Annotated in this window: 606 protein-coding genes, 5 tRNA genes, 1 other RNA gene, 5 pseudogenes and 1 riboswitch (1 of these 618 running past the window's edge); of the genes and pseudogenes, 336 read left to right on the plus strand and 281 right to left on the minus strand. The window is 51.7% G+C overall.

The genetic code is table 11. The features are described from left to right. Positions 1-730, plus strand: partial view of an S-methyl-5-thioribose-1-phosphate isomerase gene (gene mtnA / locus SIB41_RS09420; RefSeq protein ID WP_413358404.1) — the 3' portion only. Its footprint begins 383 nt before the window's first position; 730 of the gene's 1,113 nt are visible here — the last part of the coding sequence; the start codon falls outside the window, past its left edge; the stop codon is at positions 728-730. Positions 731-1,457: 727 nt separating this feature from the next. Beyond that, positions 1,458-3,605 carry a bifunctional aldolase/short-chain dehydrogenase gene (locus tag SIB41_RS09425; protein ID WP_413358407.1) on the plus strand — a complete coding sequence of 716 codons (2,148 nt, stop codon included), beginning with the start codon at positions 1,458-1,460 and terminating at the stop codon, positions 3,603-3,605. A gap of 32 nt (positions 3,606-3,637) precedes the next feature. Here SIB41_RS09425 and SIB41_RS09430 read toward each other — a convergent pair whose 3' ends face one another. The 5 genes from SIB41_RS09430 to SIB41_RS09450 all read right to left on the minus strand — a co-directional run bounded on the left by SIB41_RS09430 (position 3,638) and on the right by SIB41_RS09450 (position 8,101). Further along, positions 3,638-4,660, minus strand: a complete 1,023-nt coding sequence (locus SIB41_RS09430; protein WP_413358410.1) for an NAD-dependent epimerase — start codon at positions 4,658-4,660, stop codon at positions 3,638-3,640. After that, positions 4,657-6,105, minus strand: a complete 1,449-nt coding sequence (locus tag SIB41_RS09435) for a nucleotide sugar dehydrogenase (RefSeq protein ID WP_413358412.1) — start codon at positions 6,103-6,105, stop codon at positions 4,657-4,659. Before SIB41_RS09435 ends, SIB41_RS09430 begins: the two co-directional genes overlap by 4 nt. A gap of 103 nt (positions 6,106-6,208) precedes the next feature. Then, positions 6,209-7,519 (minus strand): histidine--tRNA ligase, encoded by a 1,311-nt coding sequence (gene hisS / locus SIB41_RS09440; RefSeq protein ID WP_413358415.1) that lies wholly within the window; start codon positions 7,517-7,519, stop codon positions 6,209-6,211. 40 nt (positions 7,520-7,559) lie between these two features. Continuing rightward, complete coding sequence (locus tag SIB41_RS09445) at positions 7,560-7,877, minus strand: hypothetical protein (RefSeq protein ID WP_413358417.1); 318 nt, start codon at positions 7,875-7,877, stop codon at positions 7,560-7,562. After that, the gene (locus SIB41_RS09450) at positions 7,853-8,101 is read right to left on the minus strand and encodes a hypothetical protein (protein WP_413358419.1); all 249 of its coding nucleotides are present in this window, start codon (positions 8,099-8,101) and stop codon (positions 7,853-7,855) included. Before SIB41_RS09450 ends, SIB41_RS09445 begins: the two co-directional genes overlap by 25 nt. Positions 8,102-8,394: 293 nt before the next feature. Here SIB41_RS09450 and galE point away from each other — a divergent pair, with 293 nt between their 5' ends. From galE to selD, 3 genes are all read left to right on the plus strand, one after another. Further along, positions 8,395-9,441, plus strand: coding sequence for a UDP-glucose 4-epimerase GalE (gene galE / locus SIB41_RS09455; protein WP_063420497.1), 1,047 nt, complete (start codon positions 8,395-8,397; stop codon positions 9,439-9,441). A 62-nt stretch (positions 9,442-9,503) separates the two neighbouring features. Continuing rightward, positions 9,504-10,835: a sugar transferase gene (locus SIB41_RS09460; RefSeq protein ID WP_413358421.1), complete on the plus strand. Its 1,332-nt coding sequence runs from the start codon at positions 9,504-9,506 to the stop codon at positions 10,833-10,835. Positions 10,836-10,909: 74 nt separating this feature from the next. After that, complete coding sequence (selD, locus tag SIB41_RS09465) at positions 10,910-13,102, plus strand: selenide, water dikinase SelD (protein WP_413358424.1); 2,193 nt, start codon at positions 10,910-10,912, stop codon at positions 13,100-13,102. A gap of 215 nt (positions 13,103-13,317) precedes the next feature. Here the strand turns inward: selD and SIB41_RS09470 are convergent, their stop codons facing one another. Beyond that, positions 13,318-14,577: a CCA tRNA nucleotidyltransferase gene (locus SIB41_RS09470; RefSeq protein ID WP_413358426.1), complete on the minus strand. Its 1,260-nt coding sequence runs from the start codon at positions 14,575-14,577 to the stop codon at positions 13,318-13,320. Between SIB41_RS09470 and SIB41_RS09475 the strand changes: the two genes are divergently transcribed. The 3 genes from SIB41_RS09475 to SIB41_RS09485 all read left to right on the plus strand — a co-directional run bounded on the left by SIB41_RS09475 (position 14,576) and on the right by SIB41_RS09485 (position 17,055). Beyond that, positions 14,576-15,619, plus strand: a complete 1,044-nt coding sequence (locus SIB41_RS09475) for a KpsF/GutQ family sugar-phosphate isomerase (RefSeq protein ID WP_169189991.1) — start codon at positions 14,576-14,578, stop codon at positions 15,617-15,619. The two genes, SIB41_RS09470 and SIB41_RS09475, sit on opposite strands and share 2 nt — an antisense overlap. Next, entirely contained in the window at positions 15,616-16,212 is a 597-nt protein-coding gene (locus tag SIB41_RS09480) for a KdsC family phosphatase (RefSeq protein WP_413358428.1), read from the plus strand. The genes SIB41_RS09475 and SIB41_RS09480 overlap by 4 nt, the downstream gene beginning before the upstream one ends. Before the next feature lie 336 nt (positions 16,213-16,548). Further along, positions 16,549-17,055, plus strand: a complete 507-nt coding sequence (locus tag SIB41_RS09485) for a hypothetical protein (protein ID WP_413358431.1) — start codon at positions 16,549-16,551, stop codon at positions 17,053-17,055. A 32-nt stretch (positions 17,056-17,087) separates the two neighbouring features. On the opposite strand, the gene kdsB is transcribed toward SIB41_RS09485, so the two are convergent. Together kdsB and SIB41_RS09495 are read right to left on the minus strand one after the other, a co-directional pair. Continuing rightward, positions 17,088-17,891, minus strand: coding sequence for a 3-deoxy-manno-octulosonate cytidylyltransferase (gene kdsB / locus SIB41_RS09490; protein WP_413358433.1), 804 nt, complete (start codon positions 17,889-17,891; stop codon positions 17,088-17,090). Between the two features lie 5 nt (positions 17,892-17,896). After that, positions 17,897-18,610 (minus strand): glycosyltransferase, encoded by a 714-nt coding sequence (locus SIB41_RS09495; RefSeq protein WP_413358436.1) that lies wholly within the window; start codon positions 18,608-18,610, stop codon positions 17,897-17,899. 527 nt (positions 18,611-19,137) lie between these two features. Here SIB41_RS09495 and kdsA point away from each other — a divergent pair. Further along, positions 19,138-19,989, plus strand: coding sequence for a 3-deoxy-8-phosphooctulonate synthase (gene kdsA / locus SIB41_RS09500; RefSeq protein WP_413358439.1), 852 nt, complete (start codon positions 19,138-19,140; stop codon positions 19,987-19,989). Positions 19,990-20,383: 394 nt separating this feature from the next. Next, positions 20,384-21,052 carry a hypothetical protein gene (locus SIB41_RS09505; RefSeq protein WP_413358441.1) on the plus strand — a complete coding sequence of 223 codons (669 nt, stop codon included), beginning with the start codon at positions 20,384-20,386 and terminating at the stop codon, positions 21,050-21,052. A 4-nt stretch (positions 21,053-21,056) separates the two neighbouring features. Here SIB41_RS09505 and SIB41_RS09510 read toward each other — a convergent pair whose 3' ends face one another. Together SIB41_RS09510 and SIB41_RS09515 are read right to left on the minus strand one after the other, a co-directional pair. After that, positions 21,057-22,151, minus strand: coding sequence for a glycosyltransferase (locus SIB41_RS09510; RefSeq protein WP_413358444.1), 1,095 nt, complete (start codon positions 22,149-22,151; stop codon positions 21,057-21,059). Continuing rightward, the gene (locus SIB41_RS09515) at positions 22,148-23,350 is read right to left on the minus strand and encodes a hypothetical protein (protein WP_413358446.1); all 1,203 of its coding nucleotides are present in this window, start codon (positions 23,348-23,350) and stop codon (positions 22,148-22,150) included. The genes SIB41_RS09510 and SIB41_RS09515 overlap by 4 nt, the downstream gene beginning before the upstream one ends. A 941-nt stretch (positions 23,351-24,291) precedes the next feature. Between SIB41_RS09515 and SIB41_RS09520 the strand changes: the two genes are divergently transcribed. Beyond that, complete coding sequence (locus SIB41_RS09520) at positions 24,292-25,356, plus strand: hypothetical protein (RefSeq protein WP_413358448.1); 1,065 nt, start codon at positions 24,292-24,294, stop codon at positions 25,354-25,356. Positions 25,357-25,600: 244 nt separating this feature from the next. Here the strand turns inward: SIB41_RS09520 and SIB41_RS09525 are convergent, their stop codons facing one another. Continuing rightward, entirely contained in the window at positions 25,601-25,828 is a 228-nt protein-coding gene (locus SIB41_RS09525; protein WP_413358450.1) for a hypothetical protein, read from the minus strand. Positions 25,829-25,891: 63 nt separating this feature from the next. Continuing rightward, a complete protein-coding gene (locus tag SIB41_RS09530; RefSeq protein ID WP_413358452.1) occupies positions 25,892-28,276 on the minus strand; it encodes a UvrD-helicase domain-containing protein in 2,385 nt (794 codons plus the stop codon). A 115-nt stretch (positions 28,277-28,391) separates the two neighbouring features. Here SIB41_RS09530 and SIB41_RS09535 point away from each other — a divergent pair, with 115 nt between their 5' ends. Beyond that, positions 28,392-29,300: a hypothetical protein gene (locus SIB41_RS09535; protein ID WP_413358455.1), complete on the plus strand. Its 909-nt coding sequence runs from the start codon at positions 28,392-28,394 to the stop codon at positions 29,298-29,300. A gap of 22 nt (positions 29,301-29,322) precedes the next feature. Here SIB41_RS09535 and SIB41_RS09540 read toward each other — a convergent pair whose 3' ends face one another. The 8 genes and pseudogenes from SIB41_RS09540 to SIB41_RS09575 form a co-directional block, all read right to left on the minus strand. Further along, complete coding sequence (locus tag SIB41_RS09540; protein WP_413358458.1) at positions 29,323-31,545, minus strand: glycosyltransferase; 2,223 nt, start codon at positions 31,543-31,545, stop codon at positions 29,323-29,325. 3 nt (positions 31,546-31,548) lie between these two features. Beyond that, the gene (locus tag SIB41_RS09545; RefSeq protein ID WP_413358460.1) at positions 31,549-32,409 is read right to left on the minus strand and encodes a hypothetical protein; all 861 of its coding nucleotides are present in this window, start codon (positions 32,407-32,409) and stop codon (positions 31,549-31,551) included. A gap of 215 nt (positions 32,410-32,624) precedes the next feature. Next, the gene (locus SIB41_RS09550) at positions 32,625-33,803 is read right to left on the minus strand and encodes a hypothetical protein (RefSeq protein ID WP_413358463.1); all 1,179 of its coding nucleotides are present in this window, start codon (positions 33,801-33,803) and stop codon (positions 32,625-32,627) included. A gap of 354 nt (positions 33,804-34,157) precedes the next feature. Beyond that, positions 34,158-35,135 carry a glycosyltransferase family 2 protein gene (locus SIB41_RS09555; RefSeq protein ID WP_074160307.1) on the minus strand — a complete coding sequence of 326 codons (978 nt, stop codon included), beginning with the start codon at positions 35,133-35,135 and terminating at the stop codon, positions 34,158-34,160. After that, positions 35,132-36,298: a glycosyltransferase gene (locus SIB41_RS09560; RefSeq protein ID WP_413358465.1), complete on the minus strand. Its 1,167-nt coding sequence runs from the start codon at positions 36,296-36,298 to the stop codon at positions 35,132-35,134. The genes SIB41_RS09555 and SIB41_RS09560 overlap by 4 nt, the downstream gene beginning before the upstream one ends. Further along, on the minus strand, positions 36,291-38,144 hold the full coding sequence (locus SIB41_RS09565) for an ABC transporter ATP-binding protein (protein ID WP_413358467.1): 1,854 nt from the start codon (positions 38,142-38,144) through the stop codon (positions 36,291-36,293). Before SIB41_RS09565 ends, SIB41_RS09560 begins: the two co-directional genes overlap by 8 nt. Before the next feature lie 145 nt (positions 38,145-38,289). After that, positions 38,290-39,366, minus strand: coding sequence for a glycosyltransferase (locus SIB41_RS09570; RefSeq protein ID WP_413361501.1), 1,077 nt, complete (start codon positions 39,364-39,366; stop codon positions 38,290-38,292). Positions 39,367-39,472: 106 nt separating this feature from the next. Then, positions 39,473-39,604 (minus strand): annotated as a pseudogene (locus tag SIB41_RS09575) (biliverdin-producing heme oxygenase); the annotation flags it as partial. Positions 39,605-40,085: 481 nt separating this feature from the next. Between SIB41_RS09575 and SIB41_RS09580 the strand changes: the two are divergent. Beyond that, the gene (locus tag SIB41_RS09580) at positions 40,086-41,393 is read left to right on the plus strand and encodes a ChbG/HpnK family deacetylase (RefSeq protein WP_413358469.1); all 1,308 of its coding nucleotides are present in this window, start codon (positions 40,086-40,088) and stop codon (positions 41,391-41,393) included. On the opposite strand, the gene SIB41_RS09585 is transcribed toward SIB41_RS09580, so the two are convergent. Then, positions 41,378-42,352, minus strand: coding sequence for a glycosyltransferase family 2 protein (locus tag SIB41_RS09585; RefSeq protein WP_063420521.1), 975 nt, complete (start codon positions 42,350-42,352; stop codon positions 41,378-41,380). The genes SIB41_RS09580 and SIB41_RS09585 overlap by 16 nt on opposite strands. Before the next feature lie 141 nt (positions 42,353-42,493). Between SIB41_RS09585 and SIB41_RS09590 the strand changes: the two genes are divergently transcribed. The 3 genes from SIB41_RS09590 (at position 42,494) to SIB41_RS09600 (ending at position 47,648) form a co-directional block, all read left to right on the plus strand. Next, the gene (locus tag SIB41_RS09590) at positions 42,494-43,918 is read left to right on the plus strand and encodes an NADP-dependent isocitrate dehydrogenase (RefSeq protein ID WP_063400973.1); all 1,425 of its coding nucleotides are present in this window, start codon (positions 42,494-42,496) and stop codon (positions 43,916-43,918) included. 137 nt (positions 43,919-44,055) lie between these two features. Further along, positions 44,056-45,903 (plus strand): hypothetical protein, encoded by a 1,848-nt coding sequence (locus tag SIB41_RS09595; RefSeq protein ID WP_413358470.1) that lies wholly within the window; start codon positions 44,056-44,058, stop codon positions 45,901-45,903. 299 nt (positions 45,904-46,202) lie between these two features. Beyond that, positions 46,203-47,648, plus strand: a complete 1,446-nt coding sequence (locus SIB41_RS09600) for a (Fe-S)-binding protein (RefSeq protein WP_413358473.1) — start codon at positions 46,203-46,205, stop codon at positions 47,646-47,648. On the opposite strand, the gene SIB41_RS09605 is transcribed toward SIB41_RS09600, so the two are convergent. Further along, a complete protein-coding gene (locus tag SIB41_RS09605; protein ID WP_413358476.1) occupies positions 47,532-48,920 on the minus strand; it encodes a four-carbon acid sugar kinase family protein in 1,389 nt (462 codons plus the stop codon). The two genes, SIB41_RS09600 and SIB41_RS09605, sit on opposite strands and share 117 nt — an antisense overlap. Positions 48,921-48,934: 14 nt before the next feature. Between SIB41_RS09605 and SIB41_RS09610 the strand changes: the two genes are divergently transcribed. Further along, positions 48,935-50,161: an FAD-binding oxidoreductase gene (locus tag SIB41_RS09610; RefSeq protein WP_413358479.1), complete on the plus strand. Its 1,227-nt coding sequence runs from the start codon at positions 48,935-48,937 to the stop codon at positions 50,159-50,161. Positions 50,162-50,632: 471 nt separating this feature from the next. Here SIB41_RS09610 and SIB41_RS09615 read toward each other — a convergent pair whose 3' ends face one another. The 4 genes from SIB41_RS09615 to SIB41_RS09630 all read right to left on the minus strand — a co-directional run bounded on the left by SIB41_RS09615 (position 50,633) and on the right by SIB41_RS09630 (position 54,152). Next, the gene (locus SIB41_RS09615) at positions 50,633-51,499 is read right to left on the minus strand and encodes a galactose mutarotase (RefSeq protein WP_413358481.1); all 867 of its coding nucleotides are present in this window, start codon (positions 51,497-51,499) and stop codon (positions 50,633-50,635) included. A 7-nt stretch (positions 51,500-51,506) separates the two neighbouring features. Next, positions 51,507-52,466: an alpha/beta fold hydrolase gene (locus SIB41_RS09620; protein ID WP_413358483.1), complete on the minus strand. Its 960-nt coding sequence runs from the start codon at positions 52,464-52,466 to the stop codon at positions 51,507-51,509. 74 nt (positions 52,467-52,540) lie between these two features. Further along, the gene (locus SIB41_RS09625) at positions 52,541-53,914 is read right to left on the minus strand and encodes a cation:proton antiporter (RefSeq protein ID WP_413358486.1); all 1,374 of its coding nucleotides are present in this window, start codon (positions 53,912-53,914) and stop codon (positions 52,541-52,543) included. Then, on the minus strand, positions 53,859-54,152 hold the full coding sequence (locus SIB41_RS09630; protein WP_413358489.1) for a hypothetical protein: 294 nt from the start codon (positions 54,150-54,152) through the stop codon (positions 53,859-53,861). Before SIB41_RS09630 ends, SIB41_RS09625 begins: the two co-directional genes overlap by 56 nt. Positions 54,153-54,272: 120 nt before the next feature. On the opposite strand from SIB41_RS09630, the gene SIB41_RS09635 reads away from it, so the two are divergent. Then, the gene (locus SIB41_RS09635; RefSeq protein WP_413358491.1) at positions 54,273-56,798 is read left to right on the plus strand and encodes a glycogen/starch/alpha-glucan phosphorylase; all 2,526 of its coding nucleotides are present in this window, start codon (positions 54,273-54,275) and stop codon (positions 56,796-56,798) included. A gap of 28 nt (positions 56,799-56,826) precedes the next feature. Here the strand turns inward: SIB41_RS09635 and SIB41_RS09640 are convergent, their stop codons facing one another. The 3 genes from SIB41_RS09640 to SIB41_RS09650 all read right to left on the minus strand — a co-directional run bounded on the left by SIB41_RS09640 (position 56,827) and on the right by SIB41_RS09650 (position 57,820). Next, a complete protein-coding gene (locus SIB41_RS09640) occupies positions 56,827-57,285 on the minus strand; it encodes a hypothetical protein (RefSeq protein ID WP_413358493.1) in 459 nt (152 codons plus the stop codon). A gap of 37 nt (positions 57,286-57,322) precedes the next feature. After that, positions 57,323-57,652: a hypothetical protein gene (locus SIB41_RS09645; protein WP_011827172.1), complete on the minus strand. Its 330-nt coding sequence runs from the start codon at positions 57,650-57,652 to the stop codon at positions 57,323-57,325. Between the two features lie 94 nt (positions 57,653-57,746). Continuing rightward, positions 57,747-57,820, minus strand: a tRNA-Arg gene (locus SIB41_RS09650). A gap of 38 nt (positions 57,821-57,858) precedes the next feature. Between SIB41_RS09650 and rnpB the strand changes: the two genes are divergently transcribed. Together rnpB and rnc are read left to right on the plus strand one after the other, a co-directional pair. Beyond that, an RNA gene (gene rnpB, locus SIB41_RS09655) (RNase P RNA component class A) lies at positions 57,859-58,260 on the plus strand. 59 nt (positions 58,261-58,319) lie between these two features. Then, on the plus strand, positions 58,320-59,165 hold the full coding sequence (gene rnc, locus SIB41_RS09660) for a ribonuclease III (protein WP_413358495.1): 846 nt from the start codon (positions 58,320-58,322) through the stop codon (positions 59,163-59,165). A 43-nt stretch (positions 59,166-59,208) separates the two neighbouring features. Here the strand turns inward: rnc and SIB41_RS09665 are convergent, their stop codons facing one another. Then, a complete protein-coding gene (locus SIB41_RS09665) occupies positions 59,209-59,394 on the minus strand; it encodes an NAD(P)H dehydrogenase subunit NdhS (protein WP_063416920.1) in 186 nt (61 codons plus the stop codon). Between the two features lie 41 nt (positions 59,395-59,435). Here SIB41_RS09665 and rimM point away from each other — a divergent pair, with 41 nt between their 5' ends. Next, complete coding sequence (gene rimM, locus SIB41_RS09670; protein WP_413358497.1) at positions 59,436-59,981, plus strand: ribosome maturation factor RimM; 546 nt, start codon at positions 59,436-59,438, stop codon at positions 59,979-59,981. 56 nt (positions 59,982-60,037) lie between these two features. Continuing rightward, positions 60,038-61,492, plus strand: coding sequence for a mannose-1-phosphate guanylyltransferase/mannose-6-phosphate isomerase (locus SIB41_RS09675; RefSeq protein ID WP_413358499.1), 1,455 nt, complete (start codon positions 60,038-60,040; stop codon positions 61,490-61,492). A gap of 14 nt (positions 61,493-61,506) precedes the next feature. On the opposite strand, the gene glmS is transcribed toward SIB41_RS09675, so the two are convergent. Beyond that, positions 61,507-63,411: a glutamine--fructose-6-phosphate transaminase (isomerizing) gene (glmS, locus tag SIB41_RS09680; protein ID WP_413358501.1), complete on the minus strand. Its 1,905-nt coding sequence runs from the start codon at positions 63,409-63,411 to the stop codon at positions 61,507-61,509. An 85-nt stretch (positions 63,412-63,496) separates the two neighbouring features. Further along, positions 63,497-63,742: a photosystem I iron-sulfur center protein PsaC gene (gene psaC, locus SIB41_RS09685; RefSeq protein WP_011827179.1), complete on the minus strand. Its 246-nt coding sequence runs from the start codon at positions 63,740-63,742 to the stop codon at positions 63,497-63,499. Positions 63,743-63,880: 138 nt separating this feature from the next. Here psaC and acpP point away from each other — a divergent pair, with 138 nt between their 5' ends. The 5 genes from acpP (at position 63,881) to SIB41_RS09710 (ending at position 69,826) form a co-directional block, all read left to right on the plus strand. Then, on the plus strand, positions 63,881-64,123 hold the full coding sequence (gene acpP / locus SIB41_RS09690) for an acyl carrier protein (protein ID WP_011131320.1): 243 nt from the start codon (positions 63,881-63,883) through the stop codon (positions 64,121-64,123). An 8-nt stretch (positions 64,124-64,131) separates the two neighbouring features. After that, positions 64,132-65,379, plus strand: coding sequence for a beta-ketoacyl-ACP synthase II (gene fabF / locus SIB41_RS09695; RefSeq protein ID WP_063420530.1), 1,248 nt, complete (start codon positions 64,132-64,134; stop codon positions 65,377-65,379). Between the two features lie 52 nt (positions 65,380-65,431). Further along, complete coding sequence (tkt, locus tag SIB41_RS09700; protein WP_063420531.1) at positions 65,432-67,441, plus strand: transketolase; 2,010 nt, start codon at positions 65,432-65,434, stop codon at positions 67,439-67,441. 134 nt (positions 67,442-67,575) lie between these two features. Then, the gene (locus tag SIB41_RS09705; RefSeq protein ID WP_413358504.1) at positions 67,576-68,508 is read left to right on the plus strand and encodes a UDP-glucuronic acid decarboxylase family protein; all 933 of its coding nucleotides are present in this window, start codon (positions 67,576-67,578) and stop codon (positions 68,506-68,508) included. A gap of 214 nt (positions 68,509-68,722) precedes the next feature. Beyond that, on the plus strand, positions 68,723-69,826 hold the full coding sequence (locus SIB41_RS09710; RefSeq protein ID WP_413358506.1) for a glycosyltransferase family 2 protein: 1,104 nt from the start codon (positions 68,723-68,725) through the stop codon (positions 69,824-69,826). A 396-nt stretch (positions 69,827-70,222) separates the two neighbouring features. Here the strand turns inward: SIB41_RS09710 and SIB41_RS09715 are convergent, their stop codons facing one another. After that, a complete protein-coding gene (locus tag SIB41_RS09715) occupies positions 70,223-70,495 on the minus strand; it encodes a chlororespiratory reduction protein 7 (protein WP_413358508.1) in 273 nt (90 codons plus the stop codon). Positions 70,496-70,531: 36 nt separating this feature from the next. Beyond that, positions 70,532-71,257: a glutathione S-transferase family protein gene (locus SIB41_RS09720; protein ID WP_413361503.1), complete on the minus strand. Its 726-nt coding sequence runs from the start codon at positions 71,255-71,257 to the stop codon at positions 70,532-70,534. A 639-nt stretch (positions 71,258-71,896) separates the two neighbouring features. On the opposite strand from SIB41_RS09720, the gene SIB41_RS09725 reads away from it, so the two are divergent. From SIB41_RS09725 to SIB41_RS09745, 5 genes are read left to right on the plus strand one after another with little or no spacing between them, the layout of a single operon-like run. Further along, positions 71,897-72,103 carry a DUF751 family protein gene (locus tag SIB41_RS09725; protein WP_011827188.1) on the plus strand — a complete coding sequence of 69 codons (207 nt, stop codon included), beginning with the start codon at positions 71,897-71,899 and terminating at the stop codon, positions 72,101-72,103. 2 nt (positions 72,104-72,105) lie between these two features. Next, on the plus strand, positions 72,106-72,534 hold the full coding sequence (gene rbfA, locus SIB41_RS09730; RefSeq protein ID WP_413358510.1) for a 30S ribosome-binding factor RbfA: 429 nt from the start codon (positions 72,106-72,108) through the stop codon (positions 72,532-72,534). Further along, positions 72,531-74,180 carry a glycoside hydrolase family 3 N-terminal domain-containing protein gene (locus tag SIB41_RS09735; protein ID WP_413358512.1) on the plus strand — a complete coding sequence of 550 codons (1,650 nt, stop codon included), beginning with the start codon at positions 72,531-72,533 and terminating at the stop codon, positions 74,178-74,180. The genes rbfA and SIB41_RS09735 overlap by 4 nt, the downstream gene beginning before the upstream one ends. Before the next feature lie 37 nt (positions 74,181-74,217). Then, positions 74,218-75,426 (plus strand): glycosyltransferase, encoded by a 1,209-nt coding sequence (locus tag SIB41_RS09740; protein ID WP_413358514.1) that lies wholly within the window; start codon positions 74,218-74,220, stop codon positions 75,424-75,426. Beyond that, on the plus strand, positions 75,423-76,256 hold the full coding sequence (locus SIB41_RS09745; protein ID WP_413358517.1) for a uroporphyrinogen-III synthase: 834 nt from the start codon (positions 75,423-75,425) through the stop codon (positions 76,254-76,256). Before SIB41_RS09740 ends, SIB41_RS09745 begins: the two co-directional genes overlap by 4 nt. Here SIB41_RS09745 and SIB41_RS09750 read toward each other — a convergent pair. The 3 genes from SIB41_RS09750 to zds are packed head-to-tail and all read right to left on the minus strand — an operon-like array spanning position 76,207 to position 78,627. Next, entirely contained in the window at positions 76,207-76,677 is a 471-nt protein-coding gene (locus SIB41_RS09750; RefSeq protein ID WP_413358519.1) for a hypothetical protein, read from the minus strand. The two genes, SIB41_RS09745 and SIB41_RS09750, sit on opposite strands and share 50 nt — an antisense overlap. A 25-nt stretch (positions 76,678-76,702) precedes the next feature. Further along, entirely contained in the window at positions 76,703-77,152 is a 450-nt protein-coding gene (locus SIB41_RS09755) for an SRPBCC family protein (protein ID WP_413358521.1), read from the minus strand. Positions 77,153-77,154: 2 nt separating this feature from the next. Next, positions 77,155-78,627 (minus strand): 9,9'-di-cis-zeta-carotene desaturase, encoded by a 1,473-nt coding sequence (gene zds / locus SIB41_RS09760; protein ID WP_413358522.1) that lies wholly within the window; start codon positions 78,625-78,627, stop codon positions 77,155-77,157. 117 nt (positions 78,628-78,744) lie between these two features. Here zds and SIB41_RS09765 point away from each other — a divergent pair, with 117 nt between their 5' ends. Genes SIB41_RS09765 through SIB41_RS09780 form a run of 4 tightly spaced genes read left to right on the plus strand, consistent with a single transcriptional unit; the run spans position 78,745 to position 81,095 of the window. Next, positions 78,745-79,137 (plus strand): HesB/IscA family protein, encoded by a 393-nt coding sequence (locus SIB41_RS09765; protein WP_011131334.1) that lies wholly within the window; start codon positions 78,745-78,747, stop codon positions 79,135-79,137. Positions 79,138-79,196: 59 nt separating this feature from the next. Then, a complete protein-coding gene (locus tag SIB41_RS09770) occupies positions 79,197-79,616 on the plus strand; it encodes a hypothetical protein (protein ID WP_011131335.1) in 420 nt (139 codons plus the stop codon). A 1-nt stretch (position 79,617) separates the two neighbouring features. Next, entirely contained in the window at positions 79,618-80,829 is a 1,212-nt protein-coding gene (locus SIB41_RS09775) for a lipid-A-disaccharide synthase-related protein (RefSeq protein WP_413358525.1), read from the plus strand. After that, a complete protein-coding gene (locus tag SIB41_RS09780; RefSeq protein ID WP_413358527.1) occupies positions 80,826-81,095 on the plus strand; it encodes a hypothetical protein in 270 nt (89 codons plus the stop codon). The genes SIB41_RS09775 and SIB41_RS09780 overlap by 4 nt, the downstream gene beginning before the upstream one ends. Here SIB41_RS09780 and SIB41_RS09785 read toward each other — a convergent pair. Together SIB41_RS09785 and SIB41_RS09790 are read right to left on the minus strand one after the other, a co-directional pair. Beyond that, on the minus strand, positions 81,037-81,978 hold the full coding sequence (locus SIB41_RS09785; RefSeq protein ID WP_413358529.1) for a TIGR01777 family oxidoreductase: 942 nt from the start codon (positions 81,976-81,978) through the stop codon (positions 81,037-81,039). The genes SIB41_RS09780 and SIB41_RS09785 overlap by 59 nt on opposite strands. Positions 81,979-82,006: 28 nt before the next feature. Beyond that, positions 82,007-83,325: pseudogene (locus SIB41_RS09790) on the minus strand (cation:proton antiporter). Between SIB41_RS09790 and SIB41_RS09795 the strand changes: the two are divergent. Then, positions 83,324-83,569, plus strand: a complete 246-nt coding sequence (locus SIB41_RS09795) for an NAD(P)H-quinone oxidoreductase subunit O (RefSeq protein ID WP_011131340.1) — start codon at positions 83,324-83,326, stop codon at positions 83,567-83,569. The pseudogene SIB41_RS09790 and the gene SIB41_RS09795 overlap by 2 nt on opposite strands. Here the strand turns inward: SIB41_RS09795 and SIB41_RS09800 are convergent. From SIB41_RS09800 to SIB41_RS09815, 4 genes are all read right to left on the minus strand, one after another. Then, on the minus strand, positions 83,548-85,641 hold the full coding sequence (locus SIB41_RS09800) for a phospholipid carrier-dependent glycosyltransferase (protein WP_413358531.1): 2,094 nt from the start codon (positions 85,639-85,641) through the stop codon (positions 83,548-83,550). The two genes, SIB41_RS09795 and SIB41_RS09800, sit on opposite strands and share 22 nt — an antisense overlap. Next, complete coding sequence (locus SIB41_RS09805) at positions 85,638-86,336, minus strand: J domain-containing protein (protein ID WP_413358534.1); 699 nt, start codon at positions 86,334-86,336, stop codon at positions 85,638-85,640. Before SIB41_RS09805 ends, SIB41_RS09800 begins: the two co-directional genes overlap by 4 nt. Positions 86,337-86,359: 23 nt before the next feature. After that, positions 86,360-87,328 (minus strand): cysteine synthase A, encoded by a 969-nt coding sequence (gene cysK / locus SIB41_RS09810; RefSeq protein ID WP_413358536.1) that lies wholly within the window; start codon positions 87,326-87,328, stop codon positions 86,360-86,362. A gap of 143 nt (positions 87,329-87,471) precedes the next feature. Beyond that, the gene (locus SIB41_RS09815; RefSeq protein ID WP_413358538.1) at positions 87,472-89,118 is read right to left on the minus strand and encodes an iron uptake porin; all 1,647 of its coding nucleotides are present in this window, start codon (positions 89,116-89,118) and stop codon (positions 87,472-87,474) included. 307 nt (positions 89,119-89,425) lie between these two features. On the opposite strand from SIB41_RS09815, the gene SIB41_RS09820 reads away from it, so the two are divergent. The 3 genes from SIB41_RS09820 to SIB41_RS09830 all read left to right on the plus strand — a co-directional run bounded on the left by SIB41_RS09820 (position 89,426) and on the right by SIB41_RS09830 (position 94,544). Beyond that, positions 89,426-91,066: a 4-amino-4-deoxy-L-arabinose transferase gene (locus SIB41_RS09820; protein ID WP_413358539.1), complete on the plus strand. Its 1,641-nt coding sequence runs from the start codon at positions 89,426-89,428 to the stop codon at positions 91,064-91,066. A gap of 437 nt (positions 91,067-91,503) precedes the next feature. After that, positions 91,504-93,051: an ArnT family glycosyltransferase gene (locus tag SIB41_RS09825; protein WP_413358541.1), complete on the plus strand. Its 1,548-nt coding sequence runs from the start codon at positions 91,504-91,506 to the stop codon at positions 93,049-93,051. 80 nt (positions 93,052-93,131) lie between these two features. After that, positions 93,132-94,544 carry a DUF2079 domain-containing protein gene (locus SIB41_RS09830; protein WP_413358544.1) on the plus strand — a complete coding sequence of 471 codons (1,413 nt, stop codon included), beginning with the start codon at positions 93,132-93,134 and terminating at the stop codon, positions 94,542-94,544. Positions 94,545-94,661: 117 nt separating this feature from the next. Here SIB41_RS09830 and SIB41_RS09835 read toward each other — a convergent pair whose 3' ends face one another. From SIB41_RS09835 to SIB41_RS09845, 3 genes are all read right to left on the minus strand, one after another. After that, complete coding sequence (locus tag SIB41_RS09835) at positions 94,662-94,838, minus strand: hypothetical protein (RefSeq protein ID WP_155724705.1); 177 nt, start codon at positions 94,836-94,838, stop codon at positions 94,662-94,664. Positions 94,839-94,856: 18 nt separating this feature from the next. Next, entirely contained in the window at positions 94,857-96,485 is a 1,629-nt protein-coding gene (locus SIB41_RS09840; protein ID WP_413358546.1) for a DUF2079 domain-containing protein, read from the minus strand. 240 nt (positions 96,486-96,725) lie between these two features. Next, positions 96,726-97,712, minus strand: a complete 987-nt coding sequence (locus SIB41_RS09845) for a pectate lyase (protein WP_413358548.1) — start codon at positions 97,710-97,712, stop codon at positions 96,726-96,728. A gap of 627 nt (positions 97,713-98,339) precedes the next feature. Between SIB41_RS09845 and SIB41_RS09850 the strand changes: the two genes are divergently transcribed. The 4 genes from SIB41_RS09850 (at position 98,340) to SIB41_RS09865 (ending at position 100,504) form a co-directional block, all read left to right on the plus strand. Beyond that, the gene (locus SIB41_RS09850; RefSeq protein WP_041384706.1) at positions 98,340-98,603 is read left to right on the plus strand and encodes a hypothetical protein; all 264 of its coding nucleotides are present in this window, start codon (positions 98,340-98,342) and stop codon (positions 98,601-98,603) included. Between the two features lie 41 nt (positions 98,604-98,644). Next, the gene (locus SIB41_RS09855) at positions 98,645-99,322 is read left to right on the plus strand and encodes an ABC transporter ATP-binding protein (protein WP_063404795.1); all 678 of its coding nucleotides are present in this window, start codon (positions 98,645-98,647) and stop codon (positions 99,320-99,322) included. Between the two features lie 23 nt (positions 99,323-99,345). Further along, positions 99,346-99,417 (plus strand) — tRNA-Asn (locus tag SIB41_RS09860). A gap of 280 nt (positions 99,418-99,697) precedes the next feature. Continuing rightward, the gene (locus SIB41_RS09865) at positions 99,698-100,504 is read left to right on the plus strand and encodes a response regulator transcription factor (protein WP_063396743.1); all 807 of its coding nucleotides are present in this window, start codon (positions 99,698-99,700) and stop codon (positions 100,502-100,504) included. Here the strand turns inward: SIB41_RS09865 and SIB41_RS09870 are convergent. The 3 genes from SIB41_RS09870 to SIB41_RS09880 are packed head-to-tail and all read right to left on the minus strand — an operon-like array spanning position 100,501 to position 104,449. Then, positions 100,501-101,481 (minus strand): DNA polymerase III subunit delta', encoded by a 981-nt coding sequence (locus SIB41_RS09870; RefSeq protein ID WP_413358550.1) that lies wholly within the window; start codon positions 101,479-101,481, stop codon positions 100,501-100,503. The two genes, SIB41_RS09865 and SIB41_RS09870, sit on opposite strands and share 4 nt — an antisense overlap. Continuing rightward, on the minus strand, positions 101,478-102,128 hold the full coding sequence (tmk, locus tag SIB41_RS09875) for a dTMP kinase (RefSeq protein WP_011131355.1): 651 nt from the start codon (positions 102,126-102,128) through the stop codon (positions 101,478-101,480). The genes SIB41_RS09870 and tmk overlap by 4 nt, the downstream gene beginning before the upstream one ends. Then, positions 102,125-104,449 (minus strand): heavy metal translocating P-type ATPase, encoded by a 2,325-nt coding sequence (locus tag SIB41_RS09880; RefSeq protein WP_413358552.1) that lies wholly within the window; start codon positions 104,447-104,449, stop codon positions 102,125-102,127. Before SIB41_RS09880 ends, tmk begins: the two co-directional genes overlap by 4 nt. A 144-nt stretch (positions 104,450-104,593) precedes the next feature. Between SIB41_RS09880 and SIB41_RS09885 the strand changes: the two genes are divergently transcribed. Next, a complete protein-coding gene (locus SIB41_RS09885; protein ID WP_011131357.1) occupies positions 104,594-105,115 on the plus strand; it encodes a photosystem I assembly protein Ycf3 in 522 nt (173 codons plus the stop codon). 14 nt (positions 105,116-105,129) lie between these two features. Here the strand turns inward: SIB41_RS09885 and radA are convergent, their stop codons facing one another. Beyond that, positions 105,130-106,524, minus strand: a complete 1,395-nt coding sequence (gene radA, locus SIB41_RS09890; RefSeq protein WP_413358554.1) for a DNA repair protein RadA — start codon at positions 106,522-106,524, stop codon at positions 105,130-105,132. A gap of 105 nt (positions 106,525-106,629) precedes the next feature. On the opposite strand from radA, the gene rpaB (SIB41_RS09895) reads away from it, so the two are divergent. Genes rpaB (SIB41_RS09895) through SIB41_RS09915 form a run of 5 tightly spaced genes read left to right on the plus strand, consistent with a single transcriptional unit; the run spans position 106,630 to position 111,390 of the window. Then, on the plus strand, positions 106,630-107,376 hold the full coding sequence (gene rpaB / locus SIB41_RS09895) for a response regulator transcription factor RpaB (protein ID WP_063396737.1): 747 nt from the start codon (positions 106,630-106,632) through the stop codon (positions 107,374-107,376). After that, the gene (gene plsX / locus SIB41_RS09900; RefSeq protein WP_413358556.1) at positions 107,357-108,682 is read left to right on the plus strand and encodes a phosphate acyltransferase PlsX; all 1,326 of its coding nucleotides are present in this window, start codon (positions 107,357-107,359) and stop codon (positions 108,680-108,682) included. The genes rpaB (SIB41_RS09895) and plsX overlap by 20 nt, the downstream gene beginning before the upstream one ends. Positions 108,683-108,737: 55 nt before the next feature. Then, the gene (locus SIB41_RS09905; RefSeq protein ID WP_413358558.1) at positions 108,738-109,757 is read left to right on the plus strand and encodes a beta-ketoacyl-ACP synthase III; all 1,020 of its coding nucleotides are present in this window, start codon (positions 108,738-108,740) and stop codon (positions 109,755-109,757) included. A 28-nt stretch (positions 109,758-109,785) separates the two neighbouring features. Continuing rightward, positions 109,786-110,682, plus strand: coding sequence for an ACP S-malonyltransferase (fabD, locus tag SIB41_RS09910; protein WP_413358560.1), 897 nt, complete (start codon positions 109,786-109,788; stop codon positions 110,680-110,682). Between the two features lie 36 nt (positions 110,683-110,718). Beyond that, a complete protein-coding gene (locus tag SIB41_RS09915) occupies positions 110,719-111,390 on the plus strand; it encodes a lysophospholipid acyltransferase family protein (RefSeq protein ID WP_413358562.1) in 672 nt (223 codons plus the stop codon). On the opposite strand, the gene SIB41_RS09920 is transcribed toward SIB41_RS09915, so the two are convergent. The 3 genes from SIB41_RS09920 to SIB41_RS09930 are packed head-to-tail and all read right to left on the minus strand — an operon-like array spanning position 111,326 to position 112,889. Beyond that, on the minus strand, positions 111,326-111,967 hold the full coding sequence (locus tag SIB41_RS09920) for a YdcF family protein (protein WP_413358565.1): 642 nt from the start codon (positions 111,965-111,967) through the stop codon (positions 111,326-111,328). The two genes, SIB41_RS09915 and SIB41_RS09920, sit on opposite strands and share 65 nt — an antisense overlap. After that, entirely contained in the window at positions 111,964-112,641 is a 678-nt protein-coding gene (gene tsaB, locus SIB41_RS09925; RefSeq protein ID WP_413358568.1) for a tRNA (adenosine(37)-N6)-threonylcarbamoyltransferase complex dimerization subunit type 1 TsaB, read from the minus strand. Before tsaB ends, SIB41_RS09920 begins: the two co-directional genes overlap by 4 nt. After that, a complete protein-coding gene (locus SIB41_RS09930) occupies positions 112,638-112,889 on the minus strand; it encodes a Ycf34 family protein (protein ID WP_413358570.1) in 252 nt (83 codons plus the stop codon). Before SIB41_RS09930 ends, tsaB begins: the two co-directional genes overlap by 4 nt. Between SIB41_RS09930 and SIB41_RS09935 the strand changes: the two genes are divergently transcribed. Both SIB41_RS09935 and SIB41_RS09940 read left to right on the plus strand, forming a co-directional pair. Further along, complete coding sequence (locus tag SIB41_RS09935; RefSeq protein WP_413358572.1) at positions 112,888-114,126, plus strand: CCA tRNA nucleotidyltransferase; 1,239 nt, start codon at positions 112,888-112,890, stop codon at positions 114,124-114,126. The two genes, SIB41_RS09930 and SIB41_RS09935, sit on opposite strands and share 2 nt — an antisense overlap. A gap of 70 nt (positions 114,127-114,196) precedes the next feature. Then, positions 114,197-114,640: an RNA recognition motif domain-containing protein gene (locus SIB41_RS09940; RefSeq protein ID WP_011131367.1), complete on the plus strand. Its 444-nt coding sequence runs from the start codon at positions 114,197-114,199 to the stop codon at positions 114,638-114,640. A gap of 41 nt (positions 114,641-114,681) precedes the next feature. Here SIB41_RS09940 and SIB41_RS09945 read toward each other — a convergent pair whose 3' ends face one another. Further along, positions 114,682-115,623, minus strand: a complete 942-nt coding sequence (locus SIB41_RS09945; RefSeq protein ID WP_011131368.1) for a phytoene synthase — start codon at positions 115,621-115,623, stop codon at positions 114,682-114,684. A gap of 3 nt (positions 115,624-115,626) precedes the next feature. Further along, positions 115,627-117,045, minus strand: coding sequence for a 15-cis-phytoene desaturase (gene pds, locus SIB41_RS09950; protein WP_063404771.1), 1,419 nt, complete (start codon positions 117,043-117,045; stop codon positions 115,627-115,629). Positions 117,046-117,153: 108 nt separating this feature from the next. Between pds and SIB41_RS09955 the strand changes: the two genes are divergently transcribed. After that, complete coding sequence (locus SIB41_RS09955) at positions 117,154-117,501, plus strand: NAD(P)H-quinone oxidoreductase subunit M (RefSeq protein WP_011131370.1); 348 nt, start codon at positions 117,154-117,156, stop codon at positions 117,499-117,501. Beyond that, complete coding sequence (locus SIB41_RS09960) at positions 117,498-118,151, plus strand: DUF3172 domain-containing protein (protein ID WP_413358574.1); 654 nt, start codon at positions 117,498-117,500, stop codon at positions 118,149-118,151. The genes SIB41_RS09955 and SIB41_RS09960 overlap by 4 nt, the downstream gene beginning before the upstream one ends. An 8-nt stretch (positions 118,152-118,159) precedes the next feature. Here SIB41_RS09960 and SIB41_RS09965 read toward each other — a convergent pair whose 3' ends face one another. Next, entirely contained in the window at positions 118,160-119,131 is a 972-nt protein-coding gene (locus SIB41_RS09965) for a LysR family transcriptional regulator (RefSeq protein ID WP_011827241.1), read from the minus strand. Between the two features lie 133 nt (positions 119,132-119,264). Here SIB41_RS09965 and SIB41_RS09970 point away from each other — a divergent pair, with 133 nt between their 5' ends. The 5 genes from SIB41_RS09970 to SIB41_RS09990 all read left to right on the plus strand — a co-directional run bounded on the left by SIB41_RS09970 (position 119,265) and on the right by SIB41_RS09990 (position 126,361). Continuing rightward, a complete protein-coding gene (locus tag SIB41_RS09970) occupies positions 119,265-119,966 on the plus strand; it encodes an NnrU family protein (RefSeq protein WP_413361505.1) in 702 nt (233 codons plus the stop codon). A gap of 34 nt (positions 119,967-120,000) precedes the next feature. Continuing rightward, a complete protein-coding gene (locus SIB41_RS09975; RefSeq protein ID WP_413358576.1) occupies positions 120,001-122,013 on the plus strand; it encodes an NAD(P)H-quinone oxidoreductase subunit 5 in 2,013 nt (670 codons plus the stop codon). Positions 122,014-122,101: 88 nt separating this feature from the next. Beyond that, on the plus strand, positions 122,102-123,772 hold the full coding sequence (locus tag SIB41_RS09980) for an NAD(P)H-quinone oxidoreductase subunit 4 (protein WP_413358578.1): 1,671 nt from the start codon (positions 122,102-122,104) through the stop codon (positions 123,770-123,772). Between the two features lie 462 nt (positions 123,773-124,234). Then, positions 124,235-125,137 carry a segregation/condensation protein A gene (locus SIB41_RS09985; RefSeq protein WP_413361507.1) on the plus strand — a complete coding sequence of 301 codons (903 nt, stop codon included), beginning with the start codon at positions 124,235-124,237 and terminating at the stop codon, positions 125,135-125,137. 45 nt (positions 125,138-125,182) lie between these two features. Further along, positions 125,183-126,361 carry a sugar phosphate nucleotidyltransferase gene (locus SIB41_RS09990; RefSeq protein WP_413358580.1) on the plus strand — a complete coding sequence of 393 codons (1,179 nt, stop codon included), beginning with the start codon at positions 125,183-125,185 and terminating at the stop codon, positions 126,359-126,361. Here the strand turns inward: SIB41_RS09990 and SIB41_RS09995 are convergent. Next, complete coding sequence (locus SIB41_RS09995) at positions 126,342-127,235, minus strand: methylenetetrahydrofolate reductase (protein ID WP_063420568.1); 894 nt, start codon at positions 127,233-127,235, stop codon at positions 126,342-126,344. The two genes, SIB41_RS09990 and SIB41_RS09995, sit on opposite strands and share 20 nt — an antisense overlap. Positions 127,236-127,325: 90 nt before the next feature. Between SIB41_RS09995 and SIB41_RS10000 the strand changes: the two genes are divergently transcribed. Beyond that, a complete protein-coding gene (locus tag SIB41_RS10000) occupies positions 127,326-127,604 on the plus strand; it encodes a helix-turn-helix domain-containing protein (protein ID WP_011827256.1) in 279 nt (92 codons plus the stop codon). A 233-nt stretch (positions 127,605-127,837) separates the two neighbouring features. On the opposite strand, the gene SIB41_RS10005 is transcribed toward SIB41_RS10000, so the two are convergent. From SIB41_RS10005 to SIB41_RS10045, 9 genes are all read right to left on the minus strand, one after another. Then, a complete protein-coding gene (locus tag SIB41_RS10005; RefSeq protein ID WP_413358583.1) occupies positions 127,838-128,338 on the minus strand; it encodes a CYTH domain-containing protein in 501 nt (166 codons plus the stop codon). A 5-nt stretch (positions 128,339-128,343) separates the two neighbouring features. Continuing rightward, on the minus strand, positions 128,344-129,291 hold the full coding sequence (locus SIB41_RS10010; protein WP_063416614.1) for an NAD(+) kinase: 948 nt from the start codon (positions 129,289-129,291) through the stop codon (positions 128,344-128,346). Between the two features lie 12 nt (positions 129,292-129,303). Beyond that, a complete protein-coding gene (nuoK, locus tag SIB41_RS10015) occupies positions 129,304-129,633 on the minus strand; it encodes an NADH-quinone oxidoreductase subunit NuoK (protein WP_413358585.1) in 330 nt (109 codons plus the stop codon). Positions 129,634-129,672: 39 nt separating this feature from the next. Beyond that, a complete protein-coding gene (locus SIB41_RS10020) occupies positions 129,673-130,275 on the minus strand; it encodes an NADH-quinone oxidoreductase subunit J (RefSeq protein WP_011131383.1) in 603 nt (200 codons plus the stop codon). Beyond that, the gene (ndhI, locus tag SIB41_RS10025) at positions 130,272-130,928 is read right to left on the minus strand and encodes an NAD(P)H-quinone oxidoreductase subunit I (RefSeq protein WP_413358587.1); all 657 of its coding nucleotides are present in this window, start codon (positions 130,926-130,928) and stop codon (positions 130,272-130,274) included. Before ndhI ends, SIB41_RS10020 begins: the two co-directional genes overlap by 4 nt. 127 nt (positions 130,929-131,055) lie before the next feature. Beyond that, on the minus strand, positions 131,056-132,174 hold the full coding sequence (gene nuoH / locus SIB41_RS10030) for an NADH-quinone oxidoreductase subunit NuoH (protein WP_196757156.1): 1,119 nt from the start codon (positions 132,172-132,174) through the stop codon (positions 131,056-131,058). A gap of 60 nt (positions 132,175-132,234) precedes the next feature. After that, complete coding sequence (locus SIB41_RS10035; protein ID WP_063420572.1) at positions 132,235-133,425, minus strand: citrate synthase; 1,191 nt, start codon at positions 133,423-133,425, stop codon at positions 132,235-132,237. Positions 133,426-133,450: 25 nt separating this feature from the next. After that, positions 133,451-133,951: a phosphohistidine phosphatase SixA gene (sixA, locus tag SIB41_RS10040; protein ID WP_413358589.1), complete on the minus strand. Its 501-nt coding sequence runs from the start codon at positions 133,949-133,951 to the stop codon at positions 133,451-133,453. Next, a complete protein-coding gene (locus tag SIB41_RS10045) occupies positions 133,929-135,542 on the minus strand; it encodes a DUF3352 domain-containing protein (protein WP_413358592.1) in 1,614 nt (537 codons plus the stop codon). Before SIB41_RS10045 ends, sixA begins: the two co-directional genes overlap by 23 nt. A gap of 281 nt (positions 135,543-135,823) precedes the next feature. Here SIB41_RS10045 and hrcA point away from each other — a divergent pair, with 281 nt between their 5' ends. Next, positions 135,824-136,882, plus strand: a complete 1,059-nt coding sequence (gene hrcA, locus SIB41_RS10050) for a heat-inducible transcriptional repressor HrcA (RefSeq protein ID WP_413358595.1) — start codon at positions 135,824-135,826, stop codon at positions 136,880-136,882. A gap of 235 nt (positions 136,883-137,117) precedes the next feature. Here hrcA and trpB read toward each other — a convergent pair whose 3' ends face one another. Beyond that, positions 137,118-138,368 carry a tryptophan synthase subunit beta gene (gene trpB / locus SIB41_RS10055; protein WP_413361509.1) on the minus strand — a complete coding sequence of 417 codons (1,251 nt, stop codon included), beginning with the start codon at positions 138,366-138,368 and terminating at the stop codon, positions 137,118-137,120. Positions 138,369-138,455: 87 nt separating this feature from the next. Next, on the minus strand, positions 138,456-138,659 hold the full coding sequence (locus tag SIB41_RS10060; protein WP_413358598.1) for a hypothetical protein: 204 nt from the start codon (positions 138,657-138,659) through the stop codon (positions 138,456-138,458). 68 nt (positions 138,660-138,727) lie between these two features. On the opposite strand from SIB41_RS10060, the gene SIB41_RS10065 reads away from it, so the two are divergent. Together SIB41_RS10065 and cysC are read left to right on the plus strand one after the other, a co-directional pair. Further along, positions 138,728-139,069, plus strand: coding sequence for a translation initiation factor (locus SIB41_RS10065; protein ID WP_413361511.1), 342 nt, complete (start codon positions 138,728-138,730; stop codon positions 139,067-139,069). Between the two features lie 27 nt (positions 139,070-139,096). Further along, the gene (gene cysC / locus SIB41_RS10070) at positions 139,097-139,780 is read left to right on the plus strand and encodes an adenylyl-sulfate kinase (protein ID WP_413358600.1); all 684 of its coding nucleotides are present in this window, start codon (positions 139,097-139,099) and stop codon (positions 139,778-139,780) included. On the opposite strand, the gene SIB41_RS10075 is transcribed toward cysC, so the two are convergent. Together SIB41_RS10075 and SIB41_RS10080 are read right to left on the minus strand one after the other, a co-directional pair. Then, positions 139,725-140,795 carry an AI-2E family transporter gene (locus tag SIB41_RS10075; protein WP_413358603.1) on the minus strand — a complete coding sequence of 357 codons (1,071 nt, stop codon included), beginning with the start codon at positions 140,793-140,795 and terminating at the stop codon, positions 139,725-139,727. The genes cysC and SIB41_RS10075 overlap by 56 nt on opposite strands. Continuing rightward, a complete protein-coding gene (locus tag SIB41_RS10080) occupies positions 140,795-141,016 on the minus strand; it encodes a hypothetical protein (protein ID WP_413358605.1) in 222 nt (73 codons plus the stop codon). The genes SIB41_RS10075 and SIB41_RS10080 overlap by 1 nt, the downstream gene beginning before the upstream one ends. A gap of 268 nt (positions 141,017-141,284) precedes the next feature. On the opposite strand from SIB41_RS10080, the gene SIB41_RS10085 reads away from it, so the two are divergent. The 7 genes from SIB41_RS10085 to SIB41_RS10115 all read left to right on the plus strand — a co-directional run bounded on the left by SIB41_RS10085 (position 141,285) and on the right by SIB41_RS10115 (position 148,791). Further along, on the plus strand, positions 141,285-142,205 hold the full coding sequence (locus tag SIB41_RS10085) for a decaprenyl-phosphate phosphoribosyltransferase (protein ID WP_011131396.1): 921 nt from the start codon (positions 141,285-141,287) through the stop codon (positions 142,203-142,205). Positions 142,206-142,207: 2 nt separating this feature from the next. Then, positions 142,208-143,749 carry a flippase-like domain-containing protein gene (locus SIB41_RS10090; RefSeq protein WP_413358608.1) on the plus strand — a complete coding sequence of 514 codons (1,542 nt, stop codon included), beginning with the start codon at positions 142,208-142,210 and terminating at the stop codon, positions 143,747-143,749. Beyond that, positions 143,749-144,717 carry a lysylphosphatidylglycerol synthase transmembrane domain-containing protein gene (locus SIB41_RS10095; protein WP_413358611.1) on the plus strand — a complete coding sequence of 323 codons (969 nt, stop codon included), beginning with the start codon at positions 143,749-143,751 and terminating at the stop codon, positions 144,715-144,717. The genes SIB41_RS10090 and SIB41_RS10095 overlap by 1 nt, the downstream gene beginning before the upstream one ends. Before the next feature lie 5 nt (positions 144,718-144,722). Further along, positions 144,723-145,469, plus strand: coding sequence for an SDR family NAD(P)-dependent oxidoreductase (locus SIB41_RS10100; RefSeq protein WP_011131399.1), 747 nt, complete (start codon positions 144,723-144,725; stop codon positions 145,467-145,469). Then, positions 145,466-146,836, plus strand: coding sequence for an FAD-binding protein (locus tag SIB41_RS10105; RefSeq protein ID WP_413361513.1), 1,371 nt, complete (start codon positions 145,466-145,468; stop codon positions 146,834-146,836). Before SIB41_RS10100 ends, SIB41_RS10105 begins: the two co-directional genes overlap by 4 nt. A gap of 246 nt (positions 146,837-147,082) precedes the next feature. Continuing rightward, complete coding sequence (locus SIB41_RS10110) at positions 147,083-147,361, plus strand: hypothetical protein (protein ID WP_413358614.1); 279 nt, start codon at positions 147,083-147,085, stop codon at positions 147,359-147,361. Positions 147,362-147,387: 26 nt separating this feature from the next. Beyond that, complete coding sequence (locus SIB41_RS10115; protein WP_413358616.1) at positions 147,388-148,791, plus strand: hypothetical protein; 1,404 nt, start codon at positions 147,388-147,390, stop codon at positions 148,789-148,791. A 299-nt stretch (positions 148,792-149,090) separates the two neighbouring features. Here the strand turns inward: SIB41_RS10115 and SIB41_RS10120 are convergent, their stop codons facing one another. Both SIB41_RS10120 and purE read right to left on the minus strand, forming a co-directional pair. Beyond that, positions 149,091-149,702: an oxidoreductase gene (locus SIB41_RS10120; RefSeq protein ID WP_413358618.1), complete on the minus strand. Its 612-nt coding sequence runs from the start codon at positions 149,700-149,702 to the stop codon at positions 149,091-149,093. A gap of 75 nt (positions 149,703-149,777) precedes the next feature. Beyond that, positions 149,778-150,359: a 5-(carboxyamino)imidazole ribonucleotide mutase gene (gene purE, locus SIB41_RS10125; RefSeq protein ID WP_413358621.1), complete on the minus strand. Its 582-nt coding sequence runs from the start codon at positions 150,357-150,359 to the stop codon at positions 149,778-149,780. Here purE and SIB41_RS10130 point away from each other — a divergent pair. Next, on the plus strand, positions 150,344-151,549 hold the full coding sequence (locus SIB41_RS10130; RefSeq protein ID WP_413358623.1) for an N-acetylglucosamine-6-phosphate deacetylase: 1,206 nt from the start codon (positions 150,344-150,346) through the stop codon (positions 151,547-151,549). The two genes, purE and SIB41_RS10130, sit on opposite strands and share 16 nt — an antisense overlap. A gap of 26 nt (positions 151,550-151,575) precedes the next feature. Beyond that, complete coding sequence (gene bchM, locus SIB41_RS10135) at positions 151,576-152,289, plus strand: magnesium protoporphyrin IX methyltransferase (protein ID WP_063420584.1); 714 nt, start codon at positions 151,576-151,578, stop codon at positions 152,287-152,289. A 55-nt stretch (positions 152,290-152,344) separates the two neighbouring features. Here the strand turns inward: bchM and SIB41_RS10140 are convergent, their stop codons facing one another. From SIB41_RS10140 to SIB41_RS10155, 4 genes are all read right to left on the minus strand, one after another. Continuing rightward, complete coding sequence (locus SIB41_RS10140) at positions 152,345-152,923, minus strand: dockerin (RefSeq protein ID WP_413358625.1); 579 nt, start codon at positions 152,921-152,923, stop codon at positions 152,345-152,347. A gap of 59 nt (positions 152,924-152,982) precedes the next feature. After that, entirely contained in the window at positions 152,983-153,981 is a 999-nt protein-coding gene (locus SIB41_RS10145; protein WP_413358627.1) for a pseudouridine synthase, read from the minus strand. Between the two features lie 21 nt (positions 153,982-154,002). After that, entirely contained in the window at positions 154,003-154,728 is a 726-nt protein-coding gene (locus SIB41_RS10150) for a response regulator transcription factor (RefSeq protein ID WP_413358629.1), read from the minus strand. 70 nt (positions 154,729-154,798) lie between these two features. Then, a complete protein-coding gene (locus SIB41_RS10155) occupies positions 154,799-155,347 on the minus strand; it encodes a hypothetical protein (protein ID WP_063420587.1) in 549 nt (182 codons plus the stop codon). Here SIB41_RS10155 and SIB41_RS10160 point away from each other — a divergent pair. Together SIB41_RS10160 and SIB41_RS10165 are read left to right on the plus strand one after the other, a co-directional pair. Continuing rightward, on the plus strand, positions 155,316-156,524 hold the full coding sequence (locus tag SIB41_RS10160; RefSeq protein WP_413358632.1) for a cysteine desulfurase family protein: 1,209 nt from the start codon (positions 155,316-155,318) through the stop codon (positions 156,522-156,524). The two genes, SIB41_RS10155 and SIB41_RS10160, sit on opposite strands and share 32 nt — an antisense overlap. Before the next feature lie 92 nt (positions 156,525-156,616). Then, positions 156,617-157,387, plus strand: coding sequence for a hypothetical protein (locus tag SIB41_RS10165; protein ID WP_413358635.1), 771 nt, complete (start codon positions 156,617-156,619; stop codon positions 157,385-157,387). Here SIB41_RS10165 and SIB41_RS10170 read toward each other — a convergent pair. Then, the gene (locus tag SIB41_RS10170; protein WP_413358638.1) at positions 157,374-157,910 is read right to left on the minus strand and encodes a DUF456 domain-containing protein; all 537 of its coding nucleotides are present in this window, start codon (positions 157,908-157,910) and stop codon (positions 157,374-157,376) included. The genes SIB41_RS10165 and SIB41_RS10170 overlap by 14 nt on opposite strands. Beyond that, the gene (gene rsmH / locus SIB41_RS10175; RefSeq protein WP_063420590.1) at positions 157,900-158,832 is read right to left on the minus strand and encodes a 16S rRNA (cytosine(1402)-N(4))-methyltransferase RsmH; all 933 of its coding nucleotides are present in this window, start codon (positions 158,830-158,832) and stop codon (positions 157,900-157,902) included. Before rsmH ends, SIB41_RS10170 begins: the two co-directional genes overlap by 11 nt. Positions 158,833-158,878: 46 nt before the next feature. On the opposite strand from rsmH, the gene SIB41_RS10180 reads away from it, so the two are divergent. The 3 genes and pseudogenes from SIB41_RS10180 (at position 158,879) to SIB41_RS10190 (ending at position 160,547) form a co-directional block, all read left to right on the plus strand. Beyond that, positions 158,879-160,063, plus strand: a complete 1,185-nt coding sequence (locus tag SIB41_RS10180; protein ID WP_413358641.1) for an NAD(P)H-quinone oxidoreductase subunit H — start codon at positions 158,879-158,881, stop codon at positions 160,061-160,063. Between the two features lie 143 nt (positions 160,064-160,206). Then, positions 160,207-160,266: pseudogene (locus SIB41_RS10185) on the plus strand (DUF2752 domain-containing protein); the annotation flags it as partial. 14 nt (positions 160,267-160,280) lie between these two features. Further along, a complete protein-coding gene (locus SIB41_RS10190; RefSeq protein WP_413358643.1) occupies positions 160,281-160,547 on the plus strand; it encodes a hypothetical protein in 267 nt (88 codons plus the stop codon). Positions 160,548-160,819: 272 nt separating this feature from the next. Here the strand turns inward: SIB41_RS10190 and SIB41_RS10195 are convergent, their stop codons facing one another. Next, positions 160,820-161,137: a hypothetical protein gene (locus tag SIB41_RS10195; RefSeq protein ID WP_413358645.1), complete on the minus strand. Its 318-nt coding sequence runs from the start codon at positions 161,135-161,137 to the stop codon at positions 160,820-160,822. On the opposite strand from SIB41_RS10195, the gene SIB41_RS10200 reads away from it, so the two are divergent. Further along, positions 161,136-161,591 carry an acyl-CoA thioesterase gene (locus SIB41_RS10200; protein ID WP_413358647.1) on the plus strand — a complete coding sequence of 152 codons (456 nt, stop codon included), beginning with the start codon at positions 161,136-161,138 and terminating at the stop codon, positions 161,589-161,591. The two genes, SIB41_RS10195 and SIB41_RS10200, sit on opposite strands and share 2 nt — an antisense overlap. A gap of 156 nt (positions 161,592-161,747) precedes the next feature. On the opposite strand, the gene SIB41_RS10205 is transcribed toward SIB41_RS10200, so the two are convergent. From SIB41_RS10205 to menA, 4 genes are read right to left on the minus strand one after another with little or no spacing between them, the layout of a single operon-like run. Then, positions 161,748-162,026 (minus strand): TM2 domain-containing protein, encoded by a 279-nt coding sequence (locus SIB41_RS10205; RefSeq protein WP_041384731.1) that lies wholly within the window; start codon positions 162,024-162,026, stop codon positions 161,748-161,750. Between the two features lie 2 nt (positions 162,027-162,028). Beyond that, entirely contained in the window at positions 162,029-163,264 is a 1,236-nt protein-coding gene (locus SIB41_RS10210) for an AMP-binding protein (RefSeq protein WP_413358650.1), read from the minus strand. Further along, positions 163,261-164,229, minus strand: coding sequence for an o-succinylbenzoate synthase (locus SIB41_RS10215; RefSeq protein WP_413358652.1), 969 nt, complete (start codon positions 164,227-164,229; stop codon positions 163,261-163,263). The genes SIB41_RS10210 and SIB41_RS10215 overlap by 4 nt, the downstream gene beginning before the upstream one ends. A 4-nt stretch (positions 164,230-164,233) precedes the next feature. Continuing rightward, positions 164,234-165,208: a 2-carboxy-1,4-naphthoquinone phytyltransferase gene (gene menA / locus SIB41_RS10220; RefSeq protein ID WP_011131424.1), complete on the minus strand. Its 975-nt coding sequence runs from the start codon at positions 165,206-165,208 to the stop codon at positions 164,234-164,236. A 71-nt stretch (positions 165,209-165,279) separates the two neighbouring features. On the opposite strand from menA, the gene SIB41_RS10225 reads away from it, so the two are divergent. Next, complete coding sequence (locus tag SIB41_RS10225; RefSeq protein WP_413358655.1) at positions 165,280-166,701, plus strand: isochorismate synthase; 1,422 nt, start codon at positions 165,280-165,282, stop codon at positions 166,699-166,701. Here SIB41_RS10225 and gshB read toward each other — a convergent pair. Together gshB and grxC are read right to left on the minus strand one after the other, a co-directional pair. Continuing rightward, entirely contained in the window at positions 166,665-167,591 is a 927-nt protein-coding gene (gshB, locus tag SIB41_RS10230) for a glutathione synthase (RefSeq protein ID WP_413358658.1), read from the minus strand. The genes SIB41_RS10225 and gshB overlap by 37 nt on opposite strands. Positions 167,592-167,595: 4 nt before the next feature. Beyond that, positions 167,596-167,859, minus strand: coding sequence for a glutaredoxin 3 (gene grxC, locus SIB41_RS10235; protein ID WP_063416550.1), 264 nt, complete (start codon positions 167,857-167,859; stop codon positions 167,596-167,598). Positions 167,860-167,939: 80 nt separating this feature from the next. Between grxC and prfB the strand changes: the two genes are divergently transcribed. The 6 genes from prfB (at position 167,940) to SIB41_RS10265 (ending at position 171,713) form a co-directional block, all read left to right on the plus strand. Next, positions 167,940-169,068, plus strand: a protein-coding gene (gene prfB, locus SIB41_RS10240) for a peptide chain release factor 2 (protein ID WP_413358661.1) whose coding sequence is annotated in 2 segments (ribosomal slippage) — positions 167,940-168,014 and positions 168,016-169,068 — 1,128 coding nt in all. Because the reading frame shifts where the segments join, the coding sequence is not laid out codon by codon here. A 12-nt stretch (positions 169,069-169,080) separates the two neighbouring features. Next, positions 169,081-169,272, plus strand: a complete 192-nt coding sequence (locus tag SIB41_RS10245) for a DUF3285 domain-containing protein (RefSeq protein WP_413358663.1) — start codon at positions 169,081-169,083, stop codon at positions 169,270-169,272. Between the two features lie 7 nt (positions 169,273-169,279). Beyond that, the gene (gene ybeY, locus SIB41_RS10250; protein WP_011827313.1) at positions 169,280-169,843 is read left to right on the plus strand and encodes an rRNA maturation RNase YbeY; all 564 of its coding nucleotides are present in this window, start codon (positions 169,280-169,282) and stop codon (positions 169,841-169,843) included. Between the two features lie 24 nt (positions 169,844-169,867). Next, positions 169,868-170,326 (plus strand): diacylglycerol kinase family protein, encoded by a 459-nt coding sequence (locus SIB41_RS10255; protein WP_413358665.1) that lies wholly within the window; start codon positions 169,868-169,870, stop codon positions 170,324-170,326. A 14-nt stretch (positions 170,327-170,340) separates the two neighbouring features. Continuing rightward, the gene (locus SIB41_RS10260; RefSeq protein ID WP_063407459.1) at positions 170,341-170,949 is read left to right on the plus strand and encodes an anthranilate synthase component II; all 609 of its coding nucleotides are present in this window, start codon (positions 170,341-170,343) and stop codon (positions 170,947-170,949) included. Positions 170,950-170,975: 26 nt separating this feature from the next. Further along, the gene (locus tag SIB41_RS10265; protein ID WP_413358667.1) at positions 170,976-171,713 is read left to right on the plus strand and encodes an MBL fold metallo-hydrolase; all 738 of its coding nucleotides are present in this window, start codon (positions 170,976-170,978) and stop codon (positions 171,711-171,713) included. A 49-nt stretch (positions 171,714-171,762) separates the two neighbouring features. On the opposite strand, the gene SIB41_RS10270 is transcribed toward SIB41_RS10265, so the two are convergent. The 4 genes from SIB41_RS10270 to mnmE form a co-directional block, all read right to left on the minus strand. Then, a complete protein-coding gene (locus SIB41_RS10270) occupies positions 171,763-172,902 on the minus strand; it encodes a pyridoxal phosphate-dependent aminotransferase (RefSeq protein WP_413358669.1) in 1,140 nt (379 codons plus the stop codon). Beyond that, on the minus strand, positions 172,902-174,713 hold the full coding sequence (gene argS / locus SIB41_RS10275; protein WP_413361515.1) for an arginine--tRNA ligase: 1,812 nt from the start codon (positions 174,711-174,713) through the stop codon (positions 172,902-172,904). The genes SIB41_RS10270 and argS overlap by 1 nt, the downstream gene beginning before the upstream one ends. Before the next feature lie 375 nt (positions 174,714-175,088). After that, positions 175,089-175,982, minus strand: a complete 894-nt coding sequence (nadC, locus tag SIB41_RS10280; RefSeq protein ID WP_413358671.1) for a carboxylating nicotinate-nucleotide diphosphorylase — start codon at positions 175,980-175,982, stop codon at positions 175,089-175,091. Between the two features lie 97 nt (positions 175,983-176,079). After that, positions 176,080-177,477 (minus strand): tRNA uridine-5-carboxymethylaminomethyl(34) synthesis GTPase MnmE, encoded by a 1,398-nt coding sequence (gene mnmE, locus SIB41_RS10285; RefSeq protein WP_413358674.1) that lies wholly within the window; start codon positions 177,475-177,477, stop codon positions 176,080-176,082. Positions 177,478-177,542: 65 nt separating this feature from the next. On the opposite strand from mnmE, the gene SIB41_RS10290 reads away from it, so the two are divergent. Both SIB41_RS10290 and SIB41_RS10295 read left to right on the plus strand, forming a co-directional pair. Further along, positions 177,543-178,040 (plus strand): DUF2062 domain-containing protein, encoded by a 498-nt coding sequence (locus SIB41_RS10290; RefSeq protein ID WP_413358676.1) that lies wholly within the window; start codon positions 177,543-177,545, stop codon positions 178,038-178,040. A 417-nt stretch (positions 178,041-178,457) separates the two neighbouring features. After that, positions 178,458-178,598 carry a hypothetical protein gene (locus SIB41_RS10295; protein ID WP_413358679.1) on the plus strand — a complete coding sequence of 47 codons (141 nt, stop codon included), beginning with the start codon at positions 178,458-178,460 and terminating at the stop codon, positions 178,596-178,598. Between the two features lie 401 nt (positions 178,599-178,999). On the opposite strand, the gene SIB41_RS10300 is transcribed toward SIB41_RS10295, so the two are convergent. Beyond that, the gene (locus SIB41_RS10300) at positions 179,000-179,404 is read right to left on the minus strand and encodes a Paralytic/GBP/PSP peptide (RefSeq protein ID WP_413358681.1); all 405 of its coding nucleotides are present in this window, start codon (positions 179,402-179,404) and stop codon (positions 179,000-179,002) included. A gap of 931 nt (positions 179,405-180,335) precedes the next feature. On the opposite strand from SIB41_RS10300, the gene SIB41_RS10305 reads away from it, so the two are divergent. The 3 genes from SIB41_RS10305 to SIB41_RS10315 all read left to right on the plus strand — a co-directional run bounded on the left by SIB41_RS10305 (position 180,336) and on the right by SIB41_RS10315 (position 183,177). Beyond that, on the plus strand, positions 180,336-180,479 hold the full coding sequence (locus tag SIB41_RS10305; RefSeq protein WP_413358684.1) for a hypothetical protein: 144 nt from the start codon (positions 180,336-180,338) through the stop codon (positions 180,477-180,479). A 145-nt stretch (positions 180,480-180,624) separates the two neighbouring features. Further along, positions 180,625-180,780, plus strand: a complete 156-nt coding sequence (locus SIB41_RS10310; RefSeq protein ID WP_413358687.1) for a hypothetical protein — start codon at positions 180,625-180,627, stop codon at positions 180,778-180,780. A gap of 1,275 nt (positions 180,781-182,055) precedes the next feature. Further along, entirely contained in the window at positions 182,056-183,177 is a 1,122-nt protein-coding gene (locus SIB41_RS10315; RefSeq protein ID WP_413358690.1) for a mechanosensitive ion channel family protein, read from the plus strand. A 1,252-nt stretch (positions 183,178-184,429) separates the two neighbouring features. Here the strand turns inward: SIB41_RS10315 and SIB41_RS10320 are convergent. Then, complete coding sequence (locus SIB41_RS10320; protein WP_071818094.1) at positions 184,430-184,591, minus strand: rubredoxin; 162 nt, start codon at positions 184,589-184,591, stop codon at positions 184,430-184,432. Positions 184,592-186,666: 2,075 nt separating this feature from the next. Here SIB41_RS10320 and SIB41_RS10325 point away from each other — a divergent pair. The 4 genes from SIB41_RS10325 (at position 186,667) to SIB41_RS10340 (ending at position 190,876) form a co-directional block, all read left to right on the plus strand. Next, the gene (locus SIB41_RS10325; RefSeq protein ID WP_413358692.1) at positions 186,667-187,014 is read left to right on the plus strand and encodes a hypothetical protein; all 348 of its coding nucleotides are present in this window, start codon (positions 186,667-186,669) and stop codon (positions 187,012-187,014) included. 1,076 nt (positions 187,015-188,090) lie between these two features. After that, a complete protein-coding gene (locus SIB41_RS10330) occupies positions 188,091-188,753 on the plus strand; it encodes a hypothetical protein (RefSeq protein ID WP_413358694.1) in 663 nt (220 codons plus the stop codon). Between the two features lie 129 nt (positions 188,754-188,882). Then, positions 188,883-189,197 carry a hypothetical protein gene (locus tag SIB41_RS10335; RefSeq protein WP_413358696.1) on the plus strand — a complete coding sequence of 105 codons (315 nt, stop codon included), beginning with the start codon at positions 188,883-188,885 and terminating at the stop codon, positions 189,195-189,197. After that, entirely contained in the window at positions 189,197-190,876 is a 1,680-nt protein-coding gene (locus SIB41_RS10340; RefSeq protein WP_413358698.1) for an ABC1 kinase family protein, read from the plus strand. Before SIB41_RS10335 ends, SIB41_RS10340 begins: the two co-directional genes overlap by 1 nt. 45 nt (positions 190,877-190,921) lie before the next feature. On the opposite strand, the gene eno is transcribed toward SIB41_RS10340, so the two are convergent. After that, positions 190,922-192,217, minus strand: a complete 1,296-nt coding sequence (eno, locus tag SIB41_RS10345) for a phosphopyruvate hydratase (protein WP_011131447.1) — start codon at positions 192,215-192,217, stop codon at positions 190,922-190,924. Between the two features lie 145 nt (positions 192,218-192,362). On the opposite strand from eno, the gene gloA reads away from it, so the two are divergent. The 8 genes from gloA to rplL all read left to right on the plus strand — a co-directional run bounded on the left by gloA (position 192,363) and on the right by rplL (position 199,139). After that, entirely contained in the window at positions 192,363-192,764 is a 402-nt protein-coding gene (gloA, locus tag SIB41_RS10350; RefSeq protein WP_063407479.1) for a lactoylglutathione lyase, read from the plus strand. A 5-nt stretch (positions 192,765-192,769) separates the two neighbouring features. After that, positions 192,770-195,550, plus strand: coding sequence for an ATP-dependent Clp protease ATP-binding subunit (locus tag SIB41_RS10355; RefSeq protein WP_413358702.1), 2,781 nt, complete (start codon positions 192,770-192,772; stop codon positions 195,548-195,550). Positions 195,551-195,623: 73 nt separating this feature from the next. Beyond that, a complete protein-coding gene (secE, locus tag SIB41_RS10360) occupies positions 195,624-195,863 on the plus strand; it encodes a preprotein translocase subunit SecE (RefSeq protein ID WP_413358704.1) in 240 nt (79 codons plus the stop codon). 69 nt (positions 195,864-195,932) lie between these two features. Beyond that, on the plus strand, positions 195,933-196,604 hold the full coding sequence (gene nusG, locus SIB41_RS10365) for a transcription termination/antitermination protein NusG (protein ID WP_011131451.1): 672 nt from the start codon (positions 195,933-195,935) through the stop codon (positions 196,602-196,604). A 109-nt stretch (positions 196,605-196,713) separates the two neighbouring features. Next, positions 196,714-197,139: a 50S ribosomal protein L11 gene (rplK, locus tag SIB41_RS10370; RefSeq protein WP_011131452.1), complete on the plus strand. Its 426-nt coding sequence runs from the start codon at positions 196,714-196,716 to the stop codon at positions 197,137-197,139. Positions 197,140-197,225: 86 nt separating this feature from the next. Beyond that, complete coding sequence (gene rplA / locus SIB41_RS10375; protein ID WP_413358706.1) at positions 197,226-197,933, plus strand: 50S ribosomal protein L1; 708 nt, start codon at positions 197,226-197,228, stop codon at positions 197,931-197,933. A gap of 236 nt (positions 197,934-198,169) precedes the next feature. Beyond that, a complete protein-coding gene (gene rplJ / locus SIB41_RS10380; protein ID WP_011131454.1) occupies positions 198,170-198,697 on the plus strand; it encodes a 50S ribosomal protein L10 in 528 nt (175 codons plus the stop codon). A gap of 49 nt (positions 198,698-198,746) precedes the next feature. Beyond that, the gene (gene rplL, locus SIB41_RS10385; RefSeq protein WP_413358708.1) at positions 198,747-199,139 is read left to right on the plus strand and encodes a 50S ribosomal protein L7/L12; all 393 of its coding nucleotides are present in this window, start codon (positions 198,747-198,749) and stop codon (positions 199,137-199,139) included. A gap of 280 nt (positions 199,140-199,419) precedes the next feature. Here rplL and SIB41_RS10390 read toward each other — a convergent pair whose 3' ends face one another. Further along, positions 199,420-200,157 carry a DUF3747 domain-containing protein gene (locus SIB41_RS10390; RefSeq protein WP_413358709.1) on the minus strand — a complete coding sequence of 246 codons (738 nt, stop codon included), beginning with the start codon at positions 200,155-200,157 and terminating at the stop codon, positions 199,420-199,422. A 61-nt stretch (positions 200,158-200,218) separates the two neighbouring features. Between SIB41_RS10390 and rnhA the strand changes: the two genes are divergently transcribed. The 8 genes from rnhA (at position 200,219) to SIB41_RS10430 (ending at position 207,265) form a co-directional block, all read left to right on the plus strand. Continuing rightward, positions 200,219-200,992 (plus strand): ribonuclease HI, encoded by a 774-nt coding sequence (rnhA, locus tag SIB41_RS10395; RefSeq protein WP_413358711.1) that lies wholly within the window; start codon positions 200,219-200,221, stop codon positions 200,990-200,992. Positions 200,993-201,003: 11 nt separating this feature from the next. Next, entirely contained in the window at positions 201,004-202,182 is a 1,179-nt protein-coding gene (locus tag SIB41_RS10400) for a quinone-dependent dihydroorotate dehydrogenase (protein WP_413361517.1), read from the plus strand. A gap of 38 nt (positions 202,183-202,220) precedes the next feature. Further along, positions 202,221-202,598, plus strand: coding sequence for a hypothetical protein (locus SIB41_RS10405; RefSeq protein WP_413358713.1), 378 nt, complete (start codon positions 202,221-202,223; stop codon positions 202,596-202,598). Positions 202,599-202,601: 3 nt separating this feature from the next. Then, positions 202,602-202,856, plus strand: a complete 255-nt coding sequence (locus tag SIB41_RS10410; RefSeq protein ID WP_413358715.1) for a hypothetical protein — start codon at positions 202,602-202,604, stop codon at positions 202,854-202,856. A gap of 6 nt (positions 202,857-202,862) precedes the next feature. After that, positions 202,863-203,219, plus strand: a complete 357-nt coding sequence (locus tag SIB41_RS10415; protein WP_413358717.1) for a hypothetical protein — start codon at positions 202,863-202,865, stop codon at positions 203,217-203,219. Continuing rightward, positions 203,219-203,917, plus strand: coding sequence for a PilN domain-containing protein (locus SIB41_RS10420; RefSeq protein ID WP_413358719.1), 699 nt, complete (start codon positions 203,219-203,221; stop codon positions 203,915-203,917). Before SIB41_RS10415 ends, SIB41_RS10420 begins: the two co-directional genes overlap by 1 nt. Continuing rightward, a complete protein-coding gene (locus SIB41_RS10425) occupies positions 203,914-204,669 on the plus strand; it encodes a hypothetical protein (RefSeq protein ID WP_413358721.1) in 756 nt (251 codons plus the stop codon). Before SIB41_RS10420 ends, SIB41_RS10425 begins: the two co-directional genes overlap by 4 nt. A 76-nt stretch (positions 204,670-204,745) precedes the next feature. Next, positions 204,746-207,265, plus strand: coding sequence for a type II secretion system protein GspD (locus SIB41_RS10430; protein WP_413358723.1), 2,520 nt, complete (start codon positions 204,746-204,748; stop codon positions 207,263-207,265). Positions 207,266-207,301: 36 nt separating this feature from the next. Here SIB41_RS10430 and SIB41_RS10435 read toward each other — a convergent pair whose 3' ends face one another. From SIB41_RS10435 to SIB41_RS10445, 3 genes are all read right to left on the minus strand, one after another. After that, entirely contained in the window at positions 207,302-208,243 is a 942-nt protein-coding gene (locus SIB41_RS10435; RefSeq protein ID WP_413358726.1) for a pentapeptide repeat-containing protein, read from the minus strand. A gap of 72 nt (positions 208,244-208,315) precedes the next feature. Continuing rightward, positions 208,316-208,693 carry a hypothetical protein gene (locus SIB41_RS10440; RefSeq protein ID WP_413358729.1) on the minus strand — a complete coding sequence of 126 codons (378 nt, stop codon included), beginning with the start codon at positions 208,691-208,693 and terminating at the stop codon, positions 208,316-208,318. A 96-nt stretch (positions 208,694-208,789) separates the two neighbouring features. After that, complete coding sequence (locus SIB41_RS10445; RefSeq protein WP_413358731.1) at positions 208,790-209,512, minus strand: DsbA family protein; 723 nt, start codon at positions 209,510-209,512, stop codon at positions 208,790-208,792. 177 nt (positions 209,513-209,689) lie between these two features. Between SIB41_RS10445 and SIB41_RS10450 the strand changes: the two genes are divergently transcribed. From SIB41_RS10450 to pilM, 6 genes are all read left to right on the plus strand, one after another. Next, positions 209,690-210,412 (plus strand): PilN domain-containing protein, encoded by a 723-nt coding sequence (locus tag SIB41_RS10450; protein WP_413358733.1) that lies wholly within the window; start codon positions 209,690-209,692, stop codon positions 210,410-210,412. Next, complete coding sequence (locus SIB41_RS10455) at positions 210,409-211,113, plus strand: hypothetical protein (RefSeq protein ID WP_413358734.1); 705 nt, start codon at positions 210,409-210,411, stop codon at positions 211,111-211,113. Before SIB41_RS10450 ends, SIB41_RS10455 begins: the two co-directional genes overlap by 4 nt. A gap of 88 nt (positions 211,114-211,201) precedes the next feature. Further along, positions 211,202-211,618, plus strand: a complete 417-nt coding sequence (locus tag SIB41_RS10460) for a hypothetical protein (protein WP_413358736.1) — start codon at positions 211,202-211,204, stop codon at positions 211,616-211,618. Positions 211,619-211,627: 9 nt separating this feature from the next. Then, complete coding sequence (locus SIB41_RS10465) at positions 211,628-211,837, plus strand: hypothetical protein (RefSeq protein ID WP_413358738.1); 210 nt, start codon at positions 211,628-211,630, stop codon at positions 211,835-211,837. 62 nt (positions 211,838-211,899) lie between these two features. Next, positions 211,900-212,409 carry a hypothetical protein gene (locus SIB41_RS10470; protein WP_413358741.1) on the plus strand — a complete coding sequence of 170 codons (510 nt, stop codon included), beginning with the start codon at positions 211,900-211,902 and terminating at the stop codon, positions 212,407-212,409. Positions 212,410-212,420: 11 nt separating this feature from the next. Further along, positions 212,421-214,682, plus strand: a complete 2,262-nt coding sequence (gene pilM / locus SIB41_RS10475) for a pilus assembly protein PilM (RefSeq protein WP_413358743.1) — start codon at positions 212,421-212,423, stop codon at positions 214,680-214,682. A 133-nt stretch (positions 214,683-214,815) separates the two neighbouring features. On the opposite strand, the gene SIB41_RS10480 is transcribed toward pilM, so the two are convergent. The 5 genes from SIB41_RS10480 to SIB41_RS10500 all read right to left on the minus strand — a co-directional run bounded on the left by SIB41_RS10480 (position 214,816) and on the right by SIB41_RS10500 (position 220,691). Further along, on the minus strand, positions 214,816-215,976 hold the full coding sequence (locus SIB41_RS10480) for a type II secretion system F family protein (protein ID WP_413358746.1): 1,161 nt from the start codon (positions 215,974-215,976) through the stop codon (positions 214,816-214,818). 2 nt (positions 215,977-215,978) lie between these two features. Beyond that, on the minus strand, positions 215,979-217,031 hold the full coding sequence (locus tag SIB41_RS10485; protein ID WP_413358749.1) for a type IV pilus twitching motility protein PilT: 1,053 nt from the start codon (positions 217,029-217,031) through the stop codon (positions 215,979-215,981). Between the two features lie 29 nt (positions 217,032-217,060). Beyond that, a complete protein-coding gene (locus SIB41_RS10490; protein WP_413358752.1) occupies positions 217,061-218,704 on the minus strand; it encodes a GspE/PulE family protein in 1,644 nt (547 codons plus the stop codon). 25 nt (positions 218,705-218,729) lie between these two features. After that, positions 218,730-220,067, minus strand: a complete 1,338-nt coding sequence (locus tag SIB41_RS10495; RefSeq protein ID WP_413358755.1) for a type IV pilin protein — start codon at positions 220,065-220,067, stop codon at positions 218,730-218,732. Positions 220,068-220,202: 135 nt separating this feature from the next. Further along, the gene (locus SIB41_RS10500) at positions 220,203-220,691 is read right to left on the minus strand and encodes a prepilin-type N-terminal cleavage/methylation domain-containing protein (RefSeq protein WP_413358757.1); all 489 of its coding nucleotides are present in this window, start codon (positions 220,689-220,691) and stop codon (positions 220,203-220,205) included. 141 nt (positions 220,692-220,832) lie between these two features. Here SIB41_RS10500 and SIB41_RS10505 point away from each other — a divergent pair, with 141 nt between their 5' ends. Beyond that, positions 220,833-222,041, plus strand: a complete 1,209-nt coding sequence (locus SIB41_RS10505) for a pyridoxal phosphate-dependent aminotransferase (RefSeq protein ID WP_413358760.1) — start codon at positions 220,833-220,835, stop codon at positions 222,039-222,041. On the opposite strand, the gene murG is transcribed toward SIB41_RS10505, so the two are convergent. Next, positions 222,038-223,114: an undecaprenyldiphospho-muramoylpentapeptide beta-N-acetylglucosaminyltransferase gene (gene murG, locus SIB41_RS10510; RefSeq protein ID WP_413358763.1), complete on the minus strand. Its 1,077-nt coding sequence runs from the start codon at positions 223,112-223,114 to the stop codon at positions 222,038-222,040. The two genes, SIB41_RS10505 and murG, sit on opposite strands and share 4 nt — an antisense overlap. Before the next feature lie 119 nt (positions 223,115-223,233). On the opposite strand from murG, the gene SIB41_RS10515 reads away from it, so the two are divergent. Further along, entirely contained in the window at positions 223,234-223,923 is a 690-nt protein-coding gene (locus SIB41_RS10515) for a hypothetical protein (RefSeq protein ID WP_413361519.1), read from the plus strand. 72 nt (positions 223,924-223,995) lie between these two features. On the opposite strand, the gene SIB41_RS10520 is transcribed toward SIB41_RS10515, so the two are convergent. The 4 genes from SIB41_RS10520 to SIB41_RS10535 form a co-directional block, all read right to left on the minus strand. Continuing rightward, positions 223,996-224,640, minus strand: coding sequence for a DUF938 domain-containing protein (locus SIB41_RS10520; RefSeq protein ID WP_413358765.1), 645 nt, complete (start codon positions 224,638-224,640; stop codon positions 223,996-223,998). Beyond that, on the minus strand, positions 224,637-225,638 hold the full coding sequence (locus SIB41_RS10525; RefSeq protein WP_413358768.1) for a DUF952 domain-containing protein: 1,002 nt from the start codon (positions 225,636-225,638) through the stop codon (positions 224,637-224,639). The genes SIB41_RS10520 and SIB41_RS10525 overlap by 4 nt, the downstream gene beginning before the upstream one ends. 329 nt (positions 225,639-225,967) lie before the next feature. Beyond that, positions 225,968-226,858, minus strand: coding sequence for an NAD(P)-dependent oxidoreductase (locus tag SIB41_RS10530; RefSeq protein ID WP_413358771.1), 891 nt, complete (start codon positions 226,856-226,858; stop codon positions 225,968-225,970). A 344-nt stretch (positions 226,859-227,202) separates the two neighbouring features. Then, positions 227,203-228,408, minus strand: coding sequence for a phosphoglycerate kinase (locus SIB41_RS10535; protein ID WP_413358773.1), 1,206 nt, complete (start codon positions 228,406-228,408; stop codon positions 227,203-227,205). A gap of 134 nt (positions 228,409-228,542) precedes the next feature. Between SIB41_RS10535 and SIB41_RS10540 the strand changes: the two genes are divergently transcribed. The 3 genes from SIB41_RS10540 to SIB41_RS10550 are packed head-to-tail and all read left to right on the plus strand — an operon-like array spanning position 228,543 to position 230,763. Beyond that, positions 228,543-228,926, plus strand: coding sequence for a universal stress protein (locus tag SIB41_RS10540; RefSeq protein WP_413358776.1), 384 nt, complete (start codon positions 228,543-228,545; stop codon positions 228,924-228,926). Beyond that, positions 228,923-229,792: a ribosome biogenesis GTPase YlqF gene (gene ylqF, locus SIB41_RS10545; protein WP_413358779.1), complete on the plus strand. Its 870-nt coding sequence runs from the start codon at positions 228,923-228,925 to the stop codon at positions 229,790-229,792. The genes SIB41_RS10540 and ylqF overlap by 4 nt, the downstream gene beginning before the upstream one ends. Then, the gene (locus tag SIB41_RS10550; protein ID WP_413358783.1) at positions 229,789-230,763 is read left to right on the plus strand and encodes an RluA family pseudouridine synthase; all 975 of its coding nucleotides are present in this window, start codon (positions 229,789-229,791) and stop codon (positions 230,761-230,763) included. Before ylqF ends, SIB41_RS10550 begins: the two co-directional genes overlap by 4 nt. A gap of 399 nt (positions 230,764-231,162) precedes the next feature. On the opposite strand, the gene SIB41_RS10555 is transcribed toward SIB41_RS10550, so the two are convergent. Next, positions 231,163-232,779 carry an ABC transporter ATP-binding protein gene (locus tag SIB41_RS10555; RefSeq protein ID WP_413361521.1) on the minus strand — a complete coding sequence of 539 codons (1,617 nt, stop codon included), beginning with the start codon at positions 232,777-232,779 and terminating at the stop codon, positions 231,163-231,165. A gap of 55 nt (positions 232,780-232,834) precedes the next feature. Here SIB41_RS10555 and SIB41_RS10560 point away from each other — a divergent pair, with 55 nt between their 5' ends. The 3 genes from SIB41_RS10560 to SIB41_RS10570 all read left to right on the plus strand — a co-directional run bounded on the left by SIB41_RS10560 (position 232,835) and on the right by SIB41_RS10570 (position 237,650). After that, positions 232,835-235,165 carry a RelA/SpoT family protein gene (locus SIB41_RS10560; RefSeq protein ID WP_413358785.1) on the plus strand — a complete coding sequence of 777 codons (2,331 nt, stop codon included), beginning with the start codon at positions 232,835-232,837 and terminating at the stop codon, positions 235,163-235,165. Between the two features lie 648 nt (positions 235,166-235,813). Beyond that, positions 235,814-236,110, plus strand: a complete 297-nt coding sequence (locus SIB41_RS10565; RefSeq protein WP_413358788.1) for a hypothetical protein — start codon at positions 235,814-235,816, stop codon at positions 236,108-236,110. A 58-nt stretch (positions 236,111-236,168) separates the two neighbouring features. Next, the gene (locus SIB41_RS10570; protein WP_413358790.1) at positions 236,169-237,650 is read left to right on the plus strand and encodes a protein adenylyltransferase SelO; all 1,482 of its coding nucleotides are present in this window, start codon (positions 236,169-236,171) and stop codon (positions 237,648-237,650) included. Positions 237,651-238,989: 1,339 nt separating this feature from the next. Here SIB41_RS10570 and SIB41_RS10575 read toward each other — a convergent pair. Together SIB41_RS10575 and SIB41_RS10580 are read right to left on the minus strand one after the other, a co-directional pair. Next, positions 238,990-239,169: a hypothetical protein gene (locus SIB41_RS10575; RefSeq protein WP_413358792.1), complete on the minus strand. Its 180-nt coding sequence runs from the start codon at positions 239,167-239,169 to the stop codon at positions 238,990-238,992. A gap of 47 nt (positions 239,170-239,216) precedes the next feature. Beyond that, entirely contained in the window at positions 239,217-239,495 is a 279-nt protein-coding gene (locus SIB41_RS10580) for a galactose oxidase (protein WP_413358794.1), read from the minus strand. Positions 239,496-239,789: 294 nt separating this feature from the next. Between SIB41_RS10580 and SIB41_RS10585 the strand changes: the two genes are divergently transcribed. Beyond that, positions 239,790-240,107: a hypothetical protein gene (locus tag SIB41_RS10585; protein WP_413358796.1), complete on the plus strand. Its 318-nt coding sequence runs from the start codon at positions 239,790-239,792 to the stop codon at positions 240,105-240,107. 190 nt (positions 240,108-240,297) lie between these two features. Beyond that, positions 240,298-240,525, plus strand: coding sequence for a recombinase family protein (locus SIB41_RS10590; RefSeq protein WP_413358798.1), 228 nt, complete (start codon positions 240,298-240,300; stop codon positions 240,523-240,525). A gap of 748 nt (positions 240,526-241,273) precedes the next feature. Here SIB41_RS10590 and SIB41_RS10595 read toward each other — a convergent pair. The 5 genes from SIB41_RS10595 to SIB41_RS10615 all read right to left on the minus strand — a co-directional run bounded on the left by SIB41_RS10595 (position 241,274) and on the right by SIB41_RS10615 (position 242,960). Continuing rightward, positions 241,274-241,528 (minus strand): CCRG-2 family RiPP, encoded by a 255-nt coding sequence (locus SIB41_RS10595; RefSeq protein WP_413358800.1) that lies wholly within the window; start codon positions 241,526-241,528, stop codon positions 241,274-241,276. A gap of 342 nt (positions 241,529-241,870) precedes the next feature. After that, positions 241,871-242,062 (minus strand): bacteriocin, encoded by a 192-nt coding sequence (locus SIB41_RS10600; RefSeq protein WP_413358802.1) that lies wholly within the window; start codon positions 242,060-242,062, stop codon positions 241,871-241,873. Next, entirely contained in the window at positions 242,062-242,286 is a 225-nt protein-coding gene (locus SIB41_RS10605) for a bacteriocin (RefSeq protein ID WP_413358805.1), read from the minus strand. The genes SIB41_RS10600 and SIB41_RS10605 overlap by 1 nt, the downstream gene beginning before the upstream one ends. A gap of 79 nt (positions 242,287-242,365) precedes the next feature. Next, positions 242,366-242,560, minus strand: coding sequence for a CCRG-2 family RiPP (locus tag SIB41_RS10610; protein WP_413358807.1), 195 nt, complete (start codon positions 242,558-242,560; stop codon positions 242,366-242,368). Positions 242,561-242,678: 118 nt separating this feature from the next. Beyond that, entirely contained in the window at positions 242,679-242,960 is a 282-nt protein-coding gene (locus SIB41_RS10615; RefSeq protein ID WP_413358808.1) for a CCRG-2 family RiPP, read from the minus strand. A gap of 496 nt (positions 242,961-243,456) precedes the next feature. Between SIB41_RS10615 and SIB41_RS10620 the strand changes: the two genes are divergently transcribed. From SIB41_RS10620 to SIB41_RS10635, 4 genes are all read left to right on the plus strand, one after another. After that, positions 243,457-244,890, plus strand: a complete 1,434-nt coding sequence (locus tag SIB41_RS10620) for a site-specific integrase (RefSeq protein ID WP_413358810.1) — start codon at positions 243,457-243,459, stop codon at positions 244,888-244,890. Between the two features lie 165 nt (positions 244,891-245,055). Continuing rightward, positions 245,056-245,970: a hypothetical protein gene (locus SIB41_RS10625; protein ID WP_413358812.1), complete on the plus strand. Its 915-nt coding sequence runs from the start codon at positions 245,056-245,058 to the stop codon at positions 245,968-245,970. Between the two features lie 76 nt (positions 245,971-246,046). Beyond that, entirely contained in the window at positions 246,047-246,223 is a 177-nt protein-coding gene (locus tag SIB41_RS10630; RefSeq protein ID WP_157859772.1) for a hypothetical protein, read from the plus strand. A 138-nt stretch (positions 246,224-246,361) separates the two neighbouring features. Then, on the plus strand, positions 246,362-246,691 hold the full coding sequence (locus tag SIB41_RS10635) for a hypothetical protein (protein ID WP_413358814.1): 330 nt from the start codon (positions 246,362-246,364) through the stop codon (positions 246,689-246,691). Between the two features lie 38 nt (positions 246,692-246,729). On the opposite strand, the gene SIB41_RS10640 is transcribed toward SIB41_RS10635, so the two are convergent. Further along, a complete protein-coding gene (locus tag SIB41_RS10640) occupies positions 246,730-246,990 on the minus strand; it encodes a Nif11-like leader peptide family natural product precursor (protein WP_413358816.1) in 261 nt (86 codons plus the stop codon). 195 nt (positions 246,991-247,185) lie between these two features. Between SIB41_RS10640 and SIB41_RS10645 the strand changes: the two genes are divergently transcribed. Next, a complete protein-coding gene (locus SIB41_RS10645; protein WP_413358818.1) occupies positions 247,186-247,386 on the plus strand; it encodes a hypothetical protein in 201 nt (66 codons plus the stop codon). A gap of 26 nt (positions 247,387-247,412) precedes the next feature. After that, on the plus strand, positions 247,413-250,619 hold the full coding sequence (locus tag SIB41_RS10650) for a type 2 lanthipeptide synthetase LanM family protein (protein ID WP_413358821.1): 3,207 nt from the start codon (positions 247,413-247,415) through the stop codon (positions 250,617-250,619). On the opposite strand, the gene SIB41_RS10655 is transcribed toward SIB41_RS10650, so the two are convergent. From SIB41_RS10655 to argJ, 9 genes are all read right to left on the minus strand, one after another. Continuing rightward, the gene (locus SIB41_RS10655; protein ID WP_413358823.1) at positions 250,609-252,756 is read right to left on the minus strand and encodes an ATP-binding cassette domain-containing protein; all 2,148 of its coding nucleotides are present in this window, start codon (positions 252,754-252,756) and stop codon (positions 250,609-250,611) included. The genes SIB41_RS10650 and SIB41_RS10655 overlap by 11 nt on opposite strands. Further along, positions 252,753-254,969 (minus strand): ATP-binding cassette domain-containing protein, encoded by a 2,217-nt coding sequence (locus SIB41_RS10660; protein WP_413358825.1) that lies wholly within the window; start codon positions 254,967-254,969, stop codon positions 252,753-252,755. Before SIB41_RS10660 ends, SIB41_RS10655 begins: the two co-directional genes overlap by 4 nt. Beyond that, positions 254,966-256,366 (minus strand): hypothetical protein, encoded by a 1,401-nt coding sequence (locus tag SIB41_RS10665; RefSeq protein WP_413358828.1) that lies wholly within the window; start codon positions 256,364-256,366, stop codon positions 254,966-254,968. Before SIB41_RS10665 ends, SIB41_RS10660 begins: the two co-directional genes overlap by 4 nt. Beyond that, positions 256,363-257,889 carry a TolC family protein gene (locus tag SIB41_RS10670; protein ID WP_413358830.1) on the minus strand — a complete coding sequence of 509 codons (1,527 nt, stop codon included), beginning with the start codon at positions 257,887-257,889 and terminating at the stop codon, positions 256,363-256,365. The genes SIB41_RS10665 and SIB41_RS10670 overlap by 4 nt, the downstream gene beginning before the upstream one ends. Before the next feature lie 538 nt (positions 257,890-258,427). Beyond that, positions 258,428-258,694, minus strand: a complete 267-nt coding sequence (locus SIB41_RS10675) for a Nif11-like leader peptide family natural product precursor (RefSeq protein ID WP_413358833.1) — start codon at positions 258,692-258,694, stop codon at positions 258,428-258,430. Positions 258,695-258,840: 146 nt separating this feature from the next. Beyond that, positions 258,841-259,077 carry a Nif11-like leader peptide family natural product precursor gene (locus SIB41_RS10680; RefSeq protein ID WP_413358835.1) on the minus strand — a complete coding sequence of 79 codons (237 nt, stop codon included), beginning with the start codon at positions 259,075-259,077 and terminating at the stop codon, positions 258,841-258,843. Between the two features lie 204 nt (positions 259,078-259,281). Beyond that, on the minus strand, positions 259,282-259,557 hold the full coding sequence (locus SIB41_RS10685) for a Nif11-like leader peptide family natural product precursor (RefSeq protein ID WP_413358838.1): 276 nt from the start codon (positions 259,555-259,557) through the stop codon (positions 259,282-259,284). A gap of 151 nt (positions 259,558-259,708) precedes the next feature. Continuing rightward, positions 259,709-259,954 (minus strand): Nif11-like leader peptide family natural product precursor, encoded by a 246-nt coding sequence (locus tag SIB41_RS10690; protein WP_413358840.1) that lies wholly within the window; start codon positions 259,952-259,954, stop codon positions 259,709-259,711. Positions 259,955-260,245: 291 nt separating this feature from the next. Continuing rightward, complete coding sequence (argJ, locus tag SIB41_RS10695; RefSeq protein ID WP_413358842.1) at positions 260,246-261,529, minus strand: bifunctional glutamate N-acetyltransferase/amino-acid acetyltransferase ArgJ; 1,284 nt, start codon at positions 261,527-261,529, stop codon at positions 260,246-260,248. On the opposite strand from argJ, the gene coaE reads away from it, so the two are divergent. Further along, complete coding sequence (gene coaE, locus SIB41_RS10700; protein ID WP_413358844.1) at positions 261,528-262,181, plus strand: dephospho-CoA kinase; 654 nt, start codon at positions 261,528-261,530, stop codon at positions 262,179-262,181. The genes argJ and coaE overlap by 2 nt on opposite strands. 159 nt (positions 262,182-262,340) lie before the next feature. Here the strand turns inward: coaE and gatB (SIB41_RS10705) are convergent, their stop codons facing one another. Beyond that, positions 262,341-263,741, minus strand: coding sequence for an Asp-tRNA(Asn)/Glu-tRNA(Gln) amidotransferase subunit GatB (gatB, locus tag SIB41_RS10705; RefSeq protein WP_413358847.1), 1,401 nt, complete (start codon positions 263,739-263,741; stop codon positions 262,341-262,343). Positions 263,742-263,986: 245 nt separating this feature from the next. Here gatB (SIB41_RS10705) and SIB41_RS10710 point away from each other — a divergent pair, with 245 nt between their 5' ends. The 5 genes from SIB41_RS10710 to SIB41_RS10730 all read left to right on the plus strand — a co-directional run bounded on the left by SIB41_RS10710 (position 263,987) and on the right by SIB41_RS10730 (position 269,387). Further along, positions 263,987-265,528 (plus strand): hypothetical protein, encoded by a 1,542-nt coding sequence (locus tag SIB41_RS10710; protein ID WP_413358849.1) that lies wholly within the window; start codon positions 263,987-263,989, stop codon positions 265,526-265,528. A 389-nt stretch (positions 265,529-265,917) separates the two neighbouring features. After that, positions 265,918-266,388, plus strand: a complete 471-nt coding sequence (locus tag SIB41_RS10715; RefSeq protein WP_413358852.1) for a hypothetical protein — start codon at positions 265,918-265,920, stop codon at positions 266,386-266,388. 193 nt (positions 266,389-266,581) lie between these two features. Then, positions 266,582-267,904 carry a hypothetical protein gene (locus SIB41_RS10720; protein ID WP_413358855.1) on the plus strand — a complete coding sequence of 441 codons (1,323 nt, stop codon included), beginning with the start codon at positions 266,582-266,584 and terminating at the stop codon, positions 267,902-267,904. 206 nt (positions 267,905-268,110) lie between these two features. Continuing rightward, positions 268,111-268,590, plus strand: coding sequence for a hypothetical protein (locus SIB41_RS10725; RefSeq protein ID WP_413358857.1), 480 nt, complete (start codon positions 268,111-268,113; stop codon positions 268,588-268,590). 239 nt (positions 268,591-268,829) lie between these two features. Further along, positions 268,830-269,387, plus strand: coding sequence for a hypothetical protein (locus SIB41_RS10730; protein ID WP_413358859.1), 558 nt, complete (start codon positions 268,830-268,832; stop codon positions 269,385-269,387). Between the two features lie 9 nt (positions 269,388-269,396). Here SIB41_RS10730 and gatB (SIB41_RS10735) read toward each other — a convergent pair whose 3' ends face one another. Further along, a complete protein-coding gene (gene gatB, locus SIB41_RS10735) occupies positions 269,397-270,884 on the minus strand; it encodes an Asp-tRNA(Asn)/Glu-tRNA(Gln) amidotransferase subunit GatB (RefSeq protein WP_413358861.1) in 1,488 nt (495 codons plus the stop codon). Positions 270,885-271,004: 120 nt separating this feature from the next. On the opposite strand from gatB (SIB41_RS10735), the gene SIB41_RS10740 reads away from it, so the two are divergent. Further along, positions 271,005-272,108, plus strand: coding sequence for an FAD-dependent oxidoreductase (locus tag SIB41_RS10740; protein WP_413358863.1), 1,104 nt, complete (start codon positions 271,005-271,007; stop codon positions 272,106-272,108). A gap of 32 nt (positions 272,109-272,140) precedes the next feature. Here SIB41_RS10740 and SIB41_RS10745 read toward each other — a convergent pair whose 3' ends face one another. Further along, positions 272,141-273,592, minus strand: coding sequence for a cyclic nucleotide-binding domain-containing protein (locus SIB41_RS10745; protein WP_413358865.1), 1,452 nt, complete (start codon positions 273,590-273,592; stop codon positions 272,141-272,143). Positions 273,593-273,824: 232 nt separating this feature from the next. Beyond that, a complete protein-coding gene (locus tag SIB41_RS10750) occupies positions 273,825-274,175 on the minus strand; it encodes a hypothetical protein (RefSeq protein ID WP_413358868.1) in 351 nt (116 codons plus the stop codon). A gap of 203 nt (positions 274,176-274,378) precedes the next feature. Between SIB41_RS10750 and SIB41_RS10755 the strand changes: the two genes are divergently transcribed. The 4 genes from SIB41_RS10755 to SIB41_RS10770 are packed head-to-tail and all read left to right on the plus strand — an operon-like array spanning position 274,379 to position 281,479. After that, positions 274,379-275,377 carry a cyclic nucleotide-binding domain-containing protein gene (locus tag SIB41_RS10755; RefSeq protein ID WP_413358870.1) on the plus strand — a complete coding sequence of 333 codons (999 nt, stop codon included), beginning with the start codon at positions 274,379-274,381 and terminating at the stop codon, positions 275,375-275,377. A gap of 4 nt (positions 275,378-275,381) precedes the next feature. Continuing rightward, entirely contained in the window at positions 275,382-278,132 is a 2,751-nt protein-coding gene (locus SIB41_RS10760; RefSeq protein ID WP_413358873.1) for an ATP-binding cassette domain-containing protein, read from the plus strand. Beyond that, positions 278,129-279,253, plus strand: a complete 1,125-nt coding sequence (locus SIB41_RS10765; protein ID WP_413358875.1) for an NHLP bacteriocin system secretion protein — start codon at positions 278,129-278,131, stop codon at positions 279,251-279,253. The genes SIB41_RS10760 and SIB41_RS10765 overlap by 4 nt, the downstream gene beginning before the upstream one ends. A 12-nt stretch (positions 279,254-279,265) precedes the next feature. Continuing rightward, positions 279,266-281,479, plus strand: coding sequence for an NHLP family bacteriocin export ABC transporter peptidase/permease/ATPase subunit (locus tag SIB41_RS10770; RefSeq protein WP_413358878.1), 2,214 nt, complete (start codon positions 279,266-279,268; stop codon positions 281,477-281,479). 19 nt (positions 281,480-281,498) lie between these two features. Here SIB41_RS10770 and SIB41_RS10775 read toward each other — a convergent pair whose 3' ends face one another. The 4 genes from SIB41_RS10775 to SIB41_RS10790 form a co-directional block, all read right to left on the minus strand. Continuing rightward, positions 281,499-283,427: a CHASE2 domain-containing protein gene (locus SIB41_RS10775; RefSeq protein ID WP_413358880.1), complete on the minus strand. Its 1,929-nt coding sequence runs from the start codon at positions 283,425-283,427 to the stop codon at positions 281,499-281,501. Positions 283,428-283,502: 75 nt separating this feature from the next. Next, on the minus strand, positions 283,503-284,285 hold the full coding sequence (locus SIB41_RS10780; protein ID WP_413358883.1) for a FecR domain-containing protein: 783 nt from the start codon (positions 284,283-284,285) through the stop codon (positions 283,503-283,505). Positions 284,286-284,348: 63 nt separating this feature from the next. After that, positions 284,349-284,807 carry a nucleoside-diphosphate kinase gene (gene ndk, locus SIB41_RS10785; RefSeq protein WP_063420673.1) on the minus strand — a complete coding sequence of 153 codons (459 nt, stop codon included), beginning with the start codon at positions 284,805-284,807 and terminating at the stop codon, positions 284,349-284,351. Between the two features lie 317 nt (positions 284,808-285,124). Then, positions 285,125-285,865, minus strand: coding sequence for a hypothetical protein (locus SIB41_RS10790; RefSeq protein ID WP_413358885.1), 741 nt, complete (start codon positions 285,863-285,865; stop codon positions 285,125-285,127). A gap of 143 nt (positions 285,866-286,008) precedes the next feature. On the opposite strand from SIB41_RS10790, the gene SIB41_RS10795 reads away from it, so the two are divergent. Both SIB41_RS10795 and SIB41_RS10800 read left to right on the plus strand, forming a co-directional pair. Further along, positions 286,009-287,496, plus strand: coding sequence for a cyclic nucleotide-binding domain-containing protein (locus SIB41_RS10795; protein WP_413358887.1), 1,488 nt, complete (start codon positions 286,009-286,011; stop codon positions 287,494-287,496). Between the two features lie 491 nt (positions 287,497-287,987). Then, the gene (locus tag SIB41_RS10800; protein ID WP_413358890.1) at positions 287,988-289,955 is read left to right on the plus strand and encodes a CHASE2 domain-containing protein; all 1,968 of its coding nucleotides are present in this window, start codon (positions 287,988-287,990) and stop codon (positions 289,953-289,955) included. Here SIB41_RS10800 and SIB41_RS10805 read toward each other — a convergent pair. The 3 genes from SIB41_RS10805 to SIB41_RS10815 all read right to left on the minus strand — a co-directional run bounded on the left by SIB41_RS10805 (position 289,906) and on the right by SIB41_RS10815 (position 295,468). Further along, entirely contained in the window at positions 289,906-290,577 is a 672-nt protein-coding gene (locus tag SIB41_RS10805; RefSeq protein ID WP_413358892.1) for a hypothetical protein, read from the minus strand. The two genes, SIB41_RS10800 and SIB41_RS10805, sit on opposite strands and share 50 nt — an antisense overlap. A gap of 137 nt (positions 290,578-290,714) precedes the next feature. After that, positions 290,715-291,983 (minus strand): CHAT domain-containing protein, encoded by a 1,269-nt coding sequence (locus SIB41_RS10810; RefSeq protein WP_413358894.1) that lies wholly within the window; start codon positions 291,981-291,983, stop codon positions 290,715-290,717. 50 nt (positions 291,984-292,033) lie between these two features. Then, positions 292,034-295,468 (minus strand): autotransporter-associated beta strand repeat-containing protein, encoded by a 3,435-nt coding sequence (locus SIB41_RS10815; RefSeq protein ID WP_413358896.1) that lies wholly within the window; start codon positions 295,466-295,468, stop codon positions 292,034-292,036. A 376-nt stretch (positions 295,469-295,844) separates the two neighbouring features. Here SIB41_RS10815 and SIB41_RS10820 point away from each other — a divergent pair, with 376 nt between their 5' ends. Next, positions 295,845-297,464, plus strand: coding sequence for a ShlB/FhaC/HecB family hemolysin secretion/activation protein (locus tag SIB41_RS10820; RefSeq protein ID WP_413358898.1), 1,620 nt, complete (start codon positions 295,845-295,847; stop codon positions 297,462-297,464). A gap of 242 nt (positions 297,465-297,706) precedes the next feature. Continuing rightward, positions 297,707-299,653 carry a biosynthetic arginine decarboxylase gene (gene speA, locus SIB41_RS10825; RefSeq protein WP_413358901.1) on the plus strand — a complete coding sequence of 649 codons (1,947 nt, stop codon included), beginning with the start codon at positions 297,707-297,709 and terminating at the stop codon, positions 299,651-299,653. Positions 299,654-299,830: 177 nt separating this feature from the next. On the opposite strand, the gene SIB41_RS10830 is transcribed toward speA, so the two are convergent. Then, a complete protein-coding gene (locus SIB41_RS10830; protein ID WP_063420681.1) occupies positions 299,831-300,526 on the minus strand; it encodes a Crp/Fnr family transcriptional regulator in 696 nt (231 codons plus the stop codon). Positions 300,527-300,803: 277 nt separating this feature from the next. Between SIB41_RS10830 and SIB41_RS10835 the strand changes: the two genes are divergently transcribed. Both SIB41_RS10835 and SIB41_RS10840 read left to right on the plus strand, forming a co-directional pair. After that, complete coding sequence (locus SIB41_RS10835; RefSeq protein ID WP_413358903.1) at positions 300,804-301,004, plus strand: hypothetical protein; 201 nt, start codon at positions 300,804-300,806, stop codon at positions 301,002-301,004. A 207-nt stretch (positions 301,005-301,211) separates the two neighbouring features. Beyond that, the gene (locus SIB41_RS10840) at positions 301,212-301,778 is read left to right on the plus strand and encodes a cyclic nucleotide-binding domain-containing protein (protein WP_413358905.1); all 567 of its coding nucleotides are present in this window, start codon (positions 301,212-301,214) and stop codon (positions 301,776-301,778) included. A 366-nt stretch (positions 301,779-302,144) separates the two neighbouring features. Here the strand turns inward: SIB41_RS10840 and alaS are convergent, their stop codons facing one another. Beyond that, on the minus strand, positions 302,145-304,823 hold the full coding sequence (gene alaS, locus SIB41_RS10845; protein WP_413358908.1) for an alanine--tRNA ligase: 2,679 nt from the start codon (positions 304,821-304,823) through the stop codon (positions 302,145-302,147). After that, positions 304,792-304,965, minus strand: coding sequence for a hypothetical protein (locus SIB41_RS10850; RefSeq protein ID WP_413358911.1), 174 nt, complete (start codon positions 304,963-304,965; stop codon positions 304,792-304,794). The genes alaS and SIB41_RS10850 overlap by 32 nt, the downstream gene beginning before the upstream one ends. Before the next feature lie 247 nt (positions 304,966-305,212). On the opposite strand from SIB41_RS10850, the gene SIB41_RS10855 reads away from it, so the two are divergent. The 11 genes from SIB41_RS10855 to SIB41_RS10905 all read left to right on the plus strand — a co-directional run bounded on the left by SIB41_RS10855 (position 305,213) and on the right by SIB41_RS10905 (position 319,283). Further along, on the plus strand, positions 305,213-308,416 hold the full coding sequence (locus SIB41_RS10855; RefSeq protein WP_413358914.1) for a DEAD/DEAH box helicase: 3,204 nt from the start codon (positions 305,213-305,215) through the stop codon (positions 308,414-308,416). 15 nt (positions 308,417-308,431) lie between these two features. After that, the gene (locus SIB41_RS10860; RefSeq protein ID WP_413358916.1) at positions 308,432-309,328 is read left to right on the plus strand and encodes an SWIM zinc finger family protein; all 897 of its coding nucleotides are present in this window, start codon (positions 308,432-308,434) and stop codon (positions 309,326-309,328) included. Further along, positions 309,321-309,797: an MEKHLA domain-containing protein gene (locus SIB41_RS10865; RefSeq protein WP_413358918.1), complete on the plus strand. Its 477-nt coding sequence runs from the start codon at positions 309,321-309,323 to the stop codon at positions 309,795-309,797. The genes SIB41_RS10860 and SIB41_RS10865 overlap by 8 nt, the downstream gene beginning before the upstream one ends. Before the next feature lie 796 nt (positions 309,798-310,593). Beyond that, the gene (locus tag SIB41_RS10870) at positions 310,594-311,718 is read left to right on the plus strand and encodes a TRAP transporter substrate-binding protein (protein WP_011131525.1); all 1,125 of its coding nucleotides are present in this window, start codon (positions 310,594-310,596) and stop codon (positions 311,716-311,718) included. Next, the gene (locus SIB41_RS10875) at positions 311,718-312,287 is read left to right on the plus strand and encodes a TRAP transporter small permease subunit (protein WP_413358921.1); all 570 of its coding nucleotides are present in this window, start codon (positions 311,718-311,720) and stop codon (positions 312,285-312,287) included. The genes SIB41_RS10870 and SIB41_RS10875 overlap by 1 nt, the downstream gene beginning before the upstream one ends. After that, complete coding sequence (locus SIB41_RS10880; protein WP_413361523.1) at positions 312,280-313,650, plus strand: TRAP transporter large permease; 1,371 nt, start codon at positions 312,280-312,282, stop codon at positions 313,648-313,650. Before SIB41_RS10875 ends, SIB41_RS10880 begins: the two co-directional genes overlap by 8 nt. A 59-nt stretch (positions 313,651-313,709) precedes the next feature. Next, the gene (locus SIB41_RS10885; protein ID WP_413358924.1) at positions 313,710-315,485 is read left to right on the plus strand and encodes a flavin reductase; all 1,776 of its coding nucleotides are present in this window, start codon (positions 313,710-313,712) and stop codon (positions 315,483-315,485) included. Then, positions 315,485-317,332: a flavin reductase gene (locus SIB41_RS10890; RefSeq protein WP_413358926.1), complete on the plus strand. Its 1,848-nt coding sequence runs from the start codon at positions 315,485-315,487 to the stop codon at positions 317,330-317,332. The genes SIB41_RS10885 and SIB41_RS10890 overlap by 1 nt, the downstream gene beginning before the upstream one ends. Positions 317,333-317,436: 104 nt before the next feature. Beyond that, positions 317,437-318,144, plus strand: a complete 708-nt coding sequence (locus SIB41_RS10895) for a rubrerythrin family protein (RefSeq protein ID WP_413358929.1) — start codon at positions 317,437-317,439, stop codon at positions 318,142-318,144. 75 nt (positions 318,145-318,219) lie between these two features. Next, positions 318,220-318,747, plus strand: a complete 528-nt coding sequence (locus SIB41_RS10900) for an NADPH-dependent FMN reductase (RefSeq protein ID WP_413358931.1) — start codon at positions 318,220-318,222, stop codon at positions 318,745-318,747. A 329-nt stretch (positions 318,748-319,076) separates the two neighbouring features. Further along, positions 319,077-319,283, plus strand: a complete 207-nt coding sequence (locus tag SIB41_RS10905; RefSeq protein ID WP_041385292.1) for a hypothetical protein — start codon at positions 319,077-319,079, stop codon at positions 319,281-319,283. Positions 319,284-319,287: 4 nt separating this feature from the next. Here SIB41_RS10905 and SIB41_RS10910 read toward each other — a convergent pair whose 3' ends face one another. The 4 genes from SIB41_RS10910 to SIB41_RS10925 all read right to left on the minus strand — a co-directional run bounded on the left by SIB41_RS10910 (position 319,288) and on the right by SIB41_RS10925 (position 324,405). Further along, entirely contained in the window at positions 319,288-319,548 is a 261-nt protein-coding gene (locus SIB41_RS10910) for a hypothetical protein (protein WP_413358934.1), read from the minus strand. Between the two features lie 116 nt (positions 319,549-319,664). Beyond that, entirely contained in the window at positions 319,665-322,613 is a 2,949-nt protein-coding gene (gene gcvP / locus SIB41_RS10915; RefSeq protein WP_413358936.1) for an aminomethyl-transferring glycine dehydrogenase, read from the minus strand. A 71-nt stretch (positions 322,614-322,684) separates the two neighbouring features. After that, positions 322,685-323,083: a glycine cleavage system protein GcvH gene (gene gcvH, locus SIB41_RS10920; protein ID WP_413358938.1), complete on the minus strand. Its 399-nt coding sequence runs from the start codon at positions 323,081-323,083 to the stop codon at positions 322,685-322,687. Between the two features lie 20 nt (positions 323,084-323,103). Beyond that, positions 323,104-324,405 (minus strand): aminotransferase class I/II-fold pyridoxal phosphate-dependent enzyme, encoded by a 1,302-nt coding sequence (locus SIB41_RS10925; RefSeq protein WP_413358940.1) that lies wholly within the window; start codon positions 324,403-324,405, stop codon positions 323,104-323,106. A 292-nt stretch (positions 324,406-324,697) separates the two neighbouring features. Between SIB41_RS10925 and SIB41_RS10930 the strand changes: the two genes are divergently transcribed. After that, complete coding sequence (locus tag SIB41_RS10930) at positions 324,698-325,618, plus strand: acyl-CoA desaturase (protein WP_011131536.1); 921 nt, start codon at positions 324,698-324,700, stop codon at positions 325,616-325,618. Here the strand turns inward: SIB41_RS10930 and SIB41_RS10935 are convergent. Continuing rightward, on the minus strand, positions 325,597-326,349 hold the full coding sequence (locus tag SIB41_RS10935) for a hypothetical protein (RefSeq protein ID WP_413358942.1): 753 nt from the start codon (positions 326,347-326,349) through the stop codon (positions 325,597-325,599). The two genes, SIB41_RS10930 and SIB41_RS10935, sit on opposite strands and share 22 nt — an antisense overlap. 51 nt (positions 326,350-326,400) lie before the next feature. Between SIB41_RS10935 and SIB41_RS10940 the strand changes: the two genes are divergently transcribed. From SIB41_RS10940 to SIB41_RS10970, 7 genes are all read left to right on the plus strand, one after another. Beyond that, positions 326,401-327,333: an acyl-CoA desaturase gene (locus SIB41_RS10940; protein ID WP_063398644.1), complete on the plus strand. Its 933-nt coding sequence runs from the start codon at positions 326,401-326,403 to the stop codon at positions 327,331-327,333. A gap of 43 nt (positions 327,334-327,376) precedes the next feature. After that, positions 327,377-327,835, plus strand: coding sequence for a 50S ribosomal protein L9 (gene rplI, locus SIB41_RS10945; protein ID WP_011131539.1), 459 nt, complete (start codon positions 327,377-327,379; stop codon positions 327,833-327,835). Positions 327,836-327,897: 62 nt separating this feature from the next. Further along, a complete protein-coding gene (gene dnaB / locus SIB41_RS10950; protein WP_011131540.1) occupies positions 327,898-329,316 on the plus strand; it encodes a replicative DNA helicase in 1,419 nt (472 codons plus the stop codon). A gap of 51 nt (positions 329,317-329,367) precedes the next feature. Next, positions 329,368-331,329, plus strand: a complete 1,962-nt coding sequence (gene mnmG / locus SIB41_RS10955; RefSeq protein WP_413358944.1) for a tRNA uridine-5-carboxymethylaminomethyl(34) synthesis enzyme MnmG — start codon at positions 329,368-329,370, stop codon at positions 331,327-331,329. A 25-nt stretch (positions 331,330-331,354) separates the two neighbouring features. Next, a complete protein-coding gene (locus tag SIB41_RS10960) occupies positions 331,355-332,044 on the plus strand; it encodes a pilus assembly protein PilZ (protein WP_413358946.1) in 690 nt (229 codons plus the stop codon). A 17-nt stretch (positions 332,045-332,061) separates the two neighbouring features. Next, positions 332,062-332,640, plus strand: a complete 579-nt coding sequence (locus tag SIB41_RS10965) for a chorismate lyase (protein WP_169190004.1) — start codon at positions 332,062-332,064, stop codon at positions 332,638-332,640. An 87-nt stretch (positions 332,641-332,727) separates the two neighbouring features. After that, positions 332,728-333,177, plus strand: coding sequence for a hypothetical protein (locus SIB41_RS10970; protein WP_011131544.1), 450 nt, complete (start codon positions 332,728-332,730; stop codon positions 333,175-333,177). A 15-nt stretch (positions 333,178-333,192) separates the two neighbouring features. Here the strand turns inward: SIB41_RS10970 and SIB41_RS10975 are convergent, their stop codons facing one another. Both SIB41_RS10975 and SIB41_RS10980 read right to left on the minus strand, forming a co-directional pair. Further along, positions 333,193-333,714 (minus strand): RNA helicase, encoded by a 522-nt coding sequence (locus tag SIB41_RS10975; protein WP_413358948.1) that lies wholly within the window; start codon positions 333,712-333,714, stop codon positions 333,193-333,195. Between the two features lie 105 nt (positions 333,715-333,819). Beyond that, positions 333,820-334,368: a SprT family zinc-dependent metalloprotease gene (locus tag SIB41_RS10980; RefSeq protein ID WP_413358950.1), complete on the minus strand. Its 549-nt coding sequence runs from the start codon at positions 334,366-334,368 to the stop codon at positions 333,820-333,822. Between the two features lie 121 nt (positions 334,369-334,489). On the opposite strand from SIB41_RS10980, the gene SIB41_RS10985 reads away from it, so the two are divergent. Genes SIB41_RS10985 through SIB41_RS10995 form a run of 3 tightly spaced genes read left to right on the plus strand, consistent with a single transcriptional unit; the run spans position 334,490 to position 337,243 of the window. Then, the gene (locus SIB41_RS10985) at positions 334,490-334,909 is read left to right on the plus strand and encodes a hypothetical protein (protein WP_063396619.1); all 420 of its coding nucleotides are present in this window, start codon (positions 334,490-334,492) and stop codon (positions 334,907-334,909) included. 24 nt (positions 334,910-334,933) lie between these two features. After that, a complete protein-coding gene (gene ligA / locus SIB41_RS10990; RefSeq protein ID WP_413358952.1) occupies positions 334,934-337,024 on the plus strand; it encodes an NAD-dependent DNA ligase LigA in 2,091 nt (696 codons plus the stop codon). Between the two features lie 39 nt (positions 337,025-337,063). Beyond that, positions 337,064-337,243, plus strand: coding sequence for a hypothetical protein (locus SIB41_RS10995; protein WP_063420700.1), 180 nt, complete (start codon positions 337,064-337,066; stop codon positions 337,241-337,243). Here SIB41_RS10995 and SIB41_RS11000 read toward each other — a convergent pair. Then, positions 337,219-337,836: a TVP38/TMEM64 family protein gene (locus tag SIB41_RS11000; RefSeq protein WP_169190001.1), complete on the minus strand. Its 618-nt coding sequence runs from the start codon at positions 337,834-337,836 to the stop codon at positions 337,219-337,221. The two genes, SIB41_RS10995 and SIB41_RS11000, sit on opposite strands and share 25 nt — an antisense overlap. A gap of 97 nt (positions 337,837-337,933) precedes the next feature. On the opposite strand from SIB41_RS11000, the gene SIB41_RS11005 reads away from it, so the two are divergent. Further along, positions 337,934-338,113 (plus strand): hypothetical protein, encoded by a 180-nt coding sequence (locus SIB41_RS11005; RefSeq protein WP_413358954.1) that lies wholly within the window; start codon positions 337,934-337,936, stop codon positions 338,111-338,113. A 60-nt stretch (positions 338,114-338,173) separates the two neighbouring features. Here the strand turns inward: SIB41_RS11005 and SIB41_RS11010 are convergent, their stop codons facing one another. Further along, complete coding sequence (locus SIB41_RS11010) at positions 338,174-339,997, minus strand: CHASE2 domain-containing protein (RefSeq protein ID WP_413358956.1); 1,824 nt, start codon at positions 339,995-339,997, stop codon at positions 338,174-338,176. Continuing rightward, positions 339,994-340,677, minus strand: a complete 684-nt coding sequence (locus SIB41_RS11015) for a FecR domain-containing protein (RefSeq protein WP_413358958.1) — start codon at positions 340,675-340,677, stop codon at positions 339,994-339,996. Before SIB41_RS11015 ends, SIB41_RS11010 begins: the two co-directional genes overlap by 4 nt. A 324-nt stretch (positions 340,678-341,001) precedes the next feature. On the opposite strand from SIB41_RS11015, the pseudogene SIB41_RS11020 reads away from it, so the two are divergent. Further along, a pseudogene (locus tag SIB41_RS11020) lies at positions 341,002-341,103 on the plus strand (BBE domain-containing protein); the annotation flags it as partial. A gap of 37 nt (positions 341,104-341,140) precedes the next feature. Here the strand turns inward: SIB41_RS11020 and SIB41_RS11025 are convergent. From SIB41_RS11025 to SIB41_RS11045, 5 genes are read right to left on the minus strand one after another with little or no spacing between them, the layout of a single operon-like run. Next, positions 341,141-341,929, minus strand: coding sequence for an ABC transporter permease (locus SIB41_RS11025; RefSeq protein ID WP_413358961.1), 789 nt, complete (start codon positions 341,927-341,929; stop codon positions 341,141-341,143). Between the two features lies 1 nt (position 341,930). Further along, a complete protein-coding gene (locus SIB41_RS11030; protein ID WP_063420706.1) occupies positions 341,931-342,728 on the minus strand; it encodes an ABC transporter permease in 798 nt (265 codons plus the stop codon). Next, positions 342,725-343,702: an ATP-binding cassette domain-containing protein gene (locus tag SIB41_RS11035; RefSeq protein WP_063420868.1), complete on the minus strand. Its 978-nt coding sequence runs from the start codon at positions 343,700-343,702 to the stop codon at positions 342,725-342,727. The genes SIB41_RS11030 and SIB41_RS11035 overlap by 4 nt, the downstream gene beginning before the upstream one ends. A 4-nt stretch (positions 343,703-343,706) precedes the next feature. Then, entirely contained in the window at positions 343,707-346,514 is a 2,808-nt protein-coding gene (locus tag SIB41_RS11040; protein ID WP_413358964.1) for a valine--tRNA ligase, read from the minus strand. Positions 346,515-346,574: 60 nt separating this feature from the next. After that, positions 346,575-347,024, minus strand: a complete 450-nt coding sequence (locus SIB41_RS11045; protein ID WP_413358967.1) for a protein phosphatase — start codon at positions 347,022-347,024, stop codon at positions 346,575-346,577. A 58-nt stretch (positions 347,025-347,082) separates the two neighbouring features. On the opposite strand from SIB41_RS11045, the gene SIB41_RS11050 reads away from it, so the two are divergent. The 3 genes from SIB41_RS11050 to SIB41_RS11060 all read left to right on the plus strand — a co-directional run bounded on the left by SIB41_RS11050 (position 347,083) and on the right by SIB41_RS11060 (position 349,049). Continuing rightward, positions 347,083-347,340: a hypothetical protein gene (locus SIB41_RS11050; RefSeq protein WP_063398958.1), complete on the plus strand. Its 258-nt coding sequence runs from the start codon at positions 347,083-347,085 to the stop codon at positions 347,338-347,340. Positions 347,341-348,218: 878 nt separating this feature from the next. Next, positions 348,219-348,548, plus strand: coding sequence for a hypothetical protein (locus SIB41_RS11055; RefSeq protein WP_063407577.1), 330 nt, complete (start codon positions 348,219-348,221; stop codon positions 348,546-348,548). A gap of 135 nt (positions 348,549-348,683) precedes the next feature. Further along, positions 348,684-349,049 (plus strand): 2Fe-2S iron-sulfur cluster-binding protein, encoded by a 366-nt coding sequence (locus SIB41_RS11060; RefSeq protein ID WP_011131559.1) that lies wholly within the window; start codon positions 348,684-348,686, stop codon positions 349,047-349,049. Positions 349,050-349,144: 95 nt separating this feature from the next. On the opposite strand, the gene acsF is transcribed toward SIB41_RS11060, so the two are convergent. Next, positions 349,145-350,194: a magnesium-protoporphyrin IX monomethyl ester (oxidative) cyclase gene (gene acsF, locus SIB41_RS11065; protein WP_413358970.1), complete on the minus strand. Its 1,050-nt coding sequence runs from the start codon at positions 350,192-350,194 to the stop codon at positions 349,145-349,147. 326 nt (positions 350,195-350,520) lie between these two features. Here acsF and SIB41_RS11070 point away from each other — a divergent pair, with 326 nt between their 5' ends. The 4 genes from SIB41_RS11070 to SIB41_RS11085 all read left to right on the plus strand — a co-directional run bounded on the left by SIB41_RS11070 (position 350,521) and on the right by SIB41_RS11085 (position 352,672). Beyond that, positions 350,521-350,826: an ArsR/SmtB family transcription factor gene (locus SIB41_RS11070; RefSeq protein WP_011131561.1), complete on the plus strand. Its 306-nt coding sequence runs from the start codon at positions 350,521-350,523 to the stop codon at positions 350,824-350,826. Continuing rightward, the gene (locus SIB41_RS11075) at positions 350,826-351,494 is read left to right on the plus strand and encodes a pentapeptide repeat-containing protein (RefSeq protein ID WP_413358972.1); all 669 of its coding nucleotides are present in this window, start codon (positions 350,826-350,828) and stop codon (positions 351,492-351,494) included. Before SIB41_RS11070 ends, SIB41_RS11075 begins: the two co-directional genes overlap by 1 nt. 188 nt (positions 351,495-351,682) lie before the next feature. Then, positions 351,683-352,351: a pyridoxamine 5'-phosphate oxidase gene (pdxH, locus tag SIB41_RS11080; RefSeq protein WP_413361525.1), complete on the plus strand. Its 669-nt coding sequence runs from the start codon at positions 351,683-351,685 to the stop codon at positions 352,349-352,351. Between the two features lie 81 nt (positions 352,352-352,432). Further along, the gene (locus SIB41_RS11085; protein ID WP_063420711.1) at positions 352,433-352,672 is read left to right on the plus strand and encodes a hypothetical protein; all 240 of its coding nucleotides are present in this window, start codon (positions 352,433-352,435) and stop codon (positions 352,670-352,672) included. A 147-nt stretch (positions 352,673-352,819) separates the two neighbouring features. Here SIB41_RS11085 and SIB41_RS11090 read toward each other — a convergent pair whose 3' ends face one another. Both SIB41_RS11090 and SIB41_RS11095 read right to left on the minus strand, forming a co-directional pair. Beyond that, complete coding sequence (locus SIB41_RS11090; protein WP_063420712.1) at positions 352,820-353,596, minus strand: metal ABC transporter permease; 777 nt, start codon at positions 353,594-353,596, stop codon at positions 352,820-352,822. Beyond that, positions 353,589-354,266, minus strand: coding sequence for a metal ABC transporter ATP-binding protein (locus SIB41_RS11095; RefSeq protein ID WP_413361527.1), 678 nt, complete (start codon positions 354,264-354,266; stop codon positions 353,589-353,591). The genes SIB41_RS11090 and SIB41_RS11095 overlap by 8 nt, the downstream gene beginning before the upstream one ends. 122 nt (positions 354,267-354,388) lie before the next feature. On the opposite strand from SIB41_RS11095, the gene SIB41_RS11100 reads away from it, so the two are divergent. After that, positions 354,389-355,318, plus strand: a complete 930-nt coding sequence (locus tag SIB41_RS11100; RefSeq protein ID WP_413358975.1) for a metal ABC transporter substrate-binding protein — start codon at positions 354,389-354,391, stop codon at positions 355,316-355,318. A gap of 53 nt (positions 355,319-355,371) precedes the next feature. Further along, positions 355,372-356,475, plus strand: coding sequence for a hypothetical protein (locus tag SIB41_RS11105; RefSeq protein WP_413358977.1), 1,104 nt, complete (start codon positions 355,372-355,374; stop codon positions 356,473-356,475). A gap of 15 nt (positions 356,476-356,490) precedes the next feature. On the opposite strand, the gene SIB41_RS11110 is transcribed toward SIB41_RS11105, so the two are convergent. Genes SIB41_RS11110 through SIB41_RS11120 form a run of 3 tightly spaced genes read right to left on the minus strand, consistent with a single transcriptional unit; the run spans position 356,491 to position 359,433 of the window. Next, the gene (locus SIB41_RS11110) at positions 356,491-357,813 is read right to left on the minus strand and encodes a hypothetical protein (RefSeq protein ID WP_413358979.1); all 1,323 of its coding nucleotides are present in this window, start codon (positions 357,811-357,813) and stop codon (positions 356,491-356,493) included. Beyond that, positions 357,810-358,463 carry a TIGR03943 family putative permease subunit gene (locus SIB41_RS11115; RefSeq protein ID WP_413358981.1) on the minus strand — a complete coding sequence of 218 codons (654 nt, stop codon included), beginning with the start codon at positions 358,461-358,463 and terminating at the stop codon, positions 357,810-357,812. The genes SIB41_RS11110 and SIB41_RS11115 overlap by 4 nt, the downstream gene beginning before the upstream one ends. A gap of 13 nt (positions 358,464-358,476) precedes the next feature. Then, positions 358,477-359,433, minus strand: a complete 957-nt coding sequence (locus tag SIB41_RS11120; protein ID WP_413358984.1) for a permease — start codon at positions 359,431-359,433, stop codon at positions 358,477-358,479. An 831-nt stretch (positions 359,434-360,264) separates the two neighbouring features. On the opposite strand from SIB41_RS11120, the gene SIB41_RS11125 reads away from it, so the two are divergent. After that, positions 360,265-360,669, plus strand: coding sequence for a Fur family transcriptional regulator (locus SIB41_RS11125; RefSeq protein WP_413358987.1), 405 nt, complete (start codon positions 360,265-360,267; stop codon positions 360,667-360,669). Positions 360,670-360,847: 178 nt separating this feature from the next. Here SIB41_RS11125 and SIB41_RS11130 read toward each other — a convergent pair whose 3' ends face one another. Together SIB41_RS11130 and SIB41_RS11135 are read right to left on the minus strand one after the other, a co-directional pair. After that, positions 360,848-361,198 (minus strand): hypothetical protein, encoded by a 351-nt coding sequence (locus SIB41_RS11130; protein WP_063416364.1) that lies wholly within the window; start codon positions 361,196-361,198, stop codon positions 360,848-360,850. Positions 361,199-361,904: 706 nt separating this feature from the next. Then, positions 361,905-361,976 (minus strand) — tRNA-Val (locus tag SIB41_RS11135). Between the two features lie 56 nt (positions 361,977-362,032). Here SIB41_RS11135 and SIB41_RS11140 point away from each other — a divergent pair. The 5 genes from SIB41_RS11140 to speB all read left to right on the plus strand — a co-directional run bounded on the left by SIB41_RS11140 (position 362,033) and on the right by speB (position 366,459). Continuing rightward, the gene (locus tag SIB41_RS11140) at positions 362,033-362,524 is read left to right on the plus strand and encodes a metal-binding protein (RefSeq protein WP_063420720.1); all 492 of its coding nucleotides are present in this window, start codon (positions 362,033-362,035) and stop codon (positions 362,522-362,524) included. Further along, the gene (mazG, locus tag SIB41_RS11145; protein ID WP_413358990.1) at positions 362,478-363,392 is read left to right on the plus strand and encodes a nucleoside triphosphate pyrophosphohydrolase; all 915 of its coding nucleotides are present in this window, start codon (positions 362,478-362,480) and stop codon (positions 363,390-363,392) included. Before SIB41_RS11140 ends, mazG begins: the two co-directional genes overlap by 47 nt. A 569-nt stretch (positions 363,393-363,961) precedes the next feature. Then, positions 363,962-364,393, plus strand: a complete 432-nt coding sequence (arfB, locus tag SIB41_RS11150) for an alternative ribosome rescue aminoacyl-tRNA hydrolase ArfB (protein ID WP_413358993.1) — start codon at positions 363,962-363,964, stop codon at positions 364,391-364,393. 291 nt (positions 364,394-364,684) lie between these two features. After that, positions 364,685-365,545: a polyamine aminopropyltransferase gene (gene speE, locus SIB41_RS11155; RefSeq protein WP_413358995.1), complete on the plus strand. Its 861-nt coding sequence runs from the start codon at positions 364,685-364,687 to the stop codon at positions 365,543-365,545. Beyond that, positions 365,545-366,459 (plus strand): agmatinase, encoded by a 915-nt coding sequence (gene speB, locus SIB41_RS11160; RefSeq protein ID WP_413358997.1) that lies wholly within the window; start codon positions 365,545-365,547, stop codon positions 366,457-366,459. Before speE ends, speB begins: the two co-directional genes overlap by 1 nt. A 104-nt stretch (positions 366,460-366,563) precedes the next feature. Here speB and SIB41_RS11165 read toward each other — a convergent pair whose 3' ends face one another. Continuing rightward, positions 366,564-366,809, minus strand: a complete 246-nt coding sequence (locus tag SIB41_RS11165) for a metal-binding protein (protein WP_413359000.1) — start codon at positions 366,807-366,809, stop codon at positions 366,564-366,566. 140 nt (positions 366,810-366,949) lie between these two features. Between SIB41_RS11165 and gcvT the strand changes: the two genes are divergently transcribed. The 6 genes from gcvT (at position 366,950) to SIB41_RS11195 (ending at position 374,079) form a co-directional block, all read left to right on the plus strand. Then, positions 366,950-368,074 carry a glycine cleavage system aminomethyltransferase GcvT gene (gene gcvT, locus SIB41_RS11170; protein WP_413359003.1) on the plus strand — a complete coding sequence of 375 codons (1,125 nt, stop codon included), beginning with the start codon at positions 366,950-366,952 and terminating at the stop codon, positions 368,072-368,074. A gap of 82 nt (positions 368,075-368,156) precedes the next feature. After that, positions 368,157-369,977 carry an aspartate--tRNA ligase gene (gene aspS, locus SIB41_RS11175; RefSeq protein ID WP_413359005.1) on the plus strand — a complete coding sequence of 607 codons (1,821 nt, stop codon included), beginning with the start codon at positions 368,157-368,159 and terminating at the stop codon, positions 369,975-369,977. A gap of 68 nt (positions 369,978-370,045) precedes the next feature. Further along, positions 370,046-371,176, plus strand: coding sequence for an RNA polymerase sigma factor, RpoD/SigA family (locus SIB41_RS11180; RefSeq protein ID WP_413359008.1), 1,131 nt, complete (start codon positions 370,046-370,048; stop codon positions 371,174-371,176). A 29-nt stretch (positions 371,177-371,205) separates the two neighbouring features. Beyond that, positions 371,206-371,688 (plus strand): Dps family protein, encoded by a 483-nt coding sequence (locus tag SIB41_RS11185; RefSeq protein WP_413361529.1) that lies wholly within the window; start codon positions 371,206-371,208, stop codon positions 371,686-371,688. A 37-nt stretch (positions 371,689-371,725) separates the two neighbouring features. After that, the gene (locus SIB41_RS11190) at positions 371,726-373,402 is read left to right on the plus strand and encodes a CTP synthase (protein ID WP_413359011.1); all 1,677 of its coding nucleotides are present in this window, start codon (positions 371,726-371,728) and stop codon (positions 373,400-373,402) included. After that, positions 373,399-374,079, plus strand: coding sequence for a 7-carboxy-7-deazaguanine synthase QueE (locus tag SIB41_RS11195; protein ID WP_413359013.1), 681 nt, complete (start codon positions 373,399-373,401; stop codon positions 374,077-374,079). The genes SIB41_RS11190 and SIB41_RS11195 overlap by 4 nt, the downstream gene beginning before the upstream one ends. A 3-nt stretch (positions 374,080-374,082) precedes the next feature. On the opposite strand, the gene SIB41_RS11200 is transcribed toward SIB41_RS11195, so the two are convergent. Then, on the minus strand, positions 374,083-374,616 hold the full coding sequence (locus SIB41_RS11200; protein ID WP_413359015.1) for an ecotin family protein: 534 nt from the start codon (positions 374,614-374,616) through the stop codon (positions 374,083-374,085). Positions 374,617-374,643: 27 nt separating this feature from the next. Here SIB41_RS11200 and queC point away from each other — a divergent pair, with 27 nt between their 5' ends. The 3 genes from queC to SIB41_RS11215 are packed head-to-tail and all read left to right on the plus strand — an operon-like array spanning position 374,644 to position 377,518. Further along, positions 374,644-375,324, plus strand: coding sequence for a 7-cyano-7-deazaguanine synthase QueC (gene queC, locus SIB41_RS11205; protein WP_413361531.1), 681 nt, complete (start codon positions 374,644-374,646; stop codon positions 375,322-375,324). Beyond that, on the plus strand, positions 375,321-376,661 hold the full coding sequence (locus tag SIB41_RS11210) for an anthranilate synthase component I family protein (protein WP_413359017.1): 1,341 nt from the start codon (positions 375,321-375,323) through the stop codon (positions 376,659-376,661). Before queC ends, SIB41_RS11210 begins: the two co-directional genes overlap by 4 nt. Then, positions 376,658-377,518: an aminotransferase class IV gene (locus SIB41_RS11215; RefSeq protein ID WP_413359019.1), complete on the plus strand. Its 861-nt coding sequence runs from the start codon at positions 376,658-376,660 to the stop codon at positions 377,516-377,518. Before SIB41_RS11210 ends, SIB41_RS11215 begins: the two co-directional genes overlap by 4 nt. 30 nt (positions 377,519-377,548) lie before the next feature. Here the strand turns inward: SIB41_RS11215 and urtE are convergent, their stop codons facing one another. From urtE to ureE, 8 genes are all read right to left on the minus strand, one after another. Next, positions 377,549-378,256 carry an urea ABC transporter ATP-binding subunit UrtE gene (urtE, locus tag SIB41_RS11220; protein WP_011131589.1) on the minus strand — a complete coding sequence of 236 codons (708 nt, stop codon included), beginning with the start codon at positions 378,254-378,256 and terminating at the stop codon, positions 377,549-377,551. Positions 378,257-378,299: 43 nt separating this feature from the next. Next, entirely contained in the window at positions 378,300-379,052 is a 753-nt protein-coding gene (gene urtD, locus SIB41_RS11225; protein ID WP_063407600.1) for an urea ABC transporter ATP-binding protein UrtD, read from the minus strand. Further along, positions 379,049-380,176, minus strand: a complete 1,128-nt coding sequence (gene urtC, locus SIB41_RS11230; RefSeq protein ID WP_413359022.1) for an urea ABC transporter permease subunit UrtC — start codon at positions 380,174-380,176, stop codon at positions 379,049-379,051. The genes urtD and urtC overlap by 4 nt, the downstream gene beginning before the upstream one ends. A gap of 4 nt (positions 380,177-380,180) precedes the next feature. After that, positions 380,181-381,335, minus strand: coding sequence for an ABC transporter permease subunit (locus SIB41_RS11235; protein ID WP_011131592.1), 1,155 nt, complete (start codon positions 381,333-381,335; stop codon positions 380,181-380,183). Positions 381,336-381,433: 98 nt separating this feature from the next. Next, positions 381,434-382,729: an urea ABC transporter substrate-binding protein gene (gene urtA, locus SIB41_RS11240; RefSeq protein ID WP_011131593.1), complete on the minus strand. Its 1,296-nt coding sequence runs from the start codon at positions 382,727-382,729 to the stop codon at positions 381,434-381,436. A 117-nt stretch (positions 382,730-382,846) separates the two neighbouring features. After that, on the minus strand, positions 382,847-383,455 hold the full coding sequence (ureG, locus tag SIB41_RS11245; protein ID WP_413359024.1) for an urease accessory protein UreG: 609 nt from the start codon (positions 383,453-383,455) through the stop codon (positions 382,847-382,849). Then, on the minus strand, positions 383,455-384,138 hold the full coding sequence (locus SIB41_RS11250) for an urease accessory protein UreF (RefSeq protein WP_413359026.1): 684 nt from the start codon (positions 384,136-384,138) through the stop codon (positions 383,455-383,457). Before SIB41_RS11250 ends, ureG begins: the two co-directional genes overlap by 1 nt. Further along, positions 384,138-384,650: an urease accessory protein UreE gene (gene ureE / locus SIB41_RS11255; RefSeq protein ID WP_413359028.1), complete on the minus strand. Its 513-nt coding sequence runs from the start codon at positions 384,648-384,650 to the stop codon at positions 384,138-384,140. Before ureE ends, SIB41_RS11250 begins: the two co-directional genes overlap by 1 nt. Before the next feature lie 83 nt (positions 384,651-384,733). On the opposite strand from ureE, the gene SIB41_RS11260 reads away from it, so the two are divergent. Genes SIB41_RS11260 through ureC form a run of 4 tightly spaced genes read left to right on the plus strand, consistent with a single transcriptional unit; the run spans position 384,734 to position 388,102 of the window. Next, a complete protein-coding gene (locus tag SIB41_RS11260) occupies positions 384,734-385,693 on the plus strand; it encodes an urease accessory protein UreD (protein ID WP_413361533.1) in 960 nt (319 codons plus the stop codon). 18 nt (positions 385,694-385,711) lie between these two features. Beyond that, positions 385,712-386,014 carry an urease subunit gamma gene (locus tag SIB41_RS11265; protein WP_011131598.1) on the plus strand — a complete coding sequence of 101 codons (303 nt, stop codon included), beginning with the start codon at positions 385,712-385,714 and terminating at the stop codon, positions 386,012-386,014. A gap of 9 nt (positions 386,015-386,023) precedes the next feature. Then, positions 386,024-386,341, plus strand: coding sequence for an urease subunit beta (locus SIB41_RS11270; RefSeq protein WP_413359030.1), 318 nt, complete (start codon positions 386,024-386,026; stop codon positions 386,339-386,341). Between the two features lie 36 nt (positions 386,342-386,377). Then, entirely contained in the window at positions 386,378-388,102 is a 1,725-nt protein-coding gene (ureC, locus tag SIB41_RS11275) for an urease subunit alpha (RefSeq protein ID WP_063420741.1), read from the plus strand. 42 nt (positions 388,103-388,144) lie between these two features. Here the strand turns inward: ureC and cobA are convergent, their stop codons facing one another. Both cobA and SIB41_RS11285 read right to left on the minus strand, forming a co-directional pair. After that, entirely contained in the window at positions 388,145-388,930 is a 786-nt protein-coding gene (gene cobA, locus SIB41_RS11280) for a uroporphyrinogen-III C-methyltransferase (protein WP_063396581.1), read from the minus strand. After that, a complete protein-coding gene (locus SIB41_RS11285; protein ID WP_413359032.1) occupies positions 388,927-389,601 on the minus strand; it encodes a CbiX/SirB N-terminal domain-containing protein in 675 nt (224 codons plus the stop codon). The genes cobA and SIB41_RS11285 overlap by 4 nt, the downstream gene beginning before the upstream one ends. Positions 389,602-389,627: 26 nt before the next feature. Here SIB41_RS11285 and SIB41_RS11290 point away from each other — a divergent pair, with 26 nt between their 5' ends. From SIB41_RS11290 to SIB41_RS11315, 6 genes are all read left to right on the plus strand, one after another. Next, entirely contained in the window at positions 389,628-389,822 is a 195-nt protein-coding gene (locus SIB41_RS11290; protein WP_074159232.1) for a hypothetical protein, read from the plus strand. A gap of 588 nt (positions 389,823-390,410) precedes the next feature. Next, a complete protein-coding gene (locus tag SIB41_RS11295) occupies positions 390,411-392,039 on the plus strand; it encodes a ferredoxin--nitrite reductase (RefSeq protein ID WP_413359034.1) in 1,629 nt (542 codons plus the stop codon). Positions 392,040-392,091: 52 nt separating this feature from the next. Beyond that, positions 392,092-392,235, plus strand: coding sequence for a hypothetical protein (locus SIB41_RS11300; protein WP_063396578.1), 144 nt, complete (start codon positions 392,092-392,094; stop codon positions 392,233-392,235). 57 nt (positions 392,236-392,292) lie between these two features. Then, positions 392,293-393,183 (plus strand): formate/nitrite transporter family protein, encoded by an 891-nt coding sequence (locus SIB41_RS11305; protein ID WP_041374994.1) that lies wholly within the window; start codon positions 392,293-392,295, stop codon positions 393,181-393,183. A gap of 12 nt (positions 393,184-393,195) precedes the next feature. Beyond that, positions 393,196-393,918, plus strand: a complete 723-nt coding sequence (locus tag SIB41_RS11310; protein ID WP_413359036.1) for a HEAT repeat domain-containing protein — start codon at positions 393,196-393,198, stop codon at positions 393,916-393,918. Between the two features lie 447 nt (positions 393,919-394,365). Continuing rightward, a complete protein-coding gene (locus SIB41_RS11315; protein ID WP_413359038.1) occupies positions 394,366-395,472 on the plus strand; it encodes an anthranilate phosphoribosyltransferase family protein in 1,107 nt (368 codons plus the stop codon). On the opposite strand, the gene SIB41_RS11320 is transcribed toward SIB41_RS11315, so the two are convergent. Further along, positions 395,465-395,950 carry an N-acetyltransferase family protein gene (locus SIB41_RS11320; RefSeq protein ID WP_413359040.1) on the minus strand — a complete coding sequence of 162 codons (486 nt, stop codon included), beginning with the start codon at positions 395,948-395,950 and terminating at the stop codon, positions 395,465-395,467. The genes SIB41_RS11315 and SIB41_RS11320 overlap by 8 nt on opposite strands. A gap of 21 nt (positions 395,951-395,971) precedes the next feature. Between SIB41_RS11320 and SIB41_RS11325 the strand changes: the two genes are divergently transcribed. The 4 genes from SIB41_RS11325 to SIB41_RS11340 all read left to right on the plus strand — a co-directional run bounded on the left by SIB41_RS11325 (position 395,972) and on the right by SIB41_RS11340 (position 401,371). Then, positions 395,972-397,279 (plus strand): MFS transporter, encoded by a 1,308-nt coding sequence (locus SIB41_RS11325; RefSeq protein WP_063420747.1) that lies wholly within the window; start codon positions 395,972-395,974, stop codon positions 397,277-397,279. Between the two features lie 42 nt (positions 397,280-397,321). After that, positions 397,322-399,460 (plus strand): polyphosphate kinase 1, encoded by a 2,139-nt coding sequence (gene ppk1, locus SIB41_RS11330; protein ID WP_413359042.1) that lies wholly within the window; start codon positions 397,322-397,324, stop codon positions 399,458-399,460. Positions 399,461-399,674: 214 nt separating this feature from the next. Next, positions 399,675-400,709, plus strand: a complete 1,035-nt coding sequence (locus SIB41_RS11335; protein WP_413359044.1) for an RpoD/SigA family RNA polymerase sigma factor — start codon at positions 399,675-399,677, stop codon at positions 400,707-400,709. A 56-nt stretch (positions 400,710-400,765) separates the two neighbouring features. After that, on the plus strand, positions 400,766-401,371 hold the full coding sequence (locus SIB41_RS11340; RefSeq protein ID WP_413359046.1) for a diacylglycerol/polyprenol kinase family protein: 606 nt from the start codon (positions 400,766-400,768) through the stop codon (positions 401,369-401,371). A 7-nt stretch (positions 401,372-401,378) separates the two neighbouring features. Here the strand turns inward: SIB41_RS11340 and SIB41_RS11345 are convergent, their stop codons facing one another. Further along, positions 401,379-402,446: a 3-deoxy-7-phosphoheptulonate synthase gene (locus SIB41_RS11345; protein WP_413361535.1), complete on the minus strand. Its 1,068-nt coding sequence runs from the start codon at positions 402,444-402,446 to the stop codon at positions 401,379-401,381. A gap of 146 nt (positions 402,447-402,592) precedes the next feature. Between SIB41_RS11345 and acnB the strand changes: the two genes are divergently transcribed. The 3 genes from acnB to SIB41_RS11360 all read left to right on the plus strand — a co-directional run bounded on the left by acnB (position 402,593) and on the right by SIB41_RS11360 (position 408,613). Then, positions 402,593-405,217 (plus strand): bifunctional aconitate hydratase 2/2-methylisocitrate dehydratase, encoded by a 2,625-nt coding sequence (gene acnB / locus SIB41_RS11350; RefSeq protein ID WP_413359048.1) that lies wholly within the window; start codon positions 402,593-402,595, stop codon positions 405,215-405,217. Then, the gene (locus SIB41_RS11355) at positions 405,201-406,559 is read left to right on the plus strand and encodes a ClC family H(+)/Cl(-) exchange transporter (RefSeq protein ID WP_413359050.1); all 1,359 of its coding nucleotides are present in this window, start codon (positions 405,201-405,203) and stop codon (positions 406,557-406,559) included. Before acnB ends, SIB41_RS11355 begins: the two co-directional genes overlap by 17 nt. Positions 406,560-407,017: 458 nt before the next feature. Next, a complete protein-coding gene (locus SIB41_RS11360) occupies positions 407,018-408,613 on the plus strand; it encodes a B12-binding domain-containing radical SAM protein (RefSeq protein ID WP_413359052.1) in 1,596 nt (531 codons plus the stop codon). Here SIB41_RS11360 and SIB41_RS11365 read toward each other — a convergent pair. Continuing rightward, on the minus strand, positions 408,555-409,868 hold the full coding sequence (locus tag SIB41_RS11365; protein ID WP_413361537.1) for an O-antigen ligase family protein: 1,314 nt from the start codon (positions 409,866-409,868) through the stop codon (positions 408,555-408,557). The two genes, SIB41_RS11360 and SIB41_RS11365, sit on opposite strands and share 59 nt — an antisense overlap. A 14-nt stretch (positions 409,869-409,882) precedes the next feature. Next, complete coding sequence (gene purU / locus SIB41_RS11370) at positions 409,883-410,773, minus strand: formyltetrahydrofolate deformylase (RefSeq protein WP_413359054.1); 891 nt, start codon at positions 410,771-410,773, stop codon at positions 409,883-409,885. Between the two features lie 66 nt (positions 410,774-410,839). Between purU and SIB41_RS11375 the strand changes: the two genes are divergently transcribed. After that, positions 410,840-411,958 (plus strand): NAD(P)/FAD-dependent oxidoreductase, encoded by a 1,119-nt coding sequence (locus tag SIB41_RS11375; protein ID WP_413359056.1) that lies wholly within the window; start codon positions 410,840-410,842, stop codon positions 411,956-411,958. Positions 411,959-413,732: 1,774 nt separating this feature from the next. On the opposite strand, the gene dnaK is transcribed toward SIB41_RS11375, so the two are convergent. After that, positions 413,733-415,637, minus strand: a complete 1,905-nt coding sequence (gene dnaK / locus SIB41_RS11380; protein WP_413359061.1) for a molecular chaperone DnaK — start codon at positions 415,635-415,637, stop codon at positions 413,733-413,735. Positions 415,638-415,767: 130 nt separating this feature from the next. Between dnaK and SIB41_RS11385 the strand changes: the two genes are divergently transcribed. From SIB41_RS11385 to SIB41_RS11400, 4 genes are all read left to right on the plus strand, one after another. After that, entirely contained in the window at positions 415,768-416,679 is a 912-nt protein-coding gene (locus tag SIB41_RS11385) for a shikimate dehydrogenase (protein ID WP_413361539.1), read from the plus strand. 24 nt (positions 416,680-416,703) lie between these two features. Beyond that, positions 416,704-417,168: a Tic20 family protein gene (locus SIB41_RS11390; RefSeq protein WP_011131622.1), complete on the plus strand. Its 465-nt coding sequence runs from the start codon at positions 416,704-416,706 to the stop codon at positions 417,166-417,168. Between the two features lie 77 nt (positions 417,169-417,245). Then, on the plus strand, positions 417,246-417,620 hold the full coding sequence (gene rpsF, locus SIB41_RS11395) for a 30S ribosomal protein S6 (protein ID WP_011131623.1): 375 nt from the start codon (positions 417,246-417,248) through the stop codon (positions 417,618-417,620). A gap of 44 nt (positions 417,621-417,664) precedes the next feature. Then, on the plus strand, positions 417,665-418,111 hold the full coding sequence (locus tag SIB41_RS11400; protein WP_413359064.1) for a hypothetical protein: 447 nt from the start codon (positions 417,665-417,667) through the stop codon (positions 418,109-418,111). Positions 418,112-418,132: 21 nt separating this feature from the next. Here the strand turns inward: SIB41_RS11400 and SIB41_RS11405 are convergent, their stop codons facing one another. Both SIB41_RS11405 and SIB41_RS11410 read right to left on the minus strand, forming a co-directional pair. Further along, positions 418,133-419,338: an argininosuccinate synthase gene (locus SIB41_RS11405; protein ID WP_413359066.1), complete on the minus strand. Its 1,206-nt coding sequence runs from the start codon at positions 419,336-419,338 to the stop codon at positions 418,133-418,135. Then, positions 419,338-419,568: a hypothetical protein gene (locus SIB41_RS11410; RefSeq protein ID WP_413359068.1), complete on the minus strand. Its 231-nt coding sequence runs from the start codon at positions 419,566-419,568 to the stop codon at positions 419,338-419,340. The genes SIB41_RS11405 and SIB41_RS11410 overlap by 1 nt, the downstream gene beginning before the upstream one ends. Positions 419,569-419,649: 81 nt before the next feature. Between SIB41_RS11410 and SIB41_RS11415 the strand changes: the two genes are divergently transcribed. From SIB41_RS11415 to SIB41_RS11435, 5 genes are all read left to right on the plus strand, one after another. Beyond that, positions 419,650-419,925, plus strand: coding sequence for a DUF3134 domain-containing protein (locus SIB41_RS11415; RefSeq protein ID WP_041374996.1), 276 nt, complete (start codon positions 419,650-419,652; stop codon positions 419,923-419,925). 61 nt (positions 419,926-419,986) lie between these two features. Next, positions 419,987-421,108 carry a phospho-N-acetylmuramoyl-pentapeptide-transferase gene (mraY, locus tag SIB41_RS11420; RefSeq protein ID WP_413359070.1) on the plus strand — a complete coding sequence of 374 codons (1,122 nt, stop codon included), beginning with the start codon at positions 419,987-419,989 and terminating at the stop codon, positions 421,106-421,108. 429 nt (positions 421,109-421,537) lie between these two features. Beyond that, the gene (locus SIB41_RS11425) at positions 421,538-421,870 is read left to right on the plus strand and encodes a hypothetical protein (RefSeq protein ID WP_413359073.1); all 333 of its coding nucleotides are present in this window, start codon (positions 421,538-421,540) and stop codon (positions 421,868-421,870) included. 443 nt (positions 421,871-422,313) lie between these two features. After that, positions 422,314-422,796 carry a zf-TFIIB domain-containing protein gene (locus SIB41_RS11430; RefSeq protein ID WP_413359076.1) on the plus strand — a complete coding sequence of 161 codons (483 nt, stop codon included), beginning with the start codon at positions 422,314-422,316 and terminating at the stop codon, positions 422,794-422,796. A 195-nt stretch (positions 422,797-422,991) separates the two neighbouring features. Continuing rightward, the gene (locus SIB41_RS11435; RefSeq protein ID WP_413359078.1) at positions 422,992-423,741 is read left to right on the plus strand and encodes a hypothetical protein; all 750 of its coding nucleotides are present in this window, start codon (positions 422,992-422,994) and stop codon (positions 423,739-423,741) included. A gap of 260 nt (positions 423,742-424,001) precedes the next feature. Here SIB41_RS11435 and SIB41_RS11440 read toward each other — a convergent pair whose 3' ends face one another. From SIB41_RS11440 to SIB41_RS11450, 3 genes are read right to left on the minus strand one after another with little or no spacing between them, the layout of a single operon-like run. After that, positions 424,002-426,005: a transglutaminaseTgpA domain-containing protein gene (locus tag SIB41_RS11440; RefSeq protein WP_413359081.1), complete on the minus strand. Its 2,004-nt coding sequence runs from the start codon at positions 426,003-426,005 to the stop codon at positions 424,002-424,004. Beyond that, a complete protein-coding gene (locus tag SIB41_RS11445) occupies positions 426,002-426,934 on the minus strand; it encodes a DUF58 domain-containing protein (RefSeq protein ID WP_413359084.1) in 933 nt (310 codons plus the stop codon). The genes SIB41_RS11440 and SIB41_RS11445 overlap by 4 nt, the downstream gene beginning before the upstream one ends. Further along, entirely contained in the window at positions 426,931-427,845 is a 915-nt protein-coding gene (locus SIB41_RS11450; RefSeq protein WP_413359086.1) for an AAA family ATPase, read from the minus strand. The genes SIB41_RS11445 and SIB41_RS11450 overlap by 4 nt, the downstream gene beginning before the upstream one ends. Before the next feature lie 1,422 nt (positions 427,846-429,267). Between SIB41_RS11450 and SIB41_RS11455 the strand changes: the two genes are divergently transcribed. Together SIB41_RS11455 and purT are read left to right on the plus strand one after the other, a co-directional pair. Then, entirely contained in the window at positions 429,268-429,516 is a 249-nt protein-coding gene (locus SIB41_RS11455) for a hypothetical protein (protein WP_413359087.1), read from the plus strand. Between the two features lie 80 nt (positions 429,517-429,596). Further along, entirely contained in the window at positions 429,597-430,775 is a 1,179-nt protein-coding gene (gene purT / locus SIB41_RS11460; RefSeq protein WP_413361541.1) for a formate-dependent phosphoribosylglycinamide formyltransferase, read from the plus strand. Here purT and SIB41_RS11465 read toward each other — a convergent pair. From SIB41_RS11465 to recN, 4 genes are all read right to left on the minus strand, one after another. After that, positions 430,772-432,904 (minus strand): HAD family hydrolase, encoded by a 2,133-nt coding sequence (locus SIB41_RS11465; protein WP_413359089.1) that lies wholly within the window; start codon positions 432,902-432,904, stop codon positions 430,772-430,774. The two genes, purT and SIB41_RS11465, sit on opposite strands and share 4 nt — an antisense overlap. A gap of 258 nt (positions 432,905-433,162) precedes the next feature. Further along, on the minus strand, positions 433,163-434,680 hold the full coding sequence (locus tag SIB41_RS11470; RefSeq protein ID WP_413359091.1) for an alpha/beta hydrolase family protein: 1,518 nt from the start codon (positions 434,678-434,680) through the stop codon (positions 433,163-433,165). Beyond that, a complete protein-coding gene (gene uvrA, locus SIB41_RS11475; protein ID WP_413359093.1) occupies positions 434,680-437,640 on the minus strand; it encodes an excinuclease ABC subunit UvrA in 2,961 nt (986 codons plus the stop codon). The genes SIB41_RS11470 and uvrA overlap by 1 nt, the downstream gene beginning before the upstream one ends. 45 nt (positions 437,641-437,685) lie before the next feature. Then, on the minus strand, positions 437,686-439,368 hold the full coding sequence (gene recN / locus SIB41_RS11480; protein ID WP_413359095.1) for a DNA repair protein RecN: 1,683 nt from the start codon (positions 439,366-439,368) through the stop codon (positions 437,686-437,688). Positions 439,369-439,426: 58 nt separating this feature from the next. Here recN and SIB41_RS11485 point away from each other — a divergent pair, with 58 nt between their 5' ends. The 7 genes from SIB41_RS11485 (at position 439,427) to purF (ending at position 449,392) form a co-directional block, all read left to right on the plus strand. Further along, the gene (locus tag SIB41_RS11485; RefSeq protein WP_413359097.1) at positions 439,427-441,316 is read left to right on the plus strand and encodes an ABC1 kinase family protein; all 1,890 of its coding nucleotides are present in this window, start codon (positions 439,427-439,429) and stop codon (positions 441,314-441,316) included. A gap of 24 nt (positions 441,317-441,340) precedes the next feature. Further along, positions 441,341-441,928: an alpha/beta hydrolase gene (locus tag SIB41_RS11490; protein ID WP_063398571.1), complete on the plus strand. Its 588-nt coding sequence runs from the start codon at positions 441,341-441,343 to the stop codon at positions 441,926-441,928. 90 nt (positions 441,929-442,018) lie between these two features. After that, a complete protein-coding gene (gene thrC, locus SIB41_RS11495) occupies positions 442,019-443,077 on the plus strand; it encodes a threonine synthase (protein WP_063398570.1) in 1,059 nt (352 codons plus the stop codon). A gap of 409 nt (positions 443,078-443,486) precedes the next feature. Further along, positions 443,487-444,653, plus strand: coding sequence for a DNA polymerase III subunit beta (gene dnaN / locus SIB41_RS11500; RefSeq protein WP_413359099.1), 1,167 nt, complete (start codon positions 443,487-443,489; stop codon positions 444,651-444,653). Positions 444,654-444,656: 3 nt separating this feature from the next. Beyond that, on the plus strand, positions 444,657-445,433 hold the full coding sequence (locus SIB41_RS11505; RefSeq protein WP_063404363.1) for a hypothetical protein: 777 nt from the start codon (positions 444,657-444,659) through the stop codon (positions 445,431-445,433). Positions 445,434-445,490: 57 nt separating this feature from the next. Beyond that, positions 445,491-447,875 carry a phosphoribosylformylglycinamidine synthase subunit PurL gene (gene purL, locus SIB41_RS11510; protein ID WP_413361543.1) on the plus strand — a complete coding sequence of 795 codons (2,385 nt, stop codon included), beginning with the start codon at positions 445,491-445,493 and terminating at the stop codon, positions 447,873-447,875. A 59-nt stretch (positions 447,876-447,934) separates the two neighbouring features. Beyond that, positions 447,935-449,392 carry an amidophosphoribosyltransferase gene (purF, locus tag SIB41_RS11515; protein ID WP_413359101.1) on the plus strand — a complete coding sequence of 486 codons (1,458 nt, stop codon included), beginning with the start codon at positions 447,935-447,937 and terminating at the stop codon, positions 449,390-449,392. Between the two features lie 35 nt (positions 449,393-449,427). Here purF and SIB41_RS11520 read toward each other — a convergent pair whose 3' ends face one another. From SIB41_RS11520 to queG, 3 genes are all read right to left on the minus strand, one after another. Next, positions 449,428-451,917: a DNA gyrase/topoisomerase IV subunit A gene (locus SIB41_RS11520; RefSeq protein ID WP_413359103.1), complete on the minus strand. Its 2,490-nt coding sequence runs from the start codon at positions 451,915-451,917 to the stop codon at positions 449,428-449,430. A 77-nt stretch (positions 451,918-451,994) separates the two neighbouring features. Next, positions 451,995-452,888, minus strand: a complete 894-nt coding sequence (locus tag SIB41_RS11525; protein ID WP_413359105.1) for a tetratricopeptide repeat protein — start codon at positions 452,886-452,888, stop codon at positions 451,995-451,997. A gap of 9 nt (positions 452,889-452,897) precedes the next feature. Next, positions 452,898-453,872 (minus strand): tRNA epoxyqueuosine(34) reductase QueG, encoded by a 975-nt coding sequence (gene queG, locus SIB41_RS11530; RefSeq protein WP_413359107.1) that lies wholly within the window; start codon positions 453,870-453,872, stop codon positions 452,898-452,900. An 86-nt stretch (positions 453,873-453,958) separates the two neighbouring features. Here queG and SIB41_RS11535 point away from each other — a divergent pair, with 86 nt between their 5' ends. The 7 genes from SIB41_RS11535 to SIB41_RS11565 all read left to right on the plus strand — a co-directional run bounded on the left by SIB41_RS11535 (position 453,959) and on the right by SIB41_RS11565 (position 461,082). Further along, positions 453,959-454,573 (plus strand): HpsJ family protein, encoded by a 615-nt coding sequence (locus SIB41_RS11535; RefSeq protein ID WP_413361545.1) that lies wholly within the window; start codon positions 453,959-453,961, stop codon positions 454,571-454,573. A 69-nt stretch (positions 454,574-454,642) separates the two neighbouring features. Next, positions 454,643-455,395 carry a DUF502 domain-containing protein gene (locus SIB41_RS11540; RefSeq protein ID WP_041374634.1) on the plus strand — a complete coding sequence of 251 codons (753 nt, stop codon included), beginning with the start codon at positions 454,643-454,645 and terminating at the stop codon, positions 455,393-455,395. A gap of 29 nt (positions 455,396-455,424) precedes the next feature. Beyond that, positions 455,425-456,060: a transcription antitermination factor NusB gene (nusB, locus tag SIB41_RS11545; protein ID WP_413359109.1), complete on the plus strand. Its 636-nt coding sequence runs from the start codon at positions 455,425-455,427 to the stop codon at positions 456,058-456,060. Beyond that, positions 456,060-457,514 carry a signal recognition particle-docking protein FtsY gene (ftsY, locus tag SIB41_RS11550; protein WP_413359112.1) on the plus strand — a complete coding sequence of 485 codons (1,455 nt, stop codon included), beginning with the start codon at positions 456,060-456,062 and terminating at the stop codon, positions 457,512-457,514. The genes nusB and ftsY overlap by 1 nt, the downstream gene beginning before the upstream one ends. Positions 457,515-457,576: 62 nt before the next feature. After that, entirely contained in the window at positions 457,577-458,980 is a 1,404-nt protein-coding gene (locus SIB41_RS11555; RefSeq protein ID WP_063416273.1) for a PP2C family protein-serine/threonine phosphatase, read from the plus strand. 29 nt (positions 458,981-459,009) lie between these two features. After that, entirely contained in the window at positions 459,010-460,422 is a 1,413-nt protein-coding gene (argH, locus tag SIB41_RS11560; protein ID WP_413359115.1) for an argininosuccinate lyase, read from the plus strand. A 123-nt stretch (positions 460,423-460,545) separates the two neighbouring features. Beyond that, positions 460,546-461,082, plus strand: a complete 537-nt coding sequence (locus SIB41_RS11565) for an RNA recognition motif domain-containing protein (protein WP_413359117.1) — start codon at positions 460,546-460,548, stop codon at positions 461,080-461,082. A gap of 9 nt (positions 461,083-461,091) precedes the next feature. On the opposite strand, the gene dusA is transcribed toward SIB41_RS11565, so the two are convergent. After that, entirely contained in the window at positions 461,092-462,096 is a 1,005-nt protein-coding gene (dusA, locus tag SIB41_RS11570; RefSeq protein WP_413359119.1) for a tRNA dihydrouridine(20/20a) synthase DusA, read from the minus strand. Positions 462,097-462,165: 69 nt separating this feature from the next. Here dusA and msrB point away from each other — a divergent pair, with 69 nt between their 5' ends. Together msrB and SIB41_RS11580 are read left to right on the plus strand one after the other, a co-directional pair. Continuing rightward, complete coding sequence (gene msrB / locus SIB41_RS11575; protein ID WP_063398947.1) at positions 462,166-462,672, plus strand: peptide-methionine (R)-S-oxide reductase MsrB; 507 nt, start codon at positions 462,166-462,168, stop codon at positions 462,670-462,672. Next, positions 462,599-463,921 carry an NAD(P)/FAD-dependent oxidoreductase gene (locus SIB41_RS11580; RefSeq protein ID WP_413361547.1) on the plus strand — a complete coding sequence of 441 codons (1,323 nt, stop codon included), beginning with the start codon at positions 462,599-462,601 and terminating at the stop codon, positions 463,919-463,921. Before msrB ends, SIB41_RS11580 begins: the two co-directional genes overlap by 74 nt. Here SIB41_RS11580 and SIB41_RS11585 read toward each other — a convergent pair. Beyond that, positions 463,896-464,965 (minus strand): annotated as a pseudogene (locus tag SIB41_RS11585) (type II secretion system F family protein). The gene SIB41_RS11580 and the pseudogene SIB41_RS11585 overlap by 26 nt on opposite strands. Positions 464,966-465,168: 203 nt before the next feature. Beyond that, positions 465,169-465,822 carry a hypothetical protein gene (locus SIB41_RS11590; RefSeq protein WP_413359122.1) on the minus strand — a complete coding sequence of 218 codons (654 nt, stop codon included), beginning with the start codon at positions 465,820-465,822 and terminating at the stop codon, positions 465,169-465,171. Positions 465,823-466,049: 227 nt separating this feature from the next. Here SIB41_RS11590 and SIB41_RS11595 point away from each other — a divergent pair, with 227 nt between their 5' ends. After that, the gene (locus SIB41_RS11595; RefSeq protein WP_413359124.1) at positions 466,050-466,208 is read left to right on the plus strand and encodes a hypothetical protein; all 159 of its coding nucleotides are present in this window, start codon (positions 466,050-466,052) and stop codon (positions 466,206-466,208) included. Positions 466,209-466,244: 36 nt separating this feature from the next. Here the strand turns inward: SIB41_RS11595 and SIB41_RS11600 are convergent, their stop codons facing one another. Both SIB41_RS11600 and SIB41_RS11605 read right to left on the minus strand, forming a co-directional pair. After that, positions 466,245-466,553, minus strand: coding sequence for a hypothetical protein (locus SIB41_RS11600; RefSeq protein ID WP_413359126.1), 309 nt, complete (start codon positions 466,551-466,553; stop codon positions 466,245-466,247). Between the two features lie 187 nt (positions 466,554-466,740). Next, positions 466,741-466,896: a hypothetical protein gene (locus SIB41_RS11605; protein ID WP_413359128.1), complete on the minus strand. Its 156-nt coding sequence runs from the start codon at positions 466,894-466,896 to the stop codon at positions 466,741-466,743. Positions 466,897-466,987: 91 nt separating this feature from the next. Here SIB41_RS11605 and grpE point away from each other — a divergent pair, with 91 nt between their 5' ends. From grpE to rsgA, 4 genes are read left to right on the plus strand one after another with little or no spacing between them, the layout of a single operon-like run. Then, positions 466,988-467,701: a nucleotide exchange factor GrpE gene (gene grpE, locus SIB41_RS11610; RefSeq protein ID WP_063420783.1), complete on the plus strand. Its 714-nt coding sequence runs from the start codon at positions 466,988-466,990 to the stop codon at positions 467,699-467,701. A gap of 44 nt (positions 467,702-467,745) precedes the next feature. Next, positions 467,746-468,882 (plus strand): molecular chaperone DnaJ, encoded by a 1,137-nt coding sequence (dnaJ, locus tag SIB41_RS11615; RefSeq protein ID WP_413359130.1) that lies wholly within the window; start codon positions 467,746-467,748, stop codon positions 468,880-468,882. Then, positions 468,879-469,124 carry a sulfurtransferase TusA family protein gene (locus SIB41_RS11620; RefSeq protein WP_011824712.1) on the plus strand — a complete coding sequence of 82 codons (246 nt, stop codon included), beginning with the start codon at positions 468,879-468,881 and terminating at the stop codon, positions 469,122-469,124. Before dnaJ ends, SIB41_RS11620 begins: the two co-directional genes overlap by 4 nt. Next, positions 469,111-470,076: a ribosome small subunit-dependent GTPase A gene (rsgA, locus tag SIB41_RS11625; RefSeq protein WP_413359133.1), complete on the plus strand. Its 966-nt coding sequence runs from the start codon at positions 469,111-469,113 to the stop codon at positions 470,074-470,076. Before SIB41_RS11620 ends, rsgA begins: the two co-directional genes overlap by 14 nt. On the opposite strand, the gene SIB41_RS11630 is transcribed toward rsgA, so the two are convergent. The 3 genes from SIB41_RS11630 to murC are packed head-to-tail and all read right to left on the minus strand — an operon-like array spanning position 470,033 to position 472,764. Next, complete coding sequence (locus SIB41_RS11630) at positions 470,033-470,374, minus strand: YbaB/EbfC family nucleoid-associated protein (protein ID WP_011824714.1); 342 nt, start codon at positions 470,372-470,374, stop codon at positions 470,033-470,035. The genes rsgA and SIB41_RS11630 overlap by 44 nt on opposite strands. Before the next feature lie 24 nt (positions 470,375-470,398). Next, positions 470,399-471,322 carry a UDP-N-acetylmuramate dehydrogenase gene (murB, locus tag SIB41_RS11635; RefSeq protein ID WP_413359136.1) on the minus strand — a complete coding sequence of 308 codons (924 nt, stop codon included), beginning with the start codon at positions 471,320-471,322 and terminating at the stop codon, positions 470,399-470,401. Then, a complete protein-coding gene (gene murC, locus SIB41_RS11640) occupies positions 471,298-472,764 on the minus strand; it encodes a UDP-N-acetylmuramate--L-alanine ligase (protein WP_413359139.1) in 1,467 nt (488 codons plus the stop codon). The genes murB and murC overlap by 25 nt, the downstream gene beginning before the upstream one ends. A 171-nt stretch (positions 472,765-472,935) precedes the next feature. On the opposite strand from murC, the gene gap reads away from it, so the two are divergent. Next, entirely contained in the window at positions 472,936-473,958 is a 1,023-nt protein-coding gene (gene gap / locus SIB41_RS11645) for a type I glyceraldehyde-3-phosphate dehydrogenase (protein ID WP_063420881.1), read from the plus strand. A gap of 87 nt (positions 473,959-474,045) precedes the next feature. Here gap and thiL read toward each other — a convergent pair whose 3' ends face one another. Both thiL and SIB41_RS11655 read right to left on the minus strand, forming a co-directional pair. Continuing rightward, positions 474,046-475,029, minus strand: coding sequence for a thiamine-phosphate kinase (thiL, locus tag SIB41_RS11650; protein WP_413359142.1), 984 nt, complete (start codon positions 475,027-475,029; stop codon positions 474,046-474,048). 10 nt (positions 475,030-475,039) lie between these two features. Beyond that, on the minus strand, positions 475,040-476,122 hold the full coding sequence (locus SIB41_RS11655; protein WP_413359145.1) for a peptidylprolyl isomerase: 1,083 nt from the start codon (positions 476,120-476,122) through the stop codon (positions 475,040-475,042). Positions 476,123-476,187: 65 nt separating this feature from the next. Here SIB41_RS11655 and efp point away from each other — a divergent pair, with 65 nt between their 5' ends. Both efp and accB read left to right on the plus strand, forming a co-directional pair. Continuing rightward, positions 476,188-476,748: an elongation factor P gene (efp, locus tag SIB41_RS11660; RefSeq protein ID WP_011129410.1), complete on the plus strand. Its 561-nt coding sequence runs from the start codon at positions 476,188-476,190 to the stop codon at positions 476,746-476,748. Beyond that, the gene (accB, locus tag SIB41_RS11665; RefSeq protein WP_011129411.1) at positions 476,748-477,242 is read left to right on the plus strand and encodes an acetyl-CoA carboxylase biotin carboxyl carrier protein; all 495 of its coding nucleotides are present in this window, start codon (positions 476,748-476,750) and stop codon (positions 477,240-477,242) included. Before efp ends, accB begins: the two co-directional genes overlap by 1 nt. Here accB and pdxA read toward each other — a convergent pair whose 3' ends face one another. Continuing rightward, positions 477,243-478,274, minus strand: coding sequence for a 4-hydroxythreonine-4-phosphate dehydrogenase PdxA (pdxA, locus tag SIB41_RS11670; protein WP_413359147.1), 1,032 nt, complete (start codon positions 478,272-478,274; stop codon positions 477,243-477,245). Here pdxA and SIB41_RS11675 point away from each other — a divergent pair. After that, a complete protein-coding gene (locus SIB41_RS11675; protein ID WP_041384227.1) occupies positions 478,273-478,485 on the plus strand; it encodes a hypothetical protein in 213 nt (70 codons plus the stop codon). The genes pdxA and SIB41_RS11675 overlap by 2 nt on opposite strands. On the opposite strand, the gene SIB41_RS11680 is transcribed toward SIB41_RS11675, so the two are convergent. Next, positions 478,457-479,377 (minus strand): SDR family oxidoreductase, encoded by a 921-nt coding sequence (locus tag SIB41_RS11680; RefSeq protein ID WP_413359149.1) that lies wholly within the window; start codon positions 479,375-479,377, stop codon positions 478,457-478,459. The two genes, SIB41_RS11675 and SIB41_RS11680, sit on opposite strands and share 29 nt — an antisense overlap. Before the next feature lie 32 nt (positions 479,378-479,409). Between SIB41_RS11680 and SIB41_RS11685 the strand changes: the two genes are divergently transcribed. Next, the gene (locus SIB41_RS11685; RefSeq protein WP_063416241.1) at positions 479,410-479,631 is read left to right on the plus strand and encodes a hypothetical protein; all 222 of its coding nucleotides are present in this window, start codon (positions 479,410-479,412) and stop codon (positions 479,629-479,631) included. A gap of 7 nt (positions 479,632-479,638) precedes the next feature. On the opposite strand, the gene SIB41_RS11690 is transcribed toward SIB41_RS11685, so the two are convergent. Then, positions 479,639-480,040, minus strand: coding sequence for an HNH endonuclease (locus SIB41_RS11690; RefSeq protein ID WP_063420792.1), 402 nt, complete (start codon positions 480,038-480,040; stop codon positions 479,639-479,641). A 154-nt stretch (positions 480,041-480,194) separates the two neighbouring features. Between SIB41_RS11690 and SIB41_RS11695 the strand changes: the two genes are divergently transcribed. Continuing rightward, positions 480,195-481,823: an SNF2-related protein gene (locus SIB41_RS11695; RefSeq protein ID WP_413359153.1), complete on the plus strand. Its 1,629-nt coding sequence runs from the start codon at positions 480,195-480,197 to the stop codon at positions 481,821-481,823. Here SIB41_RS11695 and SIB41_RS11700 read toward each other — a convergent pair. The 3 genes from SIB41_RS11700 to SIB41_RS11710 form a co-directional block, all read right to left on the minus strand. Beyond that, entirely contained in the window at positions 481,760-482,173 is a 414-nt protein-coding gene (locus tag SIB41_RS11700) for a hypothetical protein (RefSeq protein WP_413359155.1), read from the minus strand. The two genes, SIB41_RS11695 and SIB41_RS11700, sit on opposite strands and share 64 nt — an antisense overlap. Continuing rightward, on the minus strand, positions 482,151-482,591 hold the full coding sequence (locus SIB41_RS11705) for a DUF6554 family protein (RefSeq protein ID WP_063420794.1): 441 nt from the start codon (positions 482,589-482,591) through the stop codon (positions 482,151-482,153). The genes SIB41_RS11700 and SIB41_RS11705 overlap by 23 nt, the downstream gene beginning before the upstream one ends. 62 nt (positions 482,592-482,653) lie before the next feature. Continuing rightward, positions 482,654-483,169 carry an AbrB family transcriptional regulator gene (locus SIB41_RS11710; RefSeq protein ID WP_011824729.1) on the minus strand — a complete coding sequence of 172 codons (516 nt, stop codon included), beginning with the start codon at positions 483,167-483,169 and terminating at the stop codon, positions 482,654-482,656. Between the two features lie 120 nt (positions 483,170-483,289). Between SIB41_RS11710 and SIB41_RS11715 the strand changes: the two genes are divergently transcribed. The 3 genes from SIB41_RS11715 (at position 483,290) to SIB41_RS11725 (ending at position 484,213) form a co-directional block, all read left to right on the plus strand. Next, a complete protein-coding gene (locus SIB41_RS11715; RefSeq protein ID WP_413359157.1) occupies positions 483,290-483,586 on the plus strand; it encodes a LysR family transcriptional regulator in 297 nt (98 codons plus the stop codon). A gap of 37 nt (positions 483,587-483,623) precedes the next feature. Continuing rightward, entirely contained in the window at positions 483,624-483,854 is a 231-nt protein-coding gene (locus SIB41_RS11720; RefSeq protein ID WP_413359159.1) for a hypothetical protein, read from the plus strand. A gap of 167 nt (positions 483,855-484,021) precedes the next feature. Then, on the plus strand, positions 484,022-484,213 hold the full coding sequence (locus SIB41_RS11725) for a hypothetical protein (RefSeq protein WP_063420884.1): 192 nt from the start codon (positions 484,022-484,024) through the stop codon (positions 484,211-484,213). A 106-nt stretch (positions 484,214-484,319) separates the two neighbouring features. Here the strand turns inward: SIB41_RS11725 and SIB41_RS11730 are convergent. Continuing rightward, positions 484,320-484,391 (minus strand) — tRNA-Gly (locus SIB41_RS11730). A 48-nt stretch (positions 484,392-484,439) separates the two neighbouring features. Beyond that, positions 484,440-485,588 carry a pyridoxal-phosphate-dependent aminotransferase family protein gene (locus SIB41_RS11735; protein WP_413359161.1) on the minus strand — a complete coding sequence of 383 codons (1,149 nt, stop codon included), beginning with the start codon at positions 485,586-485,588 and terminating at the stop codon, positions 484,440-484,442. Between the two features lie 83 nt (positions 485,589-485,671). Between SIB41_RS11735 and cbiD the strand changes: the two genes are divergently transcribed. From cbiD to mrdA, 5 genes are all read left to right on the plus strand, one after another. Next, positions 485,672-486,826, plus strand: a complete 1,155-nt coding sequence (cbiD, locus tag SIB41_RS11740; protein ID WP_413359163.1) for a cobalt-precorrin-5B (C(1))-methyltransferase CbiD — start codon at positions 485,672-485,674, stop codon at positions 486,824-486,826. Between the two features lie 40 nt (positions 486,827-486,866). Then, positions 486,867-488,453: a glutamine-hydrolyzing GMP synthase gene (guaA, locus tag SIB41_RS11745; protein ID WP_413359166.1), complete on the plus strand. Its 1,587-nt coding sequence runs from the start codon at positions 486,867-486,869 to the stop codon at positions 488,451-488,453. A 468-nt stretch (positions 488,454-488,921) separates the two neighbouring features. After that, positions 488,922-489,533, plus strand: a complete 612-nt coding sequence (locus tag SIB41_RS11750) for a hypothetical protein (protein WP_063420800.1) — start codon at positions 488,922-488,924, stop codon at positions 489,531-489,533. A gap of 15 nt (positions 489,534-489,548) precedes the next feature. Next, positions 489,549-489,950 (plus strand): hypothetical protein, encoded by a 402-nt coding sequence (locus SIB41_RS11755; protein ID WP_063420801.1) that lies wholly within the window; start codon positions 489,549-489,551, stop codon positions 489,948-489,950. 5 nt (positions 489,951-489,955) lie between these two features. Next, the gene (gene mrdA / locus SIB41_RS11760; protein WP_413359169.1) at positions 489,956-491,758 is read left to right on the plus strand and encodes a penicillin-binding protein 2; all 1,803 of its coding nucleotides are present in this window, start codon (positions 489,956-489,958) and stop codon (positions 491,756-491,758) included. Positions 491,759-491,793: 35 nt separating this feature from the next. Here the strand turns inward: mrdA and SIB41_RS11765 are convergent, their stop codons facing one another. The 4 genes from SIB41_RS11765 to SIB41_RS11780 all read right to left on the minus strand — a co-directional run bounded on the left by SIB41_RS11765 (position 491,794) and on the right by SIB41_RS11780 (position 495,290). Next, positions 491,794-492,939: a glycosyltransferase family 4 protein gene (locus SIB41_RS11765; RefSeq protein ID WP_041384827.1), complete on the minus strand. Its 1,146-nt coding sequence runs from the start codon at positions 492,937-492,939 to the stop codon at positions 491,794-491,796. Between the two features lie 29 nt (positions 492,940-492,968). Next, positions 492,969-494,165: an NAD-dependent epimerase/dehydratase family protein gene (locus SIB41_RS11770; RefSeq protein WP_413359172.1), complete on the minus strand. Its 1,197-nt coding sequence runs from the start codon at positions 494,163-494,165 to the stop codon at positions 492,969-492,971. Positions 494,166-494,224: 59 nt separating this feature from the next. Then, entirely contained in the window at positions 494,225-494,392 is a 168-nt protein-coding gene (psb34, locus tag SIB41_RS11775) for a photosystem II assembly protein Psb34 (RefSeq protein WP_011129430.1), read from the minus strand. A gap of 67 nt (positions 494,393-494,459) precedes the next feature. After that, positions 494,460-495,290 (minus strand): thiazole synthase, encoded by an 831-nt coding sequence (locus SIB41_RS11780; RefSeq protein ID WP_413361549.1) that lies wholly within the window; start codon positions 495,288-495,290, stop codon positions 494,460-494,462. 88 nt (positions 495,291-495,378) lie between these two features. Here SIB41_RS11780 and SIB41_RS11785 point away from each other — a divergent pair, with 88 nt between their 5' ends. Next, the gene (locus SIB41_RS11785; RefSeq protein WP_413359174.1) at positions 495,379-495,918 is read left to right on the plus strand and encodes a hypothetical protein; all 540 of its coding nucleotides are present in this window, start codon (positions 495,379-495,381) and stop codon (positions 495,916-495,918) included. Here SIB41_RS11785 and SIB41_RS11790 read toward each other — a convergent pair. After that, positions 495,886-496,449: a tetratricopeptide repeat protein gene (locus tag SIB41_RS11790; protein ID WP_063404293.1), complete on the minus strand. Its 564-nt coding sequence runs from the start codon at positions 496,447-496,449 to the stop codon at positions 495,886-495,888. The two genes, SIB41_RS11785 and SIB41_RS11790, sit on opposite strands and share 33 nt — an antisense overlap. Before the next feature lie 512 nt (positions 496,450-496,961). Here SIB41_RS11790 and SIB41_RS11795 point away from each other — a divergent pair. Continuing rightward, entirely contained in the window at positions 496,962-497,231 is a 270-nt protein-coding gene (locus SIB41_RS11795; RefSeq protein WP_413359176.1) for a hypothetical protein, read from the plus strand. A gap of 230 nt (positions 497,232-497,461) precedes the next feature. Here SIB41_RS11795 and rplT read toward each other — a convergent pair whose 3' ends face one another. After that, complete coding sequence (gene rplT, locus SIB41_RS11800; RefSeq protein ID WP_011129434.1) at positions 497,462-497,809, minus strand: 50S ribosomal protein L20; 348 nt, start codon at positions 497,807-497,809, stop codon at positions 497,462-497,464. A 71-nt stretch (positions 497,810-497,880) separates the two neighbouring features. Continuing rightward, positions 497,881-498,078 carry a 50S ribosomal protein L35 gene (gene rpmI / locus SIB41_RS11805; RefSeq protein ID WP_011129435.1) on the minus strand — a complete coding sequence of 66 codons (198 nt, stop codon included), beginning with the start codon at positions 498,076-498,078 and terminating at the stop codon, positions 497,881-497,883. Positions 498,079-498,213: 135 nt separating this feature from the next. Here rpmI and SIB41_RS11810 point away from each other — a divergent pair, with 135 nt between their 5' ends. Then, positions 498,214-499,752 (plus strand): SpoIID/LytB domain-containing protein, encoded by a 1,539-nt coding sequence (locus SIB41_RS11810; RefSeq protein ID WP_413359177.1) that lies wholly within the window; start codon positions 498,214-498,216, stop codon positions 499,750-499,752. A 24-nt stretch (positions 499,753-499,776) separates the two neighbouring features. Next, on the plus strand, positions 499,777-501,108 hold the full coding sequence (locus SIB41_RS11815) for a glycosyltransferase (RefSeq protein ID WP_413359179.1): 1,332 nt from the start codon (positions 499,777-499,779) through the stop codon (positions 501,106-501,108). A gap of 4 nt (positions 501,109-501,112) precedes the next feature. On the opposite strand, the gene SIB41_RS11820 is transcribed toward SIB41_RS11815, so the two are convergent. From SIB41_RS11820 to tig, 5 genes are all read right to left on the minus strand, one after another. Next, entirely contained in the window at positions 501,113-502,933 is a 1,821-nt protein-coding gene (locus SIB41_RS11820; protein ID WP_413359181.1) for a DNA polymerase III subunit gamma/tau, read from the minus strand. Positions 502,934-502,956: 23 nt separating this feature from the next. Further along, complete coding sequence (locus tag SIB41_RS11825) at positions 502,957-503,637, minus strand: lecithin retinol acyltransferase family protein (protein ID WP_413359183.1); 681 nt, start codon at positions 503,635-503,637, stop codon at positions 502,957-502,959. A gap of 4 nt (positions 503,638-503,641) precedes the next feature. Then, positions 503,642-505,000 (minus strand): ATP-dependent protease ATP-binding subunit ClpX, encoded by a 1,359-nt coding sequence (clpX, locus tag SIB41_RS11830; protein WP_063420809.1) that lies wholly within the window; start codon positions 504,998-505,000, stop codon positions 503,642-503,644. Positions 505,001-505,088: 88 nt separating this feature from the next. Continuing rightward, positions 505,089-505,763 carry an ATP-dependent Clp endopeptidase proteolytic subunit ClpP gene (clpP, locus tag SIB41_RS11835; protein WP_063396507.1) on the minus strand — a complete coding sequence of 225 codons (675 nt, stop codon included), beginning with the start codon at positions 505,761-505,763 and terminating at the stop codon, positions 505,089-505,091. Positions 505,764-505,809: 46 nt separating this feature from the next. Beyond that, positions 505,810-507,249, minus strand: coding sequence for a trigger factor (tig, locus tag SIB41_RS11840; protein WP_413359186.1), 1,440 nt, complete (start codon positions 507,247-507,249; stop codon positions 505,810-505,812). Between the two features lie 171 nt (positions 507,250-507,420). On the opposite strand from tig, the gene SIB41_RS11845 reads away from it, so the two are divergent. The 3 genes from SIB41_RS11845 to SIB41_RS11855 all read left to right on the plus strand — a co-directional run bounded on the left by SIB41_RS11845 (position 507,421) and on the right by SIB41_RS11855 (position 511,461). Next, positions 507,421-508,452, plus strand: a complete 1,032-nt coding sequence (locus tag SIB41_RS11845) for an aspartate-semialdehyde dehydrogenase (RefSeq protein WP_413359188.1) — start codon at positions 507,421-507,423, stop codon at positions 508,450-508,452. Beyond that, positions 508,449-509,357: a 4-hydroxy-tetrahydrodipicolinate synthase gene (gene dapA / locus SIB41_RS11850; RefSeq protein ID WP_413359190.1), complete on the plus strand. Its 909-nt coding sequence runs from the start codon at positions 508,449-508,451 to the stop codon at positions 509,355-509,357. The genes SIB41_RS11845 and dapA overlap by 4 nt, the downstream gene beginning before the upstream one ends. A 100-nt stretch (positions 509,358-509,457) precedes the next feature. Next, a complete protein-coding gene (locus SIB41_RS11855) occupies positions 509,458-511,461 on the plus strand; it encodes a ribonuclease J (RefSeq protein ID WP_063420813.1) in 2,004 nt (667 codons plus the stop codon). A 29-nt stretch (positions 511,462-511,490) separates the two neighbouring features. On the opposite strand, the gene SIB41_RS11860 is transcribed toward SIB41_RS11855, so the two are convergent. Continuing rightward, positions 511,491-512,519 carry a hypothetical protein gene (locus SIB41_RS11860; RefSeq protein WP_413359191.1) on the minus strand — a complete coding sequence of 343 codons (1,029 nt, stop codon included), beginning with the start codon at positions 512,517-512,519 and terminating at the stop codon, positions 511,491-511,493. Continuing rightward, entirely contained in the window at positions 512,516-513,547 is a 1,032-nt protein-coding gene (gene tilS / locus SIB41_RS11865; RefSeq protein ID WP_413359194.1) for a tRNA lysidine(34) synthetase TilS, read from the minus strand. Before tilS ends, SIB41_RS11860 begins: the two co-directional genes overlap by 4 nt. Before the next feature lie 83 nt (positions 513,548-513,630). Here tilS and SIB41_RS11870 point away from each other — a divergent pair, with 83 nt between their 5' ends. The 4 genes from SIB41_RS11870 to SIB41_RS11885 all read left to right on the plus strand — a co-directional run bounded on the left by SIB41_RS11870 (position 513,631) and on the right by SIB41_RS11885 (position 517,732). Beyond that, positions 513,631-514,407, plus strand: a complete 777-nt coding sequence (locus tag SIB41_RS11870) for a DUF561 domain-containing protein (protein WP_413359196.1) — start codon at positions 513,631-513,633, stop codon at positions 514,405-514,407. 44 nt (positions 514,408-514,451) lie between these two features. After that, entirely contained in the window at positions 514,452-514,871 is a 420-nt protein-coding gene (locus tag SIB41_RS11875) for a phage holin family protein (protein WP_413359199.1), read from the plus strand. Positions 514,872-514,975: 104 nt separating this feature from the next. Continuing rightward, positions 514,976-517,015, plus strand: coding sequence for an excinuclease ABC subunit UvrB (gene uvrB, locus SIB41_RS11880; protein ID WP_413359201.1), 2,040 nt, complete (start codon positions 514,976-514,978; stop codon positions 517,013-517,015). Between the two features lie 339 nt (positions 517,016-517,354). Then, positions 517,355-517,732 (plus strand): hypothetical protein, encoded by a 378-nt coding sequence (locus SIB41_RS11885; protein ID WP_413359202.1) that lies wholly within the window; start codon positions 517,355-517,357, stop codon positions 517,730-517,732. A gap of 119 nt (positions 517,733-517,851) precedes the next feature. Here the strand turns inward: SIB41_RS11885 and SIB41_RS11890 are convergent, their stop codons facing one another. Together SIB41_RS11890 and holA are read right to left on the minus strand one after the other, a co-directional pair. After that, positions 517,852-519,639 (minus strand): aspartate kinase, encoded by a 1,788-nt coding sequence (locus SIB41_RS11890; RefSeq protein WP_413361551.1) that lies wholly within the window; start codon positions 519,637-519,639, stop codon positions 517,852-517,854. 48 nt (positions 519,640-519,687) lie between these two features. Continuing rightward, entirely contained in the window at positions 519,688-520,698 is a 1,011-nt protein-coding gene (gene holA, locus SIB41_RS11895; RefSeq protein WP_413359205.1) for a DNA polymerase III subunit delta, read from the minus strand. A gap of 65 nt (positions 520,699-520,763) precedes the next feature. On the opposite strand from holA, the gene SIB41_RS11900 reads away from it, so the two are divergent. Next, entirely contained in the window at positions 520,764-521,399 is a 636-nt protein-coding gene (locus tag SIB41_RS11900; protein ID WP_063420821.1) for a precorrin-8X methylmutase, read from the plus strand. Between the two features lie 77 nt (positions 521,400-521,476). Here SIB41_RS11900 and SIB41_RS11905 read toward each other — a convergent pair whose 3' ends face one another. The 3 genes from SIB41_RS11905 to mutS form a co-directional block, all read right to left on the minus strand. Then, positions 521,477-523,894: a S8 family serine peptidase gene (locus tag SIB41_RS11905; RefSeq protein WP_413359208.1), complete on the minus strand. Its 2,418-nt coding sequence runs from the start codon at positions 523,892-523,894 to the stop codon at positions 521,477-521,479. A gap of 313 nt (positions 523,895-524,207) precedes the next feature. Beyond that, entirely contained in the window at positions 524,208-524,687 is a 480-nt protein-coding gene (locus tag SIB41_RS11910; RefSeq protein ID WP_413359210.1) for an HlyD family efflux transporter periplasmic adaptor subunit, read from the minus strand. A gap of 133 nt (positions 524,688-524,820) precedes the next feature. Further along, positions 524,821-527,604, minus strand: a complete 2,784-nt coding sequence (gene mutS / locus SIB41_RS11915) for a DNA mismatch repair protein MutS (protein WP_413359212.1) — start codon at positions 527,602-527,604, stop codon at positions 524,821-524,823. 156 nt (positions 527,605-527,760) lie between these two features. On the opposite strand from mutS, the gene psbZ reads away from it, so the two are divergent. The 3 genes from psbZ to SIB41_RS11930 all read left to right on the plus strand — a co-directional run bounded on the left by psbZ (position 527,761) and on the right by SIB41_RS11930 (position 528,661). Next, positions 527,761-527,961, plus strand: coding sequence for a photosystem II reaction center protein PsbZ (psbZ, locus tag SIB41_RS11920; RefSeq protein WP_011129459.1), 201 nt, complete (start codon positions 527,761-527,763; stop codon positions 527,959-527,961). Positions 527,962-528,016: 55 nt separating this feature from the next. After that, positions 528,017-528,511 carry a 6,7-dimethyl-8-ribityllumazine synthase gene (ribH, locus tag SIB41_RS11925; RefSeq protein WP_063419391.1) on the plus strand — a complete coding sequence of 165 codons (495 nt, stop codon included), beginning with the start codon at positions 528,017-528,019 and terminating at the stop codon, positions 528,509-528,511. A 78-nt stretch (positions 528,512-528,589) separates the two neighbouring features. Then, positions 528,590-528,661 (plus strand) — tRNA-Gly (locus SIB41_RS11930). 15 nt (positions 528,662-528,676) lie between these two features. On the opposite strand, the gene SIB41_RS11935 is transcribed toward SIB41_RS11930, so the two are convergent. Continuing rightward, entirely contained in the window at positions 528,677-529,141 is a 465-nt protein-coding gene (locus SIB41_RS11935; protein ID WP_413359214.1) for a GNAT family N-acetyltransferase, read from the minus strand. A gap of 254 nt (positions 529,142-529,395) precedes the next feature. On the opposite strand from SIB41_RS11935, the gene secA reads away from it, so the two are divergent. Next, positions 529,396-532,242 (plus strand): preprotein translocase subunit SecA, encoded by a 2,847-nt coding sequence (secA, locus tag SIB41_RS11940; RefSeq protein WP_413359217.1) that lies wholly within the window; start codon positions 529,396-529,398, stop codon positions 532,240-532,242. Positions 532,243-532,296: 54 nt separating this feature from the next. Here the strand turns inward: secA and SIB41_RS11945 are convergent, their stop codons facing one another. Then, positions 532,297-532,728 (minus strand): rhamnan synthesis F family protein, encoded by a 432-nt coding sequence (locus tag SIB41_RS11945; RefSeq protein ID WP_413359220.1) that lies wholly within the window; start codon positions 532,726-532,728, stop codon positions 532,297-532,299. Positions 532,729-533,430: 702 nt separating this feature from the next. On the opposite strand from SIB41_RS11945, the gene rfbA reads away from it, so the two are divergent. From rfbA to SIB41_RS11970, 5 genes are all read left to right on the plus strand, one after another. Beyond that, entirely contained in the window at positions 533,431-534,303 is an 873-nt protein-coding gene (gene rfbA, locus SIB41_RS11950; RefSeq protein WP_063419392.1) for a glucose-1-phosphate thymidylyltransferase RfbA, read from the plus strand. Continuing rightward, entirely contained in the window at positions 534,293-534,889 is a 597-nt protein-coding gene (gene rfbC / locus SIB41_RS11955) for a dTDP-4-dehydrorhamnose 3,5-epimerase (protein ID WP_063419338.1), read from the plus strand. Before rfbA ends, rfbC begins: the two co-directional genes overlap by 11 nt. Then, positions 534,877-535,746 carry a dTDP-4-dehydrorhamnose reductase gene (gene rfbD / locus SIB41_RS11960; protein ID WP_413359222.1) on the plus strand — a complete coding sequence of 290 codons (870 nt, stop codon included), beginning with the start codon at positions 534,877-534,879 and terminating at the stop codon, positions 535,744-535,746. The genes rfbC and rfbD overlap by 13 nt, the downstream gene beginning before the upstream one ends. Before the next feature lie 276 nt (positions 535,747-536,022). After that, positions 536,023-537,099 carry a dTDP-glucose 4,6-dehydratase gene (gene rfbB, locus SIB41_RS11965; RefSeq protein WP_413359225.1) on the plus strand — a complete coding sequence of 359 codons (1,077 nt, stop codon included), beginning with the start codon at positions 536,023-536,025 and terminating at the stop codon, positions 537,097-537,099. Further along, positions 537,096-538,049, plus strand: coding sequence for a GDP-mannose 4,6-dehydratase (locus tag SIB41_RS11970; RefSeq protein ID WP_413359227.1), 954 nt, complete (start codon positions 537,096-537,098; stop codon positions 538,047-538,049). Before rfbB ends, SIB41_RS11970 begins: the two co-directional genes overlap by 4 nt. Here SIB41_RS11970 and SIB41_RS11975 read toward each other — a convergent pair. Further along, entirely contained in the window at positions 538,046-539,080 is a 1,035-nt protein-coding gene (locus tag SIB41_RS11975) for a glycosyltransferase (RefSeq protein ID WP_413359229.1), read from the minus strand. The genes SIB41_RS11970 and SIB41_RS11975 overlap by 4 nt on opposite strands. Before the next feature lie 113 nt (positions 539,081-539,193). Here SIB41_RS11975 and SIB41_RS11980 point away from each other — a divergent pair, with 113 nt between their 5' ends. Next, the gene (locus tag SIB41_RS11980; protein ID WP_413359230.1) at positions 539,194-540,030 is read left to right on the plus strand and encodes a glycosyltransferase; all 837 of its coding nucleotides are present in this window, start codon (positions 539,194-539,196) and stop codon (positions 540,028-540,030) included. Positions 540,031-540,054: 24 nt separating this feature from the next. Here the strand turns inward: SIB41_RS11980 and SIB41_RS11985 are convergent, their stop codons facing one another. Genes SIB41_RS11985 through gmd form a run of 4 tightly spaced genes read right to left on the minus strand, consistent with a single transcriptional unit; the run spans position 540,055 to position 544,821 of the window. After that, on the minus strand, positions 540,055-541,242 hold the full coding sequence (locus SIB41_RS11985; protein WP_413359232.1) for a glycosyltransferase: 1,188 nt from the start codon (positions 541,240-541,242) through the stop codon (positions 540,055-540,057). Further along, the gene (locus SIB41_RS11990; protein WP_413359234.1) at positions 541,239-542,678 is read right to left on the minus strand and encodes a hypothetical protein; all 1,440 of its coding nucleotides are present in this window, start codon (positions 542,676-542,678) and stop codon (positions 541,239-541,241) included. The genes SIB41_RS11985 and SIB41_RS11990 overlap by 4 nt, the downstream gene beginning before the upstream one ends. Continuing rightward, on the minus strand, positions 542,675-543,685 hold the full coding sequence (locus SIB41_RS11995; RefSeq protein ID WP_413359236.1) for a GDP-L-fucose synthase family protein: 1,011 nt from the start codon (positions 543,683-543,685) through the stop codon (positions 542,675-542,677). Before SIB41_RS11995 ends, SIB41_RS11990 begins: the two co-directional genes overlap by 4 nt. Beyond that, on the minus strand, positions 543,682-544,821 hold the full coding sequence (gene gmd / locus SIB41_RS12000; RefSeq protein WP_413359238.1) for a GDP-mannose 4,6-dehydratase: 1,140 nt from the start codon (positions 544,819-544,821) through the stop codon (positions 543,682-543,684). The genes SIB41_RS11995 and gmd overlap by 4 nt, the downstream gene beginning before the upstream one ends. Positions 544,822-544,909: 88 nt before the next feature. On the opposite strand from gmd, the gene SIB41_RS12005 reads away from it, so the two are divergent. Next, positions 544,910-546,076, plus strand: coding sequence for a glycosyltransferase family 4 protein (locus SIB41_RS12005; RefSeq protein ID WP_063419347.1), 1,167 nt, complete (start codon positions 544,910-544,912; stop codon positions 546,074-546,076). Here SIB41_RS12005 and SIB41_RS12010 read toward each other — a convergent pair. The 6 genes from SIB41_RS12010 to SIB41_RS12035 form a co-directional block, all read right to left on the minus strand. After that, positions 546,031-546,909 carry a glycosyltransferase family 2 protein gene (locus SIB41_RS12010; protein ID WP_063419348.1) on the minus strand — a complete coding sequence of 293 codons (879 nt, stop codon included), beginning with the start codon at positions 546,907-546,909 and terminating at the stop codon, positions 546,031-546,033. The two genes, SIB41_RS12005 and SIB41_RS12010, sit on opposite strands and share 46 nt — an antisense overlap. Next, on the minus strand, positions 546,906-547,994 hold the full coding sequence (locus SIB41_RS12015; RefSeq protein WP_413359241.1) for a glycosyltransferase family 4 protein: 1,089 nt from the start codon (positions 547,992-547,994) through the stop codon (positions 546,906-546,908). The genes SIB41_RS12010 and SIB41_RS12015 overlap by 4 nt, the downstream gene beginning before the upstream one ends. A 4-nt stretch (positions 547,995-547,998) precedes the next feature. After that, positions 547,999-548,958: a glycosyltransferase gene (locus SIB41_RS12020; protein ID WP_413359243.1), complete on the minus strand. Its 960-nt coding sequence runs from the start codon at positions 548,956-548,958 to the stop codon at positions 547,999-548,001. A gap of 38 nt (positions 548,959-548,996) precedes the next feature. Beyond that, positions 548,997-551,870, minus strand: a complete 2,874-nt coding sequence (locus SIB41_RS12025; RefSeq protein WP_413359245.1) for a glycosyltransferase — start codon at positions 551,868-551,870, stop codon at positions 548,997-548,999. A gap of 310 nt (positions 551,871-552,180) precedes the next feature. Then, the gene (locus tag SIB41_RS12030) at positions 552,181-552,372 is read right to left on the minus strand and encodes a hypothetical protein (RefSeq protein WP_413359247.1); all 192 of its coding nucleotides are present in this window, start codon (positions 552,370-552,372) and stop codon (positions 552,181-552,183) included. 412 nt (positions 552,373-552,784) lie between these two features. Continuing rightward, positions 552,785-553,327, minus strand: a complete 543-nt coding sequence (locus SIB41_RS12035) for a hypothetical protein (RefSeq protein ID WP_413359250.1) — start codon at positions 553,325-553,327, stop codon at positions 552,785-552,787. An 89-nt stretch (positions 553,328-553,416) separates the two neighbouring features. Here SIB41_RS12035 and SIB41_RS12040 point away from each other — a divergent pair, with 89 nt between their 5' ends. After that, on the plus strand, positions 553,417-554,178 hold the full coding sequence (locus SIB41_RS12040; RefSeq protein WP_413359252.1) for a sulfotransferase domain-containing protein: 762 nt from the start codon (positions 553,417-553,419) through the stop codon (positions 554,176-554,178). Between the two features lie 50 nt (positions 554,179-554,228). Here the strand turns inward: SIB41_RS12040 and SIB41_RS12045 are convergent, their stop codons facing one another. Next, positions 554,229-554,903, minus strand: a complete 675-nt coding sequence (locus SIB41_RS12045; protein WP_413359253.1) for a hypothetical protein — start codon at positions 554,901-554,903, stop codon at positions 554,229-554,231. A gap of 90 nt (positions 554,904-554,993) precedes the next feature. Here SIB41_RS12045 and SIB41_RS12050 point away from each other — a divergent pair, with 90 nt between their 5' ends. Together SIB41_RS12050 and SIB41_RS12055 are read left to right on the plus strand one after the other, a co-directional pair. Next, entirely contained in the window at positions 554,994-555,419 is a 426-nt protein-coding gene (locus SIB41_RS12050) for a hypothetical protein (RefSeq protein ID WP_413359256.1), read from the plus strand. Beyond that, a complete protein-coding gene (locus SIB41_RS12055) occupies positions 555,409-556,149 on the plus strand; it encodes a glycosyltransferase family 32 protein (RefSeq protein WP_413359259.1) in 741 nt (246 codons plus the stop codon). The genes SIB41_RS12050 and SIB41_RS12055 overlap by 11 nt, the downstream gene beginning before the upstream one ends. On the opposite strand, the gene SIB41_RS12060 is transcribed toward SIB41_RS12055, so the two are convergent. Together SIB41_RS12060 and SIB41_RS12065 are read right to left on the minus strand one after the other, a co-directional pair. Then, positions 556,134-556,544 carry a hypothetical protein gene (locus tag SIB41_RS12060; RefSeq protein WP_413359262.1) on the minus strand — a complete coding sequence of 137 codons (411 nt, stop codon included), beginning with the start codon at positions 556,542-556,544 and terminating at the stop codon, positions 556,134-556,136. The genes SIB41_RS12055 and SIB41_RS12060 overlap by 16 nt on opposite strands. Beyond that, entirely contained in the window at positions 556,544-557,785 is a 1,242-nt protein-coding gene (locus tag SIB41_RS12065) for a glycosyltransferase family 4 protein (protein WP_413359265.1), read from the minus strand. The genes SIB41_RS12060 and SIB41_RS12065 overlap by 1 nt, the downstream gene beginning before the upstream one ends. A 53-nt stretch (positions 557,786-557,838) precedes the next feature. Between SIB41_RS12065 and SIB41_RS12070 the strand changes: the two genes are divergently transcribed. From SIB41_RS12070 to SIB41_RS12090, 5 genes are read left to right on the plus strand one after another with little or no spacing between them, the layout of a single operon-like run. Next, positions 557,839-558,747: a hypothetical protein gene (locus SIB41_RS12070; protein ID WP_413359267.1), complete on the plus strand. Its 909-nt coding sequence runs from the start codon at positions 557,839-557,841 to the stop codon at positions 558,745-558,747. Continuing rightward, entirely contained in the window at positions 558,744-559,520 is a 777-nt protein-coding gene (gene rfbF, locus SIB41_RS12075; RefSeq protein ID WP_413359269.1) for a glucose-1-phosphate cytidylyltransferase, read from the plus strand. Before SIB41_RS12070 ends, rfbF begins: the two co-directional genes overlap by 4 nt. Further along, positions 559,511-560,626 (plus strand): CDP-glucose 4,6-dehydratase, encoded by a 1,116-nt coding sequence (gene rfbG / locus SIB41_RS12080; RefSeq protein WP_413361553.1) that lies wholly within the window; start codon positions 559,511-559,513, stop codon positions 560,624-560,626. Before rfbF ends, rfbG begins: the two co-directional genes overlap by 10 nt. Continuing rightward, positions 560,616-561,167 (plus strand): dTDP-4-dehydrorhamnose 3,5-epimerase family protein, encoded by a 552-nt coding sequence (locus tag SIB41_RS12085; RefSeq protein ID WP_413359271.1) that lies wholly within the window; start codon positions 560,616-560,618, stop codon positions 561,165-561,167. Before rfbG ends, SIB41_RS12085 begins: the two co-directional genes overlap by 11 nt. Positions 561,168-561,176: 9 nt before the next feature. Continuing rightward, entirely contained in the window at positions 561,177-562,382 is a 1,206-nt protein-coding gene (locus SIB41_RS12090; RefSeq protein WP_413359273.1) for a methyltransferase domain-containing protein, read from the plus strand. Between the two features lie 8 nt (positions 562,383-562,390). Here SIB41_RS12090 and SIB41_RS12095 read toward each other — a convergent pair whose 3' ends face one another. Beyond that, complete coding sequence (locus SIB41_RS12095) at positions 562,391-562,732, minus strand: hypothetical protein (RefSeq protein WP_413359275.1); 342 nt, start codon at positions 562,730-562,732, stop codon at positions 562,391-562,393. Positions 562,733-562,813: 81 nt separating this feature from the next. Between SIB41_RS12095 and SIB41_RS12100 the strand changes: the two genes are divergently transcribed. Genes SIB41_RS12100 through SIB41_RS12110 form a run of 3 tightly spaced genes read left to right on the plus strand, consistent with a single transcriptional unit; the run spans position 562,814 to position 564,918 of the window. Continuing rightward, positions 562,814-563,332, plus strand: coding sequence for an acyltransferase (locus SIB41_RS12100; RefSeq protein ID WP_413359277.1), 519 nt, complete (start codon positions 562,814-562,816; stop codon positions 563,330-563,332). Then, on the plus strand, positions 563,333-564,139 hold the full coding sequence (locus tag SIB41_RS12105) for an NAD-dependent epimerase/dehydratase family protein (protein ID WP_413359279.1): 807 nt from the start codon (positions 563,333-563,335) through the stop codon (positions 564,137-564,139). An 8-nt stretch (positions 564,140-564,147) separates the two neighbouring features. Beyond that, complete coding sequence (locus SIB41_RS12110) at positions 564,148-564,918, plus strand: cephalosporin hydroxylase family protein (RefSeq protein WP_413359282.1); 771 nt, start codon at positions 564,148-564,150, stop codon at positions 564,916-564,918. A 9-nt stretch (positions 564,919-564,927) separates the two neighbouring features. Here SIB41_RS12110 and SIB41_RS12115 read toward each other — a convergent pair whose 3' ends face one another. From SIB41_RS12115 to SIB41_RS12145, 7 genes are all read right to left on the minus strand, one after another. Further along, positions 564,928-566,853 carry a tetratricopeptide repeat protein gene (locus SIB41_RS12115; protein WP_413359284.1) on the minus strand — a complete coding sequence of 642 codons (1,926 nt, stop codon included), beginning with the start codon at positions 566,851-566,853 and terminating at the stop codon, positions 564,928-564,930. Between the two features lie 283 nt (positions 566,854-567,136). Beyond that, positions 567,137-568,801 carry a beta strand repeat-containing protein gene (locus tag SIB41_RS12120; RefSeq protein ID WP_413359286.1) on the minus strand — a complete coding sequence of 555 codons (1,665 nt, stop codon included), beginning with the start codon at positions 568,799-568,801 and terminating at the stop codon, positions 567,137-567,139. 83 nt (positions 568,802-568,884) lie between these two features. After that, positions 568,885-570,240, minus strand: coding sequence for a beta strand repeat-containing protein (locus tag SIB41_RS12125; RefSeq protein ID WP_413359288.1), 1,356 nt, complete (start codon positions 570,238-570,240; stop codon positions 568,885-568,887). A gap of 281 nt (positions 570,241-570,521) precedes the next feature. Further along, positions 570,522-571,673 carry an HlyD family secretion protein gene (locus SIB41_RS12130; protein WP_413359290.1) on the minus strand — a complete coding sequence of 384 codons (1,152 nt, stop codon included), beginning with the start codon at positions 571,671-571,673 and terminating at the stop codon, positions 570,522-570,524. Then, positions 571,673-574,639, minus strand: coding sequence for an ABC transporter transmembrane domain-containing protein (locus tag SIB41_RS12135; protein WP_413359292.1), 2,967 nt, complete (start codon positions 574,637-574,639; stop codon positions 571,673-571,675). The genes SIB41_RS12130 and SIB41_RS12135 overlap by 1 nt, the downstream gene beginning before the upstream one ends. Further along, positions 574,636-575,358, minus strand: a complete 723-nt coding sequence (locus SIB41_RS12140; RefSeq protein ID WP_413359294.1) for a peptidylprolyl isomerase — start codon at positions 575,356-575,358, stop codon at positions 574,636-574,638. Before SIB41_RS12140 ends, SIB41_RS12135 begins: the two co-directional genes overlap by 4 nt. A gap of 10 nt (positions 575,359-575,368) precedes the next feature. After that, the gene (locus SIB41_RS12145) at positions 575,369-575,929 is read right to left on the minus strand and encodes a hypothetical protein (protein WP_413359296.1); all 561 of its coding nucleotides are present in this window, start codon (positions 575,927-575,929) and stop codon (positions 575,369-575,371) included. On the opposite strand from SIB41_RS12145, the gene SIB41_RS12150 reads away from it, so the two are divergent. Further along, positions 575,897-577,123 (plus strand): glycosyltransferase family 4 protein, encoded by a 1,227-nt coding sequence (locus tag SIB41_RS12150; protein WP_413359298.1) that lies wholly within the window; start codon positions 575,897-575,899, stop codon positions 577,121-577,123. The two genes, SIB41_RS12145 and SIB41_RS12150, sit on opposite strands and share 33 nt — an antisense overlap. Before the next feature lie 30 nt (positions 577,124-577,153). Here SIB41_RS12150 and SIB41_RS12155 read toward each other — a convergent pair whose 3' ends face one another. The 8 genes from SIB41_RS12155 to SIB41_RS12190 form a co-directional block, all read right to left on the minus strand. Continuing rightward, positions 577,154-577,582, minus strand: coding sequence for a hypothetical protein (locus SIB41_RS12155; RefSeq protein WP_413359300.1), 429 nt, complete (start codon positions 577,580-577,582; stop codon positions 577,154-577,156). Further along, on the minus strand, positions 577,579-578,901 hold the full coding sequence (locus SIB41_RS12160; RefSeq protein ID WP_413359302.1) for an ABC transporter ATP-binding protein: 1,323 nt from the start codon (positions 578,899-578,901) through the stop codon (positions 577,579-577,581). Before SIB41_RS12160 ends, SIB41_RS12155 begins: the two co-directional genes overlap by 4 nt. Further along, positions 578,879-579,724: an ABC transporter permease gene (locus SIB41_RS12165; protein ID WP_413359304.1), complete on the minus strand. Its 846-nt coding sequence runs from the start codon at positions 579,722-579,724 to the stop codon at positions 578,879-578,881. The genes SIB41_RS12160 and SIB41_RS12165 overlap by 23 nt, the downstream gene beginning before the upstream one ends. A gap of 8 nt (positions 579,725-579,732) precedes the next feature. Continuing rightward, a complete protein-coding gene (cysE, locus tag SIB41_RS12170) occupies positions 579,733-580,476 on the minus strand; it encodes a serine O-acetyltransferase (RefSeq protein ID WP_413359306.1) in 744 nt (247 codons plus the stop codon). A 19-nt stretch (positions 580,477-580,495) separates the two neighbouring features. Beyond that, complete coding sequence (locus SIB41_RS12175; protein WP_413359309.1) at positions 580,496-581,485, minus strand: GntR family transcriptional regulator; 990 nt, start codon at positions 581,483-581,485, stop codon at positions 580,496-580,498. A gap of 431 nt (positions 581,486-581,916) precedes the next feature. Next, entirely contained in the window at positions 581,917-582,576 is a 660-nt protein-coding gene (gene infC / locus SIB41_RS12180; protein ID WP_413359311.1) for a translation initiation factor IF-3, read from the minus strand. Between the two features lie 62 nt (positions 582,577-582,638). Beyond that, the gene (gene miaA / locus SIB41_RS12185; RefSeq protein WP_413359314.1) at positions 582,639-583,571 is read right to left on the minus strand and encodes a tRNA (adenosine(37)-N6)-dimethylallyltransferase MiaA; all 933 of its coding nucleotides are present in this window, start codon (positions 583,569-583,571) and stop codon (positions 582,639-582,641) included. 210 nt (positions 583,572-583,781) lie between these two features. Further along, positions 583,782-584,558 (minus strand): class I SAM-dependent methyltransferase, encoded by a 777-nt coding sequence (locus SIB41_RS12190; protein WP_413359316.1) that lies wholly within the window; start codon positions 584,556-584,558, stop codon positions 583,782-583,784. Between the two features lie 468 nt (positions 584,559-585,026). On the opposite strand from SIB41_RS12190, the gene gyrB reads away from it, so the two are divergent. The 4 genes from gyrB to SIB41_RS12210 are packed head-to-tail and all read left to right on the plus strand — an operon-like array spanning position 585,027 to position 588,075. Continuing rightward, the gene (gyrB, locus tag SIB41_RS12195) at positions 585,027-586,994 is read left to right on the plus strand and encodes a DNA topoisomerase (ATP-hydrolyzing) subunit B (protein WP_413359319.1); all 1,968 of its coding nucleotides are present in this window, start codon (positions 585,027-585,029) and stop codon (positions 586,992-586,994) included. Then, on the plus strand, positions 586,994-587,320 hold the full coding sequence (locus tag SIB41_RS12200) for a hypothetical protein (RefSeq protein ID WP_011824844.1): 327 nt from the start codon (positions 586,994-586,996) through the stop codon (positions 587,318-587,320). Before gyrB ends, SIB41_RS12200 begins: the two co-directional genes overlap by 1 nt. Before the next feature lies 1 nt (position 587,321). After that, entirely contained in the window at positions 587,322-587,708 is a 387-nt protein-coding gene (locus tag SIB41_RS12205) for a fluoride efflux transporter FluC (RefSeq protein WP_413361555.1), read from the plus strand. Further along, positions 587,701-588,075 (plus strand): fluoride efflux transporter FluC, encoded by a 375-nt coding sequence (locus tag SIB41_RS12210; RefSeq protein WP_413359321.1) that lies wholly within the window; start codon positions 587,701-587,703, stop codon positions 588,073-588,075. The genes SIB41_RS12205 and SIB41_RS12210 overlap by 8 nt, the downstream gene beginning before the upstream one ends. On the opposite strand, the gene SIB41_RS12215 is transcribed toward SIB41_RS12210, so the two are convergent. Beyond that, positions 588,050-588,529 (minus strand): glutathione peroxidase, encoded by a 480-nt coding sequence (locus SIB41_RS12215; protein ID WP_413359323.1) that lies wholly within the window; start codon positions 588,527-588,529, stop codon positions 588,050-588,052. The genes SIB41_RS12210 and SIB41_RS12215 overlap by 26 nt on opposite strands. A 75-nt stretch (positions 588,530-588,604) precedes the next feature. On the opposite strand from SIB41_RS12215, the gene mgtE reads away from it, so the two are divergent. Further along, positions 588,605-590,026 (plus strand): magnesium transporter, encoded by a 1,422-nt coding sequence (gene mgtE, locus SIB41_RS12220; protein ID WP_413359326.1) that lies wholly within the window; start codon positions 588,605-588,607, stop codon positions 590,024-590,026. A gap of 94 nt (positions 590,027-590,120) precedes the next feature. Further along, on the plus strand, positions 590,121-591,128 hold the full coding sequence (locus SIB41_RS12225; RefSeq protein ID WP_413359329.1) for an RpoD/SigA family RNA polymerase sigma factor: 1,008 nt from the start codon (positions 590,121-590,123) through the stop codon (positions 591,126-591,128). Here SIB41_RS12225 and SIB41_RS12230 read toward each other — a convergent pair. Genes SIB41_RS12230 through SIB41_RS12240 form a run of 3 tightly spaced genes read right to left on the minus strand, consistent with a single transcriptional unit; the run spans position 591,113 to position 596,434 of the window. Beyond that, a complete protein-coding gene (locus SIB41_RS12230; protein WP_413359331.1) occupies positions 591,113-592,024 on the minus strand; it encodes an alpha/beta fold hydrolase in 912 nt (303 codons plus the stop codon). The two genes, SIB41_RS12225 and SIB41_RS12230, sit on opposite strands and share 16 nt — an antisense overlap. Continuing rightward, the gene (locus SIB41_RS12235; protein ID WP_413359334.1) at positions 592,021-595,281 is read right to left on the minus strand and encodes an efflux RND transporter permease subunit; all 3,261 of its coding nucleotides are present in this window, start codon (positions 595,279-595,281) and stop codon (positions 592,021-592,023) included. Before SIB41_RS12235 ends, SIB41_RS12230 begins: the two co-directional genes overlap by 4 nt. A gap of 7 nt (positions 595,282-595,288) precedes the next feature. Next, entirely contained in the window at positions 595,289-596,434 is a 1,146-nt protein-coding gene (locus SIB41_RS12240) for an efflux RND transporter periplasmic adaptor subunit (protein WP_413359336.1), read from the minus strand. Positions 596,435-596,579: 145 nt separating this feature from the next. Between SIB41_RS12240 and SIB41_RS12245 the strand changes: the two genes are divergently transcribed. Genes SIB41_RS12245 through SIB41_RS12255 form a run of 3 tightly spaced genes read left to right on the plus strand, consistent with a single transcriptional unit; the run spans position 596,580 to position 599,862 of the window. Continuing rightward, positions 596,580-597,209, plus strand: a complete 630-nt coding sequence (locus tag SIB41_RS12245) for a succinate dehydrogenase (protein WP_413359339.1) — start codon at positions 596,580-596,582, stop codon at positions 597,207-597,209. Between the two features lie 2 nt (positions 597,210-597,211). Next, entirely contained in the window at positions 597,212-599,128 is a 1,917-nt protein-coding gene (locus SIB41_RS12250) for a fumarate reductase/succinate dehydrogenase flavoprotein subunit (protein WP_413359341.1), read from the plus strand. Further along, positions 599,125-599,862, plus strand: coding sequence for a succinate dehydrogenase/fumarate reductase iron-sulfur subunit (locus SIB41_RS12255; protein ID WP_413359343.1), 738 nt, complete (start codon positions 599,125-599,127; stop codon positions 599,860-599,862). Before SIB41_RS12250 ends, SIB41_RS12255 begins: the two co-directional genes overlap by 4 nt. A gap of 30 nt (positions 599,863-599,892) precedes the next feature. Here the strand turns inward: SIB41_RS12255 and SIB41_RS12260 are convergent, their stop codons facing one another. Then, positions 599,893-600,846: an isopenicillin N synthase family dioxygenase gene (locus tag SIB41_RS12260; protein ID WP_063419001.1), complete on the minus strand. Its 954-nt coding sequence runs from the start codon at positions 600,844-600,846 to the stop codon at positions 599,893-599,895. A 36-nt stretch (positions 600,847-600,882) separates the two neighbouring features. Then, on the minus strand, positions 600,883-601,116 hold the full coding sequence (locus SIB41_RS12265; protein WP_328585569.1) for a transposase: 234 nt from the start codon (positions 601,114-601,116) through the stop codon (positions 600,883-600,885). A 227-nt stretch (positions 601,117-601,343) separates the two neighbouring features. Between SIB41_RS12265 and SIB41_RS12270 the strand changes: the two genes are divergently transcribed. From SIB41_RS12270 to SIB41_RS12285, 4 genes are read left to right on the plus strand one after another with little or no spacing between them, the layout of a single operon-like run. Continuing rightward, positions 601,344-601,931, plus strand: coding sequence for a recombinase family protein (locus tag SIB41_RS12270; RefSeq protein ID WP_413359346.1), 588 nt, complete (start codon positions 601,344-601,346; stop codon positions 601,929-601,931). Positions 601,932-601,942: 11 nt separating this feature from the next. Beyond that, positions 601,943-602,083 carry a hypothetical protein gene (locus tag SIB41_RS12275; protein WP_413359349.1) on the plus strand — a complete coding sequence of 47 codons (141 nt, stop codon included), beginning with the start codon at positions 601,943-601,945 and terminating at the stop codon, positions 602,081-602,083. Then, complete coding sequence (gene mutT / locus SIB41_RS12280) at positions 602,083-603,249, plus strand: 8-oxo-dGTP diphosphatase MutT (RefSeq protein ID WP_413359352.1); 1,167 nt, start codon at positions 602,083-602,085, stop codon at positions 603,247-603,249. Before SIB41_RS12275 ends, mutT begins: the two co-directional genes overlap by 1 nt. A gap of 24 nt (positions 603,250-603,273) precedes the next feature. Continuing rightward, the gene (locus tag SIB41_RS12285; protein ID WP_413359356.1) at positions 603,274-604,314 is read left to right on the plus strand and encodes a carbohydrate kinase family protein; all 1,041 of its coding nucleotides are present in this window, start codon (positions 603,274-603,276) and stop codon (positions 604,312-604,314) included. On the opposite strand, the gene tsaE is transcribed toward SIB41_RS12285, so the two are convergent. Beyond that, positions 604,263-604,808: a tRNA (adenosine(37)-N6)-threonylcarbamoyltransferase complex ATPase subunit type 1 TsaE gene (tsaE, locus tag SIB41_RS12290; RefSeq protein WP_413359359.1), complete on the minus strand. Its 546-nt coding sequence runs from the start codon at positions 604,806-604,808 to the stop codon at positions 604,263-604,265. The genes SIB41_RS12285 and tsaE overlap by 52 nt on opposite strands. On the opposite strand from tsaE, the gene ahcY reads away from it, so the two are divergent. Together ahcY and SIB41_RS12300 are read left to right on the plus strand one after the other, a co-directional pair. After that, positions 604,807-606,237, plus strand: a complete 1,431-nt coding sequence (gene ahcY, locus SIB41_RS12295; protein WP_413359362.1) for an adenosylhomocysteinase — start codon at positions 604,807-604,809, stop codon at positions 606,235-606,237. The genes tsaE and ahcY overlap by 2 nt on opposite strands. Before the next feature lie 500 nt (positions 606,238-606,737). Beyond that, positions 606,738-607,397: a DedA family protein gene (locus SIB41_RS12300; RefSeq protein WP_413359366.1), complete on the plus strand. Its 660-nt coding sequence runs from the start codon at positions 606,738-606,740 to the stop codon at positions 607,395-607,397. A 10-nt stretch (positions 607,398-607,407) separates the two neighbouring features. Here SIB41_RS12300 and SIB41_RS12305 read toward each other — a convergent pair whose 3' ends face one another. Further along, positions 607,408-607,794, minus strand: a complete 387-nt coding sequence (locus SIB41_RS12305) for a single-stranded DNA-binding protein (protein WP_413359368.1) — start codon at positions 607,792-607,794, stop codon at positions 607,408-607,410. A 143-nt stretch (positions 607,795-607,937) separates the two neighbouring features. On the opposite strand from SIB41_RS12305, the gene SIB41_RS12310 reads away from it, so the two are divergent. The 7 genes from SIB41_RS12310 to SIB41_RS12340 all read left to right on the plus strand — a co-directional run bounded on the left by SIB41_RS12310 (position 607,938) and on the right by SIB41_RS12340 (position 614,492). Then, entirely contained in the window at positions 607,938-608,990 is a 1,053-nt protein-coding gene (locus tag SIB41_RS12310; protein ID WP_011129521.1) for a rod shape-determining protein, read from the plus strand. Positions 608,991-608,994: 4 nt separating this feature from the next. Next, positions 608,995-609,738 carry a rod shape-determining protein MreC gene (gene mreC, locus SIB41_RS12315; protein ID WP_413359370.1) on the plus strand — a complete coding sequence of 248 codons (744 nt, stop codon included), beginning with the start codon at positions 608,995-608,997 and terminating at the stop codon, positions 609,736-609,738. Further along, on the plus strand, positions 609,738-610,247 hold the full coding sequence (locus SIB41_RS12320; protein ID WP_063419023.1) for a hypothetical protein: 510 nt from the start codon (positions 609,738-609,740) through the stop codon (positions 610,245-610,247). The genes mreC and SIB41_RS12320 overlap by 1 nt, the downstream gene beginning before the upstream one ends. Positions 610,248-610,260: 13 nt before the next feature. Continuing rightward, entirely contained in the window at positions 610,261-611,565 is a 1,305-nt protein-coding gene (locus tag SIB41_RS12325) for an ABC transporter substrate-binding protein (RefSeq protein WP_413359373.1), read from the plus strand. Between the two features lie 146 nt (positions 611,566-611,711). After that, the gene (gene rpaB, locus SIB41_RS12330; RefSeq protein ID WP_413359375.1) at positions 611,712-612,596 is read left to right on the plus strand and encodes a response regulator transcription factor RpaB; all 885 of its coding nucleotides are present in this window, start codon (positions 611,712-611,714) and stop codon (positions 612,594-612,596) included. Positions 612,597-612,642: 46 nt separating this feature from the next. Continuing rightward, a complete protein-coding gene (gene lysS / locus SIB41_RS12335; RefSeq protein ID WP_413359378.1) occupies positions 612,643-614,169 on the plus strand; it encodes a lysine--tRNA ligase in 1,527 nt (508 codons plus the stop codon). 59 nt (positions 614,170-614,228) lie between these two features. Further along, positions 614,229-614,492, plus strand: a complete 264-nt coding sequence (locus tag SIB41_RS12340) for a hypothetical protein (RefSeq protein WP_006042532.1) — start codon at positions 614,229-614,231, stop codon at positions 614,490-614,492. Between the two features lies 1 nt (position 614,493). Here SIB41_RS12340 and SIB41_RS12345 read toward each other — a convergent pair whose 3' ends face one another. From SIB41_RS12345 to egtB, 4 genes are read right to left on the minus strand one after another with little or no spacing between them, the layout of a single operon-like run. Beyond that, positions 614,494-614,976: a hercynine metabolism protein gene (locus SIB41_RS12345; RefSeq protein ID WP_413359381.1), complete on the minus strand. Its 483-nt coding sequence runs from the start codon at positions 614,974-614,976 to the stop codon at positions 614,494-614,496. Beyond that, positions 614,973-615,203, minus strand: coding sequence for a hercynine metabolism small protein (locus SIB41_RS12350; protein ID WP_413359384.1), 231 nt, complete (start codon positions 615,201-615,203; stop codon positions 614,973-614,975). The genes SIB41_RS12345 and SIB41_RS12350 overlap by 4 nt, the downstream gene beginning before the upstream one ends. A gap of 25 nt (positions 615,204-615,228) precedes the next feature. Further along, on the minus strand, positions 615,229-616,182 hold the full coding sequence (gene egtD / locus SIB41_RS12355) for an L-histidine N(alpha)-methyltransferase (protein WP_413359387.1): 954 nt from the start codon (positions 616,180-616,182) through the stop codon (positions 615,229-615,231). Then, complete coding sequence (egtB, locus tag SIB41_RS12360; RefSeq protein ID WP_413359389.1) at positions 616,179-617,360, minus strand: ergothioneine biosynthesis protein EgtB; 1,182 nt, start codon at positions 617,358-617,360, stop codon at positions 616,179-616,181. Before egtB ends, egtD begins: the two co-directional genes overlap by 4 nt. 1,552 nt (positions 617,361-618,912) lie before the next feature. On the opposite strand from egtB, the gene SIB41_RS12365 reads away from it, so the two are divergent. Further along, positions 618,913-620,940, plus strand: a complete 2,028-nt coding sequence (locus SIB41_RS12365; protein ID WP_413359391.1) for a serine/threonine protein kinase — start codon at positions 618,913-618,915, stop codon at positions 620,938-620,940. Here the strand turns inward: SIB41_RS12365 and smpB are convergent. After that, entirely contained in the window at positions 620,934-621,431 is a 498-nt protein-coding gene (gene smpB, locus SIB41_RS12370; RefSeq protein ID WP_011824876.1) for an SsrA-binding protein SmpB, read from the minus strand. The genes SIB41_RS12365 and smpB overlap by 7 nt on opposite strands. A 51-nt stretch (positions 621,432-621,482) precedes the next feature. On the opposite strand from smpB, the gene ruvB reads away from it, so the two are divergent. The 6 genes from ruvB to SIB41_RS12400 all read left to right on the plus strand — a co-directional run bounded on the left by ruvB (position 621,483) and on the right by SIB41_RS12400 (position 628,833). Continuing rightward, positions 621,483-622,541 carry a Holliday junction branch migration DNA helicase RuvB gene (gene ruvB, locus SIB41_RS12375; protein WP_413359393.1) on the plus strand — a complete coding sequence of 353 codons (1,059 nt, stop codon included), beginning with the start codon at positions 621,483-621,485 and terminating at the stop codon, positions 622,539-622,541. After that, positions 622,538-623,350: a tetratricopeptide repeat protein gene (locus tag SIB41_RS12380; RefSeq protein ID WP_413359395.1), complete on the plus strand. Its 813-nt coding sequence runs from the start codon at positions 622,538-622,540 to the stop codon at positions 623,348-623,350. Before ruvB ends, SIB41_RS12380 begins: the two co-directional genes overlap by 4 nt. Beyond that, positions 623,347-624,543 (plus strand): amidohydrolase, encoded by a 1,197-nt coding sequence (locus tag SIB41_RS12385; protein WP_413359397.1) that lies wholly within the window; start codon positions 623,347-623,349, stop codon positions 624,541-624,543. The genes SIB41_RS12380 and SIB41_RS12385 overlap by 4 nt, the downstream gene beginning before the upstream one ends. Continuing rightward, entirely contained in the window at positions 624,540-624,764 is a 225-nt protein-coding gene (locus tag SIB41_RS12390; RefSeq protein WP_413359399.1) for a DUF3188 domain-containing protein, read from the plus strand. Before SIB41_RS12385 ends, SIB41_RS12390 begins: the two co-directional genes overlap by 4 nt. A gap of 128 nt (positions 624,765-624,892) precedes the next feature. Beyond that, a riboswitch (TPP riboswitch) is annotated at positions 624,893-624,996 on the plus strand. A gap of 43 nt (positions 624,997-625,039) precedes the next feature. Next, positions 625,040-626,419 (plus strand): phosphomethylpyrimidine synthase ThiC, encoded by a 1,380-nt coding sequence (gene thiC / locus SIB41_RS12395; protein ID WP_413359401.1) that lies wholly within the window; start codon positions 625,040-625,042, stop codon positions 626,417-626,419. Positions 626,420-628,650: 2,231 nt separating this feature from the next. After that, on the plus strand, positions 628,651-628,833 hold the full coding sequence (locus tag SIB41_RS12400) for a Nif11-like leader peptide family RiPP precursor (protein ID WP_413359402.1): 183 nt from the start codon (positions 628,651-628,653) through the stop codon (positions 628,831-628,833). An 842-nt stretch (positions 628,834-629,675) separates the two neighbouring features. Here the strand turns inward: SIB41_RS12400 and SIB41_RS12405 are convergent. The 3 genes from SIB41_RS12405 to SIB41_RS12415 form a co-directional block, all read right to left on the minus strand. After that, entirely contained in the window at positions 629,676-630,002 is a 327-nt protein-coding gene (locus SIB41_RS12405) for a DUF1499 domain-containing protein (RefSeq protein WP_413359404.1), read from the minus strand. A gap of 1,644 nt (positions 630,003-631,646) precedes the next feature. Further along, positions 631,647-632,264 carry an IclR family transcriptional regulator gene (locus SIB41_RS12410; RefSeq protein ID WP_413359407.1) on the minus strand — a complete coding sequence of 206 codons (618 nt, stop codon included), beginning with the start codon at positions 632,262-632,264 and terminating at the stop codon, positions 631,647-631,649. Positions 632,265-633,827: 1,563 nt separating this feature from the next. Continuing rightward, positions 633,828-634,406, minus strand: coding sequence for a shikimate kinase (locus SIB41_RS12415; RefSeq protein WP_413359409.1), 579 nt, complete (start codon positions 634,404-634,406; stop codon positions 633,828-633,830). Between the two features lie 52 nt (positions 634,407-634,458). Here SIB41_RS12415 and SIB41_RS12420 point away from each other — a divergent pair, with 52 nt between their 5' ends. The 5 genes from SIB41_RS12420 (at position 634,459) to SIB41_RS12440 (ending at position 638,941) form a co-directional block, all read left to right on the plus strand. Continuing rightward, entirely contained in the window at positions 634,459-635,379 is a 921-nt protein-coding gene (locus tag SIB41_RS12420) for a 6-carboxytetrahydropterin synthase (protein WP_063399132.1), read from the plus strand. An 8-nt stretch (positions 635,380-635,387) separates the two neighbouring features. Then, complete coding sequence (locus SIB41_RS12425) at positions 635,388-636,119, plus strand: RibD family protein (protein WP_413359412.1); 732 nt, start codon at positions 635,388-635,390, stop codon at positions 636,117-636,119. 482 nt (positions 636,120-636,601) lie between these two features. Beyond that, entirely contained in the window at positions 636,602-637,738 is a 1,137-nt protein-coding gene (locus SIB41_RS12430) for a GNAT family N-acetyltransferase (RefSeq protein WP_413359414.1), read from the plus strand. A 144-nt stretch (positions 637,739-637,882) separates the two neighbouring features. Next, positions 637,883-638,197, plus strand: coding sequence for a penicillin amidase (locus SIB41_RS12435; protein ID WP_413359416.1), 315 nt, complete (start codon positions 637,883-637,885; stop codon positions 638,195-638,197). A gap of 372 nt (positions 638,198-638,569) precedes the next feature. Continuing rightward, positions 638,570-638,941, plus strand: coding sequence for a DUF4346 domain-containing protein (locus SIB41_RS12440; protein WP_063419065.1), 372 nt, complete (start codon positions 638,570-638,572; stop codon positions 638,939-638,941). Positions 638,942-638,956: 15 nt separating this feature from the next. Here SIB41_RS12440 and SIB41_RS12445 read toward each other — a convergent pair whose 3' ends face one another. Further along, on the minus strand, positions 638,957-640,531 hold the full coding sequence (locus tag SIB41_RS12445) for a B12-binding domain-containing radical SAM protein (protein ID WP_063419067.1): 1,575 nt from the start codon (positions 640,529-640,531) through the stop codon (positions 638,957-638,959). Between the two features lie 151 nt (positions 640,532-640,682). Between SIB41_RS12445 and SIB41_RS12450 the strand changes: the two genes are divergently transcribed. Beyond that, on the plus strand, positions 640,683-640,775 hold the full coding sequence (locus SIB41_RS12450) for a cytochrome b6 (RefSeq protein WP_041384239.1): 93 nt from the start codon (positions 640,683-640,685) through the stop codon (positions 640,773-640,775). On the opposite strand, the gene SIB41_RS12455 is transcribed toward SIB41_RS12450, so the two are convergent. Both SIB41_RS12455 and rimO read right to left on the minus strand, forming a co-directional pair. Continuing rightward, complete coding sequence (locus SIB41_RS12455) at positions 640,762-641,997, minus strand: MFS transporter (RefSeq protein ID WP_413359418.1); 1,236 nt, start codon at positions 641,995-641,997, stop codon at positions 640,762-640,764. The two genes, SIB41_RS12450 and SIB41_RS12455, sit on opposite strands and share 14 nt — an antisense overlap. Further along, positions 641,994-643,412 (minus strand): 30S ribosomal protein S12 methylthiotransferase RimO, encoded by a 1,419-nt coding sequence (rimO, locus tag SIB41_RS12460; RefSeq protein WP_063403079.1) that lies wholly within the window; start codon positions 643,410-643,412, stop codon positions 641,994-641,996. Before rimO ends, SIB41_RS12455 begins: the two co-directional genes overlap by 4 nt. Positions 643,413-643,520: 108 nt before the next feature. On the opposite strand from rimO, the gene SIB41_RS12465 reads away from it, so the two are divergent. Continuing rightward, the gene (locus SIB41_RS12465; RefSeq protein ID WP_413359421.1) at positions 643,521-644,462 is read left to right on the plus strand and encodes a vitamin K epoxide reductase family protein; all 942 of its coding nucleotides are present in this window, start codon (positions 643,521-643,523) and stop codon (positions 644,460-644,462) included. A 10-nt stretch (positions 644,463-644,472) separates the two neighbouring features. Here the strand turns inward: SIB41_RS12465 and nadB are convergent, their stop codons facing one another. The 3 genes from nadB to SIB41_RS12480 all read right to left on the minus strand — a co-directional run bounded on the left by nadB (position 644,473) and on the right by SIB41_RS12480 (position 647,479). Then, positions 644,473-646,143: an L-aspartate oxidase gene (gene nadB / locus SIB41_RS12470; protein ID WP_413361557.1), complete on the minus strand. Its 1,671-nt coding sequence runs from the start codon at positions 646,141-646,143 to the stop codon at positions 644,473-644,475. A gap of 70 nt (positions 646,144-646,213) precedes the next feature. Next, positions 646,214-646,576 carry a photosystem II complex extrinsic protein PsbU gene (psbU, locus tag SIB41_RS12475; RefSeq protein WP_063419075.1) on the minus strand — a complete coding sequence of 121 codons (363 nt, stop codon included), beginning with the start codon at positions 646,574-646,576 and terminating at the stop codon, positions 646,214-646,216. 111 nt (positions 646,577-646,687) lie between these two features. Then, entirely contained in the window at positions 646,688-647,479 is a 792-nt protein-coding gene (locus SIB41_RS12480; protein WP_413359423.1) for a DUF3120 domain-containing protein, read from the minus strand. A 96-nt stretch (positions 647,480-647,575) separates the two neighbouring features. Between SIB41_RS12480 and SIB41_RS12485 the strand changes: the two genes are divergently transcribed. The 4 genes from SIB41_RS12485 to SIB41_RS12500 are packed head-to-tail and all read left to right on the plus strand — an operon-like array spanning position 647,576 to position 652,446. Next, the gene (locus tag SIB41_RS12485; RefSeq protein WP_155728023.1) at positions 647,576-648,457 is read left to right on the plus strand and encodes an undecaprenyl-diphosphate phosphatase; all 882 of its coding nucleotides are present in this window, start codon (positions 647,576-647,578) and stop codon (positions 648,455-648,457) included. Between the two features lie 21 nt (positions 648,458-648,478). Beyond that, the gene (locus SIB41_RS12490) at positions 648,479-649,876 is read left to right on the plus strand and encodes a TIGR03279 family radical SAM protein (RefSeq protein WP_413359426.1); all 1,398 of its coding nucleotides are present in this window, start codon (positions 648,479-648,481) and stop codon (positions 649,874-649,876) included. 24 nt (positions 649,877-649,900) lie between these two features. Beyond that, entirely contained in the window at positions 649,901-651,634 is a 1,734-nt protein-coding gene (locus tag SIB41_RS12495; protein ID WP_413359429.1) for a TolC family protein, read from the plus strand. After that, a complete protein-coding gene (locus SIB41_RS12500) occupies positions 651,634-652,446 on the plus strand; it encodes an inositol monophosphatase family protein (protein WP_413359431.1) in 813 nt (270 codons plus the stop codon). Before SIB41_RS12495 ends, SIB41_RS12500 begins: the two co-directional genes overlap by 1 nt. Positions 652,447-652,467: the final 21 nt, after the last annotated feature.

Below are 652,467 nucleotides of genomic sequence, written 5' to 3' on the forward strand. Positions count from 1 at the left end.
GGAGGACGTGGCCATGTGTGAGGCCATCGGCAACCATGGCTTAGCAATCATCCAAAAGCTTGCTGCAGGCAGACCAAGCGTGCGACAACAAGAGCCCATACAAGTGCTCACCCACTGCAATGCTGGCTGGCTAGCCACCGTTGATTGGGGGACCGCGCTGGCACCGATTTACAAGGCCCACCGGGCCGGCCTAAACATTCATGTATGGGTTGACGAGACACGCCCCCGCAACCAGGGCGCGAGCCTCACTGCCTACGAACTAGGTCGTGAAGGCGTACCCCATACCGTGATCGTGGATAACGCAGGTGGGCACCTTATGCAGCAAGGATATGTTGACGCAGTCGTCGTAGGTAGCGACCGAACCACACGCAGCGGTGACGTGTGCAACAAAATCGGCACCTATCTCAAGGCCTTAGCGGCCCTAGACAACAGCGTGCCCTTTTATGTAGCCCTACCCGGCTCAACAATCGACTGGTCAATCTCGGATGGGGTCGCAGAAATCCCTATCGAAACCCGCTCGGCGATGGAAGTGACCCACATCCAAGGACGAAACAACAACGCTTCTAGCAACCACCAACTCACCACCGTGCAACTCACTCCCAATCAAAGCGAAGGATTCAACCCTGCTTTTGATGTAACCCCTGCGCGCCTCGTAACAGCCCTAATCACCGAGCGCGGAGTCGCGGCAGCAAGCGAGACGGGTCTCATGGAGCTTTACTGCGATGATTAGAAATCAAAACCAATAAATGAAAAATATCACTACGGAAAGATTGATCAATGACCAATCAAACTCAAGGTCGTCTTTAATTATAGAAAAATCTTCACAGCAGCACTCAATCCTCACTATCCATAGATGCTAAACATGAGATGAATTGAAATCACTAAGGTCGACTCAACTTACACACTCAAATACAAAGAAGATCCTTACATTGCTACTCCCTAAGACTTGACTGGAACCTATGAAAAGAAGCAAATCACCATCGAAGTTAAATACTTTGCAAAAAGATATGTCATTGCACATAGCAACCTTTTATTCCTCAGTTTTACATCTTTCCAATGCCAGAGCTAAAATAGTTCATTAGATCTAGAGCTCGGCAATGATCAACAAAAGGCTGCTCGACTTGACAGGAATAGCAAACATTATACTCTGCTATATATGGCCACACAATCATTCAAAATCCTAAGCATCCGAGGCTTTAGAACTTTTATATCAACATCTTTTTCATCTACAAAGCCCAGACGGAACAGCATATGCACAATCACCAATCAGTAAAAATTCAGCCATCTGGCTGAGAATCTCTTCAGTCAACACTTCATCCCAAGGAATTATAATTCTTGGCATGGCAACCTCTCAACGAACTGCCTAATAAAGCTTTGACCCATAAACATCAGCAAAGGAGAAAGCGGAGGAACTTCAGCGCGACTGAAGTAACGTTCCCGTCGATACGCACCAATCAATGACGTGCCAAAACCGCTGGTCGGATGCCGAGGCACAAGCTGCCATCAAGTCTTACGCCGCGCAGGACGTCTCTGAAGACCTGGCTCTCCGCACTTACACAGCCCGTCTGCTCGGCTCAGATCCCCAGCTAGTGCTGCATGGCGGAGGCAACACCTCGGTTAAAACCAGCTGCATAGGATTGTTTGGCGATCACATACCAGTGTTGTGCGTGAAGGGCTCGGGCTGGGACCTATCAACCATCGAGCCGGCCGGCCATCCTGCTGTGCGATTGGAGAACCTGCAAGCCTTAAGAGATCTATCTGCACTTAGCGACGAAGACATGGTTGCAGCTCAACGCAGCAACCTGATCGATCCATCGTCACCCAACCCTTCGGTTGAAGCACTCCTACACGCGTTCTTACCAAGCAAATTCGTCGATCACACCCACGCAGTAGCTGTTTTAGCCCTAGCAGATCAACCAGATGCCGAACAGATCTGCCGTGAACTCTACGGTCGACGTGTCGCGATTGTTCCCTATGTCATGCCTGGCTTTCAACTAGCCATGGCCGCCATCAAAGCCTACGAACAAGCAGAAGTAGAAGCAGCTCAAGCGGGAGTTGAACTTGAAGGGATGGTGCTTCTCAAGCACGGCTTATTTTCGTTTGGAGCCACAGCACAACAAAGCTACGAGCGAATGATCAACTTGGTGCGTGAGGCGGAAGAGCGTCTTGGGGACACTCCAACGCTTTGCCTACCACCACCAACCAATCCAGCTCCTAAAACAAACATCGCTGCAATTCTGCTCCCGCTTTTACGTGGTGCCCTGGCTCAATCCGCAGCTGTGCATAACGCCCCCCAACGTTGGCTTATGGAGTTGCGCTCAACCCCACTGGCACTCCAACTAGTCAACGACATTCACCTCCAAGACTGGTCTCGCCGTGGAGTCGCTACCCCCGACCACGTGATCCGAACCAAACCCTGGCCTCTCATTCTCAACAAGCCTCCACAACTCCAAGGAGATGAAGCGATTGAATCCTGCCACGTGCTGGAGGAATGGCTCCACTCAGCAAAACTGGCATTAGAGAAATACATCAACTCATATCAGGATTACTTCGAGCGTCAGAATGCTCGCGTTGGGAGCCATAAACAACACCTCGATCCACTACCAAGGCTGATCGCAATCCCTGAACTTGGCCTCGTTGGCCTAGGACGTTCAACAGCCGAAGCCAATGTCACCGCAGATATTGGTGAAGCCTGGGCCGCCACACTGATGGCAGCTGAATCAGTGGGACGTTTTCAACCAGTCAACGAGGCAGATACCTTCGAGATGGAGTACTGGAGTCTCGAACAAGCAAAGCTCGGCAAGGGCAAAGAAGCACCACTGGCACGCCATGTTGTCGTGGTCACTGGTGGTGGTGGTGGAATTGGTGCAGCGATCGCCCTTGCCTTCGCCAAGCAAGGTGCACAAGTTGTCGTACTTGACAAGAATGGTGAAGCAGCAACAACGACTGCCAAAGAATGTGGCTCAAGCGCTCTCGGACTGAAGTGCGACCTCACCAATGCTGCTGAGGTTCATGATGCATTCACGACAATTGCAGCTTGCTTCGGGGGCTTAGACATCGTGGTATCCAATGCTGGGGCGGCTTGGAGCGGAAACATTGCCACTCTTCCAGAATCCAAGTTGCGAGCAAGCTTCGAGCTCAACCTATTTGCTCACCAGCACGTTGCACAAGCTGCAGTTCGCCTGTTTCGAGCCCAGGGCAATAGAACGACAGAAACCAGCAAATCCTTAGGCGGACAGCTGCTCTTCAATGTCAGCAAGCAAGCGCTAAACCCAGGCCCTGGTTTTGGAGCTTACGGAATTGCAAAAGCGGCATTGCTGGCACTTATGAAGCAATACGCCCTGGAAGAAGGGCCCTCAAGCATTCGCTGTAACGCCATCAATGCAGATCGGATTCGGTCCGGCCTGCTCGATCAGGCAATGATTCGAGAACGAGCGGAAGCGCGCGGCATCAGCGAAGCCAACTACATGGGTGGGAACTTGCTCGGTGCAGAAGTCCGAGCAAGTGATGTGGCAAATGCTTTCGTGGCATTAGCCTTAATGCCGCGAACCACTGGTGCATTACTAACAGTAGACGGCGGAAATGTTGCGGCGATGGTGCGTTAACGCCTACATGCACATGCATATCAAGCTCTCGGTCAAACCTCATAAAAGCTTCGATACCACTGAGAGAAGCACTCCACCCCCTCTGCGATTGGGGTCGACGGCCGAAAATTCACCCAGGCCTCAAGAGCAGATGTATCAGCAGCAGTGGCCATCACATCACCAGGTTGCATCGGCTGGAAGTCCTTCACCGCTTCCCTCCCGAGAGACTTCTCCAAAAGCTCAATAAAATGCATCAACTCAATGGGCTCGCTATTACCAATATTGAAAAGACGGTGGGGTACAGCAGCGGTGGCTGGATCAGGGTTCCGCGGATCGAAGCCTAAATTTGCGGTAGCAGGCTTGTCGCAACAACGAAGTAGCCCTTCAACGATATCGTCGATATAGGTGAAATCACGCTGCATCTTGCCGTAATTGAACACCTTGATGGGCTCGCCAGAAAGAATCGCCCTGGCGAAGAGCATCGGAGCCATGTCCGGGCGGCCCCAAGGTCCGTACACAGTAAAAAAGCGCAATCCTGTAGCAGGCAACCCATACAAATGGCTATAGGTATGAGCCATCAATTCATTGGCCTTCTTGGTGGCGGCATAGAGACTCACCGGGTGATTCACAGGCTGTTGCTCGTGAAAAGGCAAGTTGCGATTGCCACCATATACCGAGCTACTTGAGGCATACACCAAGTGCTGCACTCCTTGATGACGACATCCCTCAAGGATGTGACCGAAGCCCACCAAATTGGCCTGAATGTAGGCCGCAGGGTTCTCCAATGAGTAGCGAACACCTGCCTGAGCCGCCAAATTAACGACCACCTGAGGCTTCTCAGCCTTAAACAGTTCCTCTAGGCCTGCACCATCTTCCAAGGCTATTGGATAAAAAGTCCAAGACGCTGTAAGGGAAGCCGCTTCAATCTGAGCAAGTCGTGCCCGCTTCAAAGACGGATCGTAGTAGTCATTCAGGTTGTCAATGCCAATGACACGGTCACCCTGGGCTAACAGCCTCTGCACGAGGGCAGCACCAATGAATCCTGCAGCACCGCTAACAACAACGCATCGACTCATACAGCACCATCTCCAACTCGCCAAAGCATCAAGCCTGACGATTTCACAGCTTCTGGATCGACAACAGCACGAGCATCAAACACCCAGGCAGGTTGACGCATCAAAGGGGCCAAGGCGACCCAATCAAGCTGTCTAAACTCATGCCACTCCGTCAGGATCAGCGCAGCATCAGCACCAGCGACTGTATCGGCAACGCTAGTGCCGGACCACCAGGTTCCTTCGCCGCTAAGGGCGGCACGGGTAGGGCCTGCCTGGACATCTGGCGGGGAACTAGCCGACAGCTGCAAATCAAACGCAATCTGTTGCGGATCCACCTTCGGGTCATAAATAGCCAGCTGAGCACCCTCCTCAAGCAGATCATGTGCGATACGAATCGCCGGCGCTTCTCGAGTGTCGTTGGTGTCTGCCTTAAAAGCAAAGCCGAGCAGTGCCAGCCGCTTACCTGTAACCGTTCCAAAAAGCTTTTGAACCACCAAACGAGAAATGCGGTGCTGCTGCCAAGTATTGAGAGCTACTACGTTTTCCCAATAGTCCGCTACATCCGGCAAACCAAAATGACGACAGAGATAAACCAGATTGAGGATGTCTTTCTGAAAACAACTCCCACCAAATCCAGGCCCAGCTTGAAGGAACTTGGAGCCAATACGAGAATCGCTTCCAATAGCGCGCGCCACCTCACGAACATCCGCACCAGTGCGTTCGCAAAGAGCCGCCACTGAGTTAATGGAACTGATGCGCTGAGCAAGAAACGCATTGGCGGTGAGCTTGGAGAGCTCACTGCTCCAAAGATTGGTAAGCAGAATTTTCTCAACTGGCACCCAATGGCCATAAATCTCTGCCAAAGACTGAATGGCAACGGGGTTTTCACCACCGATCAACACACGGTCCGGCGACTCCAAATCACGAATCGCCGTGCCCTCGGCAAGGAACTCTGGGTTGGACAACACAGAAAAACTAATCGGTAGTTCTCCATCAACCGCCTGCCGCTGAGCTGCCTCAAGAATCGAACGCACAACTTCAGCGGTTCGCACTGGCAGCGTGCTCTTCTCAACCACAATCGTGTGACCCTGCGCAGATTGAGCAACCTGACGAGCACAAGCTTCCACCCAACGCAGATCACTGGCCTGACCGGCCCCCAGCCCTTTTGTTTTGGTTGGTGTATTCACCGAAATGAACACCATGTCAGCAGCAGCAATCGCAGCGTCCACCTGCGTAGAGAAAGTGAGATTGCGCCCGCGAGCCCGGTCGACCACCGCATCCAACCCAGGCTCATACACAGGCAGTTTGTTGAGATCAAGGTTATTCCAAGCAGCAATGCGGGCCTCATTGAGGTCCACCACGTTCACCTGAATCTGTGGACAGCGATCGGCAATCACCGCCATAGTCGGACCGCCTACGTAACCCGCACCAATGCAACAGATGTTGCGGATCGGGAAGGTACTCATAGCGTTGTAAACAGCGAGTTCAACAAAAGATGAGGGGAGAGGCCTGCTCAGTCATGGCAAAAGATTAAGTGGAACCTCAGCCTGCGAAGAAAGTTATACGAAGTCATTCTTGAAGCAAACGAACAAGACCAGTGACATCGTCGAGTCGATGGAGTTGATCGATGGGAGTCGGATTGGCTTGAGTTGTTGCCTCCTGCAAATACTTAAGGCGTCCCTCGCCCCGCTCGACCTCATCATCACCAATCACCAAGGCCCAGGTAGCCCTACTGCGACCGGCACGCTTGAACTGCTTATTAAAGGCAGCTCCAGAACTATCCAGCTCCACCATGAGCCCCGCAGCCCGTAGCTGATGGGCAATGACCAGGGCGACTCGTTCCGCCTGCTCTCCCCGATTCACCACATAAAGATCCGGACTCGTGGAAGCCGTTAAGCGAGCAGCTGATCCACTTGGATTAATACTCGCCGCAGCCTCAAGCAAAAGCATCAACCGCTCCATACCAAGAGCCCAACCAAAAGCGGGCGTTGGCGCCCCCCCTAGCTGCTCAACCAACCCGTCATATCGGCCTCCTCCACAGACTGTGGCCTGGGCCCCAAGCTGATCGCTAGTGATCTCAAAAGCGGTATGGCCGTAGTAGTCAAGGCCGCGCACAAGACGAGGATTGAGTTGACAAGGTATCTGGAGAGCCTCCAAGTCGACCTGAACCTCCTCAAAGCGGGCCTTACTCTCCACGCTGAGCGCCTCAAAAAGCGTGGGAGCATCCTGCAACAATTCACTGATTGCAGGATTTTTACTATCAAGAATACGCAGTGGATTGGTATACAAACGCTTGCGTGAATCGTCATCAAGCTGGTCACTGCGGGCTTCTAGCCACGCCACAAGCTCCTCTCGATACTTCTGTCGATCCTGAAGGGTGCCGAGGCTATTGATCTCCAGAACAAGACCTTGCACCCCCAAGTCGACCAGAAGTGCCCAGGCCAATGCAATGACCTCAGCATCACTACGAGGACTACCAACCCCGAGATACTCCACACCAATCTGATAAAACTGTCGTTGCCGACCAGCCTGAGGTCGCTCATAGCGAAACATTGGACCGCCATACCAAAGACGCCGTGGCCCCTGACTTAACAAGCCGTGCTGTAGAGCAGCACGCACAACAGAAGCGGTTCCCTCCGGCCGAAGGGTGCAGGATCGATCACCCCGATCAACAAAGGTATACATCTCCTTTCCAACAACATCTGTAGCTTCACCAATGCCACGTGCGAAGAGTTCAGTCACTTCCAGAAGAGGCGTGCGAATTTCCTGCAACCCTGCTCTGCGGAAGTGATCTCGCGCAACGCTTTCTACCGCCTGCCAGCACCTCGTCTGTTCCGGCAATAGATCCACCATTCCTCGCAGGCTCTGCAGCTGAGTCACTCTTCACCGACAACCAGTAGGCAGTCTGCCGGGCCAGTGATCACCAAGCTCGATAAACGAGGCAACCAAACACGTCGCGCAATGCCCCTGAACTGTTAGCGAGGCTGCAGGCCGCTGGCAACCACAACAACGGATCAAGCCACAAGCGATCTGCCCAAGCCCAGCAAGCCTTGAAATCAACAAGAAATGGCACCACCTTGAGCCCCCCTACGCTCAAAAAGCCCTGAGCAGGACGCCTATGGAAAGTACCGCTCGCAAGAAGAATCCTGATAGATAATGATGCGTTAACTGATCTCAACAACTGACTGATGGTGGTGGCCTCTGCTGCTGTATTCACCACTGGCGGAGTCCTGACCATTGCGGTACCAATGTGGGCCTAAAAAAACACCAGCGAAATACCACGCCAACAAGCAATTGAATGAGGTTCAATCCCAGAGGCAAACGATTGATGCGCAAATAGCTGATCACGAGTCGAAAAGCTCTCGGAAGTAGGCGATGGTGGGTCGAAGCCATCAATCTGGTGTATTTGATGCTGCCAACGAAATGCTGCAATGGAGCATCGCTAGGCAAGAGTGTGTTCATTCATCGATAGAGAAGGATTGATTCGCTCGCACTCCAGCTCAGCCAAGTTTCAGGTCATGACTTCAACGAGGTCCCGAAGCATTCGAAGTCTTTGATGGAGTTCAGGGTTGAGCTACTGCCTTGAGGACTACGGTTCTGAACATTGAAGGACAGCTCACTATCACAACGAAAGGGGGCCGACGATGCCCCGCAGACTCTGCAATGGCTCCTCTGGTCAGCTGATCATTTCAAGAGTCTTATGAAATGGAACAGGTACAGCTCCTAGCCTGACTGCCTAAGTCATTTAATTTGCGATGGCCGAGTTGTTGATCACGGGTGGTGCCGGGTTCATTGGCAGTCACGCCTGCCTGGTGCTTCTGGAAGCCGGCCACAGACTAGTGATACTCGACAACTTTTCCAATAGCTCAGCTATTGCCTCAAAAAGGGTAGCCGAACTTGCTGGAGTGGCCGCTCAAGAGCGAATGCTCGTATTGGAGGGAGATATCCGCAATAGCAACGATCTAGATCGCGCTTTCAACTCAATGGAAAACGGCATCGCGGCTGTGGTGCACTTCGCCGGGCTTAAGGCAGTTCATGAATCAATTCAGTGGCCACTGAAATACTGGGATGTGAATGTGGCTGGCAGCCGCTGCCTGCTGGAAGCCATGCAACGGCATAACTGCCGCACGATTGTTTTCAGCAGCAGTGCAACGCTCTATGGCTATCCCGAGCAAATCCCAATCCCTGAGACAACTAGGGTGCAACCGATCAATCCATATGGTCAAAGCAAGGCAGCGGTGGAGCAGTTGCTAGATGACCTGGCCTGCAGCGAACCTGGTTGGCGCATTGCCCGATTGCGCTATTTCAATCCAGTTGGAGCCCACCCCAGCGGCTGCATCGGCGAAGATCCCAAGGGAACACCCAACAACCTTTTCCCTTTTGTGAGCCAAGTAGCAGTGGGCCGGCGAGCGGAACTCCAAGTATTTGGAGCCGATTGGCCTACACCCGATGGGAGTGCTGTGCGCGACTACATCCATGTGATGGACTTAGCTGAGGGACACCGAGCTGCACTGGAGGTACTGCAACGAGAGGAACCGCAACTCCTCACTCTTAATCTCGGCAGTGGCAAAGGCCACTCGGTGTTGGAAGTTGTGCAGGCCTTTGAAAAGGCAAGCGGCCAACCCGTTCCATACAGCATTAACCAGCGCCGCGCTGGAGATGCCGCATGTAGCGTCGCAGATCCAAGACTGGCCGCCGAGCGGTTGGGATGGTATACACAGCGCAGCCTTTCAGACATGTGCCGCGACAGTTGGAATTGGCAGAAGGCCAATCCACAGGGCTACAGCCAGGAACAACAATGAAACCATTGTTGTTCCCCAAGACCAACACATAGCCAGGCCAGACCTAGGGTCAGCAAGTCGCTGTGATGCCCTTGTCCTGGCGCGATCCTCGCCGCAACTTGCTGACTTGTGTAGGCCTAGATCTGCTTGGCCTAGTGGGAGTCCTGGCTGGATTATCAAGCATCTGGTCACAACCGCTAACGGAACAACTTGGCTGGATGGTGACAACGATCACGGCCTATTTACTACTGGGCTGGCTGTTGGGCACATACACCCTGCTGAGCTGGCGCCGACTGCCCCGCTGGACACTGATCCAACGACTGGGGCTTTGCCTGCTGACCACATTGATGCTGGTGGCGATCCTGCGCTGGGTGATCAATCCACCACTAGACATCTGGCTGGTGCACCGCAGCACCCAGATGTCATGGCTGCTACCAACAACACTATGGTCACTCCTAGTGCGAGTCAGTCTGCGCAAGGGGAGACTTCAGGCTGAAGAGCCCAAGCTGATCCTTCTAGCCTCCGAAACAGAAGCAGATCAGACCCTTCAGGCCTGGCGACAAACACCCACAAGACTCATGCCGAAATGGCTACCTGCTGCAGAGGTAGCAAAACAACAAGGGCCATTAGTGATAGCTGTATCACCCAACTTCAGGCACCAACCTGTTTGCAGCGAATTACTCGAAAAATTGGAGCAACGCGACCCCCGCGAATGCAACCTGACAACACCTCTTGCCCTTGCAGAGCGACAACTCGAACGACTGCCTCCAAAGCTGCTGCCTGAAGCCTGGCTGAGCTATTCCGAAATTCCCTGGAACATGTTGTTCAGCCCTCAACGCCAACTCAAGCGAGTAGCAGATGTTGTATTAGCAATGCTGCTGTTGGCGGTGACAACACCGCTATTCCTGCTGCCAGCGGCCCTGCTGATCTGGTTAGAAGATCGCGGTCCGATCTTTTACATCCAGGAACGCAGCGGCTGGTTAGGCCAGCCATTCATGGTTCTGAAACTCCGCACGATGAAAGTGCTACCACCTCATGCCCCCATCAGCTGGACAATGCCGGGCGACCCACGCATCACCCGAATAGGCAACTGGCTGCGACGCTCGCGCCTCGATGAACTCCCTCAGCTCATCAACGTGCTGCGTGGTGACATGAGCCTGATTGGACCGCGACCTGAACGTCCTGAAATAGAGCATGAACTGGAAGAAAGCATTCCCCACTACCGCAAGCGCCACTGGATGCGCCCGGGATTAAGCGGCTGGGCCCAGGTATGCGCCCCCTATGCCGCAAGTGTTGAGGATTCAGAGCTCAAACTCTCTTACGACCTCTATTACCTCAAATACTTCAATAGCTGGCTAGATCTCATGATCCTGCTACGCACAATTAAAACGGTGCTCAAGGTGGGTGGTCGTTGAACATCTCGCCACAGGCAACACGGTCAACTGCCAACGCAATACCAAGCCTCAACTCCATGCTGCGCTGATAAACCATGACGGCTGATCACCTCGTTCTGGCCGGGGGGGGACATAGCCATGCCCTGATGCTGCGTCGCTGGGCCATGCGTCCCCAACTCCGACCTGCAGGACTGATCACCCTGATCAACCGCCACAGCAGCACCCTCTACTCCGGCATGGTGCCTGGTCTCATTGCCGGTCATTACAGACACAGTGAAATCGCGATCGACCTCCGTCGCCTCACAGACCGAGCTGGCGTGGCACTCATCATTGCCGAAATCACAGCAGTGGAGGCCCACAACAATCGCCTGCTCCTCGCCAAGCGTCCTCCCATACATTTCCAACGAATTAGTTTCGATGTGGGCGCCGAAACCTTCAACAAGGGTCCTTACCTTGGACGAAGCCAGGCTGCACTGGCAATGCCAATCAAGCCTTTGGAGCCTGCCCTGGCATGGCTTGAACAGCAAGACAGTCAGGTGCTGCTCAATGATTCCACGCCACTGACGGTGATCGGGGCTGGCCTGGCGGGAGTAGAAGTGGCGCTCGCCCTTCGTCAACGCTGGCCCAAGCGCCCTTTAAATCTGCAGGCGCATCATGGGCAACCCAGACCAGCTCTAAAACAAGCCCTCTCCAGGGCCGCAATCGTAGTAGTGCCAAGCGGAACTCCCTCGAGTGGCCCCGCCCTGCTCTGCACTGGCAGCCAAGCCCCCGCTTGGCTTGCTAACAGTGGCTTTCCCGTGGATCCCTTTGGGCGTGTTCGCACCACTAAGACACTTCAAGTCATCAACCATCCCCACTGCTTCGCCGTCGGCGACTGTGCGGTGATTGATAAGGCCCAGCGGCCAGCCGCAGGGGTATGGGCCGTGCAAGCCGCAAAGCCTCTTGCCCAAAACCTAGAGCGGCTCAGCCGTAGACAACCCACCCGTCCATGGCAGCCACAACAGCATGCCTTGCAAATACTGGGAGGTCAGCTGACCTCCGGGAGGTTCACCGCCTGGGCTTTTTGGGGCAACCTGATCATCGGGCCCCATCCCTGGCTTTGGTACTGGAAAGAAGCTATCGATCGGCACTTCATGGGGAGCTTTAACGAACTCCCAAGCATGAGCGGCGTTCTCAAGCGACAGGAGAGCATGGCTTGCCGAGGTTGCGCAGCCAAATTGGCTGAGAAGCCTTTAAACGATGCCCTAAAGCAGGCAGGCCTAGGGGCTCTTGGGCAACAACCTGAGGACGCTGCCTTGATTGCCAGCACATCATCAGGCGACAGCTTGCTGCAAAGTGTCGATGGTTTCCCTGCACTGATCAGCGACCCCTGGCTTAATGGTCGCTTAACCACACTGCATGCCTGCTCAGATCTTTGGGCCAGTGGTGCGCATGTGATCTCTGCACAGGCTGTCATCACCCTGCCCAAGGTGTCTTCTGAACTTCAACAAGAGTTGTTGGTCCAAACGCTCAAAGGAATCCAAGCAACCCTCGAACCGCAAGGCGCCAAATTAATTGGAGGGCATACCCTCGAAGCCCGCAGCATTCCCCCCCAACCAATCAATCTTGGGATCCAGCTCACCCTTAGCGTTAACGGCAAGGTGGCTTCTGGGCGTGCGCCTTGGAGCAAAGGCAAGCTGCAATCGGGAGATGTCCTGCTCCTCAGCCGCCCCATAGGCAGCGGCGTGATCTTTGCTGCAGCCATGGCAGGAGAAGCTCACCCAGAGGATCTCGACGCTGCACTTGCGCAGATGACAATCAGCCAGCACAACCTCCTGACAGCGCTGCGCAGCCTTGAAGAGAGACATACAGGAATGCAAACCATTCATGCATGTACCGACATCACCGGCTTCGGACTACTGGGCCATCTCGGTGAAATGCTCAGTGCAAGCAATCACCAACGCCATAGAGCAGGGCTACAACCTCTACGTCTCATCCTCGAAGCCGCCGCCATTCCCTCCCTGCAGGGTGCTCTACCGCTACTCAAAGCTGGCTATTCGAGCACCCTGGCCCCAGCCAATCGCCGCAACTGGCACTTGCTCAATCCAAGCATCAACGGCGAACCCGCACCGATCGAAATTGCACTGAACGATGTAACGCCAGGCAGTGAACACCACCAGGCACTGCTCGAACTCATGGTGGATCCACAAACCTGCGGCCCATTACTCCTGGCCTGTTCAACCAAGATCGCCTCAGAGCTGCTCAGGGACGGGCCTTGGCAACGCATCGGCCAGGTTCAGCCGATGTAGAGGTTGCTGCTCATTCAGTTGAAGTTAGCTACTGAAATTCACCAACATTGGACGTCGTCAACGTGCAACGCAAGATGCGTCTTTACTCAATCTATGGGCCATCCTCCCGACATTCATACCCCCCTCTTTCAGCTCTCTTAATCAGAGGCTTGAGCCGCCGACGCATTGATTGGTCAGGACCACTACTCCCAGCCCAAAGCGCCGCCAGAACAACATCACCTCAACGCCACCTGCTGATCGATCAGCTCCAGCCTGAGCCGCTGTAATTCGGCCCCCAAAGCCGGACCGGGTCGCCAGCCCTGATCAATCAAAGCCTGTGCCGATACAGGAGACTTCACCTGCCGCCAACGCCCCCACCAACGCAGCAAGGGTCGCCACATCGGTACACCCAAGCAAACGCAAAGAGCAACCGCCTCTGGCTGCCAACCATTGCCCTCCAGGGTTTCGCACCAGCGAGCGGGCGACCACGTCGACAAACTCTCAGCGACCTCTAGCGAAGCCAACAAAATCTGCAATTCGGCCGCTTCCGCCAACAACCTTTGCTGCAATTGTGGCAGCTGCAAGCGTTCTGCCATAGCCAGAGGATCCGCAGCTCCGGCAACCAATGCTGTCAGCAACGGCAGCTCCAAGCGCCAGGCCCAGCGCATTCGACGATGCCAGTTTTGATCAGCCTGAAGGTCCTCATCAAGTAACACCAGAGCTCCCCAGTCCTGCAAATGAGCCACTGCCTTCTGCCAAGGCTCCCTTTCCAATAACAACTCCAGCTCCATCCGCAACCGCGTTGAAAGGGCTGGCGGTGCCAGCTTCGGCGCTTCGCCTGGACGCCAAGCCCAAGGCCAGGATTGAAGAGTGGAGCGCACCTGAGCGAGAGCCTCAGGCGCCAATACAAAACCAAGCCGGGCCGCATAACGGGCCCCTCGCACAACTCGCGTCGGATCGTCCGCGACACTGTTTAAGTGTAAAAAAACCAGCTGACGCTTGGCTAAAGCCGCCCAACCATCATGGGGATCTAACAAGGTCATCCCTGGCAACTCCAAAGCCATGGCATTCACCGTGAAGTCCCTTCGGGCTAAATCTTCTTCGAGATGACCCTCCGTGACCTGCGGGTTTTGTCCAGGAGAAGCATAGGTTTCTTGCCGAGCAGTCGCTAAATCAAGCAATAACCCATCAACCACAAGTTCCACCGTTCCGTAAGCCCCATGCACACGCAGCTGCGGCAACTGCTCTGGCCCTACATGCCGGCGAAGTGCCTTGGCTAAAACCACCGCTGAACCCTCCACCACCAGATCGAGATCAGGCAAACCTCGCCAGGGATCAAAATGAACCCGATGCAACAGGCCATCTCGAACCGCACCGCCCACCAAGGCAAGGCGTTTAATCCCAACCTCCGACGCAACTTGCTGCAGTACCGCCAACAAACCCATTGGCAAACCTGGTCCATCGAATCCAGGCTCTGGCTTCAACAGACTCTCCATGGCGGTGGTATGCAGGAGAATTACCGCATCATCACGAACTTACAGTTTGTCTGCCCTCACCCGCTGCCTGCAGGAAGAGGCCGCGGCCATTGCCGCCGCTGCCGAACGACTAGGGACAGCAGAAGTTGAACAGGCCTTGGCCCTACTCGAGGACTGCGCTAATCAAGGCGCAAAACTTGTCATTACTGGTGTTGGGAAGAGCGGCATCGTGGCCCGCAAAATCGCCGCCACCTTTTCGTCTATCGGCCTAATGGCGATTTACCTCAACCCACTCGATGCAATGCATGGCGATCTGGGAGTGGTAGCCCAAGAGGACGTCTGCCTCATGCTCTCCAACAGCGGTGAAACTGCCGAGCTTTTAGAAATAATGCCTCATCTAAAACGACGTGGCACGTCAAGAATCGCCCTGGTGGGTCGTCGCAATAGCTCACTTGCCGACGGTAGCGATGTGGTGCTTGAAGCCAGCGTCGATCGTGAAGTGTGTCCATTGAATCTAGCGCCAACTGCCAGCACAGCTGTGGCCATGGCAGTTGGCGATGCACTTGCCGCAGTGTGGATGGAACGTCGGGGCATCTCACCAACCGACTTCGCTATCAATCATCCAGCCGGTGCGCTGGGTAAAAAACTGACAAGCACTGCAGAAGATTTAATGGTGCCCACTAAAAAACTTCATCCGTTAACTCCTAATACCCCCTTTCAAGAGGTCATTAGCGGACTGACCCGCGATGGGATTGGCAGTGGTTGGGTTGAGGATCCCAACCATCCTGGCCGCCTACTAGGAATCATCACTGATGGTGACTTGCGTCGTGCCCTTCGCAATCATCCAGCCGAAAAATGGGCCTCACTGAGTGCCATTGACTTGATGACAAAAGATCCCATCACTGTGGAAGCTGATTTACTCGTTGTGGAAGCGATTAAACAGATGGAACGTAATCGTCGCAAACCGGTCTCGGTCTTACCTGTGGTTTCAGCAGCAAGCACTGGCCGGCAGCTGCTCGGGCTGCTACGGCTTCATGATCTGATTCAAGCAGGGCTGACATGAGCGGCACCACCCTGATCTCCCAAACCCACCCCCGTTACTGGAACCGAGAGCTGCAATGGCGACTGCAGTGGAAGGCATTAGCTTCCATCGATCTACTGGTGATGGATGTTGATGGAGTCCTTACCGATGGTGGGCTATGGCTTGATGCTCACGGTGAACTGCAAAAGCGATTTGATGTGCGCGATGGACTGGGACTACGACTGCTCCAACAAGAAGGGCTGACCCTTGCTTTCCTCAGCGGTGGCAAAGGAGGTGCAACCGAATTTCGCGCTAAACAACTGGACATTCAGCATTGCTTAGTGGGAATCAAAGACAAAACAACAGCGCTATCCGAACTGCAACAACAGTTAAACCTCGCCCCTTCGCAGACCGCCTTTATCGGCGACGACCTCAATGACCTGATCGTGCGTCCTCTGGTCAAGCTCTTGCTAGCCCCTGCGGATGCCTGTCGTCCCCTTAGATCCCAAGCCGATGCCGTGCTCCAACGCCGTGGGGGGCATGGTGCAGTGCGAGAACTCGCAGAACGCCTACTAAAAGCCCGTGGTCAATGGCATCAACTGCGCAAAAAAGGCTGGAAGGACCGCAATGACTAAAACAAACTCGACGACACAACAAGGGGTCTTCCTTCTCGTGGTTGGCGCGCAAAAAGCCGTCACGTCTTGGCTCCATTACAGCTACATAACAGAGCCGATGCACATTTTGGCTTCTGCAAGGAATATCACATCCACGATGCATTAACTGTTCCAAAGCTAGTCCGCTATAGGCAACAACAAGGTTCATGGCTCAAGCCACACACTTGACGTCGCCAAGGCTTCTTCAAGGATACTGAGCGCTATTACGACTACTTCTGAAGTCTACTAAGCCAACCTCATATCAACCTAACCGGAGACATTACCCCCTCCTATTCATGCCTAAGCGCCAATACCCTGATGACAATCAAACGTGAATTTACGCCTCGCGGGATTCCTGTTCGACCGGTTTTTCTGATGCGTGACCCCATTGAACGAGTGATTTCCAGCCAACGCATGAAAATGCGTAAACGCGGCCAACTATCCCCAGACGAGGAAGTAGAAAGCCTTCGTTCTCTTGCTAAAAAACTGCCAAAACAAGTCTCGATTCGCAGTAATTATGCGCAGACTTTGGGTGCCCTAGACGAAGACCTTGGTCACGAAAACTGCTTCATCAGCTTCTACGAAACATTGTTTAAGCAGAAAACTTACGCGAACCTATGCAAATTCCTAGACATGAACTACCAAGAGCCACGCTGGGGACACAAGATTAATGTAAGTGCTACAGATACTCTAATACCAGAAGATATTTTAGAGCAGCTAGGGCTTTGGCAATCGCCTATCTACCACGCAGTTAAAAGTCAGTTAACAAATGTCAATATTGACTCAATATGGTCAACATCTGCAAATTGGTGCGGAGACCAATAAATGCCATTCACCTTGGCTTCACAGTCATGATTTCAGCATAACTTCCTAGCCTCCTCCAACTGCTCCTTCGTATCCACAGAAAGAGATGATCCTTCGACAGTAAATGTGGCAATGGTATGGCCAGCCTCAATTAATCGCAGCTGTTCAAGACGCTCCACATCCTCAAGTGGGGATGGTGGTAGATCCGCCCAACCAGCCAACACATCTCCTCGAAAGCCATATATCCCCAGATGCCCCCAGTAGGTGGCATGGCGATGCCAATCCAAAGGGTCCACATCACGCACATGCGGAATCGCTGAGCGGGAGAAGTAAAGAGCACGTCCATCCTGAGCAAGCAACGTCTTAACGACATTGGGGTTATGGATGGTCTCGGGCTTGAGTCGGTAAACCGGAGTTATCACAGCTGGAACAATCTCTCTCTGCTCGAACTCCATCGCCATTGTCGTCACCACCGCAGGGTCCAAGAACGGCTGATCCCCTTGCACATTGATCACTGCAGTCATAGCCAACCGCTGTTGTTGCTGCTGCTCCCAACGATCAGCTTGCTCATCCCAAGCCATGGCAACCAAATGATCGGCAACCGAAGCAATTCTTTCGCTACCTGAACTGCATGAAGCCGAAGTCATCAACACCGGGAAACCCCAGTCTTCTGCCATCTCTTTCAATCGATCACTATCCGTGCAAAGGACAACCGCCGTGGGCCCATGAGCCTGACTGCAGCGCTCAAGAACACGCTGCAGCATTGGCATCCCGCCGATATCTGCCAGAACCTTATTAGGTAATCGCGATGATTCAAGCCTTGCAGGCACGGCCACGACACTGCGTTGAACTCCCATCGGCATTAATCCCAAAGCTTCATCGCATCATCACGAGCACTAAACCATTCAGCCGCTAAGGCACCACCCATTGTTCGCTGATCGCGGAACCATGGTCCACCCAGAGTCCAATGCAGTAACTGGGGTCGTGTCTGCTCATCTGACAGCGCAAGGTCCTCCTGTACAGCAACCAAGTGGTTCCAACGCCCACCATCAAGAGCCCCAATCTCATGATCACCTGCAAGCCAGTGAAAACGATGCAAATCCAAACCCGTAGCCCTATTCACGTAATCAACTGTGAGCGCTTTGCAACGACAGCAGTTCAGCATCATTAGCGAGCTCCAGTTTTTTTTCGGGTAGGAGCTCTGCACCTCACCCAAGAATTTTTTTGTTTCTCCTGGCTCATGCTGATGCTTAACGCACATCACAGCCATCTGTTCATCTCGCTGTGCCCATAGCTCCGCGATATCACCACGACAAAGCATGTCGCAATCCATAAAAATCGCCCAGCCTTGATAATCCATCAGCTTCGGCACAAGAAATCTCGTGAAGGAGAATGCCGTGCTTTGCTTCGGATCGCGCTCCCGCCGAAACAAGCCTTGGCCTTCTAGCTGAGGAGTGACCAAAGGGGTGATCGCCAGCGGCATCGAGCTGTGCTGGTAAAGACTGTCAATCAGAACATTGGTTGCAGCTCTTTCACGCGGGTCGTAACCGATATAAATCGGTATCGGCGTGGTCATGACTGACATGTTTCGCTCATGAAAATGAGCGTAAACCTTTCTCGTCTCACTAACTCAATGGAGCAGACACCCAAGCCGAATCAGGCGCAACAAAATTCAACGTCGTAGCTCTATGACTTGAGGATGATGACAAAAGCAATGAAGCCCAACCAACGAACAGCAGCAGGAATCACATCCAAAGCAATGTCTCCGATTCAAGAATAGCAAGGCTGCGATTCTCCAAAGCTGGAGAAGAAGATCTGTTCTAGATTAAAACATTTTTTGCCTCACCATCATGGCCTGTAATTCAATGCTGAGCCAGCCGATATTGGCTTAGAATATACTATGGCAAGACTCATAATTACCAGCCAACAATCATTCACTAGTATCAAGACAAACCTAGAAAGGCTACAAAAAGATATCAGACAAGCAAAGGCAGTTCAGGAATTCCGTATCACCGTGATCAAGGTCATCCAAAAATCACAAAAATACCGTCGATTGCCCAAGCCGGCTACACTCAATACAGAAAATCAAAACGAACAATCAAGATGACAAGTACTAGCGTCTCAATAGATGGTATTAGCGTTGGCAACGATCAACCCTTCGTATTGATCGGCGGGGTGAATGTGCTTGAAAGTCTTGATTTTGCCATCAACGTGGCCGGTCACTATGTTGAAGTTTGTCAACGCCTAAGCATTCCATTTGTCTTCAAAGCCTCTTACGATAAAGCCAATCGTTCTTCCATTCATTCGTATCGAGGTCCAGGGATAAAAAAAGGTCTCAACATACTAAAAGCCGTGAAAGAAACATATAAAGTCCCGGTTTTAACTGATGTGCACACACCAGAAGAGGCCTCTGAAGCTGCCGCCATTTGCGACGTAATTCAACTTCCTGCCTTCCTAGCACGCCAAACAGATCTTGTGCGGGCGATGGCAGAAACAAATGCGGTGATCAATATCAAGAAGCCACAATTTCTGAGCCCAGAGCAAATGAAAAATATTACTGAAAAATTTAGCGAATGTGGCAACACTAAATTGCTTCTTTGTGAACGTGGCTCCAACTTTGGCTACGACAATCTAGTTGTCGACATGCTGGGCTTTGGAGTCATGAAGCAGACCTGCAATGATTTGCCCCTGATTTTCGATGTCACCCATGCATTGCAATGCCGCGATGCTGGTGGAGCCGCCTCGGGCGGCCGGCGTTCACAAGTTCTTGAACTCGCCCGTGCTGGCATGGCCGTTGGGCTTGCGGGGTTATTTCTTGAATCTCATCCCGATCCCAACAAAGCTTTATGTGATGGTCCAAGTGCGCTTCCTCTAACACTTCTCGAGGCTTTCTTGGGACAAGTTAAATTAGTTGATGACCTAGTCAAAGCCATGGATAAATTAACCATTGAATAAATACAAAGAATCAAGAACCCTTGCTCTCGAAATGGGAGCAATCTTAATTATCGGGTAAAATATTTAGAGAATTGCTTTTTAACATTAAGGTCTGGGTCCATGCACAAAATACTTCTTGCCACAAAGTCTTGATTAAATTTATCATCTACACAAGTAGATGTCTCTGGCAATGCATAGCGAGACTATGATTCAATACTTTCTCCCAAGTCACCCGAAGTCCGATCCACGTGTCCGCACACTGTGCAGAAGATCACACCCATTCACAAGCTTTCGCTACCTCACATCAGATCTATATTCGAATCACAAAAAGATAACTTTCGGCTATCTAGGTACATTCGCCAGAACGATCCTATTAGGCCCATCAAGTGCTCAAAAAGCTGCTCTTGAAAAGCTGGTGATCCTTGATCACGCCTATGCTCCAAAAAGTCATAAGTTTGGCCTATTTCGTGCAAGCCGCTTTAGCAAAGAACTCCAAACACTCACATTGCCAGGTCAAGATCTACTCGAAAATAAGCACAAGAATGATCTCTACTCATACCTAAAAGAACAACAAGGAGAAGATCAAATCATGCTGACCGGGGAAGCAATTCAACACTTCAGCATCAAAAACTCATCCAACATTCTTCTAATCAACCCGGCACCAGTATTACTAGCGTTGCGCTCAATCAATCGCGAAAATTTCAACCAGGAGCTAATTGAGAGGATCAAAGACAGGCATGATTCAAAAAACATATACAACTCGTACAAGCCTCTAGAGATTAATTTGACTCAAACAGGCGAAAGAGACAAGCAAAAAAGACCGTGCAAAAAAAAGACCTTTCAATACAACTGTATCGATAAGGTTTACTGTCCAACTTCAATGCTTGCGCTACGTTTCATCCTGAAAGGAATTCCAGTTGAACTTTCAAGTCTTCATCCACTACAAAAAATCCTTGGCGAAAACATCCATGCTCATTCAAGTCAAGAGGCCCTAGACATCGTTTACAACTCACTTCTCAAAACAACTTTGTCTATCCGAAGACTACGAAAATTCGAGAGATTTATAGCGAGTAAGTCAACCTAAAAAATTAAATCATCTCAGCATGATGACCAGAGAAGCAAATCGAAACGAGTTGACGAGCAAGAGCAGAAAACTGAGCGGGTCTCAAAATCTCAAAGCGTTTGCGAAAAACATCCTCATTAAGAAGCTCATTGTTAGACAACAGCATTGTAATTTGCATGCACCAAGCCTCACAGTCCGCTCGTAAGGGCATCAGCCAACTTCCAAGCTCACCTGACTGAATATCTGCTGGGAAGCCTGTTGGAGATGACAGCATCAAGCAGCCACTAGCCATTCCTTCTAGGAAAGAAACAGGACCACCCTCCTGAGCCGCCACCGAACAAACCAAGCGAGAATTCTGATAAACTTTAGGAGTCTCAGAATGTGGTAGATCAATCAAGCGAACGCGTTGATCAAGAGAATATTCACAACACTCCCAATCATGGCCTAGTATGGCTACATTTAGGCCCATCATAATCAAACGATTGACTATCTGTACCTGCAAGCCATAACGTTTACGCTTGTGGTAATAACCATCAGAGCCTTCACGATAACGACCAACAAATAAAACATCGATATTACGCTCGCCACACTGTTGAGAAACCCCATCTTGGTCATTTCCGGCAAATAAACAGGGGTCGTATCCAGCAGGAAAAACATGAATCCGTTCTTTGTTAACCTTGCGCATAGATACCAATTCTTTTTCAAAGTGATTTAAAACAAGCACTGCATGAAGCCGATCAATCCGATCAAGTGGTAAACCCAAGCGCACATGAGTATGATAAAAGACAATACGCTTTTCAGGTACTCCAAACTCAATAAGTTCATCTAAAAACTTCAAACCCATAGCCACTACATAGATATCGTGACGACCGATAAATTGGCGCAACTCAGCTTCATCCCCAGCAATCTCACAGCCAACCGATTTAATGCAACTAAACTGCGCCTGAAGATCTCTCCAAAGAAAATAGAGAATCCATCCCCGATTTTGCATCGGCAGGTAAGCAACCAGACAAGGTTGCTTACCTGCCGATGCATCAAATAGCCGCTTATACTGCTGGCCTTTGATTACGCGTAAAATGCGCTTGAATACATACAGAAGTGCTTGCTTCAGAGCTTTCATAAAGGATACGCAGATCGCAACGCGGGATACGCTCGCAGAAAGTATTGAACTTGCCAAAGGAATAACCAGTAGGCAATCCAACTTCCCCCTATAACGCTACAAAACAAACCCAAACGATTGCGAAGAGCAATTGCGAGACAGGCGACGAGATAAACCAAGCCCAGACCTAAAGCTGCTGTCCAAGTAATGGCATGAATATCTGGATGCTCTGCTACCGACTGGTTAATCAAAACACACCAGAGTAACGGGGGAGCTGTTACGATTGCAAGTGAACCTGAATATAGAGAATTCACATGGTTACAGTAAGTAATCAATGCAATCAAGCCAGTACCTGCCAAAAGGTACAGAAGAAGGTGCTCAAAGCTAGCGACTTTTGATATCTTGTCAATCATCAATTCAGATTGCCTCCATGCAAAACCAAAAGACTGAGCTATTGATTCATAATCCAAATCTGATTGAGCTTTGCCTTTTGTTTTATGAATAAAGCCAAAACGGTCGAGCATGGAGCTACCACCTAAAATGAAGCGTCCTGTCAAATCAACTACAGCAAGACGGATATAATGCATCGCACTAGAAGCGAAAAGTGCCAATGCCATTGACCAAGAATAGATAGCGCGAACAAAAGAGTCTTTCAAGTCCAATGCATAGCGACCAATCAGCACTGTGATTGCACACATCACTCCCATCCTTGGGCAGCCAATTGCAGCAATCACCAACAGCACCGCTGAAAGTTGATGAAGCCAAGCACTCCTCAAACGGATCGCCAACGCCAAGCATGATGCACTAACAGCCACTAGGACAGAAGAAAGAGCCCGGTCATCGCTATTCCACAACGCTCCCCAAATACCCTCGCTTGGAAAGACAACAGCAAAAGCAGCAAATAAGACCAAACCAAAAATATAACGAGGGGTCGAAATTGAACGAGAACGTTCTTCAATAATTAGCCATGACAGCGTGGCAACAGAAAGAGAAATTAAAGCTGCAGATGCATAAGCAGAAGCCCGAACTACTTGCCAAAATCCAACCACTCCAGCCAACTGGTAGGCGAAATAATGGGGCACAATATATAAGGTGGACTGTGAGGAATAAAGATCCTTAGGCATTGATGAAGGCAGAGTCACCAATAATTTTCGAAAAGTCATCAGACCACCAAGCTCCCAAAAACCAAATTCATGCCATGAACGCACAGAATCAAGCAAGCGAACATTGCATGTTGAGGCCAAATGGTTCAGAGAATTTCCCGCATTTCCCAAAGCCACATTAAATAACAACAAGCAAATCGTTACGCCAAGTAACCAGGGTATGTACATCAACCAACATGGACCGGTTGAGCTGCTTGGCGATGTTGATGTCATGAGAATTCCTCTCTGACTAGTGGTTGCTCTGCAATGAACTGTTCAGACATATTAAAGTACAAAGGCATTGCTCCTATAGCGTTAACAACTGTATGCTCAGGTAGAGAAGAATCCATGCGAATCAAAACCGTAATCACTATAGATCTCATCGATCTATTTCATCTAAAGGGAATCATAAGACTGTACTAATCATGAGACTGTTGATGTCATCTCTATTGCTACACCCCTCACACTGGCTGCTAGCCCATCAATGAGCTGAAATCATGATCTCGGCTGTATGTCACCGAAGAAGGATCATCCGCTGCAATCATCCTCTGCTTGCTGTTGCAACAAGGGTGAAAGTCAACAACAACGTCATCAGCATGGGAAAGTTCTGCTCCTCACTCTCCTCTCCTACCATCTACCAGGAAGTAAAGAGATCTAAGAAACAGAGATCAAATCTACGACTTTGCAGCTATCGCTAACCGAGAGGGTTAACAGCTTCCAACTAAGCATCCTACTAGTTGATTTCTACAGAGTTCAGCAGCTGCAGGCACTTCGGAATCATGAGATTTTTGATGGCTACCACTCGATGAAACCATCGGCAAGCCGAGGCAATTCGTATCCACTTTTTCTCGCGTCGCCATAGCTTTCAGCACAAACGAGCTTTTTATGGCAATGCATCTCTACCCTGATCAAAACTTCAGTGAACCAAGCATGGTTCAAATAAATCGCTTTGAAGCCATGTATAAGCAGATCCCTGCCATCAACACCGTGGTAGCTGTTCTGCTTTTTCAAAACATTCTATGAAAGACACCCTGCGCTGGCAGACCATCGCTTGGGGACGCATCCTGTTCAGGACACGCTTGGCTCGTTCGGAATGGGAGGCCTTGAAGGCTTGGCAGGGATTGGTCCATCAGGCCTACCAAGGCAATCCGATACAACCCAATCTCTGCCATGACCTTTGGCACCAAGACCAATTCCAAAAGCCTGACGCGCAAAAAGCTTTTTTCACCCCCAATCGACGCGAAAGAGAACCTTCATCGCACCACTACGGCCACGATATTCAGTTGAAACGCTATTGCGGTTTGCCACTAGTTGGAGCCCCGCTTGAAGTGCTCTTGGAACACGGCCTCAAAGTTGCAAAAAGCTCACGTTTTGAAGCGCCAAAAGCCTGGGCAAAGCAAGGCTACCTTTGCATGGGTCCATTACGTGCTCGATGGTTACAGGAAGAACAGGCTGTCCCTGCTCACCCGATTGGACCATGGATTCGCTTCGCAAAACCTTTGCTCACTGCTAAGCAGCTGCAGCTATATCGCGAACACTGGGGCAAAACCCTACTGGTGGTGCTAGCCCACAGCTGGGATCAAGTGGAACGATCCATGGATCTAAAGGCCTGTATCGATGCAGTCAGCTCCATTGCTGATCAATATGGTTACTTAAAAGTGGTTTGGCTACGGCACTGGAAAGATCCTCTGAGCCTACCTATTCCAGATGGTTGGATCACCGCCTGCAATGGCCACCGCTCAAACCCCTGGTTTCTAGACTCACTGCGCACACTTCTGGAACTTAGTGATGGATTAGCAAGCAATGCTTTCGGCACACATTTGGGTTACGCCACAGCTTTAAAAAAAAATCTGCACTGGATCAATGTCACAGCTAAGCAGGATCTAAGTCTGTTGGCAGCTACCAAAGCACAAGAGGAGCAGATCGAATGGCAGGAAAGACAACGCTTGAGCGAAGAATTAATCTCTGCACTGAAATTACCGTTTGATCAGCAAGCCTTAGCAATACATCAACTACTAGATCCTTACTGGGGATTGAGTATTCAGCCTTCCCCTGCTGAGATCGCTAAAATACTAGGCCGTTAATTCAGTACTTCCACTCATAAGAATACTATTGCTTGCAATAAGACAGAGGTTGAAGTCAGTCAGCAGACATCAAGCCAAAAAACAACGCGAAGGCAGCGTTGGTCAACCAGGCAAACAGCCAGAGCAGTATTTACTGAACAGAAGTACAAAATCCCCCACAAATCTGAGCCATAGATATCGGATCATGGTACTTGACCACAGCTCAGCAGCTCCGTGACTGGTACTTACTGAAAAGAGTGGTCCTTCAAAGCCAACCAAGGGAAAAACTGTTCCAACCGCGACCAGCTTGCCAAAGGGCACACAGCAGTTCAAAGCAACCTCCATCCAAAAGAAATGCAAGGCCTTTTCCATCCTCTCTCGAAGCAGGGTTACGCAAAAGGCGAACTGCCTCTACAAGACCAATCCTCTGAGGATTGGTCTGTTGACAAGATCGAGCACCTTGACTCGGGCTATGACCCAAAGTGCGAATCAACAGCAGCGCTGCCTTTTCAAGGCAATCATTTTCAGGGATAAGTAGCCCAATTCTCTTATCACCTCACTCCAATGGTTCTATCGGCGCAAGACGGGGGTCAAGAATCTTTGGCCCCATCCCTACAAACTTCACCGCAATTGAAACCTTTTGACCACTGCCGAAGGTATGTGTAATTTCACCAACACCGAAGCTGGAGTGCGTAACCCGATCACCAACGGCCCAGCGGCGACTAGAAGCGGAATTAGTCTGTCGACGTCGAACAGCATTTGCCGGCGGTGCACTAGGCCGCTGACGATCCACACGCGTCAGTCTTTCCAGATGACGTTCACGACGCATGGCGGCCCCTCCGCTCTGAGGGACGTCACCATGCACTAGTGCTTCAGGCAGTTCCGAAAGAAAAACTGATGGCACGGCAGCCTCACGCATGCCTCCCCAGAGCCGTCGCTCACAGGCGTGAAAAATGAACAGCCGCTCTTTAGCCCGAGTAATCCCTACATAACAAAGACGACGCTCCTCCTCCAGCGAAGCCGGATCATCTAGCGAGCGATAGCTCGGGAACAGTCCCTGCTCCAGGCCCACTAGAGAAACGACGGGAAACTCAAGCCCCTTACTGCTATGCAGGGTCATCAAGGTGACCCGGTCGGTCGCAGTGTCTTTGCTGTCGGCATCGCTTGACAGAGCAGCACTAGCCAGAAAGCCCTCTAAATCACCTTCCTCGTTCTCCTCCTGATACTGAAGACCTGCATTGACTAATTCCTGCAAATTGCGACGCCGCTCCTCCGCCTCATCAGTTCCATCTGCAATCAGCTCACTCACGTAGCCACTCTTCTCCATCACCTGCTGAATCAATTCCGCAGGTGAAGACTCCTGAATCTGCCGCTGCAAATCATTAACTAGCTCACAAAACTGCAAAAGACCCTTGGCTGAACGACCACCCAAAGAACGCACGGCTTCCGGATCACTGACCACATCCCAAAGCGGGATCCCAAGCTGATTAGCCGCATCGGTTAAGCGCTGAATAGTGGTTTTACCAATTCCCCGCTTAGGCACATTGATAACACGCAAAAGACTTACACCGTCTGCTGGGTTAACAAGAAGCCTCAGATACGCCAACACATCTTTGATCTCACGTCTGTCATAAAAGCGAAGGCCACCCACCACCAAATATGGAATTCCCCAACGAACCAATGATTCTTCAATGGCGCGTGATTGGGCATTGGTGCGGTAAAGCACCGCCATATCCCCCCAACTGAGTTCTGGGTTTGCAGACTCCAACATCCTCAGCCGATGCACCACTGCTTCGGCTTCGGCAATCTCATCATCACAACGAGTGAGTGTGATCAGCTCTCCTTCGCTACGCGTCGGTCGCAATACCTTTTCGATCCGTTCGGTGTTGTTCGCAATCAGCGCATTGGCAGCCTCAAGGATCGTTGCAGTGGAGCGATAATTCTCCTCCAACTTGACCATCGTCCGTGTGGAGTCCTCCGGAGCCTGATCACCAAAATCGTCCTGAAATCCCATCAAGATGGTGAAATCCGCAGCCCGGAAGCTGTAGATACTCTGATCGGCATCTCCGACCACAAATATTGAACGCCCCTGCCAATCGTCGTAACTCTGAGGATCTCGACCATCAAGCACCAGAAGCTTGATCAGCTCGTACTGGGTACGGTTGGTGTCCTGATACTCATCCACCAACACGTGACGGAAGCGGCGATGCCAATAGCCGCGAACCTGCTCGTTCTGTTGTAGCAACTGCACTGGTAACAACAGAAGATCGTCGAAATCGAGTGCATTGTTCGCCGCAAGAGCCTTTCGGTAACGGCGATAGGTCTCAGCGGTAAGCTTGCCCCGCTGGCCTTCTGCATTGGCCTCCAGCTCATCAGGCAGCCATCCCTGGTTCTTGGCGTTGCTGATCGCCCAACGCACCTTCTTCGGCTCAAAACGCTTTGGGTCTAGCTGAAGATCCTGAGTGACGATCTCCTTCACCAGGCTCTGGGCATCAGCCTCGTCATAAATTGAGAATTGCTTGGTCCAGGTGAGGCCCTCCGGATCTTTGAACTTATCGATATCAAAACGCAGCATGCGCGAAAACAGCGCATGGAAGGTGCCGATCCACAGCTCCTTAGTCACCTCCCGGTAGATGCGCGAACGCAGTTGACGCTGCTCCACCGGCGGCAGCGTGCTCCAGGGCTGGCCGTACTGGCTCTGAGCCAGGCGCTGGGCCAGCAACAACTCCAGCCGCTCCTTCATCTCTCGGGCGGCCTTGTTGGTGAAGGTCACCGCCAGAATCTGAACCGGATCGGCGCCATGCTCACCGATTAGGTGGGCGATGCGATGGGTGAGGGCCCGGGTCTTGCCGCTGCCGGCACCCGCTACGACCAACAGCGGCCCTTCGTGGTGATCCACCGCCCTGCGCTGGGCGTCGTTGAGGCCGGCCAGAAAGCTCATGAGCAGAGGCTACAGAGCCTCAACAGCGCCAAGTCGGCGCTTCTGCCGCTTGGGGTCCTTGTAAAAAATGGATTGAAATCAAGCCTCTTAGAATCCAGGCCAGAAAAGACAAACAATGAGCGATACCTGCAGTTCCCATTTTTCATTCTCGGAACAACTCAAGCAAGCTGAATTTCATCCCGAGACATTTCCACACTGGATCTGCCGTAACTTCCTTCCCGAAGCGCTACTCAAACCGCTCGCCAGCCGCTTCCCCACAAGCCAGGCAATCCATCATTTTACCAAACCCAACACTCCTTACACACAGAACACGGCCTATCCCTGGGAATTCACATCACTTCCAGCCGACCTGACGGAACTCAACACGGTCGCATCCGCCTGGACAGCACAGAAGCAAGACCTAATCCAGTTCATTCATCCCCATCTCCCCCCCCATCTGCAGCCTCACCTTCAGGAGCTGATCGACCACACCGAATCTCGAGGAGATGGGCGGGCAACCTCTCCCTGCACCATGAAGGGCACAACGCAGTTAGGCCCCCATTGCGACAACCCCAAGGAACTTTTGGCAGGGCTCATTTACCTGAGAGACGATCGCGATCAAGGAGAAGGCGGAGCCCTCGATATCTATGCGCTCCGAAACCCCAACCGAACCCGCTACATGTCGGCAAAGAGACGAATCCCCTCCCGCTATTTAACCAAGATTCGCTCGATTCCCTACGCCTCCAACACAGCTGTTTTCTTCGTGCCCACCCACTTAGCGATTCACGGGGTCTCATCCCGCGACATCACTACTCATGACAGGCGCCTGATCAACCTCTCCATCGAAATCACCAAACAGTCCAATCTCAAACTCTGGGATCCCCAGCAACATCTTCATCGCAGACATGAACTGAACCTTCGCCTTGCTCACCGTGCAGCGAAGCTGGCCCGTCAGGCGGGACTGAGCACTATCAGCAAAGTGCTGAGCGAAATCGGCAGCAGTGGCGAGATCTACAACTTCATCAACAGCAAGAGGCTCAGATGAGATCCAGTCACAAGACTGCTGATCAGGAATGACGGCTACGGTGACACTGGGCTGCAGCGTGGCCCAGCACAGATGCCACGGTGGAGATGTGATTCCCCACCGTGAACCGCTCGCGGGCATGCCGCTGCGCGGCACGCCCCATCTGCGCCGCCAGAGCTGGATGCTCCAGCAGCCTCAGCAACCCATACGCCAACGCCTCCAGATCCCCTTCTTCTGCAAGGAAAGCGGTGCGCTCCTCAAGCACCACCTCCGGGATCCCCGCATGACGGGTCGACACCACAGGCAACCCGGCCATCTGCGCCTCGAGCACGGCCACGGGGCATCCCTCGGAATCACCATCCGCCGCGACCCGGGAGGGCAGCAGCAGGCAGCGCACCTGCCGCATCGATGCGGCTACCTGGGCAGGTGACTGAAATCCCAGCAATTCCACCTGACCCTCGAGGCCCAGTTCTCGGATGCGCACCTCCAAAGCCGGTCGCAGGGGACCCTCACCAATGAAGTCCAAATGCAGTGGCAACTCAGAACGCTGCTGAACCATTGCAAAAGCCTCAAGCGCATCTAAGGGAGCCTTCTTCTCAACTAATCGACCGACAAACAACACTCGGGGTGGTGCATTTGCAGGCGAAGCTCCGTAAAACAAAGTGGGGTTTGCCCCAGAAGGGCTGATTGTGATCCGTTCAGCATCTGCCCCAAGCTCCTCCAAAACGACTTTCATGGGCCGACTCTTAACGATGAATGCTGATGCGATACGCATCAGACGCCTATAGCGCTCCTGCAACAATCTCAAACGCCTGTCTGCGGATGCATCAGAACCCCGGAAATGCACAACAAGAGGCACGCCACTCCAGCGAACAGCATCCATGACCCGCACTGCATGGAAACCAAATTCAACAAGAATCACGTCTGGCCTATGACAACGGATCAGCCAATAAGCGATGAATGATGATGGCAAAGTTGCCAATCGCTGAAGACCAAGACGTGTGCAGACCTTGCTAAGCAAAATTGCAACGCCATAGGCCATTTGCCCAGGACTATTTGAAGTTCCAGCGTATTCATCTCCAAAAAAAGCAATTTGCCGCAAAGGCATTGCAGCAAGATTGCTCCGGATAAATGTCTCCGAAGGAGAACATCTGGTGGGTGCGAATAGCATCACAAGAGGGTCCAAAGCCTGCTGAACAACATCCTCAAACTGCTTGCGAACTACAGATGGTGAATACAACTCACGGATCCTTCGAGCTTCTCGCCCAAAACGTTCAAGCTTTAAAGGGTTCTCAATCAAGGTTGCAATAGAGTTTCCCAACTTCTGCGCATCAACGTTTTCAGGTAGTAATTCACCATTAACGCCATGTTGTATCAACTCTCGAGGCCCTGTTGGACAATCAATGGCAAGACATGCTGTCCCAGATGCCATTGCTTCCATAAGCACATTGGGGCAGCCTTCAAACCTTGAACTAAGGACAAAAAGATCAGCTCTTTCATACCAATCGCCGACATTCCCGACACGTCTAATTAACAGACGCCGGCTTTGACCGTTGACATGAGCGGAAAGAGTCTGACGCAAGTAAGGATGACTCTGATGAACACCCGCGATAACAAGCCAGCAATTCGGATGATCATTGGCAAGCAAACTAAAGGCCTGCAATAATCGATCAAATCCCTTTTGATGAGGCTTAGTCCCTACAGCCAAAACAACCTGTGCTTTAGCCGGTAGACAAGATTCAGGAGAAATGCAAGGGTCCTGGATCGGCAAAGGCCATTCCACTGGATTAGACACAATCCGCCAATGGCTAGTCAAGCCTGAATCTTCAAGCCACTGACCGATTCTTAAAGTTTGGACCTGATGCAGAGCTGCTCTTGGATAAAGAATTCTGCGTAAAATCCACCACGACAATGGCAATGTTTTTGCCGGTGGATAATTAACCTCTGCAACAATGACACGCCAGGGTTTACCTACATTGGCCAATAGCAAGTTAATCGATGGCCTGGTGGAAACACCAATTGCTAGATCAGGTGGATACTTGGCTAAATAACTTCGCAGCCATCTCCAAGTCGACTCTTTTGATCCAATAGGGCGGGTAACTACTTGAAGGCCAGGCGGCGCCTGGAAAAATACTTCATCAGGCGGGAATCCTAATAAAAGAGTTACCTCATGCCCCATATCCTGCAACCAAGCAATCCACTTCAAAGCAATACGCTCTGCACCCCCCAAGCCCAAATCATGGATATGCAATACAATCTTTGCCATATTTTAGCTATCCGATAAAAAGTTAGGCTCAAGGGAGTCAAGCCAATCAAGCGCCCCCTCAGCAATGCCAGGCGAAGCTATGTTAATCATTATGGAAAGCCTTTTTTCACGCAAAACTTGTGAATCTGACGTCATAGCCAACTCGACCAAGTCAAGGACTTCAATCAAGAGGCCAAGATGATTCTCCTTGGCCTCTTCAACTGGTCTTCGATATCGACCACACTCAAGCTCTATCCGCAATCTTTTCAAGGAATTGCACAACTGATGACATCCTAACCGATTAAAGCTTAGACACAAAAGTCCTCTCAAAAGATTAGTAGTACTGCGATATAGCACATCAGCAGAAATCTCTCGAAAAGGCATCGCATTGAGAATCCGTAAATTTGCGTTGCCAATTGACTCAATTGTTTTAGCAGCAGCCCTTCCTTCAGAAAGAGATAACTGCAGCAAGCAGGCGCGAGCCGAAACAATTTGTTTATATGGACATTCACGGTTACGCCAATGAGGACTAAAAACAATCTGTTCTGAACTAGTCAGGCCTGCCTGCCTGAAAAGCCATGGGTGTAAGCCATCCAAACTAACTGAATTCTTTTGTTGAATAGAAATATAAATAGCTGCAATTCCAGCATAAAAACACTGATGAGAAAGGAGAGACTCAGACTTGTGAATCCCGACAAGTAAAGTCAAAGCCTTATCAGGTCCTGCCGGCCTGCAATCTGGTCTAAAAACAAACCTCTCCGCCTGAAAATGCCACTGATATTTATACTGCTGATATTCAAGAAGCCTTAATGCACTATGTATATCATCGGCATCGATAGCAGTTTCGACAGAACATTCAGAAGCCTTGATTTTTTTATAACTCAACAGCCACAGGAGGCGTCGACACAAACGACCCATATGACGCCTTAAAGCTCCAAACAAATCAGCCACAACTCCATAATAACCTTACAATGCTTATTGGAGCAACTAAAGGAATTAAAGCCCTCTAAAAGACATAAGCATAATTTTGCGGCCACCAGCATATAAACCAAACCTTTAAACGACTCCCCCTCGAAATTGTCTAAAAAAGTACAAATAAATCAATAGTACACAATCTGCCAAGGCCACCTGTCTGGGATGCAAAGGAAGTCATCATCAAAGCCACAATTAAGACCAACCGGGTCAACCAATTGCTTACCCCAGATCATCAAACTAAAGAGAAGTAAAGGCAGCAACATCTGATTACTGCTATAAAGTTGAAACCAACGCAGTACAGATAGCAGCAAAAATAACCCTATCGGATCTGCAAATCTGAAGACGATCTGTGGGTAGATTTCAAACCTCACTCCACATTGCACAATGATGAACATCAACATGTAAAGAAGCAAAGTCCTACTCGCCTGACAATGCTTCAAAACAGACCATGATATTTTTCTCCTTTGGCAGGAAAGAACAACCGCTACCAACAAAAGAACTTCTGAAACCAAAACAGGTCGCTGAATTGAATAAGAGCTGAAAAAATTCATCTGACTTGTGTAATCCAGCAATTTGAGCCAGATCGGTTGTGCAAAAATAGTCAATACAACGACGAGCAATCCAAAGACGCCAATCTTCACGAGACGCGGCAACCTGGCCAAAGAACCTATGCCTTGCCAACTTGCAGGCATTGAGGCCAAAACAAGCATAGGGAAAGCCGTGAGATGACTAAATAAAGCCAAAACAGCAGAAGATAAAACAGGAAGTATTCGTATTTCAACAAAGCCCGAGGCACGTAGAAACAGTGGCACAGCCAGTAAAACTGCCCAAGCCTGTCGGGTGTGAGCGTTCTGCAAAAACCCTCTTAGGAATGGGCTTGTCAACAACAACAAAGCCCACCAGCCACCCCAGCCTGGCAATCGCCAACAACGGGAGAGAAAGATGGCCAAAACAGCGAAAAACGTCGCAACAAGCCCATGAATGGCTGCCATCCTGTAAGGAAGAACCTTGATGAAGGGAGCCAATATCCACCAAAAGGGCTCTCTAGGTAGATATACAACAAACTGGTCGATGTAATGATTCAACTTGGTGACATCGCTTGTACCCCATGAGGACAACGCGAAAAAAGCCGTAGTCACTAGACAAAAAAAGCCTACCGCAAGCCACCACCAAGACATCTTCTGGCGGACAGCCAACCAATTGATGCAAGTCGCAAAGAGCACTTGGCTGAAAAATAACAACGTCATCAACCATGGTGATGACATCACCTGATCAATCCGATAGGGGGACTCGCTCGGGAACATCAGCAAGAGACTCAAGAAAGTACTCCAATACATAGAATAATCAGATCTTTGAGTGACATAGCCAACGTCGAACATAAGCAACTGAAGTACATCCGCAAGACACTGAAGGTACTTATTAAGTGTTTGACGAAGCTAGGCGGTAAACAACAAGGATGGCAAGTTGATTTTCAAAACATTCCAACTCAGAAAAAAAATTAAGAACAAGAAGCTTTCTCCAAGCGAAAATGAAAAGGATTTTAATCAAATTTCTGATGCTTTTATAGTGCCCATCAGCTACCAAGTCGTGTTAACGGCATAAGGCCTTGACTATTGCTCCAATAGAACATCTAAAAGAACTTCAAAAAAACGTGCCCATCAAGGGTAAGGGCGGCGTAGACATCCCTTAAACAAGATAAGCAGATTGACAGGGATGCGCAAAAGCCGACGCAAAGTATGCCAATAACACAAATGCCAAGAGCGAACAACAAATTTACCCTCATGATCGGGAGGGAGGAGCTTGACAGGCAAAAGCTTTACGTGCAGATCTGGCAGCTCAAGGAAGCGTGACCAGAACACCTGCCGACGCAAATGCTGGAGTTCTGCAGCAGCTAAGCCATCAACTTTTGGAATCGTGCTGGGGTCACACCGCCATAGACCAGCAGCAACATATTCGTAACGACTGCCTGATCGCTGAGCTGTCCAAGGCATGTGAGCTGCAGCTACTCGGTTGCTCATTGCAGTAGCCCTATGCAGAGCAAAGCTACGCGAATTTTCCAAAGCAGTGGATTTGAGCTGAGGGGCTCGCAAACGGCTCACTCGTTCATGAATGGAGTGAGGAATCACCCCGATAGCTGCTTCTGGCATTAGCTGAACGGAATAGTTGAGGCTCTGCAACCTGGCCTTGAGGTCTTTGTCATCAAATCCATAGCCAACGAGAACTTCGTTGAAGCCTCCAACAGCTTCAAAAGATTCACGTGCCATTAAGAACTGTCCAAGGCGGCCATCCAGGCCAGAACCAAACCAACACCTTTCATAACCATCCGCAAAATATGCAAGAGGGTCAAGATCTTCTGGCCAGCAATCTGCATCTAGCTTGAGCAAAAGACTACCCCTTGCGAGTTGTGCTGCGAAGTTATAAGCACGGCATAGATTCCATCGCTCTTCCCGCTCGACGCGTTCCAAACGAATCCTGGAATCATCTGGCAACTGACTCCTTTGCACAGGATCTCGACTACTCCAATCCAGGACCAAATGTTCTTGATGATGGGGCCAAGCAGCTAATTGCTGAGCAGAGGTCAACAAATGATGTTGACGATTCATGCATACCGTAATAACACTCAAATCTCTAATCATGGCAAGGCCTCTAAAGCCGACAACATTCGTTTAGTACGCGCCTGGTAGGTGTACTGCGATGCCATCGCCAAGCGCACACTCTGATCAGGTCCATGACCAGCTAAGCAACCCGTCAAAGCTTTGGAGAAGGCCTCAGGTGTGTCATCGCACAACCAAGCAACAGAAGAAAACTCTCTTAAAGCATCAATCTCTGTAGCCACTACAGGCAAACCAGCGGATATGTACTCAAAGAATTTCATCGGGAACATGGCCTCCGTGTAAGGCGTCAACCGCAATGGCAACCACCCACATGCAAATCCTGCGCAATAGCGCGGCAAATCCTCATAAGATCTCTTACCGAGCAAATGGATATTTGGCTCCTTCTCAAGCAAGCTGATATCTGTAAAGGGCTCTCCCTCACAAGTAGGCCCAATAAACACGAACTGCCAAAGCGGCTTAGAACGAGCAACTGCTACAACTAATTCAAAATCCAGCTTGTAACTGCTCACAGCCCCGATAAAACCAATTCTGGGCAACGTTATAACTGCAAGGTCGCTAGGCAAGCCTGCCGATCCAACCTTCATCGCCTGCGCAAAATGATCCTGATTGGCAACATTGGGATCATATCTAATCCGTGCAGAATGCGGCTCAAGCTGACGTTTCAGTTGTGGAGAAGTCACAAACACTTGATCAACCAAGCGACATAGTCTTTGCTCTTCAGCTTCAATCACTTCCCGAGGCATACAAGGCTGTTCCTGCAATGCATCAACAGCGTGATAGATGCATAAAGAAAAGCCCTTCAAACTCAGAAACCTTGCCGTGAGAGGGTTATATGTCCATAACCAAGGTCGACGAAATTCAATAAACCAGAGAGCTAAACGCAACCCCATCGCAAGGCTGAGACGATTCAACTTCAAAGCAATTCCCTGATTACCACCTGGAAGAACTAAAGGAGACCAAACCCAGAGCCCTTTGCGGACTTGCCTGGGCAAGCTAAGACCACGTCTCAAACGACTAATAACACGTCGAAGATCACGCCCAGTGGGCTGAAACATCCGCAACCCAAGCGAATCTACATAAAGGATTCTGTGACCTTCATCTAAAAGAGAACAGGCCACATGTTGCTTATTAGTCCACAACGGATGATCCCAATCCGCTGTAGATACCAACACAACATCAGCCATCCTGAAGATTGACCAACTCCTCAAAAGATCGCGAACGATCCTTCAACTCATCGTAGGTGCCAGAAGCCACCACCCGACCTTGACTAAATTCATAAATTCGGTCACAAAAGCGAATTGTAGACAATCTATGAGCAATAACAATTGTCGTACAACGCCTTCCAATCAGCTCAAGTGATTCCATGACATCACTCTCCGTCTTGTTATCTAAAGCACTTGTAGCCTCATCTAGCACCAGTACTTTGGCACGCTTATAGAATGCTCTTGCTAAAGCCAATCTCTGGCGCTGACCACCGGAAAGGCGCATTCCATCTTCACCGATCCTTGTGAAAGCTCCAAAAGGCAAATCAGAGACAAATTCAGCCAACTGCGCCATCTCGAGACAGTCCCAGAAAACATCTTCATCAATGCATGCATCATCAATACCAAAGGCAACATTTGCACGCACACTTGCATCAAGAAGCCTGATATGTTGGGGAACAAAAGCACAACATTGCTGCCAGGCTTGAACCTCTTCCTGCCTAATATCTACACCATCAAGTAGTAAACTCCCTTTTTGAGCACGTAACAGGCCCAAAATAATATGAGCCGCCGTGGTCTTACCTCCTCCAGTGGTGCCAACCAGTGCCACTCTGGCCCCGACAGGAATAGTCAACTCAACATCCTCTAAGACCCAGTTAGAATGCTTTAAATACCTATAAGAAACTCCATTCAATTTAATCGTATAACGTGGCATAATTCCAGCAGGACTAACGGGGCCGGAAGATGAATCAAGCAAGCGATTAGGCTTAAGCTGAAGAAGATCAATGGCATTTTCTAGATCTGGCAGTGATCCTCTCAAGATGGTTACTGCTTTAAAAACAGCCTGTATTGGAGACGCTAGTCGCAATGATGCAAAGACCACGCCTACGAGAGCAGGCAATGCATCGCGTACAGAGTCTTGGCTCTCACCGCCAATCAAAAGCGGAAGAAGACCTAGTGCAAACAAAACAGTTACCCCTACAGGCTCAATTGCAAAGCGAGGTAAATTAGGCAGGATTTTTGATATACGATCATAGCGCTTGCCTTGAGATCCAATTTCCTCAAAACGACGAAGAAAGAAAACCTCAGAACCATGCAAATGAATATCACGAATAGACCTAGAGGATTCTAATAGTATTTGATTAACTCGTCGGCTATATACATACTTCTGCCTCGAGAGAAAGCGCATCCTTGGCGTAATCAACAAAGAAGCAATCGAATAGGCAAAAAGCAATAAGCCAAAAACAACAAGTGCAATCCACCCAAAAGCAACAATAACCCCGAAAGCTAAAATTGCAGCAGACAAGCTATTGCCAAAAATTGTTAATATTGGCATTACAATGTTATCCGAGACTTTACTCAATACACGGTTCAGACGCGTGAGTAACTTGGTAGAACTACTATCCTTAAAATAGTCAAACGGCTGCAACAAAAGATTTCCATAGATCTTGTTACCCAAGGCCGACCATATCTCCGCACTAACTCTGGCACCTATCAACTGGGTAAGGAATTTCAATCCAGTAGAGGCCCAGATCAAAACAATCAAGATCCCCACAATCCATAGCCCCCTATCCAGAGCATCACCTCCGAAAACCCTCACATTGGGGAGATTATCTGCGAGACTAGAGCCACTTAACGAACCCACTAACTTAGCAATCAAACCCACAAACAAAAGATCCCCCAATCCCACACCAATGGACATCAATAACAACAAAAAGAATCCTCTTAATTGCCTCTTAGGTAGATAACTAAGAATCCCCCTGACGTGTTTCAGGGTTGCACTGCGACCAAAGCTTCTCTTATGTTTAGCCACGTGAGATTCAGGCAAGTATCAACCTCACCTGATGAGATGCACACAACATAAGGCTGTACTTCCAAGCCCTATTGACCTTCAGTGCCAGCCAGCCAACCGATTGACCATCCCCAAGTCCCTTATTCGATGCAGCAGCTCATCAGAAAGGCAGAAGCAACAATTAGCTGCGAGAGATCAGCTTTCTCAAGAGCCTCAATAATCGACCAACCTTTCGATTGCATCGCAACACAAAAGGTGAAGACCTCCTGAGGGGCAGTTCATCTGACGGCATGGTCTCAATAGCAGCCAGCGCCGATCTCCAACGCGACATCAAAGCCGTTTCCGTATGTTCACTTAACAGCTGATTGAGCCGCTCCTGAGTTGGACGCCAAGCCGCCGGCTCTCGCACAGATTCGCAAATCCGCCGCACATCCCAGGCGAGACTGCCGCAACCAATCTGATGGCCCACCACACTCGGCTCAAGTGTATCGGCGAGCGCATGGTTGAAACTGCTGAACACAACGCAGCCGCAAGCCATCGCCTCCAGAGGGGGCAAACCAAAGCCCTCACTCAGGCCATTACTCCGCCAATACTCAGCCGAATCGTAGATATAAACCTTGGAATCGTTGAACAGAGCGACCAGATCCTCCACCCAGCCACTCTGAACCACAACCTTCAACCCCAGCTTTCTCAAGGCAGGAACCAATTGCCCCAGCACATAACGGCTACTCTTTCGCTCCTGCACCAAGACATCGATGGGGCGATCTCCAGCTTCAGCCACAGCTTCTCCAAGCCGAGCACCTCTCTCCAACCAATAGGGCTCTAAAGCATTAGGCACCAAAAACAGAGGGTTGCGAGGAGCCCGGTCACCCCAGTAGCCAAGGGTATTCCTGCTCACAGCGAAGACAGGAACCCCTGATGGAAGATCAAATCCATAACCGCTGCTATGGGCGTGATAAACCACATGCCGCCCCCTTAGACGCCGCAACAACTTCGGCACTTCAAACCCCCAGCTCACCACCCAAAGTATTTCCCCTTGAGCTGGTTCTTGCTGCAAAAGATCATCCAAAAACAGATAATCGTCCTGACGGTTCCGATAGGTCACCAAATCAGTAGGAATAAGCCTGTTCACCAACCTTGCGGTATGGAGCGCCACTGAAAGACCACCGCAGCGATAGCGATCAGTAGTCCCCGGAACCAGAAAAAAGACGCGACGCACAGGGGCGAGTGGACTAACCGATGCAGAACTATGCCGCAGTTTGCTCAAATCTGACGATTGCAAAGCTCCTCAGACCACCGCATCGTCGGTGCTGCCACCTCGTTGGCGGCACCGAGGAATCCACAAACAAGACCTTTCCAATTGCAGCCACCAGGTTGCGATAACTGGAGAGATAAACCACGTCTTTAAGGAAAGAGCTCACGAAATCAGTGTTCTCGGCCATCGTATGGGCTGCCTTAGTGCCTTCTCTGAGTGCGCTCGCAAGGGCTACCGCAATTGGGGAAACAAAGCTTTCAAAGGTGAAAGGACATGAAAAATAGCCGGTGCTTCATGAAGTCATCGATTGCAGAGAGTTAAGAAGAACCTCGCCGCCTTGTTGATTTGCATCAACAAGGCGGTACTAAAGCAACGAGCTCCAAAGGTGTATTAGTAGAGAAAGATCAAGGGGCTCACCCTCAAACCAACTGCAAATCTCTGGATCATCCCATCAGCAAATGAAGATGGATTGAGCGGCTGATATATGCGGACTCAAAACATGACCATTCAATCTGGCCCTGAGCAAACTCCAAGTGATTCATCTTGTAGGGACTGCATCCAGTCTCCTAAAGCGTACCAATCTTGCAGGATCAATCAGTGCCATGCCATTACGGTTGCGGCACTTTGATGTTGTCCCTGATGAGGAATCGCTCTGCCATGTCATGTCTATTGCTACTCGATCATCTCAAAACGATGAATACAGTCCTTGAAACTGTGCTCTCATGAGTTTGCAGCCATTGGCTGCACGGGTAGGGCGTTATGGACTAGTCGGACTAGCAGCTGCAGCCATACACGCAATGCTGCTGGTGCTCATGGCAAAGCTCATACCGTTCTGGCTGAGCAACCTCAGTGGCTTCTTGGCCGCCTCATTGATCAGCTATCTAGGCCATGCCCTGTACACCTTCCGTTCAGAAACAACTGGACAGCGCTTCGCACGTCGCTGGTTGCTTCTGCAGTTCAGTGTCAATGTCAGCGTGAGCGCACTGTTGCCATTGGCGCTCAGCCCTTGGGCTTCACTACCCATCACCACAGTGATGCTGGTTTTTACACCGACATTGCTCAATGCTTTGATCTGGTCAAGGGCCGCCCGATTCAGCATGCGCCGGCACCAACGATCTAACAAGACGAAGCCTCAACTGCATGCCGATGACCTAGGTCTCACCAACGCGACCAACACCGCCATCCTTGCTCTTGCTGCGGCCAGGCAGCTCGACAGCGCCAGCCTGCTGGTCAACGGCAATGCCGTTGAGTCCGCTATTGAACAATGTAGAAGCTACCCCAGCCTTCAACTTTGCTTGCACCTCTGCCTAAGCGAAGGTCGAGCAGTAGCGCCCACTCAACAAGTCTATGAACTCATTGATAATTCAGGGCGGCTCAAATGCTCTTTTGGGACGTTAATGCTGGCATCATGCCTACCTAAAAATGCACCAAAACGACGACGACTTGAAAGGCAAATTCGCTGTGAACTGAATTCTCAAGTCCAGCGATTTCGAGAACTCACTGGACTCACCATCATCGCCATTGATGGCCATCAACATGTGCATCTGGTGCCCATCGTGCTCGATGTGATCCTCGAACTAGCCCCTGAACAAGGCATCAGCTGGTTACGCACCACTGCTGAGCCCTTGCCCACTGGACTGTCATCACGCTTCTGGCTAATAGCTCTAACGAATGGTGGCTGGTTGAAGTGGCTTGTGCTGCAAACCCTCACTCGCATGGCTTTACCACGACTGCGCAAAGCGTTAGTAGCTACCAACGCCCGATTTGCCGGCGTACTTTTCACAGGGCGAATGGTGGATGCTCCGCTCAAAGCCGCTTGGCAAGAACTCAAATCTGTTTCATTCTCACCACCGCACACAAAACCTTTGCTGCTATCGCATCCAGCTGCAGCGCTAAAGCCAGAAGAGATTCATAAAGGCCTAACAGATTTCCCTTTATCTCGTACATTTTTCTCATCCTCATGGCGTCAAATGGAGTGGCAAGCAGTCAAAAAACTACAAGCCAGTGCCTCCACTCAAAGTGAACCGTGAATGGCCCTAATGAAATAGTGTGGTCTGGCTTTGGTATCCACATAGATCCGACCGATGTACTCGCCAAGTACACCGATACCAATCAATTGAATGCCCCCAAAAAACAGAACCGCCACAATGAGTGAGGCATAGCCAGGAAGATCAACTCCATTAAAAATCGTGATCAAAATGATAACTGCAGCGTAAAGTAAACTAATCAAGGAAACTACAAGGCCCAAAAAACTCCAAATCTTTAGAGGAATCACTGAGAAGGAAAAGATGCCGTCGAGTGCATAGCTCCATAGCTTCAGGGGGCTCCAGGAGCTACGACCTCCCATTCGTTTCACCCTGCTATAACTCAGCTCGAGACTGCGATATCCGGTCCAAGGAAGTAAACCTTTGGAGAAACGACTGAATTCGCGCATTTGAGTGAGGGCTTGCACAACTGGTGCACTGAGTAAACGAAAATCTCCTGCCCCATCAATCAGTTGAATGGAATCCACTACCCGATTGAAAACCCTGTAGAACCAGGAGGAAGTTGTTACTTTCAACCTTGATTCCTGATCACGATCGTCACGGACTGCAGTGACAACCTCAGCACCATCACGCCAAGCCTGAGCCATCTGCGTAATCAGCTCTGGCGGATGCTGAAGATCTGAATCAATCAGCACCACAGCATCGCAGTGACCCTGGGCATAATCCAAGCCAGCCAGCATTGCCGCTTCTTTACCAAAGTTCCTTGTGAGCTCCAACAAAGTGACTGGAATAGAAGCCTTAGAACCAACAAATCGCTGCTGCCATATGCGGATCTGAGCCACCGTGGCGTCACGTGAGCCATCATCCACCAGCAACAAATGACTGACTTCCGGCAAGGCCAGCACTCGTTCTATGAACTGACAGATCACAGCCTCTTCATTGAAACAAGCCGCTACTACCCAGATCTGACCAGGCAAACGCTCTGAGATTGATGACATCTCCATCACTCTCTATGGACGTAGAACTGCACTACTGAATTCGAGAAGAGTTTGGCAAGCTCAAGCTAAGTCTCTGAAGCCTGGTCGTCAGGGCCACCACCAAGGCATAGGCTCGCCTCAGCACGCGTCACCGTCGAGCACGTTTCCATGGCTCAGTTCGAGAAGCTCTCCACACCAAGCCAGGGCACGGCCATCCGCTTCGTGAACGGCCAGCCAGTCGTACCCAACGAGCCAATCATTCCCTTCATCCGCGGCGATGGCACAGGTGTCGACATCTGGCCCGCGACCCAAAGAGTGCTGGATGCAGCTGTAACAAAGGCCTATCAAGGGGTGCGTCGTATCGAATGGTTCAAGGTATATGCAGGCGACGAGGCCTGCGATCTCTACGGCACCTACCAGTACCTACCAGAGGACACCCTTGAAGCGATCCGCACCTATGGGGTCGCCATCAAAGGCCCCCTCACGACTCCAATCGGTGGCGGCATCCGTTCCCTCAATGTGGCCCTACGTCAAATCTTCGATTTGTATTCCTGCGTCCGCCCGTGTCGCTACTACAACGGCACACCCAGCCCCCACAAACGGCCTCAGGATCTTGATGTCATCGTCTACCGAGAAAATACGGAAGATATTTACATGGGGGTGGAATGGGAAGCCGATGATCCAGTCGGCCAGAAATTGCGCGAACATCTCAACGCAGTCGTCATTCCAGCCAACGGCAAGCTGGGCAAACGCCAGATTCCTGAAGGCTCAGGCATCGGCATCAAGCCGGTAAGCAAGCACGGCAGCCAGCGCCATATCCGCAAAGCGATCCAACATGCTCTTCGACTGAAGGGCGACAAACGCCACGTCACCTTGGTGCACAAAGGCAACATCATGAAGTTCACGGAAGGAGCCTTCCGTGACTGGGGTTATGAACTCGCCACAAGCGAGTTCCGCGATGTGTGCGTCACCGAACGAGAGAGCTGGATTCTCGGCAATCTTGAGAACGATCCAGAACTGACCATCCAAGCCAATGCCCGCATGATCGAACCTGGCTACGACAGCCTGACTCCTGAGAAAAAGGCCAGCATCGATGCCGAAGTACTCGCCGTGCTGGATGCCATCGGCACCAGTCATGGCAACGGCCAATGGAAAGCGATGGTGCTTGTCGATGACCGGATCGCCGACAGCATCTTCCAGCAGATCCAAACGCGGCCGCAGGAATACTCGATTCTCGCGACACTCAACCTCAATGGCGACTACATCTCCGACGCCGCTGCGGCGATGGTGGGCGGCTTAGGCATGGCCCCGGGAGCCAACATCGGCGAGAACGCTGCCATTTTCGAAGCAACCCACGGAACAGCACCCAAGCATGCCGGCCTTGATCGCATCAACCCTGGATCGGTCATCCTCAGCGGCGTGATGATGCTGGAGTTTCTGGGCTGGCAAGAAGCCGCAGACTTGATCACAAAAGGGCTAAGTGCTGCGATTGCCAATCAACAGATCACCTATGACCTGGCTCGCCTGATGGACCCGCCAGTAGAGCCTGTGAGCTGTAGTGGTTTCGCTGAAACGATCATCAAACGATTCTGAAACGCAACTAACCTTGCCCTTCAGCCATGCCTAGCCAGCCTTCAAAAGCTATCGCCGAATACAATCAATCGCTACATAAACAATAAGCCAAATCTCATAAATTCCAACTCGGAAATCAAGAGCTCTAAATCACTAAAATGGCAATCCAAAAAAAGAAATACTCAAAAAGTAATTTACAATTTCCATGGCCAATATTCCTCATAACAATTAGCAGCTTAATTGCAGGCATCGGAATATGCCTGGCAATCTGGATTCACAAAAACAACCACTTACTACCAACAGCCAATTCAAGTGAAGGCAAAGCTTTAATTCGCTTATATCTCGGATACGCACACGACCTCTTTCTAATATTCATATTAACCGGGACGTACAAGCTGACAGTGCTTGCACGTCGACATTACAAAAAGAACAAAAGTCAATATCAATCAACTCGCCCTTTCTTGAAAAACTTAATCGAATTCGGAAGCAAGAATCCACTGACTTCAATCCTTCTTGCCTGCTATGCAATAGCAATAATCTATGGTTCTTCCTACCTTTACTTCGACATGATTGGCTGGTATCCAGACCTAATCAATGGAAACCTGTTAGATAATTTTTCAATCCGCTACAGTTTTGTCAACGAAACAATGAGGAGAAGCGATTTTCGCTTTTTCCCACTAGCCCATCAGGATTTACACATTCTTAGCTGGTTCACAGTTCAAATCAAGACCTGGCTACTTTTTTGCTCATTCCAGCTTTTTTTAATAGTTTTCTTTTGCACAAAAATCGTCGAAAACCTTTCAATAAAAGGAAAAGCTAATCAGTCAAGCTTAGCAATATTTATCACCATAATCCTTCTCTTTCACCCTTCTACAGTATTTACGTTTTTCCACGTCATCTACTCCGAGAGAACAGTGGGAACACTTTTTGCAGCCTATTTATATTGCTACATTAGACACGCTAAAGAGAATAAAAATACAACTTTCTACACGGCAATTATTCTCGCATCAATAGGATCTTTAACTAAAGATATAGCCATCCTTCTCTTCGTAACGCCTTCTATCGTGAATCTTGCGCTAGAGGCGAAGAAGATGTCAGCTTTTGGCCCGAACCATCTTAAAGGCCTATTCAGCAAACTCTTAAAAAGCAACAAGCTGGATCTCTACATTCTTCTTCTTATTCCAGTATTCATTGCAAGCTATGTAGTTCTCTCCTTAATTCCAGGAGTTTATGCAAGTGAAGGTCTTTACATTGAGGGGAATCAACTCAATCTGAATCTCGACATTCGGATCACAGCTTTAGGCCTCATAACCATCACAAGGTTATGGATGGCTATAAAAAAATTAGTCACATTAAACATACTTGATTCTTTTAATATTGCTGCGTTTATTTATGGGACAGCTCTTCTTGGCCTAACACGCCTGAAAGCAGACGACTATCAATCATTTCCCCTCCAAATAGTCATTATCATCAATGCTGCTTATGCATGGTCAAAATGGATTGAGCCATGGATTAAAAATCACTTAAATACGAATAAACCTCTTTTCACCAGCATAATATTTGCGGCTGGAATTCTCATATGCGAACACTTGCAGTTCTCAGCGCTCAGGATTTCAAGCGTTTACAAAACTGCAAAATGGATAAAACTAGAGCAAATTTCTAATCAAGCAAATTTCGAACATTTGGATGAAACCCTTAGACAGATCAAAAGAATTGGCAACGAGGTCAACCTCATTATCAACGAGAAATCGAGGCTTTCACGCGAGCGGTTCCTGGGACAATTAAAATATGATAGGCTGATTGAATACGATTCAAAGACAAAAACTTATTTAATTAAGGACGGTATCAACAAGGGTCAAAGGTACTTACCTAAATCAGGAGACATTGTTGCAAGCATTGACCAAAACAAAAGCCTGCTAGATCCAATTTTAGAACAAAGGCAGTTTACGATTATCTACAAAGATCAGATTGTGCCTAACAAAGGATTATTTGTCCGCTTAAAATAAGCTCCTGATACCTTTCAAAAGGTTGATCTGCAATACTGATTCAAATTTGCAAGCAATGCCCATACCTCGAACTCTTGGGAGCCCAAAAATCCAGGATATTTTCCATCAAATTGGCAGTGCATCTAAATGCTAGCGGCAATATTTATCCTGAGTAAGTAGCATGAGCAAGAAATCATAAAGTTGGTGCCAAAAAGCAAATCTTCAGGCAACAGCCAACGGTATTGAGAACGATCGCCAATAGTGATGGCACATACTGCCGGCATGCGACAGAGCGACATGGAAGTCGCCAGACTCAAAGCATGACCTCTGTTGACGTCACGCCAAACCAAAATGACAAGGTCTTGAGCCGTCTCCCAGCAGACGCCACCGACCCCTGCGTGCACTGTGGTTTCTGCCTGCCAACCTGCGCAAGTTACCGAGTGTTGGGCACTGAAATGGATTCACCACGAGGGCGAATCCATACCCTCAAGGCGATCGACAACGGTGAGCTGGAGCTTGATGCCACCGTCGCTAGCCACTTCGACTCCTGCCTAGGCTGCTTTGCCTGTGTGAGTGCCTGCCCCTCAGGCGTTCGCTACGACCAGCTCATCGAGGCCACGCGCCCTTTACTGAACCAAGCAGAACTGCGCAGCCCCTGCCAGAACCACTTTCGTCAAGTTCTACTGAAGTTGCTCCCCTATCCCGGCCGACTGCGCGCCCTTCTGCAACCTTTGCGTGCCTACGCGGGGACACCAATACAAGCACTCAGCCGCCGCCTCGGTATCAACAAAATTCTAGGGCCCCAACTCGAAGCGATGGAGGCCTTGTTGCCTGCTCTTGCAGCAGAAAATTTTCAGGACGATCTGCAGGTTCTCCACCCCGCAACAGGTCAACGCCGCAGCAGAGTGGGGCTTGTTCTTGGCTGTGTGCAACGTTGCTTCGATCCCAACGTGAACCAAGCCACTATTGCCGTGCTGCAAGCCAATGGCTTTGAAGTCGTTGTGCCAAAAGATCAAGGCTGCTGCGGCGCCGTCTCCCACCACCAGGGGCAACTCAACCAAACCCGAGAGCTAGCCAAGAAGCTTGTCAAAAGCTTTGCCAATGTTGTCGGCCCAGGGCGACCTGCTGGAGCCGAGCCCTTAGAGGCTGTGCTGGTGGCCGCCTCGGGCTGTGGCCACACCATGAAGGCCTACGGCGAACTCCTCAACGCAACAGCAAGCTTCAACATTCCCGTCTTCGATGTGCATGAATTCCTGGCGGAACACGGTCTCGACAGCAACTTTCAGCAAAACCTTCAGCCTCTTGCCCATCACAATGGGCAGCCTGCCAGCCCCCAAACTCCTCTGAAAGTTGTTTACCACGATGCCTGCCACATGATTCATGGCCAAGGAATCCAAGCCCAACCAAGACAACTATTGAAGGCCATTCCCCATCTAGTTTTGAGTGAAGCCACAGAAGCAGGAGTTTGCTGTGGGAGCGCCGGAATTTATAACTTGGTCAACCCGCAAGAAGCTGCCGAGCTGGGGAGAATCAAGGTTGCTGACCTCAGCAACACTGGAGCTGAACTGATTGCCAGCGCCAACATTGGCTGCACCTTGCAACTCCGCCGTCATCTGAATGGTGATGTAGCAGTTGCCCATCCAATGGAACTACTGGCCTGTGCCGCCGGCCTCCATCAAACGCCAGGCGGTCAACAGCGTGGTTTCATTGCCAAGATTTCCGGGGAAGGTAAGGATCGGCAGATCAACCAAGCCATCTCCAGCTAAAGGCCGCACCAACGACAAGCCTGGCAAGATTTGCCCCTCAAGCTGCACTATCTCCAAGCCCAGCCCTTCTGCCAAGAGAGTGTGGGTTGTAATTCCACCCTTACTGATCAAATAGCCCAACCTCGGCGCGAGAGCAGCCGCCAGACGAGCCATCAATTGAGCCAAAGCAACGCCAAAGCTCAGCCTTGCCGCTGATGTTGAGCAATCCAATTCACCGCGACTCGTAAACAACACCGGTGTACGACCGATGGCAAGCGCCTCGCCAAGCTGATTGAAGCAATGCTGCTCCAATTCAGCCAAGCGCCCATCAGACACGCCCCTCTGCAAGATCTGCGCCAAGCGGGGAACTGGCAATTCAACCCCCATGCACTCTGGCGCCTCGAGTAAACATTCCAACTGAGCATCAGCCAAAGGAACGTGGGAACCAACCATCACCAACCCAGGCCATCGTTGACCTAAGTGATCGCTACGTCGCATGCCAACCAAACCATCAGCAGCAAGAGGTTGGGGTGCAAGATCTGCCAACGCATTGAGCAAGCTTGCTGCAGAGCGAAACAGAAAACGCTTATGACCAAGCAACTGCCTGACCGCTTCTGCTAAGGCCAGCAATTGCTCAGAACGCTCCGCATCCACCACCACAGACTGATTGTGATGAAGCCGAGCCAACCAACGACGCAACTCTGTGCGGCCTGTCTGCAATGGCTTCGCAGCATCTTGATTGTCAACAGCCGCATCCAACTGCGCAAGGCAGAGGCGCTGAACAGTTTGAGCTCGGATCTGCCCACCACTTTTCTCCTCTAGCCAAGCAGGGAGATCACTTGTGCTGTAACCAAACAAGCGATCTTTGGCAAAAGCACTGGAATGCACTGGCTTGCCATCAAGCAAATGCACGCCATTCACCGTGGTACGCCCTCCTTCGAGGAAGGCAGGAACATGCAGCGTCGCATCGAAGGGGCCAAGCTCCTCAGCGATCACCTCAGGCTCCAAAACGCCATGACCGCGCAGCGTGGAGTCACCGCGACTGACCACAACAACTTCAGCTGGAGACATGCCTTCCGCCGCGAATGCTTGCCGCAAAGCAGAACAAATCTCACGATTGCGGGATGCCGCCTGATCAGGGGCTAACGCACGTGTGTTGGCCAGCACAAACAAGAGTGGCGAAGGGTGGCGCAACCCATGCCGCAACACATCAACATCCCAGCGCAGCAGCAGCAGACAGCCATGCACAGTCTGGGAGCCGGTGGGGTCGTCATCAAGCACCACAATCTTCATGGCACCATCGTGACGTGAACACGTTCTTCGCCGATACCGCCAACGTGCCAGCACCTGCTACGGCAGATGAACTGGCCGATCTTGTTGCGGGGCTGCATGCGGCAGCAACCCCCTGGCTGCCCTGTGGTCTTGGCAGCCGTCTGCAATGGGGGCCGCCTGTGGAGATACCTTCACAACCAATCAGTGTGAGTGGTCTCAATCGCATCCTTGATCACGCTGTCGACGACCTCACGATCACTGTTGAAGCCGGCCTGCCGCTGGCAGAACTACAAATGGTTTTGAAAGAACGCCATCAATGGCTAGCCGTCAACTGGCCCAGGGGAAGCCAAGCCAATACAGATCCCAACAGTGCAGGAAGTTTGGGTGGGTTGGTGGCTCGTGGCCTCGCCGGCGGTTTGCGACAGCGGCATCTGGGTATCCGCGACCAACTGATCGGAATCGGACTCATGCGGAGCGATGGCATTGCTGCGCATGCTGGAGGCCGGGTAGTCAAAAACGTGGCTGGCTATGACCTCATGCGCCTGCTGTGCGGCAGTTGGGGCAGCTTGGCTCTGATCACGGAACTCACTCTGCGCTGCCAACCAATCCGCCCAGCACACATCGGCCTTCGCCTTGATGGTTCTCTGGAAGCACTGGAAGCATGGCGAGCTGCACTATTGCGCACCAGCTTCACCCCAGAATACTGCGATTGGATCAAAACAGATTTAGAAGACTGGCATCTCAACATCGGCGTGGCCAGCGTGAGCGATCAAGCCGTCAACGACCAAATAGGCCACCTCAAAGCCCTCGCCAATCAACATCAACTGGGCACAAAACAGCTTGACTGGCTCGGCCCCCATCAAGAGCCACACCCATCTGAAGGATCTTTCGATAGCAGCCACTGGCTGGTACGGGTAGCGCTGCGACCAAGCAACATTCACCGGCTGATCGCCAGCAAAGAACTGCAAGCCCTCAACGGCTGGCATTGGCAGCTTGCCGCTGGCGCTGGCATCGGCGACGGCTGGCAAATATCACCAGCCAACGCCAAAGGAATCAGCCAAAGCGAGGATCTCAACGCGCTGCGCCACGAGATTGCTCGCCTCGGTGGCCAGCTCACACTCCTGCAGCAGCCCAGTCAAGCTGGCGATCACCTCCCTGCTTGGCTGGATGCACCTTCAAGGCCACTGATTGAAGCTGTGAAGAAACAATTCGATCCGAAGCAACAACTAGCAAGAGGCCGATTGCCAGGAGTTTGTGGTTAATCAACGGCCAAGTAGACATGGCGGAATGCCTCAATAAAGCATCGAGAAGAGGGCTATCTTATCAAACTTAAACCCTGAAGATGGCACTAGCATATAAACAACTACCAGGCACAAGATCTAAACGGCCAGACCTCTTCCCAAGTCTTTAATCGCACCCAAGTATATCAATCAATTAACTTAAACCCTAAAAGATTAGATCCAAGCCATGACCACCGCAGAGATCAACATATCCCATATTAAACTTTTAGAAAATGATTAGACCATCAAGGCCAAGACTCCAAGTCCTTTGCGCAAGGATGCATGCAAGGCAAGTCCAATCAAGGTAGATTAATTTAAATCTTATGGCATGGCCGAATACGAGCCAAAAGGCAGAAGCTTGGCCAGCCAATATCAATTCAGACTATGCGTACTCAATCTGAAAATGAAGATATTTTCACTGGGGATTAAAGTTGCATCAATAGGGAAAATGGATCAACAATTAACCAAGGCACATCTCAGCCTCTGCTGGCCACCAGCTTCGATCTCCAACTTTCGATCCCCACTAATCAAAGCCTCACGCGGCCCAGTCCAAGGCTCAAGGCATACCATCTGCCGCGGTGGATCAGTCCACACCACAGTGAGATCCATGGGATTCTCATGCTGAAGCTGCAGAGATCTCTCACAGGCTTCATCCACAAGGGTGACTGGCCCCGCAGGGCGAGTCAAGAAGTCCACCCCCTCAGTTAAAGCTGCCAATTGGATGGAGGTTTCAGCTTCTGCCATCTGCAAATGATTGAGACATGAATTTGGTAAGCCTTCGAGGCGAACCTTGTTCAAATCAGTCACCTTGAAATAAGGGTGTAAACCAAAACTGAAGGGCATCGCAACTTGACTACGGTTATGTACATTTACCTCGATCTCTAAAGCATTGCGAATCGGACGCACCACCATCTCAAGCAAAAAAGCAAATGGATAAGCAGCACGCGTCTCTTCACTATCACCAAGGCTAAGCTTCACGCCACTGTGATCTTCTAATAACTGCAATTCCCAGGGCTGATCCCTAGCAAAACCATGCTGTTTAAGAATGAACTCACCACTTGGCAAGGATAATAAATCGTCTGGCAGGTTTCCGCAGATGGGAAACAACACTGGAATGCCTCCGCGAATACTTTTCTCTGGATCTGCAAAACGCTCCTGATCCAAATAGAGCAGCTCATGGCCATTACAACACCAATCAGTTACTAAACCACCTCGCTCAGGCACAATCCGCAAACGATCACCACTTTCTGGGTGCAGATACTGCCAATGAGGATAGGGACTCTGCTTGCGTAGAAGAGGAGAACTATGGCCTTCAATCATTCCTAATTCAAGCAATACTCAAACCATTTAGCCACTCCAGCAATTCAGAATTCACCAAGTCAGGCACCTCATCATGAGGGCAATGTCCAGCATTTAAAAGCACCTCTTTCACTTCCAAAGAAGCTTCTCTGGCATATGTGCGAAACTTATCTTGCTTAGCTTTTGCATTCCTCAACCAAGGATCACCATCACCCCAGAGCAATAAAAGAGGAGCTTGCAAATCATTGAACAATTCATCAATAGCCTTACCCCTAAGCCCACGTGCCTGAAAAACATTGCGAAACACTTGGAATGCGCCTGGATCCAGAGAAGGCCTACGAATCGACTCAATTAGATCATCATCAACATTGGCAGGGTCTATATAAACCTGCTGGAGAGTCTTGCGAATGACACCAGGCCTGCGCAGATTCTCAAAGATCATTCTCTGGATCAAGGGATATATCAACCACTTCACCACAAGATCCCTTGAAAGACCTTGCCCAATCATCTGGCGAAGCCTCGAACTCATGTCTTTTGGTTTTGGAGAAGACTTCTCATCACTGAAATAACCAGCAGCATTCAGTAAAACCACTCCGGCCGATTGCGATTCAAGAGCAGCAGCTGCAGCCAAGGCTGCATAACCTCCCAGCGAATTGCCAACAATCACAGTGGGCCTTCCAATCCGCTCATTGACATATGCAACCAACTGGTCTTTCCAAAGGTCCCCGCCATAATCGAGCCCACCAGGTTTGGCACTACGACCAAAGCCAAGCAGGTCTATGGCATGCACCTCATGGGTGAGAGAAAGCTTGGGAATGTTGTGGCGCCAGTGATCGGTAGAAGCCCCGAAACCATGCACCAACAACAATGCCGGCCGTTGGCGTCCCCCATGCTCAACATCCTGATCTGGGATGCGTTGTAAGCAATGAACATCGTGCCCCAGATGGCTCCAGGAAGCATTAAGAACGGCAGATGGAGCTGACGTCACAACGGCGACGGTGGCGAAAGTTGATGGTAGGCAATTCTTTTACTTATCAGGGCTATGCAATCAAAAAAGCTGCACTAAACCAGGCCAACAGGATTGGCAGCAACCTCATCAGGGATGGAGTTGCCGCCTCCAGGCGTTTTGTCTTTAAGCACCAAACGCAAAAGCAACGGTGCAAGGAAGGTGGTGCTAATCACCATCAATAGAACGGCAGCTTCTAAAGAAGGAGAAAGCAGTCCGGCGCTTGTACCCAGCCCAAGAAAAATCAAACCAACTTCACCGCGAGGCATCATGCCAAGACCAACAACCAAACGATTGGTGGGTTTGTCAATCCAGAAAGCCCAACCAGCAGCAATCTTGCCCACAATCGCTACAACAACCAGGAAGCCAGCCACAACGAGTGCAGAGCGGCTCGCAGGATCCAGAGGATTGATCACTGAAAGATCCATGCCAGCGCCAACCAAAACAAAGAAAATCGTGGCGAAGAGGGTCACGATCGGCAAAACCGACTGCTGAATCGCGTGATTGTTCTTCGAGCTGCTGAGGATCAATCCAGCGGCAAAGGCCCCCAAAGCGGCTTCCAAACCAATCGCCGTAGCGATAAAGCAACACAGCACAAGAATCACAAACGAGGCAACAACAACCGCTCCAGGCGCTTTAAGTCGGTCGATCACCCAATCAAAGGCTGGAGCCGCAGTACGGCTAAGCACGATTGCTAAGACCACAAACACTGTCGCTGCTACGACAAGTTTCACAATCGGGGCAATCTCGAGGTTTCCTCCTGTGGCCAAGGCCACAACAACAGCCAGGATCACAATGCCAAGGATGTCATCAAGCACAGCCGCACCAATGACGATCTGGCCCTCTCGCGTTTTGAGATAACCGAGTTCGCCAAACACACTGGCAGTGATGCCGATGCTGGTAGCAGTCATCGAAGCACCAGCAAAAATCGCCGGGATCAATTCCACCTGGAAGAGAACCATCAAACCAAAGGTGCCTAAGGCAAAAGGCAGCACCACGCCAGCCATGGCCACTGTGAAGGCCTGGACTCCTACAGCGACCAACTCTTCCAACTCACTTTCCAACCCGGTGAGGAAAAGCAGGGCATACAAGCCGAGCGTGGCAACCGCTTGCAGAGAGGGGAAGGTTTCGTAATAGAGGTCTGGTACGGCCTCAGGAGGAATCGAGGCCAAAGCGCTGATCAGGCTGACCAAACCCTCATTCAAATGAGAATGAGTACTCGGCGGCACCAATAGATGCAAACCTGAGGCCCCGATCAGAACCCCTGCCAGCAGTTCGCCGACGATCGTAGGTAGATGCAAACGCACCAAAAGCTCAGCCAGAGTGCGTGCTGCAACAAAAATCAGCAAGAAATTCAGCACACCGATCAAAGTTTCAGCCACCTCCACGTCGTGGCTGCTCAGCACGGACAACACTGAATGCAAAACCATGGAGCCGGATTTCAGTCTTTGTGAGCGAGATTAAAGGAAAGGCAAATCCTGCTTTGGTGTACTCAAAACGAAGCGTGAGGAGAACCTGCAGGTGTTGATGTGCGGTTGCTAGGGCAAACAAGCCGCACATCGCAGCTAACTTCCAGAGATTCCCCAGCTGGGTTCGATGGCCTAAACCCTTCGCCTCAAGAGAATGAGCATCCTCAACACACGTGACGAGGATGAACCAATCAATCACCTTGACACCTTTTGAGCTGCCGATTGGCCACTGACTCCTGCTCCGCCTGATTACTCGTTCCCTTAATACCCCTTACAAGGAGAGCCTCCAGCCCTCCAACATTATTTTCTCTCCGCCGTCATGAGCAGCTCCCACCCCCTAGATCTACGCCTGCCCACTCCGGGGTGCTTCGCCGACCCTGAACGAGCCGGGCTGGATGCCGATGCTGTATTCGACGGGATGACAGAACATCTGTTCTTTACCCTCGGAAAACTTGCTCCCACAGCAAGTAACCATGATCTCTACATGGCCCTGAGTTATGCCGTGCGGGATCGGCTGATGACTCGCTACCTGGCAAGTCTTGAGGCAATCCGAGCCAGACCCCACAAGACGGTGGCCTATCTATCTGCTGAATTTCTCATCGGTCCGCAGCTCAACAGCAACCTGCTCAACCTTGGCATCTCGAAAGAAATCGCAGAGCAAGCTTTACGCCGCTTCCGGATCGAATCACTCGATCAGATCCTTGAGGTCGAGGAAGAGCCCGGTCTCGGCAATGGAGGTCTAGGCCGTCTTGCCGCCTGCTACATGGAATCACTGGCCAGCCTGCAGGTGCCAGCTATCGGCTATGGAATCCGCTACGAATTCGGCATCTTCAACCAGTTGATCCGAGATGGCTGGCAGGTAGAGGTCACAGACAAATGGCTCAAGGGTGGTTGGCCATGGGAACTCCCCCAACCCGAGGAGGCCTGCTTCGTGGGCTTTGGTGGTCGCACCGAGAGCTACACCGACGGCAAGGGCAACTACCGCTCACGCTGGATCCCCTCCGAGCATGCCATCGGCATTCCCCACGATGTGCCGGTCCTTGGCTATCGGGTCAACACCTGTAACCGCCTACGCCTCTGGCGAGCAGACGCGACTGAAAGCTTTGATTTCTACGCCTTCAACATCGGTGACTACTACGGCGCTGTGGAAGAAAAGGTTGGTTCAGAAACCCTTTCCAAGGTGCTCTATCCCAATGACGGCACCGATGAAGGACGCCGCCTGCGCCTCAAGCAGCAACACTTCTTTGTGAGCTGCTCCCTCCAAGACATGCTGCGCAGTCTTGGAAACCGAGGCATTCCCATTGAAGAGTTCCCTAATCACTGGACCGTTCAGCTCAACGACACCCACCCGGCGATTGCAGTAGCAGAGCTGATGCGACTGCTCATTGATGAGCACTATCTGGATTGGGACACCGCCTGGGACATCACGACCCGCTCAGTCGCATACACCAACCACACGTTGTTGCCAGAAGCCCTAGAGAAGTGGGATCTCACTCGCTTTGCCAGCCTGCTGCCCCGGCACCTTGAGCTGATCTATGAGATCAACCGCCGCTTCCTACAACAGGTACGCCTGCGTTACCCAGGCAATGATGCTATCCAGAGAAAATTATCGATCATCGATGAGGATGGTGGCAAGGCCGTGCGCATGGCGAACTTGGCCACCATTGCAGCCCATCATGTGAACGGTGTTGCGGCGTTGCACTCTGATCTGTTGAAGCGACAGCTGATGCCGGAATTCGCTGAGATCTGGCCGGAGAAATTCACCAATGTCACGAATGGCGTCACGCCGCGGCGCTGGGTAGCCCTTGCAAACCCAGCCCTCTCACGATTACTCGATGAACACGTTGGTCCTGAATGGATCACCAACATGGAATTACTCACCAAGCTGGAGGAGCGGCAACATGACACCGCCTTCCTAGAGCAATGGGGAGCAACCAAACTTTCGGTGAAGCGCAAACTTGCCGGTTACATCCATCGACAAACCGGTGTTCTGGTGGATCCTTCGAGCCTCTTCGATGTGCAGGTCAAACGAATCCATGAATACAAACGCCAACACCTCAATGCCCTGCAGGTGATCACCCACTACCTGCGCATCAAGAACGGCCAGGCCAAGGGAATGGCTCCGCGCACCGTGATCTTTGGAGGCAAGGCAGCACCTGGCTACTACATGGCCAAACTGATCATCCGCTTCATCAATGGCATTGCCGAAACAATCAACGCTGATCCCGATATGGAGGGCCGCCTTCGGGTCGTTTTCCTACCTGACTACAACGTAAAACTCGCTGAGCAGATTTATCCCGCCTCAGACCTCTCCGAACAGGTCTCAACCGCAGGCAAGGAAGCTTCAGGCACCGGCAACATGAAGTTCGCGATGAACGGAGCTCTCACCATCGGCACCCTTGATGGTGCCAACGTTGAAATCCGTGAGCGAGTCGGCCCTGAGAACTTCTTCCTGTTTGGCAAAACCGAGACGGAAATCATGGAACTCCAAACCAAGGGTTATCGACCCAGGCAAATTGTTGAAACCTTGCCCGAGCTAGCGGACGCCTTAAGGCTGATCGGCCTTGGCCATTTCAGCAACGGCGATGGAGAACTGTTCCGCCCCCTGCTCGACAACCTAACTGGCTTCGATCCATTCTTCGTATTAGCCGATTTCGCCGATTATCTGCGCGCCCAGGACGAGGTCAACCAAGCCTGGACCAACCGGAAACAATGGAACCGGATGTCACTGTTAAACACCGCAAGGACTGGCTTCTTCTCCTCAGACCGCTCAATCCAAGACTACTGTCAGACAATCTGGAAAGCTGAGCCCTTCCCTGTAGAAATTACCTGCGATGTGCCCTGAAGAATCAATAAACGATGGATTAGGAAAGCTAATTGCGATCAGGCAAATCAGGGGTCTGATGCAGAAGACGGTTGAGGCGAAGCCGATCTGCATTGAGAGGATCTGGAGCTAGTTCACCTGCAAGTTCTCGGAATTTCTGCTCAACAGCTTCTGGCACCTTCACATCAAAGATGCGTTCCATCAGGGCTTCAATGGAAAACAGGTGCGCATTGATGTTCTCCAAATCAGCGATCGATTGCTGGATTGCATCAGCTGGCTCTTCTCCCCCACTAACAGGAGTGGCGTGACTATTAGCAGCCTCATTGGCTTGGGAGCCATATTGCTTCTGCAGATCTTCAAGAACACGACCAGAAAGTGTTCGAAAAGACTGCAAAGCAGCCCAATTGAGCTCCTGCTGATGACGCAAGGTAGGGCACTCACGAATCAGCCGATCATGCTCCCGGTAAAACCTTTGACAGTCAGGGCATTGACAGGGCTCTTCAGGCACCGCACTCCGTCTAGCTCAGATCCCATCATGGCATCTACTAAGCCGCAAGAGGAGGCTCGCTTGAAAAACTGCCCTCCCCCGAATCTGTATCGCCTGGAGCCGGCAAGGGAATCTCAATGGTGGACACCACCTGGATCACGTCGCGAAGTCGCATCGAATCAGCAAACCAACCCATCGCCTGCTCGGTATCACCTCGACGTTCAGCATCACTGGCCTGATCTTCATGAGCCTCAGCCAATAGAGCCAACCAACAGAGGCAGCGTGCCTGAACCACAGAGAGGTCCAGGTCCATGGGTTGTGAATTTGCAATGCTCTCGCTTTCCTGCTGCACAAGTAGCCGTAGCCGCAGATCGTGAAGCTGGGTCATGACGCCTGATCCACCGAATCAACACTAGCGAGAGCGTGGCATTTGCCTAGCCCACCAGATGTAGTACCGGCTACCGCGAACAGTTGGCAAAAAACGGGGCTGGCGGGACTCGAACCCACGACCTACGGTTTAGGAAACCGTCGCTCTATCCGGCTGAGCTACAGCCCCATCACAGGGAATTATGCCCTCAATGCATGATGGAAGCTGAAAGCAGGTGAGGTGTTTGCGATCAAGTCGTCATTGCCATTGGCAAGACGAGCTTGGTTGAGGAAAGTCCGGGCTCCCCGATGGCCAGACTTGCTGGGTAATGCCCAGTGCGGGTGACCGTGAGGAGAGTGCCACAGAAAAACACCGCCGATGGCCTCATGGGTTTTTACTCCGGGCACAGGCAAGGGTGCAAAGGTGCGGTAAGAGCGCACCAGCAGCATCGAGAGGTGCTGGCTCGGTAAACCCCGGTTGGGAGCAAGGCCAAGGGGCGATGGCTGGCCATCTGCCACGTTCCACATAAATGCGCCGCTTGAGGCCGTCGGTAACGGCGGTCCTAGATAGATGAGCACCCACTGCTCTTGAGCAGTGAACAGAACCCGGCTTACGACCTGCTTTCACCCTCTTCCCTAACGCTGTTGATCAATCTGCAGAGAAGGCCAGACAATCCATCCTTAGCGTGATGACTCATCGATCGAAGACGAAAACATCCCGAACAACCCCAAAAAACCTCTCTAACGAGCGGGTCCAGCAACTGCAAAACCTGCTAAAGAAACTCGCGCTGGTGGATCCTGCACGATCAAAAAGCTGCCCTGGAACTGAACCGAGAGGTTTAGCCATTCTCGATGAAGCACTGACGCACACCTCAGCTCAAGAAATAACCAACCACGAGCGCCTGGAATTCCTTGGCGACGCAGTTCTGCGGCTAGCCGCCTCGGAGTATATCGATCGCCACTTCCCGCGCATGAATGTAGGCGAGCGCTCGGCATTAAGAGCTCACCTTGTGAGTGATCGCTGGCTAGCCGAAGTCGGTCAACGTATCGGCATCGAAGCAGTACTCATCATCGGACCCATGGCTGCAGGGGATGCCTCTGCTAAACCCACCCTGCAGGCTGAAGCAACCGAAGCGTTGATTGGAGCGCTCTATGAGTGCTGGCAAAGCCTTGAGCCAATCCACCACTGGCTCACACCTCACTGGCAAGAGGCAAGCAGTGCGGTTCTAGCCGATCCTCATCGACTGAACAGCAAATCCGCGCTGCAGGAATGGAGCCAGGCACGGGGGCTCGGGCTACCCCGCTACGAATGTGCAGAACGAAGCAAGCAACATGGCGATCCTCAACGTTATGTTTGCCAAGTTCATCTCGATGATCGGCCAATTGGAGAGGGTTGGGGAGGCTCCCGCCGCAATGCCGAGCAAGAGGCAGCCCGCCACTCACTACAGGCACTCACCCAATCAGCTAACGACAACTCAAGCCGCACTGAACAGAAAGCCATGCTCCTGAAAGATGGAGATCAATCTCCTTGCTGACTAGAGAAAATCAGTGGCAGCAGTGAAGGGACTGCCAAAAACCTCAAGCCAGCAAAAGATGTTTCAGAGGGATCGTGACCAACTTGTCCCAGTTCCCCCCCTCAAACAACACCGCAGCTCGATCTCCACTGATACGTTGCACACATCCGCTATAGCCGTTGTAGATCGAGCGAATCTCGTTCACAACCACATTGGAACCAGGCAAGATCGGTGCTTCTACAGAGGCCATGAGATCAGCTTTTGGCAGTCTTAGCGCCATTATCAGCAGAAATGCTTTCTCCGCCCATGAACGGCGACGAAGACTGGCTCACCGTGGGAAAACTGGTGGCCGCCCAAGGAATGCAAGGTGAACTACGCATCAACCCCAGCAGTGACTTCCCTGAACGCTTCACTCTTCCTGGTCAACGCTGGCTCAAAGAACGCAATGGTGAGCCCCGACCTATTGAATTGCTGACTGGACGTCAACTACCTGGCAGGTCGCTCTATGTCGTGAAATTTGCTGGGGTGAACAATCGCAATGCGGCCGAAGCGCTTGTAGGCCAAAAACTACTGGTGCCTTCAAGTGATCGTCCTAGCCTGGCCGAAGGCGAGTTTCACCTGCTTGATTTAGTCGGCCTCGAAGCCCGTTTGCAAGCCGAAGGCCCTGCAATCGGTCATGTGATCGACCTCACCACCGCCGGGAACGACCTCCTCGAGATCGAATTACTGACAGGAAGGCGGGTTCTGGTTCCATTCGTGGAAGCCATCGTTCCAGAAGTGCAACTCAATCAAGGCTGGCTCCGACTCACCCCACCTCCTGGACTGCTAGAGCTCTAACCAATCGACAGAAGCAAGATATCTAAGCGATTCTGGGAACACTGAAGTAGCAAACCGTGGCCACCCCCCCCCTGATTCCAGTAATCCTCTGTGGGGGAACAGGTACCCGCCTTTGGCCGCTGTCGCGCGCGAGCTACCCCAAGCAGTACTGGGCTCTAAGCGGCTCCAGTGAAGAAACGCTGCTTCAGCAAACACAACAAAGACTTAAAGGCATCGAGGGGCTTAGTGCGCCACTACTGATCTGCAACGAAGAGCATCGCTTCATCGTGGCCGAGCAGATGCGCCAAATCGATGTGGAGCCCAATGCAATCCTGCTCGAGCCCATGGGTCGCAATACCGCTCCAGCAGTAACAGTGGCGGCACTGCAAGCCACAGAACGAGGCGAAGATCCGATCCTGCTAGTTCTGGCTGCAGACCATGTCATACGCAATGCAACCCAGTTCCGTCATGTCATCGAAGCCGGTCGCATCCCCGCAGAAGCCGGGCGACTTGTGACCTTCGGCATCGTGCCCACCGCCCCTGAAACAGGTTACGGATATATCGAAGCAGCAGAATCATTCGGCAACGGTGAACCCAAAGCCGTACCCATTGCCAGGTTTGTGGAAAAACCGGATCGCATCGCCGCTGAGCAGTTCCTCGCAAATGGATGCTTCACCTGGAACAGTGGCATGTTTATGTTCAAAGCGAGCGCCATACTTAGCGAGCTGGAGCGACTATCTCCCGAGGTGGTGAGCTGTTGCCGTGCTGCCCTGGAGCAGGAAGTGCCCGACCTTGACTTCTTACGGCTGGAACGTGAGGCCTTCGCTAAATGTCCCAACATCGCTATCGATGTGGCAGTTATGGAGCAAACCGAACTGGGCACTGTGCTGCCTCTCGATGCTGGCTGGAGTGACGTGGGCAGCTGGAGTGCCTTATGGGACACCACTGATCGAGATCTGAACGGCAACGTGCTACGAGGTCATGTCATCGCTGAAAGCAGTCGAAATTGTTACCTACGTAGCGAACATCGCCTGGTGGTAGGCCTAGGAGTAGAGAACCTGGTCGTAGTCGAAACCGACGATGCTGTACTTATTGCCGAGCGAAGTAAAGCCCAAGACGTAAAAACTATTGTCAAACAACTAGAAGCAGACGGAAGCCCAGAAGGCAAGGCTCACCGCAAGATCTATCGCCCTTGGGGGCATTACACCTCTGTAGTTGAAGACAGCCGTTGGCAGGTCAAACGTATCGAGGTGAAACCCGGTGCAAGCCTCTCCCTACAAATGCACCATCACCGTGCTGAGCACTGGATCGTAGTCAAAGGAACCGCCTTAGTTGAAAGAGACGGAGCGCGCCAATTAGTAGGCGAGAACCAGAGCACCTACATCCCATTGGGCTGCAAGCACCGACTCACCAATCCTGGACGAATGCCAATGGAATTAATAGAGGTGCAAAGTGGCCCTTACTTAGGCGAAGACGACATAGTCCGCTTTGAAGATCGTTACGGACGTAGCGAAAAAATGATCATCAATTGATCTATTCCACTGCTCTATTCCACCGTGACGCTTTTGGCCAAGTTGCGTGGCTGATCAACGTCCAAGCCTCGATGAGCTGCAATGTGATAGCTCAGTAGCTGTATCGGAACAAGTGTGAGCAGGGGGCTGATCCACTCGCTCACCTCAGGGACAGGAAGTAAAGCATCAAACAAGTCCGTATCAGGACACTCCGGCGCCACACCGATCAGCTTTGCATCACGAGCTTTCGCCTCCTGTGCATTGCTGAGCACCTTCTCAAAAACCACTCCCGGCATCGCAATCGAGACGACCGGCACATGCGCGTCGAGCAAAGCAATAGGTCCATGCTTCATTTCCCCAGCTGGGTAGCCCTCTGCATGGATATAGCTGATCTCCTTAAGCTTGAGAGCCCCCTCGAGAGCAATGGGATAGTTGATGCCACGACCCAAAAAGATCACATCCTGAGTATCAGCGAAGCGATTAGCTAAAACTTCGCAGCGTTGATCATGAAGCTCCACCAGCGAGTGCAGCTGATGCGGTAAAGCCTTTAGTTCCTCTTTTAGGTTGGCAATCTCAGTCACTGAACGGTGACTACGACGAGCAGCAAATGCCAACGCAAGCCCATAAAAAGCCAACAACTGCCCCAAGAAGGTCTTTGTAGCTGCCACCCCCACTTCAATCCCTGCACCGATTTCGAGAATGTATGGAACCTGACGAGTCAGGGAGCTTTCTGGCCGATTCGTGACCCCTAACTGGCGAGGCGCAAATGCAGGCTCCCCATGAGCCTGCCTACGCTGAGCATCCATCGCCAATGCCGCGAGAGTATCAGCGGTCTCACCAGACTGGGTCACCCCAATCGTGAGTGTGTGGGGTGCTAGTGGAGGCGGTGCATAGCGAAACTCACTTGCGTAAAAGACAGAAGTGGGAATTCCCGCGAACTGCTCCAACAAATAGGCCCCTACAAGTGCCGCATGACGACTCGTGCCACAGGCCAAAATCTGAATTCGCTCTAGATCGCCATAAAAGGAATGATCGAAGGGCAAAGCCACAGGATCATCAGACGAAAGATCTGGAGGCAGATGACGTGCTAACCACAGCTCCGCAGTCTCAGGCTGCTCGTGGATTTCCTTCAGCATGAAATGACGGAAGTGACGTTTATCGGCCACTTGATCACCGCCACTGAGCAGTGAAGGGCTTCGCTGCTGCCGTTCGCCTTGTGCGTCATAAAGCTCAATCCCCAAAGGCGTGAGCAAGGCCACCTCTCCATCTTCCATAGGAAGAATCGTGCGCGTGAAGCCTGCCAAAGCTGGCGTATCACTTGCACAGAGGAATTCACCTTCGCCAAGACCAATCAACAGCGGTGCCTGCTTGCGTGCGACGACAAGAGCACCTGGTACTTCCCCCCAAACCACTGCAAGGGCATAGGCACCCTTCAACTGAGGCAACACCCGTTGCACAGCCTCTAACAACATCCTTCCATTAACGACTCGGCCCTGAACCTGCAGAGCACGAAGTTCAAGCGAGATGAGATGAGGAATGACTTCCGTATCTGTCTCTGAAACAAACCTCACCCCTTCAGCCTCAAGTGCCTCGCGGAGAGAACGGTGATTCTCGATAATGCCGTTCTGCACTACCGCCACAAGACCAGAGCCATCCCTATGGGGATGAGCATTGCGCTCTTCAGGTTTGCCATGGGTGGCCCAACGGGTGTGGCCGATGCCGCAATGCCCTGGCGCACCCTTCTCTTCCACACATTCTGTGAGGTTTACCAGCTTTCCTTGAGCCCGCTGGCAGGTGAGTCGACTTGAACCATCCTCAGCTAACAGCTCAACAGTGGCAAGACCAGCAGAGTCGTAACCGCGGTATTCGAGCTGCCTAAGCCCTTCTAACAGCAACGGGGCCGCCTCACGGGAGCCAATAACCGCAACGATTCCGCACATAAAAAAAGCCCGGCACCTGCCGGGCTGAGCTTATGGGGTAGATGCGCAAAACAGGGCCAACTGAAACTGAGACGTTGAACTCAGATCAGTAAGCCAGACCCATACTGCGCGTGGTCTCGTCGCCTAAATAAACCCGAATGCTAAGGAAATCAGTGGGGCAGGCGGTTTCGCATCGCTTGCATCCCACACAATCTTCAGTGCGAGGAGATGCAGCGATCTGGCCGGATTTATGGCCATCCCAGGGAACCATCTCGAGAACATCGAGAGGGCATGCACGAACGCATTGGGTGCAACCAATGCATGTGTCGTAAATCTTGACAGCGTGAGACATGAGCCTGGTCCGGAACAAAAGGCTTGAATTAACGGTAACTGGCAAGACTCCTATTGAGACAAGTTCGACGTGTTGCCGTCACCGTTGTTAACCCCACTACCGCCAGCTCGTAGGATGCGTCGTCCCGTCTTCACGGCTATGTCCCAGGAAGCGATCCTTGAGAAAGTCCGTTCAATCGTTACGGAGCAACTGAGTGTTGAGGCCGGCGAAGTGAAGCCAGAATCGAGTTTTCAGAACGACCTTGGTGCCGACTCCCTAGACACCGTGGAACTCGTGATGGCCCTCGAAGAGGCCTTCGACATCGAGATCCCCGACGAGGCGGCTGAGGGCATCACAACCGTCGGTGACGCCGTCAAGTACATCGAAGACAAGCAAGCCTGAGGATCGGCATGATGGAGGATCTCCATCGGGTTGTGATCACCGGTCTCGGAGCGGTCACACCGATTGGCAACACGGTCGCGGACTATTTAGAAGGGTTGAAGACAGCCAACAATGGCGTAGGCGCAATCAGCCTGTTTGACGCGTCAGCCCATGCATGTCGCTTTGCCGCAGAGGTCAAAGACTTTGACCCAACCGGTTTCCTCGAAGCGAAGGAATCAAAAAGATGGGATCGATTCAGCAAATTCGGTGTAGTAGCAGCCAAGCAGGCAGTTGCTGATGCCGGTCTAAGCATCGCAGAGGAAAATTCCTCCCGCATCGGGGTGATTATTGGTTCAGGTGTTGGTGGTCTGCTCACCATGGAGACCCAAGCCCACGTTTTGAATGAGAAAGGTCCCGGTCGGGTCAGCCCATTCACAGTGCCGATGATGATCCCCAACATGGCTACTGGGCTTGCCGCCATTGCATTGGGGGCCAAAGGACCCAGCTCAGCAGTAGCCACAGCCTGTGCAGCTGGATCCAATGCCATCGGCGATGCTTTCCGGCTGCTGCAACTCGGCAAAGCTGATGTAATGGTGTGTGGTGGTGCAGAAGCAAGCATCACGCCACTAGGTGTGGCTGGCTTCGCCAGTGCCAAGGCTCTCTCCTTCCGCAATGATGACCCCGCCACGGCTAGCCGTCCGTTCGATGCAGAACGAGATGGATTCGTCATCGGGGAAGGATCTGGCGTCCTGGTCCTTGAAACCCTTGAGCACGCCAAAAATCGCGATGCCACGATCCATGCTGAGATTGTGGGCTATGGCATCACCTGCGATGCCCACCACATCACCTCACCAACCCCTGGTGGCGTTGGTGGTGCAGAAGCAATCCGCCTGGCCCTAAAAGACGGACAGCTGGAGCCCACCAGCGTGGATTACATCAATGCCCATGGCACCAGTACTCCTGCCAATGACAGCAACGAAACAGCAGCCATCAAAAATGCTCTCGGTGAGAGGGCTTATCAGATTCCTGTGAGCTCCACAAAATCCATGACGGGTCACCTTCTTGGTGGATCGGGCGGCATTGAAGCTGTGGCGTGCGTGCTTGCCCTTCAGCACGGCATGGTGCCTCCCACCATTAATTACCTCAACCCAGATCCACAGTGTGATCTGGACTATGTCCCCAACATGGCCAGAGAACACAGATTAAGCGTGGTGCTCTCCAATTCCTTCGGCTTCGGCGGCCACAACGTCTGCCTCGCCTTCCGCCAAATGGCCTAAGCGGCTCTGCCGCCTCCATCCTTCAGACTCCCTGCTATCCCATCTCAACACCATGGTCGCTGCGACTGCTTCCCTAGATACGCTCTGCATCAACAGCATTCGCATGCTGGCCGTCGATGCGGTCAACAAGGCCAACAGCGGCCACCCTGGTCTTCCCATGGGCTGTGCCCCCATGGGCTACACCCTCTGGGACCAATTTCTGCATCACAACCCCAAGAATCCTCAGTGGTTCAACCGCGACCGCTTTGTCCTCTCAGCCGGTCACGGTTGCATGTTGGTTTACGCGCTGTTGCATCTCACCGGGTATGACTCGGTGAGCATCGAGGACATCAAGCAATTCCGCCAATGGGGCTCCCGCACTCCTGGACATCCCGAAACATTTGAGACCCCTGGAGTCGAAGTCACCGCAGGCCCCCTTGGTGCTGGGATCTCTAATGCCGTTGGCCTTGCGATCGCTGAAGCTCACCTTGCGGCCAAATTCAATAAACCCGAAGCAAAGATCGTTGATCACTACACCTACGTGGTGATGGGCGATGGCTGCAACCAAGAAGGTATTGCCTCGGAGGCCTGCTCCCTTGCCGGCCACCTCAAGCTAGGAAAACTGATCGCCCTCTACGACGACAACCACATCACGATCGACGGCCGCACAGACGTTTCCTTCACCGAAGACGTTCTCAAGCGCTACGAAGCCTATGGCTGGCATGTACAACATGTCGCCAATGGCGACACCGACGTGAATGCCATCGCCAAGGCGATCGCTGCCGCCAAGGCCGTGACCGATAAGCCGTCCATTATCAAGGTGACCACCACCATTGGTTACGGCTCCCCTAACAAAAGCGACACTGCCGGCGTGCATGGGGCGCCCCTTGGCGAAGAAGAAGCCACTCTCACTCGCCAACAACTGGGATGGAACTATGGCCCTTTTGAAATTCCCCAAGAGGCCTACGACCAGTACCGCAAGGCCATCGATCAAGGCGCTCGCCTTGAATCTGAGTGGAATCAAGCACTCGCCAACTACAGAAGTCAATACCCAAATGAAGCAGCTGAATTCGAGCGGATGTTGCGCGGTGAACTTCCCAAGGGGTGGGACAAAGATCTACCGACCTATACCCCTGAAGACAGCGGCCTCGCAACGCGTAAGCACTCCCAGATCTGCCTCGGCGCGCTGGGGCCAAATCTGCCCGAACTGATTGGCGGTTCTGCCGACCTCACTCACTCCAATTACACCGATATCAAAGGTGAAACCGGCTCCTTCCAAAAGGAAACACCCGAAAAGCGTTATCTACATTTCGGTGTGCGCGAGCACGCCATGGCCGCCATCCTCAATGGCATCGCATACCACAACAGTGGTCTAATCCCCTACGGCGGAACCTTCCTGGTTTTTGCTGACTACATGCGCGGCTCAATGCGCCTTTCAGCCTTAAGTGAGCTTGGAGTGATCTACGTACTCACCCATGACTCAATCGGCGTCGGTGAAGATGGGCCTACCCACCAACCGGTCGAAACCATTCCCTCCCTGCGCGCCATGCCAAACATGCTGGTGTTCCGTCCCGGAGATGGTAATGAGACCAGCGGAGCGTACAAATTAGCCATCCAGAATCGCAAACGCCCCAGCTCTCTTTGCCTGAGCCGTCAGGGCATGGCCAACCAAGCCAATTCATCCATCGAAAATGTCGCTCTCGGCGGCTACGTACTGGAAGATTGCGAAGGAACAGCTGATCTGATCCTGATCGGTACAGGCACAGAGCTTGACCTTTGCGTGCAAGCCGCCAAGCAACTCAGTGCTGAAGGCCACAAGATTCGCGTGGTCTCGATGCCTTGCATAGAACTTTTTGAAGAACAGAGCAGCGCATACAAACAAGAGGTGCTGCCAAACGCTGTACGCAAGCGCATCGTGGTGGAAGCCGCCGAATCATTTGGCTGGCACAAGTACATTGGCCTTGATGGCGACAGTGTGACCATGAACAGCTTTGGCGCTTCTGCACCAGGTGGCACATGCATGGAGAAGTTTGGCTTCACCGTAGAGAATGTGGTGGCGAAGTCCAAAGCGTTGCTGAATTGATCTGCAAGTTAATCAATAGCTCTAGCAAGCCTCGTTTCTGCTCCGCATCTCTACTGGTGCGGAGCTTTTTTATTGGTATCAAGTGAGCAGACATCTCCGCCTAGACTCAGATCTAAATATCTAACACTGAAGCCTTGCAACCGACTCGCAATCTTGTTACCGGAGGCGCAGGTTTTCTTGGCTCTCATCTAGTCGACAGGCTCATGCAGGCGGGGGAAGAAGTCATTTGCCTCGACAACTATTTAACTGGGCGCAAAGTCAATGTTGCGCAATGGATCGAGCATCCACGCTTCGAATTAATCAGACACGATGTCACCGAACCAATCAAGCTCGAAGTTGATCGGATCTGGCATCTGGCATGCCCTGCATCACCGGTTCACTATCAGTTTAATCCAATTAAAACAGCCAAAACCAGTTTTCTTGGTACCTACAACATGCTGGGCCTCGCTCGCAGGGTAGGCGCACGCCTACTACTCGCAAGCACAAGCGAGGTTTACGGCGACCCAGAAATTCATCCCCAACCAGAAAGCTATCGCGGTTGCGTTAACACAATCGGGATTCGCAGCTGTTACGACGAGGGAAAGCGCATTGCAGAAACACTCTGCTTCGACTACCAGCGCATCCATGCCACGGAGATCAGAGTGATGCGCATCTTCAACACCTATGGCCCCCGAATGTTGCCAGATGATGGCAGGGTGGTGAGCAACTTCATCATGCAGGCACTTCGTGGTGAACCACTAACCCTCTACGGAGATGGCCTACAAACGCGTTCATTCTGTTATGTGGATGATCTCATCGAAGGCATGTTGCGCCTCATGAACAGTGATACAACTGGACCCATTAACATCGGCAATCCCAGTGAATTCACGATTCGCCAACTAGCAGAGTTAGTTCGCAATAGTATCCAACCCAATCTGCCTTTGATCTCAAAGCCCTTGCCTCAAGACGATCCAATGCAACGCCAGCCAATAATCGACTTAGCCCAAAAGCAACTGGACTGGAAGCCACGCATTACACTTGAAGATGGACTAACAAGAACGATCGACTGGTTTCGTAAGCAACTATGAAACAATGGAGCAATAGAATTCACCCTGGCCTCGGCAAGTTCAAATATTAGCCATCAACTAGACAACTCCATTTATCAAAACAAACCATCAGAAATAACACGGATTTACTAACAGACAAGCACTAAAGAAAATATTGATTCTATGCCCGGAAGGAGCTTGCCTTACCGAGCATCGAAGGATGCTAAAATAGCAAGCGCTCAACCAATGCTTAGAGATGGCAGAGACTGCCAGCTTATCAATAATATTACCTGCTTTCAATGAAAGGGATAATATTTGCACCATCATCGAATCAATCATTGATCTATCCTTGCAATACAAGTTAGAGATTATTGTTGTAGATGATGATTCGCCAGATGGCACCTCTGAGGTGGTATTGGAATTGGCTCGTCAATATTCATTCATCCGATTAGTTAGGCGTGTAGGCAGAAGTGGTCTTTCCAGTGCTATCAAAGAAGGACTCTTAAATGCTTGCCATGAATATGCTCTTGTCATGGATTGCGATGGTCAACATCCTACGTCAGTCATCAAACAATCAATAAGTCATCTAAGAGACAAAGGCTTAGATCTTGTTGTTGGCAGCAGGTTTCTTCAAGGATCTGTAATCAATGGTCTCACCAATGATCGAGAAAGTGCTTCTACTTTTGCAAACTTTCTTGCCAAAAAAAGTATCTCAAAAAGATATCGTCATTTAACTGATTACATGAGTGGATTTTTTGCAGTCGACTTGAAGCAGGCCATGCCAATCATTCGCTCTGTTGATGTCAATGGCTTTAAGTTCCTATATGAATTATTGGCCAAAAGCAATGGAGCCTTATTGGTTGGCGAGGTACCCCTGATCTTCGAGAAGAGGCTTCATGGAAGCTCTAAACTGGATATCGCAGTCGCATGGGATTTCTTATTATCATTTCTACATTCAATTAGCCTAAAGCTTATTCCTCGTCGCGCAATAAGCTTTGCGCTCGTTGGCCTAAGTGGTGTTTTTGTACAGCTGTTTAGTGTTTTTATTCTCACCAATATACTTGCCTATTCTTTTCAATCCTCTCTGCCTATTGCTGTCATATTAGCAGCAACATCTAATTACTTAATCAACAATATTTTGACTTTTAGGTTTGCACGCCTTAATGGCTTAAAATTAATAAAAGGCCTTACAAAGTTTTTACTTGTTTCCTCTTTACCATTCGTGGCCAATATTGGTTTGGCATCTGCTTATTACGAGCACATCTCTTCCAACGAGCTGATCGCACAACTGCTTGGCATCATCTTTGCCTTTACTTGGAACTATGTGGCAAGCAGCAAATTTGTTTGGAATACTCCATAGCCATATAACTTATGCTCTTCATTGGTGACACATAAAATATTTTAGGACAATGCCATTTCAGACTTGCAATTGAATTGACGCATCTATCTCGTATGACTCAACATAGTCTCCAGCCATTCTATATGCTCTCGAGACAGATTTTCATTTATAGAATACTTGCTTCAGTCCGCAGATCTGGAAATGATCAATGTGCTGATATGCATTCAACTCTAGATTCACATCATAATGCCCCTGGGAAAAATCGCGAACTGCAACAATTACAAGTGATGATTTAAAGGCTCATGATGTTAAAGGGAGCTTGGATTGAGTTTGTCTTCTCGATACGTAAGGCCTGCACGACTTCATCGGTGTTCAGCAACAGTGTTGTCAAAGCGAACTAAATCTATCCAAATGAACTCAACTTTGAACAGATCCAGGAGGTTCCAGGCGTACCGCAAACCACTGCAGGCAGAGACCTTGGCCCACCTCCAGCTCACAAGCTGTATCAAGCAACCGCTGGGCCGCTGAAGCGAGTGAGTTCTGACTCTGCAAATCCTCTGGCAAGACATCCAAACTCTGGAGCCAAGTCTGCAACCAAACAAGTGTGTCAGCAGCGCTCAGAAGTCGCTCAGCCTGGCCAGGCTCCAAAACAACGTAGTGATCAGAATCACGAATCAAGGGATCAGACATTAGACAGCCATTTCTGCATCGATGTTCAAGCAAGGCTCATCGGACTGAGTCATCCGCCTCAAGCAATAACAACTCAAGCTGATCCCTCCAGTGGAATAAGGGCTGCAGCCGCGGGTGATCACTCAGGCCGAACACACCTTTACCGGCAAGTGCTGCCCCAGCCGAGGCTGGAAAACGCATTAAAGAAATCTGAGCGGCTACAGCTAAATCAGCCAAACTCATCGCATCTCCTACTAGCCAGGACCTTTTCTGCATCAAATCAGCCAATTGTTCGAGGCTCGCTAATAACTCAACCCTCTCTGCCTGGCCAATGATCTCAGAGACACCGTTCAATAACCCCCCCGGGAGATCTCCCATGACCTGACGCAAGGGAGTTGGCAGATCTTCTGGAAGAAGAGCTAAACGCAACTCAGAGTCCAAGGCTGCAGCCTGCAACAAAGCTGACCGGCCTGCCCGCGCCAATGTCGTATCAGCCCAATCTTCAATCAAGTACACCTGCGCGGCCTGCTGTGGATCAACCGGAATGAGGGCTGGTTCCGGCTGCTTAGCCTCGAGATGTCGAGCAATGGTGCTGGAATCTGCCAAAACAACATCGCCATCGACAAGTACAGGGACCTGACGCTGACCTGACAAGCGAAACACGTTGAGCTGTCCTAGCCCGGGGGTAACTTCCACCACCTGGTAAGTCAAACCCTTGGCCTGCAAGACCATCCGCACCTTGAGACAGAAGGCGGAATGGCGGAATTGATGCAGTTCCATCATCGTTTGCTCTGCCAAAAGAACGGCAGAGTAGCTAACAGCTTCAAAAGCCCGCTAAGGCAAAAAGGGCAATAATCGCATTTGGCTTTCGGCTGAGAGTGGAAAATGAAAAGAGCTGTTTTATACAGATTCAATCAAGTCAGGCCAATGCAATCGGCTTTGAAAGTTAGCCAAATGGCTGTATTTCAAGACACCAATCAAACAGTTTCTTCAAGGCAAATAATTAATTTAGCAACCGCAAATGGTGCATGCTGAGCAATGAATTAACAGAAATTTGCGACGCGCCGAAGAGAAGTGTTCCAGATTTCCTCCCCTTTAACGGCTTCGTTAATTGCCTTTTCTTGAGCAACACTGCCTACGGCTATCGCCAGAATGGCCGCACCAACTGAGCTGAGATCTGAGCCCCCCGCTGGCCGCTCTAAGCAATAGAGGCAACAGCAAGCCCTAAGACGCTGCACTGCGGTTTCTCAAAGGAACTACCGCAGTGCCTTCTACCTCACTAAACTAACGTCGTATAACTGGTCACACTGAGAATGCACGATACCGGCAACCTTTGCGCTCAGGTGATCTGTGACTTCAGAAGTAGCTTCATCCTCACTTTGGGCTAACCCATTTCCCAAAAACCCTCTGCAATAACTGAAGATGAGAGAGTTATTTCTCAACTTGTCACGCTATCCGCGATACCTCATCGCCTTCTGTCTTGGTTTGCTCAACAACTACATCGAGCCACTCGCCAAGCGTCGCAGTAATCCCGTCACTGCAATAGCCATCATTGGGGCCCTAATAAGTGGATTGATCAGCATTGTCTTAATCATGCATGCCATGGTGTATCCAACATCACTGGCATAGATATGGCACCTGGACGACGGGTGGAGCGGGTCGCTGCCCTAATTCGCCGAGAGACAAGCGAATTACTCATCCATGGCATCCGCGACGAACGGGTGCATCAGGGCATGGTGAGTATTACGAATGTGGAAGTCTCCGGCGATCTACAGCACTGCAAGATTTTTGTGAGCATTTACGGCGAAGAGATCCAACGCTCTGAAGTGCTAGAGGGTCTAGAGGCCGCCAGTGGTTTCCTCAGAGGCGAGCTTGGCCGCAGATTGCAGATGCGACGTGCACCTGAAGTGCACTTTCATTTGGATCGCGGAATCGAGAAGGGAACTTCGGTACTGAATCTTCTTGAGCAATTGGAACAACAGCGAGAAACCCTTGAAGAAGTGCCATCAGAGAGTGATCAACCAACCACTTACGAGACAACAACTGCCAACAAAACGTGAACCCGCCGATCCAGAGCCCCCTTCGACGTCAAGTCGCTGAGTTGCTGGTGGTGCGAGCAAGTGGTCATGCCAGCGATGACCAACGCCGTTATCCAAAATGGGAACTAAGCAACGCTGAGCTAAAACGTCTGCTCGCTGAAGGTGTGGGCGGTGTGATTTTGCTGGGCGGCACAAGCACCGAAATAAGGCATCGCTGCAAGAGACTTCGACAATGGGCGAGAGCACCCCTCCTGTTATGTGCCGATGTGGAAGAGGGTGTCGGTCAACGCTTTGAAGGCGGCACTTGGCTCGTACCGCCCATGGCCCTTGGACGGCTTTATCAAGAAGACCAAGGTCGTGCTGTCAATCTGGCCGAGCGCTACGGCCGCTGCACAGGACACCAAGCTCGACGCTGCGGACTCAACTGGGTGTTAGCACCCGTCTGCGATGTCAACAACAACCCAGCCAACCCTGTCATCAATGTGCGGGCATGGGGAGAAGACACTGCCACCGTCTCTTCTTTGGCCTGTGCTTTCCAACAAGGCCTTGCAGCAGAAGGTGTGCTGGGATGCGCCAAACACTTCCCAGGTCATGGCAATACGGGAATGGATTCCCATCTGCAGTTGCCTGTACTGGATGAAAACCTCCGCCAGCTTGTGGAGCTTGAACTCGTGCCTTTCCAGGCCGTCATGAAAGCCGGCATCGACAGCATCATGACAGCCCATCTATTGATGCGAAACCTCGACGCCTCCTGTCCGGCGACCCTGTCTCCAGCTGTTCTCCAAGACCTTTTACGCCGCAAACTCAAGTTCGAGGGCTTGGTCGTGACCGATGCCCTGGTCATGCGAGCAATCACTCAGTCCTATAGCGCTGGCGAAGCCGCCGTGATGGCCTTTGCCGCCGGTGCTGACCTGATTTTAATGCCCGAGAATGCAGATGACGCTATCGAGGCCCTATGCGAGGCCCTCCAGTCGGGCCAAATTCCAATGCAACGCTTGCACGCCTCCCTAGAACGCCGGCGAGAAGCCTTACAAAAGGTTGGCACCTCCACTGCAAAGCTGGCCCTCAAAGACAGCACAAGCATTGAGAAACCCCTGGAACGAGATGAAGACCGTGCTCTCGCCAGAGAACTGGTGACTGCATCGCTAAAAATCCACCATCCAGGACCGGTCACCCCAACTGAGTCAGGCATCAATCTCCTGCGGGTGGATGGAGTCTTGCCCTGCTCGGTACTCGCAGCCACGGCCCCAGCACTCGTACTGCCCTCTGAAGCTGGATTTCAAAGTTTGCTCTGTCACCCCCTAGGGATCTCTCCCTGGCAAGACGACCCAGATCAGCCTTTAGCTCTAGAACGATTGGGAATCGGCCCAATAATGCTGCAACTTTTCTTACGCGGGAACCCCTTCCGTGGCGACCAGGATCGCCACGAGCCATGGGTGGCAACCGTCAAGCAACTCCAACAGCAAAAACGCCTCGCAGCCCTAGTTGTCTACGGCAGTCCTTACATCTGGGATGAGCTGATTGAAGTGTTAAATATCGGCATCCCCGCGGCTTACAGCCCTGGTCAGATGCCTGAAGCCCAGCGCCAGGTTCTTGCCTGCCTGCTACAACCTGCGCAGGTGCAATCAAGTGCCCAAACGCCGCTGTTCCAAGACTTCACGGACTGACGTCTATATCCTCGAGCCACCCTCCAAACCAGCTCCAATGCTCAGCCTCTCGATGGTCGTACGCAACGAAGAGAGTCGCCTGGGAGCCTGCCTGGCGTCCGTGAAAGGGTTCGTAGACGAAATCGTGCTAGTCGACACGGGGTCCACGGATGCAACAGTGGCCATAGCTGAAGCCGCCGGTGCACGAATAGAGCACCTGCCGTGGCCAGGGGACTTTGCCCCAGCCCGTAATGCCGCCCTGAACCTGACCACGGGGGATTGGGTCCTTGTTCTTGATGCCGATGAACAACTACGCGCTGAGGCCATCTCAGGCCTACAAAACTTGATGGCTCAGCCAGATGTTCTGGTGATAAACCTGCTGCGCTTTGAGCAGGGAGCAACGATGGCCCCTTATTCAAACGTCAGCCGTCTGTTCCGCCGACACCCGCGAATCCACTGGAGCCGCCCATACCACTCCATGATTGACGACAGCGTGAGGGATCTGCTCAGCGAAGAACCCCATTGGCGCATCGTCGATTACCTTGAGCCGGCTTTGTTCCACGAAGGCTACCGGCCAGATCTACTCCAAAGCAGCAACAAATCCCAACGGTTGAGGACAGCAATGGAGGCCTGGCTGGCTGAGCATCCAGGCGATCCGTATACCTGTGCAAAGCTCGGCGCTCTCGAGGTGGACGAAGGGCAAAAAGAGCTCGGCATCCAGCTCTTGCGGCAAGGCCTAAAGCAGAACGAAAACACGAATGTCAATCCGATCGAACGCTACGAACTTCTTCTGCACCTAGGCATTGCCCTTGCCCAAGACGATCCCCAAGGAGCCGTCACGGCCTACCGCGAAGCCGTGGCTCTACCCATGGACATCAGAGTGAGCCTGGGAGCTCGCCTCAACCTGGCAGCCCTGCTCATGCAACAAGAGCAACTGGATGAAGCCATCGCACTCACCACCACCGCTACCCAACAAGCCCCGGAAGTCGCTCTGGCGTGGTACAACCTCGGATTAATGCAGCGTCGCCAAGGCAATCTTGTAGAAGCCTTATACGCCTACGAACAAGCGAAGCAACTTAATCCTGAACATGCTGAGACCCACCAAAATCATGCGGTCGCGATGCTCGTCGCTGGGGACATCAATGGTGCCCGCAACAGCTTTAAAAAGGCTATTACGCTGCTGCACCGTCAAGGACGAAGCAAGGAAAGCGAAGGGCTGCGCCATCAGGTAGCAGGCATTGTGAAACTAAATGAGGAAGAGAAATGAGCAGCAAACCCATAGCTCCCCTTCATGGCCGCACAATCATCATGACCCGTGCCCAGGAGCAACAGAGTGAGGCTCGGAGTCGGCTTCATGCCCTTGGATCGAACGTTCTGGATCTGCCCGCTCTTGTGATTGGCCCACCCGACGATTGGCAACCCCTCGATGATGCCTTAGCCGACATCAAGACATTCCACTGGTTGGTGTTCTCCAGTGCCAATGGAGTACGGGCCGTTGAAGAACGGCTGCAGCGGATCGGCCAATCTCTTGCCAATCGTCCCAAGGGACTAAAACTTGCAGCAGTAGGCCGCAAAACAGCCCAATATCTTGAACACCTAGGAGCTGCGGTTGATTTTGTTCCCCCAAACTTTGTGGCTGACAGCCTGATCAATCATTTCCCAGTTTCAGGCTTTGGACTGAAGATGCTGCTGCCAAGAGTCCAGAGCGGTGGCCGCACCATTCTGGGAGAAGCCTTCCGGGAAAGCGGAGCACACGTGATTGAAGTAGCAGCTTATGAATCCCGTTGCCCAGAAGCAATCCCGGAGGACACGGCCACAGCCCTCGCAAACAGCAATGTGGATGCAATTGCTTTCAGCAGCGGCAAGACCGCGGCACACACAGCAAGTTTGCTCAGCCATCGTTTTGGCAGCGACTGGCTGCAGCAGCTTGAAACAGTCAAAGTTATCTCCATTGGCCCCCAGACAAGCCTCAGCTGTGAGCAGCATTTTGGAAGGGTGGATCAAGAAGCCGATCCCCACGACCTTGAGGGGCTTGTCATTGCTTGTGTTAAAGCATGCAGGTCGGAGGCTGAGACTTGCCCCCCTGGCTCAGGGTGATGCACCCGCGCTGAACGTCGATCGATAGCAGCGACCAGCTTGGAGGTAACAGCTGGTCCGCCTCAACTTGACCGGGGCAACGACCTCCAGGCCCCACGCACAATGCTCCTGATCCATCTGATGTTTGAACCAATGCCCGCTGCTGCCCGCCAACAACCAGGACACCTTTCAGGATGAAGCCATTTGAAGTCGTTGAGCCAACAAGCGGTTGAAAAGGATCCCTTCGACCTGCGAGCACTCGCTCTTGAACCTCTGTGGCCGAAGGCAGTGGTGTGAGCCGATCAGAAAGATCAATCGGCATCACAAACTTCTCAGCACTATCCGTAGCCGATCGCGGTGTTGCAGCCAACTTCTCGGTAGAAGTGCGATCGGTACTGCATCCCGTTAGCGCAACCGTGAGCAGGATCAATGCACTCCTCAACCGCCAGGCGGCTGTCCTCGAGCACTCAGGAGGAAACGCAGTAACCGCTTTCCACAAGATCCCTAAATCTGTCAAGATTGGCCTGGAGCTCACGAGTAACAATCCCTCCCAGGATGCTCGGTTCCATCAAGGGTGCCAAGGGCCTCGGTAACTCGTAAGTAACGCTCAATTTCACAGCTGTACGGTTCTCGCTCTCCGGATAGAAACGCACAGCTCCTTTCGTAGGTAGCCCTCCGATGGATTCCCATTGCAACTGCTGGCCTTCAACCTGCTTGCTGATCCTTGCCTGCCAATGGAAACGAAAGCCCTGAGCAGCCAAGGTCCAATCCGTGAGGTTTGGATCCTCCAGGGTTTTGACAGATTCAATCCAGTTCATCCAGCGAGGCATGGCCTCTAGATCCATCCAGACAGCCCATACCTGCTCAACGGGAGCATTGATATCGCTAGTCACTGTGTGTTCAAGCCAGCGTCCCATCGTTAAGCCACCGCCTGATTGGTGGCCAACTTGGCTGGTTGATGAAGGATCGCCGCCGCCGCCAAATGGCCACTCATCGTGGCACCCTCCATTGAGTCGATGTAATCCTGGCGGGTATAACTCCCCGCCAAAAAGAAATTACTGACAGGCGTGCACTGATCTGGTCTATAAGGCTCCATCCCTGGGGCTTCTCGATAAAGAGACTGAGCAAGTTTGACGACGTTGCTCCACACCAGCTTGAGAGAAAGAGACGAAGGGAACAATTCACGCACTTGAGCATCGGTGTGCGAAACGATCGTCTCTACGGATTTAGAAATCCAGGGGTCACCAGGAGTGAGTACACATTGGAGTAAAGAGCCCAGACCCTCCCGGCGATAGTCCTCAGGACTCGCCAAAGCCAGATCCGCAAAGCAGCTGAAATCTGCATCAGCTGTATACAAAAGATTATCCAAGCCAACAGGACTCCGGAGATCCCTGCGTGCAGCCTCGTGAATGGGGTCATTACCCAACTCAGTCACCCAGCCGTCGTAACGCAGCTGCACGGTGGCGACTGGCACGGCTTGGAGCTTGTAGATGTCATCAAATTGGGGGAACTTACGCCATGCTTCAGGAAGCAAGCGCTGAATGCCTGGCACATCGCAAGCGGCCAAATAGCAATCAGCTTCAACCATGACATCCCCTTCTGGTGTGCCAAGGCTTAGCCCGGTAACCACGGGAGCGGCGTCATCGCGAAAGTGCACCTCACGCACACGATGGCGGAGATGAAGACGACCACCCCTTGCCTGGATGTAATCAAGAATCGGCGCGGTAAGCCAACGATGAGGGGAGCCTTTAAGCAAATTCAGCTTGGATGCTTCCGTACGAGCTGCAAACATCATGAAAATGGTGAGCATGCAACGGGCAGAGATCGCCTCACAGTCAATAAAGCCAAGGGCATAGGCAACCGGGTTCCACATGCGCTGAATGCTCTGCAGGCTGCCGCCATGACTGAGAAACCACTGTTGAAAACTCACTGCATCGAGAGCACGGATTGTGCTCATGGCCCCCTCGTAATCCACCAGGCCCCTAACAATGGGACTCGTTCCCAGAGCAAGGGCATTGCGCAATTTATCGATCCAGTTCAGCTGAGGAGTCGTAAAAAAAGCCTTGAGACCGTTAAAAGGAGCCCCTAGCGCAAAACGAAAATCAAGAGATCGAAGATCACCACCACGATTGACGAACAAATGGGTGTGGTCCTTTGGCAGCAGATTGTCAATGGCACCCACCTTGCGCATCAGCGCAAAAAGATTGGCGTAATTGAAAAAGAAAACATGCAACCCCATTTCGACATGGTTGCCATCTGGATCTTCCCAACTACCAACCTTGCCACCAATGAACGGCCGAGCTTCGTAGAGATCCACGGTATGACCGGCATCAACGAGATCAACCGCTGCAGCCAATCCGGCAAGCCCAGCGCCCACAATGGCGACCCGCACGCGCTTCCTACAAAAATCCTTCCGACTCTATAAATATGGCGGATAGGTTGACTGCATTGGATAGTGCAACGAGAGACATCCCTCCATAAAATGAATTGAGGTCTGTGCCAGCACTGAATGACCAGCACCACTCATCCTGCAACCCACCACACAGCTACTGACGGCAAAGGCATTCAAATCACCAACACAGCTATGCAGCAGTTGGCCAGGCTCTGCCTTGAGAAGGGGAATGATCAGGTACTGCGAGTAGGCGTGCGCTCGGGCGGCTGCAGCGGCATGAGCTACACCATGGATTTTGTCCCCTCAGCCGATATCCAAGAGGGTGATGAGGTCTATGAGTACACCGCAACCGATGGCGCAAGTTTCCGTGTGATCTGTGATCCCAAGAGCCTGCTGTACATCTATGGGATGCAATTGGATTTCAGCACTGAAATGATTGGCGGCGGCTTCAATTTCACCAATCCCAACGCCAGCCAAACCTGCGGTTGCGGCAGCTCATTTGCTGTCTGAAATCAATGGCCACCGCTCCGTGGGAATCTGAAGAGACCTAAGCAGTTCTGCTGCATCCGATGGCGTCCACCAACGAGAACCTCTTCGAAACAGCCATGGCCCGGTATCAGTCCGGAGCTGAAGCCAGTGAGCTGATCGAAGACTTCAAAACCATCACAGCAACGACGCCCAATCAAGCGGCTGGCTGGACATGCCTAGCCTGGCTACAGCTTCTCAATGCTCAACCCGATGAGGCCCTGCGCAGCGCGCGCACTGCGGTAAAGCTCAACGCCCAGGATCCCCAAGCTCGTATCAACCTCAGCCTGGCCCTGCTGGAAACCAACTCCAAGGGTGTAAGAGATCAAATCGACATGGTGCAAAAAATTCTTGCTGTTGCACCGGAGTTTGCAAAAGACCTCAAGGACTCAATCGCCGATGGGTTACTTCGCAGACCAAATTGGCATGCTTTGAAGAAAGTAAAGGCTTGGCTGGAGCTCTGATTTGGCGAAGCTGCTGCTGTTGAGTAATGGACACGGGGAAGACCTTTCCGGTGCCCTACTAGGCAAAACCCTGCTCAACCTCGGCCATCAACTAGAGGCCCTGCCTTTGGTCGGTCATGGTCATGCCTATACCGAGGCAGGAATCAAAATCCTTGGACAGGCCAAAGCATTCAGCACAGGCGGGCTTGGATACACCAGTCTTCGAGGCAGGCTGACTGAACTGCTACAAGGCCAAGTGTTCTATCTCCTAAGGCGCCTGGGACGTTTGTTGCAGGTGGCAGACCACTACGACCTGCTGGTGGTGATTGGCGATGTGATCCCTGTGATAGCAGCTTGGCTTAGCTGCCGTCCGGTCGCGATCTACCTAGTGGCTTACTCCAGTCACTATGAAGGTCGGCTGCGATTGCCTTGGCCTTGTGGCAGCTGTCTGAAAAGTAAGCGGTGTTTGGGTGTTTACAGCCGCGACGAGCTCACCGCAACAGACCTCACGGCTCAACTTCAACGCCCAGTGAGCTTTCTGGGCAATCCCTTTATGGATCCAGTCCTCACTCCTCAAGCACGCTTACCAAGCTGCCGTTATCGCCTAGGACTTCTGCCTGGCAGCCGCCTCCCAGAACTAGAACACAACCTGCTGTTGCTGTTGGCGATGGTGGAATATCTTCCAGAACAACTACTAGCCCGCGATGAAATAAGCCTAGATCTTGCACTGGTCCCAGCTCTAGACGACAGCAGCCTGGCTCAATTAGTCGCTCAAAAAGGCTGGCAAATGCAACCTGGTATCGGCAACGCAACACGCACCAAGCTTGTGCTCGGTCAACGACACATCACCTTGCAACGCAACTGTTTCATTGCGGTCCTTCAGAGCAGCGACCTCCTGATCAGCATGGCGGGCACGGCGACTGAACAAGCGGTAGGACTCGCTAAGCCAGTGCTACAACTTCCAGGAATGGGGCCCCAGTTCACCGCCGCATTCGCAGAAGCTCAGCGCCGACTACTCGGGCCCACTGTGTTTTGTGCTGGTGGGAAGCCTGGCGAAGCGCTCAACCTGCAGAACACTGCCAAACTGACTCTGGAGCTATTGAAACGCAGCCAAGCGGACCCTGACCTGCAACAACAATGCCAGAAGCAGGCCTTGCAAAGACTCGGGGTGGCAGGTGGCGGGCAACGATTAGCCCAAGCCATTACAAGCATGCTCACTGAAAGACATCAATGACAACTCCTTCTGCCGATCCCCAATGGAAACAGTGGTTGGACCGACTGCTGATCATCGATGTGTTCCTAGTGATTGCCGGAGCACTCTGGTTTGTCACAGCGATCCTGGCCGCAAGCCAGGGAGTGGAGAAACCAATAGGACTGTTTCAGCAACTCTGGATGCCCCTATTTTTGCCCGCCATCAGCCTGTTAATGACAGCTGCCCTCATCAATGGGGTGTGGGCATGGTGGCTGCGGATAAGGCCTGGCATAGATCGGGATAATTAAACCTGAAACCCAACCCTGCAAGTCGTTCTGAGACCACCTGTTGACCCTCAAGGACGACACGAGCGCCATCCCCAAGCAAGATTTTGAGGAGCGGTCCTGGAACCGGCAAGAGGCTTGGACGACCAAGAGTCTTGCCGAGAACCTCCGCGAACGAAGCCATAGGGACAGGCTCAGGAGCAACCCCATTCACCACACCGGACCAAGCCCGTTCCTTAAGAGCCTTTTCAATCAACTGACACAGATCAGTGCGATGAATCCAACTCATCCACTGAAGGCCACTGCCCACCGGACCACCAATACCAAGCCTGAACACCGGCAGCATCTTGCCTAGAGCCCCTCCGTCGGGCCCTAGAACGATGCCGATACGCACTACTACCAATCTGGTAGCAGACGGTTTAGCAGCAGCTGCAGCCTCCCAGCGCTCACAAAGGTGAGCGAGGAAATCTTGTCCACAAGGACTCTTTTCCGTGAAGTAGCCATCTGGACTGGTGCCGTAATAGCCCACCGCAGAAGCATTCAAGAGCACTCTTGGTGGTGTCTTGAGTTGACTCATGGCTTTCACCAATGCCCTGGTTGTGTCCAAACGACTCGACTCCAGCTTCTGACAATGAGCAGCTGTCCAGCGCTGCTCAGCGATCGGTTCTCCGGCCAGGTTCACCACTCCTTCTACTTGGGCCAAGGCAGTCAGTAGTGGGCCATCGAGCCAACTGTTTGGATCCGCCGGATTGATCTGCAGCCACTCCAACTGCCCTGCCTGGCGCTCTTGATCGAACCCAGAGGCAGCCTTACGACTGACCAAGATCAACTGATGCTTGGCTGCCAACAACTGGGGGACCAGCTCACGGCCGACAAAACCTGTGCAACCAACAAGTAGAAGGCGCATAAAAGAACTGACGGCATTGGCCGCGAGACTAAGGGGCTGAGAGCGGAGCTTCCAGTGGACTAGCTAGCCCAAGGCGATTTGCAATAGGCACTAAAGCAAACCCCTGGAACAACAATCCGAACAAAACCACCGCCAGGGCTAGGGGAGGCATGGTTTTTCCCCAACTCACCGACGAGGCCCAGACCTGAATCGCTAAAGCAATAGGCACCGCACCACGCAGGCCAGCGCAGCACACGAACGTCCGCTGCCCTAACGAAAATGAGCTGCGTAAGAGCAGAAAGTGAACAATCAACCAACGCACCACCTGCATTAAGAGAAACAGTAGGAATGCTCCTCCAGCTGCTCGAACAACGTCCTCAGGGGAAACCACCAGCCCCATACAAAGAAACAAAAGCAGTTCAGCCATTTTTGCAAAACTGGAATGGGCCTCCGCAAGCACCAACTGATCGGTGCTTGAACCATTTCCGAGCACAAGCCCCGCCACATAAGCAGCCAACAAGGCACTGCCACCCATCAAGGTGGTTCCACCTGCAAGCACCATCAACAAAGCAAGACTCACAACTGGCAACATGGAATTGGTATTCAGAGACCTACGACTACCGAGCACCTGAGTGGTGAGACTCCCCCCGAGAAAGCCAAGCAAGATGCCCAAAAGAAACTGACGTAACACCACAGTCACCAAAGCAACCGGAGCAACACCCTCCCCGCCTGCCAAAGCCATTGCCACCCCTGCCAAAACCACAGCGACAGGGTCGTTGAAACCCGACTCCGTCTCAATCAGGTCCAAAACAGGCTTAGGCAAGCGTCCAGCGAGAGGCCGCAAGAGAGCAAAGGTCGCAGATGCATCCGTACTGGACAACATCGCGCCCACGAACAAAGCCTGCGGGAACAACACCACCCAACCAGCACTCCCTTCGGCCAAGCCAAATGCAAGCATCGCCAAGGTGATCAGAAGGGCTGTGAATAAAGCACCAAAAGTTGCCAGCCTTAGGGCCGAGATGGGATCACAGAGCGCATCTCTGCCCAATTCGTCGTGAGCCCCCCGAAGAAAAGCACTAAAACAAGTGCTGCCTGCGTGATTTGGTCTGCGTGGACCAAGGAAAGCAAGGGAGGGAGGGCATCAGCCGCATCCGAAGCCACAGTCAAATGGTTATCAACCAACAAACCAAGAATCAGCACCATCAGGATCCCCGGAACCCTCACGCGAGCCGCCAGGTCATCGAGAAGCACGGCTACAAGCAACAGAGCTCCGAAGGCCAAAAAATAGAGGGCGAGTGAATGACCCAAATCAGAATGTTGGTGATCCTGAGGAGGTTCTAGCCTGAGTCTTAGAGAAAACCACGTCATGGCCGAAACATCTGCACCAGCAAAGGCCACGGCAGCACTCAAGAAAGGAGCCCTTGTTCGGGTCAATAGGCACGCCTTTAGCAGCAGCACTGAAGCAGCGGCCAGTGATCCTTCTCCCCCCGACTACATTTTCGAAGGTCCAGGTGAACTGCTGGCCGTCAAAGAGGGCTATGGGCAAGTGCGCTGGCGCATGCCTGTTCCGGACGTGTGGCTAAGGATCGATCAGCTGGAACCCTTCTCATGAGAAGAGGGCTTTAGCGCTTCCTCAACCTGTTGCACAGCCTTAGGTATCGAGCCTGAGGCCGCAGGCAAACGCCACAAAGCTCCTGCCAAAACCCCACTGAGATCACCAAGACCGGCCAATAGATCATTGGGATGCTTGCGCTGGGCTCGATCAGCCACAGCTGATGCCTGCCAGGGATTCAAGCCCGCCAGGATCACCACACTGCGATAAACACTGGGCCAAGGACTCTCTGGTAGTCGTTTCTCCAAGACGGCGAATTGAGTCGCTGCCTCAACAGGGCGATTCGCCAACACTGCCAAAAGCGCCAATGTCCAGCGGGCATCGGTATCAACAGGATTATCAAGCAAACGCCGCATTGCGGCTTCTCGCACTTCAGTTCGATAACTGAAATGGCCATCCAACATATGTTCGACAGAGACCGCAGCAAAGACTGGCTCAAGCCCTTGAGGTCCCTTCGCCAACCCCTGGGCCAGAGAGGGAAAACGCTCAGCAAAGCTTGCTGCCCTAGGAGCCCCAGAACTGCGTGCCCAAAGGGAATAGCTGCCGCCAGATTGCCGTGAAAAACGGCGCAGCTCAACAAATACACCACTGCTGCGAACAGCCTGATCAAGGCTTGCCGCAGTGTCTCGAACTGAGCCCTGATCTCCCTCTGCAAGCACAACCCACTCAGCCTGCTGCAGCACCGGCTCCACATCACCTGCACTACTACCAAGCTGGCGACCTACCAATCGACCACCCCGTCTGCGACCGAAATAACTGACATTGTGCTGATTGAGATCCGGAGTACTGGGCACCACGATGATTGTGGTGGGCAAGCCATTGGGATCAGCGCCTCCAGCCGCCCGGACAATGGCCTCCACAGGCCCCTTGTGGCGCTCTGACAAACGAGTGATCTGAGCCGACAAAGCTGAAGGAAGGATGGCCAACAACCCCGCCAAGAGGGTCGTAGGCAAAATCAGCCAGGAGCCCTTCAGCCAGCGACGGTTCGCCCACAACCCCCATTGCCACCAACCCCTAGCAAGCAACAAAAGCAATGGTGGGAGCAGTGGAGTGATATATCGATCACCCTTATTCGGACTGAGGCTGGTGAACAACCAACCAGCCAGCAGAGTCACGATCAGCCAACGCCAAGCCAGTGGATCATCAGAAGACACTGCTCTCTGTGTTGAAGATCCAAGGCTGCGGCAGTGAATACCCAACCAGAGCACACAACCACTGAGGCCAACGATGAGCAGAACAGGGCCTAACTGCGCCGGCAACAAACGTAGATACCAAAGCCAGTTTTCAAGGGTCCATAGAGAAGGGTCCCCTTCCCTAGCCGCCGATTCGATCACGGCCCTATTCGTTCCTCCAAGCGTTGTGATCCAGTTGTGACGTAACCAAGGACCCATGCCGAACAAAAACACACCCACACCTGCCAGCAGCTGAAATCGGGTGCGATTGGTACGACATAAGGCACACCAACTGGCCCATAACAGCGCCGGAAGCAAAACCAACAAAGCGCTTTGCTTTACCAAAAGTGCCGCCGTACAAGCAGCCGCAGCAAACAGGGCCTGTACCCAACCTCCTCCTCGCTGTGGATCCCACCAACACCCCAGCCGCCATAACGCCAAGGTGACTGCAGCAGTGAGCGGCATCTCCAACACATAATCCGAGCGCAACTCCAACAAGGCTGGAGCCATGGCAACAAAGACAACGGCAAGCAATGCCATCCCCTGACCACGCAAACGCAACCCCCATGCCGCAACAGCAACAAGGAGCAGCCCATGCCAAAAGCTAAGGCTCCAAGCAGCCTGCTCCGGAGCATCACCAGCCACTGCCATCACAGTGCCATTCACCAGCGAAGCCAAGGGCGGAATTTTGGGCGAAAGGTCGAGTAAAGCGTTCCATCCCTGCCATTGGCCTCCTGGTAACAGGCCTAATGCCCGTCCATGATCAAGAGCGCTGTTGAGATAATCGGCCTGATCCCAAGAGGGAATGCTGGCGTAGTGATGCCACCAGATCCGATCGATGCCCGTAGACAGCAACCAGACCAGAGCAATAAACGACCAAAAGCGCCAGGCAGCTTTCACGAAATCTCCAGCCGACGGCGTTCCTCCTTTAAGCGTAAACGCCGCTTTTTGGCTTCCCGCAACATCTCTCGACCATCATGGAGATAACTATCGACATAGCCCATCGTGTAGCGCTCCAACTCAGCCAAAGCGTCTTCCACCTGCGAGAGGCAGTGATACAAACTCAACCCAAAACCTTGGGCTGAAGCCGGTATCGGCAAAGCTCGATAAAGGCTATTCACCTTTTCAATCCGATTGCTACTGTCTTTGAGGTAAGTGCAAAAGACCTCCATCAAGGAATCGTCGTAAGGGTCAGCCGAAAGAGAGCGAAACTGAGCAGGGAAAGGATTGATCACTTGCCCCAGCAATCGATCGATCGGGACATAAACCTGCTTGATCCACTGCACAAGAGCCTCATCTGCTGCTGCAGCCTGGCCTTTGGTCGCTCGAGCAGCAGCACTAGCGCGAGCATTGCGAACCCCTCGCTGATGCGCTTCGTCAGCAACTGAAACGCCATGCTTTCTTGTGCGGTCATAGGCGCGTCGATGGTCTGAATCCCCCAAAATCTCCCAAGCTGCATTGAGCGCAAGGATCCCCTGCTCATCTCCACCAGCGTCAGGGTGATGCCTTTTCACCAACTGGCGATAGGCAGCCTTGATCTCAGCCGAGCTAGCGGTGGAGGATACTCCCAACACCTGATAGGGATCTGCAGCCATAGAAACAAGTCATTTGGAAGACATCAAAGGTATCCATCACGCTGCGCCGGCACCGCCGAAGCAGAGCTAAACATCGGCGTTGAAAGATAACGCTCACCAAAACTTGCCAAGACAACAACAAGGCGCTTGCCCACCATCTCAGCCCTACTACCCACTTGCAGGGCAGCCGCAACAGCAGCGCCACTGCTTACCCCACTTAGCAAGCCCTCCTCCCTCGCCAAGCGCCGACCCATCTCCATCGCGTCGTCATCAGAGACCGGCAGGATCTCATCGATCAAAGAGAGATCAAGAACGCTAGGAATGAAGCCAGCACCAATCCCCTGAATGCGATGTGGAGCAGGGCTCCCGCCTGCCAAAACAGGGCTTAACGCTGGCTCGACCGCAAACACTCGCAGGCTTGGATTGCGTTGCTTGAGCAAACGCGCACAACCTGTGAGTGTGCCCCCCGTTCCTACTCCAGTAATCAGACCATCCAACCGCCCCTCGCAATCATTCCAGATCTCCTCTGCGGTTGTGCGCTCATGCACCTGCGGATTCGCAGGATTATCAAACTGCTGCAGCAGATAAGCCTCAGGGATGGTTGCTACCAACTCCTTTGCCAACTCAATGGAACCAGACATTCCATCGCTGCCTGGGGTGAGTTGCAGTTCAGCGCCATAGGCCCTAAGCATGGCGCGACGCTCTGTACTCATTGTGTCCGGCATGGTGAGAATGAGGCGATAGCCTCGGGCGGCAGCCACCATGGCCAAGGCGATCCCAGTGTTTCCACTGGTGGGTTCCACCAGCACGGTGCGCCCCGGAGCAATGGTTCCAGCTTCCTCCGCTGCATGAATCATGGCCCCCGCGATGCGGTCTTTAACCGAGGCAGTGGGGTTGAAGCTTTCCAACTTGGCCAACACCTCTGCATGGCAACCACTGACCTGTGGCAAGCGATTAAGGCGCACCAAGGGAGTGCACCCAACTAAGGCCGTAATGTCAGCAGCGATAGTCATGGGCGATGGCATGGCCACTGACCCATCCAAACAAAGCGATGGAGATCAGACATGAAAAAGCCCCCCGTTGCCGGAGGGCTGCAATTGATAGAGATTGTGAGGAGGTGTTCTAATGAGGCCCAACGTTGTGTTGGGCCAAAAAATCAGAACTTAAAGGTGGTTCTGACGAGACCACCGAAGTTGTTGAAGGTGTCGTCGTCGTTTCCGTGGAAATGACCACCACCATCTGTAAGTTCACCCAAAGGACGGCTTAGGTAGAAGATCGCAGGAGTCACAGAGATGTTGTCGGTGACCTGGAACTTGTACCAGAGTTCAAAGGCGTAGTTGCCATCAGCAACATTTTCGTCGCCGTGGTCGTTATCGTCATAGTCGACGTCAGTGACGAAGGTGGGCTGACCCACAGCAGCACCAAGGACATTGCCCTCGATAAATGCATCTTGCCATTGAAGACCGACATACCAGGACTGGGATGTAGCGGACTCAAAGACGGCGCTGTCATCGTTGTCGTTGACGTCGTTGTAACCCCAGCCAGCGCTGATGCTTGGGAACCAACCAGTCTCTTCTGGAGCCCACCAAGCACTCAATCCATAGGAGTTGGTTGTGCCCATGCCAGCAGCCTGAACTGCCAACGGGGTGCCATTACCCGCGTAAAGACCAGCGCCATTGTCTCCTGAGGTATAGGAGTAAGCAGCTGCAACACCCCAGCGCTCATCAGCGTAGGCGATTTGAGCAGTGCCGTTCGAAGCAGCAGCATCAGTGCCGATACCACCTACTTGACCATTGACGCCATCCTTGCGATTGGGGTTGCCGTTATCAGCGTTGGCGGAGACATAGCTAGCACTAATGCTCCAGCCACTGTCATTGTCATCCCACCAGATGCCAGCACCACCACCTTTGGTGAGGCTGTAGGCGCCAGGTGCACCGGCGTAGGTGAAGAAATCAATGATGGTTTCAGCCGGATAATTGCTTGGCCATACGGCAAGCATGTTGTCCTGGCGAACCATGCCACCAATGGTGGCAGTGAACTCTTCGCCTAGTGGGAACTGATACCAGAGGCGATCAACGGTGACTTCATTCTCGTCGCCGGATTCTCCAAAAGCCACTTCCATGGCTGAGAGGCCAACATAACCATTGCTGCCGAAGGGGGATTCGGCAAAGTTGCCAGCGCGCAAGCGGGTCTTCAACAGATCCTTACCAGTGAAGCTGGTATTGAGCTCAAGGCGCATGTCGTAGTTGAAGACAGTCGCGCCACTTGCATTGGCAGCTTGCTCGTCACGGTCTTTGCCGTGAATATCATCAGCATCACCGCCGTAGGTGTTGGCGCCGATCACGAAGGAAGTCTGACCAACAAGCTTGGTTGTTGTCGAGAACTGAGTGGCTTCGAGTTCACCAACGCGGGCTTCTAGGCCATCAACACGGCCCTTGAGGATGGCGAGCTCCTGCTCGAATTCGTTGAGCAGACGACGCAGTTCGTCGGTGACTTCAGTGATGCGATCGAGGCATGCATTCAATAGAGCAGCCGCTTCAAAGCGGGTCATTGCTCTGTTGCCCAGGTAGCTACCACTTGGATAGCCAGCCACACAGCCGTAGCGCTCAATCAGGTTGCTCAGCGCCTGATAAGCCCAATCGGTTGGGTAAACATCTTGGAATTGGGAGATGCTGGTGACCTGCTCGCTGGAGGCCGAATAATCGGACACACCTTTGATGTCTAGGTCTGCGGCATTAGCAGCCATAGGAGCCATCAGGCCCAAGGCAGCAGGTGCCACCAGCAATTGCTGGAAGAGTTTCATTTGGTTCCTCACACAGATAGGCGCAATGCGCCGATTTGATGTTGGCCCTTACTCTCTTCTTAAACACCTCTTGGTGTGACAGATGTATCAATGGTTTCAATGGTGGGTATCAGAAACACCAAGTCAATCCATGCCAGCCAACATCCCTTCTAGAGCTAGCAAGCGCTGAATGAACTCCTCTAGTCATCCCTGGCGAGCTGAACCCAGCTCAGCAGATTAAGGATGTCAATGACCAGCAAAAGGTGACACTTAGTGGATAACGGCCATTGGCCTAAGGCCTGCCATGCCCGCCGACTAGCTCTGAATCTTGTTCACGCCAACAGCTGAAAACAACCCATCCATCCGCAGAGCGCCTCTGGTGGGTTTGCTATTTCTTTGGCTGGTGGCATGCGTGCTTGCACTGGTGGGGCTAGGAGATCTACCCCTGCGTGATTTTGATGAAGGCATCGTTGCCAGAGTCGCCTTTGAATTAAGCCAAAAACAGGGCCTAGAAGCTCTACTGCCCACTCTGTGGGATTCGCCCTACCTCAACAAACCACCAGGCCTGCATTGGCTGATTGCTACCGCCATCCAACTCAGCAACAGCGGCGACACATCTTTACCAGGCCTCCCCTCAAACACTCTGGCGCGACTGGTTCCTGCCTTGCTGTCGACGCTGATTGTCCCCTTAGGGGGGCTTGTGCAATGGCATCTAAGACCAAATGATCGAACCAGCTCCCTTGCTACAGCGGCAATTTTGCTAACGCTGATGCCAGTGGTACGACATGGTCGGCTAGCCATGCTCGACGGCCCTCAACTCAGTGCCATGGCCTTGTTGTGGTTACTCGTTTTAAGCCTCGACCGCAGCCGAGTGGACCGCTGGCGAATGCTGGGGGCAGGACTCATCAGCAGTGGCATGCTGCTGCTCAAAGCCCCTCTGCTGCTACCAGCAGCAGCAGCGGCTTTGATTCCTGTGCTCTGGGGTGGCGAATTCAGGCGCTGGTGGCGATGGCCACTAGCAGGCTGGTTTGGAGTGGGGCTGATCCCTGGCCTGGCCTGGCACCTCTGGCATGGCTTACATCGAGGAACTGGAGCGCTGTGGCTCTGGGGAGGCGATGGTGCAGGCCGCGTTCTGTTTGATGCTGGAGAAGGCAGTGATCTCGGCTGGAGAGTCCCGGCCATTGAGATGCTGGAAGGTGGCTGGCCATGGCTGTTGCTATGGCCCTTCGCAATGGCCTGGGCCTGGCGTCAACGACACAGCCGTTGGGGCAAATGGGCACTCGCCACGCAGGTCATTTTGGCGATTGCAATCCTGCCATTGAAGACCCAACTCCCCTGGTACAGCCACCCTCTATGGCTCCCATTTGCACTGCTCTGTGGAGCACCACTGGCCTGGCTCATTCAAAGGAAGGATCTAACAAATCCTCCTGGTGCAGGAGTTTTAAAACATGTTTCGTTCCTCTGGCTGGCCCTAGGAATCTCCCTTGTTCTATTCGGGCTGATCGGAGCATCAGGGCGAGTTCTCACGTTTTATCCCTATAGCGGTATTGCACTCGCTGCTGGGGCGGGCTGGAGTATCGGCGGCTGGCTGATGCTGCGCCCAACCCATACCAAACGCAAATTGGGCGCAATCAGCATGGTGGCTGGAAGCGTCGCAGCTCTATACCTATTAATGAGCTCCTCACTCTGGCTCTGGGAACTCAATGAGAACTGGCCCGTTGAACCTGTCGCCCAGCTCGCAGCACAAGCAAAGGGAGCGCAGGTGGTGCTCGAGGGGAATGATGAAAGGCCAAGCCTCAACTGGTATGCAGGCCAGCGCATCAGCTCCTTAGATGCTGTTCCAGACGCTGAATGGATCTTGACGCGCAATCCCCAGCGAATCAGCAGCATGGTTCAGGAGCGGCAGTGCAAGCTTGCGCAAAGCAAGGAAGACTGGGCCCTGCTTTTTTGTGGCCCGCAAACCCAATAACTTGCCTCGATCTAGGGAAGCCGAGGCCTGTCACGCATTCTGCCGAACACACCAACCAGAACTCCTGTAGGCGGTTCGGCGAAGCCACAACAGCCTCACTACTCAGCTGAAGGAACTGCTTGTTCTGTCGAAGCCCTATCAGCTCAAACGACCCGTTGAGGCTGACGTTTCAAACCACGCCATCAAAGCACTCTTCATGGCGCTGACCCACCAAGATCACCGCATCCAACGCATGCATCGTTTAAGCGGCGAAGGTTTAACGAAGACAATGAAAGAAAGCTGAATTTGCTTACCAGAAGCCACTGCAGGTGGCCACATAAACGTTCTCGCAAATACCTTTTCGGCTCTAATAGCAGTGATCCTGATGATGTTTATCTGGAACGATGTCACCTAGTCCAGTTGCATCCGGAATACCCCTTGATTGAAAACAGTTGCTGATGGCGAAGTCTTTTGCCCGCTGGGCTCAACAAATCTGGTTTCCTGTGGGCTTAGGGGTAATCCTGCGACTGATCCAACTGCAGGCTCCCATCCTCGGCATCCATAGCTGGCGCCAGGCGGATACAGCAGCCATGGCAAGGCATTTTGCCCTGCAAGGCACCCCGATCTGGTTGCCGCAAATTGATTGGGGTGGAGCCAGCCCCGGATATGTGGAATGCGAGTTTCCTTTATATCCCTATCTACTTGGCCAGCTTTACAAGCTTGCGGGCTTGCACGAATGGTTGGGACGAGGCCTTTCGGTTTTCTGTAGCGCACTAACCATCGTGCTCATCATCCGCATCGGGCGTCGCCTGCTGGATCCGATTAGTGCTTGGTGGGGCGGGGTCTTCTTCGCTGTCCTGCCACTAGGGATTTATTACGGCCGCACTTTGCAGGCAGAAGCGCTTCTACTGCTACTAGCAGCACTGAGTATCGAGCGGCTGCTTGTCTGGAAAGAGCGGCACTCTCGCTGGGCTCTGCTCACCAGCTGGCTGGCATTTTGCCTTGCCTGCTTGATCAAAGTGCTGCCCTTGATCTGGCTCGGCATACCCCTTTTGGTCGTACAAATGCAGCCTCAGCCACTTGGACCAGCACTACCACTTGCAACGTGCATTCGAAACTTAAGAAAGCTTGCACGTTCGCCTGGTGCTTGGATCTATGCAGGTAGCTCAATACTGATTGGAGCCCTTTGGTATGGCCATGCTTATCAACTTGGCCAAACCAGTGACTTGAGCTTCGGATTCTGGGGCAACAACTCTGATCGCAGCAGCCTGAGCCTGCTGCTGGATATCAATCTCTGGCTAAACCTATTGCTGAGAATCAGCGTACGCAACCTGGCTGTGCTGGGTGTGCCGATCGTGATCTTTGGCCTGTGGGAATGCCGCCGAGATGCAGGTGGTCAAATTCTGGCAGCAGGCCTACTCAGCATTGGAGCCTGCACAGCAGTTTTCTTACGAGCAAGCTCTATTCATGAGTACTACCAACTGCCCCTATTGATTTTTCTCTGCCCATTAATGGGAAGGGGCTGGCAATCTTTGACGAAGTTAATCATATCCAAAGGGCTACATCACCAATGGTTGACCAACATCAACCTTGCACTGATTGTTGCCATCAGCCTCACTGTACTCAATTTTGATTATTGGGCTCTCGAGCGCCAACAAACAGAAATCTGGATGCCATTAGCCCAAAGCATTAGAAAAGAGTTACCAAGCAAGGCCCGGATCGTAAGCGTGACTGGCAGTGATCCCAGTTTGTTGAACCTTGCACGACGTCAAGGCTGGCTCACCACTGCCAAAAGTATTAATCAGAAACAACTAAAAGCCTGGTATGCGCATGGTGCTACCCATCTCGTTGGCAGCCTTAACTGGGAAGAAAGCTTTAAACCTCTCACTCAAGGACATGCAAGAAATAACCTGCAGGCTCTTTTGTGTGAGCAGCCAAACTCCACTTACTGCCCCCAAACATCTCATCAAACTTATCTAGCTCCCATCAACCTATTAATCCGATAAATCATCAGTACCTACAACTGCTTTATCTGAGCAGAGGCGAAAGACTATGAGATGCTCACCAACATCTTGAGCATTCCTGCTTGGACACCAAGGCCTGCCCACCCCGCCGCCTGAGCCTCACCTGCCTGGCAATCTTCCTGCTGCTTTGGGCCGCCGCCGCAACACGTCATGCTCTGCTGCAGAGCAATGCTTACGATCTTGGCCTGTTCGACCAGTGGGTCTGGTTGGCCAGCCAAGGGTTGCCACCCTATTCCTCCATGGAAGGGGTGCATCTGCTAGCTGATCACGGCGCCTGGGCTCTCTATCTGGCAGCCATTCCATATCACTTCCATGCCAGCGTTCAATGGCTACTCGCCAGCCAGGCGGCTGGACTAAGCCTGACAGCACTACCCCTTTGGTGGGTGGGCCGACAAGCAGGCCTTACTCCAAAACTGTGCTGGCTGATCTGCACACTTTGGTGGCTGCAGCCAGTGGTGTTCAACGCCAATCTGTTCGACTTCCACCCAGAGGTATGGGTGATGCCGGCCCTGGCAGCTTGTTACTGGGCCAGTCGAGCCAAAAAAGCCTGGCTCTGGTTTGGCTTACTGCTCTTATTGCTTAGCTGCCGTGATGGACTTGTGCTTGTGGTAGGAGGCCTGGGGTTAGAGCAGGCTTTGCGTAAGCGATGGATCTGGGCCTTTGCAGCCATTGGATTGGCCTTGGGCTGGTTGGCCATGCTCAATCACTGGCTTTACCCCTGGCTGAAAGGCAGTACTGGAGGCCCTAAGGCAGCGGGAGCCCTTTTCTCTTACCTAGGCGACAGTTTCGATGAGGTTCTCTTCAATCTGATCACAAAGCCTCAGTTGTTAATCGAGCATGTGGATTGGATCGGCGGACTGATCTATCTGCTGTTAATCAGTATTGCCGTCGCTCCATTCTGGCGCCGAAACTCCCTACCCGTTCTGATGGGAGGTTTACCGCTAGTTCTGGTGAATCTGCTATCGGAAGAGTCACCGCAACGAACACTGATCCATCACTACAGCCTGCCAATTGCAGTGATAGCTGTTGTAGCTGCCATCGATGGACTGGCTGTACGCCCAAAACAAGCTGTTCCTTGGCGGCTACTGACCTGGAGCACCATCTGCTGGGTAGCCCTTGCTAAGCCCTGGTTTTTTAGTGGGCCTTATCTCGAAAGACTCAATGCATTGACCCCATCCCATGAAGCCATCGCAAACATTCCTAGCAGTAGCCGCCTTGCCACTACCAGTTATCTCGCCCCCCATCTCAGCCAACGCATTGCCATTGACTTCCCCCGCCGCAAAGGAAAGTCTTTAGATCTAGAAAGCTTTGATGTACTGCTTCTCAACCCAAAAGATCCAGGTTGGGGATCCAGCCGAAAACATCAACAGAAGCTATTAAGCAAAGCCAAACAAGCTGGCTGGTGGTGCGAAAGCTGGGACAACGGCTTGGAACTTTGTCAGCGGTCCGAGCGCAAGTCCATCAAACAACCTTGAGACCCTCCAATTGATTAAAAGCCTGCAAAACGATGCCCCCTCCATGAATACATGGAGGGGGCTCTCGTCGGGTCCACTCTGGCGCGGAACCATTTGATCAGGGAACAGGTGTAAAAATCAGCCGGCGTTCTCCGCGATCAGCAGACCCTGCATCGAACAACTGGAACTCATGAGCACCTCCTCCTTTGGGGATAACGACAATTCACGAAGCATGCGACGAATGCCTATTTCAGGCAAAGTCACTTCGCTATTGCCAAAGCAAATCAACAGTAACCGGAATCGAGCAGAAGGCACGTTCTGAACCCTTCTATTTCATCCAGGCTCAAGTGCTAGCAATGCATCAAGACAACGCTGTGCATCAGGAGAGGAATCAACGCTATTGCGCAAAACCACCAACCCATCCGCGCAGCTCACCACCCCGTAACGCCCCTCTTCCATGAGTTCCTGCAAGGCCTTTTTGATAGATCGCCAACGAGACGTTTCCTGGCGAAACAGTGGCATCAACGAACGGTAATAGCCAGGGAAAGCCAAGACCCATTGAACCGATTCAATTTGATCCTGACGGTTGTAGTACTCGATATGTTTCGGGAAGCGCAAGGCAACTTCCCGTTCCGCCAGCAGCGGCAACAAGGGAGTATCAGCAGCGACCGAGGCGTTATCTGGCACAAGCCCAACGGCATGGCGGGCCGTTGCAGCTCGCTGCAGCATGGCGACCGGCGAGACATGAACGAATGGACTAAAGCTATCCGGTACCAGAGCGGAGAACGTGCGATGGGGATTGCTTGCCAAAGTCAAAACAAGCCCTAGGGCAAGACATCCCGTCCAGAAACGCCGGAACCAAAGATGAGACCAGAAACCTGGATGGGCCTGCCACCAAAGCATTGCGCCCATAAATAACCCTGGGACCAAAGCAAGCACATACCTGAGCGTTACCGACAACGCACTCATGCCCTGGGACACCAAGGCGATGAATAAAGGCACAGCCACCATCAGGGCCACATCCAGCGAGACAAAGGGGATAAAGGCCAAAGGCAACGCTGGTGCTAGCAGAAAAGCCAAGGTGGTTCCAGGGGGAGACACCAAGGCCGCCAGCAAACGAAGCGGATGGGTCACCATCGTCCATAGAACGGTGAAGGTCCCACCAGTGCGGCCTTGCAAAAGATGCCCAAACTTTTCCTGCAGGAAGCGATCAGACAGGGAGGAATCAAACTGGGGCTGAATCCAGCCAGTCATCACTGCCACATAAACCAACGACATCGCCATGACCATCAGGCCGATAGCGCGTGCACCAGGTCGACGAAGCGATGCCCACAATCCAAGTGAAAACAGAGTGAGACCCGCATCTTCACGCACCAACAGCATCAGGAAACTGCAAGCCATAACCTGGCTCCACCCCTGCTTGAGGAGACCATCAACAACCAAAAAGCCCAGTAATGGCAACCAACAAAGGTCGTGAAAGTTTTCAACAAGTGGGCCAATCACGGTTCCACTGAGGTAGTAGGACGCGGTCAAGCGAATCGCCAAGGGTCGCGACAATCGGGCCGACGCCATCCGCCACAACACCAAACCTGCTAGAGCCAACAGCCCCACTTGAATCAACGGCAAGGCCCAGCGACCAAAGAGTGCTACTAAGGGCGCGGCCAACACAGTCAGCACATTGGCGTGCTGGCCAAGATGGAGATAGTCGATGCTTGGCAAAGCATCTTGATTGGCAACAGCTGCCGACAACTCCGACGAAAGGCTACTTTCAAAAAAATGCCCCCTAGCAGTAGACCAAAGCTCCTGCAAAAAAAGAGCTTGGTCGTAAGTAGCAGTAAGGCTTTCAAGGCGCCAAAACTGAATCAGCAATCCGACCAGCCAAAAGCCGCCAGCCATCCCAAGAACCACCCAAGGGAAGTTGTCTCTGCGATAAGACCTCAACCCACTGACAAGAGATGACATTCGCATCATTCCTCAGCTGCCGAAATGAATACTAGAGAGCCGCCAAATACCATCCCAAGGAAGGATAAAGACCAGGAGAAAAGGGCAGAGACAGTCTGGTTAGAGACTTTCCCAAATCCAGTCATCAATGGAATAATAAGCGAAAAAAATTATACTTAATACCAAAAGACAACCTTCACTCATAACATCACTGACTCAGGCGGTAACTTGCTCAATACCGGCAGATATCTATCAACCATTTTAGCGCACTGACGGGTTTGCTAGCAAGACATAGGTTCGCAGCAACCCTAGGCCGAAGGAGAGATAAAGCATCAACTCTGCCCACTCCTGATCAATATTCAGAACCAAAGCTGTCGCTGACCTGGTAGCAACAAAATAAGACAAAAATGCAGCACAAAAGAATAGAGGCCAGAAATACCTGGGCAGAAAAAATGTTCCGGCAGGAATTACATCCTCTCGAGATGATCTTGCTTTAAACAATCCAAAAGATGGCCGCCATAACACTAAAACCAGAATCAATACTGACACCAGAAAAAGATTAATATCGAGATAATCTTGAAAAAACTCGAGGTTATGAATTGTTGTCTGATTTTGAGCATTAAGAGCAGCTATGTTATCAGGTGTTCTCCAGCCGAACAAAACCTGACCCCAAGCAAGCTCCTCTAAGCCAACAAAAAGCATTCCCAAAGCGATCATCCCATAAATGGCTCCATGCAAGCGCATCAACAGACGCCTCCATAAGTCCCTAGAAATTAGCCAAGAGACCCAAGCAGAAGTGAACAGAATTAGAGCCTGCAAGTACTCAAGAATTCCTCCTTCTCCAAGCAGCCGTTTGTAACGCAAAACATCCTGAACGGACAGCTTGAATAGAGCTACAGATCCCATAATAAATAATGCAAGGATCAACATCAATAGAGAGCGACTTGCTCTAGCCGAAGGAGTAAACTCCGAAAGCAAAGACTTTAAGAAGGTTGAGCGTCGCAGAAAATTACCTAAAAAAACTAACAACAGACCAGCGACTCCAAGCTGCAGCTCAGGCCAAGGAGAGACATCTAACGAGAAAGCGCTGACAAATTTATACAGCGAAACTGCAACAATAAATGCCCCAAAATAGATAACAGCCTGGCCGCAAATACGTTGCACAAGCTTTTGTCTAACCACGCTCTCGCGAAGAGAATCACCAGCATCTCGCTGAACCTGGGAATTCGACGGAAGGGGAGTACTCATTAGGCACTGCTCTGTGTCTTAAGGGAAGATTAATACAATCTTAATTGGCCGTGTGATAGTCAAGAGAAGAAGCCCATCACAGCCACCTAGGCCATTGGCATCGCCAAAAGACTCATAGCAAAGGACTTCAATCAATAAATTCACTGCTTACTAGGGATTGATTTAAAATTAAAATCCAGCCCTTGATGCCATAAATCGCACGGCATTGCCTGCAGCAAGTAGATCATAATGGGGAAGACAGTTTTAAAAATACTTGCCCACAAAGGGCTTCCAGGCTCTAATTACTGCAATCAAAAATCAATACTCAAGCGAGAAGCTGTCGAGCTCTAACTCCTCAGGGGCGCAGATTTCCTGTGAGACGAAATCGGTGAGCTGCAGATCGGCGCCCAAACAAACAATGCCGACACGACAAGATCAAAGACTAAAGGGGCACACATCACCCATCCGAGCAAAAGATCCTTGACTGTCCACATCACTCCAACTGGACACTGACCCCATGGAGAGGATGCATGACGACCACTCGAGCAAACGGTTCATTGCTAAGTGTAAATACTTATCCACTTTGGCCTGCATGGCAAATAGTGGAGCTTGATTCGCAAGAATGATGCAATCCTGTCAACGTTGTCCGTGTACGTCATTGAGCTGGCCCTCAAATTGAGCCCCTTGCCGGTATCTGTGCAGCGCAAAGCATTGACAGATGCGGAAGCCGTTTACCAGCAAGTGCGCAAATGCCTGGAGAGAGGTCAGCCTCACCTTCTGGAGCTCAGTTGCGAAAAAGTCGAAGACAAGAAAGTCACTGTTTTAGTCAGTGAAATAGTTGCTGTTCAGCTCTATGAGAAAACAGCAGCAACTGGAGGCAGTAAGCGGCCTGGCTTTTCCTTTGAAACCTGAGGCCATGGTGGACGAGAACGCTGATCAAAGCATCTTGAGAGATGGCCCCCCTCCTAAGTTTTGAGCAGGTGAGCTTCATTTGGCCCTCCGGCACAAAAGCCTTGGACCAATGCAGTTTTGCAATTCCAGAACCAGGCCTTTGGATGCTCGTAGGCAGCAATGGCAGCGGCAAAAGCACCCTTGCCAAGCTAATCAGCGGTTTATTACAGCCACAGCATGGTCAGGTGACTTGCATGCTCAAACCTGCTCTGGTGTTTCAAAACCCTGACCATCAACTGCTGTTGCCAAGTTGCGGCAGCGACTTGCTGCTGAATTTACCTAGCGACATCCCAATCAAACAACGCCAACAGCGCATTGGCGATTCCCTAGAGCAGGTTGGTTTGGCCGCCATGGAATCGCGCCCGATTCATACCCTTAGCGGAGGCCAAAAACAACGCCTAGCAATTGCCGGCGCCCTGGCCAGTGAAGCCACACTGCTGCTGCTGGATGAACCAACAGCACTCCTAGACCCAGCAAGCCAACAAAGAATTTTGGCAACAGTTCAACAGCTTTGCCATCGCTCCCACGCACCCCTAACGGCCCTTTGGGTCACCCATCGCCTCGAAGAACTCGACCATGCTGATGGGGCTGCCAGGATGGAACACGGCCGAGTAGGAGCCTGGCAATCTGGCCATCAGCTAAGACAAAACCTCCAACCCCTTGCAGGTCGGCGGGGATGAAGGGTAGGTTCTTCGGGTTGCAATCCTCGGTAGCTCAGCGGTAGAGCGGTCGACTGTTAATCGATTGGTCGCAGGTTCGAATCCCGCCCGGGGAGTTTTCAGATCCACAGCCGGTGGCTGTGGTTTTTGATTGCCTGTTAGAGGGCATCCACAACAGTGCATGGACAGATTCGGAAGACTTCCTAAAAAGAGGACGCCTTTAAGGAATTCGTCAGCCAGTCAAAAGGTCAGTCTGCATGGGAGTTTCAGTGATTGGGCTCTATGCCCCCACAGAGATGCCAATGATGCACCTCAAAGCAAATCTTGAGAGAATCTGACAAGCGCTGACTTCACAGCACCCCGATGATTTCAAATTCCTCCTGGACTCCGATCTAAATGAAGCCTTGCATCCTGCTGATCGAAGACGACCAGGACATGCGTGAACTGGTAAGCAGCCATTTAGAGCACAATGGTTTTGACGTACAGAAGGCTGAAGACGGCATCAAAGGTCAGGCTCTTGCCCTTCAGTACACCCCAGACCTGATTTTGCTCGACTTGATGCTTCCTAACGTAGATGGGCTAACTCTCTGCCAGAGGTTGCGTCGAGACGAGCGCACCGCGGGGATTCCGATCTTGATGATCACCGCCTTGGGAGGCACAAAAGATAAGGTCACCGGCTTCAATTCAGGCGCGGATGATTACCTAACAAAGCCTTTTGATCTTGAAGAATTGCAAGTGAGGGTGAAAGCCCTACTACGTCGCACCGATCGAGCGCCGGTGGGCACCAACGCTCATCACGAGATCCTCAGCTACGGCCCTCTCACACTCGTGCCTGAACGATTTGAAGCGATTTGGTTTGAGCGTCCCGTACGGCTCACGCACCTGGAATTTGAGCTGCTCCACTGCCTACTTCAGCGCCATGGACAGACCGTGGCACCTTCTCTAATCCTTAAGGAGGTGTGGGGCTATGAACCTGATGATGACATCGAAACCATCCGAGTACACGTTCGCCACCTGCGCACCAAGCTGGAACCCGATCCACGTAAACCCCGCTTCATTAAAACCGTCTACGGGGCTGGTTACTGCCTTGAATTGCCTACAGGAGGACAACTCGAAGGGTTCCAAGACCTACTAATCCAGGCACGCCAAGAGAGGGAAGCCAGAGAAGCACAAAACAAGCAAGGAGAGCGCGCCAGCGCTTAAGCGCCAGGAATCAGTTCCAGCAAAGCCACTTCCCACGCCAGCCTGGGTTGCACAAACCCCAGCAGGTGTGCACGCAGCCTTTCCAAACGTTTCAGTGGTGTTGGATCAGGCCGTTGGATCCAAAAATGTTGTTGCCACCAATCAATCAGCCAAAGCTGCTGCTCCACATTAAGAGCCTCCGTAAGGTCCCTCGCCAGAGCTAAGGCTTCCATTGGCTTTTGGGGACGCTCTTCAAGCCGTAGCCAAAACTCCTCTGGGACTGCCTGCCAGAGCCCAAAATTCTGCAACAGCGCCCCAGGAGAACCAGCCGCCATCGCAACCAGTTCCGGCTGATCCAATGCCAACAAGGACGACCCCATCTCAGCTGTGCTCGTCCTGGCCAGAGCAGCCTGCATGTCAGCTGCTTCAAGACGAGCAAAAAGAATCTGTTGGCATCGAGAACGAATTGTCTTGAGCAAGCGCTCAGAAGCGGTCGAAAGCAGAATCAACAAGCCATGACCTGGTTCTTCCAGCGTTTTAAGCAAAGCATTGGCAGCAGCTTCGGGCATAGAATCTGCTGCTTCAATCACCACCATGCCCCTTGGGGCCTCAACAGGTCGTCGTCCTAGGAATCTTGTCACCCCGCGAATCTGTTCGAGGCGCACCTGTGGGGGGGAACGGCGGTTGACACCTTCTTCCTCTGCCTGGGACTTAGGGACCAAGCGGCCTTGATGCTGATAAGTCGGTTCGACCCAAAGCAGATCAGGATGGTTGAACGCCTCTAAACGACTGCGTTCACGCAGGGCCGGCTTACCACTGCTGATGAGGCCCTCGAGAAAACGCAATGCCGCCAAACTGCGACCCACTCCATCTGGACCAGAAAAGAGATATGCGGGAGCCAGTCGACCCTGACTCAGGGCTGCCTCCAGCAATGCAACTGCCAACGGCTGAGCGATCAAATCTTCAAACAGCCCACGCGACTCAATCTCAAGGCTCATCGCATGCTCTCTTGCAAAGGCCCAAAATGGTGCTTCAGCTGGCTCTCCAAAGCAGAACTAACTGACTCAACTTGTTGATCCGCCTGCAACGGCACCCAAGATCGTTCCCTAGCCAAAACAGCAAATCCAGTTGCCACCCTGGTTAAAAAATCAACTCCTTCCGCTTCGATTCGATCGTTAGATCTTGCATCACGCCGAAGCAGACTTTCTTCTACAGGCAACTCCAACCAAAAAGTTAGGTCCGGGACAAGTCCAGCCGTGGCGATCTGCTCGAGTTGCTGAATCAAATCCAGATCCAACTCTCTTCCATAACCCTGATAAGCAAGGGTAGAGCCACTAAAACGATCACTGAGAACCCAGTGCCCCTGCTCAAGCGCCGGTCGGATCAACTGAGCCACGTGCTGGGCTCGATCAGCCGCATACAACAACAGTTCCGCAAGGGGTTCTGGGGAGGCATCCCCAGGCGGGTGAAGAACCAACTTGCGCAAGGCAATACCCAAAGCCGTACCACCGGGCTCACGGGTGAGATGCAACCTTGCACCCTCAGGCATCAAACCGCTGCGTGGCAGCCAGTTGGCAAGGTGACGAAGCTGAGTGGTCTTGCCACAGCCGTCAATACCCTCCAGAACAAGAAAGCGACCACTCATGTAGTACGCAGTGCCAAAGCGTTCACGACCACCGTGATTGAACTAAGGGCCATCAATAGAGCTGCGATGGGTGGGGAGAGCAATAACCCAAAGCCCGGCAACAACAATCCTGCAGCAATTGGCAAAGCAATGAGGTTGTAGCCAAAGGCCCAAGTCAGGTTTTGACGCACTTTTGCCATGGTGCGGCGAGCCAACAACAGGGCTTCCGGCAAACCCTCCAGGCGATCCCCAAGCAACACCAGATCAGCAGAATCCTGGGCTATCTGCGTGCCGGTACCCACAGCGATACCAAGATCTGCTGCCGCCAGAGCTGGGGCATCATTAATGCCATCGCCAACCATTGCCAACAGTCCAGCCTTGCGAAGACGTTGCAAGCGCTCAAGCTTCTGATCAGGCAACAACTGCCAGCCCAGTTGATGGGGTTGAAAACCCAACTGCTGCCCCAGGCGTTCCACCGCCTGACGTCTATCACCACTAAGCATGGCCAGAGTCATCCCCTGCTCTCGTAATCGATCCAAAGCAACAGACACATCAGGTCGAAGCCGATCATCAATGGCCACAAGGCCCAAAGGCTCTTCCCCCAGAGCCACGGCTACCACCGATTGCCCCTGAAGAGACGACAGCTCAACATCAGCCTGAAGTTCAGCTGTCCAATGAACCCCTTCAGCCTGAAGCCATTCCGGTGTACCTACTCGAACCGTTCCTTCTACACCTTCAAGCTCACCGGCCAGGCCGGAGCCTGGATAGGTACGGGTTGCCAAAGTGGACAGTAGCGAAAGCCGATGCCGTTGAGCCTCTTGCAAAACAGCATGGGCCAAGGGATGGCGACTGTTTTGCTCAAGACTTGCAGCTAGCTGCAACAATTGATCAGGTTTTTTTGTGCCAACAACCCCTGCCACCAAAGGGCGGCCAAGGGTAAGAGTGCCAGTTTTGTCGAAGACAACTTGCCTCAGCGAGGCTGCCATTTCAATCACATCCCCACCGCGAAATAACCACCCCCGGCGGGCCGCCTGACCAGAGGCCACTGTGATCACTGTGGGCGTTGCCAATCCCAATGCACAGGGACAGGCCACGACTAGAACAGCGATGGCGAGCTGTAAAGCCAATCCTAAGGAAGTTTCAGCGACGCCTCCAAGCGGGACATGATGACCATATCCATGCACCAACCCCTGACCCGAAGCGTGCAACACCTCTGGCCAAAGACGTGCACCCAGTTGCCACCAAAACAGAAAAGTCAGCAGTGCCAGGCTGACAACGCCATAGCAAAAGCGACCTGCAACCCGATCAGCCAGGCCTTGAATAGGAGCCTTACGCGCCTGGGCCTGTTCCACCAAACTAATGATTCTTGCCAGAGCTGTCTCAGCTCCCACATGTCGCACTTCTAGCAACAAGGTGGCTTCAAGATTGAGGCTGCCTGAAGTCAGCTCGATTCCTGGAGCTGCCTCCAACGGCAATGGCTCACCAGTAATGCTGGACACGTCGACAGCGGAATGTCCCTCCAGCACCATGCCATCAACAGGAATGCGATCCCCTGCTAACAACTGAACCCTCTCCCCAGGTCTGAGAGCACCGACTCTTACCTCACGGATAGTCCCATCACCTGCCAGCAACCTCGCAGTATCTGGCTGCAATTGAGCCAGCTGTTGGAGGGCCCGCCCAGTGCGGAAACGAGCACGCTCCTCAAGGAACCTTCCCAACAAGACAAAGCCGAGCAACATCACGGGTTCATTGAAGAAGCAAGGCCAACCCACCTGAGGCCAAAGCAGAGCAACCAGGCTCGCCAGATAGGCACTGCTAACGCCCAATCCCACCAAGGTGTCCATGGTGGGGGTTAAGGCAAGAGCCGCCCGCGCTCCGCCAACAAGAATCGGCCGACCAGGGCCCAACAAAGCCACCGTGGCCAATCCGGCATGGAAGGGCAAGGCCCCTACAATCACCAGCTCAAGATGTCCACCGGCAGCAAGGTGACCAAGAACAGACAGCAACAGCAACACCAAGGCCACCATTAACTGACGCCACTGACTCCACCAAGCCCCTAGGGAATCACGCGTTGAAGGCGTTAGCTGTTCTAATGAGCCCGTATTTCTTGGCTGAGCAGAGAAACCCCGAGCTGCCAGAGCAGCAAGGATCGGCTCAAGAGACTGGCCTGGATCGTTGAGATCCAGCCACGCAGTGCGGGCTACCAAGTTGACACTGGCACGAGCAACACTGGGCTGCTCAAGCAAAATACGCTCTACCGATTGAACGCAGCCGCCGCATTTCATCCCCTCGATATCGAGTGCGACGGATGGATGAGCCAATAGACGGTCGTTGCGGCTCACGGATCGGTGAAATGTTCCCGCACGCTAATGACAATCGTTACGCATAGCCCATCCCATAACAGCAGCCCAAAGATCTCACCAGAGACTCAAAACAGTGTTTTCAGAATAAGGCGAGGATAATGGTGTGATTCCTTTATTCACGCCGTGCCACGCACCCAAAACAAAGACAACTTCATTGACAAGACCTTCACGGTGATGGCCGATCTAATCGTGAAGATGATGCCAATCAACGATAAGGCGAAAAGAGCCTATGTGTATTACCGCGATGGCCTATCAGCCCAGAACGCAGGCGACTATGCAGAGGCACTGGAAAACTATGAAGAGAGTCTGAAGCTTGAGGAAAGCCCCTTCGACCGCAGTGAAACCCTCAAGAACATGGCGATCATCTATATGAGCAACGGGGACGAGGACCTCGCTCTTGATACCTATCAGAGGGCCCTTGACCAAAACTCAAATCAGCCCTCCTGCCTAAAGAACATGGGCTTGATTTACGAAAAACGCGGCCGCACAGCACAAGAAGCTGGTCTGCAAGACGAAGCTGATCGATTGTTCGACAGAGCTGCAGACGTGTGGACCCAAGCGGTAAGGCTCTATCCCGGCGGCTACCTAGATATTGAGAACTGGCTGAAGACAACAGGCCGAAGCAACATAGACGTCTATTTCTAAAGCGAAAACATCCTTCAGCCGCCATCATCAGCTGGATTCACACCGAGGGCCATGACCAAAGCCTCAGTCACACTCGCAGCCTCAAGTAGTTCCAACTCCAGCTCCTTGCCGATGGGTCCTAGGCCACTGCCCTGCGGCACTACTGCACGATGAAAACCTAAGCGAACTGCTTCCTTAAGACGCTGCCCAAGCTGCCCCACTGGCCTCAATTGCCCCCCTAAGCCCAACTCCCCAAGCAAAACTGTGCCTTTTGGCAGCATGAGATCTCGATAACTGGAAACAACGGCAGCGGCGACACCCAAATCAGCAGCAGGCTCTTCGACTTCTAATCCGCCAGCAACAGCCAGATAACAGTCATAGCGTGACAATGGCAAGCCCATGTGCTTCTCCAATACGGCCAGAATTTGGTGCAAGCGGTTGGTGCCTAATCCTGTAGCGGTACGGCGTGGACTGGCATAGCTGGTTACACCCACCAAAGCCTGCAGATCCACAACCAATGAACGGGTGCCTTCAAAGGCCACGATGGTGGCCACCCCAGAAGCAGACTCACCCTTGAGAAAGAGCTCGCTGGGATTCCCGACTTCAGCTAGGCCCTTCCCCTGCATCTCGAACACCCCCAGCTCATGGGTGGCTCCAAAGCGATTTTTTACAGCCCTCAGAAGGCGATGACTGGCAAATCGATCGCCCTCAAAAGTGAGTACTGCATCGACCAAATGCTCAAGCACCTTGGGGCCCGCCAGCATCCCCTCCTTGGTGACATGGCCCACCAAAACCAAGGCTGTGTCCTGACGCTTAGCCAAACGCTGTAAAGCTGCTGCACACTCGCGCACCTGCGCGACAGAGCCAGGCGCACTGGAAAGCGACCCATCATGCAAAGCCTGAATGCTGTCGATAATTGCCACCGCAGGCCGCAGTGCTTCCAATTCCTCAAGCACCAATTCCAAGTCCGTTTCCGCCAAAAGCTGCAGGTCCGACGCAATCCCCTCAAGGCGCAGCCAACGCAACTTCACCTGCTGGGCAGACTCCTCAGCACTCACGTAAAGCACAGAGTGTTGCAGTGCCATAGCCGTGGCGCTCTGCAACAGCAACGTGCTCTTGCCAATCCCAGGATCACCTCCAACTAACACCATTGATCCAGGCACCAGCCCGCCGCCCAGGACTCGATCCAATTCGTCGTAGCCACTGGCAAGACGGCGAACGGGTTGATCCCCGAGAGAAGCCATCGCCATCGAGCGCCGCGCCGCTGGTTCCACGGCCGGATCAAAACTGTTACTGCGGCGGCGACCATCAGTTGAATGAGCGACCTGTTCGACCAAAGAATTCCAAGTTCCGCAACTGGCGCAGCGACCAAAAAACTGGCTGGTCTTAGCGCCACAGCTCTGACAGACGTAGACGGAAGCAGTGCGCACTTACTAAGATAGGTAAAGAAAGTTGGCTTTAAATGAACCAAAAGGCCGGTAAGCCTTAACAGCTCTTATCTAAGATTCATTGATTGCAGCCGCCAAAGAAAAAAAATGACGGCCACCAGCCCATCTAAAGAGACGATCCTCGTGGTCGACGATGAGGCCAGCATTCGTCGGATCCTCGAAACCCGTCTCTCGATGATCGGCTATCAAGTGGTCACGGCATGTGACGGCAACGAAGCTCTCGATATCTTCCACAACTGTGAGCCTGATCTTGTTGTGCTCGACGTGATGATGCCAAAGCTTGATGGCTATGGCGTTTGTCAAGAGCTTCGCAAAGAATCGGATGTCCCGATCGTGATGCTCACGGCCCTTGGAGATGTCGCTGACAGAATCACGGGGCTTGAGCTGGGTGCAGACGACTACGTCGTCAAACCCTTCAGCCCTAAGGAACTTGAAGCGCGCATACGCTGCGTGCTTCGAAGAGTTGAGAAAGAGCACGTTGCCGGCATCCCTAACTCAGGGGTGATTCAAGTGGCTGAACTAAGAGTCGACACCAACAAGCGACAGGTTTTCCGAGGAGATGAGCGGATTCGCCTTACCGGTATGGAATTCAGCCTGCTTGAGCTACTGGTCAGCCGCTCAGGGGAACCTTTCAGTCGCGGCGAAATCCTCAAGGAGGTATGGGGTTATACACCTGAACGACATGTAGACACCAGAGTCGTGGATGTTCATATTTCACGACTTCGCTCCAAACTCGAAGACGATCCCGCCAATCCCGAGCTGATCCTCACCGCTCGAGGTACCGGCTACCTGTTCCAGCGCATCATCGACTCCCTTGCCCCCGAAGGACTCTGATTCCTCCACGGCCTCCGGGCCCCGGAGCAAGACCACCCGCCCCAGGGCCATTAGGCGTCTGGTGATCTGGTATCGCCGCAATGCTGCCGTTACCAGCCTGGTAGGAACTGCCACAAACTCAGCTTCCGCCGCTGGAAACGTAGCCGGAACAGTTGTTTCCAGTGCTGGATCAATGGCAGGAAGCATGCTTCAGCCACTCGTTTTTGATCCCCTGCGGCGACTACAAAGCAGCGAAAACAACCCAGAAGCAGAGGACATCAAAAATAGCGATCGGCTCTGGGTTGCCGTCGATGGCATGGGTGGAGACGAGGCTCCTGGCCCCATTCTTGATGGCTGTCTAAAAGCGATCCAAAGACTTCCCCTCCGCATCAAGTTCGTCGGAGAGACCGAAAAAGTGTTAGGCGCTGTCCAAGCCATGGGTCTCACCGAACTCTTCAACCAAGCCACAGCCGCTGGTCATCTGGAGCTTGTCGCAAGCGGTCCCTCTGTGGGCATGGATGAAGAGGCCACTGTGGTGCGCCGCAAACGCGACGCCAGCATCAACCTGACCATGGACCTGGTCAAAAAGGGCGAAGCTCTAGCAATGTATTCAGCTGGAAATTCCGGAGCCATGATGGCCTCAGCCATCTTCCGACTGGGGCGTCTAGCAGGGATAGACCGTCCCGCCATCGGTGCTCTATTCCCAACAAAAGATCCAACACAACCAGTGCTAGTGCTGGATGTGGGCGCCAACATGGATTGCAAGCCCATCTACCTCCACCAATTTGCCCTACTTGGCAATATTTATTCCCGCGACGTTCTCCAGGTGGCTCGCCCACGCATCGGGCTTCTGAATATTGGCGAAGAGGAGTGCAAGGGCAACGATCTAGCCATTCGCACTCATGCGCTACTCAGCGAAGAGCATCGGCTTCAATTCGCGGGCAACTGCGAAGGTCGTGATGTTCTTTCAGGGGCTTTCGACGTGGTGGTATGCGATGGCTTCACCGGCAATGTGCTCCTCAAATTCCTGGAGTCTGTCGGCAGCGTGCTGCTTGATGTATTACGAGCCGAACTGCCACGAGGCAGACGCGGCAAGGTGGGTTCTGCGTTCCTACGCAGCAACCTCAAACGAATTAAGAAACGCCTCGACCATGCAGAACATGGTGGGGCACTATTGCTAGGTGTGAATGGCATCTGTGTGATCGGCCATGGCAGCAGCAAGGCGCTATCGGTGGTCAGTGCACTACGACTAGCCCACTCCGCAGCGAGCCATGGTGTCATGGACGATTTAGCCGAACTGCAAAAGGCACCTGTTGAAAGCGCCTAAAGGCGCTCTGCCGAAACGCTGTGATTGACTGACGCCACCTTGGACCACTTGCCCCTTGGCTGAAACGTCCACAATCGGTAGTGGAGTAGCTCTGGTGGGCTGCGGCAGTGCCACACCATCCCAACGGATTAGCAACGACCAACTCGGCCAAAGGGTTGACACCAGCGATGCATGGATCCGTAGCCGCACTGGAATCAGTGCCCGACGTGTTATCGGACCGGATGAAACACTGACAGGCCTAAGCCATCAAGCTGCAGCCAACGCCCTAACAATGGCTGGCTGGGAACCCGAAAGTGTTGATCTGATCATCCTGGCCACATCAACCCCTGATGATCTCTTTGGTTCAGCCCCGCAACTGCAAGCCATTTTGGGAGCTCGCCAAGCAGTGGCTTTTGATCTCACAGCCGCTTGTAGTGGTTTTCTATTCGCCCTGATCACTGCCGCCCAGTTCCTTCGCACTGGTGCAATGCGGCGAGCACTCGTGATCGGTGCGGACCAACTAAGCCGCTGGGTCGACTGGGACGATCGTCGCAGTTGTGTGCTGTTTGGCGATGGAGCCGGAGCTGTTGCTCTGGAAGCAACGAGTGCTGCTCAGAACGGGCTGCTGGGCTTTCAGCTGAAATCTGACGGCAGCCGCGGCGACTGCCTCAACCTGCCGCAAGTTCAAAACCATCTATCCCTGGTAGCGGGTAATAGCTATCAGCAAGGCGGTTTTAAGCCAATTCAGATGAACGGACAGGAAGTCTACAAATTCGCTGTCCGAGAAGTACCTGCCATCCTCCAAACCCTTCTCAAAGCCACCAACACAGCCCCGGAGTCACTGGACTGGCTCCTGCTTCATCAAGCCAATCAACGCATCCTCGATGCAGTAGCAAATCGCTTCGCCATTCCGCAGGCCAAGGTGCTCAGCAACCTGGCTGAGTACGGCAACACATCGGCAGCAACCATCCCACTCATGCTTGATGAAGCCGTACAAGACGGGAGAATTAAACCTGGTCAACTGATCGCAAGCAGCGGTTTTGGAGCTGGTCTCAGTTGGGGTGCAGCATTAATCCGCTGGCATGGGCCCATCTAGGCTCGCGCTAAATCGCTAGACCATTCTGATGTCGATCGCTTGGGTGTTCCCTGGTCAGGGCTCACAAAAGCTGGGCATGGCTGACCCGATCATCAGCTTGCCCGATGCCGAAGAGCGCTTTGCCCTCGCCTCTCGACTACTGGGACGTGATCTCCTTGCGATTTGCAGTGGTAGCGACCAAACCAATCATGACCCGGCCGACCTTAATGACACCCGCAATACCCAACCCGCACTTTTTGTCGTTGAATCATTACTGGTGGATGAACTGCGCAGGCAGGGTCGTGAGGCATCGCTCATCGCAGGGCACAGCCTGGGTGAACTTGTAGCCCTCTATGCGGCTGAGGTTTTTGACGTAAACACCGCCCTGCTGCTTCTGCGACGCCGCTCAGAACTGATGGCCTCAGCCGGTGGTGGGGCCATGACAGCCATCTTGGGCTTTGACCGCACACAGCTAAAAGCTCTGGTAGCAGACACAGAAGGAGTCGTGATCGCCAATGACAACAGTGCTGCCCAGGTGGTTTTATCCGGCACCCCAGAGGCTGTTAGCAAGGTCAGCAGCCAGCTGACCTGCAAGCGAGCGATTCCGTTGCCAGTCTCGGGAGCCTTCCATTCGCCTTTCATGGCCACAGCGGCCACAGAATTTGCAGCTGAACTGGATCAAGTGACTTTCAAAGACGCCCGTGTCCCCGTTCTCTGCAATGCCGATCCAATCCCAACCTGCGATGCCAACTTGCTGAAGCAACGGCTAAAAGATCAAATGACAACAGGCGTCCGTTGGCGCGAAACGATGGATACCATGGCCAGCCAAGGCGTCAACACAGTGGTCGAAATCGGCCCTGGCAATGTGCTGAGTGGTCTAGTCAAGCGATCTCTTCCAGGAGTTGCGACCATCCAGCTGAGCTGTGCTGCAGACCTGGGGAATTGAACTTTGACCCAAACCAAACCCCGCCTGAGCTCAAGCATGCCGGTGCTAATGACACCGCAGCCAAGTCTCACCTATCGACTCGTGAGCTATCTACTGGTGTTTCCCATCTTCCGGGTTCTATTTAGGGGATGCACCTTTGGCAACGACAATGTTCCGCGTCAAGGTGCTGTTGTGGTCGTCGCCAACCATGGCTCTCACCTTGACCCGCCCCTCCTTGGCCATGCTCTTGGGCGGCCTGTGGCCTTCATGGCCAAAGCAGAACTGTTCCGGATCCCCTTTTTAGGAGCAATCATCCGTGCCTGTGGTGCTTACCCGGTGAAACGCGGCGCCAGTGACAGGGAAGCCATTCGCATGGCCACTGCCCGCCTGGACGAAGGCTGGGCCATAGGGGTCTTCCTTGATGGCACTCGCCAAGCCAACGGCCGCGTCAATGCCCCCATGCCTGGGGCCGCACTGCTAGCGGCTCGCAGCGATGCGCCCCTACTTCCAGTAGCGATCATCAATAGCCACCGTGCCCTTGGTAAACGTGGACAATTACCCCGACTCATGCCAATACAACTTCGAATCGGCAAACCGATCCCCCCACCTTCCAGCCGTCGTAAACACGACTTGGAAGCCACCAGCGCAGAACTCCAAAAAAGAATCAATGCGCTGCTGGATCAAGGACTTTTGAGTTCGGCAGAAGAGCGTCTCCGCCGCCAGCGCTGAGTGCCTCTGGCCAGCGCCGCTGCGCCCACTCCTTAAGATCACTACCTGTAGCCACCCAAGCCCAAGCCCTTAACCAATCGCTGATCCGCTTGCGCAACCCCTCCTCCCGACATTGATTAGCGCAAGAGACAGAAATGCCTGTCAGGCGGATCCCTCTGCTACCAGCCACAACATGACCGACGGCCATGGAACGGGGCAAATGATCCTCACTAGTCACCAATAAGACATGTTGGATGCCCTTTAACCGCAGTTCATCCACAAGAGACGTGAAGTTACCCAGGGTGTCCTTAGCGCGGTAGTCGAGCTGAACCTGACTCAGAGGAATCCCCACCTCACGAACCAACCACTGGGCATATTCCAGGTTGCTACCACCGCTAACCACCAGAGGCAAATTCAAATCCCTCGCTAATCGGATACCAAGATGCTCACGGTCAACATCACCTCCTAGTACCAAGATCAACTGAGGAGGCTTCCCATTCGTTAGCGCTTGCCGATAAGGACGCAAAGGTCCGGCAGCAATCAGCCAGAACAAGAGGCCTACAACAACAATCGGCCCAGGACGACACCAACTCCTCAAGACGAGACCACCACCGGAGATGTGGGATAAACAGGCAACACATCAGTCCAGGCGACCTCCTGGCCCAAACTGTGCGCCGTGGCGCACAGCTCAAGCAAATGCTCCACATCCTTAGCCACATCATCTTGGGCATCAAGGGCAGGGAAGGCCTTGAAATCCTCTGCTAACAAATGGGGCGATTCCAACTCCACAACAGCCTTTGCAGCGCCAACGTCTGCAGCCATTTGCAACTGATAACGACCGGCCACAGTTCCTCGCCGCGGCAGGGGTTTCACGATCCAAAATGGCTGCTCCATTTGCTCATGGCTTAACGCAACCGCCAAGCGAGGAGCCATCAAAGCAAAACTGCTCACCCCATCGAGGGAACAACCAAGCTGCTGGGCCAGAGTTCTTGCCATCACGACGGTTAAACGAGTCCCGGTAAATCCGCCAGGACCAATGGCCACGGCCAAGCGAGCCAACTGAGGCCAAGAGGCTGCTGGCAAAAGCTCCTCTACACAATTGAGCAAACTATTTGAGAGCCCGCGGCCCAGTGGGAAAGTTGCAGTTCGCCGACTGGTCTTGGGATCGCGGCAATCTTGAACAGCGACACCAAGCGTTTCTGAAGAACTGTGGAGTGCCAAAAGCAAAAAAGCCTTATCTTTTTCCAAGGATGAACCGGGCTGACAGCTCATCGAGGCAGCTCCTGACCAGGGCACAATCGCTTCCAGCGCCCATGATCTAAAAGAAAACTACCGCAGTTGCGTACATCCCATTCCACGCCTGTCACTCCTTCAGGCAAATCAATCACACTGATATGGATGCGTGGGTTCTGAGGCTCCAGATCCGGTGCCACATTGAGATGGGCAACCCCGTGCTGCCGCTCCACCGCGTGATAGGCCTGGCAACGATCAACCCAGCGGCAGTCGACACAAATACACATGCCCTCCCTTCGCTCTTCTGCACCCATTCTGGAGGGTGATCCCACTATCCGGGTCCAGGCCCTTTGGGAACAATTACATCCTGATCACTGGCCACTATCGATTCAAGACCTTCCTGCTGGAACGGTCTTAGTAGGAGGAGCCGTTCGTGATGGCCTCCTTGGCCGACTTCAGCAGCAACCAGATCTCGACTTCATTGTGCCAAACAAGGCGCTAGAGATCACCCGCAGCCTGGCCAAGACACTGGGAGGCACATGTGTGGTGCTGGACGCCGAAAGGGACATGGCGCGATTGGTCATCAAAGGCTGGACCATCGACATCGCCGCCCAAGAGGGATCCAACCTTGACGAGGACCTTTGGCGGCGGGACTTCCGTCTCAACGCCATTGCCCTCACCCTCGAGGCCACCCCTCAGCTCGTGGACCCAACGGGAGGGCTAAGTGATCTGGAGCAAAAAAAACTTGTTGCGGTACGTGAGCAAAACCTGCTCGACGATCCCCTGAGGTTGCTGCGCGGTCTGCGACTGATAGCCGAACTGCAGCTCAGCCTGGGAAAGCAAACCTTGGCATGGATCAATTGCCACCACAGACTTCTGCCCCAAGCAGCTCCTGAACGAATTCAGGCAGAACTACAACGGATCGTGGCTGCGCCTTGGGCCGATGACGTGCTGCCGCTGCTGCTGCGCACTGGCCTACTGGATTGTTGGCAAAACACCATTGAAAGAATCAGCCGACCAGCACCATGTTTAAAGGTTGCCAAATCCCTCAAACCTGAAGAGCAAGCCGTTGCCCTTCCCTTGGCTCGTCTCACTCATCTGCTCAGCAATGAGGGGCTGAGCGCATTGCGCTTCAGCCGACGACAATGTCAACGCTGCCAACTTCTTCGTTACTGGGAAGAACGCGACGACGGTATGGCGTTTGCAAGCCTCAGCGAATTGGATCGGCTGCAATTGCACCTCGATCTAGAAACAGACCTTCCAGCCCTCATCCTGCAGCTCCCGCACATCAGCCAGGTGCAGTGGCTAGAGCGTTGGCGGAACGCGGATGATCCTCTGTTCCACCCCTCACCTCCTGTGGACGGCTATGCACTGCAAAAGACCCTCAAACTCCCCAAAGGTCAAGCTCTAGGTCAGCTGCTTCGCCATCTCTGCCAAGAAAAAGCCTTTGGTCGGGTACAGAATCGAAAGCAAGCTTTTAAGGCGGCAACTTACTGGTGGGAACAAAAACAAACCTTGCTGTGATTAACTGCACTGGCAATAAGGACATCGATCGGCCTGATCCACATCCTTTTCTCATTCCCCTCTCTTTTTCATGAGCGTTCGCCTTTACATCGGCAACCTGCCGCAAACTTTTGAAAGCAAAGAGCTGGAAACGCAGCTGGCCAGCGTTGGAGATGGGATTCGCTTCAAGGCAGTTCTCGACCGAGAAACTGGAGGTTGTCGTGGATTCGGCTTCGCCAATGTCAATGATGAGAAAATTGCCAATGCGGTAATTGAACAGTTCAACGGCCGAGAATTCAACGGAAACAACTTGCGGGTTGAGCGTTCTGAACGCCGCAATACAAACGAAGGATCCGGTGGTGGTTCACGCCGCAACGGTACAAATTCAAGCGGCAATGCCCCAGGATCAGCCAGAAAATCGGCCAACAAAGTTGTACACAGTGATGCGCCTGCTGAAGAAGCACCCGACCCACGCTGGGCTGGAGAACTTTCCAAACTGAAGGATCTCCTCGCCAATCAAAAGACAACTGTTTGAACTGAACCGGTACTCCTCTTTCAAAATCTGTTTGTCTAGCCTCAGCGTGCTTGGGCCATCAGATATGACAGAGGAAGATCAACCAACTTCATCCAGCGACTCACATAAGCCCGATTATTAAAAACGTCATAGTCCAAGCGTTCGATGGAATCGAGGATCCCTCTATAAAGCCGCAAGGAAGCCCATACTGGCCAACGGGCATCTTGAGATAGCCAGCGCACTCCAGCTTCCGACCGGGCAAACCACTCGCGAGCACGCTCCAATTGGAAAGCCATCAAATCCTTCCAAGCACTATTCAAACGTCCAGCCATCAAATCAGCTTCTGAATAACCAAATCGGTCGAGATCTTCCTGGGGAATGTAAATACGGCCACGACCACGGTCCTCTCCGACATCACGAAGAATGTTGGTCAGTTGATTGGCAATTCCCAGAGCGATAGCAGCATCTGATGTCTCTGGAGAAGAACTCCAAGGGGCTGTTGTGTATGCAGGGTCAAGACCCATGACGTGCTGGGTCATCAAACCCACAGTGCCTGCCACTCGATAGCAATAGAGCTCTAGCTGCTGAAAGGTGGCGTATCGATGCTGATTCAGATCCATGCGCTGCCCCTCAATCATGTCCAGATAAGGCTGTATGGACTGAGGGAAACGTTCAAGAGTGTCTGCCATGACCGCATCGAGGCCATCCAGCACCTGGCCAGCGAACATGGCTCGAGTGCGTTCTTCCCATTGATCAAGCCGATTCGCTAATTCTGAAACAGGACGCGTCTGAGCCTCTGCGCTATCCATCAGCTCATCAGTTCGCCGACACCACACATAGATGGCCCAAATCGCTCTGCGTTTGATCGAAGGAAGCAACATGGTGCCGAGATAGAAGGTTTTCGCCCACTGAGCTGTTTCCTTCCGACAAGCCTCATAAGCCTCATCAAGACTCAAGCAAGCCTGAGCATTGATAATCGACGAATCCGGCGCTAGCTGAGTCATTCTTCAGGCCTGGAGAGGCTTGCTAACAGACTGGGCCGTGGATAACTTCTCCCCACAGCTATCCACGGCATTTGCACACAACTTGCCGCTGAGCACCGCACCCTCCATCGACGCAAGGTATCGCTGCATTGTGAAGTCACCAGCGAGAAAAAAGTTGGCAATCGGAGTCTCCTGGCTCGGGCGAAGCTTCTGACACCCAGGGGTGGTCTTATAAACCGACAGGGGTGTCTTAATGACCTTGTACTTGCGCAGTTTGGCCTGTTTTTCGCCTGTGAAGTGCATCGGGAAAAGCTTCTTGAGCTCAGCCAATGTGGCTTCGATGATGTCCTCATCGCTACGGCCGATCCAATCTTTGGCTGGAGCAAAGACCAGTTCCAACATAGAGCGATCTGGATCTTCGTACTCCTTGCAGGTAATGCTCATATCGGCGTAGACACTCAAAAGAGGGGAACGACTGAAGAGCAGGTGATCGATATCCGTGAGCTTGCGATCGAACCAGAGATGAATGTTGATCACTGGAACACCGCGCAGTCCATCGAGTTTGCGAAACACCTCCATCTGCTTCCAAGGGGCCGGCAAAAGCAATTTGAGCGGATCCACAGGAAGAGCACTGACATAAGCATCGGCTTGAACATTCCTAGGTTCACTGCCCGGCTCACCTCCAATCAGAAAGCTCTCCACACTGCTGTCTTCACTGAGCTTGATCTCCCGCAAGGGGCTGTTGAGATAAACCTCGCCACCATGAGACTGAATATGCTCCACCATCGGTTGACAAAGCCGCTCAGGAGGGGCCCCATCAAGGAAGGCCATCTTGGAACCATTCTTTTCCTGAAGAAATCGATTGAGCGCCGTGAGGATGACAGTGGCTGAAATCTCATCAGGGTCAATAAAGTTCAATGCCTTACTCATGGCGATGAAAACCTCCTCATTCACCCGCTCAGGGATGTTGTGGAGCCTCAGCCATTCAGTCCAAGAATATTGATCACACTCCTCCACGTAATCCTGGCCTCGCAACATTGCCGGTACGAGACCCAAGCCGAAGGCAACCTTCTCTGGCCAGCTGAGTAAATCGTTATTCCCTAAAATTGCTGCCACTCCATTGAATGGAGCTGGAAGATCAGGAAAGTCAAAGCGGCTGTAGGTTCCAGGCTCCTCAAGCTGGTTGAAGATCATCGAGTGACTTTTCCACTGCAAACGCTCCTCGATGCCCAATTCTTTGAACAACTGGAGCATATTTGGATAAGCCCCAAAAAAGATATGTAAACCAGTCTCATACCAGTCACCATCCTCATCCTTCCAAGCCGCAACTTTGCCGCCAAGCACATCGCGGGACTCATAAACAACTGGAATGTGTCCCGCATCAACTAGATATTTGGCACATGAGAGTCCAGCCAGACCTGCTCCTGCGATGGCAACGCGCATGCTTCTCACGACAAGTAAACATCAACCCTAAAAGGAGCCCTCCCCCATTCTCTTCCTAGAGTCCCTTCACTTGCTCTAGCGGGCCCCATTGCGGGACCGGTCCATGCCATGAACGAGACCCTATTGAAGTGCACGACCCGTCACGTCAGGATCTTCACGGCCAGGGTTGAAAACAATGATCTCGTTCCAGACCCCAACCAGCTCACGCTTGATCTCGATCCTGACAACGAGTTTCTTTGGACAGAATCCGTCACAAAAGAGATCCAGCAACGCTTCGCAGAGTTGGTGGCCTCGCATGCCGGAGGCGAACTTAGCGACTACAACCTGCGCAGAATTGGCTCAGAACTCGAAGGAACAATCCGAAAGCTGCTTCAGGCTGGAAAATTGAGCTACAACCCAGAGTGCCGCGTGCTGAATTACTCCATGGGGCTCCCGCGTACCCCTGAGCTGTTGTGAATCGCTCCCGATACAACCGCCAATCGCCTCCTGAGAGCTATGGCCAAGACGGAGGCCGCGGGGACCGCTACTCGCGCCGCAACCGCTATGAAAGCGAGGACTACAGCTATGACCGTTCCCCTTCAAGTCGTTCTGGCCCTCCCACCCCACCAGGAGGCAATGGCATCCGCTTGAGTACAGCCAGCCTGGCTGTACTCGCAGGGGTTCTGATCGTTGGAATCGGCATCGGCAGTGCTGTCACTAGCACCACCCAAGGCGACCAAGGCAACATTGCCAGCAGTCAGCAGCTGGACATGGCTGTGCCTGATCCTGAATTCTGTCGACAGTGGGGGGCCAGCGCCTTCGTCATCGACGTTGAGATGTACACCACGCTTAACCCTTCAAGCAGTTTTGTCACACAGCCAAGTCTGCAGCCTGGCTGTGTCATTCGTAGGGAAAACTGGACGGTGCTGGAAAAACAAGGTGCCGTCACCAATAGCCAGGTGAGAGAGTGCAAGCAACGCATGAACACCTTCGCTTATATCGGTTCAATCCGCGATAAACCCATCGTCCGCTGCGTCTACCAGACAGATATCAGAGAGAATAAATTTATTACTAAAGGAGTTGCTGACGATTCCGTGGGCGTAACACCGGAAGCGGATCAATTCTGAGTCGACTCTTAACCATTGCCATCTGCAAGAACGGCCCTGTTCTGACGAATGGGGCTATCGGCACTAGCAAAGACTGGCAGCACATCACGCCTAAAGGCTTCTGCTGCACGTGAACAGTAACGCGCAGGATGGCTGATCAACTTCAGCTGACGACGCACCTGCAGATCAACCACCAACGGTTTGTGCACTGTGCCGGCGGTGAGTTCACGTTCAATCGATACCACAGGCAAAAAAGCTGCCCCAAGACCAGATTGAACTGCATTCTTGATCGCCTCAAGAGAATTGAGCTCCATCTCTATCCGCAAGCGCTGCACATCCAAGCCAGATCGAGCCAGCAGCTGGTCCAGCATCTTGCGAGTGGTGGACTGGGAATCAAGACTGATAAAGCCCAAGCGATAGAGATCTTCCTTGGTGAGTTCAACAAGCCTCGACAAAGGATGTTTCACCGGAAGAACCAGGGCCAGTTCATCGCTGGCGTAAGGCACAACCTGAAGAAGTTCGTTGAGCTCCGATGGCAGCTCGCCTCCAATGATCGCTAGATCAATTTGACCATTAGCAATGCTCCAACCGGTGCGTCGGGTGCTGTGCACTTGCAATTGCACAGCCACGTCCGGGTACTTTTGGCGAAATAAGCCAATCATGCGCGGCATCAAATAGGTGCCAGTCGTCTGGCTAGCCCCAATCACTAACGATCCACCTTTGAGGTCATGCAGATCATCAAGGGCTCGGCAGGCTTCCTGACACTGACTAAGAATCCGCTCGCAATAGCTCAACAGAAGTCGGCCCGCTTCGGTGAGCTGAGCCTTGCGACCCCCACGATCAAACAAGGAGACCTCTAACTGCTTCTCCAGGTTCTGAATCTGCAGGCTCACCGCCGGCTGCGTGACATAAAGGCTATCGGCTGCTTTCTTAAAGCTGCCCTCACTCACGATGGCGTGGAGGATGCGCAACTGATCGAGTGTGAACGGCAGATCGGCCATGGAGGACCTGCCAACCCGGCAGTAACAACAGAAAAACTGTAAGCGGAAAAGCCTGGACGCCAGAATCGATAATCATTGCCACTGCCGCTTGGCACAATTGTCATCCACTGGGCTCCATCACAGCACCCTTGTGATGCTTGTTCTGTTGTTTCTCTTCGCTGTAATCCACAGCGGCGGAGCAGCCCTACGTAGCCATGCCGAAACCAAAATCGGGGCTAGGGCATGGCGATTGATTTTTGCCGCAACAAGCATTCCCTCCGCTGTGGTGGTGATCGGTTACTTCCTCGCACATCGCTATGACGGGCTGCGGCTCTGGAATCTGCAAGGGGTGCCAGGCATGGTGCCAATGATCTGGGCCCTCACGGCCATCAGTTTCCTCTTCCTCTATCCCGCCACCTACAACCTGCTGGAAATCCCAGCCTTGCTCAAGCCGAAAGTACGGCTTTATGCCACGGGGATCATCCGCATCAGTAGACATCCCCAAGCCATTGGCCAAATCCTCTGGTGTTTCTCCCATGCGCTCTGGATTGGCAGCAGCTTCATGCTGGTGACTTGTTTAGGCCTGATCGGCCATCACTTATTTGCTGTTTGGCATGGCGACCGCAGATTGCGAGCCCGCTTCGGCGATGCTTTTGAGGAACTGCGTCAAAACACCTCCGTAATCCCCTTCAGGGCGGTGATCGATGGACGACAACAATTGCTATGGCAAGAAGCTTTGAAGCCTTCCCAGCTCGGCATCGCTATCGCTGTGGGAGTGTTCTGGTATGCCCATCGCTTCATCCCCATCGGCAGCGCGGCCTTCCTCTCCTCCAAGCTGGAAGGCCTGCTGAGCTGAATTGCCTACACTCCCATGATCCTGCCTGGACCGGATGACCTCGGCCGCCGACCTCGCCTGGTTAATCCCGGTGTTCCCCCTACTCGGAGCGATCGCCACAGGCCTGGGACTAATCAGTTTCAACCGCACCATTAACCGCCTGCGTAAGCCGGTAGCTGTGCTGCTGCTCACCTCTCTAGGTGCTGCCGCCGTCTTGAGCTATGCAGTCCTCGCCGAGCAGCTGAGCGGTGCTGCACCTGTCGAACATCTCTTCGTCTGGGCCAGCGCCGGCAGTTTCATTCTGCCAATGGGTTATGTGATTGATCCCCTTGGGGCCGTGATGCTTGCCCTGGTCACCACCATCGCTCTGCTGGTGATGGTCTACTCCCACGGCTACATGGCCCACGACAAGGGCTACGTGCGTTTCTTTACCTATCTAGCCCTATTCAGCAGCTCGATGTTGGGCTTGATTATCAGCCCCAACCTTCTCGAAATCTACGTGTTTTGGGAGCTGGTAGGGATGTGCTCCTATCTCCTGGTGGGCTTCTGGTACGACCGAGATGGTGCCGCCCATGCAGCTCAAAAGGCTTTTGTCGTCAACCGTGTGGGTGATTTTGGCTTGCTCCTTGGCATTCTCGGACTCTTCTGGGCAACGGGCAGTTTTGATTTCCATGGCATTGCGAATGGCTTGTCAGATGCCATCGCGAACGGCACCGTTCCAGGCTGGGCGGCCTTGACCTTATGTCTATTGGTCTTCATGGGGCCGATGGCCAAGTCAGCTCAATTCCCCCTTCATGTTTGGCTTCCCGATGCCATGGAAGGGCCCACACCAATTTCAGCTCTCATCCATGCGGCAACCATGGTGGCAGCCGGTGTCTTCCTCGTTGCCAGGCTCGAACCTCTCTACAGCCAGTTCCCCATGGTGGGTTTGGTGATCGCCGTGATCGGCACGATCACCTGTTTTCTGGGAGCGTCGATCGCGCTCACCCAGATGGACCTCAAGAAGGGACTGGCTTACAGCACGGTGTCTCAACTTGGCTACATGATGCTGGCGATGGGCTGCGGCGCTCCCGTAGCAGGAATGTTCCACCTGGTGACCCATGCCTTTTTCAAGGCCATGCTTTTCCTTGGCTCAGGTTCAGTGATCCACGCCATGGAAGACGTTGTTGGTCACGAGCCCATCCTGGCCCAAGACATGAGGCTGATGGGCGGCCTGCGCCAAAAAATGCCGATCACAGCCATCACCTTCCTGATCGGCTGCATTGCCATCAGCGGTATTCCCCCTCTAGCAGGCTTCTGGAGCAAGGACGAAATTCTTGGACAAGCATTCACAACCTTCCCATTGCTCTGGGTTGTGGGCTTTCTGACAGCAGGGATGACGGCCTTCTACATGTTCCGCCTCTACTTCCTCACATTTGAAGGGCCATTCCGCGGAGACGACAAAACCCTTCAGGCAAACCTGCTTGCTGCTGCGGGCAAAGGCAGTGAAGACGAGCATCCTCATCAAGGCGGGGTGCTGCATGAGTCACCCTGGTCCATGACTCTGCCATTAGCAGTCTTGGCAGTGCCCTCGATGCTGATTGGTCTACTCGGCACCCCCTGGAACAGCCGCTTTGCAGGCCTGCTCAACCCAGAGGAGGCCCTTGAAATGGCCGCAACATTCAACTGGAGTGAATTCCTGCCACTCGCAGGTGCTTCAGTGGCGATCTCAACAGCAGGCATCAGCTTGGCTGTCTTGGCTTATGCATTGCACCGACTCGATCTCGAAGAACTATTTGCCAATCGTTTCCCGGTCATCAATACCTTCCTGGCCAACAAGTGGTATTTGGATGAAATCAATGAAAAGATCTTCGTACGCGGCAGCCGCAAACTGGCTCGTGAAGTGCTTGAAGTGGATGCCAAGGTGGTTGACGGCGTGGTGAATCTCACCGGCCTACTCACGCTTGGAAGTGGCGAAGGTCTTAAGTACTTTGAAACAGGCCGCGCTCAGTTTTACGCCCTCATCGTTTTCGGTGGTGTCATCGCCTTGGTCGTGCTTTTCGGCGTCCTAGGCAATCCTGTGAGCTGATAAACCAAATTGTGTGTTATCCCCTATCGATGCAGTGTCAGAACGCCAAGCATTTCTACACTCCGACCAGTGCTGAAAAGGCCTGTCCGTGCTGGAGTTTGCCATAAGCGCACCCTTGGACACAGGTGCCGAGCTGCTGAGTGATCAAGTGAGCGCTAACTTCCCCTGGCTGAGCCTCTCAATTCTGTTCCCGATTGTGGGGGCCTTTCTGGTGCCGTTCATCCCTGATGAAGGGGAGGGTAAGCAGGTTCGTTGGTTTGCACTCGGCATCGCCCTGGTGACCTTTCTGATCACCGTGGCTGCCTACCTATACGGCTATGACCCCAGCCTGAGCGGCTTACAACTATCCGAACGGGTGAGCTGGCTACCTGACCTGGGCCTCACCTGGGCCGTCGGAGCCGATGGCATCTCGATGCCACTCATTCTGCTCACCAGTTTCATCACAGCACTGGCAGTCCTGGCAGCCTGGCCAGTGACGTTCAAACCCAAGCTGTTCTTTTTCCTGATACTGGCAATGGATGGCGGCCAGATCGCAGTTTTTGCCGTTCAAGACATGCTGCTGTTCTTCCTGGCCTGGGAACTGGAATTGTTGCCGGTCTACCTGCTGCTAGCGATCTGGGGTGGCAAAAAAAGGCAATATGCAGCCACAAAATTCATCATTTATACCGCTGGCAGCTCGCTATTCATCCTGCTGGTGGCCCTAGCCATGGGGTTCTTTGGCGGAGGCACACCCAACTTCGAATACACCAAACTCGCCCAACAAAGCTTTGGGACAGGTTTCCAGTTGCTCTGTTACGCCGGACTGCTCATTGCCTTCGGCGTCAAGCTGCCAATTGTGCCTCTACACACCTGGCTACCAGACGCCCATGGAGAAGCAACGGCGCCAGTTCACATGCTGCTTGCAGGCATCCTGCTGAAGATGGGCGGCTATGCCTTGATGCGCTTTAACGCGCAACTGCTACCTGAAGCCCATGCCCAGTTCGCCCCACTTCTCATCGTGCTTGGGGTGGTCAACATCATCTATGCAGCTCTCACCTCCTTCGCCCAGCGCAACCTCAAACGCAAGATCGCCTATAGCTCAATTAGCCACATGGGCTTTGTCCTGATCGGCATTGGCAGCTTCAGTGCCCTAGGAACGAGTGGCGCCATGCTGCAGATGATCAGTCATGGTCTAATCGGCGCCAGTCTGTTCTTCCTTGTAGGAGCCACCTACGACCGCACCCACACCTTGCAACTTGATGAGATGGGAGGAGTGGGTCAAAAGATGCGAATCATGTTCGCCCTATGGACTGTCTGTGCACTCGCCTCCCTCGCTCTGCCTGGCATGAGTGGTTTTGTTTCTGAATTAATGGTGTTCGTGGGCTTTGCTACCGATGAGGCCTACACGCTGACTTTCCGGATTGTGATTGCAGGGCTTGCGGCAATCGGCGTCATCCTTACCCCAATCTATCTCCTCTCAATGCTGAGAGAAATCTTCTTCGGCAAAGAGAATGACCAACTGGTCTCCCATACCAACCTGGTTGATGCCGAACCAAGAGAGGTCTACATCATTAGCTGCTTACTCGTGCCGATCATCGGCATTGGCCTCTACCCCCGACTCATGACCGATAGCTATACCGCATCCATCCAACAATTAGTAAAGCGAGATGAATTAGCCCTGCAAAGCATCAAAAAACCCTCAGCATTGATGATTCGAAACACCACCATGACGCCTGCTTTGGTCTCATCCCCAAGGCTGCCGATCACTCAAACGCGATAGGAGCAGCTCACTAGGAAATAAGAGCTTCAGCCTTTCTTTGCATAGCGAAGCATCCTGAAGTCTGCAGCAGTAATGATTAATTAGTTCCTGTTTTAAGGAATTCGCCAGATCAGTTTCATGTTGATCTTGTGCCTCGCCCTCAACAAAGCGATTCACAATTCTCTCGAGCCCTTTTGGATGGTATTGCAGGTCTAAGGGCTAACAGTAGATGCTTATTCACTGCCGGGAGTGCCTGATCTGGAACCATGCCAAGCAATCCCGACCTCAGCCTCTAAGCCACCAACTCAACCGACCAAGACAAAGCAAGACGATCAAACGTTGAGACGGAAGCTGACTAGAAACCACCTCATCAGCTTCCTCCTAACCCAATTCATATAACTCTTTAAAGGCATGATGATCTATGGAATCCCCCTGGCGCGCGCCTAACAAGATCGATAACTTATTTCAAGCGTGATCTTTGCCTTGCAGGATGATGGACTGAACAGGGGGGCTGATTCAGGCGCACGCCTTGCAATCCGCCTGCTGCAAGATGCCGCAGAGCGAGGTGAATTAGATCCCTGGGATGTCGATGTGATCGCTGTGGTTGATGGTTTCCTCGATCAACTACGCCAGCGCATTGAGGTACCCCAGCAAGTGGCCGCACAAGTTCAACGGCAAGGCGGCAGTTATGAACAGGATTTAGCAGACAGCAGCGAAGCCTTTTTGGCCGCATCAGTCCTGGTTGGTCTCAAAGCAGAGGTTCTCGAAGCCCAAACCTTTCCACCTGAACCTCTGTTTGAAGAAGGCTTCGAAGCAGAGCTGGGAGAGCAAGGCTGGCTAGATCCAAGTTTTGCGCTTCCCAGGCGCCCAGAGCGCCACCTCTTACGTCGTCCGGCAGCACCACCGCCCCTACGTAGGCCAGTGACTCTTGGCGAGCTCATCGAACAACTGGAATCCATCGCCGAGCAACTCGAATCCGACGAACTGCAACAGCGACGCCGCAAACGCAATAAACGTTTGAGCGAGCGTGAGGCCATTGCCCAAGTCACCGCTCTGGCGCACCGTGAAAAACTTCCTGAAACGACTGCAGCCTTAGGAGTTTTCCTCAACGATTGGGAACAAGCCCTGCACTGGGTTGATTTCGAGCAGTTGGTTGGTCAGTGGGAACAGGTCTCAACAGCAGACCTGGACACGGATCGGGTGGGCGTGTTCTGGGCTCTGTTATTTCTATGCTCACAAGGAAAAGTGGAGCTGGCCCAGGAAGGATCCCTCTATGCCCCCCTCCGACTTAAGCGACTGCTGGCCCCAGGAACCATTGCTCAGCTCCCACTTACCAGCCTTAACGTGCCAGCTGCCACTCCGGCCGAGGTCGTGAATGCCGCTTGAATGGAGGTCTATGTTGTTTAACCGAGCTGAGGCCTAACAACGCCAATGAAGGCGATGATTTTGGCGGCCGGCAAAGGGACGCGCGTCCAGCCGATCACCCACGTGATCCCCAAGCCGATGATTCCCATCCTTCAGAAACCCGTGATGGAGTTTCTGCTCGAACTGCTGAAGGAGCACGGATTCAAAGAAGTAATGGTGAATGTGTCTCACCTAGCTGAGGAAATTGAAAACTACTTCCGCGATGGCCAGCGCTTTGGCGTAGAAATCGCCTACAGCTTCGAAGGACGCATCGAAGAGGGAGAACTGATTGGTGATGCCCTTGGTTCCGCTGGCGGCCTCAAAAAAATCCAGGATTTTCAACGATTCTTTGATGACACCTTTGTGGTGCTCTGTGGCGACGCCCTCATTGATCTCGACCTCTCAGAAGCCGTAAAACGCCATCGAGCCAAAGGCGCTCTGGCGAGCTTGGTGACCAAACGAGTCCCCAAAGATCAAGTCAGCAGCTATGGCGTGGTGGTCACAGACGAGAATGATTGTGTTCAGGCATTCCAAGAAAAACCCTCCACTGATGCAGCGCTGAGCGACACAATCAACACAGGTATCTATCTCTTTGAACCAGAGATTTTCGAGCACATTCCTTCCGACCAACCCTTCGATATCGGCTCTGACCTATTCCCCAAGCTGGTGGAGATGGGCTTACCATTCTTCGCCCTACCCATGGATTTCGAATGGGTGGACATTGGCAAGGTTCCGGATTATTGGAGGGCCATTCGCAGCGTCCTGCAAGGAGAGGTTCGCCAAGTAGGCATCCCTGGCAAGGAAGTCCTTCCTGGGATCTACACAGGCTTGAACGTTGCCGCGAACTGGGACAAGATCAATGTGCAAGGGCCAATTTATGTGGGTGGCATGACCCGCATCGAAGATGGAGCAACAATTATTGGGCCATCAATGATCGGCCCTAGCTGTTGCATCTGCGAAGGGGCAACCGTGGACAACTCGATCATCTTTGACTATTCCCGTATTGGAGCTGGTGTGCAGCTGGTGGAAAAGCTGGTATTTGGCCGTTACTGCGTTGGCAAAAACGGCGATCACTTTGACCTTCAAGAAGCAGCCCTTGATTGGCTGATCACCGATGCAAGGCGCCAAGACCTTGTGGAACCATCTCCTCAGCAGAAGGCCATGGCCGAACTCCTTGGCACAGACCTCACACCGGCACCAAGCTGATTCCAGCCTGATCAAGAATCTCGGGGATGCGCTCTTCTGCTTTCACGGCCATCAGATGGACGCCCTGGGCAAGAGACAAGTAACTCCTGACCTGCTCAGCAGCAATAGCGATCCCCTCAGCCATTGGATCAGATGCTTGCTCCAGCCGAGCAACAAGTGATTCAGGGATGCATGCTCCAGGCACAACCCTATTAATGAAGCTTGCATTACGAGCTGATTTCAGCAAAAACACCCCAGCAAGCACAGGCAACCCAAGGGGATTGGCCACCTCATTGCAAAAGTGTTCAAGCACAGCGGGTTTCATCACCATCTGAGTCTGAAGAAAGCGAGCGCCGGCCTCTTTCTTTCGTTCAAGGCGCCGCCGCAGACCACTCAAGCTCTGGCAATTGGGATCGGCAGCGGCCCCAGCAAACAAAGCAGTCGCTCCATCAGGGAGTAATCCCGAAACAGGGTCCTCAGCACGGTTGAAGGCAGAGACCTGATGCAGCAATTTCACCGACTCGTAGTCATGAACAGGTCTCGCCTCAGGTTGATCACCAACCCGAACCGGATCACCTGTAAGGCAGAGCACGTTGCGAATACCCAGAGCATGAGCTCCAAGTAAATCTGATTGAAGGGCGATCCGATTGCGATCACGGCAAGCGAGCTGCAAAATTGGTTCAAGCCCCTCATCTAACAGCAACCGGCAGAGAGCAAGGCTGCTCATCCGCATCACTGCACGGCTGCCATCAGTCACATTGATGGCATGAACAAAACCTTTCAAACCTTGAGCCATCGTCAAGGAATGAACAGGATCTGCACCACGAGGAGGCATGACCTCAGCAGTGATCGTCACCGCTCCGGCCTCGATGGAGCGCTGCAAGGCTGAACTCAAATCACGATGTCCTTCACTTACTCACCAACTATGAGGGATCGCTTGCCCAAAGTCTGCGTAAGATGAACGGAGATAATCAATGGGGAGGAAATGGCCACAGGCAAAATCCCCAGTTCCGTTCATATCTCACTCTCTTCAAGGGAAATGGAAATCATTGACCTTGTCGCCGACGGTCTAACCAACCAAGAAATCGCTGAAAAGCTAACCATCAGCAAGCGAACTGTCGATAATCATGTCAGCAACATGTTCACCAAAACAGGCTCAAAAAATCGTGTGGCCCTTCTGAACTGGGCCATGGATCACGGCAAGATCTGCCGCGATGGTTTCAATTGCTGCTCCTTGCCAGACGACTCCGACTCTGACTCCTAAACCCAAGCACAGCGGGCTCTGGGATGGACATCAAAGAACATCCTTCGGACTCGAGATCAAACAACTCGACATAGGCCATACAAGCCTCACGATCCCGGCATGTAAAGCGGAGGATGCCATCGGTATCGTACAAACCAAACACAAGTTGCCTTCCCGCAGCCTCTGCTGCCCGAACAACCAGTTCACTCGATCGGAACTGTTAAGAGATTATAAAGGCCCTTGGGGCGCTTTGGTCAAGCCAGGCCGTTATCTCTGCGCCTCTGATCTGACCATTGCTGAATCGGGGTGCATGCCAAAGCGGCATTGCTCCACTCAGATGCACCCGTCACCTCCTGCCAACACCACGCGGGAATCTCTAGCCGATCCTCCGCAGAGACAAGTTCCACCTCCGCTAGCACAAGAGGAGCATTCGCTCCTTCGAAGCAATCGACCACCCAATCACCACCTTTAAGGCTTAGTTCATAACGTGTCTTGATCAGACGATCAGGCGCCAAACCCCAGAGAGCCTCTGCATCGACTAGAGGGATCCGATATTCGAACTCATGGCGAGCAATACCCTCAGCAGGAGCTTTGAGGGTGAGCCAAGCCTGCTCCATCGCCATGATTCTCATCCTGACAGTGAACCCTTGAGGAGACCCGGCCAGGTAACCCTGACGCAAAGGCAAGGCCGGTCCTGCCAAAGCTCGCCACTCTTCTCCCACCACCAAAAACCTCCGTTCGATCTCGAGGCCCATGAGCTTCAGCTGGGAGATGGTTGATTGTTGAGCAGACTTCCCGCCCAATGCAGCTTGTGCGTGAGAGTTCTGTAATAAGAAGGACTCTGTTCAAGAACCACCATCAATGCATGGTGCCGAGCCCTCTGAACAACACAACACTGGCCTGGTTCAAGCAGGGCACCACTCGCCCCATCTTTCCAGAGCTTCACGCGGCGAGTGTTTTCTCCCAGAAGACCAATCACGAGCCGTGAAGCTGGAGGCACGATGACCGGACGACTAGAGAGACTCATCGGACAAATTGGACTCACGATGATGGCATCAATGCCAGGGTGAAGAATCGGCCCTCCAGACGCCATCGAGTAGCCGGTAGACCCTGTGGGTGTCGCCAAGATCAAACCATCGCCACGGTAATGATCCACCACCTCACCATCGATCTCAAGTTCAAGGGTGCAGGTAGGCGACACATCATCGCGATAAGGACGCATATAAAAATCATTCAGGGCCCAGTGCGGTGCCTTAGTCCCATTCAAATCCTGGAGCGAAGCAGTAGGTCGAGCAGTTCGTTCAGCAGGGGAGCGGCTGTCCACTGCAGCCTGCAACATCATCCTGCGCTCCAAAGCAAAGTTGTCCTGCAACAATCTCTGCCATAGCTGACCGCCATCAAGTAAGCAGCGTTCATGCGTCAGAAAACCTAGATGCCCGCCGACGTTGAAACTAAGGATTGGTACATCATGAACGGCAAGATGACGGGCCGCACCGAGCACCGTGCCATCGCCCCCAAGCACAACAGCCAAATCAGGCAGGCCGGCTTCTGAGGCCAATAAATCGGGGAAAGGGTTGGCCGTCACTCCACTCATGGCCATCACCACTTTCACTCCAAGCGCTTGGAGCTCGTCAACACAACAACAGGCTTCACGATGCGCAGAATGACTTCCCGCCCGATAGATCACCCAGACCAAATCGAGACGCATGCCTGGGTCTCCTTACCAGCGCAGCAGATTGAAGCGCTCCATATCCACAGTGACGCGATTGCGATAGAGGGAAAGGAGGATCGCAAGACCCACAGCTGCCTCTGCAGCAGCAACAGTAATCACAAACACAGCAAAGACCTGACCGCGGATCAGACCACCATCAATATATGAAGAGAATGCCATCAGATTGATATTCACAGCATTGAGCATCAGCTCAATGCTCATCAAAACCCGAACAGCATTACGGCTATTGATCAGCCCCCACACGCCGATACAGAAAAGCATCGCAGCAAGCAAGAGATAGGCCTGAAGAGGAACAAGACCGGACGAGGACTCGAGCATGGGATCAATCAGGGGAAAAAGCAAAGTGTCCTGAACTGATCAGGGCGTGGACTTATCGACAAGCAACGGGGTTTGAGCCTTCTCGATCAGACCCTGATTGACAGCATCACCTGTACCAACATCAGTCTCCAGGACATCTCTGCGGGCCAACACAATTGCACCGATCATGGCCATCAGTAGAAGCACAGACGCCAGCTCAAAAGGCAAAAGGTAGTCAGTAAATAGGTGTTCACCAATTCGCTCAGTAGCCCCTACTCCAATCGCTGCGGGGCCTGGCACTGCCCAAGGTGTGGTGATCACCACACGAAAGAAAAGAACAAACAACCCTGCACAAACTCCACCAGAGAGCAGCCTTCGAATAGGCAATCCCTCGATCGGCTTCAAATCTTCGCGCTTGTTGACCAGCATGATCGCGAAGAGAATCAGCACGTTGACTGCACCCACATAAACCAGCACCTGTGCTGCTGCAACAAAACTGGCATTGAGGAGCAGATAGAGACCAGCCACAGCCATAAATACGCCACCAAGCAAAAAGGCGGAGTAGACGATATTGCCCAGCAAGACGACACCAAGACTGCCGAGAACCACCACGGCGCCTAGAACCAGGAAACAGATTAATTCTGTGGAAGTAGCAATCGTCATCCGCTGGGCTGGTCTTGATCAGAAGCATCCTGCAACGATTCTCCCTCATCCCCTTGAACAGACTCTTGTTGCAAGCTCAGACTCTTGAGCGCCTCTGCAGGGAGCTGTCCGGCTCGAGGTTGATTGGCAGGGACATCATGGGGATCCATCACCCCTCTAGGCAGATAGGCCAGCTCTCTTAAAGGCTGCACAGATGGGTCTGTCGTCACACTGGTTGGCAAACGACCCAATGCAACATTGTCGTAGTTGAGGCTATGTCGATCGTACGCAGCCAGCTCATATTCCTCTGTCATCGATAAGCAATTGGTAGGGCAGTACTCCACACAGTTGCCACAAAAGATGCAGACACCGAAATCAATGGAATAATTGCGCAGCTCCTTTTTCTTCGTCTCCTTATTCATCACCCAGTCCACAACAGGCAGGTTGATGGGACAAACCCTGACGCAAACCTCACAAGCAATGCATTTATCAAACTCGTAGTGGATACGACCGCGATAACGCTCTGAGGGGATGAGCTTCTCGTATGGATACTGCACCGTGATCGGACGCCGGCGCAGGTGATCGAATGTGACCGCAAGGCCCTGGATCAGATAGTTCGCTGCATCCGCAGCGTCGCGGGTGTAGTCAGCAACTTTTTTGAGGAACCCGAACATGCGAAAGGAACCTCTAAGAGGCCCACTAGGAGCATTCCAGAAATCCTACAAGCTTTTTAACCAGGATAGGTAAAAGTGCTTAGCCCTCCCGGAACGAGATCCAGCGCCTTCAAGCGCTTTGGCTGCATCAACCACCAAAGGCAACAGGGAAAGCCAACTTAAGAGCAGCGGTAATCAGCAGATTTCCAAGCGCGATCGGCAAAAGAAACTTCCAGCCCAAATCAAGCAATTGATCAATACGTACTCGTGGAGTAGTCCAGCGCAACAAGATGGCTAAGAACACCAGTAGATAAGCCTTCAGCACTGTCATCACAATGCCAACGGAGCCAGTGATCACCTGCACCAAGGGAGCATCAACCGACTGACCAAGCCAACCAGCTAGCCATTCCACCGGGATGGGGAAGCCCCATCCCCCTAGATAGAGCACTGCGACCAACAAGGACGAAAGCACAAGGTTGATGTAACTACCGAGATAAAACAGGGCAAACTTCATCCCTGCGTACTCGGTCTGATAACCCGCCACCAGCTCTTCCTCAGCTTCAGGGAGATCGAAAGGAAGTCGTTCGCACTCGGCAAGCGCACAGATCCAAAAGATCAAAAAGCCCACAGGCTGCCGCCACACATTCCAGCTCAGCAAGCCAGCACCATTTTGTTGGGCAACAATGTCGACCGTGCTGAGCGAATTACTCATCATCACCACTGCCAGAACAGCCAAGGCAAGAGGGATTTCGTAACTGATCGATTGAGCTGCAGCCCTCAGCCCACCCAAGAGTGAGTACTTGTTATTGGAGGCATAGCCACTCATCAATAGGCCAATGGGCTGAATGCTGCTGAGGGAGATCCAGAGGAAAATCCCTATCCCCACATTGCTGATCAGCAGGTTTTGACCAAAGGGCACGATCAACCAGGAGAGGATCACAGGCACAAGCACCAGGACCGGACCAAGAGTGAACAGCAGGCCATCCGCCCTGACAGGGATCACGTCTTCCTTCACAAGCAACTTCAAGCCATCGGCCATCGGCTGCAACACGCCGAGAGCTCCTGCATATTCCGGTCCGATCCGCTGCTGAACAGCCGCCGAAATCTTCCGCTCCAGCCACACGGTGACCAAAACGCCCACCATCGCCGCGGTCAACACCAACAGCATCGGCAGCGGCAGCCAAATGAGATGGGCCATCTGAGGGGAAAGCCCCAGCCCTTGTAATGACTGACTAAAACTCAACTCCAGATCAAGGCCAGAACTCACCAAGCCTGAGGTTGCAGTGGCAAAGGTGGTCACCATGGTGATGGCTGAGCTGGCTGCAACTTAGGCGCCCGTAGAAGAGACACGCTCATCACTAGGGATCCAAGTTCTGTTCTGGGCACCGGTGTAAATCTGCGAAGGCCTGAAAATCCGATTCGCGCCAAGTTGCTCTCGCCAATGAGCTAGCCAACCAGCCACCCTTGAGATAGCAAAAACAGGAGTAAAAAGATCACGTGGAATTCCAAGCTTGCGATACACAAGACCGGAATAGAAGTCCACATTCGGATAGATCCCTTTAGGCCCTAAACGGGTGGCAGCCGCCTGCTCCAACGCCTTGGCCACGTCGTACATCTCATCGGTACCGAATCGGGCAAACAACTCCTCTGCAAGACCCTGAAGGATCACAGCGCGAGGATCCTTGACCCGATATTCCCGATGACCAAAGCCCATCACCTTGCGCTTAGAAGCAATCGCTTCATCCAAGTAATCACCAGCGTGCTCTGGGCTGCCGATCTCTTCGAGCATCGCCAAAACATCCTCATTGGCACCACCATGTAGAGGTCCTGCAAGGGTGCCCACTGCGGAGGCCACCACTGCATAAGGATCAGTGAGCGTACTGGCGGTCACGCGAGCACTAAAAGTACTGGCATTAAGACTGTGTTCCGCATGCAGGATCAAGCAGCGATCAAGAACCCTGGCCGCCAAAGGGTCCGGTTCACGCTCGGTGAGCATGTAGAGGAAATTGGCTGAGTAGGCCAGGTTGTCACGAGGCTGAATGGGATCTTGCCCTTTGCGAATCAACTTGAAGGCCGCCACCATCGTGGGAATCTTGGCGATCAGCCTCACCACGGCGTTATAGACGTACTTCGGGTCATCGATGGCTCGACGGGAATAGAACAGCCCCAGGGATGCCGCACTCGACTGAAGTGCATCCATCGGGTGCCCCGAAGCTGGGAAGCACTTCATCATGTCGCGTACCCGGAAACTCACGCGACGGTGCATCTGCACCTCAGCTTCAAAATCACGAAGTTGCTGTGGGCTGGGCAGATCGCCCCAGATCAACAGATAAGTGGTTTCCAAAAAGCTGCTATGCGCTGAGAGCTCCGCAATTGGATAACCCCGATAAGCAAGCCGCCCCTGCATTCCATCGATATCACAGATGGCGGATTGGGTTACTGGCACTCCCTCCAGCCCCGGACGAAAGCTGATACCACTGCGATCGTGGCGAATCTCCCCAACCTGCTCCTGCCCCACCGCATCTCAACAACTGCTTGGCAACCTAAGCGGAACAGGGCAACAACACCGACGGCCTCAACAACACCTGCAGCGTTGCCCTGCCAGCAGGGCTTCGTTTTTGCTGCGACCATCTGAGATGTGCAAAACCAGCCTTCTTCAACACCAGGCAGCCCGTAGGCATGCCAAGCAACCTTGCTGCTAGATGGTTCAAATCAGGTTCATGACCCACCAAAAGGCAGCGCCCAACTAATCCTTCAAGCAAAGGCCAAGGATCCCTGCCAGGCAGCAAGCCACTCTCGAATTCCACACGCCCCGCCAGACCTGCCTGCTGCGCAAGTTCGGCCGTCTGAGCCGCACGCAGATAAGGACTACTCAGCAGACGATCAGCAGCAAAGCCAAGGCTTCGCAAGCGACGAGCGACCTCCATCGTGCGCAGAATTCCTTGCTCTGTAAGTGGGCGTCGCGAATCATCAACGCCATAGCAACGCTGCTCAGCGATGCCATGGCGCAATAAGAAAAGATCAACCGAGGTTGAGGCGGGCACGCATGCGAAGAGAAGAGCTTTGCTCATCTTGATCAGGCCCCACAGCCATGGCCAACCCCTGCACACTGGGCTGCAATGAACCATCAGCAAGCGTTTGCATCAACGTCCAGGGACGCCAATGCTGAAGCTGCACGCGACCAGGACTTGCACCAAGAACCAGCTGTTGAGTAAGCGGACGATCATCTCGATTGAGATTGTTCAGCTGACGAAGACGAGGCTGTAACGCCTTGCCCTGCTTGCGCTGCTGTAGAGCCGCAAGGGTCTGCCCCCACCAGGCCTGGTCTGGCTCCTCGGCCAAAGCAACGCCCAACTGAGCCTCAAGCAAGTTCTTAGTGGAGCTTTGTTGACGTGCCAAGCGCGTCCACACCTGCAGAGATTCGTCATCAGACGGCAAATCCGAACGAATAAAACCCTGCTCAGTCAGCGCATCATCCACCACCGAGACAGCTGGATGGTCCTGCTTGGTCGCAACCAGCCAGCCTTCGGGCTGCTGAAGCCACAACAACGGTCCATCGTCCAAACCAGCAATCGTGGCAGCCGAAGACAGTTCATTTGCCTTCAACTGCTGACGCAGTAAGGGACCTAACCACTGCACCAGAGGATCCTGATCTGAGGGATCAAGTAATCGAGAAGGTGAACTCAGCAAAGCGAGTGCCTCCGCCTGACCACCAGCCGAGGCAGTGAGCTGAGCAAGTCCATCAGCTGCTCCAACCTCACTCGCAACGGCTTCCAGGGGTTGCTGGAAACGCAACAGCCCTTCCAGGGCCAAATCGGACCCTTCAGGCTTCAAGGCAGCCACCAAGCTCAACAGATCCTCCCGCTGGCTGAGCTGCTTAGGCAGGCCTAACCAAGAGTGAAGAGCGGGCGGCGAGGCAACCATCAGCGCCACACCATCACCAAGCTGGCGCACGATCTCGACAAGCTCCTGATCGCCAAGTTGATGCTGATCAGACAACTGGGAAACATCAAGAGCCTGTTCCAATACCCCCCGGCCGGAGGCAAGCAACAACAGGTCATCGTCGATCAATGCTGTTGCCAAAGGCTGTGGATTACGCCCCCTCAAAGCCCCTTTGCCACTAATCACTCCCATCCCCCGATAGCGGCTGATCTGCAGATCTGTGCCAGCCAAGCTGCGGGCTTGCCAAAAGCGCTGTAAAAACCGCCTCGCACCATCCTGATCTCGACTCTCTAGAACCAAAAGCCAACCCATGGATGCCTCTGGCCCGTTGGGTTCCAACAGAGCCATGCTCACTTGCGGACCAAGCCAGTCGACCAACTCCGACTCAAAATCCAAACCAGCGAGTGCGAAAGCACCATCACGAATCTGCTGAGCACCATCGCGAGCCTTGCGACGGTTGCGTGCCGGTGCTACAGCCTGGGCATAGGCCGGCACACGCACTGGATCCATCAACCAATGAACGGCAAGAGCAGCATCTCGAGGCACAAACCTTGCCGCACGTGGCAACTCCAGTGGCTGATCAACCAAACGCAGAGGGTTTTGGCGGGCCATAGCCCATCCAAGCCCCGCCACCAATGAGAACAGGACAAACACCGTGGCTACCACGGCAATCAAAAACGGGCGGGCCTTCATGGGCCGGCAATGGGACTCTTTAGATCATCTTTATCCATTAATCATCTGATCGTCTTGCGCCCAGTATGAAGCGCTCACAAAGTCAACAACAATGAGTCGATTGACAGCCCTGTTTGTGCAAGCCAACTGAATCGCGAACAGCAGCAAAATTTCCGCCACAAAATCTTGTCGAGCTACATGACGAGAAACACAACAGCTGCAATCTGGAAAGAAGCATCGAGACTTGGTGATGCTGGGTTGCAAGCAAACTGCGCCAACACTGAGGCCGGCTTAGTGAGTTCGTGACAGAGCACAAAAGAAGGGCAACCCCCCCGTACCATCAAGATCCCGACGTCACCGCTTTGGAGTCGCTACCGGCACGACAACAGCAGGTGCTTCAAGCAACGGTGCACCACTACGTGGACACGATTGAGCCCGTCGGCAGCAAAACCCTGGTGCAACGCTTTGGCCTCCAAGCGAGCGCCGCAACGGTTCGTTCGGCAATGGGAGCCCTTGAACAGCGTGGCCTGCTCACCCAACCTCACACCTCGGCGGGAAGAGTGCCGAGCCCGCAGGGCTATCGCCACTATGTGGACTGCTTGCTGCCGCCTCCAGGATCGGCGGCGCAGCACCTGGAACGGGAACTGACAAACCTCAGTCTGCGCTGGGCAGCTCTCGATGACTTGATGTGGCAATTGGCCCGTCGCCTCACCGATTTCACCGGCCTGATGAGCTTGATTACCAGGCCCGCACGGCCAAAGCCAACGCTTCAAGCCGTACGCCTGGTGCGCAGTGGCGACCGGCTGCTGGTGATGCTGGTTGAAAGCTCCAACCAAGCCAGTCATCTCAATCTGCGCCTGCCCCATGAAGCCAGCAACGAACTCGAAGCCATCGAGGAGTGGACCCGCGATCAACTGGCCACAACGGGCAACGGCAGCCTCGACTGGTCGAGCCTGCCACCGCAGCTCAATCTGAGCGGATCTTTACTGCGAGAGGCGATTCACAGCCACAGCCAAGCTCAAACACCGGCTGAATCAGATGCAGTGTTCCACGGGATGTCCAGGCTGCTTGCGCAGCCAGAATTCAGCAGTAGCGCCAGCCTCCAACCTTTACTGGAACTGATGGATACGCAGCCAGCTGCAGTGGTGCCAGTGGGCAGTGAGCAGCTTGGAGGCGTGTGGATCGGCGCAGAGCACCCCAAAAGCGCCCTGGAAGCCTGTTCTGTGGTGCAAGCGAGTTATCACAGCTCCGGGGAAGGCATCGGACAAGTTGCTCTCGTTGGCCCGATGCGCATGGCTTATGCCACAGCCAAGGCAGCCGTGAGCAGCGTGGCGAATCACCTTGAAAGGTTGCTCTGCTAAGCGAGACAGCTAGCCATGAGTTGCAAACTTTTTTGCTACGACTACCAAGCTTCGACGACTAGGTTTTCGGCGGTATAAACGGTTCAACAAAAACTGGAAATGGAGCCCATGAACTGATTAATCTTTGCGTTATTGGTTCTCGTGATCAGTTACTCGTTAACCCCTTGCTGATGGTCAAGCTCTGATGCCATCAGCTCATGGCTCGAGCAAAACGCTTACTGCCGGCAGCCATCACTCAAAGCTGATTGCCCAGTTTCTCTGCCACGGTGTTGACATCTTTATCGCCACGGCCAGAGCAATTGATCACCACTTCTGTTCCAGCGGCGAGAGTGGGGCAAAGCATCTCTAACCAAGCAAAGGCATGGGCCGTCTCTAGAGCAGGAATAATTCCCTCTAGTTCACTCGCCAAGCGCAGGGCATCCAAAGCCTGCTGATCGCTAACCGCGGCATACTCCGCCCTACCAATCTCACACAGGTAGCTGTGTTCTGGACCCACTCCTGGGTAGTCGAGGCCGGCACTAATCGAATGCGCCTCTTGCACCTGACCTTCATCATCCTGAAGCAACAAACTCATCGCTCCATGCAAGACGCCTACTCGACCTTCGGTGATTGTTGCCGCATGACGACCAGTTTCAACACCATCACCAGCAGCTTCCACTCCAATCATGCGCACAGAGCGGTCCTGCACGAAGGGATGAAACAAACCCATGGCATTGGACCCACCACCAACGCACGCCAAAAGAACATCAGGCAAGCGACCGAAAGCCTCAGCACACTGCTGCCTGGCCTCCTGACCGATCACGGCATGAAAGTCGCGAACAAGCATCGGATAGGGATGGGGACCAGCCACCGAACCAAGGATGTAATGGGTGGTTTCCACATTGGTGACCCAATCACGAATCGCCTCACTCGTCGCGTCCTTCAACGTGGCCGTGCCTGCAGTGACAGGCTGCACTGTGGCCCCAAGAAGACGCATGCGGAACACATTCAACGCCTGACGGCGCATGTCCTCAGCGCCCATGTAGACGACACACTCAAGACCAAAGCGGGCACACACCGTGGCAGTTGCCACACCGTGTTGACCCGCACCTGTTTCGGCAATGATCCGCTTTTTACCCATGCGTAAGGCCAACAGAGCCTGACCCAAAGCGTTATTGATTTTGTGGGCGCCTGTGTGATTGAGATCCTCACGCTTGAGCCAGATCCTGGGGCCTCCGTCTGAACGGCAGTAATGAGCTGTGAGGCGCTCAGCCTCATAAAGCGGCGTCGCCCGACCCACATAGCTACGCAGCAGCCGATCCAACTCAGCGGTGAAGGCAGGATCTTTCCATGCCAGCGCAGCTGCTTGCTCCAGTTCAGCCAAGGCAGGCATCAAGGTTTCGGGCACGTACTGGCCCCCATATCTGCCGAAACGCCCCTGGGCAGAAGGTCGCGCACTCACAGCGAGGTCCGCATCTTTGGGCTGAGAGGGCAAAGTGCTGGTCACCAGTACGCCAGGCAAGAACAACACCAGCCTAGGAATCGAAAGAATCACCCCAAGCAGCAAAGAGTGCTTTCGTTTGAAGCCGCAAAGTTAGAGGGAGTCTTTGCCAGCCAACTCAACCATCCGCCGCATGGGCCCTGCCCAAGCCAGACCAACAACGAAAAGACTGGCAGCCGCTGCAATTGGAATCAGCTCTCTACTCAAGCTGAACGCCTTCGCGTTAGCGCTGCAATCGTTGGCGCAGCAACCATCCAGCAGAGCATCACCAGCAGCCATCGGATCGCGGAGTTGCATCTGATCACCGCGAAGATGGCATGCAGAAACAACGACCCCCGTACATTCACAACATTGGCGATCAGACAATGCCCCGAGGTGGCTGGCAAGAATTCACAGGCCCAGGTGGTTTTTCAGGGCAATCCAGAGCGATGGCGCGCCCCGATGTCAGCCAAGCCAATCCCAAGGAGCAACAAGCTGTGCGGGTGCAACGCACACGCGGAGGCAAGCGTGGCAAAACAGTTACCCAGATCACTGGGCTGGCACTCACCGCTACAGAAACCAAGGCTTTGCTCAAGCGCCTTAAGGCCCGTGCTGGCACAGGCGGAACAGTCAAAGACGATCTACTCGAGCTACAGGGCGACCAGGTGACCCTGGTGATGGACTTCCTGCAAAGCGAGGGCTTCCGTCCCAAACAAGCTGGTGGCTGAAAGGAGCTGACAGATCAGCTAGGCGGAATGGAGAATGGCAGCCCAATCAACATCAAGACCATGAGCTCTGCCCCGCAAGGAGAGACAAACCCCAAGGGCACCAACATTGTCTGGCATGAAGCCTCCGTAGACCGTCAATCGCGAGCACAACAACGCGGCCACCGCAGTGCAATCCTCTGGTTCACTGGCCTATCCGGTTCTGGCAAGAGCACCCTTGCTAACGCAGTGAATGCGGCACTGTTTGAGCAAGGTCTTGCCACCTATGTCTTAGATGGCGACAACATTCGCCATAGCCTCTGCAAAGACCTCGGATTCTCCGACTCAGATCGAGAGGAGAACATTCGCCGCATCGGCGAAGTCGCCAAGCTCTTCCTCGATGCCGGTGTCATCGTGCTCACCGCTTTCGTCTCCCCCTTTCGAGCTGACCGTGACAAAGCACGCAAGCTTGTAGATGTTGATGATTTCATCGAAATCCACTGTGCAGCGGACCTAAGCATTTGCGAAGAGCGAGACACCAAAGGGCTCTATGCCAAAGCCAGGGCAGGCGAAATCAAAGATTTCACTGGTATTTCAAGCCCCTATGAAGACCCTGCATCACCCGAACTAAAGATCAATACCGGTGAGCAAAGCCTGGACAGTTGCGTTGAGATCGTGCTCAAGACTCTGCTGGATCGAAAGGTAATTCCCGCCACGCATCAACCAGTGTCTTAATGCAACTCGCCACGGGAACGGCCAGCAATAACCCCAAGAGCTGCCCAAAACCAAATAATGCTCCTGTTCTGGCACCAATCGGCAGAGCAATCAGCAACCAAGCAGGCTGCAAGCCAACGATGCTTCCCATCAGGCGCGGTTGGATCACTTGATCCACAATCTGACCAACAGCGATCGCAGCGGCCAAAATCTCTAGACCCATGCGGGGGTCCTGTAATGCGAGCAGTGCACTCACACCAACAATTGTGAGCGCACTGGCGTAGGGGATCAAAGTCGTAAAACCAATTAAGACCGCAAATAACACTCCAAAAGGAATATCTAGCAGCGTAAAAACAGCAATTTGGCCGCCGCTGAGAATCAGTGCAAGCAAGACTTGCCCGGCAAAATAACCACGGAATGTGCCCGTGATCGTATCGACCACAAGCTTCCTCCATTGATCTGGCAGCCAACGAGCCAGCCCAGCAGTAATTGGATCGCCCCCCAGCAAAAGAAACACTGCCAAGACAAGCACCAACAACGTGTTGATGGTGATGCCAAGAGTGGCTCCAAGAATGCCGAGTAATTGCTGACTCAACTGAGTCGCTACGCCGCTCAATCGGGTCAGTAGATCACTGCTGAAGTCTCCGAATTCACTGGGCAATCCCCGACCCGAAGCCCATCCCTGCAGCCGTGTAACCCAACCTTCTGCAGCCACAAGCCAGCCGGGTAATTCATTGATCAACTGGCCAAGCTGATCAATCAGACGGGGCACCAAAGCAACGCCCGCCAACACCAACAAACCCACCGTCAAAACTGCCACCACACCGATAGCCAGCCAACGGGGCAACCCCAGACGCTGATTAATCCAGCGACTGGGAATATCTAGCAAAAATGCAATCAGCGCTGCCGTGACAAACAGCCCTGGGAACGGAGCTAAAGGCAGTAGTAACTGACGCAGCACCCAAAGATTGAGGGCGAACAGAGGCAAAACCAGACTGAGCCGCAACCAGATAGGGAATACCAATGGCCCAAGCATCAGAGAACTCTCATTGAGATCCTCAGCAGATCAGTCATAGGCTGAAGCTTGGCTCCTCGCAAAGAAGCCTGCCACCAAAAGGCAAGCCAGCAGGCAATCCCAACAAACTTAAAGCCCTCTTCAAACAACTGCACTGTGGCGTAGCCAATGGGTAAAGACTCCTGGAAGCGATCACTCAACACCGAGAGGCCCAACAGCAAGGGCGCCGCCAGGAATGCCACACCATCAGCCTGGATGACTCATTTGCAAAAGCGTCCGCAGAAAGAAAGCTGTAATGATGCAGTAACAGCCAGCTTGAGCTAATTGCGCAAGGCTCATGCCGTAAGGAAAGATCATCAAGACAAAGCAATCTGGAGAGCATGGCCACCCTTAGGCATTAGGGCAGAATTGTCTCTAGAGGCGTTTGGCTCAGCGGTAGAAAGCCTGCCTTATAAACACGATCTCGCTGGTTCTATCCCGGCATCGCTAATCACCTAAAAGGTCTAGTCAATGAATTTGGCTCTTTCCCCAACGCTGGCTGCATGTCGGCCCCGGCAATGGCCAAAGAATCTGTTGGTTTTCGCTGCTCCACTTTTTGCCTTCCGCTTCGAGATTGAGATTTGGCAGCGAGCACTTGCTGCACTTGTGGCTTTCTGCTTGATCTCTAGCGCAATCTATCTACTGAATGACTGTCTTGATGTCGAGGTCGATCGAGTTCACCCCAGCAAAAGATATAGATCCATCGCCTCTGGGCTGGTCACGGTGCCTGCAGCCCTAGCAACAGCCTTGATGCTCACAGTAGTCAGCCTCAGTTTCGCAGCCGTAATTACTCCAAAGTTGGCAGGCGTGGTGCTGCTATACGGCCTCATTCAGGTCGGCTACTGCTTAAAGCTGAAGCACCAGCCGTTACTTGATCTTTTCGCTATCGCATCGGGATTCTTATTGCGGGCCATCGCAGGTGCTGTTGCTGCTGGCCTACCCCTTTCCCCCTGGTTCCTTCTCACTGTGGGACTGCTAGCGCTTTTTCTAGCTATTGAAAAGCGCAAGGCCGAACTTCGCGTAACGAAGAACGCTGGGGTAACGACCCGCACAGTATTGAAGCGCTACTCATTACCTCTGCTGCTGCGGCTTGAAAGCTTGGTGGCAACCAGTTCCTTTATGTCTTATTCACTCTGGGCCGCCGGTCCAGCTCTGAAAGGAGCGTCAACCAGTTGGATGCTACTCACCGTACCCTTCGTACTAGTAGGGATTTTCCGCTATCAGTTGCTCAGTGATCCTGAAGAGGTCGAACGCCGTGGCACATTGAGACCAGATCTCAATGGCGAAAAGCCTGAGGAGATTCTGTTGAATGATCGCGGCATTCAGTTCACCTTGATCGGCTGGGTCTTGACTACTTTGCTGATCGGGTTAGTCAACCACGCAGCTGCATAATCATGGCGATTGCAGTTTTTGATGTGGACGGCACTCTTTTGCAGGGTGATTGTCTACTGATGGCATGCCGACGATCGCGTGGCGCCTTGGGCACAGTCTTGGCAGTCCTGATCTGTATGCCTTGGCTGATTGCATGGCAACTACGGCTCATCAAAACTGGACGTTGCAAAGAGAAGGTAATTGCAGCCTTTCGTATCTGTGAGGCCGTTAATCAGGCCGCATTGAACGATCGCCAGGATTGGTTACTGCCAATGCTGCAGCGTCAACTACGTGATGAAGCTGTTCAGAGATTGCAATGGCATCAGAAGCGTGGTGATCGAGTATTGCTCTGCTCTGCTTCACCGCGCCTACTCTTACAACCACTAGCCGATGTTTTGGGCGTAGAACTGCTCTGCACTGAATTAGCAAAAGTAGACGGTTTATGGCAACCGCAATTGGTGAGTGCTAATTGCAAGGGCTCCGAGAAGGTGCGATGCCTGGAAGCCCATTTAGGGCCACTAAAACATTTCACAATTGAAGCCTATGGCGATAGTCGGGGCGATCGGGAACTACTACAAGCTGCCGCGATCCCCCACTACCGCAGCTTTTGTACTGAACCAAGGCCCTACCCTGCTTTCTCGCTGGGCGCTTTGTTGCCATTGATAGCTCTGACCCTGCTGAGCTATGGGCTGTTGGGGAGTTGGAGCCAGGGCGACAAGTTACTTCCGCTATTTCTGCGCCTTTTGCCACAGATATCAGTGGGGCTGCTGCTTGTACTGGTTAGCTATACGGTTCGCTACGGCAGGTGGAGGCTGTTACTGGCGGCTCTCTCTTTGCAACCACCCGTAGCAGATGATGCCAGGATCTGGATGGGTTCCTATGCTTTTACCGCTACGCCAGGTAAAAGCGGAGAAGCTGTTCGTTCTTGGCTACTCAAGCAGAACTGCAATATCCCGGCACCCCCGACTCTGATGGCGTTGGCGGTAGAGCGCCTCACTGACGGTACTTCTGTACTGCTTATTTTGTTGTTCAATCTGCCCTTGCTGCTGTATTGGAAACTGCCTTTGGTCTTGCTATGCACCTTGGGGCTAATTGCTGTGATCGGGTTCTGGCTGTTGGGCTGGGGACGCGGGTTGAGATCGTTGTTTTGCTCGACTGCTAACAAGTTGCTGCCTGAGAAGTTTGTCAGCGCAAGCGGAGATGGTCTGATTGCATTACGGCAATTGTTGCGAGCGCAACTCTTGCTAACGGCAACCATGATTGGGGTAGTGGCATGGTCATTAGAAGGCCTCAGCCTATGGATATTGATTAAAGGCATCGGCGCAGGCGGCATCAACTGGAATGAAGCAACAATTGCTCACACGGCCGCTGGCCTCCTCGGAGCTCTTTCCCTATTGCCAGGTGGACTTGGCAGCACCGAGGCAGGCACCATTGGTCTGTTGAATCTCCAAGGTGTACCTCTTGCCGTCGCCACTCCGGCCACTCTGCTAATCCGCTTGATGACTATCTGGTTCGCTACGGGTCTAGGAGTGTTGTGCTTGCTATGGCAAGAGCGTAGAAGCTGATGTCAGCTGCTGACTCTGAACCCAGTCAAGGCTGGAAACCAGCATGGAGCAGTTTCATTGCCCTGACACTCATAGCTGTGGCTTTAACGGCGATGCTGCAGAGGCCAGCTTCTGAGCGCCAAGTACTTGTAGCGTCGACCCACAAGCTGCTGCTGTGGCTTCCAGTGCTCTACGGCATCGTGGCAGTCAGCTATGCAGGCCGTTATTGGCGCTGGAGGCTATTACTGGGCCGAATTGGAATCGGTCGACTGAGTTGGGCCGATCTGATCGGCTGGTTTCGTGGCTTTGCCCTCACGGCAACCCCCGCCAAGTTGGGCGAACTCAATCGGATTCGGCAGCTCCATAGGCAGCTGAACTACCCCCGCAGCCCCCTGGTGCACGTCTTTGTAGTTGAACGCATCGCTGATGCATCTGCCGTGGCTTTTCTGCTGATGCTATTGACGCCGAATCAATTGCTGGTGCATCTTTCAGGCCTGAATTGGATCGTTGAACTACTGCTAGCTGTGGGGGTGTTGGCTGTTGTTTTCTTTTCCGCCTTACGCCCCCTGCGCTGCTTCTTATCCAATCGCCTAAAAAGCTGGCATCATCATCTACCCAGCGGCGCTCTGGGGCGCGCCATCTGGCCCGCCATATTGATTTCAATGGCGCTGTGGGCCAATGAGTCCTTAGTGCTTTGGTTACTGGTGCACTTGCTGAGCCCTACACCTATCAGCATCCCAACAGCCATCAGCATTTATTTGCTGTCTGGTGTCATCGGCATAGCTTCATCATTACCTGGCGGGGTTGGAGTGAATGAGACCGTCACAGTCTTGCTTTTAAGCAGACTGGACATTGGCCCTGCAGTGGCCCTGCCGGTTGCGGTGCTTAGGCGGATTATAAGCCTTTGGTCAATCGTGGCTCTCGCTGCTGCGATTAGGATTTTCTGGCCTTATCCAGCCTTCTCATCTAGCAAGTTTGCGAAAGGATGAACACTATGGGCCAAGCAGCGAGAACTCCGATTCGCAGCTCCTTTGTGCTTGGAAGTACCAGTGAAATAGCCAAGGCAATTTGCCATGAGTTGGCTCGATGTGGCTGTCGTCAGTTCCATTTGATTGCCCGCAACCAGGCTGGGAACGAACAACTGGCCGAACAACTGAGAAATCACTATGGCGCAGTCGTCACCCAGGAGCAGACCGATCTTTTGACTGATGTAGCCCTTGATGGTCCTGGCAAGCCGCAGGTGGGCAACTATGACTTGTATTTGATCACTGCGGGTTCTCTTGGTGATCTCGAACTAGCGCGCAACGATGCCACTGAGGCCTTGCGAATCACAGCTGCAAACTACAGCGGTCTGCTGCCATGGTTAACCGCGATTGCTACTCCTGAGCGGCTGTCTGGCCCGGGGCGGTTGTGGGTGTTCAGTTCAGTTGCAGCTGATCTTGGCAGACCCTCCAACTATCACTACGGAGCAGCCAAAGCTGCTCTTACTGCGTTCTGCGAGGGTCTACAACTGCGCTGCCAAAGGAAGCCTTTTGCAGTGCGCACCATCAAGGCTGGCTTTATGGCCACATCGATGACGATTGGCAAGGCACCAAAAGTTCTGTGCGTCAGTCCACAATCGGTGGCGCGTGATCTACTGAGACGCCCCAACCGTAGAGGTATCGAATACCTCCCCTGGTGGTGGGCACAGATCATGTGGTTCATTCGCTTGTTGCCTGCGCCCTTTGCTTCAAGGCTGTGACCTTGCCCCTCTCTTCGCAAACACAAATCCTCAGCGGTTGGGGCCGCACAATGCCAGTGCAGGCAAAGGTTGTGCAGCCAGCCAGCGTCCAACAAGTCCAGGAGCTAGTGCGTCAGGCCAGCCCGGCCTCACTGATCGCGAGAGGGCTAGGCCGCTCATACGGTGATGCGGCCCAACTGGATGGTGCCTCTGCGGTTGAGATGGGAGCCTTTGATCAAATCAACCTTGATCTTGTCAAAGGCTCTGTGACAGCCGGCGCAGGGGTAAGTCTGAATCAGTTGCTGCGGGTAATCGTGCCGGCAGGCTTTTTTTTGCCCGTCACCCCTGGCACTCGTAACGTCACCATTGGCGGTGCCATTGCAGCAGATGTGCACGGCAAAAACCATCACGTTGATGGCAGCTTTGGCAATCATCTCCAACGGCTGTTGCTTATTGATGGCAGAGGCGAGCTGCGTGAGCTCACCCCCAGCGGGAAAAGCAGCGTGGATGAAATCGAACAGTTCTGGGCAACGGTGGGTGGGATGGGTCTCACCGGCATCATCGTGGAAGCCACCTTTTCACTCATCCCAATCAGCAGCTCTTTGATCAGCGTCAATACCGCTCGATATCACAATCTCGATGAGCTGATGGCTGCGATGGTGGCGTCTGATAGCAATTACCGTTACAGCGTCGCCTGGATCGACAGCCTCGATGCAAAGGGCCGCGGAGTTCTCAGCTGCGGTGACCATGCCATGGCCGAACAACTACCCACCAGCCAACAGGCGGATCCACTGGTTTACGACCCCAAGCCCTTGGCCTCAGCACCGACTTTTCTCCCTGGAGGGCTACTCAACAAGCTCACCGTACGAGCCTTTAACGAAGCCTGGTTTCGCAAGGCACCCAAGCAGCGGCTAGGTGAATTGCAGACAATCGGAGCCTATTTCCACCCTCTTGATGGTGTGCAGGACTGGAATCGTATCTATGGCCCGGCCGGTTTTTTGCAGTATCAATTCGTTGTGCCAGACAACGCCTCACACTTAGTGCTCTACACGCTAGAAGCCTTGCGAAAAATTGGCACTTCGAGCTTTTTGACTGTGCTCAAGCGTTTTGGTCCTAGCAACCCAGGCCACTTGTCGTTTCCAATGCAGGGATGGACACTTGCAGTGGATCTTCCTGCAGCGGTACCGGGATTATTTGAGGTACTTGACCATCTAGATGAACACATAGCTGCTGAGAATGGCAGACTTTACCTAGCGAAAGATTCGCGCCAATCAGCCACAATCCTTCGCCGAACTTATCCACGACTGGAGGAGTGGCAGCAAGCAAGAGAAAAGCTTGACCCCAGCAAAGTCTTCTCTTCAGACATGGCTATTAGGACTGGACTTTAGACCAATCATTCTCATCAATCTAGAGAACACTCCCTGACACTATCTGCATTTATATGACGCAATCATTCTGCGCCAACAAGTCAATGCTTCTCTAGCTAACATGATCGTTGTCAACAAGTAGTGTCATCGGCTGGAGATAGCGAAGAAGATACAGTCTAAAACTATTCATCTTGAAGCAAATCAGCTAAGCCAAGCATTGGCTTGCAAAGAATACTTAGAAATTTTGCTTAAGCCAAATACTGCCGGTTGAATCATCCCCAATCGGCTAAGGATTGGATTCAAAAGCAATATCGTAAATCACAAGCATACTTGCCAGAACATACATTCAGCCAAAAGAGTGGTTGCCAAGCCCACATTACAAGAGCTTGCAAAGCCCATCAACCAAACAGTCTACACATTAACAAAATAGAATGGCAGTATTTAGCGATCTCAAGAAGAGATATTCCAATGGAAGTAGCGTCAACAAATCAACCTTTGCAGAAATTTTATGCCAGCTATGTTGCATTTATTATGCCCAATAAGTAGGCCTTGCAATGTGATTTAAAGCTGGCTTGATCCTACCGGTCAGCGCCAAGGCTAAAATCAAGAAATTAATAGAGGCTTCTATTGATTTGAAAAAACATGGATGGCTACAGCTTTTTATGAGTCACTTCTGGGGGGTCTCATTATCTTCAGCAGACAGCATTGTGATGCTGATGCTTTCCGCTACATTCCTCCGAGGCATACTGCGCAATATTAGTGAAAACAATAGCTACAACGATTCTTGGACTGTTGGGGAATGGCTTATAAACTACTCAGGAGGCTTTGTACGCCGAGGGCTGCCTGGCTCCGGCATTTATCATCTAACAATTCTCACAGGAGTTAATCCTGAAAATCTTATTTTAGCTATATCTCTTTTATTCTTCGCAATTTTAGCGGTCTTTCTCTGCTGGCGTAGAGAGCTGTTGTTGCATCCACTGGTCATTCTTTCATCAGTAGGGCTTCTAGGGCCATTGACAACTGGCAATTTGATCCGAAAGGATTTTACTGTACTAATTCTTTTGCTTGCTTGTCTATTAATTCTTAGGGCCTGGTGGTCTCGTCGATGGTCGACAATTCCAGCTCTAATCATGATCAATACAATCTCAATTATGGGCATCCTTAGCCAGGAAATATATGGTTTTGTTGCACTACCAATATTAATTCTAATAGCAAGTTATTTGATCGCGCAAGATAGAAATTGCCATGTATTTATTTTTTGGAAAGGTTTAATAAGGGCCTTTCTATTCTTGCTCCCTACTTTGGCAATATTTTCCTTAGTTCTGCACGCACGTGGCAATAGTGAGATTGCCCATGCCATCCATAGTTCGTGGGTAGCACTTGCCGATCTAATGGGGCCGTCAGACAAGCTAATCAGTGGATCACCCGATGGAGCAATTAAGGCCCTAGCCAGGGTCCCTGGCACTCAATTTGCCAAAACCTATACAATCTTCAAAAGCTTTGCGGGTCCGATTTGGGTGCCCCTGGCTTGGCTGATAACGGCCATGGCTGGATTACGTCTACTCTTGGCAGGGTTTGGCCATAGTGCCATGGCCAATATTAATTTTGATCGCTTTCAATTACGCCGCTTTGCTCTAATGGTGGCCTCGATCCAAATTATCGCCATTGCACCACTATTTATCCTCGGAACCGACTATGGTCGCTGGCTATCATTCTGGTATCTAAGCACTTTACTAATCGTATTGGTTTGGGCCCAAACGGATCTGATTAATGTTAATCAATATTCCTCCATTCATTTACTTATGCCAACATCTATCGATTCGTACTTCATCAAAATGCAGAATTGGCTTTGTTCTGATATGCATCCGAACACCCTTCGTTGGCTTGTAATCCTTCTAGGAATACCAGAACATGCTTCCTGGAGCCTAATGGATTGGCTTACCGCCACTCCATTAGGCTATCTAATTTACCTCTAATAATTAATGATTCAATATTATCAACGCCTTGCGAATTCCTGGTGATCAGCAATCAAAACACTTCTATGCAATTAAGAACAATGTGATTATTTCTTTAATATTTATTACGCCAAATGCGGCCTCCGAATGATCAAACCCTAAAGCAATTACTACTATCCAAGTATTACCATGAAGTTGATTCTAACAACCAGGAGATGGTGAAAGAATGCAATGCCCCCGCTGATTAAATTTAGCCTTCTCTTCAAGCGATATTGTTCCGTGAGGGCTAATCCAAAGCGCTCGTTGAGATCCTCAGCAGGTCAGTCGCTAGCCTGAAGCGTGGCGCCTCGCAAAGAAGCCTGCCACCAAAATGCAAGCCAGCAAGCAATCCCAACAAACTTAAAGCCCTCTTCAAACAACTGCACCGTGGCGTAGCCAATGGGCAATAGATCCTGAACCTTATCGCTGACTATCGAGAGACCCAGAAGCATGGCCGCCGCCAGGAATGCCACACCATCAGCCTGGATGACTAATTTGCGAAAGCCTAACAAGATGAATAGGGCCAAAATGGCATAGGAGGTATATAGAAAATCAGGGCCTATATGACGATCATGCAGTAAAAATAAATCATCGAGACAAAGAATAGTGGAAAAAATTCCACCCACTAGCAACAGCTGACACCAATCACGCTTTATTGCTAGCCCAGAGAGGGAAACAAAAAGGCTTATGGCTGCCGCTGCAGCCCAAAGCAAAAATCCAATATTAGAAAGCATGCCAACAGCAACTGGGAAGTCGCATGTCTGCATTAGATCCGTTAAAACTTTTCCAGGTTGAATACCCGCAGCTGCCGAGAGAGACAGCACAACAATGTAGACGATTAATGCCGGGAAAATAGCAACAACCAAGAGGCGGGTGAAAGGATTACGCAGCATCAAAACTCATAGACAAGCATCAAGCCGGGACATTACCTGTGGCTTGAGTGGAGTTGCGAGGTTCCAACAAGACCTTCACATCTGCCCCAAATAAGCCTCGCTGCCAAGCTCCAACAAGCGAGCATCCTTGGCTACCACAGCATCATGAAGATCCTGGCGGTAGGCCCTCAACCGCTCTGCAAGCTTTGGATCGCAGATCGCCAGGATCTGAGCCGCCAGCAAGCCAGCATTAAGCCCTCCGCCAATCGCCACTGTTGCCACAGGGATTCCCCCAGGCATCTGCACAATCGAATGCAAGGAATCCACCCCGGAAAGAGCCCTGCTCTGCACAGGTACTCCAATCACTGGCAGCGTGGTGAGTGACGCCACCATGCCCGGCAAATGAGCAGCACCGCCGGCACCTGCCACGATCACCTTCAAACCTCTCTGATGAGCTTCCTTTGCAAAGGCCACCATCTCAAGGGGCGTACGGTGCGCAGAAAGCACACGCACCTCCACCTTCACACCGAACTCATCTAAGACGGTGACGGCCGGTTGCAGGGTTGGCAAATCAGAATCACTACCCATCACCACAGCCACCTGCGGCGGCGATTCAGCAGCTGCCAAAGGCACAGGCAGAGAAGCAGAGGTCACGATGAATAATGACGACAATGCCATGGTCCCGCACTAGCACCGCCTGGCCACCTCCCATGCATCGGATCACCCACATCCGCCTGCCCCAACCTCTCAACAAAGCCGTGGACACCAAGCTGTGGTGGATGGCCTTAGATGAACACGAGCGGGTGCTCAGTGTTCAACCCATGGCAGATGGCTCTGCCATGGACGGGGAGAGCTGGCAGGGCGACTGGCTCAGCCCCATGGGCATCGATCTACAAATCAATGGAGGGCTGGGATTGGCCTTCCCCGAGCTCACCGCCAAAGACATTCCCCAGCTCCTGAAGCTGCTCGACAGACTCTGGCAAGACGGTGTACAGGCAATCTGCCCCACGATTGTGAGCTGCGGGGTAGCAGCCCTGCGTCAATCTTTAACGGTGCTGCATGCAGCCCGAGCACAACACTGCCCGCAACGCTGTGAACTGCTGGGGGCCCACCTTGAAGGCCCTTTTCTGGCAACAGCACGCCACGGCGCCCATCCCCTGGAGCATCTCTGTGCTCCGAGCCTAAGGGCACTGGATGAACGCATTCGCGGCTTTGAGCAAGACATCAGTTTGATGACCCTGGCACCAGAACTGCCCGGATCATCTGAAGTGATTGAACGACTCAGGACCCTAGGCATCGTGATATGCCTAGGGCACTCGAACGCAGATGGGGAAGCATCTGCCGATGCCTTCTCCCAGGGAGTGGGAATGCTGACCCACTCCTTCAATGCCATGCCCGGTCTTCACCATCGTGCAGCTGGCCCGGTGGGGGAAGCCTGCATACATGGAGAGATTGCTCTGGGACTAATCGCCGATGGAGTTCATGTTGACCCCACCATGGCGGTGCTATTGCAAAGACTGGCACCACAACAGCTGGTACTTGTGAGCGATAGTCTCGCTCCCTACGGCCTCAAAGATGGCAAGTATCGCTGGGATGAAAGAGTTCTGCTGGTCGAAAAAGGAACCTGTCGTTTAGAAGATGGCACTCTCGCAGGAGTCACATTGCCGCTCCTGGAAGGGAGTCGACGTTTAGCTACTTGGAGTGGTGAACCTGCCGCGGCCATCTGGGCTGCCACCATGGCCCCTCGTCAGGTAATAGGCAATGGCCGCCCACTGCATGAGCGACTTGTGAATCAGCCCTTAACAGACTTACTCCGCTGGCAGTGGAAACCGGATACTGAAGAGCTGATCTGGAAGCATGCTGCTTAAGATCCCGATCGTCTGAACCCAACTCAATGGCCATGGAACAGCGCCAAGAGCTCAAACAGGCCGAAAAAACTGAAGTAGCCAACTACTTCAACGGAACAGGGTTTGATCGCTGGAATCGCATCTACAGCGAGAGTGATGACGTCAATAAAGTGCAGCGCAACATCCGCATCGGCCATCAGAAAACGGTGGATGATGTGCTCGCCTGGCTTCAGGAACGCGGTGATCTGAGTGCCATGAGTTTCTGCGACGCCGGCTGCGGGGTAGGAAGCCTCAGCCTTCCTCTGGCCGCAATGGGGGCTGGATCAATTGCCGCAAGTGACATTTCCGCCGCCATGGTGGCCGAAACCAAACGCCGCGCTGCAGATGCAAAGTTGGATCTAAGCCGACTAACCTTCACCACCTCCGACCTCGAAAGCCTGCAGGGTTGCTTTCACACCGTGATCTGCCTGGATGTCTTCATCCACTACCCCCAACAAGCAGCGGAAGAGATGGTCCGTCACCTATGCGGACTCACACAAGAAAGTTTGCTAGTGAGCTTTGCCCCTTACACCCCTCTACTAGCGCTACTCAAACGCATTGGCCAGCTGTTCCCAGGGCCTAGCAAAACAACTCGCGCGTATACCCTTCGCGAAGACGGCATCATCAAAGCCGCAATGGGCTGCGGATTCGAACCCATCCGCAGCAAACTCAATCAGGCTCCATTCTACTTTTCACGACTAATTGAGTTCAAAAAAAGCTAGAATCAAAGCCAAATCTTCTGGCAAAAACAATAGGGAAAGGCAATGTCTACTAAACTCAATCAAGCTTGAATTGACTAAACAAGTTAATATCAACTACCACTGCATCTCCAGGCTTAACAAATGCGGCACCCACCCGCCCAGTGTAAGAACCACCCTCGCCAATAACTGAAAGCCTATCGCTCTCAGGAAAGATGTTGGCAAGAACAAGATCAATAGAACCGGATTGATTAATAGCTTTCCACTTGCTAGCGCTTAAGCCAAGAGAACCCAGGCCTCGCAACTGTAGGTTCCCTTTCTTCAACCTAAAAGTTCCCTGAAAATGGGTCACAAAAGTCTGCTGCCGATCATGCCCCAAAGCCTGCCTCGCCACAATCTGCTCAACAGCATAAAAGGTTGATTGCGACTGAGCACAAGCAGCATCCTCAGAAACATTAAAAGCATACGTCACATGATCTCCAACTGAAATTTGTCCGTCCTGATTTACATCAGAGAAAAACGTAGACTTTATTTTGCAGACTAATAATTGCAGGTCCAATCTTTCAGGCTGCAACACTTGATGCTGGCGCACAGAATTCAAAGAGCAACCGGCAATTCCCATCAAAGAGCATGCAATCAGCAACCCACGCTTCAACATCAAAAGTCACGAGCTCTTGGGGATTCAACGATCACCCTAACTGGTGAAATAGGCACCGCTCATCTTTCCGTCTTCATCTGGAGGCGCCGCGGCGAGCAGGCTGTGAAGCCATGCAGACGGTTGCGGTAGGGCACATCCAGAAGCCTGTGAGCATGAAGACAATAACCACCATCACCTGGTGTTGCTGCTGATGAAATCTGCCCATCAAAGCCGTAGAGAGGGTCGCCAATCAAAGGCGAACCAATCGCTGCCAGATGGATTCGGATTTGATGCGGACGCCCAGTTTGAATTGCGACCTCAAGCAAATCTGCATCCTGACGTCGCTCCAGCAATCGCACAGTTGACAAGGCTGTAAGAACACGAGATTCAGACCGCTTTGAATCATGTTGCCGGGATGAATCAGCAGCAACCCAAACCTTGCCCACCATGGGGTGAGCCGTCTGCACAATCGGGACCCTGATCGTGGCAACCTCATCGCAATGGACATTCAGATTGCGGTGCGCCAAAGCGCGATAAATCTTCTTGCAACCTTGATCACCAGCAGTGGCACGACGAAACATCGCTGAGAGTTTCGCTCGAGTCTCCCTTTGCCTAGCGCAGATCAACAGTCCCGATGTGAACCTTCCCAGGCGATGCACCGGCCTTGGCAGCCGAGACTCCCCATCCAGCTGACAACGACGTTGCAACAGCCCCGTCAGCGTGTGATCAAGGAACCCCCCACCTGGGATCACCGGCAACCCTGAAGGCTTATTGACGACCAGCAGATCGCCATCATCAAAAATCACCTCCCAGCTCGCCGGAACCGCAGCTTCTAGCCATGGAGGGCGCTGCCAACACACCTGATCACCTGAGGCGAGCAGCTGATCCAATCGCACCAGCTCGCCATTCAGCCGAATCTGCCCCGCCTGCAAACGCTGTTGCCATACATCTTGACTCGAGTGGGTGTAATGCACCGCAAGCAGCTCCACCAAGCCTCGACCAGCATCAACAGCAGCAATGCGTTGGCTGTAGGTCCAGCCATGGTTGAAGCTGGCTGAGAGCCAATCCGCATCAGACACGCCATTGCAGCCTGCCAATGGTCATGTCACTAACTGGTTTTCCAAGGCATAACGAACCAACTCAGTGCGACTTGACGTGCCCGTTTTGATGAACAGACGACTCACGTACTTCTCAACATTGCGAATTGATGTCTCCAACTTCCGAGCGATCTCCTTATTCATCAACCCCTCAGCCACCAATTGCAGAACACTCGCCTCCCGCGGCGTGAAGTTGTGAAGCGCTACATCCTTGGATGAACGGCCATCACCATGGGCAAGCATGGTGCGAATCTCTGTGATCTGCCGGGCCATCTGACCCACATCAGTATCCGCGAAACGAGCTGCTTCCCGAAGAAGGCGATCTTGCCGACGAACCACGTTGCGGACACGAGCCACCAACTCCTCAGGGTCAAAGGGTTTAGGGATGTAGTCATCCACCCCAGCCAGATAACCCTCGGTGCGATCGGCCGTCATCCCCTTAGCAGTAAGAAAAATCACAGGAGTGCCACCCAAGCGCTCGTCCTCCCGCATCCGCTTAAGCAGTCCATAGCCATCACAACGCGGCATCATCACATCGCTGATGACCAAATCAGGCAGCATCTCTTGAGCCTTCTGCCAGCCATCGTCTCCATCGACAGCAGTGGTGACCTCAAATCCTTCATCCTCCAGATAAGCCTGCACCGCAGTGCGCAGTCCGGGTTCATCATCAACCAGTAGTAACCGCGGAGACGGGGCAGCCTCCACATTCTGGGGAAGGGTCTCACTCATGGGCCAACAAAATTGCAAGCTGCAAAAATCTAGAAGCGATCGCCCCAACAGTCCTGAAGCGATAGGGACCTCAACGGACTGGTCCGACCAAGACTTCTTGGGATTCAACTAACACGGTTGAATAACCGAGTGATAGAGCCTTATCTTTCAGATTGGTTGGATCTGTGCCGCCCAGCTCTGGGACACAAGCCGCCCACCACACAAGATGGTCCTCCCGATTCGCTGGGTTCACAATCCCCCCTGGATTAAGACGACGCACATACACCGCTCTGCTATCTCGGGTGATCCGAAGAGGTTCTTCGGTGCTGCAGCTCACTGACTCCGTGTGAACGTTGAGGTCATATGACCACTCCTGCCAAAGTTTGAAGCGGCGCAGATCCTGATCAAACTTGTCCGTCTTGAGCGCATACATCCCCAAGAGATAATCGCCACCAACATCAGGGCGCTTAATTAACACCACCAAATTGGCAGGCCGACTCTTCTTCATCTGCTCAATAACCTCCTGAGGCTCAATAGCCTCTGAAGGGCGGAGGCATAACAAAAACAAGGCCGTGAGGCTCAGACCAACGATCCTGAAAGAACGACGCATGCGCGACAGAGCAACGGAACTTTCCACCATGCTGCCAAGCCTTTCCAGTGGATCCCTAAAACAATCCCCCCTTTGCTTCGATTATCAGGCAACCACACCCTGTGCTGCCGAGGTTGTCAAGGCCATGGCCGCCTACTGGAGCGAGGACTGGGGAAATGCCTCAAGCCGCCAACATCGCTCTGGATTGAAGGCCGCAGCCGCAGTGAGCCTCGCTCGAGAGCAACTGGCCTGCCATCTGCGCGTCACACCGCAACGAGTGATCTTTACGAGCAGTGCCACAGAAGCGAATAACCTGGCGCTAGTGGGCCATGCCAGGGCAAGAGCAGAACAACGCGGAGCACCAGGCCACCTGATCACGCTGGTTACTGAACACCATGCCGTACTCGATCCGCTGCGCCAACTGCAAAAGGAAGGTTTCCGACTAACCGAACTACAACCACGGGCTGATGGTCTACTGCGACCGGAGCAACTGGCTGAGGCATTTGAAAACGACACGCTGCTCGTGAGCGTGATGGTCGCCAACAATGAAACGGGTGTCATCCAACCCCTTGCAGAGCTGTCAGAGCTTTGCCGTAAGCGTGATGTGGTTCTGCATAGCGATGCCGCACAAGCCTTTGGTCACGTCCATCTCGATGCAGATGCTCTCGGGCTCGATCTGGTCAGCATCAGCGGCCACAAGCTTTACGGCCCTAAAGGGATCGGCGCACTCGTCGTACGTCCTGAAGTGCCAATCAAACCCTTGCAGTGGGGTGGGGGCCAAGAGCAGGGCCTAAGGCCTGGGACACTACCCGTGCCATTAATTGTGGGCCTCGCTAAAGCCGTAGAACTAGCCATGGAGGACATCACGAGCCGCCAAGACAAGCTCTGCACGCTGCGTAATCAACTCTGGGATGGTTTACGTGAACGCCTCCCCGATCTCATCCTCAATGGATCGCTAGAGCACAGGCTGCCTCACAATCTCAACATCACAATTCCAGGCGTGCGCGGCAGCAACCTGCATCAACAATTGCGACCGCTCATTGCTTGCAGCAGCGGCTCTGCCTGCAGCCAAGGAGCCCCATCCCATGTGCTGATGGCCTTAGGACGCACATCAGCTGAGGCGGAAGCCTCGCTGCGACTGAGCTTGGGTCGCAACACCTCAAGCGAAGAGATCAGCCAGGCTGTGGAGTCGATTAGCAATGTCGTGACCGACCTGAGAGCTAGATAGCAACAACTACCTCAATCGATGTCGCAGTTTCAAAAAATCCTGAGCAAAACTGTTACTGCGGCTAGTTTTTAACAACATCTGTTTATTAGACGGTGGCAACTACTCCAACCGGCTCCAACCTTCAGGTGCTCAAAGCCGTCGAGGACGGCTGGAACGCCTTCTGTAAAGCTCCCTGGAGTTTTTTGCTTTTCCAAATCCTGGTGGGGGTGGTCACGCTCCCCTTCATCGGCATTGCTGCTCTTGGCGGTACTCGCATCGCCGCTGTCAAAGAAGTTGCATGGTTACATCCAGTCCTGGGTTATCTACTGCTGGTCGTTGGCCTGATCGGTTACATCATTGTGGTGCTATGGGGAATTGTGGGACTAATCCGAGGCGCTTGGACAGCACTCGATGGTCAAAAGCCTGACTTCGCCGTCTTTACACGTTGGGATCAAAGCTCCAGCTGGCGGCTACTGGGCTCATTGATTCTTTATATCGTCGTGATCGCTGTTGCCTCAGTGATTGCCTACCTGATAGGCCTGGGGCTAGGCCAGATCAATCAAGCCCTAATCGTGATTCCAAGCATTGCCCTAGCAATCTTTGCAATCTGGTTCCTGGTAACCCAACAGTTCCTCGTTCAAAACAGCCTGCTTGGCAGCAAGAACTCAGCCAATGCATTGCGTTCTGGTATCGATGTGATCAACCCTTCCTGGTGGATCGTGCTCTGGCTGCTGATTGTGGAAGCTGTGATCCATGCCACCGCCGCCACCTTCCACTATGGAGGTCTCTTCGTGATGGTTCCTGCCATGGTTTGCATCTCAACTGCGGCCTACCGTCAGTTGTTCGGCAGCACAGACAACACTGGCCTGCTTAAGCCCAACTGAGCAGCAAAAAGCCAGCGATGCCGAGTAGCGCCAAAACGAATTGGGCTACTCGGCTCACCAATAAGCCAGCGACCACTGCAAGCCCGACCAGCGCACCACGGCGAGCAGCAAGCAACCATCCAAGTGCTAAAGGAGGTTGATTAGCCGTCAACGTTTCCACCAAAGCAGCGCCCAGCCAAGGTCCAAAGAGAGCCCCTAGCAATGGGCCTCCAAAAGGCAAAGCCGGCAATAGACCCACCAAGCCAAGCAGCAGCCCCAATCCAGCACCCAAAACTGCCCAGCGGCTTGCTCGTAAACGAGCAGAAGCAAGAGCTACCGCTAACAGATCAGCAATAAGGCCAAGTAAAAAAACAATGCAGGCCAAACCAAGGCTGAGCCAACCTGCACTCCAGCCCACATTCCAAACCCATAAACCAGCACCGAGTGGCAACCACAACAAACTCGGTAACACCGGCAACAATGCTCCAGGGAGAGCTAGCAGTTGCACTCCAAAAGCCCACCACCAGATTGGATCAGCGGGCATCGGCAGTGGTCGCTTGAGGCAAGCGGCGAGCGAATCGAAACTTTGCACTACGGCTGCGTGGATTGGCAGCGATCTCCATCTCGCTGGCCACCAAAGGCTTACGGGTTAGCCGCTCCAGGCGCTGATCACGCAAGAAAGCAGTCTTGACGCGACGGTCTTCAAGAGAATGAAAGCTGATCACTGCGAGCAAACCTCCTGGGACTAACCAGTCAGGGGCCTTTTGCAAGAAGCGATCTAAGGCATCCAATTCATTATTCACAGCAATGCGCAGGGCCTGAAAAGTACGGGTGGCTGGATGGATACGACCATGACGGGCCTTCGGCGGATAGCAACCAGCCACCGCATAAGCCAAAGCGGCGGTGCCGGCATAGGGTCCTTGCTCTGCCAGATCGTGCTTAATGCGCCGGGCGATGCGTCGGGACAAGCGCTCCTCGCCATAGGCATAGATGAGATCTGCCAGCTCTGTTTCTTCGAGACGCCCAATCAGCTCAGCCGCCGTTTCGCCCACCTGGGGGTTCATGCGCATGTCGAGCGGACCATCGAGGCGAAAGCTAAAACCTCTTTGCGCCACATCCAGTTGGGGACTGCTCACTCCCAAGTCAGCCATCACTACCACTGCCGGCTCGGCAGGGCTGAAATCGACAAAATTAGTCGCCACGATCGTGACGCGATCTCCAAATAGCGCCAGTCGCTCAGCCGCCGCCGCACGAGCCGTGGGGTCTTGGTCCAAACCGATCAGGCGGAGATCTGGATGACGTTCCAGCAACAGAGCACTATGGCCGCCGCCGCCCAGGGTGGCATCAATGATCAACCCGCCAACGAGCAGCTCTGCAGGCAAAGCAGCGACAGGCTGCGACACGGCATCTTCCATTACGGACAGATGCTTGAAACCTGAATCCGAGTTAATGGACGAATCGGGCATGGGTTCCTTCCTAAGATCCCGCTAACGCTCTGCAACTCAAGGCCCCATGTCGCAGCTGGAAACGCGTACGGAGCCAATGGTCGTCAACTTCGGCCCCCATCATCCCTCGATGCATGGAGTGCTGAGGCTGGTGGTCACCCTCGACGGTGAAGACGTCGTGGACTGCGAACCGGTGATCGGTTATCTCCATCGGGGCATGGAAAAAATTGCCGAAAACCGCACGAGTGTGATGTTCGTGCCCTACGTGAGCCGCATGGACTATGCAGCCGGAATGTTCTACGAGGCAATCGTCGTGAACGCTCCGGAGCGCTTGGCCAACATCTCTGTGCCGAAGCGAGCCAGCTACATCCGCGTGCTGATGCTCGAGCTCAATCGCATTGCCAACCACCTGCTCTGGCTTGGCCCCTTCCTGGCTGATGTGGGTGCCCAAACACCCTTTTTCTATATCTTCCGAGAAAGAGAAATGATCTACGACCTGTGGGAAGCAGCCACAGGGCAACGATTGATCAACAACAACTATTTCCGCATCGGTGGCGTCGCCTGTGATTTGCCCTGGGGCTGGCTAGAGAAATGCCAAGACTTCTGCGACTGGTTTGGTCCCAAAATCGATGAGTACGAAAAACTAATCACCAACAACCCAATCTTCCGTCGCCGCATCGAAGGTTTGGGCGCCATTAGGCGAGATGAGGCGATCAACTGGAGCCTTTCGGGGCCAATGCTGCGGGCATCAGGAGTGCCATGGGATCTACGCAAAGTGGATCACTACGAGTGCTATGACGACTTCGATTGGGATGTCGCCTGGGAGAAAGAAGGCGATTGCTATGCGCGCTATCGCGTTCGGATCGAAGAAATGCGCCAATCACTGAAGATCCTGCGCCAGGCCTGCGAGATGATCCCAGGCGGACCAACAGAAAACCTCGAAGCTCAGCGGATGGCGGAGGGTAAGACAAGCCCCTTTGTGGGATTTGACTATCAATACGTTGCCAAGAAGGTTGCACCCACCTTCAAGATCCCTAATGGTGAGCTTTACACCAGGCTTGAGTCAGGCAAGGGAGAAATAGGCGTTTTCCTACAGGGCAACAATGACGTCACACCATGGCGTTTCAAAATCCGCGCTGCTGACCTCAATAACCTGCAAATCCTTCCCCATATCCTCAAGGGAGCAAAAGTCGCAGACATCATGGCGATCCTTGGCTCCATCGACGTGATCATGGGTTCTGTGGATCGCTAAGGCACAAGGCACTGAACCGTTTTCTGCGACGGATCCAACGGGCTGGTTATCTACTGCCGGCAACACTCACTGGCTCCCTGTGGATCAAGGGTCTGCATCCATCGCTGCCAGGCTGGCCCTGCCCACTCAGAGCTCTCACCGGCATTCCCTGCCCAACCTGCTTCCTTACTAGGGCCACGACTGAAGCACTGCAGGGCAATCTCAGCAGCTCAATGCAATGGCATGCTTTTGGGCCAGTGGTGGCAGCAATGTTGATCATCTGGTCGGTGCTGGCCATCCAGCAGCACCGATTGAGGCCCTTTGCTATCCACGCTTGGCATTTGATCGTGGCAGCCGTTGCGTTGATCAGCTACTGGCTGGTGAGACTTGGCTTGAACTTTGGCCTAGGAATGCAAGCATTCCCTGTGTACTGAGGAATCCACAAAGAGAAAAAGGCAAGAAAAGTTTTGAGCTGATGCGGAGCCTTTTACTGAGATCGAAATAGATACTGACTAGTTTAATCTTGTCCAAATTAGCCAAGCTGCTATCACCAATCCATTAAGCCCTAATGCCAAGCCAATCGTGATATACGCGAAGACATTACCAACTGCATTCTTCTCCCCGTTGAGATTGACTCTCATGACTAGCCATTAGGGTTCAAAGTAAGTATATGATTTCAAGAGCCTGACAGTATTAACACTCCTTCATTGTCAGCCTTAATTCTGAAAATGATACAAGGGCCACTTACCCAATCCATTAAAGATGTTCTTCTTTGGCTTAGATGGCTTGTCTGCCTTTACTCAGTAAATCTGTTACATCATCAGCTCGGCGGAGGAAATAGTGGTCTTGTATGTATTTCATCCTGGTGCCAGTATCCTCTAGAGGAACAGGAAGAGGAGCACTGACTTTAAGCCACATGTTTGATTCAACCAATAACATCGCCAGCCAGGGATTGTCCCGCAGATCAATCGCTAGCGCATCCGCGAAAGTATCTACAACACTCAACCGATCACAGCAGCTACCAAAAAAATCTGCCGCCAACACCCCATCACAATGATGATGGTGATCTTCGGCTTCGATCAGAATCCCAAACATGAATCCAGAAAACTGGTTATTGCTGCGCCGCGTGGTGCGCTTTGGCGATACTGATGCCGCCGGCGTGATGCATTTCCATCAGCTATTTCGCTGGTGTCATGAAGCATGGGAAGAGAGTCTTGAGCACTACGGCCTAACCCCCGCAGACATCTTTCCTGGCAGCCGCAAGTCTGAAGTCACACCGGAAGTGGCCTTGCCGATCATCCATTGTCAAGCAGATTTCCGCAGGCCGATCCACACCGGAGACGCATTGGCTATGGAGCTACGCCCAGAGCGACTCAATCCAAACAGCTTCCAAGTTCACTTCGAATTCCGCTGCGAAGAGCAAATCGCTGCCCACGCTCTCATCCGCCATCTAGCGATCAACGCCCAGACACGTCATCGCTGTGCACTACCAGAAGGCATTGATCGCTGGCTGGAGGCTTCCGGTGTGGGGAAGATTGGCTCAATCTGACCCACGCCAACGCCCCCAACTGCAGCGGCAAAAAACTTGCCATCAATGCAAAAGGATGAAAGGCATCCTGTGGCATAGACGTGAAGATACTACAACTCATCAGAGCGGATCCTGCAAGCATCAGCCGTTGCAATATGCGCATTAAACTAACACTCATCAGAACCACTCCTTGTCACCATCAAGATAAATCTCTTTAAATTCTTGCGGTGTTTGTGTTAAATAAATAATGCCCTCAATTAAACCTATAACTTGCATGACTGCATATGCAATCCCACAAGTAATAGAGCCTCCCGCAAGCGAAACCACCAACATAATCATCGCCGGATTATTCTTGCCTAAGACAAATTTATGAATCCCTAAAGCGCCAAGAAAGATCCCTAGCAAACCCGCGGCTAATTTCTTATTACTAAGCTCAGCATCAGAAAGACTGGCCATCGTCAAAACTCTGTACTTTCCGCTTCTAGCAACCGCAACCATTGCTGCCAATAGCCCCGTTGCCATTTTCCATTCGCCATCGGAGCAAGCATTGGACAAAGCCGCCAATGCATCGGCCGATCGGCAGGCGGCCAATCGGCACAGAGATGGCGTAGTTGCTTAATCAAATCCTCTCCATTCGCCCCAGCAGCAGGACGCACAAGCGCCACCAAGCGTTGCCCCCATTCCCTGTCTTCAACAGCAAGCAGCAACACAGCCTCAACAGGCAACCCAACCGCCGCCACTTGTAAACGGGCCTCCAACTGTTCAGGGAACACCGTTTCACCACCAGAGTGAATCGCTCCATCCAAGCGGCCAGCAATGCTGAGACAAACCCGGTTGCTCTCAGTGATCAAGCAACCAGCATCTCCAGAGGTCCACCAGCCTTGCTGATCGCGAACATCCTCCAAGCCCTCACCCAACCAGCGCGCCAACGCCAACCGCGCTGTTCGAACTTGCAACGCGCCTGCTTGCGTCAACTGCAGCTCCACATCTTCAAGCGGTGATCCACAGCCCGTCGCACCCGCCAGGAAATCCTCAGGAGCAAGCGCTGTCACCATCGCCGCTGTCTCAGTTGCTCCATAGCAGGGTGCCAAGCGCAAGCCTTCGGCCCGTGCCGCTTTCATCAATCCTGGCGAAAGCACTGCTCCACCAACCCAAATCACAGCACAAGCCTTCAACACACGCACACCAGCGTTATGCGTCAACAACCGCTGCAGTTGTGTTGGCACTAAAGACATCAAGACCGGTTGCTCTCCCCATCCCGGCAACGAGCCACACAACTGCTCTAAAGCGTCTGGATCCCTCAGCAAGCCAGGCTGTAGCCATGCATGCCCAATACGCCAACAACGACTACGCCACCAAGGCATCAAGCCACTAACGTGATGCAACGGCAAAGGATTAAGCAGCATGCATTGCTGCAGGTCGTAACCCTGCTGCTGAAGCCATTGACCTGTAGCCGAAGCTGATAAGTCGAGATGGCTACAAGGCTGCAAACAGTGCTGCTGTCCGCCGGAGGTGCCTCCACTTGCGACCACCACACCAGGACCATCAGGCAAAAGAGCCCTAGGGATCAAACCGCTAGTTCCAACGGGCGGCAGCAGTTGCACCCAATCGCCTTGCTCCAAGGCCTGAGCGAGCTGCAAGGCCCTTTGCTCAGCCTGAGCGGGATTGCAACGCAGGGCAACCAACTCCCTCATGCCGCCGCCCAGACCACTTCGGGATCAGCGCTAAATAAAGGTCCATCAGGGCACCAACCCGGGGCCAGGCCAGGAGCCACTGGTGTAGGGCCCTGATGCTGCAAAGCAGCGAGATGGTGCAGCCAACGCCGACCAATGCCGGTTTCAAAGGCCGTGCTCAACATCCGGTAGCCAACACCCTCCTGCAGCCCCCTCAGCAGAGGTCTGGGATCACCGTCTAAAAGCGGACGCCGCACCTGCCAGCCAGACCATGACTCTCGCAGTGATGGCTCAAGCACAAGCGACTCATCAAGAGCCACGGGAACCTGTTGCGCCAAAGCTCTTAACCCCTCAAGGTCACCAGCAGGCAAAGGTTGTTCCAACCATTCCAGCCTCGCATCCTGCAGACATCGCTCCACCCACCAGCTCACCACACTGCGATCCCAACCGCCATTGCCATCAAGCCTGAAGCGCGCATGCTCTGGCAGCCGCTCCAACAATTGCAACAAGAGGCGCCGCTCCAATGCATCTGGAGCGACCGCCACCTTCCACTTCACAGTGAAGGGATCAGCTGCTGAGGGAACCCTCTCAAGCATGGAATCCAACGCATTCAAAAGAGGCTGCCCCGCCGGCAACAACACAGCCGAGGCAGGCGCCGCAAGCCAACCGCCTGTTGCTAAAGACCCCACGAGGCCATCCAATTCCGCCAGAGCTGCACCCACACCAAAAGCCAAAGGCGCAGGCCAAAACGCCATTCCTTCCTCCAACTCCAAACGCGTTGGTGCCAAGCGCAGCTTGACCAAACAATCGCCGCAGGCCTTTAAACCAGCCACATCCATCGGAGCCACCTCCCCCCAACCACAACGACCCGCGCAATCCTCCAATCTCAGCAACCAACCCTGACGTTCTTCAACAACCCCCTGAGCCGTCTGCAACACCCGACTCAAACGAAATGAAAACGGTTTGCACTGAAACTTGAGAGCCATCAACTCAACCTGCGCTAGATAGCGCAAAGCCCAAGCAAGGCGCTAGCGCTAGGCCCAAGCTCAACCCCAAGCCATTGAGCGCCTGAAAGCGCAATGCCAAAAACTTGCTGCCACGAATCTTCTCTGGCTGATCATGATGATGGCGAAGCAAACGGACCAGCGCTGCTCCTGCAGGCAATCCCAAACCACCAAGCAGAGCTGTCAGCGGCCAATCTCCCTGCAGCACAGGGATCCACTCCAGAGCAAACACAAGCGAAAGAATCCAGGGCACCAAAGCCGCCGCACGAGCTGTGCCCAAGCGCACCACAGGCGATCGTTTGCCAAAAGCCGCATCCTCAGCGACTTGATGAAAATGAGAGCAAAAGAGCACCAAGGTTGTCGCTAAGGCCGGACCACTCCCCAGGGTGAACGCCGTTGCCCATGGAATAACTGATCCATCACCGTTGAGCGGTGCTAACGCCAACAAGGCAGCGGCAGTAGCGAAAGGGCCAAAAGCCAACCAACACAGCGGCTCACCGAGGCCTATGTAGCCCCAGCGAAAGGGCGGCCCCTGGTAGAGGTATCCCAAACCACAACTCACCAGCACCAAAAAGAGCACAGCAGCACTACTACGCAAAGCCAACAGCAACATCAACAACAAGCCCAGCACGAGCGCTAAGTGAGCAAAGCGGCGCACAGGTCTCCGCTGACCCAGCAGCGCAACCACCGAATGCAACTTGGTGAAGCTATCCACGCCGGTATCTGCATCAAAGAGGTCGTTGCTGAGGTTTTCCCAAAGCAAAAGCAGCACAGCCGCAACCAAAAAGCCAAGCAGTTGATCAAGACGCACTGCTTCGCCGGCCCCCACCCGCCAACCAGCCGCCAGCAACGCCGGCATCACTGCCACGGAGTACATCGGCCACTTGATCGCGGCTTTCCAAAGAGCTCGCCTTGTGGAGGCCTTGGCGTAAAGGGATGCAACATCCTGCTGGTCTGGCATGGGAAAGAAGCCTGGAAACCAGGGAAAGGCCCATACATTTGAGCAGGACCCGCGCTCAACTCCGATCCCGGATGAAAGCTGACCGTAGTTTCAGCAACCTTTTAACTGCCGCATCCCGGGGCTGGTGCGAGCGCAAGGGCGATGAAGGTGTCCTCAGCCTGGCCCTGCCTCTCGACGAGGTGGATCCCCTGTACCACCTGCCCTTACTAGCCGATGAGCATCCCTTCCAGTTTCTCTGGGATAGTGCACCAGGCCTTTGCTTTGCAGCAGCTGGTCAGTGCCAAAGCCTTGATCTTGCAGGCCCCAGACGCTTTGAGCTAGCCCAAAGATTCAGCGATACAACCCTGGCACGCCTCACAGACGCGACGCCCAACGCCCCTGCCCAGGCTCGAGCCAAAATCCTGCTGGCCTTTTCCTTTTTCGACCATCCCGCAGAACGACAACGCAGCCAGATCCACACCAGTGCTGTTCAAGCGGTACTGCCGCGCTGGCAACTCAGCCGCCAGGGTCGACACGGTTGGCTGCGTCTCAATGGCGTAATCACCCAGCAAGCAGAAGCGCGGGACCTAGCAGAACAGCTTTGGCTGATGGCGGAAAACCTGCTCGACCCCAATCACAATTCAAAAGATTTCTGGCCCAGCAGCGTCCGCGGCACCACGGCACTCCAGCCCTGGCAGGAGTGTTACAGACCAGCTCTCAAACGCGGACTGGATTTAGTGAGCAGCGGTGAGCTCAACAAATTGGTGCTGGCTGTGCGCCAATCCATTCAGCTCCAAGCACCCTTAAACCCGCTGCCAGTACTGGCCAAGCTACGTCAACAACAATCAGGTAGCTGCCGCTTCTTATGGCGAAGAACTCACGAGGATGCCTTCTTTGGAGCTTCGCCTGAACGGCTACTCAGCCTGCAAGAGAATCAGCTACGCACCGACGCTCTGGCCGGCACTGCTGATCGCAATGACGATGGACAGGGCCTACTCCGCTCGGAAAAGGACCGTCGCGAGCATGAACTTGTCGTTGCCTCAATTACCAATCAGCTGTGCAATCAAGGACTGACACCACGGCGACCACGGAACCCCCAGCTCGCTCGTCATGGCCAACTGGTGCATCTGCATACACCGATTACAGCCAATGCCATGGGTCATACATCCCTCAATCTGGCCAAAATTCTCCATCCAACTCCGGCGGTCGCGGGTCTGCCTTGCCGAGAGGCGATGGCCTGGCTGCGCACATTGGAACCTTTTGAACGTGGCAGCTATGCGGCGCCGATTGGCTGGATCGACAGCCAAGGCGACACGGAACTGCGCGTGGCCATCCGTTGTGGCCACGCCAGAGGTTCAGTGCTTGATCTCACTGCTGGAGCTGGTTTGGTCCGAGGGTCTGTGGTCGAACGCGAATTACAAGAAGTTGGCATGAAGCTGTCTGTACTGGCCGACCAACTCGAGCTGGATGCCAAGTATCAACCAAGACTGACCAGCAAACGCGCAATCACTTGATCAGCCAGGGGAATCCCCTTGAGGCGCTCAACCTCTCTAATGCCAGTAGGACTGGTGACATTGATCTCACTCAGCAGGCCATCAATCACATCAATTCCCACAAAAAACAAACCCTGCTCTCTCAAAACGGGTGCCAATTCTGCACAGATCTGCAATTCACGACTGTCTAGCTCTGTGGGTTCAGGGCGACCACCCATGGCAAGGTTGCTACGAAAATCTCCAGCCTTAGGACGACGGTTCACTGCACCAAGAGGCTCTCCATCCACCAACAGGATGCGCTTGTCTCCTTCAATGACAGCCGGCAAAAACCGCTGAACCATCACCGGTAGCTGCTCCTGATCCGTGACCAACTCCAGCAAGGCCTCAAGTCCGGGAGCGGCCCCAGCGACTCGCACCAGCCCCTGACCAGCTCGACCCCCTAAAGGTTTGAGCACCACCTCTTCTTGCTCACGGGCAAAGGCAGCAAGCTCACTGACCCGACTGGCCACAAGCGTGGGAGCCATCAGGTTGTTGAAGCGCAGCGCACCGATCTTTTCATTCCAGGCCCGCAGCGCCGCTGGCCTATTGAGCACGCACACACCAGCCCGCTCTGCCAGCTCGAGCAAATGGGTGGCATAGAGATAGCCCTCATCGACCGGGGGATCCTTACGCATCCAGATGCAGGCGAAGTCCGTTAGAGGAAGGCTGCGGGGCTCACCGGTGCTAATCCAAGGCTCAGCCACCACAGGGACGGCAATCGCAGAGAGCTGATCTCCACGAGCCTGAAGATCAGCGGGTGTACAAGCCCAAACCTCAATTGATGCCCGTTGGGCCGCCTGCATCAACGCAGCTGAGGAATCCTTGGCAGGTTGAATGCACTGCAGGGGATCCAAGACGAACAGCTGTCGCATGGCTTCAGACCTTGCCTTGGAGCAAACCATCAAGTTTTTGAGCCCCCTCAAGGGCATGCAACTCATCGCAGCCACCAATGCTCAGATCATCGATAAAGATCTGGGGCAACGTGTTTTTCCCCCCAGCCCGGCTCGCCATCGCTGCGCGGGCTGCCTGGTCGCCATCGATGGCGTGCTCCTGGTAACTCACCCCTTTGCGATCCAAGAGAGCCTTGGCACGCAGGCAGAATGGGCATGACTGCCAGGTATAGATCTCAACCTTGGCCATGGCACTGTGATCACGTCACTGAGATCCTATGCAGGCTGGCCCCGCTGATAGCGTCAGATCTCTGGACTCAAGCACCAACGTTGCTGGACCTCACCGACTTCAAACGCGATCTTTCTGAGCTCACCGACCGCCTGGGCCAAGCCCAGGACTGTCTTTGACGTTCCTGCTCTAAACGCTCGCCAACAAGATCTCGAGCAACTCGCTGCTCAACCAGATTTCTGGAACGACCAGCAAAACGCCCAGAAGCAGATGCGTCAGCTGGACGAAGTTAAAGCCCAGCTGACGCAAATCACGCTCTGGCGTAGTGCCGTCAATGATGCCCAGGCAACCTTAGAGCTCTACGACCTGGAGCCAGACGACGAGATGCTCAGCGAAGCCCAATCGGGGCTGAAACAGCTGCGCCAAGGGCTTGATCGCTGGGAGCTCGAACGACTACTTAGCGGCGAGTACGACAAGGAAGGCGCCGTGCTCTCAATTAACGCTGGAGCTGGTGGCACAGATGCTCAAGACTGGGCTCAGATGCTGCTCAGGATGTACACCCGCTGGGCAGAGGATCACGACATGACAGTGACCGTGGACGAGCTTTCCGAAGGGGAAGAGGCAGGAATTAAAAGCGCAACGGTAGAGATTGAAGGCCGCTATGCCTACGGCTATCTGCGTAATGAAAAGGGCACCCACCGCTTGGTGAGAATCTCTCCTTTCAACGCCAATGGCAAGCGCCAAACAAGCTTTGCAGGCGTGGAGATCATGCCAAAAATCGATCAGGAAGTAGAGCTCGATATCCCCGAGAAAGATCTAGAAGTCACCACCAGCCGCTCCGGGGGCGCCGGGGGCCAAAACGTCAACAAGGTGGAGACAGCCGTACGCATTCTGCATATCCCAACAGGATTAGCGGTGCGCTGTACGCAAGAGCGCTCACAACTACAAAACAAAGAAAAGGCATTGGCTCTACTGAAAGCCAAGCTGATGGTGATCGCCCAGGAGCAGCGTGCTGCCGAGATCGCTGACATCCGCGGCGATATCGTTGAAGCTGCCTGGGGCAATCAGATCCGCAACTATGTCTTCCATCCCTACCAAATGGTGAAAGACCTACGCACAGCAGAAGAAACCACAGACGTGCAAGCGGTGATGAATGGTGATTTAGACCGATTCATTCAGACCCTGCTGCGTCAGGGTGTCGATCGTCCAGGCAGTGATATGGATCACTAAATCAGACATGCAATGACGACAGATCCAAGCTCCAAGGAGCCTCCATCACAAGCAACACCACCGCCAAGCTTCGTGAAACTGGCGATGCGCAACATGGTGCGCAAAGGTGGACAGAGCCTGTGGCACTTCGGCCTCACCACCTTTGGCGTTGTGGGGTTCATCTTGATGATCGCCTGGCTAGGCAGGCCCACACTTCCCCATTGATGCGCGCATGAGCGCACTGCAAACCTCTCCGATCAACCTCGACCTCGATCTGGCCTTTCATCCCGCCAACGATGATGCCTTGACGAGCTTGGTTGATGCAGACACAAAGCGCCGCCTCACTAACGCAAGTCCCTGGCAGCAAGACCTCACAGCCTGGATTGAAAGCGTCCGTCGTGACCCAACCCTGACCTGTCCTGAGATTGTGCGCCTCAGCCCGATGCTCAGCCTGGGACTTCAACTCACGGATGACGCCACCATCACTGAACTGAATCACGCTTGGCGTCAACGATCTGAAACGACTGACGTCCTCTCCTTCCCAGCACTGGATAACAGCCTCGTCCTACCAACAGACACTTGCGTCGAACTGGGCGACATTGTCGTCTCAGTGCAAACAGCACAACGCCAAGCCAAACAACACAGCCATGAACTTGGCCTAGAGCTCCGCTGGCTGGTAAGCCATGGCCTCCTGCATCTACTGGGCTGGGACCACCCAACAGATCAGAGCCTGAAAACGATGCTGAGCTACCAAGAGCAACTTCTCAGCATCAACGGTAAGGTTCATCACCACTAGTGATGCAATCCAAGAGATCACTACATGCTCCCTCAGACCAACAATTTGTTGTCCGAAGAGATCACCCCACTATCCAGCCAAGGGCATCAAGCTGCCCGGCGGGGAGCCTGGCGAATTGCCGCAGACCTACCAAGCAGCTTTCGCTACGCAACCCAAGGTCTGGCCTATGGCATCGTCAGTCAGCGCAACTTCCGCATCCATGTCGTGATCGGCACCGTCGTTTTCGGTTTGGGGCTCTGGCTGCAACTGAATCTCAACGATCTAGCCGTCTTGGTTCTCACGGTGGCGGCAGTGCTTGTCTTGGAGTTGCTCAATACATCCATCGAAGCTGTGGTGGACCTAGCAATCGGTCGCCGCTTTCACCCCCTTGCCCGCATCGCCAAAGACACTGCTGCTGCTGCTGTGATGGTTGCCGCCATTAGCTCTCTACTGATTGCCTTACTGCTGCTGCTCCCTCCTCTACGTATCCGCCTAGGGCTCTGACGCCCTGCAGCCCCATGCTCCTGATTATCGACAACTACGACAGCTTCACCTTCAACCTGGTGCAGTATTTAGGGGAACTGGCCGCAAAGCATCCTGTCGCTGCTGATCTACGGGTTGAGCGCAACGATGCTCTCTGCCTAAGCCAAATTAGGGAGCTAGATCCCGCCGCCATCCTGCTCTCACCAGGCCCAGGCAATCCTGATCAATCCGGAGTTTGCCTAGAGGTGCTGACCGAGCTGGCTCCCACAATCCCCACCCTCGGGGTGTGCTTGGGGCATCAAGCCCTAGCTCAAGCCTACGGAGGCAAGGTGGTGCAAGCACATGAACTGATGCATGGCAAAACCTCGCCTGTGCTGCACAACGGTGAAGGGCTGTTTAAAGACTTACCGCTACCACTCACTGCTACCAGATATCACAGCCTGATTGCAGAGCGAGAGAGCCTGCCGGACTGCCTAGAAGTCACAGCATGGCTAGAGGACGGCACAATCATGGGCCTACGTCATCGAACACACACCCATCTACAAGGAGTGCAGTTCCATCCCGAAAGTGTGCTCACTGAAGCCGGCCATCAACTGCTTACCAACTTTTTGCGTCTGACAGAACCAAACGAAAAGCACTGCTAACTTCCATACCCTAATCACTTCCACTCATGCCTTCCCGCTTCAAGGTTCTGAAGCCGCGCAGCCTATCCGCCGCAACAGCAGTGGGTTTGATGCTGTCTACGGCATCCTCAGTGATGGCCGGTGGGGTCACAATCACCAGTTATGGCCACAGTGCCCTGCTGATCCAAGGGGGTGGGCAATCGGTGTTGCTCAACCCATTCAAGGCCGTGGGCTGCGCCGCAGGCCTACGCGAGCCTCGCGTCAATGCCACTGTGATCCTTGCCAGCTCTGAGCTCGCTGATGAAGGGGCTCGAGTCGCGAGTGGTCGCTTTTTCGTGCAACCAGGTTCATACCGCATTGGCGGCTTAAACCTAGAGGGATTTGCGGCTCCCCATGACCGCCTAGGCGGTCGCCGTTTCGGCCAAGCCACCCTCTGGCGCTGGCAACAAGGCGGCCTGCAATTTGCTCACCTTGGCGGCAGCGCTGCCTCGTTATCGGGAGAAGACAAAGTTCTACTTGGACGTCCCGACGTCTTGATCATCGGCGTAGGGGGTGGTGCCAAGGTCTATGACGGCGCTGAAGCAGCACAAGTCGTCAATGCACTCAATCCACGCCGAGTCATCCCAGTGCAATACGTGAGTGGTGCAGCGCCAAGCGACTGTGATCAAACAGGGGTGCAACCATTCCTTGATGCGATGGCAGGTACACCGGTCAAGCAGACAGGAACGACCATCAGCCTGCCGAGCGATCTGGGTGATGGACCCGTCATTGAGGTGATGCGCTAACAGCGCATCCATAGCCTGAGTGAGTCGATCAGCATGTCTTTCCGGTCACTCAGGCTGCAAGAAACTCAACAGTGGCAAAGGCTTGCCAAAATTGCTGCATTTGCTCAATCGTGCCGATGCTGACCCGCAAGGATCCATCAATCAGCGGTTTGCCAGTCATCAGCCGAACCAAGATGCCCCGCTTGCGTAAGGCTGCTTCCACCTCTGCTAGTTGCTGCTGCGGCCAGATCAACAGGTAATTCCCTCCATCGAGGTGGTAACGCACCCCAGAAGCATCAAGGCGGCTTCTGAGCCACTCACGCGCCTTCGACACATCAGCCACGTAGGCATCCACGTAAGCCTGATCATCAAGAGCCGCGAAAGCTGCTGTTACCGCAAAGCTATTGATGTCATAAGGCCCAGTCACACGACTGACGCGATCGATCACATCAGCAGAGCCGATCGCGAACCCCATGCGCAGACCAGCCAAACCTGCGGTTTTGGCCAGCGAACGCAACACCAACAAATTTGGTGTTGCAGTGAAGTCTGCAAGAGGCATCACGCTGTCACCTGTGAACGCCTCATAAAGCTCATCGACTACCACTAACGTTTCAGGCGCAGCAATGGCAAGTTGCTGAATCTGTTCTGGTGCCAAGCGAGTGCCTGTGGGGTTGTTGGGATTGCAAAGCAACAGCAATCTCGGCCGCTTCTCTTGCAAAAGCGTGCGGATCACCTGCAGAGGGAAGCGAAAATCGCTGCCTTCATAGGGAATGGCCAAAATCTCCATCCCTTGCATCTGGGCGCAGGGCGTGTAGTAGCCAAAGGTAGGGCTCGTTGTCAGTAAGCGATCACCACGATCGCCATAGGCATGAAAGATGGCGTGAATCGCTGCATCAACGCCGTTAAACAAGCCAATCTGACTAGGGCTAAGTGGCTGGGTCAGCCCTGGTCGGCCCTGATCACGATTGCTCAAATTGGCCACCACCGCTTCTCGCAACCCGTCGTACTCCGGATAAACGGCGATCTGATCAGCAGGAATCGCTCGCAACGCCTCTAGTACACGAGGGCTAGGGCCGATCGTATTTTCATTGAAATCAAGGCGCAGCAATCCACGGCGACCCTCAAGCGGAGCGCTATAGGCCTTCAGACACTCCACTTCCACCCGAGGAGCGGGGGCCCCAGAACTCATTCGTGAAGGTGAAGACCCCATCACATCCGCTCCAGCGTGGGAATACCCAACAACGACAGCCCTAGTTTTAGGGTATCTGCCGTGAGCCGGCAGAGCGCTAGGCGACAGCTACGAGAGGGTTGCTCAGCTTTCAACACCGGCACCTGATCATAAAAGCGATTAAACACCTGGCTGAGCTCAAACAGATAGGTGCAGAGACGATTTGGTAACAACTCCTCCTCAACTTCGGCGATCACTGCATCAAACTTGAGTAACTCCCGCACTAAAGCCCATTCCTGCGTTTCACTGAACTGAAGCTCAGCCGTAGTGACATCAAGATCGCCCCCCTTGCGCGCAATACCGGCGATACGAACAACGGCATAAAGCAGATAGGGAGCTGTATTGCCCTGTAGAGCAAGCATGCGATCAAAACTGAACTGGTAGTTGGTGATTCGGTTCTGGCTGAGATCGGCATACTTCACTGCTGCCAGCCCCACCGTGATGGCCACCTGCTCAATAAAAGATTCATCTTCATCCCGACCTTCCTCCTGCAGCCGACGGCGCAGATCAGACTCAGCGCGCTCGACAGCCTCATCGAGCAACTCACGCAGACGCACCGTGTCACCAGCACGCGTTTTGAGCTTCTTGCCATCTTCTCCCTGCACCAAGCCAAAAGGCACGTGCTGGAGACGACCAGCATCAGGGATCCAACCTGCGCGCTGAGCAACCTGAAAGACGCCAGCGAAATGATTGGCCTGGCCAGCATCGGTCACGTAAATCACACGCCGAGCGCCATCACCTTGGGGAGGAGCAGCAAAGCGATAGCGAATGGCTGCCAGATCGGTGGTGGCGTAATTGAAGCCACCATCACTCTTCTGAACAATCACAGGCAGAGGTTTGCCGTCCTTACCCGTAACACCCTCAAGGAAGACACACTGAGCGCCGTCATCGCTAACGAGCAAACCGGAGACATTTAGATCCTCAACGACGCTCTCGAGATAGACGTTATAAAACGATTCGCCGCGCTCGTTGAGACGAACATCAAGCCGATCGTAGATCTTTTGAAATTCACGGCGCGACTGATCACATAGCAAACTCCAAGCCTTCAAGGAAAGAGGATCACCCCCTTGCAATTTCACCACCTCCTCACGGGAGGTGGTCTGAAAAGCCTCGTCGTCATCAAAGCGTTGCTTCGCCTGGCGATAAAACACCACAAGATCGCCAAGATCAACAGCATCAGCTGTTTCAAGAGCCTCTGGTGCCACTTGCTTCAAGTGGGTAATCAACATCCCAAACTGCGTACCCCAATCGCCTACATGGTTAAGACGCAGCACGGGGTGTCCACGAAACTCCAACACCCGAGCCAGGGAATCGCCAATGATCGTGGAACGCAAGTGCCCCACATGCATCTCCTTGGCGATGTTGGGGCTGGAGAAATCCACCACCACTGGAGTGGGCTGTTGCCCATCGTTATCGCCCTCCACCAGCGGCACGCCCAGACGAGCATCAGCCAGCCTTGCTTGCACTTCAGCAGCCAAGCATTCGGGCCGGACGGTGAGATTAATGAAACCTGGCCCAGCAATTTCTGGCGCCAAGCAAATGGCATTGAATGCCGTATCGACCATCAGCTGGTCGACAATCGCTGCAGCAATTTGACGCGGAGGCTGCTTGAGCGGCTTAGCGAGGGGTAAGGCAGCATTGGCCTGAAAATCACCAAATTCAGGTTTGCTGGCTGGGGCCAATTGTGGATCCAATCCAGTGCCACTCACACGTGCTGAGGCTGCGGCTTCAGGGAAGGCACGGTCGATCGCCGCACGCAGTTGACTCTCCAGAGCGTGGGCAAGGCTGAGCATGAACTCCGAAGCGAAATGGGCCTGCAATCACCCTGATCATCACTGACCACGATGCCGGCAACCAGCAAGCCTGCTTCAGCACTGTTCTCAAGCAATCACCAACAACACTGCGCGCTGATCTTTTGAACAGTGAACGGGCTTCAGGAATAGCTTGCCTAGCTCAACCTGAGAGCTGCCTTCTCCGTCTAGGTTCTCGGCTCAATAGGCGGCTCAACAAAAGCTAGACACCCAGAGCCAATGCACTGATTGATCCTTGCGTGATTCGTTCTCCTGATCAGCTCATAGTGTTTTGAATACTGAGTTTCAGCGCAGAGCTTGAGGCAGTCGCTTGACCGGGAAGAAGGTTGGCTTAAAGCCGAACAACCTAAATACCTCTTAAGCAGGCGTCGTTGATTCAAACCGCATGCTGATATCAAGCCAGGAACTGCGCGTCACCGGAGCACTCGTCGAAATCAAGTCAATCCCCGTTGCCGCATAGGCATGCAATTGGGCAGGGTTAACACCAGACGCCTCCAGAACCACAGGCCCTTCAGCTCGCTGCTCTGCCAATAGACGCAAGCGAGGCACCAAATCTTGCAACTGAGCAGGGGAAAATTCATCGAGCAGCACACCATTGGCTCCAGCCCGAATCGCCTCATCAGCCTGCTCTGCAGTTTCAGATTCAACGATCACTTGAGCTGGCCATGGTGCGCTTGTGCGAACAGCGGCGACAGCTACCGTGATTCCACCTGCCCAGGCCAGATGATTCTCCTTGAGCATGGCGGCATCATCCAAACCACAACGGTGATTCACTCCCCCCCCACAGCGAACGGCGTACTTCTCCAACACACGTAACCCAGGAGTGGTCTTACGGGTGTCAGCCAAGCGCACAGACGACCCACGCAACTGATCCACGAGCGCGGCAGTTGCGGTTGCCACGCCAGACAATCGCATCGCCAAATTCAGTGCTGTGCGCTCAACAGCCGCCAACGCTGAGGCCTGCCCCTCAAGCCGCAGTAAGTCTTGGCCAACTGAAACTGAAGCCCCTTCAGTGACGAGAAGCTGCACCCTGGCCTTTGGATCAAGCGCATGCAGCAATGGCTCAACGAGCACTCCACCACAAAACAGACCATCGGCTTTCGCTCGCCAACACGCACGACCATGACAACCAAACAAAGCAGGAGCGGTGAGATCACCACGACCGAGATCTTCTGACAACCAGCTCTCAAGTCTGCTTCTCAGTTCTGGCGTCAAAGTCAGCGAAGGTGAAGAGACTGGCATTGAAAACATCTTGCAAACAAAAAGACAAGCTTTCGAGGAGTGATTAACTAGGCAGAAAAAAGCATTTTGGCACTATGAATTAACAATAGTGAGTTTCCATGTATGCCTACTTGCCAATACAAAAACGTGAAAAGATTCGATCAAGCACAGCTTCTGTGATCTCCTCGCCAGTAATTTCCCCCAAGCTGCTGATCGCTTGCCTCAGATCAATGGTCCAGAAATCCCAGGGCAACTGATGCTCTGCTGCTTCCTGACTACGGCTCAAGGCAATTGCTGCTGTTGCGGCAAGATCTTGCTGCCGTTGATTGAGAGCAACCACCAACCCCTGCGCTTCGCTGGCCCCACAAGTCTTCAAAACAGCCTCAATCAAGGCCTCTTCTCCTTGCCCAGTGAGTGCGCTCAACATCACATCCACAGTCTTGCCATCGACCTGATTGCCAAGTGAAGCAGCCATCGAGGCAGGCTGAAGATCAGCTTTATTACCCACAAGAAGCCTTGGCAGATCATCTGGGATCTGAGCGAGCAACGCCGCATCTTCGGATGTCCATCCCAGGCTGAGATCAAACACCAACACCGCCACATCAGCTGCAGCGAGAGCCTGATGACTACGGTCTATCCCAAGTTGCTCCAGCGCATCCTGTGTGGCGCGAATGCCTGCGGTGTCAACCAAGGTGATCGGCACACCCTCCAGCACAATCTCGCTCTCCAAGACATCCCTGGTCGTACCAGGAAGATCCGTCACGATCGCCCGCTCCCGGCGGCTGAGGCGATTCAAGAGGGAACTCTTACCAACATTAGGGCGACCAACCAGAGCCACCTGTAGCCCCTGACGCAGCACATCACCACGCTTGGCATCTTCAACAAGCTGTTCGAGCTCTCGCCGCACGCGCTGCAACTCAACCAACAGCTCAGCACCATCAAGAGGAGGGAGATCCTCCTCAAAATCAACCCTGGCCTCCAGCTCACTGAGCTGATCCAACAACCTTTCCCGCAGGGAGGTGATGCGGCGCTGAATACCTCCATCGACTCCCGTCATCGCCAACTGGGCTGCTCGACGACTACGCGCCGCCACAAGTTCACTGATCGCCTCCGCCTGGGTGAGGTCAAGGCGGCCGTTGAGCACTGCCCGCTGGCTGAACTCTCCAGGTAGTGCCCGACGTACATGCGGCTGAGCCAACACACGCTCAAGCACCCGCTGAACAGCCATCAATCCACCATGACAGTGGATCTCCACAACATCCTCGCCAGTGAAACTGCGTGGCCCCTTCATCAGCAACACAAGAACCTCATCGATCCGTTCCTTGCCGCTCTCATCCATCACATGGCCATACAACACACAATGACTAGCCCAAAGTTGTTGCCCCGGGATCGACACCACACTCCGCCCAACGACCTCAGCCGCAGGCCCAGAAAGCCGCACCACAGCAATACCCCCTTGGCCTGGTGCAACCGCGGTTGCCACTGCGGCAATCGTTTGTTGATGCGGGATAGGAGAAGACATCATCACTGGTACCTTCAACCCTTCCTACGATCAACGCCACCCTGCAGCACCATTGCTTCGGTCTGGCCATGATCCAGCAAACCCTGCAGGGCATCATCAGGCGACTGCGCCGCTGGCTTGTTTGGCTCTGGCAACAAGAAGGTACACCCGGGCAACGGGCACGAGGAGTCGCAGCGGGAGTGTTCAGCGGCTGCTTCCCTTTCTTCGGATTACAGACACTGCTGGGTGTCGCCTTGGCCAGTGTGGTGCGAGGAAACCATGTACTGGCAGCCATAGGCACCTGGATCAGTAACCCGATCACCTATTTGCCGCTCTATTGGTTCAACTATCAAGTTGGCTCTGCCCTACTTGACCAAGGACAAAACGAGTTTGACCTCACGCAACTCAATAGCCAAAACCTTTGGGCTCAAGGCTGGACCTTCAGCACTCGCCTTTTACTTGGATCAAGCTTGGTAGGAGCAAGCGTGGCTCTATTCGCAAGCTGTGTTGTCTATGGGTGGCTCAAAGGGCCAGCAAAAACACGACAGCGGTTTTATCGCAGGCGAAGCCAAAGTAAACATGACTAAATAGAAATTAGCCTACTGAGATTACAGATTGCTTAACCATACATCCATCGCTGCAAAATCTTGGCAGCATGCCCATTCTTTGTTGCCTCTTTGGTGTTATTAATTGCATGACTTCCAGAAAATGGAGAAAATATTGATGCCAGAAGAGTTATTATCATAGCCATGAAAGTACAGTCCAGGAATATCAACCCTTACAAGCCTAAGGTATATACCCCTGACTGCCACATCGCGGGCAGCAAAAAGTCTTTAGTGTTACTCATAGCCAAACTTTAAATAACTCAAAATTCTTTTTCTTGATGAAATTTGTCAATAATCTGCAGCGTTCTAGGGCTAGCTTATCGTCATGCTAATCACTTAATTGAAACGAATGCCTTCACTACCCCCGAGACTGATACGCCCTCACTTCTTCTCGATGTGGTGCTTGCGCTGATCTTCCTCAGCCTTTCTTTATTTGCCGAAGAACAGCTCTGGCGTTTGATCTGGGGTTGCGGCGCCTTGCTCGCAGTGATCGATGCCCTAGTAGCCAATCGATTCCTTGATGAAGAAGACCTAGACTGAGGACAATAACTATAATTTTCTGCATTTGAGCTCTTCCCTTATAACATCTCTGTCGAGATGTCTTATTGTTTATAAAACAAAGACTTTAACCCAAAAGTTACAAGTGTGTAAAAAATCAGTTCGATGACAGCCTTAACTCCTGGACCAGCAAAAGGCAACAGAAGTGATGCTAATTCCAGCACTAAAGAAATTATGGCAATATAATATACAACAATATAGACGCTAAACAATCAACCTCCAGGAGATAGGCCTGGAAGGTGAAAGAATCAATCCCTTAAAGACTTGAATGAGTCGGGAATAGATAAATTTGGCAAAAGAGCTGAGGCCGTCGATTAAATGTAGATATCTTCTTTGCTGTCGTTGCTTGATGTTCATCCTAGCAACGACAAACTTCTCTAATGCTAGCGATCTATCAACAGTGATGCAGTATTGAACTCATTGTATTCACCATCAGTCCAGCTATATGCAACATCAGAATCCACCTGTTTCACCTTCATGCTCTTACGATCTGTCTTGAGAACCTGTCCTCTAGCCCTGAAATTACCTTTTATTCCATCATTATTGACCTGAACGTATATAGCTCCTACTTCAAAGCCCCTATCACTGCAGAATATTTCATCAAAACAAGTATGGACAGTAACTGCATAATCATCAGATACAAAGCCTGCCCCAGCAGCGTAAGTATTGGAACATCTCCAACTGCCACCAGTTATCAAACCAGACTTTGCACCAGAGGCTAAATTTTCATTCCATCCAATAGCCTCAAAGGCTGCACAACCAGCTTCAGCCCTTACGGGAAGCGTCAAGCCGGCACAGCAGACGGACACCACTACTCCGAACATAGCCCGGGGTAAGACTTGAAATGTGTTCAGGTGTAGGGGCAAGAGCAGTATTGGCTAGATATAGAGGCTCCAATAACCAAGATAAGCCAAACCTGAGGACGAAGGTTACCGTTACCCAAATCAAGAAATATGGCAGGCATACCATGCCCTGCGATCAATCGTTCAAAACCTTTAGCCGGGCTAATCACCTCTTTGTTAGCAGATAACACATTTCTATTGTCTGCTGATCGCGCATGACGGAAGCAATTGGTTTAAGAATTGTCGTTTTGAAAGTAATCAAATCATTTTAACTGCCTCAAGGTGATTTGATCACTTTGGTGCCTCAGCAGTGACCAGTCATCAAGATCACTTCTGAGGATTCTCTCTTGACTCAGGTTACTTAGGAGCTCATCAAGGATCGAATTGATTGAATAAAAGTAGCAAGTGTCGGAGTCATCCTAGAGCTTTTTGGAGGTTGATATTAAAACGACACCTACAAGGTAAAGCAAATGAGTTAACTCGTGATTGTACGACGCTTGACAGCAAGAAAGCCACCAAATGCAATAGGAATAAGAGCTACAAGTGCTGCAATTGCCAGGATAGCAGGAAGTGAAAGGTCTGGCATCGGCTTAGTGCAAGTGACAGAACTATTTTAATCGAATGTCAAGGTCAAAACAGGAGGGCCTGCGTGATGTTGCACCAACAACATCTATTCTTCCTTATCGACATTGCATGAACGCTAATGAATATATTATTATAAATCATTCTATGGTCAAGTGAAACAAATACTCTCAGCCCTATGCTCTGTGATTGTATTAATCATATCTGCAGAGGCTCAATCCACATCCTCCTCCTTTCGGCAGGCTTGCTAATGATTGTTGGCGGTTAACCAACGATTCGTATGCTTTGCCTGTGGATGTCAGACGCTGACACTGGCAACACCATTTTTGTGGGCAACGCAAGCACTGGCGAAATCTACGAGCCCAAAGGACTCTCTCCGGAGTGGCGTGCTGATCCTAAGATCATCAACAAATTCAAGACAAATGCCTGTCAACTGTGATTCAAGCTTTGATTCTTTCGAATCTATCCATGAGGCCTGCTTCAATTTAGATATTTATAATGTTTCTAATAGGATGCCCTTAAAGAAGGGATAGAATCTAAGCTGCGAAGGCCTTAAGCCTGCCCCTAATGGATCGGAAGCCAACATGAGTAGCAGTGAGAAAGAGCTTGATCTGCGCATTGATCATCTTCAGAGAGAATTAGCATTGGCCGAGCAAGAAAGAGATATTCTACGTGCGGCTAAGATGCAGCAAAAGGTTCTCATGAAACTCCTTAAAGAAAATCCCTCGAGGCAGGTTTAAAGCCAAATCGCATAGGGAGTTGTTTATATTATCACCATAGAAACTAACTCTCATTTACATGTAAACTGAAGATGAAATTCATTCGGTCTGCATAGAGATTAAGCAGTGAAATAGGCAAATATTAATCTAGGCACCAAGCAATTAGGATAGGCTGGATAGCTACAACATTATTTCACAGATCTACATCAACCTGCTTTCAAGGGTGGGGCTCAAATAACGTTGACTAAAATCAGATTGTTTTCATTAAAAGTAGCAACCCAATCGCGCCTTCACCACTACTTAGGATCGGGCGAAAATCCTTGTCGCGCTCGTTTTGCTTTTATTCCTATTAAGCTAGGTCCCACAAAAGAGCAATCTCCTATGGCTGTCAAGTTCACCTTTGAATCTCAGACTGAGATTTATTACATGTTGAAGGCCTTAAACCAGACTCAATGGTGTGTTGAGAATGGATTGCTTGAAATGGACAGGAAGTCGCTCAAAGGTTTTCAGACATTACGCAAGAAGTTTGCAGACTTTGCATTAGCGAATCCATAGCTTAAATCTTCATGAGTAGATTTGCTTGTCTTACTTGTACCGACAAGGCTTCTTTGACTTAAATTAAGCAGACTTGCCATGATGGGCACTAATCTCAGGCTTAAACTGACTGGCTAGTTCTTGGTTACTAGTGATCCAACTAGGCTTGAGGTATTCGCATCAACAGTTGGTTATTTGGCTATCAACTAGTTTTTTGGAACTTAATTAATTATGCACTCAATCATCTCAGACAAGAAAATGATCCTTGTCTACATCAAGTCATTTGTGGCGAAAGCCATCACCTCTAATCAAAAGAGCATCGTAAACTTGCTTAAAGAAATGCTGACTCCATAACCAACAGCAATCTGATCATCTTCAGCAGATGAGCAAGAATCAATAAATTTTTAGGTGCAACTGAAGAGATCGGCATCAGCGACACGATCAACTTCAGACTGGAACCAGAATTGCCACCAGTGACTGTTAGCCTCCTTGCTCTCATTGATCTAGCTTTTCTGGTTCTACATGTTTGCAATGGTCTGGAAGATGGCATCGTCTGATTCACTAAGAAACAGTGCATCTATGTCTTGTCAATCAACTGGTAGACACACCACTTCTTGATCAGACCACTTCTGGATCAGACCATTGTCTTGAGAGAGGCTTATCTTGTTCTTGATCAATTGTGTCTGCTGTGATAAAGGCAATTTTATCTCTACCCTGATTCAACTTTCCTCAGTAAGATTTGCTCAAACCAGATTAAGCCGCATGCCCGATACGCAACAAGAGCTGCTCAACAAGATCGATTTTTTTCAGAGTCAAGAAGGGATCCTGGTCGGAACTGTTTTCTTAGCTGTTCTTTGGTTGATACTCGTTCTTCTGGATAAGTACGGAAGGCGGATTGGCCCTCTGGTAGCGAGATCCATCCGAAGGCCCTTATTGCTTGGATTTAGTTCAGCTCTTTACTTGGGTTGGCTGTTACACCTCTTGGAACTGCAAGCTAAGGCCTTGTTGCCTATTAAAAGTTCAGCAGTCTCAACTGCTCTGGTGGTGATCGCTCTGGGCTGGGCCACGATCAATCTCGGCCGGGCACTGCTCCTTCAATCGAATCGCATTCAACGCTGGCTGAAGGTAGAAGATCCCAGAGATGAGGCGATGTTGACCGCCTTATTGGATCGAGTTTTCACCATTGGAGTCATTGTTTTAACTATCGCGGCCCTGATGGTGACTTTTGGAGTGTCTACCGCAGCAGTAGGCGCTTTGCTTGGTGGAGCAGGCATTGGCCTCGGCTTTGGGACACAGCAAATTTCTCAGAATTTCCTTGCAGGGTTCATGCTCTTTTTTACTCGTCCATTCTCAGAAGGTGACTGGATTAGCGTCTCGAGCTTTGATGATGGAACAGTTGAGAAAATTGGCTGGTATCACACCCGCATTCGCACCTTTGATCGTAGACCACTCTATATCCCAAATTCGATCTTTGCGACTACTCCGATCGAGAATCCTGGACGAATGTATAACAGAAGAATCAAGGCCAGCATTAGTCTTCGCTACGAAGATCTGCCCCGTATCGACACGATTAGCAAGAATGTTCGTAGTCTGCTATTAAGCCATCCAGAGATAGATCAAAAACAGAGCATCTTAGTGAATTTCAACGAATGGGATAGCTCCTCGATCAACATGATGGTGTATTGCTTTACTAAAACAACTGTTTGGAAAGACTGGCTAGATATTCAACAGGAGGTCTTCCTCCAGATTGCAGACATTGTTCAGAAAGCTGGTGCTGATTTTGCGTTCAATTGCACCACCCTCTATCCGGCGCCAAACCTGAACGATGACAATCCAATTAGTCGCTTGGGTGAAGATCTAAAATCGAACAGATCACTGCAGTAAACAAAGCTAAAGTCTATCATTTATAAATATGAGTCAAACGTTTCCAGGCAATTGATGTGCGACTGGAACAAAGCCGAACCATCAGATTTCATTTGCGAAGAATAATTTTGTTCTCAATCTCATATTTTGCAAGCAAGGCATACCGGGATCGAATAAACATCGCATGATCCACTTCTATCAATGACAGAGGTTAAGCTTTGGTTTTAGTTTTATAGTTTATTTCCTTTTACATAGGGCGAGTTATCATAGGCTTTAGTTAACAACTGACGATATTCTGGATGCCATTTAAGATTAGGACGGCTTCGACGTGCATGAAGTAGCATAATAACTCCAAAAATGAGCACTAATGACGCTTGACAAGAGGCTAAAAGTGGAGAATCACTGAACAGATTAAGCATCGGGCTTCATTGACTATCAATATCATTATATTGACTAGTCAAGAGGAGATAAAAATCAATCAAGTTTTTGCTTTATCGACTTATTTGCTTGATCAAGCCATATGATTGATAGTGCCCTAATTAGAGATTCAAAATCAGCATTTAAAAAGCCATGAGAATACGAATAAGAAAACTTACCGCATTCTTTATCTTCCTCATATTTCTACATGCCAATCAAGAAGATGATATGTAAACTTTAATCTCAGCGTGTGGCTTTCATCTGAGGCTACTCATCCATACAGTCGATCGAGCAATCACCTCAATTTCTTCATAGTTTAATATCCTTAGATCTAAAGCTGCCTAGCCGAATGAGACAGTGGCGCGCATAATAGATCCTGAGTAAAATACGTTCTAAATGCCTCAAGCAATACTTAGCCTGATAAATTCGAAGACAATGATTTTATTAAATACAGCAATTACAAGGATAGCAATGAATACGAGAAGATAGGTCTGCAACCAAATAAAGGTTTTCTGCAACACATCTCTCCACAATAAATCTTGGATATTTCATATTCAATTGTGTAGGCAGGCAAGCTGCTCTTAAGGCTTACGGCAAAATTAATAGCATTTTTTTGATCTGCTTCCAAGCACTGGCAGAGAACTCAGGTCTAAGTCACATCTTCTAAAAGTTGATGCCAACAAGCCACTAAATCCAAATCATCATCATCTGAATTATAGGCCTCTTGGATATTGAAAATTGCCAGGTTTCTTAGTTTAAGATCTATTTAAGTCTTGTTAGCAGCTTCAAGGCTTTTGTGGTTTCATCCCAGCATCTACTTTTGAAGTCAAAGCATGGTTAATTTGAGATCGCAGAATCAATTGCATGGTTTGAATTTTCCTTTTCCTACTTTACATTGTGGGCATTTCCAATCTCTGGGCAAATCAGCAAAACTTGTGCCAGGTGGGATCCCATTTGTCGGGTCACCAACCCTTGGGTCATAGACATAGGTGCAAACCTTGCAGGCGTACCTTTTCATTGTTCGATTTGAGCTTGTGCTTAAGCTACTATAGTTGCTATGAAGCTATTACTGTGAGGATTGAAAAGTAGATTATGGATTCCATTCCTTGGGACATAATTGGCGCTATCATGCTATTGCTAGTTGGTGTAGGATGGTTTTTGTACTACATCTTCACGATGGATAGTAAAGAGTAGTTCCTTCTTCTCAACCTATTGCACTCTTAAAGCATTTGCGGATGCGTATAGATAGATAGTTCAAATCCACTACCATCAAGATATCATGTCCACATGTTATTTCATCGGCATCTTGTTCTAGGTATTGCAATGATAGTCTTTGTATATCCTTTGAGGGTGATTTGCTCTTAGCTGCTTAATCTGATACAGCACAATTTTGCAGAGCGTATTCTTGGCAGAATTCATCCCTCTAGAAGGTCTCATGCAGAGCGTTTCCCCAATGGAAAACAAAATTTACTGAGAGCATCAACGCTAAGATATGCTTTGGCTAATGATCCCTTTGTTGATTTAAGTGAGAAAAGGGTCCCAGCAAGATTAATATTCTCCTGACAAATCATAAAAGGTTCTTCTTCATAGTCAGAGAGCTTCAGCAGTAGAATAAACCGTATCTTTAAGCCGATTTGAACCTCGATTAGCGGTCACAGGATGTCTAGTGTGTGGCCGTAAAATATCAATCTCTTTTAATGAATGAAAGCCGTGCCGGTATACTAAGTATTAGAAATAACAACTATTTTTTGGGTTGACTTTATGATACCTAGATCTCTTTCTCTTAGCTCTAGTTTCTGGCAGCATCTGAGAAATATAACAGTCGCCAAAGAGTGCGCAGCATGGCAATAGCAATGATTAATGCAATAGGATGGCCCATATAGACTTAGCAACATATAATCGCTATTATAGAGCCAAGTCAAGGCCTGAGTTTATATCTTGATCCTCAACAGTATGTTAGAGGCTTGTTTTCGATCATTTCAATTTTAAACTGGTAATCATATTACCTTTTAGGGAAAGCCACCTTGAATAAGGTTAATGCTCATTCGCCTTGCCCAGTAAAGCTCAGTCTGTAATCTTTTGCGCGAGACAGTTTCTTGATCCTTCCCTTAGCCTTCCTAACCATTTTCATTTTCCCTTTACATTTACAACCTGCCAATTCCCTCGATAGACATGTGCACTATTTAAATTTATGAGTGTTTATACAGATTGCCCCATTCCATTTCTCGGCGATACTTTAATAATATTAATATCTTTTACCATGAAATTTACTTTTGAATCCCAATCAGAAATTTATTACATGCTAAAAGCATTGAATGAAACCCACACTGCCATAGAAAATGGGCATGTGGGCCTAATCAATGATCAAACTCGTAAAGAGTTTGATTCATTGAGAGATAAATTTCAAGACTTTGTTCTTGCCAATCTCTAGCTGTTAAAGCGCCTACTGGTCTGCATAATTGATTGGGCATTGAAGATAGAGCTCCCTTACCTAGCTTTTACTGCAAAGGTCATTTCAGCGGATCACTTATCCCACTGCCTCAAAGTGTGTCATAAGTGACCTTACGCTCCAGGGGAATGCCTTCCTTTTTTTGCAGGTGAAGCTTTTTGCCTGATTTAGATAATTAGAAGCACAATACTGCTTGTATTTCTATAAGAAGTTTTGGGTATTATTTCCATAGCCTCGGATTGAAAGTATGCTGCTGTTGACAATATAAGGATTGAAGCATCGCCCCACTTTGATTGAATTTACAACGACCTATTTCTTGATGGAAAAGATCGTAAGTTCGCAAATTATTTCGATCAATAAAACTGTATCTAATCTTTCTTGCTTGAGGGGAGAAGTCAGCTCGTCTATAAAAGACACATCGGCTCGATTGATAACTTTCAAATATCAGATATAAATAATCGTAAAGTCTATCGACTTGTTTTTCAAGCTAGCTCATAGGTGATGATTCAATTGATCATCATGAGAATAGTATTTAAGACTAGAGCCAATTAAGTTAAAAGCTTACCTTTTCGTGTTAGAGACTGTTATTATACAATCAACCAAGTGCTAGACAGTTGAGAACATTATCAAGGCTCCCGATTTTAATGACAACACTACTTTCATTTCTATGCTCTGGTCCAACTAGTGCTCAGGCTCAATCACAACAAGACGTCGGCATCAAAATCAATAGTGACAATGGAAATACTTATTTTTTCCGTCAAGCCAATGTTGCCTGTGAAGATAAAGTTGGTGCTTATCAATTCCCTACATCAACTTGGTGTCAAGCGAATGGTTTTTCAGAAGACCTTACGGGGCAACGAAAACCTTACACTGGCTCGAAACTTTGTGCCATTACATCTAGATATCTTGCGCCGCCAGAATATACTAATATCAATTCAGTGACCTGTACAGCTGCGCGCAAGGCCGGAAAACTTCCTGAGCTGATTGAGTAGTGTTGCAGTTGTTTGTTTTCTGCTTATCTAAGATGCCACCAGGCTTCATGTTTCCAAGTTCTTCTTTTCGCTATCAACTTTTTGCTTAGGATTGAATTGTTAGAAGCTTTTCTATGATCAAAAGTTTTTCCTTTATGAACCCTTGCAAAAATGATAACGCCAATAATGATTGGCAACTATGGCTAGATACCCGTTCCTTGCTTTCAGTTTTTCTATTATGCCGCGTAGCAGATTAAAGCAATTCGTTTCGCAATATTCTTATTGTATAAGTGCATGCATCAACGCAGAGGCAATCCTATAAAGTGGAAATTATATGTTAATAAAGCCAACTTAAATCTCTCTTGAATCCTGCTTTCGTCAACACCAGCGGGCGCAATCTTTTCAGAGTGATTGAGAGGACAATACATGATCATCACGAGTTCATTTACTTATCCATTCATCAACGCGCCTGGATTGGCCATATTGTCAACAGTGTTTGTACGACTAATGGACATTGATCTACATTTCAAGAGAAATATCTGCTGAGCTCGGTTCAAGCACACTGGAGCTCCCCGATGCTCCAGTGTGCTCTATCTCATCATCTCTTGCCATGCAGCAACGGATTGTTCCAGTTCATTGACTTGGCAACCATGAAATGGCTCATTTCTTTTTTGAACAACGAATTTGCGTGTGCTTGCAGAAGCGAATGGTGATGCAGCCATCCAAACTAGTCAGTCGTCTTTTACAGATGTATCAGGCTTTTGGTTATTTACTTTCTATCTCAGGCTATCGACAAGGCCATGTCATGAATGGTTGGGATCGGGAGCTAGTTTGCCTTTCTGTCTATAAACCTAAGATCGCAATTAGTGGGAAGCCAGCAGTTGGAAGCTTTTAGCAACACTTAGATCATCCTGCTCTACGTCTATAAATTCTTCAAAGCTTCTAGCTTCAATCTTTTATGCTTGCATCTACTTTGACCCATCTAAATATGGATGATTGATCAGTCTTGATCGAGTTAGCACTGCTTGGCATCAGGGATTGTTTTGCCCTTGTTTGAACTTTAAAGCTGATCAAGACGACTGGATATGCTTGATCACGTGGACAAACCATCACCAACTGAGCAGAAGAACCGCAAGCGCCCACGCTTTTGGCTTGGACCTTTGTTGGTGGGTGGGTGTTTTGCTCTGGGCTATGGCATGACCCAGAGGATCATGATTCTGCGTGGCAACACGCAGCAGCCTCAGCAACAGTCTTTTGGACCGACTCCTTTTCCATTTCCAGGAGAGCGCCTAGAAGGACTGCGTCGTCGGCATGGTGGCAGCAGTGCAGATCTACAGGCGGATGTCGCTGCCAAGGAGGCCAAAATTTCAGCCAAACGTAAGACCAAAGAGCAGGCTGAGAAGCAGGCAAAACAGCAAGCAGAGAAGTTGGCTGCGGCGGCTGCTCTTCGTCGTGAGCAGGAACTTCAAGCGATTCGCCAAGCCACAGAAGCCGACTCTGCAGACCCCGCTCTGGCTGCTCCAGAACTGCCTGCACCAATCAACCCTCAGAGAACAAGACCTGCTCAACCAGTAGCGCCAAAACCAAAGCCTTCCAGCACACCAGCATCAAACTCTCTTGGCAGGCCAACGCCGCCTCAGCCGGTAGCGCCAAAACCAAAGCCTTCCAGCACACCAGCATCAGATTTCCTTCGCAGGGGAGACTCTCCTCAACGGCCGCACTCGCCAGTATCAGACTTTCTTAGGAGAAACTATCCCTAAAAGCCCTTGAAAGTAATCACCCCATTTCCAAGCGACCCACCTCATACTTTGACAAGGCCTCCCAACGCTCCTTCAGTACTTTGATTGCGAGTTGGATCTGCCACAGTTTCAGACATCCGTGCTGTGGTCATGAGTTCTCCTGATTCCCTACTCAGAGCGACCTTGAACCGCTTAGCAGCACGATTGGGTCATGGGCTTGCTGACGCTGCTGCTGGCTTGGCCGTGCTGGCGAAGGATGCTCCAGAGCGCTTGAGCAAGGAATGGGATCTTTTTCAGCAAGAGGTGATTGCAGAGGCCGATCGTCTGGAGCAGGAATCTGGCGAGGTCAGTGAGACAAAGGCAACCTCATCGCCAGTTTCTAATCAAGAACAGGCTCAGGATCAGATCGATCGTCTTAGGGCAAAGGTGGCAGACCTCAATCGCCAAGTTGAGATCAACCAGTAATGGCTTGTCCGTCCCTGCTGGTAGCGATTCGGCGTGGGCTGCGTGCGCTGCGTATTTGGCGTGCAGTTTTGACGTTAATCATCTTTGTTTGGTGGGATGCCCGTCAATGGACTTATCCAGGTGGTTGTACCAGTGAGCGGCGGCAGGCCCGCCAAACGATTCGAGCTCGTTGGCTCACTACAGAATTGCTCCAACTTGGTTCCGCTTTTATCAAGCTTGGACAGTTGCTCTCGGCACGTCCTGATGTTTTGCCAGTTCAATGGGTATCTGAACTGGCTGATCTTCAGGACAAGGTCCCTGCATTTAGTTTTGAGCAAGCTCAAATTCTGCTGGAGCAGGAATTGGGGGACCGCTGTGCAGAGATCATTGATCTTGATGATCAGCCCCTTGCAGCCGCCTCCCTAGCTCAGGTTCATCGCGCCAGTCTGCGCAGCGGTCGGCAAGTTGTCCTGAAGATTCAACGGCCTCGCCTGGAGCGATTGTTTCGCCTGGATTTGCAAATCATGCAGCAGGTCGCTGCTGTACTGCAACGTCACCCCAAATGGGGACGTGGACGCGACTGGGTGGGGATTGCTCAGGAATGCCGTCGGGTCTTGTTAAGGGAGCTCGACTTTCGTGTAGAGGCTCAGTACGCAGCTCGGTTTCGTCAACAGTTTCTTGATGATTCTCGTATTCGCGTGCCTGCAGTGGTCTGGGAGCTCAGCACCCGGCGTGTTCTTTGTCTCGATTATTTGCCAGGCATCAAGGTGAATGATCTTGAGGCTTTATTGAAGGCCGGAATTGATCCCTCGGCCGTAGCGGAGCTTGGAGCCGCCAGTTATCTGCAGCAGCTCGTGCGATTCGGTTTTTTTCATGCCGATCCCCATCCAGGCAACCTTGCCGTGGCCCCTGATGGAGCTCTCATTTACTACGACTTCGGCATGATGGGGCTGCTCTCCGATTCTTTACGACGTCGGCTCGGTTCGATGATTCGTGCGGCGGCGGCTAGAGATGCGGCAGCCCTGGTTGAGGAGTTGCAGGCTGCGGGTTTGATTGCTTATGGCATCGACGTTGGGCCTGTGCGGCGGTTGGTGCGAGTGATGTTTCAAGACGCTTTGACGCCCCCCTTCAGCGCCAATGTGATCGAGAAACTTTCCGGTGATCTGTACGAGTTGGTTTATGGCCAACCCTTTCGGCTGCCAGTTGAGCTGATTTTTGTGATGCGTGCTCTCTCCACCTTTGAAGGTGTGGGGCGAAGCCTCGACTCAGGCTTTAGTTTGATGGCTATAGCCAAGCCATATTTACTGCCACTGATGACTTCAAGCGGTTCTGGTCCAAACGATTTGTTCAATGAGCTCGGACGTCAGGTCGGTGCTATTGGCAGCCGGGCAGCAGCGTTGCCAAGGCGTCTGGACGAAAGCCTTGAACGACTGGAACAAGGAGATCTGCAATTGCAGATCCGGATGGGTGAATCCGATCGACAGTTGCGGCGCATGATCAGCGTTCAGAAGGCCCTTGGTCAATCGGTGTTATTGGGCTCTCTAGGCATTGCAGCTGCTCTTTTGGGGGCAAGTAATCGGCCGATTTGGGCTGTCTTGCCGTTGGTCGCGGCTCTCCCGGTGGGCTTCGGTTGGTTCAAATTGCAGATCAAGCTGGGACGTGAGTCGCGCATGGATCATGTGTCGAGTCAGAGTCGCTGAAAGTCTTCCAAAGTGATCCCCGTCCAGCCCCTTTGAGGCCTTTGCTTAGCTTCGCCCCCGTGGCCCTTGTCCTGTGGCACCGGCATAGACCGCTTGGCTACCGAGTTCGTCTTCGATTCGCAGCAGTTGGTTGTATTTCGCTACCCGTTCACTGCGACTTAGGGAGCCCGTTTTGATCTGCCCAGCACGGGTGGCAACGGCAAGATCTGCAATTGTGGTGTCTTCCGTTTCGCCGCTGCGGTGGCTGATCACGCTGGTGTAACCAGAGCGCCCAGCAAGATCAATGGCCTGAAGCGTTTCCGTTAGCGAGCCGATCTGATTCACTTTAATCAGGATGGAATTGGCTACGTTTTGATCAATTCCCTGCTGTAAGCGCTTAGTACTCGTTACAAAAATATCGTCACCTATCAGTTGGATACGCTTCCCCAATTTTTTTGTGAGTAGAGCCCAACCTTGCCAATCATCTTCTGCTAGTCCATCTTCGATCGAAATAATTGGGTAGCGATCAACAAGTTTTTCGAGCTCATTGACCATTTCGGTGCTGGTGTAACGACCACCCCCGAAGGCATAGCAGCCGTCTTGATAGAACTCTGTGCTGGCTACATCTAGTGCCAAGGAAATATCCTTACCTGGCGAATAGCCTGCTTTTTCGATTGCTTGAATGAGCAGATCTCCTGCTGCATCATTGTTGGCCAGATTGGGTGCAAAGCCGCCTTCATCTCCAACTGCCGTTGAGAGCCCCTGAGCACTGAGCAGGCCCTTGAGTGTGTGGAATACTTCTGCGCCCATGCGCAGCGATTCTCGGAAGCTGCTTGCTCCATGGGGCACCAGCATGAATTCCTGAAAATCGAGATTGTTAGCAGCATGCGCACCACCGTTGATCACATTCATCAGCGGTACGGGCAGCAATGAGGCCATGGGGCCACCCAGGTAGCGGTAGAGGGGCAAACCCAAGCCATTGGCGGCCGCGCGGGCAGTGGCCATGCTCACGGCCAGGATCGCGTTTGCGCCCAGGCTTGATTTGTTGTCGCTGCCATCAAGCTCTTGCATGGTGCCATCAACACTGGCCTGATCTAGGGAAGAGATCCCACAGAGCGCTGGGGCAATCCGATCCTCGATATGGTTCACAGCCTTAGTCACCCCTTTGCCCAGGTAGCGGCTGTCGCCATCTCTTAATTCATGCGCCTCATGGGCACCGGTGCTTGCTCCGCTGGGCACGATGGCCCTACCGATGGCACCTGCTTCGAGCAACACTTCTGCTTCAACTGTGGGGTTGCCGCGAGAGTCCAGAACCTCTCTGGCCACGATGGTGTCAATGACGAGGTCGAGGGAATCGATCACCTGTGACGAATTGAAGTTGCGTGGATCCTATGGTTTGCCATCCCTCGGACTGTGTACCGCCTAGCCCTTTTACTGATGCTGAGGCTGTTGTCAGTCGTAGAACGACGCAGAATGAACTGAGTCTTAAAGGTCAGGATCGCTCGAGATGCGGATGTTGCACACGATGCTGAGGGTGGGAGATTTGGATCGTTCTCTGCGCTTCTACACCGAGGTTCTAGGCATGCATCTGTTGCGGCGAAAGGACTACCCCTCAGGTCGCTTCACCTTGGCGTTTGTCGGTTATGGCGAGGAGAGTGACACCACTGTGCTGGAGCTCACACACAACTGGGACCAAGATCACTACGAGTTGGGAGAGGGCTATGGCCATATCGCCTTGGGCGTGGAGGATATTCAATCCACCTGCTTGGCCATCTCAAAGCGAGGCGGGCGTGTGGTGCGAGAACCCGGGCCTATGCAACATGGCAGCACCGTGATTGCCTTTGTGGAAGATCCCGATGGCTACAAGGTGGAGCTGATTCAACTGGCCTCTCGTGAGGCCGCGAGCTGAACCCTATGCATCCTGAGACCAGTCAAGCGGCTTCCGCCCAGGGAAGTCTCACAAGTGATCCTGATCGATTCAGTGATGACGCTTGGGATTTGTTGCTTGTCGGTCAGGATGTCGCCCGCCGTTGGCGACATGGTCAGCTGGATGTGGAGCACTTAATCCAGGTGCTTTTCAGTGATCGGCGTTACAGCGATTGGGTGTTGGCTCTGCCCATTGATTCAACTGCGCTGCTGGATCGCTTGGAAGGTTTTTTGGCCGAGCAGCCTATGGCTCGAGGTGATGAGTTGTTCATCGGCGATGACCTTGAAGACCTCCTTGAAGAAGCAGACCGTTCCAGAGTTCGCTGGGGGTCTCGGCTGATTGACGTGTCTCATTTGCTGATTGCGTTGGGGCGCGATCCGCGCATTGGAGCCGAGCTATTTGAAGAGCTAGGAATGCCCAGTGAACGCTTGGAAGCAGAGTTGAGACGCTTGCCCAAAGGCAGGCGCCAGTTGCGTACATCAACGCCGTCTTCGCCTGCTGCGCCCGATTCTGCGCCACCTGCATCGGTGGCCTCACAAACGAGACCTGTCTCCTCCCCTACCCCGCCGATTATCCAAGAACCTGCCGTCGCTACTGGGGAGCCAACTCCATTACAATTCCAGCAAGAACCTCAGGCTCTTGAGGCCTATGGTCGTGACCTTACCGCTGCAGCTCAGGCAGGACAGCTAGATCCTGTGATCGGTAGAGATCCAGAGATTCGCCGTTTGATCAAGGTTTTATCGCGTCGCGGCAAGAACAATCCGGTGTTAATTGGAGCGCCTGGCGTTGGTAAAACGGCCATCGCCGAGCTGTTGGCTCAACGCATTGTGGCTGGGGAGGTTCCCGATTCCCTGAAGGGTTTGCGCTTGGTCTCCCTTGATCTTGGTGCACTGATCGCTGGTGCCAAGTTTCGTGGTCAATTTGAGGAACGACTTCGGTCTGTGTTGAAAGAGGTGAGCGATCCAGATGCAGGTGTGGTGTTGTTCATCGATGAACTGCACACGGTGGTGAGCAGCGATCGTTCCAGTGCGGATGCTGGAAGTTTGCTCAAGCCGGCTTTAGCAAGGGGAGACCTCCGCTGCATTGGGGCCACGACCCCTGAGAACTATCGCCGCACAGTGGAGAAGGATCAGGCACTCAATCGGCGTTTTCAGCAGGTTTTAATCAAGGAGCCGAGTCTTGAATTGAGCGTTGAAATCTTGCGAGGCCTGAAAGAGCGCTACGAACTTCACCACGGCGTCACGATCACCGATGGTGCGGTGACTGCTGCCAATCGCTTGGCTGATCGCTACATCAGTGACCGCTGCTTGCCTGATAAGGCCATCGATCTCATCGATGAGGCTGCAGCCCAGCTCAAGATGGATGTCACCTCGAAGCCTCAGGTGGTTGAAGAGGCGGAGGCGGAGCTGCGTCGTGTCGAGCTTGCTTTGCTGGCGGCTGAGCAGGCTCCAGAGGTTGAACGGGTGCAGTTGCAGGCTGCTCGGATTGCTGCGGCATCTCAGCTCAAAGATTTACAAGAGCGCTGGCAAATCGAACGGGATCATCTGGCCGAGCTGCGGGATTTGTTGCAACAAGACGAGGATCTCCGCAATGCCATTGCTGAAGCAGAGCGACTCGGTGATCTAGAGGCGGCTGCACGTCTTCAATACGACCAATTGCATAGGGTTCAGCAACGGCGGGCCGACCTTGAAGAAACGTTGGCTGTTGCCCAGGCATCTGGTTCGGCGCTCCTGCGAGAGCAAGTGGAGGCTGAAGACATTGCCGATGTCGTTGCACGCTGGACTGGGATTCCTGTTCAGCGGTTGCTGGCGGCTGAACGGCAAAAGTTGCTAGATCTTGAAGCCCATTTAGGCGAGCGGGTGATTGGTCAGCCCGAAGCGGTTCAGGCGGTGGCGGCAGCGATTCGTCGGGCTCGAGCGGGCATGAAGGATCCGCGCCGTCCTGTTGGTTCGTTTTTGTTTCTTGGACCCACTGGCGTGGGCAAGACAGAACTGGCAAAAGCACTTGCGGCCTCCTTGTTCGATGAGGAAGAGGCGCTGGTGCGACTCGATATGAGTGAATTCATGGAACGCAATGCCGTGGCGCGCCTTTTGGGGGCTCCTCCCGGCTATGTCGGCTATGAGGAGGGTGGACAGCTCACCGAAGCGGTGTGTCGCCGTGCTTATGCGGTGTTGCTTCTGGATGAAATTGAGAAGGCTCATCCTGATGTGTTCAATGTGCTCCTGCAGGTTTTGGACGATGGCCGTCTCACTGACTCGCAGGGCCGCACCGTGGACTTCCGTCACACCGTGGTTGTGATGACTAGCAACTTGGCTAGTCGCGCCATCCTTGATGCGTCTCGCTTGGCGCAGCAGGAGGGGACAGATGGGGATTGTCTTGATCAGAGCCTGACTCAAAAGGTGGATCAGGCCCTCAATAAGCAATTTCGGCCTGAATTTTTGAATCGCATCGATGAAGTGATCCGTTTTCGGCCGCTCAAGGCTGATGACCTTCAGCGAATTGTGCAGCTGCAATTGGCCGATCTCTCCAGCCTGCTTGCTGAGCAAGGTCTTGAATTGCGTGTGGAGGCAGACGCGGTTGAGGCTTTGGCTTTGCAAGGTTATGAACCGGAATATGGCGCTCGCCCTTTACGGCGCGTACTGCGTCGTCGGGTTGAGAACCCGTTGGCCACGGAATTGCTGGAAGAGCGTTTCAGCGGTGCCCGCGCCGTGCGCGTGATACCCGGTGTTCAGGCCTCCGAACCATTTCAGTTCCTTCCTGAGGATTGAAACAGGTATCCGGTAAAGTGGTGGTTTGCCGGCGTGTGCTTCAGCACCGGCGATAGCCACCGGCCTAAGCTCCGTGACCAGCCCTATTTCCGAGGACACCACAGACTCCAGCGAATCTCCTGAGGCAGAACCGACCCGTCAGAGTGGGTTTCTTGCAGCAACATATGAGGAGTTGAGCCTGGTGGTATGGCCCAGTCGCCAGCAGCTGTTCAGCGAATCCATCGCCGTGATCCTGATGGTCAGTCTCTCGGCTGCATTCATCGCTGCCGTGAGTCGGTTTTATAGCTGGGCTTCGTCCCAGATTTTCGTTTGATTGTGTAGGGCGGTTTTGCTGTCTTGCCTCAACCGTCTTTCCCAAACCATTAGCTTCTTATCAGCGCAAGTGTCAGAACTCGAGCTCACACCACAAGAACCATCTGAGGTTCTGGAACTGCCGGCTCCTAATGATGGAGAGGAGGGTACCAAGGCCCCAACTCCTGCAGCCAGAACAACAGTAGCCCGCTGGTATGCCATTCAGGTGGCCTCGAGCTGTGAGAAGAAGGTGAAGGCAACTCTTGAACAGAGGGCCGTCACCCTTGGTGTGAGCAACAGGATTCTGGAGATCGAAATTCCCCAGACCCCAGCGGTGAAATTGAAAAAGGATGGCAGTCGTCAGTCCACTGAGGAGAAAGTCTTTCCGGGGTACGTGTTGGTACGAATGGTTCTTGATGAAGACACAATGATGGCGGTGCGCAGCACCCCCAACGTGATCAACTTCGTGGGGGCTGAGGACCGCCGCGCCACAGGGAAAGCTCGTGGTCACATCAAACCCCGACCGCTAAGTCGTCAGGAGGTGGATCGCATCTTCAAGCGTGCTGCTGAGAAAAAGACACTCGTCAAGGTCGATCTCGCGGAGGGCGATCAGATCCTTGTGACCTCGGGTCCTTTCAAGGACTTCCAAGGGGAGGTGATCGAAGTCTCTGGAGAGCGCAGCAAACTGAAAGCTCTTCTTTCAATCTTTGGCAGAGAAACACCCGTGGAACTCGAGTTTTCTCAAATCAATAAACAGAATTGAGCTAACGGCGGCCGTCTCCCTGCGGAGGGCGGCCAAAGAGGTGGGCCACCACCTTGCCGCACTTGTCCCAAGGGCCAGGTCATCCGCAATCGTTCAATCCCCCTCGTCCATGGCAAAGAAAGTTGTATCTGTGATCAAGCTGGCCCTTCAGGCTGGCAAAGCTAATCCTGCTCCGCCTGTGGGTCCTGCCCTTGGCCAGCATGGAGTCAACATCATGGCGTTTTGCAAGGAGTACAACGCTCGCACGCAGGACAAGGCCGGATTAGTGATTCCGGTAGAGATCTCGGTTTTTGAAGACCGTAGTTTCACATTCATTACCAAGACTCCCCCAGCATCAGTGTTGATCACGAAGGCTGCCGGGATCGAAAAAGGTTCTGGTGAGTCCGCCCATGGCAAGGTCGGCTCCCTAAGCCGTTCTCAGCTTGAAGAGATCGCCAAGACCAAGCTGCCTGATCTCAATTGCACCAGTATTGAGTCAGCCATGCGCATCATTGAAGGAACTGCTCGCAATATGGGCGTTTCCATCAGCGACTGACACTGATGTAGCGTCCATCTTCAAGATTCATCTATTCACCATTTCCGGGGGAGACACGTTGTGTCGCCTGCACCCCAACATCTGCCATGACAAAACTGTCTAAACGTATTACTGGTCTTCTCGCCAAAGTTGAAGACCGTGTTTATCAGCCTATTGAGGCCATTCAGCTCGTCAAAGAGAACGCCACAGCAAAGTTCGACGAAACCATCGAAGCCCACGTGCGCCTTGGGATTGATCCCAAATACACCGATCAACAGTTGCGAACCACTGTTGCTCTGCCTCAAGGTACGGGCCAGAGCGTGCGCATCGCTGTAATCAGCAGGGGTGAGAAATTAGCTGAAGCAAAGACAGCTGGGGCTGAGGTGGCTGGGGATGATGATTTGGTGGAAAGCATCGGCAAAGGCCAGATGGATTTCGATCTTTTGATCGCTACCCCTGACATGATGCCCAAGGTGGCCAAGCTGGGCAGAGTCCTAGGTCCCCGTGGCCTAATGCCAAACCCTAAGGCTGGAACAGTAACCACGGATTTAGCAGCTGCGATCAAGGAGTTCAAGGCCGGCAAGCTGGAATTCAGGGCTGATCGTGCTGGCATCGTGCATGTGCGTTTCGGCAAGGCAAGTTTTTCCGCAGACGCCCTGCTCGAGAATCTGAAGACCTTGCAGGAGACCATCGATCGCAATAAGCCAAATGGTGCCAAGGGTCGCTATTGGAAGAGTCTGTACATCACCTCCACCATGGGTCCTTCAGTAGAAGTGGACGTAACTGCTCTTCAGGACCTCGAAGAAGACGCTTGACCTTGTTGCTGTAAGGTTGCCTCTTGGCGAAAGCCAACGGGCACGCGCCCGGCCAAAGACAACAGGTTGCCATCTTGCAGTGATGCTTCATGCATCATTTGAGGTTGTTTAAGTCCTGTCGAGGTAGATGCGAAGGTTTTTCCCTGTTGGGATTGGATCGACACGCGGCCTCTGCTCTTTTTTGAGCACTTGGCGAGTGCGTGCCTAGCTTGTTCACCCGATCCGATCCAATTCCTATGGGCCGCACTCTGGAGAGCAAGCAACAGATTGTCGAAGAGCTCAAGGGGCTTCTCGGCGAGGCCGAAATGGCACTGGTCCTGGATTATCAGGGCCTCTCCATTAAGGAAATGTCTGATCTGCGCACGCGTTTGCAGGCCAGCAACGGGGTGTGCAAGGTGACCAAAAACACCTTGATGCGCCACGCCATTAATGGGAATGGTGCCTGGTCGAATCTCGAATCCTTACTGACTGGTACCAACGCCTTCGTTCTGATCAAGGGCGATGTTGGTGGTGCTGTGAAGGCCGTACAGGCTTTTCAGAAGGACACTAAAAAATCCGAGACGAAGGGTGGTCTTTTCGAAGGCAAGCTCCTCTCACAGGGTGAGATCAAGGCTATTGGTGATCTTCCGACCAAGGAGGTTCTGATGGCGCAGATCGCAGGTTCCCTCAATGCCTTGGCTACCAAGGTTGCTGTGGGTATCAACGAGGTTCCTTCCGGCCTTGCCCGGGCTCTTCATCAGCACGCCGAGAGTGGCGAGAGCTGAACGTCTTCGATTCGACTGTTTCTCCCTGATCTGTTGCTTAATCCAAACCATGTCTAAAAAAACCGACGACATTCTTGACTCGCTAAAAACCCTTTCTTTGCTTGAGGCGTCTGAGCTGGTTAAGCAGATTGAGGATGCTTTTGGCGTCTCTGCCGCTGCTTCTGCAGGCGTTGTGATGGCTGCTAGTGGTGCTGGTGGTGCTGCTGCTGCTGAAGCTGCCGAAGAGCAAACCGAATTTGATGTTGTGCTTGAGAGTTTCGACGCTTCAGCCAAGATCAAGGTCCTTAAGGCCGTTCGTGAAGCCACCGGCCTCGGCCTGGGCGACGCTAAAGCCATGGTCGAAGCAGCTCCTAAGACCATCAAGGAAGGCATTGCTAAGAATGATGCTGAGGCTCTCAAAAAGGCCATCGAAGAAGTTGGCGGTAAGGTCAGCCTCAAGTGATTGCCAGCGGATAGCGGCCTTCAGCTTGGTTGCTATGCATCCCTTTTTTGAACTCTTAACCGGTCCTTCGGGACCGGTGTTTTTTTGCGTGGCAAATATGCAAAAAAAATCCCCGCCTAAGGCAGGGATTTTTAGGCAGGACAGAATCAGGAGTCTTTCCTTGTTTCGACCCTGAACTGTTTATTCGCACCCCTCACGATATTAATGATATGAGGCAATTTTTAGAGTTACTAGTATTAAGGGGCGCTACGTCAACTGTCCTCTCTGCAGTGGGACTGCGTCAGGGACGATAAGGAATCACCACGAGTCGAATCGGGCCTTTACCATGGATGAGGCTGTTGTTGGCTATTGAAATTGGGGGAGGGAGTGGTGCCTTGGGAGCGCCGAGTTGCTTGAAGGCGGAAGGTCCTTGATGAGCTGATGCTTTAGCAATTAAGAGGTTCACAGGATCTGGATGAGCAAAGTAAATGTGGCTGAGTTTGCGTCCTTGGTATATGCGACGCTCCAGCTGCCAGCCGGGTTCCAAGTTTAATTTCACAAACGCATCACGATTGCGTTGAGGAAGTAATGCGCTGGCAACGGTAATTGGAACCGACCGCGCAGGATCGAGGGCTTTTAGTTCCAGACGGTCTCGGCTTTGTTTGATGCGCAGCCGAAAGCTGTGAGCCACGTCTTCGCCGCTACTTCGCAAGGAATAGCCGTTGCTATCTAAGTAACGATTGCAGATTCCTGCAAAGTTGAAGTTATTAAGGGTTGGGTTAACCAATCCATCTGGACGGGTTTCCCAGCACAGTGGCCGAGGCTTGATTTGTTCGAGTACAAGCAGTTTCCAGCGATTTCCTCCCACTGCCTGAGCCAATACGACCAAACGTTCTTGGTTGAGAGGCTGACTGTTGAAAATCGTTTTGGAGATTGCTGGCAAGGTCGTCAGCAAATTGAAGAAACCAAGGCCTAAAACCAACAGCCTTTTGCCTGGCTTTCTCCATGCCATGAGGAGCGCGGGGTAGGTTCGCGACATAGCGTCTAATTAGTAAGAACCAAGCGAACCGTGTTGTACCAAACAACAACAGACTTCTCAAATGGCTGATAGTCGTGGACGGGTTGTGGCTGCTGCCACTGATGGGGCTTGTAGTGGAAATCCTGGCCCTGGGGGCTGGGGGGCACTGCTGCGCTTTGAGGATGGGAGCGTGGAGGAGTTCGGAGGCTATGCGCCGGCCACGACCAACAACCGCATGGAACTTCAGGCAGCCCTTCATGTGCTGGAGCAGCTCAAAGAGCTTCCTTGTCACCCCGATTTAAAGATCCGTACCGACAGCAAATATTTAATTGATGGTTTGAGCAAATGGATGGCGGGATGGAAACGTAAGGGTTGGCGTACGGCGGCTGGCAAGCCTGTGCTGAATCAAGATCTCTGGCGAGCTCTAGACCGTGCTCGTTTGGATGATGTGCCCCTGACTTATGTGAAAGGTCACAGCGGTGACCCAGACAATGAAAGGGTTGACCAAATCGCAGTGAGCTTTTCCAAAGGAGGTGGTGCTCCAGCGTTGATGTCTGGACAGGGGTCAGCCTCTATTGCACTCGGTCTTGTTGAGCCGATCAAAGAAACTGGAGATGACGAAGATTTTGCCCCTTCTGATTTGCAGCGGCTGCTAACAAGACTGGAGCTGGCTGATCGTTTCGCTGTGCGTGGCTATGGCCTCAGCCTGGTTGAGTTGGCCCAATTGGTGGAGCAACCAATCGAGCAGCTTGCGAGTAAGACTGCCCCCTGGCGTTGGCGCGATTGGCTATTGGAGCCTGTGGGGGAAAACCGCTGGCGATTGCACCGCTGCGCGGCAGGATCGGATCAGATCTGAGGAGGCCCAGGATGGCTGAGCCATCACCTGCAAAGGTGAACTCCACCGGTGGGTTGTATCGCCGTTGGCTGGGACCAATACTCGCGAATGATCAGGGCTTAGATCCGGAACAGTTGACTCAAGCAGCATTGAGTGCCCTTAGCCAGACGTCCCTACGGAGAGATTGGCCAGGCGTATCAGCTGTCCTGGCAGCTATAGCCTTGGATTTGCAACGCCATGATCTGCGGCTTGAGCAAGTGTTGTTCGGCTGCCGGTTTCTTAATCCTGTTGGACTGGCGGCTGGCTTTGACAAAAACGGAGTGGCGGCAAGTATCTGGGATCGCTTTGGATTTGGATTCGCCGAACTCGGCACAGTGACTTGGCATGGGCAGACCGGTAACCCTCGGCCCCGACTCTTTCGCCTTGCTGCTGAGCAGGCCGCTTTGAACCGGATGGGTTTCAACAACAACGGTGCTGAGGTAATGCGTCGCACTTTGGAGAAACAGGCTTTGCCTTCACCCGGCCAGCGGCCAGCTGTGCTGGGTCTCAACTTGGGCAAATCCAGGATCACGCCATTGGAGCAGGCCCCAGACGACTACGCCTTGTCGCTTGAGTTGCTGGCACCATTGGCGGATTACGCCGTGATCAATGTCAGCTCGCCTAATACACCCGGCTTGCGTGATCTCCAGGATGCCAGCCAGTTAAGGCGTCTGGTGGAGCGATTGCGACGATTGCAAGGATGCCCGCCACTACTGGTGAAGATCGCTCCAGATCTCGAGGATGATGCCATTGATGGCCTGGCTCGCTTGGCTTATGAGGAGGGTTTAGCAGGTGTCATTGCTGTCAATACCAGCCTCGACAGATTCGGCCTCGACGGGCGGGTCCTTTCAAAAACGGGTCGCAGCCTGGCGGAGGAGGCTGGTGGGCTCAGTGGAGCGCCACTGCGTCAACGGGCCTTGGAGGTGCTGCGTCGGCTGCGTGCCACTGCAGGTCCGGCGTTGCCCTTGATCGGCGTGGGAGGCATCGACTCGCCAGAGGCTGCATGGGAGCGAATCAGTGCAGGAGCTTCACTTGTGCAGCTTTACACCGGTTGGATCTTTAAGGGTCCAGATTTGGTGCCGAATATTTTGGATGGGCTGATCGGCCAGCTTGACCGCCATGGCTTCCGGCATGTGTCTGAGGCTGTAGGGAGCGGCGTGCCCTGGCAGTAGCCGATACCCTTCGTCCAGAGCGGGGTTGCCTTTCCTTGGTGTTGGCTGGTCTAAGCGAACGTTTTCCGCAGCTGGAACAGTTGCAGGCCATGGCGGAGCGGTGGCTTTTGAAACAACGGGTGCTGCTTGTTGTTGATGAGTCTGCTCTCGTGATGCTCTGGAAACAGGGGGAGAGATTGACTCTTCGACATGTACCCCTGCCTCAGGGCCTTTGTCGTGCAGGCATGCCGACCCAGCGTCAAGCTTTGGGTGAGTTGTTAGGGGACCTACTTCTGGATATCGGTCTTCTCGGAGGCCAGCTGAAGATGTTGTTGCCGATGCAGGCCTGTCAATGGCGCTTGCTCTGCTGGCCCGATGTTGAACCAGAGGTGGATCAAGTGAAGGGCTTGCAAAGGCTCAAGCTTGAGCTCAGTTAGCCATTGTCCTTACCGGAGTCTTATTTAGCTGTTTCATCAGTGCAGCTTGCTGGATCTTTATCGCCGCCAACGCCGCTGTCTTTAGCCGTTGCGACTGATCGGTTGATGGTGCATGCCTGGATTGATGTCGTCGAGGCGGCGGATCTACCGCTCCTCAGCCTTGAGTGGATGCTGACAGCTGCCTGGCGAGCTGTACGTGCGGCCAGCCAACACTTTGAAGGAGATCTAGCTTGGTTGTTGAAGCATCATGGATACTGACGTTTGGTGCTATTACGCAGCGGTTTACCTGAGCTCGACCATGCTCTTTCGGCTTCTTTTGATGGTGGCGATCTGAAGCAGGATCTTTTGCAGGAGCTTGATGAAGTGTTGCAGGCTTGGCGTTTACGCAGCGAAGGGGCGTCGCCCCCTTTGGCATGGTGGGTTACAGCCGCAGCTGTGGATCAACAGCAACTTTGTTTAGCGTTGGAGTCTCAAGGTCAAGGTGAGTGCCTAAGCAAGCAAAAGCTTTGGGTGGTTGGTGAAGAGCAACCCGCCCTTGAAGGGCCAGAGGCTGATTTCTGGCAGGGTGACTGCGCAGCTTTGGCTTGTTTAGCCCTAGCGGGCGCCTGGGAGCAATGCTGATGGCTCCATTGACTAGGGCTGAGTTGAATCTGCTGCAGGAACGTCGCCAGGAGTTGGGTCTGAACGTTCAGCCTGCTCTTGTGCCTCAGGTGCGATCCTTGCTTGGCAAGGGAATGGGGCTCGGTGCTCTGCTTGTTCTTGCTGTTGGAGCAGTGGCCGTTTGGTTGGCCTGGCAAGAAAGTCAGCAACAGGTTGAGCTTGATCGCTTGCAGCCACTAGAGCAACAATTGCTTCTGGATCAGACGCAATTGCAGCAGCTAAAGGCACGTACAGCAGTCATACGTAAGGAAAATACCCAGATCGCTGAACAGTTGGTCGCGGTTCGAGCCAGCTCTGCACTGATGGAACAATTGCGTCGGCTGACGCCTCAAGGCATACAGCTAAAGGAGGTTGCGGTAAGAACTCAGCAGATCAAAATTGTCGGTCAATCCTTGGGCGGTGGTTCTCCGGGGCCCTTTGAACGCATCAATGCATTGGTTCTGCAACTTGCAGCACTGCCGATGGTGAAACCTGATGGGGTGAAGGTTTTGAAAGTGGTGAGGGAGGGGGCTGATGAGGATGGGGAATTCGTGCAATTCAGCGTCGATGTGACTTTGGATCCCAAGGCGAAGCCTTCTCTGCAGGAGTTGAGTGAATTGGGTGCAAGCGGTTTGGTAGAGCGCTATCAGCTGCTTGAGGAGCAGGGCGTAGCACCATGACCAATCTCAGCCAAGAGCAGCCGAGCTGGCGGCGCAAGCTCACACGTGAGCGTGTCTTGGTGGGAGTGCCGCTCGTGGTAGGCGGCATGGTGGCTTGCTCGTTGGCTTTCACGGTTGTATCGCCTCGGTTGGTTCGCGTGGAAGCCCAGAAGCAACGTCTGGAACAACTGCTCAACCAAGAGGCCTCATTACCCTTGCTGCCGGGCAAATTGAAGACAGCCACTGAACAGCTAGCAAAGGTTCAGCAGCAGCAAGATGTGTTGCTCAATCTGGTAGCAGGTAAGAACAAAATTCAGACTTTTTTGGCTCAGTTGAGCCGCGAAGCCATGGCGGCTGGGGTGCTGCTGGAGCTCTATCAACCTGTTTTACCCGCCCCGTCACCATCGGCGGCGGCTAGTCAAGAGCCTCCTGGAACGAAGTCGAACCCAGATAGCGAGGAGATAAGCCCTGAAAGTCCACTGGCAGGACGTGTTTACGAGAAGACGGCCGTGCTCCTGCAGGCCCGTGGACCTTTTATCTCCATGCAGGGCTTTCTTAGAGGAATAGAAGCTTTACAGCTCGTGGTCCAACCCAGTGAACTTGAGCTAACAGCACTCGACCCTAAGCAGGGGCCAGAAGAGGACGTCTTAACAGGACCAGCAATCACGCAGCTCAAGCTGAAACTAACCTTCTATGACAAGGCATCCGTTCCTGCCAAGCAAGGGGAGAGGAGGATTCTTGATTCTGAGGAAGAATTCCCTCCTGAAGCTTGAAGCGCCCCTGGCTGGCAAGGAAATCGATCGATACCATCCGTGAAGATTGTGTGCCAGATCGACCCTGGGTCGCCTTATGTCTCGTTCCCAGCGACTGGTTCCTTTGCTTGCAGCTCTTGGTTTATATGGCGCGTCTATCAGCGGGAGCTTGATGCTGCCGGCTGCGGTGAAGGCACAGAAGAAGGGGACGATGGAACTGAAGTTGCGACGCTCGCAGGACAGCGTTGAAGTCATCATTGAAGGAGTGGGCCCGCAGCCCGTTGTGCAGCAGCGACAGAGTGGTCAGAACTGGGAAGGTCGATTGACTACCCAGGGCAAACCTGGTCTGCGACGAGGTCCACAGCAAGTGTCGATGCCGCAACTGGGGCTGCAATCTGTGAGCCTTGCAGGATCAGGCGAGAGCTATCAATTAAATGTTGAAGTGGTGGCCGGCAGGCCGTTCCTGGAACCATTGGTTAGTGCCGACGGCCGCAATTTGATCCTTAGCTTTCCTGGGTTGACTGCTCAGGCTGAGCAAACTGGACGATTGGATCTACGCACACCAGGGCGGGTCCCTGAGGCGTCTTATGTACCGCCGTTGCGACAACGTGCTGTAGCGCCTCCACTAGGAGATATGGCCGTAGGCACGATGGTTCTTAGTAATCGTAGTTTTCTGCAGGTGAGTGGTCCACCAGTAACACTGACGCTGAAAAATGCACCTGCCAAAGAAGCTTTGATGTCTCTGGCCAGATTGGGGGGGTATGGATATATCTTTGTCGATGAGGCGGATTCCTCTGCTGCGGGGAATTCCGTTGGGGTTTCTGCTGAGAACAACGCTGGCTTGGGTAGTCGTCCAGTGTCGATGTCATTTCTAAATGAGAGTTATGCACGTGCTCTCAATGGCGTGCTGTTGGCTTCTGGCTTGCAAGGAAAGATTGAAGGCAACACCTTGCTGATCGGCAATGCTGTTGCAGCCAAAACATTTGGCCCCCAAGTTTCAAAGGTCTATAGATTGAATCAAGCCAGTGCGGCTTCTGCCGCTGATTACTTAGCCAGCTTGGGAGCATCAATTAGCAAGGTGAATGTGATCAGCATTACCTCTGGCGAGTCGGAATCATTCGGAAGTACTGATATTAGTAATGCGACCTCTAGAGAAAGCAACAATATTACAAATATTGAGACTTATGGAGCCGCTTTAGGCCCCCTGAGGGGACTGACTGGAACGACGGATTCTCGCCTGCAAACAATCACATTGGTAGGCGAATCGACTTTGGTCGCAGTGGCAGAGAGTTATCTTAAGCAGATTGATTTGCGATCACGCCAGGTGGCGTTGTCTGTGAAGATACTAGATGTAAATTTAAACAACGTAGCCGGCATGGACAATAGCTTTTCGTTGCGCTTTGGAAACAATCTAATTGTTAATGATAACGGCAAGCTGTTGGCAGCGTTTGGCCGTAATTTGCCTGCCAATGAAGCCTCTTTTACTTCTGCTCCTCTCGAAACTGAAACAGTGTCCGGCTCTGAGACGGTAACTCAATCGACAACTCAATCAACAACTCAGACAAGTGCACAGACAAGCACACAATCATCGAGTCAGACAACAACAAATAACTCGACACAGGGCATTGACTATGGATTTGTTTATCAAATGACTCCGACAGGCTTTTCGACAGGTCGAATAGTGACGACGACTGACGCCAATGGGAATGTAACCCCTCAAAAAGCAACGGGGTTACAGTTTGATGCGGCTGGAAACATGATTACCAATGATGGGAGAGGTCCAACCCTATTCACCACTCCGACAGTATCCTCAACAAGCGGCACTGCAGGTCCAGACACGACAGGGCCGAATACAACATCAGGCTCCACAGGTCCTGATACTACAGGTCCAAACACATCATCAACGACAACAACTAACACATCTGAAGGAACAACAACCCGAAGACGTAATCCCTCGTTGAATTATCCCAAAGAAGCTTTTTATGATTTCCTAAAAGCACAAATTGTATCGTCAAATACAAAGGTTATGGCGTCACCAACATTGATACTTTCCGAGAGTGCTCAAGCGATTGTTGGAGAGATTGGCAGATCTAGAGCTAATGAAGCTTTTGTACGTCTTGGCGATAAAGTCGTGACCGCATTTAGTGTCACTTCAGACGATAATGGAAATATCTTTTGTGAGCCAACATTTGAAACAGCTGGTTTATCATTGGGTGCCATGGTCAGCAAGATTGATGACAATGGATTTGTGACGTTTACTCTTGAACCGAATCTTTCCGCTGCTGTCGGTTCAACCCAACAGGGTCAATGTGGAACTATCACAACTGTGAATGAAAGGATCTTGGAAACGGGAACAGTGCGCGTTCGTGATGGCCAAACATTGATTCTTACTGGTGTAATTAGTGACACAGATCGACAGGTGGTCACAAAATGGCCAATTTTAGGAGATATGCCAGTCATTGGTCAGTTCTTTAGGTCTACCTCTGGAACCAAAAAGAAAAATGAGCTGGTGATTATGGTCACGCCTCGTATTATTAATGATGAGCTTGGAGGTTCTTACGGCTATGGCTATCAACCTTCTACTCAGACAACGCGCGATATGGTTTATTCCCGCTAGAGAAATTTAGTTTCCATAGTCTTCTGATTGCTTTGGCTAAAAGGCCAGGGGGGCAAGAAATTTTGCGGCTAAGGGGATGAGCTGTGTAACTAAGCCGGTAGCACCACTTAGTAAAGAACTACCAATACCATTGCCGCCTCGTTGGGCTGGATCTTGTTTGACTTGTTCTGCTCCATCGCGGAGTTGCTGAGCTATCTCCGGTTGTGCTTGTTGTTCGTAAAGCTCAGCCGCGTAGGAAAAATCTCTAGAGGCCAGTTCTCGTTTCGCTTGTTGAGCTCGAGTAATTCCGCGAGCAACCCATGTAATTGCAGCTTTAGGGCGATGCCTCAATGCTTTGTTGAAGTACTCCTCGGCTTCTGGATAGCGACCTTGGAGAGTTTCTTCAACGCCAGCGTTGTGCAGCGATTCATAGTCGCTGGCAACCGCTTGCACACCTTTGGCATCTTTCCAGTGACTTGTGGACAAGGCGTTTTCATCAAGTTGTGCATTTCTCAGATCAGCGCCGATCAAGTCTGTTCCAGTGAGTGTGGCGCCTCTGAGATTGGCGCCGCGTAATGAAGCGTGGCGAAGGGTGGCAAAGCTCAGATCAGCACCACTGAGATTGGCCCCATCAAGTTGGGCTCGCCCGAGATCTGCACGCTGCAACTGAGCCTTTTTGAGGTTGACATCGCGCAGATCAGCATGCATGAGATCGGCGTCTTGAAGTCTGCAATCTATGCAGGTTCTGGTTTCGTGGAGTTGCACAAGATCCTCAAAGTTGGTATCTGCTTCGCTGCGTCGGACGATACCAAGCGTTCCAGCACTACTGGCCAAGATCACCATAAAAGCAAGTAGGTGACGGCGCATCGTCGAGGACGAAAATCGTTGGTCTGCTATCGAGTTGTACCAGTTCTTATTCATCGTGTCGACTGAAGAGTGGTGGCAGTGATCGATGGCTTTATTGGCTTCAATGTTGCTTGAGCGAGTTCCGTTTTTCACTGATGCTTGTTATTGCATAGCACTTAATGAATACTGTGCTTCGATTGTTGCAAGATTAATAATCTCATAGGCTTATGCAGCTTTATAGGGCACTCGTCGATCGTTTAAGTCGTTGCAACCCAAATCCCAAAGCTCCCCGCTGATGCGTTCGATCAATTCTTTTGTTGCGAGGGCTTGGTTGGCCTTTGATCGTATCGGAACAGTGCAAATGCGGAGGCGAAGGCTTCCTACAAATGGACCATGCGCAGCATCTGTCATGCGCATGATCTCCACAACTGCAACCCAGCTTTTGGGCAAAGTTTGACTAAAGCCGGAAGGAATAAATGTGGGTGGCAGTTCTTCAAGTTCTTCGAATTGTTGGAACTCTTGATTTCGTGCAGGCCTGAATCTGACAATTTCCTTAGGGTGTTGATCAAACCAGTTGCGATCATTAGCGATTGCAGATTGCATGGCTAATTGCCCTTCAGTCTGATTTATTGAGCCTGGATGGTTGGATGTTTGCATCAAGATTTAGGGTCTAGCTTTTTAGTCTTACTCGGCCAAAAATTATCTATTGTTCCTGGTGTTAGCAAGTGCCTTCTCAATCAGTTGCTGAAACTGAGGCCATGGCAGTGCCCCTTCGATGATATCGCCATGATGCTTGTCTCCCTGGGATGGACCAATCACAAACGTTGGTGTTGCGCGGATGCCATTGAGCTGAGCTTCTGAACGGTTGGAATTCACAATCGAAGCGACTTCTTTTGATTTCAGGCATCTCTTGAGCTTTGTTTCATTGAGGCCAGCGCTCGTGGTAATGCTTAGTGCGCCTTGGCAATCCAGGCAGTTCTGACGTTTGAATAAGGCCTTATAGGCAAGCCAATAATCGTCTTGTTCCATCGAGCAACGGGCTACATGGGCTGCTTGTTTAGCATTGTTGTGGTAGGGCAGGGGTAGATCTTTGTGCACGAAGCGAACGAGGCCTTTGTTGATGTATTCACTTTGGATTTTTGGCAAGATGTCGTCGTGGAAGCGCTGGCAATAGGGGCATTCAAAATCACTGAATTCCACGATGGTGATCGGTGCCTTTGGGCTGCCTAGGCTGGGATCTCCTTGAATGAGTAAGGCTGTTTTTAAATGGAGCGGTTCTCTTGGGATCACCTCAGTTTTGGTAGATGTAGTCCTTTGCCAGCTTTGGTAGGCGAGTGTTCCACCAATCCCTACACCAACGCTGCAGATCACCAAGCCAGCCTTAACTAGTGATTTCATACTTGGTGGTCTGATGCGCATCATGGCTTGATGGGATTACTTGACAGTGTTTAGTGCTAGGGATTATGCATTGATTGCGAAAGTCAAGAGATAAGACGTGGTATCCATGAATATCAGTTTGCATCCTATTTGTACCACTTATAAGCAGCATTGGCGATCAAGGCTCCAAGAGGTTTTAATAGGATTACAAGGCAGTTGATTTTGGCAAAAGGCTCCTGGCTCAAACTGGATCTGCTGCGTCGGCGACGGGAGCAACTTGGCCTAGTCGCTCCCAAGTTTGTTGCTGAACGTTCTCTGTTATGGCGCGGTGGCTTGGTTGGTGGTGGCTTGGTGTTTGCCGTCCTGCTGGCTTGTTTGGGAGCATGGTTTTATGGCAGCAATCTAGAAGAGCGCCAGCAGCAACTTGCCTCTGCCGTCTCAGAGTATGAGAACAATGAATCGTTGCTGATTCAGGGCACTCAGGAGTTGAAATCTCTCCAGAATGGCAACAAGAGCATCGCTGAAGGTATTGCTGGTTTGAATTCTGGTTCTGCACTACTTACTGAAATCAGTAGGCTGACCCCACAAACCGTTCAGCTCACAAAGATTAAAGCGTTACCTAACAGACTTGAGTTATCTGGAGTGGCGAATCAGCCCAGAGGGCTTTATGTCGTCAATGCCTTTCAGTTGACGTTATCTGGTTCGTCATTTTTTCAACCGGAAGGCATCAGTTTGATCAAGGCTGTGGAAATGAGCAGAAAGCAGGTGTCAGTTAAACCTGGGGCTTCGATGTCGATCCCTGTTAAAGAGCTGAGATTTGACATGAATGCCGTTTTTCTTCCGGATTCTGCTCAAAAGCAGACGCCAGGCCGGCTGCAAGCTCTGGGTTCTAGAGGCTTGGCTGACCGTCTTGAGCTGTTGCGCAATGAAGGTCTGCTGCGATGACAAATTTCCAGATCGTCGAGAGATCAAAACCACGTTTAATCACACCTGAGCGGGCAGTATTGCTTATACCAATTATTGCCGGTGCAATGGTTGGCGTTGCGCTCTTGTTGTTTGGCCTTATTCCATTATTGGTACAAGTTCAAGAGAAGCTGGACGTGCTCCAGGGAATGGAGAGGAAGAAATCTGAATTACCGATCTTGAGACAACAGTTAGCCGCATTGTCTAAGAAGAAGGCCAAAAGCATGGCGCAGCAAGAGCGTTTGCTGAATCTGGTGGCAGGAACAACTCAGTTGCATACGTTTTTAGCTCAGCTCAATCAATGCGCAGTAGAGCAAGGTGTTTCCATCGTGAAGGTAGAACCACAGGCAATTGAGCGCCCTGCACCCAAGCCTGCATCGCCACCAGCTGATGATGGTGCCACGGCACCACCTCTACCTCCAGAAGATCCACTACTGGTTCAAAAACTAGAAAAACGCTCGGCGCTCTTAACAGTGCAGGGTCCTTTCAGAAGGATTATCGCTTTTTTACAACAGATGGAGCAGCTGCAGGTGATTGTGATTGCAAGTGATCTTGAGCTGAGGCTGGGAGCAGAGAATCAAAGAAGTAGCGGTAATTCTACGGATGGCGAGGATGTTACCCAGACAACGCTGAAGCTCAAGCTTTCGGCTTATGGACGTAGCAGCCAGGTGCAAAATTTATAACGTTGCTTTGCTTTCGTATTCAAAACTTTTTCCTGACATCTGATGATCGTTGGCCTAGATTGACAATCGATTGCAGATGTAAGGATGTATGGCCTATCTCTATGCTGGTTTGGGCATCGCGATGTTAACAGGAATTATGGCGATATTTGAGATGGCAACGAGTTATGTGCAATTTCAAAATACTTGGCAGCCAGCTTCTATAGCGAGTTCAAGCCTCTATTACAATGGCCTTCAGCTGAAGGATCAAGTGATTACGCAGACGATTGCGGAGAATCCTGGCTTGGATGTTTGCAATGCTGCTAGCGCTGATGATGTCAAGGAATCTCTTAATCTTGATAAGCTCGCATATGTTTTTTCCGGCAGTGTTGCTGATTTTGCAGGCGGATGCTCGTATGCCTCTTCTGGCCATCGGATCATTTTCGATTCAGCTAAGGGGTTATGGTCATGTGCGCTTCCTTCCAATCACCAAGTAGATAAAGATAGCAAGTGTGATTTTGAGGTATAGGTATAAATTATGATTGATGCTGTATTGGGTTTGATTATCGCTACGATTGCTACATCCGCCTTGACCTTGGCGGTTGAATTCACAGAGGCGTCCTTTGCGCGTAAGGACTCTCTTGATGCTGGGATGTCTACTTACGAGCTAAATGTCCTGGATGCTGCGGGTTTGAGTGATTCTCAGAAAAATGCTTTCAAGGATTTTCTCGCCAATACAAGCTTATGACACACTTATATTACTATAAGAGTAATGGTGATGCTGAGAAATATAACTGTGAAGATCAGGGCATGTCTCTTCTGCAAGTGGTTTTTGCCCTGGCTGTTTTCGTGATCTTTGGAGCCGTATTTTTGGCTGTTTCAGAGCAGCTCAATCTTTACTTTATTCCAGATAGCAGTTTGGCTCGCAGTGAGAAAGAAGAGGCACCAGTGCCGATCCTGCTAGCTGAAAGGCTTTCTGCCGCTATGGATAGAATGGTGAGCGTTTTGGAGCAGCCAGGAGCTAACACGGCATTATTCCCTCTTGGCATAGGGAATTGCTCTAGCAATCCTCTTCAGAAGGTTGCCCCTGCCTTGGCCGGAATTGTTTCGCTGGATAATCTTGCAGCAAATGAATCGGAATTTCAGCTTGCCTCCCGCTATGAGTTTTGCCTGTTTGATTCTCGTGAAACAGGTGCTCATAATCAAAAGGTTTATGTTTTGGTAGCCAAGCCGTTGGATCAGTACAAAACAGTGGCGATGTTGCCAATTGTTAGAAGGATATTTTGCCGACCAAAACCCTTTTGTGTTCCTACAACGTAATTGCACTTGCCATGACAGCCACTCCTCCAGTTGGGCAATCATTTTTTGGTCTTACGATCAATATGAGTGGACTGGCCGACCGCCTTTCATCATTTCGAAGATCAGTTTCCAAGCGCGTGCTCTTGCTTGAATTTGGCAGCACATCGTTAACTTTTGCTGAAGCTAAATATACGGGACTTGATGTTGAATTCAAACATCTGAAACGAGTATCTTTGCCTGCCAAGGCAATCGAAAGAGGCGTTCCGAGCGAACCGGACAAGATGGCTACTTTGATCCAGTCAATCTGTAAAGAAGAAAACATTTATGCTCATCGAACGGTGGTCGTGCTGCCTCCTGAGGCTGTATTCACGACATGGATTGATGTTCCAGCAGAGCTTTCTCAGCTACAAGCATGGGATTATGTGAAAGATCCGACCTCGGGGCTGCAGATTCCTATCCCTTTGCAGCAAACAGATTTCGATATCCTGCCGATTGATTTAGCTTTGCTTAGCAGGCATGAAGCCAATACAAAGGCTTATCTGTTGACAAGTGTTCCGCAAAAATTAATTGACCAATTATTGGATACTCTTGAGGCTGCTGAACTGGAGTTAAAGGCGGTTGAAACTGGTTCCATGGCTCAGCTACGTTTAATAGCAGGCGGTCTTGATTTGCTGAAGCAAAATGAAATTTACTTTATGTTAGAATTGCTGCCAGAATGTACTCATCTCACTGTTATTGCAGCCTCGGGCCCAGTTTCTCTGTTGAGATTAGCTGCTATTCGTGAGTTCCCAGAACCTGAGATTGCTAATAATCAGATTGCAGTCGACGCATCACTGGCTGAGCATGGCTCAGCAGAGGCGATCACATTAGCCGATGAAAAATACCTGCCTATTTCTGAACTAGATCTTAGAGTATTGATTGGCGAACTGCGTCGCTTCATGAAGGAGTTCTCTGAAAAAGCCCCAGAATCAATTTGTAAATCTATTTATCTTACTGGTGTTAATAGTGCCCATCCTAAGATTGATGAATTGCTCAGCTCAGCGTTAGGTCTTCCTGTAGAGGTGATTCGCCCTCTGGGTGCTGAAGGTGTGGGAAACGTTTTATTTTCACAACCATTGCTACATCAAAGTCTTGGCAGGCTGTTGGGTTGTGGTCTTACCATCCTGCCAAATGATGATACAGAGTATTTTTCATTTAATGATTATGAACAACAGGAGCCTGTAGAAGAAGAATCAGATTCAGGAAAAGCTTTAATAACGGCAACAGAGATTCCACCAATTGAAAATGAAAAAGAAAATGCGAGGGCTGGTTCCCATGAAAACATCGTTGATGTTGAAGCAGAAGGGATTGTAAAAGCATCCCTCACAACAGAGTTCCTCCAAAAGCAAGCAGCAGAACAGTTGATTGATGCTGGTATCGTTACAGAGTTAGTAGAAGAACAAGGCGATGAGAAGCTTGTTTTTGAACAAGATGATCAGAAAGATGCTAATAACGTTTCTGAGCAAGAAGCAGAAGAAATAATTGATAAGCAGGAAAAAGAGGAAGAGAAATGGCCTAGTATTTATGGAGACGCTTTGGTGGCTGAGCAGCCGGCTAAAGATGAGGATGCTGTAGAAGAAGAGATGCTCGTGATTACTGAGTTAGGCGATAGAGCAGCAGAACAAGAACAGACTGTCGAAGCCCAGGAAGTTGTCGTTGCTGAGTTAGTAGAAGGACAAGAGGAGGGCAAGCGTGTTCTTGAAGAGGCAGATGTGCAAGAAGAAGAACCAGCAATTGATCAGCAACAGCAAGAGGAAGAGGAAGAATGGCCAAGTATTCATCAAAACGCTTTGCTGGCTGAGCAGCCGGCTACAGATGAGGATCCTCTAGAGGAAGAGAAGCTCGTGATTGCTGAGTTAGGCGAAAAAACAACTGAGCAGGAGCAGGCTGTAGAAACAAAGAAAGTTATAAATGCTGATGTGACTGCAGAGTTCGGCGAAGAACCAAGCGAGCAGAAGCTTGTTCTTGAAGAGGCCGATGGTCAGGAAGGAAAAGAAGCAATTAATCAGCAGCAGCAAGAGGAAGAATGGCCAAGTATTCATCAAAACGCTTTGCTGGCGGACAAGCCGGCTCATGATCAGGATCCTTTAGAAGAAGAGAAGCTCGTGATTGGTGAATTAGGAGATATTGAAGTTGAGCCAGGTCAAGACCAGCATTCAGAAAAAGCCACTGAAGCAAATGATTCAGAAGAGACTATGGCCGAACAAGACGAGTTTCCACTTGGCGAGTTGAAATTTTCAGGCGATGATCATTAACTCTTGGCCCCATTCAGCAACTCTTTAATCAAGCAAGTGGGATTGTAGGGTTTATCTTTAGCGTTTTGCACAGGGCACTATGAAACTAGAGCTTGGTGAAAATATCATTGATGAGATACTTTTTGTTGCTTCTCTATCCTCCTTTCATTGCTTTGATCATCGAAAACATCGGTAGGTAGAGTGCGATAACGATCGTGCCGACGATACCAGCAACGACAAAAATAATCGCAGGTTCCATGGCTTTGGTAAGTGCAGAAACTGTGGACTCCACTTCGCGCTTATAAAAATCAGAGAGCTTTTCAAGCATGAAGCTGAGTTCACCAGTTTCTTCGCCGATCTTGATCATCGAGACCACAAGCCGAGGCATGATCTTGGATTGATTGAATGCATAGTTCAGTTCTTGGCCTTCACGAACAAGTCGAATTCCAAGCTGAATTGTATTTTTAATCAACTGATTGGAACTGGCGCTCATGCATCGCTGCAAGCTGTCGACTAATGGAATCCCTGAGGTCACCAGAGTAGAGAGGGTGTCGCAGAGGGCGGCCATCTCTGAGCGCAGAATGAGATCGCCAAAAAGAGGAACCGCAAAAATACCAGTATCAACAGCTATTCGCCCTTCTTTGCTGGCATAAAAGCCTCGAAACAGAAATATGCATACAAAAATTGTCACTGGCGCCCCAATTGCGAAACCAGCTGTAGTCACAAAATCCGACAACGTGAGCATAAACTTCGTGAGCGCAGGCAGCTCCGATCCCATATTACTGAACATCGTTTCAAATTTAGGCACAATACCGATTAACAGCCCCAGGCTCACCGTTACAGCGAGCAATAGAACAATACCTGGATAGATTAGGGCACCAATAATTTGGCCTTTCAGCTTGGCTTGCTCTTCTAAGAGCAGGGCAATCCGTTCTAATACTTGATCAAGGATGCCACCAACTTCGCCGGCCTCAATCAAACCAACAGTGATCGGCGCAAAAACTTTCGGATATTGCTTGAGGCAAAAGGATAAGTCTTCGCCAGCATTGAGCCTGGCAGCAATCGCATAAATGCACGCGCGAAATTTTTTATTAGTCATGTTTTCCCCGATCAGCACTAAACCTTGTGCGAGCGAGACACCACTTTGCAAGACAACTGCAAGTTGCCTGAAAAAAACCAACAAATCTTTCTGGGGTATTTTTAGTCTTTTCGGAGATATTTGTGGCATTGATGCTACAGCCATGGAGCGCTGATTTGCGCCGCTGAGATTTTGCGCTGATTGCTGAGGCTGGCTGGCTTCGCCGTATTCAGCCATGGCTAACTCGCTTCTGTAAGGATTGCCTTGGGAATCGATGCTTTGCCAATCGCTTCTTCTTTGCTGATCTTGCCTTTGATGACTAGATCAGAAAGGCATTGCTCCAATGTATTCATGCCATCTTTACTACCTGTTTGGATTTGTGAGTAGATCTGGCTAACCTTACGCTCACGAATCAGATTACCAATAGCAGGGGTGTTAATGAGTAATTCGTAAGCCAAGGAGCGTTTGCCCGCAGTGTTTTTGCAAAGCGTCTGAGACATGATTCCGAGCAGTGAAGTGGAAACTTGCAAACGGGCTTGTTCTTGTTGATCGCCGGGGAAAACATCAACAATGCGTTCCACTGTCTTGGCGGCGGATGAGGTATGCAGTGTGCCTAAAACAAGATGCCCCGTTTCTGCTGCTGTAATCGCGAGTTGAATCGTTTCAAGATCGCGCATCTCGCCGATGTAGATCACATCTGGATCTTCCCGTAATGCGGCACGCAGCGCTGTGGCGAATGATGTTGTATCGCGCTTTACCTCCCGTTGATGAATGATGGAGTTGGCGGAATGATGAAATTCAAATTCAATCGGATCTTCAATCGTGAGGATATGCCGTTTTTGTGTTTCAAGAATACAGTTCACAAATGCTGCCAAGGTTGTTGACTTACCCGACCCAGTTGGGCCTGTACAAAGCACAAGGCCACGATGTTTCTCACTAAGGTCAACAAAAGGTTGGGGAAGGCCTAAATCCTGCCATTTTGGCAGGTTTTCCGGCAGGATTCGCAATGTTAAACAACGTTTTTCGCTAGCGACATAGGCATTAATCCTGATTCTTGATAAGCCTTCAAGCCCAATCGATGTATCGAGATCACCCGTTTTATTGAACTCCTCTACTTTCTCCTTACCTAAAATTTCAAGCATTAATTTATCCATATCTGCAGGCTTAAGCTCATTTTCTAGAATCTTGATATCTGAATGCACGCGGATCGCAATCGGTGAGCCTTCTTCTAGGTGGATATCTGAGGAGCCAGCTTTGATGGCAAATCCGATAATCTGGCGTGCGATAGACATTGGTGTGCAAAGCAGATGTGTTTGAGGTTCTAGTAATCAGTATTGCAAATCTTTTGCAATTCGGAAACGGTTGTTAATTGGTTTTTGATTAGATCTACAGCATAGCCTTTGAGGGTCAACATTCCATCCTCAACTGCAATATCCTCTATTTCCCGCGTTGATTTCTTCTGTTTGATTGCATCACTGATTCTCCTATTGACCCTCATCAGCTCATAGGTGCCGATGCGTCCTTTGTAGCCAGTACCACTGCAGCGTGTGCAGAGTGTGCCTTCCCGCTTGCGTTGTTCTTTTTCTTCTGCTTTCAGAGCCGTAGCAACTCTCACTTCTGTACCACGCCGTAAACCTGTAAAGCGGCTTTCAAGATCATCAATCGGCCGCTTGATGCTGCATTCTGGACAAACCTTGCGAAGCAAACGTTGCGCCAACACGCCACGAAGTGAAGCTGTTAACTTGTAACTCGGTACTTCCATGTCGAGTAGGCGGGTCAGTGAAGTAGAGGCGCTATTCGCATGAAGGGTTGTAAAAACTAAATGGCCTGTTTCGGCTGCATCCATGGAGGATTCAGCAGTTTCTGGGTCTCTAGTCTCGCCAATTAAAATCACATCGGGGTCTTGGCGTAGGAACGTGCGTAATAGGTTGGCAAATGTTTGGCCTTTGGCTCGCATCACAGGAAACTGTTGAATGTTGCCGCCAAGGTCATATTCAATTGGATCTTCAGCAGTCACAATATTCAATTCGCCAGTGTCTTTTTCACGCAGAGCTGAGGCGAGAGTTGTCGATTTACCAGAGCCTGTTGGCCCAGACACAATCACAATCCCATTGGCTTCTTCAATGATGCGCCGGAAGTTCTTTTTTATTTCCTCGTTTGTAATGAGTACGTCAAGACTAAGCATGCCTTCATCACTATTGAGGATTCTAAGCACCATCTTTTCTCCATGTTTTCCTGGTGCTGTTGAGCAGCGAAATTCTAGTCTTTGGCCTTCAAAGCGTCTGAAGATCTTTCCATCTTGAGAAGCACGCCGTTCGGCAATATCCATCTGGGCCATATTTTTTAGACATGCAGTCAGCTTCACTCCTGCTGAGCGGGGCATACGCACAAAATCTTGCATCACGCCATCGCGCCTGACTCGAATCTTGTATTCCTCAAGCCTTGGCTCCACATGAATATCAGAGACATTGCTGCGCGTTGAGTGGATCAAGATATTGGCAGCTGCTTGTTGAATTTTGCTGCCTAGCATCTCAGCGGATAAATCTAAAGCTTCATCAGCAATCTCGGCTTCTTCGCTGTCATCAAAATCGAAGTCAAAGCCATCTGGATTTGTATCTTCTTCTGCTGCTCTTAAGGCTTCAAGGATGGCATCATCAGAATAATCATAAGTTTCAAGTCCTTCGCCAGTAATGAGTCGTTCGGTAGCGGCTTCATCAAGTAAGGCTTGGATTTGATCAGCAGGTTTTTCAATGAATACACATTCAAGATTGGAATCTGCAGCCCGTTTCTTAATGAACTCACCAATAGTGGCGAGATAACTGAAATTACCGACAGCAACAGTTAGCCTTTTCTTGTTAGGGAAAGCAGCGGTTTCTACCCCTAGCGGAATGACAATATTTTCTCGACACCAAGCTAGTGAGAAGTGCTTATCTATTAATTTGCGAACTTCTTGGGTTTGGTTCATTGTGTTATTTTTATATTAAGTAGACTCATGGAACTGGACAGCTTGAAGTGTTGTATTCTTTCGCTCCGCAGCAGGCAGGTATCAAGGGGGGGTTATTTTTAAGCATCCCGCTAGTATGGAAAAAGGTACAGTTTGTATTAGACGATTTTGCAATATCTTCAACTGTACAGCAAGAAACTCCCCCGCAAGTTGCTTCGTATTGGGTAAAACTTACTTCAGAGCCATTGCATTTATACTTGTCTGAAGTGCAACTATTTGGTGTTGGCATTTTCCCATTGCCACCTTGAGCCAGCCATGCAAGTTTTTCATTATTGCATGCATTCCCACAAGTAGCAGTGTATTCGGCGTAATCTACTTCTCTGCCGCTGCATTTATATGCTGCTGCACAGCTACTAGATGAAGCTGGCAATGCCCCATCACCGCCTGCAGCAAGCCAAGTTGATTTCTGATTGGTGCATGAACATTCATCGTATTTCGTTTTGCTGTTCATCTTTTCACCAGCACACCACCAATAATTCTTTTCACATTCATTGTTGGTCCCATAAAGATCTTCGCCATCAAAATCTGAGGATCTTAAGGATGCCTCGTAGTCATTGCATTGCTGTGTTTTGTTGGCTGCATCAGCGGCAATGTAATCTGCTTCTTCGCTAAAACAAGAACCTTCAAAACGCCAGCAATCATCAGTACAACTTGGCAGCGGACTTGCCTTGGGCCATGTGCACTGACCGACCCATTTATACCCCTTGTCTCCATTAGATCCCGAGCTGATTACTGTACTGAGGCTTCCATCGCATGTGTCCTTGGTCTTGTTGCATGCTTTCAAGTATTCGGCGGATTCACTGCCACCACAATTGCCCCAACTGATGCAAGCACTTTCGGTTTCGTTATTTTTATTCACTGCTTCTTTAATAATCTTGCCGCCAATCACGCTGAATTTAAGATCCATCAATAATGAACTTTCATCAGAAGGATCATGAATAGAAACCTCCGCGCAGGTGTTCTTAGAGTCTTTATATTGGTAATTGCCTGGTAATTGAATGCTTCCCTTCATTTCTCTGGATTTAAGCGCATCAGGTTGCCATGTTTTGTAATCGCTGGGATTAGTACGTACCCGTTGCAGGCATTCCACCGCTGCTGCATTCAACAGTGCTTTGGCTTCATCGAGCTGGGCAAACTTGCTGGCATTACCGATGCTGGTCACAGCAATCGCCGAAAGGATGCCAAGAACAGCAACAACTGTGACCAGCTCAAAAATGCTAAAGCCTGTTTGCTCTCTGCTTGATAACAGCTGAAATAAATGAAGCCTAAGCAGCTCACGTGCTTGTGGCAGGCGGGAATATTTTTCTTGGTTCCTGTTCTTCAAGGCTGTATGTAGCAATGGAGAATTGGCTATTTAATTCGCTTGTCTTCCCTTTACGCATAATAAAAATATGCAAGCCTTACATTTTTAGTAACTGCAAATCAGTTTCTAAAAATGTAAGGCTTGCTATTGCTTAGCTTATACGCAGTCTGCAAATGTTTTTGGCCAGGCAGTCGCACTGGCCCCAGTACCACTACCGGCGAAACTCTTTATACCAGTCCCATAATGCAAATTGATGGTACATGTGTCAGAGCCAACAGTTATTACAGCTGTGGCAAGACCATCGCAGGCGGTGCCATTGGTAAGAGTGACAGTGGCATCACCCGTAAAATTAACTCCTGCGATAACATTGTCGGCTCCAGTTTCTACCTGAGTGTGATCTCCGGTTCCAGTTCTTGCTGCAGAGTATTCACACTCTTTGTATTGATTAACCAGCGTTTGCCCTGCAGTGTTCACACGTGCATCATCAGTTAAGGCTGTGAAATTAGGAATAGCAATTGCCGCAAGAATCGCCAGCACGGCAACAACAACAACCAGCTCGATCAAAGAGAAGCCTTCCTCGCCTGGGCGACGGTTGAGGACTCTTTTGATTTTTGGAGAGGCTAGGTAGCTCTGCAATGCAGTCATAAGACTCAGTTTAGATTTAGACTAATCATCGTGCTGTCAAGCCCGGCTGTCAACAATTCAACCAAGCAAGCTATGCATAACGTATTACCTATGCGTGAGGAAAGTCTTCTTTGTGCCTTGCTCTGAGATGGACTTTGAGTCATGCCCGCCATGTCTTTTAGCCATGGCGGCGATATCCATAGCGCTGCCCGCAGGCAACAGCATGGAGCGGCCGATTTCCTTGATGCCAGCGCCTCACTGGCTCCATTTACATGCAAAACATATACCTCGGCTAATGATCTAAGGCCTTATCCGGATCCCCGCTATCGCAACCTTCGTGCAGCGCTAGCTCGCATACACAACGATCTCAACCCAACATTTGTGCTGCCCGGCAATGGCGCAGCCGAGTTGTTTACCTGGGCAGCCCGCGATGCTGCTGCCTTAGGCCTCAATCATCTGCATACGCCTGGTTTTGCTGACTACGCCAGAGCTTTGCGTTGTTGGCATGTTGTTCCCCAGCTCACGCCGTTAGCGCTGGATTGGGTAGGCCCTTTGCCGCAGGCTTTTCCGGGATTTTCTGGTTCGCCTATAGCCAGCTCACCAGCTGGCGTGGCTCCAACAGCACCAGCAGTTGCGGCTTCAACCGCAGCCTCACCAGCAGGTGAGCCTCTCGCAGCCGGTTCAACAGCAGCCCAGGCGCCAACGGCTGCTGCAGAAGTCGCTTGGATCACCAATCCTCATAACCCCACAGGCCAGCTATGGAGTCGGGCGTCTTTAGAGCCTTTGCTTGCGCGTTATCGCCTGGTGATCTGCGATGAGGCCTTTTTGCCTCTGGTGCCCAATGGTGAAGCCCAGTCGTTGATACCTCTTGTAGACACTCACCCCAATTTGGTGGTGATCCGCAGCCTCACCAAGCTCTATGGCATTGCAGGCTTGCGGCTTGGTTATGCCCTAGCTCAACCCAAACGCTTGCAGCGTTGGGCTGGCTGGCGTGACCCTTGGCCTGTCAATGGCATCGCCGCGGCTGTAGGCGAACGCTTGCTGCGCAATCCGCGTCGTTATCAACGTTGGTGCCACAAGGTGCAACGTTGGACCGCCAGCGAAGGCGCTTGGTGGCAACGCCAGCTCAATGCATTGCCAGGCATCACGGCCATGCCTTCGGCTGCGAATTTCTTGTTGATTCGTGCTCAGAGCTCTCTGCTGCCTCTGCGTGAATCCTTAGAAGTTCGCCATCGCATTCTCTTGCGTGATTGCCGCTCTTTTGAGGGGCTTGGCGAGAACTGGTTGCGGATCGGTTATCAAAGCCGCCGCCATAATCGCCGCATCATTAACGCCATGCGTCAGGAGCTCCTACGCCACCCTCTGGCTTAGGGGATGACATCTTCAAGTCGATGTCTTAATTGCTGATCGGCATCACGCACAGCCAGTCGTTGCATGCCTTGCCTCATCTTCAGCAATAGATCCTCTTCTGGATTGATGCCGCGTAGGCGAGAGCCGAGTAAATGCTGCAGAGCATTACCAAGAGCCTGATGTTCTGCTGCATGTTGATGCACGATCACGGCAGCCCCAAGCGCAGCAGCGCAGGCTGCGTTGGCCTCTTGATGCTGGTCTGCTGCTTGAGGGAAGGGCACCAAGATGGTTGGGGTGCCACAGACGGCCAATTCACTCAGGCTGCCGGCTCCCGCACGGCTGATGGCGAGATCGGCATGTTGCAGCAAACCAGGCATCTCATCGCTGAAAGGCTCTTCCACCAAGTTGGCGTGATCGAGTTCTCCTACCTCTGGATCGTTGTTGCCGGTGAGATGCACCACACGACACCCGGCCTCCAGCAGCGATGGCAGTGCGCCTCGCACCATGCGGTTGAGTCCGACAGCCCCTTGGCTACCACCAATCACCAATAGCAATGGGCCATCCCCACAAGGAACCCACCGCGGCAAGGCCTGTGGCGAAAGGAATGCCGCGCGCACCGGTGTTCCTGTGACCACAGCTCTGCTGCCTGGGAGGCGCTCGGCAGCAATAGGGAGGCCAACGGCCACAACCTGGCAGAAGCGACCCAATAAGCGGGTCACTCGTCCGGGGATGGCATTGGATTCGTGCAACATCACAGGGATCCCACACCAGCGTGCCGCCAAGATTGCTGGCGCAGCGATATAGCCCCCAGTGGTGAAAACAGCCTGGATACCTTGTTTCTGCAGCAGCTTTCGCACTCGGCCCGTAGCAGCGAGCAATTGCAGCAACTGCATCAGCTTGCGCAGGCCGCGTCCTTGTAGACCACCGGCGCGCACAGTGATCAGCTGATAGCGCTCTGGCACCAGTTGGGTTTCTAGGCGATCTGGCACTCCCAGCCAGCACACGCTCCAGGAGGCGGGCAAAGCTTCGGCAACAGCCAGTGCTGGGAAAAGATGGCCACCGGTGCCGCTTGCAGCAATCAGAAGCCGGGGCATGGCAGTGGGCAGAGCATGAAGGTGCGGCCTAACTTATCGGCAGTGCCCTCAAGCCTCCAGTGCGTCATCTCAAGCCAGTCGCTTTGGCCACCAGTCTGCTGGCCTTGTGTTCAGCCTTGATGCCCTTGGTTGGCAGGGCTGCAGATGCTGTGCCTCTCAGCACCCGATTACAGCAGGCTCTCAATACACCTGGAGGTGACGCCCTCGCTGGTTTGCTCGCAGACGAATATGCATCTGATCTGAAGAGTCGTTTGCGCATTTTCTCTGCCAAATTTCCTGATGCCCGTTGGTCTGTTCGTCCAGCCGAACCTTTAAAGGACGGACGCTCAACATTTGCAATTGATGTAAGTGCTAGTCGTGAAGCGGAAAGCCTGAGCTATGCCCTTGAGGCAAGCCAACGCTTGGCATTGCTCACTGAAGGTGAAGGCTCGCTGATCACTGGGGAAGAAGTGATCAGCGAACAGTCGATCCTGCTTAGCGCCAGCAACCCTTTGCCGATCAGCCTGCTGATCCCTGATGCGGTGCTCACAGGTAGTCGTTATGACGTTGACGTGATCTTTGATCAACCCTTGGGCCATGCGATGGTTGCAGGTGGCTTGATTGCGCTTACGCCTGCACAGGTGAATCTTCAAAGCACGCCTGATATCCAGCTGGCACCGATGCATGGTGGTGGCATCTTTAAATCAGTGCAGGCCCCGTTCACGCCCGGCAGCCAAACATGGGCAGCGATGTTGGTGCATCCTGATGGCGTGATCACAGTGACCAAGCGTGTGCGGGTGGTAAGCAATGAAGACGAACTGATCCCTTGAGTTTTGGTTGGCGTAAATCTCCTTCATTGCCGTCAGCGGTAGAGATGGGATGTCTTGATTAGTGTGATCAAGTCATGATTGCCTAGGCGTGAAGATCAAGGAGAGGTTGTTGGCAGGCATTTCAATCACCTCATTCAACAAGAGGCCTGAACTGACACCAAGACGTTCTACATCTTCGAGTTCACGCACTCCCCAACTTGGATCTTGCGTGCGCAGATAATCATCAAATCTGGCATTACTTTCACTCGTGTGAAGACCATTACGCTTGTATGGCCCATAGAGAATTAGTGGTGCAGAGTTGCCCAGTAATTGAGCAGCTTCTTGGACTAAAGATTCACAACACTTCCAAGGAGAGATATGAATCATATTGATGCAAATAACCCCAGAAAGATGATCAGTTAATCCATCAGGCAGTTGCCAGGGGCGTGCGTTGACATCGATCTTGAGGGGTGGGGGCATGGTCTGTTCAAGCTGCTCAAAATGGATCCAAGCATTGATGCTGCGAAGATGCATTGGATCAATATCGCTGCAGTGCCAAATGAGCTTTGGGAACAATTTTTGAAAAGCAACGGCATGTTCGCCACTGCCACTTGCAAGTTCCAACACTCTCCCATCGCTAGGCAGCACTTTGCTCAGAACATCAGCAATTGCATCACGGTTCCTGTCTGTTGCGGCAAAGTGAAGACGATCTTGATCGGTATCAACGCGTTCATTCATGGATAAGTTTCCACAAGTTCTACAGCGCTCAAAGGCAGGACTCCAAAAAGATGAGGGAAAAGCTCCCCGGCTGATGAGGGTTCGGCTCGAAGCGGCATTGTCAGTTGCTCTGGGTTTAATTTCAAGCTAAGCACCTGGCCTCGATCACGATAAAATTGATGATAAGTAGACTCAAGTTGATGCTGATAGCTCAAATGGATGAATCCAATCTCTTTGAGTTTTAATCCGCGAGTAGAGAATTGATAAACCCCTTGATTGCATGCGTCTTGCCAGTCTTCAATCAAAGCCAGATGAAACAATGGTTGATCTATTTTAACTAAACTTGAATCAGCTGGGAAAGTCCGCGGTTGATGTTCTGGCAACCAAGGTTTGACTGGTGTCATCAATCTTGCAAAAAGTGGATGTTGCAGAAAGGCTTTCAACCATCTTTTAATGGCTTGAAGATCTTGATCGCAATCAAAGCTTGATGGATCAGCGAGGCGGTATTGACGCACAAAAGGCCATAACGCCCAGTCTGCAAGGCTTTGAGATTTTCCGACCAGCCAACCATTGCGATCCCTTGATTCTTGTTGTACCAGTCGCACATTCCACTCCACAAGAATGTCTCTAGCTATTTTGCGATGCTCTTCGGCATCTTCTCCTTTAAACCTGCAAGCATATTTAAAACGGTCTAAATGATATTTGAAAGGGCCATCATTCTGTTCGATAAGCTGCTGAATTATTTTTTGTTCTCCGACTTTTCCGCTGCGTAGCCCATCGAAGGGATCAGCTTGCTGAAGAGCCCAGTGCATGATATCAATGCTTTCATCAATCACTGTCCCATCTGCAGTCAACAGCACTGGCACGGTTCCTTTTTGAGAAGCCTGCAGCAGCTCTGGCGGCTTATTTTTCAGGGCCACTTCTCGCAAGGTCACCAAAAGGCCAGAAACCAAAAGAGCCCATCGAGCTCTCATTGCATAAGGGCAGCGACGGAAGCTATACAACAACGGATTCGACATCAAGCTCAAGGCACTGGATAACTTGATTGGTGATGCAGGCTGTCATTTTTGACCATGGTGATCAGTGAGTTTTCAGGTGCATCTTGTATGCCTTTAGTCGTTGCATTGAATTGATTTGTGTAGCATAGCTGATCAATCAAATATTACTAATGCCATCGCTAATCCCTTCTACACGTATCAGTTGGAGTTCGTGAAGTAGTAGATCACAAATGAACATTCAGGCTTAATCTGTTGGCTTTCATTTGAAATAAAGATCAGCCTTCAATTGAAGCAGTATTAACAACTGATTCATCCTGCCGAAGGCTAGATCAGGGTTGCTGAGATTCTGCCTATTGGTGATCAAACCACCGCCTCAGCACTGATACATCTTCATCGCTATGGCCGAGTTCAATCAGGCTTGCCTCCATCGATTGCACTTCGCTTGTGATGGGCAGTTGTAGTCCCACGCGTTCTGCCGTTTCCAGGGCAATGCCGAGATCCTTGTGATGTAAAGCCAGCTTGAAGCCGAGCGGATAGTGATCTTCGAGCATCGCTGTTGATCGGTGCTTGAGAGCCCATGAACCTGCAGCACCATCTTGTAAGGCTGTGATCACCTCCTGCATCGGTAGACCCAGCTGCTGCCCTAGCGCAATTGCTTCTGCTAAGGCGGCATAGCTACCGGCCACTAGCACTTGGTTGAGCGCCTTCACCTGCTGGCCCCGTCCCACCGAACCGAAGTGATGAATGCTCTCACCGATCACTTCCAGCAGTGGCTGCACCCTTGCCAGAGCTTGTGTGTTGCCACCCACTAGCACGGTAAGAGTTCCGGCTCTGGCCCCTTCAGTGCCTCCGGTTACCGGTGCATCCAGATAGGTCACCCCTCGCTGAGCGAGTCGCTGCGCAAGAGTGATCGACGTTGCTGGGGCGATCGTCGAAAAATCCACCACAATGGCGCCGGAGCTGAGCATAGAAGCTGCTCCCTGAGAACCAAAAAGAACCTCTTCTACTGCTTCATCATCGCTAACGCAGATCAGTAGAGCCTGGCTGTCTGCTGCAGCTTCTGCTGGTGAGCTACAGGGACGGCTACCTTGCAAAGCCAAATTCTGTTCAGCCGCACGACTGCGGCTGTGAACCTTCAGCTCATAGCCCGCAGCCAGCAGATTGGCAGCCATTGGTAAACCCAATGCGCCGAGGCCAACAAAGGCAAGGCTAGACCTTGAGCTGAGCTGAGCTTTGCTCATGTTTGTCAGTAGAGCTGCTTCGATTTTTACTGCTTCAGCTCAACATTGGCAGTTGCTTCAAGCCTGCAACATGAGGATCTTGCCTCGTGATGCTCGACGAGTTTGACCTACAAGAGTTTGCAGGTTTGCACTCGGGCAGCTCAAAGCTCGCAAGGCGATGAATCATCTAGCCAGTTGCAATCTTCTTCGCTGTTAATGCGCCCTGCGATTGCTGGGATGAAGGTTCGCTGTTAGATCGGTATTCCGCCGGCAATTTGCTCGAGAGGTCTTATCAGAGCTAATGAATGCGGAGGCCATTGCCGTCATGCAAGGCAATGGCCCAAGAACACAAGCGAGGTCTTTGCTTAGGCGTCGTCGAGAGCGGCGACACCTGGCAACACCTTGCCTTCCAGCAGCTCAAGGCTGGCGCCACCACCGGTGGAGATGTGGGACATCTTCTCGGCGAGGCCAGCCTTCTCAACAGCAGCCACGGAGTCGCCACCACCGATGATTGTGCAGCAACCCTTGCCACTGAGGTCCGCCAAGGTTGTGGCGATGGCGTTGGTGCCGGTGGCAAACTTGTCAAACTCAAACACGCCCATGGGGCCGTTCCAGATCACGGTTTGGCAGTCAGCCAATGCGTCTTGGAAGAGATTGATTGAGTCGGGGCCAATGTCCAGTCCCATCCAACCATCGGGAATGGCGTCGATGGATACGGTCTGGCTATTGGCCTCGGGGGCGAAGTCATCGGCTAGAACCACATCAGTGGGCAGAAGCAGTTGCACCCCCTTGGCCTTGGCCTTGGCCTCTAGCTCCTTGGCGAGTTCCAACTTGTCCTCTTCCACCAGACTCTTGCCGACTGAAAGGCCACGCGCTTTGTAGAACGTGAAGATCATGCCGCCGCCGATCAGCACCTTGTCGCACTTGTCGATCAAGGCTTCCAGCACGCCGATCTTGCTGCTGACCTTGGACCCACCCACGATCGCTGCAAGGGGTCGCTTGGGGTCGTCGATGGCACCTTGAAGGTATTGAAGTTCCTTCTCCATCAAGTGGCCTGCAACGCTGGGGTTGAGGAATTTCGTGACACCTTCTGTAGAGGCGTGGGCACGGTGTGCAGCACCGAAGGCGTCATTCACATAGGCGTCAGCAAGTGCTGCGAGCTTTTGGGCGAAGTTGCCGTCGTTTTTTTCTTCTTCTGAGAAGAAGCGCACGTTCTCGAGCAGTACGACATCTCCATCGGCCATGGCATTGACCTTGGCTTCGGCGTCGCTACCGACGCAGCTTTCGGTCTTTGTCACGGTTTTACCCAGTAGTTCGCTGAGGCGTTTTGCTACTGGTGTGAGCCGCATGCCTTCGTTGATTTGACCCTTTGGTCGGCCAAAGTGAGCCGAGAGGATCACCCGAGCACCTTTGTCGATCAGGTCATTGATCGTGGGCAGTGCAGCACGGATGCGGGTGTCATCGGTAATGGCGCCGTTCTCATTGAGAGGCACGTTGAAATCAACCCGAACCAGCACACGCTTACTGCGTAGGTCCGCTCCGCTGAGACTGGACAGTGAACGCTTCGCCATGGGGGTTGTGCCGTACGGTAAGAAAAACCCGCTGACATTAACCCGTGTTTTGTTTGGCTGGTTGCCTTGATGGGCCGGCGAACTGATCTGGTTGGCGCCAAGACAAGATTGAAGCAAGCATTTAGTTCAAACACATGTTTGAAACCGTTCTCTTCCCGATTGATCAGAGCCGAGAAGCGATGGAAACAGCCAGCAAGGCTTTGGAACTGGCTAGAAGCAATAACAGCCGTTTGATCATCCTGTCTGTGGTCCAGGCTGAGCGGCCTGAAATGCATGATCCTGAGGCTGTGGCAGTTCTGTTGAAACGGGCTCGAGAGCAAGTCGAGCAGGCTGGGATTGCTTGTGAAGTGTTGGAGAGAGAAGGTAAGCCTGCCTTCGTGATCTGCGATGTGGCTGATGAATTAAATGTGGATGTGATCGTGATGGGCACGCGCGGTGTCAATTTGGATGGCGATAGCGAGAGCACAGCAGCCCGGGTGATCCAGTTGGCCCCTTGTCCGGTGCTGGTAGTGCCGTGAGCACTCCAACAATTCAGTGGTATCCAGGCCACATCGCTAAGGCGGAACAACAGCTCAGCAAGAATCTCGACAAAATTGACCTTGTCATTGAGGTGCGGGATGCTCGCATCCCGATAGCCACTGCTCATCCGCAGCTGCAGCGCTGGATTAAGGGCAAGCAGCATTTACTAGTGATCAACCGCCGCGACATGATTTCCTCTGCGGCTCAACAATCTTGGGATCGTTGGTTCCGTGACCAAGCCCAAACCCCCTGGTGGTGTGATGCCAAGGCTGGCACAGGTGTTAAGCAGGTTCAACAAGCAGCCATACGAGCTGGGGATCAGCTCAATCAGCGCCGCCGCTCCCGTGGTATGCGACCACGCCCTGTAAGGGCCCTCACTTTAGGGTTTCCCAATGTGGGCAAGTCCGCCCTGATCAATCGTTTGGTCCGTCAGAAAGTTGTGGAGAGTGCTCGTCGCGCTGGCGTGACCCGCACCCTGCGCTGGGTGCGCTTGGGTCAAGACCTTGACTTACTTGATGCCCCAGGCGTTTTGCCACCCCGCCTCGATGACCAACAGGCGGCTTTGCATCTCGCCCTTTGCGATGACATCGGCCAGGCCGCCTATGACGTTGAGTTGGTGGCCCTCGCGTTGCTGGAGACACTGACTGTGTTGGAGAAGCAAGCGGCGGCTGGGGTGGTTGCAGGGATCCTTAAGCAGCGTTACGGCATCAACTTGGCCGGTGATCAAGCTGATGCCCATGCTTGGTTGATGACTGTTGCCGAACACCACACCTCGGGTGATACAGGGCGAATGGCCCAACGGCTTTTGGATGACTTTCGCCGAGCACTGTTAGGGCCGATCGCACTGGAGTTGCCGTTGCCATGACATTGGACGAACGGACATTGGCGTTCGGGGAAGGTGAGGGTGAATTGCTGAAGCTGCACTACCCCAAGCCCTTGCCGATGCGACTGGATCGTTGGCTTGTAAGCCAGCGATCGGAGCAGAGCCGTTCACACATCCAAAAATTTATTGAGGCTGGTCTTGTGCGTGTCAACGGCATCACCGGGCGAGCTAAGACTCCTTTGCGTCAAGGCGACGAGGTGGAGTTGTGGATGCCACCACCGGAACCGCTGCCCTATCTGCAGCCGGAGGAGATGCCGCTGGATGTGCTGTTTGAAGATAAACATCTGATCGTGATCAACAAACCTGCGGGCCTCACAGTGCATCCAGCTCCAGGCAATCGAAACGGCACGTTAGTGAATGGTCTTTTGCATCATTGCTCTGACCTGCCTGGCATCAGTGGCAAGTTGCGACCAGGCATTGTGCATCGTCTCGATAAAGACACCACTGGCTGCATCGTGATTGCCAAGAGTCAGGAGGCATTGGTGAAACTGCAGGAACAGATTCAGAAACGCATTGCATCGCGCAACTATTTGGCTGTCGTGCATGGCGCTCCTTCTGGCGAGCAAGGCACGATCGTGGCAGCGATTGGTCGCCATCCGGTGGATCGCAAAAAATATGCCGTGGCAACTGAAGACGGAGGCCGTCATGCTTGCACCCATTGGACGTTGGTTGAACGATTAGCTGACTATTCCTTGCTGCGTTTCAAGCTTGACACGGGGCGCACCCATCAGATTCGTGTTCATTGTGCACACATTGGTCATCCAATAGTTGGTGATCCCATTTACAGCCGCTGCCGCAAATTGCCGATGGATTTACCTGGCCAGATCCTTCACGCAGTGCAGCTTGGCTTAGATCATCCACTCACCCGTGAGCGGATGATCTTTGAGGCACCTTTACCAGATCTATTTGAGAAGCTTTTGACAGTGTTGCGTCGACGAACAGGCACAACCTAAGTCTTGAATGGTGCGAGATAATTGCACCTACTCCAAACTCAAAAGATTTTAGTTTTATTTGATGACTTCGTGTCAAGGGCAATAAGCTTCTATTCACTTGATTTTTGGCTTTTTCTGCTTTCATTAGACCAATGCAAAGCACGTCTTTAATCTGTTCTATTGTGATCACTGTAAATTGATCTGTTTACTCAGATAGTCGCTGCCCGCCTCAAGTATTAACTCAAAAAATCATTTTTCATACTATCAATTCCTGAACTTTTGGCAATACTGTTGACGGAAACCAATTGAGAGCAAACACATGCCAGAACGCCTAAATTACATGTTAAGTCTTTAATTTTGGAGATAATAATCTAGTTCGAAAGGCGTTATTTAAGAACTTGTCGTTATTTTGGCATGCCTTTAATGCATTGTTTTTGGCAGTCTCGGGCAGGCTTCTACGAGTGTGCGGGTAATCGCTGCTTGGGGTTTCTGAAAGAGCTGATCGCCGGGTCCTTCCTCAACGATTTGCCCATGGTCGAGCACGATCAATCTGTGGCAGAAACCACTGGCAACCGAGAGGTCGTGGGTGATAAAAAGCATCGCTAGCCCCAATTCTTTCTGAAGCTGACGCAATAGAGCCAGCACCTCGGCTTGGATTTCCGCATCCAGCATGCTGACGCTCTCATCGCAAATCAGCACCTTCGGTTTTAAGGCGAGGGCTCGGGCAATGGCGACGCGTTGTTGCTGGCCGCCAGAGAGCTGGCGAGGCAGTCGATCTTGATAGTCCTCTGCTGGGCTGAGGCCCACATGCTCGAGTACCTTCCGCGCGTTTTGCCTTGCTTCGGCTCGGCTTGTCATTCCATGGATGAGTAGTGGGTCGGCGATGGCTTCTGCGATCGTCATTTTTGGATTGAGGCAGGCGAGGGGGTCTTGAAAAACCATCTGCAAGGCCTGACGGGCTTGCCTTAATGGCTGTCCTTGCAGGCTGAGCAAGTTGTGGCCTTGGAGATGCACCTGACCACCCCGGATCGGCGTAAGACCCATGAGAGCCCGGCAAAGGGTGCTTTTGCCGCAGCCAGATGCTCCAACCACACCAAGGCTCTCGCCAGCACGGATGTTGAAGCTCACTCCATCAACAGCTTTGAGCCAGGTCGGAGCCCAAGGCCAGCCTCCCAGAGCATGCCAACAGCGCAAGGCATTGACTTCTAAAACGACCGCAGCGGTATTCGAGCAAGTTGGAGTGCTTCCGCCTTCACGCGCCTTGGCCGCACCCACCAGCCGAGTGCCGATGGCTGAGCGGGGATAAGAAAGCAGCTCGTCGCTCCGGCCCTCTTCCACCATGCGCCCCCCATCGAGAATGGCCATGCGCTCGCACCAGCGAGCTGCCATCGCCAAGTCATGGCTGATCAACATGAGAGCACTGCCGAGCTCCTCGCAGAGGTTGCTGAGTTCGGCCATAACCTGACCAGCCACGGCGACATCAAGGCTGGTGGTGGGCTCATCGGCGATGACCAGAGGGGGATTGAGGGCGATTGCTAGCGCAATGGACAGCCGCTGACGCATGCCGCCACTGAATTCATGGGGGTAAGCGCGGAACCGGTTCGCCCCGATTCCCACTCGCTCCAGGAGTTCCTCGGCCCGCTGCTCTCGCCAGCTGGGGGTAGCTTCTGGTTGGTGGGCGTTGAGAGTGTCAAGCAAATGCTTTCCCACCGTCATCAACGGATTAAGGCGGGTCATTGGATCCTGAAAAATCAGACCTACCGCTTCACCACGCAGTTGCCGCAATCGCTTCTGTTGCAATGGTCTTGGATCTTGGCCGGTCAGTAGCAACCCCCCCTGGCAAATGCTGCCAGGCGGAAGTAGATGCAGTACGGCTTTGGCCACGGTGCTCTTGCCGCAGCCTGAAGGGCCCACCAGGGCGAGTCTCTCTCCTGACTTGATGCTTAGGTTCAGTCCATCCAGTGTCCAATCAGCGCTGCGGGGATAACGCATGCGCAGTTGGCTGAGCTCGAGTACCTGCTCTGAAGAGCTGGGCATCGTTAGTAGCACGGAGTCTTGAGACTGAATACCATGGATTGATCCGCTGGGTCGGATGCCCAACGTCACCACTGCCCCAAAGTCAACACAGGCCAATGCTGGCTGTGGTTCAGAGGTGTGTGGTTTGCCCGAGATCAGGACACATCCGTTCAGCAGTGTTGATGACTACGGCATTGCCTTGCCGGAATGGTTGAAAGACTGTATTAAGCACATTCCTCCTGGGCTTGGGCAGAGTTGCCCAATCGATTCAGAAGCCCTACTTGCAGCAGCTTTTGATTTGGCCTTTCAGCTACATGAGGGGCAATTTCGAGCCAGTGGTGACCCATATATCGTTCACCCCGTGGCAGTGGCTGATCTGTTGCGGGATATCGGCGCTAGCGCCAGCGTGATCGCTGCAGGTTTCCTTCACGATGTGGTGGAAGACACCGATTTAACCCCAGAGCAACTGGAAGATTATTTCGGCGCTGAAGTACGGGAACTGGTGGAAGGCGTCACCAAACTGGGGGGGATTAATTTCACGAACCACACTGAGGCCCAAGCTGAGAACTTGCGCAAAATGTTTCTGGCAATGGCCAGCGACATCCGCGTGGTGCTGGTGAAATTGGCCGATAGGCTTCACAACATGCGCACGCTTGGCTCATTGCAGGCTGATAAGCAGCAGCGCATTGCTCGTGAAACCCGCGAGATATATGCACCTCTAGCCAATCGCCTCGGCATTGGTCGCTTCAAATGGGAACTCGAGGATTTGGCCTTCAAGCTTCTTGAACCTGAGGCTTTCCGAGAGATTCAGCAAGAGGTGGCTACCAAGCGCAGTGAACGGGAGAACCGTCTGGCGAACACGGTTGAACTGTTAACCGAACGACTGGCCTCTGCGGGGCTTGATACTTGTGAAGTGAGTGGGCGACCAAAGCATCTCTATGGCATCTGGAGCAAGATGCAGCGCCAACAAAAAGCCTTCCATGAGATCTTCGATGTAGCGGCTTTGCGGATTATCGCTCCCAGTGTGGAGACGTGTTACCGCGCCTTGGCTGTCGTGCATGACACCTTCCGGCCTATTCCCGGACGTTTCAAGGATTACATCGGTTTACCAAAGCCCAATGGCTATCAATCGCTACATACGGCGGTGATCGGCAAGCATCGGCCCATTGAGGTGCAGATTCGTACTCCAGGGATGCATCGTGTGTCTGAATTCGGCATTGCAGCTCATTGGGAGTACAAAGAAGGTGGATCCCCAGCGGCCGCTAATAAGGAGCGGTTTAATTGGCTTCGTCAGCTAGTGAAGTGGCAACAAGAAGGAGGCAATGCTGACCACAACGACTACCTTGCTTCGATCAAAGAAGACTTGTTTGATGAGGAGGTGTTTGTATTTACTCCTAAAGGCGATGTAGTTGGCTTGCGCAAAGACTCAACCGTTGTTGATTTCGCCTATCGGATTCATTCAGAGGTTGGCAACCATTGCCATGGTGCGCGCATTAATGATCGTCTTTGTCCATTGTCGACCTCATTAGAGAACGGTGATTTCGTGCAAGTTCTCACCAGCAAAACAGCGCATCCAAGCCTCGATTGGCTGAACTTTGTGGCTACTCCCACAGCCCGTAATCGCATCCGTCAGTGGTATAAGCGAAGCCATCGTGATGAAACGATCCAACGGGGGAAAGACCTTTTGGAGCGTGAACTCGGTCGCAATGGTTTTGATGCCCTGCTCAGTAGCGAAGCGATGACTCGCGTGGCAGAACGCTGCAATTTACCGGTTACAGAGGATTTGCTTGCGGCGCTTGGTTTTGGAGCTTTGACCTTGCAGCAAGTGCTGAATCGTTTGCGAGAAGAAATCCGTCTTCAGACTGTCGAGCCTGAGCAACCACTCAGCAATGTCAATGTTGCGAAACGGCTTGTGGCTCAAGTGGAGTCAAGCCCAGCCAGGCTGTCTGCGTCTGATGGCGTACCGATCCTTGGCGTGGAGGGCCTTGATTACCGCCTGGGCGGCTGTTGTAGTCCGCTGCCAGGAGAAGCGATCCTTGGCACGGTTGCTCTTGGTAATCACGGCATCACGATTCACCGGCAGGATTGCGTCAATATTGGCTCGATCCCAAGTGAAAGACGATTGCCGGTGCGCTGGAATCAAGGTGCCTTCATCGAAGGCGAGAGATTCCCAGTGCAGTTGCGTATTGAAGTGATTGACCGAGTGGGAATTCTGAAAGACATCCTGATGCGTCTTTCAGATCACCACATCAATGTGAGTGATGCCAGGGTTAAAACATCCTATGGCAAACCCGCCTGCATTGATTTGCGGGTTGAGCTCAACAGTGCTGCTCAGCTGGTCTCAATGATGGATCAGATTCGCTCGATGGCCGATGTTCTCGATATAGCCCGCACTGGCTTGAGCTAGAACAGCGCGATGTAAACAGGCAAAAGCCTCTGGGAGTCTCTTAGTGGCCGTTCCTTTCTTGGTTGAACTGGTCTCTACGTCTACTACCGGGAGGCATCTCTGCCATATGAGCAACTGTTTCGCATCGTGCCATTCCTTTATGGGTCTAGCTCCATGCCCTTTCTACATAGCCATTCCCCTGCGTTGCTGCTTCAGGCCCTCAAGCGTCTTGGCTGATCTATTCCTTGCCTAATGGCTTAGAGGTTGTCTCTACGTGCTGTTTCCCAAAGCATGACTGCAGGCAATACAGCGCGCATTGAGAAGCCTGGAGATTGTTATCTCTACGGCGATTGCTCTGATTTCTAAATGAGATCAGAGCAATGGAATCGTAAGCGATGCTTTTGATCAGTCAACTTAGTTTTAGGTCTTCTTGCAATCGCTCACGTTGATCCTGCTTGCTAGGGGGCCAGGCTCTAATAGCAAATGTCAAGAGCATCTTACCGAGTAGATGTACCCTTAACGAATCGATCTCTACGATCACTAAGCGACCTTGCGCTGTTCACCATTTTAGTCACTGACTCTATTAAAGATAATCACAAGATAGCCAAGCTGCCCAACGAATAGAGAGCCCTAAGTACTGGGAGTGGGGGAACTGCAAGGTTCTAGCTGATGAGTTTCTGGCTCATTCTTTGGCACTGGAATCATATTAAAGATCAATTGATTGACACAAAATTTTCCGCTAGCCCTGTCATCAAAGACTTTCCTAGCGCCCTCTATATCAGCAGAGCTCGTGAATTAGATTTTAGAATCATCCGCTACAATCTATCAGACAAAAGTCTTGAGTTAGCATCAAGATTACCGAGGAAGCACTGCCTTGCTCTGGCAGGTATTTTGGGCGATACAATGATGAGGACTCCTTCAACCGCTGCTATGTGGCTAAGCAGGGGAATAAAATGTTGGCCATGAATGCCAGAGGGCTGTCTATGAATTCGAGAACAAGCTGTAACGACAGCTTTGTGTTGGATTGACTAACTTGCTACTCGCATTGAACTTTGAGCCGCAGATTGAAAGTCTGGGCTCTGAGTATTGGGATGTGGTCGATGCTGCACGATTTCCGCGCACTGAATTGCGTTTCCGTAATGATGCCTTGCTTAGGCAGCTTGGGATTGAGCCTGACGCCGTAGAGGATCATCATCTGGAGCAGGCTTATGGTTGTTTTGAGGCTCGTACTCCGTTATTAGCTCTGCGATATCACGGCTATCAATTCGGTACATACAATCCATTGCTTGGGGATGGTCGAGGCTTCCTTTATGGTCAACTGCGTGATCGATTTGGACAGCTTCAGGATCTTGGCACTAAGGGATCTGGTACAACTCCCTGGAGCCGTGGAGGGGATGGTCGGCTGACCCTCAAAGGGGGGGTGCGGGAGATCATCGCCAGTGAGGCGCTGCACCGTTTAGGCGTCACCACGAGCCGAACTCTTTGCTTGGTGGAAACCGGGGAGAAGCTTTGGCGAGGTGATGAGCCTTCTCCGACTCGCAGTTCAGTGATGATGCGTATGGCACGCACGCATCTGCGCTTTGGCACTTGTGAGCGGCTGCTGCATTTGCGGGATGCTCAGAGCCTAAAGCGGTTGTTGCGTCATGTGGTTGATGTCTATTATCCGCAGATTGCCGCTGCCTATCCTGTTCAAGAAGGCAATGCTGCTGGGGCGATCGAAGCTCAGTTGCTGGCTTTCTACGCAGAACTCGTTGAACGGGTGGCCAGGTTAACGGCGGAGTGGATGGCAGCAGGTTTTACCCATGGCGTTCTCAATACCGACAACATGTCTCTGCTGGGAGAAAGTTTCGATTACGGTCCATTCGCCTTTTTGGATCAATGGGAGCCTGGATTTACTGCTGCTTATTTTGATCAAACAGGCCTCTATGCCTATGGCCGACAACCTGGGATATGCCATAACAACTTGCGCCTGCTGCAAGAACCATTGGCAATGCTGCTGCCACGGCAGCCAATGGAACAGTCATTAGAAACATTTGCTCCAATTTACCAATCTCATTATAGAGCTTGCATGCAGCGTCGTCTCGGTCTTCCGAGTCGTTTTGGTCGCAATGACAATGATAATGGTGGTGATGATGCCGTGCGTAAAACTCTTGCACTCCTCGCCGCTTGGCCTGTTGGTTATGGCGCCTTCTTTGCAGGCCTTGCTGCTCAAATATCGACCAAGGGGTTACCGGAAGAGCCAGAAGCTTTGTTGCCAGTGGTCTTAGATGGTGCTGAACCTGCAAGGAAAGTCTGGCTGGATTGGAGAGATCGTTGGTGGACTCAGCAACGGGAAGCTGTCTCTGCTGAGCCGGCTGAGGCACAAGCCATCAATGCGCGATTGCAGCGCTGGAATCTTGTCAAAACACCAATTCGATCTGTGATTGAGGAGTTTTGGCACGCAATCGATCAATATGATAATTGGCAGCCTTTGCAGACTTGGTTGAAAACCATCAGTGTGGAGTAATCACAGTTTCAGATGGGGTGATCTGATTCAAGACATAGAGCAACGTCATCATTGGTTGATGTAGCAACACTTGCTAAAGCCATGACTTAAGAAAAAAACTGGCCAAGAAGATGTGTATTAACATCACATGATTGAATGATGCGATCCGAGCATTGCAAGGAAACAATTCACATATAGAGAATAGAGCGACAATTCTCTAAATTATTCTAAGGACCCCCAACCCAGCCATCATGTCCAATGAACGTCTACGTATGCAAGAGTCAAAAATCAATACCTGGCAACATGCCAATGACTCAGGAAAAGCCCTGCCCAAACCGGCAGGGCATGAATTGAATTGAATTGAATTGACTAGAAGTACCATGAGAGGCGCTAAAAGTAATTCTTTATCCGAAGTACTGTTTGCGACTGTGACATCTGATGCATTGCCCTATGCGTTAATTGGTCGATATTTAAATTCAGCTCGTCTTCATTTGGGCCAGGAAAAAAGGGACCAGGACTTCCAGTGCTTAAAAGCCATTCGGAATCAAGGACCCTTGCTTTAGCAAGCCTTCCAGATCCACCATGCACAACTTTTAGCAAGGCAGGTGTTAACTCTTCCTCGACAATCTGAGATTGAGAATTGAGCTTGATTGTGTTAATTAAATTCATTAGTTTGGGGTGATGATAAGGAATAATTAGGCTATGTAGTGCCGATTTTGTTTAGCCTGGCGGCTTGGCTTCCTGAAATTCTGAGAGTAAGTGCTGACTTTAAGCCATAATCCAAACTCCATCTAGATAGTAGCCTCCGTTCCCGGTTGCTCCCTTCTGAGCAAGCCAATCTTTGTACGCCAAAATAATTGCCCCAGGAAAGTTGGCATGAAGTCGATAAGCTCGACTTCCATTCAGCATCGATAATTCTTCTTGAGTAAGTTCTTGGTCAAGACTCAGATCTTCATTAGTCATTAGCTTTAGGTTGTTGTGAGGGAAATGTCCCTCTGACAAACACACCATCTTCTAAATCAACAACCGATGTGATATCCCCAATCACACGTTCTTGTGAAGCTGGTCACACCTTGTAGGGAGATTCAAAAAAATAAAACCAATCCAGGAAACTGGATACCTATGGAGAATGACGTTTTTACCCCGTAGCCACTGTTCCATGCAAGGCTATTTGAATGAAACGTGATGTTTTAGGGTGAATTACTTGTGCTGAGTCGAGGCCACCAGAGCCATGAAGCCAAGCGGGCAACAGAAGCGCTCTCAACAGGCAGAAAGCGACTTAAAGCTGCCTTGGGTAATGACTGGATGCCGTGATTCCTATATCGACGACAACTAACCAACTCATCTCATCCCAACCTTCTTAAGTGCTCTTCGCCAACCACCGATATGCCCAGTAACCGCAGATCGCGACGATCACCCATGGAATCAATGCTCTGACAAACCAAAGGGCAAGCAGCACTAGCAAGGCTGAAACAGCAATCCGCTTGGTGATTGCCTTTGCCTCATCGGTCATGACTTCCCAGCGAGGTACCAGAGACATCGTTGTTGCTTTATTGAATGCATCTGATCTTCTACCGAACCCTCTTGCTATGCAACTTCAGGTGCCCATCCAACCTCCAGCTCCCTTCTGATGATCCATTGATGGCATTTGCTGTTGAGGTGCTCTCCTTGAGGAATCAAGCGTTGATGAATAGGACAGGTCAACAAGGTCTGGCACTGCTTCCCGACTGCATAGCGGAAGTGATTACAGGTCATGCACACTGCTCCTGATCGCGAGGTTTTGAGAGTGCCCTCATCCATGCACTGCCACTCCTCTGGGTCAGAAGAAGGAATGGGCGATAGTTGACTGCCTGAGAACCGTGCCATCGAGCCCTTCGCATCCAGTACTCCTGTACTAACTCAAACAGGCTGCTTGGGTCAAGTGATTGGAAGTGACTGTTCTGATCTCAAGTGCTCGAAGGAATCCCGCAGTGCAATGGTGCTTGTTAAGCAAGTGCAGCATGGTCCTTCATGCAAGCAACTTCGGCATAATCTCAGGCCTTTTCCATACCACCCAAACGGGCCTTTTGCGCCCTGGGCCTAGAGGGTATTTTTACATGTTTACACACTATCAGAAAGAATCAGTTATGTTTGGTGCGAACATTAACCATTAATTGAACAATGCTTCGCAAGCAAGAAAAAAATGCAGTCACAAGAGGTGTCTTACTAGGCATTGGTTGGGGATGGGGTTTAGATAGGTTTTATGAGGGCGACAAAAAAGGAGGAATTCTTGCAATCATTGGATGGGGGATCATTTTTACAAGTTTCTTCTATCTACAGTGTTCTGGGATTGAATACGTCGATGGTGTAAAGGATTATTCCAACTACAGTCCTAATCCATTAGTTGTTCTTCCCTTAATCGCTGGGCTATACGGAGCCTATCTAATTATCAAAAAGGCATTCAAATTGGCAAAGCAATTTGAAAATGCAGAAGATTAATTAGTCATCGATTAAGCTAGAGGCGCTATACTCCTAACTAAGCAGTTTTTTTGTCATGGGCGCTGATCGACTTTGGCGCCCTTTCTCATGCTTCTTTATCACTGCTTAACTCTGATTATCGGTTCAAGATCTAATGCTGCCTATATCCACAATCAGTATTCCAGAGTAATGGAGATGTGCCGATGAGTTTGTGACCTCGAAGATAGATAGGTGCGGCAGAACTCAAGTCGAGGTATTCAATCACATCCATGACCTGCCGCAGCAAGGCATCCACGTCAGAACCCTCAATGGGCTGATCAACACCAGAGCTTTAGCCAAATTCGCGCCTGTGCTTCTTGGTCTGCTCTCTGATCTTGCAAAAGTGGAGCTCTCATTGACCAGAAAGAGAACACTTGAGAGCATCCAACACCGCAAATAAACAGATGTGAGTTCTTGGGAGGTAGACCTAAGACCAGTCGCGTCCAAGAAGGGCTGGTACTACGCATTAGCAAGGAAGAGTTCTCTTACAGATTCATAAGAGAGCAAACAGGTCTTGCTCTCTCCACCATCAGAAGGATCATCGTGGAGCAAGAGGTAGTAGCAGCTTGAACCTTCCACCACATTTCTTAGACAAAAAGAAGAAAAAAGTTGTCTTCCATATCAAGGGGGGGGGTCTTGCCAGTCACTATGGCAATACATACTTGGATGAAATCGTTCCAACCTGAATACAAGGGTATTGTTGTGAGGCGCGAGGAAACTTTCTATCATTTACGAGAGGGAGGAGGAAGATGACAAAGAGAAAAATGACTGCGGTGTTCTGACTATGGACTCGGACGCAGCAAGAAAGCACTGCATTTCAAGAACACGAAACAAGCAACGAAGATTACCAATGAGACTCCTTACACCAACAGAGACTGATCCCTCGTCGAATTCCATCCCTTTACTACTTTCAATAATCCTGTCTCGTTTTTCAGTTACCCAATCCTCTCTATGATTCATTTCTCTCATTCCAATCTTTTACTGTTCTTTCTTCAGTGTCAGTCATTAGGTTTTTATACTATGTATTGTAATAACAGAACCGTCTGTAAGACTTCGAAACCTATCGGAGGCAGTTCAGGATGGAAGGGAATCTTACAACCCCCTTCCTGGTCCTCAAACAGGTGAAGAACCCAGTCGTTAGGGTTCCATCAGCCAGTAATCAATCCACCATCGGGAATATCTCTAAATGTATGGTTGAACCTCCCTTCGGTGGTTGAACTTCCATGTGATTCATTGTCTTGACTCACATTGTTATTACCACCGAAATCAAAACTATTTAGATTGGGAAATGTGGGATTACCGGATTGTCCTTGAGGAAGGTTGAGACCTCCACTAACACTCTTCAACTCGTCTAGTGAGAGTTCCTCGTTGATGTCTTCGTTGGTCTCGTTGGGGTCAGTCATCAGGTGTCAATACTCTCAACATAGTCTAATCATTCTTAGAGTTTTTACCAGAAATTAAGGTCGAAAGAAAAGAAGGTTAGTGACGGAAGAAGGGGCCACGACTATTACGGCCACCTTCAATGTCTAGAAAGTGTCTACAGTGTCTGGTCTCATCAAACAATTCCTTCATCTTCTTATCCCACTGTTTTGTCTTTCTCTCCCGTTGGTAATCAAAATATTTCTCCATGTTATCTCTACAAACATTTATCTTGTGGTTCCTTACTGACTGTGGAATTTGAGTAATAATCAAGAGAAGGAAAAGACCTATGTAGATCCCATCTCTTTTGGTTAGTGATGAGTTCATTAGTGTCCTGCTCCTCCATAAATTCTTCCCTCTGATTTCTCCCATTCTTTCAGTGTCATCCCTGACCCAGAACCATGTGGACCATTTCCTTTCAAATTAGTCCCTTCACCAGGAACCATTATTCCACCACTAACACTCTTCAACTCATCTGTTGAGAGTTCCTCATTGAGTTCTTCGTTGGGTTCAGTCATTAGGAATAACTAGTGATGATGACGTCTTTCAGTTTATATCCATTCTGTTTCTTCCAGTCTTCAAGTGTCCCTCCATAACCAGAACCTTGTGGGGAAGGAGAAGGAACATCAGAAGGAAGAGTGGTTTTTACTTCACAGTTCATAAGACCACCACTAACATTCTTCAATTCATCAGTTGATAGTTCCTCGTTGATTTCTTCGTTTGTCTTTTTTGGGTCAGTCATTAGTTTGTGCTTGAGATGCAGGAATGGTTGAATAACGTGAGGATTAACTACAACTCACCGTATTATTCACCACCAATACCTATCTTGTTGCTTTCTTCCAATCTTTTAACGTCATCCCAGAACCAGAACCTTGTCCAGCTAAAAAATCCTCTGAACTGCCCCCTTTTACTGTATCTCCAGATGAACCCTGACCCCTCAATCCACCACTAACACTTTTTAGTTCGTCAATAGATAGTTCCTCGTTGATTTCTTCGTTTTCTTTTGGGCCAGTCATTAGGTACAAATACTCTCATAGTTAGTATAGCTAACCTTGAGAGTATTTACCAGAACTGGAATATTGGAGGAAACTGACTGAGATTACCTGATCACTTAAACTCTACTAGTTACAGGATCTACATTGGATCCGGCAATGGACCGGATACTTCATCAATTCCAACTTTATGAATAGGATCAATAATATAATCTGGATGGATAATCACTCTCCGTTGATTTGAGCGTGAAATTCTTGAACTGAAGCCGTCCAACTTCGCAAATACACCACCACCGTTGATGGAATGTAGCTCTTCAATCGTAAGTTCGTTGTTAGTCATTGGTTTAAATTTTTGTGAGGGAAATCTCCCTCTGACAAGCACATCCTCTACCAATTCCTCTACTACGTCATTGATCCGAATCATTGCTAGTTGTGATGTTGGTCACACCTTGCCGAAGAAATTACCAGAAAAAATAATTTCAGATCGAGCTTAGGTTTCACGACACAAATATCTGAAGCGATATAACGTATGTAGAAAGCCCGATTTGACCCCATAGCCCCTCTGCAACGCACGTCTATTTCATTGAGACGTGATCTGTTAAGGCAAGCAAGGTTCGTTGAGTCATTACTAGTAGACAACAAATGGCCTGTCGGCCTATGTCCGTATTCAGCGTAAGCATTGCGTAAGCGCCTATTTGACAGCCCCTCAAAAGCCTTCCAGTACAGTAGTTCTCAGCCTAGGTAGTGTAATCGGCGTTGATGCGCACCTAATAGTCACAACCTAGTTATTACAAGGGATTATACGTGATGCAACTTGCGCTAACATGGTGCTAACAAAGGCAAAGAGCTCCTTGCAGCTCAGCCTTTGTCATGACACTGCTGACAACGCGCTAACAAGCGCCTCCTTTCATCCTCAAACAATGGCGGAGTCTTGGGCCCTAGATAAGAAGGCAATTCCTTCCGATCCCAACGCTTTTGTGTTTAGGAATGGCAGTCGTGATGGTCGGTGGTACCTCTATTTCTATGACCGTGAGTCAGGGGGTAGACATCTACGGGTCTTAAAAGACGGCAATGGGACATATCCAAAACCAGATCTCTCTGGTCAAGACGATGCCTGGATGCTCGGTGTCGCTACTTTCATTGATCTAAAAGCAAAAGCTGATCGCGGAGAAGCCATCCGTTCGATTTCATTCGCTGAGATGGCTCAACAGTTCCTAGCCAAAGAACAAAAGAAGATCAGTTCTATTCCACTGCAAGGGATTACAGCTGCTCGCTACAGGCTACTTGCCAATCAAATGCGCTGGCTCAGGGACTACGTCGGAGATGACAAAAAGCCCATTCACAAGTTTCGGCGCTCTGCCTTTTTGAACTACGAGACATGGCGCAAAGAACGAGCCATACAAATCGGCAAAAAGATCCCAGTGCAAACCACCATCCTCCAAGAGATGTCTGCCCTTAAACGTGCCTTTGAGGAAGTCGGCGTCGCCCATGGTTTTGTCACACGAGAGAGCCTTCCTGAGATCCCACGCATCAAGCTGCCGAAAGACCAAAAGCACCGCCGTGATGACTTCTCAGACAAAGAGTGGTTAGAGCTTGAAAAAAGCAGCCGGCTCTGGTGGAGCAAAGGCTTGCAACGCACTTTCGATGAACAAGGTCAGCTACTCAAAGATTCCAGCGGCAAGTACATCACAACCGTCAGCGTTGATGGCCTTTCGCCCCGCTCTGCAGCACAGCTCATCCATCGGCAACTCATCTACTACGCGATGCGCATCTCGATGGATAGCGGCATCCGTCCTGGCTCCCTACGCAAGATCAAGTGGAAGCACATCTCAGAGAACACTGCTATCCCCAAAGCAGAAAGGAAGACATGGATCATTGTTGAGGTACCGCCAGAGAACACCAAAACAGCGCGCTATTACCGCATCTCTGCTCCCATCGCTCGTCACCTTGAGGCCCTCAGAGATATCACCAGATTCAAAAAGCCCGACGACTTGCTTTTTGTCAATCAACGGACAGGCCAAGCCTTTAGTGAACGCATCTGGAAAGACGCCTTCGCTGAGGCATTAGTAGAGGCACGACTCGCCGATTGGGCCGATGATGACAGCAACAACCAAAGGCGCATCAACATCCACTCCGGCAAGAACCTCACCTGGTACAGCTTTCGACACACTCACATCAGCATGCGTCTTAAAGCCGGTGTACCAGTTCCTGTGATTGCAGCTAACACCGACACCAGTATGAAATACATAGAAGACCATTACTTCCACTACCGAGCCGATGAAGCAACAGATCTACTTAGCAAAGGCAGAAAGACAATTAAAGCTGCAGAAAATCACCTCCATTGGATTGGTTAGATCAAACAATAAAACACGTATCACCAACACGAACTCATGGGTCAAAGCAAGCAAAACAAGTTCAATACAACATCAAAGTCCAAGGCCTTCTTTCCCATCAAGCAGCATCGCTTTGATTCTTCAAAGCATCCAATCATTCAATCCACTCAAAAGTGTGCAGCACGCATGACAACGATGCTATCTGCGCAAGAAGATCAAATGCTAGAAGGTCTTGCTAACTCTCTTCAATGTAATCAAAGGGAAGCCATTCGCATCGCCTTACACGAGGCTTCCAGAAGCGGCTTTAAGGCCCTGCAAAGCGCCTCTAGATGCGCAAGAGCGTCAACAACAAACAAGGGCCACACAGGTCGCTCTAGACCTCTCTCAGTCAGTCTTCCTAAAGCAGAAAAGCATCAGGCAATCTGCTTAGCGTATCAACTCGAACTTACAGACAAAGAAATCCTCAGGCTTGCAATCATCTGGCTCGCTAAAGCCATCCAAGATGAAACCATCACCAAGCTGCAAGACACTGCCAAGCTCTCTCAAGATTCATTAGCTAAGCAATGGAGCCAAACGCACAAAGGCGAGCCATCCAAACTCACAAGGCTCAAAGCATCAGCCAAGGCTGCTTACCAACAAGCAGAAGCATTGGGCCAAGAAAAAGACAAGCAGCTCTATGAACAACGGGGTTTGATGATGCAGCCGCTTGGCGATCAAGCACAGCTAACGACGATCGACGCCATGCTGCAGCTAGATGCAGACGATCTCATCGATCAGATCATCAATGACTTCAAAGACACAGAAGCTCTAGATCAAAAAGAAGAGGAGATCTTCCGCATCATGATCTCTTACCAGATTTGGGATGAGCAGCTTGCAACTGAGATCTGGCAACAAGAGCAACAACGAAAACAAGCAGAAGCCTTAGAACCTCAAATGACAGATGACATGCTCGATGAATGGCTAGAGGGGATTAGAGAAGAGACTCAAGACAACGCAAATCAACCAACGACTACTCCCGTACAGCTGATGGCTCAACAACCTCGAGAGCGCCTCACACCAGAAGAACTAATCATCAAGCGCTTCTTTGATGCTCTTGACTGAAAACCCTTGCAAGCACTAGAAAAAGACACCTATCCCCCTACTCTAAGAGGAAAGACAACATAGACATACCAACACCATGACGACACTCACGACAGCCAAAGAAAAGCTTTGCCGCTCCATGCTTAGCAAAGTCGGCATCTACGAAAAGATGTTGCTAGAAGCACAAGAAGAGAAAGACACAGAGACAATCAAACACCTTTATCTGCATCACACTCATCTGATGAACAGGTTGGAGAGGTTGCTCTGCTCATAAGGACCACACACCATTCACGCAAGACACAACAGCTCTTTAGCTCCCTATGAATGATGGTGAGGTGAACGAGCGAGCAAAGCGAGCGAGTGAACCACCATCTTAAATACAACTTCCTTAACTGCTTAAACTGATCAATACATGCCTACTAAATCATTACGTTCCAAGAAAGCACATTCCAACGCAGGACAACAACTTAAAGTTCAACAGCTACTAATACCTGGAATAGAGCAGCTACAGCAACAAGAACTAAATACTCAACTACCACTAAGTATTAATAAACCAATCAAACAGACATCAAAGAAGACTGTAAAAACAACAGCTAAACCAACACATAAAAAAGGAGCCAACCGATTGGAAGCTCCGTATGCCAAACCTAATCCAACTAAACCTGGTAAGCCTTCTTCAGCTGAACTTAAAAAGAAAAAGCAGGAGATGTTGGACTGGTTGAACAATGTAAGGATTGGTTAGTTTCTATCATCAAGTTCTTGCCAGGTATCGGATGCCATTTACACCTTGCTCCAAAGGTCGTTGCATCGCAATCTGTCGCCGACTGATGCATCCCTCCTGCAGCCACCACCCCCAGCTGCACCTTCGAGCTCTTGATCAGAGAGGTTTTGTTGATCGGCTTGTAAGTCTTCTATGGTAATCGTGAACCCAGCAGCCTTTGCAATAGCAACAGGGTCTGCACCTTCTGCCTTTAACTGTTCCTGCAATGAGGCGTCTGATTGAACCTTGGCGAGGAATGCCTTGAGTTGCTCTTCTGACATTTGGTTTAGAAATTGATTGTTATTTGTAAGTATAGGTTGGCAATTATCGGATGCCGTTTTAAGCGAATAGGGAAGTCATTGAAGAAATAAAAAGCCCCTACAATTGCAGGGAGCTTTGGGGTTAAAGCTTTGTAGACACCAACAGTGATTGTCCATTCGCATCTGTCCAACAGTCTATCCACAAGCAGATGGGCCATGGTGATTACATCTGTCGCCCGAGCACTACCCTTTCGCACCACTCAGGGGCTGGATCGCACGAGCATTTTTGCTTCTAAGAACATAAAAACCCGAATTTGGATGGAGGGTCAAGTAGACGTTACGTTTTTCAACGGGATTGGACCTTCCTCTCTATCCCTCACAATCACGCCAGTTGGTGCCCGCTCAGCCTGGCGTTAGTTTTTTTGATTAGCAGTAACAGCATAGTGAAGTCAAACTGGAAAACCCTTTGGTTGGAAGCTGTTGCTCCTGATGAGCCACACAAATTCGAACGGCGCCTGCAATGGGATGCCATCACGGAGGATGACTTTTATGCGGCGCTAAACAAAGAACATGTTTTCCTGCATGAAGATGCACCTTCTGCTCAGGAATCTCTGCAAGATTCGCTTGAGGCTTTGAAAAATGCCTGGGACTTGCCCCTGTTGCCCGTTGATAATAATTTCAAGCACCCTTTTATTGACCTGTGGTGGCCAGTTCGTTGCCATTCAGCAGCGAAACTCAGAGAAGTCTTTGCTTCAGATAGCGCTGGCCTTACTGATGAAATTTTTGATCAGCTAGCTGACAGTTTGCTTGATCGACTCTGTTCTCTTGGTGATCAAGTGTTATGGGAAGCCTTCAATAAGGAACGCACACCAGGCACGATGCTGCTTGCGCACCTGGGTGCGACTGGAGATGGATCAGGGCCACCAGTGCGTGAACACTACGAGCGATTCATCCAATCCCATCGTCGCAATGGCTTAGCAGCATTGCTCAAAGAATTTCCTGTCCTTGGGCGCCTAATCGGCACGGTTCTTTCACTTTGGTTTCAAGGCAGTCTGGAGATGCTGCAACGCATCTGTGCCGATCGCACAGTCCTTCAGCAACGCTTTGCGATTCCCTGCAAGCACCATCTCAAAACCATCAAGCAGGGCTTGAGTGATCCCCACCGCGGTGGCCGTGCAGTCGCAGTTTTGGGATTTGCTGATCCCAATTCCACTGATCACTCCTCCATGCATGTGGTGTACAAGCCCAAAGACATGGCTGTAGATGCGGCTTATCAGGCCACCTTGGCTGATCTAAATACCCACAGTGATCTACCACCGTTGCGCACTCTTGCCATCCACAACGGCGACGGCTATGGCTATATGGAGTATGTAGTTCATCACGTTTGCGCTAATGACCAAGAACTAACCAATTTCTATTTTAATGCCGGTCGACTAACCGCCTTACTGCATCTACTAGGTTGTACTGACTGCCATCACGAGAATTTGATTGCCTGCGGTGATCAGTTACTTCTGATCGATACCGAAACATTGTTGGAAGCTGATCTTCCTGATCACATCAGCGACGCTTCCTCAACGACAGCTCAACCCGAGCCTTCCACTCTGCAAAAACAGTTTCAGCGTTCTGTTTTGCGTTCCGGTCTACTACCGCAATGGATGTTTCTTGGAGAATCCAAACAGGCATTTGACATCAGCGCTCTTGGCATGTCGCCGCCGAATAAACCCGACAGAATTGCTCCCGGCTGGCTTGGGTTCAACAGCGACGGGATGATGCCTGGTCGTGTTAGCCAGCCTGTTGAAATCCCAACAAGTTTGCCAGTGGGAATCACAGGTGTTAATCCATTTGATCGGTTTCTGGAAGACTTCTGTGAAGGGTTCTCAATTCAAAGTGAGGCGATCATCAAGCTCCGCAATCGCTGGCTAGATGTCGATGGAGTATTGGCTCACTTTGCAGGACTACCACGCCGGATTGTGTTGCGAGCCACGCGTGTGTATTTCACCATTCAACGTCAGCAGTTAGAGCCAGCTGCTTTGCGTTCTTCGCTTGCGCAGGCGCTCAAACTCGAACAGCTAGCACGTAGTTTTCTGCTCGCCGAATCAAAGCCTCATCACTGGCAAATTTTTGCAGCAGAAGTCAAGCAGATGCAGCAATTGGATATTCCTTTCTTCACTCATCTCATTGATGCTGATGCCCTGCAACTCGACGGATTGGAGCAAGAATTACCCGGCTTTATCCAAACCAGCGGTTTAGCGGCCGCTTATGAGCGATTGCGAAATCTGGATGCCGATGAGATTGCTTTTCAACTCCGCCTGATTCGTGGTGCCGTCGAAGCACGTCAGCTGCGCACGTCTCTCGAGAGTTCACCAACCATTGAATCCCCTGCGACATCTGAGGCGCTGATGTCGACATCGGCTGAGACGAGTCTGGAGGCAGCAACGCGTATCGCCCATCGCCTTTTGGAATTGGCGATTCGCGGCTCGCAGGGGCAGGTGGAGTGGCTGGGTATGGACCTGGGGGCTGATGGCGAGAGCTTTTCCTTTGGACCTGTTGGTCTATCGCTTTATGGTGGATCCATAGGAATTGCCCAATTGCTGCAGCGCTTGCAAGCACTGCAGGTTTCAGTGATGGATGCCGAAGCCATTCAGGCTGCAATCCTGGAACCACTGGTTGCACTTGTTGATCAACGCATCGACGATGGTCGTCGGCGCTGGTGGCGTGATCAGCCACTGGGGTTAAGTGGCTGTGGTGGCACCCTGTTGGCTCTTGCTCTACAAGGCGAGCAGGTGATAACCAATAGTCTGCTCTCGGCAGCTCTACCGCGTTTCATCGAGGCTGATCAGCAACTGGATGTGATTGGTGGTTGCGCAGGCTTGATTGGACCGCTGGTGCAGCTGGGAACGGAATCAGCGATGCAGTTGGCTTTGCGTGCTGGTGACCAGCTCATCACGCAGCAAAATGAAGAAGGTGCCTGGAGCTCATCGTCAAGCAAGCCAGCACTTTTGGGCTTCTCCCATGGTGTAGCCGGTTATGCGGCAGCTCTTGCTCACCTACATGCTTTCTCCGGTGATGAGCGCTACCGCACAGCTGCCGCAGCTGCACTGGCTTATGAGCGGGCTCGCTTCAATAAAGACGCGGGCAATTGGCCTGATTACCGCCACATTGGTAGAGACTCAGATTCTGATGAACCAAGCTTCATGGCTAGCTGGTGCCATGGGGCCCCGGGTATTGCCCTTGGCCGAGCCTGTCTGTGGGGTACGGCTCTTTGGGATGAAGAGTGCACCAAGGAGATAGGGATTGGCTTGCAAACCACAGCAGCTGTCAGTGCTGTTTCGACGGATCATCTTTGCTGCGGATCACTGGGTTTGATGGTCTTGCTAGAGATGCTTTCTGCAGGCCCTTGGCCGATTGACAACCAGCTCAGATCTCATTGCCAAGACGTGGCTTTTCAGTACCGCCTGCAAGCTTTACAACGCTGCTCAGCTGAACCGGTCAAGCTGCGATGCTTCGGCACAAAAGAAGGATCACTTGTACTGCCGGGCTTCTTCACAGGCTTAAGCGGGATGGGATTAGCGCTGCTCGAGGATGATCCATCAAGAGCTGTCGTATCTCAACTGATCAGCGCTGGGCTCTGGCCTGTGCTCAATGACTAGCCAACATACTGGCCAGATAGCCATGGCCTTTAAGCTCATCCCACGTGCCTGACATGACTTGTTGCGGTTGATTTCTGTCCAGCACCACGATCTGGTCAGCCTGCTGGATCGTGCTCAAACGGTGGGCAATGCTGATCCTGGTCATGCCCAGCTCCTTGATCGTTTGTGTGATCCGCTCCTGGGAGCGATTGTCTAACGCACTGGTTGCTTCATCCATGATCAGAACCTTCGGTTGGGTGATCAGGGCGCGAGCAATCGCAATCCGTTGCACTTGCCCTCCAGAGAGATTGCCACCGGAATCGCTTAACAACGTTTCCAATTGCATTGGCATCGCCCGCACTTCATCAGCTAAAGCAGCTTGTTCAAGCGCTTGCCAAACTTCATCTTCGCTGCGCCCCACTCCGCCGCAGATGACGTCATAGATGGATCCGGAATTGAGTCTTGCTGTCTGCATCACCACCCCGAGCTGACGACGGTAGGCCCGGATTGCTAATTGCGTCAGCGGGATGCCATCTACCAAAAGTTCTCCGGCCTGGGGGCTAACGAAGCCAAGCAGCATGCGGACCAATGTTGTTTTTCCGCAGCCACTTGCACCAGTAATTGCCGTGTGTTGACCAGCTGGAATAGTGAGAGTGAGGCTGTTGAATAATTGCTCACTACTTTCTGGAAACTCGTAGGAAATACCCCGCAGTCGAAATTCGCCCCGCAAGCTGTGATAGATCGCCTCAGGTTGATACCCCTTTTCAATATCTGCATACAACACTGGTTCAGCCCGCCGCCAAAGAACAGCTGCACGTCCAGCCACGTTAGCCAGAAGATTCACCGCACCGGTTAGTGCGCCGTTGAAGCCAGAAAACGCAGCATTAAAAGAAATAAATGCCACCATTGTTTGATTCAAATTAATTTCGCTGGGGCTATTCAAAACCTGAGAGGTCACCACGGCGAACATGAAAAGACTGGCCAAGGGGGTGACCAAGGTTCCGTATTGCTCCATCGCATCGCTATAGACGTTGCTGCGTAATTGCAAGGATGCATAGTGATTGATCTCTCTTAGCCAGCGAACCAATAGGTAAGGCTCACTGCCAGCGCTGCGGATCTGGGGCATGCCCATAACAGCTTGCAGGGAAAAATTTGTGATCTCTGCGCCACTTTCTAGTAATGGCCATTGCAATTGGATCGAGCGCCAAGTGATCCAAAGCAGGCAGATGATGGCAACAAGAGTAAAGGCGCTGGCCCATAGCGCCAGCTGGTTGTCGTAGACGAACATCAGCACAAAAAAGCTGATGGCAAAGAGGCTGGAAAGCAGGGTTGATAGCACACCATTGCCAATCAGTTGACGCAACTGACTGATCGAAGTCACTCTAGAGGCGAGGTCGCCTGTGGTGTATTTGCTGATGAAGCTCATCGGCAAGCGCATCAGCCGATCCCAAACTGCAGATTGCAGACGCAAATCAGCAATGCTCTCCAAGCGCAATAGCATCAGGCTCTGCAGAAACTCAGTGGCCATTGAGCCAATCACAATCAAAACGACAACCGTCACGCCCTGAAAAAGCAACTTCTGATCACTTTGAGGAAGAATTCTGTTCACCAGCAGATTGGTGAGCATCGGAATCGAAAGAGTAAACAACATCACCACCGCAGAGGTGATCACCAGGGCTGTTAGAGCTCCGAGTTCGGTAGCAAAAGCGAAACGCAACACAGCCAGCGGACCTAAAACGGTTTCCGGTAAAGAGGGGTAAACCTCATAAGCAGTTGCAGCAAGTTTCAGGTTCGAATCACACAGCTGATGACTCTCATCCTGCGGGTCATAAAGCCAGTTTTGACCTCTATGTCTATAAAGAGCGAAGGGAGTGTTGTGTTCAGCATCAAAGACAACCAGTAATGGATATTCCGCTTGGTTCGGGTCACGTGGCAACTCAATCTTGCGGTGATGAATATCATTGAAATTCAGAAGCTTTTCGATGGAGGCGCCAGAAAGTGGCTCCAATCGTTTTTGACGTCTTCCGAGCTTCGCCATACAAAAGCCAAGTAGACGAAGCTCGATTTGCCCTTCATTCTCGGGGGTATCGCTGAACAGCAGCTCCTCCTCAAGTGCTCTTGCTTGCAGCAAGGCCTCACGGCCTGGATTAGTCGTCATGCGCTCACTTCACTCTTCTGCTGTTCGGATTGCACCAAGGCCTGAAAAGCGCTTTGTCTAGTCAAAAGATCCTTGGGAGAACCGATTTCAATGACTTTGCCGTCTTGCATCACCATGACCTGATCACTACGTAGAGCTGCATCGAGGCGGTGGGCCACGCTCACCGTCGTCAAACGGCGAGCTTTGAGAGCATCGAGCACTCGAGTCTGGGTGGCGTTATCAAGGGCGCTGGTCGCTTCATCCAACAAGAGAATCTTCGGCTTTCGCAGCAGTGCCCGACAAAGTTCCAATCGCTGCCTTTCTCCCCCACTGAGATCGCTTCCGTTGTCACGAAGTACCCGCTGGAACGCTTTTGGATGTGCTCTGATCGTATCCAACACCTGGGCATCGTTAGCTGCAGTCTCGAGATCTTCCAGCCCATAGACAGGGTTCCAAAGGGTGATGTTGTCATGCACGGAGGCGTTAAAAACAAACACCTGCTGCGGCACATAGGCCAAGCTGTTACGCATTACTCGATCGCCATGCTCCTGCCAGGGTTTTCCATCAAATAAAAGAGTGCCGCCACTGGGCTGATAAAGGCCAGCCAGCAAACGAATGAGAGTGGTTTTTCCACAACCACTACCGCCCACAATTGCTAACTGAGAACCCGCTGGGATCGTTAGATCAAGTTGATCAATGAAAGGAGGGGAATTGACATCAAAGCTATAGCTAATTTGTTGTAACTCGATCATCCCCTCGAGGCGTTTAGCCTCGTTAGATGTTTCGTCTTCAACCCCTAAGGCAGTGGTTTCACTCATCGCGAAACTGCGTACCAACGGGTCATCTTCACTTTTGTCAAGATCTTGGAGACGTGCAAGATCGCCAATTAGCCTCTGAATACTGGCATTCAGTTGTGGAAGGGAAGAGATCGGAGCAGTGAGCTGACCTTGCAAAAATTGAAACGCCACTAAGGTTCCAAGTGACATCTTGCCAGCGATAATCAGCAACCCTCCGACAGTGATAATCAAAGCATTGAGCAGAAAGCTACTGCCGCTAGCAGAGACTGTGGCCATAGCCATCTGTGAACCAAGCAGCTGGTTCTGAATCACCACGTTGCCAAAGCTGCCTTGCCATTGGCTCAGGAAGTCAAATTCCAGGCCAGAAGCCTTGATTGTTTCGATGTTGTTAATCCCTTGCAGTCCCTTACCCTGAGCCTTGCCCTGCTCCAGGGCGAGTTTACGGTTGGCGTCGTAGCGCTGCTGAGTTAACCACCAGTTAAGAAGAAGATTGGCGCCCATCACGACCAGCACCAAAAGCGCTAGCCAGATTGAGATAAACAAAGCCACGGTCAACATCAGAACACTGGTCCAGAGGCTCAAAAGAAAACGCAGCAAGTTGCTAATCACGACCTGCGTGGTTTGCATGCCCAGTAGCATGCGACTAGCAATTTCACCCTGAAAACGGGTCTGATAAAACCCGAAGGTCACTTGAAAAAGCTTGCGGAATAAATCGGCAGTCAGTCTTTTGGAGAGCAACAGCTCCATCCTTCGTAGGATCAAGTAGTAAATACTGAGCACCGCCAACCAGCCAAGAACGGTGAGCAGCAGCAACCAAAGAATTGGAATGCCGAAATAGAGTCGCTGATTCTGTAGAAAGTTGTCGATGAAGCCCGAAGTGAAGCCAGCAACCAAAAGGCCGAACACCGCTTGGGCGCTAGCTACGCAAAGCAGCTGAAGCAAAGATCTGATGTATGGACGAAGCTTGGCGGGCAGACTCAACAGTGGCGATCGCTCACTGCCGCCAGTGCGGAACTCAGGCCCGGGTTCGAACTCGAGCACGATGCCAGTGAAGTTATCAAGGAATTCCTCCATCTCCACCCGCACCCGACCCTGAGCAGGATCACTGAGGTAGGCGTGGTTATCGTCAAACCCTTCAACCACTAGAAAGTGATTGAAGCCCCAAAAGACGATGCATGGGAAGCGGCCTTCACTACTGAGAGTTTCTCCTGAGCTGCGATAGGCATTTGCCGTGAGACCGTAATCACGAGCAGCCTTAAGTACTTGCTTGGCATTAGAACCATCGCGGTTGACGCCGCAGGCCAAACGCAGCTCGCTCAGTTCAACAATACGGCCAAAGTAAGCGAGAATCGTGGCAAGCGAAGCGGCGCCACATTCAGCTGCTTCGTATTGCAGCCGTGCTTGAGCCTTGACACGCTTCCGCTGCAGTTTCTTCATTCGTTGATTTTTTGTTTGTTGTCGCTAGTTAGCTGATTCGGGCTATCTGGCGGACTCATTCCAAAGAAATAGCGGACACTAGGAAGCACCATTTCGATAGGAGCAACGTGCCGGGTGGTGATCTGCACAGAAAGGCGATCACCGGGGGTCGGAGGGAATGGCAGATCCCCCTTTGAACTCCAGCGGTAACCACCGCTATTGAAGGGGGAGGTCTTTCCAGTGCGCTCAAGCGCCACGACTGCAAGGGTTGGAGACGGCTCGCGATTTGTGATCACTTGGGCCAGCGATTTCAGGCCTACTCGGGCACTAACATCTTCAAGCCCGCTTGGCACTTGGGCCATCGACACCACGCGCCCACGGATGCCACCAACCTCCGAGCGTTTATAACCCTCTGGAGTAGCTAGAGCATCCATGCCTGGGAACACCTGGGCCATTTCCTTGGAGCCGAGAAACACTGGCACGAGTCTGGGACCTTTGAGCGAATCATCACTCAATTGCAGTACAACTTGGCCCTTGCTGACACTTTCACCATTGTTTGGGATGACTTGGGTCAAATAAACATCATGCGAGGCAAAGATCATTTCCTGATTAATAAGATTAGAAAGGGTATTGCCCAATTTCTGATAAGACTGATCCAGTTGATTGGCAAGTTGAATTAACTCATTTTTGTTGCTGTAAATCTGAGTGCGAAGATTATCAACCTGAGCTTGTTCCTGTAGAATCGTTGCACGTGTCACATATCCCTTGCTTTCAAGGCTTTGCATCTGGGCAAGGTAAGAGGAACGTCTAGCGAGTTCTTCACGAAGGATTGATTGTTTAGAATTGATATTGTTCTGTTGAGCCAGGGTATCGCGGAGTGTTCTCTTGAGTTGGTCAAGTTGACTATGGAGCTGCTCATGCTGAGCAGATGATTGAATCCAAAGCATTAGCTTGCCTGCTGGGATTTTCTCTCCATGAAAGCTTTGATTAAGTTTATCTGTAAAATTTTCAGCAGATGAATTCTCAGCGATTGATATCTTTTCTGATATTTTATCGATGGCAATAAGGATCTGTTTCGCCAGCTCAGTCATTTGGCGATTATTGAACTGATAAGGCCGATTTTGGAAACGTCTGGCTGATAGATGCCATTGCTGCTTTGGTTGATTAAACATCCAAACAACATTGCCGTTGGTACCGCTGATGCTGCTATTAATTGTACTAACTGGAAGTAGCACACCTGTGCCTTCTACACTCAAGGGTATACGTGCAAAGGTGGCCCACAGAGCTCCGCCAATGGCAATCAGCAGACCCATCCCCAAAGTAGCCTTTAAAGGTGGCGTCAATAATGTAATTGGTGGGTTGCGATCACAAACTTGATGGCGCTTTTCCAAAGCGCGTTTGTTAAAGGGATTAGTCAAGGCATTAGAGAGGAGTTTTTAGGATTACTCGATGGATTACGCATCATTCTTAAACGCATCTGTACATCCTTCTCTGTACTACCAGGCCATGTTGCTGAGTAGCGATAGAGTTCAGCAACAGCATTATTGTAGCTAAGTATCGCTTGCGAGGATTGTTGTGAAGCTATAGATAGCTGTTGAATCGTCTGTACAACGCTGGTGATGTCACCTACCCCAGCAGCCCAGCGCACTCGAGCGACCTCTTGCGCAAGCTTTGCACTTTCGTAAGCCCTTTGGGCACTCGCAATGGCTATGCGTGATGTTTGCATTTCAGCAAAGCTGTTTCGTACTTGACGAACAACAGTTAGTTCCGTTTGTGCTGCTTGGGCTTTTTGTTGACGGCTCTGCGCATAAAAAGATTGAGCATTGGCTGCATTAATGCCGCCATCGAACAAAGACCATGAGAAGCCTATCCCGACAGTAGCTGTCCACGTGCGAGTCCAATGGTAAGCGCTCCCAGGATCATCATCGACAGGGACGTATGGGTAACCATTGCTGGAGTTAAGTGATCCAGTTCCAATAAGTTGAAAAACCGGCAAGTAGCTGCGTATAGAGGCTATACCTCTCCATTGAGCTGATTCAGCGGCAGCAAGACTGGCAAGAATCTCTTCACGTTGCTGGAGTGCATTTTTGAGGGTTTCTTGAAGGGTTTCACTCCAACTCCCTGCCAGAGCGGCTGGATCACTAGGGATGGCGAGTTGTCCTGGTGGTAGTGCTAGGTATTCTGCTAATAAAGCAGTTTGCTTGATGTATTCCTGGGTATAGCTAACTAGTTGGCTGAGCTGAGTAAAAAGCTGAGACTTAGTTTGCTCAACATCAAGCACAGTCGCCATCCCGATATTTTTTTGAGCTTCTAGCATCTTGAGTTGTTGTTTATTAATCTCATAAATCTGTTTAAAGCTGTTAATGAGCTGTTGGCCACTTTGAATGCCGTAGTAGCTCTGCTGAAGGTTGAGGATGAGGCTACGGGTGCTTACATTAAAAAGTAATTTTTGTTGCTTGAGTGATTCAGATACTGCGTTGATATCAGGCTTTCGCGTTGGATCAATGAAGTTCCAGCTCACTATCGCTCCAGGCTGGAGTAGAAATGATTGGTTCTTCTTTGTTGAATAGAGTGAGTTAGAGCTTAGAGTGGTTGATGAATCTCTGTTTCCACGCATGCCATATTGATTGTTAATGTAAGTTCCCCAGCTGTAACCAATGAATGGAGATCCATTGGATAATTGTAATTGAGGATACCAGCGTCTTTGTGCAGCAATCAAAGACCATTCGTATTGCTGAATCGAGCCAAATGCTTGAAGCAGTTCTGGATTATTAGTAATCCCAATAACAATAGCTTTGTCAAGGCTAATGGGCACACTATTTTGCTTCACAATATTCTGCAACCTGTTCAATTCATTGGCTAAATGCGTTGAATCATAATTGGCATTTTTGCTAGCTAAAATTTCATTTGATTTCGATGTCTGCGCAAGGCTTTGTGGCACAATCCAAAATCCAGCCAGCTGTAAAACTGCAGTCGTAGTGAGCAAGGAGTGCAGAATTGACATCTACAGATTACGAACTAGGTGCTTAATGGAATTTGAGTCATATTAGTCATATTATAGACTATTGAACTAATTCTGGAATTAGCATGACACGCTGTATTGCATTGGTCAGCCTCTGCAGGCTATCAGAAACTCCGTAGATTGTGGCATAAGGCTCAATTAAATGCCTTAGCAATGACATCAAGTTACCCTAAAACCTGACAGGGATAATGGAATGAGGGATGGTGATATTTAGTTCAAGTTAGGAGGGTTGCCTCAGGGCAAAAAATGTGAGTTAGAGGCGAGGAGTTGGCAGTTAATATTGCAGCATTAAGTTAATAATACCAGGGTTCGCTTAGATTGAATTCATGCTTATCTGGGCCTCGTAGAGGTAAGATGTCGCCAGGTATTGAAGGCTAATTTGCGAGCTTTTGGGTGTGATTCAAGAAACAAAAAGGCCCCTGAGGGGCTTTGAGTGTGTAGGCTTAAAAATTAGCAGTCATGAACAGCAATCAATACTATAATTGGTTTTGCAGGCCCAGAATGTGACGCTACATTGGTAGTTTTTTTGGATGCCTCCAGCCACATTTTCAAGCTCATCATCAGACAGATTTTGGCGATGAGTTTTTAGGTCTTCAGTGGTAATCGCAAACCCAGCAGCTTTAGCAATAGCTACAACATCAGCTCCTTCTGCTTTTAACTGTTCCTGCAGTGAAGTATCGCCTTGAACTTTGGCGATGAATGCCTTCAGTTGCTCTTCTGACATGGGATTGGAAATTGGTTCTTGTTTGTAAGTTTAAGGTGCCAGTATCGGATGCCGTTTTAAGCGAATAGGGAAGTCATTGAAGAAATAAAAAGCACCTTGAGGGCTTTGAGTGTGTAGGCTGTGGCCGTTCCGATTATGGGCCCGTTTCAGCACCAGGCCCCAACAGTGCCCATCCATCCATCTCTGTGAAGGCCCCCAGCCACACCTTCCAGATCGTCATCAGACAGATTTTGGCGATGCTCTTTTAAGTCTTCTGTTGTAATCGAGAATCCAGCAGACTTAGCAATAGCTAAAACATCAGCACCTTCTGCTTTGAGCTGTTCCTGCAGTGAAGTGTCTGCTTGAACCTTGGCAAGGAATGCCTTGAGTTGTTCTTCGCTCATTAGTTTAGAGATTGGTTGTTGTTTGTAAGTTTAAAGTGCCAGGTATCGGATGCCGTTTTAAGCGAATATGGAAGTCGTTGAAGAAAGAAAAAGCCCTTTATTAGCATGAGCTTTGCTGGGTAAACTCCAAAGCTAACTTAAAAAGATGTGTGGAAAAGCTTTATTAGCAGTGAGCATCCGTGTACCATGACAGCCTAGTGCCATTTAAGCAGTCCAACACATTGCACACCCCTGGTCAGGAACGGTGCAATACCCCACACTGTCGATGTCTCCAGCTCCACCGGCTACGCTCTCAAGCTCACTGTCCGTCAGCTCTCTCGCTCCTGCATTATTCCCTGCTTTGAGCTCTGCTTCCGTAATTATAAAACCAGCAGCTTTAGCAATAGCTACAACATCAGCTCCTTCTGCTTTTAACTGTTCCTGCAGTGAAGTATCGCCTTGAACTTTGGCGATGAATGCCTTCAGTTGCTCTTCTGACATGGGATTGGAAATTGGTTGTTGTATGTAAGTTTAAGGTGATAGGTATCGGATGCCGTTTTAAGCGAATAGGGAAGTCATTGAAGAAATAAAAAGCCCCTTGAGGGCTTTGAGTGTGTAAATACAGCCTTTCAAGTCACAGGTTAAAATTGGATCAGCACACATTGATAGTAAAACGGTTAGCAGTACCCTGCACACAGAAAAAACCCCCAGCCACACCTTCCAGATCATCATCAGACAGGGTTTGGCGATGCTCTTTTTCTAAGTCTTCTGTGGTGATGGAGAAGCCTGCAGCTTTGGCAATAGCAACAGGGTCTGCACCCTCAGCCTTTAACTGTTCCTGCAATGAAGTATCGGCTTGAACCTTGGCGATGAATGCCTTCAGTTGCTCTTCTGACATTGGATTTTAGATTTATGTTTTATATTTAGCAGTCAGCAGGAGACAGAGAGAAAAATCACACAAATCTTTCACGCCATTTAACGATCGGAAGCGGGCCTCATTGTCCCCATAGTCCCTCTGCAACGCACGGCTATTTCTTTGAGACGTGATCTGTTAGGGCGAGCAAGGTGCGTTGAGTCGTGCCCACCAGAGCAAAGGAACCAATGAGCACTACGTCTTTTACAAGTGCTAACATTGCGCTAACAGAAGATAGTGATCGCTGTAATCTACTGCTAGCACTAGCTTTTTACACTACGTAGTGTAATCGGCGTTGATGCGCACATATTGATCCGAAAGGTCGCAGCCCCAAGCCATGCCATCGCCAGCCCCATCACCAACAACCAAACGAATCCTCACTATGTCATCACTTAAATAAGCGCCATCAACCCGCTCTTGCATATAGCGAGATACAGCTATCCGATCAAAAGACAACGGCTGACCAAATTCCATTAACTGATGAGGGCCCAACCAAAGTGCTACGGCTGCAGGATCGAAGTCCACACCAGCACGCCCTGCAGCCGCGACGATTCTCCCCCAGTTGGGGTCACGGCCATGTACTGCCGTTTTTACCAAAGAAGAGCCACAAATCGTGCGTGCGATGCAGCAGGCCTCAACATCGCTCGCAACACCCTCCACATGAACCTCCAACAAACAGGTTGCACCTTCACCATCACGAGCGATGGCCTTGGCGAGCTGCTGGGCAGCCACTAAAAGGCCAACTTCTAAAGCCTGCAGATGTTCTCGATCTAGAGGTTCACCAGCAGCAAAAGCCAGACAAGAGTCATTGGTGCTGGTATCACCATCCACCGTAATCGCATTAAAGGAGCGATCAACAACCCGCTTCAGCATTGCTTGCCATACATCTACTGCAACACCGACATCACAACTTAAATAGCCCAGCATCGTTGCCATATCAGGATGGATCATTCCTGATCCCTTAGCCATCCCGCCGATGCGAACTAAACGCCCACCAAGCTCTGCCTCGAGAGCAACTTGTTTCTCTACTAAATCGGTCGTAAGGATTGCGCAGGCCGCTTCCGCACCACCCTCATCGTTAAGTGCTTCCACAAGGGTATCCAAGCCTGCAAGCAGAGTGTCTATCGGGATCGGTACACCAATTACACCGGTTGAACAAATCAAAACCTGCTCAACTGGAAGCCCAAGTCGATCAGCCAGAGCCTGAGTGACTCGAATGCTATCGAGCCAACCGCGTTCACCGGTGCAAGCATTCGCCTGGCCAGAATTAATCAACACAGTCCGTGCCGTACCACCACAAACCTGCAAATGATCCACACAAAGATCAACACAAGCTGCACGCACCAATGACGTGGTGAACGTCCCTGCACAAACAGCACCTTCTGGAGCTAGCAGCAAAGCCAGATCCGGCTTACCAGAGGCCTTCAATCCAGCCGTTATCCCTGCAGCCTGAAAACCCAAGGGGGCCGATACACCACCTTGGATGGGGCGCCAAAGGGAAGCAAGCGCAGAGCTCACGGCCTTAGGAGACAAACTAAACACATCCTCCACCTTCATCATGACTGCCGAGCCGCTTAGCACGGTGCTACAGCCACCTTGGTCTAAATCACAACGACGCATCGGCCTAACTGGCGGTATCGCCACTGGCAAGAGCAGCGTTGGCCACTACCTCGCTGAGCAACACGCCCTTACTTTTCTCGATGCTGACCTATACGCCCGCGCGGCCCTAGCCCCTGGCAGCGCAGCAACCAAGGCTGTGCTGCAGCGATATGGCAAAGCCGTGGCAGCAGGCAGCCAGAACAATGAAAGCAGCCTCGATCGCTCTGCCCTAGGCAAGATCGTGTTTGACGATGCCGCCGAGCGCTATTGGCTAGAGCAGCTCGTGCATCCAATCGTGCGTCAGCGATTTGAGGCTGACTTGGCTCTCCTTACTGAAACAACACCAGTAGTGCTGATGATCCCTTTGCTATTTGAAGCAAAGCTCACTGATTTGTGCAGTGAAGTGTGGTTAGTGGATTGCAGCTCTACTCAACAATGCCAACGATTGATGAATCGCGACGAACTGTCGCGTCAAGACTCAGAGCGACGAATCGCAGCTCAATGGCCAATGAGCCAAAAGCGAGATCTTGCCGATCTGGTGATCGACAACAGTGGTTCGCCAAACAGCTGGAAACAGTTTGTAGACCAAGCACTCAGGCAAGAACAGCAATAAGCAGCTATGAACTAGATGAGAACACTTAATGACTACAGGTAGCAAACAAGGCTCATCCAATAACCAGTGATGAACGCTATCGCTTGTGTTAACCATTAACCACCTCAACATCCCCAAGGTTGGCCATGCAACAGAACAGTTAATGATCGACGAGTGAGCTCAATTGAACCGATCTACAGCAGCTATCAACCCTTCAACTTCTTGCTGAGGATGAGCCGCCAACAGTTCCTCCACAATCGTTGTGATAGCCGCCGGATCACTGATCATCCCCAGACCGCGCTGATCAACAATCGCCTTCGCTGAGCCGCCCTTCTCCAGCAACTCAGGCAAGATTTCCTTGGCGATCTTGCCGCTGATCTTGCCGCCATCGATCAGTTGCACCATCTCTGCCAACTGCTCCGGTCGCAATGGCAACGTAGAATAAGAAAGACGATTGGCATTCACGTAAGCAGCAATATCGCCCTGGATCCAATTCGCCACTCCCTTGGCCTCGGCACCTGCCGCCACGGCCGCCTCGAAGTATTCCGCCATCACATGCTCATCAGTGAGCACCCTGGCGTCATACACCGACAAACCAAACTCTTCGGCATAGCGATGACGCTTCGCCGACGGCAACTCTGGCAACTCAGTACGCCAACCCTCACGTACAGATGCAATCACCTCAATCGGACCTAGATCAGGATCCGGGAAATAGCGGTAATCGCTGCTGCCTTCCTTCGAGCGCATGCTCTTGGTGAGTTGCTTGCCCTCATCCCAAAGGCGAGTTTCCTGCACCACTGCTTCACCGGCCTCATAGGCCTTGATCTGGCGCTGAATCTCGTACTCACAAGCTTTCTGGATGGCCGAAAACGAATTCATGTTTTTGATCTCAACCTTGGTGCCAAAGGGAGCGTCGGCCCCTTGGCGCACGGAGATATTGACGTCACAACGCAAAGAGCCTTCCTGCATGTTTCCATCAGAGACCCCTAAATAACGCATGATCCTGCGAATCTCCGAGGCATATTCCGCCGCCTCACGACCAGTGCGCAGATCAGGTTTACTGACAATCTCAGCTAACGCCACGCCGGCCCGGTTGTAGTCCACCAGGGAATGGGTGGAGCCAGCGAGTCGATCGCTGCCAGCATGAACGAGCTTGCCGGCGTCCTCCTCCATATGGAGACGCTCGATGCCAATACGCTTGAGGTAAGTGTCCTTCCCCTTCTCCGCAACTTCCACCTCAATCCAGCCTTCTTCTGCAATCGGCTCATCAAATTGAGAGATCTGATAGTTCTTCGGTAGATCGGGATAAAAATACTGTTTGCGATCAAACTTGCTGTGCTCGGCAATATTGAGGTTGAGTGCCATTGCCGCCTTGACCGCGTATTCCAACACCATCTGATTAAGCACCGGTAACGTGCCGGGAAGACCACACACAACAGGGTCGATGTGGGTGTTGGGGTCATCGCCAAAGGTCGTGGAAGCGCATGTGAAGATCTTGCTATTGGTGCCTAGCTGCACGTGTGTCTCCAGACCGATCACGGCTTCCCATGCGCCGTTATCCGAGCTGGTGGCCACTGTCATTACCGATCTCCAATTAATTTCGATCAGTTAAAAAGCAAAAAAACAAATTACCTGGGATGACTTTGATTGCAACATGAAAAAATATTCAGAGGTGTTCTTGGCCAAACTACGTAGAGCTTGCTGTGATATAAATCACAGCAAGCTCTATTCTTAATCACTATTCGAATGCTTTAAAGCCTTATAAACTTGAGGCATGCCTAAATTAGGCATAAAGAAAAACACCAAACTAACCATTAGCGCCAAAAATGATGGCAAAGATTAATCCTAAATGGGCGGCCTCAATAACACTCATTACGAGCATGACACTTGCTGGCATAGCAACAATTAGCGGCATTCCAAAAGCAAGTGCTGATGTCAGCCAGCAAGACATCCAATCACTAAATCCTCGGCGACAAAAGTATTCAACTTGCCCTAATGATGCTAATTGCTACAAACTTACTACACGCGTTATTAGTGGATCTGTAAGAAATCCAAGCGAGGTCAGTGGAGACGAGAACTACATCCTGCCAATTTGGTCCATTATTGATGGCATGGGAATCGATGTTCACCCATTAGCCACTGACTCAGATGACTTCTTTAGAGTGAATATATCCAAGCAAACGATAGGAAATATGGGCAGTATATTCAGTCAAAGAAAAACACGTAGATGGGTAGATCTAAAAAGAGAGAGGCCTTCTGCATATAAGCTTCATGCGAATAAAGACTATGTAGTGCCACTATCTCGAGATCGATGGACCACAGAAGGTATTATTTTTTCAGTTAATATGATGGAGCATGACAATAGCCGTAGAGGTGATATTGACAGAGTGTATTTAAGTACAGCAAGAAATGTACAAGCTGGGCTTCTTCGAAATGCTCAAAATGTACGCGTGAGCATGAGGTCTCCTACTTATTATGGGGATGCTGGAAAAGCAGCGGTCAAATTCACTAAAGAAGCTATTCCTATGGCGGCAAAGGGCTATGCTGCTTATCAAACAGGAGGAGCAACAGCAGCAGCAGGCTCGGTTGATATAAGTTCAGTGGCAACACTGTTCAAGAATCTCTGGAATGGAATCAAGCGTCTTGACAAGGATGATGTTGGACAGCAAAAAACGATTTACATACCATTTAAATCTCTTACCCCTGGTGTTGAGAAGGTAAAGGAAGTATGCGGTACAACAGACCCAACTGCATTTGATACTGGACGATTTTGCATCAAAATTGGTGTAAAGTTAAACCTACATTCAAGGAAGAGAGCAGCCTCCGCATTCGAACAGAATTCAAATGAAGCTCCTCAAAGATCTTGGGAAGGTAGCTCCAGCAATTCAGGCAATCGCCGTGAGGACTGCCTGGCATTTAACAATCGCAACCTTCGACTGCAGAACCGAGGAGGCCGGGGAGGCTGGACCATTACCGAAGGACATCAGCTTCTCTTTGCATTCGGAGAGAAAAAGACTGAGGCACAAGAGACCCTTAATCTGATTCGCCGCTACCGCTTCAATCAATCCTGCTTTGTAGGCAGACCTGGGCCTTCTATGACCTATCTCAAGGTCAACAACAAAGTACCTCGCTTCGCTTCCATCCCAAGCAGCAAGAGGCCCAATGACTGCATCTCTTACAACACTCGCAATCTGCGCATTCAGAAGATTGGTTCCCGTTGGGTTCTCACTGATGGCAGGGCAACTCCACTCTCATCCCCCTCAAAAGCTGAGATGGTGCAGGCCAAAGCAATCATCCAATCCCATGGCATGACCAAACAGTGTTTTATAGGTAGGCCAAACGCCTCCTTGAAGTTCTGGCTGAAGTAAGACCACAAACATCAATGGTTCAGGCACAGTCCCCCTCCCTCAGAGGGGACTGTGCCTAAGCACATGCCCTTGCAGAAACAGCCATGCCGGTTGCTATTTGAGCAAACATATTCAAGTCAAAGCTAATCCCTCAGAAGCACAAACCACTCCTTTGGGCTGTTCAAAGTACTAATCATTTCGAGGACACTTTATTGAAACAAGCCCCCTCACCAAGGGGGCTTGTTTGTGCCCTAGCTTCTTCAACACAACCCAAAGCCATTGCCAGCACTGGCCTGTGATCAACCTCACAGATCCAAGCTAAAAGGCTCAACTCCTCAGCCTCTATCACGAGTGAACTTGTATTCATCACCAGCAAGAGAACACAGACAACTCCTCACAGATTTTCAGCCATGAAAAGCTTCTTCTCCACTCTTGTACTTGGCTCCTCGGCCTTAATCGGCATAAACGTTCCAGAGGCTGAGACTATGACCATTGCCTTCGACTGCTTTGATCGAAACACTCAGCAGCTCATAGCAAGCAATGCTGTTGACATGACCTACATCAGCGGCCTCCCCATCCCTGGCAGCAACATTGCCAGCAATCCAGACTCCCTCTCCCTTAATGAGTCCAATGCTCAAGACATTATCGAAATCAGTGACGCGACGGATATCGATGATGAAAGCATCTCCTCAGAAGATCAAGAACTCGTAGAAGAAAACTACCAAGATGATGACGATGTAGACGACTACGAAGAAGATGGCTACCTAGAGGACGACCTCGCCACTGAATCCGAGCCCAGCACCAGCGCCCAACTAGATGATGCCCTTGGCAATCACCTCAGCAAACTTATTGGACAAAGCATGGCTGATATCTTGCGTTAAATAGCACCAATTGCCATCAATCTAAAATGTCATCCAGTACAACAAATTTATTCTATGCAAACCCTAATTAATTCCTTTCTTGATCTAAATCACACATCAGAGCGGCCTCTATCACAATCGATCTTATCAAGACTGCCACACAATTATCACATCGGCAAATGTGTCGGTCTTACTAACCTCAAACTTTTGAATCATGGCATTCTCCAGAATCAAAAAAACCTCACTGCTTGGCATGGGGCTTTGTCTCGGAATTAGCACTAGTTCTGATCTTCTTAACGCACCATCTGCTCAAGCCATCACTCCCGCACAACGGGCACAGGCAATTCAACTCATCCAACGCGCTGGCTGCAATCTTGGTCTGCAGGGAACTACTGCCAGAATCACCTGCTCTACCCAAAGTGTTGCAAACCTAATTGCATCTGAACTCAGGGCAAGCAACCTCAAGCTCTACAACAGCAAAGGGAAAAGCTACGCAAGGTACAAGATTGGCAGCAACAGCCCTTTAACAACTGTGCGAATCCCCAATATTTATGAAAATCCAACTGGCCCCCCAAACCTAAAAGCCATGCCGGACAACCTCAATAGTCGCAGCATGACACTTAGAGGAACACCGACCGGGTTCAGACTCGTCACAGCCTTTGAGAGCTCGGGAACCGAGTTCCAAGTTGAAGACAAATACTTCGGCAGTTGGTGCGACAACTGCTTCCCCGACCTCCACTGGGATAACGGCAGGGTTACAGCAAATCTGCAACTGACGCGCAACATGACCTTGTCAAATATCTCCAATATTGAAGTCAGCGGTCGTTGGTCTATTCGCACAGGCCTAAATGTTCTGCCCGACAACTTCATGAACAGCAAAGTTCGAGAAAGACTCAACAGTGTCTTTCAACAATACTTACCATCGATGAATCGAATGATTCAACAAAGGCTCAAAAGTCTTTCAGGCCAAATTCCTGGCGCCCAGAGCCAGAGAACCACTTACAACTTCAGCAATGGCAACATCATCGTCAATGTACCCCTCAGCTCTAACAGCAACGGCACGTCTTCGAGACCGAGCGCTCAATCACAACGGCTAAGGCTTAATAAGGCTTACCGCATCAAAGACGACGAAAGCTGGGGTAGCAATGAATACAAAAACTACGCCACATCCAAAACCATGAACGTTGAGCGCGGTGCAACAGCTACTGCTTTCAAGCCATCAGGCCAAAGCAATAGCCCTCGCCATTGTGCTGGTGGTGAGGTCCGCGTTGAGGACTGGGACCGTGTCGAAGTCGCTCGCAACGGTATCGCCAAAATCTGGGTGTCCATGGAGCTCTATGAGGGCATATCTTGTAGCAGCAATGATAAGGACGGCCGCAAAATCGGCGTGCGTCGTAATGGCAGCCCTGTCGGAGTTCCCTTCCTGGTCGTGAGACCTGGTGAAAGCAAATCCAAGACTCTCCGCGTCAACAACACTGATGAGGGAGGTGACTACGGACGGATCATCTATAGCTTCTCCAACAACACTCTCCGCTGATACCACGACTCAACTTGCATAAAGCCCCCGCCCCAAGGGGGCTTTTTTGTGCCCCCGCTTCTTCAACAGAACCCCAAAGCCTTTGCCATTACTGGCCTGTGATCAACCTCACAGGTCCAAGCAACAACCATCAACTCCTCAGTCTCCAGCACAAGCGAACTTGAGTTCATGCCCAAGCCAATCCAGCTCCTCACAGATTGCCCAACATGAACCACTCCTGCTCCTTCTTCTCCGTTCTTGCACTGGGATCCTCCGCTGTAATGGGCCTAAACGTTTCAAAAACTGAGGCCATGACCATTGCCTTCGACTGCTTTGATCGCAACACTCAGCAGCTCGTAGCACGCAGTGCTGTTGACATGACCAACATCACCATCAGCTGCCTCCCCGCCCCTGGTGGCAACATTGCCAGCAATCTCGGCTCAGATTCCAATGCTCAAGACATCATCGAAATCAATGACGAGCAACTCATCGATGAAGACGACATCTCCTCAGAAGATGAGTTCCTCATAGACGAAAACTACCAAGATGATGACGATGTAGATGATAACTACGACGACGAAGATGGCTATACAGAAGATGACCTCACCACTGAATCCGAGCCCAGCACCGGCGACCAACTAGGAGAAGCCCTTGGCAATCACCTTGGCAGACTTATTGGGCAAGGCATTACGGATATCTTTGACTAAAACATCGACAAGCATCTAAACAGCCAGCTCAGCACACTATTTAAGACCTGCTGCTTTAATTATTCATCGGCAACTCAACAGATTCAAGCTCTAGCCAAACCAGCCATGAACGCGGTCTGAACTTAGAAATTAATGAAGCCAACTACCCTTGCAATCCAGACAGACTATATTAAGTCTATTGGAACTCAAGACCGACAAAAGCGCATTTATCTCCAGGCTTTCACGTCATACATGATCTTATGAAACGCATCTCTATTGCACTTAGTCTCAGCACTACCAGCCTCCTGCTCACCAATCCTTTGGAAGCAGAAGGTATGACCTTCAAATGCTTCAATCGCACCACAGGGGAGCAAATCGCCGAGAGTGCCATTGACATCACCACTTTGGCCATCAGCTGTATTTCAGCCGATGGCAACCCTGTGAGGCCATCCACACCAGAGACATCAACGCCCAAGCTCACGACCGATGGCGATAACTTCAACCAACCGCAACGCCCTGTCAAAAGAACAAACTCCTCCTCTCGTCCTGATCCATTAGCAGCCAAGCGCGCCATCAACCTCGCCCGAGGCACAGCAATCCAATTGAATGGTGGTCTTAGTCAGTACAGGCCGGGTAACTGCATGTTTACCAGTACAGTCGAAAACCAATGCATCATCCAAGCTGACGATTCAGGGTTTGAGTTCAGAATTCCTGGCGGAGCACCTGGATGGGAGCAAAACAGTGAAAAGCCAACAGTCCTGACCATCGTGCGGATTGCTCCTGATGGTCGTTCTGTTCTGGAAGCAATCCAGAAGTAGACAACCTCATCAACCCTTCAACTTCTTGCTGAGGATCTGATTGGCGAGCTTGGGATCGGCTTTGCCGCCAGTCTTCTTCATGAGCTGCCCAACAAAGAAACCCTGCAGCTTGGTCTTACCGCCGCGGAAGGCCTCTACTTCCTGAGGATGAGCCGCCAACAGTTCCTCCACAATCGTTGTGATAGCCGCCGGATCACTGATCATCCCCAGACCGCGCTGATCAACAATCGCCTTCGCTGAGCCGCCCTTCTCCAGCAACTCAGGCAAGATTTCCTTGGCGATCTTGCCGCTGATCTTGCCGCCATCGATCAGTTGCACCATCTCTGCCAACTGCTCCGGTCGCAATGGCAACGTAGAATAAGAAAGACGATTGGCATTCACGTAAGCAGCAATATCGCCCTGGATCCAATTCGCCACTCCCTTGGCCTCGGCACCTGCCGCCACGGCCGCCTCGAAGTATTCCGCCATCACATGCTCATCAGTGAGCACCCTGGCGTCATACACCGACAAACCAAACTCTTCGGCATAGCGATGACGCTTCGCCGACGGCAACTCTGGCAACTCAGTACGCCAACCCTCACGTACAGATGCAATCACCTCAATCGGACCTAGATCAGGATCCGGGAAATAGCGGTAATCGCTGCTGCCTTCCTTCGAGCGCATGCTCTTGGTGAGTTGCTTGCCCTCATCCCAAAGGCGAGTTTCCTGCACCACTGCTTCACCGGCCTCATAGGCCTTGATCTGGCGCTGAATCTCGTACTCACAAGCTTTCTGGATGGCCGAAAACGAATTCATGTTTTTGATCTCAACCTTGGTGCCAAAGGGAGCGTCGGCCCCTTGGCGCACGGAGATATTGACGTCACAACGCAAAGAGCCTTCCTGCATGTTTCCATCAGAGACCCCTAAATAACGCATGATCCTGCGAATCTCCGAGGCATATTCCGCCGCCTCACGACCAGTGCGCAGATCAGGTTTACTGACAATCTCAGCTAACGCCACGCCGGCCCGGTTGTAGTCCACCAGGGAATGGGTGGAGCCAGCGAGTCGATCGCTGCCAGCATGAACGAGCTTGCCGGCGTCCTCCTCCATATGGAGACGCTCGATGCCAATACGCTTGAGGTAAGTGTCCTTCCCCTTCTCCGCAACTTCCACCTCAATCCAGCCTTCTTCTGCAATCGGCTCATCAAATTGAGAGATCTGATAGTTCTTCGGTAGATCGGGATAAAAATACTGTTTGCGATCAAACTTGCTGTGCTCGGCAATATTGAGGTTGAGTGCCATTGCCGCCTTGACCGCGTATTCCAACACCATCTGATTAAGCACCGGTAACGTGCCGGGAAGACCACACACAACAGGGTCGATGTGGGTGTTGGGGTCATCGCCAAAGGTCGTGGAAGCGCATGTGAAGATCTTGCTATTGGTGCCTAGCTGCACGTGTGTCTCCAGACCGATCACGGCTTCCCATGCGCCGTTATCCGAGCTGGTGGCCACTGTCATTACCGATCTCCAATGACTGGGTACATGTCCTTGATCTTATGGAAAGGTTCCCTCACATGGCCGAAGTTGGGTCAACAGGCTGAAACACTGAACTGATCTGGACTGTTCATTCAGTTGACCATGGCAGCAATGCGTACTGAATCAGTTCTGATCCTGGGAGGCGGCTTAATGGGCCTAGCTGTGGCACATAAATTGGCTCGCCGCGGCCGCTCTGTAGAAGTACTAAGCCGCCGCCGCAATGAGGCTGCCGGTTTCGTGGCAGCGGGCATGCTCGCTCCCCACGCAGAAGGACTCTGCAAAGAGCAGCTGCAACTAGGACAACTGAGCCTGGAGAGCATTCCCTCCTGGGTAGAGCAAATCGAAGCCGACAGCGGCCTCTGTTGCGGTTTACGACCCTGCGGGATCGTAGTGCCCTTCGCCACGGCAACGCAGCGAGATCTCTATCCCACCGCCTACTTAGGTGAGACCCTCAATCGTTCGGGCCTGGAGCGAGAAGTAGCAGGCATTGGACCTAACTGGCAGGCCGGCTTGCTCTTCAGCCAAGACGGACAAATCGACAACCGAAGGCAATTAATGCGGGCCCTGGAAACGGCCTGCGTGAACCTTGGAGTTCGCTTCCAGGAAGGGGTGAACGTGCAAGAACTCCTGCAAGATGGCAATACCTTTAAGGGAGTGCGAGTACGCAACGCTGAAGGAGAGCTACACACACTTACTAGTAAAGAAGCTGTGCTCTGCTGCGGTGCCTGGAGCGTCCAACTGCTCCCAGAGCTATCTATTTACCCTGTAAAAGGCCAAATGCTTTCGCTACAAGGGCCACGCAATGCCTTAACGCGAATTGTGTTTGGCCCAGGTACTTACTTAGTGCCACGAGAAGATGGCCTACTGGTGGTGGGAGCCACCAGCGAACCAGATGCCGGCTTTACAGAAGGCCTCACCCCTTGTGGCCAACGACAACTGCAAGCAGGCATTGCTTCACTGCTACCGCAGGCAAACCAATGGCCACCGATGGAGCGCTGGTGGGGCTTCCGACCTTGCACACCAGACGAGGGTCCCCTACTTGGTCGCTCTTCCGTGGATGGACTCTGGCTAGCGACCGGACATCATCGCAACGGCGTTCTGCTAGCAGCAATCACAGCCGAGATGTTGGAGAACTGCCTAAGTAATGAACCGCTCAGCACTAAACAACAGCAACTTCTTCACGCCTTTCGCTGGGACCGGTTTTAGGCGTAACACTGCGACCTAAAGAGCGATCAGCATCACTCAACTGAGCGCCTGGAGATCGCAAACAAATTCACACCCGCTGGCTCAAAGCGCAAATGGGTCTGATCAGGAACGAAACCAGCCTTCTTGGCAAGCGATTCCATAGCGGCCTCATCTCGATGGATCAGGCGCCAGTCGAGCAAATGATCCATCAGCCCGCGGGTGGGGTTGCTGGTATGGAAATTGCCAAGAATCGACCGACCGCCTGGGGCCAGGGCATCATGGATCCAACGCTGCAAACGGGTGACAATCCGATCGTCGAAGTAATCAATAAGACCGATCGAATAGATCAGATGTTGAGGAGGTAAATCCAAAGTCTGGCGACCTAAACAAAGATGCAGCAAATTACGGCCCTCCAATCTGATTGGCCGCGAGAGGTATTGATCCACCCCTGGCTGCGCCAAGCGAGACTGCACATGGTCAAGAGCCTCCTGATCAACATCAACCAGGGTTAACTCCAGCTGCATGGCCAGTTTGGGCTCTGTCAAAAGATCAAAGACTTCCGCAGCAGGACCACAAGCCAAGCTGGTGACCCGCAAAGGCCGCTCCTCATTAAGCCGCAGTGCTGTCTCCAACTCCTCTTTCAGCAGACCACGGCGGTTTCTAACTGCCTGCGCAGCCGGTTCATCTAGAAAGCAGCGATCCAGAAACCGCCCTAGCTCCCCAGCACCACCAGGCTGGTCGGCATACATCCAGTCGATCGTAAGAAAATCTCCGGCATACCCGCGAGGTTTGCGATACATCCGCTCCGCGGAGCGAGTGAGCAGCAAATAAGGGAGCAGCTCCGTTCTCAAAAGCTGCAGAGAACAGCACTCCGTCGCAGGCTCCGCACCTGAGCGCGCCGGGAAAGCCTCATGGACCGTCTGAACTACAGCACTAAACGCGGCTGCTAGATCCTGCTGAACCTTAGTGTCAGGGCTAGTGCGACGTAAGTTCACCTCAAAAGCAGCTGCTGCATGCTTGAAACGGTCAATCACCTGGCTGATAGTCGGATCCAACCGTTGAGCCTTGCCATAGGGCATAACCTCAAGCAAACCCTGCTGATGAGTCTGGCCAATCAGGCGCTGAGCATTAATCGAAGCAAGGGCGCGATAGATCCGGGACGCCAGCACTGGAAACTCCTCCGCCACGCGCTCCAAAGCATCACGCGACAATTCGAGACATTCCACCGGCTCAAGTGCCACCACCTGAGCCCTGGTTGTATCGCCCAATAAAAAAGACACATCCCCCAGCCAGCTGCCGGGACCCACTCGAGGTTCTTGCTCTTCTGGAAGACCTTGCCAACGCACCTGACACACCCCGGAAGACAGCAACAACAAACTCGTCAGCGGAGCACCTTCAGCAACAATCTCCTCCCCAGCCAAGAAACGGCGAGGCCGAAGCTCATCGAACACTTGGTCCATGCCATCGTCGATGGCTTGCAGCAACATCAGCGACTCAGAGTTCATGCCGCTACGGATATCGCACTAACCAACACCCTATTAATGATGAATGAACCTGGCAGCCAAAAAGCTGTCATCGCCTTGATCAAGACAGAGCTGATGCCATCTAGCTTGACCCCTATAGCCAAGCCGAATCCATCTAAAGCCCTGCGATGAAAACCTTTATGGATCACATAATCACAAATCAAGATTATAATATCTCTATAGCGCTATAGCCCAACACCCTCAAAGTGCCAGTTCACCACCAGCGCTCAACCATTCCAGAAGAAAGCCGACTAGTAGCCGACGGAATCGTAACTACCGAAAGATATTGACCATTACGTAGGTAGTCGTAGCGACAAAACCCCATTCCAGTAGCTGAGCAAGATCTAAGACTTGGCAGATTTAGACCAGAAAGCTGTATATCGAAATTCTGGGGCACCTGCTCAGAATAAGGTCGCCAACCCTGGGCAATCAATGCCGAGTTTGCCTCAACAATCGGCTGGCCCATAGCCAATGGCAAATATCTTTCCTTAGCGATGGCGCCATGGCCAACAAGGGAAAATCCCAATATAATCGTAATAGAATTAATTAATTGTATGCGCATCATCAAAACCACCACTTGTTGAACGTGTGAAGGAGAACTACGTGCCCTCTATTTGCACAAGATCTCTCAAGCTACGACTTGCAGCAGTGACTCAACTCAAACCAAACTGTGGTCTCCCTCACAGCTTTAAGCAAAGTTGCTGAATGCCACCATCAGGCCAAACAAGGCCCAATCAAATCCAAAATAAAGTCGCGATTTAAAGTGTCTTGCCTTTTAACATCTTTGAAAAGGCAGATTCCAAGCTGCTGGCCTGGATTCGTGATGTCTCTGTCGTAAGGGAAATCACAACCTCCTGTCGTCTGATCGAAGAAGGCAGCACTCCGGACGGCTTGTTTGTAGTGGAGTCAGGAGCAATCACGGTTTGCACCAAGCAAGCTGATGGCGGAAGCTTGTCACTCGCCAGCCTAAAAGCAGGCAACCTGGTGGGAGAGATGAGCTGGCTGGAAGAACGTCCAGCAGTGGCAAGCATTGATGCTGGTCCAGGAAGTCGTCTGCTCCAAATCCCTAGAGAGGCTCTGGAGTCAATCAATCAATCCGAGGCTTTCATTTGCCATCTCCTCTATCGCCTCATCGCTGAAAAACTGGCCCTCCAAGTGCAAGGCCAAAATGCATGGGTTCATCGTTTTGCCGCGACTGACCAGGAACCCCTCCGCAAAGTTCTGGTGCTCTTCGCAGAACTCGAAGAGAAGGATGTGGCCTGGATCGCCAGGTCCGGTAAATTTAAACGTCTTATCGCTGGAGACGTTCTCCTTCAAGAAGGAGATAATGTGCCTGGCCTCTATCTGCTGCTCGCTGGAGAGGCAAGGATAAGTATCACTGAAAACGGAAGCTGGCAATCGGTAGGCAGCTCTCGACGCGGTGAACTACTCGGTGAGCTCACAATGCTCAACCCTCAAGCAGCCGGAGCTGCTGCCAATGTGGACACACTCACAGGCCTAGAGCTACTGATGCTCGACAAAGAGGAACTCAGCATGACCCTCAACGCCGATCCGAGGCTGGCCAAGCGTTTCTACAAAGGTATCGCACGCATGCTCTCCCAACGCAGCCGTGATCAACTCCTCAGCCGTGGATTTGCTCAAGCAAGCCGCATAGCCGAGGAACTCATCGACAACGAACAGCTTGGTCTTGATCAACTCTCGGCCATCAGTTCAGCCGGGTTGCGTTTTGACTGGCTGTGCAGACAATTTCAGGACAAGGAGGGCTGATGTCTTGAAACTGCTACCCGGTGAAGAGCAACCATGGCCCTCTAACCCTTTGAAGGTTACTGAGGGAGAGATAAGACTGATCCTTGAGCAACGCTCTAAGGAAGGATCCCTTCGCTCAAGACTTGGCCTGCTGAGCCTGAATGAAGGCGCAATCCTGCCTGGTTTACCTATTGATGGTCTCAATAGCACCAGCCAACTTCGCATCAAAGCAATCACTACCAGTGTGTTGACGTCGCTGAACAGCTCAGATCCAGAACAACAAGAAGGACTGGAAATGCTGCAAGCGTTGCTATGGGAGAAACTTAGCCATCGTCCTGAGACAACAAACTCCAGCAAAGTTGCTCTCGCAAACCTTCTGGAAGCCCACCATCAACAAGCCTGGGAGCAACACCACTTAAGACAACACAGTCATGAGCCACTGAGCCAACAAAGCGAAGAACATCTATTCCGCAGTCTTGAGGCAGCTGGTCAAGCAAGCCAGAGCCAGCAACATCAGCCCCTACAAGAAACTGTTCGTCAAGACCCTCTTCTGGCCTGCGTCGCGACCCTGGCCCAACAAGGCTCAACATCAGCGAAGGCACCAATTCGAAACACGCCTGACCCGCGCTCAAGGCTACTGCTGATTCTGGAATCGGCAGGTTTAATCGGACGGGATGTACTGCTCAACGACAACCTGCTGGAGAAAGATTGCGGGGACCTCATCGGTTTTCTCGAGCAGACGCCTACAAGCCCAGTTGTGCTTCATTCCACTGCCAACGGCTATCGCGTCTGGGCTCCCGAGCGAATGGCAAAGCCGATACCACTCTCCCAAGCAAGCCAACTACTTGAAGAACTGAACCCAAGGGTGATGGCCATCAGCCCCAAATTCCAAACCAAGGATCTAACCACCTTGGGGCTTTTGCGTTTTACCTATGGACAACCAAACAATCTCACCAGGTTTGTAATCAGTGGTGTGCTCTTGGGAATCACATTAGGTTTCTTACTCGCTATTGGCCGAGAGGTCGGTGCTGCGCGCTGGATCTTCGGGATGGGGGTCACCGGATTGGCAGCTGGGGCATGCCTTGGACTACTCAGCGGCGGCTTCCGTATCGGAGTTGGCGTGATGTTTTTGGCAACTCTTCTGAGCTTGCTTACCCCCACGTTCAACACCGTGATTACAAACTCGGCTTTGCCCGACAGAGACCTTCTTCTATTGCTGCAAATAGGCCTAATTCTTATCGCTGCTGGTATCACACGAGTGGCATTGGAATGGATCCAAAGCCGGTCTTTCCAAATCACCCAACAAAAAGGGGGGGCAAAGTTCCAGCTGGCCAGTATTAAGCACTTGCTAAGCCTGCCGACGGATTTCTTCCGTCAATACAACATCGGCGACCTTCAACTCCGCTTTAATGCACTAGAGCAATTGCGCAGTCAAATCCAAAACCTCTTGGAGGGGGGTCTGGTCAAGGTAGTGCTCACCAGTATTTATGTGCTGTTCATGTTGAGGATCAGCGTCAAGTTGACATTGCTGGCGCTAGTAATCTCCATGATGGTGCTTCTGCCGACAGCATTGATCGGTCTGCAAACTCGCCCTCTAAAACGCCAACAGGAGGAGATCGAAGGCCAAGCCCAAAGTCGCAATCTTGAGCTCATCAGCTCCGTATCGAAACTGCGTCTAGCAGGAGCTGAAGCTGCGGCCGCCCGCTGGTGGGGAGAACACTTCCAACGCGTCGTGGTTCTAGAAAATGCTCTGGATATCAAAGAAGCAACCGCCGCACTCCTGCAGGGTGTGATGCCAAACCTTGGCAACCTGCTGCTTTACATCGTGATCACAAAACTGATCGCTGATGCCGCGATGACCCCTGCACTCAATGCACCCAACGCCGGCCAGTTACTTGGGTTTTTCTCAGCCTTCGGAACATTTGTGGGAGGCATGGCCAGCTTCGCTGGGCTTGCAGTTGCAGCCTTCGATATGCCTGTCCTCTATGAGCGAGCAAAGCCTTTGCTGACAGCCACACCAGAAGTTTTCGATGAAGCCGTCGAACCAGCAGAGCTACGTGGAGCCATCAAACTCGACCGCGTGAGTTATCGCTATGCCCCAGATCTGCCCTTGGTTCTAGATAACGTAAGCCTGCAAGCAAACCCAGGTGAATTCATCGCTCTGGTGGGTCCTTCAGGATCAGGCAAATCAACAATCGTGCGCATGCTGCTGGGATTTGGGAAGCCTGAAAACGGAGAAATCAGATATGACGATCAGCCGCTCAATGGCTTACGCATCGAAAGCTTGCGGCGTCAAATTGGCACAGTGCTTCAAAGCAATACCCTATTCAGCGGCAGCCTGATGGAGGCTATCGCCGGAGGATGCCTGATCAATCAAGAGGACGCCTGGGCTGCTGCTGAGATGGCAGGCCTGGCAGACGACATCCGCGAAATGCCAATGGGACTACAAACCATTGTTTCTGAGGGAGGGGGGACCCTCTCAGGTGGCCAACGCCAACGAATTGCCATCGCCCGAGCCTTGGTGCGGCAACCGCGAATTCTGATCTTTGATGAAGCCACAAGCGCCCTGGACAATCACACCCAAGGAATTGTGAGTCGCAGCCTTGAAACACTAAGCATTACACGTTTGGTCATCGCCCATCGACTGAGCACAATTCGCCACGCCGATCGCATCATTGTGCTGGAGAAAGGTCAAGTGCAGCAACAAGGCACATTCGAAAGTCTGATGAATGAAGCTGGGCTATTTGCCCGCTTAATGGAGAGACAGGTTGCATGAGCCTGTTTCGAAAAAATGCTCTGGATGCATTATCCAGCCCTGAACAACTAGACCAGCCTCTTGAATTGCTCAGACCAAGTTACTGGCTTTTACTGATCTCACTATTAGGGTTCAGTCTTAGCATTCTGCTGTGGTCAATATTTGGCCGTTTACCAGTAAGAGTCGAAGGACGTGGCGTCCTAGTTCGAACAGAAAACTTACAGTGGGTTCAAAGCGAAATCAATGGCCGCATCAAAGAATTCAAAGTTAATGTGGGAGATTGCATCAAGCAAGGAACACCTCTTGCGGTCATTGACCCAGTGCAATTAGAGCTGGAACAACAAAAAGCAAACAACCAACTTGAGATTCTAATCGCCAATGATGCAAGTTTAGACCTCATTGCTATCCAACGGGAAGATGAGCTCAGAAAAAGCACAGCACGCTGGAAATTGGCATTTCAAAAGAATGCGGTGAGTCAAGTCGAATGGGATCAAAGAGTCCAACAACTCTCTGAGCTGTTATACAACCTAGAGACAAGTAACAACCAACGTGAACAATTAATTAATCAGAAACAAAGCGAAATTGTTGCCCTAGAACAACAAATTACACGAACAGCAACCGTGAAAGCACCTCAAGCAGGCTGTGTCACCGACCGCCATGTCCAATTAGGACAAGTGGTGCAACCAGGCGTCACACTCTTTGAACTTGAGCGAGACAAAGACGCCAATACGCTTGAAAGCCTGGCCTTCTTCCCAGCCAGAGATGGTAAACGCCTTCGTATCGGTCAGCCAGTTCGCGTGACCCCAACAACGACCAAACCACAACGCCATGGTGGCATCGAAGCTGAAATCCTCAAAGTGCGTCGTTTGCCAGTCAGCAAAGAGGCGATTATCAATCGACTCTACAACAAAGAATCACTGTTCAAGGCCATCAAGAGCGAAGACGAAGGTCCACTGATCGAAGTCACCACGTCCTTAGCCAAAGACCCAACAACACCTAGCGGTTATGACTGGGGCGGCAGCAAAGGGCCAGACCTAAAGCTCACAGCAGGCACACCAACAACGCTGCGAGTGCTTGTAGAGCAAAGGCGGCCAATCAGCTATGTGATCCCTCTATTGAGAAATCTCAGTGGGATCTACTGAGGGAGATAAGACATGAACCTGCAGCCTTTCTGTCGTCAACTCTGGATCCGCATCCAAGCTCGTCTCAGCAAGCAGTGGGTACGTACCCCAACATTGCTGCAATTAGAAAACACGGAATGCGGGGCAGCCTCCCTGAGCATCATCCTCCAGTACTACGGCCGTTATGTACCGCTGACCCAACTACGCGAACTTTGTGGCGTCTCACGTGACGGCAGTGATGCGGCCAATTTATTACTTGCAGCGCAAAGCCTAGGCCTCAAAGCAAAAGGATTCAAAAAAGGATTGCTGGCTTTGGAACAAATTCAGCCACCAGTCATCGTGTTTTGGGAATTCAACCATTTCCTCATCCTCGAAGGTTTTATTGGTGATCGGGTGGCCCTCAATGATCCAGCTCTCGGTCCTCGAACTGTCAGTCGCGAAGAATTCGATACCAGTTACACCGGCATTGTCCTAACGCTGGAGCCAGGTCCAAACTTTCAAAAAGGCGGAAAGGCACCATCAGTCTGGCCAGTGGTTTGGCGGCGCTTAAGCCTTGAACCCAAAGGAGCCCTATTCATTCTGCTAGCTGGTCTGCTGCTGATCCTGCCCCAGCTGGTGATGCCGATCTTTGCCCAGATCTATATGGATGAGATTATCGGCAATCAAATCCAAACGTGGTTAAAGCCAATGTTGTGGGGCATGGCCCTCACCATCAGCCTGCAAGTGGTACTGCAGCATCTTCAGCTCATCGGAACACGAGCCCTGGAGAGGCGACTAACCCGACGCTTTGCTGCACAATTTGAGCATCAGGTCCTGGCCTTACCAGAGCGTTATTACGCCCAACGCTATGCATCAGATATAGCTAGCAGGGTTACCAGTAATGCCCGAATTGCCGAATTCATCGGCGGAGAACTGATCCCCATGCTCACCGGCATTGTTCTACTGGTGTTTTATCTGGTCTTAGCTTTGCTCTACAGCCCAATTCTAGGACTGCTAGTAGGCGTGACTACTGGAATCAACGCTCTCGTGGTAGCCATCAACCTTCGAGTACAACAAGACTCTAGTCAACAGCTCCAAAAAGATGGGGCCAAAGCTGGCGCAGTCGTTGTCAGCGCCTTGCAAGATATCGACACCGTAAAAGCAGCAGCTATAGAAAACGACATCTTCAGACGCTACGCGGGTTACCAAAGTCGACTCCTCAACACTGTGCAAAAGCTTCAACTTCTCAACGCACGGATCAGGGTGATCCCCAGCGCCATGACCACCTTGAACGAGGTGGCAATTTTGTTGGTTGGATTTTTCCTGGTGATTCAAGGCCAGCTCACTCTAGGAATGCTCCTGGCAGCCCAAACCATTGCCAGCAAGCTAAAAGCTGAAATCGAAAATGTGATTGTCTTCGTGCAGAGCCTGCCCGACTTGGAAGCTGAAGTACTCCGCCTGGAAGATGTTCTTGAACAACCTAGAGACCCATTACTCATCGACGCACCAAAAATTCAGGCCTGGAATAGCGACAGGGAACGCCTATCAGGCGCCATCGAAATTCAAGACCTCTACTTCGGCTACATGCCACTTAACCCCCCTCTCATCAATGGACTACGTCTATCCATCCAACACGGCCAAAGGATTGCTTTTGTCGGAGGCAGTGGCTCTGGTAAAAGCACAATCGCCAAACTGCTTGCCGGTCTCTATCAACCTTCCTCAGGACAAATCCTCTACGACGGTATTCCGCTGAACGAAATACCACGAGCCATCAGCGTCAGCTCACTTGCGATGGTTCAACAAGATGTACAACTCTATGGATGCAATGTTCGTGAGAACCTCAATCTCTGGAATAACAGCCTTCCAGACAAAGACCTAAGGCAGGCATGTGCAGATGCCCAAATACTCGACACCGTTCTCGGCCTGCCTGATGGCTTTGAAACCGTACTTAGCGAAGGAGGTCGCAACCTTTCAGGCGGTCAACGACAACGGCTCGACATTGCTCGTGCCCTGGTTCAAAACCCCAGCATCCTGATCCTCGATGAAGCCACCTCAGCACTCGATAGCGAAACAGAGCGCTTGGTGGACGAGGCCTTCCGACGTCGTGGATGCACCCAAATCATCGTGGCTCACCGCCTCAGTACCATCCGTGATGCTGACCTAATCCTAGTGCTCGAGCATGGTCAAGTGGTCCAACAAGGTCGCCATGAAGACATGGCTACCGTCACTAATTCTCCCTACCAGAAGCTCTTAGCGGAAGTGGCCTAATCAATGATTTAACAACCCATCACCCTCTCTTAGAAAGGCTATAAACCTCAAGGCGCCCAATCCCTTTTAGCTCTTGCATTCCCAAAGATCGGATAGCAAAACCCTCTCCCGCCAATTCTGAGGTGCGCTGATCGAAAAGAATGGATTGATCCAGGCTGCGGGTCAATCCCTCTAGGCGGCTAGCAAGGTTGACGGTGTCTCCGATCACGGAAAGCCCCCCAAGCTTGCGACCACCAATACCACCAGCCAAGACGATGCCGCTAGCGATACCAATCCCATTAACCAGAGGCTCCACTCCCTCCGACTGCCAGAGACAATTCATATGAACAAGCCTCTCATGCATCGCCATAGCACAACAAATAGCGGATTGCGCTTCCGTCGATTCCCCACGACCATCGGGCAAACCAAACACGGCCATCACGGCATCGCCAATAAACTTGTCGAGGAATCCATGGTGGTCCCATACCACCGAACGCATCTCATCAAGATAATGATTGAGCTGCTCAAGATGAACACGAACTCGACCCTGCTCACTGCGCTGTCTAGTCAGAGCAGTGAACCCTTGAAGATCCGCAAACAACACACTTACAGATTTGAGCTTGCCATCAAACAAAGCCTCCATATCACTCGGGTCGCTGAGCATGGGGCCTACAACGGAGGGGTCCACACAACGTTCCAGCCAGCGACGCGTCAAGCGCCGTTTGATCGACATACGTCGATAAGCCTCACCTCCATAGAGCAAAGCACCAACCACCAATGCGACAGGAGGTGTAAGCACGGGAATCCAGACATGACGATGCTGCATCAGCCCATAGCCAAGGACAAACCACAGACCTGCGCATGCAAAAAGCACGCCAAGTCGCCAACCCAAATCGGTGCGATAAAAAGCCAGTAAAAGTGTGAGTAGAACAACAAGGCCAACAAAAGCGCCTCTGTGCGGAAGTGACTGGGGCCAGGCCCGCAGTCCATCGCCTGTCAAAGCATTGGCAGTGGAGGTGGCAAGTAACTCCATTCCCGAAAGATCACCGAAGGGTGATGGCAGATCGCCTAACGCGCTTCCACCACCAGACACAACAACACCCACCAAAACGACAGCCCCACCAACCCGCTCGCGACAGGGATGCACCGCCCATTGCCGCGGATTGATCACATTCTTTGCCGACAGTCGCAAAAACCCGTGACCAAGGGTTGAGCAGGATCCATCCATCCCGATGGGCTCGGGCTCAGGGCCATAGAAGTTAAGAGTCTGGCCATCAAGGTCCAACTCGAGCGAGCGGCCTGCCTGCTCCAATGCAGCAACTGGCAAAGAATGCAACGCCTCATGACCGAGCGGTTGTTCCAACGTGGTGGCATAAAACTCTGGTTGCAAAAACCGAGCTCCATGCTCAGGGGGAAAGAGATTGCTCAAGCCCAGCGAGAGTTTGTCGAGTTCAGCGGCGTCCACAGCATCAGGACGCAAGAGAGAAATTGCACCGGCGCCGAGTTGATCTTCTGCCTCAACCATTTCTGCCGCCAGTACAAGGTGCTGCTGATGCGGCTCGAGGGCTGCGATAAACGCCTTGTCGTCTGCTGGCCCGAAGACACTCTCTCCAGCAAAGACCACATTCAAGACCACTACATCAGCACCAGCCGCTATCAAAGGCTCCAAAAGATCGCCGTAGCGCGCTCGTGGCCAGGGCAGGCTTCCCATTCCCACGGCCCAGGATGGTATCTGCTCCTGCTGCTCAAACCAGAGACCCTCCGCGAGGGTTGCGTCGTCGATCACCACCTGCACGATCTCTGGCGAGGCCAGGCGAGGCCCACGAATCCTGACGAGCTGGCCCTCAAGATTGCGTTCCAATGCCCACCAAGGTCGACACAACGATGCCGAACAAGATGCCAATAGGGCAGCAGCCAGCGTCAGGACACCAGCCACAAGAAGCACTGGAGCATTTCTAGGAATGCGCATCGGTGCCTGACCTGGGGATCATCTTGCTCACCCAATCCATATGAAGATCACTCAGATCTTCCAGGGCTCATTGAATCAAAACCGAAAAAAGCCACCACCAGGGATCCGAGGGGTAGAGGAAGGCACGATCGTGGGAATTGAAGGAATTCTCACTGATGGGAACTGAGATCGTACATAAGATTGGAGTGAAGGCAAAGCAGGGATCTCAGTCTGGAAGCCCTCAAACAAAGGGCCTGCAAAGATGCTGCTGTAATCGCCAGCCGTTAGCTTTCTCAATGCTGAGATCATGCCATCAGGGGTCACCCGAAGCGATTCTCCAGATCTAATGATGACCGGCTCATCACTTAAAGGTTGTTGATCCTGAGCTTGATCCATCCTGGGAGATTGATCAGCTTGAGCTTGAGGCTCCACAGAACGATATTCCACCTCACCCTCCAATACAGACACCTCAGTAGCCCCATCGTCCGAAACCTGCAGAACGTAATTCGTGCCTCGAACACTCAGTCGGGCTGAACGGGTACAGCCATCTTGCTTCCCGGAGACCAAAATCTGCCCCTGGGTAAGGTGATAACAACTACTACCTAATTGCATTCTGGAAAACCGATTCAGGCGACCAGATGCTCCGGTATTGAACAAAAGCTGGCCACGACTATCGCCCGTGCTGACTTGCTGTGGCTCAGCAGCCTTTTGATTCACTTTCGCCTGTTGAGAATCGATGTACAACTGATTGCCATCGAGGATCTCCTGCACCATTGCGGTCTCTGCAGCTTGAACCAAGCTCGAAAGCATCATGGCCATCAAACTGAAGCCAGTGAAGAGACCCACTGGCTTCAGGGTTGTGATGTCAGTCCCAACCATCACAAAAGCCTGATCAACAGCACAATAATTTTGCCCCAATCAGGCACGCGAAATCTTTCAACCTCAGCTTTCAATACGCCAGCTCTGATCTGAAGGAGTCCATGCGTTGAGCTCTTCAGCAGAGAACCAGAGGTTGATCTCAAACTGAGCGGTGTCTGGACCATCGGAGCCGTGGATCACATTACGACCGATGTTCACAGCTAAATCGCCGCGGATGGTGCCTGGCTCAGCCTCAAGAGGCTTGGTGGCGCCGATCAACTTGCGGGCACTCGCAATCACACCATCACCTTCCCAGACCATTGCAACCACCGGCCCGGAGGTAATGAAATCAACAAGTCCAGCGAAGAAAGGGCGCTCACGGTGCACACCGTAATGCTCACCAGCCAAATCACTACTGGGGGTGACCTGTTTGAGCCCCACGAGCTTGAAGCCCTTGCGCTCAAATCGACCCAGAATTTCTCCCACCAAACCACGCTGGACGCCATCGGGCTTGATGGCAACAAAGGTGCGTTCCACGGCCATGTTGATCAGTCGTTATTGCGGCCATCGTCCGTGTTGGAGTGACCGCTTGGCAAGCCAATGGTTTAACAAGGGCTTGTTCACTGGTACTAAGACATCTATCTGGCCTTAGGCAAACAGTTCTTTATCCACATCTCTGACCAGGGAAATGCTGCAAATAAACAGTGCTCACAGGGAGTCAACTAAACCAATTGGTCATGAACCAACCACTTGTGAAGAGAATTTGCCCAGGCAAGCCGATCAAAAAACCCATGAGCTCTGGGCAAGAGCCAAACACCTCCATGGCACCTGAGCGAAGAGGCGCCTTGCATTCAAATGCTTCAAGAGCCTATAGAGATCTTGGAACTGTGCCGTGAAGTGCGCGAAGCAGCATCAGCACATAGCACTGGCAGCTCAGTAGGCCAATCTGAATTAATAAGATCAGCTAGCTCAAAACGACTAGATAATTCCTGCACAACAACATTGGAATCACAAGAGTCAGTCAGCCAAGAGATGTTATTAGCCACAATCTGATCCCCCGGCATTGACGCATCGAGAAGAAGGGTAATTGCAGGAGGAGCAGCAGCCTGAACAAATCCCAGTAGACCAATCTCACTATCTGCATCTTCCTGGCAGTTGAAGGATGACTCCCAAACCATTGGCTCTCTCAAGACTGGGGATCTAAGCAAATAAATCCCAGGTCCAGCAGGGTCGAGCTGCTTCTGCTGAATCACTGGGCCAACCCTATAGGCCGAACCCTCCTTCAGATAAGTACGAAAACTCACAACAGCAGGTCTTGGAAGAGTGGTTGGCCCCTTCAGCAAAGCCAGGTACCTTGAAGGCCCAGGAGAGTAAACACTTTCAGGTGAAACCAAATGCACTAACAGGCGCGAGGTACATTCCGCCCTAGTTGATCCAACAACACGCCGGCCAGGAAACAAACTATAGAGCAATTTTTTTGTAAGCTCACCATCATCAGGTGCTTGCTTTTCAGGCGCAATTGAAGAACCCTCGTCAGAGGATTGCTGAGCAGCAGTCGGCAAAGACTTGAAACCAAAGGTCATTAACAATGCAACAGTCAAACACTTCAGCGGATGAGATAATGACTTCAAGCATGAGCATGCCATCAGAGTTAAAGAAATGGCTAATACTTCAGTATGTCTACTTCATGACATTGCTAGCGATCAAAAACTGTCAAAACTCCTAACCAGAAGGCTCGATTCGTATGACGTTTGAACTGCGCTTACTCGCGACAATTCTTATCAGCTTGATGTTGATGGCTCTACGTCAACTCAACCGCATTCGCACCAAGTGGCCAAAAGCACCACTAGTGCTGCCAGCATGTGGACTCGTGGTTTGGATGCTAAGTGCCCTGCCCATAGGGGATACATGGTTGATATCACAAATGATGCTGTCAACCGTGGGGCATATTGCGCTCAGCTATGCAACTCTCAGAGTGGGGAGTTGGTTACTGATTGAAGTTCCAGGAACTCTTGGCATTTGGCATCCGCCACCAAAAATTGTGCGTGATCTTGGCCAACTGATCCTTGCTTCAATCCTAACGATAGTCATTCTTCAGCAAGCTGGAGTCAAGCTTGTAGGGCTAATTACAACATCAGCTTTACTAACAGGCGCCTTAGCCTTTGCTGCTCAAGAACCACTAAAAGACATTTTTGGAGGGGTGAGTCTCCAAGTCGACCGAGCCTTTAAAGAAGGTGACTGGGTGCAGATAGGAGATGAAAGTGGAACAGTCATAGGCCTAAGCCTAATGAACACCTATCTACGCAACAACGTTGATGGTTGCACATTGATCATCCCCAACGACACCGTCGCCCAATCGACAATCAGACGGATGCAAAAAGGCCATCCCTATGGCAATTATTTTGAAGTTGGCCTTGATTACGGCTTTCCACCCTCACAAGCCGTAGGCCTCCTTCTAAGGGTGGTCAAGAGCCATGCATCTGTGCTTACCAAACCACCCGCAAAAGCTTGGGTAACAAGTTTCGACGACAGTCGAATCTCCTATGGCATTCAAGTATGGCACGAGGATTTTGGAGATATTGAGCGAAAACGCATACGTGGAGAGCTGCTTGAGCAAATTTGGTATGCCCTAGAGCGAATAGGGCAAAGCATTCCTTTCCTGGTACGCATGGGCAGCCCTAATAAACAGATTTTAGCCAAAGACGATCCAATGTGTGCAGACAATCAACACAAAATTAACTGGTTGGCTAGTAATGCACTGTTTACCGACCTAAATCAAGAGCAACTCGAATCCCTAGCAACAAATATACGTTGCGTTCGATTTACTAAAGGTGAGGCAGTTGTCAAGCAAGGAGAGACAGGTGATTGTCTCTATCAAGTCATCACAGGAATGCTCGAGGTATCGCAAACAACTAAGCAAGGTCAGATGCAGACTATTACCAAGCTTGGCGTTAATGAAATCTTCGGAGAAATGGCTCTATGCAATAATCAACCACGCAATGCGACAGTTCGTGCACTAAAAGAGTCTGTACTCCTTGAAGTAGAACGCAGTGACTTGCAACCATTAATTGATCAAGATCAGACATTACTGGAAAAGTTAGCCCGATTAATACATCTCAGACAAATTGAACTTGGGGAATTAAACAAGGGGAAACATGAATCCAATACATCATCGGTCAATCGGCTCATTCGCTCCATGCAACGGTTATACAACGTGTTTCTCGGCAACTAGTCAAGCGATAGGCTTTAAATAAATCATATTTTCTTCCTCAACTGCCTCAAGGGAGTAAGTAGCCCTAATCCAAGAATCACATCAACTAAGCGCTCAAAGACACCTGATTTACAACAATATAAATCTTAGCCAACAGAAAGGGCTGAACTATACCAACCCATCAAATCAAGATTTACCTATGGATCAATGCAAATCTGAACAGCTTACATTTCTGATCTCGTTAAAGCCAAATTAATCAAAAGATAGCGTCATTTGTAAGCAGCTCAAAACCAGCTAGTTCTTCACGAATAACACAAGCAAGAGAAAACCATCTATGCATATTTTTAAACGCTGCTCTTTGCAAAAATAAGTACTCAAGCAATAACATTCTAAACCCACCTATCTAGAGGAACGGTCGCATTGAGCTGTAGCCGGAACTATAAGTAACTAAACTTGCATTTAATTCAAGCAGCTAGGGAGATGCTAATAGGCTAAGGGCAAAAGAAGCCTTGATGATGGAAGTAACCTCAAAACACAAAGTAATCAAGCCCAAGCAACAAGATTCGGCAAACGCAACAAGCAGAAGATCCATTGCCCCTGGAAAGCTTGTAAAACGAATAGCCCCCTACCTGGGAGGTTTAGCTTTACTCACTGGCTTAAAGCTTTCAGGAGTAGCCCAAAGCCTTGATCTACTGCTATACGACCTCGTCACCACGTTCCGCCCTGCAGCCTCAGGCAAAACACAACCAATCACGATCATTGGCATCGGGGAAGACGACATTCGAGCACATGGATGGCCAATCGATGATGGCCTGTTCTGCAAAGGAATCGACCAACTCAGCGAGAATGGAGCTGTTGCCATTGGCTTCGACATCTATCGCGATCAAGGCGTGGGTCCGAATCAGGAGTGCCTACGCGAGCGCTTTCGCAATAACTCTCGACTGATCTCGATTTCCAACGTAGCCAGCAATATTCCGGCTGTTCCAGGAACGCCTCCTGAACGACATAGTTACAACGACATCTCCGTGGATGATGACAATGTCATCAGGCGAGATCTTGTTCACGTTGCCGGCCAAGATGAAGCCACCGTAGCCTTTCCTTTGCGTATCGTCGAAGTGGGTACAGGTGATAAAAAATTACGCCAGCAACTAGAGGCTGGGTCGATCAATGATGCCTGGCTAACCGCCAATTCCGGGGGGTATTACCACGAAACAGATGCAGGCCTAGGCATGCAACGACTCCTACTCTTCCGCGAACCAGGTAGTTTCCGCAGCTACTCTCTCTCCGCTCTGCTTAAAGGAGATATCCCCCAGAAAGACATTCAGAGCCATATGGTATTGATTGGCAGTACAGCACCTTCACTGAAGGATCTCTTCGAAATTCCCCATAGCCGCTTTAGTAAAGGGGAAGTACACATGAAAATGCCTGGAGTGGAAGTTCATGCACTTCGTGTGGCCACTCTGCTTGACCGCAAAAAAGGAATCCTCGTTCATGGCTTCCTGATGCCCGGTTGGGGCAACCTTTTACTAGTCCTATTCTCGGGTGGGATGGGGCTATGGCTTGGCGAAGCCTTCCTTACACTGCGCCGCAGCGTGATTGTTGTCGCAACCTCAGTCGTTGCTTTGAGCACTGCGCTGATGGCTTTGCTCATCAATTACATCTGGATCGGTAGCGTCATGCCAGTTGCTGGCCTAACAGTCATGGCAGGAACGGCCTGGCTGCGCAGGGGCGCAGCCAGCCAGCAACACCAAAAAGAAGTTCAACGGCTGCTCGGCCAAGCCACCTCTCCTGCCGTTGCCGATCAACTATGGCAACAGCGCGATCAACTACTCAAAGACGGACGTTTCGAAGGTCGTCAACTACCAGTCACGGTGCTGTTCACTGATACAGCCAACTTCACAACAGTTTCCGAGCATTTTCAACCTGCTGAGCTGATGGACTGGCTGAACCGAGGCATGGCTAGTTGCGTTCCAGCCGTTACAACTCGAGGAGGAATGATCAACAAATTTACCGGTGACGGGATGTTGGCAGTCTTTGGAGCCCCCCTCAGTGACGACCCAAAAGCCGACGCCCGCGCGGCCATTGAAGCGGTAAGCGAAATTCAATCTGGGCTGGTAAAACTCAATGAACAATTAGCAAAAGAGGGTGCGCCAGCCAACCGTATGCGCATTGGCATTCACTCAGGTGTCGTCCTAGCAGGATCGATGGGTAGCAGCGAGCGGCTGGAATACGCGATCATCGGCGATACCGTAAACTGTGCATCAAGACTTGAGAGTTTCGAAAAAAGTCGCCATGTAGGAGTTCTTCGTGTGTTGGTTTCATCAACCACCAGAGAACTACTCGGAGACGAGCTCAACAACTCTCTGCATTGGGACGAGTGGGGAGAGATTCAAGTCAAAGGAAGGGAAGAACCCCTTCTCGTTGCCGAACTCAAGATGGACAACGCACCGGAAGTTCAGCGGGCCAATCCGCATCAATAACATCCCCAAGGCTAAAAATATGAGCGAAAGTCTCAGTAGAAACACTCTTGCCACACTGACTTCGTAAGCTTGCGAGAGCTTTCTGAATACTCAAATCATCGGCCTCTGAATCGCTAACAAGTAAGCTCAATGCAGGGGGTGATGCGGTTTGAACGAAAGATAGAGGATCACTGCTCATACTCTCATCATCACCACACCGGTAAGCAGACTCCCAAACAGTTGGAGCATTAAGAGCTTCAAGATTGATCAAAGTAATCCCTGCTGCGGAAGCCTGCAATTCACTAGTGGTGAGCATTTCCCCAGACATCTGATCACTAGTGGCGTCGCTCCATCGACGAAACTGTATTTGAATCGGTTTAGGGTTAGCAGTCGGTCCTTCAAGCAAACCAACCTGCAAAGTTCTGCCAGGGGCATAAATACTGTTTTCAGTTACCAGGTGAGCTAACAAACGTGCACTACATTCACCTCGAGTTCCCCCTCCCACTCGCCTGCCGGGGAAAGTACTGCGAAGCTCAGACTGAGCAAAGCCAACTGCTGGAGCCAAAGCAAAGGCCGCCAGAAACAAAAACAATGAAGATCTGCGAACTAACTTTAATGCGTAAATAGACCTTAACAAAGGCATGACGATCTAATTGAATTCTAGTGGCATCCATCCTGAACCCTTTCCGGCACTTATGCCAAAATACGTCTCAAGAAGAAGCAAATACAAGCAACATACATAAAGCAAGCAGCCATTATCTTGGCGTCCATAAGACTTGTTCACCAAGGGGAGCCAAGCAGTTCAATCCCAGCCCAAAAGAAAGGATTTTCCATACCACGAACCACACGACGTTGCTGTGTTGGCGTTAAATTGATCAAAAGAGGTGTACCGTCAACCCCAATAATCTGATCTCCCTCAAGAGTAACTAATCCTCTAATGAATGCCTGACGAGTGAGCTGAAGCGCTTCAGCCTTGGGCATGTCTTTATCTAGATAACGATACATCTGTACGAAGTAAGCAGACGTAACTACATCATCTACATACCAAAGGGTGCCGATAGCACTCCGGGCACCAGCCTGGATTGCCAGCCCAGCAAAACCGAGCTCAGAGTCAGCGTCACCAAGTGCTGTACGGCAAGCACTAAATACAACCAAATCTAGAGGCACGCCTTTGCGCCGTTGGCGTAATTTCGACAACTCATCCATAGCTATGGGACCAGTGCCAGAGTGAAGCTGAGAGGCAGATGGCCCACCTGGCCGAAACTCAGCATGAGTAGCTACATGCACTCGATCATAGCGAGATTCGCCACCCTTAATGAGCAACGCTGATGGAGTGAAAGCCTGATTGAGGAAAAGATCCTTGCGATTGGGATCAGAGCTTGAGATTTTGTCGAGCTCCTGCGGCACTAGTGGAAGTGCCGCCAAACCATCAAACTCAGAAGCACCAAGGGCTAGTAAATAAGAACCACTCTGAGTAGGTAGGTTTATATCGGTAAGTGCAAGTGATGGTGTCATTGCAAAGGCATAGCGATCACCGAAGTAGCGATCACCATCACTCAATGCCGCAAAAGGAACTGCCTGTAGACCTCGATCAGCAGCAATAAGCAATGTGCTGACGCGATGCTTCTCAAGTAATGGGGTAATACTTTCAATCAACAGCTGATGCAATCGTCTAGTAGGAGATTCTGGATTTACCTCATCCAAGGAATCTTGCCGAGAGAGCTGCATATAAAGCAGCCTCAGTTGGGAGCCGAACTCACGGGTGGAGATCTCAACACGACGCCCCTGAACCTCACCTTTAGATGGAATTAAAGTTAGATCAAGAAAAGCATCTGTATCTTTGGAAGTGGTCTTTCCAGCAGCCTGGGTAAAGCGCACATGCAAAACCGCTGGGTTGTAGGCCGCCCGGTTGAATTCAGGAGATGGATTTGGATTTGCCGAAGACAAATCTTTTGCAGCAGCAGCGGTCAACCAAGGATCGTTATAGATCAATTTGGACTTAACCTCTTGCGAAGTGAAACCCTGGCCTGCAGTAGTTGCTGAGGCCATCAGCAGGAGTAATAGGGACTTGGCAAAATTGGCGCTCGCCTTAACTAGTTTCATGGCTGCCCACCAAAGCGTTGTAAAGCCTGCTGCATACTTCCCTGGAGTTGAGCCGGCGTTGGCGTAGGTTTGTCAGCCAAATCAGGCATATTGAACTGTTTAACAAAGCCGCTCGTGGCCGCCTGATCGGCCGTGGAAACATTGGCTGTCGCTTGAACGGATGCCACTCTGCTTACAGAATTCGAGCCTGATACTGCTGTCGATGACGCGCCGGAGTCTGCAGTAGCACCTGCCGCTTCCACTGATTCGGCTCCTCCACCCTCGGCAGCAGTACCTGTCGCTTCCCCTGATTCAGCTCCTCCACCCTCGGCAGCAGTAACTCTCGCTTCCCCTGATTCAGCCCCTCCAGCCTCGTTAGCAACACCTGCCACTTCTCCCAATTCGGCTCCGCCGCCCTCAACAGAAGACCCATCAGGACCTAGCCCGCCAAACTCGCCATCAGCTCCTGGACCGCCAAACTCGCCATCAGGACCTCCAGCAAACTCACCCTCAGGAGCTACCCCGCCAAACTCGCCAGCAGGACCTCCAGCAAACTCACCCTCAGGAGCTACCCCGCCAAACTCGCCAGCAGCTCCTGGCCCGCCAAACTCGCCATCAGGACCTCCAGCAAACTCACCCTCAGGAGCTACCCCGCCAAACTCGCCATCAGGACCTCCAGCAAACTCACCCTCAGGAGCTACCCCGCCAAACTCGCCAGCAGCTCCTAGCCCGCCAAACTCGCCATCAGCTCCTGGAAAGCCAAACTCGCCAGCAGGGCCAACATTCTCAACAGCAAAGTTGCTTGCTTCTGCTACATCAAAGGCTCCCTCAAACTTCAGATTTACAGCAACGCCAGGTGCCTCCAAAGCTTCTGGGGTCAATCTCAGCGCAACAGTTTCAACAACATCAAATGCTATTTCAGGGCTAGATGCACCAGGGCCTGCTGCTGCCAACTCACCTGCTGCAGCAGGTTCAACAATGCTAGGACCTTGCAGGGCGTCCGGCGCAAACTCTCCAGAAGCAGCTCCTGCACCGCCAAACTCACCCTCAGGACCTCGCCCGCCAAACTCGCCATCAGGACCTGCCGCAAATTCGCTACCAGGGCCAGCGTCAAAACCTCCGGGGCCTCCGCCAGGGCCAGCGTCAAAACCTCCGGGACCTCCGCCAGGGCCAGCGTCAAAACCTCCGGGGCCTCCGCCAGGGCCAGCGTCAAAACCTCCGGGGCCTCCGCCAGGGCCAGCGTCAAAACCTCCGGGGCCTCCGCCAGGGCCAGTATTAAAACCTCCAGAACTTACGGCGGGGTTGAAAGCAACGGAGCTCCCGCCCGGGTTGAGAACTCCAGGGTTGAAAATTCCAGGATTGAACACTCCAGAATCGAAACCTCCGGGGTTGAAAGCTGCAGGGTTATCTTCTGGATTCGCTACAGGGTTATCTTCTGGATTCGCTACAGGGTTATTGACTGGATTAGCTACAGGGTTATTGACTGGATTGGCTACAGGGTTACTGACTGGATTGGCTACAGGGTTATTCACGGGAGGATTACCGCCACCGCCACCGCCACCGCCACCGCCACCGCCACCGCCACCGCCACCAACTGAACAAATAGAGCTGGCGCCACTAGAAGAACAAGTAGCAAAAGTAGGGAAAGCAGAACTAACTACCAATCTGCCATCAGTAACATTTGTAGGCCCTAAATAACTATTAACACCCTCCAGGATTAATTCTCCAGGACCAGACTTAGTCAGACTGTTAGTAGAAGTTCCACCCTGAATATTAACGCTGTCAGTGTATACTGTAACCCCATTATCTACATTGAAAGTTCCGCCCTTTGTTCCCAAACTTAATGTCGTAGTAGGCGCGCTAGGATCACGTGGAATATCCACAAGAAATCTGAGAGTAGCAGCATTTGTACTAGAGCCAAGATTAATCGATGTAGACCTGCCAAAAGCATTTGTACTGCCAACCCCCAGCACGCCTGCTGACACAGTCGTATTACCTGTATATGTATTTGCACCACTCAGAATTAATTCTCCTGTGCCAGACTTGGTAAAATTCCCAGCACCAACAATATTACCGCTGTATGTAGAAGTTCCGGTTTGATTTACTTCGAATGTGCCACCAGAAGCAACTGAAACATTACCTGCACCAGTGAAGGTTGCAGCAATAATCCCTAATCCCCCTGAACCTGTAGTAACTGTTACGCCATTGTCAATATTGACATTATCACCAGCATTCAGCTGAAGCTTTCCAGTACCGCCCGACCAATCCAAGCTAACTTGCACATTAATGTCGCCATCAGGCGCATTAACGAATCCAATATCCGCAGCGTCGACATAAGTATTATCATTTATACTGGTACTAATTGTTACATTAGTACCAGCAATTAAAGCATTTTGAATCGCGTTCTGGCTAGAGCCATCAATGCTATAAGTAAAAGGGTCTAACAGCCATTTTCCTTGCTCACCATTAAAACTGCCAACATCAATAACAACCTGGTCAGTATCTAAAAGAGCACCAGATGTCTCAATCCACCCCCCATTACCTTGAAGACTTCCTCCCCGACTAATGAAACTTCCAGCAACCTGAGTAAGGCCATCTGGGTTATAAATATCACTCCAAGCAACAATTGTGCCCCCATCACCATCCCAAGTGGCTGAAGCATCAAGCAATGCGCCAGCTTCAACTGTGGTGTTGACCGCCTGGCGAACACTTACATCACTATTTTGCCAACTACCTCCCACTTGAATTAATCCACCGCCAGTGGCACCAGTAGCCAAAAGCTGAGAGCCACCATCAACCCTTACTTGATCACCGGTCAGCGTGAGACTGCCTCCACTGCTATTCGCTGAACTCGCCGATAGACGACTGTTAACTACCTCGACGGTGCCACCAGGTGCATCAACCAACAGGCTCTGATCAATCGAAATATCTATGCCTTCAAGCAGAATCCTTGGAGTAGAGATAAGACCAAGCTCTGCACCCCGAGAAGGGTTGCCTAAGAATCCCTGTGATCCTGGCAAAGGATCAGAAGTCAAAGCAGCCAACTGATGCGATCTACTGCCAAACACATCGAAAACACCGTTAGGGAAACGCAGTGCACTCGCCGTACTTAACTTGAGCTGCTGAACATTCACAAAGCCAACCCCTGAGCCAAGATGAATGCCACCTGGTGACAGCCAGAAAAGGTTGGCTGGTGCCGACAAACTCAGTACCTTGTCGAGAAAAGTACCAGCAGGAGCAGTCACACCCACAACCAAATTGCGCTTGCCACCCGTATCGAAATTCACTCCCTCAATCGCACCACGAGTGTCAAAAGCACTAAATTTAAGAAAGCGATTCTTGCCGCCATCGCTGCCACCAGTGATGCGACAGATTCCGCGCCTACAGCCCCCTTCAAGATTCCCATTCACACGGGTACCCAAGCCACCAGAACGCACTTCAGCACGCCCCATAGAACCAAGCCACGTCGAAACACCTAGCGCTAGCGCCAAGGTCAGTAAAACCCGTCTAGCGGTAGGTGACATTACAGGAAGTTTGCGAGTCTCTAACACATATCCTCTCAATAAAAACCTTGATCAACTGTGACCGGAGTCAATATTTGCTGTGATCTTGCTAACTTGACCAATAGTGAATCTAATCGCTTAATTGCATAAGCAAGACAAGCATACGCCAAAGACTCTTGATTCATGCTATTATTTTATAATTAATATTGGGTTGTGCTTAGCATGGCCTGCCTGCATAATTAACTGACTTCAACTTAATCATAAAACCATATTCCTTCTAATAGCACAACTTTTAGCGCCGCCTATACAGCCTGGGCCAGTACGGATGCCGGATCGTACCCCATTGGAATCACGACCCCAGCCGAGTCAGCCGATAATCCTGCAAGAAAAACAGCCACCACTCGAAAACGACCCCAAAGAACCCCCTAGCAAACCTCTTGGAATCCCAGTCTCTAACTGGCAACCTCCTATAAAAGGCACAACCCCGTATAGCCCTGAACAACTTACACAAATCCTAGGATCCTGCGGACGACCAACCGTGGCCAGCACCCTGACAACTTGTGCTGCCACCCTCACAGCCCGACTAGTACGCGATGGCTATGTGAACAGTCGAGTCTTCACCCTTACTGAACCAAGTCCAGGAGCACTGGAAGTCGTTGAGGGCAGAATCGCCGAATTGCGCATCAAAAGCACTGACTTAGGCCTACAACAAGAAATCAAGCAGCGACTGAACTCACTGATCAACAGCGTGCTGCATTTACCCAGTCTTGAGAAAGCTTTGGTAAATGTCCGAACCATCCCTGGAGTCGGACAAATCAGCGGGAATCTTGGCCGCCTCGGCAGCGATGCCACCCAAGCCGTGCTGAACCTGACAATCGATGTAACTCCCAGCCCCTGGATGGGGGAGGCAAGCATCCGCAACGACGGCAACGCTGGTACAGGGGCCTATCGCAGTGTGGCAACGGTGGTGAAGAACAGCCTGCTGAAGCGCAACGACACATTTTTGGCATATCTAGAACTCAATGGAGATGCCGATCCAGAACTCGGTGCAGCCATTACTTCCATAAGCTATAGCTGGCCGCTATCCGAAAGCTGGCTACTAACAGGATCCATGGGCTGGAGCCGCCGCTGGATGGTGGAAGCACAAGACGTAGGCCATGAGATTAGCTTCCGCCAATTCCAGGGAATGGCACAAATAGAAAAGACATTGCACCAATCATCAAATCAATTTTGGAGCGCCTTTGCGAGCATTAGCAGCAGTCGCAACGATGCCTACCTAGCTGGTTACAGCGCCCCCCTGGTACTAGGAGGTGGCCTGGATGGCTGGCTTCGCAGTGGATATTTAAAAGCCGGCATTAACTTTGGTGGTAACACCAACTCACTGGCCTGGGGAGGTAACATCTATGGCCTTCAGGGCATAGCAGGGTTCAGCACGGAGAGCCAACTCAAAGAACTTGCTTGGTACGGTATCGATTCGGGTGAAGCGAAAGCCATCGGGGGCCTTGCCAACCTCACCTGGAGAATCAAGCCCAACGTAAGCTTGAATCTGCGAGGAGCATATCAATGGGCCTTCAACAAACTTCCTAGCGATATGGGCTTCAGCATCGGCAGCGATCTTGGTTTAATTGGATTACCAGGCACCCTGATCAGTGGAGATAGCGGTTGGCTGGCAAAAAGTGAATTAGTGGTAACACCATGGCTAAAAAATAATCAAGCATTCCAAATTGTTCCGTTCTTCGGGATTGGTGGAGTCCACACTGATTTTTCCGAATTAATTATTGAAGATACCGTAGGTTCTGCTGGCATTCTTGGCCGTTATATCAATGGTGCCTGGTCGATGGAATTGGGATGGGTTGATTCCTTTGAGACAAATGATAACCCAGGTTTGTGGCAAGACTGGGTCGTCGGCAACGGACTCTATGCAAACCTAAAATATCGCTTTTGAACGCTAAGCAACAAACCTGCAGATTAGCCTGAATGCCTAAAAGAGATCCAAACATGAACACACTCATTCATCGCAACTCTTGATAAAGGGAACAAGTAATCTCAGCTCTTAACAAAGCAATTCCAAACAAATCACTAAAACAAAATGATAAAACACAGAATATTCCGATGGCTAGAAGAATCGAATGCCAAAGCACACCTAGATTTCCTTGTCATTCTCTCAGCGATCCGTCTGCGTGCGTTATGTCGGCAGCCGACCCCATCCAGGGCAACCAGTCATGGACCATTGCCGATAGTGCAGCCCTCTATGGCCTAGATCACTGGGGGGAGCCTTACTTCTCAGCCAACGCCAACGGCCACGTGCAGGTCCAGCCCCGCGGCGATCAAGGCAGCTGCCTTGATCTGGTGGAACTAGTAGAGGAGCTCAAAAGCCGCAACCTCAACTTGCCTCTGCTGATCCGCTTTGATGACATCCTCGAAGACAGGCTAGAGAAGCTGCACAGCGCCTTCGAACAGGCCATTGCCAAATACGGATACGGCAGTCGATATCAAGGCGTATTCCCAGTGAAATGCAACCAACAGCGCCACGTCGTAGAGCAACTAGTGGAAAGTGGTCGCCACTGGCACTTTGGCCTAGAGGCTGGCAGCAAGGCTGAGCTGCTGATTGCTCTTTCACTGGTCAACGACCCCGAGGCACTACTGATCTGTAACGGCTACAAAGATCAGCGCTACATCGAAACCGCGATCCTGGCCCGCAGGCTTGGTCGCCAACCTGTTGTAGTGATTGAACAACCAGATGAGGTGGAACGGATCATCCGCTGCAGCCAAGAACTTGGCGCTGCACCCTTCATCGGTGTACGAGCAAAGCTAACGACACGCAGTACGGGCCACTGGGGTAGCTCAGTAGGCGAGAAAGCCAAGTTCGGTCTCTCATTCCCGGATCTGCTAGCCACGGTGGAAGCCTTAAGACAAGCTGATCTACTCAGCGATTTGCGCCTACTGCACTTCCACATCGGCAGCCAAATCAACGACATCGCCGTACTAAAAGACGCGCTTCAAGAGGCAGGGCAAATTTACGTAGAGCTGACGAAGATGGGAGCCCCCATGGGGTATTTAGATGTTGGGGGTGGTCTGGGTGTCGACTACGACGGCAGCCGCAGCGCTAGCGCAGCATCGACCAACTACTCCCTACAGAACTACGCCAATGATGTGGTCGCAACGGTGCGCGAATGCTGTGAACCCCGTGGCATCACTTTGCCTATCCTTGTGAGCGAAAGCGGACGCGCGATCGCTAGTCATTTCTCAATACTCGTTTTCGATGTACTGGGCACAGGAACTGTGCCAGGAGCTGTGCCCAATCAAACAGGACAGGAACCCCTCACCATTCACAACCTTAGGGAGACACTCGCAGCACTTATGGCAACTCAGAAGGGTGGTGTATCTGAGATATCGCGCCTACAGGAAGCATGGAACGACGCGGTGAAATTCAAAGATGATGCTCTCGCAGCCTTCCGCCTGGGTTACATCAGTCTGCCAGAACGGGCTCTCGCGGAACAACTCACATGGGCTTGCGCCGAAGCAATTATGAGCCAATTGCCTCGCAACGAAACCATCCCCGACGACCTACAAGGTTTAAGAGCTGTTCTCGCTGGCACCTACTACGCCAACCTTTCAATATTTCGTTCAGCCCCAGACACCTGGGCCATCAAACAACTCTTCCCGCTTATGCCGATTCATCGATTGAATGAAGAACCAACTCAGCTAGGTGACTTCGCTGACCTCACATGCGACTCCGACGGAAAACTGGACAACTTTATCGGGCATGGGCAAACCAAAACTCTGCTGGAGCTTCACAACCTGCGCCAAAACGAGGATTACATGATTGGCATGTTTCTCGGCGGGGCTTACCAGGAAGTAATGGGCAATCTGCACAACCTCTTCGGCAGTACCAATGCCGTGCACATCCGGCTAACAACCGGTGGTGGCTACCAAATAGACCACGTGGTGCGAGGCAACACCAATTCCGAGGTGCTCGAAGCAATGGAGCACAACCCTGAGCTCCTGCTAGAACGACTTCGCTTGGCTAGTGAACTTGCAATTCAGCGAGGCGAGCTCACGATCAACGATGTGCGTCGACTGATGGACCATCTAGAAACGAGCCTGCGTCAGACTACGTACCTTCAAGGCTAGAGCTGGCAATCATTCCTATATGGGAGGCATGAGAAACTTTGATCACAACAACTCATTGAGCACTGAAAAGTCGCATCCCTGGAGATCAGCAACTGCTTTTTCTGAACGCTTCCCAAAAACACCTAAGTCAAGACTCTTCTGGCCAGTCAATTCAACCCGGAACTGTGCTCAGAAGCTCTAAGAACCAAGCGGCAACAGTCCTCGTTTGATCAGCGGCTGCAGATCCAGCAAACGAAGGCAACCTTCAATCTCCTCCAGAGTTCCACGACTCCGCAGCTTGCTCAATGTCCGAGAGGCAGTCTCCCGGGACAAACCTGCAATGAGACCCAACTCCCTTTGGGCTAGAGGTGGAATCGCAACTTTGGGATCAGCGGCGGAAGAACTCTTGCGAGCTAAGTAAGCCAATGCATTGAGTAAGCGCGTGGTCGCATCACTTGACTGGATTGCGAAACGCTGATTGAGATCCCGCAAGCGAGAGGCCTCAAGCTGAGCAAGGGCAAGCGCAAAGCCCACTTCCTTGCGCAGCAAAGCCACAAAAGGCGACGCCCTCATCTTCAAAAGCTTCACTGGCGTTAAGGCCACAACATCAGCAGTCCTAGGTGCTGCATCAAGAGCAGCCATCTCACCAAATAGATCCCCCTCCCCCAACACTGAAATCACAACTTCATCGCCATCAGCCGTATAACTACGAACTTTGGCCATGCCTGAGCACAACAGGAAGACCGACTCACCCCAGTCTTGCTCCATCACAAAAACCTGTTCAGCTGCATGACTGGACTCAAGATGGCGGTCCAATAGTTGCCCACACTCTTCAGCTGTTAAAGCCGAAAACAATTGCAAAGCCTGCAACTGCTCGACAGTAAAAACGGCCATTTCAATTATTTTTTAGTTATTAAATGGTAATACAATAATTCCGATCAAGCCAACTTGCAAGAAAAATACAACCTCGAAATTGCTCTTCAATTAACAATCAATTATAGGCGCATTAATCGATCTCCACCACACACTAAGCATGAACTATTCCTCATGACAACAGTCGATCTCAAAACAAAGCTGTTTCTGCCTAATGCAACAAGAGCTGGCTGTTAGGAATAAATGGGATCACCATCGTTACTAGCGGCCTTGAGCATGGATGGCGGCAAAGGGCAAGTTGGCCAAGCACCAAGCACCAAGCACCAAGCACCAAGCACCAAGCACCAAGCGGCAAGCGGCTGTCTTAAGACTTGGAGTGGTGATTGGCGGCATTGGCTTGCTCTATCCCGGAGACATAGAGCTTCTTGGACTGGCATTTGTCGATGCTGCACAACATCTGCGTGGGCCACACCACATCCGGTGGCCAATGGAAATATAATTTTATTGCCACGCAAAATTGATTGTAAGGCAAATTAAGACTTAATCTCAATAGTTGGTCCAAAAGTAATTATCTTGCAAAGAGATGTCCAGACACCAATATCACTATTTTATTTAAAAAAGTCTTCCCCTATAAAGCAACGGATTGCATTGGATCTGCAAGTTGTTGCCAGTCATACCAAAATAATGAAAGCCATCCACGGCAGCCATGTGGGGACAAGAACCTCAACTTCAGCGAGTCCGCGAGCGACTGAAGTTACTGCTTGCGATCCACACCAATGAACTCCAGCCCACAACCGTGCATGCCCAGCAAGGAGAGCTCCTGCTCAAGCAAAACGCACCAGCCAAACACCTGCTTCTGCTGACTCAGGGAAAGGTAGCGATTCAGATCCAACACCAAGGTCAGTCACCGCACACATTGACGGTAGTTGAAGCCGAAGCAATTTTGGGAGAAATGGGACTATTTGGTGGTGGCATCCACTCCAATGACGTACGAGTTGTCGATGGTCCAGCCGAACTGCTCCAAATCTGCGGTGACGATCTACTCAAAGCACTAATCTACGACTCAGATCTACTGATCGAGCTCCTTTCTCTGGTTAGTGAGCGAGCCTGCAATGCCAACAAAGGAATCACATTGCTACTTGATTCCATTAACGCAGCATACAAAGGAGATGATGTCTTATTGGACAAAATGCTCACAGAATTAACAAGTCTGAACCACTATATTTCGCAAACTGCCCAACAACTCAAGAAGCTCGACAAGAAAAATAAATGACTTGTGCAATCAGTCAATGAGAAAATAAGACTTTGCTTATGTTGAATTCCATGTAAAAAATTGCCTCCATAGAGGCACTCCGAAATTTAACAATCGGCACCTAGCCTTCGACTCACAATATAAACGATTTCAGTCGCAAGGTATTTTTTTCTAAAAAATACCTTCTTCTTCCAAATAGCATGCAGCAATCTCCTGAAATAAGACAGGTGGCTATTCTCAAGCCATCAGTCTTATTTCTAAAATCCAGCCCTAAGTCAGATCGGATCTCTTTTATTTCCTCTATATGCATACTAATTCAAGGTTATGTGATGACTTACGGCTCAACAATAAAAAACGTAGAGAAGCCGTCACCCTTCAATAAAAAGCTCAGCCCAAGGCTTGCTTCAGCTCAACCTTTGCCGCTTCCAATACTCCATCCAAAGCCGCGCCATCGCGTCCGCCCGCCTGAGCCAGATTTGGGCGACCACCGCCGCCGCCGCCGCAACGCTTAGCGATCGAGCCAATGAACTTGCCCGCTTGCTGGCCGCCCGCGATCACCTGCTTGCCAAAGGCCGCTACCAAAATCACCTTGCCTTCGGCGCTCGGATCAGGCAAACCTCCCAACACAACAGCAGCACCATCCCCCAATTGATCCAATAAACCCTGAGCTGCGTTTTGTAAGCCCGCACCCTCCACACCATCAAGACGGGCCACCAACAACTGGTACTCACCAACAGCTACTGCCTGGGTTACCAAGGCCGCTGACTTCGCGACCGCTAATTCAGCCCGTGCTGCAGTCAACGCTTTTTGGCTGCTCTTCAGCTCCTCCTGCAGCGATGTCACCCGTTCGACGATTTCGCTGGGCTGCACCTTCAAGCGCTCCAAAAGTTTCTTCACCACCTCATCGCGCTCATTGAGATACGCCAGCACCGCCGGACCAGCCACCGCCTCAATCCGCCGAATTCCTGCAGCAACACTGCTCTCAGCAACGATCTTGAACAAGCCGATCTCAGCTGTATTAGCCACATGGGTTCCGCCGCAAAGTTCCATCGACACACCTGGCACATCCACCACGCGCACCACATCGGCGTACTTCTCTCCGAACATCGCTACAGCGCCGGCAGCCTTGGCCTCTTGGATCGGCATCTCCTCAACAATCAGATCATGAGATTCCATGATCTGATTGTTAATCAAAGCCTCAACCTGCTCGAGTTCCTTGGCCGTAACAGCTCGCGAACAGTGGAAGTCGAAGCGCAAGCGATCGAAGTCCACCAGAGAACCTGCCTGAGCGATCCCCGAATCAACGACCTGCTTGAGCGCCGCCTGCAAGAGGTGAGTTGCAGTGTGATTGGCCTGGGCACGGCGACGACAGGCCCGATCCACCTGAGCGTTAACCAGGTCGCCCAGAGCCAACGTGCCGCGATCAATACGACCAAAATGCACAAATACGTTGCGATGACGACTCACATCGTCAACAGTCACGATCACACCATTGCCGCCGGAGCCTTCACCCGAAAGCACACCGTGATCACCCACCTGGCCGCCACTTTCACCGTAGAAGGGCGTGGTATCGAGCACGATCTGCACACTGTCACCAGCGCTGGCTCGTTCGGCCGACTCCCCATTCACGACTAGGGCCAAGACACAGCAAGGCTGCTCCAAGACCTCATAACCCTTGAAGCGAGTGGCCTCCAACTCAGCTGCCATTTGCTCGATAGCCCCTTGCAGCGTGAGATCAATGCTCACTGCAGCGGCCTTGGCCCGCTGACGTTGCTGATCCATCGCTTGCTCAAATCCTTGGAGATCCACAGTCAAACCATGCTCTTCAGCAATCTCCTGGGTGAGTTCCAAAGGAAAGCCATAGGTGTCGTACAACTCAAAGGCCTGGCCCCCTGAAACCATCTGGGGATTAGCAACCAACACATCAGCCAGCACCTTCTCACCACGCTCCAACGTTTCCAAGAAGCGGGCCTCCTCGCGATTGAGTTCCGCCAGAATCAGCTTTCGGCGCTCTTCAAGCTGGGGGTAAGCCTCCACCATTAAGGCAATCGCCGCTTCCCCCATGGCCTGCAAGAAAGGCTTCTCGATCCCGACCAGTCGCCCATGACGCACCACCCTGCGAAGCAAGCGCCGCATGATGTAGCCGCGACCAAGGTTGCTAGCAGTAACCCCATCACAGATCAAATGCGTAATCGCACGGCAGTGATCGCCGATCACCTTGAAGCTGGTCTTCCCCTTCTCATCAAGCTTTTGATAATCGAGACCCGCCAGCCCAGCAGCCGTCTCGATCAATGGGTAAATAATGTCAGTTTCATAGTTATTAGGGACTCCCTGCAAAATCTGAGCCATCCGCTCCAAGCCCATGCCTGTATCAATATTGCGGTTCGCGAGTGGGGTGAGATTGCCCTCCCCATCTCGGTTGTATTGCATAAAAACCAGGTTGTAGAACTCAACAAAACGACCGTCGTCTTCCAGATCAATGTCTTCGTTGCCCAGATCCGGCTTGAAGTCGTAATAGATCTCCGAACAAGGTCCACAGGGGCCAGTCGGCCCTGAAGCCCAAAAATTATCAGCCTCATCCATACGAATGATGCGCTTGGAATTCACCCCCACCACATCTCGCCAGATGGTCTCAGCCTCATCGTCCTCACGAAAGACGCTCACCACCAAATTCTTCGGATCAAGTCCAAACACCTCTGTCGTGAGTTCCCAGGCCCACTCAATCGCTTGTTGCTTGAAGTAATCGCCAAAAGAAAAGTTGCCAAGCATCTCAAAAAACGTGTGATGCCGAGCTGTGCGACCCACGTTCTCGATGTCATTCGTGCGAATACATTTCTGGCTACTGGTGGCCCGCGGCGCAGGGCGTTCAGCCTGACCCATGAAAACGGGCTTAAACGGCAGCATGCCAGCAATGGTTAGTAGCACCGTGGGGTCTTCAGGAACCAACGAAGCACTAGGAATCACCTGATGCGCACGCTCAGCAAAAAATGTCAGAAAAGCAGTGCGGATCTCTGACCCAGTGCGAGGTCGCGAATCACCAGAACGCAATGATCTTGCAACGGGCATGAAGAATTCGGACGTGGAACAAGGATCCACCAGCCATGATCGCCTTTGGACCTCCATATGAGGTTGGCCACCACCGCAACCAACCCAATGGTTGGGGCCCAGATGTATTTGCATTCGCTTGGGCAATGCCAACTTCAGGCATGCGTTCAGCCCTGTTAAACCTGCCCTTCAAACTGGCAATGGACTTGCGCTCCTAAGGCTTGGGCTTGCTCTATGGCAGCTTTAGCTTGCGCAATCCACAGCCGCAACCCCTCGAAAGCAGCTGGCCATAGCTAGGGGACCGGCGCCCTGGCATGATTGGTTGTGGAACTCCTGCGTGGATGGTTGCCGTTGATCGGCAGTGCACTCCTGCTCCAAGAAACCCAACACATACTTTTTGCGTCGCGGCCATGAGCCTGCTGCACGCCACCTGGCTTCCAGCCATCCGTACTCCGACCAGCTCCGGTCGCCCTGCGCTCCTTGTGTGGGCAGATACCTGGCGAGTCGCTACCCCAGCAGGACCAGCAGCAACTCCCGCACTCCACCCCTTCACCCTCAGCCCAGACGATCTACGTGCCTGGCTCATTGAGCGCGATCTACTGCCTGATCAAATTATCGACGCCACAGCATGTCTGACCCTGCCTAGCCGAACAGTCAAACCGCGCAACAAAACCAAGAACGTATCCACTGAATCCGACGAAGCCAAAGACAACAAAACAAGTTGGACAGGACTGCCCTTACAAGCAGGCGAACCCATTCCCAAACAAACGGAATGGTGGCCCTGGCAGGTGCAAGGCCTGGCAGTGGAACCTGCTGCCGCAACGGCCTGGCTTTCGAAACTGCCTCTTTCAGGAGATCATCCTGATCTGGCCGATGAATTGCGCTGGTGGAGCCATCTACAGCGCTGGGCCCTGAGCATGATTGCTCGCGGACGTTGGTTACCCCAGGTGGAACTCAGCAAGGGAGAGGGCTATCCCCACCGAGCACGCTGGACACCGCTACTCAACCGTGAAGATGATCGCCGCCGCCTCGAAGACCTTGCCGCTCAGCTTCCCTTAGTGGCCACCTGCGCCCTCCCCTGGCGGGAGCCAACCGGAAGGCGTAGCAACCGAATGACCCGCCTAAGACCAGAGGCGATGCGAGCCGCTAACCCTGTGGCTTCATGCCGACCCCGCAGCGGTCGCCTTCGCGTAGCCAGCTTGCTGGAAGAACTCTTGGATGCCCAACTGCGCACCGGATTTGAAGCGAGTGAGCAAGGCCTAGACCCATTGCTCACAGCCTGGCAGGAAGCACTGGGGTCGGACAGCGGCGTGATCAACCTCCCCGATGAGGAAGCCGAACGTCTAGCTACAGCAAGCAACCATTGGCGTGAAGGCGTGGCTGGCAACGTCGCACCAGCCAGGGCCTGCTTAGAACTCTTCACTCCCGGAGAAGGGGAAGACCTCTGGGAACTGCGCTTCTCCTTACAGGCTGAGGCTGATCCCACGATCAAAGTGCCGGCCGCAGCAGCCTGGGCAGCTGGTCCCAAGGTCCTGCAACTAGGCGAAATCCGTGTGGAACATCCAGGCGAGGTGCTACTGGAAGGCATGGGGCGAGCCCTCACGGTGTTTGCACCGATCGAACGAGGCCTCGACAGCGCCACACCAGAAGCAATGCAGCTCACCCCTGCTGAAGCCTTTGTATTGGTGCGCACTGCAGCGAACCAACTGCGTGATGTTGGCGTTGGCGTGGAATTGCCTGCCAGCCTCTCGGGAGGGCTGGCCAGTCGCCTAGGCCTAGCGATCAAGGCGGAGCTATCGGAGAGATCTAGAGGTTTCACTTTGGGCGAAACCCTCGACTGGAGTTGGGAGCTCATGATCGGTGGCGTCACCCTGACGCTTCGCGAACTGGAGCGACTAGCAAGCAAGCGCAGCCCGCTTGTCAACCACAAGGGCGCCTGGATCGAATTACGCCCCAACGATCTCAAACATGCAGAACAATTCTGCAGCGTCAATCCAGGCATCAGCCTCGACGATGCCTTGCGCGTTACCGCAACCGATGGCGACACGCTGATGAGACTGCCCGTTCACCGCTTTGAGGCCGGTCCACGACTACAGGCGGTGTTGGAGCAGTACCACCAGCAAAAAGCTCCCGACCCCCTACCAGCTCCCGAAGGCTTCTGCGGTCAGCTAAGGCCTTATCAGGAAAGGGGTCTGGGTTGGCTGGCCTTCCTGCATCGCTTCGATCAAGGGGCATGCCTGGCCGACGACATGGGCCTGGGCAAAACGATCCAGCTACTGGCATTCCTGCAACACCTCAAGGCGGAACAGGAACTCAAACGGCCGGTATTGCTTATCGCTCCCACGTCCGTACTTACCAACTGGAAGAGAGAGGCATTGGCCTTCACACCAGAGTTAAATGTCCGCGAACATTATGGGCCGCGTCGGCCCTCTACCCCCGCCGCCTTAAAGAAAGCACTCAAAGGCTTAGACCTCGTTCTCACCAGTTATGGGCTCCTGCAACGAGATAGTGAGCTCCTGGAAACGGTCGACTGGCAAGGCGTGGTCATCGATGAAGCCCAAGCCATTAAGAACCCCAACGCCAAACAGAGCCAAGCAGCACGCGATATGGGTCGCCCAGACAAAAACAATCGCTTCAGGATTGCTCTTACCGGCACACCCGTCGAAAACCGAGTCAGTGAACTTTGGGCACTGATGGACTTCCTTAACCCAAGGGTTCTCGGTGAAGAAGACTTCTTCCGCCAGCGCTACCGGCTGCCAATTGAGCGCTATGGCGACATGTCTTCCCTGCGAGACCTCAAGGGCCGTGTTGGTCCCTTCATCCTGAGACGACTAAAAACCGACAAGGCAATCATCTCCGACCTACCCGAAAAGGTAGAGCTGAGCGAATGGGTGGGGCTGAGCAAAGAACAGGCAGCCCTCTATCGCAACACAGTGGATGAAACACTGGAGGCCATTGCCCGCGCACCCAGGGGTCAACGTCATGGCAAGGTGCTCGGATTGCTTACCCGACTGAAGCAAATCTGCAACCATCCCGCCCTAGCCCTCAAAGAACAAACCGTTGCCAAAGGGTTCATGGACCGTTCCGCCAAGCTGCTGCGTTTGGAAGAAATTCTCGAAGAAGTAATCGAGGCAGGAGATCGCGCTCTGTTATTCACCCAATTCGCAGAATGGGGTCATCTCCTTAAGGCCTACCTGCAACAACGCTGGCGCTTTGAAGTTCCCTTCCTGCACGGCAGCACAAGCAAAACTGAACGTCAGGCCATGGTTGATCGCTTCCAGGAGGATCCACGTGGACCCCAACTGTTCCTGCTGTCACTCAAAGCCGGTGGTGTAGGCCTCAACCTGACGCGGGCTAGTCATGTGTTTCATGTTGATCGCTGGTGGAATCCTGCCGTAGAAAACCAGGCCACTGATCGCGCTTACAGGATCGGGCAAACCAATCGGGTGATGGTGCACAAATTCATCACCAGCGGCTCAGTTGAAGAGAAAATTGATCGCATGATTCGCGAAAAATCTCGACTTGCCGAAGACATCATTGGCTCTGGAGAAGACTGGTTAGGTGGCTTAGGCGTCAGTCAATTGCGCGAACTAGTGGCCCTAGAAGACAGCTGATTCAAAGATGACGTCATGACAAGCAGCACCAACAACACCAGCATCACAACCGCCCTAGGCGAAGAGGGGCTAGGGCAACAGCCTTGGTGGGTGGAGCAATGGATGGAATTGATTAATTCCTATCGCTTCAAAAAGCGACTTGAGCGTGCCTGGACCTACGCCAGAGAAGGCAATGTCACCTCAATACGCTTCGAGGGTCGCCGAGTACACGCCCGCGTCCAGGGCACCGGTGAAGACCCCTACAAGGTGAAACTCTGGCTTGATGTCCTCAACGACGAAGACTGGGGGTATGTACTTGAAGCCCTTACCCAGAAAGCACGCTGGTCTGCCCAGTTGCTAGCAGGGATCATGCCGGCAGACATCGAGCGGGCATTTGCAGCCAGTGGTCGACGTCTTTTTCCCTTCAAGCTGCAGGAAGTCCGCAGTGAATGCAGCTGCCCAGATAAAGCCAATCCCTGCAAACACATCAGCGCCATCTATTTCCTGATGGGGGATCGCTTCAGCGAAGATCCCTTTGTACTGTTTCAGCTACGCGGTCGCACCCGCAACAAATTGCTTGCGGATCTAGCCGAACAACGGCGCGATGCACTCGCAAAACTGGCAGAAACAGCTGCCGCAAAGAATGAGGTTCCTGCTGAGCCATCCAGCAGCGACGACCTACCTGTACCACCCCATCCCGCCGTTGTGGACCCGAGCTTATGGTGGCGCTACGACTGCAGCCTCGATGCCGATCTGGTGGTGATTACTCCAGCCATGGAAGGCGACACAGGGCTCGATGCAGCAGGAGATCTACCCCTGGCAGAAGAACCCCGCTTCCCCAAAGCCCGTCAGGCTTTCCTGAATCATCTCAGGGAGCAGGGACAAGCCCTATCCCAGCAAGCCATGCTGCAGGCAATGGCGACCGGTGGCTGAAGCCCCCTGGCTATCTTCTGAGAAGCAGGAGCTAGTCAACCTGCTTTTAATCTCTCACCAACAAGCTTTCAATTACCCACTTCTGGCATGTGAGCGGCGGCAGCCTTCACAACGTCTTGCCAGCCAGGAACTGTTTGCCTCAAGACAGCCCGTACTAGCCCATAGTGATGGACACGATCCAAATCTCAGCTATGCCAATGCTGCAGCACTTCAGCTGTGGGGACGGTGCTGGGCAGAGATGGTCGGCATGCCTTCCCGCTTGACAGCACCAACCAGCGAACAAGATGCACGCGCCAATGCCTTAGACAAAGCGCTCCAACAGGATGCAATCAAGGACTATCAAGGGATCCGTATTAACCATGAAGGGCGAAGGTTTCTAATCAAGAACGCACGCATATGGACCCTATGGAATCAAGAAGGTCTACGCATCGGCCAAGCTGCTGCGATCGGCAGCTGGTATTGGTTATGAGTGCACACCAGCCCATTAACAATCAAAGCTTCATGCTGCCTTGAAGCCAAGTTTATGCGAAAGCAAAGGAGATCATCAGCCAATACGCATGGACTATTTTCTAACAAATGAAGTTCAGATGAAATCCACAAATTGACTTTGGGGTAATCACTTAAGCCCTGAACATTTCCTGCTTTGAGAATCCAAGAATGCTGATCAAAAGCCGATCCTCCTTTGAGTTATTTAAACGCCTGGAACAGTAACTCGACACATCCCAGCCCATTACCACAACTGAAATTGTGCGAACAGAAATGAAAGTTACACAATTTCAGTTAACCGGTCGGATTTAGGCCAAGCCGCCATGAGTTTAAAAAACTACCAAACTGACCCTGATATTCAATGCTTAAGGGCGCAACAAAGATAAAAACACTTCGCTGACAAATAACAACAAAGAGTCTCTGATCCTGCTGTCAAAGTTTTGGATCATGAACTACTCAAAACATTCTGCTATGGGGTCTTGCATCATCACTGCCACTGGCCCTAAGGGCGAGAGCGCAAACAGACAAAAGCCGCCTAGCGCGGTGCGATTCTCGAGATCAGCGTCGCCCAAAACCAAGCATCACATCGCCAACACGGTTCAGCTAAAGAACGACGTGAGATACCAACAAGACCCTTTAAGCATGGCTCAATGTTGTGGAGGCGTACTCTTTGAGACCAGCCCTAGCCCGAAAAGCAACTCCAAGCTTCATTCTTCAACTGACATCGTTGCTCTGAACTTGTAGAGGCGCCGTAAAATCGCAGCGACCCAGAGAACTGTATGCAACGTCGAAAACTACTCGGGTCTGGTGCTACGGCTGTCTCAGCAGCCGTCGGCGCAGGCATTCTCAGTGCCTGCACAATCCGTAGAGAGGAAGAAAGCGGCAGTAACAGCAGCCAGCCCAAGATCCGCTGGCGAATGGCCACCAGCTGGCCCCCCTCACTAGACACGATTTACGGCGGGGCCGAAACAATCAGCAGAAGGGTGAATGAACTAAGCGGAGGCAACTTCCAAATCAAGCCCTATGCGGCCGGCGAGCTCGTACCAGGCCTAGAAGTCCTTGATGCGGTTCAGGCGGGCTCCGTCGAGTGCGGTCATACCGCCAGTTACTACTACATTGGCAAAAATCCCGGCTTTGCCTTCGGCACTTCCGTACCGTTTGGCCTTACCGCACAACAACAGAACGCTTGGCTCTACGAAGCAGGCGGTAACGACGCCATCAACAACCTCTATGCCGATTTCGGAGTGATCAGCTTCCCCGCTGGCAACACCGGTGCACAAATGGGCGGATGGTTCAAGCGCAAACTCGAGGGCCTCAGTTCTCTACAGGGACTCAAAATGCGTATCCCTGGCCTGGGCGGCAAGGTGCTTGCCCAGCTGGGTGTGAACGTCCAGGTTTTGCCTGGTGGAGAGATCTACCTGGCTCTAGAGCGTGGCGCGATCGACGCCGCTGAATGGACCGGCCCATACGATGACGAAAAGCTTGGCCTAGCAAAAGCCGCACGCTTCTACTACTACCCAGGTTGGTGGGAACCCGGCCCCACCCTTGCAGCTCTAGTCAACCAACAAGCCTGGAGCAAACTGCCGAGCGAATATCAAGCGATGTTCAACACCGCCTGTTACGAAGCCAACCTCACCATGCTCAGCCGATACGACAACCTCAACGGGGCTGCTCTGCAAAGGCTTTTAAAGGGCAACACCGAGCTGGTTCCCTATGACCAAAGCATCCTTAAAGCTGCCCAGGAAGCAGCCTTCCAGCTCTATAGCGATACCGCCGCAAAAGATGCCAGCTTCCGCAGCCTGCTTCAGCAATGGCAAGGATTCCGTAAGCAGGTTTACGCCTGGAACAACGTCAATGAGTTCTCATTCGCTCGCTTCAGTTACGACCAGCTGCAAGGAACTTGATGAGACGCTGGCTAGGCCTAGCAGAACGCCTTGACGCCTTAAACAAGGCCTTTGCAGTCATTGCGCGCTGGTCGGTGTTGATGATGTTGGGATTAGGGCTCTGGAACGTTGTGGGGCGCTATCTGGGTGTGTCCATCGGCCACAATCTCAGCTCGAACGGTCTCATCGAAGGGCAGTGGTACCTCTTTGATCTGGTGTTCCTACTGGGACTGGGCTGGACCCTCCAACGCCATGGGCATGTGCGGGTTGATGTACTTCAAAGCCGCTGGGGAGAAAAGCACCAAACACGTATGGAGCTGCTTGGCACCCTGGTCTTCCTGTTGCCATTTGCCCTGGGAGTAATGCTGATCTCGCTCGAACCCGCCCTGCAGTCTTGGAGGATCGGCGAAGCCTCACCCGACCCCAACGGCCTGCCGCGCTACTGGGTTAAATCCCTCATCCCCTTGGGCTTCCTACTCTTGGCCCTACAAGGCGTCGCCGAAGCCATTCGAGCCTGGGCAAAGCTAAAAGCCCAAACATTGATGCCATTCAATTCTGAAGGTGAACAGGGCGGAGATCGCCTTGATTGAGATTGAACTACTCGACCATGTGATCAGTTTCGATCCCGCCACCACACTTGGGCCTGGGATGTTTATAGCCCTGGTCTTCGCCCTATTGAGCGGCTATCCAGTGGCCTTCTGCCTCGGTGGCATTGCCGTGATCTTCGCGTTGCTGGGCATGGCTCTTGGTGTGATCGATCCACTGTTCGTTACCGCTCTGCCGCAGCGAATCCTGGGGATCATGGCCAACTTCACCTTGTTGGCCATTCCGGCGTTTGTGTTCATGGGCGCCATGCTCGAGACATCAGGTATTGCAGAGCGACTGCTCGAGAGCATGGGACGTCTACTCGGCAAACTGCGCGGTGGCCTAGCCCTGGCGGTCGTGCTAGTCGGCTCACTGCTCGCTGCCACCACCGGAGTCGTAGCAGCGACAGTCACCACTATGGGGCTGATCTCTCTACCGGCCATGCTGAGAGCGGGCTACGACCGCTCACTTGCCACGGGGGTCATTGCTGCCTCAGGCACCCTTGGCCAGATCATCCCACCCAGCATTGTCTTGGTGGTTCTCGGCGACCAGTTGGGTGTCTCAGTAGGAGATCTGTTCCTTGGCTCACTGATTCCAGGGGTGCTCATGGCTGGTGCATTTGCCACTTATGTGCTCGTGATCAGCCACCTCAAACCTCATCTCGCCCCCCAACTGAATCCAGCAGACCTGATCCCCATGCAACCTGGCCAACTGCTGCGTGTGATCATCCCGCCCCTAGGCCTGATCCTCTTGGTGCTAGGTAGCATCTTCTGTGGAATCGCAACACCCACCGAAGCTGGCGTTCTTGGTGCCACTGGTGCCATGGTCCTAGCAGCGCTCAATGGAGGGTTCAGCCGCAGCAGCCTCTCAAAAGTATGCGATGAAACCCTACGAACCACCGCCATGGTGATGGCGATTTTACTGGGCTCAACAGCTTTTAGCCTTGTCTTTCGCGGCGTAGGCGGCGATCAACTCATTGCCGATCTTTTGCTGAACCTACCCGGCGGCAAGGTTGGTTTTATGGCCGTGAGCATGCTCACGATCTTCGGCCTCGGCTTTTTCATTGACTTCTTTGAAATCGCCTTTATTGCCGTTCCGCTCTTACTGCCCGCAGCTCGCCAAATCCTTGGACCCGAGGCCTTGATCTGGCTAGGTGTGGTCATCGGCGCCAACTTGCAAACCTCCTTCCTAACTCCACCTTTCGGCTTCGCACTCTTTTATCTACGCGGAGTAGCCCCTAAAACCATTACCACACAAGAAATCTATAAGGGTGCACTGCCCTTCGTGGGCCTGCAAATCTCTGTCTTGGTGCTGATCATTGCAGCCCCACCCCTAGTGGATTGGCTGCCCAACCTTGCCGCCTCCTGAAAGAAAGCACAGTTCTCCGAACACCCTCCGTAGAGTTTTGGCATTGGTGTAAAGGGTCCATGAACGTTGCGAGCAAAGACACCACGGTGACAACAACCAACACTGCTCCAAGGTTGTCACTCCAATGCGAAGTTATCGCTAGCGACACCACCACGATCCGTGCCCTCGATTGGGACCGCAGCCGCTTTGATATCGAGTTCGGCCTTCGTAACGGCACCACCTACAACAGCTTCCTGGTGAGAGGTGCCCAGACAGCACTGATCGATACCAACCACCTCAAGTTTGAGGACACCTGGCTACCGATGCTTAAGCAGCAAATCGATCCAAAAGCGATCGACTATCTCATCATCAGCCACACCGAACCCGACCATTCCGGTCTAGTGGGCCAGATCATCGATCTCAATCCCGAGATCGAAATCGTTGCTTCGAAGGTCGCCATCAAGTTCCTAGAAGATCAGGTGCATCGCCCCTTCCGCGCGCGAGAAGTCAAAACGGGCGAAGAACTGGATCTAGGCACTAACCCAACAAGCGGTATCGCTCACCGCTTCGAATTTCTGAGTGCGCCCAACCTGCACTGGCCAGACACAATCTTCTCTTTCGACCACGCCACAGGGATTCTTTACACCTGTGATGCATTTGGTCTGCACTATTGCTCAGAAGAACTCTTCGACCAGGACCCCTCCGCACTGGCCCCAGACTTCCGCTTCTATTACGACTGCTTGATGGGGCCCAATGCGCGCAGTGTTGTCCAGGCTTTGAAGCGCATGGATCAGCTGCCAGAGATCACCACAATTGCCGTTGGTCACGGCCCGCTACTCCGCCACCATCTCAAGCTTTGGGTCGACGACTATCGCGACTGGAGCAGCCAACGAAGCCAAGGAGAAAGCTATGCAGCCATCTGTTATCTCAGTTATTACGGCTTTTGCGACCGGCTCAGCCAAGCCATTGCCCACGGCATCGGCAAAGCCAAAGGCGAGGTACAACTAGTCGATCTTCGAGCCACTGATGCGCAAGAACTGAGCGCATTAATTGGTGAAGCAAAGGCTGTAGTAGTACCAACCTGGCCATCCCAACCAGATGCAGAACTGCAGAGTTCAATTGGCACCCTATTGGCAGCTTTGAATCAAAAGCAATGGGTTGCCGTTTACGATGCCTATGGCGGCAATGATGAGCCAATTGATGCTGTAGCAGCGCAGCTACGTAGCCTTGGGCAAAAAGAAGCTTTCGAACCTTTAAGGGTGCGGCAAGCTCCTGACGGGAATGTCTACCAACGCTTCGAAGAAGCTGGTACCGACCTTGGACAACTGCTCAACCAAAAGCAAAATATTGCGGCAATGAAAAGCCTAGATACTGAACTTGACAAGGCCATGGGTACCCTTAGTGGCGGCCTTTATGTCGTCACCGCCAGCCAAGATGAAGAGTCCAGCCAACGACGTGGCGCCATGATCGCAAGCTGGGTAAGTCAAGCAAGTTTCACACCGCCAGGGCTAACCGTCGCAGTAGCCAAAGACAGAGCCATAGAAACCCTGATGCAAGTAGGGGATCGTTTCGTGATCAACGTATTAAGAGAAGACAACTATCAACCCTTACTAAGGCAATTCCTTAAACGCTTCCCCCCCGGAGCCGATCGTTTCGAAGGAGTGAATGTACTCAACAACGTTGCTAAAGGAGGCCCCGTCCTCGTGGATGCGCTGGCCTTCTTGGATTGCCTCGTCAAACAGCGACTAGAAACCCCCGATCACTGGATCATCTACGCCCTGGTGGAACAAGGCAATGTGGCTGATGCTGAAGCCAAAACAGCAGTACATCACCGCAAAGTAGGGAACCACTACTGATGTCGATATCCTCCATCCACGAGCCTGCTGCTGCAGCGCAGCGAACGGTGATCACACTCCCAATCGAAAAGGGCCTGATCAGCTTGCGCGGCCTTAGTCCACAACGTCTGCGCTTTGAGCTGGAATATGCCCTGGAGCGAGGCAGTACCGCCAATAGCTTTCTTTTCTCTGCCGGTGACGACTCATATGGGCAACCTCAAGCGGCTGTCCTGGTACACCCCCCTGGCGACGCCTATGCGGAGGTTTTCATGCCGGCACTCGCCAAGGCTCTACCTTCAGATGCCACAACGTTGAAGGTGGTCGTTGGTCACATCAACCCCAACCGAGTTGCGCTACTCAAAAAGCTAGCCAGCACCTACCCCAAGCTGGAATTAATTAGTTCCAATCCCGGCGCCAAATTGCTCAGAGAGCTTTGGGAGCAACGCAAACCAGCAACACCCAACAACAATGAAGAGGAAGAATCATCCCTTCCGTCTCTTCCATCCATTGAGATTGTTCGACAAGAACAGAAGCTCTCCCTCAGCAACGAACACGCATTGTGGCTGCTACCAGCGCCAACAGCTCGCTGGCCAGGTGGCCTACTGGCCTTCGAGGAAAGCCTTGGCTTGTTGATGAGCGACAAACTATTCGCCGCCCACCTCTGCACAAGCGAATGGGCAGAAGCCAATCGCATCAGCACCGAAGAGGAGCGTAGGCATTTCTATGACTGCCTGATGGCTCCCATGGCCAGCCAGGTAGATACCTTAGTAGAGCGGCTTGAAGAGCTAGACATCCGCACGATCGCCCCATGCCATGGGCCAGCCATAGAAACGAGCTGGCGGAGCCTGTTGAATGACTACCGCCGCTGGGGTGAAAGCCAACAACAAGCCCCTTTAAAGGTCGTTCTTCTTTTCGCCAGCGCCTACGGCAACACAGCGGCGATTGCTGACGCACTCGCAAAAGGAGTCTCCAGTACTGGTATTCAAGTAGAAAGCCTCAACTGCGAATTCACACCTGCGAATGAATTAGTGAATGCAATCCAACAAGCCGATGCCTATTTGATTGGATCACCAACCCTTGGAGGGCATGCACCAACACCAATCGTATCGGCCCTAGGAACCTTGCTCGCCGAAGGTGACCGCAACAAAAAAGTAGGCATATTCGGCAGCTATGGCTGGAGTGGAGAGGCATTGGAACTTCTCGAAAAGAAGCTACGTGATGGTGGTTTCTCCTTTGGATTCGAGCCAATCAAAGTGAAGTTCAGTCCCGATGCTGCCATGGTGAAAACACTGGAAGAGACAGGCACACTCTTTGGCCGAGACCTTCTCAAGCAACAACAACGCCAGCAACCACGAGCAAGCAGTGGCATGAGTGCAAGCCGTAGTGATCCAGCCGTGCTTGCCCTGGGTCGAGTAGTGGGCTCACTATGCATCTTGACGGCTCGTAAAGGGGAAGGGAATACAGCGCTTAGCGGCGCAATGGTCGCAAGCTGGGTTAGCCAAGCCAGCTTTTCACCGCCAGGGCTGAGCGTGGCCGTCGCCAAAGACCGAGCCGTTGAAGCGTTGCTGCATCGGGGCGATCACTTTGCTCTCAATGTGTTGGCAGCAGGAAGGCAACACGAACTGATGAAACATTTCCTGCAACCATTCCCAGCTGGTTCAGACCGGTTCGCAGGGCTAGACCTTGACGCCAGTCCCGCAGGTCAACCGCTGCTTAAAAATGCTCTGGCATGGCTTGAAGGATGCGTACAGCAACGCATGGAATGTGGAGACCACTGGCTGCTATATGCCGAGATCAGCCATGGTGCCCTACTTGAGCGAGAAGGCAAGACGGCTGTGCATCAGCGCCGCAGCGGGGCGAACTACTGAAGAAGCAGCCTTGCCGAGAAACTCGCGCAGACAGGCCCCATACGCTCCTGCTAACTCATACTAATTATGAGTTAGGCTGCCAATTCTTGCGCATCCCTCCATTCATGAATCTCACCACCAACGCCAATCTTGAAGCGGCCTTTGGCGGTGAGAGCATGGCCAACCGTAAATACCTCTTCTTTGCCGACGTTGCCAAAAAACTTGGCAACAATGAATTAGCCAAGCTTTTCCGCGACACTGCGGCCCAGGAAACCGAACACGCCTTCGCTCACTTCCGCTTGCTCCATCCTGAGTTATTAATCGAAGATCCTGCCGCACTCAACGCTGCTGACAAGCAGAAGATGCTCACCCGCTGCCTCCAGCTGGCCATTGAAGGTGAAACCTATGAGTACACCACCATGTATCCAGAGTTCGCTACTCAGGCCCGCCAGGACAGAGACAGCACTGCAGAAGCAGAATTCAACGAACAGATCGAAGAGTCTCAGCAACACGCGAACCTTTTTCGTCGTGCAGCCAGCAACTTCGGCTTTTTGGTGCCAATCGAGCAACATCATGCTGAGCGTTACGGCGTTGCCCTCAAAGCACTGGAAGGCAAGGGCGTCGTAAGCGAAGCGGATCAACCCGTAACTGGTAAATGGATCTGCAAAGTGTGCTCGATGATCTATGACCCGGCCATCGGCGATCCAGAGTCAGGCATCTCAGCAGGAACCGCATTTGAAGCAATCCCAGAAGATTGGGTCTGCCCCATCTGCGGCACCCGAAAAGCCAACTTCGTGCCTTACCGAGAAGCCGAACTCAAAGAAGCGGCCTGAGATTGGCTGAGGTGCTGCAAAACCGTGTACAAATTGGTTGCGTGAGCACAGTATCTCTTGAGTTAGACCAGGTTTATGGCTTTATCACCCCCCCCCGATCTGCTTGTCATCGCCGCTAGCAATGGTGAGAACCTAAAGCTAGCTCGTCGCATCGCCGCTCAAGCTGAACACCAGGGCCACAGAGCCAAGATTCTCGATCTCACAAGCTTGGGCCTGCCACTGTTCACGCCTGTGGCAAAGGAAGCTGGAATGCCAAACAGTGTCACCCCACTCCATCAACAGCTGATGGCGGCCTCGCACTGGGTGATCTGCGCGCCTGAATACAACGGCTCGATTCCACCTGCATTCACAAGTGCCGTCGCCTGGCTCTCCGTACAAGGAGATGACTTCCGCAGTTTGTTCAACGGCAGGCCAATCGCAATGGCAAGCTTTTCCGGCGGGGGCGGCATGGGCATGTCGATGAGCCTGCGCAGTCAACTCAGCCACCTCGGCGCTCAAGTGCTTGGACGGCAGCTGATGAGTAACCACGCCAAACCCGCCAAAGACGAATCCATTCGAGACTTAGTGCACCTGCTGATGCAGATGCAACCTCTCAAGCTTTGATCCATCCGAACCAATCACCTTGTTGCACAAGCCTCGATCAGGATCTTCTCGCCGACCGCTCGAAGGCCTAGAACTGCGAAACAAACTAAATCTAGTGAACACTAGATATGGATTCTTACAAAAGAAACTCTCTACAGCTTTAAACGCAAAAAATCTGGTTTTGCTAACTTAAGAATGAGAGCAAAAGCCTGATTTACCAGAAGCCTTGCCCTGTCTAGAAACAACAAAAGCCAGACACAATCCCAATCATAAAGACAATCTAAAAAAGATTGGCACGCTAGATATTGTGGCTTGAAATGCACAAGTCATTGCATTCAGCCCTCTGCGCGATGGGATCTCAGCCTGGCCAAAACGCTGCTGTTCGATACCGCGGTTTTCTGCTCCTGCCACAGAGCAACCAAACATGGTTAGTTAGGCCTGAACGCAGTCCCATGCTTTTGTTGCCGTTCCGCACCCCAATCTGTTCCTTGACAGATGTCAAGTCGATGCTGGATTGGCGTCTCTCTCAACAATCAAAGTTGCTTGATGCTGCCTGATCAATTAGGCAGCATGAGGAGGAGGTGTGGGGTGTCCTTGAGATTGAAATGGCAGCACCAATGTTGCCCATCGCTCTGGACGCTCAGGTCGTTGACGGCGTGGCTGACGGACACCAAAAGGGACACGCACCACATTGGTTCCATCAACCGCCAAGGTATGTCCCTGCAGCAGAGCTGATTCCAATCCATCTGGAAGGGTAGGAAGAGTTACCCCAGCCCCCCTAGAGGACTGATCTACTTGGTTCAATGAAGTGTCGCTATCCATGCTGTCCCCCCAGCGATGGTGCAGATGCGGGACAGTATGGTCAAAACACTGCCACATGTGCTGAATTAAAAACCAAAAATTCGGTTTTCAGTGAAAAGTTACTGCCTTTAATCTGTTCACACCAGGGGAGGTTGAAGAACAGCGTTATCAGCAAGCTCCTCAACTGATGGGCAGCTACACAGCAAATTGCGATCGCCATAGGCATTATCAATTCGCGAAACCGCAGGCCAAAACTTGCTTTGGCGCTGCTCAGCCAATGGGAAAGCAGCTTCGGCGCGGGAGTATGGACGATCCCAAACCTCTGCTGTGACGGCCGCCAAGGTGTGAGGTGCCCGTCGCAGCGGGTTGTTCTGAGGATCGATCTGGCCTGACTCAATCACTGCCGTTTCTTCGCGTATGGCAATCATGGCGTCGCAGAAGCGGTTGAGCTCCTCCAAGCTCTCGCTCTCAGTGGGTTCCACCATCACAGTCCCTGCCACCGGCCAGCTCACGGTTGGGGCATGAAAGCCGTAGTCCATCAACCGCTTTGCAATGTCATCCACTTCCAAGCCTGCACTTCGCTTAAGGGGGCGCAGGTCGAGGATGCATTCATGGGCAACCAACCCTGCTTGACCCCGAAACAGCACCGGGTAATGAGGATGCAACCGATGGGCTAGGTAATTAGCAGATAACAGTGCAACGGCACTGGCCTGCCGCAATCCCTCCGAACCCATCATACGCAGGTACATCCAGCTGATCGGCAGGATGCCTGCACTGCCCCATGGCGCAGCCGAAATTGCGCCGATTCCCTGCTCGCCGCCGCAGGCAGCGAGGGGATGACCTGGAAGGAAGGGCATCAAATGAGCAGACACCGCGATCGGACCAACCCCTGGTCCACCACCGCCATGGGGGATACAAAATGTTTTGTGCAGATTGATATGACAAACATCAGCGCCATAAGTCCCAGGACGACAAAAACCGATCTGCGCATTGAGATTGGCGCCATCGAGATACACCTGGCCACCGTGGCCATGAACGAGCTCACAGATTTCACGAATCTGCGGTTCAAAGACACCATGGGTTGAGGGATAGGTGACCATCAGGGCTGCCAGCTGAGGAGCATGGGCCTCTGCCTTGCTGGCCAAATCATTGAGATCCACGTTCCCCTCTGCATCACAAGCCACAGGCACCACCCGCAAACCGGCCATCACGCACGTGGCTGGATTGGTGCCATGGGCACTGGTGGGAATCAGACAAACATCTCTCTGCTGCTCTCCGCGGGAATGATGCCAAGCGCGAATCACCAACAAGCCAGCTAATTCCCCCTGAGAGCCGGCATTCGGCTGCAAAGACACCCCGGCAAAGCCAGTAATGTCTGCAAACCAATGTTCCAGGTCCTGAACCAATCTCTGATAACCATCACACTGATCCTGAGGAGCAAAAGGATGCAGCGCCGCAAACTCCCTCCAACTAATGGGGATCAGTTCAGCTGCAGCATTGAGCTTCATCGTGCAACTGCCCAGGGGGATCATCCCGTGCACCAATGAAAGATCGCGGCCCACCAATCGCTGGAGGTAACGAAGCAACTCGGTTTCGCTGCGATAGCGATGGAACACCTGCTGCTGCAACCAAGGTCGCTGGCGCAACGGCAAGCCAACAAGCTCCTCAAGGTGAGGGTTTCCAGGGTCTTCGAGAACTGGCACAGGCTGACCTGCAGCCTCAGCCAAAATCTGGAGGATCGACTTCAGCTCCTGATCGGTGCTGAGCTCATCAAAACTAATGCCAAATCCATGGGCTGCCTCTGGAGCAACACCCAAAGGCAACACCCGCAGGTTGAATCCCGCCAAAGCGGCTGCCTGATGAACAGCAGGAGCTTCACGACAGATCACCTCAATCGTGTCAAAGCGAGCTATCGACTGGACTGGATAGCCCAACTGATGCAATCCCCTCTCCAGTTGAGCCCGTAAAAGCAGGACTCGTCTAGCGATTGCAGCGAGCCCATCGGGTCCATGGTGCACTGCATAGAACGACGCCATCACAGCCAATAAGACCTGCGCCGTGCAGATATTGCTGGTGGCCTTGTCTCGGCGGATGTGTTGCTCCCGGGTCTGCAACGCCAATCGCAAAGCCGGTTGCCCCTCCGCATCCACAGACTGGCCGACTAGACGTCCAGGGACCTGGCGCTTGAAGATCTCAAGGGTGGCAAAAAAGGCGGCGTGAGGTCCCCCAAAGCCCATTGGCACCCCAAACCGTTGAACACTGCCAACAGCAATATCAGCTCCAAATTCAGCCACTGGAGCAAGCAAAACCTGAGCAAGAGGATCAATGGCAACAGTTGCCAGGGCCCCTACCTCATGAGCAGCCTGAATGGAGGTCGTGGGGTCCCAAAGCCTGCCGCTACGTCCAGGCAACTGAAGCAAAACACCAAAGACCTCAGCATCAAACTGAAAGGTCATCGGCTCGGCCACCTCAAGATCAATGCCCAGAGGTTCAGCCCGAGTTCTCAACACGGCAAGAGTCTGGGGAAGAACCTCCGCATCCACGAGAAAACGATGAGCCTCAGGGCGCTTGCAAATCGCAAAGCTGAGGCTCATCGCCTCAGCAGCTGCCGTTCCCTCATCAAGCAAGGAAGCATTGGCGATCGGCAACCCCGTGAGTTCACTGATCAGCGTCTGAAAGTTGAACAGAGCCTCAAGCCGTCCTTGAGAGATCTCAGCCTGATAAGGGGTGTAAGCGGTATACCAAGCAGGATTTTCAAGCACCTGTCGCTGAATCAACGCAGGCGTTGCTGTGCCGTAATAGCCAAGCCCAATTAAAGAACGCCTCACCCGATTCGCCGCCGCGATGAGACGCAGTTCCTCCATAGCCTGAACTTCACCACAGCCCTCAGGAAGGGAACTGCTGGGTGCCGTTGTCTCGAGAATGTCTGAAGGAACTACAGCAGCAACAAAGCTCTGAAGATCACGATGACCAAGCTCCAGCAGCATTTGCTGCTGGTCTTCCAAGCTGGGCCCAATGTGCCTCACCAAAAAAGGTGAAGACTGAATGCTTGAAGCCTCAACTGCACGCTGTTCAAGCAGGGTCAAGGGACATTCATCAACAAGATGGACAGAAGTTTAGAAAATTTGGCCCAGAACCATCGCACTTCATCGGGTGATTAGTTGCTGGATTCGACAGCCACCTTGTTGGCATAGGTGGCTGCGTCCATCAGATCCTGCAATTGAGCTGGGTCCGACGGGCGAACCACGAGCAACCACCCCTCACCATGAGGATCATTTTGAAGTTCATCCGGGCTGGCAAGCACCGACTCATTAATTCGCACCAACTCACCGCTGATCGGAGCATGCAAATCCTCGACAGCTTTCACCGACTCAACGGACCCGAAAGTGGTGCCGCGCTTAAGCAGATCGCCCACCTCCGGCAAATCCACAAACACAATGTCACCCAACTGATCAACAGCAAAGGCACTGATGCCTATCCGCACCAATTCACCATCCAAACTGGCGTATTCATGGGTATCGGCAAACCGAAAGTGGTCGGGGAATTGGAAAGCCATCGAGCCTGGCGAGGCAAAGCTCACCCAGTCTGGGGTACATCCAGCAAACCGGCGCGAACCAAAGCCACCAAAGCTCGAATCAGTGCCAATTCCACATGAGTGCGATGGGTACCTCCCTGCACATAGAGGTTGTAAGGGGGGCGCAAGGGAGCATCTGCAGAAAACTCACTGGTGCTGCCGTCAATAAATGTTCCGCCCGCCATCACCAAATCGCTTGCATACCCAGGCATCGCAGCCGGCACAGGATCGAGATAGGCCCCAACAGGCGAACATGCCTGAAAGGCCCTGCAAACAACTTTCAAAACCTCAGGGTCTCCAAGCTGCACCGCCTGAATTAAATCGCTACGAAAGGCTCCCATCGAGGGCTTCACTGCAAAGCCCAAAGTGTCGAACACACCCGCGACCAAATCAGCTCCGATCAATGCCTCTGCCACCATTTGTGGAGCCAAGAACAGCCCCTGCAACACCAACCGATAAAGATCAAAGCCAGTGCCCCCCTGACTACCAATCCCTGGGGCAGTGAGCCGGCAGCAAGCCTGCTCGACCAAATCAGTCCGACCGGCGACATATCCACCAGTTGGAGCAATCGTGCCACCGAGATTTTTGATCAAAGAGCCCGCAATCAGATCAGCACCAACTGCTGGGGGCTCCAAATCCTCAACAAGCTCGCCATAGCAATTGTCGACAAAACACACACATCCAGGCTGAGAGTTATGGATGCGATGACACAACTCGCCAATGGCTTTGATCGAAAGAGATGACCGCGAGCTGTAGCCACAGCTGCGCTGTATCAACACCATCCTTGTTGGCACTTCCAAGGCGCGTTCCAAGGCTGAAACATCCACACATCCCTCGGCCGTGAGGGGCAGCTGGTCATAAGAGATCCCTAATTCGGTTAAAGACCCCTGGCCGGATCCACGCAGACCAATCACTTCTTCAAGGGTGTCGTAAGGCTCTCCGGTCACTGACAGGAGTCGGTCACCAGGGCGAAGAACGCCAAACAACGCAGTCGCAATTGCATGGGTACCACTCACAAACTGGAGGCGAACAGCTGCTTTCTCAGCACCAAGCACCTTTGCAAATACACGATCAACCACCTCCCGGGCCTGATCTCCATGGCCATAACCGGTGATGGAAGCAAAGTGTTGCGTGGCGACTCTTTCGCTGCTGAAAGCCTCCAAAACCTTCGCAAGGCGAACCGCTACGGCAGCCGTCCGCTCGCATGCGATCCCCTCAAGGCGCTTAGAGACAAAACCGACGTGCCGCCTGGCCCAGGCCTGCACCAGCAGTTCATCAAAGCCAGCTGCGGGGAATGTCTTCAAACCAACCCGAGGTCAGGATCAATCATCCCCATGCTGAATGCTCGTTGAACGTCAAACGAAATCGAAAGTGAAGAGCAAGAGCACAACATTGCCAAAATCACAGTTGACCAAACCAAGTCAGCGCAAATCATTGGCAAAACTGCCATAGCTCAAAACGCATCAAGAAGATGCACAGCTGAGCTATGGCCCCTGGAAACGGTTCCATAGTTCCTTTAGATTTGAAAATGTCTCGGCCCTTTCCGCTCCACTCGCCTTACAAGCCAAGCGGCCGACCCATCCAAAGGAGTACCTCTTGGTTTCCCCTCTTCCGGTCTCTTCAGCCACAAACCGTCAGCAACGTTTGTGGGCTGCTGTAAAGGCTCATCGTGAGCCTTTACCAGCAAAACAACGTCGATTCAAATGGGGCACCACCAGTTTCATGCTGGCCATGCATGTAGCAGCAACCTTCGCACTGCTACCACGCTTTTGGAGCTGGCAAGGGTTGGTCGCTTTTGCCGTTCTTTATTGGACCACGGTGCTCGGGGTGACCTTGGGATTACATCGACTGGTCGCTCATCGCAGCTTTGTCGTACCCGTTTGGCTGGAGAGGATTCTGGTGATCATGGCCACGCTTGCCTGCCAGAGTGGCCCCATCGAATGGGTGGCTCTGCATCGCCACCATCACCGCTACTCCGACCAAACCAATGACCACCACGACGCCGGCCGTGGCCTCTGGTGGGCCCACAGTGAATGGATGCTGCATGAGATTCCAGCGCTGGATCACATGGACCGCTTTGCAGGAGATCTGCTAGCCGACCCTTTCTTCCGATGGCTTGATCGCTGGTTCCTGCTGCTCCAGATCCCTCTCGGTCTTGGGCTCTACTGGTACGGAGAAGTCGCCCAGGTGCACGGTGGAGGACTTGGCCTGGTGCTCTGGGCCATCCCCCTGAGACTGGTGGTTGTGTACCACGTGACCTGGTTTGTGAACTCGGCGACCCATGCATTTGGCTACCGCAACTTCGACAGCCCAGACCTCTCTCGCAACTGCTGGTGGGTGGCGGTGCTGTCCTTCGGCGAGGGTTGGCACAACAATCACCATGCTTATCCCTCCAGCGCCCGTCATGGCCTGCGATGGTTTGAATTCGACATCACCTGGCAACACGTGAAGGCATTGCGTCGTCTTGGCCTGGCTCGTCGAGTCCAGCAAGCCCGCTATGTTTCCGGCGCTTCTTGAGCAACCAACAACTCTGAGCGGGCCCTGAGATCATCCAAAAACCCCTCTGCTCCCTGTCTGTTCACTCCACCCAAGGCCACCTGAGTTGCGTGCAGATCAAGTAATTCGCCATCGAGTTCCTCAGAGTTGTAATCCCTCAAACCAGCCATCACCTCCGCAAAACGTTCTCTGCGCTGCGCCTTAGTGACTGGATAAGCCTCCATCACCTTGTCCCGGCATTGACGCCACGATTTTCCATTGCATAGACAATCAGCCAAAGCAGCACTAAGAGCTGCGGCCTCATCTTCTTCAATTCGCCAATCAAAGCCAGCAGGTAAGGCAGCAAGACCCACAAAAATCTCAAACAGAGCGCCAGCGCCGAGTGGCTCACCATCTGCTCCTTCCAGAGGAAGAGAACTTTCCGAAAGCACCTTGAGTAAGTCGGGATGCCCCTCAACCAAGCGATCACGAATCGGCTCTAGACCGGCATGAAGGATGGCGTTGGCTTGACCCAATGCCAGAAACACTTCGGGGCCTGGTGAAGCGAGTTTGCCGTTGCGCAGATTAGAGATCTGCGAATTGTGCACCCGGCCGAGATCAAGGCATTCAGCCAGAGCCGGCAAGACCTTATGTGACCAACCATTGCGCTCATGCCAGACATGAATGAGATGAGCCATGGCCCGCCGCCCATCATCCAAGCGCTCGCGATAGCCCCTGGTCGCCGAATCAGATTCAACATCAGACTTATTCACTGGATAAGGATCCGTATCGTGTATAGTTTATGCACATTCGATAGATCGCTCATGGCCTCCAGAGTGATACCTACGCCTTCAACGATAAGCAGGCCTGCAGCTTCGCATAAGGCCTCAAGCCTTTCTACAAAACTTCAGCGCTCCTACACAAGCCAGGCCATTTGCCCACCCAAAGAATCAAGACGCTGGGGAACGATCGGATTCATGATCGCCATTCATGCCCTATCCATCCTGGCCCTGTTGCCCCGTTTCTGGAGCTGGCAAGCGATCACAACCCTTCTCGTCCTCTACTGGGTCACGGCCTGCCTCGGCGTGACGATCGGCTACCACCGTCTGCTCTCACACCGGTCGTTCCGAGTACCCCACTGGCTGGAGCGCTTCTTTGCCACCTGCGGAACCTTGAGCTGCCAACACGGTCCAATCGACTGGGTAGGACTCCATCGCCACCATCACAAGTTTTCCGATACTGACCCCGACCACCACAACAGTCATAAGGGCTTCTGGTGGAGCCACATGGGCTGGATGTTTGAACCCATTCCAGCCATGCGGGTCGTGCCACGCCTCACTGTTGACCTGGCAGCGGATCCCTATTACCGCTGGCTTAACAAGTACTTTCTACTGTTGCAGCTCCCGCTAGCCGGTTTGCTCTTCTGGATCGGCAGCGTCAGTGGAGCCGGTGGTTGGGCCCTCGTGCTGTGGGGTATCCCCTTGCGCCTAACGATCGTGTATCACATCACCTGGCTAGTCAATTCCGCCAGTCACTGCTGGGGGACTGTGGCCTTCGACAGCGGTGACAACTCCCGCAACAACCCTTGGGTAGCAGCTCTTACTTTTGGCGAAGGTTGGCACAACAACCACCACGCCTTCCCGCACTCCGCCATTCATGGACTCCAGCGCGGTCAGATCGACCTCACCTGGCAGCACATCCGCCTCATGCGAGCCCTAGGCTTGGCTCGCAAGATCCGGCTACCGATCACATCGTAAGGTTGTCGAGCGCTCAACAGTCTTCGTCCGTCTTCTTATCGCCATGGCCAAGCGCGTACAAGTCGTCCTAAACGAAGACGTCCTCAGCCTCGGCAAGGACGGCGACCTAGTTGAGGTTGCTCCTGGTTATGCCCGCAACTTCCTGCTTCCCTTCGGCAAGGCTGTCCCTGTGACCCCAGCCGTGATGAAACAAGTCGGTCACCGACGTGCCAAGCAGGCCGAACATCAGGCGGCAATCAAGCAGGAAGCCCTGGACTTCCAAACCGCTCTGGTCACAATCGGGCGTTTCACCGTTAAAAAGCAAACCGGCGAAGACGACGTCTTATTCGGCACAGTCACCAATGGTGATGTCGCTGAAGCAATCGAAACAGCCACAAAGAAGGAGATCGACCGACGCAATATCATCGTTCCGGAAATTCACCGAACCGGTAGCTACAAGGTGCAAGTGAAACTGCACAATGAAGTCAATGCCGAAATCAACCTCGAAGTCGTCAGCTACTGATTGCTGGCAAGGCTTACAAAACAAGCCAAAGTAGGTCTCCTTATAACGTCAGCTCCTCATCCATGGTGAGCGCCCCCCTGCCAAACAACGGCGATACCGCCGCAGAGGGGTCCCGTCCCTTCAGGAAAGCCTCTTCTACATCTCGAGAACCGAGCTTTGAAGCCCTGCCAGACTCCGTGCCTCCTCAAAATCTGGAGGCAGAGGAAGCTGTTCTAGGAGGCATCCTTCTTGATCCTGATGCCATCGGCAGAGTGGTCGATGTGCTCCAACCTGAGGCTTTTTATCTCAACGCCCATCGAGAGATCTTCCGCACAGCCCTGATGCTTCACAGCCAGGGCAAACCCACCGACCTCACAGCAATGAGCGCCTGGTTGGCCGACACAGGGTCCCTGGAGAAGGTAGGTGGCAGCAACCGTCTGATCGAACTTGTAGAGCGCGTCGCCTCCACTGCATCAATCGAGCAAGTGGCCCGTTTGGTGATGGACAAATTCCTACGGCGACAGTTGATTCGCTCAGGCAACGAAGTGATTCAACTCGGCTTTGACCAGGGCCTACCGATGGAACAGGTTCTCGACAAAGCAGAACAAACAATTTTTGCGATCAGCCAGGAAAAGCCATCCAAAGGTCTCACCCCCACAGCAGAAATCCTTACCAGCACCTTCAACGAGATCGAAAGCCGCTCACTAGGTACGTCCGTCGCAGGCATCCCTGTGAACTTCTACGACCTCGATGCCATGACCCAGGGTCTGCAGCGCAGTGACCTGATCATTGTGGCTGGCCGCCCAGCCATGGGCAAAACCTCCATGGTGCTCAATCTGACCAAAAACGTTGCTCAACTCCACAACCTGCCTGTGTGCTTGTTCAGCCTGGAGATGAGCAAGGAACAACTCACCTATCGCCTCCTTTCAATGGAGGTTGGCATTGAGAGCAGTCGACTGAGAACAGGCCGTTTACGGCAGGAAGAGTGGCCTCTTCTGGGCCAGGGCATCAACACCCTTGGCCAGCTACCGATCTACATCGATGACAAACCCAATTCAGGCGTCCTGGAGATGCGTTCTCTCTCCAGGCGGCTCATGGCCGAACAAGGCAAAGAACTCGGACTCATCGTGATCGACTACCTACAACTGATGGAGGGCTCCACGCCTGATAACCGTGTTCAGGAACTCTCCCGGATTACCCGCGGCCTTAAGGGCATGGCTAGGGAACTGAACGTACCTGTGATTGCCTTATCACAGCTCAGCCGTGGGGTGGAATCCCGCACCAACAAACGCCCAATGCTCAGCGACCTGCGCGAGTCAGGCTCAATCGAACAGGACGCTGACCTGGTGCTGATGATCTACCGCGACGAGTACTACAACCCAGAAACCCCCGACCGCGGCATCACCGAAGTCATCGTGACCAAGCACCGCAACGGCCCTGTCGGCACAGTAAAACTACTGTTCGAGCCTCAATTCACACGGTTCCGCAACCTGGCGGCCTAAAGCAGCAATACATTGATGATTTCTACTGTTCTCTAGAACGTCACGGGCCCCATGCCCTTCAGTGCTCCCCCAACCGAACACTTCGACGTCATCATCGTCGGCGGTGGGCACGCCGGTTGTGAAGCCGCGATTACGGCAGCGCGCTTAGGCCTAAGTACAGCTTTATTCACCCTCAACCTCGATCGGATTGCCTGGCAACCGTGTAATCCCGCAGTGGGAGGGCCAGCCAAGAGTCAACTCGTGCATGAAGTCGATGCCCTTGGGGGGGTCATCGGACGCCTTGCCGATGCGACGGCGCTGCAAAAACGTGTGCTGAATGCAAGCCGCGGCCCTGCGGTCTGGGCCTTACGCGCCCAGACCGACAAACGCCTCTATTCACGCCAAATGCTGCAGTTGCTTCAACAAACAGCCAACCTCTCTCTAAGAGAAGCGATGGTGACTGGCCTCGAAGTCAAAGGTGATCCATCGGGTGGCGGGGAGCACTGGGAGCCAGCTCAAGGACATGCAGCACAAATCACAGGCGTACGGACCTATTTCGGCAGTATTTATCGGGCCCAAGCCGTCGTGCTAACCACCGGCACGTTCCTTGGTGGTCAGATCTGGGTTGGCAATCAATCCATGCCGGCAGGTCGTGCCGGCGAGCAAGCCGCAGAAGGGCTCACCGAAGCCCTCGAGTCACTTGGCTTCCAAACCAATCGCCTCAAGACAGGCACTCCGGCCAGAGTCGATCGACGCAGCATTGCTCTCGATCAACTGGAAGAGCAACCCAGCGATGCCGCTGATCGCTTCTTCTCCTTCGACCCAACCGCCTGGGTTAGCGGTGAACAGATGAGCTGCCACATCACCCGCACCACCGCATCAACCCATCAACTGATCAAAGAGAACCTCGAACTAACGCCTATCTATGGAGGCTTTCTCGACAGCAAAGGGCCGCGTTACTGCCCATCAATCGAAGACAAGATCGTCCGTTTTGCTGACAAAGACTCTCACCAGATTTTTCTCGAACCGGAAGGTCGCGACACGCCAGAAATTTATGTGCAGGGATTCTCCACCGGACTACCTGAGCGGTTGCAACTCGACTTGCTACGCACCCTGCCAGGGCTTGAACAATGCGTCATGCTGCGGCCTGCCTATGCAGTCGATTACGACTACCTTCCCGCCACACAGCTCAGTCCTTCATTGCAAACCAAACGCGTCAAAGGGCTTTTCACCGCTGGGCAACTGAATGGCACAACCGGCTATGAAGAAGCCGCCGCCCAAGGGCTGGTTGCCGGTCTCAATGCAGCCCGTCTCGTCCAAGGCCAAGAGCAAGTGCAATTTCCGCGCGAGGGCAGCTATATCGGCACAATGATCGACGATCTTGTCAGCAAGGATCTACACGAGCCATACCGGGTGCTCACCAGTCGAAGCGAATACCGCCTGATTTTGCGGGGCGACAACGCAGACCGACGCCTCACGCCTCTGGGCTATCAGCTAGGCCTGATTGATGCACGCCGTTGGCAGCTGTTTCAACACAAACAAACCGCTCTAGAGGATGAAAAACAACGACTCGAAAAGCAGCGACTCAAAGCTAGCGATCCAGCCGCACCGGCCCTCGAGGCCAAAACAGGCGCAACAATCAAAGGATCCATAACTCTGGCCGATCTGCTCCGACGTCCTGGCGTGCGTAGTGCTGATCTGATCGAGCATGGCCTAGTCGATCCAGAGCTTGCCCTAGGCGTAAGAGAAGGAGCAGAAATTGATATCAAGTACAGCGGTTACCTACAACGGCAGCAACAACAAATTGATCAATTGAAGCGGCAGAGCCAAAGACGCCTACCTGCAAATCTCGACTACGCCAACATCAGCACCCTCTCTAAGGAAGCCCGCGAAAAACTAACCGCTGTAGGGCCACTCAATTTCGCTCAGGCCAGCCAGATTCCCGGTGTTAGCAAGGCAGATCTCACCGCCCTGTTGGTCTGGCTGGAACTGCAGAAGCGTCGAACCCTCGCCGCCTCTGGTCACGATCGATAACGTTGGATGTCATTGGAAACGAACGGTGCCCTCTCAGCTCACCACCTCGCGGGCCTACTGGAACCTACGAGCTGAACAGGTGATGGACCGCGTCTTCCACGAGGAAGACAATCATCTGACCTCTGCCAGGGTGCATGTCCACGAATCACTCAAGGCGAAGCCACCTCAGTGGCAAACTCTTACTCTGTCTCTTACTGGTCTTGCCACTGCGGGGCTAATCAGCAGTGTCTGGCTAGCTCACAATTGGCAAGCCTCCCAAGCCCAGCTTGACCGAGAACGAAATTTGCTAGTCATGGAGCGGCTCAGAAAGTTACCCGCCGCATCTCGAACGACCAGCGAAGAACCCAGCAACAGCTCAAGCATTAGCGCCCAAAACACAAACGCTGAGCTGGCAGTCCTTCCCCAAACCCCGCTTGATCCTGATTGGGTCCAAAGCTTGGAGCCTGTCATCGTTCCCATCCGCGAAGAAACGTTCTCCAGCCACTCAAGTCACTTGCAGGACAATGCAAGCGAAGTCCCCGTACTTGTAGGTGTCGTACATGGCCCTAAAGGCAGCAGCTCCGCAATCTTTCAGCTGAAGCAAACCTCCGCCTCCGCAAAACCCGGAGAGAACATCGGTAGCAGTACCTGGCGCTTGGACTCTGTCAACGCCAATGGTGCCGTCATCAAAAATCAAGGTCAGCAACGTCAGCTCAACATTGGAGGCGCCTTCTGAACCAGACACCCTCAGGACTGATCTCACCAGCACGGGTCTGGGACGCCCCTAGCAAGGCAGTGCTCTCTGGTGAAGGCCCCTGGCAACTTCCCGGACCCTGGCGATTGATGCTGCTTGGGGATGGCAGCCCAACCCGCCACCTGAGACTGCTCACAGGCCATGAAGTGCAAGTCAACCTCATTGCCATGCAACCGGAACCCAATCCTGATGCAACAGCCCCGCAGGAAGTTCGCGAACTCAAACCACCTTTACTAAGGCGCCAGGTGTGGTTGATCTGCGACTCCCATACCCTGGCCTGGGCAGAAAGCTGGTGGAATTTCGATGAAGCCGAAAAGCATCTCCACAATCGCAATCAACCCATCTGGGACAGTCTCACAAAAGGCCGTTCCGAACTGTTTCGTGAAGTCGACGGACTGGGTCTTGTCGCTGCCGATTGGCTCGAATCCGCATTCGGCCAAACAGGGCCATTTTGGAGCCGTCATTATCGCTTCTTTCGCCAAGAGCGTGAACTAACAGTGATCCGAGAAGTTTTCAGCCCTGAGCTCGAGAAATGGCTCGGACCCACTCCACGACAAGAGCTTCAACTCTGTTCATGACCAGAGCTCTCGATTTGTCGATTTTTAACTTGACAACTTGCCAACTCTTGTGCTTTCGGGAAGATTATTCAAGCGGTTCCCCTCTCCATGGCACCCTCCCCAAGCTGGCTGAGCCTCACTGATCTGGGACGCATCTACGGCATCTCAGCAATCAATTGCGGCCGAGCTCTACAACTGCAAGGCTTGCGCGATCGACATGGACGACCAACTCCAGGAGCCCTTGAGACTGGTGCAGCCCATAAGCACGGTCCACAAACCCCTCCACGCACAGCTCTCTGGAACGCCAAAATCTGCAAAGGCTTGCTTGAGAAAAGCGGCTACCAACCCATCAACCGAACACTTCAGGTGGAGCAATGGGCCGAACTACTTGAGGCCCTTGAAGAGGGATCGCCCTCCATCAATGCAACAGCAGAGCAAATGGCTGAAGATCTACCTGAAGAACTGGTAGGTGACGTCAATGATCAACTCGCACTGCGAGGCTGCCATTTTCGCGTAGCGCACAAACCACATCAAGCATCTTTGAGCGCTGCAGCCTGATTGAATCGCGCAGGCTCAATCTCGCCGACGACTGGAACGCGGCAAAGGTCTCCGCTCCAGCGGTCGCTTCAATGATTCTGATGCGCTTCGGCTTGAAGCGGCCTCAGGATTAAGCCGCTCTGATGGGCGACGCTGCCAACGATCAACCTGGAAGGTGGACTCATCGGGCCAATCATCCTCATGAGGCACAACCTCACTGCGAGAAGACGCAGGTTGAATCAAAGGGGGAACACGACGAGAGATCGCTTCCAGTGGTCGCTTCACTCGCATTTCAGTGGACTGAGGCTCAGACTGCCAAGGCTCCAGCCAACCATCGTCCTCGTCCTCTTCCAACAACCATTCAAGCTTGTCACCCACCCAGCGACCAACCGTTCCCAAGCTCGCAGCGGAACGACGGTCTGTACGACCAGATCCACGCTGTCCAGGGCGGGTGCCGGCCACACCATCAACCAACTGACGACCTGTCTCAAGCCACTGATCCAAACGACGATCCAAGGGATCCCTGGACCTTTGGCGACGTTGACGACGTGTATCCATGCATCGACGTTACCGGCGCCGCCGGTGCAACCACTGCTCCCGTTGCCAACCGATTAGGGCAATCGAGACCCCGCTGACCTGAAGCACCCAGAAAAACATGTCCACTCAGGCCTCCGGTAACGCAGATTCATAGACGAACACACAGCTGGCATGCCAGCTACCCCCATAGTGACGGTCGCAACATTGCCGACAAGCAGCGCGATGAACACGTCGCTGATAAGGAGAACGAAGACCACAGCGAGGGCAAACCGCCCACCACCGCGGCGGCGTTTGAGGCACGGGAAACTGATGGCGCACACTCACCTGAAACTGGTTCTGGGCAGCGTTAATGGCGGCCATCCGGGCATGAAAGTTGGGGCCATGACTCTCCTTAACCTGCAGTACAAGATCAATCCAGGCATGGATCATTTCGTGGCAAAGAGTGCTTTCAGTAGCGGTCTGAGGCAGAAGCTCCAGCAACGGACGAGAAAGGACAATCTCGCAGCTGTTGCGGCCGTCAACCCTTAAGCCACGACGATAAAAACCTGCTGTCTTGCGCAATCGACCATCACTCCACCGCACAGACAGAAGAGGCTGAGATCCAATCGCTAGGGCGCCATTGAAATATTCCCTATTGAAGCGATGAAACAGCGGCAGCAGAGGCACCAGAGGCATTAATGCGCGTGGGGTAGGCCCTTAAATCAAGCTTTGACAGTCTGCCCACTTCACACAATCGCTGAAGAGCCATATTTCTGAAGTCGGTCAGTCAGACTCTCTTTTCAATTGCATCAAGATGATGGATCTAGCCCTGGCACGGGACATTGGGACCAAAGCCCTACTAGCTGGCGCTGGAGCCCTACTGCTCTACTGGACCATCACGGCCGTCAGGCTGGTCTTCAGTGCAAGGGGCATCAACCCCTTGGTCAAGCAGTTCTTCACTCAGGTCGCGGCAGGTCGGATTGATGCTGCCTACCTACTCACCACCAAGACCTATCGGCAGCACGTCAACAGACAACAATTCATCCGCTTCCTGGCCAGTCTGAAACTCAACCGATATCGCAACCTCAAATCCGGTCGACCTAGGCTCCAAGAAGGCCAGGTCATCCTCACCATCAAACTCAAATCTGATGGCAAAGATGAATTAAAAATGGATTTCACATTCAGCAAGATTGACGATTCATGGCGAGTCGATCGCATTGTGCCCCTCAATTCATGACCAATCGTTCTTAAGACAGCTGCGGTGACCCCGACGTCGATAACACCCCCAGAGCGGGCAGCCGAACTACGCCAACTACTCAATCAGGCCGCCCACTCTTACTACGTACTTGATACACCAACGATGGAGGATGCCGTCTACGACCGCCTCTATCGCGAGCTACTGAACCTAGAAGCTAAAGATTCATCGCTACTCACCCCAGACAGCCCCACCCAAAGGATTGGTGGAGCCCCTGCTCAAGGCTTTGCAAGTGTTCAGCATCGCATCCCATTACTCAGCCTCGACAATGCTTTCAATGTTGACGAACTAACGGGCTGGTACGTCCGACTCGCCAAGCTGCTTGGTCATCAAACCAACCCTAAAACGCCTCAACCTGATCTATCGATGGTGGGCGAACTGAAGATCGATGGCAACGCGCTAGCCCTCAGCTACGAACACGGCGTACTCATACGCGCAGCCACCCGCGGTGATGGCGCTAATGGAGAGGAGATCACAGCCAATGTTCGCACCATTGCCTCCATTCCGCTGCGATTACAACTCGTGCATCCTCCAGCCTGGCTGGAAGTGCGAGGAGAAGCGTTTATCCCGAATAGCACCTTTGCAGACATCAACACTGCCCGAGGAAAACGGGGCGACGTAGCCTTTGCCAACCCCCGCAATGCCTGTGCCGGCACGTTGCGTCAACTAGATCCCAAGGTGGTGGCCTCACGTCAGCTGGACTTCTTTGCCTACACCCTGCATCTACCAAACAACTGGCAAGCGAAAGCTCATGATCCAGCCAGACCCATGAACCAATGGGCAGCATTGCAATGGCTCCAGGCCATTGGCTTCAAAATGAATCCAAACACCGCGTTGCTTGCGGATTTAACAGCGGTAGAAAACTTCTTCAAGCTCTGGGATGAGGATCGCCATCAACTTCCATACGCCACCGACGGAGTAGTCGTAAAGCTCAACGACTTACAACTACAAGAAACCGCAGGCTTTACTCAAAAGGCCCCACGTTGGGCGATTGCACTCAAATACGCCGCTGAAGAAGCCCCAAGCAAATTGCTAAGACTCACCTGCCAGGTAGGACGCACAGGCGCCGTAACACCTGTGGCTGAATTCGAAGCGATACCACTAGCAGGTACAAGTGTGAGCCGCGCCACACTGCACAACGCCAATCGGGTCAGCGAGCTCGATCTCCATAGCGGCGACACCATCGTGGTGCGCAAGGCCGGCGAAATCATCCCGGAAGTGATAGGTGTGTTGAGAGAACTACGACCTGCAGGAGCACAGACACTCAAGCTGCCTCATATCTGTCCGGAATGCCGATCAGACCTAGTGCGGGAAGAAGACGAAGCAGCAACACGCTGTGTCAACAGCAGCTGCCCAGCGATCCTGCGCGGAACACTGCGTCACTGGGTCAGTAAAGGAGCTCTGGATGTAGATGGCCTCGGCAGCAAGCTGATCGAACAGCTGGTAAACCGCGGTCTCGTGCAATCGATTGCTGACCTCTATGCCCTCGAGGCAAGCCTTCTGGCAAGCATGGATCGTATGGGCAGTAAATCAACAGCAAACCTAATAACCGCCCTGCAAGCCTCCAAAAGCAAGCCCTGGCATAAGCAGCTCTACGGCCTAGGCATCCACCACGTCGGCGAAGTCAACGCTAAAGCCCTAGCTAAAAAGTTCCCCAGCGCCGCCACACTGGCCAACGCCGCCTGCAAGGCACCCGAACAAATCACGTCAGTGTTCGGAGTCGGCAACGAAATTGCGCAGTCACTACAACAATGGTTTGCCACCCCCGCCAATCAACAGCTTCTGGCCAAGTTGAAACAGCTAGGCATCTCCCTGGAAGCCAATGAAGACGAGCTCGCTCACGACACAGATCAAAACCAAAGAACGGTCAGCTTGGAGGGCCAAACCTTTGTATTAACAGGCACTCTGCCAACCCTGAGCCGCAGCGAAGCCCAAGCCCTGATCGAAGCCGCCGGTGGCAAAGTCAATAGCTCTGTCAGCAAAAACACCAGTTATGTGGTGGCTGGAGTTGAAGCGGGCAGCAAGCTGAACAAGGCCGAGAAACTTGAAGTCACGGTCCTTAACCAGGAGGAGCTGCTCAAACTTTTGGCCAGCTGAAGTTCTCCATCCCTAGGCTTTGAATCACTGCATAAGAGCATGAGCCAAGCCAACATCAACACCTGGATCAAAACAGCCTGCGGACGTGCCAAATATGCAGATCTGGCTCAACGCACTGGGGTGCTTGCACGCCTCCGGCTGATCTGGTTCGTGTTCTTTGCCGCCCTCAAAGACTGGCAGCTAGACAACCCAGATCAACTGGATGGCTCGGAATCCTGAAGAGCTCGCTTGGCTGCAAGGCCTACCAGCCATACCACGACAACCGTGGCCAATACCCCAACAATTCTGAGAGTCCAGGTGGCAGGATCTGCCTGGCCAGAGAGAACATCCCCAAATCGCGCCACATCTCCAGCTAGTGCACCAAACCCACAAAACAAAACAGTGCCAGGAAGAATGCCGATCAAACCGATCGAATAATCCCGCAGACTCACCTCACTGAGGCCATATGCCAGGTTGAGCACACTAAAAGGGAACGCTGGAGACAGGCGGGTTAAGAGCACCAACTTGAGACCCTCACGACTCACCGCCTTCTCAACAGCCTGCAGTTTTGGCACAACTGCCAGGCGACGTCGAGCCCAATTCCTTAGCCAGTAACGTCCAAGCAGAAAGGATGCCTCTGCACCCAAGCAGGCACCGACAAACACCAACAAACTGCCTAACCCAGTCCCGAAGAGAGCACCTGCAAGCATCGAGGCCCATACGCCTGGCAGCAACAAGGTGACCCAAAGTGCATAGAGAGGCACAAACAGAACTGCACCAATAGGTGTCTGCAAGAAAGGCAGCCAAGATTCCAGCCAAGTCCCCGGATCCATCAACACAAGCAATCTGCATGCAACACCAATACATCTCATACTCAAGATTCATGCAGACTTGGCGATGCGTAGGCACAAACTTCTGCAGCAAGCCTTGTTGACCACTCTCTCCGCCATAGGCCTACCAGCGCTATGGCGACAAACCAAAGCTCCTAACACAACAGCAGCCATCAACGAGCTACGCCGATGCCTCGGCACACGTCTATTCAGACCCACACTTGCTTGGGCAAAACCACAAGCAAAAACGCCAGGCCCCTTACAATTAAAAAATCATTGAACCTAAGGGCCCTCTTGCTGGGATCTTGACATACCTCGTCGAGGCCTGTCTTCATCACCCTTAGCCAATGAGCCTGACAAGGCCAAACACCTTGATCGGTTCCGGCAAGCCTTTCACGGCTTGAGGGCCAAGATCCACAACCTCGACTGCATCATCAACGAGGGCGAATAGCTCGCCGCTGATCAGGATCGGGTAATCCTTGAACCGCCTGGTCAATCCCTCTAGACGGCTGGCGACATTCACCGTCGCGCCGATCACGGTGAACTCCAGTCGATCGCTCGAACCAAGGTTTCCGGCGATCAGATCCCCGAAGTGCATACCGATACCCTGGCTCAATGTTGACCGTTGTTCCGCTGTGAGCTGATCATTCAGTCTTGCCAGGCTCTTCTGCATCGCAAGAGCTGCGCGGATTGCCGCCAAAGCTTCCTCGCGATCGCCGCGGGATTCCGGGATGCCGAATTCCGCCATCAATGAATCCCCGATGAACTTATCGAGTAATCCGTTCTCGGCTAATACAGCGCCGGCAAGACCATCGAAATAGGCATTGAGCAGGTTGAAGAGTGACTCTGGTTTGAGCTGGGAGCTGAGGCGTGTGAATCCCACAAGATCGGTGAACAGAACCACACAGCGGCAGTGTTGACCGCCGAGTTGGGTCCCGAATCGGTCCGGTTCCTTGAGAATCCTCTGCAGCAGCCTCGGCGATACGCGCCGCTCCAGCACACGCCGCAACTCATTTCTTTCTCTGCTTTCTTGCAGCCAAGTCTGTGTTGCTTTGGTGCCTCCGCCCAGCACCAGCCCTGCAAGCACTGCGGCCTGGGGTAACCAACGTTGGAAACCCAGCCAGATCGCTCCTGTCAGCAGCAGACTCAGCCCGATCAGCAGCAGAGTCGTGAGCACCACTGCTCTGCTCGATCGCGCACGCAGCAGCAGCAGTCCGGCCACCGTGAGCCATCCGATCAGCAGCGGAATCTCCCAGAAAGCTTGCAATGGCAACAGTCCTGTGCTGTCCGCCACGGCGGCTATCGCTACGGCTTGCACCTCCACCCCGCTGACCGGGCCAAAGGGGGTTTCACGATGATGACCCATCGCGGCAGCCGTGGTGCCGATCAGGACGAGTCGGTCCTTCCAGACAGTATCCGGCTGTGTCTCAAGTTGCCAGGCCGGCACTGTCGGCCAATCACCTGCTGGACCGCCGAAAGGAAGGCCAAGGGGTTCTCGGGTTGGAGGGCGACCGTTCGCCACGAAGGCCAGCGCTGTTGGATGCGGACCGGGAAAGCTTCGCAGTTCACGTTCGTTCCAATTGCTGCCGGGAATGGCTCGTACCTGTCCTCGATCGCTGAGCAGCAGTGTGGCCAGACCAATCCGCGGCCAGGGCCAGGGAGGGAGCACAAGATTGCGTTTCTCAATGCCGTCGTTGCTGTTGCGTTCGAAATCAGCGGCAAGCGTGATGCGATCCCTCCAGGGAGCGAGTCGATCCAAAAACTGCTGGTCATCCTTTGGGCCGTAAGCACTGGGATTGGCAAACACGATGTTGAAGATCACTCCTCGAGCACCACGCTCAAGCACATAGGCCGCGAGTTCGGCCTGGAGTGATCGAGGCCATGGCCAGGGTCCCATTGCCTGTAATAGGGGGGAACTGCTCTTCTCTTCCGGGGTAAGCAACGCATCGACAGCGAGTGATGTCTCATCGATGGCGACGATCACTGGGTCGTTGGAGGGCTCCTTGCGACCATGCAGCAGCATGGCGAGACTTTGGATCTCAAGGTCGAGCTGCTCCAGCATTGCGATTGGTCGGTACTGCCGCAATGCAGGCATCCCGATCAGGATGGGCAGGACCAATGCCAGCCCCCACCACCAGAGGCGAGGGTGTGGCATCCGCCTCATGGACCTGCCTTGATCGGAGCCTGGCTCAAAACAGCCTCCACTTCAGGCATGGTCTCCATGGGAGCCTGGAAGCCATTGAGCAACTGGCTCTTCCTACGCCGGATCATCGCCTGCTTGCGAGTCAACGGGAGAGGTCCGCTCCATGTGGCAGTGCTGTCATCATAGGTAAGCACCTGCCCACCACTCAGGGAGAAGGCTTCGCCAGAGTCGGCATTGACGCTTACCTCCCCTTCCCAACTAAGAAAGATGATCTTGTCATCTTGGTCATCAATGAAGAGGGTCGTACCACGGATCGCGGCGGTGGCGATCCGGGTGCGGATTTGAAGTGGCCTTAACCCTGATCCGCCCGGAGCGATCCAGGCAATCACCTGACCGCTGCGGTGGTTGATCGTGTTGCCGTTGATCTGAAGGGATGCGTTGCCGCCCATGCGGAAGCTGCGGTTGCCCTGGCTCATGCGGATCTGCATCCGGCCGGGTGTGGCCGTACGTAGCAGTGTCTTGTTCTCCAGTGACTGGCCTTTACGGGCCACAATTTCTTTTTGCCCAGGCGGGCGTTGAAAGGCAGGTTGTGAGACCACTTCCTCAATGCTGGCAATCGGTCTGGATTGGGCCGAGCCAGACGCTGCCATCAACACACCGGAGGTGATGGCAACGATCGCGAGTTGGAAGGCGGATCTCATCGGTGCAAGCTGTGGTCTCACTCATTCTGGTGCGAAAATTGGAGGCAGACCATTGCACCGGTTTTCTGCGTTTCCTGATCGCAGAACAGATCGCTGGGGGGGGAATGACTGGCACCTCGACAGGTAGCGCGACCCCCGATGCAAGCTCGACATCGACCGCAACCGTCAGATAAATGGTGGATTGCCTGGCCACAAAGCAAATCCCAGCGGAAGCCACAAGCAACAACAGCATCTGAATACTGCCATGACCTTAATTCGCACAGCCACACCTGGCGCCAGCTCCTAGTCAAACGAAGGTAATTTCACTAACCAAACTGGCAACAGGAGTTCTTGGGCCCGAACGACGAACAGCTGCTGAGCATCAAACTGGGTTACAACCCCACCAACCTTTTCCGAGTACACCATGGGGTCGGCAGCGATCAATAAATCCAAGCCTCAAACCAATGCCCACCGGCAAAACACATCAACTCGAAGCTGATGTGTAATAGCGCAAAGCAAACAGCCAAAAAGCCCGGCTTCCAACAAAAAAAATCACAGCCAAAAACATTCCCAAAGCCAACATCGGCATGGCCGTACGACCAAGGATGACCTCTGCTGGAACCGTGGTCAAAAAAGCAACCGGTAACACCAAAGTGAACACCAAGCGCAGAGTCGGCGGATAGGCACTCACTGGGAACCGACCGGAAGCCAGCACGGCCCGTAGCACTTCAGTGGCATTCCAGGTCTTCACGAACCAGATACTCGTGGCAGCAATCACAAACCACAGGGCATAGAGAATCACACCGCCTACACAAAGCATCAAAACAGCGACCAATACTGTGCCAAGGCTGAAAGATGCGCCTGCCCGGGATGCAGCCCAGACGATCAAAACCAACCCCAACCCCATTTCCGGAAGGCCCGCCGGCGCCATGATGCGTAGCGAGACCCAAAACTGGCTGTCGATCGGCTTCAACAGCACAAAATCCAAAGTGCCCTCACGCACGTGGGTGACAATCGCACCGAGGTTTGGTCGTAGCCAGGTGCTGGAAACACCATCCAAAAAGGTGTAAATGCCCTGAACCACAAGGGCAGCTTCCCAACTCCAACCACCCAGATCTCGCCCCTGCCCAAAGAACACAGACAGCACAAAGATGCTGCCAGCCAAACTGCCGACCATGGCCAGCAAATCGATCAGCATGTTGGCCTGATACTCCAACTGCCCAGCCAATGCCGTGCCCCAAAAACGCTTCAAGCTGAGCAAGTAGCGCCCCATCTCAAGCACCCATCGCTGTATAGCGACGCACCCCAGCGCGCCAAGCAATTACCACCAACGGCAGCAACAGCATCAACCAAAACAACTGAGCCGCAAAGCCAGCAACAAAATCAACAGGCAAACCCGCCAGAACCCGTGCCGGAAAATCAATCAGATAGGGAAACGGTGTCCAGAAACAAACCGTTCGCGCCGCATCTGGGAAGGCAGCAATAGGGACCAACCAACCAGAGCAATAGAGATATGGAATCAATAGCAAGCGCTCTAAAGCACTAGCCTTCTCACTCCAAAAACAGAGTGCGGCAATCAAACTCTGTAGCAAAAAATTGATACTAAAAGCCAGCAAGATGGCCAGACAAGCCAACAAGAACTGGCCAAGCGACGGTAACCAAAAAGACGTTGGATAAAGCAAGAAAAAAATGGCTGCAATGCCAATAGAAAAAGGAAAACGAGTGACTCGTTCAGCCACATGAGCAGCCACATAACGCCAAAGTGGATGCAGAGGCTGGAGCAAAAAGGGAGATAAACGCCCGAGCAAGGCATCCTCCTCAAAGGCAAAAACCACCCAAACCACTGAAAACTGACGCACCATGAAGACGCTGAGGTAATAACGGGCCAAGCCCACCCCCTTGAAGCCAAATGACGCTCCAGCATCACTTTGACTCCAAAGGCTCAACATGATGAAAGGCAGCACACCCGAGAGAGCCCAAAGAGCAATCTCAGCGCGATACTGAACCATGTTGGCGTGCTGAGAAGCCAACAAGGCCCTCACCACAGGCCAAGACAGGCCAGCAATCTTCATACAACCCTCCCCTTACGGAACAGGCTGCCAATCAATTCATCGATCGGTGGATCATTAACTTCAAGATCCAAAACATCAAAATTGGCCAGCAGACGTGCCACAACCTCAGTGAGCTCACTGCGTGAAACCAGAAGACGCACGGCTCGATCATCCAGTGCTTCCAACTCGCCATAACCGACGAAGTCTTCCGGGGAAGCTGACCGATTGAGCTCAAGACGAACCTGACGGAAGGGAGACAGGCTCGTGGCTAATGCATCAAGGCCACCATCGTGAATGAGCTCTCCTTGATGAATCAATAACACCCTCGAACACAAAGCAGTGATGTCGGCCATGTAGTGACTTGTCAGCAACACCGTTGCGCCCGTTTGACGGTTGTACTCGGCCAGGAAACTACGCACCCTCGCCTGAGCATTCACATCCAAGCCAAGGGTCGGTTCATCAAGAAAAAGCACCGAGGGACGATGCAATAGGGCCGCTAATAACTCAGCCTTCATGCGCTGTCCAAGGGACAACTTACGCACCGGGCGGGTGAGCTCTTCTGCGATCTCCAACATCTCCGCCAACTCATTAATGCGGTATCGGGCCTCCTTCTCTCCAATGCCATAGACCGCAGCATTGACCGAGAGCGAATCGAGTGGCGGCAAGTCCCAGATCAGCTGCTGCTTCTGACCCATCACCAAAGTGATCTGCTTGAGAAAAGCAGCCTGACGTCGCTGAGGCACATAACCAGCGACATGGACCCTTCCTGCGCTGGGATGAATTAAGCCGCAAAGCATTTTCAAGGTGGTGGTTTTTCCCGCACCGTTGGCACCAAGAAAGCCCACCATTTCCCCTGGCTGGATGCTGAAGCTCACATGACGAACCGCTTGAACATCATGAGTCTTGCGGCGAAAAAAATGGTTGAGCGTGCCAACAAAACCAGGGCTCTTATCCGCGACTTGATAGGTCTTACTGAGCTGCTCTACCTCAATCACCACATCAGCCCAAATCGGACAACCGCTGACGCGCAAGCTCAGCCTGAGCCTCAGCCTCAGCAAGGTTGGATTGGCATTCCTCAACGACGTTCGGCGGAGCTTTGATTGCGAAATTCGGATTGGCCAAGCGACCCGCCAGACCAGCAATCTCTTTCTCTGCCTTAGCTAAATCCTTCTCCAAGCGACCCCTAAGAGCATCCAGATCCACCAATCCATCGATGGGCAACAGCACTTGCAACTCCCCACTAACACCGGCTAAGCAGCGCTGCGTCAGATCAGCACTGGTCGCCACCACCACGCTCTCAGCACGCGTGAGAGCTGTGATATCCGCAGTCGCCTGCTCTAACAAAGCCGCCAGCTCAGGGCGGCCTGTAATGAATTGAACCGGCACCGTCTGAGCTGGCTTCAGACCAGCAACTGCACGCAAATTACGCACCACCCGGATGGCCTCAATCAGCTCAGTAAACGACAGCTCAAGAGCGTCATCAAGAAATGATTTATTGCTTGCTGGCCAGCTTTGCAAAGCCAGAAAAGTATCTTTGGGCGCACCAGTTAACCCATGCCAAAGTTCTTCGCTCAAATGAGGCATTAATGGATGAAGCATCACCAATAGATCCGCAAGCACCTTGGCCAACACCTGACGAGCTGTGCACTGATCCGCCAGAACTTCACCACTGGCATCTTCACCCGGATGTAGCCGTCGTTTACTCAGCTCTAAATACCAGTCGCAAATATCGTTCCAAGCGAACTCATAAAGGCATTTAGCCGCCTCACCAAGGCGATAACTGTCGTAGCGCTCAGCAACATCGCAATTCATGCGAGCTAGGCGAGAAAGAATCCAACGATCCGCGAGTTGCAAGCTCGCGGGATCAGGCTCACCAAGCGACGCCGGCGTCTCTCCACCCAGATTCATCAGGGCAAAACGAGTGGCATTCCAGAGCTTATTAGCGAAGTTCCGGGCCGCCTCCACTGTCGCGGAGGTGTCGCTCTTACGGTCGTAATCCAAGCGGATGTCTTGACCAGCTCCGGCAACTTCACGCACCAGAGCAAAGCGCAAAGCATCGGTGCCATAACGCTCAATTAGCAACAACGGATCAATACCATTGCCGGCGCTTTTGCTCATCTTGCGATTCTGCTCATCCCGCACCAAGCCATGGATATAGACGTCTGCGAACGGCATGCGACCGGTAAAGGCACCAGCCATCATCGTCATCCTCGCCACCCAGAAAAAGATGATGTCGAAGCCTGTGACCAAAGTGCTGGTGGGATACCAACATTCAAGGTCTGCACTCTCTTGATCAGGCCAGCCCATGGTGGAGAAGGGCCAAAGACCACTGGAAAACCAGGTATCAAGAACATCTTCATCCTGCTGGATGACCACAGCCTCTCCAAACTGATCACGAGCCTGCTGCCATGCCTCCTCCTCCGAGCGAGCCACCAGATAAGGAGTGGCATCGGTCAACTGATTGTGAGTCTCACTGACAACAAACCAGGCAGGAATGCGATGGCCCCACCACAGCTGCCGGCTGATGCACCAATCACGAATCTCAGTGAGCCAATCGCGATAGACCTTTTGCCAACGATTGGGTACGAAGCGAGGTGCTCCATGATCCAAACACTGATGGCAACGGGCCGCTAGAGGTTCCATACGCACGAACCACTGAGTGGAAAGCAAAGGCTCCACCGGCACCTTGCCCCGGTCGGAATAAGGAACGCTATGGCGATGGGGCTCCACTTTCACCAATAGGCCCTCCTCCTGCAAGGCCGCCACCACTGCCTTGCGGGCCTCAAAGCGATCCAGCCCCTCAAAACGACCGGCATGACCATTCATGCTTCCGTTTTTGTTCATCACCGTGATCTGAGGCAAGTCGTGCCGCCGTCCAATCGCAAAATCGTTGGGGTCATGGGCGGGTGTCACCTTGACGCAACCAGTCCCAAAATCCTGATCCACATGATCATCAGCAATCACGGGAATCTCTCTTCCCAGCAGGGGCAATGTGAGGGTTTGACCCACCAAATGGCGATAACGCTCGTCGGCCGGATTCACCGCAACAGCCACATCGCCAAGCATGGTTTCAGGGCGAGTTGTGGCCACTTCAAGATGAGTAGTGCCATCAGCGGCTGGGCCACCCGTTAGGGGATAGCGCAAGTGCCACAAATGACCATCGACTTCCTTCATCTCAACCTCCAAATCGCTCACTGCCGATCCGGAAGCCGGGCACCAATTCACAAGGTACTCACCTCGATAGATCAAGCCCTGCTCATGTAAGCGAACAAAAGCTTCACGAACAGCCGCACTGAGACCTTCATCCAAAGTGAAGCGCTGACGCTGCCAGTCAACCGAGTAACCCAAGCGGCGAAGCTGATCAACAATCCGCCCACCGCTTTCCTCCTTCCAGGCCCAGGCACGTTCAAGAAAGGCCTCCCGGCCTAAGTCATAACGACTGATCGCTTCAGCCTTGAGCTGCTTTTCAAGAATGGTCTGCACAGCAATCGATGCGTGATCGGTCCCAGGCAGACAGAGCACATTTTTTCCTTGCAAGCGCTGAAAACGCACGATTGTGTCGATCAGAGCCGTATTGAAGGCATGCCCCATATGCAAACTGCCGGTCACGTTTGGGGGGGGGATCACCACCGAAAAAGGCTCGCCTGCAGCCTGTGGGTCAGGGTGAAAAGCACCACTCTCCTCCCATGCGCACTGCCAGCGACTCTCAGTACCAGCTGGGTCATAGGTCTTAGCAAGGGCATCAGCCGCCTGAACAAAGGCTGGGTCTGCGGCGCTCAGCTCAGTCACGATGGAAGTGGACGGCATTCGAACCATGCTCGCAAAAGGCCGCGGCGCATCCATGACGGCTCGAAACCATCACCCGCATCACTGAGAAACTTTCCAAGGAATAGCGACTAGCGCATCAAGCCTTTGCCAACGACTGCGGTCGGAATCAACCCTTTCCAGCAACCCCACCTGATCCAATGCCCTGGAAGCCTGCTGGGGTGTCACTACGGCCCCAGGTGCTATAGACATCACCAGCACTTGGGGCTCAGCTGGATCAGCCATCAGCTGCAATTCGAGATCCTCCAAGGTTCGTTCGTAAAACAACCCGCGCAAGCGACCCGTCAACCTTGGGCCCAGAGCCTCGGCAAATAACTCCAGGCTCTCGCGCTCTCCCGACAACCCACAGTTGAGCGCCATCCAGATCAGCAACTTGGCCCAACTATCCACCGTCCAGAGGGGCTGAAAGCTATCCCGGTGCTGCCGCACCAGCTCAGCCAAAGCAAAATCAACCAATTTGCCCTGAAACAGAATTGCTTGGGAATCGTCCATGGCAGACATCCTCTCCTCCAGAAGGCAGACTGATGAGGTGTCTAATCCGGCAGGGCCCATGACCCTGGATCTGAACGATCCCGAACTCGAATTTTCGAATTTGGTGGATGCCTACATCACGTGGGTATTGGCCGTGATCAATGATGAAAAGCTCGAATCTGAGGATCAGCTGCTCACTGATGAGATCTCTGAAGATGCGCTCAATGCGATGCGCTTTCTTCCAGGAGACGTGACCAGCGCCATTGAAACCAGCCTGGCGCGCGTCTATGACGTTGATGCAGAAGAACTCGCCAACCTGCTTTTCCCAGAAGACTGAACTTGATCGCTGACCCCCTGAGCTGCTCATGAGCTGCCTAGGAAGCATTCGTTAGATCTTCTTCACTGATCGATGAGGCATGGTTCCGCTGGATGCCAGATCCCCCAAGCAGACATGGCACTTGCTGGCAACTCCATAGAGCAGATGATGAGATGGGCAAAGTTAAGGCAACGAAGCTGGCAAGGTCAGCACGTTCGATCAGGACCATTCAGGTATGGCAGCATCGGCTGGCTGAACACACTGGACGCACTCGCTTGAGAGCAAAGGGGACATCTCAGGAGAAGCTTTTCAAAAACCAGATCTCAAAACTTGAGCTCTAGGAATAGTGTCCAGCAACGAAGCAGGCCCAATCAAGACTGATACAACGGCCTGGTCGCAAGCAATCGCAAGGATCGTTGGGAGGTGTTCGCTCAGTGATCACAGCTCATCTACAAAACTCAGAGCGATTTCCAAGATTGGCAAACCCGCCACAATCACCCACGTTTAGGCAAGAACTAAGACAACTCTTGCAAAAAGGAACAATGGCCCAACAACAAACCGCATCAATCCTCAATATTTTGAGCGAAAAAGTAGGCAGCGTGAAGACATTGCCTGGCGGTGCTGCTCTTAGCAAGTAGAGCTAACGGGATCGACTAACAAACTGAAAACAGTGTGATTGATGGCTTCAGATTCCATTCAAGCGCAATATCAGTGCAATCGTCTTGAACAATCAGCCACGTAGAGCACACAACCAAACTGGAGAAGGCAAAGGCGAAAACCTATAAAACAATCAAAGCACCGCCCTAGCATTGCCACTAAAGGCTGAGCTCCATCCTGCAAAGACAAAACAACTTGGCGTATAAGATTGATTTAAAGGATTTCTCTAAGCACTTTTCACCATGTCAGAGACCCAAGCTCTCTACGTACTATTGGCCCCTACCGGCCAACTGACCGGCAATGGGCAATTACGAGAAACAATTCGCGAACGTCGGAAGCGCAATGGCGACGATGTAGCTTTTTGGTACCTTTCTCCTGAACTGGTTCAGAAATTCAATCTGCCTGGAACAGGAGTGGAAGCAGTGGTTGCCAACGAACTCACAGCAATCAATTGGCTGAAAATGCGCTTTGGTGGTGAGAGTTGCAGCATTCAACTAGATGTTGATCAATTACATGAACATGCAAGTTCATTACCACCGGCACCAACAAATAGGGATCTTAGTATTCAATAAATAATTGCACTGGCAGTTGATACGGGTGCTCAATCAACACCAAGCCAACACTACAAACTCATCTGCTAGCGAAGCATTAAAAAAATACCTATCCTTACTACATTGAAAAAACACTTTCACATTCTTGCTACTCATATGACATCCCTTCACAAGATCACAATCCACCACCGCCAAGCAGGCCGCACAATTACTTTTGATGTGCCAGATGGGGAATATATTCTGCGCTCTTTCGAGTCACGTGGAGAGCAGCTGCCTTTTTCATGCAGAAATGGCTGTTGCACAACATGCGCCGTAAGAATTTTATCTGGCGAGATGGATCAAACGGCTGGTATTGGCCTTTCAAAAGAAATGCGCGACAAAGGATATGGGCTGCTTTGCGTGGCAAGAGCAACTGGAGATCTAGAAGTTGAGACTCAGGATGAAGATGAGGTCTACGAAATGCAGTTCGGCAAAGATTTGGGTAGCATTAAATCTAAAGCGGGCAGCCCTTTTGATCTGTAAGCATACTCAATCAACAAAGCCTACAGAAATATAACTTGTATTGTACGCTGAAGAAAACTCTCAGGATTTCATCAAGTCTTCTTCAGCAGAAGAATTTATCCATAGCGAACTGCATTTGTTTTCTGCATTGGCAAGGCGAACTGCCTAAGAATCAATGAAACAAACTTACTAAGAGCTACCGGCTTAGCCAAGCCAGAGCTTTCCCTCCAATGACGAAATGCCTTTAAGATCTGCACACGCATCTCAAGGAATTTGCCATCATCGAAGTTGTAAACCCAAGGGAATGCATTGCGAGAAGTGTTATTGGTTTGAATGATCACCTCCTCATCAAAAAGGACAGGGTCGATACCCAAAAGACCGTAGAAATCACCCCGCTCGCAAACAGTGAGTGTGTGAGTAAGAAAAACACTCCAAAGGAAAAAGCGGCTTAGCAGTTTGCCTCGGAAGCCTTTGGTCATTCCTGGCCAGCAGCGCATCATCAGATTGATGCAATCACCATGACGATTTTCGTCCTGACACCATGGCTCAAAAAAGTCAAATAAAGGCGCACATACCCTCTCTGGATTATCATTCAAGTGACGGTTAATCAAGATATAACGCCAATAGCCAATCTTCTCAGAAAGATATAAGGAATAGAGCACCCAGCTGAGCGGGAAAAATGTGGCCGCTCTTTTGTTGCCTAAGTTTGGCAAATCAACATTAATTCCTTCTGCCTTTAATGCCCTACCAAGAAAACCTGCATGACGAGCTTCATCCCTTGCTAAAAATGTAAAAAACTGCCCCAATTCCTGACGGCCTGCTTTCTTGAATCTATTTGAGATCTCCTTAAAGAGTAAAAATCCAGAAAACTCTGAGACCACAGAGCGAACCAAATAGCTCTCATAAATAGCCTTGTCCTCAGGAGAGAGTTCAGAAAGGCGCTCTAGAGAAGCCTTGCGATCAAAATGTTTCAGGTTGTAGTCTGCTTCCATCTCTTTAAACATCGCCTCAAAATCTTTGCGGGCGATGTCAAGATCAGTTTTGGCTGCCTTATCGAATTCTGTGGTGTAAAAACGCGGAGTCAGGAGGTTGTCATCAAGGTGTGGTGGTAGTTCATTCCTCCCTCCTCCTCTCATGGTAGGGGCAGTAGCAGTAGTGGCCGTCATCACCTTGCTCTAACTGGCAAGTGATCATAAGGCCTTTGCTTTAAAAATCGTCCTTTTCCTTAGGCAATCGCAAAATACACCGAGTATCCAAATCACAACACAGGAACACAAGCAGCCTGGATACAGCCAATCGCGCCCAAGAACCCGCAAGATCTAGAGGCCTCAAGGCTGATCAGCAATCCTGTAACTACAAGCCTGCAGGGGCTTCGGCCCAGACAGCAATCCAGCAAGGACGCTAAAGCTAATATAACGCTATTGCGTTAATATACCTCATCAAGTCTCAGCAGGTCACGCTAAGTTTATTCTGTTTTATACAAGTTATTGATATGGAGCTCCTCGCCGAGTACTTCAAAGTGTTCTCAGAGCCCAATCGCCTGGCAGTTCTTGAGGCACTCAGGAGCGGGCCTCTCAACGTAACCGCCGTTGTTGAAAAAACTGACCTAAGCCAGGCCCTGGTATCGAAACACCTGAAGCTGCTGACCATCGCTGGAGTGGTGCATCGCCGCCCCGAAGGGTCCCTCGTGTACTACGAGGTGATGGACAAGGCTGTGTTCAAACTCATTAGCCAGGCGCAAAAACTGATCATGACCGCCCGCCGCCAACAGCTCGACGAGCTCTCCTCCATCATTTGATGGAGGAGATCCCTTCCCTTTGCCCACAAAACCTCGACCAATTACGACAAGCCCTTCCTGATGGCAAGCGTTGTTTTCCAGGCCTTCAGCTCATTCAAGTCGATGGTCTTGATCTCGATCTATCAAGCTGCGAACTCACCGACAGCTGTTTCAAGGAAGCCCGCTTTGGTCATGCCCAGCTAAGCAATGCCAACGTCCAGGGCTGCTGTTTTCAAGAAGCCTTGCTATGGGGGGCAGATCTTTCCAATCTTCAAGCTCAGCAATCGTTTTGGCACGAAGCTGACCTCTCCGGATCCCGTATGCAAAAAGCAGACTTCAGCGAGGCTGTCATGCATCGCTGTTGCTTAAGAGGCGTGATTGCTGCCAGCAGCAGATGGCATCACACCCGGCTAGTCGAGGCAGATTTCCGTTCAGGACTCGATCAACTCACTGACCTAGGCAAAGCAGATTTCCACAACGCAGACCTTAGTTATGCCCTGCTACAGAGACCCAATCTGCACGGAGCCAACCTGCTTGGCTGCTGCCTCTACGGCACATCCTTTAGCGAAGCCGATCTGCGCGAAGCAAGCCTACGTGGATGCGATCTGAGAAACAGCAAGCTAGAAGGAGCCCAGCTGGAGGGCGCACGCCTTGAGGGAGCCCTGCTACCCAAAGGCCTAAAACCTTAAAACTCAAAACCAATCAATCCATTGCTAAGCCCATGGCAAGGCGCTGATGCTGATCTTCATTAGGCCTGCCAATGCAGATCTTTCCAAACCGCTACCGAAAGGATTAAGCCTCAGCAGTAATACACCCTGCTAAACAGATAGAACATCAAGCGGCATTGGCTAAGTCCCCTCTTAACCCCATCGCTCCCATGGGTGCACCCTCCCCTGATCAAGACATAGCAGCGATTAGGCGGAATTACCAAAGAGCAAGCCTGCGCAGTGTCGACCTAGATGCCGATCCAGTGGAGCAATTCCGTCGCTGGCTTCAGCAAGCCATCGCAGCTGATCTGCAAGAGTCCACAGCCATGGTGCTCAGCACCTTTGATGGCAAACGCCCCAGCAGCCGCACAGTGCTGCTCAAAGCCTTTGACAAGCGCGGATTTGTGTTCTTCACCAATTACGGCAGCCGAAAAGCCCAAGACATTTCTGCGCATCCGAATGTGAGCCTGCTATTTCCCTGGTATGACCTTGAGCGGCAAGTCGCAATCATGGGCCCTGCTGAGCGCATCAGCAGAGCTGAATCTCAGACCTATTTCAGCTCAAGGCCCTTCGGGAGTCGCCTTGGGGTCTGGGTATCGCAGCAAAGCCAAGTGATCAGCTCGCGCCAGATCCTGGAAATGAAATGGCAAGAAATGAATCGTCGCTTCGCCAATGGTGAAGTACCCCTCCCTGAGTTCTGGGGTGGCTTTCGGGTGGCTCCGATTGAATTCGAATTCTGGCAGGGACGCGAGAACCGGCTAAACGATCGATTTCGCTACCGACCCCAACAAGACAGCAACCATGCGCAAACCTGGCGCATCGAGCGCTTAGCCCCATGAATTAATTGATCAAGATGAGCTTGAGCCGCAATGGCTTGCTGTCAGCTTGGATGAGTTGGATGTCCGTCGTGTCTGATCGGTATGGAGTCCACCACCCCCAGCCATCAATGCATGATGCGGATGGCTCCCTACCTAATCGGTCGCCCACGCCGCGGCGTCGTGGGAGGCAGCCGTTATGCCTGCAAGTTACGGGAATCCATTCGCCAAGCAGCCAATGATCCAGAGCGCAAGCCCGTCTTAATCAGTGGTGAAAAAGTCTTAGAAAAAGGCAGCATCGCCAGACTGGGCATTCCAGCTCTGCCGATCAACGCCTTCTTTTGATGAGCTTCGATGACAGCAACATAGGCGGCCCAGGCGTTGAACTTTTTGGCACAGAAGACTCTCATGAACTTTCTCTCCTCTATTGCCTAGGAGAGGGAAGCTCACAGCAACTTTTGCCGTCAGTAGCGATGTCAATCTGAACCTTGGTCAACGGCGCCAAAAAAGCAACAACACCAGACAAAGAACCCCAATCAAAGGCCCCGGCGGCAGATCCAGCAAAATCGCCAGCATTAATCCGCCACTGCTCAGCAGCACACCAGTGCCAGCAGAGCGCAGCATCAAGACGCGCAGACTCTCGCTGCGATCAAGATTCACCAGCACAGGAGCGCAAAGCAGGGCAATCACAAGCACAACACCAACGGCAGTGATTGCGCTGATCACGACCAAAGCGGTGATCAGAATCGTGATGAAACGGATCTGCATGACCGGTCGTCGCGCCGCGATCGCTCCCTCCTGATCCACACCGAGAAACACAAGATCCTGATAACGACTAAGCAACAGCAGCAGCAAGGCAGCGGCAGCGATCAGCGTCCGGATCACATCACTACCGTTGCCAGCAAGCATGTCTCCAAAAAGAAGGGCTTCCAGATCGATTCGCGCTTGCAGCAGGGGCACCAGCAGCACCCCCAGGGCAGTGAAACCCGCCAGCACGGTGTTCATTGCGCCCTCCTCCCGACCTTTGAAGCGATGGTTGAGCTGTTCTGCCAGCAACGCACCAAGCAGACCGCTCAGCAAACCACCGATTAGGGGATCCAGCTCGAATGCAAGCGCAAGCACCAGCCCTGGCAAGACCGAATGGGCCATCAGATTGGCTAAAAGGATGCGTCGCTGAGTAATCAGCAGAGCACCAGTCGTCGGGCAGATCACCCCAACCATCAGAGCCAGGATCAGTGGCGTTAGCCACCAAACGCCCAAGTCATCCACAGCAGTGACTGCCCATCATGCAAGTCATGTCGGTGAGGTTTTGGCGAACTTCATCGGGGGTGCCACAGGCAAGGACCGTACCGTCGAGCACCACCACTCGGTCATAACTGTCGAGGGCACTGCCCCAATCATGGCTACTCACGAGTAGGGTTTGTCCCGATTCTGCTTGCTGGCGCATCACTGTGAGTAGGTGTTCACGCGTCGGCGGGTCGATGGCGCTGCAAGGTTCATCGAGCAGCAAGATGCTGGTCTGCTGCATCAGTGCCCGTGCCAGCAGCACCCGCTGCTGCTGGCCTCCTGACAGCCGGTCGAGCCGTCGAGCACCGAGACCATTCAGCCCAACCTGATTGAGTAGCTGCTGGGCAGAAAGCTGCTGCCCTGGATTGCGCGCACGCAGTCTTCCCAACTCCACCATCTGCGTCACCGTGATCGGAAACGACCAGTCGATCGACGCCCGTTGTGGCATCAAAGCAATACTGCCGTTGCTTTCAATCGTGCCCTGATTCGCTCTAAGGCAACCCTGAATCAAATGAAGCAGGGTGGACTTACCAGCACCATTAGGACCGACGAGGGCTGTGAGCGTCCCAGGGTGAAGGTCGAGATCAACGCTCTTAATGGCAGGGCAGTTGTCGTAGTCATAGGAGACCCCTCGCACGCTGAGGCTCGGCATCGCTGAGGCAATGCCAACACCGAACTGATGAAGACCTTGGTCCTGTCTTGGAACTGAAACAAGAGAACGCACAGAACCCCGACTGGTCATAAAAATGGGAATCATTCTCATTTTAGAACATCTTGGCTTCAGCTCGCCGTATCACACCTTCAGCCATAAACGCTCTACTTGTTCTAGCCACAGTCTCTGCTACTCCAGTTTCTGCACAGGCAAGTCAGCCAACCGTGGTCGCCATTGATGGTGTGCTCTGTGATCTCACTCGCACCCTTGTGGCCTCAGATGCCAAGGTGGTTTGCCTGATTCAACCGGGTAGCGATCCCCACAACTACAGGCTCAAACCCAGCGACCGACAGGCTCTGAGCAGTGCGAGTTTGGTGTTGCACAACGGCTACAACCTCACCCCAAGTGCAAACAAAATCAGCGGCTCAACCAAGGTGGTTGCCGTGGCGGAGAAAGCAATACCCATTAATGAGGACTTAGACCCCCATGTCTGGCACGATCCCGCCAATTCAGCCGCGATGGTGACCGTTATTGCTGAGCGTCTCGCTCCTGTCCTGCCTTCTACTCAACAGTCTGCCTTGACTGCTCGGGCCGCAGAAGCAATTAACGTGCTCAATCGCGTTGGTGATTGGGGAGGCAAGCAGTTCGCCACGATTCCTGAGAATCAGCGCGTTCTCGTGAGTGAACACAAAGCTTATAGCTACCTCACGAATCGATATGGGCTACGACAAATCACCATGCTCGATTCCTTTACCACCGGAGGCGTTTTGCGCCCCTCTAGCCTTCGAACGATCACAGCTGAAGTGCAAGGCTCCGGCGCCCAAACCCTTTTCCCTGAATCTCTACCTGTCAGCAAGACCCTGCGCCGCATCAGCCGCAGCACTGGTCTGCCTGTGAATGGCACCCCTCTGTTCGCCGATGGCCTCGCTCCCGATCGCTCCACAGTTGGCACGGCAACGCTAAACATTTGCACTGTCGTCCAAGGCCAAGGAGGCCAGTGTGATCAGGCCGCTGCCGATGAACTGATGGCGCGTTGGTCCGCGATTCGTTAAACAATCAATTTCACCTTTGTTAAATCCCTTTCAATTCATTCCTACACAAACCAATGTCTCATCGTCTCTTCAATCGGCCCAAGTTTTTACTTCTAGCGCTCCTACTTGCTCCAGCAACGCTTGATGCCACCCTCTGCCGCCCCAGTGTTGCAGGTGGCAACCATGGCGGCGGTGGCGCAGAAGCTCTAGAGGCAGGTGAATTTCGTACATCACCCGTTATCACCATCGAAGGTCATGGAGGGTTCGAAACCAACCTCGAGGGCAGCCCTGAGCACTACGCCATCGATGGTTTGTTTGGCTTAGTGATGGAGTGGGGTCTTGGCAATAACGGTAGCTTCGCGATTGAAGCCGCCATTGGTCCAGCCCTGGTGTGGGGTGAAGCGGAACACTTTTACGGCAAGGTTCATGTCGATGAGCATGACGAAGAGACGGATAGCCATAGCGACGATGAGCATGCCGAGCATGGCGATGAGCATGACGACCATGCCGAGCATGAGGACGAGCATGAGGACGAGCATGGCGATGAGCATGCTGGCCATGACGACGATGATGACCATGCTGGCCATGACGACCATGCTGGCCATGCTGGCCATGGGTCCCATGACACCGACTACAAACGCTCCGATGTCCGCGGTTTCCTTCAGGCGCGCTATGCCCCTAACGATCGGCTGAGCCTCTCGGTCTCCTGGAATCCCTACTACGTCACCAAGAATCAAGGCGAAGACATTAAGGGTCTGAAGAATGAACTAGGAGCGAAAGTGCTTTGGGCACTGGGCGATGGAGATGTCAATTTTGCTCTCGGCGATCGCCTCGAAGACCTGATCGATGGCGTTTATCTCTCTCTCGAGCATCGGCAGGGATGGGAATCGGATGGCACATGGATGGGCAACTACACCGATCCCCGTCTTGGAGTCGGTTTCAATGTCGACCTGTTGAACATCAGCCTCAACGCTGGACCACGCTTCTACGTACCAGGCAGCTACTCCGCACTCGAACAGCGCACCGATTTCGCAGGCGAACTGGAAGTTGCATACCCAGTTGGCAACAACACTGTTCTGTTCGCCCACTGGCAGCCCACCTACAGTTCAGAAGGAGGCTCAGGCTGGGGTGAAGGCTGGCAGCACCACGTCGGCACCGGCGTCACATTCAGCTTCTAAGCAAACAGCGATAGATCACCCTGCGGACAACCAAAGTGCCTCCTTAATTCGTATTGGCAAGACCTCAAGCCATTCAAGCGTGGTGGCATCCATCAGAGCCGCTCGACCTGCATCCCATCCTGGCTTGGTGACGGTCATCAACAACTGTTCGCCCACAGGGTCAAACTGCAGCATTGAACGTGGCTTAAAAGTCCATGGTGCTAGTTGGCGGCGGCCCAGTACCAAGCCGTCGCCATCCAGTAGAACAAGCTCATGTTGCATGCGGCGATCCTGCCTGCGACCAAGAACCGCCCAAACACGCTCGCCCCTGTTATCACAACTCAAGGCCAGCACTGACTCTTCGCCAAGCCAGAGCTGCTTAGGGGGCAATCCTGGAATCACCAACTCGATGGAACGGCGATAGTCCGGCCAATGGCGGATGAGCACTGCCCTGCCCGTGGCTTGGCAGAAATCTCCGAGATCCCTTGCCCCGGGGAGGAGTTGGGGGGTCTTGTAGTTTTCAATCAATGGACGCAGTGTCAGCCCGTTGAAGGTGGGCACAACTGCTCCACCACCGGCCGGCAGCAGCTGGATCGGACCGGAGGCTTTGATCTCAAGGGTTCTTCTCTGGCCATCCGCTTTGATCAGTTCAGTGCGTCCACTTCCTGGAGAGAATCCTCCTGTTTGCGCAAGCAGGTCACCGTTCAGGTTGCTGCTGAGATCAGCAAAAAGATATTGCCCTGGCACTAATGGCATCAATTTCCCTGCCTTTGGAGCAGCGAGCTGATCGCGATCAGCCGTGATATTGCGTGGCAACAAAGGCAGCAAAAAGAGTCGTTGCTTCCAGTCCTTATCCCTTTCGATCAAGGCGGCTCCCTTGCCATTGCCAAGGGGAACAACTCTCTGAATCTGATTCAGCGTGGGACTCAGGGGTATCCAACTCCCATCGCGGCTCTGGACTTGCAGTTGGTCTCCGCCATCCACCTGGCGATTCACTAACAGCCAGGGTCTCGGATCCCACCACCAGTGTTGGGGAGGTAGAGCCTGGGCTCGATGATCCTGTCCAGCAACCGTCAGCTGAATTGAAGCCTTGATTCTCTGATTGGCATCAAGCAACAAACGCAGAAGATTGTTCTCCCCCTGCCAACGGTGAAGTAGGGCCGGTTGTAGTTGACTATCTGCCGCCACGCTCCCTAGTTGCATCGGCCGACTGAAGCGAAGGTCAAGGGCAGCACTACCTGACTGAAGGGGCTGCGGTGTGCGTGACAGCAATCGGGGTGGACGGCTCAGTAGCAGTTGCTGTTGCACCAGTACCAGAGCCGCGAAGCTTGTTAGCAGCACCCACATCTTTTGCTTCATGGTTCCAGCGGTCGTTCCGGCCTTTGAATCGGGGTGATTGTCTCGGGAACCACAACGGCGACTCTCTGGCCCTGACGTGTTTCCACCTTCATATGCCCTTCAATCTTGAGCCACTGATTGACCTTTGGTTTAACGTCCACTGGCCAGGACACCGGTAGACCTGCAGGGGTGGCATCCGCCAGACAGCAGCGCACCGTAAGGCGTGCGATCTGGGCTGGCTGGTCGCCTCTATTGAGCACAAATCCACTGATGTTGACAGGATTGCCATCCACCAGATCCGGGTCAGGCTGGCTGCGCAATAGCCTTACCCAGTCCGTAAGCGTGCGCTGTTGAGGCGGCAGCACGAAAGCAAGATCCGGCGGTTCAAGTAGGCCTTGCGGGCGCGAGGCTGCCAGGTCGCTGAAGGAAGGTTGCGGAGGCACTGCTAAAACAAGGACTGCCATCCCAGCACTGGCCAGCCAGGGCCATGAGAGTGATTCTTTCCGCTTGCGGCTTTTCAGTCCCACCATCACACCCGCAATCAGCAGCGCCACTCCTGAAGCACTGACAAGTTTGTGGAAGCCACCAGCGAGAAGGAGGTCGAGGCGACCTGAATGAACACTCCAGACCACCATCCATCCCCACAGCTGCAGAAGCAGGGCACGCATCATCGTTTTCTCCTGTTCAAAGTTGCCATAAATTGACCCACTGGCCGATGAGCAGCACGCCTAAACAGGCCACGATTGCCGTGATGCCAATCGCTTTTGGCCTGAGCAACACCGTGAACAAACCTGCAAGTTTCAGATCCACAACCGGACCCAATAACAGGAACGCCAGCAGGGCTCCTGGTGTCACCTGGGCAGCAAAGCCAAGGGCCAGAAAAGCATCCACGCTTGAGCACACCGAGACCACAATCGCCAGCAGCATTAACGCCACAATCGAGAGTGTCGGCGAGCTGCCTACCGCCAATAGCCAACTGCGTGGCAGCCAGCTCTGCACAAGGGCGGCGATCACACAACCGAGTACGAGTAGAGCAAGCAGGTCAAGCAATTCCCGGCTGCTTTGTTCCAGCACCTCACTGAGTTGAGGTCGCTTGATCCTCGTTGGTTGTGGATCGGGTAGCGCGGCTCCGATCAGCCCAGCGCCTCTTTCTAATAGGCCGATGCTGCTCAAGGGCTGGCTAAGACGCCGTTCTGCCAGTAGGGACGATTCAATCAATTGCGCTTCTGGTAGCTGCACCAAAAGAGCACTGAGTAACAGAGCGATGAGAAAGGCTCCCAGTGGTCTAGCAATCAGCAACCAAGACTGATCAGGGAAAGCGGCCCAGGTGCTGGCGAGAACAATCGGATTCAGGACTGGCGCTGCAAACAAAAAGCCGAAGGCTGTGCCCAAAGGAGCACCGCTGGCCAGCAAGCGGCGGGCGACAGGAACATTGCCACATTCACAAGCAGGTAGGGCAAAACCCATTAAGGCACCCGTGATCGGCGCTAGCAGTGGATGCCGGGGGAGACGTCCGATCCAGGCACCCTGGGGTACAAGCCAGCGGGCCAGACCAGCAATGGTGACACCCAGCAACAGGAAGGGAATCGCTTCAAGCAGTAGGCCCTGAAATATCGCCCAAGCTGTGGCGAGCCTATCCATCTAGCTCAACTGTGCATGTGGCTGATTCTGCAGCAATGGAATTCTTTTGCAGAATTTTTCATGATATTGAATGAATCAGATTGAACACTTGTGCCCAGTGATCGCTGCTCATCATGTAATGACATGAGCACCCAAAATAACCTTAAAAACTACTTATAACCCACAGCAGAGGCTGACTCGCGCTGAGAATCAGACAAAGCTAATTGCCCTTGTGAGTTCAAAAGCCTGGCGGATATTCTTCCACTTGACTCTCATGGGAGCACTGCTAAAGCAAGGGCCAGAACTCCAATCAAGACGCTTCCAGATCCTATTATCATGCAAAAAATAAAAGAACTTCCCTGATCTGAAAAATATTGTGTGCTCTGATTAATCAGTGACAGTTCGAACAATCACGCGCTTATTTTCACCTCCAGCCCTTGCAGGATGCTGGCTTGATTAGCGATCGACGTAAGGGCAACTGAAGTTGCTACCACTTGAGAACAAAGACCTTATATGTCCTGAAGGACTGGCTTAGTTTTCAGTAAAAAAATAAAATTTATCCATTGATAATGAATCAGCGCGATGAATGACACATCAGTGAGTGAATTGCTGAAACTGAATCACAAACCAAAGCTCTGATGAATGTCATTTCAAAATGAGGCAAAGGGTTTGTCAATCAAAGATTCTATATTCTCTTGAGATCAGCTCAAACATCTGCTTTTTTGAATGAAATTGAATTCGTGCAATGGTCTTGCTCGTTGATTGTCTAGAATCATTTATGCAAAAAATTTGTCAAAAGCAATCCTCTTGCCAGCTCCTCTGAGCTAAAAGAGCAAGTGAACGAGCTCATCCATGCCTGTCGATCAGCGTCAGCCCACACTGCGGCAGAACCAACTTTTGAAAGAACTACGTGGCTGTTGCGATGAAATGAGCGGTCAACAGCTGTATCGCGCCTTGCAGGACAGCCCCTATGCCATGGGACTTGCGACCGTATACAGAAACTTGCGCCAGCTTCAACAACGAGGACTGGTGAGATGCCGACACCTACCTACAGGTGAAGCCCTCTATGCGCCAGTGGAAAGGGACCTTCATCACCTCACATGCGTGGACTGCGGCAAAACGCTGCCGATCGAGCATTGCCCTTTGCACAACCTCAGCATCCCGCAAGAACAAAGTCATAATTTTCAGCTGATCTTCCACACACTTGAGTTCTTTGGTCACTGTGAGAGCTGCCAAAAGGATCAAACCCTGACCTGAAATCTCACTGAAGAAACACTTAGGCAGCGGCCCAACCTCCTGCAAAGTTCATACACCAAAGCAATAAAAATGATCAACAAGAAAGCTATCGCCAGCAAATCAAATCACAGTTGAATAATTTAGCCATGCCAAGATTCAGATGGCATTTTAAATAGGCCAGAGCACTTGCTACAAATAACTACTGTTCTTTTTCTATAAAACGAAAACCTCCACCACAAGCAGATGCCTCAGCTCCCTCAGGCACACTAATCAAGAAACCGCCACCACTCAAATCTCCATAATAATTGAGGGTGAGACCCGAAAGTAAATGGAACTGGCCAACCGGTGCAAAAAGAGTGATGCCATCTGCTCGAGCGACAGGCACACCACCACATTCACCAGGCTGGAGTCGTATGTAAAGCCAACCCTCATCGAAGGTGGCCTTAATCAAATCAAGGTGCATCAAGCCTGGCTTGCCGGCTAAAGCAGCCTGTCGAACCAGCTCAGCTGCGGCCGTTGGCGTAATCCCTAGGCGCGGACCATTTTCCATCTCAAAGAATTAACGATGCATCACTATTGCATCCCTAGCGACATTCTTCATTCGCAAGAAATCTAGCTCTGCAGTGACCCCTTTCAGGCCTAGGACTTGGGAATCCTGCCCTGATCATGCGGGTCAGCCTTCATGGGTCTGAAGGGAGTTGTGATCAGACGCTCGCCTCATGCTGAATTGATGAGGATCATGATGAAGCCCTGCCTAAATCGGCAGAGCAGGCAGAGAGCTCTAAACCCTGCAAGCAGATTGATTTGAGAGAATGGCTGAACTGGGGCAATATTTATATTGCTCCTCAATTGAAACATAGACGGCCTACCAGCAACTCCTCTAGACCTGGCTCAGGAAAGATCAGAGCATTACTTTCTTGCCCTAATCACGACTCATCATCAAGCGATATGCTTTGTAAAAACCGTAAGCCGATCAGCACATTAAAAGCATCCTCAACTACAGATTTCAGTTCGCGAAGGCTTAAATCATGGCCTCAAAAGTCAGATTCAAAGACATTCATAATTAAAGATGCAATGAAACATGCTTCAGGTGCATGTCTTGACACAATGCAAGGTGCAGAATTCAGCTTATTGGCTTGCCAATCAAATTGGCAAGCCAATACCATCAGTTAGCAATCTCATTTAAGGCTCATTGAATTGAGTGAACAGCTTTTTATGAGTTTTAGGCAAACCAAAAATTCATTGAGGCCAATGAATGGGCGATGCTGGGATCGAACCAGCGACATCCTGCTTGTAAGGCAGGCGCTCTACCGCTGAGCTAATCGCCCCTAGAGACAATTGTGCCCCAAGAGGTCAAGGTGGACTTGATCACCATAGAAGAGCCATGGCCTCAGGCGAGGACCACGACAAAGCTACCTGCTTCTGGAGCCTGCCATTTGGCTTCGGCCTGAGCTTTGTGATGGGCTTGGCCAGTGGTCTAATTGGTGGGCTGGCCTTTGTCGTCGGCGGACTGTGGCTGTCTCCAGACCTCGACACTTATTCAAAACCATTGAAGCGCTGGGGGCTCTTGCAAGGTCTTTGGTGGCCCTACCGCAAACTGATTCCCCATCGCTCCCTCTTCTCCCACGGCCCACTAATTGGTACCGGTCTAAGGCTCGCCTATCTGATGAGTTGGACTGGCCTACTACTGATGCTCTTACAGCCGCTGGGTTGTCCTGCACCGCTCAGCCTTGCCAAAGCATTGAATGAGCAGCTAAGACTTAATCCCCAGCCAATCCTTGCAGTGCTGCTCGGGCTGGAAGCCAGTGTTTGGCTACACCTGATTCTCGATGGCGATCCCCTGCCCGCCGAATGGCATCGCTGGCGTCATCGATGAGAAGGTAGGCCAATACAAACCAATGGCCATGGACGCCGAACAACATCTGGCTCCAACAGAAGCCATCGCGGAGCTGGTCAGAATCGTGGCCCAGCTCAGGGATCCAAAGGGAGGTTGCCCCTGGGATCTGGAGCAGACCCATTCCTCCTTGATTCCATGCATGTTGGAAGAAGCCCACGAAGTGGCCGACGCCATCCGCAACGGCGATGACAACCACCTCAGCGAAGAACTAGGGGATCTTCTGCTGCAGGTCGTGCTACATGCTCAGATCGCTAAGGAAGAAGGACGCTTCAATCTCGAAGACATCGCCCGAAGCATCAGCAAAAAGCTCATTCGCCGACACCCACATGTGTTTGCAGAGGCAGTCGCAATCGACAGCGAAGCAGTGCGGCAAAGTTGGGAATCGATTAAAGCCAGTGAGCAGCCCGGCCCAACCTCGAACAGTCCATTAAGCGATCGTCTACGTAGCAAGGTGAGGGGTCAGCCAGCTCTGGCTGGAGCGATGGCCATCTCCAAAAAGGTCGCAAACGTTGGCTTCGAATGGAACACCATCGATGGAGTATGGGGAAAAGTGCAAGAAGAGTTCCAGGAACTCAAAGAGGCGGTAGAGCATGAAGACCAAGCCCATGCACAAACAGAACTTGGTGATGTGCTGTTCACTCTTGTGAATGTTGCTCGCTGGTGCGGCCTAAACCCAGAAGAAGGCCTTGCAGGTACAAACCAACGCTTTCTTGATCGCTTTTCTCGCGTTGAAGCAGCACTCGAGGGCCAGCTAAGCGGCCAAGCACTGACGAAACTAGAACAACTTTGGCAAGAAGCCAAAGCAGCAATTCGAGAAGAGGCTGACGACAAAAAGATATCGAATTAACACACATTGAAGGCTTATGAGAACAAGTTCTATAGCCTAAATTTACAACCTCAAACTCAAGCCATCTACTTCAGGTAAAGCCAGAGATGATTTATCCAATGTTCGCTGTATCAATTACCGATTTTCCCCTAACGATTACAGCCGTATTAATTGCAATCGCATTTTGGACAGGCGAGAGGGCATTCCGAAATCATAATAATCAAAAAAAAGAAGAATGATCACCTGCTGATTAATTTAGCCCTTGGACGCCAATTATTCATTGAATGGATCATTGGGAGTGTTTGGCTTTGAAAGCATCCAAAAAGCGATTTGACCTCAAGACCCAGTCATTAGCTTAGGAGAAGATTCTAAGTTTGCCTTGCGAAGTTTCCATAAGCAGAAGCATGAACAATCTCAACCTTCAAGAAAGAAGGGTTAGCGCCAATGCCATGGCCAGTTAAATCTGGCCTAGCAAAATCTTGACCTGCAACAATCATGTGTTTTAATCATTAACATGCGCCATGCCACTAAGCCCACTTTAATAGAGTCACACTCCTAAAAAATACTTCCAAGATCTGCGACTAAAGTCAATGGACGATCTAAGAGTTAATTCGCAATTAGTCATCCCATCAGCTGAATTACAATGGCGATTTTCAAGGGCTTCAGGTCCTGGTGGGCAAAACGTCAATAAGACCAATAGTCGAGTGGAACTGATCTTTGATCTCAACGCAACCTCTGCACTAGGACCTTTTCGAAAAAAACGCTTATTAATTCAACTTCAACATCGCTTGGTGGCTGGTTGTATACGTGTGGTTGCAGCGGAAGAACGTTCGCAATATCAAAACCGTCAGTTAGCCCTTTCGAGACTGGCTTATTTTTTACGAATGGGCTTAGAAGCAGTTCCCAAGACACGCAAACCAACCAAACCCAGTCAAGCAGCAAAGAAACGTCGTCTTCAAGCCAAAAAACTACGCGGCGAATTAAAACGCACCCGACAATCCAAACCTTCACTCGATGCCTAATTAGCATTCAGTCAGCATGAATTGCGTTAATTATTCATGGAAAGATGTACTTCTAAGTACAAAACAATATCCTTCGGACAGAACAACCAAAAAGGGCTAAAAACATTGAATTCGGTCTATTCCTTTGCTCGCCTGCCCTCCAGGCCCAGAAGCCCTTGAAAATCGCCACTGCATTTCAGCAGCAGGAATCAGCAAGCGATTCGTAATCAAAAGGTCTTGCACCATGGGCCCACGCTGGCAACCAAGCCCTACAGGGGGCTTAGCTGGAAGACAGTTTTAGGCCTCCTTGCCATGGACAGCCCTTCAACTCCAGAAGAAGGCTGGATCGATGAACACCACCACGGTGTTCGCTATGGCCTTCAAGGCCGTGTATTGGTTGATGAAAAAAGCCCATACCAGCGCATCACGGTGATCGACAGCAGCCGCTACGGGAAAGGGCTGTTGCTCGACGGCTGCTGGATGACCGCAGAACAACAGGAACGCCACTATCACGAATCCTTGGTTCACCCAGCTCTCTGTAGCGCTGCCCAACTTGAAAAGGTGTTGGTGATTGGGGGTGGCGATGGCGGCACAGCAAAGGAGTGCCTGCGCTACCAGGACGTCAAACACCTCGACATGGTGGAAATTGATGGCCGAGTTGTGGAACTAAGCCAAAAGCATCTGCCAAGCCTTGGAGGCCATGCTTGGAGCGATCCCCGCTTACAGCTCAACCTGGAAGACGGCATTGCCTGGACGGCCAATGCAACTGACTCCTCCTACGACGTGATCCTTGTGGACGGCTCAGATCCGACCGGGCCTGCAGAAGGTCTCTTCAATCAAACCTTCTTTGAGCATTGCCGACGCATCCTGCGGCCCGGAGGAGTTTTTGCTACTCAAAGCGAGTCACCAGAAGCATTCCGTCAGGTTCACATCGACACTGTTCGTCTGATCCGTCAAGTTTTCGGCTACGCAGATCCCCTCTACGGCTGGGTGCCGATGTATCCAAGCGGCTGGTGGAGCTGGACCTTCGCCGCCATCGATGGTCCTCGTTATCGCAACCCACTCCCAGCAAGAGCAGCCGCCATCTCCGCAGGCTGTGAAATCTGGAGCCCCCGCTGGCAACAGGGTGCCTTTGAAGCCATCCCAGCTTTCATTGAAAGGGAACTGACTTGATGCCCCAAAACACAACAACCACTGCAGCAAGATTCGACAGCGAAGGTGCCATCTTCATGGCTGCAAGACGCGACCCTACCGGATGCAACGTCGGACTTTTTGGCGTGCCTTACGACGGCACCTCTTCATTCCGCCCAGGCAGCCGCTTCGGTCCGACAGCCATCCGCGACGTCAGCAATGGCCTAGAAACCTACTGCCCTCAGCTTGATCTGGATCTAGAAGATCTTGCCTTCACTGACCTTGGCGCCCTTGACATTCCCTGCGGCGACCCCAAGCCCGTTGTAGAAGCAGTCAAAAAAGCCACCCAAAACTTGCTGAAGATGGGTCTCAGGCCGATGATGCTAGGCGGCGAGCACTCGATCAGCTCCGGAGCAGTGGCTGCAATCACTGAATTGCATTCAGATCTCGTGCTGTTGCAACTGGATGCCCATGCAGATCTCCGCCAAGAGTATCTAGGGGCGCAACACAGCCATGCCTGTGCCATGCGCCGTTGCCTCGAGGTACTGCCCAGCGCTCAGCTGCTGCAGTTAGCAATCCGCAGTGGCACACGCGCAGAATTTCAAGAACTCCACGACCAGCAACGGCTGGTGAACCACAACCCCGGCCAAGCAGCGACTGAGCTCGCCAAAGCCCTTGCACCCCATCAAGGCAAACCTCTCTATCTCACCGTGGATTTGGATTGGTTCGACCCATCCGTACTGCCGGGGACGGGCACACCTGAACCAGGCGGCTTTCTATGGCGCGATTTTGCCGCCGTCGCGGATGTACTACGACACCATCAACTGGTAGGCGCAGACGTGGTGGAACTCGCCCCCCAACTTGATCCTTCAGGGATGAGTAGTGTGCTCGCCGCAAAGGTGACCCGCAGCCTGCTCATGCTGCTCAGCCTGTCTGCAACATCTGAGCAAAAGTGAGCAGCATCACTCCATTGCTTCAGCAGAGTTTCACGCTAGATCTTCGAACACTCAAAACAGCTCAGAAAACATCCAGGTCTGAAAGCAGCTCCTGTATCCCTTGATTAAAGATCCTCACTAAGACAACCAACCAAAGTACGACCAAACTCAAGCTGCCGATCCATCTGAGTTTCAGTCGCTTTCTCCTTCAACAATGGCAGTGATGGGGCTTGTTCTGTCCAGTGATGACACAGAGCAACGTGCGCCAACTCAGGATGCACGCTGATTTGCCTAAGACGACACCAACCTGCATCCGCCAACTGACTGGTACCACAGTGTTCACAGGTTTTGCAGCTGGCTCTCGTGGACATTTTTCAATCCCCGAATGACGCTCAGGGTAAGGACTGTTGACGGATTGGACGACTGAAATCGTCAAATCTGCGACTTTCCTTCCGCTTCTGCAAACCCGATAGCACCCTCCATAGGATTTCGGCACTGCAACGTCCAGCCCGTGAATCTGCAACACACACCTCTCCATGACCTCTGCCGAGATGCAGGCGGCCGGATGGTGCCCTTTGCCGGCTGGGACATGCCAGTGCAGTTCTCGGGCCTACTCCAAGAACATCAGGCAGTGCGTCAGCAGGTGGGAATGTTCGATATCTCTCATATGGGAGTGCTGCGTCTCGAAGGAACCAACCCCAAAGACACCTTGCAGGCACTAGTGCCAACCGACCTCAATCGCATCGGTCCAGGTGAGGCTTGCTACACGGTGCTGCTCAACGAAACAGGCGGAATTCTCGATGACCTAGTCATTTATGACCTTGGCACCAATAAGCAAGACAGCCAAAGCCTGCTGATTGTGATTAATGCAGCCTGCAGCAAAACCGACACCATCTGGTTAAAGCAACATTTGCAGCCCGCAGGCATCGCACTCTCGGATGCCAAGAACAATGGCGTCTTACTGGCACTACAAGGACCCCATGCGACCAAGGTGTTGGAACGCTTAAGTGGCGAATCACTAGCGAGCCTTCCCCGCTTCGGCCATCGCCAAGTCCTGTTTTACGGCCTGGGAGCGAAAGATCCCTCTTCAATCTTCGTTGCACGAACTGGCTACACCGGCGAAGACGGCTTTGAACTGCTCCTGGAGGCAGAAGCCGGCCGAGCCCTCTGGCTCAAATTGCTCGCCGAAGGAGTCATCCCATGCGGACTCGGTTCCCGTGACACCCTGCGTCTAGAGGCAGCAATGCACCTCTATGGACAGGACATGGACATCAATACAACACCCTTCGAGGCTGGTCTCGGCTGGTTGGTACACCTGGAAATGCCTGCTCCATTCATGGGTCGAACTGCCTTAGAGCAACAAGCAGAGCAAGGCCCCATTCGCCGCTTGGTCGGCCTAAAGCTGTCTGGACGAGCCATAGCCCGTCATGGATACCCACTGCTTCACAACAACAACAAAGTGGGAGAAATCACAAGCGGCACCTGGTCGCCCAGTCTTAAAGAAGCGATAGCCCTGGGCTATCTACCAACAGCTCTAGCCCGCATCGGTAACGAAGTGGAGGTAGAGATCCGCGGCAAGCACCACCGGGCAACGGTGGTGAAGCGCCCCTTTTATCGCCGTCCTTCCCTTAGCTGAAGGCCATCGCCAAAACCGGTCGTTCTAATAAGCGGCAACAAGCCCCTATGGGAAACTCGCTTTTCATCCTGAAGCCTTCCCCATGCGCAGCAACGGTTGCGGAGAACTGCGCAGTAAGCACATCGCCTCCAACGTGAAACTGTGTGGCTGGGTTGATCGCTGTCGAGACCATGGCGGAGTGATCTTCATCGATCTGCGAGACCGCAGTGGAACCATACAAATCACCGTGGATCCCGATCAAGGTGCTGAGCTCTTCGCAAGCGCAGAGAGCCTGCGTAATGAAACCGTCCTGCAGATCACGGGTCTGGTCAGACCCAGGCCGGCCGATGCAATCAACAGCAAACTCAGCACCGGCGAGATTGAGGTGCTAGCCAATGGTCTCGAGGTACTCAACCCCGTCACAGGCAACCTGCCCTTTACGGTCTCGATTCACGACGAAGAACCCGTCAAAGAAGAGCTACGTCTGCGTCACCGCCACCTGGATCTGCGCCGGGAGCGAATGAGCCGCAATCTCCAGCTACGCCACACAACCATTAAAACGGCTCGTCGTTTTTTGGAAGACGAGGGATTCATCGAAGTGGAAACTCCTGTTCTCACACGCTCCACTCCCGAAGGAGCCCGCGACTACCTAGTGCCTTCAAGGGTATGCAGCGGTGAATGGTTTGCGCTGCCTCAATCCCCCCAGCTGTTCAAACAATTACTCATGGTGGGCGGCTTGGAGCGCTACTACCAAGTCGCTCGCTGCTTCCGCGATGAAGACCTCCGCGCCGACAGGCAGCCGGAATTCACCCAGCTGGACATCGAAATGAGTTTCATGGATCAAGAACAGATCCTCAAGCTCAATGAACGACTGATAGCCACCATCTGGAAAGCAGTGAAAGGCATTGACCTACCACTTCCCTTCCCAAGATTGACCTGGCATGAGGCCATGGACCGATACGGCACCGACCGGCCCGATACCCGCTATGGAATGGAGCTCAATGATGTCAGCGAAATCCTCAAAGACATGGGCTTCAAAGTCTTCTCCGGGGCCATAGCCGCTGGAGGCTCCGTGAAGTGCATCACTGTGCCAAACGGGAATGACCTGATCAGCAACGTGCGCATCAAACCCGGTGGAGACATTTTCAACGAAGCCCAAAAAGCTGGGGCCGGTGGCCTGGCTTTCATCCGTGTACGCGATTCCGATGAGATCGACAGCATCGGTGCGATCAAAGACAACCTCAACAGCAAACAAAAGGCAGCCCTGCTGAAACAGACTGGAGCCAAAGCGGGTGACCTGATTTTGTTCGGAGCCGGCAAGACCGCCACCGTCAACAGCGCCCTTGACCGGGTGCGGCAATTCCTGGGCCGCGAGCTGGGCCTGATCCCCACAGACCAAGACAACAAGCTATGGCAGTTCCTCTGGGTCGTGGACTTCCCGATGTTCGAGTTGAACGCAGAAGAAAACCGCCTTGAGGCTCTCCATCACCCCTTCTGTGCACCAAATAAAGACGATCTAGGCGACGATCCCTACGCCTGGATGAAGCGCCTACCTCAAGCCCGTGCTCAGGCCTATGACCTTGTCTTGAATGGGCTAGAGCTTGGCGGCGGATCACTGCGCATCCACAATGCCGAACTGCAACGACAAGTGCTGCAAACCATCGGTCTGCCCCTAGAAGAAGCAAATCAACAATTCGGCTTCCTCATCGATGCCCTTGAGATGGGAGCCCCACCTCATGGCGGCTTGGCATTCGGGATGGATCGGATCGTCATGCTGCTCACAGGAGAAGACTCGATCCGCGACACGATTGCCTTCCCAAAAACCCAACAAGCTCGCTGCCTGATGACCCAAGCCCCCGCAGGTGTCTCCAACCATCAATTAGAGGAACTGCATGTAGAAAGCACCTGGGTCGATCCCGAATAGATTCAGCGCATTCCAGACAACAAGGGGCGTCTTCATTAACCCTGAAGGCATATCTTCGCGGGCAACCCTTGAAGAGCAGCCCCCAACAAACCAAGACTTCCCGAGTCCGCAGAAGCGGCAGCACAGATCCTGTGCGTCTCTACTTGCAGGACATTGGACGCGTAGAGCTACTAACCAATGAAGAGGAAGTGACCCTGGCGAGACTTGTGCAGCGCAGGGAAGCCCTACTCAAACAGGAAAGGAAACTGGCCTCCAACCAAGAAGCGATCAAAGAATTACAAAGACTGGAGGAGCTGCAGCAACGAGAAGCGAACCATTCATGCCACTGGCCCACCAAACAGGAATGGGCGATGGCTGCTGGGCTTACCATTGCTGAGCTGCAAGAGAAAATCGAGACTGGTTACAAAACCTGGGGAGCCCTGACTGGTCTTGACCCCTTGGAACTCAAGCGAAGTTTGCGAGCTGGTCGGCGTGCCAAGGATCAGATGATCCAGGCCAATCTTCGACTTGTGGTGGCTGTAGCCAAGAAATATCAACAACGGGGCATAGAGCTGCTGGATCTGGTGCAAGAAGGCACCCTGGGCTTGGAACGCGCAGTAGAGAAGTTCGACCCCACCAGAGGTTTCCGCTTCAGCACCTACGCCTACTGGTGGATCCGTCAGGGCATCACCAGGGCCATTGCGACGCAAAGTCGGACGATCCGACTGCCGATGCACATCACCGAAAAACTCAACCGCATCAAACGGGTTCAACAGGAGATTGCTAGCAACCAAGGACGATTAGCTTCGATTGCCGATCTCGCCAAGGCACTTGGCCTTAGTGAAGAAACAGTGCGCCTAACCCTAATGAGGGTTCCACGTTCGATCTCCCTGGACACTCGAATAGGCCAAGAACAAGACAGCCAACTCGGCGATCTGCTGGAAGACAGCAACGCGACCCCAGAGCAGAAACTCACCCGCGATCAATTGCACAACGACCTTGAAATCTTGCTGGATGAACTAAGCAAGCGCGAAGCGACAGTCATCAGACGACGTTTTGGACTTGAAGACGACACTCCGCAAACCCTGACGCAAATTGGCGAGGCAATGCATCTATCGCGAGAACGAGTGCGTCAGATTGAAACCCATGCCCTCTTGAAATTGCGTCAACCGCAACGTCGCTGCAAGGTACGGGACTACATTCAAAATCTCGATTCCTGATTAACACTTCACAAACGCACTGAATTTCAATACCTCAGACCTCCTTCATTGAAATCGGCATCCCAGCAGACAAACGACAGGCAATCTCTGACGGCCTTGGAAGGGTTCTCGCCGATACCTATGTGCTCTACAGCAAAACCCACGGATTCCACTGCAACGTAACCGGCCCGATGTTCAACACGCTCCACCTGATGTTTATGGAGCAATACACCGAGCTCTGGAATGCCCTCGATGTGATCGCCGAACGCATTCGTGCCCTTGGTTTTCTGGCACCCTTCGGCGGCAATACCCTCGGACAACTCGCTTCGATCAAGGAAGCGGAGCACCATCCCGCCACCCTCGAGATGGTGCGCGAGCTGGTCGATGGTCATGAAGAAGTGGCACGCACCGCTCGGGAAATTTTCAAACTGGCTGAAGCCGCCAATGACCAGCCCAGCGCCGATCTATTAACGCAGCGGCTTGAGATTCACGAAAAAACCGCCTGGATGCTGCGCAGCCTGCTGGAACCATGAGAAAGCCGAGCTAACTTAAAGAATCAGCCTGAAATTCATGGCCAAGTTCGTCTTTGTTACCGGTGGAGTCGTATCAAGCATCGGCAAGGGAATTGTGGCCGCAAGCCTTGGTCGCCTACTCAAGTCGCGTGGCTACAGCGTCTCGATCCTGAAGCTGGATCCCTACCTCAATGTGGACCCAGGCACCATGAGTCCATTTCAACATGGTGAAGTGTTCGTAACCGAAGACGGCGCCGAAACCGACTTGGATCTTGGGCACTACGAGCGCTTTACTGACACAGCCATGTCACGCCTCAATAGCGTAACCACTGGCTCGATCTATCAAGCAGTCATCAATAAGGAACGCCGCGGCGACTACAACGGCGGCACTGTGCAAGTGATCCCCCACATCACTGGCGAGATTCGCGAACGCATCCACCGAGTAGCAGCCAATAGTGGTGCAGATGTCGTGATCACAGAAATCGGCGGCACTGTCGGAGACATCGAATCTCTGCCCTTCCTCGAAGCAATCCGTGAATTCCGTGGTGACGTAGGACGCAACGACCTCGCCTACATCCATGTGACCCTACTCCCGTTCATCGGCACATCCGGTGAACTCAAAACCAAGCCCACACAGCACTCCGTCAAGGAGCTGCGCGCAATCGGCATACAACCAGATGTACTGGTTTGCCGCAGCGACCGCCCAATCAATGAAGACCTAAAAAGCAAAATTGGAGGCTTCTGCGGGGTACCAAACCGGGCCGTCATCCCTGCCCTTGATGCCGACAGCATTTATGCCGTACCCATCTCACTAGAGGAAGAGGGCCTCTGTCTAGAAATGCTGGATGTACTCAACCTGACTGACCATGACAGCGACATGAAAAGCTGGGTTCAGCTGGTTCATAAGCTGCGCAACCCAGGTCCCGCTGTGAAGGTGGCCCTAGTCGGAAAATATGTGCAACTCAACGACGCCTACCTTTCAGTAGTAGAAGCCCTGCGCCATGCCTGCCTCACCCAAGATGCCTCCCTCGAGCTGTCTTGGGTCTGCGCCGAGCAGATCGAAACGCATGGTCCTGAAAGCCTGCTCAAAGGAATGGATGCTGTTGTAGTTCCTGGAGGCTTCGGTAACCGCGGCGTCGATGGCAAAGTTGCTGCCATTCGCTGGGCGAGAGAACAACGAGTGCCATTCCTAGGGCTTTGTCTAGGCATGCAATGCGCTGTGATCGAGTGGGCACGCAACCAGGCAGGACTCACTGGAGCCAGCAGTTCCGAGCTGGAGCCCAACACCAGCCATCCTGTTATCCACCTCCTGCCAGAGCAACAAGACGTAGTCGATCTAGGCGGCACAATGAGGCTTGGAGTCTATCCATGCCGCATCGCACCAGACACGTTGGCTCAGAAGCTTTATGGCGAACAGGTTGTCTACGAGCGCCACCGCCATCGCTATGAATTCAACAACTCCTATCGCAACCTATTTATTGAATCCGGCTACACCATCAGCGGTAGCTCACCCGATGGACGCCTCGTAGAACTGATCGAGCTGAAAGGTCATCCCTTCTTCACAGCCTGCCAATACCACCCTGAGTTTCTATCCCGACCCGGAAAACCCCATCCCCTCTTCCGAGGATTAATCGAGGCAGCTCAACTACGGCTACCAGCCTCACCTGACGAAGCCCTACGCCGACAAAGCCAGACCAACATCTCCGCTCAGGAGCAACCCAGCCGGATTGGATGACCGGCAATCTGCCGGTAGTAGAAACCTTCCATTCCCTACAAGGAGAAGGAGCCCATGCTGGTCGCAGCGCCTTCTTCATCAGGCTCGCCGGCTGTGATGTCGGCTGTTCATGGTGCGACACCAAGCACTCTTGGAACTCGAGAAACCATCCGCAAATCACGCTTGAACAACTAGCAGAGGAAACAGCAACAGCAGCAAAAGATGGCGCGGCCTTTGTGGTGTTGACCGGGGGTGAGCCATTGCAACACAACATCGCTCCCCTATGTGAAGCCCTACACAGGGCCACAGAAACAAGCCCCGGCGGGCCATTGCCAATCCATCTAGAAACCAGCGGAGTGAATCAGCTCAGCGGTGTTCCCACATGGATCACCCTCTCACCAAAACGCCATGCGCCACCTCGCACAGACTTATTAGCAGCGTGTCATGAGCTTAAAGTTGTAGTTCATGAAACAGACGATCTGAACTTCGCCGAAGAGATGGCCAAAGCTGCCTTAGAAGCGAGAAAGAACGACAACGCCTCACAATCACACCTCAGCAACACATCAAAGGAACCACTACTTTTCCTTCAACCTGGCTGGGAGACAACAACAGGTCAACAACTAGCTTTCGAGCACGTACGAAGTCATCCCACCTGGAGACTCAGCATGCAAACCCACAAGTGGCTTGGTATACGTTGAACCTCAAAGCTTGGTTGCCTCCCGCTGAGTGATCTCAGCCTTCCACAACCGCCAACGCACCTCTAAGCAACCAGGTACATCAACGACGATCGGGAAGGAGGCGTTATAGGGAACCAAATAGGGCTTACTGCCAAAAACCAGAAAGCTCTCACGCATCGGCTCATCAGGAGGACAAACCATGCGGGTGGACATCACCTTGACTGCACCTGCAACGCTATAGAGCATCCGCTGCTCAGCTCCTTGAAGCCGCTCCATCCTCAGCCCTTGACCAGCCAAGTGATACTGATTGCAGTCCAATTGGATCGTTCGACCCACAATCAACTGGACCCGCCAATCCACAGCATTAGTGGACAGGCCAGGATCAGAACTTTTTGCTAGCAACCCTGGGAGCTGAATCACCCAGCGTTGCTGTCCAGCAATCGGCTGCGGGTAATCATTCAAATCCATTCGAGGTATTGCCCGCAGGGGTTCCAACACTGTCGTCGACCACAAAACAACCAGCCCGAAAAAGATTCTGTTCTGAATTGATGCCTGCATACCAACAAGCGCTAGAGAATGGCCAGCATGATCCACTCAACAACCATTGCCCTGCTATCAGGAGGTCTTGATTCCGCCACTGCCGCTGCCTTGGCAGTGGAAGCAGGTCAAAAGGTCATCGGACTTTCGTTCGATTACGGGCAACGACATCGCAAAGAACTGCAAGCCGCTGACGCGCTAGCGGCCCACATGGGTCTAACCGAACACCATGTAATCAGTGTCAACCTTGGCAGTTGGGGAGGCTCCTCCCTCACCGATCTAACGCAAACAGTACCCAGTGAAGGAGTCGTGGACGGAGTGATCCCCAACACTTACGTACCTGGGCGCAACACGGTCTTCATTGCCATTGGCCTCAGTCTTGCCGAAGCCCGCAATGCCAATCAGCTGGTATTAGGGGTCAATGCAATGGACTACTCCGGCTACCCAGACTGCAGACCTGACTATCTCAAGGCCTATCAGAGGTTGGCTGATCTGGCCAATAAAGCTGGCCGTGAAGGACATGGGATCAAACTCTGGGCTCCTTTAATTGATTGGAACAAGAAACGAATTGTGCAAGAGGCGCTGAGGCTAGGGGTACCAATCGAACAAACTTGGAGTTGCTATAGCGGAGGCGATCATGCCTGCGGTATATGCGACAGCTGCCGCATCCGCGATGCAGCTTTGAGCGAGGCTGGCAGATCAGATCTCTGCAGCAAGCCAACACCATGACTTCTCTGGAGCGGCGACTTTGCCGCTGGCAAGAACCAGCGAAGTTGGCAAAACAACTCACCAAAACTTGGGGAGAAGCTGGGCTTGTCTGGCTGGATGGAGACGGCAGTGGTCTGGGTCGTTGGGCGACTCTGGCAGTCGATCCCATGAATCAGATTTGTTGCCGAGGCATCCCTGGCGAAAAAGGTGCCAGCAACCCATTCGAAGCCCTACGTGATCTAGAACCAGGCCACTGGACAGGCTGGCTCAGCTACGAAGCAGCAGCCTGGATAGAACCCAAAAATCCCTGGAAAGCAGATTCCATGGCGACTCTGTGGATGGCGCAACATGACCCAGTACTGCGATTTGACCTTCAAAAGCATCAACTCTGGATCGAAGGGTGTGATCCCAAACGACTGCAAGAATTGGCAAGCTGGCTAGAAGCCAACCCACCTGAAGATGCACCTAAAAGCAGAAAAGATGAGTCGTTACTTGCAACAACAGACCTCAACATTCCCGTCAATGCATGGGAATGGCTCACCACTAGAGCTGACTATGCACGTGATGTGCAACAGATCAGACATTGGATTGCCAACGGCGATATTTTCCAAGCCAATCTCAGCGCTTGCTGTACTACCACGATCCCTTCCGGAAGCTTCGCCGTAGACCTTTTCCTAAAACTTCGTCACCACAACCCAGCTCCATTTGCCGGCCTAGTGATAGCTGCAGGCCTTGCAAAAGGTGAAGCCGTGATCTCCGCCTCTCCAGAGCGTTTCCTAAAAGCACTCCCCACAGGAGAAGTTGAAACTCGACCAATCAAAGGGACCCGACCACGCCACCCCAATCAAAGCCAAGACTCTGATCTGGCAGCTGATCTTGTTTGCAGCAGCAAAGACCGAGCTGAAAACGTGATGATCGTCGATCTCTTACGCAACGATCTAGGGCGAGTCTGTAAACCCGGCTCCATCACAGTGCCTCAATTGGTAGGCCTTGAGAGCTATCCCCATGTGCATCACCTCACCTCAATAGTGCAAGGACGGCTTCGATCAGACCAATCTTGGGTAGACCTACTACAAGCCTGTTGGCCGGGAGGCTCCATCAGCGGTGCCCCCAAGCTGCGCGCCTGTCAGCGGCTGAACGAACTGGAACCAACAGCACGCGGGCCCTATTGCGGATCGTTGTTGCATCTCAACTGGGATGGGCAGCTCGACAGCAGCATTCTGATTCGCTCGATGTTGCTCGAGGGGAACACGTTACGAGCCCATGCCGGCTGCGGCATCGTGACCGGTTCCGACCCCTATTGCGAAGCTGATGAGCTGAACTGGAAACTGCTGCCACTACTGGAGGCACTGCAATGAAAAACCAGATTGCCTGGATCGATGGCAGCTGGGGGAGCACTGCGGAGCTCGCTCTTCCTCTAGGAGATCGAGGCCTGCAGCTTGCCGATGGCATCTTTGAGACAATTCTGATCCTTGATGGACATCCACAACTCCTCAATGCTCATCTCAACCGCTGGCAGACCAGCGCATGCCTACTAGAGATGGCCCCCCCGCCTACAGCGAAATGGTTGACACCTCTGATCAAAGAGGGCCTGAAACAATGCAACTTGGACAATGGCAATGGGGCCCTGCGCCTCAACTGGAGCCGTGGCGATAGGTCAAGCCGAGGCATCAGTCTGCCCCAGAGCAACCCGAGTTCAACAACCCATCGCTTCTGGCTAGAGCTGAATGCAGTGGAACCCTGCTTTACTCCACTTACGACGATCATCAGTTGCCATGAGCGTCGCAACGCCAATAGTTGCTTGAGTCGTTGCAAAACCTTCGCCTACGGTCAAGCGATACAGGCCCGCCACGAAGCACAGAAAGCGAATTGCGATGAGGCCATACTGCTAAGCACAAGCGGTGAACTTTGTTGTGGCAGCACCGCCAACCTCATCGTGCGACGAAACAATCATTGGCTCACACCGCGGCTTGCTAGTGGCTGTCTACCAGGTGTCATGCGACAACAGGGCCTCGAACAAGGATGGCTGCAAGAAACTCAACTAGAAGCCACACCAGAAAAAGATGATCAATGGCTACTGATTAATAGCCTCAGCTGCCAACCCATCGTGAAGCTCGATAATCATCTGCTCAGAGCATGGTCGAATCCTGAAGGCCTTTGGTACTCCCTCTTAAAAGCCAACAACACTGACACTTCTCCCAGACATACAGATTAATGCCCCAGCCCTAAACATCTCCATACGCACTCATACACTTAGGAATTGATCCACCACTGCCTGACTAAGGTCGCTGGTCGGACCACTGGCCACAATGCCACCTCGTTGCATGGCGTAGTAGCGATCAGCTTGACGAACAAAGTGCAGATGCTGCTCTACCAAAAGAACACCAATCCCTGTCTCGGCAATGATGCGTCGAACAGCCCTTTCAATGTCTTGAACGATATTGGGCTGAATACCCTCCGTCGGTTCATCTAGCAGGAGCAATTTCGGCTTACCAAGCAGAGCCCGAGCAATCGCAAGCTGCTGTTGTTGCCCACCGCTGAGGTCTCCGCCCTTACGCGGCAAAAACTCCTGCAAGATCGGGAACAACTCATAAACAAGCGGATCAATGCTGTGGTTGCGCGCCAAGCCGCCGGGCAATGCCTCCATCCCTAGCATCAGGTTCTCCTCCACCGTCAGATGGGGAATAATTTCTCGCCCCTGAGGCACATAACCAATGCCAGCACGTGCCCGCTGATGCGGAGGATGGCGATCCAAGCCTTCACCATTAAACAGAATCTCTCCACTGCGAGGACGCAACAGACCGATCAATGATTTCAACAAGGTGGTCTTGCCCACACCGTTGCGACCAATCAAGCAGACCATCTCACCAGCTTTCACAGTGAGGTCGACATCCCTAAGGATGTGGCTCTCACCGTAGTAGGTGTTTAGACCACGGATCTCAAGAATGGTCATCGGCTGCAGAGAATCATGAACTGCATAGGTAGAAAGCGCTGCATCAGGCAACCTCCTCATTACGACCTAGATACACCTCGATCACGCGTGGATCACACTGAATCTGATCCATCGAGCCCTCGCAGAGAACGTGGCCCTGATGAAGAACAGAAACCTGACTCTCCAGGCGCCGGATGAACTCCATGTCATGGTCAATCACCAAAACAGTGTGATCACCAACGAGAGACTTGAGCAGATCCGCAGTGAGATCTGTTTCCTCATCCGTCAAACCAGCAACTGGCTCATCAACCAATAACAGGTCAGGTGACTGACCCACAAGCATGGCGATCTCCAACCACTGCTTCTGCCCATGAGACAACGATCCAGCAACTTGATGCGCACGTGTCTGCAGGGAAACGATACCCATCAAATGGGCTATGCGATCGCGCTCAACAGCATTAAGACCTGCGCTTAAAAGTGGCCAAGGGCGCTTTGGATGACTGACCGCCAAGGCGAGGTTTTCCTCAACAGTTAGGTTTTCGAAGACTCTCGGGCTCTGAAACTTCCTACCAATCCCAAGCCGCGCAATCCTGTGTTCCGGCTTGTTTAAAAGAGATTGGCCCTTAAACAAAACATCACCTGCCGTTGGTCGAAGCTTGCCAGTAATCACGTCAAGGAAGGTGGTCTTGCCTGCACCGTTGGGACCAATCACGGCACGCAATTCTCCTGGCTGCAGGCTGAGATTGAGATCACGCAGTGCCATAAAGCCATCAAAGCTGACACTGATTTGACGCAGCTCAAGCAAAGCGGTTGTCATGACTTCGCCTCCTCCTTGCCATCCATTTCCAAGCGTGGATAGGTGCCGATCCTGCGCGCGACACCCAAGCGAGTAAGCAGGTTTCGTGGCCCACCCGCCTGCCACCAGCCCACAACACCTTCTGGTAGTGCCGTAACGACGAGAATAAACAAGCCTCCCAGGATAAATAGCCAGCCTTCTGGCCAAACCGTGCTGATTTGGCTCCTCGCCAAATTAATGACTAGAGCGCCAAGAATGGCACCAATCAAAGTTCCGCGTCCGCCAACTGCCACCCAAATCACCATGTCGATTGAGAAGGGAACAGTCATGTATTGCGGCGAGACGATGCCGGACTGCACGGTGTAAAGAGCACCGCCGATGCCGGCCAAGCCACCAGCCATCGCAAACACGATGGTTTTAAACAAGGTGGGGTTGTAGCCAGCAAAACGCAAACGCGGCTCATCATCGCGAATGGCGATCAACACTTCACCAAAACGGCCACGCACCACCCAGCGCACAGCCAACCAGGCCAGGATCACCATCACGGCCGTTAACCAGAAGAAGCCTCGCTGCATGAATGCAGAGCCCACCTGCTGTCCAAAAAGCTCTGTGACATCGGTCTTAAGACCGTTGGTGCCATTGATCAGTTTCTGCTGTCCGTTGAAGAAATTAAAGAAAACCAGCAAGGCGGCCTGGGTAAGAATCGAAAAATAAACTCCCTTGATCCGATTGCGGAACACCAAGTTGCCTAACAGCGCGGCAAGCAGTGCAGGGATCAACCAGATGGCAATCAGCGTGAACCAAGGCGAATGAAACGGCTGCCAAAATCCAGGCAGTTGATCCACCCCATAAAGGCCGAAGAACTCTGGAATACCGTTGGGTTGTTCGCTCGAGCTATTGAGCTGAAGGTACATTGCGGCTGCGTAACCACCGAGCGCAAAGAAGATGCCCTGACCAAGGCTCAATAAGCCTGTAAAACCCCAAATCAAATCGATGCCGAGGGCCACGATCGAGAGAGAGAGAAAACGACCGAGCAGGTTGAGCCCAAATACCGACACCACTGCAGGCGCCGCCACAATCGCAGCAATGATCAAGACCCAGGCAATCACCAGGGGCCAACGGCGTTGTTGAAACGCTTGCAACATCGATTTAAGCCTCCACCATGCGTCCCCTCTGGGGAAACAGACCAGCAGGTCGGAACTGCAGGAACACCACAATCAACGCAAACACCATCACCTGGGCCATGCTCGTGGTAGCAAAAAAATCAACCACGCTCGCCAAAGGCGCAGGCATCGAAGGCCAGATACTGAGCAAACGGCCAGCACCGATCAGGTCTGTTAGCACCCCAATAGCAAAGGAGGCCAACACGGTGCCGAACAGATTTCCCACACCTCCAAGCACTACCACCATGAAGCAACCAACGATATAAGAAGTTCCGACGTTGGGTCCCACGGATCCCAACAAAGACACAGCTACCCCAGCGATGCCAGCCAAACCTGAGCCGATACCAAAGGTAAGCACATCCACAGTATCGGTTGAGATGCCAAGGCAATCACTCATGGAACGATTCTGAGTCACTGCCCTGATGCGCATCCCCCACACACTGCGATTCAAGAACCAGGTGATACCGAGTACAGCGAGGATCGTGATCACAATGATCACCAAGCGTGGTACAGGGAAGGTCATGCCCGACAGTTCAATCCCCCCACGCATCCACTTAGGTGCCGTGACATCGACATTACGAGAGGTCGCACGAGCGATGCGACTGATCTGAGAGGCCAAACCACCCGCCAGTAACACCCCAGCCAAAGCCGACACAAGCCAGCTTCCAGCACGCACCAGGCGGGCCCGCGGCCCCTGCAAAAGCTTGTCAGGAAGAATGATCGGCAGACTGAAGCCAAGCACTAACGCCAGCACCAAGCCAGCCGCATAAGCCAATGGAAAACTGCGCACAAACTGCTGCAGAATCAGGCTAACGCCCCATGTCGCCAACAATGTCTCCAACGGGTTGCCGTAGAGACGACGAATCACGGTGCGTTCTAGCAAGATACCAACCACACCACTAACGATGAAGGCCAGAGGAATCGCCACCAACACATAAGCGTTGTAGAAAGGCTGCAGAGCAGGCAGCTTGAAGATCAGCTGTACCACATAAGTGGTGTAGGCCCCGAGCATGATCAACTCGCCATGGGCGAGGTTAATGACACCCATCAGGCCGAAGACTATCGCCAGTCCGAGGGCAGCAACCAGCAGCACCGAGCCGATGGCCACACCATTGAAAAGACTTTCAAGAAGCAGTTGCACGGGCGAAGATCAGAGACCGGAAAAACGACGAAAGGAGGAGCCCGTTTCCGGACTCCTCCCAAACAATGCCAAAGCGGAAAAACGCCTTGGCGAGGCAATCAAAGCTTGTACTTCTCGCCTTTGTTTGCATCAGTCCAGTCGCAAGCATAGCCCTTAGAACTGGGCTCGAACTGGTTCCAAGCCTGTGGAGCAACAGGGCCATCGGTCTCTTCGAGAATCTCGAACTGACCATCTTTGGTGATCTTGCCGATACGTACGGTCTGGGACAGGTGATGGTTTGGCATCACTTTCACAGGACCCTGAGGCGCATCAAACTCAATTCCGATCAAAGCTTCACGAACCTTGTCGTCATCAAAGCTATTGGCCTTCTCGACCGCAGCTTTCCACAGATACACCATGTTGTAAGCCGACTCCTGAGGGTCAGCAACCTGACGATCATTGCCATATTTGGCCTTGAAGTCAGATGCAAACTTCTTCGAAGCAGGCGTATCAATCGACATCATGTAATTCCAAGCCCCATAGTGTCCCTCAAGGAACTCAGGCCCGATCGTGCTGATCTCTTCTTCCGCGATGGAATAGCTCATCACGTAGTAGCCATTTTCAGGAGTAAGTCCGGCATCCTGAATCTGCTTAAAGAAAGCGACGTTCTGGTCACCATTGAGGGTGTTGATGATCACACCACCATCAGGCAATGCCTTCTTGATCTTGGCAATGATCGGCGCCACTTCAGTGTTGCCGAGGGGCAAATAATCCTCTCCAACCACTTTCCCACCAAGAGCTTTGACCTGCTCCTTAGTGATGGTATTGGAGGTGCGAGGGAAAACGTAATCAGAACCTACAAGGAAGAAGGGCTTGCCAGCAGCGGGCGACTTCTCGAACATGAACTTGGTTGCAGGTTCCGACTGCTGATTAGGAGTCGCACCTGTGTAGAAGATGTTATTGGAACACTCCTGGCCTTCGTACTGAATCGGGTAATAGAGGAATGCATTCTTCGATTCGTAAACCGGAAGCATCGCCTTACGGCTTGCGGAAGTCCAACCACCAAAGACAACAGGAACACTATCCTGATCGATCAACTTCTTGGACTTCTCAGCGAAGGTTGGCCAATCAGAAGCGCCATCTTCAACGATGTAGTCGATCTTGTATTTCTTGCCATCAACTTCAACACCACCGGCAGCGTTGATCTCTTCAATCGCCATTTTCTCGGTGTCCACAAGGGTGGACTCCGAGATGGCCATGGTGCCACTTAAGGAATGGAGGATACCAACCGTGACCGTGTCGTCAAAATCGGTATTCGCGGTTTTATCACTACCACCACCGCAAGCCGTAATGCTGACACCAACGGCGGTTGCGGCAAAGCCAGCCACAAGGCGCTTGGAGAATGAAACGTTCATTGAAACCGTAGATAGGCAGAATATGGAGCACGCCTATTCGGGCGGCCTGGGGAACGTAAAGATCAGCCAGGCATGATTCTGTAGTGAATGATACAAAGCCCTTTGCGCTGATCATTGCTAACGGCGATTTGGTAGCTGTTGCAACAAAAAGTGCAGCACGCTCTCCAAGCCATCGCCGCTCCGCAAGTTGGTGAAGCACCAAGGGCGCTCTCCCCGCATTCGCGTCGTATCGCGCTTCATCACTTCCAAATCGGCCCCGACATGGACAGCGAGATCAATCTTGTTGATCACCAATAAATCCGAGCGTGTAATCCCAGGGCCACCCTTGCGAGGGATCTTGTCGCCAGCCGCCACATCAATCACATAGATGCAAAGGTCCACCAATTCTGGACTGAAGCTGGCGGCAAGATTATCGCCACCACTCTCCACAAGCACAACATCAAGATCTGGAAAATTTCGCTCCAGATCTTCTACGGCCGCGCGATTAATCGAACAATCCTCACGAATAGCAGTATGAGGACAACCGCCTGTTTCCACTCCGCGAATACGCTCTGGCTCAAGAGCTCCAACCCGCGTCAAGAACTCTGCATCTTCCTGGGTATAGATGTCGTTGGTGACAACTGCCAATTGCAACTGATCTCGTAGACGGCGACACATTGCCTCCACTAGTGCTGTCTTACCCGAACCCACCGGGCCAGCCACACCTAAACGCAGTTTGCTACTCATCAGCTCCGGAATAATCGGGAATACAGCTCAGCATGGGAGAGCTGTGCAATAGCAGAACCCACTCCTCCGCACCAAAGCTGCTTTGGATCCACATCAAGCAAGCTACGGGCCTGCATTTCAATGAGCGGCTGAAGCTGACGCTGCAACCGTTGTGCCTCAGTTGGCCCCAGCGGAACAAGACGCACGGCCGCACTGAGCTGATTAGACACCCAGCCAAACAAGTAACCCTGCACAACCTCCAAAGGCGTTATCTCCCAAGACAAACCAGCCCAAGCCCACGCCACTGGCCAACCAAAATCCACTCCTCCATCAGGGAGAGGATGACCCAGGTCAGCTAATAACTGCAAAAGAGAGCGACCCATCTGCTGTTGCTGCGCTCTTACTTCAGCCGCATCTCGCAGTGCAATCAACCATTGAGCCCAATCGCGCACGTCAGTGCCATGGTCAACTTTGCCCTGCTCAGCACTCACCTGCCATTGGCTGAGGGAATGACGCAGCGGGCGCAAAGCAGCAGCTTCGATCATGACCTGCCCGCGACTGAGCTCCGCCTCCAACCAACTTGCCAAAGTTGCTCGATCCTGAAGCTGATCTCGCTGCACCAGCAGTTCCAAACCCTCCGAATAACTGAACGCACCCACCGGCAAAGCCGGGCTAACAAGCTGAAGCAAAGCGAGACTGCTCATCAGTGATGACGTTGTTGCTGCCCATCAATGGGCTGGTGATCATGGCTATGGACGCCTTGATAGGCCCCAGGGTCCGGATAAAAAGGCTCCATCAGAGACTCCAGAGCCAAGCCACGCACCCGCAGCAGATCGGCTAAGACAGGATCATCTAGCAAACGCAGCTGCTGCGTGCGTAGCTCTATTGCCACGTGACGATTACCCAAGTGATAAGCCGCCTCAAGCAGAGCCAGTTCTGAAGGAGCCCTAACCACCAACAGTTTCTCAGGAGCAGCGACCACCCTCACCAAAACAGGACCTTCCTCCGCAGCCAAACTTTCTCCAGGCTGCAATGGGCCCTGCCGCGGCAATTGCAATAAGACGGACTGACCACAAGCCGTGCATCGCAGCCCTCGCAAACGTGTGCGTTCTTCAGCAGTGAGAGGCAATTCCATACAAGCCTCAACCCCAACAGCATCAAGCCTGCGGGTGAGCACCGGAACAGTATCGAGAGAAGGAAAATCGACCAAGCTCATGACCATAAGCCTGCCAAACGGCAACTGCTCCATCCGTGAGTGTTGCTAAAGAGTTAAACCGTGCTCGATCACAGCGTGCTCCGATGACTGGCGATAGACCCTGGCACGGCCAATGTTCCCTGCAACTGATCAGCAAAACTGCGACAGACGATCTTCAATCCCGGCTCACCGTGCATCAGAGCCAATGCACGGCTCCATTCAAGATTCAGCGTGCCAATCTTGATCACGACGGCCGCTGTCAACTGCCCTTACTTCACACCGCAGGGGGTTTGGTCGGAGGAGATCAGCTCAGTGTGAATGTCAAAGCTGGAGCAGACAGCCGCGGCCTGGTCACGAGTGTGGCTGCCCAGAAGGTCTATGGCTCCGTAGGCCGCTCCAAACAACACCCCAAAGGCCGCTGGGCAAGTCAAGAGTGTCACTTCGAACTAGAAACCAATGCTGACCTGGAATGGTTACCCCAAGAGCTCGTGGTTTTTCAAGGAGGCCTCTACAAGCAACGGATGCAAGTCGAACTGCAACCAAAAGCCAGTTTTCTCTGCGCCGAAGTGGTGCGCCTAGGTCGCACAGCTGCTGGAGAAACACTGAACGAAGGCGCCTGGAGGTCAAGCCTGGAGATCTGCCGACAAACCCCGATTGGTCGTCAATGGGAACTAGTCGATCAACTCGAGCTCAACAGCGAAGTGCTGCAGAGTTTGCACGGCATGGGGACACAGCCCGTGTTCGGATCTTTTGTTTGGGCCGCACCGCATCCTCTGACTGCCGACGTGATGGAGATACTTCTGCGGAACTGTCGAACAGATCGCGCAAACCTAGAAGGTTCGATGGCTTGTGGTGGTCTCGATCAAGGCTTAGTGGCCCGATATATAGGGCCATCAAGCCAAGCCGCGCGCCAATGGTTTTCCCGCCTCTGGGCCCGCACACGTCAGCTACGGCGGCTCAGCACTCCTCAACCTCCACGAGAATGGCCCCTGCAAGAAGAGGGAACGTTCTCAAACGAAAGGTTCACAAAGAACCATCAATCGCCTTCTGCCTCGCCACACTGAAATGAAATCCTGGCTTCCATGCACCTCAGCCCCCAGGAAAAAGACAAACTCCTGATCGTCACCGCTGCCCTGCTTGCAGAACGACGCCTCAACCGCGGCCTGCGGCTCAACCACCCCGAAGCCGTGGCCTGGCTCAGCTTCCTTGTCATCGAAGGCGCTCGTGACGGCCAATCCGTCGCGGAGCTGATGGCCGAAGGCAGCACCTGGCTGCGTCGCGATCAGGTAATGGATGGTGTTCCCGAACTGATCCCGGAGGTGCAAATCGAAGCCGTCTTTAAGGACGGCACCAAATTGGTCACCCTCCACGACCCCATCCGCTAAAAAATCCCCATGCCTCCGCTAATCCCCGGTGAAGTGATTCCTGAACCGGGCACGCTTGAACTCAACAGCAACCGGCCAACCCTCACCCTGCGCGTGGCCAATAGTGGCGATCGACCGATCCAAGTTGGCTCCCACTTTCACTTTTTCGAGACCAATACAGCTCTGCACTTCGATCGTGATGCTGCACGGGGGCACCGATTGGACATCCCTGCTGGAACAGCGATCCGCTTCGAACCCGGCGACGAACGTGACGTGCGCCTGGTTGCCCTTGCTGGTCACCGCAAGGTTTTTGGTTTCAACGGTCTGGTCAACGGACCACTCGACTGAACTGCTTCTACACCTCGTCCCTTTCGCTGCATTGCTATGGCCTACCGGATGGATCGCCAGGCCTACGCCGAAACCTACGGCCCCACCACAGGTGACCGCATACGCCTAGCAGACACCGAGTTGATCCTGGAGGTGGAACGCGATTTCACCACCTACGGCGAAGAAGTCAAATTCGGTGGAGGAAAAGTGATCCGCGACGGCATGGGGCAATCCCAGCAATCCCGCGCCAATGGTGCTGTTGACACCGTGATCACCAATGCCCTGATCCTCGACTGGTGGGGGATCGTCAAAGCAGATATCGGCCTACGAGACGGACGGATCGTTGCCATCGGCAAGGCTGGCAATCCCGACATCACTGACGGGATTGACATTGTGATCGGCCCAGGCACTGAAGCCATTGCTGGAGAGGGTCACATCGTGACCGCCGGCGCCATCGATAGCCACATCCATTTCATCTGCCCACAGCAAATCGAGACTGCCCTGGCTAGCGGCGTTACCACCATGCTCGGTGGTGGTACAGGTCCGGCAACAGGCACCAATGCCACTACCTGTACACCTGGCGCCTTTCACATCAGCCGCATGCTGCAAGCAGCTGAAGGATTGCCGATAAATCTTGGCTTCTTTGGTAAAGGCAATGCCAGTACAGCTGAAGCTCTCGAGGAGCAAGTGCTAGCTGGAGCCTGCGGCCTCAAACTCCACGAAGACTGGGGTACCACTCCAGCAGCTATTGACTGCTGTCTTTCGGTAGCCGATCGCTTTGATGTCCAGGTCTGCATCCACACAGACACGCTCAATGAAGCAGGTTTTGTAGAAGACACAATCCGAGCCATCGGCGGACGCACCATCCACACCTTCCATACCGAAGGGGCCGGTGGAGGCCATGCACCAGACATCATCCGTATCTGTGGTGAAAGCAACGTGCTGCCCAGCTCCACAAATCCAACCCGGCCTTACACCCGCAACACCCTGGAAGAGCACCTCGACATGCTCATGGTTTGCCACCACCTAGATCCAGCGATTCCTGAAGATGTGGCCTTTGCCGAATCGCGCATCCGTCGCGAAACGATCGCCGCGGAAGATATTCTCCACGACCTCGGTGCCTTCAGCATCATTGCCAGTGATTCCCAAGCGATGGGACGAGTCGGAGAGGTGATTACCAGAACATTCCAGACCGCTCACAAGATGAAAGTTCAGAGAGGCTCTCTGCCAGAAGATGCTGCCAATCCACGTGGCACTCGTAACGACAACAACCGCCTAAAGCGCTACATCGCCAAGGTAACGATCAACCCCGCCATTGCCCACGGCATTGACAACCATGTTGGCTCAGTAGAGGTAGGCAAACTGGCAGACTTGGTGCTCTGGAAGCCAGGTTTCTTCGGCGTGCGGCCAGAACTTGTCATCAAGGGCGGGTCAATCATCTGGGCGCAAATGGGCGATGCTAATGCCTCGATTCCAACACCTGGACCAGTCCATGGCAGACCAATGTTTGCAGCATTCGGCAAAGCCCTTGCCCCCAGCTGCCTCACCTTCCTGAGCCAAGCGGCCATCGAAACAGATCTTCCCAACAAGCTGGGGCTGCAACGTGCCTGCATTCCCGTTCTGAACACCCGCACGATCGGCAAAGCAGAAATGCACAACAACAATTCACTACCAAAAGTAGAGGTAGATCCACAAACTTACGAGGTGTTCGCCGACGGCGATTTACTCACATGCGACCCCGCAGAAGAACTACCAATGGCCCAGCGATATCTCCTACTTTAAGCGCTAAATTCAACATCTACCTTTAGGTTGCTAAGTCATAGATCAAGACTTGATCGGCATCACAACCTCAGCCGGCTGAGGAGCACACGCTGCCACCTGTTCATCAACTACTGCACCCACAATCACAATCGACGGCGCTGCAAACCCTTCGCTCTGCACCCTTTGAACCAACTGTTCCAAGGGAGCTTTGAGGTAGCGCTGACCTACGACAGTGCCCTGTTGAATGATTGCTGCGGACGTAGCTGGATCGAGGCCACCGGCAATCAACTCTTCGACGATATAAGCAAGGTTATGCAAACCCATATAAATCACCAGGCTGTCACTTGCGCTAGCAAGATCCTTCCAATTCACAGAAGGGCGCTGTTTGTCGATCTTCTCGTGACCTGTCACAAAGGTGACAGAACTACCACCACAACGATGGGTCAGAGGAATACCCACATAGGCCGGCGCAGCCATCCCCGCTGTAATCCCAGGGACCACCTCCACCGATACCCCATGACTCTGCAAATAGGCGGCCTCCTCACCACCCCGCCCAAACAGAAAAGGGTCACCACCTTTTAGGCGTACTACACAGGAATGACGCTGAGCCAATTCAACAAGCAACTCATTTGTCTTGGACTGTGGGACCCAATGACGTTCTCGACGTTTACCAACAAAATGCCGTTCACAAGACTCGGGTACTAACTCGAGTACTTCCTTAGGCACCAGAGCATCGTGAACCAAGGCTCCGCACTGGCGAAGCAGACGATAAGCCTTCAGTGTGAGCAAATCAGGATCACCAGGGCCTGCACCCACCAAATACACAGTGCCAAAGTCCAAAGAGCTCATGGCAATGCAGCCAGCAAATCAATCAAACCCAATCGAAATAACTCAATCTCAAGTAGGGAAGTCATCACCCCAGAATCGCGCAGCGTCTGCGTAATCTGGATTGGCGCCAAGGCAAGAAAAAGAGGCGTGGATGCCTCCTTCGCTGAAGCGACATCAGCATGCCAGTCGTCCCAGGAAAGCATGGGCAACGCCAGCCGCTGCTGCAGCAAACTTAAATAGCGATGAGCAACACCCTGGCGAAGGGGATGGTGAACCAAAACAAGAGAGCCATCACGACAATCCTGACGCTGCACCCACTCCTGTAACAATCGCCACCAAGAGGGCCAGGCACCCAAGAAAGGCACCAACCTGGTGTTCACACCCTGTTGCTGAAGTCGCTGACGAATGAACGGCACATCCTCTCGAACATGAGAACCAGGCAGCAACAACAAAGGAACCAGCCAAATAGGATCTGCACTCTGCTCATGGCGATCAGTAGCCGTTAAGGCCTCTACCACCACAGGTGTGCCTCGACGTTGCGCGACCTGCAGAGCAAAAGAACGCACACAAGAAGGAACATACCCACCAGCACGGCCATGCACGATCAAACGCAAAGCGCGCTTACAACCAACCTGCTCATGCTTTCGTAACAACGGCCACGGATCTAAGACATCCGAAACTGGTGAAGTCATTCCAGTCTTAATAGTCAACTGCAACCATGGCATCCCGTCGCTATCGAACACAGTCGCAAACTCGGTTGAGGACGAGTGGTCGCCAAGGCAGACAGGGTGCAACCCGCTCAAAACGCTTTAACAGTGACTTCGAAAGGGATTTAGCTGCCATGAACCGTGTGTGGAAAATGCTCAGACAAGGCACAATCCGCTGGTTGGGAGAGATAGGCCGCCAATACTGAAATCACTTAAAATTTATACACAGCAACCATAAAGAAGGAAACTTGTGCACCTAGATGTATCGATAAACACCAAATCTTGAATTTCACACAAATGCTCAGTTTTGTTCAATCTGATACCGCCAATACCCTCTTCATTGAGGCTTAATGACTCCATTCGCAGCGTGACCTGAATCCTCAATACCACTGGCTCAGTCAAATCAGCCGGGCTCAGAATGTATACAAAGACACCAAATCTTGAATTTCACACAAATGCTCAGTTTTGTTCAATCTGATACCGCCAATGCCCTCTTCATTGAGGCTTAATGACTCCATTCGCAGCGTGGCCTGACTCCTTAACACCCCTAGCTCAGCCAACATCAGCCGGGCTCAGAATGTATACAAAGACACCAAATCTTGAATTTCACACAAATGCTCGGTTTTGTTCAATCTGATACCGCCAATGCCCTCTTCCATCAGGCTTAATGACTCCATTCGCAACTTACCCTTACTTCAATCATGGCAGAGTCTAAAAACCATGGGCATCGAATAAGCGAATAAAGTTTAAAAAACATGATCACTTCTTTTCAAGTTTAATTTCAACAAAATGTCATGGTTATTAGCTCTCCTGCTAAACAATTTCTCCAAGGAAAGAAGCTCAACAAAATTGAGCAAAACAAAGCTTTTAAAGATGGCTTAGATGTTGGTGATGAACTTGAAACCTTTGCTCAGGTTGGTTGGGAACAGGTCGATAAAACAGACCTCGAACTGCGCCTGAAATGGTATGGAATGTTCTGGCGACCCAAAACTCCTGGCAAGTTCATGCTACGGCTAAGGATACCCAATGGTGTTCTCAATAGCCACCAAATAAAAGTAGTGGCCTCAATCGTGGGTCGCTACGGAGAAGACGGCAGTTGCGACATCACAACACGCCAAAACCTACAACTTCGTGGTGTTTTACTGAGTGATCTTCCCGAAATCCTCAGACGTCTTGAAGAGGCAGGTCTCAACACAATCCAATCAGGTTTTGATAACCCACGCAATGTCACAGGAAATCCACTGGCTGGGATTGACCCTCTTGAAATTGTTGATACTCGCCCTTACACAACTGAACTACAAAATTTCCTCACGAATCAAGGAAAAGGAAACCATGAATTCTCCAACCTTCCCCGCAAATGGAATACGGCAGTTGCAGGGGCCCGCGATAATTTCCTGCTCCATAACGACATCATCTTCCATCCAGTGGAACACGATGGGGTGATGGGTTTCGGCGTCTGGCTCGGAGGGATCCTCTCCTCGCAGATGAATGACTATGCGCTGCCTTTAAATGCCTGGGTTAAACCCAATGAAATCTGTCGGCTCACCGGCACTATTCTAACGCTATGGCGAGATAACGGTGAGCGTAACAATCGCCCTAAGGGCAGGTTTCGCATGTACCTCGACAGCGTGGGCATCGAAGCGTTTCGCACCATGGTGGCGGAAAAATTTGGACCGCTAACTCCTGATCCCGGTTCTGTATTTGACGACAAGCCTCGCTCTTTTTACGGAATCCACCCTCAGAAACAAACAGGGCTTCACTACGCCGGCATGCATGTACCGGTTGGACGATTACGCGCAGAAGATCTTCAGGATCTTGCTAGCGCCAGTCTTAACTATGGCAGTGGTGAAATTCGTCTTACTGAAGACCAGAACATCATTTTGGTGGGGCTATCAAATACCAACCTCGACAAATTTCAAGCTGATCCACTGCTACAGCGTTTTCCACTTGAACCCGGTTCCTTTGCCGCCGGCACTGTCTCCTGCACAGGAAATACCTACTGCAGCTTCGCCCTTACAAACACCAAAGATCAGGCCATGGCAATGGCACATGAACTGGATGCAGAACTCATCCTCCCTGAGGAAATAAAAGTCCATTGGACTGGCTGTCCCAACAGCTGTGGCCAGGCCTACATGGGCGCAATCGGCCTCACAGGAACCAAAGCCCGTGCACCGAACGGGGGCCAAGGCATGGTTGAGGCCTATGACCTCAGCCTTGAAGGCCGGCAAGGGCCGGATGCCCGAATCGGGACACTGCATCGCAAAGGCATTCCTGGCAGCGAACTGAAAGACGTGCTGCGGGAATTACTGATCGAACGCTTCGGTGCTCAACCTCGTAGCCAACCGAAGCAGAACAGCGACCCTTTCTCCAACTTCATGAACTGGTTCAGCAATTTAGGCGAAAACAGCAGCCCATCCCCTTGAGCTGCGATCGCTAAACCACCGTTCTTAAATCAATCACCTATCAAGCCCCACCATGCAATCGACTTCCCAAGCACGTGATCTTTTCTCTCGCTTTGTCAACTGGTTAAGCAACAGCGGTAGCGACAAGCCTGCAATCAATCAAAAAGAAGGTGGCCGAGATGTCTTCTCACGCCTGATGAACACCATAAGTGGCTAAAAATCCTCCTCTCGTTAAACCTACGCATCTACCAACATGAGCGCCACGGCGTCACAAATGGACTACGTCCTACCTAACGAACTTGTCGACGGCATGATTACCGCCGGCGGCAAAAAAGCCACTGTCAGCGTCAAGAACTTGCTGGTGCGTGGCTTCTATTCCGGGGCCATTCTCGGCCTTGCTGTAATCCTTGCACTCACAGTTGGTCTCAAGAGTGGTCAACCATGGTTGGGATCCCTGCTCTTCCCCTTCGGCTTTGCCAGCATCGTGCTGTTCGGCATGGAACTGGTCACCGGTAACTTCGCTCTGCTGCCTATGGCCACATGGGCCGGCAAGAGCACCTGGGGAGCCACCTTCCGCAACTGGGGTTGGGTCTGGCTCGGCAACTGGATCGGCACTGCTGTGGTTGCCCTACTGATGGCAATCAGCCTGACCAGCGGTGGCACCGTGGATCCCGCCTCCGCTGCCGATGGTGGCGGCATGTGGCAACAGGTAGCAGCGAAGATCATTGCCCTCAACAAAACCAACGTTGTTACCAAATACGAGAACCTTCAATCCCTTGGCTTCTTCTTGGCCTTCCTGCGCGGATTGATCGCGAACTGGTTGGTTTGTCTGGGTGTGACCATGGCCCTAGTTAGTAAGAGCGTACCTGGCAAAATTTTGGCCTGCTGGCTGCCGATCACAGCATTCCAAACCATGGGAATGGAGCACATCGTGGTGAACATGTTCCTACACACCGCCGGACCCATGCTTGGTTCAGGCGTTTCCTTTGGCCAGGTAATCGTTTGGAACTTCATTCCAGTCACCCTCGGCAACATCATTGGCGGGATGGTGTTTATCGGCATGCTCTTCTACAGCACCCATCGCACCCAAATGAGCAACGTACTGCCTACGGTTCACGATGAGAAGCTGGAACGTGAACTCGCCGCCGAACTAGGCGCACGCTGATCTAGAACATTCATGAGCTTCGATGAAGCCGTTCTCTGGGAACGTCTCAATAAAGTAGGTAAGACTCCTCTAGAAGCAGACTGGCTGGGGAATGTTTACTGCCCCAGCCTTTCTGCTGATCTACGTAAAGCCTTAGCCGAAAGACTGGGCTTACTTGGTGATGATGGCTGGGGAATATTGAAAACCCTGCTTAAGCAACATGGTAAGCAGTCCGAACTCATCCATGCAGCTGGCCTCTGCCATCAACCTGAGGCTCGAGACTGGCTCATCCAACAACTTGGTGATCAAGAAGAACTGGAGCTCGAGGTACTGCAAGCAATGGCCTGCTGGGGAGCAATCGTGCCAACTTTGCTAATAAAAAGGATTTTCAGAGAACCTTCCCAAGCAATGCGCATGGCTGGTCTGGAGTTGTTGAACTTCAAGGCATACCAACTCAGCGATGACGAGCTGCTGAACCTCCTTGACGACCTCCTCAATGACATACGCGATCCGGTGGTATTAAGCACCATTCGAATTCTGCAACGACGCGATGGTGTCGACATCAGCAACCGCATTGCCGAAGTGGCAAGAAAAGGTTCCGAAGCTACAACACGTGCAGCATTACTAGCCCTGGGCTGCATCGGCACATCCAGCAGTCAATCAAACCTGTTCAAGCTCAGCCAAAGTCTGCCGACTGATCTCCATCGAGATCTAGCCAAAAAACAACTTGCTCAGCAATACAGATCATGGCAATGAATCCATAGCCAACGGATACGCAAATATGGGTTATTGAATCAAAAAGAGGATGATGGTAATAAAGGAAAACTGCAATCCAAGCAAAAGCAATCGTATCTGATGATTCATTTCATTGACACCAATCAACTACTGAAAAGCAGAACTACGGTGCCAAAAAAACTCTTACTCTTAGATGAATCTTCTATGCAAGATGCATGCCGAACCCTTGCAATCAAAAGCCCGCTAATCAAATAAAAAAATAGCATAAAACCAGTCTCGACGTTGATCAATACCCCAGCGCAAAAACTTTGGAGATTCGAACATTGCACTTAGAAAATATAATTACGCTGAAATGCAAACAGCCTCGCTTTATCGTTGCAGTGATTCCTAAAGCCAAACGGAACCAATTAGGCCTGTGCCAAGCAGACATGTCACAAGGATGTCTTAATCGCTACTCCACGCAGCTACATGACTACAGAAAGATCCAATGAGTTCCCGCAATCAATCGTGACCACATGCCCCGAATTATCCGGCCGTGAACGCTTCAAAGCCCACCTCAGGAAGGTGGGAAGTGGAGAGCAAACCAGTCGTGGCATGAGCCGTGAAGAATCAGCTGATGCCTTGCATCTCATCCTTACAGCCCAAGCCAGCCCTGCTCAAATTGGCGCCTTCCTCATCGCCCATCGCATTCGTCGACCCGAGCCCCAGGAACTCGCCGGCATGCTCGATACATACAGAGTGCTTGGACCCAAACTGAAATCAGCCAATGGCCAGAAACGACCCATTTGCTTTGGGATGCCATTCGACGGCCGCAAGCGAACAGCCCCGATTTATCCGCTCACAGCACTGGTCCTACTCAACGCTGGTCAACCCGTCGTCTTGCAAGGGGGGCAACGTATGCCAATCAAATATGGCGTGACCACAGAAGAGTTATTCAAAGCCTTAGGGCTACAACTGCAAGGCCTATCAATAGCAAACCTAGAAGCTGGCTTTCAACAACATGGTCTGGCACTGATTTACCAGCCAGATCACTTCCCCCTGGCCGAAAGCTTGATCAGTTATCGCGACGACATCGGCAAGCGACCGCCTGTGGCCAGTTTGGAGCTGCTTTGGACAGCACATCAAGGAAAGCATTTACTCGTCAGCGGCTTCGTGCATCCCCCCACCGAAGAGCGGGCCTGGAAAGCCCTTGCGCTAGCAGGTGAAACAAATCTCGTGACTGTGAAAGGGCTCGAAGGAAGCACAGACCTTCCCATCAGTCGAGCTTGCATCACATCACGAGTTCAAAATGGCAAGCCAGAACGACTCATCCTCCACCCCCGTAACCATGGCTGCTTTAGCAAAGACGTTGAGTGGAGCAACCTGACAGAGTGGAGCGAGCAGGCAATGGAAGCTCTGCACAATCGCGGGCCATTAAGTCAGCCCCTCCTCTGGAATGCTGGGACCTACCTATGGTTAGCGGGCCTGGTCGACAACCTCGATGAAGGTATCGCTCATGCTGAAAAGTGTCTGCAATCAGGCTTAGCCCAAACCACCCTTGAGCAGCTCATTGCTTGGAGAGAGGCCATCATTTGAAGCGAGCCTGTAGGTTTTTCGCCATGCGATAACGATCGAAACTCACTCCTCCGATCTGAATCACTTCCTTAGCCATTTCAATCCAGCCCCACTTCAACAGCAAAGGGTGACTACACAAACTGGCTTCCGTCACCAAGATTAGCTCTCCTTCCTGCAAGGCTTCAGCTTCCACCTGTTCAAGCAACGCAGTGGCATGGCCACAACGAGCAGACCGGCCCCGGCAATACAGCAACGCCAAACGATCAGAAGGATAACGAACAGCGAAAGCCTCAACCTCGTCGTTCTCAAGACTCAACCACCCTCGTCCTTCAATCAGTGGCCGATCCAGAACTCCTGGTAACCAGGCCAAGGCTGCCCATGCACTGATCTGAACAGAGGAATACAAGCCTCCCCCTTGAGATTCAATCGCATCGGCATAAATCTCCCTGACAACAAAATGATCAGTTTTTGTAAGGGGTCTTAAGCGGCGACAAGTCACAAGAGCCTGCCATTTAGATCAATGGCGTCAAGTCTCTATGGGATCGTGACATTCATCCTGACTCATTCCCAATTGCGCCGACCACAGATTCCCATCTTTCTCTGTGCCTTTGTCACTCTGTTGAACGATCGCCTAGGTGAAACCCTCTTACTGCCATTACTTCCATACCTCCCAGGACGCTTCACAGACAGCGGCACAATCCTGGGGCTACTTGGAGGTACTTATGCATTGGCTCAATTCGTCGTGGCTCCCCTAATTGGAGCTCTCAGTGATCGTTTTGGCCGCAAACCAATTTTAACCGCTTGCGTTGCTGGCTCAGTAGTAGGCCTTGGCTTATTCGCTATCACAGTATGGATTGACTGGAACATACTTCCAGCCGCTTGGATCAGCATTGTTCCCCTGATCCTTCTCTTCTCAGCAAGAATCATCGATGGCGTTAGCGGTGGAACAGCAAGTAGCGCCACAGCAGTGCTTGCCGACATCTCAACACCTGAGAGCCGAGCAAAGGCATTCGGCCTGATTGGCGTTGCATTCGGCCTCGGGTTCATCTTGGGCCCTTATATCGGTGGCCGCTTAGCAGAGATCAATATCGCTCTACCCGGGATAGCCGCCACAGCCTTCGCAGTCGCGAACCTGCTTCTTGTGATCTATATCCTTCCCGAAACACACCCGCCAGCAGCTCGCAATTCCCTACCAAGCAAAAGACAACTCAACCCGATCACCCAGCTAGCACAGATCTTTGCCAATCCATTAGTAAGCCGCCTTTGTTTCGCCTTCTTCCTGTTCTTCATGGCATTCAACGGTTTCACAGCTGTGCTGGTGCTTTACCTGAAGCAAGCCTTTTCATGGACAGTCGGTTTAGCGGGCCTGACCTTTGCAGTTGTAGGCGTGATCGCAATGGTGGTTCAAGGGCTGCTCATCGGTCCACTGGTCAAATCCTTCGGCGAATGGCGGCTCACCATTGCTGGCGTTGGCTTCGTCATTGCAGGCTGTCTGCTATTACCCATGGCCAGTCAGCAGAATTCGATTTCTGTTGTTTTCACTGCCGTATCGGTACTAGCCCTTGGCACAGGTCTAGTAGTGCCATGCTTGAGAGCCCTCGTCTCCAGACGCCTCGACAACGCAGGCCAAGGGGCAGTACTCGGTAGCCTTCAAGGCCTGCAGAGTCTAGGAACCTTCCTTGGGGCAGCGGCTGCAGGATTCGCCTACGACCAAATAGGCCCTCGCAGTCCCTTCTGGCTGGCCATCCTCGTACTAGCGGGAGTTGTTGCCCTTGTTGCAGGAGGCCTACCTGCAAGCACAAGTAACACAACAATCAAACAATCATGATTGCTACTTTGCCTGGATAGTGGATCAACAAACTGGCATTCAATGAGTAATCCAGCGGTAGCTTCGGAGCACTACATCAACCGCGAGCTCAGCTGGATCTCCTTCAACGAAAGGGTCCTTGCTCAGGCACTGGATACGCGCACCCCGCTGCTGGAACAAGCCAAGTTCAGTGCCATCTTCAGCAACAACCTCGACGAATTCTTCATGGTTCGCGTGGCCTCCCTCAAAGCACAAGTGGAAGCCGGCATTACCAAAACCAGCGCAGACGGTCTAACCCCTCTTCAGCAGCTCCTCACGATCCGAGATCACCTTGTTCCTCTCATCGAGCAACAACAAGATCACTACCGTAAACACCTCAAAAACCAGCTAGTCGAGCATGGTGTTCACCTACTCGACTACGAGCAACTCAATCCAAAAGAACGCCTCTGGATTGACAATTATTTCCAGACAGCCATTTTCCCGGTGCTGACACCACTAGCCGTGGATCAAGCCCATCCCTTCCCTTTCGTTAGCAATCTCAGCCTCAACATTGCGACCCTGATCCTCGATCCGGAAACAGGCCAACAACAATTCGCCCGGGTCAAGATTCCACAAAAAACGATCCCTCGGTTTGTAGAGATACCTCCTGATCTAAGTGGCATCAATCCCAAACCGGTTCACACAGCAGTTCCATTGGAGCAAGTGGTGGCCTTCAACCTCAAATTGCTCTTCCCCGGGATGAAGATTGAAGAGCACTACTTCTTCCGAGTCACCCGCGATGCCGACCTTGAACTCAGGGACCTAGAAGCCGACGATCTCATGAGCGCCATGGAACAAGGCCTGCATAAGCGGCGGATGGGCGGAGAAGTGGTGAGACTCGAAGTAACAAACGAAATGCCCCAGAGAGTCGTTGAGATGCTGATTGAAGGTATGGCTGTTGAAGAAAAAGACCTTTATCGCATCGAGGGACTACTAGGCCTCGATGATCTATTCGGTCTAATGCGTTTACCTCTGGAACAACTCAAAGACCAACCCCACATTGGCCTGACCGCCAAAGTTCTCTCCCGCAGCCAGCGCAGAATGCTTGAAGACGAATCAATCAAAGAAGAAGAATTCAAAAGCATCTTCTCGGTGATTCGCCGCAAAGACATTCTCCTTCACCACCCATACGAACTGTTCGCGACCTCTGTAGAGGAATTCATCAATCAGGCAGCAGACGATCCCCTAGTCATGGGAATCAAGATCACGCTCTATCGGACATCTAAGGATTCCCCAATCATTGCGGCCCTGATCCGTGCAGCCGAACACGGAAAGCAGGTCATGGCTCTGGTTGAACTCAAGGCACGCTTCGATGAAGGCAACAATATTCAATGGGCCCGTCAGCTAGAACGATCTGGCGTTCACGTTGTCTATGGCGTTTTAGGACTAAAAACCCACACAAAAACCATCTTGGTCGTTCGCAAAGAAAAAGAGCGCCTACGCAGCTACGTACACATCGGCACAGGGAACTACAACTCGAAGACATCACGTATCTATACCGATCTTGGCCTGCTCTCTGCAAGACCGGAACTCAGCCAAGATCTAGTCGAGCTATTCAATTATCTCACTGGCTTTTCAAAGCAACAAAGCTTCCGTCGACTGCTGGTGGCACCTGTCACCCTACGCAAGGGAATGGAATCACTAATCCTCCGCGAAATCGAAAACGCTCGCGAAGGTAGAGGCGGACACATCCGCGCCAAGATGAATGCTCTGGTGGATCCAGCCATCATTAGCCTGCTCTACGAAGCTTCCCAAGTTGGAGTTCGCATCGAACTGATCATCCGCGGTATGTGCTGTCTCTACCCAGGGCGAAAAGGATTCAGCGAAAACATCAGCGTGATCAGCATCATCGGCCGATTCCTGGAACACTCCCGTATCTTCTGGTTTGCCAATGACAACAACCCAGAGGTTTATATCGGCAGCGCAGACTTGATGCCTCGAAACCTAGACAGACGCGTGGAAGCCATTACTCCAATTGAAGAACCAGAGCAAAAGGAACACCTAGAGCGACTGCTGAACCTCTACCTAAACGACAACCGCGAAGCATGGGATATGCAGAGCGATGGCAGCTTTTTACAGCGCCAACCCAATCCCAATAGTGAAGAACATCGTGCACAGCAACAGCTGATCAACCTTTGGCAACAAAGTATCCCAGCAGCGTGAAACTCGATGCCTCACGAGACCATAACTGTGAGGAAGTGCTCTTTGCTACCTAAAAAGGAATAATCAGCATGCAAAACAGTTTTTTTACTTAGAAGCAGAAGCGACCAATCAACTGATCACTCGCATGGGCTAACAAAAACTTTTTGCTTCAACCAAGTTTCTAAGCTCTATGAGTGCTACATTCCGCGCAAATCTAATTTAGGAGGCCAGGGTGATGGGGATCCCTCTGGAATCTGCGAAGGGTGCTTCACTCACGCCTTCGTCAGAAGTTGTATTACCGTCAACATCTAAGCAACGTTCAGAAACAGCCAATCGAGCTGGCCGTAACGGGCAGGCATCCCGTAATCACAATCGCCAAGGTGGTCGTTTGGGTACTGATGCGATCGGGTTCTACCTGAGCAGCATAGGACGCGTGCCTTTGCTGACCGCAGCTGAGGAAATTGAGCTGGCCCACCATGTGCAAGCGATGAAGGAATTGCTGGACTTACCAGAGCAAGACCAAACGCCACGACAACGCCACAAAATTCGCATGGGCAAACGCGCCCGTGACCGCATGATGTCAGCCAACCTCCGGCTCGTGGTAAGCGTTGCCAAAAAATATCAGAATCAGGGCCTTGAACTCCTTGACCTAGTCCAAGAAGGAGCCATTGGTCTCGAACGTGCTGTCGACAAGTTCGATCCAGCCATGGGTTATAAGTTCTCCACCTACGCCTATTGGTGGATTCGTCAAGGGATGACCAGGGCCATCGACAACAGTGCCCGCACCATCCGTCTACCCATCCACATCAGCGAAAAACTCTCCAAGATGCGACGCATCTCAAGAGAGCTTTCCCATCGCTTCGGCCGTCAACCAAATCGATTGGAGTTAGCCCATGCCATGGGCATTCAACCCCAAGACCTTGAGGATCTCATCGCTCAAAGCGCTCCTTGCGCATCCCTAGATGCCCATGCCCGCGGAGAAGAAGACCGCAGCACCCTAGGTGAACTGATCCCCGACCCCGATGGGGCCGAACCAATGGAAGGCCTAGATCGCAGCATCCAAAAGGAACACCTAGGAGGTTGGCTATCTCAGCTCAATGAACGTGAACAGAAAATCCTGCGCTTGCGCTTCGGTCTAGATGGTGAAGAACCACTGACCCTCGCTGAAATCGGGCGGCAAATCAGCGTCTCACGAGAACGCGTACGACAGTTGGAGGCCAAAGCCATTCTCAAGCTACGGATGATGACCAACCATCAACAAGCTGCATGAGATAAGTCTTGGGGTATATCAACTCTCTGGTTGCCATTGCATGCTGGATAGCTTTTGTGCTTTCAGCTGCTGTGGTTTGCAGGGTCCGCTGGCCTAACCAACGAGAACTAAGTCGCAAGATCGTTCACATCGGTACTGGCCCAGTGATCCCTTTGGCCTGGTGGCTCGGGATCCCATCGGATTGGGCGATTCCAATGGCAATCCTCATTACCATTGTGATCCTCATCAACCACCGCTGGCGCTTACTAGCAGCTATTGAAGACGTCAATCGACATAGCTACGGCACAGTGGCATACGCTCTAACAATCACCCTGTTGCTAATTTTCTTCTGGCCAGAAAATGCTGCAGCGGTCTGCTCCGGAGTGCTTGTGATGGCTTTCGGCGATGGGTTAGCTGGCCTCATCGGTCGCAAAGTACGCTCACCCAATTGGTTGATATGGGGTCAACGCAAATCAATCGCAGGCACTCTTACCATGGCTGTGATAACCCTCATCATTCTGTTCACTCTAAGCCTGCTCATTGACGCTAGCTTCCATCCCCTACGCATCTTCGCCGTCACAGGCCTTGCTGTTGGACTAGAGCAACTAAGTCGCTGGGGTATCGACAACCTCACTGTGCCGATGGGAGTTGCAGTCGCCTGGTCATGGATGACAGCAATCTAAAGGCTGATCAAGTTATTGGTGACAACGTCACTGAAGCCACTGCAGCCGCCAAATCCTCAAGGAGAGTTGCCGTTGTCTCTATATCGATACAAGCATCCGTAATGCTTTGACCATAGACAAGAGTAGAGAGGTCTTCAGGCAACTTCTGATTGCCCTCGACAAGATGACTTTCCAACATCACACCCATGAGATGGGTTGATCCTTGGCGTACCTGAGTAGCAACAGCCTGAAGCACCTCTGACTGTCGCCGAAAATCTTTCTTCGAATTGTCATGGCTGCAATCCACCATCAACCGATCAACCAAGCCAGCCTTCACTAATTCTTTTGCAACCTCTTCCACCGCTTCGGGATGGTAATTGGTACAGCCATTACCTCCCCGCAACACGAGATGGCCATCAGGGTTTCCAGTGGTATGCACAATCGAAGCCTGACCCTGCCGATTGATCCCAAGAAAATGATGCGGTCTAGATGCTGCCTGCATCGCATGGATCGCAATCTTGGCACTGCCATCGGTACTGTTTTTGTAACCGACGGGCATTGACAATCCAGAAGCCATCTCCCGATGGGTCTGACTCTCAGTGGTTCTGGCTCCAATCGCCGTCCAACTGATCAAATCAGCGATGTATTGAGGCACAACCGGATCCAGCAATTCAGTGGCCGTCGGCATACCCTCGCGAGCAAGGTCGAGCAACAACGACCGCGCACGCCTCAAGCCAGTGTTGATGTCATAGGAACCATCGAGATGGGGATCATTGATGAGACCTTTCCAGCCAACTGTGGTGCGAGGTTTTTCGAAATAGACCCGCAAAACCACCTCCAACTGGGCGGCATATCGCTGTCGCAATGGCTCCAACTGACGGGCATAGTCCCTTGCAGAGGCAATGTCATGAACCGAGCAGGGACCAACAATCACCAGCAAGCGGGGATCCTCACCACGCAGAATTGCCTGGATGCGCTTACGAGTATCTGCAACGGTTTTGAGAGCCACTAGATCGAGGGGCAGCTCCTGATGAAGCAAGAGGGGCGACACCAACGGCCGCGTATCCACCACATGCAAGTCGGAGGTGGTGGTCATTTCGCCAGAATTCATGACAACCCAGGCTAGGAAACCAGCAAGGTGGCAGCATCCGGTAATTGCATTTCAATATCGATCTCCTGCCAGGATGGATCGACGGCAAATAACAATAGAAGGGCCATAACCGCTGCCGAGGAATCACCCCAATGCTGAGTGCTTATCGCCAGCTCGCCGCCGAACGTGACGCCCAGGGCATCCCCCCCCTGCCCCTCACTGCCGAGCAAACCCAAGCACTCACCTTACTTTTACAGAATCCACCAGCAGGAGACAGCTCTGAACTGCTTTACCTGCTGCGTGAGCGCATCCCCCCAGGAGTAGATGAAGCTGCCTACGTGAAAGCAACCTGGCTGAGTGCTATCGCCCAGGGAAACAGCAAGAGCCCACTCATTACTCCCTTAGAAGCCACAAAACTGCTAGGCACGATGATTGGGGGGTACAACGTTGCAGCTCTGATTGAGCTGCTTCAACACAATGACCACGAGCTAGCTGAATGCGCCGCTTCAGGTCTGAGTCGCACCCTGCTCGTCTACGACGCTGTCCATGACGTCATCGAGCTAGCTGAAACCAATCGCTTCGCAAAGCAAGTTGTAGAAAGCTGGGCCGCCGCTGAATGGTTCACCTCAAAACCAGTCTTAGCCAAAGAGATCACAGTCACAGTCTTCAAAGTTGATGGTGAAACCAATACCGACGATCTATCCCCCGCCACCCATGCCACCACCCGACCAGACATCCCCCTGCATGCTCTGGCCATGCTGGAAACACGGGATCCCAATGCCCTTGCCACGATCATCAGCCTGAAGGCAAAAGGCCATCCCATTGCCTACGTGGGCGATGTGGTGGGTACGGGCAGTTCTCGTAAATCAGCAATCAATTCGGTGCTTTGGCACATAGGAGCCGATATCCCTTACGTACCCAACAAGCGATCCGGCGGCGTCATCCTTGGCGGCAAAATCGCTCCGATTTTCTTCAACACAGCGGAAGACTCCGGCGCCCTACCAATCGAATGTGATGTCAGTCAGCTGCAAAGTGGCGATGTGATCACCATCCGTCCACATGCCGGCACCATCGAACGGGCCTTCGGAGAAGACAAAGCAGGCGAAATCGTGGCTCACTTCAAGCTCAAACCAATCACCATCAGCGACGAAGTGCGCGCGGGTGGGCGTATCTCCCTACTGATCGGCAGAGCACTAACCGACAAAGTGCGTTCTCAATTTGGACTGTCAACATCCGATCTATTCGTCCGCCCAGGAGACACTCCTGAAACGGGCAAGGGGTATACCCAGGCCCAAAAAATCGTTGGTCTTGCTTGTGGTCTCGAAGGAATACGACCTGGGACCAGTTGCGAACCGCTGATGACAACTGTAGGCAGCCAAGACACAACTGGACCAATGACTCGAGACGAAATGAAGGAGCTCGCCTGCCTGGGATTTGCAGCAGATCTGGTCATGCAAAGCTTCTGCCACACCGCTGCCTACCCGAAGCCTGTAGATCTACAAACCCAGAAAGAACTTCCCGATTTCTTCGCCCAGCGTGGTGGAGTAGCACTTCATCCAGGCGATGGGATCATCCACAGCTGGCTGAACCGCATGCTTCTGCCAGACACAGTGGGAACAGGCGGCGATAGCCACACTCGTTTCCCCTTAGGCATTTCTTTCCCCGGAGGTTCTGGCGTGGTGGCTTTTGCTGCAGCCATCGGTGCCATGCCCCTAGACATGCCGGAATCTGTACTGGTTCGTTTCAGCGGCTCAATACAGAGCGGCATCACACTGCGTGACGTCGTCAATGCGATCCCCTTGATCGCGATTCAAGAAGGTCTACTCAGCGTGGAAAAAGCGAAAAAGCTCAATGTATTTAGCGGCAAAATCATGGAAATAGAAGGATTACCTGATCTGAAGCTGGAGCAAGCCTTTGAACTAACCGATGCCACTGCTGAACGTTCCTGCGCTGGCTGCACGATCAAACTGTCTGAATCAACGGTTGCTGAATACCTTCGCAGCAATATTGCATTGCTAAAAAACATGATTGCCCGCGGTTATCAGGATGCTCGCACCCTGGCAAGACGTATCAAAGCCATGGAAGCTTGGCTGGCAAAGCCAGAATTGATTAGCGCTGATCAAAACGCAGAGTATGCCGAAATCATCAATATCAATCTCGACGAACTCAAAGAGCCCGTATTGGCCTGTCCCAACGATCCCGACAATGTAAAACTACTCAGTGAGGTTGCAAACAATCCAGTGCAGGAAGTCTTTATCGGCTCCTGTATGACCAACATCGGCCACTACAGAGCTGCGGCAAAAATTCTTGAAGGGTCTGGAACCAGCAAAGCTCGCCTATGGGTTTGCCCACCAACAAGAATGGATGAAGCCATGCTTCAAGAAGAGGGTTACTACAAAATCTTCGAAGCGGCAGGGAGCCGAATGGAAATGCCTGGTTGTTCATTATGTATGGGCAATCAAGCACGCGTGGAAGACAACACAACCGTTTTCTCCACAAGCACTCGAAACTTCAACAATCGACTAGGCCAAGGAGCCCAGGTCTATTTAGGCAGTGCTGAGTTGGCAGCAGTATGTGCATTATTAGGTAGAATCCCTACACCAAAAGAATATCTTTCGATCGCAACAGAAAAAATCGATCCCCTCTCATCTGAGCTTTATCGCTATCTAAATTTCAACCAGATTGATGGCTTTGCAGATCAAGGGCGCGTGGTAAGTAAAGACATACAAGCAGAAGTTCTTGCAGAGTTTTCACCCACCAATGGCCATGCCGAATGATCTAAACCGGCAACAAAATCTGATCCAGTCCAGTCGCAGCATCCGCAAACTCTTAGAGCAGCGCTGGTTTGTGGTTGTGCTGGCTCTGATGCTTACGGGCCTTGGAGCTGCCCTCACAGGAGTGCTTTTCAAAGCTGGTATCTATAGCCTCGCCAAGTGGCGATTCCAGCTTCTTGAACTTCTTCCGCCATGGATCGTTCTACCAGCCCTTGGTGCCACAGGAGGCTTGGTTTCTGGGTTGCTTGTTTCCCGTCTAGCCCCCTCTGCGAGCGGTTCAGGGGTAAGCCACATCATGGCGTTTTTACGCCATCGATCCGTACCAATGGGCTTGAGGGTTGGGATGGTCAAGCTAGTCGCAGGAGTTATCGCCATCGGCAGTGGTTTTCCACTTGGTCCAGAAGGACCAGCAGTGCAAATGGGAGGCTCTGTCGCTTGGAAATTTGCTCAATGGTTAAAGGCACCAATCGCCTTTCGCCGAGTCATTGTCGCTGCTGGAGGTGGAGCAGGTCTAGCCGCTATTTTCAGTGCGCCAATTGGAGGCTTTGTTTATGTAATTGAAGAGCTACTTCATTCTGCAAAACCTGCAGTCTTGCTGCTGGTGGTTGTCACCACCTTCTGGGCTGATACTTGGGCAGATGTGTTCGGATTTCTAGGACTAAGTCCATCTGCTGGAAGTCTTAGCAAAGGCGTGGGCTTTCAACTGGAACGTGAATACACACCCCTAGTGCACTTTCTACCAATCGACCTGGGCTACCTAATCGCCCTTGGTTTGGTCACTGGAGTCTTGGCGGAGTTTTACTGCCGCTACGTCCTAGCGATGCAACGCAAAGGTAAAACCTGGTTCGGCAATCGACTCGTTTTAAGGATGGTGCTCAGTGGTGGAGTACTCGGAGGGGTTTATGCAGCTCTTCCTGAGAGCTTTAGGAATTTGGACAACCTCCAAGATCTGGTCGGTGGAGGAGAAGCTGGTCCTCTGATGGCTCTCAGCACCTTCGTCGTGCTGTTTTTCACTACCGGGCTAGCCGCTGCCTCAGGAGCACCAGGAGGCTTATTTGTTCCGATGCTGACCCTAGGAGGAGCAATCGGCCTGGCCTGTGGAGACTGGGCACAAATGCTGACTGGCCATGCACCCAGTACCTTCATTTTTGCAGGTATGGGAGCGTTCGTAGCCAGCTGCTCACGCACACCGATCACGGCCATGTTTTTGGCCTTCGCACTAACAAAAGATTTGCTAATCCTCAAACCAATACTAGTGGCATGCCTAGCGAGCTTTCTCGTCGCTCGCCTCTTTAATGAACACTCAATTTATGAAAGACAAATCACAATGGAATGCAAAGAGTAACCAATCGAAAAAAGTAATCTACTACTTATAATATCTAAATAAACTGGACAATTTGCAGACAGCCCATATTATTTGAATTCTCATAATCTCCATCATAAGACCCGCAAATATCCGCTCCTGAACTTAGGAGGTCAATCAATATTGTCATCAAATATCACAATAACCTAGATCCCTAAGAGGCAGGTAGTCATCGAAATTATTATTCCATCAATATAAAGTGAAGCAAGAAATTTGCCAAAGACAGCTGACAGATCAAAACATATAATCAAGCAAGATCAATCAACTCAATGATGAAGCGCTGATTCCTTAACCATTGATTTATTGACGTACATCAAATCATTTCGCACCCGATGCCAATAGGCTCTTCAGGATGAACTGATGTTGCCAAGGTTGACCTCCTGAACAAGGAAACGCTCCTATTCACCCCCGCCGTTCCCGAACCTGGAGCGCTCCGAGCCGTGCTGGCGTTCCCAAGCACATACAGCATTGGGATTACCAGCCTGGGATATCAAGTCATCTGGGCCACCCTCGCTAAACGTGAAGACATCGATGTAAGGCGGTTATTTACCGATCAAGGGGACATCCCCCATCGCACATGCGACCTGTTCGGAATCTCCCTGAGCTGGGAACTGGATGGTCCGGTATTACTGGATCTACTTGAGCAACAACGCATCCCGCTATGGAGTCATCAACGCGGAGAAAACAACCCGATTGTTTTTGGTGGTGGTCCTGTACTCACAGCTAACCCCGAACCCCTAGCTCCATTTTTCGATGTGGTTTTGTTGGGAGACGGGGAAGAACTTTTACCAGCCTTCATCGATAGGCTCCAACAAGTAAAACAGTTGCCGCGAACTGATCGCCTGCGAGCTCTGGCAAAGATTCCAGGTGTCTATGTACCAAGGTTCTATGAACCCATCTACGACGCTGACGACAGCCTGCTGACAGTAAAGCCCGTCGAATCCGACTTACCCCACTCAATCGCGAAGCAAACCTGGCGCGGCAACACCCTCACTCATTCCACAGTGATCACGCCAGATGCTGCCTGGCCAAACATCCATATGGTTGAAGTGGTCCGCAGCTGCCCAGAACTTTGCCGATTCTGTCTTGCCAGCTATCTCACACTGCCCTTCCGCAGTCCATCCTTAGACGATGGACTCATCCCTGCCATTGAGAAAGGACTCACCGCCACCAAGAGACTTGGACTACTAGGCGCTTCTGTTACCCAACACCCTCAATTTGGTGAGCTACTGCAATGGTTAGACAAAGATCGCTTCAACGACATCCGCCTCAGCGTTAGCTCTGTACGGGCAGCCACAGTAAACTCAGAATTGACCAGGATCCTGAACCGCCGCGGCAGTAAATCACTCACAATTGCCATCGAAAGCGGCAGCGAGCGCATTCGCGCAATGATCAATAAAAAGCTTGCCCAAGAAGAAATTTTTGCGGCTGCCAAATATGCGTTTGAAGGCGGCCTCCGTGGCCTGAAGCTCTACGGCATGGTTGGACTGCCTACCGAAGAAGACTCCGATATAGACGACACGAGCAATCTGTTACTGAACCTCAAAAAAACAACCCCAGGCTTACGCCTCACTCTGGGAGTCAGCACCTTTGTCCCTAAGGCTCATACTCCCTTTCAATGGCACGGGATCAACCGTAAAGCGGAGAAACGACTCAAACAACTAGCAAAACAACTGAAACCAAAAGGCATTGAGGTGCGACCAGAAAGCTTCGGATGGAGCACGATCCAGGCTCTGCTGTCACGCAGTGACCGACGCCTCGCCCCTGTGATTGCATCTGTCCGGGGCTCACACAACAAACTAGGTAGCTGGAAAAAGGCTTACAAAGCAGCACGCGAAGGGGATCTCAGTACAACGACTGAACAAGCCAGACCACTGCCCTGCCCACCAGCCTGGGAAGAAGTGGTGCATGAATCATGGGAGCCATCACGAACACTGCCCTGGACCCATCTAGAAGGGCCCCTCAACCAAAAGCAACTCATCCAACATCATCATCAAGCCCTAAACGAGCATGTTGGAGTGCCTGCTGGGGAATAATGATGCAACGTAATCCAGCCAAAAGAATCCAGCCGGCAATGTTGAGCCGACTGTCAAAGAAAGGCATATCAGTAGCGTGCATCACCACCAGGATCAAACTTGCCGTCCACCAAGCACGGTCAAAGACCGTGCTACTCAAACCTCGGCTTATCAAGACTCCACCAGTCAACACACCACGTCGCAAGACTGTGATCAAGAGGGCTAAAACAGTCCCCACCACTAGCAGAGCCACGGGTATCCCATGGCTCACAGCAAGTTCAAGAGGAAGGTTATGGGCATGGCCATGCCACTGACCAGTCCGCAGCGGATAGAGCACTGAAAAAGCAGCAGCCCCCCAACCCAGCCAAGGACGAGAATCAATAAACTGAAAAGCCAACCCCCACTGGCTCATGCGAGTTGACATCAACTCACGATCCTGGATATGGCGCATGTCATTAAGACGCGCCCAAATACCCTCAGGCACAAACGTGCGTGCCCACTGCTGCAAACCTGAAGGACTGCCTGGTAATGCTGCAAGAGTCACTGGTAACAGCGCTAACACCATCAACGGCAACAACCAGGGCCACCTGGCGGGCCCAAAAACAAAAGGAATCGACAACATCAACCCTCCCCAAGCATTTCGTGAGTCGGTAAGAACCAATGCAGCCACAACAGCAATAGCGACCCCCAAAGCCATACTGCGTTGAAAACGACTGAGGGCAGGCTGAAGCAGAGCTGCCAAACAGAATGGCCAAACCAACGCCAACCAGGCTCCGGCAATATTTGCGTAATCAAACAGACCAGATAAACGGCCAGTAGGCTCCCCGCCGGGAGCCATGAACCAGACGATTAAGCCACCGAACAATTGCCATGGCCCCTGCCATCCCCACCAGAGCTGCCCGAGACCTGTAATCACCACAGGCAAAGTGCCAGCGACAAGCCAAAGGGCACAACGTCGTCGGGCTTCATCACTAACTAAATAAGGCTGAAAACCCCAAAAAGCCCAAAAGAAAGGCAACCAATTCCCCAGACCAACCCAAGCACGTCCACCCGAATAGGCCTGAACGCAACCAAACAGCATCAACAGTGCGGCAATCAGCAAAGGCCAATTCCAGGGATCACGCCAAAACGGTTGCTGTCGCTGACAACTACCAAGCACCAGGGCCGTAAGCAGCAACAGGCCTGCCAACAATGCACTGGAAGGCAATAAAAAAAGCCCCCACTGGAAAACAAGCCAACCCATGGAGGTCGCAGCAGCAGGGCGACATCGAGCCATCCAAGCCAACACCGTCATGCAAAAACAGCGGTTCTACCGCGATAGACCATCACCTGGCGACAAAGATGAAATCTCAAGGCCCTTGCCAAAGCGAGACGTTCCGTATCACGCCCTTTACGAATCAAATCTTCCACCTCATCACGATGGTTTACATGCTCGATGGTCTGCTCAATAATCGGCCCGTCATCCAGATCTTCAGTGACGTAATGGGCTGTAGCACCAATCACTTTCACCCCTCGATCCCAGGCCCTGTGATAGGGCTGTGCCCCCTTAAAAGCCGGAAGGAAGGAATGGTGAATATTAATCACGGTGGGGAATCGCTCTAGAAAAGCACCACTAAGGACCTGCATGTACTTAGCCAACACAACCAGCTCAATCCGATGCTCAGCCAACAAATCCAGCATGGTTTGTTCCGCCTCAGGCTTGCTGGCAGGCGTCATAGGAACACACTCAAAACAAACACCAAACTCCCTGCATAAAGGCTCCAATTGAGAGTGGTTTGCAATCACAAGCGGCACCTGCATCGGCAACTCCCCACTGCGAGTGCGCCAAAGTAGATCCAACAGACAGTGACTCTGCTTGCTAGCGAAGATCGCCACCCGAGGGATCTCATCCGAAAAATGCACTTGCGCCTGACCCCCGAGGCGATCTGCAAGGGCATTCACAGCCGGTGCTATCGCCTCTCGAGGCAATCCGAAGCCCTCAATTCCAAATTCGATCCTGCTCAGAAACAGTCCAGCCCCAACATCCGTATGGTGATCAGCATGAAGAATATTGCCTCCATTAACAGCCACCCATCCCGACAACTCACTCACCAAAGCAGGCCGATCTGGACAGATGAGCTGCAGAATCACACGAAGCTTGTAACCGTAAGGATTCCATACAGCACCAAGAGGGGAGCTCACTCAACCTGATTGCAAAAACTCATTCTGTCTTGACGAACGTCAGCACCAAGAACACCTCAAAGTGAGATGCATTGCTCGTCAATATCAAGAATGACTGCTTCCAGCGTTGCAATCATTGGCGCCGGTGCGGTTGGCGCTGGCACAGCCTGGTATTTAGCCAAGCATGGCCACCAAGTGATGCTGATTGATCCAAAACTGGATCAACCGATTAACCGATCAGGGGCCCTACCGGGAACAACTGCTTCGCTAGGGGTACTCATGGGGCATGTTTTCAGGCGCAGCAGTGGACGAGCCTGGCGACTCCGACAACACAGCATGACCCTCTGGCCAGAGTGGGTTGCAGAACTGAGCAGTCAAGAGCATCCGCTCAAGCTCAACACCCCTCTGATTCAACTTGCGAGTAGCGAAGCAGAAGCCACCCTGATGAAGCAACTCGCAGAACAACGGCAACATCTCGGCCTTGAGCTGATCTCACCAAACTCGAATCCATACATCGGCCGATCATGGCCAAACACACAACATGGGGGGCTGATCTCTCATCAAGACGGTTATCTAGACCCGATACTCCTACAAAAATGCCTACGGGCCGCCCTACAAGACCAAGGCGTACAACAAATCGAAGAGCCAGTCATCTCGCTGGAACGAAATTCATCTGTCGCAGAAAAACAGTGGAGCCTTCAACTTGCGGGAGGAACAAATTTGAACCAAGACGCTGTCGTGATCTGTGCAGCACTGGGCAGCAAAGCCCTGCTGGAATCTCTAGGCCACAGTCTTCCCATGGCCCCTGTGCTTGGACAAGTGCTGGATCTAGAGGTGATCTCAGATCAGCACAATTGGAGCGGCTGGCCTGCAGTACTCGTGAGCCATGGCATCAACTTGATTCCCCACGGAACCAATCAGATCTGGATAGGTGCCACTCTCGAGCCGGGCGTTCAACCAATGTCTAGCCACCTCAAGGCCATGCAAAACCTCGCGGGAGATGCCCCGGATTGGCTAGAGAGCGCGACTGTGAAAAACCAATGGCATGGATTGCGCGCTCGACCTGTCGAACGTCCAGCGCCTCTTTTAGAAAAACTAGAGCCCGGGCTAATCGTTGCTACGGGCCATTACCGAAATGGCGTCTTGCTGGCCCCAGCCAGCGCTGCATGGGTAAAAGAGCAACTCGCTAACGAGACAAGATCTTGACTTGACTCTTGATCAATTTTCAATCATCCAACAGCAAGGCATCCGAAGATAAACAGTTTGCTGGGTCAAAGAAATCTCGATGAGCCGGTAGACGCACACTTGGTTTGCCTTAATTCCTCGAAAAGCCAGTACCCATCTAAATTGATCAAGCTCCTAAAACGCGATTAAAATTACTCAATGCGTAAGAAGCTGCTGCTTGATAGATGGTGAGACTCCATGATGTTGAAGAAATAAAGCAAGAAGCGTTAGTTCAGAGTTATCTCTTTGTCTCGGTGCCTGGCATAAAAATGTAACAACAGGCCAACAGGAACTACTGCCAGCAGACAAGCGAAAATGGTTCCAAGGATTTCCATAAACTTTAGCGAATGGGATTTTGTATCCTGCAAGCTATAACACAGATCACTGCCTATAGACAGTGGATGCAACATTAACACGTTAAAAAGTTCATTAGAAGTTGCCATGCAACAGGCTTTACCCACAAGTCTTTGACTCAGAGCATTCAGATTTACAGAGCAAACTATTCTAAGAGAGAAACATAAGCAATTTAATCTCATCCTAATTTTTAAGACATTACTGCCTACATCGATAACAAATCATTATTTAACGAATGAACCCTAAATCCAATCGTGATGAGGTTGCAAATACTAGAGTTGAAGTTTCTAATTTCTGCAACTATATTCTCATAATACTCTGAAAGATTCACAGCCTCCTCACGATCTAATGCCAAACATAAAATGATGACTCATTTAAGATTCTCTGATAATCCTCGCTCATCAAACGATTCAGAATTCGATTAAGATTAACATTTGCCAAAAAGACCTGAGCCTCCTTTGCATCATTAATTCCAAGATCAATAAGCCTTGTTTATTGATCTTTATGAGACAAAAGATGAAATCTCAAAGGTTTAAAGGGAGTTTAAAATCCTACGGGATCAAGCATGGTCACCTTGCAAAAATTGTGAGTAGATAGGTGCAAAATAAGAGTAAAGAGTTACTCCACTCTTCAAGCACTGATCACAAGATTTAAGTGCTGCCAGGCAATCATTAATATGCTAAAGAACAAGCAGCAAAAAAGATTAAATCAATCAAATCTAGCGGCACATGAGTAGAAATATCCTCAGCATTTCATAGAATTATCCTCTTCCTGCCATCAGGTATGTATTTGTCAGAGTATCCATATCTATCATTTTCATCAAAATAATCGGGTGTCTCAATGTTGATACAATTAGGCATATTAAATCAATCAAACAAAAGATCAGTGGGCAGCAGACCTGCAACCTCCAACAAGCTCTTTACGCATAGATCAACTCTTGGATGAAAGCAAAGCAGCTCTCTCAATTGATCATTCAATCCATATGGTCCGTTAACAAGGCCCTCAATCAAATCATCTTTTTTACAACTATTGGATCTTCAATCTCTCCAGAGAATATTTTGTCATGCCAGCCCATACATAATTAGCATCTGTTGACCAGTGGCAGTCAAGCTACAACGTAAACGAGATCTCGCTATTGTCAAAGGAAGGCTAATGGCTTTAAGCAAGATTGCCAAGCATTCGGATTAATTTCAGCAGAGCAGAATCTCTGATCAAAAAAATCCAAGAAATCCCTTATTTCTTGACGCAAACTTGACCAATTAAAGAATAAAAACAATTAAAAATATATGGCATTCACATAACCATAAAAAATAAATGTTAGCATGAAGAACTTAAAGCTTCTTGCTAACTATAGGGACACATGTATATCAGTCTTGATGACATCAGCAATCAAACTATCCCATCACTTCGACTCAGTAAATTCAGCGTCAATCACATCATCGCCACTACTGGAATCACCAGCACCAGCCGCGCCAGCATCAGCGCCGGATTCTGCGGCGGCAGCACCCGCCTGTTGATAAACAGAAGCGCCCACGGTATAAAGCTCCTGCTGCAGTTCCTCCAATAGTGACTTCATCGCATGAAAGTCATCTTTCTCAATGGCAGCCTTAAGCTTGACGCGCTTATCTTCCACCTTTGCCTTTGAATCAGCATCAACCTTGTCAGCCAACTCTCCAAGCTGCTTTTCCGCCTGATAAACAAGAGTCTCAGCCTGGTTCTTAATGTCAATGCGCTCACGCTTTTCTTTATCAGCTGAGGCATTGGTCTCAGCATCCTTAACCATCTTCTCAACCTCATTTTCAGAGAGGGTTGAAGCACCAGTAATTGAAATACTTTGCTCCTTACCGCTCCCCTTATCCTTGGCATTAACACTAAGAATACCGTTAGCATCGATATCAAAGGTCACCTCAATCTGAGGAACACCACGAGGGGCAGGAGGAATTCCATCAAGACGAAATGTTCCTAAGCTCTTATTATCAGAGGCCATCTCACGTTCACCCTGAAGCACGTGAATCTCCACATTGGTTTGTCCATCAACCGCTGTGGAATAGGTTTCCGACTTCTTAGTAGGAACAGTCGTATTACGCGTAATCATCTTGGTCATCACACCACCAAGAGTCTCCACACCCAAGGAGAGAGGTGTGACGTCAAGCAGCAAGATGTCCTTAACTTCACCAGCCAATACCCCGCCCTGTATGGCAGCGCCTACTGCAACAACCTCATCAGGATTGACAGTCTGATTGGGATCTTTACCCGTAACCCTCTTCACAAGTTCCTGAACTGCAGGCATGCGGCTGGAGCCGCCCACCATCACGATTTCGTCAAGTTCACCAGAAGAGAGTTTGGCGTCCTTAAGAGCCTGCTCCACAGGTACGCGACAACGATCAATCAGCTTTGAAGCCAATTCCTCAAATTTGGCACGTGTCAGGGTTAGATCGAGATGCTTAGGCCCCTCAGAGGTAGCAGTAATAAATGGCAGGTTGATCTCACTTTGCGTAGCACTGGAAAGCTCGATCTTGGCTTTCTCTGCCGCCTCAGTGAGGCGCTGAAGAGCCTGCTTATCCTGACGCAGATCAATACCTTCATTGGCCTTAAAAGTTGCAGCCAGATGATCAACAATCACTTTATCGAAATCATCTCCGCCTAGATGAGTGTCACCAGAGGTAGATAGAACCTCAAAAACACCATCACCTACCTCGAGCACAGAAACATCAAAGGTTCCACCACCCAGGTCAAACACCAGAATGCGCTCATTGCTCTTCTTATCGAGGCCATACGCCAACGCAGCCGCAGTTGGCTCGTTAATGATGCGTAGCACCTCTAAGCCAGCTATCTTGCCGGCGTCTTTGGTGGCCTGTCTCTGTGAGTCATTAAAATACGCAGGCACTGTGATAACGGCCTGGGTTACGTTCTCACCGAGATACTTACCAGCGTCCTCAGCTAACTTGCGCAACACCTGAGCACTCACTTCCTCAGGAGAAAACTGCTTATCAAGAACCGGGCACTTCAACCTCACATTAGAGCCAGACTTCTCAACCTCATAGCTCACTTCCTTCGACTCTTCGTTCACCTCATCAACCCGACGACCAACGAAGCGCTTCGCTGAATAAAAGGTGTTATCAGTGTTCATCACCGCTTGGCGCTTGGCGATCTGGCCAACCAACTGATCCTGATTTTTGGTATAAGCGACCACGGAGGGAGTTGTTCTAAACCCTTCAGCGTTAGCAATCACGACGGGCTTGCCACCCTCCATTACAGCGACACAACTGTTCGTGGTTCCAAGGTCAATGCCAACAACCTTTCCCATTCGTGCCGACCTCCTAAAGATCTCTGTCTTGAACAGGTGCATCCTCGGCAGTGAGACCACTTAGAGGCGAGGTGTGGTTCCCGAACAGCTCGCCCGGCAGGCTGGGCATAGAACCGATCAAGCAATGGGAATGATTAGCGGCACAACCTCCCTAATAGGCCTGCTCGGCCAACCAGTGCACCATTCCCTCTCACCGGTGATGCAAAACGCAGCCCTCGCTGCAATGAATCTCGACTGGTGCTACATGGCCATGCCATGCGAAACCAACGATCTGGCAAATGTGCTCTGCGCTCTGCGTTCGATCAACTGCCTTGGACTGAACATCACCATCCCACACAAACAAGACGTGGCCAAAACCTGTCGAGAGCTCAGCCCATTAGCAAAACGACTTAAAGCCGTCAACACTCTGATCCCTCATGCCGACGGCGGTTGGACAGGCACCAACACAGACGTGGCCGGTTTTATTGCACCCCTTCAAGAAAGCAAGTGCGAGTGGCATGGGCGTCGTGCAGTCGTGCTCGGTTGCGGTGGTAGCGCCCGAGCAGTCGTTGCAGGTCTGCAAGATTTAAAATTGGCTCAAATCATGGTGGTTGGCCGCCGATCTGATGCGCTGAAGAGATTTCTCGATGATCTCCAGCCCAACCCAGCCAGCTCCGAATCTGATTGCCAAGTGCTCTTGCAAGGGATTCTCGAACAGGACCCTGCTCTGATTGAACAGCTAACCAAAGCCGATCTGGTGGTCAACACCACACCAGTAGGCATGTCCCAAAACCGTGCGGAAACATCAACTCCTAGAGCGCCAATGCCCCTGGGGAAGAAGATTTGGCAAAACCTAAGCCCAAAGACAACTCTCTATGACCTGATTTACACACCAAAACCAACCGCCTGGCTGACCTTAGGAACTGAACATGGCTGCCATTGCATAGATGGCCTCGAAATGCTTGTTCAACAAGGCGCTGCCTCTCTAAGGCTCTGGAGCGGCAACAACCAGGTGCCTGTCGAAGAGATGAGAAAAGCTGCTCTGAGCTGGCTCACGGTTTAGCGTCATAGCAGTGATCTGACCCCCATGCTGATCCCTATCTGGCAACGGTTGCTGGGAGTGCTGATTTACATGCTCCCTTGGAGCGACACCATTCCATTTGGGCGAAGTTTATTTGTGCAATTTCCATTGCTTGAATTGCTTGCACTTCCAGCCCTACCTTTAATAATCCTGGAACAAGGGATCCCGTTCGGAAGTCTTCTAATATTTTTCTTGCTATTTCTTGCCGTTGTAAGGAACCCTAAAGTTCCCTATTTTCTTCGCTTCAACACACTGCAAGCACTACTCGTAGACATTGTTGTCGTACTGCTGGGCTATGCCTTCCAAATCCTTCTACAACCTCTTAGTGGTGCTTTCATGCTGCGAACGCTAACCAGCACTGTGCTGGTGGCAATGCTTGCCATCGTGATTTTCGCCCTCATCGAATGCCTAAGAGGACGTGAACCAGACCTGCCAGGTATCAGCCAAGCCGTTCGCATGCAGCTCTCCTAAACACTGACCACAAAGAGATAGGCTGGTCGTTCCGTCGCTCACTGCCGTGAGCCTTTAAGTCCCTGTCGGAACACCTGATGAGTCAACAACCTTATTACGAAACCATGTACATCCTCCGGCCGGACATCCCGGAAGAGGAAGTAGAAACCCATGTCACCAAGTACCGCGAGATGGTGACTGAAGCTGGGGCAGAGGTCCTCGACAATCAAATGCGTGGCAAGCGTCGCCTGGCCTATCCAATCTCAAATCACAAGGAAGGCATCTATGTGCAGCTAAGCCACAACGGCAATGGACAACAAGTGGCCGTGCTGGAAAAAGCCATGCGTCTCAGTGAAGACGTGATTCGCTACCTAACTGTGAAGCAAGAAGGCCCTCTACCCGCGCCCAGAATCGTCCCTGGGAGTGAGCCTGAACCAGTACAACAGCAGGAAGCCGCAGCCGTAGAAGCCTGATCAACACCATTGTTGAAAAAGCTGCTTGGCGTTAGCTTTCTGCCATGCGCACTGCCCATCAGGACCATCAGACCCCTCTTCCCATTTGGAAGAAACAGGAAACACAACAAGAAAATAAAACAATAACCAGACGTGATGCCATCCAAAAATGGCGGCAATCAACAGGCAGGTTGCTGCTAACCAAGGCTGAGATCAGATCTAACTGCAAAGAAAATCCTTATGACCAACAAGATCTACTTAAAAGTCAAATCAAAGACCTTAAGGAGCAAGTCCAGGAATACGAAGCACTCCTAAAAGAACTCCCTGACATTTTCGAACGAAAATTTCAACAACGACTCATCCCCCTACTAGAGCGCTATCGCCTAATCACGCATACTCAAAACGATGCTATTCAAACTGAGTCAATAATGCTTGAGGAGCCTCACCCATTAAGAGTACCTTCCCTGCTTCGCTCAAGATGGCTTGGAGGCAGAGGACAATCTCCACAATAAAACTAATCAAAAGATCACAACTTAACCTCGCCGAGCTGCTGCCCAAAGGCGACTTGGAAGTCCCCAGATGTAGATAAATCCTTCGGCAGCCCTGTGGTCAAAGTTGTCCTCGCTGCCATAGGTAGCCATCTCAGATATATACAAGCTGTTGGTCTCAGAGCTCCGGCCAATCACCATGGCATTGCCTTTTTGGAGACGAATCCGCACCAAGCCATTCACATAAGTCTGAGTGCGATCCATGAATCCATCCAGAGCATCCTTCAAAGGGGAAAACCAAAGCCCCTGATAGACCAGCTCAGCCCATTGCATCTCCAATTGACGCTTCATGCGCAACACATCCGCAGCAAGTGTCAAACTCTCCAATTCCTGATGAGCACGAATCAATAAAAGTAACCCTGGAGTTTCATAAATCTCCCGACTCTTGATACCAACCACCCGATTCTCAATGATATCAAGGCGACCGAAACCATGCCGTCCAGCAAGACGATTCGCCTCCTTGATCAAACCCACCGAATCAAGTCGCACCCCATCAATAGCCACAGGATTACCAGCTTCAAAACTGATCTCAATGTCCTGAGCCTGAGAGGGTGCAGCGTCAATCGAGGAGGTCATGGCAAAGACCTCCTCGGGCGGAGCCACCATCAGATCTTCAAGAGGACCGGCTTCAATACTCCGACCCAACAGATTCAGATCAATCGAATAAGGCGATTTCTTACTCACGGGGGCAGGGATCCCACAGCGTTCGCCATAGGCGATCGCCTCCTCTCTGCTCATACTCCATTCCCGAGCGGGAGTTAGCACCTTGAGATCAGGTGCTAGTGCTGCAATGGCTAAATCAAAACGCACCTGATCGTTGCCTTTACCCGTACAGCCATGAGCCACCGCATCGGCCCCGACCTCCCTGGCAACCTCTACCAACCGACGAGCAATCAGGGGGCGAGCTAAAGCCGTAGACAGTGGATAACGACCTTCGTAAAGAGCATTGGCACGAATCGCCGGCAAAGCAAACTGTTCTACAAAAGGCTCTATCAAATCTCCCACCAGAGACTGACTAGCACCAGCATCAAGAGCCTTAAGGCGGATGGGATCAAGCTCATCGCCCTGACCTAAATCGGCAGCAAAGGTGATCACCTCGTCTACCCCCCATTCATGCTTGAGGTATGGGATGCAAACGCTGGTATCAACACCACCGGAATAAGCAAGCACCACCTTCTTCGCACGCCCCATCAACTGGACTCCGAATCACAATTCAAAGATTCTCCCTTCCCGTTGACCAAAGACCCGGAATCAGCCGAAGAAAATCCCACCCGCATGACCCAAATACCGAGGCCAACCGCAGGAGCAAAGAGCAACAACGCCACCAGGAGGGGCCGAATTACAAAAGGCTCAGGATGCAACAGACCCCAAAACCGCAAGCCAAAGCTGAGTAGTAAGGCCAAGCCCCAGGCAAGAACCATCAAGATCAGCTTGGAAGAAAAAAACACCTGATCAAAGGAAGTCAATGAACTATGTTGGCGGATTGGTCTATGTCCTCACAAATGAGCGCCCTCGATACGATCAACCTGAGCGCACTCGACGGCATCAACCCTGCTCTTACGCGCTATAGAAGAACAGAACCTGCCCCCGTTTTGCCCCTACGCGAAGAACCAGATCTGCTGAGTTGGCTCGAAGCAAGTGGAAGGCTAGTCGCCGATGAAGAATCCACCTCACCAGAGGTCAGCACAGTAGAGGAAGAGGAGCTTTCAGCCTTGATGGGAGAGAAAGAAGATTACAAAGCAGACGACGAACAAACAGAAGAAAACTGGGAAGAATAGCCATTTTCTCAAACCGAAGAAGCCTGCTCACTTCATTAAGCACCGCCAATCAAGCCCTGACGTGAGCAACTCTCCGAAGCCATTGGCTGATACGGATACACAAAGGTGGTGGACTAAAGGGACAACGTCCGCAAGCTTGCTCGGGATCGTTATCTTTGCTGCAAGCTTCACATCGGACCGCTTAATAGCCAACAGTCTGCTGAGCTTGCCGTTGATGATTTCAACACTGATTTCAGTGCTGATCGCAAGCTGGGGCATCCCAAAGTTAAGGGCCCTAAAAATGGGGCAAGTGATTCGAGAAGACGGACCACAGACTCATCAGCGCAAATCTGGTACACCAACCATGGGTGGGCTGCTAGTCGTGCCAGTGGGGCTCATCATCGGAAGTTGCGTCAGTGTGAATGGCGAAAGCAGCGAGCAACTACTAGCTCTGTCATGCATCACCCTGGCTTACATGGTGATCGGTGGCTTCGACGACTGGCGCAGTCTCACGCGCGGAACCAACACTGGTCTTACCCCTCGGGGAAAACTTCTACTTCAAACCGCAGCCGCCCTGATCTTTCTCGCTTGGGCGGGCTGGCAACACTGGATCGGCTCCAGCATCGCCCTGCCCCTTGGCATGTCCATCCAGATGGGATTCATGATCTGGCCACTAGCACTGTTCGTCTTCTTAGCGGAAAGCAACGCCACCAATCTCACCGACGGACTCGATGGGCTAGCCAGTGGCTGCGGGGCGCTTGTCTTCACTGGACTAGCCGTGCAACTGATGCTCAGAGGTAATGATGGCAATCCTGTACTTGCAGGCTTCTGCATGGCAATGGCAGGGGCCTGGCTCGGTTTCCTGATGCACAACCGCAACCCAGCCCAGGTGTTCATGGGCGACACAGGCTCACTAGCAATGGGAGCCGCCTTGAGTGGAGTCGCAATCCTCTCCAACAGCCTCTGGCCGCTTTTGATCATGGGTGGTGTGTTCTTGGCTGAATCCCTTTCTGTGATTATTCAGGTATGGGTTTTCAAAGCCACCAAAGGAACTGACGGCGTTGGACGACGAGTATTCCGCATGGCCCCGCTTCACCACCACTATGAAATCGGAGGTGCCGACGAGCAAATGGTGGTGCGAAGATTTTGGTTAAGCACTGGAGGCTTAGTGCTGTTGGGTCTGCTATTACGCCCCACTGCATAAGTGCTGGCATGAGTTACTTCTATAAGAAATAAAGATGCACTTTTAAACTCACTTCTTGCAAGCAACTCGTATCAGTTCCAGAATATCAATGCCGAAATGAAGGTCATGAAACTACAGGGCTGGAATATCACTACTTGGGTCGCTGGCATGATCCTTCTGATGCTTACCATCTTTTTCGTTTTGAGCGGATGGAATGCCGAAACGATCACCGCATGCATTGATTACACCGGTAGAAGCTCTCTATTTCTCTTCTCCATTGCCTTTACCGCATCGAGTGTCTATTCACTCTGGAAAACACCTTTTACAACCTAGACTCTTCACAACAGGCGCTACATCGGACTGAGCTTTGCAGCCTCGCACTTCATTCACCTCATCCTAATTGTATTGATCTCTTTGAACTTCCCAAAACCTTTCCTCGAAGATCAGCCGATGGGAAAGTGGATTTTCGGTGGTCTTGGTTATGTGTTTATTTTCCTGATGGCCTTGACCTCCACTGATCGAGCCCAGCAATGGATGGGTATGAAAAATTGGAAGAGACTTAATTGGATTGACAGCGACTGGCTTTGGAACGTCTTTCTGCTCACCTACGTTGAACCCACACGTGAAGACCCAAAGTTCTACATCCCCTTCCCTTATGTACACATTGGCCTTGCTCCCTTTGAGGCTTGTCAAGCACACAACCACAAAGACACCTCACGGAGCAGCGCCCTGAAATCTCTAAAGTCCAAATCTTATCAAGCTACCGTTTATCAAAATATTTAAATGGAGGATGCCAAGATTGTAAAGCCACCTTACAGACGACATTTAACCGTCTTTTTGTTCCCACAAAATCCATGCAAAATAAATGCAATTCTGATGTATTGGTAAAAAATACTAGCTCAGAGTCGCACAGCCTAAACAAGCGACAATATGCAAATCTTGGCTTTCAAAGCTATAGCGACAATACAGTTAGCATTTATTGCCTGACTTTATCGAAAATGCTCGTGCTGAATTCAAAAATTGGCGAGATACTTGCCAGAAATTTTGTGTGGCTTTAAAGAATCATCTGCATAGAAACAACTATGCGATTGCTATCGCTCACTAGTCCATGCCAAGTTCTCTTACTGTGATAGGGACAGCAGCATTGTCAAGCGCTTTTAGCAACATTATGGTCGCAAGGCTTAAGTCGTCTATAGTTTTATATAAATAAAAGGAGTAAAGTCACTATGCAATGCCCAGCATGTGAGAGACAAACAACACATATAAGCATTTGCGGCACAGAGCTTGATGTATGCCAAGGAGGCTGCGGTGGAATATGGTTTGACAATTATGAGTTAAAGAAATTCGACGAGCCGCACGAAGAGGCTGGCCAACTTCTTGACATTGAAATTAATTCAAATATCAAGGTAGATTTAGAAACAAGAAGGAATTGCCCCAAATGTGTTGATATTAAGCTCATGCGACATTACTTCAGCATCAAGAGAAAGGTGGTGGTCGATGAATGTGCAAACTGTGGTGGAATCTGGCTAGATGGTGGAGAATTAAATAAAGTAAGGGGCCTATATCCCTCTGAAGAAGACAAGAAAATCGCTACAGAAAACCTATACAATGAACTATTCCAGCGTGAGATAGATAAGGAGAATGAGCAGCTCTACACTAATAAAAACAAACAAATAAGAATGGGCAATATTTTGAAATTCATCCACTAAACTAGGTTATAAAGCTTATCAGCCATGACAACAGCGCTAACATGATTATTGTGCTTTAAAGCCAGCCTTGGTCTTTCCATCAGCACGTTAATGACCTGGTCAATAAACTCTATGTCTTTGCAGAAACCTCTAAACGAGAACTTCTCAAAACTAATGATGCTAGCTAAGCCATGGAGAAAGCTTTTTAAATAATTCATGAAGAGCTTTATTTTTGTGGCAACCTTTTTATCGTTGCTTGTCTCCTCTTGCAATAAAGAACCGGCAAACTTTCCGACAAGAAAAACAGATGAGTCAGCAAGGCGAAAAAATGTTCATAGCAAGAGCAGAACTCCTGGTTCCAATCATCCTCATGACTTAAAGGAGATCACCAATGTTTCGGCATTGATCAACCGTCTGGCTTCTGCAGATAAAAGATGGAGGCCAAAGGTTATAACAATGGCAGATGGCTCAAAGCGCTATACATATCAAAAAAGACTTCATGAAGGAACCCTTACGTTGGAGGAGTTAAAGGAAAGAATCAAGAACCCCAGTAACTTTGAGGCCGAAAAAACTGGTATTGCTCAACTTATCAAAAAGTTGAGGTCACTTGGGATACCCATTTTTATCGGAGAAACACATTCTGTTCAAGCAGTAGGAACATGGAATCCGTCAAGCAATCGAATAATACTTCGACAATTATTAGTTGACAATGGAACGCCAGATTTTCATGAAGCGCTAAGCCACGAAGCAATCCATGTGGCCCAAAGTTGTGCGTCAGGTTCCATTAATAATAAACCGCGCCCCCTTGGACTGCCACTCAAATATTCCGTATCTATAGATGAAAAGGTTTCTCACCCTTTATACGCAATAAATTTCAAAGACAATTTGCAAATAGAGCGCGAAGCCTATTCCCATAGCAGAGAGCCTGGAAAAGCACGTAAGCTTCTTGATCATTACTGCAACTGATAAAAAATTTAGCTGATATCCAATCTTACAACCAGAAACCAACTCTGGATAAAATATTTATCCCTCTTATCACTCAACAAAACTATAAGAACCACCTAATTTATCACCCCTAACTATTTACTCGCTCTTAAGTAAATAAGCCGTGAGAATGTCATAACATTAGTCAGCGATAATTTCGTTATCATTTCCGGTCACTCTTGCTATCTTGATCGATGGCTTATTTGTTGGAAAGCTGTTGTTTTAAGACTTGTAGTCTGGCTTCAGCCAGGTTTTATTAATGATTTAGCACGCGTTCTGAATTGAGAAATGAAGTTTGTCTTTTTCAGACGCCTGAGCGTGCGCAACTGAATGATCAACTGGCGTTGAGGAGTGCTGGGGTTCTCGGCAAACCGGTGTTCCTGATAGGCCATCACGAGCTGCGCAAGCTTTTGGTTGAGATTTGCTGACAGCCTGTTGTTCCTCAAGCATGACTCAAGCGGTTCTCCCTCTTTGAGTTTGATACCCAGTCTTCGCATGCAGTCATCTAGTTCCTTGCGAAGTTTGTTTTTGTTTTTTGGTTGTAGCCAGCCCAGCACCACAAGAGCGACTGCAAGCAACATGGCAATGCTTGCCAGTAAAAGTGTGCCTTGCCAGCGGCTGGCATGAGCACCAAAAAGCTTGCGCAGCAGTTCTTCCTGTTTGGACTGGTCGAATTGCATCACCCATAAGTTCCAGTTCAAATCGAGGGTTTGCCAATGCCCTTGCAGCCATCGCATCCAGCTAGGTGCATTGGCCAGCAGACGTTGATCATCGCTGCTGCCTGCGGCGCCAAGACTGTTGAAAAGATTCTGCTCTAGGCGGCTTGGCACGACCCACCCGGTGGGATCTACACGGATCCAGCCACGCTCTGGAAGCCAGACTTCACTCCAGGCATGTGCATCAGCCTGTGTCACCTTAAGGTGACCGTTTTCATTGCCTAAATCTTGTATCCATTCTCCGCCCTGGTAACCAATCACAACCCTGGCGGGGACATCAGCGGCCCGCATTAAAGCAGTAAAAGCAGCAGCAAAATGCTCGCAGAATCCTTTCTGGCTTACAAAGAGAAAGGTATCAAGGGCATCTCGATAAGGAAGAAGACCAGGCTTGAGTGTGTAGCGGAAGCCTTGAGCGAGAAACCAGCGCTTGGCTCTCTCCAGACGTTGTTCGGGTTCGGGCAATTGACTCCATTGATTGCCTAGAGCTTTTAAACGTGGGTTGCTGTTGTTGGGAAGATACTTGTCAGTCGGTCTGGAAGGCAGTTGGCGCCAGGGCTCTTTCGCATCAGGGCCCGCCGCTACCAGGCTGTAAACAATGCGGCTTTGCACTGGCATTGGTTGCCAAAGACCGCCGTTGTTGCTGCGACGAATCTCAGAAGGCATGGGTAGACCACGGCCATTCCATGGCAACCAATGCAGGTTGTTGGCTTCTAGCAGCACCAGTTGTTGCGGTAGTAAGGCCTCCGAAGTTGGCGGTGTCGGTGAGGCCAGGCTCGGTTCTGCCTTGGAGATCGACCAGCGGCGACCATCGAACTCGTTCAGCGCCATCACTCTCCAATACCGCTGAGCAGGAGGAGGAGGAGCCATGCCTTTGAACTGCAGGCGCATAGCTGTGGAATTGTTTTGAACCAGGGAGGCAATTGAGCCTGGAACCAGTTGATCGCTAAGGCCTGTCTGATGACCAGTTTGCAATTGCCATAGGGGCCCAATTCGCGGTGCAAGCAAAAACAAGGCCACCATCAGCGGCAGGCTGACGCTCACCAAAAGCAGCAGAGTTTGTAGAAGTCCGGGGCCTTTTGCGGCACCAAGCTCCAGGCCCAGTAGAGACCCCACTGCCAGAAAAGCTGAGATCCCTTGCATCAGACTGGATCCCAACCCTTGGGCGAAAACACCAGCCATCCCAATGGCTAGTAAAAGCAGCAGACCAGTGCGACGAATCGCCGCTGGCTGGAGAGCTTCCAGCAGCTTGAGACCGCTTAATAGCCAAAACAGGTTGGCGCAGCTGATCAGCAAACCGCTCATCGCACCGAGCGAAGTCTGGGTTAGCCAGGCCATTCCCAAGCCAAACAGCAAACCATTGGGAAGCCAGCCCGGACGTTGAAGTAGAGGGGGCGACCACAATTTCAGAAAAATGAGTAACGGCAAGCTGATCAACACCATCGGCTGGGCTTCACGCATGCTCAGCAATTGGAGCCATAACGTCGCCAATGATCCGCTTTGCAAATAAATGGCAAGGCGGATATTGCTCATGCCAAAGCCAGGGCTTGCAATGCAGCGTCGCGATGTTGCCTACCACAGCCATGGGGCAGGTTGCACCCTGGTAGTTCCATGGCAAAGGGCTGATCGCTTTGACAGAGCTTCATGACTCGATCCGTCAAGTGCTCAAGAGCTGTCTCGAAGGGCAACTGCGGATCTAGCTTGAGTACGCGTTGACTTGCGGCTGCGGCGCTGAAGCGTTTTGTCAGCCAGCCACGCCCTCCTGCAAGTTGTTTCCATGCAACCCGTTGGAGACCTTCTTCCGGTCGATGGGACCTGAGTTCCTGGAAGTCGTCTGTGCCGCTGGCATGGTTTGTATGGCTCGTGGTTTGATGTTCTTGCTGCCATGGTCGCCACTGTTCGATGACCGGACCTGAAACAGCCTTGGGATAGATAAGTTGTTGTTGGGTTGGCATCCAGTAGCTCCAGCAGACGAAAAGGCCTAGTGGTGCCCTTGAGAAAATCTTGAGTCGCCCAGGCGTTTGGAGGCCTCGCCGGCTTGGTTGCCAACATGGTTGTGCCAAGGAGATACCTATTGGCACCAATGGTTGCACCATTAAGGGTTGATGGCTGAATACAAGCCGCAGCCCATACCTCTCATGGCGGCTTTGAAGACAGATGGGATAAGGCACCAGTTCACCTGCAAAGCCAGCATCAACTGCGGCAATGGAGAGCTCAAGTCCTTGAAGGTTGAACTGAGTGAGGAACATGCTTAACAGGAACAGGCCGGAGCAGAGAAAGGCCAGAAGTAATGGCCCATTGCTGTTGCTGTTAATGCCAATCAGGTAGAGCACTGCGATACCAAGCAGCCAGAGTCCGCCAAAAGCTGAAGGCAGGATGTAGAGCTTGCGCATGCTGAGGGTTAGCTGCGTTCCTTCACGGGTAAGACGCTGCTTCAGCCGCTTGCGAAGACCCTGGATCATCGAATGGCGTCCACCTGTTTGAGTAAATGTTCGCTAAGGCTGTCTGGGCCTCTTGGTTGACCAGCATCCAATCGGTGTTCAGCAATAGCTGTAAACACGGAAATCACATCAGCTGGGGTGACGTATTTGCGCTGCTCTAGTAGTGCCCAGCCCCTGGCAGCGGCGATGAGGCCTTGGCCTGCTCTTGGTGAGAGCGCGGCAGGACTCTTTTGGTATCTGCTGGTTGCTAATAGATCGAGTACATAGTCCACAAGTGAGCTTTGCACTGTTAAATCACTGCATTGCTGCTGGGCTTCGATCAAGCCACGGCAATCGATGCCGTTCTCCAACTGATCCACTGGATTGGCATGGCCTAAAAGCAAATTACGCTCGGCATCTCGATCGGGAAAACCAATTGAAAGCCGCATCAGAAAGCGGTCGAGTTGTGATTCAGGTAGTGGCGATGTGCCGGTTTGATCCAAACCGTTTTGAGTTGCGATCACAAAAAATGGCTGAGGTAATGGATGGCTGATGCCATCAACGCTGACTACGTTGGAAGACATGGCTTCCAAGAGGGCACTCTGAGTGCGTGGGCTGGCGCGGTTGATCTCATCGGCAAGCAGCACATTGCAAAACAACGGCCCCTGATGGAACTGAAAGGTTTCGGTTTTTTTTTCGTAAATCGATACGCCGATGAGATCAGCAGGTAGAAGATCATTTGTGAAATGAACCCTGTTGAAGGTCAGGCCAAAACTGCGAGCCAAGGCTTCCGCCAAGGTGGTTTTTCCCATTCCAGGAAGATCTTCAATTAATAGATGTCCGCGTGCTAATAGACAGGAAACGGCAAGACGAACCTGCTGGGGTTTGCCTAAAACAACGCCATTGATCTGATGCAACACCTGATCTAGCAGCTGGGGGAGTGTTGCGGACATGCAGAACACGACAATTCCCTATCAAGCCTAAGCGCGTATTACTGCGCTGGTAAAAGGCCAGGGAAGTCCACGATACGTAGTTCACGTGATTAAAAATATGCTCGCTGATTAGTTGACTTATTTGTGGTATCGATCACTGCGAAGGCTCCTAAGGCAAGACTTTTGTCTGATAACTTATTTTATGAATTTTAAGCCTTAGGCTCCTAATACTCACTGGCCTTTTAAGCAACACTCAAAATAGCTAATAGCCAAGACTATCAAACCTTCAAAAGCTACCAAGAAAATAAGCTCAGGCGAAAGTGGATTACATGGTTTTTTATTTTCCTTACTACCTAACTACGCTAATACTTACATCAAATGACTGATGAGATGCATCATTACTAATCTATTCATCGGGCCTGACAAAAGTTTACAGGCCCTTCAAGAGGGTAGACGTTTGGCAGAATCCCTACCTCTATATGAAATAAAGATGCACTTTTAAACTCACTTCTTGCAAGCAACTCGTATCAGTTCCAGAATATCAATACCGAAATGAAGGTCATGAAACTACAGGGCTGGAATATCACTACTTGGGTCGCTGGCATGATCCTTCTGATGCTTACCATCTTTTTCGTTTTGAGCGGATGGAATGCCGAAACGATCATTTCATGCATTGATTACACCGGTAGAAGCTCTCTATTTCTCTTCTCCATTGCCTTTACCGCATCGAGTGTCTATTCACTCTGGAAAACACCTTTTACAACCTAGACTCTTCACAACAGGCGCTACATCGGACTGAGCTTTGCAGCCTCGCACTTCATTCACCTCATCCTAATTGTATTGATCTCTTTGAACTTCCCAAAACCTTTCCTCGAAGATCAACCGATGGGTAAGTGGATTTTCGGTGGTATTGGTTATCTGTTTATTTTCCTGATGGCCTTAACTTCCACTGATCGAGCTCAGCAATGGATGGGTATGAAACATTGAAAGAGACTTCATTTGATTGGCATCCACTGGCTTTGGACCGTCTTTCTGCTCACCTACGTTGGACACACACGTGAAGATCCAAAGTTCTACATCCCGTTCTTTGTTTACACATTGGCCTTGCTTCCTTTGAGACTTATCAAGCACACCCCCCCGAAGGCACTTCACGGAGCAGCATCCTTGACTCACTAAATCCAAGTCTTATCAAGCAAAATGAGCGTTTTGCTGGTGCAAACAAAGCCAATGGGAGCAAAAGCCAGAAATTCTCAATTGTGCCGTACTTATTGAGGACAGCCTCTCTCCGTCGGGCAGTTTTGTCCGACGAAAATGGTTGAACTTTTCACACAGAGCAACTGCCAACGAGAAAAATCCATACCAGCCCAATAGCAAATGTGGTCTACGTAATCTCGAAGCTTCAAACACCCAGTCGTCATCACCATCAATCTGTTGTATTAAAAAATGAGTTACTTCACTTGGAAAGAGGCTGGTCTCACAAGCGACTGCGCAAGCCTTGAAGCCATGGCTTACCGTTTCGAAGAGGCTGCAAGTCTGATGCGACGCATGGCCCGAGAAGGCTTTCGGCTGGAACAGAACATGAAAAAACAACGCATCACTCATCCTGATCCCGATGTATTCGAAGCCTGGGGGTTCATCAGCGAAGAACCAGCCTTTCGACAGCTCACGCTGATCCCTGATCTCAAAGTGTAAAGGGATCTCAAATACCACTTTTAAGGCAATTCCCCTAACCAGCCGAGCGCGAAGATCAACTCATCATCAACACCTTCATGATGACTGTCTTACCAAAAACCTTGCTGTTACTTGGCAGCGGAGAACTCGGCAAAGAAATAACAATCGCCGCTCAACGGTTGGGCTGCCATGTCATCGCCTGTGATCGATACTCCGGGGCCCCGGCCATGCAAGTAGCAGACCAAGCAGAGGTTCTGGACATGAACAATTCAGAAGCCCTCACAGCCATCATCAGGCATCACCAACCGGATGTAGTCATTCCAGAGATCGAAGCATTGGCAGTCAATGCACTGGCAGAGCTTGAAAACGAAGGAATCACAGTGATCCCTACGGCCCGAGCCACAGCCGTAACGATGAATCGCGATCGAATCAGAGATCTCGCCAGCGCTGAATTGGCTCTACTGACCCCAAAATTTGCTTATGCCGGCAATGCCGAAGAACTCAAACATGCAGCTGAGCCCCTGGGCTGGCCAGTGGTGGTCAAACCAGTCATGAGCTCCTCCGGCAAAGGCCAAAGTGTGGTTAGCAATCCTGAAGGCCTTCGGCAAGCCTGGCAAGCCGCTATGGCAGGGTCCCGGGGTAACTCACCGCGAGTCATCGTGGAAGAGTTCCTTCACTTTGATCTAGAAATTACCTTGCTCACAATTCGCCAAGAGGATGGCTCCACCCTCTTCTGCGAACCAATCGGGCATGAACAAATTGGAGGAGATTATCAATGCAGCTGGCAACCAGCAGAACTCTCTACTGAACAACTCAAGCAAGCCCAATCAATGGCTCTGACTATTACCAAAAATCTTGGTGGTGTGGGATTGTTCGGGGTGGAGTTCTTTCTATGTGGCAATGAAGTGATTTTCTCGGAACTATCACCAAGGCCACATGACACCGGACTTGTCACCCTTATCAGCCAAAACCTTAGTGAATTCGAACTACACCTGCGCGCAGTGCTGAAATTACCTATTCCTACTATTCAAACTGCAGATGCAGCAGCAAGCAGGGTAATCCTGGCAAAAGACAATCTCTCATCCATTTCCTACAAAGGAGTGGAGAAAGCCCTCTCAGAAATTGACACCCAGATATTGCTGTTCGGCAAACCCAATGCTCGACCAGGGCGTCGCATGGGGGTTGCTTTAGCCAAAGGCAAGTCTATGGAAGCAGTTCGCTCTAAAGCTGATCGAGCCGCCGCATCCATCCAGGTAATAAAGGGCAAGGGTGTCAGTTAAGACTTTAAGAAAAACCGATAGTGATTTAAGCCATCTAAAAGTCCAAACAAATGCGGGTTGTTAGCAAAAAACACTCGTTGCTGATGACGCAAACCCTCCAGGCAAGGATCATGCTCTGCAAGGACTACTGAAGCAGTCAATCCCCTTACCAATTCAGCATCACCTTGTTGACTGGCAACAACCAAAATCTGCTCAAGAGGTAATCCCCAACGAAGAGAGAGATAGCGAATGGCTTCGCTTCGGGAAGCCCGCAAAGGCACCACATCCAAAAACCAATGACAACGCAAATGAGGACGTGCCGCCTGACCCCTTTGCCTTAAACGCTGACGGACGAGTGGCAAAATCGCCTCACCATGCTCTTTCAATAGATAACTCACCTTGTGAGGACCCTGCTCCTGATCGTCCTGAAGGGTCAAATGGTCCTTGAGATCAGCTAAAGCAGATACCACTGCCTGTCGCCGCCAATCAACGTCGATATGAGCCTGCCAAAAGCGATCCGACTGATCCTCCAATCCGTAATGGATTTCAGTACCCGCGCGACTAATCCAAACCCGAGGAGAAGGAAGATTCAGCTCTGCATAACGCTTTTTTGCAGCCTGCACAGAACGACCCGTCAATACTCCCAGACCATGCGCATCGCCAGAGCCAATGGATTCCAATCCCTCCCGCAGCGAAGCCAAACCCTCTGCCTCGGGTTCTTCTAAAGAACTATCAAGATCAAGCAACAACAAACTCTGCCCCAGTGGACTGCCCAGACACTCTTTATCTGTGGCCCAGATTCGTGGCTGAGACAATTCAAGACGTTGCTTCATCAATGCCAAGTAATGGCAAACATGAGCATCCCAACTGAAATGCCGACTGACCGCCTCAATCCCGTTATCACTCCAAAGACGCCACTGATCTGCGTCTGAACCAGCCTGCTCCATTACATCCTGAAGTGCCTCCAGATCAGTAACGTCAACCAACAAGCCGTTGTCACAACGAGCAAGGATGTCGCGCGGACCACCGTCATCAGTCGCCACCATCGGCAAACCACAGGCCGCCGCTTCAAGCAAAGTGAGCCCAAAGGGCTCGGTAAGCGCTGGATTCACAAACAAACCACGATGCAAGGCTGCCCATCGGTAAATCGCTGGGATCTGATCACGACGGTGCTGTTTGGGATAAGCCACTCGGCCATAAAGATCGTAACGATCCACGAGATCAAAAACCTGCTGGAACACCTCCCGCTGTTGCTTCTCCAACTGACGAGGATCATCCCGACAGCCGAGTACAAGCACAAGATTATGCCTTTGACGCAACACAGGCGAGCGGCCGTAAGCCTCCACCAAAAAAGGAATATTCTTACGACGCACAGCTCTGGAAATGGCCAAAAGAGGAGGTAAAGAAGGTTTCCTCAAAAAGGGCGCGAGCAATCCATCAACAACATCCGTTTCACTAGAAGATTGGAGTGGATGGAAGCGAATGGAATCAACGCCGGGAGGCACCACCTCCGCTTGCTCCGGAACAAAACGCCCATAGCGAGCGTATTGATGATCAATTTCCTGGCGAGTACTCGTAATCACCAAACTGCAATGAGCAAGAGTCAACTCTTCAGCATCAATGCGTTGACCAATGGCATATGTTTGCTCGATCTGTTCATGATCTCCACCAACTCCCAACAGACGTCGCAACTTTTCCCTGCCCAAGGAATGACCTGTAAACACCAAGGGAACACCCAGCCTGCGACTCACAAGGGCTCCCACATAGCCTGCATCGGCGTAATGAGCATGAATCCAATCAGGAAGATGTTCTTGCTGCTGGAGATGGCTAACGGTCTGATCCGCTAAATCATCCAAATAGGGCCAAAACAACTCCTTGCGCAAATATCGTCTTGGTCCAAAAGGCAGCCTGATGATCTTGGCCCCAGGAGCAATATCCTCAATGGGATTGGCATAGTCAGTAGAAACACGACGATCATGAATTAAGCGGGTAACCACCTCAACCTGCTCAATTTCCGAACGCGCAGCCAGGCCCCTGACAAGCTCGAGCACATAAAGAGCCTGGCCTCCTGTATCAGCATCGCGACCCAATTCCAAGTCGTGAGATCGAAACAGTCCATGAAGATGCAGATGAAGCAATCTCAAACCCATCTGATGCCTCCAAGGCAATCAACGAACCCATCCAGAGGCGGATGGCCATCAAGAAATAATCAAAGAACTTCCATCCTCATAAACCTAAAGAAAGGATGAGAACCAAACCTCCCAGCTCACTAGAAACGACAACAATATATTCCCTCTATGTGTTTTCTCTTTTAAACACAAAAATCCTAGAACGAATCGTTGAGAAATACAAACCCCAAAGACAGAATAATGAAGCCTCTTGCTCGCAACAAGCCAGGCCAAAAAGCCTCAGTGATACAGGTTCAGAGCCGCATCAGTCACATCCACTAAAGGATGCACGGCATCACCCCAACCACCGCCACTAAAGGTGACAACACCAGGATTTGCAAGCTGTTCATTAATCCAAGCAAGAATGAGGGGGGCCAAAGTGGCCGGCTGAAGCTGATTTGCAGGTGCCATCAAGTTGAAGTGACCACCATCTTGGGCAAGCACCAAGCGATGGCCAAACTCCAAAGCACCACTATCACGCATGGGCATCAGAGCCTCAGGCACCGGAGGCACGACCCAATCACGAGTGCCACTAACCAACAAAACCTTGGCTGTCAAACCTGAAGTTCTACTTGGATCAAATAGAAGACGTAACGGCGGACTCACTGCCACAACTGCCTTGACCCGTGAGTCTTCAACAGAAGACTCATTCATTTTGGAAAGCCAACTGCACTGCAGTATCCAGCTGATATTGCGCTCAGGGTCATCCTGGTTATGACAACGAGCAGAGAGCTTCACATCCGTTGAGCGTGCCCCAGCCAATTGAATCACCGTAGTCGCCCCCCATGAATGACCAACAACAGCAACCTCATCTGTATTGAGGGAAAGTCTTGACAACAAACCACCTGACTCCACAGCAGAGAGCATCGCAGTCACATCCATCGCACGAAGACGCAACTCTTGAGGTCCCGGCGGAGGTTGATCACCCGCCAACATCGCCTTCTGCTGATCAGCATCACTGCCCTGATGCTCCGGGAGCAACACCGTATAACCGTTAGCAGAAAGATATTCAGCCCAACCCTGAAGATCTCTCGGAGACTCCCAAAGCCCATGTGAAATGACCACCAAGCGACCATTTGCACGAGACTTCGGTTGTATCACCACCACCCGTATCGGTTTCGAGCGATGGGAAGCCTGAAAATCAACTTGCTGACTTAACCACAACCCGGTAAGCGGCATGCGTAATCCAGTTTTAATCTGAACAGGAGCCTCTTTCTCCACAAGCAAATTTGCTGCTAGCTGATTACGTTGAAGCCGTGAGACATAGCTGGCCAATTTCGACAAGTTGATGGATGCAGATTGACCAGGGATTTGTCGCAACAAACCAAGCACAGTTGGCTGACCACTCTTGTAAGCACGCGAAAGCGCCTCAAGCAACATCCTTCCACTGGTGTCTTGGGGCAACCCCTCAACTTGAACCAACTTGGTTACTACGATCAGAGCCTGCTCCAAAAGAGGCTGCCCGACAGACTTCTCAATCACCTTCTCAATCTGCGCTGGCAGGGGAGCGTTAAAGACCTGATTGAGAAGTCGCACAAAAGCACCATCCGTAGCCCGATCCAACTCCACAAAATCGGGATTGGCATCAATTAGATCGCCTGCGCTCTGAGCAGCGCCAAGCTCAAAATCAATCTGACTTTCCAGTACAGGCAGATCAAACACCAAGCGTTCAAGTGCAGGAGCAGAGCTTGGAACAAGTCCAAGCCCCGCTCCAAAACTGATTGCAAACAGCCAAAGACGGGAACGAAAAAACATCATCAAGCTGCAACAGACACAGTCTCAGGAGGATGCTTCGCTAACACCTTCTTGAGATAATGCCCCGTATGGCTAGTGGGATGGGATGCAACCTGTTCTGGAGTCCCCGTGACCAGAAGATCGCCACCACAATCTCCTCCTTCAGGGCCAAGATCAATAATCCAATCAGAACAACGAATTACATCCAAGTTGTGTTCTATCACGATAATTGAATTGCCTTTATCAACAAGACGCTGCATAACATCCATCAACTTATGAACGTCGTAAAAACTGAGGCCAGTGGTTGGTTCATCAATCAAATAAAGGGTTTTGCCAGTAGCGCGCTTTGAGAGCTCGGTAGCAAGCTTCACACGTTGAGCTTCACCACCTGAAAGCGTGGGCGCAGGCTGACCTAACTTCACATATCCCAGTCCCACATCAACCAACGTGCGCAATCGATCAGCCGCCTGGGGAATAGCAGAAAAAACCTCTGCAGCCTGCTCAACCGTCATCTGCAAAACATCTGCAATGGTGTGGCCCTTGTAAGTGACCTGTAAGGTCTCCCGATTAAATCGAGCACCTTTGCAGACATCGCACTGAACATAAACATCTGGCAAAAAGTTCATTTCAATCACATTCACCCCTTGACCACGACAAGCCTCACAGCGACCACCTTTCACATTGAAACTAAACTGACCAACCTGATAACCACGAGCCTTTGCCTCAACGGAAGTAGCAAATACCTGACGAATCGGATCAAACGCACCGGTGTAGGTGGCTGGATTAGAGCGCGGTGTACGGCCGATTGGAGACTGGTCAATCACGATCACCTTGTCGATCGCATTGACACCTCGCAACTCGCCCAAGCCTTGAGGGAAAGGCACCTTCAAACCCAAACTGTGATCTAAGGCAGGATGAAGTAACTCATTCACCAAAGTGCTCTTACCACTACCACTGACTCCTGTGACCGCAACAAGGCGCCCTAAAGGAAAATCTACGGTGAGATTTTTAAGATTATTGCGATCACAATCAATCAAACGAAGCCTGCGACTGCTTCCTTCTCTCCTCTCTCTAGGTGTAGGAATAGAGCGGCGGCCACTGAGATATGCACCTGTCAAAGATTCTTCAGCCATCAACAGATGATCCAAAGATCCTTCAACAACAATATGACCCCCATGCACCCCTGCCCCTGGACCAATATCGACAAGATGGTCAGCGGCACGAATGGTGTCCTCATCGTGTTCTACCACCAATAAAGTGTTACCCAGATCCCTTAAACGTCTGAGCGTGGCTAACAGACGATCATTGTCCCGCTGATGCAAACCAATGCTTGGTTCATCAAGCACATAAAGCACACCCGTAAGACCAGCACCGATCTGTGTCGCCAAACGAATCCTCTGAGCCTCACCGCCAGATAAGGTCATCGCGGGTCGATCCAAACTGAGATATTCGAGCCCAACATCAAGAAGAAAGCGAAGACGCATATGAATCTCACGCAAGACCAAATCACCGATCTGGATCTGACGTGAATTGAGCAAAGGCTCAGATCCATTAGCTGCTCCAATGCCCATCAGCTTTTCGATGCGTTCAAGAGTCAGCGCCACGCTGATAGAAGTGAGTTCAGTAATCCGATAAGGACCCACCTTCACCGCCAGGGCTTCGGGTCGGAGCCGCTGACCGCCACAGGCTTCACAAGGAACCAGCTCGAGGTACTTCTCCAACTTCTGGCGCTGGGCTTCTCCGCTGACATCACGGAGCTGCCGCTCAAGGATTGGAAGAATGCCCTCAAACGGGCGGGTGTACCCCCCTTTGCCCTTGCGATACCGGCTATCGGCCTGAATCAGAATCGGTTCGCGGCTTCCATTGAGCAACACATCCCACTGTTCGTCCGTGAGCTCATTCCATGGGGTCTTGATCTCAAAGCCAAAGGCTTCACCCACTGAATAGAGCAGAGAGAAGTAATAGCTGTTGTCTTTTTCCGCCCAGGGAGCAACAGCGGCGTACACCGGCTGGGATGGATCCGGAATCACCCGGTCCACGGTGAATTTGCGCAGATGGCCAATACCATGGCAAGCCTCACAGGCGCCATAGGGGCTGTTGAAGGAAAACAGCCGTGGCGACAGTTCCTCCATCACAGCGCCGTGCACCGGGCAGGCGAAGTTCTCGGAATAGAGACGCTCCCGCTCAACACCGTCGGAAAGTTCCTCACCCTTCTTGGGCACCACCTCCACCAGCGCCAAACCATCGCCGCGTTTGAGGGCCGTGCGGAGGGAATCGGTCAGCCGTTCCTGGATCCCCTCACGGGCAACAAGACGATCGACAACCACTTCGATGTTGTGGCTGTGGTTCTTGTCCAGCTCAATGTTGTCGGCCAGCTCGCGCACCTCACCGTTGATGCGCACCCGGGCGAAACCCTCTGCTGCCAGGCCACTGATCAGCTTGGTGTGGGTGCCCTTCTTGCCGCGCACCACCGGCGCCAACAACTGATAGCGGGTCCCCTCCGGCAAAAGAAGGATCTGATCGACCATCTCGTCGATGCTCTGCGGCTTAATCGAGCGGCCACATTTGGGGCAGTGGGGTTCGCCAGCGCGACCGAACAGCAAACGGAGGTAGTCCTGAATCTCCGTGACGGTGCCCACCGTCGACCGCGGGTTGTGACTGGTGGATTTCTGGTCAATCGAGATCGCCGGCGAGAGACCCTCGATCGCATCGACATCGGGCTTGTCCACCTGCCCCAAGAACTGCCTGGCATAGGCCGACAGACTTTCGACATAGCGGCGTTGTCCCTCCGCAAAGATCGTGTCGAAGGCCAGCGAACTCTTGCCGCTGCCACTGACTCCGGTGAACACCACCAGCTTGTTGCGGGGGATGGTGACGTCGACGTTATTGAGGTTGTGCTGCCTGGCACCCCTCACGCGAATCACGTCGTCCTGAGTCGCCAGCGAGCCAGCTGAATCAGCGATCTTGGCAGCAGCTCGCGCCATCAGGACCCGTTGGAAAGCTCAAGAGCTTAGGAAGAACCGAAGCCTTCAAGCTGTGCGCTGGTCCAGCAGGCTCGCTGCATAGGCATCAGCCTGATTACCACCAGCGAGGTCAGCTAGCTCCTCGCGGCGTTCCTGAGTGTCCCGCAGTCGGGACACTCGCGAATGGGTCACGCCGTCCTCCACATGCTTACTTACCCGGAAATGGTGATCGGCCACGGCCGCCACGAGCGGCTGGTGGGTGACGCAAAACACCTGGCGTTGACGCGCCAGGGTCTGAAGAAGATCCGCCATCGCTCCACTAACGCGTCCACTGACGCCGGCATCAATCTCGTCAAACAACAGCGTGCTGGACCCATCCACCGCGGCAAGAGTGGTCTTGAGCGCCAGCAGAAAACGGGACATCTCACCACCGGACGCCACCTCCGTCAACGGTGCCATCGGTTGGCCGGGATTGGCGGAAAACAGGAATTGCACAGCATCCGCACCATGGTCAGCGGGATCACAGGGAGTGAGATCCACCTTGAAACGCATGTTGGCCAGGCCCATAGGTGGCAACAGCTCAAGCAACGACGCCTCCAGAGCCTCCGCTGCATTGGAACGCTCGCGATGCAACGCCGCATTGGCTTGATCACGGCTCTGGCGTCGGTCGTTCTCGTCCTGATGCAGGCGGGCGAGATCAGCCGCGAATCCTTCAGCACCCAGACGGTGAAGCAGGTCATCGCGACGCAGAATCAAACCGGCCAGATCAAGGCCATAGCGGCGCTGCAGGCGTTTTAGTACCGACAGGCGGTCTTGGATCCGCTCCAGATGATCTGGATCGCTCTCGAGCGCCAGACCGTATTGATCGAGGGAGCGCAGCAAGGCGTCAACACCGGCCCCGAGATCCAGAGCCTGATCCCGCAGCGGCTCCAGGGAACCATCCAACTGGGCCATGGCCTGCAGCTCCTGGATGGACGCCGAGAAGTGATCCTGCAGAGAGGGCACCTGATCCGCACCATCGCGGAGACGCCCAAACAACAAGGCCAGACCCTCGAGAAGCCTCACGCCATGAACGAGGCGATCCTGATCCTGCTCCAGCCGCTGCTGCTCGTCTGGATCCTCGAGATCAGCAGCTTGAAGCTGCTCCAACTGCTGCTCCTGTTCAGCCCGCTCCTGTTCGAAACGCTGCTGTTCCTGCTCGAGAGCCATCAGGGCATCTGCAGCAACGCGCCAGTCCGTCCAGGCATCAGCCACCTGTGCCTTGACCTCTGCCAGCGAAGAACCACCGAGACGGTCCAGCCATAACCGTTGCTGCCCCGCACGCGACAACAGCTGGATCTGGCCCTGAACAGTGAGATCAATCAGCAGCGGTCTGAGCTCAAGCAACTGCTGACGATTCACCGTGCTGCCGTTCAGCCGGCAGCGACTGGAGAAGCGATCACCCTCCTGCCGTTTCCATTCACGGCTGATCAAGAGCTCCTCTTCAGGGTCAAACTCCGCCTGGATCAACCACTGTTCAAGCACAGGGCTGAGTTGAAACGCAGCTTCGATCCTGGCTCGATCAGAACCAGCGCGTAGCAAACGAACGCCGCTGGCCCCCTGCGCTCCACCCAGCACCGCATCGAGGGCATCGAGAAGAATCGACTTGCCTGCGCCGGTCTCGCCGGTGAGCACCGTAAAGCCGGAGCTGAACTCCAGTTCAAGACTCTCGATCAGAGCTATGTTCTGCAGCAGCAGACCGGTGAGCACGTCCAGCCCTGTGATGATTCCGACCGTAGCGGCAGCACGGTTCGTTTAGAAGGGGTGAATGATCAAGACCCCACTCAGGATGGAAACAGAACTCGGGGATTTCATCGAGGCGGCAGGCCTACTTGAATACGACCCTGCTGCAATTACCAGAATTTATGCCGGCCATCCACAGCGCCTTTTGCGCCGACTCTGGCAAACACTTCTACCAATTGGTCTCTTCCTGATTGGCTTAGCAGGGGACAAAGTTTTTGGCTTACTGAACGATGCAAATCGTGCTCGTTCCCGAGCACGAGAATTCGCGGAACTCTTAGTAGAGCTTGGCCCTGCTTTCATTAAGGCTGGACAAGCTCTTTCCAGTCGACCAGACCTAGTACCACCAGTTCTACTGGAAGAACTTTCACAACTACAAGACCAATTGCCAGGCTTCGACAGTGTCATGGCTATGGCCTGCATAGAAGAAGATCTTGAAACACCAATCGAAGAGATCTACGAACAACTCGACAAAGAACCCATCTCTGCCGCCTCTCTAGGACAGGTCCACCGAGGCGTACTCAAAGGAGGTCAACAGGTGGCCGTGAAGGTACAACGACCAGGACTTCGTGAACAAATCACCCTTGATCTCTACATCGTACGGAACATTGCCGCATGGCTCAAAAGCAATGTGAGGTTGATACGTAGTGATCTTGTGGCGCTGATTGATGAACTAGGCCGAAGAGTATTTGAAGAGATGGATTACCTTAATGAAGCTGCCAATGCAGAGCGTTTCCGCACGCTTCACAGCCATAATCAACGCATCGCTGTACCAATAATCTATCGACAAGCTACTAGCCGTAGAGTACTTACAATGGAATGGATTGATGGAGTAAAACTCACTAATCTAAAGGCAGTGAGAGAGCTAGGAATCGATCCCAATAATATGGTTGAAGTCGGAGTTAACTGCAGCTTGCAACAGTTGTTGGAACACGGGTTTTTCCACGCTGATCCACATCCTGGCAACCTTCTAGCTATGGCCGATGGGCGGCTCTGCTACCTCGATTTCGGAATGATGAGTGAGGTGAGCCGAGAATCACGTACAGGCTTAATTGAAGCAGTAGTACATCTGGTAAACCGTAATTTCAACAACCTTTCACGAGACTTTGTAAAACTCGGTTTTCTAGCAGAAGATGTCAATCTAGAACCAATTGTACCTGCGTTTGAAAGTGTCTTCAGCCAAGCTCTAGAGATGGGTGTAAGTCGCCTTGATTTCAAAAGCGTAACTGATGACCTCTCTGGCGTAATGTACAAGTTCCCTTTCAAGGTACCTCCATACTACGCATTAATTATTCGTTCACTGATAACCCTTGAAGGCATCGCATTAAGCGTAGATTCAGAATTCAAAATTCTTGGTGCCGCTTATCCTTACTTCGCTCGGCGACTCATGGAAGATCCCGACCCTCAATTACGCCAAAGCCTCAAAGAAATGCTATTTGACGGAGAAATCTTCCGCTGGACTCGACTAGAAAACCTTGTAGCAAGTGCTGCAAGCCAAGCCCAGCTCGACTTAGACAGCTTAATTGATCAGGTCATCGATTTCCTCTTCTCAATCAACGGTGGTCTCTTGAGAGAACAACTTGTTGAAGCACTAATCAACCGCCTTGACGCCTTTGGCTGGCAAACATTTCAACGTCTGGGTCGTAACCTACCGCGATCCTTGCAACCTCCACTTATAGCCATTGGTTCGAAGTCTGAAAATTCTGACGATGAGTCACTGCTTGATTTAGAGCCAATTCGGCAACTGATCGTTATCTTGCAAAACCTGCCAGGCTTCACTCCTGAACTAGTCCTCAGCCGCCTACCAAGACTGATCCGCGAACCTGATACCCACAAAATGGGTATAAAAGTTGCGCAAGGTCTCGCCGAACGTGGTGTTGTCCGTCTTGTCAAGGTAGCAGCAGGAGTTTCACCCTAAATTCTGTGACTAAAGGGTTCACTAATGAATCAATCCAAAAAACATTCTTATCGATCTCTGATGGCTCTCTGCCTAAGTTTGGGATTAAGTCTGTTTTCAACGATGCCGAAAGCAGAAGCAGCCAAAGAAGTGGCCTTAGTCAGTGGTGCCTTCCGCCGCTCAATCTCAGTGTCAGATTTGGAATATCTAGCAAAAACAGGAAAAGCCAGAGGCCTGTTAAAAGATGCCCTGAAATTCAGTCGACAAAACCCAGAAACTGTTTCCAAGCTCCTCAATAAAAAGCTAGAACTTCCTATAGGGCTTACCAGTCGATTAATGACCACCCGCATTGGCAACGTAATCATCAACCGCATATCCAAAATCATCTACCCTCTCAACGTGCCAAACCCTTCGGTAAGCGTTCCAGCATTCAGAGCTGGAGTCATCAATGGCATGCAAATAGGGAAGGGCGGTCTTAATGCCATCCACTTTCTAAAAGCCTATCCCAACGAAACAATGACAGTAAACCTACCGGCTCTGTTTGGAATCATGCAAAAAGCTGAGTCAATCGCTGGTCTAGTGAAATTCTTTTCCGATTCGCCACTAGACGGCCTTAAGGAATCTAAGCCTTAAGGCTTAGATTCCAACTAAACACTGCTCTCTTGCTCTCTATTGGTGTCCCTCAGCCAAAACCTCCCTCAAGCTATCTCCACAACCCCTGTGATGCAGGATTGGCCTGGCCTAATAGAAGCGTATAGATCCTGGTTACCGGTAAGCGATACCACACCTGTCGTGACCCTCAAAGAAGGAGCGACGCCATTGATCCCTGTCAGCTCCATAGCTGAACAGATTGGCAGGGGAGTCAAGGTCTACGTGAAATACGACGGCCTCAACCCCACAGGGTCCTTTAAGGACAGAGGCATGACGATGGCGATCAGCAAGGCCAAAGAAGCTAATTGTGAAGGAGTCATATGTGCCAGTACAGGCAACACATCTGCTGCTGCTGCTGCATATGCAAGACGCGCTGGTATGCGGGCTTTTGTATTAATTCCAGACGGTTATGTAGCGCAAGGAAAGTTAGCTCAAGCTTTAGTTTATGGCGCTGAAGTACTAGCAATTCGAGGCAATTTTGATCGTGCTCTCGACATTGTTCAAGAAATGGCCTTGAAATACCCAGTAACTCTGGTGAATTCCGTTAACCCCTACCGGCTTCAAGGTCAAAAAACTGCAGCCTTTGAAATTGTTGATGCTCTCGGAGAAGCGCCAGAATGGCTGTGCATCCCAATGGGTAATGCAGGTAACATCACTGCTTATTGGATGGGTTTTCAAGAATACAAACAAGCCGGAAAATGTCAACTTCTACCACAAATGATGGGATTCCAAGCAAGTGGTTCTGCTCCATTAGTTTTCAACAAGACCGTAAACAATCCAAATACAATTGCAACGGCAATTAGAATAGGCAACCCAGTCAACAAAGAAAAGGCCATTGCCGCAAAGTCAAGCAGCAATGGAGCCTTTCTTGATGTTTCAGATGAAAAAATTCTAGAAGCTTACAAATTGCTTGGTCGCGAGGAAGGCATTTTCTGTGAACCTGCAAGTGCTGCTTCTGTAGCAGGATTATTAAAACGTGCGTCTGAAGTCCCTTCAGGGGCAACAGTTGTATGTGTCCTGACTGGCAACGGTTTAAAAGATCCAGATTGTGCCATCAATAACAACGATGCAACATTTCATACAGATGTAAATCCAGATCTAACCACTGTTGCTCATGTCATGGGTTTTTAAGGATCAAGCAAACACCAGCATCTCGAATAGACCATCTAAAATCTGACTGTGGAAATCATGCTCAAATTATTATTGAAATTGGGGAAAAGGCCGCAAAACCCAACCATTTAAAAACCTCAGCCTTTTCCCCAGTTGATTAAAATGTGGAAAGAACGCCATCTCTCCACATGTCCAACTATCCTTTCCACAAGTCTATAACCATTAGAGCCCAGTCACCATAAAGGATTTGTACAATTTTCCACGATTTCCTCAAGCCCTACTACTACGGTTCTTTTAATTTCTTTTAATAATTTAATTAATAAAGACGGGAGGTTATCAATGAGAATGATCTGCCATTGCACTTCTTGCTGGCTTGTGAAATTCTGGGAGACCTCTTCAGCGTTTTTGTTCTAGTCGTGACATTGATTCAATGAAACTGGTTTGTTCACAGGCTGAACTCAATACAGCACTACAGCTCGTTAGCAGAGCCGTGGCTTCACGACCCACTCATCCAGTGCTAGCCAACGTTCTTCTCACTGCTGATGCTGGCACCGATCGTCTCAGCCTCACGGGTTTTGACCTGAGCCTTGGTATTCAAACGGTATTGACTGCCTCGGTGGAATCGAGTGGCGCGATTACTTTGCCTGCGCGCCTATTAGGGGAAATTGTTTCAAGGCTTTCAAGTGATTCACCTATCACTTTGGCCACTGATGAGGCTGGTGAACAGGTTGAACTCAAAAGTTCAAGCGGGAGTTATCAGATGCGTGGGATGTCTGCTGATGATTTTCCTGAATTACCTCTTGTTGAAAGTGGTAAGGCTGTCAAGGTTAATGCGATGGCTCTTTTGAAAGCTCTTCGAGGAACTCTTTTTGCTAGCAGTTCAGATGAAGCCAAACAGTTACTAACAGGAGTTCATCTGCATTTTGATGGTAAAGCGATGGAAGCAGCGGCAACTGATGGTCACCGCCTTGCCGTTTTAAGCTTGGCAGATGCCTTAGCTGTTGAGACTACGGTCTCATCTGAGATGGATGATGAAGGTGAGAATTTTTCCGTAACGCTTCCTTCTCGCTCTCTGCGCGAAGTAGAGCGTTTGATCGCTGGATGGCGTGGTGATGATCAAGTGAGTTTGTTTTGTGAAAAAGGTCAGGTGGTGTTTTTAGCTGCTGATCAAGTCGTAACTAGTCGAACATTAGACGGTACCTATCCTAACTATCGTCAGTTAATTCCTGATGGATTTGCTCGGAGTTTCGATGTTGATCGGCGTGCTTTTATTGCAGCTTTAGAACGAATAGCTGTATTAGCTGATCAACATAACAATGTTGTAAAGGTTAGTGGTGACAATACTTCTGAGCTTCTAGAAATTAGTGCTGATGCTCAGGATGTAGGCAGTGGTTCTGAATCGCTATCGGCTGAATTTACTGGGGACGCTGTTCAGATTGCTTTTAATGTTCGTTATGTACTAGATGGTTTGAAGGTGATGGATAGTGACCGTATTGTACTGCGCTGTAATGCTCCAACTACACCTGCAATTATTTCGCCAAAGGATGATGATATTGGTTTTACATATTTGGTGATGCCAGTACAAATTCGTTCTTGAACTTTGAATCTTCCTGATCAGATTTTATTGAGTGATTTGTTGCATCATCGTGTACGTTGTGATCAGGGGTTGGATCACGGCCCTGGTGTAATGCCTTGGATGCATCCTCCTGTTCATCGTTTACTTGGTTGGGTTAGTCGTCCATCAGCACTTCGAGTGTCGAGGGATGTTTGGCGTTTGGATCAGTCGCGTGGGATTAATGAGCAAGAGGTTTTTGTTAAAGGGCAACCGGCTGTTTCTGATCAGATCACGCTTGAGCGTCTTCCGACTTTGTTAGATGCTGATTTGTTGGATCGCGATGGGCACCGCCTCGGTTTGGTGGCTGATTTTGTTTTTATTCCCACAACAGGGAAAATCCTTCATTATTTGGTCTCTCGCAGTGATCCTCGGCTTCCAGGCAGTAGTCGATGGCGATTAACCACTGATCGGATTGTTGATCAGCAACCAGGAATGGTTGCTACTGCTTTGCGTGGTTTAGATGATCTTCCCTTGGTTCATTCCAGTGTTCGTCAGGGTTTAATTAAGCGTTCCCGTCATTGGCGCGATCAACTTCACAAGATGGGTGACCGGGCCAGTGATCGTTTGGAAGGCTGGTTGGAGGATCCTCCCTGGGATGAACCAGTTGAGCGTTCTTGGAAGTCTTCTGATATGGCTGAAATGGATCCCTTAGAAGGTTGGGATGATCAACAGACTGACAATTTTTCCCAATCAACTGAAGAGTTACGTCGCCGTGGCCGTCCGGACGGTAGAGGCGATGGTCAGGATGATCCTTGGGTTTGAGCTTTATAAGCAAAACTGGGAAGAGATGAGTTAGATCTCGTGTGTCAGGGCCCCGATTTGAGAGTTGACTATGACGTGGCTGCGGCTTTACGTCATGAAGGTCTTAAACCACATGATTACGACGAGATTTGTCGTCGTCTCCAACGTGCACCTAACCGAGTGGAGCTGGGAATGTTTGGTGTGATGTGGTCTGAACACTGTTGTTATCGCAATTCAAGGCCTTTGCTCAGCAGCTTTCCTACAAGTGGTCATCGGATTTTGGTTGGTCCTGGAGAAAATGCTGGTGTCGTGGATTTAGGAGATGGGCAGAGCTTGGCTTTCAAAATCGAAAGCCACAATCATCCTTCTGCATTGGAACCTTTTCAAGGAGCTGCTACAGGTGTTGGTGGAATCTTGAGAGATATTTTTACTATGGGTGCAAGGCCTATTGCGCTTCTTAATGCTTTACGTTTTGGACCTCTTGAAGATGAACGTAATGTTGGTCTTATGGAGGGGGTCGTTGAAGGTATAGCTCATTACGGCAATTGCGTGGGAGTTCCTACCGTTGGTGGTGAAGTGGCGTTTGATTCCAGTTATTCCGGCAATCCGTTAGTTAATGCAATGGCTCTTGGGCTGATGGAAACAGATGAGATTGTTTGTTCTGGGGCTCATGGTGTTGGTTATCCGGTGATTTATGTCGGTAGTACAACTGGTCGTGATGGTATGGGTGGTGCCAGTTTTGCTAGTGCAGAGCTCACAAAAGCTTCTTTGGATGATCGTCCTGCGGTTCAGGTTGGTGATCCATTTTTGGAAAAAGGTTTAATTGAAGCTTGTCTTGAAGCTTTTAAGAGTGGCGATGTTGTTGCTGCTCAGGATATGGGTGCGGCTGGTCTTACTTGTAGCTGTTCGGAGATGGCTGCTAAGGGTGGTCTTGGTATTGAACTCGATCTTGATCGAGTTCCTGCTCGTGAGCTTGGGATGACTCCATATGAGTTTTTACTTTCTGAATCTCAAGAGAGAATGCTTTTTGTGGTGAAGCCTGGACAAGAGCAATCTTTGATGGAGAGATTTATCCGTTGGGGGTTGCAAGCAGCAATTGTTGGTTGCGTTCTTGAAGAGAAGGTGGTTCGTGTTTTGCAAAAAGGAGAAGTTGTTGCTGAGGTGCCTGCTAATGCATTGGCTGATGACACTCCAATTGATCGACATGAATTAGTGAGTGATCCTCCGCTAGAGATTCAGGCCAAATGGGACTGGCAGGAGAATCTATTACCAGTTGTTGGTTTAAAAGGGATCAATTTAAATTCACAATCTCATTTTGGTAGCAATCTTTCATGGGATGAAATTCTTCTAAAGTTACTTGATGACCCTACGATTGCTTCAAAACGTTGGGTTTATCGTCAATATGACCATCAGGTTCAAGCCAATACAGTTTCAGCCCCAGGAGTTTCTGATGCTGCTGTTGTGAGATTACGTCCACAGCAAGGTAAAGGCTCTGTAGATGAGGTAAAGCGGGGAGTTGCGGCAGTTGTTGATTGTCCTAATCGATGGGTTTTTCTTGATCCAGAACGTGGTGCTATGGCCGCTGTAGCAGAAGCGGCCAGAAATCTTAGTTGTGTTGGTGCGGAGCCTTTGGCTGTCACAGATAATCTCAATTTTCCTTCTCCGGAAACGCCTACTGGGTATTGGCAATTGGCTTTAGCTTGTCGTGGTCTTTCTAAGGCTTGCAAGACTTTTTCAACACCAGTAACTGGAGGAAATGTTTCTCTATATAATGAGACTCGCTTAGCTGATGGAAAAATACAACCTATTCACCCAACACCAGTTGTTGGAATGGTTGGTTTAGTTCATAATCTTGTAAATGTGTGTGGTCAGGCTTGGTTTGAGCCTGGTGATTTGATTTGGCTTTTAGGGGTGCCTATCGATACAACAGTTGCTGTTGATCCTCGCGTTAGCCTTGCGGGTAGTAGTTATCTTGAATGTATTCATGGTTTAGTTACGGGTAGGCCTCCGGAGATTGATCTGAAACTTGAGTGTTTAGTTCAATCTTTCCTACGCAATTCTATTACTGAAGGATTTGTTCGCTCTGCTCATGATCTAAGTGATGGAGGTCTTGCAGTTGCAGTTGCTGAGTGTTGTATCGCTGCAAATTTGGGTGCACATATTGAGTTACCATCCAGCGATGCTCGATTGGATCGCTTGTTATTTGCTGAAGGTGGTTCACGCATCTTGGTGAGTGTTCCATCCACGCAGGCTACTGCCTGGCAAAAGGTTTTAAATCAGGCAAAGACCACATCCCCTGGCTCAGTGTTTGATCAGTACCTTGGTGTTGTTACGGCTGATGAGGAGTTGTTGATCACTCAGGCTGGCAATCGCTTGGTTCAGCTTCCTTTGAATCAGCTGAGGGAGTGCTTTGAGCAGGCAATCCCTCGACGTATGGGCTTGGATCTCTCTTCAAGCGTCTGAGTTGAGCTTTGGTGCAAAATGTCTTCCTTGGCTTATGCATTTGAGGAGTTGAGCTTCACATGTGTGGCATTGTTGGCATTGTTTCTACTGCGCTTGTCAATCAGCAGATCTATGACAGCTTGCTGCTTCTACAGCACCGGGGTCAGGACTCTACTGGCATAGCCACCATGGATGGCAGTGTTTTTCACTTGCATAAGGCAAGGGGGCAAGTGCGGGAGGCCTATCGCACACGTGATATGCGTTCCTTAATCGGTAATATTGGTCTTGGTCATGTTAGATATGCAACAAAGGGTGCAGCTGAGCGGGAAGAAGAAGCACAACCATTTTATGTGAATGCTCCTTACGGAATCATTCTTATTCATAACGGTAACCTTACTAATACTCGAGAGCTTGATCGCGACTTGTTCAATATTGATCGTCGCCACACAAATTCAAAGAGTGATACGGAGATGTTGCTTAATGTTCTAGCTACTGAATTGCAATTGAAAATTTATGGCAGTGACCTTACTCCAGATCAGGTATTTGATGCTGTTACATCTGTACATCAACGAGTAGAAGGTTCTTATACATCTATTGCTTTGATTGCAGGGCACGGTCTTCTTGCCTTTCGTGATCCGTTTGGGATTAGGCCATTGGTACTTGGTAAACGTAAGTCTTTAGAAGGTGCTGATGAGTGGATTGTCGCTAGTGAGTCATTGGTATTAGAGAATGGTGATTATCAGATTGTTAGGGATGTTGATCCTGGTGAGGCGATTTTCATTACTCAAAATGGCGAGCTTTATTCACGTCAGTGTGCGAAAAATCCGCGTCTTGTGCCATGTTCATTTGAGTATGTTTATCTTGCTCGACCTGATTCAGTGATGAGTGGAATCTCGGTTTACGAGGCTCGATTAAGGATGGGGGATCGACTTGCAGAAACTATTGCAAAGTACACGCCATCTGGAGATATAGATGTTGTGATGCCAATTCCTGACTCTTCACGGCCTGCTGCTATGCAAGTGGCTAGACAGCTGGGGATTGAATATCGTGAGGGCTTTTTTAAAAATCGTTATGTAGGCCGTACATTTATCATGCCTGGACAAGCTCAACGTAAGAAATCTGTTAGACAAAAGTTAAATGCTATGGGAACAGAATTTAAGAATAAGAATGTTTTAATTGTTGATGATTCAATTGTACGTGGTACGACTTCGAAGGAGATAGTACAAATGGCTCGAGTTGCTGGTGCGAATAAAGTCACGTTTACCTCTGCAGCACCACCAGTGCGGTATTCACATGTTTATGGTATAAATATGCCAAATCGTCATGAGCTGATTGCTTATAATCGCACTATTCCTGAAATCTCTTCTGAACTTTCAACGGATCACATGGTCTATCAAGAGGTTGCTGATCTAGAAGCAGCAATTGTTGAAGGTTCAGGTGTTTCTGAACTTGAGCTTTCTTGTTTTACCGGAGAGTATATTACAGGGACAGTTACTTCTGAATATCTCGATTGGATAGAACGCACACAATTGTCTTAATAAAGGTGATCATCAAGGACTTAAGTGTTAAATGTTTAATCTAAAATATTATTAGTTGTGATTAGTGGCACCAGTTTTTGAATTTCTTCGTTGTCTTTTAATTCCACGATATTTAGACTTGGTTTGATCGGTATGGTCAGTTCCAGCTTTCCAGCTTCAATACGGCCATGGCGACCTTGGCTACTGACTAGGCCGACCAACCTATTGCCATTACAGATGTCAACGACTCGATCTTGATCTCGGCTTGAATCTTTTATTGTTAATCCTATTTCCCCTAAATCTCCTCTCTGGCAGACTCTTATCGAAGAGACCAATATTTTGGCGAATTTACCTAGGCGTGTGGCAAGTAATACAGTGCTTTCACAGTTTGGTGGACAAGAAACTGCTCCAACGACCATTTCTTCTGGTAATAGTCGCATTGTCATAGGCCCCTGAGCTAATTTCCCCATCAATGGCATGCTGTCGTTATTAACATTAATTCTGATTACTCTCCCTATATTACTTGCTAGAACAACATCATCATTTGCTTTGCAAATGAATGCTGATTTTAAGATAACACCATCTTTCAATTTAACAATGGTTGCTGCTCTTCCGGAAAGTTCCATTACTTCTTCTATGGGTAATCGCTTGAAGCGTCCATCGCTGCTAAGTAGGCCTAGGCTTAGATTTTGATCTACGGGCAAGGGGAATATATTGATCAATGTTTCTTTTTCTAATCCTCCTGGTAGGAAGCGTTCCAGCGCCCCGGGTTGTTGCCCTGCAAATTCCCAGCGGACTAGAGCTACTCGACCATTGTTTGTCACCGCAAGTAGACGTGGGGCTGGTTCAATTGGCAAGATCAATCTGGCTGGCGAAGGTCCATCGCTGAGTTTGCAAGCTTCGTTGAGGTGAAGTCGACCGAGGATTTGAGGGCTCATTACCTTCACCTGGCTGTCTTGCTGGATGAGTATTCGTCCATCACTTGGCAGGGCGGATAGTGCTTGTTGTCGTTGAACTTCCGCATTCGGTCTTTGGTTTGCCGCTCGCTCAGCGACCAGATCATCGCCACCCTCCACAAGGCGAGTTCGGCGGGGGTTGTTAAAGCGTTTTTTGAGCTGTCGAAGTTCTTGAATGAGTACTTCCAGCATGCTTTCTCGATTTTCAAGAAGGAATTGAAGTTGTTCTTGTTTTCCTTGTAGTTCTTTCGCTTCTTGCCTCAAACTGCTTTGTTCCAGACTCGTAAGTCGTCTTAGTGGCATTGCCAGAACAGCGTCGGCTTGTTTTTCATTTAGATCTAATTGCACCATCAGACGGGCTCTTGCAGCAGCAGCATCGGCAGCCTCTTGGATCATTGCAATGACAGCTTGTAGTGCGTTCAATGCTGTGATTAATCCTTCCACCACTTCCAGGCGAGCTTTTGTTTTTCCTAGGGCATGGTTGGTTCTTCGGATAACTGTGAGTTCTCGGTATTCGAGAAAAGTTTGTAATAATTTTCTCAGTGAAAGTTGTTGGGGCTGGCCGTTAACAAGAGCCAGAAGAATTGCACCGAAATTGCTTTGTAAGGAGGTGCGTCGATGCAGATCGCCGAGAACATTCTCTGGGTTGGTATCTCGGCGAAGTTCCACCACTATCCTCATTCCTTCTCTGTCGCTTTCGTCGCGAATATCGGCAATGCCACCGATTTTTCCATTGTTAACAAGATCTGCCAGTTTTTCGATCCAACCAGCTTTGCTGAGTTGATAGGGCAATTCAGTGACGACAACAGCACTTCGGCGGTGCCGACCCTTACCAGGTTGTATTTCTTCGACATGGGCCACGCCACGCATTGGGATGCTTCCGCGTCCTTTGAGGTAGGTTTCATGGATGCCAGTGCCCAGCAGGATCTCTCCACCAGTTGGAAAGTCTGGGCCAGGAATTAGACCAAGTAATTTGTCGTCACTGAGATCGGGTTTGCGTATCAGGGCAATCAATCCATCGACCACTTCGCCAAGGTTGTGGGGTGGAATGCTGGTCGCCATACCTACGGCGATTCCCGAACAACCATTTAGTAGCAGGAAGGGAAGTTGGGCTGGCAGTACTGAGGGTTCCTGTTGGGAGCCATCAAAATTCGCAGTAAAATCAACTGTTTCCTCTCCGATTTCATCCAACAACGCCATATGGGCGATTGAAGCCAGACGCGTTTCTGTGTAACGCATGGCCGCAGGCGGATCGTCATCAACGGAGCCGAAGTTGCCGTGTCCATCCAATACTGGGAAACGGCTTGAAAAGTTCTGAACGAGTCGAACGAGTGCGTCGTAAACGGCTTGATCGCCATGAGGGTGATATTTCCCTAGGACATCTCCAACAACACGGGCGCATTTTCTATAGGGACGATCTGGCGTCAGGCCTAGCTCGTGCATTGCAAATAGGATGCGCCGCTGAACTGGCTTGAGGCCATCTCGGGCATCGGGCAATGCTCTTCCTACGATTACGCTCATCGCGTATTCGAGATAGGAGCGTTGCATCTCTTGATGCAATGCGATTGGTTGAAGGCGCTCCTCGGCCATCCAGATTTGGGATTAGAGGGCTTAAAGCGCTCAGCCTACAGATCTACTTAGCGGATACCAGCATTGTTGATCAGTGCCTATTGGTTTGTATCAGCGTTGGCTTCAGCTCGTTCCACAGCTGATCGTAGATTTGGGTTTGTCAGTAAATGACTAGTGGCTTGGCGAAGGCGCTCTCCCCAGAGCTGCTCTTTCTGGTGTCTTGGTAAGACGTAATTTGGATTTTCTGCAAGAGCTTGGTTGGCAAGTGCGAGTGCTTCTGTGCTGCCAGGGTTGATTTGATTCAATGCAGCCGCAAGGGCAAGCATTGGTTCAGCATTGCGTTTGATTTGTAGTACACGCCGCCAGCGGTTGATGGCAGCTTTGATTTTGCCCATTTCAAACAACACGATTCCTTGGTTGTTAACGGCTTCCCAGAATGTTGGCTGCAAGCCGGATGCCTTTTCAAAAGCTTCGAGAGCGATTTGAAGATTGGCTTGCATCACTCTTGCGTTGCCTAGATCAAAGTAAGCACCAGCATTATTTGGGTCGAGTTCTAGACCTTGGATGAGGAGGCTCACGGCGTCTGCAGGCCGGTTATCGCGCAGGGCAAGGGAAGCTTCAGCGAACCAAAGGCCTGCTTTCTTGGGGTTGAGTTGTTTTGCTCGCGCTAGAGAATGGCTTGCAGCATCAAGTTGATCGCTGCGTAGTTGGGCTTCTGCAAAAATTGACCAGAGACGCTCATCTTCTGGTTGCAGTCGGACAGCTAGTGCTGCCAAGAGCGCGGCCTCTTTTGGTTGACCCAGTTGCAGCAATTGGGCGGCTGTGCGTCCAATGCCGAGGCTGGCTCCTTTTAATTCAAGAGGACTTGGCTCGTAGACGTAGGGAATGAGGGCATGAGTCGGAGGTGTTGCCACAATTGTGGTGATGAGCCCTAGAACAGCTCCTCTGAGCCAGCCATTAAGCGGTTTATATCGCAGCTGGTTCAGTTTCATTCCATGGATTTAGTTGTTTTGCAGCGTAGGAGGTTTGTTGGTTTGCGTTGAGGCTGCATTTCGACGCCACATCCATGGTTTGATTCTTTTCAGAGCAGATCCGCGTAATTGTTCACTCCAAGTTGTATCGCTCCATGAGAGGGCTTGATTGCGCGTCAGCTTGAGTAACCAATCACGAGGCTGTACATCAGGATCATTGCTATGGGGAAGAGATTGTTGATTCCATGGGCAGACGTCTTGACAGATGTCACATCCGGCGACCCAATTCCCCAAGGACCTCACAATGTTTTCTGGTAAGTCAGGGTTGCGGTTTTCGATTGTGTGGTAGGCCAGGCATCGACGTGAATCGATCACAAAAGGTTCGGTGATGGCTTCGGTGGGACATATCTCCAGACAGGATTGGCATTTGCCGCACAGGGACTTGGCGGGTTGGTCTGGGGTGAGTGGTTCGGTGCAAAGAAGATGACCCAGCACCATCCATGAACCTCGCTGGGTATTGATCAGGTTGCTGTGCTTGCCGATCCAACCGAGACCGGCCTCTTCTGCCCAGGCTTTGTCGAGTAATGGAGCGGTATCTACGCAGATTTTCCAGCGGCAGTTAGGTCGCTGTTGTTCAAGCCAGCGACCTACTCTTCGGAGCCTTTGCTTGATCACTCGGTGATAGTCCCGTCCCCATGCATAGCGAGCAACTAATAATTTGCCTGGAGCTCTTTGTACATTGACGAAGTAGTTCAGACCTACCGCCAGCAGGCTTGTCATCCCTTCGAGTAGTTGGTCCGCCTGTTGCCTTTGCGATGAGGCCATCCATGCCATGTCAGCCTGATGACCAGCTTTTAGCCAGCGCTGTAGAGCAGCGGAGCGAAGTTGGAGTCGGTCACTACCAGGGAACCTGGCAATTCCTACAGGATCAAAACCTTGTTTTTTTGCTTGCTCTTTGAGCTCATGGCTGAGTTGATCTTGGTTGGCGCAGATTTTCACAACCATCAACCGTACACTTGATTACCTTTTGGCATCGTGCCTTGCCTGCTTCTGAGTTGGGATCAAGTTCAGCCGGTCGTTTAACTCCTTTGATGCGCTGGCTCGGACTCACCCTCGTGATTTTGCTGCTGTTGCAGATGGTTGTCTTGCTTGGTGCAAGCGATTGGGCGTCGGCGGAGTTTCAGCAAGTGATGGTTCAGCGTTTGGTTACGCTTTCTCCGATGGGATTTATAGGTCTGTTGCTGATGTTGATCAGTTCCAGGCTGGATCATCCAGGTAAAGCAAAACTGCCGATTCGCTGGCTGATTTGTGCTTTTTCTAGTCTTTTTGCTATTGCCATGATCGCAGTGATTCCAATGGCGATCTCCGGTAATCAGACCCTCGCTGGTCAGGCAAATCAAACTTTGAAGCAAAGGCGAGATCAGCTTCAGGAAGCCCGTAGACAGGCTCAGAACCCTGAAGCTCTTAAGGTCCTTGGTGATCAGCTTGCACAAGCTGGTCAGTTGCCTGCTACTGCAACCGATGAAGATCAGCAAAAGGCAGCCAATGATTTCGTCGCTGGTCAATTGGCTCAGATGGATCAGCAGATCCAGCAAATGGAGCGGCAGCGCAATCTTGCAGTGAATCAGCGTCGTTTTGGTGGCACCCTTAGTGCTGTTGTGCTTGCAGTGGCTTTTGTGTTGCTGGCGCTCACAGCGGTGCTGTAAAAACTCGGCAGAAGTCAGACAGCTGGTTAGGTTGGTTCAATCAAGTCCGCTTTTGGCCTCAGACTTTCCTTGGTGCAGTCCAATCCCAGAACAGATCTTCCGCTGACCTCAAGGCTTCAGCAGGATCTCAAGAACGATCTCATTGCAGGGTTGTTGGTAGTCATACCTTTGGCGACAACGATCTGGTTGGCTACCACTGTCAGCAGATTTGTACTGGCATTTCTTACGTCGATCCCCAAACAGGTCAATCCGTTCATCACCCTTAATCCACTTCTTCAGGATCTGATTAATTTGAGCCTGGGCCTTACGGTGCCATTGCTTGGCATCCTTTTGATTGGCTTGATGGCTCGCAATATTGTTGGACGTTGGCTGCTTGAGTTTGGTGAGGGAACTCTTTCTCGGATACCTCTTGCTGGATCGGTATATAAGACGCTTAAACAGCTTTTGGAAACTTTCCTAAGAGATAATTCGAAGCGTTTTCGTCGAGTAGTGTTGGTGGAATATCCCCGTGAGGGCCTTTTTAGTGTTGGGTTTGTGACCGGTTTGGTAGGTCCCTCACTACAAGCTGAGCTTGATCAGCCCTTGCTTAGTGTGTTTATTCCCACGGCTCCCAATCCCACCACAGGCTGGTATACCTTGGTGCCGGAGTCTTCTGTTCGCAATTTAAATATTTCCGTGGAGGATGCTTTCCGCACAATTATTTCAGCAGGAATTGTGAACCCTGATGAACAAGAGCCTCCTATGAATCGCAGTTTCTCAAGCTTGATGACTCAATTGCGTTCTAATACTGCCCCGTCTTCTACGACTACGACCCAGGTTTGAGTTCGTCTCCTCCCGTTCTTGTGTCGATCATGCAGTCCAGATCACTTGCTCGAGAACTGGCTCTTTTAGTGCTTGGTCAGATTCCCGAACGTGAAAGTTCGAGGTTGAAAACAATATCTTTGGAGAGTCTTCTTCAGAAGGCTTTTGATACCCTGAGTCAGCACTGGAGAGAGGGTCTTGATACTTGTGCTGTTGAGCTTGAGAATGCTCAACAGCATTTACTCGATAGTGAGTTTCAAGATCGTGATTCGAGCTCTACGAGACAGGTTCGTGAGCATTTACAGGCTTGTCTGATTGGTGCAGAACAGGTGATTAATGGTGTTTCAACAAGCTTGGAAATTTCCCGTTTGCTGGCGTTAGGAAACCAGGAGCAGATTCGGCTTGGGGCTCTAGAGCGTGTGAGGTTGGTGATAGAACAACGCAACAGCATTGATGCAAGTATTGATGCTGTTATGGAGGGCTGGCGCTTGAGTCGTTTGCCTCGTATTGATCGGGATATCTTGAGGTTGGCCGTGGTGGACTTAACTGCTCTTCAGACTCCATCTGCTGTGGCTTGCAATGAAGCTGTTGAATTGGCCCATCGCTACAGCGATGATCAAGGTCGTCGCATGATTAATGGTGTTTTGAGACGGTTGCATGATGCCTCCACTATGACGTTGGCCTAATGGTTTACGACTGGTTTAATCGTCAAGCCAGTGACGATGTTTCTACTGAGAAAGTTTTAGAGGAGAAGCCAGAAGGCTCTGAGGTGGTCAGCTCCGATTCGTCTAATAATCAAGAGGAATCTTCTCCAATGAACCAGGAGGAATCCTCTTTGGAGTGGGCGCGCAGTGCTTACGCCCGCTTAAAAGCACAGCAGGCGCAGCAGAAAACGTCACAGCCTTCCGTTGAGATGGACTCTGCTAGCGAAACAGCCCTTGCTGCGAATGTTCAACCTGAATTTAGTGCTCAGTCTTCAAGTTTTGAGGCTGGGGGTTCTTTATTGGAGCAAGCTGCACTCCAGAGGCAGGTTCGTCAACAAGAGCTTGAAGAAAAGGTTGAGGAGGTGTTGCCTCAACTAGCTCAACAATCTCAGTTTTCGGAAACGTCGCCTGAACCCAGGCTTGGTGAGTTTGACGAAACCTTTGCGTGGTCTGCAGAAGTGCTTGCAGCACAGGGGCGCAAGCCGGAAAAAATTTCTTTAGAGGAGATTGATTGGTTGGGCCGACTCAGGCGTGGTCTTGAAAAGACCCGTCAAGGTTTTGTCAAAGGCCTGTTGGAAAACCTCGGAGATGATCCCCTTACCCCTGAGGTGCTTGATGACCTTGAAACATTACTTTTGAGAGCTGATGCGGGAGTTGAAGCTACGGATCAAGTTCTCGATGCACTTCGTCGTCGAATGAACGAAGAAGTTGTGGATCCTGCTGAAGGACTTCGCTTTCTTAAACAACAACTTTGCAATCTTTTGGAGGCTCCGATTCAAGACACTGGCACTGATCTTTTGGCGCCAGAACGGGGTCGTCTCAATATCTGGTTATTTGTGGGAGTCAATGGGGTTGGCAAGACCACCACTCTTGGGAAGTTGGCAAACTTGGCAGTACGCAGTGGTTATACCGCTTTGATTGCTGCTGCTGACACCTTCCGGGCCGCTGCTGTTGAACAGGTCAAGGTGTGGGGTGCTCGCAGTGGTGTTCCGGTCATAGCCAATTCCACTGCCAATGCTGATCCTGCTGCTGTTGTGTTTGATGCAATTGGTGCGGCCCGATCTAAATCAACGGACCTTGTGCTTGTTGACACAGCTGGTCGTTTGCAGACAAAGCACAATTTGATGGAGGAGCTACAGAAGGTTCGACGCATTATTGATCGTTTAGCACCTGAAGCCAGGGTTGAATCTCTTTTGATACTTGATGCCAGTCAAGGTCAGAACGGATTGCGACAAGCCATGGCTTTTGCTCAGGCGGCCGCTCTTACAGGGGTAGTGATTACCAAGTTGGATGGTACATCTCGTGGTGGCGTGGCCTTAGCGGTGGCTTCAGAAGCGAGGTTGCCGATTCGTTTCATCGGCGCTGGTGAAGGGATCCGTGATTTACGACCGTTCAACAGTTTTGAATTTGTTGAGGCACTCTTGGCTAACTATTGATGTTCTGGCGGCTGCCTGAGCAGTTGATCTTGCTAACTTTCTAACCCTGCTGTGCCGTTGCTGTGAGCAGTAAGTCGCCACGGCGACATCCGACGCCTTCTTTTCGTAGCGCTTCTCAGCAGGTGTCAGCCTCTACGTCGTTGCGGCAATTGCTTGATAGCTTGTCGAGGGAGCAGCGCCGCAATCAGGACTTGTTGGTTTCGTTGGGTTTTGCCCTGCGCAGTTTCACCAATCTGCATCGTTTTCTCGAATTGGTCCCTGTGGTGGCCTCCCGTCTGGTGGGCGTACAAGGAGCATTGCTCGTGCCTTTTCAGGTTGATGGTCGTTTGTGGAGGGAGCAGCTTCAGGCAGTTCCATTTGATCAGAGTCAGGAATTAGTGAGGCAGTTGGCTTCATTTGAAGCAGGTTTTGCCACAGGTTTCGGTACTGATGAGGCACAGGTTCTTGCTATGGATCAGCTGGTTCAGCGCCATTTGGCTAGGGCCGGGATGTTTGCCACCTCATTAGTTGCTCGCGGGCAGCAGCGTGGCAGGCTTTATGTTTTTGATCCTCAAGCAGCTCTGATTTGGAGTGATGTTCACCGTCGCCATGTGCAGTTGGTGGCAGACCTGACTGGGGTGGCTATTGAGAATGATCTGATGCTTCAGGAGGCCCGTCTTCACGAGCGGGTGGACCGTCAACTCAGTATCGGGGCAGAGATTCAGGCTCAGCTTTTGCCGGATCGTTGTCCTGTGATTGAAGGTGTCGAGCTTGCGGCTCGTTGCCGTCCCGCCTTTCAGGTTGGCGGCGATTATTACGATTTCATTCCTACCCGTCCAGAACTGATCGGTCGACGCAAGGAACGAGGTCGTTGGGGTCTTGTGATGGGAGATGTGATGGGTAAGGGTGTACCTGCTGGTTTATTAATGACCATGCTCAGGGGCATGTTGCGTGCAGAGGTATTAAGCGGTCTGCCGCCCAATCGGATTCTCCATGATCTCAATCAGCTAGCTCAAGAGGACTTGGCTCAGTCCCATAGGTTTGTGACTCTTTTTTATTCTGACTACGATCCGCGCACGCGTCGTCTTCGCTATGCAAATGCTGCTCATAATCCTCCTCTGATCTGGCGAGCTGAGCAACGCAGTGTGAGCCGGCTTGATGTGCCTGGTTTGTTGATTGGACTTCAGCCAGAGGCGGATTACAGCTGTGGTGAAATTTTGCTCAAGCCTGGTGACGTGATTATTTACTACACAGACGGTGTTACCGAAGCTCCTGGCATCACCGGAGATCGTTTTGATGAAGCTCGCTTGATTCGCGCAATGGAGGGATCTTGTCGAAGTGGTTTAGGCGCACAGGGGATTCTTGATCAGTTATTTGCCCGTTTGGATCGGTTTGTCGGTGTGGACCATCAACTGGAAGATGATGCCTCAATGGTGGTTTTGAAAGTGCCAGAGGAGGTAACGCTGCCGTCTGTGTCCCTGGCCTGACAAGCTGTTGACTCGCTGCTCATGAAGGGATGGCAGGTGGAGTAACCAGTGGTTCTGCAGAAGGTTGGAGCAAAAGGTTTGAAGAGGGATTGCATCCGGTTATTGAGCGGTTCAATGCTTCCATCAGCTTTGACATCACTCTGCTTCAAGAAGATTTGGATGGGTCTATCGCTCATGCACGCATGCTTGGCGAATGTGGAGTGATCAGTCTTGAAGAGGCAGCTCAGCTTGAGGGCGGCCTTGAGAAAATCCGCTCAGAAGCAGCTGCAGGAGAGTTTCAGCCAGGACTTGTTGATGAAGATGTTCATTTCGCTGTTGAAAGGCGGCTGATCGCTTTATTGGGGCCTGTCGGCAAGAAACTTCATACAGGCCGAAGTCGCAATGATCAGGTAGGCACGGATCTGCGCTTGTGGTTACGGCGTCGCTTGGATGATTTGGATTGTGAACTGGAGCGGTTTCAGCATGCTCTTTTGACACAGGCAGAATCCCATCGTCAAACTTTGATTCCCGGCTACACCCACTTACAGCGTGCCCAGCCGCTTTGCTTGGCCCATCATCTTTTGGCTTATATCGAGATGATTCAAAGGGATAGAGATCGGTTTAAAGATGTTCGCGGAAGAGTCAATATTTCGCCGCTTGGCGCGGCTGCCCTTGCAGGAACATCAGTGCCTATTGATCGCCAAAATACAGCAGCAGCACTTGGCTTTGAGTGTATTTACGCGAATAGCCTGGATGCGGTAAGTGATCGCGATTTTGCTGTTGAGTACACAGCGGCGGCTTCGTTGGTCATGGTCCATCTCAGTCGCCTGGCGGAGGAGGTGATTTTCTGGGCGTCTGAGGAATTTGCATTTGTGCGTCTCAGCGACCGTTGTGCCACTGGCAGCAGCTTGATGCCTCAGAAGAAGAATCCTGATGTGCCTGAATTGGTACGAGGCAAATGTGGTCGTGTGTTTGGTCACCTTCAGGGTCTACTGACCATGATTAAGGGATTGCCATTGGCTTACAACAAGGATTTTCAGGAGGATAAGGAAGCTCTTTTTGACACCGTTCGCACTACTAAAGATTGTGTGGAAGCCATGTCGATTTTGATGGAGCAAGGGTTGGAGTTTTGTTCGGAACGCTTGGCAGCTGCCGTTGAATCCGACTTTTCCAATGCCACTGATGTGGCTGACTACTTGGTTGCTAAAGGAGTGCCCTTTCGGGAGGCCTACCAATTGGTGGGTGCGGTTGTGAAGCGTTGTTTAGACGAAGGGATTTTGCTTTGTGATCTAAGCCTTGAACAATGGCAGGAATTTCACTCTGCTATTGCTGAGGATTTGCATGAAGCATTGGCTCCAAAGCGGGTTGTGGCTGTGCGGATTAGTGAAGGTGGCACTGGTTTTGATCGAGTTGAGGAGCAACTGCGTCACTGGCGTAGCCGCCTTGATTCCGTACTGTCATGATCGAAATGCATCGGCGGGTCTACGCTGATAGAGCCAAAGGTGGATTGATTCATTCCCGAATCATGAACTAATGGCTATACCTGGCCAATTGGTCCACTACTTTTTTTACGGTCCACAAGGAAAGTGAGTATTTTCGTCGGCAATCTTCCCTTCCGCGCTGAGCAGGAAGACGTTATTGAATTGTTTGCACCTTTTGGTGAGGTTGCGAATTGTGCTTTGCCCTTGGAACGCGACACAGGACGCAAAAGGGGCTTTGCTTTTGTTGAGATGGCTGATGAGGCAGCTGAGCCTGCGGCTATCGAAGCTCTTCAAGGGGCGGAAATGATGGGTCGCCCTTTGAGGATTAATAAGGCAGAGCCACGTGGCAGTGCACCTCGTCGCGGCGGATATGGCGGTGGCGGCGGATATGGCGGTGGCGGCGGATATGGCGGTGGCGGTGGATATGGCGGTGGCGGTGGCGGTGGCGGTGGCGGATATGGCGGTGGCGGTGGTGGAGATCGTGGTTCCGGAGCTCGTGGTTGGGAAGATCGCAGTTATGGCGGAGCTTCTCCTGAAACAAGTTCCTATGACGAGGGTCGCACTCGTCGTCGTAGGGGAGGCGCTGCACCTGAGGGTGAAGGTGGTGACAGCTACAGCGGATATGGGGGAGCGGAGGGCTGAGTTAAGTCCTTAAAGCCCGGCATCTTCAAGTTGCTGGGCTGCTTTTTGCAACACTCTTAGATCGGCATCGGCTTTTTGAGCCTTGATGCCAAGGTCTCGCCGCCAGGCTTTGGCGCCCGGTACCCCTTCAACGAGTTGTAAAAGATGTCGGCACAGATCCCATAGCCTGCCACCTCTGCTTAGGTGGGTTTCGGCATGAGGGAGTAATCCTCCTATGACTTGAGAAGCATTGATTGAGCGTGGTTGTTCCCCATAGACCAGCTCATCCATGCTCTGCCAGCGGAGCGGATGGGCATACGCTGCTCGCCCCACCATTGCCCCATCACAGGTTTGCAGCGCTGTTAGGCAGTCGGTAGGGTGTTCTAGTCCTCCATTGATTTCAATAGTGAGCTGCGGGCGTTGTTGCTTGAGATGGGTGACTCGTTGATGTTGAAGTGGTGGAATCGTGCGGTTTTGTTTGGGGTCAAGCCCTTCTAGCCAGGCTTTTCGTGCATGCACAGTAAAGCGAGTGGCTCCTGCTATGGACACTCGGTCGACAAAGGTCATGAGTAGAGCGTCGCTATCGAAATTATCAATTCCTAGACGGTGTTTCACGGTGACTGGAAGAGGGCTCGCCATCGCCATCGCTTCAACACAACGTGCGACTTGATCAGGTTTAGCCATTAGGCAGGCACCGAAGTTGCCTGCTTTTGCTCTTGAGCTGGGACATCCCACGTTGAGGTTGATTTCGTCGTAGCCCCAGGCATCGGCCAGGCGCGCTGCTTCTGCAAGCATTTTTGGATCATCGCCTCCTACTTGTAGAGACAGGGGATGCTCGATGATGTCGAAATCGAGCAGATGATCAAGACGGTTGCTGTGATGCAGAGCTTGGGCCACCAACATTTCCGTGTAAAGCAACGCCCGGCGACTGATTTGTCGCATTAGTACCCTGAAGTGTCGATCTGTGCAGTCGAGCATTGGAGCCACGCTGAACCGATAAGCACCATCAACCTGTGGCGTGAAAGGAGCAATCATTGATTCATGCTGGCTTCATAGTTGTGTTGCGCTTTCCTAGAAAGAAGGTCATTGATTTTGGCTGCGCTTATGCCCATTACTGCTTTGCTATTGAGTCGTCGTTCTTTGCTGATAGCCACTATTGCAGGAGCCTTTGGTGTTTATAGGAGACCTGCAGCAGCCTTTGCTGCTACGAGGGCTGAGGATCTTGATTGGTCGCTTAGTAATGAGCAGTGGGCAAAGCGTCTTTCCCCTGAGGCTTATCGGGTGCTTCGAGAGGAGGGAACCGAGCGCCCTTTTACGAGTTCTCTCAACAAGGAGAAGCGTGTGGGCATCTATCACTGTGCAGGTTGCGATCTGCCGTTGTTTTCTTCTGCGGCGAAATTCGATAGTGGTACTGGCTGGCCAAGTTTCTGGGAGCCCCTTGCTGGAGCTATTCAAACGAAAGTAGATTTCAAATTGATTATTCCTCGCAGCGAATATCATTGCCGGCGCTGTGGCGGTCATCAGGGACATGTCTTCAATGATGGTCCTAGGCCAACCGGCAAGCGCTATTGCAATAACGGAGTTGCCCTTACTTTCCGACCCGCCAGTTGATTTGATCGTTGTTGGTGGTGGTGCCTCAGGTTTTTTTGGGGCAATCACCGCGGCTGAGGAGGGTTTGGCTTTTGTGCATATGTTGGAGGCCACCTCTGAGCCATTGACGAAGGTGAAGATCAGTGGTGGCGGCCGTTGCAACGTGACCCATGCCTGCTGGGAGCCAGGTGATTTGGTGACCAATTACCCCCGAGGTGGCCGCCCATTGCTGGGCCTCTTTAGTCGGTTTGCTACTGGTGATGCGGTGGCTTGGTTTGCCGATCGGGGCCTGGAGCTTGTGGCAGAGCCGGATGGGCGAATGTTCCCTGTGGCTAATTGCTCCTCTGCAGTGGTGGCGTGTCTGAAGCAGGCAGCAGTGGTGGCTGGAGTCAGCTTGCGCAGTCAGAAGGTTGTACAGAGTTTGGAGCGTCGGGGTGCTGCAGGGTTTTTAGTTCAATGTCGGGATGGGTCTTCTTTTCAGGCTCAAAGGGTTTTATTGGCTACGGGTGGGCATCCCAGTGGTCGTCGCTTGGCGGCAGCGATGGGTCATCAGCTTGTGCCGTCAGTTCCTTCTCTGTTCAGTCTTGCTCTGGAGGCACCTGCGTTAATCGCCTGTTCTGGTTTGGCTCTCGATGGCGTTCATCTCAGTCTTAAGGCTGGAGGTCAAAACTTTCAGCAGACCGGCAGGGTGTTGATTACTCATTGGGGATTAAGTGGGCCTGCCATTTTGCGGCTTACTGCTTTTGCTGCAAGGGCTTTGCAAGGCGATCACTATCGGGGAAAACTTTTTGTCAATTGGCTTGGCATGAGTAGTCACAATCTGGTGAAGCAGTCACTGCGTGACCTACGTCATCACCAAGGTAGACGCACTCTGGGATCAGCTCGTCCTGTGTCCAACTTGCCCCGTCGTCTTTGGTTGTCCTTGTTGGCTCAAGTGGGCGCTACTCCGGATTTGCGCTGGGCGGATTGTCCTGCCCGTTTGGAACGTCTTTTGTTTGAAGCTTTGGTTGCCAGCTGTTACTCAATCAGTGGCAAGGGGCCATTTGGAGAAGAGTTCGTTACGGCTGGGGGAGTGCAGTTGGGCGAGGTGAATCTCGCGACGATGGAGAGTCGGGTTTGTCCAGGTCTTTATTTTGCTGGGGAACTTCTCGATGTGGATGGGCTGACGGGGGGGTTCAACTTCCAGCATTGTTGGACCAGTGGTTGGCTTGCTGGTCAGGCCATTGCAAAGGGTTTGCAGCTCGCTACTGGATCTGATCAAACACGGTGAACATGGGGAGATACATCGCTAGCAGGATGGAGCCCACGATGACACCCACTACAACGATCATCGCGGGTTCAAGCATTGAGGTCAGAGCCTTCACCGAGGTAGAGACCTCATCCTCGTAAAAATCAGCCAGCTTGCTGAGCATTTGATCTATCTCTCTGGTTTCCTCGCCAATAGCCAGCATGTTTAAGGCCATGTCTGGAAGCACTTTTTGGCGATTCAGGTTGCACTAAGGAGCACCCCTTCCTGCACAAGGGTTCGTGATTCAAGAATGGCGTCGGAAATGATCGCATTGCCAGCGAAACCGCTGGCAATTTCTAGTGACATCAGGATTGGTCCGCCTGCTCTGATCAATGAGCTGAAGATTCTGCAGAATTGAGCGGTGGCAGTTTTGATGATCAGATTGCTGAATAGGGGGATTCTCAGCTTCAGTCGATCGATCTGACGGCGTCCTTGGTGAGTGGAGTAGTAGCGGTTGATAATTCAAGCGCACACCAGTAGGACACCTGTTAATAGCAGGGAAAAGGAGGAACGCAATAATTTGCTTAGGTCGACCATGAACTGGGTGAACAGGGGCAGCTCGGCGCCTAAATCTTCAAAGATTTCTGCAAAGGTCGTGATCAAGAAGATTGTCATGCCTAGGGATACGAGGATGGCTATTACCAGCACGGTGATTGGGTAACCAAGGGCCCCTTTGATTTGGTTCTTGAGTCGGGCATTGTCTTCTAATAGCTTGGCGAGTCTCTTTAGAGATTCATCCAAAACACCACCAGCCTCTCCGGCTTTCACTATCGCGATACTGAGTTGGTCGAATACCTTTGGCCACTTGCTCATAGCAGTGCCCATGGCACTGCCTTCATTTACATCAAGACTCACCTTCATCAGTGCACGTTTGAACATAGGCATGCGCTGCTGACTAGCCATTAGGTCGAGACTGCGCACGATCGGAACGCCTGCATCCAGCAGAGTTGCCAATTTGCTTGCGAAAATTGCTTGGTCTTTTACAATTGGTGAGTTTTCGAAAGCGACACTTAGATCGATTGGCAACCTACTTGCCCTCTGTCATAGCAATCCTTTTTGGCGAATAGAACTGCTGGTTTGGCGCTAGTTCGGTCAACGCAAAACTAGCAAGCGCGGCAACGAAACTTGATCAAATAGATGCACGAGACGGCCACGGCAGACAAGTGTTAATGCTCTCGAAGAAGGTATGTGTCTTGAATGGCATTGTAAATAGATAGTGGGAAGATTTTTTAAGAAAATCTCTTGATGATCTTTGATATAATGAATGCAAACATCCTGATGATATCTATCCCCATGAGTAAAATCAGCAATAAAAGCACATAAATTGGCCATATGGCTAGTAGGTTTCCTACTCGAGTCCTGCTTATCAATCCTCCATCGTGATGCAACTTGAGAGCATTCCAGTCATTTGTTGCGGCTGCCTTCCACATCAATAGATCCAGAGGCATTCTTCTTTTTGTTGCCTTGCTCTCGCAAATAATCCCATATGAATTCATTAATGGATCAAGGCAAGGTCCATTTGTAGGGAGAGGATGAATAAACGGATCCAGGTTTGCAATTGCCACTATTGGCTGTGAGTGCAAGACATTCTTCATGCGAGCTAATTCAACAACTAAGATCCCTCTAGTTAATCCATCTTCAACAGGGTTCTTTTTTATATATCCGCCACATGTGTAGCCCTGGGACCCACCGTCAAGACCTGAATATCCCCATTTTATGCACCAGACTGGATCAAAAGACATACTATTTATTCCTGGCACCTCAGAGCTCTCTACCGTCCAAGAGTGCAAATTCATCAGGAAGTAGTCTCCATATGCTTCGGCGCCAAATACATACGGACTGCCTAGCGGCACAAACCCTCCTAGCCAACTCGCTGGAAGCAACAGCACAAGCCAGTAACGATGTCTAAATAGATTCCTGACACTTGAGGAGAAGCTCATTAGCAAAAGCTGAGATTTCAGTTGGCTTGGACTATTAAACTTTTCCAGTTCCAAGTATTAGCTTGATCATAGTTTAGCTTGGAAGGTTCCTACAATGATTGCCTTTTAATTAGTATGCTGATAACTCAAGAGGTGAATCAAAAGTATCTTTCTATTTTCTTAGCTGTTAGATGAACTTCAGAGAACGACAAAGAGCATTTGCGGAAGTAAATAACGGAGAGGGTGCTTTTCGCACCATGGTGGCGGAAAAATTTGGACCGCTAACACCTGACCCCGGTTTTGTATTTGACGCAATGGGTCGGCTTCAAGAGCTTCTGGCTCCCCCCTAGTTTTGATATTGGAGGACTAGGTTTGAAGTGGTTTGACTATCGATTGTTTTGACGTAAGCGGATCTGTAGTCCGTCTTGTTGCGGCTCAATGTGTACGTCGCTGGCTTCTGTTTGCAGTGCCTCTAGCAGTATGCGGTCCACCAGGTTGATGACTGGTGAGCTGTCTGAGTCCATCAAGCTGGACTCCAAATCCTCTACGGAACTAGCAATTCTGGCTTGTTCTTCAGGATCTTCTTCGAGCACGCCTTCGGCACTAAATCCTGCCAGCAGGGAGGTTGGTGTTTGTGCAAGTGGCTTTGTTGCTTTTGACGTGGATGCAGATTCAATGTGCTGCTCAGATCTCATTGGTGCAAGCAGCTGGCTGATGTCGGATGCCAGCGCGAGACGGAATTCTGTGCTGAAGCCTTGGGACTGCAGCACTGAGATTAGTTGATTTTTGGTTTGCTCATTTCATTGGTCCGAGATGGCTACAATCAAATGTTGGTTGTGTATGTTGATTGGCATGGCCTGGAATTGTTGCCACGTTGAGATGTCAAGAGTGGTGTGGTTTGTGGTTGGCCATTAGCTCCACTCCGACAAGAAGTTCTTCGTGACTAAGCACACTGACTTGTAGGAGCAGTTCCAGTTCCAGTCGCTGCTGGATGCTGTTGGTTGCTTTGGGGATTGGTCGGCCCTGGGTCACGAACAAGAAATGAAATTGGAGGTGCGGGCTTCCGCCGCTTGTGGGAGGTGTGCTACTCCCATCAACATGTCTAGACGTGAATTTGCAAACGGTCAGCATGAGTGGCGACGCCCCTACCCCATCTCACGATCCTGCTGCTGAGGGTTTAGAGGCTTCCGTGCCTCTGGAATCAGTGGCAGCGATGAATTCCGACGAGGGTCAGCCTTCAGCTCAATCTGCACCATTAGCGGATAATGAGGCTCGCTTACAGCAGTTGGAGCAGGAGCACAGCAGCCTGCGGGAAGAGCACGAAACTCTTCGTAGTCAGTACATGCGGATTGCTGCAGATTTCGATAATTTCCGCAAACGTCAGAGTCGCGATCAGGACGATCTGCGATTACAGCTCATTTGTACTACTTTGAGTGAAATTCTGCCGGTGGTGGATAATTTTGAGCGAGCTCGTCAGCAATTAGAGCCTCAGGGAGAGGAGGCTCAGGCTCTTCATCGCAGTTATCAGGGTCTTTACAAACAGCTTGTTGATGTGCTCAAGCAATTGGGTGTTGCTTCAATGCGGGTTGTTGGACAGGCGTTTGATCCCACCCTCCATGAGGCTGTTTCAAGAGAGCCCAGTGAGGAGCATCCAGAGGATGTAGTCACAGAGGAACTTCAGCGTGGATATCACCTCAACGGCAGGGTGCTTCGCCATGCTCTTGTGAAGGTGTCTATGGGACCAGGCCCGCAGAGTGGCGCCTCTCCTTCTTCACCTCAACCCAATGATGACTCCACTGCAACTTTTCAAGGTGAGGCAGATCCTGCCCAACCAGGGGTCTGATGGCATGCTGTTGCCCTTTAGGGTGAAGGAGTGTTGACGAGCTGATGGCTGATTATTACGACCTGCTAGGGGTCAGCAAAGATGCTGATGGCGATACCCTGAAGCGGGCTTATCGCCGTCTTGCACGTCAGTATCACCCAGATATCAATAAGGATCCTGGTGCAGAGGATCGTTTCAAGGAGATCGGTCGTGCCTATGAGGTGCTTAGCGATCCTCAGACTCGTGGCCGTTATGACCAATTTGGCGAGGCTGGGCTTGGGGGTGCAGCGGGCATGCCCGATGTGGGAGATATGGGTGGCTTCGCTGATCTCTTTGAGACCTTTTTTAGTGGTTTTGGAGGGGCTGGTGGATCTGGTGCCGCTCGTCCACGACGACGGGGACCGCAGCAAGGAGATGATCTTCGCTACGACTTGAAGATTGACTTTGAGCAAGCTGTTTTCGGCCAAGAACGAGAGATCAAAATTCCCCATCTTGAAACTTGCGACACCTGTAACGGCACTGGAGCCAAGGTGGGTAGTGGACCAACGACCTGTTCCACTTGTGGTGGTGTTGGTCAGGTTCGACGAGCGACCAGAACACCTTTCGGGAGCTTCACTCAGGTGGCGGAATGTCCCAGTTGTGAAGGGACTGGACAGGTGATTGCAGATCCTTGCCCTGCATGTGCTGGACAGGGTGTACGTCAGGTTCGTAAGAAATTGCGCATCAATATTCCCGCTGGGGTTGATACAGGAACTCGTCTGAGAGTTGCCGGTGAGGGAAATGCTGGTTTGCGGGGTGGACCTTCTGGAGACCTTTACGTATTTTTGACGGTGAAATCCCATCCCCAATTGCGACGTGATGGGATCACGGTGCTTTCAGAAGTCAACGTGAGTTATCTCCAGGCAATCCTTGGAGACATCATTGAGGTTGATACGGTTGATGGCAACACCAGTCTTGAGATTCCTGCTGGAACTCAACCCAATGCTGTACTCACCCTTGAAAACAAGGGTATTCCTAAGCTAGGAAACCCAGTAGCAAGAGGTAATCAGCGTATTTCTATCAATGTGAAGTTGCCCATTCGTCTTTCTGATGAGGAGCGGGGCTTGCTTGAAGATCTTGCTGGCCATCATTCCGCTAAAGGCAGGCAGCATCACCATCACAACAGTGGTTTGTTTGCTCGTTTGTTTGGCCAGAAAGGATGACCGCCCAGCTTGTTCCTGATCAGCAGATTGATTTGCGCGGTACTCCTTGCCCAATCAATTTTATTCGCTGTCGCTTGGCTCTTGAGGGTCTTAAGGCCAAGGAACGTCTACAGGTGGATCTTGATCGTGGGGAACCTGAGGCGATGGTGGTTCCAGGGTTAGTAGAGGCAGGCCATCGCGTTGAGATTATTGCTCAGGAAAACACTTGGTTGAGGTTGATGGTGACTTGTGGTGGCGGCTGAGGCGCCGCGGCTTGCAGGGATGGTGGTGGCCTTACAAGCCAATTTTCTCGAGGTAGAACTCGAGACTTTTAATCCATCTTCATTGGTGAGCTGGACAGGATCAACGGATGATGAACCATTGCGTTTGCTTTGTACTCGTCGAACGCGCCTGGACCATCGCGGGGCTGCCGTGCATGTGGGGGATCGAGTTTGGGTGGAAGCAATCGATTGGCAGGAGCGTCGAGCTGTGGTTGGTGATGTGGAACCTAGGCAGAGTTGGATCAACCGCCCGCCAGTCGCCAACGTTACGGCTGTTGTTGTTGCCTTGGCAGTCAAGCAGCCTTGCTTTGACGCTGACCAAGCGAGTCGTTTTCTACTGTCCGCTGAGCAGACTGGTGTTGATGTTCACCTCATCCTTACCAAACGCGATCTGATCACTTCGGAGCAGCTCGAGCAGCAGCTTGTGCGGCTAAGGGGTTGGGGGTATCGGCCTATGGCGGTTTCTGTGCAGACCGGAGAGGGGTTAGGTGCCCTAAAAAACAAACTCAGCAGTACACGACTTGCTGTCTTTTGTGGTCCTTCAGGTGTGGGTAAGACCAGTTTGCTCAATCAGCTCTTGCCCCAGCTATCCCTGCGCGTAGGCGCTGTTTCTGGACGGTTGAAACGTGGTAGGCATACCACTCGTCATGTTGAACTCTTTCGACTGTGCGAAGGATCTCTTGTTGCTGATACACCAGGGTTTAATCGACCTGAACTTCCTGCTGATCCGCGCAAGCTTGCGGTGTTGTTCCCTGAATTTGATGGACAGATTGAAGATTATCCCTGCAGATTTAGGGATTGTTTCCATCGTGATGAGCCCGGTTGTGGGGTTGATAAAAGTTGGGAACGATATCCAATCTATAAGCGTTTTTTGGAGGAGATTGAGTGCCTCAGTCGCTCATCCCGGGGAGGTTCAGGTTCAGGCCTCCTGTAAGTTCTTCCATTTGCTCTTTCATGGTGGTGGTGGAGTGCTCATAGGCGGATTGAAGAGCGGCCAAGATCGCGGTTTCGCTGGCATCTTGTCCTTCGGCAAGCAGTGAGGGTTCAAGGCGCACACGCAGTGGTTGCTGGTTGCCAGATAGCCAGATACTTGCTCTGCCGTCTGGGCTGCTGCCCTCAATTTCCATGGCATCTAGCTCTTCCTGCAGTTTTTGGGCGTTTTGTTGGATTTGTTGGGCCTTGCGGAAGGCTTCGGTGAGTTGGCCGAAATTGGGAAGTCCGAACCCTGCCATTGCGTTGCTGGAGGAATGGGCAGATTAAGCGGTCGCTTCGAAACCAAGTCGTTTCACTTCAGGATGAAGCATCACTCCATGGGCCATCTGTACCCGTTGCTGAATGAGGGTGATCATTTGATTGATGTCGGCAGCCGTGGCTCCACCAATATTGACGATGAAGTTGGCGTGAATGGGTGAGACTTCAGCTCCTCCAATGCGGTGACCTTTCAGACCCAGCGCTTCGATTAGACGACCAGCTTTGAGGGGTTCTGGGTTGCGAAAGACACTTCCGCAACTAGGCAATTGATAAGGCTGTGTCGTCGTGCGATGAGTGAGGTTTTGCTGTGTGATTTGATTGAGCTCCTTGTGATCATGCCCGGGGTCTAGGCGGAATCTGGCTGAGAGCACGAGGAGTGTTTTTTCCTGCAAGAGACTTTGTCGGTAGCCGTAGTCAAGCTCTTGGCGGCTCAGTTCAAAAGGGCCCTCGCCATTGAGGTCGAGGACTTGTACAGATTCCAGCCAGTCGGCTGTGCAGCCGCCCTGGGCTCCAGCATTCATGACAGCTGCACCACCAACTGTTCCAGGAATCCCAACAGCCCATTCCAGGCCATGTAGGCCAGCCTTTGCGGCGCGTTTGGAAAGGTTGGGGATTGGTTCACCGGCCAAGGCTTCGACAATGCCAGTCTTTGGATCTAGGTCGCTCCCTTGGAGTTTGCGCATGCAAAGGCTCAGGCCCGGCAAGCCAGCGTCGTTGATCAGTAGGTTTGATCCTGCTCCGATGACTCGACAGGGCATCTTTTGTTCATAAGCCCAAGCAATCAGTGTCTGTAGTTCCTCCACGCTGCTGGGTGATGCAAACCATTCCGCAGGTCCTCCGACGCGCCAGCTCGTGAAGTTGGCAAGAGAAACCAGTGGTTGGGGCTTGATCCCCTTCACTAGGGTCAGGCTGCCAGGGAGGGTGGGCATCTCTTTGCGTTGTCAAGACATGTCAGTTGTCTCCATAGATTGTTGATATTGCCTGCACCCATGGCGAGGACTAGGTCGCCTTTGAGGCTGTGTTTTTGCACCAATAGGGTTAGCTGATTGAAGTTTTCGGCTACGGCGACTGGCAGGTTGGGGTGTTGGATTCTGATCGCTTTAGCCAGGCTCTCACTCGTTGCTCCCTGAATAGGGTTCTCTCCGGCGCTGTAAACGGGTGCTAACAGAACAGCATCCGCTTCACCGAGTGCCCTTGCGAAGTCGTAGAGAAATTCGTTTGTACGGCTGTATCGATGAGGCTGGAACACGGCCAAAATGCGTTTGGGTGGGTTCGGTAGTTGGCTACGACCACTAGTTACTATTAGGCGCGCCATTGTGAGTGTGGCGCTGACTTCGCTTGGATGGTGGGCGTAATCATCAACGATTTGGCGACCCTCCCAGGTGCCTCGGAAGTCGAAACGGCGCCCAGGAGGCTGCAGGTCAGCAAGACCTTGTTGCACGTCCTCAAAGGACAGTCCTTCGAGTCTGCAGGCTGCGATAGCTGCCATAGCGTTGCTGAGGTTGTGAAGTCCGGGCATTGGCAGTGTGATTTGCCCCATCCGTTTGCCCTGCTCGTAAATGTCCGCAATTGTTTGATCGCCATTGAGGCAAATTGGTAAAGCTGCAAAATCAACACCCTCTGAGGTTTTGACTGACCACCAAGCTGTGGCATCGAAATGCTCCTTGAGGATTGGGCAGTCGAAGTTGGCCAGCAGTCGTCGGCAACCTTGGCCGAACCGCTTCATGGTGTTGATCAGTTCATCAAGATTGGCGTAGTGGTCGGTGTGATCTAACTCCAAGTTGGTGATCACGCCGAGCGTTGCCTGAAACTTGACGAGAGATCCATCAGATTCATCAGCTTCTGCTACTAGCAGTCGTCCTTTGCCCGCATGGCCATTGCTGTCGTAGTAAGGCACGACACCACCAATCACAGCTGTTGGGTCTTGATCGGTTGTGGCCAGCAGTGTGGTGATCAGGGTGCTGGTGGTGGTTTTGCCATGGCTTCCGGCTACTGCAATAGATGGTTGTGCCTGAATCAAGGCAGCAAGGAGGTCTGAGCGATGCAAGATTTTCAATTGAGACAGCTTGGCTGCCTTGAGCTCAGGATTGCTCTTGGGAATGGCTGTGCTGATCACAACCAAAGGAAGGAGATCTACGTTGCTACAAATGGCATCGATGTTTGCGGCGCTCTGATCGCGGAAGACCCTTACTCCTTGAGCTCTCAGTTGCTCAACGGTAGTGTTTTCTCGTGAGTCGGAGCCGGAGACGATATGACCTCGATTCACCAGAATTAGAGCTAGTGCAGACATGCCGATGCCGCCAACACCTATGAAGTGGATGGGTTGCTGGCGGTTGAGCGTGCTGGTCAATGGGCAAAACCATAGGTTCAAAAGATAAGCCAGTCTTGGGCTAAAAGCCCGTCATTCTTATGTTTTGGAGAGGTCCGGCCGGGGTTGACCTTGTGCAAGGTATGGGCCGCCTCCTCATCCGGAACAGCGGAAAGTGCAACCTATTTCTGTATGATCGGCGGCCACTTCCCTTGCGGTTTCCCCGTTTTTGTTATGACTCTGCGTGTTGCGATCAATGGATTCGGCCGAATCGGTCGCAACTTCATGCGTTGTTGGCTAAGCCGTGGTGCGAATACGGGTATTGATGTGGTTGGCATCAATGTCACTTCTGACCCTAAGACCAATGCTCATCTGCTTAAGTACGATTCAATTCTTGGACAGATCAAGGATGCGGAGATCGGTTATACCGATGACACTTTTGTTATCAACGGCAAAACCATTAAGTGTTTTTCAGATCGCAACCCCTTGAATCTTCCTTGGAAGGAGTGGGGTATCGATCTTGTGATCGAGTCCACCGGGGTTTTCAATACTGATGTGGGGGCTAGTAAACACATCGAGGCTGGTGCGAAGAAAGTGATCCTCACGGCTCCAGGTAAAGGAGATGGTGTTGGCACATATGTCGTGGGCGTCAATGCTGATCAGTACCGTCACGGTGATTTCAATGTTCTCAGTAATGCCAGCTGCACAACAAATTGCCTGGCACCAATCGTGAAGGTGCTTGATCAGACCTTTGGGATCAATAAGGGCCTGATGACGACTATTCATAGCTACACCGGTGATCAGCGGATCCTCGATAACAGCCATCGTGATCTTCGCCGTGCTCGTGCGGCAGCCATGAATATTGTTCCGACCTCAACTGGCGCTGCAAAGGCTGTGGCTTTGGTTTATCCACAGATGAAGGGCAAGCTCACGGGTATTGCCATGCGTGTACCAACCCCAAACGTTTCAGCGGTCGATCTAGTTTTTGAGTCTGGTCGTTCCACGACTGCTCAAGAAGTGAATGCTGCACTCAAATCGGCTTCTCAGGGTGGCATGAAGGGAATCATTAAATATGGTGATCTTCCTTTGGTTTCTAGTGACTACGCCGGTACTAATGAATCCACCATCGTTGACGAGGATCTCACGATGACTATTGGCGACAATTTGGTGAAAGTGGTTGCTTGGTATGACAACGAGTGGGGTTATAGCCAGAGGGTTGTCGATCTCGCTGAGATTGTGGCCAAGAATTGGAAGTGATCTTTCAGAGGATTACTACTTTCTGAGCTTCTAGCTTCTTTTTGAGTTATAAACCCCTCCTATTAGCGAGGGGTTTGTTCTCTTTCTTTATTGGAAATGTTTGAAGCTTGAGAAGTTGCTCACTTCTCCTTTGCCATGCGCCCATTCCACCCGAGGTGGGCCTTGTTCCATGACACCAATGACTTGGCTTGATGGAAGAACTTGCAGCCAAGCGGTGGCCCATTTCGGTGGCAAGCTGAGAATAAGTTCAAAGTCTTCTCCGCCGTTTAGGCACCAGCTATCCCAGTGTTGGCCTATTGGCCAGTCAGGGTCTTTGGGTAGGCCTTTTGGATCAAGAATCGCCCGGCAACCGCTGCTTCTGCAAAGGCCTTGAACCGCTGCCAGAAGTCCGTCACTACTGTCGGTGCCCCCAGCTCGCCATGGAAGTTCTGCAGGTTTACAGGTTTGAAGAGCGTGGAGTGCCTTCAGGCATGGTTGAGGGTGTTGATGAGCTTCTATTGCTTTTTGTTTGAGTTTGTCTGGCAGCAGGGCTGCTTCTATCAGTGGATCTGAGCGAAGTAGGGCCAGGCCAAGGCGGCTGAGGCCATGGGGACCACTGACGACAAGAGAATCTCCAGGTTGGGCTTGGGAGCGGTGCAACCGTACTGGCCCGAGAGTGCCAAGGGCGGTGATTGCGAGTAGTCGTTGATCCCCTCGGGAACAGTCGCCGCCCAGCAAGGTCCCTCCAAACTGTTTCAATGCGGCTTCTATGCCTAAATAAACCTTCTCTACCCAGTCCCAGGGGGTCTCTGGAGGGACTACAAGTCCGACAGTGATACCCAGAATCTGATCAACGCCACTGGCTGCTAGGTCGGAAAGGTTGGCGGTTACGCAACGCCAACCAACATCTTTTGGAGTCGTGGTGTCTTCGCTGAAGTGAATGCCTTCAACCATGACATCGGTGTTAATGAGGAGTTCTCCCTCATTGGTGTGGACTTGCGCTGTGTCGTCGTCAAGTTGGCCAGCAGGAGCAAAGCGGGCTAGTCGATGCAGTAGTTCGTTTTCACCAAGTTGGGCTAGGGTTTCGCCCATACACAAGTCCTCAGGCGTGGGGCTTCAGCCGATCAGCTCCATCGACAACTTTGATGGATAAGATTTGATCACCAACTTCGAGTTTTTTAAGTAACTCGGTACCTTCAACGACATAGCCAAAGGCTGCATTGCGGCCATCCACCAAGTTGAGACCAGCTGGAGTTAATTCTGCATCATAGAGAAATAGAAAGAACTGGGAGGAACCGTCGTCTATAGCCTGGTCGGAATGAGCCCATCCGAGTGTGCCAAGGGCGGCGAATGGAAGGACTGGTGTGGCTTTGTAAAGACCGATGTCTTCAAAGGTTTGGTTGTAAAATGGAGTTGGTTCCTCTGGAATACGGATTTCTAGAGGCACTTGACGTTCTTTCTTGGTTGTTGGGTCGATGTATCCGCTTTCAGGTCCTGTGGGGTCACCGCTTTGTAGTACGTAATTGTCTTCAGCGCGTGTGAATGGCAATCCGTCATAAAAGCCTTTGAGAGCTAGGTCTACGAAGGCGCCGGCTGTTAGAGGTGCGTTGTAGCCATCAATGACAGCAGTGATGTTCCCTTTTGTGGTTTTGATCGATACAGTTGCTCTACCAAGAAGCCGTGGTAGTGAGTTGAATTCCTCAGGGATGGTGTAAGGAAAATCATTCACCAATAGCGCTTCTAGATCACCGATCTGCTTGAGACTTTCGCGACGTAGGTTGATGAAGCGATCTACGTTTTGATTACTGGCTGCATCCCCCAGGGCCTGGACCGTTTCTCCCAAGGATTCCAAAAGGGCTTCACCCTTTTCTCGAGATGCTTCTGGGATGGCTGCGAGGATGCTCTTTTTGCGGGTTATTACTAGGAACTGACTAGAAGAAGCAGCTTCGTTTAGTGCAACCCAGCGATTGCCCTTTGAAGACCCAACCACTTTGCTAGTGGCCTCAAGGGTGGCTTGCATTTGGCGGAGATCTTTTTGTTCGATTGGTAGGGCATTTCGCAGGATTGCGGCACCATCCGTCACTGCACTTCCAGCTGGCAGAGCAGCGAGAACAGGATCACCCCAATTCAGCAAAAGTACTGCGAGCACTGTGATCAGGCTGGTCAGTAGAGGAGTATTTGGCATGTGGAACTCTTCTTGTGCTGGGACTTTGGCACAGCCGTATGATCCATCTGATCCGTTCAGCGGGAATGATCTCAAGTAACGACTTCCGCACTGGCACCTCGATTGAATTAGACGGTTCTGTTTGGCGTGTAGTCGAGTTTTTGCATGTGAAACCGGGTAAGGGTTCAGCATTTGTGCGTACCAAGTTGAAGGCGGTGCAGAGCGGCAACGTGGTGGAAAAAACCTTTAGGGCTGGGGAGATGCTTCCGCAGGCCTTGCTTGAGAAGTCGACTCTTCAACACACTTATATGGAGTCCGGTGACTATGTCTTTATGGACATGTCTAGTTATGAGGAAACCAGGCTTACAGCGCAGCAGATTGGTGACAGTCGTAAATACCTCAAGGAAGGGATGGAGGTGAATGTGGTCTCATGGAACGGAAATCCTCTTGAGGTGGAGCTCCCCAATTCTGTGGTGCTTGAAATCACTGAAACTGATCCTGGTGTTAAGGGTGATACCGCTACCGGTGGCACTAAGCCCGCCATCCTTGAGACTGGGGCTCAGGTGATGGTTCCTTTGTTTCTTTCTGTGGGCGAGAAAATTAAAGTCGATACACGTAACGACAGCTACCTCGGTCGCGAGAACTAATGGCTATGCAGCTCGATCATGATCAACTGCACCAGTTGCTTGCAGCCTTGGCGGAAAGCGACATACAGGAATTTCGCCTTGAGGGAGATGATTTTCGTCTAGAGGTCAGGAGGAATATCCCTGCACCAGCAGTGGTGGCTCCGGTGATGCCATTGTCTTCGACCGTTGAGATGCCTTCACCGGCTCCAGAACCGAGAGTTGAGATGGTCGGACCTGGGACTCCGCCTCCAGCGGTACCAGGTTCAAGAACTGATTTCCTGGAGGTAACGGCACCGATGGTCGGCACGTTTTATCGTGCTCCTGGCCCTGGGGAATCCCCATTTGTAGAAGTTGGTAGTCGCATCGGTGTCGGTCAGATCGTGTGCATTTTGGAGGCCATGAAGTTGATGAATGAGTTGGAATCTGAAGTCAGTGGCGAGGTGGTTGAAATCCTTGTAGATAACGGCACGCCAGTTGAGTTCGGTCAGGTTTTGATGCGTGTTAAGCCTGGCTGATCAGCTTGATTCCGTGAGCTCCCAGGCGGCTTTTAGGGCGGCCAACATGCTGTCGGGTCTGGCACATCCCTTTCCGACAATGTCAAAGGCGGTGCCGTGATCAGGTGAGGTACGCAGAAATGGAAGCCCAAGGGTGGTGTTGACGGCCGAGTCGAAAGCCAGCAGCTTCATTGGGATTAGACCCTGATCGTGGTACAAGGCCAGGATCCCGTCTGGGGTTTGGGCGCAAGGGATGCCATGCCAAGCCTTTGCAGCTGAAAGCCAACATGTGTCGGGAGGTAAAGGACCGTCTAGTTGGATCTCAGGGTGCTCCGTTTTCCATCTTTTCAGCATTGGGATCAACCATTTCAGCTCTTCATGGCCCAGTTGGCCTTGCTCGCCAGCGTGGGGATTGAGGCCTGCGACTGCAATGGATGGATCGGTTTTGAATCTTTGGCAGAATGCCTTGAGTACGTTGAGCTTCGCTCTAACCAACTCAGGGGTAAGCACTTGTGGGACTGCTGCTAGAGGGATATGGGTTGTTGCTAGCAGAGTGTTGAACCGCCAGCCGTTATGAGGTGAGATCGCGGTGAAGAGCATGGAGGCTTGATCAGCTCCCACCAGTTCTTTAAGTCGTTCTGTTTGACCGGGATAGTGATGGCCTGCTGCATGCCAGGCCTGCTTGGCAATAGGAGCGGTAACAAGGGCGCGGGCTCGACCCTTCAAGAGGAGTTCTGTTGCCTTTGTCAACCATAGAAAGCTTGCGGCTCCACTCTGCGCTGTGGGGTATCCAGGCTGAAGTGTGCTCTGCAGGGGTAGATCTTTGATATCGAGGTTCTTTGGATTGGCTAGGGGAGAGATTCCTTGAGCTTGTAATTGGGCATAGGTCAGTTCTAGGCTTTTTCGACAGCCAACCAGCTGGGGATGCAGCTTTGATGGCAAGCTTGGTGAAGCGAGGGCCTTTAGGGTGACCTCCATCCCGATGCCAGCGGGATCGCCGATGGCGATAACGATAAGTTGATTAGCGTCAAAGCCTTCAGAAGGCATAGCCATGATGCGCTGGTTGCTGCTTGGTTTGCTGTTGTTTGGTCTTGGTACCGGGTTGCGGAATGGTTGGTTGGTGGTGCATTGGAGTCAGTTTTTGCGCGATGCCGGGTTGACATTTATCGATCCAGAGAAGCCCTTCAATTGGAACGAGTTCATTCTTGGTGGTCCGGATCGGGAACGTTCAACAACTAAGGAAAATTCGTCTGTGAGACCTTGAAACCTTCTGCCAGATAACAGTCTCTAAGGCCGGATTGATAGTTGGGATGCATCAGGGAATAGCCAAGCTCGCGGCATAAGAGCTGATTGCTGACCCTGCGATTCTCTTGCCAGAAGGAGAGTGCCATGGGATTCATCTGTGCAGCGGCAACTGCAAATGGCTCAATTTCGGGTAGGGACTTTCCAAGTAGTTGGGCGGCGAACCCGAGTACGTCTGTATAAGCTGTTGGCATGTCATCGGTGACGTTGATCACGATGGGTCGCTGTCCATCAGCAGCACATTGGATTAGGTGCATGATGGCGCCTGCGATGTCATCGACATGAATTCTTGAAAACACCTGGTTGGGCTTATGGATCATTCTGCTTTGACCTGTGTTGACGCTTTTAAGCACTGAGCGGCCTGGTCCGTAGATGCCAGGCAGTCGCAAAATCTGCAGGGGTAATCCCGAAGCTTGCCAGGCCTCTTCACAGGCCAATCTTCGTTTGCTCCGAGCTTGTTGAGGCTGAGGATGATCGATTTCTGTGACCCAGCGTCCTTGGCGATCTCCGTAAACCCCTGTGGTGGAGAGATAGCCAACCCATTGCAATGGCAACGCTTTGAGCTGGTCGCCCAAGCATGTCAGTACTGGATCTTTCCCATCGGCTGCTGGCGGTATGCAGCTGAGTAAATGCGTGACTCCTTCTAGAACTTTCGTGGCTGGCAACAGCTTGGTGGCACTATCAAATGCGATGTCTGCGCCTGGGCTGTTGATGTCTCTGCGGCTGCAGATAGCAGTGCTGCCAAGTGCTCTCGCCAGAGCCACTAGATGCTGGCCACTGAATCCTCCACCGAGAACCAGCAACTTTGAGCCGGTGGGGAGAGGCGGACTCCGCTTGACAAGCTCTGCGAGCATGAGTACAAATGTATTATATTCTGGGTTTGGTCATGGCGAGCTCCTATTTGCGCGCTTCCGCGATTTCAGTGTCCATGCTGCCGCGTCGGGCATGTCCAAGGATCGTTCAAGGTCGGCAGATCAGTTCGGCTTTTCATTTTGTCTTGCCTTTGGCTTTGTTGACAGGTGCGATGCTTCTGGCTCCGGAGCAACCTGAGCAGCAGGCTTCTATTTGCCAAAGACATCATCCTGTGGTGGCCTGTCAGGTCTGGTGAGATTGGCTTAGGCCAGCTGGGGCATCCATTCTTCATCTTCGCTGATAACAGGAGCTTCTCTATGGTTGGGTTGGGTCCATTGAAGCAACCTTAAAGCCAGTCTGAGATCGCCATCCATCCAGGCGCGGATGGCCATTGCGCGTCGCGGATCATAGAAGCGTTGGCGTCTATACCACTCGAAGGCATGGGCATCTGATTTGTGACCGTTACAGGAGAGACAGGCCGGAACGCAGTTTTGAGTAATACTTAAGCCTCCACGACTGCGAGGCAAAATATGGTCAATTGATTCAGAAGTTTTACCGCAATAGATACAACTTTGAGCCGTATAGTTGTGAAGGGATTTCCTCCATCTTCGGACACGTAACTTGGGGCAGAGATCTTCGAGGAAAACCGCGTCCCTATTGTGCATCCCAGTTCCTCGGTTTTGTGCAGTTTGCCGCGAATGCTCTTTGAGTCAATGTGTCTAAATATCTATTTTGGTTTGCTTTGCTCTGTTTTTTACAGTGGTTGCTTTCGCTCTTGCTAGTAAGGCAATGGGGCGTAAATTAGGTGTTCATTGAGCAGTGAAGCTCACGCCTAAATCGTCTGCCAGCTGTTATTTGGGTCTGACTGCGGCGGGTTTGGTCAAGGTGGCGTTCCCTTTCGATGCGGTGACTCAGGCTCAGCTTCTCAAAGTGAGGCCTCGTGGAATTTGGCGTGGTGCTCGCCAGGGCTGGGAATTTCCTTTGGTTGCGGCTCAACATTTGCAGAGGCAGTTTGGTTCACGTTTTTTGGTGCAGGACGACTTGGCTCAGTGGCTGAGTTGGTTCGAACAGCCTTTGCCACCGATGCCGCCCCATCGTGATCTCGTGAGCTATGCAGACTTTGAGGTTGCTTTGACAGATGGTCGTAGACCTCTTCCTCATCAGTGCTCTGGAGCCCGTTGGTTGTTAGCGCGGCGCGGTGCAGTCTTGGCTGATGAAATGGGTCTTGGGAAGACTCTTACCTCTCTTTTGGCGGCTCGCGCCATGGTGAGATGTGCTGATGTACGGGTCATGGTGGTGGCGCCTGTGGGTCTTCATGACCACTGGCGCACCGAAGCTGCCAGTCTTGATTTGCAGGTGTGCATCCATAGCTGGGCTCGTCTGCCTAGGGAATTGCCGGCGGCGGGAACGCTTCTGTTGGTGGATGAAGCGCATTTCGGCCAGTCCATCAAGTCAAGACGAACTCAGGCTCTTTTAAGGCTTGCGCGGCATCCGCGTTTAAGGGCTATTTGGTTACTCACCGGGACGCCGATGAAAAATGGTCGTCCTGATCAGCTTTATCCACTGCTGGCTGCCATTGATCATCCTTTGGCTCGAGATCAACGTAAGTTTGAAGAGCGTTTTTGTCAGGGTCACTGGCGAGATCAAGGTGGACAGCGACGCTGGCATGCACGTGGTGCGAGTGATCTCGATGCTCTAGGGAAGCTCACACGGCCATTGGTTCTGCATCGACGCAAGCAGACTTTGCTTGGCTTGCCCCCAAAACGTCGTCAAGAGCATCGGGTTGTCCTTACAGAGCCAGAGTCTCGTGGTTTTGACCATCGTCTAGCTCTTGTCACTGACAACTATCGCCATCGTGTTCAGCAGGGCTTGGTGCGTTCAGATGCGGAATCGCTGGCGGTGCTTACGGCTTTGCGTCAGATCGCAGCGGAGTTCAAGTTGCCAGCAGTGGAGACTGTTGTAGCAGCACTTCTTGCTGAGGGGCAAGCCGTTGTCCTTTTCAGCAGTTTTGTTGGTCCTTTGTTGCTTTTGCAGCAACGCTTAGGGGGTGAGTTGTTAACTGGTCGTCAGCGTCCAGGGCAACGTCAGGAAGCTGTGCATCGTTTTCAATCAGGGAAGAGTTCCCTTTTGTTGGCAACCTATGCAGTAGGCGGGCTTGGTTACACCTTGCATCGCGCCAGGCATGTGGTTTTGCTTGAACGTCACTGGACACCTGGTGATGTGGATCAGGCTGAGGATCGTTGCCATCGATTGGGGATGGATGGCGGACTCACGAGTCACTGGTTCCAACTGGGTTTTGCAGATCAGCTGGTGGATGCTCTGATAGCAAGTAAGGCTGAGCGGATTGAGGTATTGCTTGGTTCTCGTCGTGTTGGACTCAAGCGTCAGCCTTTGCCAGTCATGTTGAGATGTTGCATGCAGGAGTCTTTACGCACGGTTAGTTCGTGACGCACCATCGGATCAGCTGATGCTCCTTGTTGATTCAGAAGCTGTAAGCCTTTGGAGACATCTTGACAAGCCAAATTTGTTTGGCCAAGCAGGGTGTAGATCAGGGACCGGTCGTTGAGTGGTTCAGGGTCATTTTGATGTTGGCTCACTACGCTATTGCAGCGCAGTAGGGCTTGGTCGAGTTCTTTGAGGTCAAGATTTTCCAAGCAAGCTTGGGACGAGATATTCGAGTCAGCAGATGGATTGTTTGGTGCTGAGCGACTGTTGCAGCTCAGACCGGAAAGCAGCAACCCGCTCAGAAATAGTTTGGCAAGGAAACGAAGGAATCTAATAACTGTAGTGCTGCTCATGATCTGTGCTTGAAGGAGTGGTGGTGTTGGTATTGCCAGAGCTATAGGAGTCGATGACAGTCTCATCACCACTTTCTTGATCAGCTACTGATAAAGAGTTTTTGGTATTTCCGAAGAGATCGCCAAGGTATTGACCGCAGTTTGGGTAACTGCTGGGTTCGTTGACCACTGCTTCAGTAATTAATACAGCAGCATGATTTGGTGAGGTCTTGAAAAGGCTATTTCCCTGGCGTTTGATCAGGGCATAAGAGGCAGTCCAGCTCACCTCATGGTTATTGCCATGACTACGCATGAAGCAGTAGACCTGGGCTCCTTTGCTTGCGGTGTCAGTTGTTGCTGACTGGGCAGCTGTGGCAGAAAGACTGATTCCCACAAGGCCAAGCAGTGTGAGTGAAAGGGCAACTCGATTTCGATTCATCGCTTGCAAGTCAACACAGTATTGATCAACGTATCGATTGAAACAGTCCTGTCCAGGTTTAATCAGGAATCAATTAGTCCTAATGGGGCCAATAGCTTCACCAGAAGGGGTAGTACCAAAAGTACGGTAATTAATCTCACAGCATGCAGGGTGGCGACTGCAGCACCGACGCCGAATTCCGCACCTACCAGACTCATGCCACTGATGCCTCCTGGGGCAGCGCCGAGGAGTGAAACAACAGGGTCAATACCTAGTAATCGACTGCTCCAAAGACCGATCACGATCCCAGTAAGTACAAGGGTCAGAGTGATCAGTAGGGCTGGTTTCCAGAGGCTTTGCAGCTCCCCTAGGGAGCTTTTGGTTAGGCCAGTACCGATCACCGTGCCGATGGCGATTTCAATTGCTGTGCGTGTGCCTGAGGGCCATTCAGCAACATCAAGGCGACCGCTCATGCTTACGAGCCCTGCACCTAAAAGAGCACCTGCAAGGGGTGCTGCTGGAATACCAGTGCGCAAGGTCAGCAGACCCAATGCTGTTCCTGCCATGAGATAAATCAGTAACGTTGCCAGAGAAGGCATGAGATCGATTTGAAACAGTACAGATACTTTGAGCGCAAATGATTCTCCTCACCATCTGCCTAATGACTTGAGCCTTTATTCCTCATGTGTTGTCATCTGGACAAAGTATTTTTTGTGGCTATGTCCTCGTCAGTTTCTTTTCGAATTACTCGTACTGCAGAAGACCTGGTTCAGACGATCACTGCTTTATCGCAGAGGCTCGTTAAATTGGAGCAGCGTCAGGAGGCTTTGGAGTTTCAGTTGAGACAGCAGAGCGAATCTCAGAGGATTCCCGCAGAGGAAATGGAGATGCTCGATGGGGTTGAGCAGCTCTTAAAAGAGTGCCAGGAAATGCTTGATAGTTCTGATCAAGCTGAGGATCAAGCCCGAGAAGAACCTCAGGCTTGGTCAGGGGAACCAGACACTCTTGCGGCATGAGGGTGGCATCGGGTGCACAATAAAAAGAAAGGCATCCATGGCTTTAACCATTTCTGCCTCTGGCCAAGCTGGTGTTACCAGCTCAGTAATTTCACCGTTAGCGAGATCTTCTATCAGACTTCAGGTCTTCCATGAGGGGGGGCATCAGCTCGAGAAGCTTGAATTTGCATTGGCTGTTGCCGAAACACGTGGTGACAAGACTCGTGCGTCAGTCTTAAGAGCTCAGATCGAAACTATGGGAGGCAACATTGAGGAGCCAGGAACCTGATTTAACCCCCTTATATTTTCTATACATATCAATTGGCTGACTTGGGCAACAACATTTGCTGTTTTGATGCTCGATATTGCTTGTACTAGACAATTCGCGTTAAACTTTCAATCAAGGGGTTCAGCTGAGCAGTCTTGACGTCTACTTTTTTGAAAACAACAGCGGGCATGAATTCCGCTTCTATTCAACGCGAGGTTTACTTGAAGGCTGCGAGTGGTTTTTTTGACCGAGCTTCTGCACAGGCTGAAGCGGGAGATTTTCAGGCTGCTGGCAGTTTGATTCTTAAGGCATTAGATCAGGAGCGTCGTGCAGGAGTGGTTGGCCCACAAGTTCTTCAATTAATCAAGCCCAGATCATGAATTGGTATTGAATAATGAATGCTTTGAAGCCTATTTTTAATTAGATAGGTTTTTGGTTTGTTAACTATGAATGAGTATTCTATGAACTTTGATTAATCCTTTGATAAGCGGGTGACCGGATTCGAACCGGCGACGTTCAGCTTGGGAAGCTGACATTCTACCACTGAATTACACCCGCATTTTATCAGTTTAGATCAGCTTTAGTTCGTTTTGTTGGCGAGCACTGTTATCTCAGAATTGCTGCTGCTGCAGCCAGGCCATCTCCCATGTTGCCTTTATGCAAGCCAAGAGATTGCAAGGTGGATTCGATGGCAGCTATGGCAGTGAGGATATCTCTATCACATATGAATCCAAGATGGCCGATACGGAAGACCTTTCCTTTTAGATGATCCTGTCCTCCTGCTAGCAGGATGTCGAATTTCTCTTTGACAGTTTTGCGCAGTTGCTCTGCATCAATTCCCTCAGGTGCGACTGCGGTGATCGCTGGGCTGCCGTGTCCTTCAGCTGCATACAGGGGCAGGCAGATGGCCTTCATGCCGGCCTGAGCGGCTGCGCGATGGCGTGCATGACGGTCAAAGATGGCTTCTAGGCCTTCTGACTGCATCATTCCCAGCGCAGATTCCAGTGCGAAGTAGAGATTCACAGCAGGGGTGAATGGATTGCTGTCTTGAGCGGCAGTTTTTCGGTAAGGCCCTAGATCGAGATAAAACTTCGGTAGATCCGATTGTTGATGCGCTTGCCAGGCTCGTTCACTCATGGCCACGAAGCTGAGCCCTGGAGGCATCATGTATCCCTTTTGGGAACCGGAGGCAACCACATCTAGACCCCAAGAGTCCATGGGGACATTGCAGGCTCCAAGGCTTGTCACGCAATCAGCGATGGTTAGTGCTTTGCCGTGAGTGCGGACATATTTGCTGATGGTTTCAAGGTCGTTAATGACCCCGGTTGAGGTTTCCGAGTGGGTGAGGATTACGGCTTTGATTGTTTTGCCATTGTCTGCTTCCAGTGCTCTTTTGAAGGCTTCTGGGTCTAACGGTTGTCCCCAGTCTGCTTTTATCACTTGTACGTCCAGGCCGTAGGTCTTAGCCAGCTTTACCCAGCGCTGTCCAAACTTGCCGTTGTCGCCGCAGAGGACCTTGTCGCCGTAGCTGAGGGTATTTATGATTCCTGCTTCCATCGCAGCGGTGCCGCTGCCAGTGATGACTAGAACATCTGCTTTGGTCTGATGTAGCCAGCGCAGCTGCTCGGTGGTATGTCTAACGACGGCTTGAAACTCTCCACTGCGATGGCCGATGGGGTGGCGACCCATGGCTTTGAGTACTGTTTCGGGAACAGGTGTAGGACCCGGGATCATCAGAGTGAGTTTGTCCTGCACGGCCTAAGGCTTAGTAATGAACCATCCTAAAAAATACCTAAGCAAGGGTTGTTATCGATCACGCCGATGCTGATTCAAGGGGGTTGACGCTCCCGGTTTGGGTCGCGGCTGCGGCCCGAGCTGCTACCGAAGCTTTGCTTGGTAGGCCTTTCAGTGGTTTTCAGTTGCTTGAATTGCCTGATCGCGACGAACCTTTTGCTGTGTCAGTGACCTCTGCAGCGGTTTTGGCTGGAGGTGAACAGGCTTTGGCAATCAGCCATTGCGATCCAGGTCCAGGTTTGGATCTCACAAGAGGTTTGGAGATTTGGGTGTGTGTTCAGTGGCAGGAGTTTGTTGATGATGATGAGTTGAATGTTCATCCAGAGGCCTGGCTTAATCTTGTGGCAGGCAAAGGTGTTGGCACGCTGGGGTCCGGTGGAGAGGCGTGTGTGTCTCGATTTGCACGCGAGCTTTTGAGTCGTAATTTGTACCCGCTGGTGCCTTCGGGTCGAGGGCTGCAGTTGGAAGTTGTGTTGCCTAGGGGTAGAGATTTGGCAGCACGTACCAGTAATGCAGCTTTTGGGGTTGTGGATGGCTTGGCCTTGATTGGTACCCAGGCGGATGTGCAGGTCAGCGCCTCTCCTGATCAGTTGCAGCAGACCATTGAGCAACTACGTCGGCAAAGTGCCGCTTCAGATTTTTGTGGAGCAATGACTTTGGTGATTGGTGAGAATGGTCTTGATCTAGCTCGACAGTTGGGGTTGGCTGCTCAGCCGCTCCTCAAGATTGGCAATTGGTTGGGGCCTGTCATTGTGGCCGCGGCAGAGGCTGGGGTGGAGCAATTGTTGTTGTTGGGGTATCACGGCAAGTTGGTGAAGTTGGCAGGGGGGATTTTTCATACTCATCACCATCTGGCAGATGGTCGTTTGGAGGTGCTTGCGGCCATGGCTGTGCGTGAAGGATTGCCGTTGGATCTGATCCGGCAACTTGGCCAGGCTGATTCCATGGAGGCAGCCTTGAAGATGCTGGAAGCTCAAGATCCAGAGCTGGTACGCAAGCTTTGGTATCGGCTGGCAGCAACAGTGGAGCATCGCAGCGCTGCCTACCTTGCACGTTATGGCTCATGGTCGATAGCTATTGGGGCAGCTCTTTTCGACCGTCAGCGACGGTTGCGCTGGGCTGGTCCCCAAGGGTCTCAACAGTTGGCTGTCTTGGGAGTGACCCCTGAGGATTCACCGATAAGCCTTTCTCTACCCTGAACGTTCTGTTGGTTGACTCCAGAGGAGTTTTTTCGCTGATATGTCCAATTCCCAGTCTGAAGGTCAGAGCCAGCCGGCAATTGTCATTCTCGATTTTGGCTCTCAGTATTCAGAGCTGATTGCCCGTCGGGTGCGAGAAACAGAGGTCTACTCATTGGTGATGAGCTATTGCACCTCAGCGGATGAGCTTCGCCAGCTTGCCCCGAAGGGCATCATTTTGAGTGGCGGACCTAGCTCTGTGTATGCCGAGAGAGCGCCGCTTTGTGATCCGAACATTTGGGATTTGGGTATTCCTGTGCTTGGTGTTTGTTACGGCATGCAGCTAATGGTGCAGCAGCTGGGTGGTCGGGTGGAGGCTGCTATTGGCAAGGCTGAATACGGTAAGGCGCCCTTGCAGGTCGAGGACCCTAGGGACCTTCTCACCAATGTTGAAAGTGGCTCCACGATGTGGATGAGCCATGGTGATGTGGTGAGGGATTTGCCTGAGGGGTTTGTTCGGCTTGCTCATACAGCCAATACTCCTGATGCGGCGGTTGCTGATCACAATCGTCAGTTTTATGGCGTTCAGTTTCACCCTGAGGTGGTGCATTCAAGCCACGGAATTGCTCTGATTCGAAACTTCGTTTACCACATTTGTGGTTGTGAGCCGAATTGGACGACTACTGCATTTATTGAAGAATCGATTGCTCAGGTGCAGGCTCAGGTGGGTCAGAAAAGGGTCTTGCTTGCTTTGTCTGGAGGAGTTGATTCCTCAACACTGGCTTTTCTATTAAAAAAGGCCATTGGAGATCAGCTCACGTGCATGTTTATTGATCAGGGGTTTATGCGTAAAGGTGAGCCTGAGTTTTTGATGAATTTCTTTGATCGTAAGTTTAATATTAATGTTGAATACATCAATGCAAGACAACGGTTTATTTCTAAGTTGAATGGCATTGTTGATCCGGAAGAGAAACGTAAAATTATTGGTACCGAATTCATTCGAGTATTTGAAGAAGAGAGTGCTAGACTTGGTCCATTCGATTACCTCGCCCAGGGGACTCTGTATCCAGATGTGATTGAGAGTGCTGGAAGTAACGTTGATCGAAAGACCGGAGAGCGGGTGGCCGTGAAGATCAAGAGCCACCACAATGTAGGCGGTCTTCCCAAAGATTTGCAGTTCAAATTGGTTGAGCCGCTTAGGCGATTGTTTAAGGATGAAGTGCGAAAGGTAGGCCGTGCTTTGGGGCTGCCTGAAGAGATTGTCCGCCGCCATCCTTTTCCTGGGCCAGGCCTGGCGATTCGTATCCTTGATGAAGTTACCGATGAAAAGCTCAATTGCTTACGCGATGCTGATTTAATCGTGCGAGAGGAAATCCGTGATGCGGGTTTATATCACGACATATGGCAGGCCTTTGCTGTGTTGCTGCCCGTGCGCTCTGTAGGGGTAATGGGGGATAAACGCACCTATGCCTGGCCGATTGTGCTGCGATGTGTCTCCAGTGAGGACGGCATGACAGCGGATTGGTCGCGTTTGCCGTATGAACTTTTGGAGCGTATCTCCAATCGAATTGTCAATGAAGTGAGAGGTGTCAACCGTGTTGTGCTTGACATCACCAGCAAGCCTCCTGGAACGATTGAGTGGGAATAGTTTAGGTATTAAATTTCTTTTTTTAACTCTACATTGTGGCTTCACGTTTTATTGGAGGTGATGCAAAATTATATGTTCTGGCGCCAGTTTTAAGAGCCCTGCAATTTTATTTGGATTGAGAATATATGCATCTTGGCTTTTGATAAGCTTACATTTTTCTTGTCAACTGTCGTTCGAATCAGTTTATTTCATGTTGCCAATGATCAACTTTGGCTTTTGCTTATTTGGTAATTATTGTCGATGTGTTGATGGTGGCAAACATTCACGATCTTTGTAGCGTCGAATCTTCTTCTTCAATGCTCTCTGCTCTGACTTGGCTGCATGAGCTCCAATCGTCTTCGAGAATGCTCTGCATCACTCAATATTTTTGATTCGCACCCTTGAAGTGAAAGTCGATTCTGTTGAGGTGATGAGGGACTGGTGAAGCTCAGAATGACTAGATAGCCTGGGCCACTGGCCTAGAGACTTTTGACCGTCGCCCAACAGCAGGACATACAGCTAGACCGCCGTTTGCAACAGGACAGCATTCAGTTTGCGGGTAAGACCGTTTATATCAACCCTTTCCTGTACTGGCGAAGGTTTGACAGCAACACCGATCGTTGGTTAAGGGAGCCTGGTCAGTTGGGTGAAGACCAGATCAGCCTCAATCGAGGTCGCTTTTACCCTGAGCTTGATTGGGCCCTGTTGGATGAGAGCCAAAGGGATATCAAGGATGCTGCTGTTGAGATGTTCCTTAAAAGTTTGGAGCTGATCGGCACTTTTCACCCTGAACTTACAGCTGGCCAGTTGCTTGAGGTCGAGCGCAAGATGGCGGTCACAAAGAAGCAGTCGTTTGAGCGCTGGGTCGAGAAGTCGTTTCGCAGGCGTTGCAAACAAGAGTCTCGTGAGCGCAAGCGCTTTGCTCGTGAGCGTTTTTGGCGGTCTTGGAGTGAATGGTTCAGCTTGGAGACAACACATCATGCTGTGGGACCAATGGTGGCGTTATTGGTTTTGGCAGGTTTTGGGGGCTGGTCGATAGGAATGTCTCAAACGTCTTGCCCAACACTTTTGATCCCTTCCGAGCAAACTGTTGTTAGGTAGACCTTTGAGGCTTGCATGGCCGACGATTCGTTCGACAGCCTTCGCCTTTCCCTGATGCAGGATGCTCTTCCTGTGGGTTTGGCGATGGTTGATCGGGTACGTCGTGGTGGAGCGAGAAAAATGGTGGAAGCTTTTACGGGCTCAAGTGATCCCCTCCAGGAGCTTCGTGTTGAAGGAGAAGCTGCTGCTAGATCCGTACGTGATCGATTAGATCAGGTCAGCCCAGGGCTGGGTAATCCTGTGATGGCAGTGAATGTGGCCGTTGATGATGTCGTTGTGAATTCCCCAGACCCTCAGGATCAGCAGATTTTGCTGGAGGTGCTGGCCAGGATTGAGGGAAGGCTTGATGCTCTTCAGCTTCACCTGCAGAAAGATGTTGGCGATTTTTCGCCAACATCAGGCGTGGAAGAAAGCTGACGTTGATGAGTGGATCGCGGCCTTTGGGAGGAGCCAATCAGCGGCACAGTGGTTTAGGCCAGCAGCCCAAGGTCTTTCTTGCTCTGGTGCTTTTGTTTAGTGGTGCCATGGTGGCGCGGTTGATCTGGTTACAGCTTTTGGAAGGGGCTCGATACCGAGAGTTGGCAGATGAAAATCGGATTCGCTTGGTACCCCGCTCACCGATTCGTGGTCGGCTGCTCGATCGTCAAGGCCGTGTACTTGCCTCAAGCAAGCTGAGCTACAACCTTTATTTGCAGCCTCGATTGGTTAGTGATGTTAATTGGCCTGGGCTTCGTGACAGTCTTTCTCAGTTGCTCAATCTTCCTAAGCAGGATTTAGATCAACGCAGGCGACAGGGGGTTGGCACGGATGGCTATCGCATCACTTTGGCAACTGATTTGAAACCTGAGCAGGTGCTGCGTTTTCGAGAGCAGGCTCGCAGTTTTGAAGCGGCCCAGGTCGATGTGGATGTACTACGTCACTACCCGCACGGCACTTTGGCCGCCCATGTCTTGGGTTATACCCAGCCAATTACTGAAAAAGAGTTTAAGACTCTCGCTGATCAGGGTTATGAGATTAGAGATCGCATTGGCCGAATTGGAGTGGAGGCGGCCTATGAGCCTCATTTACGAGGGAAGTGGGGTGGTCAGATGCTTGAAGTCAACGCTATGGGAGAGGTGCAGCGCAGTCTTGGTGACAAGCCTTCACAGGCGGGTAAAGACCTCCTCCTCACACTGGACCTTGATTTGCAGTTGGCTGCTGAAAAGGCTCTTGAAGATAAGCCTGGCGGTGCAGTTGTAGCACTCGACCCTCGTAACGGTGCTATTCGCGCCATGGCTAGTCGCCCTGCCTTTGATCCCAATTTTTTCTCAAAATTGTTCACCACGCAGAAGGAGTACGACAAGCTTTTTGCTTCGTCGAGCAAGCCATTGCTCAGTCGGGCTATGAATGCCTATGACCCGGGGAGTACTTGGAAACCTGTTACAAGTATGGCGGGCATGGAGAGTGGCAAGTTTCTGCCTGATGTGCGTTTAAAGACGGCGGCATGCATCACTTATGGGGGGCATTGCTTCCCTGACCACAACGGTGTCGGATTTGGCACGATCGGGTATGAGGATGCGCTGCGCTTTTCCAGCAATACCTTCTTTTATCAGGTGGGAGTGGGTGTGGGTTCTAAGGCGCTTTATGAGGCCGCCATCAAGCTTGGTTTCGATGCCCGCACTGGGATTGAGATTGGCTATGAGGAGAGCAAGGGCTTGGTGGGCCATCAGGCCTGGGCGGCTAAAGGTCGGGGTTGGGCTGAAGCTGGAACGACTCCTTGGATTCCCGAGGACATGGCCAGCGCCTCGATTGGTCAATCTGTGGTTCAGATCACTCCTTTGCAACTTGCTCGTGCTTATGCAGTATTCGCCAATGGGGGTTTTTTGGTCACTCCTCATCTGGCTGATGGTGCGATCGACTGGACTTCATCACAGCGACGCATCAAGGTCGATATCAAGCCATCCACATTGGCGACGATTCGGCGTGGTTTGCGAAAGGTTGTGCAGGATGGGACTGGTTCAGGTCTCAATTTGCCCAACTTTCCGCAAGTGGCTGGCAAGACGGGCACTGCTGAGGACAGTACCGGTGGCTCTGATCACGCATGGTTTGCATGTTTTGCGCCATATCAGTCAGCAGAAATCGTCGTTGTTGCTTTTGCCCAGAACACTCCTGGGGGAGGTTCGGTCCATGCATTGCCTATGGCACGGCAGGTGCTTCAGGCTTGGAATCGCACACGCTCTAGTTGAACACACTGACTCTCAGAACACACTGATGTTTGTTCTCAGGCGGCCAGGTTGAGGGGTTGGCCGAGGATTGTTCTGTAGTAGCTCCGCAGTTGTTGCGTGGCACTGGCCCATCCCCAGCGTTCGGCTTCTTGACGGGCTGCTTTGCGCAGACCTTGACGCTCGAGATCGTTGCCGAGCAGTCGTCGGGTTGCATTGATCAGGCTGGTGGACCCTCCATCCACTCCATCCGGCTCGTAGAGACAGCCGTTGACTCCATCGGTAATGATGTCTGGAATTCCGCCACGATTGGCTCCTACTACAGGACAACCTGCTGCCATTGCTTCCAGTAAAACGAGCCCAAGGGTTTCGGTGCTTGAGGGGAATAGAAAGGCATCCCCGCTTGCATATGCACTGGCTAGTTCCTCCCCTTCGAGATAGCCCACAAATGTTGTAGCAGTGCCTTCAAATGCTTTTTCCAGTTGCTGGCGGTGAGGTCCATCGCCTACTAGGGCCAATCGTGCCTCGGGTATGCGATCGAGAACAGGTTTGATGCGTTCGATTTGCTTTTCGGCGGAGAGCCGCCCTACGTAGAGAAGCAGGGCACCTTGATCGTCGTTTGTGTTCAAAAGGCGTAAGCGCATGGTTTCGTTGCGCAGTTCCGGTCGAAAGAGTTCGGTATCCACGCCGCGTTGCCACAGGGCTGTGTTTTGGATCCCTTTCTCGCTCAATTCAGCCACCATTGCTGTTGAGGTGCAGAGATTGAGTATTGCTTGATTGTGGGCTGCCTTGAGAAGTTCCCAGAGCAAGGGTTCCAGCATGCCCATGCCGTAATGCTCTAGGTATTTCGGGAGGTGGGTGTGGTAGCTAGCTATTAGCGGGATTCCGTTGGTTTTGGCGAGCCAAATTCCCCCAAGGCCTAGTACAGCTGGATTGACAACGTGTACGAGATCGGGTTCGAAGGTTTCTAGGGCTTCGGCAACGGCTGGTCTGGGCAGGGCAAGCTTCAGTTCCGGATAGAGCGGCAGTGGCATGGCTGGCACTCCTATCAATTCGGCTCCCATGTATTCGCTAGGACAGCCTTCCGGGCAGAACACCATCACTTCATCACCGGCTTCAACCAGGTGCTGCACCGTTTTGGTGAGTCTTGTCACGATTCCATCCACTTTTGGGAGGAAGGTCTCTGTGAAAAAGGCGATCTTCACTGGTTCAGCGGGTGGTGTGGGCAGGCTGTTTAGGAGGGGTTCTTGATGGCCTCCGCCTGGGTCGAAGTCCAGGCCGATACACATGGGATACGACTGCGGTCGCAGCGGTCTGCCCAGCGTTTTGCCACATCGACTACTTCAGCAAGTAGGCCATCGTCGAGGGTGGTTGGTTTGAGTCCAAGTTCGATGAAGCAGCGGTTATCCACAATCAGATCATTTTCCACTGCTTCGTTGCGTGGGTTTGGAAGATGGTTTAGTTCGGCGCCGGTTAGGGCAGCTACCTTCTTGGCAAGTTCACCCACTTGGTGGCTCTCGGTCATTTGGTTGAAAATCTTGACTCGTTCGCCTTTAGCCGGTGGGTTTTCAAGAGCCAGTTGTACGCACTTCACAGAATCGCAGATGTGGATGAAGGCACGGGTTTGACCTCCTGTTCCATGGACAGTGAGCGGATAACCGATTGCTGCCTGCATCAGGAAGCGGTTGAGAACTGTGCCGTAGTCACCGTCGTAATCAAAGCGGTTGGTTAGTCGTGGATCCCTAGCGGTTGCTTCAGTGTTGGTACCCCAGACGATGCCTTGGTGAAGGTCGGTGATCCTGATTTGGTCATTCTTGTTGTAGTAGAGGAAAAGCAGTTGATCGAGCGTCTTGGTCATGTGATAGACGCTTCCAGGGCTGGCTGGGTGAAGAATTTCTTCCTCGAAACGGCTGCCATCAGGCTGGGGCACTTCCACTTTGAGGTATCCCTCAGGAATGGTGGCTCCGCGGTGCGAGCCGTAGCCGTACACCCCCATCGTTCCCAGGTGCACGATGTGGATGTCTAGGCCGCTTTCAACGATGGCGGCGAGCAGATTGTGAGTGCCGTTGACGTTGTTATCGACGGTATAGCGTTTGGTGGAGCTGCTCTTCATCGAGTAGGGAGCTGCACGCTGCTCGGCAAAGTGAACCACCGCATCGGGTCGTTCAGTTTTGAGCATTGTCACCAATCGGTCGTACTGATGGGCGATGTCTAGGTGCTCAAAACGAATTGGCTTGCCTCCGATTTCTCGCCAGGCCTTAAGGCGGTCACCAATGCTGGTGATTGGTGTCAGTGACTCGACTTCAAGATCAATATCGATCTTGCGGCGGCTGAGATTGTCGACGATCAATACGTCGTGACCCCTATCAGCAAGGTTCACTGCACAAGGCCATCCGCAGAAGCCGTCGCCGCCGAGAACGAAAACTTTCAACTCAAACTCCTGCAGGAACGAGCAATTCGCTCAGTCAGGGCAAGCTACTACAAGGTTTTTCAGCTGATGGCGATCCTGACGATGATTAGGGATGTCACAAGCAGGGCTCCACCGATGAGGAGCAGGCGAGTGTTGGCGTTGCTGCTGCCTTTTTCAGCTATCACTTCCATACGGGGTTCTCTTGCAAAGGCGTTGAGTCGACCACCCTCTTCTTCGGTGACTTGCATGTAACACTTACAACTCGGCGGACCCTATGGACAGGATTGCTTGCAGGAACTTTTCCGTTACGTTCCTTCATAATTGTTTAGTCTTGGCTTCCGTAATAATCCCTGTTGTCGGTGAGCTTGGCGAGGCTGCGGCGCGTTCGGGTAGGCGACCTGATCTGTAAGCCTGCCTACCGGCCTGAATTGCCCAGCGCATTGCTTCGGCCATGGTGATTGGATCACCGGCTAAGGCAATTGCGCTGTTCACCAGCACTGCGTCGGCACCCATTTCCAAGGCCTGTGCAGCTTCACTGGGGACACCGATGCCAGCATCCACAACGACTGGCACTCGGGCGTTTTCAATGATTAGGGAGATGTTGGCGGCATTCCTCAGACCTTGAGCTGATCCAATCGGTGAGCCCAGTGGCATGACCGTCGCACAGCCCACCTCTTCAAGGCGCTTAGCCAAGAGGGGATCGGCATTGATGTATGGCAAGACCTCGAAGCCTTCTTTTACCAATTGTTCAGCGGCCTCAAGGGTGCCGAAAGGGTCAGGTAGGAGGTGGCGGCTGTCGGGGATGACTTCGAGCTTGACGAACTTGTTGTCCTCCTGGCCTGCCAGTTTGGCGAGTTCGCGGCCGAGTCGGGCTACACGAATGGCTTCCTCTGCAGTTGCACAGCCAGCGGTGTTGGGCAGCATCCATATTTTTGACCAGTCGATGGCTTCTATCAGGCCGGCGTGGCCTGATGCCATTGTCTGTACCCGGCGGACTGCAACCGTCACCATTTCGCATCCTGAAGAGCGCAGACTCTCTTGCATCACTTTTAGGCTTGGGTACTTCCCTGTGCCTGCAAAAAGTCGGCTGTGGAAGTTGCGTTTGCCGATTGTGAGTAGGTCAGGTGAGGAGTGCGTCAGAACCATTGGCGCTGTTGAGGTTGTTGGAACGTCATCGCGGAGTGTCCCGGTTGAGCTGATTGGCCTTAGCTTGTGCCCATCATCATGTTTTTCCATGCCCATCCTGCTCGCCATGGATCTCTCGATTGACAGTCAGGTTCCCTTCGAGCTCACTATGCCCTTGGATTCCTCTCAATTGGCTGTGCCGCTGGTTGTGGAGGGCTCTGTTCAGAGATTTGATCCGGTAGCGCGCGCCGTTGATCTTGCTGAGACAATGCCACGCCAGTGGTGTGGCTCTTACAAGTCTTTTGGAGATGGCTCCAATGTTGATGTGAACTTGGATCTGTCCAAGCTCACACCGATTGGCCAGATCATTGATCTGCGTGGAGAGATGCGTCTTGGCAGCGTTACAACTCCTGTGCAGGGAAACTTGAATGCCAAGTCAGATCAGCTGGAGTTGTTACCCCTTTCAGATCAGTTGATACCTGGAGTGGAGCCAGGTGGTTTTTTTATCGGCCTTCAGGAGTTAACAATGGTGGGTTGGCAGGCACCTCGTCTTACCAATACGGGCGGCATTCTCGACTTAAACAGCTCCTGTTCAGTACAGGCATCAGAAGCCGTATCAGAACCCTTGCCCATCCGCGGGCTCTGGTGAGTTTGTTGGTTGTGTTTTTGCCAATCGCTTGAGGTTTTTGCGCGCTGTCTTGTTCTTGGGATCCAGGCTGAGCACCTTTTGATACAGCTCGTAGGCCTCAGCATCTTGCTCAAGGCGCTCTTTAGCAAAGGCAAGGTTGTTGAGTGCTACGGGGTAGTCAGCCTTGGCTTTTAGGGCTGACTGGTAGTGACTAACTGCAGATGAATAGTCTGTTTGAGCCGCGAGTGCAAACCCAAGGGCATTTTCGATCAGAGCTTTGGCTTCATCTGGTTCACCAGTCAGTTGCTTCAAGGCCTTGCGAAGGGATGCTATGGCCTGGGGATAGAGCCTTTTACGCAGCTGTACAGATGCCAGTTCATAGAGTTTGGATGCCTCTTTGGAAGAGCCCGCTCCACTTTTTTCAAGTCGGATCAGTGCTCGTTCGTCGCGTTGAGTCTTGAAAACTTGACTGCCCACGATGACAGCCACGATTGCGAGCAAACCGATTAGGCCAATTAGGTAGGTTTGCGTTTCTGGCAGGAAGGCGCTCATGGTTGAGGGGCAGTTCTTAGTGATGAGTTGGCATTTGCAGTCAAATCGAGGAAGTAGTCGAATTGACTTTGAACTTTTAACATCTGCTTTTCTGGTTGAAAAACCATTTTCCCAATGGCTCAAAGAGTTTGCGCTGCAGGTTCATCGATATTGAGTTAGGCACTTGCGGGAAATTTGCGCTTCGTTAGAGATCAGCACTGAGGGGTTAGAGGCTTCCAACCATCTTTTCAAAGTAGCTCCCACCATTTGATGGTTTGATATCTTCTCAGACGAGAACGAGTCTTTGCTGGACTAGCAGATTAGGTATAGGACGTTCTGCGTGCATCAGCACGTCAGATTCATTGCTCTCGAGCATGAGAGAGACGTAGCGGAGGGTCTTAGTCCTGCTTGTGTGTTTTGGACCCATCGCTGCAAATCCCTTGGCTTCAGAACATCAGCCGACTTCTAGCTCCTATTGCAGTACCTTCTCTGATCGGCACATTCATGGTTGTTCTCTGCTTTTTTGAGATCAATTGCTGCTGAACGGGCTTGCTCAGTTCAGCAGAGTGATCACAGTCTTAGTGGCTGCATGTTTGAAGTGTGGGCAGGCCATTGAGATTTGGCCTGAGCTTGTGGGTTGCAGGCCTCAGTTGTTGAAATCAGTCAATTTTTTGGTTCATTTGCTGCCAAGGCAAAGCCGGAGCAAGCCGATCAACGAAGACCGCGCTCTCTTACATACAGGAGTATTGCCCACATTGGCTTGGAGCCGTCAGCGCAACGGCAAGCCTTGGAGTCAGGTTTAAGGCTTGCTCAGCGATCAAGCCAGAATTGATTTTGATGTCTTGATGATTTTTTAGCTTTGATGGATTGGATGATCCTCAAAAGCAATAGACAGTAGAGAAAAATAAGCCCTATCAAGAGTTCAAGATGCTCTGTTCATCGAACAGAGATCAAAGTTTTTTTCTAGGTATCAAGAAAGATCTTCAAATTGGAGTTTCTGTTGACTATATGTATTGATAAGCCAAAAAGTGAATCAGCTCTTGGCGGAGGTAACCACGCTAGTGAAACTTTTTGGATCCATCACTGCCAGTTGGGCCAACATTTTCCGATTGATGCGTACGTCGGCTTTTTTTAGGCCACCAATCAGGCGGCTGTAGCTGACTCCATTGATCCGAGCGGCTGCATTAATGCGAGCAATCCAGAGACGACGAAAATCACGTTTGCGCCGCCGCCGATCGCGATAGGCATTGCAAAGAGCCTTCATGACCCGCTGATTGGCTGTGCGGAAGAGGCTTCCATTGCTGCCTTGAAAGCCGCGGGCTAGTCGAAGAATTTTGTTGCGGCGTTTGCGGGCAACGTTGCCTCTTTTGACGCGGGCCATGGTTTAAGAAATCAAGAAGGGAATGAAATCAGATCAGAGCTTGTATAAGACCTGTTAGTTGAGCTTGGTCTTTAGGCGTAAGGGAGCATCAGACGCACATTCTCCGCATCGCGTTCATCTACAACGGCTTTGGTGGCGAGATGGCGCTTTAATTTCGGGCTTTTGTGGTCCAGTAGGTGATTGCGAAATGCACGACGGCGCATGAATTTGCCAGTGACAGTTGCCTTGAACCGCTTGGCAGCAGCTTTGCGGGTCTTGAGCTTAGGCATCTCTGACGGTCTGCGCACAAACGACAACCATACGATCAAGACCTGCCAGAAGCCAAATTTCGCATGATGGGTGTTTGCCGAGGGGAAGCATTGGCCAAGACTTTTCATCGTTCGCTGATTCGCTCAAAGCGAGTCATGAGTGGCGCCCTGGTCTTGCTTGGTGTGTGCACGGTGGGCTGTGACGCCCAAGAGGTGATTTCACCAGTTGGTTCTGTTGGTATGCCTACTCATCAGGCGGTACAAGCTCCGCCGGTTCCTATATCAGGTAGGTCTTTGTTGTGGGTGGCTTTGCAGCCTTATTTGGGACAGGGCACGACGTCGAGTCGCTCAGCTCCATCATTACGTTTGATCAGTGCTGGGCATCAGCCCTTATTGCTCAAAGATGCGCGCGGTGATGTGCAGCGGGCTCCAGTTATCACAATCACCTGGCGGTTGGTAGCTCTCGAGGAGCCCCTCCAGTTGTCACGTCAGGTGGCTGGTCCATTCGCCAGTTTCGAGTCGGCGGAGCAGGTTGCATCGCAGTGGCGAGAGCTGGGCGTTGCGGCAGTGGTGGCTCATCCAAGCGAATGGGAAGTGTGGGCGCCGCAAGGGGTACAACCTCTCCCAGGAGTGGACATTCGTCATTGGCAGGGCATCGTCTCTACATCTGTGCAGCCTGTGATTCAGCGGGACAGTGGTGATCGCAGCTTGGTGGGTCCGATTCAGATTGATGCTCCGGATGGCCTCAGTTGGAAGGGTGGGGTGTATTTGGGGCCGTTTCAACTGCAGGTTGATGCCTACGGAAGCTGGACTTTGGTGGAACATGTCCCCCTGGAGCGGTATCTGGAAGGAGTGGTGCCCCATGAGATTGGAGCGGGCGCTCCATCAGCAGCATTAGCTGCTCAGACGGTGTTGGCTAGGACCTGGGCGCTTGCCAATAGCCATCGGTTTGCCCTTGATGGTTACCATCTGTGCAGTGACACTCAGTGCCAGGTTTACAGCGATCCAAGGCAGGCCAGTTTTGGAGTCCGCCAGGCGATTGTGAGCACTGCTGGCAAGGTGTTGAGCTGGAAGGAGCAACCGATCAATGCTGTGTATCACGCCAGCAATGGTGGTGTGATGGCCGCTGGTTCTGAAGCTTGGTCCATGGAGTCTGTTCCATACCTAAGGGCTCAGTTGGATGGATCCGTTGGATGGGTAGATCGATTCCTTTTGCCACTTACAGAACGAGTTGTCGTGAAGTCATTGCTGGATAATGCCGATGGTGCTTATGGCCAGGGTCATCCTCGTTTTCGTTGGACCCGTACTTTGACTGCTGAACAGTTGAAACAAGCTTTGCGTTTGGTGGCGCCTAGCTTGTCAATGCCCCAGCGATTGACTGTTCTTGAACGGGGTCCAAGTGGTCGGGTCTTGTCTTTGGAGATACGTGATGAAGGCCATCAGCCCCCTGTGGTGCTTCGATTAGACGATATTCGGCGTCATTTGCGTCAGTTGCCAAGCACTCTCTTCGTGGTTGAGGAAGTTGGTGTCGGAGTTTGGCAACTTTCTGGCGGTGGTTTTGGCCATGGGGCTGGGCTTTCACAAGCCGGAGCAGTTGATCTGGCCCGTCGGGGCTGGACAACTGAACAGATTCTTAGTCATTACTACCCAGGAACGACCTATGGACCTTTGCCTGAGATGAAGGATGCCCCTTAGAGTCACTGGACTTCGGGTCTATGCATGGCCGCCGCCGCTGTCATTGGGGATTATCGACGCGGTAAGACAGCCCTGTTTTTGATTGCTTGCGGTTGGGCTGGTGCCGCACCCCACCTTTGGTTGGAAGCAGGTAGAAGTCTTTTGCCTGCAATTACTCTGGCTTTTGTCTTGGGCGGGTATGGCCTGCGCACGGTTTTGCGCGATCGGCAGCACTCGTCTGCCAATGCCAATGAAATAGGGCTTGAGCCCTCTGCTGAGTATGTCTGGCCCAGCGTTGATGTTTTGGTCGCTGCCAGGGATGAGGAAGCTGTGGTTGATCGGTTGGTGGAACGTCTTGCCGGTCTGAACTATCCCAAGGGCAAGCTGTCTACTTGGATTATTGATGATGGTAGTCAGGACCGAACGCCAGCTCTACTGGATGAGTTGCAGCAGCAGTTTCCTTCTTTAAACGTGATTCATCGTCCTTCTGGAGCAGGCGGCGGAAAGTCTGGAGCTCTTAATGCAGCACTCCAGCAGCTTCAGGGGGAATGGCTTTTGATTCTTGATGCTGATGCTCAGTTGCAGGATGACCTGCTTCAGCGTCTGGTGTTATTTGCCCAACAGGGTGGGTGGTCTGCTGTGCAGTTGCGTAAGGCGGTGATCAACTCTCAGCACAATCTGCTCACCAGGGTTCAGGCGATGGAGATGGCTATGGATGCCTTGATTCAACAAGGACGCTTAGCTGGGGGAGGCGTGGTTGAGCTGCGTGGAAATGGCCAGTTGATTCAACGCTCCACGCTGGAGGCTTGTGGGGGATTCAATGAAAATACGGTCACAGATGATCTTGATCTGAGTTTCCGTTTACTTACAGCTGGAGCTTTGGTCGGGATTGTCTGGAACCCTCCAGTGCAGGAGGAGGCAGTGGAGAGCTTGTCAGCTCTTTGGAGACAACGGCAACGTTGGGCCGAGGGTGGATTGCAGCGATTTTTTGACTACTGGCCAGTCTTGATGTCCAGCAAGTTAACTCTGGCTCAGCGTCGTGATTTGGCTTGTTTTTTCCTCCTTCAATACGCCCTCCCAGTGGTGTCTTTCGCTGATTTGTTCACCACATTGTTGACACGCACTATCCCAACCTATTGGCCCCTTTCGATCGTGGCCTTCAGCATTTCAGGGATGGCTTACTGGCGCGGTTGTAGGAGCATCAGTGATGGGCCTGCTTTGCCATCACCAACCCCGTGGAATCTTGTGGTGGCGATTACTTATTTGTCTCACTGGTTTGTGGTCATCCCTTGGGTCACAGTACGGATGGCACTGTTCCCGAAGAGTTTGGTGTGGGCAAAGACCAGTCATCATGGCCAACAGCCTGTTCAGGTTTGAATGTTTAAAGGTCCACGTCCAGCACTTTGCCGTTGAAGAAGTCAGCTAGGCGCTTTGCTTTGCTGTCGATGGGTTCTAAAGAGGAAGTGGGCTGAGTCGTAGGAGAATCCTCCTCTAGAGGCTTTTGCTGGTCTGGGATGGCGGCGCTTGTTGCAGGATCTGGGGAATAAGCGTCTGTAGATCTGGATTGAACTCGTGGTGGTGGTGATGGTTCAGCAGTGGAAGCGGATGTGTTTGTTGTTGGTGCCGCACCCGTTTTTTGTGGGATGGGAGTTTGTGTGGCACTTCCGCTTTGGCTTTCGAGAACAAGCTGTCTGGAATTTCCCAGGGCTTTTGCAATTGCTTGTTCCAGGAGGGTTGCACGGCTTTGCACCATTCCCATCCAGTTGCCGGCGACTTGAACCACGGCGCGATGGTCATCAAGGCGCACTAGCTGGGCTTGCTGAGAGAGCAACATGCGTGTGGAAGGTAACTCCAAACTGCCAAGTATTTGTTGCCATAACTCCTGCAGATTGCTGTTAGGGGTGATCTGGGCTGGAGCTGGGGATGGATTGGGTTCTGCGTTTGGGGTGATTGCTGAGACTTGATCGTCGGTCGTTGTTGATCCAGAAGGGGGTTGTTGGATTTGTGTTGTCGGGGTCAATGCCTTGGTAGTGATCGCCTGCGTAGTTGGGGTTATTGGTTGAGCTGTCTTTGCTATTGGCACTGCGGTTACAGCTTCACTGGAAGGTGGATCGGCCAGCAGACCCAGCAGAAGCACTTCAAGCCAGAGACGGGGTTGAACGCTGTGACGCAGCTGATTTTCGCTTCCTTTGAGTTGGACCTGCCATTGCAAAAGCTGATGACGACCTATTTGGCTGGCTAGGGGCGGCAATTGATTGCGGAATTGTGGAGAAACACTTGTGAGTTCAGGGCGATCGGGTGCGGCAGTCATGAGCACCAAATCTCGCAACACCGCTGCCAGCCCTTGCAGAAGTGCACCTGGATCACGGCCTCGATTCAGCAGGTTTCGGCAGGTTTCCAATAAGCTGAGTGGATCTGCTTGGGCCAAGGCTGCGGCTAGTTTCAGCAGCTCTTGCTCAGGCACGGCTCCCATCAACTCCCATACAGCTTCTGCTTTGATTGGCCCTGGAAGCAGGCTGAGCTGATCAAGCAGGCTTTCCGCATCTCGAAGTCCTCCCTGGGCTCGCTGGGCTACTACATGCAGGGCTTCGGGCTCAATCGGAATGGCTTCACGAGTGGCGATCATCTCTAGGTGTTGTTCAAGGGCTTCCAGTGGAATCCGCCTGAAATCAAAACGCTGACAACGGCTGAGGATGGTCGGCAGCACTCGCTGTGGATCGGTCGTTGCTAGTACGAACACCACCCGTGGTGGTGGTTCTTCAAGGGTCTTCAGTAGGGCATTGAAGGCGGCGGTCGAGAGCATGTGGCATTCGTCCACCACATACACCTTCCAGCGGGCTTGTACCGGGGCAAAGCGGGAGCGTTCGATCAGTTCGCGAATGTTGTCTACGCCGGTGTTGGAGGCGGCGTCGATTTCGATCACGTCTAGTGCTGTGCCAGCGGCAATGCTTTTGCAGAGCTCACAGTTTCCGCATGGCTCGGGTGTTGGCTGGTCGCAGTTCAAGCAGTTGAGTGATCGGGCCAGGATGCGAGCACTGGAGGTTTTACCAGTGCCTCGTGGACCGCTGAATAGATAGGCCGGTGCGATCCGGCTGCTGCGCAAGGCATGACTGAGGGTCGCGGCGATCGCGTCCTGTCCCACCAGGGCATCGAAGCGTTGTGGTCGATATTTGTGATGCAGCGGCTGGTAGGCCGGGCTCATGCGCTGCTGGCGGGATGTTGAGGTTACTCAGGCTTGGCTTTTGGCTCGTCGAGCAATGCAGTGATGCGGGCTTCTAGATCTTCTATTGTTGCTAGTTCATCGGCAAGGGTCTGACCTTTTAACAGCAAAGAACGGCTGCGGGAGTTGCGGTGATCGATCAAGTTGTTGTCAGGTTCACCATGAAGCCATCCCTCTGCTTGCTCAAGTGTTGCTTCAAGTTTGTTGAGTAAGTTCACGCGCAGACTTTTCAGTTGAGCTACTGCTTGCCTTGCACGTTCCCGCGAGGTTTCATCCACCAATCCTCGCCGAAGGAGTAGTGATAATCCTGTCAGTAGGGCAGCAGGGATGATTTGCCCCAGTGCCAGCGCTCCTAGGCTGCTGGTTTGCATCCAGTCCTCGACTTGGCTGCTGCGATGTCGCCCGGTTTTGCACCAGTTGGCAAAGTGCTCACAATTATTGAAAAGTAAGTTGTAGCGCTGCTCTCCAATGCGACTCATCGCTCGTCTCAGGGTCACTCCTGAGGGAGAGGCCTGGGTGTGATTCACCACGTTCACAGGTGCACCGCGCGAGAAGTCTTCAAGGGAGCTGCGCAGGATTGATCGACCTTCTAGATAGTGGGCCACGCTGCCATCTCCAAGATCAATTCCGTGATGCAAAAAAAGTCCGTGCTGGCGGGGCACCCTTAGGTGGTCAGCCGTCGCCACTGGATCAGGCTGATTCCTGATGCGATCGCTCGTCGTTGGCTGGTAGAGGCAGCACCTTGCCGCCGGTATGTTCATCAACCATCGTGCGGGTCACGGTGAATTTCTTTACGTTCTTCTTGGAGGGAAGGTCGTACATCAAATCAAGCATTAACTCTTCGATAATGCCTCGTAGTGCTCGGGCCCCTGTCTTGCGCCGATGTGCTTCCTGGGCGATAGCTTCTACGGCATCTGATTCAAACTCAAGCTGCACGTTGTCCATGCTCAGCAGGGTGCTGAATTGCTTAATCAGTGCATCACGAGGTTCCGTGAGTATCGATTCGAGTGCTTGTGAATCCAGTGGTTCAAGCACTGCACTCACGGGAATCCGGCCAATGAATTCAGGGATCAAGCCATAACGCACGAGGTCGTCGGCTTCAAGGTGGTGAAGCACCTGTGAGGCCTGTAGATCACGATTGGCCCGGCTGCGCCCTCGACCATCGCTGGGCATAAAGCCAATGGCATTACGGCCTAGTCGCCGTTGCACCACATCTTCGAGGCCAATGAAGGCACCACCGCAGATGAAGAGGATCTGGCTGGTGTCGATTTGGATGCAGTCTTGATAGGGGTGTTTACGCCCTCCTTGCGGTGGCACGTTGGCGACTGTGCCTTCGAGCATCTTTAGCAGGGCTTGCTGTACTCCTTCACCGGATACGTCGCGAGTAATGGAGGGGTTTTCACTTTTTCGGGCGATCTTATCGATCTCATCAACGTAAATGATGCCCCGCTGGGCATGCTCCACGTCCATGTCGGCCTTTTGCAATAGCCGCAGCAAAATGTTTTCGACATCCTCGCCCACGTAGCCGGCTTCGGTCAGTGTGGTTGCATCAGCAACGGCGAAGGGCACGTCCAGGAGTTCGGCCAGGGTCTGGGCTAATAGGGTTTTGCCACAGCCTGTTGGACCGATGAGCAGGATGTTTGACTTGTGGAGCCTGGTTGCAGAGAGATCGGTTTCGCCTTGGCCGTCACCTTGCCAAGCCAGGCGTTTGTAGTGGTTATAGACGGCGACTGAAAGGACTTTTTTGGCAGCTTCTTGCCCCACCACTTGCTTATCTAGGAAGTTTTTGATCTGCTGAGGTTTGGGGATGGTGGCGAGTGTGGGTGCTGGCTTTCCACTTTTATGGGCAGCATTTGCAGACTTGCGGTTGGACTCGCTGCTATGACGTGGGTTGCCTTGGCTATCGACAAGTTCTTCATCCAGGATCTCGGTGCAGAGATCGATGCATTCGTCGCAGATGTAGACACCTGGCCCGGCAATCAATTTGCGTACTTGGTCCTGAGACTTGCCGCAGAAAGAGCACTTTAGATGGGCGTCGAATTTGGCCATCGGGTTGTGATCACTTCAAACGGGCAGACAGGATCTGACGAATGTTGGCCAGCCTGAACGCTCAGGATCGTGTCAGATCAGGGTTGCGTCACCCTTCCGTAACGATTCCACCGCCTGTGAGGCTATCCACAACCCGATCGATCAGTCCGTATTCAACCGCTTTTGCTGGAGAAAGGAAGTGGTCGCGGTCAGTGTCTTCAGCGATTTTGTTGAGGGGTTGGCCAGTGTGCTCGGCTAGAAGGCCGTTGAGGGTTTCTTTTAAGAAGAGGATCTCCTTGGCCTGGATTTCGATGTCTACTGCTTGGCCCTGGGCACCACCCAGGGGCTGATGAATCATGATCCGTGCATTGGGTAGTGCCAGTCGCTTGCCTTTGGTACCTCCGCAGAGAAGGAAAGCCCCCATGCTGGCAGCAAGGCCATAACAGATGGTCACGACGTCTGGAGCGACCTGCTGCATGGTGTCATAGATAGCCAAACCAGCGGTCACTGAACCACCTGGGGAGTTGATATAGATCTGGATGTCCTTTTCGGGATCTTCGGCTTCAAGGAAGAGCATCTGAGCGACGAGGGCATCTGCCACTTGATCGTCGACACCAGTGCCAAGAAAAATGATTCGCTCACGTAGTAAGCGCGAGTAAATGTCGAATGCCCGTTCTCCTCGGCCCGACTGTTCCACCACTGTGGGCAGGATCCCTGGGGATGAGACAGGACGAATGCCTTGCCAGCGATTGTGGATGGGGTGGTAGCAGCAGGAATCGATCACTCGCTTGGGCTTTAGGGGAGCACTTCTATCAATCTATTGGTGCCATTCAGGACTTGGTTTTGTCCGAGGCAGGTTTTTCAGTCTTGGCTTTGCTGGTCTTGGTTTTTGTGGATTTAGTTTTGCTGCCTTTGGATTTTGCAGCGGGCTTAATGGTTTTAGCCTCGCTTTCAAGCACCTTTTCGGTAATCGTGCTGTTGTCTTCGAGCCAGTCCAGCAATTTGTCTTTGAGTAAATCGTCGCTAACAGCTTGACGCAACCTTGCCGGGTCAATATCGCGTTCGCCAGAAAGCTCGCGGCTTACTTCCTTGACCTTGGCGCTGATTTCACTCTCTTCTATTTTGAGATCTTCGCTTTCAGCTAGTGCAGTTAGGGCAAGACTGCGCCGTAGGCGCTCTTCGGCTTCTGGGCGTGATGATTCCATCAAGGAACGCACAAGCTCTGGGGTGAACATGGATTTCACGTCCATTCCCTGTTGAGCGAATTGACTGGCAGTTTGTTCAACAAGGTTGCGAATCTCTTGCTGCACAAGGGTGTTTGGTAGATCTACTTCCAGCTGCTCAGTCAATGCTTCCAGCAGTGCGTCATGACGATTGCTGCGATCACGACGCTTTGCGTCTTCCTGAAGACGTTGTTCTAGATCGTTGCGAAGTTCCTCAAGAGTTGCTTTGTCACTGGACTGCTGGGCGAAGGCATCGTCAAGATCAGGTAACTCGCGGGTTTTGAGCTCTTTGAGGTTGATTACAAAGCTTGCTTTACGGCCGCGAGCATCTTCTTTCGAGTAATCGTCTGGGAAGTGGCAATCAACAGTTTTCTCATCGCCCAAGTTCATACCGATAATCCCTTCCACGAAGCCGGGGATCATTTGTCCATCTTCAAGATCGACATCCATGGAGTCACTACTTCCGCCTTCGATTGAGCTGCCGTCGTCGTCGTAGGTGCCGCTGAAACTAACCACAGCGATATCGCCGATTGCTGCTGGGCGACTTTCGACGGGTACAAGGGTGGCTAGTTGTTTGCGGGATTGTTCGATCAATTCATCGACCTTGCTGGGATCGAAAGTCACCACTTCTGCTTCGGCTTGTAGCCCTTTGGTGGTTTTAAGTTTTGGGGTTGGGGTGACGTCTGTCTCAAGGGTGAGGGTCAGTGCCTCGCTGGGCTGAAAGCTTTCAAGAAGAGCGTCAAAGCCGCCACTGAGTTCGGGTTCGCAAAGTGGCTCGATTGATTCTTGTTCGAGGACTTCACGCCAGACAGCATCAACGAGCGATTCTAAGGCTGTTGCACGGATTCTTACCAGGCCGATCTGTTGCAGCAGAACGGCACGCGGAACCTTCCCCTTGCGGAAGCCTGGAAGATTGATGGTGCGGCTTAAGCGGGTGACAGCGGCCTCATAGTTGGCCTGGCAGCGCTCTGCTGGTACCGCTACTTCGACAGCAAGCCGACTATTGGGTTTCTGCGTGGTTTTGACCTCTAGTGCTGTGGCACTCATGGACGGATGACTGCGAGCAGAAGACCACCCTAAGAAAGCGCCAGTTCATCTCTCAACACGTATTGTGGTCTCAACGTCTTGCATGATTGGCTGTAGGGCTTTATCTCAGCTGGGTTCAATTTTTTATTGAGATCGAACCCCTGAACTCAGTCAATACCCTGATCTCACCGCTTGCTTCCCATATCGTTTTTCCCCGATCGTCCCCTCACAGTTGCTGTGCTTGGTGCCAGTGGCGCAGTGGGTCAGGAGCTGCTGCAGCTGCTGCAGGAACGCTCGTTTCCCATTGGTGAGTTGCGCTTATTGGCATCTGCGCGTTCTGCGGGCCATGTTCAACCTTGGAATGGCTCCAGCCTCGTCGTTCAGGAGGTGAGCGAAGCTGCTTTTGAGGGGGTTGATTTGGTGCTCGCCTCAGCTGGTGGATCCGTATCGCGTCAGTGGCGGCAGGTGATCAACTCAGCCGGTGCGCTGATGATTGACAACTCCAGTGCCTTCAGGATGGATGCTGACGTGCCACTCGTGGTGCCAGAGGTCAATCCTGAGGCGGTTGCAGAGCATCAGGGGGTGATTGCAAATCCGAATTGCACCACGATTTTGTTAACTCTGGTGCTAGCACCTTTGGCTGAAAGACGTGCTTTGCGTCGCGTTGTTGTCAGCACCTATCAGTCGGCGAGTGGTGCAGGTGCACGCGCTATGGAGGAGCTCAAGCAGCTCACTCAGGTGGTTTTAGCGGGCGACACGCCTTGTAGTGAAGTGCTTCCTCATTCCCTTGCCTTCAACTTGTTCCTGCACAACTCTCCATTGATGGCCAATAGCTATTGCGAGGAGGAAATGAAGATGGTCAATGAAACGCGCAAAATTATGGGCCTTCCTGATTTGCGTTTTACCGCAACTTGTGTTCGGGTGCCTGTACTTAGAGCCCATTCGGAGGCTGTGAATATTGAGTTTGACGAGCCTTTTCCAGTGGAAGAAGCTCGCCAATTGCTGAAGGTGGCAGCGGGGATCGAGTTAATCGAAGATTTTGAGCAGAATCGCTTTCCAATGCCTACCGATGTCACTGATCGCGATCCGGTTGCGGTGGGTCGTATTCGGCAGGACATCAGTGATCCCAATGCTCTCGAGCTTTGGCTATGCGGGGATCAGATCCGTAAAGGTGCCGCTCTAAATGCGATCCAAATTGCAGAATTGTTGTTGTCGTCATCATGAGCTCTGCTGCTGAGTTGTCTCCAACTCCTTTTGGCCGTTTGCTGACGGCCATGGTCACACCTTTTGACGCTGATGGATGCGTTGATCTGGCTTTGGCTGGTCGTCTTGCTCGCTATCTCGTGGATGAGGGATCTGATGGGCTGGTTGTCTGCGGCACGACTGGGGAATCGCCCACTTTGAGCTGGCAGGAGCAGCATCAATTGCTTGGGGTGGTCCGTCAGGCAGTGGGGCCAGGCGTGAAGGTTCTTGCCGGTACTGGTAGCAATAGCACCGCTGAGGCGATAGAAGCCACCACTCAGGCAGCTGCGGTGGGTGCTGATGGGGCATTGGTGGTTGTTCCTTATTACAACAAGCCTCCGCAGGAAGGTCTTGAAGCCCATTTCAGGGCTATTGCCCAGGCTGCCCCTGAGTTGCCGCTGATGCTCTACAACATTCCTGGGCGGACTGGCTGTTCGCTTGCTCCAGCAACAGTTGCAAGGTTGATGGAATGTCCGAATGTGGTGAGTTTCAAAGCCGCCAGTGGCACCACGGATGAGGTGACGCAGTTGAGGTTGCAGTGTGGTTCAAAACTGGCTGTTTACAGCGGCGACGATGGCTTGCTTTTGCCCATGATGTCGGTCGGGGCTGTTGGGGTGGTGAGTGTCGCAAGTCACCTTGTAGGTCGTCGGCTTAAGGCGATGATTGAGGCCTATCTCAATGGTCAGGGTGCTCTTGCCCTCAGTTATCACGAGCAGTTGCAACCTTTGTTCAAGGCTCTATTTGTCACCACCAATCCGATTCCTGTTAAAGCAGCCCTCGAACTCAGCGGTTGGCCGGTCGGATCCCCCCGCCTCCCTTTGCTTCCACTTGATCCCGTGATGCGAGATGCTCTTTCAAACACCTTGACTGCCTTGTGTCAGACCTGACGCCACGGCTGTTTCCCACATTGATTGCTTGACGCTTTAGCTTTTTGCCATGAGCGCTCGCTTCATTTCGGTCCCCAAATAGTTTTCGTACGCTTTTGTCATGACGTCTAGTTCCACCATTTCCAGATCCACCTCTTCTAGAGACGGTAAAGCCAAAGAGCCCTGCTTACGAGTGATTCCCCTTGGTGGGCTCCATGAGATTGGCAAGAACACCTGCGTGTTCGAGTACGGCGACGACATCATGATGGTGGATGCTGGCCTGGCATTTCCCAGTGATGGAATGCATGGCGTCAATGTGGTGATGCCAGATACCAGTTATCTACGCGAGAACCAAAAGCGCATCCGCGGCATGATCGTGACCCATGGTCATGAAGATCATATTGGTGGGATTCCTCATCACCTCAAGCACTTCAATATTCCAGTCATCTATGGCCCGCGTCTGGCCATGTCAATGCTCCAGGGCAAGATGGAAGAGGCTGGTGTTACAGATCGCACCACGATCCAGACCGTGAGTCCACGGGATGTTGTCAAGGTTGGACAACATTTTTCGGTGGAATTTATCCGCAATACCCACTCGATGGCAGATAGCTTTTCGCTTGCCATCACCACTCCTGTTGGCTCGGTGATCTTCACAGGAGACTTCAAGTTTGACCATACTCCTGTGGATGGTGAAAATTTTGATATGGCTCGCCTTGCACATCACGGCGAGCAAGGTGTTTTGTGTTTGTTCAGTGATTCAACCAATGCTGAGGTGCCTGGCTTCTGTCCACCTGAGCGATCGGTATTTCCTGCTTTAGATCGCCATATTTCTCAAGCTGATGGCCGAGTGATTATCACAACTTTTGCGAGCTCTATTCACCGCGTTTCTATGATTTTGGAGCTGGCTATAAAGAACGGACGCAAAGTTGGCTTGCTTGGGCGATCGATGCTCAATGTGATCGCTAAGGCGCGTGAACTTGGCTATATGCGTGCTCCTGATGATCTGTTCGTACCGATCAAACAGATTCGTGATATGCCTGATCGTGAGACTCTGTTGTTGATGACAGGGAGTCAGGGCGAGCCGTTGGCTGCTTTAAGTCGCATCTCACGCGGTGAGCATCAACATGTGCAGGTCAAGAACTCTGACACGATTATCTTTTCGGCGAGTCCGATTCCGGGTAATACGATCTCAGTTGTTAATACCATCGACCGCTTGATGATGCTTGGAGCCAAGGTGGTCTATGGCAAGGGAGAGGGTATCCATGTGTCTGGGCATGGCTTCCAGGAGGATCACAAGTTGATGCTGGCTTTAACAAAGCCAAAGTTTTTTGTGCCTGTACATGGTGAGCATCGCATGCTTATTTGCCACAGTAAGACTGCGCAGTCGATGGGTATAGCAAGCGAAAATATTTTGATTCTTGATAATGGTGATGTCGTTCAACTTTCAGCTGATTCGATTAGTAAAGGAGACTCAGTAAAAGCAGGAATTGAACTTCTTGATGCTTCTCGCAATGGCATTGTTGATGCTCGTGTTTTGAAAGAGCGCCAGCAACTTGCTGAAGATGGTGTTGTCACTGTGCTGGCTGCAATCAGTACCGATGGAGTGATGGTTGCACCGCCAAGAGTGAACTTGCGAGGTGTGGTGACCGCTGCTGACCCCCGCAAGATGTCGCTTTGGACTGAACGGGAAATAAGCTGGGTGCTGGAAAACCGCTGGAAGCAGTTTTCTCGTCAAACAGATGGCAAAACTCCTGAAGTCGATTGGATGGGTTTGCAGCGAGAAGTGGAAGTGGGCTTGGGTCGTCGAATGCGTCGTGAGTTGCAAGTTGAGCCCTTGCTTCTGTGCTTAGTTCAGCCTGCACCAGGCGGAACGCCAGCTTATAAGGGTATGGCTGATGCTGAACCTGAGGATCGATCGGTGACCCGCATTCGTGGTGATCGTGATCTGGCTAGTAACGGACGCCGAACTCCAGCTGCGGCTCCTGTCAAGGTTGCGGCAGCTGTGTCAGCAACTTCGACTACGAAGAAGGTTTCTGAACAAGCCAATGTCAAGACTCAATCTGAACCTGATTCAGCTGAGGTGCCTTCCGGTCGCACGCGCCGTCGCCGCTCAGCGGTGGCTTAAGACCATCCAGAAGTTTTTGAGGCGAACTGTCAGCGTTCTGATGTTCGCTTCTTTGACTGCAATTGACTTGTCTCCTGTTTGGAAAGGCCAGCGCAAGGGGGCATGGTCACGCGCAACAATGAATTATTGAGGAGCTCATTGGTTGATGCTTCTGAGATGGTCGTTGGGATCGCTCTTGCTTGCTTGAAAGTGTCCTGTTTTACTTGTGTGATTGGGTTTGTTTCTGATTTCGCTGTTGGCCTTATTTCGGTTTCTGTATTGAGATCTGATTTTATTTCCATGGCTTTCGTTGTTGCTGATGGTTCTTGTTTCGCATGAACCTTTTGTTGAAGGTTAGTCTGTTGTGAGTAGTTTTTCTGCTTAGATATCTGTTCAGGCTTCATGCTTTCTGCAATGAGTGTTGATTCCATTTTGGCTGTAGACTTAGAATAATCTACTTCTGTCGCTGCAGTTTGGGCGGCTGGATATAGAAAGGGATCACGAATCAGATCAGGCAGAGACTCTGAAAGTTCATTGCTCAATTTTCTTATCTCTTGTTGATTTGCCTGCTGATCTGATTGAGGATGCTTAGCTTTGTTGGCCTCGTTAATGTTTGGGGCCTTTGTAGATAGGAAGGGATCGTTAATCAGGCTCTGCCGTGGTTCTATGACTTCAGCTTTTAGAGCCATTGGCTTGCGTTTTGCGGATTGTTTAGGGTTAGGGCTTTGAGGATGTTCTTCTTTATCTGCAGGCTCCCGTTGCAATTCGCCTTGGCATCGTTTTAGGCCTTGTTCGGCGAGTTCTTTCAAAGTGTCTTGTGGTTGGCTATCTAGAACCAGGTTGTAGTGGTGTTGGGCTTGCTGGATATCGTTCATTCCGTAGAGCAGGATGTTGCCCATTAGTAGAGCCACAAACGCCCGCCAGGCCAGCATTGCTTCTTGCTCAGGTCCTTTCTGCTGCAGCTCTAGTTGGCCTAGCAGGCGTTCACAGATTGATTGCGCTGCTTCGTAATTTTCTGCCCCATAGGCCTTCTCGGCGGCCAGGTACTGCTGTTGGAAGTCACCGTCCACCGGAGTCATTCGTGATGTTCTAGTTGTACCGAGTTTCGCTGCCATTGGACTTTCCAGCCCTGCGCGAGGTTTAGAGATCCAGGTGGTTTTCCGGGGCCAATGCTTTGGCTGATCTGTTCAAGTTGGACTGCTGGCAGGCTTGGTGCTCCTGATCGCTTGAGCCAATAGGCCAAAAGAGTTGTTCTTGCTGTGATCGGTAGTTGGGCAAGGTCCTTACGACAGAGGCCGTTTTGCTTGCTGAGGTTGTTTAGAGCCAGCATGGCGATGGCTTGCTGGTCCGCATGGTGATGGTTGAGCCTTTCGGCGAGAGCGGCCATGCGCAAGCTGCAGCCAGGATGGAGAGATTCCAGTACTGGTAGAACTTCTTGGCGGACTCGGTTGCGGCTGAAGTCTGGATTGGAATTGGCAGGATCAAGCCAAATAGGTAAGCCCAGCTCGCTGCAAATCAAGGCGGTGTCCTTACGCGAGAACCCCAGCAAAGGGCGTATGAGCTGTACGTTTTTGTGAGGATGGTCTTTGCTGATGGGCCTGCATTGGCGCATGCTGCTCAGTCCCGCGAGGTCGGTACCTCGGGCAAGGTTGAGTAGCAAGGTTTCAGCTCGATCAGAACTGGTGTGGCCTGTGAGCACATACCGGCATGGATGGTTTGGGTTGTTGGTTGACAAACGTTCTGCATGAAGCGTCAGTTGTTCATATCGCCAATGTCGCGCTGTGGCTTCGTTGTTGGTTTGTCCAGGTTTGGCTTGATCAGACCAGAAGCTCAAGTTGTGTGATTCACACCAATTCTTGAGTTCAGTTGCGATCGTTGCTGATTGTTTATGCCAGTTGTGGTCGCCATGCCACACCTCTAAAGACCAGCCATGTTTGCGTTGCAGATCGATCAATAGACCAAGCATGGCCATTGAATCTTGACCGCCGGACACGGCGATCAAGAGTGAGGCTTCTGCTGGCAGTAGATCTGGATTCGCTAGCAGTTTGTGATGGAGACGCGCGTGCCAGGCGCTCCAGGGCAGTTGCGCTGAGCTGGATGAGGCCATGGCGCAGTGGTCATTCAGCTGAGGCCAGTTTGCCGTGCAGGAGCCTGGCAAATGGGAGTATGGAGCTATAGATCGTTGATGAAATGACCCGTCTCGCTCAGTTGCCAACACACTTGCGTCAGCGTCTCGAGCAGCGCTCGGCCCTCAAGGTGATCGCTGGTTTGATGAATTTCGAGGCCCTCTCGGTGGCGCAGGTGGCGCGGGCTGCTGGCCACGGTGGCGCTGATCTGATTGATGTGGCTTGTGATCCAGAGCTGGTGCAACTGGCGATCCGGGAATCCGCTGGAGCTCCGGTTTGTGTGTCAGCGGTGGACCCTGAGCTGTTCCCTGCAGCTGTTGCAGCTGGTGCTGTCATGGTGGAAATTGGAAATTTCGATGCTTTTTATCCTCAGGGCCGGATCTTTGGTGCCGCCGAAGTCTTGGAGCTGACTCGTTTAACCAGGGTGTTGTTGCCTGAGGTGGTCTTGAGTGTGACCGTGCCCCATGTGTTGCCGATGGATCAGCAGGAGCAACTGGCAGTGGATCTGGTTGCTGCCGGTGCCGATCTGATTCAGACGGAGGGCGGCACGAGCGCTAAACCATTTAGCGCTGGAAGTCTCGGCTTGATTGAGAAAGCTGCTCCAACTTTGGCTGCTGCACACAGCATTTTTAGCGCACTGAAGGCTGCTGATCGGGTAGTTCCTGTGCTTTGTGCTTCTGGTTTATCGGCAGTGACGGTGCCCATGGCTATTGCTGCTGGTGCTGCTGGTGTCGGTGTTGGATCGGCGGTGAACCGTCTCAATGATGAGCTGGCAATGATTGCTGTTGTGCGGGGCTTGCGTGAAGCTCTCAGTACGCCCAAATCTGCAGTAATTCACTAGCGTTAATTACTGTCTAGTCAGCTGCTTTGCGTAGGTTGTTTTAAATGCTGGAATCGCTCGGCTGGTTGCTGCAATGGCCCATTCGGGCCCTCATTTTGTTGTTGGTTGCTGCGTTTCCCCTTGGCATTGAGATGGCCAATTTCAGCACAGCATTTTGGTCGGCGGTGATGATTGGCCTATTGGGTACGTTGTTGATTGTGCCTCTCAAGTTGCTGTTGGCTCCATTCTGGGCAATTACGTCCTTGGGGGGGCTGATCTGGCCAGTGTCGTTTTTGTTCAACTGGTTGATCACGGTCCTTTTATTTGCTCTGGCAGCCTGGCTGATTAATGGTTTTCGGCTCAAGAACGGTTTGCTTAGTGCCATCTGCGGCGCTGTCTTTTACAGCGTTGTGAGCACGATCGTGTTGCGATCTCTTGGCATCGCTGATGTTGAGTTCACGCGAGCTGCTTTGCTTTCAGCCTGAGAGTTCAAGGCATTGTTTAGCAGGTCATCAGCGTTGGAGAAAGTCTGGGATAGCCCGTTCATGGCATCTGCTCATAAGCTAAGCGGCTGCCCGTTACGGCCCTAATGCCGAAGTATCACCTCAAGGCGCCCTATAGCCCGAAAGGGGATCAGCCCACTGCGATTGCTCGGCTGGTGGAGGGGGTCAATCAGGGCCAGCGTTATCAGACGCTTTTAGGAGCGACCGGTACGGGTAAGACATTCACGATTGCCAATTTGATTGCTCAGACTGGCCGACCGGCTCTTGTCTTGGCTCATAACAAGACGCTTGCTGCTCAACTTTGCAATGAGTTTAGGGAGTTTTTTCCTGATAATTCTGTTGAATATTTTATTTCTTACTATGATTATTATCAACCCGAGGCTTACGTGCCTGTTAGTGATACGTATATAGCCAAGACATCTTCGATTAATGAAGAAATTGATATGCTGCGCCATTCAGCAACGCGCTCGTTATTTGAGCGAAATGATGTCATTGTAGTAGCTTCAATCAGCTGCATTTACGGCCTAGGAATCCCAAGTGAATATCTAAAAGCTGCTGTCAAGTTTAAAGTTGGTGAAACACTCAATATCCGCAGTGCATTACGGGAGTTGGTTGAGAACCAATATAGCCGTAATGATATTGACATTACGCGGGGTCGCTTTCGCGTGAGAGGGGATGTTTTGGAGATTGGGCCTGCTTATGAAGATCGGCTAGTACGGATTGAGCTTTTTGGTGATGAGGTAGAGGCAATCCGTTATCTGGACCCAACAACAGGTGAGATTTTGCAAAGCTTGGAAGCCATTAATATTTATCCGGCCAAGCATTTTGTGACTCCTAAAGAGCGACTTAATGTTGCAGTTCAAGCGATTCGTGATGAGCTGCGTGGGCGTTTGCAGTTTCTCAATGAACAAGGCAAGCTTTTGGAAGCGCAGCGTTTGGAGCAACGCACTACCTACGACTTGGAGATGTTACGGGAGGTTGGTTATTGTAATGGCGTTGAAAATTATGCCCGTCATCTGGCTGGCCGTTCTGCGGGAACGCCTCCTGAATGTTTGATTGACTATTTCCCTGAGGATTGGTTACTGGTTGTGGATGAAAGTCATGTGACCTGTTCTCAGCTTAAGGCGATGTACAACGGCGATCAAGCTCGTAAGAAAGTTTTGATTGAGCATGGTTTTCGATTGCCTAGTGCTGCTGATAATCGCCCTCTCAAGAGTGAGGAATTCTGGAGGAAGGCTAGGCAAACTGTATTTGTTAGTGCGACGCCGGGTGATTGGGAGCTGAAGCAGAGTGATGGTCATTTGGCTGAACAGGTGATTCGGCCCACAGGGGTTCTTGATCCCTTGGTGGAAGTGCGACCGACGCAAGGCCAGGTCGACGACTTGTTGGCAGAAATCCGTATCAGAGCAGAGAAGCAGGAGAGAGTGTTAATCACCACGCTGACCAAACGTATGGCGGAAGACCTTACAGATTATCTAGCGGAGAATGATGTGCGCGTTCGTTATTTACACTCGGAGATCCATTCAATCGAGCGGATTGAGATTATTCAGGATTTGAGATTAGGCGAATATGATGTTCTTGTTGGTGTCAATCTTCTCCGAGAAGGTTTGGATCTTCCGGAGGTGTCATTAGTGGTCATTCTTGATGCTGATAAGGAAGGTTTCTTGCGAGCGGAGCGGTCGTTGATTCAGACCATTGGTCGTGCGGCAAGGCATGTGGATGGGATGGCACTTCTTTATGCAGACAACTTGACAGATTCGATGGCAAGAGCGATTAGTGAAACTGAGCGAAGACGCGAGATTCAAAAGGCTTACAACGAACTGAATGGCATCGTGCCAAGGCCAGCGGGTAAGAGAGCGAGTAATTCGATCCTCTCGTTTCTCGAGTTATCAAGGCGCTTACAGACAGATGGTAAAGATGCTGACTTGGTTCAGATTACTGGGCGGGCTGTTGATGCGCTTGATTCAGATCAGGATGCTGGCTTAGCCCTTGATGCTTTACCTGAGTTGATTGATCAGCTCGAAACAAAGATGAAAGAAGCTGCCAAGAACCTTGATTTTGAGGAAGCAGCAAGCCTGCGCGATCGCATCAAGAAGTTCAGGCAGAAGTTGGTTGGTAAGGCTTAAGCGATTGTCATGGCTTTGTTGATCTCTTTGTGGGGGCAGAAATACCCATTATTTGGTCACAAGGGGGACCTTTTTGCTTTGCACTTCTTTTTTGTTACAAATTGCGCAGCATAAGGATATATTGTTGGCCTAAATTTTTTCTATATTGGTAATCTCATAAAGTAAAAATTTTTTCGAATCCAAATTTAATTGTTATGGCAATTATCGATTTTAGTGCTGGTGGCCGCTCATGCAAATTTGTTACCGATAAGAAAAATGCAATAGGAGCGGCATCGCACGCTAAAGAATTGGGTGGCTATATAGTAAATCTTGAAACAACGGCCGAATCTTCTGCCGTTTATGATGCGATTACAGGGCTTAATTGCTACAGGCCAGGTTAATCCATCAGACAGTACGGCTGCAGATGGAGGTGCTGGTTCATATGCATGGCTTGGTGGAACTGACAATGTTTGGTCTGGATGGCCTGGTGCTGCTGAGGGCTCTTGGCGTTGGAAATATTCAGGAACTGCTCTTTCCACTACCCGTAGTGACTGGGGGAGAGGGACGTTGGGGAGCGAGCCAGATAATAATGGAGATCAACATTATCTGGCATTGGGTTTGACAAACTGGCCAGCGGGAAGTTCTGCGGGCAATGGTTTTGGTGATGCAGGTCAATGGAACGATATAGGTCGGGACAATGTCTTGTTCTATGTAGTTGAAATGACCCCGCTTGCTTGATATCTATTTGAATAATTAATATTTTTCCATCCTCCGCTTTGGCGGGGGATGGAAGCTAATGTAAGTTGAGAAATAATTCGATTTGATGGCGTTCTGATGAATAAATTGTGTCGCAAAACTTACGAGCTATTTTGCGATTGAAGGTTTGGTTTTCCGCCAAGCCCAAATCCTTGATGCACTGATTGCAGCGCCTTGACCCCATCGGGTTCAGCCACCACGCAACTTGTGCGGATTTCACTGGTGGCGATCATGGCGATATTGATCTTTGCATCTGCGAGAGCTCGGAACATCCGCCCTGCTGTACCTGCGGTGGCGGGCATGCCTGCACCCACTGCGCTCACCCGGGCGATTGCAGGACCGTCTTCCAGATTGGCTCCTGGCCATTGCGCAAGTAAGGGGGCAAGAGTCTTATTGGCTTGCTCTCGCTCATCGCGCTTGAGGGTGAAGCTGATATCCCGGCTTCCATCGTCATGTTGTCGCTCCGATTGCACGATCGCATCGAGGCTGATTCCTGCCTCTGCCATCGCTGAACAAAGAGCTGCTGCTGTCCCAGGCCGATTCGGCACGCCTCGCACACTCAGCTGGGCCTGACCTTGATCGAGTGCGACCCCTCGCACCTCTGGTTCACCTTTGCCGTTGCCCAAAGGATTGATGCGTACTTGGCTGTCGCTCAGTTCAAAGGCTGTGCTGACTGCACGCAGGGCTTTGCTGCCTAGCGTTGCATCGATGACGCAGCTAACTTTCACCTCACTGGTGGCGATCAGCCGTAGGTTGATTCCTGCCCGAGAGATCGTGTCGAAAAGGCTTGCAGCGATACCGGGGCGTCCCATAATTCCTGCTCCGCTGATGCTTAGCTTGCTCATTCCGGCTTCAGCTGAGAGTTGACCACCGACGTTTTTAAGCAGCCCTTCGCAAAGTGAGTGGGCTTTAGCTAAGTCGGCTTCGGCCACTGTGAAGGCAATGTCATTGCTGTTGCCTTCATGGGTTGATTGGATGATTAGGTCCACATTCACGCCATCGCTAGAGAGGTTCTCAAAAAGTGTGGCTGCGACACCCGGTTGATCTGGCACGTGAGAGAGGGCGATTACCGCTTGACCTTCGGCAAGTTCAACGCCATCCACAGGCCGACCAAGCTCTAGACCTTCTCGACCGATGGGGCGCTTTGATTTGCTTGTGAGCTTGGTTCCGGCTTCGTTGCTCCAGCTAGAACGCACGACCAGGGCGACTCCAAAGTTGCGGGCGATCTCGACTGCACGAGGGTGCAACACGGAGGCGCCCAGACTGGCCAGCTCAAGCATCTCGTCGCAACTCACTTCTTGCATCAGTTGGGCATCGCTGACCTGACGTGGATCACTTGTGAGCACTCCTGGTACATCGGTGTAGATCTCGCAGGCATCTGCTCCTAGGGCGGCTGCTATGGCAACTGCAGATGTATCTGAACCACCGCGGCCGAGGGTGGTGATCTCTGCGGTGCCAACGCTGCTCAGGCTTGTGCCCTGGAAGCCTGCTACGACTACCACCTTGCCAGTGCTCAATAGGGATTGCAGGCGCTCAGTGCGGACGTCTAGGATTCGAGCGCGGCCATAGGCAGACTCTGTCACGATGCCCACTTGTGCTCCAGTCATCGAAATGGCTGGTATACCCAGTTCATGCAGTGCCATTGAAAGCAAGGAGATCGAAACCTGTTCTCCGGTGGCTAGAAGCATGTCCATTTCCCGTTGAGGGGGATTGCCGCTGATCACTTTCGCTAGGGCTGTGAGCTCATCAGTGGTTTGGCCCATAGCGGATACCACAATCACCAGGTCGTGGCCGAGATCTTTGCTGGTCGCAATCCGCTCAGCGACGGCTTGGATGCGCTCGACGTTGCCGACGGATGATCCGCCGAATTTTTGCACCAGCAACGCCATCCATGCCTTTGACACACGTTCTGATTATTTCAGCGTGTCGTCACTGGATTAGGGAGTGCTGAGTAACCCGTCGCGGAAGGCATCAGTAGGGATTGCACCTCGCTTGAGGGCGGCTTCTACTTCAAGCAAGCGACTGAGCAGGGTGAGGAATCGCTGCGGTGGCCGGCCCTGTAGCTGTTTGCGCATCACGTAGATCCGCTTGGGGTTGCCAATGCCTGCTGCTTTGGCAATCACGTTCACATCTCGTTCCCCTTGCTGCTCCAGCAAACTCACCCAAAGCCACCCTCTGATTTGGCCTGTCAAGGTGGCCACGATGCGAAGTGCTGGCTCACCGGCATCAAGGAGTGCATCAAGACGGGCGATCGCTTCTCCGGCATGGCCTGCCAAGAGTGAATCTCCAACCTGTAGTGCATTGGTGGCCATTCCTTTAATCAGCGCGGCTACGTTTTCGGCTTTAATCAAAGTTGGTGATTGATTAGCAGTTGCGCTTTCTTGGCGAATGTCGGCATGGAGAGCCAGTTTTTGCAGCTCTGCGGTGAGTCGCGTACTGTCATTGCCGATGGCTTCCACCAGCGCTGTAGTGGCTTCAGGCTCCAGCTGCAGACCTAAGTCGCGGGCGGTGCGTTCCACCAGCTCCTGCTGACCGGCACCATCCCAGATCGCCGGCAGCAGAAAGCTTTTTTCGCTGGCTTGCTTCAACTTCACAAGCTTTTGTAAGGCCTTCGTTGTTCGCAGTCGGCCGTCTGGTTTGTTGGCGTTGCATAGCACCAGGTGGCTGGTTTCTGGAATTAGATCCAGCACGTCTTCGAAACGATTGGCAAGTTCGCTAGGGCAAGCGTTGCAGAACGGACTGCGCTGTAACAGCACAAGTCGTCCGCCACTTCCGAAGGGTGGTGTGCGTGCTTCTGCCAAGGCTTGGCTGGCTTGCCCAGCATCAGCTCCATCGAGGCGGCTGAGGTTGATGCTGCTCCATGCTTGATCGACAACATCGCCGATCAGAGTCTCGATGGCGTGGTCTCGGGCGGCGGCATCATCGCCCCAGATGAGATGGATCGGCATTGCAGCGGCAGACCGAAGATCGTTAACTGATGATGCTTGATGTCTATCTGGCTTAAGGCAGAAACGTGAAGTCGCTTGATCATCCGATCTTCACGGAAAGCATTCGCCGCATTCGCGAGCAGTTGGGTGTAACGGGTTTGGATCCCTTGCAGCAGCAGGTGTTGGAGCGTTTGATTCACAGCAGTGGGGATTTTGGCCTAACTCCTTTGCTGCGCTTTACTCCAGAGGCTTGTGAGCTTGGGCTGGCTGCCTTGCAGGCCGGAGCGCCAATTCTCACCGATACGGCAATGGCAGCTGTAGCAGTGCAGCCGATGGCGCGACGCACACTCAAGACATCAGTTCGCTGCGTGCTGGAGTGGGCGCCGGATGAGGCACCAAACGGTTCCACGCGAACAGCCGAGGGCTTGCGATCTGCATGGCAAGAATTGGCGGCTAAAGATGCGGATCAACAAGCGCCGATTGTGCTGATTGGTAGTGCACCAACGGCTTTGGAAGCTTTGTTGGATTTGGTGTCTACAGGTGCACCCCCTCCTAGCCTGATTATCGGCATGCCTGTGGGTTTTGTAGGTGTATCTGACAGCAAGTGGCGGTTAGCTGTTAGCGGACTAGCTCATATTCGCTTAATGGGGAGTCGGGGTGGGGCTGGTCTGGTAGCAGCGACGGTCAATGCTCTTTTGCGTCGTGCTTGGTTGGATCAATGAGATTGAATTCCTAGCAAAAGCCCTGGACATATATGCCCAGGGCGATGAAAGCAGAAGAGATTAGAAAGCGTTTTGAATCAAGCTAGAAATTCCGTATTGCTATAGAGACTGGCTAACTCATTATCGACTGAAAGCGCGTGAGCACGACGGACAGCTGAGTCAATATTGACTGTGCCTGCACCGTAGGTGTCGTCACGCCCTGTAGCTCCTAAATCCATGGCACTTGTTGTTAGGATCTCTCTAATCTCTCCGCCAGTTAGAGATAAATTTTCACTCCAAACAATAGCTGCAGCTCCAGCAACATTGGGGTTTGCACACGAGGTTTTTGTGAAGGTGCTAAGGGTCCCATTGGCATCAATTGCTTTAGAAGCTTCTGGTGCTACTAATGTGAGATTCCAACCTGCATTGGAATCAGCATCAAGTTGAGTTCCTGTCACATTAGTAATTGAACCACCAGTAATCGCATCGATTTCTTCTGTGCCTGTGAATTCCAGAGCCCCGACACTGGCCACATTGGCGTGGGATGTTTGAAAAGGTGCCAAGCCACCTGCTCCAGCCACGGAGGTTTTGTCTCCATCATTACCTGCAGAAGCAGCAAAGAATGCATAACTTTCCGTTTCATCTAGGCTTGCTGTCATTTCGGCAGTGGTGAAGTCACTACCCCCGAAACCTGCGCCGTTTTGGAAGACTAAACGTTCGCCACAATCTCGCTTGTCTTTTGCATCTTCTATGGAATCTAGTACACCGTCAGCCCACACATTGTAGGCAACTAGCTGACTGCCTGGTGCAATACCCGCTAGATTTTCACTGTCATGCTTAGCTGCCATCACACTCATTGATCTATGACCATGAGAGTTACTTGACTTTGCACTTTCATTTTGCACATGATCAATTTCATTATGAACATCAGTTGGGTTATCAGCTTCATCTTTCAGTCCAGTATCAAGAGAAACAAGCTTGACCTTGTCAGAACCTTTGTTGAATCGCCATGCACTTGCAGCATCCATGACTTGTAGATTCCATTGTTCTTTTGTACTGTCGCTCATTCCTTCTCTAATGCGGTAGCTATCGTCTGCGGTGGTAATCCTCTCAAAACCTTGTAGATAAATCTCATCTCCATTTTTGAGGCTCAAGATGTCGAAAGCTGTGCCTTGATAAATGGCCTGTTCGCCGATCGTTGTGTAATCAGTCAGACAGCTGAAGGTTTCGCCATTGAAGCTCTTGATGTCTGCACTATCAATACCATTAAGTATTAGTTCGTCGGTTCCACCACGAGCCTTGTAAATTCTACCTGAATCATATTGTGAACCTACCCATGAATATGCATCCAGATCATTATAAGTAAAAGTGTTCGCTTCAATGTCACCATCAAATGTACTCCAGTCAAGAGCATCAATCATCGTTAATCTTTCATCAAAGTCTTCTATATTTTCTCTCCAGCCACCGAATACAGCATCAATATCCACATCAAAGTCCCAGTTACTGCGTCTATCGAAGAAGCTTTCCGCAGCATCGATCTTGCCGTTAAGATCGACAAGGAATCGATCTTCTGAGAGATCTAGTGTGTATGATCCAAGATCAACACTTTCTCCTGTAGTGGTGTGGGTTGCATTGACTTGAGCTTCAACATTACCAAGCTTCATTGTTGCCCATGGGCCCCAACTCCAGCCATAAATATCTGAGAAATCTAACCTATTATCATTTAAGAAATCACCATCATAATTGATTCTGATAGCACCATCTTCAAAGACTTCTTTTTTCGTACCGTCGTGTGATGCATCATAAATACGGGTATAACCATAATCAAATAGACCCTCTACACTAAAGTCCCATGGCTTGATGCTGATGCTGAGATCAACATCGCGCGCTAGTGGGAGTTTGTTGAAAGCTTGCCGGTGAAAACCTTGGCTAAATGGGTTGTGTGAACCACCTTCCTCGCCAGCTTCATGTTCACCATTTGTACGATCTTCTGGTAAATCCTGTTGGCCTTTTCTTGCTATCCAGTTTAGCCTTACGAAGGAAAACCTATTTGATTTTCTTTCAAATTGGCCTTGATGATTGAATTCATCAGGTGATTCATCGCGATCTTGCTGATTTGCACTGGAAGAGAAACCTTGCCGATTGACTGAACGAAATGGCTGCCTTAGGTGTCGGCCAACTGTATTTGGACCATGTTGATTGCCTGTAATCGGATCTTCCAAACTTGTGGAATGATGAACATTGAATGTTTCTTGCCTCTCAAAAGATAGTCTGCTATCGCGAGGATAATCTTTGGTTGTGTTGTTTGAATTTGAGGCTCCCTTAGCTTCGAGTTCAAAGGGCTGCTCTTGTTCAGTGATCTTGTCACTATTGGAGTAATAGTGGCTTGAATGCCCCGAGCCAAGATGAGTGTTCTGACTGTCTGTTGGCTTTGCTAAATTTAGTGAGTCACTGATGAAGTCTCTGCGCTCTGATTGCTTGTCATTTGAGCTGATACTTCTGAAGAGCCGTTTCATGATTAGAGAAAAGGCAAAGCCTTTTGAATGACTCAATCAATTTCGCTCAATGTCATGACTTTAGATGTGATCCAGAACCTTTTGAGCCACGAACTTGCTCATATTCAATTGTGACGTAGGTCACACCTTTATTTGTGCATATCGATTGATTAGAAGTAATTTGGATGGTGAATCTGATTATTCTAGATCAGTCTTGTGATTAATCCTATCAATAGCCTTGCTTTTTAGCTCTCTATTTAGTTGTGGCTTGCTTATTCAGTTAATGATCAGCTTTGTGTAATCAGATCTTATTGTTGGCCTGCTGTTGTTGCAGTCAATATTGATAGTCTCTTACTTGGTTCACAATTGCCTGAGTGAATCTGCTTTGCTCTGGACCTGGCCCAGCAGTAGTTGTCAATAGTTCCCACTCTGCAGTTTGATAGTTGAAGTAAGTGAAACCCAACTTGCAAGGGAAGCGGTATCCCTGTCGTTGATGTGGTTGATCGGCTGGAAGATCGTCGGATTCAATCGATCTGCCCTTGCCTTCGCGTACCCCGAAATCTGTAGAGGTGAACGAATCAATCCTGATCTCAATGGGACTGCCTTTGCGAACGAAACCAATTTGCTTGCAGGGTATTGCCACATCGGCTACCAGGTTGTTGATAGGAACGATCTTGAGCAGAGGTTCACTTGAATGGGCGACAAATCCAGGCGTGGTTAGCTTGAGATCAACAATCGCCCCATGCCTTGGAGAACGCAAAGACTGGTCTTTCAGCGTTACTTTTGCTTCGCTCCAGTGCACGAGTGATCTCAACAGGTTTTTTGCGCAGCAGACCCACAACGTTTTACTGAGCTTGTTGAGGCTCTCCGGAAGGGTCTCTTGGAGTGTTCACGATGTTTTGGGCGCCAAATGAGGCAGTGGGTCGATGTCAGGCGACAGGAGGTTCTCAGCATTGTCTTTTGATCGTTTTCGCGCTTGGCCGGGCGTGTAGAGATGAGTGATCGTCTTGAAGCTGAGCTAACACCTGCCTTGCTCGTTGCACCACGTCATCCGGCACACCAGCTAGACGGGCGGCTTCAATGCCGTAACTGCGATTTGCACCGCCTGCGGTCACTTGATGCAGGAACACCAGGTCGTCGCCTGTTTCCTCCACCAAAACTTGAGAATTGGCGACATTGGCCAGCTCCTGGCTCAGCCCGTTGAGTTCGTGATAGTGGGTTGCGAACACAGTGCGGCTTCTAAGGTCTGTTGCCAGGTGTTCGCTCACTGCCCAGGCAATGGAAAGACCATCGAAGGTTGCGGTGCCACGTCCAATCTCATCGAGAAGCACCAAGGAACGATCGCTGGCGTGATGGAGAATGTTGGCCGTTTCTGCCATTTCCACCATGAAGGTGGACTGTCCCGCCGCTAGGTCATCTACGGCGCCGACGCGGGTGAAGATGCGGTCTGCGATGCCAACAAAAGCCTGCTTTGCAGGTACCCAACTACCCACCTGGGCTAGCAACTGTATGAGGCCGATTTGACGCAGGTAGCAGCTTTTGCCACTGGCGTTTGGGCCGGTGAGTACGACGAGGTCGATGCCCTTGCCAAGTTCTACATCGTTAGGGATGAAGGATCTCTCTACCAGTAGTTGTTCCACCACTGGGTGTCTGCAGGTTTTGAGCTGCAGTTCTCTGCTGTTATCGATCTCTGGGCAGCAATAGTTTCCAGTCGCAGCTACTTCTGCTAGCCCGACTAGCGCATCGAGTCCTGCCACGGCCCGTGCTGCTTTACGGATTGCAGTTGCCTGTTTTCCCACTTGCTCGCGCAATTGGCAGAACAATTCGTATTCCCTTTGGCAGGCCCTTGCTCTGAGCTGAAAGATCTGCCCTTCCCGGGTTTTGAGATCTGGTGTGATGAAGCGTTCCTCGTTGGCCAGGGTCTGCCGGCGGATCCAGTGGTCCGGCACCATGGAAGCCTTGGCTTTGCTTACGGCTAGGAAGTAGCCGAAGGTTCGGTGGTATTGCAGGCGTAGATTAGGGTTGCCACTGAGTTTGCGTTCTTGGATTTCCTGACCTGCAAGCCAGTTGTCCTGGTCATCCAGTTGATTGCGCAGGCCATCCAGCAGCGGATCAACGTTGTCGTGCATGAGGCCTCCCTCGCTGAGGCTTAGCGGTGGGTTATTGATCAATTGCTCGCGGATACTTGCCGCCAGTTTTGGCAGGCTTTTATCCAGAGTCAGCAAGTTGTCGAGCCAGTGTGGGGCAGAGCTCAATGCATTGTGTAGTTGCTCTGCTAGCCGTGGTAAGCGTTCAATGCCATCGGCGATAGCCACTAGCTCACGGGCGCCAGCATGACCGGCGCCGGCCCTGCCCGCCAGCCGTTCGAGATCTCCCATCGGTCGCAGCAAGCGTCGAAGTGAATGCCGCAGGGAGCGTGTCTCCACGAGATGGTTCACTACTGCTTGACGGGCGCGGATGGCTTTGCTGTCTAGGAGGGGGGCCTCGATCCAGCGACGCAGGCAGCGGGCTCCCATTGCGGTGAGGGTTCGGTCTACGGCCCACAGCAGTGACCCTTGAAACTGGCCGTCCCGTTGAGTGCTTGTGAGTTCTAGGTTGCGTCGGGTTTGGGCGTCGAGAACTAAGGCATCGCCGGCGAACACTGTGAGCGGATGTTCCAGGGGCATCGGGGCGATGCCGTCATCGACGTTTTCAGCAAGGGGTTGGGTGTCCCTTAGATAAGTCAGCAGTCCACCGGCGGCCCTTAGTGCTAAAGGCACCTCTTGCAGTCCTAGACCGTCAAGGGTGCTGAGCCGGTAATGATTGAGCAGCGTTCGCTCGGCCTCTGGCTGACTGAAGGGGGTAGTGGCCATTGTTGTCAGGAAGAGCTGCTCCGGACACCAGGCAGGCCTGCTGCTTTCTCCGCTTTGTTGAGCCATGATCAGTTCCGAAGCCTCGAGCTGAGCAAGGTGTTGGTGCAGCTCAGCGCTCCCCTCCCGTTGCGTGACCAGGAATTCGCCTGTGCTGACATCGGCGTTGGCTAGACCCCAGCAAAACGGTTGGTTGCCTTGTGCTGGCTCAACCACAACTGCTGCTAGCCAATTGTTGCGGCGAGCTGTCAGCATGCCTTCGGCAAGCACCGTGCCTGGGGTGAGCACCCTGGTGATGTCACGTTTAAGCAGTGCGCCTTTGCTTGGAGTTGTTTCCAGTTGGTCACAAATGGCCACGCTTAGCCCATGGCGGATTAATTCGGCGCAATAGCGTTCTGCAGCGTGGTGGGGGACGCCTGCCATCGGCACACGGCCGATCCCTTTGCCTCCTTCCTTGCCCGTGAGAGTCAGCTCCAGCAGCCTTGAGAGCTGAATGGCATCTTCAAAAAAGCATTCAAAAAAATCGCCGAGTCTGTAGAGCAAGATCCTTTCGGGATGTTTGGCCTTGAGTTCCACGTAATGACGCAGCATTGGCGTGAGCTGCTCAGGGTCAACAAGGTTGTGGTGTGCCCAGGTGGGCAGGTCGTTGTCGTTATCGGCTGTTTCGAGTTGCTCTTGGCTTTCAGAATCAAGTGGGATGCTTGGAACGGATGTTGGCTTATGTCGATTGCGGGGCCTTTTTAGGGATTCGTCGACGAGTTCTTGATCAGAGAGATCGTTACGCAGAGCTCGTGTAATGGTTTCTGAGCAGCTTTCAGCGTTTGCCTGCGGTTCCAGATCATCAAACAGACTGCCTTGCAACAACTCAGCGTTGGCAGTCATTGGATAATCCTGCCAGCAAAGAGATGGCATCGTAAGTCTGGTTTGCTGGGCAGGATGTGAAGCCTCGCGACACCCATGGCGGCCTTTGCATGAGAAGCCTCGGCCTCGTGGGAGAATTTTCAAAGATCAGAGCATTGGCTCCGCCGCCTCAACTCCATGCAGATCATTTCCGACATCGCTGTGAACGCCCTGTTGTTCGCATCATTGCTTTTGGTTGTTGGGATTCCGGTGCTTTATGCAACCCAAAAAAATCCTGGCGATCGCCGCAACCCTGAAATCAAAAAGATCGAAATCATTGGCGGGGTTTGGTTCCATCTTGTTTTGCTCAACGGAGCAATCAGCTTTTTGGTGGTTTGAACCAATCACCCACTTGCTGTGATGAGAGCATGTGGGCAGTTTCTGCCACTGAATGATGGCCACATTTGAAGGGCGTTATACAGATGTACAAGCTCTGCGTATAGCTGTTGTAGTCGCCAGGTTTAACGACTTGGTGACAGGCAAGCTTTTGAGTGGCTGTCTTGATTGTTTGGCTCGCCATGGGGTTGATACCTCTGCAGGCAGTTCTCAACTTGATGTGGCCTGGGTTCCCGGTTCGTTTGAATTGCCTCTTGTGGCTCAGAATCTTGCGCGTAGTGGTCGCTATCAGGTGGTGATTACCCTTGGTGCTGTGATTCGAGGCGATACACCCCATTTTGATGTGGTGGTTGCTGAGGCCAGTAAGGGCATTGCTTCAGTCTCAAGGGAGACAGGTGTGCCGGTTATTTTTGGTGTGCTCACCACAGACACCATGCAACAAGCTCTTGAGCGGGCTGGGATTAAGAGCAATTTGGGCTGGAGTTATGGGTTACAGGCTTTAGAAATGGGTTCGCTGATGGGAGTGCTCTGCTCAGCTACTTCTGCCAGCTGATTGATTGGAATTGACCAGTTCCCCTTTGGTGGTGCATGCTGTCTGTGTCCAAGGGGAGACATCCCCAAGGCACGTGTTGCGGATGTAGCTCAGTGGTAGAGCATCTCCTTGCCAAGGAGAGGGTCGAGAGTTCGAATCTCTTCATCCGCTTTTCAGTTTGAACAATTAGCTGTTTTTGAGATTCAACAACAACAGCTGTTGATTGCTGGCCCTTTCGAAGCCCATTTGCTCGTAGAAGCCTCTGCTGTTTGTTGTCATCAAGTAGACACGCTCAACATTGCGGATGCCAGGAGCGACTAGCAGAGCTTCGATCACTTGTCTGCCTAAGCCATGACCTTGCAGATCGCCAGCTACGACAACGTCCCATAGGACGGCCCGGTAGATCCCGTCGCTGGTGGCACGTCCGAAGCCCACCAGGCGCTTGCCACGCCAAAGGCTAATGACCACGTTGCTGCCTGCCAGCATTTTTTTTAGTTCTGACGTGTCGCGTTGCTGGGCCCAGAAGGCGTGTTTGTGGAACAGACGGTGCAGCTTAAGAAGTCCGCGGCTTGGCTTGAGATCAGGTCCCATCCCGAACCAGCGCATGCCCGGAGCTCCGGCGGCGTGTTCAACAAGACGGATGCGGGTCATAACGGATCACTGACCTCTTTATCATCCGTCCCTGGCCAATGGAGATTGCTTTTAGCTAAGTGTGTGGCGCTTGGAACGTAGGCGCGTGAGAGATGTATCCACTTCTTTTTCAGAACGGTTTGCTTGCGATGTCTTCAATCTGTTTTCTCATAAGCAGTGGTTCATGTTGTGTTCTTTCGAGCCAGTACTTTTCTCCTTTCAGCATCCCTGCAAGGAGCACTCAGTAGGCTGCACGCAGAAATAACAGCTGTTTCATGCTCAAGCTCCTGCTGGGAGATCCCAATGCCCGCAAGCTGAAGCGCTACCAGCCGATCGTCACTGACATCAATATCCTCGAAGAGGACATTGCTCCGCTCGGCGACGAACAACTCCGCGCCAGAACGGCTGAGTTTCGTCAGCGGCTTGAGAATGCAGGCAGCCTTGACAAGCAGTTACCTCTCTTGGATGAGCTGCTCCCCGAGGCTTTTGCCGTGGTGCGAGAGGCCAGTAAACGTGTTCTTGAGATGCGGCACTTCGATGTGCAGCTAATCGGCGGAATGGTGTTGCATGAGGGCCAGATTGGTGAGATGAAGACTGGCGAAGGTAAAACGCTTGTGGCGACTTTGCCTGCTTATCTCAATGCCTTAACAGGGCGAGGTGTACATGTCGTCACTGTGAATGACTATCTAGCAAGGCGAGATGCTGAATGGATGGGACAAGTTCATCGCTTTTTGGGGTTGTCGGTTGGTTTGATTCAGCAGGACATGAGTCCTGCTGAGCGCAGGAAAAACTATGCCTGCGATATCACCTATGCCACCAATTCAGAGTTGGGTTTTGACTACCTGCGCGACAACATGGCCACCGATCTGAGTGAGGTGGTTCAGCGGGAGTTTCAGTACTGCGTCATCGATGAGGTGGATTCGATTCTGATCGATGAGGCGCGTACTCCCTTGATCATTTCCGGACAGGTGGAGCGTCCCCAGGAGAAGTATCAGCAGGCTGCAGATGTGGCCGCTGCTCTTGAGCGGGCTGCCGAACAGGGTAAGGATGGCATTGACCCTGAGGGTGACTACGAGGTTGATGAGAAGCAACGCAGTTGCACACTCACGGATGAAGGCTTCGCCAAGGCTGAGCAGAACCTCAATGTGAGGGATCTGTTTGACCCCGCTGATCCCTGGGCCCATTACATCACCAATGCATTGAAGGCCAAGGAGTTGTTTGTCCGGGATGTGAATTACATCGTGCGCGATGGTGAAGCTGTGATTGTTGATGAGTTCACAGGCCGTGTGATGCCAGGCCGGCGCTGGAGCGACGGACAGCATCAGGCGATTGAGGCCAAGGAACAGCTAGCAATTCAGCCTGAAACTCAGACTCTGGCTTCGATTACTTATCAAAATTTCTTTCTGCTTTATCCCCGCTTGGCTGGCATGACCGGCACCGCTAAAACTGAAGAGGTGGAGTTTGAGAAGACCTACAAGCTTGAGACTTCAGTGATCCCTACCAACCAGCCTCGGGCTCGTGCGGATTGGGTGGATCAGGTTTATAAGACTGAATCAGCCAAGTGGCGCGCCGTGGCCAACGAGACGGCTGAAATTCATAAGCTGGGAAGGCCTGTTCTGGTTGGCACGACCAGTGTTGAGAAAAGCGAACTGTTGAGTTCCCTGCTCTCAGAACAAGAGATTCCCCACAATCTTTTGAATGCCAAGCCGGAGAATGTGGAACGTGAGGCGGAGATCGTGGCCCAGGCTGGCCGTGCAGGTGCTGTGACGATTGCCACAAACATGGCTGGCCGTGGGACAGACATCATCCTCGGCGGAAATAGCGATTACATGGCACGCCTCAAGTTGCGTGAGGTTTTGTTGCCAAGATTGGTGCGGCCTGAGGAGGGTCATCGTCCACCAGTGCCATTGCAGAGGGCTGCCGAGACAGGTGGTGGGTTCGCTGCCAAGGCCGCTGCTTCGAATGGATCTCACGGCCATGTCTTAAGCGAGGCCCGTGCAATCGGGAGTCTCTATCCTTGCTCGCTCACTGATGACACTGATCAGTTCCTTGCGGAGTTAGCTCGTGAGCTTGTGAAGGTTTGGGGAGATAGGGCACTGAGCGTGATCGAATTAGAGGATCGCATCTCCACTGCTGCTGAAAAAGCACCTACCGATGATGCGCAGATTGCTGCCTTAAGAGAGTCGATCGCAAGAGTAAAGACTGAATACGACGTGGTAGTGACCCAGGAGGAGGTTCGAGTGAGGGAAGCAGGTGGTCTTCATGTGATTGGTACAGAACGTCATGAATCTCGCAGGGTTGACAATCAACTTCGTGGTCGTGCCGGCCGCCAGGGGGATTTAGGTAGTACCCGTTTTTTCCTTTCTTTGGAAGACAACCTATTGCGCATCTTCGGAGGAGAACGGGTGGCTTCGTTGATGAATGCTTTCCGCGTGGAGGAGGACATGCCCATTGAGTCGGGCATGCTGACCCGTTCTTTAGAGGGGGCTCAGAAAAAGGTAGAAACCTATTACTACGACATTCGTAAGCAGGTTTTTGAGTACGACGAGGTGATGAACAATCAACGTCGTGCTGTTTATGCCGAACGTCGCCGTGTGCTTGAGGGTCGAGGGCTCAAGAAGCAGGTGATTGGTTATGGAGAGCGAACAATGGACGACATTGTTGAGGCTTATGTGAACCCTGACTTGCCCCCTGAAGAATGGGATTTAGGCCAACTGGTTAGCAAGGTTCAGCAATTTGTCTACCTGCTTGAGGATCTAAAGCCTGAGCAGTTGCAGGGGTTAAGTATGGAGGAGCTTAAGTCTTTTCTTCAGGAGCAACTGCGCAATGCTTATGACATTAAGGAAGGTCAGATTGAGCAGCAGCGACCAGGGTTGATGCGGGAGGCAGAACGTTTCTTTATCCTTCAGCAGATCGATACACTTTGGCGGGAACATCTGCAGGCGATGGATGCTCTGCGTGAATCTGTAGGTTTGCGAGGGTATGGGCAAAAAGATCCACTGATTGAATACAAGAATGAGGGCTACGATATGTTCCTCGAGATGATGGCAAATATGCGTCGTAATGTGATTTATTCGATGTTTATGTTCCAGCCGGCCGCATCAGGGCAACAGGATGCATGATGATTATTGCGATTTACTCAACCAGCGCAGGGGGCGCATAAGTTTCCAACTCATTTAACGTTTGGTTGTATGCAGCTCAGCAGAGAGCTCTTGCAGTTGCCCATCGGCTTGTTGAAGTTGCTCGTTGGAGCCTTTTATTAATGCTTTGAGTTGCTGATCGCAGTTGATCAGGTTTGTTTCTGCACATTCCTTGCGCTCCATCTCTTGAAGAAGCTTGACTGCCAAGGCTGCTAATCCATCCTGCAGGGCTTGAGGTTGTGGCTCCCAAACACTGATATTGTGCTCCAGATCGCCGTGGTTTGCAGGCTTATCTTTGTGGATCAGTTTCCAGGTGTGTCCGGCTTGTTCAAAGCTGTGAGATACGAGCCGCTCCAAAGCATGCAAATTGCTGCCGTCCATCGCCAGGGGCTCTGGTGGTATTTCGGGAATGTTTGCCATTGCATTGGCAAGAGGCATCAATGTTGAGGGTTTGGTCCAAAACATCATCCCTGCAGGGAAGCTCAATAGGACATCGCGTCGCAAGGGGCGATGCGGCGCGAACAATTGACTGAATTAACTCGCTAATTCAAAGTTTGCCCCACAGTTCAAGTAGGGCCGAATCAGATCGGCAGGTGCAGGTATTACCAGTCAAAATCTGGGATGGTTGCTTAATGTTTGACGTAAATGCAGCACGCTGCAGAGATCTGGCAGCAATGTGCTGAGAAGTTCTTCTAGCCTGGGTTGGCCAAGATCGCTCTCTAAAGAACGTTTCCCGTGGAGATGTAGAAGTAAGTCGTAGGTCTGCAGGTCTGGCTACAGATCAATTAATAATGGTGCCAAGTTGTGGTCTCGATTGCCGCAGATTCGGATATTGAGATGCTTGAGCGTTGCCTGATTCAGGCTTGAATGAATCCGCTTTTTGATCACTTCAGCCTTGGCGGTGCTGATCCATAGATCAAAGCGTCCTAAGCCGTCTGAATCCTTCTTGAAAGCCGCAAGCAGGCAGTCGATGGTTTCCGTGTAGTGAACTATGAATATGAACGATCAGCCTCATTGGAGGGTCTTTGCTGTTTTCTGATTGCCACTCCGGTAAGCGGCTACGTCGTCCAATTAATCTTCCATGCTTTTCAAGATCTGCTCAATGGTTTTTTGCATTTCACATCAGCCATGGGGGTGCATGCCAACATCAATTGAGAGTTGACGCAGCGATTGGCTCAGGCACGCAAGGGGATCATCCTCGCCGGAGGAAGTGGCACAAGGCTGCATCCAATTACGCAGGCGGTAAGCAAGCAGTTGCTGCCGGTTTATGACAAGCCGATGGTCTATTACCCGTTGAGCACATTGATGCTTGCAGGTATTCGTGAGGTATTGATCATCACTACACCGCAGGATCAAGGGTGTTTTCAATCCCTACTTGGTGATGGTCAGGCCTGGGGCATAGAGATTCGCTATGCCGTTCAGCCAAGCCCGGATGGACTGGCTCAGGCTTTTTTGATTGGTGCGGATTTTCTTGCTGGTAGTTCTGCGGCTCTGGTGCTTGGTGACAACCTTTTTCACGGTCAGAATTTGGTTCTTGAGAACTTCCCTAAAATTGGGGCCACGGTTTTTGCCTATCCGGTGCGCGATCCAGAGCGATACGGGGTTGTTGACTTTTCTCCTGATGGACGGGTGCTCAGCATTGAAGAGAAGCCCGATCAACCGAAATCCAGATATGCCGTTACGGGATTGTATTTTTATGATGAAACTGTGGTTGACCGTGCTCGTAAGGTTGTTCCTTCTGCACGTGGGGAGCTGGAGATTACTGATCTCAATCTTCAGTATCTCCAGGAAGGCCACCTGCATGTGCAGTTGATGGGGCGCGGTATGGCCTGGCTTGATACGGGTACCTGTGACTCTCTGCATGAGGCCTCGAGCTACATCCGCACGCTTGAGCATCGTCAAACTCTCAAGGTCGGCTGCCCTGAGGAAGTTGCTTGGCGGATGGGTTGGATCACGGATGACCAGCTTTCGACTTTGGCGGCTCCGTTGCGTAAGAGTGGTTATGGCATTTACCTGATGCAGCTTCTTGAGGATGCAGGCTGAATCACTCCAGAGTCACGCTGGACATGTGTTGTCCGGCCCTTTGTTGATCCAACCACGGGTGTTCTGTGATGAGAGGGGTTTTTTTTTCGAAAGTTGGAATCAGCTTGCTTTTCAGGAAGTTCTTGAGAACTCAGGTCAACCCACGCCATTGTTCGTACAGGACAATCATTCGCATTCCTCAATAGGTGTTCTGCGGGGATTGCACTATCAGTTGGCGCCTCATCCTCAGGGCAAGCTTGTGCGTTGTGTGGTGGGTGAGATTTTTGATGTGGCTGTCGATATTCAACGCGATTCGCCCACTTTCGGGCAGTGGGTCTCGGCCAGGTTGAGTGCAGAGAATCATTGCCAGCTTTGGGTTCCGCCAGGGTTCGCCCATGGATTTCTCACACTTAGCGACCGTGCCGACGTTCTCTACAAAACCACCGATTTCTGGAGCCGTGAGTGTGAGCAGTCCATTCGCTGGGACGATCCTGACCTTGCGATTGCTTGGCCGGTGACGACGCCTGAGGGGACACAGTTATCACCTCTGTTGTCCGATAAGGATGCCAAGGCACCATTGCTTGATGATCAATCATGCGTGTTTTGATCACGGGTGGTTCTGGTCAGTTGGGCCAGGCTTTACAAAAGCTGTCTCCTCCTTCGGTGGAATTGATCGCGCTGGATCGGTATGCGCTTGATCTTTCGGATCCGAGGGCTTGTGAGGTGGCTGTAGATGAACTGACGCCAGCCTGGGTGATTAATGCTGGTGCTTATACGGCTGTCGATCGCGCCGAAGTCGAATCGGAGCTGGTTTATATAGTCAATGCAAAAGCTCCAGAAGCATTGGCAAGGGCGCTACAGCGCACGGGTGGGAGTTTGTTGCAGCTCAGCACTGATTTTGTTTTTGACGGGGCGCAGGGATCTCCTTATCAGCCTCATCAACCTCTCATGCCTCTGGGGGTCTATGGAGCCTCTAAAGCCGCTGGTGAAGTGCAGGCGGCTTCAGCTTTGGATCCAGACAGGCTATGCATTCTTCGCACTAGCTGGCTTTATGGACCCGTTGGGCGCAACTTCCTGCTCACGATGCTTCGCCTTCATCAAGAGCGTGAAACTTTGGCAGTTGTGGCGGATCAGGTGGGCTGCCCGACATCGACCCATGGTCTGGCTCAGGCCTGCTGGTCTGTTCTTGAGCAATCACTAGTGGGTCGCCATCACTGGAGTGATGCTGGGGTGGCCAGTTGGTACGACTTCGCAGTGGCTATAGGCGAATTGGCGATGCACTGTGAGTTGTTGCAAACCCCAGCGCTCGTGAGGCCTTTGACCACCGCTGAGTATCCAACTCCTGCTAGGAGACCAAGTTATTCCTTGCTGGATTGCACTGCCACTCGTTCAGCCCTTGGTTTGTCTGGGGTCCATTGGCGGCAGGCTTTATATGGGGTTTTGGAGCAATTGCGGCAGATTTAAGGTCTGCTCCTTTTGATTTGACTTTGTGTCTCGGCGCGACTCCCAATGTGCTCACTGCTCACCTCTGCGCTCTTCATGCCAGCAGCATTTAGGAGTCCGGTCTGAAGAAATGTTCTTTTGGCCACTCCTAACTGAAGCATTTCAAGAACTGGATTGACCTGATCATCCTTTTGAGCACCATCAAGACTGTGCTCAAGCCTGGAGGATCTTATGATTTCGCCTACTAGATGTGTTGGAGTTTTTGGAGTTTAAGGTCTTCCCAGGCAAGGACATGTGATGACCTCTTGGGTGGCTGCCGATGCGCGGGTTCTTGTTACCGGCGGCGCTGGTTTTATTGGCGGGTGTGTGGTTCGCAGGCTCCTGAGTGAGTTTGGTGCTCGAGTGTTCAATCTTGACAAACTCAACTATGCCAGCGATCTCAGCAGCATCGGTGAGCATGCCAATCACCATGTTCTAAGGGTCGATCTCGCTGATGCCGAGGCAACCCATGCTGCTGTCAAGCAGGCTGACCCTGATCTGGTGATGCACTTGGCTGCAGAAAGCCATGTTGATCGCTCGATAGATGGCCCTGAGGTTTTTTTGGCAAGCAACGTTTGTGGCACCTTTCATCTGCTGCAGGCGGTACGTGCTCATTGGGAGGAATTGCCAGAAGCGCGCAGGGATCGTTTTCGCTTTCACCACATCAGCACCGATGAGGTTTTCGGCTCACTTGGGTCTGAAGGATATTTTTCGGAAACCACTCCCTATGACCCACGAAGTCCCTATTCCGCCAGCAAGGCGGCTAGTGATCATTTGGTGAGCGCCTGGCATCACACCTATGGACTGCCGGTAATAATGACAAACTGCAGCAATAATTATGGTCCGTGGCAATATCCTGAAAAACTCATCCCGGTTGTTATTCTTAAGGCATTATCAGGTGAGCAGATTCCTTTATACGGAGATGGACAAAATGTTAGGGATTGGCTTTACGTTGAAGACCATGTAGATGCATTGATATTGGCTGCTCTGCACGCTGAGCCAGGATCAAATTATTGCATTGGTGGCAACAATGAGTTGACCAATAAGCAGGTTGTAGAGGCTATCTGTAACTTGCTTGATCAACGGCTATCTCAACATACTTCACACGCATGCATGATTACTAAAGTTGAAGATCGTATGGGACATGACCGGAGATATGCGATTGATGCCACATTAATTCGCAATGAATTGGGTTGGGCTCCTCGTCATACTTTTGAGCATGGGCTGGCCAAAACGGTTGATTGGTATATCAACAACTTGGATTGGTGTAAAAGGGTAGCGGCATTAAGTGGGTTTCAGGGACAACGTTTGGGCTTGGGACCAGACAAACGATGAAAGCATTGGTTTTTGGATGTACTGGGCAGGACGGTTCCTTGTTGTCCTCTTCATTATTGGCACAGGGCTATGAGGTTTTGGGAGTATCACGCTCGAGCAATCCCAACCTTGAGGTTCATCGCAGGATTTCGATTTTGGGAAAAATGGAGATCAGAACTGCTGATCTATGCGACTTTCGTGAAATACTTGAACTAATCACGGGGTTTGAACCGGATGAAATTTATAATTTGGCGGCTCAGTCTTCTGTAGGGCTTTCCTTTGTTCAACCATTAGATACATTTAATAGCATCATTAATGGAACAATTAATTTATTGGAGGTAGCACGCTTTGCTTCATATTCTGGGAGCATTTATTTTGCTGGTAGTAGTGAGATTTTTGGCAATACAAATGCTCCAGCTGAGGCAACATCACCTCGTAATCCACGCAGTCCTTATGCCATTGCCAAGGATGCAAGCTACAATGCTGTACAACTTTATCGTCAGGCCTATGGCTTGCGCTGTGTAACGGGGATTCTCTTTAACCACGAGTCTCCTTACCGCTCACCCAACTTTGTAACGCGCAAGATTGTTGATGGAGCTGTACGTTGTAGCCGGGAAAAAGATTATAGATTACAGCTTGGTAATTTGACAGTGTCTCGCGATTGGGGATGGGCCGAAGAATATATTGAAGCAATGCAGTTAATTGTCAGAGCTCCAAATTTGGTTGACCAAGTAATTTGTACAGGCAGGATGGAAACCCTTGAATATTTTGTATTTCGCGTGTTTCAACAGCTAGATCTTAATTGGCATGAACATGTTCAGCTGAGTGATGATTTGCATCGACCATCAGATATTCAAAAGAGCGTGGGTAATCCTAAGCCAATGCAACAGGCTCATGGTTGGCAAGCCAAGCATGATGTGGATGGCGTGATTGATCGTCTTATTGAGGCGACAAAATCAGGCAACAATTAGGAAGCCAAGCAGTTGAGATAGGCATGTTCATGATCCTTGATAAAGCGTTCACTTCCGTAAAATTTGCATAGATTCTCATATTGTGCTTGGCCTAGTCTTTGGCTGGGCTGCTTTGCTTTCTTGTCCCAAGCAGCTGTTAAAAATTCCGCCCAGATATTTGCATTAAGCGGCGATAAAAGTTCCACATAGCCCGCGCCTACTTCTCTATGTATTTCCAAATCAGAAACGCCTAGAGGTGCGTTGCAACTCAGCGCTTCGATTAATGGCAATGAAAAACCTTCTGCTAGTGAAGGTACAAGTACAGCACTACAATGTCTATAAAGCCAAGCTAGTTGTGCATCATTTGGATAGATCTTGAGCACATGTTGTTCCAAATCATTTTGATAGATTAGGGTTTTTTCATCACGAGACCATGCTTTTCCACCAACAAAAATCATCAGCATTTCGTCGATAACGTTTGATTTTTTCAGAGTAGATAGGGCTTTAAGTAAGATCTTGCCATTTTTATAATCATGGCTTTTGCCCACAAAAATCCAGAAGCTTGTATTTTCCAGATTGGCTATTGGTTGGGTGACTTGTGAGCCGATTCTTGTGGCTAAAGGAATTACCTTTAAAGTTGTTTTGATATTCGGCCAGAAAAAGGAGAGATCATCTGCACTGGATTCACTGTTGCTAATGATCAGATCAGATGCATCTAGCCAGCCTTTCTTGTTGGCATGGGCAGATCGCCATTTACCGAGGATGAATTGCTCTGGATATCTTTCTGGAGTCATATCGTGCAAGGTGCTAACAAGCCGTTGATCTGATCTCAGCCGATAAGGCTTTTTGTTGTAAAAGGTGGCATGAATGATGTCGGCTTCTGAACGGCATCGCAATCGGCTACTTGCCAGTGATTGCTTTGCTATGACTGGCAAGATTTTGCTTGTTGAGCTGGCGGAAAAGCCTATGGATAACTCATTAAAATATCTACAGATGCCTCCCTGTGCTCTAAGTCGATAGATTTGATCATCAAAACCAATTTTCAACATCATGAACAATCATGATTGCTTATGCTCAGGGGCATCATTCGCACAATGTAATCTGAGTATTCGCTTTGCTGTTGGTTGTCATCTGTGATGCTACTTCAATTTGACTAGATTCTGGCATGTTTTCTCCTTCGTCTCCAGCTCTCAAGGGGCAGCCACCCTGCTTGCTCAGTGTAATAACCCCATGCTTGAACGCAGATAAAACAATTAGTCATACACTCGATAGCGTACAAAGTGTGGCTCTAGAGCTTTCCCGCAATGGTTGGCAATTACAGCATCTTCTAGTTGATGGTGGCTCTTCCGACAATAGTCTTGAGAAATGGCATGAGTATGAGAAAAAGCAAGTTAATTGCAAGCTGCTAATAGATGTTGATGGTGGGCCTTATCAAGCTATGCAGGCTGGATTAGTACAAGCTCATGGAATCTACACTCATATTCTCAACGCCGATGATTACATCGTAAAGCCTCGCCTTTATGTTGAAAGCTTGCTTAAGGCCACCTCGTTATCAAGCGCGGTCATTATGAGTTCGATTTCTTATTTCAAGCAGTTTTCAGGTCAAACAACTCGTCTTTGGACTGTACCGGAACTCCCTACTAGCTTTTCGGATTGGCAAATACAACTTGCCCATGGCTTGCACTATCCACATCCAGGATTTATTGCTTGCACTAAAACATATCGTGCCATAGGATTTGACACGGCTTATCAATTATCTTCTGACTACAAAACGATGCATTTGATATTGAAAGGCTTGGATAATTTTGATCAAGTTTTAGTCGTCCGTGAACCTTTGGTCGCTATGGCTGAAGGGGGCTTAACAGCTGGCTTGAGATCAATTCTTCTTGGCCGTGACGAAATACGACGTATTAATAGAGAATTAGGAATCAAGCATTCTTCTTACAGGCGTTATTTACCAAAGCTTTTTCAAATCTTTTTTAAGCAGCTCAACAGATTTTGATCAGCTTTAGGAAAAGCTATGTGATTATGCTATTAGTCCATCGAGTGATAGGCATGGCGAGAGATAGCTATCGCTAGGGACAGAGACTTGTGGAGATAATTGCTCTATCATTGTTAACAGCTTAGAGCCTGCAGAAGTGCAGAAAGCCTGCTTGAGTGATTGAACAGTTTTTAGAGATACTTTTGGCCTTGCATGCATCATTTTAACAATAGTATTAAGCGCCTCTGCGGGATTGTATCCACTAATTATCTTAAACTCGCCTGGACTGGCATGTTTAGTTATTTCAGGAATCGATGTAGAGCCTGTTGTAATTACTGGGCACTGGGCTGCTAGTGCTTCTACAATTGGGTAGCCAAAGCCCTCAAGAGTAGATGGATAGAATAATAGCTCTGCTCCGCTAAGGAGAGGCCTCATATCTTCATGATCTAGATGGAATCGCCTAATGCCAAATGTAAAATGTGCGTCGTAAAGTTGGCAATCATAATTGCTGAGCTCTTCTCCTGAGGTTACAATTACACCAAGGCAGAGTTTGGCTGTTTCTGGACCTTTCTCAATGAGAGCATGATTTAACAGCTGTACATTTTTGTACCCACCACGGTGCCCAGGTATGACAAGATAAGGATACTTTAAATTAAGTTTTTTGCGTAGAATTCTTTGATCTTGCTGTGTTGCAGCTCCAAATTCTTCTTTTACCATTGGTGGGTAAATGATTGTTTCTGAACGCTTACAAATATTTGGATAGAAAATACTTGCATCTCGACTTGTAGATTCTGAAATGGTGAAGCATTCATTGATTGATGACATATATAGCTCTTTTAATTTCCATCCAATACTATTCATTGCCCCCAGGTGTTCTGGGATGAAATCGTACGCAAAGCCAATATTTTTTACGCCATAGGCTAGAGTATAGTAGCTGCTGATAAAGCAAGTTGCATCTAGTTTCTTGCAAAGTTCTCCAGTCTCAGTATAATCTGAGAGGGCAGCTATTGGCTCAAAAAATTGATAGGGTATGATTTTTATATTTTTAAAGTCTTGATTGCGGAGCCAGTCAGAATCACCTCTTGCTAGAACATAAATAATTGGTTTCTGAGTATCTAATAAAGTAGTTAAATGTTCATCTAATTGCTGAAGAAGTATTTTCCAGTATTTAGCAATGCCAGACCATTGATTGATCTGGAAAAACACACCATCTATCACAATGGTCTTGCTCATGAGTTCATGGCCGCCGCAGCTGCATAGATGTGCAGGTGCTCTGGATCTATTCTGTGAAAAAACTTTTCTGCAAACTCAGGACTAACCTCTTTGATCATTTGTTCACAAAGAAGCTCATAGTGATTGATTGTACTTCGTTGATGCTCCTGCAATCCGATCGTCTGAGGACGAGTGGATAAACCATTGGGGTTGTTGTAGTAAAAGCTCAATGGAATAGATATGACGCCAAAGGCATTCTTATTCTCTCGACTGACGCGGTACCAAAAATCTGCATCACCAGCTGAGGTGTAGCTGGAATCAAACATTTGACATGATGCTTCTCCATGTAGCGAATAACGCCACATAGGGCTGCTATGCGGGAAGTTTCTATCGACGAGTGTTCTCTTGTTGACTACAGGAATGTTGGTGCGGTATTGATGACTATGGCTCACTATTTTCTCTAATGATTGGTTTGGATTTGAGAAATAGAGGTAATCAGTGATTGCAACCTGCTTGTCGCTAAATGTTTCTAAATAGCTAGATTGGACCTCTATGCATAGTGGATGACGACGATCATCAACATTGAAATTTGTGAGGAAATCAACCCTATTTGATAGGGCTTCAATGCCTAGATTCCAGGCCTCGTAAATTTTACAGCCAGGCTTATCGATAAATATTGAATCAGCAAATCCTGCATTTTTAGTTTCAGCGGTGATCAAGTTGCGACATTCGCGACTCATGCCTGCATTAATGAAGACTGGTATAACACGCTCACGGATAGAAATTTGCTGTATGTTTTCTAGGAAACCTTGAATATAGGGCTCTGGGTTGAAGCAAGAGATTAGGATCCCTATCTTTCTATTTGAGCTTTGCTTTGGCTGCCAATCTCTTGCTGCCGACTGCATGTCTATATCTTTAAGTAACTTGAGATATCGTGAGGCCTGTCTTGATAAGTCGGAATAATAATTGCTGTCTACCTTCTCTGATTTCGACAAGACATTTAAATACCTATAACTTAGCCCGTGGAAAAGGCCTGCATCTGAAAGGATGTTAGCTTGTGTAGCTTTATTCTCTTTTGTTGGGTTTAAATAGAGATGGCTAACCTTTTTTTTAGTTTTTTCAATAAATAGAAGGGCCGGTTTAATGGTCTTTTTAATTTTGAACCATTTTTGATAGGCCAACAAACGAGCGATCGGCATCGTGATTCCTCCCCACGCTTGGCTAGGTCTTCCTTGTTCGCTTAATCCACGCATGCACTGCCCTTCGTTGATCATGCAAATCTTGAAGGCTTGTGCTCGGTAGCCTTGGCTGGTAAGCACGTCTTGGCATACATTTGCTATGCGCTGATCTTTCTGTTCGGCCTTTGAAATGAGTTGCTTAGCAAGCCAAATATTCGCTTTTTGCCCAATTTTTAGCTTTGCTATTTTTAGTAGTCTTTTGATCCATCCCTTAGTCATTGCAACTCTCCCATGCGAGCTTTCTTATTGCTCAAAGTACTCTGAAAGTCTTCAACCGTTGCATTGATACCATCGCCAAGCTTGATGCCAGGCTTCCACCCCAGCGCTTGTATTCGGCTTACATCTAGTAGTTTTCTTGGGGTTCCATCAGGCTTGCTTGTGTCCCATTCGATAGTTCCTTTAAAGCCCACCGATGATGAGATAAGTCTCGCCAACTCTTTAATCTCAATATCCATGCCAGTCCCTACATTCAAGTGGTTTGGTGTTTCATTCGTTGGCTTCCATTCTTCTAATGCCATGACGCATGCTTTTGCCAGGTCGTTGACGTGAAGGAACTCGCGACGTGGTCTTCCAGACCCCCAGCATGTAACTAGCTGCTCATTTTGTTGCTTTGCATCTGAAAACCGCTTGATCATTGCGGGTAAGACATGGCTGTTTTGAGGGTGATAATTATCACCTGGCCCATAAAGATTAGTTGGCATAAGTGAAAGTGCATCAAAGTCATGCTGAGTCTTAAGTGCTCTACATAATTGGATGCCAGCAATCTTGGCAATCGCATACCATTCATTCGTCGGCTCAAGGCTGCCCGTCAGTAGTGCTTCTTCTTGAATGGGTTGTTCAGCAAACTTTGGATAGATGCAGCTACTTCCTAAAAAAAGCAGGCGCTTACAGCCTTTTTGGAAGGCTTGCTCAATCACATTATTCTGAATTTTAATGTTGTCTAGAAGAAAATCAGCTGGATAATTCTTGTTCGCGAAAATTCCTCCAACTTTGGCCGCTGCAAGAACCACAACATCAGGGCAATGCTGTACGAACCAATATGACACTGCCTGTGCATCTCTAAGGTCTAGATCTTTTCTGCTGACTGTAATAAGATTTTGATAACCACTTTTAATCAGCGCTCTGCATATAGCACTACCGGCCATGCCACGATGACCTGCGACAAAAATTTTGTCTTCGCTTGCGATTAGCTTGTTGCTTGCTTTATTGTCTGGATTAGTGATCATTGATCTTTGGCCTTAAGTGTCTTAATTGCTTCGGGATTGGTAGGTGGATTCTCCATTGAACCAACAACATTAAATCCCTCTCTGCGTAAGGTTGCTTCTTTTGCTGCCTCTTGTTTGTCTGCTGTAACCATTTCTGCAACTAGTTTTTCAAGAGTTGTTGTTGGAACCCAGCCAAGTCTGTTTTTCGCATTGCTTGGATCTCCGAGCAGTGTTTCTACTTCAGTCGGCCTGAAATAACGAGGATCAATTTGAACAACTACAGCCCCTGTATCGGATCTGCGGCCGATCTCATTCACGCCTTTACCTTCCCAGGTCAATCCTTCCCAGCCAAGCTCTGATGCAGTGAGTTCTAGAAATCGTCGAACACTTTCTTGTCGACCTGTTGCAATGACAAAGTCTTCTGGAGCTTGTTGTTGAAGCATCAGCCATTGCATTTCAACGTAATCACGAGCGTGGCCCCAATCACGTAGCGAGTCAAGATTACCCATAAATAAGCATTCATCGAGGCCGGCGTTGATGCGTGCTAAGCCTCGAGTGATCTTGCGGGTTACGAATGTCTCACCACGACGTGGACTTTCATGGTTGAAAAGAATGCCATTACAGGCATACATTCCATAAGCTTCCCGATAGTTGACTGTAATCCAGTAGGCATAGAGCTTGGCAACTCCATAGGGGGAGCGAGGGTAAAAAGGTGTCGTTTCTTTTTGGGGTGTTTCTTGTACAAGTCCATATAACTCGCTGGTGCTGGCTTGATAGATGCGAGTAGAGTTGGTTAGCCCCAAAATCCTTACTGCTTCGAGTATTCTCAGGGTTCCAAGAGCATCGCTATTGGCTGTATACTCAGGAGCTTCAAAGCTCACGGCTACATGGCTTTGTGCGCCTAAATTATAGATCTCATCGGGCTTGACTTGTTGAATAATCCTGATGATATTGGTGCTATCAGTGAGATCTCCATAATGTAAAATAAGCCTTGGATCTATTTCGTGAGGGTCCTGGTAAAGATGATCAATTCTGTCGGTATTGAAACTGCTTGAGCGCCTTTTGATGCCGTGAACGCAATATCCTTTATCGAGCAAAAGCTCCGCTAGGTATGAGCCGTCTTGGCCAGTGATTCCTGTGATCAAAGCTTGCTTCAACTTTCTCTCTATCCGATTTGCAGACTTTACCGTCCCATCAGCCAAGCTCCACAATGCTTTCAGGCAAGGATTTGAGGGCTAAAGGCTGATGAAAGTTGGGTTTGATGTCAGCCAGCTAGGTCCCCGTAAAGCAGGTTGCGGCTTCTATGCCCAGGCCTTGATTGAGCAGCTACTGCAAAGGGATTCAAGCCACAGCTACCGGCTGCTGACGAGTTTTGGTGATTTCTACCATAATCCTCTGATGTCATTGGCTAGGCCCCAGTGGTGGCATTGGCCAGACTATGGCCCACGCTTTTTGCGTTTGCGCTCTGCATCTCAGTTCTGGAATGCCAAGCAACTAGTTTCGGCGGCACTGGCCGATTGTGATCTTATTCATGCCAATAACTTCTGGTGTCCTCCATGGTCTTTGCAGCAACCTCTGATTTATACCTTGTATGACCTCAGCTTCGCTGAGCATCCGGAGTGGCATCATGAGCGCAATCGAGTTGGCTGTTTTACAGGTGTTTTACGAGCAAGTCTCTACGCCACTAAAATTGCGGCGATTTCCCGTTCTTCTCGCCTCGCGTTCCTCAGGCATTTCCCCCATGTAGAGCCAGATCGCATCAGAGTTATTCACCCTGCCTCGCGCTTCAGTGCTAGCAGTCGTGCTTGTTCAAAACGTCGACCTCGTCACCCTTTCTTTCTTACAGGCCGACCTTTCTTGCTCTGTACAGGCACGATTGAACCCCGAAAAAATCAGTTATTCTTGTTGAGGATTTATTCGCTGCTGCGCGCTCGTGGGCAGGTGCAGTTGCCTTTGGTGTTTGCGGGAGGAAAGGGTTGGCTGATGGCAGATTTTGAACAGTCGATTCGTGAATCAAATTGGGCAGATGATGTTATCAACCTGGGCTATGTGCATGATTCTGAGTTGGCTTGGTTGTATAGCCATTGCAGCATCAATCTTTACCCGAGCCTTTACGAGGGCTTTGGTTTGCCTGTATTGGAGGGCATGGGATTTGGAGCACCCGTCGTTTGCTCGAACACCACGTCTATGCCCGAAATTGTTGCTGATGCAGGTGTGGTCCTGAATCCAACTGATCAGAAGGCATGGGTTGATACTCTTGAGGGATTGTTGGGTCAACCAAATCAGCTTCAAACTTTGCATCGTCGAGGATTAGAACGGGCTCATGAATTCAGTTGGCAGAGAAGTACAGATCAGCTCCTTGATCTTTATCTTGAGGCTTGTGAAGCCAAAAGTCGCTTCATTCGGAAGTAATCAATCACCCCCGGCCTATGATTCCAGGTCAACTGTTGCCTTAAAGCCTTGAGAAGACGATGTAGTGCAAAATGGCCAGGACTTAGCTCACGATTGTGATTCTGTTCGACATAGTGTGTCGCATAAGCCATTACCCAGCGAATGGGGACATTGCCATCTAATTGAATAAACATTTCCGCAATTTCTTTATGTACAGCAACGCGATTGCCAAGTGTTTTATTCTCTGGATATAGTCTAGATCCAGCCAATTTTTCCTTGATGTGGTGGAAATGGTATCCAGCATCACTCAGCCTCAGCCAGTAGTTGTAATCCATGCAATAACGAAGGCTCGGATCTAGTAGCCCGATTTGATCGACGACACGCTTCCTGAAGAACACTGCAGGCTGACAAAGAAAACAGATTTGTCTCAGGCATTCTGGATTCCAATCCTGTGTTGGGTAGGCCTCAAAAGCTTGGTCGTTGATGTTGATGTGATCGGCTTGGCCATAAATCACATCAACATGAGGATGAGATTGGAAGAACCTAGAGACTATTTCGAGAGTTGTTGGATAGTAGAGGTCGTCGGAATTCAGCCAACCGATGATTTCTCCTCGTGCCTTGTGTAGGCCTTTGTTCACCGCATCGCCTTGGCCGTCATCCGATTGCGATACCCACTGGACAGTTTCTCCGCATGACTGAAGGATGCTCACACTGTCGTCTTGACTGCCTCCGTCAAACACGATGTGCTCGAGTGCCGCTACGGATTGAGTGCGAACACTTGCCAGGGTGCGACCAAGGAATTGCCCTTGATTGAATGATGGTGTGATCACTGAAATCGTCGGCAATTCGTTCATCGAAGTGCCTCTTGAAATAGTTTCCAGTAGTCGTTGACCATGATGTCTAGGTCTTGGTAGCGCTCACTCCTTTTCAGGCCGAGTTGCCGTTGATTCTCGCGCAGTTGTTTGTTGCTACTTAGTTTGATCAGTGCTTCTGCCAGTTGCTGTGGGCAGCGAGGGTCGAAGAGGAATGAGGCGCCTCCACTAATTTCTTGGCAAGCTGTGTTGTTAGAGCAAGCAAGGGGTATGCCCCGTTGCATGGCTTCAACGATTGGCATGCCAAATCCTTCATATAAAGAAGGAAAGATCACTCCTATGGTTTGCATGTAAAATTCATTTAGTTCTTGTTCGCTAACGAAGCCTGTGAAGCTTACGCAGTCTTCAAGTTGGAGCTCTCTGGTTAGTTCCTCTAGCCATTTACGACGTCCTCCTCCTTCTCCAGTGCAGATCAGATTTAGTCTTTTAGACAGGCCTTGTTGGCGAGCCATTGCCCATGCAGTTAGCAGTAGTTCGTGGTTCTTATGTGGCCAAAGATTAGCGGGATAAAGTAAAAAAGGATTGCGACCTTCTTGCTCTATTTTTTTCTCAAGCTGAAATTGCTTGGTTTTAGCTAGACGAATAGGAATGGCTATTATTTGCTCTGGTTTCATGCCATTTTTAATGGCTTCCTGCTTGGCATATTCTGAGATAGCAGCGACATGGTTGTTTTCAAGACGCTGTTGATGGAAATTATGAAGTCGTTGCTTACGATCTATTGGCTGGAAGAACATCGGGTATTTTAGACATTGCAGGTCATAGAATATTGAGACGATTGGAAGGCTCCCTTGCTTGAAAGTAGTAGCCCCAAAAGGGCAGAAGAGAAGTTGAGCATGACGGGGCCGGTTGGTGGACCATCGCTTCCTGGTAATGACCCGTAGGTTATTTGATATTAAAGGCTGCAATTCTGTCAGGCTATTTGGGCTGCAGGTCGCGATGAATTCAGTATGCGGTTGTTGATTTGCTAAGCCCTTTAGTAGTTTCAATACAAACGGCTTCGCTCCACCGTTACTCCCTCCTGGTCGTAACGGCAGTAGGTCGACCCACACTGTATGTAGGTGACTCATGAGCTTAGTGCTCACCTCTAAGAAGACGAATTAGTCTACGTAGAGGTCTTGTTAGCCGCCATGAATTGCTGCTGCAAATCATTTTTAGCTGAAGTTCCAGATTCTGATTAATGGCTATCAGTTCATCGCATTTTTCTTTATGCATTGACTTGAGTTGCTTTATGTCGATGTGCAGTTGGTTGAGCTCATTTAGCTGTTGCATGGCGATTCTTGAGAGGGCAGCTGATTCGCGATTGCACCATTGCCCTAGTTCAATTTGTAGTATTGAATCAGCTTTGATTTTGCTGGCGGCTAATTTAGTCACAGCTTCTAAGTCTGGACTATCGAAGGTCTCCCCACGGGTTGATTTTTCGTCGTGAATGCCGGTGACATCGCTAGCTAAGTAGACCGCTTTACCTAGCTGTTCTCGTATGTCTAGGCAAAGTGCAACGTCTTCTCCGCATGCACGGAAGGATTCGCGCATGCCAACGGCTAGGAAGTCGGCCTTGCGCATCAGCATCAAGGCTCCCGTTACAGCAGGGATACGTCCTGATGCTTGCAGCTCTGGTTCCTGGAGGTTTATCTGCTTGCCGAGCTCGGGATGGAGACGGTTGTAGGGATAGCCGCGGTGATCGAAGAGGATCCCGGCATGGCAGAGTTGGTTAGCAGAAGTGCGTAGCACTCCTCCAACCAGGCCGACGTCTTGATTGTGTTCCAGGCACTGTTGGGCTCTATCAAGAGATCCTGGGTCGAGGATTAAATCGTCATTGATGAGAAGTAGAAGTTCCCCTGTAGCTTTTTGGGCTAGTTGATTGATGTTGCTGGCAAAATGATAGGCGCGACGTTGTGATATTTGGAAGTTAATTCCCTTTGGAATTTCAATACTTTTCTCCGCCTCGCTGCTTCCATTCCACGAGCAGAGAATTTCGTCACCAGCTTCCCAGAATTGCCTTGCAGCTTGAAGATTGAGCAACATCTTGCTCATAAAACTGGGGGTTTTGGAGATTACTAAGCAGGAGATGTTCATGGCGTATGATCCGTTGCTTCATTCAATCCACGCGCCAGGGCTAATTGAAGCCATGGGTGACGTTCTTGTAGTTGTCGGCTGATAGCTCTTAGCTGCTGATGGGTGTGTTTCGACAGCATTGAATTGGAATGGCTGTAGTAGACCGCTAATTGTTGGGGGCAGATCACACCTCCATAGCCTGCTTCGATCAGCTTGCACCAGAAGTCGTAATCCTCCCATCCTCCTGGGATGTGGGTGTAGCCGCCGACCTTGTTCCAGGCGACTCTTCGCACCAGCGCCATGGCATCCACGATGTTGCGCTCAAGGAACATTGACTTTTGCCAGCTGAGACCTCCAGCTAATAATTCTGTGTGTGTTGTCCCATCATCATTGTTTTCGCGCCGCATCACAAGCGGATGAACGACGGCAATCTCAGCGCTAGCGGCTGTTGCCACATTGAGGCAGGCTTCCACGGCACTGGCTTGTAGTGAATTATCTGCATCAAGGACAAAGCACCAATTTGCTCGAGCCAGATTAAAAGCGGAGTTGCGTGCGGCGGCGAGGCCAGCATTTTGATGGTGACGAACAAGTTGCGTTCGTACGAATCGATTAGCGTGCTGTTCTAGCCATTGTTTAACTTTGTTCGGACCTTGGTCAGATGAGTGGTCGTCTACGACAATTAGCTCAATCTCCTTGAGGCTTTGTTGAAGCACACTTTCGAGCGCTCGGATAATAGTTTTTTCATAGTTGTAAAGACTCACGCATACGGCTGCTTTTGCTTCGCAAGTGCTTTCTTGACCATATAGAGAGCTAAAAGATGGTGCGTAGGTTGTCAGTTGGCAGGGCTTTGGTGCACCTTGTTTACGCCATGTAAGTTCCTCTAAGAGTTCGCCAGGAGAGAGAGGCGATTGGAAGAGTTGTGTGTTGCCGATTGCTCGCCAACCTTCGACAACACGTTCCTTAGGGCTGGGATCAATCCTTACAAGTTGCAGGCCTTGTTGTTGGCAATCGTTGAGCCAGGCCGCGAGTATGCGTGCCTGTTCTTCACTTTCTATCGTTAACTGATCAAAGCCTGGTAGCCACCAGATCAATGGATTTGGCGCTTGCTGCCAAGCAGCACCGCCGTTACCTAGGCAGAGAATAGTTCCAGGTTTAGCTAGGCTTTTTGCTGACGGCAGACCAAGTTGCAGGTTGACTTGGCGAGCATCATCGTCTTGTTGCAGCCAATGTTGACCTAATTTTTCTGTGTTGATCAGTTGGCTGTTGACGCCGAGGCGCCAGAGCAGATCTTCGTTCGTCGGCAGATTGTTCCAAACGCAGCTCAGCTGAGCCAATGCTTGCAGATTGATGCTCATGCTGCCGGTTGGAATGGACCCGAGGACCAGGCCAAGCGGTGGTGCGGCCAGATGGTTATGCAGATTATTGGCGAGCTTGAAGGGGGTTGGGAGAGGCAAATGTGCCAGCCAAGCATGGGTTTGCCAACTGTTGGGATTGCAACCAATCACATGCAATTCAGCAAGGCTTTGTATTGCTGTTGTTGGTGTGAGCAGGGCTTTTGCTGTACTAAGCAGGCTTGCTGGCATGGTCCAGATCCGCGTGAGTTCGCCACTGGTTAAGCCATGCTTTTGCCAGTGCCGCAGTTGAGGCATGGCACCAGAGAGCTTGTATTCGTGCAATGCCAGGGCAGCGCAACCCCATGGGTGTAAGCCTTCGAGTCGTGCCGCTTGTAAAAGTTGGCGGCGATGTGGATGGCTCAGACTCCATTTGCTATCAGCCAAAGATGAGGGCGGGAGCCCTTGTTCAAGACCCACTTTTAAGAAGTGGATAAGCGGTGCTCCTTTGACTGCAATGCCTTGCTGATGGCAGGTATGCCGGTAATGGTTGGCTTCAAACAGAGGGTGTGGTGAGCGCTGACGTCGCCAGCCGATCAGGCAATAGTGATGAAAGGGGTTGATCCATTGCGGCAGCCCTGGCACTTGTTTGCGGTAGTGGTCAACATCGAACCAGGCACCTGGTTGGTGTTGCTGAGGCAGGCTCTTCCCAGGCTTCGTTAGCCAGCTCAGGAGTTTTTGATGTTTTGAGGGTTGTTTTGGGCTTAGCCGGGTGAGACGCCGATAAAAGCTGGCCACGTCAGGGTGGATGGCCATGGGTAGATGTCGTCGATGGCTGCGGCTGCGGCGGTGCTCAGTCTTGATGCAAGCTGCGGCCAAGCTGACAGCTTGGGCTGAGGGATGTTCCTCTGCACAGAATCTAGTTAAGGTCTCTAGTTGGCGATGTGCCTTGTGGGCTACAAACCAATCGCTGTAATTGATCGTTAGTACTGGTAGGTCTGCTTTAGCAGCGTCAATAAGAAGCTGACGGTTGTGATGCCACCAAAGTTGCTGCGATCGCCAGGCTGTCATTCCTGCAGTGGTGCTGTCCCGTTGCAGAAGAGACACCATCACCTCCGCGGGGTCGCGCACACTCAGTACGATCCTGAGGGGAATATTTAAGTCTGCGGCGACCTGTTGCCATAGGGGTAAAAGCAGAGATGTTCGTGGGTCTTTGATTGCCCAGGCATGATTTTGGTGATTGAGATCCTTCTTCAACCATTGGTGCAATTGCCGACTTGCTTTTTGGCTGACGGGAAGATCAAGCCAATCGCTAGGTAGTGCAAAGACTCCTGATGCTGATGGCCACCAATGGCCTAAGGCGATCAGCAGTTCTTCTTGGAGTGCGGTGATATCTGAACGCTCGTAATAACCCGTGGGATTGTGCTGATCGCCGCTGATCAGCTCACCAGGCATCGCAATCCCTAATCTTTGCAGGATGGAACCGAGCAACGATGTGCCGCTGCGGTGCATGCCGACTACAAGAATTAGCGGGGCATCTCGATGGCTACTTGCATTCATGGACTGATTTGCTGATAGAGCTTTTTGGTGGGGCCTTCTAGAGAAGGGGAATCCTGAAGTTGCCTTTCTCAGTGTTGGATAACATGCATCATTTTATGAGGCAAAAGAGTGTTGGATTGTGTCTGATTAGAGGGTGTTGATTCGCTTGCTAGAACATATTCCAGGACGTCCTTCAAGGCTATAAGGTAGCACTAGAACGTAGTGCCTAAATTTAGCGCGTTGATTATCTTTGCTTGTCAGCGTTAAGGTGGTTCCTAGTCGCTGGGCTTCTTGAAAAAAGCCTCCACACATTTTGCTAGTGGGAGTTCTATTAGTTGCTCAAGGTTCCAGCCGCTACTAGGTTGATAAGAGATAGCTGTTGTTGTAGGCGCTTATTCAGTTCAAAACGACTTAAGATACTTTGCCGAGCAGCTTTGTCAATCTTTTTCGCCTTTTCCAGATCAAGGAGAAGCTCTGAGATTGCTGCAGCCAGCTCCTTGGGATCGAAGAAGTCAACAAGCAAACAATTTTCCCATGTTCGATCACTTCTTGAACGGATGCTGTTGCTAAATCGACAACAGCGCTATCGCAGCTCATTGCTTTCAGATGGCTCCAGCTAAGAACGAAGGGATAAGGTTAGATAGACGTGAGCTTGCGAGAGTTGGAGAATCGGCAGGAATTGATCCTATGGAACCTTGTCTTTAAAAATAACCCCTTCAAGATTGTATTTCCCTTCTATCTTCTTGAGAAATAGATCTTTCCATTTCCCGTGTCCACCTGGAGCGCCATAACTTACTCCTTTGGGCTCGCCTACAATTAAGAGGAGAGTATCCATTTCCAGTTTTTGCAGTTCGAGAATTGCACGCAATATTGAATGAAAGCTTGATAGGTTCGATAGTGCCTCCTCGATGCTTTATCGAGAATGTTAGCTCTTTTTATGCTCCTATTTCATCGCCATAGATTTTCTTTTGCCAAGCATTCCAGCATGGGTTTGTTGAAGCAATCCTGCTTAGATCTGTCTTGTTAAAGCTTGGTTGACTCTGCAGCATTTTTGGTTTAGTGTTTTCTCGTGGCAGCCCTTCAAAAGGATTCGTTTCAGGTGATAGTAATGGTAGAAGTTTTTGATTGAGGTCGTCATTTAGGTGTTCTAGGCGTAGGCTAATCACCCTTTCGTCGATCTCAAAATATTGGAGCCACCAATCTGCTGCCACCCAGGTTCCGCCAAGACGTAGAGAGTATGTGAGTCCGCTGCGCACCGGTTCAAAATCCAGATTTGGCAGGTCCATATGTCTACGTTTGTGCTGCCAGTCGCTGATTAGCCAATGTTCTAGTCGGCGGCATGTGATGAAACGCTGGCGCTCTTCAGCTCGCCATTGCCCTCGGCTTTCTCGCAGAGCAACAGAATCATGCTTATGGGTGGTGTCGTCTGCATCGACATGTAAGCCTATGATTCGGCGATTGCGAAACATTTGGTTCATGGATGTACCAGCTGTTTTCGGTAGATGCAACCAGACGAATTGATCAGCGATAATCATAAGATGATTGCTATTGTCAGCTCTGTTATGTGATGCTTATGGGGTTTGGTTTTCCGTATTTCCTGGGGGTCGGCGTTCAGAAAGGCGGAACCACTACATTGCAGAAGATGTTGGAGCAACATCCTGATGTGTTTTTGCCAGCGGTGAAGGAGGTTCATTACTTTACGTTCAACTATATCAAAGGTAAATCTTGGTATCAGAGACAATTTGAGCAAGCCAGTGCGAATCAATGTTGTGGAGATATTACACCTTATTATATTTTCCATCCACAGGCTCCTGAACGTATCCATGCATTGAACCCTAAAGTTCGACTGATCGTTTTATTGCGCGATCCAGTGGAGCGAGCACTGTCACATTTTTTTCATTGCAAAAGGTTGGGTCTTGAGCCTCTGGAACTAGAAGATGCTCTTCGATTAGAGTCTGATCGCTTGAATGGTGCTGAGGAATTTCTTATCGCTGATGATAGTCATCATTTAAGCCATCAACTTTATAGTTATGTTAGTCGAAGTTGTTACGAGCAACAGTTGACACGCTTAAACGTGTTTTTTAAGCCTACGCAGATTTTGGTATTGCGTAGCGAGGATTTATTTTATACGCCACAGCTTGTTTGGGATCGTGTCTTGTTATTTTTGCAACTCGATGATTGTCCTTTGCCGCAATTGCGGCAGCCGGCAAATGCTGGTTTTGGAGAGTCAGCCGGAGTATTGTCAAGCGTGCGTAGATCTTTGCGAGAAAAGTTACTTCCTACATATCATTGGGCTGAAGAAAAGATGAACATTGTTTGGGAAGAATAGTGATTCATATTTAGCCTAAATTCCTAAGTGTTTCTTGATTTTATTTTGAATTATGCTTCTGGGCTTGGACGGTAGGCAACCATCACTTGGCTCCTTGGGTGCTTCCAGTCGCCAAGGTACTCTGCATCGAAGCCCATCCTATTTCCGAAATCTAGCATTTGACTTTTGGTGTAAGCAAAGTATCCATGATCATGTGATTGACTTGGAATAACTGCTTTAGATTGAGATTCAAAATAAGTGGCATAAAAGACAGAGCTTTTATTCATGTATGGCTTTAAGTTTTTCATGCATTGCTCAATTGTCTCTGGCGAAAGATGTGTGAACAAAGACTGCGCAATCGCCATATCAATTCTGCGGCCAAACTTGTCAAAGGAAAAGTTTTTATCGCAAATTAAAATCGGCTCTTTCTCTTCGGCTAGGGATTCTCCAAGTTCCTTTTTTAGTCCTGCATTAATCAATGTCTGTTCTTTTTCAATACCCAGATAATGACCTTTTTCAAGATAAGGTATTAAATGGATGCCAAGCCTTAGCGCACCACAGGCGATATCGAGGAAAGTATCTGTTGGCTTGATCCCTTGTGATTTGAGAAAATTAAATTGGAGCAATCCAATTTCTTCCCACATGCCCCCTACATATTGTCGATGGCCAAGAGTTTCTACTCCAATTTCTCCTTGAGGAGGGAGTGAAGCACTAGTAGCATTAACGTTTGGATTGGCTTGTTTCATCTTTGGCGCAGACTTGATCTTCTGTATTGGCGTACAAGCTCTACCAACAACCTTGGTTGCAGAACCATTGGCTGTAATTGAGTAGACGCCTTGACCTCCGAAGAGAGAAGCGTTCCCAAGAGCAGTACAAACGATGGTATCAGTGCCTGCGTTGCTGTTAACAAAAATGGTCTGACTGGTGAGCCCGGATTGTTTCAAAGGGATGGCATCAACACTGTCGCCACAACCACTCGCAGTGCCAATAAGGTCCAGTTTGGCAAGGTTGAATGTCAGGGTGTCGTTGCCCAAGCCACCAGCAACTGTTGTATTGGTTACTACGGATGTGCTGTGGGTGATGGCGTCATTTCCCTGACCACCAAAAGAGATGAGTTGTTGACACTCCCCGTATGGGTGATGGTCTCGTCGTGCTTTCTACCGTTGATCCATTCGCCAATAATTGTTGTGGCGTTAGCGCTTGAGAAAGTGAAGTTGTCATCACCAGAGGCACCTTTGAGTGGGGGATTCGATGCCTATTGACTCGATCGTTCAGATCTTCATCTCGGATGACGATGGGGATCCGCCGGAGCTACTACAGGGAGCGATCGATTCAGTGCAGCAGTCCTTTGCGGCATATCACTACACCCGGCATAACGACGAGAGCCTGAGGACCTTCATTGCCCAGCATTTTGGTGGTGAGGTGGTGGCTGCATACGACAAGCTCAGGCCCTATGCATATAAGGCTGATCTTGGACGTTATTGCCTGCTTTATCAGCATGGCGGATGGTATGCCGATATCAGCACCCTCATGCGCCAAAGGGTCGAGCACTTGGAGTCGAGCATCGACATGGTGTATTTCTTTGACCTCGGGGATGGCGTGGTGCCGGGACGCAGCCTTTTTGACGTGTCGAATTCACTCCTCTACGCGCGTCCCCGGCTGGGTGTTTTGGAAAAAGCAATTGAGACAGTGGTGCGTCATTGCCGTGAGGAGTACTACGGCATCTCAATTTATTGCCCCACGGGTCCATCGGTGCTGGGGGCTTCCATAGCAGGGCACGAGCAAAGTTCAGCACATGTTTGCGGCCATCTGATGGCCCTGACGCCGAATCATGACAGGCGCAATCTGGCGTTCGTGTTGCCGGATGGCCAGATTCTGGCGCTCTTCAAGAAGGGTTGGATGGCTCCTGACGATGTCTTGTTCGGCAAACGGGAAGGCACCAACAACTATGAGGATCTCTGGGAGCAGCGCCGCGTTTATGGCGAATCCTGAGCCGACACTGGTTTGAGCTTGCTGATGGCCTGGAGCACCTTGCGAGGCTGACTCTGTGCGGTGTAGGCCTCCTGCTCCTGTGCCCATCGATGATCTCCGACTGCCGCACCGTCTCGTGGCCAGCCAAGAGGTTCTAGTGAATTCAAATTTCCCTTCCAGTGCTGCAGTACATGCACCATTTCATGGCTCAGAAAGGTGCAGATCTTTGCAGGACTTGGCTTTGGCTCCCTCTCAGTCAGCACGATGTGCCCTGGAGTACCTGGAGAGGCGAAATAGGCCGCATCAAATTTGTGTGCACTCTGCTTTTTCCATTCGACTGCGATGCCGAGTCGTTGTGCTTGCTGCAGAAAAAGATGGACGCAGGCTTTCGGCGGCAGCGATTCTGGTGGCGTCATCAGCTCAGGGCCCCACTGGCCACTAGATGAATCAGTGCCAGTTGTTGCTGCACGCAGGTATTTAGTTGAAAACGACTCACTATTGTCTTGCGGGCAGCGATGCCCAGTTCTTCTGCCAGGGAGCGATTCTCCAGTAGTTCAGCAATTGATTCAGCCAGCTGATCCGGCCTGAAGAAATTCACCAGCAAGCCGTTGTGCCCGTGTTCGATCACCTCCCTAACGGGAGCAGAATCTGACCCTACAACTGCACAGCCGCAACTCATTGCTTCGAGCAAGCTCCAGCTGAGTACAAAGGGATAGGTGAGGTACACATGGGCTTGCGAAAGTTGCAGAAGCGGAATGAATTCCTTGTAGGGAACCATGCCGGTGAAGTGCACACGGCTGGGGTCGTAATCGCCTTCGATCTCCTCGAGAAAAACATCCTTCCACTCCCCGTCCGGGCAGACGGCGCCGTAGCTGATGCCGCTCGTGTTTCCCACCATCACCAGCTTGGCGTCGGGTACAAGCCTCTGCAGATGCGGGATGGCACGGATCATTGAGTGACAGCCACGGTAGGGCTCGAGGCTGCGGTTCACGAAGGTGACGATTTTCTCGCCCGGTGTTAGCACCGTGCCATCAGCCAGGGTGAGGTTGCGGGGCTGTTTCGCAGGGCAGGCCTTCTCGGTGTCGATCCCGTCGTGAATCACGCTGATGCGATCACGAAAGCCCGGTGGGTAGCTACTGCGTTGGAACTCCGTAGGGGTGATTGCCCAGGTGCTTGCTTGGAGGTTGAGCAGATGGTTGGCGGTTTTCATCCGGATGCCAGCGCACTGTTGCCATGCGGGCTCCCCTTGCAGCTCCGGGTCGAAGTCGTAGTCGAAGCCGCGGGCATTGTAGAAAAACTCTTCGTAGGTGAGCAGGGGCACCTCAGGCCATACATCCTTGAGAAACAGCAGTTCACCCCAGCCGGGATGGCCGCAGATCAGATCTGGGGTGAAGCCCTTCTCCTTCAGCTGTGAGGCGGCATGGGCGCAAGATTCCCCCCGGATGGTTTTGGTCTCGATATCTGTGACCCAGGAATGGAGCCCAGGTTGGTTGCTGCGGCTGATTCCGTAGCGGAAATACTGCACGCCCTGCGGCAGCTCTTCAGCGGATTCCTCGATACCGAGACCGATGATCTGGTGGCTTCTTTGAGCATCGAGAGCACGTAGCACGTGGATGTACTGGCCTGGGAAGCCCTGATGCACGAACAGCAGCTTCACAGCAAAGGCATGAGGCGTGTTTGATTATGGAGCTGCATTGCCCAGCATTCAATTTGTCCGCTCTGCGCTTGCGGGTTGTTGTTCCTCACTTCTTCCAGGAAGGGGCTAGTGATGGGAGTGGTGGCTACGGCTCGGGTCGTTGTGGCAATCGCCTGCCTCGAAGCCTGGCGCTAGCGCGCTGTCTTGGCAGTGTTCTCGGGCTGAATCGTTCATTGCAAGACTGGATGATCAACATCGCGGAGCTGCAGCTGGAGCGCACTCCTGCCTCGACGGTGGCAGGTCTGCCGGGAGTGCTTGTGGAGCTGCATGTCTTTGTTTGCGGTGACTTCTGGATTCAGGAGGTGGTCGAGCAATTTTCGCCTCGGATTCATCTCCATCGTCTCGATCTCGAGGATCCTCGTCAGTTGCCGCTCGGAACCGTACGTCAGTTGCTTGACTTTTCGGATCCTGCTGCTTTGTCACTCTATCTGGAAGATGATCTCGTGATTCATGATTCACGCTACGTCGATAAAATTGCCTGGTTTCATGACCTGACTGATCATCAGTTTGTATTGATGCCCCATCGCCGTGAGCCTTCGGCAGCGCATGCACCGCAGTATTTGTTCGTTGATGGGCCGATCAAGCCGATTGATCAGATTGAGCCGGTCTGGGCCAGTGATGAAGTGATCCAGACGCGCGTGCGCTTTTGGGACGGTCAGGAGATTGAGTTTGCCCAAGTCGCCAATCCTCATTCCGGCAGCTTTTGCATCAGTGCTCCTCAGCTGGAGTTGCTTCGTGGCGCTTCCTGGCCACCCGAACCATTTATTGGGCCTCTTGAAACGGCCGCCACGGGAACCGTTCTCAACCATTTCGCTGTTCTCAAGCCTTCCCTGGCCTGTCGCGAATTTTTAACCATTGAGCATGGGAATCCGTCGTTTTTGGAGACGCTCAATACTTTTCCCCGGCGTGAAGTGATGTCATGAGAGCAGTCATTCTTGCGGGTGGACTCGGCACCCGCATCAGTGAGGAAACGCATCTCAAGCCCAAACCGATGGTGGAAATCGGAGGCCGTCCGATCCTCTGGCACATCCTCAAGCTTTATAGCCACCACGGCATCAATGACTTCGTGATCTGCTGCGGTTACAAGGGATATGTAATCAAGGAGTATTTCGCCAACTATTTTCTGCACAGTAGTGATGTCACCTTCCACATGTCCGATGGGCATATGGAGGTGCATCGCCGCAACGCGGAACCCTGGCGAGTGACGCTTGTGGATACTGGTGACAGCACCAACACTGGTGGGCGTCTGAAACGTGTCGCGGCCTATCTCGATCAGGAGCCGTTCTGTTTCACCTATGGCGATGGATTGGCTGATGTTGATCTGACCGCTCTGGTTGCCTTTCACCGCAGTCATGGCCGGGCCGCCACGGTTACGTCGGTGCAGCCTCCCGGCCGCTACGGCAGCCTTGCACTCGCTGAGGGAGGTGAGCTCGTGGATGGTTTCGTCGAGAAGCCCCAGGGTGATGGGGGTTGGATTAATGGTGGCTTTTTTGTGCTGGATCCAGTAGTGCTGCAGCGCATCGCAGGCGACGCCACGAGCTGGGAGGTGGAGCCTCTGCGCGGGCTGGCAGAGGATGGGGAGTTGGTCGCGTTTCGCCATCAAGGTTTCTGGCAGCCGATGGACACGCTGCGGGAACGCAATCTGCTGGAGCAGCTTTGGCGGCAGGGGCGTGCTCCTTGGAAGCAGTGGGCTTGAAGGCGTTGAATCCAGACTTCTGGCGCGGCCGCCGGGTTTTGCTCACGGGGCATACAGGTTTCAAGGGCAGCTGGCTGGCGCTGTGGTTGCTGGAACTGGGGGCTGAGCTGCATGGTCTGGCCCTGGAGCCAGAGCCAGTGGCATCCCCGGCGCAGCCGCTGTTCACGGCACTCGGCCTGGCGGAACGCCTAGGAACGCGCTACCGGATCGGTGATCTCCGTGATCCTGCGGCGGCAGAGGCGGCGGTGGCCGAGGCCCGGCCGGAAGTGGTGCTGCATTTGGCAGCCCAGCCGCTGGTGCGCCGTAGTTACAGCGATCCGCTCGGCACGTGGAGCACCAATGTGCAGGGCAGTCTCCAGCTGCTGGAGGCGTTGCGTCCGTTGCCGCATCCCTGCAGCGTGGTTCTGGTGACCACCGACAAGGTGTATGCCAACCGCGAATGGGAGTGGGGCTATCGGGAGGAGGATCGACTCGGCGGCCATGACCCCTACAGCGCCAGTAAGGCGGCGATGGAACTGATGGCGGCAAGTTGGCGGTCCAGTTTCTGCGGCAAGGCCGCCCACCAGACGTCGTCCTTGGCGCTTGCCACAGCCAGGGCTGGCAATGTGATCGGTGGTGGTGACTGGGCGGCAGATCGGATCGTGCCTGATGCGATGCGGGCCGCGGCTCTTGGGCTGCCGATCACGGTGCGCAATCCAGGCTCCATCAGACCTTGGCAGCATGTGCTCGAGCCTCTTGCGGGCTACCTGCAGCTGGCTGAGCAGCTCAGTGTCGATCCTCAGCGCCATGCCACCGCTTACAACTTCGGCCCGGAGCTGGACGCCAATCGCTCCGTGCGGGAGCTTGTGGAGCATCTGTTGCAGCACTGGCCAGGGGCTGCCGGCTGGTGTGATGCCTCCGATCCGGCAGCTCCCCATGAAGCCGGACGCCTGCATCTGGTAGCGGACCGGGCCCACCTTCAGCTGGGATGGAAGCCGCGCTGGACCTTTGCGACCACCGCGGCCCGCACCGCCGAATGGTATCGGCGCGTGAATCAGGGAGAGTCGCCTCTTGCCTGCTGTCTGGCGGATCTGCAGGCTTACGGAGCGGCGGTTGATGGCCACTGACGTTCGAGCTACCGGGATCGTTGGGGTGTGGGAGCTGGTAGGGCAGTCTGTTCGCGATCCACGAGGAGCGTTCCTCAATGGCTTCCGTGCTCAGGAGCCGGGGTTTGCCCAGGCCTGGGGGACGCGCTCGATTGCCCAGGTGAACCTCAGCCGCACGGAGGAGGAGGGCAGCGTGCGCGGACTGCATTGGCAGGCTGCACCCCATAGCGAAGCAAAGCTGGTGCGCTGCCTGCGCGGTCGGGTATGGGATGTGGCAGTGGATCTGCGCCCCGGTTCCGTTACCCGGGGCCAGTGGCATGCTGTGGAGCTCACCCCCGAGGCGGCCAATGCCCTGCTCATCCCCGAGGGCTGTGCCCATGGGTTCCAGGTACTTGCCCCCGGCAGTGAGCTGCTTTACCTCCACTCAGGCGTCTGGGTGCCGGAGGCGGAAACCGGCGTTCACTGTTGTGACCCTGATCTGGCGATCCCCTGGCCCCTGAAGCCCCGTGGCCTGAGTGCCCGTGACCAGGAATTACCGCTGCTCATGGCGGATCAGCCATAAGCTCCTGACATGAAGCACGCCTGCCGTCACTGCGGTTCACCCTTGGATCACCAGGTGATTGATCTGGGTCATCAACCCCCTAGCAATGCCTACCTCAGTTCTGAGCAGTTGGCGGGTCCGGAACTCACCTATCCCCTGCGGCTGCTGGTGTGCAGCGAGTGCTGGCTGGTGCAGCTGCCGGCTCATGCGGCGGCAGCGGATCTGTTCACCCCCGACTACGCCTATTTCTCCAGTACCTCCACCAGTTGGTGCGCCCATGCGGAGCGGTTCGTTGCCGAAGCAGTGGAGCGGTTGACGCTGGGTTCGCAGAGCCATGTGGTGGAGCTGGCCTCTAACGATGGTTATCTGTTGCAATACGTTCAAGAACGTGGGATTTCTTGTCTGGGGATCGAGCCCACCTGGGCGACGGCTGAAGCGGCGCGGAGCAAAGGGATCCCAACGCTGGAACGGTTCTTCGGGCTGGAGCTGGCGGAGAAGCTGGATCCGGCGGATCTGGTGGTGGCCAATAACGTGCTGGCACATGTTCCTGACATCAATGATTTTCTTGCAGGCATCGCCCGGCTGCTCAAGCCCACAGGACTTGCATCTATTGAATGCCCGCATCTGTTGCGACTGCTGCAGGGCAACCAATTCGACACCATTTACCACGAGCATTACAGCTATCTCAGTCTTCAGGTGGTGCAGCGGATCGCCGCGACGGCAGGACTGGTGGTTGTGGATGTGGAGGAATTGTCGACCCATGGAGGCAGCCTGCGGTTGTGGCTAGCCCCTCAGGCCGCCGGTCTGGAGTCGAGTGCATCGGTCAGGTCTATGCAACTTCAGGAACAGGCTGCCGGTCTTGAGACCCTTGGAGCTTGGGTCGATTTTCAACGCAGAGCAGAAGCCGCCAAGAATGGACTTCTGCGTTTTCTTCTGCAGGAGCAGCAGGTGGGGCGAAGCGTGATGGGTTACGGCGCTGCAGCGAAGGGGAACACGCTGCTCAACTATGCGGGGGTTCGTTTTGATCTGTTGCCAGCGGTGGCGGATCGGGCCACCAGTAAACAGGGTAAGCATTTGCCCGGTAGTCACATCCCGGTGATCAGCCCGGAGCAGCTTGCTGAGCGTGACCCTTACACCTTGTTGGTGCTGCCTTGGAACCTGATTGAGGAGGTGTCGAAGCAGTGGCCTGGCCGGCGACTGGCCACTGCGATTCCGGATCTCAGACTATTTGGATAAGCGATGGATTATTGCCGAGCTCGGAACTCATCCGGGAGGGTCTCAGGGAAAGGTGCCGGCTGTTCGGTGGGTTCGGTGACCGGTGTCGTCGGGATGAAGTCTGACGCTTTTCCGAGAATGGTTGCAGCTTTCTCGTTCGGATTGGGCAGCGGTGCCGGCAGCAGTGGCTTCAGTCCAGATAAAAGCTGTTGCTGACTGGCCAGGAGCAGCTCTTTGCGGGTTTCCAGTCTGGTGAGCTCGCTCTGCGCTTCGGTGAGAAGAGAGAGCAGTTTCTGACCTTCCGGAGGGAGCTGACTGATGTCATAGTGGGCGCCGTTGACGGTCAGTAGCTGGTTGGCAGTTGAACTCATCCGTTCGGCTTGGGTTGATTGAGAGGATCGCACCGACCCGGGCAAAGATGCGCTAATAGAGGGGATAAGACGCATCGAGTGATGGAGTTCGCAAGCGATAATCATGGTTTGATCTCAATCCATCCTTCTGCCCAGGTCTCGGAGCTTGCCGATCTGGAGCGTTCGCAACGGAGCACTCGGATCGTGATCGGTGCTGGATGCAGGATCGACAGTTTCGTCAAGATCAAGCCTGCTGGTGGTCTTGGTGATGTTCGGCTCGGGGAGCGTTGCTATCTCAATTCAGGCTGTGTCCTCTACTCAGGTAATGGCATCATCATCGGTAATGATGTGCTGATTGCGGCGAATTGCACGCTTGCGCCCGTTAACCATTCCTTCCGTGATCGCAACCGCTTGATCCGTGAGCAGGGATTTGAACCCAGTCGCGGTGGCATTGTGATCGAAGATGATGTCTGGATTGGCGCTAATTGTGTGCTGCTTGATGGGACGGTTCTCCGACGCGGCTGTGTTTTGGCTGCCGGATCTCTTGTACGCGGAGAATTGCCGGCTTACAGCATCTGTTGCGGAACACCGGCCATGCCGATCGATGCGCGCGTTGGGTGAATGGTTGACATGAAGCCGGTTACGGTTTTGGGAGCTGCTGGCTGGATCGGTTCGGCGTTGGTTTCTGACCTGCGGCGAAGAGGTCGCGAGGTGATGCCTGTGGATCGGGCTGAACTCCCGGCATGGCTTGCCCGGGATGATCAGCTCGGGCCTGTTATTTATGCCATTGGTCTTACGGCTGATTTCCGGGAGCGCCCTTTTGCCACGGCTGAAGCCCATGTGGGGCTGCTCAGTCAGGTGCTGCAACGCTCCGGTTTGTCGCAGTTGCTTCTGCTGTCATCCACCAGGGTCTATTCGCGCAGCAGAAACACCAATGAATCCGTGGCTGTGCCCTGCCTAAGCAGTGATCCCTCCGATCTCTACAACCTCTCCAAGCTGATGGGAGAAGCCTTGGTGTTGCAGGACCCTCGGCCTGGCCTGAAGGTGGCAAGGATCAGCAATGTGGTGGGTGCTGGTCAGCCGTCTAGCACGTTCGTTGGCTCCTTGCTGGAGGAAGCTAGAGGGAATAGCCAGGTCATGATTGAGCAACCTGCTGGGATGGCCAAAGACTATGTCGCTTTGGCGGATGTCGTCCGCTTGCTACCGCTGATAGCAGTGGAGGGGCGGCAGCGTTTGTACAACCTGGGATCCGGCTTTAATACCAGTCATGCAGAGGTTGCTGATTGGCTCGAGAGTCAGGGTGTGCACGTGTGCTTCGTGCCACGGGCAACTGGTGACTTCAGCTTCCCTCCACTGTCGATTGAACGATTGTCGGCGGAGTTTGATCCACCTGGCGCACCTTTCCAGCAGACTCTCCTGCAGTCCTAGAGCAGTGCATGAGCTTTCGGTTTGAGTACGACGAGGCGGCCGGTGTTATTCGCCATAACGATCGCGAATTAAACCTGGCTGATCCTGAGGCATTTGAGTTGATCAGCCGGGCCTGGCTTCGCTCTGGTTGGGATACAAAATATGTCTACGGCTTCTCCTGGCTGGGTCGGCCGGTGATTCAGCTGCCCGAGGACATGATGCGCATCCAGGAGCTGATTTATCAGTTGCAGCCTGATGTGATCGTGGAAACTGGAGTCGCCCATGGGGGCTCACTGATCTTTTACGCGGGAGTGTGTGCGGCGATGGGCAAAGGCCGTGTGATCGGCATTGATATCGAGATTCGTCCTCACAACAGGGAAGCAATTGAGGCGCATCGCCTCAGTCCGATGATTGCATTGGTTGAGGGCAGCTCGACGGCGCCGGATGTGGTGCAGCAGGTGCATGATCGGATTGGTGCAGCCGAAACGGTGCTGGTGCTGCTCGATAGCAACCACAGTCAGCACCATGTCGCCGCTGAACTGGAGGCATATGGGCCTTTGGTCAGCCTGGGTAGCTACATCGTGGCTTGCGATGGAATCATGCAGCAGGTGGCTGGTGCCCCGCGGACTGAATCGGATTGGAGTTGGAACAATCCGATCAGCGCAGTCCAGAACTTCCTGAAGACTCATCCTGAGTTTGAAGCCCATGAACCTCAGTGGCCGTTCAATGAAGGTACGGTCCGTCAGCGCGTGACTTATTGGCCTCAGGCCTACCTGCGTCGTCGATCGGATGGCAATTGACGCTCGAACTCAAGCAAGGGACTGTCGGAGTTGTCGCATGCAGTCGCTGAAGTCGCTAGCGAATTGAATGGAATCACAGAGACGAGATTGTTTGATTTCCTCTCGCAGTGATTGCCTGAGTTGCATGCGGAGTTGCTGATCTCCGGCCAGGTTGAGTGCAATCTGCTTGAATTCCTGCTCGGATCGGGCGATCCATTCTGGATGGCCTGCATGGTGAAGAATGGCGCTGCAGACTCTCTGGTGGATGTTGGGACCTTCCAGGCCTATCACAGGCACTCCCATCCAGAGGGCGTCTGTTGTTGTGGTTCCTCCTGTCACGGGAAAAGTGTCGAGAGTGAGGTCAATTTCGTTGTAGCAATCAAGGTAATGACGATTCTCCAGGCGATTGTTGTAGAAGTGAATGCGTTCTCTGCTGATGCCTTCTCTCTCAAACTCCTTGAGAATGTTCTGACGCAGCAGGTGGCTTTGGAACTCTCTTCTGACAAACAAAAACTGCGCGGTGGGTAATTCCTGGAGAGTGGAGGCCCATCGTTTGATGGTACGGCGCGTCATCTTGTAAGTGTTGTTGAGCGTGCCGAAGGTTAGGTAGCCGCGTTGTTTCTCAGGAATTGTTGGTGTGATTGGTGCTGGTTCGATTTCTGAAAAACACACTGTGGTTCCACGGCTTTGCAAAGGTCGTTCCGTAATAAATTCCTGATTTGTTGGAGTGAGATATTGATCAAGGAACAGATAATCCATTGTCTTCAATCCACTTGTGCCTGGAAAACCCAACCAGCTCACTTGTGCAGGTGCCGCCCTCCAGGCCAGTGATCCAGTACGGGAACCGTTGGTGAATCCGGTGAGATCAAACAGAACATGAATTTCATCTCTTCTAATCACTTCCGATAATTGCTGTGGAGAAAGGTCACTGACTTCTCGCAGCTTCGTTGCACTGCTTTCGAATTTTTCTCTCCAGGCGTCTTTTGCTTGATATGTGCTGTAGCAATACAGTGAGAATTCACTGCGATCCAGATTTTCAAACAGTGGCCAAATGAAGCGGGCCACTGAATGGTCTCGGAAGTCGGCACTGATGAAGCCGATGCGGAGGGGCTCCCGGTCGCTGATCGGAGGTTTCGAGAAGGCTTCGATTGGTTGTTCGATTGCTTGTTGTTGTTGAGTGTCACCCCACCGTTCGATCACATGGAGCAGTAACTTTTGCTCGTCTTCAGTTTCGCTCAGCGTCAGCACTTGAAGAAAGGACGTTGATATCCATCCCGGAGGTATCAGGTTCAATACATTCCACCAGTTAATTTTGTCCAGCCTTTCGTAGTCACATACTCTATTGAGATGCGTTAAGTGGTCTAGCCAGAGTACAGCTCGGGTACTTTCTTCTTTGATGGCACGGCTTGTGTGAATGAATGCCAGGTCAATCTCGGCATTAAGATGATATTGATTGGCGAGATTATTGTGCGCGTTGCAATTAGATGGGTCGGCCGCCAATGCTTTTTTAAAGACTTCTATGGCTTCTTCGTTTTTGCCTAGATCCGCCAGTATGGTGCCGAGTGTATTCAGCCCGTTTGGGCAATCTGGCTTGATGGCCAGAGATTTTTTGATGAAATGATGTGCTGCTTGGTACTGGCCTGATCGTTTTAACAGCATTGCAAAATTGCGCATGCCGATGGCATGACCAGGGTCGAGTGCAAGCAGCTGGCAATGCAATGCAAGGGAATCTAGGTCTTTGTTTTGCTGACCTGCTTTAACAGCTTCATTGAAGACTTGATTGACCTGTTGTTTTAGGACTGACTTGGAACCTGATCTGGCTGCAGTCAATGTATCAATGGCCTTGTTCCAGTTTCTTTCTTTGATGTACTTTAATGCTATGGCATTGATATCCTCTTTGCTGTCAGTATTAAAGCCTTGGGCCTGGCGCTTGTTGCTGGATTTTCTGTTCGGCACCTACTTAGGGGTGTGTTGTGGAATTTTGTTCAACCCGCTAATTATAACCTGCGTATATTTCGCTTATTTTGGCAGCGCTTTCTGTATTGAAGTCGTTCGACTTTTGTTGGCTGCTTGTCTTTTTGTCTGAAATCTAGTTGTTTAAGAGTAATGCTTTCGCTTGTCAATATTGTTGTGCAATTAATCCTGATCATTGAGGACTTATTGTCATTAATAAAAAACCGCCCAAAGGGGCGGTTTTTGAAAGAATGGAATCAAAGCTTGCAATTGCAAGCTTTGAGTATCAAGCGAATACGAGGTTGGCTGTGTTAAGGCCAGCAAGCGTAAGCCCCGCGCAGTTGGCGATAACAATACTTCCAGCTGCCCAGTCACCATTAGCATCGTAAAGCCACTGACCGGTAGTGACGTTGTAAGCCATGCGAGTGTTGCCTTTTGCGGCACCACCAGTAATGGCACCGAGCTGAGCGGTGGTACCAACCATGATGGTTGCTGCTGCATTTGCTGAACCACCAGCGGCAGCTAGGAAATTCGTCGCTTGTCCAGCAGTAAGTCCAGCGAAGTTAGCTGCGGTACAACGTAACGCATCACCCGCAGCACCTTGAACGAAGTTTAGGATTGTATCGGCGTTTGCACCCACGAAGGCAGCTCCAGTCGATTCCATAACGAAATCGTCGGCTCCATCACCTCCGGTAATAGTGTCAGCCTGTTGGCCTGAATCGATGGTGTCAGTGCCTACGCCACCGCTGATTGAGTCAGTGCCCAGGCCACCCGACAGATTGTCGACTCCAAGACCTCCGTCTATGGTGTCAGTGCCTGCGCCACCAATCGCGTTATTACTACCAGCACTACCTATCAGGGTGAGGTTGAACGCATTGGTTACTGTTGCTCCACTGATTGTATCGTTGCCAGCGGCGGTAGTATCGGCAGAAAGGTCGATGCGGGTTATACCAATACCCGCTGCATCATCATCGATGGTTACGCTTACGTTACCTGTTGCGCCTCCAAAAGCTGTAATCCTTTCTAGACCTCTTGAAGAAGGATCCCATGTATTTGCAGCGGTAATTGTGAATGCCCTTCCTTCGTTGTTGATTACGATCTCATCAATTCCACCTTGCCCATCGATGAGGTCAACCGTTTGAACAGGGCCAGCTCCAGAGAACAGATCAGTTGCATTTTGGTAAATAAACTCATCGTTGCCATCACCGCCTGACAACTGATCAGCGCCTGCGTTGCCGTCAATGCTGTCAGCCCCATCGCCACCGTTGATTGTGTCGGTGTTACTGCCGCCATCAAGACTGTCGCTGCTAGTGCCACCTGCCATGAGCAGTGAAGCTGTTGCTGTTGAGCCGTTGAGGGTGTCGTTTCCTTCTCCACCTTGTACGGTTGAGTTGTTGGAGATGCCTTCTTGACCAGCTTGAAGGGTTACCGTGATGGTGTCGTTGCCTTTATCACCATGAACAAGGGTGTCGGTGAGTTGGGCTAAGTTGCCGATTGTGAGGTTGTCGTTGTCGGCACCGCCATGGATTTCTGAGGCGGCTGCAACACCAGATAAATTGATCGTGTCGGCCTGCTTGTTGCCATTCACGAACGAACCGCTGGCATTACTCACAAAGATGGAATCGATGCCTTGCCCACCACGGATTGTGGAGGTGGTCAGCTGAGCGCGGTCTGTGTCGCTGCCAAATGTATCGACATTGGCATTGCCGTTAATGAAACTTTTGTCGAGTGTGCTTCCCGCAAAGCTGAAAGTGTCTGCGCCTTGGCCACCTTTGATGCTGAACTGAGAGCGGGTGGCAGCACCGGTCAGATTGACGACGTCAGCAGCTTGTTGGGCGCCAACGAAGACATTGGCAGTTAGATCAGCTCCGATGGAAACCGAGTCTATCCCTGATGTTCCAACGAGAGTGGTAGCAGCTCCGCTGGTTCCAGGAAGTGTTGTGAAGGCCATTGAATGGAGGCGTGATTTTCAGAGGTAGAAAAAAAACGCCTCCATTCGGGGGAGGCGCTGTAAATGATCGGTAGAAGTACAGATCAGACGATTAGGTCGGCGTTTGTTGTAACACCACCGGATCCAACAAGAATCATGCTGGAGGTTCCTACGTTTGCAGCAGCGGTTAGGTCTCCACCATTTGTCTGAATGAAGAGCATGTCAGCACCACCATTAGCGACGAGGAAGACGCCGGTACCAAGGGTGTAGGTACCACGAATCAGGTAGTTACCTGCGGTAGCTGCGCGGAAGTCCATTGCAAATGAACCACCAACAGCAGTGTCCATAACACCGTTATTGGCAGCTGTAGCGGTGCCTGCGATTCCTGTTGCTAGGAAGTCGGTAGCAGTGATGGCCGCGGTGATGATATCGACGCCATTGGCAAACGTGACGGTGGTGGCGCCATTAGCAATTAGTCCTGCACCCGTCAGGTTGGTCATACCGCCAGTAGCAGCGATGGAATCACCAGCTTTCTGATTGATCTGCTCTGTTGTACCCAACGCAGAAGTGGTGATGCTGTCAGCACCGGTACCACCTGTGATGGTGTCGTTGCTAGTAGCGGCGTTGGTATTGGTAATAGTGTCGTTTCCAGCACCACCATCCACTACGTCTGCAGCGGTACCGGAAGTAATGACGTCTCCATCATCTCCACCATTAATGGTAATGACTTGAGTGAATGCAGCCAGGTTGATGTTGTCGATGCCTGCATCGCCATTTACGACAGTGCCCGCGGAGAGCGCGCGTGCACCACCAGCAGTTGTGATGTTGTCGTTACCTGCGCCACCATTGATGGTATTGCTGGTGAAGGTGTTGGTAGCAGCAGTTGATGCGTTGATGCTGACGCTGTCATTGCCATCGCCACCGTTAAAGGTGGAGCTGGTCTGGTTGCCGCCGCCGATTGTTATTTGATCGTCAGCAAGATCGCCGCTGACGGTTGAACTTGCAGTGGCTGTGCTGTTGAGAGTGTCGTTTCCTTGACCGCCATACAGAGTTGCAGTGGCAGTAGTAACTGACGCGATGCTGTCGTTATTCTTGTTGCCATTGACCAAGGTTTCTTCAACGGTTCCAATTTGAAAGGTGTCGTTGCCTTGGCCACCCTGTACGGTGCTGGCGAAGAAGTTGGCGTTGCCAGCGGCATTGCCGATGGTGTCGGCGTTGGAATTGGCGTTGAGCCAGCTGGAGGTAAGGGACGCACCGGCGGTGAATGAAACGGTGTCATTGCCCTGGCCGCCCTTCATGGTGCCGTTGCTCAGGTTAGAAGTCACACCGATGGTGTCTCCACCCTGCTGAGCACCGACGAAATAGTTATCTATCGAAGTGATGCTGCCGAAGTCGACCCCGGAGGTACCTACAATGGTGGTAGCGGCTGCGCCGGAGCCCGGAATGGTTGTAAAAGCCAAGGGGATGTTTTAAGGAAAGTTTGAACAATGAGCTTACGGGCTCCGCGGGGGACTCGTCAACTCGTTCGAAATATTAATAGCTTCTGGTGATAACTGCCAACCGAACCGGACAATTTTAAGGTTGTCTTTTGCTGACATTGTGGGCGGAGTTCGGGCACTAGTTCGATCAATGCTCTTAAAACCTGGCCATTGCTGAATCAAGATTGTGAGCATCTGTACTACTAGGCGCTCCAAAATAATCAAAGCCTTACTGTCGTTTATGAGTATCTATGTAATAGAAGCTAAAGCTGTCGAAGCGAATCTGTTTTGTCCTTGAATCCTCCAATAAGTAGTTGTAAATAACTCACTTTTCTCAATTTGATATTCGCCGTCAGGCTCATTCCAGGTTGCAGCATCAGATTTTGGCCGTTTTTGAGCGAAAGGGTCTGGCTTTTGAGGGAAATGATTGCTGGGTAGCGATATTCGAGTTCTTGTTTGGCGGGATCAGGAGGAAGTGCATCCGATCCAAGCTGGCTGACTTGGCCGTGCAGTACTCCAAAATCCGTGGCTGGAAACGAATCGATGCTGAGATCCACTTTCATGCCGCTGCGCACAAAACCGATATCGCTGCTTGGAATCTCGACTTTGGCTTCCAGCGCATTGAACGGAACGATCTTCATCAGCGTTTCGCTGGCCTGCCCTGTGTAACCACGACCTTTAGGCTGCAGGTCAAATACCACGCCATCCACTGGTGAGCGAAGCACTTGATAGCGGAGGGTCACTTTGGTTTCGGCAAGCTCTGAATGGAGGCTGGAGATCTCCGCTTTCAGGCGTTGAATGTCTTGGCCAAGGATGGCTTGTTGGCGCAGCCCGTCAAGTTTGCTTTCCCTCAGTCTTCCTTCAACCTCCTGCAAAGTGTTGCGTTGTTGCAGATATTGCAGCTCAGCCGAAGCACCCACTTCCGCTAGAACTCTATAGCGTTCAAGAATTTCCTTCTCGAAGACGATCTTGTCGTTGAGTGTCTTGATCGAATCTTGATTGAGTCGTTTGTAGCGATCAAGTTCAAGTTGTTTCAGCTCTAGCTGGCGTTGTGTTAGCCCCAGATTTTCATTGATGGATCGGAGTCTCTGTGCTGATGCTTCGGTATCGAGTTTGATCAACGCCTGGCCGGCCTTCACTCGATCACCATCTTTGACCAGAATTTCACTAACGATGCCGCCCAGTTGCATCTGGATCTCCTGCACGGAGCCGATTGGTACGAGCGTGCCGGGTGCTACAACGATTTCTTCGGTTTTGGCAAGTGCCAGCCAAGAGATTGACAAGCCGGTTGTAGCGATCAGCCCCCAAGTGATTGACGTAACCCAACGGTTGGATTGCCGTAGCACGGACTCATTATGTTTGCTCGATGAAACTCTTTGCTCTAGAGCTGTCTGAGCACGCTTGAGAAGTTTCATTAGCTAGATTCCTGCTGACGGTACAGCGCGTAATAACGACCATTCATGGCCATCAGCGAATCATGTGTTCCTTCTTCCACGATCGCTCCTTGATGCATCATCATCACTCGATTGGCGCGTCTTATTGTTGACAGACGGTGTGTGATAAAGAAAACAGTGCAATCGGAAAGATTGTCGAGAAGATTGTCACACAGTCTGCGTTCGGTTTCGTAATCCAGCGCACTTGTGGCTTCATCCATTACCAGCAGCTTTGGGTTGCTGAGCAGTGTGCGTGCGATCGCGATCCGTTGCCGTTGCCCACCACTGAGTGACCCTCCTCGTTCGCCAACCCGAGTGCTGTACCCCATTGGCAGTTCCATGATGAAATCATGGGCGCAGGCAAGTTTCGCTGCCCGCACGATGTCTTCGCTGTCTGCATCAGGGTTGGTGAGTGCAATGTTGTCGGATACCGTTCCGGAAAAGAGCAGAGGATCTTGAGGGACGATCCCAATCTGCCTGCGTAGTGAGTAAAGCTCGATTTTGTCGATGTCGTACCCATCGATCTTGACGCGACCGCTGTTTGGTGAATACAGGCGTGGAAGCAGTTTCATCAAGGAGCTCTTGCCGCTGCCGCTCTGGCCGACAATTCCCACGAAGGTGCCGGAGTTGAATGACAGATTGATGTTTCTGAGAACGGGCGCCTGATCGGCTTTAAATGCGAAATTTACATCTTCAAATTGCACGGCTCCCTGGATCGGAGGCAGGGGGATTTTTGCCTGATCAGCCTGATTGGATTCAATCGGTGTGTCGATCACATCGGCAAGACGCTCGAAACTCACCTTCAGTTCCTGAATGTTCTGCCAGATGGTTGAAAGCCGCAGCAGAGGCTGTGTGACGTAGCCCGAAATGATTCGGAAGGCGATCAACTGACCCAGGGTCAGTTCTCCACGCAGAACCAATGCCGCTCCAACCCATAGAACCAGAAGTTGCGAAAGCTTCTGAAGAACCTGGCTGGTCTGGGTTACTGCTGTGCCAGTGATCGTCTTTTCGAAGGTTTTGGCAATGTATTGGGAGTAGAACTCTTGCCATTTCCAACGACTAACCATTTCCACGTTCTGTGCTTTGACGGTCTGAATGCCTGTCAGCACTTCAACCAGATGGCTCTGTGTCTTGGCATTCTCCTCGGCGGCCTGACGGGCTTGCCTCCTGAACAGAGGTGCGCCTAGTAGCGTGAGACCGATCTGAATTGGCAAAACAGCCAGGGCAACCAGTGTCAGCAGCCAGCTGTAAAACGCCATGACCACGATATAAATCACCGAAAATGCCGCATCTAGAACAGTGGTGAGCGCTGTACCGGTGAGGAAATTCCTGATCGTTTCAAGTTCAGCCACCCGAGTGCCCAGTTCCCCCACAGGCCGTCGGTCGAAATAACCCAACGGCAGCCGTAGGAGATGGTCAATGACCTCAGCACCAAGTCGTTGATCGATCCTGTTGGTGGTTTCTGTGAACAGGAACGTGCGTAGGCTGCCTAGCACGCCTTCTAGTACGGTCACGATCACAAGGCCGATGCCGAGAACTTGGAGGGTGTCGAGGCTTCGCTGGGAGATCACCTTGTCGATGATCACCTGGATCAGTAGTGGATTGGCCAGTCCGAAGAGCTGTACAACGAAGGAGGCCACGAGCACCTGCGCGAGCACGCCCTTGTAGCGGCTCAGCGCGGGCATGAACCAACTAGGCCCAAAGCGCTGCTCGGGGGTGTTGATCGTCTTCTCCATCAGCAGGATTTCGATCCCCTCAGGAAACTCCGCATCCAGCTGTTCAGGGCTCAACGTCACGATGCCCTGGTTGGGACTTGCCAGCGTCAGTCCATTGGCATCGCTGCGGATGGCCAGAGCAAATCCGCCCTGCCAAGACAGCATGCTCGGTACCTGAAGCCGAATCCCCATCCCGGCTGGTGTCATGGCGCTGACCACATGTAAACCAAGACTGGCTCCCAGTTGCCCGCACAGCTGGATGTTCGGACTCTGTCCACGTTTAAGGCTTTCGCGTAGGATCTTTTCGATCGAGTCGCGTCGGAACGGAAGTTTCATCTGCGCAGCCAGCATCTGGAAGCACGCCAGTGTTTCCTCCAGTTCCCCTTCCGCTCGGATAAGTTTGAAATCGCTCAAGGGGTTGGGCTGACCCAGATTGAGGCCTCCCCGTTGGATCAGCGTCGGCGCATCGCTGGCGTGGGCTTCGGCCGCAAAGGTTTCCGCTTTGTCGTCTTTCTCAGTTTTGATCGTCTGCTCGATCACCTGCGATGGGATGCTCACCACGCGTAGGTCGAAAGGTTGTCGTGCCACGGGCAGAGGCTGGCCTGGATCCAGTACTGAGCCAATGGACTGGTCCGTGTTGGCGCTGGCGACGAACAGTGTTCGGCCGTTGGCAGCCTTCTGAACCGACGCGACGTCTTGTTGGTCGGAAGCAGTGAGCAATCGCGCCGTCTGGGCAACGGTGGCCAGCTTGTTGAGCAGCGAGTTGTCACTGCGAGCGTTGCGTTGGAGATGCAGTCTGATGATGTCTGCCACTTCCGCAGGCCAGAGCGACTGGTTGCACCATCTTCGAAAGCTTGATTCCGAGCCGTAGAGCTCAACGATCAGCTTGTCCGGCACGGCCAAAGCGACAACAACTGTAGACGCCGTCACCATCTCGCAAGGTTTCGCCCTTAGCAGGGACGCGAGGCCCACGCAACTCCCCCGACTCATTCGCGCCAGGGTTGCGAGGCGGTCTCTTTCATTGCCGATCAGCCTGCATTCCCCTTCCAGGACCCAGTAGGCGTGTGTAGGCAATATTTCTTCTTCTGCCAGTGGCTGGCCGATGCGGAAACGCAGGAGCGTGCTTTGCTCCTGCAGTTTCTGCTCAGCTTCAGGGCTTATGCCTACAAAGGCTTTGAGTTGGCGGAAGGTGGTTTTGATCGAAGATGAGGTGTCGGAAGTCGGCTGCGTCATTCGGCGGTCGGTGCGACACCTAAATCCTTGAGGGTTTTTATCCTACGGGCAGACTCCTCATTCACCCATTGGTTAAAAAGCTCTAGGCTGAGGTGATCGGCCATGTCGTCATTAAAGGTTGCCGGCGTGTAGCTCTCCAGGCGGATGACCAGCCACCATTCGCCGATCCGTATGGGGTGCATTAGCACTCCCGGTTTGGCAGTGCGAAGAGTTTCGGCCAAAGTTGGGTGAGCCTGAGTCATCGGCACCGGGCCGATGACTCCCTTGGTGTTGCGTTCGGGGCCTTCCGCAAACTGCGAGGCCAGATCGCCGAAATCCGCTTCACCGCCATCGATGCGCAGGTATAGCTCTCGAGCCAAAAATAAATCTTTGGTTCTCAGTAGGCTGTAGACTACTCGGTCTAGCTGGTTCTTCCTGTTTAGGAAGTGGGCTTCGGCTTTGTGCCGGTAGTGGTTGCGGCAGTGCGCCTTGGTTCGCAGCGGCAAAGCGATCTGCCAATCGAGATCCTCCTCGCTCCAGCCCTGTTGTTTCAGAAACCCCTGAACGGCTTCGGGATCGTTCAGTTTGTTTTGCTGGAAAAATTGTGCTCTCGCCTTCTCCAGATCTTCAGAGGGTGGCTGTTCATTGCCAACGGCCTCCTCAGTGATCCGACTCTTGAGCAGCGGAATCAGCAGGTTGTACCGCTGTAATTCGGTCAGGAGGACGTGTTCGGTGCTCATGGCGGCGAGCTTAGTTGCTCTCGTCTCCGTGATCGTTTTGAGTGACTCTTGTCATTGTCATTGTCGTTGGTGGTGAGCCATGTCTGCTCCGCTCCATGGCCTCAGCCTGTTTCATCCTCAGGGGCACCTGGCACGACCTGTCAATCCCTTTGGAAAAGACATCGCCAACGCGGCGCTGTTTCGTGGTCTGTTGAATTACGGCGGTTTCACAGATGTGGCGGTGCTTAACCAGGTGGGCCTCAGCGGGGAGCAGCTGGCAGCGGCGCTCGACACTGCCGAAGAGGTCCGTCTGACCTCCGCTGCTCTCAACAACACCAGTTGGCCTGCACGCCACGGCACCCTCCTGCGCGGTCAGCCTTATCTGGCTGAGCTCTCCTGGCTGCGCCGCAGCGCCGGCCTTGATAAGACCTACAGCCTTGTGGGCCTGATCCATACGATCGCTCCCCCGGCGGTTCGCGAGCAGATTGCCGCTGCGGCGTTGGCGCCTACCCAGGCCTGGGATGCCTTGGTGTGCACGTCGCCCGCAGTACAGCAGGCGATGGAGGGGATGTTCGATGGCCTGGTCGAGCACCTCACCGCTCGTCTTGGGGCCACCCGAACACCCCGGCCTCAGCTGCCGCTGATCCCCCTGGCAGTAGACACGGATCGGCTGGCTCGTCAGGGCGCTGATCAACAGGCGCGTTCCGCGCTGCGTGAACGGCTGTCGATCGCGGATGACGACATCCTGGTGCTCTGGGTGGGGCGCCTCTCGTATTACGAGAAGGCCTTCCCGCAGAGCATGTTCCTGGCGATGCGACAGGCGTCGGAGCAGAGCAACCGCAGGATGCATTTCGCCCTCGTTGGCTGGTTCCCCGGCGGTGAGCCTGAGATGCAGCTCTACAAGCAGGCGGCTGATTTGTTGGCGCCGGATCTAAATGTATTGGTGATGGATGGCAATGATCCGCATTTGGTGGCCCAGAGCTGGGCGGCTGCGGATGTATTCCTGTCTCTGGTCGACAACATTCAAGAGACCTTCGGGCTCACACCGATCGAGGCGATGGCCGCCGGACTGCCGGTGGTGGTAAGTGATTGGGACGGCTATCGCTACACCGTTCGTGATGGTGTGGATGGCGTTCTGGTGCCGACGCTAGGCAGTCCTGGGGGGCTGCCTGGTGAGCTGCTGGCGGGTTTGCACAGCCTTGAACTGGAGGCCTATCAAACCTACGTGGGCGCATCGGCGCAGCACACGGCTGTGCACGTGCAGCAGGCCGCTGCCGCATTGTTGCGTCTGGCCGAAAGTGCTGATCAGCGCCGGGTGATGGGTGCGGCCGCTCAGCAGCGCGCTCAGTTGATGTTCTCCTGGCCGCAGGTGGCCCGGCTCTACCGCGAGTTGTTCGAGGAGCTGGCTGTGCGGCGCCAGTCCGCGGATTCTGTTGAAGCGGCTGCAGGCTCTCGGCTTGATCCTTGCCGTGGTGAACCCTTTGCGGATTTCCGTCATTTCGCCACCGACGTGCTCGAGCCTCATATGTCGCTAAGGCTGGCTGCTGGGGTGAAGGCTGCTGACCTTGAGGGTCGTCTTGCTGTGAGGCTCAACGGTATGTATCCAGGATTGCGAGGCACACCCGAAGAGGCTCTTAAGGCCTTGCAGGTGTTGGAGACTGCCGGTGTGTCCGGTCTCAGCGTGGCGGATCTGTGCGCTGGAGTCTCGTTGGAGCGACGGCCGTTCTTAGAGACCACCCTGGTGTGGCTGGCCAAAATGGGCCTGGTTGATTGGTTGCCGAAGTGATGAAAGCCCTGCCATTGAAAGCGGCCAGCCTCAGTAGGCATGGTCCCCATGCTTAAGCTCCTGCTTCTTGGTGATCCCAATTACCGCAAGCTGAAGGGCCACTAGCCTGTCGTGTCCGATATCAATACTGCTGGAGTAGGAGATCGCCCCTCTCAGTGATGAGGATGACGCCGTCGTACGCCTGAGTTTCGTCGGCGTCTGGGCATGCGCTACTTCCACGTTCAGCTCTCGGGTCGCGGCCTGTATTTGTGACGGCGAACGATTGTTTGGCTCGATGTGATGTCGACTGGATGGGCAGGTGCATCGGAAGGGTGAGCTTGGACCTTTATGTCGTGATCTTGTGGTGTATTCAGCGGCTAATCCAGCTTGTTCTCCAGGGCCTCGATGGCACCAGGGTTGCATCCCATTGGGATGGTTGATGTTGAGGTCTTGGAAGCCGCAGGGAATTGAGCTGATCATCTGGTTGGTGATCGTTGGATGGTTGGTGTGCCGGCACTGAGGTCACACAGGCCAAATCCGTTGACAGCTTCATCCGCTGTTATGCGCAAGGCGCGGGCATCCACCACACGATGCAGAAAGTGGCCTGGACGGTCGCTCTGCCAGATCCCCCCTCCAACAAAATAAAGTCCTGGCAGTAGTCCGCGATTGAAATGGAAGGTCATGCTGAACGAGTCGCCTGCAGTACAAGGAGGCCCAGGATGATGCTGTCCTGTAATGCGCATGCCGGTTTGGTTGGCGATGTTGCAGGCCAGGCGTAGATCCTCAAGCGGTTTGGTGGCGCGGTAGTCAAAGCGCAGGCTGAAAGGTTGTCCCATCGGGATAAGATTGGCTTGCTTCCCCTCCAGATTGAGCACGTCTACGGCCTCAATGCGAATCCCAATCGCTTCGTAGTTCACGCTTGAGCTGGGCAGCAGTTGCCGATCTTGCTGCAGGTCGCCGGCCTCACACTCGTCGGCTTCACTGCGCGTTGTGTTGGCACCCCCATCACCATCCGTGAGTTGGCTCAGCAAGGTGTCCCATTCGTCTGCTGGTGCGTTGTTCAGCCGTTGATAGGTGCTGGTGACCAGCTTTGGAGAGCCGTGCAGTTTTAGCTGGCCGCTATTGAGGAGAAGAGCTTGGTCGCAGTGCTGCAGGATCTGGGGGCAGTTGTGGGTAACGAGCAGGATTGCTGTGCCCTCTTTTTTGAGGTGCTTCAGGTGGGCGTAGCATTTTTTTTGGAACATCTCATCGCCGACTGCCAGGGCTTCATCCACTACCAGAAGATCGGGCTCTACGTGTGCCTGAACGGAGAAGGCCAAGCGAACCGCCATCCCGCTTGAGTACGTTTTGACAGGTTGGTGAATGAAATCACCGATGCCGGCAAAGTCGAGGATTTCATCGAGTCGCGTATCGATTTCGCTCGTTGTCAACCCCAGCAGTGTTCCGTTGAGGTACACATTTTCGAGGCCGCTGAATTCTGGATTGAAGCCACTGCCCAATTCGAGCAGAGCGCCGATGCGGCCGTTCACCCAGACCTTGCCGGTGGTGGGTGTGAGAGTCCCGCAAATTAATTGCAGAAGAGTGCTCTTACCAGAGCCATTGCGCCCAACGACACCGAGCGTTTGCCCACGCTTCAGTTGAAAGCTGACGTCTTGCAACGCCCAAAATGGACGATAAAGCTGTTTTCGCTGCCCCCAGATCGCCTGAAGCAGGCGGTCTCGAGGATGGTCATAGATCGGATAGAGCTTCCCTAGCTGCTCGACCTCGAGGGCTAGATCAGAGCACATCGGCAAATCCATGGCGAGCTTTGCAGAAGAATCTGTAGCTGATTTCGCAAAGACCAAGCATCAGCAGAAAACCCAGTACGACGTAACTGGCACTGGGGGGAACGCCCTGCACCAGAACTCGCCGGGTTTGCTGTATTACCACGACCAGGGGGTTCAGTCCCATCAGTGTCTGCAAGGTAGGGGGCAGAGCAGACAGGGGGTAAAACACAGCGCTCATAAACATCAGCATGCTGACCACAACTCCCATGAGTTGGCCCAGGTCTCGCAAAAATACCCCTAGAGCCGACAGCAGCCAGCTCATGGCCAAACAGCCAAGCAGGAAGGGAAGCCAGACCATTGGCAGCAATAAAATGGTTAGAGGCACCCGATGAACCGCAATCAGCTCGAAAACCACCAGCACGATCGTGCTGGTTAAGGCATGGAATAGACCGGTCGACACAGAAACGGCACCAAGAGTTTCCAGTGGAAAAATCACTTTGGTTACGTAATTGACGTTCTTGAGAATCAGTGTCGGTGCCTGAGTGGCGCATTCGGCAAACAGGTTGAAGGTGATCAGCCCTGCGAATAGATTGATGGCGAATCCGAGGGGTCCGGCTTGTTCAAGATCGCCCCAACGGGCTTTGAACACTGTTGAGAACACAAAGGTGTACACCGCCAGCATCATCAGCGGGGTCAGCAGACTCCACCCCCAGCCCAGAATTGAACCGCGATAACGGCCGATCACCTCGCGTTCACTTAAGCGCCACCACAATTCGCGATGACGCAGAAGACTCCCAATAAAACTCAGTCCGCGGTGGGGATGTGATTTGGAGAGTTTGCTCTGAGCTTGGGGCATATTGCGCGTCAAGCCTCTTCACTATCACCAAGAAATTCAAGGATCTCTCGATCTTTCAGATTCTGGGACTTCCCAGGTTTTACCTCACTGATTGGTCGACCTGTGGTTACCGCTTTCAGGCATGCATGCAGTGAACTCACCTGGTTTTCAAGTTGATCGATTCGTTCCATCAGGTTGCGAATTACGTTGGCCTCTGCATCTGGCAGGGCGGAATGGGCCAAAGGGTTTATTCGTGCACCGCTCTGATGAATCACTCGCCCTGGGATGCCAACAACCGTGCAATCAGCGGCTACGTTGTGTACTACTACTGAGCCTGCACCTATCCTAGTATTCGCGCCTACCTGAATCGCTCCAAGGACTTTGGCGCCGGCGCCCACAACAACATTATGAGCAAGCGTTGGGTGACGCTTGCCACTTTCCTTGCCTGTTCCTCCTAGCGTTACTCCCTGATACAGCAGGCATTGATTACCGATCTCGGCTGTTTCGCCGATGACCACACCCATGCCGTGGTCAATGAATACTCCATGACCGATACGTGCTCCTGGATGAATTTCGATGCCAGTGAGGCTGCGGGTGAACTGGCTTAGCAGTCGAGGGAGCAGTGGCAAGCCTGAGTGCCAGAGCTTGTGGCTGATTCGATGAAGCATGAGGGCCTGCAAGCCCGGATAACACAGCAATATTTCCAGCAATCCGCGAGCAGCGGGATCGCGTTCCTTGACGATTGCCAGGTCTGCCCGAATGGTTGTCAGCATTGACACAGACTAGAAATGTTCAGCTGGCCAACAGGCCAATTTCCTTGCGCAATTGATCAATCGTGGCGGTGCTGAGATAGCTGTCTGCGCAGTGAAGTTGGGGCATACGTATCAATTGGGAACGGTTTTGGCGCAGGCTTTGCTCGACAAGGGGCAGGCTGGGGCGGTCGCAGAGCACGTGGCTGGCTGCTCGTAGTAGGGCTAGTAGGCGGCTGCCTACATCCGGTGTTGCTGTCATAAGCAGGAGTTCATTGCCGCGCATGCTGTGCAGGATGACTTCGGCAGCCCTCAGGATGCCAGGGCTGATGCTTACCAGTCCCACGCAGCTGCCGGGTCGCAACTCCTTAAGCATGGCGAACTCTTGGCGGAAGTCATTGAGGTCTACTGCGACGGCCCGAACTCCGTGGCGTTTAGCTAACTCTTCCAGCGGTTGCAGGAAATAGCGACTGGTTACCACAGTGCCGTTGCTTGAGCTTTCAAGAATGCTTTCCAGCTCCTCCATTGGTACCACTTCAACTGGAACATCAAGGTGGGGCTCCAGCTCTTCTGCAATCAGCATGGAGGCGCCAATATCCTCTCTGGGAGTGCTTACCAACACTCTCGCCCCGCAACGAAGTCGCCAGTCAATTTCGCGGGTTAATAGTTCTCGAGTCTGCTGGAGAGTACAACCAGCATTGAGCAGACCATCGACGCACTTGCGCACTTCCTGGTCAAGGTCAGGGTTGCCTCGATTGCGAATATGGGTAGGGGTTTTGATTTCGCGCGGCTTTTGCTGGTCGCGCACGTAGATACCTGAACCAGCCATGGCTTCGACGACCCCATCTGTTTCCAGCTGTCGATAGACCTTGCTGATCGTGTTGCGATGAAGGCCAGTTTGCATGGCTAACTGGCGAGTGCTGGGCAGTCTGTGGCCAGGTGGGTAATGACGTGCGGCGATTGCGAAACAAATTTGGTTGTAAAGCTGGGCCGAAGCCGGAATGTCGCTTTCCTGCTGAATATGGAATCGCACGCCGGTAGGACAGGTTGCAATGCGGCCACCTTAAAGAGCAGGATGCCTTCATGACAATCGCGCGTGTGTCCTGTGATGCTGTGACAGTTGACTGTGTCTTTGGCATGGCTGAGCTTGATAGTGGTTTGTTGTTGAGCTCATTTAGAGAATTCTCATCCAGGCCCGCCTTGCTGCTGCTCTCAGGTCGAATGTTTTGCCTGGCTGCAGACTGAGTCGAACATGTCTTTGGTCCGGATGACTCTCTGCCTGGCGAGATGTTTAGGCGGGCTACCCAGGCTTGTACTGGACACAGTAGGTTTTTGAAAAAGTGTTGTTGCTAAAGGGAATTCAGAGGGGTCGACCCCTCTGAATTGATAGACTAGAACACACTTAGTGGCTCAGGTTGCTCTCAAGGGCTAGAGCAGGTGGTTGAGTCCTCTGAAGTTAGGGATTTATTGATCCTTGTTGAGCTGTGTGTTGGCAGAAGCAGTGGCTCGAGGTGGGGCTGTGATGGTGCGAACCGCACGCGTAGGAATTTGCTTTTCCTTATCTGTTTTGATCAGCGGTGTTTTGCGCGGTGTAAGGAACATGATCATGTTCCGACCTTCACGCTTAGGAGCTTGCTGAATTTCGGCCTGTTCTTCCAGGTCTTTTGCCATACGTCGTAGCAGCGTTTCAGCAAGGGCAGTGTGCTGAATTTCCCGACCCCGGAAGATAACGGTGCACTTAACTTTGTCACCAGCCTTGAGGAATCGCACGGCTTGGCCGATGCGCACGTTGTAGTCGTGCTGATCGATTTTGTAGCGCATTTTGACTTCTTTGACTTCGGTCTGATGCGACTTCTTCTTGGCTTCCTTGGCTTTCTTCTCCTGCTCAAACTTGAATTTGCCGTAATCCATGATTCGGCAAACGGGTGGATCCGCTTTCTCGCTGACAAGCACCAGATCAAGTTCCCGATCTTTGGCTACATCAAGGGCTTCTTCCCTGTTAATCACCCCTAGCTGAGTTCCGTCTGCGTCAACGACCCTCAACTTGGGATAATTGATGCGGTCATTAATGTTGGGGAGCTCCCTGACGGGTGCGCGACGGTCAAAACGAGGACGTGGTGGCATTCAGTGAGATAAGGGAATAGAGCAGACGACAAGGAGACCAGAAGGTTTTATGTCTGCACCCTTCACCTTAGACCCGCTTGAATAAGTGATAGCGCTTCGCTCAGCGGTTCCTCACCTTTGAGCCAATAGGGGTGATGTTGTCTGCGGAACCATGTGCGCTGACGCTTGGCGAACTGCTGGGTACGACGTGTGGTCAGGGCGATGGCCTGTTCACGGTTGAGTTGCCCTTGAATTATTTGCAGAGCTTCTCGATAGCCAATGGTTTGCAGTAGAGGGAGATCGGCGCTGTAGCGCGAACAAAGTCTTTCGGTCTCTTCAATCAGGCCATTCGCATACAGCTGGCCGGTACGCAGCGCGATGCGGTCCCTTAGATCAGCAGGATCGAGTCCAAGTTCCAGTACACGCCAATTTGGAGGGATAGATCCTTGTTGAGCACTAATTGGTCGGCCAGTGGCGTAGAGCACTTCGAGAGCCCGCTGCGTGCGCATGGAATCGGCAGGTGCAATCCGTTTGGCAGCTGCTGGGTCTGCTTGGCGTAGCAGCGGGTGACAGATGGCCTGGCCGAGATGTTGGAGTTGTTGGCGTAATCCTGGTTGAGGTGCAACACCGGGTGGCCTTAGGCCTTTTATGAGCGATTTCAAATAGAGGCCGCTCCCTCCCACGAGCAAAGCCATCCTCGACTGGGCGATCGATTGAGTCACGGCGGCCATCGCAATGCTCTGGAATTCCTGCAGGGTGATCGGTTCATCTGGAGCACGCAGGTCTATCAGCTGATGCGCTACCTGCCTTTGTTGATCTGGTGTGGGCTTGGCAGTGCCCACATTCATATCGCGATATAGCTGGCGCGAGTCCACATTCAGTACCTCAAGCTGCAACTGCTTGGCCAGAGAAATGCCGAGAGAGGTTTTGCCACTGGCAGTAGGGCCCAGCACAACTACCACAAGAGGGGGTTTAGAAAGTTCAGCTGATTTGTTGTATTGGCTGTCGTTGGCCATGGACGATGGAAAGTTTCACTTTTGAAGAATGACTGATTAGAGAGTTCTTAACGAGGCTTTGCTGTGACAGCGTTCCGTTTGCATTTAATTGTTAGGTAATAACTTCAGGAGTGAGAGGAGATCTGTTGGTTAATGTTTAAAGTGAGTTACAAGTTAGATTTGTGTATTGATAGCGTCCCAATAAGAATTGCCTCTTTAGACTTGGGTCTACTAACTGTTTTTGATTAACAATCCTTGCCCAGTTGGTAACTCGAGGATTTTGAGATTCATGCCTGCTGCTATGGGATCCAGTATACGCTTTTGTGCCGAATAGCCCCACCATCCATAATCATCAAAGATGATGCATCCTCCTGGGCTGAGGTTTGGTAAAACTTTTTTTAGTGCTGCTTCTTCTGGGGCAGGATGGTTCATATCAATGTGTGCAAATGCGATCGTTTTTGGGAAGCCTTGCAGGAGCGAATCAGGTACAGGGCCTGGGATGATGTTGACCCAGGGCTGGTCTGAAAATCGTTCAACCACATCCTCGTACATTTTTGGGTTGTCATGGCCTGGCATGTGAGTATGTTCGTCGCCTTCTTTCCATTCAAATAAATCATACAGCCAATATTTCTTCCCTTTATTTTCGAAGTCAATTTTTTCTGTCACTCGCTTTGCAGTTGTACCTTTGTGGCAGCCAAGCTCGACGTAGTCTCCTGCAACACTTTGACAGTGCTCTGCAAAATAAAGTAGTATATAGAGGCGCCAAATGCAGCTTTTTTCAACATCGGTGGATTCACTACCAGCAAGTATTTGATAGAAATAATCCTCCCTCAAGAAAGAGATATTTCTATTCCATGTTATTAAATTGTCTGCTGAAAACATTGGGAGTCCCCCAGTGCTTTCTCTCAGAAGTTGAAGTGCTTGGTTGAATTTTTGCTGATCTCTAATATTGAAATGAACTCCGAACAGTTCTTTCTTTTCAATGGGTTGGCGAGAGTTGTTACTCATTTACTTTTTGCGCGAATTTCTTCTGGGATGTTGCCTGGGAAGGGCGCTGGCTCATCCTTGTTTTTTTCGACCGTGGTCGTAGGAATTTCATCGGAGTCCACGCCAAGGATTTTATCAGCGCCGTCTGGTTGTAACGTGATTGCAGCAGGAAGCCATGTTTTTAGATCGTTGATCAGCTCTTCTGAGCGGTTATAAACAGCGATTTTTGCTTCTCCAGGCGAGGTCAGCTCATTTTGGGTTTCTGTGAATAATCCAAAAGCTGCTTTCCTTCAGGAGAGAGTTGGCTGCTGCTTTGGAAGTCTTGAGTAGTGGCATGCCAGCGTCACGATGGGTTTCCCTTTGAAGTAAATGGTTTCTTAGAAGGCCTCTGCAAGCCTCTTGCGCCAGTGGTAAAATTTTCTAGCCAGGACGAGGTTTCTCGCCGATGAGGCCTCCTAGAACAACCCTTCCTGGCTGCGGATTTATTGAATGAGCGAAGACTCCAAGGTCCAGGCTGCCTATGGCGCCGAACAAATTCAGGTGCTGGAAGGGCTGGAGCCGGTTAGGAAGCGTCCGGGGATGTACATCGGCTCCACTGGGCCAAGGGGATTGCATCACCTTGTCTTTGAGGTTGTCGACAACTCTGTTGATGAGGCATTGGCCGGGCACTGTGATGAGATTCTCGTGGTGCTTGGACCAGATGGTTCCGCATCAATATCTGACAACGGCCGTGGCATTCCTACCGACGTTCATCCCCGGACAGGCAAGAGTGCCTTGGAAACGGTGCTCACCGTGCTTCATGCTGGCGGTAAGTTCGGCAGTGGCGGTTACAAAGTCTCTGGCGGCTTGCACGGAGTTGGTGTATCTGTCGTCAATGCCCTGAGTGAATGGGTGGAAGTGACGGTGCGGCGTCAAGCACAGGTGCATCGTCAGCGCTTTGAACGTGGGACTGCGATAGGTAGTCTTCGTTCCGAAGCCCAGCCTGCTTCAGAGAAAGGGCGCACAGGCACGAGCGTTTGTTTTAAGCCGGACGAAGAGATATTTACTGTTGGCATTGTTTTCGATTACGCCACCCTGTCTGCTCGTTTGCGTGAACTGGCTTATCTCAATGGTGGGGTGCGGATTGTTTTCCGCGATGAGCGTCAGTCTGTTTTAGATGCGGAAGGGGCTCCTCATGAGGAGGTTTATTTTTATGAGGGCGGTATCAAAGAATATGTCACCTATATGAACGAGGAAAAGGACGCTCTTCATCCCGAAATTATTTATGTGAATTCCGAAAAGGATAATGTGCAGGTTGAAGCAGCACTGCAATGGTGTGTTGATGCTTATTCAGACAGCATTCTCGGATTTGCTAATAATATTCGCACTGTAGATGGGGGTACTCATATTGAGGGGCTGAAGACAGTCCTTACCCGTACTCTCAATACGTTTGCCCGTAAGCGGGGCAAACGCAAGGAAGCCGATTCTAATCTTGCTGGAGAAAATATTCGTGAAGGACTTACGGCTGTTCTTTCTGTAAAGGTGCCCGATCCAGAATTCGAAGGGCAGACAAAAACCAAGTTGGGCAATACCGAAGTCCGCGGCATTGTCGACAGCTTGGTGGGTGAAGCATTGAGTCAGTACTTGGAATTTAATCCTGCGGTGATTGATCTTATTCTTGAGAAGGCCATTCAGGCATTCAATGCAGCTGAAGCTGCACGTCGTGCTCGAGAATTAGTGCGCCGCAAAAGCGTACTTGAGAGTTCTACGTTGCCAGGAAAACTGGCTGATTGTAGTTCTAGGGACCCTTCCGAATCAGAGATTTACATCGTGGAGGGCGACTCTGCTGGTGGTTCTGCAAAGCAGGGCCGAGATCGTCGCTTTCAAGCAATTCTTCCCTTGCGCGGTAAGATCCTAAATATTGAGAAAACAGATGATGCTAAAATATATAAAAATACGGAGATCCAGGCGCTGATTACTGCGCTTGGATTAGGTATCAAAGGAGAAGAATTTGATTCAAAAAATCTTAGATATCACCGTGTGGTGATCATGACTGATGCTGATGTTGATGGTGCTCATATTCGTACGCTGATACTTACATTTTTCTACCGCTACCAGAAAGAATTAGTTGAAGGTGGTTATATCTATATTGCGTGCCCTCCTCTTTATAAGGTTGAGCGAGGTAAGAACCATACCTATTGCTACAACGAGGCTGATTTACAGACGACACTTTCAGGCTTCCCGGAGAAGGCTAACTACACCATTCAGCGCTTTAAGGGTCTCGGCGAAATGATGCCAAAGCAGTTGTGGGAGACCACCATGGACCCTTCTGCCCGGATGATGAAGCGGGTGGAGGTTCAGGATGCATTAGAGGCTGATCGTATCTTCACAATTTTGATGGGCGACAAGGTTGCTCCCCGCCGGGAGTTCATTGAAACCCACAGCGCTGAGCTCGATATGGCAGCGTTAGATATCTGATGGGTGTTGTGCTCCGTTGGGGGTGGGTCCTAGGGGTGGCCTTGCTAGCTCCTGCAGCTTTGCCTGCTGGTGGTGGTGAGCGTCGCCAGCCAGAAATTCGTCGTTCTGATAGCTCAGGACCTTTGTTTGCTGGGACAAGCTGTGAATTGCGAGTTAGCCCTCTGGCTGTGGCTCCTAGTTTGCGAAGACTGGCCGTTGGCACCCCCTTGAATGTGCTCCGTCGTTGGCATGGCGACGATGGTAAGGACTGGCTGCAAGTACAGATCGCCTCGGGTAGCGGGGAGTGCTTGGCCGGGGTTGTGAGGCGTGGCTGGCTCAATGTCTGATCTGGCGTTGCCAGCATGGCAGGCTTCACTGGTAGCCATAGGTGCTGTGCCAGGAGCTTGGTTGCGCCTCAGAGTGGTGAACCACCTTGCGCCGATGGTGCCGAGGAAGCACTGGGGCACTTTTGCGGTGAACATGGTTGCTGCTTTCGCTCTTGGCTTGGTCTTGGCCTTGCAGGCCAAATGTGCACCAGCAAGTGGAGCATCGCCTTTGATCTTGTTGATTGGTGTGGGCTTCTTTGGCTCTCTCAGCACCTTTTCGACTTTTGCGGTAGAGGTGATCAATACCTTGCGAGAGCATCGCTGGAGTGAGGCCCTAGTGCTTGCTGTGGGCTCGATCTTGGGAGGTCTCTTGGCTGTAGCTGCAGGGGTTGGGCTGGCTAATGGCTAATACCACGCAACCCTTGCCCAATCAATGGAATGAGATGTGGCTGGTGGCTTTTGGGGCTGTGCCTGGGGCCTTGGTTCGCTGGCAGGTTCAGAACGACTTGCTGGTGAATGTAATTGGAGCTGCCATTTTGGGGTTGGTGGTTGGTTTGCCGTTCCGTCCAAGCCGTCTGTTGTTGCTGGGGGTGGGTTTCTGTGGTTCTCTCACCACTTTCAGCAGCTGGATGGTGGAATGCAGCACCATGATTTCTCAGGGAGCTTGGTTGTCAGCGCTGGGATTGATTGGTCTAACCATGGGCTTAGGTCTTGGTGTTGCAGCCCTTGGCTTTTTGATTGGTCGGCAGTTCAGGCCATCAGGGCTTGGTCGATAGCTGTTTTGAGCTCAGTGCTCTCAGGTTCCACGCCACTCTTGAAACGTTTGAGCACGGTGCCGTCCTTACCCACAAGAAACTTTTCGAAGTTCCAGGCCACATCTCCTGCTGGTTCAGTTTGATTGAGGGTGGTGTAGGGCTCGGTGGTTTTGCCCATGGCGTGCACCTTGTCAAACAATTCGAAGCTGGCGCCGTACGTGGTGGAACAGAAGCTCTTGATCTCCTCGAGGGTGCCGGGCTCCTGGGCGCCAAAGTCGTTGCAAGGAAAGCCCAGCACCTTTAGTCCCTGAGGGCCGTATGTGTCTTGCAGCGCCTGCAGGCCTTTGTATTGCTTGGTAAATCCACATCGGCTGGCCACATTCACGATTAACAGCACCGTACCGTTGTATTCGCTGAGGGATTTCTCAGCACCCTCTGGAGTGCGAACCACAATCTGGCTGATGTTGATGGCCATGGACATTTGGTTTTGTCTTCAAGACCCTAGCGAGGACCATACGCCATACAGTGTGCTCGCCTTGACGGCGGGCCGATGAACGAGGCAACGGGGGCAACCAGTCCGGAGGCGGCAGTGGTCAGCGGCTCTGACCTGGTGGACTTAGTGGCCCAGCAGCTGCAAGCGCTGTTGTCAGTAGGAAACTATGACGCAGTGAAGATGTTGCTTCAACCGGTACAACCGGTTGACATCGCTGAAGCCATTGGCATTTTGCCTCGTACCCTGCAGGCTCTGGCCTTCCGCTTGCTCAGCAAGGATGAGGCCATTGAGGTTTACGAATACCTAGAGCCTGCTGTCCAGCAGAGTCTGCTGGAACGCCTTCGCTCTGGTGAGGTGCTCGAGTTGGTGGAGGAGATGTCTCCAGATGACCGGGTGCGATTGTTTGATGAGCTGCCTGCCAAGGTGGTGAGACGATTGCTGGCAGAACTGAGCCCAGCAGAGCGACGAGTCACTGCTCAGTTGCTTGGTTACGAGCCTGAAACCGCTGGTCGGTTGATGACGACCGAGTTTATTGATCTCAAGGAATTTCACAGTGCAGCTCAGGCGCTCACGATCGTGAGGCGTCGAGCTCCTGACACGGAGACGATTTATAGCCTCTATGTGACTGATGGCGAGCGCCACCTGACCGGGATCCTTTCATTGCGAGATCTCGTGACTGCTGAGCCGGAGGCACGCATCGGGGATGTGATGACCCGCGATGTGGTGAATGTGCGCACCGACACAGATCAAGAGGAGGTGGCCCGAGCGATTCAGAGATACGATTTTTTGGCTGTCCCCGTTGTGGATCGAGAACAGCGATTGGTAGGGATTGTCACCGTCGATGATGTGATTGACGTGATTGAACAGGAGGCCACACGCGATCTTTATGCCGCTGGAGCTGTGCAGGCGGGGGATGAAGACGACTATTTCCAGAGCAATTTGTTGGTTGTTGCGCGCCGTCGAGTGGTGTGGCTGGCTGTATTGGTGGTAGCGAATGGCTTTACTAGTCAAGTGATTGCCATGAACGACGATGTGCTGAAGCATGTTGTGCTGTTGGCGGCGTTCATCCCGTTGTTGATCGGTACGGGCGGCAACGTTGGCGCTCAGAGTTCCACTGTGGTGATTCGAGGTCTTAGTACTCAGCGCATCGAGGCTCTTGGTCGCATGAAGGCGGTGTTGCGTGAGGCCATGGCGGGCGGGATTTTGGGTTTGTTGATGTTGCTTGTGGTTGTTCCCTTTGCTTGGTGGCGGGGTGAAAGTCTTCTTGTGGGTGCAGCAGTAGGGATCAGCCTGATGGCGATCACTACTCTGGCTGCTACGGCTGGGGCTGCTTTGCCTTTGTTGTTCGATCGAATGGGTCTGGATCCCGCCCTGATGTCGGCTCCCTTTATTACGACAGCAACTGATGTGGCTGGGGTCTTTATTTATTTACGGACAGCGGCTTGGCTGCTTCAGCAAACAAATGGCATAGCGTTCTAGGTATTTCTGCCTATGCACTCTGGCGAGGTGGGTTTCCCGTAGTGTCTTTTGGGTCGCTTGGAGAGTAAGGTTTACAAAACGCAATAGAGTTGTCGTGGTCGACTCCGCAGCCTCCAAATCCCTTGTTAAATCAGCGGTTGTGCCTGCTCGTCAGTTGCCCGCAGATGTCGACCTGGTGCGTTCATACCTGCGCGATATCGGTCGAGTGCCGCTGCTGAGCCATGAGCAGGAGATCACGTTGGGTCGTCAGGTGCAGGAGTTGATGTCTTTAGAGCAGCTTGAGTCTGAACTGGAAGGTAAAAAAGGTGAGCCAGCGAGTCGTCAAGAGCTAGCGAAGGCAGCTGGATTGAGTGCGTTGCAGCTCAAGAAGAAGTTGCAGAGCGGACGACGTGCGAAGGAGCGGATGGTGTCTGCGAACCTGCGCTTAGTGGTGAGTGTTGCCAAGAAGTACACCAAACGGAATATGGAGCTGCTTGATTTGATCCAAGAGGGAACGATCGGCTTGGTGAGGGGAGTAGAGAAGTTCGACCCAACCCGTGGCTACAAGTTTTCGACCTATGCGTATTGGTGGATTCGTCAGGGGATCACGCGTGCGATTGCGGAGAAGAGCCGGACGATCCGTCTGCCGATCCACATCACGGAGATGCTGAACAAGCTCAAGAAAGGCCAGCGAGAATTAAGTCAGGAGATGGGGCGCACGCCAACAGTGAGCGAACTTGCAGAGTTTGTGGAGTTGCCCGAGGAGGAGGTGAAGGATCTGATGTGCCGTGCCCGTCAGCCGATGAGTTTGGAGATGAAGGTGGGAGATGGGGATGAAACGGAGTTGCTTGAGTTGCTTGCAGGGGAAGAGGAGTTGCCGAGTGAGAAGGTGGAAGTGGATTGCATGAAAGGCGATTTACGTACCTTGCTAGAAAAGTTGCCCGAGCTGCAGGGTCGTGTGCTGCGGATGCGTTATGGAATCGACGGAGGCGAGCCGATGAACCTCACCGGGATTGGCCGCATCCTCGACATCAGTCGTGATCGTGTTCGCAATCTGGAGCGCCATGGACTTAATGGTCTGCGCCAGTTGAGTGAAACGGTTGAGGCCTATGCGGCTTGCTGAATGATTCGGAGAAGCAGTGGATTGACCTCTTCAGGAGCTTCGTCGTGGGGGCAATGCCCTGCACCATCGACCACTGCTAGGGAGCGGATACAAGGCAGCAACGCAGCCCAGCGACGGGCTTCCTGCAACGGTTCCCATGGATCGGCTGCCCCCCAGATCAGATCCACTGGCATGTTGAGATCAGCCATCAGTTCTGGCGCCAGGTAGTCGTCGAAGATGTTGATGAAACCGTGGAAGGCTTCTGCAGCACCTGGCCTATCGGCTGGTTTTTGCAGCATGCTCACCAAGGATCGATCGAGATTGTTGCCGCTGGGGTAGGCCTGCTTCAGCACTCGTTTGATCACCATCGGGTTTGCTGCGTTTCGGAAGAGACTGTTGCTTAGCCAGCGTTGCTGAACCAGGTTTTTTAGCCAGGGACGAGTCCAGCGCATCAGGCTGGGCTGTTCGTCTAATCGCTTGTCATCCAAGGTGCGCTGGGCGCAGTTGATCAGAACGACACCTTCGCAAGCCTCTTCGAGGAGCTGGGCGGCACGTAACGCAATCACGCCGCCGATTGAATTGCCCACAATGCGCACAGGGATCTGCACCACTTCACGGCAGAAGGCGGCGACCTGGGCTCCCCAGCCATCAAAGTCGTAGCAGAAATCGCCTTGATGGGGGGCTTCACCCCGCAGTCGTGCCCTTGGTTGGCTGCTGCCACCAAAGCCGAGGAGATCGATGGCGTAGCAGGGGCTTATTTGGGCCAACACCGATTGGTTATGGCGCCAATGCTCCTTGCAGGCTCCAAAGCCGTGGATGAGCAGCGTTGCTGAATTGGCATGATCTGCAGTGCCTGATCTGCTCCAAGCCACCTGCCAATCCTGCCAAGTCCAAATGTGATTTTCGGCGTTTGTCAAATCTGTGGTTCGCTGCTGAACCAGCGCTCCTCTAGATGCTTCACCACAACATAAAAGGGCGGTACCACTCCTAGAGACAGCACTGTGGCAACTACTAGGCCTCCAAAAATCACAGTGCCCAGTGATTGTTGGCTATGGGCACCAGCTCCATTGGCCACCACTAGAGGGAGGAAGCCGGCTAAGGCTGCAATAGCAGTCATCAGGATTGGCCGTAAGCGGGATTCGGCCGAGGCAATCACAGCATCACTCGGGGTCATGCCGCTGTTCAGATTTTGTTCGGCGACTTCCACAATCAGGATGCCGTTCTTCGCCGCCAGGCCGATGAGGGTCACCAGGCCAACCTGGGCATAGATGTTGAGGTCGATCGAGCGGATCGCTAGAAACGCCAACGCTCCAAGCATCGCTAATGGCACAGTCATCAGAATGATGACGGGTGTGACATAGCTCTCGTATTGGGCAGATAGCACCAGATAGACGATGAGCAGTCCGAGTCCGAAGACCATGATGCTTGCGCTGCCTGCAGATAACTGCAGTGCAGCCAATCCGGTGAAGGCGTAGCCGATGTTGGAGAAGTCTTGTTTTTGGAAGAGATTTTGAATGGCCTGTAATGCTTGGCCTGAACTTTTGCCGACGGCCTCCGCACCCTGAATGAGCACTGTGCGGTAGAGGTTGTAATGGCTGATGACTGGGGGTGCACTGCTCAGGTCTGCGGAGGCGAACTGTGAGACTTGTACAAGCTCGCCATCACGACTGCGCACGTAATAACTCAGGATGTCGTTAATGTCGTTACGTTGTTCGGCTGATGATTGCACATAGATGTTGCGGACTTGACCGTTTTCGTAGGTGAGGCCTGAATAGTTGCTGCCAGCCAGGGTGGCGATTGTGTTCATTGCCTCCTGATAGTCAACGTTTAAGGCTCCCATCACAGCTCGGTCGACTTGGAGTCCGAAGGCCGGAGCGCTGGGAATGAACTGGGTGTAAAGGCTGGAGAATTCGCTGCTCGCTTTACCGGCTTTGATCAGATCATTGGCAAGCCCATCCAGTTGGTTGAAGCTGTAGGACCCGTTGCTGAGATCATTGAACTGGAAGTAAAAACCTCCCTGGGATGAGAAGCCCGGGACAGCAGGAGGTTGGGCAGAAACCGCCATGGCACTACTGAGCTTCTCTAACTTGGCGTTAAGCCGATCGACGATGGCTGCTGCACTGTTGCTGTTGCCTTTGCGTTCATTGAGAGGCTTAAGGCCAAAAAAGAATGCACCCTGATCGGGGCTGGAGCCATTGAAACCGAAGCCACTCACAATTGCCGCTGCATCGATGTTCTTTTCGGTTTTGAGCAGCTCGGCAATTTGCTGTCCTGTTTGTTGGGTTTGGCTGAGTGAGGCGCCATTTTGAAGCTGGTAAAAACCCAATCCATAACCTTGGTCTTCTTCCGGGATGAAGGCAGAGGGAATGGCAGTGAAGGCGAAGGCAGTCAGCAGGATGCCACCAGCGAGACTGGCCAGGATTAAGCGGCGTTTGCTGATTAACGATTTGATCAGTTGCGCATAACGCTTTTGTAAATCATCGAAAAAACTGTTGAAACGACTAAAAATGAAAGGGAGGTTGCTGCTAGCTATGCCACCCAACACCACACCAAGTACGTAGGTCCAGCTGCCGAAAGCAGTTGCTGTGAAGCGACCAAAGGCCAATCCCACTAACACTCCTGCGAGGATCCAGCCCCAACCTTTGGGCTCTCGAGGCTTATCGCTACGTAGAATCAATCCTGACAACATTGGGGAGAAAGTTAGGGCGTTAAAGGCTGAGATCGCAATTGAGAAGGCAATGGTTAGGGCGAATTGCTTGTAGATGATGCCAATGCCACCTGGGTAGAAGGCCACTGGTACGAAGACGGCCATTAGGGCCAAAGCCGTGGCCACTAAGGCGCCAAATAGTTCTCCCATGCAGGCCAGTGCTGCCTGGCGAGGACGCATCCCCGATTCGATGTTTTTTGATACAGCTTCGATCACCACAATTGCATCATCGACCACCAATCCGGTAGCGAGGACTAGGCCAAGCAGGGTGAGTTGATTAATGGAGAAATCGAAGACTTTAAGGAAGGCAAAGGTGCCAATGAGAGAGATTGGGATAGCCAAGCTCGGAATGATTGTTGCTCGCCAGTTCTGCAGGAAAAGAAAGAGAATGAGCAGCACAAGGACAATTGCAAGTCCAAGGGCATCAACGACTCCTTCAACAGAGGATTCAATAAATTGGCCAATGTTGTAGATCTGCGACACGTTGACCCCTGGTGGAGCTGCGCTAGCAAACTGATCGATTACTTTCACGACGTCATTGGAAACGTCTAATGCGTTGCTATCAGGTGTCTGGTAGACAGCCAGTGTCATGGCTGGGTGCCCATTCACGTCGATTGCATCGGTTGTAAAAGTATTGGAGCCATAAATCACTTCGCCAATATCTTTTAGCAGCAAAAGATTGCCACTTGTAGTGCGACTAATGATGAGGTTGTTGAAGTCTTCAATGGAGACAAGATTGCCATTATTTTCAACCAGGATTGGGTATGTATAGGCTTGGTCTCCTGTTGCAGGAGGGCCACCTACAAGGCCTCCAATCGCTACGCTGTTCTGGCTTTGTATAGCATTGATGATGTCTTCGGCAGTTAGTTTGTTGGCTGCCAGCTTGTCGGGATTGATAAATAGCCAATAGGCTGGATTGGCTCCACCCAGCACGGCAACGTTGGCAACCCCTGGGACTCTGCCAAGGGGGTAATAGAGCTGCTCATAAATAAGGCCATTGAGGTAATTAGCGTCAAATTGACCTTGCGTTGAACCAACTTGGTAGGCCAGCAGTATGGATGGATTGCTTTGTTCAACGGAAACACCCGTTGCCTGAACCTGCTCCGGTAGCTGGGGCATGGCCAGGGAAACGCGGTTTTGCACATTGACTTGGTCGATATTGATATCAGTTGACTCATCGAAGTAGACATTGATTGTGCTTTGCCCCTCCATGTCACTGGTGGACGAGATGTAGTTAACGCCAGGAACACCGTTGATCTGTTGCTCTAACGGATTGGTGACAGCTTGTTCGGTGACTAGCGAATTTCCGCCGCCATAGTTTGCTGTGACTTGGATCAGAGGACTTGCGATATTTGGCAGGTTGGCGATTGGTAAGGAAGGGATTGCGATAATTCCTACCAGCACGATGAGGATGCTGCAGACTGTCGTCAGAACTGGCCTTTTGATGAAGTTGTCGGAGAACGCCATGCTTTATTCAGTTGCTTCCCTTCTTGGCAGCTTGTGTTGGCGCAATCTTCACGGCCATGCCGTTGCGCAGTAGTGCTGTGTTGCTTGAAACAACTTGCTCGCCTTTTTGCAGGCCTGATTTCAATGGGTAGAGGTTGTTTTGCAGTTGGCCCAGGGTGACAGCTCTTTGCAACACAATCGGCGTGCTATTAGGTAACGATTCCAGCTTCTTTTTGGTTGCTTCGGGTAATGAGCTTGATGCTTTGATTTTTGGGAGTGCTTTGCTTAGTGGTACAACAACGTAGACAAATGGTTGTTGGGCCTCCATAAATACCGCTTGAACAGGAACAGCAAGGCTTGTAAATTGGCCCGTTATTATCTGACTTTTGACAAATTGTCCAGTTTTTAACTTACCCGTGAGGTTGGGAAAGGCTGCTTTCACCATGAGTGTGTTTGGAGACTTATTTGTTCCATTCAGCTCGTAATAGGGCGAGATAAAGACAACGGAGCCCTGCCCTGTTAAAGGTGGTGTGGTTTGGGATGCAACCATCACCGTTTGCCCCAGTCGCACCTGGTTGGCTTGCGTTGCTGGGATCTGCATCATTGTCCACAGCATCGAATCGTCAACGATGCCTGTAATGGTTTGCCCTTTCTTCACGTAGTCGCCAAGTTTCACCTTGTCCAGATCGCCGATTAGGCCATTGATTGGTGCGCGTACGAATTTGTAGCCGAGGGTGGCTGCATCGGCTTTTGCCTGATCTCGCGACTGGATTGCCTGCACTGCATATTTGTCGCGAGTCTTGGCTGATGTTGCACCCTGCTGGTAGAGGAACTCATAACGCTCAGCATTGAGTTGGTCTTTCTTTGCTTCGGATTGGGCGGAGTCCAGGGCAGCACTTTGTTGCTCGTTGTCGAGCACCAGGATGGTTTGACCAGCTTTAACGCGTTGCCCATCCTTGGCGAGGATTTTGATCACTGTGCCGTCGGTCTGTGGTTTTAAGGTCACGTTTTTGGTCGACTCCAGCATGCTGACGGCACTGACCATTGGCGCAAAATTGGTTGAGGTGATTCGGGTTGCCTCAACCGTTATGAATTTGTGAGTAGCCTTATGGCTGCAGCTCGTCACCATCAAGACGGCCCCTAGCAGGGCAAAGGTGGTGGAGCTAGATGCCATCAGAACTTGCTTTTTCGCGGACGATAACCTTCCTTGCATCTGCTTGCTCTGGCGAAGGTTCACCCGTGATTAACGATAGGTAGGTACTCCTATTCTCTGACCCATGAGTTTGTTTAGGGTTATTTGATATTTGTGCTCCGCATTTATGGGGGCGGATTTGCTCAGGGTCTGGAGCGCTGCTACAGGGTTGCTGTTGGTGCTTTTCCTGATGCTCCATTTGGGTGGAGTTGTGATGGCGCCTTTTGCACCTGCGAGCTTTGAGATTTATGCAGCGGCCTTGCATCAGTCTGCTTGGTTGCCGTTTGCAGAATTTGCCTTTTTAGCTGCAGCTTTCATTCACTTGGCCCTGAGCTTGGCGAAGCTGATTGTTAATCGACGAACTGGTAATCGTGCTGCTCTTGTTAGCCGCCGAGGTGATCTCCTTGCTGTTTTAGCAGCACGTAGCCAGGCGATTGGTGGTTTGATCCTGCTTGGCTTTCTGGTGGTGCATCTCTTGCAGCTGCGCTGGCCAAGGCCACCTGCTGGCGAGGAGCTGATGGTGCTGCGGGATTTGTTGTCTCAGCCTGCAAACGTGGCTCTCTATCTATTGGCCGCTCTGGCCATCAGCTTGCATGTGTTCCACGGTGGTGAGGCCGCTCATCGCAGTTTGGGATTACTTGCTCCAGCTAATGGTTTTCGCATTCGGCACGTCTTCCGCGTTCTGGCGTTGCTTGTGGGCGGCGGCTTCAGCGTGGTGGCGTTGTTGGTCTCTGCCTCAGCGTTGCAGATGGGTTAGTGATGAATGGTTTGCCTGATCCTCGTCTCCCATTAGGCGCGATTGCCGATGCATGGAACCGCACGCAAGGATCGCTGCCATTAATCAGCCCATCGCGCAAACGGGAACTTCAGTTGTTGGTGGTCGGTGCGGGGTTGGCTGGGGCTTCGGCGGCGGCAACCTTGGCCGAGCAGGGTTATCCAGTGCGTGTGATCAGCTTTCACGACAGTCCCCGACGGGCTCACTCAGTGGCCGCCCAGGGAGGGATCAATGCCGCTCGCCCTCTTCTTGTGGATGGTGACAGCGCCAGCCGCCTCTTTGCCGATACCCTTTGCGGCGGTGACTTCCGTGCGCGTGAGGCAGGTTGCCAGCGTTTGGCTGAGATCAGTAGCGCGATCATCGACCAGTGCGTTGCTCAGGGGGTTCCCTTTGCGCGTGAGTACGACGGAACACTTTCGACCAGAAGGATGGGAGGGGCTTCGGTCAGTCGCACCTTTTATGCTCGCGGTCAGACTGGTCAGCAATTGCTCTGCGGCGCTTATCAGGCGTTGATGCGTCAGGTGGCTCTTGGTCAGGTGGAGTTGTTTTGTCGTCGCGATGTTTTGGAGCTCATCAAGGTGGATGGTGTGGCCCGAGGGGTGGTTTGCCGTGACCTGCTCAGTGGTGAATTGGAGGTGCATACCGCTCAGGCTGTGTTGTTAGCGACTGGTGGCTATAGCAACGTCTACTTTCTTTCGACAAATGCACTTAAATCCAATGCAAGTGCCATTTGGCGGGCTCATCGTCAGGGAGCTTTATTCGCGAACCCTTGCTTCACCCAGATCCACCCAACCTGCATTCCAAGTGGTGATCCTTATCAGAGCAAAAGAACGTTGATGAGCGAGAGCTTGCGCAATGACGGCCGTGTTTGGCTGCCATTAGATTCTGGAGATCAGCGTTCAGCTGTTGAGATTCCTGAGGCCCAGCGCGATTACTTCCTTGAGCGTCAGTATCCGGCCTACGGCAACATGGTGCCCAGAGATTTAGCTTCACGCCGTGCCAGGGAGCTCTGTAAGGCGGGGCATGGTGTGGGCCCTGGTGGCCAAGCCTTTTATCTCGACCTGAGCGATGCGATCTCGAGTCAGGGGCGAGAGGTGATTGTGGAGCGATACGGCAACCTTTTAGAGATGTATGAGCGAATTACAGGTGAGGATCCGTTGCTGACACCAATGCGCATCTCTCCCGCCCCTCATTACACGATGGGTGGTCTTTGGGTTGATTACCACCTGATGAGTTCGATTCCGGGATTGTTTGTGCTTGGTGAGGCCAACTTCTCTGAGCATGGTGCTAATCGTCTCGGTGCTAGTGCTTTGATGCAAGCTTTGGCTGATGGCTACTTCATTGCGCCGGCGACCGTCACTGCTTGGTTAGCAGGCCATACCACCACGCATGTTGCTGGTGATCATTTGGCTTGCCGCGAAGCCTTGGCGCGGGCCAGTGGGCGGATTGAGCTTTTGCTCAAGGGGGCGGGTCAACGGTCGGTTGATTCTTTTCATCGTGAGCTTGGAGCTGTGATGATTGATCGTTGCGGTATCAGCCGTGATGCAGAAGGGCTGCGTGCTGGCTTGGCAGATGTGGCATTGCTGGAGCAGCGTTTTTATGCTGAGGTAAGCATCCCTGGAGAGGTTCAGGGACCTAACCCTGAACTCGAGAAGGGGTTGAGGGTTGCTGATTTCTTTGGCATGGCCAAGTTGATGTTGCGCGATGCCTTTGCGAGAGAGGAGTCTTGTGGAGCCCACTTCCGTGAAGAGCATCAGACAGAACAAGGTGAAGCTCGACGTGATGATGAGAATTTTGCCCACATTGCTGCTTGGGAAGATCGTGGGCGGGCCGAGCCGATTCGCCATGCTGAGCCGCTCAACTTCACGAGCTTGAAGCCCAGTGAACGTCGTTATCGATGAGTCGTAAACTTTCGCTCACGCTTCGTATTTGGCGCCAGGCGTCAAGCAACAGTTCCGGTGCTTTCCATGTCTACCGGCTTGAGCAGATTTCTGTAGATATGTCGCTATTGGAGGCTCTTGATCGTCTCAATGAACAGCTGATTGCTCAAGCCAAGCGCCCGGTGTTTTTCGATCACGACTGTCGCGAGGGTATTTGTGGTAGCTGTGGCTTTCTTGTGAATGGTCAGGCCCATGGGCCTCAGACCGGCACCACTGTTTGTCAGCTCTATCTGCGCCAGTTCGCTGATGGCGACACATTGACGCTGGAGCCATGGCGGGCACGAGCTTTTCCTCTCATTCAAGATCTAGTGGTGGATCGTGGGGCTTTTGATCGGTTGATTGCAGCTGGTGGCTATTGCTCGGTGAATACGGGCCAGGCTCCGGATGGCAATGACATGTTGATAGGGAAGGGTCAAGCTTCCTCTGCCTTTGAGACGGCTACTTGCATCGGTTGTGGTGCATGTGTGGCTAGTTGTCGTAATGCCTCAGCAAGTTTGTTTGTGGCGGCCAAACTGGCCCATTTAGGTCAGTTGCCTCAGGGGCAACCTGAGAGCAAGCGCCGGGCGAAGACGCTGCAAGAGCGCATGCTCGAGGAGGGTTTTGGTAGCTGTAGCAGCAATTTGGAGTGTGAGGCGGTGTGCCCGAAGCAAATTTCAGCTGATTGGATCAGCTGGATGCATCGCGAGGCACGTTGATACCTGGTGCTCATCTACTGATTGGAGCCATTAATCCATCAATTTGATTTGGTAAAGCACTTCTTCTAGGGCATCGGCAGCCATCACGCCGGCAAAACGTTGTGGATGACTTGCATTGACGCAGCTGCTGAGCGGTGTGAGCAGGGTGGATGGTTTGGGGTGACAGAACTGCACAACGCTTAGGCGCTCACGATCCCATTCGCTCGGCGCTAAGACGCGGTGCCAGCCGGTTGGGATAAGGCCATTGCTGATCCGTTCCAGCATCAAGCCACTGTTGACGATCACTTGGCCTTCAGGGGCAATGGCATTAACCCAAGAGCCATCGATGTAGACCTGCAGACCTGGGGCTGTGGCTCGCGGTAAGGCTGTAATCAGGTTGATGTCGCCATGGGCGGCGGCCCACATGTGCCCTGCAGCAGGGGCTTCGCTCATGGGTGGGTAGCGGATCGCTCTGGTGAGCGTTGGTGCGTCTTGTACCAGATCAGTGAAAAAATCATGATGGCAACCAAGGCCAGTAGCGATGATTCGCAGCACGCGACACTGCAACTCGGCGATGGTTTGGTGGAAGGTTTGCAACACTGCAGTGATTCCTGGTACGGCGACTTCTGGTAGGAGTTGTTCTGGATAGAGCGTGGGAAAACGGCGGCGTAAGGGGTGGTTGTCTGGGAGTGGTAATGCCCAGTTGAGCATTTCTTTCCAGTCGGGAAGTTTTTCGCTTGCCGCTGTTTCTACAAGTGTTTCTGTATAGCCAGTCTGGCCAAAAGCTTCGGGCACGTTGAATTGTCGTTTTGTTGTCGCTTCTAGAGCAAAGAAACGGTTCAGCATCCCGTAGGCCTCATCGAGAAGTGCCGCAGGCAGATCACTGGTGGTCACCACAAACCCTGTGCCGAGGCTGCGCATTAGCCCGTCAACGACAGCTGCTTGTTGACGTTTTGTGCCCTGTTCAAAAGCCAGCAGGTCAACATCGAGAATCGTTTGCTTCAAGCAATGGCCTGGTTGAACGAACGCTGAAATGGTGCCTTAAAAACTCGTTCCAGCCCAGTTCATCAACCTCGGCAAATCCTTGGCTTCTTCTGGCTTGATGAGCAAGTGAAGGTGGTTAGCCATTAGGCACAGCCCATAATCCTTCACGGCAAATTTCTGCTTGGCCTTTTTCAGTACCGCCTGTAAGACACCCCGCCTAAGGGCTTTAGCAATCAAGACCTGCCTGCTATTGCAGCGCAGCGTGATGTGAAAACTGCACCCAGACGGCATTATGCGTTTTGCTCGAGCCATGGGCTGACGGCATCAGAGCTCGATCATCAACAAGCGAATAACGGATAGCTGCTCAGCAGAACTCAACCCCCTAACTATTCCCTCATCCCTAACCCAAATAACTTGTCGAGTTGAGCGACAGCGACAACAACAGCACCGAGACTTTTTTGCTTTAAAGCAAGCCTTCCTGATATCCAAGCGACTGTCTCACGCTCTGCTTTAAGGCCTTGGCGGCCGAAGGCTTAAAGAGTCAGGTTCGCTGGCTTGCTTATTCCCGAGTCAGTACAGATCGCCAGGAGCACTCCGGCCAGGGCCTTGAAGCTCAATGGGCGCTTGTAGCAGCCATGGCAGCGGAGTGTGGGGCATTGATCGTTGCAGAGTTTGTTGAGGTGGAGAGAGGGCGGAGAAACGATCGCCCTCAGTTAGCCGCGGCTCAGGCTCGTGCTGAGAATGCTGTGATTGTGGTGGCCAAGATTGATTGGTTGGCTCGGGATACAGGCTTCGTCTTGAAGCTTGCCAACGAGGTAGAGAAGAACGGCATGGGTGGCTTTGTGTTCTGCGATCTCCCGGAGATCGACGCCACCACTAGTGCTGGGCGGATGGTGCTCACGATGATGACCAGCGTCGCTGAGTTCGAGGCGCGCCGGATCAGTGAGCGGACCAAAGAAGCGTTGGCCGCGGCTAAGGCAAGGGGGGGTGTCTTGGGGGATACCGGTCAGGTGCAGCCAAGCAGTCTTGTGTGTTCAAGCAGAAGGGTGTTGCGGAGGCCGAGGATCTGCGTGGAGTTCTCGAGCCAATGGTTAGTGCAGGTTTGAGCTACAGGGCGATGGCTGCTGCTTTGGTAGGAGTCGAAAAGCTGAGCAGTACTGGGCGGCCGCTGGCTCCGGCGCAGATTGGTCGGATCCTCCAGCGCTTGGGTTTGTCGGGAAAGCTTCTGGGGAGTGACCAGGCCTGGGTTGCTGTCTGATGGACCCAGGAGGAAGCAGCGGGCATCGCGATATAAGTGAGATAGCTCCTGAACTGAGGCGCACACTGCTGGCCTGGTGGGAAGTCCATGGTCGCAAGGTCATTGCCATCAAGCCGTGGATGTTCACATCAGATGGGCGTTGGCCCGAACCAAACGAAGATCTCGCGCTCTACGGCATTTGGATTGCTGAGGTGATGCTCCAACAAACCCAGTTGAGGGTGATGCGTCCCTACTGGGAGCAGTGGATGTTGGTGTTGCCAACGGTGCAGCATTTGGCTGCTGCTGAAGAGCGCCAAGTGTTGTTGCTGTGGCAAGGCCTGGGCTATTACTCTCGTGCCCGCAGGTTGCATCAGGCGGCGCGTCAATTGGCCGCTTCCCCTATGCCCTCTTCTCTTGAGGCTTGGCAGGCTGTTCCGGGTATTGGTCGTACCACGGCAGGGAGCATCCTTTCCAGTGCATTGAATAGGCCAGTGCCCATCCTTGATGGCAATGTGCGTCGTGTGCTGGCCAGAGTTCATGCTTGCTTGGATTCACCCCAAAGAGCGCAGGTAAGTTTTTGGCAGTGGAGTGAAGCCCTCCTCGATCCTTTGCGGCCAAGAGATTTCAATCAGGCCTTGATGGATTTGGGTGCGTTGGTGTGTACGCCTAGGACCCCCAGTTGTCAGTTATGTCCTTGGCAAAGTAGTTGTGCTGCCTACGCTGCTGGAGAGCCAAGCCACTTCCCCGTGAAGGATGCGAGCAAGCCCATTCCCTTCCAGCTGATTGGTGTGGGGGTCGTACTGAACGAAGCGGGTGAGGTCTTAATTGATCAGCGGCTTAATGAGGGCTTACTAGGCGGCATGTGGGAATTCCCTGGTGGTAAGCAGGAGCCAGGCGAAGCCATCGAAGCCACCATTGCTCGCGAGCTCAGGGAGGAATTGGCGATTGAAGTGCAGGTGGGTGAGCAGCTGATTGCTCTTGATCATGCCTACAGCCATAAGAAGCTTCGCTTTGTTGTTCATCTCTGCCGCTGGATTGCAGGAGAACCAAAGCCTTTGGCGAGTCAGCAGGTGCGTTGGGTGAAGCCTGAAGATCTTTCTGACTATCCCTTCCCGGCCGCCAATGCGCGCATGATTGCCGCGTTGATTGATCATCTTCGCGCAGACACGCTTAGCCAGCGTTCCTAGTTTCAAGTCAGCAGCTTTGACCTGATGACGGGGACCAATCCTTTTCACAGCCATGAGCCTGAGGTGATTTGCTTGGGCGAGGCGTTGGTGGATCGTCTTGGCCCGTTGGGGGGAGATCCAGCTTTGGATCAGCCTGTCGAGGATTGCCTAGGGGGAGCCCCTGCCAACGTGGCTTGTGGCTTAGCTCGGCTTGGTAGCAAAGTGGCTTTTTTAGGACGTCTTGGAGACGATGCCATCGGGGCCAGGTTTCGAGAATTGTTTGACACTCGAGGCGTGAACCTGGCTGGTCTGCAGACTGATCAGCGCCGGCCCAGTCGCATTGTGTTGGTGCGTCGTGATCTCGATGGTGAAAGGGTCTTTCAGGGTTTTGCAGGTGATCAGGGAGACGGTTTTGCTGATCAGGCTTTGTCTTTAGATGAGTTGGCGACCAGCTGGCCTTTGCTGGTAGGTAAGGCGCGCTGGTTGTTGATCGGCTCCATTCCTTTGGCCACATCAGCTTCCGCCCAAGCCTTGCTTTGGTGCGTTGAGCAGGCACAAACAGCAGGCCTTGAGATAGCCCTGGATGTCAACTGGCGTCCAACTTTCTGGGATCCTGGCCGTTCTCCCGATAGTGGCCCTGATGAGAAGGCCTTGCAAGCGATTGCGCCGCTTCTTGAGCGTGCTTCTCTGCTCAAACTGGCTAGGGAAGAGGCCGTTTGGTTCTTTGACACTGACGACCCTGCAGTGATTGCGCGATCCCTTCCGCAGCAGCCGGATGTTGTTGTGACAGATGGGGCTCGTCCGGTGCGGTGGTTGATAGGGGGTTGTGTTGGGGAGCTTGCAGCGCTTTCTCCCCCTTCAGTTATCGACACCACCGGTGCTGGTGATGCTTTCACTGCAGGATTGCTGCATCAATTTTTGATGGATGCCTCATCCCAACGAGATCTGATCAAGGCCCGGGAGATGGTTCGTTTTGCAGCAGCCTGTGGCGCGCTTGTTTGTGGAGGGGCTGGTGGTATCAATCCGCAGCCGTCTCAGATGCAAGTGGAAGAGTTTCTGGGGTCGTTCGCAGGTGAGGTGAACTGAGCCAGACGACCTCCTTGAGCTCGATGCTGCAATTGCAATCTCCAGGCTTCAGGCAAGTTCAGGCTTAATCGATCAGGCCATTCCACGGCCATGAGGGCACCTAGTGCTTGGGCTTCTTCTTCCTCTTGCAGAAATAGCTCATTGGCAGTGCTGGGTTGCTCCAAGCGGTATAGATCTAGATGGATCAGAGGAGGATTCCCGTCCGGGTAGTGCTGAGCAAGAGCGTATGTAGGTGATGTGATCGGCTCACGGATGCCGAGAGCGGTTGCGATGCCCTGCACTAGAGAGGTTTTACCGGCCCCTAGGGGCCCTTCTAGCAACAGCACTGATAAAGCAGGTAGCCGCTGGACAAGGACTATTCCTAGGCATCGAGTGGCCTCAAGATTTTCAAGAATCCATGAGTCATCTGTAGATTGTCCGATAAGCGATCCCGAAGTCTCGGCGACTTCGCTGAGATTTCCGTACACGATTCCCCCAAGGGAGCTTTGAACCATGGTGGCAGTGCCCACATCAACGGCCTCGTTGCAGGCGCCCTCTCAATATGTCGTAGCAGACATCGATCTAGCGGATTTTGGCCGCAAGGAATTGAGCATTGCTGAAACTGAGATGCCAGGTTTGATGGCCCTTAGGGTCAAGCACGGCAGCGAAAAACCTCTCAAGGGGGCTCGCATTGCTGGCAGTCTGCACATGACTATTCAGACCGGTGTGTTGATTGAGACGCTGGTCGCCCTCGGTGCTGATGTGCGCTGGGCTTCATGCAACATTTTTTCTACTCAAGATCACGCTGCTGCTGCTATTGCCGCTAGCGGCGTGCCTGTTTTTGCAACCAAAGGCGAGACTCTTGATGAGTATTGGGCCTATACCCATCGCATTCTCGAGTGGGGTGATGGTGGCACTCCCAACATGATCTTGGATGACGGCGGAGATGCAACTGGCTTGGTGATGCTTGGCAGCAAGGCCGAGAGCGATCGTTCTGTACTGGATAACCCTGGCAACGAGGAAGAGACGGCATTGTTTGCCTCGATTCGTACCAAGTTGGCCCAGGATTCCAGCTTTTATTCCCGCATCAAGAGCAATATTCAAGGGGTGACAGAAGAGACAACTACGGGTGTCGCGCGTCTGTATCAGATGCAAAAGAGTGGTGAATTGCCTTTTCCGGCAATCAATGTCAATGACTCGGTAACCAAGAGCAAGTTCGACAATCTTTATGGTTGCCGTGAGTCTTTGGTGGATGGCATCAAGCGGGCCACTGATGTGATGGTTGCTGGAAAGGTGGCTTTGGTGATGGGCTATGGCGATGTGGGTAAGGGTTCAGCACAATCGCTACGTGGCCTTGGTGCCACAGTGATGATTGCTGAAATTGATCCCATCTGTGCTCTTCAGGCAGCGATGGAGGGCTATCGGGTGGTACGTCTGGATGAGGTGGTTCAGGATGTCGATATCTTTGTGACCTCCACAGGTAACTTTCAGGTGATTCGCCATGAACATCTTATCCGTATGAAAGATGAGGCCATTGTTTGTAATATCGGTCACTTTGATAATGAGATTGATGTTGCATCTTTGAAGGATTATCAGTGGGAGAATATCAAGCCTCAAGTTGATCACATCACTCTTCCTAGCGGTAATAAGATCATTCTTCTGGCTGAAGGGCGTTTGGTGAACCTTGGTTGTGCTACCGGTCACCCGAGCTTTGTGATGAGTAATTCCTTTACCAATCAGGTGTTAGCTCAAATTGAGTTGTTCTCGAAAGGTGATCAGTATGCTGATCAGGTGTATGTGTTGCCGAAGCACCTCGATGAGATGGTGGCCCGCCTTCACTTGGAGAAGATCGGCGCGAGGCTTACTGAGCTCACCAAGCAGCAGGCCGATTACATCAGTGTGCCTGTTGAAGGTCCCTACAAGCCCGACCATTATCGCTACTGATTCTTTCCAGGCAGGCAAGCTTGTTTTTTCATAATTAGGCTTGTCTGTCTGGCAAGACAAGAAGATAACATAAGACTTGTTATGGATTGAGTGTTAAAAAGAGATCAATGCGGCTGAATGAACTCTATTTTGAATGTGAAAATAAAAAAGTTGTTTTCAGCGAATTAATCCTGCCAGTTTAATATTTTGTGGCCTTGAATGATTCTGTCTGCATTCTTGGCCTATTTTATTGTGAAATTTGGTTTTTGACTGGACCGGCTGTTAATAGTCAGCTTGGAGTGAATTTGCTAGGTCAATACTTTGGTCGTGAGGCCATCAGTAATCAGTAAACATTGAAAGATGCCTCCCGAATGATTCGTCGGCATATTGTTGAGGTTTAAAGAGGCGTTGAGGCGCTTGACGAGTTCTGATCTCTTTGAGTCTTCTGCGAGCGTTGCTGATCGCATGACCATCAGAAACTCCGGCCCCATGGAAGACTTGCCTGGTGATGCGTAGGCTCCATGGGGCTTTCTGAACTGATTACTCAGTTGCCGGAGATGATCGGCCAGGCCGTGGAGGCCAACCAGTGGATGGGTTATGGCGCGATATTCGCGGCCATGTTTCTGGAAAATCTCTTTCCACCGATCCCATCCGAGTTGATCATGCCTCTTGGCGGTTTCTACGTGCAGCAGGGGCAGCTGCAGTTCTTACCAGTGGTGTTGGCCGGTTTGTTGGGCACCTTGCTGGGGGCTCTCCCTTGGTATGGCATTGGGCGGGTTATCAATGAGAAAAGGCTTGAGGTTTGGCTCAGTCGACATGGCCGTTGGATCGGTATTAGTCCGGCAGAACTTGCGCGTAGCCGTCGTTGGTTTAATCGTTACGGCACGGCGTTGGTGTTTTGGGGACGGCTAGTGCCTGGTATTCGTACCTTGATCTCTGTGCCTGCAGGCATTGAATTGATGCCTTTCGCACCTTTCCTGATCTGGACAACAGCAGGCAGCCTGATCTGGACTTTGCTACTCACCCTGGCTGGGTTGGGGCTTGGGGAGGGTTACAGCAATGTGGAGCTGTGGATAGATCCTGTCTCCAAGGTTGTTAAGGGGGGCCTGGTTATTGCGGTGTTGGCTGCAGTGGTGTGGCTGGGCCTGCGCATTTGGCGCAGGCGTCATCACACTCATTGATCAATGAGTCTTAAAAGGGGACTTCCTCTTCACTTGGGCCGTCCCCAAATCCCCCTCCGCCAAAGTTGCTCGCTTCTGCATCACGTTTGGAACCTAGAAGTTCTAGACGGTCCACCCGCACAACAGGCTTGGTTCGCTCTTCTCCGGTGTTGCGATCGGTCCAGCGGTCCAGTTTGAAGCTGCCGATTACACCCAGCAGAGATCCTTTTTTGACATAATCCGCCGCGACTTGAGCCTGTTTGCCCCAGATCTCTAGGTTGAACCAGTCTGGTTCGTCGTCGCGACTGCGACGGTTCACGGCCATGGTGAGGTTGGCGACAACCGTTCCCGATTCGAAGTAGCGAACTTCTGGATCACGGCCTGCTCGGCCGACGAGTGTGACGGAATTTACGCTCATGAATGAAACCTATTTGTTTGAGTTTGGTCAATGATGCGCCACGGTTTAAGTGGCTGCTTATAAGGAGTTCCACCCTCATCGCTGGGTGTAACAAGCTGCATTGGCTACGACACCTATGATTCGCCGACTTGAGTCCAGCGCTTGTGTTTTTTCGTCGCTTTCAACTGTCACGCGACATCGGCATTGATCTTGGTACCGCCAATACCCTGATTTACGTGTCGGGAAAAGGGATTGTGCTTCAGGAGCCTTCTGTCGTAGCCCTCGACTTGGAGAACGGTGTGCCTCTGGCGGTGGGTGACGATGCCAAGTTGATGCTTGGCCGCACCCCTGGCAATATTCGTGCCGTGCGTCCACTGCGCGATGGCGTGATCGCCGATTTCGATGCAGCTGAGCAGATGCTGAAGACCTTTATTCAGAAGGGGAATGAAGGTCGAGGCATTGTTGCTCCTCGCTTGGTGGTGGGTATCCCGAGCGGAGTGACTGGTGTCGAACGGCGTGCCGTGCGGGAGGCAGGCATGGCAGGAGCTCGGGAAGTTCATCTGATTGATGAGCCTGTTGCAGCCGCCATTGGAGCTGGTCTTCCTGTTACTGAGCCAATTGGAACGATGATCGTTGATATAGGAGGAGGCACAACCGAGGTGGCGGTGCTCAGCTTGGGAGGAACTGTGTTGAGTGAGTCGGTTCGCGTGGCCGGTGATGAAATTAGTGATGCCATTGGGGTTTATCTGAAGAAGGTGCACAACCTTGTCGTCGGTGAGCGCACGGCCGAGGAGATCAAGATCCGCATTGGCTCCGCTTTCCCAAATCACGAGTTTGACCAGCAGGCCATGGATGTGCGGGGGCTGCATCTGCTCTCCGGTCTGCCACGTTCGATCAATTTGCAGGCTGGAGACTTGCGGGAGGCGATAGCAGAACCCCTCAACGTGATTGTGGAGGCGGTGAAGCGCACCCTTGAACGCACACCACCAGAATTAGCTGCTGACATTGTTGACCGTGGCATCATGCTTGCTGGTGGAGGAGCCTTGGTGCGCGGGATAAGCGATTTAATTAGCCATGAGACAGGCATCTTTACTCATGTTGCAGAGGATCCATTGTTGTGTGTGGTTAATGGTTGTGGTCAGGTACTCGAGGATTACAAGCGACTTCGCAGGGTGCTTGATACTCCGGAATTCACTCGCTCTTCAATGACGGCTTGAATCGATGGGGGTTTCCCCGTGGCAGGCATCTTTCCGTTGGTGGCGTTGGCGTGGAGTTTTGCCTTGGCTGTTGTTAGTGGCAGCGCTTGGTTTGGTGCGTTGGAGTAAAGGCGCCGGTTTTGCTGATGCTTATGCCCTTCTTAGTCGGCCGTTTTGGCCTGGATCAGCCCAGCGAGAATGGATCCAGTCTGGTATTCAGCTCGAGCAACAGAGCAAACTTCGGTTGCTTGAGCAGGACAATCAAAGACTGCGCGGGTTGCTTGCTCTTGGTCAGGCCTCAGGATCTGGTCGCATTTCCGCGGCTGTGATTTCCCGTACCCCGAAGGGGTGGTGGCAGCAACTGGAACTGGGCAAGGGGCGATTGCATGGGATTGCTCAGGGTGATGCTGTGATGGGGCCAGGAGGATTACTGGGGAGAATTCAAAGTGTCACCCCTGCCACTGCACGTGTTCAACTGCTCACTGCGCCAGGTAGTCGGGTTGGAGTTTGGATACCGCGAACCAAGCGTCATGGCCTCTTGGTTGGTGTGGGTACGAGTAGGCCTCAGTTGGAGTTTCTCGATAAGAATCCCTATGCAGTGCCAGGTGATCTTGTCAGCATCTCGCCTGCAAGCACATTGTTGCCCGCCAGCCTGCCTGTAGGGGTGATTCAGAAAGTGGATGACCGAGCAGTTCCGGCTCCTCGTGCAGCTGTGCAGTTAATCGCTGCACCAGAAGCCATCGATTGGGTGCAGGTGCAGATTCGCTGATGGCGCGCCTTCATCAGCAACCGATTTGCTTGGCTTCAAGCCTCTTCGTGCCTTGGCTGACCCTCGCTGCACCGACCTGGTTGAGCCTTTCTGGGGTGGGTCCCTGCTGGGCGGTGTTGTGGTTGTTGCCTTGGGCCCTTGTTGATGGACCTGTCTCTGGACTCACTGCTGGACTTTGTCTTGGCTTGGTATTGGATGGCCTCAGCCTTGGTGGTGCGAGTCAACTGCCGGCGTTGATGGCGCTTGGATGGTGGTGGGGGCGGCTAGGCAGGCGTGCTCCACTGATTCAGGGCAGTTTCAATCTCGGATTATTGGCATGGATGGGTACAGCTCTGGTTGGCTTGAGTCTTTGGCTGCAAACGCTTTTGATTCAGTTCGATAGCTCGGTGTCTTGGCTTCATTCCTGGGGGTTGCATACCTTTTTGGCACAGTCGTTGGTCACTGGTTTGGTTGCTCCTCTGCTGGTGTCATGGATGCTGTTGATTTGGCGGCGGCTGGCTCGAGCTTGAACAGGTCATGAGAATGCTGCGGTCACGAAGAAAGGTTGTTGTTGCAGGCCTAGTAGTGCTTGGTGCAGCCTTGATTGGTTGGGGTTGTCGATCGAAGCAGGGATCTTCAACTGATTTGCAGCTCTGGACGTTGCAACTGGCGCCCAAGTTCACCCCCTATATTGAGGGGGTCATCAAAAACTGGCAGCAGAATCAACCCGGTGCGTTGGTGCGTTGGACAGATCTCCCCTGGGGATCAGTGGAGCGCAAGTTATTGGCTGCGGTGTTCGCGCGTACCGCACCAGACGTGGTCAATCTCAATCCCCCCTTTGCTGCAAATCTTGCCAGCAAAGGGGGGATTAGGGATCTGACGCCTTTGCTTCCAGACGATGCAGCCGACCGCTACCTTCCCTCGGTTTGGGAGTCTGGCCTGGATGCTGAGGGGCGACAGATCGCCATTCCTTGGTATCTCACGGTACGGCTGAGTTTGGTTAACCAGCAGTTGTTGCGACAAGCCGAACTGGAGGCTCCACCGCGACGTTGGCAGGATGTACCTTCCTATGCGCGCCGCATTCGTGAGCGCACAGGTCGCTATGGCCTATTCGTCACTGTGGTCCCTGACGATTCGACTGAACTGCTTGAGTCGATGGTTCAGATGGGAGTCACTTTGCTGGATTCTCGGAGGCGGGCTGGTTTTGCTACTCCAAAGGGTCAACGTGCTTTTGCCTTCTGGACCGATCTTTATCGGCAAGGTCTCCTGCCTCGAGAGGTGATAAGCCAGGGTCAGAAGCGAGCGATAGAGCTTTATCAGAGCGGTGAGTTGGCCATGTTGGCGAGCGGGGCTGAATTCCTACGCACGATCCAGACAAACGCTCCGGCTGTGGCCAGGGTGACTAACTCCTATCCACCGCTTGTCGGTGGTGATGGCAATGCGAATGTCGCTGTGATGACGTTGGTGGTGCCTCGTCAGAGCAGGCGCCAGCAGGAAGCCGTTGATTTTGCCTTGTTTCTAACCAATGGGGTTAATCAGGCAACTTTTGCGCAGCAAGCCAAGGTGTTGCCATCGTCTAGAAACGCCTTGCGACAGGTTCAGATTGCTCTTAAGGCTGAGCGTCCGGAGTCGCGTGAGGCTGCTCAGATCCGCTCTGCCAGAGCATTGTCTGCCAAGACTTTGAAGCGGGCGAAAGTTTTGGTTCCGGCTTTACCTGGGATCAAGCGTCTGCAGAGCATTATTTATACCCAGTTACAGCGGGCGATGCTCGATCAAATCAGCAGCGATGAGGCTGTGGAAGAGGCTGCTCGTCAGTGGAATCGCTACGCAGAAGCTAGATGGCCCTAAAGTGCAATCAATTAGTAATTCATACCTAAGCATAAGTACCTTTTAATTCTTAAATAAATAGAAAAACTGCTATTTCTCAAGCTCGTTAGCGATTTTTGCTCAAGGCGGAAGGTTAAGGTTGTGTTTCTTCATGAGGAAATGCTCATATGTCACATCCGGGGGGTTTATCTCAGTACCAAAGTCATGATGGGTCTGAGACGCAGGCTCCCGGGAATCCGAAGGCGACCATTCTTGTCGTTGACGATGAGCCAGCAGTCCTCCGGATTTTGGTCATGCGACTTCAACTAGCTGGCTATCGGGTGATTTGTGCCGAGGACGGGGAAGAGGCTCTTGAGATTTTTCATCGAGAACAGCCTGATTTGCTTGTTCTCGATGTGATGCTGCCCAAGATGGATGGTTTTGCTGTTTGTAGAAGGCTTAGGGCTGAGTCTTGTGTGCCGATTATTTTCCTCTCAGCATTAGAGGCCATTTCTGAACGTGTGGCTGGACTTGATCTTGGGGCAGATGATTACATTCCCAAGCCCTTTAGTCCCAAGGAACTTGAGGCTCGTATTGCCACGATTCTGCGTCGGGTTGGTCCAGGTTCCGCTACGGCTGAAATCAGAGATCTGCCAGTTGGGCAGGGTGTTCTGCGAGTTGGTGATTTGGTGGTTGACACCAATCGCCGCCAGGTGAGTCGTGCAGGAGAGCGTATTGGCCTCACCTACACCGAATTCAGTCTTTTGGAACTGTTGTTCCGTGAACCTGGACGGGTGGTACCCAGGGCCGAAATCTTGGAGCAGCTCTGGGGTTATCCCCCTCGCCGGGCGGCCGACTTGCGTGTGGTCGATGTTTATGTAGCTCGTTTGCGTGGCAAGCTCGAGCCAGACCCGCGCAATCCAGAGCTAATCCTTACGGTTCGTGGAATTGGTTACTCCTCCCAGCGCGTTGGGGATAGTCCTGCTTCTGCTTCTGCTTCTGCTTCTGCTTCTGCTTCTGCTTCTGCTTCTGCTCCTGCTTCTGCTCCTGCTTCGGTTGCCGTTGCGAGTTGATTAAGTCGATGGGGTGAGTAGAGCAACGACTCCATCGACCGGCAAGATGGCGAGGTCAGTCCTGAGTGCCTTGTCTGAGCTGCGTGAGACTCGCCTGGAAAAGGCACAAGCCCTCAAAGAGCTGGGGAATGGGCCTTATGCCCTGCGATTTGAGTCAAGTCATCGCACCGCTAACTTGCAGGCGGATCATGCTGATTTGGCCAAGGGTGAGGAGAGGCTTCTCACTGTGTCTGTGGCTGGTCGGGTGATGACCCGTCGTGTCATGGGCAAGTTGGCTTTCTATACCTTGGCGGATGAGACCGGCACGATTCAGTTGTATTTGGAGAAGGCCACCATTGATGCGGCTGCATCAAATGAGCTGGCTTCAGGAACTTTTGTTCAGCTCACCACCCTTGTTGATGCGGGCGACTGGATTGGGGTCACAGGCGTGCTTCGTCGCACTGACCGTGGTGAGCTTTCGGTGAAGGTTCAGCAGTGGCAGATCTTGAGCAAATCATTGCAACCCTTGCCAGATAAGTGGCACGGTTTAGCTGATGTGGAGAAGCGCTATCGGCAACGCTATCTGGATTTGATCGTGTCGCCTCAGTCGCGTGAGACTTTTCGCCGCCGGGCATTGATGGTGAGTGCAATCCGTCGATGGCTCGATGATCGTGCCTTCTTGGAAATCGAGACACCGGTGCTTCAGGCTGAGGCTGGTGGCGCCGAAGCTAGGCCATTCATTACTCACCACAACACACTCGATCTTCCTCTTTATCTGCGTATTGCCACAGAGCTGCATCTCAAGAGGCTTGTGGTTGGTGGATTTGAGCGGGTCTATGAGCTTGGGCGCATCTTTCGTAACGAGGGGATGAGTACCCGCCACAACCCTGAATTCACTTCTGTAGAGGTCTATCAGGCCTATGCGGATTACATCGACATGATGGTCCTTACTGAGCAGCTGATTTCCTCAGTTTGTACTCAGATCTGTGGGTCTACGAGGATCACTTATCAAGGCATAGAAATCGACCTAACGCCCCCTTGGCGGAGAGCCAGCATGCACGAACTGGTGCAAGAGGCGACGGGGCTTGATTTCATGGGTTTTAAAGACCGTGCGGTAGCGGCTTCGGCTATGGCGCGGGCAGGTCTAGAGGTGCCGTCTAAGGCCGATAGTGTGGGCCGCTTGCTTAATGAGGCCTTTGAACAAGCAGTGGAGGTAAGTCTGATCCAGCCAACATTTGTGCTCGATTATCCGATTGAGATCTCTCCTCTTGCCCGACAACATCGCAGCAAACCAGGATTGGTCGAGCGCTTTGAATTGTTCATTGTGGGTCGGGAAACAGCCAATGCTTTTAGTGAGTTAATCGATCCCCTTGATCAGCGTCAGCGGCTTGAGGCTCAGCAAGCACGTCGTCAGGCTGGGGACCTTGAGGCTCATGGGGTTGATGAGGATTTCCTTCAGGCTCTTGAGGTGGGCATGCCCCCTACCGGTGGCTTGGGTATTGGCATCGATCGCTTAGTGATGTTGTTCACCGATAGCCCTTCAATACGTGATGTGATTGCTTTCCCTCTGCTTCGACCGGAGCTCAAAACTTAATCTTCAACGTCGGGAACCGTCGCAGTGGATAATTAACTCAATGGCATGGTCCTATTTCTATGAGTGGCGAGCGCGTAGGTTTCCGCTTCAAACACGCCGATGCGGTGGTCAAGCGCAATCCCCAGGGTCGATCCAGGCGCGGGTGGGTGATGGAACCCGTTGAGCAGACCACCAGTCGCGGCACCAAGATGCCCGCATATCGCATTCGCTGGCGTGATAGCGAGCGTCCAGAAATTGTGCTTCAGCACATGCTGATTGCTGATCCAGACCCAACTCCTCCTCCGGAGAACGTGAGTCTTGAGCCTCCGGCCCCAAAAGCCTGACTTAATTAGTCTTGTCGAGTTTTCGTATGAGCTCTTGCAGTTCTTGTTGGGCTGCGAATCGTATCCAGTCCTCTTCAAGAGTGGAGCTATCTCTTGCTGACTGTTCAGAAAGTGAGCAAAATTTCTTCTCGACGTCTTTGAAGCGATTGCCCAGTTGATCCAAATCGGACCATAGTTGCCTACCCTGCTCCATTAAATCGGCTATGTGTTGATCGGCCCGATCGGCCAGGGCCGAGGCTCCTGCCTTTCTGGCACGATTCGATCGAGTGCTCCACTCCCGAACTGTGCCGGCAAGGGTGAGGAGTTGCCGGCGAAGTTCCTCTGCTTCTTTTTGAAGTTGCTGTCGCTGCCTTTTCAGGTTTTGGTAATGGTCTTTTTGGTGTTGTTGGTGGAGGAGTAACTCCTGATATGGATTCTCGCGGAGGAAGTCGGTCAACCTCTCCTCTAAGACTCGTTCCAGTTCGTCGAGCCAGGTTGCGCTCATGACTGATCTGGGGCACGAGTAATCAGTGGGGCTTCGATCTCTTCTTGCAGGGGTTTGATAGCGCCCTCACGCGAGTGCAGTAACAGTTGGGTGAGTCTTGCCAAGCTTCCTTCCCCTAGGTCAAGCACTGTTAGTCGTTCAAAAGCCCTTCGGTAGATTGCTTCTAGCTCCCGGATCAGGCTTTCACGTTCTTGTCGCACGTTCTGGCGTTGCTGCTCTCGGCTCATTTAGCACTTCTTCTTTCTTCTTAGCTCAGTCTGACGGTTCCAGCAGATTCAGCGAGAGTGAATCGGCAGAGTCGTGCCATCTTTGGTTGATTCTCCAGCCCGCCTTTTCAGCCAGTCTGGCTGCCTCTTGTGGGTTGTATTTGACGCTGTATTCGGTGATGAGTGGTTCTCCGGCGCTGAATGACCAGGTGCTGTTGTCAATCACGATTGTTTGACTGCAGCGGCTCACCAGAGCCATTTCGATGCGATGAAACTCTTCTTGCCAACGGGCTCGATAAGAGAACTGGTCCGGTCTGAAATCTGCTTCCAGCTCACGATTGAGACGATGCAAGAGGTTGCGCGCGAAAGCTGCTGAGATGCCTGCCGCATCATTGTAGGCAGCCTCGAGCTGGATTGGATCACGGGGTTGGTCGAGACCGAGCAGCAGGGGACCACCGCCAAGCAGCTTTCGGAACCGACGAAGTACTGCCACTGCTTCTTTTGGTGTGAAGTTTCCGAGGGAGCTGCCGGGGAAAAAGCCGATGCAGCGCACACCCTCGAGCCGGGGGTGGGGCGGTAGCGCTTGCATGCTGCTGTGGTCGCAGCAGATACCTAGCATTGACACCATGGGATAGGTGCTGGCGAGTCTGGTTAGCGAATCCCTTAGAGCTGCTTGGCTGATGTCCAGGGCCACAAAGGTTGACGGCTGGATTGCGTTGAGTAGGGGGGAAACCTTGTGGGCATTGCCGATGCCGAATTCCACGATGACGCCATCTCCTACGGCTTTGGCAATGGCTGGTGCATTCTCCTCCAGTAGCTTGATCTCTGTGCGGGTTAGGCCGTATTCAGGTTGTTCGCAGATCTGGGCAAATAGGCGTGATCCTTTCGCGTCGTACAACACCCAAGCTGGCAGTTGCCGCGGCTGGCATTTGAAGCCTGACTGCACTAGCTGCTTCAGATCCGCAGGGGCGGGATGTAGGTCAATCAGCTCGATGCTCATCGGGCCAGGCGCAGTCCTGCTGCCATCCAACGGTTTGCTGGTGCAAAGAAGTTCCGGTAGGTGTCGCGCTCATGGCCTTCCGGTGTGAGCCAGCTGCTGCCGCGCAGAACAAACTGGGAGCTCATGAATTTTCCGTTGTATTCACCCACAGCGCCTGGGGCGGGAAGGAATCCCGGATAGGGCCTATAAGGACTTGCCGTCCATTGCCACAGCTTGCCGTGAGCATCGTGGATCAGAGGTTGATGCTGTTGTAGGGCCACTTCCCATTCCGCTTCGCTGGGCAATCGAGCACCACACCACCGTGCGTAGGCATCGGCTTCGAACCAGCTCAAATGGCGCACCGGTGCTTTTCGATTCAAGTGCCGCCTTCCTTCCAGGGTGAATTCTTCCTGCCATTGATCTGCAGGTCCGTCGCCGCGCCAGTACCGGGGAGCCTGCCATCCCAGTTGTTGTTGTACGGCCCAGCCCTCACTCATCCAAAGTTCTGGGCGCTGATACCCCCCATCTGCGATAAAGCACCTGAAGTCGTCGTTGCACACCAAATGATCCATCAGGGCAAAGTCCTCCAGCCAGATGCGATGCGACGGCCCCTCGTTGTCAAAATGGAATCCCGCGCCAGCATGGCCGATTTCATAGAGACCTCCATCGCAGGAGATCCAGCGGGCTTGGGTTGGCTCTAAAGGTCGCAGATGATGATCGGCGCCAGTTTGATAAGCAGGCTCTAACGGTTGTCGGCTAAAGCCATCCAAGAGATCCATCAACAGCAATTCCTGATGCTGCTGTTCGTGATGTAGACCCAGTTCTGCCAGTTGCTGGATGTCTTCTTGGTCAGCGTCCGGGGAGGTCAGGAGTTGCGTTAATGCAGCGTCCACCTGTTGCCGCCACGCCAAGACCTCCCTGATTGTTGGCCGGGTCAGGACACCCCGTGAGGGTCTTGGATGGCGTGCCCCGGCCGCTTCGTAATAGGAGTTGAATTGATAACTCCAGCGTGGATCACAGCCTTCGTAGCCTTTGAGATAGGGCTGAAGCAAAAAGGTATCGAAGAACCAGGTGGTGTGAGCAAGGTGCCATTTCGGCGGACTTGCATCGGCCATGCCCTGAAGGCAGAGATCTTCCGGTTCGAGGGGTGCAACCAGCGATTCACTTCGCTGACGCACTGCCAAGAGCAAGTTCAGCATGAGGAAACGGTTTTACTGATTCCCACTTGTGCGCCCAAGCACCACGGCCGAATGGATCTGGTCATAGAAAAGCTCTTGGCCACGGAAGGGCACTGATAGGGAATTTCCCTTGGACAAACGATCCAGGCAATCTACTGAGTGGCATCGATCGATCTGGTCGCAAAATATGTTGGGTTCGCGTGTTCAGCTTGGGTTGCATTGGTCATCAGTCAGGGCGGTTGAAGTTTCTGTTTCGACTTGAAAATTAAAGTGTAAAGTTTGGAGGTCGTCGAATCCATTGTTTTCTGCATTTATTGTGATTTAGCCTCTAGACTTCGTGCTATTATTTATGCTCTTAGCGCTTGATCCGAGGTAACCTTTTGTATGGCTGTGGCCCTATAATTTGCTGTCCTTTAATATTAAATCGTGCCGAATCATCCGCTATTGGGTGTGCTTGTTATTGGGCACGCGCTTGATTGCTGGTTGGGTGTTGACCCTGGATACAAGTGGGCGGCTGTTAGGTGTGCGTGTAAAAAGTCTTTGATTGCCATGAGTTATTTAATAATAGGACTTTTTATTTTCTCTTTTTGTGATGATTTCTCTTGGCTAATGCGGGCTCGTATTTTGGCTGGTTTTGCAGTGCAATTGTTTGTTCAGGTTAGTTCAGCAGAGTAGAATTTTTTCTGGTTCTGGCAAGCACGGTTCTGCGATTGCAGTTATCTATATCCGTGCGGCTGCGGGTGTAGCATTTGGTCCGATCATTGCTGCTCTATCTCTTGAGCTTGGAAGGGTCTTAACTTTTTCAATGCTTGGCTTTAGTGAGCTTTTGATGGTTGTCTTGTTTTTCATGCTTTCAAGGGATTCTTCTAAGGCGGCACAATCTTGGCCTGGGTTAAGGGCTCTGCATTGATAGCAGCAAGGTCGCAATAGAGTTTTGTGTTGCTTCATTCCCAGGATTTACGATTGGATTTCTTGCTTTGTCGGCTACTTATAGGCTTATGCAGTAGATGCTGATTTTTGCTTAGTTGCTCTTGCAATCATCTAGTTTGCAATTGCAAATGTATTTGCAGCACCCTATTTTGTTGGATGAGTGATAGGACATGCAGGCATAGACCATCGCTTTTTGCACTTCTCAAGGCTGCATTTGCTTTGACTCTTATCGTGATTGATTCCTTGAAGTTGACTTCCCTCATCCTAGTCTCGATTGTAGCTGCCTTTATATTGCGGGTGGAGGGCCCAGGCCTGGTACTCGTTGACGACGGTCTTTTAATGCGTTGTTAGGTGAGTCATGAAGCCAAGTCGCTGATGAATTTTGCTGGGGACCGGTTACTGCTCTTGGGTTAATCACAGCTGTTTTCATGCATGGGCCTTCGGATGTAGCTTTGTCCATATTATTGTTGATAGTCGCGGACCTTTTTCTGCAGGTTTATGTTGATTTAACCTTCATCGATAAAGATTATTTTTAAGGCAATCTTTCTTCTGGAAACGAGTCGATTCTGCTGTTTATCTTTGCGGAAGCGGTTGCAATGGATTGGCCATTAGTACGATCAGCCCATCAATGCTTCGGCGTCACGTGAGCGAACCCAGCGCCGTGGTTTCCGGCACTGTTCTGGCACAGCGCTATCGGTTGGATGCGACCATTCAGAAGTCGAAGCCGATCCAGGGTGTGCTTTGGCGTGGGGTCGACATCCTTGAAGGTGACACATCCGTGGTGCTTCACCAAATCAGCGATGCCCCTACAAGGCAGCACTTTCAGAAGTTTTGGCCTGAGCTTCAATCTCTTTCTCATCCTCAGTTGCCGCGTTGTGGTGAATTGTTCGAGGCGGAGGTCAGCCTCTGGGCCGTGCGTTACTGGCAGGAGGGTGTTACTTACCGAAAGATTCAGCAGCAACGGGCCGAGCGTCAGTTGCTCTTCGGCGCTGGAGAAGTGTTGCAGTTGCTTTTGCAGCTGCTACCTCCTTTGATTGCCTTGCATGCCAAGGGGTTGGTGCATGGTGATATCAGTTCCAGCGCCCTGTTGAGGCGTGATCAGGACGGCTTGCCGGTTTTGGTGGACTTTGGCTTACTGCAGCCCCAAGGGACTCCCCCTTGGGTTGGTGTGACTTCAGGGTATGCCTCAATTGCACAGAGCAGCACCGAACCAGCTGAAGGTTGGATGGATTTGCATGGCTTGGGCGTTACAGCACTGACTTGGCTGACTGGTCGTTGCCCCGAGGAACTTTGGAACAGTGATGTTCGGTCTTGGGTCTGGCCAGAGTCTTTTGAGCTGGATGGGTCTTTTCGCCAAGTGTTGGAGCGAATGTTGAGTGAGGCTCCTGACCAGCGTTTTGAAAAGGCATCGGATGTGATCTCTGCCCTTCAAGCTGTGATCATGCCCGAAAGGATCGGTCCTGAGCCCATAGCAGATCGCACTCTGGCACTCGCGCCTCAAGCAGTGCCTTTATCCGATCACCCCTCGCGTACGTCTCAATCACTCTTGACGGAACATCGTTCTGCCAATCAGCCGCGGCGGCGGCGGGCTGAAGAACGGGAGCAGGCTGCTGAAGGCAGACTTTGGTCTGTTGTAGGTGCCTTGTTGGCGTCTGCATTGGTAGGCACGGCGATTGGCTGGTTCTTGCTCAGTCGTAGTTCCCCGCTAGGGATGGAACCTGTCAGGGATAGAGATCTCGTGGGCAATGTCCCAGTGGAGAGCCCATCAGCAGTAGAGGTGGATCATCGGCAGCAGTTATTGAGTCGGCTGCGGGCTTTGCAGGTCAAACAAAGTTGGTTTCTGCAGTTGGTGGATGCCAGTCTGCTAGCTCGTTTCCCTCATAGAGGTGGTCGCTTCCCCTCCGATGCTCTGGACGATGTTCCCTTGCGCCAGGCCTGGAATGACTTGGCTGAGGAATGGTTGGTCAGGATTGAACAGCTATCGCCTCAGCTGCGCAGGCGTTTGGGTGAGTTGAAGAACACTGACTGGCAGGAGCAGCATGAAGCTCTGAGCAAATTGGGCGTGCATGGCAGTGTGATTGAGCAGTTGGTTACGGCAGGAGCACAGAAACTGCTGCTTTTGGGCTTGTTCAATGATCAGAAGCCTCCAGAGCCCTATTTGCAGTTCTGGTATGCGGCAGCTCTACGCAGCTTGGCTGATGTGCAGATCGAGACCCTCAAGGCCAAACATTCAATTCCCACTGTTTTTTCTACAAGGGTTTCTCCTGGGGCTGCGCGCTTGATTTCTATTCAGGTGCCTGCTGGGCATCGACTAGTACTAGAAATCAAGGGCTCGCCTTTGATGCAGATGATCATCTATGGCTCACAGGGTGATGTCATTGCCGAGCGCGGATCGTTGCGCGTGGTGACCCTGGAGCCAGAAGCAGGCTCGCCTGTGCAAGTGCTGGTGACCAACGAGGGGTTGGCAACAGCTTTATTTACCCTCTCTTGTCGTGCCGATCAGCAAGCTTCTATGTCTTTACCAGCTTTGGAGCCAAATCCGTTGGCGGATTCAGCTACTGGCTTCCTTGGTCGGTCAGAACACCCTTCTAGAACGCCGACATTGCCTCGTCTCGTGCTTCGGCGAAAGAAAACTTTGTTCAGCCTCATTGACCCCCTGGCTGATCAGTAGCGCGCCAGAGCCGACTTCACTTCTCGATCAGCTTGTTTGCGTTTCTCCTCTTGGCGTTTGTCGTGCAGCTTGCGACCTTTGCCCAGTCCAATCGTGAGTTTGATCCATGAACCCTTGAGATGAAGGTTGAGGGGAATCAGGGTGAGCCCTTTTCTGTCGAGTTGGCCGCGAAGTTTGTCGATCTCACGGCGGTGCGCGAGCAGTTTGCGTGTTCGTAGTGGATCGTGATTGAAGTAGCTGCCGGCATGGCTATGAGGGGAGATATGAACGTTGTGGAGCTGTAGTTCGCCCTTGCGAATCAGGCAGAAGCCATCGCGGAGATTGGCTTGGCCGGCCCGGATTGACTTGACTTCGGTTCCCACCAACTCAATGCCAGTTTCAAGGGTGTCGAGGATCTCGTATTGATGCCTTGCCAGACGGTTGTCCGCGAGTAGACGGTTGGCCGCGGCTCGAGCAGCAGCAGTCGCTTTTTTGTTTCCTCCCTTGGCCATCTGCGTTTACCGATGCTTTCGACCCTATCCAGGGATCGGTACTCTTCCAACATGGCGATTGTGTCTTCCAGTGCTGGCCGAGCTGATTCCCAGCCGCCAGCAGCAAAGTCTCGGGTGGTAGATGCTTCACCTTTGCCTGAAGAGGCCAGTCCAGCTCGAGAAGATGGGCTTAGGCCTAGGCGTTTGGAGGACTACATCGGTCAGCGTGAGCTGAAGCAGGTGTTGGGGATTGCCGTCAAGGCGGCCATGGGCAGAGGTGATGCTTTGGATCATGTTTTGCTCTACGGCCCTCCCGGCTTGGGTAAAACCACCATGGCCATGGTTTTGGCTGAAGAATTGGGGGTTAAGTGTCGGGTTACCAGTGCGCCTGCTCTCGAGCGCCCTCGTGACATCGTTGGTCTGTTGGTGAATTTGCAACCTCGCGAGGTTTTATTCATTGATGAGATTCACCGGCTCACAAGGGTTGCTGAGGAATTGCTTTATCCAGCAATGGAGGATAGGCGTCTTGATCTCACCGTGGGCAAGGGCAGTACCGCTCGCACCAGGGCATTGGAGCTGCCTCCGTTCACTCTGGTGGGTGCTACGACTCGCGCTGGTGCCCTTAGCTCGCCGCTGCGGGATCGTTTCGGTCTTATTCAACGATTGGAGTTTTATGGCCTGGAGGATCTGCAAGCGATTGTTGAGCGGGCGGCGGGGCTTCTGAGGTTGCAGTTAACTGCGCAAGCCTGCCAGGAGATTGCTCGTCGCTGTAGGGGTACACCGAGGATCGCCAACAGATTGCTGCGACGGGTTCGTGATGTAGCGAGTGTCTGTGGCGGGGAGAGCTTGATCGATGCTGCATTGGTGGATGAGGCTCTCACTTTGCATCGAGTCGATGCTCGGGGTCTTGATGCCAGTGATCGGCGCTTGTTGGACTTGTTGCTGGAGTCTCATGGCGGCGGCCCGGTCGGTTTGGAGACTTTGGCAGCCGCTTTGGGAGAGGATCCAGCCACTCTTGAAGCAGTGGTAGAACCATTTCTGCTACAGCTGGGTTTTTTGCAGCGAACTCCGCGTGGGCGCGTGGTGACTGGCGCGGGGCGACGCCATCTTGGTTGGCCGGAGTTGCCATGAGCGTTCTCCAGGGGTTGAAAAACTTGGTGTCTAGATGGTCAGGGTTGCTTTTAGTTGCGCTGTTGCTGGTCATGGATCCCCTCTCTGGAGCAGCTACCCCAGCACTTCAGCCTCTTTTTGAGCAGGCACTCGAGGCTTCTCGACAGGGTGAGTTTCAAGCAGCCCTACCTCTTTGGGATGAGTTTCTTGAGCTTGCGCCCGAGCAGCCTGCGGCGTGGAGCAATCGCGGCAATGTGAGGTTAATTTTGGGTGATCCCGAGGGTGCGATCGTTGATCAGACTAGGGCTATGGAATTGGCCCCAGCAGAGCTTGACCCTCATCTCAACCGTGGTATTGCTGAGGAGGTATTGCATCATTGGCAGCAAGCCGCTAGCGATTACAACTGGATTCTTGAGCGCGATGCTGTCAATGCATCGGCTCTTTACAACCTGGGCAATGTTTTGGGCTCTCAGGGCGACTGGTTGCAGGCAGAGGCTCTTTACAGCAAGGCCTCTGACGCCAGCCCAGGCTTTGCTATGGCTAGCTTCAGCAAGGCTTTAGCGGTTTATCAGCTGGGGGAATTTGATCTGGCGGAGAAGGAACTGCGTGCATTGATTCGCAGGTATCCCATGTTTGCCGATCCCCGTGCGGCTCTTAGCGGTCTTTTATGGCATTACGGCTCATTTGGTGAAGCTGAAAGCCACTGGACTGCCGCAGTCGGGCTGGATAACCGCTATCGCCAACGGGATTGGTTGTTGCAGATCCGCCGATGGCCACCACAGCCCACGGCTGATCTGATGGATTTTCTTGCTTTGTTGGAGGCTCCATGACTCTTCTTCTTCATTGGAGCGAGCGTCTTGATCAAGCTTTGCCCGAGCTGATTGAGTTGCGACGCCATCTGCATGCTCATCCAGAACTGAGTGGTGAGGAGCATCAGACGGCAGTCCTTGTAGCAGGTCAGTTGCGGGGGGATGGTTGGCGGGTGTCTGAGGGGGTGGGGCGCACAGGTGTGTTGGCGGAGTTGGGGCCAATTGGTGGTCCGTTTGTGGGCCTACGGGTGGATATGGATGCTCTGCCAGTGGAAGAGCGCACAGGGCTTGTTTATGCCTCACGGCGTGAGGGGGTGATGCATGCCTGTGGCCATGATCTGCATACCTGCATTGGCCTTGGGGTTGCAAGGGTTTTGGCCGAAGAGGAGTCGATGCCAATAGGCGTAAGGCTGTTGTTTCAACCGGCAGAAGAATTGTGCGAAGGGGCTCGTTGGATGCGTATGGACGGCGCGACCGATGGCCTCGAGGCCCTGTTTGGGGTTCATGTTTGTCCGGAATTGCCGACTGGAAGTATCGGTGTACGCAGTGGGTGCTTGACGGCTGCGGCGGGAGAGCTGGATATCGAAGTGATCGGTGAAGGAGGCCACGGTGCAAGGCCTCATCAGGCTATGGATGCCATTTGGATTGCCGCTCGAGTTGTTTGTGGACTGCAGGAGGCGATTAGTCGTCGCTTGGATGCCTTGCATCCTGTGGTGGTGAGTTTCGGGAAGATCGAAGGTGGTCAGGCTTTCAATGTGATTGCAGATCGAGTGCAGCTGCTGGGGACGGTCCGCTGTTTGGACGGGGCTGTTTTTGACAAGCTCCCAGCTTGGATCGAGCAGATTGTTCAGGCTATCTGTGGAAGTTTTGGGGCAGAGGCGATCGTGCGCTATCGCAGCATTACGCCGCCTGTTTACAACGATCCTGAACTCACAGACCTCTTGGAAAGTTGTGCTATTTCTCAGATAGGAAAAGAGCGTGTGTTGCGGCTTGAACAACCCTCTCTTGGTGCTGAAGACTTTGCAGAACTACTGCAAAAGGTCCGCGGAACAATGTTCCGATTAGGGGTTAGCGGTCCTAATGGGTGCGCGCCTTTACACAATGGTCAATTCTGCCTAGAGGAGAGCAGCCTTGGAGTTGGTATTCGGGTGCTGACCGCGACCCTATTGGCTTGGATGGATGAGCGTTCAAGGCTGGCTTTGGAGAGGACATGAAGCGTCTTGGCTATCCCTTGCTATCCCTTGCAGCTCCTCTGCTGATCGTCTTGGCCATGCTCTGTTTGATGCATCGGCAGGGCAGCGATCGATTGCAGTCAATGCCAGCAGTTTTGGTGGGTGCTGGCCTAATTATCAGCGGGGCTGTGGGCCGCCGCCGCCGACGCAGCAAGCTGCTTGCAGCACTTCACAGCACCCAAACCGATGAGCAGGAGCACTGACTTCATGTTGAACACAGCCATGCCTGTATCACAGTTGGACCTTTAAGCGCTGCAGGACAAGATCCATGCGGTTTTGCACGTTTAGCGGAATGGATTGCGGTTCGGATCAAAAACCACTGCTAGGTTTTGCAAAACACTAGGGGTGCCACTCAGCAATCTCTGAGTGGCTGAGATCACACCCTCCGAACCTGATACGGGTTGTGCCGGCGCAGGGAAGTGAAAGGCGTGATCATTGGTTTTTCGCCAAACCCTGGTATCCATTTCGCCTTTTGATCATGCGCTCCTCTTGGGTGGCTGCCCGTAAGGGTCAGGCCAATGTCTCGCAATTGCATTTCGCTCGACAGGGCGTTGTCACTCAAGAGATGGACTACGTGGCCAAGCGTGAAAACTTGCCTGAATCGCTTGTCATGGAGGAGGTGGCCCGGGGCAGGATGATTATTCCTGCCAACATCAATCATGCAAATTTAGAGCCGATGGCGATTGGTATCGCCTCCAGCTGCAAGGTGAATGCAAACATTGGCGCCTCACCTAACGCCAGTGATGTAGCTGAAGAGCTCAAGAAGCTCGAGCTGGCAGTTAAATATGGCGCAGACACCGTGATGGATCTGTCCACTGGAGGGGTCAATCTTGATGAGGTGCGCACGGCGATCATTAATGCTTCACCCGTGCCGATCGGCACTGTGCCTGTCTATCAGGCGTTGGAAAGCGTGCATGGCTCGATTGAGAAGCTCGACGAAGATGACTTCCTAAACATCATTGAGAAGCATTGTCAGCAGGGTGTCGACTATCAAACCATTCACGCCGGTTTGTTGATTGAGCACCTTCCACTGGTGAAGGGACGCCTGACAGGCATCGTCAGTCGCGGGGGTGGAATTCTTGCTCAATGGATGCTTTATCACCACAGACAGAACCCTCTTTTCACCCGCTTTGACGACATCTGCGAGATCTTCAAGCGCTACGACTGCAGTTTTTCACTTGGGGATTCTCTCCGCCCTGGTTGTCAACACGATGCTTCTGATGAAGCTCAACTTGCCGAGTTGAAGACCCTTGGAGAATTGACCAAGAGAGCTTGGGCACATGACGTGCAGGTGATGGTCGAGGGTCCTGGTCATGTACCAATGGATCAGATCGAATTCAATGTGCGCAAGCAGATGGAAGAGTGCAATGAGGCGCCCTTTTATGTGCTTGGCCCTTTGGTGACAGATATCGCACCGGGTTATGACCACATCACGAGTGCCATCGGTGCGGCGATGGCAGGCTGGTATGGAACAGCGATGCTTTGTTATGTGACCCCGAAGGAGCATTTGGGTCTGCCAAACCCTGAGGATGTTCGTGAGGGCTTGATTGCCTACAAAATTGCAGCGCATGCCGCTGACATCGCTCGTCACCGTCCGGGGGCTAGAGATCGCGATGATGAATTAAGTCGAGCAAGGTACAACTTTGATTGGAACAAACAGTTTGAGCTTTCACTGGATCCAGAGCGAGCTAAGCAGTATCACGATGAAACTTTGCCAGCTGATATTTATAAGCAAGCTGAGTTTTGTTCAATGTGTGGCCCAAAGCATTGTCCAATGCAGACCAAAATTACGAATGAGGATCTCGAAGGTCTCGAAAAATCTCTACAAAGTAAAGGGAAAGCTAAATTGTCAGCTTAGAAGGGTGAAGCAATCAAATCATCACTTGCTTGACTCTTATGTGATGCCTGCATAGAGAATGCATTTGACCATGATTCAATGAAACAACCATTAGGATTCTTTAATATTCCCCTTTATAAGGTTTTTCTTTTATAGGCAAGTATGAATAGATTCTAAGCCATTTGTGCTTTAAAGCCATTCCTATTGGCAACCTTTAAAAGGCAATGGCGATCTGATTTAAGGCCTGCTCGTTTCTCGCTTGGCGCTATATATTTTGCATGATTTGGTGTTTAGACTTGCCTCTTGCAAAAACTATGGCCCAGTAATTTTACTACCATTGAGAATTTTTTGGCCAACACATCTGACGTATTGATTGCCGCTGCAGGAATCAATGTGAGACTTGCCTTTTCGTTGCAAATTCATTCACTAATTATTGCGATTATTTTCAATCTAGCGAAGCGCTATGCGTCCTTGCCGGGCCTAATTTTTTAATTTGACGATGGCTTAATTGACTACTCATGACATCTTGCCTCTCAGTAAGTCGCATTTATCGCTATAGCCCCAGTTGCGAAAGGACTTATGCAAAACCCTAGAAGAGGGTTGCCGATGCCTAGGGCATGGCGGCAAGACAGTCCTATCAATAAGTATTTATACCTAATAGCTGCGCCAGGGCTGTTGCATGAGCTAGCGAATGGGTGGCTTAGATTATACTTTTGTCAAATCAATCACTCATCAGTATTCTAGGACATCTACTGAAGGCTTAGCGGTGTTAAATATTTTAGCTCTCAGGACAAGAACCTTGTTAGAGTTGGTAAATAATTGGCCTATTTAATCTTAATTGCTAGAAAAAATACCGCATTTAACAGAAAGAGTCACAGTTAGGGCTAAGATGATTAGAAATATGGGACTTTAAGCTGATTCATAATCACTTTATAGATGAAAGATATGTAGTCTAGGGCAATCTAAATGGATAGATTAGGGCATCCAATTCTAGCAATAATTGGGTTTAGACATTTTTGCATGATGATATTGGCAATGCATTGGATAGTGCTTATTATTGGGAAGCTCAATCCTTAAGCTATGAAGCTTGTACAGGTTTTCGGCATCTTTTTGATCGGTTGCTTGGCAGGGTCACAAGCAGTTTTATGCTTTCCTGAATCAGTAAAGCCACCACTTATTTCTAAAAATTCTCCTTCAACAACTGATTTAGGGTTTGGTTTTTAGATTAAAAGTGTGAATTTGGCTAAGTATTCTAGTGAAAGAGGCATAGAATGCCCTAATAATGATCTATGGTAACCGTATACCTACAAGCTGAGCTTTTTAGTTTTATTATTCGAAATCTTGAGAAGGCCTGTTATTCAAGAGTCACAACTTATCTTGGGATAATTACATCTGGTTCAAATGAACATCTCAATTTTTAGCATGTCTTAATATAAACTTGTCTTCATTACGCTTGTCACTGATTTTATCGATAAACCCTCTATATACTAATTAAGTGATCTAGCCATTTGTGCATTTATTCGATTAGTTTAGTCGAATATACTCCTCATTACCTTTTTTTCAAATTTTACTTTGAATAGCTAGTGTGTCTTTTGTTGACCTGTGATGATCATAAATCCTATGATGAGTGTTAGAAGTGCATTGCAAGCCATCGTCATAAGATTTGTCTGACTAAAAAAATCTGAGAACATCGTAGGCATGATTGTTCTTATCTATTCTAGGTCTTAGTCAAGGGTTGAATGCCATTCAATAGAACAATCTAGTCATGCAGAGATTTTTTGAATGATTTCTTCTATTACTTAAAACTTTATAGTAAAAATAGCCAGGTCATCATTAGAGAAACTATAAAGCTGTCGCCTATAGAATAAATAGTTCTTGAAATCTCGCAATTAATAGAATAAGATAGTAAATATATAGCATCTGATGCCTAATTGAGTATAATTGTTCGAATTTTGACAGGCTTACTTTCAGAAACTGGTGAGAATCGATCTATATTGCAAATTCTGATAGACTCAACATTTTCTTCAAAGCAATAAGCTGTAGTCATGGGCATGAGATTGAAGGATTTAAAAAAAGAGCAAGGCAATAGCAAGAGGAGGCTTTTGACTGGAACAAAAGTACTAAGTCTTTGAAATAAAAATATGCTCGCTAAATCTAGGTTTTGAATACATATTCTCTTACCATCTTGATTAATTAAGAATGTATCTTTATACTTGCCGAGCTGCTAGTTTATTGAAACCTGCACAGATTCAATGTCCTATGAGCAACTGAAAGCATTTGTGGCTAAAGTCAAACAAGATAAAACTCTGCAAGATCAAGTTAAGACAGAAAATGCTGACCTAGTATCTATCGCTAAGGCAGCTGGTTTTTCGATTACGACTGATGATCTGCGCATAGCATACACTGAGTGGGTGAAGGATTCACTTGTAAGCTAAAATAAAAAGATATATCTCTACAGGGCTGTTCAAAATGCCTTTAATAATGATTAGATTTTCAAGTTATTTGCTATTTCAATTTCTAATTTTATCTTAGAATTAGAAATTCTTTTTTTATAAGCTATCAGTCAGGATATTTGCTGGGCATCTTGAAGAGTACTTGAAGAAATATATGTAGCAAGTGATTTTTATATTGATTACATTTTACTTACGCCCGATAATGCCTTTGCCGCCAATATTTAAGTGTGTTTTGCTAATCCAATATAGAAAATTGGCATAGAAGCGATTTGAATATAAATCAGTAATTTCTACATTTTTTTATATGTAAGTTGATAAGAGATAGTCCTTGACCTTAATCTTTATAGCTTAATAGGCTATAAAAAGTTGGATTAGACCAATCCTAATCCAGAAGAAACTAAGTCAGAGATTAAGCAGTCTTCAGATGTCATGAGTAATGAGTTGTCAAGTCTAGATCGAAAAGATGCTATACGAGAATGGACTTTGTTTGAATGCCAGGAGAGATGGAAATCACTTAAAGATGCACAAGGATCTGGTTCAGGATTATCAATGAAGGAATGGTAGAAAAGTAATGGTCAAGGAATTTGGTAAAAATGAGCACTAGATTCTAGTAAATTTTTAAATCTAAGTAATAAGAACTACTTTGTATACAAAAGTCTTCTTTTTATAAACATTAGATGTCATATTCTGCTAATAATGGCATGAACATCTGACGACTATTATGGATAGCCTAGGAGAGGTTTGCGATAATTATATATAACTATTAGGATCGAGGATCTTTTGTGTAAGGGGCATTTAGAGTTGCAATTTATGTCTCTATCCAGTTATAATTGCGAGTAAAGGTTTTTAATTCTGTTTCTATTAACACCTAGATCTCCAAGTCCTAGTCTAGAAGCAGATCTCACTTGAATAATTCCTTTAGTTGGTATTTTTAGGATCTCAAGATCATCTGAAAACCTAAAGATTAGGCTGCGTACAACACCATGCCAATAATCTTCTGTTCTTTCTACTACTTTTACCCTTGGCAGGGATTCTGCAATGTCAATAAGCTTATCGTACGACTTCTTTACATTATCAAACTTCCATTCGATAAGAACACAGTTGGTAGGGATCACACAACTTGACAGAGTACCATCCTTTGTTAAGACCATTAGTTGTTTCAGATAGACGTGAGTTGATGAGTACGAAGCTATTGATGTATTCCTATAGAGATCGGCTCTTAGGCCATCAATTTTGAATTTATTGTATCGATTAATTTGTATGCAATCCCTATGGTAAGCTTTTAATCGAAACGAATGTTCATGTATTTCAAGACAGCAAATGATTAATAATATCAAAACCAATAGAAATTATTGCTTTACTCTGCACTCTATACAACTTCAATATATACTTCTCCAGTCTTATGAAAATTAGATAGCATTAAATATTGATTAACCATCAAACTTGTGACGACCATTTCCACAAGCTCATAAGAGACATAAAGGGATTGCCTAAATGTTTAAAACTTGTATAAAGAGTTTCAGTAATGGGCACTAAATCCCGTTTTTTAACTAAATGTGTACATTTATACATAGCTTTTATATTTATCTTCACAATAGAAACTTCTTATGAGAGAAGGATCTCTTTGCAGATTACTATTCATAGTCGATCTTTAGTCTTCATATATAATATACTGGAAATCAGCATCCCTAAAGCTATAACTGAGGCTGCTAATAGATATTGAAGATATATAGGAGGCAGATCAAAAAAGATGGGCAGTGGCAGCATGATGTCTAGCCTTTAAAAGAATTATAGCCTTATTTATCAGCGCTCATATGCTTTTAGGAGAGCACCATCAGACAGGTGCAATCATTATAGATCTGATATCTTTTGATAATCTAGATGACTATATTTATACTTCTTCATCTCTAAAGAATCTATTTTCCGCGATAGTATCTTCCTTGTGATTGTATAGAAATAAAATGCATAGTAAAATCACCTAATCTACTGTAAATTTATCATGTGACTTTTCAATCTATCACAAAAATACTGTAGTCTAGAAATTTTTATGAACAAACAGCTAATATCTCCAAAGCTTTGGCTCTTATTCATTGATTATTATAGCCATTTACAAACTCTAAAATACTTACTTGCTCAAATATATTTATCTGGATTAACAACAAAAAACGAATATTTACATTAAAGTACATCTAGACTTTGTTGGCTTAATGTCAACTTTATGATTCTTAATTGCTATAATGGATTCTTCTATGGATTTAGCTATATTAGCCATCTACTTTTTAGCCAACACAACAACTAGTCGAGACTTAGTGAACGAATAGACCAGATTATAAATAGAAAAAAATAATGAATTTGCCAATAATTAACTTTTGCCTAATATTAAATTTCCAATTTGATCTAACATATAGATGTTTGTTTATATTGGTGTAAAATTTATCATCTATGCCTTCATATTGTTTCTTAATTTGCTCTTTGTGGAGGAGTTGCCCTTGTTTGGTCTAGACGCATACAATTTTATCACTATAAATCCAATCTCCTGCAATGCATCAATAAATCTAAAATTATGCCATATGCTTCTCTAATTGACCCGAGCGATAATCTCAATATTGATATTCTCCTTCAGATAGTCCATAATTGCATTCCACTCCTTCTCTGTATATTCCATTGGATTCCCATCTCTCAATAGTCCAATGTTACCATTTATTATAATATCCTTTAAGCAATGATCGTTCATCTGTTTATTTAGTTCGTGAAGAGCAGCTTGAATCGTAGGAGTATTTGGCATCATGTTTTCCTTAAATTGTAACGGTTTGCATTTCTTTGATCTTAATTTTTAGCTTTTTATTCTCATCTCGTAGCGCTTTACATACTTTCATTAGGTCTGTCCTTTTCATTGATGTGGTTATTTCCCACTCCTTATTACCTTTAACCAACTCCTCAATGGCTTTATCGCTGACCTCTTTCTCTGTAACCTTTTCACCTCGTTTTATTTTGCCTACTGCATCTTTTCGCGTCCCAGGATCAGCTTTCCCAATTGCTGCTAGCGTTCTCATGCTTGTACCAACCAGCTCTTGGTCAGTCACATCGGTATTCTTTAGCCATGACTCCCATGCCGAAGTTAGGTCTCTAATCTGGCCTGCAGTCATTGGAATGATGCCAGATTCTCTGAACCTTGTCCATTGCTGTTGCTTCTTAAGAACACATTTAAGCCGATGGAGCTCAGCTGCAGTGCTTCGAACTAGCTCTGCTGCAATCCTTGAATTGATATTGACAGCATGAACCGTATCTCTCATGATGCCTATCTGAACATCGTTTAACCCTTCCGTCAGAGTCTCTGGAAGGACGATTGACTCGGATCCTGCACTGTGCCTGTCTGGCGAGATGGCTTTGAAGTCGATCGCTGGATCAGTCATTAAGGTGCTCCACTGTGCGGACCCTAGCGCATTTGAACGACTCGTTCAAATGGAGTATTTTTGAACTACTTACCTCGGCCACCACTCGTCCGCCTCCAGTGCGTATTGTCTGGAAGGGACATCTGAGAATGCCTAGATTTGCCTTCTTTGGGTTAACTTATTGATGTCCTCCTTTAGGGTTTTCAGTTAAGGTTCTCGACGTCACTTTTTGATTGATATATCACTCTATATCGCCATTATGGAATAAGCCTTAACATATAGGAGTTCAATTTATTTGCTTTATGCTTTGGCATGCTATGTATGCTTAGTTGAATTTTGCTAAAGATCTTATCTTATTTATTTAAATCCCTCTTGTGCCCGAAATTGGCTTTTGATTACATTTAGGATGCCTAGTGCTAATGTTATATATGCATGCGAATGCCATTTCTGTTTGGGCTTTTCATTCCAAGCCTTGCTTGAGGAGGGTCTCCAGTTCAGTAGTATTCTCCTTAATAAAATATTGCTAGTTATTATTTGACCATGTCTCATGTTGAGTATGTTGCCTTTCCTGTCGCGTCCTTTTTGTCTTTTTTTAACTCGGCGCTAATTCGAACCACGTTGTTTTTTTGGAGCCCCAACCCAACAAAACAACGCACTTAGGTATATTTACCTAACCACGTTGTTTTGTTGGAGGTGCGTCCTAGGGCCCGCCCTGCCAGCATCGTCTTGGATGCTGATTTACTGCCTCTCGGGCTGCTATTTTCTCGCTTGAATGTACTTTCTGTAAAGTCGGATTACGCTTCTGGTGCCCTTTATGGTTTGTGCCTGTAGTAGATAATCTTCGCTGCAATAAAGTTTATGTTTCAATCCAGCCGGCTGAATCTGTCGCATAATCGCCTCTATTTGAGATCACACTTCTTCTAGCCGCCTCTTGTCAATTAGAAAACGCTATTTATCATATCTTGATCAGTCATAACTTCTAATGAACCACTACTAGTGATTCATTAGAAGTTATGTTGATTTCCTCATTCCTTCTCCTGGTTGTATTGTTGACTGCCGCTGGTTTAGTTGCATTTGTTTGACTTTGTGTATTTAGCTTGAGAAAGGAGGCTGATTCTCACTCTGATACACCTGAGGCCAAGTCGCGCTGAATACGCAATCTATCGATTGATATGTCTATCTGTCCTCGGAAATAGTCGTCTCTCTTCTTGATGATTCTTTCAGGCTGCAATGCTTGAGTCTTGTGCTCTGGACTATTCTGCTTTAATTAGATTCCATTATTTTCGCCTGTTTGTATTGACTAGATCTCCGATGGGATGTGCGCCTAGCTATTGTTCTTTGCTTGTGTTTACGGTTGTTTTTTGGTAACTAGGAGAGACAGTAATGTCTACCTGGTCAACTGATTTAGATGTGTTGGTAAAATGCATCCCTATATGATGCTTGACATATACTATCTTCAAGTCCTTTAGGATTTTAGTTTCTTGTCAAGTTAAGGATGGATCGTCTGTTTTGATTGGTATTAGCTATCAGGCCAACCCTCCTGACTTAAATGGTTTAGTCTTTTAGTATTGACAAAATATTGCTTTAACCATTCATTTGTACAGGGGGCGATAACAGCTGCGGCAGGAACTCAATAATCTTTAGCGCAATCCCGTCTGGTTCCTCTACTCCCACTTCCACATTTAAGTCTGCTTCGGCATAAAGCGGTAGGCGTTCGGCAAATAAACAGTCGAAGGCTGCTTCTGGATCTTCTGTTTGTAGTAATGGCCGATTGCCGCTATCGGCATGTAAACGTCTGAGTAGTTCTTCTCGGCCAGGGTTTAGCCAGATCACGATGCCCTGATGCAAGATCCCCCAGTTTTCTGGCTTACTCACCATCCCCCCGCCAGTAGCAACAACAAGAGAATGGCGTTGGCCAATGGCATTGAGTACTTGAGACTCCATTGCTCGAAATCCTTCTTCTCCTTCTTCGCTAAAGATCTTCGGGATTGGTTGGCCAGCAAGTTGTTCGATGACGGCATCTGTATCCACAAACCCATAGCTGAGTTGTTCGGCGAGAGGCCTGCCTGTGCTGCTCTTGCCACTGGCCATCATTCCCACCAAATAGAGGTTGCGACCGCCAAGCCTTTGCTTGAGAGGATGAGGGGCTGGGCTTTCGTTCATTGGTTCGCAAATGTCTATAGATCTCTAGGATTACTTCTAGTCGGAGAGAGCGATGACTGACGTCCCCGATTTGGAACGCCATGGTCATGGCCGCGGCTGTGTGATCACTCGCAAAGCTAGTTTCAGTGCTAGCCATCGCTATTACTTACCGGAACTGTCAAGCGATGACAATGCAGCTCGTTTTGGACTTTGTGCTTTGCCTGCTGGGCATGGTCACAATTATGAGCTGATCGTCGCCATGGCTGGCGGGCTTAATGTCGATGGCATGGTGTTGAACCTTTCTGAGGTGAAGCACGCCATCCGTTCTGAGGTGACCGATCAGCTTGACTTTCGCTTCCTTAACGATGTTTGGCCGGAATTTGATCTTGCTAGGCCAGAGGGGTGCCTGCCGACCACGGAGGCTCTGCTAAAAATCATCTGGACTCGTTTAATTTCTCATCTGCCAATCGTGGCGATTAGGCTTTACGAACAAGAAAACCTCTGGGCTGATTATCACGGAGATGCCATGGATGCCTATCTAACAATCCGTACCCATTTTGCGGCTGCCCATCGGCTTGCCAGGGTCGAACTGAGTCAGGAGGAAAACGAACGTATTTATGGCAAATGCGCGCGGCCTCATGGGCATGGTCATAATTATTTTGTGGATGTCACCGTGCGCGGAGAAATTGATCCAAGAACAGGTATGGTTTGTGATCTAGGTGCTTTGCAAAGCCTTGTGAATGACATTGTTGTTGAACCTTTTGACCACACCTTCTTAAATAAAGACATTCCTCATTTCGCTAACTGTGTACCAACGGCAGAGAATATTGCCTTGTACATTTCTGATTGTTTAGCCAAACCGATCCGAGCCATCGGAGCCCACCTGCACAAGGTGCGGTTGCAGGAAAGCCCTAATAATGCAGCTGAGGTCTATGCGGAAACCCCAAGGCTTGAAGCGATCCCTGAGGTATTGCATGCTATGGCGGCTCACTAGCCAAGCATTTGCAAAACCAGTTTTGGCTTCGTCTTGTCCTAGCGATTAGCTTGGATGGCCGGCTGGCACCTGCGATTGGTGGGCCGGCCCAATTAGGAGGAGTTGGTGATCGACGGGTTTTAGAAGAGGCTTTGGCTTGGGCTGATGGGACCTTGCTCGGTGCGGGAACGTTACGTGCTCATCGCAGCACATGTTTGATTCGTGATCAGGACTTGCTGAACCAGCGCAAGTCTGCCGGGCATAGTGCGCAGCCCACGGCGGTGGTTGTTAGTCGTCAGCAGTGGTATGCAGCAGAGGTGCCTTTCTTTCAACAGCCGATTGAGCGTTGGCTGTTGAGCCCCCATTTGCATTCAGCAGAGGGATCGAAAGATCCTTTGCTTCCTGTTGGTTACGAGCGTCAGGTGTTGTTTGAGCAAGATTGGCCTCAGGCGCTCAATCGTTTAGCTGAGTTTGGATTGTCTCGACTTGTTTTGTTGGGTGGAGCTCAGCTGGCCGCATCGCTATTGCAGGCTGATGTTGTCGATGAGTTGCAACTCACCCTCACACCAAAATTGCTTGGTGGTATGCATGCATGGGTTCCCTTTGAAGGCGGTGGTTTGCCAGATGATCTTGGCGACGCTGAGGCTTGGCATTTGCAAACCGTTGAGCCCTTGAGTGGTAATGAACTACTGCTGCGTTACGAGCGGAAGCGCGTTGAAAGGGATTTGGTTAGGGCTAAACTATTGAGTTTAACGGACTAATATTTCAACTTCAATTGCTCAAATCTTCTTGCTTGCGACAAAAAATTATTGCTCATAGATTGTACTATTAATTGCTTATCAGTCATTGCCTGAAGTCAGAAGAATGGTTCATGACATGCATCGCTAAAATTCAAGCATATCCATCCTTAGTTCTTTTGTGAGCAAAAGGCTTTTCTGCTGTAGAGAGTTGTGATCCAAAAACTCTAATTTGGCTGCACCATATTGCTGTTGATGGAGTAGCGGCAATCTTCCCCACAGCTGTGGTTGTCCTCGGTGTCATTGCAGCAGTAGCCTTCCATGCTGCTTAGCTATTGGGATCACAACATTGATGCAACGGTAAAAACTCCATAGTTACGAATGCTGAACATACTCATCCTCTTTCTCTCTGGCCGCTGGTTATGGTCGTTTCAGTCTGTGCTTAAGGCGCGTTTCAAATCGCCAACCTCTCAGTCCGCTGGCACCGCTCCATTCACGAGATCCCATTGCATCATTGGGAAAGCCTGGTTGGTGATCAGGCAATTCCTTTCTTTCGCTGGCGGTGGCTTGCTGCTCTTGAAGACTCAAGCAGCATTTCCGCCAAACATGGTTGGCAGCCACTGCACTTAGCCCTGTGGCGAGGCGATACGCCTGTAGCGGTTGCCCCTCTTTATCTCAAGGGGCATAGCTATGGCGAATTTGTTTTTGATCAGGCATTTGCTCGCCTGGCAGGTGATCTTGGTTTGGGGTATTACCCAAAACTGCTGGGGATGAGTCCTGTGAGTCCTGTGCAGGGCTATCGCTTCTATATGGCGCCAGGGGAGGACGAGGCAGAGTTGACAGTTCTGATGCTGAAGACCATCGATGTTTTTGCGCGTCGCAACCAGATTCTCAGCTGCAACTTTCTTTATGTAGATCCTCAGTGGCGGCCTTTGGCGGAAGCTGCTGGCTGTGCCACTTGGTTGAACCAGCAGAGCCTTTGGTCAGCGGAAGGGCAGTCTGATTTCTCTGCCTATCTCAATAGCTTCAATGCCAACCAGCGGCGCAATATCAAGCGTGAACGCAAGGCTGTCCAGCAGGCGGGGCTCAAGGTTTCAGCGTTGACAGGAGCAGAACTTGATGTGCAGCTGTTGAGGTGCATGCATGGCTTTTATGAGCAGCATTGCGCTCGTTGGGGACCATGGGGAAGCAAGTATCTCTCTGAAGCGTTTTTTGAGGCCTTGGCAGATTCGTCTCTCAGAGATCAGGTGGTGTTGTTTAGTGCCCATCGTGAGAGCCCTCGAGAGCCTGTAGCGATGTCTCTTTGTATACAGGATGGACGAATGTTGTGGGGGCGTTATTGGGGCAGCAAGGAGGAGATCGATTGCCTTCATTTCGAGGTTTGTTATTACGCGCCGATTGCCTGGGCGCTGGAACATGGCTTAGAGAATTTTGACCCTGGCGCAGGAGGTCAACACAAGCGCCGTAGGGGCTTTGTGGCGAAGCCCCATGCCTGCTTGCATCGTTGGTATGAACCGCGTATGGATGCTTTGATTCGTGGCTGGCTGAGTAAGGTCAATCCTCTAATGCTTGAGGAGATTGAGGCGGTGAATGCTGATTTGCCGTTTCGGGTTGAGCTTACCCCTCAGTTAATTGTGGAATAACTATCACTCATGCTCCATTGATCTGGCCCATCCCTAATTGCGATTGCTTGAGCCCAATTTTTGTTAATCGATCTTCATAGATGTTGTTAAGCTAGAATACTTAGGGCGCCTACGATGGTCTTCTGTTCGATGATACGTTCGCTGTTGTTGTTGCAACTGATTCTCACTGCTCTGCCTGTGGATGCTAGGCCTGAGCTTCAAGTCGAAGAGAATAAAGAAAACTCAACTGAGATCACCATAGACACTGAGATGATTAATCTAGGTCGAGATATTGGTTGGATAGATGCAACTTGTTCTTGGTTTGGATGGGGGCATCTTAGCCTTGAGAATACCAAGACAAGTATTGCGGTGATCACGGAAGGAATCGAAAAAGAGCATGGTGCTGATATGTATGCATGGGTTATTGAGCGAACTGCAAAGAGATATCCAAAATGTAAACTTGGGCTGCCAAGTTTATGATTATGGACTGGCCTTTATGTTTGCCCAAAATGTAGTTAGCATTTCCTTGTGGGAAGAGTGATGATGTCTTTACTTCTGCATTATTCAGTATCATGATCTTGGGTTCGCTGCCAAAGTTAAGGTGTTGATAAATTTGCCTCTACTTCGTAGGTTTTAAGTAATGAACCTATGCGGTGAAATTATAACTGATCTTGGAAGGCGGGCATTTTAATTTGCGCATGAGCAGGCCAATGGTGAAGAGGAGCGTGGATTGATTGTTATCTTTGGCTTCTTAAGGATTCTCAGGAGCAGATTCCATGCTTCTAGCTTGTAATTCAAGGCTCTGATTTGTAGGCTGAAGAAATAGTCCAGAGAACCATTGACCTCCCAGTGATGTCTGATGCCATCAGTGCCATAGATGATCAGCTTTCGCAGCGCTTTATTGCGCTTGATCCCAGTGGCTATTTCTTGATACGGGTGGATGCTTCAGCTGCAGAACTGGTCGTGGAGCATTACCTGAACGATATTGATGAGCGCGGCCGAGCTACCGATCCTGTGACTGGTGATGTCCTTGCTTGTCGTGGAGGCACACTCTCCCCGGCGACTGTCTACAGGGGAAGAACTGCCAAGCAGCTAGGGATTCAGCTCACAGAAGGGCAGGGTCCATATCCCTTGAGCAAGCTTGATCATGCGCTTTATTTGGGGCGGGAACTGCAACGCGCTGAGAGCTGTCTTTTCAGCGGTACGCCTTATGTTCAAGATTGAGCTTTGAGGTTCAATTCAGACAGGTTGCAAAGTTTTTTGTGGGCTGGGCTCCTCTGGTGGAATTGATTCAAGTTGTTCGCGAATCTCTCGCTGCACAATGGATCGGTATTCCATGAAATGTTCGTTGTGGGCCAATACAACTAAGAACTGTTCAAGCATGGCTGGATTGTTTCGTGCCATGCCCAGCATGTAGCGCCAGAAACGGCTGCGGGTGTTGCGTTTGATGCCTTGTCTCCAGATGACAATGGCTAGAGCACGAAGATCGATCCAGCTGGGTAATGTTGCCGTTCCTTGCCAACGAGGAGCCCCCATTTTTAGGTAGTAGGAGTAGACGCGATCCATATAGGCGTTGGGCTCATAAAGAGCACAGAAGGCCTCGACGTATTCGTTGGCGATATCTCGGATGGGTCTGGTGGGCTGGAAGTTCAGCAGATTGGTTTGATTGACTCCTTTGGCAGCATCCTTGTCCTCAATCAGGCGACCCTCTTTCTCTAGTCGATGCCATAGGGCTGTGTTTGGCAAGGCCTGGAGCATTCCCATCATTGCGGCGGGGATGCCAGTGCGGGTTACGAAATCAACAATCCGATCTCCTGCTCCATTTTTTTCACCATCAAATCCGATGATGAAGCCTGCCATCACTCGGATCCCATTTGCGGTGATTTTGTCGACAGCTTCATCGAGAGGATGACGTGTGTTTTGAATTTTTCTAGCTGTTTCTAGACTGGCCTCATCAGGTGTTTCAATCCCCAAGAAAACACTTTCGAAACGCGCTTCGTGCATCATTCGCATCAGCTCATCGTCATCGGCGAGATCTACAGAAGCTTCAGTAGCGAAACTAAAGGGATAGCCTTTTTCTTCCTGCCATAGTCGAATGGCTGGTAGCAACAATTTGGCATTGCGTTTATTGCCGATGAAGTTGTCATCAACAAGAAAGATTGAGCGTCGCCAGCCCAAGTCGTAAATCGACTGAAGCTCGGCAATTAATTGCTCTGGTGTTTTCGTACGTGGTTTGCGCCCATACAGCACGATGATGTCGCAGAACTCGCAATTGAATGGACAACCCCTTGAGAACTGAACGGACATGGAGTCGTAGGCATCCAGCTCTAGAAGGTCGAAACGAGGGATGGGAGTTGAGGTCACATCTGGCTTGTCTCCTTCAGCACTGAAGCGGCCGCTGGTGTCACCGCGTTGAATGGCCTCTACAAACATTGGCAGGGTGATCTCTCCTTCATCCAACACCTTGAAATCTGCTAGACCGATTTCAGGAGCTTCTGGCGTAGAGCTGGCGAATGGACCTCCAACAGCAACTGAAAGACCACGTCGTTTGGCCTCAGCGATTTGCCGCTGCATGTCGTCTTTTTGAACGATCATCCCGGAGATCACAACAAGCTCGGCCCATTGCCACTCCGCTTCGCTGAGTTCTCGGACGTTGAGATCAACGAGCTTCATCTCCCATTCTTGAGGCAGCAGGGCTGCCACGGTGACTAGTCCGAGAGGTGGAAGTAGCACCTTGCGGTTCACCAGCTCGAGGATCTTCTCGTAGCTCCAGAATGTTTTGGGGAACTTAGGGTAGATAAAGAGAGTGCGCATGCAGATCTATGCGACAGAGAAGAGATGTGGAAGGTCGACTCGGGGCTGAAACCTCTCCGAGTGTTGGATAGGGAATTGCTGAAACCTTAGGCGCTTTGAGGAAGTGCCGGCCCGATTTCTGATCTAATGGTGTTCACCTGATTTGTTGCACATGGGCGTCGTTTTTTATTTGGTGTTCGTCGCAGTTGGCCTGGTGGCGGCATTCGCACTAACCAAGGTTCTTAAAGGCATCAAGCTGATCTGACCTCCTCTAGTACGGTTCTGCCTTTTTGCCAGAACCCCCAGAGGGCTAGGCCAAGTCCGATTCCACCTGCGGTGGCGAAGGTCGTGGATATGCCGGCTGAAATCACCATCTGAGCGGCAAGAAGGCCACTTAGCCCTCCTCCCCCAAGGAAGGCGATTTGACTTAGCCCTGCCATGCGCCCACGCAAGACCTGAGGGGACCCCACTTGGGTGATCATGTTGCAGCTGCTCAATAGGCCTGCAGTACCAGCTCCAATCAGCAGGGTCATTGTGAGGCTGAATGCTAGTGGCGTGTTTTCAGTTTGAGCCATTCCCAATTGGGCGATGGCAGTGATGAGAGCGAACCCACTCAGAGTGAGAAATGGGCGTCTACAGAATCGTTGGCTATTGCGTTGTAGTACCACCCCCCCAGCAATGCTCCCTGCTGCAAGCACGCTGGTGAACACGCCAAGATCTCTTGGATCTGAACCCAATACCTGGTCGGCGATTAGAGGGGCTAGACCAGGGTGGAAAAAACCTACCAAGCAGAGTGTTGCGGTGAAGCCCAGCACATGTCGAAGCGAAGAGCTGCTGTTGTGCCATGCATAGAGCATTGTTGATTGCTTACCCGGAACGCTGCGTTGTTCTTGGCTTCGGTTTGGATCGAGTAACCAGAGGAGACTGGCGATCGGTAGTAAGTAACTTGCGGCATCAATGCTGAGAGCAGCCGCAGGTCCTGTGATGACCAGTAACCATCCTCCTATGGGAGGCCCAAGCAGTTTGCCTACGTTGAACACAACCGCAAAACTAGAGAGATAGGCGGCCAGTTGATTGGGCTCGTCTATCAATAGGGCGCAGTATTTATTGCGGGCAGTGAGTTCGTAAGCACTCGCGATCCCGACAAGCAACGTGCTGGTTAATAGCATTGTCACGAGCGCGGTTCCTGTCATCAGAGGAATGGCCAGTGCTCCCAGTAACGCAGCTGCTAAAAGGCCCCACTGGGCTTGCACAAGAACCCGTTCACAGCCGAATCGGTCTGTGCAGGTACCTGCTGCTCCACTGACCAGCAGGGTTGGCAGGGAAAGGGCGGCGAAGTGGGCGGCAAGCAACATTGGATTGTTGGTGCCGTCCATGAGGATCCAGCCTTTTGCAGTCATTCCAGCGAACGAGCCTGCTGTACTGATGCCAGAGGCTGTCAGAAAGATGTTGCGTTGATGGGCTCGCAAACAGGGGAATGGACTCACTTAGACGTCTGGGCTGTGACCGCCATGACGTTGGTGTCTACCAGCTGGCCGGTGAGGTCATAGACATCAGAGCCGGTAATGAAGACAGGAACCATCGTTCCTGGACTGGCCTGAAGACCTTTCTCACTAGGCAGTACCAACACCTCGCCATCGACCTCCGGAGCGAAACGATCGCAGCGGCCAATCATCGCTCCGGTTTCGGGGTTGTGTTGCTCGATCAGCACATCGATGGTGCGTCCAACCCATCGTTGGTTCCTTTCCGCTGAGATGGGTTGCTGAAGCGCCATCAATCGATCCTTGCGGGCTGCGGCGATGGAAGGGTCTACCCTGTCTGGCAGATCGGCTGCGGCGGTTCCATCTTCTGGAGAAAAGGTGAATACGCCAACGTGATCAAAACGCTGCCGTTCGATGAAGGCGGCGAGGTGATTGAAGTGATCTTCAGTTTCCCCTGGGAAGCCGACGATGAGCGTGGTACGCAGGACTGCGTCTGGTAGCTGCTCACGAATCCGATCCAAGAGTCGTTCGTTCACATCCGTTTGCCAGGGACGGTTCATAGCCCGTAGCACCTCTGGATGGCTGTGCTGCAGTGGAAGGTCGAGATAGCGAAGCACATTTGGCACCTCCCGATAGGCCGCCAGCACCTCTGGAGTGAGGCCAGTGGGGTAGGCGTAATGCACCCTCACCCAGGGGATGTCTACCTCCCCCAGCGCCTGTAGCAGCTCTGCAAATTTGGGCTTGCCATAGAGGTCAAGGCCGTAGTTGGTTGTGATTTGGCTGATCAGGATTAGTTCCTGCACCCCCTGCTCAGCCAGCTGGTGCGCCTCTGCCACAATCGACTCCACCGGTCGGCTGCGCTGGTCGCCACGCAGCTTTGGGATGATGCAGAAGGCACAGCGGTAATCACATCCCTCAGCCACTTTCAGATAAGCCACAGCCTGATCAGTGGTGCGCTGCCGGGGGAGAGTCTCATCGCCAACAAAGGTGGGGAATGCGCTGACACGGTTCACCCGTTCACCCGCTTCTACTCGCTTCAGCACATCGACGATGTGCTGATAGTCACCGGTGCCGACGATTGCTTTTGCCTCTGGGATTGACTCGAGTAGTTCCTCCTGAAAATGCTGGGCAAGGCATCCGGCGATGATCAGTTCCTTGCCCTGTTCTGCTAGACCAATCAACGTCCGCACGGATTCCTCCCTCGCGTCCTGGATGAAGCTGCAGGTGTTGACCACCACGACGGCGGCATCGTTTTCATCGCTGCTGACGCTATAGCCCGCTTCTGTAAGCAGTCCCAGCATGTGCTCGGTGTCAACGCGATTTTTCTCACAGCCCAAATGGGCAAAGGCCACCGATGGTTTTTCTTGTTTGTGGGCTGTGGGCTTCATTGGTATGTCGGATCGCAACTCAGGCTTGGTCATGGAAAGGGTTGATTTCTGGGCTGCCTAGGCAGTTCCCGCTAGGCGCCACCCTAAAGAGAGGCTGGCTTCTTCCAGGGCTGCCACAATTCTTAGATCTGTGTAGCCGAAATGGGTTCGTCTCGCCTCACCAGCCGCCGCCGTCAGGATCAGGGGTTGAAGTGGCCTCGGATTGCGATGGCGGTGCTTGCCACCGTTGGGTTGATCGATACAGGTTCAATCACTCTGCATCGCTGGGGATGGATTGGATCTCTCGCTTGTCCTGGGGGGAATGAAGGTTGCGACAAAGTTCTCAACAGCGCCTGGGGAACGCTTTTTCAGGGAGATGGCGTATCGATCCCACTTTCATTGCTGGGCTTTTTGGCCTACCTCGCCATTTTGGTGATGGCTGTGGTGCCCTTGTTGCCAGGGCTTTCAGAGAACCGAGCAGACCTGTCCCGCCGCACATGGTGGGGTTTGTTTGCCTTCTCTTGCGGTATGGCCGTGTTCAGCCTGATTTTGATCGGGTTGATGGTTTTCAAGATCGATGCGTTTTGTTTCTTCTGCGTTCTTTCTGCTGCCCTATCCATGGGCATGTTGCTCTTGTCGTTGATTGGAGGAGGTTGGGATGACCCTGGAAAGTTGATTTTTCGGGGTGTTCTACTTGCCTTGGCAGTGTTGCTCGGAGGTTTGATTTGGTCTTCGGTTGTTGATCCGAGTCGTCCTGGCGTTGGTGTAGGTGGGCCAGGGGTCCCCCCAGTTGTGAAGACGACGAGTACGCCATCTGCGCTGGCTTTGGCTGAACATCTCAAAGAGACTGGTGCAGTGTTCTATAGCGCTTATTGGTGTCCTCATTGCCACGAGCAGAAGGAGATGTTTGGTGAAGAGGGCGCCGCTCAACTGCAGGTCGTTGAGTGTGCGTTAGATGGTCAGAACAGCCAAAGAGATCTGTGTGAACGCAAAGGTATTGATGCCTTCCCTACCTGGGAAATTAACGGGGAGCTCGAATCCGGCGTGAAACCGCTCAATAAACTTGCTGATCTGAGTGGCTATCAGGGCGGGAGGCAGTTCTGAAGCAGCCCAGTTAGGACCTCACTGGCCGTGTGGAGAGGTCTTCTCCTCGCTTTTGGCGTGAATGGCGTTTCCACTGAGGCATTGCTTCAGGGGCATCAGTTCTGAAATGTCCGCCGCGACTTTCGCGGCGGAACAAACAGGCTTCCAGCAGTAAGGAGCTGGTCAATTGGCGATGGTTGAGGTCCAGTAGCAAGTTGAGGTCCCTTCTGGCCGTGTCATCGAGACGATGGCAAATCTCTTTGGGCTGATGGCTTAACAGCTTGAGCAAAGGCTGTTCACCAATGTGCTGTAGATCCTTACGGATGCTCGCGAGGCTTTGTTTCATTCCCTTTGCTGAGCGATCTACACCCGCCTTTCGCCAGCAAAGCTCTCGAAGATCTGCGATGGCGCGAGTTAGAGACTCGGCACTTTCAGTGCCATGGAGTTGCTGATAGCAAGGCTCGGGGGAAGAATCTCTTTGATGAACACCCATACGAGGCAAAGAGCCCAGTTCGATTGTGGCCATTTGTCTGGCAAATACCATGCATTCCATCAGTGAGTTGCCAGCGAGTCGGTTAGCTCCATGCACTCCGGTGCAGGCGACTTCCCCAATCGCATAGAGCCCTGGAAGATTGGTTGCGGCTTGAAGGTTGGTGGCGATTCCGCCCATCCAGTAGTGAGCTGCTGGGGCTACCGGGATCGGTTGGTTGAGTGGATCTAAACCTAATTCCCGACAGCGTTCCAGGATGGTGGGGAAACGGATCTCGGCCTGCGCTGAAGGGATGGGTGTGAGATCTAGGCCAAGGTGCTGGACCCCTTGCTGATGCATGGTTTGGATGAGGGATCGGCTGACTTGGTCGCGGGGAGCAAGATCACCAGCGCTCAATTCCTTTACAGGACTTTGCCCCTGGGCATCAACCAGTACGGCACCTTCGCCTCTGACTGCTTCTGAAATCAGAAAGCATGGAGCTCCTTCCAGTTTCAGAGCAGTGGGATGAAACTGCACGAATTCAAGATCCTCGATCGTGGCGCCTGCTTGCCAGGCAAGGGCTAAGCCTTCTCCGCAGGCCTGAGCCGGATTGGTGGTGTTTGCGAACAGATGGCCACCGCCACCAGTTGCCAGGACTACGGCTCTGGCCGAAAGCCAATGGAGCAGCGGTCCGTCGAGAACTTGTACCCCGTAGCAGCGATTGTGCTCAATCCAAAGCTGGGTGGCGCGTACCCCTCGCCGGTGCAAGAGGTTGGGGCGCCGTTCCACTTGCTCTTGCAGCGCTTCAACCAAGGCGCGGCCTGTTTGGTCCTGCACATGCAGCACCCTTCGATGGCTGTGGGCTGCCTCCAAGGTGGTGGCTAGCGCATCACCTTCGCGGTCAAAGGCCATCCCAAGCTTCTGGAGACGTTGAACGCAGTGGGGAGCTTCTTCTACAAGTTGGCTGACAGCATCAGCATCACAGAGGCCTGCGCCTGCTTTGAGAGTGTCTTCTGCATGACTCTCTGCGCTGTCTTTAGGTCTTGTTACTGCGGCGATGCCACCTTGTGCCCAGCGGCTGGAGGAGTGGCGGCTGGTGTTGCGGTTTAGCAAAAGCACCTTCAGCTGAGCAGGCAGCTCAAGGCAGGTCATCAGTCCTGCTGCCCCTGCGCCGATCACCACGACATCCCAGGGACCCTTAGGAATGGGCGTGGATGGGTTAGAGAGACTCATGAAACCTACAAAAAAGCCGCCGGGTGTACCGACGGCTTGCGGTTGAGCTGATTGTTGAGTGAGGAATCGTTTATCTGTACTGACCGTCGTTGATCCGATCGAAACCTTCATTCACAGCAATTTCTTGGTCTGTGACAGTGAAGTTGTCTTTGTACTTGTCGAAAACAGATTTTTGTGAGCCATCAAGAACTGATGACGCATCACTCACGCTGGCATAAGGCCCGCCTACAACAATTTTTCCGGCGATGGTTGGGAACATGCCGGGGAACTGCCTAAAGGCTCGTACTGATGAGTTGTTTAGGTCCACCTTCTCGCCTCTATCTCCGAGTTTGTCGTCAGAGACATTGGCGTAGGCGGACTGGGGAAATATCAGGGCCATTAGCAGGCCTGTCATCACCAGAACCCCAGTAAGCAAGGACACCAGGCGCTTCATCAAATACTCCGCAGTGGATCGGAACAGGTCTTCCGGCTATGCCGGTCTACCAACTTTACAAGTTTGGACAGGAACTTAACCCAGGACTGTGATCAGCTTTTGCAGTTCGTTTCAGATCAAGCCGCTCAGCCCTGGGTTGATTAGGGCTGCAATCAGGAAAAGTCCATCGATTATTACCGTTGTCACTAGTACTGCACTGGCTACAGCCCATGTGTTGCGAAATTCTGAAGCCAGATGGGTTTTTTGCTGCATAGCTTGCGCCAGCAGCACGATCAGCGTTGCTGCACAGACCAGAGCGATAAGGGGTAGGGGATGAAGAAGCTGCTTAGCAGTTTCGTGAAGCAATCTTGGTGCTTGCTGTAGTGGAGCCATCACCACAACAGGCCATTGATTCATGACACCGGTCATGACCATCATTAGATCAGTGCAGGCTGTTCCAAGGAGGGAGGCCAAATAGAAACTTGAACTCAATCTCCAGCGGCTCGAAAGCCCCAACAGGGCAATAGGCAGCACTACAGATTCAACGGGTAAGTGCCACAAGGGCTGCGTTCTCAGCCATCCCCAGTAGAGGCATCCCGCGAGCCAGCTGCCGCTCACCCCTACCAAAAGCTCGCCAGCCACCGCCCATCCCCGTTGGCCGATGAGGGCAAGGGGAATGCCAAAAGCGAGCAGGAACAGCGTGAATAAGCAGGCTGATAATGGATTCAGGCGTACCCAGGGGGCCTGCACAAAAACAGGCAGCACGACCAGGGCACCTGCCCAAAGTTGCAATTGCTGAAGGTCTGAAAAATTTGCGTCGAAATCTTTTTCAGATGTTTGCGATTCGACAGGATTCCTCAGGGGTTGATTCCGTACAAATGTGCTGCTGTCGGGCTGTTTTTTTTTGATCAAGCCGCTGGACAAAGCACCCCCTCACTATGCAGTCAAGACATTGAACCTTATAAGACTCTCTGGAATTACGCTGCTTTTGGCATTGGATCCATGGGGGCAATAGCCTCCATGGGTCCCCTGTTTTCCTTGATGATTCTCCTGGCTGCGACCTCTGAACTGCTGGCCGCCTGTTGGAGGAACTTGGTGCTGGGAGTGGTGCAAGGTCTTACGGAGTTTTTGCCGATTAGCAGCACAGCTCATTTGAAGGTCGTTCCCATGCTGGTTGGTTGGGGTGACCCCGGCGTCTCTGCGACAGCTGTGATCCAACTAGGCAGCATCTTGGCGGTGATCGCTTATTTCAAGAGGGATCTTGCTGAGGTCCTTAAGGGCATCGCTTTAGCGTTTAAGCATGGTCAGTGGCGTGAACCGAATGCCCGTCTTGGTCTTGCGATTGCTATAGGGACGATGCCGATTCTGTTGGCGGGTATGGCGATCAAGCTTTTCTGGCCTGGTTACGAGGCCTCTTCAATTCGCAGTCTGCCTTCAATCGCAGTGGTTTCGATTGTGATGGCTTTGCTGCTGGCATTGGCTGAGAGCTTCGGCCCGCGGCTGAAGCAAATGCATCTAGTCAAGGGGCGTGATGGCTTTGTCGTGGGCTTAGCTCAGGCGCTGGCCTTAATTCCGGGTGTGTCGCGCTCGGGCAGCACTCTGACGGCCTCGCTATTTGATGGCTGGCAGCGTCAAGATGCTGCGCGCTTTTGTTTTCTACTTGGTATCCCTGCGATCACTCTGGCCGGTCTGGTTGAACTCAAAGATGCCTTTGCGGAGCTCTCCTTAGGAGGAGTTTTGCCGCTGCTTGTTGGAATCGTTTCTGCGGCGTTTGTGTCATGGTTGGCGATTGATTGGTTGCTCAAATACCTTCAAAGGCACAGCACTTGGATCTTCGTGGCCTATCGCTTGTTGTTTGGGGTGTTAGTGCTCGCCTGGTGGTTGAGCGGCAGATCAAACTAAAACAAACCGCCCTCCTCATTTGTGTGGAATGAGCCCTCCGCTGGTGTTGCGGTGTCAGCATTGGATACTGAATCTGCGGCGCCCCAACCACGACCTGCCGTAGTTGCATCGGTTGAGAAGGGATCGATCGGAGAGCAATTGGGCTTTGAACCCGGCGATCAACTTTTAAGTGTTAATGGGGTGCGACCAAGGGATCTGATTGATTATCGCTACCTGATCGTTGAGGAGGAGCTTCATCTCGAAGTCAGGGATGCAACCGGGGCATTCCATCAAGTGGACCTTGAGAAAGACTCTGATGATGGTTTGGGTTTGGCTTTTACAGAAGCCTTATTTGATGGGCTTCGCCAGTGCAACAACCACTGTCCTTTCTGTTTCATTGATCAGCAGCCACTTGGACGACGCAATAGCCTCTATCTCAAGGACGATGATTATCGCCTCAGTTTTCTCTATGGGTCTTATCTGACTCTTACCAATCTTAAAGAGGCAGATTGGCAAAGGATCGAGGCACAGCGCCTTTCACCTCTTTTTGTTTCTGTCCATGCAACTGAGCCATCCTTGAGGGCTCAGTTACTGAAAAATCCCCGCGCGGGACTTCTGCTTGAGCAGTTGCAGTGGTTCACTGAGCGCGATCTTCAGGTCCATGCCCAGGTGGTGGTTTGCCCTGGCTTGAATGACGGTTTGGCTCTGGATCGCACCCTGCGTGAGCTTGCTGATTTTGGAAAGGGTGATTGGCCTGCTGTGCTTTCAGTGGCGGTGGTGCCGGTGGGATTGACCCGTTTCCGTCCAGAAGGAGATGGATTGTTGCCTGTTGGTTTTGCTTGTGCAAATCGTGTGATTAGCCAGGTGGAGCTTCTTCAGGATCAGTTTCAGGCTGTTATGGGAACCCGTTTTGCGTGGCTTTCGGATGAGTGGTATCTGATTGCAGGTGCGCCTCTCCCACCTCGCTGTACCTACGAGGATCTCCCACAACAAGAAAATGGCGTTGGCAGTATCCGTTCTTTTTTGGAAGCTCTGGACCAGGCCACGGCCATTCTTCCCAAGCGGTTAAGGCAGCCCAGGCGTTGCAGTTGGGTGGTGGGTCGGTTGGTCGAACAGGCTCTTGGTTCTGCTTGTGAACGACTCAATGCGGTTGAAGGCTTGGCAGTGGAGTTACATGGGCTACCGAGTCCTTATTGGGGGCAGGATCAGGTTGTAACCGGTTTGCTCACTGGTCATGACTTGCTTGTGGGATTGAAGGCTCTTGATCTTGGCGATCAGTTACTCCTCCCTTCAGTGATGCTGCGTCAGGGTGAGCTTGTGTTTCTAGATGACATGACTCTGGAACAGCTAAGTGAGGAGCTGCAGATCTCGATACGTATCGTGCATGGGGCGGCTGACATCGTGGCCGCTGCGATGGGAGATGGCGAGGAAATTCATTAAGCTCCCCGCAGTTTTCAAATTGCTGTGCGTCTGATTACCGCAAGACTTTTTCTCCTTGCAGGCGTATTGGCTCAAGGGTGCACTGGTGTTCGAGCTCAACAGTCACTTGAGGTTCAACAGCATGGCAGCAGCACTGATCAAGCGCCTGCCTCACGAGAATCTGAGGCTGATGGTTCAGCTTTAATCAATCAGTCGACTCTCCCTAGCGCAATTGAGCTCAAGGGATCTCGACCGAGGGTTGACCCTTCAGCAGTTAAGCCTGCAGCAACTAGTTTGCCTGAGACTCTTTCTTCGCTTGGGGCCACGCCAAGTCTTGCGCTGCCAAATAAAACTTCAGAGGTGAGGATTAGGGAGCTTCGCCCTCTCAGCTTGTCTGAAGTAGAGCAATTAGCTGAAGTCAATAGTCCTAGCCTCAAAGCTGCAGCGAGTCAGGTAGAGCAAGCAAAGTCAAACCTTTTAGCTGCTCTTTCAGCCTGGTATCCAACTTTAAGTCTTAAATCTAATGTTAATTTCGCAGGGGATGAGGGGCGCAGTAACTCTGAGAATCATCAGCAAACCACTGAGGAATATACTTTTGGGGAAGAATGGATTATAAGTTTTGATGCCACTTTGAACTGGAATCTTATTGATCCTGCAAGAGCTCCTCAAATTGCATCAGCTAGAGATAGTTTTGAAAAGCAGAGAGATACTTACCTGATTGCTCTTCGCGACTTACGTTTAAATGCCGCAGATCTTTATTTTAAATTGCAGCGAGCTGATGAAGGTGTGGGTATTGGTCAAAATGCTGTTCGTTCTTCTCTCGTGAGTTTGCGTGATGCTCAGTCACGCTTGCAGGCAGGGGTCGCGACCAAGCTTGAAGTGCTCGAGGCGGAAACTCAGCTTGCTCGCGATACTCAGTCTTTAACTCTTGCCTTAGCTCAGCAGAATACGGCACGTAGAACTCTTGCTCAATTGTTAGACTTGCCCCAAGATGTAACTCCTACAGCGGCTGACCCTGTTCAAATTATTGGTATTTGGCAGCCCTCGCTTGAGGAGAGTATTATTGCAGCTTATGCCTTTCGTGAGGAACTTGATAGCTTAATACTTGATATCTCTATTAATAATAGTAATGCCAATGCTGCTCTTGCCGCAGTGCAGCCAGTTATTAAGCTCACTAATACTTATCAAGCCATTCGAAGAGAGGGTCAATCTGGGCTAACTATTGATGACTCTGTCGACTGGACGCAACATTCATGGACGTCTGGTAACACAGTTGGTTTGGGCTTCACCTGGAATATTTTTGATGGAGGGAGAGCAAGGGCTCAATATCGCCAGAACAAACAGAAGGCTCAGCAAAGTGAGTTTGAATTCGCAGCAAAGCGTGATCAGGTTCGCCTAGAAGTTGAGCAAAGTTTTTTTAATCTTGCTGCCTCTAGCCAAGATATTAAAACAACGAGTATTGGAGTTTTATCTTCAAGAGAATCACTTCGATTGGCGCGTTTGAGATTCCAGGCAGGAGTGACAACGCAAAGAGAGGTTGTGAATAATCAGCGTGATCTTAAACAGGCCAAGACTCTCTATGCAGATGCAATGCTGAAATACAATCGAAGCATGATCGAGCTTAGTCGCCGTACAGGCCTTGATCAGATTGCGGCTTGTGATTCCTTAGAGCTTTCCAATAAGAAACCTAAAGATGATCTCTTTGACTCGGACTCAATTCCTATCAAACCTTCTCCGCTTACTCCAGCCTGCAAGGCTTCCATCCTGCAAGCTGAGTGATGAGTAGTGGGCCTTTGCCTGAAGCTCTTGGTTCTTTGCAACTGAGCGCAGTTCATCAACTCCTTGATCGAGTTGCAGATCGTCAACGTCAAGACTTTGGCAATATCGTTTCCGATTTCAAGCCTGACGGTTCATTGATTACTTCTTGTGATCGTTGGAGTGATGCATCCATCGTCGCTGGGCTTGATCAGATTGCGGAACAGGAGGGTGTGTTGAGTGAGGAAGGTTCCAAACGCGTTCCTGATTCACCGGCTTATTGGGTGGTTGATCCTTTGGACGGCACTACGAATTTTGCAGCCGGTATCCCTTATTGGGCTATTTCCATGGCTCGCTTTGTGGGAGGAAGACCAGTGGAGGCTTTTCTGGATGTTCCTTCCCTTAACCAGAGAATTGTGGCTATTCGAGGTGAGGGTGTTTGGCGTAATGGCAAGCGGCTAACGAATAAAACGCGTTCGACTGGGAGTGCCTGTGTTTCACTTTGTAGTCGTTCCATTCGGGTTCTGCAGCGCAGGCCTGATCAACCTTTCCCCGGCAAAATCCGACTCCTCGGTGTGGCCAGCCTTAATCTGGTGAGTGTGGCCATGGGGCAAACTGTTGCTGCTTTAGAAGCTACGCCGAAGATCTGGGACCTTGCTGCGGCTTGGTTAGTCCTCAATGAGCTCAATTGCCCCATTCAATGGTTGGCTGCAGATCCTGCTCAGCTTCATCCCGGGCAAGATTTGACTACGGCTGACTTTCCTGTGTTAGCGACTGGTTCCCCTGCAGAAATGCAGCGTTTGCGCTCTTGGGGAGAGGCTTTGCTGCATGGCTGAGTCAGAGTCAGGTCTGGATTG

It is taken from the genome of Prochlorococcus sp. MIT 1201, assembly GCF_047303415.1.
GTDB classification, from domain to species: Bacteria; Cyanobacteriota; Cyanobacteriia; order PCC-6307; family Cyanobiaceae; genus Prochlorococcus; species Prochlorococcus marinus_D.

Bases quoted from the DNA above. Each gene is read 5' to 3' on its own strand.
- SIB41_RS09425 (WP_413358407.1), top strand. From the start codon at position 1,458: ATGACGTGCCAAAACCGCTGGTCGGATGCCGAGGCACAAGCTGCCATC.
- SIB41_RS09430 (WP_413358410.1), bottom strand. From the start codon at position 4,660: ATGAGTCGATGCGTTGTTGTTAGCGGTGCTGCAGGATTCATTGGTGCT.
- SIB41_RS09435 (WP_413358412.1), bottom strand. From the start codon at position 6,105: ATGAGTACCTTCCCGATCCGCAACATCTGTTGCATTGGTGCGGGTTAC.
- SIB41_RS09445 (WP_413358417.1), bottom strand. From the start codon at position 7,877: ATGGTCAGGACTCCGCCAGTGGTGAATACAGCAGCAGAGGCCACCACC.
- SIB41_RS09450 (WP_413358419.1), bottom strand. From the start codon at position 8,101: ATGAACACACTCTTGCCTAGCGATGCTCCATTGCAGCATTTCGTTGGC.
- galE (WP_063420497.1), top strand. From the start codon at position 8,395: ATGGCCGAGTTGTTGATCACGGGTGGTGCCGGGTTCATTGGCAGTCAC.
- selD (WP_413358424.1), top strand. From the start codon at position 10,910: ATGACGGCTGATCACCTCGTTCTGGCCGGGGGGGGACATAGCCATGCC.
- SIB41_RS09475 (WP_169189991.1), top strand. From the start codon at position 14,576: ATGGCGGTGGTATGCAGGAGAATTACCGCATCATCACGAACTTACAGT.
- SIB41_RS09470 (WP_413358426.1), bottom strand. From the start codon at position 14,577: ATGGAGAGTCTGTTGAAGCCAGAGCCTGGATTCGATGGACCAGGTTTG.
- SIB41_RS09480 (WP_413358428.1), top strand. From the start codon at position 15,616: ATGAGCGGCACCACCCTGATCTCCCAAACCCACCCCCGTTACTGGAAC.
- SIB41_RS09485 (WP_413358431.1), top strand. From the start codon at position 16,549: ATGACAATCAAACGTGAATTTACGCCTCGCGGGATTCCTGTTCGACCG.
- kdsB (WP_413358433.1), bottom strand. From the start codon at position 17,891: ATGGGAGTTCAACGCAGTGTCGTGGCCGTGCCTGCAAGGCTTGAATCA.
- SIB41_RS09495 (WP_413358436.1), bottom strand. From the start codon at position 18,610: ATGACCACGCCGATACCGATTTATATCGGTTACGACCCGCGTGAAAGA.
- kdsA (WP_413358439.1), top strand. From the start codon at position 19,138: ATGACAAGTACTAGCGTCTCAATAGATGGTATTAGCGTTGGCAACGAT.
- SIB41_RS09510 (WP_413358444.1), bottom strand. From the start codon at position 22,151: ATGAAAGCTCTGAAGCAAGCACTTCTGTATGTATTCAAGCGCATTTTA.
- SIB41_RS09520 (WP_413358448.1), top strand. From the start codon at position 24,292: ATGAAAGACACCCTGCGCTGGCAGACCATCGCTTGGGGACGCATCCTG.
- SIB41_RS09530 (WP_413358452.1), bottom strand. From the start codon at position 28,276: ATGAGCTTTCTGGCCGGCCTCAACGACGCCCAGCGCAGGGCGGTGGAT.
- SIB41_RS09535 (WP_413358455.1), top strand. From the start codon at position 28,392: ATGAGCGATACCTGCAGTTCCCATTTTTCATTCTCGGAACAACTCAAG.
- SIB41_RS09540 (WP_413358458.1), bottom strand. From the start codon at position 31,545: ATGGCAAAGATTGTATTGCATATCCATGATTTGGGCTTGGGGGGTGCA.
- SIB41_RS09550 (WP_413358463.1), bottom strand. From the start codon at position 33,803: ATGTTCCCGAGCGAGTCCCCCTATCGGATTGATCAGGTGATGTCATCA.
- SIB41_RS09555 (WP_074160307.1), bottom strand. From the start codon at position 35,135: ATGATTAGAGATTTGAGTGTTATTACGGTATGCATGAATCGTCAACAT.
- SIB41_RS09560 (WP_413358465.1), bottom strand. From the start codon at position 36,298: ATGGCTGATGTTGTGTTGGTATCTACAGCGGATTGGGATCATCCGTTG.
- SIB41_RS09580 (WP_413358469.1), top strand. From the start codon at position 40,086: ATGAGTTTGCAGCCATTGGCTGCACGGGTAGGGCGTTATGGACTAGTC.
- SIB41_RS09585 (WP_063420521.1), bottom strand. From the start codon at position 42,352: ATGGAGATGTCATCAATCTCAGAGCGTTTGCCTGGTCAGATCTGGGTA.
- SIB41_RS09590 (WP_063400973.1), top strand. From the start codon at position 42,494: ATGGCTCAGTTCGAGAAGCTCTCCACACCAAGCCAGGGCACGGCCATC.
- SIB41_RS09595 (WP_413358470.1), top strand. From the start codon at position 44,056: ATGGCAATCCAAAAAAAGAAATACTCAAAAAGTAATTTACAATTTCCA.
- SIB41_RS09600 (WP_413358473.1), top strand. From the start codon at position 46,203: ATGACCTCTGTTGACGTCACGCCAAACCAAAATGACAAGGTCTTGAGC.
- SIB41_RS09605 (WP_413358476.1), bottom strand. From the start codon at position 48,920: ATGAAGATTGTGGTGCTTGATGACGACCCCACCGGCTCCCAGACTGTG.
- SIB41_RS09615 (WP_413358481.1), bottom strand. From the start codon at position 51,499: ATGATTGAAGGCCATAGTTCTCCTCTTCTACGCAAGCAGAGTCCCTAT.
- SIB41_RS09625 (WP_413358486.1), bottom strand. From the start codon at position 53,914: ATGGTTTTGCATTCAGTGTTGTCCGTGCTGAGCAGCCACGACGTGGAG.
- SIB41_RS09635 (WP_413358491.1), top strand. From the start codon at position 54,273: ATGAGCAGCTCCCACCCCCTAGATCTACGCCTGCCCACTCCGGGGTGC.
- SIB41_RS09645 (WP_011827172.1), bottom strand. From the start codon at position 57,652: ATGACCCAGCTTCACGATCTGCGGCTACGGCTACTTGTGCAGCAGGAA.
- rnc (WP_413358495.1), top strand. From the start codon at position 58,320: ATGACTCATCGATCGAAGACGAAAACATCCCGAACAACCCCAAAAAAC.
- SIB41_RS09665 (WP_063416920.1), bottom strand. From the start codon at position 59,394: ATGGCCTCTGTAGAAGCACCGATCTTGCCTGGTTCCAATGTGGTTGTG.
- rimM (WP_413358497.1), top strand. From the start codon at position 59,436: ATGCTTTCTCCGCCCATGAACGGCGACGAAGACTGGCTCACCGTGGGA.
- glmS (WP_413358501.1), bottom strand. From the start codon at position 63,411: ATGTGCGGAATCGTTGCGGTTATTGGCTCCCGTGAGGCGGCCCCGTTG.
- psaC (WP_011827179.1), bottom strand. From the start codon at position 63,742: ATGTCTCACGCTGTCAAGATTTACGACACATGCATTGGTTGCACCCAA.
- acpP (WP_011131320.1), top strand. From the start codon at position 63,881: ATGTCCCAGGAAGCGATCCTTGAGAAAGTCCGTTCAATCGTTACGGAG.
- fabF (WP_063420530.1), top strand. From the start codon at position 64,132: ATGATGGAGGATCTCCATCGGGTTGTGATCACCGGTCTCGGAGCGGTC.
- tkt (WP_063420531.1), top strand. From the start codon at position 65,432: ATGGTCGCTGCGACTGCTTCCCTAGATACGCTCTGCATCAACAGCATT.
- SIB41_RS09710 (WP_413358506.1), top strand. From the start codon at position 68,723: ATGGCAGAGACTGCCAGCTTATCAATAATATTACCTGCTTTCAATGAA.
- SIB41_RS09715 (WP_413358508.1), bottom strand. From the start codon at position 70,495: ATGTCTGATCCCTTGATTCGTGATTCTGATCACTACGTTGTTTTGGAG.
- SIB41_RS09720 (WP_413361503.1), bottom strand. From the start codon at position 71,257: ATGATGGAACTGCATCAATTCCGCCATTCCGCCTTCTGTCTCAAGGTG.
- SIB41_RS09725 (WP_011827188.1), top strand. From the start codon at position 71,897: ATGAGAGAGTTATTTCTCAACTTGTCACGCTATCCGCGATACCTCATC.
- rbfA (WP_413358510.1), top strand. From the start codon at position 72,106: ATGGCACCTGGACGACGGGTGGAGCGGGTCGCTGCCCTAATTCGCCGA.
- SIB41_RS09740 (WP_413358514.1), top strand. From the start codon at position 74,218: ATGCTCAGCCTCTCGATGGTCGTACGCAACGAAGAGAGTCGCCTGGGA.
- SIB41_RS09745 (WP_413358517.1), top strand. From the start codon at position 75,423: ATGAGCAGCAAACCCATAGCTCCCCTTCATGGCCGCACAATCATCATG.
- SIB41_RS09755 (WP_413358521.1), bottom strand. From the start codon at position 77,152: ATGGGACGCTGGCTTGAACACACAGTGACTAGCGATATCAATGCTCCC.
- SIB41_RS09765 (WP_011131334.1), top strand. From the start codon at position 78,745: ATGACCAGCACCACTCATCCTGCAACCCACCACACAGCTACTGACGGC.
- SIB41_RS09770 (WP_011131335.1), top strand. From the start codon at position 79,197: ATGGCGTCCACCAACGAGAACCTCTTCGAAACAGCCATGGCCCGGTAT.
- SIB41_RS09780 (WP_413358527.1), top strand. From the start codon at position 80,826: ATGACAACTCCTTCTGCCGATCCCCAATGGAAACAGTGGTTGGACCGA.
- SIB41_RS09785 (WP_413358529.1), bottom strand. From the start codon at position 81,978: ATGCGCCTTCTACTTGTTGGTTGCACAGGTTTTGTCGGCCGTGAGCTG.
- SIB41_RS09795 (WP_011131340.1), top strand. From the start codon at position 83,324: ATGGCCGAAACATCTGCACCAGCAAAGGCCACGGCAGCACTCAAGAAA.
- SIB41_RS09805 (WP_413358534.1), bottom strand. From the start codon at position 86,336: ATGGCTGCAGATCCCTATCAGGTGTTGGGAGTATCCTCCACCGCTAGC.
- cysK (WP_413358536.1), bottom strand. From the start codon at position 87,328: ATGACTATCGCTGCTGACATTACGGCCTTAGTTGGGTGCACTCCCTTG.
- SIB41_RS09815 (WP_413358538.1), bottom strand. From the start codon at position 89,118: ATGAAACTCTTCCAGCAATTGCTGGTGGCACCTGCTGCCTTGGGCCTG.
- SIB41_RS09825 (WP_413358541.1), top strand. From the start codon at position 91,504: ATGGCGAAGTCTTTTGCCCGCTGGGCTCAACAAATCTGGTTTCCTGTG.
- SIB41_RS09840 (WP_413358546.1), bottom strand. From the start codon at position 96,485: ATGTCATCTCTTGTCAGTGGGTTGAGGTCTTATCGCAGAGACAACTTC.
- SIB41_RS09845 (WP_413358548.1), bottom strand. From the start codon at position 97,712: ATGAGTACTCCCCTTCCGTCGAATTCCCAGGTTCAGCGAGATGCTGGT.
- SIB41_RS09855 (WP_063404795.1), top strand. From the start codon at position 98,645: ATGGCCCCCCTCCTAAGTTTTGAGCAGGTGAGCTTCATTTGGCCCTCC.
- SIB41_RS09865 (WP_063396743.1), top strand. From the start codon at position 99,698: ATGAAGCCTTGCATCCTGCTGATCGAAGACGACCAGGACATGCGTGAA.
- SIB41_RS09870 (WP_413358550.1), bottom strand. From the start codon at position 101,481: ATGAGCCTTGAGATTGAGTCGCGTGGGCTGTTTGAAGATTTGATCGCT.
- tmk (WP_011131355.1), bottom strand. From the start codon at position 102,128: ATGAGTGGTCGCTTTCTTGTTCTGGAGGGTATTGACGGCTGTGGCAAG.
- rpaB (WP_063396737.1), top strand. From the start codon at position 106,630: ATGACGGCCACCAGCCCATCTAAAGAGACGATCCTCGTGGTCGACGAT.
- fabD (WP_413358560.1), top strand. From the start codon at position 109,786: ATGTCGATCGCTTGGGTGTTCCCTGGTCAGGGCTCACAAAAGCTGGGC.
- SIB41_RS09915 (WP_413358562.1), top strand. From the start codon at position 110,719: ATGCCGGTGCTAATGACACCGCAGCCAAGTCTCACCTATCGACTCGTG.
- tsaB (WP_413358568.1), bottom strand. From the start codon at position 112,641: ATGAGCTGTCAGCCCGGTTCATCCTTGGAAAAAGATAAGGCTTTTTTG.
- SIB41_RS09935 (WP_413358572.1), top strand. From the start codon at position 112,888: ATGCCCTCCCTTCGCTCTTCTGCACCCATTCTGGAGGGTGATCCCACT.
- SIB41_RS09930 (WP_413358570.1), bottom strand. From the start codon at position 112,889: ATGTGTATTTGTGTCGACTGCCGCTGGGTTGATCGTTGCCAGGCCTAT.
- SIB41_RS09940 (WP_011131367.1), top strand. From the start codon at position 114,197: ATGAGCGTTCGCCTTTACATCGGCAACCTGCCGCAAACTTTTGAAAGC.
- SIB41_RS09945 (WP_011131368.1), bottom strand. From the start codon at position 115,623: ATGACTCAGCTAGCGCCGGATTCGTCGATTATCAATGCTCAGGCTTGC.
- pds (WP_063404771.1), bottom strand. From the start codon at position 117,045: ATGCGCGTTGCCATCGCAGGAGCAGGTCTGGCTGGACTCTCATGTGCC.
- SIB41_RS09955 (WP_011131370.1), top strand. From the start codon at position 117,154: ATGAACGAGACCCTATTGAAGTGCACGACCCGTCACGTCAGGATCTTC.
- SIB41_RS09965 (WP_011827241.1), bottom strand. From the start codon at position 119,131: ATGGCCGATCTGCCGTTCACACTCGATCAGTTGCGCATCCTCCACGCC.
- SIB41_RS09970 (WP_413361505.1), top strand. From the start codon at position 119,265: ATGCTTGTTCTGTTGTTTCTCTTCGCTGTAATCCACAGCGGCGGAGCA.
- SIB41_RS09975 (WP_413358576.1), top strand. From the start codon at position 120,001: ATGACCTCGGCCGCCGACCTCGCCTGGTTAATCCCGGTGTTCCCCCTA.
- SIB41_RS09990 (WP_413358580.1), top strand. From the start codon at position 125,183: ATGAAGGCGATGATTTTGGCGGCCGGCAAAGGGACGCGCGTCCAGCCG.
- SIB41_RS10000 (WP_011827256.1), top strand. From the start codon at position 127,326: ATGGCCACAGGCAAAATCCCCAGTTCCGTTCATATCTCACTCTCTTCA.
- SIB41_RS10005 (WP_413358583.1), bottom strand. From the start codon at position 128,338: ATGGGCCTCGAGATCGAACGGAGGTTTTTGGTGGTGGGAGAAGAGTGG.
- SIB41_RS10010 (WP_063416614.1), bottom strand. From the start codon at position 129,291: ATGCGTCTCGATTTGGTCTGGGTGATCTATCGGGCGGGAAGTCATTCT.
- nuoK (WP_413358585.1), bottom strand. From the start codon at position 129,633: ATGCTCGAGTCCTCGTCCGGTCTTGTTCCTCTTCAGGCCTATCTCTTG.
- SIB41_RS10020 (WP_011131383.1), bottom strand. From the start codon at position 130,275: ATGACGATTGCTACTTCCACAGAATTAATCTGTTTCCTGGTTCTAGGC.
- ndhI (WP_413358587.1), bottom strand. From the start codon at position 130,928: ATGTTCGGGTTCCTCAAAAAAGTTGCTGACTACACCCGCGACGCTGCG.
- SIB41_RS10045 (WP_413358592.1), bottom strand. From the start codon at position 135,542: ATGAAGGCCCGCCCGTTTTTGATTGCCGTGGTAGCCACGGTGTTTGTC.
- SIB41_RS10060 (WP_413358598.1), bottom strand. From the start codon at position 138,659: ATGCAACTCCGCGATCCGATGGCTGCTGGTGATGCTCTGCTGGATGGT.
- SIB41_RS10065 (WP_413361511.1), top strand. From the start codon at position 138,728: ATGCCCCGAGGTGGCTGGCAAGAATTCACAGGCCCAGGTGGTTTTTCA.
- cysC (WP_413358600.1), top strand. From the start codon at position 139,097: ATGGAGAATGGCAGCCCAATCAACATCAAGACCATGAGCTCTGCCCCG.
- SIB41_RS10075 (WP_413358603.1), bottom strand. From the start codon at position 140,795: ATGCTTGGGCCATTGGTATTCCCTATCTGGTTGCGGCTCAGTCTGGTT.
- SIB41_RS10085 (WP_011131396.1), top strand. From the start codon at position 141,285: ATGAATTTGGCTCTTTCCCCAACGCTGGCTGCATGTCGGCCCCGGCAA.
- SIB41_RS10090 (WP_413358608.1), top strand. From the start codon at position 142,208: ATGGCGATTGCAGTTTTTGATGTGGACGGCACTCTTTTGCAGGGTGAT.
- SIB41_RS10095 (WP_413358611.1), top strand. From the start codon at position 143,749: ATGTCAGCTGCTGACTCTGAACCCAGTCAAGGCTGGAAACCAGCATGG.
- SIB41_RS10100 (WP_011131399.1), top strand. From the start codon at position 144,723: ATGGGCCAAGCAGCGAGAACTCCGATTCGCAGCTCCTTTGTGCTTGGA.
- SIB41_RS10120 (WP_413358618.1), bottom strand. From the start codon at position 149,702: ATGCTGCGTAATCCTTTCACCCGCCTCTTGGTTGTTGCTATTTTCCCG.
- SIB41_RS10130 (WP_413358623.1), top strand. From the start codon at position 150,344: ATGACGACAATGCCATGGTCCCGCACTAGCACCGCCTGGCCACCTCCC.
- purE (WP_413358621.1), bottom strand. From the start codon at position 150,359: ATGGCATTGTCGTCATTATTCATCGTGACCTCTGCTTCTCTGCCTGTG.
- bchM (WP_063420584.1), top strand. From the start codon at position 151,576: ATGGCCATGGAACAGCGCCAAGAGCTCAAACAGGCCGAAAAAACTGAA.
- SIB41_RS10140 (WP_413358625.1), bottom strand. From the start codon at position 152,923: ATGTTGAAGCGTGGGTTGCTGATTGCATGCTCTTTGATGGGAATTGCC.
- SIB41_RS10150 (WP_413358629.1), bottom strand. From the start codon at position 154,728: ATGAGTGAGACCCTTCCCCAGAATGTGGAGGCTGCCCCGTCTCCGCGG.
- SIB41_RS10160 (WP_413358632.1), top strand. From the start codon at position 155,316: ATGCGCGACAGAGCAACGGAACTTTCCACCATGCTGCCAAGCCTTTCC.
- SIB41_RS10155 (WP_063420587.1), bottom strand. From the start codon at position 155,347: ATGGTGGAAAGTTCCGTTGCTCTGTCGCGCATGCGTCGTTCTTTCAGG.
- SIB41_RS10170 (WP_413358638.1), bottom strand. From the start codon at position 157,910: ATGCCCGCTGATCCAATCTGGTGGTGGGCTTTTGGAGTGCAACTGCTA.
- rsmH (WP_063420590.1), bottom strand. From the start codon at position 158,832: ATGCCCGATTCGTCCATTAACTCGGATTCAGGTTTCAAGCATCTGTCC.
- SIB41_RS10180 (WP_413358641.1), top strand. From the start codon at position 158,879: ATGTCGCAGCTGGAAACGCGTACGGAGCCAATGGTCGTCAACTTCGGC.
- SIB41_RS10190 (WP_413358643.1), top strand. From the start codon at position 160,281: ATGGCATGCTTTTGGGCCAGTGGTGGCAGCAATGTTGATCATCTGGTC.
- SIB41_RS10200 (WP_413358647.1), top strand. From the start codon at position 161,136: ATGAATCCAGAAAACTGGTTATTGCTGCGCCGCGTGGTGCGCTTTGGC.
- SIB41_RS10195 (WP_413358645.1), bottom strand. From the start codon at position 161,137: ATGTTTGGGATTCTGATCGAAGCCGAAGATCACCATCATCATTGTGAT.
- SIB41_RS10205 (WP_041384731.1), bottom strand. From the start codon at position 162,026: ATGGCCAGTCTTTCTGATGCTGAGCTTAGTAATAAGAAATTAGCCGCG.
- SIB41_RS10210 (WP_413358650.1), bottom strand. From the start codon at position 163,264: ATGAGGGAGTTGGTTGCCCTGCGTTGCAATCCCGCTCAGGCTGAGCAA.
- SIB41_RS10215 (WP_413358652.1), bottom strand. From the start codon at position 164,229: ATGGCTCTCAAGTTTCAGTGCAAACCGTTTTCATTTCGTTTGAGTCGG.
- menA (WP_011131424.1), bottom strand. From the start codon at position 165,208: ATGCCAGACCAGCAGGATGTTGCATCCCTTTACGCCAAGGCCTCCACA.
- SIB41_RS10225 (WP_413358655.1), top strand. From the start codon at position 165,280: ATGAAAGCTGACCGTAGTTTCAGCAACCTTTTAACTGCCGCATCCCGG.
- gshB (WP_413358658.1), bottom strand. From the start codon at position 167,591: ATGCGACAGCTGTTCGTCTTGGATCCCCTGCAGTGCATTCAACCTGCC.
- grxC (WP_063416550.1), bottom strand. From the start codon at position 167,859: ATGGCCAAGGTTGAGATCTATACCTGGCAGTCATGCCCATTCTGCCTG.
- SIB41_RS10245 (WP_413358663.1), top strand. From the start codon at position 169,081: ATGACGACAGATCCAAGCTCCAAGGAGCCTCCATCACAAGCAACACCA.
- ybeY (WP_011827313.1), top strand. From the start codon at position 169,280: ATGAGCGCACTGCAAACCTCTCCGATCAACCTCGACCTCGATCTGGCC.
- SIB41_RS10255 (WP_413358665.1), top strand. From the start codon at position 169,868: ATGCTCCCTCAGACCAACAATTTGTTGTCCGAAGAGATCACCCCACTA.
- SIB41_RS10260 (WP_063407459.1), top strand. From the start codon at position 170,341: ATGCTCCTGATTATCGACAACTACGACAGCTTCACCTTCAACCTGGTG.
- SIB41_RS10265 (WP_413358667.1), top strand. From the start codon at position 170,976: ATGCCTTCCCGCTTCAAGGTTCTGAAGCCGCGCAGCCTATCCGCCGCA.
- SIB41_RS10270 (WP_413358669.1), bottom strand. From the start codon at position 172,902: ATGGGGTCTTCACCTTCACGAATGAGTTCTGGGGCCCCCGCTCCTCGG.
- argS (WP_413361515.1), bottom strand. From the start codon at position 174,713: ATGCTCAGCCTTGCCCACGCTCTGGAGAGTCAACTGCGTGCGGCGATC.
- nadC (WP_413358671.1), bottom strand. From the start codon at position 175,982: ATGTTTTCAATGCCAGTCTCTTCACCTTCGCTGACTTTGACGCCAGAA.
- mnmE (WP_413358674.1), bottom strand. From the start codon at position 177,477: ATGATGTCTTCTCCTATCCCGCATCAACAAACGATTGCCGCAGTGGCA.
- SIB41_RS10290 (WP_413358676.1), top strand. From the start codon at position 177,543: ATGATCCAGCAAACCCTGCAGGGCATCATCAGGCGACTGCGCCGCTGG.
- SIB41_RS10305 (WP_413358684.1), top strand. From the start codon at position 180,336: ATGTCAGACGCTGACACTGGCAACACCATTTTTGTGGGCAACGCAAGC.
- SIB41_RS10310 (WP_413358687.1), top strand. From the start codon at position 180,625: ATGAGTAGCAGTGAGAAAGAGCTTGATCTGCGCATTGATCATCTTCAG.
- SIB41_RS10315 (WP_413358690.1), top strand. From the start codon at position 182,056: ATGCCCGATACGCAACAAGAGCTGCTCAACAAGATCGATTTTTTTCAG.
- SIB41_RS10320 (WP_071818094.1), bottom strand. From the start codon at position 184,591: ATGAAAAGGTACGCCTGCAAGGTTTGCACCTATGTCTATGACCCAAGG.
- SIB41_RS10325 (WP_413358692.1), top strand. From the start codon at position 186,667: ATGACAACACTACTTTCATTTCTATGCTCTGGTCCAACTAGTGCTCAG.
- SIB41_RS10335 (WP_413358696.1), top strand. From the start codon at position 188,883: ATGAGTTCTCCTGATTCCCTACTCAGAGCGACCTTGAACCGCTTAGCA.
- SIB41_RS10340 (WP_413358698.1), top strand. From the start codon at position 189,197: ATGGCTTGTCCGTCCCTGCTGGTAGCGATTCGGCGTGGGCTGCGTGCG.
- gloA (WP_063407479.1), top strand. From the start codon at position 192,363: ATGCGGATGTTGCACACGATGCTGAGGGTGGGAGATTTGGATCGTTCT.
- SIB41_RS10355 (WP_413358702.1), top strand. From the start codon at position 192,770: ATGCATCCTGAGACCAGTCAAGCGGCTTCCGCCCAGGGAAGTCTCACA.
- rplK (WP_011131452.1), top strand. From the start codon at position 196,714: ATGGCAAAGAAAGTTGTATCTGTGATCAAGCTGGCCCTTCAGGCTGGC.
- rplA (WP_413358706.1), top strand. From the start codon at position 197,226: ATGACAAAACTGTCTAAACGTATTACTGGTCTTCTCGCCAAAGTTGAA.
- rplJ (WP_011131454.1), top strand. From the start codon at position 198,170: ATGGGCCGCACTCTGGAGAGCAAGCAACAGATTGTCGAAGAGCTCAAG.
- rplL (WP_413358708.1), top strand. From the start codon at position 198,747: ATGTCTAAAAAAACCGACGACATTCTTGACTCGCTAAAAACCCTTTCT.
- SIB41_RS10390 (WP_413358709.1), bottom strand. From the start codon at position 200,157: ATGTCGCGAACCTACCCCGCGCTCCTCATGGCATGGAGAAAGCCAGGC.
- rnhA (WP_413358711.1), top strand. From the start codon at position 200,219: ATGGCTGATAGTCGTGGACGGGTTGTGGCTGCTGCCACTGATGGGGCT.
- SIB41_RS10400 (WP_413361517.1), top strand. From the start codon at position 201,004: ATGGCTGAGCCATCACCTGCAAAGGTGAACTCCACCGGTGGGTTGTAT.
- SIB41_RS10420 (WP_413358719.1), top strand. From the start codon at position 203,219: ATGGCTCCATTGACTAGGGCTGAGTTGAATCTGCTGCAGGAACGTCGC.
- SIB41_RS10425 (WP_413358721.1), top strand. From the start codon at position 203,914: ATGACCAATCTCAGCCAAGAGCAGCCGAGCTGGCGGCGCAAGCTCACA.
- SIB41_RS10430 (WP_413358723.1), top strand. From the start codon at position 204,746: ATGTCTCGTTCCCAGCGACTGGTTCCTTTGCTTGCAGCTCTTGGTTTA.
- SIB41_RS10440 (WP_413358729.1), bottom strand. From the start codon at position 208,693: ATGCAATCTGCAATCGCTAATGATCGCAACTGGTTTGATCAACACCCT.
- SIB41_RS10445 (WP_413358731.1), bottom strand. From the start codon at position 209,512: ATGATGCGCATCAGACCACCAAGTATGAAATCACTAGTTAAGGCTGGC.
- SIB41_RS10455 (WP_413358734.1), top strand. From the start codon at position 210,409: ATGACAAATTTCCAGATCGTCGAGAGATCAAAACCACGTTTAATCACA.
- SIB41_RS10460 (WP_413358736.1), top strand. From the start codon at position 211,202: ATGGCCTATCTCTATGCTGGTTTGGGCATCGCGATGTTAACAGGAATT.
- SIB41_RS10465 (WP_413358738.1), top strand. From the start codon at position 211,628: ATGATTGATGCTGTATTGGGTTTGATTATCGCTACGATTGCTACATCC.
- SIB41_RS10470 (WP_413358741.1), top strand. From the start codon at position 211,900: ATGTCTCTTCTGCAAGTGGTTTTTGCCCTGGCTGTTTTCGTGATCTTT.
- pilM (WP_413358743.1), top strand. From the start codon at position 212,421: ATGACAGCCACTCCTCCAGTTGGGCAATCATTTTTTGGTCTTACGATC.
- SIB41_RS10480 (WP_413358746.1), bottom strand. From the start codon at position 215,976: ATGGCTGAATACGGCGAAGCCAGCCAGCCTCAGCAATCAGCGCAAAAT.
- SIB41_RS10485 (WP_413358749.1), bottom strand. From the start codon at position 217,031: ATGTCTATCGCACGCCAGATTATCGGATTTGCCATCAAAGCTGGCTCC.
- SIB41_RS10490 (WP_413358752.1), bottom strand. From the start codon at position 218,704: ATGAACCAAACCCAAGAAGTTCGCAAATTAATAGATAAGCACTTCTCA.
- SIB41_RS10500 (WP_413358757.1), bottom strand. From the start codon at position 220,691: ATGACTGCATTGCAGAGCTACCTAGCCTCTCCAAAAATCAAAAGAGTC.
- SIB41_RS10505 (WP_413358760.1), top strand. From the start codon at position 220,833: ATGCCCGCCATGTCTTTTAGCCATGGCGGCGATATCCATAGCGCTGCC.
- murG (WP_413358763.1), bottom strand. From the start codon at position 223,114: ATGCCCCGGCTTCTGATTGCTGCAAGCGGCACCGGTGGCCATCTTTTC.
- SIB41_RS10515 (WP_413361519.1), top strand. From the start codon at position 223,234: ATGCCCTTGGTTGGCAGGGCTGCAGATGCTGTGCCTCTCAGCACCCGA.
- SIB41_RS10520 (WP_413358765.1), bottom strand. From the start codon at position 224,640: ATGAATGAACGCGTTGATACCGATCAAGATCGTCTTCACTTTGCCGCA.
- SIB41_RS10525 (WP_413358768.1), bottom strand. From the start codon at position 225,638: ATGTCGAATCCGTTGTTGTATAGCTTCCGTCGCTGCCCTTATGCAATG.
- SIB41_RS10530 (WP_413358771.1), bottom strand. From the start codon at position 226,858: ATGAGCAAAGCTCAGCTCAGCTCAAGGTCTAGCCTTGCCTTTGTTGGC.
- SIB41_RS10535 (WP_413358773.1), bottom strand. From the start codon at position 228,408: ATGGCGAAGCGTTCACTGTCCAGTCTCAGCGGAGCGGACCTACGCAGT.
- SIB41_RS10540 (WP_413358776.1), top strand. From the start codon at position 228,543: ATGTTTGAAACCGTTCTCTTCCCGATTGATCAGAGCCGAGAAGCGATG.
- SIB41_RS10550 (WP_413358783.1), top strand. From the start codon at position 229,789: ATGACATTGGACGAACGGACATTGGCGTTCGGGGAAGGTGAGGGTGAA.
- SIB41_RS10555 (WP_413361521.1), bottom strand. From the start codon at position 232,779: ATGCCCAGCTCTTCAGAGCAGGTACTCGAGCTCAGCCAACTGCGCATG.
- SIB41_RS10560 (WP_413358785.1), top strand. From the start codon at position 232,835: ATGCCCAACGTCACCACTGCCCCAAAGTCAACACAGGCCAATGCTGGC.
- SIB41_RS10565 (WP_413358788.1), top strand. From the start codon at position 235,814: ATGAGTTTCTGGCTCATTCTTTGGCACTGGAATCATATTAAAGATCAA.
- SIB41_RS10575 (WP_413358792.1), bottom strand. From the start codon at position 239,169: ATGTCTCTGGTACCTCGCTGGGAAGTCATGACCGATGAGGCAAAGGCA.
- SIB41_RS10580 (WP_413358794.1), bottom strand. From the start codon at position 239,495: ATGGCACGGTTCTCAGGCAGTCAACTATCGCCCATTCCTTCTTCTGAC.
- SIB41_RS10585 (WP_413358796.1), top strand. From the start codon at position 239,790: ATGCTTCGCAAGCAAGAAAAAAATGCAGTCACAAGAGGTGTCTTACTA.
- SIB41_RS10595 (WP_413358800.1), bottom strand. From the start codon at position 241,528: ATGACTGACCCCAACGAGACCAACGAAGACATCAACGAGGAACTCTCA.
- SIB41_RS10600 (WP_413358802.1), bottom strand. From the start codon at position 242,062: ATGACTGAACCCAACGAAGAACTCAATGAGGAACTCTCAACAGATGAG.
- SIB41_RS10605 (WP_413358805.1), bottom strand. From the start codon at position 242,286: ATGACTGACCCAAAAAAGACAAACGAAGAAATCAACGAGGAACTATCA.
- SIB41_RS10610 (WP_413358807.1), bottom strand. From the start codon at position 242,560: ATGACTGGCCCAAAAGAAAACGAAGAAATCAACGAGGAACTATCTATT.
- SIB41_RS10615 (WP_413358808.1), bottom strand. From the start codon at position 242,960: ATGATTCGGATCAATGACGTAGTAGAGGAATTGGTAGAGGATGTGCTT.
- SIB41_RS10620 (WP_413358810.1), top strand. From the start codon at position 243,457: ATGGCGGAGTCTTGGGCCCTAGATAAGAAGGCAATTCCTTCCGATCCC.
- SIB41_RS10625 (WP_413358812.1), top strand. From the start codon at position 245,056: ATGACAACGATGCTATCTGCGCAAGAAGATCAAATGCTAGAAGGTCTT.
- SIB41_RS10630 (WP_157859772.1), top strand. From the start codon at position 246,047: ATGACGACACTCACGACAGCCAAAGAAAAGCTTTGCCGCTCCATGCTT.
- SIB41_RS10635 (WP_413358814.1), top strand. From the start codon at position 246,362: ATGCCTACTAAATCATTACGTTCCAAGAAAGCACATTCCAACGCAGGA.
- SIB41_RS10640 (WP_413358816.1), bottom strand. From the start codon at position 246,990: ATGTCAGAAGAGCAACTCAAGGCATTCCTCGCCAAGGTTCAATCAGAC.
- SIB41_RS10645 (WP_413358818.1), top strand. From the start codon at position 247,186: ATGGTGATTACATCTGTCGCCCGAGCACTACCCTTTCGCACCACTCAG.
- SIB41_RS10655 (WP_413358823.1), bottom strand. From the start codon at position 252,756: ATGACGACTAATCCAGGCCGTGAGGCCTTGCTGCAAGCAAGAGCACTT.
- SIB41_RS10660 (WP_413358825.1), bottom strand. From the start codon at position 254,969: ATGAAGAAACTGCAGCGGAAGCGTGTCAAGGCTCAAGCACGGCTGCAA.
- SIB41_RS10675 (WP_413358833.1), bottom strand. From the start codon at position 258,694: ATGTCAGAAGAGCAACTGAAGGCATTCATCGCCAAAGTTCAAGGCGAT.
- SIB41_RS10680 (WP_413358835.1), bottom strand. From the start codon at position 259,077: ATGAGCGAAGAACAACTCAAGGCATTCCTTGCCAAGGTTCAAGCAGAC.
- SIB41_RS10685 (WP_413358838.1), bottom strand. From the start codon at position 259,557: ATGTCAGAAGAGCAACTGAAGGCATTCATCGCCAAAGTTCAAGGCGAT.
- SIB41_RS10690 (WP_413358840.1), bottom strand. From the start codon at position 259,954: ATGTCAGAAGAGCAACTGAAGGCATTCATCGCCAAGGTTCAAGCCGAT.
- coaE (WP_413358844.1), top strand. From the start codon at position 261,528: ATGACTGCCGAGCCGCTTAGCACGGTGCTACAGCCACCTTGGTCTAAA.
- argJ (WP_413358842.1), bottom strand. From the start codon at position 261,529: ATGATGAAGGTGGAGGATGTGTTTAGTTTGTCTCCTAAGGCCGTGAGC.
- gatB (WP_413358847.1), bottom strand. From the start codon at position 263,741: ATGACAGTGGCCACCAGCTCGGATAACGGCGCATGGGAAGCCGTGATC.
- SIB41_RS10710 (WP_413358849.1), top strand. From the start codon at position 263,987: ATGATGGCAAAGATTAATCCTAAATGGGCGGCCTCAATAACACTCATT.
- SIB41_RS10715 (WP_413358852.1), top strand. From the start codon at position 265,918: ATGAAAAGCTTCTTCTCCACTCTTGTACTTGGCTCCTCGGCCTTAATC.
- SIB41_RS10720 (WP_413358855.1), top strand. From the start codon at position 266,582: ATGGCATTCTCCAGAATCAAAAAAACCTCACTGCTTGGCATGGGGCTT.
- SIB41_RS10725 (WP_413358857.1), top strand. From the start codon at position 268,111: ATGAACCACTCCTGCTCCTTCTTCTCCGTTCTTGCACTGGGATCCTCC.
- SIB41_RS10730 (WP_413358859.1), top strand. From the start codon at position 268,830: ATGAAACGCATCTCTATTGCACTTAGTCTCAGCACTACCAGCCTCCTG.
- gatB (WP_413358861.1), bottom strand. From the start codon at position 270,884: ATGACAGTGGCCACCAGCTCGGATAACGGCGCATGGGAAGCCGTGATC.
- SIB41_RS10740 (WP_413358863.1), top strand. From the start codon at position 271,005: ATGGCAGCAATGCGTACTGAATCAGTTCTGATCCTGGGAGGCGGCTTA.
- SIB41_RS10745 (WP_413358865.1), bottom strand. From the start codon at position 273,592: ATGAACTCTGAGTCGCTGATGTTGCTGCAAGCCATCGACGATGGCATG.
- SIB41_RS10750 (WP_413358868.1), bottom strand. From the start codon at position 274,175: ATGATGCGCATACAATTAATTAATTCTATTACGATTATATTGGGATTT.
- SIB41_RS10765 (WP_413358875.1), top strand. From the start codon at position 278,129: ATGAGCCTGTTTCGAAAAAATGCTCTGGATGCATTATCCAGCCCTGAA.
- SIB41_RS10770 (WP_413358878.1), top strand. From the start codon at position 279,266: ATGAACCTGCAGCCTTTCTGTCGTCAACTCTGGATCCGCATCCAAGCT.
- SIB41_RS10775 (WP_413358880.1), bottom strand. From the start codon at position 283,427: ATGCGCATTCCTAGAAATGCTCCAGTGCTTCTTGTGGCTGGTGTCCTG.
- SIB41_RS10780 (WP_413358883.1), bottom strand. From the start codon at position 284,285: ATGGTTGGGACTGACATCACAACCCTGAAGCCAGTGGGTCTCTTCACT.
- ndk (WP_063420673.1), bottom strand. From the start codon at position 284,807: ATGGCCGTGGAACGCACCTTTGTTGCCATCAAGCCCGATGGCGTCCAG.
- SIB41_RS10795 (WP_413358887.1), top strand. From the start codon at position 286,009: ATGACGTTTGAACTGCGCTTACTCGCGACAATTCTTATCAGCTTGATG.
- SIB41_RS10800 (WP_413358890.1), top strand. From the start codon at position 287,988: ATGATGGAAGTAACCTCAAAACACAAAGTAATCAAGCCCAAGCAACAA.
- SIB41_RS10805 (WP_413358892.1), bottom strand. From the start codon at position 290,577: ATGCCTTTGTTAAGGTCTATTTACGCATTAAAGTTAGTTCGCAGATCT.
- SIB41_RS10810 (WP_413358894.1), bottom strand. From the start codon at position 291,983: ATGGCCTCAGCAACTACTGCAGGCCAGGGTTTCACTTCGCAAGAGGTT.
- SIB41_RS10815 (WP_413358896.1), bottom strand. From the start codon at position 295,468: ATGGGGCGTGCTGAAGTGCGTTCTGGTGGCTTGGGTACCCGTGTGAAT.
- SIB41_RS10820 (WP_413358898.1), top strand. From the start codon at position 295,845: ATGCCGGATCGTACCCCATTGGAATCACGACCCCAGCCGAGTCAGCCG.
- speA (WP_413358901.1), top strand. From the start codon at position 297,707: ATGTCGGCAGCCGACCCCATCCAGGGCAACCAGTCATGGACCATTGCC.
- SIB41_RS10830 (WP_063420681.1), bottom strand. From the start codon at position 300,526: ATGGCCGTTTTTACTGTCGAGCAGTTGCAGGCTTTGCAATTGTTTTCG.
- SIB41_RS10840 (WP_413358905.1), top strand. From the start codon at position 301,212: ATGTGGGGACAAGAACCTCAACTTCAGCGAGTCCGCGAGCGACTGAAG.
- alaS (WP_413358908.1), bottom strand. From the start codon at position 304,823: ATGCCCGTTGCAAGATCATTGCGTTCTGGTGATTCGCGACCTCGCACT.
- SIB41_RS10850 (WP_413358911.1), bottom strand. From the start codon at position 304,965: ATGCCTGAAGTTGGCATTGCCCAAGCGAATGCAAATACATCTGGGCCC.
- SIB41_RS10855 (WP_413358914.1), top strand. From the start codon at position 305,213: ATGAGCCTGCTGCACGCCACCTGGCTTCCAGCCATCCGTACTCCGACC.
- SIB41_RS10860 (WP_413358916.1), top strand. From the start codon at position 308,432: ATGACAAGCAGCACCAACAACACCAGCATCACAACCGCCCTAGGCGAA.
- SIB41_RS10870 (WP_011131525.1), top strand. From the start codon at position 310,594: ATGCAACGTCGAAAACTACTCGGGTCTGGTGCTACGGCTGTCTCAGCA.
- SIB41_RS10875 (WP_413358921.1), top strand. From the start codon at position 311,718: ATGAGACGCTGGCTAGGCCTAGCAGAACGCCTTGACGCCTTAAACAAG.
- SIB41_RS10885 (WP_413358924.1), top strand. From the start codon at position 313,710: ATGAACGTTGCGAGCAAAGACACCACGGTGACAACAACCAACACTGCT.
- SIB41_RS10890 (WP_413358926.1), top strand. From the start codon at position 315,485: ATGTCGATATCCTCCATCCACGAGCCTGCTGCTGCAGCGCAGCGAACG.
- SIB41_RS10895 (WP_413358929.1), top strand. From the start codon at position 317,437: ATGAATCTCACCACCAACGCCAATCTTGAAGCGGCCTTTGGCGGTGAG.
- SIB41_RS10900 (WP_413358931.1), top strand. From the start codon at position 318,220: ATGGCTTTATCACCCCCCCCCGATCTGCTTGTCATCGCCGCTAGCAAT.
- SIB41_RS10905 (WP_041385292.1), top strand. From the start codon at position 319,077: ATGGGATCTCAGCCTGGCCAAAACGCTGCTGTTCGATACCGCGGTTTT.
- SIB41_RS10910 (WP_413358934.1), bottom strand. From the start codon at position 319,548: ATGGATAGCGACACTTCATTGAACCAAGTAGATCAGTCCTCTAGGGGG.
- gcvH (WP_413358938.1), bottom strand. From the start codon at position 323,083: ATGGCTTTCCAATTCCCCGACCACTTTCGGTTTGCCGATACCCATGAA.
- SIB41_RS10940 (WP_063398644.1), top strand. From the start codon at position 326,401: ATGGCCTCCAGAGTGATACCTACGCCTTCAACGATAAGCAGGCCTGCA.
- rplI (WP_011131539.1), top strand. From the start codon at position 327,377: ATGGCCAAGCGCGTACAAGTCGTCCTAAACGAAGACGTCCTCAGCCTC.
- dnaB (WP_011131540.1), top strand. From the start codon at position 327,898: ATGGTGAGCGCCCCCCTGCCAAACAACGGCGATACCGCCGCAGAGGGG.
- mnmG (WP_413358944.1), top strand. From the start codon at position 329,368: ATGCCCTTCAGTGCTCCCCCAACCGAACACTTCGACGTCATCATCGTC.
- SIB41_RS10970 (WP_011131544.1), top strand. From the start codon at position 332,728: ATGGCACCCTCCCCAAGCTGGCTGAGCCTCACTGATCTGGGACGCATC.
- SIB41_RS10975 (WP_413358948.1), bottom strand. From the start codon at position 333,714: ATGGATACACGTCGTCAACGTCGCCAAAGGTCCAGGGATCCCTTGGAT.
- SIB41_RS10980 (WP_413358950.1), bottom strand. From the start codon at position 334,368: ATGCCTCTGGTGCCTCTGCTGCCGCTGTTTCATCGCTTCAATAGGGAA.
- SIB41_RS10985 (WP_063396619.1), top strand. From the start codon at position 334,490: ATGGATCTAGCCCTGGCACGGGACATTGGGACCAAAGCCCTACTAGCT.
- SIB41_RS10995 (WP_063420700.1), top strand. From the start codon at position 337,064: ATGAGCCAAGCCAACATCAACACCTGGATCAAAACAGCCTGCGGACGT.
- SIB41_RS11000 (WP_169190001.1), bottom strand. From the start codon at position 337,836: ATGGATCCGGGGACTTGGCTGGAATCTTGGCTGCCTTTCTTGCAGACA.
- SIB41_RS11010 (WP_413358956.1), bottom strand. From the start codon at position 339,997: ATGAGGCGGATGCCACACCCTCGCCTCTGGTGGTGGGGGCTGGCATTG.
- SIB41_RS11015 (WP_413358958.1), bottom strand. From the start codon at position 340,677: ATGAGATCCGCCTTCCAACTCGCGATCGTTGCCATCACCTCCGGTGTG.
- SIB41_RS11025 (WP_413358961.1), bottom strand. From the start codon at position 341,929: ATGGGGCGCTACTTGCTCAGCTTGAAGCGTTTTTGGGGCACGGCATTG.
- SIB41_RS11030 (WP_063420706.1), bottom strand. From the start codon at position 342,728: ATGAAGATTGCTGGCCTGTCTTGGCCTGTGGTGAGGGCCTTGTTGGCT.
- SIB41_RS11040 (WP_413358964.1), bottom strand. From the start codon at position 346,514: ATGCCGTCCACTTCCATCGTGACTGAGCTGAGCGCCGCAGACCCAGCC.
- SIB41_RS11045 (WP_413358967.1), bottom strand. From the start codon at position 347,024: ATGGACGATTCCCAAGCAATTCTGTTTCAGGGCAAATTGGTTGATTTT.
- SIB41_RS11050 (WP_063398958.1), top strand. From the start codon at position 347,083: ATGACCCTGGATCTGAACGATCCCGAACTCGAATTTTCGAATTTGGTG.
- SIB41_RS11055 (WP_063407577.1), top strand. From the start codon at position 348,219: ATGTCAGAGACCCAAGCTCTCTACGTACTATTGGCCCCTACCGGCCAA.
- SIB41_RS11060 (WP_011131559.1), top strand. From the start codon at position 348,684: ATGACATCCCTTCACAAGATCACAATCCACCACCGCCAAGCAGGCCGC.
- acsF (WP_413358970.1), bottom strand. From the start codon at position 350,194: ATGACGGCCACTACTGCTACTGCCCCTACCATGAGAGGAGGAGGGAGG.
- SIB41_RS11070 (WP_011131561.1), top strand. From the start codon at position 350,521: ATGGAGCTCCTCGCCGAGTACTTCAAAGTGTTCTCAGAGCCCAATCGC.
- SIB41_RS11075 (WP_413358972.1), top strand. From the start codon at position 350,826: ATGGAGGAGATCCCTTCCCTTTGCCCACAAAACCTCGACCAATTACGA.
- pdxH (WP_413361525.1), top strand. From the start codon at position 351,683: ATGGGTGCACCCTCCCCTGATCAAGACATAGCAGCGATTAGGCGGAAT.
- SIB41_RS11085 (WP_063420711.1), top strand. From the start codon at position 352,433: ATGGAGTCCACCACCCCCAGCCATCAATGCATGATGCGGATGGCTCCC.
- SIB41_RS11095 (WP_413361527.1), bottom strand. From the start codon at position 354,266: ATGCCGAGCCTCAGCGTGCGAGGGGTCTCCTATGACTACGACAACTGC.
- SIB41_RS11105 (WP_413358977.1), top strand. From the start codon at position 355,372: ATGTCTCATCGTCTCTTCAATCGGCCCAAGTTTTTACTTCTAGCGCTC.
- SIB41_RS11110 (WP_413358979.1), bottom strand. From the start codon at position 357,813: ATGAAGCAAAAGATGTGGGTGCTGCTAACAAGCTTCGCGGCTCTGGTA.
- SIB41_RS11115 (WP_413358981.1), bottom strand. From the start codon at position 358,463: ATGATGCGTGCCCTGCTTCTGCAGCTGTGGGGATGGATGGTGGTCTGG.
- SIB41_RS11120 (WP_413358984.1), bottom strand. From the start codon at position 359,433: ATGGATAGGCTCGCCACAGCTTGGGCGATATTTCAGGGCCTACTGCTT.
- SIB41_RS11125 (WP_413358987.1), top strand. From the start codon at position 360,265: ATGCCTGTCGATCAGCGTCAGCCCACACTGCGGCAGAACCAACTTTTG.
- SIB41_RS11130 (WP_063416364.1), bottom strand. From the start codon at position 361,198: ATGGAAAATGGTCCGCGCCTAGGGATTACGCCAACGGCCGCAGCTGAG.
- SIB41_RS11140 (WP_063420720.1), top strand. From the start codon at position 362,033: ATGGCCTCAGGCGAGGACCACGACAAAGCTACCTGCTTCTGGAGCCTG.
- mazG (WP_413358990.1), top strand. From the start codon at position 362,478: ATGGCGATCCCCTGCCCGCCGAATGGCATCGCTGGCGTCATCGATGAG.
- arfB (WP_413358993.1), top strand. From the start codon at position 363,962: ATGGACGATCTAAGAGTTAATTCGCAATTAGTCATCCCATCAGCTGAA.
- speE (WP_413358995.1), top strand. From the start codon at position 364,685: ATGGACAGCCCTTCAACTCCAGAAGAAGGCTGGATCGATGAACACCAC.
- speB (WP_413358997.1), top strand. From the start codon at position 365,545: ATGCCCCAAAACACAACAACCACTGCAGCAAGATTCGACAGCGAAGGT.
- SIB41_RS11165 (WP_413359000.1), bottom strand. From the start codon at position 366,809: ATGTCCACGAGAGCCAGCTGCAAAACCTGTGAACACTGTGGTACCAGT.
- aspS (WP_413359005.1), top strand. From the start codon at position 368,157: ATGCGCAGCAACGGTTGCGGAGAACTGCGCAGTAAGCACATCGCCTCC.
- SIB41_RS11190 (WP_413359011.1), top strand. From the start codon at position 371,726: ATGGCCAAGTTCGTCTTTGTTACCGGTGGAGTCGTATCAAGCATCGGC.
- SIB41_RS11195 (WP_413359013.1), top strand. From the start codon at position 373,399: ATGACCGGCAATCTGCCGGTAGTAGAAACCTTCCATTCCCTACAAGGA.
- SIB41_RS11200 (WP_413359015.1), bottom strand. From the start codon at position 374,616: ATGCAGGCATCAATTCAGAACAGAATCTTTTTCGGGCTGGTTGTTTTG.
- queC (WP_413361531.1), top strand. From the start codon at position 374,644: ATGATCCACTCAACAACCATTGCCCTGCTATCAGGAGGTCTTGATTCC.
- SIB41_RS11210 (WP_413359017.1), top strand. From the start codon at position 375,321: ATGACTTCTCTGGAGCGGCGACTTTGCCGCTGGCAAGAACCAGCGAAG.
- SIB41_RS11215 (WP_413359019.1), top strand. From the start codon at position 376,658: ATGAAAAACCAGATTGCCTGGATCGATGGCAGCTGGGGGAGCACTGCG.
- urtE (WP_011131589.1), bottom strand. From the start codon at position 378,256: ATGACCATTCTTGAGATCCGTGGTCTAAACACCTACTACGGTGAGAGC.
- urtD (WP_063407600.1), bottom strand. From the start codon at position 379,052: ATGACAACCGCTTTGCTTGAGCTGCGTCAAATCAGTGTCAGCTTTGAT.
- urtC (WP_413359022.1), bottom strand. From the start codon at position 380,176: ATGTTGCAAGCGTTTCAACAACGCCGTTGGCCCCTGGTGATTGCCTGG.
- urtA (WP_011131593.1), bottom strand. From the start codon at position 382,729: ATGAACGTTTCATTCTCCAAGCGCCTTGTGGCTGGCTTTGCCGCAACC.
- ureG (WP_413359024.1), bottom strand. From the start codon at position 383,455: ATGAGTAGCAAACTGCGTTTAGGTGTGGCTGGCCCGGTGGGTTCGGGT.
- SIB41_RS11250 (WP_413359026.1), bottom strand. From the start codon at position 384,138: ATGAGCAGTCTCGCTTTGCTTCAGCTTGTTAGCCCGGCTTTGCCGGTG.
- ureE (WP_413359028.1), bottom strand. From the start codon at position 384,650: ATGAGCTTGGTCGATTTTCCTTCTCTCGATACTGTTCCGGTGCTCACC.
- SIB41_RS11260 (WP_413361533.1), top strand. From the start codon at position 384,734: ATGACTGGCGATAGACCCTGGCACGGCCAATGTTCCCTGCAACTGATC.
- SIB41_RS11265 (WP_011131598.1), top strand. From the start codon at position 385,712: ATGCACCTCAGCCCCCAGGAAAAAGACAAACTCCTGATCGTCACCGCT.
- SIB41_RS11270 (WP_413359030.1), top strand. From the start codon at position 386,024: ATGCCTCCGCTAATCCCCGGTGAAGTGATTCCTGAACCGGGCACGCTT.
- ureC (WP_063420741.1), top strand. From the start codon at position 386,378: ATGGCCTACCGGATGGATCGCCAGGCCTACGCCGAAACCTACGGCCCC.
- cobA (WP_063396581.1), bottom strand. From the start codon at position 388,930: ATGAGCTCTTTGGACTTTGGCACTGTGTATTTGGTGGGTGCAGGCCCT.
- SIB41_RS11285 (WP_413359032.1), bottom strand. From the start codon at position 389,601: ATGACTTCACCAGTTTCGGATGTCTTAGATCCGTGGCCGTTGTTACGA.
- SIB41_RS11290 (WP_074159232.1), top strand. From the start codon at position 389,628: ATGGCATCCCGTCGCTATCGAACACAGTCGCAAACTCGGTTGAGGACG.
- SIB41_RS11295 (WP_413359034.1), top strand. From the start codon at position 390,411: ATGGTTATTAGCTCTCCTGCTAAACAATTTCTCCAAGGAAAGAAGCTC.
- SIB41_RS11300 (WP_063396578.1), top strand. From the start codon at position 392,092: ATGCAATCGACTTCCCAAGCACGTGATCTTTTCTCTCGCTTTGTCAAC.
- SIB41_RS11305 (WP_041374994.1), top strand. From the start codon at position 392,293: ATGGACTACGTCCTACCTAACGAACTTGTCGACGGCATGATTACCGCC.
- SIB41_RS11310 (WP_413359036.1), top strand. From the start codon at position 393,196: ATGAGCTTCGATGAAGCCGTTCTCTGGGAACGTCTCAATAAAGTAGGT.
- SIB41_RS11315 (WP_413359038.1), top strand. From the start codon at position 394,366: ATGACTACAGAAAGATCCAATGAGTTCCCGCAATCAATCGTGACCACA.
- SIB41_RS11325 (WP_063420747.1), top strand. From the start codon at position 395,972: ATGGCGTCAAGTCTCTATGGGATCGTGACATTCATCCTGACTCATTCC.
- ppk1 (WP_413359042.1), top strand. From the start codon at position 397,322: ATGAGTAATCCAGCGGTAGCTTCGGAGCACTACATCAACCGCGAGCTC.
- SIB41_RS11335 (WP_413359044.1), top strand. From the start codon at position 399,675: ATGGGGATCCCTCTGGAATCTGCGAAGGGTGCTTCACTCACGCCTTCG.
- SIB41_RS11345 (WP_413361535.1), bottom strand. From the start codon at position 402,446: ATGACCACCACCTCCGACTTGCATGTGGTGGATACGCGGCCGTTGGTG.
- acnB (WP_413359048.1), top strand. From the start codon at position 402,593: ATGCTGAGTGCTTATCGCCAGCTCGCCGCCGAACGTGACGCCCAGGGC.
- SIB41_RS11355 (WP_413359050.1), top strand. From the start codon at position 405,201: ATGGCCATGCCGAATGATCTAAACCGGCAACAAAATCTGATCCAGTCC.
- SIB41_RS11365 (WP_413361537.1), bottom strand. From the start codon at position 409,868: ATGGCTCGATGTCGCCCTGCTGCTGCGACCTCCATGGGTTGGCTTGTT.
- SIB41_RS11375 (WP_413359056.1), top strand. From the start codon at position 410,840: ATGCATTGCTCGTCAATATCAAGAATGACTGCTTCCAGCGTTGCAATC.
- dnaK (WP_413359061.1), bottom strand. From the start codon at position 415,637: ATGGGAAAGGTTGTTGGCATTGACCTTGGAACCACGAACAGTTGTGTC.
- SIB41_RS11385 (WP_413361539.1), top strand. From the start codon at position 415,768: ATGATTAGCGGCACAACCTCCCTAATAGGCCTGCTCGGCCAACCAGTG.
- SIB41_RS11390 (WP_011131622.1), top strand. From the start codon at position 416,704: ATGCTGATCCCTATCTGGCAACGGTTGCTGGGAGTGCTGATTTACATG.
- rpsF (WP_011131623.1), top strand. From the start codon at position 417,246: ATGAGTCAACAACCTTATTACGAAACCATGTACATCCTCCGGCCGGAC.
- SIB41_RS11400 (WP_413359064.1), top strand. From the start codon at position 417,665: ATGCGCACTGCCCATCAGGACCATCAGACCCCTCTTCCCATTTGGAAG.
- SIB41_RS11405 (WP_413359066.1), bottom strand. From the start codon at position 419,338: ATGGGGCGTGCGAAGAAGGTGGTGCTTGCTTATTCCGGTGGTGTTGAT.
- SIB41_RS11410 (WP_413359068.1), bottom strand. From the start codon at position 419,568: ATGGTTCTTGCCTGGGGCTTGGCCTTACTACTCAGCTTTGGCTTGCGG.
- SIB41_RS11415 (WP_041374996.1), top strand. From the start codon at position 419,650: ATGAGCGCCCTCGATACGATCAACCTGAGCGCACTCGACGGCATCAAC.
- SIB41_RS11425 (WP_413359073.1), top strand. From the start codon at position 421,538: ATGGGAAAGTGGATTTTCGGTGGTCTTGGTTATGTGTTTATTTTCCTG.
- SIB41_RS11430 (WP_413359076.1), top strand. From the start codon at position 422,314: ATGCAATGCCCAGCATGTGAGAGACAAACAACACATATAAGCATTTGC.
- SIB41_RS11435 (WP_413359078.1), top strand. From the start codon at position 422,992: ATGAAGAGCTTTATTTTTGTGGCAACCTTTTTATCGTTGCTTGTCTCC.
- SIB41_RS11440 (WP_413359081.1), bottom strand. From the start codon at position 426,005: ATGAGCAATATCCGCCTTGCCATTTATTTGCAAAGCGGATCATTGGCG.
- SIB41_RS11445 (WP_413359084.1), bottom strand. From the start codon at position 426,934: ATGATCCAGGGTCTTCGCAAGCGGCTGAAGCAGCGTCTTACCCGTGAA.
- SIB41_RS11450 (WP_413359086.1), bottom strand. From the start codon at position 427,845: ATGTCCGCAACACTCCCCCAGCTGCTAGATCAGGTGTTGCATCAGATC.
- SIB41_RS11455 (WP_413359087.1), top strand. From the start codon at position 429,268: ATGAGTTACTTCACTTGGAAAGAGGCTGGTCTCACAAGCGACTGCGCA.
- purT (WP_413361541.1), top strand. From the start codon at position 429,597: ATGACTGTCTTACCAAAAACCTTGCTGTTACTTGGCAGCGGAGAACTC.
- SIB41_RS11465 (WP_413359089.1), bottom strand. From the start codon at position 432,904: ATGGGTTTGAGATTGCTTCATCTGCATCTTCATGGACTGTTTCGATCT.
- SIB41_RS11470 (WP_413359091.1), bottom strand. From the start codon at position 434,680: ATGATGTTTTTTCGTTCCCGTCTTTGGCTGTTTGCAATCAGTTTTGGA.
- uvrA (WP_413359093.1), bottom strand. From the start codon at position 437,640: ATGGCGCGAGCTGCTGCCAAGATCGCTGATTCAGCTGGCTCGCTGGCG.
- SIB41_RS11485 (WP_413359097.1), top strand. From the start codon at position 439,427: ATGATCAAGACCCCACTCAGGATGGAAACAGAACTCGGGGATTTCATC.
- SIB41_RS11490 (WP_063398571.1), top strand. From the start codon at position 441,341: ATGAATCAATCCAAAAAACATTCTTATCGATCTCTGATGGCTCTCTGC.
- thrC (WP_063398570.1), top strand. From the start codon at position 442,019: ATGCAGGATTGGCCTGGCCTAATAGAAGCGTATAGATCCTGGTTACCG.
- dnaN (WP_413359099.1), top strand. From the start codon at position 443,487: ATGAAACTGGTTTGTTCACAGGCTGAACTCAATACAGCACTACAGCTC.
- purF (WP_413359101.1), top strand. From the start codon at position 447,935: ATGTGTGGCATTGTTGGCATTGTTTCTACTGCGCTTGTCAATCAGCAG.
- SIB41_RS11520 (WP_413359103.1), bottom strand. From the start codon at position 451,917: ATGGCCGAGGAGCGCCTTCAACCAATCGCATTGCATCAAGAGATGCAA.
- SIB41_RS11525 (WP_413359105.1), bottom strand. From the start codon at position 452,888: ATGAAACTGAACCAGCTGCGATATAAACCGCTTAATGGCTGGCTCAGA.
- queG (WP_413359107.1), bottom strand. From the start codon at position 453,872: ATGGTTGTGAAAATCTGCGCCAACCAAGATCAACTCAGCCATGAGCTC.
- SIB41_RS11535 (WP_413361545.1), top strand. From the start codon at position 453,959: ATGCGCTGGCTCGGACTCACCCTCGTGATTTTGCTGCTGTTGCAGATG.
- nusB (WP_413359109.1), top strand. From the start codon at position 455,425: ATGCAGTCCAGATCACTTGCTCGAGAACTGGCTCTTTTAGTGCTTGGT.
- ftsY (WP_413359112.1), top strand. From the start codon at position 456,060: ATGGTTTACGACTGGTTTAATCGTCAAGCCAGTGACGATGTTTCTACT.
- argH (WP_413359115.1), top strand. From the start codon at position 459,010: ATGGCAGGTGGAGTAACCAGTGGTTCTGCAGAAGGTTGGAGCAAAAGG.
- dusA (WP_413359119.1), bottom strand. From the start codon at position 462,096: ATGATTGCTCCTTTCACGCCACAGGTTGATGGTGCTTATCGGTTCAGC.
- msrB (WP_063398947.1), top strand. From the start codon at position 462,166: ATGCCCATTACTGCTTTGCTATTGAGTCGTCGTTCTTTGCTGATAGCC.
- SIB41_RS11580 (WP_413361547.1), top strand. From the start codon at position 462,599: ATGATGGTCCTAGGCCAACCGGCAAGCGCTATTGCAATAACGGAGTTG.
- SIB41_RS11595 (WP_413359124.1), top strand. From the start codon at position 466,050: ATGAACTTCAGAGAACGACAAAGAGCATTTGCGGAAGTAAATAACGGA.
- SIB41_RS11600 (WP_413359126.1), bottom strand. From the start codon at position 466,553: ATGAGATCTGAGCAGCACATTGAATCTGCATCCACGTCAAAAGCAACA.
- grpE (WP_063420783.1), top strand. From the start codon at position 466,988: ATGAGTGGCGACGCCCCTACCCCATCTCACGATCCTGCTGCTGAGGGT.
- dnaJ (WP_413359130.1), top strand. From the start codon at position 467,746: ATGGCTGATTATTACGACCTGCTAGGGGTCAGCAAAGATGCTGATGGC.
- SIB41_RS11620 (WP_011824712.1), top strand. From the start codon at position 468,879: ATGACCGCCCAGCTTGTTCCTGATCAGCAGATTGATTTGCGCGGTACT.
- SIB41_RS11630 (WP_011824714.1), bottom strand. From the start codon at position 470,374: ATGGCAGGGTTCGGACTTCCCAATTTCGGCCAACTCACCGAAGCCTTC.
- murB (WP_413359136.1), bottom strand. From the start codon at position 471,322: ATGCCCACCCTCCCTGGCAGCCTGACCCTAGTGAAGGGGATCAAGCCC.
- gap (WP_063420881.1), top strand. From the start codon at position 472,936: ATGACTCTGCGTGTTGCGATCAATGGATTCGGCCGAATCGGTCGCAAC.
- thiL (WP_413359142.1), bottom strand. From the start codon at position 475,029: ATGGGCGAAACCCTAGCCCAACTTGGTGAAAACGAACTACTGCATCGA.
- SIB41_RS11655 (WP_413359145.1), bottom strand. From the start codon at position 476,122: ATGCCAAATACTCCTCTACTGACCAGCCTGATCACAGTGCTCGCAGTA.
- efp (WP_011129410.1), top strand. From the start codon at position 476,188: ATGATCTCAAGTAACGACTTCCGCACTGGCACCTCGATTGAATTAGAC.
- accB (WP_011129411.1), top strand. From the start codon at position 476,748: ATGGCTATGCAGCTCGATCATGATCAACTGCACCAGTTGCTTGCAGCC.
- SIB41_RS11675 (WP_041384227.1), top strand. From the start codon at position 478,273: ATGATGCGCTGGTTGCTGCTTGGTTTGCTGTTGTTTGGTCTTGGTACC.
- pdxA (WP_413359147.1), bottom strand. From the start codon at position 478,274: ATGGCTATGCCTTCTGAAGGCTTTGACGCTAATCAACTTATCGTTATC.
- SIB41_RS11680 (WP_413359149.1), bottom strand. From the start codon at position 479,377: ATGCTCGCAGAGCTTGTCAAGCGGAGTCCGCCTCTCCCCACCGGCTCA.
- SIB41_RS11685 (WP_063416241.1), top strand. From the start codon at position 479,410: ATGGCGAGCTCCTATTTGCGCGCTTCCGCGATTTCAGTGTCCATGCTG.
- SIB41_RS11690 (WP_063420792.1), bottom strand. From the start codon at position 480,040: ATGCACAATAGGGACGCGGTTTTCCTCGAAGATCTCTGCCCCAAGTTA.
- SIB41_RS11700 (WP_413359155.1), bottom strand. From the start codon at position 482,173: ATGAGCAGCACTACAGTTATTAGATTCCTTCGTTTCCTTGCCAAACTA.
- SIB41_RS11705 (WP_063420794.1), bottom strand. From the start codon at position 482,591: ATGAATCGAAATCGAGTTGCCCTTTCACTCACACTGCTTGGCCTTGTG.
- SIB41_RS11710 (WP_011824729.1), bottom strand. From the start codon at position 483,169: ATGCCTTCTCTGGCAACGTTACTGATTTATCTCATGGCAGGAACAGCA.
- SIB41_RS11715 (WP_413359157.1), top strand. From the start codon at position 483,290: ATGTCCTCGTCAGTTTCTTTTCGAATTACTCGTACTGCAGAAGACCTG.
- SIB41_RS11720 (WP_413359159.1), top strand. From the start codon at position 483,624: ATGGCTTTAACCATTTCTGCCTCTGGCCAAGCTGGTGTTACCAGCTCA.
- SIB41_RS11725 (WP_063420884.1), top strand. From the start codon at position 484,022: ATGAATTCCGCTTCTATTCAACGCGAGGTTTACTTGAAGGCTGCGAGT.
- guaA (WP_413359166.1), top strand. From the start codon at position 486,867: ATGTCCAATTCCCAGTCTGAAGGTCAGAGCCAGCCGGCAATTGTCATT.
- SIB41_RS11755 (WP_063420801.1), top strand. From the start codon at position 489,549: ATGGCCGACGATTCGTTCGACAGCCTTCGCCTTTCCCTGATGCAGGAT.
- mrdA (WP_413359169.1), top strand. From the start codon at position 489,956: ATGAGTGGATCGCGGCCTTTGGGAGGAGCCAATCAGCGGCACAGTGGT.
- psb34 (WP_011129430.1), bottom strand. From the start codon at position 494,392: ATGCAAGTCACCGAAGAAGAGGGTGGTCGACTCAACGCCTTTGCAAGA.
- SIB41_RS11780 (WP_413361549.1), bottom strand. From the start codon at position 495,290: ATGGTTCTGACGCACTCCTCACCTGACCTACTCACAATCGGCAAACGC.
- SIB41_RS11785 (WP_413359174.1), top strand. From the start codon at position 495,379: ATGCCCATCCTGCTCGCCATGGATCTCTCGATTGACAGTCAGGTTCCC.
- SIB41_RS11790 (WP_063404293.1), bottom strand. From the start codon at position 496,449: ATGAGCGCCTTCCTGCCAGAAACGCAAACCTACCTAATTGGCCTAATC.
- rplT (WP_011129434.1), bottom strand. From the start codon at position 497,809: ATGGCCCGCGTCAAAAGAGGCAACGTTGCCCGCAAACGCCGCAACAAA.
- rpmI (WP_011129435.1), bottom strand. From the start codon at position 498,078: ATGCCTAAGCTCAAGACCCGCAAAGCTGCTGCCAAGCGGTTCAAGGCA.
- SIB41_RS11810 (WP_413359177.1), top strand. From the start codon at position 498,214: ATGAGTGGCGCCCTGGTCTTGCTTGGTGTGTGCACGGTGGGCTGTGAC.
- SIB41_RS11815 (WP_413359179.1), top strand. From the start codon at position 499,777: ATGGCCGCCGCCGCTGTCATTGGGGATTATCGACGCGGTAAGACAGCC.
- SIB41_RS11820 (WP_413359181.1), bottom strand. From the start codon at position 502,933: ATGAGCCCGGCCTACCAGCCGCTGCATCACAAATATCGACCACAACGC.
- clpX (WP_063420809.1), bottom strand. From the start codon at position 505,000: ATGGCCAAATTCGACGCCCATCTAAAGTGCTCTTTCTGCGGCAAGTCT.
- tig (WP_413359186.1), bottom strand. From the start codon at position 507,249: ATGAGTGCCACAGCACTAGAGGTCAAAACCACGCAGAAACCCAATAGT.
- dapA (WP_413359190.1), top strand. From the start codon at position 508,449: ATGAGCTCTGCTGCTGAGTTGTCTCCAACTCCTTTTGGCCGTTTGCTG.
- SIB41_RS11855 (WP_063420813.1), top strand. From the start codon at position 509,458: ATGACGTCTAGTTCCACCATTTCCAGATCCACCTCTTCTAGAGACGGT.
- SIB41_RS11860 (WP_413359191.1), bottom strand. From the start codon at position 512,519: ATGACTCCGGTGGACGGTGACTTCCAACAGCAGTACCTGGCCGCCGAG.
- tilS (WP_413359194.1), bottom strand. From the start codon at position 513,547: ATGGCCTCATCCAGCTCAGCGCAACTGCCCTGGAGCGCCTGGCACGCG.
- SIB41_RS11870 (WP_413359196.1), top strand. From the start codon at position 513,631: ATGACCCGTCTCGCTCAGTTGCCAACACACTTGCGTCAGCGTCTCGAG.
- SIB41_RS11875 (WP_413359199.1), top strand. From the start codon at position 514,452: ATGCTGGAATCGCTCGGCTGGTTGCTGCAATGGCCCATTCGGGCCCTC.
- uvrB (WP_413359201.1), top strand. From the start codon at position 514,976: ATGCCGAAGTATCACCTCAAGGCGCCCTATAGCCCGAAAGGGGATCAG.
- SIB41_RS11885 (WP_413359202.1), top strand. From the start codon at position 517,355: ATGATGCGATTACAGGGCTTAATTGCTACAGGCCAGGTTAATCCATCA.
- SIB41_RS11890 (WP_413361551.1), bottom strand. From the start codon at position 519,639: ATGGCGTTGCTGGTGCAAAAATTCGGCGGATCATCCGTCGGCAACGTC.
- holA (WP_413359205.1), bottom strand. From the start codon at position 520,698: ATGCCGATCCATCTCATCTGGGGCGATGATGCCGCCGCCCGAGACCAC.
- SIB41_RS11905 (WP_413359208.1), bottom strand. From the start codon at position 523,894: ATGAAACGGCTCTTCAGAAGTATCAGCTCAAATGACAAGCAATCAGAG.
- mutS (WP_413359212.1), bottom strand. From the start codon at position 527,604: ATGACTGCCAACGCTGAGTTGTTGCAAGGCAGTCTGTTTGATGATCTG.
- psbZ (WP_011129459.1), top strand. From the start codon at position 527,761: ATGCAGATCATTTCCGACATCGCTGTGAACGCCCTGTTGTTCGCATCA.
- ribH (WP_063419391.1), top strand. From the start codon at position 528,017: ATGGCCACATTTGAAGGGCGTTATACAGATGTACAAGCTCTGCGTATA.
- SIB41_RS11935 (WP_413359214.1), bottom strand. From the start codon at position 529,141: ATGACCCGCATCCGTCTTGTTGAACACGCCGCCGGAGCTCCGGGCATG.
- secA (WP_413359217.1), top strand. From the start codon at position 529,396: ATGCTCAAGCTCCTGCTGGGAGATCCCAATGCCCGCAAGCTGAAGCGC.
- SIB41_RS11945 (WP_413359220.1), bottom strand. From the start codon at position 532,728: ATGATGTTTTGGACCAAACCCTCAACATTGATGCCTCTTGCCAATGCA.
- rfbC (WP_063419338.1), top strand. From the start codon at position 534,293: ATGCAGGCTGAATCACTCCAGAGTCACGCTGGACATGTGTTGTCCGGC.
- rfbD (WP_413359222.1), top strand. From the start codon at position 534,877: ATGCGTGTTTTGATCACGGGTGGTTCTGGTCAGTTGGGCCAGGCTTTA.
- rfbB (WP_413359225.1), top strand. From the start codon at position 536,023: ATGACCTCTTGGGTGGCTGCCGATGCGCGGGTTCTTGTTACCGGCGGC.
- SIB41_RS11970 (WP_413359227.1), top strand. From the start codon at position 537,096: ATGAAAGCATTGGTTTTTGGATGTACTGGGCAGGACGGTTCCTTGTTG.
- SIB41_RS11975 (WP_413359229.1), bottom strand. From the start codon at position 539,080: ATGATGTTGAAAATTGGTTTTGATGATCAAATCTATCGACTTAGAGCA.
- SIB41_RS11980 (WP_413359230.1), top strand. From the start codon at position 539,194: ATGTTTTCTCCTTCGTCTCCAGCTCTCAAGGGGCAGCCACCCTGCTTG.
- SIB41_RS11985 (WP_413359232.1), bottom strand. From the start codon at position 541,242: ATGAGCAAGACCATTGTGATAGATGGTGTGTTTTTCCAGATCAATCAA.
- SIB41_RS11990 (WP_413359234.1), bottom strand. From the start codon at position 542,678: ATGACTAAGGGATGGATCAAAAGACTACTAAAAATAGCAAAGCTAAAA.
- SIB41_RS11995 (WP_413359236.1), bottom strand. From the start codon at position 543,685: ATGATCACTAATCCAGACAATAAAGCAAGCAACAAGCTAATCGCAAGC.
- SIB41_RS12005 (WP_063419347.1), top strand. From the start codon at position 544,910: ATGAAAGTTGGGTTTGATGTCAGCCAGCTAGGTCCCCGTAAAGCAGGT.
- SIB41_RS12010 (WP_063419348.1), bottom strand. From the start codon at position 546,909: ATGAACGAATTGCCGACGATTTCAGTGATCACACCATCATTCAATCAA.
- SIB41_RS12015 (WP_413359241.1), bottom strand. From the start codon at position 547,994: ATGAGTCACCTACATACAGTGTGGGTCGACCTACTGCCGTTACGACCA.
- SIB41_RS12020 (WP_413359243.1), bottom strand. From the start codon at position 548,958: ATGAGCAAGATGTTGCTCAATCTTCAAGCTGCAAGGCAATTCTGGGAA.
- SIB41_RS12025 (WP_413359245.1), bottom strand. From the start codon at position 551,870: ATGAATGCAAGTAGCCATCGAGATGCCCCGCTAATTCTTGTAGTCGGC.
- SIB41_RS12035 (WP_413359250.1), bottom strand. From the start codon at position 553,327: ATGAACCAAATGTTTCGCAATCGCCGAATCATAGGCTTACATGTCGAT.
- SIB41_RS12040 (WP_413359252.1), top strand. From the start codon at position 553,417: ATGCTTATGGGGTTTGGTTTTCCGTATTTCCTGGGGGTCGGCGTTCAG.
- SIB41_RS12045 (WP_413359253.1), bottom strand. From the start codon at position 554,903: ATGAAACAAGCCAATCCAAACGTTAATGCTACTAGTGCTTCACTCCCT.
- SIB41_RS12055 (WP_413359259.1), top strand. From the start codon at position 555,409: ATGCCTATTGACTCGATCGTTCAGATCTTCATCTCGGATGACGATGGG.
- SIB41_RS12060 (WP_413359262.1), bottom strand. From the start codon at position 556,544: ATGACGCCACCAGAATCGCTGCCGCCGAAAGCCTGCGTCCATCTTTTT.
- rfbF (WP_413359269.1), top strand. From the start codon at position 558,744: ATGAGAGCAGTCATTCTTGCGGGTGGACTCGGCACCCGCATCAGTGAG.
- SIB41_RS12085 (WP_413359271.1), top strand. From the start codon at position 560,616: ATGGCCACTGACGTTCGAGCTACCGGGATCGTTGGGGTGTGGGAGCTG.
- SIB41_RS12090 (WP_413359273.1), top strand. From the start codon at position 561,177: ATGAAGCACGCCTGCCGTCACTGCGGTTCACCCTTGGATCACCAGGTG.
- SIB41_RS12095 (WP_413359275.1), bottom strand. From the start codon at position 562,732: ATGAGTTCAACTGCCAACCAGCTACTGACCGTCAACGGCGCCCACTAT.
- SIB41_RS12100 (WP_413359277.1), top strand. From the start codon at position 562,814: ATGGAGTTCGCAAGCGATAATCATGGTTTGATCTCAATCCATCCTTCT.
- SIB41_RS12105 (WP_413359279.1), top strand. From the start codon at position 563,333: ATGGTTGACATGAAGCCGGTTACGGTTTTGGGAGCTGCTGGCTGGATC.
- SIB41_RS12110 (WP_413359282.1), top strand. From the start codon at position 564,148: ATGAGCTTTCGGTTTGAGTACGACGAGGCGGCCGGTGTTATTCGCCAT.
- SIB41_RS12120 (WP_413359286.1), bottom strand. From the start codon at position 568,801: ATGGCCTTCACAACACTTCCTGGAACCAGCGGAGCTGCTACCACTCTC.
- SIB41_RS12130 (WP_413359290.1), bottom strand. From the start codon at position 571,673: ATGAAACTTCTCAAGCGTGCTCAGACAGCTCTAGAGCAAAGAGTTTCA.
- SIB41_RS12135 (WP_413359292.1), bottom strand. From the start codon at position 574,639: ATGACGCAGCCGACTTCCGACACCTCATCTTCGATCAAAACCACCTTC.
- SIB41_RS12140 (WP_413359294.1), bottom strand. From the start codon at position 575,358: ATGAGCACCGAACACGTCCTCCTGACCGAATTACAGCGGTACAACCTG.
- SIB41_RS12150 (WP_413359298.1), top strand. From the start codon at position 575,897: ATGGAGGGGATGTTCGATGGCCTGGTCGAGCACCTCACCGCTCGTCTT.
- SIB41_RS12155 (WP_413359300.1), bottom strand. From the start codon at position 577,582: ATGATCAGCTCAATTCCCTGCGGCTTCCAAGACCTCAACATCAACCAT.
- SIB41_RS12160 (WP_413359302.1), bottom strand. From the start codon at position 578,901: ATGGATTTGCCGATGTGCTCTGATCTAGCCCTCGAGGTCGAGCAGCTA.
- SIB41_RS12165 (WP_413359304.1), bottom strand. From the start codon at position 579,724: ATGCCCCAAGCTCAGAGCAAACTCTCCAAATCACATCCCCACCGCGGA.
- cysE (WP_413359306.1), bottom strand. From the start codon at position 580,476: ATGCTGACAACCATTCGGGCAGACCTGGCAATCGTCAAGGAACGCGAT.
- infC (WP_413359311.1), bottom strand. From the start codon at position 582,576: ATGCCACCACGTCCTCGTTTTGACCGTCGCGCACCCGTCAGGGAGCTC.
- miaA (WP_413359314.1), bottom strand. From the start codon at position 583,571: ATGGCCAACGACAGCCAATACAACAAATCAGCTGAACTTTCTAAACCC.
- SIB41_RS12190 (WP_413359316.1), bottom strand. From the start codon at position 584,558: ATGAGTAACAACTCTCGCCAACCCATTGAAAAGAAAGAACTGTTCGGA.
- gyrB (WP_413359319.1), top strand. From the start codon at position 585,027: ATGAGCGAAGACTCCAAGGTCCAGGCTGCCTATGGCGCCGAACAAATT.
- SIB41_RS12200 (WP_011824844.1), top strand. From the start codon at position 586,994: ATGGGTGTTGTGCTCCGTTGGGGGTGGGTCCTAGGGGTGGCCTTGCTA.
- SIB41_RS12210 (WP_413359321.1), top strand. From the start codon at position 587,701: ATGGCTAATACCACGCAACCCTTGCCCAATCAATGGAATGAGATGTGG.
- SIB41_RS12215 (WP_413359323.1), bottom strand. From the start codon at position 588,529: ATGGCCATCAACATCAGCCAGATTGTGGTTCGCACTCCAGAGGGTGCT.
- mgtE (WP_413359326.1), top strand. From the start codon at position 588,605: ATGAACGAGGCAACGGGGGCAACCAGTCCGGAGGCGGCAGTGGTCAGC.
- SIB41_RS12235 (WP_413359334.1), bottom strand. From the start codon at position 595,281: ATGGCGTTCTCCGACAACTTCATCAAAAGGCCAGTTCTGACGACAGTC.
- SIB41_RS12240 (WP_413359336.1), bottom strand. From the start codon at position 596,434: ATGGCATCTAGCTCCACCACCTTTGCCCTGCTAGGGGCCGTCTTGATG.
- SIB41_RS12245 (WP_413359339.1), top strand. From the start codon at position 596,580: ATGGGGGCGGATTTGCTCAGGGTCTGGAGCGCTGCTACAGGGTTGCTG.
- SIB41_RS12250 (WP_413359341.1), top strand. From the start codon at position 597,212: ATGAATGGTTTGCCTGATCCTCGTCTCCCATTAGGCGCGATTGCCGAT.
- SIB41_RS12255 (WP_413359343.1), top strand. From the start codon at position 599,125: ATGAGTCGTAAACTTTCGCTCACGCTTCGTATTTGGCGCCAGGCGTCA.
- SIB41_RS12265 (WP_328585569.1), bottom strand. From the start codon at position 601,116: ATGCCGTCTGGGTGCAGTTTTCACATCACGCTGCGCTGCAATAGCAGG.
- SIB41_RS12275 (WP_413359349.1), top strand. From the start codon at position 601,943: ATGGCTGCTGCTTTGGTAGGAGTCGAAAAGCTGAGCAGTACTGGGCGG.
- mutT (WP_413359352.1), top strand. From the start codon at position 602,083: ATGGACCCAGGAGGAAGCAGCGGGCATCGCGATATAAGTGAGATAGCT.
- SIB41_RS12285 (WP_413359356.1), top strand. From the start codon at position 603,274: ATGACGGGGACCAATCCTTTTCACAGCCATGAGCCTGAGGTGATTTGC.
- ahcY (WP_413359362.1), top strand. From the start codon at position 604,807: ATGGTGGCAGTGCCCACATCAACGGCCTCGTTGCAGGCGCCCTCTCAA.
- tsaE (WP_413359359.1), bottom strand. From the start codon at position 604,808: ATGGTTCAAAGCTCCCTTGGGGGAATCGTGTACGGAAATCTCAGCGAA.
- SIB41_RS12300 (WP_413359366.1), top strand. From the start codon at position 606,738: ATGGGGCTTTCTGAACTGATTACTCAGTTGCCGGAGATGATCGGCCAG.
- SIB41_RS12305 (WP_413359368.1), bottom strand. From the start codon at position 607,794: ATGAGCGTAAATTCCGTCACACTCGTCGGCCGAGCAGGCCGTGATCCA.
- mreC (WP_413359370.1), top strand. From the start codon at position 608,995: ATGGGGGTTTCCCCGTGGCAGGCATCTTTCCGTTGGTGGCGTTGGCGT.
- SIB41_RS12320 (WP_063419023.1), top strand. From the start codon at position 609,738: ATGGCGCGCCTTCATCAGCAACCGATTTGCTTGGCTTCAAGCCTCTTC.
- SIB41_RS12325 (WP_413359373.1), top strand. From the start codon at position 610,261: ATGCTGCGGTCACGAAGAAAGGTTGTTGTTGCAGGCCTAGTAGTGCTT.
- rpaB (WP_413359375.1), top strand. From the start codon at position 611,712: ATGTCACATCCGGGGGGTTTATCTCAGTACCAAAGTCATGATGGGTCT.
- lysS (WP_413359378.1), top strand. From the start codon at position 612,643: ATGGCGAGGTCAGTCCTGAGTGCCTTGTCTGAGCTGCGTGAGACTCGC.
- SIB41_RS12340 (WP_006042532.1), top strand. From the start codon at position 614,229: ATGAGTGGCGAGCGCGTAGGTTTCCGCTTCAAACACGCCGATGCGGTG.
- SIB41_RS12345 (WP_413359381.1), bottom strand. From the start codon at position 614,976: ATGAGCGCAACCTGGCTCGACGAACTGGAACGAGTCTTAGAGGAGAGG.
- SIB41_RS12350 (WP_413359384.1), bottom strand. From the start codon at position 615,203: ATGAGCCGAGAGCAGCAACGCCAGAACGTGCGACAAGAACGTGAAAGC.
- egtD (WP_413359387.1), bottom strand. From the start codon at position 616,182: ATGAGCATCGAGCTGATTGACCTACATCCCGCCCCTGCGGATCTGAAG.
- egtB (WP_413359389.1), bottom strand. From the start codon at position 617,360: ATGCTGAACTTGCTCTTGGCAGTGCGTCAGCGAAGTGAATCGCTGGTT.
- smpB (WP_011824876.1), bottom strand. From the start codon at position 621,431: ATGGCCAAGGGAGGAAACAAAAAAGCGACTGCTGCTGCTCGAGCCGCG.
- ruvB (WP_413359393.1), top strand. From the start codon at position 621,483: ATGGCGATTGTGTCTTCCAGTGCTGGCCGAGCTGATTCCCAGCCGCCA.
- SIB41_RS12380 (WP_413359395.1), top strand. From the start codon at position 622,538: ATGAGCGTTCTCCAGGGGTTGAAAAACTTGGTGTCTAGATGGTCAGGG.
- SIB41_RS12385 (WP_413359397.1), top strand. From the start codon at position 623,347: ATGACTCTTCTTCTTCATTGGAGCGAGCGTCTTGATCAAGCTTTGCCC.
- SIB41_RS12390 (WP_413359399.1), top strand. From the start codon at position 624,540: ATGAAGCGTCTTGGCTATCCCTTGCTATCCCTTGCAGCTCCTCTGCTG.
- thiC (WP_413359401.1), top strand. From the start codon at position 625,040: ATGCGCTCCTCTTGGGTGGCTGCCCGTAAGGGTCAGGCCAATGTCTCG.
- SIB41_RS12400 (WP_413359402.1), top strand. From the start codon at position 628,651: ATGTCCTATGAGCAACTGAAAGCATTTGTGGCTAAAGTCAAACAAGAT.
- SIB41_RS12405 (WP_413359404.1), bottom strand. From the start codon at position 630,002: ATGGTCTTAACAAAGGATGGTACTCTGTCAAGTTGTGTGATCCCTACC.
- SIB41_RS12410 (WP_413359407.1), bottom strand. From the start codon at position 632,264: ATGACTGATCCAGCGATCGACTTCAAAGCCATCTCGCCAGACAGGCAC.
- SIB41_RS12415 (WP_413359409.1), bottom strand. From the start codon at position 634,406: ATGAACGAAAGCCCAGCCCCTCATCCTCTCAAGCAAAGGCTTGGCGGT.
- SIB41_RS12420 (WP_063399132.1), top strand. From the start codon at position 634,459: ATGACTGACGTCCCCGATTTGGAACGCCATGGTCATGGCCGCGGCTGT.
- SIB41_RS12440 (WP_063419065.1), top strand. From the start codon at position 638,570: ATGTCTGATGCCATCAGTGCCATAGATGATCAGCTTTCGCAGCGCTTT.
- SIB41_RS12445 (WP_063419067.1), bottom strand. From the start codon at position 640,531: ATGCGCACTCTCTTTATCTACCCTAAGTTCCCCAAAACATTCTGGAGC.
- SIB41_RS12450 (WP_041384239.1), top strand. From the start codon at position 640,683: ATGGGCGTCGTTTTTTATTTGGTGTTCGTCGCAGTTGGCCTGGTGGCG.
- rimO (WP_063403079.1), bottom strand. From the start codon at position 643,412: ATGACCAAGCCTGAGTTGCGATCCGACATACCAATGAAGCCCACAGCC.
- SIB41_RS12465 (WP_413359421.1), top strand. From the start codon at position 643,521: ATGGGTTCGTCTCGCCTCACCAGCCGCCGCCGTCAGGATCAGGGGTTG.
- nadB (WP_413361557.1), bottom strand. From the start codon at position 646,143: ATGAGTCTCTCTAACCCATCCACGCCCATTCCTAAGGGTCCCTGGGAT.
- psbU (WP_063419075.1), bottom strand. From the start codon at position 646,576: ATGAAGCGCCTGGTGTCCTTGCTTACTGGGGTTCTGGTGATGACAGGC.
- SIB41_RS12485 (WP_155728023.1), top strand. From the start codon at position 647,576: ATGGGTCCCCTGTTTTCCTTGATGATTCTCCTGGCTGCGACCTCTGAA.
- SIB41_RS12500 (WP_413359431.1), top strand. From the start codon at position 651,634: ATGAGTAGTGGGCCTTTGCCTGAAGCTCTTGGTTCTTTGCAACTGAGC.